This window comes from Micromonospora sp. WMMD1082 (genome assembly GCF_029626175.1).
Lineage (GTDB): Bacteria > Actinomycetota > Actinomycetes > Mycobacteriales > Micromonosporaceae > Micromonospora.
This window is the reverse complement of sequence record NZ_JARUBM010000002.1, coordinates 5709476-6632221: the sequence shown is the minus strand read 5'-3', so window position 1 is coordinate 6632221 and position 922746 is coordinate 5709476. Positions and strand designations below refer to the sequence as shown.

Genomic DNA, 922746 nt, shown 5'->3' with positions numbered 1-922746 from the left:
GCGACGCCGGGCATGTCGGCGCGAACCTGCCGCCCGGGGTGGTTGATCTGCATCCACACTCGCGCGCCACCGCTCTTGGCGGCAGCTGCCCACTGCCGGAAGGGCTCCAACGGGACGTGAGCGTCGAGGACGACGCCCGCCGGGCCGGTGAGCGCCTCGGCGTGCACCATGACGTTGCCGGTGATGATCAGGCCGACCCCGCCGTGACTCCAGCGGCGGTAGAGCCGGAACAGAGCCTTGTCCGGGAGTTGGCCGTACGCGGCCATGTTCTCTTCCATAGCGGCCTTGACCAGGCGATTGGCGAGCATTGACCCGTTGGGGAGGGTGAACGGCGTGAAGACCGGTGAGACGTTTGGGGTGGCTGTGGGTGAGGTGGCGGAGGTGGGGACTGCGGATGACATCGCTGCTCCTGGAACGCAGTATGTTTACGACGCTCACATAAGCGTAGGAGGGAATGTAAGCAGTGTCAACTTCGGCGAAAAGTGGCTACCATCACGGCGACCTGCGGGCGTCGTTGCTGGCTACGGCGATGGGCATGCTCGAAGCCGGCGAGCCGTTCTCGCTGCGCGCCGTGGCGCGCGAGGCGGGCGTCTCGGCGACCGCGCCGTACCGGCACTTCACCGACCGCGACGCCCTGGAGTCCGCGTTGGCCGTGCAGGGTCTGCGCGACCTGAAAGCGGACCTGACCGAGGGCCGCGCGCGCCCGACGTCGCCGGATGACCTTGGCGAGCTGGCGGTCGGGTACGTCGAGTTCGCGCTCCGTCGCCCCGCCCTGTTCCGGCTCATGTTCGGCAACGCCTGCGACGAGGGGGACGAGGAGCGAGTCGCGGCCGCGGCCGAGATCCACGAGCTGCTCGAACTCGCCATGTCGAACGTCTTCCCCGCTGGCGACGCCGAGAAGCTGGCTGCCGCCGGCTGGGCCCTGGCGCACGGGCTGGCCTACCTGTACCTGGACGGCAAGCTGAAGGCGGGGGCGAGCGGCGGGGTCGCCGATCACGTCCGCGCGGCGTTCGCCGCGATCCTGTCGGCCCGCGCAGGCTAGCTACGCAACCGCGCAGGTACGCCCGTCAATCGACGTCGGAGAGTCCCAGACGGTCCCGCAGCGCCGCCTTTCCGTGCGGGGTGAGCCGCACCGCCCGGCCGGTTCCGATCCGGATCACCCAGCCGTTGCCGAGGAGCGTCTCGCAGAGCTTTGCTCCGGCCAGCCCGGCCAGGTGCGGGCGCCGCTCGGTCCAGTCGAGGCAGCCGCGGGCGAGGGGTCGTCTGCCGGGCCGCAGGCTCTCCGGGCTCAGGCCGAGCGTGTCGGTCAGCCAGGTCAGGCCGGCGGTGGTGATGGCGAAGCCGCCGGTCTGGTCCAGCAGTCCGGCACCGGTCATCGCGTCGGTCACGGCGACGCCGAGCCGTCCCGCGAGGTGGTCGTAGCAGGTGCGGCCGCGTCGCAGGGCCGCGCTCGCGGTCGCCGCCCGCAATCCCCGGGGCGGGGCCGGGCGAGGTTCGACCCGGGCCGCCAGGTCCTCGAGAAGCTGCGCGACGGAAGGACCGGCGAGTTGTACGTACCGGTGCCGGCCCTGGCGCCGCTCGACGAGCAGCCCGCCACCGATGAGCCGGTGCAGGTGCTCGGTCGCCGTCGAGGGCGCGACCCGGGCGTGCGCCGCCAACTCGCCCGCCGTCCACGCGCGGCCGTCGAGCAGCGCGAGGCACATCGCCGCCCGCGTCTCGTCGGCCAGCAGGCTTGCGAGCGACGCCAGGTCCGAGGCCGAGGTCACCCACCCAGCCTAGGTCGTCACCTTTCGGCCACCGCCGAACGATCCCGGCCGTACGTTCGCCGCATGCAGCAGATCAACGGCCGCGACGCCGCCCTCGCCGTCCTGAACGACCCGACCTTCGTGGTGCCACCGGTCCCACCCGCGTCCGCGGGCGTCGCCTGGCTACGTGCCACGGTCGGCCGGTTCAGCAGCGGAGAAGCTCACCAGCGCCGCCGCGCACTGTCGAGCGCGATCCTGGACGCGATCCCGCTGGAGTCCCTCTGCGACCAGGGCCCGGTGCACCCGGTGGCGGTACTCGCCCGCGAGATGGGCGTGGGCGAGCCCGTCGTAAACCTGGTGCGTGACGTCGCGCAGGCGTACCAACCGGACACCGGCGACGAGCCCCGGGCGGACGCGGCGGTCGATCGGTTGGTCGCGGTCCTCGGTGGCGCCTTCGACGAGCCGACCGCGGCCCGCATCGGGGTCCTCGTGCAGGCGTACCAGCCCACCATCGCCCTGATCGAACGGACTCGGGGCCGCCCCGTCGACGACGTGTTGCGCGATGATCCGCCGGTCCCGGCGACCAAGCGGCAGGCGCTCGTCGGGACCACCGTCGGCGACGTCACGGTCGACGCCGGCGAGGTGGTACGGGTACGCCTGGCGGGCGATCTGGCGTTCGGGTCCGGACCCCGCCGCTGCCCCGGACGCGAGCACGCCCTCGCCCTCGTCGAAGGAGCCCTCGCGTGAAGGAGTTCGCCGCCCTGCACCGCAGCGGCGACCCACTCGTACTGCCGAACGTGTGGGACGTCGCGTCAGCCCGGCGCCTGGTCGAGGCGGGCTTTCCCGCGCTCGGCACCACCAGCCTCGGCGTCGCGGCCGCCGCTGGCCGGCCAGACGGCGTCGGCGCCACCGACGCCGACACGCTGCGCCTCACCCGCAGCCTGGCCAACCTCCCGATCCACCTCACCGTCGACATCGAGACCGGCTCGGTCGGCACCGCGGTCGCCGTGGCCGAGGCCGGTGCGGTCGGCGTCAACATGGAAGACGCCATGGGCCCGGCCGAGGCGCACGCGGCGTTGATCCGTTCGGTGAAGCGGGAGGTGCCGCACCTGTTCGTCAACGCCCGGACCGACACCCACTGGCAGCGCCCCGGAGACCTGGCCGAAACCCTCCGTCGGGTACGCCTCTACGCGGACGCCGGCGCCGACGGGGTGTTCATACCCGGCCTGGCGGAGCCCGCCGACATCGTCCGCATCGTGGCGGCGGTCGACGTGCCGGTCAACGTCCTGTTCCTGCCCGGCCAGCACACCGTCGCCGCCCTGGCAAACCTGGGAGTACGCCGGATCAGCACCGGATCCCTGCTCTTCCGCACCGCCCTCGCCGCCGCCGTGGACACCGCGGTAGCCGTCCGCGACGGCCTCCCCATACGCCCCGACCTACCGTCCTACGCCGACGTCAATGCCGGGCCGCCGCCAGAGTGACACCAGTGACCGTTCCTCCGCCGACCGTCGCCGTGACCGACCACGCCAACTCGCAGGGCTCCTACTGGCGCCACGTGCACTGTCATGCCGATGAGCGGATGCCTCAGTGCCCGCGCAGGATGCGATGATAACGCGGCGATAACCGGATCAGCGGAGACAGCCCGCAGGGGGTATGCACATGAATCGGTCGTGGCCATTTCAAGGGATCGTGATGCAGGACGCCTACGAGGCGGCCCAGGATCTGCTTGATCGGGTGGTGCGTCCGCAATGCGGTGTCGACGTCGTCATCTGCTCTTGTCAGGAATTCCCGACCGCTTGGGTTTTCGGCTACAACACGCGACGGTTCTTGCAGGGCATGGAGCTTCTGGCGTCTCTCGTCGGTAACGGTCCGGTCGTCGTGCCCAAGTCGGGTGAGCCGCCGTATCTCGGCGCCTCTGGCAACCCCATCGAAGACCAGATCCAGCCCCGACACGGCGGGTTGACTACCGATGTGGGCTGACCGCGCCGGTACGACGCCTCGCCGTTCCCAGGCTGACGTACGGATTTGCCGCTCCCCGTGTAAAATCGCGGGGCCTGTCTCGCTAACGGCACCTCTCTTGTCAACCCGTCGGCAGCAGAGAGGTCTCCGTTAACGAGACAGCCCGGAATATGGCGTGGAGGTTGCTGGCCGGGTCGGGCACGATGCAGGGTGTGATGCTGCTGGTTCCTGCGGATCCACTGCGACCGCGTCGTCCCGACGAGCACTTCAAGGCGGAGGCGGTGGCTGCTCGTGAGGCCGGACTTGACGTGGCGGTGGTGGACCACGATGCGCTGACCAGGCCGGGTCGTGTGGATGAGGCGGTGGCGTTGGTGCCTGCTGGCGGTGAGGCGGTCTACCGGGGCTGGATGCTGCGTAGCGAGCAGTACGCAGCCCTCGCTGAGGCGCTGGCCCGGCGCGGCGTGACACTGCGAACCTCGCCTGAGCAGTACCGGCGGGCCCACGAGATGCCCGGCTGGTACGGCGCCGTGGTGGCGCTCACCCCTACGTCGGTGTGGACCAGGGGCGACCTGCGAGCCGATTTCGATCGGGTGCGCGTCGAGTTGGGCACTGGCCCGGCAGTCCTGCGTGACTACACCAAGTCGATGAAGCACCACTGGTACGAGGCGGCGTTCATTCCCGACCTCGCCGATGGCGAGACGGCGTGGAAGGTGGCAAGCCGCCTGCGGCACCTGCGTGAGGACGACTTCGTCGGTGGGTTCGTCCTACGCCGCTATGAGCGGTTCATCTCCGCCGAGGCGCGTACCTGGTGGGTCAACGGCGTCTGTGTCTTGGTCGGTGCGCATCCGGACACCCCGAACGACGTTCCGCACCTCGACGTGGACCTAGACGCGGTCACACCGGTCATCGCCGCACTCGGCCTGCCGTTCACCACGGTCGACCTCGCCCTCCGCGACGACGGAGTCTGGCGGATCATCGAGATCGGCGACGGCCAAGTCAGCGACCGCCCAACCACCACCGAACCCAGCACACTGATCACCGCACTGCTCACCCGCACCCTCTGACTGCCGTATGTGTGTGTACCCACGGCGAGGAATCCTGATTTGCCGCTTAGCGGTCGTGCCGGAAGGGCGACCCGACGCGTCTCCGCCTGGGCGCACATGTTCCGTTGGCGTTATACCGGCTCACGGGGTGGTCGGTGAACCTGCCGAATCCCGCCACCGTCGATGTAACCAGCGCGTGCGGCGTCGAGGCTGAGTCTCCCGTTTGGTCCACCCCTCACGACAGCACTATCGTGATCATCTTGCCCGTCGTCTTCCCAACCGCACTCATCGCAGATCTCGTACCCGCCGCGCTCGGACAAGGTGAGGTGTCCGCAGCACGGACAGGTGTAGAGAGACTCTCCAGCCGGGGCCAGGACGTTCTTCTGTGCCGTGTAGGCGTCGAACCACGCGACTCGCCGACGAACCAGCTCATCGTCTGACAGAGAGGGATCATCGTTCGGATGACGCTGCACGGGTGAGCTGTCCACCGGCTTAGGGTGCCAGGAGTGATGCCGTCTCGACATATGCATCTGCCGCACACCGTGCGGCAGGTTGTGCCTAGTTCACGATGGGGCGGCAGGTGTCAGTCGCCGATGAACACGAGTTGCTGTTGCTCGGTGGAGCAGTGAATTGCCATCGTCCGCAGTCGCATCAGCCCGCGGTACTCCGGGCCAGGCTTCGCGCGACTGAGCAATCGGTCGACTTCCGTTATGAGGGAACCCATATCAGTAGGGCCGAGATGAGTCTCGCCGTACGGGTCGACCTGGCCTAGCAGCGGAAAGGCCGGGTCGTCACGAGGGATCAACCGGTCGAAGTCACCGGCTGCGTCGAAGGACCCGCCGTCGGGGTCTGGCAATGCTTCCAGCCGCTGGCCGGCCGAATGCAGCTCGACTTGAATGCCCATCCACCGATGATCCACGACGACGGGTGAGACGCGCTCATCTGCCGCGAATCGGGCGTGAAAGATGGTGACCGATTGTCCCGTATGCTCCGGCTATGCTGCTGTGCGGGTCCAGCGCTTTTGCCAACTTGTCGGCGCCCTCGGAGGCGTTTTGTGCCCGATTATGCTGAACAGCACGGATTACCCAGCTCGGTAGTCTCGGTCCGTGCAGATGCGCCTCGGCAAAGGTGATGACTCCACCGGAGTTATCCGGACCGACCCCACGCCAGTGACTCGTCTAACGATCATGACCATGGTTGAGGCTGGCGACTGGGCGGTGGAGCTTCCGCGTCCTCTCATCCTGCACGTTGGCGACGAGGTATGGATCGAGGGCGCGGCGGTCTTTGTCCGGCAGCCAGATGGAGACGTGGTCCGTCACGACGGCGACGGTTTCTGGCTATGCCGGTAGGAACCGCAGCTCGACATACGGGACCCTACCGGCATCGGCTTCTGCCGCTGATCGTGCGAGTTGTCGCCCGGCGGCGCATCGTGAATCGATGAGTGTCAGGCGTCCCACCATCGTGGGGTTCCGGATCCCACCTCGTAGTGCCACCAGTCATTGTTTTGGCCACGTTCCAGCAACATCTTGATAGCGGTGAGATCCGCGTCGGCCGGGATGTTGAACGCCACCAGTGGCAACTGTTCGCTGAAGACCTCGCCGCCGAGGTTGAATGCCGTGAACTCGGCGTGCACGGCTTGCGCCGACCGGCCGAGTGGTCCATCGGGATTCGGGAGGACACGCACGGTGCAGTTGCCGGAGGCTTGAACCTGTTCTACAGACCAGTGCAGCCCGTCGGCGTCCGTCACGAAACGCACGACGTCGTCCTCAGCTACTCCGTCCTGCAGGAACGGCACGTTGCGGACCCGGGCCAGATCCTCGCCGACCCGTGTCGCCCACAACCCTTCCGTGTCGAAGGGCAACCAGCCCTCCCGTGGTACGAACCGGAACCAGACCTTGATGTCCTCAGCTTCCCGCTGAGCATGGACGTCGACCGAACCCGATGCCACGTGAAACCCCACCGTCCTGGGTACCGCCGAGCCCACTCCAGCGTCGCCTACCGTCGTAGGGTACCGCTGCACGCTCCAAGGCTGGATTGTGCGGCGGGGAGTCGAACTGAAGGCGAGCAGTCTGTATGTTGCGGAGATTTGGTCGGCTGGCCGCCACCGATGCGGGGGCTGGCTCGCCGCCGGGCGGCAGTCCTGCGTACCCGAGCAGGGGCCGCGGCCCAAGGCTGCCCCTGTGGGCGGTCGCGATTGTGGTCACCGCAGCGTGCGAGGCCGTCGTCGCCGTGGTGCTCAACCTGTTCACCAGCAACGTCACCCTCATGCTGGGCGTGCTCGGCGTCGTGGCCGTCGTGTGTCTGACCGGCGTCCGGCTGATCTCCAGGCATCTTGACTCTGTGGACAGCGAGCAGCAAGAGGCTCGGCAGGTCGAACACATACGTGCCGCGGCGTCGTCCACTTGCGCGGCGGTGGAGGATGGCACCCATTCCATCCTGAGCCGGATGTCAACGACCCGGGCGTTCGACGACCAGGTGGGCATGCTCCAGCCGTGGCGCCGCGATCGGGCCATTGAGATCCGTGATTCGTGGCCGGTCGTGGAGCAGTTGGTGCATAGCATTGTCACGGCGGATGATCGTGGCGCTGTCCTTCGACAGTGGGGCGAGCAGCCGCCGGCCTGGTTCTCCCTGGCGCCCGTGGAGGTGATCTGCTGGCTGGCGGAACTGGCATCCGATTACGGCCAGAACCCTACGGCGGCGAGGCTGTTCGCTATTGCCGTGCAGCGTGGTGCCTATCCGATCGGATATTGGAAGGCGCGGCAGGCAATGGCTCTGCCTAAGGAGGCCGTCGCTGAGGTCGACGAGCTCCTCGCTGGCGCGGCCGGGGACCATGTGTTTGCTCATGCCTTACTCCTCGTCCACCGTCAGAAGTGGGATCTGGCCATCGACGTTCTGGCAGGGTGGCAGACGTCGTCGAACGCCGACGAGGCGATGCGGCTGCAGCTGCTTGCGCGGCTGCATGCCCGGGCGGACAACCTGAACTTGGGGATCAAGTACGCGCTCGAGGCCGCCGATATCGAGGGCGCGAGCGGGCCAGCGCTCTACGCCGCCGAGCTGCTGCTTTACCGAGCGCAATACGGGGAGACCGTCCACCGGTTGGCCGACACTGAACAGGCGGCCGCGTTAGCAATCACGGCACGCAACGCCCAACGATCGTGGCACGGCGACAGCGTCAAAGCGACCGTCATTGCGGTCAAGGCGCGCCGGCTCGGCGGCAAAGTGAGGCAAGCGCGGGCGCTCATCGAGCCGGCACCCGAGGGTGATGCCTGGCCACACGAGGCCACTGACCTCAGGCTGCGAAGGGAGAAGGCGGAGCTGCTCGCCACAACCGGCCAGCACGACCAGGCCCGCTCGTTGGCCGCGGAGATCGGCAACCCTTTCGTCGTGGCCGAGATCGAGGCCGTGGTGCTGACCAGCACCGCCGAAGACTCGGTCGCCGCCGCAGCGTGGCAGACCGCCCTGGACGCCGCGGAGACCGGCACGGACTTCCTTATTGCGGTCCGAGGGCTGGCCCACACTGGAGGTGATCTGCCGGATCTCACCGAGATGGAACAGCAGCACCCGCGGTTGGTCGACGAGATCAAGGCCATTCACCGCGCCATGGGTGCCGGCGGCGGAACGATCGAAGCCCTGCGCGCCGGCGCCACCGAACACCTGGCGCTCGCGGTGCTGCTCGCGGAGCGATACGGGCACGAGGAGAAGCATCAGCTGGCCGCCGACGTGCTCAACGACAGCGCACACCGGTGGAACGATCCAGGCTCGATGCTCGCGTCAGCAACCCACCTGCGGGCCGCAGGCGAGCCCGAAGCAGCGATTCGGACCGCCGAACGCGCGTTGACAATGGGCGGCCCCGAGTGGGCTGGCCAATTCGACACGCGCGCGTTGATCTTCGAAATCCACGTCGACGACGGGCAGTGGGACCTGGCGATCGAGCAGGCCCGCAACCTGGTCACGCTCGATCCCAACGCTGCAAATGCCCGCTGGGCACTCGTACACGCCTTGGTCCGCCGCAATGATAGAGACGGTGCGTGGAACGCCCTTACCCCTGACGGCGATCCGTTCGCCCCCCGCGACCGGCACGACGCCCGCACCTGGATCGGCCTGGTCGCCCGATTCGATACCAGCACCCAGTTCGTGTCCCGCGCGCTGTCCACGATGGCCCGATGGCCGGACGACGAGCAGCTGATGGGGGTCTTCATCGCTCAGATCTTCTTCGGTCTGCAGCGGCAAGGGCTTTCCACGACCGACGAGGACCTCGCCGCGCTGCACACCGCCATGTTCGACTACGCCGAGCGCTTTCCCGACAGCACCGTGTTTCGTAAGGTGACGATCTCGAACGAGGATCCGCTCGGCTCACTCGCACCGATTATCCGCGCACGCTACGAATCACTAAGCGAAGCGGTCAAGGAGCTCGACCTCGCCAACTTGCCCCTGGGCGTCTTCGCCACCGCCTACGGCTCCTCCTACACCGAGGCATCGCTGAAACGCGACGCCGGCTTCATCAGCGCTCATTCCCCGGCGACAGAGGCACACGGCAGGGCGGTAGCCGAGGCCGCCCTGAACAGCGCCGTGATTATCGACATCACCGCCGCTCACACGCTGGCCCTGCTCGAACCGCAGCTGCGCTCGCAGTTGCTCTCTGGCTTCGGACAGGTCCGCGCCACCGACGACGCCTACCACGACGCGATCCGTGGGCAGGAGTCACTCGGCATGCGCTCGACCACGTCGCCCGGCTGGGATCCCGTCGAGCAGCGCCCGACCGTCACGACAATCGAGGAGTCCGTCGCCGACGCACTTGCCGAGAAGTCCACGCTGGTCTGCTCGATCCTGCGTCAAGCAACACGCCGGCCGTGGCCGCGGCTGACGAGATTCCGCGATGCCGACCAGGGATTCGAGTGGCTGTCATCGCTCGATATGGCGGCTGCTCAAAGCACAGCATTCTGGTGCGACGACCATCGTCTGCGTTCGGTCGCTGCCGATATGGGCGTCCCGGCCTTCGGCACGGTAGACCTCATCCGGCACCTGCAGAGCCGGGGACAGATCCCGCGTGAGCTTCGCACAGCGGCCGAGGCGGTCCTGCTTACCAACTACTTCACCGACCTCGGATTCGACCGGGTCACGTTCGACCTGGCCGCGACGATCGACGGCCAGGTGCCGCGCGGGGTGGCGTTCGCGCTGACCCGGCCTGCGACCTGGACCGACCCTAACGCGGTGATCGAATTCGTGCTCGCCATGCTGGCGCACGCCGCGACCGCCGGACCGGACCAGATCGAGGTCTGGGTGTCCGCGACCGCCATCGGACTGGTTCGCATCACCGAAGACGACCGCGGTGCCAGCGCCAACCTGCAAGCCCTTCTGACTCGGTGCATGACGCAGCCGTGGATGAACGCCGATAGGCTCCCGGCAGTGTTGCGCGGTGTACGAGCGGGAATCGGCGAACGGCCGCCGGCCACTGACCCGTTCGAGGCCGTGGCCACTGGCGTTCACCGCAATCTGGTCGCCAAGCACGGACATGCCTTTGCCATGTCGATGATGCTGGCCCTCGTCGCCTTGTTGCCGGAGTCCGACAAGGCGACGGCTTCGCGGGTGATTCTGACCCATCGCGACTGAAGCAACGACAGTTCAACCACTCACAGGTTGCCGTTAGCCCTGCCGGTATGGAGCTGCGGGCTACCAGCTATGTCGACTGTAGACCGGAGAAGTCCGAACATGCCGTCGACGGCCCGTTCAACTACTGGGACCATCGTCAAGATCAGGTGCACGGATCTGCCGCGAGGCGCGGATTTCATGTTTGGATGAGACGCTAGCGATCGGCCGTCGGCTGAGTTGTGCAGCAGCTGGGAGGCGCGGTCATGAACGGGGTGCTCACCAGTGACGAACGCCGGTTGGTTGGCGCGGCACAGCGCCTCGGCCTCATCCTCAGCAGCGATTGGCCGCATGTAGCCGCTCATCTGGTCGCGCAGGGAGCCGAAGGGGAAGCGGTCTGCGAGCTCGCCGGCCTGCCGAGGGCGGGGTCGCCCTGGCGTGTCGACCAGCTGGTGCCTGAACTGCTGGTCGAACTTGGCATTCGGGAGATGCCCATAGAGCAGTCCAGCAACGTGATCGCGCGTCTGGTGGGTCCGGTTACAGCTGAACGACCCCAGGCCGACGAGTTCGCGGCGATCCGATTCTTGGCGCGGCTCGCCCCGGACCTCGACTATCCCGGCGGCGTAATCGGCGACGCTTACTCAGCCGCCGAATGGCTGGACTGCGCGTGTCACGCCAACTCGCCCGAACGGGACACGGCGATCACCATGGAGCATGCTCTCCGCGGGACCGACCCGTTGGAGATCGATCCCGGACTGCTGCGAGCGGTGACGGCCACCTGGCTGTGAAATCAGTACATCGCCCGCCGACATCCGGATCTGCCGCCGAGCGGGCGTCACAGTACGTGACCGAGGACGGCAGAGCCCAGCGCGATCGTGCCGACGAGCGTGCACTCGATCTTGCTTCGGGCCGAGGCTCGTTCGGGTTTGTCGCGCGAGCCGGAACTCCCTTGCCGCGGCCTCGTCGTGTCGACCGGGAGACCGCTGTCGGGCCCGATCATCACGCCGCTGGGATTGGTCCAGGTGGAGCGGGCCCGACGTGCAGCGCGACCGTACCAGCCTGGGTGGATTGAGCCCTCAGTGTATCTCGGGCGAATTCCTGGCCTGGTCAGTAGGCGATCCAGCCAGTGCGTGCGCGCCAGTTCCGTCCGGAACGGAGGTGGGCCACGTACGCCCTTTGTAGGGACGTGGCTTGTGGCAGGTCCGCGAGTTGGTTCGCGGCTACCGGACCGCTCTGGCCGGGTTGGCCGAAGATGTACTCCAACATGTCGCCGTCGGCATGATTCTGATCGTGGGACGTCAGCGGCTCCAGGTCGAAGCGGTGGAGAAAGCGTACGATGTTCGACTGCTCGGGGAGGTATTCGGTGAGTTGGGGGTCGAGTAGCCACGAGTGGCATGTGAAGTGCGAGACCGGTTCGTCAGGGAAATGACGCACGAAGAATGTGCGGGCCAGGTCAAGTGATTCGTCACAGGACTCAGGTGATAGGGATACACCGGACGGGATGTGCATGTTCAGCAGAAATCTAGTCGCGCCGTCTGGGCATTTGCCGCGGGCACGGTCGTAGTCAAGTCGGCCGAGCCGATACTCGGTCCCCTGGAACGTCAACGGCGGGCACCACTGTTCGAATCTCCCGATCCCGCCGAGCCCGTGAACGGATCGATGTTCAGCCATCATGGGCCCCAGGCTCGACAACGTCTCCCAGGACCGTCGACGGTCGATGCCGCGCTCGGCGTGGTAGCGGAGCGTCTCCGGGAGGACGGCAAGATAGAGCCATACGTAGAGGTGAAGGGCGACCGAGTCAGCATCAGCCGACATCGCCGGGAAGCCACGGTATCCGTTCGACGGATGAAGCCCTGAACCCATACTTGACCTCAAGTCGTGATAGCAGCGCTCCAAGGTCCGCCACAGATCCGGATGCTCCTGCGGATCGGGTCGCGCCGACAGCGTCTCGTCTCGGTCTTCAGACGACGCCCCCAGATGCTCCAACAGCCGCGCCGCTTCGATGTCCGAGGGAAGTTCAAGCACGTATCCAACCTACGCGCCACCCTTGATCGCGTACACGCTCATGCCGCTGTTCGCGCTGGTGAGCCGGGACTGTGGTGTCGGCGCGAGTCATGCGGAGCAACGGTAGTCCGCCGGGGCCACGTGTTCACCCGATGGCGGATGGCGGTCAACTACCTGCTCACACTGGTTTCAGGGCTGGGTCGAGGGCTCGGACTGGTACGCGTCGTGCAGGAGTTGGGTGAAGTTGGCGTCGTTCGCGAGCTGCCTGTCTCCCAGGCGAGAGACAGGAATGGCTGGGGTCCAAGAGTTCATGATGACGGCGGCCATGTCCTTGTTCAGGTCGGCTCTGCGGATCTCGCGAGTCTGCTGACGAACGCCGACGTTCTGGAGTTGGCGGGTGATGATCTGCATGGTTACTCCGGGCAGGATGTCAGCACGGGGCCAGATAACCTGCTCGCCATCCCACCAGGCGAGGTTCCAGATGGTCGCTTCGCTCAACCGGCCCGCACTGTCCTCGAAAGCGGCGTCGTCGAAGCCGCGGGCTTGAGCCTGCCGGAGGTACAAGGTCTTGGTGACCTCGCCGACGTGCTTGATGCCAGACAGGTGCCGCTGATGGTGGACGATGTCCAAGGCGACCGGCCCGGAAGGCGGCTGGGCCGGATCAGTGATCTTGATGAGCGTATCCAGGCTCAGGCCAGGGCTGGTGGGCATGAACTCCGCTGGCCGGGTGGTGACGAAGCAGGTGAGCGACACGTCCGGTCCACCCGCGTCGATGGCCGCGCGCAGGTACTCGCGGACCCGGCTGTTGGATAGGCGCTGACCGAACAGCACCTCGCTCGCCCGGCGTAGGCGCTCCAGGTGGAGATCCAAGCCCCGGACAGCCCGATCGCGGACCTGCATGGCGGTGAAGTGGGCGTAGCCAGCGAACGCCAGCGGTGCGAGGTCCTTGGCGGTGGCGGGCTTACCGTTGAGATGAGTGAGCGAGACGGCCATGCCAGGAACGTAGGAGCTGACACCAGTGTCAAAGGCAAGCGTCCAGGACAGGCAGTTGCTGCGCGTTGGTGAGCTGGCCTCCCGCACGGGGGTGAGCCCGCGGTTGCTGCGCTACTACGACAACCAAGGCCTGCTGGCCACCGAGCGCTCTGCAACCGGGCAGCGACTCTTCGAGGCCTCGGCGGTAGAGCAGGTCCGCTCCATCCGGCTTCTGCTGGGGGCCGGCCTGCCGACTCGTGTGATCGCCGAGCTGCTGGAGTGCATCCACGAACCCGGCCGGCTCGAACCCTGCGCCGTGCCCACCCTCGTTGAGCACCTCCAAGCCTACGACGAACGCATCGCCAGCCTCCTCAGCACCCGCACCGCCCTCCAAGGACTCATCGACTCCTTGAACCCAGAGCAGTAGCAGCTCCGAGCAGGCTCGGGATCCCGCGGCAACGGGCTCCTCAGTAACGACAGAGGGGCGCAAGGACCGTGGTGAGGACGGCAGATCCGTGGACCGGCGCTGTGGGATTCAGGACGGGTCGGGTAGCCAGGGGTCGAGGATGTCGGGGTCGGCGACGGCCTGCCGCACCTGGTCGCGCTCCGCTGATGTCAGGGTGAGTGCCTGGAGCCGGGCGCCCCAGTCGGGCACCCGCTCGGGCTCCTGCAACGCGATCGACAACTCGATCAGCCCGGCGAGCGCCAATGCCTGCTCGACCGGGGATGCCGTCTCGCCGTGGCGGCGCAGGCCGGAGTTGAGCGCCCGGAAGGCCGCCTTGTCGTCGCTCTTGAACTCCCGCAGGATCCGCGCGTTGTCCAGCACCCGGGCCAGCCCGCTCAACTGCGGGGAGCCGCCGTACTCCAGTTCCTCCGGCTCGTCCCGGGCGATGAAGATGATGGTGTTGCCGGACGGGTCGACGACGCTGAACCGCGACGCGCCGGGCCGGTAGCGGGTGATCCGGGGCAACCCCCGGGCGAGCACCTTGCCGTACGCCTGGCGCATCGCCGTGGTGAACGCCGCGTGGTAGGGCGCCACCGCGTCGACCATGACCAGGCAGCCGCCGGTGTTCTCGGCCGCCGGGTCGAGGTCGCGTGGCGCGCGGCCGTAGTGCAGCTCGAACCCGCTCCACCGGAGGGCGAGATAGACGTACGGCTTGCGCTGCTCGTACGTCACCGCGAAGCCGAGCGCCGTCCAGAACGCGATCGTCTGGTCCACGTCCACGCAGTGCAGCAGCGGCACGGTGGTCTCGTTCGGCTGGACACGCTCGACGGTCGGCATGGACGGCACCTCCGGGGCCCGGATCGACATCGCGGCCAGTGTGCCAGCGTCCACATCGCGGTAGCGCCATCCCCGCGCGCCCGACGGGCCGATGGGACCTGATCTGTCAGGCGGGGCGGGTGACCCGGGCGTTACGCAGCGCCCACTCCAGGGCGTGGTCCGCCACGGCCTGCCAACCCGGCGCGCCGCAGGTCCAGTGGTCCCGCCCCGGAAACTCGTGGTAGTCGGTGACGGCGGGGGAGCGGTCGTAGTGCCGGGCGTTGGCGCGGTTCACCGACGGCGGCATGATGTGGTCCTCCGCGCCGGCGATGAACAGCAGTGGGGCCCGGTCGGCCGCGTAGTCGACCCAGGTGTCCTGGTGGCCGGGTTTGAGGTTGGCGAGGAGGCCGTACTCCCAGATCCAGTAGCCGGGTGCGGGGATGTGGTACCGGTCCCAGACCTCCCGCGACTCCGCCTCGGTCAGCGTGTTGGTGAAGGCGTAGTGGAACTCCTCGGGCGTGAAGCCGACGGCCCGGTGCCGGGTGGCGGGGTTCTTCAGCGCGGGGAAGAGCGACCTGGCCTGCGAGATCGGGGTGACCCGTACGCCCTCGGTGGGCGCGGAGTCGATGGCGACCCCGGCGCAGCCCAGGCCCCGGGCGAGCAGCAGTTGGGTGAGGGTGCCGCCGAAGGAGTGGCCGATGATGATCGGCGGCCTGGGCAGCTGCCGGATGACGTCGGTGAGGTGGTCGACGGTCTCGGCGACGGTCAGGTTCGCGATCAGGTCCGGGTTTCTGCGCAGCGCCTCGACCTCGATGTCGAAGCCGGGGTAACCGGGCGCGAGGACGGTCAGCCCGCGCGACCGATAGTGCTGGATCCACTGCTCCCAACTGCGGGGGGTCATCCAGAGGCCGTGCACGAGGACGACGGTGTCGGGCCTGCTGCTGTCTGCCATGGCCGTGATTCCCCTTCCGGTCGATGGTGCCGCCCCTCAGAATCGCCCTGACCACCCGGGCGGCGGGCCGTTTCGCCGGAATCCGACGAGCCCACGACCGACGCCCGGGCTGACGTCGGAGGTACGCCGTCGCGCGAGCACTGTGGTTCACGTTCACACCCGAGCGTGTGCCTGACGGTCGCGGAAGCCGCATTGCCGTCTTGACAGGCGGCGGTCCGAAGTCGACACTTCGAAACAAGCCCGAAACACTGATCGTTGCCGATCAAACGGGCAGAGATGTTAGCGCTCACATCAATCTATCCCGATGCGCCATCGCCGCGAAGGAGACCGCCGATGCCGAGAGTCCTAGCCAGGGTGAGCGCACTGCTCGCCGCCGTCTGCCTGCTGTTGCTGCCCGCCGCGCAGGCACCCCGCGCCGAGGCGGCCGACCTCGACCCGTTCACCGGATACCTGATGACGCACTTCACCGGGGAGTCGGCGAACGGCGAGCAGGTCTATCTGGCCCACAGCCGCGACGGGCTGACCTGGCGCGACCTGAACAACGGAGCGCCCGTCCTGCTCTCCACGCTCGGCACCCGGGGCGTGCGTGACCCCTCCCTCGTCCGCTCGCCGGCCGGTGACCGGTACTGGATCGTCGCCACCGACCTGCGGATCGCCAGCGGCACCTCGTGGAACGACGCGGCGAACCGGGGCAGCACGTCGCTGGTCGTCTGGGAGTCCCGCGACCTGGTGAACTGGTCCGCCCCCTGGCTGATCAATGTCGCCGGAGCGATTCCCGGCGCCGGCAACGCCTGGGCACCCGAGGCGATCTACAACCAGGCCACCGGCGACTACGTCGTCTACTGGGCCACCAACTCCGCGCGCAACGGCGTGACCAAACACCGCATCTGGTACGTGCGCACCAGCGACTTCCGCACCTTCACCGCCCCCCAGCTCTACATCGAGCGCCCCGGCACGCAGGGGATCATCGACACCCAGATCGTCGAGGTGCCGAACAGCGTCGGCGGCTACCGCTACTACCGGGCGTCCGCCGACGGTCACATCACCATCGAGGCCAGCAACTCGATCCTCGGCTCCTGGACGACCCTGGGGAACCTGTCCCACCTGGGCATCTCCAACGGCACCGGTGGCGGCAACGTCGTGGAGGGGCCGATGTGGGCGCAGTTCAACGGCCGCAACGAGTGGGCGCTCTGGCTCGACCAGTACGCCACCGGTCGGGGCTACCTGCCGATCACTTCGACGAATCTGGGCAGCGTCAACAACTTCCGGACCCGCTCCGACTACGCCATGGGCGCCACCCGCAAGCGGCACGGTTCGATCCTGAGCCTGACCGCCGCCGAGGAGAGCGCGGTGCTCGGCCGCTGGGGTGCCACCACCCCGGTGAACCGGATCCAGGCGTACACCCACCAGGACCGGTACGTGCGGCACGCGAACTTCGACGTACGCATCGACGCGAACGTCAGCCCCGCCCAGGACGCGCAGTTCCGGGTGGTGCCCGGCCTGGCCGGCGGATCCGGGAACGTGTCGTTCGAGTCGGTCAACTTCCCGGGGTACTACCTGCGGCACTACGGATTCGACTTCGTGCTGGCCGCCAACGACGGCGGCTCGGTCTTCGCCGCGGACGCCACCTTCCGGCAGGTCGCCGGGCTGGGCAACGCGGCCTGGTCGTCGTTCCAGTCGCACAACTACCCCGACCGGTACATCCGGCACTCCAACTACCTGCTCCGGCTCGACCCGATCAGCGACGCGGCGGGGCGCAACGACGCCACCTTCCGCCTGACCTCCTAGCCCGCCTGACCTCCTAGCCCAGCCTGCCGGGCCTTCGGCCCCGTCGCGGGAACCGGCCGAAGGGTCGGCCGCGGCGGGGCCACCATGCGTACCCGCCGAACGAAGCGCTGCGCGAGGCGGTGGCCGGCGGCGATAGTGAGGGCATGACCAGCGCGTACCGGCGGATCGACGTGGGCGGGATCGACACCTTCTACCGGGAGGCCGGGCCGCCGGATGCCCCGGTGGTCCTGCTGCCGCACGGCTACCCCTGCTCGTCGTTCCAGTTCCGAGGGCTGATGCCCGCCCTGGCCGACCGGTGGCGCACGATCGCCCCCGACTTTCCCGGGTTCGGCTACAGCGCCACCCCGGCGGACTTCGCGTACACCTTCGACGGGCACGCGGAGTTCCTGCGCCGGTTCGTCGACACGCTCGGGCTCGACCGGTACGTGATCTACCTGCACGACTACGGTTCGCAGCACGGACTGCGGCTGGCCATGGCGCGTCCGGAGCGGGTCGCCGGGCTGATCATCCAGAACGGGGACATCTACGAGGATCAGCACGGCCCGAGGTACGCCCCGCTGAAGGAGTTCTGGGACAACCCGACGGCCGACGGGCGGCGGCGGTTGGCCGAGGCGGTGAGCCTGGCGGGCTTCCGCGACGAGTTCGTCGGCGAGTTGCCCCCGCCCGTCGCCGAGCGGGTCAGCCCCGACCTGTGGACCCTGTCCTGGGCGGTGCTCGGCACCCCGGAGCGCCGGGAACACCTGACCAGCCTGCTCGCCGACCAGCGGCACACCCGGCAGTGGTTCGCCCGCCAGCAGGATTACCTGCGTACGCACCAGCCGCCGACCTTGATCGTCTGGGGGCCGCACGACGGCTACATGCCGGCGGGGGCGGCCCGGGCGTACCTGCGGGACCTGCCGCAGGCGCGGCTGCACCTGCTCGACGGCGGCCACTGGCTGCTGGAGACCCATCTGGACGAGGTGGTCCCGCTGGTGCGCGACTTCCTCGACCTCCTCGACCAGGGGCCGCCGAGTTGACCATGCCGGTGCGCCGGACACCGACCGGAGGGTGGGCTCGTACGATTACGCCGAGATCGGTGGACGGTGCAGCGGGAGGGGATCATGGGCAAGGGGATCTACGTGCAGGACCTGCCGGGAATCGGCAAACGGTACGACGTCGACCTGGGCAGCAACACCCAGCGCATCTCGATCGTGGTACGCCGGGAGGGCACCCGCGACCTGTACGTCTTCGCCGCCGGACAGGATGATCCGGTGGCCGTCATCGAGATGTCGGAGGAACAGGCCCGCAAGGTCGGCGCGCTGCTGACCGGCACCTACTTCTCCGACTAGCCGGACCCGCGTCCCACCCGGTCCCTCCCGCCCACCTGAGGAGTCCTCACCGTGCACGCTGACCTCGTGGGCTTCGGCGCCCTCGTGCTGATCGCGGGCCTGCTCGCCCGCGCGGGCCGTCGGATCAACCTGCCCACCGTGCCGTTCTTCATGCTCGCCGGCATCCTGCTCGGGCCGGGCACCCCCGGCCCGGTGCTGATCGCCCACCCCGAGGATCTGAGCCTGCTCGCCTCCCTCGGCCTGGTGCTGCTGCTGTTCCATCTGGGCGTCGAGTTCCCGGTCGAGCAGGTGCTGGGCAGCGGCCGGCGACTGTTCGTCGCGGCCGGCTCGTACATCGTCCTCAACGTGGGTGCCGGGCTGCTCTTCGGGCTGGCGCTGGGCTGGGGCGGCTACGAGGCGTTCGTGATCGCCGGTGCCCTCGGCATCTCCTCCTCGGCCATCGTCACCAAGCTGCTCATCGAGCTACGCCGGCTGGCCAACGCGGAGACGCCGGTCATCCTCGGCATCATCGTGATCGAGGATCTCTTCCTCGCGCTGTACCTGGCGCTGCTCTCTCCGTTGCTGTCCGGCGCCGGGTCCGCCGGGGAACTCGCGCTGCGGATCGGGCTCAGCTTCGCCTACCTGGTCGTGCTGTTCGCCGTCGCCCGGTACGGCGCCCGCCTGGTCAGCAAGGTGATCGACAGCAACGAGGACGAGCTGCTGGCCATCCTCATGGTCGGCCTGGTGGTGCTCGTCGCCGGCGTATCGGCCGAGATCGGCGTCTCCGACGCGATCGGCGCGCTGATGATCGGCCTGGTGGTGGCCCGTACCCCCATCCGGGAGCGGGTCGAACGCCTGGTCCTGCCGCTGCGCGACGTCTTCGCGGCGGTGTTCTTCGTGGCGTTCGGGCTGAGCATCAACGTCAGCGAGATCGGCACGGTGGCGGTGCCGGTGCTGCTGGCGGTCCTGTTGACCCTGGTGACCAACGTGCTGGCCGGGCTGGTCGCCGGCCGGCTCTTCGGGCTCAACCAGCGCGGCGCGGCCAACGTCGGCCTGACCGTGCTGGGTCGTGGCGAGTTCTCGCTGATCCTCGCCACGCTCGCGCTCACCGCCGGCCTCGACGCCCGACTCGGCCCGTTCATCGCCCTGTACGTGCTGGTGCTGGCCGTGGCGTGTCCGCTGCTCGCCGCGAACTCGCGCTACCTCGCCCGGATCCTCCCGGACCGGCTGCTGCACTCGAGCTGGCGGTACGTGCGGGAGGAGACGATCAGCACCGCCTGCACCCACCTGGACCGGATCAACATCACCGAATCCGACGTCGACGTGTGCCCGCAGTGTGTGGAGAGCGGCGACGACTGGGTGCAGCTGCGGATGTGCCTGACGTGCGGCGCGGTGGGCTGTTGCAGCGACTCGGTCAACAACCACGCCGAGGAGCACTACCGGCAGACCGGCCACCCGCTGATCCGCTCGCTGGAGCCGGGCGAGGACTGGCGCTACTGCTACATCGACGGCGCCCTGGTCCGCGAGCCGATGGGCTCCGACCGCTGAGCGGGGTCAGCGCCCGGCCGGCCGGGGCGAGCCGGCCTTGGTGAAGCCGGAGCCGTGTTCGACCAGTGGCGCGACCAGCGCGGCCAGGACGCCACCGAGCAGGGGGAAGACGATGAACACCCAGAGCTGCCGGAGTGCGGAGCCACCCTCGAAGAGGGCCGGCCCGAGGGCTCGTGCGGGGTTCACCGCCGCCCCGGTCAGCGCGACCCCGACCAGGTTCGCCACGCCGAGCGCCAGGCCGATCGCCAGCCCGGCGAAGCCCGACAGATCCGTGCTGCGCTTGCCGACCACCAGCACGACCAGGACGAACAGGAACGTCAGCACGGTTTCCAACAGCATCGCGCCACCGGCGTTGATGTGCGTGCCGTAGCCGTTGGTGCCCAGCACGCCGGTCTGGTCGGTCACCCCACCCCACCGGACGAGCACCCAGAGCAGGAAGGCCGCCACGACGGCTCCGGCGAACTGAGCGATCCAGTACGCCACCGCGCCGATCGGCGAGATCTTGCCGGAGAGCAGGACGCCGAGGGTCACCGCCGGGTTCACGTGGCTGCCGGAGAGTTGGCCGATGGTGTAGACCAACGCGAGCATGACGAACCCGAACGCCAGCGAGACCACCACCACCCGGCCCTCGACCTGGGCCGCGATGGCGCTGCCCACACCGAAGAACACCAGCAGGAACGTGCCGATGAACTCGGCTACGTAGCGTCTGACGTCGACCATGGCGTCAGTCTCGCCCACCCGCGCCGCTCCGCGTTGGCGTTTCGCCTGGTCAGCCCGCTCCGGTGGGGCGCCTGGGGCGGTTGAGGCGCCGGTATACCGGGGCCAGCCGCTGGTGTAGCTCCCGGTAGGTCGCGTAGAGCTCGTCGTACGTCGCCCGGTGCGCCGGCGTCGGGGCGAAGACCCGGTCGGTACGCATCAGCGTGGGGATGTCGGCGAAGGTGAGCTGCCCGGTGCCGACCGCGCCGATCCAGCCCGCCCCCCGGACGTTGACCGCGAGGGGCTGGGCGTCGCGCCGGATCTCGACGCCGAGCACGTCGGCGAAGATCTGGCACCACGAGTCCGACAGCGCCCCGCCCCCGGTGATGGACATCGAGGTGACCGGCGTGCCGAGGAACCGGTCCACCGCCGTGGTGAGCCAGCGGGTGTTGACGGCGACGCCCTCGAAGACCGCCCGCAGCAGATCCGAACGGTTGGTGTCGAGGGAGATGTTGACGAAGGCGGCACGCAGGTTCGGGTCGTCCACCGGGGCACGCTCGCCGTACAGCCAGGGGGTGTAGAGCACGCCGCGCGCGCCCGGCGGCACCGTCGGGATGATCCGGTCGAAGGCGTCGAAGATCGTGCCCTCGTCGCGGCTGAGGTGGCCGGGGCCGAGCAGCGGATCGTCGTACTCGACGATCTTGTCCCGCAGCCAGGTCAGGTTGGCCCCGGCGGTGGCCTGTAGGGCGGTCATCAGGTAGCGGTCGCCGATGGCGCAGGGCACCGACGCGATGCCGGCGGCGATGTCGGTCTTCTTCCGGGGCACGTGGGCCGCGATCCAGGAGGAGGTGCCGACGTACAGGTGCGGTTGGCGGTCGCCGGTGGTGCCGGCGCCGATCGCGGCCGCGGTGGTGTCGATCGCCCCGGCGACCACCCGGACCGTCTCGGGCAGGCCCAGGTGCGCGGCGGCGGCCGGGGTCAGCGTGCCGATCACGTCGGTGCAGGCGACGATCGGCGGCAGCCTGTCGCGGTCGATGCCGCAGTCGGCCACCAGGGCGGGGGAGTAGCGGATGTCCCCGGGCCGCCGGTTGTCGGTCACCCACGAGGTGAGGATCGAGTCGACGGTGGCCACCGTCCGCCCGGTCAGCCTCAGGTTGATCCAGTCGAGCACGTTGAGGAACGACGCGGTCCGCGCGTACACCTGCGGCAGCTCGTCGCGGACCAGCAGCATGTGGGCGGCGGGGTCCTTGCCGGTCGGCGAGGGCATCCCGCCGGTGAGCCGCAGCCAGCGGGCGATCCGGCGGACCGACATTCCCTGGTACGCGGGGAAGCCGCCGAACTGCCGGCGCAGGTGCGGGGCGCCGCGCATGTCGAGCCAGCTGATGCACCCGGTCAGCGGCTGCCCGGCGGCGTCCACCGCGATGGTCCCCTCGCCCTGGGTGGAGGCGCAGACCGTGCCGACGGCCGACATCCGCTCCGGGTGGGCCCGGCCCAGCTCGGCGGCGACCTGCCCGAGCGCCGCCCACCAGGCGAGGGGGTCCTGTTCGGCGCCGCCGCCGGGCAGCACCCGCAGCGGGACCGGTCGCTCGGCCCAGCCGGTGACCGTGCCGTCGGCGGCGACGAGGGCGGCCTTCATCGCCGAGGTGCCGAGGTCGATGGCGAGGATCTGCGGTGGTGTGGCGGCCACCGGCTCAGACCCCCTCGACCAGCGCGAAGACCTGGTCGAACCGGGCGAGGGCGTCGTCGATGACCTCGTCGGTGTCGGCCATCGAGGTGTACATCCGGGAGCCGGCCAGGGTGACGATGCCGTGCGCGGTGTACGCGGCGCCCATCTGCTCCATCAGCCGCTTGCGGGCCTTGTTCTCCCGCAGCAGCTTGACCGGGTTGCGCATGTCCAGCAGCATCACGCCGCTGCACTCCAGGTGCACGATCGAGCCCTGGTGGTACGCGACGTACGGCAGGCCGTAGGAGTCGATCAGCCGTTGCAGGCCACGGGTGAGCCGGTCACCGGCGCGGCCGGCGATCACCGGCGCGTTGGTGCGGGCCATCTCCTCGATGGCGAAGTAGCCGGCCGCGCAGGACAGCGGGTTGGCCGACAGCGTGCCGCCGACCTGGATGTGCGCGCCGCTGCGGCCGTCCAGCCCGGAACCGAAGACCGCCATCACGTCGGCCCGGCCGCCGACGCCGCCGGCCATCGGATACCCGCCCGAGACCGCCTTGCCGAACACGGTCAGGTCGGGGATGACGCCGAAGTAGCCGGCCGCGCCGCCCAGGCCGAGCCGGAAGCCGGTGACCACCTCGTCGAAGATCAGCAGTGCGCCGAACTGGTCGCACAGCTCGCGGACCCGGGCGTTGAAGTCCCGGGGCACCGGCCGGGTGCCGGACTCCGGGCCGACCGGCTCGACGATGACGGCGGCGGTGCCGCCGCGCAGCCGGTTCTCGATCAGCTTGCGGCGGAGCTGCCCGAGATCGTGCGGGAAGGACTCCCGGGTGCGGCTGGTGGCGCCGAACGGGATGCCCTTGGCGTTCATCCGGTACGTCCCGGGCACCCGCAGCCCGTACACCATCGTGTCGGACCAGCCGTGGTAGGCGCCGCCGACCTTGATCACCATCTTCCGGCCGGTGTAGGCGCGGGCGCCACGGACGGCGGCCATCACCGCTTCCGTGCCGGAACCGAGGGAGCGGTACATCTCCACGTGCGGCATGAACCGGTGGATGATCTCGGCGAGCCTGAGTTCGTACTCGTGGAACAGGCCGGTCACCGGCCCCGAGTCGCGGACCACCTCGGCGACCCGCTCGTTGACCGGGCCGTAGTTGCTGCCCAGGATCGTCGGCCCGCCGGCCTGGAGGAAGTCGATGTACGTGTTGCCGTCGCGGTCGACCAGGTACGCCCCCTCGGCCTTCTCGATGGCGAGCGGGAACGGGTAGTTGAAGGCCAGGTTGTGCTGCACGCCGCCGGGGATCCGCCGCCTGGCCCGGTCGGTGATCTCCCTGCTGGCCCGGCACTTGGTGTCGAAGTAGTTCAGCACGTCGAGCAGCGCGTCGTGGCGCAGCCCCCGGACCGGCTGCGCGGTCAGCGCCCTGAGTCGCCGCATCACGTCGTTGACGTCCGGGTACTCGCTGATGGCGTAGCCGAGCCGGGCCGACTCGGCGCCGGGCGCCTCGTCCCCAGCTGCGTCGCCGGGCGCCTCGTCTCCTGCCGCCTTGTCTCCTGCCGCCTCGCCGGGGGAGACCTCGGCGGCGAGCCGGTCGGCGCTGGGTAGCTCTTCGTCGGTTGGTACCCGCAGCGGCTCGACCGCCTCGGTGATCTGCGCGGCGATCCGCTTCTCGTCGGCCCGCAGCTTGCCGAAGGCGATCTCCCGGATCGCGGCCGGAATGGTGTAGACCTTCCCCGCCTCGCTGGTCAGCGCCAACAGGTAGGCGATGGAGACCTTCTCCAGCAGCGCCATGTTGAACACCGCCCGGTCCGGGTCGGTGCCCACGGCGACCACCCCGTGGTTGGCGATGATGAACGCGTTGTCCCCGCCGGCGACCTTCTTCTGCACGTTGCGGGCGAGGAATCCGGTGCCCGACGGGGCGTAGTCGATGATCGCCACCTGCCGGCCCAGGAAGCGCACCTGCTCGTCGGTGAGCGCCGGGATCGGCCTGCGCAGGAAGGCCAGCGCCGAGGCGTACGGCTGGTGGGTGTGCACGATCGCGTTGACGTCCGGACGCTCGCGGTAGATGTTGGCGTGCATCCCGCACTCGATCGACGGCTTCAGGTCGGCGCCCGAGTCGTCGGGCACGTGCCGGCCGTCGAAGTCGACGATGCAGATGTCCTCGACGCGCATCCGGTCGTAGTCGTAGTTGCTCGGTGTCACCGCGTACCGGCGGTGGCCGGGAACCCGGACCGAGACGTTGCCCTCGGTCGCCTTGAGGTAGCCCCGGGCGAGCATGGTCCGGCACATGTCGACAACGTGCTGGCGGGACAGTCGGTGCTGCACGGCGCCTCCTCGGCCCTCGGCCGGCGGCGTCGGGGTGGTGCCGCACGGTGGGTCCATCGTCGCGCGGGCCCTCGCGTCGAAACACCCTCCCGCCGGCAGCGAGAATCTGGGCTCTTCTTATCCCGCCGTGACAAAATCGCCGGGTGAGCGCGCCCGTGTCCACGGCCCCCTGGCGGCGCCTGCCCGCCGATCTGGCCACCGCGATGCGCCCGCAGCTGCCCGCGACCGTGGCCGCCGTCGCGGTCGCGGTCACCGAGGCGACGCCCGCCTTCGCCGCCATCGCCGACGACAAGTTCGCCCGGGACGTGCAGAGCGCCGTCCAGGTCGCCCTTGACCGCTTCCTCGACCTGGTGGGCACCGAGGAGCCCGCGCTGCCGCCCCGCTTCCGGGCGGTCTTCGTCGGGCTGGGCGCCGCCGAGGCGCGCGAGGACCGGGGGCCGGAGGCGCTGCTGGCCGCGCTCCGGACGGCGGCACGGCTGCTGCTGCGTACCGCGTCGCAGTCGTTGGCCCGGCTGCGACCGATCGACACCGAGGAGCTGATCGACCTCTCCGACGCGGTCAGCGCGTACGTCGCCGAGCTGGCCGCCGCGAGCACCGACGGGTACGCCCTGCAACTGCGCGAGCAGGCCGGCGAGGGAGACCGGCGCCGGCAGCTCGCCGAGCTGCTGCTGCGCGGTGACGGCATGCCCAGCGCCGTCGAGGCGGCGGCCGCCCGGATCGGTTGGCCCGACCTCGACGCCGTGGTGCCCGTCCTGCTGCCGCTGGACCAGGCCCGCGACGCGCGGTTCCGGTACGGCGCCGACGGCCTGGTCATCGAACGTGGGCGCGACGCGGTGCTGCTGCTGCGGGCCGGCCCCCGGGCCACCCGTGCCCCGCTGGCCGAGGCGTTGGCCGGGCGGTGGGCGGTGGTCGGCCCGGAGCTGGACTGGCCCCAGGTGCCGGCGGGCGTCCGGCTCGCCGAGCTGACCGCGGGGCTGGCCGGTCCCGACCCGGGTCCGGTCTTCGTCGACGACCACCTGATCGCGCTGACGCTGCGCGGCGAGCAGCGCGCCCTGGCGGTGCTCACCGCCCGCCGCCTGGCACCGCTGGCCGACGTGCGCCCGGCGCAGCGGGACAGCCTGCTGGTGACCCTGCACGCCTGGCTGCGGCACTGGGGTTCGCGGGCGGAGGTCGCCGCCGAGCTGTTCGTCCACCCGCAGACGGTCAGCTACCGGCTCAAGCGCCTACGCGACATCTACGGCGCCGACCTCGACGACCCCACCACCCGCCTGGAACTGCTCGTCGTGCTCGCCACCCACCTCGGCACCCCGCCACCCCCCGCCCGGCGCGGGTAGGGTCCGTTCCGCAACGTCCCTGCGGTGTGGTGGTCAGGAAGCCTCGGCGCGGTAGAAGATGTAGCCGCCGAAGCGGCCCTTCCCGCGACCGTTCTCCGCGACGCCGGTCAGGCCGGCGTCGGCCAGGGCGGCCAGCACCCGCTCGGGCAGGCTGCCGGCCACCCGCGGATGGCGGTGCGCCCGGCCCGATTCCCGCCCGGACGGCGTGCCGTCGACGTCGAGCACGTGCAGTTGGCCGCCGGGGCGCAGCACCCGCCGGACTTCCCGTAGCGCGCGCGTCCGTTCGTCGTCGTCGAGGTGGTGCAGCATGTACGCGGACAGCACCCGGTCGAGGCTGTCGTCGGGCAACGGTAGTTCGCCGGCATAGGCGCGCTCGTACCGGATCGGCAGCCTGCGCCGGGCCGCCTTGCGGCGGGCGCGGCGCAGCGCGGCCGGGTCCGGGTCGATGCCCAGCGCGTCGATGTCCGGGTGGCGACGCCCGAGCGCCTGCAGGAGGTTGCCGGTGCCGCAGCCGATCTCCAGGAGGCGCTGCCCACGCCGGAGGTCCGCGCGGTCCAGCAGCTGTTCGTGAAGGCGCCCGACGCCCGCGAGTCGGGTGAGCGGGTCGTAGAGGGGCAGCAGCCAGTGCTTGCCCATGGCGGGCAGGTAGTCCCGCTCGCGGCCGGTGTTAACCCGTTCGGTCATGTCACGCTCCGGTATCCGATGAAGTTACTCTCAGCCTCATGCGGCGCGACAACGCGGACAAGGGCGGAACTGTGGACCGGATGCGACAAAGTTTGGCTACCGCGCCGCGCTCGGTGGGAACGACCGGGCAGGGCGTACCGGTCATCGGCTTCCGCCACCTGCCCGGAGTCGCCCCGGTCGCGGTGGCCCGCGTCGCCGGGGATGCGCCGGCCGGGCCGGCCGCCGTCGGGGCGCACACGCACGACTTCCTGGTGCTCTTCTACGCGCATCACGCCGACGGAACGGTGCTGATCGACGGTCGCGCGTGGACGGTGACCGACGGGGACCTGTTCGTCATCGCGGCGGGGCAGGTCGTCGCCTTCGTCGATCCGCACGAGGCGATCGTCACCGACGGCTGGACGGTGTGGTTCCCGGCCGACGTGGTGCGACCCGGAACGGCCGGGCCCTACTCGTCGTGGCGGGCACACCCGCTGCTCTTCCCGTTCGCCCGGGGCACCGACCGGGCGCAGCGGCTACGCATCCCAGCGGAGGACCGGCCGGGCTGGGTCGAGCGCTTCACGGCGCTCGACGCCGAACTTCGGGCCCGGCGCGATGGCCACCAGGAAGCCGCCCTCGCCCACCTGACCCTGTTGCTGGTCGCCGCGGCCCGCCTGTCGACCAGCGTCGCCGACCAGCTGCGGTCCGCCGACGAGCCGCCGCTCGCGGCCGTCTTCGACGCCATCGAGCAGCGCTACCAGGAGCCCATCTCGCTGGCCGACGTCGCCGCCGAACTCGCGCTCACCGCCGGTCACCTCACCACCGTGGTACGCCGCAAGACCGGCCGGACCGTACAGCAGTGGATCGCGCAGCGCCGGATGCAGCAGGCCCGCCTGCTGCTCACCGAGACCGACCTGACCGTGGCGGCGGTCAGCCGCCGGGTCGGCTATCCCGACGTCAGCTACTTCATCAAGCGGTTTCGCGCCGACCACGGGGTGACCCCGACGCGATGGCGGATGAGTACGAATGCGGATGCGCCGGGTTCCGGTCCGGTGGCAGATTCCCGGACATGAATGGTGGTCATTCGCCGCGCCTGCGGTTGTTCGGGTTGAGTCTCGCCGTCGCCATCGGGTGGTACGCCACCGTCATCGTCGCGGTCCTCGTCGGCTGGTCCGGAGCGCCGGCCGCGCCGGACCGGGACTGCTCGGCGGTGTTCAGCTGCCTGACGCCGCTGGAGTCGATCGGGCTGCTCCTGATCGTCAGCGCGCCGGTGCTCGTGGGCCTGCTGTGCGTCACGCTGGTGGTCGCCGCCCTGTTCGCGCGCTGGATCTCCTCACCGTTCGTCATCGGCACGCTGTCGGCGCTGGCCAGCGTCGTGCTGGTGGCTGCGGCGGGCCTGCTCTGGCAGGGTGCGTGATGAAGCGCATCGGATTCGGCGTGCTGTTCCTCGCCGGGCTCTACGGCGTACCGTTCCTGCTCATCGTGGGACTGATCCGGCGTACCTCGTCGCCGTACCTGGCGACCCGCGCGGCGGCACAGGAGTTCGGCGCGACCACCGACACCATCCTGACCGCCGGGCTGATCCTCAGCCTGATCGTCCCGCTGGCGGGGATACTGCTCGCCGCGCTCGCCGACGACCGATACTGGAAGCGCCACTTCACCTGGTCACTGGCGGGGATGGCGGTGATCTGGTGCCTCGTCGCGCTCGCCGGCAACGCCGCCACCGGGCCGTTGATCGGCTGGACGCCAGCCGACGAGGAGCCGGCACCCCGCATCACCCAGTGCATTCCGGTCAGCGGCGGCCGGGGCTGCCCCGGCGGCTGACCGCGATGCTCAGGTGACCGGTTGCGGGTGACGCGCCGCCGCGACCCGGTAGCGGAAGACGTGACGGTAGGTCTGCGGGGTCATGCCGCTGACCCGGTTGAAGTGCTGGCGGAGGTTGGCGCCGCTGCCGAAGCCGGTGCGGTGGGCGATCCGCTCCACCGGGTCGTCGGTGGTCTCCAGCAGCTCCTGCGCCAGCCGGACCCGCTGCTCCAGCAGCCACTGCAACGGCGTCGTGCCGAGGGTGTCCCGGAAGCGCCGGGTGAGGGTGCGGGGGCTCAGGTGGGCCTCGCGGGCCAGGTCGTTGACCGACAGCGGCTGGTCGAGGTGCCCACGCGCCCATTCCAGCACCGGGCTCAGGTCGGCGGGGGAGGCACCCCGCACCGGCGGCTGAGGGTACTGGCTGTGGTCGGCGGCCCGCTGCGGGGCGACCACCATCCGCCGGGCCACCTCGTTGGCCACCGCGGCGCCGTGGTCCTGCCCGACCAGGTGCAGGCACAGGTCGATGGCGGCGGCCGTGCCGGCCGAGGTGTAGATGTTGTCCTCGGCGACGTACAGCACCTGTGGATCGAGGTCGACCAGCGGGAACCGGCCGGCGAAGTCCTGCGCGTTCATCCAGTGCGTGGTGGCGCGACGGCCGTCGAGCAGGCCCGCCGCGGCGATCGCGTACGCGCCGGTGCAGATGCCCACGATGCGCTTGCCCCTGGCGTACGCCACCCGCAGCGCCTCGACGAGGGCGGGTGGGGGATCGATCTGGGCCGGGCGGGCGCAGCCCGGCACCAGCACGGTGTCCGCCTCGACGAGGTCGGCCAGGCCGTACGCCGGGTCGAGCCAGGAGCCGACGGTGGTGCGCAGCGGGCCGGGCTCGGCCGCGCACAGGCGCAGCTCGTACCAGGGGTCGACGATGTCCCGCCGGTCGGTGCCGAAGACCTCCTGGGGCACCGCCAGCTCGAAGATGGGCAGGTTGTCGGTCACCGCCACCGCGACGACGTGCGTACGCATGGCAGAAATCTAGCGCAGCGCGGCGCCAATCCGGCTGTCCCGTCCGGCCGTGCCCGGCGAGGGTGATCACATGACTCAGACCCACCCCACGCCGATGACCGGTGGCCGGCTGACCGCCGCCCAGGGGACCGCACTGTACGTCGGCGCCGTGCTGGGCACCGGAGTGATCGCGCTCCCCGCGCTGGCGGCCGAGACCGCCGGCCCCGCGTCGCTGCTCGCCTGGCTGTTGCTCGTGGTGGTCTCCGCGCCGCTGGCGGCGACCTTCGCCGCGCTCGGCTCCCGCTACCCGGACGCGGGCGGCGTGTCGACGTACGCCCGGATGGCCTTCGGGCCGCGGGCGGCGGCCATCGTCGGCTGGTGCTTCTACTTCGCGGTGCCGCCGGGTGCCGCGGCGGCGGCGCTGTTCGGCGCCGCCTACGTCGAGGCGGCGGTCGGCGGCGGAGCGGTCACCGTGGCGGTGACCGCCGTGCTGTTGATGGCCGCGGTCACCGTGACCAACCATGCCGGCGTGCAACTGGCCGGGCGGGTGCAGCTTGCCCTGGCCGGCGTCCTGGTCGCCTTTCTGCTGCTCGCGGTGCTGCTGTCCCTGCCGCACGCCTCGGCGGACAACCTTCGGCCGTTCGCCCCGCACGGCTGGACGGCCGTCGGCCCGGCGGCCGCGTTGTTGATGTGGAGCTTCGTCGGCTGGGAGGCGATCACCCACCTGACCGGGGAGTTCCGCAGGCCGGCGCGGGACCTGCCCCGGGCGACCATCGCCGCGGTCGTGGTGGTGGGTGCCCTGTACCTGGCGGTGGCCTTCGCCACCGTCGCGGTGCTCGGTTCGGCGGCGGCGGGGTCCGACGCGCCGCTGGGCGAGTTGTTCGCCGCCGCGCTCGGTGGCGACGCCCGCTGGCTGGCGGCCGGTGCCGCGCTGCTGCTCACCTTCGGCACGATGAACGCCTACTACGCCGGTGCGGCGAAGCTCGGCGCGGCGCTGGGCCGCGACGGGGCGCTGCCCGGCTGGTTCACCCGGGGCAGCGTGGCCGGCGAGGTGCCCCGCCGCAGCCTCGCGGTCATGGCCACGATGGCCTTCGCGGCCCTGGCCGTGGTGCTCGCCGCCGGTCTGGGCCTCCGGCCGCTGGTCCTGGTCACCACCGCCTCCTTCATCACCGTCTACGTCATCGGGGTCGCGGCGGCGCTGCGCCTGCTACCTCGGCGCGGCCGAGCCTGGTACGCCGCCGCGGCGACCATCGGGGTGGTGCTGTTCCTGCTGGCCATGACCGGGGTCTACCTGCTCTGGCCGGTGGTGGTCACCGGTGCGGCCCTGCTCTACCTGCGGCTGCGCGGCCGAACTCCCGCCTGATCCCGCCGGCCGGTGGGCGTGCCGCGGATCGGCGTCGGCCCTCGGGAGAGCTGTTAGGCTGGTGCCCGCGCGGGAGAACCGCGCTGAGACGAGGAGCGCGACATGCTGTCGGGGGACGACGACATCTCGGGGTGAGCAACCCGCCACCTACCTGGCCGACGCCGGGGTGGCCTGTCGTGTCATAGCCCTGTCTGCCTGACCGGGGCGCCGCTCGCGTCCCGGGCATCCTTCCGAGGTCTCTGCGATGTCTGACATCTGCGTTGTCTGCACCAACCTGTCCTTTTCCTGGCCGGACGACACTCCGGTGTTCCGGGATCTGTCCTTCACCGTGCCGCCGGGGCGTACCGGCCTGGTCGCGCCGAACGGCGCCGGCAAGTCGACCCTGCTGCGCCTGATCGCCGGCGAGCTGACCCCGACCGGCGGCGGCGTGACGGTCGACGGGGTGCTCGGCTACCTGCCGCAGAACCTTCCGCTGACCGGTGAACTGACCGTGGCGGAGGTGCTGGGCGTCGCACCGGCGCTGGCCGCGTTGCGGGCGATCGAGGCCGGCGACGCCAGCGAGGAGAACTTCGCCGCCGTCGGCGACGACTGGGACGTCGAGGAACGTAGCCACGCCGAACTCGACCGGCTGGGCCTGGGCGAGGTGGCCCTGGACCGCCGCCTGCACACCCTCAGCGGCGGGCAGGCGGTCTCCCTCGGCCTGGCCGCGCAGCTGCTCCGGCGCCCCGACGTGCTGCTGCTCGACGAGCCGACCAACAACCTCGACATCGACGCCCGGCACCGGCTGTACGCGGTGCTGGAGAACTGGTCCGGCTGCCTGCTGCTGGTCAGCCACGACCGGATGCTGCTGGACCGGATGGACCGGATCGCCGAACTCGACGGCGGGCAGCTGCGGCTGTTCGGCGGGAACTTCACCGCGTACTCCGAGGCGGCGCAGGCCGCCCGGGACCTGGCCGAACGCCAGGTACGTAGCGCCGAGCTGGAGGTCAAGCGGGAGAAGCGGGAGATGCAGCAGGCCCGGGAACGGGCCGAGCGTCGGGCCGGCAACGCCGCCCGCAACCTCGGCAACGCGGGCCTCGCCAGGATCGTCGCCGGCGGGCTCAAGCGCAGTGCGCAGGAGTCGGCGGGCCGGGCGCAGCAGGCACACGCCAGCCGGGTGAGCGACGCGCAGGGCCGGCTTGACGAGGCCAGCCGGGCGCTGCGGGACGACCAGACGCTGGCGCTGGACCTGCCGGAGACCGACGTTCCCGCCGGCCGGACTTTGGTCGAGGGGCAGCGGATGCAGGTGCGGCACGGCGCCCGGGCACTGTTCGCCGGGGACGGCGTCGAGTTGACCATCCGGGGCCCGGAGCGGATCGCGCTGACCGGCCCCAACGGCGTCGGCAAGTCGACCCTGCTGCGCCTGCTGCTCGGCGAACTGGAACCGGAGGGCGGGCAGGTGCGTCGGGCCGACGGTCGGGTGGCGTACCTGTCACAGCGGCTGGACCTGCTCGACGCGGACCGTACGGTGGCGGAGAACCTCACCGCGTACGCTCCGGACCGCCCTCAGTCGGAGCGGATGAACCTGCTGGCCCGGTTCCTGTTCCGCGGTGCCCGCGCCCACCTGCCGGTCGGTGTCCTCTCCGGTGGTGAGCGCCTGCGCGCCACCCTCGCCTGCGTCCTGTACGCCCAGCCGGCGCCGCACCTGCTGCTGCTCGACGAGCCCACGAACAACCTGGATCTGGTCAGCGTGGGCCAGCTGGAGAACGCGCTGGACGCCTACCGGGGCGCGTTCGTGGTGGTCAGCCACGACGAGCGCTTCCTGCACGACATCGGCGTGCAGCGGTGGCTGCGTCTCGACGACGGCGGCCTCCGCGAGATCGCCGCGCCCGACCCCGAGTGAGCGCAGGAACTGCGGTCCCGCCGCGGGCCTGGTCGAGTGACACCCGGCGGCTCGGTCATGCCCGCCGGGGCGGGTCTGCGGAGGCTAGGTAGCGACGCAGGGTGACCGGAGCGCCGTCCGGGGCGGTCCAGTCGGCGGTGACGGTGGCGGCGTGTCGCCAGCCGTCGCGTTCGTACAGCGCGACGGCGGGCGACCGTTGCCGGTCGACGACCTCCAGCGTCAGGTCCATCCGTCGGTCGGTGGCCCACCGTCGGGCCGCACGGAGCAGACCGATGGCGACCTGGCGGCGACGGAAGGCGGGCGAGACGAACAGCCGGGCCACCTCCGCGCGTTCAGGACCGGCGCGGTCTGGCCCAGCGCGGTCGGGGCCGGTGGAGTCCTGGCCGGTGGAGTCCTGGTCGGCGTGGTCCGGCTGGTCCGGGTCGCCGTTCGTGAGATGGACGGCGAGGTGTCCCACCAGGCCGGCAGCGTCGGCCTCGGCGACCCAGGCGTGACACAGCTCCGGCGGGTGCAGCCATCGGTACGGATCGGCCGGCCAGTTGAGCGGATAGCCGTCATGCCGGTGGACCTCGGCCAGCAGCCCGACACATCCGGGCAGGTCGGTGGGTTCGCGGTCGCGGATGATCAGCGCGTTCACCGGCCCATTGTCGGGCTGCCCCACCGCCGACCGACCGGCGTACGTGTCGAGATCTTGGACAGCTTCCGTTTCGCCCGAACGGGAACTGTCCAAGATCTGCAGGTTTCGGAGTGGGTGTGCGGGTGGCGGGCGAGCTGGGGTGGAATATGGCGCTGGTATCGGCTGTTGGGCAGATCGTCTTGGCAGCATATGATCTGAGGTAAAGAAGATCGATGGAGGGTTGGATGGCTGTGGAGCTGGGGATCGCGCTGGATCTCGTCAGGGTGCAGGCCGATCCCAAGGCCGCTGCCGCCCTGGCGCGCCGTGCCGAGACGGGCGGCTTGGACCTTGTCGTCCTGCGCGACGACGGCACGCGCGACGGACCGCACGGGCTGGATGCGTGGACGACCGCGGCCTGGCTCGCCGGACGGACCAAGCACATCCAGATCGGCGTCGCCGCCACGCCGGTCTCCCACGCCGACCCGCCAGGCCCGACCGACCCGCCGGCCGCGACCGACCGGACGGCCGTGACCAATCCGCCAGGCTTGACCGGCCCGGCGGCCGCGACCGATCCGCCGGGCGCGACGGACCGGGCGGCCGTGACCGACCCGACCGACCCGGCGGGTTCCGTCGATCCGGTCGATCCGCAGGCGGCGTACCCCACCGTGGTCGCCAAGGCGCACCAGAGTCTCGACATCCTGGCCGGCACCAGGCTGATCACGTCGGAGTCGGCCTGGGTGATGGCCTCCGCCGGCACCGCGTCCGCCGGCACCGCGCCCGCCGGCACCGCGCCCGCCGGCACCGCGTCCACCGGCACCGAGTCTGCCGGCACCGCGTCTGCCGGTATCGCGTCCGCCGGAACCGGAAAAGCCGGTGCCATCGGGATGGGGCGCGACGAGCTGTGTGCCCTGGCCGAGGGTGGGCTGCCGGTGGTGGTGCCCGTGCGCACGGAAGCGGACGTGGATCGGCTGACCGCCCTGGCGGGCGAGCTGAAGCGGGGCGGCCCACCCCGACGTACGGCGGCCGTCCGTGCGCGACGGCGGGCCGGCATCGACTACGACGGGGTGCCGGCGTCCCTGACCGATACGGCGATCGAGCCCGGTGACCCGGCGTACCGTGGCAGTGCGTCGACCTACCTTCGCGGCGGCGCACCCGGGCTGGTGCTTCGGCCCCGCACACCGGCCGAGGTGTCGGACGCCGTCGCGTTCGCGCGCCGCCACCGGCATGTTCCGCTCGGCGTGCGCAGCGGTGGGCACGGCATCAGCGGTCGTTCCACCAACGACGGCGGGCTGGTCATCGACGTCGGCGGGCTCAACCGGATCGAGATCCTCGACGAGGACCGGCGTCTGGTGCGGATCGGTCCGGGCGCGACGTGGAAGCAGGTCGCGGCCGCGCTGGACCCGTACGGCTGGGCCCTCGGCTCGGGTGACTACGGTGGGGTCGGGGTGGGCGGGCTGGCCACCGCGGGCGGGATCGGGTATCTGTCGCGTAAGTATGGACTCACCATCGACCATCTGCGCGCCGTCGAGCTGGTGCTCGCCGACGGCACCCGGGTACGGGCGAGCGAGGCCGAGAATCCCGACCTCTTCTGGGCGGTACGCGGCGCCGGCGCGAACTTCGGTGTGGCCACGGCCTTCGAGTTCGAGGTCGACGAGTTGCGCGAGATCGGCTGGGCCCAGCTCGTCATGGTCAGTGCCGACATCGAGGGGACCTTGCGTCGCTTCGGCGAGCTGGCGAGCACGGCGCCCCGGGACACGACGGCCTTCCTCGTCACCGGGCGACCGCGTCAGGGCCAGTCGGCGGTGCAGCTGTACGCCATCGTCGACGCGCAGGATCCCGACGTGATCGTCGACCGGCTCACCCCGTTCACGGCGCTGGGTCTGCTCGCGCAACAGCAGGTCGTGCTCACCCGGTACCGGGACGTCATGGACCAGGCTGTCGACGTCGGTCCCGACGGTCACCAGGGGGCGGGCGAGCCGGTCTCCAGGTCCGCGTTCCTGCCGGTGCTGACGGCCGAGTTCGCGCGCGACGCCGCCCGGCTGCTGCGCAGCGGCCGGGTCTACTTCTTCCAGCTGCGCAGCATGGGCGGCGCGATCGCGGACACGCCGCCGGACGCGACGGCGTTCGCGCATCGTACGCCCGCCTTCCAGGTGACGGCGATGGGCGCGGACCGCGCCGCGCTCGACGCCGCGTGGGACGGCCTCGCGCACCACTTCGACGGCCTCTACCTCAGCTTCGACACGGACCTGCGTCCCGAGCGTTTGGGCGACGCCTTCCCGCCCGACACCCTGGCCCGGCTCCGGAGGCTCAAGGGGCGTTACGACCCCGACAATCTGTTCCGCGACAACTTCAACATCGACCCGCAGCGGGGCGCCCCGGCCGGGCCGCCCGTCACCGGGCCGACGAACGAGGAGGCCACGCCATGACCGACTACGGACACGACCTGCTGTTCGGCACCTTCGTGACCCCCGGTGCGCAGGGCGCGGAACACGCGGTCGACCTCGCGGTCACCGCGGACCGGGTCGGGCTGGACCTGGTCACGTTCCAGGACCATCCCTACCAGCCGGCGTTCCTGGACACCTGGACGCTGCTGTCCTACGTCGCCGCGCGCACCACCCGGGTACGGCTGAGCGGCAACGTCCTCAGCCTCCCGCTGCGCCCGCCGGCCGTGCTCGCCCGCGCCGCGGCCTCGCTCGACATCCTCAGCGGCGGCCGGTTCGAGCTGGGCATCGGCGCCGGAGCGTTCTGGGACGGCATCGCCGCGATGGGCGGCCGCCGGCTCACCGCGGGCCAGGGGGTCGGCGCCCTCCGCGAGGCGATCGCGATCATCCGGGACCTGTGGGACACCGACACCCGCGGCGCGGTACGCCACGACGGTCGCTACTACCACGTCACCGGTGCCAAGCGGGGACCGCGGCCGGCGCACGACATCGGCATCTGGGTCGGCGCGTACAAGCCGAAGATGCTGGCCCTGACCGGTGCGCTCGGCGACGGCTGGCTGCCCACGATCGAGTACCTGCCCCAGGGCGTCGCCTCGCTACCCGAACTCAACGCCCGCATCGACGAGGCCGCCACCGAGGCGGGCCGTCCGCCGGCCGCGGTACGCCGGCTGATGAACGTCATGAACGTCGAGTTCTCCGCCGCCGGCCGGGGCCTGCTGGGCGGTCCACCCGCCCAGTGGGTGGAGCAGCTCGCCGATCTCGCCCTCACCCACGGCGTCACCGCCTTCCTCATCGGCGGCGACGACCACACCATCACCGAACGGTTCGCCGCGGAGGTGGCACCGGCGGTACGCGAGATCGTCGAGCGGGAACGCGGCTGAGCGCGCGCGGCGGGGTCAGAGCTGTTCCCGTACCCACTCGGCGAGCAGTCGGGCGCAGCCGTCCACCGACTCCTTCCAGGTGAGATCCGCCCCGGCCCCGGCCTCGTCGCTGACGTGCTTGACCAGGCGGACCGGTACGCCGAACCGCCGCGCGGTCGACGCCACCGCGTAGCCCTCCATGTCCACCAGCTGGGCGCGTCGGGCCAGCGCGGCGCGTACCTCGTCGTCGGCGATGAACTGGTCGCCGGTGGCCAGCACGGGGCCGTCGCCGAAGGTCAGCGGTGCGCCGACGGTCTGGCCGGTCAGCCTGCGGATGAACTCCGTGTCCAGGTCGTGCTGGAGGACGGCGCCCACCTCGTGGGTGCCGGTCCAGCCGGCGTGCAGCGCTCCGGCGGTGCCGAGGTTGACCACCACCGACGGCAGTGGGGAGCGGGCCAGCGTCGTCGCGAGGGCGGCCGCCGCGTTGACCTTTCCCATCCCGGTGAGCAGCACCGGAAGCTCCGGATCGAGGTACGCGGCCTCCTCCGCGATGGCCAGGACGAGGAGCGGGCGGTCCGGGCTGATCGTGCCGCGAAGATCCATCGGGCGATGGTAGCCGCCGCCGCTGACCGGACGGTGTCGGCGCCGTGGGGCCTACCGTCGTAGCGAACACCACCGACGTACGCTGCTCGGGTGGAGCCAGAAGACCGGATCGCCCTGTTCCTGGATTACGAGAACCTGGCGCTGGGGGTGCGTGATCACCGGGGCGGCGCGATGTTCGACTTCCGGCCCATCGCCGACGCGCTGGCCGAGCGCGGGCGGGTGGTGGTGCGGCGGGCGTACGCCGACTGGTCGTACTTCGACGAGGACCGGCGGATGCTGACCCGGTCGCACGTGGAACTCATCGAGATACCGCAGCGGATGGGCGCCACGCGCAAGAACGCGGCCGACATCAAGATGGCCGTCGACGCGATCGAGTTGGCGTTCGAACGCGACTACATCTCGACGTTCGTGCTCTGCACGGGCGACAGCGACTTCACCCCGTTGGTCCACAAGCTCCGCGAACTCAACAAGCAGGTCATCGGCGTCGGTGTGGAGAAGTCCACCTCGGCGTTGCTGCCACCGGCGTGCGACGAGTTCCTCTACTACGACCGCCTGGAGGGGGTCGACATCCTGCCGACGCGGGGTCGGCGGGCCCGTCCGGCCCGGCTGCCCGAGCCGCAGCCGCAGCCGGCGGAGCAGGTGGAGCAGCTGGAGCCGGAGGCGCCACCGGTCGTGGAACCGGCCCGCGACGTGGACGCGCTCGCCGTCCTCGTGGCCCAGACGGTGGCCGGCCTCCAGGGTGGCTCCGGCGGGGAGGTGACCGCGTCGAGGCTGAAGCGCACCCTGTTGCGCAAGGATCCGACCTTCAGCGAGTCGGACTACGGGTTCCGCACCTTCGGCGAGTTGCTGCGCCACCTCGCCGGGCACCGGGTGGTCGAGCTGGCGGAGGGCCCCGCCAAGGGCGACCCGGAGGTCTCCCTGCCGGAACACGGCGAGCGGGAGACCGACTTCGCGTTGCTGCGTACCGTCGTGCAGGACCTCGCCGGTGAGACCGGCGAGGTGGCCCTGTCCGGGCTGAAGAACCAGCTCCGGCGCGTCCGGCCGGACTTCAGCGAGAAGAAGCTCGGCTACCGCAGCTTCCTCCAGTTCTGCACGGCCGCCGCCACCGGCGGCGCGGTCGGCCTGCGGTGGAGCGCCGAGGCGGACGACTACCTGCTCACCGCGCCGCCGCCCTGACCCCGCCCGCCGGCCGGGTTGGCCCGGCCGGCGGGTCGGTGCGTCACTCCCACCGGAACAGGGCGCCCGCGACCAGGGCACCGACGACGACCGTCGCGCCGAGGCCGACCAGCTGCGGAGCCTGCACCGCCGTGCCGGCCCACGCCGACGACAGGGCGTCGACCGCGGCGCCGAAGGGCAGCCAGCCGCCGACCTCGGCGACCGGTTCGGGCAGGGCGTCCCGTCCGCCGAACATGCCGCCGAGGGCGCCGAGGATGAAGAAGGCGACCAGACCGATGGCGACGGCGGAGTTCGGCGTGGGCGCGACCGCGGCGACGATCATCCCGGCGCCGTACATCGCCGCCATCGCCAGCGCCAGTACGCCGAGTGCGACGCCGACGTCGACGGGCGGGTTCGCGCCGAAGGCCAGGAACGCGACGACCAGGGCGACGGTGATGCCGATGGTCGCCTGGAGGATGCTGACGATCGCCTGGGCGGCGAGGACCATGGCCGGCGACGCGGGGGTCACCCCGAGCCGGCGGAGGATGCCGGACCGCCGGTAGTAGGCCAGGAAGCTCGGCATGTTGATGATGCCGATGATCGCCATGACCATGGTGAACACGAGCGGGAGGACGTACAGGTCCAGCGCCGTACGCCCGTTGGCGACGACGGTCCGGCTCGCCGAGGAGGCGCTGGTCAGCATGATCAGCAGCGGCAGGCAGAGGGGGACCACCAGGCCGGCGGTGTCCCGGACGACCATCTTCGCCTCACACCTGATGAGCGTGAGCAGGGATCGCACCCCGGGCCGGCGTGCCTCGACGACAATACTCATTCGGCGTCCTCCAGGTGCTTTCCGGTCAACGCGACGAACGCGTCGTCGAGGGTGGCGGTCGCCGCGCGGGCGGCGAGACCCGCCGGGGTGTCGAGCGCGACGACGCGTCCGGCGTCGATGACGGCGACGCGGTCGCAGAGCCGCTCGACCTCCTCCATGGCGTGGCTGACGAGCAGGATGGTGACGCCGGAGGATCTGAGCCGCTCGATCGTGCCCCACATCCGCCGCCGTGCCTTCGGGTCCAGGCCGGTGGTCAGCTCGTCGAGGATCACCACCCGTGGCCGCCCGGCGAGGGCGAGGGCGATCGAAAGTCGCTGCTGCTGGCCGCCGGAGAGCTTGTCGAAGATCGTCCGGCGCTGTTCGGTCAGGTCGACCATGTCCAGCAGTTCGTCGGTCGGGCGGGGTGCGGGGTAGAAGCTGCGGTAGAGGTCGACCAGTTCGGTGACGCGCAGCGCGTGGTGCAGGTGGGCGTGCTGCAACTGCACGCCGAGGACCTGCCGGAGCCGGGCGCGGTCGCGGTGCGGGTCGAGGCCGAGCACGCGTACCCGCCCCCGATCGGGTACGCGTAGCCCGGCGATCATCTCGACCGTGGTCGTCTTCCCCGCACCGTTGGTGCCGACGACGCCGACCGCCTCGCCGACCTCGACCCGTAGGCTCACCTCGGCGACCGCCTGGGTCCGGCCGTAGCGCTTGGCAAGGTTCTCGGCGAGGATCGCCGGCTCGGTGCTGCTCATGCCTCGACGGTAGGAGCGGGCCGGGCGGATTCCATGTCCCGAAAGTCATCACGTGCAGGCATTACTTTCGGCACGGGCGCGGCGCCACACCCCCGACCTAGAGTGGAGATCATGCGACGCGTCGGCACAGACGAATGGTCCGGCCTCGCGATGCTCGTGGTGGCGGTCGCCGTCGCCGCACCCGGGCTGTTCGGCGCGGTGGAGACCACGATCCCGCACGGCTGGTGGATCGCGCTCTTCGTCGGCTTCCTGGCCGCCCTGCTCGCCGCGGTCGGCACGCGCGTGTCCGGCCGGCTGCGCTACGGTGCGTTCGCCGCGACCGTCGTCGCCGCCTGGGTGCTGGTGCTGTCCGCGTCGAGCCTGGGACTGCTGCCGGTGCTGCTGGTCCTCACCGCGGCCGTGAGCGTGTACGTGGTGCCGCTGCGGGTGGGCCTGATCGTCGTCGGTCTCAACACCGTGGTGATCATCCTCGGCACCGGATCGGCCGCCAGTGACCCGGTGGAGGTCACCGTGCTCGGGGGCTTCTACCTGCTCATCCAGTTGGCGTCGCTGCTCAGCTCGGTCACGCTGCTGCGCGAGCAGCGGATGCGCCGCGAACTCGCCGAGGCGCATGTCGACCTGCAGGCCGCCAGCGTGCTGCTCTCGGAGTCGGCCCGCACCGCCGAACGGCTGCGCATCTCCCGCGAGCTGCACGACCTGATCGGCCACCAACTGACCGTCCTGACCCTGGAGCTGGAGACCGCCCGTCACCTCGACGGCGATGCCGCCCGTACCCACACCGAGCGCGCCAACCGGGTCGCCCGCGACCTGCTCGGTGACGTCCGCGCCACGGTGGGGCAGCTGCGCGCCGAGACCCCCGACATCGCGCAGGCGCTGCGCGGCGTCGCCCGGGATCTGCCCGGCCTCGACGTGACGATCGACGTCTCGCCCGGCGTACACGTCGACGAGGAGGGCAACGCGGCGTTCGTCCGGGCGACCCAGGAGATCGTCACGAACACCATCCGGCACTCCGACGCGCGCGAGTTGCGGATCTTGGTGACCGCCGACGACCACGGGACCGTTCTCGACGCCCGGGACGATGGCCGTGGGGCGCGCAACGTGGTCCTCGGCAACGGGCTGCGCGGGCTCAGCGAGCGGTTCCACACCCTCGGCGGCGACCTGGCCGTGGACGGCGGCGACGGATTCCGGGTGACCGCGCGAGTGCCGGCGCGATGACCCGCGTGGTGGTGGTCGACGACCAGACCCTCATCCGGCAGGGCATCCGCGGGCTGCTGGAGGTCGCCGGGATCGACGTCGTCGGCGAGGCCGACGACGGTCGCGCCGCCCTCGCGGTCGTCGACCGGACCTCGCCGGACGTGATCCTGCTCGACCTGCGGATGCCCCGGTTCGACGGCATCTGGACGCTGGAGCGCCTGCGCGCGGAGAACGTCGACGTCCCGGTGCTGGTGCTGACCACGTTCGACGACGACGAACTCGTGCTGGCCGCCCTCCGCGCGGGCGCCCGTGGCTACCTGCTGAAGGACGTGACGCTGGCGCAGCTCACCCGGGCGATCGGGACGCTCGCCGACGGCGGCACACTCATCGCGCCGTCGATCACCGACCGCATGCTGCGGGCGATCCGGTCCGGGCCCTCACCGGCCGGCCCGGGAGCGGCACCCGTGCAGGGTCTCACCGACCGCGAACGGGAGGTGTTGCGTCTCGTGGCGCAGGGTTACAGCAACCGCGAGATCGCCGAGGTCCTGTTCCTCGCGGAGGGGACCGTCAAGAACCACGTCTCCACGATCCTCACCAAGCTCGGCGCCCGGGACCGGACGAACGCGGTACTGCGCGCGCTGCACGAGGGCATCCTGGACTAGCTCGTCCGCTGCCCGCCGCCGGGCGAGGACACCGCCGGCGGCGGGCAGCGGGGAGTACGGCTACCAGGTGGTGAGCCCGAGGTCGATCGTCCTGGTCAACGTAGCGTTGTCGTCGTCGCCGTCCAACGACCAGATCATCGCCCCGCCCAGGCCGGCCAGCCGGATGTAGAGCGTCTTCTGGAGCACGACCGCCGGATCGTCGTACGTCCAGAAGGTCGTACCGTCGAAGAGCCAGGCGTGCCCGCCGCGGAGGTCGCGGTGGACGGTGAAGCCGTCGCGGACCAGGGTCTTCAGCTGTTTGTAGTCCTCGTAGCCGGCGGCGTGGGTGGCCGGCGCGGGCCCGGACGCGGGCTGGAACAGGCCGTTCCCGCCGCCGGTGACGCCGGTCCAGCCCTGGCCGTAGTAGGGGATGCCCAGGACCAGCTTGTGCCGGGGCGCCCCACGGGCGATCCAGCCGTCGATCGCCACCTCGACCGAGAAGTCCGGGTTGTCCGGTGCCCCCTTCGGTACCCGCAGGGCCGACTGCTGGTTGGTCACCGTCTCCCAGGTGCCGTGGAAGTCGTACCCCTGCACGGTGGCGAAGTCGAGGTACTGGAAGATCTTGCGTCCCTCGTAGCCGGCGTCCATGGTCGCCGGGTTGGCCGGCAGGAAGGCGGTCAGCGGGTGGTGCTTGCGGGTCTGCCGGCCGTACGCGTCGAGTTGCCGGCGGAACTCGGCGAGCAGCTTGGTGAAGTTCTCCCGGTCCTCCGGGCGGATCACGTTGCCGGGCTCACCGGGCCAGTTCGGCCACTCCCAGTCCAGGTCGATGCCGTCGAAGACGCCGGCGGCGGCACCCGGGCCGCCGCTGCCACCGTCCAGGATCGGCAGGTTGCCCTTCAGGTAGAGGTCGATGCAGGAGGCGACGAACGCGCGGCGGGAGGCGTCGGTGCGGGCGGCGTTCGAGAAGTACGTCGACCAGCTCCACCCACCCAACGAGATCATCACCTGGAGGCCGGGGTGCTTGGCCTTCAGCTTGGCCAGTTGGCCGAAGTTGCCGTTGAGCGGCTCGCCCCAGGCGTCGGCGACACCGTCGACGCTCTCCTCCGCCGGCACGGGACGCTGGTAGTCGGCCCAGGCGTCACCCTCGCCCGGTCCACCGTCCACATAGCACAGCCCGTCCTCGCTCACGTTGCCGAAGGCGTAGTTGACGTGGGTCAGGCGGCTCGCCGCCCCGGACGTGTCGAGCTTCTTGACCGGGAAGGCCCGGCCGTAGATGCCCCACTGGGTGAAGTAGCCGACCCGGTGGTAGCCGGTGCGGCGGTCCGACCTGTCGCCCGCGCTCGCCGCGGTCGGTGGCGCGGCGGTGACCAGCAGGGCGGTCAGGGCGACGAGAGCGGTGAGGCGGCGGTGGCGGAATGGTCGCATCGGCACTCCCACGAGGGATGAGGCGAGATTAGTAAAGACACCTTTCTGATTGATGAAGCTAAGCCGATCACGTTCCGCCGGTCAAGGGCCGACGTCGGCGGGCGCCGGATGGCCGCCGCGCACCGGCCGGCCCGGCGGGAGACCCGCCGGGCCGGCGTCGTGGTGCGGTCGACACGGGGGTACGGATCAGCTCGTCCGCACCGAACCGTTGATCTTGCTGTCCCGGATGGTGGCGCCGATGGCGTCGACCGAACCGTTCACCCTGCTCTCCACGATCGACACCACGGAGGCGTTGACCGCGTGGATCGCGCCGTTGAGGTTCGAGTTGAAGACGATCAGGCCCGCACCCGGGTTGACCTTGATCGCCCCGTTCTGGGTCACCCCGTCCATGCAGGTGACCCCGCTACTGATGGTCATGCTGCCGTTGTGCCGCCCCCGCAGCACCGTGGTGCAGGCCGGGTAGCTGGGCTGCGTCTGCACGTTCAGCTCGGCGAAGGCCACCGCGCGGGCGTTGTTGGTCAGCGGGTCGTCCAGCTTGAGGACGTCGAAGCCCTTCTGGATGTCGTTGGAGTAGATGTATCCGTTGTGGTAGTAGGTCGACCAGGCTCCACCGAGGATGCGGGCGGTGTCCGAGAGCGGACCCCGCTCCCAGAACGCGATCTCGACCGGGTTGGCCGAGTCGGTGAAGTCGATCACCGACACGCCGCCCTGGTACCAGGCCTGGACCATGATGTCGCGGCCCATCGCCGGGATCAGCGACCCGTTGTGCGCCACGCAGTTCTCCAGGCTGGTGTTCTCGCGCGGGATCTTGAAGTAGCTCCGGAAGACCAGCTCGCGGTCGGCACCGGCGCCGACGATGTCGTAGATCGCGTTGGCGCCCTGGTTGGCCCGGTAGCTGCTGGTGCAGATCGCACCGCTGCCGCCACCCAGCTCGTCGGTGAAGAGCACCTTGGTGCCGGCGTTGTTGAACGTGGCCGAGTGCCAGAACGCGAAGTTCGTGTCCCGGACCTGGCTGAGGATCACCGGCTGTTCCCGGTCGGAGATGTCCAACAGGACGCCGTCACCCATGCAGGCGCCGGCGGCCAGGTCCAGCTCCGGGTAGGCGGTGATGTCGTGGCAGCCGCTGGTGTTGGTGTTGCCCCCGTCCGGGAAGAACACCGGGGTGGCCACCACCGAGGCGCTGGTCGGGTCCGCCAGCGGCACCTTGATGATCGAGATCTTGTCGTGCGGCGGCTTGCAGTAGAACGCGCTGGCCGACGGGCTGTACGACTGGACGTAGACGTAGACGCTGCGGTGGTCCTTGCCCGGCACCAGCGTCAGGGTGTGTGAACCGCAGTCGGTGCGGACCGACTTGATGTACTGCGGGTTCGCCTTGTCGCTGATGTCGAAGATCCGGACGCCCTCCCAGGAACTCTCCTGGGCCACCGAGCCGCTGCCGCTGCTGCACGAGTCGTCGCTGCGCGGCGAGTCGACCGCGAGGAACAGCAGGTCGCCGAAGACCGACGGGTCGCCCTGCGCGCCCGGGCAGACGACCTGGCTGACCACCTGCGGCGAGGTGGGGTCGCTGACGTCGAAGACGTTGAAGCCGTTGTAGTTGCCGGCGAAGACGTAGTCGCCCTGGAACGCCAGGTCCGAGTTGTACGCGCTCTCGCTGGCGAACGCGCCGAACTTCGGAATGTTGGCGACCTGCTGGAGGTTGGGGGAGCTGACGATCTCGTCGACGCCCGGGATGGCGTTCGTGGCGGACTCGGCGGCGCTGCTCGCCGGGGCCGCCACCACGCCCGCGAGGACAAGGGCGGCTGTCGTGGCCAGGCTGATGGCCAGCCGTCGACTCCCTCGTGGGGTTGGATCGAACATGTAGGACACCCTTCGTCAAGGATGAGCGGGGGTAAGCGGGACCATAACCTTGTCGTGGCGGGGAGATCGTTGGCATTGTGGTCACGGTTCGGCAACACGAACGGCCGGGTGACGGTGCAGGCCGCCGCGGCGCTACCATCCCCGCCAAGCCTCGGACGACGGCGGGAGTCAGGTTGTGCTAGGCGTACGGATCCGGGCGCTCCTCGGGCGGTCGCGGCGGATCGTGCTGATCGAGTTGGCCGTGCTGGCGGTGTTGGCCGTCGGGGTCGCGGCGGTGCTGTGGTGGCCGGAGGGCGACCCGAAGCCGGCGGCGACGGCGAGCCCGCCGCCGCTCGCCCTGCCCGGCCTGCCGGACAGCACCGCGCCGGTGCTGATGCCCGGGCGTCCGGGTGAGCCGGCGAAGTCCCTGCCGGCGAACGAGATGTCGGCGCTGCCGCGCGCACCGCACAACAACGCCGACATCCGTTTCGTCACGATGATGATCCCGCATCACGAGCAGGCGCTGGTGATGGCCCGGCTGGTGGCGGAGCGCGGCGAGAACCCGAAGCTGAAGATTCTCGCGGATCGGATCCTGGCCGCCCAGGGGCCGGAGATCGGCGTGCTGGAGGCATGGCTGACCGACCGCGGGCTCGACCGTGACTCCGGCGGCGACCACCGGCACCGGATGGCCGGCATGCAGACGGCGGAGGCGTTGAACCGACTCACCGCCGCCCGGGGTGCCGAGTTCGACCGGATGTTCGTCGCCATGATGACCGACCATCACCAGGGCGCGATCGACATGGGCCGGGAGGCGCTGACGCTCGGCACCGACGTCACCGTCAACGAACTGGCCAGCAGCGTCGTGGTGGAGCAGGGCGTCGAGATCAACCGGATGCGCGACGCGCTGGCCAACCCGTAGGCGGTCCCACGCGGCGCGGCGGAACGGGTGCGGCGGAATGTCGGAGGTGGCCAATAGCATCCGGCTGACCGCCGACGAAGGGCCCATCATGATCGAGTCAACGCTGACCACCGAGCGCGCCGACCTGCTGCACGCCCTGGCACAACACCGCTTCTTCCTGCGCAACACCGCGCGGGGCCTGACCGACGAGCAGGCCGGTGCGCGCAGCACCGTGAGCGAGCTGTGCGTCGGCGGGCTGATCAAACACGTCGCCCAGATGGAGCAGGGCTGGGTCGACTTCATCGTCGACGGCCCCGACGGGTCGCTACCCTCCACCGACCCCGACACCTACGAGCGTTACGCGCAGGCGTTCCGGATGCTGCCGGGTGAGACCCTCGCCGGCGTCCTCACGACGTACGACGAGGTCGCCCGGCGCACCGACGAGCTGGTCCGCACCCTGCCGGACCTGGATGCCAGCCACCCCCTGCCGGAGGCGCCCTGGTTCGAGCCGGGTGCCCACTGGTCGGCCCGTCGGGCGCTGCTGCACATCATCGCGGAGACGTCCCAGCACGCCGGCCACGCCGACATCGTCCGGGAGGCCATCGACGGTGCCAAGTCCATGGGGTGACGCCGCCGGCCCGAGGCACCGCCACCCCCGTGACCTCGATGCCCGGGTCCTAGCGGACCCAGGCCGTCGTGGGGTGGTGGTGGGCGCTGCGTACCGTCGGCCAGTCGTACCTGTCGGAGGTCGGGCTCTCGATCGTCGCCAGGCCACCGTTGCCGTTGACGAACGCGGCCAGGCGGCGCTGGAAGGACAGCCACAGCTGGTGGGCCGCGCCGAACACCGTCGTCGACATGGCGCTGTCGAGAGCCGCCGTGGTCCGGTCCGCGCCGCGGGCGTAGAAGACGAACTCGCCCGCGCTGGCGGCGGTGTAGCCGAACTCGCGGTTGCCGCTGACCGGGTGCCCGCCGTCGTCCGGCGTCCACAGCGTGGAGAAGACCCAGTGGTCGGCCGCCACCTCGGCCGCCACGACCGCCCCGTCGTCGACGTTGACGCCGGACGAGAACATGTCGATGGAGAGCACCGCACCCGGGAACGCCGTCGGCAGGAGCGGTGGCAGCCACGCCGCGGTGTCGACGAGCGGCTCGTACGGCTGGAAGACGCACCCGTTCGGCGGGCCGTCCACGAAGTTGTTGAAGTTGCGGCGGACGAACTCCAGCAGCTTCTCCGCGGTCATGGTGCTGCCGCCCTCCGTCGGCATCGCCGAGACCCGCACCGGGTAGAAGTCCAGGTTGACCGGTCCCTTGGCATCCTCGATCGCGTGCACGACCCGGCTGGCGGAGAAGAGGCCGAACCGGGCGTTGAGCGCCGCCTGCATCGGCCCGGCCGGCCGGAAGCTGATCAGCCGCTCCCAGGCCTGCAGCGCCGGCGAAGCCGGCACCGGCGTCGGCGGTGGCACGACCGTCGGCGCGGGCGTGAACAGCGCGTTGAGGCGACCACTGGTGCCGGGCCCGACCACGCCGTCGTGCTGGGTCATCCCCGCCGGCACGGCGAGCCGTTGATCGATCTTGAACTTCCGTACGGCGGCGGCGGTGGCGTCGTCGTAGGCCAACGTGACATCCACCGGATAGCCCAGATCGCGCAACGCACGCTGGATGGCGCCCACGGCGTCCGGGTCGTTGGGGCCGTCCACCGTCAGGTCGCCGTTCTTGTCGAAGCCGTCCGGGGTCATGCGCGCCCCCGCGACGCAACGCTCGAATTGGTCGATCCCGGCAAATCTCGGTGCGATCACGGCACTCATCGTCAGCTCCTCGGGGCAGTTGTCGGTCCACTCACGCGGGACGAGAGGCGCGTCGCCGACAGGTTGATACGACGCGCGGGTATTCAGCGCGTACCGGCGCGACTCTTGCTGCCATAGGCTGCACGTATCGAGTGCTCATACCCCTGTCCGAGGTGGTCGGTGTGGTGACGCGGGTTGACGATGACAACGCCGAGTTGCTGCGGCGTGCCGGCGATGGCGACCAACAGGCGTGGAACACCATCGTCGACCGGCACAACGGTCTGTTGTGGTCGGTCGCCCGCAGCTTCCGGCTCGGCCACGCGGAAGCTGCCGACGCCGTGCAGAACACCTGGCTGCGGCTCGTGGAGCACCTGGATCGGGTGACCGAGCCGGACCGCCTCGCCAGCTGGCTGGGCACCACCGTGCGCCGGGAGTGCCTCCAACTGCTCCGCCGGACCGCGCGCCAGCACACGTCCGCCTTTCCGGAACTCCTCGTCGAGATCGCCGACCCGGGCCCACCGCTGGACGCGGGCCTCCTGCTCGCCGAGCGGGACGCCGCGCTGTGGCGCGCGTTCGAGACGCTCCCCGCGCGGTGCCGGCAGCTGCTCCGCGTGCTGATGGCGAGCCCGCCGCCGGCGTACGCCGAGGTCGCCGCCGCGCTCGACATGCCGATCGGCTCGATCGGCCCGACCCGGCAGCGGTGTCTCGCCCAGCTGCGTGCGACGGTGAGCGCGGCCCCGGCGCTCGCGGACCACGTGCCGACCACCGAGGATCGATCATGACCGACCGTGATGATGCGCTGAGCAACCGGCTACGCGCCCTCGCCGGCCAGGTGGACCCGCCCCCCGCCGCCGTGGACCAGGCCGCCCGCGCCGCGCTGGCCACCCGCCGTCTGGCCGAGGAGTACGCGGCGCTGGTGCGGGACTCGGCGACCGACGTGCCGGAGCTGGTGCGGGGCGACGGTGACGAGCCGCGCCTGCTGTCCTTCGAGTGCCGCACGACCACGGTCGAGGTGCAGGTCCGCTACGTCGGTGACGTGCTGGCCCTCCGTGGGCTGGTGTCCGGCGCGTCCGGCGACGCCGTACTGGAGACACCGTCCGGCCGCCGCGTGGTCCCGCTGGACGGCGGCGGATGGTTCTCGGTGGACGGCCTGCCACCGGGGCTGTACCGATTCCGGCTGGAGTCCGACGGTCCGGTGACCACCGGCTGGGTGACGCTCTGACCGTGGCACCGCCGCGCGCGCCCGCGGCCCGGTCGTTGGCCGAGTCGGCCCTGGAACTGGTCGGCCGCGACCCGAGGGCGGCGCTGGCGCTCGCCGACGCGGCGGCCGCCGCCGCGCGGCGCGAACGCGACCCGGGGGCGGGCTCGACCGCGCACCGGGCGGCCGGGCTGGCCCTGCGCGAGCTGCCCGATCTGGCCGGGGCGGAACGGCGGCTGCGCGCCGCGGTCACCGCCGGCGACCGGGGCGGCGACGAGCAGGCGGCGGCGCTGGCCCGGATGAGTCTCGCACTGGTGCTGCTGGACCGTGGGCGCATCCGGGCCGCGCTCTCCGCCGCCGACCGGGCGGCCGGCGTGCTGCGCGGCCTGCCGGCGGCGCGGCTGAAGAGCCAGCGGGCGCTCATCCTGCAACGCGCGGGCCGGCTGGACGAGGCGCTGGCCGCCTTCGCGGAGGCGCTGCCGGTACTGCGCCGCTCGGGTGACGCGCTGTGGGAAGCCAGGGCGTTGAACAACCGGGGCCTGCTGTACGGCTACCGGGGCGCCCTCGCCGCCGCCGAGGCCGACCTGGAGCGGGCCCGGGGGTTGCATGCCGCCCTCGGGTTGGCGAAGTTCGCCGCCGACGTCGACTGGAACCGCGGCTTCGTGGCGGGCCGCCGGGGCGACGTGCCGGCGGCGCTGGCCCGGTTCGACGCGGCGGAGAAGGCCCTGGTGGGCAGCGGCGCGGTCCACCCGCAACTGTACGTCGACCGGGCCGAGGTGTTGCTCGGCGTCGGCCTGGCGGAACAGGCGCGGGACGTGTTGCGCCGTACCATCACGATCCTGCGCAGCGGCGGCCAGGACGCGGACCTCGCCGAGGGGTTGGTCCTGCTCGCCCGTGCCGCGTTGGACGCCGGCGACCCGGCGGAGGCGGCGACCGTCGCCCGGCAGGCCCGCACCCGCTTCGCCCGGCAGGGCCGGGCCGGCTGGGCACTACAGGCGGGCGTCATCGAACTGCGCGCGGCCGAGCTCGCCGGCGCGCCGGCCGCCGGGCTGTTGCGGACCGCGCTTGCCCGTGCCACCGCCCTGGCCGCCGTGGGCTGGCGCGCGGCCGAGTTGGACGCCCGCCTCACGGCCGCCGCGGCGGCGACCCGGCTCGGCCGCGCGGAACTGGCCGACGACCAGCTCGCCCGCGCGTCCGCCGCGCGCCGCGCCGCCTCCCTCGACGTGCGCACCCGCGCCTGGTACGCGAGCGCGATGCGGCAGGTCGCGGACGGCAACCGGGGCCGGGCACTGGCGGCCCTGCGCGCCGGGCTCACCGCCGTGGAGCGCCGGCAGGCGGCCGTCGGCGCCACCGAGTTCCGGGTGCACGTCGCCGCGCACGGGGTACGCCTGGCCCAGCTGGGGCTGTCGCTGGCGATCGACGGCGGCGATCCACGGGCGGTGCTGCGCTGGGCCGAGCGGGTGCGGGCCAGGTCCCTGCGGCTGCCGCCGGCGCGACCACCGGCGGACGAGGAGCTGGCCGCGGCCCTCGCCGAGCTGCGGCGCCTGTCGGCGGCGCTGCTCGCCGCCCAACTCGACGGGAAGGAGTCGGGTGGCCTGGCGCTGCGGCAGCGGGCCGCCGAGGAGCGGGTGGTCCGGGCCAGCAGGACCGCCCCCGGTGCCTGGCCCGCGCCGGTCGGGCCGGGGCCGGCGCCGGCCACGCTGCGCGCCGAGCTGGGGGACGCGGTCCTCGTCGAGTACGTCCAGCACGACGGCGAACTCCTCGCGGTGACCCTCGGCCCGCGCGGCTGCCGGCTGCATCGCCTCGGGCCGGCGGCACCGGTCGGCAGCGCCGTCCAGGAGGCGCACTTCGGTCTGCGGCGGCTCGCGCTCGGCTTCGGCACCTCCCGGGGCGCCGACCAGGTCCGGCGGGCGACCGCCGCTGCCGCGGGCGCGTTGGACGCCGCGCTGGTGGCGCCGCTCGCCGCCGTCGTGGCGGACCGGCCGGTCGTCATCGTGCCCACCGGGGCGCTGCACGCCGTGCCGTGGGGCCTGTTGCCCGATCTCGCGGCCCGTCCGGTGCGCGTGGCCCCATCGGCCGCGGCGTGGCTGCGGGCGGCGACCAGGCCCGTGCCGCACCCCGCCGGCCCGGTGGTGCTGGCCGCCGGGCCCGGTCTGCCGGCGGCCCACACCGAGGTCGTCGGGGTGGGCCGCACCTACGACCGGGCCCGGGTACTCGTCGGGGATGAGGCGTCGGCCGCGGCCGTGACCTCGGCGCTGGACGGTGCCGGCCTCGCGCATCTCGCGGCGCACGGGCGGCTGCGCACCGACAACCCACTCTTCTCCGCGTTGGACTTCGCCGACGGCCCGCTGACCGTCTACGACCTGGAGCGGCTGGGCCGGGCGCCCCGGCTGGTCGTCCTGCCGGCCTGCCAGTCGGGCACGTCGGCGGTGCGGGCCGGCGACGAGCTGATGGGCCTGGCGACCGCGCTGCTCGCGCTCGGCACCCGGACGGTGGTCGCCGCCGTCGCACCGGTGCACGACGTAGCGACCTCCGACCTGATGGAGTCACTGCACCGGCGGTTGCGGGCCGGCGTACCGCCCGAGTCGGCGGTGGCCGCCGCCCGCGCGGAGGTCGGCCCGACCGGGCCGGCGGCCTGGGCCGCGGCCGCCTCGTTCAGCGTGTTCGGAGCCTGAGCGGGCGATCAGGCGGTCGGCGGGCGGTCGGTGTCGGTGTAGTCGGCGGGCGGGACGTAGATACGGCCCAGCCCGTCCCACCGCGACGCGTCCAGCTCCTCGACGAACGCGAGCGCCACCTGCCGGGGAGTGCGTTCGCCCCGGGCGTCCCGGACCCGCCGGGCGATCTCGGCGGCGACCAGCACGGTGGCGAACGACGTGCCGCTCCAGGCGGCCCAACCCCGCAGGACCCGGTCGCCGTCGTGCGCCGGGTAGGTGCCCCGCACGTACGAGCTGACCAGGTCCCGCGCCGGTGCGCAGACGTCCACCCAGGGACCGCGGTTGGAGAAGTCGGTCTCGGCCGGCCCGCCGCCGGTGGAGTCGTACCCGGCGACGGCGATCACGCCGGGCAGCGCGGCCGGCCAGAAGAGCCGGGTGGCGCCGTCGTTGTTGCCGGCGGCGGCCACCACGACCACGTTCTCGCCCTTGGCGGCGATGGCGTCCGTCAGCGTCGGGGGCGGCAGGTCGTCCTCCGTGTACCCACCGAGGGAGAGGTTGACCACGGGCGCGGTCGTCTCGTGCAGCTCGGCGGCGATCGAGGCGTCGTCCCCCACGCCGCTGGCGTCCAGCACCAGACCCGGATCGACGCGCAGGCCGGGGGCCGCCCGCTGCGCCAGACCGCAGGCGAAGAGCCCGTGGCCGGACTGGCTGGCCAGGATCCGGGTGTCGTTGGCCGACGTGCGCGACGGTGGCCGACCGTCGACGTACGTGGCGCGCCGGTCGTCCCGGTTCGGGAACAGCCGGCCGTCGAGCCCCGGATGCAGGCTCTCCCAACCATCGGGCAGGCCGGTGTCCAGGACCGCGAGGTCCACGCCGGTGCCGTTCCCCGGTGCGGCGCGGAACGCGGCCGGCGGCTCGGCGACCGGGCGCGGCTCGCCACCCGGACCGCCCTGGTAGAGCGGTTCGCCGAAGAAGACGTGGTTCAGCGCGACGGCGACACCACCGCCACCGCCCGCGCAGCTCACCCCGGTGGAGAGGCGGTCCCGCAGCTCGTGGACCAGCGCCAGGTGCTCGGCCGGGCTGACCTGCTCCGGCAGCCGCCACAGGCTGCGTCCCACCTCGGGCAACCGCTCGCCGAGATCCTGCTCCGCGTCCAGTCCGATGCTCCGCCGCCAGTCGCCGGGATCCTTCTCCACCGGGCAGGCGTTGTAGTAGCCGCTGAGCCGATCGGCGAGGCGGTCCCGGGCGGCGACGGTCAGCACCAGATCACGCGGCCGGTAGTAGGCGTGCGCGGTCGCCGCGATCGGCGACAGCCCGCCTCGGGCGGCCAGTTCCCGCTCCCGCAGCTGCCGGAGACTGGCGCGCTCGGCCGCGCGCTCTGCTGCGCTCATCGGACCTCCAACGACTCGGCGTAACCCAACGGCTACCAGAGTTCCGCCGTCCCGCGCTGATACGACACCGGCCGAATGGGCGGACGTATCAGACGCGCAGCGACCGGCATCGCAAAGGGGCACCGTTCGACCGAGAAAACGGCGGAGCAGGATCCCGCCATTGAGGAGGCATCGACCATGCCGAACGAACTGGAGAATCTCATCTTCGCCACGCTCGACCGGATCGTGGGTCGCGTGCTCGGCTCACGACCCACCACGATCGACGGCGAGCAACTCGACGAGACCGTGTACTCGCACCTCAAGCAGGGCATCCTGATCGACCCGGTCACGTACCGGGATCCGTGGGTGCCCGGCGGTACGACCGTCGACCTGACCGCGCCGGGTGCCGTGCCGGAGATGAACCGGAGCCGGTACGCCGCCTGGCGTACCGCCGAGCTGACCAACGACATGCTCATGGTGACCACCGACGGTTCCTACCGACCCTACCGATCCGGCCGTCACCTCGACGCGCAGTACGAGGCGATCCTGACCCAGATGCAGCCGGCGCCGCCGCCACCGGTCAATCCGGAGGTGCGCCAGCGGGTCGACGAGGCGACCCGGCTGCTGCACGTCCTCGACGAGCAGGGCGACATCGTGGACGACACGCCCCTCTACCGGCGCTACCAGGACAAGGCCCAGGCGTACGCCGAGGCGCGGGCCGAGTTCGCCGAGGAGCAGCTCAGGGCGCAGGCCGACCCGGCGCGGCTGGCGATCTGGCCGCAGCTGTCGATCCCGTTGAAGGCCAAGGTGGACCGGGCCTACGACGCGTGGAAGACGTCGGGCGCGGCGAAGGTCGAGGCGGCGCTGGCGACGATCAAGGCGGAGGGCCGGCCGATCACCGAGGCGATGGTGGCCAGCGCCCGCAATGAGTTCGACAAGTGGAGCCTGGTGCTGTCCGGTGTGGAGCTGATCACCCCGTACACCTACGTGGAGCCGGCCGGCTGGTGCGACCCGACCAGGACCGACATCGGCTGGACCAGGTTGAAGATCAGTAGTGCGGAGGCCAACGGGCACGTCGCCTCCGGCAGCAGCAGCTTCGCCCGGTCGTACTCGACCAGCCACTCCTCCTCGACCAGCGTCGGCGGGCAGGTCGGGTACGCGTTCCTGTTCGTCGGCGGCGACTACGGCACCGCGGAGAGCGAGTCCACGTGGGGCTCCACGGCGTCGAAGGACTCCAGCTACGAGTTCCGCAACGACGGCTCCGACTTCTCGCTGGAACTGGAGTGGGCGCTGTGCCGGGTCCAGCGGCGCTGGCTGCGTACCGATCTCTTCGCCATGCAGAACTGGTATCTGCCCGGCCAGAAGAAGCACTGCATCAGCGACGGTACGATCGCCAGCCAGTCCCTCAACGAGCGGCCGATGATGCCGATGATCCCGATGGACTTCCTGGTCATCCGCAACGTCCGGATCCACAGCAAGAAGTGGGGCAGCGACGGCCGGGTCCTGTCGTCGATGTACGACAGCAGCAAGGGCGACTACCGGGCCTCCAGCACCAGCTACGGTGGCGGCGGTGGGGTGAGTCTCGGCTTCATCACGTTCGGCGGGCGGGTCAGCCACGCCCGCTCGGATGCCTCGGCACAGTACGAGGCGGAGCACCGCTCGACGGACAGCAGCGACTGGGGCTGGCGGTTCGAGGACGGCACGCTGGAGATCCGGGGCGCGCAGATCGTCGGGTGGGTGTCCTCGATGACGCCGCCGTGCCCGCCGATGGACGACCCGACCCTCGCGGCCGACCGGTAGCGGGCACCGTCATGGCCGAGAACGGCATCGCCACGCTGCAACGGGCGGTACGCGACTACTTCGAGTCGCTCGTACCCGAGGGGATCGGACCGGCTGCCCTCGCGTTCGAACAGATCGGCCGCCCGCTGGACCCGGCGGACTTCCGGGCCCGGCCGGGCGTGCCCGCCGGGCCGGCCGGCGCTGAGGAGACCGCCCGGCTCACCAACCACACCATGCGCGTGTCGGCGGGCATCGCCACCCGCACCATGCTTCCGCTCACGTCGTTGCAGGATTTCGTGCTCGCCGCGGAACCGGCCGCCGGGCTGGACGCGCCGCGGGTGGCGCTCTTCGAGCGCATCAAGGCGGGCATCGCCCGCGAGTACGCCAGCAGCCGCCAGGTCTCGCTGTACGGACCCGACGAGTACGTGGCCGTCGCCGTCGATCCCCGGCGCTGGTACGACGCCGACGGCGGGTGGACCCGCTACCGCTTCGACACCGGCAGCCCGCCGGCGACCGGTGCGGTGACGGACCCGCCCGCCGGCGGTGCCGAACAGGCGTGGGCGTTCCAACTGGCCGAGCCGGAGCTGGCGGAGGTGCTCGACCAGCCACCCACGGCGACCCGGGAGCTGTGGCAGTCACTCGTGGAGCAGCCGGGCCCGCTCGACGACCCGGCGGAGCTTTCCGCGCTGGCCGTGGACCGGGTCCGCGTCGAACTCGCCGATCTACTGGATCGCTTCCACCAAGGCGGGTTGCGGTACCGGCCGGGGACCGTGCCGGAGATCGGCGATCGGGTCGACGTGCTCGACGCCGTCCGCGTCGCCGACCTGGCGATTCCGGACGTCGCCCAGCGGGCGTTCGCGGTCGAGTCGTACCGGATAGCCAACGACCTGCCCGCACCGGCCGCCCTGGCGGACTTCGTCGAGCTTGTCGAGGTCGCCGAGAGGTACCGCGTGGTGGCGGCGCCGCGGCCGGTGGTCGTGCCGGTCCACACCGGGAGGGTGACGGTCGACTTCGAGTACCAGTTGGTGTCGGTCGCCCGCGACTGGTGGTGTGCGCCGCTGCTGGAACTCGGCTCGTGGCACGTGCCGGGCATCCGACGCGGGCAGTTCTCCGACGGCCGGTCGAGGGAGAACGCCGGCCGGGCACCGACCGTCCCCGTCGCCTTCCTGGCCGTCCGCGACCTGCGACTCACCGGCACGTGGACCGCGCAGGACCGGGACGCCCTCGGTAGGTCGATGGCCCTCGGCCCGTTCAGTCTGCTCGGCCGGTCGGTCAACGCGCAGGCGGAGGAGGTGACGGTGACCGTGCCGGGCTGCCAGCTGGTGGCCTGGATCTGCGAGACGCTGCCGATGCTCCCGCCCGCCGAGGGGTAGGTCGGGGCGGTGGCGTCGTCGCCCGAGCCGGACCGGTACCGGCGGGGGGCGTTCCATCGTCCGGAACGCTCCCCGCCGGCGCCCACCTGGCCGGTGGTGTCGGTCAGCCGGTGAACCTGAAGTAGGCGCGGAACTGGAAGCCGTCGTCGAGGGTCAGGACGAACTCACGGCAGGTGCCGGCCCAGCTCGGGTCGGTCTTCCACACGTAGTTGTACCTGCCCTTGGCGTTGGCCGACAGCTTCGACCTGCCCGGGTTGACGGCCGGGACGGGAACGGGTCGCGGGGTGATCGACCCGTCGGGGTTGACGGTCTCCAGGGTGTCGCAGTCGACCAGCCGGGAGTAGGGCGACCCGCTGGCGAGGATGTCCAGGCCACGGTTGGCGGCCAGGGTGAACGTCATCGGTGCGGCGCTGCCGGCCTTCGCCCTGTTGAGGGCCGGCTGCGCGGAGCGGCCGTCGAAGTCACCCTGGCAGGACGGGTGGGTGTCGAACGCCTCGGTGTTGTCGTCCCGGTTGGTGGTGCCCTGCACGGCGCTGTAGCCGAGGCCGCGGCGGGCGAACGAGGCCCACAGCGTGCAGGCGTTGTCGCCGCCGGTGAGGGCGGCGTCGGCGGCGATGATGGCGTCGCGGCCGACGACGAAGCCCGGGCCGCAGCCCTGCAACTTGAGCCCGTCCATCACCAGTTGCATGGAGAGGTTGTTGCCGCCGCTGTGCCAGGGGCCGTAGACGTTCGGGTTCAGGCCGTGCCGGTCGATCAGGTCCCAGGTCACGTCCCACAGCACGGCGGCCCAGCCGTGCCCGATGCCGTGCGGCGCGGCCAGGGTGGCGCCGTCCAGCCACCCACCGGTCTTGATGCTGTCGTAGGTGAACGGCTGGATCTGCATGTTCCGCGAGTAGGGCCGGGGCCGCAGGCCGGCGCCGCTGCGGTCGTCCTGGTAGAGGATGTACGGCACCAGGCCACGCGAACCGTCGGCCGTGTCGAGCCTCGGGTCGAGCAGCGTGGTGACCGCGAAGTAGTCGCTCCAACCCTCGCCCATCTGCTCGTTGCCGCTGAGGCAATTGATGCCCGGCCCACCGGTGAGCCGGTTGGAGATGCCGTGGCCGTACTCGTGGATGACGATCCCGGCGTCGAGGTCGCCGTCGCGCATGCCGGGGTGGTCGGGGTGCTTGCGTACCGAACCCGTGACGGTGCCATCGGCGATCGCGGCCTTGATGGCGGCCCCGTCGGCCTGGGTCACCGCGACCGCCGCGATGGTGACCGGTGCGGTCGTCATGGCGCCGGTCAGCACCGGCGCGGCACCGGCGGCGTTGTGCGCGACCACCACCGCGTCGGCACCGAGGGACTCGGCGACCTGGGTACGCAGGAGGTAGGTGCAGGCCGTCGTGCCGCCGTCGACCACGGCGATCCAGCCGCCGGCCGGCAGGCTGTCCGGGTACGCGGCCGTGGCGCAGCCGGTGCCGGCGTACACGAACTGGCGTCCCGGCAGGCCGGCGTTGGTGGGCGCCGGGCTGTACCGCGCCCAGCCGGCGTCGAACGAGCCCACCCCGTCCAGCACGACCTGGTTCTGGGCGCCGAACTGGTTGCCGGGCCACAGGTACATCTGCATTCGCGGGGTGCCCACACCGTCCACCGCCGGGGTGGAGAAGTTCGCGTTGTTCGTACCGCCGCCGTCGGCCGCCTCGGCGTGGACGTAGTCACCGCCGACGCCACCCCGGCCGTAGTTGTTGGCCTGGAAGTTCCCCGACGCCTCGTCGAAGCCGTAGCGGTACGAGACGTCGTGGATGATGTTGTTCCAGTAGAACAGGTTCGCGGTGGCGGCGTCCCGGTAGCTCTGCGGGTTCTCGGTCAGGTCGAGCGGGAAGTCGAAGTTCAGCGACGGCCCGCCGTCCGGGCTGCTGCCGAAGTCCGCCGCGTTGTTGTTGTCCTGGTCCTGGTAGGCGTGGACGTTGTTGCCCTGGGTGGTGGTGAACTCGGGGCCCGGCGCGCCGTCGGTGTCGTGCCAGCCGTACGGTGAGGCGAGCCCGTCGGCCGGGTTGGTCACCAGGCGGCGGGGGCCGTCGTTCGGGCTCTCGGTCGGGTAGCCGTAGACCCGGTAGGCCGAGCCGTCCTGGACGGGGTCGGGCGTGCCCAACTTCCCGCCGTGGCCGTGGCCGTGGTTGTGGTTGTGGTTGTGGCGGTGCGCCAGCCCTCGGCCGGACACGTGCCCGAGCGTGGTGGACAGCTCGGCCACGTTCTCCTGGGTGGTCCAGTCGTCGGCGCCCAGCAGGTCACCGGTCTCGGCGTCGACGGTGGCGTTCCACAGGTGCACGTCGGAGGCGTCGTCGATCACCAGTTGCCACGCCAGGCGGAGCCCGTCGCCGGTCGGCTGCCAGCCCAGCTTCGCCGGGATCGGCTCGTCGGAGATGCCGCTGCCGCTCACCACGGTGCGTTGGGCGGGGCCGCCGGCCCGGCTCATCACCCGTGGGCTGGCCGGGTCGGCCAGGTCGAGTGCCTCGGCCGCCGCCTCGACCGCCTGCACGGCGTCGAGGTCCGCCGTGCCGGAGGCGTTGCCCGACAGGCCGGACACCAGCGTGTCACCGACGAAGACGACGCTGCCGTCGCGGGCGATGTTGACCGTCGCGGTGGCGCCGAAGACCTCCAGCTCCCGGTGCCGCTGGGTGAGGTTGACGTGGGTGACCCCGTTGTGGCGGCTGGTGTAGCTGGACAGCACGGCAAGGTCAGCGAGGTCGGCCGTGGTCACGCCGTGCGGGGTGGGATTGGTCCGCAGGTAGCGGATGGCGATCTCTTCCGGCGAGCCCTCGTTGGGCCCGGTGAGGAAGATCGGGTTCTGCGCGGCGCCTGCCTCCGGGGCGGCCGAGGCGGGCTTCGCGACGATCGAGGTCAGGCTGGCGACGAGGACCGTGGACAGCAGCAACGCGCCGCTGCGTCGGGCACGGGACGGTACGGGTCGTAGGGGCACCTCTGCTCCTTCGGGGGTAGGAAAGGACAGCATGGAGCGCCGATCCACCACCGGGGAGATCACGGTAGGCGATCACGACCGGCGAAGTGGATCGCATCGACGCTACGGTGTCGCCTGTGGCCAGTCACCCCTTCGGTCGTTAAATATTTCGATCACTCGATACCTGAGGTGGGCCGGGGTGCGGCGCCGTAGAGTTTGGCCATGCCGGAGATCGTCCAGCTGCTGGCCTCGCCCACGCACCGCTTCGTGGGCCGGCCGGCGGACGGCCCGGCGCCCGCTCCGGCCGGCGAACTGGTGGACGAGGTCGAGGTCCGGGCCGAGCTGGGCATCGTGGGCGACCGGTACTTCGGCAAGGCCGCGCACCGCGAGGCGAGCGTGACCGTCATCGCGGCGGAGTCGCTGCCGCCGGGTGCCGGCCTGGCACAGGTCCGGCGCAACATCCTGACCAGGGGCATCGCCGTGGACGAGCTGGTCGGTTCGGTACTGGTGCTCGACTCGGGCGAGGGGCCGGTGCGGCTGCGGGCGAACCGCGCGGCGCATCCCTGCGCGTGGATGGACATCACCATCGGCCCCGGTGCGTGGCGAGGGCTGCGCGGACGCGGCGGCATCCGCTGTACGCCGGTGACCGGTGGCGTCCTGCGGGTCGGCCCGGTGGACGTACTGGTCGAGGACGGGCCGGCCCGGCAGCGGACCTGACCGCACCCCGGGCCCTGGTGATCGTGATCCTGCGTCGACGACACCGATGCTGCGCGCCCCCGCGCAGGCAGGCTCAGCGCGGGCCCGCCGGGGGCCAGGTGTCGACCTTGTGGAGGTGTTCGGCGAAGCGTTCTCCGATGAGGCGGTGCGCCTCGGTGCTGGGGTGCAGGCCGTCAGGGAGAGGGTAGGTGCCGGCGTCGGCCGGCCCGTAGAGGTCGAGCCCGTTGACGTGGTGGAGGTTCTGATCGTCTGCTCGGCGTTCGGCGACGGAGCGGAGCGCGTCGCGGATGACGTCGAGCGTCAGGCGCCCCTGCGCGGTGTCGCCGCGAGTGCCGGTTGCGGTGAACATCACCTGGTCGGTGCCGAGCGTGGCGGGGTCGAAGCCGCCGGGGCCGGGGGTGTCCTCGTGGATGTCGCAGAAGATCGGCGAGATGAGGATCAACGGGGTACGCGGGTGACCCTCGCGGATGGTGTCGAGGAAGCCGTGCACGGCGGGCACGAAGGCCCGCAGGCGCATCGCGTCGAAGTTGACGACGTTGATGCCGAGTTTCACGCTGATGATGTCCGCGGGGATGTCGCGGATGACGCGGGCCATGAACGGGTCGACGAGCGCGCTGCCGCCCAGCCCGAGGTTGCGCAACTCGACGCCGCCGACGCCGCGTGCCGCGACGGCGGGCCAGATCTGGCTCGGCGCGGTGGCGTTCGAGCCGTGGCTGATGGAGCTTCCGTGGTGTACCCAGACGCGGCCCGGCGCGCCCACGGACTCGACGGCGGCATCGGCGGACAGGGCGACCAGCTCGGTCGACTCGTTGTGCGGAAGCCAGACCTCCACCATCTTGTCGCCCGGCGGGAGGCCGGTGACGCCGGTGGTGTGGTCGGGCCCCGCGTGGACGCTGGACACACCGGTGCGCAGGTCGATCTCGATGCGGTCGCCACCGGTCAACTCGTCACGGACGTGAAGAGCACCGTCGACGACGACATCGATGCGCCCTCGCGGCCGGGCAGTACCGACGTACGCGACATGCGTGGGGTGAGTCACCAGCTCGAACCGTGTTGCGGTGCTGCGAAAGACGATGCGCGCTCCGGAGGGTTGGGCCTCCATCGCCAACAGTTGCGGGTCGGGAAACTGTTCTCGTGCCCACCGCGGCACACGATGCGGGGTGAGCCCACGGGGGGTCGGCTCGAGTTCGGCGACGCCACGGACGAGGTCGGTACCGAGGGGGACCGGGATCATGACTCTTCTCCTCGTTGGGGCCACGTCCGCAGGGCGCGGTCCAGGGCGTCCAGTGCGGCCGACCAGGACTCGTCGGGAGGCTCGGGCCGGTGGGCGAATGCGCCCGTGCGCGTGAGCGCGAGGAACCCATTGAGCGTCGCGGCGACCAGGCGCGCCGCGTGGACCACTCCCGAGCGGGGGATCTGGTAGCCGCGCAGCACGGCGATGGTGAGCGAAGCCACCCGCTCGGCCTCGGGAGAGCGCGCCGTCTCCACCGCGGCCGGGTGCTGCAGCGCGCTCCACATCCCAGGTCGGCGCGACGCGTACGTGCGGTGCGCGTCCGCGAATCCGCGCAGCGCAGCGTCACCCGACAGCCCCGCGATCGCATCTGCGATCGTCGCCGCCAGTTGTCCGAGCGCGAGCTGATGAACACCGTCGAGCAACGCCGCATGGTGCTGTACGTGCTCGTAGAGACTGGCCGGCTTGACGTCGACGTGGCGCGCCACGGAGGACATCGTGACGGCCTCGAACCCGTCCCGATCGGCAAGCTCGGCGGCTGCGTCGATCACGGCGGCGCGACTGAGACGTACTCGGGGCATGGCGTAACCCTACACACCTTAGGCGTAAACCTAAAATGATTAGGCTCACGTCACCTTGCCCACCCGGCGTGACGGCGCGGGCCCGGCCGGTCGCACCGGCCGGGCCCGCCCACGATTCGGCCTACGGGAACGTGGTCAGGTACGCCACCTGGTTGGCGGTGTTGACCGTGTTGCCGGTGTTGTTGATGATCCGGTTGATGGTGCCGACCCCGCCGAGGGAGACCGTCACCATGTTGGTGAACCGGACGTTCGGGTTGTTCGGCACCTCGAAGGAGCGTTCGGCGACCACCGCCGGGTTGACGTTGAAGTAGGCGTAGCTGCCCAGCCCCCACGCCTGGTGGCTGGTCACCGAGTCGGCCACCTTGTACGCGGCGTACCCCCGGGTGGAGCCGTTCATCCAGGCCGCCTGGTTCGGTGGGTCGTACGGCAGCTCGTTCTGGTAGAAGTACGTCCGCCCGCCGTTGCCGTTCCAGATCGTCTGGTACTTCTGGTAGTGCTCGACGAAGAGGCCGTACATGGTCACGTTGTTGCCGTTGACGATCAGCCCGGTGTCGGCGGTGTTGACCGTCCAGCCGACCCCGTCGCCGTGGTCGGCGCGCCACAGCCACATGTGGTCGCCGATCACGTTGTGGCTGTTGACCACCAGGCTGGTGGTGGCCCGGCCGACGCCCGGCCCGCCGATACGGAAGAAGACGTCGTGCAGCGAGGTCGGGTTGGCGGCGTGGCTGGCCGAGGAGCCGGCCGGCCCGACCTCCATGAGTACGGGGGAGTTGGTCGTGCCGGCCTCGAACATGATGCCGGCGACCTTGACGCCGTCCACGTCGGCGACCCGCATCCCCACCGTGCCGTTGTCGGCCTGGATGGTGGCCAGGCCGAGGCCGAGGATCACCGTGTTGGCCCGGTTGACCTGGATCGGTTCGGTGATGCGGTGCACGCCGGGGGCGAACAGCAGGTTCTTGCCCTGGGCGAGCGCGCTGTTGATGGTCGCCGCCGAGGTGCCCTGCCGGACGATGAAGAAGTCGGCCAGCGAGATGGACGAGCCGGCCGGGGTCTTGTTGTACCAGCTGGTGCCGGAGGAGTTGCTGCGCAGCGCCGGCACGAAGACACGGTATTCACCGGTGCCGTCGACGTAGAGGAACGGCTTCTCGCGGACGACCGGAGTGGTCGGGATGACGGTGTGCGACGGGTTGGGGAAGCTCGGCGCCGGTGCGCCGGCCACGCCCTGGAACACCATGTTCCACACCGAGCCGGTCCAGCCGTTGCCGAACTCGCTGTTGCGCGAGTACCACTGCTGCTGCGAGCCGGAGACGACCAGCCCGTCGATGCGGGTGTCGGCCATCAGGCCGCCGCTGGACCAGCCGTCGCCGCCGTTCCAGAGCTGGATCTGGTTCTGCGCGCCGCGCAGGTGCATCCGCCGGTACGGCGCGGCTTGCGACACCGCCCACCGTTCCACCTGCACCCCGGCCGGCAGGGTCACCGACAGGTTCTCCGCGGCCCGCCAGAAGTTCTGGGTGGCGTTGCCGCCGAACCAGAACGCCTCCGCCCGGACGTGCCCGTTGAGGTTCACGTCATCCGGTGACATGCCCAGGCCGGCGACCTGGGTGAAGAATCCGAGGTTGACGTCGGCGGTGTAGTTGCCCGGCTTGAACAGCACGGCGTAGCGCTGCGGGCCGAACTGGTTGGTCTCCTGCTGGTTGAAGATGGTGTTCAGCCGGCTCTGGATGGTGGCGGTGGGGGTGGCCGGGTCGAACACGAAGGTGTTCGGGCCGAAGTTCGGGTTGCGCGGGTCGGTCGGCTCGACCGGGTCACCCGGTCCGCCGCCGCCGGTCTCGCCGTAGACCTGGAACTCCCAGAGCGAGTAGCCGTAGCCGGTGGCCCGCTGGGTGCCGTACATCCGCACGTAGCGGCCGGCGCCGTTGACGGTCAGCGTCTGGGTGCCACCGGTGCCGTTGGTGGTGCTGTAGACGGTGGTCCAGGAGCTGCCGTTGTCGGAGGTCTGGATCTGGAAGGCGCGCGCGTAGGCCGCCTCCCAGACCAGGGTGACCTGGCTGATCGTGGCCCGGCTGCCAAGGTCGACGCGGAGCCACTGCGGGTCGCTGAAGGCGCTCGACCAGCGGGTGCCGGTGTTCCCGTCGACGGCGGCCGAGGCGGGGAAGGCGTCGCCCTCGGTGGAGGAGGCGGTGGCCGGTCGTCCCTGCGAGAGCAGGACCGGCGCGGCCTGGGCCGGCGCCGCACCGATGGCCGGGACCAGGGTGGCCACCAGGGCGGTGACCAGTGCCGCGGCGAGCCCGGCACGCCGGCTCCGGGTGGTCGGTCGGCGGCCTGGAGTGGATGGTACGGGGAAAACGGGTGGTGTCATGACGTCGCCTGTCGGTCGAGGGCTGCTGACGTCGGGCGCGACGGGGTTTCGGGACGGGCGGGCTGCCGCACGGTGACGCCGCCGGGTTGGCATCGTCGTGGGGACCGCTTGCCGCAGAGTGTTGCGGCGACGTTGCGGCCACGTCAAGACATCGATCTATAACTTCGTAATTTATCCCGAAAGTCGTCTTTGCCGGATGATGGGCCGACTCAGCGGCGGACGCCGCCGTTGGCGAGCAGGCGCGCGATGGGCAGGGTGGCCGCGCCGAGCGCGACGGCGTCCACGCCGAGGCGGCACAGCTCGATCGACGCCTGGGCGTACGGCAGCCGCAGGGCCTGGCGACCGGCGGCCTCGCGTACGGCGGGCAGCAGGTCGCCCAGCGCCATCGCCGCCCAGCCGCCCAGCACCACCCGCTCCGGGTTGAACAGGTTGATCAGGTTGGCCACCCCGGCGCCCAGGTAGTCGGCCGTCTCGTCCAGCACCCGCCGTGCGGTCTCCGACCGGTTTGCCGCCGCCACCAGCGTGGCGAGCTGGGACTCCTCGTCGTCACCGGGCACCGCCCGGCCGCGTCGCGCCTCGCGGTAACGGTCGATGATCGCCTCGGCCCCGACGTACGCCTCCAGGCAGCCCCGGGCCCCGCACCGGCAGGGCCGACCCCCGTACACCAGCGTGGTGTGGCCCCACTCGCCGGCGCTGCTGGAGGCGCCCCGGTAGGTGACCCCGTTGGTCACCACGGCCGCCCCGACGCCCGAGCCCACCAGGGCGAACACGGCGTGCCGGGCGCCTCGCCCGGCGCCGAACCACATCTCCGCCTGGCCGAGGGTCTTGGCGCCGTTGTCGAGGTGCAGCGGCAGGTCGGTGCCCTCGGCGATCAGCCGTTCCAGCGGCACCCGGTCCCAGCCGAGGGTCTGCGCGTCCACCACCGCGCGGGTGCCCTGCTCGACCACGCCGGAGACGCCGATGCCGACGCCCAGCACCCCGGCCCGGTCCGCCCCGGCGTCGGCCAGCACCCGGTCGATGCCGGCCAGCACGTGCCCGGCCACCGTCGCCGGCTCGGTGCCGCCGTCCTCGAGGGGATACTCGACGCTGGCCAGCAGGGTCATCGCGAGGTCGAACAGCTCGACGCGTACCCGGGTCTCGCCCACGTCCACGCCGACCACGACGGCGTGGCGCGGCACCACCCGCAGCATCATGCTCGGCCGGCCGCCGTCGGACTCGGCGGCGCCGGCCTCCATCACGAGACCCTCGTCGATGAGGTCGCCGACGACGTTGCTCACCGCGGGCTGGCTCAGCCCGGTGCCGCGCACCAGATCCTGCCGGGTCAGCGGCCCGTCGAGGAAGATCCTGGACAGCAGGGCAGACCGGTTGCGTAACCGGACGCTGCGATTCGTCGCCCGCGCCAGCTCCACGTGTCACCTCATCCCGTCGGCCGCCCCGGCGACTGTACGACCCGTGCTTGACGACCTCCCGCCCAACCATTTTAATGACGACATTAATTAAGCCGTGATGTAACTTCCCCCACCACCACCTTGAGAAGGGGCAGACCGTGTCGAGACGACACCTCGCGATACTCACCGCGGCCGTCCTGGCCGCCGGCTCGCTGACCGCCTGCGGCTCCGGCGAGGAATCCGGCGAGGGCGGCAAGACCCTCACCTACTGGGCCAGCAACCAGGGCGCCAGCCTGGAGGCCGACAAGGAGATCCTCCAGCCCCAGCTGGACACGTTCGAACAGCAGACCGGCATCAAGGTCAACGTCGAGGTCGTACCCTGGTCCGACCTGCTCAACCGGCTGCTCGCCGCCGCCACCACCGGGCAGGGTCCGGACGTGGTCAACATCGGCAACACCTGGTCGGCGTCGTTGCAGGCCACCGGCGCACTGGTCGAGTTCGACGACGCCACGCTTGACAAGATCGGCGGCAAGGACCGCTTCGTCCCCGCCGCGCTCGCCGCCGCCGGAGCGCCCGACAAGCCGCCGGCCGCCGTGCCGCTCTACAGCCTCGCCTACGCGCTCTACTACAACAAGCAGTCCTTCGCCGACGCCGGCATCACCGCCCCGCCGACCACCTGGGAGGAGCTGGCCGAGGTCGGCAAGAAGCTGACCGGTGACGGCAAGTGGGGCTTGGCCGTGGAGGGCGCCAACCCGTCCGAGAACGCCCACCACGCCTTCACCTTCGGCCAGCAGTACGGCGGCGACTGGTTCGACGCCGCCGGCCAGCCCAGCTTCGACACCCCGCAGAACGTCGCCGCCGTCAAGCGCTACATCGACCTGATGGCCGTCGACAAGATCGTCAACCCCAGCAACGCCGAGTACGCGCAGAACCAGTCGGTCTCCGACTTCGCCAACGGCAAGGCCGCCATGCTGCTCTGGCAGGCCGTCGGCGCCAACCTCCAGTCACAGAACATGGCGGCCGACGCGTACGGGGTGGCCCCGGTGCCGTTCCTGGCCAACCCGCCGGCCGGCGGCAAGCAGGTCAACAGCATGGTCGCCGGCATCAACATCGCCGTCTTCAAGCACACCGGCAACCTGGACGGCGCGCTGGAGTTCGTCAAGTTCATGACCGGCGACGCCCAGCAGGTGACGCTGAACAAGACGTACGGCTCGCTGCCGGCGGTCAGCACCGTCGCCGCCGACCCCGCCTTCGCCGCCGACGAGCAGAAGGTGCTCGCGCAGACCCTCTCCACCAGCGCGGCGCCGCTGCCGCAGGTGCCCGAGGAGAGCACCTTCGAGACCCTGGTCGGCACCGCCATCAAGGAACTCTTCGCCGACGCGGCCAGTGGTAGGCCGGTCACCGAGGACAGCGTCCGGGAGAAGTTGACCCGGGCCCAGCAGCAGATGCGCTGACCACGGACCGCTGGCCGTGGGAGGCGCCGCCGACCCTCCCACGGCCAGCCCGCGAAGGGAACCGAATGGCAACCACCACCTCGCCGCCCGCCACCGCGCCCGGCCGCCCGCCGGCCCCGGCCGGCACACCCGCCCGGCGGCGCCGCCGCCGACCCCGCCGGTCGCTGCTGCCGTACCTGCTGCTCGCCCCGGCCATCGCACTGGAACTGGGGATCCACGTCATCCCGATGCTCGTCGGGGCGTGGATGAGCCTGCTGGAACTGACCCAGTTCCACATCCGCGACTGGTCCGGCGCGCCCTTCGTCGGGCTGGACAACTACCGCATCGTGCTGGACGTCAACTCCGCCGCCGGCGCCGAACTGCTGCGCTCGTTCCGGATCACCGTCATCTACACGGTCCTGTCGGTCGGCCTCTCCTGGGTGCTCGGCATCACCGCCGCCGTGCTGCTGCAACGACCGTTCCGGGGCCGGGCCGTGCTGCGCGCGCTCTTCCTCACCCCGTACGCGCTGCCGGTCTACACCGCCGTGATCACCTGGACCTTCCTCTTCCAGCGCGACACCGGCCTGGTCAACCACGTCCTGGTCGACCAGCTGAACCTCCTCGACGACCGGCCGTTCTGGCTGATCGGCGACAACAGCTTCGCCGCGCTGCTGATCGTCTCGATCTGGCGGACCTGGCCCTTCGCCTTCCTCTGCCTGATGGCCGGCCTGCAGAACATCCCCGGCGAGATGTACGAGGCCGCCGCGATGGACGGCGCCGGGTTCTGGCGACGGCTGCGCTCGGTGACCCTGCCGATGCTGCGCCCGGTGAACCTGGTCCTGCTGCTCGTGCTCTTCCTCTGGACCTTCAACGACTTCAACACCCCGTACGTCCTCTTCGGCGGCTCCGCACCGGCCGAGGCGAACCTCATCTCGCTGCACATCTACCGCAGCTCCTTCCAGACCTGGGACTTCGGCACCGGCTCGGCCATGTCCGTGTCGCTGCTGCTGTTCCTGCTGCTGGTCACCGCCGGGTACCTGCTGCTGACCAACCGACGGAGGAACGATGCGTGAGACCGCCGCCGAGCGCTGGGCGCGCCGGATCGTGCTGACCCTGCTCGCCGGGTTCGTCCTCGTCCCGCTCTACGTGATGGTCAGCTCGGCGATCAAACCGTTGCAGGACGTCCAGGCCGCCTTCACCTGGTGGCCCCGACGCCCCACGCTGCAGGCGTTCGTGGACATGTGGTCGACCGTCCCGCTCGGCCGCTACCTGCTCAACAGCCTGCTGGTGGCCAGCGTGGCGGCGATCTTCTCGGTCGCCGTGGCGATCTTCGCCGCGTACGCGGTCAGCCGGTACCGGTTCCGGGGCCGGCAGATCTTCTCGGTCACCGTGCTCTCCACCCAGATGTTTCCCGGCATCCTCTTCCTGCTGCCGCTGTTCCTGATCTACGTCAACCTCGGCAACGCCACCGGCATCGCGCTCTACGGCAGCCGTACCGGCCTGATCATCACGTACCTCACCTTCTCGCTGCCCTTCTCGATCTGGATGCTGGTCGGCTACTTCGACTCCATCCCGCGCGGGCTCGACGAGGCCGCCCAGGTCGACGGCGCCGGCCCGCTGCGCACCCTGTTCCAGGTGGTGCTGCCGGCGGCGGTGCCCGGCGTGGTCGCGGTGACCGTGTACGCCTTCATGACCGCCTGGGGCGAGGTGCTCTTCGCCTCGGTGCTGACCAACGAGCAGAGCCGGACCCTCGCCGTCGGCCTCCAGGGCTACTCCACCCAGTTCAACGTCTACTGGAACCAGGTGATGGCCGCCTCGCTGGTGGTCAGCGTGCCCGTGGTCGCCGGCTTCCTGGCGTTGCAGCGCTACTTCGTCGCCGGCCTCACCGCCGGAGCGGTCAAGTGAGCCCGTCCACCGCGAGAACCGAGGAGAAACCGACCGTGCCGGACCTGTCCACGCTGCCGCCCGACTTCCTCTGGGGGGTCGCCACCTCGGCGTACCAGATCGAGGGTGCCGTGCGCGCCGACGGCCGCAAGCCCTCCATCTGGGACACCTTCTGCACCCAGCCGGGGGCCATCGACAACGGCGACACCGGCGAGGTCGCCTGCGACCACTACCACCGGTGGCCGCAGGACGTGGCGCTGATCCGCGGCCTCGGCGTCGGCGCGTACCGCTTCTCGGTGGCCTGGCCCCGGGTCCGGCCCGACGGCGTCGGCCGGGTCAACCCGGCCGGTCTCGACTTCTACGACCGGCTGGTGGACGCCCTGCTCGCCGCCGGCATCCGGCCCTACGCCACGCTCTACCACTGGGACCTGCCGCAGGCGTTGCAGGACCGGGGCGGCTGGCCGCGGCGGGACACCGCCGAGGCGTTCGCCGACTACGCCGCCGTGGTCGCGGCCCGGCTCGGCGACCGGGTGGCCGACTGGTGCACGGTCAACGAACCGCTCTGCATCGCCTGGATCGGTCACCTCGAAGGACGGATGGCCCCCGGCGAGCGGGACCTGACCCGCGCCATCCCGGCCGCCCACCACGTGCTGCTCGGGCACGGCCTGGCCACGGCCGCGATCCGGGCCAACGCCGCCCGGCCCGCCGCGATCGGCCCGGTGCTCAACCTCAGCCCGATCGACCCGGCCAGCGACCGCCCCGCCGACCTGGCCGCCGCCCGCCGGCTGGACGGGCACGTCAACCGCTGGTGGCTGGACCCGCTGCACGGCCGTGGCTACCCCGCCGACATGATCGCCACCTACGGCATCGAGCCGCCGGTACGCGGCGACGACCTCGCCGTGATCGCCGCACCGACCGAGTTCCTCGGCGTCAACTACTACTTCCGGCAGGTGGCGGCCGACGACCCGGACGGCCCCGTGCCGTACGCCCGGCAGGTCCCGGTGCCCGGCGCCACGCACACCGCGATGGACTGGGAGGTCAACCCGGCCGGGCTGGAACGACTGCTGGTCGAGGTGAGCGAGGAGTACGCCCCCGCCCGGATCCTGGTCACCGAGAGCGGCTCGGCCTGGCCGGACCGGGTCGCCGCCGACGGCACCGTCACCGACGCCGAGCGCACCGACCACCTGGAACGGCACCTGGCCGCCTGCGCCGCAGCGGCCGGCCGGGGCGCCCCGCTGGCCGGCTACTTCGCCTGGTCACTGCTGGACAACTTCGAATGGGCGTACGGCTACGACAAGCGCTTCGGCCTGGTGCACGTCGACTACGACACCCAGCAGCGGACGGTCAAAACGAGCGGCACCCGCTACGCCGAACTGATCCGCGCCCACCAGCAGCGCACCGCGACGGCCACCCCCGTCGCGGTGCGCGGATAAACGGGCCGACGGGGCCCGGGACGCCCCGGGTGCCGCGCCGGGCGGCACCCGGGGCACCACCCCACCTCCGCGGCCTCCCGGGTTCCCGGCCCGTGTTCATGATCCGTGCAGTTTCCCTGATACTGCTGCCTCGATCGGGAGTTGGCGATTTAACGCTTCGTGCGTCTGCGTCGCTTGATGATCGTTTTGTGGCGTGGGGTTGGTTGCTGGTTGCGGCTGCCTCTTGGTCGTCCTGGTCCTGGTCGGGAGGGTTTCGGCGGCTTGGCTGGTGTGGGTAGGTGTGGGTGCAGGCTGCGGAAACCTCGTCGGACCCGGTAGGGAGTCAGGGTGGTGGTGGTCAGGGGTCGTTCCCAGGGCAGGCGTTGGTCGGTGATCAGGGTTCGGGCGAGGCGGAGTTGGGTGTGTGCCGCCGCGACGATCCAGGTCCACAGGTCTGCTTGGCTGGGATGACGCACTGCTGGGGTGGTCCAGGCGAGGTGTTGTTTGATGAACCGGTTGGTGTGTTCGATGGCGAATCGGCGTAGGTAGGCCCGCCAGATCAGGTCAAGATCGATCGGGTCGGGGCCGGCGGTCCACAGCCACAGGGTTTGTGGGGTGCTGGCCTCGACGGTTCGGGGCAGGCTGATCCGTACGACGGTGCCGCGGATGATCGGGGCGGCCAGACCCTTGGTGTTCTTCGCTGCCCACCGGCGTCGGGGGCCGGGTTTGGGGTGCAGCCCGGTCCATGCTTGGACGTGGATCGGGCCGTGGGTGTCATCGACGGTGTGCATCTCGTGGGTGGGGTCCGGCCAGGTCGTGGGGTCAGCGCAGGCGAATCGATCGCCATGCTGTTTGGGTCGGCCGGGACTGCCGGGGGTCTTGGCCGGCGGGTCGGCGTAGAAGACCCGGTCCCGGCGGATGCGTCCGATGATCCGGGCAGGGGCGTGGGGATCGGACGCCACCCGAGCTGTCGCGGTGATCGGGCAGTAACCGGCGTCCAGGCAGAACACCGGCACCACACCCGGCCGCCGGCGGGCCAAGCCCCGCACCACAGCGCTCATCTGGCCACACGCCACCTCGGTGGCGTTGTCCTCAGGGTCCACCCGCACGACATCGACCGGCGCCGTCCAGGAATCCGGCGTCGCGGACACCTGACAAACCCACTGATACGCCCACCCCGGCACCACCCGCCCCCGCCGATCGCCACCCGGATCAGGCACCCGACACATCCCCCGCCGCGGCGAACACCCCGCCTCCGGACGCGGCCACGCCGTCACATCCACCGCGAACACCGGCCACCACCCCGGCAGAGCACCGATCAGCAGATCACGCACCGCCGCGACGTCCACCCGCCCCCTCGACAACGACGCGTACACACTGCCCCACCCCCGACGCAGCGCCGGCTCCAACGTCAGATACGGCAACGACGCCAACGAACCCGGCGTGGTCAACACCGCATCCGTCACCTCGAACAACGTGTCCGCCCACCGCGTCAAACACTGATACCAACCCTGACGGAACTCCACCAACCGGTGACGCTCACCCCCGGTTGCTTCCCCACCCACACCCGCATGACCCACAATGACAGCCACGGCCACCGCCCCACATCGAAGATCTTGGTCGATCCCGATGATCAGGCGGTGGCCGCCCCACGTCACGCCAACACACCGAACGAACCACACGCCACCTCCACCACCCCCAACCCACGAGTTAAATCCTCAGTCGGGAGTTGAGGCAGCAACATCCCTGAAACTGTGCGGATCTTGATCGACGGCGACTATGACGGGGCGGGGGCGGGGGCGGGGGCGGGGTGGAAGGTGAGCGGTAGGTGTAGGTCTTGCGGGGTCACGCCGGTGGCAGGCAGCGACACGCGGGCCGCTTCGATCAGCGAGGGCGGGCCGCAGACGACGAACGCCTGCCCCGGCCGGTGGTGGTAGCGGGCGACCGTGAGCAGGTCACCCCGGGCGGCCGGCTCCACCGCCGGGTCGTGCGAGAAGGCCGGCACGACCGTGAGCCAGCGACGATGGGCACTGGCGAGCTTGTCGAGCGCCACCGCGTCGTAGAAGTCGAACAGGGTCCGTGCCCCCACCACCAGGATCACCCGCCGCCCGCCCGGCGACACCGCCACCTGCTCAACCATCGCCCGCAGCGGCGCCAGGCCGGTCCCGCCGGCCGCCAGCAGCAGATCGGCCCCACCACACGCCGCCACCGACAGGCCGACATCCACCGGCGGCCCCAGCCACCACGTCTCGCCCCGGGTCACCTCGTGGACCAGCAGCGGCGAGACGACACCCGAGGTGACCGCGCGAACGTGGAACTCCACCGTCCCGTCCGGACGAGGAGCATTCGCCGGAGACAACCACCGCCACACCCCCGGCAACCGTGGCGTGCACACCGGCACCGCCTGACCCGGCGAGTACCGCAGCCGTCGCAGCGGCCGGACCGTCACCACCGCCACCCCATCGGCCGCCGCCGCAACCGTCACCACCTCAGCGACCGTCACCTGCGGACCGTCACCGACCGTCCCCGCGGCTCGCTCCACCAACCGAAACGCCCGACGACACCCCCGCTCCCAGCGCTCCGCCGACCGCGGCCCCCGGGCCCCACCCGAGAACCGGTGCACCGTGTCCACCAGCGCCGCGCTGACGGCGGTGGCATGGTACGGCTGGAGCCCGAACCGCCGGTACATCCGCCCCAGCACCGCGAGCGCCGCCCGCCGACCGGCCGGATCGTCCCGGCCCGCGACCACCTGACCGAGCGTCGTGAAGAACATCGGCGCGTACGGGGGCGGCAGGAACCGCACACTCCGATCCTCCATGAACGACCAGAAATGATCGGTGGCCCGCTCATACACCCCGCGAACCGCCACCCACGCCAACCCCGGATCATTCATCGGGCAGACCCGTGAACGCTGGGCCACGCATTACAACTACGGCTGTGGCCGGTTGTGCGGCCAGCGAGGACGCCGGCCGCCCGGCAACGGAAACCATCATGCTCCCCATCTCGGTACGCCTTTGCCTGCGTATTCGGTGGGTCCACCATCTGGCGGGCGAGAGAAGGAAGCCACCCCATTGTTTCGTGACTCTCCGGAGCAGTGAGTCCCGGTCCAACCGGGATCGTCGACTTCACCCGGTAGGCCGCGCGCATTTCTCCCTGCCGCGCGGGGAATGATGGAAGTCCGCAGGACCGTATGGTTACGGGCATGACGGACGTGACGTACACCCGGGCGACCGCAGACACCGCCGCTGGTCTGATGGACGAGCTGTGTGATGTCTACGCCGACGCCTACGGCCACGTGCCGGGCGAGGACAGCGCCGTAAAGACCAGCGCCTTCCGTGACCGTGCCACCGGCGCGCTGGGCGCCCGCAACTACGAGGTGGTGACGGCTCGGGCGGGTGACGAGCTGGTCGGTTTCGTCTTCGGCTACAGCCTGCGGCAGGAGCGGGACTGGTTCGCCGGCCTCGACCCGGCCCCCGAGCCGGGCTTCACCGACGAGCGCGGTGGCCAGCGGACCGTGGTGCTGGCCGAGATCGAGGTGCGTCAGGCGTGGCAGGGCAAGGGGGTCGGGCGGCGGTTGCACGACGAGTTCCTGACCGGCCGTGGCGAGGAACGCGCCACGCTGTCGGCTAACCCAGCGGCGACCACGACCCACGCACTCTACGAGAGGTGGGGCTGGCAGCGGGTCGGCACCGTTCCCGGCCGGCCGGGCGCCTACTACCGCGAGTACGTCAAGTTCGTGCGTCCGCTTCGCTAGCCGGCGGGCTGTGATCGGTAGGCGCGGATTGCCTGGTCAAGTTCCCGCACGCCGCGTGTGCGCCGCCAGGGGTCGAGTCCGCGCCGCAGCTCCTGTACCCGCTGCTCGATGCGGCGGGAGGAGTTCATCGAGGTCAGTTCCACGACCTCGGTGATGGCCCGGCAGGCCAATCCGATGTTCTGTTGGCGGGCGAACGCCTCGGCGCGAAACAGTAGCCGGAATGACCGCTCATGCAGGTTCCCCTGGTCGCTGAGGCTCAGTGCTCTGTCCGTCGCTGCGAGCACCTTGTCTGCCTGATGGAACTTCAGCGCGTTCTGGGCGCTGGTGCTCCAGAAAAACGACTCGTCGTAGAAGTACCACCACGACTGGCGAGGGCCGTTGTCAGTCAACGCTGTTTGCAGGGCGGCATATTCGCGGTCGAGGAAGTCCTGTGACTGGCTGGCCTGCCCGTCGGCCGTCAACGCGCGCACGGCAACATCGGCAGCATAGGCGCGGGCGTAGGGGCTGCCGCTCTGTTCGGCCCACGACGCGGCGGCAACCGCGTGATCGATGCCCACCCGAGGCTTGCCCTGCCAGGTCGCCAGGTGACTCATCGTGCACAGGACGTAGGTCACCAACTCGACCGCCCGCGCCTCGTGTGCGGCGGCCCGCGCATCGTCGTACAGGCGCTGCGCGGCGGCATAGTCGCCCATGTTGAAACACAGCCACCCGGCCAACTGGGTCAGCTCGGCGTACGCCGCCACCGCCCGATCACGTGCAGCGCCAGGCGGAGCCACCCTCGCCTGCTGCTCGGCGATCCGCCGATAGGCCAACGCGCTCGGCAACGTCGAACCCGCCCCGAGCACGTCACCCTGCTTACGCAGGTGGGGCATCATCGCCTCGCAGTGCGCCAGCGTCGCCGGATCGAACCTGCTGACCTCCGGCACCGACGCGGCGCTGGCGCGTTCAGCCCCGCCCGGCAGCTCGATCAACGGCGCCGCTGCGGCAACCGCCAGCGCGGCCGTCAGCTTGCCCAGCATGTCCCGACGGGCCCTGGAGTGCGGTATCCGTTGCATCCACATGACAATGACCTGCGCCAGCTTCCCAAAGTCGATCTCCTCGGGCCGGTGGAACCGGCCGATGGCGTCCACTGTCGGTGGAGCCCCCGCCTCGGTGCCGGTACGCCGGCCGAGCAGATCGTGAAGCAGGGTCTCTGCCTCACCGGGCATGATGATTCCATCCGTGACGTCGGTGGTCGAGCGTGAGGAAACCGCTGCGGGCGTGCGAGCGGCGGCGTCAAGATGACGGAAGCTGGGCAGGTCGGCCACCAGGTCGGCGACGCTGCATTCGTAGATCTCGGCGAGGCGTGCCAGATTCTCCTGCGACGGCGAGTGCCCGCTCTTGCCCGGCCAAGTCTCCCAGTAGGAGAAGTTCTTGAGGGTCTTGGGCTCGTGCGGCCAGCGCCGATTCCATTCCTCGGCTGCCCGTGCCTGGCTCCATCCCCGCACCGTCCGCAATGCCACGCGAGGATTGAGCCGGAATTTCTGCTGGAAGATCTCGGCAGCCTCAACCCAGGTCTTTCCCGCCGATCGCAAGTCGGCAGCAAGACACGCCTGCTGCCGACGTAGGCTCTCCGACCTTCCCTCAGACACGCCACCATCCCCGATCCCGGTCACACCCATCGACGCCCACCACCGACGTTACGCATTCGACCATCACCAGGGAACTTCCCCACGACACAGGGAATCGCGGGTCGACCGGTGTGGCGAGGGCGTGTCCGGCAGCATCGGGGTCGCGCGCAGGGAGCATCCCCGCGTGCGCGGGGAGCAGATGCCTCGAATCCCTACGATCAAGCCGAGCTTCGGATCACCCCCGCGTGCGCGGGGAGCAGGTCAGCAGCATCCGCACCGGAAACCGCAGCACGGGATCACCCCCGCGTGCGCGGGGAGCAGACTCCCACCGCGGCCGTCGACCTGCTCGGCGAGGATCACCCCCGCGTGCGCGGGGAGCAGTAGAGCTGGGGTAGGTCGGCGATCTTGCAGATGGGATCACCCCCGCGTGCGCGGGGAGCAGACCGCCAGCACGCACCCCGCGACCACCCACACCGGATCACCCCCGCGTGCGCGGGGAGCAGGGACTGGTCGAGCCGCGCCGGTTCAAGGGTACGGGATCACCCCCGCGTGCGCGGGGAGCAGCACGCTGGCCACCACCACGTCCGCGTCGACCTCGGGATCACCCCCGCGTGCGCGGGGAGCAGAGACAACGGGATCTCAATCAATGGAAATCACCGGGATCACCCCCGCGTGCGCGGGGAGCAGACTTTCTGACCTGCGGCTCTAGAGATCAAGTGTGCTGTTTTCCTTCACTTTGTATCGCAAGATCGCCAGGCTCCTCTGCCGTTGGACTGGGTTCGGATCTGTCCGAAGCGGTGGAGGCTTCGGGTTCACCGTAGCGGGTGGCAATGGTCGGTGTGTGGCGCATGTAGCTTCTGAGGTCCGGCGCAAGGATCGTGTGTGGAGCGGGCGCCGACAACGATGCGTGTCATCGTAGGGGATCACCGCTGAGTACGCGGAGAAGCAGGCTGGCCACGGCGTTGAGCGCCACGACCTGCGGCTGGACACGATGGAGGTGTTGTGAGGACTGTGCAGATCCGCACCTACAGCGTACGCAAAGGGCGGTTGGACGAGTGGGTGCGGGCGTGGCGGACCCTGGTGGTGCCGTTGCGGCGGGAGTTTGGTTTCGAGATCCACGGTTCGTGGGTGGATCGGGAGCGCGATGCCCACATCTGGGTCATCTCATACGAAGGGGGGCAATCCTTTGCGGAGGCGAACGCTGCCTACTGGGCGTCGCCGCAGCGGGAGCAACTCGGTCTGGATCCGACGGAGTTTCTCGTCGGTGAGGAGGTTCGTACGGTCGAGCAGGTGCTTTAGTCACCCTCGTTGACCGGGAGCAGGTGGGCGCGGCGTTCGTCGGCGGTGAGCGCCCGGAACACCCGGTGCCGCGCGGCGCGGGTCAACGCCGGAAGGTCGAGGTTGACGGGCCAGATGCGGGCGCTGGCGTCGGCCGAGCCGGTGACGACGTGCGCGCCGTCGGCCAGCCAGGCCACGCAGGTGACAGCATCCCGGTGTACGCCGATGACCTGGCCGTCGTCGTCGGCCCGGCTGTCCCAGCGGCGTACGGTGCGATCGTCCGAGCCGGAGGCGAGGTAGCGGCCATCGGGGGAGTAGGCGATGGCGCGTACCCGCCGATCGTGGCCCGTGAGGACCCTGGCCGGCGCGTTCTCATCGGTCAGGGACCAGACGCGGATGGTCCAGTCTGCGGAGCAGCTGGCGACGTGGCGTTCGTCGGGTGCCCACGCGATCCCGTCGACGTAGTTCTGATGGCCGGCGAGCAACCTGCTGGTGGCCGGATTCTCCATGTCCCAGATGCGCAGGGTGCGGTCGTCGGAGCCGGAGGCGAGGTAGCGGCCGCTGGGGGACCAGGCGAGCGCGCCGATCCAGTCGGTGTGGCCGCGCAGGAAGCCGACGACGGCTCGGGAGCGTACGTCGATCAGGTGAATGGTGTTGTCCTTCGCCCCGGCGGCGAGACGAGATCCGTCGGGCGAGTAGGCCAGGGACTCGAACTCGACGCCATGGTCGACCAACACGTCGATGCTGGAGCCGTCGAGCAGGCACAGCGAACCGTCCTGCGCTGCAACGGCCAGCGTACTCCCGTTGCTTGTCAGGGCGGTGACACCGGCGGCTGCGGTGTGGGTGTGGTCCTGGAGGCGTCCGTCGCGGTGCCAGCGGCGGACGGTGCCGTCGGAGGAACCTGCCACGATGCGCCCCTTCCCGTCGACAGCCAGCGCGGTGAGAGGCGCACGGTGCCCGGCCAGGAGGAGCTGTTCGGCACCGCGCGGGCGCAGCGCCCAGATCCGGGCCGTGGCGTCGGCGGAACCGCTCAGCACCCGGGTACCGTCCGGGCTGACCGTCGCGCTCCAGGCCGTATGCTCGTGCCCGCGCAGCTCGGCGACCTCCCGCAACCGGCCGATGTCCCAGATCCGGACGGTGCCGTCGCCGCAGGCAAGGGCGACCTGCTGGCTGTCGGGCGTCCAGGCGATCGACCAGATGGTGTCGCGCTGACCGCCGATGGCGCTGTGCTGAGTACCGGTGGCCGCATCCCAGATCCGCACCGTGTGGTCGGCCGATCCGCTGGCGATCCATCGCCCATCCGGGGAGAAGGCGACGGCTTCGACGAGGTCGAGGTGGCCATGCAGGGTACGCGCCGGGTGCCCGGTGGCCGGATCCCAGACGATGAGGGTCTTGTCGTGGGAGGCGGTGACCAACCGGGTCGAGTCGGGTGACCAGTGAACGCCCCACACGTCGGAGGTGTGACCGTTGAGGGTGCTGTGGACGGTCCAGGTGGCGGTGTCCCACAGGTGGACGAGGCAGTCGCGGCTGGTGGCGGCCAGCCGGGCACCGTCGGGCGAGAACGCCACGCCACGCGCATAGTCACCGCACGCCAGGACGGTGACCAGCGCGCCGTTGGTCGTGTCCCAGATTCGTACGGTGGTGTCTCTTGACGCGGTAGCAGCCCTGGTGGCGTCGGGAGAGAAGGCGATGGCCTCCACCATGTCGGTATGGCCGCGGAGTACGGCGTAGGCCGTGCCGGTGGCCGCATCCCACAACCGAGCCGTGCCGTCGCGGGATGCGGTCGCGATCGATCCCCCATCGGACGACCAGGCCACGCCCCGGACCGCGTCCCTGTGCCCGATCAGCACGGCCTCGACGTGGCTGAACGCCAGCGCAGACATCAACGCCTGCGCGGCGGCGGGGGTGAGGGGACACTCGGTCAACGCGGCCGTGGTCAGCAGGACGGCCAGCTCCGGGTAGCGGTCGACGTTGGTCAGCGCGTAATGGCCGATCGACTCCGACACGCGACGCAGGAAGGCGGTGTCGCGGCGGCGGGATGCGTCGACCAGATCCTGGGCGGCCGGGCTGTCCTGCCCGGCGGAGCGCATCGCCTCCAGCCACTGCCCAGCCAACACCAGCCGGTCCCCGCTGAGCAGATAGTCGGGGCTGCGGCCGGAGCGCTGCCAGTCCGCCGCCCACCGCTCCAACTCCGCACGCCGCTTCAGCTGCTCCGCCCTCGTCTCCACCTCCTGCCGCAGCGGTGCCCACTGCCGGAACAGCGCCTCGTGCGCCACCTGCACGTACGGGCCACCGCCACCGCCACCGTCGTCGTCATCGGCGGCGGCCGAGGTCAGTAGCCGGGCATCGGTGAAGACATCCACAATCTGGCGCTGCTGCGGGGAAAGTTCGGTGAGCGGCACCCGACGCCGGGTGGGTTCTCCACCGTCCATCGACACCAGGCGCAGCAGGGTGGAGAGGATCAGCGCGACGTCGTACCGCGTCCGCAGCTCGGCCAAGACGGTGTCCGCCTGCCGCGATAGCGCGCCGGCGACCCCACCCGACTCCTGGTATCTCTGCCCGGTGACCATGTTGCCGGGGCCAACCGCCAGATACAGCTCCTGCAACAGGTATGCCAGCAGCGGCAGCGCGTCGGGAGTGCCGGTCTCCTCGACGATCTCGTCGACCAACCCCGGCTCGAAACTCATCCCCGCCAGCCGGGCCGGTTCCTCGATGACGCGTACCAACTCGCTCGGACTCATGGTGCCCACGGCGAGCGGCGAGGCCAACAACTGCGCGTGCTCACCCGCGAGCAGATCGGCCAGGAACTCGATGCGCAGCGTCGCGATCACCCAGAGCCGACGGTCCGCGCCGAGGGCCGTGGCAACCTGGTCAAGAAACAGTCTCCGCTCGGCTGAACCCGACAGGGTTACCAGTTCCTCCATCTGATCGACGATCAGCAGCACGCGGCCGTGCCGGTTACCGGCCCTGACCCGCCAGGCGCGTACCACCTTGGCGAGAGCGTGACGATCCGACCACATCTCGCGGAGCGCCGCCTGCCGCTGCCCGCCGATCAGGCTCGCCGCGAGCGCGGCGAGTCGCCCGACGGGCTCGCCGGCCGGGGCCAGTGACGCGAGCACCTGCCACCGGTGCCTGCGCAATCGAGGCACCACGCCAGCGTGCACCAGCGACGACTTGCCACTGCCGGACGCCCCGGTCACACAGACGAAACGGGCCGTCGGGTCCGACGTGAGCACATGCAGGCGGTGGACCAACTCCGCGGCCAGGTCGTCGCGGCCGAAGAACACCGCCGCATCCTGCTCGGTGAACGCCGCCAGGCCCGGGTAGGGCGAGCGGTCACCACCCCAGACCGGTTTGGGGGTACGAGGGTTCTCCCACCACAGGACCAGCGCGTTGCCGCCGATCAGTGCCAGCAGCAGGACGATCAGTGCGGGGCCGGCGATGGCCTCTACCCAGGTGAAGATGCCCGAGTTGGTTGCGGCATCGGTGGCGAGGCTCGTGGTGACTTCGAGCAGTACCGCAGCGACCAGCAGGGACAGTTGCAGGGTCAGTGACGAACGCCGGCCGTGCCGCAATCTTCCTCCCCCGAGTGTCATCTGCAGGCATTCACGGTAGTCGACCGAGTGCTGTCGGTGACAGGCCGGAGATCGGGGGTATTCGAGCCGATACAGCGGTGGGGTGGTGCAGTGTCGGCGGTTGGGATCACTCCGGCGCAGGGACCAGGGGCGACGTCACTTACCCAAACGCATAATCGCACGGATGGAGGGATCACCCCCGCATGCGCGGGGAGCAGCGGGTTGACACCCAGCCGGAATCGGCCGACTCGGGATCACCCCCGCATGCGCGGGGAGCAGCTTTTCGGGCACCCGTCGGACGCCTCACCGGTGGGATCACCCCCGCATGCGCGGGGAGCAGTCGACCGGCACCGCCCCCAACCCCGAGTTGGCCGGATCACCCCCGCATGCGCGGGGAGCAGGGGTCGAGCAGCGGGCATCGGGCGCAGATGGCGGGATCACCCCCGCATGCGCGGGGAGCAGCTCGGCATTGATGTGCCTGAGCCCGCCGACGCCGGATCACCCCCGCATGCGCGGGGAGCAGCGCCGCGACGAGTCGGGACTGGTGCTCGCCGCAGGATCACCCCCGCATGCGCGGGGAGCAGCCGGCCACCGGCGGCGGCAACCCGACGCTGACCGGATCACCCCCGCATGCGCGGGGAGCAGTCCTCGACGACACGGAGCTGATCCGGGACGCGAGGATCACCCCCGCATTGCGCGGGGAGCAGCTGCGCTACCAGGGCCGCCGCCACGGCCACCGGGGATCACCCCCGCATGCGCGGGGAGCAGGGTTTCGCGCACCGGCCCGACCGGTCGCCGACGCGATCACCCCCGCATGCGCGGGGAGCAGGGGCCCCCCGGTGAGAGTTGCCAGAAAGCCCGGGTATCACCCCCGCATGCGCGGGGAGCAGGGGCTCCACATCTGCCGGCAGATCCGCAGCGTCTCATCACCCCCGCATGCGCGGGGAGCAGGGTCCCGCTGACTCCGTGCATCTGCGACAGGTCCCATCACCCCCGCATGCGCGGGGAGCAGGGTGAGCACCGACCCGGAGGCCGGGGCGACGAACGATCACCCCCGCATGCGCGGGGAGCAGGGCTGGTGACGCCGGTGACGTTGGTGTTTGTGCCGATCACCCCCGCATGCGCGGGGAGCAGGGGCTTCGTGACCTGGGGTGCTAGAGATCATCCTCCTGGTTTTCCTTCACTTTGCTTTGCAAGATCACCCTTTGGTCAGGTTGGACTTCGTGCTCTCCGTTGATGTCGGCCGGCCCAGCGTACCGGTCAGGTGATCCGAGCCTGCCGGTCTGGAGTGAGTGAGCTACACGGCTCGGGGCAGAATCGCCCAACCTTCGGCGAGGCCGTATCCGGCGAACCCGAGCCGCGTTCTCGATGCTGCAGACCCTTCATGTCCGAGCGATCGCTGTTGGAAGTGGATCTGACTCAGATGTCGTACCCCTCTGTTCTCATCTCGACCGTGGTTGACCCGCAGAGCCTCAGTGAGAGTGCCCGTCTCGTCTGGGGCAAGACGAACCGCGATCGCGGTTTCTGGCTTCCGGCCTACCGGCACTTTGCCGACAGCGCCGACGTGGCAGGGCTCCTGTGGGATGTGTGGCTATCGTCGGTAGTCCGCCAGCGGATTGCGGAGCCGCTGCCCGACGGAGCCGCCGACGGGCGCAGGCTCGTCCAGTGGCTCGCCGGCATCCACGACATCGGCAAGGCCACCCCGGCGTTCGCCTGGCAGGTTCCGCATCTCCGACAGTCCATGCAGGCCTATGGGTTCCACTTCGACGTCCAGGTGGAAAAGAATCGCCTGTACGCACCGCACGCGGCAGCCGGGCACCTCGCTCTGGTCGACTGGCTGACGGCCCGGCACGGATGGACGCGGACCCAGGCTGGGGCGTACGCGGTCGTGGTTGGTGGCCATCACGGGGTGCCGCCGACCGACGCCGACCTCAAGGATATCCGTGATCGGCCCTACCTGCTCGGAGTAGATGGGCTCTGGCCCGGCGTCCGGGACGAGTTGCTGTCCTGGATGAGCCGGTACGCCGACGTGACCAGCCGGTTGCCAGCCTGGCGGGAGGTGGCGCTGCCGCAGCCGGTTCAAGTGCTGCTGACCGCGGTGGTGATCGTCGCCGACTGGATCGCCAGCAACGAGGATCTTTTCCCGTACGGGTTCCGGCAGGAGGACGCCCCCGACCGGCTCGCTCAAGCATGGGACGAGTTGGACCTGCCCACTCCCTGGCAGGCCGTCGATGTTACTGATCTCGATGTAACGACCATATTCTCCCGGCGCTTCGAGATGCCGTCCGGAGCACGGCCGTACCCGGTGCAGGAGGCGGTGGTGGCGCAGGCCCGGGTCATGCCGCTGCCGGGCCTGCTGATCGTCGAGGCCCCCATGGGCGAGGGCAAGACCGAGGCGGCGCTGGCGGCTGTGGAAATCCTTGCCTGGCGTACCGGAGCGGGTGGATGTTTCGTCGCGTTGCCCACCCGGGCGACCAGCGACGCCATGTTTAATCGGATGCTGACCTGGCTCAGTCGGCTTCCCGATGCTGACCTGAACCGAGGCGCCCGGGATGCAGCTCTCGCCCATGGAAAGGCGATGCTCAACGACGAGCTTTCCCGGCTTTACCGGGGCGTGCTGCCCAGCGCCATCGGCGAGGATGAGGGCGGGCCGGTTATCGCCGCTCACGGCTGGCTCGCTGGGCGCAAGCGCAAGCTGCTGTCCAGCTTCGTCGTGGGAACCATCGACCAGTTGCTCTTCGCGGCGTTGCAGGCGCGGCACGTTGCCCTACGGCACCTCGGGCTGGCCGGCAAGGTGGTCGTCATCGACGAGGCCCATGCCTACGACGTCTACATGAGCCAGTATCTCGATCGGGCCCTGGAATGGTTGGGTGCGCACGGTGTGCCGGTGGTCGTTCTCTCCGCGACCCTGCCCGCTGACCGGCGGGCCGACATGATGCGGGCATACGATCAAGGCCGGTTTGGCGTCCAGCCCCGCCGGGCCGTTGGGCGCCGGCACGGTTCGCCGGTTGGAGGGCGCGACATCCCCGACGATTACCAACTGCTGCGCGAAACGCGTGACTATCCACTGCTCAGTGTCTCGGGCGTGGAACGGACTCCGACCGCGGTTGGATGCGCGGCATCCGGACGAAGACTCGACGTGCGGTTGGAACGTACGGATGACGATCTGACCGCCCTCGCCGAGCGGCTCCGGACCGATCTCGCCGACGGGGGTTGTGTCCTGGTCGTCCGCAACACCGTCGCCCGGGTGCTGGAGACCGCCGATGAGTTGCGGAGGCGATTCGGGCCCGCGACACCGGTCACTGTGGCGCACTCCCGCTACATGGCCGCCGACCGGGCGGTGAAAGATGCCTGGCTGCGGGACACCTTTGGCCCACCCACTCATCTTGCCAAGCTGGGGCGGAACCGGCCGGCGTGTCACGTCGTCGTGGCCAGCCAGGTCGCCGAACAGTCCCTGGATATCGACTTCGACCTGCTGGTGACTGACCTGGCGCCGGTGGACCTGGTCCTGCAACGGCTCGGCCGTCTTCACCGACATCGGCGCCCCGGCCGGCCCGCCCGGTTGTCGCAGCCACGGTGCTTGGTGACCGGGGCGGATTGGACTACAACTCCTCCCGCCCCGATCGCCGGCTCGCTCAAGGTGTATCAGCGTCATGCCCTGCTACGCGCCGCAGCTGTGCTGCTGCCGTACCTCGACGGCGAGCGTGCGCTCCGCCTGCCGGAGGACATCGCTCCCCTGGTGCAGAGTGCATATGGTGTGTACCCAGTGGGCCCGCCGTCGTGGCAAGCAGTCCTGGCGGAGGCCGCGATCCTGGCGGAGAACCATGCCAGCGCTGCGCGCCGTCGTGCCGACACCTTCCGGATCGGGCCTGTCGGGCGGACGGGTGCATCCCTGGTGGGCTGGCTCGACGCCAGCGTCGGCGACACCGAGACGACGAGCGGCGTGGGCGGGCCCACGTCCGCGACGACGGCGCCGAAGCCCTGGAGGTGCTGCTTCTGGTGCGCCGGGGCGAGAAGTTGGTGACCCCGCCGTGGCTCGACCGGGGTGGCGACGTGGAGGTTCCGACTGACTTCGAACCGCCCCGGTCGGTGGCCCGCACGGTGCTACGGTGCGCCCTGCCGCTGCCCAAAGCGATCACCGCCAACGGCGGCATCGACCGGATTATCGCCGAGTTGGAGGCCCGGAACCCTCTTCCCGCCTGGGAGAGGGACCGGCTGCTCGGCGGTGAGCTGGTTCTCGACGTCGACGAGCAAGGCCGGAGCCGGCTTACCGACTTCATGTTGACCTACGACCCCGACAGCGGCCTCCGGGTAGGGAAAGCCGACCGGTCGGTAACCAGCTGACAACTGTCTGATACCAGACATGGGTGCGATCATGTCGGCCGGAGCGAGGCTCTTCATTGCTGCTCTGACCTGCTAAAACCCTGCCTACGCAGGGAGCATTGCGCTTATCCGTAGCGAAAGTGGATCACCCCACCGGATGGCAGGAGGGTCTAAAGTCTACGACGTCTCCACGGCGGGCCTTATCCGAAGCGAAAGGTTCTGCTGCACCGTTACTGCTGGCTATCGCGACGGAGAAATCTCATGTCGGAACCCGATGCCTCTTTCTCACTGGTTGAGGAGCCCTGGATCCCGGTGCTTGATCTCGTCGGTCGCCGTCGCCTGGTCTCCTTGGCCGAGGTGTACGGCGAGGCGGCGCGACTGCGGGCGGTCGTCGGTGATCTGCCGACGCAGACGGCCGCGATCCTGAGGCTCCTGCTTGCGATCCTGCACCGCGCGGTCGATGGTCCCGAGGATGAGCACGCCTGGCAGAACCTGTGGAAGCTGCCCGACCTGCCGACCGGAGACATCGTCGACTATCTCGGTGGACACCGGGACCGGTTCGATCTGCTGCATCCGGTGACGCCGTTCTACCAGGTCGCAGACCTGCACACGAAGAACAACGAAGTGTTCGGCCTAGAACGGCTCATCGCCGATGTGCCGAACAACGCGCCGTACCTGACCACCCGCCTTGGGCCCGGCCTGTTACGGCTGACCCCGGCCGAGGCCGCCGTCTGGCTGGTGCACTGCCAGGCGTACGACCCCTCCGGAATCAAGTCCGGTGCGGTCGGCGATGACCGGGTCAGCGGCGGAAGGGGCTACCCGATCGGACCGAGTTCCTGCGGCTCCCTCGGGTTGGTTTACCTCGAAGGTCGGACACTACGCGAGACCTTGCTGCTCAACCTGGTGAGCCTCGACAGTGTCTACCTGCGACAGGATCCGGAGCACGACTCCCCAGTCTGGGAACGCGACCCGCACGGCCCAGCCGAGGAGAGGGAGCGGGATCGTGGCCCGTACGGCCTGCTGAACCTCTACACCTGGCAGTCTCGCCGGATTCGGCTCTTCGGTGACCAGACCGGGATCACTGGCGTCGTGATCGCCAACGGCGACCGGATCGCATGGCAGAACTTGCACCACCAGGAGCCGATGAGCGGCTGGCGGCGCAGCCCCACCCAGGAGAAGAAGCGAGGATTGTCGCCGGTCTATCTTCCTGCCCAACACGATCCGACCCGGGCATTATGGCGAGGGCTGGCCAGCCTGCTGCCCACCTTGGCCGGCGGACCGGGGGGCGACGCCCGTGAGCGGCGGCCACCAGCGGTCAGCCAGTGGTTGGCGCGGCTACGGGCCGAGGAGCTGATCGACGACCGGGACCGGGTCACGACCCGCGCGGTCGGAGTGCTCTACGGCAATCAGGCGTCGGTGGTGGACGAGGTCTTCCAGGACGCCCTGACCATGCCGGTGCGCGCCTTCGAGCCGGACGGCCCGCTCGCCACCATCATCAAGGACAGCGCCGCTGACGCCGAAGCCACCGTCAAGGCACTGCGCCGGCTCGCCACCGATCTCTGCCGCGCCGGCGGTGGGTACGGTGACCGGGCCGAGGATCCACCGGCGCTGGCGGGTAGCCGCGCCGCTGAGCTTGCCTACGCCGAGCTGGACCTGCTGTTCCGGCGGTGGCTGGGCGCCCTCGGCCCAGATGACGACCCGACCCAGGCACGCATCGACTGGCAGACCCGGGCGAAGCGGTGCATCGTCCGGCTCGGCGAGAACCTGGTGACTCAGGCCGGACCGGTGGCCTGGGCCGGCCGATACGTCGACAAAGAAAAGAAGAAGCATCTCAGTAGTCGGCTGGCGGACCAGCAGTTCCGTACCGCCCTGCGCCGTGTCTTGCCATTGGCTTCCGTGCCCGAGACCTCATCCATCCCACAGGAGGTGCCGGCGTGAGCACCACGGCCCCACTAGACAGCGACACCCCGACCCTTGCCGCCAAGCGTTACGCGCGTCGCCGTGGATCCTTCGGCGGGTACGTCGCGAACCGGGTCAGCCGGTTACAGGGTGGATACCTGAACGAGGAGGCCGGTGCTGTCGCCGCCCTGGCCCGGCTGCGGACCAATGTCGGTCGGGAACCCGGTGCCGACTTCACCACCTTGGAACAGACCCGGGTCCGGGACCAGTACCTCGGCGATTGGGTCACCGACGACCCCACCCGTACCGAACAGGCCATGCACACCGCACTGACGCTCTACGCGGTGCACCAACAGTCCATCCGCGACGTGCGGATGCACCAGGACGGCTACGGCCTGGGTGTCGCCGTCAGCATGCTCATCCCGAGGATGGCCAGCGCCGAAGCGGCGCATCGCCGGTTTGCCGCCCTCGGCACCGCCACCAGCTACGCCGCCGTCATCACCCACCTGCGCAGCCTGATCCGGCTCCTGAGGAACAAGCGGATCCCCCTCGACTACGGCGTGCTGGCCGAAGATCTGGTCAGGCTGCAACAGCCCGGCGGGCCAGCACAGGTACGTGGCCTGTGGGGGCGCGACTTCTACCGCCAGCCGGAGCCCGAGGACCGCCAAGACGACGGCACCACCGATCCGACCGCCGACATCGACCGCGCCGCCGCCGAGGAGGAGTGACCATGACCCGCACCATCTTGGACATCCACATCCTGCACACCCTGCCGCCGAGCAACGTGAACCGGGACGACTCCGGTTCTCCGAAGACTGCCACCTACGGCGGGGTGCGCCGGGCCAGGGTCTCCTCCCAGTCGTGGAAGCGGGCGGTCCGGTTGGCGTTCGCCAACACCCTCGACGACTCTCAGCTCGGCGAGCGCACCAAGCGCGTCGGCGAAGCCGTCGCCGCCCGGATCGCCGACCTCGACCCCGAGCTGAAGGACCGGGCATCTGCCTTGGCGGCTGACGTGCTCAAGACCTCCGGCCTGGTCAAGAGGGAGGCTGCGGCGAAGAAGGCTAAGGACACGGCGCAGAGTTCGGACGTTGAGTCCGGCTATCTGCTTTTCCTCAGCCACCGGCAGCAGGAGAACCTGGCGCGGGCGGCGATCGAAGCCGAGCGGACCGGCGCCAAACTCGACGCCAAGAAGCTCCAGAATCTGGCCAACACTGACCACTCCGTCGACATCGCCATGTTCGGCCGGATGCTCGCCGATGTACCCGATCTAAACGTCGATGCGGCCGTCCAGGTCGCCCACGCCCTGAGCGTGCATGCCGTCGACAACGAGTTCGACTACTACACCGCCGTCGACGACCGCAAGCACGACAACCAGGAGACCGGCGCCGGCATGATCGGCTCAATCGAGTTCAACTCCGCCACTCTCTACCGGTACGCCGCCGTCGACGTCGACCGGCTGCACGACACCCTTGGCGACGCGGTCGCCACCCGAGAGGCGGTGAAGGCATTCCTGCACGCCTTCACCACCAGCATGCCATCCGGCAAGCGGAACACCTTTGCCAACGGCACCCGCCCGGACGCGGTCATGGTGCGGCTGCGCGACACGCAGCCGATCAACCTGGTGGGAGCCTTCGAGGAGCCGGTCCGGGAGGGGCGACTCGGCGACCGGTCCGGCATGGTCGGCGAGGCCGCCAAGAAACTCGCCGAGCACACCTCCGATGTCGAGAAGACGTACGGCGACCCGGCAGTCGCCGCCTGGATTACCCATGTAGGTAGCCGGACTGCGGCGTTGGCTTCCCTCGGCGAGGTGCTGCCTCTGCCCGAGTTGGTCGACGTCGTCGGAACGGCGGTCGCCGATCGTCTCGGTGCGCACCAGTGAGCGTCCTGCTGCTGCGGCTCGCTGGCCCGCTCCAAGCCTGGGGTTCGGCCAGCCGTTTCACCCAGCGGCACACCGAGATTGCTCCCACCAAGAGCGGAGTCATCGGGATGCTCGCCGCCGCTCGAGGACTGCGGCGTACCGATCCGCTCACCGACCTGCTCAGCCTCGACTTCGGGGTACGGATCGACCAGCCCGGCCAGCTCCAGCGTGACTTTCAGGTCGCCCGCACTCTCGACGGCCGGAGCAGTATGCCGCTCACCAACCGCTACTACCTCTCCGACGCGGTGTTCCTCGCTGCGATCGGCGGTGAGCAGAAGCTGCTCGACGGGCTGCACGAGGCGGTACGGCGTCCGCAGTTCCCGCTCTACCTCGGCCGCCGGTCCTGCCCTCCGGTCGCGCCGATCAGCCTCGGCGTCCGCCCCGGCAACGTCGCCGAGATACTCGGCGACTGGCCGTGGCAGGCCGCCAAGCGCCTGCGTGAACGCGGCGGGCTGACCGTACCACTAGAGGTGCTCTGTGATGCCCCGCCGGGAGCGGAGGTCACCGACACTCTCCAGGACGAACCGGTCAGTTTCGACCCTGCACACCGACAGTACGGGTGGCGAGCGGTCATCCGTACCCGGGTGACCGTGCCCAACCCCGACGGCCGTACTCCCGTCACCGCCGTGCCCTCGGGCGGTATCTCGCTGGCCGACCACGAACCCGAGGCGTGGTTGTAAGGATGGAGATGTACCTAACCCGATTTCTCGTGAATACGGCCCGGCGGGGCGCACGCAAGCTGCTTGCCTCGCCCCAGGCGATGCACGCCGCGGTGCTGTCCGGCTTCCCCCGCCCCGAAGACCACACTCGCGATGACGCCCGTACCCTATGGCGCGTCGATCAGCGGGGGGACCGTCAGGTCGTGCTGTACGTTGTCAGCCCCACCCAGCCCGACCTGACCCATCTGGTGGAGCAGGCCGGTTGGCCGAGCAGTGCCGAGACCTGGGAAACCCGCTCTTACCACCGTCTGCTCGACTCCCTCGGCAAGGGGCAGCGGTGGGCCTTCCGGCTAACCGCGAATCCCACCCGAACCGGTCGCCGGACGGAGAACTCCCCGACGACCCAGCGGTATGGGCACGTCACCGCCGCGCAGCACATCGAGTGGCTGACCAAGCGTGCGGAACGCAACGGGTTCACCGTGGTGCGGCAGACCGACGGCGAACTCAACCTTGTCACCTACGACCGTCAGGTCCGCCGCTTCAGCCGTAACCACGGGCAGCGGCCGGTCACCCTGGTCACGGCTACCTACGACGGGGTTCTCGAGATTGACGATCCCATCCTGTTCCGAGGCGTGCTTACCCGGGGCATCGGGCATGCTCGGGCCTACGGCTGTGGACTGATGACCATCGTTCCGGTGCAGGCTCACTCGTGAAGATTCCCGGCGTGCCGCCAGCGGAACTGGCGGAACTGAATCGTGTTCAGGACCGGATCAGCTTCGTCTACCTCGAGCGCTCTGTCATTCACCGCGACAGCAACGCCATCACCGCCACCGACGAGAAGGGAGTCGTACACATCCCGGCGGCCACCCTCGGTGTTCTCATGCTCGGCCCCGGCACCAGCATCACCCAGCAGGCGATGATGCTGATCGCCGACAACGGCGCCACCGTTGTCTGGGTTGGTGAGCACGGCGTCCGGTACTACGCTCATGGGCGTACGCTCGCCCGGTCGAGTCGGCTCCTCGTGGCACAAGCCGCCGCCGTGTCGCACCGTGACCGGCGGCTACAGGTGGCAAGGGCGATGTACCGAATGCGTTTTCCCGGTGAGGACACCAGCGCCCTCACCATGCAGCAGTTGCGGGGCAAGGAGGGCGCGCGGGTACGCCGCTGCTACCGCGAGCACGCCCTGCGCACCGGTGTCACCTGGAACAATCGCGAGTACGACCCAGACGACTACGGCGGCAGCGACCCAGTCAACCAGGCGCTGTCGGCGGCACACGCCTGCCTGTACGGCGTCGTGCATGCGGTCATCGTCGCCATCGGTGCCTCGCCAGGACTCGGCTTCGTGCACACCGGTCACGAGCGATCCTTCGTGTACGACATCGCAGACCTGTACAAGGCCGAGACCACCATTCCGGTGGCGTTCGACATCGCCGCCAGCGACTCGACCGATATCGGGGCCGACACCCGCCGTGCAATCCGGGACCGCGTCCACGATGGTGCACTACTTGACCGGTGCGTGCGTGACATCAGAAGTCTCCTGCTCGCCAGCAGTGCCTCCGGGCCAATCGATCAGGCGTGGCTCGATGAGGAAGCAGGCAGCGACACCGTCCGCCTTTGGGATGAGGATGGTTACGAACTGGCTGGCGGCCGGAACTACGGCGGAGATGTGGACTTTTGATGACTGTCATCATCCTCACCGCCTGTCCGGAGGGCCTGCGTGGACACCTGACGCAATGGTTGCTGGAGATCTCCGCCGGGGTGTACGTGGGGCATGTGAATACCGGGATCCGACAGCGACTTTGGGCCAAGGTCCTCGAGATGGCCGGATCGGGGCGGGCGCTGCTCGTCTACCAGCAGCCAGGCGAGCAGCGACTCTCCTTCGAGGTGCACGACCATCACTGGGAGCCTGTGAACTTCGACGGCATTACCCTGATGCGGCGGCCGAGCGAGCGGAGAACCTACAACCCCGCGACATCCCGAGGTTGGAGCAGAGCCTCGAAGCGACGTCGGTTCGGTCGAAAGCCGACGGAGGGCACCGGCAATTTGGCCACGAGTCCCAATCCAAGTGAAGGAAAGGTTGATAGTTGATTCTTAGAGTCCCAGGTCAACAAGAGTGATCCCCGCGCATGCGTGGGTGATCCCACGTCGGCGACGACGTCGGCCGCTTGTGGGGCGTGATCCCCGTGCACGCGGGGGTGATCCGGACTTCAACGTCAACGCGGCGTCTCAGGTCGCCTGTTCCCTGTGCACGCGGGGGTGATCCCGGCACGACCAGGGCCATCAGGGTGGACAGGGTCTGCTCCCCGTGCACGGGTGATCCGACGAAGCCCGCCCCGCTGGTGCCGCCGGTGGTCTGCTCCCCGCGTTGCACGCCGGGGTGATCCGGACACCCCGTGTACCTCAGCAAGTTGAGGGTTCTGCTTTCCGTGTATGCCTCGTGGCGCACCGAACCGCCCGGCCGGGCTCTGGTCAGCTCCCCTTCACGTGGAACTCGGTGCCGTCGGGGTCGGCCAGCACGATGGTGCCGTCCGCACCGGCGCCGAGCCGGGTGGCGCCGAGGGAGACGAGCCGGTCGACCTCCGCCCGCTGGCTGCCGGCAAGGGTGAGGTCGAAACGCTGCCCGTTCCTCGCCTCCTTCGGGGCCACCGGCGGGCCGCCCCACGCGACCTTCGTGCCGCCGTGCGGTGACTGGATCGCGGTCTCCTCGTTCTGGTCCCAGACCAGCGGCCAGCCCAGCGCCGCGCTCCAGAAGAGGCCGACCTCCCGGGTGCCGTCGCAGGCGACCTCCCCGAAGAAGCCACACCCGGCGAGGTAGGCGTTGCCCGGCTCGATGACGCAGAATGCGTTGCCCTCGGGGTCGGCCAGGACGATGTGCCCCTCCTCGGGGCGCTGCCCGATGTCGAGGTGGTCGCCGCCGAGTTCCCGCGCCCTGGCCACCGTGTGCTGCTGGTCGGCGAGGCTGGTGCTGGTCAGGTGAAGGTGCAGGTGGTTGGGCGCCACCCGCTCCGCGCGGCTCGCGACGAACCGGAGGCCGGGCTGGGTGTCGTCGCCCGGTAGGAGAGCAGCACCTGCCTCCTCGATGATCTGCCGGCCGAGCATGCCGGCCCAGAACCGCGCCAGGCGAGCCGGGTCGTGCGCATCGAAGGTCACCGTCAGCAGCCGAGAGAGCATCACTGCACGGTAGGCACGGGCCGGCGGGGGCTCAAGTCATTAATGACTTCCGGTGCGGGCTCGCGCCAGGTGCCGTGTCCCTGCACCAGCAGGGCGTCGACGGCCAGCAGTTGCCCGTCGACCGCCGCCAGCCGGTCGCGGGCGTCGCGGGGCAGCGACACGGGTGAGCGGGCCGCCAGCGGCAGCAGGTGCAGGGTCACCTCGGCGTCGGCGTGCACCCCGGCGTCGGGCAGGTTGACGATCCATTCGGCGCCGTCCCAGAAACGGTCGGTCACCGGTCGGCCGTCGACCCGGAGCTGACCGACGTCGCCGGCCCAGCGGATCCGCAGCTGGGCGTCGAGCCGTGGGTCGGCGGCCCAGCGGGGCAGCGGTACCCGGTAGACGGCGGCCAGTTCGTCGAAGGTCTGCGGGCTGGGCGCGGACTGCCGCCCGTGGAACGTGCCGTAGGTGACCGGCACCGGGTGCGCGGCGGCCCGCACCAGGTCGGCTGCCACCGGATGGGCCGGGCCGGCGGACCCGGCCGGGTCCGGGTCGGTGGGGATGGCGGTGCCGGGTGGACCGGCCTCCAGCGGGAGGTCCACGAACGCGCGCCGGGCGGGGTCGTAGACCCGCACCTGCGGCCCGTACGCCTCGATCCGGCCGTCCGGACCCCAGAACAGTTCGGTCGGGGAGAGCAGCAACCGGCGTACCGGTCCGTCCTCGCAGACCCAGATGTCGTTGCTGACGGCGGCGGGCAGGAGCAGCAGGTCCAGCGCGCCCCGGGCGGTGCGGAGCCGGATCGGCGACAGGCTCGGGGTGCTGGTGGTGGCGACGCCGTCGACCGCGTAGGTGGTCTCGATGCCGGCCTCGGCGACCAGCACGAGGGTGGGTACCGTGCCCGGCAGCAGGGTGAGCGCCGAGGCGGTGGCCCAGTCCAGGCGTACACCGCCGGCTTCCAGGGCCAGCGGCCAGCGGGCCAGGGTGCCGGAAGGGATGTCGATCGGCCGGGCGGGCAACAGGATCTCCTCGTGGTCGAGGACGACCCGGAACCGGGCGTTGCGGTAGTCGGCGAGCGGTACGTGCGGCTGGTGCCACGCGACGAAGAGGAAGCCGCTGGTGCCGTCGCTGCGCAGCGCCCACCGCAGGGTGTGGCCGTCGTCGACCCCGACCGGGCGGATCTCGGGCAGGCTGGAGGGCATCTCGGCGAGCGAGGCGCCGAAGGCGGCCAGGAAGGCGTGCTGGCGGCGCAGCTCGGCGTGGCTGGCGGCGAGTACGCCGGCCTCGCCGATCGGGGCGTGGAAGTCGTAGCCGAGCCGGGGCAGGTCGTTCGGGTACCCGGTGGCATGGGACTCCTGCGTGCCGTGGTCGCCGTGCGGGTTGGTGCCACCCGCGTACATGTAGTAGCCCTGCCAGGCGGAGCCGTTGCCGATCTTGCAGTGCGCGATGGCGGCGATGTCCAGGGCGTCCGGGCGGGGGCGGCGGTGGTAGGCGGTGGCCATGCCGCCGCCGAGTTCGCAGGTGGCCGGCGGGAAGATCGCCGAGGGCGTACGGGGCTGCGCGGCGGGGGCGTTGTCGGCGCGCGGTTGCAGCCGGCGTACGTCGGATCCGATGCCCGGGTCGTCCCAGATGTGCGAGAAGAAGTAGTGGTCGCGGAAGGTGGGATCCCAGGGCGCGTCGGCGTCCACCCAGAAGCCGTCGCCGTAGCCGCCGTAGAGCGGCAACATCTCCTGCTCGGGCAGGGTGGCGCCGCCCCAGGCGGTGGCGGTCCACAGCGGTGCGGAGATGCCGGCCTCGCGGGCCAACCGCTTGAGGGTGATCAGGTGATCGGGCCGGGTGTAGAGCTCGTTCTCCAACTGGACGCCGAGCACCGTTCCGCCGGGGCCGCAGCGTCCGTCGAGGGCGGCGCCGAGCTGGCCGAACCACTCACGGACCAGGTCCAGATAGGCCGGGTCGTCGGTGCGGTGCCGGACGGGGGCCCGGTGTACCCAGTCGGGGAAGCCGCCGTTGCGGGTCTCGCCGTGGCACCACGGGCCGATCCGCAGGATGATGTCGAGTCCTTCGGCGGTTGCCAGGTCGACGAACGCGGCGACGTCGAGGTTGCCGTCGAATCGCGGCCTGCCCCGGTGCGCGACGTGGTGCAGCCAGAAGACGTAGCTGCTGGCCACCGTGACGCCACCGGCCCGTAGCTGGCGCAGCCGTCGCCGCCAGCGGTCGCGGGGCAGCCGGCTGTAGTGGATCTCACCGGAGACCGGGACGACCGGCGCGCCGTGGCGGACCAGGTAGCGGTTGGTGAGCGAGATGCCCGGCCGCGCGTCCTCGGTGTTGCTCATCCTCGGCCGGCGCAGCGGCTCGGACCAGGGCTGGTGCCGGACGGCGAGCGGCTCGACGGGCACGGCGACTCCTCTGCGACGAACGGTTCGCCGGCTCACGGGGTGGCCGGCGATGCGGTGCCGCCTGGACTGTAACCGGTCACAGGCCGACGGCCCGCACGATACATCGTCTTAACCTGCTTGACGCAAGGGCTTGACAAGCGCCCCCGACGCGCATCACTGTAACCGGTCACAGGCCCAGTGTGGTGACGCACATCATTCCCGGCGGCGACCGGGCCCCGGCGCCACCGTGGTCCGCTAGTTCGAGGAGGATCGATGAGAAGGGCAGTTCTGCCGCTCGCCGGGATGCTGGCCGCGGCGCTACTTCTGACCACCGCGTGCAGTGCTTCCGACGAGTCCGGCGGCGACCCCGGCGGGAAGGTCGAACTCACCTACTGGAGTTGGGCGCCGAACATGGACCAGGTCGTCGCGGCGTGGAACGACACCCACCCCGACATCCAGGTCACCGTCAACAAGCAGGACGGCGGCGATCCGGCCGTCACCAAGCTCCTCACCGCGATCAAGGCCGGCAGCGGCGCCCCCGACGTGATGCAGGCCGAGTATCAGAAGATCCCGACCCTGGTCGCGGCCGACGCGGTCGCCGACATCGCCGCCGAGGTCGGCGACCTCAAGCCGAAGTTCCCCGACTCGGCGTGGAACGCCGTCACCCTCGGCACCGAGGCGGTCTACGGCGTACCGCAGGACTCCGGCCCGATGATGTTCTACTACCGCGCCGACGTCTTCGACTCCCTCGGCCTCGACGCCCCGGCCACCTGGGACGACTACGCGACCGCCGCCCGCACCATCCACGCGGCCGACGACAAGCAGTACCTCGGCACCTTCTCGGCCAACGACCCGGGCTGGTTCGCCGGGCTCGCGCAGCAGGCGGGAGCCTCCTGGTGGGGCGTACGGGACAACGCCTGGACCGTCGCGATCAACGACGCCGCCACCCAGAAGGTCGCCCGCTACTGGGGCGAGTTGGTGCAGGAGGGGGTCGTCGACAACAAGCCGATGTACACCCCGGAGTGGAACGCGGCACTCAACGACGGCACCCAGGTCGGCTGGATCGGCGCGGTCTGGAGCCCCGGCGTGCTCGACGGCAACGCCGCCTCGACCAAGGGCAAGTGGAAGGCCACGCTGCTGCCGCAGTGGGACACCGTCGCGCCGGCCAACGGCAACTGGGGCGGCTCGGCCACCAGCGTCACCAGCCAGAGCAAACACCGGAAACAGGCCGCCCAGTTCGTCGCCTGGCTGAACACCGAGCCCGCCGCGATCACGGCGTTGGCCGCGACGGCGAACGTCTACCCCGCCTCGGTCGACGCCACGGCGACCGCGCTGACCGCGCCGCCGGCCTTCTTCGCCGACCAGGCCGACTTCTACACCGTCGCCGCCGAGGCCGGCAGGGTCGCCAACCCGTTCACCTACGGCCCGAACGTCAACGTCGCCTACAGCGCCTACAACGACGCCTTCGGCAAGGCCGCCCAGTCCCGGCAGGCGGCAGCCTTCACCGAGGCACTGTCCGCGATGCAGCAGACCACCACCGACGACCTGCGCAACGCCGGCTTCACGCTCGCCAACTGACCCCGCCGCCCGGCCACGGCGCGGCAACCCTCCGCGCCGTGGCCGGGCCGACCACCGCACCGACGGAAGGGGACGGCCGTGACGGCGCTTCCCACCACCCGTACGCCCCGCCCGGCGACCCGTGGCGGCCGGCGGGCCGGCGTACCGTATTCGTTCCTCGCGCCGGCCCTGCTCCTGTTCGCCGCGTTCCTCGCGGCACCGATCATCTACACCGCGTACCTGAGCCTGCGCCGCGTCCGGGTCAGCGGACTCGGCCTGGGCGCCGGCTCGCGCACGGAGGTCTGGGCCGGCCTGGAGAACTACACCCGGTCGCTGACCGACCCCGAGTTCCTGCCCAGCGTCTACCGGATCGGGGCGTACGGGCTGATCGTGGTCCCGACCATGCTCGGCCTGGCCCTGCTCATGGCCCTGCTGCTGGACGCCGGCCGGACCCGGGTGGGCACCTTCGCGCGCACCGCGATCTTCCTGCCGTACGCGGTGCCGGCGGTGGTCGCCTCGTTGCTCTGGGGTTTCCTCTACCTTCCCCGGGTCAGCCCGTTCGCCGACGTCCTCCAGGGTGTCGGCGTCACCCCACCCGACGTGCTCGCCGGCTCCGGGGTGCTGTGGGCGGTGGCCAACATCGCGATCTGGGGCGGCACCGGCTTCAACATGATCGTGATCTACACGGCGCTGCGGACCATCCCCCGCGACCTCTACGAGGCGGCCCGGCTCGACGGCGCCTCGGACGTGCAGATCGCCTGGCGGGTCAAGATCCCGATGGTGATGCCGGCGCTGATCATGACGTCCGTCTTCTCGCTCATCGCCACCCTGCAGGTCTTCGCCGAGCCGATGACGCTGCGCCCGCTGAGCAACACCATCTCCACCACCTGGACGCCGCTGATGAAGGTCTACCGCGACGCCTTCACCCGCAACGACGTCCACTCGGCGGCGGCCACGTCGGTGGTCATCGCGCTGGCGACCTTCGCCGTCTCCTTCGGGTTTCTCAAGCTCGTCGGCTCGCGGGCCTTCCACCAGGAGGACCGGGCATGACCGTCTCCACCACCGTTCCGGTGACCCCGGCGACCAGCACACCACCGCCCGCCGCTCGCGGTACGCACCGCCGGATCAGTCCCGCCGCCACCGCCCTGCTGCTGCTCGGCGCGCTGTACTGCCTCTTCCCCGTCGCCTGGGTGCTGATCGCCTCGACCAAGAGCGCCGAGGAACTGTTCTCCACGTTCACCCTCGCGCCGAGCACCCACCTGTGGGACAACATCGCGTCGCTCGGCGCGTACCGGGGTGGCCTCTACTGGCGGTGGATGGCCAACACCGCCCTGTACGCCGGGATCGGCGGCGCGGCGTCCACCCTGGTGTCCGCGATGGCCGGCTTCGCCCTCGCCAAGTACGCGTTCCCCGGCAAGTCGTTCGTGTTCAACGTGATCCTGGCGGGCGTGCTCGTGCCCGGGGTCATCCTGGCCATCCCGCAGTACCTGCTGTTGGCCAAGGTCGGGCTGACCAACACCTACTGGTCGGTGCTGTTGCCGAGCATCATCAGCCCGTACGGGATCTACCTGTGCCGGGTCTTCGCGGCCGCGACCGTGCCGACCGAGGTGATCGAGGCCGCCCGCATCGACGGGGCCAGCGACTGGGGGACCTTCGGCCGGGTGGCCCTGCCGATGATGCGTGCCGGCCTGGTGACCGTCTTCCTGTTCCAGTTCGTCGCGATCTGGAACAACTTCATGCTGCCCTTCATCATGCTCGGCGACGACCGTCTCTACCCGGTCACGGTGGGCCTGAACGGGCTGCTCAACCAGGGCGCGTCCCAGCCCGCCATGTACACGTCGGTGGTCACCGGGGCGCTGCTGTCGATCGTTCCGCTCGTCGCCCTCTTCCTCGGCCTGCAGCGTTACTGGCGGGTCGACCTGGGCGCCGGCGCGGTCAAGGGGTGACGACGAGATGGCGGAGACTATGATCGCATCCGTGCCGGCCTCGCCACCGACGGGACGCAAGCGGCCCACCATCCGCGACGTGGCGCGCGAAGCCGGGGTCTCTTACGCGACCGTCTCCCGCGTCCTCAACGGCCGGGAGTGGGTCAGCCCGGAGGCGGTGCAGGCGGTCCGGGGAGCCATCGCCCGCACCGGCTACACGACGAACCCGCACGCCCGTTCGCTGGCCACCGGCCGGTCCGGCTCGATCGCCTTCCTGCTCACCGAACCGCAGCACCTGCTCTTCGAGGACCCCAACTTCTCGGTGCTGCTGCGCGGGGTGGCGCAGGCGCTCTCCGACCGGGAGCTGACCCTGCTGCTGATGATCGCCTCGACCACGGAGGAGCGGAACCGGACGGTCACGTACCTGTCGGCCGGCCACGTCGACGGCGTACTGCTGGTCTCGCCGCACTCCGGCGACCCGCTGCTGAGCAACCTCGTGCGGGCCGAGATACCGGTCGTGGCGTGCGGCCGGGTGCTCGGCTACGAGCAGGTGATCAGCTCGGTGGCGGCCGACGACCGGTCCGGTGCCCGGTCGGCGGTGGAACACCTCCTCTCGACCGGTTGCCGACGGATCGCCACGATCACCGGCCCGCAGGACACCTCGGGCGGGGTGGACCGGTTGCAGGGCTACACCGACGCGCTGACCGCGTACGGCATCGCGGTCGAGCCGGCCCGGGTCCAGCACGGCGACTGGAGCCGGGAGAGCGGCGCGGCGGCCATGCGGGCGCTGCTGCGACAGGCCCCCGACCTGGACGGGGTCTTCGCCGCCTCCGACGTGATGGCCGCCGCGACCCTGCCGGTGCTCCGCGAGGCCGGCCGCGACGTGCCCGGCGACGTGCGGGTGGTCGGCTTCGACGACTCCGGGCTCGCCGCCACCCTGGACCCCCCGCTGACCACGGTCCGCCAGCCGCTGGACCGGATCAGCGAGGAGATGGTCCGGCTGCTCACCGACGTGATCGCGGGGCGCACCCCGCTCTCCATCACCGTGCCGACGAGCCTGGTCGTCCGCGCCTCCTCGCCCGCACCGACCTGAGTCACCCGCACTGACCTGAGCCACCCGCACCGACCTGAGCCACCCGCGCCGGACCGAGTCGCCGGTCGGCCGGCGCACCCGCCACCACCTCACCTGGTCCCCGATCCGTCCGGCAGTTCCGCCGGACGTTGCCCACACCGGGCATCGCATCCTCCACGTGAAGGAGCGCCATGACACCGTCCCTCCGGGCCCTCGTGGCGGTGGCCGTTCTCGCGGCCCCGCTGGCCCTGACCGCCCCCGCGCAGGCGGCCAACACCCTCACCATGCGCGGCGCCGACGTCTCCTCCCTGCAACGCAGCCTCGACCTCGGCGCGCGGTACTACGACGCGTCCGGCGCGCAGGCCGACCCCTACGACATCCTCGCGGCGAAGGGTGTCAACTACCTGCGGCTGCGCATCTGGAACAACCCGACCAGCGGCTACAACAACAAGGCCAAGGTGCTCCAGCAGGCCAGGGCGATCAAGGCGAAGGGCTTCAAGCTCCTGATCGACTTCCACTACTCGGACACCTGGGCCGACCCGGGTAAGCAGTACACCCCGGCGGCCTGGGCCAACCACTCGCTGAGCCAGTTGCAGACCGACGTCTACAGCTACACCCACGAGGTGTGCACCGCCCTCAAGGCGCAGGGCACCACGCCGGACGCGGTGCAGATCGGCAACGAGATCAACGTGGGCATGTTGTGGCCCACCGGACGGATCGTCAACAACAACTTCGCCCCGCTGGCCAGCCTGCTCAAGCAGGGCTACCACGCCACGAAGGCGTGCAACAGCGGCACCGAGGTGTGGATCCACACGGCGAACGCGGACAGCAACGCGAACGCCCGCTGGTTCTACGACGGGATCAGGGCGCAGGGCGTGACCTGGGACGTCACCGCGCTGTCCTACTACTGCATGTGGCACGGCACGCTGGCGAACCTGTACAACGTGATCGCCGACGTGAAGTCCCGTTACGGCAAGCCGGTGGTGCTGGCCGAGACCGCGTACCAGTTCACCACGGCCGACGCCGACCACGAGCCGAACGCGATCCCCGGGACCGTGCTGTGCGACGGCATCCCGGCCAGCTGGGCCGGGCAGGCACAGCAGTTCGACTGGGTACAGAACACCGCGCGCAACGCGGGCGCGATCGGCGTCTTCTACTGGGAGCCGACCTGGTACGCGATCCGGGGCAACGGCTGGGATCCGGCGGACATCAACGGGACCGGCAACGGCTGGGACAACATGGCCGTCTTCGACTGGACCGGTCGGGTGAACCCGCACCTGTTCTGGACCCCGTAACCCGCCTCCCCACCATCGACGAGGGGGTGGGGTTACCGGGATAGGGGCAGGGCGTGCCGCTGGGCGGTCGATCTCGCGGCGGTGAGGGCGCTGGTGATGGACACCTCGGCGAGGAGGCCGGGGGCGGCGACGCTGTCGCCGATCAGCCACACCCCGTCGCCCCGGTCGATGGTCGGCCGGTCGTGCCAGGTGTGGCCGGGTAGGTCGACCGCGCCGGTGCGGTGGCGGGCCGCTGCCTCGCGGCGCCAGACCAGCCGGTCCCGCCATCCGGGCAGGCCGAGGTCGGCGAGCCGCTCCAACCGGTGCACCGCGTCGGAGAGCGACTCGCCGGCGCGCATCGGCATCTGCGCCTGCACGATGGTGTGTCCGGCCGGTGCCAGGGTGGGGTCGACCGCGGAGTGCCGCTCCAGGAAGCCGCCGGCATCGAGGTCGGAGAGGAGGAACAGGTCGTCGCGCCCGCTTCGCAGGCCGAGGTCGAGCAGGGCGGCGTGCCCACTGTCCCAGCGTAGGGATTCGTCGGCGAGGAGCGTACGGGCGGCGTCGAGGCTGGTGGCGACGATGACCGGGCCGGGCGGCAGGTGGTCCACCCGGGAGCCGACCTCGATCCGTACGCCGAGTGTGCGGGCGTGCTCGGCCATCCGCCCGATCATCGCGCCCCAGCCGCTGGTCAGATACCGGACGGCGGGCCAGCGGGGCGCGGTGGCCCGCAGGATCCGCTCCCAGACGAACGCCGCGGAGAGTTGCCCGGCCTCGCGGTAGGTGAGGATCCCGGCGAGCCCGGCGGCGGTGCTCGCCGCCTCCGCGCCGAACCGGTGTTCCGCCCAGCCGGCGAAGTCCCGGTCGACCGGGGCGGAGAGCCGCCGCCGGACGAGCATCCGCCGCAGCCCGGCCGGCGGCAGACCATGCAGCCGGTCGTGGTGCCGGAAGCGGGCGCGGGCCAGCGCCCGCAGGTCCGGCCTGGTGAAGGGTCGGACCAGTCCGCGTCGGGCCAGCCAGCGGAACGGCTCCCCGTCGGAGTAGAGGACGTGGGGGCCGTCGTTGGCCACGTACGGCGCGGTGGTCGAGCGTGCCCGGCCACCCAGGGTGCGATGGGCCTCGTGCAGGGTCACCGTGCTGCCGTTCTCGGCGCACGCGATGGCGGCGGTGAGCCCGGCCAGCCCGCCACCGATGACCGTGATGTTTCTCGTCATGCCCCTTCGGACGCGCCCGGCCGCCAACGGTGTGACATCGCGGCCAGCTTCTCCGGATTGGCGAACAGGTAGACGGTGTCGATCAGCCCGTCCCGGACGACCAGGGAGAGGATCGTGACCGGGCGGCCGTCGGCCGACACCACCACGGCCGGGGCGCCGTTGACGTCGGTGACCGCGACGCCCAGCGGCAGCGTGGGCGATTCGCCGAGGGAGGCCAGGAAGGCGCGTACCCCCGCCTCGGTGGAGACCGCATTGAGGAACCGGGCCACCTTGTCGACGCCGTGGATCACGCGCAGCGGCGCCTTCGCCCGCCCACCGCCGTCGCTGACCAGCCGCACGTCGGTGGCCAGCAGCTCGGTCAACGCGTGCAGGTCGCCGGTGCCGCAGGCGGCCAGGAACCGTTCGGTCATCTCCCGGCGGCGTGCCCGGTCCACCTCGAAGCGGGGTCGCCGCTGCTCGATGTGGTCGCGGGCGCGGCGGGCGAGTTGCCGGGTGGCCGCCGGTTCGCGGCCGATGATGCCGGCGATGTCGCGCAACGGCAGCCCGAACGCCTCGTGCAGGACGAAGACCGCCCGCTCCAGTGGGGAGAGCGTCTCCAGCACCACCAGCAGCGCGATCTCCACGGAGTCGGCGAGTTCGGCGTGTTCGGCGGCGTCCGGGGCGGTACTGACCGGTTCGGGCAGCCAGGGACCGACGTACGCCTCGCGCCTCGCGCGCACCCGGCGCATCCGATCGATGGCGAGCCGGGTGGTGACCGTGATCAGGTACGCCTGGGGATTCGCCACCGCCTCCTGGTCGACGCCGGACCAGCGCAGCCAGGCGTCCTGCACCACGTCCTCGGCGTCGGTCATGCTGCCGAGCAGGCGGTAGGCCACCCCGACCAGCAGGTCGCGGTGTGCGGTGAATACGTCGGGGGACATGACTCCAGGGACGGATCGGAGGGCGGCCGGTGTGACATCCCGGCCGCCCCATTGTCGCCCGATCACCGCCGGATCATTGTCGGTCAGCGGCCCTGGAGCGCCCTGACGTTGTCGCCGAAGGTCCAGCCCCGGGAGCCGTCCCAGTTCAGCGACCAGGTCATCAGTCCCTTGAGGCCGCCTCCGTAGGTGTTCCACGCCTGCGCCACGGCCGCCGGCGCCAGGTAGCCGCCGCCGGCGCCGACCTGCGCGGGCAGGCCGGGGACCTGCCGGTCGTACGGGACGCGGATGGTGGTGCCCTGGATGACCAGCCCGGCGTTGAGGCAGTTGGTCTGGGCGACGAAGCCCTGCACCGTGCCGGCCGGGTAGGAGTCGCCGGAGCAGCCGTACATGCTGCCGTTGTAGTACTGCATGTTCAGCCACCAGAGCCGGCCGTTGTCGGCGTACCGCTTGATGATCGGCAGGTAGGAGCCCCAGATCGAGCCGTAGACGACGCTGCCGCCCGTCACGTACGCGGTCTCCGGCGCCATGGTGAGGCCGAAGCCGGCCGGCATCTGGGCGAGGACCCCGTCGATGATGCGGATCAGGTTGGCCTGGCTGGTGGAGAGCTGGTTGATGTTGCCGTTGCCGGTGAGCCCGGTCTCGATGTCGATGTCGATGCCGTCGAAGTTGTACCGCTTGAGGATCGGCACGATGGTGGCGACGAAGCGGTCGGCGACGGTCGACGAGCTGAGGTCGATGCCGGCGGTCGCCCCGCCGATGGACATCAGGATGGTCAGCCCGGCTGCCTTGGCGCGGCACATCTCGGCCGGGGTCGGCACCCTGACGGTGGCGTCCATGCCGTCCTCCCAGAGCACCGTGCCGTCGGAGCGGATCACCGGGAACGCCGTGTTGATCACGTTGTAGCCGTGGGCGGGGATACGCGGGTCGGTGATCGGGATCCAGCCCATCCCCGGGTGCACGCCGTTGGCCGCGCCGTCCCAGTTCTCCCAGTACCCCTGGAGGACCTTGCCGGCCGGCCTCGGTTTGAGCGCGCAGGTGTCCGGGCCGGACGGGGGAGTCGTGGTGGGTGGCGGAGTCGTGGGTGGCGCAGTGGTGGGCGGGGGAGTGGTGGGCGGTGCAGTGGTGGGTGGTGGGGTCGGGCTGGGCGACGGGGTCGGTGCGCCGTCGCAGGGGCCGAGGTCGCTCCAGAGCGACGGGGTGGCGGCCGGGTTCCACCCGGCGCCGACGTGCGCCGTGTGGGTGACCAGGGCCCGGTAGGTCCGGCCGGCGTAGGTCACCTGGCTGCCGGCGCTATAGGTGCTGCCCTCGGCCCAGGCCGGGGCGGTGCACGGGGCCGCGAGAGCGGCGACGGGGGCGGCGGCCGGGATGCCGGCCGCGGTGGGGGTGGCGGCGAAACTGGCGGCGGCCGGTACGGCCGCGACGGCGGCGACCAGGGCAGCGGTGACCAGCAGGACGGATGGCACGGGTCGACGTCGCATGGGATGCCTCCTCATCGATGGACGGAGGCTACCGTTAACTTTGTTAAGTGTAAACCGATCACTCCAGGGAAGCCGCGATCTCGACCGCCGCCGCCCTGGTCAGCGAGCCCTCCAGCCGGTAGGTCACGTCGTCCCGCTCCCAGACCAGGGTTGCCGCGGCGAGCCGGGCGCTGGCCTGGCGGACCTGACCGGAACGGTCCACGTACGTCACCGGGTGCGGGCCGCCGATCCAGACCGCCTGCCGCCCGTCGACCTCCGTCCACTGTGCCCCCGGCCCACCGGCCTGCTTGAAGAAGACCGGGTCGAGGCGCCCGTCGAAGGCGTCCAGGCGCAGCGTGCCATCGCGGTAGAGCAGGGTCGCCACCCGGTGGCTCCCGGTGCCGTCCGGGTCGGCGACCAGCACCCGCTCGGGCGGGCCGAGCGCGGCCGGCACCCGGATCGGGAACCGCACCGCGCGCTGCGCCTCGTCCAGCCCGGCCGGTCGCTGGGCGGGCAGCGGTGACGGGGAACCGGTCGGCGGTACCGGAGCCGACGACGTGCTGATCGTGATGCCGGCGAAGCGCAACAGGCCCGCCACCGCGTCGGCGAGCGCGGCCTGCGCCGGGGGCAGCACCGCGATCAGCAGCGCGGCCAGCGCCGCCGCCACCGCGTACCGCCATCGGCGCCGGCGGTGCGGCGGCGCGGTCGTGGCCGGCACGGCTCGTGCACCCGGCGTGGCCGGCGCGGCGAGTCGGGCGCGGACGTGCGCCGCCACCTCCGGCGGCGGGGGTGTCTCCAGCCACCCGGACAGCTCCCGCAGCTCCCGGTCCAGGTCATCCACGGCTGACCTCCTCGACCTGGAGCAGGCCGCGCAGCTTCACCAGGGCCCGGGAGGTACGCGACTTCACCGTGCCCCGGGGCCAGCCCAGCATGGTGACCGTCTCGTCCTCGCTCAGGTCGAGGAAGTACCGGCAGACGATCACCTCGCGGTCCTTCGCCGGGAGCAGCCGCAGCGCCCGGACCAGCGCCGCCCGCCGCTCTCCGGCGAGCACCGCACCGACCGCACCGTCCTCGGTGGCCTCCGCGCCTGCGGAGAGCCGGGCGGCCCGCAGCAGCAGACCGTTGCGCCGCTCCCGCGAGCGGTGCAGGTTGCGCGTCTCGTTCGCCACGATCGCCAGCAGCCACGCGCGGAAGGACGACTCGCCGCGATACCGGGAGAGCCTGCGGTACCCCTTCACGAACGCCTCCTGGATGACATCCTCCGCATCCGAGCCCGCGCCGAGCAGCACCGCCGTCCGGTACGCGGCCGCGGTGTGCCGGGCGACCAGGAACTCGTACGCCTCCAGGTCACCGGCCTGCGCGCGGGTGACGAACTCCTCGTCGTCCAGTGCAACCTCCGATGGGATCACCCGTACTGACACCGCCCGCGCCATCGGGGTTCCACGGTCGTCGAGATGGAACCGGAGCCGGCCCGGCGGTGTCACCGGGTCATGATGCCGAAGACCACGCTTCACCGCCGTACCCTGTTGGCCGCCCTGGCCGGCGCGGGGACCGCCGCCCTGACCGGCTGCGGGCCGCTGCGGAGCCCGGCCGCCGTCCCGGCCGCCTCCGGCCTCCCCCCGGACCCACTGTTGATCGAGGTCGACGGCGGCCTGGGGGTGCTGCGCGGCGCCGATCACCAGGCGATCCCGCAGGGGATCGCCACCGCCGACGGACGCCTGGCGTACGCGAGCGTGCCCGACGGCGGCGACACCGCGCTCTGGCGGATCGACGCCGGTCGGGGCGTCGCCTCCGCGCGGGTCAGGCTGCCGGGCCGCTGGGTGCCGCAGACCGTCTCCGCCGACGGTACGCGGGTGGCGCTGACCACCGAGGAGGTGAGCGTCACCAAGGAACGCCCCGCCGGGCGTGACGTGACCCCCGTGCTGATCGCCGACGCCGGCGGTGTCCGGCAACGCCTGCGGCTGCCCGGCAACGTCGTCCCGGAGGCGTTCACCCACGACCTCGCCGGCCTCTTCGTGCTGGAATGGCTGCCGCCGCAGGCGCCGGACCGGTACCGGGTCCGCGTCGTCGACCTCGCCACCGGCGTTCCCGGCCCCCTCTTCACCCGCGCCAAGGGGCCGATCCCGGCCGGCGCGGAGGAGGAGATGCGCGGCGACGGACGGCAGGCGCTGCTCGCACCGGACCGCACCGTGCTCTACACGCTCTACACCCACCAGCCCGACCACCAGCACACCCGGGACCGGATCAGCGGCCGGCCGGGCAGCGACGTGCACGCCTTCGTGCACACCCTGCACCTCGCACAACGGTGGGCGTACTGCGTGGACCTGCCGCACCCGTTCGGTGCGGGTGCCGCCGACGGGCACGCCATGGCGATCACCCCGGACGGCGGCCGGCTCTACGTCGCCGACGTCACCTCCGGCACCGTCGCCGAGATCTCCACCGAGGAGCTGACCGTACGCCGCACGAGCACGTTCGTCAGCGCCACCGGCCCCGCGTACGCGGTCGCCGGCCCCGGCCAGCTGCATCTCGCCGCCGGTGCCACCATGTGGACCTCGGACCTCGCGGAACTCGACGTCGCCGGCGAACGGCCGGTCGGCGGACCGGTCACCGGGCTCGCCCTCAGCCCCGACGCCGCCCGCCTCTACGTCGGCCGCCAGGCGGCGGTGAGCTGGCACGACGCGGCCACCGGCGGCGAACTCGGCCGGGCCGCCGTGCCCGGCCTGGTGGGGCTGCGTGGCGCGGCCCGGCCGGCGTGAGGTCCGGATTGACCCGACCCGTCGGATCGAGGTGATCGGGCGCATCGTACGTTAGGCGGACCGAGGGCCGAAGTCGGCGGAAGTGGGGTCTCCTGGTACCGGAGTGATCTCTGGTACGAACGTTGGAGCAACCTGGCGGATCGGTCGGCCAGGACGGGCCGTCGAGGCCGCAGTGGGAGCCGACGACGCCCTCGGACACCGGTCCCGCCGTACGAGAGGACAGTCCATTGACTCCTGCCGTGACCACCGCCGACAACCTCGGCCGCGCGCTCGACGCCATCGTCGACCGGGTGCCGGGTGCTCAGTTCGCGGTGGTGCTCTCCCCGGACGGCCTCCTGCTGGGCGCCTCCCGGGGCATCGACGACGAACTCGCCGTCCAGCTGTCCAGCATGGTCTGCGGGCTTCAGGCGCTGGGCCTGGCCGCCGCCCGGGTCTGCGGGAAGGGCGAGCTGCACCAGGTCGTCGTGCAGATGTCGCAGGCGTTCCTGTTCCACGCCACCACCGGTAACGGGGCGATCCTCACCGTCGGCATCGAGGGCGACGCCGAGGTCGGCGACATGGCGTACGAGGTGGCCCTCTTCGCCGCCAGCGCCGACGACCACCTGCCGGTCTACCTGGAACCGGCCGTCCGCGACGGGCGGGTGTGACACCGGCCGGTCGGCGGGCGCCGGGTCACAGGACCGGCAGGACGTCCTCGATGTGGATCGGCAGTCGGGTGAAGCGGGTTCCGGTGGCGTGGTAGACGGCGTTGACGACGGCCGCGGCGACGCCCACCATGGAGATCTCGCCGAGTCCCTTCACACCCACCGGGTTGATCCGTGGATCCGGCTCGTCGACGAAGTCGACGTCGATCTGATGGATGTCGGCATTGACCGCGATCGGGTACCCCTCGTAGCTGGCGTTGAGGAAGCCGCCGTAGCGGGGGTCGACCTCGCTCTGCTCCCGCAGCGCGGCGCCGATTCCCCAGATCACCCCGCCGCGGAGCTGGCTGGCCGCGGTGACCGGGCTGGCGACCCGCCCGCAGTCGGCGACGCTGACCACGCGGGGCACCCGGATCTGGCCGGTCAGGGGCGCGATCCGGACCTCGACGAAGTGGGCGGCGTAGCTGAACGTGACGAAATCGGGGTACGCGGGGCCGGCGAAGGCGAGCGTGCCGTTGCGGATCCGGTCCATCGCGCTGGCGTCCTGGCCGGCGCCCAGGTTGCTGGCCCGCACCTCGACCTCGGGTCTGCCCGAGGCGGCCACCGCGCCGCGCAGGTCCACCGGCCCGGTGTCGGGCACGCCGAGCTGCCTGCGTAGTTCGCGCAGGGCGGCGTGCACGGCCGGCAGCGCGGTCGCGGTGCCCCAGGAACCGGCCGTCAGCACCTGCGGGGTGCGGCGGGAGTCGGCCAGGTCGAGGCGCACCGCGTCCGGCTCGACGCCGAGGTCCCCGGCCACCAGCCGGGCGACCGCCGTGCTGATGCCCTGACCCATCTCGTGGCCGGTCACGGCGACGCTGACGGTTCCGCTGCCGTCCACACAGAGGACGGCCACCGCCGGGCAGGTGCTGCCCGGATAGGCGCCGATGGCGACCCCCCAGCCGACCAGCGAGCCGTCGGCCGCGCGCATCGAGCGCGGCTGCGGCGTACGGTCCGCCCAGCCGAACCGCTTCGCTCCCCGCCGCAGGCACTCGGCGACGTGCCGGGAGGAGAACGGCAACCCGGTCACCGGGTCGCGGTCGGCGTCGTTGGCCAGCCGGAGCGCCACCGGGTCCTGGCCGGTGGCGTAGGCGACCTGGTCGACCGCGGACTCCATCGCGAAGGTGGCGATGTGCTCGAAGGGCGCCCGCATGTAGCCGGGAGTCTGCACGTCGGTGCGGACCAGCCGCTGCAACCCCCGGAAGTTCGTGATCCCGTAGAGCCGGGACGAGACCTCGGTGTAGAGCGCCGGAAACAGGTCCTGCCGCGAGGTCTGCTGGTCGATCTCGTGGATCGCGGCCAGCAGCCGCCCGGAGGAGTCGGCACCCACCCGGACCCGGTGCCGGCTCGCCGGGCGGAAGCTGGCCTGGTGGAAGACCTGCGTCCGGGTCAGCACCAGCTTGACCGGCCGGCCGACCCGGCGGGCGGCGACCGCGAGCGGCCCGATGTGCGGCTGGAGCGAGTTCTTCTGCCCGAACCCGCCGCCGACCGGCGGGGAGATCATCTCCACCGTGGCCGGGTCGATGCCGAGCTGCTGGGCGACACCGTGCTGGATCGCGCCGGAGTTCTGGCTGCCCTCGTGGATGACCAGGGTGTCGCCGCGCCACCGGACGACGCTGCTGATGAGTTCCATCGGCACCTGGTGCTGGGGCGGGCCGTGGATCTCCACGTCGACCTGCACCGGGGCGGCGGCGAAGGCCCGGTCGGCGTCGCCGACGGCGAGGTCTTCGGTCATCGGCAGCGGGATGGCCTGGGCCTGCACGAGCGTCTCCGCGCCGGGACCGTCCAGGGTGACCGCGAACGGCTCCTCGGCGTAGCGGGCGGTGACGAGTTCGGCCGCCTCGGTCGCCGCCACGAGGGTGTCCGCCACGACCAGCGCGATCGGCTGGCCACGATAGGCGATCTGGTCGCCCACCAGCGGTTGGAAGCTCTGGAAGCCGTAGCCGCCGCTCATCACGAAGCCCTGCGAGCCCAGCTCGTCCCGGTCGATCCGGGTGATCACCACCTGGACGCCGGGCACCCGCTGCGCCGCCGTGGTGTCCACGTCGAGGACGCGACCTCGGTTGATGGTGGCGACCGCGAACGCGGCGTACGCCAGGTCGTCGGGCGCGCGGTCGACGCCGTAGCGCAGCGCGCCGGTGACCTTGGCGCGGGCGTCGACGCGATGGTCCGCGCGGGCCGGGTTCATCGCGCCGCCTCGCCGCGCTCGGCGCCGCGACGAGGCACCACCGTGCTGAGCCGGATGGTTCGCTGACGACGTTCGCTCATCGGGCCGCTCGCTCTCCGGCGATGCGTAGCGCCTCGGCGAGGGTACGCTCGGCCAGGTCGATCTTGAAGCCGTTGTGCGTGCCGGCCCGGGCGCCGGCCAGCGCGGCCCGCCCGGCCGCCCGGGCGTTCTCCGGGGTCAGGGGCTGGCCGATCAGGACCTGCTCGGCGGCGGGGACGCGCCAGGGGCGGGTGGCGACGCCACCCAGCGCGATCCGGCACTCCTCGACCCGGCCCTGGTCGGTGACGGTGATGCCGACGGCGGCGGAGGCGAGCGCGAACGCGTACGACTCACGGTCACGGACCTTCAGGTACGTCGATCCGCGACCGGCCGCGGTGACCGGCACCCGGACCCGCAGGATCAGCTCGTCCGGGGCGAGGTGGTGTTCGAGGTGCGGGGTCTGGCCGGGCTCCCGGTACAGGTCGGCGATGGCCACCGTCCGTGCACCCCGGGAACTCACCACGTCGACGGCCGCGTCGAAGGCGATCAACGCCACCGGCCAGTCGCCCGCGAAGGCCGCGGTGCACGCGTCGCTGGTGCCGAGCACGGCGTTGCCGCGGTCGATGCCCCCGATCGCCGCGCAACCGCTGCCCGGCGCCCGCTTGTTGCAGGGGTACGCCACCTCGCGGAAGTACGCACAGCGGGTCCGTTGGAGCAGGTTGCCGCCGGCGGTGCCCATGTTGCGCAGTTGCTGCGACGCCGCGAGCCACAACGACTCCGACAGGGCCGGATAGTCGCCACGCACCACCGGGTCGGCCGCGATGTCGGCCATCCGGGCGCCGCCGCCGAACACCAGGTGGTCGGGGCCGGACGTGTCGATGGCGCCGAGTTCGGCCAGCCGGCTGACGTCCACCACCACCGACGGACGCTCCACACCCAGCTTCATCAGGTCGTAGAGGTTCGTGCCGCCGTTGAGGAACCGGGCACCCGGTCCGGCCTCGGCGATCACGTCGACGGCCTCGGCGACCGAGGCGGGCGCGGTGTAGCTGAAGGAGCGCATCCGATCAGGCCCCCGTCCGGCCGGCGGTCTGCCGGATGGCGGCCACGATGCCCACGTACGCGCCACACCGGCACAGGTTGCCGCTCATGTACTCGCGGATCTCGTCGTCGTCACCGGTGTGGCCCTCGGCGATGCAGGCCAGGCCGGACATGATCTGGCCGGGGGTGCAGTAGCCACACTGGAGGGCGTCGTTGTCGATGAACGCCTGTTGCAGGGGATGCAGGCTGCCGTCGGAGTCCGCCACCCCTTCGATGGTGTTGACCTCGCGGCCGTCGACCTGCATCGCCATGGTCAGGCAGGAGACCACCCGGCGGCCGTCCAGGTGGACGGTGCAGGCCCCGCACTGGCCATGGTCGCAACCCTTCTTGGTGCCGAACATCCGCAGCCGGGTGTGCAGCACGTCGAGCAGCGACTCGCGTTCGTCGACGGTCACGTCGATCTCGCGCCCGTTGACCCGGAACCGCGTCACGAGGCTGCTGCTCCCCGCCGGGGCGACCGGGTCGCGGATGGCGTCGAAAACCGTGTCATGGGGAGCAAACGTATCGGCCCGGGGCCGTCCGGGGAGCCGATCGGCGAGATCGCACGCCGCCGGGTGGCCCGCACCGACGCGGCCGGGAGGCGGACCGACCGGTCCTACCGAGAACTTCCGGAAGCACCTTGACGCATATCCGGTAAGATCATTACGATCTGCGCAATGAGCAGGTTTCGATCTGGGTCGCGCGGTGACCATTCCCCGACCGAGGTCCACCCCGCGTGGCTGCCGCCCCAGGCGTTGCGCGCCGTCGGTTCCCGGCACACCCTCGTGCACGGCGACGGCCTGCTCGTCGACACGGTGTCCGACGAGGTCGAGCGGGCCTGCGCCGCGTACGGCGGCACCGTCCGGCGACGGGCCGGCGAGACCGGTGGCCCGGCGGTGAGCCTCGTGCTCGCCCTGATCCCGGCCCTGCGGGACGCCGGCCCCGATGCCCCGGTCGACCTCGACGCCGCCCGGGCGACCCAGGCTGACCTAGTCGCGGCCGACCAGGGACCGCTCGGTGTCGAGGGCTACGCGCTGGCCCGCCACGGCGAGGTCACGGTGGTGCTCGCCGACGAACCGGCGGGGCTCCTGCACGGGCTGTTCCATGTGGTCCGGCTCGGCGAATCGGCGTTCGGCCCGCCCCACCCCGTGCGGGCGCACCGGCCGGCGATGCGCCGGCGGATGCTCGACCACTGGGACAACATCGACGTGCACCCGGTGATGGGGCAGGTCGAGCGCGGCTACGCCGGTGGGTCGATCTTCTGGCAGGACGGCCGCGCCCGACGCGACCGTACCCGGGTGCGGGCGTACGCGCGGCTGCTGGCCGCCAGCGGCGTCAACGCGGTGTCGGTGAACAACGTCAACGTCCACGCCACCGAGGCGCGGCTGCTGACCGAGCGGCTCGACGAGGTGGCCGAGATCGCCGACGAGCTGCGCCCGTACGGCATCCGGGTGCACCTGTCGGTCACCTTCGCCGCCCCCGTGGTCCTCGACGCCCTGCCCACCGCCGACCCGCTCGACGACGCGGTGCGGGCCTGGTGGGCCGAGACCACCGACCGGGTGTACGCCCGCATCCCCGACTTCGGCGGCTACGTGGTGAAGGCCGACTCGGAGGGTCAACCGGGTCCGTTCAGCTACGGTCGCGACCACGCCGACGGGGCGAACCTGCTCGCCGAGGCGCTGGCACCGCACGGCGGCGTGGTGCACTGGCGGGCCTTCGTCTACAACCACAAACAGGACTGGCGCGATCGCTCGACCGACCGCGCCCGGGCCGCCTACGACCACTTCGCCCCGCTCGACGGCCGCTTCCGTGACGACGTCATCGTCCAGGTCAAGCACGGCCCGATGGACTTCCAGACCCGGGAGCCGGTCTCGCCGGTGATCACGGCGATGCCCCGTACCCGGCTGGCCGTCGAGTTCCAGGTGACCCAGGAGTACACGGGCCAGCAGCACCACGTGTGCTACCTGGCCCCCTGGTGGAGCGAGGTGCTGCGGTTCGGCTGGGGCGACGACGGGCGGGCCGTCGCCGACGTGGCCGCCGACGGTGGCGGGCTGGTCGCGGTCTCCAACGTGGGCGACGACCCGTTCTGGACCGGGCACCCGCTGGCCCAGGCCAACCTGTACGCCTTCGGCCGGCTCGCCTGGGATCCCCGGCTGCGCCCGGCGGACGTGCTCGACGAGTGGATCGAGTTGACCTTCCACCCGCGGTCCGCCGCCGATCCGGAGCTGCTCCGCCGCACGCTGCACGAGATCATGGACGACTCGTGGCGCACCTACGAGCGGTACACCGCCCCGTTGGGCGTGGGCTTCATGGTGCGGCCCGGCAGCCACGACGGCCCCGACGTCGACGGGTACGAGTACACCCCGTGGGGCACCTACCACTTCGCCGACCGGGACGGCGTGGGGGTGGACCGCACCCGGGCCACCGGCACCGGCTTCACCGGCCAGTACCCGCCGCCTTGGTCACAGGCGTACGAGTCGCCGGCCTCCTGCCCCGACGAGTTGCTGCTCTTCTTCCACCACGTGCCGTACGCGCATGTGCTGCACAGCGGTCGCACGGTCATCCAGCACATCTACGACACCCACTTCGACGGGGTTGCGGAGGTGGAGGCGAGCTGTCACCGGTGGAAGTCGCTGGCCGGGCTGGTGGACGCCGCCGTGCACGCCCGGGTCACCGAGCGCCTCGACGAGCAGCTGCGCAGCGCGCGGGAGTGGCGTGACCAGATCAACGCCTACTTCCACCGCAAGTCCGGGGTGCCCGACGCCCACGGCCGCCCCCTGCACTGACCCGGCTGCGGGCCGGAGCCGGCTGGGCCGGTCAGCTGGGTCGTACGGTGGCGTGGGTGCCGGCGGCGTCGATGTCCCACCGCTGGCCGAAGGCGTTGGTGCCGCGCAGGTGGAGGCGGCCGAACTCGGCCGGGATGTCGGGTGCGGTGCGGAGTTCGCCGTCGCGGGCGTCGAGCCCGAGCATGGTCCGCAGGAACAGCAGCGGCGCCGCGCTGGACCAGGCCTGCGGGTTGCAGGCGGTCGGATACGGCACCGGCGTCCGGCCGAACGTCCGGTCGTAACCGGAGATCGCCTCGGGTAGCCGGTTGTCCGTGAACCCGGCCGCCTCCAGCATGGCCACGATGATCCGGTTCGCCTCCGCGCGGAAGCCGTAGCGGGCTAGCCCGTGGGCGATGAGGGAGTTGTCGTGCGGCCAGACGGTGCCCATGTGGTAGCCGATGGGGTTGTAGCCGCGCTCGGATGTGGCGGTCGTCCGGACCCCCCACCCGGAGAACAGGTGCGGGGACATCAGGTGGTCGGCGACCCGTCGGGCGCGCTCGGGCGGCACGATGCCGCTCCACAGCAGCTGACCCATGTTCGAGGTCATCGAGTCGATGCGCTGCTTGTCCCCGTCGAGGCCGATCGCGTAGAAGCCGCCCCGGTCGTCGAGCCAGAAGTCCCGGTTGAACCGCTCGTACAGCTCGGCGGCCTCGGCGCGCAGCCGGCGGGCCAGCTCCGGATCGCCGAGCGGACCGTCGGCCAGCTCCGCCATGCGCAGCTTCGCATCGTAGGTGTAGCCCTGCGTCTCACAGGTGGCGATCGGCAGGTAGGGGATCTCGCCGTCGGCGAACTGGATGCCGTCCCATGAGTCGCGCCAACACTGGTTGCCCAGGCCGTGCAGCGAGCGGGTGGCGTACTCGACGTACCCGTCGCCGTCCCGGTCGCCGTACCGGTCGATCCACCGCAGGGCCGCGTACGCCTGCTCCCGCAGGTGGTGGACCAGCTCGTCGTCGCCGGTCCACCGCCAGTACTCCGACAGCACGATCAGCCAGAGCTGGGTGGAGTCGGCGGCACCGAAGTACGGGTTGTGCGGCCGTTGACCGGTGACGGTCAGTTCCCCGACGCGGTACTCGTGCAGGATCTTCCCGGGTTCCTCGTCCCGGAAGTCGTCCACCGTGGTGCCCTGGTGCGACGCGAGCGCGATGAGTGCGCCATGGGCGAGCTGCGGTGCGAAGCTCAGCGTCTGGTACGCGGTGATCAAGGTGTCCCGGCCGAAGACGGTGAGGAACCAGGGCAGGCCCGCGGCGGGCAGCATCACCCGCTCACCGTTGATGCACTTCTCGATCCGCAGCGCGATCAGATCCCGGATCGACTGCTCGAAGATGGCGCGTAGGCGGTCGGAGTCCGCCCGCAGGACCGGTGCGACGGCACGCCACCGACCTGTCGGGTCGTCCTGGTCGCCGTCGAAGACCTCACCGAAGTCACGGCGGCGGGGCATCAGGTTCGCGATGCCCCGCCCCAGGGGGACGGTCAGCTCGCACGACCAGCGGCGGCCGGGCAGCAGCGTCACGTCCCAGACCAGGCCGTCCCCGTCCACCCGGCTGGCGAAGGGCCACGCGCACACCCTGGTCTCCGCGTGGAAGTGGTCGGTCGAGTAGGTGAAGGTGAGCTGCGATCCGTCGGAGGCGTGCGTACGGGTGATGCGGTGCGACCGGTCGCTGATCTCACTCTTGATCTCGAACAGGTCCGCGAAGTCGGCTCCGGCAACCAGCCGGAGCCGGAGCTGCTTCGGCTCCCGGGCGAAGCTGTGCAACTCGATGCGTTCGTGCAGCCCGTCACCGACGAACCGCTGCCGGCGTATCCCGATGGCGTTCGCCGGGATACCCGGCAGTTCGGGGACCGCCAGGAAGAACGCGGCGGAGTAGTGGTCGACGACCGAGGCGCCCAGCAGCAGCGGACTGGTGTCGTTGACCGTCAGTCGCCAACAGCTGAGATGCCGGGTGTCGTCGTGGACCAGGCCGCCGATCGAGTGCGGCGGCACGTCGCCGAGGGCGTTGGAGAGCATGAAGGTGGACGCCTCCATGATGCTCACCGCGTCCGGACCCAACTCCGGCGGCAGGTCACGCGGGACGCCGGCCACGTCACCCGGCTCGGCCCGCTCGGCGGGCATCGGATCGGCCGGAGTCGGCCGCGGCTTCGCGGTCGTCACGCCACTCCTCCCGAGGCGCAGCAGGGGCGGGAAGTAAACGGAACCACGCCGGACCGCGTCCCGGCGGCGAAACCGGGATCCGACCCCCGGATGGTCGGCCGGGCGCCGGTTCCGCGAGCACCGTCACATCGGGGGTGGTGTTCTGGTTACGGTGAGTGTGCCTGGTGGGCCGTATCCCGGAAGGAGCGAGGTACAGAGGAGCCACGCAATGGTGTCGAGTGACCGGGGTTCCCTGGCCCGGGATCCGCGCCGCTACGAGGTCACCCCGGTGGAGTTGTTCTTCGACCTCGTATATGTCTTCGCGTTCATCCAGTTGTCGCGCCGCCTGCTGGAACACCTGGACTGGACGGGTCTGGCCACCACCGTCGTGCTGTACTTCGCGGTCTTCTGGACCTGGGGCTACACCGTCTGGGCGGTCTCGCTGACCGACACCCGCAAGGCCCCGGTGCGGTGGATGCTGCTGGTGTCGATGCTGTTCGGGCTGTTCATGAACGCCTCCATCGCCGCGGCGTTCGAGGAGGCGGGCTGGTGGTTCGTCGGGGCGTACCTGCCGGCGCTGATCGGCCGGACCATCTGGCTGCTCACCGTGAACCTCCAACCCGCCCTGCACGCCCACTTCCAGCGGGTGCTGGTCTGGCAACTCGCCTCCGCGCCGCTGTGGATCGCGGGCGCCGCCGCCGGGCCGGAGACCCGCCTGCTGCTGTGGGCCTGCGGTGTCGGCATCGACCTTGCCGGCACCCTCACCGCCCACCCCCTGCCGGGTCGATGGCTACACAGTGCGGGCATCGCGTTCGCCGCGCCGCACATGTTCGAACGCTGCCGGCTCTTCTTCCTCATCGCCCTGGGTGAGACCGTCCTCACCACCGGCTGGGCCATCGCCGACGCGCCGGTGCAGCCGATAACCCTGCTGACCGGCACGGTGGCGCTGGCCGGGACGGTGGCCATCTGGTGGGCCTACTTCCGGCGAAGTGAAGCCGCCGCCCGGCGGCAGGCGGAACAGGACGCCGACCCCACCCGCGCCAGCCGGTACGCGACCAACGGCCTGATGCTCATGGTCGCCGGTCTCATCTCCATCGCCGTGGGGGACGAACTCGTCATCGCCCACCCGACCGAACAGACGACCGTCGCCACGAACGCCGCGCTCTACGCCGGACCGGCACTGTTCCTCACCGCCCAGCTCTGGTTCGCCCGGTCGGTGGCCAGGGAACTACCCCCCTCCCGGCTGGTCGGCCTGATCGCCCTCGCCATCGTCGGGACGGCCACCCTGCGCGCACCGTCCTTCGTCGCCGGGATCGGCAGCACCGCCGTCCTGGTCGGCGTCGCCATCGCCGACGGCCGGCGGGCCCGTGCGGAGGAGGCCGACCACGCGGGCACCTGACGCGGCGCGCGGCCGAGCCATCGCGTGACCGGGCTGTCGCGGCCGGGCTGTCGCGTGATTGGGCTGTCGCGCGGCCGGGGGGCACCACCTGCGGCGTATCGTGGCCTACGGGGCCGCGTCCGGGCGGGGGCGTAGGCCGTTGAGGGCGGTGGTGACGACCCGGTCGGTGTACGCGGTGGTGAGTGGTCCACTGCGGTGCAGCCACCGGTGGAGCACGGGGCCCCAGATCATCTCCACGGCCACGTCCAGGTCGAGGTCCCCGGCGAGTTGCCCGGCCCGCTGGGCACTGCGCAGCCGCTTCCGTTTCGCCTCCTTCAGCGGCCCGTCCAGCCGTTCGGCGTAGGCGGCCGCCAGCTCCGGGTCGTACGTGATCTCGGTGGCCAGCGCGCGCATCGGCCGGTCGTACCGTGGATCGTTCAGCTCGGCGACCGTGGCGCGCAGCACGGCGGTCAGGTCGGCGTCCAGATCGCCCGTGTCCGGCAGGACGACAGGTCCGCCGTCGGCGCCCGCACTGAGCATCAGGAAGGCATCGAAGATGATGGCCCCCTTCGACGGCCACCAGCGGTAGATGGTCTGCTTGCCGACGCCGGCGCGCCCGGCGATGCCCTCGATGCTGAGCCTGGCGTAGCCGACCTCCTGCAGCAGGTCGAACGCCGCGGTGAGGATCGCCAGCCGGGAGGCTTCCCTGCGGCGGGCCGCGTTGGGCGTGGCGCGATGCTGCGTCGGCATGCGCCCATCGTATCCCAACGGCGAGACGGTACGTCTCGTCTTGCCTGACGCCTGGTCGTGTCGTATCGTTGCCTCCGGCGAGACGGACCGTCTCGTCTTGTGGCGAGAGGCGGAGACCCACCATGCGCAGCTCATCCAGCACCGCGTCGCGTACCTGGTTCATCACGGGCGCCAGCCGTGGTCTGGGCCGCGCGTTCACCATCGCGGCGCTCGACCGCGGTGACCGGGTGGTCGCCGCCGCCCGGACCATCGCCCGGGCCGACTTCGACGAGCGCTACGGCGACCGGCTGCTCACCCTGACCCTCGACGTGACCGACCGGGCGGCGGTCCTCGCCGCGGTGGCCGCCGCGGTCGAGCGCGTCGGGCGGCTCGACATCGTGGTCAACAACGCCGGCACCATGTCGATGGGCATGATCGAGGAGTTCACCGAAGCCGAGGCACGGGCCCAGTTCGAGGTCAACCTCTTCGGCGCGCTCTGGGTCAGCCAGGCCGTGTTGCCGCACCTGCGGGCCCAACGGGCCGGCCACCTCGTGCAGATCTCCAGCATCGCCGGGCTCGGCGGCTTCCCCAGCACCGGCATGTACAGCGCGAGCAAGTTCGCGCTGGAGGGCATGAGCGAGGCCCTCGCGATGGAGGCGGCCACCTTCGGCGTCACGGTCAGCATCGTGCAGCCCGGCGGCTACTGGACCGACCTGTACACCAGCATGACCTCGACGACGCCGATCACCGCCTACGACCCCCTGCGCGCGGAGTTGGCGCGGCAGTGGGCTGAGGACTCGATCGACAGCGAACCCGCCCTCGCCGCCGAGGCGCTGCTGAAACTGGTCGACAGCGACGACCCGCCGCTGCGGCTCCTGCTCGGCAGCATGGTGTACGACCTGGCGTTCGACATCTCACGCCGGCGGATGGACACCTGGGCGGGCTGGGAACGGGTCAGCCGGGCCGCAGAGCACGCCCAGGCCGGGCCCGGGTAGCCGGCCGGCTCAGGCGCGCTCGCGCACCACCCGGACGCCGTGGCCGTCGAGCCGCAGCGGCGCGCCGTGCGCGACCCGGTCGCCGGTGAGCAGGTCAACGCCGTCCACGCTGGCGGGCACGGTCACCGGCTCGGCACCGTGGTTGAGCAGGAACAGCAAACGGGTGCCGTCACCGGTGACCCGCACCGCGGTCTCCAGCCCCGGCACGTCCGGGTACGCCCCGGTGAGCCCGTGCCGCGCCAGCACCTGCCGGACCACCCAGGACACGCCCGGCTGGTCCAGCGCGGTGCCGACGTACCAGCCGTGGCCGGCGCCGTACGCGTTGCGGGTGACCGCCGGAGTGCCGGCGTAGAAGTCGGCCCGGTAGCTGCCGACCACCTCCGCGCCGTCCGGGATGACCAGCTCGAACACCAACCGCGAGGCGACCTCGACGCGGTCGGCTCCGGTGCCCAGGCAGACCGGGTTGACCACGTCCGCGGCACGGGCGTCCCACTCGTCGACCCGGACGCCCATCAGCGGCGCCAGCGGTCCCGGCACGTCCGCCAGGAAGGCGTTGCCGTCCACGTCCACCCGGCCGGACAGGAACGTGGTGAGCACCGAACCGCCCCGCTCGGCGACCCGCGCCAACCGGTCGGCCAGGTCGTCCTTGACCATGTGCAGCGCCGGGGCGAGGACCACGTCGTAGCCGGCGAGGTCCGCGCTGACCGCGACCACGTCGACGTCCACCCCGGCGTCCCACAGCGCCTGGTAGTAGGCGAGGACGACCTGCTGGTACCGCACCAGGCGGGAGGGGCCGTCGGAGATCTCCAACGCCCACCAGCTGTCCCAGTCGAACAGCAGCGCCACCCGGGCCGGCGTGCGCGCACCGAGCGTCGCGTCGCCGAGCCGGCGCAGCTCCGCCCCCAGCTCGGCGACCTCGCGGAAGACCCGCGTGTCGGCGCGGCCGGCATGACCGATGACCGCGCCGTGGTACTTCTCGGATGCTCCCCGCGACGCCCGCAGTTGGAAGAACAGCACCGCGTCCGCACCGTGCGCGACCGCCTGCCAGCTCCACAGCCGCATCACCCCGGGCGGCTTGAGCGGGTTGACGTCCCGGCAGGCCGTCATGCTCGGCGTCTGCTCCATCAGCCAGAACGGCTGGCCGCCCTTCAGCCCTCGCATCAGGTCGTGGCTCAGCGCCATCCAGGCCGGTGGGCTGCCCTCGGGCGGGTAGTTGTCCCACGAGGCGAAGTCCAGGTGCTCGGCCCAGCGGTGGTAGTCGATCGGCCGGTACATGCCCATGAAGTTGGTCGTCACCGGCAGGTCGCTGGACTCGCGGATCGCCGCCTTCTCGTCGCGGAAGTTGGCCAGCATCGCCTCGGAGGTGAACCGGCGGTAGTCCAGGGTGATGCCCTGGAACGCGGTGTGGTCCGGCCCGCGCCAGTGCTCGGTCAACGCCGAGGGCGCCTCGATCTCGTCCCAGTCGGTGAAGGTGTGCGACCAGAACGTGGTGTACCAGGCCGCGTTGAGCGCCGCCAGGGTGCCGTAGCGGTCGCGCAGCCACCGCCGGAAGCCGGCCGCGCAGCGGTCGCAGTAGCAGGCGCCGCCGTACTCGTTGCCGACGTGCCAGGCCACCACCGCCGGGTTGGCGGCGTACCGGCGGGCCACCCGGCGCGCCAGCTCGGTCGAGAGCCGGCGGAACACCGGGGAACTGGGGCAGGAGTTGTGCCGCTGGCCGAAGCGGTGCCGGCGACCCTCGAAGTCGACGCGGGTCACCTCCGGATGGGCGCGGGCCAGCCACGCCGGGTGCGCACCGGTGCCGGTCGCCAGGCAGATCATCCGGCCCTGCCGGGCGGCGCGGTCCACGACGCGGTCCAGCACGGTGAAGTCGTACACGTCGGCGGCGGGCTGGGTCAGCGCCCAGTCGAAGACGCCGAGGGTGACGGTGTCGATCACGGCCAGCTCGAACAGCCGGTCGTCGTCGTCCCACACCGGCTCGGGCCACTGCTCCGGGTTGTAGTCCCCACCGAACGGCACCTTGGCGGTCACCGGGAGCCGCGCGGGCTCACTCCCCACGGTCACGCGTGAACTCCTCGCGGATGATGGCGATCATCGGCTCACCGCCGCGGACCAGCGCCAGCGCCAGCACCGAGCCGAGCGCGGCAAGGGCCGCCTCCGAGGTGGCGTGGGTCAGCAGCGTCGCCGCGACCAGCAGGAGCGCGACGCCGAGAGCCACCACCGGCGTACGCAGCACGAAGTACGCGGCCAGCCGGACCACGTCGCGCAGCCGGAACGTGAACAGGGAGGTGATCACCAGCGCGTTGACCCCGATCACGGACACCCCGGCACCGACCAGCACCAGCGGTGCCGCCCACCAGCCGGACAGCCCGGCGGCCGACAGGTTGGCCAGGTTGACCGCGATGATGGTCAGCCACAGCAACGTCGGCACCCAGACCAGCAGCGAGCCGGCCAGGTTGGCCCGGTAGCCGCGCCAGAACAGCCGCCACGGGTGCAGCTCGGTGAGGTCGAGGCGCTGCTGGTACAGGGCGTACAGCGCGGCGGACAGCGCCGGGCCGAGCGGCACCGTACAGGCGGCGACCAGCGGCAGGTTGCTGACGTGGCGTTCCAGGGCGAAGAGCGCGACCAGGCTGGGCGCCGCGCAGACCAGCAGCAGCAACTCGACCACGAGCAGCGTGTAGACCAGCGCGGCGATCCGCGACAGCGGTCCGGCCCCGAACTCCCGACGAGCCGCCGTACTCACGACCTGACCTCGCCGAACAGGCGGCTCTCGTCCCACCACGGCGGCGTCTCGTCGACCACCGGGGTCAGCTCGGCCAGGGTCACCTCGTGCCGGGCCAGGTGCAGGTCCACCTCGACGCGGCCCGCCTGCACCGGCAGCGCGGCGTGCCGCCGGGCCGGCTCGGCGGCCTCCCGCAGGACGTCCAGCTGTCGGCTGGTCGGGGAGGGCGGCCGGCCCAGCTCGCACCACGCCCGCCAGGCGTTGCCCGCCTCCTCGCTGACCGAGGAGCGCAGCAGGAAGGCGGTGCGGGCGGTCGCCGGGGCCACCGGCAGCGACAGTCGCACGGTGTGGCCGTCCACCGGGTCGTGTCCGGTGGGGTCGACCGGCGCCCAGGCCAGCACGGCGATCCGGCCGGTGGCGTCGCGGGTGACCAGGTGGTCCGGGCCACGGGCGAGCAGTTGGTCACCCAGCCGGTTCATGAAGGCGTACAGGTGGTAGGTGGGTTTCTTGACCTGGCGGTGGGTGAGCAGGCCGAAGCCGCCGTGGAACAGTGCGGTCGGGATGCCCACCTCCTCGAACATGTCGCTGAACGTCCAGTACGCGAAGGAGTCGACCAGGTCGCCGCCGCCGGCCAGCACCGGAGCGAGGTAGGCGGCGTGGAAGGCGGTGTCGTGGATCGGATTGTCCGGCCGGTAGGAGGAGTTGAACTCGGTGATGTGCACCGGCAGCTCCGCCAACGCGGTGCCGGCGAGCTGCCGGCGAGGGCTGGCGAACTGGTCGAGCAGCCGCTGCGCCGGTGCGAGGGTCTGGTGTACGCCGAAGGGCACGTGCTGGGCCGGGCCGGAGGTGTAGGCGTGCCGGCTGACGAAGTCGATCGGCACCGAGCGGTCGGTGACGAACTCGGCGAACCGGGGCAGCCACCCGTCGTCGGCACCGGGGGAGATCGCCGGGCCACCGACCTGGAGTGCGCCGTCCACCTCCTTGACCGCGTGCGCGGTCACCTCGTACAACCGGTGGTAGGCGTCGGCGTCCGCGTCCTGCCAGAAGTCCTTGAGGTCGGGTTCGTTCCACACCTCGATGGGCCAGCCGCGCACCTCGTCCAGGCCGTACCGGTCGACGAGGTGGCCGACCGTCGCCCGGACCAGGTCGGCCCACTCGGCGTGCGAGCGCGGCGGGGTGACGTTGCCGCGCCACCAGAACACGGTCTGCGCGCCGCTGGCCAGACCGGAGGGCATGAAGCCCAGCTCGACGAAGGGCCGGATGCCCAGTTCGAGGTACGCGTCGACCACCTGGTCGACATAACCGAAGGCGTGCCGTACGTGCCGTCCGCCCTGGTACTCGTACGGCCGGTGCACGCCGACGCCGTCGCTGAGCAGCCCGTGCCCGCGGATGTGCCGGAAACCGATCTCGCGTTGGATCAGGGCCAGCGAGTCCTGGTAGTCGCGCCGCAGCGCCAGCTCGAACCGGCCGGTGCCGACGGCGAAGCGCCACGCGTCGGAGAGTCGTCCGCTGGGTTGCTCCGCAACGGTGATGCGCATCCTCGTCCTCTTGCTCGGTGCGGGTGGAACGAAGGTGGCCGGTCCGGTCGCGCCGACACGACCGGACCGGCCACGTCTCCTAGTTGTTCTTCTCCTTGAAGCGTTCGTAGGCCTTGGTGACCGCGTCCATGTAGGCGTCCATGTTCTTGCTCTTCAGCTCGTTCACGTACGCGTCCCACTGGGCGAAGTCACGCTGCCCGAGGATGAACTGCAGGGTGGCCTGGTAGACGTGGTCGCGCAGCGGGGTAGCCCACAGCGACACCTGCTCGCGTTCCTCGTCGGTCAACGGGTGCGGCGGGGGCACCACCCGTGCCGGACGCGCGTTCATGACCTCCTGGAACTGCTGCTCCTCCTCGGAGAAGAACGCCTGCACCAGCTCGGGGTTGCCGCCGTAGGCGAACACGCCGTTGTAGAAGCCGAAGTCCTTCTGCAGGTGCTTGGGCGCGTCGGGGTTGAGGCCGATGACGTTGACGTCCGGGGCCAGGGTGGCCTTGCCGGCGGCGTCCTTGACGAAGCTCTGGCCCTCGACACCCCACTTGGCGAAGTGCTGGCCCTCGTCGGAGTACCAGAGCCAGTCGACGAACTGCATCATCGCCACGAAGTTCTCGCTGTCGCGGGCCTTCGCCGAGATCATCATGCCGTTCTCGAAACGGTCGGCGGGGTTGATCTCACCGGCCGGGCCGATCGGCAGCGGAATCTTGGTGATGGTTGCCTTCGGGTTCGTCGCCGCCAGGTCCGGCCGGTAGTCGTTCACCAGGGTCTGCGCGTTGCTGCTGATCACGAAGGACCTGCTGTTGGCGAGCTTCTGCCGGGCGAGATCGTCGGTCTGGGTGAAGCTCTCCGGGTCGAGCAGCTTCTCCGTCACCAGCTTGTTGAGGTACTGCAGGATCTGCTTGTACTGCTCGGTGGCGCCGGTGTACTCGAACTTCTGCGCCTCGGCGTTCCAGCTGGTGTGCTGGAAGTTCCAGCCGGCGCCCTGCAGGCCGTACGAGAAGGCCATGATGTTGAGCAGGTTACCGGCCGGGTTGGGCTGGCTGAACCGGTCGGAGAACGGGTAGACGTTCGGGTACTTCGCCTTCATCGCCTTGAGCACCGTGTAGAGCTCGTCCCAGGTCTTCGGGATCTCCAGGTTCAGCTCTTCGAGGATGTCGGTGCGGACCGCCAGCGAGTAGTCGTGCCAGGGCTTCTCGTGCACCCCGGGCAGCAGGTAGAACTTGCCGTCCTCCTGGCGCCGGGTGTCGAGCTCCGGTGCCAGGTTCCACTTCTCGATCTTGTCCTTGAAGTTCGGCATCAGATCGATGTAGTCGCTGACCGGCAGGATCGCCCCCGAGGAGACGTACGGCTCCTCCTGGCTCGGGTAGGTCTTCGGGATGAGGAACGGCGCGTCACCGGCGCCGATCAGCAGGCTGCGCTTCTGCTCGTAGTCGCTCAGCGGCACCGCGACCGGTTCGAGCGTGACGTTGGTCCGCGACGTCAGCTCCGACCAGAACAGCCAGTCGTTCTTCAACGGGTAGTTCGGGTGGTTGCTGTACAGGAGGGAGAAGGACAGCGGCTCGGAGGCCTTGAACTGCGTACCGACGGAGTAGTTGTCCATCGCGCCGACCCGGTTCTCCGACAGGTCCTCGTTGCTGGACGAGTCGTCGCTACAGGCCGTGATACTGCTGAGGGCGAGCAGCGCCGCGGCTGCTGCCGCCGTGTGGCGCCACGATCTGCGGAACATGGCGGATCCTTTCAACTTGGTGGTGGGAGGGTGGGGCATGCTGGTCAGCCCTTCACCGCGCCGAGCATGATGCCCCGCACGAAGTACCGCTGGATGAAGGGATAGACCATGAGGATCGGCAGGGTGGTGAGCACGATCGTCACCGCCTTGAGCGTCGCCTCGGCCTGTACCTCGTTGGCCTCGGCGATCGCGCCGACGTTCTCCGCGCCGGTGGCACCGGCGATCAGGTTGCGCAGGTAGACGGTGACCGGCCAGAGTTCCTGCCGGTCCATGTAGAGGAAGGCGGCGAACCACGAGTTCCAGAAGGCCACGGCGTAGAAGAGCACCATCGTGGCGACGATCGCCTTCGACAGTGGCAGCACGATCCGTAGCAGGATGCCGTACGTGTTCAGCCCGTCGACCGCGGCGGCCTCCTCCAGGTCGACCGGCAGGCTCTCGAAGAACGCCTTCATCACCAGCAGGTTGAACACGTTGATGGCGTTGGGTAGTGCGATGGCCCAGACGCTGTTCTTCAGGCCCAGGCTGGTGACCAGGACGTAGTTGGGAATCAGGCCGCCGGTGAAGAACATCGTGAACACCGCGATGGTGATCAGCGCGCCGCGTCCCCTGAGGTGCTTCTTGGAGAGCACATAGGCGTACGTTGTGGTCAGCACGATCGAGATGACGGTGGCGGTGACCGTGTAGAACACGGTGTTGCGGTAGTTCGTCCAGAACATCGAGTCGGACATCAACAGCTCGTAGGTGCTCAGGGTGAAACCGCGCGGGATGAGGTTCACCTGGCCGCTGAGGATGTACCGCTCGTGGCTCATCGAGCGGGCCACGATGTTGACGAACGGGTAGAGCGTCACGATCACGACGATGGTCAGGATGATGCCGTTGGCCACCTGGAACGCCCGGTAGCCCCGGGTCTGCCGGATGCCCCGCCGCCGGCGTACCGGCGGGCCGCCGGGCGCGGTCTGCGGGGTGGCTGGTCCGTTCGCTTCGATGGTCACCACAGGCTCGTCCCTACCGTGCGGCGGGCGATCAGGTTCGCGGACAGGACCAGGACCAACCCGATCACCGCCTCGAACAGCCCGATCGCCGCGGCGTAACTGAAGTTGCTGGACGCGAAGCCCACCCGGAACAGGTACGTGGAGATGACGTCGGCGGTCGGATAGGTCAGCGGGTTGTAGAGCAGCAGGATCTTCTCGAACCCGACCGCCATGAAGGTGCCGATGTTGAGGATCAGCAGCGTCACCATGGTCGGCCGGATGCCCGGCAGCGTGACGTGCCAGGTCTGCCGCCACCGGTTGGCGCCGTCGATGCGCGAGGCCTCGTAGAGGTTGTCGTCGATGGTGGTGAGCGCGGCCAGGTAGAGGATCGTGCCCCAGCCGACGGTCTGCCAGATCTCCGACGAGACGTAGATGGTGCGGAACCATTCCGGTCGTTGCAGGAACGGAATCGGATCGCCGTCGCCCGCGCGCACGAGCTGGTTGATCGTGCCGTCCATGGACAGCATCTGCATCACGATGGCGGCCACGATCACGATGGACAGGAAGTGCGGCAGGTACGACACCGACTGCACGAGCCGCTTCAGCCTGCGGGCCCGCACCTCGTTGAGCAGCAACGCCAGCACGATCGGCAGCGGGAAGCAGAACAGCAGGGTCAGCCCGCCCAGCACCAGCGTGTTGGTGAAGACGTTCCAGAACGTCGGGTCGGTGAAGAACATCTTGAAGTACCGCAGGCCGACCCAGTACTCGCCGAAGATGTTGCCACCGGGCTGGAACCGGCGGAAGGCGATCAGGTTGCCGAGCATCGGCAGGTACCGGAAGATCAGGAAGAACAGCAGCGGCAGGATCGCCAGCGAGTACAGCTGCCAGTCCCGGCGCAGCGCCCGGCGCCAGGCCTGGCGGGCGGTGGGTGGGGCGGGGGGCTTTCGCGGCGGGCCACCGGGCGACACCGGCGTGGTCATCGTGGTCGGTGCGCTCATCGCGGGCCCCCTGAGACGGCGAGGACGGCGGGCTCGACGCGTACCTGCGAGACCAGTTCCCGCTGATGGCCGACGTCGCGCTCGTCGCCGACCAACCGCAGGGCCAGGCTCGCCACCGGGTCGCCGCTGGAGCGGCCGAGGCGGAGCTGCACGTCGCCGGGCTCGACCACGCGCCGGCCGTGCACACCGGTGAAGGAGGTGACGTCGGCGGGGACCTGGAAGGTGACCCGGGCCGTCTGACCCGGCTCCGCCGGCACCCTGGCGTACCCGATCAGGCGGACCACCGGCCTGGTGGTCTGTGCCACCGGATCGTGCAGGTAGAGCTGGACGACCTCGGTGCCGGCCCGCGAGCCGGTGTTGCGCACCGTGACGCCGACCGTCACCTCGCCGTCGACCGGCCATGCGGCGGTTGCGCCGGAGGCGTCGCCCGAATCGCCGGTCACCTCGGCGTCGCTCCACTCGAAGGTGGTGTAGCTCAACCCGTGGCCGAACGGGAACGCGGGCGTCGGGTCCACCGACGACACCCGCGAGCGGCGGCCCAGGGTGGGGGAGAGGTAGGTGCCGGGCAACCCGCCGATGTCCCGCGGCACACTGACCGGGAGCCGGCCGGAGGGGTTGACCGCGCCGGTGAGCACCTCGGCCAGCGCCTCGCCGCCGAGTTGGCCGGGGAAGAACCCCTGCACGATCGCGCCCGCGCCGTCCGTCACCGGGCCGAGCGCGTACGGCCGGCCGGAGAGCACCACCAGCACCACCGGGGTTCCGGTGGCCAGTACCGCGCGGACCAGTTCGGCCTGTACCCCGGGCAACTGGAGGTCGACCGCGTCGCAACCCTCACCGGAGGTGCCCCGGCCGAACATGCCGGCCCGGTCGCCGACCGCGAGGACGCAGACGTCGGCGTCGGTGGCCGCCTCGACCGCCGCGGCGATGCCGGAGGTGTCGTCCCCGGTGATGTCGGTACCCGGGACGAAGGTGAGCTGCGGGTGCCGTCGCTGCAGCGCCTCGCGCAGGGACGGAATCTCCACGCCGACGCCGTGCTCCGGATACTGCACGCCGATGTGTAGGGGGAAGGAGTAGCACCCGAGCATCGCCATCGGGTCGTCCGCGACCGGGCCGACCAGCGCGACGCGCCGGTCGGCGGCGAGCGGCAGCAGCCCGTCGCGGTTACGGAGCAGGACGACGGACTGGCGGGCCAGGCGCAGGGCGACGGCCTGGTTGGCCTCGTCGTCCAGGCGCAGCTCGTCGACGTTGGCGGGCAGTTCACGCCATTCCTCGTCGAGCAGCCCCAGCTCGATCTTCTGGATCAGCACCCGGCGCAGGGCGCGGTCGACCAGGTCCGCACCGACCGCGCCGGAGCGCACCGCGGCCAGCAGCGGCGCGCCGTAGGCGTCCACTGTGGGCAGTTCCACGTCGGTGCCGGCGCGCAGGGCGAGCCGGGCCGCCGCCGCGGCGTCGGCGGCCACGCCGTGCAGGGACTGCAGGAAGCGGACGGCGAAGTAGTCCGCGACCAGCACCCCGTCGAAGCCCCACCGATCCCGCAGCACCCGGGTCAGCAGTTCCTCGTCGGCGGCCACCGGCACGCCGTCGATCTCGGCGTACGAGTGCATCACCGATCGCGCGCCACCGAGCCGCAGGGCCATCTCGAACGGTGGCAGGATGACGTCGGCCAGTTCCCGGCGCCCCATCGGCACCGGCGCCAGGTTCCGCCCGCCCCGGGAGGCCGAGTAGCCGGCGAAGTGCTTCAGCGTCGCCACCACGCCGGCCCGCTCCAGCCCGCGCACGTACGCCGCGCCGACCGTCCCGACCAGGTAGGGATCCTCGCCGATCGTCTCCTCGGTACGCCCCCAGCGGTAGTCGCGGGTCACGTCCAGGACCGGGGCCAGTCCCTGGTGGACACCGGCGGCCCGCATCGACCGGCCGATCAGCCCGGCCATCTCCTCGACCAGGTCCGGGTCGAAGGCCGCACCCCAGCTCAGCGGCGCCGGGTACACGGTCGCACGCCAGGCGGCGAAGCCGGTGAGGCACTCCTCGTGCACCTGGGCCGGAATCCCGAACCGGCTCGTCGCCACGATCTGCGCCTGGGAGGCGGCCAGGGCGCGGGCGCCGAGGACCGGATCGACCGGCGCGGTCCCGAACGGCCGGGTCAGCTGACCCAGGCCGTGCCGGATGGCATCCCGCCAGGGCGGCGTGTGCTCGACCCGATCGGACTGGTGGGGGGCGACGCCCTCGCCGGAGGCGTCCGCGCCGACCCAGAGGCCGACCAGCTGGGCGATCTTCTCCTCCAGTGACATCAGCGGGATGAGCGCGTCTGCCCGTTCGTCCGGTCGCAGCCTCGGGTCACGCCACGGATCGGTGCCGGGGGACACCAACCGATCGTCGACGGGCAGCTGACTTGTCATGCGAACCCCTCCGGCCACGCTCGGGAGATCGTCCCGGCAGGGCCACGCAGACCGCCGTGAAGGCGGCGATTATCGAAATTTTCGGAAACCAGTTCGTCACCTGTGTCGGGAACTTAAGGGCGTCGACAGAGCGTGTCAAGAGGCTCGGGACATACTGGCCACGCTGCATTTGCGGCATCTGTAGGTGAGCGGTCGCTGCCCGGTGACGGCCCCGCCGTCATTGACTCGCGTCACCGGTGACCGGTCCTCACCGTGCTACAGTCTCCGAAATTTTCGGGACTGTTGCAGAGGATCGGATGGCTGTGAACCGCTCGCCGGCCGTGCTCGGCTCCGCGACCATCGCGACCATCGCGCAGGAGGTCGGTGTCTCCGCGGCGACGGTCTCCAAGGTCCTCAACGGGCGCTCGGACGTCGCCGCCGGGACCAGGGCGCGGGTCGAGGCCAGCCTGGAGCGGCACCGCTACCGCCGCCGTGCCCGCCGGGCGCCCGGCGACGGCCAGATCGAGCTGGTGTTCCACGAGTTCGGCTCCGACTGGGCCCTGGAGATCATCCGCGGTGTCGAGGCGGTCACCACGCTCACCGACACGCACGTGGTGCTCTCGCAGCTGGAAGGCGCGCACCGGCCGCCGCAGTCCTGGGTCGACTCGGTGATCGCCCGACGTCCCCTCGGCGTGCTGCTGGTGATGTGCAACCTGACCGACCAGCAACGGCAACAGTTGCAACGCCAGTCGATACCCGTCGTCGTGCTCGACACCGACAGCGCCAGCGTGGCCTCCGTGCCCACCATCGGCTCGAACAACTGGAACGGTGGACTGCTCGCCACCCGCCACCTGCTGGAGCTCGGGCATCGCCGGATCGCGATGATCTCCGGCCCGCGGGAGGTGCTCTGCGCCCGGGCCCGCACGGCGGGTTTCCGCTGTGCCCACGAGGAACTCGGCGTGCCGGTCGATCCGGCGCTGATCCGCCACGGCAACTTCCACCTCGACGCCGGCTACTCCTACGGCATCGAGTTGCTGAGCCGGCCGGACCGGCCAACGGCGATCTTCGCCGGCTCCGACCTGCAGGCGATGGGGGTGCTGCGTGCCGCCCGTCAGCTCGGCCTCGATGTCCCCGGCGACCTGTCGGTGGTGGGCTACGACAACCTTCCGGTCTCGGCCTGGATCGGCCCGGCCCTGACCACGGTCAACCAGCCGCTGTACGACATGGCCGGCACGGCCACCCAGATGCTGCTCGACCTCGCGCGGGGAAACGCCCTGCCCACCAGCCGGATCGACCTGGTCGCCGAGCTGATCGTCCGCGAGAGCACCGCCCCACCACCCTGACCGACGCCCCTGCGAGGAGCCATGCCCCTGTTCGACCTGTCCCTGGACCAGCTGCGGCAGTACGCGCCAGCCGTGGCCGAGCCCGCCGACTTCGACGCGTTCTGGCGGTCCACGCTGCGCGCGGCGGCGGAGTCACCGGTGCTGCTCGACGTCCGTCCCGAACCCACCGATCTGCGTCTGGTCGACAGCTGGGACGTCACCTTCGCCGGATTCGCCGGTGACCCGGTCCGGGCCTGGTACACCCGCCCGTCCGGAGTGGACGATCCGCTGCCGGTGGTCGTGGAGTACGTCGGCTACGGCCGCGGCCGGGGGCTGCCGCACGAGCGCCTGATCTGGCCGGTCGCGGGCTACGCGCACCTGCTCATGGACGCCCGGGGCCAGTCCGGCCAGTACGGTGCGGGCGACACGCCCGACCCGCACGGCGAGGCGCACGGTGGGCCGTCGCCGGTGACCCGCGGCATCCTGTCCCCGGAGGGCTACTACTACCGCCGCCTCATCACCGACGCGGTGCGGGCGGTCCAGGCGGCTCGCGCCCTGCCGGGAGTCGACCCGCGGCGGGTGGTCGCCGCGGGCAACAGCCAGGGCGGCGGGCTGGCCCTGGCGGTCGCCGGGCTCGTTCCCGACCTGGCCGCGGTGCTCGCCACCGCGCCGTTCCTCTGCCACCTGCAGCGGGCCATCGAGATCACCGATGTCGGGGTGTACGGCGACATCGTCAACTACCTCGCCATCAACCGGGACGCGGAGCCGGCGGTGCGGCGCACCCTCTCCTACGTCGACGGGGTCACCTTCGCCCGGCGGGCCAGTGCCCCGGCGCACTTCGGCGTGGGGCTGCGCGACATGGTCTGCCCGCCGAGCACCGGCTTCGCCGCGTACAACCAGTACGGTGCCGCCAGCGGCCAGCCGGAGCCCGAGCGGGCGATGCACGTCTACCCGTTCAACGGCCACGAGCACGGGGACGCGACCCAGGTACGGCGGCAGCTGCGCTGGCTGGCCGGCGTACTCGGTGGTGCCGACGGCACCGCCGACCGGATGGCGGCGCCGAAACTTTCGGAGACTCCGGCCTGATCGACGTGACCACGTTCTCCGTGGCGTGGCGGGACGACGGGCAGTGGGCGGCGATTCGGACCGGGGCTGAAAGTGTTCCGGAGCGCGTTGAGCTTTCGGACGTGTTTCGATACTGTTTTCGATATACAACAGCCTCGATCTACTCATGGTGGCCGGCTGCACGCACCGGCCGACGCGGCTTCCGGGCGACCGCGTCGGCGACGAAGGGCCACCGTGCTGGGCAGTAGTCGGGGCCGGCTTCTCATCAGCACGGCTTCGTCGAAAGGCTCATGCCATGAACAACGCCTCTGCCCGCGCCAGCGGGCGCCCGGCGACCCGACTGCGACCGCGTAACGCGCTGGTCTCGGCTGCGGTCGGTCTAGCCCTCGTCGCCACCAGCGTGGTGGTGGTGTCCTCCACCGCCAGCGCGGCGACCACCCTGGGCGCATCCGCCGCCGAGCGGGGCCGGTACTTCGGCGCCGCGGTGGCGGCGAACAAGCTCTCCGACTCGACCTACGTCGGCATCCTCAACCGCGAGTTCAACTCGGTCACCCCCGAGAACGAGATGAAGCTCGACGCGACCGAGCCGCAGCAGGGCGTCTTCAACTTCACCAACGCGGACCGGATCGTCAACCACGCCATCGCCCAGGGCCAGACCGTACGCGGCCACACCCTGGCCTGGCACTCCCAGCAACCCGGCTGGATGCAGAACCTCTCCGGCACCGCGCTGCGCAGCGCGATGCTCAACCATGTCACCCAGGTCGCCACCTACTACCGTGGCAAGATCCACTCCTGGGACGTGGTGAACGAGGCGTTCGCCGACGGCAGCAGCGGCGCCCGGCGCGACTCGAACCTCCAGCGCACCGGCAACGACTGGATCGAGGCGGCCTTCCGTGCCGCGCGGGCCGCCGACCCGGGCGCGAAGCTCTGCTACAACGACTACAACACCGACGACTGGAGCCACGCCAAGACGCAGGCCGTCTACGATCTGGTCCGCGACTTCCGCAGCCGGGGCGTGCCGATCGACTGCGTCGGCCTGCAGTCGCACTTCAACCCCAACTCGCCGTACCCCAGCAACTACCGCACCACGCTCTCCAGCTTCGCCGCACTCGGGGTGGACGTGCAGATCACCGAGCTGGACATCGAGGGCTCGGGCACCGCGCAGGCCGAGACCTACCGCCGGGTGGTCACCGACTGTCTCGCCGTCTCCCGCTGCACCGGCATCACGGTCTGGGGCATCCGGGACAGCGACTCCTGGCGCTCCGGCGGCACCCCGCTGCTCTTCGACGCCAGCGGTAACAAGAAGCCCGCGTACAACGCGACGCTCGAGGCCCTCAACGGCGGCACCACCCCGCCGCCGACCACGCCGCCGCCGACCACCCCGCCGCCCACCACTCCGCCGCCGACCACTCCGCCGCCCACCACCCCGCCGCCCGGCGGCGCGGGCTGCACCGCGTCGGTGTCGCTGAACTCCTGGAACGGCGGATTCGTCGCCACCGTACGCGTCACCGCCGGCTCGTCGAGAATCAACGGCTGGGCGGTGAGCATCGGGCTGCCGAGCGGCAGCGCGGTGACCAACAGCTGGAACACCCAGGCCAGCGGCACCAGCGGCAACGTGACGTTCCGCAACGTCAGCTACAACGGCGCGGTCGCCGCCGGCACCAGCACGGAGTTCGGCTTCCAGGGCACCGGCGCCGGACCTTCCGGCACCCCCACCTGCACCGCCAGCTGATCCACCGGCACCTCTCCGATGCCCGGCGCGGGATGCTGTCCCGCGTCGGGCACCGGCGTGCTCACCAGTTGTGCAGCGTGCCGTCCTCCAGCCGGTTCACCGGCAGTGCCGCCGGCCGGTACGGGTGCTGCGCGGCCAGCTCCTCGTCGATGTCGACCCCGAGCCCCGGCTCCTCGGACGGGTGCAGGTAGCCGTCGGCGAAGCGGTACGAGTGGGGAAAGACCGCGTCGGTGGCCTCGGTGTGCGGCATGTACTCCTGCAGGCCGAAGTTGGGGATGCTCACGTCGAGATGCAGGGCCGCGGCCAGGCACACCGGTGACAGGTCGGTGGCGCCGTGCGAACCGCTGCGCACGTGGTAGAGATGGGCCAGGTCGAAGATGCGGCGCAGGTGGGTGATGCCCCCCGCGTGCACGACGGTGGCCCGCACGTAGTCGATGAGCTGCTCGGTGATGAGCTGCTGGCAGTCCCAGATCGTGTTGAACACCTCGCCGACGGCAATCGGCGTCGTGGTGTGCTGGCGGATCAGCCGGAAGCCCTCCTGCAACTCCGCCGGTACCGGGTCCTCCAACCAGGTCAGCGCGTACGGCTCCACGGCCTTGCCCAGGCGGGCCGCCTCGATCGGGGTGAGCCGGTGGTGCACGTCGTGCAGCAGTTTCAGCTCCGGCCCGAACTCGCTGCGGACCCGGGCGAAGACCGACGGCACGTGGGTGAGGTACCGCTCGCTGCTCCAGACGGTCTCGGTGGGGATGGCCGCGTCCGCCGGTTCGTAGTGGTGCCGGTTCCGCCCGACCCCGTAGGTGGCGGCCAGGCCGGGCACTCCGGTCTGCACCCGGATCGCGCGGTAGCCGAGATCGAGGTAGCGGGCCACCTCGGCGAGCAGCGCGTCCACGGTGGGCGCGTTGGCGTGGCCGTACACGGTCACCCCCTCGCGGCTGCGGCCGCCCAGCAACTGGTACACGGGCAGCCCGGCCACCTTGCCCTTGATGTCCCACAGCGCGGTGTCCACCGCCGCGATGGCGCTCATCGTGACCGGGCCGCGCCGCCAGTACGCGCCCCGGTAGAGGTACTGCCAGGTGTCCTCGATCCGGTCCGCCTCCCGCCCGATCAGCAGCGGTACGACGTGGTCGGTCAGGTAGCTGGCGACCGCCAGTTCCCGGCCGTTGAGGGTGGCGTCGCCGATCCCGGTCACCCCGTCGTCGGTCACGATCTTCAACGTGACGAAGTTCCGTCCGGGACAGGTGACGATGACCCGGGCATCGGCGATCTTCATCGCTGCTCCTCGCGTGGCCGGCCAGATCGACGCGAGCCAGTCTGGGATCGCTCTCATGATCTGTCAACCAGGGTCGTCCGGCACGGGCGGGCCCGTGCCGGACGACCGGTGTGGCGCTTCTTTCCGTTGGGCCGGGTCAGCAGCGGCTGATGGTCGAGTTGCTCAGGGTGACGTTGCTGATGGTCAGGTTGGTCGCGCAGGGGTTCTCCACGATCCGGCTGTTGGCCAGCGTGAAGTTGCGCAGCGTGATGTCCCGGTTGCCGGGGAAGTCGGCGCGCGCGGCCAGCCGCACCTCGCCGCCGCCGCTGATCGTGCCGCCGCCCGCCGCGATGTCCACTCCGGAGCAGTTCTCGATGAGGATCGCGTTGTTGCCGGTGTTGGCGATGTCGACCCGGTTGACCGCCACCCCGCCGGATTCCGAGACGCAGAAGATGCCCCGGCCACCACCACGCGCCCGCACGGTGTCCACCCGGATGTTGGTCGGGTAGCCGGCGCCGATCCGCCCGGCCCGGTTGGCGGTCCGGAACGCCGCGTAGCCGGTGCCGGTGCCGGCGTTCTCCGCGTCGACCGTGGTCACCGTGGCGTTGATGGTCTCGTTGAGCAGCAGCCCCGACTCACCGACGTTGCGGGCGGTCACGGTGCCGACGGTCAGCCCGTCCACGCCGTACGTCTCCACGGCGTGCGAACTCGCGCCGGATACGTAGACGTTGTCGATGCGGACGTTGCGGGTCCACTGGCTGGTGTCGCCCCGGTTGTCGATGCGTACGCCCAGCCCGCTGGAGAGCCGCATGTCGATCTGGCCGAGGATCACGTTGGTGACGTTGCGCAGGAAGATGCCGTAGAGCGGGGTGCCGGTGACGGTGAGGTTCTGCACCTCGATCTGGGTGGTGCCCCGGGAGTAGATCGGGGCCTGGTCGCCGGAGCCGGAACCGGTCACGTTGATGGTGCCGCAGACGTCGATCGTCGTGTAGCTGGGCAGCGAGATCCGGGAGCCGGCGCTGATCGAGCCGGAGCCGCGTACCACGACCCGCTGCTTGCTGGTCCGGCCGGCGCTGAGGCTGTTCACCGCCGCCTGCACGGCGGCGCGCATGTCGGCGCCGGTGTAGACCGTGCTACCGCCGTTGCGGGCGGTCCACGTGCCGCCGCTGAGCACCGCCTCGGCCTGGAACGCGCCGCTGCCGCAGCCACTGCCGCCACCGGTGTTGAGGGTGACCAGTTGCCACTGCTGGTTGGCGCCGTCGAGGTCCTGGTACTGGGAGATCATGCCGCCGTCGGCGGTGGACCAGGCCCAGACGTCGAGGGCCTTGTTCGAGTGCCGGTTGAGGAACCTGACGTACCCGCCGGCGGAGTCGGCGAGCCGGAAGTGCTGACGGGTGTTGCCGCTGGCGGCGCTGTTCTGCACGAGTTGGACGCCGTCGTTGGCGTTGGGCAGTTCGAGGACCTTGCCGCTGTGCGCGGAGCGGATCTGGTAGTAGCCGCCGCCGACGTCGACGAAGCGCCACTGTTGCACGGCGGTGTCGTTGCGGGCGTGCTGGTTGACCGGGGCGTTGTCGGCGGTGGACCAGTTCCACACGTCCATCGCCTTACCGCTGTGCCGGTTCACGAAGACGTACGTGGCGCCGGGATCGACCGTCGCGGCCTGGGCGCTCGGCGAGGCCATGGCCACGCCGGCGCCGAGCAGCGCGAGCGTGGCGACGGCGACCAGCCAGCGCCGAGGCGCTCGGGTTGTTGTCCTGAGCAGCATGCGGATTCCTCCGTACGGGTTGGTGGTGGTGGAGGTGGTGGCGCGCAGCGGGCGGGACGGCGCTCAGCTGACCGCGCAGGGGGTGTCGTTGAGGGTGAACGAGGCCGGTGCTGCGGTGTTGCCGCTGTGGTTGGCCTGGAAGCCGATGGTGACCGAGCCGTTGGGGGCGATGGCGGCGTTGTAGGAGACGTTCCGGGCGGTCACGGCTCCGGAGGTCGGCGAGTAGGTGGCGTTCCAGCCGCTGGTGATGTTCTGCCCGCCGGGCAGGGTGAACGCCAGGTTCCAGCCGTTGACGGCCGTGGCACCGGTGTTGGTGATGGTCACCGAGGCGGTCAGCCCGCTGTTCCAGGCGTTGACCACGTACCCGATCCGGCAGCCGGTCCCCGGTGGCAGCGTCGGGGACGGCGGGGGCGTGGTGGGCGTAACCGTCGGCGTCGGTGTGGCCGTCGGCGGCGGGCTGCTCGGCGGCGGGCTGCTGGGTGGCGGGCTGCTGGGTGGCGGGCTGCTCGGTGGTGTGCTGTCGAGGCCGAAGAAGCGCACCGCCTGGGCGGCGTCCACCGGCAGGTTGTGCGGCACCCCCTGCATGCTGACCGCCTCGACCGGCGCGGTGTCGCCGGCGCCGCCGTAGCGGGTGCGGGTGTAGCCGGCCTGCGGGGTGTCGGTGAAGGTGGGGGTCTGGCTCAACCCGTGCACGTTGGTCCACTGCTTGACCTGCTCGCCGAAGTTCGGGTAGCGCAGGATCTCGTCGTTGCTGCCGTGCCAGATCTGCATTCGCGGGCGCGCGCCGGTGTAGCCGGGGTACGCGTTGCGCACCAGGTCACCCCACTGCTGCGGGGTGCGGATCAGCTGTCCGTTGGCGCACTCGCTGTTCCACTCCGAGCCGCCGGTGGTGGCGAAGCAGCCGAACGGCACGCCCGCGAAGGCGGCACCGGCGGCCACCACGTCGGGGTAGAGCCCGAGCAGGACGTTGGTCATCATCGCGCCGGACGAGACGCCGGTGGCGAAGATCCGGGCCGGGTCGACGGGGTAGCGCTGCCGGACGTGGTCGACCATCGACATGATGCCGACCGGGTCGCTGCCGCCGCCCCGGCGCAGCGCCTGCGGGGAGTAGACGTCGAAGCACTGGCTGCTGCGGGTCACCGACGGGTAGATCACGAGGTAGCCGTACCGGTCGGCCAGGGCGGCGAACTGGGTGCCGGAGTGGAACGCCGGCCCGCTGCCGCCGCAGTAGTGGATCGCGACCAGGAGTCCCGGTCGGGGTGCGACCCGGTCCGGCACGTAGAGGTACATGCGCAGGTTGCTCGGGTTGGTGCCGAAGCTGGTCACCTCGGTCAGCGTCGCCGCCGACGCCGGTGCCGGGACCGACAGCGCGGCCAGCGCTGCCAGGGCGATGGCCGCCAGGACGGCACACCATGCTCTGATCGCCTTCTTCATCGGGACTGGCTCCTTCGGACGAACGTGGACAGGGCGGCGTTCCGATCGAGGGCTGCCCGGTGCCCGATCTCGTCCGACTCAGGAACATCGATGATTATCAGTGTTGACGGGTGGGTGTGGCAAGCTGCCGGCGGGCCCGCGCCGGTGGCGGACCCGCCGGCAGCGCCGGTCACTACGGGCGTACGGCGACGACCGTGTACGGCGTGGTCTCCGTCGGTTCGGTGGTGAACCGGGCGTTGGGCAGGTAGAGCCGGCCGAGGGCGGCGGCCACCGTGGTCGGCACGTCGAAGTGCGGATCGGTGATCAGCCCGGTCAACCGCCCCGCGGTACCAGCCCGGTTCAGCTCGACCACCGCGATCTGGTTGAGCCGGTTCTGCACCACGTAGAGGGTGCGCCCGACCAGCAGCAGCCCGTCGCCGTTGGTGAAGGTGTGACCGGGCACCGCAACCCTGGTGGCCGCCCCGGTCACCGGGTCGACCCGGAACAGAGACCCGGTGACGGACTGCACCACGATCAACCCCGTCCGGTCCGGCGTACGGACGATGCCGTTGAGATTGATCTCGGTGCCGACCTGCGCGAAGTCCCCGGTCAACGGGATCGTGGTGAACCCGCCGGCCGGCGGCAGCGCCCCGTTGCGGCCCAGCGGCAGCCGGTAGAGCACCGGCTGGTGGGAGTCGGTGAAGTACGCCGCCCGCTCGGTGAGAATGACGTCGTTGACGAACGTCGGCGCGGTGGCGAACTGATAGCTCGCCAGGACCGCTCCGGTGCGGCTGTCCAGCACCCGGGCATTGCCGCCGGTCCCACCGGCGACGAAGAGCCGGCCCCGGTGGTCGACCTCGATACCCAACGAGGGCGTTCCGGTGGGCGGGCTGAGCTGCCGGCCGCCGCCGTGGATCAGGTCCGCCCGGTAGATCGCCCCGGTGGCGCGCGAGCCGAGGTAGGCGTACCGGCCGGCGGTGGCGATGCCCTCGGGCTGGAAGCCGTCGGGCAGGGCGATGACACTCGGCGTGCCTCCACCGGCCCGGCCGGTGGCGGCCCCTGCCGCGGGCGGGGTGGCGACGGTCGCGGTCAGGGTGACGGCGACGGCGATGGTGAGCACGGTTCTGGTGGTCCGGTTCACGGTGCTCCTTCGGTCGAGAGGGCCCGGTGGTTGCCGGGTCCGACCGCGTGGTCGCGCCGCCGGATCCCGGCGTGCACCGGGGGTCGGTCCCTGCCAATCTACGACGCGGGCCCGCCGCGCGCCCGGTACGTGCGCGGGGCGGCCGGGGACAACGGGATCGGCGGTGGCTTCCTATCCTCGGTCCATGCGGGATCGTCGGCTCGTGCTGCTGTGGGCGGGCTTCGCGCTGGCCTCGTTGGTCTCCGTCGCCCTCGTGCTCCGGCGCGAGGACCGCCTCTCCGACCTGCACATCTACTATGGAGCCTTGGCCGACCTGCGCGCCGGGCGCCCGCTCTACGAGTACGCGGCGGACAATGGCGGGCCGTTCACCTACCCGCCGTTCGCGGCCCTCGTGCTCTGGCCGATCACCGCCGTACCGCTCGGCGTGGCCGAGGCGCTCTGGCTGGCGGCGACCTGCGCGGCCGTGGTCGCCATCGCCGTACCGGTCGGTCGTACGCTGGCCGCCGCGCGGCTACCGGGGCACGTGTCGACGGTGCCGTCCGGCCGGGTCGGGACGCCCATCATGGTCGCGACGGTGGCCGCGGTGCTCATGGTCTCCGCGCCGGTGCAGAGCAACCTGCGGTTCGGTCAGGTGAGCATCTTCATCGTGCTCATGGCGTTGCTCGACGGCATGGGCCCGCCGTCGCGGGTGCGCGGGCTGCTGGTCGGGGTGGCCGCCGCGATCAAGCTCACCCCGCTGCTGTTCGTGGCGTACTTCCTGGTCAGCGGCCGGTACCGCGACGCGGCCCGCGCGAGCGCCGCCTTCGTCGCCTGCGGGGCGCTCGCGCTGGTGCTCCTGCCCGCGGAGAGCCTGACCTACTGGGCGGGCACGGTGGCGCAGACCTCCCGGATCGGCAACCTGGCATCGCTGGGCAACCAGTCCGTACACGGGATGCTGCTGCGGCTCGGCATGGACGAGCGGTCCCTGCCCCTGGTCTGGGCCGCCCTGGTGACCGTCATCTGCGGGCTGGCGCTGCTGCGGGCCCGGGGACTGGTCGGGCAGGGGCGGCCCGGGCACGCCGCGGTGCTGGTCGGCTGCGCCACCGTGGCCGCGTCCCCGGTCTCCTGGACGCACCACCAGGTGTGGACCGTGCTGGCGGCGATGCTGCTGGTCGGTGCCGCCGGCGTGACCCGGCGAGTGGCCGGCGCCGCGCTGCTGGCCAGCATGGTGCTGTCGCTGGGCGTGGTGCTGGCTCCCGTCTCGACCCGACCCGGGGTGCAGTTCCTGTTCGAGAACGCCCGCGTGCTCGGCGCGGGGGCGCTCTGTGTGGCGGGCTTCGGTGCCGTTGCCGTCGCCGCCGGTCGCGCCCACCGTCGGGCCAGCACCCGGCGGGCGTGGCTGCGGGTGGGCGTCGCGTCCCTCGGCGTACTGGCGTTCTTCGCCGTGCAGCCGTTGCCCGCCGGCGCGGACCCCACCTTCAAGGCGTACCGCCGGGCGGACGTGGCCAACCCGCGCTACTTCTTCGTGTGTCGAGGGCAGGCGGAGTGCATCCGCTACGGCACCGAGGACCCGGTCACCTTCGGTTCCCGCAGCGAGCAGACCAAGGTACGGGTCAACGGTGTGGTCTCCGATCAGGTGGCGCGCCTGGACTACCACTCCGCTCCCGGCGGCCCACCCCGGAGCATCCCGCTGCTGGCCGCGTACCCGGGGGTGCGGACGTTCTCGTTCCGCTCGGCCACCGTGGTCCACGGGCGGCTGGTCGCCTACTCGGCCGACGGGCGCGCCCTGGCCACCTACGACGACGAACTGGCCGCCGCCGTCCGCGCCGGGCGGCTCTGACACAAACGCGGGGGCCCGGTCGGGTGGTGTCCACCCGACCGGGGGCGCCGGTGGTCAGGGCCGCAGCAGCACCGGCCCCGCGTCGATCCGGGTCCGGAACAGGGCGTACGGCTTGCGCCGCAGGTCCCGGCCGCCGTTGAACGACGGCTGCCGGTGCACCTGGTTGGCGATGACGTAGAGGTGCCGGTTGGTGGCCACGCTCATGGTGTCCGGCCAGAGCAGGCGGGCGTCGTGCACGACCGTCTCGTACTCGCCGTCGGGGCGGCGGCGCAGCACCGCGTTGTGTTCGTAGTTGGTGAGGTAGAGCCGGCCGGCGTCGTCGGATTCCAGGCCGTCGGCGCCGCCACCCTTGTCTCCCTCGTCGATGACGGTCGCGGCGACCTCCTCGTCGCCCAGCGCCGGATCGGCCAGGGCATCGGTGGCGACGCTGTACCAGCGGCGGGTGGCGAGGGCGCAGTAGTACAGCCGGGCACCGTCGGCGGAGATCGCGATGCCGTCGGCACCGACGCCCACCGGTTGCGGCGGCCCGTCCGGGGGGCGGACCCGGAACGGACGCCCCTCGACCACCGGGTTGAAGTCCGCCAACGGCTCAGCCTTGGTGGACGGGTGGTCGTTGAGCCGCCGCCACGAGGCACCGCTGGCCAGGTCGACCACGATGATCGCGTTCGGGGCGCCGTCGGCCGAGTCGGTGACGTACGCCAGCCCCGCCTCCCCGCGTCGCAGGTCGAACCGCACGTCGTTGAGGTACGTCGTGGGCAGGACCACGTCGGGCGGGAAGGTGATCACCTGGGCGCCGGTGTCGGTCTTCAGGTCGATCCGGACCAGCTTCGGCCCGCCGGGCGAGGTCGGCTGGAACACCGGGCTACCCGTGTCGAGCACCCAGAGCCGGTCGGCGGGATCGACCACGACGCTCTGCACCGACACGAACGCCGACGGGTCGTCGTTGCCGGACGGTGTGTTCCACTCCAGGTCGGGAAAGGGGACCTCGCGCCCGCGGCGCAGCTCCACCACGGTCGCGGGCACCTCGTCGCCCCAGCGGGGGAAGTTGACGAAGATCCGCCCGCGGTGCGAGACGGTGACTCCGGTGGGCATCGGGCCCCGGAACCGGTGCACCACTTCCAGTGTGCCGACCGGTTCGTCGGTGGGTAGTCCAGTTCGCATCCTTCGACCTCCCGTCGTGCACGGTCGTCAGCTGATCTCTCTACATCTATCCTCTCAAAGCGGGCGGCTGGTGGGTGCATCGTCGTCGCTCATCCGACCCGCCAGCAGGGAGAAGCCGATTCGTCACCCAACCGTCACGTGTCCGCGTGGTGCCCGCCACCTGGCGCCGGCAGGGTGGTGGCCCGACCCCATCTGACCTGGGAAGGAGCACGCCATGGCCGTCATCCTGGACGATCACGTGGTCACCCTGACCTGCGACACCTGCGGTGACACCGTCGCCGGGCCGCGGGTGCCCTCCGACACGGAGGTGGTGTGGCCGCTGGTGTCCGAGCACGGCTGGAGCGGCTCGCCGCTGGCCGACGGCCCGCACCGCTGCGCGCACTGCACCCGGCTCGGCCCGGCCGGCGTACCGGGTGGCATCCTCGGCATCGAGCACCTCGGGGACGTGACCGTGGTGACCGTTGCCGGCGACGTCGACCTCGACACCGGCGACACCCTGCGGATGGCGTTGCGGCACGCGGCCGAGATGGGCGGGCACGTCCTGGTGGACCTCGACCGGACGGATCTTCTCGACTCCACCGCCCTCGGGCTGCTCGTGCGCGCCCACCGTGGCGCCGTCGAACGCGGCGCGCTGCTCTGCGTCGCGGCGGCCTCGCCGCTGATCCGCCAGGTCCTTCAGGTCACCCGGCTGGACGAGCTGTTCCCCGTCGCGGTCAGCCGTGCCGACGCCCTCGCCCGCCTCGACGGCCGCCCCGCCGGTGCGGCCCCGCAGGGCTCCCGCGACTGAGACCACGGTGGTCACGCTCGATCCGGATCGAGCGGCCCCAGTGTCGCTGTGAGGCCGCTCGATCCTGGATCGCAACGCCATCGTGCCGCCGCACACGGTAGGCGTGCCAGCCCGCCTGCACGCAGACCACCTGCTTCCCGCCTGCACGCAGACCACCTGCCTGAGGTGCGCCACCACCTCTGCTTGAGGTGCGCCACCACCTCGATCAGGTCCTCCTGCACGGCGCACCATCGAGGCCACCAGGGCCGACGGTGGCGGATCGCAGCAGACCCGGGCGTCCGGCCCGCCCGCAGCGCCGGTGCCGGGCGCTGACGGACGGGCCGGAGTTCAGCGGCGACCGCGCCGGTGACCGACGAGCCGCAGGGCGTTGCAGACGTCCGCCACGCCCTCGACATCCCAGGCCAGGTCGCCGGCCGCGCGGCGGGTCTCGGCGCTGGCGACCAGGCCGGTGAGGATCACGACCCGGTTCTGCACCATCACCGTGATCTGCTGCCGTCGGGTCGTCCAGTCGGCGCTCAGTCGCTGGGCGACCAGGGCCGCGAGACGGACGTCCTCGTCGTGGTCCTGCGGCTCGTCCCAGAGCGCGCGGAACGAATGGTCGTCGGGCATCGGCCAGGGCCACGGCATCACCACAACGGTCTCCTTCGTCGTCGACGCCGGCGACCGACGCGCCGTCCCGATCGACACCACCTTGCGCAACGACCTTGGAGTCGACCGCACAGTTCCATGACAGTTGCATGACAGTCCGCCCACCCCACCCCCTCACCCACCCCTCTCACCCACCCCTCGCTCCGTTGATCATGAAGTTAGCGGGTGTTTTAGAGATCAAACCGCCCGCTAACTTCATGATCAACAGGGTGGGCGGGGTGGGGGTGGGTGGGTTAGAGGGGGGAGGTGGGGGGTGGAGGGGTGTCGGTGGTGCGGGTGGTGGTGGGGAGCCAGAGGACGAAGGTGCTGCCGGCTCCCGGTCGGGAGAAGACCGCCACGTGGCCGCCGTGTGACTCGACGATCTGCCGGACGATGGCCAGCCCCAGCCCGGTCCGCCGGTCGCCGGAGCCGCCCCGGCCGGCCTCGCCGCGCCAGAACCGGTCGAAGACCCGCGCCTGGTCGGCCGGGGCGATGCCGGGCCCCTCGTCGGCGACGGCCAGCCACAGCCAGTCACCCACCCGGCCGGTCGCCACGTTGACCGCGCCACCCAGCGGGGAGAGGCGTACGGCGTTGGACAGCAGGTTGCCGGCGGCCCGGCGCAGCGTGTCGGGGTCGCCGATGAGCACGAGGTCCGGGCCGAGCGCGTACCGCATGCGCAGCCCACGCCCGGCGGCCAGCGGGGCGAAGTCCTCGCCGGCCTCGCGGGCCACGGCGCTGAGGTCCACGTCGGTGTCGGCCATCGAGTCGGCGTCCCGGCGCGCGGTGGCCAGCAGATCCTCGACCAGGCGGGACATCCGGGTGGTGGCCCGGTCGATCGTCGCCACCGCGGCGGTACGCTCCTGTTCGGTGGCCTCCGGGGAGGTCAGCGAGGCGTCCAGGTTGGCCCGGATGATCGCCAACGGGCTGCGCAGCTCGTGCGAGGCGTCGTCGATGAGCTGCCGCTGGGCGTGGAAGGCGTGATCCAGCCGGTCCAGCATGGAGTCGATGGTGTCGCCGAGGTCGCGCAACTCGTCGCGGGGGCCGGTCAGCCGGATCCGGCGGGACAGGTCGGTGGCCTGGATCTCCCGCGCGGTGCGGGCGATCGCGCCCGCCGGTCGCAGCGCCCGGCCGGAGAGCACCCAGCCGATGCCGAGGCTGGCCACGAAGAGTCCGCCGAGGGCGATCAGTGAGTAGTCCCGTACGGTCTGTAGCAGCCGCAGGTTCACCTCGTCCTCGATCTGTTGCACCTCGGCCACCTCGAGCGTGGTGCCGGTCGGCACCGTACGGCCGTCGCTCTTGAGCTTGACCAGGTGCGCCTCGTACCGCTGGGTGATCGGCTTCGGATCGACCGCCCGGTCCACCGCCACGTACGCCACCACCAGGCCGGCGCCGGCCAGCGCGAACAGCAGCGTCGAGTAGAGCACCGTCAGCCGGAACCGGATCGACCGAAAAATGCTCACGTCTGCACCTCCCGTAACCGGTAGCCGCGCCCGACGACCGTCTCGATGGCCGCGTCCCCGTCGTCACCGGTGATCTTGCGGCGCAGCGTGCCCACGGTGACCCGGACGGTCTCGGTGAACGGGTCGGCGTTGGCGTCCCAGACGTGTTCCAGCAGCTCCTCCGCCGGCACCACCCGCCCGGGGCGGGTCATCAGGTATTCCAGCACCCCGAACTCCTTGCGCGTCAGGTGCAGCTGCCGGCTGCCCCGGCGGGCCTCGTGCCGGGCCACGTCCAGGGTCAGCGCACCCACGGTGAGTACCGCGCCGGTGCCGCCGGTGTCCCGGCGCAGCAGCGCCCGTACCCGCGCCAGCAGCTCGGCCAGCGCGAACGGTTTCACGAGGTAGTCGTCCGCGCCCTCGTCGAGGCCGCGGACCCGGTCGCCCAGCGCGCCACGGGCGGTGAGCATCAGCACCCGCAGGTCCTGCCCGCCGGCCACCTGGACCTCGCCCGAGCGGATCGCCCGGCACACCGCGAACCCGTCGACGTCGGGCAGGTTGACGTCGAGCAGCATCAGGTCGTACGCGTTGACCAGCAGCAGCTCGTACGCCTGCGCCGCGTCGACGGCGAGGTCCACGGCGTAACCGGCGCGCACCAGCCCGACCCGCAACGCGCCGGCCAGATCCTCTTCGTCCTCCACCACGAGCAGCCGCATGTACCAGTTATCCCCTCGCGATCAGCCCCTGCGCCACCTGTGCCGCGCGGTCGACGGGAACGGCGAAGCCGATCCCGATGTTTCCGCTGCCCTCCAGCGTGGCGATGGCGGTGTTCACCCCGACCACCTCACCCCGGCCGTTGACCAACGGGCCACCCGAGTTGCCGGGATTGATGGACGCGTCGGTCTGCACCGCCGGCTGCCGGGCACCGCCGCCGAGGCGTACCGGTCGGTCCAGGGCGCTGACGATCCCGGCGGTCACCGTGCCGGAGAGCCCGAGCGGGGAACCGACGGCGAGCACCGGCTCGCCGACCCGGGTCTGCCCGGCCGGCGCCAGCGGCAGCGGGCGCAGCCCGCTACCCGGATCGACACGCAGCACAGCGATGTCCGTACCCGGGTCGCGTCCGACCAACCGTGCGGTGAGCCGCCGGCCGTCCCGCCCGACGACGTGAATCGTGCCGCCCCGGGCCACGACGTGGTCGTTGGTGACCACGTGTCCACGGTCGTCGATCAGGAACCCGGACCCGGAGGCGCCCCGCCCACCGCCCGACACCTGCACCGACACCACCCCGGCCAGCACCCGGTCGGCGGCCGCGACCAGGTCACCGCCCGTACCCGCAGCCGCCCCGGCCGGTCCCGCCTCCGGCGACGCGCCGGAGGCGGCGGCCAGGTGACCGGCGACGCCGCCGGCACCGGCCGAGAGCGCCACCACGGTCAGCCCGGCCAGCAGCATCCGGGGCCAACGTGGCGGATCCCCGGGCCGACCCGGCGCGCCGTCCGGCCCGGCCGGCGCGACATGCGGTACGGCCGCACCGGCGGCCACGGCCGGATGGCCGTCGGGCGACAGGGCGGGTGAGAGGAACTGCGGCCCGCGCGGCTGACCCAGACCCGGAAACGTGCTCGACATGCGATGTCCCTCCTCAGGGGAAGCCGTCAGGGCAGTCGGGAGAACCAGAACATCGAGGCGGCGGCGGCCAGCAGGGCGAGCACCAGGCCGGCGCCGATGAACCGCGCCGACACGTCCTGCCGCTCGGTCCGGTAGCCGACCGACGAGCCGATGTCGGAGTACGCCTCGCGCAGCTCGGCACCGCTGCCGGCCTCGTAGTAGCCGCCGCCCGCCTGCTCGGCCACGGCGCGCAGGGTCTCCCCGTCGACCGGGACACGCTGGCCGCCGCCGATGCGGCCGTCGAGCGTGCCGAAGGAGATGGTGTCGACCGGTACGCCCGCCTCCACCGCGTCGGCGGCGGCCCGCGCGGGATCGCGTCCGGAGGTGTTGGCCCCGTCGGAGAGCACCACCACCCGGGCCGGTGGCGGCTCCTCGACGGCCTGGGCGTCCAGGGTGCGGATCGATTCCAGGGCGGCGTGGATCGCCTCGCCGATCGCCGTACCCTGAAGGCCGGTGACGCCCTCGTCGAGCCGGTCGATGCCGGCGGCGACCGCCGCCCGGTCGCCGCTTGGGGGGACCATCACCGACGCGCTGCCGGCGAACGCGACCAGCCCGACGTTGAACTCCTCCGGCAGGTCGGCCACGAACTCGTGGGCCGCCTCCCGGGCCGCGATCAGCCGGTCCGGCGGCACGTCGTCGGCGAGCATGGACCGGGAGACGTCGACGGCCACGATCACGGTGGCCCGCTCCCGGGGCACCTGAACCTCGTCGGTCGGGCGGGCGAAGCCCACCACCAGCAGCGCCAGCATGGCGATGAACAGCCCGGCCGGCACGTGCCGGCGCCACGCGGGGCGGGCCGGCGCCACCTTGTCCAGCAGGCGCAGGTTGGTGAACCGGACGGCGTACCGGCTGTGCCGCCGCTGCGTCAGCAGGTAGCCGACGATCAGCGCGGCCACCCCGGCCAGCAGCCACAACCGTTCGGGCGACTGCCAGGTCACGCGGCACCTCCGTTCGTGGGTCGGGTCGCCCGGGCCAGCCGGCGCTGGGCGTGCACGTGCCGGACGATGTCGGCGATCCAGTCCCGGTCGGTGCTCAGCGGCAGGTGCGCCGCACCGGCCCGGCGCAGCGCCCGCGCCACGGCCAGCCGCTGCGCGGCGGCCGCCGCCGCATAGCGGTCGCGCAACCGGCGACTGCCGGTGGACACCTCGCGCCGCCGCCCGCTCTCCGGGTCGACCAGGGTGATCAGGCCGACGTCGGGCAGTTCCAGCTCGCGCGGATCGCGGACCTCGACGGCGAGCACCTGGTGCCGCGCGGCCAACCGCCGCAACGGCCGTTCCCAGTCCGGGGGCGCGCCCTCGGCGCCGGCCACGCCCTCGTCGGGCAGGCCGTCGAGGAAGTCCGACACCACCACCGCGAGGCCGCGCCGGCCGGCCGAGCGGCGCAGCCCGTCGATCGCCTCGGCCAGCGGCACCGGATCGGTGGCCGGCCGGCCACGGGGCACCTCCAGCAGCGTGCGCAGCAGGCTGAGCAGGTGGTACCGGCCGGTACGGGCGGGAAACCGGCGCACCCCGGCGTCGCCCAGCACGTGCGCGCCGAGCCGGTTGCCGGAGCCGGCGGCCAGGAAACCCACCGCGGCGACCGCCGCCACCGCCAGCTCCCGCTTCTCCAGCTCGGCGGTGCCGAAGTCCATGCTCGGCGTCGCGTCCACCAGCGTCCAGGTGGTCAGCTCCCGGTCGGCGTCGACGGTACGCACGTGCGGCACGGTCGTGCGGGCCGTCACCGACCAGTCCATCCGCCGTACCTCGTCCTCGCCGGCGCGGTACTCCCGGCTGCCGGCGGGTTCGCTGCCGGGCCCCGGCAGCAGCCCCAGGTGCTGCCCGTGCAGCAGCCCGTCGAGGCGGCGGGTGATGGTCAGCTCCAGCCGGCGCAGCCGGCGCTGCGGTGCCAGCTGCCCGAGGCTGGTCGAGTTCTCGTTCATGCCGCCGTTCCCAGCCCCGGCCCCTGGTCCTCCTGTGAGGGGGCGATCTTCGGTGGCGGCACCGCCTCGACGACCCGCCGCACCAGCTCGCCCGGGTCGACGTCGTCGGCGACCGCGTCGAAGGAGAGCACCAGCCGGTGGGCCAGCACGTCCTCGGCGATCTCCCGCACGTCGGCCGGGAGCACGTAGTCGCGGCCACGCAGCAGGGCCAGCGCCCGAGCCGCGGCGACCAGGCCGAGCGTGGCGCGGGGACTGGCACCGTACGCCAGCTGCGCCGCCACGTCCGGCAGCTCGAACCGGCGCGGATCCCGGGTGGCCAGCACCAGCCGTACGACGTACTCGGCCAGGGCGTGGTGCACGAAGACCTCCCGGGCGCGGGCCTGCAACGCCACCAGCCGGGCCGGGTCGAGCACCGGTCGGGCGGCCGGTGTGCTGCTGCCCATCCGGTAGAGGATGCCCAGTTCCTCGTCGTCGGTGGGATAGTCGACGACGATCTTCATCAGGAACCGGTCCCGCTGGGCCTCGGGCAGCTGGTAGACCCCCTCGGACTCGATCGGGTTCTGGGTCGCCAGCACCAGGAACGGCGTCGGCACCGGGTACGTGCGCCCGCCGAGCGAGACGTGGCCCTCGGCCATCACCTCCAGCAGCGCCGACTGCACCTTGGCCGGGGCCCGGTTGATCTCGTCAGCGAGGACCAGGTTGGCCATCACCGGCCCGAGTTCGACGTCGAAGGTCTCCTTGGAGGCCCGGTAGATCCGGGTGCCGAGGATGTCCGAGGGCACCAGGTCGGGGGTGAACTGGATCCGGGAGAAGCTGCCGCCCACCGCCGTGGCCAGGGTCTCCGCCGCGAGGGTCTTGGCGACGCCGGGCACCCCTTCCAGCAGGCAGTGCCCCCGGGCGAGCAGCGCGGTCAGTAGCCGCTCCACCAGCCGGTCCTGGCCGACGATGACCCGCTTGACCTCGAACAGGGTCCGTTCCAGCAGTCGTGCCGTATCGGCGGTGTGTTCGCCGATGACGTCGAACTCGCGTATGTCGGTCGTCGTCACGCGCTGCTCCTCGGTCGCGTTCCACTTCGGAGCGGGTACCCGGACACGGGGGAGCCCGAGTACCCGCAGGTGACCCATTGGGCCAGAGCGGACCGAAAGACAACCGAACGGCGTACGCCGCGGCCGGGCCCGGCCAGCCGCTCGGACGACGGTGGTGACTGCGGCTCATCTGGCCGCGAAGCACGCCGTCATGCCGAGCACGAGTGCTTGACCTTGGACCTGTTGCTCACTGAGGTTGCCTTTGGCGAGCGGCGTCATCGCAGGTCGACCTGCAGCAACCCGAGAACGCAATGACCCTGCTCATGCGGCCGGTCGTGAAACACGCGGTCCTACCTACGAGCCGGAAACGCAAACGGTACGCGGTGAGGGTCGCCTTGTTGCTCGCGGCGGGTCTGCCGGAGAGATGATCGCGTAGTGGTTGACCAGGAGGGCAAGAGGGGGTCACTCTGCCGGAGTTGGCCGTCGACCCCGGGAACCTCACGCCCGAGAACGACATGGTGGCCAAGCAGACCCTGTTCCGGCTGCTGGACGAGTTCCTCGAATTGCGCGATGAGTACGACGGCCTGCCTCGCATTTACGTGCGTACCAGCAGTGGCGCGCCGCGCGGACCGACAACGGGTCCACGGCCTCCCGGCAACCCGCCCGTCCGGTGGTGCCCGCGGTGCGTAGTCCGGCCTTGTCCGGATCCGTGCCGGTTGTCATTATGGCGGGAGGTCGGGAGAAAGGAACTTCATGGGGCGGCCGACCATCTTGGGCCCGGAGGACCAGGAGGTCATCGTCCGTGCGTTCCGGGAGGAGTCGGGACGAGTCGTCGCGGCGCTGATCCGGCTGACCGGTGACTGGGACCTGGCCGAGGACTGCACCCAGGACGCCTTTGTGGAGGCGCTGCGTACCTGGCCCGAATCCGGGGTGCCGCGCCGTCCTGGCGCCTGGCTCATGACGGTGGCCCGCAACCGGGCCTACGACCGGTTGCGGCGCGCCACCACGGAGAGCAGCAAGCTGCGGGAGCTCGCCGCCCTGGCCGTTGACACCGGCTCGGACGACCCCGACGACGCGGGGGCAGAGATCCAGGACGACCGTCTTCGCCTCATGTTCACCTGCTGCCATCCGGCGCTGCCACTGGAGGCTAGGGTGGCGCTCACCCTGCGTACTTTGGCGGGCCTGACGACCGCGGAGATCGCCCGCGCGTTCCTGCTGCCCGTGCCGACCATGGCCAAGCGCCTGGTCCGTGCGAAGCGGAAGATTGCCAACGCGGCGATACCCTTCCGGGTGCCGCCGCCGAACCTGCTGCCGGAGCGTACGTCTGGGGTGCTGGCGGTGCTCTACCTGTTGTTCAACGAGGGCTACGCGTCGTCCGGCGGCGCGGAGCTGGCCCGTGACGGGCTGTGCATGGACGCGATCCGGCTGACCCGGGCGCTGGTCGGGTTGTTGCCCGGCGAGCCCGAGGCGGCCGGGCTGCTCGCGCTCATGCTCTTGCAGCACTCCCGGCGCCGCGCGCGGGTTGACGCCGACGGTGACCTGATCACCCTGGAGGACCAGGACCGTTCGCTCTGGGACCGGGTGGAGATCGACGAGGCGATCGGCCTACTAGATGGGCTGGGCAGCCAGCGGATCGGCCCATTCCAGGTCCAGGCCGCCATCGCGGCCTGTCACGCCGAGGTGTCCTGCGCCGCGGACACCGACTGGGCGCGGATAGTCGCCCTGTACGGACGCCTCGCAGAGCTGACCCCCTCACCGGTGGTGGAGCTGAACCGGGCGGTCGCGGTAGCCATGGTCGATGGCCCAGAGGCGGCCCTGCGGCTGGTCGATGACCTGGACGCCTCCGGCCAGCTGCGCGACTATCACTTGTTGCCGGCGCTGCGCGCCGACCTACTGCGCCGCCTCGGCCGCCGGGGAGACGCCGCCGCGAGTTACCGGCGTGCGCTCGGGCTCACCGGCAATGGGGCTGAGCGCCGTTACCTGAGCCGTCGGATGGACGAGATGACCGGCGCCGGGACGGGGGCGTGGACGCCGGGCCCCTGAGCGCCGGCATGCCGCCGATGGCCCCGCCGTTCGGCACCGGGGCGGCGCGCGGAGAAACCCAGACCGCAGGGGCACCATCGTTTCCGTGATCGGCAACCGGCTGAGCCTGCTCGGCCTCTACCCCTTCGACCATCCGGACCTGTTCCCGCGCTTCGACGAGGAGGCCCGCTCCGGGTCCGCTCCGGGATGGGCGGATCCAGTTGTCCATTTGCGGGCTCCGCGTTCGTCGTTCTCCTGAATACCCACGATCTCCGAACTGGAGGACCGGTGACAGGTCAGTACACGTGCAGCGTCATCATCCTGAACTGCGACGGCAGGACCCTGCTCAGCTGCGCCCTCGTCGCAGGAGGGACGCGATGACGCCGGAGACCCGCCTGCAGACCCTGGTCCGGCTGACCCGGGACCGGCTGGAGATCGCCCGGCTGGCCGGTCGCGCCGGCGCCCCGATGGTCGTAACCATCGTGCTGGTCAACCTGGTCGTTGGGCTGTTGCCGCCAGCGTTCGTGGTGGCCTCCTCGATCCTGCTCGGCAAGGTGCCGGCCGCGGTCATCGCCGGCCTGGGATCGCCAGAGTGGGACGACCTGGTGACCGCCTTCCTACTGGCCGCGGCGGCGTTCGTCGGACAGCAGATCATCGCGCCGGTGCAGGAATTGCTCGGCAAGCTCGTGGCGCGGCGCATCGACGGCCTGGTCAGCGACGAGCTGATGTCGATCGCGACCAGGACTGCGGGGGTCGGCCCCTTGGAGGACCCGGGCCTGGTGGAGCACCTTCGGGTGGCCGCCCGGGAGCTGGAGAACTGGCTGTTCAGCCCTGGCGAGGCCGTGGCCGGCCTGCTCGCCCTGATCGGGCGCTACACACAGTTGGCCGGGTATGCCGTGGTGGTCGGCGTGGTGCTGTCGTGGCCCGCTGCGGCGGCGCTGGCCGCTGCCGTGGTGCTGCAGCGTTACGGACAGCGCGGTGGCCTGCGGAAGTTCGCCGAGGAGCGGTTCCTGCTCGACCCGCAGGAGCTGAGGAACGACTACCTGCGTGAGGTGGCCACTGCGGCGGGTTCGGCCAAGGAGATGCGCGTCTTCGGGCTGCACAACTTCTTCGTGGATTTCTGGCGCCACAGCTTCCTCGAATGGCTGGTGCTGGTGTGGGAGGCGCGCCGACGGATCTATCTGTGGCAGTTCATCCGGGTCACGGCTGTTGGCCTGGTCATTGCCGGCGCGGTGTTCGCCTTCGCGGGCCGGGCCGCGACGGATGTGACGGCCGGGCTGACCCTGACCGGGTTCGCGATGGTCATGCAGGCGGCACTCGGCGCGCTGCGGCTCGGCGAGTACTGGCCGGAGTCGGACCTGCAGACCGCCCTCGGCATGCACGCCTACCAGAAGGTCAAGCTCTTCCGCGAGGGCGTCGCCGGGTACGCCGGGCAGGCTGTGCGGGACGTCGCGGCGCCGCCCGCCCCGCCGACCGGGGCGATCCACTTCGACCGGGTGAGCTTCCACTATCCGGGCGACGACCGGATGATCTTCGAAGACCTGGACCTCACCATCCCGATTGGCCAGTGTACGGCCCTGGTCGGCGTGAACGGCGCCGGCAAGACCACCCTGGTCAAGCTGCTCGCCCGATTGTACGAGCCGACCTCCGGCACGATCCGGCTGGACGGCGTCGACATCCGCTCATACGAGCTGCACGAGTGGCGGGCCCGGCTCGGGGTCACCTTCCAGGAGTTCGCCCAGTTCGAGGTGTCGGCCGCCGACAACGTCGGCTTCGGCGCGGTGGAGCACCTGGACGACCGGACCGGGATCCGGTCCGCGATCGAGGCGGTGAACCTACACAAGATGCTCGACACGCTGCCGCGTGGCATGGAGACCTTGTTGGCCCGGCACCTCGTGGACGGCGCCGACCTGTCTGGGGGGCAGTGGCAGCGGATCGCGTTGGCTCGGGCGCTGTTCGGCCTGCGCCACGGCGCCTCGATCCTGGTGCTTGACGAGCCCACAGCCAGCCTGGACGTCCGCGCCGAGGCCGGCTTCTTCCGGGAGTTCACCCAGCTCACGGAGGGTGCCACAACGTTGTTGATCTCGCACCGGTTCTCCACCGTGCGGCAGGCCGATCGAATCGTGGTACTCGACGGCGGTCGGGTGGCTGAGCAGGGCAGCCACGACGAGCTGATGGCCCAGGACGGCGAGTACGCACGACTGTTCCGGTTGCAGGCCGACCGGTTCACCGACGAGACGGCGAGGGCGGCATGAGGACGACGTTGAGCGGGTCCTGGCGGCTGCTGGCGATGGCCTGGCGGGCGAACCGCCGCAAGACCATCGCGGCGACGGGCCTGATGGTGGCCGGTACCGTGAGCGGCCCGCTGCTGGCTCTGGTGCTGGGAATGATGACCGACGCGGTCATCTCCGGACAGGCCGGCGCGGCCGTCTGGTACGGCGTCGCGATGGCGGTCCTGGCCATCGTGAGCCTTACCTTTGCGCACTTCTCGTACATCTTCTACCAAGAACTGGCCGAACTGGCCGAGCTCGAAGTGGTGCGGGATCTGATCCTGCTCACCAACGGCTCCGAGGGGATCGAACACCAGGAACGCGCCGAGTACGCCGACGAACTGACGGTGCTGCACCGGGAGAGCCGTGGGCTGATCGGTGCACTGGAGTCGCTGTTCGGGATGCTAGGCCTGACCCTGGCCGTGATATTCACCGCGATCCTGCTGGCCGGCCTGAACCCGATTCTGCTGCTACTGCCGCTCGCGGCGGTGCCGCCGCTGATCTGCGGGCGCTGGGCCGAGTCGCGGATCAACCGGGCCAAGACCGAAACCGCCGAGCCGACCCGGATCGCCCTCAACCTGTTCCGGCTGTCCACCTCGGCCCGGTTCGCCGGCGAGCTGCGGGTCTTCCGGCTCCGCGACGAGCTGCGCCGGCGGCGCCTGCGGGAATGGGAGCGGGCGAGCCGGGGGCTGGTCCGTTCGTACGGGATGGCCTCCGTGGTCCGGACCCTCGGGCAGGTGATGTTCGGCCTGGCCTACGTCGGCGCGGTGTTGCTGGTCGTGCGGGAGGCTATCACCGGCCGCAGCACGATCGGCGACGTGGTCCTCGTCATCGTTCTCGCCACCCAGGTCAACCAGCAGGTCACCGTGGCGGTCACGCTGCTCGCCAACCTGCAGCGGATGGGCAGCTTGCTGCGCCGCCTGGATTCCGTGCGGAACCTGGTCGCGGTCGACCACCCGGTGCCGGTCGACCAGGAGCCGCCGGCTCGGCTGACCACCGGGATCGAGCTCCGGGACGTGGACTTCACCTATCCGGGCACCAGCGAAGCGGTGCTGAGCGGCGTGTCGCTGAGCCTGCCGGCCGGGGCCAGCGTGGCCATCGTCGGCGAGAACGGCGCCGGCAAGACCACCCTGGTCAAGCTGCTCTGCGGCCTGTACCGGCCGACCAGCGGGCAGATTCTGGTCGATGGCACCGACCTGCGCCGGATTCCGGCCGAGTCATGGCGCAGGCATCTGTCGGCGGCCTTCCAGGACTTCGTCCGCTTCGAACTGCTCGCGGGTCAGGTGGTCGGTCTCGGCGACGTGACCCGGATGGGAGACGACGGCGCGGTCACCGACGCGCTGGATCGGGCGCAGGGCAGCGACGTCCTGGAGCGGCTGCAGCACGGACTGCACACCCAGCTTGGCAAGAGCTACACCGAGGGTGCCGAGCTCTCCGGTGGTCAGTGGCAGAAGCTCGCGCTGGGCCGGGCGCTTATGCGCGAGACGCCGTTGTTGCTGGTGCTCGACGAGCCCACGTCGGCCCTGGATCCGCTGGCCGAGCATCGGTTGTTCGAGTCGTACGCCCGGCAGGCCGCGCAGCTGAGGGCCAGTACCGGGGCCATCACCCTGTTCGTCTCGCACCGCTTCTCGACGGTGCGCATGGCGGATCTGATCATCGTATTGCGCGACGGCCGGGTGGTCGAGGCCGGCAGTCACGATGAGCTGATGCGACGCGGCGAGCTTTACGCCGATCTGTTCAGCCTTCAGGCCCAGGCCTACCGGTAGGCGCGGGAAGGCGGGGACGTGTCGAGCATGAGCGCAACCGACCCGTGACGAGTCAGGGCGCTGCCGGAGCGGGGCCCTCAACCGCGCCGCGGTTGAGGGCTGGCTCACCCCTGCCGGAAGGGCCGCAGCTCCAGCACGCCGTGCCGGGCGACCGGGTGCTTGGACGCCACCTCGATCGCCTCGTCGAGGTCGGCACACTCGATAATGTCGAAGCCGGCGATCTGCTCCTTGGTCTCGGTGAACGGGCCGTCCGCTATCAGCACCTCGCTGTCGCGGACCCGTACCGTGGTGGCATCGCTTACCCCCTGCAGCTGACTGCCGGACAGCCAGACGTTGCGTCCGGCCACCTCCGCCCACTCCCCGGGACAATCGGATACCGCCACATCCTCCGGCGGCAGGACCAGCGACTCGTCGACACAGACCAGCATGAGATATTTCATCGGTTCTCCTCCCCGGCATCCATCTCTCACGGTACGACGGCCGGCGAGGTCGCCGATGGACAGCAGCGGCGAGTTTTCGTCGTGAGTTGGTCAAGGGAATGCCCGCTCACGCTGAACTGGGTCCGAGCGCCGACGCGGGCAACAGCAAGGGGAGAGATGAACCCTGCTGGGTGTCGCGCCGATTATTACTGTATGCAGCCGTTTCGCGTACAAATACCCGAGGTGCAGCTGAAGGATCTCAGTCGCCGGTTGGCTGAGGCCCGTTGGCCGGAGAAGCTGCCAGACGTCGGCTGGGAGCGCGGCGTGCCGACGAGCTACCTCAAGAACCTGGTCAATTTCTGGCGCACCGACTTCGACTGGCGTGCCGTCGAGGCCTGCTTGAACGGTTACCCCCAGTACACCGCCGACTTCGACGGTACGACCATCTACTTCATGCACGTGCGTTCGCCTGAGCCGGGCGCGACGCCGATGATCATGACGCACGGCTGGCCCGGCTCGGTCGTGGAATTCCTAGACGTCATCGGACCGCTGACCGATCCCCGGGCCCACGGCGGCGACCCGGCGGACGCCTTCCACCTCGTGATGCCCTCGTTGCCTGGGTTCGGCTTCTCCGGGCCCAACCCGAACGTCGGCTGGAACAACCTGCGCACAGCCCAGGCGTGGGCGGAGCTGATGCGCCGGCTCGGATACGACCGCTACCTGGCTCAGGCCGCCGACTTCGGCACCGGTGTGTCGCTCACTCTCGCCGGCGTTGACGAGGAGCACGTGGCCGGGGTGCACCTCAACACGCTGCCTACCCCGCCCAGCGGCGATCCGGGCGAGCTCGACAACCTCGACGACGAGGACCGGACCCGGCTGGCGCGGTCGGCCCGGTTCGTCCGGGAGCTCGCCGGATCGATGAAGCTCCAGGCGACCCGGCCGCACACGGTGGCGTACGCGCTGACCGACTCGCCGATCGGGCAGCTTGCCTGGATCGTCGAGAAGTACAAGGACTGGACGGACTCGGCGAGCGTTCCGGAGGACGCGGTGAACCGCGACCGCCTCCTAGCCATCGCGAGCATCTACTGGTTCACCGGTACGGCTGGCTCCTCCGCCCAGTTTTACTACGAGATCGCCGAGAACCTGCCGATCAACGTGTCCACGGGCCGGTACCCGGCGATCAAGGCGCCGCTCGGTGTGGCGGTGTTCCCACACGCACCGTTCGTGCCGATCCGGCGCTTCGCCGATCGGGACTTCCCGTCGATCGTGCACTGGAACGAGTTCGACCGGGGCGGCAACTTCGCCGCCCTGGAGGAGCCGGACCTGTTCATCGAGGACGTCCGGGCGTTCCGCCGACTGATCAAGGAATGACATGACCCAGCAGCCGGCCACGATAGAGGACTTCCGGGCGCTCGGCGCGCGGCTGAGCAACTGGGGCCGCTGGGGCCCCGACGACCAGCGCGGCACCACCAACCTGATCACGCCGGAGCGGCTGGTGGCAGCGGCCGGCCTGGTCCGGCGGGGCAAGGTGTTCGACCTTGGCATCCCGCTCGACGAGAACGGGCCGCAGCCGGGTGGAGGACGGATCAATCCCGTCCACCTGATGTCGGAGACCGGTGCCGAGCAGGTGTTCCCGGGCGGGTTCCGGTTCGCCGACGACTACATCTTCATGGCGCTGCAGGGCTCATCGCAGTGGGACGCGCTGTCGCACGTGTACTACGACGACCGGATGTACAACGGCTTCCCGGCTGGCGGTGTGACCGTCAGAGGCACCGCGCACTGCGCAATCGACCAGCAGAGCGCGGGAATTGCCGGCCGTGGCGTGCTGCTGGACATCGCGGCGCTGAAGGGCGTCGACTGGCTGGAAAGCGGCACCGTCATCACTCCCGAGGATCTCGACGAGGCGGCCGCGCGGCAGGGCGGCGTCGAGGTCGGCCCGGGCGACATCCTGTTGTTCCGCACCGGCTGGCGCCGCAAGTTCCTGCGGGACGGCGACCGGAACGCGTTCATGGCCGGTGAGCCCGGCCTCGGCCAGATGTGCTGCGCCTGGCTGCGCGACCGCGACGTCGCCGCGGTCTGCTCGGACAACTGGGCCATCGAGGTGCTTCCGGGCGAGAACCCTGACGCGCTGCTGACCGTCCACATGGTTCTCATCCGGGACATGGGCATGACGCTCGGGGAGATCCTGGACTTCGAGGAACTCGCGGCCGACTGCGAGAACGACGGTGTCTGGGAGTTCTTCTTCGCGGCACCTCCGCTGAAGGTGAGCCGGGCGGTGGCGTCGCCGATCAACCCGCTGGCGATCAAATAGCCGCTCGACCGGGCCGCTCCGTGTGTTTCTCCGCGGAGCGGCTCAATGCTGTCCCCGGTGCCGCCTCGGGTGCGAAAATCCGGGCTCCTCGACCGTCAACCGAGGAGCCCGAATCCCATTCCGCCTACAGATACAGGGTGTCCGGTTCGAGCCCGGGTTTCACTCCTTGATGACCGACATGATGTTGCCGGCCGGGTCACGGAACCAGGCGATCAGCGGCCCGCCCTTCCGGAATACGCCGTCGTCGTCGACGCCGTCGAACTTCTCCATCTCCACGCCGCGCTCGCGCAGCCACGCCACCGCCGCGTCGATGTCATCGACCGGGAAGTTGAGCATCGTGTAGGTGGCTGGCTCGTGGTTCGGCTTGGGGTATACCAGGATTTCCCGGTTGCCGCCGACATGCAGGTGCAGCATGCCGTGCTCCTCGGTCACCGGGATCCCGAGCGTGTCGCGGTAGAACTCCTGCGCGCGGGGGATGTCGTCCACCGAGAACCCGTTGAACGCCACCGAACCCGCGAGCATCCCGGAGCCACCGCGGACGGCGGCGAGGTACTCCGCGTTGAGCTCGATGATCTGCACGTAGTTGCCGTCCGGGTCCAGCAGTGTGCCGAACAGGCCGTCCTTACGCTCCTCCAGCGGCGCGACCCAGGACACGCCCATACCGTCGAGGTGTGCGGCCGCCCTGCGGGCATCCGTGACCTCGAAGTTGAGGATGACGCGCCCGGGTTCTACCGTCGTCGTTGCGACGTCGTCGCGACTGTCCACGAGCACGTCGAACCCGTCGAAGTCGAGAAAGCCGGACGGTTGCTGCAGCGGTTCGAACGCCTCGATGTACCAGGTGCGCAGCCGTTCCGGGTCGGCCGAACCGAGCAGAATGCTGCCGAGTCGTGGCGTTGACACTTAGGACCTCCACGTGTCGATAGATGACCTCTAGTCTTCAACCTATCGAGAAATGGCGGCCGTCTTTTGCATCAACGCGGGCGTGAGTTGTACCGATCCGCCGACTCGGGCGGCCTCCGCCAGGATCTCGGCCGACCAGCGCGGCCAGAGTCCGGCCAGGCGCGACGTCAGGACCACGACATCCACGGCGTGGTCGGGCAACGGGGTGCGGATGCCGATGGCGTGGTACGTGGCACCGAGCTCGGCCACAGCGTCGGCGTCGAAGTCCAGGGTCACCGCGCCGGCCAGTTCCGCCGGCAGGCGGCGGCCCGCGCCAAACACCGCGAGGCGGCCGGGTGGTAGCTGCGGCAGCAGCTCGGCCACCTCCGCCGCCACGTCGACTGACCGGGCCTGATCGATACAGCCGATCAGGAACCGGTAGTTCTCATCCACCTCCAGCAGGTCATCGTCGTTGTTCAGCAGGTTCCAGGCCAGCTCGGTCATCGGCTCCGGGAACCTGCCCATCATCCGGCGCATGTTCACCATGACACCGGCCAGGGCGTCGGCCAGGGGGGCCCGCTCGTGCGGTGCGTGCACCGCCCAGGCGGTGCGGCTGAGCCGGAATTCGAGGCCGGCCTTGAACAATCGGAAGCCCATTTCCAGGTCGTCCAGACCCCAGAGGACTATGCCCTCGTCGAAGCCGTCCACCCGCCAGTAGTCGTCGGCGGATAGGGAGAAGTTGAGCCCCCAGAGCAGGACCCACGGTGCGACCATCCGGCCGAGGTCGAAGTCGGTCTTGGCGAACGCCGTGTGCCGGGCATCGAAGAAGGCCGGCGAGTCGTGGAACCGAGCGACGACGTCCTCCGGCAGCGACTCGGCCACTGCCTCGGCCAGACCGGGGGGAGTTCCCCTTTCAAAGTCGTAGCCCCAGGTGTAGCCCACCACGACCAGCCGTTCGCCTTTGGCGTGGGCCGCGACGTGCTCGGTCAAGAAGTCCGGCCCGACGTATACGCCGCTGTCGAGAAAAACCAGCAGCGGCGCGGCGGCCAGCCGGGCGCCGGCGTTGCGGGCCAGGCACACCCGGTTGCCCTCGTCCGGCTGGAAGTGGTATTTGATCCGCAGCTGCTGCGACGCCTCTTCGACCACCGCGCGGCTACCGTCCGACGAACCGTCGTCAGCGACGACGACCTCGAATTCGTCGGCCGGCATCCGCTGCCGGGCGAGGTTCCGCAGCGTCTCACGCAACAAGTCCCGCCGGTTGTAGGTCGGGATGACCACCGTCACCCGGGGAACCGAGCTTGCTGTCCTAGTAGCGTCCACTCTGCCAGTGTGCCGACGGCCACTTCCGCGTTCATCTCCCAGCGTGCCGGTCGCGACGCATTCATGAGGATGCCCACGCGACGACGGCTGGGTGACGCTTGCAAGGCGTCGCCCGACTCCGGAGAGGGAGAAATCGCGTCATCCCGTTGCTGATGACGCTTCGGACGATCAACCCTTTCACCTCAACGACGTGATTGTGGCTCGGTCTGGACACGACACCCGGACGCCCGAGTCGGCCTGATGACCCGCCCACGGGGCCGCCTGTTCGCCCTGCAAGCCAGCACATATCGGTAAGGGGAAGAGTGCCATGTCTGTCGTCAACGAGATGCCGCGCACGATGCGGACCGCGGCGAAGCTCGCCGAGATCGACCGGCGGGTGCTGGTGCATCCGCACCACCACGGCGGCCGGTCGAAGCGCATCACGATCGTCCGCGGTGACGGTTGCACGGTGTGGGACGCGTCCGGTGTGGAACTGCTGGACGTCATGGGCGCCGGCAACTGGGTCGCGCAGGTCGGGCACGGTCGGCCGGAACTGGCTGACGCGGCGGCCCGTCAGATGCGCAAGCTGGCGTACTACACCGGGTTCGACATCTTCGCCAACGACCAGTCCATCACGCTCGCGCAGCGGCTGGTCGACCTGGCCCCCGACGGGCTGGACCGGGTGTTCTTCACCAACGGCGGCTCTGAGAGCGTGGAGACGGCCTTCAAGTTCGCCCGGCTCTATCACCACCACCGCGGCGAGCCCGAGCGCGTCTGGTTCATCTCGCGGAACTTCGCCTATCACGGCTCCACCTACGCCAGCGGCGCCGCGACCGGGTTCCCCGGCATTCACGCGGGCATCGGGCCGGAGTTCCCGAACGTGGCGCGGATCTCGCCCCCGCATACCTACCGCGCGCCGGACATGTGTCCCGGCCGGGATCTCACCGACTTCCTTATCGAGGAGTTGGCCACCACCATCGAGCGGATCGGCCCCAGCAACGTGGCGGCGATGATCGGCGAGCCGGTCATGGGCGGCGCGGGGGTTCTCATACCGCCCGCGGACTACTGGCCGCGGGTCCGCGAGCTGCTGTCGCGCCACGGGATCCTGCTCATCGCCGACGAGGTCGTCACCGGTTTCGGCCGGACCGGCGCCTGGTACGACTCGGCCGAGCGCGGCATGCAGGCCGACCTGGTGACCGTAGCGAAGGGCCTCACCAGCGGCTACGCCCCGCTGGGGGCGGTGCTCATGAGCGACGCGATCGCCGAGACGATCGCCGGCGGCGACACGTATCTGTTCCACGGTCACACCTACTCCGGCCACGCCGCCGCCTGCGCGGTCGCGCACGCCAACCTCGACCTGCTTGAGCAGGAAGGCCTGGTGGATCGGTCCCGCACGGTCGGCACGTGGCTGCGCGAGGCATTGGCTCCCCTTGCCGACCTGCCCAAGGTCGGCGAGGTGCGGGTAGTCGGCGCCACCGCCGGCGTGGAACTGGTGGCCGACCGGGACACCCGGGAGCCGTTGATGGCCGACTGGGTCACCGCCACCCTGCGCGACGAGCACCGCGTGGCGGCCCGGGAGTACGGCAACACCCTCGTCATGGCCCCGCCGCTGGTCATCTCCCGGCCCGAGGTCGACCGCGCCGCGCAGGCGCTGGCCGACGTGCTGCGCCGCCGACCCGCCAGCCACTCGTGATGGAGTCCTACGACTACGTCATTGTCGGCGCCGGCACCGCCGGCTGCGTGCTCGCGGCGCGGCTGAGCGAGGACCTTGACGTGACGGTGTGCCTGATCGAGGCCGGACCTGTTGACGACTCGGACAACATCCGCATCCCGGCGGCGGGCGGCAAGCTGCTGCGCTCGCAGTACGACTGGGACTACAACAGCAACGAGGAGCCACAGCTGGGCGGGCGCCGGCTCTATCTGCCGCGGGGACGTGTCCTCGGCGGCACCAGCGCGCTGAACGGCATGGTGCACATCCGGGGCAACGCCCGCGACTTCGACGAGTGGGGTCAGCCCGGCTGGACCTACGAGACCATGCTGCCGTACTTCGTCGGCTGCGAGGACAACGAGCGAGGCGCCTCGGCTTACCACGGGACCGGCGGCCCGCTGCCGGTCGCCGAGGGCCGTTCGCGCAACCCGATGGCGGCGGCGTTCGTACGTGCCGCGGTGGAGGCCGGGTTCCCGGCCAACGACGACTTCAACGGCCCGAGCCAGGACGGTTTCGGCTTCTATCAGGTGAACCAGCGCAACGGGCGGCGGTGCAGCGCCGCGGCGGCATACCTGCACCCGTCGGCTGCCCGACCCAACCTGACCGTGCGCACCCGCACCCACGCACACCGCGTCCTCGTCGAGGGCGGGCGGGCTTGCGGGGTACGGGTCCAGCGGTACGACGAGGTGGTCGACATCCGGGCGCAGCGCGAGGTCATCGTGACCGCCGGGGCGTACAACTCTCCGCAGTTGCTCATGCTGTCCGGGATCGGTCCGGCCGAACGCCTCGCGGCGGTGGGCGTGCCGGTCCTCGCCGACCTGCCCGAGGTCGGCCGCAACCTGCAGGACCATCCCGCCACATACCTGGTCTTCACACACGACGAGCCGGTCAGCCTGCTGTCCGCCGGTGAGGAAAGGAACGTTCGCCAGTTCGAGGCTGACGGCAGCGGACCGCTGTCGTCCAACGTGCCGGAAGCCGGTGGCTTCGTGCGCACCCAGAGCGGTCTGGCGGCCCCCGACGTGCAGTACCACGTGCTGCCGGTGATGTTCGTCGAGTGCGCCCTCGGCGAGTCGGCCGAGCACGGCATCTCGTTCGGCCCCTGCGTGTTGCGGCCAGCCAGCCGTGGCGAGGTCAGCCTCGCCTCCGACGACCCGACAGCCAAGCCGCGCATCCGGCACCAGTACTACGAGGAGACTGCGGACCTGCGGACGATGACAGCCGGCCTGCGAATCGCCATGGAGTTGGCCAGGCAGCCATCGCTGGCGCCGTACACCGTGCGCCCGTACGCGTACCCGGCTTCCACCGACGAGGCGGACCTGCATGCATTCGTGCGGGCACACACCCAGTCGGTCTTCCACCCGGCCGGCACCTGCGCGATCGGCCCCGTGCTGGACCCGGATCTGAGGGTGCACGGGGTGGACGGCCTGCGCGTGGTGGACGCATCCGTGCTGCCGCTTGTGCCGAGGGGCAACACCAACGCCCCGACCGTCGCGGTCGCGGAGCGGGCGGCGGACCTGATCCGTGGCCGCACCGAGGCGGCCCACACCCGCAAGGGCTTGATGGAGGTACATCAATGAGTGAGAGGCTCGACAGCCGGGCGGTCGTGCTCGGTGCCGGAATGGCGGGCCCTGTGACGGCCCGGGTGCTGGCCGAGGACAGGAGGTGATGGAGCGGCTCTTCCCCGGTACGCAGGCCGACCTGACCGCCGACGGCGTACTCAGCGGCGACCTGTCTCGGTGCCGCACCCGGGCAACATGCGCGGAGCCTTCTTCGGCAAGTTCCCCGCTGGTCCGCGACGGCGAGAGCGTCCCCGCTTGGAAGCTTCGTCACGGCCTCCGCCAGCTGATCCCGCCAGCCTTGGCACTATTCGTGCGCACGAACAACACCGTCACGGGATCGATGCGCCCAATACTGATACTTCGGAGGCTCCCATGTCGGCAACCGGTAACCCGAAAGTCTCGATAGTGATCCCGACGTACAACCGTCGCGACCGGCTGCACAACACCTTGCACCAGCTCACCCGGCAGGTGCCCGGCACGCCGGAGTTTGAGGTCGTGGTGTCCGACGACGGCTCGTCCGACGACTCGGCGACCGTCGCCAAGTCGTTTTCCGATCGGCTGAACCTGAAATACACCTACCAGGAGGATCTCGGCAACCGGGTCGCGCTCGCGCGCAACAACGGTGCGAGGCTGGCCACCGCACCGATCCTGGTCTTTTTGGACACCGGCGCGATCGCCGGGCCCGACTTCGTGCTACAGCACTATCTGGCCCACAGCAGTGGTTCGCCGCGGCATGCCCTGGCCGGATACGCCTACGGCTACAACCCCGGGGATCCGATGGTGCAGGTGCCCGATCTCCTCAAGCGGTTCACACCCGAGGAGATGGTGGAGGTCTACGGCCGGGTCCACGAGTTCCTCGACAGTCGCGAGCTGGTGCTGGTCAGGTGCGACGACGACCTGACCAGGCGCAGCGTGCCGTGGCTCATCTTCTGGACCATCAACTGCTCCATGCACACCGACGACTTCTGGGCGGTGGGCGGCTTCGACGAGGGGCACCGCGGCTGGGCCGTGGAGGACCTCGATCTCGGATACCGCCTGTACCGCAGCGGCCTGCCGCTGCACTTCAGCCGCGCGGCGTGGGTGATCGAGGAGCACCAGGACCGGGTGTTCGACGAGCAGTTCGAGGAGTTCAAGGTCAACATGCTGCGCTTCCTGACCAACAATCCGGAGCCGGTCAACGAGATCGGCTGGACGCTGGTGGTCCACGAAAACGTGTTCTGGGCGTGGGAGGAGGACAACAACGACCTTATGCGGTACGCCGACGAGGTGCGCGATCTGGACGTCTCGGCAGAGGTCGAGCTGGCGTTGCGGGGCGTCTCCGCGACTGACCGCGTGGTCGTGATCGGCGCCGGTGGCGCGCTGCCCGAGTCGATGCACGCGGCCACCGTGATGGACTTCGACCGGGAGCTGGTCGAGCGCGTGGCAGCCACCGGGCGGCACGTCACCCATCACAGCCTGGGCCTGCGCACGCCGCTGGCCGACCAGTCCGCCGACGTCGTCATCCTCACGTCCCGGCTCGCGAAGTTCTGGCGCCGCTGGGAGGACCGGTTCATGATCGAGGCACGCCGCATCGGACGCGACGTGCGCTGCCTCGTGCCGTAGACCCGCACTCCCCACACGATCGGGGTGACGCGACGGGCGTCACTCCACCCGGGCGTGCCCGGATTCCGTGTCACGCATCGGACGCTGCCCGTGCCGCATGACCCTGCACGGCTTTTCACCGACGACCCCGGACCTCATGCGCCAGTTCGAGATCGAGTTCCCGTCACTGGTCAGAAGCGGCCAGGTGGCGATCACGAGACCATCATCGACGGCCTGGAGAACCTCGTCCCGGCCGCCCAGGCCCAGCTCCAGGGGCCTATCGGGGCAAGGTGCTCCTGCGCTTCTGACGCCATCAAGGAGGCGGTCGACATTCTCAACACCGCCAGCAGCGGGTCGTCGCTCTACGCGGATGTGCCGATTCAGCGCATCGAACGGGACATCCAGGCACTCAACCTGCACGCCCTGATCCACCCCAACGCCAACCTGGAGCGGTACGGCCGGATGCTCTGCGGCCTGCAGCCCAACACCATGTACCGCTGACTCGGCACACCCCGGAAAGCCTGCCCGCCGATCATCGCCGTCCGGTGGGGCGGCTGCCGTGGCCTGCCCGAAAAATCAAGAGGAGGAACCGGATGCAGCCAACGCTCTCCGACGCCACACCCCTCACGGGCACCACATCCAGCGCGGGCCGTCGCTTCGCGGCGCTGGTCCTGCTGTGCTTCGCCAGCTTCATGATGATCCTCGACTCGGAGATCGTGATTCTGGCCCTGCCGTCCATCCAGAACGCCCTCGGGCTGGACCCCTCGGCGGCGCAATGGATCCTCACGGCCAACGCCATCACCTTCGGCGGCCTGCTCCTGCTCGGCGGGCGCGCGGCCGACCTGCTCGGCCGGCGCCGCGTGTTCATGTGGGGCATGGCCCTGTTCCTGATCACCTCGCTGGTCTCCGGCATCGCCTGGAGCGGTGAGGTCATCATCGTGGCCCGCGCGCTGCACGGCGTGTCGTCGGCCATGCTCGTGCCCAGCGCGCTGTCCATCCTGATGAACACCTTCCGGGAGGGTAAGGAACGCAACCGGGCCATCGCCTCGTGGTCGGCGGTCGGCGGTATCGGCGCCACCGCCGGGCTGCTGCTCGGCGGCACGATCACGACCGGGCTCGGCTGGCAGTGGGTCTTCCTGGTCAACGTGCCGGTCGTGGCGCTCGTCATGCTGATCAGCCCGTTCGTGCTCGACGAGAGCTGGGACCGCAACCGCGTGCGCAACTTCGACATCGCCGGCGCCGTCACCATCACCGTCGCCGCGACCGCCCTGGTGTACGCGATCAGCAACGGGCCCGCGCTCGGCTGGGGCAGCGCACCGATCATCGCCCTGTTCGCCACGGTGATCTTGCTCCTCGGGGCGTTCGTCGTGATCGAGGCCCGATCCGCTGCACCCCTTGTGCCGCTTCGCTTCCTGCGGCTGCACACGGTCAGGAGCGGCAACCTGCTCATGGTCGTCGTGGCGATGATCGTGTGGGGCGCGAGCGTGCTCATCTCGCTCTACACCCAGCAGGTGCTCGGCTACTCGGCCATCATGTCGGGCTTCGCCACCTCGGTCATGCCCGTGGCTGCCGTGTTCGGCGCCTACATCGGGCAGGCCTTCATCACCAAGCGCGGATTCCGCGTGGTCGGCGGGATCGGACTGCTCGGGCTCGGCGTGGGCTGCCTGCTGCTGTCCCGGATACCCGTTGAAGGACAGTACTTCCGCGACCTGTTCGTCGCGTTCGGACTGTTCGGTCTCTCCCTGGGCGCCGCGCACACCACCGCCTCGATCGTCGCACTCACGGCGGTCCCCGAGCCGGAGTCGGGCCTCGCCTCCGGGCTGAGCGCCGGGAGCTTCCAGGTCGGCGGCGCCATCGGCGTCGCGCTCGTCATGACCGTGTCGGTGACCGTCTCGGGCGGATCCACCGCGCTGCCCGATCTGACCAGAGGTTTCCAAGCCGCGTTCATCGCCCTGGTGTGCGCCGCGATCGTTGGCTTCGTCATCGCCCTGGCGCTGCCGCGCAAGTCGGTCGCGCAGGCTGACTGACCGTGGGGCCGGCTCAAGGCCGGCCCCACGCAAGATTTTTCGCGCGCTGCGTCCCGTCGCCCGCCCGGCTCCGACCCGTCCGGGAAAGCTGGGATGAGGCGACCGCCCGGATGCGGGCCGGCAAGATCGCGGAGGCATGTGGCTGGCCGCAGGAGGTTCGCCGGTTCAAGCCGCGGCGCGTCTTGCAGGGATGAGATCGTCACTCGTCGGCTGAGGCTTGAGCCGAGGCGTGGCCGGTACCGGGGCGACGTCGCTGTGTGGTACCGGCAAGGATTCGACCAGGCAGGGGGGCGGCCAGAAAAGCACCGCCCAGGTCCGCGGGTGTTCGTGTGGCAGGCGAAGATCAGCGGTTGGAAAGAAGGAGGGGCGGGCGAGGCATTCCCGTCTTACAGCGCTCAGTCCCAGGGATCAGCATTCGGATTCTCACCGAGCACCCGCGCGCACTCCAGGCACAAGTCTCTTCCGAAGACCTGGTTGCCCCGGGGCTCGGTGCCCTATGCCTGGTCGGCGGCTGCAGCGATCGCACGCCAGGTGTGGCCTTCGCCCCGCCATTGCCTGACTTGCCGCGCAATGTCCGTGGTCAGAGTCAGTCCTCACGCCGTCAGCACGTGCCGAACCTACGCGGCGCACCTTGACGTGTCACCTGCGTCCGGATCTCCGCCGATCGGCGTGACGCCTTGTTGGCCAAGAGTGCATTGACGGATCTCATGGCACGAGTGGGCGGACTTGTTGTGCGGTGAACCGTGTGAAGCCCTCGAGGTCGGGTTCGTCAGCGGTGGGTTGCAGGATCACGGCATCGGCTCCGGCGTCTCTGTAGCGGTTGACGACAGCGGCTATGTCGGCGGCGTCACCGACTGCTGTTGTTTCCAGCTTGTCGGACTCGCCCCAGAACTCCAGCTCACGGGCCATGCGTGTGTCGGCGTCGGGACCGGTCGCCGCATGCACGTACACCGTGATGGCCTTGGCCATTGACCTGACGGCGGCCACCTCCTGCGGTCGCGTGCCGGCGGTCAGCAGGATCCCGTCGGCGACCTCGCAGGCGAGAGCGCGCGTCTTGGGCCCGGTCGCACCGGCGTAGATTCGGGTCGTACCCGCCGGCGGGTAGTCCAGCTTGACCTTGTCGAGCCGAACGTAACGACCCGAGGTCGTGACCGTCTCGCCAGCCAGCAGCGCCTTCAACGCCTCGACGTGCTCGCGCAGCAGGGTCAGCGGTGAGCCGACCCGCGCGCCGACCTGGCCCATCCACTCTTGAACGCCGTGGCCGAGGGTGAGCAGCACCCGGTCGGGGAAGAGCCTGTGTAGTGTGGCGGCCTCCATGCCGAGCACCGCGACGTTGCGAAACGGCACCGGCAGCAGGCCGATGCCCACCGCCAGGCGGTCGGTCCAGGCCAGGGCCGCGGCGGCGGTGGCGATGCCGCTTTCGAGAAAGCAGTCCTCCCAGAGCCACAGCTGTTCGAGGCCAGCCTCGTCGGCGGCGCGCGCGACGGACCGGAGGCGTTCGGGCGGGTTCTGCGGGCGGTATACCACACCGAGAGTCGTCATGATGGCCGAGCCTAGACCGCACGGAGCCGCCACGGCGCCCGCTGCCGGTACCAGCGCCGGTGCTGCTTCCTCGCCGAGATCATCCAGTGCCGACCGGCAGCGGCCGACGTGGCGCGAGCCCATCAAGATCTGCGCAACTTCGGTGTTGTTGCTGCCTCAGAGGCGGCCGGAGACAGCAACATCGGTGAAGTTGCGCGGATCTTGCGCCGTGCCGTGCCGGGCCCTGTTAGGGGCGGCGGCGTTGGGCGCGGTAGTGGCGGATCAGGGTGGCGGTGGAGGAGTCGAGGTCTGCCAGGTCGGCCTCGTTGCCGGTGAGTAGGGGGGCTAGCTGGTTGGCCATCACCTTGCCCAGCTCGACGCCCCACTGGTCGAACGGGTTGATGTCCCAGATCGCGCCCTCGGTGAGCACGATGTGCTCGTAGAGGGCGATGAGCTGGCCGAGGGTGGCCGGGGTGAGCCGGTCGGCCACGATCGACGTGGTCGGGTGGTTGCCGGCCATCACCCGGTGCGGCACGAGGTCCGCCGGGGTGCCCTCGGCCGCGACCTGCTCGGCGGTACGGCCGAAGGCCAGTGCCGCGGTCTGGGCGAAGAAGTTCGACATGAACAGGTCGTGCATGTCGCCGATGTCGTGCTGGGGCTCGCTGAACCCGATGAAGTCCGCCGGCACCAGCCGGGTGCCCTGGTGCAGCAGTTGGTAGAAGGCGTGCTGGCCGTTGGTGCCGGGCTCGCCCCAGAAGATCTCCCCGGTGTCGTACGTCACGGGCCGGCCGTCGGTGCGTACCGACTTGCCGTTGCTCTCCATGGTCAACTGCTGGAGGTAGGCCGGGAACCGGTGCAGGTACTGCGAGTACGGCAGCACGGCGTGGGTCTGCGCGCCGAGGAAGTTGGTGTACCAGACGTTGAGCAGCCCGAGCAGCACCGGCGCGTTGCGGGCCAGCGGCGCGGTGCGGAAGTGCTCGTCCACGGCGTGGTAGCCGGCGAGCAGTTCCTCGAAGCGCTCCGGCCCGATGGAGAGCATCACCGACAGGCCGACCGCCGAGGGCAACGAGTACCGGCCGCCGACCCAGTCCCAGAAGCCGAACATGTTGGCCGGGTCGATGCCGAAGTCGGCCACCCGCTGCGCGTTGGTGCTGACCGCGACGAAGTGCCGGGCCACCGCGTCGGCGTCGGCGTCGAGGCCGGTCAGCAGCCAGCGCCGGGCCTGCTCGGCGTTGGCCAGGGTCTCCTGGGTGGAGAAGGTCTTCGACACCACCACGAAGAGGGTGGTGGCCGGGTCCAGGTCGGCCGTGGTGTCGTGGATGTCGGTGGGGTCGATGTTCGACACGAAGCGGCAGCTGATGCCGGCGTCGCGGTACGCCTTCAGCGCCTCGTACGCCATCACCGGTCCGAGGTCTGAGCCGCCGATGCCGATGTTGACCACGGTGGTGATCCGCTCGCCGGTGTGCCCGCGCCACTGCCCGGAGCGCACCCGGTCGGCGAACTCGGCCATCCGTTCCCGCACGGCGTGCACGTCGGCCACCACGTCCTGCCCGTCGACGGTGAGCGCCGCGTCGCGCGGCAGCCGCAGCGCGGTGTGCAGCACGGCCCGGTTCTCGGTGCCGTTGATGGGGGCGCCGGCGAACATCGCGGCGATCCGGTCGGCGAGCCCGACCCGCGCGGCCAGCGCGGTCAGCAGCCGGAGCGTCTCGTCGGTGACCAGGTTCTTGCTGTAGTCGACGTAGAGGTCGGCCGCCTCGACGGTCAACCGCTCACCACGGTCGGGGTCGGTGGCGAAGAGGTCCCGCAGATGCGTCCCGCGGATCTCGTCGGCGTGCTTGCGCAGGGCCTGCCACTCGTCGGTGGTGGTGACGTCCGCAGCCATCGGATCGATCGTCTCCTCGCAGGGTCGGCACGCCGCCGGCCTCGTCCGGCCGGCGGGTGAGACCAGCCTGCCACACGAAGATCGCCATGCCAGCCCGACGCCGCGACTGGTCACGATCCGCACGGGCGCCGGTGCCGTCAGCGAGTGAACCCGTCAACGCAGTGCGAGCGGAGGGCCGGTCTGCGGGGTCCGCTGACGGCACGTCGCGGGGACAGGGCAAGGTGGTGGCATGACGACGCCGGCTCCGAACGCCCCCGCCGCAGCACCCGGACATCCCGCCGCCGCCACCGGCGTACGCCAGACTCTGCTGGTGCTCGGCGCCAGCGGTGACCTGACCGGGCGGCTGTTGCTGCCCGGGCTGGGTCGGCTGGTGGCCAGCGGGGCGCTGCCCGGGTTGCGGCTGATCGGCAGCGGCATGGACGGCTGGGACGACGAGCGGTGGCGTCGCCGGGTGGCCGACTCCTTCGCCACCGTCGGCGCGGACGGACCGGTGGAGTCCGAGGTGGTCCGCGAGACGCGGTACGTGCCCGCCGACGTGACGCGGGAGGACGACCTGCGGCGGCTGTTGCGGGACTGCGCCGGGCCGCTGGTGATCTTCTTCGCGCTGCCGCCGATGGTGACCGCCCGGTCGGCTGCCGCGCTGGCCCGCATCGGCGTGCCGCCCGGCACCCGGCTGATGCTGGAGAAGCCGTTCGGTGTCGACCGGATCTCGGCCCGCTCGCTCAACAACCTGCTGGACACCCTCGTGCCGGAGGACCAGGTCCACCGCATCGACCACTTTCTCGGCAAGTCGACGGTGCTGAACCTGCTCGGCCTGCGCTTCGCCAACCGGATCTTCGAGCCGGTGCTCAACGCCGCGCACGTGGCCTGCGTGGACATCGTCTTCGACGAGACCCTCGGGCTGGAGGGCCGGGCCGGCTACTACGACGGTGCCGGCGCGCTGGTGGACATGGTGCAGAGCCACCTGCTCCAGGTGCTCGCCCTGCTCACCATGGACCCGCCGCCCAGTCTGGACGCGAAGGAGTTGCGGGGTCGCGCGGCGCAGGTGCTGCGGGCCACCCGGCTGTGGCGCGACGATCCGGTCGCGGCGAGCCGGCGGGCCCGGTACACGGCCGGCGAGATCGACGGACGCCGGCTGCCGGACTATGCCGACGAGCCGGGCGTCGACCCGACCCGGGGCACGGAGACGCTCGCCGAACTGGTGCTGACGGTGGACACCTGGCGCTGGGCGGGGGTGCCGTTCCGGCTGCGGTCCGGCAAGGCGACCGCCGGTGTACGCAAGGAGGCGGTCGTCACCTTCAAGCAGCCGGCCCGGGTGCCGGCCGGGCTGACCGGCTACGAACACCCCGACCGGCTGCGGATCGGGTTCGGTCCGGACCGGCTCGGCCTGGAACTCAACATCAACGGCCCGGGTGACCCGTTCGAGCTGGACCAGGTGCACCTGACGGCGGACTTCGGCCCGGGCGACCTGCCGGCGTACGGCGAGGTGCTGCGGGGCGCCTTCGAGGGGGATCCGCTCCTGTCGGTGCGCGGCGACGTCGCCGAGGAGTGCTGGCGTGTCGTCGAGCCGGTGCTGGCCGCCTGGCGGGCCGGGACGGTGCCGCTGCAGGAGTACCGGGCGGGTTCCGCCGGACCCGTCGACACGCTGCTCACCCCGGTGACCGGATGACGGGTTGACCGGGCGGCAGGTGTCAGTCGGTCGGCGGCGTGCCGCGTCGAGCACCTGGCTGCCCCTGCGTTCCCTGTCGAGCTGAGAGCGCGAGTGAATCACCCGCCCGAGGCCCCGCGCTCGGGTCGTTTCGGGTCGTGTTCGGGTCGCGTCCGCTCCTCCGCTCCTCCGCTCGCCCCGAGAGCCGGCGCGCCCGGTGAACGATCGACCAGGCCTCACCGACCGCGCCGGAGCGCACCGCGGCCAGCAGCAGACCGCGACCTGCCGGTCCGGTGCTGACGGCCGATCCGGCGCGCGTGAGGGGTGCTGCCAACGACCCGGGTCCGGCGTTGATAGCACAGACGGTTCAGCTCGACAGGGCGTACAGGAGGGTGCCTTGGCCGGCGGCCGTGCCTCCGTGCGGGGGCGACGGGGGGTGGATGCGTGTGGGGTGGGTGCGCGTGGCGCGGCCCCGGCGGTGCTCCGCCGGGGCCGCGGTGGTGCGGTGGTGCGGTCGGATCAGCTGGTCGGGAAGTTGTCCGGGGTGCGGATGCGGTCGCGCATGAAGACACCGGAGGGGGTGAGCACCGAGGTGCCGGTGTAGGTGCTGCCGTTGCAGGTGTTCGGCCGCAACGCCGCGCTGCCCTCGGCCTTGTCGGAGAACGTCCAGTTGGCGTACCCGATTCGGAGTCGGTCCAGCAGGTCCAGCCACTGGGCGCTGCTGACCAGGTCGGCGGCACCGTCACCGGTGTAGTCCACCGTGCCGAACTCGGTGACGAACAGCGGCAGCCGGGCGGCGGCCCGCTCCACCTCGGCGCGGTAGTTGTCCTTGTGCGACGCGGCGTAGAAGTGGAACGCGTACATGACGTTGCTGGCGTTCACCGGGTTGTTCACGATCTCGGTGTGGTCCGAGCCCTCCGAGACGCCCAGCGAGGACCAGGCCCGCGTGCCCACGATGACGACCGCGTCCGGGTCGTTGGCCCGGATCACCGGGATGACCTGGTCGGCGTAGCTCTTGATGTTCGCCCAGCTGACCCCGTTGGGCTCGTTGGCGATCTCGTAGATCACGTTGTTCTTCCCCGCGTGCCGCGCGGAGACGGCGGCGAAGAAGGTCTTGGCCCGCTCCAGGTTGTACAGCGGGTCACCCGGCGTGAGCGTGTGGAAGTCGATCATCGCGTACATGCCCCGGGCGGTGGCCATCTCGACCAGCTCGTTGACCCGGTTGGTGAAGCGGGTCGGGTTGGTCTCGTAGCCCTGCTCCTGTACGTACATGGCGATCCGGAACACGTCCGAGCGCCAGTCGGTGGCCAGCGCGTCGAGCGAGGCGTTGTTGTAGCAGTGGTCGAACCACTGGATGCCGTGGGTGCTCATGCCGCGCAGCTGGATCGGCCGGCCGTACTGGTTGCAGAGGTTGACTCCGCAGACCCGCAGCTGACCGTTGATGGCCACCGGGGTCGAACCTCCGGGCGGCGGGGTGGTGGGCGGCGGGGTCGTCGGCGGCGGCGTGGTGGGCGGGGGAGTGGTGGGCGGGGGAGTGGTGGGCGGCGGTGTGGTCGGCGGGGGAGTGGTGGGCGGCGTGGTCGCGCCCGTGCAGGCCGTGCCGTTGAGGGTGAACGAGGTGGGCGACGGGTTGGCGCCGGTGAAGGTGCCGTTGAAACCGATGTTGGTGCTGGCACCGGTGGCCAGCGAGCCGTTCCAGCTCAGGCTCCGCGCGGTGACGGCGCTGCCGCTCTGGCTCCACGTGGCGGACCAGCCCTGGTCGAGGCGCTGACCGGCGTCGGGGAAGCTGAAGCCGAGGGTCCAGTTGCTGACCGGGTCGCCGACGTTGGTGACGGTGACGCTCGCGGTGAAACCCCCGGACCAACTGTTCGTCGTGTAGGTCACGGAGCAGCCGGGCGCGGCCATCGCGTTGGTGGTGGGCATGGCCGCCAGTGCGCCGATGGTCAACGCGCCGACGGAGCCGGCGGTGACCAGCAGGCGCCGCAGGCGGCGCGGAGGATGCTTCATGGTGGACCGTCGCAATCTGCTCGTGGTGGTGGGTACGGCACTCCGGGACCGGGGACGGAGTCGCCGGGAGCGCTCCCACGGCAGCTTACGGTGTATCGAAACCATGACGCAATATTTAGGTACGTCGAAGTCTGGGGAATGGATGCGGCCCCGGGGCGACGCCCCGGGGCCGCGTACGGTCGGGTCTGTCTCACGTCTCCCCGGCGGCGCGTTGCCGGTCGGCCTCGGCGTCGTCGGCCCCGACCGGGGTCGGGTCGGTGTCCCGGTGTGCGTCGGTCAGGTCGATGTCGGCGCCAGCGCGGGCGGCGTCGGCCGCCGCGTCGTCCGCGCCGACCAACTCGCCTCCGCCGGTGTCGCCGTCGTCCGCGACAAGCTTGCCTGCCGCGGCGACCGCGAGCGGCGTGTACCTGGGATCGGTCATCTCGTCCTCCTCCTCGGCGGTGTTCCACAGGTACCCACCGCGTGGCGCGGGCACACCGCAACCGCCACCCGGCAACCAGTTGGCGCATCGACGGACGGGGGAGGGGATGACGGCCCGGCTTGCGCCCGTCACTACCCTGGCTCTGATCATCTGCCATCGAACCTCTCGACTTTGACAAGGGCATCAGATGAGTGACAGCCACCCTCCGTACGGCGGGCAGCAGCCGGACCCGAACGCCGCCCCGTGGGGCACACCGCCCGGTTCGCCGGCCGGCCCGCCGGGTTCGCCCGTCGGCCAGCCGCTGCCGCCCGGCTCCCCATTCGGCCAGGCCAGCGCGCCCGGTTACCCGTCGCCGTACGGCGCGCCGCCACCGCCGCCCCCGCCATACGGCGGGCCGCCGGCGAAGTCCTCGAACACGGCCCTCTGGCTCGGCCTGGGCATCGGTGCCGCCGTCATGGCGGTGCTCGTCGCCTGCGGTGGCACCATCGGCTTCTTCGTGCTGGCGGGCGACGACGACCCGGCACCGGTCGCGGGCGGGGCAAGCGTGACGCCCACGAGTAGCGCGCCGGCGATCGCCACACCCGCCGCGCCCGCGGACGAGCAGCCCGACAACAACAACGCGGTGACCGCCCGCAACTCCAGCGACATGTCGGCGGTGTGCGAGGGCAGCCCGATCCTCAACGCCGCGCCGTACACCGGCGCGAAGGGCACCAAGGTCTACACCTTCGCCAACTCCCCGGAGCGCCCGCAGTCCTGGCTGAGCAAGTCGGTCGGCTTCGACAAGCCGTACTACGCCAAGACCGCCGACTGGGCGTCGGTCTCCGTCGTCGGCTGCCTCACCTTCGAGGAGGGCAGCGAGGGCACGCCCCGCAAGTGCCAGTACAAGGACCGCGACGACAAGCAGGTCACCGTCGACTACGTCTCGTCGCGCTACACGCTGACCTTCTACTCCGCCAAGACCGCCGAGAAGATCGGCGAGGGCGGCCGGGTCAACGCCCCGGCGGTGCGGTGCCCCAGCTTCGTCTCCTACAACAAGGAGACCATGAGGGCGTACGCCCAGCCGGACACCGGCGCCATCGAGGTGGCCCTGGACAAGTTCACCTCCTGAGGCAGCGCCCACGCGCGGTGAGGCGGGTCGTCCCGCCGCGCCGCGCGTTTCGGGTACCCGGGCGTAGGGCATCCGACCATCGGACACTTCCGGTGGAGGGAGGCAACCCATGCCCGCAGGATCCAGCCCGAAGCGGGAATGGCAGTACGAGCACATCAAGGCGAGCGCGAAGAAGCGCGGCGTCTCCACCAGCCGGGCCGAGGAGATCGCGGCCCGGACGGTCAACAAGGAGCGGGCCCGCTCCGGCGAGTCGCGTACCGCCAGCCGGTCCTCGCTCGACGATGTCTCGTCCGGTCACCGCGGCGGCAAGCGCCCGCACAGCGGGGCCGGTGGACGCACCAAGGAACAGCTCTACAACGAGGCGAAGAAGCGCGGCGTGAAGGGTCGCTCGTCGATGTCGAAGGCGGAACTGGAGAAGGCACTCTCCCGCTGAGCGCCGCTGAGCGTGGCGGTGTCGGACCCGGCGACTAGCCTGTCGTCATGCCACAGTCGGTGACCCGGGGGAGTGTCGATGGCTGACGCCGAGGACGTCCGTCGCCTGGCCCTGGCGCTGCCGCACACGGTGGAGATCGACAGCGACGGCTTCGACTTCCGGGTCGCCGACAAGGGCTTCGTCTGGTCCTATCCCGAGCGGCAGCCCGGCAAGCCGCGCGTCATCCGTACCGACATCGCGGTGCTGTACGTCGGCGACGAGGCCGAGAAGCAGGCGCTGCTCCTCGGTGAGCCCGAACTCTTCTTCACCACGCCCGGCTACGACGGGTTTCCCCTGGTCATGCTGCGGCTGGCGGCGGTCGCCGTCGACCGCCTCGACGAGCTGATCACCGACGCGTGGCGGATGCGCGCGCCCGACGCCCTCCGCGCCGACCTGGACGGCGGCGCGCGCACCCCCTGACCCGGCGAAGGCCAGCCGACTGCGGTGCGTCCCGGCACGCAGTTCGTCGTCACTCATGACGAGATAGACGAGGGGGCAGTCGGCTGGGCCGGTCACGTCCAGCTGGCACAGGGTGCACGGCTCCTCGGGGCGAAGCGGGCACTTCGCGTCCGGCCTCAACCTCCGACCGCTCATGACACCAGCATGTCCACCCCGAAGCGCCGTCGGGTAGGCCGTTAGACCCGACCGGACCGGGACGGTGGGGCCGGAGTGGCGCCATCGGTGACGCGTGCGGCTCTGCCTCGGCCCGGACGTCAGGCGGACATCTCGGTCGGCCCCGGGGGCGCGGCCTGACGCGCCTGCTCCACCGATCGCAGGACGTCGGCGAAGTCGCGCCGCCACCCAGGGGCGTTCCAGGCGTAGCTGAAGGCCCAGGGAGCGACGCCGCGCAGCTCGACTCCGGGTGGTGGACGGGCCACCATCGGTGCGCCACGCACCATCTCCAGCATATTCAACGAGCAGTCGACCCGGCCGGCCGGAGCCGCCGCTCGTAGCCGAAGAAACCACGCCAGTTGTGCCTGCGCGTCCCGTTCCTGTTCACCCGGGTAACCGAAGATCAGATTGGTGACCACCGTGATGCCGTGCTCGGCCAGAGCGAGGATCAACTCCTGCAGCATCACGGGATCGGCCCGCTTGTCGAAGATCCGCTGACCCTCCGGCCTGATCGTCTCGACACCGATCTCCACCGTCGCGAGCCCTGAGGCTGCAACGAGGGGAGCCATGGAAATCAGCGCCCGGTTGGCCTTCGTCGTGGCGCTCCATCGGATCCCCGCGGCAGGTTCGCGCAGCAGTTCCTGGGCGAACGCCCGCAACATCGGTGCGGTGAACAGCGAATCCTTCAGCGAGAAGCGTCGAACCCCGTGCGCCTCTACCAGCGCGTCGACGGTCGCCCTCGCGGCCGTCGGGGCGAGGGCGGTGATCAGCGGCTCGACCAGGGGATAGGTGCAGAACGTGCACCGGCCGTAGGAACAACCGCGGGTGAATTGGAGCGGCAGGGTCAACCACCGTCGGTCGTAGTGGCGGAGCTGCCGCTCGGAGAAGCTCGGCAGGTACTCGAACGGAGTGTCGGCGGGACGTTCCGGCAGCAGTGGCCGCCGTACCCGCCGCGGGCTGAGCCGCGCCAGCACGGCTACGAACTCGTCCTCGCAGTGGCCGGGGAGCACGACGTCCGCCCCCTTCCCCAGTCGCCCGCCTGACCGCATCTCCTCCCGCAACAGGGTGACGTGGCTGCCGCCCAGCGCCGTCGTCGTCTCCGGCCAGATCTGCTTGGCGACTCGCAGCACCAGGAGGCCGACGAAGACCTGGGAGGGGCCCATCAGGGAGACGCCGACCATCGTCGGGGGACGATCGCACGAGGCGAGCAGATGATGTTCGAGCCATGCGCGCCAGGGTTCCCGGTCGGACAGCGCGGCAGCGACGGCGGCCGTCACAGTGGAGAGCGGGTAGTGCATCCCGGCGACCGGGTCGGCCGTATCGGGCAGATGCAGCGGCGGCTTGTCACGCAGGCCGGTGTGTGCGAAGAGCCACTGTGCGGCGGCCGCCACGCCCCGTCGGTCCTTGCCGTGGTCACCGAGCGTCCGCCCGAGTAGAGGAACGTGGTTGCCGAAGCGCTTCAGCAGGACAATGTTGAGATCCAGTACGTCGATGTGAAAGCCCGCGCGGGCGGCGGCGGTCGCGAGAATCGCCGGCCCCAGCGGCGGATTTGTATCCGATGGTGACGGTGGTGGTACCACGATCAGCGCGTCGCAGAGCCGAACCGGTGCGTCTGTTGGGGAGCACCGAGTATCCCAAGAAGACGACATGGGCATCCGCACGTCTGGTTAGCGATTGATTGCTCTCAGTGTACGGAACTGCTTGGTCGTGGTCTATACGCGGCCCAGGACTTCCCGTAGGTCATGGATCCGGAAGTCCGCAGTGCAGTTGCGGAACGCAAACTCGGGATGTGCGAAGAGGTAGGTGGTCCCGCCGGCAACGTCCGCAAGGAGCATGTCGCTGGCCGAGTCGCCGATGATGACTATCTCCTCGAATGCGGGCTTGCCGGCCAGATACTCGGCCAGTATGTCCTTCTTGGTGGTTTTCACGTCCCGGACGTGCTGGTCCACCGCGAACGCGCGTCCGGGCACGAAGTAATCCGTCAGCTCCAGCAGCTTGAGGAACATGTCGAGGGTGCCGGGGCGAGTGTTCGAGATGACGATCTGCTGGTGGCGGGCGCCTATCTCGGCCAGCACGTCGATGGCGTGCGGCGTCGGTCTCATCCAGCGGTACTGCAGCTCGGGCCGCTCTTCGGAGACCATGAAGCAGGCCTCCTGAAGCTCCATGTGGCGATCGTGGGTGTCCTCGGGGAGTAGGAAAGAGAAGTATTCGTACCACTTGTGTCCGTACAGGCGTCGGCCGTCTGCGTATGCGAATCGTTGCTCGTATCCGAAGGCCGCCAGCACCTCGTTGGAAATGTCGATCACGGCTCGGTCGTTGCCTTCCTCCAGTACGCCGTGCAAATCCCAGACAAAAAGTTTCACGAGCTTCCCTTCCGATTCTCACCTCGCATCGCCATGCCTCATTCCGCAAACGAGGTCGAGTTCGCGTCCGGTACGGGCGGGTTGGAGATCTCCAACAACATCTCGGACAGTTGCTCCTCCATCGGGTGCGTCAGGCCCAGTCCGGACAGCGCATCGATCGCCGAGCGAAGCGTGGACAGGGCGTGGCCATCGATGTTCTCACGCCGAACGTGGTAGATGTCCATGAAGGTATAGAGATCAACGAAGCGACGTTGCGCGGAGACTGTCCGAAACATGGGGTTCGCGAATATCGCTAGCATCCGCTTTGAGGTGCGTTCGTGGGACGCGTAGGGCGGCACGTCCAGGAATGGTGGACGACCGCTTCGCAGGTCACCGTAGTAGTAGAGGACGTATCCGCGACTGCAGGCTCGGAAGACCGCATCATGCTGCAGCAGCGAGAAGAAGCGGAAGAGGGCGGAGTCCGATCGGTGGTGGCACAAGGCCCACAGCAGCGAGTTCAGCAGGAACTCGTTCCGCTCCCGTCGCAGGAGCACGTGGAGGTGCCGGGGTGCCGTCGGACTCGTCCGTGAGATGAGGTAGACCAACAGGTTGCAGACGGTGAGCCGGTCAGCGGTGTCCAGACCCGGCTCGCGGCGTAGCTGACGATACAGCCCGGACAACCGCTCGCCGAGCCGGTCGTCGGCCAACTCCTGAAGTTGGCCGACCAGGTGATGCCGAATCTCCCGGGTGAGATCCCTGCGCAGCAACACCGCCGCCTGATCGGGCGGGAGCTCGGCGAGCAGGCGATCACGGATGTACCGGGCCAGCAGATGTTCGTAGAAGGAGTAGTGCAGGAATTCACCGACCTCCGTGCCATGCAGTGTGCGGCGGTCGATCACCTGATCGAGTGCCCGGATCTCGGCGCCGTGCCCCCGCTCGGAAGCGAGTTCCGCGTGGAGTTCGGCCATCGGGATGGCGTCGGCGGGCAGTTCGCGTGAGTGCACGAACCAGGCTGCCGCCTGCCAGCTGACCAGTGACTGACCACTCCAGGTCGGATGGCTGCCCCGCACGGCGAAGTCGGTGGCGCGGCTGAGCTGGCTAAGGTACTCGCCGTACAGCTTGCTCGCGCTGCTGATCCGGGTCGCCGCGTCATTCCCGATGAAGGTGAGCATCCGGGCGTAGAGCGGGCGCATCACGAGCCGGCCCAACTGTTCCGAGGCGACCACCGTCCGGTAGAGACCGGGATCGGCGATCAAGCCTCTGCGTTGTAGCCGGGACAGGTAGTCGGCGAACTCGACCTCTACCGACCAGCCCGTCAGCCGGAACACCTCGTCGAATCCGACCGTGGTGGTCTCGAAGGCGATCCACTCCTCGTACTCCCTGGTGCGGGAGGTGACGAGTGCGGGGGCGTGGCGGAGCAGCTGCATGAGCGCCGTGGCGAGCGGGCCGCCGCCGGCCAACTCGCTCGCTTCGTCCAAGCCGTCGACCAGCACGACGGTGCCCGGCAGTATCGCGTCGTCCACCATCGACCCGCGGACGTCATCGAGGACGTCCGCGGCATCCAGTGCGCGCAGCGGGATCGGCAGTAGCCCGACATCCTGCAGCGCGAGCGCCACCCCGTAGAGCGAGAGGCTCTTGCCGGAGCCCGGCTCGCCCAGCAGAAGCACCGACTTTCCGCGCCGGAGACGATCCACCAGCGCTGCCACGGCCTGCTCGCCCGTCTCGGGGTCGCGCTCGTGGTACGGAGCCAGTCGGCCGGGCACGAAGAGGTTCATGCGATGCAGCTCCGCCAGGCTCAGATCGAGCGGGTACGCGGTTCTCCGGCGGCCGAGGCGGCCGAGCAGTTCCCCTGACAGGCGTCTCAGCTGGCTGCCTCGCTTCTCGGCTAGGTCGCGCAGAGCAGTCTCGTTGTCGCCGACCGCCGGGCTCTGCGGTGGCTCCACGGCGCCAGGTAGAGGTGGCAGGGCGGGCTCCACCCCGGGCTGCCCGACGGCGTCGTCTCTCGTCGCGGGGGGCCATGCCGTCAGCACGATGGTCAGGCCGACCAGAAGGAGCGCAAGGATGCCGAGGGAGTGCCAGGGATGGGTACGGACGATTTCGAGCCAACCGGGCCAACGCTGCTGGGCTGACGCCTCGTTCGTGATCAACCCGGTCAGCACAGTCGCCGCGGAGAGCACGCCGGTGATCGCGATCGCCACCGCCATCCGCCGTGTTCGCATCATCGGCATCCCCGGCATTCCATGGTGGTTCGACGATCGTGGTGCTTCGGCAACGCCCCCTGCGCGAAAGCGCAAATCACGATGGGTAACGAGGGGCAGACTCAAGGCTAGCGCCTCCCATTGATCAAGCTCATCGATGGGTGCCGCCCGGTGGCCAGGCCCTTCGGTCCTCGGGGTCAGCCGGTTGGGCGCCAGCCGAGTGCCGGGCCGAGCCGGGTCGCCATGTCGGTGAGGATCTGCACGTAGTCGGCCGGCGCGAAGGTGAACGGCAGCGCGAAGGCGACCTCGGTCACCTCGCGGAACGCCGCGTGCGCCGAGAGCCGCTCGGCGATCACCTCGGCCGGGCCGACGAGGTCGGGGGCGAACATCATCCGGGCCGGGCCCTGCGGCGACGCGGTACGCGGGGCGTGCTGGCGGGCGTACGCCTCGTATCGCTCGCGTTGCGCGGGCGTGGCCGTGTCGGTGGGGATGACCACGAGCCCCTGGGAGACCCGGGCCCGGTCACCGTCCCGGTGGTGGGCGCGGAAGGTGCGGATGTGCGACAGCTGGATCTCGGCGAAGTCGGTGCCCTCCTCGGCCTTCACCACGCTGCTGGTGAGCAGGTTCATGCCCTGCTCACCGGCCCAGCGGGCCGAGCCGAGGCTGCCGGCGCCGTACCACATCCGGGTGCCCAGCCCGGGGGAGTGCGGCTGGACCCGGCGGGAGAACACCTCGAAGCCCTCCACCCCGTCGAACTCGCTGGCCGGCTCGCCCCGGACGAGGTCGAGCAGCCGGCGCACCCGGGTGTAGCCGAAGTCCTCCGCGTCGGCGCTGTCCGGGTACAACGCCTCCCGGACCCGGTCGTAGTGCAGCGGTGGCCCGACGCTCACCCCGGGGTTGAGCCGCCCGGCGGAGAGGATGTCGACGGTCGCCAGGTCCTCGGCCAGCCGCAGCGGGTTCTCCCAGCCCAGCGGGATGACCGCGGTGCCGAGGTCGATGTGGCGGGTCCGCTGCGACGCCGCCGCCAGGACGGCGACCGGCGAGGAGATGCCGTACTGGAGGTGCCGGTGGCGTACCCAGGCGCTGTCGAAGCCGAGCTGCTCGCCCAGCTCGATGAGCTGCATGGTCGACTCGTGACCGGCGCCGGGGTCGGCCTCGTCGAACAGCCCGATGGTGAGGAAGCCGAGCTTGCGCAGCGGCGGCGGGGATGCGGACACGGGTGCCTCCGTCGCGGATCAGGTCGCCACCATAACCCATCCAACGGATGGGAATTGCGGGTATGGGTGAGGGCCCGGAGCGACGCTGCTCCGGGCCCTCACGAGCGACGGGATCAGGTCACCGCGTCGGCTGGGCGGCCCACAGCAGTGCCCGACCCAACTGCGGTTGGAGCCCCTTCGGGTGCAGCCGGAACGTCGGGTTGGTCCCGAAGAGCACCACCCCGTTGCCGGCGGGGCCCACGCTGCGCACGACACTGGCCTGGCCGGCGGCGGCGGACCGCCCGGTCGTCCCGGTGCTCACCCACCAGCCGGCGAGCAGCGGATCCGCTGCGTACGCCTGGTCCACGGTGACCCCGGCACCGAGATTGGTGAACCAGACCGGCTGGCTGATGAACGCGTACCGGCTCGCGTCGGCGGTGACCGGGCCGCCCCGGTTGACGACGTCGGCCACCCCGCTGGCCAGTGACGGCCCGGCCGTGGCGGTGACGCTCAGCAGCGAGGTGGCGTTGCCGAAGGCCGCCCCGGCGGTGCCGAGGCCGACCACCCCGCCGCCTCGGGCGAGGTACGCGTCGAGCGCCGCCCGGTTCTCCGCCGTCAGGTTCGCCAGGTTCAGGTTGCTGCCGACCAGCAGCACGTCGACCTCGTCGGTCAGCGTGTCGGCCAGCGTGGCGGCGGTGACGGCCCGGGTCGGGAAACCGAGGGCGGCCAGCGTGTCGCGCTGCTCGACGCCGCCCAGGTAGCCGACTACGGTCTCGCCCAGCGGGGTTCCCGTCCAGCGGGCCGGCGCGCGTTCGAAGGTGACGCCATAGGTCCGGACCGCCGCCTGGAGCGCCGCGCGGCTGCCGGGGGCGGCCGGTACCACCACCGACCCGTCGGCGAGCCGGTGGACCCGCAGACCCTTGCCGATCAGCGAGTTGACCACCAGCAGGTCGGCGGCGTCCTGGAGGTTCAGCCGTACGTCCGGGTTGCCCGGCGGCAGGGTGCCCCGGGCCACGCCGTCGTGCACCCGGGTGAGCGCCACCTTGGGCAGCTTCCTGTCCCACAGGGTGTCGACGGTGGCGCCCCAGGTCAGCCCCTGGCTCCAGGCGGCCGGCCCGGCGTAGAGGTCGTCCACCCGGTCGGTGAGGTCGATGCCCGGTTCGAGCAGCGAGTTGACCAGTCCCCGCTTGGGCTGGTGCAGGTCCACCACGTACGACCCGGCGGGGTAGCTGCGACCCCCGGCCCGGAAGGCGTGCCTGGCCTGCCACACCCGACCGCCGCTGCCGATCAGCAGATCCACCAGCCGCGCGGCGGCCGGCTCGGAACGCTGCCCGGCACCGGTCGGGATGACGTACGCGCGAGGGAAGACGGTGTGGTAGTTGTCCTCCGGACCCCAGCCCGGCACGTAGTCGTCGGGGATGTCCCGCAGCGGCTCACCGGCCCAGCCGCGCCGGTACACCTCGGCCTGGTCGTGCAGCACCTCGGCGCGGTGGTCCTGGATGTACCGCAGCGACGACCTGATCGCCACCTCGTGCACGTCGGTGTTGATGGCGGAGCGACGCACCCGCTCCTCGGGGGTCAGGTTCGCGCCGCGCGGGTTGAGCGGCGCCTCGATGGTGTACGGGATGCTGCTCTGCAACAGCGCGAAGGACGGCACGTAGATCGGCGGGAAGTCGTCCCAGACCCCGGGTGCGTCGTCGCGGAACGGGATCCGGGCCCGCTGCGTCTCGGGGTAGCCGAGCGCCCGCAGGTCCTCCTCGATGGCCAGCGCGTTCGGCAGGGCGTGCTTGATGAACAGGTCGTACTCGTTGTTCACGTTGTGCGGCGGAGTGCTCGGGTGCAGCAGCGTCGGGTTGACGTACCCGTGCAGGTCGAGCGTGATGATCGGCTTGGTGTCGATGATCAGCTCACGGATCAGGTTCGTCTCGGGCTGCGAGACGATGGTCAGGTCCCGGTTGAGGTCGTACCCGTTGCCGTTGGCGCGGGTGCCGGCGATGCGCCCGTCCGGGTTGGACGTCACGTTGAAGATCAGCCGATTCCGCGTGAGCAGCCGCGCCACCTCGGGGTCGGTGCTGGTGGCGAACTCCTCAATGACCCGCAGCGCCGCGTCGGTGCCTTCCCACTCGTTGCCGTGGATGTTGGCGTTGACGAACAGCGGGGTCTTGTACCCGGCCAGCAGCCGGCGGTCGGTGCGGGCTCGGACCGGATCGTCCTCGATGAGGCGCTTCCACTCCTCCTGCTGGCGGGCCTCCGCGCGGGTCTCCGGGGCGGTGACGACGACCGCGTACAGGTCGTGGCCGCCGCTGGACCGGCCGGCCACCCGGGCGGAGACCCGGTTGCTCGCGGCCTGTAGCGCGTTCAGCTTCGGGGCGATCTCGTGGTAGGGGATGACGCCGATCGGGATGGAGGCGTCGGCGGGGTTCTCCGGCCAGACCGGCAACACGTTCTGCCGGGGGTATCCGGCGATCTGGGAGAGGTGGGGCGACGACGGTGGCACGGCCGGCAGCGCCGAGGCGTGTGCCGGCCCGGTCCAGGCCGCCGTACCGAGCAGGGTGAGGGCGAGCCCGGCGGTGGCCAGGCGTACGGACATCTTGTGCACGATGGACAGCACTCCTGTCGGGGAGTAGCGGGATGCCGTGCGCGGGCGCGGCGGTAGGGCCGGAGACCTACGGCGGAGACAGACGCCCGCGGCGGGCGGTGAACGGAACCCGGCGTCAGCGGCAGGGTCGACAGGCGGCGCTGGCGACGCGCAGCAGGTCGATGTGACCTCGCTTGGTCAGATAGGCGCTTCGCACAGAAAGATCCTTCCCCGAACCATGCCGGAGTGTCAATGTTCTGCTGCGGTCGGTGTTCTGCTCCGGCGTCGCATACCCGCGTTGCGGTCCGGGTACGTGATCCACGAGGACGGCGCGGTGCACCGGTCCGCCGATCATCGGCGGCGCCCGCGCCGGGATGAGGGGGCGGAGAATGTCGATGCGCAGGTGGCTCGCTGGTGCGGGCGTGGTGGTACTGGCCGTCTCGACCGGAGCTTGCGGTGAGGCGACCTCTCCCGACGACGTCGCCGGCTCTCCGACCGGCACCAGTACGCCCGTCGCCACCGCGACGACGACCCCGGCGCCCACGCCGACGGAGTCGACGCCGGCCAGCCCGACGCCGACCGCGACCTCACCGGTGCTGTCGGGCACCCGCCAGGTCACCGTCACCCGGGTCGACGGGTTCGAGGCGGGGCTGTCGTTGACCGATGATGGCCGGTTGGCCGAGGTCGACGACGACAGCGGCCGGCAGCTGTTCGTGCCGACCCCGCTGGACGGGCAGGACTTCCTGATCAAGTCGTACCGGGGGGCCGGCGGCGGTCCCGGCACCGGCGAGCCGCGCTGTTGGCAGGTGCGCAACCCGGGCAACAGCCAGCCGTTGGTGGTGCAGGGGGCCGCCTGCAATGAGGACGAGCCACGACAGCGGTTCACCATCGCCCCGGCCGAGGGCGCGGACGAGGCGTTCCTGATCAGCAACAACTCGGCGTACCTGCGGCACTCCCGGGAGAACGGGCTGATCCTGGAGGAGTTGGGTGACGCCGCACCCACGACCAGCTTCCGGTTCAACGACAACGGACCCGCACCCGACCAGAAGTGATCGGAGCTGACCCAGGTGGTCGACCGGGGAGACGTGCCCGGTCGACCACCAGGCGGTGGGCCGACCGCCCGGTCAGCGCGGGAACGCGGCCACCGCGCCGATCACCTGCACCGCGATCCAGGCGCCGATCGCGAGGAGTACCAGGGACGTCAGCGCCGCGAACACCCGGCCGACGAAGCTGCGGGGCCGATCGGCGACATGAGGCGCCGCCCGGCGGTGCTGGATGAAGGCCCGGTGCTGATCGATGGCCCGCTGCGAGGCCGCCGCGGTATCCCGGGCCGCCTGCTGGGCGGCCTGCTGGTGGGCCCGCATCCCAGGGCTGTCCGACATGATTCCCTCCCGTCGCCGGCCGTGCGCCCGTCGCGTACGGCTATCCAGCAGAGGAGCGACCGGCCAGCCAGATACCAGGTCGGGAAACGGATCCCGGACCATCCCCACGTCGGCCTCGGGTCAGCCGGCGGCGTGACCGGCCTGCTGATCGGGCGTACGGCGGTCAAGCTCGGTCCTGAGGGTGGCGAGCATCCCCACCGCGGCGCTGGCGTACTCGCCGATCCACCGGTCGTGGATGTGCTTGATCGGCTGCGGGTCGAGGTGGTTCCACCGCTCGCGGCCCTTGCGCTGGGCGATGACCAGCCCGGCTGCCTCCAGGACCCGAAGGTGCTGCATCACCGTGCACCGGTCCAGCTGGGGGAAGCGCTCGCACAGGTCTCCGGTGGTCCGGGCGTGGTCCTTCAGTAGGTCGAGGATTCGCCGCCGGGTCGGCGACGCCAGCGCCTTGAAGACGCCGTCCTCGTCAACCGGTTCCGGCTCGGGTGGCTGACCGCGGCGAGCTGACATGTTATAGAGATATAACATATCAGCGGACGGGAAAGGAGATCACCATGGACCTGCGGTTCAAGATCGCCGGACGGATCAGTCGCCCGGTGAGCGAGGTGTTCGAGGCGGTGGTCGATCCCGACCAGCTCTCCCGGTACTTCACCACCGGCGGCGCGAAGGGCCGGCTCGTCACGGGTGCCACGGTCAGCTGGGACTTCGCCGACTTCCCCGGGGCGTTCCCGGTCGAGGTGGTCGAGGTCGAACAGGATCGGCGGATCGTGCTGCGGTGGGAGGCGGCCGACGGCGCGCAGTCCACCACCGACGCGCCGGTCGCGGGCGCGTCCTACTTCACCATTGTCACCATGGAGTTCGAGCCGTTGGGTGACGATCGCACCCTGGTCACCATCGCCGAGGAGGGCTGGCGCTCCACTCCCGAGGGGCAACGGGCCTCGTACGGCAACTGCGAGGGCTGGACCAACATGCTCTGCTGCCTGAAGGCGTGGCTGGAACACCGCATCAACCTCCGCGCCGGCTTCTTCGCCTGACGGGCCGGCGCCGGGCTGCGGTGCAACTTTCCTGTTGTTGCTGTCTCGACCCGAGTTGACCCAGCAACAACAGGGAAGTTGCTGGCTGCCACCCCTGGCAGCCAGCCGCCACGGCCAGCCGCTATGGGCCCGCCTCGGGACCGGGGCCGGGGGAAGGGCGTGGTCCCGAGGCGGGCGGCTATAGGGCGTGGGCTCGTGCCCAGGCGGTGAACCGCTCGTAGAGGGCGGTCGGGTTGGCGGCTGCCTCCGATCCGGCGAGTTGGGCGGTCGCCTCCGCCCACAGCGTCGCCAGGTGGATCAGCAGGGCCGCGCGCCGGCCGCCGTACTCGGCCAGTAGGCCCAGCTTCGCCGCACCGCAGGGCCACGCGATCCCACAGGCTCGGCAGCGCCAGGTGGGACGGGACGCCACGTGCTCCCGGCGGCGTGCGTTCACCCGTCGACCCTGACCGGCGTACGTCGGGCGGGGACGCCCCGGCCGGCGGATCTGATCGGTGGCGGTGGCGCCGGGCGCATCCCCTCGGGCATCACGTACAGCTCCCGGCGCGCGATCGCGTCCCCCGTGGCGTCGAGCTGATAGGCCTCGATCCACGTCCAGCCGGTGAACGGATGCCGATCCAGCCGCTCCCGGATCACCCGGACCGTGATCGGCCGGACGAACTGCGGGGAGGCGTCCCGGGTCAACAGATAGACGCCGGGACCGACGGTGGGCGTGCCGTCGTGGCGCCGCGCCGGCGTTGGCGGCGGCGGTCGTGCCGGGGACGACCAGCGGGACGCGGGTACGGCGTTCGCGGGCTTCCTCGTGGGCATGGTGCCTCCTCCATCGACCGGCGGTGGGAGGGGCCGCCCGGCGCGCGAGGTTGTGGGCGGCCCCGACGGCGGTCCCGACGGGCTCCGTCGCCCCGCCGACCTCGCCGTCTCACCAACACCTTGCCGTGGGTCTCTGGACAACCACACAGCGTTACGGGATCTTTTTGTGGGCAGTTGTTTTGTTCTAGTGAGGAGCAGGTATGAACCATGCGTTTGTTGCGGCGCTCGCGGAGGCCGGCCACACCGCCGAGAGCCTCTCGGGCCGACTCGGCGTCCATCCGAAGACGGTTGCCCGCTGGGCAAAGCCGGGGCACATCCCGCAGGGCAGGCATCGTGCCACGGCTGCCGAGCTGCTCGGAAAGGATGTCGACGCCCTCTGGCCCGACGCCGTCCGGCGCCGCGAGCCGGTCTGGTTCCGGCCCTGGGTCGACATCGAACGCGAGGCGGCCACCCTGCGCGCCTTCCAGCTCGCCTGGGTGCCCGGCCTGCTCCAGACCGAGGCGTACGCGCGGGCCACGCTGGCGGGCGGGGTGCTGACGGCCGATGCGGTGGAGGATCTCGTCGCCGCGCGGCTCGCCCGGCAGGCGATCCTGCACCGCGAGCGGGGTCCGCTGCTGGTGGCGGTGCTGGACGAGGGCGTCCTGCGCCGGCGGGTGGGCGACGACCGGGCGCTCATGGCGGGCCAGCTCGCGCACCTGCTCGCCTGTGCCGAGCTGCCGAGCCTGCAACTGCACGTGGTGCCGGCCGACGCGCCCAGCTATCCCGGGCTGGACGGACCCTTCACCATCGCCGACATGCCCGACAACAGCCGGGTGGCGCATGTGGACAGTCCGGCGCAGGCGCAGATCCTGGACCAGGCATCCGACCTTGTTACGCTGGAACGACGGTGGGAACGGATCCGCGGGGAGGCGCTTCCCCGGAGGCGTTCCCTGGATCTCCTCAGGGAAGCGGCGGCATCATGGACCTGACCGGCGCGCGGTGGCGCAAGAGCAGCAAGAGCGGTGGCAACGGCGGCGACTGCGTCGAGGTGGCCGGCAACCTGCCCGGCGTCGTCGGCGTACGCGACTCGAAGGACCCGGCCGGGCCGGCGTTGGTCTTCGCCCCGGCGGCCTGGCGGGCGTTCGTCGCCCGGGTTGTCGAGGACGCCTGAAACCATCCGCGTCGAGGCGCCCACCCGGTCGGGATGGGCGCCTCGTCTGCGCGGTCGCCGGGCGCGGCCCGGCACCGCCGGCCGGCGCTGCCGGGAGCCCGTCGGTGGTGATCAGTAGCCGTAGCGGCTCTTGAGGTGGCGCCACCAGTCGCGGAGCATCCAGGCGTCGAACTCGGTGATGGAACTGGCGCTGCCCGCGCGCATGATGAAGCCGCCGACGCCGCTGGGCGTCCAGTCGTAGAAGTCGTCCAGGCCGAAGGTGTGGCCTATCTCGTGCAGCAGGATGGTCATGTTCTCCGCGTTGAGGTTGTTCATGTAGTACTCGCGGCCCATCCGTTGGCCCCAGTCGCCGCCGGCCCCACCGCCGAACCCGTCGGTGAGCCAGAGCGACTGGTCGTAGTGTCGGGCGGCGCCGCCGGGGCAGTTGGGGTACTGGCCGTTCTGGTTGAAGAAGCGACCGCACTCGGGGGCGCACTGGGGGGCGTTCTCGCGGATGTTGTTGACGTAGATGTCGACGGAGGCGTCCGTCCACTGCAACTGGCTGCGGTTGCGGACGGCCCAGCCGACCACCCTGACCGGCACATCCTGGTAGGGCCAGGCGTTGTGGCCGACCATCACGTCCATCCACTTCTTGTACTGGCGGGCGAGGGTGGCGTGGATCTGGTCGCGTTGGGCGGCGGTGACCGTGGCGGTGGAGTCCCACCGGACGCAGAAGTTGACGTATCCGCGGTTGGCCATGACCTGATCCCAGCCGTAGTTGCGGAAGGCGTACGGGTTGCCGTTGTTGTAGGTCTGTTCGACGTGCTGCCACACCTGGTTGAGCGGGGTGACCAGGTGGGCCGGCGGGTTCCAGCCGCTGGTCGGTGGCGGCGTGGTCGGCGCGGGTGTGGTGGGTGCGGGCGTGGTCGGCGCGGGTGTCGTCGGTGCCGGGGTGCCCGGCGCGCCGGTGCAGGTCACGCCGTTGAGGGCGAAGGAGGTGGGCGCCGGGTTGCTGCCGCTCCAGGAGGCGTTGAAGCCGAAGGAGGTGCCGGCCCCGGTGCCGAGGGAAGCGTTGTAGCTGACGTTGGTGGCGGTGACCCGGCTGTCGCTCTGGCTCACGGTGGCGTTCCACGCCTGACCGATCCGCTGCCCCGCGGCGTACGTCCAGGTCAGCGTCCAGCCGTTGATCGGGTCACCGAGATTGGTGACGGCGACGTCGGCGCCGAATCCACCGGACCACTGGTTGGTGACCCGGTAGTCGACCCGGCAGCCCGGCGCGGCCGCCTGCGCACCGGTCGCCGCGAGCGCTGCACCGCCGGTGGTGGCCAGCGCGGCGATCACCGCCACCGCGATGTGGCGGGCTGTTCTCGACGATCTCATGGGCGGTCCTCCACTGTCGGGGCCCGGTGGCCGGCGGCGTCGACCACGAGGCGCTAATAGATAGGCGCGAATCTAAACTAAGTGGTGACCGTCGGCGGCGGTGGGCTCCGCTGTTTCGCGACCTCCGACGTAACCGGTGCGTACGTCTTGCCGAAACGATTTTCGTAGGCGAGGGTGGCGTACTTGCGCTGCTGTCCACTTGGTCCCCACCCGGCGACCGTCGAGCGCGCGGGCCACCGCCGGGAGACGTTGCCGAAATCCTTTTCGAGGTCCATTGTCGGAGGGGGGCCCGGCACGCTCCGGTGCCCGGCGGGGCTACCGGCCTCCGGGCGACGCGTCCGCGTTCGTCGGGGACCAGCGAGGAGAGCGGTGTGATCGAGAACCACAGGCGGGCGGCGGTGCGGGGGCCGCGATCGGAGGCGTCCGTCCCGCCGTCCGGTGACCGGTCCGGCCGCCCGCTCCAACGACCGGGCCGCACGATCATGAGCGATGTCGCGGACCTGGCGGGGGTCTCCACCCAGACGGTCTCCCGGGTCGTCAACGGGCATCCGCACGTCGCGGCCGACACCCGGCGGCGGGTGGTGGCGGCCATGCGGGCGCTGGACTACCACCGCAACCTGACGGCTCGCGCATTGGCCACCAGGCGGTCCGGCACGCTCGGAGTCGTGGGTTACGCGAGCCCGCTGTACGGGCCGACCGCCATGCTGTACGCGATCGAGGGGGCGGCCCGCGCCGCGGGCTACTTCGTCAGCGTCGCCAGCGTGCGGCATCCCGACCGGCGGTCGGTGCGTGACGCGGTCGACTGGCTGCGCGGCCAGTCGGTGGAGGGGATCATCGCGATAGCGCCGAAGGCGCCCATGGCCGGCGCGCTCGCCGAGGTGTCGACCGAGCTGGCCTGCGTGACCGTGGGCGGGTGCGGTAGCCAGGCGGTTCCGAACGCGCGGATCGACAATGCGGCCGGCGCGGAACTGGCTATCCGACACCTGCTCGACCTGGGGCATCCGACCGTCCACCACGTGTCCGGGCCGGGCGACTGGCCAGAGGCGGGCGAACGGGCCGCCGGCTGGCGGGCGGCGCTACGCGCCGCTGGTGCGCCGGTGCCGCCGTCGGCGCCCGGTGACTGGAGCGCCCGCGCCGGATTCGAGCAGGGCGGGCGGCTGGCGCGCGATCCCTCCGTCACCGCCGTCTTCTGTGCCAGCGACCAGATCGCCCTCGGTGTGCTGCGGGCGCTGCACGAGGCCGGCCGGAGAGTCCCGGACGACGTGAGCGTGGTCGGCTTCGACGGCACGCCCGACGCGGCGCACTTCCTGCCACCGCTCACGTCGGTGCGACAGGACTTCGCCGAACTCGGCCGGCGCAGCCTGCGGCTGCTGCTGTCGCAGCTCGACCGGGCCGGTGGCCCGCAGATCTCCGGGCGCGAACTGCTGGTGCCGGAGCTGGTGATCCGACACAGCACGGCAGCCCCGCCCGGCGACCGCCGCCCGGGACTCGGCTCGCTCGGGCGAGCCGTGGAGAACGCGGCCCAGCCGGGCTCGGCGGCGTACTGCCTCGCCGGGCGGAGATCAGGTGGACCGCGCGGGTCCGGTGGACTCGCGTACCACGAGGCGGCCGGGCTGCCGGATGACACCGGAGCCGGCGTTGCCGTCCAGCGCGGCGAAGAGATGGTTGACCGCGGCGGCACCGAGCTGTTCGAGGTTGAGGTCCACGGTGGTCAGCGGCGGGCGGCAGTCGGCGGCGAAGAGCTCCCAGTTGTCGTAGCCGACGATCGCCACGTCGTCGGGAACTCGCCGGCCGAGGCCACGCAGGGTGTCGGCGACGCCGGCGGCGACCTGGTCGTTGCCGCAGAAGATCGCGTCCACGTCCGGTCGGGCGGCCAGCAGCAGCCGGGCGGCGTGCCGACCCCAGCGTTGCGACCACTCGCCGTAGAGCGGATCTCCGGCCGGACTGAGCCCGGCCTCGGCGAGCACCGTCCGTAGTCCGGCCACCCGGTCCCGTGCCGCGCGGTAGGTGTCCGGCCCGGTGATGTGCCCGATCCGGTGTCGGCCGTGCGACACCAGGTGTTCGGCGGCGAGCCGCGCACCGCCCTCGTCGTCGGCGACGATCGACAGGTCGCGCGGGTCGGTCGACTCGGCGTAGGCGTAGACCACCGGGACCGGGATGTCCCGGGTCAGCGACGGGCGCAGGTCGTTGCTGTCGCCGACCACGATGAACCCGTCGACCTGTCGGGCCAGCAGGGTACGGATGTAGTGCTGGCGGCGGATGGCGTCGCCACGGGCGTCGCAGAGCAGCACGGACATCTGGCCGTTGCCGAGGGCGTTCTCGGCGCCGAGCAGGATCGGTATGGCGAACCGGCCGCCGAGTTCGTCGGTGAGCAGCCCGACCGTGCGGGTACGCCCGGAGATCAGGCCGCGCGCCAGCACGTTGGGCTGGAAGGAGAGTTCGGCGGCGGCCTTCAGGACCCGCTCCCGGGTGGCCGGGGCGACCTCGGCCCGGCTGTTCAACGCCTTGGAGGCGGTGGCCACGGAGACACCGGCGCGGTTCGCCACGTCGCTCAGCGTCACGTACTGGGATCGTCGTCGGCCCACCGAAAGCCTTTCGCAAACATTTTAGGACGGCCGGCAGGTGCCTCGCCGTCCCGGTGCTGCCAGGAAGCGTAGTGCCCAAGCAGGTTGCGGGGAAGGTGACCGCGCTGCCTGAGGGGCCTCAAGTTTTACCTGACCGACATCTTGTCGAAAGGGTTTTCGTACTTCACTCTGACGGCTGGAAGTGATGGGCGCCAATGCCGTGCACCCGTCCCGTACCACCCCGCGCATGCACCGCACCGGCGCCACCCGTCCCGTTTCCTGCCGACAGGAGATCTCCATGCGACGACGCCCCGTTGTCCGCGTCCTGGCCGCCGGGTGTGCCGCGACGCTGGCCGCGAGCCTGGCCCTCGCACCGCCCGCCTCGGCCGCCAACCCGATCATCACCACCATCTACACCGCCGACCCCGCCCCCCTCGTGGTGGGCAACACGATGTACATCTACGCCGGCCGCGACGAGGCACCGGCGGGCACCAACAACTTCGTCATGCGCGAGTGGCACGTGCTCTCCTCCACCGACGCGGCGAACTGGACCCACCACGGCGCCCGGGCGAACATCGGCACGTTCGGCTGGGCCGGCGCGGACGCCTGGGCCAGCGAGGTCGAACACCGCAACGGCCGCTACTACTGGTACACCTCGGTCAACGGCAACGGGCCCGGCTGGATGAACATCGGCGTCGCCGTCGCCGACAGCCCGCTCGGCCCGTTCACCGACGCCAAGGGCGGCCCGCTGATCAGCGACAGCACGCCGAACTCCGCGCCGCTGAACATCGACCCGACCGTCTTCGTCGACGACGACGGTCAGGCGTACCTGTACTGGGGCGGCTACTGGGGGGCGCGGGCGGTCCGGCTGGCCAGCAACATGATCGACACGGTGGGCCCGGTGGTCACCCCGCAGGGGCTGACCCACTTCTGGGAGGCACCGTTCATGTTCAAGCGCAACGGCCTCTACTACATGATCTACGCGGCCAACGACACCCAGGGCTGCGTCACCTCGTCGAGCTACGCCTGCCAGCGCTACGCCACCGCCACCAACCCGATGGGGCCGTGGACCCACCGGGGCGTCGTGCTCGGCCAGGTCTCCTCGACCACCAACCACGCCGGAGTCGCCCAGCTCAACGGCCAGTGGTACATGGTGTACCACAACGCCAACGCCCCGGGCGGCGGTAACTTCCGCCGCTCCGTCGCGGTGGACCGGATGTACTTCAACGCCGACGGCACCATCGTGCCGGTGGTGCAGACCAGCACCGGCCCGCCGCCCAACCCCGGCGGCGGTGGCAGCCAGCCGCCGGCCGGCACCAACCTCGCGCCGAGCGCGACCGCGTACACCTCGTACGTGTCGGCCTGGGAGAGCCTCGCCGCGATCAACAACGGTGGCGTGCCGGCCAGTTCCGCCGACCGCTCCCACCTGGCCTACGGCAACTGGCCGCAGCAGGGCACCCAGTGGATCGAGTACCGCTGGCCCACCACCCGCAGCATCAACCGCACCGCCACCTACTGGTTCGACGACGACCAGGGCATCGACCTGCCCGCCTCCTGCCAGGTGCAGTACTGGAACGGCAGTGCGTACCTGCCGGTGCCGGGCCAGTCGACCTGCGGCGTGGCCGGCAACACCTACAACGTCACCACGTTCAGCCCGGTCAGCACGACCCGGCTGCGGCTGAGCATCACCTCCCGTAGCGGCTACTCCACCGGAGTCCTGGAATGGATGGCGTTGCAGTCATGAGCGGACGACAGCCCCTGCGCGCGAGCCTGGCCGCGCTCGTCACGACGACCCTGGTGGCGGGCAGCCTGGCCGTCACCACCGGCGGGCCGGCCCATGCGGCCCAGACCATCGGCTACCCCACCTTCTCCGGACCGGCCGTCCCGGCGCCGCCGGTCGGCTACTCGACCGGCAACACCATGCAGGCCATCTACGACGCCGAGAGCGCCGGCACCGACTTCTGGCTGGACCGGCTGCTCGCCCGGCCCGGCAACGACCCGGCCGGCACCTGGCTGATGACGCGGGGTCGTGGCCTGTTCATGTACACCCACAACCCGTCGGTGATCGGGTTCGGCGGCAACACCGCCTACTGGGACAACATCAGCAGCCAGAACGCCTACGCCATCACGGCCAGCACCGGCAGCCTCACCGAGCAGGTGGCCCAGCGGTGGCAGGCGCCCAGCCACTGGCGGGGCGTGCACACCGGCGGCGGGCTGCGGATCGACGTCACCAAGTTCATCACCCACCACAACGTCGCGGTGACCAACCTGACCGTGACCAACACCGGCACGGCGAGCAGCACCGTACAGCTGCGGGTCACCTCGCCGTACGCCACCTCGGGCAGCGGCGGCGAGCTGACCGGCACCCGCCAGGTGAAGAACAACCTGACCACCATCCGGCCCCGGCTCTCCGGCGACGGGTTCACCGTCAGCAGCGGTGGACTGAACCGTTCGGTCACTCTCGGCGCCGGCCAGAGCGTGACGACCAAGGTGCAGCTGGGCTTCGTCACCGACGAGATCCCCGAGTCGCTGACCGAGTACACCAGCTACCGCAACGCCACCCCGCCGAACGCGTTCGCCACCCACGTGCGGGAGTACCACCGCTGGTGGGCGGAGAACGTGCCGTACATCGACGTCCCGGACCCGGCGATCAAGAAGAACATCTACTACCGCTGGTGGCTGATGCGCTTCAACCACCTCGACGCCGACATCCCCGGCCAGGACTTCCAGTTCCCCACCTCGATCGAGGGAGTCACCGGGTACAACAACGCGATCGTGCTGACCCAACCCATGCACGTGGACGACCTGAAGTACCTGCGCAACCCGATCTACTCGTACGGGCCGTGGCTGTCGGTCGGGCAGTCGTCGGCCAACGGCCGGTTCATGGACAACCCCGGCGACCCGGAGAACTGGTCCAACAGCTACACCCAGTACCTCTCCGAGGCCGCCTGGCGGGCGTACCAGCTGCACGGCGGTCAGCCGGCGATGCTGCACAACTTCGCCCGGTACGCCGAGATGGACGTCAAGGGTCAGCTCGCCGCCTACGACACCAACAACAACGGGGTGATCGAGTACAACTGGGGCGCGATGACCGGCAACGACGCCGACGCGGTGTCGTTCCACTGGCGCTCCGGCAACCTCGACCGCGCCGAGGGGGCCTACCTCTACAGCAACGCCCTGGCCGCCGCGCAGGCGTACACCGTGCTGGGCAACACGGCCAAGGCCACCGAGATGCAGACCCTGGCCAACCGGGTCCGCGACGGCATCGTCAACGTGCTGTGGAACCCGAGCCGGCGGCTGCTGGAGCACCGGCACGTGGCCACCAACACCCACGTGCCATGGAAGGAGATCAACAACTACTACCCGTACTCCGTCGGGTTGATGCCGAACACCGCGACCTACCGCGAGGCCCTGCGGCTCTTCGACGACCCGGCCGAGTATCCGATCTTCCCCTTCTACACCGCCAACCAGCGGGACAAGGCGGCGGCGGCTGCGGCCGGCAACCCTGGCAGCAACAACTTCTCGACCATCAACTCCACCGTGCAGTTCCGGCTCTACTCGTCGGTGCTGCGCAACTACCCGAACCAGTGGATGACGGCCGAGCACTACCGGAAGCTGCTCTACTGGAACGCCTGGGCCCAGTACGTCAACGGCAACACCCAGTGGCCGGACGCCAACGAGTTCTGGTCCAACTGGAACGGCTCGTCGATCACCTACCGCTCCTGGATCCACCACAACATCCTGGGCAGCAGCAACTGGACGGTGGTCGAGGACGTGGCCGGGCTGCGGCCGCGCAACGACAACACCATCGAGCTGTGGCCGATCGACATCGGCTGGTCGCACTTCGCGGTCAACAACCTGCGCTACCGCAACGCGAACCTCAGCGTCGTCTGGGACGACCCGGCCGACGGGGTGACCCGCTACCCGGGAGTCCCGCAGGGCTACTCCGTCTACCTCAACGGCAACCGGGTGGTCACCGTCGACCGGCTGACCCGGGTGCAGTACAACCCGGCCACCGGCGCGGTCACCCTGCCGGCCGGCGGCACGACCACCTTCAGCGCGGCGTTCTCCGGCCTGCAACTGCCGCAGAACGTCAACCACACCTCGGCGCGGATGGTGGACATGTTCGCCAAGGCGGGCGTCGACCTGACCTCGACCACGCCGAACCTGGCCCAGGGCGCGTCGGCGTCGGCGTCGTACACCGCCTCCGGCACGTCCACCGCGGCGGCCGTGGACGGCTTCCCCACCAACGCGCCGATCTGGGGCAGCTCCGGGTCGCCGAACGCGATCGACTGGTACGAGGTCAACCTCGGCCAGTCCCGGACGGTCGACGACGCGTGGCTGTTCTTCCGCGACGACCGTGCCGGTAACCGGTACCGGGCACCGGCGTCCTACACCGTCCAGTACTGGAACGGCAGCGCCTGGGTCAACGCCGCGAATCAGGTGCGGACCCCGGCGACGCCCCGGGCCAACCACAACCGGGTGCGGTTCACCCCGGTCAGCACCCAGCGGCTCCGGGTGCAGATGCCCCACGCCTCCGGATTCCGCACCGGCCTCACCGAGGTCAAGCTCTACGGTCGGGGCGGCACCCCGCCGCCGTCCGGGAACCTGGCCGGCTCGGCGACACCCTCGGCGTCGTACACCTCGCCGTGGGAGACGGTGGCGGCGCTCAACGACGGGATCGACCCGCCGTCGTCGAACGACACCGTCAATCCGCGGTGGGGGACCTGGCCGAACGCCGGGCAGCAGTGGGCGGAGCTGACCTGGCCGGCGGCGCAGACCCTGCGCGCGGCGGAGGTGTACTTCTTCGACGACAACGGCGGGGTGCGGTTGCCGGCGTCGTGGCGGTTGCAGTACTGGACCGGCACCGGGTACGCCGACGTGCCCGGGGCCAGCGGCTATCCGATCGCGATCAACCAGTACAACCGGGTCACCTTCCCGGCCGTGAGCACGTCCCGCCTGCGGGTGGTGTTGCAGGCGGGCACCGCCTCGGTGGGGCTGCTGGAGGTCAGAGCCAGCGGTTGAGCGGTCGGGGAGACGAGCGGCGGGCGGACCGGTGGTCCGCCCGCCGCGTGCCGTCCCACCCCCGCGTCGCCGTCCCGTCGCCGACTGCCCACCGAAATGCTTTCGCAAACTTTTCAGGCCGGCCGGCAGGTGCCCGGCCAACCCGGATTTCGGGCAAGCGTACTGCGCAGAGCGGGTCAAGCGGAAGTGGGACGTACGCCGAGGGGCGTTCGGATTTTACCCGTCCGACATCTTGCCGAAAGCGTTTTCGTCGGACACGCTAGCGGCGGAACGTGACACCCACCACCTCGGCGGCGGCGGACGACCTGATGCGCGAGCCGCGCCGGATCCGGCGAGAGGCGGAGACGGATGAGGACGTACGCGGCAGCGCGCCGAGGTGGCGCGAACCGTGACCGTCGCGAGTGGATCCGGCCCGATCAGCCGACGCAACCGATAACCCAAGGAGAGAAGTCATGAGGAGAACCCTGGGCAGACGCGCTGCCCTGCGGTCGCTGGCCGGCATCCTCGTCGCGGCGCTGACCGTCGGCGTGGCGGCGTGTGGCAGCGACGATCCGAGCGGCCCGAGCGCGGCGGAGGCCGGACCCGACGGCATCGACGACGGCAGCGAGCTGACCCTGTGGACCCGCGCCCCACTCGAGAAGCAGGCGAAGCTGCTCGTCGACGCCTACAACGCCAGCCACCAGAACACGGTCAAGCTGACCGTCGTGCCCAACGACGACTACGTCGCGAAGGTCGGTGCGGCAGCCGGCGCGAACGGCCTGCCGGACCTCTTCGCCGCGGACATCGTCTACGTGCCGAACTGGGTGAACCAGGGGCTGTTCCAGGACCTCAGCACCAACATCAACGGGCTCGACTTCAAGGACTCCATCAACAAGGGGCACCTCTCGGCCGGCACCGTCGACGGCAAGGAGCACGTCCTGCCCTTCGTGCTCGACCTGTCGATGCTCTTCTGGAACAAGCAGCTCTTCAGCGACGCCGGGCTGGACCCGGAGAAGGCCCCGGCGAACCTCCAGGAGTACGCCGCCGCCGCCAAGGCGGTGCAGGCCCTGAACCGGGACGGCGTCTACGGCACCGCGGCCGGACTGAACTGCGGCGGTTGCCTGGTCTTCACCTGGTTCCCCGCCATCTGGGCCGGCGGCGGGCAGGTGCTCAGCGAGGACGGCACCGAGTCCAAGCTCGCCGACGACACCGCCCAGCAGGTCTACCGCACCTGGCAGGACCTGTGGCGCTCCGGCGCGGTGCTGCCCTCGTCGGCGGGCGAGACCGGTCCGACCTGGACCGCCGGCTTCACCGAGGGCAACGTCGGCCTGATGTTCTATCCGGCGACGCTGCTCTCCTCGACCCCGTTCGACGCCGGTGTCGCCGGCATCCCCGGCCCCACCGGAGGCGCCTCCACCTTCGTCGGTGGCGACGGCATCGGTGTCTCGAAGGACTCCACGAAGGCGGCGCAGGCCTGGAACTTCCTGAGCTGGATGATGTCCGAGCAGGCCCAGGTCGAGGTGCTGGCGAAGAACAAGGACGTGGTGTCGCGCGCCGACCTGGCGAACAACCGGTACGCCGCCGAGGACCCACGGCTGGTCACCATCAACGAGGTGGCCGGCCAGGGTGACACACCCGTCGCACTGAACTTCCAGCAGGCGTTCAACGCGCCGAACAGCCCGTGGCTCACGCTCGTCCGCAACCAGGTGCTGAACGACGGCGGTGACGTGCAGAAGGACAACGGCGAGATCACCGCCGTGCTCCAGCAGTAGCGGGCTCCGGCAGGCGTGTGCCGACCGACGGCACCCTCAGGCCGGCACACGCCAGCGACCGGACACGAGGTGGGCGGGTCGACGACCGTCCGCCGCCGAATCGACGAGAGGCCCGTGCTGATGAGCGTCACCGCACCGTCCCGCCCGCCCAGTGCGGCGCCGCGGGGCCGCGCGCGCCCCCGCGGCCGGCAGGCCCTGCTCGGCTGGCTCTACGCGACACCGACCGCGGTGTTCGTCGTCGCGCTCTTCGCGATCCCACTGCTGTTGGTCGTCAAGATGTCGGTGTCGAGGTGGCCGCTGCTCGCCGGTGACCAGGGGATCAACGCCCCCGACAACTTCGTCAAGGCGATCGACCACCGGTTCTTCACCGACTCCGTCGTGTTCACCGTCAAGTACACCGTGCTCGCGACCGTACTGCTGCTGGTGCTCGGGTTGGGCCTGGCCCTGCTCGTGCAGGAGTCGAGCCGGTGGAACAACCTCATGCGGGCCTCGTTCCTGATCCCCAGCGCCCTCGGCCTGGCCTCGGCGTCCCTGCTGTTCTACGTGCTCTACTCGCCGTACGCGAGCCCGCTGGCACCCGTGATGGACCAGCTGGGCATCACCTTCCTCGGTTCCCCGAACGCGGCGCTCTTCTCGACCACCTTCCTCATCGTGTGGCGCTACGCCGGCTTCTACATGGTGCTCATGCTGGTCGGCCTGCAGGGCATACCGGCGGACGTGTACGAGGCCGCCCGCTCGGACGGCGCCACCCGGTGGCAGACCTTCCGGAAGATCACCCTGCCGCTGCTGCGCCCGACGCTGGCGCTGACGACCGTGCTCTGCGTGACCGGCTCCCTGCTCGCCTTCGAGCAGTTCTACATCCTCACCAAGGGTGGTCCGGACAACAGCACGATCACCGTCGTCCAGCTCATCTACATGGTGGCGTTCCAGGGGCAGAACGACCTCGGCGTGGCGGCCGCCCTCTCCGTGATCGTCCTGCTGGCCCTGATCCTGATCAACGCGCTGCAACTGCGCGCCTTCCGGTCCGAGGAGAGCTGACGCCGATGGTCGTCGTGTCCAGATCCAGTTCGACCGCCGCCGGCGGAACACCTCTGCCCATCCGCACGCCGCCGGCCCGGCCGACCAGGCCCACCGGCGTCACCATCGCCGGCATCGCGCTGCGCACGCCGTACTGGGTGTTCACCGGGGCGGTGGGGCTCATCTTCCTGGCTCCGCTGGTCTGGACGGCGGTCGCCTCGGTCGCCCCGCAGGCCGGCACGAACCAGGTGGACGGCTGGGGGCTCGGCAACTACCAGACACTGGCCAACTACCAGGCCGGCGTCTGGCGCTACCTGGCGAACTCCACGTTCGTCTCGCTGCTCGCGGTCGCCCTGACGCTGCTGATCTCCCTCCTCGGCGGCTACGCGTTCGCGCGGTTCCGTTTCCCGGGAAGGAACATCCTGTTCCTCGTCACGCTCGCCATCCTCATGGTCCCGTACGCGACGTTGCTGATCCCGCTCTACGTGTTGCTCAACCAGGTCGGGCTACAGAACTCCCTGGTCGGTGTCGCCCTCGTGCTCACCATGTTCCAGCTGCCGTTCTCCACCTTCCTGATGCGCATCTCCTTCGAGGCGGTGCCCCGTGAACTCGACGAGGCCGCGTTGGTCGACGGATGCTCGTCGTTCGGCGCCCTCTGGCGCGTGCTGTTGCCGGCGGTGAAGCCCGGTCTGATCACCGTCGGGCTGTTCGCGTTCCTCGCCGCGTGGAACGACTTCATGGCGCCGCTGATTCTCATCAACGACACCGAGCGCATGACCCTTCCGCTCGCGGTGTCCAACCTGCGCGGCCAGGTCCAAGGTGTCGTCGACTACGGGGCGACCGAAGCGGGCGTCGTCGTTCTCGCCCTCCCGTGCATCGTCCTGTTCCTGCTGCTCCAACGACACTACGTGCGCGGCTTCATGTCCGGCGCGCTGAAGGGATGACCATGAGCGGCACCGTACCCATGGCCGCGCCTGTCCTGCCGGTCCGTGGCCGGCTCCGGCCGCTCGGGCTGGACGCAGTGCGTGGCACGGGCGGATTCTGGGCCGAGCGTCAGTCGATCAACGGCACGGCGACCCTCGACCACATCGCACACTGGCTGGAGCGGGAGGGCTGGATCGGCAACTTCGACCTCGCCGCGCGGGGCGGCCTCCCGTACGGGCGCCGGGGACGCGAGTTCTCCGACTCGGAGATCTACAAGTTCCTCGAGGCGATGGCGTGGGAGATCGGCCGGACGGGCGACGCGCGGACCGAGTCGCGGTTCCGGGCGACGGTGCGACGGGTCGCCGCGGCACAGGAGCCCGACGGTTACCTCAACACCATGTTCGGTCGCCCCGGTCAGGCGCCCCGCTGGTCCGACCTCGAATGGGGCCACGAACTCTACTGCGTCGGCCACCTCCTGCAAGCCGCGGTCGCCCGCGCCCGGACGCGTCCCGGCGCGGACGACGGGCTGCTCGCAGTGGCCTGCCGGGCGGCCGACAACGTGTGCGACACGTTCGGCCCGGACGGCATCGACGGCCTCTGCGGGCACCCGGAGATCGAGACCGCGCTGGTGGAACTCGCCCGGACCTGCGGCGAGGACCGCTACCTGGCTCAGGCCGCGCTCTTCGTCGACCGGCGCGGTCACGGCCGGCTCAGCGACGTGGAGTTCGGCCGGGAGTACTTCCAGGACGAGCTTCCGGTCCGGCAGGCGACCGTGCTGCGGGGGCACGCGGTGCGGGCGAACTACCTCGCCGCCGGCGCCGTCGACGTCGCCGTCGAACTGAAGGACGCCAGCCTGCTGGAGGCGGTACGCCACCAGTGGCGCAACGCGGTGACGCGGCGCACCTACGTCACCGGCGGGCAGGGCTCCCGCCACCAGGACGAGGCGTTCGGCGAGGACTGGGTGCTGCCCCCGGACCGGGCCTACTCGGAGACCTGCGCCGGTGTCGGCTCGGTGATGCTCGCGTGGCGGCTGCTGCTCGCCGACGGCGATCCCCGCTACGCCGACCTCATCGAGCGGACGCTGTTCAACGTGGTGTCGACCTCGCCGTCGGCGGACGGGCGGAGCTTCTTCTACACCAACACGCTGCACCGCCGGGAGCTGGGCACCCGCCCCGACGCCGACCGGCCCAGCCTGCGCGCGGCGGCCTCGCTGCGGGCGCCCTGGTTCGAGGTGTCGTGCTGCCCGACCAACGTCGCCCGCACCCTGGCCAGCCTGACCGCGTACGTCGCCACGGTCGACGACGAGGGCCTCCAACTCCACCAGTACCTGCCCGGCACCGTCGAGCACCGCCTCGCCGACGGGCGTCACCTGGGGGTGACCGTCGCGACCGACTACCCGCACGACGGGACCATCCGGGTGCGGATCGACACCGACGACGACCGTCCCTGGTCGCTGTCGCTGCGGGTGCCCGGTTGGGCGGCCCGGGGTGCGACGGTGACCGTCGACGGGGAGACCCGGCCGGTCGGCCCCGGCACCGTCACCGAGCACCGGAGGTGGCGGCGCGGCGACGAGGTCGTGCTGTCCCTGCCGACGGTGCCCCGCTTCACCTACCCGGATCCGCGCATCGACGCCGTCCGTGGCTGCGTGGCGGTGGAACACGGCCCGCTCGTGTTCGCCCTGGAGTCCGTCGACGTGCCGGGCGTCGAGTCCGTCGACGAGCTGCGCGTGGACGTCAGCCAGCCGCCCCGCCTGGTCGACGGCCGGGTCACCGTGTGCTGCCGGCGCGTACGCCCGCGAGACCACGAATGGCCCTACCTGACCGACGCGGTCGAGTCGGCGCCGGTGGTCGGCGAAGCGCTCGACGAGGTGGCGCTCGTGCCGTACCACGCCTGGGCCAACCGTGGCCCCTCGACCATGCGCGTCTGGCTCCCCACGGTCACCGACCAGCCGGCACCGGCCTGAGGGCGGGCCCGATGTTAGCGCTAACTCGCACACCACCACCGGGGTGCATCGCTGGTGACGCCTCACCCGGCCAGCGGCACCGATGACGAGGAGGAAAGAAGATGAGCAGGAGACGCGTGCGGCGGGTGCCCCTCTGGGGCGCCCTGGCCGCGCTGGTCATGGGAGGGATGGTCGGCGTGCCCTCCGCGGCCCACGCCGCCGGTCCCGTCCTGCCCGGTAACGAGGGTGACGTCGGGGTCTACACCAACGGGCAGAACCACGCCATGGAGATCGGCGACCCGGTCTACAGCAACGTCGGCGACGTCGCCGACCAACTCCGGCCCGGCGTGCCGTTCACGGCGGGAAACATGCACCAGTCGATCTTCGACCGGGATCTCGCCGGCGGCGGCACCGACTACTACCTCGACCGCATCCTCGGCGTCCGTGGCACCCTCGGGTCGGCGGTGCTGATGACCCGGGGCCGTTCCCTGTACCTGCGGGGCGCGAGCAACAACAACTTCACCACCATGGGCTTCGCCGGCAGCGCGTACGTCGGCGGCCCGAACAACCTCGGCAACCTCTACACCGTCACGGTGCCCGGGCAGACCGTCACCGAGGTCAACGCGAACCGGTTCAACGCGCCGAGCCACGCCAGGAGCCGGTACACGATCGGGACCACCGGCGTCACCGCCGACCTGACCAAGTTCATCACCTACGACAACGTCGCGGTCACCGCCATCGACTTCGCCAACCCCGGTGGCTCGGCGGCCACCCTCACCGTCCGTGCCGCGTCACCGCTGGCCACCCAGGCCGGTACGGGCGACGCCGCGCTCACCGGCACCCGCACCATCACCAGCGGCGCCAACAACGGACTCGTCGACACGGCGTGGGACACCATCAGGGTCGACCTCACCGGTGCCGGCTTCACCCGCACCGGCAGCAACCTCGACCGGGAGATCACCGTGCCGGCCGGCGGCTCGGTGTCGTTGTCGGTCGTCGCCGCCGTCTCCTCGGCCACGCTGCCCGACACGGTCGAGAGCTACCGGGAGTACGCGCAGCTGTCGCCGGCCGAGGCCGTGCGCACCGGGATCACCGACTTCAACCGTCGCTGGGCACAGGACGTGCCCTACATCAACGTGCCCGATCCCGCCCTGGAGAAGGCCATCGTCTACCGCTGGTGGGGCGAGCGCTACAACTCGCTCGACGCCAACGCGTCGGGGCACGTCTACCAGTACCCGACGACGATCGAGGGGGTGAACCTCTACCAGAACGCCGTCGCGCTGACCCAGCCGATGCACCTGCAGGACACCAAGTGGCTGCGTACGCCCTACCTGCCGTACGGCCAGATCCTGAACATCGGTGAACTCTCCGGCTCCTCGGCCTTCCTGGACAGTCCGGGGCACACGAGCTGGAACAACCACTACTCGCAGTACCTCGGGACCGCGGGGCTTGAGGCGTACCAGGTGCACGGCGGCGGCCGGGAGATCGCCCGGAAGTTCGCCGGCTACTTCGAGGGCGACGGCGTCGGCCAACTTGAGCACTACGACGGCAACAACGACAAGCTGATCGCGTACGACACCAACTACATGCCGGGCAACGACGCCGACGCCATCACGTTCGGCTACCCGAAGTCCAATGCCGGCGCACCCGGCGCCCGGACGATCGAGCGCCCCGAGTCGGCGTACGTGTGGGGAGCGTTCGAGGCCGCCCGGCAGCTCTACCAGATCTCCGGCGCCGACCAGGCCAAGGTCGACGAGATGGCGACCGGCGCGACCCAGATCCGCGACGCGATCCTGGACCGGCTGTGGAGCCCCGACACGCGGATGTTCCTGGCCGGTACGTCGCACGGCGCCACCAGCGCGGCCAGCTCCAACGGCCGGGCCAATCCGCTGCCCGCCTCGGCCCGGAACCTCATCCCGGCAAAGGAGTCCAACCTCTACGACATCTACGCCGAGAACCTCATCCCGTTCGACCAGTGGCAGACCTACGTGGACGGGTTCCGCTTCCTGACCTACGGCGACAACTTCCCGATCTTCCCGTTCTACACCGCCAACCAGTACGACCGGTCGGCCTACGGGATCGGCGGCTCCAACAACTTCTCCAACATCAACTTCACCGTGCAGTACCGGGGTGTCCGCTCGGCGCTGCGCCACTACGACCCGGAGCAGAAGTACATCACCCCGGCCTACGCCAAGCGGCTGCTGGACTGGATGGCCTGGAGCATCTACCCGGGTGGCGATCTGCGGGTCGCGAACCAGGCCGAGTACTACTCGAACTGGAACGCGGCGGCGAGGACCTACAACCGCAACAACCCCAACCACATCATGCTCGGCAACATGAACTACATCTTCGTCGAGGACATGGCGGGCATCCAGCCGCGTGCCGACGAGAAGATCGAGCTGTGGCCGATCAGGTTCGGCTACGACCACTTCATGGTCAACAATCTGCGCTATCACGGGCAGGACGTCACCATCGTCTGGGACCCCGACGGCAGCAGGTACGGTCTCGGTGCCGGCTACAGCCTCTTCCTCAACGGCGAGAGGAAGGTCAGCACCGACAGGCTCGGCAAGCTCACCTACGACCCGAACACGAACCAGGTCCAGGTCGAGGAGGGCCTCAGCGTCACCTTCACCGCGACGACCGGGGCGGACTTCCCGAGCGCGGTGGACACCCCGATCGCCGACGAACGGGTCGTCGGCTATCTCAAGACGGCCGGTATCGACCTCACCGAGGACGCACCGAACCTGGCGGCGGGCGCCGACCTCGGCTCGTCGTACACCCAGCAGGGCGTGCGGCCGACGCCGTGGCGGCAGTTCCACACACCAGGCTGGAGCACCACCTCGATGAACCACACGCCCGGCGCGATCTCGGTGACCGAGCGGCCGGTGTCGCTGGCGGCCGTCACCGACGGGGTCACCGCCAACGAGCCGTACTGGGGTAACTACGGCACGACCGACCGCAACGGCCACATCGAACTCGACCTGGGGTCGGCGAAGTCCTTCGACAACGTGAAGGTGTTCTTCGTCAGCGACCGGCAGGCGGGTGGCTACCGCGAGCCCGCGCGCTGGTGGGTCCAGGTGCCCGACGGCGCCGGCGGCTGGCGGGAGGTACCGGACCAGTTCAAGAATCCGACCGTCCCGTCGGCGAAGTTCAACGAGGCGCTCTTCGCGACGGTGACCTCGGACAAGCTGCGCATCGCGTTCACGAACAATCCGACCTTCTTCACCGCGGTCTCCGAGATCCAGGTCTTCGACTCGGGACGCGACGTACCGGAGGTCGCCAACCAGGCACCCGTCGTCACCGCCGGGCGCGACGGCGCGGGCGACGGCAACCTGTCGACCCGGCTGGTCGGCACGGCGTCCGACGACGGCATCCCCTACGACAGCGAGCTGACCTTCGGCTGGGAGACCGTCTCCGCGCCGGAGGGAGCGGGCGTCATCTTCGCCGACGCGACGGCGCTGGCGACCCGGGTGACGGGGACGGTTGCCGGCGACTACGTGTTCCGGTTCTTCGCCGACGACGGCGAGAAGCGGTCGGTGGCGACCGTGGCGTTGACCCTCACCGCGCGGGAGGTCACGGCGGAGTTCGGCTCCTCGGCGACGATCAGCACCAGCGGCAGCGCGTCGTGGGAGAACCACTCGCGGGTCAACGAGGCCACCACCCCGAACAGTTCGAACCCGGGCGCCGGGAACGGCTGGGGCACCTGGGGCCAGCCGCAGAACGGCACCAGCGTGGCGAACACGGCGTGGATCCAGTACCGGTGGACCGCGCCGGTGCGGCTGTCGTCGACCGACATCTACTGGTACGACGACAACGGCGGCACCCGCCGGCCGACGGCCACCACGTACGCCATCGAGACCTCGGAGAACGGGACCACCTGGACGCCGGTCACGCTGACCGAGGGCTCGACGTACGCCGGTGGGCTGGTCGCCAACGCCTACAACCGCTTCGGGTTCACCCCGGTGACCACCAGCTACCTGCGGATCCGCATCTGGGGCGTGCAGGGCGGCGGCGCCGGCACGGGTGTGTTGCGCTGGCGGGCCAACGGCGAGACCGTCGACTCGGTCCGCTCGCCGGTGCTCATCCGCACCGGTGTCGGCGAGGTGCCGACCCTGCCGGGCACGCTCGACGCGGTCTACGCCAGCGGCGAGCGCGGCACGGTCGCGTTCACCTGGCAGGAGATCACGACCGAGCAGGTGGCCGAGCCCAACGTCGACCCGTTCGTGGTCTACGGCACGAACGACGCGTACGGGCTGATCGCCGAGGCCCGGATCTACGTGCGGCCGGAGATGTCCACCGGCGGCATCTCGATCCAGGGAGCCGAGACGTTCGCGCAGACCGTCGAGGTGGGGGAGCTGCCCTACCTGCCGGACAAGGTGGAGGTCTCCTACAACGACGGCTCCCGGGACAACCAGGCCATCGGTGTCGACTGGGACTTCGACGAAACCGTCGTCGACACCCCCGGTCGCTACACCGTCATCGGTGACCTGATCCTGCCTCCGTACGTCAGCGAGGCCGGTGCCACCCGGACCACGCTGACCCTCACCGTGGGCGACCCGCCGCAGACCCCGACGTGGGACGTCGAGGTGCAGGCCCGCACCCAGTGCACCGGCACCAACGCCTACGTCGCGGTCACCGCACGCAACGCCGAGGACGTGCCGCTCACGATCGAGCTGGTCACGCCGTACGGGTCGCGCACGGTCGGCGACGTGGCCGCCGGGAAGTCCGCCTTCCAGGCGTTCAACACCCGGGCCAGATCGGTGCCGGCCGGTACCGCGACGGTGCGGGTCACCGGCACGGTCGACGGCGCGCCGGTGACCACGGAGATCCCGGCGCCGTTCGGCGCGCTCAACTGCGGCTAGCCCTCGTGGTGGCGGCGCCCGACACCGGCGCCGCCACCACCCCCCGCGTCACCGTGAGGAGACCGACACCGTGAACACCACCGTGGGGCGCGGCGCCGCCGCACCCACCTCCCGGCCGTCGCGCCGGTTGCGCAGGGCGGTCGCCGTGGCGGCGGTCGCCGGGCTCGTCGCCGGTGGCCCGGCCGGGATCGCCAGCCCCGCCCAGGCCGCCGAACCCGAGTCGTACACCTTCACCAACACCGTCAACCCGATCCTCGGCGACGGCAGCTACTACTCCGCCGACCCGGCCCCGGTCGTGGTGCCGGCCGGCGCACCCGGCAACGCCACCGACCGCGACCAGCTCTACCTCTACACCGGCCACGACCAGGCCGGACCGTCCACCAACGACTTCGTCATGAACGAGTGGGGCGCGTTCCGGACCACCGACGTCGAGGCCGGCGAGTGGACCCACTTCCCGTCGCTGCTGCGCCCGGAGGCCGTCTTCGCCTGGGCGACCCCCGGCCGCGCGTACGCCGGCCAGGTGGTCCGGGGCGTCGACGGCCGCTACTACTGGTACGTCCCGATCCACGAGCGGGACAGCCCGGCTCCGGACAGGTTCGCCATCGGGGTGGCCGTGTCGGAGAGCCCGACCGGCCCGTGGACCGACCACGCGGGTGGACCGATCATCTCCCAGCGGGTGCCCACGCCGAACACCATCCACAACATCGACCCGACGATCCTGGTCGACGGCGAGGCACCCCACCAGCGCGTCTACCTCTGGTGGGGCTCCTTCGGCCAGCTCCGGATGCTCGAACTCCAGCAGGACATGAAGACCCCGACCGGCAGCCCGCGCTCCGTCACCGGCCTGACCGGCTTCTTCGAGGGAGCGTGGGCCTTCACCCGCCACGGCACCTACTACCTGGCGTACGCCGGCAACAACGCCGGCCCGACCTCGCCGTGCACCCCGGCGAACTACCACGCCTGCCTCGCCTACGCCACGGCGGCGTCGCCGGAGGGGCCGTGGACCTACCGGGGGACCTTCCTGCGGCCGGTCTCCTCGACCACCAGCCATCCGGGTGTCCTGGAGTTCGACGGCCGGTGGTACCTCGCGTACCACACCGCCGACGCCGTGGGCGGTGGCCACTTCCGCCGGTCGGTGGCGATCGACCCGGTCGAGTGGGACGACACGCTGACCCCGCCACGGATCAAGCTCGTCACGCCGACGCCGGCCCGGGGGCGCGACCTCACCCCCCGGCCGAACATCGCCCAGGAGGCCCGGGTCAGCGTCTCCAACGAGCCGGTGCCCACCCAGTACTGGGTGCGGGCGCTCAACGACGAGATCGTCCGGTCGAACCCGCTGCCACCGGACATGTGGGGGACCTGGACCGGCAACAACCCGCCGCAGCAGTGGGTGCAGTACGCCTGGGACCAGCCGATGCGGATCTCCGGCTCGCAGATCGACTTCTGGAACGACCAGCCGCAGGGCACCGGCGTGGGCGTCGCGGCGCCGGCCCGCTGGCGCATCGAGTACTGGGACCTCGACGCCGGGCGGTGGGCCGAGGTGCCGAACCCGAGCGGCTTCCCGACCGGCACCCAGGGCTTCCAGAACACCACCTTCGACCCGGTGACCACCACGCAGGTCCGGGCGGTGTTCGACGCGTCGACCAACGGCAGCACCTACTCCGCGGTGGCGGTCGAGGAGTGGAAGATCCTCGCCGCGCCGCCCGACTCCGTCACCGCGCCCGCGATGACGGTGGAGGTGGACGAGGTCGACCTGCCCGACACCCTGGCCGTCTCCTTCGGCGCGGAGACGCTGCGGGTGCCGGTCTTCTGGGACCCGGTGACGCCGGCGGACGTCGCGGCGCCGGGGACGTTCACCATCCGGGGCACCGTGCTCGGTCACGCCGCCGGGCGGGTCTCCGCGCCGGTCACCGTGGTCTCCCCGGACGACACCGAGGGCGACGAGACGGCACCGACGGTGACGCTGACGCCCAGTGGCAGTGCCGGCGGCGCGGGCTGGTTCCGGTCCGCGGTCCGGGTCCGGGTCGCCGGTGTCGACGACCGTGGGGGCCGACTGACCATCTCCGCCCGGGTGGACGACGGCCAGCCGGTCGTCGCGGCACCGGTCCGGTCGGTCGACGTCGACGTCACCGGGGACGGCGGGCACACCGTCACGGCGACCGCGACCGACCGCGCCGGCAACGTCTCGGCACCGGAAACGCTCGCGGTACGCATCGACGCCACGGCACCGGTCAGCGTCGCCACCGTGCACGGCGTCACCCGGTCGGTAACGCTGACCGCGAGCGACGCGACCTCCGGGGTCGCCGGGATCGAGTACGCCATCGGCACCGGCGCGTGGACCGCCTACGGCGGTGCCATCGCGGCACCGGACGGGAACCGGCACACCGTGTCGTTCCGCGCGTTCGACGTGGCCGGAAACCTGGAGACCGCCCGGACGGTCGCCATCCCGGCGGACCTGTCCGGGCCACTCACCGGCAACATCGGGCCGATCGCGACCCCGACCGCCTCCTACACCGCGGGGTGGAACAGCCTCACCGCGCTCAACGACAACGCCGACCCACCGAACCCGAGCCAGGCGCAGATCTGGGGCACCTGGTCCGGCACCCGTCCGGCCACCCAGTGGGTCCAGTACGACTGGACCCGCCCGGTCCGCGTCACGGGCACCGAGCTGAAGTTCTGGCGGGACGCCAACCAGGGCAGCGGCGACGGCGTGGCCGAGCCCGACGGATGGGTCCTCCAGCACTGGGACGAGGCCGGTTCGGCCTGGCGCGACGTGACCGGCGCGTCCACCTACGGCACCAGCACCACGGCGTTCAACACCGTCTCCTTCGACCCCGTCACCACCCGACGGGTCCGGGCCACGGTCCGGGCCAACGGCAACGGCACGACCCACTCGGCGGTGGCGATCACCGAGTGGCGGGTCTTCGCCGACGACCAGGGCGTCCCACCCGGGCTGCCGATGACGGTGGCCGCGCAGGCGCGGTGTGTCGCCGGCACGGCGTACGTCGCGGTGCAGGCCCGTAACGACCATGACGCTCCGGTGGACATCGTGCTGGTGACGCCGTACGGCCAGCGGTCGGTGCCGGCCGTGGCGCCGGGGGCGAACGCCTTCCAGCAGTTCACCACCCGGGCGGCCTCGGTGCCGGCCGGTGCGGCGACCGTCCGGGTCACCGGACCGGTCGACGGTCAGAACGTGACGACCGTCCGTTCCGCGGAACACCCCGGCGTCACCTGTGTCGGTGACGCCCGGCAAGCCCAGTAACCAACGACCGACAGTGGAGTGTCGAATGAGTACACGGAATCACAGACGGCTGTTCGCCGCGGGTGCCACCGGTGCCCTGCTGGCCGGGACGGTGGCGGTGTCGTCACCGGCCCTGGCCGACCCTGGGGACCGCGCCGACGTGGAGGTGACGGTCGACATCGAGGAGATCGCCGAGCCAGGGGTGCTGGCGCTGTCGATCGCCGGAGACTCGGTCGCGTTGTCCGAGGACGGTTCGACGCTGCTGGTGCGCCAGTTCACCGGCACCCTGCCGACGGTGACGGTGACCGACACCCGGACAGCGGACGAGGTGCCGGAGGGTGCGGCGTGGGCGGTGCTGGGTAGCGCCACCGACTTCGTCGGGAGTGCCGGCCAGGCGCCGATCGGCGCCGGCCACCTGGGCTGGAAGCCACGCCTGCTGGACGGCGGTGACACCGGGTTGGTGAGTGAGGGCGAGGAGGTGGTGACCGTCCTCGACGAGCCGACGCAGCCGGGCAACAACGTCGGCCTGGTGGACCAGGAACTGCTGGTGTCGACGTTCGACTCGGGAGCGGTGGCCGGTGCCGAGTACGCGGTCAACGCCGACCTGTTCCTGCGTACCCCGGCGGACGTCGCGGCGGGTGCGTACACCTCGACGTTGACCCTGTCCCTGTTCGAGTGAGGCCCGGGTGGGGGCCGTCGCGCGACGGCCCCCACCGCCGCCACCCGCCGTGTCGAAGGGACCTGGTCATGATCCGTACCGCGTCAGGGGCGTTGCCGCGACTGGTCGCCGCGCTGGTCGCGCTGGTCGTCGCCGGGCCGGTCGCGCCCGCCGCCGCGGCGGAGCCCACCAGCCCGACGGTGACCTGGGCGGTGCAGCCGGCCGACGAGCGCGGCCCGGATGGCCGCCGGTGGGTCGAGACCACCCTCGATCCGGGCCAGGTGGTGACCGAACACCTGGCGGTGCGGAACTTCAGCGACTCGGCGGTGGTCTTCTCGTTGCAGGCCGCCGACGGCTACCTGACCGACAAGGGGCGCTTCAACATGCTCGCCGCCGACCAGCAGTCGGTGGACGGCGGCACCTGGATCGACGTGCAGGAGACGGTCACCGTCGGGGCGGGGCAGACGACGGTGGTGCCGTTCACCATCACCGTGCCGCCGGACGCGACGCCGGGAGATCACCCGGCCGGTGTCGCGGCGACGATCACCAGCGGCGCCGGGACGGTGGCGGTGCAGAGTCGGGTCGGGTTCCGGCTGATGCTGCGCGCCAGCGGCACGGTCACCGCGGCGCTGGCGGTCAGCGACCTCGCCGTCAGGTACCAGCGTTCCTGGAACCCCTTCACCGCGGGCACCGTGCACGTCGGCTACACCGCGACGAACGCGGGCAACGTCGCCGTGACCGGCGCCGGCCGGGTGCGGGTCGCCGAGTTGTTCGGCGCGACCGGCCGCGACGTGCGGGGCGGGGTGGCGGAGTTGCTGCCCGGCGGTGGCCGGCAGGTCCAGGCGCGGGTGGATGGGGTCTGGGGGTGGGGACGGCTCACCACGACGGTCGAGGTGACCCCCTCCGTCGTCGCCGGTGACCCGACCGGCGCCGAGATCCGCCCCGGCGCGGCCACCGTGACGGTGTGGACCCTGCCCTGGCCACAACTGGCCCTCGCGGCCGTGATCATCGCGCTGCTGTTCGCCTACCGGGCCATCGCCCGCCGGCGTCGCCGGCACCTCGCACAGCTGCTCGCCGACGCGCGGGACGAGGGCTGGGCGCGCGCCCGCGCCGCGGTGGGCGGCTCCCCGATCGGCAGCACCGAACCGGAAAGGAAGACCTGACGTGGCCGAATCCGACAAGCTTTCCGTCAGCCGCCGTCACGTTCTGCGGGCATCCGCCATCGGCGCCGCCGCGGTGACCGCCGTGGGCGCCCTACCGGCGGCCACCGCCCATGCCGCGGCGCCCACCGGGATCACGCCCGGCCCGGCCTGGCCCGCCGCGATCCCGAACGATCCAGGTCCCGGCGGCACCGCCCCGGTCAGGCCGTTCCCACTGCGTGACGTGACACTGGGCGACGGCCTGCTCCAGGAGAAGCGCGACCGCATGAAGCACTATCTGCGGCAGTTCGACGAGCGGCGCTTCCTCGTCCTCTTCAACGAGCAGGCCGGCCGGCCGAACCCGCCCGGCGTTCCCGTACCCGGAGGGTGGGAGGACGGCGGGCTGCTCAGCGGACACTGGGCCGGTCACTTCATGACGGCCCTGGCGCAGGGCTACGCCGACCACGGAGAGCCGATCTTCAAGAGCAAGCTCGACTGGATGGTCGACGAGCTGGCGGCATGCCAGGCCGCGATCACCGCTCGGATGGGCGACGGCGGTCCGGGCGGTGAGGATCCGCAGGAGCCGCCGATCGGGCGGGTGCCGGCCCGCTTCGGCAGCGGCCTACGCCTCAACGGCGCCAGCCGGGCGCAGTACGTGACCCTGCCCCAGGAGGCGATCAGCCAGCTCACCGACTTCACCATCGCCACCTGGGTGAATCTCGCCGCCGCCCAGAGCTGGAGCCGGCTGTTCGACTTCGGTCAGAACACCACGATCAACATGTTCCTGACCGCGCGGGCCGGCGTCACCGGCAACGTGCCGAGGTTCGCCATCACGGTCGGTGGCAGCGGTGCCGAGCAGCGGATCGACGGCGCGTCGGCGCTGCCGACCAACCAGTGGGTGCACCTGGCCGTCACGCTCGCCCAGAACACCGGCACGCTGTACGTGAACGGCCAGCAGGTCGGCCGGAACCCGAACATGACCCTCAGCCCGGCCGACCTCGGCAACCCCGGAAACCGCTGGATCGGGCGATCCCAGTACGGGGATCCGTACCTGGACGCCACCGTCGACGAGTTCCACATCTTCGACCGGGCGCTGGGCGAGCCGGAGGTGCGGTCGTTGCTGGACTCGCCGGCCGGCAGCACCGGCGGCGGGTCGATCGCCTGGTACCGGTTCGAGGAGCAGGACGGCTCCACGATCAGGGACTCCTCGCCCCACGGTCGCGACGGTGGGATCGTGGCGAGCCAGGGCGGCGGGACCGCCCTCTGGACACCGACCCACCCCGGATACCTGGGCGCGATCCCCGAGGACGCGGTGCTGCGCCTCGGTCCGCCCCGGTGGGCGGTGTACGGCGGCAACACGGCCACCAACACCTGGGCGCCGTGGTACACCCAGCACAAGATCATGCGTGGCCTGCTCGACGCGTACTACCACACCGACAACCAGCGGGCCCTCGACGTGGTCGTCACGATGGCCGACTGGGCGCACCTCGCGCTGACCGTCGGGGACAAGAACCATCCCGCGTACCCGGGGCCGATCACCCGGGACAATCTCAACTACATGTGGGACCTCTACATCGCCGGCGAGACCGGCGGGGCCAACGAGGTGTTTCCCGAGATCTACGCACTCACCGGCGACGCGAAGCACCTCGACACCGCCCGGCTCTTCGACAACCGCGAGTCCCTCTTCGACGCCTGCGTCGACAACCGCGACATCCTCGTCACGACCCCGCAGACCAATCCCGGGCGGCGCCGTCCGGACCGGTTGCACGCCAACTCGCACGTGCCGCAGTTCGTCGGCTACCTGCGCGTCTACGAGCACAGCGGCGACCGCGACTACCTCCAGGCCGCCAGGAACTTCTTCGGCATGGTCGTGCCGCACCGCATGTACGCCAACGGCGGTACGAGCGGCAACTACCCGGGCTCCAACAACAACACCGAGTTGTTCCAGAACCGGGGCAACATCGCCAACTCGATCGCCCAGGGCGGCGCGGAGACCTGCACCACGTACAACCTGATCAAGCTGGCGCGTAACCTGTTCCTCCACGAGCAGGACCCGGCCTACCTGGACTACTACGAGCGCGGCCTGCTCAACCAGATCGCCGGTTCGCGCGCCGACACCACGAACGTCAGCAACCCGCAGGTCACCTACTTCCAGCCGTTGACCCCGGGCACCGTCCGCAGCTACGGCAACACCGGCACCTGCTGCGGCGGCACGGGCATCGAGAACCACACCAAGTACCAGGAGACGATCTACTTCAAGTCGGCCGACGGCGGGACGCTGTGGGTCAACCTGTACGCGTCGTCGACGCTGACCTGGGCCGAGCGGGGCTTCACCGTCACCCAGGAGACCAGTTATCCGCGCGACGACCGCACCACGCTGACCGTCAACGGCAGCGGTCCGCTCGACATCAAGCTGCGGGTGCCCGGCTGGGTCCGCAACGGCTTCCTCGTGACGATCAACGGTGAACCCCAGCAGGTCGACCCGAGGCCCGGCAGCTACCTGACCGTGCGCCGGAGCTGGCAACCGGGCGACACCATCGACATCCGGATGCCGTTCAGCATCCGGATCGAACGGGCGCCGGACCGTCCCGACACGCAGTCGATCTTCTGGGGCCCGGTACTGATGCAGATCCTGGGGAACCCGGGCGGCGGGAACTACCGCGAGCTGTCCCTGTACCGCCACCTGAAGCGTGACGGTGACTACGCCCGCTCGGCGATCACCCACGCGAGCACGACGGCGGCGGGCGACAGGCTCTTCGCCACGCAGGGCTTCAGCCTGCGGCCGTACTACATCGGCGACACGCAGGCCGCCTCGTCGTACTTCCGGCGGATCGAGCCGACGGTCGTCTTCGGATCAATCGACACCGGAGTCCCCAACCGCAAGCGCGACGACGGTCTGCCGCACTACGACGTACCCGTGGCGGGCGTCGAGTCACCCGGCAGCGACGGCCCCACCTTCCTCGACCTGGTCTGGGACGAGGCGCCGTTCGCCGGCCACGGCGAGTTCGTCTCGACCGTCACCCGCATCGCCGACGAGTTCGTCGCGGCGGCGGTCTTCACCCCGGCGGAGCGGGAGTCGGTGGTCTCGCACGCCGGCCGGGCGGACCGGGAACTCGATCCGGCGCCCGCGTGGAACGTCGAGGTCCAGGTCCGCGCGCAGGTCACCGGCACCAACGCCTACGTCTCGGTCAGCGCGCACAACGCCGACGAGGTGCCGCTCACCATCGAGCTGATCACGGCGTACGGCTCACGGACGGTGACCGGTGTCGCCCCGGGCCGGGCCGCCTACCAGGCGTTCAACACCCGGGCCGGGTCGGTGCCGGCGGGCGCCGCGACCGTCAGGATCACCGGAAGCGTCGACGGCGAGCCGGTGACCGCACAGATCGAGGCGCAGTACGACGCGATCAGCGTCGGCTAGCCCGGTGGTGGTGGCGGTGTCCGGCCGGGCACCGCCACCACCACGCGCCCGTCGTGCCGGCGCCACCTTTCGACGGAGTTTTCGGGACGCGGGTCGGGCGGGTCCTTCCTGCCAACGGGTGGTCGCACCCCTCCGTGTAGTCTTCGGCCTAGACGAGCGGCTCGGGGAGGTTCTACCGGTCGGCAACCGCACCGAAACGCCCTCGAAAAGCTTTTATAGATTTACTTCCGCTAGGAGCGGTCACGGCACTCCGGAGGCGGCCTGTCGCGGCGCACCACACCCTGTGCCGGTCGCTGGAGGGAGCAGCCATGACCACCGAGCCCGAGGTCCCCGTCAACCGCACGCCCACACTCACCGACGTCGCCAAGCTCGCCGGGGTGTCGGTCGCGACCGCGTCCAAGGCCATCAACGGGCGCGGCGAGGTGCGGGCGACCACCAGGGTACGCGTACTGGAGGCCGCGGAGCTGCTGTCCTTCGCACCGAACGCGCTCGCGCGCGGGCTGCTCAGTGGCCGGACCGGGACCGTCGGCCTGCTGACGAGCGACCTGGAGGGTCGCTTCTCGATCCCGATCCTGATGGGCGCGGAGGACGCGTTCGGGGCGGGGCAGGTCTCGGTCTTCCTGTGCGACGCGCGCGGCGACGCGATCCGGGAGAAGCACCACGTGCAGGCGCTGCTCTCCCGGCGGGTGGACGGCCTGATCGTGGTGGGTTCCCGCACCGACCCCCGCCCGCCGCTGGCCGGCAACATCCCCGTCCCGGTCGTGTACGTCTACGCCCCCTCGGCGAACCCGGCCGACATCTCGATCACGGTCGACAACGTGGGCGGTGGGCGGCTCGCCATCGAGCACCTGCTGGCGTGCGGCCGGCGCAACATCGCCCACATCACCGGCGAGTCCGGGTTCCAGGCGGCGAGGGACCGTGCCGAGGGCGCGGCGGCGACACTCGCGGCGGCCGGTCTGCGCCTGGTCGGCGACCGGCCGTACTTCGGGTCGTGGGACGAGTCCTGGGGGCGAGCCGCGGCGCGCATGGTCGTCGAGCAGCATCCCGAGGTCGACGCGATCTTCTGCGGCAGCGACCAGATCGCGCGCGGCGTCCTGGAGACGCTACGCGACCTCGGGCGGGACGTGCCGCAGACGATGTCGGTGATCGGCTTCGACAACTGGGAGGCGATCGCCGCGCACTCCCGCCCCCGCCTGACCAGCATCGACATGAACCTCAAACACCTTGGCGCGGTGGCCGGCCAGCGCCTCTTCGCGGCCATCGACGGTGCCGTGCCCAGCTCGGAGGAGTTCCCCAGCCGCGTCGTGATGCGCGAGTCGACCCTGCCCGTCGGCTGAGACGACCTCGGCGCCGTCGAGCGCACCAGGCGTCAGCGATGCCAGGCCGACCAGAGTTCGGCGTACCGGCCGCCGGCGGCGACGAGTTCGTCGGGGCTGCCGAGTTCGACGATCCGACCGTGCGACATCACCGCGACCCGGTCACAGGACTGTGCCTGGGTGAGCCGGTGGGCGACGACGACAGCCGTGCGCCCGCGGATGAGCGCGGCGCTGGCCTGTTCGAGTTGCCGTGCGCCCGCGCTGCCGGCCTCGGCGCTGGCCTCGTCGAGCACGACGATCGGCGGGTCGAGCAGGGCGATCCGGGCCAGCGCCAGCTGCTGCGCCTGGCCGGGGCTGATCGGATGTTCGCCGTCGCCGACCCGGGTGCCCAGCCCGTCGGGCAGCGCGTCGACCCACCCGTGGGCGCCGACCAGCGTCAACGCGGCGCGCAGCTCCGCGTCGGAGGCGTGCGGGGCGGCCAGCCGCAGGTCGTCGGCGAGGGTTCCGGCGAAGACGTGGACCTCCTGGGTGACCACGCCGACGGTGTGCCGCAACTCGTCCGGATGCAGCTCGCCGATCGGTCGGCCACCCAGCCACACGTGGCCCTCGGCGGCCGGGAAGACGCCACCGAGGATGGCCGCGAGGGTCGTCTTGCCGGCCCCGCTCTCGCCCACGATGGCGAGTGACTCGCCCTCGGCGACCTCGATCGAGACGTCGTGCACGACGGCCGGGCCACCGGGGTAGCGGTGGCACACCGACTTGGCGGTGATGCCGGCTGGACGCCCCGAGGAGGCCGGATCGGCGGCCCGCGCCGGCGGCACGTCGAGCCCGGCGATGCCGACGAGCCGGGCGAGTGCCGCGCCGGCCGACTGCATGTCGTTGAACGAGATCAGCAGCATGCCGAGCGGGCCGAAGAGCCGGTGGAAGAGCAGGGCGGCGGCGGTGACGTCGCCGACGGTGCTGTCACCGGCGCGTACCAGCAGGAACCCGGTGAGCAGCACGGCGGTGAGCCCGATCGCCTCCGTGTAGTTCATCAGGTTCGCGAACCAGAGGAATCCCCGGACGGCGCGCAGCCGCGCGACGACGGCGCCGCGCGATGCCTGCTCGACCCGCTGGCCCTGCCGCTCCTCCATGCCGTACGCGTGGACCGTCCGGGCGCCGGTGAAGGTGGTCAACAGGCTCTGGGTCCGCACCGCCGCGGCCTCCCGCTCGGCGGCGTAGAGCCGCTTCGCCCGGGGCACGAACCGACGCAGGCTCACCGCGTACACCGGGAAGACGACCAGGAACGCGGCGGCGATCCGCCAGTCGAGCGTCGCGAAGCCGGCGAACGTGATGACCACCGTGACCAGCGCGGCGAAGACGCCCGCGGCCAGCCGGACCGAGTCGGTGACCCGCTCCACGTCCTCGGTGACCCGGGAGGCGACATCGCCGGACCCGGCGCTCTCCAGCCGGGCCGCGTCCATCCGCAGCGCGCGGTCGAGCACCTCTTCCCGCAGGTCGGCGCAGGCACGCATGCCCCACTCGGTGACCAGCCAGTTGGCCGTGCCGGTCAGCACCGCGGCGACCAGGGCGGCGCCGAGGATCCACGCCGAGGTCAGCAGCAGCGACCGGACGGTGCCGCCGGCAACCACCAGGTCGACCAGCCGGCCGAGCAGGATCGGCACGCCGACCGCGGCGACACTCGCCGCCGTCGCCGCCGCGACCGACGTCCAGGCGAGCAGCGGATAGCGCCGCAGCGCATGCCAGAAGGCCGCGGCGGTCACCCGTCCGGCGGCGACCGGCAGAATCGTGGACGCCGGGCTCATCGCGCCACCTCGCTGCGCTCGGCGCCGCGACGAGGCACCATCGCACTGAGCCGAATGATTCGCTCACTACGCACGCTCATCGCGCCACCTCGCTGCGCTCGGCGCCGCGACGAGGCACCATCGCACTGAGCCGGATTATTCGCTCACTACGTTCGCTCATCGCGCCACCACCTCGGCGTACGAGGAGTGCGCGAGCAGGTCGCGGTGGCGCCCGACGGCCGACACCCGGCCGCCCTGGACGAAGACGACGCGGTCGCACCGGTCGAGCAGTGGTGCGCTCGTGGTGACCAGGATCGTCGCTCGCCCGTCGCCGGTCCGGTGGGCGCGGATCCCCTCGGCGATGGCGTGCTCGGTGACCGCGTCGACCGCTGTCGTCGGGTCGCGGAAGACGGTGACCGGCCGGTCGGCCAGCAGCGCGCGGGCCAGGGCGATCCGCTGCCGCTGACCGCCGGAGAGGTTCAGGCCGTGGTCGGTCAGCTCGCGGTCCAGCCCGGCGTCGCCGTCGGCGAGCAGGTCACCGACGGAGGCCGCCGCGATGCCGGCGCTCAACGTGGCGTCGTCCCGGTCGTCCCCGGTCTGCAGTACTTCACGCAGGGTGGCGCCGAGCAGGTCGACCCCGTGCGGCTCGACGAGCACGGCCCGGCGCAGCGAGTCGACGTCCAGCTCCCGCATCGGCGTGCCGGCCAGCGTCACCTCGCCCCGCTCGGGCGACCGCGCGCCGGAGAGCAGGTCGGTGACGTCATCGGCGGTGACGGTCTCGCCGGTGACCACACCGAGCATCTCGCCGGGCCGCACGGCGAGGCCGACGCCGTCCAGGCCGGGCGTGTGCACCTCGTCGAGGGCCAGCGTGCCCGCCTGCGCCGCCCGTACGCCGGACGGGGCCCGTTCGGGTGCGGCGAGCACCTCGGCCACGCGGGCCGCGCTGGCCCGGGCCGTTGCCAGCCGGAAGACGCAGTCGGCGAGGTTGAGCACCGGATCGGTGATGAACGTGGCCAGCCCGACGATCGTGATGAGCTGCCCGACCGTGATCCGCCCCTGCAGGGCGTACCAGCCCGCCAGGGCGGCCACCACCGTGATCAGCAGGCCGGTGGTGAACGTCGAGGCGCCGACGAACGTGGCACCGGCCTTGACCGTGCCGACGCTGGCGCGCAGCGACGTGCGGCTGGCCGTACGGTAACGGCGGGCGGCCTCGGTCACGCCACCGAAGCCGCGCAGCGGTCGGAGCCCGCGCAGGAGATCCGACGCCGTGGCGGCGGCCCGACCGATGGCCTGCTGCTGCGCCGACGTGTGCCGCCCCACGAGCGGTCCGAGCGCGTTGAGCCCGAGCACCAGGATCGGTACGCCCACCACCAGCCCGAGTCCGAGTGACCAGTCGATGCGCAGCAGCACGATCGTCGACACCGTCAGGCCGAGCAGCGCGCTCACGCCCCGGCTGCCCAGTTCGAGCAACTCGGCGGCGGACTGGGTGTCGGAGGTCGCGATCGAGAGCAGTTCACCGCTCTGGCGTCTGGTCCGGATGCCCCGCCCGCCGACGACGCGCCGGACCACCCGCATCCGCAACGCGTGCGACTCCTCCACCATCGCCTTGGAGAGGAACCAGAAGCCCGACCGCCACCCCATGGTGAGGGCGGTGAACAGCGCGAAGATGCCCAGCACGGACCAGACCATCGCCGAGGTCGACCCCGTCCCCACGGCCTGGTCGATGACCAGGCCGATCGCCACCGGGACGAGTGCCTCGCACACCTGGTGCAGGGACCAGAAGGTGGCACACAGGGCGGTGTCCCGGCGCTGGCGCCAGAACATCCCGCCGATCAGCCGCGCCGTGCTCGGTGCCATCCCCGCCTCACTCCCCCGACAAGTTAGGGCAGGCTAACCCGCGATCACGGCCTGGCGCCATTTCCGGCCGGCCATCACGACGAGCGGACGGCCACCGATTCCCGCACGGCCACCGCTACGACCGGCAGTGCAGACCGTACGGCCGGCCCGGCGGGGAGCGGACCGTCGGGCGAGCAACCTCACACCGGCGGTGGTGAGTGCCCGGGTCCATCCCGGCGGCGGATATCGTGGCTGCGGCGCTGGTTCGCCCGGCCACCCCGGTCGGGCGTCGCAAGAGGGAACCCGGTGGAAGTCCGGGACTGCCCCGCAGCGGTGAGTGGGAACGACCGCCGTCATCGGCACTGGACCCGGGTGGGTCCGGGAAGCGACGGCCAGTAGGAGGACCGGGCGACGCCCGGCGACGCCCGCGAGTCCGAAGACCTGCCCGCGCCGCGCACACGAGGTGTGTGCGCTGCCGTCGGCCTCGCGGGTGGGTCGGGCGGGTGACTCGCCGTACGCCAGTCGTCGGCGGTCCTCGACGTGCGCGCCCTCGATGCCGGTGGCCTGCTTCCCGAGGACGGATGACCAGAGTGCCCGAGACCATCGCGATCGACGGTCGCCCACCGTCGGCGTCGCACCTGACCCTGTCGCAGATCATGGACCAGCACCACACCAACCTCATGGGTACGGTCCACGGCGGCCGGATCCTCAACCTGATCGACTCGGTCGCCGGGGTGGTGGCCGCCCGACACTCGGACGGGCCGGCGGTGACCGCGGCCATCGACGAGACGGCGTTCCTGCGGGCCGTGCGGGTCGGCGACGTGGTGCACGTGGACGCCCGGATCACCTGGGCCGGCCGCAGCTCGATGGAGGTGGCGGTGCGGGTCACCGCCGACCGGTGGGACCGCGCCGTACCGCCCACCGACGTGGCCACCGCGCACCTGGTGATGGTGGCCGTGGACGACGCCGGCCACCCGCGCCCGGTGCCGCCGCTGCTGCCGGAGACCGACGGCGACCGGCGTCGCTACCGGGAGGCCGAGATCCGTCGCGAGCACCGGTTGGCCCTGCGCCACGCCCTGCTCGACGCGCCGGCCGACATCCCCTGACCGCGCCCGCCGATCGCGCCCGCTGACCGCGCTCCGCCGATCGCGCCTGCTGACCGCGCCTGCTGACCGCGCCCCGCCGACCTCGCTCCGCTGGCCTGGCCGTCGGTGCCGCCCACCCGGGGGCGTGGCGGCCGTGGCCGGGCCGGCCGACGGGTCAGACCGGCCGGGGCTGGCGATCGTGCCCATCGAGGCCGGCCCAGGAGCGCAGCAGCCGACCGCCGATGGAGTCGACCGGACCCGAGCCGGGCCCGTCGACGACGCGTTCGACGATCTCGGCGCGGCTGAACCACCGCGCCGCCAGTAGCTCCGTGCCGTCCACGGTGATGCTCTCGTCGACGGCCTGGGCGACGAAGCCGACCATGAGGCCGGCCGGGAAGGGCCAGCCCTGTGAGCCACGGTAGGTCACCGTGCCGATCGCGACCCCGGCCTCCTCGGCGACCTCGCGGCGCACGGCACCCTCCAGGCTCTCCCCGATCTCGACGAACCCGGCCAGCAGGGAGAAGTTGTCCGGGCCGGCGCCGTGATGGCGGGCGAGCAGGCAGCGTGGTCGGGGACCGGGGCCTTCCACCAGCACGATGACGGCGGGCTCGATCCGGGGAAACAGTTGCCGGCCGCACTCCGGGCCCTGGCACACCCGCAGGTGACCGGCGTGCGCGCTGGCGGTCGCCGCGCCGCAGGTGCCGCAGTATCCGGTGTGCCGGTTCCAGTAGAGCATTCCGCGCGCGTACGCCAGGGTGGCGGCGAGCGGGCCGGGCAGCGTGGCGGCCAGGCTGCGCAGGTCGGCGCTGGCGTGCGCGGCACCGAGCCGGAGCGCGTCGGCCTCCTCGGCCGCGCTCAGGTCGGCGGCGAAGGTCGCCGTGGTGCCGTCGAGGCCCAGCAGGGCGGTCTGGCCGGCCGCCGCCGCCAGGGCGCGGCCCGCCGCTCCGGTGCGGGTGACCGGGTGGCCGTCGGCGGTCAGCAGGAGCCGGTCGCGCCACAGTGGCAGCACCTGGCTGTCGTCGCGCCGGAGCTGATCGGCGACCCAGTCCGGATCGGCGCGCAGGACCGCGGCCCGATCGTGCGGTGTCGCCGTGTACGCCAGCGCGTCGAACGTCATGCCTCGATCGTGCCCCCATGCGGTCGGTGCCCGCGGTCAGCGGTGCGCGTCCATCCACGCCGGTCACCCGAGGTACGTAGTTCGCTGAACCAGTCGGCCCGTGGTACCCGGGAGTCGCGTTAAGCGGCGGATGTTCTCCGCCCGTCATGGACCCCCGAACGGGTAATCCGGTCCGGCTACGGCATCCGGTCCAGATCTTGGACAGTTTCCGTTTGCGCTGAACGGAAACTGTCCAAGATCTCGTCGCGTATTCCGGGCAGGGCGGTCGCCGACGGTACGACGGCGACCGTCCCGGCGTACGTCAGGAGAGGTTGTCCCCGTGGGTCAGGGTCTCCCAGGCGACGAAGAGGTTGTTGGTGCCGGCCGGGCGCTGCTGGAGCGTGAGCGTCCGGGTGTTCGTCATCGAGTTGCCCAGGCGGTTGGCCATGGCGTTGTAGCCGACCTCGGTGATCGGGCCGAGCCCCCGGGTGAGGCTGCCGCCGCACAGCCAGGCCGGCGCCGGCTCGCCGAGCTGGTACGTCGAGTGGAAGCCGAGGGCGTGCCGCAGCCGCTCGCCCACCTGCGGGTACAGGTCCCGGCCCTGGATCCGGGAGGTCTCCGCGACGTGCGAGATGGCGGAGATCCCGTACCCGGTGTGGGTGAAGTCGCGGCAGGTCTCCTGCGCGAGGCCGGCGACGAAGGTGGACTGGCCGTGCCAGTAGTTGACGATCTGGGCGCGGGTGCTCAGCCCGCTGCCCGGCACCGTGTGTGGCAGGTCGCCGTCGCTGGGCAGGTAGATGAAGGCGCGGGCCCGGTTGAGGAAGCGGGTCACCGCCGCGTCGTAGGCGGCCCGGTCCTCCAGGAAGACGGCGATGCCGACGGTGGCCTCCATCATGGTGAGTTCCCAGTTGCCGTTGCTGTTGGAGCCGTTACGCACCACCGGCAGGTAGACGGTGCGCAGCATGGTGGCGAACCGGGTGGCGTTGGGCCAGCTGCCGTACGTGTAGCGGATGATCTCGGCGGCGCGGGGCCAGACCGATCCCGCCCACCCGGTCTGCAACGGCGCGTTGCTGCCGGTGTGCGAGGTGATCGTCGCCGACCAGGCGTCCATGATCTGGATCGACTTCTGCGCGTACCGCGAGTCCCCGGTGACGTACCAGGCCAGCGCGTGGGTGTACGCGGCGATCGCATCCTCCCGCTCGTCCGTGCAGCCGTTGTTGGGATTGGAGTACGAGCCGCACTCGACGACCGCGCGGGCGGCCGGGTTCCGGGTCAGGGAGGCGTACCGGCTGTTCATCATCTGGTTGAAGGCCGACGTCCAGGGCTGCGCGCCGGCCTGCACCCGAGAACGGACGAAGTCGAGCTGGCCGCGGCTGACGTGGACGCCGGGGTGGACGAAGCCCGTCGACGGGGGAGGGGTGCCGCCGCTGGGCAGCACCCACGTCTGGTTGGCGCTCCCGGTGCAGGTCCAGATCTGCAACGGGGTGCCGTCGGCGGAACTCTGCCCGGTCGCGTCGAGACACTTGCCCGAGTTCGGGTTGACCAGCTGCCCGCCGCTGGCCGACCAGCGCTGTGCCCCGGTGCCGTTGCAGTCGTAGATCTGCACCCGGGCGCCGTTGGCCGTGCTCGCGGCGGCGACGTCGAGGCACTTGCCGAGCGACCGGATCGTGCCGTCGTCGGCGATTGTCCACTGCTGTGCGGTGGTGCCGTTGCACGCGTACAGCTGCACCTGGGTGCCGTTGGCGGAGTTCGCCCCGGCCACGTCGACGCACTTGCCGCCGAGCCCGGTGATCGCGCCCACGGCCGCCGCGGCGGCCGGCCCGACACCGACGGTCAGGCTCGCCGGTACGCCGAGCAGGGCCGCCACGAGCGTGGCGGTCAGCCGGGTGCGGGCCCGGTGTGGACGATGCCGGTCCAGTCGTCGCGCCATGTCCTGGTCCTCTCTGCCGCGCAGCGGGTCGTGGTCCGCCGCCGCGCGGGCAGGCCGTCACCGGTGGCGCGACCGGCGCGGGCGGACCCAACTGTAAAGTCTGTTAATTATTGCACCCCCATGAACACATATCAATGAACTGCCTCGGTCAGGAGGGTCTCGATGGTGCGGAGGAAGGGGGCGAAGCGCTCCGCGGGGAAGTACCGGGTGTTGGCCGTGACGACCAGCTCGACCGCGCCCGGTGCGTCGAGCACCTGGACCCGGCAGCGCCACGGGAACTGCGCCAGCTCCGGCAGCCAGCGGAACTCGCTGCGGGACACCAGCGCACGCAGGGCCGCCTCGTCCAGGTCGGGCACCTCCGCGTCGGCGTCCCGGGACAGTCGGGCGTCGTTGAGATAGCAGAATCCGGCCAGGAAGCTGCGGTGGTCGTGGCCCAGCTCGGTGACGGTGCGCTCCCACTCGGCCGGGTCGTAGTAGGCGTGCCGGTAGGCGTCCAGGGCGGCACTGCGCGCCCGGGAGAGCAACTCGACGAAGCCGGGGCGGTCGGCCAGGTCGAGCCGGCAGAGTCCGATCTGGTTGAGGGTGCCGACCGCCGTGTCGTGCCCGGGTAGGAAGCGGTTGTTCGCCATCACCACGATCCCGCAGGCATCCTGCGCACCGTCCCCGGCCAGCGCGGCGGCGGTCGCCGCGAGCAGGACGCTGGCGGTGCTGACCCGGTGCCGGGTCGCCACCAGCTGCGCGGCGTGGTGCACCGCCGCGGAGACTAGCGCACCGCGCCGGTGGCGGGCGTCCGCCGCCGGCGCCACCGCCTCGGACAGGCTCGGCGTCAGGCCCGAGAGTTGCCGGACCCAGTACCGCACCGCCCGCCGCGAGCGGGCCAGTTCGGCGTGGCGTTCCCGCTCGGCGAGATCCAGCGTCTGCAGGCCCGCCGGGGTGTCCAGGGACTTGTGTGTCAGCAGCCTCCGCAGGTCGCGCAGGACGATCTGCGCGGCGTGGACGTCCACTGCCGAGTGGCTGAACACCACCACGACCTGCCGTACCCGGTTGTCGACGGTGACCAGCGCGACCCGCAGCGGCCACTCGGCCACGTGGTCGAAGCGGGGCTCGTGCAGCCGCCCGGTCAGCTCCGCCGCGGCGGCCCGGCCGTCGGGGTCGTCCGCCGGTCGCGGTACGGCGTGCACGAGGACCGGCAGCCGCCCGGCCGCCGTCGTCTCCTGGTGCAGCTCGTCGCCGCGACGCCGGAACCGGGTGCGCAGCGACTCGTGGCGGGCGAGCAGCGCGCCGACCGCCCGCACCGCCTCCGGCACGGCCACCGCCACCGCCGCGGGGACGGTCAGGGTGCGGGGGAGGCTCAGGGCGCGGTACGCGGCGGGCGCCTCGAACTCGTCGACGCTGCGCCACATCGCCCGCTGGCCCCAGGTGAGCGGCGCGCTCGCGTCCCGCCCGCCCGCGAACCGCGCGTACGCCACCTCCTCGGTCTCCGCCCCGACGCTGCGGGTGGGCGCGGTGTCGATGGGCACGGTGCCGGTGGGCGTGCCGCCGACGGGTGCGCCGCCGGTCGACGACCAGGGCCACGGTACGTCGGCGAAGGCGGCCCGGACCAGCAGTTCCTCCAGCCCGCGCAGGAGCGGCTCGACGGAGTCCATGGCACGGTGGCGGGTGTCCACGGTGAGCGTGATGCCCACCCCGCCGGGCTCGTCGACCACGTGGGCCAGCAGGTGCCAGGACGCCTGGTGCAACCCCGCCGTCCAGGAGAAGGTGCTGCGGTCCATAGCGGCACGCAGCTCGGCCGGGGTGGCCTCGGGCACCGCGCCGACGCCCCCGACGGGCAGCCGGACGTCGTTGAAGTAGTGGTGCGGCAGGAACGCCGTGTCGTAGTCGACGCCCCGTTCCTCGAACGCCCGGCGCAGCGCGGGCGGATCGTAGTACGCGTGCCGCAGGCCGTCGAGGGAGGCCGCCCAGACGCGGGACAGCAACTCGGTGAAGTCGGGACGGCCGGCCAGGTCCACCACGCAGAAGCCGATCTGACCCAGGTTGGCGACCGCGTTCGCGTACTCGGCGCGGAACCGGTTGTGCGCCATCGGGAACAGGCCGGAGACGTCCTGTCCGCCATCGCGGACGGCCAGTGCCTGGAAGCCGGTCAGCAGGACCGCCGAGACGCTGACCCGGTGTCGGGCGGCGATCATCCGGGCGGCCGTGTCGACGGCGGAGGAGACCAGCACACCCCGGCGCAGCGGCGGGTCGAGGCCCGGCCCGGTCGGTGTCAGGGGTGACCGGGGGAGCCGCGGGAACTCCCGCAGCCAGTGTCCGATCGCCCGCTCCGAGCGACGCCGGTCGACGCCGTGCTGCCGCCGGGCGACGTCCGCCGACTGCGGACCGGGCGGAGTGGACAGGCCGCCGCGCAGCAGGAGCAGCCGTAGATCCCGCAGCACCAGCTCGGCGGCGTGCGCGTCCACGGTGGTGTGGCTGAACACCACCACGACCTGCCGTACCCGGTCGTCGACGGTCACCAGCGCGACCCGCAGCGGCCACTCGGCGGTGTGGTCGAACGCCACGTCGCCGAGCCGGCCCGCGGCCTCCCGGGCGGCCTCGGCGCCGTCGCCGACCCCGGCGCGCAGCAGCAGCGGCAGCACCCCGGCCGCGACGGTCTCCTGGTGCGGTTCGCCGTCGACCACGCGCAGCCGGGTGCGCAGCGCGGAGTGCCGGCCGACCAGGGCACCCACCGCCCGGACCGCGCCGGCCACGTCCACACCGGCCCGCACGGACACCGCGATGGTACGCCGCAGGTTGAGGAACCGGTGGTTGGAGCCGAACCGGGTGATCGACCGCCACAGCACCTGCTGTGCCCAGGTCAGCGGCGCGGTTCCGGCACCCGCGCCGGAGAACTCGGCACGGGTCAGCGTCTCGGCGGTCCACTCTGCAGGAACCACCACGTCGGCGAATCGCATTCCCGACGGTACGACGGGCCGTTCCGGCATCGGATCAATCGATCGAGTCTTACACAGGGGACCATTCAGCCGATCCACCCTGTTGCATGCACCATGCAAACTACTGACTCCCGTCCGTCATCGGAGTGAGGCGCTGCGTGACCAACGTTGACGTACCGGCGCGGAGTGCGACCATCTCGCCGAATGCCACCATCCCGGCCAGACCCCCTCGACTGTCCTTCGGGCAGGAGCGGATCTGGTTCACCGAACAGCTGACCCCCGGCACCGCCGCGTACGTCATCTACGCGACCGTGCGGTTGCGCGGTCCGCTGCAGGTGGACCTGCTGCGCGCCGCCGTCGACGCCACCGCCGCCCGCCACGACAGCCTGCGCACGCGGTTCACCGAGAACGCCGACGGGGAGCCCGTCGGGCAGGTGCTGGCGCGGGTGCGGGTGCCGGTCACCGTCACCGCCGCACCGTCCGAGGCCGACGCCCGTGACCTGGTGGCCGCCTCGGTCCGTACGCCGTTCGACCTCGGTGCCGCGCCCCTGCTGCGGGTGCTCGTCGTCCGCCTCGACAACAGGGCGACTGGCGACGGGCTTACCGGCGACGGGGCCACCGGTGACGGCGGCGGCGAGGAGCACCTGGTGCACGTCGCGATGCACCACATCGTCAGCGACGGCTGGTCGCTTGACCTGCTCCTGCGCGAGATCGCCGCCACCTACGGCGCGCTACGCGACGGCGGCCCACCGCCCGGCGCGCCGCCGATCAGCTACGTCGACTACGCGGCCTGGCAGCGCGACCGGCTCGACGGGCCGGCCACCGGCGACGGGTTCGCCTACTGGACGAAGGCGCTGGCCGGCGTGCCCCCGCTGGAGCTACCCACCGACCGACCCCGCCCCGCCGTGCAGTCGTACGCCGGCGGAACGTGCCGCTTCGCCATCGACGCCGATCTCACCGACGCGCTGCGCCGGCTGAGTCGCGCCCATCGCGCCACCCTCTACATGACCCTGCTCGCCGGCCTGCAGGCGGTGCTGTTCCGCTACAGCGGCCAGCGGGACTTCGCCATCGGTTCCCCGGTGGCCGGCCGGGTCGTGCCCGAGCTGGAGGAGCTCGTCGGCCTCTTCGTGAACACCCTCGCCCTGCGCGCCGACCTCTCCCCGGTCGCGGCGACCCCGGACACGCCGGCCGCCGAGCCCAGCTTCGCCGCCGTGCTGCGGCGCGCCCGCACCACCGTGGTCCGCGCCCTGGCCCACCAGGAGATCCCCTTCGAGCGCCTGGTCGCCGAGCTGAACGTCGCCCGGGACGTCAGCCGCACCCCGGTGTTCCAGGTGCTGTTCACCCTGCAGAACTACGCCCAGGAGGGCGGTCGCTGGCCGGCCGGGCTGCGCGCCGAGGGCGTCGGCACCGACGCCGCCACCGCCCGCTTCGACCTGTCGCTGTATGTCGGCGAGAGCGCCGACGGCCTGCGCGGGATGTTCGTCTACAACACCGACCTCTTCGACGCGGCCACCGTACGTCGGCTGGCGGCGAGCTTCGAGACCCTGCTGCGGGCCGCGGTCGCCGAGCCGGACCTACCCCTGGTCGACCTGGACCTGCTCACCCCCGCCGAACGGGACCGGATGCTGGCCCTCGGCCGGCCAGCGCACGACGATGTCGCCGGGGTCACCGGCCCGGCACGTACCCTGGCCGACCTCATCGGCCCGCACGCCGCCGCCACCCCCGACGCACCTGCCGTGGTCTGCGGGCCGGACACGATCTCCTACCGCGAGTTGGACCGCCGGGCCAACCAGGTCGCCCACTGGCTGCGCGACCGGGGCGTCGGCCCGGACCGGCTGGTCGGGGTGCTGTTGGAGCAGTCGGTCGAGCTGGCCGTGACGCTGCTCGGGGTGCTCCGGGCCGGCGGGGCGTACCTGCCGCTGGATCCCGAGCAGCCCGCCGCCCGGCTCGGCCTGATGCTCGCCGACGCCGGCCCGACCGTGGTGCTGACCAGCGCCGACCTGCGGGACCGGCTGCCCGCCGGGGTGGTGGCGGCCGGCCTGGACGAGGTCGCCGCCGAGATCGCCACCCGGTCGGCCACCGCGCCCCGCAGCGGTGTCACCGGCGAGCACCTCGCGTACGTCATCTACACCTCCGGCTCCACCGGGGCACCCAAGGGCGTGGCCGTGGCGCACCGGCAGGTGCTGCGCTACCTCGACGGGGTCGGTGACCGGTTCGCGGTGGTGCCCGCCGCCCGTTACGGGCTGCTCCAGTCGATGTCGTTCGACTTCAGCGTCACCGTCTTCTACCTGGCGCTGGCCACCGGCGGCACGGTGCACCTGCTGCCGCGCCGGTGCACCGGTGCCGAACTCGCCCACGCGGTGCGCAGCCACCGCATCGACTACCTGAAGATCACCCCGTCGCACCTGGCGGCCCTGGCCACGGACGCCGAGCCGGGCGCGCTGCTGCCCGCCCGGGCGCTGATCCTCGGCGGCGAGGCGTCCGACCTGGACCGGGTGCGCCCGTTCGCGGCCGGCCCGGCGCGTGTGTTCAACCACTACGGCCCCACCGAGGCCACCGTCGGCGTCACCACGTACGAGGTGACCGTCGACGGGCCGGGCAGCGGCCCGGTGCCGGTCGGTCGACCCCTGCCGCACGCCCGGGTGTACGTGCTCGACGACCGAATGCGCCCCGTGCCGATCGGGGTGCCCGGCGAGCTGTACCTCGGCGGCGACCGGCTCGCCCGTAGCTACCTGAACCGCCCCGAGCTGACCGCCGAGCGGTTCGTGCCCGACCCGTACGGCCCGCCCGGCGCGCGCCTCTACCGCACCGGCGACCTGGGCCGCTGGGACGCCGACGGGCAGCTGGTCTTCCTCGGTCGCCGCGACCACCAGGTGAAGATCCGGGGCTACCGGGTCGAGCTGGGCGAGATCGAGGCGGTGCTGCGGGACTGTCCCGGGGTGCGGCAGGCGGTGGTGCTGCTGCGCGACGACCGGCTGGTGGCCTACCTGGAGTGGGCGCCCGACGCGGACGTGCCGGAGCCGGCGGAGCTGCGCCGCCGCCTGGCCGACCGGCTCCCCGAGCACATGGTCCCCGGCCGCTGGGTGCACCTGGACCGGCTGCCGCTGCAGGCACACGGCAAGGTGGACCGGCAGGCCCTGCCCGCGCCCACCGACGAGCCGCCGCCGGGCGAGCGGGTGGCACCGGTCGGACCGGTGGAGACCCTGGTGGCCGCGATCTGGCGGGCCGTGCTCGGGGTCGCCGAGGTCGGCGCCACCGACGACTTCTTCGACCTCGGCGGGCACTCCCTACTCGCCACCCAGGTGGTCGCCCGGCTGCGCCGGGAACTGCCCGCCGTCGTGGGCGGCGCCGCGCCGGCGGTCAGCGTGATGGACCTGTTCCGCCACCGCACCGTACGCGAGCTGGCCGGTCTGGTCGCCGGTGCCGGCACGGGCACCGGTGGCCTGCTGCACGAGCTGACCCCGCCGGTGCCGACCGCCGAGCGGGTGGCCACCCTGGTCTGTGTCCCCTACGGCGGGGGCAGCGCCGTGGTGTACCAGCCGCTGGCCGACGCGCTGCCGGCCGGGTACCGGCTGCTGTCGGTGGCCGTACCGGGGCACGACATCGGCCTCGCGGACGACCCGGCACCCATCGCCGAGGTCGCCGCCGGCGTCGTCGGGGAGATCCTGGAGCGGGTGTCCGGGCCACTGATCCTGTACGGACACTGCGGTCCCGGCGGGGCCCTCGCAGTGGAGGTCGCCCGCCGGCTGGAGGCCGCCGGCCGGGAGCTGGTGGCGGTCTACCTCGGCGCGGTCTTCCCGTTCGGTCGGCCCGCCGGCGGCCTGCTCGGGCCGCTGCTGCGGCTGCGGCTGGCCGAGCGTCTGCGCAGCGACCGGATCTACCGCACCTGGTTGCAGGCGCAGGGCACCGCCGTCGGGTCGCTCGCGGCCGACGAGGTCCGGTTCCTGATCCGCGCGATGCGGCACGACGCCGAGGTCTCCGAGGAGTACTTCACCGAACTGATGCGGCGACGGGTGGACCCGCTGCGCGCGCCGATCGTCTCGGTGGTCGGCGAACGTGACCGCAGCACCGACTTCCACGAGGAGCGCTACCGGGAGTGGCACTTCCTCAGCGGGCGCACCGCTCTCACCGTGATCGACGAGGCCGGGCACTACTTCCTGAAGTACCGGGCGGCCGAGCTGGCCGAGATCGTCACCGGCGTGCACCGACACCTCGACGCACCGTCGCCCCCGGCCGCCAGCCCGCCCGCTGTGCCGAGCCCGCCCGCTGTGCCGAGCCCGCCCGCCGTGTCGAGCCCGACCACTGTGGCGGGACCGGAGCCGGCCTGGCAGCTCGCCGGGATCTCCCGGCAGGACGGCGACGGCCCCTCGACGCCCGAGGTGAGGACGGCGGTGGGCGGCGCACCGCCGCCGAGCCTGCGCCGCTTCGGCCTGGTCGCGGCGGGTCAGATCGCCTCCGGCATGGGCACCGCGCTGACCACCTTCGCGGTTCCCCTGTGGATCTACACCCAGACCGGCTCGCTCGCCCGGTTCGCGCTCTTCGCGGTGCTCGCGGTGCTGCCCGGCCTGCTCGTCGCGCCGCTGGCCGGTGCGCTGGTGGACCGCTTCAGCCGGCGGGGCGTGCTGCTGGCCGCCTGCGCCGCCGCCGGGAGCGCCAACGCGGTGATGGCCGTGCTGGTGCTGGTCGACCGGGCGGAGGTGTGGTACTTCTACCCGTTCACCGGCTGGCTGTCGGTGGCGCTGGCCTTCCAGCGCCTCGCGTTCGTCTCGGCGGTGCCGCAGCTGGTGCCCAAGCGCTTCCTCGGGCACGCCAACGGCCTCGCCCAGACCGCCGTCGGCCTCACCCAGTTCACCGTGCCACTGGTCGCCGTGGCGCTGCTGCAGGCTGTCGGGCTGCGCGGCATCCTGCTCATCGACGTGGCATCGTACCTGTTCGCGCTTGCGGTGCTGGCGGTCGTGAAGTTTCCCCGTACCCTGGCGATGCGACGCCGCGAGAGCATCGGCGCGGAGATCGTCGCCGGGCTGCGGTACTCGCTGCGGCGCCGGGAGTTCCGCGCCATGCTGGCCTTCTTCGCGGCCCTGAACTTCTTCCTGTTCCCCGTGCTGTTCCTGCTCTCCCCGCTGGTCCTGGGCTTCGGCGACCTGAACGAGGTGGCGCAGGTCGCGCTGACCGGCGGGGTCGGCGCGGCGACCGGCGGCCTGGTGATGCTGATCTGGGGCGGCCCGCGCCGGCGCCGGATGCAGGCGGTGCTGCTGGGCACCCTCGGCATCGCGGTGGCCGCCGTGGTGACCGGGCTGCGGCCGAACCTGCTGCTCATCGCCGCCGGTGCGTTCGGCATGTATCTCGCGCTCGGCCTCGTCAACGGCGTGTACCACACGATCATCCAGACCAAGGTGCCGCCCCGCTTCCACGGCCGGGTCTTCGCGCTCAACCAGATGGTCGCGCAGTCCACCCTGCCGCTGGGCTGGGGTCTGGTCGCCCCCGCCGCCGCCCGGGTGTTCGAGCCGATGCTGCTGGCCGACGGTGCGCTGGCCGGCACCGTCGGCGCGGTGATCGGCGTCGGCCCGGGGCGGGGTCACGGACTGCTCTATGTGCTGTTCGGGGTCTGCATCGCGTTGACCGCGCTGGTGTCGCTGGTCACCCCGGTGCTGGCCCGGTTCGACGACGAGGTGCCCGACGCCCCACCGGACGATCTGGTCGGCATCGAGGAACGCCGGGTCAGGGCGACCGGGGGCGCACCGGCGCCGGTCGCCGCCACCGGCGGGCGGGTGGGTGGGCCATGACCACCGCGACCACCGTGCCCCGTACCGTGCCCGACCTGCTCGACTGGCGTACCGCCCTGCATCCGGACCGGGTCGCCGTCGAGGTGCACGGGGTGGCCAGGCTGACCTTCGCCGAATGGTCCGCCCACGCCGGCACCGTCGCCGCCGCGCTGCTGCGCCGGGGGGTGCGTCGCGGCGACCGGGTGGGCCTGCTGTTCGGCGCCCGGGACTGGACCCGCTTCGCCGTGGCGTACTGCGGGGTGCTGCGGGCCGGCGGCGTCGCCGTGCCGCTGTCCGACCGGCTCGCCGCCGGGCAACTGGGGTACGCGCTGACCCACTGCGCGGCCACCGCCCTCGTGCACGGCGACGGCACCCCCACCCCGCCGGTGCCGGCCGGCCTGCCGGTCTGGGCCTGCGGTGACCTGCTCGCCGAGGCGCCCGTCGTCGGCGTCGCCGCGGCCCCCGGGCCCGGTGACCTCGCGCAGATCCTCTACACCTCCGGCACGACGGGCCGGCCCAAGGGCGTGGCCGCCAGCCACGCCAACCTCACCGCCGGCGCACCGACCCACCCGCGCCGGCTGGCCCTGGCCCACTCGGAGCGGTTCCTGCACGCCTTCGCCATCGGCACCAACGCCGGCCAGACCATGCTGCTCAACGCGCTCACCGCCAAGGCCACCGCGCTCACCCTGCCCCACTTCACGCCGGCCCGGTTCGCCCGGCTGATCGAGGCTCCCGGCACCGGAACCGTCTTCGTCGTCCCGTCGATCGCCCACGAGCTGCTCGACTCCGGGGCACTGGACGGCCGGGACACCGCCGGCGTACAGCTGATCGGCTCGACCGCCGCGCCGCTGGCCCCGGCGGTCGCGGCCCGGCTGGCCGCGGCCTTCCCGGCGGCCACGATCGTCAACTACTACACCTCCACCGAGGCGGCACCGGCCCAGACCACCATGGTCTACGACCCGTCCCGCCGGGACGCCGTCGGCCGGCCCGTCGGGGGTCGGCTGATGGTCGCCGACACCGACGGCAACCCGCTGCCCCCCGGGGCGACCGGCGAGGTCTGGCTGCGCGCCCCCCACCCGCGCTCCTACTACCGCGACGACGCCGCCAACCGGGTCACCTTCCGGGCCGGCTGGGTGCGCATGGGCGACGTCGGCCGGGTCGACGCCGACGGCTACCTCTACCTCACCGACCGGCACCAGGACGTGATCAAGACCGGCGCGTTCAAGGTCTCCACCCTGGAGGTCGAGGCGGCGCTGCACGAGCATCCGCTGGTCGCCCAGGCGGCCGTCGTCGGCGTACCGCATCCGGTGCTGGGCTCCGCCGTCGCCGCCGCCGTGGTGCCCCGGGCCGACCCGGACGGCCTCTCGCTGCCGGCGCTGCGCGGCTTCCTCGCCGACCGGCTGGCCGACTACCAGCTGCCCGCCCGGCTCCTGCTGCTGGACGAGTTGCCGCGCAACGAGGGCGGCAAGGTGCTCAAGCGGCGGCTCACCGACCTGTTCGACAACTGACCACCACCAGCACAACCATGGGAGCGCATGTGGGCACCGCCGAGGCGACATACGCACAGCACGCCGTCTGGTTCACCGAGCAGGCCGGGGTCGCCGGCACCGCGTACCACATGGCGTTGGGCATCCGGTTCGGCGCCGGACTCGACCGCCGGGCCCTCGTCGCGGCCTGCGCCGCGCTGACCGAACGGCACCCGATCCTCGCCGCCCGGATCACCGGCGACGACGCCGACATCCCGCGCCTGGCGCCGGCCGACGCCCGCCCACCGGTGACCTTCGGGGAGCTGACCGACGCCCGGATCGCCGAGGAGATCGCCCGCCCGTACGACCTGCGGACCGGTCCGCTGGCCCGGTTCGTCCTGCTGGCCGGGGCCGACGGCAGCCACCTGCTGCTGGTCACGGCCCACCACCTGGCCTTCGACGGCATGTCGAAGGATGTGCTCGCCCGGGATCTCGCCGCCGCGTACGCTGCCGCCCGCGACGGTGGCCCGGCCGAGCCCACGCCCCCCGCCGACGGGTACGCGGGCCTCGCCACCGCCGAACAGCAACGCGTCGCCGTCGACCTGCCCGCCGCCCGCGCGTACTGGGCACGGCACTGGACCGGCCCCACGGACGCGGTCCTGCCCGGCCTGCGGCGGCTGCCCACCGGCGCGGAACCGGGCGCCGCGGTGACCGTCGAGTTCCCCGCCGACCTGGTCGAGGGCATCGGCCGGGTCGCCCGGTCGCTCGGGGTGACCCGCTTCGAGCTGCTCTTCGCCGCGCTGCACGCCCTGCTCGCGCGCTACGGCAACCGGGACGCCCCGGTCGGGGTCACCCTGTCCAGCCGCACCCCGGACGAGGCCGACCGGATCGGGCTGTTCGTCAACGAGCTGCCGGTGGTCGCCGACCCGGCCGAGGGCACCTTCCGCGAGCATGCCCGCGCCGTCCGGGCCCGGCTGCGCGAGGTCTACCGGTACCGCGCCGTGCCGCTGGCCCACGCGGTGCCCGGCCTGCGGCCGGCTCCGGCGCTGACCCCGATCAGCATCGGCTATCGGCGGCGCGGCGACGAGCCGGTCTTCCCCGGCGTCGCCAGCGAGGTCGACTGGACGCTGTTCTGCGGTGCCGCCCGCAACGCCCTGCATGTGCAGATCGTGGACACCCCCGCCGGCAACACCACCGTCAGCCTCCAGCACAGCCCGGCGGCCATCGACACCGACGCCGTCCGCCGGATCGGTGGCCACCTGCGTACCCTGCTCGCCGCCGTCGTCGCCGACCCCGACCGGCCGGTGGCGGAGCTGCCGGTGCTCCCCGCCGACGAGTGGGATCAGGTCACCCGCGGCGGGCACGGCCCCGCCCGCGCCTACCCGCCCGAGTCGACGGTGACCGCCCTGTTCGCCGCCCGGGTCGCCGCGGATCCGGACGCGCCCGCCCTGGTCGACGGCGACCGCACGCTGAGCTACGCCCAGCTCGACGCCGCCGCCGCGCGGCTCGCCGAGGCGTTGCGGCAGCGCGGCGTGGGACCGGGCGCGCTCGTCGCCGTCGCGCTGGACCGGTCCTGGCAGGCGGTGGTGACGCTGCTGGCGGTGCTCCGCTGCCGGGCCGCCTACCTGCCGATCGACCCGGCGCACCCACCGGCCCGCCGGGAGATGGTGCTCGCCGACGCGGCCCCGGCACTCGTGGTGGCCCACACCGCCGACGCGACGACCCGGCCCACGCTCGCCCTCGACCGGATCGACCTCCTCGACGGCCCGCCGCCGGCCCGGCCCGCCGAGGAGCCGGCCGCCGACGACCTGGCGTACGTGCTCTACACCTCCGGTTCGACCGGCCGGCCCAAGGGGGTGGCGGTACGGCACGCCGCGCTGGCCAACATGCTGCTCGGCGTCCGTGACCTGCTGGGCAGCGCACCGGCGCACCGGTGGCTGCACCTGACGTCGCTGTCGTTCGACATCTCCACCGTGGAGGTCTTCCTGCCGCTGGTCACCGGCGGCCGGGTGGTCGTCGCCTCGGGGGTCAGCGCCCTGGACGGCCCGGCCGTGCTGCGGCTGGCCCACGCCGCCGGGGTGACCCACGCGCAGGCCACCCCGTCGGGCTGGCGGGTGCTGCTGGCGGCCGGCCTCGGCACCCCGGGCACCGGCGGGAGCGCGCCGCCGCTGGTCGCGGTGGCCGGCGGCGAGGCCCTGCCGGTCGCCCTCGCCCGGGAACTACGGGCCCGCACCGCCCGCCTGATCAACGGGTACGGGCCGACCGAGGCGACCGTCTACGCGACGATGGCCGACATCCCCGCCGACCCGACCGAGGTCACCATCGGCCGGCCGCTGCCGAACGTGCGGGCGTACCTGCTGGATGCCGCGCGTCGCCCGGTGCCGGTCGGGCTGCCCGGCGAGCTCTACCTGGCCGGCACCGGGCTGGCCGTCGGCTACCGGGGACGTGACGATCTCACCGCGGAGCGCTTCGTGCCGGACCCGTTCGGGCCGGCCGGTGCGCGGCTCTACCGCACCGGTGACCGCTGCCGGTGGCGGCCCGACGGGCGGATCGAGTTCCTCGGCCGCGTCGACGACCAGGTCAAGATCAGAGGGCACCGGATCGAACTGGGGGAGATCGACGCCCGGCTGCTCGACCACCCCGACGTGGCCGCCGCCGCGGCGGTGTTGCGGCACGACGACGGGGAGCCGGAGCTGGTCGCGTACGTGGTGGGTCGGGCGGGCGCCGTGGTGGAGTCGTCCGAGCTGCGCCGGCACCTGGCGCTGAGCCTGCCGTCGGCCGTGCTGCCCACCGGCTACGTGGTGCTCGACCGGCTGCCGCTGAGCCCGAACGGCAAGGTCGACCGGGCCGCGCTGCCCGCACCCGCCCCGCCGGAGGGCGCGGCGGCGGTCCCGGCCAGCGCGCCCGCGGACGCGATCGACGATCCGGTGGTGTCGCAGCTGCGGCTCATCTGGCAGGAGGTGCTGCGGATCCCCGACATCGGCGTGCACGAGGACCTGTTCGACCTGGGCGGGCACTCCCTGCACATCACCCGGATCAGCGGCCGGATCCAGCAACGGCTCGGGGTCGAGGTGCCGCTCGACGCCTTCTTCGACACCCCGACCATCGCCGAGATCGCCGAGATCATCCGGCAGTCCGGAAAGGAGTTCTGAGGATGACCGCCACCGAACGGCGCGAGCGGATCGCGGAACTGGTCAGCGAGGCCACCGGCGGGGACGTCGCAACGGCCGACCTGCTCGCCGGCGGTTCCATGATCGCGCTCGGTGTCGACTCCCTCGGGCTGCTGCGCCTGGTCGACGCGCTGGAACTGGAGTACGGCGTCGAGGTCGAGCTGACCGGCGCGGGTCGGCCGCTCGACACCATCGACGACCTGGTGGCCCTGCTGCCCGACGCACCGGGCCCGGGCGACAGCTAGGCCACCTGGTCCGGTTCGGTGGCGGCGGCCCGCCGCGGGCGGGAGTTCGCGCGCAGGTAGCTCAGCATGGCCAGGGTCTTGGGATGCTCGGGGCCGAGCACCTGGGTCCAGCCGGCGAGCACCTGCTCGAACTCTGCCGTCGCCTCCGCGTGCCGGCCCTGATCGGACAGGACGGTGGCGAGGTTGCCGCGGGTGTTCAGGGCGTCGGGATGGTGCGTGCCGAGCAACCGCGTGCGGGTGGCCAGCAGGTCGCGCAGCTCCGCCTCCGCCTCGCCGAGCCGGCGCTGCTCGCGCAGCGTCGCGGCGATGCTGTTGCGGGTGCTCAGGGTGTGGGGGTGCTCGGCGCCCAGCGTCCGCGTCCGGATGGCGAGCACGGCCCGGAACTCCGCCGCCGCCTCCTCGTGCCGCGCCTGCGCGTCCACCATGATGGCGAGGTTGCTGCGGGCGACCAGGGTGCCGGGATGCTCGGCGCCGAGCGAGCGTGTGTGGACGGCGAGCACCTCGCGCAGTTGCGCCTCGGCCTCACGGTGTTTCCCCCGGCTGCCGAGCAGGATGGCGAGGCTGTTGCGGATGTTCACGGTGTCGGGATGCGCGGCGCCCGACAACCGGGTCCGCGCGGCGAGCAGCTCCCGGAACTCGGCCTCTGCCGCCTCGGCGCGCCCCAGCTTGTCCAACACCACCGCGAGGTTGCCGCGAACGGTCAGGGTCGTGGGATGTTCGGCGCCGAACAGCCGGGTCCGCACCGCCAGCAGCGCACGGAAGACGTCTTCGGCCTCGCCGAGGCGTCCCTGCTCCCGCAGCAGGGCGGCGATGTTGTTGATGGTGGTCAGGGTGTCCTCGTGCTCCTCGCCGAGCAGCCGGGTCTGCGCGGCGAGGACCTCCCGGAACTCGGCCTCCGCCGCGTCGTAGCGGCCCTGCCCGCCCAGCACGACGCCCAGGCTGAGCCGGGTGTGCAGGGTGTCCGGATGCTCGGCACCGAGCAGCCGCGTCCGCGCGGCGAGCACGGCACGGAACTGGGCCTCCGTCTCGCCGCGCTCGGCCCGTAGATCCAGCACCACGGCAAACCGGTTGCGGGTGTGCAGGGTGTCCGGATGCTCCTCGCCGAGCAGCCGCGTCCGCGCGGCGAGCACCTCGCGGAACTCCGACTCGGCCGCGCCGAACTGCCCCTGCTCCGTCAGTATGCTGGCGAGGTAATGCCGGACGGCCAGGGTGTCGGGATCGTCCGGATCCACCTCGGGGTGCGACACGTACCGTCGCAGGAGCGCGACGCTGGCGCGGGCCAACCGGCCGGTCCGCGCCTCCGGCGGAATGGCCCCGTCCAGCTGTCGCAGCTGGCTCGGGGTGAACCGATCGGCGTGCCTGTCGAGGCAGGCGGCGATCGCCTCGTCGACCGGCAGTTCCCCGACGGCGGCGACCCTGATCGCGGCGGCGGTCATCCACGCCGGGTCGCGGTCGAGGACGGCACTGATCGCCGCGGCGGCGTCCGGACTGTGTACCGCGGCTCTGGCCAGGGTGCCCAGGGCGCGCTCGGTGCGGGCGTCGTCCCGGCCGGTGGCGTTGGCCAGTGCCTCGGCGAGCAGCGGGCTGTGGGCGACGGTGCTCACCGCGTAGCGTTCCAGCAACACCGCCGGCAGGCGCGGTGCCAGCCAGTCCGGCACCTGCTGCGGGTAGAGCCCGCGGAGCCAGTCGGCCAGCTGACCCGCCCGGTCGGGGCCGATGAGGCCCACCGGGGTGCGGATCTGGCCGAGCAGCCGCCGGGCGGCCCCCTCGTCCGCGGCGCCGACCAGCGCGGCGAGCAGAAGCGCCTGCTCAAGCACGATGCCGGGCAGGTTGTGGAGGTGCGCCTGCCGGGCGGACTCCTGCCAGCGTTGCCGCTCGGCGGCGAAGATGCCGGCCACCACGGTGGCGGTGTCGACCGTGCCGCCGACGTCGGTCCGCGCGGCGAGCGCGGCGGCGGCGTGCAGCAGCGCGATCGACGGGGGCGGGTCGCTCGGCTTCAGCGTTACGGAGGGAACCGGTGCGGACTCCGCCACGAAGCAGCGCAGGGCGCGCGCGAACGCCTGCTGCTGGCTCCTGGCGTCGCCCACGATCGCCGGCACCGTCACCTGCGGCCGGTACGGCAGTTGCGCCACCACCCGGGCCGGCTGGCGGGCGCGGACGGCCGCCCACCACGGATGGTTCACCCGGCTGATCAGAACCAACCGGACGTCACTGTCGGCCGCCTCCGCCCAGGCGCCCAGGGTGGTGGGCAGGTCGTCGCAGGTGTCGGCGTCGTCGACGACGAGCACCACTCGCTGCCGGAGGGCCGCCGCCGCGGCGACCGCCGCCGCACCCCGGCCCGGCACCGCCCAGGCGCACGGAAGCGCGAGCCGCTCGGCCACCTCGACCAGCAGCCGGCTCTTGCCGGCGCCCGGCGCGCCGTCGACGTAGAGCACGGATGCCCGGGCCGGTGAGTCGGCGAGGGCCCACTGCACCACCCGGCGGGCCGACCGGTCGTGCAGTGGGCTGAACGGCACGACCTGCCGGCCGGGCAGCAGCATCGTCAGCAGGCCGGTGTCGTCGTCCGCCGGCGCCGGGTGGCTGCCCGGTGCCGCGGTGGTGACCGCCCGCCAGGCGTCCTCACGGGCGCGCCGGTCGGTCCGCCGCTGCCACCACACCCCACCGTAGAGACCCGCGGCGCCGGACGCCGCGCCCAGGCCGGCCGCCACGTACCAGGTGACGAAGTTGGCCAGCGCCGCGGTCATCCCGGCGGTCAGCACCAGGCCCGCGCCGGCGATACCGGCAGTACGGTGCCGCAGCCAGTTCGCCCAGCGGCCATCCGCCACGGTCGCCCCTCTCGCACACCGACGTTAGTGGTCACTGTGCGGGTGCCGGGCACCGAGCCGGAACCATTGATCGGACGGCAAAGAGCAACCGGAGCGTCACACGTGCGCGGGTCGGTCGGGCACGGCGTGGACGGCCGCGCGCGCCGGGCACCGGGCCGACGGCCCGGTGCCCGGCGCGGCTCCGGTCAGCTCGCCGTACAGGTCAGCGAGGGTGTGCTGTTGGCGCCCGTGGTCGAGCCCAGGAAGCCGAACGTGGTGCTGGCCCCGGCGGCGAGACTGCCGTTGTGGCCGGCGTTGCGGGCGGTCACCGCCGATCCCTGGCTGGTGACCGTCGCGTTCCACGCCTGGGTGATCGCCTGGCCGGCCGCGAACGTCCAGGTCACGGTCCAGCCGCTGATCGCCGCGCTGCCGGCGGTGACCCGCACCTCACCCTGGAAGCCGCCGGACCACTCGTTGGTCACCGTGTACGTGGCGGTGCAGCCCCCTCCGCCGGGCGGCGGAGTGCTGGGCGGCGGCGTGCTCGGCGGAGGAGTGCTGGGCGGGGGAGTGGTGGACCCGCCCCAGCCGGCGGTCGAGTCGAGCCAGGCCGCCCGGCGCAGCATCCAGTCCCGCATGTACTGCACCTGCCCCTGCCAGGTGGGCGCGGTCGGCGTCATGAAGAAGCCGATCATCGGGGTGGTCAGGTTGGGCCAGCGCTGGAAGTTGCGCTGGGCGCCGTTGGCCAGCGGCGCGGTCAACGCGTTGATCCGGGACTGGAGGGACGCGTCGGAGAGCGGGCCGCGACGCAGCGTCTGCCAGCGCAGCCGGACCTCGTTGACGAAGGCCGGATCCCGCATCAACTGGGTGTACCAGTCGTTGGCCAGCGGCTGGCGGACCTGCTGGTACTGCCAGCCGGAGGTCTGGTCGTTGTTGAAGAAGCCACCCACCCCGAAGGTCAGGTCGTAGTCCCACAGTGGACCGGCAAAGATCTTGGTGTCGCGGTCCTTGTAGAAGTACGCGCTGCGGATGTAGGAGTCCATCTCCCGGCTCAGCTCGTTGATGATGAGCTGGTCGATGAAGGAGCCCACGTCGATGTACGCCCGGTAGCCGCTGACCGGGTCGGCGAAGTTGGGCGCCCGCAGCACGTTGTGGAACTCCTGGATGTGGTTGCGCAACCAGTCGCGCTGTTCGGGTTGTAACGGCGACGGGTCGGCCACCTCCAGGTAGTTCCAGCAGGTCGCCGCGGGGCCGCTGCACGGCAGGGTCGGTTCCTCGGCGGCCATCCACTCGAACTTCCAGATGTAGCCGCCGGTGATCCTCGGCAGCGTCCGGTCGTCGTCGCGCAGCTGCTTGAGGTCGAGGCGGTTCTTGGAGTTCTTGATCGTCTCGACGATCATGTAGACGCCCATGTAGTCGTCGGCACCGACCGGTCCGGCGTCGGTGTTGAGGTAGAACTCCGCGAAGGCGTACCGGGGGGCGGGCAGGCCCATCTGCCGTCCGAGGTCGTAGATGAACGCCTCCCGGATCAGGGCCTTGTCGGTGAACGGGCCGCGCAGCACCCAGTCGGAGTCGGCGGGCATGCCCAGCACCGGGTAGTCGGCGTCGTCGTCCTCGTTGTCCCAGAACTCGATCCGGTACGGCGTCTTGTCGAAGGTCGACGACGACTGCCCGCGCAGCCGGAACCCGGCCCGGGTGGCCACGGCGGGAGCGGCGGCCAGCGAGGTGGTCCCACCACCCGGCTCGAAGATCATGGTGGCGGCGTCGAAGTACTCCCGGTCGGGCCGGCCGGCGCCGTACGAGTCGATCAGGAGCACCGGCAGGTCGTGCGCGGTGGTGGTGTTGCGCGCGACGTACATGGCGGTGCCCGGTGCCCCCGACGCGGTCTGCCCGACGAAGGCCTGCGCCCGCAGCTGGGTGCTCCGGGTCAGGCGCACCGGAGCGTCGGCGTAGAGCGGCGACTGCGCGGTGGGCAGCCGTCCGTCGGTGGTGTAGCGGATCTGGGCGCCGCTGATGGTGGTGCTCAGCGACACCGACACCTCACCGGAGAAGGTGCCGCTGGGCACGGAGAACCGGATGTCGCCGACCAGGTCGTCGGCGGCGTCCGCGGCGGCGACGGCGTCCGCCGCGGTGGTGTCGGCGGCGGTGCGGGCGGTGTCGCTGCTCTCGGTGGCGGAACCGGTGGACGTGCCGGCAACGGGTTCGGCGCCGGCCGGTGCTGGTGACGGGACGAGGAGCCCGGCGACCAGCACGGCGACGGCCGCTATCCCCGCGGCTCGCAGGGGTGCCGCCGCGGTGCCGGCGCTGCGGACGGTCAGACGCACGATGCCTCCTGAACGGGACGGTGGGTGGTGGAGGTCGGTGCCGTGCCCACCGACGGGGTGGTGTGGAAGTGGCGGCGCAGTGTCCGTCGCCACGGGGAGTCCGGTAGGTCCGGACGGAGGGCGGCCAGGCCGGTCGCGTACTTGGAGATTCGGGCGGGCCGCAGACCTCGCTGCCAGAGCATCCGGTCGGCGGGCGAGGCCGCGGAGCTGGTCTTGGTCTCGACGACGGCGAGATCCGGCAGGTGCAGCGAGCGGTTGCCGTCCTGCCAGGCGAGCCCGGTGTCGATGGTGACCCGGCTGGCGGTGGCGGGTAGCAACAGCGTCGCCCGCCGGTAGGTGGTGATCAGTACCGGGTCGAGGATGCTGCCGGCGGGTGGGCAGACCGCCTCCCGGACGAGCGCCTCGTCGACGAAGTCGCGGCCCGGGTGGACGGTGCCACGGTCGCCCGGATCGTAGGGCAACCGGTGCTTGGTGATGCTGCCGCGCGCCCCGCTGATCTTGACTTCGAGCCAGCACTGTGCAGAGTCGAGATAGGTGCGGGTGCGTACCTTGAAGCGGCGCCGACGCCGGTAGGCCGCGCAGTGGTAGCTCGCCAGCCACGGGGTGTCGAAGTAGACCGACTCGTAGCGGAAGGAGCGCTCCCCGTCGATATCCAGCACCCTCGCGTACGGGGTGAGCTGGTCGAGCAGGTGCGGCAGCACGTCGAGCGGGACGACGTACTTGCGGTCGACCCTGGTCTGTAGGGCGGCCCGGTCGATGAGCTCGGTCAGCCCGATGGTCGCCATCCGGGCCAGCGACGCGGTCATCGGCAGCGGCGCGGTGACCGGTAGGGACGCGGTGACCGGTAGGGGCGCGGTGATCGGCAGCGGGCTCATCGGTGGGCTCCCGCGGTGGCCGGCGCGCCGGGTGCGGCGGTGGCGGCCCGGCCCTTCACCGAGTACCGCACGTCGACCAGGGTGGTCTCGTTGACCAGGTCGAGCCGCTGCACGGTGGCCGTGTGCACCCGCGCGCCGAGCAGCTGTTCCAGTTGGGCGACGAGGGTGACCTGATCGGTGACGGCCGAGTCGAGCACCATGATCTGGTGCCGGTAGTGGCGGAGCAGCCGGGGATGGTCGCCCAGGAACATCACCACGAGGATGAGCCCCATCAGGCCGGCGCTGAGCCAGACCGAGGTGGTGCTCAGCGCGCCGAGGATGCCCAGCGCCAGGGCCGAGAAGTAGTACGCGACCTCGTGCTGGTCGAGCTCCGTCGAGCGCAGGCGGATGATGGACAGTACGCCGAACAGGGCCAGCCCGAGCCCGAGCCCGGCGCCGACGTTGCTGGCGCTGAGCGCGCTCGCCACCGCGAGGACACCGACGTTGACGCCGAGATAGGCGACGACGAGATCGCGGCGGCGATGTCTTGGGAAGTAGAGCCCGAAGACGAGGAGCGCCACCGCGCAGATATCGATCGCGAACAGGACGAGCTGCGACATCTCGTGTCTTCCTCCTGGGTCGCTGCCGCGCCGGCCGGGCACCGTCCACGCTGTCCTCGGCGGAACGGGGGCGGGCGGCCGAACGCCACCGGAAATTCCGGTAAACTTGCAGGAACTATTTCGGGAATAGTAGGACGTTGAATCGAGCCACGTCAATGGCTATGTGGCATCCACCTGGGGACTTCTGGTCCATGGCTGCGCCGAAGTGGGGTTCGATAAGGGCAACGTCGCTGGTCAATGGAGGGTTACGGGCACCCCAACCACAGATGAACCGGCGGCAAACCTGAGGCGAACGTCCGTTTGTTGGGACGGGATCACGGTGCGTGTCGTGCCGGGCCCCTCGGGCCGGCGGGCGGCCCGGGTCGCCGCGCGGCGTGGTGGATCCGGCCGCCGAAGGCGCCGGTCGGGGCCGGGCGCCGTCCCGTGTCCGGTGCGACGTCCCGTGTCCGGTGCGACGTCGTCGCGTACGCCGGCGTGGTGGGTTGCCGGATGATGATCGACCGATAACCGCCGAAACCATATTGACATGTTTCGTTGAGCTGATCGAAACTACCGCTACTGGTATCGGCGTCTGTCGATCGCTTGGCAGGTGTCGTCTGCCCGGAAGGGGACCGTCGGTGTTCATGGGATCGGACCGTGCGCAGATCCGTTCGGCGCTCGTGGTACTGGCGGTGACGGCGCTCGCGCTCGCCGCGACGGTGTGGGTGGTGGCGCGAACCACCGTCGCCCGGGCCGCGGCCGGTAGCCTCGCGGTGGTGTCGCCGGTGGAGGACGAGGGCGTCGACTGCCCGGTGCCCAGCCCGGGATCGCCCCCTGCCACCTCCCGGCTCCCCGACCCCTTCCGCAGGCTGGACGGCACGCGCATCTCGACCAAGGCCGACTGGCGCTGCCAACGGGCGCAGACCAAACAGCTCGCGCAGCGGGCCGTCTACGGCGACAAGCCGGCCAGGCCGCAGAGCGTCACGGGGACGGTGTCGAGCACGAACATCACGGTGAACGTCACGCACAACGGGCGCACCGCCAACTTCTCCGCGAGCGTGCAACTGCCCAGCGGCGGCTCCGGACCGTACCCGGCCGTGGTGGTCCTGGGCGGATTCGGCGCGGACACGGCCACCATCCGGTCCGCGGGCGCCGCAGTGATCAACTACGACCCCCTCGCGGTGGGCAGGGAGGGCACTCCCCGCAGCAACAAGCAGGGCGCCTTCTACAGCATCTACGGCGCGTCCAGCAACACCGGCCTGCTGGCCGCCTGGGCGTGGGGGGTGAGCCGGATCATCGACGTGATCGAGCAGTCGGGCGGCACCATCCTCCGGGCGGACGCGACCGGCGTCACCGGGTGCTCCCGCTATGGCAAGGGCGCCTTCGTGACGGGCGCATTCGACCAGCGCATCGCGTTGACCATGCCGATCGAGTCCGGCAGCGCCGGCTCGCCCATCTTCCGCGGGATACCGGGTGAGTCCGGCGCCCAGCCGCTGAGCAGCGCGTACGACGAGCAGCCGTGGCTGGGCGACGGCTTCGGCTCCTACACCGGCAGCCCGGCGAACCTGCCGGTGGACACCCACCAGACGGTGGCCATGGTGGCGCCGCGCGGGCTGTTCATCATGGACAACCCGCACGTCGACTGGTTGGCCGCCCGTTCGTCGAGCGTCGCGGCCCTGGCTGGGGCCGAGGTCTACAAGGCGCTCGGCGCGGGCGACAACATCAGCTACTGGTCCGACGTCCAGGACGGCACGCACTGCGCCTCCCGTTCGGAGTGGCGGACCCCACTGCAGCAGAACATCCAGAAGTTCCTGCTGAAGACGGGTAACACGGCCGGGGTCTTCCGGATCTCCAGCCGGAAGGCGGGCAGCCTGTCGGAGTGGCGGGACTGGCAGACGCCGACCCTCACCGACGGCCCGACCACCCCGCCCACCACGCCTCCGACCACGCCACCCACCACGCCCCCGACGACGCCGCCCACGACGCCCCCGACCACCCCGCCCACCACTCCGCCGGCCGGCGGCGGTTGCTCGGCGTCGGCATCGATCAACCAGTGGACGGGCGGTTTCGTCGCCACGGTGCGGGTCACCGCCGGCTCGTCCCCGGTCAACGGTTGGTCGGTGGCGGTGACGTTGCCCTCGGGTGCCAGCGTCACGAACACCTGGAACGCCACCGCCGGCGGCACCAGCGGCGCGGTCACCTTCACCAACGTCAGCTTCAACGGTGCCGTCGCCGCCGGCCAGTCGACCGAGTTCGGTTTCCAGGGCACGGGCACCGGCACCGGGATCACCCCCACCTGCACCGCCAGGTAGCCTTCGCCCGCCAGGGTCCTCGGGCGGGCCGTCACCCGCCCGAGGCCGCCGCCTCTCGGTGCGCTACCCGGTGGCGTGGCGTACCGAGGCGAACGCGACCGTGAGCAACTCGCGGAAGGGGACCGCGCCCTTCTCCCGGGTCCAGATCTCGCCGGCGGCGTCCAGGCAGGTGATCGCGCTGGCGATGACGGCGGCGGCCCGCAGATCGGCCAGACCGTCGTCGGGATCGGCGCCGAGTCGTCGCTTGACCTCGGGGAGGAGGTCGGCCTGCCACTGGAGGTGCTTCTCGACGCTGCGGGCGCGCAGCGACGGCGTCCCGTACATCATCTCGGAGATCTTGAGTAGCCGCGCCGGGTCGCCGGACCTCCCGTCCGCCCCGTCGACGAGGGCCAGCACGTTCAGCAGCGCCGTCCATAGTGGCTCGTCGTCGGGGCGCTCGGCCAGGGCCTGCCGGGCACGGGGACCCTCGTCGGCCAGGTGACCCAGCACGATGTCCTCCTTCGTGCCGAAGTAGCGAAACAGCGACCGCCGGGAGATGCCCGCGGCGGCCGCGATGTCGTCGTACGTCGTGGCCTCGAACCCCTGCTCCAGGAAGAGGTCCATCGCCACCTTGGTGATCTCCGCGATGGCCGCTTGGCGGGTACGGCTCCACAGACCGTCGCTGCTCATGGGTGTCTCCCTCCCGAGGTGCAGTGTAGGCGAGTCGACCCTCGGTGACCTATTGACACTCAGTGCCATACGGGCCTACGGTGCCATTGTTGGTCTCCTCGTGAAGGGCGCGCCCATGACATCGCTGGACTACCGCAGCCAGACCGTCCTCGTCACCGGTGCCAGCTCCGGGATCGGTGCGGAGTTCGCCCGACAGCTCGCTGCCCGGGGCGCGAACGCCGTGCTCGTCGCCCGCCGCCAGGACCGGCTCGACGCCCTGGCCACCGAGCTGACCCACCGGCACCATGTCAAGGCGACCGCGATCGCCCTGGACCTGACCACGCCGAACATCGGCAGTCTGCTCGACCGGGAGGTCACCCGGCGCGGCATCGAGATCACCAGCGTCGTCAACAACGCCGGCTTCGCCACCCACGGCCTGTTCCATGAGGAGCACCTCGACCGGCTGACCGCCGAGATCGCCCTCGACGTCACCAGCGTTGTCGAGATCAGCCACCGCTTCATCGAGCGGTTACGCCGCCGCGGTGACGGGTTCCTGATCAACGTCGCGAGCATGGCGGCGTACCAGGCCAACCCGACGATGGCCGTCTACGGCGCCACCAAGGCGTTCGTGCTCAACTTCACCGAGGCACTCTGGTACGAGTCGCGCGGCACCGGCCTGCGAGTCCTCGCCCTGTCGCCGGGCGCCACCCAGACCGAGTTCTTCGACGTCGCCGGCAGCGGCGCCGACGGTGGCGCCCGCCGGATGAGCGCTGCGGACGTCGTGAGCACCGCCCTCGCTGCCCTCGATCGCCGTAACCCGCCGCCCAGCGTGATCGCCGGCCGGGTGAACCGCGCCGCCGCCGCCGGCAGCCGGCTCATCAGCCGCCGCCGAGCCACGATGATCATCGGTGCCATGATGCGCGACTCCACGACGGTGGCCTGACCACCGACCGCCCGACACCATCCGCCCGCCGCCGGCACCACAGCCTCGCCGTCCGGCTGGCCGTGGTCACCGCTCGCGTGCCGGCGCCGGGCGGTAGTCGAACCAGTCGAAGGCCGCGCTGCCCTCGGTGACGTACAGTCCGAACACCCGACCGGTGAAGCCGCCCGCTACCTCGGTGGACAGGTAGCGGCCGTCCAGTTCGGCCAGCACGACCGGGCCGTCCCCGGTGACCACCTCGAAGCTGACCGTGTCACATGGGGCGGGGCGGGCGCCGAAGGGCCGTCCGGACGCCGCGACCTGGTCGGCGGCGGTGACCGTCGGCGGGAGCAGGTCGTGGGTCCTGGTGCCGATCGCCAGGGTGACCGGGCCGGCGGGCATCGGCCGCTCGCCGAACACCTGGCGGAACGGCCCGACCCGGCCGACGACCCGTACGGTGTCGCCGGAGACCTCCAGGTCGTAATGGTGTGCCTCGTCGACGCGCAGGGTCAGACCGGCCCGCCCGGAGCCGGCGTCGACGTGGGCGGTGGCCCGGCAGTCGTGGTGCAGCTGCCGGTGGGCGACCATGGTGGCCCCGGCGCGGTCGAGGGTCGTACCGTCGGCGTGCAGGGTGAGCCAGCCGGGCCGCTCGGTCAGCGACCAGCTGGCCTCCGGCCGGCCGCGCAGCGATACCCAACCCGGCGCCAGCGTGGCAGCGTCGAAGTCGTCGCGGTGGCCAGCCGCGTCCGGTGGTGCGGCCTGGGCGGGCGGGCTGCCGGCGGGCGCGGTCACCACCTCCTCGACCGGGTCGACCACCGGCCAGCCGTCCACCCACCGCACCGGCATCAGGAAGGTTTCTCGGCCGAGCACGTGGTGCTGGCCCCGGGCCCGGATGCCGAGCAGCACCATCCACCAGCTGCCGTCCCCGGCCTGGACCAGGTCGGCGTGGCCGGTGGCCTGGACCGGCCGGTTCGTGCCGCGGTGGGTGAGGATCGGGTTGACCGGGCCGGGCTGGTAGGGGCCACGGATGTCGCGGGACCGGGCGACGGAGACGGCGTGGCCGGTGTGCGTACCGCCCTCGGAGAGCAGCAGATACCACCAGTCGTCGATGCGGTACAGGTGCGGGGCCTCCGGGTACTGCCCGCCGGTGCCGGACCACATCGGCACCGGGCCCTCCAGGACCGTGCCCGCCACCGGGTCGATCCGGTAGGACTCCACCCCCGAGACGGTCATCCAGCAGTCGCCGTTGTCATCCCAGGCCAGGGAGGGATCGACGTGCGGCAGGTCGAGGTAGACCGGCTCCGACCACGGCCCGGCCGGGTCGGTGGCGGTGACGATCAGGTGCCGGCCGAGACAGACGTTGGTGGTGACCATCCAGAACCGACCGTCGTGATGGCGGATGGTCGGCGCGAAGATCCCCCGGGAGGCGTGCGTGTCCGCCGGCAGTTCGAGCTGGGAGGGGCGGTCGAGCACGTTGCCGATCTGCCGCCAGTTCACCAGGTCGCGGCTGTGGAAGATCGGTACGCCGGGGAAGTACTCGAAACTCGAACAGACCAGGTAGTAGTCGTCGCCGACGCGGCAGACGCTCGGGTCGGGGTGGAAGCCGGGGACGACGGGGTTGCGGAACGTGGTGGAGGGGCCGGTCATGCGGACCGATGCTATGCGCATCGGTCCGTGCCTGCCTATGCCGTCGGGCCCTCATCGAACAGCATCATTGACCTTACCGTTAACACTCTTTAAGATTTGGCTGCCTCGAGGAAACCATTACCCCGTACGCCCGGCCGGTCACCGGCGGCACCACCGGTGACCGGCCGCGGCGCCGCGGCACCCTCACCTGCCAACGGGAAGGCCCTCGATGTCCTCACCACGTCCGCGCCCCCGCTCGGCCCTGGCCGCCGGTCTGCTCACCCTGGTCACCGCCGCCGCGGCCCTCGCCGTCGCACCGACCACCGCGCAGGCGGTGGTCCTGCCGAACAACTTCAAGAGCGTCGGCTACATGCCGTCCTGGACGGGCAACGTCAACTCGGTCCAGTACAGCAAGCTCACCCACATCAACTACGCCTTCGTGCTGCCCAACAGCAACGGCACCCTGCGCGCGGTGGAGAACCCCAGCAAGCTCTCCTCGCTGGTGTCGCTGGGCCGCGCCAACAACGTCAAGGTCTCTATCGCCATCGGCGGCTGGAACGACGGCGACGATTCCGCCTTCGAGGCGCTCGCCGCCAACGCCGGCACCCGCACCACGTTCGTCAACAGCGTGGTCAGCTTCGTCAACCAGTACGGTCTCGACGGTGTCGACATGGACTGGGAGTACCCGGACCCGGGCGCCTCGGCCAACAACTTCAGCCTCCTCATGCAGCAGCTCAGCAACGCGCTGCGTCCGCAGGGCAAGCTGCTCACCGCCGCCGTCGTCGCCGAGGGCTACTACCGCGACGGCGTACCGACCGCGGTCTTCAACCACGTCGACTTCCTCAACATCATGGCGTACGACGGCGGCAGCCCGCACGCCAACTACGACTGGTCGATCAACGCGGTGAACGGCTGGAAAGCCCGTGGCCTGCCGGCCAGCAAGGCCGTCCTCGGGGTGCCCTTCTACAGCCGGCCCGGCTACTACACCTACTCGCAACTGGTCGGCATGGACCCGGCCAACGCCAACCGCGACTGCACCACCGCCGGCGGCGCCCAGCAGTGCTACAACGGCATCCCGACCGTCAGGCGCAAGACCCAGTGGGCGATGGCCAACGCCGGCGGCATGATGAACTGGGAACTCACCCAGGACACCACCGGCTCCACCTCCCTGGTCAGCGCGATCTACGACACCGTCATGGGCGGCGGCACGCCTCCGCCGAGCGGCCGGACCGGCCCGATCACCGGCATCGCCGGCAAGTGCGTGGACGTCGCCGCCGCCGGCACCGCCAACGGCACCGCCATCCAGCTCTACACCTGCAACGGCACTGCCGCGCAACGCTGGACCGTGGCCACCGACGGTACGCTGCGCGCCCTCGGCAAGTGCATGGACGTGACCAGCGCCGGCACCGCCAACGGCACCACGATCCAGCTCTGGGACTGCAACGGCACCGGCGCCCAGGTCTGGCAGGCCCAGTCCAACGGCACGCTGCGCAACCCGGCGTCGAACAAGTGCCTGGACGCCACCGGCAACAGCTCCGCCGACGGCACCCGGCTGCAGATCTGGGACTGCTTCGGCGGCGCCAACCAGGTCTGGCGCCTGCCGGCCTGACCGCTGCCCGCGAGGTCCACCCACGTGGACGGCCAGCAACTCCGCTGGCCGTCCACGCCCCGCGCCACGCCCGACCTCGATGCCCGATGCTGACGCTCGGCGACGATGGCGGGAGTCGCCGCCTTGATGACGCTGCGTCACGACGCTGAGGCCCGAGGGGTTTGTCCACTCATCGCCTTTGCTCTGCTTCAATCCGCGCACAGGGCGGCTGAGCTGCGATCATTCGATGACGGCGGATCGGGCGTTCGGACCACGGTGACCACTTAGCGTTACTGTCGCGTGGGTTGAAGCAGAGCAAAGGGGCGAGAGAGCAACGGGTGTAGGGGGCGCGGACGTTACCTGTTGTGATGGTGGTCGGCGTCCGGCGTCCGGCGTCCGGCGTCCGGCGTCCGGCGTCCGGCGTTCGCGCGTGTGGGTGGGTGCGGCGGCCCAAGTGCTTCCGGCGCCGACGACCCGCCAGCGACCCGGCATCCGGCGCCAGTGCCTCGGCAACAGCACAGCCTGGCAGCGCCCGGCGGGTGACTACGCGGTCAGCATGCCGCGGGCCTGGGTGAGGCCGCCGACGGTGTCCCGCAGCGCCGCGACGATGGCGGCTTCCAGTTCCGGCCGCAGCCGACTCACCGGTACCGAGACGCTCACCGCGTCGACCGCGGGCGACGCCAGCGGTACGGCCATCGCGAAGCACATGATGCCCTCGGCGTTCTCTTCGCGGTCGACCGCGTGCCCGTCAGCCCGCACGGCGGCCAGCGCCGTGTGCAGGGTGTCGCGGTCGGTGACCGTCCGGGGCGTCAGGCGGGGCAGTGGCCAGGACAGCATGCCGTCGACCTCGTGGTCGGGATGCTCGGCGAGCAGCGCCTTGCCGAGGGCGGTGGCGTGGGCCGGCAGCCGGCGACCGATGGCGCTGTAGAGGCGCAGTCGGTGCACCGACTCCCGCTTGGCCAGGTACACGACCTGGTCGCCGTCGAGACGGCCGAGATGTACGGCCTCCCCGAAGCGGCGCGACAGCTCGTCGAGCACGCCGGTGAGCAGGCCGACACGGTCGTCGCCATCGAGGTAGGCGGCACCGACCCGGAGGGCCCGCAGGCCGAGCCGGAACCGGGTCCCGGCCTCGTCGGTCTGCACCCAGCCGCGGCCGGCCAGCGTACGCAGCAGGCCGTGCAGGCTGCTCTTCGGAATGCCGAGGGCACGGGCCAGGTCGCCCAGCGCCCAGGGGCCGGGCTGGTCGGCGAGCAGTTCGAGCACGTCGAGGGTGCGCCCGGCCGACTTGACGGGCTGGAACTCCTCGGGCGCGGTGGACACGCGGCCACTCTAATGCGGTATCCACGACAGGCCGCCACCCCCGGTGACCTCGACCGCCCCGCCCCTCGCGCCCGCCACCCCGCGCGGGCGCACCGTGCCCACGACTCGTGCCCACCCTCCGCGACCCCGACATGCGGGATGGGGCTCTCTCGCAAGCGGGATGGCCCGAACCGCCGCAAGTCGTGGTCGGCGCCGCCGCCGGGAGGGGCGCGGTGGGTGGAGTCACGGGTTGCGGTATGTCGGGGCTTTGTGCCGGCGTGATGGCCCGACATACCGCAAGTCGCGGCCGGTCCCGTCCGCCGAAGGTGGGCAGTGCCCTGGCGGAGGGCGGTACGCCTCAAGTAGGGTCACGTACGTGACTAGCGTTCACGGAGCTGAACAGTTGACTGTCGGTCGGGTGCTGCCCGTCGTGGTTCTCGACGATGCGCGGCATGCTGACCCCCTCGGCGACGCCCTGGTCAAGGGCGGCCTGACGGCGGTCGAGGTGACCCTGCGTACCGCCGCCGGGCTGGACGCCATCGCGGCGCTCGCCGCCCGTGGCGACCTGACGGTCGGCGCCGGCACGGTGCTCACCGCCGAGCAGGCCGACCGGGCGATCGCGGCCGGCGCCCGGTTCGTGGTGACCCCCGGTTTCGCGCCGGCCGTGGTCCGCGCCTGCCAGGAGGCCGGCGTGCCGGTGGTGCCCGGAGCAGCCACCGCCACCGAGATCCAGATGGCCCTCGACGCTGGCCTCGGCATCGTGAAGTTCTTCCCCGCCCAGCAGCTCGGCGGGGCCGCGATGATCAAGGCACTCGCGGCGCCGTTCCGCGAGGTGCGCTTCATTCCCACCGGTGGCATCACCGCCGCCGTGATCGCCGAGTACCTCGCCGTTCCGGCCGTCCTGGCGGTCGGCGCGAGCTGGATGGTCTCGGCGGACCTTATCGCCGGCGAGCAGTGGGACGAGATCACCTCTCGGACCCGGGCGGCGTTGGCGGCGGCCGGCGGCGCGGCATGAGCGAGCGTCAGCGAGTGAATCATCAGCTCAGTGCGGTGGTGCCTCAGGGCGGCGCGGAGCGAAGCGGAGTGCCGGCATGAGCGAAGAGCGGATCGTGACGCCCCGGCCGAAGGCCGACTGCCGCTTCGACCTGGTCTCGCTCGGCGAGGTCATGCTGCGGCTCGACCCCGGTGAGGGTCGGGTCCGCACGGCGCGCCAGTTCCGGGTCTGGGAGGGCGGTGGGGAGTACAACGTCGCCCGTGGGCTGCGCCGCTGCTTCGGCCTGCGGACCGCGGTCGTCACCGCGTTCGCCCAGAACGAGGTCGGTCGGCTGCTGGAGGACCTGATCCTCCAGGGCGGCGTCGACACCAGCCTCGTCACCTGGCTGCCCTACGACGGGATCGGCCGCACCGTCCGCAACGGGCTGAACTTCACCGAGCGGGGCTTCGGCGTACGCGGGGCCGTCGGCACCTCCGACCGTGGGCACTCCGCCGCCAGCCAGCTCGCGCCGGACGACGTCGACTGGGATCACCTCTTCGGCACGCTCGGCGTGCGGTGGCTGCACACCGGCGGCATCTACGCCGCGCTGTCGGAGACCGCCGCGCGGACCGCCGAGGCCGCCATGACCGCCGCGCGGCGGCACGGCACCATCGTCTCGTACGACCTGAACTACCGGCCCAGCCTCTGGAAGGCCGTCGGTGGCCAGGACCGCGCGCGGGAGGTGAACCGCCGCCTCGCCGGCCTCGTCGACGTGATGATCGGCAACGAGGAGGACTTCACCGCCTGCCTCGGGTTCCCGGTGCCGGACACGGACATCCACAGTGGAGCGTTGGACGCCGGCAACTTCAAGGCGATGATCGAGGCGGTCGTCCAGGCGTACCCCAACTTCAAGGTCGTGGCGACCACCCTGCGCGGCGTGCGCAGCGCGACGGTCAACGACTGGGGTGCCGTAGCGTGGGCCGGCGGCTCCTTCGCCGAGGCCACCCACCGGCCCGGCCTGGAGATCCTCGACCGGGTCGGCGGCGGCGACAGCTTCGCCTCCGGGCTGATCTACGGCCTGTTGGAACGCGACGGTGACCTGGCGCTGGCGGTGGAGTACGGTGCCGCTCACGGTGCGCTGGCGATGACCACCCCGGGCGACACGTCGATGGCCAGCCTGGCCGAGGTGGAGGCGCTGGTGCGGGGCGCCGGCGCCCGCGTGCAACGCTGAGCCGGCAACGCCGGCACGCGCCTGAGCGGGTACGTGCTCAGCGCCGCCGGCCGGCCAGCACGGTGACCCGGACGCTCTCGGGGAATCGCGTCTCGGGATGCAGCGCATCGCGGATCCGGGTGGCGAACTCCGTGCGCTGCTCCGGAGCGGGCAGCGCGTCGCGCGACAGCGCCGAGTAGACGCCGCCGACGAGATCGTCGAGGTCGATCTCGTCGGTGTAGTCGACGGTGCGCTGCTCGACGTCGTAGCCCGCGGCGACGAGGCTGTCCGCGTACCGCCGCTGGCTGGCGGCGTCGGTGCCGCACGGCTGGGACAGCTCGGCGCCACGCCACTGCTCCAGGCAGCCGCGCAGCGCCCGGGACCACGCGGTGTCCTGGAGCCACAGCGGCGTCCCGTTGGTCACCACGGCCACGCCGCCACCGGGGCGCAGGAGTGGACGGAGCCGAGGGAACAGCGTGTCGTGGTCCATCCAGTGCAGTGCCTGCCCGATGGTCACCGCGCCCACGCGCCCGTCACCGAGCAGCGCCGCCAGGGCGGGCACGTCGGTGTCGGCGCCGAGCAGCCAGCCGACGTTGCCGAACAGCTGATCCCGGGCCGCCTGTCGGGCCAGCTCCAGCATGTCGGGCTCCGGGTCGACCCCGACGACCGCCCGTACCCGGGCGGCGATCGGCAGGGTCAGCTGACCCGTCCCACAGCCCAGGTCCACCACAGTGTCCTCCGGCGTCAGCCCGAACGCCTCGACCAGCGCGTCGAACACCGCTGGCGGGTAACCCCGCCGGTAACGCTGGTAGAACCGTGCCACCTCACCGCCGAACCCCAGACCCATCAGGCCAGCGTCCCCGGTCGGGCCGGCCCGGACCACGGATTCTGCTCACAGCATGGCTCGCACATCCGCCCCGGTGCTGGGTCAGCCCGGCGAGCGCGTCGGCTCGCCGGTCCGGCGCAGATCGGCCACGTCGGCCGACGGTGTGAAGCCGGCGGAGGCGTAGGTGGCCACGGCACCGATGTTGGAGCTTTCCGCGCAGACGATCGCACTGGACGATCCCATGTCGCGCAGGGCGGCAGCGGCAGCACGCGTGATCGCGGTGCCGTAACCACGTCGATGGTGACCGCGATGGACGCCCATCGGCTCGATCAGCCCCGGCCGACCGGCGCCGGCCGACCACACGGACGCCACTGCCACGGCCTCGTCCTGCTCGTCGAACGCCATGAGGCTGCGGGCGTCGCCGTAGAGCGGGCCACCAACCATGGTGAGCCAGCGCTGCACCACGCGGTGCCGGTCAGCGTCGACGAAGGCCGAGCCACGGAAGGCGGACCAGTGGACCGTCACCCACCGCTCGGCGCGATCGGGTCCGATCACCTCGATACGTAGGCCACACGCCTGAACCGGCTCGGAGAGATCGCGGCGGAAGGGGGTCCAGAGCTCATCCCGCTCCCATCCCCGCTCCAGCAACAGCCGGGACAGAAGTTCCGCACCTCGGGCTTCGACGATCGCGCCGCCGGGCGGCAGGACACCGCGTTCCGGGTCGGTCAGGTCGATGGCGAGCCGAACGGCCAGTTCCTCGTCGTCGCGCCGGTACGGAGCGATCGCCATGCGCAGCAACTGGGCACCGTCCAACAGCCCGAGCGCGAGAACCTCCCCGTCGCACGCCCACATCCGGATGGCGGCGGCCGTGGCCTCGGCACCATTCATCGAGTGCCAGCCAAGATCGCCCGGATGTAGCTGCAGCGGCCCCCCGTCGTACTGCCACCGCTTCAGCGCGTCGACCGCTGCCGGCAGATCGTCGACGCGCGGGGTGGACAGGGAGATGCTCACGGAGGTCACCCAACCTCAAAGCGTGGCCCGTCGCCAACGGATTTCTGCAGCGGTCAGCGCGACCGCCACGGCCGGTCGTCGTTGCCGGGCGGATCCTGCTCTGCGATGCTCCGCTCATGACCAACCCGTCGCAGCGGTCCGTCGAGGACGCGCGTCACCAGCCGATCCGCGCCCAGTTCGAGATCTTCATCGACCAGCATCGCGCCCTGATCAACGGGTGCCTCGACGGGCTGACCGAGGAGCAGGCGCGCCGGTCGTTGGTGCCGTCGCGGACCACGCTGCTGGGTCTGGTGAAGCACGCGACCTTCGTGGAGAAGGTCTGGTTCGACGAGGGCGTCACCGGCCGGTCGCGCGCCGAGATCGGCCTCCCCGAGACGCCGGACGAGTCGTTCGTCCTCGACGACGCCGACACCGTCGCCGAGGTCCAGCGGGCGCACCGGGACGCCTGCGCGGCGTCTCGCCGCGCGACGGAGAACCTCGACCTGGACGACCTGCTGACCGGCAACCGGCGTGGTCCGCTTCCGCTGCGCTGGGTCTACCTGCACGTGCTCCGGGAACTGGCCCAGCACTGCGGGCACGCGGACATCCTGCGCGAGCAGATCCTCGCCGAATAGCCGACCGGTGACGGCTCGTCGCCGCGCGATGTCGGCCCTGACCGCTATTCTCACGATTCGTGACATCGCAGCTCAACGAGATGCCCGTCGACCTGGCGGAGCTGTTCGCCGGTGCGGGCCCGCGCCCGCTCCCCGTTCCCCTGCCGCCCGGCCGGACGGTACGCGGTGACGAGGGTGCCGCCCAGCGGCCCACGCTGTGGCGCAGCGACGACCCGGCGCCGACCGGGCTGTGGCCGAGGTGGCACGCGGCGCACCAGCACTCGGGGCTGTGGCCGTTGCTCCTGGACGGCCAGGGCGGTGGTCCGTCCCCCTGGTACGACGGCGGCGAGTTCTGGCCGCAGAGCGGATCGTCGCCCGCGGCGCATGATCCCGAGCGGCTGCTCGCCGGCTGGTGGGCTGCGCTGACCGCCCCGTACGACGGCGACGACGAGCGGCTGACCGCTCCGTACGGTCGGGACTGGCCCGGTCTGGCGGCACCCGCCGAGCCCCGGGTGTCCCCGGAGCGGCACGCCGACCACTGGGGCGAGCAGCTCGCGCTGGCCCAACCCGCCATGCGCCTCGGGCTGGTCGCCGCCGGGCGGGGCAGTGACGCGCTGACCGTGCTCGGGTGGCAGGGCGCGGTCAACCACACCAACGACACCGCGAAGCTGTCCGCCGTGCTCCGCAGCTGGGAGGACCGGTTCGGGGTACGCGTGATCGGCGTCGGCTTCGCCGAGCTGTACCTCAGCGTCGCCGCGCCGCCGACGGGCACCGCCGAGGCGTTGCGGGTGGCCGCCGAGCACTTCGCCTTCTGCCCGGACAACGTGTGGCAGGGGCAGCGCCCGTGCACGCTCGCCGGCTACGCCGACCGCCTCGTCGGCGCCCCGACGTGGGCGTTCTGGTGGGACTGACCGGGGCGTCAGTGGACGAGGTCGGCCGGCCGGGGGAGCGCGAGGGCGACCAGGAAGGCCGCGTGGTCGGTGGTGCGGTCCATGCTGATCGACCTGCTGTCCTGGATCGTGATGTCGGCCGTGGCCATGAACTGCTGCACCCCGCCGTCGTGCAGGTGCAGGTGGTCCGCCGGCACGCAGGACCGCACGTCGGGTGTGCCGCCGTGGCGCAGGTTGAGGTCGCCGCTGACCACGGTGGGCTGGTAGCGGTGCCGCGCGTGCAGCTCCGGTATGGCGGTACCGAGCAGGTGCCCGCACTGGGCGAGGGCCAGCGTGGAGCTGGTGTACGCCAGGTGCGTGGTGCACGCGTAGTAGACGGTGGTGGCGTCCACGCAGAGCCAGGCGCGCTGCTCGGGGTCCGCCGGATCCTGCGCCGGGTAGATCCCGGCGTGCACCTCGTGGCCACGGTAGGGCGCCGGCACGTGCGCCAGCACCCCGACGCCGTACTGCTGCCCGTTGATGCAGCGGTAGGGCTCGCCGGTGCGGCCGTTGCGGGCCGGCTGGAAGGCGGCCACCACCGTCCCGCCGTGCACCTGGGTCATCACCTCCTCCAGCACGTCCACGTCGCCGGAGCAGATCTCGTTGAGGGTGACGATGTCGGGTGTCTCGGCGCGGATCACCTCGGCGGCCCGGTCGACCGACCGGCCGGTGTAGCACCCCTTGGCCATGCCGCTGTTGCAGAGGTTCAGCTGGAGCACCCGCACCTGGGTGGTGCCGTTGGCGTCGGCCACCGAACAGCCGACCAGCAGCGCGGCGACCGAGATCAGGCAGGCGAGGGCGACCAGCGGACGCGGAACGGGGGACGGACGAGAAGCCATGCACCTGCCCTGCACTCGCGGTGGGGGTGGAAAGTGTATCCGTACCCACGGCACCGACCACCCGGTCGTGACCGCCCGCGATCATGGACCCCGTCTGTGTCACGGCCGGCCGGCCGGGCCCGGACCGGCGCGGGCGCGGCCGGTCCGGGCGTCGTCAGGGCGCGGTCGTCAGGGCGCCCAGGGGGCCGCGATGTTCCAGGTGCTGTCGGCCGCCCAGAGCGCGGGCGTGCGGTACGCGGCGCCACCGGCGCCGTTGCTCAGCCAGACCTCCGAGTCGTAATGGCGCAGGAAGGAACCCCGGTAGTTGTACGACTCCAGCGACACGCCGCTGCCGGTCAGCCCGGTGCGGGCGCACCAGGTGGCGTCGGCGCGCATCAGTGCCGAGCCGTCGTTGGGGGAGTTGCGGACCCGGGAGTCGGCGTGGCGCAGGAACTGGCCGGGGAAGTTCACCGACTCGAAGGAGTAGCAGGACGGGTCCGCCAGGCCGGCGCGGATCGTATAGGTGGCGTCCTGCCTGAGCAGGACCGGGCTGCTCGCGGTGACCACCTCCGTGTAGGCCAGGCTGTTCTGGTGCCGCAGGTACCGCTGGGTGTGGCCCGGCGTGGTCACTTGCAGCGACCGTCGGGCGTTCAGCGGCAGGGCGACCGGCTGGCCGGGGCTGATCGACCGGGACGCGTTGATCAGCGCCTGGTTCGCCGCCCGGACCCGGGCCTGGTCCATCTTGACCACCCGCCGGTCGTAGGTGAGGAAGCCGTTCAGCTCGCCCTCCAGGTCGGTTATCTCGGTGTAGACGGAGGCGCTGAGACCGGTGCCGATCATCAGGTTCTGGGTGCCCTGGACCAGCCCCACGTACCGGTCGGTCAGCGCGGTCGAGTTGGGCTGCCACTCGTAGGCGAAGAAGCCGCCGCTCGGGCTGTACTCGTGGCCGGGCGCACGCAGTCCCAGGCCGCCGAACTCGCCGAGCACGGCGATCCGGGAGGCCGACGGCGCGGGGGAGGCGGGTCCCAGATAGACGTGCCAGTCGTCGATGTCCCCGTTGCCCGGGTCGCCGAGCGACTGGCAGCAGTTGTAGCCGCTGTGCGTGTTCACCAGCCGGGTCGGGTCCTGGTTCTTGACGTTCTGCCCCACCCGTCGGGTGTCGGCGAGCGCCCGCTCGCCCCACCCCTCGTTGTAGACGGTGTAGGCGATCACGGACGGGCTGCTGCGATGTTCGTCGACGATCTCCCGCGCCTCCAGCTCGAACTGGGCCTGCTGCGCGTCGGTGGGGTCGACGTCCTGCGCGGTCAGCGAGGGGATGTCCTGCCAGACCAGCAGGCCGAGGCGGTCGGCGTGGTAGAACCAGCGCTGCGGTTCGACCTTGATGTGTTTGCGGACCATGTTGAACCCGAGGTCCTTGTGCTTCTGCAGGTCGAAGGCGAGCGCGGCGTCGGTGGGCGCGGTGTAGAGGCCGTCCGGCCAGTAGCCCTGGTCCAGGGTGCCGGCCTGGAAGACGAACTGGCCGTTGAGCAGGGGACGCCGCACCCCGCCGACCATCGCGGTGGTGATCTCCCGCATGCCGAAGTAGTGCGTGGTCCGGTCCACCTGGGCGCCGCCGGCGTTGCGCAGCGTCACCCGCAGGGTGTAGAGGAACGGGTCGTCGGGCGTCCAGCGGCGGGCGTTGGGCACCGGCACGCTGAACTCGGTGAGGCCGCCGGTCGCGGAGCCGACCACGGTGGCGCCGTCGAGCGCCTCGGCGAGCACGCTGTGCCCACCGGCGTCGCCGCGGGTGTGTACGCGTACCCGTAGGTTGTTGCCGGCGAGGTTCGGGTAGGTGTCGACGCGGCTGATCGAGGCGGTCGGGACCGGTTCCAGCCAGACGGTCTGCCAGATGCCGGAGACCGGGGTGTAGAAGATGCCGTTCGGGGTCTTGGTCTGTTTGCCGATCGGCGGGAGGCTGCCGTTCTGCCGGCTGTCGGTGGGGTCCCAGACCTTGACGACGAGTTCGTTGGTGCCGCCGTTGAGGTGGCCGGTGATGTCGAAGCTGAACGCGTCGTAGCCGCCGCTGTGCCCGCCGACCTGGGCGCCGTTGACCCAGACCGTCGCCTGCCAGTCGACCGCACCGAAGTGCAGCAGGGTGCGGCGGCCGGACCAGCCGGCGGGCAGGGTGAAGGTGCGCCGGTAGAACAGGTAGTGACGGTTGTCGTTCGCCGCACGCTGCACGCCGGACAGGGCGCTCTCCACCGGGAACGGCACGTTGATCCGTTCCGGCAGGTCGGTACCGAACTGCGGGGCGTCGTTGGTCGTGGACTGGCGCAGCTGCCACTCGCCGTTGAGGTTGAGCCAGTCGGGCCGGGTCATCTGCGGTCGTGGGTATTCCGGCAGCGGCGTGCCGGTGAGCGCCTGATCGGTCCAGGGGGTGCTCAGCGGCGGCGTTCCGGGCGGCACCGCCTGGGCGGTGGAGACCGGGGCGAGCAGGCCGGCCAGCACGATCAGGGCGGCCAGCGGGGACAGGATGCGGATGCGTACGTGACGTGTCATGCCGTCTCCGATGTGGACGGACGGTCGCGAGCGGGATGGTGTGCCGACGCGACTGCGGTGGTGGACGGCCGGCCGGGTCGGCCGATCCCGGGCAGGCGCTCACGCCGGGACGGTGTCGGCGGGATCCTGTCGGTGGCGCGCGATCTCATCGACATCCATGAGCGCCTCTATAACGTTATAGAGGCCCGTCCGGCGGTCGTCAATAATGGGTCGTCGATGCCGGTGGAGGGGAGAGCGGCCGGTGGGCGTGAGTCTGAAGGACATCGCCGAGCGGGCCGGGGTCTCGCTGGCCACGGTCTCCAACGTGGTCAACGGGTACCGCCCGGTGGGCGAGCGGACCCGGCAGCGGGTGCAGCGGGCCATCGACGAGTTGGGTTACACGCCCAACCTGAGCGCCCGGCACCTGCGGCGCGGCCGGACCGGGCTGATCGCCCTGGCCATCCCGGAGTTGACCAATCCGTACTTCGCGGAGCTGGCCGAGATCGCCATCCGGGAGGCCGGCAGCCTCGGTTACACGCTGGTGATGGAGAACACCGCCGGCGCGTACGACGCCGAGCTGTCGCTGCTCAACGGAGCCCAGCGGCACGTCATCGACGGGCTCGTCTTCAGCCCGGTGCGCATCGGTCGCGACGAGGTGCTGGCCCGGACCAGCGACACCCCGTTGGTGCTGATCGGCGAGGGGGTCCACGACGTCCCGTACGACCACATCGCCATCGACAACGTCGCCGCCAGCCGCCTGGCGGTCCGGCACCTGCTGGCGCTGGGGCGCCGGCGGGTCGCCTTCATCGGTGCCCGCCTCGGCGACGAGAGCCAGGCCGCGCACCTCCGGTTGCGCGGCTACCGGGAGGCGTTGACCGAGGCGGGACTGCCGTACCGGCCGGAACTGGTCGCGGTCACCGCGCGGTTCGGCCGGCGCGACGGCGTACGCGCCATGCGCGACCTGCTGGACCTCGACGAACCACCCGACGCGGTGTTCGGCTACAACGACCTGATCGCGATCGGCGCGGTGCGCGCGGCGCGGGAAGCCGGCCGTGACGTGCCGGGGGAGGTCGCCGTGGTCGGCATCGACGACATCGAGGAGAGCCGGTTCGGCACGCCCACCCTGACCACCATCGCCCCGGACAAGGAGCAGATCGCCCACCTGGCCGTGCGCCGGCTGATCGCCCGCATCGAGGGCGCGCAGGTGGCCGGGCCGCTCACCCCGGCCACGCCGTTCCGGCTCGTCACGCGGGAGAGCACCGGGTTCAGGTCCGCAGCGGGTACGGGATGAAGGTGCTGCGGTTCTCGTCCACGTCCAGCTGCCGGCTGATCGGCGGGGCGGCCCGCTGCGGGCAGGTCATCCGCTCGCAGGTCTTGCAGCCCGGCCCGATCGGCGTCGCGGCCTCGGCCGCGTGCAGGTCCATCCCGGTGGAGTAGACCAGCCGGGAAGCGTGCCGCACCTCGCAGCCCAGCCCGATCGCGTACGCCTTGCCCGGTTGGCCGTAGCCGCCGTGGTGGCGGGTGATGGTGCGGGCGATCCACAGGTAGCGCTGCCCGTCCGGCATCGCGGCCACCTGGGTCACCACCCGACCCGGCGCGCCGAACGCCTCGTACACCGTCCAGAGTGGACAGGTGCCGCCGGTGCGGGAGAACGGGAAGCCGGTGGCCGACTGGCGTTTCGACATGTTGCCGGCCCGGTCGACCCGGACGAACGAGAACGGCACCCCGCGCGCCCGGGGACGCTGGAGCGTGCTGAGCCGGTGGCAGACCGTCTCCCAGCCCATCGCGTAGTGCTGGGTGAGCAGGTCGATATCGTAGCGATGCTGCTCCGCGGCGGCCAGGAAGTGTTCGTACGGCAGGATCAGCGCCGCCGCGAAGTAGTTGGCCAGGCCGACCCGGGTGAGGATCTGGGTCTGCACGTCGTCGAACTCTTCCGATTCCACGATCTCGTCGATGACGTCGGCGAACTCCAGCAGCGCGATCTGCGCGGCCATCCGCATCGCCTCCTGCCCGCCGCGCAGCGACGTGGACAGGTGCAGGGTGCGGGTCTGCGGGCGGTAACGGTGCAGCTCCCCGCCGAGCGCCGCGGCATCCTCGCGCCGGACGCGTACGCCGTGCCGCTGGGCCAGCCGGTCGCGCAGCAGGGTCCGGACCTCGCCGCGGCGCAGTCCCATCCGTGCGGACAGCCGCTCGGCCTCCTCGTCCAGGTCCGGTACGTAGTTCTGCCGCCGGTAGAAGAACTCGGTGACCTGGTCGTGCGGGCTGCGGCCGACCCGCTCGCGGTCGCCGACCAGCTCGGCGAGCTGCTCGTCGGCCTGCTGGTAGCGGCGGTGCAGCTCGATGACCGCCGCGGCGACCTCCGGCAGCCGGGTGGCCAGCTCGGTCAGCTCGGCCAGGCCGGCGCGGCCGGGCAGCGCCTCGCGCAGGCCGGTGACCAGGCGCGGGGTGTCGTGCGCGGCGAACACGGTCGGATCGACGCCGAACAGCTCGGTGATGCGCAGCAGCACCGGGACCGTCAGCGGCCGGCTGTCGTGCTCGATCTGGTTGAGATAGCTCGGGGAGATGCTGAGGTGCCGGGCCAGCTCCGTCTGGCTGAGCCCCCGCTCCTCGCGCATCCGGCGCAGCCGGCCCCCGGCGAAGGTCTTGGCGATCGCTCTCACCTCCCTGGCTCCCCGGTAACGGATCCGGTCACATTAGCACTGCTGCGAATGGGTGCTTTCACAACTTCGCAAAAGCGCCGGTTGACTTTTCAATAATTGGCCTTTTCCGTCTCTCGACCCCGCTCGGCAGCGCGTGTGACCGTGGGCTGCACACCGGTGGACCGGCGTTTACGCAGCGCCACCGGGTGCCGACGAAATCCGAAGGGAATGAGCGACGATGGTTACCGCGGTCGAGCAGTTGCGCCACGAATGGGACACCAACCCCCGCTGGCGGGGAGTGCAACGCAGCTACCGCGCCGAGGACGTGGTGCGGCTGCGCGGCGCGATCCAGGAGGAGCACACCCTGGCCCGCCACGGGGCGAACCGGCTGTGGCGGCTGCTGAACAGCGAGGACTACATCCATGCCCTCGGCGCGCTCACCGGCAACCAGGCGGTGCAGATGGTCCGGGCCGGGCTCAAGGCGATCTACCTCTCCGGCTGGCAGGTGGCCGCGGACGCGAACCTGGCCGGCCACACCTACCCCGACCAGAGCCTCTACCCGGCCAACTCGGTGCCCGCCGTGGTGCGTCGGATCAACAACGCCCTGCTGCGCGCCGCCCAGATCACCACCGCCGAGGGGGACACCTCGGGGATCGACTGGCTGGCACCCATCGTCGCCGACGCCGAGGCCGGCTTCGGCGGGGTGCTCAACGCGTACGAGCTGATGAGCGGGATGATCGCGGCCGGCGCGGCGGGCGTGCACTGGGAGGACCAGCTCGCCTCCGAGAAGAAGTGCGGCCACCTCGGCGGGAAGGTGCTCATCCCCACCGGTCAGCACATCCGCACCCTGGAGGCGGCCCGGCTCGCCGCCGACGTGGCGGGCGTGCCGACGGTGGTCGTGGCCCGCACCGACGCCCAGGCCGCCACGCTGCTCACCACCGACGTCGACGAGCGGGACCAGCCCTTCGTCACCGGCGAGCGCACGGCCGAGGGTTTCTACCGGGTCCGCAACGGCGTCGAGCCGTGCATCGCCCGGGGCCTGGCCTACGCCCCGCACGCCGACCTGCTCTGGATGGAGACCAGCACGCCGGACCTGGAGGTGGCCCGCCGCTTCGCCGAGGCCATCAAGGAGGAGTACCCGGACCAGCTGCTCGCCTACAACTGCTCGCCGTCGTTCAACTGGCGCAAGCACCTGGACGACGCGACCATCGCCAAGTTCCAGCGGGAGCTGGGCCACATGGGCTACAAGTTCCAGTTCATCACGCTGGCCGGCTTCCACGCGCTGAACTACTCGATGTTCGACCTGGCCCGTGGCTACGCCACCGACGGCATGCCCGCCTACGTCTCCCTCCAGGAGCGGGAGTTCGCGGCCGAGGCGGCCGGCTACACCGCGGTCAAGCACCAGCGCGAGGTCGGCACCGGCTACTTCGACCTGATCAGCACCGTGCTCAACCCGGCCGCCGAGACCACCGCCCTGCGCGGCTCCACGGAAGAGGAGCAGTTCGCATGAGACACGAGATCATCGGCCCGATGGCGGAGCGGTTCGACGAGGTGCTCACGCCCGACGCGCTGGAGTTCCTGGTCACGCTGGACAGCGAGTTCGCCGCCCGGCGGGTGGCCCTGCTGGACACCCGCCGGGCCCGCCGGGACCGGTTCGCCACCGGCCAGTTCCCCGACTTCCTGCCGGAGACCGCCGGCGTCCGCGCCGACCCGACCTGGCGGGTGGCGCCGCTCGCCCCCGGCCTGGAGGACCGGCGGGTCGAGATCACCGGACCGCCGGACCGCAAGATGACCGTCAACGCGCTGAACTCCGGCGCCAAGGTGTGGCTCGCCGACTTCGAGGACGCCACCGCGCCGACCTGGCACAACGTCATCGGCGGCCAGCTCAACCTGATGGACGCCCTGGACCGGCGGATCGACTTCACCGACCCGCGCGGCAAGCGGTACGCCCTCGGCGACGACCTCGCCACCATCGTGGTCCGGCCGCGCGGCTGGCACCTGGTGGAGAAGGGGATCGTGGTGGACGGGCGGCCGATCTCGGCCAGCCTGGTCGACTTCGGGCTCTACCTCTTCCACTGCGCCCGGCGGCAACTCGCGGCCGGCGCCGGGCCGTACTTCTACCTACCGAAGCTGGAGGACCACCGCGAGGCGCGGCTGTGGAACGACATCTTCGTCTTCGCCCAGCACTACCTGCGCCTGCCGCAGGGCACCATCCGGGCGACCACCCTGATCGAGACGATCACCGCGGCGTTCGAGATGGAGGAGATCCTCTACGAGCTGCGGGAGCACTCGGCGGGGCTCAACGCCGGCCGCTGGGACTACATCTTCAGCGTGATCAAGAACTTCGGGCAGTGGCCGGACTTCGTCCTGCCGGACCGCGCCGAGGTGACGATGACCGTGCCGTTCATGCGCGCGTACACCGAACTGCTGGTGCGCACCTGCCACCGGCGCGGCGCGCACGCGATCGGCGGGATGGCCGCCTTCGTGCCCAGCCGGGACCCGGAGGTCAACGAGGTCGCGCTGGCCAAGGTGCGGGCGGACAAGCAGCGGGAGGCCGGCGACGGCTTCGACGGCTCGTGGGTCGCCCACCCCGGCCTGGTGCCGACCTGTCGGGAGGTCTTCGACGCGGTGCTGGGGGACCGGCCGCACCAGCTCGACCGGCAGCGCGACGACGTGGCGGTCACCGCCGCCGACCTGCTCTCGGTGGACAAGACCCCGGGGCAGGTCACCGAGGCGGGGGTGCGCGCCAACGTCGCGGTGGCGCTGCGCTACCTCGACGCGTGGCTCGGTGGCGCCGGCGCGGTGGCCCTGTGGAACCTGATGGAGGACGCGGCCACCGCCGAGATCGCCCGCTGCCAGGTCTGGCAGTGGCTGCACCACGGTACACCGCTGGCCGGCGGGGGGTGCGTCACCGAGGAACTGGTCCGGTCGATCCTGGCCGATGAGCTGACCGCGCTGACCGGGGGGCGCGAGGGCGCCGACCGGGAACGGGCCGAGCAGGCCGCGCGGATCGTCGAGGAGACCGCGCTGGGCGAGGAACTGCCGGCGTTCTTCACCACCCGCGCGTACGCCCGGCACCTGGGCCCGGTGCGGGAGCCGTCCCCGGTGGGCGGCTGAGCGGCGGCCACCGCGCCGGGCCGGGGCACGCGTCCCCGGCCCGGCGGTCAGCCGTCGATCCGGGTGATGTTGCGGATCTTGTTGGAGGCGTCCAGGGCGGCCACCTTGTACGCCTCGGCGAGGGTCGGGTAGTTGAACACGGTGTCGACCAGGTAGTCGACCGTGCCGCCGCAGCCCATCACCGTCTGCCCGATGTGGACGATCTCGGTGGCGCCGGTGCCGAAGACGTGCACGCCGAGCAGCCGGCCGTCCTCCGGCGAGACGAGCAGCTTCAACATCCCGTACGAGTCGCCGACGATCTGGCCGCGCGCCAGCTCGCGGTAGCGGGCGATGCCCACCTCGAACGGCGTCGCGCTGTCGGTCAGCTCCTCCTCGGTCTTTCCGACGAAGCTGATCTCGGGGATCGTGTAGATGCCGATCGGCTGGAGCTGGTGCATGGCGCGGGCCGGTTCGCCGCAGGCGTGCTGCGCGGCCAGCCGCCCCTGCTCCATCGAGGTCGACGCCAGCGCCGGAAAGCCGATCACGTCACCGACCGCGTAGATGTTCTCCACCGTGGTGCGGAAGTTCGCGTCGACCTCGATGCGGCCGCGCCGGTCGGCCGCGAGCCCGGCCGCCGGCAGGTCCAGCCCGTCGGTCTGGCCCTGCCGGCCGGCGGAGTACATGACGGTGTCCGCGACGATCTTCTTGCCGCTCTTGAGGATGCACAGCGCGGCGGTCTGGTGCTTCTCCACCGCGGCGACCTCCTCGCCGAAGCGGAACGTCACGGACAGGTCGCGCAGGTGGTACCGGAGCGACTCGACGACCTCCTCGTCGCAGAAGTCGAGCATCTTCTCCCGACGCTCGACCACGGTGACCTTCGTGCCGAGCGCGGCGAACATCGAGGCGTACTCCATCCCGATCACGCCGGCGCCGACCACCACCATGCTGCGGGGCACGGACTGGAGGTTGATGACGCCGTCGGAGTCCACGATCGTCCGGTCGTCGAAGTCGACGCTGTCCGGGCGGGCCGGTCGGGTGCCCGCGGCGATGACGGCCTTGTCGAAGGTGACCCTGGACTCGCGCCCGGAGCCACCGTCGACCCAGACCGAGTGCGCGTCGGCGAAGCGTCCGGTACCGGTGATCACCGCGACCCGGTTGCGGGCCAGCTGGTTACGGATGACGTCGACCTGCCGGTTGATCACGTGCTGGGTCCGGGCGGCCAGGTCGCTGACCGTGATCTCCTCCTTGACCCGGTAACTGCTGCCGTAGAGGTCCCGTTGACTCAGGCCGGTCAGATAGAGCACGGCCTCGCGCAGGGTCTTGGACGGCACCGTGCCGGTGTTGATGCAGACGCCGCCGATCATGTCGCGCCGCTCCACCAGGCCGACCCGCCGGCCCAGCTTCGCGGCGGCGATCGCGGCCTTCTGCCCGCTGGGTCCGGAACCCAGCACCAACAGGTCGTAGTCATACACGATCACTAGCGTCGCAAGATGTCGCGGTCCGCGCCAGAGCTGGCGTCCATGCGGGACAGACCGTTAACCGCACCGGAACAATGGCGCCGGGCGCGGGGCCGGCCGAGCGTGCTCAGCCCGACAGGGCGTGACGACGAGGGACCTGGCCGGCAACGGCGTCGCCGAGCTGGAACTCCGGGTCGATCTGCGCCGCGAGGTCGACGCCGGTGCGGTCGTTGGCCCAGGCCTCGGCGTTGCGCCGGTGGAACTCGTGGGCCCACCGGGTGAACGCCGGCCAGTCCTGGGTGGTGCCGTCGACGGCGTCGGCCAGTCGCCGCAGCACGGCCCGGTTCTCCTCCTCCAGGTCGTGCAGCGGCCCGACCGTGCCGCGCTCGGCCCGCCGCACGTACGCCGACCGGCCGAACCAGGTCAGCAGGTCGGCGCCGACGTGCTCACGGAGGAACTCCACGTCGGTGGCGTCCTCGACCTTGTTGCCGATCACCGACAGGGCCACCCCGTAGTCGCGGGCGTAGCCGGCGTACTGGCGGTAGACGCCGACGCTGCGCACCGTCGGCTCGCAGACCAGGAAGGTGCGGTCGAAGCGGGTGAACAGCCCCGAGGCGAACGAGTCGGCCCCGGCGGTCATGTCCACCACCACGTACTCGCCGGGCCCGTCGAGCATGTGGTTGAGCAGCAGCTCGACCGCGCCCACCTTGGAGTGATAGCAGGCCACGCCGAGGTCGGCGGCGCTGAACTCGCCGGTCGCCGCCATCCGCACCCCGCCGACGGTGCCGACGCAGGCCGCGTAGACCGGGTTCTCCTCCACCACCCGCAGCAGCCGGGAACCCCGCCCCGGTGGGGTGGTCTTCACCATCTCGGCGGCCGAGCCGATGCGCGGGTTGTCGCCGCGCAGGTACTCCTTGATCGCCGGCAGGTGCTCGCCCAGCGGCCGCATCGGGGTGGCGGCGTGCGCCGGGCCGCCGAGGGCGACGGCGAGGTGCTGGTTGATGTCGGCGTCGACGGCCAGCACGGGCCGGCCCTCGGCGGCGAGATGGCGGGCGTAGAGCGCGGCGAGGGTGGTCTTCCCGCTGCCGCCCTTTCCCACGAAGGCGGTCTTCATCGGCGCCCCACCATCCAATTGCTAACGGTAACCGTTTCCATGAGTGGCATGGTAGCCGGTGGCGCCGGCGCCCGACGCCGAACCCGCCCGATCCGCCGCCACCGGCTCGTCCGCCGGGTGCGGTACGGCCGCGGCGAGGTCGAGCACCTCCGTGGCCAGCCGGGCGATGGTGGCCAGGCCGTGCTCCGGCCCGCCGGCCGCCTCCACCATGAACAGCAGATGCCGTACGCCCGGCAGCGCCGCCGCCCGCGCGACCGCGTCCCGGCAGCGGTGGGGTGAGCCCACCGGGTGGATGTCGATCAGCCGGTCCACGTAGCCGGCCGGATCCCGCTGCCCGGCCGGCGCGCCGTCCAGCCGGACGTACTCCCGGGTGCCGGCCAGCAGCGGCGGAAGCCCGGCGCGGACGGCCCGCGCCGCCTCCTCGTCGGTCGCCGCGACGTGCGCGACATGCGCGCTGGCGTGACCGATGCCGGCGAGGTCGTGGCCGTGCGCATCGGCCACCCGCGCGTAGCGGTCGAGCAGCTCCGCCTTCTCGGCCAGGTCGGCGTGCAGGCCGAGCAGCAACGGCAGGCCGTGGCGGGCGGCGAGGTCGACCGTGGCGGGCGTGGTCGCGGCGACCCAGACGGGCAGCCGCCCGCGCGGGCGCGGCACCACCCGGACCGGCCGGAACGGGAAGCGCCCGTTGCCGTGCACCGCCGCCGCCCCGGACAGCCACCGGGTCAGCAGCTCCAGCGCGTCGGGGAACCCCTCGTGGAAGCGGTCCGGCCCGGTGCCGAAGACCTCCAGGTCGACCCAGGGCCCGCCACGGCCGACACCGAGCCGGAACCGGCCGCCGGACAACTCGTGCAGCAGCGCCGCCTCCTCGCCGAGCGCGACCGGATGGCGGTTCGACAGGATGCAGGCGGCGGTGCCGACCTCGATGCCGCGGGTGGCGCCGAGCAGGTGCGCGGCGAAGGCGATCGCGGAGGGGCAGACCCCGTAGGGGATGAAGTGGTGCTCGGCGATCCACACCCCGTCGAACCCGGCGGCCTCCGCCGCCCGGCCGTAGCGGTGGGCGCTCGCCAGTGCCTCGGCATGGGTGTCGCCGGGGCGCTGCCCGGCGAGCAGGAACAGGTGCGTGCGTACGCCCCGACCGGCCCGCCGGGCCCCGGTCGGATCAGCAGTCACGCAGTTCGGGGGACTGGTTGAGCAGCTGGCCCCGGATCGAGATAAACCGGCGGTAGGTGTCGGAGTCGACGGCCGACGGCCGGAACGCGGCGACCCGGTGGCAGTTCTGGAACGCCAGCTTCACGCCGAAGTGGCGCTCCAGGCTGGACCGGATGGCGTCGCTGGCCAGCGCGCGCAGCAGCTGCCCCCGGTCGGCCTCGCTGGGCGGGGGCAGCTCGTTGTCGGCGAACTCGGCGCCGGAGGAGGCCAGCTCCGAGGCGACCCGGCTGACGGTCTGCCAGGCGTACGGCAGCGACTCGCGGACGCAGGCCACGAACGCCTCGTCGTCGACGGACCCGGATTCGGCGGCCCGCAGCAGGTCCGGCGGCACGGTGAGAGACATGCTTCTCCTCAGATAATGATTACGGTTGTCATTGCCGCGACCGGGTGAGCACATCACGTCACCGTCGGCGGTGTCAATGCCGCCACGCCGTCGCGCCGGGGGTCGCCGGGGCGGCGCGCGCTCCACTGTGCGCGGCGGCCCGAACGGGGGCATACGCTGGCACTTTCGGTGTCTCCCCAGCGCTTGACGATCATGATAGGTTAGGCTTACCTAACAGGAGGTCACATGGGGTTTGCGGCGCAGGTGCGGGAATTGACCAGGGCGGACCATCGGGCCGCGCAGAGCGTGACGTACTTCGACGCGCTGCTGGCGGGCCGGCTGGACCGCGCCGGTTACGCCGCCCTCCTCGAGCAGCTGCACGTCGTGTACCAGACCCTGGAGGAGGCCGCCGAGGCGATGCGGGACGACCCGGTCGCCGGGCCCTTCGTCGTCGACGAGCTGCGCCGGCTGCCCCGCATCGCCGCCGACCTGGCGTTCCTGTGCGGCCCGGACTGGGCCGCCCGGATCACGCCCGGCCCCGCCACCCAGCAGTACCAGGCCCGCCTCCGGGAGGTGGCCTTCACCTGGCCGGCGGGCTTCGTCGCCCACCACTACACCCGTTACCTGGGAGACCTCTCGGGCGGTCAGGTGATGGTGCGGGCGCTGCGCCGGACCTTCGGCTTCGACTCCGACGGCGTCGGGTTCTTCCTCTTCCCCGGGCTGGATCCGCGCGCCTTCAAGCAGCACTACCGGGACCTGCTCGACACCGCGCCGTGGGACGAGGTGGAGCGGCAGCGCTTCCTGGACGAGGTCTCCTGGGCGTACCGGCTGAACACCGACATGCTGGACGAGCTGGGTCGGGCCGTGGTCCAGGGAAGTGCGGCGTGACGGACACGACCCCGTTCACGCCGGAGGTGGTCGCGGCGGTGATGCGGCACATGAACACCGACCACGCCGACGACTGCCGGGTGATCTGCCAGGGACTGGGCGGCCAACCGGGCGCCACGGCGGCGGTCATGTCCGGCATGGACGCCGACGGGATGGACTTCGTGGCCACCGTGCAGGGGGCGCCCGTCGCCGTGCGGGTGCCGTTCTCCGCCCGGCTCGTCGAGCGGCGGCAGATCCGTGCCGAGGCGGCCCGGATGTACCGGGAGGCGTGCGCGGCGCTGGGCATCGCCCCGCGCCCCGACGCGAGCTGACTCAGCCCGGCCCGGCGGTGGACCCCGGCAGCGGGCGGTGGCGGATCGACGCCGCGAGCCGGACCGGAATCTCCAGCACCGTGGCGGTCGCGTCGTCGCCGTCGACCAGATGGTCCTCCGTGGTCGGACCGGCGGGACGCAGGTGCTGCCGGCGCAGCCAGGCGAACAGGTCGTGCCCGGCACGGACCACGCCGTACCCCGGGGGCACCACCGCGCGCACGACGGACCGGGCCGGCAGGGTGAGGGGCACCCCCCGACGGCCGGTCGTCGCCACGGAGGCATCGTGAGCCTTGGTGCGGGTCGGCCCGGAGCATCAACTGATGATGGCGGCCGGCTGCTCGCCAACGCCGGCCACAATTGGCAGTAACGACAGCTAGAGACCCCCGACGGGCGTCGTCACGCACCGAACTGGATCGGCGGGGTGTCGTGCGGCAGCGGCTCTGTGTCGCTGGTCAGATACTGGTCGGATGGCGGAGGGACAGGGCATCGGGTCGACGCGGTGGACGATCCATGGTGAGCGGGTGGTGGATGGTAGCCGGCGGGCGCGGTTGAGTGTCGCTGATGTGGAGTTGCCGGATGGGGTGCGTTTCGAGCAGTACGTGATTCGGGCGCCTCGGTCGGCGATGGTCGCGGTGCTTGACGGACGGGAGCGGTTGTTGCTGATGCGGCGGCATCGGTTCGTGTTCGATCGGTGGGTGTGGGAGCTGCCGGGTGGCTACGTCGATGACGGGGAGCAGCCGGCGGTGTGTGCGGTGCGGGAGGTTGAGGAGGAGACCGGGTGGCGTCCGGGTGTGGTGGAGTCGCTGCTGTCGTTTCAACCGTGGGTGGCGACCGCAGACGCGGAGAATCTGCTGTTTCTCGCGCGGGAGGCGGAGCACATCGGTGCCCCGGTGGATGTGAACGAGGCTGAGCGGGTGGCCTGGATCCCGCTGGAGCAGGCGCGGCAACTTGTATCCCAGGGTGAGATCGTGGGTGCCGGTACGGTGATCGCGGTGTTGGAGCTGGTGGCGCGTAAGGCCCGGGGCGAGTTGTAGTCAGCGGCGTTGGCCAAGGGCGGCGTCGATGCGGGTGATGAAGTGTCGGACGGCTGGTCGACGGCGGTGGGCCATGAGGTCCGATTGCAGGTCGCGGACATAGCCGACGGCGCGGGCGGACTTCAGTTGCGTGGCCAGGGTGAGGGCTTGGGCGCCGATGACGCTGGCGCGGTCGGGTTCGCCGTGGCGGGCCTGGATGGTGGCCAGGAGTGCGAGGTTGAAGGTCTTGCCGCGTACGTAGCGTTCGTTCATGTGTAGGGAGCGGGCGGCGAAGCGTTCGGCTTGGCGGTGTTGGCCGAGTGCGTTGAAGCAGTGACCGAACTTGGCTGACAGGTATGCCTCGTCGAAGTAGCCGAGCCACTGCGGGTCGCCGCTGCGGTCGGCCCGGTCGAGGGCCTGTTCCGCCTGGTGCAGTGCGGTGGCGCAGGCGGGTTCGTCGTGGGCGGCGGCGTGGGCGTGGGCTTCCATGACCAGCGCCTCGGCGGTCAGCACGGTGATTCCGGCGCGGTGTGCGGTCTGCCGGGCGGCGCGGGCGAGGTCGATGCCGGTGGCGGTGTGGCCGAGGTAGGTGGCTTGGTGGCTCATCGCGGCGAGGATTTCGGCACCCAGGCCGGCGTCGGCGGCGGTGCGGGCCAGGTCGAGGGCGTGGGTGAGGTAGCGCTGGGCGAGGCCGTGTTCGGCCATGTCGTACGCCTGCCAGCCGGCGAGTTGCGTCAGCTCGGCGACGGCGGCGAGCAGCTTGCGGCCGGTTGCCGGGTCGTAGCGGCCCTCGGTCACCAGGGGCGTGACCTCGTGGTGGAGGTAGCGGGCGAGGTTGTCGCGGGCGTGGCCGCCACCGTACTGGTTGTCGAGTCGCCGGTACGTCGCGGTCATCTCCCGGATGGTGTCGATGTCGGGTTGACCGACCGTTCGGCGGCCGTCCTGTGCGACGGGTTGCGGGCTGGTGGCGGTGAACCACCGCAGGGCGGGCAGAGTGTAGGCGGCGGAGCTGAAGACGGTCTGACGAAGCATGTTTCGACGGTTCACGTCGCCTTCCCATAACTGCACGGCAGCGCGGACATCCTCCCGCCAGGAGCGGTTGGCCGGCACGTCACTCTGCCGGCCATCCCGACGATCGGCCATGTCAGGGCGACATGACCGCTGGCGCGGCGCGAGACCGAGCGTCATCCGTGACTCGTCGGGCATACCGCAGCCGTCGGCAATCCGCTCCAAGACGTCGATTGAAGTCACCTTCCGGCCGGCGACGATCCGACTGACGTAGCCCTGCTCCAGCCCGACGGCAGCCCCGATGCGGGTCTGACTCGCGCCGGTATGCCGGGCGAGCAGCCGGAACAGCGCACCGATATCGCGAGCAACCAGAGCCGCACGTATGTCCTTGTGCGACCAGAGGTCATCGGGGATCCGAAGATGATCGAGCAACACAGCGACTCCCAGCGTCGTCAGATGACTACTGATGGTGCTCAACCTGGAGCCTAGGACCGCTGTCCGGGCCGGTCGAGCCCGCCCATGTCACCGTGACATGACCAGCCGACATGGCCACGACCCTCCGTTCGACGGAATCGTCTCGGACATGCTCTTCGGTCTGCATTTGCTGATGCGGTGGCTGCTACGGCGGCCCGCACCAACGCCGCCGGGCACCGGGCGGCGGTACCAGGAAGTCGAGCAGGCGGCGGCACAGCAACGGCTGCTCGACCACGCGGCATACCTGCGGTCCCACGGCCATCACGAGCGGGCGCAGGACATGTGGGCGGACCAGCGCAGCGGACCTGAGTCGGGGCACCTCCGGTGAGCCGGACCGTGGCCGGCTCGTCCGGCCGGGCGACTCCGAACAGGCGACGCGTCTCGTACGACGGCTACCTGTCGGTCACCGCGTTGACCTTCGCCCGCCGGCATCGGCCGGTCTGGTCCTGGCAGCGCTGGCGGCGCATCTGTCGCTGCGGAGCCGACCTGCCCTGCCGCGCCCGGCACCGGATCCCAATCAACCGTGGCCACTGGCCGCAGGAGGGTCAGCAGTGACCGGCGGCCCGGAGCGAGCGATCCTCGCGGTCCACGTCCGAGGGCTCGATGGCATGTGCGTCGGCTGCCGGGCATGGTGGTCGCGGCCGACGCCGTACCCGTGCTGGCAGGTGGACTGGGCGACCAGCCGGCACGCCCACGCGAGCGTCGCCCGGTTCCTGGGCGGTGTCCGGTGACCAGCCACGGCCCGGTGCTGCCGATCTGGAGTTGCGGTGGCTGCGACCTGCCCTGGCCCTGTCCGACCCGGAGGCGGGAACTGCGGGCGGAGTACGCCGACGCGCCGGTGTCGCTGGCTCTCTACCTCGGCGCCTACCTCGTGCAGGCCGCCGAGGACATGCCCTGGACGTCGGCCGGCGCGCTGCACCGACGCTTCATCGGCTGGACCAGGCAGCCGCCGGAAGTGCAGCAACGATGCCGATCGGACCAGATCGGCACGAGCGCCACCAGCCCGGATGACCTCGGACGACACCCGGTCCGACCAGCCTGCCGACAGTTCACACCGAAGAGGTGATCACCGGGTCAAGAGACGTTCCTCAGGGACGCCTGGCGGATGGGCATGTCGGTCAGCCAGACGTCGGCCAGGTCGCTGAGGGGGACGCCGAGGGCCTGGCTGAGGCCGACGACGGTGCCGAACGCCGGTGCGGGGAGGCGGCCTGCCTCGATCTTGCGCAGCGTCTCGGGGGAGATGCCGGCCGCCAGCGCCACCTCGACGAGGCTGCGGCCGGCCCGCGCGGCCCGCAGGGCGGTGCCGAGGCGTTGGCCCGCGGCGATCTGTTCGGCGGTGAGTGGTTGGCGAACCATGGCAGCAGGATATCCCTCCGGAGCACCCCGACCTGGCGTGGTATAAAAATACCGTACAGGAGGGGGAGGTTGTCGTGATCGAACTCAAGTCCGCCGAGGAGATCGGCCGGATGGCGGTGGCCGGCCAGTTCGTCGGCGAGTTGCTCGCCGAGCTGAGCGGTGTCGCCGCGGTCGGGGTCAACCTGATGGACCTCGAACACCACGCCCGTCGCCGGATTGCCGAGCGCGGCGCCGAGTCCTGCTACTGGGACTACGCCCCCTCGTTCGGCCGGGGCCCGTTCCGCAACGTGCTGTGCCTGTCGGTCAACGATGCGGTGCTGCACGGCCTGCCGCACGACTATGTGTTGCGCGACGGCGACCTGCTCAGCCTCGACATGGCGGTTGGCATCGACGGCTGGGTCGCCGACTCCGCGCTCTCCGTTGTCGTCGGCACCCCCGACCCGGCCGACCTGAGGCTGATCGAGGCCACCGAGGCCGCGCTGGAGGCCGGCATCGCCGCGGCCCAGCCGGGCGGCCGCCTCGGCGACGTCTCCGCCGCGATCGGCGAGGTTGCCCGCTCCTACGGCTACGGCGTCAACGCCGAGTTCGGCGGCCACGGCATCGGCCGCACCATGCACGAGGCCCCGCACGTGCCCAACAACGGCCGCGCCCGCCGTGGCATGAAACTCGTCCCCGGCCTCACCATCGCCATCGAGCCCTGGTTCTGCCGCACCACCGACAAGATCGCGTTCGACAAGGACGGCTGGACGATTCGGTCCGCCGACGGCTCGCGTACCGCCCACTCCGAACACACCGTTGCCGTCACGGCTTCCGGCCCGCAGGTGCTGACCCGCCGCCCCACTCGCGGCGCCACCCCGGCCGACCCCAGTAGGAGACCCGCGGCGGCATCCTGACTCCGGACGGGGAGGGCTCGTCGGTGGGAGGCCGCCGCGTCCCTCTCCCGGATCGTCCCGCTCGTGGCCGCTGCGGGGAGCGACCGTTCGTCCGCGCCCTGCGCTGGGCGAGGAACAACCCACCCAGGACGAGGAGTACGCCGGCGACCTGCACGACCGTGAGGGTCTCCCCGCCGAGGGCGGTACCCAGGAGCACCCCCGTGACCGGGTTGAGCAGCCCGATCACGCCGATCGTGGCGGCGGGCAGGTGTCGCATCCCGGTGAACCAGCACAGGAACGCGACCGCTGTGGCGATCACGGACACGAAGGCGAACGCCAGAATCTCGACCGTCCCCAGCGCCGGTGGTGCGCCCTCGACGATTCCCGCTCCGGCGGTCAGGAGGATGCCCCCGGCGACCATCTGCCATGCCGTCACCGCGAGGAGGGGCTGCCCCTGCCCCCATCGCTTGGTCAGTATCGCCCCGAGCGACGAGCACAGCAGCGCCGTCATCGAGGCGAGCACGCCGACCGGGCGGATCTCACCATCGGGCGCACGGAGCAGCAGCAGTGCTCCGATGATGCCGACGGTCGAGCCGACCGCCGTCCCGGCGGACATCCGTTCGCGGAGGAGCAGCCATCCGAATCCGGCGAGGGTCACCGGCGCGAGCGCCATCACCGACGAGGCGATCGATGTCGGCAGCAGCTGCGCGGCCAGGTAGACCAGGGTGAAGAATGCGCCGAAGTTGAGGACGCCGAGCATCGCGGCGCGCCACCACCAGGATCCGGACGGAAGGCGGCGAGCGGCCAGGAGCAGCAGCAGGCCGGCGGGCAACGCCCGCAGGGCGCCGCCCCACAGCGGCGTGTCCGCCGGCAGGTACTCGCGCGTCACGAAGTAGGTCGCTCCCCAGGTGATGGGGGCGACCGCGGTGACGGCCAGCCACGTCCTTGTATCTTCCATGGAAGATACAATAGTTTCCGTGGAAGGTAATCTGAAGGCATGGAGCACCACGATCGCGTAGACCACATCCAGCAGCAGTGGCGGCGGGAGCGTCCCGCCATCGACGTCTCGCCTCAGGCGGTGATCGGCCGGCTGCACCGGCTGGCCGACCACCTCCGTGAGGAACTCATCGCCGGCTACCGGCAGTACGGGCTCGGCGAGGGGGAGTTCGACGTGCTGGCGACCCTGCGACGCGCGGGTGATCCCTACCAACTCGCCCCCGGCGAACTCGCCGCGCACACGATGGTGACGACCGGCGCGATCTCCAAGCGCCTCGACCGGCTCGAGGCAGCCGGGCTGGTGTGGCGCGGTGCCAGCGACCGCGACGGCCGTGGCCGCATCGTGGGTCTGACGGACGCCGGGCGTACGCTCATCGACACGGCCTTCGAGGCGCACATGCGTAACGAGCACCGCCTGCTGGCCCCGCTCACCCCGGCCCAGCGCACCCAGCTCGCCGACCTTCTCAAGCAGTGGCTGCACGCACTCGGGCGCAGCTGATCGGTGTCGACCGCACCCAGGGTTCAGTGGGCCGCGACGGGCAGCGCCTCCGGTTCCAGCACGGCGAGCTGGCCGGGCCGCACCACGAGGAGCAGTACGACCAGCGCCGCGGCCATGCCGCCGGCGATCACCAGGGCCATCGCCACGGCGCCGGTGCCGAGCACGCCCACCAGCGGGGCGGCCAGTGCCCCGATGCCGAACTGCACCGCGCCGAGCAGGGCGGAGGCCGTGCCGGCGGCCTCCCCGTGCCGGCTCAGGGCCAGGGCGGGAGCGTTCGGCAGCGCCAGGCCGGCCGTGGCGAGCACCACCCAGAGCGCGGCGAGCAGCGCCGGCAGCCCACCGATACCGGTCGCGGCGAAGCTGAGCAGCACCAGGCTGGCGGCAGAACCGACGAGCAGGGCGGTCACCAGGATCCGCTGCGGGGAGTAGCGGCGCAGCAGGCGTACGTTGCCCTGGGTCGCCGCGATCAGGCCGACCGCCCCGGCGCCGAAGGCCAGCCCGAACTGCTGCTCGTCGAGCCCGTACTGCCCCTGCAGGACGAACGAGGAGCCGCCGACGTAGGCGAACAGCGCCGCCATGGCCAGCCCGGCCACCAGCACCAGCCCGACGAAGGCGCGGTCGCGCAGCAGGGAGCCGTAGAGCCGGATCGTGGGCAGCACCCCGCCGCGCTGGCGCCGCAGCGGCGGCAGCGTCTCGGGCAGGCCCAGCATGGCGATCAGCAACAGCAGTACGCCGAAGACGGCCAGCGCCGCGAACACGCCCCGCCACTGCGTCCACCGCAGCAGCTCGCTGCCGAGCGTCGGCGCGAGGATCGGGGCGGCTCCCATCACCAGCAGCAGTCGGGAGAGCAGCCGGGCGAAGGCCGCGCCGCTGAACAGGTCGCGTACCACGGCCATGGCGATCACGGCCGCGGCCGCCGCGCCCAGACCCTGGACGACCCGCAGCGCGCCGAGCACCTCGATGCTCGGGGCGAGCGCGCAGCACACGGAGGCCACGATGTGCAGCGCGGTGCCGGCGATCAGCGGCGCCCGCCGGCCGACGGCGTCCGACAGCGGGCCGATCAGCAACTGCCCCAGGGCGAGCCCGATCAGCGTGCCGGTGAGGGTCAGCTGGACCGCCGCCGAGCTGGTGGCGAAGTCGTCGACGATCGAGGGCAGCGCCGGAAGATACATGTCGATGGTCAGCGGGCCCACCGCGATCAGCGAGCCGAGGACGAGGATGAGCCGTAGCCGCTGGCGAGGGCTCATCAGGTCGCCCGGCATCAGCGCGGCCGGCGTTGCCGTGGCGGTCATCCGCCCACCCCCGGCCGGTCCGGGTGCGCGTGGGGCAGTGGTGCGATGGTCATATCTTGCTCCAAACCCTCAACCGGTGTGCTGATTCCCGGTCCACGTATAGGTAACGCAGCTCACAGCTCCGGTCGGACGCCGGCCGACGATCAGGTCGGCGGGGCTTGTGTCCCTCTTTTCCTATAGGGATACTAGGCAATATGAGGAGTCGGGAATGACAGCGATCTCCGCGGCGCCGGCCAGCGGCACCCGTCCGCCTTCGGACGACCTCCGGTCGCTCAGGGTGGTGCCGGCCCGGCATCCGTGGCGCTGGGTGGCGAGCGCGGTGGCCGCGGTGCTGCTGGCGATGTTGCTGAACGCGCTGGTCACCAACCCGGCCTGGGAATGGCACGTGGTCAGCCAGTACCTCTTCTACGAGACGGTGCTGCGCGCGGTCGGGGTGACCCTGCAACTGACCGCCCTGGGGATCGTGCTCGGCTTCGCGCTCGGCACGGTCCTGGCGCTGATGCGGCTCTCCCAGAGCCCGCTGCTCCAAGCCGTCTCCTGGGGTTACGTCTGGCTCTTCCGCTCCGTACCGCTGATCCTGCAACTGCTGTTCTGGTTCAACCTCGCGCTGCTCTACGACCGCATCTCGTTCGGCATCCCGTTCGGGCCGGCGTTCTTCGACATCGGCACCCAGGACCTGATCGGGCCGCTGACCGCGGCGGCGCTCGGCCTCGCGCTGCACCAGGCGGCGTACTGCGCGGAGATCGTGCGCTCCGGGTTCCTCTCGGTCGACCAGGGGCAGCTGGAGGCGGCGACGGCGCTCGGCATCCCCCGGCGCCGCCAGATCCGGCGCATCCTGCTGCCCCAGGCGATGCGGACCATCATCCCGACCGCCGGCAACGAGATCATCGGCCTGGTCAAGGGCACGTCGGTGGTCTACATCATGGCCATCCCGGAGCTGTTCTACCAGGTCCAGATCATCTACGCGCGCAACGGTCGGGTGATCGCCCTGCTGCTCGTGGCCGCGATCTGGTATCTCGCCCTGACCACCGTGCTCTCGATCATCCAGTACTACGTCGAGCGCTACTACGCGCGTGGCGCGGTGCGGGTCCTGCCCCTCACGCCGTGGCAGCGGGTACGCCGGGTGTTGGGCACCCTTGCGGAGGCTCGCCGGCAGCGACAGGCCGAGCGCGCCCAGCTCGCCGCCGCCCTCGACCAGGAGTCCGGACGATGAGCCGGACGATGGTGGAGGTACGCGGCATCCACAAGAGCTTCGGCCCGCTGGAGGTGCTGCGCGGCGTCGACCTGGAGGTGCGGGCCGGTCAGGTGGTCGTCATCCTCGGGCCCTCGGGCTCCGGCAAGTCGACGCTGCTGCGCAGCATCAACCACCTGGAGAAGGTGAACCGGGGATACGTACGCATCGACGGCGAGTTGGTCGGCTACCGCCACGCCGGCGGCCGGCTGCGCGAGCTGAAGGAGCGGGAGGTGCTCCGGCAGCGTACGCACATCGGCTTCGTGTTCCAGAACTTCAACCTCTTCCCGCACCTGACGGTGCTGGAGAACGTCATGGAGGCGCCGATCTCGGCGCAGGGCCGGCGGCGACGCGACGTGGCGGAGTCGGCGGCCCGACTGCTGGACCGGGTCGGCCTCGCGGAGAAGTCGCAGAGCTACCCGCGCCAGCTCTCCGGCGGCCAGCAGCAGCGGGTCGCCATCGCCCGGGCGCTCGCCCTGGAGCCGAAGGTCGTGCTCTTCGACGAGCCGACCTCGGCCCTGGACCCGGAGCTGGTCGGCGAGGTCCTCGACGTGATGCGGGACCTCGCCCGGGGCGGCACCACCATGATCGTCGTCACCCACGAGATCGGCTTCGCCCGCGAGGCCGCCGACACGGTCGTGTTCATGGACGACGGCCGCATCGTCGAGCAGGGCCCGCCCCGGCAGGTCCTGGACGACCCGCAGCACGAGCGCACCCGCGCCTTCCTCGCCAAGGTCCTCTGAACCATCCGTCGCAACCCTCCGAGTAAAGGAGCACCCCATGCCCCGATGGCGCCACGGCGTCCTGCTGTCCCTGGCCGGCGTACTGGTACTGGCCGCCTGCGGCACCCCGGACGCCGAACGGGCGGTCCCCGTCGACCCGTCCGCGGACGGCGGCGGCCAGGTGATCAACACCAGCCCGGACCAGCCGCGGATCCGGGCCGACAAGGTCGAGGCCATCGCCGCCAAGGTGCCCGAGGCCGTCCGTGCCGACGGCAAGCTCGCGGTCGGCGTCAGCGGCGAGGGCTCGCCACCGCTGGCGTTCCGCGCCGACGACGACCGTACGCTGATCGGCGTCGAACCGGACATCGCCCAGCTCGTCGCCGACGTGCTCGGCCTGGAACTGGACCTGCAACCCACCTCCTGGGAGAACCTCTTCCTGGTCATCCGGTCCGGCCAGAACGAGGTGGGCTTCTCCAACATCACGGTGACCGAGGAACGCAAGGACATCTACGACTTCGCCTCCTACCGGGTCGACTCGCTCGGCTGGGAGGTGAAGAAGGACGGCGAGATCGACAAGATCGAGAAGCCGGCCGACATCGCCGGGCTCACCGTCTCGGTCGGCTCGGGCACCAACCAGGAACAGGTGCTGCTGCGCTGGAACGAGCAGAACAAGGCGGCCGGGCTGGAGGAGGCGAAGATCGTCTACTACCAGCGCCCGACCGAGTACCAGCTGGCGCTGCGCTCCGGGCGGATCGACGCCTACTTCGGGCCGAACCCGGCGCTGGTCTACCACGCCACGGTCAGCGGTGAGACCAAGGTGGTCGGCGTGGTGCCGGGCGGCGGCGAGGTGCCGGCCCAGATCGCCGCGATGACCAAGAAGGACAATAACCTGGTCCCGGCGCTCAGTGAGGCGCTCAACACCGTCATCCAGAGCGGGAAGTACCAGGAGGTGCTGGACCGGTGGGGGTTGGGCGACGAGGCGATCCCGACCTCCGAGGTCAACCCACCCGGGCTGCCGCGAACCTGAGCCGGAGGCACCGTGACACACATCCTGGACAACCCGGTGTGGGCGGCACTCACCGGCCCGCACACCCACCTGGCCGAGGTCAACGGGGAGGCGGCCCGCTACCAGCCGGACGTCGCGCCGTTCACCACCCTGGCCGCCGACCACCACGCGCGGGCCTGGGACGACCTCGCCGCGCTGGTCGGCCCCGGCACGGTGGTGGCGGTGGCCGGGACGAACAGCAACCCGCCGGCCGGCTGGGATGTGGTGGAGCGGATCACGGGCGTGCAGATGGTCGCCACCGCGCTGCGGGTCGCCACCGATCCGGAGGCGGTCCGGCTGCGCCCGTCCGACGTGCCGGAGATGCTCGACCTGGTGGCCCGCACCGAGCCGGGACCGTTCCGGCAGCGCACCATCGAACTCGGCACCTACCTGGGCATCCGGATCGGCGGCAAGCTCGTCGCGATGGCGGGCGAACGCCTGCACCCGCCGGGCTGGACCGAGATCAGCGCGGTCTGCACCGACCCGGCGTACCGGCGGTTGGGTCTCGGGTCGCGGCTGGTGCGCGCGGTGGCCGCCGGCATCCGGGAGCGCGGTGAGACACCGTTCCTGCACGCGGCGGCGGACAACACCCGCGCCATCCGGCTCTACCGTTCGCTCGGGTTCAGCCTGCGCCGCCACACCATGTTCAACGCGTACCGCACGCCCGACCTGGCACCCGTCCTGGCCGACAGCGCCGCGGGTAGCTGATACCACCGTCCCCGCAGCTCGGTGCTGGTGGTGGAGCCGGCGGGGACGGCCGGAAGGGAGGGGGCCGCCGGGCCGGGGCCGGCGACCCCCTCCCGCGCCACCGCTGCCCGCCGCGGACTCCCGGGTCGGCGCGGTCACACCATCCAACCTATCGGCCTAGGATGATCTAGGGGTGGTGGCGCCGGTCACGAGCCGCTGACACCTCACCCGTCCGGCTGCGACGATCACCGGCGTGGAGAACGCCAGCATCCGCGCCGTGTGCGGCGCCGTGGTGCGCGACGCGGCGGGTCGGGTCCTGCTGATGCGCCGCAGCGGGGAGGGCACCTGGGGAGTGCCCGGCGGCGGGGTGGAAGCCGGCGAGAGCTGGGAGCAGGCCACCGTGCGGGAAGTCCGGGAGGAGACCGGCTGGGAGGTCAGCCTGTACGGCCTGCTCGGCGTCTACAGCGATCCCGCCAGCCAGCTGTACCGGCGCCCGGACGGCCGGCTCCTGCACCTGCTCGGCGTGGTGTTCCTCGGTGCACCCGTGCGCCGGGTCGGCGAGCCGGACGGTGAGGCGTCCGAGTTGGGCTGGTTCGCCCTCGATCGGCTGCCGGAGCCGGTCTTCGCCCCGGACGTACCCGTGCTCCGCGACGCCGCCCGCCACGACGGGCGCCCATTCATCGGGTAGGGCCCGCACCGACGTCCCTGGCCGGCCGACCGCCCACGACGGCCCGGCGGCCTCGCCGTCCTTCGGGTCGCGGCGGGCAGATCACCAGGTCACCGCTTGGCCCGCCGAGTCACCGGGACGGTAGGCCGAGGCGCTCCAGTATCTCCCGCAGGCGGTGTCGCCCGCCCATCGACTCCGGCCCGCCGAGCCGGGCGAGCACCCGGTCGCTCCAGGCGCCCGGCAGCCCGTACCGGGTGTGGTACGCGCCGAGTCGTTTGTCGTAGGTGGCGATGTGCGGGTCCGCCGCGTCGGCGTCGTACCGCTCCCGATGCAGGACGGCGTCGAGCGGCAGCCGCGGTTTGACACCGGCCCGCTCGGTGGGGTCCGGTGTGCCGACGGCCAGCCCGAACGTGGCCACCGCGTGGGGCGGCAGCGCCAGCTCGGCGGCGACCTCCTCGGGGCGGTTACGGATCGCGCCGACGAACACGGTGCCCAGGCCGAGCGACTCCGCGGCCAGCACGGCGTTCTGGGCCGCCAGCGCGGTGTCGACGAAGCCGATGATGGTCGTCTCCAGATAGTCGACGGCGGCGAGCGGTGCCCCGGCGCGGTCGGCCAGCCGCCGGGCCCGGCCGAGGTCGGCGATCCAGACCAGGAACAGCGGGGCCTGCGCGATGAAGGTCTGGTTGCCGGCGAGCGCGGCCAGCCGGGCCCTGCGGGCGGGATCGCGTACCGCCACGACGCTCCAGGGCTGGAGGTTGGACGAGGTGGGTGCGGACTGCGCCGCCGCGATCAGCGCGGTCAGCTCGTCGTCGGTGACCGCACGGGGTCCGAACCGGCGCACCGAACGGTGGGCGAGCTGCTGGCGGATGACGTCGGTGGCCACGCCGAGCGTCGCGGCGGGGTCGCCGTAGCGGGCGGCGACGGACGACAGGTCGGGACCGCCGTCGCCATCGGCCGTCTCCGTCGACGCGGGTGCGGGCGCCGCCGGGCGGGGCGTCTGCGTCCGGCGGGGGAGCGGCAGCCCGAGCCGGCCGCGCAGCGTCGGATGGGCGTACTCCGTCTGGAACAGGCCACGTCGCTGCAGGATCGGCACCGTCAGCCGGGCGAAGTTCTCCAGGTCGACGGCGGTGTCGGCCGGCATCACCGTGAAGCCGTCCGCGGTGCCCGCCGCGTACCAGGACTCCAGGTCGTCGGCGACCTGCTCGGCCGACCCGACGAGCAGCCGGTGCCCGGATCCGCCGGCACCGCGCTGGATCAGCTCGCGTGGCGTACGCGGGCCGGCGGCGATCAGCGCGCGGGTGGACGTACTGAAGCCCGTGGAGAAGGCGTCGCCGGGAATGACGTCGGGAAGATCGTCGACGGTGATCGGGTCGTCCGGGCCGAAGCGGCCCTCGGGTAGCCCCAGGTTGCGGGTGAGGGCGGTGGTCAGCCGCGCGATCGGCAGGGTGGCGTAGAGCTGCTGTTCCCGGTGTCGGGCCTCCTCTTCGGTCGCGGCCACGAGCACCACCACGCCGAGGGAGACCTTGACGTCGTCGGGGTGCCGCCCGGCGGCCGTGGCGCGTCGCCGGATGTCGTCGCGGAACGCGATCGCCGTGGGCCGGGTCTGCGCCACGGTGAACACGACGTCGGCGAAGGTGCCGGCGAGGGTGAGCCCGCCCGGCGAGCCACCGGCCTGGACGATGACCGGCCGGCCCTGTGGTCCGGCCGGCACGGGGAGCGGCCCGGCCACCGAGAAGAACTCGCCGACGTGGTCGATCCGGTGGATCCGCGCCGGGTCGGCGTACCGGCCGCTGGTCTTGTCGGCGACGATCGCGTCGGGCTCCCAGCCGTCCCAGAGGCGGGTGACCACGTCGAGGAACTCGTACGCCCGGCGGTAGCGGGTCTGCTTGTCGGGGTGTGCGGTCAGGCCGAAGTTGGCGGCGGCGGCGGGCGTGCCGGTGGTGACGATGTTGACGGCCGCCCGACCCCGGGTGACGTGATCGAGGGCCTGGAAGCGCCGGGCCAGGTTGTACGGCGAGTTGTACGTCGTCGAGCTGGTGATGACGACACCGAGGTTCGTGGTGTGGGCCGCGAGGTGGCCCAGGAGCACGAGCGGGTCGAGACCGGTGCCCGGCGCGTCCTCGATCTCACCGCGCAACGCGGGGCCGTCCCCCAGGAAGATCGCGTCGATCTTCGCGTCCTCGGCGATCCGGGCCAGCCGCCGGAAGTGCGCGATGTCCAGGTAGGCCAGCGGGTCGGCGGGTGGCAGTCGCCAGGCGTGCCGGAAGTGGCCCGGCGTCATCAGCGAGAGGTTGAGGTGGAATCCGGTCATGGTGTCCCTCGGGATGCGGTGAGGTGGGCCGGGGAGTGGTGGGCCGGGCGCCAGCCGAGCCGGGGTGCCAGGTCCTGCGCTGCGGCGGCGAGCAGCCGCAGATGTTCGGCGAGGTCGGGTACCCCCGGGACGAAGCTCACCAGCAGGTCGGTGGCGTGCCGCAGCGCCGGGTCGGTGGCCAGCTGCGCCGCGATCGCCTCGGGCGGCCCGAGCAGCGCGCCGTCGGCGGCCAGGTACTCCTCGACGTCGAGGCCCGCGACGTCGCGCCGGGCGGACAGCCAGCTCTGCCAGCGGCGGACGCCGGGGGTGACCAGCCGGACGGCCTGCGTACGGTCGGGGTGTGGGTAGGCGGCCCGGGAGACCTGCACCCGGGGCGGGTGGTCGGGGTCGCGCCACGCCGCGCGGTAGGCGGCGATCCAGTCGGCCTGGTGCCGCTGCGCCTCCGTACGGTGCTGCCGCGCCAGCCGGTGGCGCGGGAGAGTTGCAGCCCGTCGCCGGCGCGGCCGGCGGCGGCCGCCGCCGCGACTGCCCGTTCCGGATCGCTGGTGGTGGCCTGCCAGAGCCGTCGCCGTAGCCCGTCGGCCGGTGGGTGGAGCACCTCGCCGAGGCTGTTGAGCGGGGCGGCGTCCAGCACCTGGTGCAGCCGGGTCACCGCGACGTCGAAGAGCCGGTGTCGGTCGGCCAGGTCCTTCCCGAACGCCTCCCAGGCGCCCGGGAACGGGCCCGAGCCGACGCCGAGTTCGAGCCGGCCGCCGCTGAGGGCGTCGAGGGTGGCCGCGTCCTCGGCGACCTTGAGGGGATCCTCCAGCGGGAGGACGAGCACACCGGTGCCCAACCCGATGCGGGTGGTGTGCTCGGCGATCGCGGCGAGCACCACCAGCGGGGCGGAGACGTGCTCGCGGCCCTGCCGGAAGTGCCGTTGGATGGCCCACCCGGAGTCGTAGCCCAGTTCCTCCGCGGCCACGAACACCTCGACGGCCTCCCGGTAGGCCCGCGCCGGCGGTGCGTCGCCGTCCAGGTGCAGGAGGAAGCCCAGGCGGAACGGGCGTCCGTCCGCGACGCCGGCGCCGATCGGTGCAGCCAGGTCGGTCATCTCAGAGCTTCAACCCCGTCCCGTGTACGCCGTGCTCGTCGATGAGCGCCAGCTCCTGCTCGGTCAGCGGCGGGAAGTCGAGCGCCTTGACGTTGTGGTCCAGTTGCCAGGTGGAGCTGGCGCCGATCAGGGCGGAGGTCACCTGGGGCTGTCGCAGGACCCACTGCAACGCCAGCTGCGCCAGGGACTGGCCGCGTTGCTCGGCGATCTGGTGGAGTGCGCCGGCCCGCTGCCGGTAGGTGTCGTCGATGACGTCGGGTAGCAGGAAGGTGCTGTTGCGGGCCCGGGCGCCGTCCGGGATGCCGTCGAGGTACTTGTCGGTGAGCAGGCCCTGCGCCAGCGGCGAGTAGACGACCAGACCGAAGCCCTCCTCGGCGGCCAGCTTGAGCAGGCCGTCGAGTTCGGGGCGACGGTCGAAGATGGAGTAGCGCGGCTGGTGGACCAGCAGCGGTACGCCCGCCTGGCGCAGCAGTGCGGCGATCTCCTGCGCGCGCTCGGTGGCGTAGTTGGAGATCCCCACGTAGAGCGCCTTGCCCTGCTGCACCGCGCTGGCCAGGGCGCCCACCGTCTCCTCCAGCGGCGTGGTGAGGTCGGGGCTGTGGCTGTAGAAGATGTCGACGTAGTCGGTGCCCAGGTCACGCAGGCTGTGCTCCAGCGAGGTGAGCAGCGACTTGCGGGAGCCGCCCCGGAGGTAGGGGCTCGGGCCGATCGGGTTACCGGCCTTGGTGGACAGGATCAACTCGTCCCGGTAGGGGGCCAGGTCCCGACGGAGCACCTCCCCGAAGAACTGCTGCGCGGCCCGGTGGGGTGGGCCGTAGCGGTCGGCGTTGTCGAAGTGGGTGATGCCGAGGTCGAAGGCGTGCAGCACGATGTCCCGCTGGGTGTGGAACGGGTAGTCGGTGCCGAACTTCTGCCACAGACCGAAGGAGAAGGCGGGCAGGTCGAGCCCGGAGTCGCCGGCCCGGCGGTACTCAAGCCGCTGGTAGCGGTCCTCGGCGGCGGCGTAGGTCTGCGCGAAGGCGCCATAGCTCATGGGTGTCTTCCTCCGGGGCTCTCAGGTGTCGGTCGGATGGGTGCGGCGCAGCGCGGCGGGCGTCAGGGACGGGGTGTCCCGGCCGGTGTCGCGCTCGATGAAGTGGGTGCCCGGGTCGACGATCTCGTCGATCCGGTCGAGGAGGTGTGTGTCGAGTTCGACGGTGGCCGCCTTGAGGTAGCCCTCCAGGTGGTCGAGGGTGCGGGGGCCGATGATGACGCTGCTGACGGCCGGATGGTGGAGCGCGAACGCGACGGCCAGGTCGACCAGGGTCAGGCCGTGTTCCTCGGCGAGCCGGGCCAGGGCGTCGGCGGCGGCCAGCTTGCGGTGGTTGCGGTCGAGGTTGATGTCGAACCGGCCGGGAATGAGGTCGGCGCGGGCGGAGGCCGGCTGCTCGCCGCCGATACGGTACTTCCCGGAGAGCCAGCCGGCGGCCAGCGGGCCGTAACTGAGGACGCCGACGCCGTACTTCCGGGCGACGGGGAAGACCTCCCGCTCGGCGCTGCGGACGAGCAGGGAATACGGTAGCTGCTCGGTGTGCGGGGCGATGAGCCCGTGCTTCTCGGCCAGCCAGTGTGCCTCGACGAGCTGGTGGGCGGGGAAGACGGAGGTGCCGTAGTAGCGGATCTTGCCCTGGCGGACCAGGCCGTCGAGGGTCTGCAGCGTCTCCAGCAGGTCGGTCCGCGGATCCGGCCGGTGCGCCTGGTAGAGGTCGAGGTGGTCGGTGCCGAGCCGGCGCAGGCTGTCCTCCACCGCCCGGGTGATCCAGCGGCGCGAGTTGCCCGCGTGCTGGGGGTTGTCGCCGAGCTGGCCGTGGAACTTGGTGGCCAGGAAGACGTCGTCGCGGCGTCCCGTGATCGCCTTGGCGATGATCTCCTCGGAGCTGCCCTGGCTGTAGACGTCGGCGGTGTCGACGGCGGTGATGCCGGCGTCGAGGGCGGCCTGGATGATCCGGATGCTCTCGCCCTCCTCCTGCCACCGGCCGAAGTTCATCGTGCCGAGCGTTAGCGGGGTGACCAGGACGCCGGTGCGGCCCAGGACGCGGTCTGCCTTGATGGTCATCAGCTTCCTTCTTCCCTCAGAAGAGACCCGTGGTCGGCGGTTCCTCGCCGACCAGGTGGTACGCCCCGGCCACCGAAGCCTTCCACTGTCGCGGGTTGTGGTTGGCGACCGTACGGGCGTTGCGCCAGTGCCGGTCGAAGCCGAGATCGCGGCTGGTGATCGAGCCACCGGCGACGTCGAAGAGCAGCTCGGCGGCGCGCAGCGCGGACTCGATGGCGAGCACGCCGGTCTGGGCCACGGTGACTGCGGCCTCGGCACCGGCGGCCCGCGCCGACCGGCCGGTCAGTCCCCGCACACTCTCCAGCACGTCGGCGGCGAACAGCACCACCGACCGGGCGGCCTGGGCGCGGGCGGCGATCTCGCCCACGGTGATGCGGACGTACGGGTCGTCGCTGCTGCGGTCCGCCGTGCTGTGCTTGATCGGCCGGGCCTTCTCGCGGACGAACCGGACCGCGTCGTCGAGCGTCGCGGCGGCGATGCCCGCCTCGACCGCGGCCAGGTAGAGCTGGGCGAAGGAGCCGAGCCACGGATTGGCCAGCCGGGTGTTGTCCCGCACCACGACCTCGTCGGGGGAGACCCGCACGTTGATCAGCCGGGTGGTGCCGCTGGCGGTCAGCCGCTGGCCGACGGCGTCGAAGTCGTCGAGCCGCTGCACGCCCTCGCGGTCCACCGGCACGGTGAACCCGAACAGGGTGCCGTGCTCGTCCTTGGCGGAGCCGGAGAACCAGGAGGCGTAGAGCCCGCCCGTCGAGTAGTACTTCTCGCCGTTGACGACGTACCCGTCGCCGTCGCGGCGGATGGTGGTGGTGACGGACCCGTTGGCCCCGCCGGTGCGTTCGTTGGCGGTGCCGGCGAACAGGTCACCGTCGCGTAGCCGCCGCAGGGTCACCGCCCGGTGGGGCAGGTCGGGGCGGGTCGCCACCTGGTGGGCGGTGAGGAAGCTGCCACGCAGCGCCTGGGCCACGTTGGAGTCGGCCCGGGCGATGGCGATGACCAGGTCGGCCGTGTCCCGTACGGTGCCGCCCGCACCGCCGTCGGCGTGGGCGATACCGGTCAGCGTGATGCGCTGCTCGGCCAGCGCCCGCACGTCGTCGAACGCGTAGTCCCGGGCCTGCTCGCGGGCGGCGGCACTGGCCTGCAGGCGGGCCAGGATCGGCCGGATGGCGGCGCGGATGCCGTCGACGGTGTGACCGGCGGCGGGCACGGGGGTCGTGGCGGCGGTGTCGGCTGTGGCGGTGTCGGTCGTGGCGGTGTCGGCCGTGGCGGTGCCGACCAGCCCGGCGGTCATGCCAGCACCGCCGCGACCTCGGGCAGGCCCACCGCGGCCCGCAGCGTGGGCGGTGACGGGCGGTGCTCCGTCAGTTGGGGCACCACCGCCCGCAGCGCGGCGACCACCGTCCCCGTGCCGCCCCTGGCGACCAGCTCGACGCCGTCGAGCTGGTGCTCGGCGGCCCAGGCGCGCAGCTCGTCGCCGAAGGCCGTGGCGCTCGGGTCGTACCCGGCCAGCTCGGCGCGGCCGAGCAGCGCGACGTCCGGTCGGGAGCGGCCGGCGCGGTGCAGGGCGTCGGTCAGCGCGGCGTGGGCGCCGGCGGCCCGCCACCGGTCGACCACGACGATGTCCGCGGACTCCGCGATCGCCGCCACGTCGAGGGTGCCCAGGTCGGCGACGACGACCGGCCGGCCCTGCCGGGAGGAGGGCCCGTCCAGCGGGCCGGCGACCCGGTAGTAGACGCCCTCGTGGTGGATCGGCGCGACCAGTGCCGTGTCGACGACGATGCCGGCCTGCTGGTCGCCGACGAGCGCGGCCCGCGGAAACGACTCCCACAGCCGGGTCAGCACCCGGGCGTACTCCGCCCAGCGGCCGCTGGGGTCCGCCGCGTCCGGGTCCGGTGCGGTCGCCGTACTCACCTCGTCGCCCTGGCCGGGGTGCAGGGCGATGCCGGCGCGACCGGCCGTGGCCCGGTCGAGGGAGAGGACGCGGCGGGCGACGTTGTACGGCGCGTGGCGGGTGGTCGGGATCTCGGCGACATATCCGACGCCGCCGTGGACCCCGGCCAGGTAGGCGGCCACCACGGTCGGGTCGAGGGTGCGCCCGGGCGGCCCGCTGTCGACGAGCCGGATCGCCGCGACACCGACCTGTTCGGCGGCGGCCGCGATGGTGCGCGCCCCGGCCAGGGAGACCACCGCCGGGCCGTCGACCCGGTGCGGGTCCGGTACCCCGACCGCGAGGGCGAGTTGGATGGCTGTACTCATGGATCGATTACCTCCAGGTGCGCGTTGGGTGGCGCGGTGGGGTGGCCGGGCTCACCGGGCGGGGGCGACGGCGCGGGGCGGATGCGCCCCGGTCGACGCCGCGGGCAGGGCGAGCCCGAGGTGCTCGCGCAGGGTCCGTCCGTCGTACTCGGTCCGGAACAGGCCGCGGCGCTGTAGCTCGGGAACCACGTGGTCGGCGAAGTCGTCGAAGCCCGACGGCAGCACGTCGGGCATCACGTTGAAGCCATCGGCGGCGCCGGCCCGGAACCAGGTTTCGATGTCGTCGGCGATCTGCTCCGGCGTGCCGACGACGATGCGGTGCCCGCCACCGCCGGAGAGCTTCTTCAGCAGCTGGCCCAGGGTCGGCCGTTCGTCGTCGATGATCGCCTTGACGATGCGGTAGAAGGTCTGCGAGCCACCGGCGTGGTCCGGGTCGACGAGCAGTTCGGCGGGGATCGGTTCGTCGTCGCGCAGCCCGTCGAGGGAGATCCCGAGCTGGCCGGCGAGCCGGCTGCGGGCGTACGCGTCGGGCAGGATCTCGTCCAGCAGGTCCCGCCGGGCGCGGGCCTCGGCCTCGGTGCTGCCCACCACCGTGGAGATGCCGGGCAGGATCACGACGTCCTCCCGGCGGCGCCCGAACGCGGTGGCGCCGTCGCGGATCTCCGCCCGGAAGGCCCGGGCATGGTCGAGATCCTGGTCGGCGGAGAAGATGACCTCGCCGACCTGGGCGGCCAGCCGGCGCCCGTCGCGGGAGCCGCCGGCCTGGACCACCACCGGGCGACCCTGCGGGGAGGCGAGGTCGGTACGCCCCGCCCAGCTGGCGATCACGTGCGCGGCGAACTCGGCGGCCCGCCGGTAACGCAGTTCGTGGTCGGGTTCGCCGGCGCGGCCGAAGTTGCGGGCGGCCACCGGCCCGGCGGTGGTCACCACGTTCCAGCCGAACCGGCCCCCGCTGACGTAGTCGAGGTCGCCGAGGCGGCGGGCCAGCTCGACGGGGTCGTTGTAGGACGACGACAGCGTCCCGATCAGGCCGATCCGCTCGGTCTGCGCGGCGATGCGGGCCAGCACGGTGCTGGGTTCGAGGTTGTTGCCGGTGCGGTGCGCGATGCTCGGGTCGAGCAGCGGGCTGTCCGCCAGGAAGACGGCGTCGAGTCGGGCCTGCTCGGCCCTCTTCGCGATCGAGGTGTAGTGCTCGATCGTGTAGCTGGCGGTGGCGTCGGTGCCCGGGAAGCGCCACGAGCCACCGAAGACGCCCGCGTTGAGGATGTTGACGTTGAGGTGCAGTCGACGGGACATGGGCTTCTCCTAGCGGGCGTCGGTAGCGGCGAGCCGGGTGCCCGGGATCGCCGCCAGTAGCTGTCGGGTGTAGTCGTGCCCCGGGGTGCGGAACACCTGTGCGACCGGGCCGGTCTCGACCACCGCCCCGTCCTTCATCACCGTGACGTCGTCGGCGATCAGGCGGACGACGCCGAGGTCGTGGGTGACGAAGACGTAGCTGAGCCCCAGCTCGGCCTGCAGGTCGACCAGCAATTGCAGGATCTGTGCCTGCACCGACACGTCGAGCGCGCTCACCGCCTCGTCGAGCACCAGGATCCGGGGATTGAGGGCGATGGCCCGCGCGATGGCCACCCGTTGCCGCTGGCCGCCGGAGAGCTGGCTCGGCAGCCGGTCCAGGTAGCTCTCGTCCAGTGCCACCGCCGTCAGCAGCTCGACCACCCGGGCCGTACGCTGCCGCCGGCCGGGCACCAGCCGGAAGGCGTCCAGGGGCTCGGCGATGATCCGGCTCACCGGGAACCGTGGGTCGAGCGAGGTGAACGGGTTCTGGAAGACGAACTGCAGGTCCCGGCGCAGCTCCCGCAGTTGCGCGCGGCGCAGCCCGGTCAGCTCGCGGTCGCCGATGTGGACCGTGCCGCTGTCGGCGGTGGTGAAGCCGACCAGGATGCTCGCCAGCGTGGACTTCCCGGCACCGGATTCACCGACGATCGCATGCGTGGTGCCTTCGCGCAGCACCAGGTCGGCGGCGTCCAGTGCGCGCAGCTCACGCCGCTGCCCCCGGCCACGCAGCCGGTAGGTCTTGGTGAGCGCGTGCGCCCGCAGCATCGCCGGCGCGGTGGCCGGGACCGACCGTACGCCGGAGGTCGGTGCGAGCCGGCCGGTGTGCCGGGTGGGGGCCGCGTCGAGCAGCCGGCGGGTGTAGTCGTTGGTGGGGTTGGCCAGCACCCGGCGTACGGTGCCGTGCTCGACGATCTCGCCGTGCTGCATGACCAGGATCCGGTCGGAGCGGTCCAGCGCGACGCCGAGGTCGTGGGTGACCAGCAGGATGCCGATGCCGAGGTCGTCGCGCAGCCGCATCAGGTGGTCGAGGATGACCTTCTGGACGGTGATGTCGAGGGCGCTGGTGGGTTCGTCGGCCAGGATGATCTTCGGTTGGCCGGCCAGCGCGATCGCGATGAGGGCGCGCTGCTTCATGCCGCCGCTGAGTTCGTGCGGGTACTGCTGGAACACCCGCTCGGCGTCGGTGAGACCCGCGGTGCGCAGGCTCTCCAGCGCGGCGTCGCGGTGGCGTGCCGCGCCGGCCGTCCGGGGTTCGTTGAACCGGACCGCCTCGATCACCTGCTGTCCGATCTTCTTGACCGGGTTGAGGGAGGTGTTGGGGTCCTGCGGGATGAATCCCACGTAGTTGCCGCGGACCAGGGCCATCCGCCGGTCGTTCCAGCCGGTGACGTCGACGCCGGAGTAGGCGATCGAGCCGGACCGGATCCGCGCCGCGGCGGGCAGCAGCCCGAGGGCGCCCTGGACCAGGGTGGTCTTGCCCGAGCCGGATTCCCCCACGAGGGAGACGAACTCACCCGGTTCCACGTGCAGGCTGACGCCCCGGACGGCGGCGCTCCACCGGCGGCGTCCGGTCCGGTAGTCGATCGTGACATCGGCGATGCGCAGCAGCGGGTCCGGCGTCGCCTCGGGCGCGGTGGCGATGGTGGTCACCGGCGGTGTCCCTTCCGGAAGGAGGTGCTGATGCGGTGGGCGGCGATGACGACGATCGCGAGTGCCGCACCGGGCAGGATCGAGGTCCACGGGTGGACCGCGACGTAGTCGCGGCCCTCGGCGACCAGCAGACCCCACTCCGGCTGCGGCGGTGGGGCGCCGTAGCCGAGGAAGCCGAGCGAGGCCACGGCGAGCACGGCCGTGCCGACCTCCAGCGCGGCCAGCGCGATCACCGAGCTGAGCGAGTTGGGTACGACGTGCCGGAGCAGCACGCCCAACCGGCCGACTCCGAGGCCATACGCCGCCCTGACGTAGTCCTGGGTCGTCACCGTGAGCACCTCGGCCCGCATCACCCGCGCGAACGACGCGATGGAGGAGATCCCGACGGCCAGGGCGATGTTGTGCGTGGTGTATCCGAGGACCGACACCACCACCATCGCGAGCAGCAGGCTGGGGATGGCGAGGAACACGTCGACCACCCGCATGATGGCGGTGTCGACGACGCCCTTGGCGAAGCCGGAGACCAGCCCGACCACCGTGCCGATGCCGAAGGCGATGAGCACGGCCAGCAGGGTCGCGGTGAGGGTGGTCCGCGCGCCGTAGACGCTGCGGGCGAAGAGGTCCCGGCCCAGCCGGTCGGTGCCGAACCAGTGCTCGACGCTCGGTGGCGCGAAGCTCGCGGTGGTGTCGCCCTCGTACGGGCTGTAGGAGGTGAACAGCTGCGGGGCGATGGCCCAGCCGATCACGACCAGCACGATGATCCAGGCGACCAGGAGGGTCGGCTGCTGGGCGAGTTCACCGATGCGCCGGGCGGCTGCCCGGACGGTGGCCGCCCGGTTGCCGGCCACGACCAGGGGCGGCGCACCCACCGGTGCGGTGGCCGGCGGGCGGGGCGGTGCGAGGGTGTCGAGTTCGGTGGTCATCGCAGCCTCCTCACGCCGCCCCGGAGGGGGAGGCGGCGAGCGTGGCCCGCAGTCGCGGATCCAGCAGCGGATAGATCAGGTCGACGATCAGGTTGATCAGCGCGAAGCTGACCGCCACGAGCACGACGATCCCCTGGACCAGCGGTACGTCGAGGGTGTTGATCGCGTTCTGGGTCATCCGGCCGATGCCCCGGCGGGCGAAGACGGTCTCGGTGATGACGGAGCCGGCGATCAGGTTGCCGAAGGTGATGCCGGCGATGGTGAGCGCCGGCAGGCTGGCGTTGCGGAAGACGTCGCCGACGATGACGCGGCGGCGGGTGGCTCCCTTGGCCCAACTCGTCGTGACGTAGCCGGAGTGGAACTCGGTGGCGAAGCTGCGCACGAGCAGCTGCGCGATCGGACCCGACACCGGGATCGCCAGCGTGATCAGGGGCAGGACGAGACTCTTGAGGCCGTCGTCGCCGAAGGCGGGGAACCAGCCCAGGCGGAACGAGAAGACCTGCAGGATCAGGATTCCGGAGAGGAAGACCGGCACCGAGACCGAGGTCGACGGCAGCGCCTCGACCAGGTTGCGGACCCAGACGTGGCGGGTCGCGGTGGCCACGAGCGCGATCGCGAAGGCGATGAGCACGGCGAGGAGCAGGGCGCCGGCGGCGAGCACCAGGGTGCTCGGCAGCACGTCGAGGATCGCGGTGGTGACGGGCCGGCCGGACTGCACCGAGCTGCCGAAGTCACCGACCAGGGCGTGGCCCAGCCGGTCGAGGTACTGCAGGAGCACGGGCTTGTGGAAGCCGTAGTTCTGCGCCATCTGCTCCCGGACCTCGGGCGGCACGCTGTTCAGCTCGGCCGGGTCGAAGAGCAGGTCCACCGGGTTCGCCGGCAGCACGAACAGCAGGACGAAGGTCAGCGTGAACGCGGCCCAGACCACGAACAGCGCCCGGCCGACCTTCAGCGCGACATAGCGGAGCACGGCGTTCCTTCCCCACGGGTGGGCGGACGGGTGGGCGGGGGCGGGCGGTCGCCGGGAACCGTCGGCTCCCGGCGACCACCGACGGTCACTTCCCGTTGCTCTTCCAGGCGTCGACGAAGTGGTTGCGGGACTGGGCGTCGAAGATGATCCCGTGGACGTGGTCCGCGTGCGCGATCACCTGCGACGGGTTGTAGACCGGGCTGACCAGCGCGTACTTGTCCAGGAGGAGGTCCTGGGCCGCCTTGGCGTACTGGTGGCGCCGGGTCGGGTCGAGGGTGAGTTCGAGCTGGCCCAGGGTCTGCGTGACCTCGTCGACGTCGACGCCGGTGGAGTCCTGGGTGACGTGGGCGCCGTTGCCGAGCAGCGGGCCGTACTGCAGGTTGAGCACCGCCGGGTCGTTGCGGGACCGGTTGGCGGCGGTGATGTGCCAGTCGGTCTTCGCCTTGGCCACGGCGGCCGCGTAGTCGGGGATCGGCACGACGGTGAGCTGCAGGTCGATGCCGATCTTCTTGAGGTCCTGCTGGATCGACTCGTAGGCCGGCTTGTTCACCACCAGGTTGCTGATGCCGATCAGCTTGACGACGAGCTTCCTGCCGTCCTTGACGCGGATCCCGTCCGGCCCCGGCACCCAGCCGGCCCCGTCGAGGAGTCGGTTGGCCTCCTCGGGGTCGTGTTTCAGCACCGTGGCGCTGTAGTCGGCGTAGCCGGGCACGGAGGGCGCGAGGACCGAGGTCGCGACCGAGTACGAGTCGGTGAGCACCGTCTGGGTGATGGCTTCCCGGTCCCAGCCCCGCTGGATCGCCTTGCGTACCGCGATGTCGTTGGTCGGGAACAGCTGGGAGTTGAGGTTGAAGAAGATGGCGGTGCCGGAGACCTCCCGGTGGATGATCTTGAATCCCTGGGCGGCGAGCGGCTTCTCGTCGGTGGTGCCCACGTCGAGCGTGGCGTCGATGGTGCCGGAGGCCAGGGATCCGGTCCGGACGCTGGCCTCCGGGATCGTGTTGAACACGACCCGGTCCAGGTACGCCTCGCCCGGGTGCCCGATCGCCGGCGGGGACCAGTCGTAGCCCGTGCGTTTGACCAGGACGGTCTTGACCTGCTCCTCCCACGACTCGTACACGAACGGGCCGGTGCCGATGATCTTCGTCGGGTCCGTGCGTTCCGTCGCGTTCAGCTTCAGCGTGGCCAGTGACAGGAAGCCGGGCTGGGCATTGGCGGTGAACGCGGACGCCTGCAGGAAGCTGGCGAGCGGCTTGGCGAACCGGACGACCGCGGTGTGCTCGTCCGGTGTCCGGGTCTCGACGTAGCCGGGCAGCAGGATCGCGCCGTTGGGGCTGATGCCGAGCCCTTCGTCGCCCCGCACGTACTGGTCGAAGTTGGCCTTGACCGCCTCGGCGTTGAACGGGGTGCCGTCGCTGAAGGTGACGTCCGTACGCAGGCGGAAGGTGAACTCGGTGAGGTCGTCGTTGTACTCCCACGACTCCGCCAACCACGGCGTGATCTCGCCGGTGTCCGGGTCCTGCCAGGTCAGCTTGTCGGTGATGTTGTTGCCGATCAGGGATTCGGCGTAGTTGGTGCCCCAGTGCGGATCCGGGCTGCGCTGGTAGTCGATCAGCGCGAACTCCAGGGTGCCGCCGCGCACGGGTTTGCCGTCGGCGGCGGCCGCCGGGTCCTCGGCGGCGCCGCCGCGGGCGACGGCGAATCCGATCCCGGCGACGAGCAGCCCGACGGCGAGTCCGGCGGCCCAGGGCCACGTCCGGCGGCCCGGTGTGGCGTTCTCGATCGAACGTCGAAGGTCAGACATGTGCTTCTTTCGGGGTCGAGGCAGCCTGCGGAGGCGTTGGCTGCCGGTTGTCAGGCGGCCCCGGCGCGCCGGTCGGCGCCGCGCGGTGCCCGGGGCGGCCGGGGACCGGAGGCGTGCCGGACGGCGGGCAGGGGCGGGTGACGGGATCGGGTGTCGACGGCGACATCTCCCGTGGACGGCGTCCACGAGCCGATCACCGGGATGGGGCTGCGGATCGGGGGTTGGCGGCGCGGTCGGGCGTGTGTTGCGGCGAGGGAACGGTGCGACCGCCGATCAGCGCGGACAGAGCGCGCTGGCGCAGAGCGCGAAGTCGATTTCGCGCCTGGAGTAGAGGAGCAACCCGGCCATGATCCCTATAATACCTATAGGCTGAGTAGGAATTAATCGTGCTTTCGGCCACAGCTTCGGCGCCCCCGGGCGCGGTCGGCGCTCTTCCTGCTCGGCCGCACCTCATCGAACCGACAGGAAGACCTGCCATGAGCCTCGAATTCCTCTGGTACATCCCGAACCAGGTCCAGCCCGGACACCGTGGCGACGACGTCGTCGACCACCACAACTCCCTGGCGACCCTCACCAGCCACGCCCGGGCCCTGGAGCGGCACGGGTGGGCGGGGGCGCTGATCGGCACGGGCTGGGGGCGGCCGGACACCCTCACGGTCGCCACCGCGCTCGCCGCGCAGACCACGACGTTCCAGCCGCTGATCGCGGTCCGCCCCGGCTACTGGCGTCCGGCCCACTTCGCCTCCGCCGCGGCGACCCTGGACCACCTCTCCGGGGGGCGGGTGCTGGTCAACATCGTGTCGGGCAAGGACAACCTGGCGGCGTACGGCGACGACGAGGGCGACCAGGCCCACCGCTACGCCCGCACCCGGGAGTTCATCCGGATCGTGCGCAGGCTGTGGACCGAGGAGAACGTGACGTATCACGGCGAGCACTTCGCCGTCGCCGGTGCCACCGTCGTGCCGCGACCCGTCGTGCGTGGGACGCGGCGGCATCCCCGGCTCTACTTCGGCGGCGCCTCCGCCGCCGCCGAGCAGGTGGCCGCCACCGAGGCGGACGTGCAGCTCTTCTGGGGAGAGCCGCTCGACGGCGTCGCCGAGCGGGTCGAGCGGCTGCGGCGGCTCGGCGAGAAGCTGGGCCGGGAGCACCCGCCGCTGGAGTTCGGGTTGCGCGTCACCACGCTGATCCGGGACACCACCGAGCAGGCCTGGGCCGACGCCGAGGCGAAGGTCGCGGAGATGGCGAAGGGCACGGGCATCATGGCGCGCGACCCGAACCGGCATGCCGCCGTCGGCCAGCAGCGGCTGCTCGACCTCGCCGCCCGAGGGGAGGTGCTCGACGACAACCTCTACACCACCCCCGGCACGTTCGGCGGCGGCGGCGCGGGCACCACCTGGCTGGTCGGCTCCGCCGAGGACGTGGCGAAGTCGTTGCGCAGGTACCAGAGCCTGGGCATCACCCACTTCGTGCTCTCCGACACCCCCTACCTGCCGGAGATCAGGCGTCAGGGGGAGCAACTGCTGCCGCTGCTGCGGTGAAACCACCTCCCGCCCCCACGCGTCATGAGGCTGTACGGATCGACGGACCCGGACCGGCTACTGGTCTCGCGGCCGCGGGCCACAGGTGCGGACAGCCGCAGGTGCTAGGGGAGGCGACGGTGTTGGTGGGTAGATGGCTCGCGGGTGCGGGTCTGGTGGCGCTGGTCGCCACCATGGGGGCCTGCGGGGTGGCGACCGCCTCGGAGGGTGACGGTGCACCGGCCGGGGTCGGTCCGTCCGGCACGGTGCCGGCGGCGTCCGCTCCGGCGTCGGGCAACCCGGCGGCGTCCGCGCCGGCGTCGGGCAGCGCGGTGGAGTCCGCGCCGCCGACGGCGTCGAGCGCGCTGTCGGCGGTGCTCTCCGGTACGCGCCGCGTCACGATCGTCCGGGTCGACGGCTTCGAGTCCGGGCTGTCGCTGCTCGACGGCGGCCGGCTGGCCGAGGTGGATGACGACCAGGGCCGGCAGGTCTTCGTGCCGACCCCGCTGGGCTCGCAGGAGTTCCTGATCAAGTCCTATCGTGGCGGCGGTGCCGGGCGACCACTCTGCTGGCAGGTGCACAACCCGGGTGACGGGCGACCGCTCGTGGTCCACGGGGCCGCCTGCCGGGCCGGCGACCCGCGCCAGCGGTTCGTCATCGTTCCGGTGCCGACCGGCGGTGACCGCGAGTTCCTGATCATGAATAGGTGGGCGTACCTGCGGACCTCTGCCCGATCCGGGCTGATTTTGGAGGAGTTGGGCGATTCGCCGCCAATGAACAGCTTCCGGTTCAATGACACCGGGCCGGCGCCCCGGCAGGGGTGACCGCCGTGCGGTCCCGGCCGGGAAGCCGGCCGGGACCGGTCGAGGGCATGATCACGAGGAAGCGGAACTGGTGGAGACACTGATCGATGCGCGACGCTGAGGAGTTCGACGCCTTCTACTCCGCGTCCGCGCAGCGGGTGCTGGGGCACCTGTACGCGATGATCGGCAGCCGGGCCGAGGCGGAGGACGCGGTGGCGGAGGCGTACGCCCGGGCCTGGGACCGCTGGGCGTCCGTCCGGGACTGCGACAGCCCGGAGGCGTGGGTGCGCAGCGTGGCCTACCGGGTAGCGGTGAGTGCCTGGCGCAAGGCGGTCAACCGGCTCAGCGCCCACCGGCGGCACCTCACCGAGCAGCATGTCGAGGGGGTCACGGTCGACCACGTCGCGGTCGTGGCCGCGTTGCGGCGCATCCCCGACGAGCAGCGCCGGGTCGTGGTGCTGCATCACCTGGTCGGTCTCAGCGTGGCCGAGATCGCGGCGGAGACCGGTGCCAACGCGAACACCGTCAAGACGCGGCTGGCCCGGGGACGCCGGGCCCTCGCCGCGCACCTGGTCGACGAGGAGTACGAGATTACGGGCGGGGGGAGGAACCATGGGGTCTGAGTGGAATCTCGACGATGCCCTGCGGGCGCTGGCCCGGCACGGTGGACAGGGCAGGGTCCGCGCCGCCGACGAGATCCGGCGACGGGGCGACACCCGTCGTCGGCGTCGCCACGTCGCGTCCGTCGCGGCCGGCGCTGTCCTGGTCGGTGTGCTCGGCGGGGGTGCGGCCGTGATCCGTCTCGCCGATGCGCCGCCCACCGTCCCGGCGGGTCCGGTCGGCCCGACGTACAACTCGGCCACCAGCTCACCGAGCGCCGGCCCGACCGGCCCGAGCGCCGGCCCGTCCCGCCCACCCACCGGCGACTCCGGCCCGACCGGCACCGCGCCGGGCGCCGATCCGCTGCTGACCGGTCAGCGCCAGGTCACCGTCGTGCGCGTGTCGGACTGGGCGGCCGGGATATCCCTGCTCGACGACGGTCGGCTGGCCGAGGTCGACGGCGACGAGGGCCGGCAGCTGTTCGTCTTCCTGCCGCAGGGGTCCGACACCTACCTGATCCGCACCGCCGAACCGGGCACCGACGACCTGACCGACACCTGCTGGGAGGTGCGGTCGGCGGGGAGCGAGCCGCTGCGGGTCGTCGCGGCACCCTGCGCGCCGGACGAGCCGAGGCAGCGGTTCCTGGTCGTCCGGGACGGCCAACACGACGGCAACCCCACGTACGCGATCAGTAACCACTCCGCCTACCTCCAGCACTCGGCGACCCGTGGCCTGCTCCTGGAGGAACTCGGTGACGCACCCCTGACCACCCGCTTCCGGCTCGTCGACAACGGCGCCGCGCCAGAGTGACGGGCCAGGGTGACGGGTCAGGGATGCCGGGGTGGTCGGGCCGGGTGCCCGAGCGGGCGTGCCGGGTGGAAATCGGGCCGACGAGGGCGGCAAACGGGCACATAGAATGAGAAGAATATGGCTAATGACTGTTCTGATCTGCCCGTTCGGGGCGTGACTGCGGGCAGCAAACCCACCAGATTGACCGGCATGTGACCGGGGTCACCCCCCGTTCACGGTGTTACAAAAAGACACACGAGCCGACGGGAGGTGGGAAGTGGACGCGACAGAACGCCGGCACCACATCCTCGCCTTGGCGCGCCGTCAGGGTGACGTCGACGTGCGCAAGCTCGCCGTCGACCTGGGCGTCGCGCCGGAGACCGTCCGACGCGACCTGAGCCTGCTGGCCCAGCAGGGCCTGGTACGCCGCACCCACGGCGGCGCCTACCCGGTGGAGACCGCCCGCTTCGAGACGACCCTGGAGACCCGGGCCACCCGGATGGTGGTGGAGAAGCGGCGGATCGCCACCGCCGCCGTGGAACACCTCGGCGACGCGGAGTCGGTTTTCATCGACGAGGGGTACACCCCGCAACTGATCGCCGAGGCGTTGCCCACCCACCGGCCACTGACCGTGGTGACCGCCTCCCTGCACACCGCGGCGGCGCTCGCCGCGTACCCGAGCCTCACCGTGCTGTTGCTCGGTGGCCGGGTCCGCGGACGCACGCTGGCCACCGTCGACCACTGGGCCACCCGGATGCTCGCCGGCTTCGTCATCGACCTGGCCTACGTCGGGGCCAACGGCATCTCCCGCAAGCACGGGCTGACCACCCCCGACCCGGCCGTGGCGGCCGTCAAGGCGCAGGTGATGGCGGTCTCCCGGCGGGTGGTCTTCGCCGGGGTGCACACCAAGTTCGGTGGGCACAGCTTCTGCCGCTTCGCCGACGTCGCGGACGTCGACACCATCGTCACGGACACCGCGCTGCCGGCGTCCGAGGCACACCGCTACTCGCTGCTCGGGCCGGTGGTGCTGCGCGTCTGAGCGCCACCGACCGACCTTTCTTCACCCACCACACCCACCACCATGGAGGTTCGCTGTGCCCAGAACACGATCTCCGCACCGATGGCGCGGCGCGCTCGCCGTCGCGCTCACGGCCGGACTGGCCCTGTCCGCATGTTCCGGGGCCGGCGGCGGCTCGTCCGGCGACGGTACGGCCATCACCGTGCTGATGGTCGGCAACCCGCAGATGGAGGACCTGGCCAAGGTCACCGCCGACAACTTCACCAAGGACACCGGGATCACCGTCCGGTTCACGATCCTGCCCGAGAACGAGCTGCGGGACCGGGTCACCCAGGACGTCGCCACCCAGGGCGGTCAGTACGACGTGGCGACGATCGGCGCCTACGAGGCACCGATCTGGGCGCAGAACGACTGGCTGCACGAACTCAGCTCGTACGCGGACGCCGACACCGCGTACGACAAGGGTGACCTGCTGGAGCCGATGGTCGCCTCGCTCTCCGGCGAGGACGGCAACCTCTACGCCGCGCCGTTCTACGGTGAGTCGTCGTTCCTCATGTACAACAAGGAACTCTTCGACGCCAAGGGCCTGACCATGCCGGAGCGGCCGACCTGGCAGCAGGTCGCCCGGTTCGCCGCCCAGCTCGACGACGACAACGCCGGGATCGCCGGCATCTGCCTGCGCGGCCTGCCCGGCTGGGGCGAGCTGTTCGCGCCGCTGACCACGGTGGTCAACACCTTCGGCGGCACCTGGTTCGAGCAGGACTGGACGCCGAAGGTGAACGCGCCCGAGTTCACCGAGGCGACGAAGTTCTACGTCGACCTGCTCCGCGCCCACGGCCAGCCGGGCGCGCCGCAGTCCGGGTTCACCGAGTGTCTCAACACCTTCGGCCAGGGCAAGGCGGCCATGTGGTACGACGCCACCTCCGCCGCGGGCACGCTGGAGGACCCCAACTCCAGCACCGTCGCCGGCAAGGTCGGCTACGCGTACGCGCCGGTCAACCGGACCGAGTCCGCCGGGTGGCTCTGGGCCTGGGCGCTGGCGATGCCGAAGACCACCAAGAACGCCGACGCGGCCTGGAAGTTCATCTCCTGGGCGACCGGCAAGGAGTACGAGCGGCTGGTCGGCTCCTCGCTGGGCTGGTCCCGGGTGCCGGCCGGCAAGCGCCAGTCGACCTACGAGATCGCCGAGTACCGCGACTCCGCGGCGGCCTTCGCCGACATCACCCTGAAGTCCATCCAGGAGGCGGACCCGGTCAGCCCCGGGGTGCAGCCGCGCCCCGCCCTCGGTGTGCAGTTCGTCGGCATCCCCGAGTTCGCCGACCTCGGCACGAAGGTGTCGCAGGAGGTGTCGGCCGCGATCGCCGGCCAGACCACCGTCGAAGAGGCGCTCGCCGACGGCCAGCGGCTGGCCGAGGAAGCCGCCAGCCGGCACCGGTAGTCGCGCGCCGGGGCCGGCCCTGACCGGTCGGCCCCGGCCCTGCCCCGAGGTGGATCCATGACCACGACCATCACCCCCGGTGCGGGCGCGACACCGCGTCCCACCGTCCGTCCCACCCGTCCCGGCCGGGCGCAGCGGTGGGCCCGCCGTGGCCCGCTGCTACCCGCCCTGATCTTCGCCATCGTGGTGACGCAGCTGCCGTTCCTGTTCACCCTCTACCTGTCTACCCAGAGCTGGAACGCGCTGCGGCCGGGCAGCCGCGAGTTCATCGGGCTGGCCAACTACGCCACCGTGCTCACCGACGGCCGGCTGCGGGCCGCCCTGGTCAACACGGTGGTGCTCACCGCGTCGTCGGTGATCGTCTCCGTGCTGCTCGGCCTCGGCCTGGCCATCCTGCTCGACCGCAAGTTCCCCGGCCGGGGCATCGTCCGCACCCTGCTGATCACCCCGTTCCTGGTGATGCCCATGGCGGCGGCGCTGCTGTGGAAGCACGCCATCTACAACCCGTCGTACGGCCTGATCAACGGCATCTTCGGCGGCAGCACGGACTGGGTCTCCCAGTACCCGATGGCTGCCGTGGTCACCGCGCTGGTCTGGCAGTGGACCCCGTTCATGATGCTGATCATCCTGGCCGGGTTGCAGGGTCAGTCCCTGGAGACCCTGGAGGCGGCCCGGGTGGACGGCGCCGGGCCGTGGCAGACCTTCACCCGGGTCACGCTGCCCTACCTGCGGCCGTACCTGGAGTTGGGCGCCCTGCTCGGCTCCATCTACCTGGTGCAGACCTTCGACGCGGTCTTCACCATCACCCAGGGCGGCCCGGGTCGGGCCACCACCAACCTGCCGTACGAGATCTACCTGACCACCTTCCGCAAGTTCGAGTACGGCGAGGCCGCCGCGGCCGGCGTCGTGGTGGTGATCGGCACCATCATCGTCGCCACCTTCGCGCTGCGGGTGATCTCCAGCCTGTTCCGGATGGAGGACGCACGATGACCGCCGTACGCGAGCGCGCCGCCGGCGCGACCCGCCGCAGCACCGCCAGCCCGGCCCGCCGGACCGCCGGGGTGACCGGGGCCGTCTGGACCGTGCTGGCCTGGCTGGCCGGGCTGATGTTCTTCCTGCCGGTGGCCTGGATGGTGCTCACCGGCTTCAAGCGCGAGGTCGACGCCGCCAGCAACCCGCCGTCATGGTTCTTCACCCCGGTGCTGGACGGCTACCGGCAGGTCTTCGACCGGGACATCACCCCGTACCTGCTCAACTCGGTGATGGCCAGCCTGCTCTCCACCCTGCTGGTGCTCCTGCTGGCCACCCCGGCGGCGTACGCGTTGTCGATCCGCCCGGTCGAGCGCTGGCGCGACGTGCTGTTCTTCTTCATCAGCACGAAGATGCTGCCGATCGTGGCCGCCCTGCTGCCGATCTACCTGCTCGTGCAGGACCTCGGCATGCTGGACAACGTCTGGACCCTGGTCGTGCTCTACACGGCCATGAACCTGCCGCTCGCGGTCTGGATGATGCGCTCGTTCCTGCTGGAGGTGCCGGCCGCGCTGATCGAGGCGGCGGCGATGGACGGTGCCAACCTGCTCGTCACCATCCGGCGGATCCTGTTGCCGATCGTCGCGCCCGGCCTGGCCGCCACCGCGCTGATCTGCTTCATCTTCAGCTGGAACGAGTTCTTCTTCGCGGTCAACCTGACGGCCACCCGGGCCGGCACCTCGCCGATCTTCCTGGTCGGCTTCATCACCTCCGAAGGGCTCTTCCTGGCCCGGCTCTGCGCGGCGGCGACGATCGTGTCGCTGCCGGTCGTGCTGGCCGGCTGGATCGCCCAGAAACAACTCGTCCGAGGACTCTCCATGGGGGCGGTCAAGTGAAGGCAGCAGTCATCGTCACGCCGGGCCAGATCAGCGTCGAGTCGGTGCCGGACCCCACGCCGGGCCCCCGGGACGTGGTCGTCGAGGTCGCCGGGTGCGGGATCTGCGGCACCGACCTGCACATCATGGACGGCGAGTTCGCGCCCGCGTACCCGATCGTGCCGGGCCACGAGTTCGCCGGCACGGTGGTCGCGACCGGCCGGGACGTCACCGAGCTGCGGGTCGGCGACCCGGTCGCCGTCGACCCGTCGCTGCACTGCGGGGACTGCTACCAGTGCCGGCGCGCCCGGGGCAACCTCTGTGAACGGTGGAACGCCATCGGGGTCACCGTCTCCGGCGGGGCCGCCGAGTACGCCGTGGCCCCGGTACGCAACTGCGTCGTGTTGCCCGAGGGCGTCACCCCGGCCGATGCCGCGCTGATCGAGCCCCTGTCCTGTGCGGTACGCGGCTTCGACGTGCTGCCCCGGCGGTTGGCCGACCACTACCTCATCTACGGCGCCGGCACCATGGGCCTGATGATGCTGGAACTGGCGAAGCGCTGCGGCGCGGCGACGGTGAGCATGGTGGACCTGAACCCCGACCGGCTGGCCACCGCCGTCCGGCTGGGCTGTTCGGCGCACGCGGCGAGCGCCGACGAGCTGGACCGGCCGCGCGGCTGGGACGTGGTGATCGACTGCACGGGCGTGCAGGCGGCCATCGCCGACGGCCTGGAACGGGTCGCCCCCGCCGGCACGTTCCTCCAGTTCGGCGTCTCGGAGTACGCCACCCGGGTGCCCGTCGCGCCGTACCGCATCTACAACAAGGAGATCACCGTCACCGGCTCGATGGCCGTCCTGCACAGCTTCGAACGCGCCGCCGAACTCTTCGCCGCCGGTGTGCTCGACCCGCAGGTCTTCATCAGCCACCGCTTCCCCCTCGCCAGCTACGCCGACGCCATGACCCAGTTCCGCGCCGGAGTGGGCCGCAAACTCCTCATCGCCTGACGACCCCGCTCAAGCTCTCGTCGATCATGCAGTTGTGGCGCCAGAAACACGTTGAATGCACCACTTCGTCAGGTGCCACAACTCCATGATCGGCGTGCAGTGGTGGCGACGGCGCGGTCATGCGCGGCTCACCCCGAGCATGGCCGCCAGCGCGACGATCGTGGCGGGGGCGTCGGGATGGCGGAGCGTGTCGGCGAGCACACTCCGGGCGGCGGGTCGGTGGCGTAGCTCGGCGGGTGCGGTCCGGTCGGCCTCCAGCAGCACCCGGGCGGCATTGACCGGGTCGGCGTGCTGGAGGTAGGCGCGGCTCGTGTCGATCAGGTGGGCGGCGCGATGCTCGGGCGGCAGCCACCGCCAACCGTCGCGCCCGATGGCCTGCTCGTGCCGGGCGATCGCCTCGTCCGGCGTACCCAACTCGATCGCGACCGCGACCCGGGCGAGCGCCACTGCGGTCGGTCCGAAGCTGGTGTGATGATGGTCGTTGCCGTCGCCGACCTCGGCGGCCAGGTCGGCGGCCTCGTCGGCGCGGGCGGCGGCGGCCCGCTCGTCGCCGTGTCGCGCCGCCGCGAGCGCGGCCTGCACGAGCAGCGTCCCGCAGAGTGACCACCGTGCCACGTCGAGGTCGGACTGTCCGATCCGGTATGCGGCGGCCAGCGTTGCCCTGCCGGCCGCCTGCGCCCGGCCGGTGGCGCGCAGCACCTGACCGAGCTGCACGGTGGCGGCGGCCACCAGCACCGGATCGCCGGTCGCCACGGTCATCGCCCGGTCGGCGGCGAGCCAGGCCAGCTCGGTCTCGCCCAGCTTGACCAGCAGGGACGCGGTCACCCGGTACGCCTCCACCAGCGACACCCGACCCGCCCCCGGATCGCGGGCGTGCCCGCGCTGCGCGCCCGCCAGCAACTCCGGCAGCAGGTCGATCAGTGCCGGGTACCGGGCGTGCTGGTAGCTGGTCCAGGCATGCGCGACGCTGCGAGTCAGCCAAGCCGCGTCCGGCACGTCACGGCGCGCCGCCGGCTGGTCCAAGGCGATGTCGTACGCGGACAGTGCCGCCCGGATCAGCTCCACGCCCTCGACCCGCGTGGTCACGTCGGCGGGGCGACTCTCCTCGCCGAGCAACAACGCCTGATCGATGCGTAGTGCGGCGGCGATGTCCCGCAGCGTGGAGACCTTGTCCAGCGTCCGCACCCCACGCTCGATCTTGTCGACCCAGCTCTTCGACTTGCCGAGCCGATCGGCGAACACCTGCTGCGACATCCTCCGCCGCGCCCGCCAGTACGCCACCCGCCGCCCGATCGGCACCTCACTCTCCACACCGCCACCGCCGATCAGGTAGCGCCCGAGTCGTCTCCTGGGCCGGTATCCGTTCTGCCTCAGCCGTGGCCAGGATCCGCTGTTTGGCTGCTTCCCGCTCCGACGCTTGGATTTGCTCGGCTCTGCTCGGACTCCCGGTATCGCCCTGGCTGCTCATACCAACCTCCGCTGGTGCCCGTCCTGAACTTCAGCTGTGACGGAGCCGTCACGGAGGATGATTCCATGAAGTAACTGTTCCAGACAACTGCCTGGAGCGAGTGTCTGGATGGGGTTCTGGGTCGTTGGCCGTGGTCGTAGACTGTCCGACGTGGCGAGTCCTACGGCGCGACGGAAGCTAGGCATCGAACTGAAGGGGTTGCGTGAGACAGCCGGCCTGAACATCGACCAAGCGGCAACCGCCGCTGGCATCTCCGACTCGCACCTGAGCCGTATCGAGCGAGGTCGGGTTGGTGTTCGACCGCTGACTCTGAAGGCGCTACTCCAGAGCTACGGTGCCGACGACGAGGTGACGGAGCGACTGGCCAAGATCGCGGCCGATACCACCAAGCGCGGAGATCGAGGCTGGTGGCAGCCGTACGCGACGGCGATCTCCGAGAAGTACGCGAGCCTGATCGCCTTCGAGAGCGAGGCCATCTCGATCAAGGCGTTCGGTCCGATGATTGTGCCAGGTCTGCTTCAAACCGAGGACTACGCTCGCGCCTTGCTGCAACGCGGACCCGTCCGCCTCAAGGTCGACGAGATCGACACTCGCGTGGAGGTGCGTACCTCACGCCAAGCCATTCTGGATCAGCCCAATCCACCGAACCTGTGGTTCATCCTTGACGAGGGAGCCATCCGCCGCTTGGTCGGCGGGGCGGAGGTGATGCGCGGCCAACTGCTTCACTTGGTCGACATCGCTGCTCGGTCCAACGTCGACCTTCAGGTGATCCCATCCTCGGCAGGTGCCCACGCCGGCACGCTCGGGCCGCTCGTAATCCTCGGCTTTGCCGAGGGTGAGGACGTCGTGTACTGCGAAACGTACGCGGGAGACCTCTACCCGGAAGCGGTAGCATCGTACGGCGACGTGTTCAACCGATTGGCGCAGGATGCGTTGTCGGCCGACCAGTCGATCGAGATGTTGCGGACAGCCGCCGAGGGGATGAAGTGAACGGCTTGATGGGGGACTGGAAGAAGTCAACCACGAGCAACGGCAGCGACAGCTGCGTCGAGGCTCGTATGCACGACGGTGGCGTGCAGGTTCGAGACTCCAAGGACCGCAGCGGCCCGATTCTTTCGTTCGACCGCGACAGTTATGCCAACTTCCTCACCTGGTTGACGGGCCGTCAGTAGTACCGCGTCGGGCCATCCGGCAACACTGTCACCGCACCGAGGTACCTGGTGGCCGGACGTGTCGGCGGTTTCGGTTGCGAGCTGTGACACGGGATGTCACCCCGACATACATATGTCAGGGTGACATCACCACTCCGGTGAACAATGTTCTCCGTCTATCCCCGCCCTACCTCACTGCGGGAGCAGTGCCTCCGACGACGGTCGGCGGGACGACGAGGCGCGGGCGATGCCGGCGGCGACGGCGGTGGCGCCCAGGACGGAGACGGCGGCGACCGGGCCGATCCAGGCCGGGCCGAGGCCGACCGCGAGAATCGTCCCGCCGAGCGCGGCGCCGAGGGCTCCGGCGGCGCCGGCGACCGAGATGTTGACGGCGGCGACCAGGCCGGTGGCGCTCGTGTCGACCTGGCCCATCAGCCAGGTCTGGACCAGCGGCACGACCAGGAACGTCGCCGCGCCGAGCAGGGCCAGACCGGCCAGCGCCAGCACCGGCGTGGGCAGCAACACCGGCTGTAGCACCAGGATCAGGGCCACGGCGGCGACCGCGACCGGCAGGCGCCGGGTGATGGCGTTGGGGCGTACCCGGCCGGCGAGCAGGTTGCCGGCGATGGTGCCGAGGCCGTAGCCGACCAGCCCGACGCTGACCCAGCCGGGGCTCAGCCCGGTGACCTCGCGCAGCATGGGGGCGACGTAGGTGAAGGCCGCCACGAAACCGGTCAGCGCCAGCAGCGTCACCGCGAGCCCGGCGTAGACGGCGGGGCGCAGCACGGCGCCGATGCTGTCGCGTACGCCGGACGGTGGTGGGTTGGGGATCCGGGGGCAGAAGACGAGCACGCCGAGCAGCCCGACGGCGGCCGTGCCGGCGACGGCGACGAAGGTGACCGGCCAGCCGTACGCCTCGCCGATCAGGCTGCCCAGCGGCAGGCCGAGGACGGTGGCCAGCGCGAACCCGCCGAAGAGCCGGGCCACCGCGGCGGTCTGCCGCTCCGGCGGCACGGAGGCCACGGCCACCTGGGAGGCCACCGCCATGAACAGGGCCTGGGCCAGCGCGGAGCCGAGCCGGGCCGACAGCAGCATCGCGTACGAGGTGGCCATGGCGCTGGCCACCGCCGATACGGTCGCCAGCGCCATGGTGGCGGCCAGCAGCGACCGGCGCGGCAGCCGGCGGGTCAGTACGGTGGCGACTGGTCCGCCCACGGTGACCACCACCATGTACGCGGTGACCAGTTGTCCGGCGGCGGGGACCGACACGTCCAGGTCGGCGGCGACCTGGGGGAGCAGGCCGACCAGCACGAACTCGGCGGTGGCCACGGCGAAGGAGCAGACGAAGAGTACGTAGATGATCACAATGCGACGCTAAAGCCTGACATTGACGTTAGAGTCAAGCATGCTGATCGGTGAGCTGAGTACGCGTACCGGCGCCTCCGTACGGATGCTGCGCTACTACGAGGAGCAGGGGCTGCTGGTGCCCCGGCGGACCGGGTCGGGTTACCGGGTCTACGCGGAGTCCGACGTGGACCGGGTGGCCCGGATCCGTTGCATGCTGTCGGCCGCGCTGCCCTCCGGGGTGGTCGGGCAGGCGTTGCGGTTCCTGCTCGACGGGCGGGCGGCGATTCCCGACGAGCCCGCCGACCGCGCCCGCCTGGCCGAGACGTTGCAGGGCGAGCTGGACCTGCTCGCCGAGAAGATCGCGTCACTGGAACACAGCCGGGACCTGCTGGCCACCATCGTCGCCGACGTACGGGCCGACGTGGTCGGTCCCGGCCGGCCCGGCGATCCGGGCTGTGAGGTGGTGCGCCGGTCGGTCCGCAAGGCGGGGCCGGCGGTCGGGCACACCCACGCCACCCGCTGACCGCCGCGACGCGGGCGGGCCATAGGTCCCGCTCCGACCGGTCCGTCCGGCCCGCCGCTGCGGGACCTCGGCTGCTGGTACGGCCACCGCCGGCACGCTGCACTGGAGGGGAGGACGGGAAGGAGTGAGGACGATGACGTACCTCATTGTGGTGGGCGTCGACGGCTCGGACGGTGGCCGGCGGGCGCTGCGGTGGGCGGTGGACGAGGCGGCCGGACGTGGCGGCACGGTGCAGGCGGTCACCGCGTGGCGCTGGGACGGCCTGGACGGCGGCTTCATGGTCGCGCCCAATCCATTCGAGGAGGAGGAGCGGTCCAGGACCCTGCTCGCCCGGGCGGTCGCCGAGGCCACCCGGGGCAGCTCCGCGGTGTCGGTGGCGGCGGAGGTCGTCGAGGGTCGGCCGGCCGACGTGCTCTCCGTTGCCGCACGTGGCGCCGACCTGCTGGTGCTCGGTAGCCACGGGCACGGCCGGCTGCGGCACACCGTGCTCGGCTCGGTCAGCGAGGAGTGCGTACGCAAGGCGACCTGCCCGGTGGTGGTGATCCCGGTGCCGGCCCCGGCGCCGACCGGCACCGCCGTGCCGGCGCTGCCCGGCTGACGGTGCTGCCCGGCTGACGGCGGCGGGCGGCTTCCCGGAGCTTCCGGGCGCGGCGGGCGGCTGGCGCCGGCCTTGCCGGCGTCTGCCATGCTCTGGACGGTGACGACCGGCCGCTCCCGCTCCCGCTCCCGCCGGACCAGCCTCCGCCTGCTGCTCACCCTCGGCGTCGTGATCGCCCTGGCCGTGGCGGCCGTGATCGTGTTGCGTCCGCCCGGCCCCCGCCCGTTGTTCCAGCTGCCGGTCGCCTGCGGCGAGACCTGGCAGCTGGGCACCTATCCCGGTCACGGCGAGAACGACGTGGACTTCTTCCCGCTCTCCGGCGACCCGTGGGGGCAGCCGGTGCTCGCCTCCTACGACGGCAGGGTGACCGTCGCCGGCATCAACGGGTCGCTGGGCGCCCGCACCCCGGACAACCCGGACGGCCCTCGGGGACGTGGCGGCGGCTACTGGGTGAAGATCGACCACGGCGGTCGGTGGGAGACCCAGTACCTGCACCTGCTGGAACCGCCGCTGGTGCAGGTCGGGCAGCGGGTCGCCCGGGGCGAGCAGATCGGCCGGATCGGCAGCACCGGCAACTCCGGCGCCCCACACCTGCACTACGAGCAGCGCCGGGGCTGGCAGAAGGTCGAGACCTGGTTCGACGGGCAGCCGTCGGGCATCACCCACGACGACGCCGAGTACACCGTCCGGCTGACCAGCAACAACTGCCGGTAGCGGTGATGCCTACGCTCCGGTGACCGCGCCGCGCCGCAGTGTCACAGAACGGCGGCGATCGTCGGTGCCCGGCCGGTCCGTGGTCTGCCGCTCGGCGGGTTTGCGGCTAGCGTGGGGCGAGGAGGGCTTTCAGCTGCCGGGGAAGAATCCAGGGGGAGGACCATGTCCAGCACCAGATTCAGGTTGGCCGGCGCGACGCTCGCCCTGATGCTCGCGGCCGTGGCTGGTTGCAGCGCGGGCGACGGCGTCGATGTAGATGGCGCCGACGGAGCGAGTGCCGGTGGCGTCCTCACCGCCGCCATCGGCGGCGAGCCCGACCAGCTCGACCCGCACAAGACCTCCGCCTACTACAGCTTCCAGGTGTTGGAGAACGTCTACGACACGCTGGTCGAGCCGGACGCGAACCTGGAGATGAAGCCGTCGCTGGCCACCGGATGGACCACCAGCGACGACCAGCTGACCTGGACGTTCACCCTCCGCGAGGGGGTGACCTTCTCCGACGGCGCACCGCTGACCGCCGAGGACGTCGTCTACTCCTACAACCGGATCATCGACGAGAAGCTGAACACCGCGTACAAGTTCGGCACGGTGAAGTCGGTGACCGCACCCGACCCGACCACCGTCGTGGTCGCCCTCGACGCGCCCACCCCCAACCTGCTCGCCAATCTCGGCGGCTTCAAGGGCGTGGCGATCGTCCAGAAGGCCAATGTGGAATCCGGTGAGGTGACGACCAAGCCGGTCGGCAGCGGCCCGTTCGCCATCGGCAGCTACACCTCCGGCGACAACATCCGGCTGGTCCGCAACGACAACTACTGGGGCGAGAAGCCCAAGCTCGACGGGGTCACGTTCACCTTCGTCAGCGACCCCACCGTGGCGCTGCAGAACCTGCGCGGCGGCGAGGTGCAGTGGACCGACAACCTGCCGCCCCAGCAGGTCCCCGCGCTGCTCGACGGGGACGACCCGACCGTCCAGTCGATACCGTCGACCGACTACTGGTACCTCGCGCTCAACCAGGCCCGCAAGCCGTACGACGACGTCAACGTGCGCCGGGCGATCGCCTTCGCGCTCGACCGCGAGGCGATCACCAAGGCCGCCAAGTTCGGGCTGGCCACCGTCAACCAGGCGGCCATCCCGCAGAACAGCGCCTTCCACTACGAGTACGCGCCGTACTCGCACGACGTGAACCAGGCGCGCCAGCTGCTCGACCAGGCCGGCGTGAGCGGCCTGAGCATGGACCTCATGGTCACCAGCGAGTACCCGGAGACGGTCACCGCCGCCCAGGTCATCGCCTCGCAGTTGGCGGGCGTCGGCATCACCGTCAAGATCCGTACGCTGGACTTCGCGCAGTGGCTCGACGAGCAGGGCGGCGGCAACTTCGACTCGTTCATGCTCGGCTGGCTGGGCAACATCGACCCCGACGAGTTCTACTACGCCCAGCACCACAGCGGCGGCACGTTCAACTTCCACAAGTACCGCAACCCCGCCGTGGACCGGCTGCTCGACCAGGCGCGGACCGAGACCGACCAGGCCGCCCGCAAGCAGCAGTACGACCAGGTGGCCAAGCAGATCGTGGACGACGCCAGCTACATCTACCTCTACAACCCCGACGTGGCGCAGGGCTGGTCCACGCGGGTCACCGGTTACGAGGTACGCACCGACCGGGCGATCCGGTTCCGCGACGTGGCGCTGGCCAAGTGACCCGGCGGGGGACCTCAGGTGGCCCGCTTCGTCATCCGTCGGCTGTTGCAGTCCGCGGTCGTGCTGCTCGGCGTGACCGTCGTGGTGTTCCTGCTGCTCCAGTTGGTGCCGGGTGATCCCGTCCGGGTGGCCCTCGGCACCCGCTTCGACCCGCAGACGTACGAGGCGCTGCGGGCCCGGGCGGGGCTGGACAAACCCCTGGTGGTGCAGTATTTCGACTACCTGCGGCGGGCGCTGACCGGCGACCTCGGCGTGAGCTTCCGCAGTGGCCGCCCGGTCACCTCGATCGTGCTGGAGCGGCTGCCCGCGACGCTGTCGCTGGCGGTCACCGCGGTGGTGTTCGCGATGCTGGTCGCCTTCCCGCTGGGGATCGTCTCGGCCATCCGCAGCGGCTCGCTGATCGACCACGCGGCCCGGGTGTTCAGCCAGTTCGGTGTCTCGGTGCCGGACTTCTGGATGGGCATCATGGGCATCCTGCTCTTCGCCGGGGTGCTCGGCTGGCTGCCACCGTCGGGCTACGTCGCCCTCACCGAGGATCCGGCGGGGTGGGCCTCGCACGTCGCCCTGCCGGCGGCGACGGTCGGTCTGGTGACCGCCTCGATCCTCACCCGGTTCATCCGGTCCTCGATGCTGGAGGTGCTCTCGGAGGACTATGTCCGCACCGCCGAGGCGAAGGGGCTGCGCACCCGCGTGGTGGTGCTGCGGCACGTGCTGCGCAACGCGCTCATTCCCGTGGTCACCGTGGTGGCGGTGCAGTTGGCCAGCCTGCTCGGCGGGGTGATCGTGATCGAGGTGCTGTTCGCCTGGCCCGGCATCGGCCGGCTCACCTTCGACGCGGTCCAGGCCCGCGACTACCCCGTGCTGCAGGGCGCGGTGCTGCTGGTGGCGGCGTTGTTCCTGCTGGTCAACCTTCTGGTCGACATCCTCTACGCCCGCCTCGACCCACGGATCACCGTCAGATGAGCGAGCAGGTCGCCAGGAGCGAGGGGCAGCTGCGCCGAGCCTTGTCGGCGCTGCGGCACGACCCGCTGGCGCTGACCGGCAGCGTGGTGCTCGCGGTGCTGGTCGTGGTCGGCGTGGCCGGGTCGTGGCTGGCCCCGTCGGGCATCAACGAGGTGGACGTCGACCGGATGCTCCAGCCGCCCAGCTGGTCGCATCCGTTCGGCACCGACGAGTTGGGCCGCGACGTGCTCAGCCGGGTCATGGTCGCCGCCCGGGTCTCGCTGCAGGTCGGCCTGGTCAGCGTCGGGATCGCGCTGGCGGTCGGGGTGACCCTCGGACTCTTCGCCGGCTACTACCGGGGCTGGCTCGACAACGTGCTGATGCGCTGCATGGACGTGCTCTTCGCGTTCCCGGTGCTGCTGCTCGCGGTGGCCATCGTGGCGGTGCTCGGGCCAGGGCTGGTCACCGCGATGGTGGCGATCGGGGTGGTCTACACCCCGATCTTCGCCCGGGTCACCCGGGCCGGCGTGCTCTCCGTCCGGGAGCAGGTCTTCGTCCGGGCGGCGGTCTCCATCGGCGCGTCGGACCTGCGCATCATGCGCCGGCACGTGCTGCCCAACATCGCGGCCCCGCTGATCGTGCAGACGTCGTTGTCGCTGGCCTTCGCGATCCTCTCGGAGGCGGCGCTCTCCTTCCTCGGCCTCGGCGTGCAACCGCCGGCACCCGCCTGGGGGCGCATGTTGTACGACGGGCGGGGGTTCGTCACCGAGGCGTGGTGGCTGGGCTTCTTCCCGGGTGCGGCGATCTTCCTCACCGTTCTGGCGTTCAACCTGGTCGGTGACGCGTTGCGGGACGTGCTCGATCCCCGCCAGCTCACCGTCAGCGAGGCCAGAAGGAGCGGCGTATGAGGCCCGTACTGGCGGTCGAGGAGCTGACCGTCACCATCGGCACCCGGCGGGGACCGGCGCGGGTGGTCGCCGGCGTGGACTGGTCGGTGCGGCCGGGGGAGACCCTGGCGCTGGTCGGCGAGTCGGGCAGCGGCAAGAGCATGAGCGTGCTCGCCGCCACCGGCCTCGCACCCCGCTCCGCGCGGGTGGCCGGGCGCGTGCACCTGCTCGGTACGGAACTCACCGGCCTGCCGCAGGAACGCCGCCGGCGGCTGCGCGGGCGGCACGTCGGCTTCGTCTTCCAGGATCCGATGACCTCGCTCAACCCGGTGCTCACCGTCGGCCGGCAGGTCACCGAGGCCGGCGAGGAACACCTCGGTCTGACCCGGCGGGCCGCCCGGACCCGCGCCATCGAGCTGCTGGAACTCGTCGGCATACCGTCCGCCGCCCGGCGGGTGGACGCGTACCCGCACCAGTTCTCCGGCGGCATGCGCCAGCGCGTGGTGATCGCCATGGCGCTGGCCTGTGAGCCGGATCTGCTGATCGCCGACGAACCGACGACCGCCCTCGACGTCACCACCCAGGCCCAGATCGTCGAGCTGGTCGCCGACCTGCAACGGCGGCTGGGCACGGCGGTCGTCTGGATCACGCACGATCTCGGCGTGGTCGCCGGTATCGCGGACACGGTGGCGGTCATGTACGCCGGTCGCATCCTCGAACAGGGGCCGGTGGACGCCGTCTTCGGCGAGCCGTCACACCCGTACACCGAGGCACTGCTGGCCGCCCGCCCGGACCCGGCGGCCGGCGGCGGCGACCTGGTCACCATCCAGGGCGCCCCGCCCAGCCCGCTGGACCTGCCGCCGGGCTGCGCCTTCTGGCCCCGGTGCCCGGTGCGCGGCGATGCCCGGTGCGCGCACGAACTGCCGCCGCTGGTCCCGGTGGCGGCCGGCCACCACGTCCGCACCTTCTACCCGCAGCGCGCCGACGGGGAGGGCGCATGAGTACGCCGGCCGAGGTCGTCGCCGAACTCGACGACCTGACGGTGTGGTTCCCGACGCCGGCCGGGGTGGTCCGTGCGGTGGACGGGGTGTCGTTGCAGGTGCGCCGGGGCGAGACGCTGGGCCTGGTCGGCGAGTCCGGCAGTGGCAAGTCCACCACGGGCCTGGCGCTGCTGCGGCTGGTGGATCCCACCTCCGGCCGCGTCCGGGTGGACGGGCAGGACGTCACCCGGTGGTCCCGGCGGCGGCTGCGGGCGCTGCGCCGCCGCGTCGCCATGGTGTTCCAGGATCCGCAGGCGTCCCTCGATCCGCGGCGCACCGTCGGGGCGAGCATCGCCGAACCGCTGATCGTGCACCGGCTCACCGACGGCGGTGCCGCCCGCCGCCGGCGGGTCGAGGAACTGCTCGACCTGGTCGGGCTGCGCGGTGACCTCGCCGATCGGCACCCGCACGAACTCTCCGGTGGCCAGCGGCAGCGGGTCGGTATCGCCCGTGCCCTGGCCGGTGAGCCGGACCTGATCGTGCTGGACGAGCCGATCGCGTCGCTCGACCTGAGCGTCCAGGCGCAGATCATGAACCTGCTCCGGGGGCTCCAGCGGGATCTCGGGCTGACCTACCTCTTCATCGCCCACGACCTGGCGGCGGTGGAGCACATGAGCGACCGGATGGCCGTGATGTACCTCGGTCGAATTGTGGAGAGCGGCACACCGGCGCAGATCTGGCGCGAGCCGGCCCATCCCTACACCGCCGCGCTGTTGTCGGCGGTGCCGGTGGCCGATCCGCGCATCGAGCGGGAGCGCCGGCGGATCATCCTCAGCGGCGACATCCCCAGCCCGGTGGACCCGCCCGACGGCTGCCGGTTCCGGACCCGATGCCCGCAGGCCCGGCCGGACTGTTCCCGTACCGACCCGGCGCTCGCCGAGGTCGACCCGGACCACGACGCGGCGTGCCTGTTCGCCGGGGAGGCCGTGCGGGCGATGCGAGCGGCCTGAGCGGGCGCCCCTGCGCGGCCACCGGGACCGCGTGCCTTGACGGGCGGTGGCCGCACCCTGTCCACTATCCCTACATGTCTTATCGAGAATATCGGTGATAGGGGTGCGTGTCGTGTACGTCTCGGCGCGATCGGACTACGCCATCCGGGCCATGCTCGCGGTGGCGCAGCATCACCCGGAGGTGGTCAAGGCGGCGGTCCTGGCGGCCAGCCAGGACATCCCGTATTCGTTCCTGCAGGGCATCCTGCTGGACCTGCGGCGCGCCGGCCTGTTGCACAGTCTGCGGGGTGCCGACGGCGGCTACGCGCTGACCCGCGAGCCCGACGGGATCACCGTGGGGGACGTGCTGCGGGCCACCGGCGGTGCGCTCACCACGGTCCGGGGAGCGCCGGCCGAGGTGGCGACATACCACGGCGTGGCCGCCGGGCTGGGCGAGGTGTGGCTGTCGGTACACCGGGCGATCGAGGGGGTGGTCGACCACGCCAGCCTGGCCGACCTGCTCGGGCCCGCCGATCGGTTGGGACGTGACGTGGCCGATCGCCCACCCCGTGTGGCGTGACGGTCGACGAGGGCGCGCCGGTCGTCCGTCTCCCGGAGCCAAGGCTTGAAAACCTGTCGAGTTGGTGGGATATTCGGTGCGCGGTCGACGCGGACGATCAGCACTGCCGCGCCGGCACACAGTCCGAGCGCGACAGCTGATCGCCGTCGCGGTACTGCCGGTCGGGCACTGTGGCCCGGTCTGCGACCGCCCCCCTGGTGACGACGACCGCGGCTCAAAACAGGCAAATTCCCTATCTAATTGGTCGGACTTATATAGTGCGCGTGCGCACTGGAGGAGGACGGGTTCCGAATGAGGCACCGGATCAGAGCGGTGATCGCCCTCGCCATGGTTACCGGCCTGGCACTCACGGGCTGCGGTGGCGGCGATGCGGCGGGCAGTTCCGCCACGCTGAGCATCGTCGGGTTCGCGGTACCCGAAGCGGCGAACAAGGCCATCGCCGCGGAGTGGAACAAGACCGAGGAGGGCAAGGGGGTCCGGTTCCGGACCTCGTACGGCGCCTCCGGCGACCAGAGCCGGGCGGTCGTCTCCGGCCTGAAGGCCGACTACGTCCACTTCTCCGTGACCAGCGACGTGACCCGGCTGGTCGACGCCGGGTTGGTCGAGGAGAGCTGGGACGACGGCCCGAACAAGGGCATCGTCTCCTCCTCGGTGGTGGTGCTCGCGGTGCGCAAGGGCAACCCCAAGAACATCCAGAGCTGGGACGACGTGATCAAGCCGGGCATCGGCATCGTCACGCCGAACCCCGCCTCGTCGGGCGCCGCCCGGTGGAACGCCCTCGCCGCGTGGGGACACATCGCCAGCAACGGCGGGACCGAGGCCCAGGCCGAGGAGTTCCTCACCAAGCTCTTCGCCAACGTGGTGTCGCTGCCCAACAGCGGCCGCGACGCCACCACCACCTTCCTCGGCGGTACCGGCGACGTCTTCCTGGCCTACGAGAACGAGACGATCCTGGCCCGGCAGAACGGCGAGGAACTGGACTGGATCCTGCCCGCCACCACCATCCTGATCCAGAACCCGGGCGCGATCCTGAAGGACGCCGATCCGAAGGCGACGGAGTGGCTGGACTTCGTACTGGGCACCGAGGGTCAGCGGCAGTTCGCGCTCACCGGCTTCCGGCCGATCATCGACGGCGTCGACACCTCGGGCATCGAGGGCGCCAACGACCAGAACGACCCGTTCCCCGCCCCGCAGAAGCTGCTGACGGTCGACGGCGACTTCGAGAGCTGGTCCGCGCTGTCCAAGAAGTTCTTCGACGAGAGTGACGGGATCGTCACAAAGATCATCGCGGCCTCCGGGAAGGCGAAGTGACCTCGGCGACCCTGGTCCCGGACCGGCCGGCGGGCGACCGCCGGCCGGTCCGGGCCGGCCAGCCGCTGACCCGGGCCTCCGGCCTGGGTCTCGGCGTGGCGATGGTGTGGTTCAGCCTGCTGGTGCTGATCCCGCTCGCCGCCGTGGTGGTGACCGCCTCCGAAGCCGGTTGGGGCGGGTTCTGGCGGACGGTCACGAACGAGCAGACCGCCGCCACCATCCGCCTGACCGTGGGCACCGCGCTGCTCGTCACGCTGGTCAACATCGTCATGGGCACGCTGATCGCCTGGGTGCTGGTGCGCGACCGGTTCTTCGGCAAGCGTGCGCTCGAGGTCCTCATCGACGTGCCGTTCGCGCTGCCGACGATCGTCGCCGGCCTGGTGCTGCTGTCGTTGTACGGGCCGGACAGCCCGCTCGGGGTCAACGTCGCCAACACCCGGATCGCGGTGTTCCTCGCCTTCCTCTTCGTCACGCTGCCGTTCATCGTGCGCACCGTGCAGCCGGTGCTGGCCGAACTCGACCCGGAGGCCGAGGAGGCGGCGGTGTCGCTGGGCGCCAGCCGGTACGCCACCTTCCGGCGGATCATCCTGCCCAGCCTCACCCCGGCCATCGCGGCGGGCGCCGCGTTGTCGTTCGCCCGCGCGGTCGGCGAGTACGGCTCGCTCGTGCTGCTCTCGGGCAACCTGCCGATGCGGACCGAGGTGGCCTCGGTGCGCATCCTCAGCAGCATCGAGAACGACAACCCGGACAGCGCGGCGGTGGTCGCGGTGGTGCTGCTGGCCATCTCGTTGGCCGTCATCGTCGTACTCGACATCATTCAGCGGAGGGTGATGCGCCGTGGCTGACCGATCCACCATCACCCGCGCCCCCGTCGGCCGCCGCCCGGGTCGGCTGGCCCTGCGGCTCGTGGTGACGACGTACCTCTTCTTCCTGGTGGCCTGGCCGTTGTACCTGGTCGGGCGGAACGCCTTCGGCAACGGGACCGAGAGCTTCCAGGACATCCTCACCGACCCCGACGTGACCCACGCGCTGCGACTCACCGTGGTCATCGCGGTGACCGCCGTGGTGATCAACACGGTGTTCGGCGTCGGCATCTCGATCCTGCTGGTGCGCTACGACTTCCCCGGCAAGCGGGCGCTCAACGCCCTCCTCGACATGCCGTTGTCGGTCTCCCCGATCGTCGTCGGCCTCGCCCTGATCCTGGTCTACGGCGGCCGGGACGGCTGGTTCGGCCCGACCCTCGAATCGGCCGGCCTGCAGATCATCTTCGCGGTCCCGGGCATGGTCATGGCCACGGTCTTCGTGGCGTTGCCGCTGGTCATCCGGGAGGTCGTGCCGGTCCTGCAGGAGGTCGGCGACGAGCAGGAACAGGCCGCCCGCAGCCTCGGCGCCAACGCGGTGCAGACATTCCGCCGGATCACCCTGCCGGCGATCAAGTGGGGCGTGATCTACGGGGTCGTGCTCAGCCTCGCCCGCTCGCTCGGCGAGTTCGGCGCGGTCAAGGTCGTCTCCGGCAACGTGCTCGGTGACACCCGTACGGCCACCCTCGTGGTCGAGGAGAAATACCTGAACTTCGACAAGGGCGGCGCGTACGCCACCGCCTTCCTCCTCGCCCTCGTCGCGGTGGCCTGCATCATCGTCGTATCCGCCCTCAGGCCGAAGGAAGAACGTTGAGCATCGAGATTTCCAACGTCGGCAAGCGTTTCGGCGACTTCGTCGCGCTGGACGACGTATCGGTGAGCATCCCGTCCGGCCGCCTCACGGCCCTGCTCGGCCCCTCCGGCGGCGGCAAGTCCACGCTGCTGCGGATCATCGCGGGGCTGGAGCGCGCCGACACGGGGACGGTGGAGATCGAGGGGGTGGACGCGACCCGGCTGCCGCCGCAGAAGCGCAACGTCGGTTTCGTGTTCCAGCACTACGCGGCCTTCAAGCACCTGACGGTACGCCGCAACGTGGCCTTCGGGTTGGAGATCCGCAAGCGGTCCAAGGAGGAGATCCGCCGCCGGGTCGACGAGCTGCTCGCGCTGGTGCACCTACAGCAGTTCGGCGACCGGCTGCCCGCGCAGCTCTCCGGCGGGCAGCGGCAGCGGATGGCGCTGGCCCGGGCGCTGGCCGTCGAGCCGACGGTGCTCCTGCTCGACGAGCCGTTCGGCGCCCTCGACGCCAAGGTCCGCAAGGAGCTGCGGGACTGGCTGCGCCGGCTGCACGACGAGGTGCACGTCACCACCGTCTTCGTCACCCACGACCAGGAGGAGGCCCTAGAGGTCGCCGACGAGATCGTGGTGATCAACGATGGCCGGGTGGAGCAGATCGGGTCGCCCGACGACCTGTACGACCGGCCGGCGAACGAGTTCGTCATGCGCTTCCTCGGCCCGGTCACCCAGCTCGGCGACCAGCTGGTCCGCCCGCACGACCTGCAGCTCTCCGCCGGCACCGCGACCGACACCGGGGTGTCCGGCCGGGTCACCCGGGTCACCCGGATCGGCTTCGAGATCCGGGTCGAGGTCACCACGACCGAGGGCCAGACCGTCACCGTGACCCTCACCCGCAACGAGTTCCAGGCCCTCGGGATCGAGGTCGAGGACGCGGTACGCATCCGGGTGACCCCGGGCAGCCCCACCACCACGGCGACGCCGCCGGCACAGCGCGCGGCCGCCGACGACGAGCCCAGCCTCGCCGTCTCGCACTGAGAGTGACCGTCGACGGGTGCCGCACGCCCCTGTCGACGGTCACCCCTTGTCGGCGCCCTCGTTCGCGTCGCGGACGAAGTAGCGCTGGAAGACGACGAAGATGATCGCCACCGGAATGGTGGCCAGCAGCGCCGCGCCGAGCTTCAGCGGATACTGGGTGCCCTTGCCGAGCGACCCGCTGACCAGGTCGGCGAGGCCCCGGGGCAGGGTGAACAGGCCCGGGTCCTGCACGGCGACCAGGCTGTGCGGGAACTCGTTCCAGGAGCCCTGGAACGACAGGATGGTCAGGGTGATCAGCGCCGGCTTCGCCATCGGCAGCACCACCGACCAGAAGGTGCGGAAGATGCTCGCGCCGTCGATGCGGGCCGCCTCCTCCACACTGACCGGGATGGACTCGAAGAACTGCTTCATGATGAACACGCCGGCCGCGTCGGCGAGCAGCGGCACGATCAGCCCGGTGTAGCTGTTGTAGATGCCGAGCTGGTTGAGCACCAGGAACTTCGGGATCAGCAGCACCACGCCCGGCACCGCCATCACGGCGATCACCGCCGCGAAGAGCCCGGAGCGGCCCCGGAAGCGCAGCCGGGCCAGCGCGTACCCGGCGAGCGAGTCGAAGAAGACCCGGCCGGCGGTGACCAGCACCGTCACCAGCAGCGAGTTGCCGAGCCAGATCGGGAAGTTGGTGCCGGTGAAGATCCGGACGAAACCGTCGAGCACCACCGGATCGGGGATCGGCGAGAGCGGGTTGGCCGCCGCGTCGGGCTCGGTCTTGAACGAGTTCCCGATCTGGATGACGAACGGGTAGAGGAAGACCAGCGCGAAGAAGACCAGGACGGCGTACCCCAGAAACCGGGTGGCCAGGGTGCGCGGACCCTGGTCGCCGCGCCGCGTGGGCTGCGTCGGGCGGTCGGTCGACGTGGTCATCGCGCGGACCCTCCCGCTCGGCTCCGGCGCCGCCGCACCCACCGGGGTTGGGAGTCGTCCCGGTCGGCCATCACCCGGCGCTGTACGAGGGTGAGCACGATGATGATCAGAAACAGGACGAACGAGATCGCCGCGCCGGAGCCGTAGTCGAAGTCCCGGAAGGCGGTGCGGTACGACAGGTAGGCCGGGGTGACGGTGCTCTTGGCCGGGTCGCCCTGGCTCATCACGTACACCTGGTCGAAGACCTGCCAGGAGCCGATCAGGCCGAGGGTGAGCACCAGGAACGTGGTCGGCTTGATCAGCGGCAGGGTGACGTGCCGGAACCGCTGCCAGCGGGACGCGCCGTCGAGCGTGCTCGCCTCCTCCAGCGTGACCGGGACGTTCTGTAGGGCGGCGAGGAACATCAGCATGAACGTGCCGGAGGTGGTCCAGACCACCAACGTGATGATGGACATCATCGCGATGCTGGGCCCGGAGAGCCACTCCCACCAGCTGAGTCCGAACGGTCCACCCTGCACCAGTGCGGCGGGCGGGGTGTCCACCCCGACCAGGCCGAGCAGCAGGTGCAGGACGCCCCGGGAGTCGGCGAACCACTGCGGCCCGTTGATGCCGAAGAGCCGCAGCAGGTTGTTGACCGCACCCGAGTTGGCGAACAGGAACAGGAAGACCACGCTGATCGCCACCGAGCTGGTGACCGACGGGAAGTAGAAGGCCGTCCGGAAGAAGCTCTTGCCCTTGAGCAGCCGGTTGTTGACCACCAGGGCCAGCCCGAGGGCGAGCACCGTCTGCGTCGGCACGACGAGTGCGACGTAGTAGACGTTGTTGCGGATGCTGGTCATGAAGTCCCGGCGGGCCAGGCCGTCGGCGGTGAACAGCCGGGTGTAGTTGTCGGTGCCCACGAAGGGCACCTCGCTGGTGAACGGGCTGCCCTGGCCGTTCCAGTCGGTCAGGCTCACCCAGAGCGCCATCAGGATCGGCAGCAGCAGGAACAGCCCGAGGATGACGATCACCGGCGCGACGAACAGCCAGCCGGCGATGTTCTCGTTGCCGCGTACGCCGCGCCCGCGCAGCCCGGGTCGCCGGCCAGACCCGCCGGCGGTCGCCGGGGCCGCCAACATCTCCGTCGCCATCGTCTCCTCCCTCCGGTGGGGTGAAAGGAGGGGCCCCTTCTGTAGGAAGGGGCCCCTGCAATCACTCAGCTGCCGCCGAGCGCGGCCTGCGCGTTCTTGTCGAAGGTGGCGAGGATGTTCTTCGGGTCGCCGTTGGCGAGCCCCTGCAGGCCGGCTTCGAGGTCCTGCAGGACGCTGTCCATCTTGGGGGCGTTCACCGGACCCTGGGCGTACTCGGCGCCGTCGATGAACGGCTTGTCGGCGGGGAACGCCGCGGTGTACTCGTCGCGGACCGACTGCCGCGACGGCATCACGCCGAACGCCTTCGCGAAGGTCATCTGCTGCTCCCCGCTGGTCATCGCCTCGACGAAGGCGATCGCCTGCTCCTTGTGCGCCGACTTCGCCGCGATGCCCCAGCACTGGGTGAAGGAGAGCGTGCCCTTGCCCGCAGGTCCCGCCGGCAGCTCGACGACCCGGTAGTTCACGTCGGGGAAGTCGTTCTGCAGGGCGCCCTTGATCCAGTTGCCCTCGATGGTCAGCACGGCCGAGCCCTTGCCGAACGCCTCACCGGACCAGCCCGCGTCGAGCTGCTTCGGGAACTGGGCCAGACCCTCGGTGACCAGCTCCTTGACGTGGGTCAGCGCGGTCACGTTCTCCGGGGTATCACCGGTGGGCGCACGGCCGTCCGCACTGATCAGCCAGCCACCGTTCTGCACCAGGAACGCGCCGATGCGGTCGCGGGTGTCGCCGAGCACCAGCGGCACCGCCCCCGTTGCCTTGATCTTGCGGGCGGCGGCGGTGAGCTGCTCCCAGGTGGTCGGCACGTCCGCGTCGGTCAGGCCGGCCTTCGTCCAGAGATCGGTGTTGATCTGGAGGGCAAGGGTGGAGAAGTCCTTCGGCGCGCAGTAGAGCTTGCCGTCGTAGGTGAAGGTGGTGCGCAGGCTCTCGTAGAAGTCGCCGGTGTCGCTGATCCGGTCGCCGTACGGTTCGAGGGCGCCGACGCTGGCGTAGTCGGCGAAGCGGGTGGCGTCGACGTAGAAGACGTCCGGCGGGTTGCCGCCGGCCAGGCCCTGGCCCAACTGCTGGGTCAGGTCCTGTGCCGCGATGACGGTGGCCGTGTTGCCGGAGGCGGTGGCCCAGGCCGCCGCAGCGTCCTGCACGGCCTTGGTCTCGGCGTCACCGGAGGAGCCGATCATGATCTGGAGGCTGGCCGGGCCGGTGGACTGGGCGGTGTCGTCGGTGGAGTCGTCGAAGCCGCTGCCGCAGGCGGTCGCGCCGAGCAGCGCGGCGGCGGTGAGGCCGGCTACGGCCACGCGGGTGAGGACGCGGGGTGTCATGGTGTCTTTCTCCTGAGGTGGGGGACGGGGTCAGGTGGTGTGCCGCAGGACCAGCGCGGGTCGGAGCAGCACCTGCCGGGGGCCGTGGCGCGGCCCGTCGAGAAGGTCGGTGAGCAGGTCGACGCAGCGGGCGGCGGCGTCGCCGAGCGGTTGGCTGACGCTGCTCAGGCCCACCGCGGCGGCGACCGGGGTGTCGTCGAAGCCGATCACCGACAGGTCCGGGCCGGCGGCGCGCAGGGCCTGGCGGGCGCCGAGGGCGAGCGAATCGCTGGCGCAGACGAGGGCGGTGGGTGAGGTGGGCCGGGCGAGCAGTTCCCGTGCCGCCCGGGCGCCTTCGGGGATGCCGTCCTCCGTCTCGGCGTCCAGCCCGTCGGGGTCGACACCCGCGTCGGCCAGCGTGCGGCGCCAGCCCGACCGGCGGTCGTCGCCGACGCCGGAGCCGGCGGGCCAGCCGATGAAGCCGACGCGGTGGTGGCCGGCGGCGACGAGGTGGGCGGTCGCCTCCGCGGTGCCGGCAGCCCCGTCGACGTCGACCCAGCTGTGGGCGTGCGGGTGGTCCCACGGCCGGCCGAACGTGACGAACGGAATCTCGCGTTCGGCCAGCCAGGCGGTACGCGGATCGCCGTGGTCGGTGCCGGTGATGACGAACCCGTCGAGGTCGTACGTGCTCAGCAGGTCGCCGTACGCGGCGATCTCGCGGTCAACGTCGCCGGCGGTGTAGAGCATGACCCGGTAGCCGGCGGCCTCCGCGGTCTCGGTGAGCCCGTGCAGGAAGCGGTCGAGCACCGAGCCGTTGATGCCGTCGCGGGTCGGCTCGATACGCACCGCGATCAGCCGGGAGCGGCCGGTACGCATCTGCCGGGCCGCCTGGTTGGCCCGGTAGCCGAGGGTGACGATCGCGTCCTGCACCCGCTGCCGGGTCTCGGGCCGCACGATGTGCGGCGCGTTGATGACGTTGGACACGGTCTGCCGACTGACGTGCGCGTGCCGGGCCACCGTGGCAATGGTCACCTTTTCAGCCACATCATGCCTTTCGAGGGGCTTGAACGATCCAATTTGGATGGGGCAGGATTGGATCGTTCAAGTTGCTGGAGTGTTTCGGACTCTGCACCCCTCGAAACCGTCTGTCAAGAGGCCGTTCCGCCGACGAACCTGGAGCCGTACGTGACCGCACGCCACCTGCAACCCCTGCTGCACCACCTGGCGGGAGTGGTCCTCGCCCCGACCAGTGCGCTCGGGGATACCGCCGGGCAGATCCGGCCGCTCGGCGTCCAGGGCGTCTTCCACGCCGACACCCGCGTCCTGTCCCGCGCCGAACTCCGCGTCGACGAACGCGAACCCGAGACGATCGGCCACGCGCCCGTCGGCGCCCACGCCGCCCGCTTCGTCGCCCTGGCCCGCTGGCTGGGCGACCCCGGCGCCGACCCGACCGTCCGCCTCGACCGGACCCGCCGCCTCGACCGGCACGGCCTCACCGAGGAGATCCGCGTCGTCTCCACCGCCGACGCGCCCGTGCGGGCCACCGTCACCGTCGACCTCGGCTGCGACCTCGCCCCGATCGAGCGGGTCAAGACCGGCTTCGCCAGCCCGCCGATGCCCGCGCGGGCATCGGCCCCCGGCCGGCTCAGCTGGGCCGTCGACGGCACCACGGTCACCGTCACCGCCGAGGGCGCCGAGCTGGACATCGCCGGGGACCGGGTCACCGCCCCCCGCCTGAGCTGGCCGGTCGCCCTCGACGCGCGCGGCAGCGTCACCCTGCGCTGGCGGCTCGACGTCACCGACCCGCGCGCCGTCGTCGCGTACCCGCCGGCGGAGCCGACCTGGTCCCCGCCGGCGTTGCGCGCCGACGACCGGCGGTTGGGCCGGCTGCTCGGCCGCGCCCTCGACGACCTGCACGGGCTGCGCCTGGCCGACCCGCAGGCCCCGGGCGACGTGTTCCTGGCCGCCGGGGTGCCCTGGTTCCTCACCCTCTTCGGCCGCGACAGCCTCTGGGCCGCCCGGATGATGCTGCCGCTCGGCACCGACCTGGCCCTGGGCACCCTGCGCGTGCTCGCCCGACGGCAGGGCCGGCACACCGACCCGGCCACCGGCGAACAGCCCGGCAAGATCCTGCACGAGCTGCGTCGTGCCGAGTTCGACCTGCCCGACGAGGGCCTGCGGCTGCCGCCCGCCTACTACGGCACCGTGGACGCCACCATGCTCTGGATCAACCTGCTGCACGACGCCTGGCGCTGGGGGCTGCCCGCCGCGCGCATCGCACCCCTGCTGCCGCACCTCGACGCCGCGCTCGGCTGGCTGCGCGAGCACGCCGACGCGGACGGCGACGGCCTGATCGAGTACGTCGACACCACCGGACACGGCCTGTCCAACCAGGGCTGGAAGGACTCCGGCGACGCCGTCCGGTTCCGGGACGGTAGCCTGGCCACCGGACCGATCGCCCTCGCCGAGGTGCAGGGCTACGCGCACGAGGCCGCGATCAACGGCGCCGCCCTGCTTGACGCGTTCGGCCGGCCCGGCGCCGACCGGTGGCACGAGTGGGCCGGCCGGCTCGCCGCCCGGTTCCGGGCCGCGTTCTGGGTCGACGGGCCGTACGGTCCGCAGCCGGCCCTCGCCCTGGACCGCGACAAGCGCCCGGTCGACTCGTTGACCAGCAACATCGGTCACCTGCTCGGCACCGGCCTGCTCGACGCCGACGAGCAGGCGCAGGTCGCCCGGCTGCTCGGCACCGACGCCCTGTCCGGCGCGTTCGGGCTGCGCACGATGTCCACCCTGGACGCCGGCTTCAGCCCGCTGTCGTACCACTGCGGCTCGGTCTGGACCCACGACACCGCCATCGTGCTCGCTGGGCTGGCCCGCGCCGGGTTCCACGAGCCCGCGCTGCGCCTGGCCGACGGGCTGCTCGCCGCCGCCGAGGCGTTCGACTACCAGCTGCCGGAGCTGCACGGCGGCGACGACCGGGCGGCGCTCGGCCGTCCCGTGCCGTACCCGGCGGCCTGCCGCCCGCAGGCCTGGTCGGCGGCGTCCGCGGTGTCGCTGCTGCACGCCGCCACCGGCATCTACCCCGATGTGCCCGCCGGCGCGGTACGCGTCGACCCGCTGGCCGGTCCCCGGCTCGGTGCGGTGTCGGTGATCGGACTGCGGGTGGCCGGTGCCGAGGTCGGGGTGAGCGTCGACGGCGCCGGGCGGGCTGCCGTCTCGGAGCTGCCCGCCGGACTGACGGTCACCATGACCGCGATCCCCTCGCAGCGGAGTTCCTCACCGGAGACGGCGTCCCGCCGGTGAGCGCCGGGCCGGTGCGGTAGCGGGCGGCCGGGCGCGCCGCCGCACCACGCCTATCTGGCAGATAGGAATTGTGGCTAGTCTGTTCAGGGAAAACGGTGGCGAGTGGTCGGAGGGGTGGCCCGTGGCGATGACCCGTGTGATCCGTACGGACGAGGAGGCCGTCGAGGCCGCCCGGAAGGTGGCGGCCTCCTTCGCCGAGCAGGCCGCCGTCCGGGACCGGGAGCGGCGCTTACCCGGGCCCGAGCTGGCCGAGCTGTCCGCGTCCGGCCTGCTGGGGATATCGGTGCCCGCCGAGTTCGGTGGCGCCGAGGTCTCCGTCGCCACGCTCGCCGAGGTGTTCCGGGTGCTGGCGACGGCCGACGCGAGCCTGGCCCAGATCCCGCACAGCCACGTCGTCTTCCTTCAGGCGCTGCGGTTGCAGGGCACCGTGGCGCAGCAGCGGCGATACTTCGAGGCGGCGCTGGCCGGGCAGCGGTTCGCCAACGCGCAGTCCGAACGCGGGGGCCGCACGGCGGCCGACGACGCCACCACGCTGCGGCCCCGCGAGGGCGGTGGGTACGTGCTGCACGGCGAGAAGTTCTACAGCACCGGCGCGTTGTTCGCCGATTGGCTGGTGGTCCGCGCCGTGCTCAGCGGTCCGGAGGCGGCGCCCGCGACGCCCGGGGGAGCGGCGCCCAAGGCGCTGGTCTACCTGCCACGGGACACCCCGGGGATCACGGTGCGCGACGACTGGGACGGGATGGGGCAGCGCACCACGGCCAGCGGCACGGTGCTGCTGGACGAGGTGCTGGTCGACGAGGCGCAGGTCGTGCCGTACTCGTCGATCTTCGGCCGGGCGACCACCTACGGCGCACGGGCGCAGGTGCTGCACGCCGCCCTCGACGCCGGGATCGCCCGTGGTGCGCTGGACGCCGCGGTGGCCCAGGTGGCGCGGGCCCGCCCGTGGTTCGAGGCCGGTGTGGATCGTGCCGCCGAGGAACCGCTACTCGTCCAGCAGGCCGGCGAGCTGGAGATCCTGGTGCGCGGCGCGGAGGCCCTGGTCCGGGAGGCGGCGGTGGCGATCGACGCGGCCGAGGCCGACCTGACCGACGACCGGACGGCCCGGGCCTCGGTCGCCACCGCGATCGCCAAGGTGGCCGCCGCCCGGGCCTCGGTGGAGGCGTCCTCGGCGCTGTTCGAGCTGGGCGGCACCCGATCGGCCTCGGATGCGCTGAACCTCTCCCGCTTCTGGCGGGACGCGCGCACCCACACCCTGCACGACCCGGTGCGGTGGAAGGTCCAGCACGTCGGTCGCTGGCTGCTCACCGGTGCCGCGCCGCCCCGGCACGGGCAACTCTGACCCGCCGGCGGTGCCGGACCGTCGCCCGGCACCGCGACCAGCCGTCCCGAGCCGTCACGTCCAGCGGACGAGGATCCGGTGTTCCAGCAGGCCGAGCAGGGTGTCGGCGAGCTTGCCCAGCACGGCCAGCAGCACGATGGCGAGCAGGATGATGTCGGTGCGGCCGGTGTTCTGGCTGTCGATGAGCAGGAAGCCCAGCCCCATCGACGAGGCGATCAGCTCCGCCGCGACGAGGAAGAGCCAGGACTGGGCCATGGCCAGGCGCAGGCCGGCCAGCACCGGTGGCATCGCCGCCGGCAGCAGCACCGTGCCGAGCAACCGGACACCGGTGCGCCCGTACGCGCGCCCCAGCTCGACCAGGTGCGCGTCGACGTGCGTGAGGGCGGCGGCGACGGTGGTGTAGACCGGGAAGAACGCGCCGATCGCGACCAGCGTGATCTTCGGCGTCTCGCCGATGCCGAACCAGAGCAGCAGCAGCGGCACCCAGGCCAGCGACGGGATGGCGCGTACCGCCTGGATGGTCGGCCCGAGCAGCGACCGGACCGCCCGGGAGAGCCCGACCAGGCCGCCGAGCACCAGGCCGGCGGCGGAACCGGCGGTGAAGCCGAGCAGCACCCGCTGCACGCTGATCGCCAGGTGCTGCCACAACTCGCCGCGGGCGAGCAACTCGCGCAGCGCCAGCAGCACGTCGTACGGCGGTGGCAGCTGCGCCCGGGAGTAGCCGCCGGAGGTGGCCAGCAGGTGCCAGCCGGCGACCAGCAGGAGGGGGAGCAGCAGCCCGGCGACGGCGTACCCCAGCCGACCGGTCCAGCGGCGGCCGGTGCCGGCGGCGACCGGCTCCGGCGGCGGTGCCGGCCGGGTCGGCGGCGGCTCGACCGCCACCGGACCACCCGCGCTCACGGCGTCGCCCGGGCCTGGGCGAACCGCGGCTCGAAGATGCTGTCGAGCGCCGTGCGGGCCTCGCCGTCGTTGCGGACGTTGCCGTCGGCGACCAGGATCGGCAGTACCCGTTCGAAGACCTGCCGCTGCGCCGTCCCCGGCACCGGATCGACGTCGAGCTTGGTGCGTTCGGCCAGCACGACCCGGGCGACCTCGGGGGAGACGTCCGACTCGCGGGCCAGCAGCGCCACCGCCTCCTCCGGGTGGTCGACGAGCCACTGGCGGGCCCGCTCGTAGGCGTCGATCACCTCCTGCACCAGCTCGGGGTGGGCGGCGACGAACTCCTCGCGGGCGTTGAGCACGCCGTAGGTGTTGAAGGCGACGTTGCGGTAGAGCAGCCGCGATCCGGCGTCGGCCTGGGTCTGCGCCATGTGCGGGTCGAGACCGGCCCAGGCGTCGACGTCACCCCGTTCGAGCGCCGTCTTGCCGTCGGCGTGCTGGAGGTTGACCACCGTGACGTCGCCCGGTGCCAGCCCGGCCTCGTCGAGCGCCTGGAGCAGGAAGAAGTACGGGTCGGTGCCCTTGGTCGCCGCGATCCGGCGCCCCTTCAGCTGCTGCACCGTGGTGATCGACGAGTCCTTGGCCACCACGATCGCGGCCCATTCCGGCTGGCTGAACACGCCGATCGTATTGATCGGGGAGCCGTTGGCCCGCGCCACGAGCGCGGCGATACCGGCCGTCGAACCGATGTCGATCGCGGCGGCCCGCAGGTTCTCGTTGGCCTTGTTGCTGCCGGCGGACTGCAACCAGCTGACCGAGACGCCGTCGTCGGCGAGGTCCTTCTCCAGCCACTGCTGCTCGCGCAGCACCAGGCTGGCCGGGTTCCAGTACGCGTAGTCGAGGCGCAACCGGGTGGCGCCGGTCTCCGCCGAACCGTCGGCGTTCTCGCCGGCGACGCAGCCGGTGAGCAGCATGACGGCGGCCAGCACGACGACGACTGTCTTTCTCATGGGTTCCTGCTTCCTTCGCTTGGTACGCCGAGACGATCGAGCAGTTCGGTGCGCAGCGCCGCCGACGCCGGATCGTGGCGGTCCCGGGGGCGGGCCCCCGGCACGGCGGTGACCAGCTGGACGGTCGACCCGCGCTGGTGCGGCTGCCCGGGGCCGAGGACGACGATCCGGTCGGCCAGTCGCAGCGCCTCGTCGACGTCGTGGGTGACCAGCAGCACCGTGGTGCCGGCGGCCCGTTGCACCCGGTCGACCAGATCCTGCATGCGCAGCCGGGTGAGTGCGTCGAGGGCGGCGAACGGCTCGTCGAGCAGCAGGACGCCGGGCCGGCGGGCGAGCGCCCGGGCGAGCGCGGTGCGCTGGGCCATTCCACCGGAGACCTGCCGTGGGCGGTGCTCGGCGAACTCGGCCAGCCCGACCACCTCCAGCCAGTCGCGGACGTCGGCCCGCCCGGAGGTGCGCTTCTGGGCCGGTGGCAGTCCGAAGGCGACGTTGCCGGCCAGGGTCCGCCAGGGCAGCAGGCGGGGATCCTGGAACACCATCGCGGTGCGCGACTCCACCCCGCGTACGGGATGGCCGTCGACGCGGATCTCGCCGGCACTGGGTTGGTCGAGCCCACCGACCAGGCGGAGCAGGGTCGACTTGCCGCAACCGGAGGCGCCCAGCAGGGCGACCACCTCGCCCGCCGCCACGTGCAGGGTGATGTCGGTCAGCACGTGATGCGTCCCGCGTCGCCCGGTGAAGGCGCGTGCCACCTGGTGCAAGGTGACGGGGGCGGGGTCGGCGTGCAGGCCCGGCGCGAGCGGCGCGACGCTCATCGACATCCCAGCTCCTTGCCATGGTCCGGCTGATCGGCTCACAATACCTACATAACCCACCGGATGAGTAGGGTATATCTGCCGGTTTCGGCCCGCCCGGCCTGGCCGGCGGTGCGAAAGGGGGGAGCTGTGAGCGCAGTCACACCCGGGGTGACGGGGTGCCGCCGCCGCGTTACGGTCCTCGCATGTATCGGAGCAAGCGTCTCGTCCGGCGCCGCTTCGTCGACTTCCTCCGGGTGTGCACCACCGCCTGTTGAGTCCGACGGCGCCACCGGGCGACCGAATCGACGTCACCATCCCGACCTCACCCGCGGCTGTGCGGGGAGCGTGGCACGGGCACCGTCGCCCACTGTCGCGCCACCGGCCGCCGTTGCGGCGATCCCACCGTTGCCTCGCGCGTCCCGCCCCGAGCGGGCCGGCGACCGTGCCCTACCGGTCACCCCGGCCACGCTGGTCGACCAGCGCGGCTCGGCCTTCGCCCGGCCCGCCGGCCCGCCCGCGCCCCGCCGTCATCGACCACCGTCCACTTTCGACGGAAGGAACCCGACATGACCCGCACCCACCCGCACGGGACATCCGAGTCGGCACCGACCGGCACGCCCGCCAACGCCGGCCAGCAGGACGACACCTTCGTGCAGGAGTGGCGGCAGTGGCACCGCGCTCACGAGCAGGCCCTGGCCGACCCGCACGGATTCCTCGCCGTGACCGGGCTGCACTGGCTCACCGGGCAACCCCAGCGCTTCGCCGGTGTCCCCGGCCAGTGGCAGACCGGGCCCGACGGCGTGGTGGTCGACCTGGCCGGCGGCGAGGAGATCACCATCGACGGCCGAGCGGTGACCGGCCGGTACGGGTTCGGCCCGATCGAGGAGCGCGGCGGGGTCACCGTCGGCATCGACGGTGGCGTGCTGGAGGTCGCCCGCCGGGGCGGGCACGACATCCTGCGCCCACGGCACCCGGACAACCCACTGCGTACCGCCTTCCGTGGCACGCCGGCGTATCCGCCGTCGGTCCGGTGGGTCCTGTCCGGACGGTACGTGCCCTTCGAGAGTCCACGACCGACCACCGTGGGCGCCGCGGTCGAGGGACTCCAGCACGTCTACGACGCGCCGGGCCGGGTCGAGTTCGCCGTCGACGGCGTGCCGTTGAGCCTGACGGCGTTCAACGGTCGCTCTCCGGGCAGCCTGCTGGTGTTGTTCACCGACGCGACCTCCGGCGTGACGACGTACGCCGCGAACCGGTCCCTGGCCGTCGACGCCCCGGACGAGCGCGGCACGGTGACCGTGGACTTCAACCGGGCCACCAACCTGCCCTGTGCCTACACCGACTTCGCGACCTGCCCCCTGCCGCCGGCCGAGAACCGGCTGTCGGTGGCGATCGAGGCCGGCGAGAAGATCCCGTACGAGCGGCTGGCCGCCGGTGATCCCGCCCAGCCCTCGCCAGCTCCGACCACCGGGAGGAAGTCATGACCCTGCCCACCGACGACCTGCCGCTCGTCGACGCCGACGCCGACGCGATCCGGAACCTGCTGCGGCACCAGGCCAGCACCGTCACCGTGGTCACCGCTGCCGGACCGCCGGCGGCCGGCTTCACCGCCACGTCCTTCACGTCGGTGTCCCTGGCGCCGCCGGTGGTCTCGTTCTGCCTGAATCTCGGTTCGTCCAGCTCCATCGCGGTGAGCGGGGCCCGGCACGTCGGCGTGCATCTGCTCGCCCACCATCAGCAGGAGCTGGCCCGCAGACCTCTGCCTCGGCTGCGTGAGTTACCTGGCGCTGCGCCGGTTGGTCGGACGGCCGCTCGCGGCCCGGGTTCCGGCCGGCTCGTCTACTTAGGACGGTAGTCTACCGATCCACCAGGTTATCCACGGTGGCGCCGCGACGACGCGGCGACCATCTCGTGCCCCGTGTCCGGGGTGGTGACCCTGCCGACCAGTTCCTGAGGAGAGTGCCCATGACGACGTCCCCTGCGGTGGTCGAGCTGATCGGCAACCCCCGGTCCGGCTCCCGGACCCGCGCCCTGGCCGACGCGGCCGCCGACGAGCTGTCGACCCGTGCGGGCGGTCGGCTGGTCGGCCGCCAGGTGCTGGAGCTGGCCGACGCGGTCGGGGTGACGTTCGGTCCGGAGCCGGCCGTCGCCGCCGGCCCGGTCGACGACCCGTTCGCGCTGGTCCGCGCCGCCCGCCTGCTGATCGTGGCCACGCCCACCTACAAGGCCACCTACACCGGCCTGCTGAAGCTCTTCCTCGACCGGTTCGGCCACCTCGAACTGGCCGGCGTGGTCGCCGTGCCGGTCGCCGTCGCGGCGTCCGAGGCGCACCGACGGTCCGTCGGTGCCGCACTGACCGACCTGCTGGCCGAGTTGGGCGCGAGCGTCCCGGCCCCGCCGCTGGCCGTGCTCGAAGCACAGGCGGCGGACCCCACCACAGCCGCCGCCGAGTGGGCGTCCCGGCACGGCACCACGGTCGTGGAGACGTTGATCAAGGCGGCGTGACGGTTCCGGGGAGCCTGAGCTGCGACGACTCGGCCATCCGGAGGAACGCCCTCTTCGTTACGAGACCGTGACCGCGGTATTTCCAGCGAGGTGTTGACCGCAGCATTGTGAGCGCTAACACTTGTCCCCCAAGTGCGACCCGCGCAGCCGCTCTGACGGCGCGAGTTCCAGATTGGGGAAGCCAGTGAGCAGAAGAATCCTGGCCGCTCTCGGCAGCGCCGTACTGGCGCTGAGTATGGCGGCCTGCAGTGGTGAGGGTGCCGGCAGCGGCGGCAACGACAGCGACAATCCCGCCGACCTGACCATCGGCGTCTCGATGCCGACCCAGACCTCCGAGCGGTGGATCGCCGACGGCAACTCGGTCAAGGAGAAGCTGGAGGCCAAGGGCTACAAGGTCGACCTCCAGTACGCCGGCGACGACATCCCCACCCAGTCGCAGCAGGTCGACCAGATGATCACCCGGGGTGCGGATGTGCTGATCATCGCGGCCATCGACGGCACGGCGCTGAGCGGGCAGTTGCAGGCCGCGGCCGACGCGAACATCCCGGTCATCGCCTACGACCGGCTCATCCGGGACAGCCCGAACGTCGACTTCTACGTCAGCTTCGACAACTACAAGGTCGGCGTCGCCCAGGCCACCGCGCTGCTGGTCGGCCTCGGCGTGCAGAACAAGGACGGCTCGAAGGGCGACGCGAGCGGCCCGTTCACCATCGAGCTGTTCGCCGGCTCGCTCGACGACAACAACGCCCACTTCTTCTTCGACGGCGCCCTGGACACCCTCAAGCCGTTCCTCGACGACGGCACCCTGACGGTGAAGTCCGGGCAGACCAAGATCGAGCAGGTGGCGATCCTGCGGTGGCAGCAGGAGGCCGCGCAGAAGCGGATGGAGGATCTGCTGACCTCCAGCTACAACGACGGCTCCACGGTCGACGGCGTCCTGTCGCCGTACGACGGCCTGTCCCGCGGCATCATCACCGCGCTGCAGAACGCCGGCTACCGCGGGGCCGACTTCCCCGTGGTGACCGGGCAGGACGCCGAGATCGCCTCGGTCAAGCTGATCAGCGACGGGGTGCAGAGTTCCACCATCTTCAAGGACACCCGCCTGCTGGCCGAGCAGGCCGTGGTCGCCGGTGAGGCGTTCCTGCAGGACCGGTCGCCGGAGGCGAACGACACCGAGACCTACAACAACGGCGTCAAGGTCGTCCCGTCGTACCTGCTGCCGGTGCAGACCGTCTTCGCCGACGACATCAAGCCGACCCTGATCGACTCCGGTTACTTCACCGCCGAGGAGGTCGCCGCCGGCCAGGCCAAGGGCTGACGGCGTGTTCCACGGGCTCGGCGGCGGCGTCGGCCGCCGAGCCCGGCAGTACCCTCCAGACACGACGATCTAGACCGCCAGGACGGTGAGCATGGACGACAACATCCTCGAGATGCGTCGCATCACCAAGACCTTCCCGGGGGTGGCGGCGCTCCAGGACGTCTCGCTCGCCGTACGCCGTGGGGAGATCCACGCCATCTGCGGCGAGAACGGCGCCGGCAAGTCCACCCTGATGAAGGTGCTGTCGGGCGTCTACCCGTCCGGCAGCTATGACGGCGAGATCCTCCTCGACGGCGAGCCGGTGCACTTCAAGGGCATCCGGGACAGCGAGGACAGGGGCATCGTCATCATCCACCAGGAGCTGGCCCTGGTGCCGTACCTGTCGATCGCCGAGAACATCTTCCTCGGCAACGAGCGCCGTGGCCCCGGCGGGCTGATCGACTGGAACCGCACCAACGCCGAGGCGGCGACGCTGCTCGCCGCGGTCGGGCTGCCCGAGAACCCGGTGACGCCCGTGGTGCAGCTCGGCGTCGGCAAGCAGCAGCTGGTGGAGATCGCCAAGGCCATCTCCAAGAAGGTCCGCCTGCTCATCCTCGACGAGCCGACCGCCGCGCTCAACGACGTCGACTCGGCGCACCTGCTCGACCTGATGCGCCGGCTGCGGGACCGGGGCATCACCTGCATCATGATCTCGCACAAGCTGAACGAGATCACCTCGATCGCCGACTCGACCACCGTGCTGCGGGACGGGCGGACGGTGGAACGGCTCGACATGGGCTCGGGCGCGGTGACCCAGGAGCGGATCATCCGTGGCATGGTCGGCCGCGACCTGGACAGCTTCTACCCCGACCGGGTCTCCGCGCCGGGGGAGGAGGTGCTGCGCATCGAGGACTGGTCGGTGCGGCACCCGACCCAGGACCGCCTGGTCGTCGACGGCGCCAGCCTCGACGTACGCGCCGGCGAGGTGGTCGGCATCGCCGGGCTGATGGGCGCCGGGCGCACCGAACTCGCGATGAGCGTCTTCGGCCGCTCGTACGGCCGGGACATCTCCGGCCGGCTGTTCATGCACGGCCGGCAGATCCGGGTCCGCTCGGTCGCGGAGGCGATCCGCAACGGCATCGCGTACGCGACGGAGGACCGCAAGCGCTTCGGGCTCAACCTCATCGAGGACATCCGCCGCAACATCTCGGCGGCCGGGCTGCGCCGGCTGGCCCGGTTCGGCTGGGTGCACGACAACGAGGAGATCAAGGTCGCCGAGACGAGCCGGCGCGACATGAACATCAAGGCGCCGAGCGTGATGTCGGTCGTGGGCAAGCTCTCCGGCGGCAACCAGCAGAAGGTCGTCCTGTCGAAGTGGCTGTTCACCGATCCGGATGTGCTGATCCTGGACGAGCCGACCCGGGGCATCGACGTGGGGGCGAAGTTCGAGATCTACACGATCGTCAACCGGTTGGTCGCCGCGGGAAAGGCGGTCGTCATCATCTCCTCGGAACTGCCCGAGCTGCTCGGCATGTGCGACCGCATCTACACGCTGTCGGCCGGCCGCATCACCGGCGTGCTGCCGGTCGGTGAGGCGACCCAGGAGAAGCTCATGGAACTCATGGCGAAGGACAAGGAAACCGTCGGATGACCAGCACCAAGCCCTCGTCGTCGGCGGACGACCGGCCGGCCGAGAGCGCGCCCGCCGCCGCACTGCACGTCGGCACCAGCGACCCGCGTACGCTGATCATGAACAATCTGCGGCAGAGCGGCATCTTCGTGGCCCTCGTCGTCATCGTCGCGCTCTTCGCGTTCCTGACCGACGGTCTCTCGTTGAGCCCGGGCAACATCACGAACATCGTCCTGCAGTACTCGTACATCCTGGTGCTCGCGATCGGCATGGTCATCGTGATCATCGGCGGGCACATCGACCTGTCGGTCGGCTCGGTGGTCGCGTTGACCGGTGCGGTCTCCGCCGTGGTCGTCATCCGGCAGGGCCAGCCGTGGTGGGTCGGCATACTGGCCGCCATCGCCGTCGGGCTCGCGGTCGGCGCCTGGCACGGCTTCTGGGTGGCGTACGTCGGGATTCCCGCCTTCATCGTGACCCTGGCGGGCATGCTGCTCTTCCGCGGCCTCACCCTGCGGGTGCTCGACAACATCTCGCTGTCGCCCTTCCCGGCCGAGTACAACCGGATCGCGGCGGGCTTCCTCAACGGGCTGATCGGCGGGGACGGCTACGACGCCTTCACCCTGCTGATCGGCGCCATCGGGGTGGCCGGCTACGTGGTGAGCTGCTTCCGCACCCGGGTCGCGCGCATCCGCTACCAGCAGCCCGTCGAGTCGTTCGCGCTCTTCGTCGCGCGGATGGCGCTGGTCGGCGCCGTGGTCATGTACTTCGCCTGGCAACTGGCCCACGCGCGGGGCCTGCCGATCGTGCTGATCATCCTCGCCGCGCTGGTGCTCGTCTACGGCCTGCTCACCCGCCGTACCGTCTTCGGCCGGCAGGTCTACGCGATCGGCGGCAACCTCTCCGCGGCGATGCTGTCGGGCGTCAAGGTCCGCACCGTCAACTTCTGGATCTTCGTCAACATGGGCTTCCTGTCCGCCGTGGCGGGCATCATCTTCTCCTCCCGCTCCAACGGCGCGCAGCCGGCGGCCGGCAACATGTTCGAACTCGACGCGATCGCGGCCGCGTTCATCGGTGGCGCGGCGGTCACCGGTGGCGTGGGTACGGTCGTGGGTGCCATGGTGGGCGGCCTGATCATGGCGGTGATGAGCAACGGGATGCAGCTGATGGGCGTGGACCAGTCGCTGCAATCGGTGGTCAAGGGCCTGGTGCTGCTGGTCGCCGTGGCCTTCGACGTCTACAACAAGCGGCGGGCGGGCGCGAGCCGCTGACGGGATGGTGAGGGCTGTCCGGTGCCGGGGCGGCCCGCGCTTGACGTCGGCGTCACGTCTTGGAAACACTCCCTCGCGTCAGCTCCGTGTCCCGTCGAGGCTGACGCCGGAGGTCGGATTGGTCCAGGAGGAGATCCGCCGGCGTAACGCCGGCGCACTGCTGCGGCACGTACACCTTCGCGGCCCGGCGTCCCGCGCTGAGCTGGCCGAACGGATGGGCCTCAACCGCAGCACCATCATGGCGCTGACCACCGAACTGCACCGGGCGGGGCTGGTCCACGAGGAGCCGCCCACGGACACCGGCCGCGCCGGCCGACCGTCGCTGGTGGTCCGGCCGGCGTCCGACCGGTGGTACGTGCTGGCCTTCGACGTCGCGGTGGACCGGTTGGTCGCCGCCCGGGTCGGGCTCGGCGGGACCATCCTGGACCGGCGGGAGGCGGTGCGCCCGCGCGCCGGACCCGACCTGCGCCGGGTGGTGGCGGTGCTCGCCCGCTTCGGCCGGCAGCTGCACCGCACGGCGCCGCCGGGTGCCACGTGCGTCGGCCTGGGCGCCTCGTACTGCGGCATGATCCGGCCGGGCGACGGGATGGTGCGCTACGGGCCCGATCTGGGCTGGGTGGACCAGGCGTTCGGCGACGAACTCGGCCGCCGCCTCGGCCTCGGCCTGCCGGTGGCGGTGGGCAACGAGGCGCACCTCGGTGCGCAGGCCGAGCAGCAGCGCGGTGCCGGCGTCGGCCTCGACAATCTCATCTACCTGCACGGGGACGTCGGTGTCGGCGGGGGCATCATCGTCGGCGGCCGGCTGCTGGGTGGCGACGGCGGCTACGGCTGCGAGTTGGGGCACATGGTGGTGAACCCGTACGACGGCCGGCCATGCGGCTGCGGCTCGTACGGCTGCCTGGAGGCGGAGGTCGGCGAGCGGGCCCTGCTCGACGCGGCGGGTCGGCCCGCCGAGCTGTTCGGCCGCGCGGCGATCCGGTCCGTGGCGGACGACGCCGATCGTGGTGATCCGGTGGCCCAGGAGGCGCTGCGCCGCGTCGGCGACTGGCTCGGCATCGGTGTGGCGAACCTGATCAACCTCTTCAACCCCGGCATGGTGGTCTTCGGCGGCATGCTCTGCGACATGTATCCCGGCGCGGCGGCACAGGTACGCGGTCGCATCGCCCGCAACGTGCTACCGGTCGCCCGGGAACACGTACGCCTGCGCACCGCGGCCCTCGGCGACGACGCCACCCTCGTCGGCGCCGCCGAACTCGCCTTCACCCCCCTCCTCACCAACCCCCTGACCCCCCACCCCTCTCCCGCGTCCGCCCCCGCCCCGTCGATCTTGCACTTTCCGTCGGGACAAGAGCCGCGAAAGCGGGTATGTCAGCGACCATAAGTGCAAGATCGACGCGGTGGCGGCGGGGCGACGGACGCGGTGACGGCGGGGCTGCGGCGGGCGGGGGTCGTTACGGAGCTGTTGCGGGTGGGTGTCTTGACGGGGCGGGATGTGAGCGTTAACACTGAGGTTCGTCATCGGCCGGAGGTGAAGATGAGCGGTGTGGATCCAGCGGGCGACCGGTACGTCGTCGGCGTCGACTACGGCACCCTGTCCGGACGGGCCCTGGTGGTCCGCGTCCGCGACGGCGCCGAGCTGGGGACGGCGGTGCACGAGTACCGCAACGCGGTCATCAGCTCCGCGCTGCCGGAGGATGGGACGCCGCTGCCGCCGGACTGGGCGTTGCAGGATCCGCAGGACTACCGCGACGTGCTGCGGCACGCCGTACCCGCGGCCGTGGCCGCCGCCGGGGTCGACCCGCAGGATGTCGTCGGCATCGGCATCGACTTCACCGCCTGCACCGTCCTGCCGACGCTCGCCGACGGTACGCCCCTGTGCGAGGTGCCGGAGCTGCGCCAGCGCCCGCACTCCTGGGTGAAGCTCTGGAAGCACCACGCGGCCCAGCCGCACGCCGACCGGATCAACGCGTTGGCCCACGAGCGCGCCGAGCCGTGGATCGGCCGCTACGGCGGCAAGATCTCCGCCGAGTGGCAGTTCGCCAAGGGCCTGCAGATCCTGGAGGAGGACCCGGAGGTCTACCGGCGGGCCGAACGCTTCATCGAGGCCGCCGACTGGATCGTGTGGCAGCTCTGCGGCGTCGAGACCCGCAACGTCTGCACCGCCGGCTACAAGGGCATCCGGCAGGACGGCGCGTACCCGTCGGTGGACTACCTGACCGCCCTCCACCCCGGCTTCGGCGACTTCGTGACCAAGCTGGACGGTCCGCTGCGGCCGCTGGCGGCCAGGGCGGGCGGTCTGACCGCCCGCGCCGCCGCCTGGACCGGGCTGCCGGAGGGAGTCGCGGTCGCGGTCGGCAACGTCGACGCCCACGTCACCGCGGCCGCCGCCCAGGCGATCGAGCCGGGCCGGCTGGTGGCGATCATGGGCACCTCGACCTGCCACGTGGTCAACGGCAGCCACCTCGCCGAGGTGGCCGGCATGTGTGGCGTCGTCGACGGCGGGATCAGCGCCGGGTCCTGGGGTTACGAGGCCGGGCAGAGCGGGGTCGGCGACATCTTCGGCTGGTTCGTCGAGCAGGCCGCGCCGGCCGGCGTCGACTCGCACGAACGGCTCACCGAGCTGGCCGCCGCCCAGCCGGTCGGCGCGCACGGCCTGGTCGCCCTCGACTGGTGGAACGGCAACCGGTCGTTGCTGGTCAACCACGACCTCAGCGGGTTGATCGTCGGGCTGACCCTGGCCACCCGTCCGGCCGACGTCTACCGGGCACTGCTGGAGGCCACGGCGTACGGCACCCGGATGATCATCGAGGCGTTCGTCGAGGCGGGGATCGCCGTCGACGACCTGGTGGTGGCGGGTGGTCTCACCTCGAACGAGCTGCTGATGCAGATCTACGCCGACGTCACCAACCGGCCGCTCGGCATCATCGGCTCCGCGCAGGGGCCGGCGCTCGGCTCCGCCATCCACGCCGCCGTCGCCGCCGGCGCGTACCCCTCGATCCACGAGGCGTCGCGGGTGATGGGCCGGATGCGGGCGGCGGTCTACCGGCCGGACCCGGACCGGGTACGCGCGTACGACGCCCTCTACGCGGAGTACCGGGCGCTGCACGACCACTTCGGTCGCGGCGCCAACGACGTGATGCTGCGTTTGCGGGCGATCCGCAACGCGGCGGTCGAGTCGGCCCCGTCGCAGCGGGACGCCGCACTGGAGGTGGTCGCATGAGTGCCGAACTGACCCGCCTGGTGACCGACCTGCGCGAGAGCGTCGCCCGGCTGCACGGGGAGCTGACCCGGTACGGCCTGGTCGCCTGGACGGCCGGCAACGTCTCCGCGCGGGTACCCGGTCACGACCTCATGGTGATCAAGCCGAGCGGTGTCGACTACGACGACCTCTCGGCCGACAACATGGTGCTCTGCGACCTCGGCGGGGTGCCCGTCGAGGGGGAGCTGTCGCCGTCGAGCGACACCGCGGCGCACGCCTACGTCTACCGCGCCATGCCCGAGGTCGGCGGCGTCGTGCACACCCACAGCACGTACGCCACGGCCTGGGCGGCGCGGGGCGAGTCGATCCCGTGCCACCTGACCGCGCAGGCCGACGAGTTCGGCGGGGAGATCCCGGCGGGCCCGTTCGCGCTGATCGGCGGCGACGACATCGGCAAGGGGATCGTCAGCACCCTCACCGGGCACCGTTCGCCCGCGGTGCTGATGCGCAACCACGGCGTCTTCACCATCGGGCGCGACGCCCGGTCGGCGGTCAAGGCCGCGGTGATGTGTGAGGACGTCGCCCGGACCGCGCACCTGGCGCGCGCGCTCGGGCAACCGGTGCCGATGGCGCAGGCCGACGTCGACGCCCTCTACCACCGCTACCAGAACGTCTACGGCCAACGTCCCTCGTCCCCGGCGAACTCCTAGCCGGTCCCGGGTCGCCGGCGACCCGCCCGCACCACCCCGACGCACAGGATCCACACCACCATCGCAGGCCGCCCGGGCACATCGGCGGGCGGCGTGGACACCCGTACCCACCGAGGAGATCCGATGAGGAACATGCGAAGGTCCCTGGCGCCTCGACGCGCCCTCGCCGCCGTCGCCGCCGTCCTGCTCGCCGGCACCGTCGCGGCCTGTGGCAACAGCGACACCGGCGCGGGAGGCGACGACGGCGCGATCGTCCTGGGCTTCTCCCAGGTCGGCGCGGAGAGCGGCTGGCGGACGGCCAACACCAACTCCATCAAGGAGGCGGCGGCCGAGGCGGGCGTCGAGCTGAAGTTCGACGACGCCCAGCAGAAGCAGGAGAACCAGATCAAGGCGATCCGCAACTACATCCAGCAGAAGGTCGACGTGATCGCCTTCTCGCCGGTGGTGGAGTCCGGCTGGGACACGGTGCTCAAGGAGGCCAAGGACGCCGGCATCCCGGTCATCCTGACCGACCGGGCGGTGGACTCCGCCGACACGTCGCTGTACAAGACCTTCCTCGGCTCGGACTTCGTGAAGGAGGGCCGGCTGTCGGGGGAGTGGCTGGTGGAGAACTCCAAGGCCGCCACCGGTGACGTGAACATCGTCGAGTTGCAGGGCACCACCGGCTCGGCCCCGGCCAACGACCGCAAGAAGGGCTTCGCCGAGGCGATCGCGGCCGACCCCAAGCTGAAGGTGATCGCCTCCCAGACCGGTGACTTCACCCGGGCCGGCGGCAAGCAGGTCATGGAGCAGTTCCTGAAGGCCCATCCGAAGATCGACGTGCTCTTCGCGCACAACGACGACATGGGTCTCGGTGCGCTGGAGGCGATCACCGCGGCGGGCAAGGAGCCCGGCAAGGACATCGTCATCATCACCATCGACGCGGTCAAGGACGGCATGCAGGCCCTGGCCGACGGCAAGTTCAACTTCATCGCGGAGTGCAGCCCGCTGCTCGGGCCCCAGCTGATGGAGCTGGCCAAGAAGGTGCACGCCGGCGAGGAGGTCCCGGCGCGGATCGAGACCGAGGAGACCACCTTTACCCAGGAGCAGGCCAAGGAGGCCCTGCCCAACCGCAAGTACTGATCGACGCCCGGGGTCGCCGCACCGACGGCGGCCCCGCCGCGTCGCCAACCCTAGAAGAGGATCGATGGGATGGCGGAGGGTCGTCCGGTCCTGACGATGACCGGGATCAGCAAGTCCTTTCCCGGGGTGCGCGCACTCCACCACGTCGACTTCCGGCTCCTCCCCGGTGAGGTGCACGCCCTGATGGGCGAGAACGGCGCCGGCAAGTCAACGCTGATCAAGGTGTTGACGGGGGTGTACGGCATCGACGAGGGCGCCGTCACCCTCGATGGCGAGCAGGTGGCCTTCACCGGACCGATGCAGGCGTCCGCCGCCGGGGTCAGCACGGTCTACCAGGAGGTCAATCTCTGCCCGAACCTGTCGGTCGCGGAGAACATCTTCATCGGCCGGGAACCGCGCCGCCTCGGTGCCGTCCGCTGGGGCGAGGTCCGGCGGCGCGCCCGGCAGCTGCTGGCCCGTCTGGATCTCGACATCGACGTCACGGCGCCGGTGGCGAGCTTCTCGCTGGCCGTGCAGCAGATGGTCGCGATCGCCCGGGCGATCGACGTGCGGGCCCGCGTACTGATCCTGGACGAGCCGACCTCCAGCCTGGACGCCGGCGAGGTCGCGCAGCTGTTCCGTATCATGCGCCAGCTGCGCGACGAGGGGATCGCCATCCTCTTCGTGACCCACTTCCTCGACCAGGTCTACGACATCGCCGACCGCATCACCGTCCTGCGCAACGGCACCCTCGTCGGGGAGTACCCGATCGCCGAGCTGCCGCAGCTGGCCCTGGTCGAGAAGATGATCGGCAAGGAACTCGACGTCCTCGAACGGATCGAGGAGCATCCCCGGCGGGAACTGGCCGCCCTGGAGGGCGGGACGCCCTTCGTGCAGGTGTCGGAGCTCGGCCGCAAGGGCGCGGTCGCCCCGTTCAGCCTGACCATCCACGCCGGTGAGGTGGTCGGTCTGGCCGGGCTGCTGGGCTCCGGGCGTACCGAGGTGGCCAGGTTGTTCTTCGGCGCCGACCGGGCCGACCACGGTGCGGTCGCCGTGCGTGGCAGGTCGGCGAGCCTGCGCAACCCGGTACAGGCCATCGACCACGGGATCGGTTTCTGCTCCGAGAATCGCCGCGCGGAGGGCATCGTTCCCGACCTGACGGTCCGCGAGAACATGATCCTCGCGATGCAGGCCGCCCGGGGCTGGCTGCGGCCCATCCCGCGGCGCCGCCAGGACGAGCTGGTCGACCGGTACGTCACGGCGCTGAGCATCCGCCCGGCAAACCCCGACCTGCCGGTACGCAACCTCTCCGGCGGCAACCAGCAGAAGGTGCTGCTGGCCCGCTGGCTGATCACCGAGCCCCGGCTGCTGATCCTCGACGAACCGACCCGTGGCATCGACATCGGCGCGAAGGCCGAGATCCAGAAGCTGGTGGTGCAGCTCTCCGACGGCGGCATGGCGGTGCTGTTCATCTCCGCCGAACTGGAGGAGGTGCTGCGGCTGAGCCACAAGATCGCGGTGATGCGCGACCGGGAGCTGGTCGCGCAGCTCGTCAACGACGACACCGTCGACGCCGATCGCGTCATGCAGACCATCGCCAGTGGATCCCGGTCGGCGGAGGCGGACCAATGAGGCAGCGCGTCGCACCGGTGCTGGGTCACCGGCTGTTCTGGCCGGTCGCCGTTCTCGCGGTGATGCTGGCGGCCAACACGATCTACCGCCCCGGCTTCCTGGCCGTCGAGGTGAACAACGGACACCTGTACGGCACCCCGATCGACATCCTGCGGTTGAGCGCACCGCTGATCCTGGTCGGGCTGGGCATGACCCTGGTCATCTCCACCGGCGGCATCGATCTCTCCGTCGGTTCGGTCTGCGCCATCAGCGGCGCCATCGCCTGCCTCTACATCAGCCGGGCGCCCGACCAGAACAACCTGGCCATGGTGCTGACCGCGCTGGCGATGGCGCTCGGGGTGGCGCTGGTGCTCGGCGCCTGGAACGGCGTCCTGGTCTCCGTGATCGGCATCCAGCCGATCATCGCCACGCTCATCCTGATGGTGGCCGGTCGGGGCCTCGCGCAGCTGATCACCGAGGGTCAGATCATCACCATCAACTCCGGTCCGTACCGGGCGATCGGGCTGGGCCACTTCCTCACCCTGCCGCTGGCGATCTTCATCGCGTTGGCCGCGGCCCTGCTCGTCGCGGCGTTCACCCGCCGTACCGCGCTCGGCATGATCATCGAATCGGTGGGCGGCAACCGGGAGGCCAGCCGGCTGGCCGGGATCCGTTCCGGCCGGGTCGTCTTCCTGGTCTACGTCGCCAGCGCCGCGTGCGCCGCGATCGCCGGGTTCATGATGACCGCCAACGTCTCCAGCGCGGACGGCAACGCCGCCGGCCTGTGGGTGGAACTCGACGCGATCCTCGCGGTGGTCATCGGCGGCACCTCGCTGGCGGGTGGCCGGTTCTACCTCAGCGGCACCATCCTCGGTGCGCTGATCATCCAGACCCTCACCACCACGGTGTACGCCATGAACATCTCGCCGCAGACGGCGTTGCTGTTCAAGGCGGTCGTGGTCATCGCCGTCTGCCTCATCCAGGCGCCGGCCTTCCGCGCCAGACTCGGCCGGCGCCGGCGCGGTGCCCCGCCACCGCAGTCGTCGCCGCGGCGGCAGAAGGAGCAGGTGTCGGCATGACCACCAGCTCGTTGCGCACCGGACCGCGCTGGGCCGGGCTGCCCCGGCGACACGTGCCGGTGCTGGCCACCCTCGCCCTGCTGCTGGTGATGTACGGCATCGGGGTGTCCCAGTACCGGGCGTTCTCCAACGTGCAGGTCGTCTTCAACGTCTTCATCGACAACGGGTTCCTGCTCGTCATCGCCGTCGGAATGACCTTCGTGATCCTCACCGGCGGCATCGACCTGTCGGTGGGCTCGGTGGCGGCGATGACCGCGATGGTCTCGGCGTGGTTGCTCCAGTCGGGCCTGCCCGCGTTGCCGGTGCTGGTCATCGCCCTGCTCATCGGGCCGACGCTCGGGTTCCTGATGGGCTGCGCGATCCACTTCTTCGACATCCAACCCTTCATCGTCACCCTGGCCGGGATGTTCTTCGCCCGCGGCATGTGCACGTTCATCAGCAACGCGTCGATCCCGATCGCCGACGGCTTCTGGACCACCATGTCGCAGTACCGGATCGGGGATCCCCGGGGCAACTTCGTCTCGGTGAGCGTGCTCGTCGCGTTCGCCGTGGTCCTGGTCGCCGCGTACGTGCTGGCGTACACCCGCCTCGGGCGCAACGTGTACGCGATCGGCGGCAACCCGCAGTCGGCGCTGCTGATGGGCCTGCCGGTGGGCCGTACCCGGATCGCCGTCTACACCATCAGCGGCCTGTGCGCGGCGATCGGCGGGATCCTGCTGTCGTTCTACACGCTCTCCGGCGCGCCGCTGATCGCCGTCGGGATGGAGCTGGACGTGATCGCGGCCGTGGTCATCGGCGGCACCGTGCTCACCGGCGGCTCGGGGTACGTCTTCGGCACCGTGCTCGGCGTGCTGGTGCTGGGCGTGATCCAGACCTTGATCACCTTCGACGGCAGTCTCAACTCCTGGTGGACCAAGATCGTGATCGGGGGCCTGCTCTTCGCGTTCATCCTGCTCCAACGCCTCATCGGCATCCGCTACAAGTGACCGCCCCTCTCGCGGAAGGCAACTCCCATGGCAACACACCCTGCACCCGAGGTCTGGTTTCTCACCGGAAGCCAGGCGATGTACGGCGAGGACACGCTCCGGCAGGTGGCCGACCAGTCCCGTCAGATCGCCGCCGTGCTCGACGACTCGCCGCACATCCCCGCCCGGGTGGTCTGGAAGCCCGTCCTGACCACCAGCGCCGACATCCTGCGGGTCTGCCGGGATGCCGCGGCGCAGGGGGCGGTCGGGGTCATCGCCTGGATGCACACCTTCTCGCCGGCGAAGATGTGGATCTCCGGTCTGGACGCGCTGCGGACACCGCTGCTGCACCTGCACACCCAGGCCAACGTCCTGCTGCCATGGGACGAGATCGACATGGACTTCATGAACCTGAACCAGGCCGCGCACGGCGACCGGGAGTTCGGGTACGTCCAGACCCGGCTCGGGGTGGCCCGCAAGACGGTCGCCGGGCACGTCTCCGACCCGCGTGTGGTCGCCCGCGTCGGCGCCTGGACCCGGGCGGCGATCGGGTGGTCGGCGATGCGGTCGTTGCGCCTGGCGCGCTTCGGCGACAACATGCGTGACGTCGCGGTGACCGAGGGGGACAAGGTCGAGGCGGAGTTGCGCTTCGGGGTCTCGGTGAACACCTACGGGGTCAACGACCTGGTGCGGGTGGTCGACGAGGTGGCCGACGCGCAGATCGACGACCTGGTCAAGGAGTACGACGACACCTTCCGCGTCGCCGCCGCGCTGCGGCCCGGTGGCGAGCGGCACGACTCGCTGCGCTACGCCGCCCGGCTGGAGCTGGGCCTGCGTACGTTCCTGGACGCGGGCGGGTTCGGTGCGTTCACCACGAACTTCGAGGACCTCGGCGGGCTGCGCCAGCTGCCCGGCATCGCGGTGCAGCGGCTCATGGCCGACGGCTACGGCTTCGGCGGTGAGGGGGACTGGAAGACCTCGGTGCTGGTCCACACGCTCAAGGCGATGGCGGCCGGTGCCGAGGGCGGTACGTCGTTCATGGAGGACTACACCTACGACCTCACCCCGGGCGAGGAACTGGTGCTCGGCGCCCACATGCTCGAGGTGTGCCCCACGATCGCCGCCGACGTACCGAACGTGGAGATCCACCCGCTGAGCATCGGCGCCCGGGAGGACCCGGTCCGGCTGGTCTTCGACGCCGCACCGGGCCCGGCGGTGGTGCTCGGCCTGGCCGACATGGGCGAGCGGTTCCGGCTGGTGGCGAACGAGGTCGACGTGGTGTCCCCGCCGCAGCCGCTGCGGCGGCTGCCGGTGGCCCGGGCGGTCTGGCGGCCACGCCCGCACCTGGCCGGCTCGGCCGAGGCGTGGATCACCGCGGGCGCGCCGCACCACACGGTGCTGTCCCAGGCGGTGGGGGTGGAGGAGCTGCACGACCTGGCCGAGATGAGCCGTACGGAGCTGGTCGTCATCGACGCCGACACCGACCCCCGCCGGTTCGCCGACGAGCTGCGGTGGAACCAGGCGTACTACCGGCTCGCCCGCGGGTTCTGACCGGCGTCGACCCCCGCCGCCGTGACGGGTGTCGGCGGCCCGGCCGACACCCGTCACACGCGCCTGACCTGCCGTCGACCGGGGTCGGCGCTGACGTAGACTGTGCATGATCTAGCGCTCTCCACCCGGACGGCACGGGCCGGTGTGGGCGCCGCGAGAGGGGATCGTGTTCCAGGCCGCCCCGGCCGGCGTCGACGGGCCGCGGCGACCGACGGCATGCGGGGAGTGTGAGATGGCCGTACGCGATCCTGCGATGACGGACGTGGCCCGCCTCGCTGGTGTCTCCCACCAGACGGTGTCGCGGGTGCTCAACGGTCACCCGAACGTACGCGAGCAGACCCGGCTGCGGGTCCAGGCGGCCATCGCCGAGCTCGGCTACCGGCCGAACCGGGCGGCCCGCGCGCTGGTCACCGGCCGGTCGCAGGTGATCGGCGTGGTCGCCCAGAACACCACCCTCTACGGCCCGGCCTCGCTGCTCGCCGCGCTGGAGCAGACGGCCGCCGAGGCCGGCTTCGCGGTCAGCGTGGGCAGCGTGCGCAGCCTCGACCACCGATCGATCTCCGCGGTGGTCGAGCGGCACCTGGCCCACCGGGTGGCCGGCATCGTGGTGATCGCGCCGGTGGAGTCGGCCGGCGAGGCGCTGGAACGCCTGCCCAAGGACGTGCCGCTGGTCACCGTCGACGGTGACCCGCACCGGCCGATGCCGCTGGTCACGGTGGATCAGGCCGCTGGCGCCCGGGCCGCGACGCAGCACCTGCTCGACGCCGGCCACCGTACGGTCTGGCACGTCTCCGGGCCGTCCGACTGGTTCGACAGCGCGGGCCGCATCGAGGGCTGGCGGGCGGCGCTGCTCGCGGCCGGCGCGGAGGTCCCGCCGCTGGTGCCGGCGGACTGGTCCGCGGCGGCCGGCTACCGGTGCGGGCAGATGCTGGCCCGGATGACCGACGTCACCGCCGTCTTCACCGCCAACGATCACCTGGCTCTCGGCGTGCTGCGGGCACTGCACGAGCACGGCCTCCGGGTGCCGGACGACATCAGTGTGGTCGGCTTCGACGACGTGCCGGAGGCCGCCTACTTCATCCCGCCGCTGACCACCGTGCGGCCGGACTTCGGCGCGGTGGCCCGGGCGAGCCTGGAGATGCTGCTGGCCCAGATCGAGTCGGCCAGCGGTGGCGCGTTGCGCGCGACCATCGCGCCGTCGCTGGTCGCCCGCCGCAGCGTCGGCCCGCCACCCCGCCGCTGAGCGTCCGCGCAGCGGCGGGGCGGGAGCGGCCTAGACGAACCGCCAGCGGTGGTCGCTGGCGCCGCTGTCGTCCCAGATCACGATCTGGGCGCCCTGGCTCGACGAGGCGTCGGTGACGCCGAGGACCCGCCCGCCGTTGCCGTTCTGGATCCGGAAGTACCCGTTCGCGCCGTACCGCAGGCGCCAGCGGTGCATGGCAGAGCCGTTGTCCGCCCACTGCACCACCCGGGCGCCGTTGGCGCTGCTGCCGTTCTCCACCCCGAGCACCTTGCCGCTGTGGGAGTTGCGCAACCGCAGGTAGCCGCCGCTGTCCACGATCGCGGTCCAGAGGTGGTCGGCGGTGCCGGTGTCCCCCCACTGGATCACCGGACCGCCGTCGGCGGTGGACATGTCCCGCACGCCGAGCACGAGGCCGGTCGCCAGGTTCTGGATCCGGCGGGCGCCGTTGGGCACGAACCGCCACTGGTTGTCCGGTGTGCCGTTGTCCGGTTCCTGGACGACCCGGGCACCCCGCGCGGTGGAGCCGTTGAGGGTCGCCAGCAGCTTGCCGCTGTGCCCGTTGCGGATCTTGTGTGAGCCGTCGCCGACGTCGACGACCGTCCACCGGTGATCGGCCGTGCCGGTGTCCGACCATTGCAGGACCTGCGCGTTGTCGGCGGTGGACATGTCCCGGACACCGAGCACCTTGGCGCTGTTGGCGTTGCGCAACCGCACGGCGGTGCCGTCGACGACCAGCTGCCAGTCGTGGTCCGGCGTGCCGTTGTCGTCCCACTGCAACGCCGGGGCGCCATCGGCGGTGGACATGTTCTCGATGCCGAGCACCAGGCCACTGGCGGCGTTGACGAGCCGGAACGTGGCCTGGCCGCTGGCGCTCCAGTAGACGGTGTAGTTGTGCCCGTGCGCGTCGTAGAACGGGATCAGGTTGACCGGGGCGCCGTTGGCGGTGGCCGTGAAGGTGAGGGCGGTGCTGCTGGTCCGGCTGACCGAGGCGGTGGCCAGCGCGGGCAGCGCCGACAGCGTGGTGTTGCCGTAGTTACCGGAGAGCACCGCCGGGCCGTAGGTGAGCGCCACGACGGTCGGGTTGTCGTTGGCCGGCTCGACGACCACCCGCATCGGCAGCCGTACGGTCACCGTGTCGCCGGAGGTCCAGGAGCGGGTGAGAACGGCGTACGTGCCGGGCGCGGTGGCGATGTTCTGCGCGGCGCCGTTGACGCTGACCGTGGCGCCCTGCGCCCAGCCGGGGATGCGGATCCGCATCGTCCACGATCCGCCGACGCTGCCGCTGACGGTCAGGCTCGTGGTGTCGCTGGCGGGGTAGCTGGTGGTCTGTGTGACCGTGATCCCGCGCTGGGACCAGGTGAGCACCGACGGCATGAACAGGTTCACCGTCAGGGTGGTGCCGTTGTGGAAGTAGATCGAGTCCATCAGCGTGGTGTTGGCCTCCAGCCCGGTGCCCTGGCAGCACCAGAAGGAGTTGTAGTCGGTGCTCCAGGTGCCGCCGCCCCACGCCGGACCCACGCCGCGCCGCCCGCCGGGGTGCAACGGCGTGAAGTACGTGATGTGCCCGTGGTTGTCGGCCGGGTTCTGCGCACCGACGAGGTGGTTGAGCAGCGCACGCTCGTAGAAGTCGACGTACGCCGTCCGGTTCGGGTCGAGCTGCCACAACTCCCGGGTCAGCTTCAGCATGTTGTACGTGTTGCACGCCTCGCAGGTGTCGGCGCGCAGGTATCCGGCGATCGCGTTGGCGGCCCGGAAGTGTTCGGCCTGGCTGTTGCCGCCGATCGCGTAGGTGCGGGTGTTGACGGTCATGTTCCACGCGTTGCTGGCGATGTCGCGGTAGCGGGTGGTGCCGGTGGCCTTGAACTCCCGCGCCGCGCCGATCCACTTCGGGATCTGCGTGTTGGCGTGCAGGCCGTTGAGCTGGTCGGAGTTGGCGGCGAGGGGGTTGAACACGGCGGCGTGGTCGAACCGCTGGGCGGTGGTCAACCAGCGGGCGTCACCGGTCTGCTGGTACAGGTCCGCCAGGACGGCGTTCATGCCGCCGAACTCGGTGCCCAGCATGGCCTGCATCTGGCTCGCGGTCAGCCGGCCGGTGCGCCAGTCCACCCAGCCGGCGAGCGCGAGGAGAACGTCGCGGGCCTGGGTGTTGCCGATGTGGCGCCACACGTCGAGCAGGCCGGCCAGCGTCTTGTGGATGCAGTAGTACGGCACGTTGCCGTTGTTCAGGGTGCGTGCCTCCACCGCGGTGAACTCGGACTCGGGGAACCCGGAGAGATAGCCGGTGCTGAAGCCGGCGGTGGCGTTGTTCGCCTGGCACCGGGCCAACTCGGCCACCATGGCGTTGGCCTTGTCCCGGCACGTGGTGTCACCGAGCACCGACCAGGCGTGCGACCAGGCGCTCAGGAAGTGCCCCTGGGAGTGGGTGCGGAACGGGAACGTCGGCGCCTCCCAGCCGCCGGTCGCCGGGGCACCTCCGGTGGCGAGGCGATGGTTGGCGCGGAAGTTGTAGAGCAGCCGGTTGACGTCGACGAAGCGCAGGTAGTTCAGGGTGCGGTTCTGGTTGTCCAGCCAGCGGCTGGCGGTCAGCCGGACCTGACCCAGGTCGAAGGCGAACGCGGAAACGCCGATGTCGGGTCGGGCCGGGGGGAGCGCCGCGCCGGCGGAGCCGCCGACGAGGTGCGGACCGACGGCGGTGGCGACGACCGCCGCGCCGGCGGCCTGGAGTACGTGCCGGCGGTTGAGGGACGGGTGGGGCATCACGGCCTCCGTGGTGTCGCGTGCGGGAGCGCCACCGGGCTGGGTGTCTGGTGGTGGCCAGCGGGGCGGCGGGGACACGTGCGATTACCGTCCGCGCATAGGCGGGCGGTGCAAGGCGATCGATGTTATCGCTAACATAAGCAGTCGGGCGGCGGATGCGCAAGACGTCGTTTCTCCGCACCGCCAGACGCGGAAACGTGCGCCCGAACGGCCCGCGCGTGGCTTGACCCTCGACCCGGTCGAGGCCGGACAGTGGCCGCCGGACGACGGCCGGTGTCGGTCGACGGGCGGAGGGGGCTTCGTGGTGGTGGTGGCGACCGGTGACCGGACGGCGGTGCCGGGTGCGTACTGGGCGTGGCTGGGCGGCACCGCGCTGAGCCTGGTCGGCGTGCAGGCCATGGCGTTCGCGATGGCCTGGGTGGCGGCGGGGCACGGTGGGCGCTTCGCGGCGCTGGTGCTGACCGCCATCACGCTGCCCCGGATCCTGCTGTTGCTGGTCGGCGGGGCGGTGGCCGACCGGTACGGCGCCTGGCCCGTCATGCTGATCGCGGACGCGGCGATGGTCGTGGTCACCGTGACCCTGGCCGTCGCCGTCCGGTCGCCGGTCGATCCTCGGCTGCCGATGCTGCTCACCGCGTTGGCCATCGGGATCGTGGATGCCTTCTACCTGCCGAGTTCGGGCTCGATGCCGCGGCGGCTGGTGCCGCCGGGCGCGCTGGCCCGCGCGATGTCGGCCCGTCACCTCGCCGGGCAGCTGGCCGTGTTCGCCGGCCCGTCGCTGGGTGGTCTGGTCCTGGCGGTGGCCGGGCTCGCCGGGGTGGCCCTGGCCAACGCGGCGACCTTCCTGGTGATGCTGACGATCCTGCTGCTGCTCCGTCGACCCGGAGACCTGCTCCGTCCGCCCGAAGATCGTCGAGCGCCGCAGCCGGTGGGGCCAGCCGTGCTGGACGGGCTGCGCCTCGGCTGGCGGCACCACACGCTGCGGCCGGCGCTGCTGGTGACCGGTGTCGCCGCGGGCTTCCTGTTGCCGGTCTCCTCGTTGCTCGTACCGCTGCTGGCCCGGGAGCGGGCGTGGTCGCCGCAGGCCACCGGCGCGGTCGTCGCGGCGGTGGCACTGGGCACCGCCGCCGTCGCGGTGACCGTGGTGGTGCGCGGTGCGCTGTCCCGGCCGGGCGTGGTGGCCGCGGCGGGTCTGCTGGTGGCCGCGATCGGGGTGGCTCTGCTCGCGGCCGGCGACTCGGCGTGGTCGGTGCCGGTGGCCGGCGGCGTGCCGCTGGCGGCGGCCGGTGCCGGCGTGGTCGTCGGTGCCGGCTCCGGACTCTTCGCCACGCACGTCGGCCCGCTGATCCTGGCCGCCGCGCCGGTCACGCATCTGGCCCGGGTGCAGTCCGTGCTCGTGCTCGTGCAGAGCCTGCCGTTGCTGGCGACGACCAACCTGCTCGGCCTCCTCGCCGAGACCACACACCCCCCGGCCGTCCTCTACGCCTGCGCCGCCGTCCTCGCCACGACCGCCCTGACCACCCTCACCTCCGCCACCCTCCGCCACCCGCCCCCCTGACCAGCCCCGCGATCTTGCGCTTTCTGTCGTGACAAACGCCATATAAGGGGCGATCCGTCGACCGAAAGTGCAAGATCGCCGGAGATGGGGGTGGGTGTGGGATGGATATCTGACTAAAGTCAGGGGTTGTGGAGCGTGGACTTGTTGACGTGGTGCGGCGGTTCAATCGGACGGTGACGCAGCGGGTGGGTGCGCTGGACGACAGCTATCTCGCTCGGGACCGGCCGTTGGCGCAGTCGCGGTTGCTGTGGGAGATCGGGCCGGCGGGTGCGGAGGTCGCGGCCCTGCGGACCCGGCTGGATCTCGACGCCGGCTACCTCAGCCGGCTGCTGCGCACCCTGGAGGGGGACGGGCTCGTCGTGGTGGGGCCCGGCGAGGGCGACGGACGGGTACGCACCGCCCGGCTGACCGAGGCCGGTCGCGCCGAGTGGGATCTGCTGGACCGCAAGTCCGACGAGTTGGCCTGGTCGGTGCTGGCGCCGCTCACCGGCGGCCAGCGGGCCCGGCTCACCACCGCCATGGCCGAGGTCGAGCGCCTGCTCATGGCGTCACTGGTCACCATCGCGCCCGGCCAGCCCGGTGAGCCGCGCGCCCGGGCCTGCCTGCGGGCGTACGCGCGGGAACTCGCCGAGCGGTTCGACGCCGGCTTCGATCCGGCCGGCAGCGCGGTCGACGATCAGGAGCTCGTACCCCCGGCGGGTCTGTTCCTGGTCGCCTCCCTCGCGACCGAGGCGGTGGGCTGCGGCGCGCTGCGGCTGCCACCCGGCGAGCCGGCCGAGATCAAGCGCCTCTGGGTGTCGGCGTCGGTGCGCGGCCTCGGCGTCGGCCGGCGCCTGCTGGACGAGCTGGAGCGGTACGCGGTCGCGGCCGGCGCCGGCAGCGTACGCCTGGACACCAACGGCAGCCTCACCGAGGCGATGCGGCTCTACCGCAGCGCGGGCTACCAGGAGATCCCGCCGTACAACAGCAACCCGTACGCCCACCACTGGTTCGCCAAGTCGCTGAGCTGAGCCGTGAGGTCTTGTCGGCAAGGAATGAATGGTGATTCAATCCTTGCGTGGCCTACCGGAGCACCGAGCGGGTGAAGGCGCGACTGTCCGCCTCCCGGGAGCGGATCGTCGACGCCGCCCTCGGCATCCTGGCCGAGCACGGGTACGCCGGCTGCTCGGTCGCCGCCGTCGCCGAGCGGGCCGGCGTGGCCACCGGCAGCGTCTACCGGCACTTCCCCGCCAAGGCCGACCTCTTCGCCGAGGTGTTCCGCACCGCCAGCCAGCGCGAGGTCGACGCGGTCACCCGGGCCGCCGCGCGGCAGGCCGGCGCCGCCGCCCGGGTCCGCGCGGTCATCGAGACCTTCTCCGGCCGTGCCCTGCAGTCCCCGCGACTGGCGTACGCGCTGCTCGCCGAGCCGGTCGACCCGGCGGTCGAGGCGCAGCGGCTGGCCTTCCGGCGCGCCCACGCCACGCTCATCGCCGGCTACGTCGCCGACGGCGTGGCCAGCGGGGAGCTGCCGCCGCAGGACCCCGAGCTGACCTCCACCGCCGTGGTCGGCGCCCTGGCCGAGGCGATGGTGGGCCCGCTGGCCGCCGGCGTTGCCGGCCCGGACACCATCGGCGGGCTGACCACCTTCATCCACCGCGCGTTGGGAGTTTCGCCGTGACCACCACACACGAGGTGTTCAACCAGGTGCCGCCGTTGGCCGGCCACGACGTCGCGGACGATCCCGCCCTGCTCGACGGGCTGGTCCGCGAGGGCGCCGGCTGGGCCACGTCCGACCTGCACGCACTCGGCCGGCTGGCCGGCACCGAGCAGGCGGCGGAGCACGGCCGGCTGGCGAACGAACACCCGCCGGTGCTGCGTACCCACGACCGCTACGGTCACCGCGTCGACGAGGTCGAGTTCCACCCGTCCTGGCACGAGCTGATGCGGACCGCCGTGGAGCACGGCCTGCACGCCGCGCCCTGGGCCGACGAGCGGGCCGGTGCGCACGTGGCGCGGGCGGCGAAGTTCTACACCTGGCGCCCGGACGCCGGTCACGGCTGCCCGATCTCGATGACGTACGCGGCGGTGCCGGCGCTGCGGCACGCCCCCGAACTGGCCGCGCGCTACGAGCCGCTGCTCACCGCCCGGACGTACGACGTCGGGTTGCGCGTACCGCTGGCCAAGCGGGGGCTGCTGGCCGGCATGTCGATGACGGAGAAGCAGGGTGGCTCCGACGTGCGGGCCAACACCACCGTGGCGCGTCCCGGGCCGGACGGCGGCTACCGGCTCGTCGGGCACAAGTGGTTCACCTCCGCGCCGATGTGCGACGTCTTCCTCACGCTCGCCCAGGCGCCGGGCGGGCTCACCTGCTTCCTCGTCCCGCGCGTGCTTCCCGACGGCAGCCGCAACCCGATGCGGCTGATGCGGCTGAAGGACAAGCTCGGCAACCGGTCCAACGCCTCCAGCGAGGTCGAGTACGACGACGCGGTCGCCTGGCGGGTGGGCGACGAGGGTCGGGGCGTCCGCACCATCATCGACATGGTCAACCTGACCCGTCTCGACTGCGTGATCGGCGCGGCGGCCGGCATGCGCCAGGGGCTCATCACCGCCGTGCACCACGCCGCCCACCGCCGGGCCTTCGGCCGGTACCTGAGCGAGCAGCCGTTGATGCGCAACGTCCTGGCCGACCTGGCGGTGGAGTCCGAGGCGGCGACCGTGCTGATGATGCGGCTGGCCGGGGCGACCGACCGGTCCGCCCGGGGCGACGCGGGGGAGACCGCGTTCAAGCGGATCGCCCTCGCCGTCGGCAAGTACTGGGTCTGCAAGCGCTGGCCGGGGCACGCCGCCGAGGCGCTGGAGTGCCTGGGCGGCAACGGCTACGTCGAGGAGTCCGGCATGCCGCGACTGTTCCGCGAGTCGCCGCTGAACTCCATCTGGGAGGGCTCCGGCAACGTCGCCGCGCTGGACGTGTTGCGCGCGCTGGCCAGCCAGCCCGAGGTGATGGCGGCGTTCCGCGCCGAGCTGGGCGCCGCCGCGGGCGCGGACGCCCGGCTCGACGCCGCGGTACGCCAGGTCCAGGCCGCCCTGGCCGATCCGGCCGACCTGGAGGTACGCGCCCGTCGGCTGGTCGAGCAGTTGGCGCTGGTGCTCCAGGGCGCGCTCCTGGTGCGCCACGGTCACCCCGCCGTCGCCGACGCCTTCTGCGCCTCCCGGCTCGGTGGCGACCGGGGGCACGCGTACGGCACGTTGCCGGCCGGGGTCGACTTCGCCGCGATCATCGATCGGGCCACCCCGAAGGTGGGCTGACCGGTCCGACGCCGCCGGAGGTGACCGGGGCGGCGCCGGACGGGTGGTGTCAGCAGTAGAGGTTCGCTCCGGCGGGCACCCCGAGGATGCCCACGAACTGCTGGTACCGGGTGACCCGACTCTGCACCTGGCCGGGGTTGCCGCCGTTGCACTCGATCGAGCCGTTGATGCTGCGGATGGTCTGACCGAAACCGGCACCGTTGACCATCGCGCTGTGGGCGGTCATCGTGCCGGGGCCGTTCTGCGTCATCCAGTACCAGATCGCCGTCTTCCAGGCCACGGCGGCGTCGTTCTGCACCAACCAGGGGTTGGTCAGCAGCGGCAGCCCGAGGGCGTTGCCCGCCGCGTTGTAGTTGAAGTTCCAGCTCAGCTGGATCGGCCCGCGCCCGTAGTAGGCGGCCTGCCCGGCCGGGCAGCCGTACGACTGGCTGCTGTCGCAGTAGTGCGGGTAGTTCGCCGTGTTCTGCTCCACGATGTGCACCAGGCCGCCGGTCTCGTGGTACACGTTGGCCAGGAAGGCGGCGGCCTCCTGGCGCTGGACGGTGGCGCCGCCGGTCCGGGCGAACGCCGGGTAGGCGCCGAGCGCCGAGACCAGCCCCGAGTACGTGTAGAAGGAGTTGCGGCCCGGGAACATCTGGTGGAACTGGGCCTCGGTGACCACGAAGCCACCGGGGTTGGTGGGCGGCGGGGTGCTGCCGCCGCAGGCGCCGAGATCCTGCCAGACCCCCGAGGTGCCGGGTGGGGCCTCGTTCTGGGTCCACCACTTCGCCTGGTAGTTGCGGCCGTTGTGGGAGACCTGCATGCCTCCGGTGTAGACGGCCGAGGACTGCCACGGCGTGGCGCAGGTGGCGGCGGAGGCGGCGGTCGACGGGATGACCGCCAGCAGCGCGCCGGCGAGCGTCAGTGCCGCGAGCGCGGCCAGGGCGCGCAATCTCGACATGTGATCACTCCTTCCGATGGGGAGCGGACGTCGACGGCCGGATCGCACATCGACAGCCGTGATGGTAACACCTACTGTTCATAAACTTTACTAAACCGTGGGGTGGATGCCCGGGATGAACCGTTGAGTCGACCACGGGTGGTATGGGATTCTTGTTCGTCGATGCGTTGTCGCGCGCGTGAGTGACCGTCGCCCGATGGGCAACCGGGACCGTCACGGTCCCGGGGGACGACGGCAGACGACCGGAGTCGCCTCCGCGTCCGCTTGCCCCCGAGCCCGTCCGACGAGGGTTCGGGGGCAAGCGGATCTCCGCCGTGATCAACGAAGGAAGACCATGAGAACCTCGAACAGGTACGGTGTTCGACCCCTTGTCCCACCGCTGCTGCGGTCCCGACGCCGCGGCGCGGCACTCGCGGCCGGCCTGCTGCTCGCCACGGGTGCGCTGACCGGAGTCAACCCGCCGAGCGTCAGTGCGGCGGCGGCGCCGGTGACCGTGACGGTGAACGCCCGCGCCGGGCTGGCCACCATGCCCGACACCGCACTCGGCGTCAACCACGCCATCTGGGATTCGCGCCTGGGCACCACCGAGACGTCCGACCTGCTCCGCGAAGCCGGCGTCCAGATGCTGCGCTACCCCGGCGGCTCGTACGCCGACATCTACCACTGGGCGGACCACACGGCACCCGGTGGCTACGTCGCCCCGAACACCGACTTCGACACGTTCATGGCCGGGGTGCGGCGGACCGGTGCCCAGCCGATGATCATCGCCAACTACGGCACCGGCACGCCGCAGGAGGCGGCCGACTGGGTGCGGTACGCCAACGTGACGAAGGGCTACGGCGCCCGGTACTGGACGGTCGGCAACGAGAACTACGGCAACGGCCACTACGGGGCGGACTGGGAGGCCGACCACCACCCCGACAAGAGCCCGACCTACTACGCGAACCTGGTGGTCGAGTACGCCGACGCGATGAAGGCGGTCGACCCCACCATCAAGGTCGGCGCGGTACTGACCATGCCGGCGAACTGGCCGGACGGCCTGACCGCTGGCGACGACCCGGGTCCGTGGAACCAGACCGTGCTCTCCATCGCCGGGCCGAAGATCGACTTCGTCGACGTGCACTGGTACCCGGGCGGCAGCGCCGCCGAGTCGCTGCCCCGGACCAGCCACATCACCGACGCGGTCCACCTGCTGCGCCAGCAGATCACCCGGTACGCCGGGCCGAACGCCGCGCGCATCGGCATCAGCCTCACCGAGGTGAACGTCACCTCCTCGGGCATGACCAGCCAGCCGGCCGCGCTCTTCCTGGCCGACGCCTACAGCGGGCTGCTGGCCAGCGGCGTCTTCACCGTCCACTGGTGGAACGTGCGCAACGGCATCGGCACGGTGTCGACCGTCGCGGGCCAGACGGACTACAACGACTTCGGCATGCTCTCCAGCGGCACCTGCACCCCGGACGGCTCGGTCTGCGAGCCACCGGCGGACACGCCCTTCGCGTCGTACTACGGGATGTCCATGATGAGCCTCTTCGCCACCACCGGTGACCAGTTCATCCGCGCCGGCTCGGATCAGCCGCTGGTGGGCGCGCACGCGGTCCGGCGGGCCAACGGCGAGGTCGCGGTGCTGCTGGTGAACAAGGACCCGGACAACGCGTACCCGGTCACCATCGACTACGCCGGGTTCGCCCCGTCGACCGGTGCGCCGACGGTCCACACCCACACCAACGGCGCCACCGCCATCGCCACCAGCCGGACCGGCAGCGCGACCAGCCGGACGCTGCCGCCGTACTCGCTGACCACCCTGGTGGTGCGTCCGGCCGCCACCGCCACCGGCCAGCCCGGCGCGCCGGGCCAGCCCAGCGCCGGCGACATCACCGAGCGGGCCGCGACGATCTCCTGGCCGGCGGCCACCCGGGGCGCCAGCCCGATCGCCAAGTACGAGGTGTATCGGCAGCACGGCGCGGTCAGCGAGCAACTCGGCGAGACGGCGGGCACCACGCTCACCGTCGACAACCTCGAACCGGGCGGCAGGTACACGGTCAACGTGCTGGCCCGCGACACCGCGGGCCGGGTCTCCTGGGCCTCCCCGCCGCTCACCTTCACCACCGGCAGCCCGGCCACCAGCGCCTGCGGCGTCCGTTTCACCAACACGACGGACTGGGGCAACGGCTACGTGGCCAACGTCGACATCGTCAACAACGCCACGGCCCCGGTCGACGGCTGGACGCTGACGTGGACCTGGCCGACCACCTGGCAGCAGGTGAGCAGCGGCTGGAGCGCGAACTGGGAGCAGGTCGGCACCGCCGTGCGGGTCACCAACACCGACGACAACCGCCGGATACCCGCCGGGGGCAGCACGAGTGCCGGCTTCGTCGGGGAGTACGGCGGCCCGAACGTCCCGCCGACCGCCTTCCGGCTCAACGGGACGCTCTGCACCATCCTGTGAGGCCAGCCAGGGCCCGCGTGGGCCGCGGTCAGGGATTGACCGCGGCCGCGCGGGCCGCAGGACGGTCCGGTTGCGGGACGTTGACGCCCCTGACGAGCAGCCAGAGCATCATCGAAACCTCGGCGACCGCGGGCGGGGTGACGGCGTAGGGGCTCAGCGCCGCGCCCAGCTCGGGGGCGGCGAACCGGGCGAACGTGTCGACGAGGTAGCCGAGGCAGCCGACCACGAGCAGGACCCCGATCACCCGCGGGATCATGCCGGACCGGTAGACGAGGTAGCCCATCGGGAGCAGCCACAGGCCGAAGAAGACCTGCGTCATGAGGTATCCGGAGTGGTGCAGGTCGAGCATGAGCAGTACCAGCGCGTCGGATCCCGGCCCGGCAAACGCGCCGGTGTAGGCGGCGTCGCTGACCAGTAGCGCCTGGTACTGGTGCGCCAGGTTGAGGGTCATCATGGCGGCGGCGATCCCCAGGAGGGCCACCATCGCCCGGGCCGCGTTGGCGTGTACGTGTTTGAGCAGCAGGTACAGGGCCATCGCCGTGAACAGACCGGTCGGGACGGCGACCAGGTCGGCCACGACACTGGCGCGGACCAGGCCGGCGTGGGCCGCGACGTTGGCCGCCGTGGTGGCGGCGTCGCCGGGCCGGTACACCGTGACGCGCACGATCTCGGCGAAGGCGCCACAGACGCCCATGATGAGGTAGAGCAGTCCGGCGATACGGGCCAGGCGTCGAGGGGTGGGCATGGGGCTCCTCCTTGGGGATGTGGGCGTGACGGGCCGGGCCCGCGAGACGATCTCCTCGCGCGCCGGTTGCGGTGGTGGGGTGGCTAGTCCGTGGAGTCCGGGTACGCGAAGACGTCGTCGAGCGGCACGTCGAAGACCCGGGCGATCTGGAAGGCCATCTCCAGCGACGGCGAGTATCGACCTTTCTCGATGGCGGCGATGGTCTGCCGGGTCGCGCCGACGCGGTCGGCCAGCTCCGCCTGCGTCATCTCCCCGTGCGCGAACCGCAGCGCCCGGATCGAGTTCGTGACCTTCGTGGGCTTGACCATGGCTAGATTCCTCGGCGGTACGAAACGATCTTCACGATCGACGAGGCGAGCGCGGCCAGCACGAACGCCAGGTACAGCGTGTTGGCGATCCAGAAGTGGGCGACCCCCGCCATGGTCAGGGCGAGCGGGACGATCGCGGCGATGCTCATGACGTAGAACCCGACGTACTCGCCCAGCCGGTGGATCTGCCGGTCGCGCTCGTCCGTCCGGTCGGCCTCCCTCGGCGAGACGACGGCGGCGGCGATGCTGGCGACGATGCCCAGGGCGATCCCGGCGCCGATGGCGGTGAGCATCGGCCGCACGTAGGCGATCTGCGCGACGTCCGCGCCCGGCACCTGCGACAGGACGGTGACGAAGTAGACCGCGGAGACGCCGACGGCGACCACGGCGTAGATCCAGGCGCGCTTCTCCTCAGCGGACATGTCCAGCTCCCATGTATAGAAAACCTAACATCACCAAGGTAAAGCGGCACTGACATGATGTCAAGAATTCTTACCACGCCCCTCCTCGATGGCCGGCGGACCCACCTCCGGCCCGCTCATGATCCGCACAACTTCAGGGATGCTGCTGCCTCGGCAGCGCCGGAGGCAGCAACATCAGGGAAACTGCGCGGATCTTGCCGGGGGCGGAACGCGGGGCATGCTTCGACGATCCGTCGAAGCGTTCGGACCCGGGCGGTCGTGTGGCTACCGTCCGGGCCATGCAGACCTTGGAGATCAAGCAGCTCAACCCGGCGACCCTGCCGGACCCCGGCCCGACGTACACCCACGGCACGGTCGTCTCCGGTGCCCGCCGGATGGTCTTCGTCAGCGGCCAGGTGCCGTGGGCGGAGCACGGCGTCGTACCGGCGGACTTCGACGCACAGTGCCGCCTCACCTGGCGCAACCTGCTCGCGGTGCTGGCCGAGGCGGGCATGGGCATCCACCACCTCGCCAAGGTGACGATCTATCTCGCCGACCGCAGCCACCGGGCGGCCAGCGGGCGGATCCGGCAGGAGGTCCTGGGCGACCACGCCCCCGCGCTCACCATCATCATCGCCGACATCTACGCCGAGGAGTGGCTGCTCGAGATCGAGGCGATCGCGGTCGACTGACTACGCGACGTTCGCGTCCAGTAGCTGCCAGCCCAGCGGCGTCAGCTCGTGCCGGGCCCGGCGGGCCGATCGTACGGTGCTGACCAGCCCGGCGCGGCGCAGCCTCGCCAGGTGCGCCGACGCGGTCGACGGCGCCACGCCCAGCACCCCGGCGACCTCGCCGGTGCCGAGGCCGGGCCGGTCGGCCAACGCCCGCAGCACCGTCGCGCGCGGCACACCGACCGGCCCGGCCAGCCGCCCGTCCGGTCCCGCGAAGCGGGCACCGTCGCGCCAGAACTCGGTCGCGGTACGGGCCGGGTAGAACAACATCGGCTGCTGCCGGTCGTTGAGCTGCCGATGCACCCCGTCGGTGAGGAACATGCTGGGCACGAGGACCAGCCCCCGTCCGCGCAACGGGTAGTCCTCGGCCGGCGGCCCGACGAACTCCAGGTACGGGTACTCCCAGCGGACGAGGCGCGGGCACAGCGTGCTGAGCATGGTCGCCACGCCGTGCCGCGCGGCCAGCCGGGCCCGGTACGACACGTCGGCCGCCAGCTGTGCCTGCAACCTCGGCCAGTCGGGCGCGAGTACGGCTCGGTGCAGCGCCGCGAACGAGCGGGCGAGGGCTCGCCGGCTCCGGTCCGGATGCTGAATCAGGTCGTCGACCACCGGCGGGGCGGTGCGCAGCGCCGTGGCGAACTGGACGGTGTCCGGCCCGACCGGGGCGGCCGGATCGCCGAGCGCGGCGGCAAGTTCGTCCTCGAAGGACTGCGGCTGCGACGCCGGCTGCGGGGTGAGGAAATCCGGCAGGCGGACGGGGTGCGCGCCGCAGAGTGCCAGCGCCGGTATCGCGGCTGCCGGAAGCAGCGGCCGGACGGCGTGCCGCCACCCGGCCAGACCGGCGGGCGGCTGACGCAGGCCCAAACCGCGGGCCGCCTTCAACGTCTCCTGGAAGGGCATGATCGCGAAGCGGATCAGGCCGAGGTCCACACCGGAGAAGACCAGACGCGGCACCCGGTCACGATAGCCGCGCGGACCCTCGGTCGAGAACTCGACGGCCCTGCGTGCCCCACCCACCTGCCATCCTGCCCGGTGGCCGGCCGGCGGTGGTCTCAGGCCGGTGTGGCCGGGACCGTGAAGAAGCGGACGGTGCCGCTCGTGTCCAGGGTGTACGCCCGCCCGCCACCGGGGTGGAAGAGCACGTTGACGAGCTGGTACTGCGACTGGCCGAGCGGTTCGCCGATCGCCTTGCCCTTCGCCACGTCCCAGAGGCGCGCGGTTCCGTCCCAGCCGACGCTAACCAGCAGCGAGCCATCCGGGCTGAAGGCCAGGCCCGAGACGACGCCCTGGTGGCCGGTCAGCGTCAGCTTCTGCTTTCGCGTACCGAGGTTCCACAGCCGGACCGCGCCGTCGCCGCCGCCGGTGGCGAGGGTCTTGCCGTCGGGGCGGAACGCGGCGGAGTAGCCGGGGAACGCGTCGGTGGGTGGCTCCGGCCGCATCTCGGCGGTCTGCTCGCGGGACGACAGCCGCCACGTGCGGACCGCGTAGTTCGCCCCGACGCCGGCAAGAGTGGTGCCCTGCTTGTTGATGACGAGCGGAGACGAGTTGAACAGGCCGCCGAACCGCGCCACTCGCTTGCGGGAAGCCAGGTCCCACAGGTGGATCCGGCCATCCGACGTCTCTTTCGTGGAGACCGCCAGGCTGCGGCCGTCGGAACTGAAGGCCAACTCGGCCGCGTCCGAATCGGCGAGCCGCGCGACGATCTTCCGGCTCGGTACGTCCCAGAGAATGATCTCATCTGCACTGGTGCTCGCCAGGGTGGTGCTGTCCTTGTTGAACGCGAGCGAACCGATCGGGCTCAGGCCGAACTTCGACGGGTTGGTCAGGCACGGCAGCTCCTTGTCGTCGACAAGGTCGTACAGGCAGACGCGGGTCTTGAGGTCGTTGGTGGCGAGCAGTCGGCCGTTCGGGCTTATCGCGAAGCCCGACGCGTTGTTGCTGACCGTCCAGAGCACCCCGCTGGACGGTTCCTGCGCAGGCGTGCTGCTCCCTGTGGTGTTCGGCGTGCTGGGATCTCGGGGTTTGTCCGGCTGAGTGAAGACGTAGGTGAGGGCGATCGCCAGCACGGCGAGAGCCAGCAGGGCCCAGCGCCCGCGCCGCCAGGCCGGAGGTGCGGCCGCGGATCGCACCGTTCGCGCGGGCGGCCCGGGAATCGCCGGGGCCGGCCGGAGAACTGCTCGGGTTGCTCGGAAGGTCTCCCGGGCCGGGGCGGGGACGATCGGAGCCGGCCGCTTCCCGTTGAGCGCGAGAACGAAACCCGGCCCGCCGTCCACGCTGAGCCGGGTCGGACGTGGACGCCCCTGCCTGACCAGCCGATCGCGCAGGCTCGGGAAGATGTCGTCGAGGGTCAGGACGTCGCCTCGCCCCGGCACACCCTCCTCGATCACCTCGACCAGCGCGCGGGTGAAGTGGGTCAGAGCGCCGCGCCCCGACTCGTAGGTCGCCGAGGTGTACGCCTCGCTGGCGGTGAGCGTGTACGCCCCGGCTACCCGGGTGATGTCCTCCCGGATCGCGGCCTCGTCGACCGCCGACTGCCGGTTCACCGTAGCGATGCCGGAGAAGCAGCAGTCCAGCACGAGCACCTTCACCCGGGCCTCGCTGACCGAGAGCATGTCCCGGAGCGTCGACAGCAGGAAGCCGGTCGCGCCCCGCTTCGTACGCTCGTTGCTCGTCTCCACGAGCCCCATCGACAGATCGTCGTTGTACGCCACCTGGCCGTGCCCGATGTAGCAGAAGAGCAGCACGTCGGTGACCGGCTCGATGAGGTCGATCAGCCGCGGTTCGAGTTCGGCTCGGTTGCGGGGATCCCGGATGACGACGACCCGGTCCGCCGGCCAGCCGCACAGCGGCCCGGTGAGCAGGTCGCTCAGCCGACCGATGCTGTTCACCGCCGCCGAGAAGGTGGGCAGACCTCGGGTGTACGACGATGTGCCGACCAGGATCGCGAGTGACCGCCGGTGGTCCGGCCAGTCAGGAGTCACGCAGGAACTCCTCGAGCAGCGGCAGGATCTCGTCGGCGTTGGTCGCGTCCAGGTCGAACTCACGGTCGCCGATCTTGACGTGCAGCTTGACGATCGATCGCCGGGACTCCAGCCAGCTTCGCAGCACCTGCACGACGACCAGACCGGCACCGCCGGCACCGAAGACGACGGTCACCAGGTCGGCGGCGCCCTGCCGGCCTGCCGGCGGGGCGCCGGCGGTGAAGTCGACCGTCAACCCCGAGGTGCCGTGTAGCCAGGTGTAGAGCGAGTCGATCTCGCCGGGCGAGTCGTCGGCGGAGAGAGTGATGCGCTTACCGGATGGCATGGTGGCACTCCCGTTCACTGATTCCGCCACTGCGGCGATGAATGGTAGGCACTGCCGCCGATCTCGACTATCAGATCAAGGACATCGGGCCGGTGATGCTGTCGGCCACCGGGTCGGATTTACTGGCGCGGACCGTCACGCCAGTGGCCACGTCAACGGCGGTGCGCGCGGAGGGCGCGCGTCCGGGAGAGGAGTCGGTGAGCACATGGACTTCGGGCTGTCCGACGAGGAACGGGCCATCCGCGACACGGCCCGCGACTTCGTCACCAGAGAGGTCATGCCGCTGGAGCAGGAGCTGCTGCGCCGGGAACGGGCCCACCGGCTCGGCCTGGAGCGCTCCGAGCTGCGCGAGTTGCAGCTCAAGGCGCGTACCTTCGGCTTCTGGGGACTGGCCACGCCGCAGGAGTACGGCGGCATGGACCTCCCCGCCGTACTCCAGTCGCTGATCTGGACGGAGATCGGCCGCACGTACGTGCCGTTCGTTTCGGCGGCGAGGCGGACAACATCCTCTTCCACGCCACCGAGGAGCAGCGGCGGGAGTTCCTGCTGCCCACGATCGAGGGTGAGCGGATCTCCTGCTTCGCCATCACCGAGCCGGGCGCCGGCTCGGACGCGGCCAACATCCGGCTCCGCGCCCGCCGGGACGGCGACGACTGGATCCTCAACGGTGAGAAGACCTTCATCACCGGCGGCAACGACGCCGACTTCGCCATCGTCATCGCGGTCACCGACCCCGAGCGGGGTGCCCGCGACGGCGGGGCGACCGCGTTCCTGGTGGACCGGGCGATGGGCTGGCGGTCGGAGTTCATCCCCACCATGGGCGAGGGCGGGCCGGCGTCGCTGATCTTCGACGACGTACGCGTGCCGCACCGCAACATCCTCGGTGAGGTCGGTCAGGGCTTCCACCTCGGCATGCAGTGGATCGGCAAGGGCCGTTACGTCATCCCCTCGCACGCCCTCGGCATCGCCGAACGGGCGCTGCGAATGGCGATCGAGTACGCCAACACCCGGGAGACGTTCGGCGCGACGATCGGCACCAACCAGGCCATCCAGTGGATGATCGCCGATTCGGAGACCGAGTTGGAGGCGGCCCGCTGGCTCGTCCTGCGTGCCGCCTGGACGGTCGATGCGGGTCTGGACCCGCGGCACGCCTCCTCGATGGCGAAGCTCTACGGTGCGGGTATGGTCAACCGGGTGGTGGACCGGGTGCTCCAGATCCACGGCGGCATGGGCTACACCCGCGAGCTGCCGATCGAGCGCTGGTACCGGCAGGTGCGCCTCTACCGGATCTTCGAGGGCACCGACGAGATGCAGCGGCTGATCATCTCCCGCGACCTGCTGCGCGGCTACACGAAACTGGGCGGGCACCTGGCATGACGAACCCCGCCCACGACGCGAATGGAGCCGTCGCATGGCCGGCGTGACGCTGCGTCCGATGCGGACCGATGACGCCGACCGGGTGCTGGCGATCTACCAGGCCGGGCTGGACGGCGGGGACGCCAGCTTCGAGACCGTCGCGCCGTCCTGGGCCGACTTCGACGCCGGCCGGCTGCCGGCGCACCGGCTGGTGGCGGTGGCCGGCAGCGGGGCGCTGCTCGGCTGGATCGCGGTGTCGCCGACCTCGTCCCGCGCGGTCTACGCCGGAGTCGTGGAGCACTCCGTCTACGTCGACCCGGAGGCCCGGGGGCGTGGGGTGGCCCGGCTGCTGCTCGACGCCCTGATCGACTCGACCGACGCGGCGGGCATCTGGACGATCCAGTCCGGCGTGTTTCCCGAGAACGTCGCCAGTCTCGCCCTGCACCGACGGGCCGGCTTCCGGGTCGTCGGCACCCGCGAGCGGGTGGGCCGCCAGCACGGCCGCTGGCGCGACGTCGTCCTGCTGGAGCGGCGCAGCCCGGTCGTCGACTGAGCAGTTGTCAGCAGGGGCCCCTCCCGTACCGCAGGTCGAGGAGGGGCCCCTGCTCACCTTCCTACGGGTAACGCTTGAGGTAGACGGGTACGCCGACGCGGTCCATGTCGGCCGCCTCGCCCACGCCGTTGACCACGTGGTCGATGGTGCCGGCGCTGAGGTTCACCGTCATGATGTGGTGCAGCCGGATGCCCGGCCGCACCGGCACCTCGAAGCCGTTCTCGGTGCGGATCGACGGGTTGTTCTGGTTGAACACGTACACCCCGCCGCCGTACAGGGTGTGGTGGCGGACCCGGTCACCGACCTTGTAACCGGCCCAGCCGTTGACCTTGCCGTTCATCCAGTCGGCCTGCGTCGGCGGGTCGTACGGCAGCTCGTTCTGGTAGAGAATCGTGGTGCCGTGCTCGCCGTTCCACACCGTGTTGTACCGCTGGAAGTGCTCGACGAACAGGCCGGTGGCGGTGACGTGGTCGCCGTTGATGATCGCGCCGTAGCGTCCGGTGTTGGTGCGCCAGCGGTCGGTGTCGCCGTTGACGCCCTCGGTGAAGCCCTCGACGCCGTGGTCACCCCGCCACACCCAGGTGTGGTCGATCAGGACGTGGTCGCTGTTGACCTCCAGCGCGGTGTCCGTCTTGCCGATGTGCGGCCCGCCGATCCGGAAGTAGACGTCGGAGAGCGTCGTCGGGTTGTTCGGTGTGCTGTGGTGGCGGCCCTTCTTCTGCCCCACCCGCAGCAGGACCGGCGACTCCTTGAGCCCGGCGTCGATGGTGACCCCGGCGATCACCACGCCGGGTACGCCGGCGACGTCGAGCGGCACCGCGCCGTTCACTGCGGTCAGGGTGGCGTGCCCGAGGCCGAGCACGACCGTGTCGGGCCGGCGGATCTCGATGCTGCGCGCCACGTCGTACACCCCGGGGGTGAGCAGCAGGTGCTTGCCGCGGGCGAGTTCGGCGTTGATGACCCGCACCGGGTCGGACGGCTTCGCGACGAAGAACTTGTCGATCGGGATGGTCCGCCCCGGCGTCAGGCCGTTGGCCCAGGTGATGCCCCGGGTGTCCCGGCGGGCGGCGGGCACCCGGACCTGGTACTTGCTCTTGGCGTCGACGAACAGGTACGGCTTCTCCCGGCTGAGCGGGGTCCGGTCGAGGGTGGTGTACGGCGGGTCGGGGAAGTCGGCGTCGTCGGGTGCGCCGACCACCCCGGCGAAGACCTGGTTCCACACGCCGTTGGACCAGCTCTCGATCTCGCTGTTGCGGGTCAGCCACTGCTGCTGGGAGCCGTTGGTGGTGGCCGGCAGCCGGGAGTCGGCGATGAAGCCGCCGCTGGCGTACTGCGGCCCGTTGGTGCAGTAGTCCATCAGCGACAGCCCGCCGCCGCTGATGTCGAGCCGGCGCATCGAGACCGCCTGGGACACCGCCCAGAAGTTGGCCGAGGCGCGGCAGTCGTCCTGGCCGGCGGCGTTGATCGACAGTGACAGGTTGTTCAGCGTGCGCCAGAAGTTGACCAGCGCGATGCAGTTGGCGGTGCCGCCCTCGGTGAGGCAGCGGTTGTACGCCTCGATCTTGCCGTTGATGACCACGTCGGTGGGGGAGGCACCCAGCCCGGAGATCTCGGTGTAGTAGCCGACCTTGATCTGCAGCGGCTGCTCGGCGGTGCCGTAGCTGCCCGGCCGGAACAGGTAGGCGTGCCGGGTGGTGCCCATCTCGTTGTCGACCTGCGCGGCGTGTGCCGCGTCGAGGGTCGCCTGGATCTGGCTGACCGGCATGCTCGGGTCGAAGATGGTGACGTTGGGCCCGAGGTGGGGCGTGGCCGGTCGGGGCGGGCCCGCGCTGACCGGGGTGTTGGTGGTGACGGCGGCGGTGGTCAGCACGAGGCCGAAGGCCAGTGCCCGACCGAGTCGCCGGCGATGTGGTGGGGTCGGCATACGTTCGTCCTTCCCGTCGGGCGGTCGGAGCTACCGCCCGACGACATGGTGGACCACGGCATGTGAGAGCGCTCTCTTGCCGAGCTGGACTTGTATCACGGTGTGAAGAAACGGGTTGACATGTTTCTACCCCGTAACGCCGCCGCGCGCCATGGTCTCCCCTCGGCGATCATGAAGTTGTTGTCGCGCACATCGGCGTGTCGCGACAACAACTTCATGATCAACCGCAGGGAGTGGGGGAGGGAGGGGGTTAGGGGGTGGGGCGGCGGTGGTGGGCTATTCGGGCCAGGGTGATGTCGATGACGAGGAAGGCGAGCAGGGTGACGCCGAACCAGGGCAGGGCCCAGCCGAGGGCGACCGTCAGCGGTACGCCGAGCAGCAGGGCCCAGAGCGGCAGACCGCGTACGCCACCACGGGCGGGCGGGGCGCCGACAAGGGCGCGCCGCTCGGCGCGGGTGGGTCGGCGCTGCCACCACATCCGGTAGCCCCACACGATCACGCAGAGCAGCCCGACGGCGATCGCGGCGAGCAGGATCTGGTTGACCACGCCGAAGAGCAGTCCCATGTGGGCCTGGATGCCGAGGTTGCTCAGCTTGGCCAGCAGGGGCCAGTCGGCGAAGTCGCTGCGGGCGGTGACCGCCCCGGTGGCCGGGTCGACGGCCACCCGGTCCCGCCCCACGGGCCAGAGGTCGTCGGTCTGCCCGACGCTCCAGGCGGCCCCGGGCTCACCCGGGCTGATCTCGACCGGTCCGGACAGGCCGGCATCCCGGGCGACGGTGAGCACCCGGTCGAAGGTCGCGGGATCGGCCTCGGCCGGTGGCGCGCCACCGTGCTGGTGCTCGCCGCCACCGGCGGCGGGAGCACCGTCCAGGGTGGTCGACAACGTGGGCCGGTTGGCGTCGAGGGCGGCCAACCCGGCGGCGAAGTTCTCCCCGGCGAACCGGGACCAGGTCAGCCCGGTCGCGGAGAGGATCAGCAGGCCGATGGCGAGCCAGACCCCGGTGGTGGCGTGCCAGCCACGGGTACGCCGTACCCCCTTGCCGGCCGACAGGTCCGGCACCAGCAGGTGCTTCGCGCGGCCCCGCCCGTTGCCGCGGCGGCGCCACCACAGGATCACCCCACCGAGCGCCAGGACCCACAGCCAGCTGGCGGCGATCTCGGAGTAGTGCCGCCCGAGGTCGCCCAGGTGCAGGTTGCGGTGCAGGTCGTCGAGCCAGGTGGTGGCGGGGGTGGCGCCGAACCAGGTGGTCAGCTGCCCGCGCACCTCGGCCGTGTACGGGTCGACGTAGACGGTGTGCTGCTTGTCGCCCAGCTCCGGCAGCGCGAACACCACCTGCGTCGTCCGGTCACCCGCGCCCGGCGACACGGCGGTGAGGCTGCCGTCGGGGTGGGCGGCCCGCGCGGCGGTGACCTGCTCGGCCAGTGGTCGCGGCTGGTCACCGACGGCGGCGACGGTGAGCTGGTCGCCGTAGAGGATCTGGTCCAGCTGCGGCGTGATGGTGTACGCCAGGCCGGTCAGCGCCGCGACCACCAGGAACGGGGCGACCAGGATGCCCGCGTAGAAGTGCAGGCGGACCAGCAGCGCCGCCAGCGGCGAGGGGCGTCGTTGCGGGCGGACGGCCGGCTCGGCGCCGGCGGCGGGATCCGGCGTCGGGGCGCCAGAGAGCTCAGTCAGAGACATACGCTTTTCCGATCGGAATAGCAGGTGTACGTGTGTGAAGCTGGCCCGTGCCCTCGGGTCAGTGTTGTCCGACGCCCGGACACCGCACTAGTCGGACACCGCGCCGCCGGGGTTCCCGGCGGGACGCGTCAGCCCGCGCGGATTCACACCTGCGGCAGGCCGACGTAGTTCTCCGCGAGGCTCGTCGCGTACGCCCGGGAGGTCGTCACGTAGCGCAGGGTGGCCGACTGAAGCTTCACCTCGTACGGGTCGTCGGCGTTGAGTCGATGCAGCATCGAGGTCATCCACCAGGAGAACTGCTGGGCCCGCCAGACCCGGCGCAGCGCGGTCGACGAGTAGGCGTCGAGCAGGTCGCCGCTGCCGTCGGCGTACCAGGCCGCGAAGGCGTCACCGAGCAGCGCGACATCGGCGAGGGCCAGGTTCATGCCCTTGGCGCCGGTGGGCGGGACGATGTGCACCGCGTCGCCGGCCAGGTAGAGCCGCTGCCACCGCATCGGCTCGACCACGAAGCTGCGCAGCGGGGTGATCGCCTTCTCCAGGATCGGGCCCTCGTTGAGCGTCCAGCCCGGCACCGTCTCCAGCCGGGTGCGCAACTCGGCCCAGATCCGCTCGTCCGGCCAGTCGGCGATGTCCTCCTCGGCGGGCACCTGGAGGTAGAGCCGCGAGATCTCCGGCGACCGCAGGCTGTACAGGGCGAAGCCCCGCTCGTGGTGGGCGTAGATCAGCTCGTCCACCGCGGGTGGGGCGGCGGCGAGGACGCCCAGCCAGGCGAACGGGTAGACCCGCTCGTACGTGCGCAGCACCCCGTCGGGCACGGCGGCCCGGCTCACCCCGTGGAAGCCGTCACAGCCGACCACGAAATCGCAGTGCAGCTCCTCGTCGCGGCCCTGCTGGCGGAAGTGGACCACCGGCGCGGAGTCCAGACCGGTCAGGTCGACCGCCTCGGCCTCGAACAGGATCGTCCCGCCGGCGGCCAGCCGGGCGGCGATCAGGTCCTTGACCACCTCCTGCTGCCCGTACACGGTGATCGCCCGCCCGGTCAGCTCCGTCATCGGCACCCGGTGTGACTCACCGTCGAAACGCAGCTCGATGCCCTCGTGCCGCATCCCCTCCCGGTCCAGGCGCGCCCCCAGCCCGGTGTCCCGGAGCAGGTCGACCGAGCCCTGTTCGAGCACCCCGGCGCGCACCCGCTGCTCCACGTACTCCCGGCTGCGGCTCTCCAGCACCACCGAGTCGATGCCGTGCCGGTGCAGCAGGTGCGACAGCATGAGACCGGCCAGTCCCGCCCCGACGATGCCGACCTGGGTGCGCATCCTGCCTCCTTCATTGCATGGTGGGGCGACATTGTCACCCGGGACCAGCCTGCCGGTTGGCGCCCGGCAGCGCCGCTGCCGCTTTCCGCCCAGTGGAAGCACGGCTAGAGCTGGCGGGCCTGCCCGGCCCACCAGGCGGCGATGCCCATGGCGACGGCGGCGCCAGCGAGCGCGGCCAGCGGTACCGACCAGCCGCCGGAGGCGTCGCGCAGCCCACCGAGCAGCAGCGGGCCGGCGGCGCCCACCAGGTAGCCGACCGACTGCACGGTCCCGGACAGCTGCCGGGCCGACTGCGCTCCGCCGGCGCGCAGCACGATCAGGGTCAGCGCGAGGCCGATCCCGGCGCCCTGTGCCAGCCCTGCCACCGCCGACCAGAGCAGGTAGAGGGTCGGTGCGGCCAGTAGACCGGCCAGGCCCACCGCCCAGGCCGCCGCGACGAGCACACCGAGCAGGCGCTGGTCGCGCAGCCGGCCGGCCACCGCCGGGGCGGCGACGGCGGTGGCGATGCCGAGCAGGTTGAACAGCCCGAGCGCCCAGCCGGCATCGGCCGCGGAAGCGCCACCGTCGCGCAGGATCGTCGGCAGCCAGGCCAGCAGCGCGTAGTAGGTCAGCGACTGCATGCCCATGAACACGGCGAGCGCCCAGGTGATCGGCGAGCGCAGCACCGACGTCCGGCCGACGGCGATCGGGGGCGGAGGGTGCCGGCGGTGCAGCCGCGGTGCCCACACCGCCGCCGCGACGGCGGCGAGTCCACCGACCAGCAGCAGGGTGCCGCGCCAGCCGAGCCCGGTCTGCGCCAGCGGCGCGGCGAGCGCCGCCGCGAGCGCGGCACCGCCGGTCAACGCCGCCGTGGTCAGCGCGGTCACGCCGCCCTGCCGGTGGGCGAAGTCCTGCTTGACCACCGTCGGCACCAGGACGTTGCCGACGGTGATGGCCGCGCCGATGGCAGCGTCCCGGCGAACATCCACCCGATCCCGGGCACCACCCGCAGCGCACTGCCCGCGACGATGCCGAGCATCCCGGCCAGCAACGCCACCTCCACACCGACCCGCCGGCCGAGCAGCGCGGCGAGCGGCGCGAACAGCCCGAAGCACAGCACCGGCAGGGCGGTGAGCAGGCCCGCGCCGACGTTGCCCAGCCCCAGGTCGGCCTGCACGTCGGGCAGCAGCGGGGAGAGCACCGCGATGGCCGCCCGCAGGTTCAGCGCCAGCAGCACGACGCCGAGCAGCACGCCGGGGCCGGCGGCGGACGGGACGGCGGTGCGACCGGGTGCCTGTTCGGTGCGCATGTTCAGGCGCTCGCCCGCTGCCGCGTCGGCGGGTGCGGCGGCGACCCCCACTGCGCCTCGGCCAGCCGGGCACCCACCCGCTCGGCCGCCGCGCGCAGTGCCGGCACCAGCCGCTGTCCGGCCGCACCGAGGCTGTGCCCGACGACGCCGATCGCGGCCAGGGTCGTACCGTCGGCGTCGCGCACCGGGACGGCGACCGAGTAGGAGCCGAGGGTCATCTCCTCGTGCGTACGCGCCCAGCCGCGCTCGCGGATCGTTGCCAGCTCGCGGGCCAGCCGGCCCGGCTCGGTGATGGTGTACGCGGTGCAGCGGCGCAGCGGCCGGCTCAGGTAACCGGCGACAACCTCCGGTGGGGCGAACGCCAACAGCGCCTTGCCGACCCCGGTGGCGTGCAGCGGCAACCGGCCGCCGGTCCGGGAGATGGTCGGCACCGAGCGGTGACCGGTGACCTTCTCCACGTACAGCGCCTCGGCGCCGTCGCGGACCGCCAGGTGCACGTTCTCCCGGACGGTGGTGTACAGCTCCTGCAGGTCCGGCAGCGCCACCTCACGCAGCCGGGTGTGCAGCGGCGAGAGCAGCCCGGCCTCCCACAGCCGCACCCCGATGGTGTACGTGCCGTCGGCGCCGCGCGCCAGCGCCCGGCCGGCCACCAACTCGGCGACCAGCCGGTGCGTGGTGGCCAGCGGCAGGTCGGCACGCCGGGCGATGTCGCTGAGCGCCAGCGCCGGGTGGGTCACGTCGAACGCACCGAGGATCGCCAGCACCCGCGAGGTCACCGACGCTCCCGGGGACCGCGTTCCGCCCGCCACGACCGCCGCCCCGGCTCAGAACGGGTAGCGGGTGATGTCGCCCTGCACGGTCAACCACTGCGTCTCGGTGAACGCCTCCACGTTGGCCGCCGCCCCACCGAACCGGGATCCGGTGCCGGAGGCGCCGACCCCGCCGAACGGGGCCACCGCCTCGTCGCTGACGGTCTGGTCGTTGATGTGCACGATGCCGCTGGGGATGCGCTCGGCCAGGGCCATCGCCCGCATCACGTCGCGGCTGAGGATGCCGAGCGACAGCCCGTACTCGGTGCCGCCGGCCAGGGCGACGGCCTCGTCCAGGTCGGTGAAGGGGAGCACCGGGGCGACCGGGCCGAAGACCTCCTGCGCGTACGCGGGGGTGTCCGGGGTGACGTCGGCGAGCACGGTCGGGCGGTAGAACAGCCCGTCGTAGGTGCCGCCGGCGGCGAGCCGGGCGCCCGCCTCGACGCTCGCGGTGACCAGGGTGTGGATCTTGTCGCGTTGCCCCTCGTCGATGATCGGTCCGAGTGCCACCTGTTCCTTGGCCGGGTCACCGACGGGTAGGTGGTCGGCCTTGGCGGCCAGCGCCGCCACGTACCGCTCGGCGAGGCTTTCGTGCACCAGGTGCCGGCCGGTGGTCATGCAGATCTGGCCCTGGTGCAGGAAGGAACCCCACGCACCGGCCGAGGCGGCGAGATCGAGGTCGGCGTCGTCGAGCACCACCAGCGCGGAGTTGCCGCCGAGTTCCAGGTGCGCCCGCTTCAGGTGACGCGCGGCGGCCGCGCCGACCCGGCGGCCAGCGGCGGTCGACCCGGTGAAGCTGATCACCCGGACGTGCGGGTCGGTGACCAGCGCCTCGCCGGCCTCGACGCCGCCGGGCAGGACGTGCAGCAGTCCCTCCGGCAGCCCGGCCTCCTCGAAGATCCGCGCGATGGCCAGCCCGCCGCAGACCGCGGTGCGGGCATCCGGCTTGAGCACCACCGCGTTGCCGAGCGCCAGCGCCGGTGCGACCGAACGGATGGCCAGAATCAGCGGGAAGTTGAACGGGGCGATGACACCGACCACCCCGACCGGCAGCCGGCGGGCCAGGCTCAGTCGCGGCTGAGCGCTCGGGATGATCTCGCCGAGCGGGTGCGAGGCGAGCGACGCGGCCTCGTAGCACTCCTGCGCCGCGGTGGCGGTCTCCACATCGGCCTTCGGCGGAATCGACCCGGCCTCGCGGACCAGCCAGTCGCCGACCTCGGCGGCGTGCTGCTCCCACAGCGCACCGGCCCGGCGCAGCACCGCGGCCCGTTCGGGGTAGCTGGTCGCCGCCCAGTCCCGCTGGGCCGCGGCGGCCCGGGCGCAGGCCCGCGCCACGTCACCCGGGTCCGCCACGCCGACCCGTCCGATCTCCTCCCGGGTCGCCGGGGAACGGACGGCGGCCGTGCCACCGGCCGCCTCCACCCAGCCGTCGCTGTAGAGCGTGCCGTGCCAGATTCCGGTGTCGAGCAGGGGCATCGTGGTCCTCCTTGCGGGTGCGGGTGCGGGTGCGGGTGCGGGTGCGGGATGCGCGGGTGGTCAGGGCTCGACGTACGCCCCGGCGTGCACCGGTACGTCGAGCAGCAGCGGTTCGGTGCGGTCGGCCAGGGTGGGGACGACCTCGTCCAGCACGGCGAGCAGGTCGGCGTGATCGGTGATCCGGCGGGCGGGGCAACCCAGCGCGCGCGCCAGGTCGTGGACGCGTACGTCGTCGAAGGCGGGCCAGGGTGCCTTGCCGCCGGCCCGGTCGGCGAGGCGGTCCATGACGGCGTACCGGCCGTTGGAGAGCACCACGAACAGCACGCCGCAGCCGTACCGGGCGGCGCTCCACAGCCCCTGGATGCCGTAGAGCGACGACCCGTCGCCGAGCACCGCGACGACCGGCCGGGACGGGTCGCCGAGGCGCAGGCCGGCGGCGGCGGGCAGGCCGAAGCCGAGCCCGCCCATGGCCGCGCTGACGAAGCCCCGGGGCTGCCGGACCGGCAACAGCCGGTGCAGGTCGGGCCGGCTGGACGGGGTCTCCTCCACCAGCACCACGTCGCGGGGCAGCCGCTCGGCGAGGGCGACGAAGACGTGCTCGGGTCGCATCGGTTCACCGGCGGCCGGCGGCGCGAGGCCCGCCGTACTCTCCGCCCGCACCGCCGGTGCGACGGCCGGGCGGGCGGTGAGCTGCGCGGCCACCGCGGCGCACAGCGTCGCCGGGTCGGCCAGCACGGCCAGCTCGGCGCTGCTGTGGTGCAGCTCGTCGGGGTCGTCGGAGACGACCGCGACGGTCAGGCCGTCGGGCACCAGCGGGCCGGGTTCGTACGGGTACTGCCGAAACGCCCCGGTGCCCACCACCAGGGCCACGTCGTGCCCGCCGAGCACGGCCCGCAGTCGGGACCGGCCGGCCGGCAGGTGCCCGGCGAAACGCGGATGGTCCTGCGGGAAGCCGGCGCGGGCACCAAAGGGCTCCTGCCACACCGGTGCGCCGAGCCGCTCCACCAGCTTGACCAGGGCGTCCCAGGTTTTCCGGTCGTCCGCGCCGGCACCGACCACCACCACCGGGGCGGCGGCGTCGTCGAGCAGCCCGGCCACCTCCCGCGCGGCCGTGCCCGCGCCGGGATCGGCGCGGCGGACGGTGAGCGGGGCGGCCAGACCGAGCGCCGGCTCCATCGGCGCCGACCAGTCGTCCATCGGCACCACCACGATGGCCGGCCCACGGTGCGCGACGGCCTCGTGCCAGGCCCGCCGCACCGCCGCCGGTACGTCCTGCGGCAGCACCGGCTGGTTGGCCCAGACCGGGTACGTCCCGGCGAGTCCGTCGAGCCGCCCGGCGAGGAACGGTTCCAGCGCGAGGTGACGGCGGTCCTGCTGGCCGACGAGCACCACCAGCGGGGCGCGGTTGACCCGGGCGGTGGCCAGCGCGCCGACGGCGTTGCCGAGCCCGGCGGTGGTGTGCAGGTTGACCAGCGCCGGCCGCCCGGTGGCGATGGCGTGGCCGGTGGCCATGCCGACCACCGAGCCCTCGTGCAGGCCGAGGACGAACTCCAGGGCGTCGGGCAGGTCGGTGAGGAACGGCACCTCGGTCGAGCCGGGGTTGGCGAAGATCCGGTGCGCACCGAGCTGCCGCAGCACGTCGAGGGTGGCGTCCCGGACGGTCGTCGTCTGGCGCGACCCGGTCACGGGGCCGCCACCGTTGGCTGCTCGCTGCCGACGCGGGCGTGGCTGTCACCGTTCTGCTTCTTCGCCCGCTGGATCTGCGCGAAGACGTGCCCGCGCAGCTCGGTGAAGCGGGCCGACGAGCGGGTCGAGAGCTGGTCGCGCTCGTCGGGCAGGTCGATGGTGACGTCGTCGAGCACGATCGTCGGTGAGGCGGAGAGCACCAGCACCCGCTGGCCGAGATAGACCGCCTCGTCGATGTCGTGGGTGACGAACAGGGTGGTCACGCCGAGCCGCTGCCACAGCGACCTGACCAGGTCCTCCAGGTCCGCCCGGGTCTGTGCGTCGACCGCCGCGAACGGCTCGTCCATCAGCAGGATGTGCGGTTCGTACGCGATGGCTCGGGCGATCGCGACCCGCTGCTGCATGCCGCCGGAGAGCTGCCATGGATACGCCCCGTGCACGTCGGCCAGGCCGACGGCCTCCAGCGCCCGGTGGATCAGCTCCTCCCGGCGCGCCTTCGGCAGCTTCTTCTGCTTCAGCGGCAGTTCGACGTTGCCCCGCACGGTCATCCAGGGGAACAGGCTGCGGCCGTACTCCTGGAAGACCACCGCCATGCCCGGCGGTGGCCCGTTGACCGCCTCGCCCTCCAGCACCACCTCGCCGGAGGTCGGGGCGAGCAGGCCGGCGATGCACTTGAGCAGGGTGGTCTTGCCGGCGCCGGACGGGCCGACCACGCAGACCAGGTCACCCCTGGCGACGGAGAAGGTGAGGTCGCGGACCGCCTCGACGCTGCGGCCGTGCCCCTCGTACACCTTGCGCACGCCGCGTACGTCGAGCAGCGCCTCGGTGCGGGTGTCGTTCATCAGTTGCTCCCTCGCTGGGCCTGACGCAGGCCGAAGTACCAGTTCAGGACGCGTCGCTCGAAGATTCTCATGGCGGTGGCGAGCAGGAAGCCGAGCAGCCCGAGCAGCAGGATGCCGGTCCACATCTCGGTGACGGCGAAGGTCCGTTGGAACTGGATGATGCTGAATCCGAGCCCGTTGCTGGCGGCGAACATCTCGCTGATGACCATGAGGATGATGCCGATGGAGAGGCCCTGCCGCATGCCGGTGACGATCTGCGGGCTGGCCGAGCGGATGATCAGGTGCCAGAGCCGGGCCGGGCCACGTACGCCGTAGCAGCGCGCGGTCTCCACCTGCACCTCGTCCACGGCCCGTACGCCCTCGACGGTGTTGAGCAGGATCGGCCACACACAACCGGAGACGATGACCAGCACCTTCATGGTGTCACCGATGCCGGCGAAGAGCATCAGCACCGGCACCAGCACCGGTGGCGGGATGGCCCGGAGGAACTCCAGCACCGGCTCGCAGAAGGCCCGCAGCCGGGGCGACGACCCGATCGCCACGCCCAGCGCCACCCCGAGCAGCACGGCCAGGGTGAAGCCACCGAGCAGGCGCAGCACGCTGGGCAGTACGTCGGTGCCGAGGCGGCCGGAGTGCACCCACGTGTCGGCGACGCTGGCGAGGATCTCCGACAGCGGCGGAAGGTAGTAGCTCTCGCTGTCCGCGCTGAGTACCCACCAGACGGCCAGCAGCGCGACCGGCAGCGCGAGGACGGCGAGCGTGCTGCGGACGACCGCCCGTACGACGTCCGTCGGGCTCCTTCCGGTCTGCCCTGCGGCCCGCACCTCGCTCATGCCGACACCTCCCGGCGTACCGACGGGTGCCAGGCCAGCGCCCACCGTTCCAGCCGTCGGGCCAGCAGGTTGACCGCCACGCCGAGCAGCCCGGTGACGATGATCAGCGCGTACATGCGCGCCACGGCGCCGCCGGACTGCGCGGCGGTGATCTCGTTGCCCAGGCCGGGGGCGCCGATGACGAGTTCGGCCGTGATGGCGAGGATCAGGGCGACCGCCGCGGCCAGGCGTACGCCGGTGAGCAGGTAGGGCAGCGCGGTCGGCCAGGTGACGTGGCGGATGCGGGCCAGGCGCCCGAGACCGAAGGTGCGGGCGGTCTCCTGCGCGACCGGGTCGACGTCCTGGACGCCGTAGAGCACCTGGACCAGCACCTGCCAGAAGGCGGCGTAGACCACCAGCAGCAGCACCGAGCGCAGGCTGGTGCCGAAGACCAGCACGGCCAGCGGGATGAGCGCCACCGAGGGGATCGGTCGCAGGAACTCGATGGTCGAGGCGGTCGCCTCGCGCAGGATCGGGACGGTGCCGATGACGAACCCGACGACGACGCCGAGGACCACCGCGATGGCGAGGCCGAGGAACCAGCCCCGGATGGTGTCGCCGAGGGCGGCCCAGAAGGTCGACTCACCGAGCAGGTCGCCCAGGGCAGTCACGACCCGGCTGGCCGTCGGCAGGTAGTCCGGCGAGACGAGGCCGAGGCGCGGCACCGCCTCCAGCAGCGCGACGAAGGTGGCGAACCCGAGCACGCCGAGCAGCGCGGTGCCGCCGGGCAGCCGGTTCCGGCCGGCACCGGCGGCCCGCGCGTCACGGGTCGCCGGTGCCAGGGTGGATGTCACGGGAGCAGCTCCGCGATGTCGACCTGCTGGGAGATCAGACCATCGGCGAGCATCAGGTCGGCCATGGTCTGCACGGACTCGCGGTTGATCTGGCCCGACCAGCCCGGCAGGGTGATCTTCTCGGCGACCGCCGGGTCGATCTGGGCGTAGGTCAGCAGGGCCGCACGCGCCTCGTCCGGGTGCTCCTGCGCGTAGGTCAGGGACTTCTCGATCGCGGCGGTGAACCGCCGGGTGAGGTCACCCTTCTCCTGGATGGTCCGCTCCGTGGTGAAGTACGCGGCGACGGTGAGGTCCGGCGCGGTGTCGACGAAGTTGGAGGCGATCACCCTGGCACCCTGATCCTGCGCGACGGTGAAGAACGGCTCGACGATCCAGGCGGCGTCGACCCGCTTGCCACTCACCGCGGCGGGCATGTCGGGGAAGGGCAGCTCGACGAACTGCACGCCCGACGGGTCGCCGCCGGCCTTGCGGATCGAGGCGCGCACGGTGGTGTCGCCGATGTTCTTGAGGTTGTTCACGGCGACGGTCTTGCCGGCCAGCTCGGCCGGGCCGGTGATCGGGCTGTCGGCGGGTACGACCACGCCACCGAAGTCCCCGCCCTGCTCGCCGGTGGAGGAGTTGCCCTCGGCGATGGCCCTGAGCGGGATGTTCTGCGAGCGGGCCACGATGAGCGAGACGACGTTGCCGAAGGCGAAGTCGAATTCGCCGCTGACCACGCCCGGCACGGCGGCGGCGCCGCCGGTGGTGTTGACCACCTCGACCTCGATGCCCTCCTCGGCGAAGAAGCCCTTCGAGACGCCGAGGTGCAGCGGCGCCACGTCGACGATCGGGATCGCGCCGACCTTGACCTTCGTGGTGCCCTCGGCCCCGCCGGCCTCGTCGTCGGCGCCGCAGGCGGCGACGGAGGTCAGCAGGGCGGCGGCGGTTATGGCGGATACGACTACACGGCGCATACAGGTACTCCCGCGTCCGGCGGTCCGTGGAGGGGGACCGGGGGGTGTGGTGGGTGCTGGTCCGGAGGAGCTTCCCAAGCTGTTCGCTAACCGAACGGCTGTTCTCATATAGAACGTTTGCACGTGGCCTGGCTCACGTCAACGGGTCCCCGCAACATTTCTGCAACGGGACGGACGTCGAGAAGTCCACAGGTCGCGGCGCGTTGACGGATGCCGCCGGATGGCATTACGTTCGAGATAAGTACGCCAGTCCGCATACCGAACAGCGCGGGTGGGCGGTGGATCGCAGGAGGCGGGGAGGCTCATGGCGAAGCTCGTCTCGCTGGCCGATGGCGTCGCGGAACTGGTCCGTGACGGGGACATGGTGGCGCTGGAAGGGTTCACCCACCTGATCCCGTTCGCCGCCGGCCACGAGATCATCCGGCAGGGGCGGCGCGACCTGACCCTGGTACGGATGACACCCGACGTCGTCTACGACCAGCTCATCGGCGCGGGATGCGCGCGCCGGCTGGTCTTCTCCTGGGGCGGCAATCCCGGCGTCGGGTCGCTGCACCGGTTCCGCGACGCCGTGCAGAACTCCTGGCCCGCCCCACTCGAACTGGAGGAACACAGCCACGCCGGGATGGCCAACCGCTACGTCGCCGGTGCCTCCGGCCTGCCCTTCGCCGTGCTGCGCGGCTACACCGGCACCGACCTGCCCCGGCACACCACCAACATCCGCAGCATCGACTGCCCGTTCACCGGGGAGACGCTGACCGCGGTCCCCGCGCTGCGCCCCGACGTCACGGTGGTGCACGCCCAGCGTGCCGACCGCGCCGGCAACGTGCAGATGTGGGGCATCACCGGTGTGCAGAAGGAGGCGGTGCTGGCCGCGCGGCGGTCACTGGTCACCGTCGAGGAGATCGTCGACGAGTTCGAACCCGTACCGGGACAGGTGGTCCTGCCCGGCTGGGCGCTCACCGCAGTGGCACCCGCCCCCGGGGGCGCGCACCCGTCGTACGCCCAGGGCTACAGCGTCCGCGACAACGACTTCTACGTGGCCTGGGACGCGATCAGCCGGGACCGCGACACCTTCCGGGACTGGATCGACCAGCACGTGATGACGGTGGGGGTACAGGCGTGAGCGGACGCTACACGGCCGACGAGATGATGACCGTCGCCGCCGCCCGGCAACTGCGCGACGGCACCGCCTGCTTCGTCGGGATCGGGCTGCCCAGTACCGCGGCGAACCTGGCCCGCGCCACCCACGCCCCCGACCTGGTGCTCATCTACGAGTCGGGCTGTCTCGGCGCCAAGCCGCACCGGCTGCCCCTGTCCATCGGCGACGGCATCCTCGCCGACACCGCCGACGCGGTGGTCTCCGTGCCCGAGGTCTTCAACTACTGGCTGCAACCCGGCCGCATCGACGTCGGCTTCCTCGGCGCCGCGCAGCTCGACCGGTACGGCAACATCAACACCACCGTCATCGGCGGCGACTACGCCGACCCGAAGGTGCGCCTGCCCGGTGCCGGCGGCGCCCCGGAGATCGCCGCGTCCTGCGGCGAGGTCGTCGTCATCGTCCGGCAGAGCCTGCGTACCTTCACCGAACGGGTCGACTTCGTCACCTCGGTCGGCTACGGCGCCGGCCCTGGTGACCGGGCGCGGCTCGGGCTGCGCGGCGGCGGACCCCGCACCGTCATCACCGACCTCGGCGTCCTCGAGGCCGACCCGGCCACCTGCGAGCTGACCCTCACCCGGCTGCACCCCGACGTCACCGTCGAACAGGCCCGCGCGGCCACCGGCTGGTCCCTCGCGGTCGCCGACGAACTGGCCACCGGCGAGCCACCCACCCCCGACGAACTCGCCGTGCTGCGTGCCCTGGAAGCGACCATGAAGGTGGCGGCGGCGTGACCCGCGACGTCTACCTGCTCGACGCCGTCCGCACCCCGATCGGCCGCTACGGCGGCGGCCTGGCCGGCGTACGCCCCGACGACCTCGCCGCCCACGTGGTGCGCGAGATCGTGGCCCGCAACGGCGGGCTCGACCCGGCCCGCATCGACGACGTGCTGCTCGGCGACGCCAACGACGCCGGCGAGGACAACCGGGACGTGGCCCGGATGGCGGTGCTGCTGGCCGGCCTGCCGCCGTCGGTGCCCGGCGCCACCGTCAACCGGCTCTGCGGCTCCGGGCTGGAGGCGGTGATCGGCGCCTCGCGGGCCATCGCCGTCGGCGACGCCTCGATCTGCCTGGCCGGGGGAGTGGAGTCGATGAGCCGCGCCCCCTGGGTGCTCAGCAAGCCCGAGCAGGGCTATCCGCGCGGGCACGAGACGCTGCACTCCACCACGTTGGGCTGGCGCCTGGTCAACCCCCGGATGCCCGAGCAGTGGACGGTGCCACTCGGCGAGGGCGCCGAGATCCTGGCCGAGCGGCACGGGATCAGCCGCGCCGCCCAGGACGAGTTCGCCCTGCGCAGCCACCAACTCGCCGACCGGGCCTGGCACGACGGCGGGTACGCCGACGAGGTCGTCGCGGTGCCGGACACCGACGTCGGGCGGGACGAGAGCATCCGGTCGACCACCACCCTGGCGGCTCTCGGCCGGCTCGCGCCGGTCTTCCGGCCCGACGGCACGGTCACCGCCGGCAACTCCTCCCCGCTGAACGACGGGGCCAGCGTCCTGCTGCTCGCCGACGCCGCCGGTGCGCGGGAGATCGGCCGCGCGCCGCTGGCCCGCGTCGTCTCCCGGGCGGTCACCGCGATTGAACCGCACCTGTTCGGCATCGGCCCGGTGGCCGCCGCCGAGGAGGCGCTACGCCGCGCCGGCCTCGGCTGGGGCGACCTCGACGTGGTCGAACTCAACGAGGCCTTCGCCGCGCAGTCGCTGGCCTGCCTGGCCCAGTGGCCCGACCTCGACCCGGCGATCGTCAACCCGCAGGGCGGCGCGATCGCCCTCGGCCACCCGCTGGGCTCCTCCGGATCGCGGATACTCGGATCGTTGGCGTGGCAGCTGCACCGCCGTGGCGGCGGTCGGGGCCTCGCGGCGATCTGTATCGGGGTCGGTCAGGGCCTGGCCGTCGTACTGGAAGCCTGAGAGGAAGGAGCGGCCCATGACCCAGGACACCGGCCGCAAACTCGTCCTGCCGACCTACCGCCGCGACGACATCGACGCCCACCCGCCACTGCTCAGCCCCGGCTACCTCTCCACCGTGCCCCGCGCCCCGCAGCAGCCGTTGACCTACCTGCCGCAGCGGCTCACCGAGATCACCGGCCCGCTGCTCGGCGAGGAACGCCTCGGCGAGCTGGACCACGACCTGACCCGCCAGCACGACGGCGAACCCCTCGGGCAGCGGATCATCGTGCACGGCCGGGTCCTCGACGGCGACGGCCGCACCGTGCCGCACACCCTCGTCGAGATCTGGCAGGCCAATGCCGCCGGCCGTTACCGGCACGCCGCCGACACCTGGCCGGCGTCGCTGGACCCGAACTTCACCGGCGTCGGACGTGCCCTGACCGATACGCAGGGGCGGTACCGGTTCGTGACCGTGCAGCCCGGCGCCTACCCCTGGCGCAACCACGACAACGCGTGGCGGCCCGCGCACATCCACTTCTCGCTCTTCGGCCGGGCGTTCACCCAGCGGCTGGTGACCCAGATGTACTTCCCGGGCGATCCGCTCTTCTTCCAGGACCCGATCTTCAACTCGGTTCGCGACGAGCGGGCGCGGCAGCGGATGATCGCCCGGTACGACCACGCCGCCACCGAGCCCGAGTGGGCGCTGGCCTACGAGTTCGACATCGTGCTGCGCGGCCGGGAGGCCACCGTGTTCGAGGACGAGGACGACGATGAGTGAGCCGCTGGGCGTGACGCCCGCCCAGACCGTCGGGCCGTACCTGAGCATCGGCCTGCACTGGCCCGACGGCCCGTACGTGGTGCCCGAGGGCACGCCGCAGGCGTTCTGGATCCGTGGCCGGATCCTCGACGGTGCCGGCGCACCGGTGGTCGACGCGATGGTGGAGAGCTGGCAGGCCGATCCCGACGGCCGCTTCGACCACCCCGACGACCCGCGCGGCGCCCGGCCACCCGTGGTCGACGGCTTCCGCGGCTTCGGCCGGGCCGAGACCGACGCCCAGGGCTGGTACGCGCTGCACACCGTGCGGCCGGGAACGCTGCCCACCCCCGACGGCGACACCGAGGCGCCGCACCTGACCCTGTCGGTGTTCGCCCGAGGACTGCTGCACCGCCTCGTCACCCGCGTCTACTTTCCCGGCGAGGCGGCCAACGCCGCCGACCCGGTGCTGCGTACCGTCGATCCCGACCGCCGTGACACGCTGCTGGCCCGGCCGGCGGCGGACGGGTTCCAGTTCGACATCCGCCTGCAGGGAGAGCATGAGACCGTCTTCTTCGCCGTCTGAGGCGCTGCTGCGCGGGCTCTCCGGCACCGCCGACGTCGACGCCGAGACCGGCGACCGCGCCCTGTTGCGGGCGTTGCTGGACGCGGAGGCCGCCCTGGCCCGGGCCGGCGCCGACGCCGGCCTGCTACCCGGGCCGGCCGCCGAGGAGATCGCCCGGCAGTGCCGCGCCGAACGGTACGACCCGGCCGCCCTCGGCGCGGCGGCCGACGCCGCCGGCAACCCCGTCGTCCCGCTCGTGCGGGAACTGACCGCCGCCGTCGCCGAACCGGCCCGGCCCTGGGTGCACCACGGCGCCACCAGCCAGGACGTGCTCGACACCGCCCTGTCGCTGGTGGTGGTGCGGGCCGCCGGACCGCTGCTGCGGCACGCCGCCGACGCCGCCGACGCCGCCGCCCGGCTGGCCCGGACCCACCGGGACACCCTCATGGTGGCCCGCACCCTCGGCCAGCAGGCCGCCCCCACCACCTTCGGTCTCAAGGCGGCCGGCTGGCTGGTCGGGCTGATCGAGGCGCGGACCCGGCTGTCCCGGGCGCGCGCCGGCATGCCCGCGCAGCTCGGCGGGGCGGTCGGCACGCTCGCGGCGTACGGTCCGGCCGGGCCGGTGATGGTCGAGCGGTTCGCCGCCCACCTGGGCCTGGCGGCGAGTCCGCTGCCCTGGCACACCCGCCGCCAGCCCCTGCTCGACCTGACCGCGGCCCTCGGCGGGCTGCTCACCGCCACCGGCAAGGTCGCGCTCGACGTGGGCCTGCTCGCGCAGACCGAGGTCGGTGAGGTGGCCGAGGGGGGCGAGGGGCGCGGTGGATCCTCGGCGATGCCGCACAAGCGCAACCCGGTGGACTCGGTGCTGGTCACCGCCGCGGCCCGGCGTGGCCCGGGGCTGGTCGGCACCCTGTTCGCCGCCGCCGGCCAGGAACACGAGCGGGCCACCGGCGGCTGGCACGCCGAGTGGGAACCCCTGCTCGACCTGGTGCACCTCGCCGGCGGCGCCGCCGCCCGCACCGCCCGGATGCTGACCGGCCTGAACGTACGCCCGCAGCGGATGCGGGCCAACCTGGACGCCACCGGCGGCCTGCTGCTCGCCGAGGCGGTGGCCGCCCGGCTGGCCCCGACACTGGGCCGCGCCGCCGCCCACGACCTGGTCGGCCGGGCCGCTGCCCGCCCCGACTTCCGGGCGGCGCTGCTCGCCGACCCGGACCTGCGGGCGCACCTGTCGGAACGGGACGTCGACGCCGCACTCGACCCGGCCGGCTGGCTCGGCTCCGCCGGCCACCTGGTCGACCGCGCCCTCGACCTGCACCGCGCGGCATCCCGGTGACCGCCGGGCTGCACGCCATCGTGGACGGCCCGACGGAGGCACCGGTGCTGCTGCTCGGCAGCTCCCTGGGCACCACCGGCGCGATGTGGCAGCCGCAGGTGGCGGCGCTGGCCGCGCGGTACCGCGTCGTCCGGTACGACCATCTCGGCCACGGCGGCTCGGCGGTGCCGGCCGGACCGTACACGATCGACCTGCTCGGCCGGACGGTGCTACGGCTGCTGGACGACCTCGGTGCGACCCGGGTGCACTACGCCGGGCTCTCCCTCGGCGGAATGGTCGGCATGTGGTTGGCCGCGCACGCCCCCGAGCGGATCGACCGCCTCGCCCTGCTCTGCACCTCGGCGTCGTTCGGAGCGGGCGACGACTGGCGGGACCGGGCCGCCACCGTCCGCGCCGGGCGGCTGGACACCATCGCCGACGCGATCGTCGCGCGCTGGTTCACCCCCGCCTTCGCCGCTGCCCGTCCGGAGACCGTCGCCATCTACCGGGACATGCTGGTCACCACACCCGTGGCCGGCTACGCCGCCTGCTGCGAGGCCATCGCCGCGATGGATCTGCGTCCGGACCTGACCGCCGTGCGCGCCCCGACGCTGGTGGTCGGCGCCGCCGACGACCCGGCTACCCCACCGGAGGAGGCCGCCGCCATCGCCGAGCGGATCCCGGCCGCCCGCCTGGTGCTGCTCCGCGACGCGGCACACCTGGCCAACGTCGAGCAGCCCGAGGCCGTCACCCGCCTGCTGACGGCCCACTTCGACCCGGAAGGCGCGGTGCGCACATGACCGACCAGCAGCGGTACGAGGCCGGAATGGCGGTACGCCGGCAGGTGCTCGGCGACCCGCACGTCGACCGGGCCGTCGCCGGCACCGACGAGTTCACCGCCGACTTCCAGGACCTGATCACCCGGTACGCCTGGGGTGAGATCTGGACCCGGGAGGGGCTGGACCGGCGCACCCGCAGCTGCATCACCCTCGCCGTGCTGGCCACCCTGCACCACGACGAGGAACTGGCCATGCACGTACGCGCCGCGCTGCGCAACGGTCTGACCCCGCAGGAGGTCGGCGAGGTCCTGCTCCAGGTGGCCGTCTACGCTGGCGTACCAGCGGCGAATCGGGCGTTCAAGGTGGCCCAGGAGACTCTGCGGCAGGAGGCCGAGTGACCGACGTGGCGACGTCCCGATCCGGCGAGTTCGTCCAGTCGCTGGAACGCGGCCTCGCCGTGATCCGGGCCTTCGACGCCGAACACCCGCAGCTCACCCTCAGCGAGGTGGCCCGCGCCACCGGGCTGACCCGGGCCGCCGCCCGCCGCTTCCTGCTCACCCTGGTCGAGCTGGGCTACGTGCATACCGACGGTCGGCTGTTCTCGCTGCGCCCCCGCATCCTCGACCTCGGCTACGCCTATCTGTCCAGCCTGAGCCTGCCCGAGGTGGCGCAGCCGCACATGGAGGCGCTGGTCGCACAGGTACACGAATCATGTTCGGTGTCGGTCCTGGACGGCGACGAGGTGGTCTACGTCGCGCGGGTGCCCACCAAGCGGATCATGACCGTGGGGATCAGCGTGGGCACCCGCTTCCCCGCGTACGCGACGTCGATGGGCCGGGTGCTGCTCGCCGCGCAGCCGGCCGACTGGCTGGACGAATACCTCGCCACGGCGCAGCTGCGGCCGCTGACCCGGCGCACCGTCACCGACCCGGCCAAGCTACGCGCCACCCTGACGAAGATCGCCACCCAGGGGTACGCGCTGGTCGACCAGGAACTGGAGGAGGGGCTGCGGTCGCTGGCCGCACCGATCCACGGCGACAACGGGTCGGTGATCGCCGCGGTCAACGTCTCCGCCCACGCCAGCCGTGGCTCGTTCGAGATGATCCGCAAAGAGCTGCTGCCCCCGCTGCTGGCCACCGCGAAGCGCATCGAGGAGGACCTGGGCGCCGGCCCGGGTCGCTGAGCACGGTCGTCGCCCGTTCCGCCCGCCGTCGCGCCGAATCGGCCCGGTTCGGCCGATCGCCGTACCACCATGTGGGGGGCGACGAACGGGGGCGACATGCGCGAGCTGCTGCTGGTCATCACGCTGGGCATCGTCGTGCTGGTCGGCACCACCATCGGCGGCCGGTACCGGGTCGCACCGCCGGTGCTGCTCATCTGCCTGGGCGCCCTGCTGGCGCTGCTGCCGCCGTTCTCGCAGGTGATGCTCGCGCCCGAGGTGGTGCTGCTGCTGTTCCTGCCGGCGATCCTCTACCGGGAGAGCCTGACCACCAGCCTGCGGGAGATCCGGGCGAACATCGTCGTCATCACGTTGCTCGCGGTCGGCCTGGTCGCCGTCACGATGGTGGCGGTCTCGCTGGTCGTGCAGCGGCTCGGCGTCGACCCGGCGGTGGCCTGGGTGCTCGGCGCGGTGCTCGCCCCGACCGACGCGGCGGCGGTCGCCGGGCTGGCCAAGCGGATGCCCCGGCGCCTGCTGACCACCCTGCACACCGAGAGCCTGATCAACGACGGCACCGCCCTGGTGCTGTTCGCCGTGGCGCTCGGGTTGCTCGGCGGAGGTGCCGCGCCGAGCGCCGTCGAGCTCGTCGGGCGGGTCGGTCTGTCGTTCCTCGGTGGCATCGCGGCCGGTCTGCTGGTCGGCACCGTGGTGATCCTGATCCGCAAGCGCCTCGACGACCCGCTGCGCGAGGGTGCGCTCAGCGTGCTCACCCCCTTCGCCGCGTTCTTCCTCGCCGACACGATCCACGAGAGCGGGGTGCTCGCGGTGGTGGTCTCCGGTCTGATGCTGACCTTCGCCAGCCCTCGGGTGATCCGGGCCCAGTCGCGGCTGCTGGCCCTGTCGTTCTGGGACCTCACCACGTTCCTGATCAATGGTGGGCTCTTCGTGCTGGTGGGCATGCAGATCCCCCGAGCGGTGGAGAGCGTCACCAGCGTCTCGTTGATGCGTGCCGTGATGATCGCGGTCGTCGTCGCCGTCGTGCTGGTGGTGGTCCGGATGCTCTGGCTGCACCTGATCGCCGCGGTCGCGCGCCTGGACCGGCGGGAGTCGAGCCTGGCCCGCCAGGTCAACTGGCGGGTGCGGACGGTCGCCGGCTGGGCCGGGTTCCGGGGCGCGGTCTCCCTGGCGGCGGCGCTCGCCGTGCCGCTGACCGCCCACGGCGAGCCGGTCCCGGAACGCGACTTGATCATCTTCATCGTGGCGACGGTGATCCTGCTGACCATGCTCGTCCAGGGCACCACCCTGCCGCTGGTCATGACCTGGGCCCGGCTCTCCGGTGACCCGGAACGCGCCGACGAGCTGCGGTATGCGCAGGCGAACGCGACCCAGGCCGCGCTCGACGCGCTGCCCGACATCGCCGACCGGGTCGGCGCCGACCCGGACACCGTCCAGCGGCTCCAGGCCGAGTACGAGGGCCACCTGAGCGTCGTGCGGGCGGAGCCGGAGGAGGAATCGGTGGCCGCCCGCGAGGTCGAGCGCCGGCTGCGGCTGGCCGTGCTCGACCACAAGCGGCGCGAGGTCACCCGGATGCGGGACGCCCGGGAGATCGACGACGCCGTGTTGCGCGAGGTGCAGGCCCGGCTCGACGTCGAGGAGATCCGCCTGCTGGGGCCGAGGACCCTCGAATGAGTGGCCCTACTCAGCTCGCGGCACCGACCGGCAGCGCCAGTGCGACCGTGAGATCGAGCAGGCTGCGCGGGTCGGTGAGCCGGTCGCCGTACAGCTGCCGCAGCTGACCCATCCGGTAGCGCACGGTCTGCGGGTGGACGAACAGGTCGGCCGCGACGTCGTCGCGCCGCCCCTGGTGCAGCAGCCAGGAGCGCAACGTCTCGGTGAGCCGCTCGGCGGTGGCCGCCGGTAGCGCGGCGAGGGGTTGCAGGACCCGGGCGCGCAGGTCGGCGAGGGCCTCGACGTCGGCGCTGAGCAGCAGCTCGGCCAGGTGCCGGTCAGTGTCCAGCGGCTCGCCGTCGGTGGGGTGGGCGATGCCCAGGGCGACCACCCGCACCACCCGCCGGTAGGACGAGCAGGCCCGGATCCAGGGGCGGGACGGCCCCAGCACCGCGTGGCGCCCGTGCAGCACCCGGGCTAGCTGCCGTCGCCGGTCGCCGTGCACGTCCGGTATGAGCAGCACCGCGGTCTCCTCACCGGGCTCGCCCGCCGGCAGCTCCTCGTTGCTCTCCAGGGTGTGCTCGTCGAGCAGCGCGAGCGCCCCGCGCAGCTTCGCCTGCGGCAGCAGCGCGACGGTGAGGGTCTGCGGCACCGGCCAGTCCGCCCGCTCGGCGCTGCGTCGCAGGACCTCCTCCGGTTCGCCGGCGAGCAGCTGCTGGGTGAGCCGTTCAAGGTTGCGCCGGCGGGCCCGGCCCACGCTGGCCAGCTCGTCGGCGTGCCCGGCCACGCTGGCCGCGGAGAGCTCGTCGATGTAGGCGAACATCAGCTCGGCGAACTCGGCGACCGTGGCGGCGGGTAGCCCGATCGACACGGCGGTGGCGGCCAGCTCCCGCCAGGAGACCCGGGCACCCACCCGGTACGCCGCCAGCAACGCGTCCACGCTGCGGCCGGACCGGGCCTCGCCGCTGCCCAGGGCGTACGCGGCCTCCAGCGCCGGCACCAGCGGGGTGCTGGGGTCGCTGACCCGGGTGCGCTCGGTGACCTGGGACTGTTCGAGCAGATGCAGGAAGGTGCCCAACGCGATCTGTACGGCGTTCTCTATCTTGTCCCGCATCTGGCCGGTCAGGGTGCCGGAGTAGCTGGGCACTTCGGCCGTGATCGCGGTGACGGTCTGCCCGGCGACCAGCGGCAGCCGGTCGCGTAGTTCACGGGCCACTCGCTGGTCCAGCTCAAGACGGGCCGCCCGATTGGTGGTGCCCGAGGTTTCCGCCACGGTTGTTCTCTCCGCACAAAAGGGGTGGATCGCTTTACCTTCGCAGACCAAGAGTTTATGCCAGCGCGCGGCGACCATCGTCTTATGACCGCCACCGTCCCGCGACCGGGCACGACGAGGTCCCTCCGGCGTCGCCTGTGGCGGCTCGCCGAGACGGTGACCACGCCGGTACTGCCCGGGGACTACCTCGACCTGCTCGCCCCGCTGCGGGCCGGCGCTGACCTGCGCGGCCGGATCGTCGCCGTACGCCCGGAGACCCCGGACGCGGCGACGCTGGTGATCCAACCTGGGCGCAGCTGGCGCGGACACGTTCCGGGCCAGTACATCCGGCTCGGCGTCGACGTCGACGGCGTACGCCAGTGGCGGGCCTACTCGGTCACCTCCGTTCCCGGCCGCCGCACCGGCCCCATCTCGGTGACGGTCAAGGCGATTCCCGACGGGGTGGTCAGCAACCACCTCGTCCGCCGGATCCGGCCGGGCACGATCGTGCAGCTCGACCAGGCGCGCGGCGACTTCGTGCTGCCCGACCCGGCGCCGCCGCGGGTGCTGTTCCTGACCGCCGGCAGCGGCATCACCCCGGTGGCCGGGATGCTGCGTTCCGGCGCCCTGGCCGGCAGCGACGTGGTGCTGGTCCATTCGGCGCCCACCGCCTCCGACGTGGTGTTCGGCGCGGAACTGCGCGCCCTCGCCGCGCGCGGCGCCGTCCGGCTGGTGGAGCGGCACACCGAGGTCGACGGCCTGCTGGACGTGGCCGAGCTCGACGCCCTGGTGCCCGACCACCTCGACCGCCGGACCTGGGCGTGCGGTCCGCTCGGGTTGCTCGACGCCGCGGAGGAGCACTGGTCGACCCGGGGTCACGCCGAGCGGCTGCACACCGAGCGGTTCCGTCCCACGGTGATCACTGCCGGTGACGGCGGGACGGTCACCTTCACCCGTTCGTCGGTGACCGTCGAGGCCGCCGGCGCCACCCCGTTGCTGGACGCCGGCGAGAACGCCGGAGTGCTGATGCCGTCGGGCTGCCGGATGGGCATCTGCTTCGGCTGCGTGCTGCCGCTGCGCCAGGGCGCGGTCCGCGACCTGCGCAACGGCCAGCTCACCACCGCCCTGCCGGGCGACGGCGTACGCGTGCAGACCTGTGTGTCGGCCGCCGCCGGCCCGTGTGAACTCGAGATCTGATCGGAGACCCGCCGACGTGACCGTGATGCAGAAGAAGGCCACCAACCCGATCGCCCACCTGAGTGCCGAGGACATCGAGACCCTCGGCAAGGAACTCGACGCCATCCGGGAGCGGGTGATCACCTCCCGGGGCGAGCGGGACGCCGCGTACATCCGCAAGGTCATCTCGACGCAGCGGAAGCTGGAGATCGGCAGCCGGGTGGTCCTGCTGTTCTCGCTGTTCCCCCCGGCCTGGATCGTCGGCACCGCCGGGCTCTCGGTGGCAAAGATCCTGGAGAACATGGAGATCGGGCACAACGTCCTGCACGGCCAGTGGGACTGGATGCGCGACCCGAAGATCCACTCGACCAGCTGGGAGTGGGACCACGTCGCCCCGGCCGACCAGTGGAAGCAGTCGCACAACGAGCTGCACCACCGCTACACCAACGTCGTCGGTAAGGACAACGACCTCGGCTACGGCATCATGCGGGTCGACGAGGACCAGCCCTGGCATCCGGCCCACCTGGGCCAGCCGTTCTACAACTTCGTCAACGCCTGCTTCTTCGAGTACGGCATCGCCGCGTACGACCTCGACCTGGGGAACAAACTGAAGAACGGGGGGCACAAGGACCCCGAGTTCCGGGCCCGCGTCCGCGCGGTCGGCCGGAAGATCCGCCGCCAGTTCCTCAAGGACTATTTGATCCACCCGCTGCTGTCCGGCCCGTCGTTCTTCCACACCATGGCCGCCACGTTCACCGCGAACCTGATCCGCAACCTGTGGAGCCACTCGGTGATCATGTGCGGGCACTTCCCCGAGGGTGTCGAGACCTTCGAGAAGACCTCGATCGAGGGCGAGACGCGGGGCGAGTGGTACGTGCGGCAGATGCTCGGCTCGGCCAACATCAGCGGCAGCCGGCTGCTGCACATCATGACCGGCAACCTGTCCTACCAGATCGAGCACCACCTCTTCCCCGACCTGCCGAGCAACCGCTACCAGGAGATCGCCCCCGAGGTGCGGGCGCTGTTCGACCGGTACGGGCTGAAGTACACCACTGGCTCGCTGCCCCGGCAGGTCTTCTCCGCCTGGAAGAAGGTCTTCCGGCTCGCCCTGCCGAACCGGCGCGAGCCCGCCGCGCCGACCACCCCGACCGCCTCGCTCGACGACGCCGGCGACCGCCCGGCCCTCGCCGCCGTGGGCGCCTGACCGGCGGGCCACCTGAGCAGCGCGAGCGGCTAGCGTCGGCTGGGGTAGTTGTTGGCCGCCTGGCGCCCCTTGACGAAGGCCAGCACGATCACCGCGGCGAGGGCGATGACCCCGATGATGAGCAACCAGCGGACCGCCTCAAGGAACAGCCCGAGCAGGATCAGCACGCCGGCGACCACGCCGACGATCCAGAGCAGGGCACGCATCTCCACCTCCCGTACGGCCGGCCGGTCGTTCCGGGCGGCCCGCCGACGCAGCTACCCGGTACCGACCGGATCATGCCGTGTGGGCAGGTCGGGCGGGGTTTAGGCGGGGGTCTGCGCGAGGTAGACGGTGTTCGCCGACTCGCCTGCGGTCAGCGGGTTGGCGAAGCGCACCACGTGGCTGCTGCGGGTCGGGAAGACGGCCGCGAGCGCGGCCTCGAAGTCCGGGTCCGGCGGGTCGTCCGACCAGAGCGCGAACACGCCGCCCGGGTGCAGGAGTCGCGCCAGCCGGCGCAGACCGTCGGGGCGGTAGAAGGCGGCGTGGCTCGGATGCAGCGGATGCCGGGGGGAGTGGTCGACGTCCAGCAGCACGGCGTGGAAGCGGCGCCCGGCATCGTCGGGGTCGAGGCCGTCCGCCCCGGCGACCTGGGCGAAGAAGTCGGCCCGCACCAGCCGGGTACGCGGATCGGTGGCCAGCCCGGCGGCGAAGGGCAGCAGGCCGCGCCGGTGCCAGTCGATGACGTCCTCGACCGCCTCCACGACCAGCAGCGAGGCGACCCGGTCGTCCCGCAGGGCGGTGCGGGCGGTGTAACCGAGACCTAGCCCGCCGACGACGACGTCGAGGCGGTCGCCGGCCAGCGGCGCCAACCCCAGCCGGGCCAGCTCGACCTCACCGGCGGTGAACAGGCTCGACATCAGGAACTCGTCGTCGAGCTTGACCTCGTACACCTCCAGGTCGAGCCGGGGATCGCGGCGCCGCCGCAGACTGATCTCGCCCAGTGGCGTCGACCGCCAGGCCAGTTCCTCGAAACGTACGCTCACCGCCCGCATGCTACCGGCGGACCGGATCCGCCCGCCGCGTGACGCACGGTCCTCGGGACATCGACGCACCGCATATCCTGTGCCCCGACCGTTTCGCCGGAGGGGGCCCCATGCCGTCGCGGCAGGACCAGCTGCACTCGTACCAGTTCACCGTCGCGCGGGCGGTCGCGGCTCTGGTGATGCGCGAGACCGATCCGGTGCGGTCACCGTTTCGCCGGCTCGCCGGCGCGGGGATGGCCAGCGTGCTGGTGGCGGTGATCGGGCTGGGCGGCGCCGCGCTGTACGGCCTCTTCGGTGGCGGCGGCGCGACGTGGCGCGACGCCGGCGCGGTCATCGTGGAGAAGGAGTCCGGCGCCCGGTTCGTCTACCGGGAGGAGAGGCTGCACCCGGTGCTCAACTACGCCTCCGCGTTGCTCATCATCGGCGCCGAGCGGCCGAGGACCGTGCTGGTGTCCCGCCGGTCGATCGACGGTGTGCCGCGCGGGCTACCGCTGGGCATCACCGACGCCCCCGACGCGCTGCCCACGGCGGGCCGGCTCGCCAGCGCACCGTGGACGGTCTGCTCGACCGCGCCGGTCGAGGACCGGCCGCAGCCGAGGTCGGTGCTGCTGGTCGGCGCCGGCGACGACGGTGGCCGGCCGCTCGGCCGGGACGCGCTGCTGCTGCGGGCCCCGGACGGCCGGCTGCACCTGGTGTGGCAGCAGCGACGGCACCTGATCCGCGATGCGGACCGGGTGCTGGCGGCGCTGGCCACCACCCGGTCCCGGGCCGTCCCGGTGGCCGCCGCCCTGCTCAACACGGTGCCGGCCGGCACCGACCTGGCCCCGCTGAACCCGCCCGGCCTCGGCACGCGCTCGGCGCGGGTCACCGAGTCCCGGATCGGCGACGTGCTGCTGGTGAGCAACTCCGGCGGCGAACGGCAGTACGCGATGGTGCTGCACGACGGGCTCGCCGGGATCACCGAGTTGCAGGCCGGCCTGCTGCTCGCGCGCACCGGCCAGCGCGAGCCGGAGCGGATCAGCCTCGGGCGCTTCGCCGCCCTTCCCCAGTTGCCGGATCTCGCCCCCACCGGGTCCGGCGCCCCACCGAGCGCGCCGCCCCGGCTGGTCACGGTGGACTCGTCGGCGCTGTGCGCCCGCGTCGGCGACGACGCCGGCCCGGTCGAGCTGCGGCTCGGCGTGGACCTGCCCGACCTGGCCGCTGCCGCACCGCCGAGCACGGCCGGGTCGACCGGCCCGGTGGTGGCCGACCACGTGCTGGTGGAGCCGGGACGCGCCGTACTTGTCGAGTCCGTGGCCGCTCCCGGTGCCACCGGCGGCGCGATCTCCGTGGTGACCGATCTCGGCCGACGGTACGTCCTCGCCGAGGCCGGCGTGCCCGCCATGCTCGGCTACGGCGACGTGACGCCGGTACGCCTACCGGCGGGCGTGGTCAGCCTCGTCCCCGCCGGAGCCACCCTGGACCCGGCGGCGGCCCGACAGGCGGCCGCACCCGACTGAAGCAGGTCGGTTTCCGTGGCGTTCAGCCGCTTGCCCGGCTGTGCGGTTACCGGGCGGCGGTGAGCCACGCCGATCGGTTCACGGGTGGATGGCGGACCCTTGGTCGAGTCCATGCCACCAGGCGCCGTCACAATTGCGGCTTTCGTGCAGCGCCAGGAGCCGGAGCGCGGCATACAGGTCGAGGAAGTCGAAGTGCTGGGTGACCGGACCCGTGGACAAGGCCTGCCGGTACGTTTCGAGCGCTGATTCCACGGCCGGTTCGAGCGTAACGGCGCCCCGGGCCAGGCAGACCGCCTCGGCCGTGGCCAGGTAGCGGGTGAGCGATCCGGGTGCGGTGGGGTCGGGAGCATGACCAGGCAGTTCGATCCGATCCACCACCGCAGACCGTAGATCGGTCAAATCGGCAGCGCACGAGACCGACAGATCGAGCGCCAGCAGGTACGCCAGTTGCTTGTCAGGGGCCAGATCAGGTATCTGCGACAGCGGACTCGTCGACGCGAAGCTGGCCCAGTCTGGAGCGTCCGCGCACGAGCCGGAGTCAGCGGCGTACAACGCGCGTGGCAGCAGCCCGGCGTCGGGCGCCACGGCATCACCCGGCAGCTTCAGCCCAGCGGTGGCGCCGCCACGCAGTCCGATGAAGGCGTAGAGCCAGGCCGGTGTACCGAGGTCGGCGCGATCGCGCGAAGGGTGACCGAACAGGTCCGCCGCCCGCTGCGGGGAAAGGGCACCGGAGAGCACCATGAGGTGCGCCATGATCGCTTTCGAGTACCAGTCCGCGCTGGCCTGGGTCGCCAGCGAGCCGCCGAAGTCCAGCAGTGCCTCGATCCGCCGCACCAGATGGTCCAGTCGAGGGGGTGGCTGGTCACCCAGCATGCCGGCGAGGACGGCCACCGTCCACGGCTCGGTGACCGGACCGTATTCCCGCGCACTGTCGTCCAAGCCACGCAGCAACGACACCGCGACCCGAGTGGACACTGCGGAGATGCCGGTCCGGCCGGTTGCCTCGGCCAGTGTCTTCAGGCGGTTCAGCGCGATGATGTCATCGTAGCTAGAGGTCTGGTCCCGTTCGATACGGTCCGCCAACTGACTCTCCAACACGGAGATGTCGTCCCGCAACGGTCGGAGTTCGCTGGCGCAGTCGGTCACCGCTGGCAGCACAAGGGCGGCGTCGCCCGCCTGATCTATCCTGCCGGCGCGGATGTCCGCGGCCATCTGCGTACACCTGCCGGGCGATTCCGCCCCGCCCGGTGCCCCGATGAGCCGCGCCGCCCGTGTGCGCATGATGCGCCCGGCCAGCCCGGCGTCATCGCGTAGCTGGTCGACGAGTCCACGAAGGTCCGGTCGTGGCAGGTCCTGTACGGCGGGCAACTCGCCGGTGCCCCGCAGGAACTCCTCCACCCGGACATTGAGCGACAACAGATCGTACCGGTAGAGCTGACGGCCGGAGTCGTCGTCGCCGTACGCGACAGGTCCGTCGTTGGTCTGGTACGCCCGCAGGGAAGGACTCCAAGACAACCGGAGTTCCTCGGCGGTCTGCCTCAGCCGAGCCTCGTCCAGCCGCCCCAGCAGGTGCAACGTGTGTGCGGCCTCGACGATCCGCTCGGTATTGCGGCCCCCGGGCGGCAGCAGGATATGAGATCCGTCGTTCTCCTGATAAGCGAGAAGCGACAGCAGGCGGACCGCAAGATCGCTCGGCTTCGAAGGCTGTGTCGAGGGCGGCCGGTGAGTGCAGGCCATGCAGAGCACCAGCAGTACGACCAGACCCAGGAGCGCCGCCCCTCTCGTCGGGAGTGCCGGGTTCTGTCGCGTCAGCATCCTGTTCCTGTTCGTCATGTTCGGTGGCGCCGAACGGAATGGGCATCCGGAGGCTGCCGCGCCCACCCGTTCGGCGCCTTGCGGCACGAGCTGGCTAGGTGCGCCTCGAGCAGCTGATCTTCTCGGAGTCGTAGTGGCAGTAGTGGGACACCCAGATGTTTCGGTCGACACCGCCGTGAATGAACCGCCCGTCGGTGAAGTTCTCCGCGGAGTGCGCCCAGAGTGCCGTGAACGACGCCGAGGACAGGGTCTGCGTCCTCGATGACACATTCTTGCCCGTGTACCAGTCGAGTTGGATGTTCCGCTCTGTGGACCCGCCCGAGCACGACACGCCGCCGGTGCCTACCGTGCAGCCGGTGATGCCCACGCCAGCGAACCTGATCCGCGTCCTGACCCGCATGTCGGATATGCTCGCCGCCGCTCCCCGGGTGCACTCGTAGGTCCGGGCCACACTCTTGCGATTCGTGATTCTCCAGGTCTGGGTGCCGCCCGTGCGCCATTCCCAGTCATAGGTCGCACTGATTTCGGCCGCCATGTTGGACCTCACCACACCGCAAGCGATAGTCGTCTTGACCGTGGCGCCCTTTCCGCTGTTGGCACTCGCGGGTGTCGCCGCCACCACGACCGTTGCGGGCCCGACGACCAGTGCCAGTAGCAGGGCCGCCAAGCGGCGCCATCGCACATGGGATTTAACCATTATCAACCTACCTTTCGGTGCATCTCGGCGACGTGTGCCGTCGCTGGTATTGCACGCAGGACCATCGGTCACCACGTCATGGGGAGGATTAGGTGCCGCCTTACCGGCTGCTGGTTATCAATCGCCAGGGTGCGTTGCCTGGCTGTGAGCCTGTTCGATGTGGTGTGAAGGGGCCAGACAACTGACCGTCAAGTCGCCGCCAACTTGCCGGAGGACGAACCGAGGACGACGGCGGGTGCCCTGCCGGTTCAGCCGTGCCAGGAATGCCAGAGGGCGGCGTAGGCGCCGCCGGCCCGGACGAGGTCGTCGTGGGTGCCGAGTTCGGTGATCCGGCCGTCGTCGAGCACGGCCACCCGGTCGGCGTCGTGCGCGGTGTTCAGGCGGTGCGCGATGGCGATGACGGTCCGCCCGGTGACCACGGCGGCGAGCGCCCGCTCGGTGCGCCGGGCAGTGGTCGGATCGAGCGCGGCGGTCGCCTCGTCGAGGATCAGGGTGTGCGGATCGGCGAGCACGAGCCGGGCCAGCGCGAGTTGCTGGGCATCGGCGGCAGCGAGTTCGCGGGCGCCGTCGCCAAGCTGCGTGTCGAGCCCGTCGGGCAGGTCGGCATGCCAGTCGGCGCGCACGGCGACCAGCGCCGAACGCATCTGTTCGTCGGACGCGTCGGGTGCGGCGAAGGCGAGGTTGTCGCGCAGCGAACCGATGAAGACGTGATGCTCCTGGGTGACGAGGGCGATCTGGCGGCGCCGCTCGGCCGGCGCCAGGTCGGTGACCGGGCGGCCGTCGAGGCTCACCACGCCCTCGCGTGGGGCGTCGATCCCGGCGAGCAGCCGGGCAAGGGTGGACTTTCCCGCGCCCGACGGGCCGACGACGGCGAGGCGTTCGCCAGGACGCACCGCCAGGTCGATGCCGTGCAGCACATCGTGGCCATCGGCGTACGCGAATCGTGCGCCGCGCACCACGAGCCCGCCGGCCCGGGTGGGCGCCGGGCCGCGCGGTCGCGGCGTGCCGGTCGCGGCCGGAGCGACGGTGGTGGAGCCGGACCCGTTCCCCGGTTCGGTCGTCCGGCCGACACCGAGCACCCGGGCGAACGAGGCGAGGCCGCGTTGGGCCTGTTCCATCCAGAGCAGCAGCCGGTCCAGGGGATCGATCGCCCGCTGGAGGTAGAGCGTGGCGGCGACCACCTCGCCGAGCGTCACCATGCCACTGGTCAGGGCGAACCCGCCGACCAGCATCACCGCGGCGATGGGCAGCGCGTAGCTCGCCTCCACCACCGGGAAGAAGACCGACCGCAGGGCCAGGGTCGCCCGGCGGGTGGCCCACACCCGACCGATGCGCCGCGTGCCGTGCGCGACGCGGTCGGCACCGAGGCGGAGCGCCTCGACGGTGCGGGCGCCCTCCGCCGTCGTGGTCAGCGCCTCGGTCAGCTCGGCGGTCGCGGCCCCCTCGGCGAGATACGCCGGCCTGGCGCGACGCAGATACCAGCGGGTGACCGCGACGATCGACGGGAGCCCGGTCAGGGCGACCAGGCCGAGCAGCGGGTGCAGCAGGAAGATCGCGCCGAAGAGGAGCGTCAGTTGTGTCGAGGCGATGACCATGACGGGCACCACGTCCCGGACGGTGCTCCCGACGGTGGTCACGTCGACCGAGCTGCGGGTGGCCAGCTCGCCGGTGCCGGCCCGCTCGACGACGGAGATGGGCAGGTCGAGCGCCCGCGAGACGAACCCCTCGCGCAGCCGGGCGACGGCCCGCTCGCCGAACCGGTGGCCGGTGTACTGGGCGTACCGGGCGAGCAGCCCCTGGGCCAGCACGCAGCCGCCGATCGCGAGCGCCAGGCGGTCCACGGCGGCGGCGCCGGCACCGGCGGCGACCTCGTCCACGATCCTGCCCAACAGCCACGGCGCGGCGAGCCCGGCGACCGCGGCGGCCCCGTGCAGCACCAGCACGATCGCGACCGCGCGGCGGTCCACGGCGATGAGGTCCCGCGCGGCCCGGCGGACGTCCCTGCGGTCCGCGACGGGCAGCCCGCTCACCGCAGCGACCCGTCGACGTCGGCGGACTCGCTGTCCCGGGACACCAAAGCCCGATAGCTCGGAGCCTGTTCGAGCAGGTCGACGTGGGTGCCGACGGCCGCGATCCGGCCCGCGTACAGGTGCGCGACCGTGTCGGCAGGCCCGAGCAGCAGCGGTGAGGTGGTCAGCACGATGGTGGTCCGCCCGGCCCGCGCCGCGCGCAGTCGCTGCGCGATGCGTGCCTCGGTGTGCGCGTCCACGGCCGACGTCGGGTCGACGAGGATCAGTACGTCCGGCTCGGCGAGCAGGGCCCGGGCCAGCCGGACGCGCTGTCGCTGGCCGCCGGAGAGGGTCCGGGCCCGCGCGCTGACCGGCATGGCCAGCCCGTCCGGATGGGCGTCGACCACGTCCTCGGCCGACGCCGTACGCAGGGCCGCTCTCAGATCGGCGTCGCCGAGGCCCGCCCGGGTACGCAGGATCTCGCGCAGGGTACCGGCGAAGAGGTAGGAGTCGTGGTCGGCGACGAGGATGCGCGCCCGGACCTCGTCGAGTGCGATCCCGGCCAGCGGCACGCCGCCCCAGGTCACGTCGCTGGCGACGAACCGCCCGAGCCGGTCGGCCAACGCAATGGCCTCGGCCGGGTCGTCGGCGGCGACGGCGAGCAGCCGCCCGGCGGGTACGGTCAGCCCGGTGGCGGGATCGTGCAGGTCGGCGGGGCGGTCCGGCGCGGGCCGGGCTGTCGTGCCGCCGACCGGCGACGGCGGGGCGGCCTCGTCCGGGGTGAGCGTGAGCAGCGCGACGATCCGGCGGGCCGCGACGCGGCCCCGGATCACCTGGTAGCCGCCTTCGAGCAGGAACCAGACCGGCACGACGAGGACCGCCGCGTACCCGTAGACGGCGACCATCTGCCCGATCGTGATGTCGCCGGCCGCGGCCATGCGCGCCGCCAGCCACACCACGGCGGCCAGGAACAGCCCCGGGATGGCGACCGTCAACGCGTCGATCCAGCTGTTCACCGCGCCCACCCGGTACCCCTCGGTCAGCAGCTGCTGCGAACGGGCCACGTACCGGCGGGCGAACAGTCCCCGCCCACCGACCCCGGCGAGCACGCGCAGCCCGGCCACGATGTCCGCGGCGCGGGTGGTGAGGATGCCCTGCTGGTGGCGGTAGACCGACTCGACCCGTTCGAGGCGGCGCAGCAGCGGGCCGACGACCAGCACCACCGCGGGCACGCCGAGCAGCACGAACAGCGCGAGGAACGGGGAGACCGACCACAGTACGCAGGCGACGAACGCGTACGCGATGACCGCACCGACGCCCGGCCCGGTCATCGTCAGCACCGCCGAGGTGTGCGTGATGTCGGCGCCGCCGACGGTGGCGACCTCCCCGGCGGCGAGCCGGCGGGGCAGGACAGCGCCGATCCGGGAGAGCTGACGCAGCAGGACTTCCGCGGAGCGGGCCGACGCGTCCTCCCGGACGAACGTCATCGTGCGATGGCGCATGATGCCCACGTACGCCAGGACCATTCCCGCCACGACGATCGCGGCCACCCACCACCACAACGCCCGGTGATCGCCGGCGCGTAGCCCATCGTCGATGGCCCGGGCGACGAGGTACGGCCGGACCGACAACCCGAGCATCCAGGCCGTACCGATCAGGCCGCCGCGCAGCACCCGCCACGGCTGGCAGCGGACCAACCACCAGATGTACCAGATCGGCCCCCTCGTATCCGGCGTGCCCGGCGTGGGATGAGGGAGCTGTGGGGGCACCCGCCCAGGCTACCGATCACGCTCGGGGCGCCTCCACGAACAGGAGCGACGGTCAGGGCAGCCGGGCGACGGTCACGAACTCGTTGTAGGTGAACAGCCGGCCGGCGGCGCGGGGGAACGGGAACGAGTACTGGCGCAGCACGGTGAGGCCGAGTGCCCGGCAGTCCTCGGCCGCCTCGGCGAAGCCCACGAACCGGACGTGCGAGGCGTCGCTGTGGTAGCCGCGCTCCTGCGGGGTGATGAAGACGGCCCGCCCGCCGGAGCGGACGAACGGCAGGTACGACCCGACCACCTCGCGGGCCTGCGCGGCGGGCATGTGCTCCAGCAGGTGCGCGGCGAGCAGCGAGTCGAAGGCGCCCGGCCGGGCGTGGGCGGAGCCGAAGAACTCCTCCGTCGGGTACGCCTCGAGACCGAGCGCGCGGGCGTGCGCCACGGAGGTGGGGTTGTGGTCCACCCCGACCGCGCCCTCACCGAGGTTGACCAGGTTGCGGCCGAGCCCGCAGCCGACGTCGAGGGTGCGGCCCAGCCGCAGCCGGCGCAGGTTCCACCGGTACGGCGCCTGCACGTCCAGCAGCCGCTTCCAGCGCGCACCGCTGAGCTGCTGCAACCGCTGGGTGTACGCCGCACCCTCGGTGCCCGTGGGATCCTGCCCTGCCTTCTTCATCCGGGCTCCCTTCGTCTCTCGTCGCACCGCTCGACCGCCCCCTTGCGCAGTGACCGGTGTCACGATCGTCTAGCCTAGCGGGGAGCCCAGCGCTACCAGGATGTGACTGATGGTGAACCAGACTGCTCCGTCGGCCGGGTCGGGCACGGCACCGGGCGGCGGTGCCGCCGCCGGTGCCGCCCCCGCAGCGCACGGTCGGCTCTGGCGGTTGGCCCGGGCGACGCTCGGCGGCAACTGGGAGCACGACCACACGGTGCCGTCGCGCACCCTGTACCCGCACCAGTGGAGTTGGGACTCCGCGTTCATCGCGATCGGTTGGGCCCACGTCCGCCCGGAGCGCGCCTGGTCGGAGCTGACCAGCCTGTTCCGCGCCCAGTGGCGCGACGGCCGGGTGCCGCACATCGTGTTCAACCCGGCGGTACCCGGTGGCGCCTACTTTCCCGGGCCGGGGTTCTGGGCGTCGGAGACGATCGAGGGTACGCCCCCGGTGGCCACCTCCGGCCTGGTGCAGCCGCCCGTGCACGCCCTGGCCGCCTGGTGCGCGTACCGCCGGGCGCCGTCGGAACGGGCCCGTGCCGGGCTGCGCCGGCTCTACCCGCGACTGGTGGCGCAGCAGCGCTACCTCGCCACCCACCGCGACGTCGGCGGCGGCGGGCTGGCCAGCATCGTGCACCCGTGGGAGTCCGGACTGGACAACAGCCCCGCCTGGGACGCTCCGATGTCGGCGGTGCCGGCCGACACGGCGGTACTGCGCGCGTACCGCCGGCGGGACACCGTGCACGCCGCGCCGGCGCACCGGCCCACCGACCTGGACTATGCGCGGTACGTCGCGATCGTCACCGCGTACCGCGCGGGCGGATACCGCGACGAGGCCCTGGCCGACCGGCACCCGTTCGTCGTGGAGTGTCCGCTGTTCAACGCGGCCCGGGGCGCCGCCGAGCGGGCGCTGGCCCGGATCGCCGGCGAGATCGGCGCGGACCCGGCCCCGCACCGGAACCGGGCGGCCCGGATCACCGAGGCGGTGGTGACCCGGCTGTACGACCCGGCCAGTGGCACCTTCCACCCCCGCGACCTGCGGGCCGGCCGGCTGACCCCGGCCCGGACGGTGCTCGGCCTGACCCCGCTGATCCTGCCCGACCTGCCCGCGCGGCAGGTCGAGGCGGCGCTCGTCGAGGCCGGCTCGGCCCGGTTCGGTCTGGCCACCCGGATGGCCCGTCCGCTGCCGAGTCACGACCGCACCGCGACCGACTTCGAGCCGCTGCGCTACTGGCGCGGTCCCAGCTGGATGAACATCAGCTGGCTGGTCCGGCACGGGCTGCTCGCGCACGGGCAGGACCGGTTGGCAGCCGGGCTGCGCGCGTCGATGATCGAGCTGGCCGGCACGGCCGGCTGCCACGAGTACTTCCACCCGGACACCGGCGCCGGCCTGGGCTCGCCGGCGTTCAGCTGGACGGCGGCGCTGCTGCTGGACGTGCTGGCCGACTGACCGCCGAGCCGGGCGGTGGTGTGCGGCGGGCAGGTAGGTTGCTGTCCAGGGGCCGGCCCCGCACCGCCGGGAGCCGGCAGCGTCCGCCGCCGTCGGGTGGGCACTGACCAGGGTGGACGGAGGCGTGATGGGTCGGGACAGCTACGACGAGCAGCTCGACCGGCTCACCGGCGTGCTGGCGACGATGAGCCGGGGTGCCGCCGGGGCCGTCCGTGGCGCGACCACCGCCCTGCTCGACGTCGACCTGGGCGCGGCCGAGGCGGTGGTGGCCGGTGACGCGGTGCTGGACGGCCAGCGGGCCGAGGTGGAGGCGACGATTCCCCAGCTGCTGGTCCGGCACCAGCCGGTCGCCTCGGATCTGCGCCTGGTGCTGTGCGCGCTGCGGATCGCCGGTGACCTGGAACGGATGGGGGATCTCGCGGTGCATGTCGCGAAGGTCGTCCGGATGCGGCATCCGGTGGGGGTGGTCCCGGAGTCGGCGGTGCCGGTGATGACCGGGCTGGCCGACGCCGCGGCCCGGATCGCCGACAAGACCACGATGGTGCTGGCCACCCGCGACCGGTTCGACGCGATGCAGCTCGGGCTGGACGACGACGAGGTCGACGCCGCCCAGGAGCGCCTGCTCTCGCTGCTCGTCTCCGGCTGGCCGTACGGGGTGGAGTCGGCGATCGACCTGGCCCTGGTCGGCCGGTACTACGAGCGGTACGCCGACCACGCGGTCAACGTCGCGCGCCAGGTCGTCTACCTGGTGACCGGAACGATCCGGCTCTGAGCGCGGGCCGCGGGCCGGTCGGGTGCCGGTCCGGGAGCGGTGCCAATCCGGGCATCCGGTGCGGTCGCGGCATCAAGGTCACATCCCGTCGCCGGTTCGGCCACCACCGAGCCGCCAAGTTCATTTTTCGTTCACCTGGGACCGGGAGTCCGGCTACCTGCGCCTCCTAGCTTGACTCGCGTACGGCCCGGACGGGCTGATGCACCCCGATAGAGAGGCTTACCTGGTGAACCGCAACGTGCTTTCGCGGCGCGTCCTTGCTGGCGTCGCGCTTGCCGCGCTCGCGCTTACCGGCTGTGGTAGCAACGACAACAGCTCGGAGCCGGGCGGCAGCGGCGGCGACAGCGCCTACGCTGACCTGTCCGGCGAGTTGAAGGCGTCGGGCGCCAGCTTCCCGGACGCTTACTACCAAGAGGTCATCGAAGCCTTCAAGGCCGAGGCCTCCAACGTGACGGTCACCTACAACGCGACCGGCTCGGGCACCGGCAAGAAGCAGTTCGGTGAGGGCCTGGTCGACTTCGCCGGCACCGACAGCCTGGTGAAGGACACCGACGGCGTGGCCGCCGGTTCCTTCCTCTACGTGCCGACGGTGGCGGCGCCGATCACGGTCGCCTACAACCTGCAGGGCGTCGACAAGCTGCAGCTGAGCGCCGAGACGCTCGCCAAGATCTTCCAGACCGACATCAAAACCTGGGACGACGCGGCCATCAAGGCCGACAACCCGGGCGTCGAGCTGCCCAGCACGGCGATCACCGTCGCGCACCGCTCGGACGGCTCCGGCACCACCAACAACTTCACCAAGTACCTCGACGCCGCCGCCTCGGGCACCTGGAAGCTGGGCAGCGGTGACACGGTGGCCTGGCCGGCCAGCACCCAGGGTGGCGAGAAGAACACCGGTGTCGCCCAGATCGTCAAGCAGACCAACGGCGCCGTGGGCTACGTCGACCTGAGCGACGCCAAGGCGACCCAGCTGACGTTCGCCGCCATCAAGAACAAGGACGGCCAGTTCGTCGAGCCGACGATCGAGGGCACCACCTCCGGCCTGGAGGGCGCCGAGATCGCCGACGACCTGAGCTACAACCCGCTCGACGCCGCCGGTGCCAGCGCCTACCCGATCACCGCACCGACGTTCATCATCGTCAAGACCTCCTACGGCGACGCCGCCAAGGCCGAGCTGGTCAAGGGCTTCCTCACCTACCTGCTCAACGACGGCCAGGACCTGGCCAAGGAGATCGACTTCGCGCCGCTGCCCGCCTCCCTCAAGGAGAAGGCACTGGCCCAGGTCGAGAAGATCCAGGGCTGATCAAATCAAGATCGCTAGGGCGTTCCAGCTGGGGACGGGGTCAGGTCGATCCCGTCCCCAGCGGGGTACCTGAGCTGGAGTGAAGATGACCTTGACGAACAAACCCCCCGCCCCCCGGTCGGCGCTGGCCCAGCATGGCCGCAGCGCCCTCGGCGACCGTGTCTTCTCCTGGTGGACGCTCGGCACCGGCCTGCTGGTGCTCGCCATTCTCGGGTTGATCCTGATCACCACCGTCCGGGAGGCCTGGCCGGCGTTCGACGCGATGGGCCTGCGGTTGATCACCGAGCGGGTCTGGGATCCGAACCCGGCCGCCGGCGACGCGATCTTCGGCGCGCTGTCGTTCGCGTACGGTACGGCGATCTCGTCGCTGATCGCCCTGCTGTTCGCGGTGCCGGTCTCGGTCGGTATCGCGCTGTTCCTCACCGAGTTGGCGCCGCGCCGGCTGCGCGGCCCGGCGGTGACCGTGATCGACCTGCTGGCCGCCGTACCGTCGGTGGTCTTCGGCCTCTGGGGCATCCTGGTCGTCGCGCCCGCCCTGGTCCCGGTCTACCAGTGGATCCACGACGTGTTCGGCGGCATTCCGCTGATCGGGCGCCTCTTCGGCCCGGTGAGCACCGGTCGCAACTTCATGACCGCCGGCCTCATCCTGGCGATCATGGTGACGCCGATCATCACCTCGATCACGCGTGAGGTGTTCAGCACCGTCCCGCGCGCCGACAAGGACGCGGCCCTCGCGCTCGGCGCCACCCGCTGGGAGATGATCCGGGGAGCGGTCTTCCCGCACAGCTTCGGCGGCGTCGTCGGCGCGGTGATGCTCGGCCTCGGCCGGGCGATGGGGGAGACGATCGCGGTGGCCCTGGTCATCGGCGGTGCCACGAACATCACGGCCAACCTGTTCGCGCCCGGCAACTCGATGGCCGCCGTGATCGTGCAGCAGTTCGGCGAGTCCACCGGCACGTTCACCGCCGCGCTGATCGGCCTCGGCGTGGTGCTGTTCGCGATGACGGTGCTGATCAACGTGCTCGCCCAGGTGATCGTTCGTCGGGCCGAGGCCCGCATGAAGGGAAGCGTCGCGTGACCGCCACCGCATCGCCCGCCACCCGCCCGGCCGCCGGCCGGCCCGACCTCTCGCGGGCGGCCCTGTCCGGTCGGCGCCGGTTCAGCAACCACCTCGCCACCGGGGCCATCTGGGTGGCCGTGCTGCTCGCCGTCATTCCGCTGGCCCTGGTGACCTACACGGTCATCGGCAAGGGCGGCGGGGTGATGAGCCTGTCGTTCCTGACCGAGGACATCCCGAACTCGTACCGCCGCGAGGGTGGCGGCATGGCGCCGGCGATCGTCGGGACGCTGGTCATCACCGGAATGGCCGCGCTGATGGCCATCCCGCTCGGCGTGTTCGGCGCGATCTACCTCAACGAGTACGGCAAGCAGCGGCCGCTGGCCCGCGTCATCCGGCTGATGGCCGACGTGATGACCGGCGTGCCGTCGATCGTGATGGGTCTGTTCATCTACATCTCCTGGGTGCTGCTCGTCGGCCAGCTCTCCGGCTTCGCCGGTGCGCTGGCGCTGGCCTGCCTGATGCTGCCGGTGGTGATCCGCAGCAGCGAGGAGATGCTCCGGCTGGTCCCGGACGAGCTGCGGCAGGCGAGCATGGCGCTCGGTGCCCGCAAGTGGAAGACCACGATGACCGTGGTGCTGCCGGCGGCCATCTCCGGCATCACCAGCGGCTCGCTGCTGGCCGTCGCCCGCGCGGCCGGCGAGACCGCACCGATCATCATCGTCACCGGCATCGTCTTCTCGCCCAACTGGAACCTCTTCAGCGGCTCCAACACGGCACTGCCGGCGCAGATCTTCCGCAACGCCAGCCAACCCTTCGAGGCCGCCCAGGCGCGTGCCTGGGGCGCGGCACTGACGCTCATCGTGATCGTGCTCGGCTTCACGATCATCGCCCGTTTCATCTCAAGCCGGTTCGCGATCAAGGAGCGCTGACATGGCCCGTAACGACACCGACCTCACCACCCGACCGTCCGTGGCGGTGCACGCTCCCGGCACCACCGGTGGCGTCGAGCCCACCACCGCACCGGTGATGCAGCTGCGCGACGTCAGCGTCTACTACGGCAGCTACGAGGCGGTCCGCGGCACCACGATGCCGATCCAGCAGAACCAGGTCACCGCGATGATCGGGCCCTCGGGATGCGGCAAGTCGACGGTGCTGCGGGCGCTCAACCGGATGAACGACCCCATCCCGGGTGCCCGGGTCAGCGGCGACGTGCTCTTCCACGGCCAGGACCTGTACGCCAAGGACGTCGACCCGATCCAGGTGCGCCGGCGGATCGGCATGGTCTTCCAGAAGCCGAACCCGTTCCCCAAGTCGATCTACGACAACGTCGCGTACGGCCTGCGGATCAACGGCATCAAGGGTCGGCTCGACGACCACGTCGAGGAGGCGCTGACCCAGGCCGCGCTCTGGGACGAGGTCAAGGACAAGCTCCGCAAGAGCGCCCTGGCGCTCTCCGGCGGCCAGCAGCAGCGACTCTGCATCGCCCGGACGATCGCGGTCAAGCCCGAGGTCATCCTCATGGACGAGCCCTGCTCGGCCCTCGACCCGATCGCCACGGCGAAGATCGAGGACCTGATGTTCGAGCTGACGAACGACTACACGATCGTCATCGTCACGCACAACATGCAGCAGGCCGCCCGGGTCAGCCACTACACCGCGTTCTTCACCGCCGAGGTGGATGAGAAGCAGGTGCGGCACGGCCGGCTCGTGGAGTTCAGCCAGACCGGCAAGCTGTTCACCAACCCCGTCGACAAGCGTACGGAGGACTACATCACCGGTCGCTTCGGCTGAGTGGGTAGGGGAGGTCGATGGGGGAGAGCCGGTACCGATGAACAACCTCGTCGAGGCCACCAGGGGTGACCATCGATCCGACGGGCGTTTCGTGCTGCTCGTGGTGGACGACGACGAGAGCGTCGGCGCCGCGCTGGTCGCCCAGCTGGCCGACCACCGGGTACGCGGACACCACTTCCCGCACGCCGCCGAGGCCCTGCTGGCCGCGGGGGCGCTGCAACCGGACGCGGCCGTGGTCGCCGCCGGCCTGGCCACCATGAGCAGCACCGAGTTGGTGCGGCTGCTCGCTGACCGGGCCGGCATCCCCACCGTGGTCGGAGTGGGCGACGACGACGGTGGAGTCGCCGTGGCCGCGCTCAAGGCCGGCGCCACGGCCTGCGTCCGCCGTCCGTACCGGCCCGAGGAGGTGCTGCCGATCCTGCGGGCGATCCGCCCGGAGACCTCCGGTGCCCTCGACCCGCCGATCGAACTCGGTGGGCTGCGGGTCGACCCGGCGACGTTCGAGGTGAGCCTGCACGGCCGGACGGTGGCCCTGCCGTTGAAGGAGTTCCGGCTCCTCTACTTCTTCATGAGCCACGCCGAGCGGACGGTCACCCGCGAGCAACTGCTCGCCGCCGTCTGGGGTGGGATCTCCGACGACACGTCGAACACCCTCACGGTGCACATCAAGCGGTTGCGCCGACGGCTCGCGCTGGACGGTGACCACGCGCCGATGATCGTGACCGTCCGAGGCCTGGGCTACCGGTTCGTGCCCGCGCCGGCCACGGCAACGCCCTCGACGTCGTGAACGTGCCGGCGCAGCCGCCGTACCCGCCGACGGCGGGTGCTGCGGGGTCGGACCCGGAGGGCATGGTCCTGGTGGCGGTGCCGCTGGCGTACATCCCGCACGTGGCCCGGTTGCTGGCCGACCTCGACGCCCGGCAGCGGGTCGGGCCGGCGCCCCGGCGTCGCGCCGAGCCGGGCCCCCGGCCACCCACGACGGACTGGACGGTCGAGGATCTGCGCCGGCTCAGCCGGGGACGCAGCGCCACCCACCGGACGGTGACGGCGGTGCTCGACGCGCTCGCCGCCGAGCCGGAACGGCTGTTCACGGTGGGGGACCTGGCCCAGGTCACCGGGCGGCCCCGCAAGAAGATCATCGGCGCGTTGGCCGGGCTGACCCGACTGCTGAAGGCGCACTACGACTATGCCGGCCGGGGACTGCCGTTCGCCCGGCTGGCCGGCCGGCCCGAGGCGCCCCGGGAGTTGTGCTACACCATGGATCCGGAGCGGGCGGCGCGGTGGCGCAAGGCCCGACCACCGGCCGGCTCGGCCGAGCAGGACGACGAGCGGGGCGCCGGCGAGCGGGCCGAGCGCGGCCCCGGCGATCACCTGGCCGAGCGGGTGGTCGCCCCACCGGAGCCGTGACCAGCCCGCGCTACCTCTCGGCGGGCGGTTTGACGCCGTCGCGCCGGTGACCGGCGGCGGCGTCCAGCCGTCGCACCTGCTCGATCATCGCGATCACGGCCGCGTGTCCCTCGGGTGACAGGCGGGCGTCGACCAGCCGCAGCGCCACCTGCCTGATGTACGGATCGGCCAGCACGGTGAGGAGATCGTCGGGGGGATCCTGGCAGGCCGGGCGCCCGGTGAAGAACGAGGGCGGGCGGCCGAAGAAGGTGGCGATGGCCTCCACCACCGACCGCCGTGGGTCCGGGGCGCGTCCCTGGCGCAGGTTGCTGAGGTGGGTGTGGGAGATCCGGCACCCGCGCCGGGTCAGTTCGCCGGCCACGTGTCGGACGCTGAAGGGCCGGCCGGCCGGATCCCGGGTGGTGCGGAACAGCCAGTCGAGGCGCTCGGCGAAGGTCTCGCCGGGGCGATCGGGCTCCTCAGGCATGGGGGCTCCTCGCACAGCGGAACACCAGATCTACACGAGGATCTGATCCGGAATCAAGATTGACAAGACTCCTAACTGTCCGCGTACGATGACGTCGCTTTGGCAACACTTGTGGCCGGATCGGATGATCTCTGGCACCGGGCGTTGCCAGAGTGGTCTTTCGTGCACGCGCACGTGGTGTGGAACGGGGGCGCGACGTGTCCTACGGCGTCCGGAAGACCTCCGGGCGTGGCTCGTCCGCCGATCGCCGGCCCTCGGCCCCGGCCCGGTCGGCGACGGGTCCGCCCGGGCACCGCCGGCGTTTGTCGGGCACCGGCCGGGGTAACCGGCGCGGCGCCGACGACAGGAGGGCGCCGTGCGGTTTCCCCTATTCGTCGCCGCGGTGTCGCGCCGCTCCGGGCTGGCCCCCGAGCTCGCCGCCACCGTCGCGCGAGCGGTGCTGCAGACCGTCGTGGAGCGGATGACCGGCGGCGCGACGCGCGACCCGACCGGGTACCTGCCGGCCGAGCTGAGTGACGCCACGGCGCCAGCCGGACCAGCCGACTTCCTGCGCCGGGTCGGCCGGTGGGCCGGGGTGGACGAGGCGACGGCCGCCGCCGGAGCCGCCGCGGTCTTCGCGACGCTGCGCGAGACGGTCACCGTCGGGGAGTTCCAGGAGATGGTGGCCCGGCTCCCCGCCGGCGGCGTCGACCCGATGCTCGGGCCGGGCGGGACGACCCGGTAACCCGGATTCCCGATCCCTGCCGACGGGGCCGCCGGCCGCAGCGGCTAGGCTGCCGCCGTGGCAGGTCTGTTGAGGAGTGTGGCGGCCCGGGTCGGCGCGGTGATCCCGACGCCGCGGTCGGCCGGGCCGACCCCCGCGAAGCCCGCGCGGCCGCGTCAGGTCACCGCGTTGCAGCGCCGCGAGTTGTCGTACGCCCCGGAGCCCGACGGGCAGGCCGACCCGGGCGAGATCGTCTGGACCTGGGTGCCCTACGAGGACGATCCCCGGCAGGGCAAGGACCGGCCGGTGCTGGTGGTGGGCCGGCACAGCCGGACGCTGTTCGGGCTGATGCTCTCCAGCCAGCGCGACCGCCAGGGGGAACGGCACTGGCTGGCCCTCGGGCCGGGGGAGTGGGACCGCGACCAGCGCCCGAGTTGGGTGCGGCTGGACCGGGTACTGACCATGCGCGAGGACAGCATCCGCCGGGAGGGCGCGGTGCTGGACCGGGCCCGGTTCGACCGCGTCGGCCAGGCGCTGCGCGCCGGGTACGGCTGGCACTGAGGGTGGCCGGCGGGGTTCGCCGTCAGCACTCGGCGAGGTGCGCCGTGTCGCGCAGCGCCCGGCCCGGCCGGGACGATTCGAGCCCCTTGGCCTCGTACATCGCCGCGTCGGCGCGGTCGAGTGCCTCGGTGAGCTGCGTCCCCTGCACCGGTGCCAGGCCGACCGAGGCGGTCACCTGGAGGGTGGTCGTGCCCAGCGGGATCGGCGCGGCGAGCATGTCGCACAACCGCCGGGTGGCGTGCTCGATCCATCGTCGGTCGAGGGTCGGGCTGGCCAGCAGCCCGGCGAACTCGTCACCGCCGAGCCGGGCCACCAGATTGTCGCCGGCGAAGGTGGCCAGCCGCTCGGCGACGCTGATCAGCACCTGATCGCCGGCGGCGTGCCCGTACCGGTCGTTGACCTGCTTGAAGTCGTCGAGGTCCAGCACCACCGCGACCAGGGGGCGACCGGAGGAGTCGGTGAGCAGCGTCGCGGCGAGGCGATAGAAGGCCCGCCGGTTGGGTAGCCCGGTCAACGGGTCGTGGCTGGCGGCGTGCCGCTCGGCGGTGAGTTCCGCCTGAAGGCGCCCGATCTCCGCCTCGGCCCGTACGGCCCGGCGTCCCAGTTGCCAGGAGGAGAGCAGCGCTCCCGCGGCGCAGATGCCGGACGCGATGGTCAGCGGATCCGGCACCACCATCTCCCTTCGCCGCGACACGCCCCCGGCATCGACCGGCGAGCGCTGCCAGACACCTCGTTCCCCCTGATGGTGGCCAGGTTCGTGGGACAGAGCGTGAGCAAATGCGCACCACGCACGTGCGTTATCATGCTCGCTGTCCATTGCAGATGCAATAGCAGATGCACGTGCACAATTGAGTCGACACCGTCCCTCTTGCCGCTACCGCTCCTCCCACGGCACGGCGCCCATCGGAGAGAACAGACGCCCCATGCAGCAGCCACCCAACGGTGTTCCCGTCAATCAGTTGCCTCCCCTCGCCTGGCTGAAGAGCCGGCGCAGCAACCCCAGTGGAAACTGCGTCGAGTTGGCGGAGTTGCCCGGCGGGGCGGGCATCGCCATGCGCAACTCCCGGCACCCGGACGGGCCGGCCCTGATCTACACCGTGGACGAGATCGCGGCGTTCGTGCTCGGTGCCCGTGACGGTGACTTCGATCATCTGATCGGCTGACCTGGCATCCCGTCGACGGGATTCTCCGAGCGCGGGATGGAGGTTCACCTCACTGATGGTTCATGGCATGCTTACACGTCGGTTGGGCCGGTCCACCGGTTCGACCACTGACGGCATGCGGAGGACGGCAGGTGACCATGGTTTCCGCCGAGGAAGGCCCGGCGGCGGGCCCGACCGTGCTGCGGATGCTGCTGGGCGGCCAGTTGCGGCGGTTGCGGGAGTCGCGCGGGGTGACCCGGGAGAGCGCCGGCTGGGAGATCAGGTCCTCCGAGTCGAAGATCAGCCGGATGGAACTGGGGCGCGTCGGCTTCAAGGAGCGCGATGTCGCCGACCTGCTCACCCTCTACGGAGTCACCGCCGAGCAGGAACGCGCGGCCCTGCTCAAGCTGGCCCGGGACGCGAACAACCCGGGCTGGTGGCATCGCTACGGCGACATCCTGCCGTCATGGTTCCAGTCGTACCTCGGCCTGGAGGCCGCGGCGGCGCTCATCCGTAGCTACGAGGTCCAGTTCGTCCCGGGCCTGTTGCAGACCCGGGAGTACGCCCGGGCCGTGGTGCTGCTCGGTCACGCCGGGGCCGGCCCGGCGGAGATCGAGCGTCGGGTGGATCTGCGGATGCGCCGCCAGGAGGTGCTGCGCCGGCAGCGCCCGCCGCGACTGTGGGCGGTGGTCGACGAGGCGGTGCTGCGCCGCCCGATCGGCGGGCCCCGGGTGATGCGCGGCCAGCTGGAGGCATTGCTCGAGGCGACCCGTACGCCGAACGTCCGGCTCCAGGTGATCCCGTTCGCCGCCGGTGGGCACGCCGCCGCCGGTGGCGCCTTCACCATCCTGCGCTTCGGTGACCAGGACCTGCCCGACATCGTCTACATCGAGCAGCTGACCAGCGCGATCTACCTGGACAAGCGCGAGGACCTCGACTTCTACGCGGCCGCCATGGAGCGACTCTGCGTCGAGGCCGAGCCGCCGGAGCGTACGCCCCACATCCTTGAGGGAATCATCGCCGAGCTCGCCCCCCGCTGATGGGCCGGCCGGGCTGACCGAGGTTCATTGACACCTGTCGGGTCGTGCGGGTAATCTCTGGATCGATCCAGTCTGAATCGATCCAGAAGGGGGGTGGCCCGTGAAGCCCACCCTGCGGGCCGTCGCCGAGGCCGTCGGTGTCTCGCGCAGCACGGTCTCCAACGCCTATGGGCGCCCCGACCAGCTCTCGCCGCAGCTGCGCCAGCGCATCCTCGACACGGCGCGGCAGATGGGTTACCCCGGCCCCGACCCGACGGCCCGATCGCTGCGGCGGGGCTTCGTCGGCGCGGTCGGCGTGCTGTTCACCTCCCGCCTGTCGTACGCGTTCACCGACCCCTTCGCGGTGCGGTTCCTCACCGGGTTCGCCGAGGCGGCCGAGCGGCACGACACCAGCCTGCTGCTGGTGCCCCTGCCCGACGACCCGGCCCGCGCGCGCAAGGCGGTGGAGAACGCCTCCGTCGACGGGTTCTGCGTCTACTGCGCCGGTGACGAGGAAGGGGGGATCATCGACACGATCCGGGGTCGGGGACTTCCGTTCGTCACCACCTCGTCGCGTCCCCGTGCCGACGACCGGTGGGTCGGCATCGACGAGCGCGGCGCCGCCCGGTCGGCCGCCGAGCACCTGGCCGGCCTCGGTCACCGCCGGGTCGCCCTGCTCGGCGACAACGTTCTGCCGCACGCCGGCACCGGCCAGGTGCGCGTCGCCGATGTGGCCGAGGTGCCGCGTTCCACCAACCGCGACCGTCTCGCCGGCTTCGCCGACGCCTTCGCGGCGGTCGGCGTCGGCTGGTCCGAACTGACGATCCTCTCGGCGGCCACCAACGCCCGCGCGGCCGGTGCCGCCGCCGTCCGGGCGCTGGACGCCCTCCCCGAGCCGCCCACCGCAGTGCTGGCCTGCTCCGACGTCCTCGCCCTGGGCGCGCTGGACGCCCTGCGCGCCCCGGGCGCGACGGATCGGGGCATCTCGGTGACCGGCTTCGACGACATCCCCGAGGCCGCACCCGCCGGCCTGACCACCGTGTGCCAACCCGGCGAGGAGAAGGGGCGCAGCGCCGCGACGCTGCTGTTCGACCCGCCCACCGACGCCACCGCAGGTCAGATCCTGCTGCCCACCACGCTCGTCGTCCGGAGCAGCTCCGGACCGGTCCCGAGGAGTTGACCATGGAACACCTCACCGGCTTCATCGTCGCCGACGACGCGGTCACCCGCCATGTCATGTCGGCCCGACCGGACGCTCCGGTGCGTCCCGACGCACCCCGCCGGGCACGACTCGCCGGGCCGCGCCGGCTCACCGCCCGGGTCCTGCGCCGGCTGGCCGACCAGATCCAGCCGGCCCCGGTGCCCGCCCCGAGCACCTGTCGGTCCTGAGTTCGGACCGGGCCGCACCGCCCACCGGCCCCTGACCCGGCCGGGCGGGTGGTGCGGCGGGTGGCGAGCAGGCAGACTGGAGGCCCATGTCGCCGTTCACCCCCAGCCTGCGCCTGCACGACCGCTACGTGCTGCGCGACCGCATCGGCCTCGGCGGAATGTCCGAGGTGTGGCGCGCCGACGACGAGGTGCTCGGCCGGTCCGTCGCGGTGAAGGTTCTCGCCGGCACGTTCGCCGTCGACCCGGGCCTGCGCGCCACCATCCGGCGGGAGGCCCGCGCCGCGGCCCGCCTGACCCACCCCCACGTGACCCAGGTGTACGACTACGGCGAGGCGGCCCTGGCCGGCGGCACGGTCGTGCCGTATCTGGTGATGGAGCTGGTCGACGGGCAGAATCTCGCCGAGCGCCTGGCCGACGGCCCGCTGCCCTGGCGGCCGGCCCTCCGGATGGCCGCCGAGGTGGCCTCCGCCCTGGCCGCCGCGCACCGCCTCGGCGTGGTGCACCGCGACATCAAGCCCGGCAACGTCATGCTCACTGACACCGGCGCCAAGGTGCTCGACTTCGGCATCGCCGCGCTGGCCGGGCCACAGCCCGCCGGGTCCGGGTCGGCCGGCGGCCCCCTGATGGGTACGCCGGCGTACACCGCGCCGGAGCGGCTGAGCGCCGACGCGCCGCACCCGGCCAGCGACGTGTACGCGCTCGGCGTACTGCTGCACCGCACCCTCACCGGTGACGTCCCGCTGCCCGTGCGCAGTTGGGAGGACGCGGTCGTGGTGAACGCGAGCCGCCCGTCCGTACCGCCGCCGCGGGTGCCGGGTCTGCCGGCCGATCTCGCCGAGCTGGTGCTGGCCTGCGTGGATCCTGATCCGGCGCGGCGTCCCACGGCCGGGCAGTTGGCCGCGCGGTTCCGCGCCGGTGCGGCCGGCCCGGCGGAGTCGCCGACCGCCGCCCTACCGATCGTCGGCGCGGCCGTCTCCGGCCGTGACACGGCGGAGGAGACCGCCATCCGGCCGGCTCCCGATCATCCGCCCACCCTCGTGGAGGGCGCGGACGGGTGGCCCGCGACGGCCACCCTCAGCGGTCCGAGCCCTGGTCCGTCGCCCGCCAGGCCGGCATCCGGTGGTCCGATGCGCGCTGCCGCCCGCCGCCCGGGGCCGGCTTCCGGACGGCCACGGCGAACCCGCCCTCCCGTGGGTGCACTGGTCGCGACCGGTCTGGCCCTGGCCGTGGGCCTGGGGGCGGTGCTCGTCCTCGGTGACCGGGACGCCGGGCAGCCGGCCGCCGCCCCGACCGCCACCTCCTCGGCCGCCCCGCCGCCCTCGACCGCGCCGGCCTCGCCGAGGCCCAGTGCCACGCCGTCGTCCGCCCGGCCGGAGCCGGTGAGCCTGCGGCAGGCGGCGGTCGAGTTCATCGCGTTGCTCGCCGAGGCGCAGCTCACCGGCGAGATCGACCGCAAGGCCGCCGACCGGCTGCGCAAGGAGTTCACCGACCTCGCCGGGAGCCGGCCCAAGGACCACGACAAGCGCATCGAGGACCTGCGGGACCGCCTCGACCACGAGGTGGATCGCGGCCGGATTCCCGACGACGTCGCCGACCGGCTGGACGACCTGCTCGACCGGTTCGAGGCGACGCTGCCCGATGACGACGACGATGACGACTGACGGGCCTCAGGTCAGCGCCACCCGGACGAACTCGCCCGGCGCGACCCCGGCCCGGGCGAGCATCGATCCGTCGGGCGCCCAGACCGCCGACCGCCCGGCCGCCTCGGCATAGCCGCCGCCGGTCGAGCCGGCGAAGCTGGCGACCGCGACGACGACCCGGTGCGTGGTGGCGATCCGGTACGCCCGGGCGTCGGGCACCGCCGCCTCCGCCGCCGAGTCGACGATCGACGCCGCGTACACGTCGATGCCGAGAGCGCAGGTGCGTGCCGCGTGCTCCGCGATGCCGGTGTCCTTGCAGATCGCCAGGCCGAGGCGCCAGCCGTCGACGTCCAGCACCGCCGGCGAGGGGCCCGGAGTGAACCGGCGGGACTCGGCCGCGCCGAGCCACATCTTGCGGTACGCCACCCGGGCCCCGGCGCCGTCCACGGCGAGGGTGGCGATGTGCTCGCCGGCCACCGGCGTGCCGACCAGCGCGATCGTCCCCGCCTCGGCGCACGCCTCGACCAGTGGGCGCAGGCGCGGGTCCGACGGGTCGACCGCCGGGGCGTCGAGCTGGTAACCGGTCAGCGACAACTCCGGGAAGACCACCACCCGGGCCGTGGCAGCGCGGACCAGCGCGGCGTGTGCCGTCACGTTCGCCTCGACGTCGTACGCCACGCACGGCGGCTGGGCGACGGCGATCATCAGGGAGCCGCGCGGCGATTCTCCCGCCACGCTGTGCAGCCTAGGGCTCGCGCGGCTCGAAAGTCGACGGCCGGTGGAGCGTCGACCCGGGGAAGTTCGTACCGTGTGAGGCATGATGCTTGTCCGGTACGCGTCGTCCACGGTCGTCGCCCAGTCCGCACCGCCCGAGGACGGCCTGGTCGGCTTCGTCACCGACCTGGTGGAGCGGCTCGGTGGCCCCGGTGCCGGCCTGGCCGTGGCGCTGGAGAACCTGTTCCCGCCGATCCCGAGCGAGGTCATCCTGCCGCTCGCCGGGTTCGTCGCGGCACAGGGCCGGATGAGCGTGCTCGGTGCGATCTTCTGGACCACCCTCGGCTCGCTGCTCGGCGCCCTCGCGCTGTACCGCATCGGTGCCGCGCTCGGGCGCGAGCGGACGCGGGCGATCGCGGCCAGGTTGCCGCTGGTGAAGCTCAGCGACGTCGACCGCACCGAGGAGTGGTTCCTGCGGCACGGGGTGAAGGCCGTCTTCTTCGGCCGGATGATTCCGATCTTCCGGAGCATGATCTCCATCCCGGCCGGGGTGGAACGCATGCCGCTGCTCACCTTCGTGGTCTACACCACGCTGGGCAGCCTGATCTGGAACACCACCTTCGTGATGGCCGGCTACCTGCTGGGCGACAACTGGCACCTGGTCGAGGGGTACGCCGGCATCCTGCAGAACCTGGTCATCGTGGCCTGCGTGCTCGGCCTGCTCTGGTTCGTCGTCACCCGGCTGCGCCGCTCCCGGCGAGCGGGTGGCCTGCGATCCAACGACAGCGGCGCCGGCCTGGCCGATGCCGCGCCCGCCGGGGTACCCGATCCCGACGGGCGCGGCACCATCTACCGCAGCGCCTGGGCCGACAACGCCCACCGCCCCGACCAACCCCCACCCCCCTGATCTGTGGCGGCTGGGGCACTCGACACGCCGACGACGGACCATCGGTACTGCCACAAACCGAAGCGTCAGGGCCGGGAGGGGGGGGAGCGGGTGGGAGTGGTCGAGTTGCCGGGCGGGGTGCGGGTGCGTGGGCGGCGGATCGGCGATCCCGCGCCACCGGCCGACTTCAGCCTGCTGCTGGCGCCGGGGCCGGTGCCGGCCTGGGCGTACCGGCGGGTCCGGTGGCCGGACTTCTGGATCCCACTAAACCGGGCCGACGCCCTGGACGCCCTGCGGGAGGCGCTGCGGCGCGGGTACGCGGGCCAGCGGGTGGAGGTGGCCTGCCGGGGCGGAACCGGACGCACCGGCACCGCACTGGCGGCGCTGGCGATCCTCGACGGGCTGCCCGCCGAGCGGGCCGTCGACTGGGTCCGGGCCGCCTACCGTCCCGGCGCGGTGGAGACGCCCTGGCAACGCCGCTGGCTGCGCCGCCTGCCCTGACACCCACCCCGCCGTCCCGGCGCGGTGGCGGTGGCGGTGCGGTCAGCGGGCGGGTGTGCGGTCAGCGGGCGACGTATTCGCGGAGGTGGCGGGCGGTGAGCGTGTCACCGTTCGCCACCAGGTCGGCGGGCGTGCCGGTGAACACGATCCGGCCGCCGTCGTGACCCGCGCCCGGGCCGAGGTCGATCAGCCAGTCCGCGTGGGCCATCACCGCCTGGTGGTGTTCGATGACGATGACCGTGTTGCCGGCGTCCACGAGCCGGTCGAGCAGCGCGAGCAACTGGTCCACGTCGGCCAGGTGCAGCCCAGTGGTCGGCTCGTCCAGCACGTAGGTGCTGGCCTTGTCGGCCATGCGGATGGCCAGCTTGAGCCGCTGTCGCTCGCCGCCGGAGAGGGTGGTCAGCGGCTGGCCGAGGGTGAGGTAGCTCAGCCCGACGTCGGCCAGCCGGTCCAGGACGACCCGCGCCGGCCCGCTGGGGAAGAAGTCCCGGGCCTCGGCGACCGACATGCCGAGCACCTCGCTGATGTTGCGGCCCCGCAGCCGGTAGGTGAGCACCTCGTCGGTGAACCGGCGGCCCTCGCACTGCTCGCAGACCGAGGCGACGCCGGCCATCATCGCCAGATCGGTGTAGACCAGCCCGATGCCCTTGCAGGTGGGGCAGGCGCCCTCGGAGTTGGCACTGAACAGGGCCGCCTTCACCCCGTTGGCCTTGGCGAAGGCGGTGCGTACCGGATCGAGCAGGCCGCTGTAGGTGGCCGGGTTGCTGCGCCGGGAGCCACGGATCGGTGACTGGTCGACGACCACCACGCCGTCGCGGCGGTGCAGCGAGCCGTGCACCAGGGAACTCTTGCCGGAGCCGGCCACACCGGTGACCACCGTCAGCACGCCGAGCGGGATGTCCACGTCGACGTCGCGCAGGTTGTGCAGGTCGGCACGGCGGATGGGCAACTGGCCGGTGGGGGTGCGAACGCGCTCGCGCACGCGTACCCGGTGATCCAGGTGCCGGCCGGTGAGGGTGCCGGAGCGACGCAGGCCGGCCACGTCGCCGGTGTAGCAGATCCGGCCACCGGCGCCGCCGGCGCCGGGACCGAGATCGACCACGTGGTCGGCCACGGCGATGGTCTCCGGCTTGTGTTCGACGACGAGCACGGTGTTGCCCTTGTCCCGCAGCCGCAGCAGCAGGTCGTTCATCCGGGCGATGTCGTGCGGGTGCAGGCCGACGGTGGGTTCGTCGAAGACGTACGTGATGTCGGAGAGGCTGGAACCGAGGTGCCGGACCATCTTGACCCGCTGCGCCTCCCCGCCGGAGAGGGTGGCGGACTCGCGGTCGAGGCTGAGATATCCGAGACCGATCTCGACCAGCGAGTCGAGCAGGCTCCGCAGGCTACCGGTCAGCGGGGCGACCGACTCGTCGTCGATGCTCCGGAGAAACTCCGCCAGGTCGCTGATCTGCATGGCGGAGCACTCGGCGATGGTGCGCCCGGCGATGCGGGAGGACAGCGCCGCCGGGTTGAGCCGGGTGCCGCCGCAGTCGGCGCAGGTGGTGAAGGTGACCGCCCGGTCGACGAAGGCCCGGATGTGCGGCTGCATGGACTCGCGGTCCTTGGCCAGGTAGAGCCGGCGGACCTTGACGATCAGACCCTCGTAGGTGATGTTGTTGCTGCCCACCTTGATCTTCGTGGCGGGCTTGTGGAGGAAGTCCGCCCACTGCTGCGCGGTGAAGTCCTGGAGTTTGACGTCCGGGTCGAACAGCCCGGAGCCGACGATGGTCTGCCAGTACCACGTGTCGACGGCGAAGTTCGGCGCGGTGATCGCACCGTCGTTGAGCGACTTCTCCACGTCGACCAGCTCGGTGATGTCGAGGTCGGAGACCCGGCCCAGGCCCTCGCAGGCGGGGCACATGCCCTCCGCCAGGTTGAAGCTGAACGCGCCGGCCCCGCCGACGTACGGGCTGCCCAGCCGGCTGAACACGATGCGCAGCATCGCGTACGCGTCGGTGGCGGTGCCGACGGTGGAGCGGGAGTTGGCGCCCATCCGCTCCTGGTCGACCACGATCGCCGGGGTGAGGTTGCGCAGCGAGTCCACGTCGGGCCGGGAGAGGCTGGGCATGAACGACTGGAGGAAGGCGCTGTACGTCTCGTTGATCAGCCGCTGGGACTCGGCGGCGATGGTGCCGAAGACCAGTGAGGACTTGCCGGAGCCGGAGACCCCGGTGAAGACCGTCAGCCGGCGCTTGGGAATGTCGACCGAGACGGCGGCGAGATTGTTCTCCCGCGCGCCGCGTACCTCGATGACGTCGTGACTGTCGGCGGCGGACCGTGCTGGCTGCTGCATGCGAACCCTTCGCGAGATCGTGGGCGGACTCCCGCCCGGAACTGGCTCCCGATGGCCTGGGCTGGGTTCAATTGTCTCATTCATCAGCATGTTGAGACTTTTGCCGAACTTAAGGCGGGGATGTGGTCGAGATAGCCTGGAAAGTCTCAAACGACATGGAAGTGGTGAGGACGCCGGTGGCGGATCGGGAGCGCGGCGGGCGGCTGCGGGCGGTCGACCTCGCCCGGGCGGGTGGCGTCTCCGTGCAGCAGGTGCGCAACTACGTCGACCTCGGCGTGCTGCCCCCGGTCGCGCGCACCCCGAGCGGCTACCGGATCTTCACCCAGGCGCACGCGCGGGCACTCACGGTGGCGCGGGCGGTGGCGGACGGGCACGGCTGGTCGCGTACCCGCGAGATCATGTCGGCGGTGCACCGGGGTGACCTGCCGGCGGTGCTGGCGTCGCTGGACGCCGGCCATGCCGAGCTGGACCGTGAGCGCGCCGAGATCCGCCGGGTGCTCGGCGCCTTCGAGACGGTGGTGACCGGCCCGCGCCCGCCGGTGGCCGCGCCGCGCCGGGCCGTCCGCGTCGGCGTGGTGGCCAGCCTGGTCGGGGTGCGGACCTCGCAGCTGCGCTCGTGGGAGGCGCGCGGCCTGCTGCGGCCGGTCCGCGAGCCGGGCACCGGCTACCGGGTGTACGACGACGCGGAGCTACGCGCCGCGCAGGTGGTGGCGCTGCTGCGCCGGGGCGCCTACCCCTTCGAGATCATCATGGCGGTGCTCGACGAGATACGCAGCACCGGCAGCCCGCAGCGGGTCCGCGCGGAACTCGCCCGCAGGGAACAGGAGCTGCACCGGCGCAGCCTGCGCCGACTGGCCGCCTCGGCCACGCTGCACGACTACCTGCGCGACCTGGGCGACTCCCGATCTTGCCGCTAGTCTGCGTGGTCATGAGAATCCGGGCACTGGCCGCCGCCGGCGTCGTCCTCACCGTCGCGACGATCCACGCGACACCCGCTGCGGCCACTGTGGGCGCTGCCGCCGCCGGCTTCCGCCAGCCTGCGGTGGCGACGCCGACGGCCGCGCCCCGGCCGGCCGCTGCGGCACCCTCCGGTGCGGTGCCCTGCCCGAAGGCGGTGGCCCCGAAGGTGGTCCGGTCGCCGCGGCCGTCGCCGCCGTCATCCGTGCCGGAGCATCAGGTCGTCGGCGGCGACGCGCTCGCCACGCCGGGGCTGGTCGTACCGCCGGGGGTGCCGGCGCCGCCGAAGGTGACCGCGACCTCGTGGCTGGTGGCCGATCTGGACAGCGGCGAGGTGCTGGGTGGCTGTGGTCCGCACGAGTACGCGACGCCGGCCAGCGTGCAGAAGCTGCTGCTGGCCGCGACCATGCTGCCCCGGCTCGATCCGGCGCAGGTCGTCACGATCACCAGGGATGACCTGAACATCGCACCGGGCAGCTCCGCGGTCGGGCTGCTGCCCGGCGGCCGGTACCGGGTGGAGACGCTCTGGCTGGGGCTGCTGCTGCAGTCCGGCAACGAGGCGGCGAACGCGCTGGCCCGTCTCGGTGGTGGGCAGCAGGGGGCGGCCGGTGGGGTGCGGGCGATGAACGAGCAGGCCCACCGGCTTGGCGCCCGGCAGACCCACGCGGTCACCCCGTCCGGGCTGGACGCTCCGGGGCAGTTCACCAGCGCGTACGACCTGGCGCTGATCGCCCGGGCCTGCTTCGCCGACCCGACCTTCCGCCGGTACGCGCTCACCGAGCGGACCCGGATCCCGGCGCAGAAGGCGTTGCGCGGCAAGGGCTTCGAGATCCAGAACGAGAACCAGCTGATCTACCGTTATCCGGGCGCGTTGGGCGGGAAGACCGGCTTCACGGACTACGCCCGGCACACCTACGTCGGTGCCGCCGAGCGGGACGGCCGGCGGCTGGTCGTCACGCTGCTCGGTGCCGAGCCCCGGCCGTTGCGCGGCTGGGAGCAGGGCGCCGCGCTGCTCGACTGGGGGTTCACGCTGCCCCGACAGGTCAGCGTCGGCCGGCTGGTGGAACCGGGGGAGCTGGACGCCGTGCCCGCGCCGGACGCACCCGAGCCGGTCGGCGTGTCGCCGTCGACCGCCACCGCCTCGGCCGTCCTCGATGACGGTCCGGGGGCGGGCACGGTCGTGGCCCTGGCGGTCGGCGTCGCCGCGATCGCGCTGGCGGTCCTTGCCGCACGGCGTACCCGCGCCACCGGTCGCCGGCCCGGCTGATCTCGGCGTGGCTGGTCGATTCGCCGGACTCGCCGGAATTCACCCGATAGTGTCGCTGACTGTGAGACTTCCTGGCCTGGCAGTCGCGGTGGCCGCCGCGCTCCTGACATCGCCACTGGTGCCCGCCGCCGGTGCCGGCGCGGCGGCACCGGTGCCGTGCCCGCGCCCGGCGCCACCCGCCCCCGGTCCCACACCGTCGGCGACGCCCTCCCCGGACCCCGTGCAGCGGGCCGTCGGCGGGGCCGGGCTGGCGACGACCGGCCTGGTGGTGCCGGCGCCGCCGAAGGTGGCCGCCACCTCGTGGCTGGTGGCCGATCTGGACAGCGGCGAGGTGCTGGGTGGCTGTGGCCCGCACGAGTACGCGACGCCGGCCAGCGTGCAGAAGCTGCTGCTGGCCGCGACCATGCTGCCCCGGCTGGACCCGGCCGACGTCGTCACCATCACCGCCGGTGACCTCGACATCGAGCCGGGCAGCTCGGCGGTGGGACTGGTGGAGGGCGGCCGCTACCGGGTGGAGACCCTCTGGCTGGGACTGCTGCTGCGTTCGGGCAACGAGGTGGCGAACGCCCTGGCCCGCCTCGGCGGCGGCGCGGACGGCATGGCCGGCGGGCTGCGGGCGATGAACGAGCAGGCGCGGCAGCTCGGGGCGTACCAGACCCATGCGGCGACCCCCTCCGGCCTGGACGGCCCGGGGCAGTTCACCAGCGCGTACGACCTGGCGCTGATCGCGCGGGCCTGCTTCGCCGACGCACACTTCCGCGAGTACGCCGCCACCCGGGAGGCGACCATCCCGGCCCAGCCGAGACAACGCGCCAAGGGCTTCACCATCGACAACGACAACCAGCTGCTGTACCACTATCCCGGCGCGCTGGGTGGCAAGACCGGCTACACCGACCTGGCCCGGCACACCTACGTCGGCGCCGCCGAGCGTGGCGGACGCCGCCTCGTGGTCACGCTGCTCGGCGCGGACGTGATCGACCAGCGCGGCTGGCAACAGGGTGCCGCGCTGCTCGACTGGGGGTTCGCGCTGCCCGAGGCGGCCTCGGTCGGGGTGCTGGTGAGCCCCGGCGCGGCCACCGCCTCGCCACCACCCGCCTCCGTCGCGCCGCAGGCGCGGCCCGGTGGCGCGTCCGGCGCCGAGGCCACCGAGCGAGGTACCTTCGCCGCCCAGCTCCGGTCGGCCTCGCTCATCACCCTCGCCGCCGGCCTCATGGTGCTGGCCGTCGCCCTCATCCTCCGCCGCCGCTCCCGCCCACCCGCCCGCCACCCCGACCCGCCCAACTAATCACACCGTCCGCCCTCGTCCGCCATCGTGATCATGAAGTTGTTGTCGCGACACGCCGGGCGGGGGCGACAACAACTTCATGATTAACGCGCGATCGCGCCGTTAATCCGCCTACGCCTGAAGAGCTGGTTGAGCGCGGTCAGCGCTTGTTGGATCGGATGCTACGTCGCAACTCTTTAGCGCTCTGAGAGCCATTCTGCGGCGATAAAGCCTGAGAGCCCCTACCCGATATGGGTAGGGGCTCTTCTTGGCTTCTCAGTGCAGTTGGCGGATCACCCCGGTTGTTATCTCCACCCGGAAGCGGGACTAGCTTACCCTGACCGACTCGATGAATGAACGCCACTGCTCCGGCTCGAACACCAGCGCCGGCCCGGTGGAGTCCTTGCTGTCCCGGACGCGCACGATGCCGGGGATGTTGTCGGCAACCTCAACGCAGTTGCCCTGTGCTCCGCTTCGAATGGACTTGCGCCACACTGTGCCGGTCAACTTATCCATGGTGCCTCTCCTTGACTCGCTGCATCAGCAGCCGGGATTCCTCCACACTCAGCGCTTGCGCGTTGAGCTGATTCCATACCTCGGCGTAAGCTCTAACCTCTTCGATTCGATCGATATAGAGTGCACCGGAAAGACCTTCGTTGTAGACTGTCGTTGGCTCCGCAGATCTAGCCCCGGTGGTCGGGAAGTCGAGAATGACGAAGCCACCTGACACGGCCACCTGGGTAAGTTTGCCGTTCAGCGGTAAAACCCTGAGACAGACGTTGGGCACATCGTTAGCATCTATGAGTTTGTCGATCTGCCCAGCCATTCCGGGCACGCTCTTGTGCAGTAGCGCCTCCTCGATGATGACGTCCAGAGTTGGAGCGGCCGGTCGCCTCCTTGCCAGGAGGCGTTGGCGCTCTATACGTAACTCAACGAGCTTCGAGGCTTCCTCGGCAGAGACGTTCGGCCGGGTGTGCACAGCCTCAGCGGCATACTCAAGAGTCTGAAGAAGCCCGGGGACAAGAGCGTGTTCGTACATCCTGATCCTGCTGGCAGCGGCTTCGAGGCCGACGTACAGCTCAAACCATCTCGGGATGACTTCGCCGTAGGCGTGATACCAACCCTTACTCTTCGACTCCTTGGCAAGACTTGTGACGACCTCGGTCATGTCCTTCGACGCCCCGTAGAGGCGACACATCTGTTCGACGTCAAGCGCCCGCACTGGCGTCTGCCCCGCCTCGATGCGGTACATCTTCGCCCGGGACCACTCAAGATCAGACCCGGCAGCTTCTAGCCCTATACCAGCCTGCTCTCTGAGTTGCCTCAGCAGTCGACCCAGCTCACGCCTCGGCACTGTTGACCCGACATCGCTCATCGCCTCCATCCTCCCTGTCTCATCCTGGCGCGTCATCCTCGCCACCACGAGACGATTCCTGCATCAGTATCCACAAAGAACAGATCCTTGTGAACGTCTCGTGCGGAGTGTTGTACACCCGATCGACCGTGACCCATCGTGGCTGGCGGGAGGCTCATCAGCGTCGGGTGTGGGAGGTCATGAGGTGTCTCGTTGGAAGTGGTATCAACGGCCAGGAGAGCCGGTAGTAGACGTCGTCCAGCCAGCCGCCCGCTACACCCGGCGGGACGGGCAGCCACGCACCCAGCCAGCGTGGAACGGGCCAACTCGGCTACTGCCGAACGCCTCACTGATGACCCGTGGGGTCACGTCCGCGCTGGTGGTGTAAGAGACGGCCATCGCGGGATCCCGGTCTGATGTTATGCGGCGATCGGTGCTGTTTCGGTCTGGTCGGTGTCGTGTTGGCTGGCGTCGATCGTGATCAAGCGGGCCTTGGCCAGTATTTCCAGGCCCATGTAGCGGCGGCCTTCGGTCCACTCGTCGGTCTGTTCGGCCAGGACCGCGCCGACGAGGCGGACGATCGCTGGCCGGTTGGGGAAGATCCCGACGACGTCGGTGCGGCGGCGGATCTCCTTGTTCAGCCGTTCCTGTGGGTTGTTCGACCAGATCTGGCGCCAGATCTCGCGGGGGAAGCCGGTGAAGGCCAGGAGGTCGTCGCGGGCGGCGTCGAGGTGCTCGGCCGCGGTCGGGAACTTCGCTTCGATCGTGGCCACGACCCGAGCGAACTGGGCTCGGACGGCGTCGGTGTCGGGCTGGTCGAAGATCGTGCGCACGAGGGTGGCGATCCACGGCTGCGCCGACTTGGGGACCTTCGTCAGCAGATTGCGCAGGTAGTGGGTCCGGCACCGTTGCCACGCAGCCCCGGGCAGGGCCGCGCCGATCGCGCCCACGAGCCCGCGGTGGGCGTCGGAGATGACCAGACGAACGCCGGACAGACCTCGGGCGGTCAGGCTGCGCAGAAACGCCAGCCAGCCGGCCCCATCCTCGTCGGAGGCCACGTCCAGGCCCAGCACCTCGCGCCCTCCGTCGGCGTTGACCCCGACGGCGATCAGCGCGTGAACGTTGACGGTCCGGCCGTGCTCACGGACCTTCATCGTCAACGCGTCCATCCACACGAACGTGTAGTGGGCGGCGTCCAGAGGGCGGCTACGAAACGCCTGCACCTGCGCGTCCAGATGCTGCGCCATCTCCGAGACCTGCGACTTCGACAGTTGCCGGATCCCGAGCTGCTCGACCAGCTTCTCCACCCGCCGCGTCGACACCCCCAGCAGATACGAGGTCGCCACGACCGACACCAGGGCCTGCTCCGCCCGCCGCCGGTGCGTCAACAGCCAGTCCGGGAAGTACGAACCCTGGCGCAGCTTGGGAATGGCCAAGTCAATCGTCCCGGCTCGGGTGTCCCACTCGCGCTGCCGGTAACCGTTGCGAGAGTTCACCCGCTCCTCGCTGCGCTGCCCGTAACCAGCACCGCAGACCGCGTCCGCTTCAGCGGACATCACCGCCTGCGCGAACGCCCTGATCATCGCCTGCAACACATCCGGCGACGCGCTCTCGATCTGCTCGCGCAGCAGGTCAACACGGTCCACACTCTCTGAAGCGGCCATCGCGTCCTCTCATCCTTCTCTGACTTGGTCGTCTTGAAGGATCGACGCGATGGCCGTCTCTCATCTACGCAACACGCCCATCACGGGCAAGTCGTACACCACTCCCATGGACGCAACCACCCGTGGCGGGTGGTGGCGCTCACGCTTCGCCGTCCGCAGGCTCAACCAGAGGGGTTACCGAGATGTACCCGACCGTGAAGCCTGAGGTTCCGTTCCGTGTCCAGTTGGCCGGCGGGGTGGTCGATGCGCACCACATCGCGCCGTGCTCCCGATGCCAACCCGACGGCAGCTGCCCGAGCCCTCACGGACGCCGTCGAAACGATCAATACCTGGCGCACCTCGGTCGGGCGATCTCCTCTGGCTCACCCAGGAAGCCAGCCCACAATTTTACAAGCCGATCCGCTTCCGCCTCATCAGGGTTCTTGAGTGGACGACCTTTGATGGCTGGATCTGGCTGGAGGGGTATCAGGTTGATGACAAAGGCGTCGCTCTCGCCCGGCGGTCGGTGTTCGTGATGATTAATGGGCTGAAGAAGCTCTGATAACGCCAGGCCGACGAGCGGCGCTTCGCCGACATGCAGCGTCGACATGGGCACCGGACACCTACTTCGACCTGCCGGTCGCCCGCTCCTCGACCGGCTGACCCGACTGAGCCGGCTGACCCGGCCCGACCCGACCGGGCAGGGGCAGCCAGGCGAGCACATCGGCGATCTTGGCGTCCCAGTACGCCCAGTCGTGGTCGCCGGGGGAGAAGTCGACGGTCAATGAGACCCCCTTGGCCCGCGCCGCCTCGACGAAGCGCACGTTGTCGTCGTACAGGAAATCCTCGGCGCCGGACCGGTCGAGCAGGGCGAGCGGGTCGTCGTCGCTGCCGGTGATCCGGCGGTCGCCGAAGGCGGTGTGCCACACCCGCCGGTCGATCGGGCGGCGTGGGTCGTGCGCGCGGGCGACGAGGTCGAGCGCGCCGGAGAGGCTGGCCGCGGCGGCGAACCGGCCCGGGTCGCGCAGCGCCCACTTCACCGCGCCGTAGCCGCCCATGGACAGCCCGGCGACGAAGGTGTCCGCCCGCCGTGGGGAGAGCCGGAAGAACCCGTGGCACAGCGCCGGCAGTTCCTCGCTGAGGAAGGTCCAGTAGCGGTTGCCGTGCTCCTCGTCGGTGTAGAAGCTGCGCCCGACCTGCGGCATCACCACCGCCAGGCCGAGCGGGGCGACGTAGCGCTCGATCGAGGTACGCCGCAGCCAGATCGTGTCGTCGTCGGTGAGCCCGTGCAGCAGGTAGAGCACCGGTGGCTCGCCCGTGGCCGCGTCCGCCCCGGCCAGCCCGATCTGCGACGAGGTCTGTTGCGGCAGGATGACGGTCATCGACGTGCTGAGGCCGAGCGCCTCGGAGAAGAAGTCACAGCGCAACAGGGCCATGAGCGTCGACCGTAACCGGTCGCGGCCGGCCGCGTGGTGCCGACCGGCCGCGTGGTGTCGGCCGCAGCGGCGGGCGGCACCACAGCGCGGGCCACCGACGTGTGGGTCGCGCTCATGGTGCCGGTGACGTGGCTCACGTTAGCGTCGCGGCACGCCGACACCACCGCCGGCGCTCACCGGACCTGGGAGAGCGTCATGATCACACCTGTCCTGCGAATCCTCGCCGCCGCCGTCGCGGTCCTGCTGCTCATCCCCGCGGCGCCCGCGTACGGTGCCGCCACGCCGCACACCAAGGCTCCCGTGTCGGGGGCTTTGTCGACGTACCGCGTCTCGGGCGTCTACGTCGCCGGAGTCTCCTCCGGCGCCTACCTGGCGACCCAGCTCCAGGTGGCCTACTCGCAGCGGATCAGGGGAGCGGCGCTCTTCGCCGCCGGCCCCTACTACTGCGCCCAGAACAACGTCGCCCAGGCGCTGTACGGCTGCGGCGACAACATCTACCCGACGAACCTGAGCGCCCTGCAGGCGTACACCCGCACCTGGGCCGGGTACGGCTGGGTCGACCCGGTCTCCGGGCTGCACGGCGAGCCGGTCTACGTCTTCCACGGTGGATCCGACACCAGCGTGAAGCGGTCGGTCAGCGACGACCTGGTCCGCTACCAGCAGCACTTCGGGGCCAGCGTCCAGTACGACAGCGGCTCCGCCGCCGGGCACGGCTGGGTCACGCCCTACGGGACGGTCGGCTGCTCGGCCACGGCCGCGCCCTACCTCAACGACTGCGGCCTCGACCCGCAGAACGCCTTCCTGCGCAAGCTGTTCGGCTCGGTGCAGGCGCCCAACACCGGCCCGCTCGGCGGCACACTGGTGCGATTCAGCCAACACGGCTTCGCCGTGGGCGGCCTGGCCAACCTGCTGAGCATGGACGCCAACGGGTTCGCCTACGTCCCGGCCTCCTGCGCGTCCGGCGCGACCTGCCGGTTGCTGGTGGCGCTGCACGGCTGCCTGCAGGGCCACAGCCGGGTCGGCACCGCCTTCGTGGACCGGGCCAACCTCAACCAGTACGCCGACACCAACGCGACGATCGTGCTCTATCCCCAGGCGATCACGTCGGCGAGCAACCCGAACGGTTGCTGGGACTGGTGGGGTTACCTCGGCGCCACGAACTATCCCATCAAGGGAGGCGCCCAGGTGGAGACCATCATGAACATGGTCCGCCGGTTGGGCGGCTAGGCCGTGTCGCCGGGGTGGCCGCACAACGGGCCACCCCGGCGGCTGATGTTGATGCCCGGCGGCCCGTAGGCTGTCGCCCATGATTGCCGTACGTCAGCGCACCGACGACGCACGGTGGGCGCCCTCGCCGGCCCCGGTGCCCGCATCGGGGCCGGGCGCACGATGAGTCGTACGCCCGTACCGGCGCCCCGGGGTGCATCGGCCCGCACCGCCCGGGGTGCCGCCCTGTTCGAACTCTGTGCCCGGCTGGCCGCCTCCCGTACGTTCGAACTCGCCATCGTCGTGGTCATCCTCGCCAACGGGGTGGTCCTCGGCCTGGAGACCTATCCCGACCTGGGTCCGGCGACCACCGCGTTGCACGCGCTGGAGTGGGCCTTCCGGGCGGTGTTCGTCGTCGAGATCGTGATCCGGCTGTTGGCGTACGGCCGGCGGCCGCAGGACTTCTTCCGGCACGGGTGGAACGTCTTTGACTTCCTGGTGATTGCGGCGATCTTCGTCCCGGGGCTGCACGGCGACTCGGCGCTGCTGCGGGTCGTCCGGGTGCTGCGGATGGTGCGGCTGGTGCGCTTCTCGCCCGGCCTGCGCACGATCGTCGCGGCGCTGTGGCGCAGCCTGCCCGGCATCGGCGGCTTCTTCGCCCTGGCCGTGGTGACGCTCTACGTCTACGGCATGGCCGGCTGGTTGATCTTCGGCGACGTCTATCCGGAGGAGTACGGCAACATCGGGCGGTCGCTGCTGACGCTGTTCGTGCTGCTCTCCCTGGAAACCCTTCCCGACCTCATCGAGCAGGGCATGGAGCTGTCCCCGTGGACCGTGTTGTACTACGCCAGCTTCGTGGTGATCACCGTGAATCTGCTGCTCAACATCCTGATCGCGGTCTTCGTGAACTCGATGGAGGAGGCCCGTCGGCTGGAGATGACCGAGGGGCTCGCACCCGGTTACGACGAGGACGGCGACGGGGTGCCCGACGAGCTGGACCGGATCGCCGTCAGCCAACGGCTGGACGACCTCCGTACCCTGATCGTCGAACTCGAGCGGGAACTGCGTATCGACCGCGACGACGGGCGGCTGCGCCGCACCGGAAAGGACTGAACGGCCGTTCGGTTGGGCGCGGATGTCCTGGTCGGGCCGTGGGTTTCGGCCGCGAGTCCGGGTGTGAACCTCGCGTGAACTCGAACACCGACAAGGGCGCTCTGTCCCGGGACACACCTTTGATCCGGATCACGGCAGATGCGGACGGCGGTCCTTACCGGATAGGGTTTCCAGACCGACGGATGATCTCTGGGGAGGGTGTGTGCTGGTTCTGGTGGCGGTCCATGCGCTGACAGCCGTGATCGCCCCGGCGCTGGTGCGGACCTGGGGACGGCACGCCCTCTACCTGGTGGCACTGGCGCCCGGCGCGACGCTGGTCTGGGCGCTGGCCCAGACGGGTGGGATACGGTCCGGCGACCCGGTGGTCGAGACGGTGCCCTGGGTACCGCAACTCGGCCTGGAACTCGCGCTGCGGATGGGGACGCTGTCCTGGCTGATGGTCGTCCTGGTCGGCGGCGTCGGCGCGCTCGTGCTCGCCTACAGCGCCCGCTACTTCCGCAACGACGACCCGGGGCTTGGGCGGTTCGCCGCCGTGTTCGTCGCCTTCGCCGGCGCGATGCTCGGCCTGGTCGTCTCCGACGACCTGCTGCTGCTGTACGTGTTCTGGGAACTCACCACCGTCTTCTCCTACCTGCTGATCGGCCACGACCCGGCGAAGCGGGCCAGCCGGCGGGCGGCGATGCAGGCGCTGCTGGTGACGACGCTGGGCGGCCTGGCGATGCTCGCCGGGTTCGTCATGCTCGGCCAGCACGCCGGCACCTACCGCTGGTCGGAGATCGCCGACAACCTGCCCGGCGGCGGCTACCTCGCCGTCGCCGTGGTGCTGATCCTGCTGGGCGCACTGAGCAAGTCGGCGATTTTCCCGTTCAGCTTCTGGTTGCCGGGAGCGATGGCGGCACCGACGCCGGTCAGCGCGTACCTGCACGCCGCGGCCATGGTGAAGGCCGGCGTGTTCCTGGTCGCCCTGATGGGCCCCGCCCTCGCCGGCACCGCACCCTGGCGGCCGGTGCTGCTGGTCACCGGCCTGGTCACCATGTTCTTCGGCGGCTGGGCCGCGCTGCGACAGGTCGATCTCAAGCTGCTGCTCGCGTACGGCACGGTCAGCCAACTCGGCCTGCTGATGGTGATCCTCGGCGCGGGCACCCGGGACACCGCGCTGGCCGGCGTGGCCATGGTGCTGGCGCACGCCCTGTTCAAGGCCACCCTCTTCCTCACCGTCGGCATCGTCGACCACGCCACCGGCACCCGCGACCTGCGCGAACTCAGCGGGTTGGGGCGGCGGGCACCCGCGCTGGCGGTGGTGGCCGGGCTCGCCGCGGCGTCCATGGCCGGGCTGCCGCCGATGGCCGGGTTCGTCGCCAAGGAGGCGGCGGTCGAGTCGCTGCTGCACGGCGGCACCGCCGACCTGGCGGTGCTGGCGGGTGTGATCTTCGGCTCGGTGCTCACCGTCGCGTACACGCTGCGGTTCCTCTGGGGCGCCTTCGCCGACAAGCCGGACACCCCGGCCACGCCGGCCCGGGAGGTGTCCTGGCCGTTCCTCGCGCCGGCGGCGGTGCTGGCCCTCGCGGGCGCCGCGGTCGGCGTCCTCGCCCCGGCGGTGGACCGCCTGCTCGCCCCGTACGCCGATCTCTACCGCACCGCCGAGCCCGGCTACCACCTGGCGTTGTGGCACGGCCTCACGCCGGCGCTCGGCCTGTCGGCGCTCGCCGTGGCCGGCGGCGTCGGGCTGTTCCAGCTGATGCGGCGGGAGCGGGTACGGGCCACCCTGCGGCTGCCGTTCGACGGCGCCACCGTCTACCGGAAGTCCGTCGGCCTGGTCGACCGGCTGGCGGTCGAGCTGACCGGTGCCACGCAGCGTGGTTCGCTGCCGTTCTACCTCGGCGTCATCCTGGTGGTGCTGGTGGTCCTGCCGGGTGGCGCGCTGCTGGCCGGCAGCCCCTGGCCGCAGCGGTTCCACCTGTGGGACACGCCGTTGCAGGGGCTCGCCGCCGCCGTGGTGGTGGTCGCCGCCGTGACGGCCGCCCGCGCCCTGCGCCGGCTCACCGCGATGATCCTGGTCGGCGTCGCCGGCTACGGCATCGCGCTGCTGTTCATCCTGCACGGCGCGCCGGACCTGGCGTTGACCCAGTTCCTGGTGGAGACCGTCACGATCGTCATGTTCGTGCTGGTGCTGCGCCGGCTGCCGGTGAAGTTCTCGGAGCGGCCGATCCGCTCCAGCCGCCGCGGTCGCGTCGCCATCGGCGTCGCCGTGGGCGCGGTCACCGCCGGCATGGCGTACGTCGCGGCGGGTGCCCGGGAGGCCATCCCGATCTCCGTCGGCTTCCCCGACGAGGCCGTGTCGTACGGCGGCGGCAAGAACGTGGTCAACGTGACCCTGGTCGACATCCGGGCCTGGGACACCATGGGCGAGATCGCGGTGCTGGTGGTGGCCGCCACCGGCGTGGCCAGCCTGATCTTCCGCCATGCCCGCGACCTCGGTCGACGGGGCGACATCCCCGGCGGTGGCTCGACCGAATCCGCCCGGCCGCGCTGGCTGACCACCGGCGCCACCGCCCGCGCGCAGTCGGTCATCCTCCAGGTGATCACCCGGCTGCTCTTCCACGCCATCGTGCTGTTCTCCATCTACCTGCTGTTCAGCGGCCACAACGCCCCCGGCGGCGGGTTCGCCGCCGGCCTGGTCGCCGGCCTCGCCCTGGCCGTGCGCTACCTGGCCGGCGGGCGTACGGAACTCAACGGTGCCGCTCCGGTCGACGCCGGCGTGGTGCTCGGTGCCGGACTCTTCGTGGCGGTCGGCACCGGCGTGGCCGCGATGCTGCTCGGCGGGGAGTTCCTCCAGAGCGCCCTGCTCGACTTCCACCTGCCGCTGCTGGGCCACATCCACTTCGTCACGTCGGCCTTCTTCGACGTCGGTGTCTACCTGATCGTCGTCGGCCTGGTGCTGGACATCCTGCGCAGCCTCGGCGCCGAGATGGACCGCCAGCACGAGACCGAGGACGACGAGGTACGGGAAAAGGAGCTGGTGTGACACCGAACCTCACCGACGTCATCGTGGTGGGCGTGCTCGTCGCCGCCGGCGTCACGCTGCTGCTGGAACGCAGCCTCACCCGGGTGCTGATGGGCGTCATCCTGCTCGGCAACGGCGCCAACCTGCTGCTGCTCACCGGCGGCCGGGCCGGTGGCCCGCCGATCGTCGGCAGCACCCCGCAGGAGGAGATGAGCGACCCGCTGCCGCAGGCGATGATCCTCACCGCCATCGTCATCACCCTGGGCATGACCGCGTTCCTGCTCGCCCTGGCGTACCGCAGCTGGCACCTCAACGGGCACGACGAGGTGCAGGACGACGTCGAGGACCGCCGGATCATGGATCTCGCCGAGCGCGACGAGGGCCCGGGTGACGCCGACGCCGGCACCGGTGACGACGATGACGACGATGACGCGGACGCCGACAACGGGCGGTCGCTGGCCGCCACGGCCGACGCGGGGAGGGCCGGATGACGTACCTCGTTCCGCTGCCGGTGGTGATGCCACTGCTCGGCGCGGCGCTGACGCTGCTGCTGCTCGGGCGCCCGCGCGCCCAGCGCTGGGTCAGCCTCACCGTGCTCACCGCCACCGTCGCGGTGGCCGCGATGCTGCTGGTCCGTTCCAGCGTGGACGGTCCGCTGGTGGTGGAGGTCGGCGGCTGGGTGGCGCCGATGGGCATCGTGCTGGTCGCCGACCAGCTCGCCGCGCTGATGCTGGTGGTCTCCGCGTCGGTCACGCTCTGCGTGCTGGTCTACTCCATCGGGCAGGGCATGGCCGACGGCAACGAGGAGACGCCGCTGTCGGTGTACCACCCCACCTACCTGGTGCTGACCGCCGGTGTCTGCAACGCGTTCCTCTCCGGTGACCTGTTCAACCTCTACGTCGGTTTCGAGATCCTGCTGGTCGCCAGCTACGTGCTGCTGACCCTGGGCAGCACCGAGACCCGGATCCGGGCCGGCACCACCTACGTCGTGGTCAGCCTGCTCTCGTCGGTGATCTTCCTGGTCGCCATCGGCCTGGTGTACGCCTCGACCGGCACGCTCAATCTCGCCCAGCTCGTCGAGCGGCTGGACGCCCTGCCCGACGACCTCCGGCTGGTGTTGCAGGGCATGCTGCTGCTGGCCTTCGGCATCAAGGCGGCGGTGTTCCCGCTGTCGGCCTGGCTGCCGGACAGCTACCCCACGGCGCCCGCCCCGGTCACCGCGGTCTTCGCCGGCCTACTGACCAAGGTCGGCGTGTACGCGATCATCCGTACCGAGACGCTGCTCTTCCCGGGCGGCCGGACGGCCACCCTGCTGCTGGTCACGGCGGTGCTGACCATGGTGGTCGGTATCCTCGGCGCGGTCGCCCAGTCCGACATCAAGCGGTTGCTGTCGTTCACCCTGATCAGTCATATCGGGTACATGCTCTTCGGGGTCGGGCTCACCTCGTCGCTCGGCCTGTCCGCGGCGATCTTCTACGTGGTGCACCACATCACCATCCAGACCACCCTGTTCCTCGCCGCCGGTCTGGTCGAACGAAGAGGCGGCAGCACCGCGATGGACCGCCTCGGCGGCCTGGCGAGGCTGTCGCCCCTGCTCGCCGTGCTCTTCTTCGTACCCGCGCTCAACCTCGCCGGCATCCCGCCGTTCTCCGGCTTCCTCGGCAAGCTCGGCCTGGTCCAGGCGGGCATCGACGACGGCGGCGTGCTGGCCTGGATCCTGGTCGCCGGTGGGCTGGTCACCAGCCTGCTCACCCTGTACGCCGTCGCCCGGGTGTGGAACCTCGCCTTCTGGCGGGCGCCGCATCCGGAGATGCCGGACACCGGCGACGCGGACCGGGCGGCCCGCACCGAGGGCGCACTCCAGCCGCAGACGGGCGTCGCCGTCGCGCAGACCGGAGCCGTGCTGCCCGGCCTGATGATCGCGCCGACCGTGGCCCTGGTGGTCTTCGGTCTGGTGCTGACCTTCGTCGCCGGTCCACTCTTCGATCTCAGCACCGACGCCGCGGACGACCTGCTGCGCCGGACACCGTACGTCGAGGCCGTCTTCCCTGGGGGTACGCCGTGAGCCCCGACCAGATGACCCCGTCCTTACCGACCGATCCGCCGAACCCGCCGCTGACCCGGGCCGCCTGGCGCCGCAACCGGATCACCGCGGCGATCGGCCTGGTGACCGTCTGGGTGCTGCTGTGGGGCACCTTCTCCTGGGCCAACGTGGTCAGCGGGCTGGTGGTGGCCGCCATCCTGCTGGCGGTCTTCCCGCTGCCCCCGGTGACGTTCGCGGGCCGGGTCCACCCGCTGCCGATGCTGCGCTTCTGGCTGCGCTTCCTGCTGGACCTGGTGGTCGCCTCCGCCCAGATCGCCTGGCTGGCGTTTCGACCCGGGCACGTGCCGCGCAGCGCCATCATCGCCGTACGGTTGCGGGTGAACACGGACCTCAACCTCACCCTCACCGCCGAGGCGTTGTCCCTGGTGCCGGGCAGCCTGATCCTGGAGGCCGACCGCGAGACGGGGACGCTGTTCATCCACGTCATCGGCGTACGCACCCTGGACGAGGTGGAGCGGTTCCGGCAGGGCGTGCTCGACCTGGAGGCCCGCATCATCGCCGCCATCGGCTCCGCCGACGAACAACGGCGCGTCCGCGAGGGCGCCCACCCATCCCCACCGGCCGACCTGGAAGGGGCACCGACATGACCGCCGTGGCCGTGACCGTCACCGCGCTGCTCGCCGTGGCCGGCGGGCTCACCCTCACCCGCATCATCCGTGGCCCGTCGATCCTCGACCGGGCCGTCGCCACCGACGTGCTGCTGGCCGTCATCGTCGCCGCGATCGCCACCGAGGCCGCCTACAGCCGGGACGCCACCGCGCTGCCGGTGCTGGTGGTCCTCGCGGTGCTCGGGTTCGTCGGGTCGGTCAGCGTCGCCCGCTTCGCCGCACGGAGGAACGGCAAGTGAGCCTCGACGCGATCCTCGACATCGCCGCCGCCGTCTTCCTGATCACGGGGGCGTTGCTCAGCCTCGCCGCCGGGGTGGCCCTGGTGCGCTTCCCCGACCTGCTCACCCGGATGCACGCCGCGGCCAAGCCGCAGGTGCTCGGGCTGCTGCTGGTGCTGATCGGCTGCGGGCTGCGGCTGCGTACCGGAGTGGACATCACCACGCTCGTGCTGGTCGGTGTCTTCCAACTCGCCACCGCCCCGGTGGCCGCGCACATGGTCGGCCGGGCCGCCTACCCGCACGACGACATCCGCACCGACCTGCTGGTCACCGACGAACTCGCCGCCCACCTGGATCGCGTCGCCGGCGACCGGGAGGACACCGTCCCGGCCTGACCGCCGGCTCAGGATGCAATATCCTTTGCGGCCGTCGCAGACCGTCCATAGTCTTCTCATCGCGCCCCCGCCGCCCGCGGTTGCGGTCGTCGATCATGCAGTTGTGGCCCCTTCCATACAGGGATAAAAGCCGCATACCGACGACCACAAGTGCATGATCGGCGGGGTTCATCGCAGACACAGGAGAGACATCATGGGCTTCAGCCTGCTCGCGGGGACGCGGGCACCGGTACGGGTCTGGACCGACCCGTACGCGATCGAGGCGCAGGCTGCGAAGCAGCTACGCAACATCGGCGCGCTGCCGTGGGTGCAGGGTGTCGCGGTCATGCCGGACGTGCACTTCGGCAAGGGCGCCACGGTCGGCTCGGTCATCGCGATGCGGCAGGCCGTCTCGCCGGCGGCGGTCGGCGTCGACATCGGCTGCGGCATGTCCGCGGTGCGTACCTCACTGACCGCCGCCGACCTGCCCGACGACCTGGCCGGGCTGCGGCGGGCCATCGAGGACGCCATCCCGGTCGGCTTCGCCCAGCGTGACGAGCCGGTGAACCCGCGCCGGGTACGGGGCCTGGCGCAGCGGGGCTGGGACGACTTCTGGCGCCGCTTCACCGACCTCGACCGGCGAGTGGCCCAGCTGGAGACGCGGGCCCGGCGGCAGCTGGGCACCCTCGGCGGCGGCAACCACTTCATCGAGGTCTGCCTGGAGCAGGGCGGCGCCGACGCCGGCCGGGTCTGGCTGATGCTGCACTCCGGATCCCGCAACATCGGCAAGGAACTGGCCGAGCGGCACATCGCGGTGGCGCGGCGGCTGCCGCACAACGTCGACCTGCCCGACCGGGACCTGGCCGTGTTCCTCACCGGTACGCCGGAGATGGACGCCTACCGCCGGGACCTGTGGTGGGCGCAGGAGTACGCGCGGCGCAACCGGGAGGTCATGCTCGCCGTGCTGATGAACGTGGTGCGGGACCGGTTCCCGCAGGTCGGCTACGACGAGCCGATCAGCGCTCACCACAACTACGTGTCCGAGGAGCGGTACGACGACGTGGACGTGCTGGTGACCCGCAAGGGCGCGATCCGGGCCGGCACCGGTGACCTGGGCATCATCCCCGGGTCGATGGGCACCGGCTCGTACATCGTGCGCGGCAGGGGCAACGAGTCCGCGTACTGCTCCGCGTCGCACGGTGCCGGGCGGCGGATGTCCCGCGCCCAGGCCAAGCGGACGTACAGCACCGACGACCTGGCGGCGCAGACGTCGGGCGTGGAGTGCCGTAAGGACGCCGGGGTGGTCGACGAGATCCCCGCCGCGTACAAGGACATCACCGAGGTGATGGCGCAGCAGGAAGACCTGGTCGAGGTGGTCGCGCACCTCAAGCAGGTGGTCTGTGTGAAGGGTTGAGACCCGACCGGTGCCCGTTGAAGGGCGGGCGCCGGTCATACGCCGACCGAGCGCGCGGCTTCCGCAGCACATCCTGCCTGTTCAGCCGGTGGGTGGATTCGGCAATCAGGTTACTTTCCGAGTTCTGCTCGTTCTTGGCGTACCTGTTCGAGCACGGCAGTGTCGGATGCGAGGTCCGGATGGTCGACCTGGCGGTCGAGGTCGACGACGAGTTCGAGCTCGCCGATCGCCCTGTCGAGATTCCCCTCAGCACGATGGGTCATCGCGATGTTGTACCGGGTAACCGCTTCGCCGGCGCGGTCGCCGACCTTCCGGCGGGGCTCAGCCGTACGGGTTGAAGGGGATGCCGGCAGGTCGGGAGACGTCGAGCAGGTACTCGAACGAGCCATCCTTGATCTTGATGGTGGCGGCGCCGAAGTCGGCCGCCATCAGCCGGTCGCGCAGCTGGAGGCTGGGCCAGCCGTGCCAGTCCACGACCGGCGGGTAGTGCCAGGTGCCGTAGTGGTTCTCCGGTGGCTCGTCGTTGGTGTTGGCGAGCCGGAAGAAGTGCGTCGAGGCGCCGTCCTTGTGGTAGACGACCTTGGGGTGCGACCCGTCGAACCGTACCTGCGCGCGTGGGTAGGTGCGCTGGCTGCTGTGCTGCGTGGTGGTGACGTACTCGACCTGGTTGGCGGCCTGGTCGACCCAGGAGATGACGTGCTCCCAGTCGTGCCGATGGCCGCCGAGACCACTGCCGTGCACGGCCTGGTCCTTCTCGAAGTAGCTGGCGTAGACGACCGCACACCAGCCGTTGTTGCACTTCGACCGGGCGTACGTCTGCGACATGTCCAGGTCGGACCGGTCGCGGCAGTTGCCGTTGATGGCGCCCGTGGTCCTCAGTCCACCGTTGACGGTGCCGTCCGGGGCGATCGCCGAGACGGCGTAGCAGCCGTCGGTGTCGTAGTCGTAGGCGGGCGAGAACGACGACTCGTACCCGCCGGCGTTGTGCGGCAGATTGGGCAGCGAATCCGCGTAGGCCGGTGTCGCCGGAACGAGGACCGCGAGCGCGGCCAGCCCGGCCAGGAGCCGGGACAGCGTACGGCGACCGCGTGGGGCCGGGGTGCGGGTGGCCCGAGCTGGGGTGGGCGGTGGTGGCCGTCGTTCCATTCCTCGCCTTCCTGGGTGTCGACGCGCCGCGCCGGGAGGGTCCCATCGACGCGGATCATCTGTATCTCACGTCCGAGCCGCCAGGTCAACGGTGAACGCGAGAACAGCTCACACACATCGCCGTATCTCCTCATCGGACAAATGGGTAGTCACTGCCTGTGATGGCACCTGACGACATGTTCGTTTAGGGGTGATCCGTCCTCACAGTTTGTGTTCGGGCTTGTGCTCATGGTCAGACCATCCATAAAGTCCGCTCGCACAACTACACACACGGGGGAGAGAGTCTGTGGCGCGTCGAATGACGGCCACCGTCCGTTCGTGCCTGGCCGCGGGTGTCGCCGTCCTGACGGTGGCCGCGTTGGCGGGCCTACCGGGAGAACCTGCGGCGTTCCTGGCCGCCGGACCGGACGGCGTGACGGGTGGCGTGCAGAGCAGGACCGACGAGGCGATATCGTCGCGGGCCGCCCGCGAGAGCGGCGCGCCGGTTCAGGTCAAGAGTCTGACCTCGGAGACGACCGAGGTCTTCGCGTTGCCCGACGGGCAGTTCCGGGCGGAGATCGCCTCGGGCGTGCAGCGTTTCCGGCGCGACGGCGAGTGGATCCCCGTCGACCTCACGCTGGGCGTGCAGCCGGACGGATCGGTGGCGCCCGCAGCGCACCCGAACGACCTGCGGATCACCGGTGCCAAGGGGCTCGGCGAGCACGAACTCGCCGCGGTGGGCCACGGTGCCGACCGGGTGGCCATGGGCTGGTCGGGGCAGTTGCCCGCGCCGGTGCTCACCGCCAACCGCGCCACCTACCCGGATGCTCGACCCGGCGTCGACCTGGTGGTGGAGGCGACCCGCCTCGGTTTCGAGCAGTTCCTGATCGTCAAGGACCGCGCCGCCCTGGCCCAGGTCGAGAAGATCCACTTTCCGTTCTCCGGTCCCGGCGCGGCGACCGCCGCACAGGGCACCGACGGGTCGATCACCCTGACGAACCGGGCCGGCGCGCAGACGGCCCGCATTCCCGCCCCGCTGATGTGGGACGCGCGCCGGAACATCGCGGGCAGCCCGGCGAACCAGGAACCGGTCCGCACCGACGTCGCCCGCCGGGGCGACCGGGTGGAACTCACACTGACCCCGGACCCGGCCTGGCTGCGCAGCAAGTCCACGGTCTTCCCGGTCACCATCGACCCGACGGTGAACCCGCTGGGGACGACGTTCGACACGTACGTCCGGGAGACCGTGACCACCGATCAGAACCAGCAGCCCGATCTGCAGATCGGACTGCTGGCGACCACTCCGGCCACCCTCACCCGGTCGTTCATCACCTGGGACACCACGGTCCTCGCGGGCAAGCAGATCACCGCCGCGACGGTGTCGTTCTGGAACTTCTGGTCGCACACCTGCACCCCGACGTCCTGGGAGATCTGGTCCACCGGTACGTCGACCTACACGACCACCTTCGCGAACCAGCCGTCGTGGGACTTCCGCGAGGCCACCTCGACCGCCACGCACGGCTCCACCGACTGTGCCGACGCATGGGCGACGATCGACGGCAGGAACTTCTTCCAACGCGCCGCCACGGCGAACAAGACCCGGGCCGGCATGGGCATCCGCGCCACGGACGAGACGGTCCCGGCCGGCTTCAAGCAGTTCCGGTCCCGCGAGGGGGCAAGCTCGACGGAGAACCCGAAGGCCTCGGTGACGTACAACTCGTGGCCGACGGTGACCACCCGGGCGACCGTGCCGGCGACCACCTGCGCGACCGGCTCCGGCCGCCCACAGGTCAACACGCTCACACCGCAGCTCCGGGCCACCGTCTCGGACGGTGACGGCACCGCCATGACGGTCACCTTCGAGTGGTGGGCGATGAACGCCGAGAAGCCGATCGGCACGGCGGTCTTCAGCGGCGTCGCGTCCGGCGCCACCGCGGCGACGACGGTGCCGGCCGGAGCCTTCGTCGACGGCGGGATCTACCGCTGGCGGGTCAAGGCGGCGGACGGGGTCGCCGGCAGCGACGTCTGGTCCTCGTTCTGCGAGATGCAGGTCTACACGACGGCCACTCCGGTGACGGGCTGCGCGGGTGGCACGGAGAGCGACTTCAACGGCGACGGCGTCGCCGACATCGCCATCGCCGACCCGGAGGCAACGGTCAGCGGTGCGATCCGCGCCGGTCGGATCACCGTCGCCTACGGTGGCGGCACGACCGTGCACACCCTGCACGAGGGCGCGGCCAGGGTGCCCGGCGCGCCGGAGGCCGGTGACCGGTTCGGCACCGCCGTCTCCGCCTACGACGCCAACAACGACGGTTGCACCGACCTGGCGGTCGGGGTGCCGAACCAGAGCGTCAGCGGGCAGGCCCAGGCCGGCGCCGTCTACGTGCTGCTCGGCTCGCCGGCCGGCCTGGCGCAGGGCCCCGATTCGCTCGTCTACCACCAGGACGTGACCAACGTGCCGGACTCCGCCGAGGCGTACGACTGGTTCGGCCACGCGGTGGCCGGCAGCCGGACCGCCAGCGGCGAGCCGTACCTGGTCATCGGCGTTCCGGGGGAGGGACTGACCAACGCCGCGCTGACCGGCGTCGTCCACTACCTCCGCGGCACCGTGAACGTGGTGCTGAGCCAGGGCGGCGGTGGTATCACCGGCGCGGCGGAGATCGACGACCGCACCGGCTTCGCGGTCGCGGCGTCCACCCACCACTGGGCCGTCGGCTCGCCGGGTGAGGCGATCGGTACCGAGGCGTTCGCCGGCGCGGTCAACGTCTTCAACCACACGCTGACCAACGGACTGCCCACCCTCGCCGCCACGCTCGATCAGAACGTCGCGAACGTCTCGAACGTGGCGGAGGCCGACGACAACTTCGGCAAGTCGATCGCGATCGCCCCATTCCGGCCGGTCGGCGCGCCGGCCGGACAGGCGGACTCGCTCGTGGTCGTGGGGGTGCCGGGCGAGGACATCACGGTGGCGGCGACCAACACGCCGGCGCCGGACGCCGGCCTGGTCCACCGCTTCCACGTCACGGCGGCGAACACGTTCACCGAACTGCCGGCGATCACGTTCGCCTCCGAGGACGGCGACTACCTGGGCGAGAAGGTCGTCGTGGTGAACACCGCGCCGGCCAGCGAGGGCACCAACTCGACGATGTTCATCGCGATCGGCGTGCCCGGCGAGGACGCCGGGACGACGACCGCCGACTCCGGGCGGGTGCGGATCTTCCCGGCCCTGGCCAACCCGATCGGTACGCCCATCACGCTGGAACGGCGCAGCGGCGCCATGCCCGGTTCGGCGATCGGCCAGGAACTCGTGGGCACCTCGCTGGCGGCCACCGCGCAGCGCCTCCACGTGGGCACCCCGTACGGCACCGACGCCGTGTACGGCTTCCGCTGGACGGACCTGGTGGCCGGCAACACCGCCCCGAGCAGCACCTGGCAGCCCGGACAGGGCGGACTCCCCACCGGACACAGCGCGTTCGGGGCGGCGATCGGCTGATGGCACGCATGGATTCGCACAGTTCAACGGGGGAGGACTCGAAGGTGGCTCGTCGTACGAGAACAAGAGGCCGGCTCTTCCCGCTCGGCCTCACGCTGGGCCTGGCCGGCCTGATGTCCACGCTGGCGTTCACGCAGCCGCCGGTGGTGGCACCGCCGGCGCCGGCGGCCGCGCTGGAGGCGGAGCCGGTCCGGGACACCGAGGCCGAGGCGCTGGTCGCGGCGAAGGCGCTCGGCCAGCCGGTGGAGGTGCTGTCCCACCGCACCGAGTACCGGGACGTCTTCGCGCAGCCGGACGGCACGCTGATCGCCAACGATCACGCGCAGCCGGTCCGGGTCACCCAGGGGGACACCTGGGTGGCCGCCGACGCCACGCTGGCCGTCCGGGCCAACGGCACGTACGGTCCGGTCGCGGCGCTGCTCGACATACAGCTCTCCCAGGGTGGCGGCGTCCCGCTGACGGTGGTGACCCGGGACCAGAAGAGCATGACGCTGACCTGGCCGCACGGGCCGCTACCCACACCTGCGGTCAGCGACAGCCAGGCCGTCTACCCGAACGTCTTCCCGGATGTCGACCTGGTCGCCAACGTGACCGTCGAGGGCTTCTCGCACGTGCTGGTGGTGAAGACGCCGGAGGCGGCCGAGCTTCCAGAACTGCGGAACCTCCGGCTCGGGGTGACCGGGGTGGGGCTGATCATCCAGGAGACCGAGGACGGTGGGGTGGTCGCGCTCGACCCGGCGACCAACAACCCGGTGCTGGAGGCCGACGCCCCGACCATGTGGGACAGCGGCAACCAGGAGGGTGAGGGTGCGGCGTCCGCCGGCCGGACGTCGTCGTCGACCACGTCCACCGACCCCGGCGCCGCCTCGGCCGAAGGCCCCGGAGACAGCTCCCGGGTGGCACCGGTCGACGTGGACTACGCCGCCGGCACCCTGACCCTGACGCCGGACCGGGCCATGCTCACCGACCCGACGGTGTCCTTCCCGCTGTACCTCGACCCGGTGTGGCAGAGCAGCACCAACAGTGGCTGGGCGATGGTCGACAGTGGCTACCCCAACGAGGAGTACTGGAAGTTCGACGGCAAACGACACGAGCGGATCGGCCTCTGCCCCAGCTCGTGCAACAACTCCAAGGTGAAGCGGCTGTTCTACCAGCTCGGCACGCCGTACTCGGGCAAGACGATCCTGAGTGCGGAGTTCCGGGTCACCATGCAGCACGCCTACAACTCGACGGCACGGGCCGCCTCGCTCTACCTCATGCCCACGTCCTCCAAGATCGGCTCGTCGACGAACTGGAGCAACCAGCCGGGTGGCTCCGGGTGGAGCGGCGCCACCCTGCTGGAGACGAGGTCGCCCACCAGCACCCAGGCGACCTGCACGTCGACCAACCAGAACGCCGCCTGGAACGCCAAGAGGGCGGTGGAGATCGCGGCGGCGAACAAGCTGGGTTCGATCATTCTCGGCCTGCGGGCCACCAACGAGGGCGACTCCACGCACAGCAAGCGCTTCTGCGACAACGGCCTGCTGTCGGTCCGGTACAACCGGGCACCGCTGATCCCGAACCTCAGCGACCTCACCATGTCCCCGGGTGGCCAGTGCGTGTACGGCAGCAGCGCGCCGTACGTGGACGTGCCACCCCGCCTGAACGCGGTGCTGCGGGATCCGGACCACTCCTCGGCACACACCGAGCAGATCAAGGCGGAGTTCAAGGTCACCTGGACGCCGCCCGGCGGCTCGTCGCAGACCCGTTCGTACGTCACCGGCCTGAAAGCCAGCGGATCGATCTTCTCGTACACCGTGCCCACCGACATCGCCCAGAACGTCCCCATCTCCTGGGAGGTCCGCGCCAGCGACAACACCAGTTGGGGTCCGTGGAGTTCGTTCGAGCGCAACCCCTGCCAGTTCTTCTACGACAAGACCAGTCCCAGCGCGCCGGACGTGGACTCCGCCGTCTACCTGCCGCAGGACGCGGCCGACAACGGCACGCCCGAGGCGTCCCAGTGCATCGAGAGTGACGAGTGGCTCGGCTCGATCGGGGTGCCGGGCGACTTCACCTTCGACTCCGCCGCCACCGACGTGGTGGAGTACCGCTACGGCTTCAACACCAACCCGGTGCCGACGAACTCGCTGCGCCCGACCACCGACGGCGGACCGGTCACGCTACGCAACTGGCATCCGGACCGGGAGGGCCCACGGACGATCAACGTCCAGGCGATCGACCGGGCCGGGCGGTCCAGCAGCATCGCGTCCTGCACCTTCCGGGTGGGTAAGCGGCCGCCGACCGCCCAGTGGTCCCTCGGCGAGGTCGCGGGGCAGGGCGAGGCGACCGACGGCCTGGGCGACAACGACGCCACCGCCGGCAGCGGTGTCACCTTCGGCGGGGAGGGGCCGGGCGGCAGCTCCGACACGGCCGCCCGGTTCGACGGCAGCGGCAACGCCTACCTGGCCACCGCCCGGCAGGTGCTGACCGACACGTCGGCGAGCTTCGCCGTCACCGGCTGGTTCCAGGTCGACGATCCCAGCCGCCGGCAGACGGCGGTGAGCCAGGACGGCACCGGTGAGCCCGGCTTCGTGCTGGGGGTGGAGAACGGGACGTGGCACTTCCGGATGCCGGTGAACGACGTCACCACGTTGGGCCGGTGGCAGGTGGAGGGTGACGCGGCAAGCACCGGCTGGACGTACGTCACCGCCATCTTCGACGGAGCGAAGCGGGAGATGTCGCTCCAGGTCGGGACCAACCCGCCGCGTATCGCGCAACGCCGGTCGCTGACCAAGTCACGCGGCCCGCTTCAACTCGGCCGCGTGCTGACCAAGAGCGGGCACACCGACAACTGGCGCGGCGCGATGGCGGACGTCTCCGTCTTCGACCGGCTGATCCTCCCCGAGGAGGTCACCGGGCTGAAGAAGACCGCGCCGAGCCGCAGGGCGTACTGGCGGCTCAACACGGAGAGCAACAAGGTCAGCCCCGAGGACCGGGGCGGCGTCGGGATGACCGTGGGGCCGGAGGCGTCGATCCTGGTGCATCCCGCGCTGTCGCTCCTCGGCGGCGGGCACCTGGCCCTGACCGGCAATCCGAACAGCTACGCCAGCACGCCGACCAACGCCGACATGGCGGGCAGCTTCTCGATCAGCGCCCGGGTCAAGCTGACCAGCAACTGTGCGGGGACGCCGATGACCGTCTTCTCCCAGAAGGGCTCACGCGGCAGTGCGGTCGTGGTCCGCTGCAACCGGGACGGCCAGTGGGAACTCGCCACGACCGACACCGACAAGCTGGCTCCGACGTGGACTATCCGGGCAACCAGTGAGGCGCCGAAGCTCATCGGCAAGGGTGATCACCTCACGCTCGTCTACAACGGCTACGTCCGCGAGATGGCGCTCTATGTCAACGGCACGTTCAGCGAGGCGATCGAGCTGACGTCACCGTTCGTGGCCACCGGCGGGGTGCAGCTGGGTCGGGCGTTCATCGACGACACCTATCGGGAGCACCTGTCCGGGGCCGTCGACGACGTCCGCGTCTACGACGGTGTCACCGATCCGGTCCTGATCCAGAAGCTCAACGTCTCCGTCCGCGAGCAACCGACGCTCTGACGCGGCCCGGCGGGCCCGCTCCGGACGGACGGGCCCGCCACCGCCTCATGCCCAGGTCTTCTTTCCTCGTTCCCCCGACCCCTGGAGGGGTGATGTTCTCCCGACTCCTGGTGCGACCCGGTGCGTTCGACCGCCGGGTGATCCGACCGGTGTGCTGGGCGATGGCCGGTGTGATGGGCGTGAGCCTGATCCAGGTCGCGACCACCCCCGCCTCGGCCGAGCCGAAGCGGAACCGCCCGTCGGCGTCCGACTCGTCCGCGCTCCTGCCCGAGCGGGACGCGCTCCCGGCTCGGCCGCGCGCGACCAACCCGGCGGTCGCCGCCGCCACCGCCGAGCCCGCAAAGGTCTCCTGGCCCACCGCGGGCACCGTGGAGATCGCCGTACCGGCACCGGGGCCAGCCGCTCGTGCCACCACCGGCGCTGCCACGTCAGCCGGCACCGCCCAGGTCGGCGGTCTACCGGTCTCGGTCGCCGCCGCGTCCGCCGCCCCGGCGTCCGACACCAGGTCGACCCCCGGAACCGCCGGCGACCAGGGCCAGGCCACCGCGCCCGGCAAGGTGCGGATCGAGGTGCTCGACCGGAAGGCCTCCGAGGGGGTCGGGGTCGACGGCCCGATCCTCCGCATGGCCAGGGCCGACGGCCGGTCCGGCGCCGGACCGGTCCGACTCGGTCTCGGGTACGCGGGGTTCGCCGGCGCGTTCGGCGGTGACTTCGGCGCCCGGCTGCGACTGCTCCGGCTGCCCGAGTGCGCGCTGACCACCCCGGGGAAGCCGGAGTGCGCCGGTGTGCCGGTGCCGACCACCAACGACGGCGAGGCGAAGACGGTCACCGCCGAGGCGAGCACCGGTGCCCTGTTCGCGCTGGCCGCCGACGACGCGTCGTCGCAGGGCGACTACGGCGCGACAAAGCTGGCGCCGTCCTCGAAGTGGTCGGTGGCCCCGTCGACCGGCGGGTTCTCCTGGAGCTACCCGCTGCGGACGCCGCCGGTGCCGGGCGGCAACGCACCGGCGATCGCGCTGGCCTACTCGTCGCAGTCGGTGGACGGCCGGACGGCCACCACCAACAACCAGGGCTCCTGGATCGGTGAGGGCTTCAACTACGAGCCGGGTCACATCGAGCGTCGCTACAAGCCGTGCTCGGACGACGGGCACGACCAGTACGCCGACCAGTGCTGGGCGTTCGACAACGCCACGATCCTGCTCAACGGCAGGTCCACCGAGCTGGTGAAGACCGGCGACAACTCGTTCCGCTTCGCCAGCGACGACGGCTCGAAGGTGCAGCGGCACCTCGGCGCGGTCAACGGCGACAACGACGGCGAGTACTGGGTCGTCACCACCGTCGACGGCACCGAGTACCACTTCGGCCGCAACCGGCTGCCGGGCTGGACCTCGGGCAAGGAGGAGACCGGTTCCACCTGGACGGTGCCGATCTACGGCGACGACTCGGGCGAGCCCTGCTACAAGGCGACCTTCACCGAGGCGTACTGCGACCAGGCGTGGCGGTGGAGCCTCGACTACGTCAAGGACCGCTACGGCAACGTCACCTCCTACTTCTACCACCAGGAGATCAACTACTACGCGCGCGGCAAGCGGACCGACGTCAACGGGGTGCCGTACGTCCGGGGTGGTTGGCTCAAGCGGATCGACTACGGCCAGCGGCACGACGCGGTCTACACCACCAACGCGGCGGCTCGGGTCCGGTTCGACACCAGGGAGCGGTGCCTGCCGACCGGGAACGTCGACTGTGACCCGGAGGATCTGACCACCGGTACCGCGTCCTACTGGCCGGATGTGCCGTTCGACCGCAACTGCGCCAAGGACACCAGGTGCAAGCTCGACCAGATCACCCCGACGTTCTGGACCCGGGCCCGGCTGACCGGCATCACCACCGAGATCCGGAACGCGACCGGCTGGAGCCCGGTGGACGAGTGGAAGCTCGACCACCTGCTCACCGACAACGGTGACGGATCCCGGACGCTGTGGCTGCACAAGATCACCCACAAGGGACTGGTCGGCGGCTCGATCGAGATGCCGGCGGTCGAACTCGGCGGTCTGCAGCTGCCGAACCGGATCGACCGGCCGGACGACTTCATCGCCCCACTGGTCCGGTTCCGACTGGCCACCGTCTGGACCGACGCCGGAGGGCAGATCGACGTCAACTACAGGGTGCCGGACTGCACCGTGTCGACCATCCCGACCGAGGGCAACAGCACCCGGCGCTGCTACCCGGTCAAGTGGAACCCGCTGGGCAGCGGCGACCCGATCACCGACTGGTTCCACAAGTACGTCGTGGACCAGGTCATCGAGACCGACCGGACCGGCGGCTCGCCCGACATGGTCACCAAGTACGACTACCTCGACGGTGCCGCGTGGCGGCATGCCGAGCCGGACGGCATCACCGACACCAAGGACCTGACCTGGAGCGAGTGGCGGGGCTACGGCCGGGTGGTGGTCACCACCGGCGACGGCCAGGTCCAGACCACCAGGACCGAGCACCGCTACCTGCGCGGGATGCACGGCGACAAGGCGCCCGGCGGTGGCACCCGGGACGTGAGGATCACCGACTCCACCAATGCCGAGCACGTCGACCACGACGAGTTCTCGGGCCACGAACTGGAGAGCCGCACCTTCGACGGCGCGGCCGAGGTGAGCAAGAGCATCTCGGTGCCGTGGCGGCACAACACGGCGACCCAGACCATTCCCGGCGGCTCACGGAAGGCGTGGTTCACCAACACCGTCGAGGCGCGCAGCTTCGTGAAGGTCTCCAGCGGAGCGTGGCGGGAGACGAAGAACACCTCGACCTTCGAGACCTCCTTCGGCCGGGTGATCCAGACCGAGCACCACGGCGACGTGGCGGTCCCCGGTGACGAGTCCTGCACCCGCACCCAGTACGCGGACAACGCGACCCGGCACTACTACAACCTCGTCTCCCGGGTGGAGTCGGTGTCGGTGCGCTGCTCGGCGACGCCGAACCGGGCCACCGACGTCCTCTCCGACACCCGCACCTTCTACGACGGGGGTGCCTTCGGTACCGCGTCGGAGTTCGGCAACCCGACCCGGTCCGAGCGGCTGAAGAGCCACAACGGCACGACCGCCACCTACATCCGGGCGGCCGAGGGCACCTTCGACCCGTACGGGCGGCCGAAGACCTCGACCGACGCGCTCGGCAAGACCACCACGACCGACTACACCGAGACGAACGGGCTGACCACGAAGGTCAAGCAGACCAGCCCGCTCGGCCACGCCACCACCACCGAGTACGCCCCGGCCTGGGGCCAGCCGGTCAAGCAGACCGACCCGAACCTGCTGGTCAGCAAGCTGGAGTACGACGCCCTGGGCCGGCTGGCGAAGGTGTGGATGCCGGACCGGACCGGCGCCGACGGGCTGGACCCGAGCGTCCGGTACACCTACCTGGTCCGCACCGACAAGCCGGTCACGATCAAGACCGAGAAGCGGCAGAACGACGGCTCCTACAACGTCGAGTACCAGCTGCACGACGGCCTGCTGCGGCCGAGGCAGGTGCAGACGGAGGGGCCCGACGGCACCCGCCTGGTCGCCGACACCTTCTACACCGGCACCGGCAAGCTCGCCAAGACGTACGCCACCTACAACGTGGCCGGTGCCCCCCGGGACACCATCTACCCGGCGGTCAACGGCGAGGTGAACGGCCAGACCCACTACCTCTACGACGGCGCCGACCGGGTCAAGGTGGAGATCTTCGCGGTGGCCGGCAACGAGAAGTGGCGGACCACCACCACCTACGGCGGCGACCGGACCTCGGTCGACCCGCCGACCGGCGGCACGCCCACGACCACGATCACCAACGCTCTGGGCCAGACCACCCAACTGCTGCAGTACCGGGGCGCGGACCCCTCCGGCGAGGCGGACACCACCAGGTACACGTACACGAAGGCCGGTCAGCTGGCCAGCGTCACCGATCCCGCCGACAACGTCTGGCGGCACGAATACGACCAGCTCGGCCGCAAGGTCAAGTCGATCGACCCGGACGCCGGCACCACGACCGTCGAGTACGACGACCTGGACCGGGTGACCAGCACCGTCAACGGGGTTGGTGCCCGGATCAGCACCACGTACGACGAGATCGGCCGCACGACCGCCGTCTACAAGGGCACCGCGGCCACCGGCGAACTGCTGAGCAGCTGGACGTACGACCTGGAGTTGCTGGGCACGCTCTCCTCGACGAGCCGGTGGGTCGACGGCGCCGAGTACGCCACGTACCCCGCCATCTACGACGAGTTCTACCGGCCGCACGCCACCTACTACTCGGTGCCGGAGCACGCCGGGGCCGAACTCGCCGGCTTCTACACCTTCGGCACCGAGTACAACCGGGACGGCTCGATCCAGTCGGTGAGCATGTCCGACGGCGGTGGGCTGCCGTTCGAGACGGTCGCCTACACCTACGACGGGTTGGAGCGGCTCATCGGGATGACCGGTGACGACCCGTACCTGACCGACATCGACTATGCCGCCACCGGCGAGGTGCTGCAGACCGAGGCGCTGGTGGGCACCCGGAAGGTGTGGTCGACCTACGAATACGAGCAGGGCTCCAAGCGGCTGACCCGGCAGCGTTTGGACCGCGAGGCGGCTCCGGTCGTCGACATCGACGCCCGCTACACCTACGACCCGTCCGGCAACATCCTGCGGATCGCCAACAACCCCTCCGGCACCCGGGACACGCAGTGCTTCACCTACGACTACCTGCGCCGGATGGAGCGGGCGTGGACGTCGGCGAGCACCGCGACCGACCCGTGCGCCGGCGGCCCGTCGGTCACCGGCGTGGGCGGGGTGGCCCCGTACCACCACTCCTACACGTTCGACCTGACCGGTAACCGGAAGAGCGAGCGGCAGTACGACACCACCGGCACCCCGCTGGTCGAACGCGACTACACCTACCCGGCGGCCGGGCAGGCGCAACCGCACACCCTGCGGCAGATGACGGAGAGGACGCCGCAGGGGGACCGGCTGCACACCTACGAGTACGACGCGGCCGGCAACACCACGAAGCGGACGAAGACCGGTGAGGACCAGACCCTGGTCTGGGACGCCGAGGGCAACCTGGCGTCGGTCACCGACGCCGCCGGAAAGAAGACCAGCTTCCTCTACGACGTCGACGGCTCCCGGATGCTGCGCAAGGAGCCGACCGCCACCACCCTCTACCTGCCGGGCATGGAGATCCGGCTCGACCACCAGACCCGCAACACCGACGGCACCCGCTACTACGGGCTACCCGGCGGGGGCAGCCTGGTGCGCAAGCTGAACGGTGTCCGGTACGTGGCCAGCGATCATCACGGCACCGGCCAGGCGACGGTCGACGAGAGCGGTGCCATCACGCACCGGCGGATGACTCCCTACGGCGAGAACCGCGGCACCCCACCCGGGCCGGGCCAGTGGCCGACCGAGAAGGGCTTCGTCAACGGAAACATCGATTCCACGACCGGCCTGGTGAACATCGGCGCACGCGAGTACGACACGGTCACCGGCCGGTTCATCTCGGTCGACCCGATCATCGACGTCGGCGACCCGCAGCAGATGAACGGGTACGCGTACGCCAACAACAACCCGATCTCGTTCTCCGACCCGGACGGGCTGCGGGCGTGCTCGGACGACGCGTGCGGGCCGGGCGCCGACTACGTCGACATGTACGGCACCTACCACAAGGTCAAGGGACACAACGACGGCTGTGGTGGTTGCTCGGGTGCGTACGACCCGGACGAGCCGACGATCAACGTCCACAACAACCCTCGGGCGACGGCGTCCGAGCGGGCCGCGGCCGCCCGCGCGGCGGCGGAGAAGGAGCGGCAGCGCCGCATCGCCGCGGCCAAGGCGAAGATGCTCAACGCCGCCAAGGCCCTGGCGAAGATCCTGATGGACGAGCTGGGCATCACCGACGCCCTGGACTGCTTCCTCAAGGGCGACATGGGCGGCTGCCTGGCCACCGCCGCCAACATCGCCGGGGCCGCCATCGGCGGCGCGCTCGGCAAACTGGCCGTCAGATACGGCGCCCCATGGAAATGGAAAAAGCTCGTCAACCTCACCAGCCGCGTCAAGGGCCTCCTCGGCGATCTGGTCAGCGGTGTCAAGAGCTACCTCAAGTGCAAGCACAGCTTCGCAGCGGGCACCCTCGTGCTGATGGCCGACGGCTCGAAGCGGCCGATCGAGACACTCAAGCCTGGCGACAGGGTGATCGCGACCGACCCGGAGAGCGGCGAGGTCAGCGCTCGGGTTGTCGTCGCCACCCACATCAACGTGGATCTCGCGCTGACCGACCTCGTCGTCGTCGCCAACGGCACGCCTGCCCTCGTCGAGACAACGGCGCACCACCCCTTCTGGAGCCAGGACCGGCTCGCCTGGGTGAACGCGTCCGAGCTTCGCGCCGGGGAGCAGCTCCTCACAGGCGACAACTCGCCGGCAACGGTGACGGATGTCCGGTCATACGCCCGCCAGCAGGTGATGTACGACCTCACGGTCGACACGATCCACACGTACTATGTGGTAGCCGGCGAAACGCCTGTCCTCGTCCACAACTGCGGTGAGGCTTTCCTGGACGACGCTGGTGAGGCGTACGTACGAAAGAACCACACGGCCGGCGGCGCAGGAGCGGATGAAACTAAGGGTTTATTCAACAAGAACGAGGATTTGTACCAACTCGCGGATGACTCCAACAATTTCCCCGCTACGCCGCAGGCCAACGGTCGCTGCGCCAGAGTCTGCGACGCCGGTCGGACCATCGGAACTGACGTCGAAACCGGCTTGCCGACGTCTACCTATACGGTAATCACGGATAAGTACGGTGGCGTGATCACCATGCACCCGGGCGTTCCGCGATAGTCTGGCGCCCAGCCCGAAGATAGATCGCTGCTGCGACCAGGTTGGAGGCATCGGACTAAGTCTGGCGCCTCCAACCTGGTCATACTGAAAGGAGTGGACCGGATGCCCTTGAGTGTCAGGGTATGGACCCTTCCGGACATGAACCTTGCTCGTTGCATTCACCCGGACCTTAACCGGCTAGTGGAGTTTGCTCAGTCATTGAAGCTGCCCATGCTAGGAAACGTCGATCCTTACGACGATACTCGCTTTAATCGTATGCAAATGAGCCTTGTTGTTCCCGAACTGCGGATGCTCGCTGACTCCGCTCCAGAGGGTGCGGCCGATGCTGCCCAAGAATTGCTGGCTCTGACCGAACTGGTGGACGCAAAGCCTCACCGCTATCTCGTCTTCATAGGTGACTAACCTCGGCCGAGACGGCATTGCCGCAACGCTGGATTGATGGTGGGTGGCGGAGTGGTTCTACTACCAAGAGTATTGGTAACATTCTGGTGTGCGCTGGTGGGCGCGGCTGTGCGCCCCGGTTGCTGTCATGGCTGATGTCAGACGCCTGGAGCATATGCGAATTAATCGATTACAGATCTCTCCGACCTGGATCCGAGGTTGCGGCTGCTCGTTGGCGCGGCGCATCGCGGCGTGGCGTCGATCCCCGGAAGCCACGGCGGTGCTTGCTTGGTGAAGGGATCGTCACGGCCCGGTGCGCCGATCGGCTTCCTTGCCGCGCTTGAAGGCTCGTTACGTCCGGCGGGTTCGGGCGGTCGGTTGTGTGGGCGCGTGCGCGCGGGCCGGAACGGCTGTAGCGCGTGCGCGTGGCCCGGCGTCAGCCGGGCCGTTCTTGATCTGGTGAAGCAATTCTTAGCCCAGTGGCTCCGTCGATGGCGGGCTGCTGGGCTATGCCTTCGAGTTGCGGCGTGCCTTCTTCGGTGCCGGTGCCGGTGCCGGTGGCTCGGCGGGCTCGGGCGCTCCGCTGCAGGCGGCTCGTCCGAGGTTGGCCTCGTACGCGGCGAGGTCGTCGGCGAGGTCGGTGTGTGCTTGTTGGAGGGTGGCGAGTTCTTCGGTGGCTTGCCAGGCTGCGGCGGTGTCCTTGCGCGTGAACGCGTCGACGATCTTGCCGCTGATGCGGTCGCGTTCGAGTAGGCAGAGGGCGAGGCGCCGGTTGAGTGCCGGGTTGTCGCTGATGATCGGCGTCTGGGTCGTGGCCGCGACGGGCAGGCCGGCGGCGTCGGTGCCGATGCGTTCGGGGGCCTGGGGGTGGACGAAGGTGCCTTTGCCGACGACGGCGTAGGTGAGGCCGCGGTGTTGCAGCTCGCGTAGGGCGCGTTGGGCGGTCATGGAGGCGACGCCGTAGGTGTCGGCCATTCGCCGGTGCTGGTTGAGCTATGCGATGGCGGCGATGTCGCCGTCGTCGAAGTAGATGGCTTGATGCAGACGTCCGCCGAGGGCGTCGGCGTAGCGGGCGACGACGTCTTGGCCGGAGATCTTGCCCTGTTCGATCTGGGACACGCGGCCCTTCGTGACGCCCATGCGGTCGGCCACCTGCTGCTGCGTCAGACCCCGCGCGCGGCGTACCTCGGCGAGACGGTGTCCGACCACGGTGGCGAGAAGTTCCTGCTTGCCGTCTTCGACGGCCTGTTCGCCGCCGGTGCGCTCGACGTGGGCGGCGCGGATGTCGCGCCAGCGTGCGTAGCTGCTCATGGCTGTCGACCCTCCTCCTCGGCGCGTTCCTTCAGGTAGATCTCGTAGCGTTGCTCGGCCAGGGGTATCGCTTCGGTGTACCACTGCTGCCAGCGTCCGGCCTTGTCTCCGGCGACAAGCAGGATGCTGGAGCGCCATGGGTCGAAAGCGAACAGGATGCGTACGGTGCCGGGGCGCAGCTCTTTGAGGTTGGCGATCGACGAGCCGTGGATCGTGTCGACCAGCGGCCGGCCGAGCCCGGGGCCAGCTTCAGCGAGCAAATCGATGGCTTGCACGACGCGGGCGTGGATGAGTGGATCGAGGCCGTCCATCCACTCCTGTACCTCGTTGACGAGGTAGATCTCCTACTCGTCAGCAGCCACCAGCGGAGTATAGCATCCGCTATACCAGGGCGTTGGCGCGAGCTCGATGCATCGACCTGGGAGGACCGGACGGACCTGGGTCGCCGGTGGCGGTCTCTCCAGGTTGCCGTCATCGTCGCCGTCAACACCGATAGATTTCGATGCGGCGAGTAGGCGCCACCCATGAAAGGCCAGGTGAAACGCCATGAAAACATAGGTCACACTGCGTGACAAGCTGAAAATCTCACACGTACTATGTGATCGCCGGCAACACATTGGTCCTCGTACACAACTGCGATTTCGGTCCGGGCGCGGCCGACATGAAGTACGACAAGCATGTACTGGGCCTCGATGATGCAGGAAATGCCACGCGCAAGGCCGACATGCCGGAGTACGACTATGACGGCGGGTTTGAGCAGTATGTGGACGATGCGAGGGCACTTATGTGCGCCAGCACCTGCCCGGTTGGCGCTAGGGAAACCGTGCGGAACCTGGATGGTGTGACCACAGTTATTCGGATGGACGCAACAGGCAAGATCGGAATGCGTGTCGGCGACAGGATCACGAGCTACTTTAGGCCCGATAATCCGTTGAAGTACTTTGAAGAGCAGGCTAACCGATGAGTCTTCAAGACCCTGATTTCGTGGCGGCGTTCTCCCAGCTCATGCGACGTGGAGGGCGTTGGCGAAACTATGAACCCGTAGAGTTGATCTCGCAGTGGTCGAACCTAGTCTCGCGCTGCGTGGCTGGGTTCCCGGGTGACGTTGAGGACTACTTCAATGACTTGACGGCGCGTAGTGATCTTGAAAATGCGATGCAAGCTCAAGAGCTATCGCGATTCCCTCAGATGGCACAGCTCCGCGAGGTCGTCTTGGAGTCTGATGTTAGGTTTCGGGAGATTATTGCCCCAGACGTGTTCCCGAAATTTCCGTTGAGTCAATGGTGGAATCGTGGAGTAGTTCGTTACGCGGGGCGCCGTTTGGTTGAGGAGTTGCGTGAGGACTATGGCGTCAGGATCGAGCTGATGGTGCGTGGCAGCGATTGAGAGTTCTGCGCGATGGCTGTAGTGCATGGTTGTGCGTCGGCGGGTGCCGTGATGTGCTCCGGCTGCGTCGCGACACCGAGCCGGCTGACACGTGGCGCGGCGTGGCCGTACGTCATCGGGTATGCGGGTTTCCAGGCGGTGCTCGACGGGCGGCTGCGGCGCCGGATGCTGCCGATCAGCGTCACCACGGTGATCGTGGACTTCACGGGCCGGGGCAGCTGGGTGACCGGGCCGCGCAGTGTCCACGGGATACACGAGCTGGCCGAGTGGCGGCACGGCGTGGCGATCGGGCTGACCCCGGCCGGTGCGTCCGCCCTCCTGCGCGTACCCGGCCCGGAGCTGGCCGGTGCGACCGTGGACCCGGCGGCGCTGCTCGGGCGTCGGGCGATCGAGCTGACGGACCGGTTGGGCGCGGCGCCGGACTGGCCAGCGCGGTTCGCGCTGCTCGACGAACTGCTGGCGGCATGGTTGCCCGCCGAACGGGCGCCGGACAACGCGGTGAGCCGAGCCTGGTGGCGGCTGCACCGGCCGGGGCGGACGGTGGGGGAGGTGGCGACGGAGCTGGGCATCAGCCGGCGCGGCCTGGAACAGGGTTTCCGGCGGCACGTCGGCCTGTCGCCCAAGACCGTGGCGCGCGTCGCCCGCTTCCAGTACGCGGTACACCGCCTTGGCCGCCCCGGCACCGTCCTCTCTCGAGCGGTCGACTGCGGGTACGCCGACCAGCCGCACTTCACCCGCGAGGTCCGGGCCATGGCCGGGGTCACGCCCACCCGGCTGTTCGCATTTCTGCAAGACCTGCGCCGGTCGGCCACCTAGCGTTGCCGGTCATGACGTTGCGCGGAAAGACGGCGGTGGTCACCGGAGGTTCCCGGGGCATCGGGCGGGCGATCGTGCGGCGCCTGGCCCGCGACGGAGCCCGGGTGGTGTTCAGCTACCGGGCGAACACGGCGGCTGCCGAGGAACTGGCCGGCGAACTCGACCGGGTGGTCGCGGTACGCGCCGACCAGGCCGACCTGAGCAGCCTCGACACGCTCTTCGGCGCGGTGCCCGACGGGTTGGACATCCTGGTCAACAATGCGGCGATCAACCCGCTGCTGTCGATCGCGGAGCTGACCGGCGAGGCGTTCGACCGCGTGATGACCGTCAACGTCACGTACCCGGCGCTGGCCATCCGGCGGGCCGCCGAGCTGATGCCCGACCACGGCCGGATCATCAACATCTCCACTCTCAACACGGTGGTGCCGGCGCCGGGTGCCGTTCTCTACTGCGCGAGCAAGGCGGCGCTGGAGCAGGTCACTGCGGTCGCCGCGCGGGAGCTGGGCGGGCGGGGGATCACGGTCAACACCGTCTCGCCCGGTGCGACCGACACGGATCTGCTGCGGGCCGGCAACCCGCCCGAGGCGCTGGCGCAGAGCATCCAGTTCACCGCGCTGGGGCGGCTCGGGCAGCCCGAGGACATCGCCGGCGTGGTGGCGTTCCTCGCCGGGCCCGACTCGGGGTGGATCACGGGGCAGAACATCCGGGCCACCGGTGGGCTGTTGCTCTGACGGCGCGGCAGGAGCGGCGTCGAGTCGACCAGCCTCGGTCATCTGGTGGCGGCGAGAGTCACCGGTACGGCGACCAGCTTGGTGCGGGAACCGTCGGCGGCCGACACCTCGTACACCTCGATGGTGCCAATCTGGGTGCGGGCCAGCCGGTACCCGACGGCGACCCGGTAGGCGCCCCGACAGCCGGTGCCGCAGGTGGCGGTGGTGAACGCGGTGGCTAGCTGGCGGCCGGCGGTGTCGAGCACCCGGACGGTGACGGTCGCCTCGAACACGTCGGCGGTGCCGGTGACGGTGACCGGGCTGGTGACCCGGTCGCCGATGACCGGCCCGGTGACCACGATCGGCGGCAGCAGGTCGGCGTAGTCGGCGCGGCCGGCCGGCGCGGTGGTGCCGAAGGCGACCTGCCGGACGGTGGCGAACTGGGTGAGCGTGTAGACCACCTGGGCCTCGCGCAACCGGCCGGTGACCGGATCGGGTGCGGCGGCCAGGCGGACGGTGGCGACCCGGGCGTCGATCCGGCTCACCTCAGCACCATCGGGCAGCAGGGTGACGAGGCCGGCCGCCGTCTCCACCGGGGTCGGCCCGGCGGCCAGTTCGCTCAGGGCGAGCCGGGAGGTGGCCACGGTGGCCGGCCGGGTGCGCCGGGTCGGGGCGAGTCGCCCGTCGCGGACGTACCACAGCTCCAGGGTGAGGGTGGCGGGCCGGCTGGTGCCGGCGGCGCCGGTGGTCGGCGGGGCCGGTGCGGTGGTGCCGGCGGGCGGCGGTGCGCTGGTGGTCGGCGCGCCGCCGCTGGTGGGACCGGCCGTGGTCGGTGCGGCCGCGGTGGGCGCCGGGCCGAGCGATCCGGACCGCGACGGCGCGCATCCGCTGGCCAGGAGCAGCAGGAGGGTCGCCACCGCGACCGGGCGGCGGCTCATCCCGCACCGCCCGGACCAGCATCGGGCGGGTCGCCCAGAACACCGTCACCGGGCAGGTCGAGGCGGAAGCGGGTGCCGACCCCGGGGGTGCTGTGCACGGTCAGCCGGCCGCCCAGCAGCCGGGCATTCTCCCGGGCGATGGCCAGGCCGAGCCCGCTGCCGCCGCCGGAGCGCGCCGGGTCGACCTTGTGGAAGCGGTCGAACAGGCGCGGTAGCTGCTCGGCCGGGATGCCCGGCCCCTGATCGTCGACGTCGAAGACCACCCGGTCGCCGGCCCGGCCGACCCGCGCGCTGATCTCGCCGTCGCCGTGCTGCACCGCGTTGGCGATCAGGTTGCCCAGTACCCGTTCCAGCCGGCGCGGGTCGGTGCGGAACCGCACCGCGGCACCGCCGACCTCGACCCGGGTGTGCCAGCCACGAGCGCGCAGGATCGCGTGCAGCAGGGCCGGCGCGTCCACGTCGGTCACGGCGACGGCCTCCTGCCCGGCGTCCAGCCGGGAGATCTCCATCAGGTCCTCCACCAGCCGGCGTAGCCGGACCACGTCGCCGACCAGCAGCTCGCCGGCCCGCCGGGCGTCGGCGGGCAACTGGTCCAGGTGATCGCGCAGCAGGGAGGCCGCGGCCACCAGGGCGGTCACCGGGGTACGCAGCTCGTGTGCCACGTCGGCGGTGAACCGCCGCTCCCGGTCCTGCGCCCGGTGCAGGGCCGCGATCTTCGCCTCCAACGCCTCGGCCATCTCGTTGAACGAGGCGGCCCAGACGCCGAACTCGTCCCGGCCACCGGCCGGCAGCCGGGTGGCGAGCAGCCCTTCGGTGATCGCCCGCGCGGCCCGGCTGGCCCGGCCCACCGGTTCCAGCGTGCGCCGGGCGAGGGTGTGCCCGACCGTCGCGGCGAGCAGCACCACCAGGACCCAGCCGGCGGCGAGGGCGTTGCGGAGCTGCGTCAGGCCATCGGCGAGGTCGTCCTCGGCGGTGATGACGTACAGCTCGGCGGTGGAGCCGGGTATCCGCCCGCCCACCACCAGCAGGCGGGTCGGCCCGGTGGCGCGTTCGTAGCCGAGCTGTCCGGCCGCGACGGTGGCCCGCAGCCGCTCGCCCACCGGCGGCGCGTATGCCGGATGCGAGGGCCAGGTTTCGTCGGCGACCAGCACCACGTGCCGGCCGCTGCCCTCGAAGCTGGAGAGCAGCTCGGCGCGACGCTGTTCGGTCAGCGGCAGGAACTGCCCGGCCAGCACCAACTGGTAGCGGGCGTCGGCAGCGGCGGCGTGCAGCGAGGCGTCATAGCGGGCCTGCCGCAGCAGCAGGTACGACCCGCCGGCGAGAACCCCGGCGGAGATCCCGGCGACCAGCACGAACGCGACGGTGAGCCGGCGGCGCAGCCGGCCCGGTCGGACGGTCTGCGTGCCCATCGCCGCCGCCCGCTCAGCCGGCGACGAGCTTGTAGCCGGCGCCGCGTACCGTGCGGATCAGCCGGGGGTCGCCCGGGTCCTGTTCGATCTTGGCGCGCAGCCGCTGCACCGCCACGTCGACCAGCCGGCTGTCGCCGAGGTGGCTGTGGTTCCAGACCCGGTCCAGCAGCAGCTCGCGGGTGAAGACCTGCCCCGGGCGACGGGCCAGCTCCAGCAACAGGCGGAACTCGGTGGTGGTCAGCGGCAGTTCGTGGCCGTCGCGGCGGGCCACGAACGCGCCCGGGTCGATCTCCAGCGCGCCGACCCGCAGCGGGCCGGGCTCGGGCGGGGCCACCGCGCGGCGCAGCACCGAGCGCACCCGGGCCACCAGTTCGGGCAGGTCGAAGGGCTTGCGCAGGTAGTCGTCGGCGCCGCATTCCAGACCGACCACCACGTCGATGGTGTCGGTGCGGGCGGTCAACATGAGGATCGGCACCGCGCTGCTGCGCCGGATCTCCCGGCACACCTGTAGACCGTCCAGGCCGGGCAGCATGATGTCCAGCACGATCAGGTCGACCGGCCCGGCCCGCCAGGCGGCGAGGGCCTGCCGGCCGTCGGTGGCGGTGGCCACGCGGAAGCCGGCGCGGCGCAGCCCGAGGGCGGTGACCTCCCGGATGGAGGCGTCGTCCTCGACCACCAGCACGCGGCCGTCCATGATGCACCCAGGGTAGTCCGGCGCGACCGGGCTGTCGCTCGGCGTGACGGTCGGGTGCGGGGAGCCGCCCGGCGCCCCGCACCCACGGTCGGTCACTCCTGCCACTGGTGTGCCACGTCGAGCACGATCCGGCTGTGCGTGCCGGGGCCGGCCAGGACGAACACCCGGAACGGCAGGCGGGCGCGGACGCCGACGGCGAAGGTGCTGTAGCCCTCGAAGCTGCCCCCGAAGACCACGTCGCGCAGGGTCCGGTAGCGCAGCACGTTCGCCACGTGGTCACCGGTGCGGTACGGCACGGTGGCGCGGTGCTCGCCGTCGTACGCCGGGGCGCGCAGCGAGACCCGCAGCAACGCGCCACCGGCGGTGTACGGCGACAGCGCCAACCCCTCACCGTCGGTGTACGTCTCGCCGTAGCCGACGGCGAAGCCGGTGACCGTCCCGTCGAACTCGAACACCACCCGGTCGTAGCAGTCGTGCCGGCCGGTGCGCACGTCGATCAGCGGGGCGGAACTGAGCGCACCGGCCGCCCGGTCCCCGCTGCCCCAGGTGATCCCGCAGTACGCCGCCGCGCTGTTCGCCGCCGCGCTGGATGCGGCCGTGCTCGATACGGCCCTGCTCGGCGCGGCCGTGGTGGGCGCGGCTGCCGTGGTCGCGGCGATCAGGGCGGCGAGTGCCACCCCCAGCGTGGTGATGGTCCTTCTGATCCGCATCGTCGTCTCCTCTCCTTCCCGCCCTTCCCCCGCCGCGTGGTGCCGGGTGGGCGGGCACTGACCTGTTCGGATCCACCGTCGTGGCGGCCCGACACCGTGGTTTCACCGTGGTGTAACCCACGAGCAACAGGGCTGGGCGGTATGACGCTTTCGTGATGACAACCAGCGAACAATGACCATTAACATTCATGAACATCGATAGCGGCGTATCGGCGCGCCGCTGATTCCACAGGGAGTACGTGATGATCCGACGACAACTGCTGCGCGCGGCCACCGCCGCGCTGGCGGCGGTGCTGGCGGCGACCGGGCTGCAGGTGGCCACCGCCACCGGCGCCTCCGCCGCCCGGACCGTCTACTACGACGCCAGCCGGGCCGGCGAGTTCCGGACCAACTTCGACCAGGCCGCCCAGATCTGGAACAGCCGGGTCAGCAATGTGCGGCTGGTGGCGGGCACACCCGCCAGCGTCACCATCCTGGTCGACAACGGCTGGCCCCGGGCGCAGGTCACCGGGCTGGGCTCGGGCCGGATCTGGATGGGCTGGCAGGCGGTCAACGAGGGCTATCACCGCACCCGGATCGCCAGCCACGAGTTCGGCCACATCCTCGGGCTGCCCGACCGGCGCACCGGGCTCTGCTCCGACCTGATGTCGGGCAGCAGCGCGCCGGTCTCGTGTACGAACGCCAACCCCAGCTCGGCCGAGGCGAGCCGGGTCAACCAGCTCTTCGCGGGCAGCGCGAGCGCCTCGGTCACCGCCGAGACGTACACCTGGGTGGACGCCGACGAGTTCGGTACGTACGTGGTCGGCGGCCGGCCGGCCAGCGAGAACTACCCGTGGCTGGTCTACACCTCCGGCTGCACCGGCACCCTGATCAAGGCCAACTGGGTGGTCACGGCGAAGCACTGCCCGACCCCGTCGTCGGTGCGGGTGGGCAGCACCAACCGGAGCAGCGGCGGCACGGTGGTCGGGGTGAGCCGGGCGGTCAACCACCCGAACATCGACGTCAAGCTGTTCCAGCTCTCCGGCTCGGTCAGCTACGCGCCCGCCCCGATCCCGACCTCCTCCGGCGCGGTCGGCACCGCCACCCGGATCATCGGCTGGGGCCAGACCTGCGCGCCCCGCGGCTGTGGTTCCGCGCCCACCGTGGCACACGAGCTGGACACGTCGATCGTGGCCGACAGCCGGTGCAGCGGCATCAACGGTCCGTACGAGATCTGCACCAACAACACCAACGGCAACTCCGGCGCCTGCTACGGCGACTCCGGCGGCCCCCAGGTGCGCCGGATCAACGGTGTCTGGAACCTGATCGGCGCGACCAGCCGTGCGGGTAACAACAACTCCACCTGCGCCACCGGCCCCTCCATCTACGGTGACCTCCCCGCGATCCGCTCCTGGATCAACACCCAGGTCGGCGGCCTCCCCGCCTGACCGCGGCTCCTCGATCATGCAGGTGTGGCGCCTGACGAAAGCCTCGAACAGGGCCTTCCGGGCGCCACAGCTGCATGATCGGCGGGGGGCGGGTGGGGCCGGGCGGCGGGGGTGGGATAGTGGCTGGTCGTGGAGCGGTATGGGGTGTTGATTCTGCCTTCGAGCAACCGGGTCTACTCGGGGGCGGCGGTCGAGCTGACGCGGGCGGAGCTGGAGATCTTCGGGGCCGCGGTACTCGGCGGACGGATCGGTGAGGTGGGCACCGCCACGGTCGGCGGGGCGCGCTACGTCACCTTCACCGCCGAGGGCGGGCTGAGTGAGCGGGACGCGGCGCTGCTGGGCAACCTCTCCAGTGCGTACGCGCTCTTCGAGTTCGTCGGGGACCTGCTCCGTCCGGTGCCGCTGAGCCGGCTGGACCGCTTCGACGACGACCTGATCACCATCCAGAAGTACCCGGGCAAGACCAACGAGCAGTTCACCAAGCTGCTGCTCAACGTGAGCCTGCTCGCCTCGGCCTGGGCCGGTGACCTGCTCACCCGGCGGTTCCGGGTGCTCGATCCACTCTGCGGCCGGGGCACCACCGTCAACCAGGCGATGATGTACGGCTTCGACGCCGCCGGCCTGGACCGGGACAGCAAGGACTTCGAGGCGTACCAGGCGTTCCTCACCACCTGGCTCAAACGCAAACGGATCAAACACCGGGTGCTGGAGTCCGGGCCGGTGCGCCGGGAACGCAAGGTGGTCGGCCGGCGGCTGCGGCTGGAGGTGGCCGCCTCCAAGGAGGCGCAGAAGGCCGGCGACGTGCAGTCGGTGGACGTGGTCAACGCCGACACCACCCGGGTCGGCGAGTTCTTCCGCCCGGAGACGGTCGACGTGGTGGTGGCCGACGCGCCGTACGGCGTGCAGCACGGCAGCCGTACCGCCGAGACCGGCCTGGCCCGCGACCCGCTCGCCCTGCTCACCGCCGCCGCGCCCGGCTGGGCCCGGCTGCTGCGCCCCGGCGGCGCGCTCGGCATCTCCTGGAACACCAACGTGGCCCGCCGCGACGACGCCGCCGAGCGACTCGCCGCCGCCGGCCTCACCGTCCTGAACACCGCCCCCTGGCGCGCCTTCACCCACCGCGTAGACCAGTCCATCGTCCGCGACGTCCTAGTAGCCCACAAACCCCCACCCCACCCCCGCTGACCCGGGTTGATCATGAAGTTGTTGCCGTTCGTGCCGGCGTGTCGCGGCAACAACTTCATGATCGACGGGGAGGGAGCGGGAGGCGGGGGAGGGGTTGTTAGGGGTGGGGGGTGGTGGTGGGGCCGAAGGTGGTGAGGAAGCGGTCGCGGAAGGCGTCCATCGGCCAGACCGGTGCGTCGGCGTCGGGGGTCAGGCCGTCCTGCCAGCCCCAATCGGTGATCCGCTCCAGCACCGCCGGGTCCTTGGCCACGAGGTGGATCGGCACGTCCGGGCTCGGGTTCTCGCCGGTGACCACCGGGGCCGGCTGGTGGTCGCCGACGAAGACCAGCACGGTGTCGTCGTCGCCGTACGTCTCGACGTAGGAGATGAGGGTACGCAGCGTGTAGCTGATCGAATGCCGGTAACCGGTGCGGGCCTGCGCGGTCGGGGTGCCGATGATGCCCTGCTGGAACACCTCACCGTCGTCGATGGCCGCCCAGTCGACCACCGAGGGCACCTTGGTCCAGGGGGAGTGGCTGGAGACCAGGGCCAACTCCGCCATCACCGGGCGGTCCTTCTGCCCGGTCAGTTCCCGCTGGTGGAACTGGTGGATCGCGAACTGGTCGGGCATCGGCGCGAAGGCGAACTTCGGGCCCTGGTAGCCGAGGTCGGGACCGCTGTAGAACTGCTCGTAGCCGTAGAACGCGCCCTCCGGCCAGGCCTGGTTGACCGCCGGCATGACCCCCACCGTACGCCAGTCGGCGCGCCGGAACGCGTCACCGAGGGTGAACCGGTCGGTGGCGAGCAGGTTGCGGTAGCGCTGCTGGTTGTCCACCCACAGGCCGGAGAGCAGGGTGGCGTGCGCCAGCCAGCTCGCGCCGCCGACCGTCGGCGAGGTGAGGAAGCCGCTACGGGACTGGAAGCCTCCCGCCGCGAGCCGGTCGGCGCCCTCGTCGAGCAGGCGCGGGATGGACGCGAACTCGGCGTCGGTGACCGCGTCGCGGCCGTAGCTCTCCACGAACGCGATCAGCACGTTCTTGCCGCGCAACCCGGTCAGCAACTGGTCGCCGGGCAGGTCGCGGAACGGGTCGACGTCCACCTCGGCAGCGAACGCCTCGCGGTCGTAGAGCCGCGCGTGCACCTCAGAGGCGTGCTCGCGGACGAGGGTGGTGGCGTTGGTGTCGGCCACCGGCACGCCGGGCACGATCCGCACCCCGAAGGCGGCGAGCACCGCCCAGACCACCACCAGCGTCGCGACGGCCCGCGTGGTGCCGGTGCGGTGCCGCGCCAGCAGGCCGGACAGCCGTACCGCGGACAGTGCGGTCAGCACCGGCACGGCCAGCAGCAGCAGCGCGACGCCGAGTGCGATGGCGATCGCGCCGGGCCGGCCGATCGACTCGGCCACGAAGCTGAACGCCTCGTCCAGCAGCGACCAGTCCAGCACCAGGTCGAACGGGCGGCCCAGCGACGAGTAGAAGCCCAGGTCGCCGACCTTCACCACGACGACGAGGCCGAGCAGCACGCCGGCGGCCGCCGCCACCACCCGGCGGGGCCGGCCGGGGAGCGCGAGCAGCAGGGCCACCAGCAGCAACGCCTCCAGCGGGATCCGCAGGAAGGCGCCGGGCTCCAGCAGCCATGGCCGGTTGGGCAGGGTGAGCGCGGCCAGCACCAGCGCGGCGGCGAGCACGGTGACCACCCGGGCGGTCACCCGGCGCCGGCGGCTCACGGCCGCACCGCCGCCCTCGGCGTCACCCTGACCGGCGGTGACGGTGATCGTGGTCTGGACGTCGTCCGGCGCGGATGCCGGATCGGAGATCGACAACTGGGGTCTCCCGGTCAGCGCAGCGACAGGACGGGCGCGGTGGACAGGTCGCGGTCGTCGGCCCGCTCGACGCGGCGCAGGCCGATCGGCACCGCCGGCACCACCAGGGCCGGCACGGCCCGGATCGCCCGGTGCCGCCACAGCCAGGTGACGTCCCGCCCGAACGACTCGACCAGCAGGCCGAGCGCGAGCACCAGCACGAGGGTGGTCAGCACCCCGGGCAGCACCTGCGACGCGGCGACCGCGAGCATGATCCCCTGGACCGCGGCGACCACCTTACGCCAGTACCGGGGCGGCAGTTGCGCGTCCACCCAGGGCAGCACCCAACCGGCGACCAGGAAGGCGTACCGCATCACGCCGATGACGAGCACCCACGCACCGACCGACGGGGCGACGTAGAGGCTGAGCATCAGCACCAGGAACGAGTCGACCTCCATGTCGAACCGGGCACCCAGGGCGCTGACCGTCTTCGTGCGGCGGGCCACCTTGCCGTCGACGGCGTCGAGGGCCAGCGCCACCGTCGTCATCGCGATCAGCACCGCCACCGGCGCGGGTCGACCGCCGGTCAGCGCGTCGGCGATCAGCGCGGTCACCGCGCCGACCAGCAGCCCGCGACCCATGGTGACCCAGTCGGCCGGTCCGAGCCGGTCGGCGCCGGCGTGACGCAGGCCACGCACCAGCGCCAGGCAGGTCACGGCGCCGTACGCCAGGCCCGCCAGCCAGCCCGCGACGCCGAGGCCGACCGTCGCGGCGAGTCCCGCCAGCAGGACAATCTGGACGATCAGCCCAATCTGCGGACCGGTTCGAACTGTGGACACCGTGCCTCCGTGTTTATGATCGACGACCCCTGTCAGGGAAGTACGGAAAACATGACGGATCGGTTCGGTCCGGACGCAGGTAAGGGAGAAAAATCGGTGACGCGAGCGGCCCGCGCCTTCTGGCTCCGCGCGCCCGGCGCGGGCGAGATCCGCCCGGTGACGCTGCCCGAGCCGCGCGACGACGAGGTGCTGGTCCGCAGCCGCTACTCCGGGGTCAGCCGGGGCACCGAGACCCTGGTCTTCACCGGTGGCGTGCCCGCCAGCCAGTACGCCACGATGCGCGCCCCGTTCCAGGAGGGCGACTTCCCCGCCCCGGTCAAGTACGGCTACCTCAGCGTCGGCGAGGTCGCGCAGGGGCCGGCGCACCTGCGCGGGCGTACGGTGTTCTGCCTGCACCCGCACCAGAGCGCGTACGTGGTGCCCGCGGCGGCGGTGACCGTCGTGCCGGACGGGGTGCCGGCGACCCGCGCGGTGCTCGCCGGCACGGTGGAGACCGCCGTCAACGCGCTCTGGGACGCCGCGCCCCTGATCGGCGACCGGGTCAGCGTGATCGGGGGCGGCATGGTCGGCTGCGCCGTGGCCGCCCTGCTGGCCCGCTTCCCCGGCGTGCGGGTGGAGTTGGTCGACACCGACCCGGCCCGCGCCGAGGTGGCCGCCGCCCTCGGCGTCGACTTCGCCGCCCCCGAGGCGGCCACCGGCGGGCGTGATCTCGTGGTGCACGCCAGCGCCACCGCCGCCGGCCTGCAACGCGGCCTGGACCTGCTCGTGCCGGAGGGTACCCTGCTCGAACTGAGCTGGTACGGCGATCGGCCGGTGCAGCTCTCCCTCGGCGGCGCGTTCCACTCCGGGCGGCTGACCGTCCGCAGCAGCCAGGTCGGCATGGTCGCCCCCGCCCGGCGCGGCAGCCGCGGCTACGCCGACCGGATGGCGCTCGCCCTCGACCTGCTCGCCGACCCGGCGTTCGACGCACTGATCACCGGGCGGTCACCGTTCGCGGAACTGCCCGACGTGCTCGCTCGACTCAGCGGGGGCGACCTGCCCGCGCTGTGCCATCTCATCACCTACGACGGGGAGTAGTCCGTGTTCAGCGTGACCGTCCGTGACCACATCATGATCGCCCACAGCTTCCGCGGCGAGGTCTTCGGCCCCGCCCAGCGGCTGCACGGCGCGACGTTCGTCGTCGACGCGAGCTTCCGCCGCCCCGACCTCGACGACGACGGCATCGTGGTCGACATCGGGCTGGCCACCGACCAGCTCCAGGCGGTGCTCGGCGAGCTGAACTATCGTAACCTGGACGACGAGCCCGCCTTCGCCGGTACGAACACCACCACCGAGGTGCTGGCCCGCACCATCGCCGACCGGCTCGCCGACCGGGTCCACGCCGGTGACCTCGGCGCCGGCGCTCACGGACTGACCGGTATCGCGGTCACCCTGCACGAGTCGCACGTCGCCTGGGCCAGCTACGAGCGGTCGCTCGCCACCGGCGGGGAACTCGTCTGACGTGCCGATTCCGCACGTCATCGCGCCGGGCGACGTCTCTGACGTGCCGATCCTGCACGTCGTCCTGCCCGGCGACATCGACGACCCGGCGTCACCCAGCGGCGGCAACGCCTACGACCGGCGGATCTGCGCCGGGCTCGCCGCGGCCGGCTGGTCGGTCCGCGAGCACGCCGTGCCCGGCGCCTGGCCCCGACCGTCGCCGGCCGAGCACGCCGCGCTGGCCGGGGTGCTCGCCGGGTTGCCCGACGGCGCGCTCGTGCTGATCGACGGCCTGGTCGCCTCGGTGACGCCGGACGCCCTCACCGCGCACGCCCGGCGGCTGCGCCTGGTCCCCCTGGTCCACCTGCCGCGCGACGACGACGCCGAGGCGCGGGCGCTGGCCGCCGCCACCGCCGTCGTCGCCACCAGCACCTGGACCCGCGACGCGCTGCTGCGGCGGTACGCGCTGCCGGCCGACCGGGTGCACGTCGCCGCGCCGGGGGTGGACCCGGCGCCACCCGTGCCGGGGTCGGCGGCCGGTTCGGCGCTGCTCTGCGTCGCGGCGGTCGCCCGACACAAGGGCCACGACGTGCTGATCGAGGCGCTCGCGGCGGTGCCCGACCGGCCCTGGACGCTGACCTGTGTCGGGTCGCTGCACCGGGAACCGGAGTTCGTCGACCGGCTGCGCGAGCGGATCAGCGCCCGGCGACTCGGCGACCGGATCCGGCTGGCCGGGGCACTGGCCGCTGACCGGCTCGACGCCGCGTACGCCGGCGCGGACCTGCTGGTGCACCCGTCGCGCGGTGAGACGTACGGGATGGTGGTCACCGAGGCACTGGCACGTGGCGTGCCGGTGCTCGCCACGGCGGTCGGTGGGCTGCCCGACACCCTCGGGCACACGGCCGAGGGCGAACGTCCCGGCCTGCTGGTGCCGCCCGACGACCCACCCGCCCTCGCCGCGGCCCTGCGCCGCTGGCTCGACGACGCGTCGCTGCGCGAACGGCTCCGACGGGCCGCCCACCGGCGGCGAGCCACCCTCGACGACTGGACGACCACCGTCGCCCTGATCACCACCGCCCTCAAGGAGGCGTCGGCATGAGCATCGATCTCCCGCCCGACTTCGCGCAGTGGCTCGCGCTGCGGGAACCCGCCGACGTGGCGGCCCGGTCGACGGAGTTGGTCGGCACGCTGCGCGCGGCGCTGGCCGGCGACGGGCCGTTCGTCGTGCACGACCTCGGCGCCGGCACCGGCTCGCTGGGCCGCTGGCTGGCCCCGCTGCTGCCCGGGCCGCAGCACTGGATCCTCTACGACCAGGACCCGGACCTGCTGTCCCGGGCCCGCGCCGGGATGCCCGCCACCGCCGCCGACGGCGCGCCGGTGACCGTCGAGACGCGCCGGGGTGACCTGACCCGGCTGACCGCCGCCGAGCTGGCCGACGCCGCGCTGGTCACCGCCTCGGCCCTGCTCGACATGCTGACCGCCGAGGAGGTCGACCAGCTGGCGGCCGCCTGCGCGAAGGCCGGCTGCCCGACGCTGTTCCTGATCTCGGTGACCGGCACGGTGCGGCTGACCCCGGCCGACCCGCTGGATGACGAGGTCGCCGCGGCCTTCAACGCCCACCAGCGCCGCACCGTCAACGGTCGCCGGCTGCTCGGGCCGGACGCCGCCGACGCCTGCGCCGCCGCGTTCGCCCGGCACGGGGTGGACGTCGAGGCACGGCCCAGCCCATGGCGGCTCGGGCCGCAGCAGGCCGCCCTGGCGGCGGAGTGGTTCACCGGTTGGCTCGACGCGGCCCGCGAGCAGCGCCCCGAGCTGACCGCCCGTACCGGCGAGTACGCGCGACGCCGACTGACCGAGGCTGAGACCGGCCGGCTCGGGGTACTGGTCGACCATGCCGACCTGCTGGCCATGCCCCGTTGAACCGCTGGCCGACCGGCTGCGTGCGTACAGTCAGGGAAGATCGCCATGCCGGGGAGGCACGAGTGGGGGATGAAGCTGGCGGCGCCGTGTCCACGGCGGCCCCGGCGGGTCGGTCGTGGTGGGGGTGGGCGCGGCTGGTCCTGGGGCTGGCCGTGCTCGTCGGGCTGCTCTGCTGGCTCGGCACCGGGCCGTTCCTGGCCGGGCTGCGCCTGATCGACGCGCCCGCGCTGGCCGCCGCGCTCGCCATCGGCGTGCTCACCACGGTCTGCGCCGCCTGGCGGTGGAGCCTCGTCGCCGGTGGCCTCGGCGTCCGCCTCCCGCTGCGGGAGGCGGTCGGGCACTGCTACCGGGCGGTGTTCCTCAACGCGACCCTGCCCGGCGGGATCCTCGGCGACGTGCACCGCGCGGTACGCCACGGCCGTGACGTCGGTGACATCGGCCGGGGCATCCGGGCGGTGGTGTGGGAGCGGATGGCCGGGCAGGTCGTGTTGGTCGCGGTCGCCGTGGTGCTGCTGTTCGCCTTCCCCTCACCGGTGCGCCCGTTCCTGCCGGTGGCGACCGCCGTGGCGGTGGCGGTGCTGGTCGCCGTGGTACTGGCCGCCCGACTGCTGCCGCGCTCCGGTGCCTCCCGGTTCACCCGCGCGGTCGGCACCGCCGTGTCCGACGTGCGCAGCGGGCTGCTCGGTCGGCGTACCTGGGCCGGAGTGCTGCTCGCCTCCGCGCTCGCGGTCGCCGGGCATCTCGCGACGTTCCTGGTGGCGGCCCGCACCGCGGGCTCCACCGCCCCGGTGAGCCTGCTGCTGCCGCTGACCCTGCTGGCCCTGCTCGCGATGGGGGTGCCGGCGAACGTCGCCGGGTTCGGCCCCCGCGAGGGCGTGGCCGCGTGGGCGTTCGGCGCCGCCGGCCTGACCGCCGCCGAGGGGGTGGCCACCGCGACGGTGTACGGCGCCCTGGTGCTCGTCGCGAGCCTGCCCGGAGCCGCCGTGCTGCTGGCCCGACGTGTCCGTGTACCCGCCACCGTCTGACGAGGAGACCCATGTCCGAATCACTGCCTGTCGCCACCATCCGGACGCAGGTCACCGTGCCGCTGCGGTTTCCCGACGGCTACACCACCACGGCCCGGCTGTTCACCTTCGACGGGTTGGTCGACGGCCGGGAGCACCTCGCCTTCGGCCTCGGTGACAGCACCGGCGCGGGGGGCGGGAAGGTGCCGCTGGTCCGTCCGCACAGCGAGTGCCTCACCGGTGACGTGTTCGGCAGCCAGCGCTGCGACTGCGGCCCGCAGCTGCGGGAGGCGGTGCAGCGGATCGCCGACGTCGGTGGGTACCTGCTCTACCTGCGGCAGGAGGGCCGGGGCATCGGGCTGTACGCCAAGCTCGACGCGTACGCGTTGCAGGACGGCGGGCTGGACACCTACGAGGCCAACGTCGCGCTCGGCCACTCCGAGGACGAACGCGACTACACGGTGGCCGCGCAGATGCTCGCCGCGCTCGGCGTCGGGCCGATCTCGGTGTTGAGCAACAACCCGGAGAAGACCGAGCAGCTGGGTCGGCTCGGGGTCACCGTGACCGAGCAGGTGCCCACCGGCGTGTTCCTGTCCCCGGCCAACGCCGACTACCTCGCGGCCAAGGCCAGCCGCGCCGCCCGCGCCGCCGACCTTCCCTTCGTCCGGTGACCGGCCCGCCGACGGCGCCGCGGCCGTACGTGCTGCTCAGCTGCGCCACCTCGATCGACGGCTACATCGACGACGCCACGGACGAGCGGCTGCTGCTCTCCAACGACGCGGATCTCGACCGGGTGGACGCGGTCCGTGCCGGGTGCGACGCGATCCTGGTCGGCGCCGGCACCGTCCGCCGCGACGATCCCCGTCTGCTGGTCCGGTGCGACCGGCGCCGGGCCGACCGCCTGGCCCGGGGCCTGCCGGGATCACCGACCCGGGTGACCGTGACCGGCTGCGGAGACCTGGATCCGGAAGCCCGGTTCTTCACCGTCGGCGACACCGACCGGATCGTCTACAGCGCCAGCGGCGCGCTGGAGAAGACCCGACACCGGGTGGGTCGGCTCGCCACGGTGGTCGACGCCGGTGACCCGGTCGACCTGGAGCGGGTCCTGGCCGACCTCGCCGACCGGGGCGTACGCCGGTTGCTGGTGGAGGGCGGCGCGGTGGTGCACGGCCAGTTCCTCGCCGCCGGCCTGGCCGACGAGCTGCACCTGGTGGTGGCCCCGTTCTTCGTGGGGGATCGGCGGGCGCCCCGCTTCGTCGGCGAGGGCAGCTTCCCGTGGCACGCGGGGCGGCGGGCCCAGGTGGTGGAGGCCCGCCAGATCGGCGACGTGGTGCTGACCCGCTACGCCCTGTCGGAGCGCTGCGACCCGGCCTGAGCGCTCCGGAGGGCGTCGGCCGCTGGCGCTCCGCACACCGGGCACCGGCCTTCCGGCCGCGTCTGGTCGCGGGTGTTCCGTCGGGCGGTGAGGGTCAGGCGGTTGCGGATCTGGGCCAGGGACAGGAACGGCGCGGTCACGTTCACACCAGCCCGAGACCGAGGGCGAGCTGCACGATTGTCGCGGGAGCGTGCGGGTCGCGGGTGGCCTGGGCGACCAGGTCCCGTACCGTCGGCCGGTGCCGGACCTCGGCCGCCGCGATGCTGTCGGCCCGTATCAACACCCGGGCCGCGTTGCCGTGGTCATCGCTGTGCAGGTACGCGCGGGCCGCGTCGACGAGGTGTGCGGCGCGGTGTTCGACAGGTAGCCAGCGCCATCCGTCCCGCCGGATCGCCTTCTCGTGCCGGGCGACCGCCTCTGGTCCGTCGCCCAGCTCGACGGCGGCGGCGACGCGGGCCAGTTCCACGGCGGTCGGCCCGAACGTGGTCCGGTGATGGTCGTGCCCGTCACCGACCCGAACGGCCATCTCGGCGGCCTCGTCCAGCAGGTCAGCGGTGGCGCGGTCGTCGCCTGCCCGGGCCGCGATCAGGGCCGCCTGGATCAGCAGCGACCCGCACAGCGACATCTCCTGTGGTGATCCTGCGTCGGGGTCGGGTGGGGCGATCCGGTAGGCGGCGGCCAGCATCACCGACCTCGCCCGCGCCGATGCCCGGAGGACCTGGCCGAGCTGCACCGCTGCGCAGGCCAGCAACACGCGGTCACCGGTGGCGGCGGACATGGCCCGGTCGGCGGCCAGCCAGGCAAGGTGGCCTTCGTCCAGCTTGACCAGCAACGCTGCCGTCACCCGGTACGCCTCCACCACCAGCGTCCGGCCCGCTTCCGGGTCCTGGGCGTGAGTGCGGTGCACCTCGGTCAACAGCGCTGGCACCAGCTCGATCAGGTGGGGGTACCGGGCGTGCTGGTAGGTCGTCCACGCGTGCGCGATCTCCCGCGCCAGTCTCTCCGGTGGCATCACCTCGCGGCGGCCCGACGGTCGGCCGAGGGCCATCTCGTAAGTCGACATTGCCGCCCTGATCTGGGCGACACCCTCGTGACGCTCGGCTGTATCGGCGGGCTCGATGTCGCGTCCGAGCAGGGTCGCGGTGTCGACGCGGAGCACGGTGGCGATGTCGCGGATGGTCGACAGGCGCTCCAACGACCGCACGCCGCGCTCGACCTTGTCCACCCAACTCTTCGACTTGCCCAGCCGGTCGGCGAACGTCTGCTGGGACAGCCTCCGACGCACCCCGCAGGTAGGCGACCCGTCGACCGATCGGCACGGGGTCACCGGTCACGACGCCACCGCCGATCCGGCACCGCCGATGTTGTCTCCTCGACCGGTATCCGCTCGGCCTCGGCCTGCGCCAGAATCCGCTGCTTCGCGGCCTCCCGCTCCGCCGCTTCCGCCTGCTCGCCTCGGCTGTGCCCTCCATCGTGTTCCACGCCGCCCACGTACGACCCCTCTTCGGACAGGGCACGGCGGTGTTCTCGGGAGAGGTCGCCACCGTCGCGCCGGCTCAAAGGCGCGACCCAGCACATCGGGATGGGTGAACATGCGGACCGCGCTGTAATCGGGACGCTACGGAACGCACATTGGTTAGCTGGAACGCTTACGCACCACTACTGGGAGGTGAGGCTCATCCGCTCGCACAGCCCCCGCAACTCCGGGGATGTCGCGCCCTTGCGCAGCAACGACCGTGCCGTCTCCCGCGCCGACACCGACGAGCGGGCATGCTGCGGACCGACCCGCTCCGCAGCGAGCAGCATCCGCACCGCATCCCGGTCCCGGCCGACCGCCTCAGCGGCCCGGCCCATGTCGAGCCAGAAATACACCTGCCGTACCGCCGGCAGACCCGCCAACTCCACACCCGCCGCCGTCTGCAACGCCGCCTCCGGACGGCCCGTATCCAGCAGGAACGCCATCAACCACAACGCGACGTTCCGTGGCCCCCAGGCGAGATCCCAACTCTCGGTCTCCCCGGTGTGTGCCGCGATCCGCCGGGCCTCGGCCAGATGCTCCTCCGCACCTGCCTGATCGCGCAGCCCGGCGAGGTGATGCGCCCGCGCCAGGTGCAGGAACCCCAACACGTCCAACGCCCCGTGCGCGCCGCTACCCGCTAGATCAGCAGCCGCGACGTCACACAGCGCCCGCGCCGGACCGTACGCCCCCGAATAGGCCGACACCCGCGCCCGGTTCGCCGCCGCGACCCCGACCGCCACCGGGTCATCGAGCAACCCGGCCGCCTCGGCGCAACGCTCCGCCGCCAACCACGCATGCGCCGGGTAGCTGACGTTGAGCAACGACCCCATCGCCACGCCGTACACCGGCACCATCTCCGTCAACGCCGCCCGCCGATCGGTCAGACCGTGCATCGCCGGCACCAGGTCGACAAGCCGCCGCAACGCACCCGCGTAGTCGCACCGCCCGTACAGGCCACGCACGAGCGCCGCCTCTCGGCGTACCTGCTCGACGGTCGCCACCGCATCGGAACGCCCGGCCATCGGCGTGTCCATCATGATCCGCCATACCCGCTCGGCGTCGATGCGCGCGGCGTCAAGCTGCCGGTCAGCCGGCGTGTACGCCTGCCCGGTCAGATCCACCACCGAACACTCAAGCGCCGCCGCCAGATCCACCACCATGTACCGGTCGGTGCGCTGCTGACCACGCTCAATCCGCGACCACGACGTGTGGGAGATACCTGCCCGACTGGCCGCGTACCGCACACTCCAGCCACGCAGCTCCCGACGAGCACGAATACGATCACCAATCGACGGATCAGCAGGTATAGGCCGACGAGGCATCAGCGGCACTCCCAGATCACATGAGAACCCCTGCCGACCATCCCCGGCAGGCTGCCACTTCGGACGGTACACCGATACGCACCGACAGCAGCCGCACGCGCTTGATCATCTGTCCCCTTCTACGACCCATGCGGGCGCGACGGAGGGCCGGCGACGGCGCCGGACGACTTGTGCGATGGTCCTGCACCCCGACCCGGCCACGTAGCGGACACCCGATCATGCCGCGGGTCGGGTCCTCGTCGAGCCCACCTCGAAGCGGTCATCACAGCGGGCTCTAACGAGTCTCGGGCCAGTGCGCCTCGTACACGTCGCGGAGCGCCGCCGCTTCCGCCGCCCCGGTCAGTTCGACCCGCCGGAGCACTTCCCGAGCCCGCCACCAGTTCGACGACACCACCCGCCCAGACCGGACCGCCTCGGCGGCGACCGCGCTGGCCTCATCCGGCGCGTCGGCGGCCAGCAGCGCCATGGCGAGATCCAGACGGGCGGACGCGGAGCGCCGTGGTCGCTGCCCACCGTCGCCGCGCGGATCCCAACTCGGCCAGGGCAGTCCGCGCGATCTGCTCGGCGGCCGGGTCACCCGCCCACGACAGCGTCGTCGCCGTGTACGCCAACGCCTTCGTCGGGTCGTACCGGTAGTGGTGCTCGGCCCGCTCCGGCACCGGCAGATTCGCCGTCAACCGCTGCAGCCGATCCAGTGCATCACGCGTCCGCCGCACGTCGGCCAACCGCGCCCACACCCGCGCCTCCTGAGCGGTCGCCTGGATGTGCGCCGAACTGCCCCGGGGCGCCACCCGTTGAGCTTGCTGTGAGAGGTCCATGGCCTGTCGGTAGTCGCCTCGGGTGAGCCGGTCCCACGCCTGCGTCTCCAGGCACCACGCCTGGATCTCCGGATGCTCGGCATGCTCCGCGAGTGCCATGGCGGTGCTCAGATGCGTGCCGGCCGCCGACTGTTGGAGAAGATCGATGTGCACCGTCGCCCGTAGCACCGTCAACCAGCCACCGGCAACGACGAGCCGCCGCCGCTGCGCCAACGTGCCACGACCGTCGAGCAGGCGCCCGACGTAGGCCAACTGCCGCCGCACCATCGGTAGCAGATCAACCGGCCGGGTGGTCGCGTACGCACTCGCCAGATCATCGACGCGCGCCTCGATCCGGGCGAGCGTCTCGGCGCTCACATCGCTGGCCCGCACCCGGGCCAGCAGCTCACCGGCCTCAGCGTCGTGATCGACGGGCTGCGAGGAGCAGGCGTCAGGAGACCGATGGCGGCCAGCGGTGTCCACGCCATTCGTCCCATGTCGCGAATCCAGCCGGTGGGTCATCAATGGGCTCACTGCCGTCGAGTTCGCCCTGCGTTGGGACCTCGATGCTGGCAGCCCATTCGACGAGTTCCTCGTCGAACATGGGCCACGTCGTGTGTGGCGCCTCGGCCTGGCGCTGATCGAGTCGTCTCCGCTGCTCGGCTGGGGTGAGTTCGAAGTAGCGCAGCTCCACCGTCGCGCCCAGGTCGGCTGCCGCCTGGCGGAGCGCGGAGCGCTCGTCTCGACTCCAGAGGCCGTAGTCGATCACGACGTTGTTGCCCAGTTCGAGGGCGCGCAGCCCGATCTCGATGAGTCGTCCTTCGATCACGTCCCCCGCCGATGGCGGATTCTCGTCCCCGTAGAGAGCCTTCACCCATTCGTCCTTCGTGAGACGAACTGCTTCGTGATCGATCTCGATGCGCCGAGCGGCGGTGGTCTTCCCGGTGCAGGGGAGCCCCACAGTCAGGAACAGTGTTGGCTGCCTCATCATCACTCGCTTCCGACCGAACCGAACGCCTCAGTCTGACAGCCCTCTGCCGGTATGGCGGGGTCACCGGGCGGTCAGCTCGCGAGATGGATCCGGACCCATGCCAGGATGCGTTCGGTGACCCAGTCGTCTATCGGCCTGCTGAGCTGACCTCGGTACCGCCGCAGTCCTGGCGCTCCGGGTCGCGGCGTAGCAGGTGGCTAGGGTCGCCTCATGACCCTGACTGATGCTGAGGTTGCCATCGCGGCAGCTCTCGCAGGAGCCGAGGTGGTCGTTCGGAACTACGGTGCGGACCACGTCCGCTTCGCGAAGTCTGCGACTGACTTCGCCACCAACACGGACCTCGATGCCGAGGCTGCGATCGTAAGGGTCCTGGCGCGTCATCGCCCCGCAGACCCATGCACCGGCGAGGAAACCGGGGGCGCTGACTCCGAGGCAGCGAGACGACGCTGGCTCATTGACCCCCTCTGCGGCACTCTGAACTTCGCCGCCACCACCCCTCTGGTCGCAGTCAACGTCGCGCTACTCCAAGACGGGATAGGCCGTGCCGCTGCCTCCACCGATCCGATCGCCGGCGAGGTCTTCTGGACCGACGGGTCGGCTGCCTGCCTGCGCGCCTACGGCAGGGACCGGCCGCTGGCTCCGTCTGCGGTCTCTGGTCTCATCGAGATCAACTGCGACGGCCCGCTCGACCGTCCGTTCGTCGGTGGACAACTCGTGCATGATCCTCACCTGCGCGGTGCCTACGGGCCCCGCGTCATCTCCTCCACGCTGGGCGTGGCCTGGGTCGCAGCCGGCCGAAGGGCGGCGTACGTCTCCGACGGCACCTTCCGCGAGAACCTCCACTTCGCGGCCGGGATCGCAATCGCCGAGGCGGCAGGCTGCGCAATCAGCGACCTGGCGGGTAACCCGCTGAACGCCGGACGTGGCTTCATAGTCTCGGCCGACGCGGCCACACACCAAGCAGTACTGGCCCTCGTCGAGCCTCACCTCGAAGCGGTCATCAAGGCGGGCTAACGTCGGCGGTCGCGTCTGGTGCGCCGAGTAGTGGTCGGGAGAACGTATGGGTTCGTCGGAGCATGCTGTCATCGTGTGTCTTCCGCTGTCGGGCGACGAGTTCGGTACGCGGGAGGAACGCGAGGCGGTACGCGGTCTTGCGAAACGGTTGACCGCTGCAATCGAATCAGCGGCTGTCGGGGAAATCGACGGCGACGAACTCGGTGCCGGCGAAGCGGTGCTGTACGCGTACGGCCCCGACGCGAGTCGTTTTTCGCCGCGATGGAACCTCACCTGCGGGCCTTTCCCGCGCGGCCGGCGCACGCGGTGCTCCGCTTCGGCGAGGCGAACGATCCTGCAGCGGTCGAGCAGCGCGTCGATCTCTGACACGAAGCGCCACAGCATCCGGATCTCTGTCGCACCTCGCGCGCCATCTCGTGCCCGTCTCGGCCGAGACCGTGGGAGACGCGCATCCGCCCGCGTACTCAGGATGTTGCGGGGTGGGGAGTCCGGTCAGTCGGTTTCGATGGCTAGGGTGAGAAGGTTTCCGCGCACCTTTTCCAGGAGTTCGACCAACGCGGCCCGTTGATCGTTCGCCATTCCGGCTGTTGCGGTCTCGGCGAGGGTGCGCCAGGCCGATTCGATCTCCGAGATGCCGGTCCGACCCTTGTCGGTCAACACGATGCGGGTGGCGCGCCGATCGCCCGGCACGGACCTCCTGACGAACCAGCCGCCGTGCTCGAGACGACTGAGGCTGCGCGTCACGGTCGGCTGCTCCACGCCGAGGCGAGCGGCGACCTCGGAGACCGTCATGCCGTCGGGCTCCTGCCCCAGCATCCACAGCAAGACGTCCTGCCCGGGGTGCAGGGCGAGCCCGGCCAGGACGTCGGCCTGGGCACTCCGGTACAGCTTGGCCACCTTGACCAGGGCCTTGTTGGTGGCCAGGACATCCGCGAGTTCCACCTGGGCAGTGTACGAGTTGACAAGCCATCCATCCCTGATCCATAGTCGGCTAACTTATAGCCGACTATGGGAGTGTGATGGAAACCGGTCTGTCGAACAAGGTCGCCCTCGTCACCGGCGCTTCCGGCGCCATCGGCCGAGCCGCCGCATTGCACCTGGCTGCCGAAGGCGCCTCCGTCGCAGTGTCCTGGCATACCAACCGCGACGGCGCCATGGACGTCGTCGACGCCGTGACGGAGGCAGGCGGCCGAGCCTGCGCCGTCCACCTGGACCAGGGCGACCTCGTCACCGTGCAGGGCGTCATCGACCAGATCACCGAACGTCTCGGGCCGATCTCTGTCCTGATCGCCAACGCCGTGCAGTGGCCCTCTTTCGAGGCCGACGAGATCGACGGCCTCACCACCTCGCTGGCCGTCAACACGGTCGGCCCCGCAGCTCTGATCGACGCGGCCCTACCGGCCATGCGCGCCGCCGGCTGGGGGCGCGTCGTTGTCGTCTCGACCGACATCGTCGAGCAACCCATGGCCGGGCCGCTCGCCTATGCCACCGCGAAGGGAGCGATCGAGACCGCCGCACGAGTGCTCGCCGTCAGGGAGGCCCGCCATGGCATTCTGACGAACATCGTCCGCCCCGGCTTCACCCTCACCGACAAGGTGTTGAATGCTCCGTTCCTGGGCCCGAAAGCGGTCGCGGCCGAATCGGAGAAGACCCCGACCGGCCGCATCTGCACTCCCGAAGACATAGCTACCGCGATCACCTATCTGGCCTCGGCAGCCAATGGCCACATCAACGGGCAGACCCTGTCACTGGCGGGCGGCCGGGAACTCGTGCGCTAAACGCGCACGTCCTGTCATCGGCGAGGCGGCCGGGTGGCGGCGGCCAGGCGTCTTCGTGGATGGTGGACGGGTGAAGCCGGCGTTCGTACTGCTGCACAGCTTGCTGCTGGGTCCGCTGACCTGGGCTCCGGTGGCGGCCAACCTGAGGACACGGGGCACGACGACGGTCGTGCCGTCGTTGGTTCACGTGGCCGATGTCGACGACCCGCCGTTCTGGCCACGGATCGGCGCCGCTGTCAACGACGGCGTCTCCCACCTACCGCCGGGCCAGCCGATCGTGTTGGTTGCCCACAGCAACGCTGGCCCGTTGGTTCCGGTCGTCGTGCCGGCGGTCGGGCGTCCGGTCGCGGGCTGCTTGTTCGTCGACGCCAGCTTGCCCTCGCTGCGCGGTCCGACGCCTGCCGCGTCACCCGAACGGCTGGCCCACCTGCGGTCGATAGCGACGCGGGACCGGTTGCCGCAGTGGACGACATGGTGGGAGGAGAGCATCGTCGCACCGCTGTTTCCCGACCCCCAGACCAGATCGATGGTCGCGGCCGAGCAGCCCCGGCTCCCGTTGAGCTACTACGAGCAGCAGTTCCCTGTGCCCGCGGATTGGGACCGTCGGCCATGCGGATATCTGTTGTTCGGGCCGCCGTACGACCGCCTGGCCCGGGAGGCACGGACGCGAGGTTGGCGCGTCGCGGAGGTGCCCGGCGGACACTTGCATCAACTCGTCGACCCGGAGGCGGTAACCGCTGGCATTGCCACCATCACCGCAGACTGGCGCCCGGCTGCATGAGCTGACGTCGATCTGACCGGTAGATGGAGCCCCACCGCAGCGCACCGGTGACAAAACGTCCCGGCCCGGGTTCATGATCCGCGCAACTTCCCTGATACTGCTGCCTCGGGCGGAGTTGAGGCAGCAGTATCCCTGAAACTGTGCGGATCTTGCGCCCTCTTCGCGCCTGCGTGGCGTCCCGAAGAGACCGGGTGACTTGCACTTATCGTCGCGACATAACGCACTGATCTGCCGTGCCAGGTGTGCCCCGATTCGTCGGGATCAAGGGAGCTGCCGTACGGTGTCGCCTGCCTTGATCGTTGCGCCGACGACCACCCGGGCGTTGAGGCCGCGCAGCCGCAGTTGCTTGCCCTCCTCGGTCCAGACGATCTTGTGGGCGTCGCGTCCGAACCGGGCGGCGAACTTGGCACAGCCGGTGTGCGGCTGGTCGGTCACTTCGATGACCGCCCGGTCGCCGATCGCCAGGCGTGCACCGGCTGGCAGGGCGTCGACGCTCAGGTCGAGATCGAGGTAGAGCTGATCCCCGGCGAGCGCCCAGGCGTTCCGATCAGGGCCCGCGATCAGCTCGACGAAACGGGAGTTGATGACGTTCAGCTGCATGTCGGGGTGCGGTGACCGGTCGGCCGTCCGCGAGCTGGACCGCTGACTCCAGCTGTCGCCGATCAGCCCGGCATCGGGGTCCAGTTCGGCCTCGGAGAGCACCTCCCGGGCGTCGACGGCCGGCCGACGTACGGCCAGTGCCAGGGTGCCGACACCGCGCGGGGAACGCCGCACGAGGTGCAGCCCTTGCATGATCTCATCCATGGAGCGATGACGTACGGTGATGGGGTTTGCCACGGTCCGACTGTGCCCGACGCACGCCAGCGGCGTCCAAACTGTTCTCGAAACGCGAGACCAGAGCGAGGGCCCGCAGCGCGTTGCTCTCCTACCGCGGAGGGTTGGCGGCGCCCGGCAGGGCGGCGCGGTCGAGGAACATCAGCCGGGCCCGCTTGTCCGGCAGGTCGATCAGCGGGCCGTCGACGAAGCCGGCGCGCCGCAGCCGGACGATCGCCCGGTCGTTGCGGGCGTCCGGCTCCATCACCAGCCGCAGTCGGCGGCGGTCGGTGAAGACGAAGGCGATGAACTCGCCCAGCAGGGTTCCGGTGAAGCCCGGCTCGGGCCGCACCGGAGTGCCGATCAGTAGGTGGCCGCCGTGGTCGCCGGGGCGTACCGGGTAGCACTCGCCGACCGGGTCGTGCTCCGGCTCGTACGTCTGGAACAGCGCCACCGGCTCGCCCTCGCGCAGCGTGAGGTACGCGTGGTGGGTGGGCAGCGAGTCCACGTACCGGTAGATCTCCGCGACCCGGTCCCGGTCGGCGTCGCGCATCCCCCAGAACCGCGCCCGTTCCTGGCTGACCCACGAGTGGATCACGTCGGCGTCGGCGTCCGGGTCGACCGGCCGGAACGTGACCACGCCGAACCGGGGCACGTGCCGCTCGTAGTGGTGCCGGTCAGTCATCGTCTTCCTCCGTCAGCCGGTCCCAGTCGCAGGTCACCGGTATCAGGTCACCGCGCAGCCAGAGCGGCAGCTGGTCGTCGCGGTGCGGCCCGGCACCGGTGGCGCCGAACGGCACCACCCACCGGCTGTTCTCCCGCCGGGCCAGGTCCCACACGTAGCGGGCCGCCGGGCCGCGTAGGCACAGGTCGGTGACCCCGGGCACGCTGGAGGTGGACAGCACGCAGTCGTGGTCGCCGGAGAGCGGGGGCCCCGGTGGCGCGTCCGGGTCGGGCAGTGCCCGCCAGGGCGCGAGCCGGTGCCGCTCGCCCCAGCGGCGGGCGTCGCCGGCGGCGGCGACCTCCGTCAGGGCCTCGCGCAGCAGGGCGGTCCGGTCCAGGCCGGGCAGGTCGGCGTGCAGCAGGGGCGTCACGGCGTACCCGACCCGGGGCAGCAGGGCCAGCCACGGCCGGAACACCTCCGGGTAGTCCGCCGGCTCGGCCAGGGGCGCCAGCGTCGGGTGGGCGGCGAGCCGGCGTACCACGGCCGCCCGCAGGTCGGCGAAGGTCGCGGCGTCGGCGCTGTCGGCGGCCATCGTGCGGTCCCAGGCCAGCAGGCGCTCGCGCAGCGCGGCGGCGGGGCCGTCGAGCCCTTCCACCTTGGCGATCAGGTCGAGCAGCGGCCCGGCGGCGGGCAGGTAGGTGTCGGTGTGCACGGACGACAGCTGGTCGGCGCGCCAGTCGGTGGCCCCGTCGAGCAGGTGGCGGATCCGGTCGGCCCGGTGCGGCGCCGCGAACTCCACGCCGAACGGCGCGGCGATGCCGCGTTCGTTGGCCATCACCGCCACCTGGTCGATCGGGACCTTCGGCATCGGGTGCCAGCCCTGCCAGGCGTGGCGTGCCTCCCAGGCGGGCACCACCCGCAGGCCGTTGTCGGGGTGGCGGCGGGGCACCCGGCCGGCGACCCGATGCAGCAATCCACCGGCGGTGTCGGCGGCGAGCACCACGTTGACCGGCTCGACCCAGCCGTCCAGGGCCGCGTCGAGATCATCGACGGTACGCGCCCGCAGCAGCGCCGGCAGCACGGCGAAGCCGAGGTCGGCGGTGACCCGGGGCGGGTACCGCAGGCTGACCGTGACGGCGGGGTCGTCGTCGGGGCCACCGGCGATCAGCGGCCCCCGCTCTGTCTCGATTACCTCGACCTCGACCGGCGCGGCCCCGGCCACCTCGATCGTCTCGACGTGCCGGTGCGCGGGCCGCCACCCGTCCGGGCCGTACGCCTCGACCAGGTCGCCCCGGCGGCGCAGCCGCTCGGCGTAGCCGTCCTGGTAGTCGGCCATCGCGTTGGTGATGGCCCAGGCGACGTCGCCGGCGTGGCCGAAGTGCGCCACGCCCGGCACGCCGGGCACGGCCAGGCCGAGGACGTCGTACTCCGGGCAGGCCAGGCGGATCTGCTGGTAGATGCCGGGTGCCTCGATGAACCGGTGCGGGTCACCGGCGATCAGGGCGGCGCCACCGGCGGTGCGGTCGGCGGTGAGCAGCCAGCCGTTGCTGCCCGAGGTGACCTGGGCGTCCGCGGCGAACAGTCCGGCCGCCTGCGGGCCGAGCCGGCGGGCCACCTGCTCGCGCCAGAGCTTGGTGCCGAATCCGGCGAACAGCACGTGGTGGGTGAGCCAGAGCGCCAGCGGAGTCCACGGCTGCCAGCGGCCGGGGGCCAGGCCGGTGGCGGCGAACTCCGGCGCCCGAGCCGCACCGGCGGCCAGCCCGGCGTTGACGCCGTCGACGTAGCGGCCCACCCAGTCGGCGGTGGCCGGGTCGAGGGCGGCGTGGCAGCGCCGCGCGGTGTCGTCCAGCCGGGCGCGGCGGGCGAAGCTGTCCCACGCCACGGCGTCGGCACCGAGGAAGGCTGCGGAACTGCCCTGCGAGCGGTGCCGCTCCACCTCGATCTGCCAGGCCCGGTCGAGCGCGGTGACCCGGCCCTGGGCGAACGCCAGCGATCCGTGGTCGTCGGCGCGCAGGTGGGGGATCCCGTAGTCGTCGCGGTAGCGGCGGGTGCTCACGGGGTCACCGTACCGGCGCGGGCGCGGGCCGCCGGGACCACCAGCGGGGTGCCGGTCTCCGGGTCGTCGATGACCCGGCAGGGCAGGCCGAAGACCTCCTCGACCAGGTCGGCGGTGACGATCTGCCGGGGTTCGCCGGCGGCGACCACCCGCCCGCCGCGCATCGCGATCAGGTGCGTGGCGTAGCGGGCGGCGTGGTTGAGGTCGTGCAGCACCGCGACGAGGGTGCGGCCCTGCTCCTCGTGCAGCCGGGCGCAGAGGTCGAGAACCTCGACCTGGTGGGCGATGTCGAGGTAGGTGGTCGGCTCGTCCAGCAGCAGTAGGGGAGTCTGCTGGGCCAGCGCCATGGCCAGCCAGACCCGCTGCCGCTGGCCGCCGGACAGCTCGTCGACCAGCCGGTCGGCGAGGTCGTCGACGCCGGTGGCGGTCATCGACTCGGTGACGATCCGCTCGTCGTCGCGCGACCACTGCCGCAGCAGGCCCTGGTGCGGGTAGCGGCCCCGGGCCACCAGCTCGGCCACGCCGATGCCGTCCGGGGCGATCGGTGACTGCGGCAGCAGCCCGAGCGTCCGGGCCACCGCGCGGGCCGGGCGCCGGTGGATGTCCTCACCGTCGAGCAGCACCGACCCGGCGGCCGGCTTCAACAGCCGCGACAGTGCCCGCAACAGGGTGGACTTGCCGCACGCGTTCGGGCCGATGATGACCGTGAAGGAGCGGTCGGGCACCGCGACGGTCAGGTCCTCGGCGACGATCCGCCGGTCGTAGGCGAGCCGCAGCTCGCTGCCACCGAGCCGGGAGGTCGGCATGCTGGTCGCTCCGTTCTCGTCGAAGATTCTCACAGTCGGCCCGCCCGGCGTTCGGTGGCCAGCAGCCAGACCAGGTAGCCGCCGCCGATCACGCCGGTCACCACGCCGACCGGCAGCTGGCCGGGCAGGGCGCGCAGCGCCACCTGGTCGGCGGCGACGGTGATCAGCGCGCCCATGGCCGCCGCGGGCAGCAGGTTGACCCCCGGTGCCCGGGTCAGCCGCCGGGCCAGGTGCGGGGCGGTCAGCGCGACGAACGGCACCGGGCCGACGGCGGCCGCCGACAGGGCGACCAGCAGCACGGCCCCGGCGAGCAGCAGCATCCGCAGCCGCTGCACGTGCACCCCCAGGCCGCTGGCGGCGTCGTCGCCCAGCTCGGTCATCCGCAGCGCCGGGCCGCAGGCGAGCAGCACCGGCACCAGCACCGCGAGGGCGGCCAGCAGCGGCGCGGCGTCGGACCAGCCGCGGCCGTCCAGGCTGCCGGTGAGCCAGAGCATCGCCCGGGAGGCGCTCATCAGCGGTACGCGGGTCATCAGGTAACCGTTGACGCCGGTGAGGATCGCCGACATGCCGATGCCGACCAGGACCAGCCGGTAGCCGTGCACGCCTCGGCGCCAGGCGACCAGGTAGATGAGCAGGCCGGTGACGATGCCGCCGAGGGCCGCGGAGCCGGCGAGGGCGGCGCTGCTGCCGCCGACGGCCACCACGACGAGCGCGCCGGTCGCCGCGCCCTGGGTGAAGCCGAGCATGTCGGGGCTGCCCAGCGGGTTGCGGACCAGCGACTGGAACACCGCGCCGGCCAGGCCGAGCGCGGTGCCGACGGCCAGCCCGGTGACCAGCCGGGGCAGTCGCAGCTCGGTGACGATGAACTCCTCGGCGGGGCTTCCCCCACCGGTCAGCGTGCGCAGCACGTCGGCGGGGGACATCGGGTAGTCGCCGTGGCCGACGGCCAGCACGCCGAGGGCGAGCGCGAGCAGCAGGCAGGCGGTGCCGACGGCGAGGGCGCGTGGATGCAGCCGCAGGGAGAGCCGGCCGGGGGTGCGAATCACGATCATGGGCGGGCCGTCCTCGTCCGCGTCACCAACCAGAGGAAGAGCGGGCCGCCGAGCACCGCGGTGACCAGCCCGACCTGGAGTTCACCGGGGCGACCGATGACCCGGCCGAGCACGTCGGAGCCGAGCAGCAGCACCGGGGCGAGCAGCGCGCAGTACGGCAGCATCCAGCGCAGGTCGGGCCCGGTGAGGGCGCGCACCAGGTGCGGCACGAGCAGCCCGACGAAGACGATCGGCCCGCAGGCGGCCGTGGCGGCGCCACAGAGCAGGGTGATGGCGACGATCACCGCCGTGCGGGCCAGGGCCGGGCGGGCACCCAGGGACTGCGCGGCGTCGTCGCCGAGGGCGAGCGCGTTGAGCGGACGGGCCGAGGCCAGCGCCACCAGCAGCCCGGCCGCGATGAACGGCAGCACCCGCAGCACGGTGGCGGTGTCGGCACTGGCCAGCGACCCGACGGTCCAGAAGCGCAGCCGCTCCAGGCCGGCCGCGTCGAGCAGCATCACCGCGCTGACGTAGGAGTAGAGGGCCGCGTTGAGCGCCGCGCCGGCCAGCGCCAGCCGCGCCGGCGTGGCCGTGCGACCGCCGCCGACGGCGTACACGCCGACGGTGACGGCGGCCGCGCCGAGCAGGGCGAACCACACCTGGCCGGTGCCGCCGCCCACGCCGAACAGCGCGGTGGCGGTGGCGATCGCCGCGGCGGCGCCGGCGTTGATGCCGAGCAGGCCGGGATCGGCGAGCGGGTTGCGGGTCAGCGCCTGCATCGCCGCGCCGGCCACGCCGAGCGCGGTGCCGGCGAGCAGGCCGAGCAGCGTACGCGGCAGGCGCAGCTGCCGTACGACGGCGTACTCGGCGGCGTCGCGGTCGGTCAGGGCCTGCCACACGTCGGGCAGCGGGATCGGCTTGGCGCCGACGGTGATGCTCAGCACGGTGACCGCGAGCAGCGCCAGTGCGGCGACGAGGAGGCCGCTGGCGCGCAGGGCGGCACGGCGGTGCCGGGGTGGTGCGGTGGACCGGGGCGGCGTCTCGTGGGGTGGCGACTCGATGACGGACAGTGTGAACTCCAGTGTGCGAAACGCCGTCGGGACTTGACAGGAGCCGAGTCTAGGCAGGAAGTTAGGTTAGGTTAGCCTAACCCGGCTGTCCATGGTCCCCTCGACCCTGATCGAAAGACGACACGAATGTCTGAGCACCTCTCCACCCGTCGTTTCTCCCGCCGGGGACTACTCGCCGTTGGCGGCGCCGCTGCGGTGGCCGCCGTGCTCGCCGGCTGCGGTCAGGACGACGACACCGCCGCACCCGGCGCCGACAACGCCTCCGGACCCTGGTCTTTCACGGACGACCGGCCCGAGGAGGTCAGCGCGGATGCCCGACCCGGCCGGGTGGTCGCCTTCACCGGCTCCGCCGCAGCGCTGGTCGATTTCGGACTCAGCCGCGAGGTGGTGGGTGTCTTCGGCGAGACCAAGAAGGCGGATGGCAGCGCCGAGTCGCAGGCCGGCGACCTGGACGTGGAAAGCGTGGAGATCCTCGGCAACGTCTGGGGTGAGTTCAGCGTCGAGAAGTACGCCGCGCTGCGCCCGGAACTGCTGGTCACGCACATGTACGACCCGGGCGCCTACTGGTACGTGCCAGACGAGAGCAAGGACAAGATCCTGCCGCTCGCGCCGGTGGTGACCATCACCACCGCCCGGGTGCCGATGACGAAGCCGATCGAGCGCTACGCGCAGCTCGCCGAGTCCCTCGGGGCCGACCTGACGGCGGCGAAGGTCACCGACGCCAAGGCGCGGTTCGAGGCCGCCGCCGAGGCGGTGCGCCAGGCGGTCAAGGCCAACCCGGGCATCAAGGTGATGGCGGCCTCGGGCAGCCCCGACCTGTTCTACGTCTCCAACCCCAAGGTCAGCACGGACCTGATGTACTTCGCCGAGCTCGGCGTCGACATCGTGGTGCCGACCAAGCTCGAGGCCGGCGACTACTTCGAGGCGCTCAGCTGGGAGAACGCCGGCAAGTTCCCGGCCGACCTGATCCTGCTCGACAACCGCAGCACCGCCCTGCAGCCGACCGACCTGGCCGCCAAGCCCACCTGGAAGCAGCTGCCCGCCGTGCAGGCCGGGCAGGTCGCGCCGTGGGACGCGGTGCCCCGCTTCTCCTACGCCGGTGCGGCTCCGCTGCTGGAGGATCTCGCCAAGGCGATCCAGGGCGCGAAGAAGCTGACCTGACGCCGTCGGGCGGCCGGCTGGTCGACCACCACGCCGGCCGCCCCGCCACCGCCCTCCCAGACCCCAACGCCCGCCGCCCAGCTGCCGTGCGGCGGGTTCCGGCTGCCCGATAACCGAACCGCCGAGCGTGGAGGACACATCCATGACCCTGCCGGTGCACACCGCCGAGGCAACGCCGACCGGGCCGCGGCCCGGGCACACACCCGCCCGGGCCCACCTGCTGGGCGACGGCACAGTCGAGGAGTACCGCCGGGCGGTGGCCGCCGGCACGGACCGGGTGGCCCGGCGGGTGGCCGAGGTGAGCGGACCGTTCACCGGCGTACGCCCGGACGAGATCGCCCCCCTGGTGGAGGCGATCGACCTGGACCGGCCGCTGGGTGACACCACCGCCGCGCTGGACGAGCTGGAGGAGGTCTACCTGCGCGACGCGGTCTGGTTCCACCACCCGCGCTACCTGGCCCACCTCAACTGCCCGGTGGTGATCCCGGCGCTGCTCGGCGAGGCGGTCCTGAGCGCGGTGAACTCCTCGATGGACACCTGGGACCAGAGCGCCGGCGGCACGCTCATCGAGCGACGGCTGATCGAGTGGACGGCCGACCGGATCGGTCTCGGCCCGGCCGCCGACGGGGTCTTCACCAGCGGCGGCACCCAGAGCAACCTGCACGCCCTGCTGCTGGCCCGGGAGGAGGCCCTGGCCGCGACGACGCCCACCGACCGGCGGCTCATGCTGCCCCGGCTGCGGATCATCGCCTCGGCGGCCGGGCACTTCAGCGTGCAGAAGGCGGCCAAGCTGCTCGGCCTGGCACCCGACGCCGTCGTGGTGGTGGAGACCGGCCCCGACCGGCGGATGCGCCCCGGCGCCGTCCGGTACGAGATCGCGCGCTGCCGGCGGGCCGGCCTGACCCCGATGGCGGTCGTGGCCACCGCCGGCACCACCGACTTCGGCACCATCGATCCGCTCGACGAGATCGCCGAGGTGTGTGCCACGGCCGGGGTGTGGCTGCACGTGGACGCCGCGTACGGCTGCGGGTTGCTGGTCTCGCCCACCCGCCGGCACCTGCTCGACGGCATCGAACGGGCCGACTCGGTGACCGTCGACTACCACAAGTCCTTCTTCCAGCCGGTCAGCTCCAGCGCGCTGGTGGTCCGCGACCGGCGGACGCTGCGGCACGCCACCTGGCACGCCGACTACCTCAACCCGGCCCGGATGGTCGCCCAGCGCATCCCCAACCAGGTCGACAAGAGCCTGCAGACCACCCGCCGCTTCGACGCGCTCAAGCTCTGGCTCACGCTGCGGGTGATGGGCCCGGACGCGGTCGGCGAACTCTTCGACGAGGTCTGCGACCGGGCGACCGAGGCGTGGGACCTGGTCGCCGCCGACCCCCGGTTCGAGGTGCTCACCCGTTCCCAGCTGAGCACGGTGGTGTTCCGGTGGCGGCCCACCGGGCCGGGCCGGGACCTGGCCGACGCGGCCAACCTGCGGGCCCGGGAGGCGCTGGCCGCCTCCGGCCTCGCGGTGGTCGCCGGGACCAAGGTAGACGGCCGGCAGTACCTCAAGTTCACCGTGCTCAACCCGGCCACCACCGCCGACGACGTCGCCTACGTCCTCGACCTGATCGCCGAGCACGCCGGCCGGTACGTGCACGAACACGCCGGCGCGTTCGCCACCGACCTGACCTGCCCGGTCGGCTGAGCATGCGACCCGCGAACCCGAGCCTGGAGGGCCGGATGGAAAGCTACGACGTCATCGGGATCGGCCTCGGCCCGTACAACCTCGGCCTGGCCTGCCTGACCGCGCCGATCACGGACCTCGACGGGCTGTTCCTGGAGGCCCGCTCCGACGTCTCCTGGCACCCCGGCATGCTGCTGGAGTCGTCCCGGTTGCAGACCCCGTTCCTGGCCGACCTGGTCACCCTCGCCGACCCCACCTCGCCCTTCTCCTTCCTCAACTACCTGAAGGAGACCGGCCGGCTCTACCCCTTCTACATCCGGGAGAGCTTCTTCCCGCTCCGGGTGGAGTACGACGCGTACTGCCGGTGGGCCGCCGCGAAGCTGCCGAACCTGCGCTTCGGCCACGAGGTGCGGGCCGTCGAGTACGACCCGGCCGACCAGCGGTACGTGGTCACCGCCACCGTCGACGGCACCACCGTCAGCCACCGGGCCCGGCACCTGGTGCTCGGCACCGGCACCCCGCCGTACCTTCCCGACGCCTGCGCCGGCCTGACCTCCGACGCGGTGCACAACTCGCGTTACCTGGAACACCGCGACACGCTGAAGGCCAAGCGGAGCATCACCGTCGTCGGCAGCGGGCAGAGCGCCGCCGAGATCTACCACGACCTGCTCGGCGACATCGACGCCCACGGCTACCAGCTGAACTGGGTGACCCGCTCGCCGCGCTTCTTCCCGCTGGAGTACACCAAGCTCACGCTGGAGATGACCTCGCCGGACTACGTGGACTACTTCCACGCCCTGCCCGAGCCCACCCGCTACCGGTTGGAGGCCGAGCAGAAGGGGCTGTTCAAGGGGATCTCCGCCGACCTGGTCAACGACATCTACGACCTGCTCTACACGCGCAGCGTCGACGGCCCGGTCAACACCCGGCTGCTGACCAACACCGAACTGACCGGCGTCGCGTACGACGAGACCACCGGCGTGCACACCCTCGGGCTGCACCACGTCGAGCAGGGGCGTGACGCCACCCTGGACACCGAGGGACTGGTGCTGGCCACCGGCTACCGGTACCAGGTGCCCGCCTTCCTCGACCCGATCCGGGACCGGCTGCGCGTCGACGGGCACGGCCGGCTCGACGTCGCCCGCAACTACAGCGTCGACCACACCGGCCGGGGCGTCTTCCTCCAGAACGGCGGCACCCACACGCACAGCATCACCTCGCCGGACCTCGGCATGGGCCCGTACCGCAACAGCTGGATCATCCGCGAGCTGGCCGGCCGGGAGGTCTACCCGATCGAGAAGTCGATCACCTTCCAACAGTTCGGAGTGCCGGTGTGACCGCACTCGTGCACACCCGCCACGACCGGCGACTCGGCGAGTTCGCGCTGCGTACGCTCGACGTGGCCGCCGACGCCCCGCTGCTGCACCGGTGGGTGACCGACCCGAAGGCGGCGTTCTGGCTGATGCAGGACGCCGACGTCGACGCCGTGGCGGCCGAGTACCGGCGCATCGCCGCGCACCCGCACCACGAGGCGTTCGTCGGGCTGTGGCGCGGCGAGCCGGCGTTCCTCGCCGAACGGTACGACCCGGCACACGTCGAACTGGTCGGCCTGCACGACGCCCGGCCGGGCGACGTCGGCATGCACTTCCTCTGCGCACCCACCGACGCGCCCGTGCACGGCTTCACCCGGGCCGTCATCACCACCGTGATGGCCTGGCTCTTCGCCGACCCCGCCACCGAACGGGTCGTGGTCGAGCCGGACGTACGCAACACCGCCGTGCACGCGCTCAACGCGGCGGTCGGCTTCGAGGTGGTCGGCCCGATCACCAAGCCGGAGAAGACGGCCCTGCTGAGCATCTGCACCCGGGAGCGGTTCCGGGCCGCCACCGTAGCGAAGGAGCACCTCCGTGACCACGCCTGACCAGCCACCCGCTTCGTCGCGACCGGGGGATGCCGCCTCGCCGCACTTCTCGCGCTCGCCCGTCGCCCACCTGCGGCCGGAGACCTGGGCACGGGCCAACCGCCTGCTGGTGCGCAAGGCGCTGGCCGAGTTCACCCACGAGCGGCTGCTCACCCCCGAGCCGGACGGGTCGCCGGCCGACGCCGCCGGCCGGCGGTGGTACGCCGTCACCGGCGACTCCGGCGCGGTGCGGTACCGGTTCGCCGCCCGGGTGCTGACCCTGGAGCACTGGGACATCGATCCGGACAGCATCACCCGGCACCGGGGGGCGGAGACGCTGCCGCTGGACGCGGTCGACCTCTGCCTCGACCTGCGCGGCGCGCTCGGCCTCACCGACCGGGTCCTGCCGGTCTACCTGGAGGAGATCAGCTCCACCCTGGCCGGCATCGCGTACAAGCTGGACCGGGCACTACCCGGCGCGGCGAAACTGGTCGAGGCCGACTTCCAGACCATCGAGACGTCGATGACCGAGGGCCACCCCTGCTTCGTGGCGAACAACGGCCGGCTCGGCTTCGGCGTCGACGAGTACCACCGCTACGCCCCCGAGGCGGCCACGCCGGTGCGGCTGATCTGGCTGGCCGCCCACCGCGACCACGCCACCTTCACCAGCTCCGCCGACCTCGACTACGATGCGCTGCTGCGCGCGGAACTGGGCGCGGCGACCCTCGACGGGTTCGCCTCGACCATGGCCGGGCTCGGCCTGGACCTGGCCGACTACCACCTCATCCCGGTGCACCCCTGGCAGTGGTGGAACAAGCTGTCGGTCACCTTCGCCGGTGAGGTGGCCCGTCGGCGGCTGGTCTGCCTCGGCGAGGGACCCGACGAGTATCTCGCCCAGCAGTCCATCCGTACCTTCTTCAACGTCAGCGCCCCGCAGCGGCACTACGTCAAGACGGCGCTGTCGGTGCTGAACATGGGCTTCATGCGCGGCCTGTCGGCCGCCTACATGGAGGCCACCCCGGCGATCAACGACTGGCTCGCCGACCTGATCGCCGGTGACGCGGTGTTCCGGGCGACCGGGCTGACGATCATCCGGGAGCGGGCCGCCGTCGGCTACCGGCACCGGCAGTACGAGGCGGCCACCGACCGCTACTCGCCGTACCGGAAGATGCTGGCCGCGCTCTGGCGGGAGAGCCCGGTGCCCGGGCTGGCACCCGGCCGGCGGCTGGCCACCATGGCGTCGCTGCTGCACGTCGACGCCGACGGCCGGTCGTTCGCGGCCGAGCTGATCGCCGCCTCCGGGCTGGCGCCGACGGAGTGGCTGCGCCGCTACCTGAACGCCTACCTCACCCCGCTGCTGCACGCCTTCTACGCGTACGACCTGGCCTTCATGCCGCACGGCGAGAACGTCATCCTGGTGCTGCACGAGGGGGCCGTCGAGCGGGTGATCTTCAAGGACATCGCCGAGGAGATCGTGGTGATGAGCGCCGAGGCGGAACTGCCGGCGGCGGTCGAGCGGATCCGGGCCGACATCCCGGAGGACATGAAGCTACTGTCGATCTTCACCGACGTCTTCGACTGCTTCTTCCGCTTCCTCGGCGCGGTGCTGGCCGATCAGGGCGTCGCCGACGAGGAGACGTTCTGGCGTACGGTCGCCGACTGCGCCACCGAGTACGCCGACCGGGTGCCCCAGCTGGCCGACCGGCTGGCCCGCTACGACCTGTTCGCCCCGGAGTTCGCGCTCTCCTGCCTCAACCGGCTGCAACTGCGCGACAACCAGCAGATGGTCGACCTCGCCGACCCGTCCGCCGCGCTGCAACTCGTCGGCGCCCTGACCAATCCCCTCGCCCGCTTCGCGGAAGGAGCAAGCCGACCCTAGGTGCTCAGGTCGTCCAGGTCGCGTGCCAGCAGCTCGGCCAGCAGGGTGTGCCGGCCGGGGTCGTTCGCCGGAGTGATGCCCCGGCTGGGCATCTCCACGGTCATCAGCAGGTGCAGGTGCATCCGGTAGAGCGTCAACCGGCGGCGCGCCCCGTCGTCGAAGATCAGCGGAGCGCCGGTGGCGTCGGCGTACCCGCGCAGGAACGGGTGCGCCGGCTCGTCCTCGGCGCGGCGGAACAGCAGCGGAGAGACCAGGTCCACCAGCGGGTCGCCGTAGAGGAAGCGTTCGCCGTCGACCAGCCCGCACATCCGGGGTGGGCCGTCGTCGCCCGCCGCGGCCAGCACGTTGCCGTCCCAGCAGTCGAAGTGCAGCAGGGCGGGCCGGCCGACCCGGTCGAGCACGTCGGCGTGCCGGGCGACCAGCGCCCGGATCCGCTGCGGCGGCGCGGGCAGGGTCACGGCCCAGTCGGCCGCGTCGGCGAGCAGGTCGTCGATGATCGCCGCGAACGCCGCCCGCCAGGTCGATCCGCCGGTACGGCCGGCGTCGTAGCCGAACCGGTCGCCGGTGATCCGGTGCAGGGCCGCCGTCACCGCGCCCAGGTCGGCCCGGGCCGGGCCGTCGTCACCGTCCAGATCGGGCAGTGCCCGTCCGGGCAGCCGTCCGGTGACCAACCACTCGCCGCGCCGCGGATCGCCGCCGTGGTGCAGCACCGGCGGCACCGGCACCCGGGGCGCCCGCTCGGCGACCAGCCGGAAGTAGCGGGCCTCGGCGGCGAGCAGATCGGTCTCGTACCGCAGCAGCCGCGCGGTGGGCGGCGGGGCGACCTTCAGCACGACATCCCGGTCGTCGTCGAGGCGCGCCCACCACACCGCCGCGAAGCCGCCGCCGGACAGCGGCCCGCAGTCGCGTACCTGTCGATCCGGGCCGAACGAGGCGCGGACGAAGTCGAGCACGTCGTCGGGGGAGAGGATCCGCTGGGTGGGACTGACCGGCGCCACCCGGCCAGGGTATGCGGCGGTGCGTCACCTGTCCGACCCGTGCCGCCGCCCTGGTCCGGGCCGCGCCGGGCGCACGGGTCTCAGCCGTGGGTGTCCGCCGGGGCGTGCAGCGTGAGGTGCCCGGACAGCGCGTCGAGGAAGTCGGGGGCGTCGAAGGCCGCGCCGGCGGAGACGACGCCGGTCGCCCGGGTCCGGCCGGTGAGGATGCGGTCGACGGCCTCCACCGCGAGCGGCGCGCTGATGGCGTAGATGTCCTGGCCGGTGGCGGTCAGGCGGCGTTCCGTGTCGCCGGAGCGGACGAGGGCGTCGACGACGAACGTCTGTGCGGAGCGGCCGCGCTCGTCGATCGCGGTCGGCGGGGTGGGGTCGGGGGAGAGGAGGTCCGCGACCGCGTTGGCGGTCAGGTAGGTGCGGACCTCCGGGACGGCCAGGTGGCTGGGGATGGTGACGACGTCGGCCATGGTGAACTCACCGATGACGCGCTGCGGGCCGAGCGGGGCCGGGAAGGACCATTCCAGGGTCGGCAGCGGGTCGTCGTGGTAGCGCAGCTGCCCGCCGGTGAAGCGGACCCGGCGACCGCCGCGCCGCCGCGCCGAGACCGCCCCCGAGGCGAGCGTGCCGCCGGTCGGGTGCCAGCTACTGAGGGCGTACGCGACGTGCACCTCGTCCGCCGCCGTCCAGTCGCCCATCGCGGTGGTGACCAGCAGGTCGCCGAGGCCGCCGTAGCAGGCCATCGCCGGGACCGCCACGGTGCCGGCGGCGCGAACGGAGTCGGCGAAGTGCGTGAACGTGTCGACGTTGGCCTCGATCTCGGCCGCCACGTCGACGTACGGGATGCCGGCGCGCAGTGCCGCCCCGAGGACCGCGCCGGTGGTGGCGGCGAACGGCCCGGCGGTGTTGATCACTGCGTCCGTGCCGTCCAGTGCCCGGTCGAGCGAGGCCGGATCGTCGACCGACGCCCGCCGCGTCTCGACGTCCGGGTGCTCCCGCGCGAGCGCCCGCAGCCTGTCCCGGTCGCGACCGAGCAGCAGCGGGAGGTGTCCGCGCGCCCGCAGCTCGGCGACCACGAACCGCCCGGTGTGCCCGTACGCACCGTAGACCGCGATGTTCCCGACCGTTGCCATGACCTGCTCCCGGTGGCGTGAGGTGATCCGCTGCCAGAGATCCTGGCCGGGCCGACCGACCGCTGCCAGTGTCCGGAACGACATGACCCGTACAATTCCCGACATGGCCGCCGTCTCGCGCTCCGTCGCCTTCGCCGCCACCGACGGGATGCTGCACTTCGAGCTGGCCCTGGCCTACGAGGTCTTCGGCTCCGCCCCGGACGCCGTCCGGGGCCCCTGGTACGACGTGAGCGTGTGCGGCACGCGGCCCGTGCGGGTCGGCCGGTTCCTGCTGGAGCCGGACGGCGGGCTCGACCGGCTGGCCCGCGCCGGCACGGTGGTCGTCCCCGCCCTGGCGGAGATCGACGAGGACCCGCCGGCCGACCTCGTCGAGGCGGTGCGCGCGGCCCACGAGGCGGGCGCGCGGGTCGTCTCCCTGTGCACCGGAGCGTTCGTGCTCGCCGCCGCGGGCCTGCTGGACGGGCTGCGCGCGACCACGCACTGGGCCCACACCGACCACCTGGCCGCGCGCTACCCCCGGGTGACGGTCGACCCGGATGTGCTCTACGTCGACAACGGTAGGCTGCTCACCTCCGCGGGCAAGGCCGCGGCGATGGACCTGTGCCTGCACCTGGTCCGCCGCGACCACGGCTCGGCGATCGCCAACGTGGTCGCCCGCCGCCTGGTCGTGCCGCCGCACCGGGCCGGCGGCCAGGCCCAGTTCGTCACCACACCGGTGCCCGCCCAGGACGACCACCCCCTGGCCGACCTGCTCCCCTGGGCGATGCGGCGGCTGGACCAACCGCTCACCGTGGCGGACCTGGCCCGCCAGGCGAACCTGAGTTCGCGCCAGCTGACCCGCCACTTCCACGCGATCACCGGCACCACCCCGCTGCAATGGTTGCTGACCCAGCGGATCCGCCGCGCGCAGGAGATGCTCGAAACCACCGACGACAGCGTCGACACCATCGCCGCGGCCGCCGGCATGGGCACCGCGACCACCCTGCGCCGCCACTTCCGCCGTACGGTCGGCGTCCCACCGGACACCTACCGCCAGACGTTCCAGACGTGAGGCCGCGGGGCGTACGCGTTCCGTCCCCGGTGCGGGCGCCGCAGCGCCGTCACGCGAGCGCGGCCGCCTCGCACCGCACGCCGACCCACAGCACGTCCAGTCCGTCAAGCACCTTCTGCCACCGCTGCCGGGACATGGCGCCACCGAGCAGGACGTCACCGAGTCACGGAGCCGCCGAACAGGCGCCCAGCGCCCGGTCTCGGTGGGGGAGACGGGACTGCGTAGATTTCCGTGTTTGACCTGGGTGTGGTCCGTTGGACAGGACGTTGATCCTGTCCGGGAAGGACCACGTCATGGCAGACAAGAAGAACGCTGTTCAGCTTCCGGAGCCGTCGGCGGCGGAGGTGGAGTTCGCTCAGCAGTTGGTGGAGCGGGCCAAGGCCGACGGGGTGTCTCTGGTGGGGCCGGGTGGGCTCCTGGCGGGGATCACTCGTACCGTGCTCGAATCAGCGTTGGATGCGGAGCTGGATGCGCATCTCGACGAGGCCGGTGTCGACGAGGCGACCGGCCGGCGGGCCAACGTGCGTAATGGTCACGGAACCAAGACGATGCAGACCGATGTCGGGCCGGTGCGGATCCAGGTGCCGCGGGATCGGGCCGGATCGTTCACCCCGCAGATCGTGCCCAAGCATGTTCGCCGGTTGGACGGGTTCAACGAGGCGATCCTGTCGCTGTATGCGAAAGGGTTAACGACCGGGGAGATCTCGGCGCATCTGGCGGATGTGTATGAGGCCGATGTGTCCCGGGAGTTGATCAGCCGGGTCACCGACAGTGTCCTGGCCGAGATGGAGGCGTGGCGGCAGCGGCCGCTGGACCGGATCTATCCGGTGGTGTTCATCGACGCCCTGGTGATGAAGATCCGCCAGGGGCAGGTCGCGAACCGGCCCGTCTACGTCGTGGTCGGCATCAGCCTCGACGGGGAACGCGACGTGCTCGGTATGTGGGCCGGCACCGGCGGTGAAGGCGCCAAACAGTGGGCCGGCTACCTCACCGAACTCCGCAACCGGGGTGTCGAGGACGTGTTCATGGTCTGCTCCGACGGCCTCAAAGGCATGACCGACGCTATCGAACAGGTATGGCCCCTCGCGGTGCACCAGCAATGCGTCGTCCACCTGGTGCGGGCCAGCCTGCGTTACACCAACCGGAAGGACTGGCAGAAGATCACCCCCGCACTGCGGGAGATCTACACCGCCCCCACCGTCGCCGCTGCAGAGGCCCGCTTCGAAGCGCTCGCCGCCGAGTTCGGTGACCAGTACCCCGCCGTCATCCGGCTCTGGCGGACCTCCTGGCCACAGTTCGTGCCGTTCCTGAACTACGACCACGAGGTCCGCAAAGTCCTCTACACCACCAACATCATCGAAAGTTTGAACGCCCGGTTCCGGCAGGCCGCCCGCAGGCGCGGGCATTTCCCGACCGAGCAGGCCGCGATGAAGGTCCTCTACCTCGTCGTCCAGCAGAAACGTAGAGGCGGCGGGAGCATCACCGGCAGGGTCTACGGTTGGGCCAAGACCCTCAACGCCCTGATCCTCGCCTACGGCGACCGGATCACCATCTAACAGCATCGATCACACCACAGGCCCAAACACGGAAATCGAGGCTCTGTCTCACATTCGGTGGTGACCGAAGGTAATCGATGTCGTTGAGGTCATGTGTGCAAGATCGATGATCTGACGAAGATGGTGTTCTCGGGGTTGTCCCCGCTGGTGATCGATGACGTCACGGACGAGGGCGAGCGGATTCTGGTGCGGGCTCGGACTCCTGAAGCGACGGTGGCGTGTCCGGGCTGCAAGGTGGTGACGGGCCGGGTGCACGGGTATCACCAGCGGACTCTGGCGGATGTGCCGGTCGATGCCCGGCCGGTGGTGCTGCGGGTACGAGTGCGCCGTCTGGTGTGCCCGACGCAGGGCTGCCGTCGCACGTTCCGGGAGCAGCTTCCGGGAGTTCTGGAGCGTTACCAGCGTCGCACGTCCCGGTTGATTTCGCAGGTGGCTGCGGTCGTGCGTCAGCTGGCCGGCCGGGCCGGTGCTCGCCTGATGTCGGTCCTGGCGATGGTCGTCATGTCCCGGCACACTGCCCTGCGGGCGCTGCTGCGTATTCCGTTGCCGCAGCGGCGGGTGCCCCGCGTGCTCGGGGTCGACGACTTCGCGTTGTGTCGTCGTCGCCGTTACGCCACCGTCCTGATCGACGCGGTCACCCGTGAGCGCATCGATGTGCTGCCCGACCGCAAGGCCCACACGTTGGAGACGTGGCTGTGTGAGCATCCCGGTGTCGAGATAGTGTGCCGGGACTCCTCCGGCGCCTACGCCGAAGCGGTCCGCCGCGCCCTACCCCAGGCGGTGCAGGTCGCCGATCGCTGGCACCTGTGGCACAACCTCGCCGAAGCCGTCCGCAAAGAAGTCACCGCACACAGCACGTGCTGGGCCACCACCGGCCTACCGCCCCAGGACGGCATCCGGGCCGTGACCACCCGGCAGCGGTGGCAGCAGGTCCACGATCTGCTCGACAAGGGCGTCGGCCTACTCGAATGCGCCCGCCGCCTCAACCTCGGCCTCAACACCATCAAACGCTACGCCCGCATCAGCCAACCCGAACGTCTGGTCCGCGCACCCCAGTACCGGCCCACCCTCGTCGACCCCTACCGCGCCCACCTACGCCAACGCCGCCAACAGGACCCCGCCGTCGGCGCCACCCAACTCCTCGCCGAGATCAGGGAACTGGGCTACACCGGCAGCCTCAACCTGCTCTACCGCTACATCACCCAAGGCCGCGTCGAAGCCGACCGCCCAGCCCTGTCACCCCGACGCCTCACCCGCTACCTCCTGACCCCACCCGATCAGCTCACAGACCACCAACGGTCGCTCGTCGACGCCCTCACCGCCGCCTGCCCGGAGATGACCACGCTGACCGGCTTCATCGGCTCGTTCGCCAGCCTCCTCACACCCGCAGCCGGCAACGACCACCGTCTCGACACATGGATCACCGAGGTCACAACAACGGACCTGCCCCACCTACACACCTTCACCCGCGGCCTCGGCCTGGACCGCGACGCCGTCAACGCCGCCCTGACAACCCCCTTCCACAACGGCGGCACCGAAGGCGTCAACACCAAAACCAAATTGATCAAGCGGCAAATGTACGGACGCGCCGGGTTCGACCTTCTACGACACCGAATCCTGCTCGGCTAACCGGCACCCTCCGTCACCACCGAATGTGAGACAGAGCCGAAATCGACACACTCCCTGGGAGACCGGGCGCTGGGCGGGGGGTCGGGGCTCTCAGGCGGTGGTGTCGGCTCGCTCTGGCGAGGGGGCGGCGAATGTCCTGCTGGGTGGGGTGCGGAAGGCGTGGACCAGGCCGGCGAGGGAGAGTAGTAGGAGCAGCGCGGCGCCGAGGTACATGACGGTGGCGGCCTGTCCGGCTTTGGTTCCCATTTCGCTGAAGCCGTACGAGGTGAGCAGCAGGCCGCGTAGCGTCTCGCCCTTGAACACGGTGTCCCGCTGGGCGCTGACTTCGGCGAGTTGGGCTTGCAGGTCGGCCAGTGCCGGGTCGTTGGTCTGCTGGGCGGTGGCGACCTGCTCGCGTAGCTGGCTCTGCGGCTGGCCCAGGTCGGCGTAGGTCTGTCCGCCGGCCATGTTCTTCAGGTGCAGCCCGATGTACTCGTTGGCGTAGCACTCGGCCTGCTTGCCGGTGGTGAGTTCCTTTCCCGCGTTCTCCACCAGGCACTCGACGTTTTTCTCGTCGTCGCTGAGTTGGTCGGCGGGGGTGAAGGTGATGTTCTGGGCGCCGAGTTGGTCGCGTACGTAGGTGTTGGCGAAGTTGGCGTTCGAGGTCAGGACGATCCCGATGACGAGTAGTAGGGCCGCGAGGCCCAGCCCACCGATGCTGAACAGAATGTCGAGCGTCCTGCGCTTCACGCGATTCTCCAAGGGGTTGGCTGCCGAGTTTCGACTGTCATATCGTGGCCCGCCGGACCGGCGTCCAGCAGGGTCGAACTCCCGCACCCGGAAGGACCTTCGACCCGTCCGCCTGCGTACCCCGCCGACCTGCACGCATCCTCCGTCGGGTGTCCGACCCGGAGCTGACCGGTGGGCGACAGGAGGGCCCGGTCGGCGTGACTATCGTCGGCCGCTGCCAGCCAGCCGCAGTCCGACGGGAGTGGATCATGCCAGGAATAGTGGGAACCGACGATGACGGTGGCGGCTTCGGCGTCAAGGGTACGAGTCCCACCGGCGCCGGCGTGGTCGGCGAGGGCCCGCAGTGGGCCGGCGTGGTCGCGTCCAGCGCTACCGGGGCCGGCGTCTCCGCGTTCAGCGACACCGGTCCCGGCGTCCTCAGCGTCAGCAACTCCGGTATCGGCGTCTCCGGGCAGAGCGTCGCCGACGTCGGCGTGTCGGGCCGATCAGACTCGGCGGCCGGCGTCACCGGATCGTCCACGACGGGTTCCGGGGTTATCGGCCACAGTGTCGACGACAACGGCGTTCTGGGCACCTCGGAGGCGGCCAGCGGCGCCGGGGTGTTCGGCCGCAGCTCGGTGGAGCAGGGCGGCAACGGCGTCGCCGGGCTCGCCGAAGGGCTCGGCGGAATCGGTGTGTTCGGCGCAGCGGACCGACGGGGGACCGGCGTCGTCGGGCAGGGTGCGACCGGGATGGTGGCCCGGGGCGACGCCGGTGCCGGCATCGAGGCGAGCAGCGAGCAGGCTCCGGGTGTGGTCGGTCGGTCGCAGCGCGACGGCGTGCCGGCGGTGGTCGGCGAGAGCGCGGGCGGCACCGGGGTGCTGGGCACCGCCCGGGAGTGGACGGAGCCCGCGGTGCACGGCAAGCACACCCGCGGCGGTACCGGCGTACTGGGTACGACCGACGGGCAGCGGATGTCGGTTCCCCCGGTCGCCGGGGTCCGGGGTGTCTGCACCGCGGACGCGCCCGGCGCCCTCGGCACCAGCACCGCCGGCCCCGGTGTCGTCGGCCTGCACGGCGCGGCCTCGGCCACGATCCTCGGCGCGGCGGGTGTGGTGGGTGCATCGAACGATGCCCCTGGGGTCTTCGGCTGGGGCGCACCGGGAGTCCTGGGCCTGGGGCGAGTCGACGAGGTCGCCGTGATGGCGATGGGCGGACTGTCGTCGCTGGGCACCACGACGATGCCCGCGGGCGGGTTCGTCGGGACGGTGACCATCATCGGTGACCTCAAGGTGGCCGGGGGTGCGAAGCAGTTCGTCATCGACCATCCGTTGGATCCGCAGCGTCGCTACCTTCAGCACGCCGCGGTGGAGGCGCCGGCGTTGAAGACCTTCTACGACGGAAGGGTCTCGTTGGACGAGTCCGGACGGGCCCGCGTCGAGTTGCCGGCGTGGTTCGGCAGCCTCAACACCGACCTGTGTTACTCGCTGACCCCCGTCGGCGGCCCGGGGCCGGAGCTGCACATCGCCGAGGAGTACGACGGCGCGGGCTTCACGGTGGCCGGCGGGGCGCCCGGTGCGATCGTCTGCTGGCAGGTCACGGGCGTACGTCAGGACGCCTCGGCGCGATCCCACCCGCTCGTGGTCGAACCGGAGAAGGCACCGGCGGACATCGGCCGGTACGTCGATCCGGCAGCGCACGACGGCACCCCCGACCAGCACGTGGCCTGGGCGTCGGCCCTGCTCGCCCGACGGGAGGCGCTGGCGCGCGATCAGGAGGGTTGACGGCCACCGGCGGTAGCGGGTGCCATGCGCGAAGATCGACGAGCCTCTTCCCGCACGGCGCGACGCTCAGCCGGATGGCTGGCCCGCCGTGGCGAGGGCGTCGACCAGGCGGCGGGTGGAGCCGGCCAGGTTCCACCGCTCGGCCAGCTCGATCAGCCGCGGCGGGTCGGCCGGTGCCACCGGCAGCTCGGTGGGCAGCGGCGGCAGCGGCACGTCCAGGGCGACCCGGACCACCTTCGGCGCCACCGCGAGATAGTCCCGCGCGGCGGCCAGCTTGGTGCGCAGCCCAGGGGCGAAGCCGGAGGCCGGGTCGTCCAGGGCGGCGAGGATGCCGGCGATGTCGCCGTAACGGTCGACGAGCCGGGCGGCGGTCTTCTCGCCGACGCCGGCCACGCCGGGCAACCCGTCGCTGGGGTCGCCGCGCAGGGCGGCGAACTCGGCGTACCGGTCGGCGGCGACGCCGTAGCGGGCGCGCACGGCGTCGTCGTCGCAGTCCTCCAGCTTGGCCACGCCTCGCCCGATGTAGAGCAGCCGCACGCCGCGGGCGTCGTCGATCAGCTGGAACAGGTCGCGGTCGCCGGAGACCACCTCGACCGGGCCGGGTTGGGTGACCGAGAGGGTGCCGAGCACGTCGTCGGCCTCGTAACCGGCCGCGCCGACCACGGTGATGCCCAGCGCGTCGAGCATGTCGAGGATCATCGGCACCTGCGGGGTGAGGGTGTCCGGCACCACCTCGCCGCCCTCGGGCGCCACCCGGTGCGCCTTGTACGACGGCAGCAGCGCGACCCGCCAGTCCGGCCGCCAGTCGTGGTCCATCGCGCACACCATCCGCCCCGGGCGGCGGGTGCGGACCAGGTGGGCGAGCATGTCGAGGAAGCCGCGTACGGCGTTGACCGGCTGGCCGTCGGCGGTCTTCGCGGCGGACTCGGGAATGCCGAAGTAGGCCCGGAAGTAGAGACTGGGCGCGTCGACGAGCATGATCGGGGTCTGCGGTGCCACGCCCGACAGCCTGGCACACCCCACCGACGTTCACGACGCACGGCACGTCGACGGCATGATCACGCGGCACGACCGGAGGAGTTGAGCATGGCCGCATCGACCCGGCTCAGGTTGACCACGGTCAACCTGGACACGCCCGACCCGGCCGCGCTGGCCCGGTTCTACGCGCGCCTGCTCGGCTGGGACATCGCGGTCGAGGAGGCCGACGACGTCATCCTGCGTGCGCCCGAGGGCGGCGTGGGCCTCTCCTTCCAGCGGGAGCGGGCGTACGTCCGGCCGACCTGGCCGGCCGAGGCCGGACGGCAGCAGATGATGACGCACCTGGAGATCGGCGTCGAGGATCTGCCCACGGCGCTGGCGCACGCGCTGGCCTGCGGTGCCACCCTGGCCGCGTACCAACCGCAGGTGGCCGTCCGGGTCTGCCTGGACCCGGACGGCCACCCGTTCTGCCTCTGGTTGATGGAGTGACCCGGTACCGCCGATATCCGTTGGTCGCGGGCGGGGCCGGGGCAGCAGACTGATCGAGTGTCCTTCCTCCCCGGCCTTGAGCTGTCCCGGCGCTTCCACGCCGAGGTGGTCGCCCCGGTGCTGGGCCCGGCGTTCCCCGGGCTGCGCTACGCGGCCGGACGCCTCGACGGCGGGTCGGAGGTGCTCGGCCTGGACACGCCCCGGTCCACCGACCACGACTGGGGATGCCGGCTGCAACTGTTCGTCGACGCGGCCGACGCCCACCGGATACCCGAGCTGCTGGCCGCCGTGGACGCCGCCCTGCCGCGTACCTTCCTCGGCCTGCCGACCCGCTTCGTCGGCACCGAGGACGGCCGGCTCGGGGTGGCCGGGTTGGCTGGCGCGCGGCACGGGGTGACAGCCCGGGAACTGGGCGGATGGCTGCGCGGCCAGCTGGGCTTCGACCCGAGCGGGACGGTGTCGGTGGCGGACTGGCTGTCGGTGCCGACGCAGCGGCTGGCGGAACTCACCGGCGGCGCCGTCTTCCACGACGGGCTCGGCGGGGCGCTCGTCCGGGCCCGGGCGGCACTGCGCTGGTACCCCGACGACGTGTGGCGGCACGTCCTCGCCGCCGCCTGGACCAGGGTGGCGCAGGCCGAGCACCTGCCGGGGCGGTGCGCCGAGGTCGGCGACGAACTGGGCAGCCGGATGGTCGCCGCCGGCCTCGCCCGGGACCTGATGCGCATCGGTCTGCTCACCCGGCGCCGCTGGCCCCCGTACGACAAGTGGCTCGGCACGGTGTTCGGCCGGCTGCCGGACGCGGCGCCGGTGACCGCGGCGCTGGCCGACGCCCTCGGCCCCGGCGACTGGCCGCACCGCCAGGCGGGCCTGGTCGGGGCGCTGGAGGCGATGGCGACCTGGACCGACGGCACCGGCCTCGCCGCGCCGGTGCGGGCCCGGGCGATCCCGTTCCACACCCGCCCGTTCCTGGTGCTGCACGCCGACCGGGTCGCCGCCGCGCTGCGGGCGGAGATCACCGATGCCGCGCTGCGGGAGCGTCCCCTCATCGGTGCCGTCGACCAGTTCGTGCACAGCGTCGACGTGCTCACCCGGCCCGAGCGGGCCCGCCGGGTGGCCGACACACTCCGGTAGGCGACACGGTCCGCGCGCCGCTCCCCAAACGACCGTTAAGCTATCGGGGTGGGATCCGAGGAGCTGTACCCGCCGCAGCGGCTGGCCGCCGCGCAGCGCGCCACCGCCGCCGCCGGGCTGGATGCGCTGCTGCTCAGCCCCGGCTCCGACCTGCGTTACCTGACCGGCTACGACGCGCACGCCGGTGAGCGGCTGACCCTGCTGGTGCTGCCCGCCGAGGGCGAGCCGACGCTGATCGTCCCGACCCTGGAACGGCCGGCGGCCGAGGCGTCCCCGGCGCCGGCCACCGGGGTACGCATCGTCGACCATCCCGACGGCGCGGACCCGTACCCGCTGGTGACCGCCGCGCTCGACGGCCCGGCCGACGCGGTGGGGCTGGCCGACCGGATGTGGGCCGAGCAGGTCCTCGCGCTGCGCGCGGTGCTGCCCGGCGCCCGGCAGCGGCTCGCGTCCGAGGTGCTGCGGGAGCTTCGGATCCACAAGTCGCCGGCGGAGATCGCCGCGCTCGCCGAGGCCGGCGCGGCCATCGACGCCGTGCACGCCCGGATGGGCGAGTGGCTGCGGCCGGGGCGCACCGAGGTGGAGGTGGCCGCCGACATCGCCGCCGCGATCCGCGCGGCCGGGCACGTGACGGTCGACTTCGTCATCGTGGCCGCCGGCCCGAACGGGGCCAGCCCGCATCACGGCACCGCCGACCGGCCGATCGGCGCGGGGGAGCCGGTGGTGGTGGACATCGGTGGCACCATGCCCTCGGGCTACCGCTCGGACTGCACCCGCACCTACGTCGCCGGTGGCCGGCCGCCGGCCGAGTTCGGCGACTACTACCAGGTGCTGCACGCCGCGCAGCGCGCCGCCGTGGCGGCGGTCCGACCCGGGGTGGACGCGGAGGCCGTCGACGCCGCCGCCCGCGCGCCGATCACCGCCGCCGGCTACGGCGACGCCTTCCTGCACCGCACCGGCCACGGCATCGGTCTGGACGGCCACGAGGAGCCGTACGTGGTGGCGGGCAACGACCGCCCACTGGCGGCGGGCATGGCGTTCTCCGTCGAGCCGGGCATCTACCTGGCCGGGCAGCACGGCGCCCGGATCGAGGACATCGTCGTCTGCACGACGGACGGCGTACGGCGGCTCAACACCATCCCCACGGAGCTCATCGCGCTATGACTGTCGACCGGATCCTGCCCACCGACGAGGCTCACGACCTGCTGGAGCTGGCCACCGAACTCGCCGACCGGGAACTCGCGCCGAGGGCGGGCGAGTACGAGCAGCGGGCCGAGTTTCCCCGGGAGGTGTTGCGCACGCTGGGCCGGGCCGGACTGCTCGGCCTGCCGTATCCGGAGGAGTACGGCGGGGCCGCCCAGCCGTACGAGGTCTACCTGCAGGTGTTGGAGATCCTGGCCGGTCGCTGGTTGGCGGTCGCCGAGGCGGTCAGCGTGCACACGCTGTCCTGCTACCCGGTCGCCGCGTTCGGCAGCGACGAGCAGCGCAAGCTGCTGCCCGACCTGCTCGGCGGCGAGCTGCTCGGCGCGTACTGCCTGTCGGAGCCGCAGGGCGGTTCGGACGCCGCCGCGCTCACCACGAAGGCGGTCCGCGACGGGGACTCCTACGTCGTCACCGGCACCAAGGCGTGGATCACCCACGCCTCGGTGGCCGACTTCTACAACATCTTCTGCCGCACCGGCGGCAGCGGCCCGCGCGGCATCTCCTGCCTGCTCGCCGACCGGGCCACGCCGGGCATCCAGCCGCAGGCCGCCGAGCGCACCATGGGCCTGCGCTCCTCGCCGGTGGCGCAGATCGCCTTCGACGACGCCCGGGTGCCCGCCGACCGGCTGGTCGGCGGCGAGGGGGCGGGCTTCACCATCGCCATGTCCGCCCTGGATTCGGGCCGGTTGGGCATCGCCGCCTGCGCGGTCGGGCTGGCCCAGGCGGCGCTCGACTACGCCCTGGACTACGCCCGGCAGCGCCAGCAGTTCGGCCGATCGATCATCGACTTCCAGGGGATCGGGTTCACCGTGGCGGATCTGGCCACCCAGATCTCCGCCGCCCGGGCGTTGACGCTCGCCGCGGCCCGGTTGCGCGATGCCGGGCGGCCCTACGCGATCGAGGCGGCCAAGGCGAAGCTGTTCGCCACCGACGTGGCGATGCGGGTGACCACGGACGCGGTCCAGCTCCTCGGCGGCGCGGGCTACGTCGCCGACCATCCGGTGGAGCGCTACCTGCGTGAGGCGAAGGTGCTGCAGATCGTGGAGGGCACCAACCAGATCCAGCGTCTGGTGATCTCCCGGGCACTGGCGAAGGAGTGACCGTCCGTCCGCCGAGCGCGACGTCCGGCGGGCCTGTCGTCGCGCCGGCGGGCCTTTCCCGGTAGGTTTCACGCCGTGGAGGAGATCGACCGGGCCGTCGTCGCCGCGCTGACCGCGGACGGCCGGCTGTCGTACACGGATCTCGCCGAGAAGGTCGGCCTGTCGGTGTCCGCCGTGCACCAGCGCGTGCGCCGGCTGGAGCAGCGCGGGGTGATCAGGGGCTACACCGCCCGGGTCTCCTTCGAGGCGCTCGACCTGCCGCTGACGGCGTTCGTGGCGATCCGGCCGTTCGACCCGTCGCAGCCCGACGATGCCCCGGAACGCCTGGCGCACCTGCCGGAGATCGACTCGTGCTACTCGGTGGCCGGGGAGGACTTCTACCTGCTGCTGGTGCGGGTGGCCGGTCCGGCGGACCTGGAGCGGGTGCTGCAGGAGATCCGTACCTCGGCCAACGTCACCACCCGCACGACGGTGGTGTTGTCCACCCCGTACGAGAGCCGGCCGCCGAAGATCAGTGGCGCGCCGTCGAATCGCCAGCGGTCTTGGCTGGCGGGGGAGACGGCTGGTTCCACCGGAGGATGACCCGCCGCCCGTGCTCGTAGCCGAGCACGCTGAGGGTGGCGGTGTCCAGGCGGAGCAGCCCGCCGGCCGACGGCGGCAGGCCGATCCACCGGGCGCCCAGCACGCGCAGCGAGTGCGCGTGCCCGACCACGGCGACAGGACCCCGTTCGAGCAGGGGGTGCAGCGTGGCGAGCAGGCGGTCGAGGCGCTCGCCGACCTCACTGGGTGACTCCCCGCCGGGACACCCGTCGGACCAGACGCTCCAGCCGGGGCGTTCCCCGTGGATCTCGGCGGTGGTGCGCCCCTCGTAGCCGCCGTAGTCCCATTCGACGAGATCCTTGTCGGAACCGGTGACGGTCAGCCCGGCGAGTTGGGCGGTGCCGAGCGCCCGCCGGCGCGGGCTGCTCAGCACCGCGACGAACTGCCGGCCGGCGAGCACCGGGCCGAGCGCGCGGGCCTGCCGCTCACCGTCGGGGGTCAGCTCCAGATCGGTGTACGACGTGTGCCGGCGGCTGGCGCTCCAGGTGGTCTCACCGTGCCGGACGAGGACAATCTCACTCATGACGGCGCTCCGCGCTCACTCATGCCCTCAGTCAACCAGGGTGGCGCCCTCGCTGCCGGGCGGCGGCGGGATAGCGCGGCCGATCCGGCGGGTCGGGTAGGGTGGGGGCATGTATTCCGGTACTGCCTCGATGAAGCTGTGGTCCCGCCGCTGACGGCGGCAGGGTTGACCGGCTTTCTCTGATCCAGCTCTGTTCCGCCGTCCTGGCGTTCCCGCCGGGCGGCGTGTCCTGCTGCCCGGCTCCACGACGAGCCGAAGAGCGCAGAAGTGACCAATCGTGAACTGAAATCATCGCAGGACCCGACCGCGGGGCTGCCGGCCGGTGACCGGGCGCACGTGCGAGCCGACGGCGTACGGGTGGTGCTGGGCGGGCGGGTCGTGCTCGCCGACGTCAGCGTGACCGTCTCCGCGCGCGCACGCCTGGCCATCGTCGGCGAGAACGGCCGTGGCAAGACGACGCTGCTGCACGTGCTGACCGGCGTGATCGCGCCCGACCAGGGCACGGTGGAACGCATCGGCACGATCGGTGTCGCCCGGCAGGCGCTGGCGGCGCGTGGCGGCGAGACGGTGGGCACCCTCGTCTCGGCGGCGATCCGGGAGTCGCACCGGGCGGTGCGGGCGCTCGACGAGGCGGCGACGGCGCTGGCCGAGGGGCGGCCCGGCGCCGATGCGGCGTACGCGGCCGCGCTGGACGCGGCCACCCGGCTGGACGCCTGGGACGCGGAGCGCCGCGTCGACGTGGCGTTGGCCGGGCTCGACGCCTGCACCGAACGGGACCGCCCGCTGTCGACGCTGTCGGTCGGTCAGCGCTACCGGGTCCGCCTGGCCTGTCTGTTGGGGGCGCGCCACGACCTGCTGATGCTGGACGAACCGACCAACCATCTCGACGCCGACAGTCTGGCGTTTCTCACCGCGCGGCTGCGTCAGCACCCGGGCGGGGTGGTGGTCGTGACGCACGACCGCGCCCTGCTGCGGGACGTGGCCGGGGAGTTCCTGGACCTCGATCCCAGTGCGGACGGGCGGCCGCGCCTGTTCGCCGGGGGCTACGCCGGCTGGCAGGAGGGGCGCCGGCGCGAGCGTGCGCGCTGGGTGCGCGACTACGAGGCCCAGCAGGCCGAGCACCAGCGGTTGGCCGACGCGGTGCACGAGGCACAGCAGCGACTCAGCACCGGCTGGCGTCCGGAGAAGGGCCATGGCAAGCATCAGCGTCAGTCCCGCGCGCCCGGTGTCGTCCAGGCACTTCGACGCCGGCAGGAGGATCTTGACGCGCACCGGCTGACCGTGCCCGAGCCGCCGCTGCGGCTGCGCTGGCCCGACCTCGACATCCGCCGGGGGGCGCCCGTCCTGCGCTGTCACGACGTCACCGTGACCGGGCGCCTGCACCGACCGGTCACCCTCGATCTCGGCGGCGGGGACCGGCTGCTGGTGACCGGGCCCAACGGGGCGGGCAAGTCGACGTTGCTCGCGGTCCTGGCGCGGCACCTCGCACCGTCGACGGGGGAGGTCCGCCACGTCGGGCGGGCCCGCGTCGCGTACCTCGGGCAGGAGGTTCCCGCCTGGCCGCCGACCGCGCTCGCCGGCGAGTTGTACGACCGGCACGTCGGCGAACTCCAGTCCCGGGGGCAGCTCGGCGACGTCGACCGCCGGCCGTTGACCGCGACCAACCTGCTCGACCGGGCGGCCCTGCGTACCCCGGTGGGGCGGATGTCGCAGGGGCAGCAGCGCCGGCTGAACCTGGCGCTGCGGCTCGCCGAGCGGCCCGATCTGCTGATCCTCGACGAACCCACCAACCACCTGTCGGCGCCCCTGGTCGACGACCTGACCGCCGCCCTGCGGGACACGCCGGCAGCGGTCGTCGTGGCCACCCACGACCGTCAGATGCTTGCCGACCTCGTCGCCTGGCCCACCGTGCGGCTCGCCCCGTTCCCGGTCGACACTCACACCTAGTGTCCTAGGATGCCTTAGCGGATGTGGCTACCGCCACCCGCCAACCCACCGTTTCGAGCACCGACACTGGGGGACACCACCGGGAGCGAAGCGATCCGCTCCGCGAAACCGCCGAGGTAGGCAGGGAGGCGACATGAGCTTCACCGACAAGGCGAAGAACAAGGTCGAGCAACTGAGCGGCGCCGCCAAGGAGCGCATCGGCGACATGGCTGACAACGAGCGCATGCGGGCCGAAGGTTCCTCGGAACAGAGCGACGCCCGCACTCGTCAGGCCGGCGAGAAGGTGAAGGACGCCGGGCGTGACGCCAAGGACGCCTTCACCCGGTGACCGCCAGTGCCGGAGCGGGCCGCGGATCGAATCCGCGGCCCGCTCCGGGTCAGCTGGGGGAGAGGCTCAGTCGTCGCGGTGGGTCTGCCACCACCGCTGTCCGGCCTCGGGCAGGGTGTCGATCGGGTCGTAGTAGGCGTAGCGCCTGCTGAGCGCCGCGAGGTCGGTGGATTCGATGGACGTGCGGTAGTTCTTCGTCCAGTAGGAGATGCCGCGTTCACGGTCGTACTCGGTGACCATGTGCACCCAGCGCTTGCCGACGAACGGCACGTCGCAGACGATCCGTGGGGTCGCGTAGCCCGGTAGGTAGCCCATGACGTCGTGCTGGAGTTGCCGGGCCTGCCAGACGGGGACGCGCCAGTGCTCGGCGTTGGGGATCATGTCGCACATGTAGAAGTAGTAGGGCAGGATGCCGGCTTCGCCCTGGAGCGCGAAGCAGAGGTCGAGCAGGTCGGTGGTGGTGGCGTTGACCCCGCGCATCAGGACGCCCTGGTTGCGTACGTCGCGTACGCCGATGTCGAGGGCGGTCTGGGCGGCTCGGGCGACCAGCGGGGTGAGCGACTGTGCGTGGTTGACGTGGGTGTGGATGGCGAGGTTGACGCCGCGACGGGCGGCGGTGCGGGCGACCCGTTCCAGGCCCTCGACGACGTCGGGCTGCAGCCAGTGCTGGGGCAGCCCCATGAGGGCCTTGGTGGCGAGCCGGATGTCGCGGATGGTCTCGATCTCCAGCAGGCGCATGAGGTACGACTCGAGGTTGCGCCAGGGCACGTTGGCCACGTCGCCGCCGGAGACGACGACGTCGCGGACGCCGGGATGGGCTTTCAGGTAGGTGATGTGGGCGTCGTAGCGGTCGACGGGCTTGAGGGTGAGCTTGAGTTTGTCGACCGCCGGGGTGGAGTTGCCGACCAGGTCCATCCGGGTGCAGTGGCCGCAGTATTGCGGGCAGGTGGAGAGCAGCTCGGCGAGGACCTTGGTGGGGTAACGGTGGGTGAGGCCCTCGGCGACCCACATGTCGTGTTCGTGCAGCGAGTCGCGGCTGGCGTACGGGTGGGACGGCCAGTCGGTGCGCCGGTCGGAGGCGACGGGGATCATGTAGCGCCGGATCGGGTCGGCCAGCAGCGTCTCGGTGGTCGGTGGGGCGTACGGCACCATCGTGTTGATCATCTGTGGCGGTACCAGCATGGACATGGTCGCCAGGGCGCGCTGGTCGGCGTCGAGGTCGGCGTAGAAGGTCTCGTCGACGGTGTCGCCGAGGACGGCGCGCAGCTGTTTGATGTTCTTGACGCAGTTGACGCGCTGCCACTGGGCGTTCTCCCACTGGTCGCGGGTGACGTGCCGCCAGCCGGGGAAGCGGGTCCAGTCGGGCTCGACGAGTGGGGTGCGGCGGTATTCGTAGGGCTGGCCGGTGAGCGTGGTGGTGGGGGCCGGCTGGGGCGCCGGGATGGTCTGTACCGGCGGTCGGGTCTGGGTCACGGCCCCTCCTCCTGGCGTGTATCGGTGATCAGCGGACCGAAGGCTACTGGAAAATATTCGGTAGAGAAATTATTCTGCCGGAAGTTTTCCCGCCATGCGAGTCCAGGACGGGGCTTCAGGCGGTCGGGCAGGGGGAGGTCGGCGTGACGTCACCGGTGGGTCTGCACCGTGTCGTGGCACCCGTGGGCGTGCTGCCGCAGGCCGCTTGGCGGCTGGACGCGCGGCCGGAGATAGCGCCGAACGAGGTGCGGATCCGGGTCGAACGGCTGAACCTGGACGCGGCGAGCTTCCGGCAGCTGTTCGACAAGCACGGCGGGGATGGCGACGCGGTCCGCGCCGAGGTCCTGGACATCATCTCGACCCGGGGGAAGATGCAGAACCCGGTGACCGGGTCGGGCGGCATGCTGATCGGCACGGTCGAGGAGGCCGGGCGGCGGTCGCCGCTGGGGCTCAAGGCCGGCGAGCGGGTGGCCACGCTGGTGTCGTTGACGCTGACCCCGCTGGTGGTGACCGACGGGCTGGCCGGCTGGGACGGGCGCGGCGAGCAGGTGCCGTGCGAGGGGTGGGCGATCCTGTTCGCCCGGTCGATCGCGGCCGTGCTGCCGGCGGATCTGGATCCGCAGCTGTCCCTGGCGGTGCTGGACGTGTGCGGGGCACCGGCGTTGACGTCGCGGGTGGTGCAGCGGTACGTCGCCGAGCGGGCGCGCGACGGGCAGGCCGGGCCGGTGACGGTGGCGGTGGTCGGTGGCGCGGGCAAGAGCGGTTCGTTGTCGTTGGCGGCGGCGCGGCGGGCGGGCGCGGGACGTACGGTCGGGGTGGTGCCGGTGGCGGCGGAGCGCGACGCGCTGGTGTCGGCCGGTCTGGCCGACGTGGTGGCGGTGGCTGACGCCCGTGACCCGGTGGCGTTGTCGACGGCGGTGACGTCGGCGCTGGGGATGCCGGCGGACGTGACGGTGGTCTGCGTGGACGTGCCGGGTTGTGAACACGGGGCGGTGTTGGCGACCGCGGACGGCGGCACGGTGATCTTCTTCTCGATGGCGACGAGCTTCGCGGCGGCGGCGCTGGGCGCGGAGGGCCTGGCGGCGGACGTGACGATGCTGGTCGGCAACGGGTACGTGCCGGGGCACGCGGAGCTGGCGTTGGGTCTGCTGCGCGGCGAGCCGGGGGTGCGTGGCCTGTTCGAGGCGCGGCTGGCGGCAGACTGAGGCTATGACGAACAACCCCTCGACGTTGTACCGCGCCGGCGTGCTGCACTGCCCGGCGGATCCGTCCGCGACGGCGCTGCTGGTCCGGGACGGGCGGATCGCCTGGCTGGGTTCGGAGGCGGACGCCCCGGCGGCCGACCGGGTGGTGGAGTTGGATGGCGCGCTGGTGACGCCGGCGTTCGTGGACGCGCACGTGCATGTCAGCGATACCGGGTTGGTGTTGTCGGGGCTGGACCTGTCCGGGACGCGGTCGGCGGGTGAGCTGCTGGACGCGGTGGCGGCGTACGTGTCGGGTCTGCCGGTGGACGCGGTGGTGTTGGGGCACGGCTGGGACGAGTCGACGTGGTCGGTGCCGCGGCCGCCGGGGGCGGCGGAGTTGGGGCGGGCGGCCGGTGGGCGGCGGGTGTACCTGTCGCAGGCGTCGATCCATTCGGCTCTGGTGTCGTCGGCGTTGCTGGCGGCGTGTCCGGAGGCGGTGGGTGCGGCCGGGTACGACGAGTCGGGGTGGTTGCGGCGCGACGCGCACCATGTGGTGCGGGCGGTGGCGCGGGCGTCGGTGACGCGGACGCAGCGGGTGGCGGCGCAGCGGGTGGCTCTGGGGCACGCGGCGTCGCTGGGGATCGCGGCGGTGCACGAGTGCGGTGGGCCGGAGATCTCCGACGAGGAGGACTTCACGGTCCTGTTGGCGGTTTCCGGTGCGGGGGTGCCGGAGGTGTACGGGTACTGGGGTGAGCTGGGTGGTGCGGCGCGGGCGCGGGAGTTGGGTGCGGTGGGTGCCGGGGGTGATCTGTTCGCGGACGGGGCGTTGGGGTCGCGTACGGCGCACGTGTCGCAGCCGTACGCCGATGGTGATGGGTGTGGGCACGGTTATCTGAGCGCGGCGCAGGTTCGTGATCATCTGCTGGATTGTGCGGCGCACGGCATGCAGGGCGGTTTCCACGCGATCGGCGACGCGGCGATCTCGACGGTGCTGGAGGGTTTCGCGGCCGCGGCGGAGAGGCTCGGCACCGACCGGGTGCGGGCGGCGCGGCACCGGGTGGAGCACGCGGAGATCATGGATCGGCGATTGATCGCCGGTTTCGTGGAGTACGGGGTGGTGGCGTCGATGCAGCCGGCGTTCGACCGGTTGTGGGGCGGTGCGGGCCGGATGTATGAGACGCGGCTGGGGTTGGCGCGGTCGTTGGCGTCGAATCCGATGGGTGCGATGCACGCGGTCGGGGTGGCGTTGGCGTTCGGTTCGGATTCGCCGGTGACGCCGCTGGATCCGTGGGGGTCGGTGCGGGCGGCGGTGGCGCATCACCACCCGGTGCAGCGGATGAGTGTGCGGGCGGCATTCGCGGCGCACACCCGGGGTGGGTGGCGGGCGGTGCATCTGGACAGCGAGGGGGTCCTGGCCCTGGGTGCACCGGCGACGTTCGCGGTGTGGTCGACGCCGGCCGGGGTGGAGCGGGGGTTGCCGGTGTTGCAGGCCGAGGATCCGGAGCTGCGTGGTGCGCAGGATCCGACGCCGTTGCCGGTGTGCCGGGCGACGGTGCTGCGGGGTGCGGTGATCTACGAGGAAGGGGCGTCGTGACGGGCAAGCTGGGTCTGGATCCGGCGGTGGTGGCGCGGGCGCGGGAGTTGGCGCGGCGGGCCGGGCGGCCGGTGGTGGAGTTGGCGCGCAGTCACACGACGGTGTCGGTGGAGCGGGCGGTGCTGCGGTTGGCGGGCGTCTCCGGTGCCGACCCGGATGGCATCCCGTGGGTGAACCGCCTGGTGGACGCGGTGGCGGCCGATGTCGGGTTGGGGCACGGGGTGGCGGTGCCGGTGTTCGACGCGCTCGCGCGGGAGCAGATCACGGATGTGACGTTGCTGGCGCAGAAGGCGGCGGCGGGTTCGGTGCGGTTCGCGGTGCCGTCGGGTCGGGCCGCGACGGCGGCGCGTCGGGCCGCGCGGCGGACGGTCGGCGTGGGGGTGCGGCGGATCGACCGGCGGCGGGCGGAGCGGGAACGTCTGGTGCGGCGGCACGGGGATCCGGCGCAGCGGCCGTGGATCTATCTGATCGTGGCGACGGGGGACATCTACGAGGACATTCCGCAGGCGCAGGCGGCGGCGCGGGCCGGGGCGGACGTGATCGCGGTGATCCGGTCGACGGGGCAGTCGCTGCTGGACTACGTGCCGGAGGGTGCGACCCGGGAGGGGTTCGCCGGCACGTACGCCACGCAGGAGAACTTCCGGTTGATGCGGGCGGCGTTGGACGTGTCGTCGAAGGAGTTGGGCCGCTACGTGCGGTTGACGAACTACGCGTCGGGGTTGTGCATGCCGGAGATGGCGACCCTCGCCGGTCTGGAGCGTCTGGACATGATGCTCAACGATTCGATGTACGGGATCCTGTTCCGGGACATCAACCCGATCCGGACGTTCGTGGACCAGCGGTTCTCCCGGCAGGTGCACGCCCGGGCGGGGATCATCATCAACACCGGTGAGGACAACTACCTCACCACCGCTGATGCGGTGGAGGAGGCGCACACGGTGACGGTGTCGCAGCTGCTCAACGAGTACTTCGCGCACGAGGCGGGGTTGGCGGACTGGCAGTTGGGGTTGGGGCACGCGTTCGAGATCAATCCGGCGGTGTCGGAGTCGTTCCGGCTGGAGTTGGCGCACGCGTTGCTGGCGCGGGAGTTGTTCCCGGATGCGCCGTTGAAGTGGATGCCGCCGACGAAGCACATGACCGGTGACGTGTTCCGGGGCAACCTGCTGGACGGGTTCTTCAACCTGGCGGGTGCCCTGACCGGGCAGGGGATCCTGCTGGTGGGGATGATGACGGAGGCGGTGGTGACGCCGTGGTTGTCGGACCGGGACATCGCCCTGCAGAACGTGCGGTACGTGTTGGGTGCGGCCGGCGGGTTGCACGAGGATTTCGTGCCGGCTCCGGGCGGGTTCATCCGGCGGCGGGCGCATCGGGTGCTCGGTGAGGCGGTGGGGTTGCTGGAGCGCATCGGTGAGCAGTCGTTGTTGACGGCGATCGCCGAGGGCACGTTCGGGATCATGAAGCGGCCGGCGGATCGTGGCAAGGGTCTGGACGGGGTGGCGGCGCACGAGTCCGACTACTACAACCCGGCGACGGAGATCCTGGAGCGGCCGGCATGAGTGGCGGGACGGTCGTGCGGCCGTACGGGGACACCACCGGTGACGGCATGGTGCAGGTGTCGTTCACGTTGCCGGTGCCGCACGACAAGCGGGCCGAGGGTGCGGCGGTCCAGTTGGCGAACCGGATGGGTATGGATCCGGCGTTGCTGGTGCACGCGAAGCAGATGGGTGACGGGTTCACCTTCTTCGTGGTGTACGGGCGGGTGAACCATCTGGTGGATCTGTCGGCGGTGCGGGTGGTGGAGCGGGACTTTCCGCTGCTGAGCGCCAAGGAGGTCAACGCGGTGGTGAAGCGGCGGCTGCGCCGCAAGCTGTCGGTGGTGGGGGCGTGCATCGGCACGGACGCGCACACGGTGGGCATCGACGCGATCCTCAATGTCAAGGGCATCGCCGGTGAGAAGGGCCTGGAGTACTACCGGGAGTTGTCGGTGACGAACCTGGGGGCGCAGGTCAGTGTGCCGGAGTTGGTGGAGGCGGCGCGGGGGGCGCGGGCCGACGCGGTGCTGGTGTCGCAGGTGGTGACGCAGCGTGACGCGCATCTGCACAACACGCGGGAGATGTCGGCGGCGTTCCGGGAGGCGATGCCGGCGGGGCGGCGACCGTTGCTGATCGTGGGTGGGCCGCGGTTCGACGAGTCGCAGGCGACCGAGCTGGGGGTGGATCGGATCTTCGGTCGGGGCACCACTCCGGGTGAGGTGGCGTCCTATCTGGTCCACGCGTTGATCACGGATCGGAGGGCGCAGGTATGACGGATGCGAGGCTGGGGTTGACGGTGACGCATCGGCGGTATGTGCCGTACGCGCACGCGCACTATGCGGGCAACCTGGTCGACGGTGCGTACGCGTTGGGCCTGTTCGGGGATGTGGCCACGGAGGTGTGCATCCGTACCGACGGCGACGAGGGGTTGTTCGCCGGGTATTCCGAGGTGCGGTTCCACGCGCCGATCCGGGCCGGTGACGTGGTGGAGGTGACCGGTCAGGTCAGCCGGGTGGGCACCCGCAGCCGCACGGTGGAGCTGAGTTGTGTGGTGGTGTGCCGGGGGCGCCCGGACCGGGGCGGGTCGGCGGCGGAGGTGCTCGATCCGCCGGTGGTGGCGGTGACCGCGACGGGCACCGTGGTCGTTCCCGCGTCAGCGTGAACGTCGCGGTCTGCGCCGACGTCGGTTCGACGTACACCAAGGTCGCGGTGGTCGACCTCGACGGCGGTGGGTTGCTGTCGGCGGCGGCGACACCGACGACCGTGGGTACGGACGTGTTGCACGGCCTGGACGCCGCGGTGGGTGCGGCCACCGGCCGGCTCGGGGTGGGCGATGTGCCGTGGTACGTGTGCTCGTCGGCCGGTGGTGGGCTGCGGTTGGCGGTGATCGGTTACGAGCCGCTGGTCACCGCGCAGGCGGGTCGGCGGGTGGGCCTGTCGGCGGGGGCGGACGTGGTGCACGTGGCCGCCGGGCGGCTGGGTCGGGCGGAGCTGGCGGCGTTGCGGGCGGCCCGCCCGGACGTGGTGCTGCTGGTGGGCGGCACCGACGGTGGGGATGCGGCGACCCTCGCACACAACGCGGGCCGGTTGGCGCGGGCCCGGTGGCGGGTGCCGGTGGTGCTGGCGGGCAACGTCGATGTCCGTGACGAGCTGCATGCCCTGTTGGTGGGGGCGCGGGTGCCGGTGACGGTGGCCGACAACGTCCTGCCCCGCATCGGGGTGTTGGCGCCGTCGTCGGCGCGTTCGGCGATCCGGCGGGTGTTCCTGCGGCACGTCATCGGTGGTAAGGGGTTGTCGCGGGGTGGCCGGTTCGCCCGGCTGGTGCGGGCGGCGACCCCGGACGCGGTGTTGACCGGGGTGGAGGCCCTGGCCGAGGTGGTCGGCGGTGACCTGGTGGTGGTGGACGTGGGTGGGGCCACCACGGACGTGTACTCGGTGCTCACCCCCGACGAGCGGGCGGGTGGGCCGGGTCGGGAGGTGGCGGGCGCGCTGTGGCGGGCGCGGACCGTGGAGGGGGATCTGGGGGTGCGGTGGAGCGCGCCGGGGGTGGTGCGGGCGGCGGTCGAGGAACGCCTGGTGGCGGCGGGGGAGGCGGACGGTTTGGCGGCCGCCGCGGCGGTCCGGGCCGCGGATCCGGGGTTGCTGCCGGACGACGCCGTGGGGCGGGCGGTGGATGCGCGGATCGCGGCGTTGGCGGCGACGGTGGCGGTGCGCCGGCACGCCCGTGGGGTGGGTACGGGCGAGCGGTCGGGGCGGGACCTGCGCGACGTGCGGCTGCTGGTCGGTTCGGGTGGGGTGCTGCGGTACGCCGGGGGCGGCGACGCGGTGGCGGTGCTGGGCGCGGTGCTCGGTGACCATGCCGGCGGGTGGGCGTTGCCCCGCGCGGCGCGGTCGGTGGTGGACGTCGACTACGTGCTGGCCGCGGCGGGGCTGCTCGCGGCGGAGCACCCGGTGGCGCTGCGGGCGCTGCTGCGTGCCCTCGCCGGCTGATTGGGTGCGCCTGCTGCCCGGTGCGACACGCCGGTGCGGCGCAACGACTCGTCGGGGGTGGGTTGACAAGGTCGGGGGTGGGCCACGTACCGTCTTTGAGTCCTACCACGGGAAGCGGCTGCTGTTCGCTTCGTCCCTTCGTCCGCTGGCCGAGCGACACGGTGCACGTTCAGTCGCGGCGGCCAGGTCCAGCGGGCGGGGGTCGGCGGGGCGGCGCGAACCGGCCGCGGTTACCGGTGTACGGGCAGGGTGGGGTGCACGGCCAGTAGACAACGGCCCGGCGGGGGCAGCCAGTCGCCGTCCGGTCGGTCCGAAGGTCGGCGTGCCACATTCCGCCGCACCGGCCGGGAGGGGCCTGGGAGCATCGGGGCGCGGCGTATGCCGCGCCCCGACTTCATGTGTCCGGTCGGTTCAGGCGCCGGTGGCGGGGCGGGCCCGCACGTGGAGGCGTTCGCCCTGCGGGCCGAAGAGGTTGAGCACCTCGGTGGGTTCCGGGCCGGGGTTGGCCACGAAGTGCGGCACGCGGGTGTCGAACTCGGCGACCTCCCCGGGGGTGAGGGTCAGGTCGTGGTCGCCGAGGCGTAGTCGTAGCCGGCCGGAGAGGACGTACAGCCACTCGTAGCCCTCGTGGGACTGCGGCTGCGGGTCGGTGGGGGTGTGCGGGGGCAGGATCTGCTTGAACGCCTGGAGGCCGCCGGGGCGGCGGGTCAGCGGTAGGAATGTCACGCCGTGGCGGACGATGGGGCGGGGCCGTACCCGGGGGTCGCCGACGGCGGGGGCGCCGACCAGTTCGTCCAGCGGCACCTGGTGGGCGCGGGCCAGCGGCAGCAGCAGTTCCAGGGTGGGGCGGCGCCGGCCCGATTCGAGCCGGGACAGGGTGCTCACCGAGATTCCGGTGGTGTCGGCGAGTTCGCTCAGGGTGGTGCCGCGGCGCTTGCGCAGGGCCCGCAGCCGGGGGCCCACCGCGGCCAGCACCGCCTCCTCCTCGTTTGCCATATCAGCAACATTACTTGTCGTCGGCTGCGGGCGGGTGCAGGGTGTGAGCCGACGAGCGGCGAGGGGGCACGGATGGATGACAGGTACGACGTGGTGGTGGTCGGCGGCGGGGCCGCCGGGCTGGCCGGTGCGCTGGCGCTGGCCCGGGCGCGACGCACGGTGCTGGTGGTGGACGCGGGGGAGCCGCGCAACGCCCCCTCCGGCGGGGTGCACAACTATCTCGGCCGCGAGGGTACGCCGCCGGCGGAGCTGGTGGCCGCCGGCCGCGCCGAGGTCACCGGCCACGGTGGGCAGATCGTGGCCGGGCGGGTGGACGCGGTCGCCCGCGACGGGGCCGGCTTCGTGGTGACGGTCGGCGACGGGCGTACGGTGCGGGCGCGGCGGCTGCTGGTCACCACCGGCCTGGTCGACGAGCTGCCCGAGGTGCCGGGGGTGACCGAGCGGTGGGGCCGGGACGTGCTGCACTGCCCGTACTGCCACGGCTGGGAGGTCCGCGACCGGCGGATCGGGGTGCTGGCCAGTGGGCCGCTCGCCGCCCACCAGGCGCGGCTGTGGCGGCAGTGGAGCCCGCACGTGTGGCTGCTGCTGCACGACAGCCCGGAACCGGAGCCGGAGGAGGCCGAGCGGTTGGCCGCCCGGGGCATCGCGGTGGTGCCGGGTCGGGTCGCCGCGCTGGAGGTGGCCGACGACCGGCTCACCGGGGTGCGGTTGGCCTCCGGTGAGGTGGTCGACCTCGACGCGGTGGTGGTCGCCGCGCGGATGACCGCCCGCTCGGCGTTGCTGGAGTCGCTCGGGTTGACGCCGGTCGACGTGGAGCACGCCGGGCAGGTCGTCGGCCGGCAGATTCCCGCCGACGGCACCGGCGCCACCGCCGTGCCGGGGGTGTGGGTGGCGGGCAACGTCGCCGACGTGTCGGCCCAGGTGATCCGCGCCGCGGCGGCGGGGATGACCGCCGGAGCGATGATCAACATGGATCTGATGGAGGAGGACACCCGCGACGCGGTGGCGGAGCACCGGCGGCAGCGGGAGGCGCTGTCCAGCGCGGCGGCCTGGGAGGAGCGGTACCGATCCCGGCCGGCGGTGTGGAGCGGCCGACCCAACCCGCAGCTGGTCGCCGAGGCCGCCGGGCTGCGGCCCGGCCGGGCGCTGGACGTGGGCTGCGGTGAGGGCGCCGACGCGGTGTGGCTGGCCGCACAGGGCTGGCGGGTCACCGCGGTGGACATCTCCACCGTCGCGTTGGCCCGGGCCGCCGCGCACGCGCGGGACGCCGGCGACGAGGTGGCCGCCCGCATCGAGTGGACGCACGCCGACCTGCGGCAGCAGCCACCCGCCGAGGCCGCCTACGACCTGGTGTCGGCGCAGTTCATGCACCTGCCGCCGCAGCCACGGCGGGAGTTGTTCGCCCGGCTCGCCGACGCGGTGGCCCCGGGCGGCCGGCTGCTGATCGTCGGGCACCACCCGGCTGACCTGCGGACCACCGCCCACCGCATGCACTACCCGGAGATGATGTTCACCGCCGAGCAGGTCGCCGCGGACCTGGACCCGGCGCGCTTCGAGGTGCTGGCGGCGCAGGACCGGCCCCGGGCCTCGGTGGACCCGGAGGGTCGGGACATCGTCATCCGCGACGCGGTCCTGCTGGCCCGCCGCCGGTAGCGGTCCCGCCGGTCCGGCCGGGTAGCCTTCGGCGCGTGATCGCGTCCGACTTGCCCGAGACGACCGCGGACCGCACCGCGGATCGTCCGCCGCCCCGGCGCCCCGACCCGGTGGCGCCGGCGGTGCGCCTGCCGGTGGCCGTGGCGATGGCGGTGGCCGCCGGGCTGGCGCTGCTGGTGGCCTTTCCCCCGTACGGGTGGTGGCCGCTGGCGCCGGTGGGGGTGGCGCTGCTGGCCGCCGCGACCCACCGGCGGCGGCTGCGGGTCGGTGCCGGTCTGGGCTTCCTGACCGGTCTGGCGCTGTTCGCGCCGTTGCTGGCCTGGACGAACCTGCACACCGGCTACCTGCCGTGGGTGCTGCTGTCGTTGTTGCAGGCCGGCTACCTGGCGCTGCTGGGCGCGGCCACGGCGTGGGTGTCGCCGCTGGTCGACCGGGCCCCGGCGGGGTGGCCGGCGGTGACCGGTGTGCTGTGGGTGGGGCAGGAGGCGCTGCGGGACCGGACCCCGTTCGGCGGGTTCCCGTGGGGGCGGCTGGCGTTCGGTCAGGACGGCTCGCCGCTGCTGCGGCTGGCCGCGCTGGGCGGTGCGCCGCTGGTGACGTTCGCGGTGGCGCTCACCGGTGGTCTGCTCGTCGCCGGAGTGTGGTGGGCGTTGCGGGTCCGCCGGGCCGCCGGCGGCGGACGGTGGTGGGCGCCGGCCGCCGGCTGCGCCGCCGCGGTGGTGCTGCTGCTCGCCGGCGGGCTGCTGGTGCCGGTCGCCACCACCGGTGCCGGTGGGACCGTCACGGTGGCCATCGTGCAGGGCAACGTGCCCCGGCTGGGGCTGGACTTCAACGCCCAGCGGCAGGCGGTGCTCGACAACCACGTCGAGGCGACCATCGCGCTGGCCGCCGACGTCGCCGCCGGCACCCGGCCCCGGCCGGACCTGGTGGTGTGGCCGGAGAACTCCAGCGACATCGACCCGCTGCGCAACCAGTCCGCCGGCGCGCGGATCTCCGCCGCCGCCGACGCCGTCGGCGTGCCGATCCTGGTCGGCGCCGTGCTGTTCGGGCCGGAACAGGGACAGGTGCGCAACGCGGGGCTGCTGTGGCGCCCGGGCAGCGGACCGGACCTGGAACAGCTGTACATCAAGCGGCACCCGGTGCCGTTCGCCGAGTACGTGCCGCTGCGCCGCATCGCCCGGATGGTCAGCGACCAAGTCGACCGGGTACGGGCCGACTTCGTGGCCGGCACCACGCCGGGGGTGGTACACAGCGGGCCGGTGGTGCTCGGTGACGTGATCTGCTTCGAGGTGGCCTACGACGGGCTGGTCCGCGACACCGTCGTCGGCGGGGCGCAGCTGCTGGTGGTGCAGACCAACAACGCCACCTTCGACGTGGCCGAGGCGCGCCAGCAGCTGGCCATGGTGCGGCTGCGGGCGGTCGAGCACGGCCGGCCGGCGTTGATGGCCTCCACGGTCGGGGTGTCCGGGTTCGTCACCCCGGACGGGCGGGTAAGCGATGCCACCGGGTTCAACACCCGCGCGGTGGTGGTGCGGGAGCTGCGGCTGACCGAGGGGCGCACGCTGGCCACCCGGGTCGGGGTGCTGCCGGAGGCGGTGCTGGCCGGGCTGGCCGTGGCCGCGCTGGTCGGCGCGGCCGTGCTGCGGCGGCGGGGCGGCCGGACCGGACCGGCGGTCGCCGACCCGGGGTGAGGGGGTAGTGGTGGTGCGCGGGACCGACATGCGTCCGGTGACCAGCGGGGTGCCCGGCGTGGGGCGGGTGCTGGTGGTCATCCCGACCTACAACGAGGCCGACAACGTCACGGCGATCGTGCGGCGGGTCCGCGAGTCCGCGCCGCAGGTGGAGATCCTCGTCGCCGACGACAACAGCCCGGACCGTACCGGCGAGATCGCCGAGGGCATCGCCCGCGCCGACGGGCGGGTGCACGTGCTGCACCGGGAGGGCAAGCAGGGCCTCGGCGCGGCCTATCTGGCGGGGTTCGGGTGGGCGCGGCGGCACGGCTTCGATGCGGTGGTGGAGATGGACGCCGACGGCTCCCACGCCCCGGAGGACCTGCCGGCGCTGCTGACCGCGGCCCGCGACGCGGACGTGGTGATCGGGTCGCGGTGGACCCGGGGCGCGCGGGTGGTCAACTGGCCGCTGCGGCGGCTGCTGCTGTCGCGGTGCGGCAACCTGTACGCGCGGCTGGCGCTGGGCATGCCGGTGGCCGACGCCACCGGCGGCTACCGGGTCTACCGGACCAGCGTGCTGGAGGCGCTGGACCTGGCGTCGGTGTGCTCGCAGGGGTACTCGTTCCAGGTGGAGCTGTCCCGGTTGGCGCACCGCGCCGGCGCGCGGATCGTGGAGGTGCCCATCACGTTCGCCGAGCGGGAACGCGGCGCCAGCAAGATGAGCCCGCTGATCGTGGTCGAGGCGCTGTGGCGGATCACCGGCTGGGCGGTACGCGACCGGCGTACGGCGGTGCGGCGCGGGTGGCACAGCGCCACGGCGGGACAGGCACGGTGGCCCTGAGCGTACGCGTGTCATGCTGGACGCAACGGGACGGCTGCGCCCCGCTGGGCGCGGCCGAGACGATGAGGGCGCCGTGAGGCGGATGGGGTGATATGCGCCGAGCACTGAGGTTCGTACCGTTGATCCTGCTGCTGTCCGTGGCCGCGGAGCTTGCCGTGTTCGTGGTGGTGGGCCGGGCGATCGGATTCGGCGCGGCGACGTTGCTGGTGTTCGCGGCCTCGCTGCTGGGGCTGGTGCTGCTGCGCCGGGAGGGCATCCGGGCGTGGCGGGGGTTCCGGGATGCCGCGCAGTCCGGCCGGCCGCCGGGGCGGCAGGTCACCGAGGGGCTGGTGGGGCTGCTCGGTGCGCTGCTGCTGGCGACCCCGGGGCTGGTCAGCGGCCTGGTGGGGCTGGTGCTGCTGGTGCCGCCGGTGCGGCGGCTGGCCCGTGGCGGGATGCAGCGGGCCGCCGAGCGCCGGGTGTCGTCGATGGCCGCCGGTGACCTGTTCGGGCCGCGCCGGGTGCGGGTGTACCGGGGCGCGCCGCAGCAGCCGGGGCAGGCCCCGCCGCCGTCGACCTTTCCGGCGGCGCCGCCCGATGCCGGGCCGGCGCGGCCGGTGGCCGACGGCGGGGCCATCGAGGGCGAGATCGTGGAGCCGCGCAACGGGTGAGCGCGGCCACCAGACACCGTGCGGCGCCCCCGGGAGTTGATCTCCCGGGGGCGCCGTCGTCGGGTGGTTCAGGCGCGACCGCGGCGGGTGCGGACCTCCTGCAGCCGCTCGGCGAGGATGTCCTCCAGCTCGGCGATCGACCGTCGCTCCAGCAGCATGTCCCAGTGGGTACGCGGCGGCTTGGCCTTCTTCTGCTCGGGCTCGTTGCCGTCGACCAGCCGGGCCACGCTGCCGTCGAACTTGCACTCCCAGGTGGTGGGCACCTCGGCGTCGACGGCGAACGGCACCTCGAACTGGTGACCCTTGGCGCACAGGTACTCGCGGGTCTGCCGCGGCGCGAGCTCCGTGTTGCGATCGGATTCGTAGCTGACCGCGCCCAGCCGGCTACCGCGCAGCATGCGCTCGCCCATGATCGACTTCCCCTCTTCGGTGGTGCGTTCCTATCGGTGCAACGGTCCGTCTCCGCCGGGCCATTCCCGCGCCCGCGCGGCCCGCTCCCGGGTGCGCAGTCAAGGGTAGCCCGCCCTGGCGTACGCCCGACCCAGGTCGCCCCCGGCCGGTCGTCTCGGCGGACCGTCGCCGCCAGCGGGAATGGTAGCCGGCCGGGGGTCGTCGGGCTGGCGGGTCAGGGCGTGCGGGATGGGCGGGTCAGGGCGGTGGCGAGGTCGGCGACCTGGGCGGCCAGCTGCGCCACGCGCTGGCGGGCCTCGTCGCGGTCGGCCTCGGCTGCGTGCAGGCGTACCGTCAGCTCGGCCAGCTGGCCCTCGGCGGCGCTGATCGCGGCCCGGGTGCTGGCCAGGTCGTCGTGCAACGCGGCGGCGCGGGCGGTGGCGGTGGCCTGGTGCTCGCTGGCCTGCCGCGCCGCCGCCCGCGCCCGGTCGCGGTCGGCGTCGGCCTGCGCCCGCGCCTGCTCCGCCCGCTCGGCCTCGCCTCGGGCCGCCTTCGCCTCCGTGCGGGCCTGGTCGGCGTCCACCCTGACCCGCTCGGCGTCACCGCGGGCCGCCTTCGCCTCGGCCCGGGCCCGGTCGGCGTCCGTCCGCGACCGGTCAAGATCGGTGCGCGCCTGGTCGAGATCGGCCTGCAGCTGGTCGGCCCGGGCGATCGTGTCGGCGGCGGCGCGGGCGACGCGTCCGGCCTCGGCGCGGGCGGCGTCGCGCTCGGCGGCCAGGTCACCGCCGCGCCGCCGCTCGGCGGTCAGGTCCTCGTGCAGCGACGCCAGCTGCGCCCGGACGCTGTCCCGGTCGGACTCGGCCTGCGCCCGCAGCGCCTCGGCGGCGGCCGCCGCCCGCCGGGCCTCGTCGCGGGCCAGCTCGGCCCGTTCGGCGTGCGCGACGGCGTCGGTGGCCCGATCGACGGCGTCGGTGGCCTCCGCGCGGGCGGCGTCGCGGTCGGCCGCCACCGCCTGGGCCTGTCGGCGGTCCCGTTCGGCGCGGGCCGCGGCGTCCTCGGCGGTCCGCAGTGCGTCGTCGCGTTCGGTCTGTGCCGCCGCGACCTCACCGGCGGTCTCCGCGCGCAGCTGCGCCAGCTGCCGCTGTACGCCGGTCGGAGACAGCTCGGCGTGCAGTGCCTCGGTGAGGGTCTCCACGATCTGGTCGAGCCGGTCCACGGCCTCCCAGGTGCGGGCCACCTGGCCGGGCAGGCCCGGAGCGTTGCGGTGGCGCATCCGGCTGTTGCGGGAGGCGCGCTGGCAGGCGCCGTCGTTGTCCCGGCAGTACCGGAACGGACGGCCCGCGCCGGCGCGCTGCGGCACGTCGCGTCCGCAGTGGGCGCAGGGGCGGGTGTCGGCGGCGGGGGTGGGCTGGGCGTCCATCGAACGGGCAGTCTAGTGGGCACCGCGTCGGGCGAACGTCACCTCGGTCGTTTCGCCGGCGACCAGCCGCACCTCCGTCTCCCCGTACGGGCCACACACCCGCAGCCGCTGTGCCACCGGCGAGGCCAGCCGGGCGCGGACGGTGCCCGGCCGCCAGGTCAACTCCGCCACGACGACCCGCCCCGGGCAGGTCACCCCGCGCAGGGTGCCCCGGGTCAGGCCGGGCAGCGCGGCCGGCAACAGCCGTAGCCGGCCGGGCCGTCCCTGCACCAGCGACTCGATCAGCACTGCCGGCAGGGCGTGGGCGGCGTCGGCGTTGTAGGTGACCCGTCCCGGGTTGTGCGCGCTCATCAGCGACCGGAAGAACATGTCCCCGCCCACGATCTTGAGCAGGTTCGCCTCCACCAGCGGCCCGTCGTGCAGCCGGGCGGCGGCCAGCGCCCGGTGCAGGCTGCCGTGGGCGGACAGGTTCTCGTCGCCGCGCCGCCGCAGCGCCCGGTGCGCGGCCGTGGCCAGCTCCGGGGTGTCGTCGGGGTTGATCTCGCCCAGCGGCCACACCGGATACAGGTGGCTGATGTGCCGATGGTCCTCGTCGGCGCGGTAGCCGGGCCAGGCCCACTCGGCCAGCGCACCGTCGGCGTCGACCCGGTACGCCGGCAGCCGCGCCGCGAGCTGCGCCCACCGGTCCTCGCCGGTCAGCGCGGCGGCCACGGTGAACGCGTGCCGGGCGGCGGCGATGTCCATGGTGGCGTTCACCGCCACGGGTACCGCCGTGCCTGCCGCGTCCAGCGGCCCGGTCTCCGCCGAGTACGACGGCACGAAGCCCAGCGCGCCGTTCTCGCCGGTGACGGTGAGCACGTCGGCGAGGAACTCGGCCGCCTCCACCAGCCAGCCCGCCACCTCGCCCAGCGGCTTCCCGGTCACCAGATGCTGCTCGTAGAGGGGGAACAGCAGCCAGTGGGCGCCGGGCAGCCATGCCGTGAACGGCCAGCCGGGATGCAGGTGGAACAGGTGGCCGTGCTCGCCGTCGGTGCGGCTGGGCGCAAGCAGGCCGCGGGCGCCGTAGATCGCGCGGGCGTTGTGCCGCCAGTGCGCGACCTGGGCCCGCACCAGCCGGGCGTGGGCGGCGGTAACCTCCGGCAGGGCGCCGATGTTCGCCGCCGCCAGTTGCAGGTTCAGGTTGGCGTCGGTGGTGAAGTCACCCGCCCAGGCGGCGTCCCACGAGCCGAGCCACAACCCGGTCAGCCGTGGCGGCAGCACCCCGCTGGCGCTGAACAACAGATACCGTCCGGCGTGGAACAGCCGCTCCAGCAGGGCCGGCTCCAGCCGGTGCGGGGTGGCGGCCTGCCGGGCCAACAGCTCACCCACCGGCAGCGCACGGTGCGCCGCCGGCACGTCCAGCTCCAGACTGACCCGCCGGTACGCCGGCGCGTGCCGGGTCACGTGCCGGGCGAGCAGGTCGCCGTAGCGGGTGTCGCGGTGGCCGGTCAGCCGGCGCGCCAAGGCTTCGGTGCGCCACCGCGACGCCGGGCGGTGGAGCACCGTCAGCAGCAGGGCGGGGCCGCGCACCAGCACCCGGTCCCCGTCGACCTCGACGTCGCCGCGCAGCAGGGTCAGCCCCTCGACGCCGTACGCCCGGCCGAGGCGGGGGTAGCGGCCCCGTACCCGCAGGAAGACCAGCCCGTCGTGCCGGTACGCCGACACCGCGTAGCGCACCTCCGCGGGCCGGCCGGGCAGCTCACCGGTCGCGCCGACCTCGCATGCCCCCATGTCCAGGTGGGTGACGACCAGCCGGTCGGCCCGGGAGACGAAGCAGCGGCGTGTCCCGCCGGCCCACCGCACGACGATCTCGCCGGTGTCGAAGTCGGTGTGCCGGTGGTAGTCGCGCACCGGGCCGCCGGTCCCGGCGACGGTGAGGGCGAAACCGGGGTGAAACGACTGCGTCCAGCGCAGCACCCCGTCACCGGCGAGCAGCCGGCTGGCCTCGGCCCGCCGGTCGGTGAGGATCAGCCGCCGGATCCGGGGCAGCCGGGCGGCCAGCTGCGGCGGGCGGGCGTCGTGGGTGCCGTTGGGCAGCACGAACCGGTGATGGTTGACCAGGATGCGTTCCGCGTACGGCTCGCCGTGCACCATGATCCCGTACTCGCCGTTGCCGGCGAGGAACGCGTCCTGCCAGCCGTCCGCCGGCGCGGTGTCCCAGATCCGGTGCCCCGGCCCGGTCACTGCGCCGCCGCCTGGTCGTCGCGCGCCGCGACGTGCCCGGCGTCGACCGGTGCGGCGGCGGTGCTGTCGCGAACGATGAGCCGGGGTGGCAGCAGGGTCACCTGCGGCGCCGGTTCGTCGTGCAGCTTACGCATCAGCAGCGACACGGCCTGCCGGCCGATCTCCTCGGCGGGCACCGGTACCGAGGTCAGGCGCGGGTTGGCGTGCTCGGCGACGTGGTCCGGGCAGACGGCCACCACCGACACGTCGTCCGGTACGCGCCGGCCCAGCGCGGCCAGTGCCGCCTGCACCGGCCCGACCGCCGCCTCGTTCTGCACCACCAGCCCGGACAGCTCGGGGTGCTGGGCGAGCAGCGTGGCCACCCGGTGGTGCACGTCGGCGGCGTTCTCCTCGCAGGGCAGGGTCACCGCGTCCACGCCGTGCCGGGCCGCCGCCTCGACCACCCCGGCGCGGGTGCGGTGCGCGAACCCGGTGCCCCGGTCGTAGACGGCACTCGGGGCGCCGAGCAGGGCGACCCGCCGATGCCCGAGCCCCGCCAGATGTTCGACGCAGAGCTGGCCGGCCCGGTGGAAGTCGAGGTCCACACAGGTCAGCCCGGCGGTGTCGGCGGGCAGTCCGATCAGGACGCTGGGTCGGCCCAGTTCCCGCAGCAACGGCACCCGCGCGTCGTGCAACTCCACGTCCATCACCAGGACCCCGTCGACGAGGGCGCCGGCGGCGATCCGGTGCAGCCCCGCCGGACCCTCGTCGGAGGTGAGCAGCAGCACGTCGTGGTCGTGGCGGCGGGCGGAGGTCACCACGGCCGTGGCGAACTGCATCACCACCGGCACCTGGATGCCGGAGCGCAGCGGCAACACCAGCGCGATCACGTTGGCGCGCCGGCTGGCCAGCGCCCGCGCCCCCGCGTTCGGGTGGTAGCCGAGCAGCCGGATGCTGGCCAGCACCCGGTTGCGGGTCAGCTCCGAGATGGCCCGTTTGCCGCTGAGCACGTACGACACGGTGCTCACCGCGACACCGGCGTGCCGGGCCACGTCGGCGATGGTGGGCTGGCCCGACGGTCCCTGTCCCCGCCTGCTCACCGAACCCCACCGGCGGTGTGCAGCCGGGCCGGCAGTCCGACCAGCTCGGCGCGTACGGCCAGGGCGCCGGTCAGCCGCACGTCGGTCGCGGAACGCCCGACCAGCACGGTGTGGGTGGCGTCCTCCACCACCGGGCCGCCCCGGTCGGCGTCCCACCAGCCCAGCTCGGCGGTACGCAGCCGCAGGGTGACCGTGCGCCGCTCGCCGGGGGCCAGGGTGATCCGGGCGAAGTCCCGCAGTTGCCGCAGGGGCTGCTTGACCCGCGAGCGTCGCTGCCGGGTGTAGAGCTGTACCACCTCCTCGCCGGTGCGGTCGCCGGAGTTGGTCACGTCCACACTCACCTCGACCTCCTCGCCGATGCTGGCCGACGCCGCGCTGAGCCGCAGGTCGGTGTAGTCGTAGCGGGCGTAGGAGAGCCCGTGCCCGAACGGGTACAGCGGCTCGCCCCGGTAGTACAGGTAGGTGGCGTCGGCGCCGATCACGTCGTAGTCGAGCAGGTCGGGCAGTTCGGCGGCGTCGGTGTACCAGGTCTGGGTGAGCCGGCCACCGGGCTCGGCGTCGCCGAGCAGCACGTCGGCCAGCGCCGTGCCGTGCTCCTGCCCACCGTGCGCCGACCAGAGCACCGCCGGTAGGTGCTCCTGCGCCCACCCCAGGGCGTACGGGTAACTACTGGTCACCACCAGTACGGTGCGCGGGTTGGCGGCGTGCACGGCGCGGAGCATCGCCTCCTGCCGGGCCGGCAGGGCCAGGTCGACGCGGTCCTCGGTCTCGCGTCCGTTGACCATCGGGTGGTTGCCCAGCGTCACCACCGCCACGTCGGAGTCGGCGGCCAGCGCGGCGGCCTGGGCCGCACCGTCGGCCACGAGGTCGATGCCGAAGGCCGTGCCGGCCTGCCGGTCGTCGCCGGCGACGCGCAGCCGCCCGTCGCCGTCGACGGTGACATACCGGTCGGTGGCCAGGTGGCGCAGCAGCACGGTGCCGTCGGGCAGCGGGTCGAACTGGAAGGTCTCCCGGACCACCCAGCCGCCGGGACCGGGCCGGTCGTTGACCAGGGTGCCGTCATCGTCGGCGCCGACGTGCCGGCCGTTGCCGACCGCGCGCAGCGCCACCGTGTCCCGGCCCCAGTCGAACACGTCGAACCAGGCGGCGTCGGTGCCGACGGTCAGCGGGCCCCCCTCGGCGTCGGCCGGGCAACCGACAAGCTGATCGCCCACCCGCAGCACGATCCGGTCGGCGCCCGGATGGGTGCTGACCTGCGGCAGCCGCCCGGTCAGCCCCTGGTACGCGGTGACCGCGTACGGCAGTGTGCCGCTGTACCAGTCCGCGTACACGGTGTCGGCCAGCGGGCCGAGCACGGCGACCCGCAGCCCCGGTGCCAGCGGGAGCAGCCCACGGTTGCGCAGCAGCACGATCGACTGCCGGGCGGCCTCCCGGGCCAGTTCCCGGTGCGCCGGGCAGTCGACGACCTCCGGTGGGGTCGCGGCGTACGGGTCGGTGTGCGGCGGGTCGAGGTCGCCGAGGCGCCACCGCAGGGTGAGGACGCGGCGGACCGCCCGGTCCACGTCGGACGTCGTGATCAGCCCGCGCCGCAGGGCCTCGGTCAGGCGTTCGCGGGTGGGGGTGCTGTCGGCGTCGTCCTCGGTGAAGCTGTCGATGCCCGCGCGCAGCGCGGCGGCGAACCCGTTCACGTGCTCGGGCAGGTGGCCCTGCACTCCGGCGATGTTGGTCACCGCGCCCGCGTCGCCGACGACCAGCACCTCGCCGGGTGCCCAGCGGCGCAACTCGTCGTTGATCAGCGGGCTCAGGTGGGCCGGCACCCCGTCGACCAGGTTGTAGGAGGCCATCGCGGCGACCGCCGCGCCGGCGGCCAGGGGGGCGCGGAACGCGGGCAGTTCGTACTCGTACAGCACCCGGGGCGGCAGGTCGCTGGAGGTGGTGGCCCGGTCGGTCTCGTTGTTGTAGCCGAGGAAGTGCTTGACCGTCGGGGCGGTACGCAGCCGCTCGGGATGGTCGCCGCGCAGGCCCTCGGCGTACGCGGTGGCCAGCCGTCCGGTCAGCCACGGATCCTCGGACCAGCCTTCCTCGTTGCGCCCCCAGCGCGGGTCGCGCAGCGGGTTGACCACCGGCGCCCAGACGTTGAGGCCGACCCGCTCGGGGTCGGCGTGGTGTTTGGCGCGTACCTCGTCGCCGACGGCGGCACCGACGGCGCGTACCAGGTCGGGGTTCCAGCTGCTGGCCAGGCCGATCGCCTGGGGAAACACGGTCGCCGGGCCGAGCCAGGCCACGCCGTGCAGCGCCTCGGTGCCGGTGCGGAAGCCGGGCAGGTCGAGCCGGGGAACGGGGGCCTGCCACTGGTGCAGCAGACCGATCTTCTCCGGCAGGGTGAGGCGGGCCAGCAGGTCTTCGACACGATCACGGGGGGACGCCGTGGTGGGGTCGGTCATGGTGAGCTGCCTTCCAGTGCCCGGCGCGCCCGGGTGTCGAAGCGCTTCGACGAGGGGCGGCCGAGCGGTGTCGCAGGTCAGGGTGGGGTGACGGTCATCGACCCGGACGCTGGCGAAGCGCTTCGACGAACCGTGGGAAACAAGCCGCCCCGGGTGCCCGAGCGGAGCGGCCTGCTTCGAGGTTGGCACCCGCGGCGCATCCGGTCAAGACTCGGGCGCCCCGGGCCCGCGATCGCCGCCGGCCGGCTGCCCGCGCGGGCGGGTCAGCGCGTCGGCAGCCGGCCGGCCTCCACGGTGGCCAGCGCGGCGGTGGCGCCACCGAGCGCCGCCGCGATGTCCAGGGTGGAGACTTCCAGCCGGCACCCGCCGGCGTCCGGGGCGTGTGCCCGCGCGGCCAGCTCGGACCGGGCCGCCGGCAGCAGCCAGGGCGCCAGGGCGACGAAGTGGTCGCCCAGCACCACCGTCTCCGGGTTGAGCAGGTCGACCAGGACCGCCACGCCCCGGCCCAGGTGCCGGCCGGTCTCGGCCAGCCCACTGAGCACGCCGGGGTCGCCCTGCCGGGCCAGCGCCACGATCCGCGTGAGTTCCGGCCGGTAGTCGACGACCATGCCATCGGCCTCGGCGTCGGGCAGCAGCCGGCACACCACGGCGGTCAGCCCGACCAGGGCGGTCAGGCAGCCGCGGGCGCCGCAGGCGCAGGGCGGGCCGGCCGGGTCCAGCGGCAGGTGCCCGATGCCGCCGGCGAAGCCGCGCCCGCCGCGCAGCAGCCGGCCGGCGGCGATGATGCCCGCGTCGATGGTGAGGCCACCGGTCACGTGCACCAGGTCGGTCCTGCCGGCGTACGCGCCGTGCCGCTGCTCGGCCAGGGCGGCGAGGTTGGCCACGCTGTCGACGCCGACGGCGAAATCCGGCTCCCGTAGGGCGGCGCGCAGCTGCACCGCGACCGGCACGTCCCGCCAGCCCAGGGCGGTGGACAGGGGCACCGCGCCGGACGGATCGACCAGTCCCGGGACGCCGACGGTGAGGCCCAGCACGGTGCGACCCTGCGCGGTGACCCGCCCGATCGCCCGCCGGACCAGTGTGGACAGCGCCCGCAGCGTCTCGCCGGGGGAGACGGTGGCCGCGGTGAAGGCCCGCCGCCAGGTCAGCAGCCGGTTGCCGCCCAGATCGATGGCGACGGCCACCAACTCGTCGGCGCCGATCTGCAGCCCCAGGGCGGCGTACGGCTCTCCGTCGAGCACCAGCATCGTCGCCGGGCGGCCGATCCGGTTCTCGGTCAGCCCGGTCTCGCGGAGCAGCCGCTGCGCGACCAGCTCGGCGACCAGGCTGGAGACGGTGGCCTTGTTCAGCCCGGTCCGCGCGGCAATGTCGGCCCGGGAGCAGGGGGCGTGCAGGCGCACGTGCCGCAGCACCACCGCCCGGTTGGCCAGGCGTACGTCACCGAGGTCGGTCGGCTGCGGCTCGTTGTGGATGCTGATCACGTTCTGCCCGCTCCCTGCGCCGGTGTCGCGGCGCGCGTCCATCATCGCGTACCGCGCTGGTGGTCCCGACCAGGCCGCCCGCCCTGTCTTGTGGGACGGATTACCGTCGATTAGTTTGTTCGGCTAGAACCCCAACTAATCCTAGCGCGAGCCTCCTGCTCCGCACACCATTACCGATAGACGAAGGGAGTGCGCCGTGAAGCCTTCCCTGCCGGGCGCATCCACCGACCGCCGGACCATGCTGCGGCTGCTCGGTCTCGGCGCCGCCGCGACCGTGGGCGGCAGCACCCTGGCCGGGTGCAGCAAGCAGGCCGGTAGCCAGGGCAGTGCCACCGGCGCCGACGCCATCCGGTCGGTCCTGCCCACCTACCAGCGGGTCGAGTTGCGCACGCCGGACATCCCCGGTGCGGGCCCGATCCCCGACGGCTACCTGAGCTACCCGCGCGACCTGGTCGACGCGATCACCGAGGCGCCCGGGCGAGGTGGCCCGCCGATCCGGACGATGAGCCCCTGGTGGGGTCCGGCCCCGCCGCCGTTGGGCCGCAACGCCTACCTGGCGGCCGTCAACGGCAAGCTCGGCGTGGACGTCGAGCCGAGCCTGCAGGACGGCAACCTCTACAGCGACAAGCTCAACGCCATGCTCGGCGCCCGGGACGTGCCGGACCTGCTCTGCGCGCCGAACTGGGAGGTCGACAAGGTCGCCCGGTTCTCCGACGCGGTCAAGGCGCTGTTCACCGACCTGACCGACCACCTCAAGGGCGATGCCGCCGCGAAGTACCCGTACCTGGCCTCGCTGCCCACCGGCTCCTGGGAGTATTCGGTCTGGGGCGGGCGACTCTACGCGGTGCCGTTCCCCACCGACGGTCCGTTCGCGTACGCCCTGTTCCACCGCCGGGACCTGCTCGCCCCCGCCGGTCTGGCCGCGCCGACCAACCCCGACGAGCTGTACGAGTTCGGCAAGAAGGCCACCGATCCGGCCAAGGGGGTGTGGGCCTTCGGCAGCGTCTTCGAGATGGTCCAGCAGTTCTTCGGCTGCCAGCAGACCTGGCGTAAGAAGGCCGACGGCGCTCTGGAGCACAAGTTCGAGAACCCGGCCTTCGCCGCCGCGCTGGAGTTCACCGCCCGGCTCTTCGCCGAGGGTCTGGTCCACCCGGACACCGTGGCCAGCAAGGGTGCCGACGAGAAGCAGCTGTTCAAGGCCGGCAAGATCCTGATGTATCAGGACGGGCTCGGCGCCTGGCAGGGCATGCAGAGCGAGCGGGTCAAGGAGCTGCCCACCTTCGACATGCAGCCGCTGCCGGTCTTCGGTGCCAGCGGCGCCCCACCGGTCATCTGGGGCAGTGAGAAGCCGGTCTTCTTCACCTTCCTGAAGAAGGACCTCGCCCCCGAGCGGGTCGACGAGCTGCTGGGGGTGCTGAACTGGTGTGCCGCGCCCTTCGGCAGCCGGGAGTTCGAGCTGCGCGAGTTCGGTGCGGAGGGTCAGCACTTCACCCGCAGCGCCGACGGCACGCCGATCCCCACCGAGCTGGGCCGCAAGGAACTGGGCGCCCAGTACACCCACATCGGCGGTCGGGTGCCGGTCAAGGTGCGCAGCGGTGACACCCCCACCTATGTGCAGGACTACATCGGCTACTACCGCACGCACATCGACTCGATGGAGAAGGACCTGTTCGCCGGGATCAAGCTGGAACTGCCGGCGAACTGGTCGAAGATCATCCAACCGACCGACGACAAGATCCGCGACATCGTGCGGGGCCGTCGCCCGGTCAGCGACCTCGAACAGGTGCGCAAGGAGTTCCTGGACTCCGGCGGCGAGGAGGGGCGCGCGTTCCACGAGAAGGCGCTCGCCGACAACGGCCGGTGACCATGCGACGGCCGGTAAGCAGGCGACGGCAGCGCGGCGGAGCGCGGGCATGAGCGCTCCCACCGTCACACCGACGCCGGGCCGGTCGGCGCCGGCCGGGCGTCGGCCACCACGCCGCACGAAGCGGGGCGGTCGTACGCTGCGCGCCCGGCTGCGCCGCGACTGGCCGCTGCTGGCGATGGCCGCGCCCGCGGCGGCGCTGCTGCTGGTCTTCCACTACCTGCCGACCCTGGGCAACATCATCGCCTTCCAGGACTACAACCCGTTCGTCGGCGACGATCCCCTCGACGCGTTCCTCAACAGCGAGTGGATCGGCTTCGGCAACTTCGAGGCGCTCTTCCGCGACCCGGCCTTCTGGGACGCGGTCCGCAACACCCTCACCATCACCGCCTTCCAGCTGGTGTTCTTCTTCCCACTGCCGATCGTGCTGGCGATCATGCTGAACAGCATCGTCTCCGGCCGGGTGCGCGGCTTCGTGCAGAGCGTGGTCTACCTGCCGCACTTCTTCAGCTGGGTGCTGGTGGTGACGTTCTTCGTGCAGATGCTCGGCGGGGCCGGGCTGCTGGCCCAGGAGATGCGCCAGGCCGGCCACGAGCCCTGGGACATCATGACCAACCCGGACACGTTCATCGTGCTGGTCACCGCCGAAGCGGTCTGGAAGGACCTCGGCTGGGGCGCGATCGTCTTCCTGGCCGCGCTGTCGGCGATCAATCCGAACCTGTACGAGGCGGCGGCGGCCGACGGTGCCGGCCGGTGGCGCCGGTTGTGGCACATCACCCTGCCCGGCCTGCGGCCGGTGATCGTGCTGCTGCTCATCATGCGGCTCGGCGACGCGCTCTCGGTCGGCTTCGAGCAGTTCATCCTGCAACGTGAGGCGGTCGGTCGGGAGGCCGCCGAGGTGCTCGACACCTTCGTCTACTACCAGGCCATCGCCACCCAGCAGTGGGGACTCGGCGCGGCGGCGGGCCTGTTCAAGGCGGTGGTCGGGTTGGTTCTGATCCTCACCGCGAACAAGATCGCGCACCGGCTCGGCGAGCAGGGGGTGTACTCGAAGTCATGACCGCACAGCTCAGTGCCGGCGGACCGGTACCGGCGGCGCCGGCCACGGCGGCAGCGCCCGCGTCGCCGCCGCGCCCCCGACGACGCTCCGGCCGGGCCGTCTGGGAGGGTCCGCCCTCGGTGCCCGGCACGGTGGCCAAGGCCGTCGCGCTCACCCTGCTGGTGGCGGCGGTGCTGGTGCCACTGTGGGCGGTGCTGGTGACCAGCCTGGCCTCGCGGAGCACCATCGACGACGCGGGCGGCATGGTGATGATCCCGAGGGAGATCGACCCGTCGGCGTACATCACCATCTTCAGCGGTGGCGACGTGGCCCGCGCGGTGTGGATCAGCACGCTGGTCACCGTGCTCGGCACCACGGTCAGCCTGGTGCTCACCGTGCTGGCCGCGTACGGGCTGTCGCGGCCCGGCTCGGTGGCCCACCGCGGCCTGCTCTTCTACTTCCTGCTCACCTTCCTGATCTTCCCCGGCCTGGTGCCGAGCTACCTGGTGGTCACCGGACTGGGGCTCAAGGACAACATCTGGGCGCTGATCCTGCCCAGCGCCATCAGCGTGTTCAACCTGGTGGTGATCCGGGCGTTCTTCATGAACGTGCCGGCCGAGCTGCTCGACAGCGCCCGCATCGACGGCGCTGGCGAGCTGCGGATCCTGACCCGGATCGTGCTGCCGCTGTCGAAGGCGGTGATCGCGGTGGTCGGGCTCTTCTACGCCGTCGGCTACTGGAACGTCTACTTCAACGCGGTGCTCTACATCGACTCCAACGACAAGTTCCCGATCCAGCGGTTGCTGCAGAGCTACATCCTCGCCGGGCAGTCACCGAACGTCTCCGGCACGGCGGTGAGCCTGCCCGGGGTGACCGCGTACCCGCCGACCCTCGCGGTCAAGATGGCGGTGGTGGTGGTGACGGTCATCCCCGCGGTGATCATCTACCCGTTCGTGCAGCGCCACTTCACCAAGGGCGTGATCACCGGGGCGGTGAAGGGTTGACCGCGGCCGCCCAGGCCCGGTCCCGTTCCGTGCGGCGCCCGGCTCCGTCCAGTACCGGGCGCCGCACGGAACGGTCAGCCCTGCGCGGGGAGCAGCCCCGCGAAGGGCACGACGGTCACCACCGCACCGTTGAGCAGTGACCGGACTGGCCGGTCGGCGTTGCCGACCCCCGCGAGGGCCAGCTGCCCCACCAGCAGCGGCCCCCGCGTCCGTATCCGCAACTCGTCACCGTCGCGGACCGCCTCGATGATCGTGTCGCCGGCCACGTCATGTATCACTGTGTGCCCGTCCACGGCCCCCCAACTGACCAGGGTGACGGCCTGGAACGAACCGTCGCCGACGGTGTCCTGCGGCGCGACCAGCGGCAGCAGCGCGCCCCGGCGCACGTACAGCGGCATCCGGTCCAGCGGCACCCGCACCCGCAGGTGCCGGCCGCCCGGGTGCCGCTCGCCGGTGGCCGCGTCGAGCCAGTCGTCACCGACGGGCAGGTAGACGTCACGCTCACCGGACGGGTCGATGACCGGCGCGACCAGCAGGTCGGCCCCGAGGCGGTACTGCAGGTCGGTGGTCCAGGCCGTCGGATCCTGCGGGGTGTCGACCAGCAGGGCGCGCATCATCGGTACGCCGGTACGGGCCGCCTGCACCGCCGCCGACCAGAGGTAGGGCATCAGTCGGTAGCGCAGCCGCAGCGCGGCCACCGCGAGTCGGTGCGCCTCGGCCGGAAAGTCCCACGGCAGCCGGCTGGTGGTGCCGTGCAGCCGGACCAGCGGAGACAGCGCCCCGAACTGCGACCAGCGGACGTAGAGGTCGGGTTCGGGGGTGCCGTGGAAGCCGCCGGTGTCGTGACTCCAGAACGGCACCCCGGACAGGCCGTGGGACAGCCCGCCGCGCAGTGTGCTGGCCAGCGCCGGCCAGGTCGCGTTGACATCGCCGCTCCACTGCGCGCTGTGCCGTTGCCCGCCGAGGTACGACGAGCGGGCCCAGACCGCCCGGTGGCCGGCCACCTCCTCGGTGACGGCGGCGACCACGTCGTTGAAGAGCAGGGCGTAGACGTTGTGCAGCTCGACGCCGGTCATCCCGTTGTGGGCCACCGCGTCGGCCGGTACGCCCTCGGCGAAGTCGGTCTTGAACACCGCCACGCCCTGCTCCAGCAGTGGTCGCAGCAGCCCGGTGAACCACTCGACGGCGGCCGGATTGGTGAGGTCCACGATGGCGGAGACCGGGTAGCTGCCGTGCCACACGTCGGCGACGTACGTCTGCCCGTCGGGGCGACGCAGGAGGTAGCCGGCCGCCTCCGCCTCGGCGTAGCGCGGACTGCCCGTCATCAGGTACGGGTTCATCCACAGGCAGACCCGGAAGCCCTGCCCGGCGAGGGTACGCAGCATCCCGGCCGGGTCGGGGAACGCCTCGGCGTCCCAGCGCAGGTCCGACCAGTTTCCGGCGACCTGCCAGTAGCAGTCCAGGTGCAGTACGTCGCAGGGGATGCCGTCCTCGCGGATGCGCCTGGCCCGCTCCAGCACCTTCTCCTGGTCGTCCGGGTAGAAGCCCGAGGAGACCCAGGTGCCGAACGCCCACCTCGGCGGCAGGTACGGCCGGCCGGTCAACCGGTGCAGGCGGCCCAGCACGTCGGCGGGGGTGGGCCCGGCCAGCACGTAGTAGTCGAGCAGGTCGTCGGGGACCAGGATCTGCACCGCGCTGTGGGTGGACTGGCAGACGTCGAACTGCACCGGCATGCCGCTGTCGACCAGCACCCCGTAGCCCCGGTTGGACAGGTAGAACGGCACGTTCTTGTGCGCCCGGTCGGACTCGCTGCCGAAGGCGTCGAAGTTCCACATCAGGGCGCGCTGACCCCGCTTGTCCAGTGGGGTGAACTTCTCGCCGAAGCCGACGAACCGCTCGTCGCCGGGGGCCACGAAGCTCTCGTGCCAGGCGACGCGGACCCCGTCGGCCGTGGAGTGGCCGAACGGGAGGGTGCGCCGCCGGCCGCTGATGTCGATCGTGCCCGGATCCTGCTCCAGCAGCAGGGAGCCGTCGGCGCGCAGGAACCGGATCCGCCACGGGTCGAGCCGGATCTCGGCGACCACCGCGCCGGCGTCGACCCGCACGCACCGGTCATCGGCGAGCACCGTCACCGGGCGGGTGGCCGGCTGGACCAACGGCATCAGGCGGGCGGAGCGGCTGCGGGCCTGGGAGTCCTCGGCGAGGCGCACCCGGATCACCCCGTCACCGGCCGCGTCGACACGCACCACCGCCGTCACCCCGTCGGCCAGCGCCGCCTTGAAGGTCGCACCGTGCGCGTCGGTGCCGGCGACCTCGGCCCGGCGCACCACGGCCGGCCCGTCCTCGCCGGGGGTGCGCACGGGCAGCTCGGGTGGGTCGGCAACGAAGGTTTCGTACGGCACCAACGGCGGTCGGTACGGCATCAGCGTCTCAACATCCTCGGCGTTGACATGCGTAGGCATGGTCCATAGTTTGGCTACAGTCTAAACTAAGTTGGCGGGTGATGGTGATGTGGACCGATGGCCCGCTCTGCTACGGCGGTGACTACAATCCCGAGCAGTGGCCGGCGAGCGTCTGGGCCGAGGACGTCGCCCTGATGCGCCGGGCCAGGGTCAACCTCGTCACCGTCGGCGTGTTCGCCTGGTCCCGGCTGGAACCGACCCCGGGCCGGTACACCTTCGACTGGCTCGACCGGGTGCTGGACCTGCTGCACGCCGGCGGCGTCCGGGTCGCCCTGGCCACCCCCACGGCCGCGCCGCCACCCTGGTTCTCCCTGGCCCACCCGGGCGCTTTGCCGGTCACCGCCGACGGGGTCCGCCTGCACCACGGCAGCCGGGACACCTACTGCGCCGCCACACCCGCCTACCGGCAGGTCGCGCTGCGCATCGCCGCCGCCCTCGCCGACCGGTACGCCCACCACCCGGCGCTCGCGCTCTGGCACGTGCACAACGAGTACGGCACCACCTGCCACTGCGAGCACACCGCCCGGGCCTTCCGGCAGTGGCTGGCCGCCCGCCACGGCGACCTGGCCACCCTCAACGACGCCTGGGTGACCGCCTTCTGGAGCCAGCACTACTCCGACTGGGCGCAGATCAGCACGCCCCGGGCCACCCAGTACCTGGCCAACCCCGGCCAACTGCTCGACTTCCGCCGCTTCTGGTCCGACACGTTGCTCGCCGCGTACGCCGAGCAACGCGACCTGCTGCGGGCGGCGAACCCGGCAGTGCCCATCACCACCAACTACGTCCTCGGCGACTGGGTGCCGGTCGACCACGCCCGCTGGGCCACCGAGGTCGACCTGGTCGCCGTCGACCACTACCCGTCGGCGGTCGACGGCGGCGCCGAGGAGCAGACCGCACTCGCCGCCGACCTCGCCCGGGGCTGGGCCCGGCGCGCCGCGACCGGCCAGCCCGCCGCCGTAGCGTCCGGCACCGGCGGAATGCCGCCCGGCGCGGCACCGGCGTGGCTGCTGATGGAGACCGCCCCGCACCAGATCCACACCGCCGGACGGATGCACACCAAGGAGCCGGGGCGGCTGCTGCGGCACGCCCTGGCCCACGTCGCCCGGGGCTCCCACGGCGCGATGTTCTTCCAGTGGCGGGCACCCACCGGCGGGGCGGAGCGCTTCCACGGCGCCCTGGTGCCGCACGCCGGCCCGGACAGCCGGGCGTTCCGGGACAGTGTCCAACTCGGCACCGCGTTGTCGCGGCTCGCCGAGGTCAGCGGTGGCGTCGAGTCGTCGGTGGCACTGGTCGTCGACGCGGCCAGCGGCTGGGCGCTGCGCCACCCGGGGCTGCCCTCGACGCTGCTGGACCACCACCAGGAGGTCGCCGCCGCCCACCGGGCACTGTGGCGGGCCGGGTACGCCGGCGACACCGTCAGCCCCGGCGACCCCGTCGACGGATACCGGCTGCTCGTCCTGCCCGCCCTCTACCTGGTCAGCGACGCGACCGCCGGCTGGCTGCGCGCGTACGTCCACGGCGGCGGTCACCTGCTGGCCACGTACCTCAGTGGGGTCGCCGACGAGCACGCCCGGGTGCGGCTCGGCGGCTACCCGGGTGCGTTGCGGGACCTGCTCGGCGTCCGGGTGGAGGAGTTCCACCCGCTCGCCGCCGACGCGCACGCCCGCCTCGACAACGGCGGGACCGGGCGGATCTGGGCCGAGACACTGCGCCTGACCGGGGCCGACACCATCGTCTCGTACGCCGGTGGTGTGCTCGACGCGATGCCCGCCGTCACCCGGCACCGCTACGGTGCCGGCACCGCGTGGTACGTGTCCACCCGCCCCGACGACACCACCTACCGCCGGCTGCTCGACACCGCCGCCCGCACCGCCGGCATCGCCCCCGTCTGCCCCGCCGCACCCGAGGGCGTCGAGGCGGTGCGCCGCCGCAACGGCAACGCGAGCTGGCTGTTCCTGCTCAACCACACCGACCGCGAACAGCGCGTACCGGCACGGGGAACCGAACTGCTCTCCGCGACAACGGTGCGGCAGGCGGTGGTACTACCGCCCAATGGCGTCGCCGTGCTGCGTGAGACCAGGGTTGAATCGGCTGCCGCCGGTGGCTAACCTGCCAAGGGCGCGTCGGGGGACGCGCCGTGACTCGCCGAAGGCTTGAAGCCACCCCCGACACCGGTGCGAGCGACGGATGCCGAAGCTCAGTTCCGCCCGTGCGAGTCCGGGCGAGGAGCGAGGTGCCGCGTGAAGACCCTGCCCGACAACCCCAGCCTCGACCACCTGCGCCAGCAGGCCAAGGATCTCCTGGCCGGCCTGCGCGACATCGATCCCGCCGCGACGCTGACCACCGCCCAGGCGGGCCTGGCCGAGCAGTACGGCTTCCCCACCTGGGCGGCCCTGAAGGCGGAGGTCGACCGGGTGCGCGGCCGGGCCGAAACCGCCGACGCGTCCCTGGCCCACGCGATCGCCGGCCGCTACGACCTGGGCGAGGTCGTCGGCGAGATGCGGTCGGTGGCCCGTCCCGACGACATGGGGCGCCGATGGTCGCTGGTGACCGACCGGGGCCGCTGGTCGGTGCGGACGATGGACACCTGGTGGCCCATTGTCGACGCCGAGACCGACGTCGCGTTGCAGCAGGCCGCGGCGGCTGCCGGCGTGCTGCTGCCCGCGCCGGTCCGCAGCCGCGCGGGCCGCATCATCGAGCCGGTCGGCGGGCATCGCTGGCGCGTCTACGAAGGGCTGCACTCGGGGCCGCCGCTGCTGGCCCCGGCCCGCTCGTCGGTCACCCGCATGGTCGGCGGTGTGCTCGCCACGATCCACGGGCTCGGCCTGCCGGTGGATCGGGTCAGCCCGTGGCACGGTTCCCGGCTGGCCACCGAGAGCTGGTCGCAGCTCGCCGCCGAGGCCGCGGCCCACGGCGCCGGCTGGGCACCGGCGCTCGGCGCCGCCGTGGCCACGCTGACGGACCTCGACACCGTCGGCGTGGGCGCCGAGGTGCCGCAACCGGTGCTCTGCCACAACACCCTGGGCCCGGCGAGCACCCGGCTGGCACCGAACGGCCGCCTCGTCGTCGTCGCCTGGGAGCACGCCGGCGGCCAGCCGCCGAGCTGGGAGTTGGCCAACGCGCTGCTGGACTGGGCCGTCAGCCCCGGTGGGGCGGTCAACGTGGCCGGGGCGCGGGCGCTGGTCGACGGCTACCGCGCGACCGCGGGCACGCTGCCGCCGCTGGAGCTGGCGTCGTTCCGTGGCGCGGTCACCAGCCTCGCCAACTACGTCTTCGAACAGGTGCGCGGTGCCCTCGCCGCGCACGGCGACGAGGACCGGCGGTACGCCGACCGCAGCGTCGCGCACCTGCTGTCGCAGCTACCGACCCGCGCCGTCCTGCACCAGCTGGTGGACGTGGCGGTCACAGCGGCGCGCCGATGACCCGGCCGGAATCTCAGGGGGCGGCCACCGCGGCGCGGGAACGGTCGGCGGCGATCCGGACCGCCAGCGCCGCCAGCACGGTGCCCATCAGCACCCGCTGTACGCGCAGCCACAGCGGTCGCCGACCCAGGAAACCGGCGATGCCGCCGGCGGTCAGCACGATCAACGCGTTCACCGTCAAGGCCACGGTGATCTGGGTCAGCCCCAGCAGTAGGCTCTGCACGGCCACCTGGCCACGGGCGGGGTCGATGAACTGCGGCAGCAGCGAGACGTACAGGATGGCGATCTTCGGGTTGAGCAGGTTGGTGACCAGCCCCATGGTGAACAGTCGCCGGTTCGGGTCCGGCGGCAGCGGCGCCGGGGTGAACGGCGAGTGCCCGCCCGGGCGCACCGCCTGCCACGCCAGCCACAGCAGGTACGCCGCGCCGGCCAGCTTGACCGCCGTGTACAGCGCGGGCACCAGCACGAACACGGTGGCGATGCCGGCCACCGCCGCGCCCAGGTAGACCGCGAAGCCGGCGGCGACCCCGAGCAGCGAGATCAACCCGGCCCGTCGGCCCTGGGTGACCGACCGCGACACGAGGTAGACCATGTTCGGCCCGGGCGTCAGCACCAGCCCCAGGGCGACCAGCGCGATCCCGACGACTCCCGCCGTACTCACCATCGTTGTGACCCCCGTCCCACGTCGTGCCCGAGCCTAGGCCATCGGGGAATGCCGGCCCAGGCGGCGACGCTGCGCCGGGTGGAGACGATGGTCACGTTACGGTTGGTCCGGGAGGTGGCGAGGTGGACAGGCGGTGGGAGGCGTCGGTCGAGGCGCAGATCCGGTCGGCCCAGGAACGCGGCGAGTTCGACAACCTGCCCGGCGCGGGTAAGCCGATCCCCGGCCGGGGGCTGCCCTACGACGAGTCCTGGTGGATCAAGAGCTTCCTGGAACGCGAGCAGGTGCCCACCGATCTGCTGCTGCCCACGCCGCTGCTGCTGCGCCGCCGGATCGAACGGCTGCCCGAGGAGGTCCGCGACCTGCCCACCGAGCAGGCAGTCCGGGCGTGCGTGGCCGACCTCAACGCCGAGGTGATGGCCTGGCTGCGCCATCCGTCCGGCCCGCGGGTCGTGGTGCGCCCGGTCGACACCGACGCCGTCGTACGGCGGTGGCGCGCCGATCGCGCCGCCGCCGTGCCGCCGGCAGCCGCCGACCGGCCGTCGGTGCCGCGCCGTCGGGCCTGGTTTCCGTTGCGCCGCCTGACCCGTCGCGCCGCCGGCCTGCTCGGGTGACCGGTCGGCGCCGTTGTCGGCACCGGGCGGGTCGACTACGCTCGGTCGGGTGACTGCCGGGTCGGCCATGTGCCACGAACGGACGGGGTACCCGGCCCGCCGGTGATCCGGGAGCGGGCCCGCGGCCCGTCGCCGTCCGTCCTCTTTCTGCGCGCCCCTTCGAGGCGCCCACCGCTGCACACCGCGCCGTTGCCGGCGCCATCTCCGCCGGGGCCACCGGCGTCTTCGACGTGGCCGACTCCTGCCGCAGCAGAAAGCTGAGCATGCCGAACGACTTCAACCAGCAGATCATCGACGAGTTCCGGGCCAACAACGGCCAGGTGGGCGGCCCGTTCGAGGGCGCCCGTCTGATCCTGCTCACCACCACCGGGGTACGCACCGGTGCCCGGCACACCACGCCGGTCGCCTACCTGCCCGACGGCGGGGCACGGATCCTGGTGATCGCCTCCGCCGGGGGAGCGGAGCGACATCCACAGTGGTACCGCAACCTGGTCGCCGACCCGCAGGTCACCGTCGAGGACGGCACGTTCACCTACCCGGCGCGCGCCGAGGTGCTCACCGGCGCCGAGCGCGACCGCCTCTTCGCCCGCGCCGCGGAGGCCGATCCCGGGTGGGACGCGTACCAGGCGAAGACGTCCCGGGTGATCCCCGTGGTCGCCCTCTACGAGCAGGCGGGTGGCCCACCGCAGGCGTCGTCGTGGGGTGCGGCGCTGAAGATGATCCACGACGCGTTCCGGCGGGAGCTGACGCTGATCCGCGCCGAGGTCGACCGCGCCGGGACGACCCTCGGCGCCCAGCTGCGGGTGAACTGCCTGACCGTCTGCGCCGGCCTGCACGGCCACCACACCAACGAGGACGCCGGCATGTTCGTCGGCATCGCCGCGCAGCGCCCGGACCTGGCGCCCGTGCTGGACCGGCTACGCGAGGAGCATCGCCGGGTGGCCGAGCTGGTGGGGGAGTTGCAGCAGACGCTGACCGCCGACGGCGTCGACCGCGACCAGGTCCGCGAGCAGGTCACCCGGCTCGTCGCCGAGGTGGAGACGCACCTGGCGTACGAGGAGGAGCAGCTGATCCCGGTGCTCGACGGCGTCGGCTGACGCCCCCGGGTGTGACGAACTGGGCATCGCCGGGGCCGTACCGCCCCGGCGATTGTTCCCTAGGGTCGATGGCATGCCAACCAGTGCTCCCGTCCAGGACTGGCTGCGCCAGCGCGGCGCCGAGACGGTCGACCATCCCGGTGGCACGCTCTACGCGCACCTGTGCCGGGTGCACGACCGGCTGCGGGGCCTGGGGCTCGGCGTCGACGTGCAGCTGGCCGGGCTCACCCACGCCGCGTACGGCACCGACGGTTTCGACGTGGTGCTGCTGGACCGCGCCGACCGGGAGACCCTGCGCGCCCTGATCGGCGAGACCGCCGAGCGGCTCGTCTACCGCTACGGCGCCTGCGACCGCCGCCGGAGCTGGCGGCACCTGGCCGACACCCGGCAGGTCGTGGACCGCTTCACCGGCGAGGTGCAGACCCTGGGCGCGGCCGAGCTGCGGTCGTTCGTGGACCTGTGCATCGTCAACGAGCTGGATGTCGTCGAGCAGTCACCGGCGATCGCCGAGCGGCACGGCCCCTACCTGCGTACGCTCTTCGCCTCCTGGGCGTCGCTGGCCTCCCCACCGGTCAACGCCGAGGCCCGCCGGGTGTTGGCTGCTCGGTGAGGTCACGAATGGCCGACATCGCGTGCCTGATCTTCTCGGCCGGGTACGGCGTGGCCCGGCTGTCACCGAACAGATCCCAGTAGAAGTCGTTCATCGCGACCGCGACGGGCGCGTACCGCCTGATGGTCGCGGCCACCGCCGGCGGTACGTCCACGACGTCGGCGCCGTCAGCACAGCGCCGGATGTAGTCGTTGCGCGCGACCGGCCCGCCGGTGGCCGGAACGGCAACCCCGCACACGTTGGTCACCAGCTGGCGGCGTTGCGGGGTTTCCCGGAGATCGGTCGGGCCGAGCTGATCCCGACACTTCACGCTGACCGGCGCGGACGAGGTGGATCGGAAGTTGGTCGGTCAGCGTCGTGGGGCGGCGAACCGGTTGGGGTTCGCGTTGCAGTTGACCACGGCCGCTCGCCGTGCCGGCGCGCCGGTGATGGAGTACCTGGCGGGGCAGCTGGAGATTCGCCGGCCGAGCGTGGTGCGGGACTACATGATGCGGGAGCGACGGCACCACCACACTACGCAGCCCAGGACTCGACCAGGCGGCCCTCCACGGAGTCCTCGCCCGCGTGCGCGACCCCGGCGCCGCCCTCATCTCGGTCACGACCGGACGAGGCGCACGCCGGTCGCGAGCAGCCAGACGAGCCAGGCGGCGAACCCTAGGAGCCCGCCGAAGATCAGCGCCGAGCCGTCGGCGATCGCGAGGTTGCCGAGCCCCGCGGCGAGCAGCAGGCTCCCGCCCACCAGGCCCAGCAGGCGCTGCCAAGCCGGAGTCAGCCCGCTCGCGTGCGCGGCGAGGGCCGCGCCGATGAAGGTGGTGCCGAGCGTCGGCAGCGCCAGCGCGAACGCCGCCGCGTGAACCTGCCAGACGAGCTCGAACGCGGGCGTCGGCTCGGCGAGCCCGCCGGCGGAGAGCGCGAGCCCGATCTGCAGGACGTTGACAAGCACGAAGATGGCCGACAGCGTCGCGCCAGCGGTCGAGGCGAGGCGCGACCAGTCGGCGCCCGCTCCGCCGCGCCGCTCCACGAGGCCGTGCAGGCCCGTCACGAACACGAGTAGCAGCGGCAGGTTCAGGGCCACCAGACCGGACGCGATCGCGACCGCGTCGCGGTTGGCTGCGTAGTAGGCCAGCACTTCCTCGATCGGAGCGCCGAAGGTCGGCGCGCCCGTTCCCGCCAGCACCGCGTTCTCTATCGCCACCGACACCGCGAACGCGATCGCCGCGGCGCCGACGAGCCGGCCTCGAACGAACCAAGTGCGGGCTAGCGTGGTGGCGGTGTTCTGCGGTGGTCTCATCCTTTACTCCTTCGTTTCAGTCGGATGGCGGGTTGTCGAGCAGGTTCGGGGTGGTCGTTCGGATGGTCGTCGGTGGTCCGGTCGTCAGACGGTGACGACGACCTTCCCTCGGGTGTGGCCGGCCCCGACGTAGCGGAGGGCGTCGGCTGCTTCGTCGAGGGGGTAGGTGCGGTCGATGACCGGCGTGACCTGCCCGGTCGCGAGCAGGTCGGCCAGGGTGAGCAGGTCCTGGCGCTTCTCGATCGACAAGAGAGGCTTCAGCTGCTGACGGGTGAACCCGGACAGCACGCGCGCTTTGACGATTCGACCGAGGGGGCCGAGCCAGCGGCCACCGCGTCCGCTGTTGGGGATGAGGGTGCCGGTGGGCGTCAGCGCTCGGCGGACAGCCGCCAGGGGCTGGGCTTCCACGTTGTCGAGGATGACGTCGTAGCGCTTCTCGGTGCGGGTGACGTCGGTCCTCGTGTAGTCAACGACGTGGTCGGCACCGAGCGACCGGACCAGGTCGACGTTGCGGGTGCTGCACACACCGGTCACCTCGGCGCCAAACGCCTTGGCGATCTGTACGGCGAAGGAGCCCACGCCGCCCGACGCGCCCGTGACCAGCACCGTCTGGCCCGGTCGAACGTTCGCGATCTCGCGCAATGCCTGCAACGCCGCCATGCCCGACGTGGGCACCGCTGCCGCGTCCACGACCGACAGGTTGGCAGGCACGGACACGAGGTTGTCCGCCGGGACGCAGGCGTACTCCGCGAGCGTTCCAGCGGTGCTCCAGCCGAACACCTCCTCGCCGGGGCGGAGAGCGGTGACATCCTTCCCGACCGCTGCCACCACGCCGGCGAGGTCCCTGCCAGGGATGCCGTGGCGCGGCCGGCGGAGCCCGAACGCCAGGCGCACCACGTACGGCTCACCGGTCATGACGAAGTAGTCGCCGGGATGTACTGAGGCCGCGCCCACCTGGACGAGCACATCGCCTCGACCGGGCAGCGGTAGCCCGACCTCGCACGACTCGAGCACTGAGGGCGGGCCGTAGCGGTGTTGGACGGCGGCTCGCATCGTCGCCGCCCCGGCCGGACTCGCCGGTGGCGCCAGGCGGTCTCCGGCATTGGATCGCTGTTCGTTTCCCATAGAAGCTCCTCACGTCCGCGGTGAACTTTCGCTGGCTCGTACACCGTACGTCGTACGCTGTACTATGGGCGTACGATGTACGATTGTCAAGCCGTTCAAGGGAGCGAGGAGACCCGTGCCTGTGAGGAAGCAACGCCAGGTCGCGTCAGACGCGGGGCTGAGCAAGCAGCGGGTGGTGGTCGAGGCGGTCCGGCTCGCCGACCGCGAGGGGGTCGACGGGCTGAGCATGCGCCGGCTGGCTGGCGCGCTCGGCGCGGGCGCGATGTCGCTCTACCACTACGTGGCGAACAAGGAGGAGTTGCTGGACGCCATGATCGACATCGTGTTCGAGGAGATCGAGCTCCCGCCCGAAGAGACCGACTGGCAGTCAGCGATGCGACGGCGGGCGATATCCGCCCGACAGGTTCTCGCACGCCACCCGTGGGCGATCGGCCTGATGGAGTCGCGGACATCGCCCGGGCCCGCGAACCTCCGCCACCGTGAAGCGGTCACCGCCTGCCTGCGGAGGGCTGGCTTCCCGGTCTTGATGGCGACGCACGCCAACTGGTTGCTCGACAGCTATGTCTACGGTTTCGCCCTGCAGGAAGCCAGCCTGCCGTTCGACACCGCCGATGAGCTCGCGGACATGACCGAGGACGTCTTCCTGCCCCAGCTTCCTCCTGACGAGTTCCCCTACCTCAACGAGTCCGCCGCGGCGCTCGTCGCTGCCGGCTATGACCCGGCGGAGGAGTTCATCTTCGGCCTCGACCTGGTCCTTGCTGCCCTCGATCCCCTGAGAGCCTCCGCATAGCAACGCTCACGGACCGTCGCGCGGCCCTCTGCACCGCACTCCGATCCATCACCGCGGAACGAGCTCACCCGCGACGGCGTCGCCGCCGCCTGGGCCAATGGCAGCAGGTCCGGCCGACGCCCTCGCCTTGCCCAACTCGGCGCGACTGACCAGGCACGCGACGCCTTCCGCGCCGGTGCCAGCATCGCCGCTCTGGCCCGCGAACACGGCGTCAGCCGTGGCGCGCAAACGGCCACGCGACGATCCGCCGCACCGGCGACGAGGACACCGCCAGACAGGACCTCCAACCGGCCAGATCTTGGACAGTTCCCGTTCCGCGTGAACGGCAACTGTCCAAGATCTCGCACCCGCATCTCATCCTTGGGCCCGGCGGGTGGGGATCGCCCATCGGAGAAGTTCAGCAACCGATTATCGGATTACCGGTTACAGTAATGCCATTAACTTATACGGGCAAAAGAGACATATGTTCGACACATCATAATGACTGTTATGTGCGCACGGGCGTCCGTCGGTGTGGCCCCGCAACGCGTCAGTCGCCGGTCTGGGTGCGCAGGCTCCGCGCCAGGGTCGGGATCATCACGGCCGCCGGGACGAGGTGCAGCCCGAGCAGGGCGGCGATGGTGGCGGTGGTTGCTCCGCTGAGGAGGGGCGGGACCATCGAGATCGCGGTCAGCGACACTGCCGTCCACACGAACCGCTCGGCGGGGCGAGCGCTCCACTGACGAAGAGCGACGGCAATGACGATGCCCACGACCGAGAAGAAGCCGGTCACCACGGCGAACCCGCCCAACGGGATCGTCTCGCCACCATCTGGGATCGCGAAGTCGACGCCGACTGCTCGGGCAAGCGCCGCGGCGAGGGTGGTGGCCACCGTCGCGGCGAGCGCGGCGATGAAGCCGGTGACGAGGAGCCCGCGCAGTCGGTGGGTGTGGCTGGTCTGGCCCGATGCCGGGTCCGCAACGGTACCGGTGTCATTCATGCTGTTCATGTCGTTCTCCATCGCTCTGGCGTGCGGGGGTTGACTGGCCTGCAGGTGACGACGCCGGACGCGCCGCGAGCACCGCGACACGCGCGGCGCGAGCGTTCACTCCGGGACTACTCCGTGCCGTTCGCCGGCAGGCGCTCGGGCAGACCGAGACGCGGGAACTGGTTGTCGTGGAACGTGATGATCTCGGTGATCGCCCCGCCGGTGACGCGCAGGACGTCGATCGTCAGCGGCAGGTACGCGCCCTCCCGCTTGCGCCAGTGGTAGAAGGCGACGGCGGGCTGGCGGTTCACGGAGGTGGGGACGGCGCGCAGGCCCGTCATGCCCACGAAGCCGCCCTCGACCCAGTCGTTCACCACCGCGTCGCGGCCGACCTGCAGGCCCGGGGTGGGCGGCATCGAGCAGCGTACGTCGTCGCGCAGCAGTGCGGCGAGCACGTCGATGTCCGTGGCCACGCTGGCGTCGGTGTAGCGGCGTACCAGCTCGCGCGTCCCGGCGTCCTCCTCGCCGCCGGTCCAGTCCTGCCGCTCGGCGGGCAGGTGCTCCCGCATGCCGGCGCGGGCCCGCTGCAGCGCGCTGTTCACGGAGTTGACCGAGTTCCCGAGGAGTTCCGCGACGTCCTTCGCCGGCCAGCCGAGCACGTCGCGCAGGATCAGCACGGCCCGCGGGCGCGGCGCGAGATGCTGGACCGCGACCAGGTACGCCAGCTCGATCGTCTCCCGCGCCACGGCGACGGTCTCCGGCTCGTCCGCGTCGCCCGTGGGCAGCTCGTCGAGCAGCAGGTCCGGGTAGGGCTGCAGCCACCGCACCTCGCCGCCGGTCGCCGGCTCGGGGCGGGACTTGGCGAGCAGGTCCAGGCAGGCGTTGGTGGCGATCCGGTACAACCAGGCCCGCAACGTCGACCGTCCCTCGAAGGTCTCCCGCCGCCGCCAGGCGCGCAGGAACGTCTCCTGCACGGTGTCCTCGGCATCCTCGAACGACCCGAGCATCCGGTAGCAGTGCACGTGCAGCTCCCGCCGGTGCCGCTCCGCCAGCCGCGAGAACGCCGGCTCGTCGACCTCGCCCAGATCGCTCACGCCCAGCTCCTTCAGCCGCGTGTCCGCACTCATCACGTCATCCTTCCGCCTCGTCGTATCCCGTCGTAGGTATGACGGGCGCGGGCGCGACAACTCATCACGAGGGTCGGCCGACATGGCTGCTTCAGGAGGTCGCGGTCGCGCGAGTAGCCGGGCGGGCGCGTGGCCCATCCGGCTACTCGCCGTTAGCCCTCGGCCAGCACGGTGAAGGTGAACCCGGCGCTCCTCGGGCGGCGCAGCGGAACGTCGCACTTGATCCGACGCAGCGCCTCGTTCCTGCTGAGGCCGAGCCCGTGCGCGATGAGCCGTTCCGGGCGCACCGGTACCGGATCCTCGAAGACGACCTCCACCCGGACCGGCCACGCCTCGTCCGGCCATGCCGACGGGGTGTCCAGCCGCCAGGCTCCCGTCCAGTTCAGGGTGAAGTGGTTACGCCGGGCGAGCAGCGGATCCAACAGCCTGGCCGCCACCAGATCCGGATCGTTGACGTGGTAGCCGTGGAGTTCGGCCGGATCGAAGGATCTGACCGACGCGCGCTCGTGCACGGTGAGCTTGCTCGTCCGGTCACAGGATACGCAGCGGACCAGCAGCCACACGTCCAGCAGCTTGCCGTTGGCGTTGACGCGGAACCTGCCCTCGCCGGTGGTGGCCGACTCCGCCCGGCAGTACCCGCACAGCATCGATAGCAGCGGCAGCCTGGTCCGGCGGACGACCCAGGGCAGCACGATATGAGGTGGTGAAGACATGGTTGATCGAGACCTGATCTCTCTAGACCTGACCCGAGGCCGATCACGCGGGGCCTCACACGCTGGTTGACCGGGCGCACGCGGGCAGCCCGGCAGAGCCGACGGGGAGCGTCGGCTACCGATGAGCGGAAGAAGGTGTCAGGTCTACAGGGCAGGCGGGGTCACGCGGTGTCGTCCTCTGTCCTCACGGGGGATCGGGCTGCGGGCAACCTACGGGACCACGAGAGGAGGGCTCAAACGGTTTCCGGCGTCAGATGCGATCATGAGACGACGGCGCGCCTGCTCGTCAACGGGAGACACGGCTGAGAGCATCTCTCACGTGCGTACGCCCGACACTCCGGCGCGGTATCGCCCGCCGGCCGCTCCCGCCCTGCCCGGGGCGCCGATGGCCGTCACCGACGCATGGTTGCGCAACCGGCGGTTGAGCGAGCACACCCGCGACGCGTACCGCCGCGATGTCGCGGGTTGGTTGGCCTGGTGCACCGCGTGCCAGCTCGACCCGCTGCGGGCGAGCTTCCTGCACGTCAACGAGTACGCGCGGGCGCTGGAGAGCACTCTGTCCGCGCGGACCGGCCGCCCGCTGACCTCGGCGACGGTGGCCCGGAAGCTGTCCGCGCTGTCCAGCTGGTACGACTTCCTGGTCAAGCTGCGCGCGGTCGACGCCAACCCGGTCGCCGGTGCCGACCGGCCCCGCATCGACCGGGACCACTCGGCCACGGTCGGCCTGACCCCCGCCGAGGTGGACGCGCTGCTGGCCGCCGCCGACGCCGACACGGGGCCGACCGCCGCGCGCAACCGCGCCGCCGTCACCCTCCTGGCCGACCTGGGGCTGCGGGTCGGGGAACTGGTCTCCCTGGACGTCACCGATCTCGGCGCCGAGCGGGGTCACCGCAGCGTGCGGTTCGTCGGCAAGGGCGGCAAGGCCCGCCGCCGGGCCCTCACCCCCGGCACGGCGTACGCGGTGGACGCCTACCTCGCCCAGCGGGCGGCCGCGCAGGGCGTGACGACGCACCAGCTCACCGGGGCGCTGCTGGTCACCGCCAGCGGTGCCCGCCTCGACCGGCACTCGGTGTTCCGGCTGGTGCGGCGGCTCGCCCGCGTCGCCGGGATACCGGCGTGGGCGCACCTGTCGCCGCACTCGCTGCGGCACGCCTTCGCCACCACCGCCCGCGCCGAGGGGGTGCCGCTGGAGGACGTGCAGGACGCGATGGGCCATGCCGACCCGCGCACCACGCGCCGCTACGACCGGGACCGGCACAACCTCGACCGCGACCCCGCGTACACGATCTGGGCCGCCCGCGCCCGCCGCCGCGCCTGAGAACCCCCCGGAAACCGGCGTTGATCATGAAGTTGTTGTCACCGCTATCGGCGTGTCGGGACAACAACTTCATGATCAACGCGGTGTGGCGGTGGGGTGCCGGGTCGGGTCAGGTCGTTGGTACGCAGTACACGTCGCCGGAGTTGGCCTCGTGCGGCAGCGCGAGCAGGTGGGCGGCGATCTCCTCGATGGGGGCCCAGCGCCCGAGGGTCAGCACCTTCTCGTCGCCGAGCGCCACGTCGAACCCGCCGAAGCCGAGTGCGGCGAGCCGGCGCAGGCACCGCAGCGCCACCGCCCGCTCGATCGTGGTGAACTCGAACGACAGCGCGGGCAGCGGGCGGCTCAGGCCGGCGAGCACGGCGTCCTCGAAGCCCTCCACGTCGATCTTGACGAAGGCCGGTGTGCCGTGTTCGGCGATCAGCGTGTCGACGGTGGTGACCGGTACCTCGATCTGGCCGTCCCAGACCTGACCCTCCCAGCCACCGGCGCCGGCGGCCGCCGCCACGAAGTCGGTCGAGGCGGTGGAGACGGTCGGGTTGGCGGAGTTCACCAGGAACCCGATCCGGCCGGGCTGGGCACCACAGGCCGCCTCGACCAGGGTGACCTGGTCGTCGTCGGCGTAGATGGCGCGCAGCGCCCGCAGGCACAGCGGTTGCGGTTCGACGGCGACGACCCGGGCACCGAGCCGGCGGAAGCTGCCGATGTGGTCACCCACGTGCGAGCCGATGTCGAAGACCAGGTCGCCGGGGCGTACGAAGCGGGCGTAGAAGGCGTCCATCGCCGCGTCGCGTTCCGGGTCGCCGTAGTAGACCTCCAGGGAGCGGCGCAGCGAGGCGGTGGCGGGGTCGGCCTTGAGTGCCTCGACCGCGGCGGAGTGCGTGCCCATCGCAGCACCTTAGCTGGCTCTCTCCGATGGCCGTGGCGTTCCTCGCGTACGACGGTCACCCGGCGTGGTCACCGCAGCCTCCAGACGCGAGTAGCTGACCGGGCAATGATCCCGCATCGGAACATCTTGTTAACCTCGGTGCATGACCTCCCCGTCGCCGGGCCGCCCGTCCGACCTGATGTTCCTGCTCAGTTGGGCCAGCCACGTGTTGCGCGTGGAGCACGCCGCCGGCCTGGCCGACCTGGGCATCTCTCCCCGGGCCCACTGTGTGCTGGCGCGGGCCCGGGTCGGCGGCCTCACCCAGCGGCAGGTCGGCGAACTGTGCGGGGTGGACAAGACCACCATGGTGGTGACCCTGGACCAGTTGGAGATCGCCGGGCTGGCCCGGCGGGTGCCCTCGCCGACCGACCGGCGGGCTCGGCTGGTCGAGGTCACCACGGAGGGCCAGCGGGTGCTCGGCCAGGCACAGGAGATCGCCGCCCGCCTGGAGCAGGACGTACTGGCGGCCCTGCCTGACGACGAGCGTGAGGTGTTCCTGCGGGCGATCCGGCGCCTGGTCGACGAGCGCCTGTCCGGGGACGGAGCATGCGGGCCGGCCGGCTCGGTCTGCTGACCGTATCGTCCAGCACGGGATCGTCCCGCACGAAACTATTTGGTATGGTCGGGCGGCTGGTGTCCCCGACCGAGGAGTAGCCGTGAGCGCTACCGCACAACCCGTCAGCAGCACCACCTCCCCACTCCGTCGCCGCGCCCTCGGCGTGCCGGCCGCCGTCGTGGCCTGCGTCGCGATCTGGATCATCGGCGCGCTCGGCGGCGTCAACTACGCCGTACGCAGTCCGGGGCAGCCGGAGGTGGTCGTCAACCTCTTCCCGGTGATCCTCTTCTCCCTCGGCTCGGCGCTGCTCGGCTGGGCGGCGCTCGCCGTTCTGGAGCGATTCGCCGGCCGCCGCGCCACCCTCATCTGGATCGTGCTGGCGGTGGCGGTGGCGCTGCTGTCGTTCCTCCCGCTGTTCCAGGTGGACGCCACGGGCGGCGCCAAGTTCGCCCTGGGCGCGATGCACGTCGCGGTGCCCGCCGCCCTGATCGCCCTCCTCCCCAACCACAACCACTAACAGCCACCCCCGCACCCTCCCCGACACCCCACCGCCGCGTCGATCTTGCACTTGTCGTCGGGACATAACACCCCAGCCTAGACATTCGGGCGACCACAACTGCAAGATCGACGCGGCCAGGGGAGGGGAGGGAGGAGCGGGGGTGGGGGGTTGACGGTGGGGTGGGGGGTGCGCTATTACAGAAGTGGAAGTTGAGTCGAGTGGGCTCAACTAGGAACCTTCGGCCAGGAGAACCGAGGAGGCACGAGATGCTGATGCGTACCGACCCGTTCCGTGAGATCGACCGGCTCGCCGAGCAGTTCTTCGGCACCACCAGCCGCCCGGCCGTCATGCACATGGACGCCTACCGGGACGGCGACTACTTCTACGCGGCCTTCGACCTGCCCGGAGTCGACCCGGAGAGCATCGACTGCACCGTGCAGCGCAACGTGCTCACCGTCCGCGCCGAGCGTCGCCGCCCCGCCGGCGACACCGTCGAACTCGTCGCCGCCGAGCGCCCGATGGGCCTGTTCAGCCGGCAACTGTTCCTCGGCGACACCCTCGACACCGACAAGCTCGAAGCCGGCTACGACAACGGCGTGTTGACGCTGCGGATCCCGGTGGCCGAGCGGGCCAAGCCCCGCCGGGTCACCATCAGCGCGACCGGCAACGGCCGCAAGCAGATCAAGGGCTGAGCAGACCTACCCTCGGCGCGGGCCGGGCGGGACCGACGCGTCCCGCCCGGCCCGCGCCCGCTTTCCGCCCGCCCGGACGGCCGATTCTCTACCGTCGGATGGTGTGGGCGCTGCGCAGCCGTGGAGCAGACCGGCCCGGCGACGCCACCCGGTACGGACCGGGCTCGTCATCGCCGCGGTGGGCACGGCGCTGTGCTGCGTCGGGGTCGCCGGGCTGGGCGCCTGGAACCTGCAACTCGTCACCCAGGCCGCCGGACCGGTCCGGGAGACCGCCGAAGGGTTCCTGCGCGAGGTCACCGCGGGCGACACCGACGGCGCGTACGAGCGGCTCTGCGCCGACGCGCGCACCCGGTGGAGCCAGCTCGGCTTCACCAGTTGGGTACGCACCCCGCCGGTGGTGCGCGACTACGAGATCGTGGACGTGTCGGTGGCCACCCGGGGCGGCCGGCCGCACGGCACAGTCACCGTGCGGTTGACCCGCGACACGGGCAACACCGAGCAGCGTGACCTGTCGGTGGTGCGGGAGGACGCCGGGTGGCGGGTCTGCGGCGACCCGTACTGACCACGCCCCGGCCATCACACCCGTGCTGATCACGCCCGGGTCATCACACCCGGGCCGGCTCGGTGGACTCGACCAGCCGGCCGTCGCGCAGTACCAGCACCCGGTCGGCCAGCTCCACCAGGGTCGGATCGTGCGTGGCGACCAGCGCCGTCATGCCCCGGGCGTGCACCAACGCCCGCAGCAGGTCCATCACCGCGCGGCCGGTCTCCGAATCCAACTGGCCGGTCGGCTCGTCGGCGATCAGCAGCGCCGGATCGTTGGCCAACGCGCGGGCGATCGCCACCCGCTGCTGCTGCCCACCGGACAACTCGTACGGCCGCTGCGCGGCGTGCGCACCCAGACCGACCAGTTCCAGCAACACCGACACCCGCTCCTCGCGCTGCGCCGCCGGCACCTTCGCCAGCCGCATCGGCACCCCGACGTTCTCCGCCGCCGACAGGATCGGGATCAGCCCGAAGGACTGGAACACGAACCCGATGGTGTCCCGGCGCAGCCGCAGCAGTTCCTTCTCACCGGCCCCGGTGACCTCGTGACCGGCCACCCACACCCGCCCCGAGGTGGGGCGGTCCAGGCCACCGACGAGGTTCAGCAGGGTGGTCTTGCCCGCGCCCGAGCGACCCCGTACCGCGACCAGCTTACCGCGACCGGCGCGCAGCGAGACGTCCCGCACCGCGTGCACCACCCGGTCGCCGCTACCGTAGTCGCGGCTCAGCCCCTCGACCCGGATCAGGTCGTCCCGCCCGCTACTCATCGCGCACCTTCCTCTCATCGGAGCGGTCACCGGAGCGGACCTGCACGTGGTCCGGCTCCAGGGTCAACCTCACCCGGTCCCGCAGCGCCAGCGCGTCGACGAAGCCGGCCGGCAGCTGCATCCGCCCGGCCCGGTCCAGCACCGCGTACTCCTCGGTGATCAGCTCCTCGACGCCGTCGGCGCCGACCCGCGCCGTGCGGTGCACCTCGGAGGCGGTGCGGCCGTCGCGGATCGCGACGGTGCGCCGCACCTGGGAGGCGACCTGCGGGTCGTGGGTCACCACCACGACGGTCACCCCCAGCTCCGCGTTGATGGTGCGCAACGCGGCGAACACCTCCCCGGCCGTCGCCTCGTCCAGCTCACCGGTCGGCTCGTCGGCGAAGAGCACCTCCGGGTCGTTGGCCACGGCCACCGCGACGGCGCAGCGCTGCTGCTCGCCGCCGCTCATCTGCCCCGGCCGGCGATCCGCGCAGTAGCCGACGCCGACCATCTCCAACAGCTCCACGGCCCGCCGCCGACCGGCGCGGCCACCCCGACCGGACAGCCGCATCGGCAGCTCCACGTTCTCCCGGGCGGTCAGGTACGGCAGCAGGTTGCGCCCGGTCTGCTGCCACACGAACCCGACGGTGTGCCGCCGGTACCGCAGCCGCTTGCGGGCGGACATGGTCAACAGGTCGTAGCCGGCCACCCGGGCGATCCCCGCGGTCGGCGTGTCCAACCCGGAGAGGATGTTCAGCACGGTGGACTTGCCGGAACCGGACGCGCCGACGATGGCCAGCAGCTCGCCCCGGTCGACGACCAGGTCGAGACCCTGCAACGCGACAACCTCCACGCCCTCGGTGGTGAAGATCCGCACCAGCCCGTCGCAGACGATGTGCCCGCGCAACCGGTCGGCACCGCCGGCGCGGGCGGCGGCCCGTTCCGCCGCCCGCCGTTGCAGCGTCGCCAGATCCGGCACGTCCCGCACCACGCTCACCACGGCACCCCGCTCCGTCGCGTGCCGTCCCGAGGCACCAACGCGCCGACCTCGCTCATGGGTTCTCCTCTCCCAGACGCAGCACCTCACCGAGGCGCATCCGCCGGTTCATCAGGTTCTCCACCGCCAGCCCCGCCACCAGTCCCAGGACCACCAGTCCCAGTACCGAGGCCAGCACCAGCGGATCCAGGTGGTCACGGATCGGCACCCCGGGCGCGAACGCGGACAGCCCGAGGGTGGGCCCCAGGATCCGGGGCAGGGCCACCCCCACCGCCGCGCCGGTCAGGGCCGCCACCAGCACCAGCGGCACCAACTCGTACACCAGCAGCCGCCGGCCGTGCCCGGCGGACAGTCCCAGCGTGCGCAGCCGGGACAGCATCCGGCCCCGCCCGGCGGCGTCGGCGACCACCGCGAAGCCGACGGCGAGCACGGCCAGCGCGGTTCCCCCGGCCGCGCCGGCGGCGAACGCCAGGGTCAGCACGTCGTTGGCGCCGGCGCGGTCCAGCGACTGCCGGTACCCCCGCCAGGTTTCCAGCGTCGCCGGCAGCTGCGGGCGGGTGACCGGCGCGCCGAGCACGTCGGACTGCCGCCGGCGCTGCTCGTCGTCGGCCACCCCCAGCAGCTGCGCCTCGTCGATGTCGTCGCCGGCGACCAGATACCGGTTCGGGATGATCGGCGTGTACGCGTACTCGGGCAGCGCCTGCCACGGCAGCACCACGAACCGCTCGGTGCCCAGCCCCACGCCGGGGAAGGCGTCGGCCACCCCGGCGACGTGGAACCCGTACAGCCGGCCCTGGACGTCGACCACCGCGTCGTCGTCGAGCAGCGCCGCGACCCTCGGCGAGACGATCGCCGGCACCGGCCCGTCATCCCGGGTGACGGCCCGCAGCGCCGCCGGCACGTCGACGTCGACGCCGCTGCGCGCCACGACCTCGGCGAACGCCGGGCCGTCGACCACCAGCACCCGCACCTGGCCGAGCGGCCTGGCCTGCGGCCCGGTCCCGGACTGCAGCCGCCGGTTGGAGTCCACCCGCACCCGGGCCACCGCCTGCACCCCGGGCACCCGGGTCAGCGCGTCGGCGGCGTCGGGGGTGAACGTGTACCCGGTCAGCCAGGCGTCGGCCGGCACGGTCAACGTCGCGGCCCGGTCCCGGGCCGCGCCGACCGTGGTGGTGACCACCCCACCGAAGACGCCCGTGCTGACCGCGACGATCAGCACGGCCAGCGGACCCAACGCCACCGGCGCCCCCCGCCCGGCGCGGGCGACACCGAGGAACAGCAACGCGCCCCGGGCGCCGGCGGCCAGCCGGCCGGCCAGTCGCAGCGGCCAGGGCAGCAGCCGCATCGCCACCAGCGCGGCGGCGACCGCGACCAGCACGGGCACCGAGGCGAGGTACACGTCGACGCCGCCGCCCGGGTCGAGGCCACGGCGACGCAGCAGCACCACACCGAGACCGGCCAGGACCAGCACCCCCGCCTCGACGGTCAGCCGCCGCACCGAGGGGCGCTGCCGGGCCATGTCGGTGCGCCCGGCCACCACCCCGACCCGCCGCTGCGCGAGCATGGCCAGCGTCGGCACCACCGCCGTGGTGAGCACCGCCAGCAGCAGCACCGCCCAGGGTGTCCCGTCGGCGCGGCCCGGCACCCGCATGCCCACCAGCCAGCCGACCAGCACGGCGAGGGGTTGCACAGGTGCGGCCTCGGCCAGGGTGCGCAGACCGATGGTGCGCAGGGCGGCGCCCCGGGCGCGCAGCAACGCGAACTCGTCGCGGCGGCGCAGCACCGCCAGCCGCGCGGCCAGCAGGATCAACCCGAGCAGGCTCGCGGTCAGGCCAGCCTGCACGACGGCGAGCAGGGCCCGCACGGCGTGCAGCTGCCCGGCGAAGCGGGCCAACGCCACGTCCAACGACGTCTGGACGACCGCCCCGGGCGTCCATTCGGTGCGGCGGGTCTCGGCCACCGCCGCGGTGACCGCTCCCAGCGTCGCGGTGTCCAACCGCCGCTCGTCGACGCGGTAGCGCCAGCCGTTCACCGCCACCACGCCGCTGCCGGCGGAGACCGCGTCCACCCCGGCCCAGTCGGTGACCCCCGCCACGATGTACGGGTCGCCGTCCAGCAGCGGGGCGATCGGGTGCAGCGCGTCCTGGAGGTCGTCCCAGACCGGGTCACCGGCATCGCGCGGCGCGAACACCCCGACCAGCCGCCCCAGCGCGTGGCCGCCCTGCCCGGTGAACCGCAGCCGGTGCCCGGGGCGCAGCGACAGCATCTCGGCCACCGCCTCCGACACCGCCACCTCCGCCGGGCCGCCCGCCTCCGTACGCGGCCACCGCCCGGCGGTCAGCTCGGCCGCCTCCTCGACGCCGGTCTGGGCGCGCAGGCCGAACATCTTGCGCGCGCCACCGTCCATCGGCGGTTCGTCGCCGCTGGCCAGCAACTGCTCCTCGTCCAACGAAGCGGCGTACCACCGGCGCTCCACCAGGGCGGGCAGCGGCTGCGGCAGCGCGGCGGCGTACCGGTCCAGGTCGGCCTGCCCGGCGGCGGCCGGCGCGCGCCGCGGCGCGGTGATGGACACGTCGCGGACCAGGTGCGGCAACCGGGCCACGTCGGCGCGCAACCCCCGGTCGGCGTACCCGCTGGTCAGCCGGGGTGCGGCCGTCACCAGCAGCGCCGCCACCAGCCCCAGCACCGCCAGCAGACCCACATGGGCGCCGTACGCCCTGATCCGCCTCACCATCACTGGTGCCGCCTTCCGTTCGCGACTGCGGGGCTCGCAAGCTCACTCCTCGCGCTCACTGGTCTGCTCCCGTGCGGAGTTGGGTGGCGGTCAGCCGCCGCCGCATGCCGACCGACACCGCCGCGCTGAACGCCAGCGCCACCACCAGCAGCCCCACGCCGGTGGCCAGCACCGGCGGCCAGTCGACGCTCAACAGCGGCGGTGGGGTGGGCCGGTCGGCGGACGAGGTCAGGATGACCAGCGGGGCCATTGTCGCCGCCACGCCGACGCCCACGGCGAGCCCGACCAGCACACCCATGCCGGCCAGCAACGACTGCTCGGCCAGCAGCGACCGGGCCACCAGGCGATGACCGGCACCGAGGGTGTGCAGCACGGCCAGTTCGGTGGCCCGGCGTCGGGCCGTCGCGCTGACGTCCACCACCACCCCCACCGCGGCCAGCAGCACCGCGGCGAGGGCGGCGGCGAAGAGCGCACCGCGGGCACCCACGGTGAACGGGTCGCGGGCCAGGTCGGCGGCGACGTCCTCGCGATCCAGCACGTGCAGGTCGCCGAGCGCGGTGGTCGTCTCGGCGACCCGCCGCGCCTCGCCGGGGTGCACGGCCACCCACCACTCCTGCGGCGATCCGACGATGCCGTGGTCGTGGAAGAGCCGGGTGCTCAGCGACGGCAGGTCGACCAGCAGCGCCGCGTCCTCGGCGTCGCCGGGCAGTGCCGCCACGCTGTCGACCACGGTGACGTCGACCTCGGCGCCGCCCAGGAACAGCCGGGTCTGCGCCCCGACGTCCACGTGGAGCATGCCCAGCGCCTGCGGGGTGGCCACCACCGGCACCCGGGTCGGGCCGGCCGGCCGGGACAGCGCCAGGTGCAGCGGCGATCCGCGCACGTACCAGCCCGTCTGTATGTCGCGGCTGTAGCGGGCGGTCACGGTGGCACCGGACGCGGTCGACTCGGTGGCGGCACCGGCGCGGTCGACCAGTTGCCACGGTCCGTCGGCGGCCAGGTCGACCGGCGTGCCGGGGGAGGTGTCCGCGACGGCGCGCAGGTGCGACAGCCGCCAGTCGAAGGTCAGTTGCGGCCCGCCGACGGTGTCGGCGGTGAAGCCGACCAGCCGCCACGGTCCGTCGCTCGGCAGCGCGGCGGAGAACCGCAGCGGTTCGCCGTCGCGGCCGGTGGAGCCCAGGGTCACCCGCCGATAGCCTTCCCGGCCGTCGGTGAGCACGGCGTGGTGGCGGATCGCCGCACCGGTGTCGAGGCCGTCGATGCGGGTGCTCAGCTGCCCGGTCAGCCGCCGGGTGCCCGCCGGCAGGGCCGTCTGCGGCGCCGCCGGCCGCTCGGCGGTCAGCGCGCCGAGCAGGTGGTCGGTGGATCCGCCGGCCAGGTCGGCGCGCAGCCGCACCACCTGGCCGGCGGAGTCGGCGGCGATGGCCAGCATGGTGGCCGGTTCGGCTGCGGGCCCGAGACGCACCGTGTCCCGCCAGGCCGGCACGACCGCCCGCGTACCTGGCAGGTCGGCGAGCTGGTCGGCGCGGTCGTCGGGGGCGGCGCCGGTGGTCTCGGTCAACCGCAGGTCGGCGCCGACCCGGTGGGCGGCCTGGTCGTCCAGGGAACGTTGCGAGGTGCCGGCCAGGGACCAGGCGAGGGTACCGGCCGCCACGGCGAGGGCCAGCAGCAGCACGGGGCCGGCGTGCGGGCGGCGGCCGGCCTGCCAGGTGCCGAGCATGGTGGCGGTCCACGGTGTGCGGTCCACCCAGCGTTCCGTCAACCGGACCAGCGGGGGCAGCAGCCGCAGGGCGAGCATCGCCCCGGCCGCCACGCCCAGGGTGGGTGCGGCGGCCAGCAGCGGATCGACGCCCAGCTCGCCGCCGGTGGAGCGGGACAGGGGGGACGAGTACCGGCTGAGCTGGTACCAGCTGAGCAGGGCCAGGCCGACGAGCAGGACGTCCAGCCCGGCCCGCTGCACCATGCCGCGCCGGCTCGGTCGGGAGCGGCTGGCCAGGTCGGCGACGTAGCTGCCGCCGCGGCGCAGGCTCGGCCCGATCATCGCCAGCGCGCAGCCGGCGGCCGCGGCCCCGGCCACCAGCCAGAGCATCGGGTCGGGTACGGCGGCGGGGTGCGCCGGGGCGGCGGTGAGCCCGGACAGCCGGTCGGCCACGCCCAGCAGCTCGGCGACCAGTGGTGGGGCGAGGACGGCGGCGGGCAGGACGACCAGGGTCGCCTCCCGGGCGGTCAGCCCGGCCAGCTGCCAGCGGGCCGCGCCCCGGGCCCGCAGCAGCGCGGTCTCGCCACGGCGGTGCTCGGTGAGCAGGATCGCGACGAGCAGCAGCGCGTACCCGCCGAGGACCACCACCAGCAGCATCGGGGTGACCAGGGCGGACCGGCCGACGAGGGTGGCCCGTTGCAGGCGGTGTACGAGGTCGACGAGGTCGCTGGTGACCACCGCCGAGTCACCGAGCCCGGCGGCGGCCGGGCTGTCGGCGGCGATCCGGGTGGCGGCGCCGGTCAGCCGGTCCAGGGCGGCGGGGCCGACCCCGGCGAGGTCGGGCTCGATCAGCCAGCCGGCGGAGGAGTTGGCCAGGAAGTGGGTGACGAAGTCGTCCCGGGTCACCGTCAGCGGGCCGTAGGTGGCGGCCTGCGGCAGCGAACCGGTCGTCGTCTCCGGCGCAAGCCGCCAGTACGCGGCGTCGGGGTCGACGGGGGTGAACACCCCCGTCACGGTGACCTCGGTGACCCGCCCGGTGAGCCCGTCGGTGATCGGGATGCGGTCGCCCACGCCCACCCGCAGCGTCGCCGCGGCCACCTCGGCAAGGGCGGTCTGCACCGGACCGGCCCCGGACTCGGGCCACGCGCCGGAGGTCAGCCGGGCGTGCGCGGGCAGGTCGTCGAGGAACATCACCGACGCGTACGTGGCGCCGGTGCGGTCGGCGACGGCGTCGCCGGTGTCGCCGCGCAGTTGCCGACCGGCGGCATAGCCGGCGGTGCTGACCTGGGCGGGCAGGCCGGCCAGGTCGGCGGAGATCCGGTCGCGCAGCGCGGTGTCGCGCTCCCGCAGCGCCTCACCGGTGCGCCCGGCGGAGGCGCGGATCAGGATCGACCGTTCCTGGGCGGTGGCCGCGCCCAACACGTTGCGGGTGCCGGAGTCGACGACGTCCCGGTTGTACGCGGCCAGGCCGGTGAGCGCGACGGTCGCCACCAGCGCCGCCCCGGCCGCGGCCAGCAGCAGTCCCTTCGTGGCCCGGGCGCGCCGCAACGCGAACCTCATTCGTCCTGTACCCCCGCCGGTGCGCGGGCCGGTGCGGCCCGTGGTTGCCTTCGTGTCATGCACCAGGAGGGGCCGGCCCGGGGGAAAGGTTCGCAGCGGTGATCGTTTCGTTATGCGCCGCCGTGCCGAGATGCGCTGCCGTGGCCGGATGCGCCGCCGTGGCGGGCGGTCCTACCGGCGGGTGGCGACGCGGGGGCCGAGGTCGCCGGTGCGGTGGTGCCGCCGGCAGAGCACCTGGTAGCGCAGGTCATCGGTGTCGACGGTGTCGCCGATGACGACCTGTTCGCCCTCGCGGACCACCCGCCCGCCCGCGACGCGGGCGTTGAGCAGGCCCTCTCGGCCGCACCAGCAGAGCACCTCGACCTGGATGCGGGCCACCGAGTCGGCCAGTTCGAACAGCCGCTGGGCGGCCGGAAACAGGCAGGAGCGGAAGTCGGTGGCCAGGCCGAAGGCGTACACGTCGACGTCGTAGCTGTCGACCAGCTCGGCCATCTGTTCCACGTGCTCGACCGAGTAGAAGCTGGCCTCGTCGCAGATCAGGTAGTCCACGCGTACCCCGTCGGCCCACGCGTCGCGGACCAGGGTGCGCAGGTCGAGCGAGTCGGTGACCTCGATCGCCTCGTGGGCCAGCCCGATGCGGGTGGTCACCTGCGGGCCGAGCGAACGGTCGATGCGGGTGGTCACCAGGCCCCGCCGCCCCTGCCGGGAGTGGTTGTAGTTCATCTGCAACGCCATCGTGGACTTGCCGCAGTCCATCGGCCCCCAGTAGAACCGCAGCGCGGCGGCGTGGGCCGGCCGCCCGTCGACGCCGCGGGCGGCGACGCACCCGGCCGGGTTGTCGCCCTCCGCGGGCAGCGGGGGACGGGCCAGGCAGGGCGGTACGGCGTCGTCGGTCGTCACGGACCGGCAGCCTAGTGCGGCGCCGCCGCCCGCGCGCGGATGGTCCGGCCGGTGGTGTCGATCATCGCACCCCCGGCCGTCGTCGCACGTCGCGTCCCGTCGGGTCAGAGCACCCGGGGCGGGGTGTTGCCGGCGGCGATGATCGCCCGCCGCATCGGCACCGCCAGCAGCAGCAGGAACCCGACCACGAAGAAGATCAGCAGGGAGACCAGGCCGACCCGGTAGGAATTGGTGAGCTGGAACACCAGGCCGAACGCGAGGGGGCCGAGCCAGCTGGTGCCCTTGTCGCTGATCTCGTAGAAGCCGTAGTACTCGCCCTCCTTGCCGGCGGGGATCAGCTGGCTGAACAGCGACCGGCTCAACGCCTGGCTGCCGCCGAGCACCAGGCCGATGGCCGCGCCGAGCAGCATGAACGGCAGCGGCGCCTCGGCGGGCAGCCGGAACGCCGCGACGATCACCGCGGTCCACAGCACCAGGCTCAGCAGCACCGTCTTCCACGCACCGATGCGCCCGGCCAGGGCGCCCAGGCCCAGCGCGCCGCCGAAGGCGAGGAACTGCACCAGCAGAATCGTCACGATCAGGGTGGACTGGCCCAGCCGCAGTTCCTCGGTGCCGTACTGGCTGGCCAGCGTGATGACGGTCTGGATGCCGTCGTTGTAGACCAGGAACGCCAGCAGGAAGAACAGCGTCAGCGGGTACGCCTTGATCTCCCGCAGGGTACGGCCGAGCTGCCGGAACCCGTCGGTGAGCACGTTGCCGCGGCCACCGGCGGCGAGCGCGGCGGCGGTGGGGTGCTCGCGCAGCCAACGCAGCGGCACCAGGGTGAACGCCGCCCACCACAGCCCGGCGGAGACGATGGACCAGCGGGCCAGGTCGAGGGTGCGTTCGGCGGTGCCGTTGTCGAACGACTGCACCGCGACGAGGTTCAGCGCCAGCAGCAGGCCGCCGCCGAGGTAGCCCAGCGCCCAGCCACGGCTGGAGATGGCGTCGCGTTCGTCCGGCCCGCCCAGCTGCGGCAGGAACGAGTTGTAGACCACGATCGCCGCCCCGAAGCTGATGTTGGCCACCAGGAACAGGGCGCCACCGAGCAGGTACCGGTCGCCGGTGACGAAGATCATCCCCATGGTCGCGGCGGCGCCGGTGAACGCGGTGCCGGCCAGCAGCCGCTTCTTGTGCAGCGACCGGTCGGCCACCGCGCCGATCACCGGCAGGACGAAGACCGTCAGCAGCACCGACAACGAGATCAGGTACGGGTAGTACGAACCGGCGGCCACCTTGATGCCCAGCGGGTAGACGTACCCGGTGCAGTCGGCGTCGCCGAGCTCGCACCCGGCGGCGATCTTGGCCACGCTGGTCAGGAACGGCCCGAGGAAGACGGTGATGACAGTGGTCTGGAACGCCGAGTTCGCCCAGTCGTAGAAGTACCAGCCGGTGCGCTCGCGGCGGGTGCTCGACGGTGGTGGGGTGCCGTGCGCCGCCGGGGTGACCATCTCGGCCATGTGGGGTCCTCCGCCCAGGTTGTTCAGGCGGCCCAGTGGCCGCGGCTGCGGTAGACGTCGCGCAGCACGCCGACGTGGTCGGTCATGATGCCATCCACACCAAGATCAAGTAACTCGTGCATCTCGGCAGGTTCGTCGATCGTCCAGACGTGCACCTGCAGGCCGAGCCGGTGAGCCATCCGCAGGAAACGGCGGTCCACCACCGGCACCCGGCCGTAGCGCACCGGCACCTGCGCGGCCACCACCGACGACGGCAGCCGCAGCGGCCGGCCGGTCAGCGAGGCCCACCGCAGCCGGGCCACCCCGCGTACGCCGAGGCTGGTGGCGACCCGACCGGAGGTGAGCGCCCGCAGCCGGGCCAGCCGGGCGTCGCTGAACGAGGCCAGCAGCACCCGGTCGGTGGCGCCGGCCCGCGCGACCGTGGCCACCGTCGGCGCGACGCCCCGGTCGGACTTGACGTCGATGTTGAACCGAACCTGCGGCCACGCGTCCAGCACCTCGTCGAGGCGGGGCACCACGGCGGAGCCACCCACGCGCACCGAGGCCAGGTCGGCCCAGCGCAGCGCGCTCACCCGCCCCCGTGACCCGGTGACCCGCTCCAGGGTGTCGTCGTGGAACATCACGGCCACCCCGTCGGCGGTGCCGTGCACGTCGGTCTCGACGTACCGGTAACCCAGGTCGATGGCCCGGGCGAAGGCCGCCGTGGTGTTCTCGTCACCGTCGGCGGCGCCGCCGCGATGGGCGAAGGCCAGCGGCGCGGGAGCGTCGAGGTAGGGGTGCACGGTCGGTGGCACGCAGCGCAGTATGCCCGGCCCCGGTGATCGTCAGGCGACCGGCCGGCAAACGTCATGACCATCGGTCGGCGATCCGGCCGGTTCGCGGCCGTGCGGCAGGTCGCGCCGTCACGCCGGTGGCAGGGCCCGAGATCCGGTAACCCGTGACCGCCGCTGCCGGGTCACCAGCATGGTGGCCAGGCCGGCGAGCAGACCCCAGAACGCGGCGCCGACGCCGAGCACGGCGACGCCCGAGGCGGTGACGACGAACGTCACCACCGCGGGCAGCAGCATGGCCGCATCGGCCACGGCGTTACCCAGTGCCGAGCCGAGGGCGGGCAGCAGGGCCAGGCCGGCGACGGCGATCACCAGCACCGGTGGGGAGAGCAGCACGAGCGCGGTCGCCGCGCCCGCCCCGAGCCCGAGCAGCACCTGGCCGCCGGCCAGGGCCAGGGTGGCGATCCAGCGTCGGCGCGGGTCGGGGTGCGCCTCGGGGCCGGCGGTCAGGGCGGCGGTGATGGCGGCGAGATTGACCTGATGCCCGCCGAACGGGGCACCCGCCGCGCTGACCAGACCGGTGGTGACCAGCGCGGGTCGCAGCGGCGGCTGGTACCCGTAGCTGGACAGGACCGCCGCGCCCGGGACGTTCTGGCCGGCCATGGTGACCAGGAACAGCGGCAGCGCGATGCCGACGACGGCGCCGAGGTCGAAGGCGGGGGCGGTCCAGGCCAGGACGGGTCGCAGCGTGGCGTCGGCGAGACCCGCGTCCGGCCCGGTCACGGCGCTCGCCGCCACGGCCGCGACCAGCGCGCCCGGCACCGCCCAGCCACGCGCATAGCGCAGCAGCACCGCCCAGGTCACGATGACCGGCACGGCCAGCACCGGGATGTCCACCAGGGCCTGGACCGGAGCCGTGCACAGCGGCACCAGGATGCCGGCGAGCATCGCCCCGGCGACCGGTCGCGGGATGGCCGCGATCACTCGCGCCAGCCAGGGCACCAGCCCGGCGACCACGGTCAGCGCCGCGCAGACCAGGAAGGCGCCGACGGCCGACGGGAAGCCGCCGGCCACTGGGCCGGCCCCGACCAGCAGGGCCGCGCCCGGGGTGGACCACGCGACGGCGACGGGCATCCGGTGGCGCAGGGTCAGCACGGCGCCGGCGACCCCGATGCCGAGGCAGGTGACGAGCAGGCCGGAGGCGGCCTGGGCCGGGCTGGCGCCCACGGCCTGCAAGCCGGCGAGCACGAGCGTGAACGAACTCGCGTAGCCCACGACCGCGCTCAGCAGGCCGGCGACGACCGGTCGTACCCCCTCCATCAGCGCCCCCTCCCGTCCGTTCCGTAAACGGAACGGACGCCGGGTGGAACCATACGGACATGACCACGCACGGGACAAGCCCTCAGCAGGGATCGGCGGTGGGCCAGCGGCTGCGCGCGCTGCGGGACGCGCGCGGGCTGACCCTCTCCGAACTGGCCCGCCTGGCCGGCGTGGGGAAGGCGACGCTGTCGGGGCTGGAGAACGGCAGCCGCGACCCCCGGCTGGAGACCCTCTACGCGATCGCCGCCGCGCTCGGCGTGCCGATGAGCGCGCTGACGCTGGATCGCGGCGCCCCGGCCTCGGCCGCGTCACCGGTGCGCGGCGAGGCGGTGGTGTCGACGCTGCTGGAGGTCTTCGAGGAGCCGGCCGCCACCTACGAGCTGTTCGCCCTGCGCATCGTCGTCGGCGTCGACCAGGTCTCGCCCGCCCACCCGGCCGGCGTGACCGAGCACCTCACCGTCTTCCGCGGCCACGCCCGGGTCGGGCCGGTCGACGCGCCGTTGGCGGCGGGCCCGGGGGAGCACGTCCGCTGGGCCGCCGACACCCCCCACCTCTACGCCGCGCTCGGCCCGGACGAGGTCGAGGCGAGCCTGCTGATCCGGACCCCGCGCCGCTGACCACGATCGAGGGCCACCCGGGGCAACGTCAGCCGGCGGCGGGGCGGCGCCGGTGCGGGCGGCTGGTGTCGACCGGCCGACCGGGGTCGACGTGCCGGGGCCGGTCGGGTTCGTCCGGCCGCAGCGGGGCGAGGGTGTCGGTCAGGGCGTCGATGATCCGGTCGGTGGCCCGCCGGGCGGCGCCGGGCACGCCGGGGGTCACGTCGGCGAGATCCACCGGGTCACCGAAGTGCACCCGTACCGTGGGGCGGCGCACCAGCGCGCGGGCCACGCCGCGCAGCAGCCCCTTGGGGGCCTGGTAGGGCAGCACCTCGTGACAGCCCCACTGGGCGACAGGGATGACCGGGGTGCCGCAGGCCAGGGCGAGCCGGGCGGCACCGGTCTTGCCGCGCTCGGGCCACATGCCCGGGTCCAGGCCGATGCGTCCCTCCGGGTAGACCAGGATCGCGGCGCCGCCGCCGACCGCGGCGGCGGCATCGTCCAGGGCCCGATGCACGCCGCTGGTGCCCCGGTCCACGCGGATGTGCCCGGCGCGGCGCATGGCGGCACCGATCACCGGGGCACGGAACAGCCCACCGGTGGCCATGATCCTCGGCGCCACCCGGCGGGCCCGGCAGGCGGCGGCGAGCACGACCGGGTCGAACGGGCTGATGTGGTTGGCGGCCAGGATCAGCGGCCCGCCGCGCAGCCGGGCGGGTATGTCACCGGTGACCTCCAGCCGGGCCAGCAACCCGACGACGGCGCGGGCCAGCAGCAGCGCGATCCGCCAGATCAGCGGCGGCCGCCAGGGGGAGTGGGCTACGTCCATCAGCGGGCCATGATCGCACGCAGGGCGCGGTCGGCGGCGGCCAGGTCGGGCAGTGACCAGGTCGGGCAGTGACCAGGTCGGGCCGTAGGGCAGAGGTGAGCAGGGTCATTGGTCCCGGCCCGGTTCGGGCCACCTGCCCCTACATATCGTCGTACGACAGGTTGTAGTATCTACTACGTTTTGTAGTATGAGCACATGGGGGTTCGCAGGTGGACGCGTTGGACGTCGCCCGCTGGCAGTTCGGTGTCACCACCGTCTACCACTTTCTCTTCGTACCGCTGACCATCGGCCTGTCCGTCCTGGTCGCCATCCTGCAGACGCTCTGGTACCGCACCGGAGACGAGAAGTACCTCAAGCTCACCAAGTTCTACGGCAAGCTCTTCCTGATCAACTTCGCCATGGGCGTGGTCACCGGCATCGTGCAGGAGTTCCAGTTCGGCATGAACTGGAGCGACTACTCCCGCTTCGTCGGCGACATCTTCGGCGCACCCCTGGCCATCGAGGCGCTGGTCGCCTTCTTCCTCGAATCCACCTTCATCGGCCTGTGGATCTTCGGCTGGGACCGGCTGCCCAGACGCATCCACCTGGCCACCATCTGGGCCGCCGCCATCGGCACCAACCTGTCCGCGTACTTCATCCTCGCCGCGAACTCGTTCATGCAGAACCCGGTGGGCTACCGGTTCAACCCGGAGACCGGGCGGGCCGAACTGACCGACTTCGTCGCCGTGCTCACCAACAAGGTCGCCCTGATCACCTTCCCGCACACCATCGCCGGCGCCTTCCTGGTCGCCGGGGCGCTGCTGGTAGCCGTCGCGCTGTGGCACCTCATCCGCAACCCGGACAGCGCCGACACCCCCGCGTACCGCTTCGCCGCCCGCTTCGGCTCCTGGGTCACCCTGATCTCGGCCACCGCCGTGGTGATCACCGGCGACATCCAGGGCAAGATCATGACCCAGGTCCAGCCGATGAAGATGGCCGCCGCCGAGGGCCTCTACTCCACCGAGAGCCCCGCCTCGTTCTCCGTGCTCACCATCGGCAGCCTCGACGGCAGCCGGGAACTGTTCGCCCTCAAGATCCCGTATCTGCTGTCCTACCTGGGCACCGGCGACCCCAACGGCACCGTGCACGGCATCAACGACCTCCAGGCCCTCTACACCGCCCAGTACGGCCCCGGCAGCTACACCCCGATCATCCCGGTCACCTACTGGAGCTTCCGCTTCATGATCGGCTTCGGACTCGCCGCCGCCGCCATCGCCCTGCTCGTGCTCTGGAGCCAGCGCAGGGGCCGCACCCCCACCAGCAGATGGCTGCTGCGCGCCGGCCTGGCCATGCCCATCCTGCCGCTGCTGGCCAACTCCTTCGGCTGGATCTTCACCGAGATGGGCCGCCAACCGTGGATCGTCTTCGGCGAGATGCTCACCCGCGACGGCGTGTCCCGCAGCGTCTCCCTGGCCGAGGTCCTCACCAGCTTCACCGCCTTCACCCTCATCTACGCCGCCCTCGCCGTCGTCGAGGTGAAACTGCTGATCCGCTACGCCAAGGCCGGCGTACCCGACGTCACCCCCGACCCCGAACCCGACGACACCGACGACGCCGAGCGCCCGCTCGCCTTCGCCTACTGACCCGCGGAGCCCCACGTGGAACTGACCACCATCTGGTTTCTCCTCGTCGCCGTGCTGTTCACCGGCTACTTCATCCTCGAGGGCTTCGACTTCGGCGTCGGCATGCTGCTGCCCGTGCTCGGCCGTGACGACCGCGAACGCCGCGTCATGATCAACACCATCGGGCCGGTCTGGGACGGCAACGAGGTCTGGCTGATCACCGCCGGCGGCGCCATGTTCGCCGCCTTCCCCGAGTGGTACGCCACCCTCTTCTCCGGCTTCTACCTGCCCCTACTGCTCATCCTGCTGGCCCTGATCGCCCGCGGCGTCGCCTTCGAATACCGCCACAAGCGACCCGAGGCGTCCTGGAAACGCCGCTGGGACACCGCCATCTTCGTCGGCTCACTGATCCCGGCGATCCTGTGGGGCGTCGCCTTCGCCAACATCCTGCGCGGCGTACCCCTGGACGCCGACCACGAGTACGTCGGCGGCCTGCTCGACCTGCTGCACCCGTACGCCCTGCTCGGCGGCGCGACCACCGCGGCGCTGTTCCTCACCCACGGCGCCGTCTTCATCGCCCTCAAGACCGTCGGCGACATCCGCCACCGGGCCGCCGCCCTCGCCGTCCGCCTCGGCGTCGCCACCGCGCTGCTCGCGGTGGCCTTCCTCACCTGGACCCTGACCATCCGCTCCAGCACGGCCGCCGTCGTGCTCGCCGTCGGCGCCGCCCTCGCCCTGCTCGGTGGTCTCGCCGCCGCCCAGGTACGCCGGGAGGGCTGGGCGTTCACCGGCACCGCCGTGGCGATCGGCCTGGCCGTGGCCACCCTGTTCACCGCGCTGTTCCCGAACGTGCTGCCCTCCACCGCGGACCCGGCCGGCACCCTCACCGCCACCAACGCCGCCTCCACCCCCTACACCCTGACGATCATGACGTGGGTGGCGGTGTTCTTCACCCCCATCGTGCTGGCCTACCAGGGCTGGACCTACTGGGTCTTCCGCAAGCGCATCGGCGTGGCCCACATCCCGCGACACTGACCGCGATCGGGCCGGGGACCACCCGCCCCGGCCCGATCGGGCACCATGACCTCCATGCCCCGCACACACCACTACGCCACCACCGTCACCTGGACCGGCAACCTCGGCACCGGCACCAGCGGCTACCGCGACTACCGCCGCGACCACGACGTCACCACCGACGGCCGCCCACCCATCGCCGGCAGCTCCGACCCCACCTTCCGCGGCGACCCCACCCGCTGGAACCCCGAACAGCTCCTGCTCGCCGCGCTGTCCCAGTGCCACCTGCTCGCCTACCTGCACCTCTGCGCCGTCAACGGCGTCGTCGTCACCGACTACGTCGACCACGCCACCGGCACCATGACCACCGACGCCACCGGCTCCGGCCACTTCACCGAGGTCGTCCTGCGCCCCCGGGTCACCGTCGCCGACCCCGACACCGTCGACACCGCCACCGCCCTGCACGACGACGCCCACCGCGCCTGCTTCATCGCCAACTCCGTCAACTTCCCGGTCCGCCACGAGCCCACCACCAGCAGCTGAGCGCCGACCGCCGCGACCGCTATCGTCGACCCGTGCCCGACGTGCGTGAACTCACCCCCGACGACCTGGCCGACGCCTGGCAGCTCGGTCGGCTCGCCTTCGGCGCCGACCCGCAACCACCCCCGCCACCACGCACCACCGGCCGCACCGCCTACGGCGCCTTCGACCCCGCCGGAAACCTCATCGGCAAAGCCGCCGACCTGCACGACGACCAGTGGTGGACCGGGCGGGCCGTACCCGCCGCCGACGTCGCCGGGGTCGCCGTCGCCCCCGAGGCCCGCGGCACCGGAGTCGCCCGCGCACTGCTACGCACCCTGCTGCGCGGCGCCCACGACCGCGGCGCCGCCATCAGCGCGCTGTTCCCCACCACCCCCGCCCCCTACCGGGCCTGCGGCTGGGAGATCACCGGGCAGCTACGCACCCTCGACCTGCCCACCGCCACCCTGCCCCGGCACCGCACCGACCCGGCGCTGACCGTCCGCGCCGGCACCACCGCCGACCTACCCGCCACCGCCGAACTCCACCGGCGCGTCGCCCACCACCGCAACGGCCTGCTCACCCGCACCCACCCCCGGTTCACCACCGGAGAACTGCCCTACGACGGGCTCACCCTCGTCGAACACGACGGAACCCTGGTCGGCTACGCCGGCTGGAACCGGGGCCGAGGCTACGGCCCCACCGCCGTGCTCACCGTCGAGGACATCCTCGCCACCACCGACGACGCCGCCCGCGCCCTCGCCGGCGTCCTCGCCAGCTGGCACAGCGTCACCCCGACACTGCGGCTGACCCCGCTGCCCGGCGACGCCGTCAGCGCCCGGCTGCCCCTCGAACACGCCCGCGAACACGAACGCCAACCCTGGATGCACCGGCCCGTCGACGTCGCCCGCGCCGTGCAGACCCGCGGCTGGCCCGCACACACCCGCGGCGAGGTCACCTTCACCCTCACCGACGACCTCGCCGACTGGAACACCGGCACCTGGCAGCTCGCCGTCGACGGCGGCCAGGCCCACCTGCGCCGCGTCACCACCGACGCCGACCTGCACCTGACCGTGCGCGGCTTCGCGCTGCTCTACACGGCCACCGCCACCGCCCGCACCCTCGCCGAGACCGGGCTGCTCACCCACACCACAGCGGACCCGAGCGCCCTGGACCTGCTCGCCGCCGGCCCACCCGCCCAGCTCGTCGACTACTTCTGACCCGCACATGCCGGCGGCCCGGCCGGGGCAAACCCCGCACCGGGCCGCCGGGCGGTCAGCCCGCCTCGCGCAGCTCCGCCAACCGGGCCTCGATCTCGGCCAGCTCCGCCCGCAGCTTCTCCGCCTGCCGCTCGGCCTCCGACCGCTCCGCCGCCAGGATCTGCTCCACCGCCTCGTGCACGCCCGGCACGTCCACCAACGCCACCATCCGCAGCGCCTCCGCCGGCTTGAGCACGTACGGCTTGGCCAGCACCTTGCCGCCCTGCTGCGCGGCCACCGTCCACTCGCCCTCCGCGTACGCCAGCGTGACCGTCAACCCCGCCGGTCCCTTCGGCTTCGCCGCCTTCACCGCGCGCCGCGCCGGCGGCCTCGCCTCCACCGGCTCCGTCTTCGCCTGCTCCACCGTCTCCACCTTCGGCTCCTCCCGGCGCGGCTGCGGCACCCGGTCCAACACGAACTCCGGCTCCACCGCCGCCGCCTCGGCCGGCACCGGCTCGGCCTTCGACTCGGCCGGCCGACGCCCCGCGCCCTTCGGCGCGACCGCCACATCGGTGGGGGAGAAGGGCAACTCGTCGCGCCCGAACCGCACCACCACGAACTCGTCGGACACCGCCGGATCGGTCAACGCCACCACCTGACCCAGCTGGCCGGCGATCTGACCGGCCGCGACCGTGAACACCACCCTCGGCTTACGGCCCGCAGCCAACGCCTCCCGGATGCTGCGCACCTCGTCTTCGGACAAACCCTGGCCAGCGGCACCCATCAGCAACCTCTTCCCTCCACCGGTGAACGTCTGCCTTGATACCAGCCCACCCCGACACCGCAAAGATCAACCCCCACCGTCCGGTACCCTCACCGCCAACAACCGGGGGCAGGGGAGCAGCGCATTGGCGAACGTCACCGTCATCACCGGCGGCAGCCGCGGCATCGGTGCCGCCACCGCCCGCCGCCTCGCCCACACCGGCCAGCACGTCGCACTCGGTTACCGCCGCGACCACGCCGCCGCCGACACCGTCGTGGCCGAGCTGCGCGCCACCGGCGTACGCGCCATCGCCGTACCCGCCGACACCCGCGACCCCGCCCAGGTCACCGCCCTCTTCGACGCCGCCGCCGAACTCGGCCCGCTCGGCGGGCTGGTCAACAACGCCGGCATCACCAGCCCGATCGGCCCCTTCACCGACCTCGACGCCGACGACCTGCGCCGCGTCGTCGACGTCAACCTCGTCGGCTACGTCCTCTGCGCCCAACAAGCCGCCCGAAGGATGACCGACGGCGCCGCCATCGTCAACGTCTCCTCCGTCGCCGCCACCCTCGGCAGCCCAGGGGAGTACGTCCACTACGCCGCCGTCAAGGCCGCCACCGACGCCCTCACCATCGGCCTGGCCAAGGAACTCGCCCCCCGAGGCATCCGCGTCAACGCCGTCGCCCCCGGCATCATCCGCACCGACATCCACGCCCTGTCCGGCCAACCCGACCGCCCCGACCGCGCCGCCGGCCGCATCCCCCTGGGCCGGCCCGGCGAACCCGACGAGGTCGCCGCCGCCATCGCCTGGCTGCTCAGCCCCGACGCCTCCTACACCACCGGCGCCGTCATCCGCGTCGGCGGCGGCCTCTGACCAACCCCGACACCCGCCTGCGCCGTTGTGCGCCGACCACCCGCTGTGACACCCTGCCGATCTACCCCGTCGCGGAGGTGCCACCCCGCCATGCTGACCACCGACAACGTGACCCTCGGCTACGGGAATCGGCAACCGGTGCTCACCGGCGTCTCGCTGCACCTCGCCCCCGGCCAGGTAACGGCGGTCACCGGGCCCTCCGGGGCCGGCAAGACCACCCTGCTGCACGCGCTGGCCGGGCTGCTGCGCCCCCGCGCCGGCACGGTACGCGTACAGGGTCGGCCGCTGCGCGACCGCGACGACGCCGTGGCCCGCCAGATCGTGCTCATCCCACAGGACAACGGCCTCGCCCCCATCCTCACCGCCGCCGAGAACATCCAGGTCGTCTGCTCCGCCCGCGGCATCGCACCCTCGGAAGCCCACCGCCGCACCACCGAGATCCTCGACCAGCTCGGCCTCACCGGCCAGGCCAGCCACCTCGTCGAGGAACTCTCCGGCGGCCAGCAACAACGCACCGCGATCGCCCGTGGCCTGGCCCTACGCGGCAGCGTCCTGCTCGCCGACGAGATCACCAGCGAACTCGACGCCGACAACCGGCACCGCGTCCTGGACCTGCTGCACCAGCAGGCCCACCGAGGCGCCACCGTCGTGTTCGCCACCCACGACCCGGACATCGCCGCCGCCTGCGAAGCCGAACTGCACCTCGACCAGGGCAGAGCCGAACTCGTCCGAGGATGACCGCGCATCCCGGAGCTTCCCGATCACCGTCCGGTATCGATAGTCACGTCGGGACACCCGACGACACGAGCGCTCACTACCGTCCGACCCATGCTGGCCCTCATCGCCGGGGCGCTCGCCGCCCGCCGGATGCAGGCCATCGCGGTGCTCCTGCTGGCAACCCTCGCCGGTGCCGCCGCAGCGGCCGCACCCATCTTCGCCACCGCCGCGGGCCAGGCCCTCGCCGACCACGAACTCGCCACCGCCGCACCCGACGAACACCGGCTGCGCCTGACCAGCATCGTCGAATCCGAAGGGCTGCCCACCGACGCCGACCGCGACTTCCTCGCCGGGCAGCTGGCCCCACTCACCCCGGCCGGATTCGACACCGTCCTCGGCGCCCAGCGCACCGGACGCGCCACCGGACCGGACGCCGACGTGCCGTCGATGCTCGTCTTCCGGCAGGGCACCTGCGAACGGGTCGCGGTCACCGGCACCTGCCCCGCACCCACCCCCGCCGGACAACACCCCCAGGCGATGATCAGCACGAACACCGCCGCGCACCTCGGCATCACCGTCGGCGACCCCGTCACCTTCGACCGACTCACCCTGACCGTGGTCGGCGTGTACCGCCCCCTCGACCCGCGCGACGCCTACTGGGCCGGCAACGAATACCTCCGGCCGCCACCCCCCGGTCGCACCGACACCCCGCGGGTCGGCAGCGCGTCCGACGCCATCTTCATCGCCGGAACGTCACCACTCGCCGACGACAAGGAACTCCTCTTCCGGACCACAGCGGACCTGTTCGTCACCGCACACACGCTCCGCACCCGCCCCACCGAAGAGATCAAGTCCGAGATCACCGCCGCCCAGCAGGACGCGACCCGCGCGGGTTACGGAGCGGGCAGCCGGCTACCCGCCCTGCTCGACCGGGTAGCGGACAACCGCCACCACCTGAACCTCGGCGTGACCCTCGGCGGCTGCCTGCTCGTCCTGCTCTGCTGGCTGGTGCTCTTCATGGTGGTCGCCTCGGCCGCCGACGAACGACGCCCCGACCAGGGCCTGCTGATGCTGCGCGGAGTGCGGCGCACCCGGCTCTGGGCGCTCGCCATCGGCGAACACGCCGTACCCGCCCTCGCCGCGATCCCGCTGGCCTGCCTGGCCGGGCTCGCCACCGCCGACCTGCTCGCCACCCACACGCTGCCCGGCACCGCCGACATCACCCTCGACGCCACCGCACTCGGCTACGCCACCGCAGCCGCCGCCGGAGCGCTCGCCGCCGTCCTCGCCGCCCAACTCCGCACCATCTCCGCGCCCGTCACCGACCTGCTCCGACGGGTACCCGCCCGAGGCAACCGCTGGCGCGCCGGCATCGCCGACATCGTCGCGATCTCCGTCGCCGCGGCCGCCGTGGTACAGCTGCGCACCGGCGGACCAGCAACCGGACTGGCGTTGCTGGCCCCGATCGCCGCCGCCCTCGCCGTCGGCCTGCTCGCCGCCCGGGTCGCCATGGGCGTCGGCGCGACGGCCGGCGGCGCACTGCTGCGCCACGGACGCACCGCCACCGGCCTGGCCCTCGTCCAACTGGCCCGACAACCACGCATCCGCCCGCTGGTGGCGCTGCTCACCGTGGTCATCGGCCTGCTCGCCTTCACCGCCGGCATCCGGGACGTGGCGACCACCGCCTACACGAACCGGGCCATCGTGGAGGTCGGTGCCCCCCGCGTCGTCGGTGTCGACGCCATGTCCCGCAAACACCTGCTCGACGCCACCCGCGCCATCGACCCACCGGGACACTTCGCGATGGCGGTCGTGGTCGCCACGCAGGCCGAACCGGGCGGCGGGACGCTGCTCGCGGTGGACTCCGCCCGACTGGCCACCGTGGCCGAACAACACCCGTCGTACGGCACGTCGCTGGCCGACATGCACACCCACCTGCACCCCGCACCACCGGCACCACCACTGCTGCTGCGCGGTCGCACCCTCACCCTCACCGCCACCGCCACGTACGACACGACGGCGTACGGGCCGCTCCAACCCGGCCTGTACGTCACCATCGCCAACGACACCGGAAGCCGACAGGTGAAGGCGGACACACCGATCACCCCGGGCACCGACGACTACCTCGTCCGCGTTCCCGAATGCGAGACGGGGTGCCGGCTGGCCAACATCACGGTCAACAGCCCTCGTGCACCCACCCCGCTGCACCTCAGGATCACCGAGCTGCGCCACGGCGACGGCGACACGATGCTGACCACCGGCGCGGAACTGGCCCGACCCGGCTCCTGGCGCTACACCGGCCTGGAGGAACACCCCACCCCACCGGAACAGGGGAGCGCGGGGCTGAACCTGACCCTGCCGGAGGGCGGCGGATCCGCCAGCGCCGTCGTCGCCGACACCCCCCACCCGCTACCCGCCTGGCCCACCAGGTCAGCCGGCATCCCCTTCGGCCACAACCACTCCCACCAGGGATTCGACGGCACACAGGTCGCCACCCGGGTCGTCGGCCTCGCCGAGCGGCTACCCCGAACCGGCCCGCACGGCACGCTCGTCGACCTCGAATACGCCGACCGGCTCGCCACCGGCGGCCACGCCGGCACCGAGGAGGTCTGGCTGGCCACCACGGCACCCCCCGACGTGCTCGACCAGCTCCGCGCACACGGCCTCGTCATCACCTACGACCGGACCATCACCGCGACCAGCCAGACCTTCGACCGGCAGGGCCCGGCGCTCGCCCTGGACTTCAACCTGTTCGCCGCGGCCGCCGGCGCACTGATCGGCGCCGCCGGCATCATCGCGGCCGCCGCCGTCGGACACCGCGACCGGGTCACCACCCTCGTCGCGCTGCGACGGCAGGGGCTACCCGCCCGCGCGATCCGCGGCGGCTACGGCTGGATCGTCGCGGCCGCCACCGCCGCGGGCAGCCTCGCCGCCGGGCTGATCTGGATCCTCACCCGGGACGGGCAACGCCTGTTCCGCGACGGCCACCCGGTGGTACCCCTGCCCACCCGGCCGGACATCGGCTGGCTGGCCTCGATCACCCTACCGGCCGTCGCCGCGTTCACCGTGACCGCGACGGTCGCGGGCCTGGTCCTGGTCACCGCCGTGAACCGCCGGAGTTCCCGATGAGCGTGGCGGGCGCGGGCGTACCCGTCGCCTGTCTCCGCCTGGTGCACATCTACCCGGCGGCGGCCGGAGACGTGGTCGCCCTCTCCGGGGTGGACCTGAGCATCTCCGCCGGTGAGATGCTGGCCCTCGTCGGCCCCTCCGGCTCCGGCAAGTCCACCCTGGTGTCGGTGCTCGCCGGACTCATGCGCCCCAGCGCGGGACGCGCCCTCGTCGGCGGCCACGACCTGGCGCGGATCTCCCCGAGGCACCTCGCCGCGCTCCGTGGAACCCTGATCGGTACCGTGCTTCAGGGCGCCGAACGCAACCTCCTGCCGTACGCGTCGCTGAACCGCAACATCTGGCTCGCCCAGCGCCCCGCCGCACGCCTCGCCGACCGGCGGCTGGACCCCCCGGAGAAGATCCTGGACCTCGTCGGTCTCACCGGCGCCGGCCGCCACCGAACCGGCGAGCTGACCCCCGGCCAACGACAACGCGCCGCCCTCGCGCTGGGTCTCGCGGCCGGACCGGGACTGCTCCTGGTCGACGAGCCGACCAGCCAACTCGACCGGACCGGCCGCGACGAGGTCCTCACCGCACTGGAAACGATCAACACCGAGCGCGGCACCACCGTCGTCGTGGTGACCCACGACGGCGAGGTCGGCGCCCGACTGGGACGCGCCGTCACCATCCGCGACGGCCGGGTCGGCGCCGAGGGGCGCGACGGCCGCGACTTCGCGGTGGTCGCGGGGGACGGCACCATCCAGCTGCCTCCCGAGGCCGCGGCGGCCTTCCCACCCGGCACCCTGCTCGCGGTCGAACACACCGCCGACTCGATCACCCTGCGCCGCAACACCCCACCAGCGCCCGCCGGGCACCCCGACCGGCCCTGACCCCGACCACACCGGGGAGAGCCGGGCGAGGCATGCCACCCCACCCGGGCGGGTAGGCACCCCCGTGAACAGCGGACGCATCGGTGACCACGGCTACCTCGCCGACGGGCACACCGCCGCCCTGGTCGACCGCGCCGGCTCGGTGAACTGGTGGTGCCCGCACCGCTTCGACGCACCCGCCGTCTTCGCGCGCCTGCTCGACGACGACGCCGGCCACTGGTCGATCCAACCGGAGGGCACCTTCACCACCGAGCGGTCATACCTCCCGGACACCCTCGTGCTGCGTACCGTCTTCACCACCCCGCACGGCAGCATCGCGCTGACCGACGCCCTCGCCCTGGAACCCGGCGCCCGCGGTCACGACATCGGCCTGCGCTCACCGAGAGCGCTGGGTCGCGTCGTCGAAGGGCTCACCGGAGAGGTACCGGTACGCCTGGACTACCGGCCACGATTCGAGTACGGGCGGGTGACCGCCTACCTGACCGACCACGACGGCACCGTCGAGGCGATCGCCGGCGCCTGCCGCCTGAGCCTGCGCGGCGACGTCCCGCTCACCTGCGCGCAGGGCAACGCCACCGCCCACTTCACCGTACGCGCCACCGACACCTACCGGTTCACCCTCGGACACGCCCCGACCTACGACTCCGGCCCACCCTCCCAGCCCGACGCCGACCGGCTCATCGCCGACGCGGTCGCCGGCTGGCGCTCCTGGACCGACCTGCACCGCGACCAGTACCACGGCCTCTTCCCCGACCAGGTGCGACGCAGCGCCATCATCCTGCAGGGGCTGACCTACCAGCCCAGCGGCGCCATCGTCGCCGCGGCCACCACCTCGCTGCCCGAGCAACCGGGCGGCAACCGCAACTACGACTACCGCTACGTCTGGGTACGCGACTTCAGCCTCACCCTCCAGGCCCTGTGGCGCGCCGCCTGCCCCGACGAGGCGACCCGGCAGTTCGCCTGGGTGGCCCACGCGACCGGGCGGATCAGCGACGAACCGGTACCCATCATGTACGGCGTGCAGGGCGAGCGGGACCTCACCGAGCACCACCTCGACCACCTCGCCGGGTACGCCGACAGCCGGCCGGTCGCCATCGGCAACGACGCCTGGAAGCAGCGACAGAACGACGTCCTCGGCGAGGTCCTCGACGCGGCCTGGCTGATGCGCCACTACCTCGACCCGATGACCCCCGACGTGCGACACCTGCTGCACGACCTCGCGGACCAGGCGATGCGGGGCTGGCGCCGCCCGGACGCCGGCATGTGGGAGGCACGGGACGCCCGACGGCACTACCTCTCCTCCAAGGTGCTGTGCTGGACGGCGCTGGACCGGGCCGTCCGCTTCGGCCTCCAGCTGGGCGACGAGGCCGAGGTGGCGCGCTGGGCGGCGGCCCGCGACGAGATCCGCCGGGCCGTACTGACCCGGGGCTGGAACGAACGGCTCGGCACCTTCACCGGGGCCTTCGACTCCGACCACCTGGACGCCTCCGTGCTGATGATGCCGCTGGTCGGCTTCCTGCCGGCCGACGATCCACGGATGCGCGCCACGATGACCGTGATCGAGCGCAAGCTGTCCCACGACGGGCTGGTACGCCGCTGGGAGGGCGACTCGGCCGGTTTCGTCATCTGCTCCTTCTGGCTGGTCACCTGCCTGGCGCTGGCCGGTGAGGTGGACCGGGCCGAACATCTGTTCGGTCAGCTCGCCGGCCGGGTCAACGACCTGGGTCTCTTCGCCGAGCAGGTCGACCCCACCACGGGGGAGCCCCTGGGCAACTTCCCGCAGGCCTTCTCGCACATCGGGCTGATCAACGCCGCCGGCCGGCTCACCGAGGCGGTGCACCGACGCGACGCCGCCGGCCAGCCGCAACATCCCGTGCCGGCCGGCACGGGTCACACGGAGGGAGCTTTCTCGTGACCGGACGCCTCGAAGGAAAGACCGCCCTGATCACCGGCTCGGACTCCGGGATCGGGCAGGCCACCGCGATCGAGTTCGGCCGGGAGGGCGCGGACGTGGTGGTGCACTACCTGCACGACCACGCCGGCGCCGACCGTACGAGGGCGGAGGTGGAACGGGCCGGCCGGCGGGCCGTCGTGGTGCAGGGCGACATCAGCGTCGAACACCAGGTCGAGGCGATGTTCGACGAGGCGTTGGACGCGTTCGGCACGCTCGACATCCTGATGAACAACGCCGGGGTGGACGCCTCCGGCATTCCCGTCGCCGATCTGGACACCGACACCTGGGACCGGGCCATCCGGGTCAACGTCTACGGCGCGTTCTTCTGCTCCCGACGTTTCGTGCGGCACCGCCGCGACCAGGGCGGTAACGGAAAGATCATCAACACCACATCGGTCCACCAGGAGGTCGCCCGCGCCGGCGGTTCGGACTACGACACCAGCAAGGGCGCCCTGCTGGAGTTCGCCAAGAGCCTCGCCCTGGAGGTCGCCCCGATGCACCTGAACGTCAACAACATCGGGCCGGGGATGGTGCTCACCCCGTTCAACCAGCGGGCGATCGACGACCCGGCATATCTCGAGGAGCAGGTCCAGAGCATCCCGTGGAAGCGGGCGGCGCAACCGGTGGAGATCGCCAAGGTGGCCGTCTTCCTCGCCAGCGACGACGCCGACTACGTCACCGGGTCGACGTACTTCATGGACGGTGGCCTGATGCAGAACCAGGGCCAGGGCGCGTAAGAGAGGAGCATCGGTATGCAGACGACCTACGACTCGGCGGACGACCTGGCAGGCGCGCTGCGCCGGGCGGCGTCCGCGCACGGCCGGCACGAGGAGAAACTCGGCCGTCCGGACCCGGACTGGCCAGACTGGTACGCCCGCTACATGGTGGACGAGCGGGCCGGCACCGAAACCCCGGACCCGGGCGCGATTCGATAATTGACATTATGTCAAGTCGAGTGGTGGAGCCCCTGGCCCTGGCAGCGCCGGGCCCCACCCGCGAGGCCGACGGTCAGTCGGCCGGACCGAAGCCGACCTCGGTGGTGTCGACGGTCCCGGCCCGGCGTCCGGGCGCGCTCTGGAAGCTCCAGTAGAGGTTGGTGTGGGCGACGACCTGCTCCGGCGTCGGCGCGCCGTAGGCGGTCAGGTCTTCCGTGGTGTGTGCGTCGCCGACCAGGGTTGCGTCGTAACCGCGCACCAGCGCGCCGTGCAGGGTCGACCGGATGCAGACGTCGGTCTGGGCGCCCGTGACCACCAGCCGGCCCACGCCACGCTCGGCGAGCACCGTCTCCAGGTCGGTGTCCTCGAACGAGTCGCCGTAGCGCTTCTGCACCAGCGGCTCCCCTTCCCCACGCACCAACTCGGGCACGTACTGCCAGGGCTCGCTGCCCTGTGGGAGGCCCTCGTCGGAGTGCTGCACCCACACCACCGGCACACCCTCGGCGCGGGCCCTGCCCAGCAGAATGTTGATGTTGGCGATGACGCGGTCGCGGTTGTGGGTGCCCGCCACCACCCCGTTCTGCATATCGATGACGAGCAGGGCCGTGTTCGGCCGCTCGGGCAGGGTCGTCATGTTCGCCTCCGGTGCCGGTGGATTGGTGACACCACGGTAGGTGGGACCACCGACAGAAACGCTCCCCTCCCCGTCCGCGCAGAACGCGAGAATCATGCATAATATCCCTTATGCATGACAAACAGGACGAATCGGTAGTCGTACTGATCGAAGAGTTCCTGACCGCCCGCGCCACCCGCAAGCCCTCCCCCCACACCCAGGCGGCGTACCGGCGGGACCTGACCGCCGTCGCCGCGCTCGCCGCGGAGCTGTCCACCCCTCCCCTCCCCCTGGCCCAGCTGCCGATCGACACGCTCTCCCCCAGGCTCATGCGGGCCGCGTTCGCCCGGTTCGCCGCCGGCCGGGCGGCCAGCTCCGTCGGTCGGGCCTGGTCCACCTGGAACGGGTTCTTCTCCTTCCTGGTCGCCGAGCAGGTGGTGCCCGGCAATCCGATGCCGGCGGTGGGACGTCCCCGGGCCCCGCTGCCGATGCCCAAGCCGCTCCGGGGTGAGGACACCCCGGAACACCTGCTCACCTCGGCCGCGCGCGCCGAGGGGCGGCAGCGGGATCCGTGGCCGCAACGGGACGTGGCGGTGCTGGCGCTGGCCCTGTGCGCGGGGCTGCGACTGTCGGAGCTGCTGGCGTTGCGGGTCGGGTCGCTCGGTGGTCGGCCCGGTGAGCGGCGGCTGGAGGTGACCGGCAAGGGCGGGCGTCCCCGGGTGCTGCCGGTCGAGCCGGATCTGGACGCGGTGCTGGCGAGCTATCTGGACAGCCGTGCCCGCCGCTTCGGCGCGCGTACGGTGCGACCGGTGTCGCCGCTGCTGGTGGACCGTCGGGGTGAGCCGCTGCGCCGGGGCGGTCTGCAGTATCTGGTGGAGTCCTGCTACCGGCGGGCCGGGATCGGTGACCGGGTGCCGCGCGGGGCGCGGTTGCACGCGTTGCGGCACACGTTCGCCACCCGGTTGGCCGAGGACGGCGCCGGCGCGGCGGAGATCATGCGGCTGTTGGGGCACGCCTCGTTGGCGTCGTCGCAGACGTACATCGAGGTGACGTCGGGGCAGCAGCGGGAGGCGGCGCGGGCGAATCGCACGTACCGGGCGTTGGTCGGGTTGCTGCCCGGTTCGGCGGGCTGAGCGGCGCGGTGGCCGGCCGGCCGGCGGCCGGGACTGCGTCGCGGGGAGCTGATGGCGCGCCTGGTGGCGGTGTGGCAGGGTGGCGGTGACGCGACTGGCGGCATCGGGGATGGGATCGACCATCGGGAAGCTCGTCGTGGGGGTCGTCCGCCTGGGCCTCCACGGGCGAGGTGGAACCGTGTCGACGACGATGACGACCGCGCGGCTGCTGCCGGGTGGGCCGGTGGCGGAGGCGATTCTGGCCGAGGTGGCCGAGGGTGTGGCGGGGCTGCGGGCGGCGGGGGTGACTCCGGCGTTGGCGACGGTGCTGGTGGGTGACGACGAGGCCAGTGTCGGCTACATCCGGATCAAGCAGCGGCAGGCGGCGGAGTTGGGTTTCGCCTCGCCGCATGTGCGGCTGCCGGCGTCGGCGTCGCAGGCCGACGTGCACGCGGTGCTGGCGGACTTCACCGCCGACCCGGGTGTGCACGGGGTGCTGTTGCAGTACCCGATTCCCGGTGGTCTGGACTACGACCGGGCGTTGCAGGTGCTGGATCCGGACGCCGACGTCGACGGGATGCATCCGGTGAACATGGGGCGGCTGGCGCTGGGGTTGCCCGGTCCCCTGCCGTGTACGCCGGCGGCGATCGAGGCGCTGTTGGCGTATCACGGGGTGCCGGTGGCCGGGCGTGAGGTGGTGGTCCTGGGTCGCGGGGCGACGCTGGGGCGGCCGTTGGCGATGCTGCTGGCGCAGAAGCGGCCGACGGTTGACGCGGCGGTCACGGTGGTGCACACGGGGGTGGCGGACTGGCCGCGTTACACGCGTCGGGCGGAGATTCTGGTGGCCGCGGCCGGGGTGCCGGGGATCGTGCGGCCGGAGCATGTGCGGCCGGGTGCGGTGGTGGCGTGCGGTATGCGGGCCGGCGGCTGTTGCCGGATGTGGATCCGTCGTGTGACCGGGTGGCGGGGGCGATCACGCCGCGGGTCGGTGGGGTGGGTCCGGTGACGGTGGCGATGCTGTTCCGCAACGCGGTGCGGGCGGCGCGGTCGGCCGCCCGACCGGACCGAGGCTAGCCGAGGTCGACCAGGAGGGGGCGGTGGTCGGAGATGGTGGAGTACGGGGTGTGCACGGCGGTGACCGGGGGCAGCCGGTCGAAGCCGTGCCGGTCGGCGAGGGCGTGGTCGAGTTGGACGCGTGGCTGTCCGGCCGGGTAGGTGGGTCGGCGGCCGAGCAGGTGCCAGCCGGAGACGGCGCGAGTGGCCCAGGCGGGCAGGTTCAGGTCGCCGAGCAGGATCCGTGGGGCGGGCAGCGCGCGCAGGGCGCGGATGACCTGGCGGAGTTGGTGGACGTTCCAGCCGGCGACGAAGGACAGGTGGGTGGCGGCGACGGTGAGCCGGCCGTGCGGGGTGTCCAGCACGGCGGCGAGCACCACGCGGGGTTCGTCGCGCAGCAGGATGAGCCCGCCGCCGGGGCCGGGCACGTAGACCGGGGAGCGCACCGGTGCGGGGCGTAGTCGGGTCACCCGCCAGCTGCTGACCGGGTGGCGGGTGACCAGGCCGACGCCGTAGCAGGGTTCGCCGTGGCCGTCGTCGTCGTGGGTCAGTGGGCGGAACCGCTCGCCGGGGGTGCCGACCACGGCGGCGGCGAAGCGGTGTTCGGTCGCGCCGAGGGCCTGGGCGGCGATGGCGGTCAGGTCGAGGTTGCCGCTGCGGGACTGGTCGCGGTCGACCTCCTGCAGGGCGAGGACGTCGGCGTCGAGGGCGGCGACGGCGGTGGCCAGTCGGTCCGGGTCGACCAGGCCGTCGGTGAGGGACCGGCCGTGCAACAGGTTGAACGTGGCCAGGCGCACGGTGTCACCTTAACGACGCCGTGGCACAGTTTGCCGATGGTGCGGGTGTTGTTCTGTTCGATGCTGGTGTTCGTGGCGGTCGGCGCGGTGGGGGTGTGGGTGCGGCGTCGGCGCGGCCGGTGAGCTGAGCACGGTCGACGCCGGTGAGGCTGGCCACAGTCGGCGGCGGCGCGTCTGCGCGGGTGGGAAGAATGCGGCTGGTGGAGTTGGATCCGCCGACCGTCGCGACCCTGCTGACCGTCGCCGCCCTGGCCGGCTGGGTGGACGCGGTGGTGGGCGGGGGCGGGTTGCTGCTGTTGCCGGCGCTGCTGGTGGCCGTGCCGGGGATGCCGCCGGCTACCGCGCTGGGCACGAACAAGTTGGCGGCGATCGCGGGTACGTCGACGGCGGCGGTGACGTTCGCCCGCCGCACGAAGATCGATTGGCGGGTGGCGGGGCCGGCGGCGGCGTTGGCGGTGGTCTGCGCCGGGTGGGGTGCGGCGCTGGCCGGTGCGGTGCCGCCGTCGGCGTACCGGCCGGTGGTGCTGGTGGTGCTGCTGGCGGTGGCGCTGTTCGTGGTGCTGCGTCCCCGGTTGGGGGTGCTGGCCGTGCCGCAGCGGCGGACCCGGACGCGGGTGGTGGTGGCGGTGCTGGTGGCCGGGGTGGGTATCGCCACCTACGACGGGTTGATCGGCCCGGGTACGGGCACGTTCCTGGTGGTGGCGTTCACCGCGCTGGTGGGTGCGGACTTCGTGCACGGTTCGGCGATGGCGAAGGTGGTCAACGCGGGCACCAACGCCGGCGCGCTGGCGGTGTTCGCGGTGACGGGGCACGTGTGGTGGCTGCTGGGCGCGGCGATGGCGGTGTGCAACATCCTCGGGGCGACGGTGGGTGCGCGGATGGCGTTGCGCCGCGGTTCGGGGTTCGTGCGGGTGGTGCTGCTGGTGGTGGTGTTGGCGCTGGTGGCGAGGCTGGGCTACGACCAGTGGCTGGCCGGGTGAGGGTCGCGCCGCCGCGCGTGTGATCATCGGCGGATGCCGGTACGCGCGGAACACGACCGGGCCGTCCTGGCGGGCCTGCTGGGTCGGGATCCGGTGCTGCACGCCTACCAGTTGGGCGATCTGGACGACTTCTTCTGGCCGTACACGTCGTGGTATCGGCGCGGGGAGGCGGTGGCGTTGCTGTATCACGGTGCGCTGCCGCCGGCGTTGTTGGCGTTGGCCCGGCCGGCGGGGGTGGCGGAGTTGGCCGCGCTGTTGGGTGAGTTGGCGCCGGTGTTGCCGGCGCGGTTGCAGGCGCACCTGTCCCCCGGCCTGGCCTCGGCGTTGGCGGGTGTGTTCCGGGTGACGACGAGCGGGCCGCATCTGAAGATGGCGTTGACCGACCCGTCGCGGTTGGCGGCGGTGCCGGCGGACGGGGTGGTGTTGGGTCGGGCGGACCTGCCGCGGTTGCACGAGTTGTACGCCGCCGCCTATCCGGGCAACTGGTTCGATCCGCGGATGGTGGACACCGGCCGGTACGTGGGGATCCGCGACGGTGACCGGCTGGTCGCGGTGGCCGGGGTGCATGTCGTCTCCCCCGCCTACCGGGTGGCGGCGTTGGGGAACGTGACGACCCATCCGGCGTGGCGGCGTCGCGGGTTGGCGGCGGCGGTGGTGGCGCGGCTGTGTGGGCTGCTGGCGGCCGACGTCGATCATGTGACGTTGAACGTGCGGGCCGCCAACACCGCCGCGGTTCGGCTGTACGCGCGGCTGGGGTTCACCCGGGCGGCCGACTACGCCGAGTTCACGCTGGTGGCCCGTGGCCAGTGACGGCGCGGGCGGGGCCGGCGGTGGTGTCGGCAGCCCGGGCGGGCGGCAGAATGCACCGGTGGTTCAGGTGACGCTGCGGACCGCCCGGATGGTGCTGGTGCCGTTGGCCGACGATCATCTGGAGCACGAGGTGGAGTTGGACGCCGACCCGGAGGTGATGCGTTATCTCGGGCCGGTCCGGTCGCGCGCGCAGGTGCGTCAGGCGCACCGGCGGCGGTTGGCGGCGGCGCGGCCGGTGCCGGGGCTGGGGTTCTGGGTCGGGTTCGTCGACGGCACGTTCGTCGGGTGGTGGATCCTGGAGCCGCCGTCGCGTCCCGAGCAGGGGCCGGTGTCGGGGCAGGCCGAGCTGGGTTACCGGCTGCTGCGCCGCCACTGGCGGCGGGGGCTGGCCAGTGAGGGTGCCCGGGAACTGATCCGGCACGGCTTCGCCGAGTTGGGGTTGCGGCGGATCTTCGCCGAGACGATGGCGGTCAACGCCGCGTCGCGGGCGACGATGGCGGCGGTCGGGATGCGCTATGTGCGCACGTTTCACCAGTCGTGGCCGGATCCGTTGCCGGGCGCCGAGCAGGGTGAGGTGGAGTACGAGATCACCCGGGAGCAGTGGCGGGCGGGGTCAGCGGCGGTGGGCTGAGTCGAAGCGGCCGGCGCGGATCTCCCGCAGGGCGCGGCGGCGGGTGTCGCCGCGCAGCGTGTCGACGTAGAGGCGCCCGGCGAGGTGGTCGGTCTCGTGTTGCAGGGCGCGGGCGAGGAAGCCGCTGCCGGCGATGGTCAGCGGTTCGCCGTGTTGGTCGACGCCGTGGGCGGTGGCGTGCAGGGCGCGAGGGGTCGGGAAGTAGAGCCCGGGGATGGACAGGCAGCCCTCGTCGTCGTCCTGGAGGTCGTCGGACAGCTCCAGCACCGGGTTGATCATGTGGCCGCGGTGTCCGTCGGCGTCGTAGACGAAGACCTGGGCGGTGACGCCGATCTGCGGGGCGGCGACGCCGGCGCGGCCGGGCGCGCCGAGCAGGGTGTCCATCAGGTCGGTGACCAGGGCGCGCAGTTCGGCGTCGAAGCTGGTGACCGGTTCGCTGGGGGTGCGCAGCACCGGGTCGCCGATGATTCGGATGTCCCGCATCGTCATGTCGGCCAGGCTATCGGTCACCGGTGTGCGGTGCCGGGGCGCCCGGGGTGTCGCTGGCGCGGTCGGTGACGAGGACCTGGATGCCGTCGAGGATGCGGGCCAGGCCGAACGCGAAGGCACCGGTCGGGTCGGTGGCGCCCTGGTACTGCTGGCCGGCCGCGGTGCCGACCCGGGCGGCGAGCGGGAAGCGGCGCGGGTCGAGGGCCCGCTCCAGGTAGGGGGCGTGGGCCTGCCACCACTGTTGTTCGGTCAGGCCGGTGCGGCCGGCGGCCTGGGCGGCCTCCACGGCGGTGCGTACGGCGCCGTGGACGTATCCGGTGACGAGGGTGAGCACGGCGTCCATCTCCAGGTCGGTCAGGCCGATGCCGTCGACGGCGCGGAGTTCGTGCTCGTAGGTGGCGATGACGTGCGGGCCGAGGGCGGGGCGGGTGGTGGCGACCTGCAGCAGCCACGGGTGCCGCTGGTAGAGCCGCCAGCGGGCGTGGGCGACCTGCGTCAGCCGGTCCCGCCAGCCGCCGTCGCCGTCGGGGTGGGTGAGTTCGCCGTGGACGGTGTCGAGCATGAGGTCGAGCAGTTCGCCCTTGCCGGGCACGTGGGTGTAGAGGGACATGGTGCCGGCGCCGAGGGCCTGGGCGACGCGGCGCATGGACAGCGCGGCCAGTCCCTCGGCGTCGGCGATGTCGACGGCGGCGCGCACGATCCGGTCGACGGACAGGTCGGCGCCGCCCTTGCGGCTGCCACGGTCCCGGGTGCGCCACAGCAGGGCGAGGCTGCGTGCCGGGTCGCCGGTGCCGCTGTACTCGGTGCTCACCGGCAGCACTGTAACGCGGGGTCAGCTCAGCGCGGCCCGGACCGGGGCGGTCTTCGCCGCCGCCTCGGCGACCTCGGCGTCGGGGTCGCTGTCCCAGGTGATGCCGCCGCCGGCCCACACGTGCACGGCCTCGCCGTCGGTGGCGGCGGTGCGGATGGTCAGTCCCAGGTCGACGTGCCCGTTGCCGACCCAGCCGAGGCCGCCCATGCTGGCGCCGCGGCCGACGGGTTCCAGGGCGGCGATGCGGTCCAGGGCGGCCAGTTTCGGTGCGCCGGTGACCGATCCGCCGGGGCAGACGGCGCGCAGCAGGTCGGCCAGGCCGAGGCCGTCGGCGATGTCGGCGCGGACGGTCGACTCGGCCTGCCAGAGGTCGCACCAGCGGCGTACGGCGAACAGCTCGTCGACGCGGACGCTGCCGGTGCGGGCGACGCGGGCCAGGTCGTTGCGTTCCAGGTCGACGATCATGATGTGTTCGGCGCGTTCCTTGGCCGAGGTGAGCAGCTCGGCGCGGCCGGCGGCGGTGGCCGGGCGGGTGCCCTTGATCGGTCGGGTGGTCAGGGTGCCGTGCCGCAGCTCGATCAGGGTTTCCGGGCTGGCGCAGCCGATGGCCCAGCCGGGGCCGGTGAGCACGCCGCCGTAGCGGGCCCCGGGCAGCCGGCCGAGGCGGGCCAGGGCCGGCAGCGGGTCGCCGGTGTACGCGGCGGCGGCGTGGCCGACCAGGTTGACCTGGTAGACCTCGCCGGAGCCGATGGCAGCGCGGACGGCGTCGACGGCGTCGGCGTGCTGGCGGGGGCTCCAGCTCTCGGTCCAGGTGCCGCGCCACCAGCCGGCCGGCTGGTGCGGGCGGGCCGGCGCGGCGTCGGTGTGGCCGTAGACGACGACCGCGACCTCGGGCAGGTCGGCCGGGTTGGCGGCGCCGGGGGCGCCGCCGGCCAGCCGGGCGCCGGCGGCGGCGGAGACGTAGAGGGCGGCGCCGCAGACCCCGTCGGGGTCGTGGCGGGGTGCCGGGCGGCCGAGGTCGCGCAGGTGCAGGCCGTGTTCGGCGAGGAAGTCCTCGGTACGCGTGGCCGGGTCGCCGTCGTCGGTGGGGCGCCACTGCCAGCGGGCCCGCTCGACCAGCCGCCCCCGGCACGGCGTGGGAACCGCGGGCGGATCGATCACCATACGTGGGAGCGCTTCCACGACGTCTGGGCGATTCCTGCTCATCCGTTCAGCGGATTTCCCATACTCGACGCGCACATCTGCTCGATGCGGCGTGCTTTCGCTTGGTACTGTGCGTCACTGGTCATGTGAACCATGACACAGTGCCCCCACAGTCCGGAGAACCCGATGTGCCAGCACCAACCCACCTGTCCCTCCGCCGACGCCATCGACCGGGAAGCCGCCAGGGTCATCGCCTGCTTCCGTGAACAGGGCTGGAGCCTGCTCTGCAACGGCGTGATCGTCTTCGAGGACACCGGCGAGCTGCTTCCCGACGGCAGCAGCATCGCACCACACCGCGGCCCCGCCCGACACGCACTCGCCGCCTGACAACGCTCACGAACCGTCACGACTTTTCCCGCGTCGCCCCAGGCTAGTCCCCCGGTCCGGGACACCCACGACCAGGTCGGCGCGGTGCCGGGGCGGCCGCGACCGCCCCGGCCGCCGATCACCCCTCGTACGCCTGCGGCGACGGGCACGAGCAGACCAGGTTCCGGTCGCCGTATCCGCCGTCGACCCGACGCACCGGCGGCCAGTACTTCCCCGCCCGGTCCACCCCGGCCGGCCAGCCACCCACCGACCGCGGGTACGGATGCGGCCAGTCGTCACCGGCCACCATCGCCGCCGTGTGCGGCGCGTTGGCGAGGGGATTGTCCCCGGCCGGCCACTCACCCGAGCCCACCTTGTCGATCTCCGCCCGGATGGCGAGCATCGCGTCGCAGAACCGGTCCAGCTCGGCCAGATCCTCACTCTCGGTGGGCTCCACCATCAACGTCCCCGGCACCGGGAACGACATCGTCGGGGCGTGGAACCCGTAGTCGATCAGGCGTTTCGCCACGTCGTCGACGCTGACCCCGGTCGCCCTGGTCAACGGCCTCAGATCCAGGATGCACTCGTGGGCCACCAGGCCCTTGTTGCCCGCGTACAGCACCGGGAAGTGCCCGCGCAGCCGCGCCGCCACATAGTTCGCCGCCAGCACCGCCACCCCGGTCGCCCGGGCCAGCCCGTCGGCGCCCATCATCCGCAGGTACGCCCACGGGATCGGCAGGATCCCCGCCGACCCGTACCGGGCCGCCGCGATCGCCGGCCGCCCGTCGACCGGCGCGCCGGCCGGGTCACCCGGCAGGAACGGCGCCAGGTGCGCCCGCACCGCCACCGGGCCCACCCCCGGGCCGCCGCCGCCGTGCGGGATGCAGAACGTCTTGTGCAGGTTCAGGTGCGACACGTCCGCGCCGAAACGCCCCGGCTTGGCGAACCCGACCAGCGCGTTGAGGTTCGCCCCGTCGACGTACACCTGCCCGCCAGCGTCGTGCACCTTCGCGCACAGCGACGCGATGCCCGTCTCGTACACCCCGTGCGTCGACGGGTACGTCACCATGATCGCCGCCAGGGTGTCCCGATGCGCGTCGATCTTCGCGTCGAGGTCGACCAGGTCGACGTTGCCGTCGTCGTCGCAGCCCACCACGACCACCCGCATCCCGGCCATCACCGCGCTGGCGGCGTTCGTGCCGTGCGCCGACGACGGGATCAGGCACACGTCGCGGTGCCGCTCACCCCGGCTGCGGTGCCAGGCACGGATCGCCAGCAGCCCGGCCAGCTCCCCCTGCGAACCGGCGTTGGGCTGCACGCTGACCGCGTCGTAGCCGGTCACCTCCGCCAGCCACCGCTCCAGCTGGCCGATCAGCTCCCGGTAGCCGGCGGTCTGCGCGGCCGGCGCGAACGGATGGACGTGGGCGAACTCGGCCCAGCTCACCGGCTCCATCTCGGTGGTGGCGTTGAGCTTCATCGTGCACGAGCCGAGCGGGATCATGCCCCGGTCCAGGGCGTAGTCGAAGTCGGCCAGCCGGCGCAGGTAGCGCAGCATCGCCGTCTCCGACCGGTGCGTACGGAACACCGGGTGGGTGAGGAAGTCGCTGGTGCGGGTCAGCCCGGCCGGCAGCACGGCGGCCACCTCGCCGTCGCCGACCGTGTCGACACCGAACGCCGCCCACACCGCGGCCAGATGCGCCGGCGTGGTGGTCTCGTCGCAGGAGATCCCGACCCGGTCGGCGTCGACCAGCCGCAGGTTCACGCCGCGCCGCGCGGCGGCGTCCACCACCTGCCCGGCCCGACCCGGCACGGTGGCGGTGACCGTGTCGAAGAACGCGACATCGGCGACCTCGACGCCGCCGGCGCGCAGCCCGGCCGCCAGCCGCACCGCCATCTCGTGGGTCCGCGCCGCGATCGCCCGCAGCCCCTCCGGGCCGTGGTAGACGGCGTACATGCCGGCCATCACCGCGAGCAGCACCTGCGCGGTGCAGATGTTGCTGGTCGCCTTCTCCCGGCGGATGTGCTGCTCGCGGGTCTGCAACGCCAACCGGTACGCCGGGTCGCCGCCGCTGTCGCGGGACACCCCGACCAGCCGACCCGGCAGCATCCGCTCCAGACCCGCCCGTACCGCCAGGTAGCCGGCGTGCGGCCCACCGAAGCCCATCGGTACGCCGAAACGCTGCGTGGTGCCGGCGGCGATGTCGGCGCCGATCTCCCCCGGTGCCCGCAGCAACGTCAGGGCCAGCAGGTCCGCCGCCACCGTCACCAGCGCCCCGACCGTGTGCGCGGCCGCCACCAGCGGGGCGTGGTCGCGCACCGCCCCGGACGCCCCCGGGTACTGCAGGTGCAGGCCGAAGAACTCCGCGGGCAGTTCCTCGCGGTCGACGTCGACGATCCGCACGTCGATGTCGAGCGGCTCGGCCCGCCCGGCGATCACCGCGATGGTCTGCGGCAGGGTGTCCGCGTCGACCACGTACACCCGGCTCTTGCTCTTCGACGCCCGCCGCGCCAGGGTCATCGCCTCGGCCGCCGCGGTGCCCTCGTCGAGCATCGACGCGTTCGCGGTCGCCAGCCCGGTCAGATCGGACACCATGGTCTGGAAGTTCAGCAGCGCCTCCAGCCGGCCCTGACTGATCTCCGGCTGGTACGGCGTGTACGCCGTGTACCAGGCTGGGTTTTCCAGCACGTTGCGGCGGATCACCGCCGGGGTGTGGGTGCCGTGGTAGCCCAACCCGATCATCGACACGGCCACCGTGTTGCGGGCGGCCAGGGCCCGCAGCTCGGCCAGGGTGTCGTGCTCGCTGGCCGGCTCCGGCAGGTCCAGCCGGCCGTGCCAGCGGATCACCTCGGGGATCGCCGCGTCCATCAGCTCGTCGATCGAGGCGTACCCGACGGTGTCCAGCATGCGACGTTCGTCGTCGGGGCCGGGGCCGATGTGACGGTCGGCGAACTGCTCTGCGGTCATGGGCACTCCTGCGGGCGGGGTCGACAGGTCGGCCCTCCCCCTCTGTCACACCCACGGGCGCTCCACAGTGCCTGATCCGACGCGGTCCTTCTGCCTGAGAGGTTCCGGGGAGGATTTGCCCCTTCGGCGCCGCCTCGGCTGCCGCCAGGCGGTCTCTCCCACGTCGGTGCTACCGGCGCGATCAACGCTACCAGCGTCCCCGCCGGCCCACCGCGAACCCCCTCGACCGGGCGTCGGGATCGCACCGGTGACGCCGCCACGGGCGGGCGGGTCGCCCCAGGTGGCCGGGCGGGCGGGCGGGTCGCCGCTGGCGGCCGGGCTGGGGCAGCATTGGTCGGGTGGAGGACGTGATCGAGCCACTGGCCGGTGTGCTGGCCGGTGGCCAGGTGGTGGTGCTCAGCGGCGCCGGCCTGTCCACCGAGTCGGGTATTCCCGACTATCGGGGGCCGAGCGGCACGTCGCGGCGGCACACGCCGATGACGTACCAGACGTTCACCGGGGATCCGTGGGCGCGCCGCCGGTACTGGGCCCGCAGCCACCTGGGGTGGCGGTTGGTCGCCCGGGCGGCGCCGAACGACGGGCACCGGGCGGTGGCCCGCCTGCAACACGCCGGCCTGCTGGCCGGGATCATCACCCAGAACGTGGACGGTCTGCACACGGCGGCGGGCAGCCGGGACGTGGTGGAGCTGCACGGCCGGCTCGACGAGGTGCTCTGCCTGGGGTGCGGGGACCGTACGAGCCGGCAGGAGCTGGACGGGCGGCTGCGCCGGGCCAACCCGGCGTTCGTCGCGCGGGCCGGTGCGGTCAACCCGGACGGTGACGTGGATCTCGGTGACGCCGAGGTGGCCGGGTTCCGTACCGTCGACTGCCGGGCCTGCGGCGGGCTGCTCAAGCCCGACGTGGTGTTCTTCGGGGAGACGGTACCGGCCGCACGGGTGCAGCGCTGTTTCACGATGGTGGAGCGGGCGCGGCTGCTGCTGGTGCTGGGCTCCTCGTTGACCGTGATGTCGGGGCGCCGTTTCGTGCTGCGGGCGGCGAAGCGGGGTGTGCCGGTGGTGATCCTCAACCAGGGGCCGACCCGCGGTGACGAGTACGCCCACCTGCGGGTGGACGCGCCACTGGGCCGGCTGCTGCCGGCACTGGCCGACCGGCTGCTCGGCGACGTCGACGGCGCCGCCGGTGACCCACCATTGGCCGGGCCACCGGCCGCGACCGGCCCGGTGCCGGCGGCCCCGACGGCCGCCGGGCGGTGACCACCCGCCCGGCGGCCGCTGTGCGGCCGCCGAGGCGGCCGCACAGCTATCAACCCCTGAGGTGCGCGGTGAAGAAGGCGGTCAGCTTCTCGACCGCCTGCGCGACGTAGGGGTCGCGGTCGTAGAGGTCGACGTGGGTCGCCCCCTCGATGAGCGCCAGCTCCCCGGACTCGCCGATGTCGGCGATGGCCTTCTCGCTGAAGCCGCGGGTCACCGCCTCGGTGCCGGCGATCATGAGCAGCGGCCGTGGGGCGATCTTGGCGACGTCGGCGAAGGCGTCGAACTGGTCGAGCAGGTCGGCGCTGCGCAGGGCGTAGGCCCCGACCGAGTTCGGATGCTGGGCGCGTGGGGTCCGGTAGTAGTCGAAGAACTCCGCGACCGCCGCCGGTGTCGACTCGTCGACCGACTCGGGCAGCACCGGCACCATCCGCACCGGCCTGCCCTGCGCCTCCTCCGTCCGCGCGGCACCGGACGCGGCGACCTGGGCGCGCCACGCCTCGGGGTTGCCGTCGCGGAAGAAGCAGGTGGCGTCCGTGCCGCTGACCCCGGCGACGGCCTTGATCCGGTGATCGGTCTGCGCGGCGTAGGGGGCGTAGGCGCCCGAACCGCACACGCCCATCACACCGATACGCTCACTGTCGACGTCCGCGCGCGTCGACAGGTACGTCACGGCGTTACGGAAGTCGTCGGCCCGCTGCACGGGGTTCTCCAGCCCGCGCGGCAGCCCTTCGCTGTCGCCCTGGTAGGCGGCGTCGAACGTGAGGGCCAGGAACCCCGCCTCGGCCAGGCGGGCCGCGTAGATCGCGGACGTCTGCTCCTTCACTCCGGTGGTCGGGTGACCAACGACGATCGCGGGCAGCCGCCCACCCGAGGCGTTCTCGGGCAGGTAGACGTGACCGGCCAGCGCCATACCGTTGCTGGGAAACCGGACGTTGGTCCGCTGGATTGTCATACGTGATCAGCTCCCTCGCCGCGGCGCGAATCCGGTGGGGCTCTCCCACCGCGCCCGTTGCGGCTCGACACCAACAATCCGGTGCCCGGGGCGCCGCCGGAAGAGAGAGACTTATCCTAGGAGCAACCTCTCCCAGGATACGTACCGGAGCCATCCCTAAGCTGGTGCCATGCCCGCCACCTCTGTCGAACTCCGCGAACTCGGCCAGTTCCTCCAGCGCCGCCGCGGCGAACTCCAGCCACACCAGGTCGGGCTACCCCCCCAGGGACGACGAGCGGCGACGCGTGCCAGGGCTACGCCGCGAAGAGGTCGCCCAACTCGTCGCGATCAGCATCGACTACTACACCCGGATCGAACAGGGCCGCCTCGCCCCGTCCGAACCGGTCCTCGCCGCACTCGTGCGAACGCTGCGGCTCGACGACGAGCAGTCCGACTACCTACGCGCGCTACTCACCCGCGCCGGCACCCCACCGGTCACCCGGGCACACGACCAGAACCGACGTCGTACACGGGCCGTCCGGCCCCAACTCCAACGGCTGCTCGGGCAACTCGACCGCACACCCGCCCTCGTCTTCGGACGCCACCTCGACATCCTCGCCTGGAACGACCTCGCCGCCGCCCTGCTGCTCGACTTCGCGGACATCGCCGAACGCGATCGCAACTACGTCCGGCTGGTCTTCACCGACCCGACCATGCGCGACCTCTACCCACAATGGGAGCAGGTCGCCCGCACCTGCGTGGCCGTACTCCGCATGAGCGCGGCCGGCAACCCCACCGACCCCGCACTGTCCCGCCTGGTCGGTGACCTGTCCATGGCCCGATCGGAGTTTCGCCAGTGGTGGGCCGAACGGCGCGTCGCCCACCAGGACTTCGGCACCAAACTCATCCGTCACCCGCAGGTGGGCGACATGCACCTGGACTGGGACAGCTTCCACCAGGCCGCCAACCCCGACCAGCAACTCGTCATCTGGTCCGCCGAACCCGGCTCGGACTCCGCACACCGGCTCGACACACTCCGCGCCCTGATCAAGGACACCCCGGCCCATCCCGCCTGACCCGCTATCCAGCAGGGGCACCGCGAAGAGCCGAGTCTCAGCCGGCCCGCCGCCGGGCCCGCCGCGCCGCCAACTCGTCCCCCACCGGACCCGCCGCGGCGGCCACCTCCGGCTCCCGCTCCACGGACACCGCCGCGGGCTCCGCCGGAAGATGCGACAACGAACCCTGGATCTCCTTGAACGCACCACCGATCGCGATGCCGAACACCCCCTGGCCACCCTGCAACAGGTCGACCACCTCCTCCGGTGAACGGCACTCATACACCGTCGTCCCGTCGGAGATCAACGTGATGCCCGCCAGATCCTCCACCCCACGCGACCGCAACGCCTCGATCGCCTTGCGGATGTTCTGCAACGACACCCCGGCGTCCAGCAGCCGCTTCACGACCTTCAACACCACCAGGTCGCGGAACGAGTACAACCGCTGCGTGCCCGAACCCGAGGCATCCCGCACACTCGGCACCACCAGCGACGTACGCGCCCAGTAGTCCAGCTGGCGGTAGCTGATCCCCACCGCATGGCAGGCCGTCACACCCCGGTACCCCACCGCACCGTCACCGTCAGTTGCCGACCCGGGCATCCCACCCGGCTCGTCCAGCCCCGTACCCGGATCGGAATCTCGCGGCTCGTACATCCGGACAACCTCCCCGTCAGTGCGGTGACACGTCGTTTCCGGGACGCGCACCCCTCGACACGGCAACCCTATAGCGACCGCCAGGGGTTACCACGGAGAAACCGTCGCGACACGCCGCGCAGCGACAGCGACCGTCATCACCATCACCGACAGTCACCGCTGACGGGGAAGCTGGAGGGGCTCAACGGCCCCGGTGGCGCAGGGCCCCGTCGGGCTCAGCCGGCGAAGTCCTCCGGGCGCACCTGCTCCAGGAACTCCCGGAACTTCTCCACCTCGTCCTCCTGCTCGTCGGGAATCACGATCCCCGCCTCACTGAGGACCTGCTCCGCACAACGAATCGGCGCACCCACCCGCAACGCCAGAGCGATCGAATCACTCGGCCGAGCCGACACCCGCACCCCATCACCGATCAACAGATCGGCGAAGAACACGTTCTCCTTCAGCTCGGTGATCTCCACCGCCTGCAACGGCGCCTGCAACGCCGCCAACACATCCCGCAGAAGATCATGGGTCAACGGACGCGCCGGCTTGACACCCTGCTGCTCGTAAGCGATCGCCGTCGCCTCGACCGCGCCGATCCAGATCGGCAGATAGCGGTCCCCCTCGACCTCCCTGAGCAGGACGATCGGCTGGTTACTGGGCAGCTCCACCCGAACCCCGACCACGCTCAGCTCGCGCACCGCCGCCTCCGTGTCGTTGTCACCTACGCCGCACCGCGCCCTTCTCTGCACGGTACACGGACCGCGACACGGCCGTCTCATGCGCTTGCACGCACCCACGCCCGCGCCAGAAGAGGGGTTACCCCCGCAAGCCTACGCCACGCACCGACAGGCCGATCCGAGCGCGCACCGGCACCGCTCACCGCCCCAGCGTCGAGCGCAACCCCATCCGCACCAGCGCCGCGTGCAGCTGCTGCGACAGCGACACCAACTCCCGCGCCGTCTCCGCCGCCCGCGCCCGCGCCGCCGGATCACTCTGCCGCGCCAACGGCGCCACCAACTGCGCGAACAATCCGACCTCGCGATCCGCCGACGTCCGGAAACCACGCAGATGCCGCGGCTGGAACCCGTACGCCGCCAGACCCGCCACCGCCCGCGCCACGATCAACGCGTCACCGTCATACCAGCCCGGCGGATCCGACACCACCAGCCCGAGCCGCTCCAACTCGCCCAACGTCGACTCGTCGAGCCCGCTGCGCGCCAGCAGTTCCCCACGGTCGAGCCGCACCTGCGCCGACTCGCCCGACGCCGCGCCACGACCCGGCACCTCACCGTCGGAACCCACCGCCACCAATGCCGGACGCGACCGCTCCGGCACCTCACCGGTCGCGTCCCACCGCGCCAACTGCTCCCGGATCACCCGCAACGGCAGATACTGATCCCGCTGCGCGGTCAACACGAACCGCAGCCGCGCCACATCGTCCCAGCCGTACTTCCGGTAACCCGCCGCCGTCCGCTGCGGCTCCACCAGGCCCTCGGCCTCGAGAAACCGCAACTTCGAAATCGTCACGTCCGGAAAATCCGCCCGCAACTGGGCCAGCACCTCGCCGATGCTCATCAACGGCTGGGCGCGACCCGCCCCGGACGGCGTGGAGGCCGCAGGCTCGTTCACCCCCGGCCGGCCTCACCCTCCGGGCGCGGCCCGGCGATGAACACCACCCGGAACTTGCCGATCTGCACCTCGTCGCCGTTGCTCAACGTCGCCGCCTCGACCCGCTCCCGGTTCACGTACGTGCCGTTCAGGCTGCCCACGTCCCGCACCGTGAACGTCCCACCGTCCCGGTGGAACTCCGCGTGCCGCCGCGACACCGTCACGTCGTCGAGGAAGATGTCACTGTCCGGGTGCCGCCCACTGGTCGTCACGTCGTGATCCAACAGGAACCGGGCGCCCGCGTTCGGCCCCCGACGCACCACCAGCAGCGCCATCCCCGGCGGCAACGAACCGGACATCCGGCTCGGCACGACATCGGTGTCAGGGCCCTCCAGCGCTTCCTCGAGCGAACCGAGATTGAGCGTCGACGTGACGTCGAGCGGGGGGAACTCGTCGCCTGGGCGAGTCATGGGGACCACCTCACGGATCTGTTTCGGTCGGCGTCGGATGACGGCGGGTCTGGCCGCCGGGCTCTCATCCACCCGGCGGCTGGCTCTCCGCGCCCCGAAAGGCTGTTCGCGACGCGCAACTAATGGGTTCTCGGTCGACTGGGCGAGCCTAGCCAGCGCCGAAAAACAGGGCAACCGGACGCGCGGCACGGACACCGACCCGCCGGCACAGCAACGCTCAGCTCTCGGTCAGCTCGCGATACGCATCCGCGCTCAACAACCCGTCCGCCGCCGCCGGATCCGCCGCAACGATCTCCACCAACCAACCCGCACCGTACGGATCAGTGTTGATCACCTCGGGCGTGTCGACCAACGCCTCGTTGCGCGCCGACACCGTACCGCCCACCGGGGCGTAGAGCTCCGACACGCTCTTCGTCGACTCGATCTCACCCAGCGACTCACCGGCCGCCACCACCGCACCCGCCTCCGGCAACTGCACATACACGATGTCGCCAAGAGCATCCTGCGCGAAATGAGTGATGCCCACCCGCACGGCCCCGCCGTCCGCGGCGGCCACCCACTCGTGCTCGGCGGTGTAACGCAGATCCTCAGGAATCACCAGCAGCGTCCTCATCCGTCGCGACACCGGCCCAACCGGCGCCGGCCCCGCCGGCCTCAGGCGACCGGACGGGAATGTTCCAGCGTGCGCGGCACGTGCAGCGCCGAAACCTCGGCAACCTCACGTTCCTCGACGATCACGTTACCGCCGTCGCCGGCCACCGACGCGACCACCCCGCCAGGAATGCTGAGCGCCGTACGCATCGTCGCCGGATCACCGATCACCGTGATCGTGAACGGCCCCGTCAACCGCCGCCCGTCCACGATCAACGACCCGTTCTCCCCATTCGTGAAGTACGTCGACGCCACGATCCGCACCGTCGCCCGGTCACCACCGGAGATCTGCATCGCCTCCGCACCGGCACCCCGCAACTCCTGCACCGCGTCCAGCACCCGGCTCGCCGAGATCGGCTTCGCCGCACCCGCCTGGAACCGCACCGCCAGACCCGGACCCCGCGCCGGCAACGTACCGGCCAGGATCCCCAACTCGTCCGCCCGCCGGGTCGCCTCCTCCAGCGCCGCCTGACGCCCCTGCTCGCCCGAACGCAGCTGCCGCTGGCTCTCCTCCAACGCGGCGATGTCCTGCCGCAGCCGGATCTCCCGCGCCTCCAGGTCGTACAGGATCCGGACCAGGTCCTCCTGCCGCGCCGCCGTCAACGACGAATCCGTCGACGTCGTCTTCAACTGCACCGCCAGGGTGAAGCCCAACAGACCCAGCAGCACACCGATCATCACCGCCGCCGAACTCCACCGCCGCCACGGACCGGCCACCGCCGACCCGCCGTCCGACGCCCGACCGGCGGGCTCCGTCGCCGGAGCCTCCTCCGGGTCGGCCGACGGCGCCGCGTCCGGCTCCGGCCGACCCGACGGCGACAACGGACTCAGCTCGTCGGGATCCGGGGCATCCGGGCGCGGATCCGGCTCGCCCGCCGGGCCACCCGGCCGCCCCGGCCCCGCCGGCTGCGGCCACCCCGTGCCCGTCTCCCTGTGCTCGTCACTCACGCCACAAACCTACGCCCGGAACAGGTGCCGACGGATCGCCGCCACGTTGCCGAAGATACGAACTCCCAACACGACCACCACACCGGTGGACAACTGACCGCCCACACCCAACTGGTCGCCCAGATACACGATCAGCGCCGCCACCAGCACGTTCGAGATGAACGACACCACGAACTGCTTGTCGTCGAAGATCCGGTCCAGCTTCGCCCGGACCCCACCGAACACCGCGTCCAGCGCGGCCACCACCGCGATCGGCAGGTACGGCTGCAGAGCCGCCGGCACCGTGGGATCAAGCCACAGCCCGAGCAGCACACCGGCCAAGAGGGCCAGCACCGCGATCATCGACCACCTCCGGAGGGACTGGGGGACGTACCCGGGCCGGACGACTCGTCGTCGTCCGACGGCGACACGCTCGGACTCACCGCGGGCTCCGCGTAGCGTAGCCGCGGCTCCGGCGCCGCGGGCAGCGTGAGGTCGTCGGCGTCCCGAACGGCGAACGACAACCCCGTGCTCTGCGCCACCCTACGCATCGTCAACGCGCTGGTGCTGGCCTCGTACCGCTTGCGCATCGAGTCCGGCCCGATGGCCGAGACCTCGTACGGCCCGGTCACCGGCCGGAAGTCCACCAGGATCGCCTGAGCCGCGTTACGGATCGTCGAGGTGGCCGTCAACCGCTGTCCGTTGATCGCGATCGCCTCCGCACCGGCGGCCCACAGGTCGTTGGCCACCCCCTGCAGATCGTTGTAGAGCACCTGCGGCGGGCCGACGTTGGCACCGCTGAGGGAATCCTGACCGCCCGGCGCGTCCGCCAGACGCACCACCACGCCGTCGCCCCGCACCCGACGCAGGCCGATGCCCGCCTCCAGGTCCCGCATCCGGGCCGCGTGCGAACCACCCAGCGCCGCCTCCCGCTGCCGGTTGACCTCCGCGCGCAGGTCGTCGGCGCGCGTCGACAACGTGTCCGTCTCCGCCTGCCGCTGCTTGATCTGCGCCACCAGGCCGGATCGGGCCTGCGCACGCCCCGGTTCCTCCGCCATGGTCTGCCGGTACGCCACCGAGAACAGGAAACCGAGCAGCACGATCACCACCAGGCCGGTCGGACCCACCGCCCAGCCCGGCCGCGCCGGCCGCCCGGTCTCCGCCCGCCGGGCCGCCGCGTCGGCGTAACCCGGATCCAACGGGTTACGGAACAGCTCCGTGAGGAAGTCCGGGCTGAACCCCCGCGCGTCACGCCGACCCTCGCCGGGAACATCGCTCATGCCGGCCCTCCTTGTCGACCGCGTACCGCCCGGACCAGCTGACGCGCCTGGATCACATAGAGCGCCCCGGCCACCCAGTAGAGCACCAGACCCCACCACGCCAGTGCCCAGCCCACCGCGCCGGCGACCGCCGAGGCCGCCGGCACCACCGCGGCCAGCAACAGGATCGGAAACGCGGCCAGCAACAGGAAGGTGGCGGTCTTGCCGACGTAGTGCACCGGCGGCGGCCCGTAGCCGTACCGTCGCAGCACCCCGAGGGAACCGACCAGCAGCAGCTCCCGGGCCAGCAGCGCGGCGGTGAACTGCCACGGCACGACCTCGCGGACGGTGAACGCGATCAGGGTGGCCAGGATGTAGAGCCGGTCGGCGAGCGGATCGAGCAACTCGCCGAGGCGGCTGACCTGCCCCAGCCGGCGGGCGATCCAGCCGTCCACCCAGTCGCTGGTGCCGCCGACGGCCAGCACCACGATCGCGGCCACGTCGAAACGCTCCACCAGGAACAGATAGAGAAACAGTGGGACGCCCAGCAGGCGGACGAAGCTGATCAGGTTCGGCCAGGTGAGCACCCGGTCGTCCGGCTGCGGGTCACCGGCGCCGTGGGCCTGCGGTTGCTCTGCCCGAGCCGACCGACCCGACACCGAACCTCCTCCGCGGCGCGCTCGGGCACCGCGACCCTGGTCCGCCGTGGAGCGTCGTACGCGCGCTGTCCCGCCGGCTGACGCCGGCACCCCCTGCGATCCCGTCCGGGACCTCCCCTGACCCGCCGCCCACCGTCGATGATCACGGGCCGGGCGAATGCGCTGCCACTATAACGGGCCGGTTCCACGCTTCTGCTGCCCAGCGTGGTCGTGGCGACCCTGCGGATTCTGCGGATGTGACCGGTGTCACGTCGCGTAGAGCGTCCTAGGACGATAGGCCACGAGCGCGTTCAGGCGCTCCGAGCCGAGATGTCCGGCGTCTCGGCGATCACCGCCGCCTGCCCGAACGCCACCAGTGCCCGCAGCAGTTCCTGCTGGCCACGCACCGGCATCCGGTCCAGCACGGCCCGCACCGCCTCGTGTCGCCGCGACCGCACCTCCGCCAGCAGCACTTCCGCCGTCGCGGTCGGGACCAGGCGTACCTCACGGCGATCCCGCGGGTCGGCCACCCGGCGCACCAGACCCATCGCCTCCAGCCGGTCGCAGAGCCGGCTGGCCGAGGAGGGAACCACGTCCAGCAGCTCCGCCAACCCGTTGACGTTCGTCTCCGGGCGGCTGCTCAGCAGCGACAGCACCCGCAACTGCGTCGGCGACACCGAGAGCCGGTGCCGCGAGACCGCCGAGTCGAGCACACCCACCAGCGCCTCGGCGGCCGCGTCGATGTCCGCGGCGAGATCCGGTCGCTCCACCCGATATCCCCTGCGATTCGTCCCGGTGTGCAGCCCCCGACCGACCGGGACGCCCGTCAGTCGTCCTCCCGGCCGGCGGAGCCGCGCCAGTCCAGGCAGACGACGACCGCGTCATCGCGCAGATCGGCGTCCGCGTGGAAGGTCTGCAACTCGCGCATCACCGTACCAACCGCCTCCGTCGGCGGCTGCAGCCGCGTGGCCCGCATCGCCCGGGCCATCGCCCGCTGCCCGTACGTCTCCCGGCCGCTCGGATCGGCCGCCCACACCCCGTCGGAGACGACGAACAGCCGGTCCCCCGGATCGAGGTCGAACTCCTGCAGGTCGTAGCGGGTCTCGGCGAACATGCCCAGCGGCAGCTGCTGCTCCAGCGCCACCCGGGAGACGGTGCCACCCCGCAGCCGCAGCAGGTGGGGGGAACCGGCGTCCACCGCACCCACCCGCCCGGTGGCGCAGTCCAGTTCGAGCAGCACCGTCGCCACGTGCCGCAGACCCCGGTGCTGGTAGTAGACCGTGTCGGAGGCCAGCTCCGCCTGTTCCACCAGCCCGCCGCCGGAACGGCGGGCGTTGCGCATCGCGTTCACCGACACCGCCGTCAGCAGGGCGGCGGCGAGCCCGATGCCGTCACCGTTGAGCACCGTGACGGTGAGCCGGCCCTCGTCCAGGGACCAGTCGAAGTGGTCACCGCCCACCGTGTACGCCGGTTCGAGCTGCCCCGCCAACTGGAACGAGCCGTGGCTGACGCTGCGCCCGGGCAGCAGTTCCCACTGCAACTCCGCGGCCATGCTCAACCGCTCCTGCCGCCGGGCCCGCCGGTAGCGGTCGGTCTCCCGGTCGGCCGCGCGCAACGCCAGGGCCACGTCGCCGGCCATGTCGGTCGCCCGGCGCACCACCGACTCCGGCGGCTCCTCGGCCAGCTCGACCATGAGCACGCCCAGCCGTTCGCCCCACACCGACAGGGGAAGGTAGAGGCGGCAACGGCCGTCCTCGCCCGAGTCCAGGGCCGGCTGCTGGCTGCTGAAGCAGCGCTGGACCGTGTCCTGGACGGCCCGGACGGCCACGCCCGGCTGCCGCGAGTCGAGCACCGGCCACAGCCCGCTGATCCGATAGTCGGCGATGAACACGGCAGTGCCCGACGCACCGAGCAACGACCGGATGGCCTGGTCGGCGGCCTCGACCACACGGTCGGGCGGGGCCTCGCGCAGGGCGCGGGAAACCCCCGTGGGCGCATCCGCCATGACCATCCTCCGAAGATACTTGCTCTGGGGCAAGCATCATACGGAGGCGCCGCCAACCATGGTCACCCGGCCGACCGCACCGCCACCACGCCATGGAAGGCGTCCGGCACGTCCTCCGGTGGGCCCTCCGGCCGCCAGTGGTTGACCGGCACGATTCCGTCCACGGTGGGTGTCCAGCGGCCGAGCAGTGGACCGAACGCGGCCGGCGGGCGCATCCGGAACGCCGGGCCCATCATGGCCAGCGCCTCGGGATGCCCGGCGAGTTCCTCGGTGTCGAAGTCGATCGCCAGGTAGCTGCCCGGCGCCGCCGCCGCGTACAGCTCGTCGAGGGTGCGGGCCAGGGTGTCGTCGTCGAGGAAGGCGGCGAGGCCGAGAAACACCACCCCCACCGGTCGGCGGCCCCAGCCGGGCACGAACCGGTGCAGCAGCGCCGGGTCGACGGTGCCGATGTTCGTGGCGTCGCCGAAGCCGTAGCCGGCCCGGTCGCTGCCGGCCAGCACGCGTTGCCCGAGGCGGATGGTCACCGGATCCACGTCGGTGTAGAGGACCGTCGCGTCCGGTGCGGCCTCGTGCACGTTGCCCATGGTCGGCACCCCGGCCCCGAAGACCAGGAACCCGTCCACACCGGTGGCGGAGATCGCGCGTACGGCCCGGCCGAGGAAGGCGCGCAACGCCCGGAAAACCGGGGCACACGGCCCGTACGCCTGCTCGAACGCACGGGCGGCGGCCACGTCGACCGGGTAGTGGTGCTCCCCGCCGAGCCAGAAATCGATCATCCGTGCGGTGCTCGGCTGGTCGGGCTCCACCATCGACGACACTCCCTCCCCGGGCGGTCGCCGCCAGCGTACCGACAGTCCTCCGCTCGCCGGTATCGCCCCGCCGGGCGATCACCGGCCGCGATACTGGCCCAGACCAGTTCGACGACGGCGCAGAACGGAGAGGCGACGGTGAACTCGGCCAGCGGCGCGGCGGTGGTGGTCGGCGTGGACGGCTCGGGATCGTCGCTCGCCGCGCCCTCGCTCGCCGCGCTCCGGCTCGCCGCCACCGAGGCGGCCGGGCGCCACCGGCCGCTGCGGGTGGTGCACGCCTTCATCTGGCCGCTGCTGCGCTCCCCCGTCAGGCCGGCCACCGAGGGCGCGGCCGGCGGCGGGCTGCGCCGGCAGGCCGAGGGGTTGGTCGCCGCCGCCGTCGACGAGGCCGGGGCGACCGCGCCGGGCCTGCGGGTCACCGGTGAGATCGTCGACGGCGAGGCCACCGCGGTGCTGCTCGCCCAGGCGCCCACCGCGACGATGATCGTGCTCGGCGATCGGGGCCTGGGCGGGGTCGGCGCACTGGTGGTCGGGTCGGTCGCGGTGCAGGTCGCCGCGTCCGCCGACTGCCCGGTGCTGGTCGCTCGCGGCGCGCACCGGGCCGACGGCCCGGTCGTGGTCGGTGTGGACGGCTCCGCGCTGTCCCGCCGTGCCGTGGAGTTCGCGGTGCGGACCGCCGCCCTACGCGGCGCCGGGGTGATCGCCCTGCACGCCTACCGGCATCCGGCCTCCACCGGCCCCGGCGACATGCAGCCACTGGTCTACGACGAGTCGGAACTGCGGGCCGACGAGGACCGGACGGTCGCCGAGTCCATCGCCGGGCTGGCCGAGCGGTACCCGGAGGTGCCGATCACCCGGGAATCGGTACGGGGTCGCGCCGCCCGGGTGCTCACCGAGGCCTCCCGCCGGGCGCAGCTGACCGTGGTCGGGGGTGGCCGGCGCAACGAGCTGACCGGCCTGCTGCTGGGGTCGGTGAGCCAGTCGCTGCTGCACCACAGCGACTGCCCCGTGGCGGTGATACCCGACGCGGTGGGCTGAGCGGCCGGCGGGGTTGGCGGCGGTCCAGGCGGGTAGACGGGCCGCGTACGCCACCGGCGACGACCAGAGGAGACAGCGATGCCAGGACCTCGGCCGGGCAGCAACGCCTACGACAAGCAGCGTGCCCGCATCCGCAACGCGATCGACGGTTCGGGGCGGCACGTGCCGGACAAGAAGGCCGACGAGACCGCGAACCGGATCCTTCAGGAGGATCGGGGTCAGCGGGGCATCGCGCGGGGTGAACGCGTCTACGGCCCCAAGGGCAACCGCGAACCGGGAGACCCGAAGAAGTGAAGGGCACCGCGCTGACCGACGGACTCATCGCCGGGGCGGTGGGCACCACCGCCCTCAACATCGTGACCTACCTGGACATGACCACCCGGGCCCGCCCGGCCAGCCACACCCCGGAGGAGAGCGCCGGAAAGCTGGCCGGCGCGGCTCACGTGAACCTGGGGTCGACGGAACAGGCGAGCAACCGCCGCTCCGGGCTCGGCGCGCTGATGGGCTACGGGCTCGGCGTGGCGGCGGCGGTCGGCTTCGCGGCGCTGGTGCGCGGCCGGCGGCAGCCGGTCCTGCGGGCCGCCGCGCTGCTCGGCGGCGGGGCGATGACCCTGTCCGACGGGTCGCTGACGCTGCTCGGCGTCACCGACCCACGGACCTGGCGGCGCGCCGATTGGCTCGCCGACATCGTGCCGCACCTCGCGTACGGCCTCACGGCCGCAGCCACCTGGAACCGGCTGCGACCGTCGGGGGCAGCGCCGGCGGTAGGGCCCGTCGAAGCCCTGGCCGGCCTGCGGCAGGCCCAGACCTAGCGGTCGCTGTCGTCGTCGGCCACCGGCCGGGCGGCCGGGCCGTACGGCGACAGCTGGCCCCGGGGCACCGTGCGGCCGGTGTCCCCCGGCGAGGTGCCCCTGTTGCGGGGATGGCCGGCCACGCCCGGACCCTTGCTGTCCTGGCTGGTCGCGCCCTGCGCGTCACGCCGGAGTTCCTGCTGCTGCGGGTTCGTCACGGTCGTCTCCCTTCGCCGGTGCGGCGACGCGGCGCCGCGTCCACCCACGGCTTACCCGCCGCCGTCGCCGGCATTCCGCGACGCTGGGCACCGACAGGGCTAGTGCGGCTCGGGGCGGGTACTCCACGACGATGGGCAACCAACGGGCTGTGGCGCGGGCCTTGCTGACCCGCCGCACGTACGCCGAGGAGGCGGGGATATCCCTCGCCGACCGGCCGGCGCCGCTGTACCAGCTGCTGGTGCTGGTCACCCTGCTCAGCACCCGGATCCGGGCGCAGGTGGGGGTGGCGGCGGCCCGGGAACTCTTCGCGGCCGGTTACCGCACCCCGCAGGCGATGGAGGCGGCCAGCTGGCAGGAACGGGTCGACGCGCTCGGGCGCGGCCACTACCGCCGCTACGACGAGCGGACCGCGACGATGCTGGGCACCGGTGCCCGGCTCTGCCTGGACCGCTGGCGCGGCGACCTGCGCCGGCTGCACCGGCAGGCCGGCGGCGAACCGGCGGCGTTGCGCCGGCTGCTCATGGAGTTCCCCGGCATCGGACCCACCGGCGCGGAGATCTTCCTGCGCGAGGTGCAGACGGTCTGGCCGGAGCTGCGCCCGTACGCCGACCGCCGGGCGGTGGCCGGAGCGAAGCGGCTCGGCCTGCCCGCCGCGCCCGACCGGTTGGCCCGGCTGGTCGACGGGGGCGAGTTCGGCCGGCTCGCCTCGGCGCTGGTGCGGGTCGCCCTCGGTGAGGAGTCGGCGGGGCAGATCAGCCGCAGCGCCGCCGCCCGCTGAGCGATCGGGTCACTTCGCCGCGTCGCCACCGGGCTTGGTCAGGTGCCACACCAGCAGGGCGGCGAGCAGCGCCAGCACCACCAGCCCACCGGAGATCCCGCCACCCTCCTCGGGCGAGCGGCCCGTGGTGCCGAAGTAGATCACGGCGAGGCCGGCCAGCACCGCGAGGAACTTCCGGATGCCTCGGTCCTTCACAGCTCGCACCGTACGACCGGCAGCGCTTATCATCGCTTTTACCCCAGATTGTCCCCCGATCGGGCGACCCGTCAGTCGACCTCCAGGTCGTCGAGAGAGATCTTGTGGCTCATCAGCCAGCGGGCCAGCGCCGACATGCCGAACAGCCACAGCGGCGCCGACTCGGTGGTGCCGTTGGTGGCGTAGACGGCGAACCGCAGGTCCGGCGCGCGGTACGCCTCGATCCGCCACCGGTGCTGCCGGTCCCGCCAGATCGCCGAGGGGTCCATGGCGTCACGGTAGGTGCCCGGCCCCGGTCCCGGCCGGCGATGTGCTCAATCCGCGACCACCACCCGGGCGTCGTCGGGCAGCCGCCGGGTCATGCCCTGCCGGTCCAGCAGTTCCAGCAGCGGCACCGCCACCCGGCGGGTGGTGGCCAGGGCCTGCCGGGCGGCGCTGAGCGTGAACGGCTGCGGCAGCCCGGCCAGCACCCGCACCGCCTGCTCGGGCGCACCGGGCAGCAGCAGCACGTTCCCGGTCAGCCGCAGCAGCGCCCCGGCGCGTACCGCCGCGCCGATCTCCCGGGTGCCGAGCCCGACGGCGGCGAGCCGCTCGGCGTCGGGCGCCCGGAACGGATGTGCCGCGTAGTCGTCGCGGACCAGGGCGAGCGCGCGGGCCACCGGCTCGGGCAACGGGGCCGTCCCGGCGGCCACGACCCGGCCGGCGACCAGCCGCAGCGGCGGCCGGACCAGCGCCTCGACCAGCGCCCGATCGGCCAGGTCGAGGCGTTGGCGCAGCACCTCGACCGGCACGCCCGGCTCCAGCGGATGCTCCCGGGTGTGGCGGGCCACCGCGTCGGCGAGGCGGTCGGCCAGCCGCCGCCAGTGCCCCGGATCGGCCAGCCAGTCCCCCGCCACCGGGTCGACCGTCACCGGCACGCCCGCCCGCACCAGGTCACCGGCCCGGACCAGGCCCCGCCGGCCCAGCTCGCCGGCGAGGTCGGGCCGGCCGTCCAACGTGGCCAGCACGGCCGCCCGGTCGGCCGCGGCGCCCCGCCGCCGCAACGGCGGCGGCAGCACGTCCAGCACCCGGACCCCACCGGCGACGTGGCGGCGACCCGGGTCACGCAGCAGCGCCCGGTCCCCCACCAGCAGCGGCAGCGGGCGGCCGAGCCGCAGCCGGGCGGTGTCCGCACCCAGCGGGCGGACCCGTACCGGCACCGCGGCGGAGCCGACGTGCAGGGTCAGCGTCACCGGCAGCTCGGCCACCGGATCACCGACCAGGCGCACGTCGACCAGGTCGGTGGCCCGGAACCGGCCCGGGGTCAGCAGCGCGTCGCCCCGGGCGATCCGGTCGCGGGGCACCCCGCGCAGATTGACCGCCACCCGGGCGACCGGCCCGGTCTCGCCGCACGCCACACCGAGCCGGTGCAGGCCCCGGACCCGCACCGGCTCCCCGGTGCCGGCCAGCGCCAGCTCGTCGCCGACCCGCAGCCGGCCGGCGCCCAGGGTGCCGGTGACCACCGTGCCGCTGCCGCGCACCGTAAAGCTGCGGTCGACCCAGAGCCGGACCGGCCCGTCGGCCACCGGGGCCGGCAGCCGGGCCGCCAGCCGGTCCAGCGCGGCGCGCAGCTCCGGCAGGCCGGCACCGGTGACCGCGCTGACCGCGACCGCCTCCACCGCACCCAGCGAGGTCGCCGCCAGCTCCGCCCGGGCGCGGGCCAGCGCCGGCTGCGGATCGGCCAGGTCCGCGCGGGTCACCACCAGCAGGCCGTACGCGACCCCGAGCGCGTCCAGCGCGGCCAGGTGCTCGGCGGACTGCGGCATCCACCCCTCGTCGGCGGCGACCACCATCGCGGCGGCGGGTACCGGGCCGACACCGGCGAGCATGTTCGGCACGAACCGCTCGTGCCCCGGCACGTCGACGAAGGCGACGGTGCCGCCGGAGGGCAGCGCCGTCCAGGCGAACCCCAGGTCGATGGTCATGCCGCGACGGCGTTCCTCCGCCCACCGGTCGGGTTCCATCCCGGTCAGCGCCCGCACCAGCGTGGACTTGCCGTGGTCGACGTGCCCGGCGGTGGCCACCACCAGCATGCTCAGTCGTCTCCCGGCACGGCCAGCACGGCGGCACGCACCCACCCGTCGGCGCGCTCCGGCACGCAGCGCAGATCCAGCAGCAGCCGGCCCCGGGCCACCCGGCCCAGCACCGGCGGGTCACCGGTGCGCAGCGGCCGGGCGTACCGGCCGGGCAGGCTCAACGCCCACGAGTCCAGCTCCAGGCCGGGGGCACCACCGCCGCCGACCACCGCGACGGAGGGCACCACCTCGGCCTTGTGCCCGTCGGCGGCGAGCGCGTCGCGCAGCCGCTCGGTCCGCTCGCGCAGCGCCGCCACGTCGGCGTGCAGGGCACGGCGGGTGGGTGTGGCCGGGTCGCCGAGGGTGGCGGCCAGCGCGGCCAGGGTCAGCTTGTCCACCCGTACCGCCCGCGCGAGGGGGTGCCGGCGCAGCCGCTCGACCAGACCGGCGGCGCCGAGCAGCAGCCCGGCCTGTGGGCCACCGAGCAGCTTGTCGCCGCTGGCGGTGACCAGGGCCGCCCCGGCGCGCAGGGTGGTGACGGCGTCCGGCTCGTCGGGCAGCAGCGGGTCGGGGGCGAGCAGCCCGGAGCCGATGTCGGCGACCACCGGCACGCCGAGGTCGGCCAGTCGCCGCACCGGCACCGCCGAGGTGAAGCCGGTGACCCGGAAGTTCGACGGGTGCACCTTGAGCACGAAACCGGTGCGGGGGCCGACGGCGGCGGCGTAGTCGGCGAGACTGGTCCGGTTGGTGGTGCCGACCTCCCGCAGCCGCGCGCCGGTGCTGGTGAGCAGGTCCGGCAGGCGGAAGCCGTCACCGATCTCGACCAGTTCTCCCCGGCTGACCACGATCTCCGCGTCGGTGGCGAGCGCGGTGGCGGCGAGGACCAGGGCCGCCGCGCCGTTGTTGACCACGTGCACCGCCTCGGCGGCCGGTACGGCGGCGGCGAGGGCGTCCAGCGCGTCGCGCCCGCGCCGGGCCCGGCGCCCGGTGTCCAGATCCAGCTCGACATCGGTGTGCCCGGCGGCGGCGGCCACCGCGGCCACCGCGGCGTCGGAGAGGGCGGCGCGCCCGAGGTTGGTGTGCAACAGGACCCCGGTGGCGTTGAGCACGGCGCGCGGTGTGGGCGGCGGCAACGCGGCCAGCGCGGCGTCGCGTACCTCGTCGGGGGTGATCTCACCACGCCGGGCCCGCTGCTGGGCCTGCCGCACCGCGCTCCTGACCCGGTCGCGGCCGAGCGTGGCGGCCGCCGCGACCAGCGGCGGCTGCGCCAGCAGCGCGTCGGTGCGCGGCACCCGGCGCCGCGGGTCGGCGCCGTCACCCATCGCGTCATCTCCTAGGGCCGTGTCGAAGTCCCTGGCAGCCTGGCGGAGACGGACGGGAATCGAACCCGCCTGGCCCGGATCCCGGACCACACCGGTGTTGAAGACCGGGAGGGGCACCAGCCGCCTGAACGCCTCCACCGAGCATTGGATCACAGCCGCGCGGCGGCTGTCCGGCCGAGCCTCGATCGCGCCTACCGGCCCGGATCGCCCGCCCGCCGCCGGTCCAGGCGCTCCCGCTGCGGCAGCACCGTGTACTTCGGATCCCGGGCCGAGGCGATGCCGGCGTGGAAGACACCGAACCGGGTGGCCGCCGACGCGGCCAGCAGCGCGGCACCGGCCACCGCTGACACGGCCCGGCTGCGTACGCCGAGCAGCGCGCCGGCCACCCCGGCGACGGTCAACGCCCGGCCGGCCCGCAGCAGGCGCCCGGCCCGGCCGGTCCGGTACGGCTCGCCGAGCAGGCCGAGGCGGGTCTCCACCCGGTGCGCGCCGAACAGCTCCAGGCCGGCGCCGGCCACCGCCAGCCGCCGGGCCGGGCCGGCCTGCGCCGCCGGTAGGGCGAGCAACCCCACCCCCGCGCCGCTGGCCAGGGCGCTGCCCGCGAAGACGAACGGCAGATGTGGGTACGCCTCGTGCCAGGACGGCACGGCCGTGTCGGCCAGCAGCACCGCCGTGTACGTGCCCAGGGCCGGCGCGCTCGCCGCGGCGGCCAGCCCGGCTACCCGGCCCACCGGCGGCAACACCCGGCGGGCCAGCCCCAGCGGGCCCCGCTCGGGCAGCAGTGGCGCCGCCTCGGCGACGGCGGCGAGCCCCGCCGCCGGCCCGTACGCGGTGACGATCCAGGTGCCCACGGACATCGGTGAGGTCGGCTTGGCCACCCGCAACATGTGGTGGAACCGCTCCGGCCGGCCCAGGTCCTTGACCAGCAGGCCGGCGCTGGCGGTGATCGCGGCCAGCGCGGCGAGCCGCCCGACGCGGCGCACCGCCGGCCGTCCGGTGAGCTGCCCTCCCGCGGCGAGCAGCGACGAGCCGGCGGCGATCCCACCGGTGAACAGGTACGCGGCGATCTCCCAGGTCCACACCGGCGGCTTGAGGATCGGCCGGCCGTAGTAGGAGGTGAACTCGGCCCGGGGCACCGCGAGTTCCTCCCCGCCGGACCCGCGCCGCCGCCCCCGGGACGGGGAGCCGAGGGCCTGGTCACGGAAGCGACGGAACGTCTCGCCCACCACCGGTCGGTCCGGATTCACCGTCTACCTCCGAGGAACGCGGCCACCGCCGCGGCGGTCATGGCCAGCGCGGCCACCCCCGCACGCTGCCACATCCTCGGCAGGTCGCGGGTGGTGACCCGCGGGTCCGGCGGCAGACCGTACACCTCGGGCTCGTCGAGCAGCAGGAAGAACGCGCCGTCACCACCGACACCGTCGTGCGGATCGTGACCGTAGAGCCGCGCCTCGGGCATGCCCCGCTCGTGCAGCGTGGCGACCCGCGCGGCGGCCCGTTCCCGCAGCTCGTCGAGGACGCCGTACTGGATGGACTCGGTCGGGCAGGCCTGCGCGCAGGCCGGCGTCAGCCCGGCACCGATCCGGTCGTAGCAGAGCGTGCACTTCCACACCCGGCCGTCACCGACCCGCCGGTCGATCACCCCGTACGGGCAGGCCGACACGCAGTAGCCGCAGCCGTTACAGATGTCCTCCTGCACCACGACGGTGCCGAACTCGGTGCGGAACAACGCCCCGGTCGGGCAGACATCCAGGCACCCCGCCTGGGTGCAGTGCTTGCACACGTCGGACATCATCAGCCAGCGGAAGTCGCTGCGCCCCTGCGCGTCGCCGGTGCGCCCGGGCGGCCCCGCGCCCGGCATCCCGAGGAACTCGACCGGACCGGTGGCGCTCGCGGCCGGCTGCCCGCCGGGGACGGTCATCCGGGCCGCGGCCGGCGGGTCACCCGGCAGCACCCCGGGGTCCGTGCCGGTGGCGGTGACCGGGCTGGCCGACCGGGCCGCCGCGGCCGCGCTGCCCGGCTCGCCGGTCGGGTCGCCGGCGAACGGCGCGCCGGGCGACCGGGACGGGACGGGCTGCTCGACGAAGGCCACGTGCCGCCAGGAGTTCGCGGTCAGCGCACCGGTGTTGTCGTACGACATGCCGAGCAGATCCAGCCCGGAGGTGGGCACCCCGTTCCACTCCTTGCAGGCCACCTCGCACGCCTTGCAGCCGATGCAGACGCTGGTGTCGGTGAAGAAACCCATCCGGGGCGGCGCGTCGACCCAGCCGGCGGCCGTCGCCGGGCCGCCGGCCCCGGGCGGTACGTCGGGCGTCGGTACGCCGGGCGTCGGTGTGCCACCTGGACCGGACCGGTCCTGCGGATCGACCATCACCGGCTCCCCTCTGCGTCGTCGGGCTCGACCGGCACGCCGGGGGTGACCGCCGGCGGGGTGGTGCCGGGCACGATGCCGGCCCGGGTGCGGTAGTCGTCCACCAGGTCCCGCAGGGCCGGGCCGGTGGGCCGGCGGCCGGGACGGACGTCGCAGGTGCCGATCTTGCCCTCCTGGATCAGGACGTTCGGGTCGAGGGTGACGCCGAACAGGTCGTTGGCCGAGTCGCCGGTGACCAACCCCTCGTACCCGAAGTGGTACGGCAACCACAACTGGTGCACCACCCGGCCGTCCACCCGCAGCGGGACGATCCGGTCGGTGACCAGCACCCGCGCCTCGATCACCGCGCGGGCGCTGACCAGGTGCGCCCAGCCGAGGTGGATCACCCCAACCAGCGTGGCCAACTCCGGGGAGACCTCGACGAACATCTCCGGTTGCAGCTCCGCCAGTGGCGCCACCGTACGGCTCATCCCGCCGGCGGTGTGGTGCTCGGTGAGTCGGCTGACCGTGAACACGTACGGGAAGACCTGACTGTGCTGCTCGGGCGGGCTCGGATTGGTGGAGTTGACCGGGTTGGCGTACATCTTGCGGGTCGGGTTGGCCTGCTGGCCGTAGATCGGGTTGCGGATCGGCGACTCGGCCGGCTCGTAGTGGGTGGGCAGCGGACCGTCCAGCACACCGTTGGGCGCGAACAGCCAGCCCTTCCCGTCGGCCTGCATGATGAACGGGTCGTCGCCGGCCAGCGCGGCCGGACCCGTGGCGCCCTCCGGTGGCCGGTACGACGGTGCCTTGGTCAGCTCGAAGTCGGGCACGTCGCGGCCGGTCCACCGGCCCGCCTCCGCGTCCCACCACACGTAGCGCTTGCGTTCGCTCCAGGGCCGGCCCTGCGGGTCGGCGGAGGCCCGGTTGTAGAGGGTGCGGCGGTTCGCCGGCCAGGCCCAGCCCCACTCGGCGGCCACCCAGTCCTGCTCCTGCCCGGGCCGGCGGCGCGCCGCCTGGTTGACCCCGTCGGCGTACACCCCGGTGTAGATCCAGCAGCCGATGGCCGTCGTACCGTCGTCGCGGGCCTGGGTGAACGCGGACAGCGGGCGGCCGGTGGTGGTGTCGTACCCGTTGATCTCGCGCAGCACCGCCTCGGCGGCCGGCTCGGCGTGCGGACCGTGCGTGGGGTAGTCCCAGGTCAGGTCCAGCAGCGCCCGGTCGCGTGGCAGCGGCGAGCCGGCCAGCTTCTCCCGCAGCCGGCGCCCGAGGTGGTAGAAGAACCACAGCTCGGAGCGGGCGTCGCCGGGCGCCTCGACGGCCTTCTCCCGCCACTGCAACAGCCGTTGCGTCTGGGTGAATGTGCCCTCCTTCTCCACGTGGGAGGCGGCGGGCAGGAAGAACACCTCGGTACGGCACTCCTGCGGGGTGATCTCGCCGGTGGCGACCTCCGGGCCGTGCTGCCAGAACGTCGCGCTCTCGATCATGAAGAGGTCGCGCACGACCAGCCAGTCCAGGTTGGCCATGCCCAGCCGCTGGGCCCGGCCGTGCGCGGAGCCGACCGCCGGGTTCTGACCGAGCAGGAAGTACCCCTTGATCTTGCCGTCGATCATGTCGAAGACCTGCTGGTAGGTGCCGTGGTCGCCGGTCAGCCGGGGCAGGTAGCCGTAGCAGAAGTCGTTGTCCGGCGTGGCCGCGTCCCCCCAGTACGCCTTGAGCAGGCTCGCCGCGTAGGCGCGGGCGCCGCCCCAGAAGCCCTTCTGGGCCGGGTGGCGGATGCCGTCCACCCAGGCGTCGAAGGTGGGGTGCTGGGCGTGGTGCGGCATGGCCAGGTAGCCCGGGAGCAGGTTGAACAGGGTGGGGATGTCGGTGGAGCCCTGGATGCTGGCGTGCCCGCGCAGCGCCAGCACACCGCCGCCGGGACGGCCGACGTTGCCCAGCAGCAGCTGGATGATCGCGCCGGTGCGGATGTACTGCACGCCGACGGTGTGCTGGGTCCAGCCCACCGAGTAGATCAGGCAACCGGTCCGCTCCCGGCCCGAGTTCTCCGTCCAGGCGCGGGCCAGCTCCAGGAACTTCTCCCGGGGTACGCCGCAGACCCGCTCCACCATCTCCGGCGTGTAGCGGGCGAAGTGTCGCTTGAGGATCTGGTACACGCAGCGCGGGTGTTGCAGCGTCTCGTCCCGGTGGGTACGGCCGGCCACCGGTGCGCCGTGCGACTCGTGCCGCATCCCGGCGGCGGTCTCCCGGGCCGCGGCCGTGTGGCCGCCGGAGTCCTCCTCGTGGCCGGCGTACTGCCAGCTGTCCCGCAGGTAGGCGCCGGTCACCGGGTCGTAGCCGGAGAAGAGACCGTCGGCGTCCTCGGCGTCGACGAAGTCGTCGCTGACGATCGTCGCCGCGTTGGTGTACGCCAGCACGTACTCCCGGAAATCCAGCTCGTTGGCGAGGATGTGGTTGACCACCCCGCCGAGCAGCGCGATGTCGGTGCCCGCCCGGATCGGCAGGTAGCTGTCGGCCAGCGCGCTGGTCCGGGTGAACCGGGGGTCGACGTGGAACACCCTCGCCCCGCGCTTCTTCGCCTCCATCACCCACTGGAAGCCCACCGGATGGGCCTCGGCCATGTTCGAGCCCTGGATGACGACGACGTCAGCGTTGGCCACGTCCTGCTGGAAGATCGTCGCGCCACCGCGACCGAAGCTGGCCCCCAGACCGGGGACGGTGGCGGAGTGTCAAATCCGGGCCTGGTTCTCGATCTGGAGCGCCCCCATCGCGGTGAACAACTTCTTGATGAGGTAGTTCTCCTCGTTGTCCAGCGTGGCCCCGCCCAGGCTGGAGATGCCCAGGGTGCGGTTCAGCGGGCGACCCTCGGCGTCGACGTCCTCCCACGTCTCGGCCCGGGCGGCGAGCACCCGATCGGCGATCATGTCGAGCGCGGTGTCGAGGTCGAGGTCCTCCCACTGCGTGCCGTACGGCCGGCGGTAGCGCACCGTCGTCTGGCGCAGCGCGCTGGTGACCAGGCTCTTGCTGGCCGACCCCTTGGGGCAGAGCCGGCCCCGGGAGATCGGGCTGTCCGGGTCGCCCTCGATCTGGGTGATCTGGCCGTCGGTGACGAACACCCGCTGCCCGCAGCCGACCGCACAGTACGGGCAGACGGAGCGGGCCACCCGGTCGGCGTCCTCGGTGCGGGCGGTGAGCGCGGCCGAGCGGGCGGACTGCGCCGCGGCGCCCCGGCCCAGCGGGTCGGTGCCGGTGAGCTGCCGGTAGACCGGCCAGCCCAGGAGCACCTCGCGCAGACCCATGCTCAACACCTCCGGTGTCGACCATAGGACAGCCGGGGCGTCTCGGCGACCCACCTCGATGGAACCGGAGACGCCGCCGCCCCCGGCCCGAATCGGGCCGGGGGCGACGGTGGGTGTCGGTGTGCAGGTCGCCTCTCGGCGAGTGGCGCGACGCGGCTCCAGCCGAACGGTATTCCGCGACGGCAATTTAGGTGAGGCCCGGGGACACTGAAACACACCGACACCCGAGTCAACAGGTTACCCGCTTCTGTTCTTCCTACCCCTGCCGTGACCACCACCACACGACGCCGGGGCGGGGACGCCGCTGGCCGGCACCCGAGTGGGTGCCGGCCAGCGGTTTCCTGCTCCCCCTGTGGAGGAATGTCTATCGGGTCAGCTGTTGCGGGTGTCAGCTGTTCCAGTGCTCGGCGACCAGATCGGCGGCCAGCTGCTCCCACTGCGCGTAGTGATCCGGGAACGCCGACACCTGCACCGTCTGCGCGGCCACGGTCAGCGGCATGTCCTGCCAGCCGTCGACCTGCTTCAACCCCTTCAGGAACGCCAGGGTCGAGTACTCCGGGTCGGTGATCTGCTCCACCGTGCCCCAACCACTGGACGGACGCTGCTGGAACAGACCCTGCGAGTCGTGGTCGTTGCGGTCACCCAGGTGACCCAGGTTCTCCAACTTCGACTCCTGCAACGCGGTACCGATCGCGACCACGGCGGCACGCTCGTCCATGTCGGCCTTCTTCGTCGCCGCGATGATCGCCTTCACGTTGTCGACCTGCTCATCGTTGAGGTCGATGCGCGACTGGGCGCCCTGCACACCATGCGGGATCAGCGTGCTCATGTCCGGCTTGTCAGCCTGCACGGCCTGCACACCCGCGACCGGACCCTCGGCGAACGCGGCCACCGGACCAGCAACCAGCCCACCAGCACACGCCACACCAGCAACACCCAGCACCGTCTTACGCAACATCGAGTTCATGACAAGCTCCATTCGGGGGTCGACGCACACCGACCAAGGGGGGACCGGACATGCGCAAGCACCGTCAGGCGCCCAAACGAAAAAGGGGAAAGACTTACCGACGCGCGGGGCCAACAGAGCCACATCGCGGCGTCGGACCATGTACAACGACCGACCGGCCCGGGCCATTCCCCGACCCCGACCCACCCGCCACACCGGGCGTCCTCCTCGGCCGTTCAGGGGTGTACAACCACCCCCACCCCCCAGCCATTCCGCCGCGCCGCCAGCCAGAATCCGACATTAGGCTATATACCGCCCACGTCGGCGGTCGGATCGGCGGGCGGCGGCCGGTCGTACGCCCGATCCCGCCCGGTCCGGGGCTATCCTGACGGCATGCAGGCCGTCGTCCCCACCACGAGCGGCGTGGCGCACCTGGCCCGGCCGGGTCGTCCCGCCGTGGTGGCCCGGACCCTCGCCGAGCTGCGCGGACCCACCCGGGGCGTGGTGGAGTTGCCGGTGCGGCTGATGTGGTGCGCCGACCGCGCGTTCGACCTGGCCGATCCCGACCAGCTGCTCTGGATGTACGAGAACGTGCTGCGGGAGACCACGAACGTCGACGACCTCCGCCGGCTGATCGACGGCCGGGCGCTGCGCCGGGTGTGGCGACTACTCAACCTGCCCCGGGGCGTACGCCTGGCGTGGGAGAGCCGGCACCGGGGCCTGCGGTCGGCGTGAGCGACGCACCGCCCGAGGCACATCCGCACGAGTTCTACCGCGAGGTGGCCCGGGTGGCGTTGACCGTCGCCGGGCCACACCGCTTCGTGCTCGGCGGCGGGGTGGCCTGGGCCGCACACGGGCTGGTCACCCGCCCCACCGAGGACGTCGACCTCTTCGCCGACGTCGAGGGCGCCGCCGCCGCGGCGGCGGCCGACGTCCGGGCCGCGCTGGAGGCCGCCGGGTTCGAGGTGGCGGACGCGGATCCGGACAGCGACCTCGGTGACCTGTTCGACGGTCTGGACCGGGATCTGCGGGACTTCGTCGTCGCCCGGGACGGTCGGCGCATCCGGCTCAGCCTGGCCCGCCTCGACCGGTACCGCAGCCCGGTGGTGATGGACCTCGGGCCGGTGATGGACGTCCGCGACCTGATCGCCAACAAGACCGCCGCGCTGGTCAACCGGCGCGAGGTCCGCGACTACATCGACGTGGCCTCCGCGTTGGAGCAACGGGACGTGGCCGAGCTGCTGGACCTTGCCCGGCAGCTCGACCCCGCCCTCGACGACGCCGACGTGCGGGCCGCCGGGCGCTACCTGGACCGCATCCCGGACCGCCGGTTCACCCGCTACGGCCTGGGCCCCGCCGACATCACCCGGGTACGCCGGCAGTTGTCCGCCTGGCCGCGCTGAACCACTTGGTGAAGCGGCCCCTGGACTACTTGGTGAAGCGGCCGCCGGTCACGCCGAGCACCTCGCCGGTGATGAAGCTCGACTCCTGCGAGGCGAAGAAGACGTACGCCGGGGCCAGCTCGGCGGGCTGCCCCGGCCGGCCGACCGGGGTGTCCCGGCCGAACTGCTTGACCTTCTCCTGCGGCATGGTCGCCGGGATCAGCGGCGTCCAGATCGGGCCCGGCGCGACCGCGTTGACCCGGATGCCCCGGTCGACCAGGTCGGCGGCGAGCGCCTTGGTGAAGTTGGCGATCCCCGCCTTGGTGGTGGCGTAGTCGAGCAGCTGCGGCGACGGGTCGAACGCCTGGATCGAGGAGGTGTTGATGATCGTGGACCCCTCGCCGAGGTGCGGCAGGGCGGCCTTGCACAGCCAGAACATCGCGTACAGGTTGGTCTTGAACACCCGGTCGAACTGCTCGGTGCTGATCCCGGCGATGCCCTTCTCCTGCGCCATCTGGTACGCCGCGTTGTTGACCAGGATGTCGATGCCGCCGAGGTCGGCCACCGCCCGCTCGATCAACGCCTCGCAGTTGCGCTCGTCGGCGATGTCGCCGCGGATCGCGACGCCCTTGCGGCCGGCGGCCTCGATCAGCCGGACCGTCTCCCGGGCGTCCGCGTCCTCCTCCTCGCCGAGGTAGGAGATCAGCACGTCGGCGCCCTCCCGGGCGTACGCGATGGCCACCGCCCGGCCGATGCCGGAGTCGCCGCCGGTGATGACCGCCTTCTTCCCGTCGAGCTTGCCGGTGCCCCGGTACGTCTCCTCGCCGTGGTCCGGCTCCGGCGACATCTCGTCGGTACGACCCGGCGGGGTCTGCTGCTGATTGGGCTGACCCGACTGCTGGCCGTACTGCTCGGTCGGGTCCTGCTGGGTGTGCTGGTTCTCGCTCACGGACGCTCTCCTCGGGCGGTCGTGCGGTGCGGTCCCGCAACGCCCTACCCGGCGGTGGCCGGCGGAAACTCCGGCGACCAGTGAGTCTGCTGTGACCACCGCGACCACCCGGCAGAGTCAACTTCGAGGGTCGCCGGTGCCCCCATCACGGGTGCAGCCGGACTACCGGGCACGCTGGACGTCGGCGAGCCGTTCGCTGAGGAAGGCGCGTTCGACGGCGTTGTCGGTGAGCGCCAGCGCCTCGTGGTACGCGTCGGCCGCCGCTGCCCACTGGCGCAGTTGGCGCAGGAAGTCGGCGCGGGCGGCGCTGAGGTAGCCGTAGGTGGCCAGCGCCGGCTCGGCGAGCAGCGGCGTCAGCGCGTCGAGGCCGGCCTGCGGGCCGTCGCGCAGACCCACCGCCACCGCACGGTTGAGCTGGACCACCGGCGAGGGCCAGAGCCGGAGCAGGACGTCGTACAGCCCGACGATCTCCACCCAGTCGGTGTCCTGCCAGGTCGGTGCCTGGGCGTGCACGGCGGCGATCGCGGCCTCCACGGCGTACCGGGTGGGCGGCTGGCGGCGCAGCGCATCGGTCAGCAGGGCAACACCCTCGCTGATCAGCCGGGTGTCCCAGCGCGTGCGATCCTGCTCGGAGAGCAGTTGTAGCCGCCCGGTGGCGGACAGGCGGCTGTCGGCGCGCGCGTGGATGAGCAGCAGCAGCGCGAGCAGGGCGCTGATCTCGGCGTCGTGCGGCATGAGCAGGTGCAGCATGCGGGTCAGGCCGATGGCACTGTCCACCAGGTGCCGGCGGACAAGATGCGTGCCGATCGGCGCCGTGTGGCCGGTGGTGAAGATCAGATGTACGACCTCAAGAACGGCGCTGACGCGTTCGGCGAGGTGGTCGGGCGACGGCACGCGGTACGGGATACGGGCGGTGGCGATCTTCTTCTTGGCCCGGGTGATCCGCGCGGCCATGGTCGGCTCCGACACCAGGAACGCGCGGGCCACCTCGGCCGTGGACAGGCCGCACACCAGCCGCAGCGTCAGCGCGACCTGGGCGTCGCGGGACAGGGCCGGGTGACAGCAGGTGAAGACGAGCCGCAGGCGGTCGTCATCGAGTCCGTCCTCCGGTCCGGGCACCGACCGGTCGGATACCAGCAGCGGTAGGGCGCGGCGCAGCACCGACTCCCGGCGCAGCACATCCCGCGCCCGGTTGCGGGCAGTGGTCGTGAGCCACGCACCGGGGCGATCGGGGATGCCGCTCTGCGTCCAGGTCCGCAGCGCCTGGGCGTAGGCGTCCTGGGTGCACTCCTCCGCGAGATCGAGGTCTCGGGTCAGGCGTACCGTCGCGGCCAACACCCGGGCCCAGTCGCGGCGGTGCGCCTGCGCGACCGCCGCGACGACCTCGGCGCTCATCCGTGATCGACCACCGGACGGATCTCCACCCCGCTGTGGCCGGCGGAGACCTCGTACAGCCGCGAGGCCAGACCGATCACCTCATCGAGGTCAGCGGCCTCGATCAGGTAGTAGCCGCCCACCGCCTCCTTGGTCTCCAGGAACGGCCCATCGGTGACGGTCAGCCGACCGCCGGCGTCCGTACGCAGGGTGGTCGCGATGTTCGCCGGCTCCAGCTGCTGGCTGTCGAGGATGGCCGGCCCGGCCGCGGCGGAGAAGGCGCGGTGGGCCTCGTCGAGCTGCTGCGACTCCTGCGGGGACATCGCGGCCCACTGCCGCTCGTCGCCGTGGATGAGGATCAGGTACTTCGCCATGTCGCGCATCCCATCGTGTGGGGCCCGGCCGGGCCCGCCTACCTCTCCGACGAGCCGCACTGATCGCCATTCGACAACCGAGGAAACAATCTCCACAGCGTAGAAGACCGCCACCTCTCACCCGACCGGTCTGACCGACCCCAACACACCCTGATGTACGGGCAGTTGCTCGCGGTCGCAGTGTTCAACGTGGTGCGTTCGGGCGGGGCTGGAGAGTCCGGCCCCGCTTGGGGGGTAGTCGCGCTCGCCAGCGGCGGCGGCGCGGTGGCGTCGGCGATCGGTGGGACGGTGGTCGGGCACCCGGTGGCCGGCCTGGTCGTGGCCGGCTGCGTGCTGCTCGCGCCGTGGGTGCTCGCGGGTGTGTTGGTTGCGGCCGCTGCGATGGTGGCCGTCACCGGTGGCCGGACGCGTCGCCGTCGGGCAACGCCAGCGGGACGGGCGACGGGACGGCCGAGCTGATCGACGCCCTGCGGCGGCTGGTCGATAGCGTGCTCGGCCGCTGACGCGGTAGACCCCGGAGGAAATCATGACAGACGGCTGTTTTAGGTGCGCTCATCGCGCCGCGGAGCTCACTGCGCTCTCATTCACGATAACGTTCCTTCCCGTGACTTGATGAACGGTCGCCGCGACCCTGTTGGGAACCAGCCATGACCGCCTCGCCCGAGCCCTCCGACATCATCGCGACCGGCCCCGCAAGCCGGCAGCTGACCCTGTCGGCGGCCACCCGCGACCGACTGCGCCGCGCCATGCCCGAGAGCACCCGCCGCGCCTACACCGGCGACCTGCGCCGCTTCCTCACTTGGTGTGCCGGCCGGCGTCTTCTGACGACATCCCCGCCTGCTGGCGAAGTCGATGAACTCGCCGCCGGGCTACACACTTTGCTGACCAACGGCCCCGACATCCACCTGGTCGTCACCGAGTACGTCAACACCCTCGCCGATGCCGGCCGCGCCCCTGCCAGCATCGAGCGTGCCCTGGCCGCGATCGCCGCCGCACACCGCGCCGCCGGCGCTGGCGCCCTGCCCACCGAAGGACCCCGCGCGGTGCTGCGTGCTTACCGCCGTGATCGAGCCACCAGCGGCACCGGCGTGCGGGTGCGCAAGGCCACTCCGGTCACCATCAGCGCGCTACGCGCCATGGTTTCCGTCCTCGACCGCAGCACTCCCGGCGGAGTTCGGGACACGGCGCTGCTCGTGCTCGGCTTCGCCATGGGCGCCCGGCGCAGCGAGCTGGCCGCCTTGGACATCGCCGACCTGGCCTTCACTCCAGATGGTCTGGAGGTCACCGTCCGCACCGCCAAAACCGACCGTGACTCCATCGGCCGCACCGCGGCCCTTCCCTGGGGCACCCACCCACACACCTGTCCCGTGCGTACCGCGCAGGCATGGCTCTCCACGTTGGCCGAGCACGGGCGCATCAGCGGACCGCTGCTGGTTCGCATCGATCGGCACGGCCGGCTCGGCCGGGTACCCACTGGCCGGGGCAGCGCCGACGGACGGCTCACCGGTCAAGCCGTCGCTCTCATCGTCGCCCGCACTGCATCTGCCGCTGACCTCGACCCGCGCGCCGCGTGGTCTGGCCACAGCCTGCGCCGTGGCTTCGCCACCGAGACGTATCGGGCTGGCGCCGACCCGCTGCGCATCGCTCGCGCCGGCGGCTGGAAAGACGGTTTCACCACCTTGTATGGCTACATCGAAGACATCAACCGCTGGCAAGCCAACCCCCTGACCGGCGTCGGCCTCTGAGGCGCTGCGTCACCGTCCCGCTGGCCGTCAAGTGGTGTGGTCCCGACAAGCACACCGACACCCCGCCCGCTGCCGGTCAACCCCCCGCCCAGAGGTACGCCAGTTGCTGCCGCGGTGGGGGCGGCTACGGCGGGCTGGCGCTGGCGCGAGAAGCCCGCCATCTGGGCCGCGTCGTGACTCACCGGCCACTATGACGACCGACAGCGCGCCTTCTTGCTCCTAATAAGCCGTATGCAACCGGGCAAAACAGGAGATCGCGACAGATATAAATCGTACTGTTGAGGTTGACGATTTACAGTGTCACGGCGACCCTGGCGGGGCCGGCGAGTGTGCACAGAGGTGCACGTTGCGTCAGCACCCAAGTACAAGCGGGTGGAGCCGGCGCTGCCAACACCGACTCCACCGCCCGAGAAGACCTAGCGGATCCTCCAGTTCTTCACCGCTAGATCGGTTACCGCCACGAGGGCCTGCACCACAAGGTGTAGGCCCTCGTGATGTACGAGCAGGATCACGAGCTGCAGCCCCGTCCGTACATAGGGCCACACCCGGATTAGCCAGGGTGGCTTCTGTAGGGCCGGATCACCGGGCGTCGCCGCCTGGTCATCTGGCCCGTTGTGGTGATGCGGAAGCACCTACAGGTTCTCTTCGCCCGACGTCACGGCTTTCGCCGCCCGGAGCAGCAAGCCGCCACTCCGGCCGGGCGCGGCGGGTTGGCGTACTCCTACTCAGGCACTGGAACCAGTGAGTGACTTCCCGCCCCTGATCCGAGCCGGACCAACATGGACGGTGGGCCTGCTCAGGGGGCGTAGAAAGCGTAGCCAGCGACGTGGCGAAGGACCGGTGACACACGCGCGTGAATGGCCGTGGCGGACCAGACCTACTGACTGGCAACATGCCGACGAACAGGGCAAATGCAGTTGACGTCCTTATACAGCGCGATCTCGGCCAGGACCCGGACGAGGCGGACCTCTGCGGGGTCGGCGATGCGCAGTGCGGCACGGACGTGGTCGAGCTGCGCGGGCAGGCCGCGCAGGTGCCACGTCAGCAGACCGATGCGCGGGTCCTGGTGCGCAACGCCGTGCGGCGGCAGCGGGTCGGGGCCGGTCCACTCGGCGAGCAGCGACTCGACGGCCGCGATCAGCGCGACGAACTCCGGGTCGGCCGGCTCGGGCCGGCGGGCCCGGCCGGCGACGGCGGTGGGCTTCCTGGTGGGCATGGGCGGAGGGCTCCTGTCGGGTGATGATCGGGTGGCGGGCCGGGGGCCATTGCGGGTGGTCCCGGCCCGCTCGGAACGAGGTCGAACCCGACGGTCCGAAGCCGGGACATTTTCGTGCCTCGATAAGAACACTTATGGAGGCACTCCCGGCCCGGGGTGATTCGGTGGACTCGCCCGGGGCCGTCGGTCAGGTCAGTGGCGCGGAGCCTCGGCCTGCTCGCGGCGGCCGGTCTCGGTCAGCAGCACCTGGATCCGCTCCGCGGCGTGCGCCTCGGCCCGACCCTGGGCCTCGCGGGCGTCGACGGCTTGGCCACAACTCCCGGGTCGCGGTCGCCGCCGTCCGTTCGGCTTGCCAGACGGGCGTCGGCGTCGGCGCGGTCCAGGGCCTCGCGGGGCCCGTAGACGCCAGCCGCACAACCATTGACCAGCATCTTCAGGTCCGAGCGCCGGACTATCGACATAGACCTGCGGAACGCGGGCTTGCCTGAGTACCCACACCGTTGATACGGTGATCACCATCCATGGATCAGAACTATCGCACCTGAGCAACGTGACCTGGAATCCGGATCCGCATTTGCGAACCGATTGACCCAATCAGATTCGGAACATGACACACATGGGGGAGTTCCATGCATTCAGCACGTCTGGTCAAAGGTCTGATGGCGACGGCCATTGCCTGCGGTGCGGCGCTTGTGAGTTCGCCAGCATCGGCGGATGTCGGCCTCCTCGCACAATGTTCCCGAACCGTGGGGGTCGCGACTTCCGTTCCTGGATCAGCAAACATCCCGTCTAGTGGATCATCTGCCGCCAGCACAAACTGCACGATGGGTCAGGGCTCGGTCAGCTCAGCGGTACGGGCGCTTCAGACCACCCTGAGCTTCTGCTACGGCAAGAACATTGCGGTCGACGGCGATTTCGGACCTGCTACCCGGCAGGCGTTGATTGAGGTTCAGCGTTCTAGCAGAATCGCAGCCGACGGCGTCTACGGCCCCCAGACCCGCGATGCGCTTGGACACAGAATGACAGGGCCGGGATGCGGCATCATCGCGCAGCCGCCGCGCTTGGCTTGATTAAGCAGAGCAAGTCGTGATTTTGGTGCGAGGGACAGGCACTCCTGTCCCTCGCACCAAATGCAATCACCACGGATGGTAGGCGATAAGCCTATATGGCACCTCCCATGCTGTTGGGCCAACAGCCGCACCAGTTAGATCAGCCATCACAAGGGTGCGTGGCCCGACCGTGGGGAAGTGGGCCGTCCGTCGGCTGACCTGTGCGGGCGTGGTCAGTCATCCTGGCTGGCGACGAGTTCGCCATTGACGCACCGAATCTTGATCTCGACCTCCTGGTCGAAGCCGGCAAACTCGACCTCGGCCTCCTCGTCCGGACCGCGGTCGACGTCAGTCACCGCGAAGCCCTGCGCTGGCACCAGGGACACGACGTAGACGTTGTCTCTACCAACGCATTCCGCGATGACGGTCCCGCCGGGGGTAGCAAACAACCGCCGCACTCCTGCTGGGCCCAGTGGTGTTGGCCCGCTGGTCGGGCTCATCATGGGGGTCATCGTCGGTGTCGGTGTCGGTGTCGTCTCCAGCTCGCGTGCCACATCGGCCTGGCTGAGCACTAGGCCCGGCGCGTCGCCGATGCTCGGCCCGATCAGCCGCATCGCGCCCGTGCTGATGAGCGTGGCCGCGACTGCAGCGGCCAGCCACCCCACAACAGCGAGCAGTGTTCGTCGACCCATGACCCCGACTATGCCCGACCCTGGGCTAAGCCCGGCACTGGGAGACGATAAGGGAGGGTTAACCCGGCAGTCGTGGACGCTGGCGACCCACCGTAGCTTCCAGCGAAAACCAACGAAAAGCTGGATCGCGCTGGCAAGTGCCGGATCGATGTACCGGATAACGTGCCCGGGGGTCCGGGCCGTACCGCCGGCCGCAGGGCCAGGCTGACCGTAAGCGGGTTGATGTACCGGATAAGCCCGGCGGGCTGCCGCCGCGTTGGAGGCGGTGGCGGAGGGTGCCACCCTCTACTTGGAGGGTGGGAACCGGGTTGCGTGAGCGGAGGTGTCCTGGCGTTCAGCTCGCTGTGCTGGCCAGGGTGTAGGGGTTGCTGGTGCCCGTCGGTGCGGTGGCGGTCAGGTGTTCACGGATGAGCGTGGCGGGTGAAGTGTCGGCGGAACACTCCAAGGCCATCGCCGGCCGCGCCGAGTAGGTCGGTGGTGGGGTCGATGGGCACGTCGTGCAGCCGCAGCACCCCCCACGACCACCCGCTCAGCCCGGCAGGTGGGATCTGCCCGCGTTCCAGGCCGTGGTAGGCGGCGTCGATGACCGCTGCGGTGATCCGGCTGTCCGGGTCGCGGAAGAACACCACGAAGCCGGTCGCCTCCACGATCCGCGACACCCAACACTTCTCCCCGCTGACCAGCCAGCGCTAGGCGGCATGTGAGGAAGTTGGATGTGGGTCCAAGTCCGCTAAGGTTGGCCGATGCGGCGACTTACCGACGAGACGGTCTTGGCCGTTGGCAGGCTGACGTTAGCCCCGACCGAATTGGAGTACCTTCTCGCGGGCATCGGCGCCAGCCAGGCCGACGGTGATCTTGCCGCGATCTTCACCGCTGCCGGCGAGCCGTTGCGCGCGGCGCGCCGATCCGCTCAGGTCGTTTTGCCGGACCGCCGTGATGAGTTCACCGGGCTGATTGAGGCTGCCGCGACTTACCTGGTGCAGAGCCGGACCGCCGTGCGCGCAATGTGGTTCGAGAACGGACTCGTCAGCCGGGCGACCTTCGACGAGATCTCCAGCCTCATCCTGCGATGCCGCGACCGGTTACAAGCGCTGCTTGACGAATCGGATCGAACGCCTGCCGCTCTACCTCGATCTCGATAACAGCAACAATCAGAGAGAGTGCGCTGCGTTCCGGGCTGGTGCGGGACGTGACCTCGTACTGGCACTTACAGACATTGCTGTACGTGCAGGGATACATCATCGTGAAGGAGTGACCGGTGGGCGCGATGTTGACCCTTGCGGCGATAACGCTTGACTGTGCCGACCCATTGGAGTTGGCGGCGTTCTACCCGGGATGGACCACTGCTCCTCGCCCTGGGCGGCTAGCCAGGCGACCCGCTCGCGTCGCCAGCTCATGATGATGTCAACGTCGCGCGGCCGCGCGGGAACGATGATCATTTCGGCGCTTCCTCGGGCCGGAACTTGGCGATGATCGACGGGTCGCCGTGGGTGCTGACGATCCGGTTGCGGTCGCCAGCAAAGACGGTGACGGACACCCGTGCCGGCCGCTTCTGGGTATAGCCGGTGCGGATGAACAGCGACACCGGAGCCGTTGTTACTTGATGGCGTACGCGGCTATGCACTCTTTGCCGGACGCCGACACCAGGCCGCATCACCGACGCCCATTTGCACAGTCCTCGATGACACTCGTCGCGATGAGTCTTGCTCGCTCTACTGTCGCAGCCTGGCGTGCCGGAGCACTGATGGGGGCCGCTGACCCCAGCGGCCCCCATCGGTTCAGGGGTGGGTTGCGTTGGCTTATCGGTTGAGGGTGGGCAGGTTGGTGGTGAAGGTGGTCCAGGACGTGGGCGAGAAGGTGAGCACGGGGCCGGTGGGGTCCTTGCTGTCGCGGACGCCGACGCGACCGCCGGGCAGCGTGTCGGCGACCTCGACGCAGGCGCCCTGGTTGCCGCTGCGGCTGCTCTTACGCCAGTTGACCGTCGTCGTGTCAGCCACGGGTGAATGCCTCCATCGTTGCGGTGATTAACGTCCTCGACGATGCCTCGTCGAGTGCTCGTGAGGTCACGTCGTCCCAGGCCAGGTTGTAGGCGGCGACCTCGGTTGCCTTGTCGAGGTAGAGCGCACCGGTGAGGCTGTCGACGTAGACCAGCGGTGGCTCAAGGGGTTCCGAAGTGCCGGGCACGTTTGGAAACTCCAGGATGAAGAACGCGGACGTCATGCCACCATGCGCGCCGGCTCCGAACGGGAGGATCCTGATCGTCACGCCGGGCGACCGGCTGACATCGAGCAGATGTTGGAGCTGGGCCGCCATGACCTGCGGTCCGCCGACGGCTCGTCGGATCGCCCCTTCGCCCAACACGACCGAGAGGTGTGGTGGTCGCGGATTGACGAGCAGGCGTTGACGCTCCATTCGGAAGTCGACCTGTCGCTTCACGTCCTGCGCGTCGATGAGGCCCTTCGGCAGGCCCGTCACCGCCGTAGCGTATTCGCGGGTCTGGAGGAGCCCCGGCACCGCCTCAGGGCCGTACTCCCGAATCCGCTCGGCGCTGCTCTCCAGCCTGACGAACAGGCCGAACCAGCTTGGTAAACGGGTATTGGTGTAGTCGTGCCACCAGGCGCTCGCGCCCTTGGTGCGGGTCTCGCCGCCGAGGGCGAGCAGATCGGCGCGGTCTTCGGCGCTGGCCTCGTACAACTCGCACATGGCCTTGATCTCGATGTCGCGGAACTTGACCCGGGGGTCGCCGGCTTCGATGCGGTGGATGGTTGCGGGGCTGCGCTGGAGGAGCGCGGCGGCCCTCTCCTGGCTCATGCCGGTCTCTTTGCGGAGGGCTGCCATCTTGCGGCCGATCCTCCGCCTCAACAGGGCCGATCCGTCCGTGTCAGACACGGAGCCTCCTATCACCACTTTGCCAAACAGCAGCATACAAACGATGGGCCTTCTGATCACGTTCTGCACTTTGGCGCCCTGACCAGGGCTAACGTCCCGTGGACCACTCTGACATGCAATCTCCCTCACGATTTCATCCACTGTGCTGCATTGCATTCTGCCTGACTGCGACCACACGATGACACTCAGCAGATCGCCGCCCCACCTCGGCGGCAGCAATGACCTCATGCAGGGCGACCAGCAACCGTCTACTGAGGACATCTCGACCCGGCTCCGGAGTCCACAAGTTCCACCCGAGCCGGGTGCGGGGACCGCGCCGTTTCCCCCGTTCGGGGCGGTCCCCGCACCCCCTGATCGAGGTGCGCGGTCGGCTGCCGGGGAGGGCCCGGCCGCGCATCTCTCGGAAGAAGGTGATGGCAGTGCGCGTCAAGTGGTTCGTTCCCGCCGACGCCGAGCACCCGTTCAACCCGTTCGGCATCGGCTGCCCGAGCGCGCCCGTTCGCCACGCCCGCATCGGATCGCCGGGCGCCTCAGCCGTTGATCATGACGTTGGCGCCCCGGGTGAACGACAGCTTCGTGACCGACCCGCACCGGCGGGCTGGCGGGGGCGTCGCCGTGGATAGCTCTCCCCCGCCGCCACCCGAGGTCGCGCCCGGCACCCTGCTGCGGCTCGCACCGGGCGACTGGTCGTACGGGCGGGATCTCACTCCCGGAACCCCCGTCGCCGTCACGGTGACGAGCGTTCGTGACCTGCCGAACCGTAGCGAGGAGTGGGTGTGGGTGCTGGGGCATCGGCCGGAGTGCGCGTACCCGCATGTCGATCGGCATCCGCCGTGCATGGAGGTGCGGGTCGCGGTCACCGCCCTGCGCGGCCGGGACCAGGCGTCGTGACCGGCACCGACGAGAGCGATCGTCCGGTCGATCGCTTCGAGTCCGCGCGTAACACCGTGCTCCAGCACCACGACGGTCGGAGCTGCTTCCACTGCGGCGACGGCGGGTGCGGGCAGTACGCCTGGGCGGTGGAGGAGCTGGGCCGGCATCCGGGCGGCCGGCAGCTGCTGCACCGGTTCGGGTTATCCACCGACGAGTCGATCGAGGAAGGCCAGCCGAGGTGAGCAGCACCCCGGGCGGCGACTACGCCCCACACCTGTACGAACATGCCGCGCCGCACCAGCCGGTGCGGGCCGTGGGCAGCGCCGCCGCGCGCACCGGCACCCGCCTTGCCGACGAGTTCTTCTACCTGGCGCACGATGACCAGACCGGCCGGAGTCGGCTGTTCGATTCGGCGACGGCGCACGGGCTGGCCGCCGCGTTGCTGGTCGAGTTGTACGGCGAGGGCCGGGTCACGTTCGAGGGCCGGCACCTGCGGGTGACCCACGCCGACCCGCCGAAGGACTGGCTGCAACATCTGGTGCTGGATCGGCTGGTGGCCGAGTCTCGGCACACCGCGACGCGGACGTGGTTGGCGTTTCTCGGCACGACCGCCTATGAGCAGGTGGCGACGCGGATGTGGCAGCTCGGGCTGCTCCGGCCGGAGCAGTCGGGCCGGTGGTGGCGCCAACGCATCGTCTACGTCCCGACCGATATGAACACCGCCGCCTGGTCGTGGGCGCGGTTGTCCTACCAGGTACGCAACTACCAGCGGCTCAACGCCTTCGACCTGGCCCTTGCCGGTCTGGCAGTGCAGACCCAGCTGGATCCGATCCTGCTCGACGGTGCGCCCCTCGCGGCCCGCGCGCTCCTGCGTCAGCAGGTCGAGCAGGCACCACCGCCGCTACGCGATCTGCTCGCCGACCTCGGCGCGGTGGTCGGCGGTGCCGTCCTGAGCCACCGCACCACCTGAGCCACCGCACCAGCCGAGCACACCGCACCGCCTGAGCTACCGCGCCTGCTGGGTGCGGTCCCACCCCCTACCCACAGAGGGAGAGTCCTTCATGCCTCGTTCCGGTCCCGACACTGTCTCCGCCGTGCTTGCGCGGGGGCGGCTTGGTATTCCGTCGGTGGTGTTCTTCGTGATCGCTGCCGCCGCACCCCTGACGGTGATCGCTGGTGGGGCGACCACCGGGTACGCGGTCACCGGCGTGACCGGCATCCCCGTGTCGTACCTGGTGGTCGCCGCCGTGCTGGCGTTGTTCGCGGTGGGCTATGTGGCGATGTCGCGGCGGATCGTCAACGCGGGCGCGTTCTACACCTACGTCACCCGGGGCCTGGGTCGCCCGGCCGGGGTCGGTGCGGCGATGGTGGCGTTGCTGGCCTACAACGCGATGCAGATCGGCCTGTACGGCGGGGCGGGTGCGGTGACCGCGATGTTCCTCAACGACCGGTACGGGTTCAACCTGCCCTGGTGGGCGTGCGCCCTCACGGTGTGGGCGGTGGTGGCGGTGCTCGGCGTGGCTCGGATCGACCTCAACGGTCGCGTCCTGGCCGTGGTGCTGGTCGCCGAATGCGTGGTCGCGTTGACCTTCGACGCCATCATGGTCACCCACCCGGCCGACGGGACGGTCAGCTTCGACACCCTCGCCCCGTCGCACGTGTTCGCCGCCGGGATCGGGGCCGCGCTGGTCACCGCGATCACCGGGTTCGTCGGCTTCGAAGGCACCGTCGTGTTCTCCGAAGAGACGAAGGACCCCCGGCGCACGATCGCCCGCGCCACCTACATCGCCGTCGGGGTGACCGGTCTGCTGTACGGGTTGTCGGCGTGGGCGATGTCGGTGGCCACCGGCCCGGACCGCATCGTCGAGGCGGCCCGCACCGACGGCACCGACCTGATCTTCAACCTGGTGTCGCCGTACCTGAGCCAGAGTGTCATCACCGTCGCCCGGGTCCTGTTCATCACCAGCCTGTTCGCCGCCCTGCTCTCCTTCCACCACACGGTGGCCCGGTACCTGTTCGCCCTCGGCCGGGAACGGGTCCTACCCGCCGTGTTCGGCCGCACCAGCCGCCGCACCGGCGCCCCCAAGGTCGGCTCCCTCGTCCAGAGCGGCCTCGCCCTGGCGGTGCTGGTCGGTTATGCCCTCGCCGGGGCGGATCCGATCGTGCACCTGTTCTTCTGGATCACCGTCACCGGCGGCCTCGGCGTCCTCATCCTCATGACCGTCACCTCCGCCGCCGTCATCGGCTTCTTCACCCACACCCTCCACACCGAAGGACCCTGGCGAGCATTCATCGCACCCCTGGCCGCCACCATCGCCCTCGGCGGGATCCTCACCGTCACCCTGCGGGAGTTCGCCACCCTGCTCGGCGTGGAGCCGGACTCGCCACTGCGGTGGGCGTTCCCCGCCGCGTACGCCGCCGCCGCACTACTCGGTGTCGCCTGGGCGCTGCTTCTACGCACCACCAACCCCCACGTGTACGCGGCGATCGGCCTTGGCGCCGACAGCGGCACCGGACCGCTGCGCGCCCCCGACCTCGCCCGCCAACCAGCATGACCAGGAGAGAAGCCGTGCACACCAGCGTCACCGTCCGACCCGCAACCCGCACCGACGCCGACCCGCTGATCGCCGTACTCGCCGAGGCGTTCCATCCAGGACCCCTCGCCGAATGGCTCATCCCCCACCCCGACGACCGCCGCACCGTCTACCACCGCTACTTCACCGACGCCTTCCACCACGGCCTGGCCCACGGGCAGGTCTACACCACCGGCGACCAGACCGCCGTCACCATCTGGTACCCCCGCCCCACACCCACCCCCACCGACAATCCTCGGCGGGTGGAGGAGCTGGAGGGCATCGCGGGCGCCTACGCGCCGAAGTTCGTCCTGCTGGAGGAGATGTTCGACGCCTTCCACCCCGACCAGCCACACCACTACCTCGCCTACGCCGCCGTCGACCCCCGCCGACAGAACCGCGGCATCGGCACCGCCCTGCTCACCGACTACCACCGCCGGCTCGACCAACTCGGCATGCCCGCCTACCTGGAAGCCAGCAACCTGCACAACCGAAGGCTCTACCTGCGCCACGACTACACCGCCGGCCCCACCATCGCCCTGCCCACCGCCGGGCCACCCATCTGGCGCATGTGGCGCGGGGCACCTACGGGAAGCGGCCGTACCTTGTTCCCGCCGACCAGGCCACGCCGGCGGTCACTGTGACCACCACCCCCGTGACCACCACACCGATCCGGCCCGCACAAGCCGGCGACCTGGCCGCCATCACCGCCCTACTCACCGACGCGGTCGCCAAAGACCCGATGGCCGCATGGCTGGTACCCGACCCCACCGAGCGGCGGCACGTCTTCCACCGGCTGCTCGCCATGGAAATCGACCACGCCATCGAATGGGGCAACGTCGACATCACCCTCGACATGACCGCCGTCGCCGTCTGGCACCACCACCCCAGACCACCCACCGCACCCCTGTTCGACTACCACCTCTACACCTCCGCCGGCCCCGCCCTCCCCCGCTTCCAACGCCTCCACACCCTCACCCGCCGCTACCGCACCGCCGCCCCACACCACTGGCTCGCCTGGCTGCACGTCACCCCCAACACTCGCCAACAGGGCATCGGACAGGCACTGCTCGAACAGCACCACCAACGCGTCGACCAACACGGCCACCCCATCGACACCATCGCCACCAACACCCCCACCCGCAACTACCTGACCAGACGCGGCTACCGCGCCGGCACACCCCTGCGCACCCGCCCACACCTGTGGCCCCTACACCGCGCCGGCCGACCCATCCCACCCTCGCCTTCCAGGTCGTCGCCGACGCATCGACCACCACACTGATCATCAACCCCGCCACCGGTGAACTACTCGCCGCACAGGAACGCCTCACCGGACCCCGACCCGGCCTCTTCTCCCACACCCTCATCCTCCAACGCGGACACACCGACGCAGATCAAAGCCCATAGCAGAAGGCTGAAGCCCTGACCGACGTTCTCGCTGGTCAGGGCTTCAGCCTTCTGCTACACGCGTCACTACGCGTACAGCATCCTAGGATCCTGGATGGTTGGCGTGCCCCACCTCGGCGCGCCGGCTTCTCGGCCCGGGCAGGCGGGCCGCCAGGGCCAGCGCGGCCCGGACCGGCGCCCGACCCACCAGCTCGTCGAACTCGGCGCGGCCCCGGCAGAACCGGGTGAACATCCGCCACCCGGGAGGCGTGGCCAGCAGCGCGTGGTAGACCTCCGGGCGCCGGGAGAAGACGTCGAGCAGCCGGTGCCCGGCCCGCATGGACGGCACCAACCGGTCGTGCACCGCCCGTTCGTAGCCGGCGAGATCGTCGCCGGCTACCGCCGTGCCGGCGAGCGCGCCGGAGCGCAACGCGTAGCTGATCCCCTCCCGGGTCCAGGGTTCCAGCAGGCCGGCGGCGTCACCGGCGACCAGCACCCGACCCCGCCGCAGCGGCGAGTCGTCGGCCCGGCACCGGGTCAGGTGCCCCGAGTCGTGCGCGGCGGACACGCCGGCCAGGCCCAGCCGGTCGACGAACCGGCGCAGGTACCGCCGGGTCCGCTCCCCCTCGCCCCGGGCGGCGATCACCCCGACCGTGAGGCGGTCGCCCTTGGGAAACACCCAGGCGTACGAGCCGGGCAGCGGGCCCCAGTCGATCAGCATCCGGTGCCGCCAGCGGGCCTGCTGCGGCGGCGGCACCGGCAGCTCCAGTTCCAGCCCCAGATCCACCTGCCGGTAGCGCACCCCGACGTGCCGCGCGCTCACCCCCGAGGACCCGTCGGCGCCGACCACCGTGCGGGCGAGCAGGGTCTCCCCGTCGGCCAGGCGCAGGCGTACCGCCTCGGGGGTCTGCTCCAGCGAACGGACCCCGGCCCGCTCGCGGACCTCGGCCCCGGCGGCCACCGCGGCGGCCCGCAGCCGGTCGTCGAACTCCTCCCGGCGCACCATGCTCACCAGCGGTCCCCCACCATGGCGGCGGGTGAAGCCGCGTCGCCCGTCCAGGGTGAAGGTGACCTGGTCGACCACGTCGTGGGCGGGCACCTCGATCCGCCCGGCCACGGCGGCGAGGGAGGTGCCGATCAGGCCGCCGCCGCAGGTCTTGTAGCGGGGATGGGCGGCCCGTTCGAGCACCAGCGTGCGTACGCCGAGGCCGGCGGCGACGTGGGCGGCGGACAGTCCGGCGGGGCCACCGCCGATCACCACGAGTTCCCAGACGGTCACCGGTGCAGCCTAGGTCACCGCAACGGCCGGGCGCGGCACGCCGCCGCCCGATCGGGGCGCATCTTCGGCCTGGCCTGGGGTAACCGCGCGACGCGGACCGCCAGCAACGGGCGGGCGAGCGTGAGGAGGACACCATGCAGCAGGTGCAGCTGTCGGACGTCGAGGCTCGGGTGTACGACGCGGTGGCGGCCCTGGAGGCGCGCGGGCAGGTACCCTACCCGGACATGATCGCCCAGGAGTGTGGCCTGACCGAGGAGCAGCTACGGACCCCGCTGCACCTGCTCACCGAGAAGAACCTGCTGCACCGGGAGGACTCCCCGATGGCCGGGCTGGACTTCGGCCCGCGCTTCTGCGCACAGCAGTTGGCGTGACCGACGGCGGCGCCGCGGTCGACGAGCGGCGGCGCTGGCAGGCCCTCGGCGTCGGGCTGGTCGCGGCGTTCATGACGCTGCTCGACATCAGCATCGTCAACGTCGCCCTCCCGTCGCTGGACCGTGCCCTGCACGCCAGCCCCAGCGACCTGCAGTGGGTGCTCTCCGGGTACGCGCTGACCTTCGGGCTGGTCCTGGTGCCGGCGGGACGGTTCGGTGACGTCCGGGGCCGGCGCAACACGTTCGTCTTTGGCATCGCCCTGTTCACGCTGACCAGCGCACTGGCCGGGCTGGCCCAGTCCCCCGCCTGGCTGGTCGCCGCCCGACTACTCCAGGGCGCCGCCGCCGGTCTGGTGAACCCGCAGGTGACCGGCCTGATCCAGCAGCTCTTCCGGGGCTCCGAGCGGGCCCGACCGTTCGGGTTGCTCGGTGCCACCATCGGCATCTCCACCGCGATCGGTCCGCTGCTCGGCGGTCTGCTGATCGCCGCGGGCGGCCCCGAGCACGGCTGGCGGTGGGTCTTCTTCGTCAACGTGCCGGTCGGCATCGTCGCGGTGATCCTCGGCCTGCGGCTGCTGCCCGGCCGACCGGCCGAGCAGCCCACCAAACGCCGGCGTGACCCGATCGGCGTGCTGCTGCTCGGCGTCGGCGTGACGCTGGTGCTGCTGCCACTGGTGCAGCGCGAACAGTGGCAGGGCCCGGCGAAGTGGCTGCTGGTCCCCGCCGGCCTGGTCACCCTGGTCGGCTTCTGGCTCTGGGAGCGACGGTACGCGCGGCAGGGGCCGCCGCTGTTCGACGTGCGCCTGTTCAGTCACCAGTCGTACACCCTGGGCTCGGTGATCGCGCTGCTCTACTTCGGCGGCTTCACCGCGATCTTCTTCATCCTCACGCTCTACCTGCAGAACGGTCGCGGGTACAGCGCCCTCGTCGCCGGTCTGACGATCACCCCGTTCGCGCTCGGTTCGGCCGTGGCGTCCGCCGTCGGCGGTCGGATCGTCAACCGGTACGGCCGGCCGCTGGTCGCCATCGGGCTGCTGGGTGTGGTGGCCGGTCTCGGCCTCGCCGCCCTCGCCATCGAGGTGCTGCCGCACGCCCCCGTCCCCTGGGTGATCGCGCTGCCGCTGCTGATCGCCGGCATCGGCAGCGGTCTGGTGATCGCCCCGAACCAGACGCTGACCCTGTCGGAGGTGCCGGTGCCGCAGGCGGGCAGCGGGGCGGGCATGCTGCAGACCGGTCAGCGCATCGGTTCGGCCGCCGGCATCGCGGTCGTCGGCGCGGTCTTCTTCTCGGCGGTGTCGGCTGGTGACGACGCCTGGTCGGTCGCGTTCGAGCGGTCGCTGCTGACCTCCGCCGGGATCGTCACCCTGGCCCTGGTCGCCGCCACCGTCGACATCATCCGCAACCATCGACGGACGCAGAGCGCCACCCGTTCCTGACGCGCGCCGGGAAACGCCGGACGCGCGCCGGGAAACGAGGGCGGAAACCCGGGCGAACACTGGCCGGCCGGGGCAGCGAAGGGGACGCCCGGGCCGGTAGACACAGCAACCATGACGAACACCCTCGACCGTCGTACCCTCCTGCGCGTGGCCGGCGCCTCCGCCGGTACGGCGGCGCTGGCCGGCGCCACCCTCGCCGGCAGCGCCACGGCACAGGCTGCCACCGGGGCGTTCCGGCACGGTGTGGCCTCCGGTGATCCACTCCCCGACGGGATCCTGCTGTGGACCCGGCTCACCCCGACCGAGCAGGCCCAGCCCGGCTCGGGGCTCGGTCCCGAGGTCCAGGTGACCTGGCAGGTGTCCGCCGATCCGGACTTCACGGACGTCGTGTCGCAGGGCGCGCTGGTCACCGGTCCGGCGCGGGACCACACGGTCCGGGTGCCGGTGACCGGGCTCGCGGCGGCCAGCACCTACTGGTACCGCTTCGGCTACGCGGGCGGCTGGTCGCCGACCGGGCGCACGATGACCGCCCCGGACGTTGAGGCGGAGATCGACCGGTTGCGGCTGGGCGTGGTCTCCTGTTCGAACTGGGAGGCAGGTTACTTCGCGGCGTACCGGCACCTCGCCGAGCGCGGCGATCTCAACCTGGTGGTGCACCTGGGCGACTACCTCTACGAGTACGGCACCGGCGAGTTCACCGCGGGCGGGTCGGTGGTGCGGCCGGTGAGCCCGACACACGAGACGCTCAGCCTGGCCGACTACCGTGCCCGGCACGCCCTCTACAAGACCGACCCGGATCTGCAGGCGCTGCACGCCGCGCTGCCGTGGGTGATCACCTGGGACGACCACGAGGTGGCCAACGACCAGTGGTCCGGCGGGGCCGAGAACCACACCCCCGGCGTGGAGGGTGACTTCGCCACCCGGCTCGCGGCGGCGCGGCAGGCGTACCTGGAATGGATGCCGGTGCGCTCCGGCGCCGACGGCGCGATCTACCGGCGGCTGCGCTTCGGCCGGCTCGCCGAACTGTCCATGCTCGACCTGCGCACCTACCGGTCGCAGCAGGCCTCGGGTACCGCGGTGGACGACCGGTCGCGGACCATCACCGGCGCCGACCAGATGGCCTGGCTCAAGGCCGGCCTGTCGACCTCGACCGCCCGGTGGAAACTGGTCGGCAACTCGGTGATGATCGCCCGGTTGGACGTCGGTGCGCTGCCGGCCTGGCTGCTCGGCCCGCTGGGAACGTTGCTGGGCATCCCGCAGAACGGGGCGGTGCTCAACGTCGACCAGTGGGACGGCTACAACGCCGACCGCAACCAGCTGGTCGACCACCTGCGGTCGACCGGCACCCGCGACGTGGTCTTCCTGACCGGCGACATCCACACCTCGTGGGCCAGTGAGGTGACCACCCGGGCCACCGGTGCGGCCAACCCGGCCGCCGCCGAGTTCGTGGTGCCCTCGGTGACCAGCGACAACGTCAACGACTTCCTGGGCCTGCCGGCGGGCAACCCGCTCAGCGCCCTCGGTACCACCCTGATCCGTTCGACCAATCCGCACGTGCGCTGGACCGAGCTGGACGGGCACGGCTACGGGGTGCTGGAGGTGACCCGACAGCGGTGCCGGATGGACTGGTACCACCTGGCCGACCGCACCCGACGCGCGAGCGCGGCCCGCTGGGTGGCCGGTTGGTCGGTCGGCGCCGGCTCATCGACGCTGCGCCGGGAGAGCGCGCCGGCGGCCTGAGGCCCGATACGAACCGAGCCGGCCGGCCCCGGGTGCGGGACCGGCCGGTTCGATGTCGATGTTGATGTCGTTGTCACCAGAGCTGGGCGACGATGTCCGCCGACTGCTCCTCCCACTGCGCGTAGTGGAACGGGTAGGCCGAGACCTGCACCGTCTGCGCCGCGGTGGTCAACGGCAGGTCCTGCCAGCCGCCGACGTTCCGCAGCGCCCGGAAGAAGGCCTCCGAGGAGTACTCGGGGTCGGTGATCTGCTCCACGCTGCCCCAGCCGGTGGACGGACGCTGCTGGAACAGCCCCTGCGAGTCATGGTCGTTCCGCGCGCCCAGGTGGCCGAGGTTGTACAGCTTCGACTCCTGCAGTGCGGTGGCGATGCCGATCACCGCGCCCCGCTCGCCCACACCGGTCTTCTTGGCCACCTCGATGATGGTCTTGGCGTTGTCCCGCTGGGCGTCGTCGAGCGGGACGCGCGACTGGGCGCCCTGCACGCCGTACGGGATCAGTTGGTCGCGGGTCGGCTTGCCGGCGCGCGGCTTGTCGGTGCGACCACCGGTGGTCTGCCCGGATTCGACCGTGCTGTCCGAGGTGTCGCGGCCGGTGGCCCGGTCGATCGCCGCCACGGCGCCCTCGTGCGGGCCCGTGGTGATGGGTGCGGCGATGGCGGTGGGGCCGAAGGCCAGTCCGGCGAGGGCGGTCACGCCCACCACGCTCAGCGCGGTCTTCCGGTTCGGGTTCGTCGCGATGGCCGGGAGCCATCCAGTGAAGTCCGGCTTCACGATGGTTGCCCTTTCGATCGGGTACGAGCCGCTCGGGGTTGAGCCGCTCTCGGGGGTGACTGCGCAGCCCGGTCGAGGTTTGCGAGCCGGCGCTACGGGGGACACAACCCAGCCGAAGTGTCGGGCATTCCGGAAATGCCCCTCGCCCACACGGCTGCGACCCACGTCACCACCAGCACAGGACGGCGGGACTCAAACCCCCCACAGTCCCCCCAAGCGCACCAACACGCGCCCCACCGTCGCGTTGATCATGAAGTTAGCGGGCGTTTAGAGATCAAAACCCCCCGCTAACTTCATGATCAACGCGGGGTTGGTGGTGGGAGGTGTGGGGCCTCGGCGGCGATGGTGGTGCTGGCGCCGTGGCCGGTGTGCACGACGGTCTGCGGCGGCAGGGTGAGCAGCCGGTCCCGGATCGAGTCGACGATGGTGCCGAAGTCGCTGTACGAGCGGCCGGTGGCACCCGGTCCGCCGGCGAACAGCGTGTCGCCGGTGAAGACGACGTCGAGCGCCGGGGCGTACAGGCAGCACGCGCCGGGGCTGTGCCCGGGGGTGTGCAGCACGGTCAGGGTGGTCCCGCCGACCTCGATCGTCTGGCCGTCGCCGAGCTGCCCGCCGGGCGGCTCGTCGGGGTGCACCATGTCCCACAGCACCCGGTCAGCGGGGTGCAGCAGCACCGGGGCGCCGGTGGCCCGGGACAGCTGCGGGGCGACCCGGACGTGGTCGTCGTGGGCGTGGGTGGCGACGATCGCGGTGACCCGCCGGCCGGCGACCACGTCGAGGATGGCGTCGACATCGTGCGGGGCGTCGATGACGACGCATTCGGCGTCGTCGCCGACCACCCAGACGTTGTTGTCGACGTCGAAGGTCTGACCGTCGAGGGAGAAGGTGCCGGAGGTGACGGCGTGGTCGATCCGGGCGGCCATCAGAAGACCACCACCGACCGGAGCACGTCGCCACGGTGCATCCGGGCGAACGCCTCCTCGACCCCGTCCAGCGGGATCTCCTCGGTGACGAAGGCGTCCAGGTCGAGCCGGCCCTGCAGGTAGAGCACGGTGAGCATCGGGAAGTCGCGGCTGGGTAGGCAGTCGCCGTACCAGCTGGACTTGAGCGCGCCGCCGCGGCCGAACACGTCCAGCAGGGGCAGCTCGATGCGCATCTCGGGCGTGGGCACGCCGACCAGCACGACGGTGCCGGCCAGGTCGCGGGCGTAGAAGGCCTGCTTCCAGGTTTCCGGCCGGCCGACGGCGTCGATCACCACGTCGGCGCCGAAGCCGCCGGTGGCGGCCTGGATCTCGGCCACCGGGTCGGCCTCGGAGGCGTTGACGGTGTGGGTGGCGCCGAACCTGCGGGCCCAGTCGAGCTTGCGGGAGTCGGTGTCCACCGCGATGATCGTCGTCGCGCCGGCCAGCGCCGCACCGGCCACCGCCGCGTCGCCGACGCCGCCACAGCCGATCACCGCCACGGAGTCGCCCCGGGTCACCCCACCGGTGTTCATCGCCGCGCCGAGCCCCGCCATCACCCCGCAGCCGAGCAGACCGACGGCGGCCGGCCGGGCGGCCGGGTCCACCTTGGTGCACTGGCCGGCGTGGACGAGGGTCTTCTCGGCGAAGGCGCCGATGCCCAGCGCCGGGGAGAGTTCGGTGCCGTCGGTCAGGGTCATCTTCTGGGCGGCGTTGTGGGTGGCGAAGCAGTACCAGGGACGGCCCCGCCGGCAGGCCCGGCACACGCCGCAGACGGCCCGCCAGTTGAGCACCACGAAGTCGCCCGGCGCGACCGCGTCGACCCCCTCGCCGACCTGCTCGACGATGCCGGCCGCCTCGTGGCCGAGCAGGAACGGGTAGTCGTCGTTGATGCCGCCCTCGCGGTAGTGCAGGTCGGTGTGGCAGACCCCGCAGGACTGCACCCGTACCACCGCCTCACCGGGGCCGGGGTCGGGGACCACGATCTCGGTGACCTCGACGGGCGCCCCCTTGCTGCGGGAGATGACCCCTCGTACCTGCTGGCTCACGCTCTCCTCCTACTCCGCGCCGGCGCGCAGCGCCGCCGCCACCGCACCGCGGCGTCGCTGGCGGCGGCGTCCGTCTTTGGAGGCGAACCTACCGCCGCGACGACGGATCGGCACCGCTGCCGCGCGCCCGGCTTGCGCGGCGGAACCACCGTGGTCGCCGCCGTGGTCGCGGCGAGTGGCGTTGCGCCAGCGCAGTACCTGCACCGCGCCGACGGCCCAGAGGAGGTACTGCACCGCGAACGCCCAGCGGAACGCGGTCAGGTCGGGGGCGGCCCGCCCGGTCGGGGTGGCCAGGTCCAGCACGACGCCGATCGCGAGCACCAGGATGATCGACGCGGTGAAGCCGCCCACGTTGACGATCCCGGTGGCGCTGCCGATCCGGCTGACCGGGTTGAAGGTACGCGCGTAGTCGAAGCCGATCATCGAGCCGGGGCCGTTGAGCGCCAGGACCAGCACCAGCGTGACCAGCAGCCAGCCGGGGGCCCGGCCGGGCCAGGCGAGCACCACCGCCCAGATGGCGGCGGTGGCACCGGTGATGGTGAAGACCAGCACCGAGCGGCGCAGCGGGTACCGGGCGCACAGGTGGGCGATCGCCGGGCCGGTCAGCAGCATCGCCAGGGTCAGCACGGTGAGCAGCGTGGCCGCGGCGGTCGGGGTGAGTCCCTGCCCCTGCACCAGGAACGGGAAGCCCCACAGCAGGGCGAAGACGGTGCCGGAGAACTGGGTGACGAAGTGTGTCCAGAGCCCGAGGCGGGTGCCGGGATGCGCCCACGCGGCGGCCAGCCGCCCGCCGACCGGAGCCGGCGGTGCTGCGCTCCGCTCGCCGCGCGGCGGCACCACGGCAGGCGGCGATGCCACGGCCGGCGGTGATGCCATGGTCGGCCCGGTCGCCGGGCGTGGACCGTCGTGGACCGCGGCGAGCACCATCAGCACCGCCGCCGCGCCGATCCCGGCCGCGGTCAGGAAGGCGACGGTCCAGCCGGCGTGGTGCAGCAGCGCCACCAACGGTACGGCGCCGAGGATCGCACCCAGCTGGCCGAACGTGCCGGTGAGCTGGACCAGCAGCGGGTTGCGGCGACCCGGGAACCAGAAGGTGACGATCCGCAGGACGCTGATGAAGGTCATCGCGTCGCCGAGGCCGATCAGGACCCGGGCCGCCACGGCGAGGCGTACGTCGGTAACGAGGGCGAAGGCGAGCTGACCGGCGACCATCAACGCGCCGCCGGTGACCAGCAGCCGACGCGAGCCGTACCGGTCGAGCAGCATCCCGACCGGCACCTGCATGATGGCGTACACGGCGAGCTGGGCCACGCTGAAGGTGGCCAGGGTCGCCGCGCTGATCTCGAATCGGTGCGTGGCGTCCACCCCGGTCACGCCGAGCGAACTGCGGTGGAACACCGCCGCCACGTACGCGCTGAGCGCCACGCCCCAGACCAGCCCGGCGCGGGCGTGTGGGGTCCGTGGTGCGGCGGATCTGCTCACCGGGGGCCCAGGAACACGCGCGCGGCGGTCTCGATGTGTGCGGCCACCGCGGCGAGCCAGGGCTGCGGGTCGTCGGTGTCCAGGGCGGCCAGCTGCGCGGCGTGCTCGGTCAGCGCCGCCTCGGCCCAGCGTGGTGAGAGCCGGAAGCTGGCCTCCCCCATCCGCAACTGCCGGTCGCGCAGCCGCTGGTACAGCTCGGCGAGGATCTGGTTGCCGGCGGCGTCGACGACGGTGGCGTGAAACGCCCGGTCGGCGGCCATCAGGGCGGTCAGGTCACCGGCGGCGTGCGCGGCCCGCATCCGCGCCAGCCGGGCGGCGAGGTCGACGCGGATCTCGGCGCGCCGGGGCCAGACCCGCTCGGCGGCGTGCACCTCGACGAGGCGGCGGGCCTCGATCACGTCGGCGATCTCGCGGGCGGACACCGGCAGGATCAGCGCTCCCCGCTTCGGGAAGAGCCGGACCAGCCCTTCGGCCTCCAGCCGCAGCAACGCCTCGCGTACCGGGGTGCGGGAGACCCCGGTCGCCTCGGCGATCTCCCCCTCGCTGACCAGCGACCCACCGGGATACAGCTGCTCCAGGATGGAGCGTTTCAGATGTCGGTAGGCGCGTTCGGCCGCCGACGGCCCCGCGGTCCGACCACCCACGAGCGGATACGTCATGTATCTATGATGCCCCTCACCCCATCCCGCCCTCACCCCCACCCCGCCAGTCCTCGTTGATCATGAGGTTAGCGGCAGTTTTAGAGATCAAACTCGCCGCTAACCTCATGATCAACGCGGGTCTGGGTGGGGCGGGGTGGGGTCAGGTGAGGAGGAGGGTTGTTGCGGTGGGGAGGAGGGCGCGTTCGGTGGGGGTCTGGGTGGGGTTGGCGCGGCGGATCGCCACGGCGGCGTCGACCAGGGGCGGGGCGTGGTCGCGGATCGCGGACAGGTAGGCCCGTAGCAGGTCACCGGCCTCGGCGGCCATCGGTTGGGCCGGGTCCACGGCCACCTGGGCGAGGATCAGGGCGGTCATCGCGACGTCCAGCCCGGGCGGGCCGTGCCGGACGTTGCGCCAGTCGACGAGCACCGGGCCGCGCGGGTCGAGGATGACGTTGTCCGGGTGAACGTCCAGGTGCAGGATCCGCTCGCCGGCACCGACAGCGGCAGCAGCACCGGCAGCAGCGGGACCGGCGGCGGCACCGACAGCGGCAGCGGCGGCAGCGGGACCGGCAGGGGCAGGGGCAGCGGCGCCCGTGCCGGGCAGCGGCGCGACGGCGTGCAGCCGGCGGTGCAGGTCGGCGAGGATATCGGCCGCCGGCTCGACGTCGATCGTGCCGGCGACCAGCGCCTGGAGCATCGTGGGACCGGGCACCCGCTGCATGACCAGCTCCGCGCCGGACGCCTCGTGCACCCGGGGCACCGGGAAGCCGGCGCCGTGCAGGTGGGTCATGAACGCGGCCTCCACCGCCACATCCATGCCGTCGCGGTATCGGCGCAGCACCCGATCGGCGTCGAGGGCGTACACGTCGGCGTCCCGACCGGCGGCGATGAGCGTGGGAGCGGTCATGTTGGCGACGGTAACCGCCGCACGCCACGGTGGACGGCCGCGAGGGTGGCACGCCAGGCGTGGTCCACCTGTGACACTCTGAGATATCGACGACGGTCGCCGGAGGTGATGGTCACGTTACGCACGCACCAACTCGTTGCCGTGCCGGACATCCCACCGCTCGACATCGACGTTCCCGCCGGCGCGACGGTGGCCCTGCTCGCCCGGCCGAGGCTGGGCACCGCCGTGGCCCGGGTGCTGGTGGGGCTGGCCGCGCCGGTCGCCGGCCGGATCCTGGTCGGCGGCCGCGACGTCACCGACCTGCCGCCGCCACGACGGCGCATCGGGTACGTGCCGGCCGGCGGCGCCCTGCTGCCCCACCTCACCGTGGCCCGCAACATCTCCTACGGCCAGCGGCGTCGCCGGCAGGTACGCGACGTCGCCGAGGGCTGGGCGGCCGTCCTGGTCGACCGCCTCGAACTCGCCCCGACCCTCGGCCTGCGCCCGCACCTGCTCACCGAGGCGCAGCGGTTCCGGGTCGCCATCGCCCGGGCGATGGCCTGCCTGCCCGAGGTGCTGGTGGTCGACCTGCCGGCCGCGGTCGACGGGGTGCGCCTGCCCGACCTGGTCGGCCGGCTGGCCCCGCCGGACTCCGCCGGTGTGACGGTGCTGATCTGCTCCGCCGCCGACGAGGTGCTGGTCGACGTGCCCGACCGGCTCTCGGCGACCAGCGAACGGCTGCCCGGGCCGGCCCGTCGGGAGGTACGCCCGTGACGGGGATCGGGCTGCGCCGCCGCACCCTGCTGCGCGCCACTGCGACCGCCGCCGCGGCCACGGTGACCGCGGCCGGTGCCGGCGGATGCGCTCGGGGCCGGCGGTCGGTGCAGGTGGCGGTCGTCTGGGCCGGTGGCGAGCTGGCCCGGTTCCGTGAGGTGGTCGTCGGCTATACCCCGACGGTGCAGGTGATCGGCGTGGGCAACGACATCGACGCCTTCCTGACCGCGCGACGCTCCGCCGGCACCAGCCCCGACGTGGCGATCCTGCCCCGCTCGGGTCTGGTCGTCGAGTACGCCCAGCGTGGCTGGCTCAGCGAGGTGACCCCGGCCACCAGCTACACCGCGCCGGCCGGCATGGCGGATCTGCTCAGCGTCGACGGGCGCCGCTACGGCGTGTGGGTCAAGGCGGCGCACAAGTCGCTGTTCTGGTACTTCCCGTCGATGCTGGCCGAGCCGCCGAGAACGTGGGACGCACTGGTCACCCTGACCCGCCGGCTCGGTGCGCGGCACCGGGCGGGCGCGGGCCCGGCACCGCTGGCGATCGGTGCCGCCGACGGCTGGGTGCTCACCGACTGGTTCGAGAACGTGCTGGCCGACGTCGCCGGTGCCGACCTGTACGAGGCGCTGGCCCGGGGCGAGGCCGACTGGCGGGACCGGCCGGTGGGGTACGCGCTGGACCGGCTCGCCGAGTTGTGGAGCGTCGACGGCGCGTTCCCGGACGGCGGGCGACGGGCCCTGCTCACCCAGTTCGAGGAGTCGGTCATCCAGGTGGTGCACCATCGCGACGCGACGATGGTGTTCGAGGCCGACTTCGTCGACGCGGTCGTCGGCCGGTTCCGTCGCGGCACCGAGCCGCTGGCCACGTTCCGGTTTCCCGGCGCCCGGGTGGCCAGCCAGCCGCTGATCGTCGGCGGCGACGCGGCGGTGGCGTTCGCCGGCTCCGAGGGCGGGGTGGAGCTGGTGCGCTGGCTCAGCGACGCGGGCGCCTTCCAGCCCTGGCTGGACGCCGGCGGCTACCTCTCCCCCAACCTTTCCGTGCCGGCGGGCAGCTACCGCGACCCGCTGCGCGGCCGCTTGGCCGACGAGCTGCGCACCGCCGACACCGTGCAGTTCGACCTCTCCGACCGGCTGCCGGGGACCTTCACCGGCACCGACGGGGTCGGGATCTGGCGGATCATGCAGGACTTCTTCATGGACGTGACCGACGGGGTGGCCGCTCGGGAGGCCGTCCGCCGGGCCACCGGGGCGCTCGCCGAGGCGGCGCGGGCGGCGGAGGGCGGGCGGTGAGCCGGGGGCCGCTGCTGGGCGAGCTGGCGGTGCTCGACGACGTCGGGCCGCCCCGGCGGGGCCGGGCCTATCCGGCCGCCGGCGTCGCCTGGGCACTGCTGGCACCGGCGGCGCTGCTGCTCGGCGGGCTGCTGGCCTGGCCGGTGCTGCGAACGGCGCAGGCCAGCGTCACCACCGACGGCCGCTGGGTGGGCGCCGAGCACTACCGGGCCGCCCTCGCCGCCCCCGACACCGGCGCGGTGATCGGCCGTACGCTGCTGTGGGCGCTGCTGGTGCCGACGGTGGTCACGGTGCTGGGCTACCTGCTCGCCGCCGCCTCCCGGCGCTCCCAGGAGGGCTGGCTGGTCCGGCTCATCCTGGTGGTGCCGACCGCGCTGCCGCTGGTGGTCACCGGCGTGACCTTCCGGCTGCTCTACGACCCGGACCCGCGGCGTGGGCTGGTCACCCTGCTGCTGGCCCGGGTCACCGGACGCGCCCCGGAACAGGTGCCGCAGCTGCTCGGGCCGGAGCTGGTCACCGTGGCCGTGATGTCGGCCTTCGTGTGGGCCTGGGTCGGGCTGGCCATGCTGGTGTTCCGGGCCGCCCTCGACGCCGTGCCGACGGGGCTGGTCGACGCGGTACGCGCCTTCGGCGGCAGCCGCCGCGACGTGCTCTGGGACGCGCAGTGGCGACCCCTGCTGCTGCGTACGGTCGCGGTGGTCTTCGCCCTGGTCGCCGTCGGCACCAGCCGCACCTTCGACCTGATCCTGGTGATGACGCCCGGCTCGGTGCGGGACGAGGCGTCGGTGCTCTCGCTGCGGATCTGGCAGACCTCCGGCGCGACGACCACCGGCGAGGGCGCCGCCCTGGGAGTGATCTGGCTGGTCGCGGTCACCGCGGGCATGCTGGTGGTGGCGCTGTTCGTCCGGCAGGCGTGGCCGCCACCCCGGCAGCCGGCCGGCGACACCGCGCCCGCGCCGCCACCCCGGCGGCTGGTCCGGATGCTCGCCGCGGGTGCGGCCATCGCCTGGCTGCTCCCGCTGGGAGTGCTGGCGGCCACCTCGTTGCAGGATCCGGTGCGGGCGGCCACCGGAGGCTGGTGGTCCGGCCGACCGAGTCTCGACTCGTACGCGGCGGTGCTCACCGGTCCGGAGCTGTGGCGCAGCCTCGGCTTCACGCTGGTGCTCGCCACGGTCGTCACCGCCGCGGTGCTGGGCGTCGCGCTGCTCGCCGCCTACCCGCTGGCCTGGCTGACCGGGCCGGCGGCCCAGGCCACCGGGCTGGTGCTGATGGCCGCGGTGGTGGTCCCGGTGCAGGTGATCGCCGGTCCGCTCAACGAGGTCCTCGGCCTGGCGCTCTCCTCCGGCACGGCGCGGGGCGTGGCCCTGGTGCACATCGCGCTGGGTGTGCCGTTCGCCGTGCTGGTGCTGCGCAACGCCTTCGCCGACCTGCCCGCCGAGCAGATCCGTGGCACCCGGGTCGGCGGGCGGCACTGGTGGGGCACGCTGCGCCGGCTGGCCCGGCACCACCGCACCGCGCTGGTGGCGGTGGCCGTGCTGGAGTTCGTGCAGGTGTGGAACGACCTGGTGGTGGGGCTGCTGTTCAGCGGCCCGGACGCCGCCCCGCTCGGGTTGTTCCTCGCCGGACAGAACCGTGGCTTCGTGGCCGGCAGCGGTACGCTCGCCGCCGGTTGCGTGCTCGCCTCGATCCTGCCCGTGCTGGTGTTCGTCCTGGCCCGCCGGCAGGTCGTCGCCGGCCTGGTCGCCGGGGGTGTCCGGTGACCCCGCCGGGACGGTCCGCCCGCCGGCCACGGCTGCTGAGCATCCTGCTCGCCGTCGGCGGGGTGGTCGGCGCCGGGGTCAGCGCCGTGCTCGGCAACGTCACCGGCAACCTGCTCTCCGAGCTCTCCGTCGCCGTCCTCGGCTCGGCGAGCCTGGGTCTGGCGGCCATCGGGGTGGTCGCCACCTTCGTCGTGGAGTGGCGGCGCCGCCAACGGGAGCAGCTGCTGACCGACGACGACGGCGAGACCGCGGCGACCAGCAGCGCACCCACGCTGCCGTGGCCGGCGGGATACACCGGCCGGCGGGGCCAGGCCGAGGCCGTGGTCGCCATGCTCGCCCCGGAGCACGCGGTGGCGGTGGTGGGCCGGCGCGCCGTCGGCACGTCCTGGTGCACCATCCAGGCGGCGAACCTGAGCCGGACGGACTTCCCCGACGGGCAGTTCTACCTCGACCTGCGCCGGGGCGGCCGGGCCCGCTCGCCGAGGCAGGTCCTGACCGCGCTGGCCCGCATCCTCGGCACCGCCGCCCCGCGCTCCGGCCGGCCGGACGACCTCGCCGACGCCGCGGACGAGCTGCGCGGCCAGCTCGACGGCCGCAAGGTGCTGCTGGTGCTGGACAACGTGGACAGTCCGGCCCAGGTCCGGCCGCTGCTGCCGCCGACCGCCCGGGACTGCCGGCTGCTGCTCGCCGGCACCGGCCGGCTCGCCGCGGTGGACGGGGTGGTGGCGTACTGGCTGGCCGAACCGGACGTCGGTGACGCGGTGGAGATGTTCGCGGACGCCGGTGCGGCCACGGCCGTGGCGCGCCCGCACCGCCCGGACCCGCGCACCGACCCGGCCGTGCGCACCATCGTGGAGTTGTGCGGGCGGCAGCCGCGCACGGTGACGGAACTCGGGCGGCGTACGGCGCAGCACGGCTGGCGGCACGCCGACGTGCTACACGCGTTGCGTCGCGCCGCCGACACGCCGCCGCACCAGCGGGTCGGCGTCTCGCCGGTGACCGGGCTGGTCACCGCGCGCGACACCGCGTACCACGCGCTGAGTGGGCAGGCCCGCCGGTTGTGGCGGCTGCTGTCGCTGAGCCCGGTGCCGCTGGACCGGGCGACCATCGCCGCGCTCGCCGGTCGCCGGCCGCACCGGATCGCCGCCCTGCTGGACGAACTCGCCGACGGTGCCTTCGTCGTCGGCGCGCCCGGCGACCGGTACGAGGTCCGGCCGCTGCTCGCCGCGTACGCCCGGATGCACCTGCGGGAGGCCGAACCGGTGCACCGTCGGGTCACCGTCCAGGCCCGGCTGACCCGGCACCTGGCCCGCCGGGCCGAGCAGCACATGGCCGGGCTGGGGATGGCCGGCGTGCTCGACCGGGATCACCGGCTGCCCGACGACGACCCGTACGGCTGGCTCGACCTGCATCAGGAGTTGCTGCTGGCGGTGGTGAAGGTGCCGGCCGGCGCGGTGGAGGCGCTGCCGCGACGGGTGCGGGACTGGTGGTTCCGGCTGGCCGTGGCGCTGTGCGGGTGGCTCGCCCACGTCGAGCGGCGGGACGAGTGGGAGGAGGTGTGCCAGACCGTGCTGGCCAATCCCAGCGCCCAGGACCGGCCCGAGATCGCCGGTTGGGCGCACAACGAGCTGGGGGTGCTGCGGCGGCGCCGGCACGACCCGTACGGCGCGGTGGCCGCGCTCAGTCTCGCGGTGGCCGGGCGGGGGCGGCGCGGCACCGCGCAGGCGCGGATGAATCTCGGCCTGGCCCTGCTCGACCTCGGCCGCACCGACGAGGCGGTGGAGCATCTGGAGCTGTCGCGCCGGCACCGCGCGGGTGCCGACCGGGCCGGTCAGGCGCTCAGCGATCTCGGGCTGGGTGCGGCGAGGCTGGCGCGCGGCGAGTTGGAGGCCGCCCACGACCTGCTGGTACGGGCGGCGAACACGTTCCGCTCGCTCGGTGACTCGCGCGGCTACGCGGCGGCGCTGACCAACCTCGTGCTGGTGCACTCCGCGATGGGCGAGCACCTCGACGCGGCGCAGGCGTGGCGGGCCGCGCTGCGCGAGTACGAGACGGTGGGCGACCCGACCAACCGGGCGGCGGCGCTGCTCAACGCGGGGGCGGCGCTGCTGGGCGTGGCACCGGGGCAGGCCCGCCAGGCGTACGGGCTGCTGGCCGAGAGCCGGCGGCTGCGCGAGGGCGGCCGTCCGGACGCCGGGCTGGGCCGGACGCTGCTGCATCTGGGTGACGCGGCGGCGGCGCTCGGCGACGACGACGAGGCCCGCCGCCACTGGGTGGACGCGGCGGCAATCTGCGAGTTGGCGGGCGACGAGGACGGTCAGCGGGTGGCGGATGCCCGCCTCGGTGGCGAGCGCTCCCCCGAATCCCGCCCGGGAGTGACCTGACCGGGCCCGGCCTACCGCCCGGGGTGACCGACCGGCCCGACCTACCGCCCGCGACGACCTGACCGGGCCCCGACCTACCGCGCGCGACGGACCGAGGCGACGATCGCGGTGCCCTCGTCGATGGCCGGGGCGGAGCGGCGGGGTCCACCCGGCGCGGCCCGTCCGGGCCGGGCCGTCAGGCGGTCTGGCCCGGACCGGCCGCACCGTCAGGCGGTCTGGCCGGGGGCGAGGTACCGGTAGCCGGGCACCGTCTCGCCGAACCAGCCGTTGACGCTGGCCAGGCCGCGCTCGTTGAGCTGGGCGTCGTGGATCGGGAAGACCTCGGGCGCGCCGATCCCGGTGGCGAAGTCGATCGCCTCGGTCAGCTTGAGCCAGGACGCCTGCGCCGGCACCAGCAGGGTCCGCAGCGGCCGACCGGGCGGGTGCAACGAGTCGCCCGGGTGGTAGACCGCGTCGGCGACGAGGTAGCCGAGGTTGGCGCAGTCGGGCTGCCCGTCGTGGATGGTGGCGTGCCGGCCGCCGACCGCGGTGACCTCGATACCGGCGGCGGTGAACCGCTCGCCCGGCCGGACCCGGGTCACCGGCAGCGGCGCCAGGTCCGGCAGGGCGGCGCCCTCCGGCACGAAGACCGGCACCCCGAGGCCGGCCAGCCGGAGCACGTCGATGTGGTCGACGTGCTCGTGGCTGACCAGTACGGCGTCCGCGCCGACCAGGGCGCGCGGCTCGCTCCACGTGCCGGGGTCGATGACGAGGACGCGACCGTCATGTTCGAGCCGGACGCAGGAGTGCGTGTACTTGGTGATCCGCATAGCCCCGCACGGTACGGGGAGCACCACGCCGCCGGTGCCCGGCGACTTGGCGCCGTCAGGTGCGCGCCGGCCGGTGGCGGCCACCCCGGCCGGCGGGTGGCCGCTCCACCGCCTCCTCGACCACCTGGCACAGGTCGGTGAGCGGGTCGAGCGCCTGCGCCGCGCAGGCCACGCGTTGCAGCAGCGCCCGCAGCGTCACGGCCTCCTCGGGAGGCAGCGCCCGGAGCAGGTGCGACTCGACCGTCCGGAGCGCCTCCCGCCGGCGTCGCGCGGCCTCGTGGCCGGCCTCGGTGAGGGTGACCAGGCGGCTGCGCCGGTCGGCCGGGTCGGGTCGCCGGACCACCAGCCCGTCGCGTTCCAGGTCGTCGATCAGGTACGTCAGCACGGTGCGGTCGATGCCCAGTTCCTCGGCGATCGCGCCCTGGTTGCGGGCGGGCTGCCGGTCGGCCGCGGTGAGCACCTGGTAGCCCCGGGGCCCGCCCGGCAGGTCGCCGACGGCGTGGTCGGCGGCGCGGACGTAGGCACGGAAGACGACGCCGAGCATCCACCCGAGATCCTCGTTGATCGGGTCGGGATGGGGGTCGCTGGCCTGCGCACCGGTCATCCCCCCAGGTTATCGCAGATCACATACTTTATTGGGCAATGATGTTCTGTACGCAATAACATCGCGGAGGTGCGGTGACCGCCGCCGCCCAACCGGAAGGAACGCCGAGATGAGCGACTACGGGCACCCGCTGACCTTCGGGTCCTTCCTCACGCCCGGCAACGCCGACCCGGCCCGGCCGGTGCGCCTGGCCCTGCTCTCCGAGCAGGTCGGGCTCGACCTGGTCACCTTCCAGGACCACCCGTACCAGCCGGCCTTCCTGGACACCTGGACGCTGCTCAGCTTCGTCGCCGCCCGGACCGAACGCGTACGCCTCGCCGCGAACGTCACCAACCTGCCGCTGCGCCCACCCGCCGTGCTCGCCCGTGCCGTGGCCAGCCTCGACCTGCTCAGCGACGGCCGGATGGAACTCGGCCTCGGCGCCGGCGCGTTCTGGGACGCCATCGAGGCGATGGGCGGGCGGCGCCTCTCCCCCGGGCAGGGCGTGCAGGCCCTGACGGAGGCGATCGAGATCATCCGGCAGATCTGGGCCGCCGACGCCCGTGGCGGCGTACGGGTCGAGGGCGAGTTCCACCGGGCGGTCGGCGCCAAGCGCGGGCCGGCTCCCGCCCACGACGTGGGCATCTGGCTCGGCGCCTACAAGCCCCGCATGCTCGCGCTGACCGGGCGTCGGGCCGACGGCTGGCTTCCCTCGCTGGCCTACCTGCAACCCGGCGACCTGGCCCGGGGCAATGCGATCATCGACGAGGCCGCCGCCGGGGCCGGCCGGTCCCCGACCGAGGTACGCCGGCTGCTCAACGTCAACGGGCGGTTCGCGGCGACCGGCCGCGGCCCGCTGGACGGCCCGGCCGAGCAGTGGGCCGAGGAACTCGCCGACCTGGCGCTGACCGAGGGGATCAGCACGTTCATCCTCGGCAGTGACGACCCGGACGACCTGCGGCGCTTCGCCGCCGAGGTGGCTCCGGCCACCCGGGAACTGGTCGCCGCCGAACGCTCCACCCGCCCGGCCGGTAAGGATGGGCAGGCCGTCGGGGCCCACGCGAGCGACCCAGACGGCACGGGCGCAGGCGGCACGCGCGGCACGGCCGGCAACACCGAGGGGACCTCGGCCACGGCACGGGCCGGTGCCACCGGAGGAACCTCGGCCGCGACACGGGCCGGTGCCGCGGGGCGGTCGGTGGGGCGTCGGGGCTGGAGCGGGGCGGGGCCGTTCGCGGTGGTGCCGACACCCGACGACGGCGTACGCCGCAGTGACGTGCGGGTGTGGGACGAGTCGGCCCGACCGACGGGGCCGGCACCCGACCCGGCGCGCACCTACACGGCGCACGAGCAGGCCGGCGCGCAGCACCTGATCGACGTGCACGACGGGCTACGGGCCGAACTGGCCCAGATCCACGATCTCGTCGAGCAGGTCGCCGCCGGGCTGATCGACGTGGGCGCCGCCCGCTCGCACATCAACACGATGACGATGCGGCAGAACAAGTGGACGCTGGGCACCTACTGCGAGTCGTACTGCCGGGTGGTGACCACCCACCACACGATCGAGGATCGGTCGCTCTTTCCACACCTGCGGCGGGCCGACCCGCGGCTCAAGCCGGTCATCGACCGGCTCGTGGAGGAGCATCACGCCATCCACGACGTGCTGGAGGGCGTCGACCGCGCGCTGGTCGCCTTCGTCGCCGCCCCGGACGGGATGGCCGAGTTGCGGGCCGCGGTGGACCTGCTCAGCGACACGCTCCTGTCGCATCTGTCCTACGAGGAGCGCGAGCTGGTCGAACCGCTGGCCCGCCTGGGCGCGCACTGATTCTCGGTCACCAGGACGGGTGAACTCAGCCGGGGTACGGGGCGGCGGCGCGCGCCGTGCGTAGCGCCGCCGACCACCAGCGCAGACCGGCCAGCAGGGTGTCCAGCTGCTCCTCGGCCCGCGCGGCGTCCCGCAGGCCGCCCTCGGCGTCGAACCGTTCCCACACGTTGGGGAAGGAGACCGTGTGCCGCAGGGTCACCGCGTGCAGCTCGGCGAGGACCAGTCGCAGCTGCTCGACCGCGCGCAGGCCGCCGGACGTGCCGCCGTAGCAGACGAAGGCGACCGGCTTCGCCCACCACTCCTGGTTGGCGCTGTCGATGGCGGTCTTCAACGGTCCCGGGTAGGCGTGGTTGTACTCGGGGGTGAGCACCAGGTAGGCGTCGGCCTGCCGGATCCGGTCGGCGAAGACGCGGGCGTCGCCGGTGCCGTCCATCGCCGCCGGCAGGTCCAGCCCGGCCAGGTCGAGCAGGTCGATGTCGAGGTCGGCGTGGCACTTGAGCCGGGCGAGCAGCCAGTCCGCGACGCGCGGCGCCGTCCGCTCGGCCCGGACACTGCCGATGATGACTGCCAGTCGGATCGGCACGTCGGTCATGTGGATCACCTCTCTGGATGGGTGGTCGATCGGGCCAGTACGGCGAGGTCGGCCGGGGGCAGGTCGACGCCCAACTCGGCCAGGACCGGGCCCAGCTCGGCGTCGGCGACGGCGCGGGTGACGGTGCTGCCGTCGGCCCGCTCGACCGTGTACTCCCGACCGACGAGCCGCCGCACCTGGTCGTCGTCCTTGCGCACGACGACCGGCTGCCCGACGAACGGCGAGCCGGGGCTGGTCGCGGTGAGATGGTTGGCGCCCGCCACGTCGACCGGGTACGTCGCCTCGGCGGAGAGCGTGTAGAGGGTCTCCCAGCCGGCGGTCCCCCGCTGCTGCAACCGCCAGCCGCCGTCGGCGCCGCGCCAGGTGCGCAGCCGCCACTGCCCCTGCCGGTGCACCCGGTTGTGCAGCAACGGGACCGGTTCGAGCAGTCCGGAGCCGAACCCGGGATCGGCCAGCCAGTCGGCGTCGCCGAGCCGGACCCGCAGCACCAGGTGCGAGCGGGGACGCGGGTGCACGGCCGGGTCGCCGGTGCGGGTGAGCAGCCGGGTGACGGCGAAGCCGAGACGGTCCAGCACCGCCGCGAAGAGCAGGCCGTGCTCGAAGCAGTAGCCGCCGCGCCGCCGCCCGACGAGCTTCGCCTGGATCGCGGCCAGCTCGACGCTCACCCCCCGCCCCAGCGGGATGTCGAGGTTCTCGAACGGGATCGCCGCCACGTGGGCGCGGTGCAGCGCCACCAGGGTCGCCACGCCCACCGCCGGCCTCGCCCGGTGGCCGATCCGGGCCAGGTACGCGGGTAGGTCGAGCGGCTCGCGCTGCCACCCGTCGTCCGGTTCCGCGGCCGGCACCGGCACGGTGGGGCGACTCTCGACGGTCACCGTGACACCTCCGGGGCGAGCCCGCCGCCGTTCGTCGACCCCGCCGGTGAGCTGCGGGTCGGGCGCCCCAGATAGGTCACCGGACCCGGATCGGGCACCGGGATCTCGTGGAAGCCCAACCGGTCGTAGAAGCCGCGGGCGCGCACGTTGGCGGTCGCCATACCGAGGTGCAGTGCCCGCGCCCCGGCGCGCGCCACCGCCGCGAGGAAGACCTCGACCAGGCGACGACCGTGCCCGGCGCCCTGGTACTCCGGCAGCAGGTCGATGTGCAGGTGGGCCGGGTAGCCGGCCAGTTCCGGCAGCAGCATCCGCTCCGGCCGGTGGTGCAGGGCGATCATCTCCTCGTCGGGTGTGGCGGGCGGCCGGACCGGTGCCGGGTAGCGGTGCGCCAGCCGGGGGATCCAGCTGTCCCGGTAGGCGCGGACGAAGGCGGGGGTGTCCGCCGTGCCGAGCACGTACCCGACGACCCGCGCCCCGTCGGCGAGCACGAAGGCCAGCTCCGGTTCGAGGTGCAGGTACGGGCCGGCGAAGAGATCGGGCATCAGGTCGTCGCTGGCGTACATCCCCCGGGCGTCGCCACCCGCGGCGGCCGTGCGTACGCAGATGTCGTACACCTCGTCGTGGTCCTCGCCCCGGTACGGTCGAATCACCGGATGCGGGCGTCTCCCCGTCGTGTCCATGCCCGGACCGTACGGTGTGCAAGCGCTTTCACCGCAAGTGCCGACGTCAGGCGCTCTGCCGCGGCACCAGCGTGGAGGGATGCACCACCTCGGCCTCGGCGGCGGCGGTGCCGTCGAGCAGGCACCGCAGGGCACCGGCCGCGATCCGCTCCACCGGGTGGGTGCCGGTGGTCAGGGCCGGGCGGCCCAGCGCGGCCAGCGGCACGTCGTCGAAGCCGACCACGGCCACGTCGTCGGGGACGCGGCGGCCCGAGTCGGCCAGTTCCCGCAGCGCGCCCAGCGCGGTGACGTCGGTGATCGCCACGATGGCGTCGGTGTCCGGCCAGCTCCGCAACACCCGACGTGCCCCGGCCGCGCCGGTCTCCAGGCTCAACCCGCCGGTCACCGTGCGGACGGGCAGGCCGTGCTCGCGCATGCTCGCCCGGTACGCCGCGACCGGCTGCCGCATGCTCGGCACCCATCCCGGCCCGGTCAGCATCGCGATCCGCCGCCGGCCACCGTCGATCAGGTGCCGCAGGCTGGCGTGCATCGCCGCCCGGGTGTCCACGTCGTGTGCGGCGACCCGGCCGAAGCCGGGCCCCACCACGGCGACGCGGCCACGCAGCGCCACCGGCACCGCGTCGAGCAGCTGGAGACTGTGGTTGACCAGCAGCAACCCGTGTACGCCACGGTCGCGGGCGGCGTCGGCGACGGGCGTGACGTCACCGGGGCGCAGCCACCGCGTCGACACCCCGAGGCCGTGCGCGTCGGCCTCCCGCGCGGCGGCACCGACCAGCCGGGCCACATACTGGTCGGTGAGCATCTGGGCGTGCGTCGCGACGACGCCGATCACCACCCGGTGCCCGCGTCGGCGGGCCAGGGAGACGGCCAGCGGGTTTGGCACGTACGACAGGTCGGCCGCGATCCGCCGCACCCGCTCGCGCACCGGCGCGGAGACCGGGCCGGTGCCGTTGAGCGCCCGCGAGGCGGTGGCCGTCGACACTCCCGCCGCGCGGGCCACGTCGGCGAGGGTGGGCTGGGACGGCCGCGATCGCACCATGTTCCCTCCGGTGTGCCGGGTCCTCGCTCCATCGTGCCCGACGAGGGCCGGCCGCTCGACCGTCAGCGGCGGGCGCCCGCGGGGGTGGTCCGGGCCTCGGTCATCCCCTGGTTGGCCAGCGCGTCGGCCCGCTCGTTCTCCGGGTGCCCGTTGTGCCCCTTCACCCACAGCCAGGTGATCCGGTGCCGGGCGCAGGCCGCCTCCAGCCGCTGCCACAGGTCGGCGTTCTTCACCGGCTGCTTTGCCGCCGTCCGCCAGCCGTTGCGCTTCCAGGATGCCAGCCAACTGGTGATGCCGTTGCGCACGTACGTGCTGTCGGTGTGCAGCTCGACGGTGGCCGGGCGAGTCAGGCTCTCCAGCGCCTCGATGGCGGCGGTCAGCTCCATCCGGTTGTTGGTGGTCGGGCTCGCCTCGCCGCCGCGCAGTTCACGCTCGTGGGAGCCGTAGCGCAGCAGCGCACCCCAGCCGCCCGGCCCGGGGTTGCCGCTGCACGCGCCGTCGGTCCAGATCCGCACCACCGGGCCGGCCGTCTCGTCCACCATCCGGCCAACCTACCGAAGCCTCCCCGCCGGCGGGCACCCGGCCGCGCCGGTGGGGCCCTACAGTCGACCGGGTGAGCAATCTTGTCGCCGACACCCGGCTGTTGATCCGGCCGGCGCAGCCGGGTGACGCCGAAGTGCTGCACCGCTTCATCGTCGAGCTGACCGAGGCCGAGGGTTTCCCCGGTGAGGTGACGGCACAGCCGGCGGACGTGGCGCGCGCCCTGTTCGGCGCCCACCCGGCCGCCGAGGCGGTGGTCGCCACCGTCGCGGGCGAGCCGGTCGGTTTCGCGCTCTACTACCCGACCTACAGCACGGTGGCCGGTCGGCCAGGCATCCATCTGGACGACCTGTACGTGCGGCCGGAGCAGCGCGGCAACGGCGTCGGCCGGGCCCTGCTGGCCCACCTGGCGGCGCTGGCCGTGGCGCGCGGCTGCGCCCGCCTGGAATGGTGGGTGCTGCGCACCAACGACCCGGCCCTGCGCTTCTATCGACGGCTGCACGCCCGCACCCTCGACGAACTCGACGTGCTCCGGTTGGACGGGGAGCGACTGCACGCGCTCGCCGCCGACGCCGGGCACCCGTCCGCGGCCGGCGGTGACGCGGCTCAGTGACCGGGTCGCCGACGCCGGCTCAGTGAACCGGGCCGCCGACGCTCGGGGGGTCGGGGCCGCCGACGGGTGGCGGCACCGTCCACTCCGGACGGTGCCCCGGCGCGAGCCGGTCGCGGAGCCGGCCGGCGGCATCGGCCACGGTGGCGGTGAGCATCGGCCGCAGCCGGGTGGAGCGCATCACCGCCAGGTCCTCGGCCACGCTGGTGTGGCCGTCGAGGAAGCGCAGCACCCGCTGCGCCGGGTTGCCGGCGAAGAGCCGGCCGAAGAACTCCGGGCCACCGACCAGGTCGCGGTCCAGCGCCCGCAGGGCGACCGCGTCCATCCAGCGGTGCCGGCGGGGGTACGCGGGCGCCGGCACCGGCGGCCGTCCGGCGGCTACCGCACGGGCTACCTGCTCGGCCTGGCGGTGCATGGCGGAGAAGGTGAAGCCGGTCGAGGGGCGGGTGGCGCCACCGGCCGTGCCGAGGCGTACCACCCGGGGTGAGGGGCGGGCCACGAACGGGCCGTCGGTCATCGGGATCACCCCGTTCTCGACCTCGGTGACGGTGAGCCGGGCCGGATCGAGACCGAGCAGGTCCCGGTAGCCGGCCAGCGCCGCGTCGTACGCCGCGCCGGTGAGCAGATCGGGTGCGAACTCGGTGTACTCGACCAGGGCATACCGGCTGTCCACCGGCAGCACGTAACCGAAGGAGACGCCCCGGGCCGGCTGCGGGGTGCGGAAGTCCATCAGCACGGCCCGTTCCGGGTCGAAGACCGGCCGGTCGGCCGCCAGCCACCAGCCCCGGAAGTGTTGCAACCAGTTGGTCCGCCCGGGGCGCCGCGGCGGTCGCGGCCGGGAGTCCAGCACCCAGCGGGCCCGCAGCACCGGCCGGCCGCCGACGGTACGCACCAGCACCCGCTCGCCGTCGTCGTCGAGCGTCTCGGCACCGGCGACGATCCGGGTCACGCCGAGACGCCGCTCCGCCTCGGCAGCGCGGTCGTAGATGGGGCCGGAGCGCAGCATCGCGTACCTCAGGGGGGCCAGGTCCAGGGCCTGGTGCGTGCCGGGCGTGATCACCTCGACCCGCGACCAGCTGGCGCTGAGCAGCTCGTCCAGGTCGTTGCCCGGGCGGTCCCAGAAGGCCCACGTCCGGTCCTGGCCACGCCGGTGCACCGGGTCGACGACGGCGATCCGCAGGTCGCGTACGCGGTGGCGGGCCAGCGCGGCCAGCACCAGCGAGGCGGCGCCGCCCGCACCGACCAGGGCGAGATCGACGTCGACCGGCGGGGCGTGCATCCGATCACGCTGCCACACGTCCGGGCGCCACCGGAGGCCGCGCTCGACATCCGGGGTACGACGAATCGTGCAGCCGTGACGGGGTGAGCACACCGGGCATCGACGTGATGCCGCACCCGCCGGACCCGAGCCCGGTCCTTCGGCGACGCCTCCGTCTCCCGGGAGGACACGGGACGGCAACGAGGATTTCTCATTTTCACCGGATCGAGGTCCCATCCCACCTAGTGTTGGGCACACCGGTGCTAGTCACGGAGTTGGCCACCCGAACGACGTCCCAGCAGTCAGCGGACGAAAAGTGAGGGAAGACGCGTATGAAGGCAACAAGAGTTCTCGTACCGGCGGCGGGCAGCCTTGCCCTCGGCGCGCTGCTGCTGCCGGGCACCGCGCTGGCCGACACGACGGTGTCGCCGTCGACCACGCCGGTCGGCGGAACCGTCGTACTCACCGCGACCAACTGCAACCCGGCATCCGGCGACGCGATCTTCCGCGTCACCGGGCCGGACCGCGACCAGAACGTCCGCTCGACCACCGCCGCCGCCGGTGGCGGACTGAGCGCCGAACTGTTCACCGCCGGGTTCACCCTGGGCACGTACACGGTGGCGGCCACCTGCGGCGACGGTACGCCCGACGGCGGCGCCACCTTCACGGTCACCCCGATCGGCGGTGCGCAGGCCGGGGGCCGCGACGGCGACGACGGCGCCGGAACCCTGGCCACCGGTGCCACCCTGCTCGCCACCGCGCTCGGCGGTGCCGTCATCCTGGCCCGCCGTCGCCGGCACGCGACCATCGCCGCGACGCGCTGACCCACGACCACACTCCATCCATCCCGCGGCGGGTGCCCGCACCGTGCAGCACGGTGCGGGCACCGGCGATCGGAGGCTCCCGTGCGGGCGTACCACCTGGGCCGCATCCTGCTCGCGTTCCTCGCGGTGGCCGGCCTCGCGCTGGTCGGCGCGGGGCTGACCCGGCTGCCGGCCGGGCCGCCGCAACCCGACGGCGCCCCGCACCGCGCGGTGACCGCGCCGAGCCTGCCGCCGCTGCCCCGCGCCACCCCCGTCGAGGTCCGGATCCCGGCCATCGGCGTACGCGCACCACTCGTGCCCGTCGCCGCCGACGAGGCCGGGGCGCTGGAGGTGCCACCGCTGGATCGGCCGGCCGTCGCCGGCTGGTACCGCCCCGGGGTCAGCCCCGGCGAGATCGGCAACGCGGTCCTGGTCGGCCACGTGGACTCCCGGAACTCCCCGGCCGTCTTCTTCGACCTCGGACGGCTGCGCCCCGGCGACACCGTCCAGATCAGCCGCGACGACGCCAGCGTGGTCCACTTCGCCGTGGAGGGCGTCGAGGCGTACCCCAAGGACCGCTTCCCCACCGACCTGGTCTACGGCTCCGGCGGCACGGCCAGGCTCCGCCTGATCACCTGCGGCGGCCGGTTCGACCGGAGCAGCGGCGAGTACGTCGACAACGTCATCGTCTTCGCCACCCGGGCCTCATGACCCCGCACGCGTTCGACCGTCGGGCACGTGCGTTTGACCGCCGGGGCGCCGGGAAGACCGTCGCCCACGGCAGACTCCCGAGGAGCGACGATGGCGCAGGCAGCACGGTCCAGGAAGCAGACCGGGGCGGGTAAGGCCCCGCCGCCGGGCAAGGTGGCCGCGAAGAAGGTGGCCACGGCGGCGAAGCGGGCCACCGGGGCGACGGCCGCGAAGACACCGGGCGGGAAGCCGACCCCGACGAGCGCGCGGGTGGCCCGCAAGAAGGCCGTCTCCGCCACGACCACCCCGACCCGCCGGCCCACCGCCAAGGCGACCGCCGCGAAGAAGGCCCCGGCGAAGAAGGCGGCGGCGAAGAAGGCCCCGGCCGCGAAGGCCACGACGAAGGCACCGGGCACGAGGGCGCCGGGCGCGAAGGCGACCACGAAGCGGGCGCCGACCAGGAAGACCGCGGCCACGCAGGCCACGGCCTCCCGGTCCCGCGCGGCCAGCAGGACGCCGACGAAGCGGGCGACCACGATGGAGTCGTTCGGCAGCCGCCGGGGCGCCCGCACCGGATCCCGCTGACCGACCAGGAGCCCGAGGGAACTGCGCCGACGCCCCCGGCCGGCCTGCGGCGGGCTGCGGGCAACGATCGAGGACATCGACACGGCCGCTTAGGTGGGCCGTCCCGGCGGGTGGGGCCAAACCAGGTCGTCCCGAGCCGGGGGCGCCGTCACGGGCGCGGACGGCCCCCGACGACCCGCCGGGCGGATCACCAGCGCCGCCGCGACCACCAGGTACGGCACGGCGGCGACCGCGAACGCCGCCGGATGCCCCGCCAGGGTGGCGACCAGACCGTACCCGGCGTACACCGCGATGATCGTCAGGTCGGTGCCCATCCCGGCCAGCGAGGTGACCGTGGCCCGGGCCGGCCCACCGATCCGGGCCTGTAGGCGCGCGTCGGCCAGCACCGAGGCGAGTTGGAGACCGCAGAAGGCCACCGCCACCAGCAGGAACCCGGCCGGATGGGCCAGCAACGCGCCACCGGCCAGGGCCAGCGCCGAGCCGGCCAGCAGCACCGCGTACCCGGGGATGCGTAGCCGCTGACCGACCGGGGCGAGCAGGCCACCGGCGACCTGCCCGACCGTCACGACCAGGAGCAGCAGCGGCACCGTCGTCAGGGCGACTCCGGTGTCCCGCACCAGCAGCGGGGTGTACTCGTCCAGCGCACCCCAGACAGCGGTGACCACGGCGACGAGCAGCACGGCCCCGCGTACCGCCGGGTTGCCACGGGCCTCGGCGACGCCCGCCCGCAGACCGGTCCACCAGCCGGGTTCGTCCGCCTCGCCGGGAGCGTCCCGGGTGTGGCCGGTGAGGTCCGTCGACCCTGCCCGGTGTTCGGGTAGGCGGGTGGCGACGGCGGCGGCGAGCAGGCAGGCCACCACACTGGCCGCGCCGACCGCCGGATAGCCGCCGAGCGCGAGCGCCGGGCTGGCCAGCACGATCGACACGAGCACCCCGACGGTGCCGGCGGTACGCGCCCGGCCGATGACGCGGGCGTACCGGTCCGCCGCACCGAGGTGGTCGAGTTCGTCGAAGACCAGGGCCTCCGTCGCGCCGGAGGCGAGCGCTCCGCCGGCTCCCCAGAGAACGAAACCGGCGGCGAACGCGGGATAGGACGGTGCGAGCGTCCAGAGGGCGAAGGCGGCGGCGGTGCAGAGCGGCGCGAGGCCGAGCAGCCGCCGTCGGGAGGTCGCGTCGGCCCACGCGCCGGAGGGCACCTCCACCGCGATGCCGGCCAACGACCAGATGACGAACAGCGACGAGATCTGCCCGACCGACAGGCCGGTATCGGCGAACAGCAGCGCGTACACCGGATAGAGCAGGACCAGGTCGGTGAGGAACGCGTACGCGTAGAGCGTGCCGGCCAGGCGGCGGGCACGCGGTGAGGTCGGGGTCATCGAGGCCTTCCGGGGTGGGACGGGTGACGGACGCGGTGTCACGGCGTCCGCAGGCGGCCCACGGCCTCGGCGGGTGCATCAATGTCGCCAGGTCATGACGGTGATGTTAGCTTGCGCGGCGGTGCGCCACGGCCCCGCCGGAACGCGGCGGCGGGACGGAACCGCCTCCGGTTCCGTCCCGCCGCGGGCCGCTCAGCGCTGGTCGTCGGTTCTCGGCAGGACCATCGTCGAGTCGCTGTCGTCGGCGCTGCGCTGCGCCGGCACGTCCGGAGCGCGCGAGGTGACCTGGGTGGTGTCCGGGTCGTCCTGGCGCGGCAGCGGCGTGGTCGGGTCGGCGTCGATGCCGGGTGCGGTGACCACCTGGGTCGCCTCCGGGTCGTCCACCACCGGGGAGCCGGTGGTGGACGTGGTGACGCCGTCCGGCTCGCCGGTCACCGGCCCGGACGACGTGGCCACCGCGGGCCCGGCCGGGGTCGTGGTGTAGACGGTGGGCGTACCGGGGGTCGGGGTGCCGGGGGTCGGGTCGGCGGAGCGCTCGGCGGTGTCGCGGCGGGCGGCGGAGTAGGCGTGGGCGTGCTCGGCGATGGTCCGCGACTCCTGCTCGGCGCGGGATAGCCAGGACTCCCAGCGGCTCTGCATCGGCCGCACCAGACCGCCGCCGACGCCGACCACGAGGATGCCGCCGACGGTGGCCAGCACCGCGATCAGCACCGGCGTGGTCACGGCGGTGGCGACGCCGATCTGGTTGAGCGCGGCGATCACGCCGAGACCGAGGATGAACACGGAGGCGACGGTGGCCAGCAGCCGGCCGTACGACAGGCCGCCGAGCGCACCGGAGATGATGTCCTTGACCGCACTCGCGATGGCGGCGGCGACGACCACGATGACGATCGCGACGAAGGCGCGGGGCAACCAGGCGATGACCCCGGCGATCAGATCGGAGATCGGGTTCGGCCCCCAGATCCCGAACGCCAGGTAGAGGGTGAGCAGCAGGATGCCGTAGTAGGCCAGCCGGGCGACGATGTCGCTGGCGTCGTAGCGGGATCGGGCCAGTGCCCGGCGGATCCCGCCCCGCTCGACCGCGCGGTCGAAGCCGACCCGTTCGAGCAGCCGGTCCACGAGCTTCAGGACCGCCTTCGCGATCAGCCAGCCGACGACCAGGATCGCCACGAAGGCGACGGCCTTGGGCAGAAAGAGAAGTATCGAGCGGAGGGTGTCCCCCGCCGCATCACCGAAGTTGTCTCGCATCGGATGGTCCTCCCAGGGGGCGGGTGCGTCGTCCGGCCCGACCTACCCGGCTGGTCCGCCCCAAAAACACCCCCGGTCGCCGACGCCGAGCACGCGGTGTTGACGATCCGCGCGGAGCGTGACCGAAAGTCGTTGGACCGGCCCGTACGGCTGGGGGATCGTGGCGGCATGCGTCAGGAGGAGATCTGGGACGTCGAGGCCGCCCAGCGTTATGACACGCCGGGCACCGGCATGTTCGCCCGCGAGGTCCTGGGACCGGCCGTGGACCGCCTCGCCGGTCTGGCGGGTGGCGGGCCGGCGCTCGAGTTCGCCATCGGCACGGGCCGGGTAGCGGTACCGCTCGCCGAGCGAGGAGTGCCCGTCACCGGCATCGAGTTGTCCCCTCCGATGATCGCCCAGCTGCGGACGAAGGCCGACGAGGCGTCGATCCCGGTGATCACCGGTGACATGGCGTCAGCCACCGCGCCGGGGAAGTACACGCTCGTCTACCTGGTCTACAACACGATCTCCAACCTGCTCACCCAGGCCGAACAGGTCGCGTGCTTCCACAACGCCGCGCGCCATCTCCTACCCGGTGGCCGCTTCGTGATCGAGCTCTGGGTGCCGGAGCTGCGCAAACTCCCACCCGGACAGCAGGCCATGGTGTTCGCTGCCCGGCCGGGATACATCGGTCTGGACACCTACGACGTCCTTCGCCAGCACGTCGTGTCGCACCACTTCTCGTTCGACGACAGCCGGCAGGCCGGGCTGTTCCGTAGCCCGCACCGCTACATCTGGCCGGCCGAACTCGATCTCATGGCTCAGTTGGCCGGGTTCGAGCTGGAAGCCAGGCACGCGGACTGGGCCGGTGCCGAGTTCACCGCGGAGTCGCGGTCCCACGTGTCCGTCTACCGCATTCCCGCGGACCATCCTGACGTTGCCTGACAGGCCCGGCGTGGCCGCTCTACGGCGCGGCACCCGACGCCAACAGCCGGCGGACGCGGAGCCGTTGGTCACTACGGACGCGCCGATCCCGAGACCTCTGACGTCGACCGTCGGTCCGGGCCCACCGGGTCGGCCCGCTGCGCCTCGATCGCCCGGATGTGCCGGTACGCGAACCACAGCGGGGGGAACGCCCCGACGGCGAAGGACAGGTCCACCATCGTCCAGAACCACGGGATCTCCCGGATCGGCCCGCAGATCAGCGCCAGCGGCACGATCCCGACACAGGCGATGATGCCGAGTTGGACCACCCAGACGTTGCGCACCGGGTCGCGCAGCGGCCCCCAGAACGCCACCGCGAGCACCAGGTGGGCGTACGCGAGCCAGTCGGTGCCGTACCGCATGAACGGGTAGCGGTCACCGGTCTCGACCAGCCCGATGTGGACCCGCTCGATCCAGCCGACCAGCGCCGGGAACTGGTCGGCGAACGGGTCGACCGCCCGCAGCAGCCAGCGCAGCTCGATCTCGAGCGGGAACGCGGTCACCCCGCTCAGCAGCAGGCCCACCACCACGATCCACAACCACCCGCGGGTACGCCGCAGGCGCTTCTCGACGTCCATGCCGGCAGCGTAGCGATGCGTCTCGCGGCAGCCCGGTCCGGCCGGGCGGCGGGCGATCAGCCCGACGGTTTCGCCGCCCGGGGCCACCACCGGTGCGACGGTGGCGGCCCGGAAGACGGGTGAGGAGAACGGTTATCGCTGTGCGACGACGCGGAAGTGCAGGACGTCGGTGAACTGGCGGCCGTACGAGTCCGTGGCGGTGACCACGGCGCGGTGCCGGCCGTCGGCGAGGTCGGCGGGGAGCGCGAACCGCCACAGGTGCATCGACCGGTCCGCCCGACTGCCGCCGTGGACCAGTTGCTGCGCGACGGCAGTCGGGTCGGACCACTCCGGACCGACCAGCTGGTCCTCGCCGCGCATCGGCTGGGTACGGGCGGCCGACCGTGCCCGACCGCCGTCGATGGCGACCCTGACGGTGGAGCCGGTGGCACCGACGAAGAAGTTGGTGGTGAGCCAGGTCGTCCCGGCAAGGTCCACGCGGTCGATCAGGTGCGGGTCGCCGAGTTCCGGCGCAGGACCCTGCGGCTGGGCGTTCCAGGCGGCCCGCGCGACGTACCACTCGCGGTAGGCCGGGCTGTTGATGCCCAGCTGCGTCTGCACCCGGTCGCTCTCGCCGGTCACCGTGAACCGCTCCTTGAACGAGCTGCCCTTGATGTCGAGGGTGAGCACACCGGGCCGGCCGCCGTCACGCTGGAGTGCGGTCGGGTAGCCCCTGTCGGTCACCTCGCCGGAATACCAGTCGCCGGCGATGGCCCCGGCCGTGATGTGCGGGAACGGCAGCCCGTCGACGCCGAAGAGGTCACGCCAGCCCTGGACGGAGTCACCGGTCTTCATGTTCTCGATCGAGTGGCTGTGCCCGGCGACGGCGACGGCCTTGCGGCCCTTGAGCAGATCGTGCACCTCGCGCACCTGGTCGACCTGGTGGATCGGGCTGCCCTCGTCGGCGAAGTTCAGCAGCCCGATGTGGCTGGCGACCACGACCAGCTTGTCGCGGCCGACCGTGGCCAGGTCACGGGCCAGCCACGCGAGCTGGTTCTCGTCGAGCCGGCCGTTGTATCGGGGCTGGTTGACCGGGTCGTTGCAGCTGGGCCGCGTACCGTCCGGGTTGTCGACGTCCGGGGTGCAGGGGTAGCGCACGGTGTTGAGCGCCACGACATGCACGTTGCCGACGTCGTACGAGTAGTACGCGGGGGCGAGCTGCGCGCGGAACGTGTCGAACGAGTGCTCGGCCGAGGTCGCGTCGAAGTCGAGGTCGTGGTTGCCGGGCAGGAAGCGGGCCGGCCCGTTGGTGAGCCGCGTCAGCCTCTTCACGTCCGGGTAGAGCGACAGGTCGTCACCGACGACGTCGCCGATGAACAGGCTACCGCAGCCCTGGTAGTCGTGGCGCTTGGCGAGGTCGCCGATCGCCCCTCTGCGGGCGTACTTTACCTCGGTCTGGTTGTACGTCTGCAGATCGCCCGCGATCACGCAGTGCTGCTCCCGGGACCTGGTCAGATCGCTCTCCACCAGGGGAAAGTTCACCGCGGAGGGCACGGGACCGGTCGGCGCGATGCCGCCGTAGCGCAGCGCCGGCGAGCCCTGAGGCAGGTGGTGGTAGTGGAACTGCGCCACGTTGAACTCGTCCACCGGCACCTGGTAGCCGGACGGCTGGGTGACGAAGACCGTCATGTTGTCGTACACCGGGAGCCGGTAGCGCCCGTGGCGATCGGTGGTGACGACGTCGCGGCCGTTCGAGACCACGACACCGGCGAGGCCGCGCTCGTTCGGGTCGCTGGCACTGTCGCGGTTCCGGTCGACGAAGACCCGGCCGGTCAGGTGGGCGGGGTCGGTCGGGCCGCCGGGGGTGCGGACCACCTCGACGTGGCCTCGGTAGGCGGTCTCGTTCCAGGTCTTCGCCGTCCGGTTCGCCATCGCGCCGGACGTGGGGACGGTCGAGGCGGTCGCACCCGCGACCGCTGCGGCGGTGAGGACGGTCAGGGCGACGCGGAGTTTGCTGCGTACTCGCGTTGAGGACATCAACATGCGCTAATCTCCGTTGAGTCGTCGGGACGACGCCGGTCGGGCTTGACCGACAGAAATCGACCCTTCCTGATTAATCTGAACAAAGCCCCCTATCTGCGGGAAACCTCAGCCGTAGTCGTGGGCCTCAAGAGTTCACGCGATCGCCATCGGGTCGGCGTGCCACTCCGGATCCCCGCGCCGCGCGATGCCCGCCGCCGCCGGCCCGGCCGCGTCGGGCTCGGGTTGTCGGACCCGGGCGCTAGCATCGCCGCGATCGCCAACCGGATGGAGGGACGCCGTGGTCCAGGACACTGTCGCAACGTTCGTCGACCGGGATCTGCGGGGTGCGCGGTTCAGCAGGTCGACGCTGGCCGGCGCGGTGATGCGTGGCGTCGACGTGCGGGGGCTCGATATCGACGCACCGTGGCTGGCCGACGGCGCACTCCTGGTCAACGGCGTCGACGTCGCGCCGCTCGTCGAGGCGGAGCTCAACCGGCGGTTCCCGGGGCGCGAGCTGAAGCAGGCGACGGAGCCCAGCACCCTTGGCGCGGCGTGGGCCGCGACCGAACGGGCCTGGGCGGCCGCGGTCGACCGGGTCATGTCCATGCCCGAGGGCGCCGTCGACGTCTCGGTCGACGGCGAGTGGTCGTTCGCGCAGACGCTGCGCCACCTCGCGTTCGCCACCGACGCCTGGCTGGGCAAGGCGGCCCTGCGTCTGCCACAGCCCTTCCACCCGCTCGGCCAGCCACACAGCGAGTACGAGACCGATGGCTTCGACATGTCGATATTCGTGGCGGAGCAGCCGACCTTCGCCGAGGTGCTCCAAGTGCGTGCCGAGCGGCAGGCCATCGTGCGGGACTTCCTCGCGACCGTCACGCCGCAGCTGCTCGCCGAGCCTCGGCCCACCGCCTGGTCACCCGAGCACGAGGCGTCGGTCCTGGACTGCCTTCACGTGATCTTCGACGAGGAGTGGGAGCATCTCCGCTACGCGCTCCGTGACCTCGACGCGCAGCATCAGGGCTCCTCGTCTACCGGCACACCCGTCCTCAGGTGACCGGCGGCGCCTCCGCCGGCGAGGGGAAAGCGGCGCGCGGTTGCCCGCCCGCCCACCAGAGCCCGATCGCCAGCGCCGCGGTCGCCTCCAGGTAGGCCGCCCGCGCCAGCCCGCCGCACGGCGCGGGCGTACAACCGATCGAGCTGATCAGGGTCTGCGTCGCGGCGGCGGCGCCGGGGTGGTCAGCGCAGTAGGGCACGGCCAGCGGCACCCCCTCGAACGTCGGGGGACGCAGCGTCCAGACGCTGACGTGGCAGAGGTTGAACGCCTTGACCAGGCGGGCATCGGGGGCGGCGCCCGCCAGTTGCCGCACCACCGACCCGGCGGCGCCCGTGTCGAGCATCGGCCCGTCTCCGGTCGGCACCAGGGGGTTGGTGCAGTCGATGACCGTCCGCCCGGCGAGTATCCCGGCCACGTCGGTCACCACCTGCGGCGCCGCAACCGCCGGCACCGCCACGAGGACCGCCTGGCCGTGGCGCGCCGCGGCACCGAGACCGCCGTGCCCGGCGGCGCGAACGCGGTCGGCGGTCCGTCGCGCCCGCTCCCGATCTCGGCCGCCGATCACCACCTCGTGCCCGGCCGCCACCCACGCGCCACCGAGCGCCGCCGCCATCCCGCCCGTTCCCAGTACGCCGATCTTCACCCGTTGCCCTCCGTTCCACGCCCCACGGCAACTCCGCGGTCCGTCGGGCCGGACGGTAGTCGCGGCGATGCAGACCGATTGGTGTGCGACGCCTGGGGCAGGATGGGAGCGTGGATGGTTCCGCCGATCGACGCGACGGCTACACCTCCGACTGCCAGGCCCGGGTGGCGTTCGAGGTGCTCGGCAACCGCTGGGACAGCGTCGTGGTCTTCACCATCGCCGCCGACGGGCCGGCGCGACCGGCGGCGCTGCTCACCCGGATCGGCGGGATCAGCCCGAAGGTGCTCAACGACGCGCTGCGCCGGCTGGAGTACAACGGCCTGGTGGAACGCCGGCCCTATCAGGAAGCGCCGCCTCGGGTGGACTACGCGCTGACCGAGGCGGGTCGCGCCCTGCTGGAACCGATGCGGATGATGGGCACCTGGGCCACCAGGTACGCCGACGCGGTCGTCGATGCGCAGGCACGCTTCACGGCACGCAGGGCCTCCACCGGCGAATGACCTTGCCGTTCACCCGTGTTGTATTGTAGACCAGTTGGTCGGTTGCAGTGTCGACGCGGGGCGGGTGATCCGGTGGCTGAGGGGCGACAGACGCGCAACACCGAGCGCACGCGGCGTGCGGTGCTGGATGCGGCCACCCAGGTGATCCTGGAGAAGGGCGCCGCGGTCACCCTGGCCGAGGTCGCCTCGGTCGCCGGAGTGTCCAAGAGTGGCTTGATCCACCACTTCGACAATCGGGATCAGCTGGTGATCGCCGTGGTCGAAGATGCGCACGAACGGTTCCGGGAGGCGGTTCTCCGCCACCTCGACCTGTCCGAGAACTACCCCGGCAAGATGCTCCGCGCGTACGTTCGCGCACTCTGCGCGGGAAGTGCGGACGCGGTGGCCGCGCGCGACTTCACCGCGGCGCCGATCTGGAGCGGTCTCTACGCGATCCCCGCAGTCGCCGCGGTCCTGAAAGAGCACGGCGCCTGGTGGGGTGAGCAGTTCGCGCTGGACGGGCTCAGCACCGAACGCATCCTGATCGTGCGCCGGGCCGCCGAGGGGATCGCCATCGCCGTCCTGTACGGGGAAGAGGACGAGGCGAGCATCGCACCGGCCCGCCGCCTGCTGCTTGAGCTGGCCACCGACGGCACCTTCCCCACGCCCATCTGACACTCCCGTAGATACGCCTGTGCCAGAAGGGCGCATTCCCACCACGGTGGGGTGTTTACGCCCTCGACGGCGTCGTGCGGTCTCCCGCCCGTATTCCCGACCCTCGGCAGACCATGCATGCTGCACAGCAGTAGTCGACGTGTTGGTTAACCGACCAGATGGTCTGTAGACTCGGTCGCGACCACCACCCCATAGACCTCCGAGTAGGGATTCTCATGAACGACGCCCCTCCCAAGGCCACCGCCCGGAGCTGGATCGGTCTGGCCGTGCTCGCCCTGCCCCTGCTGCTGATCACGATCGACGGCACCGTCCTGATCCTGGGCCTGCCCGCGATCTCCGCCGAGCTGAGCCCCACGGGCACCGAGCAGTTGTGGATGATCGACATCTACTCCCTCGTCCTCGCCGGCCTGCTCGTGGCGATGAGCACCGTGGGCGATCGGTTCGGTCGACGACGGAACCTGCTCATCGGTGCGGTCGTCTTCGCGATGGCCTCCGTCCTCGGCGCGATGGCCACCTCGCCGTGGCTGCTGATCGGTGCTCGCGCACTGCTGGGCGTGGGCGGTGCGATCATGATGCCGTCGACGCTGTCACTGGTCCGCAACATGTTCCTCGACCGGCAGCAGCGGCGTTACGCGATGGCCGTGTGGGCAGCGATGGCCTCGGTCGGCGCGGCGGTCGGGCCGATCGCCGGCGGCTGGGTCATCGAGACGTTCAGCTGGCAGGCCGCGTTCCTGATGAACATCCCGGTCATGCTGCTCCTGCTCGTCCTCGGCCCACTCCTGCTGCCGGAGAGCCGCAACCCGGAGCTGCACAAGATCGACATTCTCAGCGTCGCGCTCTCCTTTGCCGGCATGATCGGCGTGGTCTACGGCATCAAGAACCTCACCGGCGGCAAGGACATCGCTCTCGGCGTCGCCGGCGTCGTCGTCGGTCTGATCGCGGTCGTCCTGTTCGTCCGCAGACAGCTCACGCTGCCCACCCCGCTCATGGAGGTCAGGCTGTTCAAGGTGCGCTACTTCCGGGGAGCCGTCGTCGGGGATCTCCTGTCGATCTTCGCGATGGTCGGCGCGCTGGTGGCACTCATCCAGCACCTTCAGCTCGTACTCGGCCTCAGCCCGCTCCAGGCGTCCGTCTGGCTGCTGCCCCAGGCGTTCCTCGCCGCCATCGCCGCGTTCGTCGCGGCGGCTCTGGTCAAGCGTTTCCTCCCCGCCTACGTCATCGCCGCCGGGCTCCTGATCGCCGCCGTCGGCTTCGGGCTGACCATCTTCCTGTCGCCGACGTCGAGCCCCGCCCTGATCGCCACCTCACTCGCGCTGGTCTCGCTGGGCGCGGGCATCGGGTTGGGTCTAAGCAACGACATCATCATGAGTTCCGTCAGGCCCGAACGCGCCGGGCAGGCCGCCGCCACCTCGGAGACCGCGTACGAGATCGGCACGACGCTGGGCACGGCGGTGCTGGGCGGGGTGCTCGTCGCCTGGTACACGAGGGTCGTCACCGCGGGAACCGGTGCGCTCGACCTGACGGCGAGCCTTGCCGATCGGGTGTCCTCGACGATGGCGGAGGCGCTGCTGGTGGCCACCGAGGTCGGCGGCCCGACCGGAGCCTCCATCCTCGACATCTCCAGGCACGCGTTCACCGAAGCGATCACCGTCACCGGTGCCGCCGGTGCGGGGGTGATGGTCCTCGCCGCGATCTGGGCCCTGGTCACACTTCGGGGCGCGGCCGCGAACAACGATCTCGCCGCAGAGCACGAGCACGAGCTTCGGCACTGACCCGCATCGTCCACCCGCCGCTCACCGACGCGCGGCGGGTGGACGATGCGCGTCACCGCCTGGCTCAGGCCGTGGCGCCGCCGTCGACGGCGATCGACGCGCCGGTGATGTGCCGTCCACCGTCACCCACCAGGTGGCTGACCGTCGCCGCCACGTCGGCCGGCGATGCGTACCGCCCGAGGGCGATCTGGGCCCGCTGCGCGTCCGCGCCGGCGCTGTCCGCCCGGTTCATGTCGGTGTCGGTCGAGCCGGGCAGGATCAGGTTGACCGTGATCCCGCGCCGTCCGAGTTCGCGGGCGAGCGCCCGGGTCAGTCCGTTGACGGCACTCTTGGTCATCGCGTACGCGCTCACCCCGGGAGCCGGGACACGGCTGGCGAAGCTGCTGCCGATGTTGACGATCCGCCCGCCCTCGCCCATGTGGCGGACCGCCGCCTGGGTGGCGAGGAACACCCCGCGCACGTTGACCGCGACGGCCCGGTCGAGGGCGTCCAGGCTGACCGACTCGATCGGCCCGCCCGCGAACACCCCCGCGTTGTTGACCAGCACGTCCAGCCGCCCCAGCTCGGTGACGGTCTGCTCGACCGCACCGACCACCGCCGCCGCGTCGGCACTGTCCGCTCTGATCGACAGGCCGGTACGGCCGTACGCCTCGACGTCGGCCAGGACGGTCTTCGCGCTCTCCTCCGCGGTGCGATAGGTGAACGCGACGTGCATGCCGTCCTCGGCGAGCCGACGCGCGACGGCGGCGCCGATACCCCGGCTCCCGCCCGTGACCAGGGCAACCCTGCCGGCAGATCTGACCGTCATGCCGCAATCCTGACAGTCGACACAGGACACACGTCATCCGGGTCGACCTCCGCCCACGCGGATGGCCGGTGCCGGCCCGGTGGGATCGACGAGTGCAGCTGCGTCGACCTCTGGCGCCGGAGCCGAGCGTGGCAATATCCTCCACACCACACACTTAAGTTGAAGCTGGTTTTCACACGGTCCGTGGAGGAGACGCCATGCATGCCGACCACACCGAACTGGACCGCCGGACGCTGCTGCGCGCCGGGCTCGGCGCCGCCACGGTCGCCGTCGTCGGGACCGAACTCGCCCTGGCCGCCCCCGCCCGGGCCGACCAGGGCGCGGACCTCGACTGGATCATCAGCTGCGACGGGTGGGGCGCCCGGCCACCGACGTCCCCGCTGGCGGTCAGCGAGATCCCGACCAACAAGATCATCGTGCACCACATGGCGTTCCCGAACGTCACCGACCACTCCCGGGAGCAGGCCGTGCGGCTGGCCCGCGAGTGCCAGGACCTGCACATCGACGGCAACGGCTGGTCGGACACCGGCCAGCACTTCACCATCAGCCGGGGCGGGTACGTGCTGGAGGGCCGGCGCGGCAGCCTGGAACGGCTGCGGGCCGGCGACCGGCAGATGATCTCCGCGCACTGCCCCGGCGAGAACGGCCGGGCCATCGGCATCGAGAACGAGGGGACGTACGTCGACGAGACGCCGCCGGAGGCGCTGCTGGACTCGCTGGTGCGGCTCTGCGTGACCATCTGCCGGCGGTACGGGCTGCACGCGCACGACATCTTCGGCCACTGGGACTTCCGTACCACCCAGTGCCCCGGCGCGGCCTTCTACCGGCAGTTCCCGGCGCTGCGCCGCCAGGTCTTCCGCGCCCTCGGTACCAGCCTGCGCGACGTGCCGGTCCGGCGCTGGCCGGACCTGTGGCGCTTCGTCAACGCCCCGCCGGTGCAGGTGGTGCAGTACCTGCTCGCCCACCACGGCTACCCGGTCGAACCGACCGGCGTGTTCGACGCGGCCACCGTCGCGGCAGTGCAGGACTGGCAGGCCCGCAACGGCCTGCCGGTCGACGTCGACGCCACGCTGACCGCCGGGACGTGGGAGACGCTCGCGCCGCGGCTGCGCGGCGACGCCGCCGGCCTGCCGGTCACCGCCGTGCAGTACCTGCTGCACCTCAAGGGGTACGCCGACGTCACGGTGACCGGCAGCTTCGACCGGCCCACCCGCCGGGCGGTGCAGGACCTACAGAACCTGCACGGGTTGCCGCGCAGCGGCGCGGTCGACACCGACACCTGGTGCGCGATCGTCGGTGGTGTGGTGCGGCGGTCGTTCACCCGGCGCTGACCGCCGTACCCGACGTGACCTGCGGCGCCGGCAGCGGACCCCGCCCGGCGGCAGGTTTGATCCGGCGGGGCGGCGGAAAGTGTGGCGGGATGAGATGGGCCCGCCACGCCGTACCCGCCGCCGTCGCCGCGATCGCCGCCCTCGCTGCCCGTGACCTGCTGCAACGCGAACACGCGCTGCGACGTAACTTCCCGCTGCTGGGTCGCGCCCGCTATCTGCTGGAATCGGTCGGGCCGGAACTGCGGCAGTACGTCGTGGCCGGCAACAACGAGGAGCGCCCGTTCACCCGCGACCAGCGCCGCTGGGTGTACGCCTCGGCGAAGCGGCAGAACAACTACTTCGGGTTCGGCACCGACAACGACATCGAGTACACGCCCGGGTACCCGATCATCAAGCACCGCACCTTCGGTCGGGCGGTGCCGCCGTCGGCCCCCACGGTCGGGCACGAGGTGCGGCTGCCGTCGGCGAAGGTGCTCGGGGGCGCCCGGGGACGCGCCCGCGCGTTCCGCCCGGCGTCGGTGGTGACCATCTCGGGAATGAGCTTCGGTTCGCTCTCCGGTCGGGCGGTCGAGGCGTTGAACCGGGGCGCGGCGATCGCCGAGTGCCTGCACAACACCGGCGAGGGCGGCCTGTCGCCGTACCACCGCAACGGTGGGGAGCTGATCCTGCAGATCGGCACCGCGTACTTCGGCTGCCGCGACGACCGGGGCCGGTTCGACCTGGCCCGGCTCAGGGACGTGGTGGCCGGTGCCCCGGTACGGGCCCTGGAGGTCAAGCTCAGCCAGGGCGCCAAGCCCAGCCTCGGTGGCCTGCTGCCGGCGGCCAAGGTGTCGGCGGAGATCGCCGCGACCCGGGGCATCCCGGTGGGGCGGGACTGCGTCAGCCCGTCCCGGCACGCGGAGTTCTCCGACTGCGACAGCCTGCTCGACTGGGTGGAACTGCTGGCGGCCGAGACCGGCCTGCCGGTCGGCATCAAGTCCGCCGTCGGCGACCTCGGGTTCTGGACGGAGCTGACCGACCTGATGCGCGACACCGGCCGGGGCGTCGACTTCGTCACCGTCGACGGCGGCGAGGGTGGCACCGGCGCCGCGCCGCTGATCTTCACCGACTCCGTGTCCCTGCCGTTCCAGCAGGGCTTCGCCCGGATCTACCCGATCTTCGCCGAGCGCGACCTGCACGAGCAGGTGGTCTTCATCGGTTCCGGCAAGCTCGGCCTGCCCGACAACGCGGTGGTCGCCTTCGCGCTCGGCTGCGACATGGTGGCCGCCGGCCGGGAGGCGATGCTGGCGATCGGCTGCATCCAGGCGCAGAAGTGCCACACCGACACCTGCCCCACCGGCGTGGCCACCCAGAACGCCTGGCTGGCGCGGGGCCTGGACCCGACGTCGAAGGCGGTCCGGGCCGCGCACTACGTGAAGACCCTGCGGCGGGACCTGATGAAGGTTGCCGAGGCGTGCGGGGTGGAGCACCCGGGCCTGATCGACACCGACGCCGTCGAGATCCTCGGCGGGCGGACCACCGCCACCCCACTGCGCGAGGTGTACGGGTACCGGCCCGGCTGGGGCCTGCCGTCGGCGGCCGACCGGAAGGCGATCGTGGAGCTGATGTCCACCGAGGCACCCCAGGGCGGCAGCGCTCCCCCGTCACCGACCGCCCAGCGCTGATCGTCCGAAGGCCGACACGCCGGGACCGGAGCGCCCGCACCTTGCTCTACTGTAGACGGCGGCTGGGCCGGCGGGCGGTGGAGGTGTGGCGTGGGTCTGGAGACGGATCAGGACCTGCTCCGCGACCTCGCCTGGCCGATCGTGCGCGCCACCTCCCCCGGCGAGGACGAGGAGTTGTTCCAGCTGCTGGCCGAGGCGCACTTCGCCGACCCCGCCGGATACGCCAACGCAGACCACCGCAGCGGTCCACTCGCCTTCGGCCTGCCCGAACTTGTGGTGCTGCTGACTCCGGTCGCGCTGGCGGCGATGACCGAAGCCGTGCGTTATGTCGTCGGCGTGGGAGTGCGTCGGGGGCATCGGGTCACCGCCGACGCGCTACGCCGCCTCTTCCGGGGTAAGCCAGCCGAACCACAGACCGCACCGCTGGAGCTGACCGTCCAGGAATGGACGGAGGTCCACCGGATCGTCGAGCAGGTCGCCCGGCGCGGTGGATTCGAACCCGAGCGGGCGACGCTCGTCGCCGACGCGGTGGTCGGGCGGGGCATGCTGGGGAAGGAGTCGCGCTGAGCCCCCAGGCTCCGTCGAGCCCAGGCCACGACCGTCCAGCCGTACGTCCGCACGCCACCGCCGTCTGGTTCGCCCTGCTGGTCGGGGCGGTCATCGCCGCCAGCCTACAGCTCTTCCTTCTTCTTCCGTTCCACCTACCGGGGGTGGTGGAACGCTTCGAACGGCGGACCGCCGAGTGCGGGGCGGCGTTCGAGGACGCGGTGGCGCGGCTGGCCGCCGAGGGCACCATCACCGACGCTGACCGCGCCGCGGTGCAGCGGGAGTTCCGCGCCTGCCTGCGGCCGGCCTTCGCCGGCCAGTACGTCGGGGCGGCCGCCGGATTGGGCACGCTGACCGTGGTGACCACCATCGGTTACCTCGCCCATCCGCAGTGGCTCATCCACCGCCGCCGGCTGCGTCGGATCGACTCGACAGCCGCGCCGGCGCTGGTGGGCGAACTGGACCAGCTCTACCGGGAAGCCGGTCTGACCCGCGCCCCACGCTGGTTGCTGGCCCCGCGCCGACGCACCACCGGCGGGCAGGCGTTCGGGCTGCCGGGCCGTCGGTGCGTACAGCTGGACGCCGGTCTGGTGCTGCTGCGGCGCACCGATCCGCCGGCCTTCCGGGCGGTCGTCCGGCACGAGCTGGCGCATCTGCGCAACCGCGACGTGGACCTGACCTATCTGACGATGGCCGTCTGGTGGGCGTTCCTGGCCGTGGCCATCCTCCCCCGGCTGGTGCTGGCGCTGTTTCCCGGCCTGCTCGGAGTCCCCGGCGAGCCGCTCGGGCGGACCACCCTCAGGACGCTCGCCGCACTGCTGGTGATGACCGTCCTGGTGTACGGCGTGCGTAACGCGCTGCTGCGCATCCGGGAACGACACGCCGACGCGTTCGCTGCCGGGCACACCACCTCGGACGGTGCGCTCGCCCGCGTCCTGGGGCGCCTGCCACCACCCCGGCGGTGGTACGGCCGATGGGGCACCCATCCACTACCGGCCGACCGGCTGCGAACGGTCCGCGACCCCACGACGCTGCTGGTGCCCGCGTACGGTGTGCTGGTCGCCGCCGGGTTGCCGGCCGGCGCCCTGACCGCCGACCTGTCCGTGACCGCCGGGCTCCGATTCGGCCTGGATGCGCGGCTCGGAATCGCGTTGCTCGGCCTGTTTGTCGGACCGTGGCTCGGTGGGTTGTTGGCGGTGACGTTGTGGCAGAACGTCGCCGCGCGGGCCGACGAGGCGCGGCGGGTGCCGATGTGGTTCGGCGGGCCGGTCGTGCTCGCCGCCGCCTTTCTGGCGGGCACCCTGCTGTCGTTGCAACAGGTCACCTCCGCCACCGGCCTGCCCGGAATCGGCGGACTCGACTCGTGGCTGGTCGCGGCGGCGGTGCTGGCCGCCGGTGCGGTGCTGTTGGGGGCGTGGGTCGACGCCGCGGCCCGAGCCGCTGACGCCGGCGGCCGACCCAGCCGGTGGACGCCGCCGGCCACCGTGGCCACCGCCGCGCTGGTCGCGGGCACCGCGTTGATGGTCTGGTTGCCGCTCAGCCGGCTCTCGTACGGCTTCGCGTTCAGTCCCGGCACCGGACCCGCCACCGGTCCCGATCCCGGCTGGTACGCGGCGACGGCGGCGATCGTGGGCGGCCAGTTGGGCCCGGCCACCCACTTCGTGTTCCACCCGTTGACGCTGCCGGCGCTGGCGCTCCTGTGGCTGGTGCCGGTGCTGGCCGCCCGGCGACGTGCCGACGTCACGGCACCGCTGCGCCGGGCGATCCTCGTCGGGCTGGGCACCGGGGCCGTCGCGGCCGTGGCAGCCGCGGCGCTGCCCGTGCTGGCCCCGCGGGTGCTACCCGTCGGCGTCCGGAGCGAGCCACCGTCCGGGACAGCCGGGGAGCCGTACGTCACGGTCCTCGGCAACACCGTCATCGCGGTCGGATCGCTGGCCGTGGCGGTCGCGGTGCTCGTGCTGGCGTTCGGGCGTGGCCGGTTGCGCCCCGCCGGGTCGGTGCTGGCCGCCGTGGTCAGCGGGTTGCTCGCCACCGGCGGGTACGTCATGTTGGGCGTGCCGGCCTACTGCCTCGCCGACGTGACGGATCCGGGGTGGTGCCTGCCGGTGCCGTCGGCGGTGGAGATCTCCCGGGTCGCCCACTGGATCATCGTGCAGGGCGTGCTGCTGGCGGCCGTACCGCTGGTGGGGTTCGTGATAGCGGCGGCGGCGCTGCGGCCCGATGTGCGGCCGGCCGAGGAAGCGCGGCCGGCCGGCGGCGAGATCCGCTCAGCTCGACACGTACGCGGACCGACCGTCGCGGTTCTCGCCGCCGTGCTGGTCGCGACCGCCTGGCTGGCCTGGGAGATGCTGCCCCTGGCCGGCGAGTACTGGCGGGTGACCGGCGGCGGGTGACCGGCGGCCACCACCCGCGCCATTCGTACATGTGTGCGATGATGGCCGCGTGTCGGGCGAGGCCACCATCCTGCATGCCGACCTGGACGCGTTCTACGCCTCGGTCGAGCAGCGCGACGATCCGCGGCTGCGCGACCGGCCGGTGCTCGTCGGCGGCGGCGTGGTGCTGGCCGCCAGCTACCAGGCCAAGGCCCGGGGCGTACGCAGCGGCATGGGCGGTGCGCAGGCCCGCCGGCTCTGCCCGGAGGCGGTCGTCGTCCCGCCCAGGATGTCCGCGTACAGTGCGGCCAGCCGTGCGGTGTTCGACATCTTCCGGCAGACCACCCCGCTGGTCGAAGGGCTCTCCATCGACGAGGCGTTCCTCGACGTCGGCGGCCTGCGCCGCCTGGCCGGGCCGCCGGCCGAGGTCGCCGCCGAGCTGCGCCGGGTGGTCCGCGAGCGCGTCGGCCTGCCGATCACCGTGGGGGTGGCCCGGACGAAGTTCCTGGCCAAGGTCGCCAGCGGCGTCGCCAAGCCGGACGGCCTGCTGGTCGTGCCGCCGGCCGGGGAACATGCCTTCCTGCACCCGCTGCCGATCGAACGGCTGTGGGGCGTCGGGCCGGTGACCGCCGCGACGCTGCGGCAGCATCGCATCCATACGGTGGGTGACGTCGCCCGGCTGGGCGAGGCGACCCTGGTGTCGCTGCTCGGCGGTGGCGCCGGCCGTCACCTGCACGCCCTGGCCCACCACCGTGACCCGCGCCCGGTGCAGGTGGGCCGCCGGCGCGGGTCGATGGGCGCCCAGCACGCGCTGGGCCCGGCCGGGCAGCACCCCGCCGAGCTGGAGGCGATCCTCGCCGGGTTGGTCGACCGGGTCACCCGCCGGATGCGGTCAGCCGGCCGCGCCGGGCGGACCATCACCCTGCGGCTGCGCTTCGCCGACTACACCCGGGCCACCCGGGCGCGCACCCTGGCCAAGCCGACCGCGGAGACGGCGACGGTGCTCGGCGCCGCCCGTGCCCTGCTGCGGACAGCGTCGCCCGAGATCGAGCGGCGCGGCATCACCCTGATCGGCGTGGCGGTCGGCAACCTCGGCACCGGGCACGTCCAGCTCACGCTGCCCTGGCACGCCGACCCGGCGGCCGAGTTGGACACGGCGGTCGACGCGATCCGCGAACGGTTCGGCACGACCGCCGTGACCCGCGCGGTGCTGCTCGGCCACGACACCGGCCCGGAGATGCCCCTGCTGCCCGACCCGTGAGCCCACCGACGTACCCGGGCGGCCGACCGAGACCGTACCCCGATCCGATGCGGCGGGCCGTCACCGGCAGGCCCGCGCACCTCCTCCCCCGGCGTCGGCCGCCACGGCCGGCCGGGCCGACTCCGGCTCACCGGCCGAATCCACCGGTGGCGTCGGGCCGCTGGTCGGTTCGAGCCGCACCGAGGGCACCGGCCGCCAGAGAAGGTCGACCGTCACCCCGCCGGGCCGCGCCCGGCGGTGCCGGTCGCGGTAACCGAGCCGATGGTAGAGGCGTACGTCGTCGCCGCTGTGCACCTCGGCGTACGACGGCAGCCCGAGGTTGTCCATCCACCGCTGGCTACCGACGAGAACCGCCTCGGCCTGGGCGGCCCGGTCGGCGTCCGGCGGTGCGGCGAGGAACGCCAGGTGGTTGTGTGCCTCGTCGGGTCGCCGCACGGCAAGGGTGTGATCGAGCCAGCGGAACCGGACCGCGTGGTCGCCGCAGGCGTCGTCGAGTCGCTCGTCGTAGCGCGGTGGGGGCGGGATCGGGCGGTAACGGTGGAACCAGACGGTGGCGGCGGTCCCGTCCTTGAGCAGGAACGCGTCGCCGAACAGCAGGGCGTGCTCGGTCCAGATGCGGGCCACGGCGGCGATCACGGCGGGTCGCCGCCGCTCGTCGGGCACGAGCCACGCCCCGAGGGCGGTCGGCGCGGCGGCAGCGGTGACAAGGTCGACGATCCAGTCGAGGTCGCACCATCGGGCACGGTGGACCGGCAGAGTGACGTGCATGGAAAACTCCTGGTGAGGCGAAGTCAGCGAAGGCGGAGTCGGTCCGGCGCCGCGCGGCGGGCGCGGGCACGGTCCGGTGACGTTCGACCGCGTACGGCCGCCGTCCGGAGGCACGCCGGGCGGCCCGTCCCAGGACGTGGCGCCGTGGCGTGTGACCACCGTCCGGTCAGGCCGGCCGGCTCCGCGGGCGGGGAGATCGGGAGGGGCGGTACCCCGTACGGGCCGGCCGGGTCACCCGGCCCTGGACCGGCGGCGGTGCCCAGCCGGCCGGGGCGGCATCGGCGGTGCCGCCATGGGAGGTCGGGGTCGGCTCGGCGCCGCTCATGCCGGGGGCCGGCGATACGGGTGCCGGGCCTCGGGTGCGCTCGCCCTGCCGGTCCAGCGTGTCCGGTCCGTCGTCGCCGGTGGCGCTCTCGTCGCCTGACCAGGACGCCGATGGGTACGCGGACCGGTGCGAGGCGGCGGCGGACCGCACCGGCTCCACGATGCCCGGCATGGCATCGGCCGGCTCCAGCTCACCTGGCGGGGTGGTGTCGGCCGGCGGCACCGTCAGCGGCGGCCCGGTGAGATCCGGGGCGGGTTGCGGTGCGGGCTGGTCGGGCGCGGGCTGATCCGGCGCGGGCGGGGCCGCCGGTGGCGACGGTTCGGGCAGGGCGACGACGGGATCCAGCAGGTCGAGCAGCGGGTCGAGCGGACCGAGGATCGGCGCCAGATCCTGCAGGAACGGATCCAGACCGGCCACGATCGCATCGACCAGCGGCGACGCGGGACCGAGAAGCTGCTCCAACAGGGCGACGAGCGGATCCACCAACGGTCCCACGGTGGCCGCTGCCGGGGCGACGACCTCGTCGCGCACCACGTCGGTCAGCGGCGCGACCAGGCCCGCCACCGCCTTTGCGACCCGGCCGTCGTCCCGGCTCGCGGCCGACCCGGATCGCCGATCCGGTGCCGGCACAGCGGCGGACGGATCGGGAGCGACCGGGGGCGACGACGCGCCGGGGAGCACCGCGTCCGACGGCGACAGGTCCGACGGTGCCGGCGCCATCCGTGGCGTGCCGGTAGGCGGCGCCGGCTCCTTCGATGGCGTGCCGGCAGGCGGCGGCGCGGGGTCACCCGGCGGCGTGCCCCCCGGCGACCGCCCGGGGGCGGGGGTGTCGGTGGGCGGCGGCGCCCCGGGGCCATCGTGCGGCGCGCCACCGGGACGCCCGCCCGGCTGCTCCGGCGGCCCGCCAACGGCCGGCGGAGCCTGGCCGGGCGGTGCAGCATGGCCGGGCGGTGCAGCATGGCCGGGCGGTGGGGTGGGTGCCGACGTGTCGGACGGCGTGGCGGGCGCGGCCGGGTCGGCCGATGGCGGCCGGGGTGCGTCGCGCGCCGGCCGGTCGGGGGCGAGCACCGGGGTGAGAATGGCCCGGATCAGGTCGCCGGCCAGGCCGCCCGGTCTGTCCGACGTGGCCGCCGGACCGTCCTGAGTGGCTGCCGGCGGTGTCTCGGCGGCGTGGGCGGGAGTCGTCGTCGCCACGTCGTAGGCGCCCCAGGCCCCGCCCGCGATCGCGGTCAGGAAGCCCAGCCGTAGCGCCGCACGGACGAGGCGGCCGCGCCGTCGACTCGTCACCGGCGCCTCCCGTGCCCGACCACCACCCGTTGCGAGCGCAGCCTAACCCACCGCGACACCCTGGTCACAGGACGCTGGGCGTGTCGCCGGAGACGGGCGAGAGAACACTGGTCCAACCAGTTGACGGGTTGATGTGTGCTGCACCACACTGCCGGCATGGCATTCGTCCCCGTCACCCGCGCCTCCGTCTCCGACCTCGTCTTCGGGCAGCTGCGCGACGCGATCGTCAGCGGCGATTACCGCACCGACGACAGCCTGCCCGGCGAGCGGGAGCTGGCCACGGCGTTCCAGGTGAACCGGCACGCCGTACGCGAGGCGCTGCGCCGGTTGCAGCAGCTGGGTCTGGTGCGGGTCAGCCAGGGCGGGGCGACCCGGGTGCTGGACTGGCGGATACACGCGGGACTGGATCTCGCCCTGTCGCTGGTGCGCTCGGGCGACGTCCTCCCGGTCGCCACGCTGGTCCGCGACATGATGGACATGCGTGCCTGCGTCGGCGTGGACGCCGCCCGGCTCTGCGCCCGCCGCGCCGACGACGCGGCACGTCGGCGGATCGTGCAGGCGGTCGAGGAGTTCGCCGGCCTCGCGCCCGACCTGACGGCGATGGGTGAGGCCAACATCGCCCTGTGGCGGCACATCCTGGACGGCTGCGGCAACACCGCGTACCTGCTGGCCTTCAACAGCCTGGTGGCCGGCGCGCTGGCGGTGGCCGAGGTGCCGCCGCAGCGGCGCGCCACCGAGCTGCTCGACGTCACCGGGCACCGGCGGCTGGCCGCGGCCATCGCCGAGGGCCGGGACGCCGAGGCCGCCGAGCAGGCCCGGTCCCTGCTCACCGCGACGCTCACCACCCCCACCAGAAAGGACAGTCGGGCATGATCCCCGCCGTGCTCTACGCCGTCCCGGCGTTCCTGCTGCTCATCACCGTCGAGGCGCTGTCGTACCGGTTCGCGCCCGACGACGCCGAGCGTGGCTACGAGGCCCGCGACACCGCCACCAGCCTGACCATGGGCGCGGGCAGCCAGGTCATCGGCGTGCCGTGGAAGCTGCTGACCATCGGCCTGTACGCCGCCGCGTACACCATCTCCCCGTTCAGCCTCTCCCCCGGCGACTGGTGGGTGTGGGTGCTGCTGTTCTTCGCCGATGACTTTGCCTACTACTGGTTCCACCGGGCGCATCACGAGGTCCGGCTCTTCTGGGCCGGGCACGTGGTGCACCACTCCAGCGTCTTCTTCAACTTCTCGACGGCCCTGCGACAGAGCTGGACGCCGATGACCTCGCTGCCGTTCTGGCTCGGCCTGGCCCTGCTCGGCATCCCGCCGTGGATGATCTTCCTTCAGCAGTCGATCAGCCTGCTGTACCAGTTCTTCCTGCACACCGAGCGGGTCGGTGTGCTGCCCCGGCCGATCGAGTTGATCTTCAACACGCCCTCGCACCACCGGGTGCATCACGGCTCGAACGCCGAGTACCTGGACCGCAACTACGGCGGCATCCTGATCATCTGGGACCGGCTCTTCGGCACCTTCCAGCCGGAGGGCGCCGCGGTCCGGTACGGCCTGACCACGAACATCGGCACCTACAACCCGCTGCGGGTGGCCACGCACGAGTACGCGGCGATCTGGCGGGACCTACGCGCCGCGACGACCTGGCGGAACAGGTTCGGCTACCTGTTGGGCCGTCCCGGCTGGCAGCCGGCCCGATGAGCCGCCCGGCGCGGGGCACCGCGCTGCTGTGGGTGTTCGCTGTGGTGGTGGCCGTCGAACTGGTCGCGGTCGCCACCGCGGCGACGCCGGTGCAGTGGGTGGCCAAGCCACTGCTGGCGCCGCTGCTGCTGGCCTGGCTGTGGCGGGTATCCGCGACGGCCGGCCCGGTGGCGGTCGGGCTGCTCTTCGCCACCGCCGGAGACATCGCCCTGCTGGTCCCCGGCGACACCGCGTTCCTGATCGGGATGGGCTGTTTCCTCGGCACCCAGCTGGCGTTCATCACCGCGTTCGTCGGTCACCGCCGGCCGTCGCTGGTGCCGGTGGCCGGGTACCTCGCGCTGTGGGCGGTGGCGAACGCACTGTTGTGGTCGCAACTGGGCCCGCTGCGGCTGCCCGTGCTCGGGTACAGCCTGGCACTGATCCTGATGGCGGCGGCCGCCACCGCCGTCAACCTCCGGGTCGCCGTCGGCGGCGCGCTGTTCCTGGTCTCCGACCTGATCATCGGCGTCGGCGCGGCCGGAACGACGCTGCCCGCGCACGGCGTGCTCGTGATGTCGACCTACAGCGCCGCCCTGCTGCTGATCACCACAGGTTGGTCGGCGCGGGCCGAGGGCACCCGCCGACCGACCGGGCTCACCTAGGACGCAGGCCGGCGAGCAGTTCGTCGACGACGCCCGCAGCGAACTGCTCGTGCTCGTCGGCCAGCTCGACGATGAGGTGGTGCAGGAAGGCGCGCTGGAAGCAGGCGCCGACGAGCAGGGCGGCGACGCGGTCGGGGTGGGCCTGCGCCCGAATCCGGCCGAGGTCACGTTCGGCACGGAGATAGCCGGCGATCGCGTCGTTGACGCGCTGCGGGCCTGCGCCGCGGGCGCGCAGCGCGTCGCGGTGCGCGGCCAGCAGTTGCGGTTCGGAGAAGATCGACGCGGCGATCGGGAAGGTGGACGCGTAGAAGTCGATCGCGGCGGAGGCCACCTCGCACAGGGTGTCGCGGACGCTGCCGGCGCCCGCTCGGGTGGCCAGCCCGCCCAGCAGCGCGCCGAACTCACCGGGCACGCGCTCGTTGAGCACCGCCACGAACAGCTCCGTCTTGCTGGCGAAGTGTTTGTAGAGGGCCGCCTCGGAGTAGCCGGCGGTCGCGGCGATCTGGCGGGTGGTGGCGTTGGCCAGCCCACGTTCCCGCATGACCCGCGCGGCGGCGTCGAGGATGCGGTCCCGGGTCGTCGCGGCCATTACCAGCACCCTCTCCGTTGACATCAGCTCGGTTCGTACCCGATCCTAATGGTTAGTAAGTGCTCGCTAACTAGAGGGAGGGGCGATGCACCTCGCGATCCTCGGTGCCACCGGGCGCACCGGCCGGCACCTGGTTGATCAGGCCATCGTCGCCGGTCACCGCGTGACAGCCGTGGTGCGCGACCCGAACCGGTTCGACCAGAATCAGTCCGGACTGGCCGTGCGGCCACTGTCCACACTCACCGCCGAGGCGCTCGCGCCCCTGCTGACCGGCACAGACGCGGTGTTGTCCACCATCGGCACCCGCGACAGCCGGAAACCCACCACCGTGACCGCCGACACGGCCACCGCGACCGTTGCGGCGATGCGCGCCAGCGGCACGCGGCGGCTGGTCGTGGTCAGCGCCAGTGGCATGCACCGCGAAGGCGACGATCCGCTGACCCGGCTACTGGTCAAACCGGTACTCGGTCGGATCCTGCGGCACGCGTTCGCCGACATGCTGCGGATGGAGGAGATCGTGGCTCGGAGCGGCCTGGACTGGACGCTGCTCCGCCCGCCCCGGCTCACCGACCGGCCCGCCGCCGGCAGCTATCGCACCGCGCTGGACCGCAACGTGCGCGGTGGATTCCAGCTGACCCGCGCCGACCTGGCCGCCTGCCTGCTGCGCTGCCTGCACGAGCCGGCCTGGAGCCGGCACGCCGTTTCCGTCGCCCACTGACCGGCACGACGAAGGAACACGCTGATGACCGCCACCCGCGAACCCGATCCTCGACCCACCAGCCCACCGACCGCATCCCGGCGACGCTGGCGACGGATCGTCGTGCCGGTACTCACCGTGGTCGTCGCCGCCGTGACGGCCGTCGCAGCGCTGGCGTATCCCGCATTTCTCCGGTCTCCCGCAGGGTCGCCGGGCCAGCTCTGCGCTCAGGGCCGCCCCGGTGACACGGACCAGGTAGTGGTCGCCGCCGGGGCCAGTTTGACCCACGGCTCGCTGAGCGCGGACTGGGTCGGCGCCCTTCGTGGGCGGCTCGGCGCGGCCGGCTACACCTTCGTCAACGCCGGCCGCAACGGCAACACCAGCCAGGACCTGCGGGAGCGCCTCGACGCCGACGTGGTGTCCTGCCGTCCAAACGCGGTGGCGCTGCTGATCGGCACCAACGACGTGTTGGGCGATGTCGGGCCGGATCGGTACCGGGCGAACCTGGAGGCCATCGTCGATCACCTCCGGGCAACGACCACCGCGCGGATCGCCCTGCTCTCCCTTCCACCTCTCGGCGAGGACCTCGACTCTGCCCGCAATCAGGAGCTGGAACGCTACAACGCCACGATCCGGGAGGTCACCATCACGCGTCAGCTGGCGTACCTTCCGCTGCACGAACAGCTCACCGCGCTGCTGCACGGGCGGGAGGACGCTGCCGCCGGCTACGACTTCAGCTTCCCGCTGGCCTTCTACGTCGCCTTCGAGCGATACGTGCTGCGCAACAGTTGGGACGAGATCGCCGACGGCAACGGCCTGCGTGTGTTGACCGACCACGTCCATCTCAGCGATCGCGGCGGCACAGTCGTCGCCGACCTCGTCGCGGGCTGGCTCGGCAGCGCCAGCTAGTGGCCGCGGTACAGGGCGGCGACGTCGTCGGCGAAGTGTTTCTGCACGGCGTCCCGCTTGATCTTTAGGGTGGGGGTCAGCTCCCCGTCGGCCTCGGTGAGGTCGCGGGGCAGGATCCGGAAGGTCTTGACCTGCTCTGCGTGGGAGACGGTCCGGTTGGCCCGGTCGACCGCCTGCTGGATCTCACCCCGCAACTGCGGGCTCTCGCGCAGCGCGGACACGGACGCTCCGGAGTGCCCGTGCTGGTCCCGCCACCGCTGCCACGCCTGCGGGTCCACGGTGACCAGCGCGGCGACGTACGGACGCCCGTCGCCGACCAGCATCACCTGGCTGACCAGCGGATGCGCCCGGATGCGTTCCTCGATCGGCGCGGGCGCGAGGTTCTTGCCGGCGGCCGTGACCATGATCTCCTTCGTCCGGCCGGTGATCCGCAGGAAGCCGTCATCGTCGAGCTGGCCGAGGTCGCCGGTGCGCAGCCACCCGTCCTCGATCAACGCCTCCCGGGTGGCCTCCGGGTTGTTCCAGTAGCCAGGGAACACCACCTCGCCACGGGCGTGGACCTCGCCGTCGTCGGCGATGCGGATCCGCACTCCGGGCAGTGGCCGGCCGACCGTGCCGATCCGCATCGCCGTCGGCAGGTTCGCCGTGAGCGCCGGAGAGGTCTCGGTCAACCCGTACCCCTCCAGCACGGTGATGCCCGCGCCCCGGAAGAAGTGCCCGAGCCGCTCCCCCAGCGGCGCGCCGCCCACGATGGCCATCCGGCACCGCCCGCCGAGCGCCGCGCGCAGCCTGCGGTAACCGACCAGGTCGAACAGCAGGTGAGCCAGGCGCAGCGGCGCTCCCGGTCCGCGCGTGGTGTCCAGGGCCCGGCTGTACCGCAGCGCCACCGTTTCGCCGAGGCTGAACAGCCACCCCCGGTTCGCGTCCTCGGCCGTGTGCCGGGCCTGGTCGTGCATCTTCTCGAACATCCGGGGCACGGCGAGGATGAAGGTGGGCCGGAACCGGCGCAGCTGGTCGAGCACCGCGGAGACGTCGGCACTGTGCACCATCGTGGCGCGCGTGTGCACCATGCCGACCTGGATCAGCCGGGCGAAGGCGTGCGCCAGCGGCAGGAACAGCACCGTCGACGCGCCCGGATGCAGCAGTTGCGGTAGCACGGCGGTGGCGTTGCCGATGTCGGCGGAGATGTTGCGGTGGGTCAGCACGCAGCCCTTCGGCGGGCCGGTGGTGCCGCTGGTGTAGACGATGGTGGCGACGTCAGCACCGGTCACCGCGCGACGGCGGCTGTCCACCTCGGCGGCGTCGACGGCCCGGCCCCGCGCGGCGAGCTCGATGAGCTCGCCGGCGTCGATGCGCCAGGTCTGCCGAAACTGTGGCAGGTCCCGCCGCAGGTCGGCCACGGTGACGGCGTGGTCGGCGGTCTCCACCACGCACCCGATCGCGCCGGAGTCATCGAGGATCCAGCGGATCTGGTCGGCGCTGGAGGTGTCGTAGATCGGCACCGTCACCGCCCCGACCGACCAGAGCGCGTAGTCGACGAGCGTCCACTCGTAACGGGTGCGGCTGAGCAACCCGATCCGGTCGCCGTGGGCGACCCCGGCGGCGAGCAGGCCGCGCGCCACGGCGAGCACGTCGTCGCGGAACTGCCGGCAGGTCACCGGCAGGGCGCCGCCGCGTCCGGAGCGGCGGACCGGCCACGAACGGGGGTCCGGGTCCGGGCGGACGAACTGCACCGCGTCCGGATCCTCGGCCGCGTTGCGCCACACCTGCTCCGCCAGGCTGGCGTCATCGCCGTTGACGATCGGCTCGACCGCTGTCTCCCGCACTCCCGCCCACCTGCCATCGCATCCCCCGGACCCTCTGCTCGATGGTGACCGCCCACCGCCCGAGAAACCCTCAAAACCACCAAACCCACCCACCCCCACCACCCCCGTGCTACCCCACCCCGCTCCTCACGCCGCCGATCTTGCACTTCCGGTCGGCGGATAGCACCTTGTGCGGCTTTTGTCGTGACAACAAGCGCAAGATCGACGAGGAGTGGGGTGGGGTGGGAGGGGGTCAGCGGGGGTTGACGGGTGGGGTGGCGGGGATGGTCAGGCGGGGTAGGGCCAGCTGGGTGATGGTGGCGGTGATCAGCGTTTCGGTGGGGAGTTGGAGGTCCAGGACCAGGCCCGGCTCGTCCGGCCACAACGGCTCCAGGGTGGCGGTCTGCGAGTCGAGCAGGCTCTCCGGCATGTAGTGGCCGGCGCGCAGCGACATCCGGTCCCGGATGACCTCGGTCGGCCCGTGCAGGTGCACGAAGTCCACCCTCGGCGGGCCCTGCCGCAGCAGGTCGCGGTAGGAGCGCTTGAGCGCCGAGCAGGCCAGCACCGTCGACACCCCCTCCCGGTGGCGCGAGGTCATCCAGTCCGCCAGCGCCCGCAGCCACGGCCAGCGGGCGGCGTCGTCCAGCGGCACGCCGGCCCGCATCCGGTCCACGTTCGCCTCCGAGTGGAACTCGTCGGCCTCGGCGAAGGTCAGCCCGGTCAGCCCGGCCACCCCCCGCGCCACGGTCGTCTTGCCCGCACCGGACACACCCATCACCACGACGTGCCGGGTCGGCAGGTCACCAGTCATGAACGGTGCCGTCCTTGAGCCGGTTGAACGGCAGGTACGCCGGCTGGTACGGGAAGCGCGCGGCCGCCTCCTCGTCCAGCTCCACACCGATGCCGGGCTGCTCGCCCGGGTGCAGGTAGCCGTCGGCGAAGGTGAACGACTGCCGGAACACCTCGTTGGTGAGCGCACCGTGGCGCATGTACTCCTGGATGCCGAAGTTGTGGATGGCCAGGTCCAGGTGCAGGGCGGCGGCCATGCCGACCGGCGAGATGTCGGTGGGGCCGTGGATGCCCGACTTGATCTGGTACTGCGCGGCGAAGTCGAGCAGCTTGCGCATCGCGGTGATGCCGCCGGTGTGGGTGACCGCGGAGCGCACGTAGTCGATCAGCTGCTCCCGGATCAGGGTCTGGTAGTCCCAGACGGTGTTGAAGATCTCGCCGATGGCCAGCGGCGTGGTGGTGTGCTGGCGGACCAACCGCAGCGCCTCCTGGTTCTCCGCCGGGGTGCAGTCCTCCAGCCAGAACAGGTCGTACGGTTCGAGGGCCTTGCCGAGCTTCGCGGCCTGGATCGGGGTCATCCGGTGGTGCCCGTCGTGCAGCAGCGGCAGCTCCGGCCCGAACTCGTTGCGGACCGCCTCGAACACACCGGGCAGGTGACGCAGGTAGGCGCGGGTGTCCCAGTCCTCCTCGGCCGGCAGCGGGATGCGCTGGGCCGGCTCGTAGTCGTAGCGCTTGCCGTCGGCGCTGGGCTGGGTGGCGACGCCGTACACCGCGTTGATGCCGGGCACGGAGGTCTGCACCCGGATCGACCGGAAGCCGAGGTCGAGGTGCGCGCGGATCGAGTCGAACAGCTCCGGCAGGTCGCGGCCGGAGGCGTGGCCGTACGCCATGATGCCGGTGCGCGACGCGCCGCCGAGCAGCTGATAGAGCGGCATTCCGGCGGCCTTGGCCTTGATGTCCCAGAGCGCGACGTCGACCGCGGCGATGGCGGCCATGGTGACCGGCCCGCGCCGCCAGTACGCCGAGCGGTACAGGAACTGCCACGCGTCCTCGATACGGTGCGCGTCCCGCCCGAGCAGCAACGGCACCACGTGATCGCGCAGGTACGAGGCGACGGAGAGTTCACGGCCGTTGAGCGTACCGTCACCCAGGCCGGTGATGCCGTCCTCCGTCGTGATCTTCAAGGTGACGAAGTTGCGGTCCGGGCTGGAGACGATGACGTCGGCAGCGACGATCTTCACGAGGGTGCCTTTCTCGCAGGATGTACTCAGCGGAGGGTGGTGCCGGCCACGCTGCCGGCGATCAGGGACAACTCGTCGCGGCGGGGCAGGCCCTCCCAGTCGCCGTCGCCGGCGACCGCGAAGGCGCCCAGGGTCACCGCGCGGCGGAGCCGGTCGACGAGGTCCAGCCCGTCGAGGTGCCCCGAGAGGTAGCCCGCGGTGAAGGCGTCGCCGGCACCGACGGTGTCCACGGCGGTCACCGGCACCGCCGCGACGTGCGTGACACCGTCGCCGGTGTACGCGCGGGCGCCGTCGGCGCCGAGCTTGACCAGCACCGTCCGCACGCCGCGCCGCAGCAGGCCGGCGACCGCGTCGGCTTCGTCGGCACCGGGCCCGGCGACGAGATCCAGCTCGTCGGCGGAGGCGACGACGACCGAGGCGTACCCGGCCAGCGGGGACAGGGTCGCCCGGGCCGTCTCGCGTGACCACAGGCCGGCCCGGTAGTTCACGTCGAGGCAGACGGGGATGCCCGCCCCGGCCGCCGTACGCACGGCCCAGCTGGCGGCCTCCCGGGCGCTGTCGGACAGCGCCGGGGTCACCCCGGTCAGGTGCAGCAGCCGGGGGCCGGCGGCGAGCGGGGCGCGCAGGTCCTCGACGGTCAGCGCCGAGCCCGCCGAGCCGGCCCGGTGGTAGCGCACCCGGGACACGTCGGCGGTCCGCCGCTCCAGGAACATCAGGCCGGGCGGCCGCTCCGGATCCCGGCGGACGGCGGCCGTGTCCACGCCCTCGGCGCGCAACTGGCGCAGCACGAACTCACCCAGCTCGTCGTCGCTGACCCGGCCGACCCAGGCGGCCCGGTGACCGAGCCGGGCCAGGCCGATCGCCACGTTCGACTCCGCACCGGCCAGGTGCATGCTCAGCGTCCCACCACCGGCCAGCGGTCCGGGCGAGCGCAGCGACACCAGCGCCTCGCCGACGGTGAGCAGGTCGATGCCGCCCGGCCCGTCCGTCTGGTCGATTCGCTCGCTCGGGTCAGTGCTCCGCGCGCTCATGATGCCGCCGTGCGACCGATCGCCGCGAGATGGGCGCGGGCCCGCTCGCGCAGCGCGTCGAGATCGCCGCCGGAGGCGGCGTCGCCCACCAGCGGCCCGCCGACGCCGACCGCGATCGCCCCGGCCGCCAGGTAGGCGGGCAGCTCGGCCGGGCCCACCCCGCCGACCGCGACGAACGGGATGTCCGGGAACGGGTCGCGCACCGCCCTGAGGTATGCCGGCCCGCCCACCGAGGCCGGGAACAGCTTGACCGCGCTGGCCCCGAGCCGCATCGCCGTGTACGCCTCGGTGGGCGTGAGGGCGCCGGCGGCCACCGGCAGGCCACGGCGGGCCGCCTCGCCGATCGACTCGACCACGGCCGGGGTGACCACGAACTGGGCGCCGGCCGCGGCCGCGTCGGCCACGTCGGCGCCGGTGAGCACCGTGCCGGCGCCGACCAGGCCGCCCGCCGGGGCGGCCGCCCGCAGCGCCTCGACGGCCCGCAACGCGCCGGGGGTGGTCAGCGCCACCTCGATGATCGACACGCCCTCGGCCAGCAGGGCGGTGCCGGCCGCGATCGCGGCGGCGGTGTCGGTGCCCCGAATGATGGCCAGCAGGCGGGTCGAGGCGAGTTCGGCGGTGAGATCCAGAGTCATGATCACCACTCCGCGTACGAGCCGTCGAGGTGCCGGAAGGTGGGGCTGCGCCAGGCGTGGCCGCGCTTGTCCGCCGCGCGTACCGCCTGCTCGTCGATCTCGATGCCGAGGCCGGGCGCGGTGAGGCGCTGCACGTACCCGTCGACGAAGGTCAACGGCTGCTGGTCGACGCAGTAGTCGAGCACCTCCGCGCCGAGGTTGTAGTGGATGCCGATGCTCTGTTCCTGGATCAGGTAGTTCGGCGTGGCGAAGCCGACCTGGAGACAGGCGGCCAGGGCGATCGGCCCGAGCGGGCAGTGCGGGGCGAGCTGGACGTCGTAGACCTCCGCCAACGCGGCGATCTTGCGTACCTCGGTGATGCCGCCGGCGTGCGCGAGGTCCGGCTGGGCCACCGCGATGCCGGCCTGGAGCACCGGCAGGAACTCCTGGCGACTGTAGAGCCGCTCCCCGGTGGAGACGGGCGTGGTGGTGGAGCGGACGAACTCGCCGATCAGGTGGGAGTTCTCCGGCACCACCGGCTCCTCCAGGAACAGCGGGCGGTACGGCTCCAGCAGCGGCGCCACCCGACGGGCGTTGGCGAGGGTGAACCGGCCGTGGAAGTCGACGGCCACGTCACGGTCGTCGCCGAGCACCTCCCGGGCGGCGGCCACCCGCTGCACCACCGCGTCGAGTTCGGCGACGGAGGCGAGCGGGCTCATCCGCCCGGAGGCGTTCATCTTCACGGCGGTCAGCCCGGCCTCGACCCGGGCGGCGATCTGCTCACGGACCTCGCCGGGTTCGTCACCGCCGACCCAGCCGTAGACCCGGATCCGGTCCCGGACCGGCCCGCCGAGCAGCTGGTGCACGGGCGCGCCGTACCGCTTGCCGGCGATGTCCCACAGCGCCTGGTCGAGGCCGGCGACGGCGCTGGCCAGGATCGGGCCGCCCCGGTAGAAGGAGCCCTTGGTCAGCACCTGCCAGTGGTCCTCGATGCGCAGCGCGTCCCGGCCGATCAACAGCTCACTGAGCTGCGCCACGGCGGTGCGTACGGTCTCGGAGCGGCCCTCGCAGGTCGCCTCGCCCCAGCCGACGATGCCGTCGGTGGTCTCCACCCGGACGAACAGCCAGCGGGGTGCGACGAGGAAGGTCTCGACGCGGGCAATGGTGGTCATGTCGCCTCAGCCCTTCGTCGCGCCGGCGGTGAGCCCGGAGACGATGTACTTCTGCACGAACAGCGCGATCACCATGATCGGCAGGGTGACCACGGTGGTCGCCGCCATCAGGCCGCCCCAGTCGATGCTGGCGTAGCCGACGAAGTCGAAGATCGCCACGGGCAGCGTCTTCGTGCTCCGGCCGGAGAGCACCAGGGCGAACATGAAGTTGTTCCAGGAGAAGATGAAGGACAGGATGCCCGCAGTGGCGATGCCCGGCACGGACAGCGGCAGGGTGATCCGGCGGAACGCGCCGATGTGGGTAAGGCCGTCGACGAGCGCCGCCTCCTCCAACTCCTCCGGCAGGCCGTCGAAGAAGCCCATCATGATGTAGACGATCAGGGGCAGCGACACGAACATGTGGCTGAGGATCAGCACGCTGAAGCCGCCGACCAGGCGCAGGTTCGAGAAGACGTAGTACCAGGGCACCAGCAGCGAGACACCGGGGATGACCCGGGCCATGAGCACCACCAGCGCCGACTTGCGCATGTTGAACCGGCTCATCGAGTACGCCGCCGGCACGCCGAGCAGCAACGACAGCGCCGTCGCCGCGAAGGCCACCCAGAGGCTGTTGACGATGAACTGGACGTAGTTGGCCTGCTGCAGCACCGTGCCGTAGTTGTCCAGCGTCGGCGTGAAGACCAGCGCCTTGCTGGAGTCGTAGATGTCCACGTTGGTCTTGAAGGACGCGGCGATCATCCAGATCAGCGGCGCCACCAGCGAGAGCACCACGACGACCAGCGCGACGGCGCGGAATACCCGGAACCCGGTGCGTGGCTTCATCGCCCGGCCCCCTTCCTGCGGGAGGTGAGCAGCCACATCGAGCCGATGATGATGAGGAAGAACAGGATCAGCACCGTCGAGGAGAGGCCGTACTCGTTGTAGTCGAAGCTCAGGCCGTACGCGTACACGTTGAGGGTCTCCACCTCGTGGAACGAGCCGCCGCCGCGGCCCTTGGTCGCGTACAGGATGTCGAAGGTCTTCAGCGCGTCGATGCCGCGCAGCAGGATCGCGACGATCACGGTGGGCATCAGCAGCGGCAGGGTGACGTGCCGGAAGCGCTGCCAGGCGCTCGCGCCGTCGATCATCGCCGCCTCCTGCGGCTCGTCGGAGAGCGAGGTCAACCCGGCGAGCAGGATCAGCACCACCATCGGCATCCACTGCCAGATGTCGATGAAGATCGTGGTGGGCAGCGCGGTGTGCTGACCGGCGAGCCACGGCTGCGGGCCGATGCCGATCCACCCGAGCGCCTGGTTGGCCAGGCCGATGTTGGGGTCGAAGATGAGCCGCCACATCATGCCGACGGCGACCGGGGTGGCGACCAGCGGCAGGAGGATGGCGACCCGCACCCACCTCTCGCCCCGGAACGGGCGCCACAGCAGCAGGGCGATCGCCATACCCAGGACGACCTCGAAGAACAACGCGACGCCGGTGAACGCCGCGGTACGCGCCACCGCGGGCCAGAACCGGCCGGTGTCGGTGAGGACGTCGACGTAGTTCCGGAAGCCGATGAACTCCGACTCGGCGCGGACGGACCCCGAGGCGTCGGTGAGGCTGAGGTAGACCGTCCAGGCGAGCGGAAAGATGATCAGCGCGGCGACGAAGGCCATGGCCGGGGTCGCGAAGAGCCACTTGCGATGGTCGTTGGCCCAACGCGCCCAACCGGGCGTGTCGGGCATGACGGAGGCGCCGCTGGGCGCCCTGCTGGGGGCGGTGACTGCTGGCATCAGATCTCCGTGATGGGAAGGCCGGGCGGGGGTGGTGGCGCCGTCGGCGCCACCACCCCCGCGCTCGGGCCTAGCGGGCCTCGTCGTCCAGGAACTTCTGGAACCCCTGGTTGGCGGTGTCGGCTGCCGCCGCCGCGTCCCTGCCGGTGATGGCGTCGACGATCGGCTGCCCGACGATCTCCCGGGCCTGCGCCACCCGCTCGACCAGCGGCCGGTCGTGGCCCACGCCGTTGGCGAGGCTCACCGTGATCGCGTCGGCCATGTCCTGCGGGTAGGTCGAGATGCCCTCCGGGTTCTCCCAGACGGAGGTACGCGCACCCGGCACACCGGCCTTCTGCTGCTCCAGCGTCTGCTGCTTGCCGGCGGCCCACTCGATGAACTTCCAGGCGTTGGTCTGGTTCTCCGAGCCCTCGTTGATGGCCAAACCCCACGAGGGGATGTTGTACGGCTTCGAGCCGGCCGGACCGGCCGGGAACGGCGCGAACCCGACGGTCTCGGAGACCTTCGACTTGCTCGGGTCGGTGGCGTTCTTGTAGAGCGAGTTGGCCTCCGGGTAGAAGGCGGCCTGGCCCTGGGTGAAGATCGCCATCGCCTCGGACCAGCTCATGTCGGTGCTGACGTTGGCCGGGCCGTGCTCGCGCAGCAGCCCGCCGTAGTAGGCGTACGCCTGCTTGGCGGCGTCGCTGTTGACGGCGGCCTTGCCTTCGGCGTCGACGAAGTCACCGCCGAAGCTGTAGAGGAAGCTGGAGAACTGGGTGACGGCGGCGGCCTTGCCGGTGCGGGCGACGAAGCCCGCCACGCCCTGGTTGTCCGCCTCGATCTTCGCCGCCTGGGTTTTCAGCTCGTCGAGCGTCTGCGGCGGGGCGGTGAAGCCCGACTTCTCCAGGAGGTCCTTGCGGTAGTAGAGGACCTGCTGCTCGGTGATGATCGGGATGCCGACCACCTTGTCCTCGTACGTGGTGGCGCCCAGCGGCGCGGCCTGGAAGTCGTCCAGGCCGAAGTCGGCGCTCTCCTTGGCGCGGTCGGTCAGGTCCGCGAGGTACTTGTTCTTCGCGAACAGCCGGCCTTCCTGCAGCGGGCGGTACATCATCACGTCGATGTCGCTGGCGCCCGCGTTGAGCTTGACGTTGTACTGGTCCGAGAGCTGGTCCTCACCGAGCTGGGTGACCTCGACCTTGAGGCCGGTCTCCCGCTCGAACTCCGGCAGCGCCTTCCGGATGTTCTCGGTCCAGACGTGGTTGACCAGCGTCACCTGCACGGTATCCGAGGCGCCGCTGTCGGCACCGCCGCCACAGGCGGACAGGGCCATGGCGGCAACTACCGCCAGTGATGTCCCAATTGTCGATCGACGTCCCACGTCCGTCTCTCCTTCTGTCCTGGTCACCGCCCCGGGGGAAGGGCATCGACCTCGGCCTTTTACATCCGCTTAACATCGGGATGCTAGGCCGAAAAAGCAGACTTATACAAGGGGTAGACCTAACTGATATGATCCAAGGCGTGGATCTGACCTCGCCGGGGGCCGCGCCGGCCCAGACCGCCCCTGTCGAGGCCGGGCTGCACGGGCGCGTCCTCGACCACCTCGGCACCGCCATCTGCGGCGGCGACCTGGCCCCCGGGGCGGTGCTCAACATCGACGAGCTGGTCGAGCGTTACGCGGTGTCCCGCTCGGTGGTCCGCGAGGTGCTCCGGGTGCTCGCGTCGATGGGGTTCATCGAGACCCGTCGGCGCGTCGGCGTCATGATCCGCCCGGCCGGCGACTGGAACGTCTTCGACCCGCAGGTGATCCGCTGGCGGCTCGCCTCGGCGGGGCGCATCGCCCAGCTCCGCTCGATCACCGAGTTGCGTACCGCGGTGGAGCCGCACGCCGCCTGGCTCGCCGCGCACCGCGTCGACCACGACGAGGCGAGCGATCTGGTCGGCCTGGCCGCCAAGATGTGGGCCGCCGGCAAGGCCGGCGACGAGGAGCGCTTCCTCGGCCTGGACATCGAGTTCCACCAGCGGGTGCTACGCGCCTCGGGCAACGAGATGTTCATCAAGCTGCAGCAGCTGGTGGCCGAGGTGCTGACCGGCCGGCACCACTACCACCTCATGCCGCACCACCCGCACGAGCAGGCGCTCCAACTGCACGCCGATGTCGCGCAGTCGATCCAGCGACGCGACGGAGAGAGCGCGCGGCGGGCCATGAAGCAGATCATGGAACACGCGTTCGACGAGATGGCCTCGATGTGGGAGCGGGAACGCAGCACCGAGCCCCACCCCGCCTGAGTTCCTCCCGCCGCTCGTCCCAGCTGCGGGCCGTCACACCGACACGATCGGCGTGTCCACGAGGTGTTCGGCGATGAACCAGGTCTGTAGCTCGTTGGTCCGGATGACGTTGGACACCAGCAGGTCGTTGCTGCCGTCGTCGCCGGCCTCGGCCACCCGCGCCGCCGCGTCGTGCGCATCGGTGAGGATCGTCTCGTGCGCCTCCAGCAGGCGCGACAGCATCGCCGGCACCTCCTCGGCACCGTTGGGTGGGCGCGGGATCCGGGTCAGCTCGGCCACGTGGCGCGGATCCCCCACGGCGATCCCGCCCAGGGTCTGGATCCGCTCGGCCACCATGTCGACGAGTTCGAGCTGCTCGTCGGCGTGCTTGTCGAGCAGCAGGTGAAGCTGGTAGAAGGTCGGCCCCCGCATGAGCCAGTGGTGCTTCTTGTACAGCGAGTGCAGGATGCGGGTGTCGGCGAGGATCAGGTTCAACCGCTCGCAGGCGTACATCCGGCTGTTGTAGGACAGGGCGACGGGCAACTGCCGGACGCTGCCGAACGCCTGGATCTCACGGCCGTGCTGGTGCAGCCGGGGCTGGCTGTCCGATTCCTGCTTCTGCTGGGTCATGGTCCCCTCCTCGATGCTCGGATGCTCGGTGGGCGCTCAGGCGGCGGTGCGGCCCGCGTCGCCCGGCCCGGCGACGCGGCCCTGCTCGGCGAGAATGCCGGTCGCCTGACCGACCTCGATCAGGTAGCCGTCCGGATCCCGCAGGTAGCAGCGGATCTCCACACCGTGGTCCTTCGGCGCGGTCAGGAACTCCCCACCGCGGGCGCGCCACCGCTCGTAGACCGCGTGCACGTCGGTGACCCGGATGTTGATCGCACCGCTGAGCGTGTCCGAATCCGCCGGCGCCTGCGCCCGTACGGTCGGCTTGTCGTCGGTGGGACCACCCTCGTCGTTGATCACGATGTAGCTGTTGTGGAAGCGCAGGATCGCCGGCTGACGTTCGCGTACCACCGTCGCGCCCAGCACCCGCCGGTAGAACTCCCGCGAGCGGTCCACGTCGCGCACGATCAGCAGGTGGGTCAGGACCACTCCGCCCTCGGGCTGGAAGTAGTCCGGTGCCCCGTCGCCCATCCCCGGCTCCCCCCGTCGGAAAGCCCACGCGTACCCACCCCCGGCCCCCACACACCCCCACCGGCCGGTTGGGCGTGGTTCGCGGCGGCGCCGGTCGGCGGTGCAGAACGCGCCGAGCGGGGGGGTGACGCGACGCCGTGCCGCGGCGACACTGGCAGGGTGAGCTACCAGGACCCGTACCACCAGCGGCAGGGCCTGCCGGGCACCCCGCAGCTGCCCGCACCGTACGCCGCGGCGCCGCCGGTGCACTGGCCGCCGGCGGTCGTCGTCGCCGCGCCCAAGTCGACCGGCGCCGCGATCGCCCTGGAGCTGATCCTCGGCATCTTCGGCATCTTCGGCGTGGGCAGCATCTACGCCGGCCGCGTCGTCACCGGCATCGTCCTCATGGTCTCGTTCTGGGTGCTGTTCTGGATCAACTTCGCGCTGATCTTCCTCGCCGTCGGCCTGGTGACCATGCCGCTGACCTGGCTCGCCTACCTCGCCGGCGGTGCCGTACTGGCGGCGCGCGCCGTCGACCAGCACAACCTGCGCGCCATCGGCGCCTGAGCCCGCGCAGGCTCCCCCGCGCGATCGGCCCCCGAGCCCGCGCGCCGGACGCTGCCGTCGTCGTCGGCAGCGGCCACGCACGTCGGGGGCGGTGCGTACGATGCGGCGCATGGCATTACTGCATCGGGCCGAGCTGCACCCCACCAAACTCGAACTGCTGGCGACCTGGCTGCCGACCCGCGACTGGTACGAGGGGGATTCCGGCGCCGAGGTGGTGCGCGTGGCCGCGTACCGGTTCGACGACCCGGCCGGCGAGGTCGGGATCGAGACGCTGCTGGTCCGCGCCGGCGACGGGCCGGTGCACCAGGTGCCGCTGACCTACCGTGATGCGCCGCTGGGCAGCACCGACGGCTGGCTGGTGGGCACCGTGGAGCACTCGGTGCTGGGCACACGCTGGGTCTACGACGCGCCCGTCGACCCGGTGTACGCTGCCGCGCTGGCCGGTGCGGTCCTCGCCGGCGCCGGGCAGGCGGAGGAATACTTCGAGGTCGACGGCCGGCGCGAGGTGCGCCTGCCGAGCATGGAGATCGCCAACGATGCCCCCGGTGGCGCCGGGCTGCCCGACGTCGGGGCGGTACGCCGGGTCGTCGACGGCGACCCGACGGTCATCGTCACCGACACCGTCGAGCTGGGCGTGATCCGCCGCCCCGGCATCGTGCCCGCCTCGGGCGCCGCCGCGTTGGGCGGCACGTTGACCGGCACGTGGGGCGGGGTCAGCGCACCCCTGGCGTACGCCTCGGTGCGCTGACCGCCTGGGTGCGCTGACGCCCGACGCGGCCGGGGCCGGCTACGGCCGCGTGGACAACGGTGACGTCCCCAGCGTGCGCACCACCGTCGAAGACACCGCGGCCAGCTCGGGCTGCGCAGGAAGAAACACCGTGGGCACGCCCAGCGACTGGTTCATCGCGGCGAGCCGGTACTCGGTCTGCAGGTCGGTGGTGTTACGCACGCCGCGAACGATCACGCCTGCCCCGTGGCGACGGCAGTAGGTGGCGGTCAGCCCGCGCCAGGCGGCAACGGTGACGGTGGTCCACTCGACCGGCAGCACGGCCCGCACAGCGGCCGCCCGCTCCTGCTCGTCGGTGCCCGGATGCTTGCTGCTGTTGACCGCGACGAGCACGACCACTTCGTCGAAGAGGTCGCGTGCCCGGCTCACCACATCCACATGCCCCGGGGTGAAGGGATCGAAGCTGCCGGGGTAGACCGCTCGCACGCCCCTGTCGGTGCTCACGGCCCGACTGTAGATACCGGCCGTCGGATCCTGCCGTCGGGGGGCCGGCGGCGGGTGAGCGGGTCAGGCCAGGATGACGGGGTTGGTGAGGGCGGCCATCTGGCGGTCGGGGTGGCGTACCTCGACCCGGACGAAGCCGCTGTCCCGCGCGGTGGTGCGCCACTCGACCGAGCCCGCCCCGCCGGCCGGGAGCCGTTCCCGGTGCACGACGCCGTGCTCGGTGTGCAGGCTGACGGCGCCGGAGGGCACCCCGGACACCTGCACGCGTACGGTGACCGGTTCGCCGCCGGAGTCCAGGCGTTCGCCGATGCCCGCGACGCGGTCGGCGGCCGACCCGGTGAGTTCCAGCCCGACGGCGGCCGATCCGGCGATCCAGCTCCGGCCGGCGCGCAGGCCCGCGAGCACCGCGTCGGTGCTCAGCTCCTCGGCGAAGACCACCGTGTGCGGCGTGCCGAGCTGGCCGGCGAGGTGGGCGTCGCTGTTGCCGACCGCCGGCCACCACCGTCCCTCGTGGACGTCGTAGGCGAGGTTGCGGCCCCACTCGGCCAACGCCGCCTCGTTGTCGGCGTTCCAGGGCAGGTCCGAACTCCACTGCCCGTTCCACACCTCGATCGCGTCGAACCAGCGGTACGGATACCCCAGGACCCCGGACGGGTACGGCGCGTACGGGTGTGCGGCCACACAGAGTCCACCCGGCCGGCGTACCTGTGCCAGGTGCCGGTCGATGACGTCGTCCCGGACGCCGTACGCCCAGTCGACCTGGTGCCCGGGATCGAGGCCGAGGGCGAGCCAGTGCCCGGTGCGGGTGGTGACCTCCTGTCCCAGGATCACCAGCAGGTCATCGCCCGCGTACGGGCCCCATGCGCCGTGCCCGGCCGAGGTGTTGTGCTCGGTGGTGGCCACGAAGTCCAGCCCGAGGGCGCGGGCGGCGACGGCGAGCTGCCCCGGGGCCAGGTCCGCGCCGTGGGAGAGCACCGTGTGCACGTGGCAGTCGCCCCGGCACCAGCCGGGGCCCCGGCCCGCCGCCCGCCGGGCCGGGAACCGCTCAGCTGCCACCGCCCGAACTACTGGCACCGGCCCGAATCTAGTCGCGCGAGGGTCGCATGAGGCGCTCGGCGGTGCCGAACGCGAAGCCGCGCGAGCCGATCAGCTCCGTGTCGTCCCGCTCCCAGGTCAACCGGTCGACCACGTCGACGACGCCCGCGAGCTTTGCCGCGTGGTCGGCGACGATGCCGGCGAGACTACGACTCTCGACGGTGCCGGACAGCGTCACGACGCCGTCCACCACACCGACCTCGACGGCGCTCGGGTCGACCCACAGGCCGCGCAGCACGTTCTCGACGATGTCGGCGCGGATCTCCGCATCCGCCCGCGTGTGGATCCGCAGCAGGTCCCGGCGGGACACCACACCGACGAGCCGCCGTTCGGCGTCCACGACCGGCATCCGCTTGATCTGCTCCGCCTCCAGCCGCCGGGCCGCCGCGACGACGGACGCGGTGGGTTCGACCACGATCGCCGGCGCGGTCATCAGGTCGGCGGCGACGGTGGCCCGCGCCTTCGCCGCCAGGCGGCGCAGGCCGCTCACGAGCCGGCGCTCCCGCTCCTCCCCCGCGGCCTCGACCTTGTGCAACAGGTCCGCCTCGGATACGACGCCGAGGACCCGGCCCTCCGCGTCGACCACCGGCGCCGCGCTCACGCCGCTGTTCACCAACGCGTCGACAACCTCGCGGTACGACGTGTCGGCCGCCACCGACACGACGTCGCGCGTCATCACATCTTCGACCGTCCACTGTCTCTTCTTCAGGGTGTTGGTGGTCATCGCCTCCTCCTTACCCCCGTCACTTACCCACTTCCAGCCTGCCACCACCGCATATGTCGCCGGCAGGGGCGTTGGACCTCTCCTACCGGGGTAGGAGGGGACGACCCGACCACCGGCCGCGGACGGCCCGACAACCGGCCGCAACCGTGGCCCGCGGTCGGGCGACGTCCGCGCCTGCCCGCACCAGCATCGGAAGCATGACTACCAACCTTTCCGGGCGGGCGCGTTGGCACCGCCCGCTGATGGTCTTCGTCTCGGCGATGGCGGTGCTCGCCGTCGTCTGCGCGGTCGGCATCGTCGCCGATCAGCGGGTCCTGACCGGTGTGCCGATCTGGCTCAAGCCGTTCAAGTTCTCGGTGTCCTTCGTGCTGTACGGCATCACCCTGGCCTGGATGCTCTCGCTGCTGCGCCGCCGCAGCCGGATCGCGGAGTGGGCGGCCACCGTCGTGGTCGCCATGGGGGTGGTGGAGATGGCCGTCATCGTCGGGCAGGTGCTGCGCGGCACCACCAGTCACTACAACGAGACCAGCGAGCTGAACGCCGTACTGTGGCTGCTGATGGGTACGGCAATCATGGTGCTGTTCGCCGCGCACGTCGTCATCGGCGTCGCGGTGCTGCGCCAGCCGATCGCGGACCGGGCCGCCCGGTACGCGGTGCGCCTGGGGCTCGGCCTGGCGCTGCTCGGCATGCTGGTGGCGATACCGATGACCATGCCCGGCCAGGCGCCCGCCGTCGAGGGCATCGCCGGCGCACACAGCGTCGGCGTACCGGACGGCGGGCCGGGGCTGCCGCTGGTCGGCTGGAGCACCATCGGCGGGGACCTGCGGATCGGGCACTTCGTCGGGCTGCACGGGTTGCAGGCGCTGCCCATCCTGGCGCTCCTGCTGGGTCGGTTCTCCGGGGGCCGGCTGGACGAGCGCACCCGGGCGCGGCTGCTGCTCGTCGCGGGCCTCGCGTACGGCGCGTCGACGATCCTGTTCACCTGGCAGGCCCTGCGCGGGCAGCCGCTGCTGCGGCCGGACGCGCTCACCCTGGCCGTCGCGGCGGCGCTGGTGGCGGCCACCGCAGCCGCCGTCGCGGGGGTGCTGGCGGGCCGCCGGGCCCCAGCGGCCACGACGACGGCACCGGTCACCGTGACCGCGCCGGCCACGGCCACACCGCCGGCACCGGCCATGGCGATGACGGTGGCGACTGCGGGCGACGGACGCGAGGAGGTGCACCAGTGAGCGGTACGTTGTTCACGCTGACGTTCGCGGTGGCCGCGCCCTTCTGGGCGCTGATGATCCTGCTGCCCAACTGGGCGGTGACGGCACGGATCATCCGGTCGCCGCTGATCGTGGCGCCGGTCGTCGCGATCTACGCGATCCTGGTGCTCCCGGCGCTCGGGGAGCTGCTGCCGGTCGTGGCCTCCCCGACCCTCGACGGCGTGCGGGAGCTGCTGAGCGGCGCCGACGGCGCGGCGGCGGCCTGGGCCCACATGATCGCGTTCGACCTGTTCGTCGGCCGGTGGGCGTGGCTGGACAGCCGGGAACGGGAGATCCCGGCACTGGTGATGGCGCCGGTGCTGGTGCTGACGATCCTGCTGGGGCCGCTCGGCCTGGCCGCCTACCTGGCCGTCCGTCCCCGATGGGCGCCGTCGCCGGCCACTCGTGACCCCGACCCGCACCGCCTAGGCTGACCGTCGTGGGCCGGCTGAGGCGACTGTTCGACGCGCGCGAGTCCCTCGCGCGGATGGTGTTGCTCGTCCTGTCCGGCCTGGGATATCTGGCCTTCGGTGCCGTGGGCGCGCCGACGACCGCGCAGGCGATCCTCGCGGCGCTCGCGTTCGCCGTCGGCCTCGGGTTCCACCGCCGGCCGCTGGTCAACCTGGTGGCGCAGGCCGCGCTGCTGGCGGTCGCGATCTGCCTCGTCGACGACTTCCTGGTCAACCAGGTGGGGGCCAGTTGGGCGCTGTTCGAGCTGACCATGCGGGCCCGCCGGAGCCGGACCATCTGGCTCGCCGCCGGGCTGCTGGCCGCGGTCGACCTCACCGACTCGATCGGCGACCCGCTGCCGCTCTTCCTCTCCGGTGTGTTCGGGTTGCTGCTGGAGGTCGGCATTCCGCTGCTGCTCGGGCTGGTCATCCGGACCACCCGGGAACTCGGTCAGCAGGCGCGGCAGCGGGTGGCGGAGGAGCAGCGCCGGCGCGAGTCGGAGAGCCGCGCCGCCCGCGCCGACGAACGCAGCGCCATCGCCCGGGAGCTGCACGACGTGGTCGCGCATCACGTGGCGTCGATGGTGCTGCGGGTCGGCGTGGCCCGGCACGTACTGACCGACCTGGATCCCCGGGTGGGGGCGGTCTTCGACGACGTGCACGGCACCGGCGCCGCGGCGCTGGCCGACCTGCGCCGGCTGGTGGCGGTGTTGCGCGACCCCGACGGCGTACGCGGCGACGCGGCGCTGACCGCCATCGAGCCGGCCGCCCTGCCGGCCGCCCTCGGCGCGGCGATCGACCGGGCCCGCCAGGCCGGTGTCACCGTGGAGGCCGACATCGACCCGGCGGTCGGTTCGCTCGACGCGGTGCGGGGCCTGGCGGTGTTGCGCCTCACCCAGGAGTCGCTGACCAACGTGGCCAAGCACGCGGGGACGTCCGCCGTGGCGCGCCTGTCGGTCGGCGTGGTCGACGGGGCCGTCCGCTGGGAGGTGGTCGACGACGGGCACGGCTGGGTGCCGGTCACGGTGCCGGCCGGTGGCGGCCATGGCCTCACCGGAATGCGCGAACGGGTCGAGGTGCTCGGTGGGCAGTTGACGGCCGGGCCGACCGGCGCGGGTTGGCGGGTCGCCACCGTGCTGCCCGCCCCGACCTCCGGGTCGCCCCCGTCGCCCCGCGGCACACCGTCCCCGCCATCGCCGGACGACGAGGCCGCCGTCGGGCCGCGCGCGGCGGAGCCGGCATGATCCGTGTCCTGCTGGTCGACGACCAGCATCTCATCCGCGCGGGCCTGCGCATGCTCTGCGAGGCACAGCCCGACATCGAGGTCGTCGGCGAGGCCGACAACGGTCGCGACGCGATCTCCCTCGCCGCCCGGCTCGTCCCCGACGTCGTCGTGATGGACCTGCGCATGCCGGGCGTCGACGGGATCTCCGCGACCAGCCGGATCCTCGCCGACCGGCCCGGCATCCGGGTCCTGGTGCTGACCACGTTCGGCGACGACGACCATCTCTATCCGGCGTTGACCGCCGGCGCCTGTGGTTTCCTGCTCAAGGACGCACCGCCGGCCGATCTGCTGGACGGCGTGCGGCGGGCCGCGGCCGGCGACAGCCCGTTCAGCCAGGAGGTGCTGGGTCGCCTGGTGCACCGCGCGGTGCACGCCCGCACCGAGACACCCCCGCCGGTCGACGGGCTGACCGCCCGCGAGCAGCAGGTGCTGAACCTGGTCGCCGAGGGGCTCTCCAACGGCGAGATCGCCGAGCGGCTGCACATCGGCGTCACCACGGTGAAGACCCACATCACCAGCCTGATGACGAAGACGGGCAGCCCCAACCGGGTGCGCCTGGCGCTGTTCGCCCGGGGCGTCTGAGCGGTCGCCACCCGTCGCGCGGTTCACCGCCGTGGATCGCGCCTACATCCAGCCGTCCAGGCCCTTGCACGCTGTAGTGACACCGACCACGATGGGATCATGGCTGATGGATTGATCCTGCAGGTGGTTTCCGACGGGCCGATCACCGACGAGGAACTGGCCGAGCAGGCACGCCATCTCAAGGACCACCTGAACGAGCTTTCCGGCGTCGAGGCGACGGAACTGGCCACCGAGGCCGCGCCGGGCACGCGGGACACGGCCAGCTACCTCTTCGGCCTCCTCGCCCTCGCCGTCTTCACCGTGCCGACGGCCAAGCGGGCGGCGGCGGACATCCGCCACCTGGCCGAGGTGATCAAGCGCTACCAGGAGCGCAACCGGGGCAAGCGGCTGCGGATGACCCTCCCGGACGGCACCGAGATCGACGTGCGGGACGTGTCGGAGAAGACCCTGGCCGAGGTGATCAAGTCGGTGTCGGTGCCCCGGCAGGGCACCGTGGCCGTGCCGGAGAAGGTCGACGGTGACTGACGCGGGGGCGTCCGGGCCCGGTGGACACCCGGGGTGAAGCGCGCGCTCCTGCTCGGTGTGGGCAGCTACGCCAGCGAGGCGTTACCCGCCCTCGACTCCCCCGCCAGCGACCTCAAGGACTGGGCCCGGCTGCTGCGGGATCCGACCCTCGGCGCCTTCGACGACGTGCGGGAGACCCTCGACGCCGACTCGCACGCCGTGCAGCTCGCCCTCTACGACTTCCTGACCGGCGCCGACCCCCACGACTTCCTGCTCGTGTACTACTCCGGCCACGGTCGACTGCACCACGGCCACCGGCTCTACCTCACCGCGACCGACACCGACCCGGACCGCCTGCCGCCGACCTCGGTACCGACGGACGAGCTGCGGCACTGGATCGACGAGTGCCGGGCCGGTGAGCTGGTACTGATCCTCGACTGCTGCCATGCGGGCGCCTTCGGCGACCTCAAGCAGCGCGGGGATCGCAGCCGCATCGTCGTGGTCTCCGCCGGGGCGACCGAGCTGGCGCACGAGGGCGACGGCCACAAGCAGCACGCGCTGCCGTCGGCGTTCTCCGGTCCCTTCCTGGAGGGGCTGCGCACCGGCGGCGCCGACCGCGACGGCAACGGGATCATCAGCGTCCGGGAGGCGTTCGAGTACGCCGCCGTCCGGATGGTCGACCGGGAACGCCGGCAGACACCACAGATGCGGGCCGCCGGCGTCGGTGATCTGATCCTCAGCAACGCGCCGCGCCGGCCCGAGCTGGTCCCGGAGGACCTGCTCGCGCTCACCCGCAGCCCGCTCGCCTCGGCGCGGGTGCTGGCCGTGGACGAGCTGAGCAACTGGGCGTACGGCAACCAGCGCAGCCGTGAGCAGTTGGTGGCCGCCTTCGAGACGCTGGAGAACCTGGAACGGGATCCGGCGGAGCGGGTGGCCGAACGGGCCCGCCAGGCCCTGTCGGGCCGGCTCCGGGTCACCCGCGCCGAGGTGGCGGAGGAACCCGGGCCGGAGCCGCCGGACGAGCCGGGCTGGGCGGCCGGCAGCACGTTCTACGAGGTCAACGTCCGGTTCTTCTACGACTCCGACGGCGACGGTCACGGTGACCTGCGGGGCGTCACCGAGAAGCTGGACTACCTGCGCCGACTCGGGGTCGACTGCCTCCTGCTCAATCCGATCATGGCCGCTCCGTCGCCGGGTGACGGCCGCGCGGCGTCCGACTTCGAGGCGATCGACGAGGGTCTCGGCGCGCCGTCGCACCTGCTGGAGCTGCTCAGCCTCGCCCACCGGCAGGGGCTACGGGTGGTGCTGGACCTGGTGCTGAACCACACCAGCGACCAGCACCCGTGGTTCCAGGCGTCCCGCAGCGACCCGGACGGCCCGTACGGCGACTTCTACGTGTGGAGCGACTCGGACGAGGGATACGCCGAGGCCGACGACCCGCTCGGCAGCCACGGCGCGGGGTGGACCTACGACGGCCGCCGGCGACAGTACTACTGGCACCGCTACGGCCGGCACGAGCCGGACCTGAACTACGACGCGCCCGAGGTGCGGGCCGCGATGCGCGACGTGATGGACTTCTGGCTCCGGCAGGGGGTCGACGGCCTGCGCCTGCTCACCGTCCCCTACCTGTTCGAGCGCATCGGCACGTCGAGCAAGGGGCTCGACGAGACGCACGGCTACCTACGCGAGCTGCGGTCCTGGCTGGACTCGACGTACGCCAACCGGATCCTCATCGCGTGGAGCGAGGACTGGCCGACCGGTGCCGGCTCCTACTTCGGCACCGACGAACACCCCGAGTGCCACCTGGTGATGTACGCCTCGCTCATGCCGAGCCTGCTGCTGGCGATGCGGCGCGAGACGCACCGGCCGGTGTCCCGGGTGCTGGCCCAGATGGGCGACCAGCCGGCCGACCGGCACTGGGCGGTGTTCCTCCGCAACGGCGACGAGATGCCGCTGGGTCTGCTGCACGAGCGGGAACGCGACGACCTGCTGCACGCGTACGCGCCGCTGGCCCGGATGCGGGGCGCGACCGGCATCCGCCGGCGGACGGCGACCCTGCTCAACGACGACCGGGGGCAGCTGGAACTCGCGTTCGCGTTGTTGCTGTCGATGCCGGGCGTCCCGGTGCTGTACTACGGCGACGAGATCGGCATGGGCGAGAACCTCGCACTCCCGGGTCACCTGGCCTTCAACACGCCGATGCAGTGGGCGCCGGACCGCAACGGGGGATTCTCCGTCGCGCAGCCCGAGAACCTGCCGGCGCCGCCGATCCACGCCTCGATCTACGGCTACATGGCGGTCAACGTGGAGAACCAGCTCCGCTCCCGCTCCTCGCTGCTGCACGTGGTCGAGAAGCTCATCGAGACGCGGCACGCCTGGCCGGCCTTCTCCCGCCCCGGCTGCCGGATTGTCCGGTCGACCAACCCGGCCGTGCTCGCGTTCCTGCGCGGTGAACCCGACGACGAGGTGCTCTGCCTGTTCAACTTCTCGCAGTACCCGCAGACGACGACGCTGACCCTGGCCTCGTACGCCGGGCGCCGGCCACGGGAGCTGATGGGCGGTGCCGAGTTCCCGCCGGTGCGCTCCTCCGGCGAGTACGACCTCGGCGTGGCCGGTCACGGCGTCTTCTGGCTCTCGCTCTCCACCGTGCCGGTGCCGTAGCTGACCGCGCGCCGCCGATCACAGCGCAGCGCGCCGCCGTCGCGGGCCCGGCGCCGTCAGACCTGGTGCGGCGCCGCGCGGCGGGCGTCGGGGGGCCAGAGGACCGTGGTCGGGATGCCCCGCTGGCGCGCCCACCGGACGGTCCGGTCGGTCGACGCGGCGTGACAGCCCGGTTCACCGTCCCAGACCGCCACCAGCCGCTGTACGCGCAGCACCAGCTCCCGGTTGGCGGCGGCGTAGGCGGCGGTGCCGGAGGTGCGGTAGCCGGTGTGGATGACGCGGGTCGCCCGGCGCAGCAGCTCGTCGAAGGCGGCCCGGCCCGCGGGGCCGATCGTGTCCCGGTAGTCCCGGGCGGGCAGGATCACCTCGTACGTGCCGCCGCTGTCCAGGACCGCGCGGGCGAAGATCTGGTCGGTGCCGGCCGCCAGGCAGGTGACGCCGTGCACCGGCCGGTCGCTGATCCGGCGCAGCTCGACGCGGAGCGCGTCGGCGACGAGCCGCTCGGTGGCCGGGGTCAGGTTGATGTGGCCGGTGACCCCGAGGCGGACCGGTACGCGATCAGGCGCCATCGGCCGGCCCTCCCCACTGAGCGGGCACCGCGGGACTCAGCCGGATCAGCTCGAACCCGCTGTCGGACAGCACGTCGGGCAGGGCCCGGATCTCCTCGCGGTTCTGCTCCTGGACGGCGGGGGGCAGCTCGTCCCAGGGCCGCAGTGCGGGGTGCCGTCGCCGGGCCTCGTCCCGCAGCTGTCCGTACGTCCAACCGTCGCCGCGCCGCTCCCGGCACCACCGTTCGTGTTCGAGCCGGGCCAGCTGCTCGACCCGGTCGTCGATGGCCCGGCCGGCGGCCGAGGCGTCGCCGGCGCTGCCGTGCCGGGGTGCCACGACGCAACCCAGGTTCAACAGCTTGGCCGCGATGTCCTGGACATGGCTGCGGTTGGCCCGCCGCAGGGACTCGGGCAGCCGGGACCAGGGCACCATTGCGGGGGCGTCGCCGAGGCGCACCCCGGCCCGATGCTGGGCGTGCAGGTACCGGGCGTGGATCTGCTGGGCCAGTCGCTCGGTAAGGTCCTCGGCGATCAGTCGGGCATCGCAGGCGTGGGTCAGCACCGGATAGAGCCGCAGCTTGCCGTGCACCTCGTCGAGCAGGTCGTGGCGGGCGTCGCCGTGGAAGGCGGCGGCGAGCGCGGCCTGCCGGTAGACCGGTACGAAGACCGCGCCCTGCGCCCCCCGCCAGAGCGCGGACGTGTCCAGCGCGAACTGCAGGCCGCTGATCTCGTCCGGTGCGCAGATGTAGATGCGGTCGTAGCCCTCGGCGACGAACTGGTCCAGCCCGAGCAGCCCGTCGATGTCCCGGTCGTACGCGGACAACCGGCAGACGTCGGCCAGGAACGGGTAGCGGGAGACGGCAAGGGTGAGTTCGCGGCGGGCGTCCGGCGCCACGAGGTCCACCTGTAGCGGCCGGGCGCTCCGGCCGCCCTCGGTCCGGTGTGCGCGCCAGTGCCGGGCGCTCTCCACCAGCAGGGCGCGGCGGAAACTGCCCTCGCCGGCGATGAGGACCTTCGTCGGCCGGCTGAGGGCGGACGGCAGCGGGTGGTGCCGGTGCAGTGCGCGGGCGGCGATGTCGTCGACGTGGAAGTAGTCCAGCCGCAGGCGGCTGGAGCCGGCGGCGCCGAGCCGCCGGGCCTGCAACGACAGGCACATCTCGGGATCGTGGACCTGCACGTACACCCGGGGTGGGTGCCGCCGGTCCTGGATCAGCCGGTTGGCGGTGTTGGCGATCGCGTGGTTACGGTCGGCGTCGTCGGTGCAGGCGTAGACGGTGTGCGCCCGCGACAGGCCGGCGCCGCGCAGCACCTCCACACTGGTGGCGTCGCCGACGACGCCGAGATAGCGGCGCCGGCGGTACTCCAGCGGCCCGAACGGCTCGGAGCGCACCACGACCACGCGTTCACCGTCGGCGTAGAGGCGGTCGGCGAGCATGTGGGCGAACTGCGAGTCGCCGCAGACGACCGCGTGGCCGCTGGCGCGGCGGGCGCGCAGCCGGCGGATCTCGGCGGCCAGCAGCAGCCGGCCGGCCTCGGCCACGGCGAGCAGGGTGAACAGCGGTGCGACGAACCGGGCGACCTGCAGCTGCCACGGGTAGGGGCCCGGTTCCTCGAAGAGCTCGGCGCTGAGGAAGAAGAGTTGCAGGTCGTAGTAGAGGATGTCGTAGCGGTCCGCGATGGCATCCGGCCGCACCTCCGACAGGCGTTCCAGGCCGATGTAGCCGAGCACCGAAGCGAACACGCCGATCACCGCGAACACAACCCGCAGCCACCACGCGGCGGGCCGGGCCGCACCGGGGACCGGGTGCGTCATGCGCGTCATGCTATGGGACGAAGTCGATCAAGAGGGCTCTCGACGTGCCCGCCGGTCGGCTACTTCTGCCCAGGTGGGGCCGGTCAGCAGCAGCGGCTGTTCGGACGGCTTTCGAGCCGCTGTGTCTTGTCGCGTTCGAACACCGCCCGGGGGACGGGTCGGGTCTGCGGGTGATGGCGCCGCAGATGACTGACATAGCGCTCGTAGTCGTTCTCGCCGACGACCTCCCTGACGTACCACAGGGCGAACCGGCCGGTGCGGGCCAGGGCCGACCAGGCGGACCTGGCCCGGCCCCGGGCCCGCGGCCAGCTCACTCGCGACCAGCCAGGACCGCTGGCTCCTCCGGCGACTCGGGGCGGTGCTGCGCCCACAGCTGCTGGATCCGCTTCTCCTCGGCCGTGGCGAACAGTCCGGCCGGCGCGAAGACCTTGGACGGTTCGTGCGGATGTTCCGTGTCGCTGGTCCGCCCACTGCGCAGATGGGACACACAGACCCGGATGGCGTCGGCCAGGATGACGAGGATGAGCACGGCGAAGAGGATCGACAGCGCCCCCTGGACGAAGGTGTTGCGCACCACCGCCTCCATCTGGTCGAGGTTCGCGGCCGGCCCGAGCTGGGTCTGACCCGCCGCGATCGCGTCCTTGTACTGGATGTGTTGCGCCCAGTAGCCGATCCTCGGATCGTCGCTGAAGATCTTCTGCCAGCTCGCGGTAAGCGTGACGACGGCATCCCACACCAGCGGGATGCCGGGCACCCACGCGTACCGGACGCGTCCGGTCTTGCACAGGATGGTGACGCACACGGCCAGCGCGACCGCGGCCAGGAGCTGGTTGGAGATGCCGAAGAGCGGGAACAGCGTGTTGATGCCGCCCAGCGGGTCGGTGACGCCCATGAGCAGGATCGATCCCCACGCCGCGACGATGATGGCGCTGGCGACGATCGAGCCGACCTTCCAGGACGTGTCCTTGAACCGCGGAATCACGTTGCCGATGGTGTCCTGCAACATGAACCGCCCGACGCGGGTGCCGGCGTCGACCGTGGTGAGGATGAACAGGGCCTCGAACATGATGGCGAAGTGGTACCAGAACGCCTTGGCACCGGCCCCGCCGAAGATCGTGCTGAGGATCTCGGAGATGCCGATGGCGAGGGTGGGTGCCCCGCCGGTACGCGAGACGAGCGACTCCTCCTCCACGGCGGCCGCCGCGGCGGTCAGGTCCTCGGCGGTGATCGAGACGCCGGCCAGACCGAGGTTGTTCACGAACTCCGCGGCGCCGGCCGCGGTGCCGCCGGTGGCGCCGGCGGACGAGTTCATCGCGAAGTACAGCCCCTGGTCGATCGTGCACGCCGCGACCAGGGCCATGATGGCGACGAACGACTCGGTCAGCATGCCGCCGTAGCCCACGAGGCGGACCTGACGCTCCTTCTCGATCATCTTCGGCGTGGTGCCGGAGGCGATCAGCGCGTGGAAGCCGGAGAGCGCACCGCAGGCGATGATGATGAAGACGAACGGGAACAGTGCGCCGGCGAAGACGGGGCCCTCTCCGTTGAACGCGAAGTCGGTGAATGCCGGCATGGTCGTGTTCGGCGCCGCCACCAGGATGCCGATGGCCAGCAGGCCGATGGTCCCGACCTTCATGAAGGTCGACAGGTAGTCGCGCGGCGCCAGCAGCATCCAGACGGGCAGCACGGATGCGGCGAACCCGTAGCCGATCAGGCACCAGACCAGCGTCACCTTGTCGAGGGTGAAGATCGGGGCCAGGGACGAGGCGGCGATCCAGCCACCGGACACGATGGCCAGGATGAGCAGGCCGCACCCGAGGAGGCTCACCTCGACGATCCGGCCGGGGCGCAGGTAGCGCAGGTAGACGCCCATGAAGAACGCGATGGGGATGGTCATGGCGATGGAGAACACGCCCCACGGCGACTCGGCCAGCGCGTTGACCACGACCAGCGCGAGCACCGCCAGAATCATGATCATGATTGCCAGCACCGCGACGAGCGCCGCGACCCCGCCCACCGGGCCGATGTCCTGCCGGGCCATCTGCCCCAGGGAACGCCCGTTGCGCCGCAACGAGAAGAACAGGATCATCAGGTCCTGCACGGCGCCGGCGACGACCACACCGACGATGATCCAGATGGTCCCCGGGAGGTAGCCCATCTGCGCGGCCAGTACCGGGCCGACCAGCGGCCCCGCCCCGGCGATCGCGGCGAAGTGGTGACCGTAGGTGACCCGCCGGTCGGTGCGGTGGAAGTCGAGCCCGTTCTCCAGCCGCTCGGCCGGGGTGGCCCGGGTGTCGTCGGCCCGGAGCACCCGGGTGACGATGAACCGGGCGTAGAACCGGTACGCGATCGCGTACGAGCACAGGGCCGCGAAGACGAACCAGATGGCGTTGACCGTCTCGCCACGCCCCAGTGCCAGGATCGACCAGGCGACGCCGCCGAGCAGCGCGATGCCGGCCCAGACGGCGATCCGTGGCGGCGTCCACCTCGGCGGGCGGTCGTCCGGGACGCTCACCGGAGGTTGCTGCTCCTGCACAACCATGGGGTACTCCCTGTCCATCGATGCGGCGGTGGTGGTCGCCGAACGGCACGCCGGACCGGGGACGCGGTCGTGATCGGGCGCCGTACGGATTGAGCCTGTTCGCGACGAGAAGAGTGGGTGAGATATTTTTCGTGATCATTCGCCTGCCCGGCGACCGTTGTCAATCCCCTGCGGCCGGACGGGATTCCCACCGGCCCGCCCTTTATCGCAGGTTAGACAGATCTGTCGCCTGGCAAGGTCCGCCGCGATGGCTACTGACGGCTACGATTCGAAGACGGCCCGAAAGCACGGAGGAGCGGTGCCGGCCCGTGCCGTGGGAGTTCCTGGTGTCCAGACCAGAGCTACCGGAGGATCAGAAAGATGGACGCAACCGAAGATCCACCGGCGGTCGGTCCGGTCAACCCGTTCTCCCCGACGGCGGTCGCCAGGGTGTCCGAGGGCGGGGCGCCGTCGACCACGGTCACCACCGCCGCCATTCGCGACGCGCTCGCCCACGTGGACCACTACCTGCGCAGCGGCGACGGCGGCACGGTCGCGGTGGTGGGTGACTACGGCACCGGCAAGACACATCTGGCCGCGGAGCTGCTGGCCCACACCCGTGGGGCCACCGGCGGGACGGTCACCGCGATCTACCTCGACGCGCCCGCCGACACGTTCCTGTCACTGAGTCGCCAGTTCCTCGGTCGGCTGTCCCGCGACACGGTGCGCGCCCTGCTTGACGAATACCGGGCGGAGCCATCACCTGGCGTGGCCGCGCCGGGCGACACCCCGGACGGGCCACCAGACGCCGGGCGGCTCCGCGAACGGTTACGGGCGGAGCTGGCCCAGGTCACCACCGATCCGTCCGTCGGCACGGTGCTGGCCATGCTGCTCGATCCCGCCACCGAGGCGGCGTCGTGGGACTGGCTGATGGGTTACCCGCCCGGGCCGGGCCTGGAGGCGGCCGGCGTCCCCGCCCGGACCGATGTGGAGTCCGACGCGGTGACGATGATGGGGGCTCTGGCCCTGCTGTGCGCGCACCGCCGCGAACGCTTCGTGCTGGTGCTCGACGAACTGGACAAGATCCTCTCGGCGGCCGGCGATCCGGGCGACGACACGATGGCCCGGTTCTCTCGGATGATCGAGATCTTCGCGACGGCCGGCGCCCTCCTGGTGATTGCCGGGCTGCCCGACATGTTGCACCTGCTCAGCCCGGATGTGCGGCAGCGGATCGGGCCGGTCGTGCGAATGTCCGCGCTGAACGCGCAGGACGTGCGGGACTTCATCCGGCGCAGCCAGCTCCACACGTTCGGTCACGCGCGGCTGGCACCGTTCACGGTGGAGACCACCGAGTACCTCACCAACCTGACCGACGGGGTGCCCCGCCGGTTGATCCGGCTGTGCTACCACCTCTACCAGCGGGCGGCGCAGGCCGACACACCGGTCACCCACCTCATGGTCCGTGAGGCGGTACGGGTCCAGTTCGACCTGGCCAGCAGGCAGGATGTCGCCGCCGACGTGCGGCGAGTGCTCACCCAGGACGGCTGGTCGTACCAACGCGACCATCTGGTGGGTTCGCTACGGGACCTGCCGGTCGACTTCTGGGTGCCGCTGGAGGAACACGGCGCCGGCTGTTGCGTGCTGCTGTCCGAATCGGTGCTCAAGTCCGAGGAGGTCGACGCGCTCAACCGGCGGGTGGTGGCGATCCGGGCGGCGGTGCCGGACAGCGAGGTCATCCTGGTCGTCGTCGGGCACCTGCCGGCGGAGTTCGCCGCCGACCTCGCCGAGACGTTCAGTGTGGAGCCGATCGTCTACGACCCGCAGTCCTTTCCCGAGGATCTGTCGGGCAGCATCAGGGCCTCCCTACGCCGGCTTGAACAGGCGCTCGGCGCGGACGCGCTGACCTCGGTCCGCACGCGGGTGGAGCGCATCCAGCGCCAGCAGACCAACGCCCAACGCTCCATCGAACGGCTGTCGTACCAGCTGGACGAGATTCGGGACGACCTTCGCCACGATCTCCGGGGCCCGGGGCGGCGGGACCATCCACCGGCGGCACGGCCGACGGTGGGTGCGGCGTTGCCGGGGCCGGTCGCCCGGCTCTTCGTCGAGGCCATCGAGGCCCTCGACCAGCTCACCGGCTTCGACCGCCACCTGCGCGACGCGTTCGCGCCGCCCGGCACCGAGATCCGACGAGCGGTCGAGGACGCCGCGCCGCTGCGCTCGGGGTTGCGCTCACGGGACGTGCAGCGGGCACTGGGCACGTCGATGGTGCTACGACGGCTGATCGAGGCGTTCCGCGACGGCGTCGAGGGCTGGTACGCGGGCCACCGCCGCGTACCTCGTCCGGGGGACCTGGGCCGGTTGGACCGGCTCTGTGAGACCTACGACGGCATCGCCGAGTACCTGCCGCTGTTCCAACTGGACGTGCTGGGTGACCTGGCCGTGCCCGGTGACGGCGGCCCGATCGAGCCGCCGGAGCGCTCCCGCAGTTGGTCGGAGGCGCGATCGGTGTTCGACGGGCTGAGCGATCGGGTGCGGCGGCTGGTGGTGAACGCCTGACCACCGTCATCCTCACCTCACGTGCTGGTTCGGGTCTCCGACCCCGTCAGCTGCCGTCCCAGCGCTGACATGTCGAGATCTGCCTGAGTGACCCAGTCCTGGTCGAGCGCGACCCCGAAGAGGTACTCCTCCGGGGCGAGCAGGTAGTAGAAGACCGCACCGATCTCCAGGTCGAGCACCATGCGTTCGACCTGACCGGCCACCGTGCGGCGCAGGTCCCGGCTGACCTGTAGGGACAGTAGTGACAGGTCACCGGCCAGGCGTTCGTAACGGGCGCGCCGGCCGGCCACGGTCACGCCGCGGTTGAAGAAGACCTCCAGGTCCGGGTGACGCAGGATGTCGGCCGCGGCCGTCTGCTCGCCCGCCCGGTGGTGGCTGAGATAGTGCAGCCCGGCGGGCCGCAGCGCCGTGGCGAGCAGACCGCTGGCCTCCGGTGGACCGACCACGTGAGCCGCCAAGTCGGCGGTCGGCGCCGACACCGGCGCCCCGCCGGCGGTCAGCCAGCCGCCCGGATTCTGCGAGGGCAGCCGCACCAGCTGACGCAGTGCGCTGGCGAGTTGGGCGGCCGCCCGGTCGATCTCGCTCGACCGGGACGGGTCGGCCACCGCGTCGGTGCTGGTCGACGGAAGCGACCCGAATCCCACCACGTGTTCGCCACCGGTCACGGTGTTGCAGAAGACGAGATCCGCCCGGGTCTGGACGGCCAGCCGGACCAGCCCGCCACACTGGAGCTCCCACACCCGACGGCTGAGGTCGGCCGCCCGGTAGACGAGTTGGGCGCCCACCCGCCGGTACGCCTCGCGGCGCTGCGCGGGCTCGGCGTCGTCAACGGCCGCCGGAGCCGACGCGTGACCCAGGAGGTCCAACGAGAAGTCGAGCACACCGCCGGTGTAGTGCGCGATGTGGAAGATGCCGGTACCGCGGAGCAGCAACTCCCGGCACAGGTTTCGCTTCTTGCGGAATCCGGGCACATCCTGCTCGGCCGACTCCTCCTCCAGCGCGTCGATCAGCTGCGGATCCGTCACCTGGCCACTCCTCAGCTTCTCGGCACGTCGATGTCGGTGTCGGTCAACGCGATGGCGTCGGCCCCGTTGGCACCCTCGCGCAGCGCGCGGATCGCCACGCGGTTGGCCTCGGCGTCGACGGTGCAGGGATGGCGCCGGCCCAGGTAGCGCAGGCAGGTGTGATACGTGTCCTCCTGGATCCGGACGGCATCGGTGAGATCACCCCGGGCCGCCAGGTGGCCGGCCTGGGCCGTGGTGGCGGTCAGCGTCCACGGATGGGTGTCGCCGAGGCGGGCCCGGAGCGTACGCAGGCCGCGTTCGCCGTCGCGGACAGCCTGGTCGTACTCGCCGGCGCCACGCTGGAACAGCCCCAGGTTGACCGAACAGACGGCGGTGAACGGATGCCCGGTCTCCAGTTGCCGCTCGTAGCCCCGCAGGCAGCGGATGGCGTGCTCGACGGCGATCCCGGCGTCCCCCGCCCGGTAGTAGTCCACCGCCATGCTGAGCAGGCTGGCCCGGGTGATCGGATGGTCCTCGCCGAACCGGTCCCGGTAGCCGCGGAACGTCTCGATGCTGCGCTTCTTCGCGGCGATGGCAAGCCCGAGCCGGCGCTCGGTGACCGCGAGGCTCCGGTTGACGCGCAGCTCGTCGAGGTGACTGGCGGACCGCAGCTCGTGCACCCGCTCCAGCGTCTCGCGCAGCGTGACCAGCGACAGCTCGCACTCGCCGGCTTCCCGCTCCAGCGTCCCCACCAGGCACGACGCCCGCCATGTCGCCGGTTCCTCCGGCCCGAACAGCGACATCCACCGGGCGAGCAGCTGGTGGGCCAGCCGCAGTGCCTCGCGGGCGTCGCCCGTCAGCTGGAAGGCGATGGCGAGATTGTTGATCGCCATCAGGGTGTTCGGGTGGTCGTCGCCGAGCACCTCCTGGTAACCGAGGAGGGTGGCCTGGTCCTCCACCCGCGCTTCCTCGAACCGGCCGAGGCCACGCAGGTCACCGCCCCGACCCCGGCCCACGATGAGGGTCCGGAAGTGCCGCAGTCCGTGGCGGCGACGCTGCTCGCTGAGGACCCGCTCGTCGAGGCGGAGCGCCTCCTGGTGCTTACCCAGCACCCGGTGCAGGTTGGCGGTCTGGACGAACAGCCGCATGGTCAGCTGGTCGAAGTCGCCGGTGGCCGTCCACCGGTCGCACACCTGCTGCGCCAACCGCACCGCGGACTGCCAGGCGTCGCTGTCGCCGAAGAAGAACAGGTAGCGGACCTGTTTCACCACCCAGTGCCGCACCGACGCCTCCTCGGCCGTCAACGCGCCGGACGGCACGAGATGCCGCTGCAACTCCTCGAAGACCGGTATGTAGCGGCGGTCGTCGGCCTCCGGGTCCGTCGGCGCGTAGCCGGCCAGTCCCCGCAGGACCTGGCGGTGGCGCTCGCGGCGCTGCGGCTCGGGCATCGCCTCGCGCAGCAGGACCTGGATGGCCCGGTGCATCCGCAGCGCGGCACCACGCCCCCAGTCGATGTCGAAGAGGGCGAACCGCGCGCCGACGGTCAGCACCAGGTCGATCTCCCCGGCGTCGAGCAGCAGCTCCTCCGGATCGATGCCGGCCGCGGTGGCGAGTTGGGTCAGCATCGGCACCGACCGCAGCAGGGGGAAGCCGATGCCCTCCGGCGAGAGGAACGCACCGAGTTCGGCGACCCGGATCGCCAGCGGCCCGAACTCGACGTCCCGCAGGGTGTCCAGCGTGATGTCCAGCACCCGGGCCACGGTCGAGGTGCGGGAGCCGGGGATCCGCTCGGCCGGTTCCTCCTCGCCGGCCGGCCGCCGCAGCCAGTCCAGCAGCTCGGCGACGCACCGGCCGACCGCCTCCAGGTTGGGCACGCCCTCGCGCTCAAGGGCCCGGGTGCGCTCGCGGATCCACGCGGTGGCCAACCGCAGCGCCAGCGGTAGGTGCTCCACCGCGGCCGCGATGGCCCGCGCGTCCTCGGCGCTGATGCCGAGCGTCCACCGCAGCATCGCGGTGCTCTCGTCGCCGGTGAACGCCGCTACCTCCAGCGGTGCCGGCAGGTTGGAGGAGCCGTCGTCGCGCGAGGTGAACAGCACGTGCCCGGCCCCGGTGCGGGGTAGCAGTCCGGCCAGCACCTCCGCGTCGTCGGCGTTGTCGTAGATCAGCAGCCAGCGGGCGATGGCACCGCGCGGAGCCGACAGGGCGGCCACGGCCGCCTCCGCCGCGCCGACGCTGTCGGCCACGTTGATCTCCTGGGCCAGCTCACCGAGAGCCGCCTGGACCGTCTCCCGGTCCTGCGCCGGAATCCACCAGACCACGTCGTAGTCGTAGGCGAAGCGGTGGGCGAACTCGCGGGCGATCTCGCTCTTGCCGACGCCGGCGCCGCCGGTGAGGGTTACCGGGCCACCGCCGTCGGCGAGCTGGTCGCGCAGCCGTTCGAGGTATTCGCCGCGACCGACGAAGGACTCGTTGCGGGGTGGCAGGTTGGTCCGCAGCCGACGCTCGGCCTCGGCCGGGTATCGCGGCGCGGTCCGCAGGTCGCCGGTGGGCTGCGCGGGTGCGATGAGGCCCAGCCGGCTGAGCAGCAGCGGCTGCGCCCGCGCCCCGTCGACCGCTCGCAGGTCGATGACCCGGCTCGGATCCAGCTGTTCGGGGGCGTCCCCGCTGGTCAGTACGCCGAACAGCTCGACATCGGTGTCCTGCGCGGCGGTCAGGCCGGTGCCGAGGGCTTGGACCACACCCCGCGACAGGATGGCCAGCACCGTGGCGTCCGGGCCGTACGCCGGCACCACCCCTGAGCGCACGGCGTGCGGCTGGACCTGGGCGTTCGCCCGACGTAGCTGCCCACCGATCCAGTCGGCGAACGGCCGGTCGACGGGCTCGTACAACACGTGGATCTCGTCCGCGCTCTCGGCCCGGTCCAGCAGCACGCCCCGGCGGTACCGGCGACGGATCCGCTCGGGCACGTCGGCCGCTCGGGCCACCGCGCCACCGCTGATCCAGGAGGCCATCTGCTCGTAGGCCGCGAGGAGAGTGTTTTCGCTGCCCGGCGTATCGGCCAGCACGGCCAGCACATCGTCGTAGGTGTCGTACGCCTGCTCGGGCACCTCCACGATCTCCACCGCGGAGGCACCGGCCAGCCCGGCGATCGACTCGTCGAGCAGGTTCGCGAACGCTTTGCGGGCCGAGTCGCGGGCCGCGCCGTACCACGGTTGGCTGACATCGCGCAGCGTCGGCGCCGCGAGCACCCGGATGCCGCCGGTGGCCTCCCGCAGCAACTGGCCGGCCAGATCCGCCGCCTGCTGCATCGCCTGCCGGCGGGGCGGTATCGAGACCACCGCGACGTCGCTGAGCATCGCGGTGTAGCTGATGCCGGGCAGGGTGAGGTCGACCGGGGTGTCGATCAGGACGTAGTCGTAGCCGCCGTGCCGCAGCAGTTGCCGGGCCCGAACCGGGTCGACCTCCGGCAGGGTGTTGACGTCGAGGCTGATGCCGATCATCGCGAACCCGAAACTCGACCCGGATATCGCGTACTGGTAGAGGACGCCCTGTTCCGGTGCGGTGGGTGCGGCCACCGACGCCCGATGCACGGGCGGGTCCGGGTGCGGGCTGATCAGGGCGGCGAGCTCCGCGCCGAGCACCCCGGCGGCCGGAACGGCGTCCACCCGGAACGAGCGCAGGTAGTCGTAGACCCGGGGTGTCTTGGTGCACCAGTCCACGGCGAGGACCCGTTTGCCGTGGGAGGCGAGGATCCAGGCGATGTTGGCGACCGCGCTGCTGCGCCCCGTGCCGCTGGTGGGCGAGACGAACGAGACGATGGTGCAGCTGCCGACCGTCTCGTCCCGGCCGGGCGGGCCGGCACGGTCGCGGGCGGGTCGCTGCTGCGGGACGTCACCCGGCACGACCGGGGCGTCCTCGCGGTCAGTCGTCGCCATCGATGGCGCTCTGCCAGCCCGCGTACTGGTCGCCGGCAGCGCCGCTGCGGCGCTGCAACCGGTGCAGCGCGGCCAGGAGAACCTCGCTCGGCACGGCGTCGAGCGCGACCATGTCCACGTCGGTCAGATCGATCAGATCGGAGCGCAACGAGTCCTCCCCGGTGTCCATCCCCCGATCACCGCCTGTCTGCATCTCGCACAATGATCGCGCCGCCTCGCAACCCCGGACACAGACCGTTGGCCGGATCCGCTGCGTACGCCCATGATAACTGTATGACGTGGTCGCCGGACGGCTGCCCACCGCCCGGCGCACGCCACCGCCGCGACGGTCCGGTCGCGATCGCGCCGCGAGTCGGCGAGCCGGGACCACACCGAACACGGGGATTAGAGCGCCGAACGTCGATGTATGCTGTGAGTTCGTCGACCACGGCCAACCGGCCGCAGCCAGGGCGGTGAAGCTCCTGATGCCCGGATCCGACGACGGTCGCCGGCCGGCCGGCGGCGCCGCCACCCGCCGCGCTCCGCCTGTCCCCTTCCGCCAGTTCGTGCTCAAGCTGCACAGCCGCTGCGACCTGGCCTGCGACCACTGCTACGTCTACACGATGACCGACCAGCGGTGGCGGGATCTGCCCCGGGCCATGCCGCAGCGGGTGCTCGACGCGACCGCCCGCCGGATCGGTGAACACGTCCGGGCGCACCGGCTCGACCGGGTCTCGGTGATCCTGCACGGCGGCGAGCCGTTGCTGGCGGGACCGGCACGGATCGAGGCAGCGGTGTCGGCCATCCGACATGGCGTGGCACCCGTGCCGGTACGGCTGACCGTGCAGACCAACGCCACCCGGCTGGACGAGACGTACCTCGACCTGCTCGACCGGCTCGACGTGCGGCTCAGCATCAGCCTCGACGGCGACCGGGCCGCGCACGACCGGCACCGGCGCGGGCCCGACGGGCAGGGCAGTCATGCCCGCGTCGAGACCGCCCTGCGTCGACTGACCACGGGGTACCCACACCTGTTCAACGGGCTACTGTGCACGGTCGACCTCCGCAACGACCCGGTCGCCACGTACCTCAGCCTGCTCGCGCACCGGCCGCCGACCATCGACTTCCTCCTGCCGCACGGCACCTGGAGCACTCCCCCACCCGAGCGCCCGGCGGATCCGCGCCGGACTCCGTACGCCCGATGGCTGATCTCGGTCTTCGACCGGTGGTACCACACGCCGGGCCCGCCGGTCCGGATCCGACTCTTCGACGAGATCATCCAGGTGCTCCTCGGCGGCACCTCCCGGCTGGCCGGGGTGGGCCTGAGTCCCGTGGTGGTGGCGGTGGTGCAGACCGACGGTGAGATCGAGATGGACGACACGCTCGCCGCCGCCTACTCCGGCGCGGCCCGTACCGGGCTGCACGTGCAACGGGATCCGTTCGACGCCGCCCTCGACCTGCCCGCGGTGCGGTCCCAGCAGGATCCGGTGCAGGCGCTCTGTGCGACCTGCGGCACCTGCGACCTGCGCCGGGTCTGTGGCGGCGGACTGCGCACCCACCGCTACCGCGCTCGCAACGGCTTCGACAACCCCTCGGTCTACTGCCCCGACCTGTACGCCCTCATCGGCCACATCCGTGACACGGTGCGCCGGGACGTGGCGACGCTGCCCAGGGCCGCGCGTTGATCCCGTCGGTGCACCGGGTGCCGAGGGCGGTCCTCGACGAGCTCGCCGCCGGTCGTGGCGGCGCGGAGGCCGTGGCGCGGCTGCGGGCCGCGCAGCACAGCAAGACCCTCCTGCTGGTACGCGCGCTGCTGGTGCTGCTGCGCGAGACGGCGCACCCCGACCGGACGGCGGTCGAGGCGGCGTACCGCGTACTGGCCGAGGTCCCGCCGCAGGACCGGGTGGCCGCACTCGCCCATCCCCCCGTCGCCGCCTGGGCGTTCGGCACCGTGTCGCTGCTGGACGCGGGAGACGCGTCAGCGGTGTACCCGGGGCTGTTGGCCGCCGTGGCGGCGACCGCGGCCGTGCACGCCGGCGCCGACGCGGACCTCGACGTCCCACTCGCCCCCGGCGCGGCCGGTCGGCTGGAGTTGCCCGGCCTCGGCACGGTGACGCTCCCGGTCACCGCCGTCCGGGCGCGGATCCGGACAGCCGGCGGGCACGCGCGGGTGTTCGCCGCCGGAGAGCAGGTGGACATCGACGCCGGCCGGTCGACCGACCGGCGCTGGCTGCCGCTGTCCCGGCTGGACATCGCGCACGGCGGGCTACCGCTGTCCCTGCTGCTGGACACCCGGACGTGGCGGTACGTACCGGGGTTGGACGGCAACCGTCGGTTCGGCGACGGGTCAACCGACGCGTGGCGGTCCCACCTCGACGGTGCATGGCGGATCCTGGTCGAGCATCACCGACCGGTCGCCGAGGAGATCTCCGCCGTGCTCCGTGCACTGGTACCGATCCCCGCGCCCCGCCGCAGCATCCGCAGCGGCACCTTCCACCACGCCTTCGGCTCGGTGGCCATGTCGCTCCCACCGGATGCCCGGTCCACGGCCGCGGCGCTGGCCCACGAGATCCAGCACGCCAAACTGGCCGCGTTGACCGACCTGTTCGCCGTGCTGGAACCGGGTTCCCCGGAACCGGGCTCGACAGAGCTGTTCTACGCACCGTGGCGGACCGACCCGCGGCCGTTGGACGGCCTGCTGCACGGGGCGTACGCCCATCTAGGGGTGGCGGGTTTCTGGCGGCGGCAGTCGCGGGTGACCGAACCGGGTCCGGCGCGGCACCACGCGGAGGTCCGGTTCGCTCGGTGGAGCAGGGCCGCCGCCCACACCGTTCGGGTGCTGGCCGCGCAGCGGCGGCTGACCCCGATAGGTCGGCACCTGGTGGACGGCATGGCCGGTGTGCTCGCCCGATGGCTGGCGGAGCCGGTCCCCGCGCGGGCGACCGCCGAGGCCCGCCGGCTGCTGGCCGCCCACCGGGCCCGGTGGGACGGGCGCCGGGCGCCGACCGGCTGACCACCCGTCTCGCCGTGCTCGACTACGCTGGGTCCATGGGGGAGGATAGCGAGCAGCCAACGCGTCGTGAGTGTTTCGTGATCGCCCCGATCGGCCCGGAGGGCTCGGACATCCGCAAACGCAGCGACCAGATCCTCAAACACGTGATCCGCCCGGTGGTGGAGGAGCGCGGTTTCATCGCGGTACGTGGCGACGAGATCGAACGCGCCGGTCTGATCACCTCCCAGGTGCTGGACCGCATCATCCGCAACGACCTGGTCATCGCCGACCTGACCGACCAGAACGCCAACGTCTTCTACGAACTGGCGGTCCGGCACGCGCTGCGCAAGCCGTTCGTCCAGTTGATGGCGAAGGAACAGCAGCTGCCGTTCGACGTGCAGGGCATGCGGACCATCCTGGTCGACCACACCGACCTGGACAGCGTGCACGCCGCCAAGGAACAACTCGGCCGGGCCATCGACGCCATCGGCCGGGAGGCGGACATCGTCACCCCGATGTCCGTCGCCCTCACCCTGCAGGAGCTGCGCGGCTCGTCCAGCCCGCACGAGGCCGGCCTGTCGCAGGTCATCGAGACCCTGCCGCAGATGATGGACATCCTCCAGGACCTGCAACGTCACCTCGGCACCGGCGGGTCCGGCGTGGTGTCGACGGAGAACGACGACCATCGGCGGCTGCGGACGATGGTCGAGTCGCTGGCCGCGCGGGGCGGGGTCACCGAGGACGACCTCGCCGGCCTGCTCGGCGGCGGCAGCAGCAAGTTCGAACGGTGGGTCGAACACCTCATCCAACGGGCGCGCGGCGCCAACAGCCATCGGCCCGCCTGAGCGCCGGCCACCCGCTGGCGGGTGGCCAGCGACCGCGACGACCCCGGTGCTCAGCCCGACATGACCCGGGCGTGCAGGTCGGTCACCACCTTCCGGGCCGACTCGAACGCACCGGCCTGCCAGGCGATGTAGTGGCTGAGGTGGTCACCGGCGAAGTACACCCGGCCGTCCGGTTCCAGCAGCCGGCCGTAGTGACCGCCGCTGGTCCTCGACGGCCAGGACACCCAGCCGCCCTCCGAGTAGCGGGTGCGTTCCCAGGCCACCGAGAACGACGTCTCCAGCTCGGTGCGGTACTTCTCGCCATGGATCTTCACGCCCTGCGCGACGGCGCGGGCCTCCCGCTCGGCGTGCGTCAGCGCGGCGTACGACTGGGCGTTGGCGCCGAAGTTGTAGTAGCCGACGACCAGGCCCTTGGTGCCGTGGTAGCCGTAGGACGGGTACCAGATGGTGGCGAGGTCGAGGTTGGTGTTGGTGATGCCGGAGTAGATGTTCTCGTCCTGCTCCCACCACCGCCGGCCATACTGCAACCCGATCTTCCCGGTGGTGTTCGGGACCGGGTAGCCGAGCGCGTCCTTGACCAGCGGGGTGAGATTCGACGGGATCTTCGCCAGCACCTGCGGCGGAATGGTGCAGACGCAGAAGTCGGCGGTGGCGGCACGCGGCCGGCCGCCGGGCCCGCGGTAGACGACGGTGACGCCGGAGCCGGCATTCGCGATGGACTGGACCTCGGCGCCGTAGCTGATGGCCCGCCGGCCCACGGCCTCCTCCAGGGCGTACGCGATGCGGTCCATCCCGCCGACCGGCTGGAACATCAGCATCGCCTGGTCGTAACCGAACTCGAAGGAGATGTATCGGCCGACGCCGCTGGCCAGGACATCCGCGAGGGGGTACGGCGTGAGCCTCGGGGTGCCGGCCTCGAAGCCGGCGCCCGGTTCGACCTCGTAGCCGCGCCGGTTGGTGCCCGCGTACCGCCAACTGGCCGCCGGATCGCCGGCCACCCGGCCGCCGATCGCGCCGAATCCGCGCAGGAACTCCAGCAGCCGTTCCCTGTCCTCACCGGTCAGGTAGCTGTCGAGGGCGCCCTGGTCGGTGGCCTTGGCGAGCAGCTCGGAGACGTAGCCGTAGACGTCCGCCTTCGCCTCGCGGTGCCGGATCGGCGTGCCGGAGAGCGGGCCGGCGTTCTCGTTGACGTAGTAGGCGTCGGCGTTCTGGTTGCCGAAGATCTCGATCGGTACGCCCAGTTCCCGGCAGTAGTCGAGGGTCACCATGTGCTGGGCGATGCGCGCCGGGCCGGCGTTCAGATACTGGCCGGGACTGTACCGGGCACGCTGGGTGTGCCCGTCCAGGTCGGTCTCGGTGGTGCCGCCGCGGACCGTCCAGTTGCGCCCGCCCGGTCGCGTGCGCGCCTCCAGGATGCGCACCTGGTAGCCCGCCTTGCCGAGTTCGTACGCGGTCGCCAGGCCGGCGATCCCGGCGCCGAGGATGAGGACGGACTTCGACGTCCGCCCGCTCAGGGTGAAGTCGGACCGTTCGGGTGCCCGGAACGGCGGTGCCGCCTGTGCGGCGGGCGCCAGACCGAGCGCACCCATCGTGCTGTAGAGGACACCCGCTCCGCCGGACACCCCGACGGCCTGCAGGAACTGACGCCGCGTCGTTGGTCTCGTCACCGCCGCCTCCCTCGCAAGATCGAAAGCTGACGATCTCAGTGCGGCGTTTCATCGACGTAGCCCATTCGTAACACCTGTTTGCCGGCCCGCGTCTGTTTCGATCTCCTGCTCCGCACGGGCTGCGGCATGTCGCGCGATCATCCTTGCGGGATGGCGCGACATGCCGTAACCCGTGAACCGTCCCGCCAGCGGGCGATCGTCTTCTTGTACGGCTCCGGCATGTGCAGGCCCGGCACCTCGTCGTATGCGAACACCCCTAGTTCCTTGTGTTCGGCTGAGTATTCGAGAGCCTCGTCCCCCACGTATCTGGTGCCGTAGCTGACGATGAAGACATGCCGGGCCGGCGTGATGGCGTAGACCCAGGTGTCGATGATGCCGACCTCGCCGATCGTCAGCCCGATCTCCTCGGCGACTTCCCGGCACACGCCCTCTTCGGGCGTCTCACCCACCTCAAGCTTGCCGCCGGGCAGTTCCCACTCGTCCCGTTCGTTCCTGAGCAAGGGCACCCGGCCGTGATAGTCGACGACGAGCTTCACCGAGATCGGCAGCTGATACTCGAAGTACCCCGGGTTCCGTTCGACGAGGTACGGGGGACGGTCGGTCATGCAAATCCTTCCAGCAGGGCACGCACTCAGCACCCGGTCAGCAGCACGGCGGCCACGTCATCGGCCCGCTTGAACCGCCCACCACCGCGCTCGGGCCGGTGCTCCGCCTCCCGAATCAGCTTCTCCAGATGCGGCAGGCCGTGTTCAAGAGCATCGCGAACCAGGTTCGCCCACTCCGGGTAGATCCCGTAGTCGGTGACCAGCCGGGCGAAACCGTCCGTACAGAGCAGGACGCTGTCGGCTGCACTCCAGGCGCCGCCAACGCGGTGTGGACGCAGCACCCGGCGTGGGTGGCCGGAGAAGACGGACTCGCTGTCTCCGGAGGTCATGGTGTGCACCCGTCGCTCATGCATCGCGGCTGTCACCCGCTGCGGATCGGGCTCGCCCGCCGCGACGGCCGCGGCCTCCCGGCGGTCGAAGTAACTGGTGGCCAGGACGACGGGCTCAGGGCCTACCACCACGGCCGTCGCGTCGCCGATTCGACTGATGTCGAAGCGGGGCCCCTGGTCGACGCAGAGAGCGACCGAGCAGGCGGGCGGCACCCGGCTGGCCGGAAAGCCCAGTGCCGCCTGCCGGCTGGCGACATCGTCGGCGACTGCCTCCAGCAACACGGTGGCCGAGTCACGGTATCCATCCGCACCGGCATCGGCTAGCTGCTGGGCGACAGTGTCCACCAACCACTGCACGTCGCTGGCGGCGGGAAGGACGGCTTCCTGATACAAGTCGGTGGCACCATCGATGACCCAGGCGAGGGTGCCCCGGTAGCCGACGCGGTCCTCATTCGACCGCGCGCCGCCCGCCGTGGACACCACCGTTCGCACCCTCACCGCTCGCCGCCCTTCATGACATCCAGGAAGCCGGTACGAAAATGCCTGCCCCGATCAGTGCGCCGCCGAGCACGACCGCAGCGGCCACGCGGCGGATCCGGCTGTTGTTGACAAGAGAGAACGTACCGAATACGACGCCGACTGCGCCGGACGCCACAAGCATCAGACGGACACCCTCGACCCCGGCGCTCTGACTCGCGATGTTGCCGGCCGTGGCGATGAACGCGACGACCGCTGCCAACAGACCGAGAAGTTGGAGCTGCTGCGCCTTGAACTCGGACAACTCGGTGCGGAAGCGTTCGTGTGCCTGTGCCCACCGTGCCCGCTCCTGCATGAGATCAATGCGGACCCGGGTGGCCTGATACTGCGTCAGTCGGCGCAAGAAGTCGCGAGAGGTACGCGGCTCCAGTTCGATCGCCTGGGCGACAGCAGCCCGTGCGGCCTCGAACTCTCCCCGCAGCGCCAGCACTCGACCCTTCGTTTCGAAGTAGTGGGCAACCCCGCCCTGCGACAGGCTGATGGCCCGGTCGACATGGCGTTCGACCTCATCGAGGTCGCGCGTGCGCTCGGGCGCATCCAGGCGTTCCAGGTACTCGACCCAGAACGCGGCGAGTTGGTGCACCACCGCGGGGATCACCGGCATAGCGGCGACCGCGTGTCGGGAGTACTCGACCGCGCTGCGCAGGGAGGCGAGGTCACCTCGGGTACGGGCAACGATTGCCCGGAACGTGTGAAAGTACGGTTCGGCTCCGAACTCACTCTCGTGCTGGCGAACGGTCGCAGCGTACTCAGCGTGGCGTTCCTCCCGCCGCAGCCGAAGCAGGAGTGCGTAGAGCGCCGCGAAGCGCGTGTGGGCTCGGGTGGTCCGATCGTTGAGGATCTCCCGCAGAGCCGGCTCCTGGTCTGGATGTGCCTCCATGACCTCACGAATGGCCAGCGGAAAGCCAGCGTCGGTCGGCCGCGTTTTCGCCAACGCCGCCGCGAGCCGGGCTCGCGCGATGCGTGACGGGGAGGACGATCTGGATCTAGGAATTCGCAAACCGGAACCCCCGGTTCAGCCAGGCATATGGATGGTCGCTCTTGACGTTCGCAAGCAATCGCACCAGGCATCGACTTCCCTTGAACGCCGTCCGCCCGTGCAACACGCGATGGTTGTGGATGAGGTATCCGTCCCCGGCGGCAAGGCTCACGGTGTTCGCGGTCGCCCGGATCAGGTGGCGAAGTGCCGCCACGGCATCCTCCCGCCCGTCGGTTCCGTCCGGATGAGCGACACGGTCGTCGCGGTAACGCATACTCGCGAAACCGGCCCGGATATCCACGACGGCGGAACCTGATCTTCCCTTCGAGGTAATCAGCCTCAGCTCGGCGATCGTCGGGCCAGGAATCTGCTGCTGGAGCAACCGCAGCACGCGTGCGCCGTCGACCAGCAGCGACTCTCCGCCATCGGACGCTGGTGCCAGCATCACGGCGGCCACCAGACTGGGTGGCTCTTGCTGAAGACTTCGATCCGTGTGCGGAGACAGAAGGGCGCGGGAGAAGCCTGATCCGTTCTCAGCGCTATCGAGCAGATCACGGGGTGCGATGAGGGTCAGCCCTTCGCGCGACTGATGTGGATGGTCGATCGGCTCCGTCCAGTCATCGAGTAACTCCTTGACTTGGGGGACGCCGCCCTGCCTGACCAGGACGATCCCGTCGCGAGCAAGTGCGGCTGGAACCAGACCAGCATCTATCTCGGCCGCACCGGCATCCAACAGCCGCATGGTCCGCCCAGCAGTGGTCGCAGCTCAATCATCCAGAGACATCGATTGTAGTGACGGCACGGTCATCGACGAAGGCCGAGGGCTACCACGACCGCCGCCGAGCAGGCGGCTGACTTTCCCTCATCGCATAGATATACTTCGCTACATCCGCAACCGGTGCCGGTGGCCGTCCCCATCGGGCCCGACGTCGCGACCGTCCAGCCCGACCCCGCCGGACCGGACCAGCCCTGGAAGGAAGCAGATGACCCGTGCGTTCCTGCGGGCGGCGACCGTCCTCGCCGCCGCGCTTCTCGCCACCACCGTCATGGTCAGCAGCGCCGCCGCCAGCGCCGCCTCCCAACGCTTCTCCGTCCCCTCCGGAGACAACTGCACCTACGGCTACACCGAGGGTGTCATCGAATGGCGCACCCTCACGCCCGCCAGCGCGGTGCGACTGACCGGAGTCGTCGTCGACCGGCCCAGTGCCGACGAGCCGATCATCTGTCGCGACGACCGTCGCTACACCATTGCCACCTACGTCGCATACGTCGGCGAACGCCCGATCGACGAGGCAGCACAGCGGGTGGACAACGGGGTGGTGAGATTCGACTTCGTTCTCGGCGCCAGCGCCTCCGTGCTGGGCATCGACCGCGTTGTCATCCAGGTCTGCCGGACGTCTCTGGACCGGCCCAGCATCGGGCCGGACTACTGCGGCCGCGAACACACCTTCCGGCCCACCTCGTTCGGCCCCTACGGCTCGTGACAGCACCGTAGGTCGTACAGCTGCGGCATGTCGCGCGATCGCCCCTTGCCGGACCGCGCGACGTGCCGCAACTCGTGAACCGCCCCGCCAGGGCAGCCACACCCGTGGGCCCCTGAATGTGCGGGCGTCACGTCCCGGGGACGGCTCACGGCCGGTAGCATGCGGGCATGAGCTCAGAGGCGGTTGGCAGGTACATGCCCCCGGTCGTGACGCTCGATGACCTCACCGCCATGATGGCTGAGGACGAACACCACCGGTACGAGATCAGCCCTGAGGGAGTCCTCTCGATTATGCCGCCGCCGGGGTACGCCCATGCCATCATTGCGACCCGGCTCATGGTGTGGTTCGCCCAGGCCGGGGTGCCGGCGGACCGAATCGCCCAGGCCGTGGGACTGCGCGTCCCCGGCCGTGATGGCAGCGTCGGCGGGCGCATCCCCGATTTGGTCGTCTGGAGCAAAGTCCAGGCCGACGGAGTATGGCTACCTGTCGCCGACGTGCTCCTCGTCGTCGAGATTATTTCGCCCGGCTCCGAAGGCACTGACACAGTTACCAAGCGCAACGAGTACGCCGCCGCCGGCATCCCGCAATACTGGGTGGTCGACCAGGATTCCGCACAGACCGTCACCATGCACCACCTCGATGGCGACCGATACACCGCCCGGGCGACGATGCCGCTCGCCTGGCTCCTCAACACCGATCCGACAGAGCACGACCTCGGCTGAGCTTCAGCCGAGCATCTCGGGTGCCTTTGCGTCGCTCCCCTTGGCCCGTTCCGCGCGGCGACCCTGACCAGCACTGCCGCCACGCCATCCTGGCCGTCCGGCCCGACCTCGACATCTTCCAGGCAAGCGACAGATCGAAGGCGTCCACGCCAGCACACCTGCAGGCAGCGCGCGGTGGTCGAATCGGCCCACGTCGCCCGCGGGCAGGTGCCGTCGTCCCGACAGTCAGGACAGCGGTGACGAGGAGATCATTGTCCCTTCCGGCGGCACGGACTGAACTCGTCCGACGAAGGATGCCTTCTCCCCGGCCGCGTCCCTCGGTCCGGACGTAGCGGCCCGCACGCTGGTTAGGCACCGAGGTTTACGACGGCCGCCGCTCGGGCCGCTCGTAGACGAGCGCACCGTCACATCGCGAGGTCACCCGCCTTCATGGCTTAACATTCGAGGACCTCGGCAACGGTACGCAGAGCGGTTGAACTCAATGATCAAGTCCGGAGAACTCGTCGGCCGGCAGGCCTGAGCGTGCTGGTTGCCGACACTTCCGAGCAGGATTCCTAGTTGGCCTAACGCCAGGAACGGCTCACCGAGGGGCCTTCCATGATCCGCGAGCGACCAAACCTGGCCTGGGCGACCGGGGTTGACCTACGAGGAACGGAGTGCTCGAATCACTGCGATCCGCCGCCGCGCGGATCATCCAATCCGACGACTCCGGCGGGCGGGAATCTGATGGCTGACTCTCCCTACAGTCTGGCAGGCGCACGCGAAATTCTGTCTGGCCCGGACGACAAATGGGCCAAGACCTTGAGCACGCTCCTCGGCATCGGGGTGCTCGCGGCCGGCCCCGTCGGCCTAGCGACTGGTTCGGGTGTCGTTATAGCAGCCTGGGGATGGGTCGACCAGAAGAATGAAGTTGTCGATCTCCTCCGCAAACTGGTCAAAGTAGGTCTCGGTCGGCTGGGGGGTCGGCGGTCACCAGAGAGACCCACCGTTCTTGCCGCTACTCATACTGCTCTGGTGTATGGAGCCTTCTTTGCCGCAATCCGCGAGACTCTCGGTCCTGTTTATGACCAGATCGACCTGCGCGACGAGGACAAGCAACGACTCACCGATCGAGCTGCCGCCTCCATGGCTCAAAAACAGCTGAGCCACACGCTCGCTACGGCCCAAGTTCCGCTCCCATGGGCGGGGTGTGGGTATTGCGCCAACCGTGACAGCTTCATCTCCTCGCTGTACGAGGAACTTGCCAGCCTGTGCATCAAGTTCTTCCAGAACTTTGCCGTCTGGGATAGGGCCGAGGTTGTGAGCCCGGTGGAACCTCTGATCGATACCCTCGTGAAGCGGGCGGTACGCCGGTACGACGCAGAGTACAAGCTTCTGGCTGCGGAGGTCCGAGAGTTCGAGATCTGGGCATTGCTCGGTGAGCACGCGGCAACTCAGGCAGTGGTGGGCCAGGCTGCGGACTCGCTGGTCAGGTTGGAGCGCCTGATGGTTTCTCTGGCCGGGGTGGTCCAACAACACGCACACCAGGTCAGGCAAGTCAGCGCTGATTTTAATCGAGCAATCTTGAACGAACCGCTGGTCACCGCTGGCATTTCCGATGATCTTCCCGCACTGAAGGTGCCCACCGTAGGAAACGGCTACCTCAGCCCGCCTTTTCGGTGGACGGTGATCGATCACGATGCCCAGCCTGCCGACGAATCGTGGTGGGCGCGGACAGCGCCCGTGGATAACGACCTAGATGCCTTTTTGGCTGCCTACTTCTCCTCGCCCCAGAGCCACGAGCGGCCGCTGGTGGTACTCGGGCACCCCGGTTCGGGAAAAAGCATGTTCACAAAGGTGTGTGCTGCGCGTCTCTCCAGTAGCAACGCGTTCTCCGCGGCGCGGATCCCTTTGCGTCAGGTGCCTGATCCGAACGCCCCGCTCTACCAGCAGGTGGCCGCCGTCCTCGGTAAGGCGACCAACGGCCGAGTTTCCTGGCTCGAACTCAGTGACGCGTCCGCCGACGCCACTCGAGTGCTGCTCATCGATGGCCTCGACGAGTTCATGCAGGCATCGGGCACGTCAGAGTCGAACTATCTACAGAATGTGGTCGAATTCCAGCGCATCGAAGCCGTCACAGCCCAGCCCGTAGCGGTTGTCGTCACATCGCGGACCTTGGTGGCCGATCTCGCCCGCATTCCCGACGGTTGCCTGGTCATCAAGCTGGAGGACTTCCGACCCGAGCAGGTGGCCGCCTGGCTTGAGATATGGGAAGCCGTCAATCCCCAACTACGACACAGCGAGCTGGCCGGGATACCACCGGCCACGTCCGTCCTGTCGTACGGAGATATCGCCCGACAGCCACTCCTTCTGCTGCTCTTGGTTCTTTACGGCGTCCCCAACGGGCTTCCGCCGATGGAGAAAGATTCAACGCCGGCGCAAATTTACGGCGGGATCCTACGTAGATTCATCCGGCGTGAACTAAGCAAGCCGACGGATGTCGCGCCGACCGGGAGCGAGGAGACACAGGTCCACGCCGAACTTTGGCGGCTGGGCATCGCCGCCTTCGGCATGTTCAATCGAGGCAAGCACTACATCGAGGAACAGACACTCCTGGAAGACCTGCACGCCCTGGATCCGGCATCCCGGCAGCGCCAGAACCCGCGTAGAGGGCCCTCGCTGAGCGCCGCGCGCAGGGTACTCGGAAAGTTCTTCTTTATCCATGCCTCTGAAACAGACGAGGGTTCGGATGGACGGAGCTACGAGTTCCTGCATGCAACCTTCAGCGAGTATCTGATTGCCTACCTCACCATGACGGAACTCGACGAGCTCTGGAATTCGCGCGATCGGCCGTCCTCGCAGAACTGGGACGATGACCGCCTCTATGCGCTCCTATCGCATCAGACGCTCAACTCGGGCGGCTCGGCCGTCCTTCCGTTCATCGAACAACTGTATTCAGATCCCGATAGCGCTTCCCGCGCTGGACAGATCCTGCGTCTCCTGCTAAGCGAGGCCGAAAACCGATGGGACAGCGGCCGATACGGCGCATACTGTCCTTCGTCGGGCAACTACGTCGAGCGCTTCGCCATCTATACGGCCAACCTGATGCAGCTCTTGCTGCATGTGACGAATGATCCCGTGGTGCTCGCCTCCATCTTTCCGAAACGGCACGACTGGTGGGTGCGGCTTGTCCGGATCTGGCAAGGACATCTCGGCATCGATTTTCTCGGCACGATGTCCCTCGCCGAGACGGAACTGGCGATTCTTCGTGGTGAACCCGAGGACGATCAGGCGGTAGTACACGCGGAGTGGCTCGCTCTATCTCGCATCGATCGGGTGATCTTCAATGCGGGCCACGGTGTGGTCGGCAACAGCTATGCGATCGGCAGCCCTGATCCTGAGGTCCGTGTCATGGGGCATGCAGCGCGTGCTTACGTGGACCCGCAGGCGTTTTGGCAGAGTCGGCGGAGCGTGGGTGAACTTATCCATGCAGACGCAGAACGAGGGCCAGCTAGCTACAGTCTCGAATTATTGGCGGCTCACATTGCGCACAGTCCCGAACTCTTCTCGGCAGAAGACGCCACGCCGCTGGCGCTGCTTTGCATCGAAAAGGCCTTTCCGCCTCTGCATTCGTGGCCGCTGTCGCTTGTTGTCGCGCAATATCCTCAACTTTTTGACAGGCCAGAGATCGAGGCATATATACGCGAAACACCCACTCTCGGCCCAGTCTTTACCGCGCTGCTCGCTGGGGCGTTGGTCTGGGAAGATGAGTGGTTGGCTGCTGAGAATATTCTCGCCCGCGCGCCACAGATTCTGCGTGAAGCGGCCGTTGCCCTACGGCCGTGGATCGACGGGATGGCTGGTCTTGTCGACAAGCGGCGGCAGGTACTCGTCGTGGCTGGGCAGTTGGTCGTCATGGCAGAAGGCTTGATGCCAGAGGACGGGGACCACGGCGAAGTGTCACAGGCGTTCATCCCTTAGCCGTCGGCAGTCGGCAGTCGGGGATGAGACCGACTCATCCCACTCGGATGACACCGGACGGTCAAATGTTCAAGAGACCTGACGTGGCCGCCCCGTTCACCGATCTGGCGCAAGGTCCGCTCCTCAGCGATATCAACCCCGGCAACCCAGATCACCAGCGGGATCGTCTTCGGCAACCCGCCAAGGACGTCGAGTTCACCGAGCCCGAACTGTACGACTCGCCGTCCTCCAGCGGCGTTGAGGTCGCGCTCGGCTGAACGTCACTGCCCCACCGTGCGGCGTCAGTTGTTGTGCTGCCGCAGGTCTGGGCCTAGCCTCCCATGATGTCGATCGATATCACGGTCGGCAGGCCCAGATCGTCGCTTGCCGGGCACGGGCGACCGGTCGGTCGGTGAACTCGAAGGAGCGACTTCATGGCAGTGCGGCGGCCGTCCGGCCCCACGCCCCGATCCAGGTTCGCACTCGTCGCCGCCGCGGTGGCCACGGTCGTGGCGGGATCCCTGACACAGGTGCCCGTATCGACATCAGCCGCGTCGAAGGCCGACAGCGTCGTGGTCAGCGTCAAACAGCCGCGGCAGACCATCCGCGGCTTCGGCGGCATGACCCACACGGCGTGGATCGGTGACCTGACGCCGTCCCAGCGGGACACGGCCTTCGACAACGGCCCAGACGACCTGGGGTTGTCGATCCTGCGGATCCCCGTGCCGGAGGACCGCGCCGACTGGTCGAACGACCTCGCGACGGCGCAGGCCGCGTCGGCCAAGGGTGCGCTGGTCATCGCGGCGCCGTGGAACCCGCCGGCCGACCTCGTCGAGACGTTCGAGAAGGCGCCGGTGCTGATCGGCAGCGTCTACGAGGCGGAGGACGGTGCGCTCGTCGATGCCGTCACCGCGACCTCGGCTCCGGGCTTCGACGGCACGGGTTACGTCGACTTCACGGCCGCCGCCGGGGCGAGCGTGCAGTGGGACAACGTCGTCATCGGCTCCGCCGGCCTGAAGACGTTCGGGTTCCGCTACGCGCTCGCCAGCGGCACCCGCACGCTCGACCTGTACGTGAACGACGAGCTCGTCGCGGGCGACGTCGAGTTCGAGGCGACCGGCAGCGAGTCGACCTGGGACATGAAGCTCGTCCACGTGCAGATGACGCCGGGGATGAACGTCGTGCGGCTGGAGACCACCGGCGACGGCGGGCCGAGCCTCGACAACCTGACCGCCGCGCCGTACTCGGACGCGACGCAGGCGATGCGGGTCGCGCACGACAAGTACGCCGAGTACGCGCAGCATCTCAACGACTTCGTGGAGTACCTGCGCGCCAACGGCGTCGAGCTGTACGGCATCTCGGTCCAGAACGAGCCGGACTACGCGTTCGAGTGGACCTGGTGGACTCCGGAGGAGATCGTGCGCTTCCTGCGCGACTACGCGGGCGTGATCTCGACACGCGTCATCGCGCCGGAGTCGTTCCAGTACCGCAAGGAGATGTCGGACCCGATCCTCAACGACCCCGGCGCACTCGCCAACCTGGACATCCTCGGTGCGCACCTCTACGGCACGCAGTATGCCGACTTCCGGTACCCCCTCTTCGAGGAGAAGGGCGCCGGCAAGGAGCTGTGGATGACCGAGATCTACACGCCCAACAGCGAGACCGACTCGGCCCAGCGGTGGCCCGAGGCGCTCCAGGTCGCGGAGCACATCCACCACTCGATGGCCGACGCGCAGTTCCAGGCGTACGTCTGGTGGTACATCCGCCGCAACTACGGCCCCATCCTGGAGGACGGCACGATCAGCAAGCGCGGCTACATGTTGGCCCACTACACGAAGTTCGTGCGGCCCGGAGACGTCCGCGTCGAGGCCACCAGGGAGGCGCGGCCCGGCGTACTCACCTCCGCCTACCGGGGCGCTGACGGCACGGTGACCGTCGTCGCGGTCAACACCAACACCACCGCCCTCAAGCAGCGAATCCACCTCGTGGGTACGAGCGTGTCGGGGATCGACTCGTGGGTGACCGACGCGACCCGCAACCTCGCAGAGGTGCCGGACCCGAGGGTGACCGGCAACCACTTCACGGCGTCCCTTCCGGCCCAGAGCGTGACCACGTTCGTGCTGCAGACCCGACTACGGCACGGGAACCCCAGGTAGGCGATCCGTCAGCCCAGGGCCGGCAGGGGACGTGGGCGGTGTCAACGGCGACCTACGCGCGGGGTCAGGCAAACAGCGCGTTGATCTCCGCGTACGTCAGATCCTGTTCCAGCGACGCGTACGTGCCGCCGGCCAGCAGCTCGCGCGTGGCGCGGGCGGCCAGGCCGAGCGCGGCCTCGGCGATCGCCGTACCGACGCTGATCCGCCGCACCCCCACCGCGACGAGCTCGGCGATGCTGGGTGTTCCCGGCCCGGCCATCGCGTTGACCGGCAACGCGATGGCCGCGGTCAGCCTCGCCAACGCGTCGATGTCGACGAGGCCCGGCACGAACAGGCCGTCCGCTCCCGCCTCGGCGTAGCTCTCCGCACGGGCCAGCACCTCGTCGAGGCGAGACGCCACGTCTCCGACCTGGCGCAGATACACGTCGGTCCGCGCGTTGAGGACGAAGTCCGGCATGTCCGCCGCGTTCGCGGCCTCGCGCCCGGCCCGGATCCGTTCGGCCTGCTGCTCGGGCGGCAGGAGCGTGCCATCGGCGGCCCGCGAATCCTCGAGGTTCATGCCGACGACCCCGCTGTCGATCGCGTCCCGGACCGTGCGCGCGACGTCCTCAGGCGCCGGGCCGTAGCCGCCTTCCAGATCCGCGGTAACCGGAACGTCGACGGCGTCCGCGATACGGCGTACCGCTTCGATCATCTCCGCGCGGGCAAGCCCTTCACCGTCCGAGCGCCCCCACGCCCAGGCGACACCACCGCTCGTGGTCGCGACGGCCACGGCTCCCGACCGGACCATCACGGCCGCACTGGCCGCGTCCCAGGCATTCGGCAACACCAACGCCCGCCCGTTGCTCAGCTCGCGGAACCTACGCGCCTTCAGATTGCGCCCCGTGCTGGTCATACCGTCAGTCCTCCCAATGCCCGATCATCGACGTACGGGCGGGCCGACGAGCCCGGCAAACGCCCGGCCTCCGCGTTCCCGCCCGCTCAATACTCGGTCCCTCTCGGGACCGCGTCTGGCTGAAATCGGACCTGACGGCGGCCGGCCTGGATTGGGCGGGGTGGCGGCGGACAGCCGGGTGCGGGCACGCCGTTACCTTCTCGACTGCGATAGCGCGGCAACGTTGACCAGCACCGGACGGAACGCGCCATCCCGCCCGTCCGGCCCGATCTCGATGCCTTCGAGCCACACCCACTCGCCCGCGTACCACTCGCTGATGTCGGGCCTGGCCCGGACGATCCGGAGCCGGAGCGGCCCGGTGGCATGCCGGTAGTCGGGCTCGGCGAGCCGGACCACGTCCCCCGCCGCGACGGGCAGTCGCGGGATGACCGGCAGGCGGGTCACCGTCGGCGTCGCCTCGACGGGGCCGGGCGAGCATCCCGGCGGCCGAGGTCGAGGGCCGGCGGCCAGCGCCGCCCGCCGAGCCCGCAGGATCAGCCGGTTGCGGATCTGCGCGGGCGACAGGTCAAAGGCGCTCATCGCAGGTACGCCCGCAGGCAGCGCATCAGGATCGCGTCGGCCCAGGCCGCCCGGGGGCAGGTGCCGTCCACGCGGCAGTCCGGGCATCTGCGGGTACGCGGATCCTCCGTGGGGCTGCGCCAGTGCAGATCGGCCAGGCGATTCGCGCGTTCGAGCTGGGCGGCAGTGAGGCCCAGACCGTCCGGCGGCGGAGCCTCGACCGGCTCACCGGCCGACGGCAGCTCACCGGCCGGCGTCACGAACCCGCCCCGGTTCCGCCCGCCGGGCAGTTGCGGGTCGTAGCGGGCCGCACGCTGATTCCGGCCCGGCGACGCCGGCCGCTCCTCGGGCCGCTCGTAAACGAGCGCGCCGTCGCACCGCGAGGTGAGCCGCGACTCCGGTACGGCGTGCTCGACCGCCGCCGGCCCGGTCAGATCCAGCGCGACCTCCCCGGGCCGCAAGAACCACTTCCACCGCCTGCCCATTCCGCCACGCCTCCCCACCACCCAGGCACCACCACGCGGGTAGCGCGGCGGCCGACTCGGGGGATGATCCGGCCGCCGCGCTGTGGCCATCTTTTGTCGGTACGCAGTGGAAACGCAACGCCGGAGGACGCGATTTCCCGCTTTCCCGCCAACTTTCTTTACCGCTACCACTCCATGTTGCACAGATAGATGGCGGGAGGTTGCAGGGCGCGGCCAAGACAATGCCAGAAACCGCGCGTGGGAATTGCGCGGTGATGGCTGTTGTCGGGGGTGTCTTGTATGGTCAGAGGCGCAATAGCTCTGGTGCGCACGGCGCTCGGAGAAATCGATTATCAGGCAACCGTTCCACGTTTCACCGATGGCATCCGGATGTAACACCACGCAACACGAGAGGGGTGGCCGATGGCCGACGACATGGGATCGACAGTCCCCCGGCGACAGCTCGGGCGAGCACTGCGCGACCTGCGCACCGAAGCACGCATGACCCTCGACGGCACGGCCGAGGCGATGCAGTGCAGCCGGCAGAAGATGTGGCGCATCGAGACCGGCCTCGGCCCGACCCGCGCCGTCGACGTCAAGGCCCTCTGCGAGCTGTACGCTGTCACTCCCGAGCTGACCGGCGCCCTCACCGCCCTAGCCAGCGAGACCAAGGCCAAAGGCTGGTGGCACTCCTACGGCGACGCCATCCCCGACTGGTTCGAACTCTACGTCGGCCTCGAATCCGCCGCCTCCCGCCTCCGCGAACACGACGACACCCTCATCCCCGGTCTACTCCAGACCCCGGCCTACACCCGTGGCGTCTACCAGAATCGGCCCGATATGCCCGCCGAAGAGCTGGAAGAGGTTCTGGATGTTCGCCGACGGCGACAGGAGATCCTGGTGCGGCGGCTCCCAAAGGCACCGAGGCTTGAGTGGGTGCTGTCAGAGGCGGTGCTGCTGAGATGCGTCGGTGGTTCACCGGTCATGGCTGAGCAGCTCGACCGGCTCCTTAAGCGCACAACGCTGCCAAACGTGTCGATCCGCATCCTGCCGCTGTCAGCAGGCGCTCACTACGGCGCGCTTGCCGGGGCCTTTGTCATGCTTGACTTCCCGCTCGGCAACCGGGTCGTACCTGACCCATCCGTCGTCTACAGCGAGTCGGTGACTGGGGCGCTCTACCTCGACAGGCCCGAAGAGTTCGCGGTCTACGAGAAGGTCTGGGCGAGCCTCGTCAGCCTCTCCCTTGATGAGGAACAATCAAGAAGGATGATCAGCAAGATCAAGGAAGAGGTCCACCATGGCTGACGACCTGCTCGGCGCGCAGTGGCGCAAGAGCACCCGCAGCGGCGACAACAACGGCAACTGTGTGGAGGTCGCCGACAACCTGGCCGGCTTTGTCGCCGTGCGCGACAGCAAGGACCCGGCCGGGCCCGCCCTCACCTTCTCCCCCACCGCCTGGACCACCTTCGTCCGGTCCACCAAGGCTCCCGACTGACCCCTACCTCAGGACGAGGAGTTTGAGCCCGGCTCTCCGTTGGCGATGCTGTCGCCGGTCGTCAGCGGCAGCAGATTCATACTCCGGCGGGCCCAGCTGTGTCGTAGCGTGGGTCGATGACCGACATCGTGGCGATCATCCGGCGGGCATGTCTGGGCCTTCCCGAGGTCAGCGAACGCCTGAGTCACGGCACCCCGACCTGGTTCGTCCGTGGCAAGAAGTCGTTCGCCACCGTCTGGCCCGATGGCCATCACCAGGACGACTTTCCGCACCTGTGGTGCGCCGCGCCGGCCGGAGCCGCCGTCGAACTGGTCGCGGAGAACCCGCAGACCTACTTCCGCCCGCCCTACGTGGGGCATCGCGGCTGGGTCGGCGTACGCCTCGACACCGGGATCGACGAGGCCGAGCTGGTCGAGATCATCGAGGACGGATACCGAGCGGTGGCACCGCCCGCCCTGCTCGCCCGGCTCGACGCGCCCTGATGGTGCGGTCGGTAGTGTCCACCCGAGAAGCAGTTGCAGACCGCTATCGCTGGAGGCGGGCGTGCCGGGCCGATTCGTGTACTGGATGAACGTCTCCGTCGACCTCCGGATCGAGCGCGCCCCGGGTGAGCAGGGCGGCGGCGACTGGCTGCGGATCGGGGAGTCGCTGCATCGGGAGTTCAACGCGCGGGCGCGGGCGATGTCGCTCATGGTCGAAGGCCGCACGATCTACGAGACGATGGAGGCGTTCTGGCCGGCCGCCCGCGACGACGGATCGCTCGCCGACTACCTGCGTGAGTACGGTGAGATCTGGACGTCGACGCCCAAGGTGCTCGTCTCCCGCACCCGCGACAGCGCGGGCCACAACACCCGGGTCATCGGCGGTGACGATGCGATCGGGCAGCTCGCGAACCTGCGCGCACAGACCGACGGCGACATCGGGGTCGGCGGCGCCACCCTAGCCACACACCTCCTGCGGGCAGGGCTGCTCGACGAACTCCTGCTCTTCACCCACCCCGTCATACTCGGCACCGGCCGACCGCTCTTCGACGCCCACAACGTACCGATCGAGCTGGACCTGCTCGAACACCTGGCGTTCGAGCAGGGCGTGACGATGCACCGGTACGCAGTCCGAGGCGCACGCACCGGACCGGCGGCCGACGAACACGCTGAGCGAGGCCAGCCCGCACCACGCTGAGCCTGGTCCACACTGCACCGCCCTCAGAGCTGGGGGCGGTTTCGCCTGCGCGGGCTCCGCTTTCGCTGTCTTAGCCAAAAGTTGGCGCTAAGTCCGGCGAAAGCCATAGACACATAGACATCGCTTTTGTTAGCTTCAGCCCGGATGTTACGTCGAGGTGAACCGACACGGGAGCCAGCGCCTCGGACGTGACCTCCGACGGCCCATCGATCCCACCCCACCTTCCAGTTCCTGCGCCCGCGTCGCCCGGCGGCGGCCACGACGGGCCTCTCTGTGCTGCCCGCATCACCCGGAAGGGAGGAACCGGAACCCACCGTCCCCGACCTGCCCCCGACCAGTCCTCACGAGAAGGAGAGGCAGTTGAAGAGACGACTCACGCTCGCCGTGGCGGGCCTGACGACCATCGCCCTCCTGGCCACGCCCACCCCCACGACGGCCGCGCCCACCCCCACGACGGCCGCGCCCGGCGCCCCGCCGGAGACCGCCTTCCAGAAGGTCACCCTCAACGACCGCCCCGGCGAGCCGATGGACCTCGCCGTACTGCCCGACGGCCGGGTCCTGCACGTGACCCGCGCCGGCGTGGTCTGGCTGCACAACCCCGCCACCGGCCGCAACACGGTCGCCGCCACCCTCGCCGTCTACCAGCACGACGAGGAGGGTCTCCAGAACGTCGCGATCGACCCGAACTTCGGCCGGGCCGGCAACAACTGGGTCTACCTGTACTACTCGCCGCCGATGGACACCCCGGTCGACGATCCGTCCACCCCGAACGTCAACGAGGGTGACGCGCCGGCCTGGGGCAGCGAGGAGGAGCTGGCACCGTTCCGGGGCGCCCTCCGGCTGTCCCGGTTCCGCCTGGTCAGGGACAAGCTGGACCTGCGCACCGAGCAGCGGATCCTCGACGTGCCGGTCGACCGGGGCATCTGCTGCCACGTCGGCGGGGACATCGTCTTCGACGCCAAGGGCAACCTGTACCTGTCCACCGGGGACGACACCAACCCGTTCGACTCCGGCGGCTACGTCCCCATCGACGAGCGGCCCGGCCGCAATCCCGCGTACGACGCCCAGCGCACCTCGGCCAACACCAACGACCTGCGCGGCAAGATCCTGCGCATCAAGGTGGGCGCCAACGGCTCGTACACCATCCCCGTTGGCAACCTGTTCCGGAAGGGCACGCCGGGCACCCGTCCGGAGATCTACCTGATGGGTCTGCGTAACCCGTTCCGGATCGAGCTGGACCGGCGGACCGGCGATCTGTACGTCGCGGACTACTCGCCGGACGCCGGCCAGCCCGATCCGTCGCGTGGCCCGGCGGGGCACGGTAAGTGGTTCGTGGCGCGCAAGGCCGGCAACCACGGCTGGCCCTACTGCGTCACCCCGGAGCTGCCGTACGTGGACTACGACTTCGCCACCGGGGAGTCAGGTGCGACGTTCGACTGCGCGGCGCCGGTCAACGAGTCCCCGCACAACACCGGGCTGCGCACGCTGCCCCCGGTGCAGCAGCCCGACGTCTGGTACAGCTACGGCCTCTCCCCGCAGTTCCCGGAGCTGGGCACCGGCGGCATCGGGCCGATGGCCGGGCCGACGTACCGGTTCGACCGCGCGACCACGCGGGGCCGCGCCCCGGTGGCCTGGCCGGCGTACTACGACGGCAAGCCGCTGTTCTACGAGTGGACCCGGGACTACGTGAGGGCCTTCCAGCTGGACCGGGCCGGCCGGGTCGGCGGGATCGAACCGGTGCTGCCCTCGGTCGTCTTCGACAACCCGATCGACCTCGAATTCGGCGCGAACGGCGCGCTCTACGTGCTCGAGTACGGCGACGGCTTCTTCAGCGAGAACCCGGACGCGCAGCTGGCCCGGATCGACCACATCGGCGGGGACGGCAACCACAGCCCGGTACCGGCGGTCGCGGCGAGCCTGACCGGCGGGCTCGCACCGCTGACCGTCGAGTTCTCCAGCGAGGGCACCACCGACCCGGACGGCGACCGCCTGCGGTACGAGTGGTACCTCGACGACGACGACCGGGTCGACTCGCGGGCGGCGAACCCGACGTTCACGTACCGCACGAACGGCATCTACGACGCGACGCTCAGGGTGACCGACCCGGGGGGACGCTCGGCCTCCGCGTCGGTGCGGGTCGTGGTCGGCAACGCCGAACCGGTGGTCGAGCTGGTCGCGCCGGTCGCGGGGCAACCGTTCTCCTTCGGCGACACCGTGCGGTACGAGGTGCGGGTCACCGACGACCAGCCGGTGGACTGCGCCCGGGTCAGTGTGACCTACGTCCTCGGCCACGACGACCACGGCCACCCGCAGACCACGGCCAGCGGCTGCACCGGCTCGATCCTGACCACCGTGCCCTCCGGTCACGACCCGGAGAACGACAACCTGTCCGCCGTGTTCGTCGCGTCCTACACCGATCCCGGTGGCGACGGCCTGCCCTCGCTGACCGGAACCGACCAGGTCGTGCTGGTCCCCGGCGTGTAGATCCACGAGAGGAGTCATCATGTGTTACGGCTACGACGGGATGGCCGCGCTGCGGCGTTCCGGCATCGACCGGCGGGGCCTGCTGCGCGGCTCGGTGGCCGCGATGGCCGGTGTCGGCCTCGCCACGGCGGGCGTGGGCGCGACGGCGGCCTCGGCCGCCGGCCCCCGGCACACCGGTCGGCGGCGGGTGCCGCCGGGCCTGATCAGCATCCAGCTCTGGACGGTCCGCGACGCGTTGAACGGCGAGCCGGGCTACGACGCCACCCTGCGGCACCTCGCCCGGATCGGCTACCCCAAGGTGGAGTTGGCGCTCGGCTACTTCGGGCGCAACGCCGCCCAGTTGCGTCGCTTCCTGGACAGCATCCGCGTCAAGGCCAGCTCCAGCCACGACGGGATCAGCGACAGCCCCGCCGCCCTGCGGGAGAAGATCCAGAACGCGGTCACCCTGGGTCAGCGGTTCATGGCGGTGCCGTACCTCTACTCCGAGAACGCCGACGACTGGAAGCGGTGGGCGGAGCAGATGAACGTCGAGGCCGCCGCGGCGGCCCGGGCCGGCCTGCGGTACGGCTACCACAACCACGCCCACGAGTTCACCATCGACCTCGGGGGCGGCCGGCGGCCGTGGGACGTGCTGACCGAGGAACTGGATCCGACGCTGGTCCACCTGGAGATCGACATCTACTGGGCGGTCACCGGCGGCATCGAGTCCGGTGACGGCGTACGCGACCCCGAGGGCTTCACCCTGGACGTGATCCGCTCCGCGCCGCAGCGTGTCCTGCAGTATCACGTCAAAGACCGGCATGCCGCCGACGGCGACATGGCCGACCTGGGCACCGGCATGATCGACTTCGCGCGGATCTTCCGGAAGCACTCGGTGCTGGAATACATCGTGGAGAACGACACCCCCGACGTGACGCCCCAGCGCACCGCCGAGATCGGCTACCGCTACCTGCGCAACCTGCGGTTCTGACGTACGCCCGTCAACGGCATGGTGGGGCGGCTGCCGCGAGCCGCCGCCCCACCAGCGCGCGTCACTCGAAGTCGGCGAGCGTGAACTCCCGGGGCTCGACCAGCACCAGCCAGTTACCCGAGTTGTCGCGGATGACGGCCTCCACCCCGTACGGGCGCTCCTCCGGCTCCTGGAGGAACTCGACCCCCTTGGCCCGCAGATCGTCGTGGGTCTTGCGGCAGTCGTCGACGGCCAGGCCGACCCCGAACAGCCCGCCCTCGTCCTGCGCCCGGCGGAGCGTCTCGGCCACCTCCGGCGACAGCGGTGGGCCGGGCAGGGTCAGGTGCAGCTCCAGCTCCGGCTGGCTGGGGTGCTTGACCGTGCACCAGCGGTAACCCTCCCGGAGGGAGATGTCGGTGCCTTCGGCGAACCCGAGGATCTCGGTGTAGAACGCCTTGGCCGCGTCGATGTCCTTGACGTATACGCTGGTCAGCGAGATGTGGGTAATCATGGGGCCAGGTTAGAGAGGGCCCGTGGCGGCCGACTTCTCCTGGCTTGCGACGTCAGTCGCGTCGTTCGGCGAGCCCCCACATGAAGACGAAGCAGCCCGGGATGCGCGGCGCGCCCGTGCTCGCCCAGCGACGCTGGAACTCGCTCGGCGTCTCGCCCACGAGGTCCCGGAACCGGCTGCTGAACGAGCCGAGGCTGGTGAACCCCACCCCGTGACAGACCTCGGTCACCGTCAGGTTCGTGGCCCGCAGCAGGTCCTGGGCCCGTTCGATGCGCCGCCGGGACAGGTACGCAGCCGGGGAGAGGCCGTACGTGATGGTGAAGAGGCGCTGGAAGTGGTACTTGCTGATGCCGGCAACCGCCGCGACGGCGGCGAGATCCAGCGTCTCGGTGTAGTGACGGTCCATGTGGTCGCGGGCTCGCCGCAGGTGCACCAGAAGATCACCGGGAACTCGGCGGGGTGGCGGGCTCGTCACGACGGTTCTCAGCGCAGTCGGCGGGTCGGGAAGCGCGTCGGTGGGTCGGCGATCGCGGCCTGGGCGGCGACCAGCTGGAGTTCCCGGGTGCCGGCCGCCAGGGTCGCCTCCAGCACGGCGAAGATCGGCGGCAGCGGAGTGGTCACGGCCAGACCTCGTGCCCGAGCCGTTGCAGCGGGAACACCGCCGCCGAGTTGCCGACGTGGCCGTAGCCGACCGAGGACTGGATGGACAGGATCTTCACCGTCCCATCATGGCGGTTCGTGGTGCCTCAGCGGCTTGGCATGGTCAGCACGATCCGGCCGGCGGCCCGCCCCTCGGCCTGCCGGGTCCAGGCGTCGGCGACGCCGGCCAGCGGGACGGTCTCGTGGGTCACGGTGAGCCGGCCGGCGACGATGTGGCCGGCGATCTCCCGGATCGCCGCCGCCCGGCGCGCCGCGTCCAGCTCGTTGTTGGTGTAGCCGAGCACCCGCAGCGAGCGGCTGCGCAGCGTCGCGGAGTCCACCGGCGCCTGCTCGCCGGCCGAGCTGCCGAGGTTGACCAGCCGGCCGTGCGGGCCGAGGGTCCGCAGCGCCGCGGCGGCCGGCACGCCGAAGAGCGGGTCGAGCACGATGTCCGCCGGCCCGTCGCAGGCCGCCCGGAGCCGGTCGGCGAGGGTGTCCACGTCGTCGGTGTCGGCGAGGGCGACGACGTCGTCGGCACCCAGGATGCGGGCCCGTTCCTGGGCGGCGGCCGACCGGGCGGCGGCGACGACCCGCCGGGCGCCGTGCAGCCGGGCCAGTTGCACCGCGGCCTGCCCGACGACGCCGCCGGCGCCGAGGACCACCACCTGCTCCCCCGCGCGCAGCTCACCGCGCCAGGTCAGCGCCATCAGGGCCGCCACCGCGGAGAGCCCCAGGGCCGCGACGAGGGTGTCGGCACCGTCGGGCAGGGCGACGACGTCGGCGTACGGCACGACGCAGTGTTCGGCCATGCTGCCGTCACCGGGGCGCATCCCGGCGGTGGTGGGAAACCACACGGCCGTGCCGTCGTCGAGGTGGCCGACGCCCTGCACACCGGGGACGTACGGGGTGCCCGGCGCGCCGAAGTACGACGTACCGCTGGCGCAGAGCACGTCCAGCGGGGTGATCGGTGCGGCGGCGACCCGGACCCGGACCTGCCCGTCGCCGGGCCGCGGCGGTTCGCGGCGGGCGACGGCGGGCGGCCGGCCGCAGGTGGTGATGACGGCGGCGTCCATCAGGTGGCGATGTCCGGGTACGGCAGGGAGAAGTGCGCCAGCCGGCGGGCGTACTCCTCCTGGAAGCCGAGCGGCCCGTGGTCGCGTTCGAACATGGCGATGAACAGCGTCAGGGTGAGGAACGGGTGGGCGCCCAGCTCGAAGAGGGTGACGTAGTCGTGGGTGGCCAGGGCCTCCCGCTCGGTGTCGGTGAACCGCAGCCAGGTGCTGGCCTCGGGGATGTAGCAGTTGAGGATCTGGTTGGCCCGTTCGGCCTCCCACCAGGTGACCGTGCCGCGCGGGTCGTCGCGGTAGCGCTCCACCAGCTCGGGATCGCGGTCGACGGTGTAGAGGAACTTGTTCAGCAGGTACTTGCTCATGCCGCCGGCGCTCCGTTCGGATACCAGGTGAAGTACGCCTCCATGGTGTGGAACAGGTCGAGCGTGTCGACGTAGTCGGCCTTCGCGCCCTCGCCTGCGACGCCCATCATCAGCATGAAGTCCATGAAGCCGTGGGTGGCGTTGCCGGGTGCGTGCAGGCTGTCCAGCGTCACCTCGGACAGGCAGCCCTCCAGGTCGCCGCCGGCGATCCACTCGACCGCCCGGCGGTCGAACTCGGGGTCGGGGCCGTGCTCGCCGAACTGCCGCGGCCCGCCCAGTTCCAGCGACAGGTGCCCGGTGCCGACGACCGCGACCCGCTGGTCGCCGGGCCAGGACTCGACCAGTTCGCGGATGGTCTTGCCGAGCTGCACGAAGCGCTTCGGCTGCGGCAGCGGCGGGGCGAAGATGTTGGTGTAGACCGGCACGATCGGCAGGTCGGCCTCGGGCCGCAGGGTGATGATCGGGCAGGTGATGCTGTGGTCGATGCGCAGCTCGTTGCTGTAGGCGAGGTCGAAGCCGGCGTCGAGCCCCTCGCGCAGCAGGTACGCCGACAGGTCCTCCTGGCCGCGCAGCAGCATCCGGGGCAGGCCGAACTCGCGTTCCTCGTTGTACCAGTTGGCGTCGTAGAACGGCGCCTTGCCGATGAGGAACTGCGGCATGTTGTCCAGCCACAGCTGGTGGAAGTGGTCGGAGCCGACCATCACCAGCACGTCCGGCCGGGCCCGGGTCAGCGTCTCCCGGAACGCGGTGATCTTGCGTACCCACTCGTCGGCGAAGGGTGGCCGGTCCTCGCCCTGAGCGGTGCTGGCCCGGTAGTAGAAGGGGTGGTGGGTCGAGGCGATGACCGCGGCCAGTGTGGCCATGGACGGCTCCTCTCAGGACGGGTCGGGGGTGACGTAGGTGGCGTTGCGGTCGACGGTGGTGTAGACGTCCATGCCGATCGGGGTGCGGCGTTCCTCGGCGAGGTGCCCGAGCAGGCCGGCGGCGCGGGCCAGCAGCGCGAAGCCGCGCAACAGGTCGACCGGCAGGCCCAGGTCGGCCAGCGCGGCGCCGCAGACCCCGGCGCCGTTGAGCGGCAGGGTACGCCCCAGCACCTCCGGGTGGACCCGGCCGATCGCCTCGAACAGCCGCAGGTGCGGCCCGCGCAGCTTCTCCTCCTCGGCGATGCGGATGAGCACCGGCGTACGCGGGTCCTCGGTCTTGTGCACGGGGTGGCCCAGGCCGGGCACCAGGCGACGGGCGGCGCGCGCGGCCGTGACGGCGGCGCGGGCGAGGTCGTCGAAGCCGGCGTCCTCGGTGGGCGGCGGCCCGTCCACGGCGGCGAGGGTGTCGGCGAGGAACCGGCCGCAGTCCTCGGTGACCCCGAGGAAGCGGGAGCCGCCGCCGAGCAGCCCGGCCGCGAGGGCGCCCTGGAGCGACTCCGGCGCGCTGAGGTAGGTCAGCCGCGCGGCGATGGCCGTCGGGGTGAAGCCGTGGTCGGCCAGCGCGACCAGGACCGCCTCGAAGACGCGGACCTCGGACGGGGTGGGACGGCGCTGGGCGACCAGCCAGAACGCCAGCTCACCGAAGCCGACCTGGCCCATCAGGTCGGCGGCGAGGTCCTGGCCGAGCAGGCGGATGCTGCTGGCGTCGGAGGTGCCGATCGACGTCGGGAAGGTGGTCACGGCGTCTCCCGCCTCTCGGTGAGCCACTTGCGGATCTCGACGCCGTGTTCGTCGAGGCCGGGCGGTGGCAGGTCGTAGCGGGCCGGGGTGTCCGAGAAGGTGATCGGGTGCCGGACGCCGGGCACCGCCCGGTCACCGTCGCCGACCTCGACGACCGGGTCGAGGCCGAGTTCCTCGGCCAGCGCCACACCGCCGTCGATGGTGTTGATCGGTGCGCAGGGCACGCCCGCCGCGATCAGGTCGCGGAACCACTCGTCCTTGCCCCGGGTACGCAGCCGCTCCAGCAGCAGTGGTCGCAGGTCCTCCCGGTTGGCGGTGCGGTCCTGGTTGCGCCCGAAGCGGGGGTCGTCCACCAGCTCCGGTACGCCGAGCACCTCGCACAGCTTGGCGAACTGGCCGTCGTTGCCGGCGATGACGACCAGTTCACCGTCGGCGGTGGGCAGCGGCTCGTACGGGAACAGGCTCGGGTGCGCGTTGCCCATCCGGTAGGGCACCGTGCCCCCGGCGACGTACGCGCTGGAGTGGTTGACCAGGCCGGACAGTGCCGAGGAGAGCAGGTTGACCTCGACGTGCTGGCCGCGCCCGCCCGCGCCCCGGTGATGCAGGGCGGCGAGGATGCCGATGGTCGCGTGCATGCCGGTCATCACGTCGAAGACGGAGATGCCGGCCCGGTACGGCGACCCGTCGGCGTCGCCGGTGAGGCTCATCAGGCCGGAGACGGCCTGCACCATCAGGTCGTAGCCGGGCAGGGCGGCCCCGGGGCCGGTGCCGAAGCCGCTGATGGAGGCGTAGACGACCTTGGGGTTCGCCTCGGCGACGGTGTCGTAGTCGAGGCCGAAGCGGCGCAGCCCGCCGGGCTTGAAGTTCTCGATCAGCACGTCGGCCCGGCCGGCGAGGTCGCGGGCCGTGGCCAGGTCGTCGGGGTCGCGCAGGTCCAGAGCGATCGAGCGCTTGTTGCGGTTGATCCCCAGGTAGTAGGTGGAGACACCGTCGCGCACCGGGGGCATCCAGGTGCGGGTGTCGTCGCCGCCGGGACTCTCCACCTTGACCACCTCGGCGCCCATGTCGGCCAGCAGCATGGTGGCGTACGGCCCGGCCAGGATCCGCGAGAAGTCCGCGACCAGCAGGCCCCGCAGGGGACCACCCGCCGGGGTCGGGTCCTGTTCACGTCCGTGCTCCGGTGCCATCGACATCCCACTCCCGACCGCTAGGCGGACACATGTCCGTGACTGCCGAGTATCGAAGCCGAAATGCGGACTGTCAACCGTTGACACCTCCCCGAAACGACGCCCACACTGGCGCCCATCGCAGGTCCGCCCGCATTACGGACGGATGTCCGCAGAGTGGGCCGCACCGACCACCTCTGGGAGTTGACCGCCATGAGCGCACCCGTATCAGGCCCGAATCCCGACCGTCCCCTCCTGTTCCGCAACGGCCTCGTCCTGACCATGGACGACACCCACCGCGTCCTGCCCGGCGCGGACGTCCTGGTCGTCGGCGAGCGCATCGCCGAGATCGGCGTCGGGCTGGCCGCCCCCGACGGCGCGATCGAGATCGACGCGTCCGGCGGCATCCTCATGCCCGGCATGATCGACACCCACCGGCACATGTGGCAGACCGCCATGCGCGGCTACGGTGCCGACTGGACCCTGACCCAGTACTTCGTCTGGTACTACCTGGAGTCCGGCAAGCTGTTCCGCCCCGAGGACATCTACGCCGGCAACCTGCTCGCCGCCATCGAGGCGATCGACGCCGGTGTCACCACCACCGTCGACTGGTCGCACGGGCTACAGAGCACCGACCATGCCGACGCCGCCGTCGACGCACTGCACGAGGTGCCCGGCCGCTTCGTCCTCGCGTACGGCAACATCCAGCAGGGGCCGTGGGAGTGGTCCACCAGCCCGCAGTTCCGCGACTTCGTCACCCGCCGCTTCCACAGCCGCGACGACATGCTCGGCCTGCAGCTGGCCTTCGACGTGACCGGCGACCCGACCTTCCCCGAGCGGGCCGCGTTCGAGGTGGCCCGGGAACTCGACCTCCCGGTCACCACCCACGCCGGGGTGTGGGGGGCCACCAACGACGACGGCATCCGGCTGATGCACGAGAACGGCTTCATGACCCCGTCCAGCGTGTACGTGCACGCCGCCACCCTCACCAACGACTCGTACCACCGCATCGCCGCCACCGGCGGCTCGGTCTCGGTCTCCACGGAGAGCGAGCAGAGCGCGGGCCAGGGCTACCCGCCCACCTGGGCACTGTGCCACCACGACATTCCGGTGTCGCTGTCGATGGACACCAGCGTCTGGTGGAGCGGCGACCTCTTCTCCGCGATGCGGACCACGCTCGGCGCGGACCGCTCCCGCGAGCACCTGGAGGCGCACAACCGCGCCGACACCATCACCCACTGCCGGCTGCGCGCCGAGCAGGTCGTCGACTGGGCCACCCGGGGCGGCAGCCGCGCCCTCGGCCTGGACGATGTCGTGGGCAGCCTGGAGGCGGGCAAGAAGGCCGACCTCGTGCTGATCAAGAACGACGCGTCGCCGGTGATGTTCCCGATCCTCAACCCGTACGGCCACGTCGCGTTCCAGGCCCAGCGCGGCGACGTGCACAGCGTCGTGGTCAACGGCCGGCTGGTCAAGCACGACCACCAGCTCGTCGGGATCGACCTGGCCAAGGCCCGGCGCCACGTCGAGCAGACCATCGACTACCTGATCGCCGAGATGGGCGCGGACGCGTGGGCCAAGGGCATGAACCCCGACATTCCCGAAACGAAGATCCAGGACAATCCCTACACCTACACCGAGTGGGACGCCGGCTCGGCCCAGTGGAAGCATTGACCGGCACGTGACCCTCGGAAGGCAGGCAGCAATGGCACGCGACGCCCGACCCGACTTCATCGAAGCCCTGGCCCGTGGCCTCGACGTCCTGCGCTGCTTCCAGCCCGGTCGACCGGTGATGACGCTCAGCGAGATCGCCGGTGCGACCGGGCTGGCCCGGCCGACCGTCCGCCGGATCCTGCTCACCCTCGACGACCTCGGCTACGTACGCTCCGCCGAACGCGGCTTCACCCTCACCCCCCGGGTGCTCGAACTCGGCATGACGTACATCAACGCGCTGGGCGTGTGGGAGGTCGCCCGCCCGCACATGCAGCAGCTCGTCGCGCAGACCAACGAGTCGACATCCATGGCCCAGCTCGACGGCAGCGACATCGTCTACGTCACCCGGGTCGCCGTACCGAAGATCATCACCCTGGCGGTGACCATCGGCACCCGCTTTCCCGCCCCGGCCACCTCGATGGGCAAGGTGCTGCTCGCCGCGCTGCCCGACGACGACCTCGACCGGGTCCTCGCCCTGCCCGGCCGCTCCGGCATCACCCCCCGCCGGCAACCGGACCGGGCCTCCCTCGACGCGTCGCTGCGCGAGGTGCGGGCCCGGGGCTGGGCCCTCGCCGACGAGGACCTCGCCCCGGGCATCCGGTCCGTGGCCACCGGCGTGCGGGACGGCCAGGGCCGGGTGGTGGCCGCCATCAACGTCACCGTCCACGCCGCCGAGACGTCGGTACGCACCCTCACCGAGGAGCACCTGCCACGCCTGCTCCGGACCGCGTCCGACATCAGCCAGGACTGGGCCCTGCTCGGCAGCGTGCCCAGCGTGTTCCAGGACGCCCGCGCCGCCCCCGTCGAGCCGGTCAAGGCGGGCAGATGACGTCGAGGGTCGCCGCCCAGACGACGCGCACCGCTCGCTCCGTCGGGCGACCGCCCGCCACGTTGCCGCCCTCCTGACGGAACTGCCCGGCGGAAGGGCCACGAGTGTCGGACCACCCGCGCTGCCCGGGTCTGTACCAGGATCTTGGTACGGGCCCCCTTCGTCGTGCCGCGCCGCGTGGCGGTAGCGTCGGGGCAGTGGTGACGATGACGTCTGCGGTGCTCGAGATCGACTACTCCGACCAGGGGTCGGGGCCGCCGGTGCTGCTTGTCCATGGGTGGCCCGACGCGGCGTGTGGGTGGAACGCCATCAGTGACGGACTGACCCGTGAGGGGTATCGCGTCATCATTCCCAGTCTGCGCGGTAGTGGTGACACTCGTTTCCGCGACGATTCGACGGTCCGCGACGGCAGCGCCGTGGCGCTAGCCCACGACGTGCTCGATCTCGCCGACGGGCTCGGGCTGGGTCGGTTCGCTGTCGTGGGTCACGACTGGGGAGCCCGCACCGCGTTCGTCCTGGCCGCCGTGGCGCCAGAGCGGCTCAGCTGCATCACGGCGCTGGCGCTGGGCTACCAGCCCCGTGGCCAGTTCACGATTCCCGCGTCGTTCGCCCAGGCGCGATTGTTCTGGTATCAGTGGCTGATGTACCTCGATGCCGGCGCGGCCGCGATCGCTGCCGATCCGATCGGGTTCGCCCGTGAGCAGTGGGACACCTGGAGCCCTCGCGGCTGGTACACCGAAGAGCAGTTCGCCGCGGCTGCCGAGTCGTTCCGCAACCGCGACTGGGTTGCGATCACCCTCAACGCCTACCGCAGCCGCTTCCTGCCTGAGGAACCACGCGACCACCGGTACGAGGATCTGCGAGCCCGGGTGGCCGACACCGAGCTTCTGCACGTACCGACTCTGATGCTGCATGGAGCTCTCGACACGTGCGACCCGCCCGCGACCTCCGAAGGGCTCGGCCAGTATTTCGACTCCTACCGTCGCGTCCTGATCGACGACGCCGGGCACTTCCCGCACCGTGAACAACCCGAGCAGGTGCTCCGCCACCTGCTCGTGCACCTGCGCGATCACGGCTGACCGGACTCGGCGCGGTTGTCCCGGTGACTCTTCACGCGTCCCGCCTTGCGCGCGGCCTCACACAGCTCCAGGCCGCTGAGCGAACCGCTCGGTCGAGCAACTCGACGAACAGCTCGGTGCCGTGGAGGCCGCCATCCAGCAAAGCCGGTCGATCAGGTGCCCCGCGACGCCTCAGACGTGCCGGGCCGGGGCACCAAGACCACCACCGCAGTTTCGGACGACCGCCGTGCGGCGTAGCCATCCAGGTTCTTGTCGATCTCACGCCAGCGGGCCCACAGTCGCGACCGTTCGTCGCCTGTCGCCGCATGACCACGCACCGGCCGCGGCCCGTCGACCAGGTCAACGGTGGCGTCCGGGTGCGCCTGCAGATTGAGCCACCAGGCCGGCTCGGGCTCCCCCCACCCGTTCATGGCCAGCGAGACCAGATTCGCGCCGTCCTCGAAGTACCCGAGGATCACGCTGCGCTGCTGGCCGGTGCGACGCCCGACAGTGGTCAGGCACAGCATTCCGTACCGGTTGCCGCGCGGACGCGACAATCCGACCCGGCCGCCGGAACGCCGGAACACGCCCCGATGAGCCGACCAGAACAGCCGGATGAACCAACGGGGCGGCAACCACGGCTTCTTGGCAGGGCCCAGGTCCGACTCGGTCACTCCTCCATCATATTGGCCGCTGTCACGCGAACGGCAGCCCCGAGGGCGAGTTGGACGACCACATCGTCGGGTTCTACGAAACGCTCCGCGCCCGGTACCCGGACTTCCCGCCCTACGACCACGACTCTCCGTGGATGTCGGCCCCCTTGGACGTCGGTGTTGATCACGTCAGCATGTGTATGAGCTTCTGCCAACGCAGCGAACCGGCGTTGCAGTTGATCGACGAACTCGCCCAGCGGCACGAACTCACCATCTATGACCCTCAGGAAGAGGAGGTGACGCGTCCTGCAGACACGCGAACACCCCTGGATCCCGCGATGCTGGCATTGATCGATGGGTTGCGACTGTAGCCGTACGGCAAGAGCACAAGACCTTTCAGGCGATCGAGGTCGGCGACGGCGGCGACGGGCGGTGGGCCGCCCACGCCCGGGGCCTGTGGCAGGAGATGGAGGGCCTGCTGACCGAGGAGGGCCGGACTCCGGAGGGCGCGGATCGTGTTCGGGCGCTGTTCCGTGCGCACATGCCGGAACTGGTCCCGGTTCTGGACCGCCTGGCCGGCCAACTCGACCGGCCCGAGGCGGAAGTCTTCCTCACCCACGCGGCACTGCGGCCGTTCTCCCAGGCGTGCACCCAGATCGGCAGGAACGGCACTCTGCTGCGCAACTATGACCTACGTCCCGATCAGTGCGAGGGGACCATCGTCTCCTCCTGCTTCCTGCGCCCCGTGATCGGGATGCAGGACATGCTGTGGGGCTTGCTGGACGGGATGAACGACGCCGGTCTCGCGGTCTCGCTCACCTGGGGCGGGCGTTCCGCCTACGGACGGGGCTTCGCCATTCTCATCCTCGTGCGCTACCTGCTGGAGACGTGCGACACCGTCGATGAGGCGGTCAGTAGGCTGCGATTTCTACCGGTCGCCGTCCCCCAGAACCTCACCCTTGTCGATCCCACCAAGGCGGTGACGGTGTTCGTGGGGCCGGATATGTCACCGACGGTGGCGCCGGATGCCTGCGCCGCCAATCACCAGCACCTGCCGGTCACCGACGAGCAGGAACGGACCATGCGGACGCAGGAGCGGCTGCGCGCCATCCGCGCCGCGGGCGCGGACGTGGCGGCGATGCTGAAGCCGCCGCTATACCAATCCGTCGACGAGCAGGGGTCGAGAACGCTCTACACAGCCCACTACCGGCCCGTCCAGGGCCGTGTGACGTACTACTGGCCCGGTGAGTCCTGGCAGCAGTCCTTCGGCGACTTCACACCCGGATCCCGCACCGTGACCTTGGGCCAGACCAGCTGAGAGGCTTCCGGACCCCACAATTGCTCCGACCTGTGTGCGGCTGGCGCACCTGGCTCTGCACTGGAATCCGTACACCGACAGCAGGCCCGAATACCCGGCAGGCCCGGGATGCCCGGCGAGGGACAGCGGCGGTGTGGGAGCGGCGTTCTTCTCCGTCACGCTGCCACGAAGTTGCTTGATAGCACAGACGGTTCAGCTCGACAGCGTCCATACCGGGCTGCCTGCCCGCGGCGCGCGGATGGTGGTCGCGGCCGTTCGACGGCGGCCGCGACCACCATGGGTGGTCAGCGCTTCGGTGCCTTGAGCTTCTCCTTGTTGTAGTTGTTGCCCCTGCCGTCGGGCTTGTAGTTCTTCTCCACGTTGCCCGCCGCGTCCACCGAGAACCAGTGCACGGTCGTGCCGACCGGGACGGTCAGCGTCTCCCCGCCCTCCCGGATGCCCGCCGAGCCGTAGAGCGTGGAGTCGTAGGTGGGTCGGGTCCGGTCGAGGGTGTAGAAGACCGCCGCCGGTTCGCTGGTGGAGAACGTCACGTCCACCATGCCCGGGGTGGCGCTCGCGGTCACCGACAGCGAGCTGGTCGGCTTCTTCTTGTCCGTGTCGAAGTCGCGGGCCACCCGCAGCAGCTCCACCAGACCGTTGGCGAACTCCATGGTTTCGGCGTGCGCCTCGCTCCAGGTCGGCTGGAACGACGTGCCGACCTCGAAGTTCCAGGCGTAGATGCCGTACCTGTACCAGAGCATGTCACCGGAGTTGCCGGCCGCCGAGTAGAGCACGTCGGCGATCGGGCCGGTCCGGGCCGGGGTGACCGCCAGGTTGCGGTGCCGCTTGATGGCGGTCAGGATCCGCGACGAGGCACCCCAGAACAGCGACTCCTCGGCCAGCGTGGGTCGCGGCGCGGAGATCCGCCCCGGGGTCGCGTACGAGCCGGGCGACCACATGAAGTAGTTGCCCGAGGAGTGCAGGTTCATCGAGAACCGGATGTTCGGCCGGGCGGCCAGCCAGTCGACGTTGCGGCTCTCCGGCTCCGACAGCTCGCTCGGCCCGGCGTACGTGCCGCTGGTGCAGCTGGCCGACGCGCCCGAGTAGCCATCGAACATGCTGTACTCGGTGTAGTTGCGGTTGTTGTCCACCCCCCAGGAGTTGCGACCGAGGAAGTCGCCGGACGTCTCCGAGGTGCAGTGGTTGGTCATGTTCTTGCGCTGCGAGTTGAAGTCGTAGAACGAGTAGTGCCCGCCGTCCGGATTGATCGACGGGGCGATCCAGATGTCGAGGTTGTCCACCAGCTCGCGGGTCTTGCGGTCGTGCGCGTAGTTGCGCAGCAGCCGCTCGGCGGTCTCGATGGTGACCAACGGGGGCACCCACTCCCGCGCGTGTTCCTGCGCGTAGGCGAGCACACCGAGGCGGGAGCCGTCCCGGTGCTTACCGATGCGGATCGCGTACACCGGGTGCGGGTCGCGGGAGACCGCCGCCGGCGCGGAGAGGCCGTCGGAGAGCGCGGTCGGCGCGGCCGGCGCGACCACGCCGGCGCCCGGGCTACCCCGATAGGTGTACGCGGTCAGCAGCGTCCCCGCCTGCGCGTTGAGCGCGGCGACCACCTGCGCGGCGGTGCTGGTGACGGTGCCGCTGCCGTCGGTGGCGAGGTCGACGCGGACCTGGCTGCCGGTGACGGTCACCGCCAGGGGCGCGTCGGCCGCACCGGGATCGGCGAGTTCGACCGAGATGTCGTTGCCGCCCTGGTGACCCCAGGCCAGCGAGTCCACCGCGACCCGGCTGGCGTCGACGGTGCCCAGCACGGCCTGCGCCTGCCGCCGGTAGCCGTTGGTCCGGTGGGGCAGTTCGACGATCTCGGCCAGCCTCGGGTACTGCGCGGCCAGGGCCTTGATCCGGTCGTACAGCTCGGTCGGCGTGAGGTAGCTGGCCACGAAGTCCTTCATGTAGCCCGGTCCCTCGGGGTTCGTCGGGGGGATGGGCAGCCACTGCTCGACCTTGGCCACGGCCACGTCACCGCTCGGGCTGGTGATCCGCACGTACGCCGGGCGGGTGCTCACCTGGGCCGCGCCCCGGTGGTAGAGGTAGACGCCGGCGTCGACGAAGCGGGAGATGGTCTGCGTACCGCCGGAACCGATCTCGGTGCCCGGCCCGCTGTCCCGCTCGACGGTCAACGGGGTGCTCTCCGCCTGCCCCTGTGCCCACTTGGCCTCGACCGACAGCACCTCGGTGTCGCCGGAGGTGTAGTAGTCCGCCCGAATGATCTTGACGTCGGAGATGGTGGACTGGGCCGAGAAGCCCGTCGCGGCGGCGAACTCCTGGTTGTCCGCCACGTGGGCGGCGATGGTCGCCTCCCGCTCGGCCACCCGGTCCTGCGCGTCGGCGGAGGTGTGCAGCACCCGGCCGAAGGTGAAGCCGGCCCGGGTCAGCGTGGCGACCTCGTTGCCGGTCACCACCGCGTGCACGACGATGCCGTCCCCGGTGTGGCTGACGTGATGGTCGAGGTCGACGCCGGTGGCCACCAGGGCGTCGAGTTCGGCGGTGCCGGCCAGCACCACCTCGACCACGCTGGCCTGCTCGTCGGCGAGCCGACCGAGGTCCGCCGGTGCGGCAACGGGCGCGGCGGCCTGCGGCACGACGGCGGCCGCCGGGCCGACCAGCAACAACACGGCCGACACGGCGGCCAGGGCGGTGGATACGGGCAGCCGGCGTCGCCACCGGGAACCCGCGCGAGCTTCGGACATGAGGCGGTCGCCCCTCTTCTCGGCGCGCGGCGCGGACGGAACGGGTGTCGACGCTGCCCGCATCGCCGATTACGCAGCGTCGCGCATCCGGAGGTAAAGGGTGATCAGTTGCCGATATCCTTCGCCCGCAGATAGTGATCTGTCAATCCTCGGCGGTCCCGGACCCGGTGACCGCGCCCACCTCGCCCCACCGTCACCGGTCCGGTGTTTGGCCTGCGTGCAGACTGGAGACCACAAGCGTGAAGCTCGACAACGAGGGGGGACCACGCGTGTCCGAGAACGTCACCGACCGGCACAGCCATACCGCCGACCGCCCTGCGGAGGTCACCGACCCGCTGCTGTGGCGGCTGGCCCTGGACGTCGCCGACGCCCACGCACCGGCCGAGGACGGCGGCTGCGCCCACCTGCTCTGCGCCGGCCAGCCCTGGCCCTGCGATCCGTGGCAGCAGGCTCAGCGGGCGCTCAGCCTCGCGCAGGGCGGCTCGGACGAGCCGCAGCAGCCCGCGAGCCCACAGCAGGGCGACTGGCGGACCCCGGCCGCGCTGCCCCACTGGGCTGCCGAGCAGTCGCACCGCGAGTCGGCCGCCGCCTGACGCCGGGCCGGCCCCGTCCGTCCACGCACCTGTCAATGTAACGTTGACAGGTGCGTGACGCGCTCGACCGGCTCACCGCGATCCCGGCCGCCCGGGCCCGGCTCGACGACAGCGAACTGGACCTCATCGACCGGGCGCGGCAGGCCGGCGCGACCTGGACCCAGGTCGCCGACGCCCTCGGGCTGGGCAGCCGGCAGGCCGCCGAGCAGCGCCGCCAGCGCCTCGCCGCCGCCCGGGGAGCCCGCCGGACGGATGCCGACCGGCACTGGCCGGCGGAGATCGCCGCGCTGCGCGGCCTCCTCGCCGACCTGCGGCGCTGGATCGACGCCGACCGGCGCTGGGACGGCCGGTTTCCCCGGGCCGCGCTGACCCGCCGCACCACGCAGCTCGCCCTGGAGGCCGAGCCGGGCGGCCTGTACGACCTGGCCGCGCGGATCTGCGCCGACCTGGCCCCACCCGCCCCCGGCCTGCCCGCGCCGGTACGCGCGACCGCCCACGACCTCGCCGCCATCCTGTCAACCCATCGTTGACATCCGTTGACGCCTATTGCCTCGATGCGACTCAGGGTCGAGGCTATGAGCCACCTTGACTCAACTCTTGGAGGGCTCGTGCGGCGCAACGCGATCCTGTTCGTGGCGGTATCGCTGCTGTCCGGCCTCGGCGGCAGCGCCATGGCCCTGGTCGCGGGCATCTGGATCCTCGACCTCACCGGCTCCCCCGGCCTGGCCGCGCTCGCCGGCCTCTGCGTGTACGCCCCCACCCTCGCCGGTCCGTGGCTCGGTGCGCTCGTCGACCGGCTGCCCCGGCGCCCGCTCGTCATCGCGGCGAACCTGACCCTCACCGCCACCCTGCCCGCCCTGCTGGCGGTCCGTGGCCCCGGCCAGGTGTGGCTGCTGTTCTGCGTGTCCACGGTCTACGGCATCGCGTACGTCCTCGTCGACGCGGGCGAGAGCGCCCTGCTGCCCGCCGCGCTGTCGCCCGCCGAACTCGGTCACGTCAACGGCTGGCGCTCCAGCGCCCAGGAGGGCGTCAAGCTCGTCGCCCCGCTGGCCGGCGCCGGCCTCTACGCCTGGCAGGGCGGGCACGTCGTCGCCCTGCTCGCCGCCGCCCTGCCGGCCCTGGCCGCGGCCGGCTACGCGGCGCTGCGCCTCACCCGTACGCCGTCGACCGCCGCGCCCCGCCGCCAGGGCGTGCGCGCCGGCCTCACCGTCCTGTTCGGCTCCCCGTCCATCCGGCGGCCGGTGGCGCTGGCCGCCGTCGCCATCGGCATGTCCGGCTTCGTCACCGCCGCCGGGTACGGCATCGTCACCGACACGCTCGGGCTGCCGGCGACGTTCCTCGGCGTCCTGCTCAGCGCCCAGGGCGCCGGCTCGATCGCCGGCGGGCTGATCGTCGGCCGACTGATCGCCCGGTTCGACCCGACCGCCGTGGCGGTGGCCGGCGCGGCACTCTTCGCGGTGAGCTGCCTGGGCCGGTGCCTGCCCTGGTGGCCGGCGGTCGTCGCCGCGTCGGTCGTAACCGGGTTAGGGCTACCGTGGGCACTCGTCGCGGCCGTCACCGCCGTCCAGACGCACAGCCCCGACGAGTTGCTCGGCCGGGTCGCCGCCACCGCCAACACGGTCATGTTCGGGCCGATCGCGGTGGCGACCCCGCTCGGCTCCGCCGCCGTGCTGTTGGGCGGCCGTCCGCCGCTCGTCCTCGCCGCCGCCGTCTGCCTCACCGCCGCCGCCGTGACGTGGCGTGGTCGGCTCACCGATCCGCCGCACCGTTGGGGCAGCAGACGGTCAGGGCGGCGGGCACCGCGCGTACGGTCAACTTCCGGGCCGTCGTGCGAGCGCCCCCGTCCAGCTCATACGTCTTCGGCTCGGCGAAGCGGACCGTGACCTTGCGCCCCCGGGTGATCCGGACGAACGTCGACTCCTCAGACCGGCCGGTGGCCATCTTGCCGAGGGTGCGCGCCCAGTCGATGGCGCCGCTCGCCGTGGAGACCCCGATCTCCAGCGAGCCGCTGTCCGGGCGGGCGTCGTCGAAGGCGGGGATGCCGCCGGTGATGGTGCCGACGTTGCCGAACAGCACGCAGCTCGCCTCGCCGTCGAACCAGGTGTCACCGTCGACGGTGATCCGGGTACGGGTCAGCTCGCCGCGTACGTGCCGCAGGCCGGTCCAGACGTAGGCGAGGCGGCCCAGGCGACCCTTCAGCTCCCGGTCGGCCTCCCGGATGAGGTCGCCGTCGAACCCGGCACCGGCCATCACCGCGAAGTGCTCCCCGTTGAGTTTGCCCAGGTCGAGGCGGCGACGCCGGCCGTGCAGGCCGATCCGGACCGCCTCCGGCAGATCCTCGGGGATGCCCAGGTTGCCGGCGAAGAGGTTGGCGGTGCCGGCGGGCAGGATCGCCATCGGCGTCTTCGATCCGGCCAGCGTGTCGGCGCAGCGCTGCACCATACCGTCGCCACCCCAGACGAAGACCAGTTCGGCGCCCCGGTCGAGCGCCTTGCGGAGCTTCTTCGGCGCCTTGCGGCTCTTCGGCACCTCGTACCAGAGGAGCTTGTCGACGCCCGCGTCGACCAGTGCGGCCCGCAGCTCGTCCAGGCCGCCGCCGAGGGTCTTCTTCCGGTGCGCCACCACCGCGACGGTGCCGACCGGCACGGCGGGCGCCGGCCGCTCCGGGTCCACCAGCACACTCGCACTCATGCCGGCGAGTGGTACCCAGCCACCCGGAACTCCACGCCTGGCGCGCTACTGCGGTGGTGCGGGCGGGGCGAGCCAGGCGAGAGGCTGACCGGTGAGGGCGGCGTCGGCGAGGCGGTGGGCGGAATCGGTCTTGAGCGCGGCGCGGGAGCTGTCGATCCAGCGTTGGACGTTGTCGATGCCCTGGTGGCGGTACTCGACGGCTTGGACGAGGCATTCGAGCTTGTCGGCGTCACGGGCGACGACGGCTTCGAGGGTTTCGCCGGCCTCGTACTCGGCGACGGCGGCCGTGATCACGTCGGCGACGGTGGGTGGACAGGTGGCGACCTGGTCGGCGGTGACGGTGGTGTTGGGTACGGCGGTGAGGTAGCGCTTGGCGATGTGCGGGATGTCGGTGATCCGGGTTTCCTGGGTGTCGTGCAGGACACAGAGCATGGACACCCGGGCAGGGTCGGCACCCTCCATCGCGGCGAGCATCATGCCGATGAGCGCGGTGCGGAACGAATGCTCGGCGATCGACTCGGGCTGCGCGATACCGGCGAACCACCAGCCCGTACGGGCCGCGCGCTTGAGCACACCTGCCTCGAAGATGAAGCTCATCGCCCCAGCGGCCTCGTGGTCCTCGCTCATGTGCCCGCCCCTGTGCCCGTGATGCCGTCCGCCCGCAGGCTGTAGACGATAGACGTTAGCTCCTGCCCGAGCTGCTCGATCCGGGATCGAGTGGCTCCGTAGCGACCTCGATGCCACTCGATCCCCGATCGAGCGTGATCATGAAAGCCCGGTCAGAGGGTGCGGGCGAGGCGGGCGGCGAGGATCCGGGCGAAGCGCGACGGGTCGGTCAGGTCACCGCCCTCGGCGAGCAGCGCCGTGCCGTACAGCAGCTCGGCGGTCTCCGCCAGGGAGGCGTCGGCGTCGCCCTGCTCGTGCGCCTTGCGCAGGCCGGTGACGAGCGGATGGTTCGGGTTGAGTTCCAGGATCCGTTTGACCTTCGGCACCTCCTGCCCCATCGCGCGGTACATCTTCTCCAGCGTCGGGGTGAGGTCGTGCGCGTCGCCGACCACGCAGGCCGGCGAGGTGGTCAGCCGCGACGACAGGCGTACCTCCTTCACGCTGTCGGCGAGCACCCCGCCCATCCAGCCGAGCAGGTCGGCGTACTCGGTGCGCTGCCGCTCGCGCTCGGCCTCGGCCTCGGTACGCTCCTGCTCGGTGTCCAGGTCGACCTGGCCCTTGGCGACCGAGCGCAGCGTCTTGCCGTCGTAGCTGCCCACCCGCTCCACCCAGACCTCGTCGACCGGGTCGGTGAGCAGCAGCACCTCGTAGTTCTTGGCCCGGAACGCCTCCATGTGCGGGGAGTTCTCGATGGTGGCGCGGTTCTCGCCGGTGGCGTAGTAGATGTCGGTCTGGCCCTCGCGCATCCGGGCCACGTAGCCGGCCAGGTCGGTCGGCTCGGCCGGGTCGTGGGTGGAGGCGACGGAGAGGATCTCCAGCAGGGCGTTCTGGTTGTCGGCGTCCTCGAGCAGGCCCTCCTTGACCACCGGCCCGAACTCGGTCCAGAAGGTGCGGTACCGCTCCGGTTGCCCGGTCTTGAGGTCGGTGACGGTGGCGAGGACCTTCTTCACCAGGCGGCGGCGCACGGCACTGATCTGGCGGTCCTGCTGGAGGATCTCCCGGGAGATGTTCAGCGACAGGTCGTGGGCGTCCACCACGCCCTTGACGAAGCGCAGGTAGTTGGGCATGAGCGCGTCGCAGTCGTCCATGATGAACACGCGCTTGACGTAGAGCTGCACGCCCCGGCGTCCCTGGTGGGAGAAGAGATCCAGCGGCGCGTGCGTCGGAATGAACAGCAGCGCCTCGTACTCGAAGGTCCCCTCGCCCCGCATGTGGATGGTCTCCAGCGGGTCCGCCCAGTCGTGGCTGACGTGCTTGTAGAACTCGTGGTACTCGGCCGGCTCGACCTCGCCGCGCGGGCGGGCCCAGAGCGCCTTCATCGAGTTGAGGGTGACCGTCTCGGTGGTGGCCTCGGCCTCGTCGGTGCCGGGCCGCTGCACGGTCATCCGGATCGGGTGGGCGATGAAGTCGGAGTAGCGCTTGACGATCTCGCGGATGGTCCACTCGGCGGTGTAGTCGTGCAGGTTGTCCTCGTCGTCGGCCGGCTTGAGGCGCAGCGTCACCGCCGTGCCCTGCGGCGCGTCGTCGAGCGCGGCGATGGTGTACGTGCCCTCGCCGCTGGACTCCCAGCGGGTGCCGACGCTCTCGCCGGCCCGGCGCGTCACCAGCTCGACCGACTCGGCGACCATGAACGCGGCGTAGAAGCCGACGCCGAACTGGCCGATCAGCTCCTGCGACGCGCCCGCGTCCTTGGCCTCGCGCAGCTGGCGCAGCAGCTCGGCGGTGCCGGACTTGGCGATGGTGCCGATGACGGAGACGACCTCGTCGCGGCTCATGCCGATGCCGTTGTCGCGCACGGTGAGGGTACGGGCGTCCCGATCGACCTCGATGGCGATGTGCAGGTCGCCGGTGTCGACGGCGAGGTCCTTGTCCCGCAGCGCCGCCAGGCGCAGCTTGTCCAGCGCATCGGAGGCGTTCGAGATCAGCTCGCGGAGGAAGACGTCCTTGTTCGAGTAGATCGAGTGGACCATCAGCCGGAGCAGCTGACGCGCCTCGGCCTGGAACTCCAACGTCTCGGTCCGGTCGTTCACACCATGTCCTTTCCCGGTCGTCGCATTTCGCGGTCGTCGCACGACGGTTCGCGGAAAGGATACGAGCCGTCGCGCTGCGCGTGCACGGGGTGGTCCGGCCTCGGCCGCGCCACCCGGTGCCGGGCGCCCGGCACCCAGCTCCCGGCACGACGTCACCCCGGCCCGGGCACGACGCCGGCCCGCCCCCGGTGTGCGGGGCGGGCCGGCGGGTGGGCAGGCGGACGGGTGGCGGGTCAGCGTCGGCGGCCGTACACCCCGGCGACGATCGAGACGCCGACCGCGGCGAAGGCGATCTGGATGAACAGTTCGATCCAGTCGACACCGGCGGTCTCGTCCACGCCGAGCGCCGCGGCGAGCAGCGTGCCGAGGATCGCGGCCACGATACCGATCAGGATGGTCAGCAGGATCGGGATGCGCTGCCGGCCCGGCACGACCAGCCGGCCGAGGGCGCCGATGACCAGACCGATGAGGATAGCGGTGAAGAAGCCGGTGATTTCCACGAGAGCCGTCCCTCCAGACGTCGAACCTGAGCGCCAGTCTGGCGCCCCAGCCGGTATGCCCGTCAAACACCGACACCGGTCGCCGAATGCATTGTCACGCAACCGTCATAGTCACCCGTGCCGTCTGTCATCCAGACCTCACCGCGGGTTGATCAGGACCGCGTAGTCGGCCGCGGTGAGCGGCTCCGACGACAGTGAGCCGTCCGCCCGGGGGACGCTCAGCGGCGCGCCCCCACCCTCCAGGAACAGCACCGCCGTGACGTCGGTGCGCGCGCTGAGCGTGCAGACGATCTGCCCGTACGCCAGCAGCCCGTCGCTGCGGCCGGTGTCCACGGCGGCGAGCGCGACCGTGACCCGGGCCACCCCGTCCACCAGCTCGACCACGGCGCTGTTGAACGCCCCCGGCAGGGCGCTGGTCAGACCGTCGTCGCGCTCGGCGGGCGTCGGCCCGGCCAGCAGATCCCGCAACTGCTCGTCGAGCGCGGGCACCCGGTCGATCCGGCGGATCACCGGCACCAAGCGGTCGTCGCGCGAGAAGTAGAGCATTTCCGTCACCGCGCCGGTCTCCGCCGCCGACGGCGCCGCGGTGGCGGTGTACGGGAATGGGCCGGGCGGCGGCGTGACCGTGCGGGGACGGTCCTCGGCGGGCACCCCGCACGCCCCCACCAGCATGAACAGCGTGGCCACCACCATGGCACCGGCGGCGCGGGCGATACGGGCGGTGCCGGCGGCGCGGGCGGTGCCGGCGGCGCGGGCGGTGCCGGCGGCGCGGGCGGTGCCGGCGGCGCGGGCGGTGCCGGCGGCGGTCACGAGACGCTCCCGGGCAGGGTGACCCGGAACCGGGCGCCGCCCTCGGGGCGGTCGCTGACCGAGGCGTCTCCGCCGTGCGCGGCAGCGTGCTGGGCCACCAGCGCGAGCCCGAGGCCGGTGCCGTCGCCGCCGCCCCGGTAGTTGGCCGCCCGGCCGCGGACGAAACGGTCGAAGATCGCCTCACGGTCCGCCATCGGCACTCCCGGGCCCTCGTCGTCCACCTCGATCACGCCGGTGTCACCGTCGTGAAACAGCCGCACCGCGACCGGGCCGGCGCCGTAGCGCTCGGCGTTGTCGAGCAGGTTCGTCAGCACCTGCGCGACGCGGCGCCGGTCCACCCGCCACGTCCTGGGGGTGCCCGCGTCCAGCTGCACCATCGACTCCGGCAGGGCCCGGTCCCGGCAGGCCCGCCGGGCGAGCCCGGCCAGGTCGACCGTCTCCCGGTGCACCGGCTGGTCGCTGCGGGCCAGATCCAGCAGGTCGTTGACCAGCTGCTGGAAGCGATCGATCTCGTCGGCCACCAGCCGGGCGGCGGTGGCGGTCCGCTCGTCCTGATTCTGTCGACGGCGAGCCAGCACGCTCGCCGCCGCCGCGAGCGTCTGCAGCGGCGAGCGCAGCTCGTGGCTGACGTCGGCGGCGAAGCGCCGGTCCCGGTCGATGCGCTGGGCCAGCTCGTCGACCATCCGGTTGAAGGAGGTGGAGAGGCGGGTCAGGTCCGGGTCGGTGTCCGGGGCCAGCCGGGTGGTGAAGTCACCGGCGGCGATCCGCTCGGCGGCGTCGGCGACCGCGGTCAACGGGCGCAGGCCGTGCCGGGTGGCGTACCAGCCGAGCGCCGCCCCCGATCCGGCCACCATGATGGCGACCGCGGTCAGCGCCAGCGCCAGGATCTGGAAGGTCTGCTCCAGCTCCCGCAGCGAGGCGATCTCGTAGAAGGAGGCCGACTCCGACAGCGGCACGCCGACCAGCATGACGGGACGGTCGTTGACGCGTACCCGCTGCACCGCCGGCTCCCCGGCCGCGACCAGTTCCCGCAGCCGGACCGGGATGGCAGGGGTCACACCGGTGTCGGCGTTGCGGCTGTACCACTCGCCGTTGAGGTGCAGCAGCGGCCGCCGGCCGGTGCCGGTGTCCAGCGCCCGCAACGCCTCCACCACGTCCGGGTTCTCGGTGTTCAGCCCGGCGCGGACCACGGCCGCGTCGTAGTAGGCCGCCCGCAGCACGGTGCGTTCCCGCTCGTCGAGCAGGGTACGGCGGGTCAGCTCGTACGACACCAGGGCCATCGAGGCCGACAGCAGCAGCGCACCCACCGCGAACGCGGCGGTGACCCGGGCACGCAGTCCGAGGCGTCTCATCGCTGGAGTTTGTAACCCAGGCCGCGCAACGTCACCAGGTGCCGGGGGTTGGCCGGATCCGCCTCGATCTTCTGGCGCAGCCGGCCGACGTGCACGTCGACCAGCCGCTCGTCGCCGCTGTCGTACCCCCAGACGCGGCTGAGCAGCTGCTGGCGCGAGAGCACCCGGCCGGCGTGCTCGGCCAGCTCGCACAGCAGCCGGAACTCGGTGCGGGTGACCGCGACCGGCTCGCCGGAGCGGCGTACCTCCCCTGCCTCGGGGCTGACCTCCAGCTCGCCGAAGGCGAGCACCGGCACCGGCTCCAGGGCCTCCGCGGCGGTCACGGTGCGGGCGCGCCGGCGCAGCGCGCGCAGCCGGGCGGTCAGTTCCTTGATCGCCACCGGCTTGACCACGTAGTCGTCGGCGCCGGCCTCCAGGGCGGCGACGATGTCGTGGGTGTCGTCGCGAGCGCTGACCACCACGATCGGCACGTCGTCGTCGCGGCGCAGCTGGCGGATGCCCTCGAAGCCGTCGATGCCGGGCAGCATCAGGTCGACCAGGACGTAGTCGGCCGGCTCCCGGCGCTGCACGCGCAGCCCCTCCTCGGCGGTGGCCGCTCCCCGGGCCTCGTAGCCCTCGTCCTCCAGGGCGAGCAGCAACGCCAACCGGATCCGGTCGTCGTCCTCGATCACCAGTACCGCTGTCATACCGGAATCATCCCCAAGCCCTCGCCGACCAGCCAACCGCGACCGACTTCAGGGTGTTTTGTCACGCAACTGTCATACGTCCGCGCGGTGCCCGCCAACCCCGCTGGGCAGGGTGAGAGCGACCTTGAGACACCAGGAGGGGGGCCTTCGACGTGACCACGCCACGACGCCCCGAGTGCTCGGTGCCACTGGTGGAGGTGTCCATCACCGAGTTCGACCTGGCCTGCCTGCCGGAGACCGGAGCGGTCTTCGACCGGCTGCTGGCCCTGCAGCCCCACCAGGTCGTGATCGACCTGGCCGGCTGCCGGCACATCGACGCCGCGGCCATCGGCCTGCTGCTCGACGTGCACCGCCGGATGGTCCGCACCGGCGGCGTGCTGTCGGTGCGCAACCCGAACCCGCGCATCACCCGCATCCTGCACACCGCCCGGCTGGACCAGATCCTGCCGGTGCACACCGACAGCGGCGCGTCGCCGATCGCGGCCACCGACGCCGGTGCGGCCCCGGCGCCCGCCGCCGGAGCGGATGCGGCGGCCGGGGACACCCCGCCGCCGGTCGCAGTGCCACGCACGGCCGCCCACGGCCGCGCGGCGGTCACCGTACGCACCTGACAGCCCGCAGACCACGCATCGACCACGAGTACGAGGAGCAGCATGACCAGCGCCGGGATCGTCGCGGCCCTCGCCGTCGGCCTCGCCGTCGGTGCGCTCGGCCGGCTCGTCGTCCCCGGTCGCCCGAGCGTGCCGCTATGGCTCACCATGACCATCGGCGCGGTCGCCGCGCTGCTCGGCGCCATCGTCGCCTGGCTCGCCGGCGTCCGGGGGTTCAGCCTGCTGGGCCTGGTCGTGCAGGCCGGTCTCGCCGCGGTCGCGGTGGTGATCGTGGTCGCCACCGCCGGAAAGGAACGCTCCGACTCGCTCTGAGGAGTCCGCACGGCGAGGGGCACCCGCTGCCCGCCGCCCCGAGTCCGTACCCCGGCCGCAGCGGCCGCGGCACCGGAGAGGAAGCAGGATGACCGTCGTACCGGACGAGAACCTGATGACCCTGATCTGCGACGTCTGTGGCGAGACCACCACCGGTACCGCGTGCGTGCTGCCCGACGCCGAGGTGGTCTGGACGCTGGTCTCCGACCACGGCTGGAGCGGGTCGCCGTTCGCCACCGGACCGCACCGCTGCCCGCGGTGCAGCGCCCTGCCGCAGGGCGCCTCCCCCGGTGACGGCGACCGCGACCGCGGGCCGGAGGGTGCCGCCAACGTCGGCGGGGTCGGTGGGGTGACGGTGGTGACCGCCGACGGTGGCCTCGACCCCGACGCCGGCGACGCGTTGCGTGCCGCGCTGCGCGGCGCGCTCGACGTGGGCGGGACGGTGGTGGTGGACCTGGCCCGCGTCCAGGTCATCGACTCGGTCGGGCTGGGGCTGCTCGTGCGCGCCCACCGGGACGTCCGCGAACGCGGTGGCCGGTTGTGCCTGGCGGCACCGTCGAGGTTCATCCGCACGGTGCTGCACACGATGAAGCTGGACGGGGTCTTCCCGATCTTCGACGGTCTCGACGACGCCCTCACCAAGCTGCGCGCGGCCGCGGTCCAGGACGCCCCCGCGGTCGGTGCCGCACTGGTCGACGTGACGCCGGCGGACGCCCCCCGTCCCGCCGCCGCGACGCCGCCGATGCACCGGCCACGGCGCCGCCCGGCCAACCGCATCACCGTCTGAGGTCAGCACGATCGAGGCGGTCGTCCCGTCGAAGATCCTCGGCGCCGGTTGAACCGAACCGCCGCCCCCGCCCGTATGTCAGGGCGAAGGGAGTGGCCCATGAAGCGCCTGACCCCGTTGCTCACCCTCCTGTCCGGAGCGGTGACGGCAGCCGTGCTGTTCACGATGAGTGCGCAGGCATCCCCGCCCGGCACCCCGGCCGCGGCCGGAGGAGGCCCACCGGCCGCCGCACCGGCCCCACCCGCCGACGTCGAGGCCGATGCCGATGCTGACCCCGACGCGGCTGCCGCCGAGGAGGAACCCGCCGACCCCGACGCGTCGTCGGCCGGAACGGAGGTCGCATCGGTCGAGGAGAACTGGATCGGCCAACTGGACAACGGCGCCACCATCGCCATCTCCGTCAAGAACGGCAGGGCCGAGGCGTACGTCTGCGACGGCCGGAGCATGGAGCTGTGGCTGTCCGGCACGGTGCAGGACGGGAAGATCGAACTGACCGGCGAGGATGCGACGTTGACCGGCGTGATCCGGTCCGACAGCGCCAGCGGCGAGATAGTGGTCGGCGTCCGCCGGTGGAAGTTCACCGTCCAGCCCGACGCGACGACGGCCGACGAGGCGATCGTGAAGTCCAGCTCGGGCACCGCTCCGGCGATCTACCGCGTGACCGACGAGACCCGCAAGGCCGGCATCGAGGGCGGCTGGATCATGCTGCCCGACGGCACCCAGATCGGCATCGTCACCCGCGACGGTGAGCCGATCTTCGCGCCGCCGCTGGATCCCGCCTTCTTCAGCACCCTGGTCGACGGAGTGACCATCACCGCCGAGCCGGTCGTACCCGGAGCGCGTTAATGTCCCAGCACCGCCAGGCGGGCGGGCGCACGATGCGCTGGGAGTCGGAGCCGATGATCGAGGTAACGCACGACTTCGGCGGCCCGCCGCCGCGAACACCGAGGCGGCCGGACTCGCTGCTGGTGCCGTTGCTCGTCGGGGCGGCGGTAGCGGTGGCGCTCGGCGTCTACGGTCGCACCCACACCCCGACCGGCATCGCCGTCAACGTGGCCGGTTTCTCCTCGCCGCTGACGGTGAAGGTGTGGCTCGGTACCGCGGCGGCGTTCTTCGCCGTCCTCCAGCTGCTGTCCGCGCTGTCCATGTGGGGCCGGCTCGGCGGGTTCTCCCCGTCCTGGGCCGCCTCGGCGCACCGCTGGTCGGGCCGGATCGCCTTCCTGCTCACCGTCCCGGTCGCCGTGCACTGCCTGTACGCGCTCGGCTTCGCCGACTACGACACCCGTACGCTGCTGCACTCCCTGCTGGGCTGTTTCTTCTTCGGTGCGTTCGCCACCAAGATGCTGACGCTGCCCAAGCGCGGCCTCGCCGGCTGGGTGCTGCCGGTGATCGGCGGAGTCGTCTTCGTCGTCCTGATCGGTGTCTTCCTGACCTCGTCCGTCTGGTACTTCACCACGTTCGGCATCCAGTTCTGACCCTCGGAAAGGCAAGGCACCTCAGATGAACCACGAGCAGGCCGGCTGTTGCCGGTCGCGACGAGCCCTGCTGGCCGGCACCGGTGCGGTAGGCGTGGCCGCGCTGACCGGCTGCGCGACGTACGGCCAGCCGGCGGCGGCACCCGCCCCGCCGGCCGCCCCGACCGCCGGTGCCGGCCCGTCGGGCTCCGCCAGCCCGGGCGACGACGCGGACCCGGGCGCGCCGGCGCTGGCCACCCTGGCCGACATCCCGGTGGGTGGCGGGCAGATCTTCGCCGACGCCGGCGTGGTGGTGACCCAACCGACCGAGGGGACCATCAAGGCGTACTCGGCCACCTGCACCCACCAGGGTTGCACGGTCACCTCGGTCTCCGACGGCACCATCGTCTGCGCCTGCCACAACAGCGTGTTCGACATCGCCGACGGTTCGGTGCGCAGTGGCCCGGCGGGTGCGCCGCTGCCCGCCGCGAACGTCACCGTCGACGGGGACGCCATCCGACTGGCCTGACCCGCAGGGGGCGATGCGACCACGATGACGCGGCCCACCCAGGCCCGGGCCGCGCAGGGGGCCGTCCAGGCTGGCGCCACGCCCGCCGGACGGCCCCTGCCTGTCCGGGCGAAGGATCGCTAGGGGCCCGTGTCGAAGTCCCTGGCCGGCCCGCGGCGGGCGGAGCACCGCTAGACGGCGAGGGCTTCCCGGACGCGGTGTTCCGCCGTGGCGCCACCGTCTCCGGCGGAGGTGACCCGGCCCGACTCCAGCACGTGGTAGCGGTCGGCCACCCGAAGCGCGAACCCGAGGTGCTGCTCGACGAGGAGCACGCTGAATCCGGTCTGCGCGATCAGCGCCACGATCCGGTCCTGGATCTCGGTCACCACCGAGGGCTGGATGCCCTCGGTCGGCTCGTCGAGCATCAGCAGCCGGGGCCGGGTGATCAGCGCCCGGGCGATGGCCAGCTGCTGGCGCTGGCCCCCGGAGAGCAGCCCGGCCCGCCGGCGCAGCAGCGGGCGCAGCGCCGGGAACAGATCCAGCACGTCGGACGTTGCCGCGGCCCCGTCCCGGCGACCGTCAGCGACCAGGCGCAGGTTCTCGGCGGCGGTCAGATGTGGGAAGCACTGCTGCCCCTGGGGCACGTAGGCGATCCCCCGGGCGACCCGGTCGTGCGGGGCGAGCCGGGTGATGTCCTCGCCGTCCAGTTCGACCACTCCCGCGCCGGGCCGCAACAGACCGGCGGCCACCCGCAGCAGGGTGGACTTGCCGGCGCCGTTGTGGCCGAGCACCGTGGCGACCCCGTCGCCGGGCACCTCGACGTCGACGCCGTGCAGCACCTGGCTGCGCCCGTAGCCGGCGTGCACGCCACGCATGGTGAGCATCATGCCTCCGTCGGCGTCGGGGCCGTCCCGGCGTCCACCGGGTGGCCGAGGTAGACCTCCTGCACGCGCGGGTCGGCCTGCACCTGCGCGACGGTGCCCTCGCTGAGCACCCGGCCGGCGTGCAGCACCGTGACGGTACGCGCGAAGCGCCGCAGGAAGTCCATGTCGTGCTCGATCACCACCACCGTGCGGTCCCGGCTGACCCGCTCCAGCAGTTGCCCGGTGGCGTCGCGTTCCTCGTGGCTCATCCCGGCCACCGGCTCGTCGAGCAGGAGCAGCCGGGCGTCCTGGACGAGCAGCATGCCGATCTCCAGCCACTGCTTCTGCCCGTGCGCGAGGGTGCCGGCGAGTTGCTCTGCCCGGCTGGTCAGGCCGATGACGTCGAGGGCCTCGGCCACCTCGTCGGGCACGCCGTGCCGGCGGCGCAGCAGCGTCGCCCAGCTCCGCCGGGCCCCGGCGGCGATGTCCAGGTTCTGCAGCACGGTCAGTTCCTCGAACACCGTCGAGGTCTGGAAGGTACGGCCGACCCCGAGGCGGCTGATCCGGTGCACCGGCCGGCCGAGCAGTTCCCGGTCGCCGAAGCGTACCGACCCGGTGGCCCGCACCAGCCCGGTGACCGCGTCGACCAGGGTGGTCTTGCCGGCGCCGTTGGGGCCGATGAGGAACCGGATGTCGCCGGGCGCCACGTCGAGGGACACCCCGTCGACCGCGGTGAACCCGTCGAAGCTGACCCGCAGGTCACGCACGTAGAGCCCGTGCAGCTGCCCGGTCACGCGGACACCCCCCGCCGGCCCCGCCGCAGTCGGCCGCGCAGTCCGCCGGGCGGCTCTCCGGCGCGGCGGCGGGCCAGGCCGATCAGCGAGGCCAGGCCGCCGGGCAGGAACGCCACCACCACCACGAACAGCAACCCCTGCAGGTACGTCCAACCGCCCGGAAAGCGTTCCGACAGTGCGGTACGCGCCCACGCCACCGCGACCGCGCCGAGGACCGGCCCGAGCAGCGTGGCCCGGCCTCCGACGGCGACACCGATGACGAACTCGATGGACGGGACGATCCCGATCAGCGCCGGCGAGATGATGCCCACCGCCGGGACGAAGAGCGCACCGGCCAGCCCCGCCATGCCGGCGGCGACCACGTACGCGACGAGCTTGACGGTGGCCGGGTCATACCCGAGGAAGCGGACCCGTTCCTCCCCGTCGCGGACGGCCACCAGCAGCTCGCCGTAGCGGCTCTGCATCAGGTGCCGGGTCAGCACCAGCAACGCCAGCAGGGTGCCGGCGATGATGAAGTAGACCATCCGCTGGTTGACCGGGTCGTCCAGGTCGTAGCCGAAGAAGCCCTGGATGTCGGTGAGGCCGTTGGTGCCGCCGGTGGTGCCCTGCTGGCCGATCAGCAGGATCACCATGGCGGCGGCGAGCGCCTGGCTGAGGATGGCGAAGTAGGCGCCCCGGACCCGGCGGCGGAAGACCAGCGAGCCGAGCACGAAGGCGACCGCCATCGGCAGCAGTACCGTGGCGGGTAGGGCGAACCACGGGCTGGCGAACGGCCGCCACCACAGTGGCAGCTCGTCGAGCTGCCCGTACAGCAGCATGAAGTCGGGCATGTTGCCGGGGCCCGCGTCGGCGAGCTTGAGGTGCATGGCCATCGCGTAGCCACCGAGGCCGAAGAACACGCCCTGGCCGAGGGCGAGCATGCCGCCGCGCCCCCAGGCCAGGCCGATGCCGACCGCGACCATGGCCACGCAGAGATACTTGGCCAGCAGCGACAGCCGGAAGTCGGAGAGCACCAGCGGTGCGACGGCGAACAGCAGCGCGGCACCGAAGGCGAAGCCGGCGACGGCGCGGAACCGGTGCCGGGACGGCCCGGCCGCCGGTGTCGACGGTGGCGCGGGATCGGCGGCGGTGACGGGATCTCGGGCGACGGTGGTCATGCCAAACTCCTGGTGCGCAGGGTGAACAGGCCCTGGGGTCGCCACTGGAGGAACGCGACGATGGCGATGAAGACCATCACCTTGGCGACGCTGAGGGTGGTCAGATACTCGCCGGTGGCCTGGAGCACACCCAGGGCGAAGGCGACGATCACGGTCCCCTTGAACTGGCCGATCCCGCCGACCACGACGACCAGGAAGGCGTCGATGATCAGGTTGGTGCCCATGGTGGGTCCGATCGGCCCGAGCAGGGTGAGGGCGACCCCGGCGATGCCGGCCAGCCCGGAGCCGATGAAGAAGGTCATCCGGTCGACCCGGGCGGTGGCGATGCCGGAGACGGCGGCCAGGTCGCGGTTCTGCACCACGGCCCGGATCCGGCGGCCCAGCGGCGTCGCCCGCAGCGCGACGGTCAGCGCGACCACCGCGCCGATCGCCAGGGCGAGGATGAACAGCCGGTTGTTGGCCACGGTGATCCCGCCGGGCAGCGCGATGTTGCTGGTGAGCAGCTCCGGGGCGCGGGTCTGCACGTTGGGGCTGCCGAAGATGTCCCGGGCCAGCTGTTGCAGGATCAGCGACACCCCCCAGGTGACCAGCAGCGTGTCCAGCGGGCGGGCGTAGAGGCGGCGGATCAGCAGGAACTCCAGCAGCACACCCATCGCGCCGGCCACCACGAAGGCGACCGGCAGGGCGACCAGCAGCGACCAGCCGGCCGCCGTGATCACCTGCTGCAGGACGTAGGTGGTGTAGGCGCCGGCCATGATGAACTCGCCGTGCGCCAGGTTGATCACGCCCATCTGGCCGAAGGTGAGGGCCAGGCCGAGCGCGATGAGCAGCAGCACCGCGCCGATGCTGACGCCGGTGAAGAGTTGGCCGATGAGGACTGTCACGGTGCGTACTCCGAACTGCTGGTGGGTCGGCCCGGGCGGGACGCGTCGCCCCGCCCGGGCCCGGGCTTTCCGGTCAGCTCAGGCCGCCGGCCCACGGGTAGCTCTTGAGGTACGGGTCGGGGGTGATCGGCTGCCCCGAGTTCCAGACCTCGGTGATCAGCCCGTCCGCGCCGACCTTGCCGACGCGGGCCGTCTTGGCGATGTGCTGGGTCGCGCCGTCCACCGTGACCAGACCCTCGGGCGCCTCGAAGGTGATGCCGTCGGAGACCTCCCGGACCTTCTCCACGTCGAAGGTGCCGGCCTTCTCCACCATCGCCTTCCACAGGTAGACCGAGACGTACGCGGCCTCCATCGGGTCGCTGGTCGGCTTGTCCGCGCCGTAGCGGGCCTTGTACGCCGCCACGAACTTCTCGTTCGCCGCCCCCGGGGTGGTCTGGTAGTAGTTCCAGGCGGTCAGCTGGCCCTCCAGATACTGGGTGCCGATGCTCTTGACCTCCTCCTCGGCGATCGACACCGACACCACCGGCATGCTGGTGGCGGTCAGCCCGGCGGACTTGTACTCCTTGAAGAAGGCCACGTTGCTGTCACCGTTGAGGGTGTTGAAGACTGCGTCCGCGCCGGAGGACTTCACCTTGTTCGTGATCGTGCCGAACTCGGTGGAGCCCAGCGGGGCGTAGTCCTCCCCCAACACCCGCATCCCGTTGGCCTCGGCGTACGCCTTGATGATTTTGTTGGCGGTGCGCGGGAAGACGTAGTCGGAACCGACGAGGTAGAGCGAGGTGGCGCCCTGCGCCTTGAGGTAGTCGAGCCCCGGAACGATCTGCTGGTTCGTCGTGGCGCCGGTGTAGAAGATGTACGGCGACTGCTCCAGGCCCTCGTACTGCACCGGGTAGAACAGCAACGCCTTGTGCTTCTCGAAGACGGGCTTGACGGCCTTGCGGCTGGCCGAGGTCCAGCAACCGAAGACGGCGGCGACCCGGTCCTCGCGGATCAGTTTCTCGGCCTTCTCGGCGAAGGTCGGCCAGTCCGACGCGCCGTCCTCGCCGACGGGTTGGATCTTCTTGCCGAGCACGCCCCCGGCCGCGTTGATCTCCTCGATCGCCAACGTGATCGAGTCGCGGACGGTCACCTCGCTGATGGCCATGGTGCCGGAGAGGGAGTTGAGCAGGCCCACCTTGACGGTGTCGCCGGAGACATCGGCGGTGACTCCGGCACCGGTGTTCCCATCGGTGGTCTTGCTGCCGCACGCGGCCAGCGCGGCCGCGGCGACCAGGGTCATGGCACCCGCCAGGATGCGGCGGCCCCGGAACAGTGTCATCAATTCTCCCTGCGTCGCGCGTGTGACGTCAGTCAGTTGACGGGAACGAACGTCGGTCCCGTGTCGACAGTGCGGATCTGCGTACCTGCGGTGCGGTCCGTCGGAACATCGCGCGCTACCGGAGCGGCGGGTGGACGCCGACCGGAGGCGATTCGGATATCGGGCAGGGAAAGCTTCGATCCGCTTCATTGCGCGGATGTTTCCCGGTGCTCAATTGACTGTTTCCGCTGGCCGGCACGGACCTGGAAGGCCGGCACGGAAAATGCCGGTGCCCCGCCGGGGAGAATCGGCGGAATGGCACCGGCATACGATTATTGACGATAATGGGCCGCAGTCGACGGCAATTCCCGTCCGCCGTCGGACGGGTGGTGGAATCCGACGCCAGGCCGGATCCTTCACGCAGGAAGTATCTTTGCGGCCCGCCGACGGCCCTGTCAAGGCACGGTCAGGTCACGCCCGGCCGGGCGCGCGCCGGGGTCACAGCTCGGCGAGGACGGTGAAGTCCAGGCCGTCGGCCTCGGCGAGGTAGATGCGCTGACGGACGTGCCGGCGACGCAGCCGCAACTCACCACGCGGCCCGTCGTACGAGACCACGTCGGCGGTGGCCTCCACGGCCCGCACGTCCAGCGTGCCGGCCTTGGCGATCAGCGCGGCGAGCAGCATCACGCCCTCGTAACAGGACTCACCCAGGCTGCCCAGCGGCGGCGCCTCCAGCCCGAAGCGGCGGGCGAAGGTGCCGTGGAAGTCGAGATTCTCCTGCGTCACCAGGCCCGCGAAGAAGCCGGCCGTGCTGAACAGCCGCCGGGTGTTCGCCGCCCCGCTGGCCAGCAGCATGTTCTCGTCCATCAGGGTGCTCAGGCGCAGGCACCGCTGGTCCAGGCCGGAGCGGGCGAAGGCCCGGTTGAACCGCACCGCGTCCGCGCCGACCAGCAGCATCAGCACCGCGTCGGCGTCGGTGCGCTCGATCCGGCGCAGCACCTCGGCATAGTCGTGCGTCTCCAGCGGCAGGAAGTGGTGCCCGACCACCCGGCCGCCACTGCTCAGCGCGTACCGGTAGGCGGCGCGGGTGGTCCGGCGCGGCCACACGTAGTCGTTGCCCACCACGAACCAGCGCCGCACCCCGAGATCGGCCGCGAGCACCCGCATCGCCGGCCACAGCTGCGCGTCCGGTGTCTCGCTGGTCATGAAGACACCCTCGGTACGCTCCCCACCCTCGTACAGCGCGGTGTAGACATACGGCACGCGGTGCGCGATGCGCGGCGCCACCGCCTGCCGGACCGACGAGATGTGCCAGCCGGTGACGCCCTGCACCGCGCCCACCGACACCAGCGCCTCGACCTCGGCGGCCACCTCCGCCGGTGGCGCCCCGCCGTCGACCGGCACCAGTCGCAGCTCCCGGCCGAGGACCCCACCGCGCCGGTTGAGTTCCTCCACCGCCAGCTGGGCGCAGAGTTCGCAGCTCGGGCCGAACATGCCCGCCGGCCCACGCATCGGGTAGACCAACGCGATGCTGACCACGCCCCGGTCGACGGTCAGCCAGGACGCCCCGGCGGAGATCTTCTCCCCCACCTGCGGGCGCCCGGACCCCGGTGCCGGCGCGGACATGAACACATGGTGGCCGCCGTCGTTGGTGATGACCAGCCCTCCCCAGCCAGCGGGACGTATCGGTACCATGACACGGCAACCGCCAGGCGGGAGTGCCATGTCAGACCTTCCCGGTTCCGCAGCCGACCTGCTGCCCCTGCTCACCCGCGCCGAGCGGCTGCTCTCGCGCCGGGTCGGCGGGGTGCTCGCCGCCGAGTCGCTCACCATCGAGGCGTGGCGGGTGCTCTGCCTGCTCGCCGACGGCCTCGGCCACCCGATGAGCGAGGTCGCCGCCGAGGCGTCCCTGCCCCCCGGCACGCTGACCAAGCTGGTCGACCACCTCGTCGACCGCAACCTCGTCTTCCGCCGCGTCGACCCGATCGACCGCCGCCGCATCCGCGCCTACCTCACCGCCCGGGGCCGCCGCGAGCACGAGCGCCTCGCCGCGCGGATCCACGCCGACCTCGCCGAGCTGACCACTCCCGCTGATGCCGACCTGGCCGGGCGACTCAACGACCTGATCGGGCAGCTGGACCCGGACCGCCGCCGCGCAACAGCCCCCGCCTGACGCCCCTGCTTCAGCGGCGCCCTCGGCGGCCAGCGGCCGGGTGGAGGTCGCGGCTTGCGCATGCCGGGCTCTTCCGACGGTGTGATGGCGCAACGTGCCGCAAGCCGAGCACGAGGCGCGACGCTCGTCCCTGCCAAGTGCTCAGGCAAGCGTGCCGTGGCTGGCAGGCCGGTGAGTGTTGGCCGCGCCCTGTCGAGCTGAGAGCGCAGACGGATCGCGCCGGCCAGGTGAGCAGCAGGTGATCGTCGATTGTGGGATGGGCTCGGTGGCTGGCGGCGGGAGCCGTCAGGCGTTCCTAGCGCCATGGGTCGAGGGCGTGCTTGCCACAGGTCCGGCCGGCTTCGAGACGCCGCAGCACCGCCGGTCCCTCGGCCAGCGGATGGACATGGGGGTCACCTGGCGGGTAGACGCCCTGGGCGATGAGTGCCTCGATCTCGGCAAGCAGCCATCGGTAGACGGACGGGGCGGCGGCCGCCAGTGCACCGATGTGCAGGCCCTTGACGTGGACCTGGTGGGTGAAGACCAGGTCCCGGGTGCTGAGGCTCACGTCGCCGGAGGCGGCACCGAACACGACGATGCGTCCGGTGAAGGGCTTGGTGACCGACAGACTGGCCTTGAACGTGGTGCGTCCCACCGATTCCAGGACCAGGTCCACACCACCGGTCAGGCGGCTGATCTCCTCGGCCAGATCGGGCCGGCGGCTGTCCAGCACCTCGTCGGCCCCGAGCGCTGTGACGGTGGCGTGCTTGCCCGGTGACGCCGTGGCGATCACCCGCGCACCATAGTGGCGGGCGAGGCGGACAGCAGCCTGCCCCACGCCTCCCGCCGCGGCATGAACGAGCACCACGTCACCGGCCGTGATCTCACCCAGCGGCTTCAGCGCGGCCAACGCGGTTGCCCAGTTCAGCACCAGGCCGAGAGCTTCGGCGTCGCTCCAGCCGGACGGGACGGTCAGGACACCCGCGGCCGGCATCGTCATGTGCTGCGCAAAGGCGCCCGGTCCGGTGCCGACGACGCGGGCGCCGAGTGGGAGCGGGCTTGCGATGTCCGGCCCGAGGCCCACGATCTCACCGGCGGCTTCGAAGCCGGCCACGTACGGTGCCTCGGGACCTTCTCCGTAGGTGCCGTAGCTCTGCATGACGTCCGCGAAGTTGACCCCGGCGGCACCCACTCGGATCAGGTACTCACCAACCCCCGGTGTGAGACGACGCCGATCGGTCGTGAGGGTCAGATCCTTCGGTCCCCGGCGCGACCGCTGGACCAGCGCCCGTGCTGCCTGCTGCTGCTCGTCGACCTCCATGCACCCGACGGTAGGAGCTTCACACAGACGTCAAGGTCAAGTCCCGGTCATCGGTTCAGCCGGCCGAGCCTCGTGCAGGTAGGCGTCGAGTGCCGCCTGCTGATCGCTGAGACTGGCGATGCGCGCGGCGAGCTGATCGCGGTACCTCCGCACCTCCCGCAGAAACTCCGCGCACACGTCGCGCAGGTCAGCGTCAGGCTCAGCAGCGAGGTGGGGCAGGACATCCTTGATCAACCGCACGGGGAGCCCAGACTCCAGCAGCGAACGGATGACGCGGACCTGGTCGATGGTGGACCGGCAGTAGTCACGGTAGCCGTTGCCGCACCGACCGGGGACGATCAAGCCCTCGTCCTCGTAGTACCGCAGAGACCTGGCACTCACACCGCTGGCCCGGGAGGCTTCGCCGATCCTCATGCCCGCAGACAACGTTCCGGCGCTGCGCAATCTTCCAGTCGCTGCGCGACATGATTCCCCGATACGTCTCCTGCCAGCACCGAACGTGCACACGCGCCATCTGGGCAACGTCCTCCACTCGGGCCGAGCGAACAGCCAGCGAGGAACCCGCCGCTGAATCGATAGCACAGACGGTTCAGCTCGACAGTGCCCTGACGAACCCGTTCAACCTCCCCGAACCACGGCGGGAGTCAGAGGGCGGTGATGGTCTCCGGGGCGCGTTCCCGGCGGGACAGCGCGCGGACCACCGCGAGGGAGCCGTGTCGCCACGCGGCGATGCGGGTGAGCAGGTCGATTGTCAGCTCGGTGGCGGCGGCTGGCATCTCGGGCGTCGGAAGGTCGAGGCTGACCGCCAGGTCGTCGGTGTGCACGACCAGCTCCATCAGGCGGGTGAGCAGAAAATCGTCGACGGTCAGACCCCACTCGCCGAGGTCGACGACCCGTCCCACCGGCTGTGCCGGCACGGTGCGGCGCAGCTCGGTCAGGGCCGCGTCGACCTCGATGACGAGCCGGCCGGCGGTGGTCGCGGCGGCGGCCCGCTCGCTCCGGCTGCGGATGTCGACGTTGTCCTCGCTGTCGGCACCGGTGGTCACCCAGGCGCTGCCGGTGAAGTGTGCCAGCACTCCGATCGCGGTGCGCCCCGGTGGAGCGTCGAGCAGCTCCGCCGTACGGGTGATCTGGTTGGCGAGGTGCCGGGCCACCCCGCCGGTGGAGTAGCCCCGCAGGGCGCTCGGCCTCGCCCAGCGCTCGGCCAGCCGGGGCGTACCCAGCAGCGTGGTGGCGATATCGGCGGCAGCGAGGTAAGCGTCGCGGATCATCATGAGATCTTGGTACGAAACTGCCCCCGCCGGGGCGTCGGCGTACCAAGATCTACCGGATCCAGGTACGCGCGCAGGGTGTGCGCGTCGGGGGCGGTGGCGGTCCAGAGGGTGGCTGGGGCGTTGGCGAGCGGGAGGCGGGCCAGTGTCCCGCGCACCTCCGGTGGCTCGGCGGGGCGGGTCGGGTCGACCACCAGCAGCGAGCCGGTGGCGGGTGCGCCGGCCAGCACCGCCGGACCGGCCCAGCCGGGAGCATCCGGCCCGACCGCGAGGGACTGCCGCAGCAGGGGCCGACCGGCCAGATCGACCCAGGTGTTGATCTCGGCGTTGCCGGGCTGCTCGCCGTGCCGGCCGCAGATCAGCTCGTCACGCCAGTGCAGGGTGCCCCCGTCGGCCACCTCCACCCGGGAATCGGCGACGTGTGCGCAGCCGGCGGCCGCGACCAGTTGCTCGGGCAGCCAGTGCAGCGTCGCCCCGCCGGCGACGGCCGCGCGGACCAGCATCCGGGAGGGCGCGCCGGAACGGCCGGGCAGTGCGATCGAGGCGGCCACGGTGTGCACCCGCACCACCGCGCCGGGCCCCACCTCGACGTCCAGCCGCAGGTCGTCGCCGGCGAGCGGCCCGGCCGCGCCGCCGACGACATACACCGTGACGCCGCCACCGCCGGCACCGCCGGCACCGCCAGCACCGGAATCGCCGGCAGCGCCTCCGCGGGACGGGATCTGGCGTAGCAGCAGCGGGCTCTCGCCGCGCAGCTCGGCCAAGACGGTGCGGCCGTGCCGGTCGGCGCGGGCCACCAGCCGGGCGGTGGCCCGCATCAGACCTGCCCGGCGGGCGCCGCGACAACCGGCGCGGCGGAGTGGGTCGGCACCGCCCGGTGGTGGGCCAGTTCGTGACGGATCCAGGCGGCAACCCGGGTGGCCAGTGGATCCTCGGTGATGGACTGGAACACCGTGGGCAGGTCGCCCCGTCGGGCGCGGGCGTCACGGTCCATGATGGACAGATCGGCACCGACCATCGGCGCCAGGTCGGTCTTGTTGACGACCAGCAGGTCGGCGGCGGTCACCCCCGGCCCACCCTTGCGCGGCACCTTGTCCCCGCCGGCCACGTCGACCACGAAGATCTGCCGGTCGACCAGCCCTCGGCTGAAGGTGGCGGTCAGGTTGTCCCCGCCGCTCTCCACCAGCACCAGGTCCAGCGGGCCCAGTGCCTCGGCCAACTCGTCGACGGCGTCGAGGTTGGCGCCGATGTCGTCGCGGATCGCGGTGTGCGGGCAGCAGCCCGTCTCCACCGCCCGGATCCGGGCCGGATCGAGCACGCCGGCGCGCTTGAGGAAGTCGGCGTCCTCCGTGGTGTAGATGTCGTTGGTCACCACGCCCAGACGCAGCTCATCGGCGAACGCCCGGCACAGCGCCGCGACCAGGGCGGTCTTGCCGGAGCCGACCGGGCCACCGATGCCGACCCGCAGCGCCCGCCCCACGGTGGGCAGCGGGGCGTGCGGGTCGACACCCGGCTCGGGGTGGGTGTGGGGAACGGACTCGTCGTGGTCAATCTCAGGACGCAAAGAGACGCACCTCCCAGGTGGCGTGAGCTTCGGCGTGCATGTCGGCGAGCGGAGCGGCGGCGGCGGGCAGCCGCTCCGGTGGATCCTCGGCGGCCCGGGCCGCCCGCGTCGCGGTGGCGTCGCAGGCGGCGGCGAGCCGCACCAGCAGACCCTGGACCTGGTACGGGTCGAGACCGAGCAGGCGTACGGCGGCGCTGGCCGACCCGGTCACCGTCGCGTGGGCGGCGACCGTGGCGACCTGCCCCGGATCGAGGCCGGCGGCGGCGCCGACCAGCCCCAGCACCAGCGGCTGATGCGGGCCGCCCGGGATGGCGGGCAGGTCGTCGAAGGTGGCCTCCGGCCAGATCCGGCGGCCGGCCCGCAGCAACGCGCGGCCCTGCCGGCGGGAGACCGCCCGCTGGGCCGGCGACGCGGTACGCGCGTCCAGTTCGGCGTCGAGCCGAGCCAGCGCCTTCCGCCGCCGGGCCGCCCCGTCCGCTGGCAACGACGCCCGCAGGCCAACCCCGTGCGGGCCGACCCCGTTCAGGCCAACCCCGTCCGAGCCGACCACGTCCGGGCCGACCCCGACCGGGCCGGCACTCTCCCGCTCGTCCGGCGACGCGACCTCACCGGCACGCGCCGAACCGGCGGCCCGACTGACCGTCGCAGCACCGGCTGCCCCGTGCCCGGCGGCCCGGCACGCCGCTGCGGTGAAGGCCGCCGCGACCAGCCCCGCGGTGGCCAGCCGGCCCCGCAGGTACTCGCCCAGCGTGGCCAGGTCGGTCACCCGTCCGGCGGCGACGGCGGCCTCCAGCCCGGCCGAGTGGGCGTGCGCCCCGGCGGGGAACCGCCCGTCGGCCAGGAGCAGCAGCATGGTCGGGGTGGCCATCAGAACAGGAAGTACCGCTGGGCCATGGGCAGTTCGGTCACCGGATCCGGCTCGACCACCGCGCCGTCGATCCGGACGGTGAAGGTGTCCGGGTCGACCTCGATGCGCGGCAGGGCACCGTTCTCCGGCAGGTCGGCCTTGCCCCGCGACCGTACGTCGGCCACCGGCACCACCCGGCGCCGTACGTCCAGCCGCAGCCCGGCGTCGATGGCGGCGGGAGCGACGAACGCCAGGCTGGTGGCGGCCGCCGCGACGCCGTACGCGCCGAACATCGGCCGGGGCAGCATCGGCTGCGGGGTCGGGATGGAGGCGTTGGCGTCGCCCAGCTGCGCGTACGCGATCATGCCGCCCTTGATCACCAGGTGCGGGCGTACGCCGAAGAAGGCCGGTTCCCACAGCACCAGGTCGGCGAGCTTGCCCGGCTCCACCGACCCGATCTCGTGGTCGAGACCGTTGGCCATGGCGGCGCAGATGGTGTACTTCGCCACGTACCGCCGCGCCCGGTGGTTGTCGGCGGCGCCGTCGCCGGGCAGCGCGCCCACCCGGGCCTTCATCACGTGCGCGCTCTGCCAGGTCCGCAGCACGATCTCCCCGACCCGCCCCATCGCCTGCGAGTCGGAGCCGATGATGGAGATGGCGCCCAGGTCGTGCAGCAGATCCTCGGCGGCCATGGTGGACGGCCGGATCCGGCTCTCCGCGAAGGCGAGGTCCTCCGGCACGGCCGGGTTGAGATGGTGGCAGACCATCAACATGTCCAGGTGCTCGGCGAGGGTGTTGCGGGTGTACGGGCGGGTCGGGTTGGTCGACGACGGCAACACGTTCGGCTCCCCGGCGACGGTGATGATGTCCGGCGCGTGCCCGCCCCCGGCCCCCTCGGTGTGGTACGAGTGGATCGCCCGGCCGCCGATCGCGCGCAGCGTGTCGGCGACGAAGCCGGCCTCGTTGAGGGTGTCGGTGTGGATGGAGACCTGCACGCCGGAGGCGTCGGCCACCCGCAGGCAGGCGTCGATCGCCGCCGGGGTGGTGCCCCAGTCCTCGTGCAGCTTGAACCCGCCGGCCCCGGCCCGCAACTGCTCCCACAGCGCCTCGGTGGCGACCGTGTTGCCCTTGCCGAGCAGCAGCACGTTGACCGGGAACGCGTCCAGCGCCTCGTGCATCCGGGCCAGGTGCCAGGCGTTCGGGGTGACGGTCGTGGCCCGGGTGCCCTCGGCCGGCCCGGTGCCGCCGCCGACCAGGGTGGTGACCCCGCTGGCCAGGGCCTCGGTGACGATCTGCGGGCAGATGAAGTGCACGTGGGTGTCGACCGCGCCGGCGGTGAGGATCCGGCCGTTGCCGGCGATCACCTCGGTCGCCGGGCCGATGACCAGTTCCGGGTGGACACCGTCCATGGTGTCCGGGTTGCCGGCCCGGCCCAGCGCGACGATCCGCCCGTCGCGCAGCCCCACGTCGGCCTTGACCACACCCCAGTGGTCGAGGACGACCGCGCCGGTGATCACGGTGTCCAGCGCGCCCTCGGCCCGGGTGGCCCGGGACTGGCCCATCGACTCGCGGATCACCTTGCCGCCACCGAAGACCGCCTCGTCGCCGCCGGCACAGTGGTCACGCTCGACCTTGATGAGCAGGTTCGTGTCGGCCAGCCTGATCCGGTCGCCGGTGGTCGGCCCGTAGAGGGCGACGTAGCGGTCCCGTTCGACGATGCTCACGCCCGCCCTCCGTCCGCCGTGGTGGCGGCCACCGCCGTCGGCCGGCCGTCCAGTTCCCCGCCGCACTCACCGCGTAGCCCGGGCACGATCCGCGCGCCGCCCAGCGGCACCAGGTCGACCGGGCGGCTGACCCCCGGTTCGAAACGCACCGACGTGCCGGCCGGTACGCCGAGCCGCTGCCCCCAGGCGGCGTCCCGGTCGAAGTCCAGCGCCGGGTTGGCCTCGGCGAAGTGGTAGTGCGAGCCGACCTGTACCGGCCGGTCGCCGGTGTTGACCACCAGCAGCGTGGTCACCGGCCGACCGGCGTTGATCTCCACCGGCCCGGCGGCCGGCAGGATCTCCCCGGGGATCACGGGATCGGGTGGTGCACCGTCACCAGCTTGGTGCCGTCCGGGAACGTCGCCTCCACCTGCACCTCCCTCAGCAGCTCGGGGATGCCGTCCTGCACGTCGTCCCGGGTCAGCACGCCGCGACCGGCGGCCATCAGGTCGACCACGGACGCCCCGTCGCGGGCCCCTTCGAGGAGGAAGGCGGTGATCACCGCGACGGCTTCCGGGTAGTTGAGGCGCAGGCCACGGTCGCGGCGGCGCCGGGCGACGTCGGCCGCCACGTGGACGAGCAGGCGGTCCTGCTCGTGGGGGGTGAGATACAACGGGTGCTCCCGGTGGATGTCCGCGCCCCGTACACCGCTGGCACGGCGCTTCGACGCGCCGACCGCCCGGTCGGGGTTCGCCCGCCGGCTCGACCCGCCACGCGCGACGGGCCCGGGACTCCACCATCCCGGCCCGCGTGGCGGACCACCGGCGGTGTCGGGTCGGATGCGGACCGCACCGCCCACCGCTGAGCAGACGGTAGAGGATCACCCGCCGGGTCGGCAACACCCACCCCGGCGCCCGGCGTGAGGGGCGTCATAACGGGTGGACGCCACCCCGTCACCGGCTGCTAGCCTCGGCGGCAGGTCATGAGCGCCAGCGTCAAGCCCCGGCTCGCTGGCCGGCAACCCTCCTCCGCGTAGGGGTGCCCCGGGTGAGGACCAGGCACCGGAGCGATCTCCGGTGCAAACGTGGCCTGGTTCCCAGGTCATCACGACCGTGAGGAGAACCATGTCGTACCGCAGCCGCCCCGCTCCCGTCGCGGCCTGCCCGGGACTGACCCGGCGCCGGCACGTCGACATGATGCGGGTCTGCAGCGCCGCGTGTAGCTGACCGCGCCGCTCCCGGTCACCGATCCAGTCCGGCTCGGCTGACTTCTGCCTGTCACTGAACCATCCCAGCGGTCCGCCCTGCGGCGGACCGTCGGCGCGGCACGTCCGTGCCCGCCGCCGCTCGATCAGGAGACACCTGTGCGCTTCCTTCCCGCCCTGACCCGGGCCGCCGCCGTCGGCGTCGCCGCCATCCTCGGCGCCGCCACCCTCACCGCCTGCGGCTCGGACGCCGGCGAGTCCGCCGACAACCCGTACAACCTGCTCCAGCCGGGGGTGCTGCGGGCCGGCACGCTCACCGACGCGCCGCCGAACGTGTACCTCAAGGACGGCACGTTCACCGGCTTCGACAACGACCTGCTGGTCGCCGCCGCCGAGAAGCTCGGGCTCAAGGTCGAGTTCGTCGGCACCGACTTCTCGGCCCTGTTGTCCCAGGTCAACACCCGCAAGTTCGACATCGGCAGCTCCTCGATCACCATCACCGAGGCGCGGAAGAAGACCGTCGACTTCGGCAACGGGTACGACTTCGGCTACTTCGGCCTCGACGTGCCGGCCGGCTCGTCGCTGAGCAGCTTCGACGAGCTGCCCGGCAAGCGGGTCGTGGTCGTGCAGGGCACCGTCCAGGACGACTACGCCACCAACAAGGGTCTCGACCCGGTGCGGGTGCCCGACTACAACGGCGCCATCAACCAGCTCAAGGCCGGCACCGCGGACGCCTGGATCGCCCCGGCGGAGATCGGCGAGAAGACCGCCGCCGACAGCGGCGGCAAGATCGAGGTGGCCGCGAAGGAACTCAGCCCGGCCCCGACCGCGTACGCCTTCGCCAAGGGCAACGACGCGCTGCGCGAGGCGCTCAACAAGGCCCTCGACGAGGTGATCGCGGACGGCACCTGGACCCGCCTGCAGGAGCAGTACTACCCGGGCCGGCCGATCCCGGCCGACTTCACCCCGGGCAGTGGCGCGGTGGCTGCGCCCGCGGCGTCGGCCGCCTCCTGAGGTAGGACGACGAGCGAGCAGGGCGGAGGTTGACCGTGGATCCGTTGCGCACCCTGTGGGAGACGTTCTTCGACTGGGAGTCCATGCGCGAGGCGCTACCCGAGATGCTCACCGTCGGGTTGCCGAACACGCTGATCCTCGCGGTCACCGCCGCCCTGCTCGGCTCCGCGCTGGGCATCGTGCTGGCCGTGGCGGGCATCTCGCGTACCCGCTGGTTGCGGTGGCCGGCCCGGGTCTACACCGACGTGTTCCGCGGCCTACCGGCCGCGGCGACGATCCTGCTCATCGGGGTCGGCCTGGCCCCGCTGGGCATGCAGGTGTGGGGGCCCAATCCGTACCCGCTGGGGATCCTGGCGCTGTCGCTGATCGCGTCGGCGTACATCGGGGAGATCTTCCGCTCCGGCATCCAGTCGGTGGAGGCCACCCAGTTGGAGGCGGCCCGCGCGCTGGGCTTCTCCTGGGGTGCGGCGATGCGGATGGTGATCATCCCGCAGGGGATCCGGCGGATCCTGCCGGCCTGGGTGAACCAGCTGATCGCCCTGATCAAGGACTCCAGCCTGGTCTACTTCCTGGGCCTGCTGGCCAGCCAGCGGGAACTGTTCCGGATCGGACAGGACTACGCGGCCAACACCGGCAACCAGTCGGCGCTGCTGCTGGCCGGCCTGTTCTACCTGACGCTGACCGTGCCGCTGACGCACGTCGTCAACTGGATCGACCGGCGGCTGCGGCACGGCCGGCCGGCGACCGGCCCGGCCGGTGACGATCCCGACGACCTGGACCTGGCGCTGCCCGGCGCCGCGGGAGGAAACCAGCGATGAGCGCCTCGGTCAGCCTGAGCCTGCGCGACGTGCACCTGGCCTTCGGACGCCACCAGGTGCTGCGCGGGGTGGACCTGGACGTGGCCCGGGGCGCGACGGCCTGCGTGATCGGCCCGTCCGGGTCGGGCAAGTCCACCCTGCTGCGTACGGTCAACCGGCTCCTCGAACCGGACCGTGGCGACGTGCTGCTGGACGGGCGCAGCGTCCTGCGCGACGATCCCGACGCGCTGCGGCAGCGCATCGGCATGGTCTTCCAGCAGTTCAACCTCTTCCCGCACATGAGCGTGCTACGCAACATCACGCTCGCCCTGCGCCGGATCCGGGGGCTCGGCGAGGACGAGGCGGTATCGGTGGCCCGCGCCCACCTGGACCAGGTGGGGCTGGCCGCGAAGGCCGACGCCCGACCGGCGCACCTGTCCGGCGGGCAGCAGCAGCGGGTCGCCATCGCCCGCGCCCTGGCCATGCAGCCGCAGGTGATGCTCTTCGACGAGGCCACCTCGGCGCTGGACCCGGAACTCGTCAAGGGCGTGCTGGCGCTGATGGCGGACCTCGCCGCGCAGGGCATGACGATGGTGGTGGTGACCCACGAGATGGGCTTCGCCCGGGAGGTGGCCGACACCGTCGCCTTCATGGACGCCGGCGTGGTGCTGGAGGCCGGCGAACCAGCGGCGCTCTTCGAGTCGGCCCAGCACCCCCGCCTGCGCCGTTTCCTCTCCCAGGTCCTCTGACCACCGCCGCGCCCGCGTCCGCCCGGCGACCCGGATCCGCACCTGCCGCCACCCGCCTCCGGCGCCCCCTGTGGACACCGAACCCCCTTGTGCACAACCCGCCAACCCCGTCCCCGGTGTGCTACAGGAACCCGTTGATCGTTTGCGGTTGGGTGACTCGCGCGGCGGCGTGTCGAGTCACCCAACCGCAGACGATCATGGGATCAGGTGGGGGTGTCGCGGTGGCGGAAGGTGGCCAGGCCGGCGGCTAGGAAGAGGGCGGCGACGGCGGTGAGGATCGCCAGGGGTGGGAGCGTCAGGTCGGCGGCGGGGACCGAGGGCACGTGGGTGTAGGGCGAGAGGTTCAGCGCGGCCTGTGGCAGGTCGAGCACCGCGCCCAACTGCCCGAGCAGCAGGAACGCGATCAGCGCCGCCCAGCTCAGCGCGACCGACCAGCGCGGCAGCGCCCCGAACAGGGCGGTCACCAGCCCGGCGACCACCAGCAGGGCCGGTAGCCACAGCAACGCCGCGCCGCCGAGGTCGACGGTCCAGCCGATCGGGTCACCGACGGAGAGGCCGTACCCGAGGCCCGTGGTCACGCCGGCCAGCAGCATCAGCGCCAGCGCACCGAGCACGGCGCCGGCCACCTGCGTACCGAGCCACCGGGTGCGGCTGACCGCCGTGGCGAGCAGCGGTTCGAGTATGCCGTCGGATTCGTCGGCCCGGGTGCGCAGCAGGGCCTGCACGACGTACGCCCCGATGGTCAGCGCGAAGATCCCGAGCATCGCGGCCAGGTACGCGTCGACCAACTCGTCCCCGCCGCCCAGCTGGGCGATCACCTCGGCCGTCGCCTCGTTGTCGGCGATCAGGTCGTTCACCTCGTGGCCGGCGACGCCCATGGAGAGGCCGAGCACGGCCACCGCGACCGCCCAGCCGGCCAGCGCGCCACGGTGCAGGCGCCAGGTCAGCCCCGTCGGGCTGAGCAGCCCGGGCACGGCCCGCGCCGGACCTCGCTTCGCGGCGAGCAGGCCGGCGCCGACGTCGCGCCGTTCGGCCAGCGCGTACGCCACGGCGACCCCGGCGACCAGCAGGGCGACGGGCAGGGCGAGGACCCACCAGCGCTCCCCGCCGAACGCGCGCACCTGGGTGCCCCAGCCCAGCGGCGACACCCAGGTCGGCCAGGCGCTCTCCAACCGGATCCCCTCGGCGGCCCGCTCACCGAACACGTCACCGGCGGCCCGGAGCAGGAACGCGACGCCCACCGTGGCGGCGGCGAGCGCGTTCGCGCCCCGGGAGGTCACCGACAACTGGGCGGTGACGGCGGCCACGCCGGTGAAGGCGACACCGACCCCGCCGATCGCCGCGGCGGCGGCCACCGAGCCGGCGACCGGCAGCCCGGCACCGGTGAAGGCGAGCGCGAGCAGCGCGGCGGCGAGCACGTTGGCACCGACCACGACCACCAGGGCGGCGGTGAGCAGCGCGTACCGGCCGATGGCGGCGGCACCGAGCAGTTCGGCGCGCCCGGTCTCCTCGTTCTGCCGGGTGTGCCGGACCACCGCGAAGGTGCTCAGCAACGCGACGAGCAGGGCCAGGGTGAGGTACGTCTCGGTGACCACCACGGCACCGAGTTCGGTGCTGGCCACCGGGCCGTTGAACGCGCGGGCGACCACGCTGCTGGTGGCGCCCTCGGCGTACCCGAGGCGGGTCTGCTCGTCGGGGTAGAAGTCGGCGACGCTCGCGGCGAGGGCATAGCCGATCAACGGGGTGCCGAGGACCCAGATGCCCAGGCGGACCCGGTCGCGACGCACCGCGAGCCGGGCGAGTCGGGCGGTGCCGGTGAAGCTGCTCATCGGGCCCCTCCGGCGGACGCCTGCCGGTCACCGACGCTGTCACCGTCCGTGCCGCCACCGCTGCCGTTGCCACCGACGGGGCTGTCGCCGGCGGTGGTGTCGCCGTAGTGCCGCAGGAAGAGTTCCTCCAGGGTGGGCGGCGAACTGGTCAGCGCGCGGACCTCGAAGCGGACCAGGTGGCCGAGCAGCGTGTCGAGGTGCTCGGGCTCGACCTCCAGGCGTACCCGACCGTCGACCGGCCGGACCTCGTGCACGCCCGGCAGCTCGGTGAGGCCGGTCAGCGGGCGGGCGGTCTCGACGGTGACCGTGGTGCGGGCCAGGTGCCGCAGCTCGGCCAGGGTGCCGGATTCGACGATGCGGCCCTCCCGGATGATGCTGACCCGGTCGCACAGCGCCTCGACCTCGGCCAGGACGTGGCTGGACAGCAGCACGCTCGCGCCGGCCGAGGTGAGCTGGCGGACCTCCTCCTGGAACACCGCCTCCATCAGCGGATCCAGCCCGGACGTGGGTTCGTCCAGGACGTACAGCTCCACGTCGGAGGCGAAGGCGGCGACGATGGCGACCTTCTGCCGGTTGCCCTTGGAGTAGGTGCGGCACTTCTTCGTCGGGTCCAGGTCGAAGCGGCGCAGCAGCTCGTCGCGGCGGCGCTGGTCCAGGCCGCCGCGCAGCGCGCCGAACAGGTCGATCGCCTCGCCGCCGGAGAGGTTGGGCCAGAGGTTGACGTCGCCCGGCACGTACGCCAGGCGGCGGTGCAGGGCGACCGCGTCGCGCCAGGGATCGCCGTCGAGGATCCGCACCTGCCCGGAGTCGCGGCGCAGCAGACCGAGCAGGATCCGGATCGTGGTGGACTTGCCGGAGCCGTTCGGCCCCAGAAAGCCGTGCACCTCCCCCGGTTCCACCCGCAGGTCGAGCCCGTCGAGCGCGCGTACGCCGCCGAAGGTCTTGACGAGGCTCTCGATGGAGATCACGGACATGGGCGCCTCCCGCCGTTGCGTGCCTGCCAACTCCCACTGTACTGACCGATGGTAAGGGGCCGGCGCAGCGGCCCCCGTCCGGCGGTCAGCGGCGGCTAGGCTGGACGCCATGACCTGGGAGGAGACCGACGGCACCCGCAGCCGGATCCTGCGCGCCGCGCTCGACCTCTTCGCCGAGCAGGGCTACCAGCGCACCTCGCTGCGGCAGATCGCCGAGCGGCTGCGGCTGACCAAGGCCGCGATCCTCTACCACTTCCCCAGCAAGGCGGATCTCCTCACCGACCTCGCCGAGCCGTTGGTCAGCGACCTGGAGAACCTGCTCGACGCGGCCGGCGCCCTGCCACCGCCGCGGGCCCGGTGGGTGCTGATCGAGGGCTGGGTGGACACCATGCTGGCCCATCGCCGCAGGCTGTGGATGTTCTACCACGACCTCGCGCTGGTCGACCGGAGCACCACCTACCAGCGGCTGCTGCAGATCGCGATGCGGGCCAACGAGATCGTCGCCGGTCCGGACGCCGGGGTGCGGGAGCGGGTCCGGGCCGTGCAGGCGATCGCGATGTGCGGCGACCCGGTGCTCTTCTTTCCCGACGTGTCGGAACACGTCCTGCGGGTCGACATGCTCGACGGCGTCCGTCGCCTGCTGGGCGAGCCGCCGCCCCGCGCCGGAGAGACGGCAACCGGCGCGACGACGCTCGCCTCAGCGACGACGACCGACGTCGTGACGGCCGGCGAGGGCGGTGCGGCTGCCGCCACCGGTCCGCCGGCACCCGGACGGGTGGGCCGGCGACGGCCGGGACGACCCCGGTCGATGAGTCCGGAGCAGGTGCGGCACGCCCGCGGGATGCACCAGGCGGGCACCCATTCGGCCGACGAGATCGCCGCCGAGTTCGGCGTCTCGCGGGCCACCCTCTACCGCCACCTCGACTCGACGGACAATAACGAGACGGTTTTAGGATAGTTTCGAGACCGACACTGGCCGGCGCTGACCTGCGCGCGGGTCAGCGCGGGTCAGCGCACCAGGCCGATCCCGGTGTACGTACGGTCGTGTTCCGGGAAGGTCTCGGCGGTGTGCGGCGCGTAGATCCAGGTACGCAGCGAGTTCGCCGCCGTGTCGACCTCGACCAGCCGGACCGGGTTGGTACGGCGGGAGTGGAAGGTCTGCAGGAAGGAGTGGATCCGGTTGCCGTGCACGCCGGTATCCACCCGCGACGCCGCCGCGCCCGTGTGCCCGGAGAAGACGAGGCGGATGTTGGGATAGCGCGTCACCAGGTTGTCGAAGAGGTACTGCGGGCTGGTGGAGCCGTAGCCGGCGTCCTGGCCGATGGTCGCGTCGCTCTCCAGATAATGGTGGGTCACGATGACCACGTTGTGCAGGGGGTGGGCGGCGACGACGGCCTGCGCCCACGCGACGGCCGCCCGGCGCGGCCACAGTTCCAGGGTCAGCACCAACCACCGCACCCCGCCCGCGCTGTAGGTGGCGTACGCGTTGTCCACCTTGCCGGCCTCGAACTGGCCCTGCACCGCCCCGAACCGCCCAGCGGTGAAGTACCGGTTGAACACCGTGGTGTCGCGCAGCAACTGCCCGGCGGGACTACGCAGTTCGCCGTCCGGGCCGGCGGCCTGGGTGTCGTGGTTGCCGACGGCCAGCGTGTACGGCAGGCCGGCCGCCTCCAGTGGGCGCAACGCGGCCCGGGCGCGCGCGTACTGCACGTGGTCGGCGGTGTCGTAGTTGACCACGTCGCCGGAGTGCGTGACGAAGCGCAGGTCGAGCGCGGTGCGCTGGGCGACCAGCCAGTCGACGCGCTGGCGCAGCCGGGTGTCCGTCGCGGTGAGCACCTCCTCCTGCGTGTCCGGCACCACCGCGAAGGTGAACGTGGTGTCGACCGCCGGCGGCGCCTGCATCCGGGCGTACGCCAGGTGCACGTTGCGGTCGCACTCGGCCGTGTACCGGTCGTTGACCAGGTCGATCCGGATGTCGTACCGGCCCTCGGCCAACGGGGCGCCCACGACGTAGCCGCCGTAGTCGACGGCGCTGGTGACGGTGACCTCTCCGGCCGGGGTGCCGCCCACGCTCACCCGGATGGTGGGCCAGCCCTCGCAGTGGTCGCCGATGGCCCCGATCACCAGCCGGCCGGCGCCCTGCACGGTGGTGGTGGCGTGGCTGGCGTTGCGCCACAGCGTGGCATGGGTGCCCGAGGGCGGCTGCGGCGTGCCGGTCGCCGGTTGGATCGACCCGTTGACCACGGTGAACGGCGACGTCCCGTTGGCGTTCGCCGTGCCCGCCAGGACACCGGCCGACAGTACGACCACGACCGCCATGACCACGCGCGTGATCCGCATGATGTCCCTCCCTGTCCACCCTCCGGCAGCTGCCGGCCACCGGGATGCTAAGGCAGGTCGGCCGGACATCCCGGGATCGCGCGCAAGACACGCAGTAACGGCGCTTTCACGAAACGTAGTCAGGTCGGGCCGGTGGCAGCAGGCCCGGGCGGGCGCCGCGGGTCAGCCGACGTCGACCCAGTCGAGCGTGCGCCGCACCGCCTTGCGCCAGCCCGCGTACCCGGTCGCGCGCTCCTCCGGCGACCACGACGGCTGCCAGCGTCGGCTCTCGTTCCAGTTCTCCCGCAGTTCGTCGGTGTTCCGCCAGAAGCCGACGGCCAGCCCGGCGGCGTAGGCCGCGCCGAGGGCGGTCGTCTCGGCCACCACCGGCCGGCTGACCGGCACGCCGAGGATGTCGGCCTGCAACTGCATGCACAGGTCGTTGACGGTGACGCCGCCGTCGACCTTGAGACATTCCAGGCGTACGCCGGAGTCCTGCTCCATGGCCTCGGCCACGTCCCGGCTCTGGTAGCAGATGGCCTCCAGGGTGGCCCGCGCGATGTGGGCGTCGGTGTTGTAGCGAGAGAGGCCGACGATGGCGCCCCGGGCGTCGGAGCGCCAGTACGGGGCGAACAGGCCGGAGAAGGCGGGCACGAAGTAGACCCCGCCGTTGTCGGTGACCTGGCGGGCGAGGTCCTCGCTCTGCGCGGCACTGTTGATGATCTTCAGCTGGTCGCGGAGCCACTGCACGGCCGAACCGGTGACGGCGATGGAGCCCTCCAGGGCGTAGGTCGGCGGCTGGCCGGCGAACTGGTAACAGACGGTGGTGAGCAGGCCGGCCTTCGACCGGACGATCTCCGTACCGGTGTTGAGCAGCATGAAGTTGCCCGTACCGTAGGTGTTCTTGGCCTCGCCCGGCGCGAAGCAGACCTGCCCGACGGTGGCGGCCTGCTGGTCGCCCAGGTCCCCGGTGATCGGGACCGGGCCGGCGAAGGGGCCGTTCGGCAGCGTGGCGCCGTAGGCGTCCGGATCGGACGACGGGACGATCCGCGGCAGCATGGCGCGGGGGATGTCGAAGAAGGACAGCAGTTCGTCGTCCCAGTCCAGGGTCTCCAGATCCATCAGCATCGTACGGCTGGCGTTGGTGGGGTCGGTGACGTGGCGGCCGCCGTCGACGCCGCCGGTGAGGTGCCAGAGCAGCCAGGTATCGGTGTTGCCGAAGATCGCCTCGCCGCGCTCGGCGGCCGCCCGGACCCCGTCGACGTTCTCCAGGATCCACTGGATCTTGCCGCCGGAGAAGTAGGTCGCCGGCGGCACGCCAGCCCGACGCCGGATGACCTCGCCCCGCCCGTCGCGCGCCAACGCCGAGGCGATGCGGTCGGTGCGGGTGTCCTGCCACACGATCGCGTTGTGGTACGGCCGGCCGGTGCGCCGGTTCCACACCACGGCGGTCTCCCGCTGGTTGGTGATGCCCAGGGCCGCCAGGTCGGACGCGGCCAGGCTGTGCGTGTTCAGCGCCGTGCGGACGACGGTCTGGGTCCGTTCCCAGATCTCCACCGGGTTGTGCTCCACCCAGCCGGCCCGCGGCAGGATCTGCTGGTGTTCGAGCTGGTGCCGGCCGACCTCGTTGCCAGCGTGGTCGAAGATCATGAATCGGGTGCTGGTGGTGCCCTGGTCAACGGCGCCGACGAAATCAGCCATGCGGAGTCTCCCTGTCGTGGTCGTCGAGGTCGATCATCTCCGATCCACGCCCCGATGTCCGCGCCGGACATCCGGGTGTCCGTGCCCGGGCGGTAAAGTCAGGCGCGTGGATCTGGGTGCCGCCGCCGCCCGGCTCGGGGTGGTCATCGAGGAGGTCGAGCGGGTGCACCGGCTCGCCGGTGACCGGCCGTCGGCTCCGCTGCCCGCCAGGGCCGACGCGCCCGCGATCCTCGACCGGCTCGCGGTGCGGCCGGACGACGCCGCCGAGATCATGGCGGGCTGGCCCGACCCCGGCTCTCCGCTGTGGACTCCGGAGCTGCGCTGGCTGCTCGACCGCTCGATCGCCCTGGTCCGCGCCGATCTCGGGGGCCACGGCTGGTTGCCGCCCGGTCCGGCGCTGCCGCGTGACCGCGGCCCCGCCTGGCGGCATCTCTACGTGTACGCGTACCTGGCCCTGGTCGACGTCGTCAGGGAGTACCACCGTGACCATGGCATCACCGATGCGGTGTCCTGGGTGACCCTCGCGGATCTGGGCCGCAACCTCGCGATCGACCGGCGGATGCGCCGCGAGGGCTGGCCGGTCATGCAGAGCTGGCTGACGCTGCACGCGCGCGGCGGCGTCTACGAGCTGGGCCGGCTGCACCACCAGCGCGGCGGCACCGCCATCGGCCTGCACATTCCCGATTCGGGACCACTGACCCCGGAGGCGGTCGCGGCGTCGCTCGACGCGGCCCGCGCGTTCTTCCCGCGCCACTTCCCCGACGAGCACTACACGGCGTTCTCCTGCGGCTCGTGGCTGCTCGACCCGCAGCTGCTGGAGTACCTGCCCGAGGACTCCAACATCGTCCGGTTCCAGCGGAGGTTCGAGCTGGAACCCTACGAGGAACCGGAAGGACTGGACGCCGACGTCGAGGTGCTGCGGTTCGTGTTCCGCACCCTCACCACGCCGCTCGACCGGCTACCCCGCCGTACTATCCTCCAGCGCGCGATCGTCGATCACTTGACGGCCGGCCGGCACTGGCGCTGGCGCCACGGCCGCTTCCCGATCTAGCTACGCCGCACCGCCCGACGCCGACCCGACCGTGCTGCTCGACGACCCGGAGGAATGATGGAGATCGACATCGCCGTCGTCGGGGCCGGCTTCGGCGGGCTGGGCGCGGCGATCCAGTTGCAGCGGGCCGGCTTCACCGACCTCCTCGTCTTCGACCGGGGTGACGACGTCGGCGGGACCTGGCGGGACAACACCTACCCCGGCTGCGCCTGCGACGTGCCGTCGCACCTGTACTCGTTCTCGTTCGCGCCCCACCCGCACTGGTCGCACACCTACTCCGGGCAGCCGGAGATCCAGGACTACCTGCGCGACTGCGCGGACCGCTTCGGCGTACGCCCGAAGCTGCGGTTGCGCCACGAACTGCGCCGGGCCGACTGGGACGCCCGGCGCGGACGCTGGCGGTTGGACACCTCCGGCGGCGAGTACACCGCCCGGGTGCTGATCTGCGCCGCCGGCCCACTCAGCGAACCCGCCCTGCCGGGCATCCCCGGCCTCGACACCTTCGCCGGCACCGTCTTCCACTCCGCCCGCTGGCGGCACGACCACGACCTGACCGGTCGGCGGGTGGCGGTGATCGGCACCGGCGCCTCGGCGATCCAGTTCGTGCCCCGCATCCAGCCGGCCGTCGAGCGGCTGACCCTGTTCCAGCGCACCCCCGCCTGGATCATGCCGCGCCGGTCGCGCCGCGTCACCCGGCTGGAGCAGGCCGCGTACCGCCATCTGCCCGGCGCGCAACGCGGCGTCCGGGCCGCGATCTACCTGGTCCGCGACGCGATGGCGGTCGGCTTCCTGCATCCGACGGTGAACCGGGTCGCCGCCCGGGTCTCGCTGCGGATGCTGCGCCGCCAGGTCGCCGAGCCCCGGCTGCGGGCCACGCTCACCCCGCGCTACGCCATGGGCTGCAAGCGGGTGCTCATCTCCAACGACTACTGGCCCGCCCTGACCCGGCAGAACGTCGACGTGGTCAGCGCGGGCATCAGCCGGATCGCCGCCGACGGGCTGGTCACCGACGACGGCACCCACCACCCGGCCGACACGATCATCCTCGGCACCGGCTTCCACGTCACCGATCCGCCGGTCGCCTCCCGCATCCACGGGCGGGGCGGACGCAGCCTCGCCGACGCCTGGGCCGCCGGCATGCAGGCGTACCGGGGCACCACCGTCGCCGGGTTCCCCAACCTGTTCTTCCTGCTCGGCCCGAACACCGGGCTCGGGCACACCTCGGTGGTACTGATGATCGAGGCACAGTTGCGCCTGGTCGTCGACGCGCTGCGGCACCTGCGCGCCACCGGCGCGACCGCCATCGAACCCACCGCCGAGGCGCAGCGGCACTGGACCGAGTGGGTGGACCGGCGGATGCGCGGTACCGTCTGGCAGGCCGGCTGTGCCAGCTGGTATCTCGACGGCAACGGTCGCAACACCACCGTCTGGCCGGGGTACGTCACCGGCTACCGGCGGCGGTTGCGCCGTTTCCGTCCCGCCGACCACCACACGGTCGGCGGCCGCGACCGGAACCTGGAGCGCGCCGATGCGGTATGACCTTCGCGGCCGGACCGTCCTGATCACCGGCGCCGCCCGGGGCATCGGTGCTCAGCTGGCCCGTGCCGCCGCCGCCCGGGGCGCCCGGGTCGCCGTGGTCGGCCTGGAACCCAGGCTGTTGCGGCAGGTCGCCGCCGAGCTGGACGGGCACTGGTACGAGTGCGACGTCACCGACCAGGCGGGGCTGGACGACGCCGTCGCCTCGACCGTGCAGAAGTACGGCGGGGTCGACGTGGTGGTCGCCAACGCCGGCATCGCCAACCTCGGCACCGTCGCCGGCGGCCCGGTCGACGCGCTGGTCCGCACCATCGAGGTGAACCTGACCGGCGTGGTCCGCACGGTCAGCGCGGCGCTGCCGCACCTGCTCGCCGCCCGGGGCCACGTGCTGATCGTCTCGTCGGCCGCGGCCTTCGCCGCCATGCCGGGGATGGCCGCGTACTGCGCCTCGAAGGCGGGTGTCGAACAGTTCGGCAACGTGCTGCGCGTGGAGAACCGGCGGCGCGGGCTCACCGTCGGCACCGCCCACCCGATCTGGATCGACACCGACCTCGTCCGCGACATCCGCGCCGACCTCGCGTCGTTCCAGGCGGCGCAGCGCCGACTACCGTGGCCGCTGAACACCGTGGTCAGCGTCGAGCGGTGCGCCGAGGCGCTGCTGCGCGGCATCGAGCGTCGCCGCCGCAAGGTGTACGTGCCGCGCTCGATCGCCCTCGTCCAGGCGCTGCGGCCGGTGGTGCTCAGCGGGTTCGCCGACGCGCTCGTCGACCGGTTCGGCGGCGCGGAGCTGGCGGAGCAGATGGAGGTGGAGGTACGCCGCCTCGGGCGGTCCTTCGGCCGGACCTCGGTGGAGGAAGGCGGGACGTGACGGTCCACTTCCGGCGGGCGGGCGCGGGCGAACCGCCGGGGTGGCCCGATCGTTGCCCCTTGGCAAAGGTCGCGGATGTCGCCGGACGACGTAATCTGCCTGCATGAACAACCTCGGCCCGCCGGATGCCAGGGATCCCAGTGGCCCGTCGTCCGGTGACGGTGAGGTGATCTCGCTGTTGTCCCAGTCGTTCACCGCCCAGACGGTGACGGCGCTACGGCACCTGCTCGCCGACCGGATCGCCGCCGCGGGGCTCACCGGCGACATCGCCGAGGATCTTGTCCTGGCCGTGCACGAGCTGGTCACCAACGCCGTGCTGCACGGCGGGGGCCGGGGCCGGCTCGACCTGTTCCGGCAGGCCGACCTGCTCGTCTGCGAGGTGACCGATCACGGTCGCCAGCCGGGCGCCGACGGTCACCAGCAGGGCGTCGACGGCCACCAGCAGGGCGCCGGTCTGCCGGTCAGCCTGCCGGCGACGGACACACCGGGCGGGCGGGGCCTCTGGCTCGCCCACCACCTGACCGGGGCGTTGACGCTTACCCGCCGGCCCGACGGCATGACCGCGACCGTGACCGCCGCCCTGCTGACCCAGCCGGCCGGTACACCCGAGCCCGCCGGGGCGCCCGAGCCCGCCGGTCCACCCGAGCCACCAGGGTTCACCGCCGACCGGCCGCCGCACCGATAGGCCGGTGCGGCGGCCGATCCACGTCGTCAGCCGTTCTGCTTCTGCTGGCAGGGCACGCAGAACCGGGCATGCGGCAGGATCTCGAGGCGCTCCGGCGGGATCGCCGTGCCGCACCTCTCGCAGCTGCCGTAGCTGCCGGCGGCGAGGCGCCGCAGCGCCCCGGTGATCTGCTCCAGGCTCTGGCGGGTGGCGGCGATCAGCGCGGCCTTGGTGTGCGCCTCCGCCGGATCCCCGGTGTCGGCCGTCAACTCGGTCAGCCGGGCGGTCTGGGTGTTGAACTCGTGGGTCAGCGTCGCCTCCAGTTCGGTGCGCCACTGCCGGTCGTGCGTGCCGGTGCTCATCCGTTCGCTCATGTCGGTATCCCTTCCGAAAAAGAAAAAGGCCGAAGCTGTTCGCTTCGCCCTTGGCCGTCCCTGTGTGTGGACGGGTTCCGGAGGGCTCCGGCCGGCGGGACGCGGCTGGCCATGACCGGCCTGCGCCAGGACCCGACCCGAGCGGGTCGCCGCGGCACCGGCCTCCCGCGCGCACCGGGCGGCCGGCACCGACGTCGCCGTGGTGACGGCGGCGCGGTCCAACAGCGCGGCGGGATGCATCGCACCACCATAGGCGCACGCGTACCGGAAACCAACGGCAATCGTCGCCGCGGCTTGCCGACCCCGAAAACGCACAGCTCGGGCGGACCAGCACGCAGGAGAATCAAAGCCGCTAAAGTGACATCGGCGGAGGAGTTGGACCCGCGCTCCCGCCGCGCCGGGTCGGGCCGCTCGTCCGGACCGCGCCGGGTCGGGCCACCCGGCGATCAGCTCTCGTCGGCCGGGTGCAGGCCGGTAGGAGGTGGTGCGATGTCGGACGCAGTGCGCGACTTCTTCGACGGTCTCGCCGAGGGCGGCGGGCGGATGCTGCGCCAGGTCTCCGGCACGGTCCGGTTCGACCTGCGCTACCCCGATCGCGTCGACCACTGGCTCGTCGCCATCGACCAGGGTCGGGTGGCGGTGACCCAGGACGGCGCGAACGACGCCGACACCGTGATCTACGCGGACGAGGCGCTCTTCCTCCGGATGGCCCGTGGCGAGGTCAAACCCCTGCCGGCGTGGCTGCGCAACGACTTCACCGCGGACGGCGAGTTCAGCTTCGTGATCATGCTGGAGCGGCTGTTCGCGCCGCCGCCCGGCGCGCGCCACCCCCGGGCCGTGGCCGCCCGGCAGGATCGGGAGCGGCGATGAAGAAACTGGTCCGCATCCTTGACGGCAACATCTTCGCGCTGAGCGAGGACAACGGGGACATGGCCTTCCACCCCACCAATCCGAGTGGATTCTTCGCCTTCGACACCCGTTTCCTGTCCACCTGGCGGCTCCGCCTCGACGGGGAGGAACTGCATCCGCTGGCCGTGCACGAGCCGAACTACTACCAGATCCGGTTCTTCCTGGTGCCCGGCCATCCGACCCACTACGTGGACGCGAAGGTCTCGGTCATTCGTGACCGCTGGATCTCCGACAGCGCCTTCACCGAACGCCTCACCGTGCTCAACCACACCGGCGATCCCGTCGACTACGTCGTGCGCATCGACATCGACAGCGACTTCGCTCCGGTCTACAACGTCGTCTGGCCGCACGGGTCGGCCCTACGCGGCTACCGGGAGGTGTCCGACGGCCGCCTGCGGCTGGGATACCGGCGGGAGAAGTTCCACCGGGTCACCGACATCTCGACCAGCGAGCCGGCCGAGTTCGACGAGCGGGGGTTGACGTTCCAGATCCGGGTCGACCGGCAGAGCAAGTGGAGCACGACCCTGCAGGTGCGGGGCCTGGTGCTGCGCCCGGACGGGCACGATATCCGGGACCGGCTGCGGCATCCGCACGGCAAGGCCGGCGCGCCGTTGCACCACGACCTGAGTCAGTGGCTCGCCGACGCACCCCGGTTGCACTGTGACTGGGGTTCGTTCATGGTGACGTACCAGCGAGGGCTGGTCGACCTGGCCGGCCTGCGGTTCTCCCCGCTGGCGCTGCCGTACGAGACCATGCTCGCGGCCGGGCTGCCCTGGGCGGCCACCATCGTCGGCCGCGACAACCTCCTCACCTGCTTCCAGACGCTGCCGTTCGTCCCCCGGATGGCGGCCACCACGCTGCGCCTGCTCGCCATCGACCAGGGCACCGTGCTCGACGACTTCCGGGACGAGGAACCCGGGAAGATCCTCAACGAGTTCCGGTACGGGGAGATGTCCGCCTTCGAGCACCGCCCCCAGTCGCCGTACTACGGCGGGGCGGACGTGACCCCGCTGTTCATCGTGCTGCTCGACGAGTACGAGCGGTGGACCGGCGACGCCGCGCTGGTGCGGGACCTGGAGGAGGCCGGCCGCGCGGCGCTGCGCTGGATCGACGAGTACGGCGACCTGCGGGGCGACGGCTACCTCTGGTACCAGCCGCGCAACGACGAGAGCGGGGCGCAGAACCACTGCTGGAAGGACTCCCCCGAGGCGATCTGCTACCGCGACGGCCGGCTGCCGGGGCTACCCCGCGCCACCTGCGAACTACAGGGCTACGCGTACGACGCCAAGCGGCGCGGGGCTCGGCTGGCCCGCGAGTTCTGGGGCGACCCGGCGTACGCCGATCGCCTGGAACGGGAGGCGGAGGCGCTCAAGCAGCGGTTCAACCGGGACTTCTGGATCGACGGTGAGGAGTACTACGCGCTGGCGCTCGGCCCCGACGGCGAGCAGGTGGACGCGCTGGCGTCGAACATGGGTCACCTGTTGTGGAGCGGGCTCGTGGACGACTCGCGGGCCGCCACGGTCGCCGGTCACCTGCTCGGGCCGCGCCTCTTCTCCGGCTGGGGGGTCCGGACGCTGGCCACCGGGCAGGCCCGGTACAACCCGCTCGGCTACCACGTGGGCACCGTGTGGCCGTTCGACAACTCACTGATCGCCCTCGGCCTGCGCCGGTACGGCTTCGTCGAGGAGGCGGGGGTCATCGCCGAGGCGGTCATCGAGGCGGCCCAGCACTTCGCCGGGCGGATGCCGGAGTCCTTCGCCGGGTACGACCGGGACCTGACCCGCTATCCGGTGCCCTACCCGGCGGCGAACAGCCCGCAGGCGTCCGCGACGGGCGCCACCTTCCTGCTGTTGCGCACCCTGCTCGGCCTGGAACCGTACGGCGAACACCTGGTGGTGCACCCCGCGATCCCGCCGCGCTTCGGCCGGATCGAGCTGCTCGACATCCCGGGGCGCTGGGGTCGCAAGGACGCGATCGGCAACGCCCGCGCCGCAGCCCGCTGACCGGTGCCGGCGGTCGCCGGACGCCCGGCGGTAGCCGGACCCCGGCGGTGGCCGGCCCCGGGCCGGTGCCGGGTAACGTGCTGCGGCATGACCGGCGTGGCGTACTCGCACTGTTCGTACTGCGGCACGGCCTATCCGCCGCAGACCGGTTGGCCCCGGCTCTGCGCGACCTGCGGCCAGCAGGTCTGGCGCAACCCGCTGCCGGTGGCCGTGGCCGTCCAGCCGGTGCGGACCGCCACCGGTCTCGGCGTGGTCGTCGTCCGGCGGGACATCGAACCCGCCCGCGGGCTGCTCGCGCTGCCGGGCGGTTTCATCGAGTACGGCGAACAGTGGCAGGACGCGCTGGTCCGTGAGCTGCGGGAGGAGACGGGGCTGCACGCCGACCCGGTCGGGGCGCAACTGCTCGCGGTGCAGAGCGCGCCGGCCGGTGGCACCATGATGATCTTCGGCGAGCTGCCGGTACGCCCGTCCGAAGGGCTTCCGCCGTCGGCGCCGACGGCGGAAGCCACCGAGTGGCTGGTGGTGACCGAGCCGACCGAGCTGGCGTTCTCCACCCACACCCGGGTCCTGGCCGACTTCTTCGCCCGCCGGCCACACTGACCGCCGGCCACACTGACCGCCGGCAGTCCTGACCGTCGGGCGTCCCCACGCCCGGGTCAGCCCCGGCCGGCCGGCACGGGTGGCGTGGCGAACGGGATGCCGGCGGGCTGCGGCACGGCCGGTTCGCCGGCCGGGTGCCGCCACAGCCCGCGCTGGCGCAGGACCGGCAGCACCCCCTCGCCGAACCAGTACGCCTCCTCCAGGTGGGGGTGCCCGGAGAGGACGAACTCCTCGATGCCGAGGGCGTGGTACTCGGCGATCCGGTCGGCGACCTCGACGTGGCTGCCGACCAGGGCGGTGCCGGCACCGCCGCGTACCAGCCCGACACCGGCCCACAGGTTGGGCGAGATCTCCAGGCCGTCCCGCGACCCGCCGTGCAGGTCGAGCATGCGGCGCTGCCCCTCGGACTCGCTGCGCCGCAGCCCCTCCTGCGCGGCCGTGATGTCGGCGTCGGCGATGCCGTCGAGCAGCCGTCGGGCCTGTGCCCACGCCTCGTCGCTGGTGTCCCGGCTGATCACGTGCAGCCGGATGCCGAACCGGACATCACGCCCGGCCTCGCCGGCCAGCCCACGGATCCAGTCGAGCTTGCCGGCCACCTGCGCCGGTGGCTCGCCCCAGGTCAGGTAGACGTCGCTGTGCCGGGCGGCGACCGGACCGGCGGCGGCCGACGAGCCACCGAAGTAGACCGGTGGGGCCGGTTCGGGCAGCCGGGCCAGCCGGGCCTGCTCGACCCGCACGTGCTCGCCGGAGTGGTCGACCGTCTCGCCGCGCCACAGCGCCCGGACGACGTGCAGGAACTCGTCGGTGCGGGCGTACCGGGCGTCCTTGTCCAGGAAGTCGCCGTAGGCGCGCTGCTCGTGGGACTCGCCGCCGGTCACCACGTTGACCAGCAGCCGTCCCTCGGACAGGCGCTGGAAGGTGGCGCCCATCTGCGCGGCGAGCGTGGGCGAGAGCAGGCCGGGCCGGAAGGCGACCAGGAACTTCAGCCGCTCGGTGACCTCGGTCAGCATCGCGGTGCTCAACCACGCGTCCTCGCACCAGGCCCCGGTCGGGGTGAGGGCACCGACGAAGCCCAACTGCTCCGCCGTACGGGCGATCTGGCCGAGATAGGCGACGGTGGGTGGCCGGGACCCGCCCGCCCGGCCCACCGACACACCGTGCCCGCCGCCGACGATGTCCCGGCTGTCGCCGTAGGTGGGCAGGAACCAGTGGAACGTCAACGACATGACTCGATCCTTCACGACGAGGAGTGGCTGGTCGGGTCGACCGTCTCCTGAGAGATGGGACGACCACCCGGACAGACTACCGATAAAACCTATCGGGTTAGTAGGCTGTCTCCCGTCGGCGGGCGGTCATCGATGTCCGCGTGCTCCCCCCTTCCCTGTCGAGGTGACCTCATGCGTACTCCTGCCCTGCGGCGCGTCCTCACCGCCGCCCTGACGGCACTCGCCCTGATCGCCGCCGGCGGCCTCGCCGGCTGCGCCGACGAATCGGCCGGCGGGGACGACGGCAACCCCCGACTGCGCATCGGCTACCAGCGCTTCGGCGGGCTGAGCCTGGTCAAGGCGCGCGACGCGGCGCCCGACGCCGAATGGTCGCTGTTCGAGAGCGGACCGGCACTGACCGAGGCGCTCAAGGCGGGCTCCATCGACATCGGACAGACCGGCGAGGCGCCACCGATCTTCGCCGCCGCCGGGAAGATCCCCTTCTCCATCGTGGGCACCTCCGAACCGATCCCGCAGGGCGAGGCCGTGCTGGTCAAGGAGGATTCGGGCCTGCGTACCTTCGCCGACCTGAAGGGACGCACGGTGGCCCTCAACAAGGGATCCAACGTGCACTGGCTGCTGCTCCGGCTGCTGGAGGCGAACAACCTGACGTTGCAGGACATCGACGTCAGGTACCTCAAACCCGCCGAGGGGCGCCCGGCGTTCGACAACGGCCAGGTCGACGCCTGGGTGATCTGGGACCCGTACTTCGCCCTCGCCGAGCAGCCCGGCGTACGGATCCTCGCCGACGCCACCGGCCTGGCCAGCAACCGCGAGTACGTGCTGGCCCACCCGGACGCGCTGGCCAACAAGTCCGAGCAGATCGGGGAGTTCCTGCGGACGTACCGGACGGTCACCGACTGGGGCATCGCCAATCCCGCCGAGCGCGCCGCGATCCTCGCCCCCGAGCTGAAGATCCCCGAGGAGGTCACCAGCCGGGCGCTGGACCGCAGTGCCCGCGCCCTGGCCCCGGTCACCCCCGCCGTCGGCGACGAGTTGCAGGCCATCGCGGACGGCTTCGCCTCCCTCGACCTCATCCCCGAACCGGTCGACATCCGATCGCGGATCGACGACCGCTATGGCGAGGTGTTCCAGTGACCGGAGCGACCGGGGCGACCACCGCACCGCCGGCACCGGCCACTCCCACCACCGCACCGGCCACCCCGCCGGCCGCCGCCCGGCGGTCCGGGCGTGCCCCGGCCTGGCGCCGGCTGACCACACCGGTGCTGCTGGTGACCGGCTGGGAGTTGGCCGCCCGCGGCGGGCTGCTGGCGCCGGAGAAGCTGCCCGCCCCGAGCACCGTGCTGGCCACCGGGTGGCGCCTGGCCAGCGACGGCACCCTCCTGACGCACCTGCTCGACTCGCTCAGTCGGGCCGGCACCGGCCTGCTCATCGGCGGCGGGCTCGCCCTGCTCCTCGGCGCGCTCGCCGGGCTGCTCCGGCTCGGCGACGACCTGGTCGACCCACCGGTACAGATGGCCCGGATGCTGCCGCACCTCGGGCTCGTGCCGCTGCTGATCATCTGGGTCGGCATCGGCGAGTCGCTGAAGGTCAGCCTGGTCGCCCTCGGCGCCTTCTTCCCCATCTACTTCAACACCTACGCCGGCATCCGGGACATCGACGAACGGCTGGTCGAGGCGGCCCGCACCTGCGGCCTGGGACCGGCGGCCCGGCTACGGCACGTGGTGCTGCCCGGCGCGCTGCCCGCCCTCTTCCTCGGTCTGCGGCTGGCCATCGGTGCCGCCTGGCTCAGCCTCGTCGTCGGCGAACAGGTCAACGCCCAGACCGGTATCGGCTTTCTCATGATGGAGGCCCGCGAGTTCAGCCAGACCGACGTGGTGGTCCTCGGACTGCTCGTCTACGCCCTGCTCGGTCTGCTCTCCGACGTCGCCATCCGCACTCTGGAGAGGAGGACCCTGTCATGGCGCCGCGGACTTCGGGCCACCTGACCGACGGCACGCCGGTGCTCACCGCCACCGACGTACGCCGCAGCTTCGGCACCGCCACCGTGCTGGCCGGCGCCTCGCTGACCATCGCACCCGGAGAGGTCGTCGCCCTGCTCGGCGGCAGCGGCTCCGGCAAGAGCACGCTGCTGCGCGTACTGGCCGGCCTGGACGACGAGGCCACCGGCGACACCACCCTGCGGGGAACCTCGGCCGTGGTCTTCCAGGAACACCGCCTGCTGCCCTGGAAACGGGTGGCGGCCAACGTCGCGCTCGGACTCTCCGGCCCGGACGTGCCGGGCCGGGTCGACCGGGCGCTGGCCGAGGTCGGCCTCGCCCAGCGGCACCACGCCTGGCCGGCCGAACTCTCCGGCGGCCAGGCGCAACGGGTGGCGGTCGCCCGGGCGCTGGTCCGCGAGCCGGACGTGCTGCTGCTCGACGAGCCCTTCGGCGCCCTCGACGCGCTCACCCGGCTACGCATGCAGGGCCTGCTGCGCCGGCTCCGCGAAGAACACGGCTTCGCCGCGCTGCTGGTCACCCACGACGTGGAGGAGGCCCTGCTCCTGGCCGACCGCCTGCTCGTCCTGGAGGACGGCGTGATCGCCGAGGAACTCGTCGTCCACCTCGGCCCCACCCGCTCCCCCGACGACCCGGCGTTCGGCGCCCTGCGCCGCCGCCTGCTCGACCGACTCGGTGTGCCCGCCCCCTGACGCCGGAGATCCCCATGACACGTTGGACGCCCGACCCCACCTTCCATCCCTCGCCGCGCGACGCCGCCAACGCCCCGCCGGAGAAGCTCGCGTACGTCGCCGCCTTCGACCGCAGCGCACGGCGGCCCGACGCGATCGCGGTGCTGGACACCGACCCGGAGTCCACCGACTACGGCCAGGTGGTCGGCTGGACCGACCTGCCGCACCGCGGCGACGAGCTGCACCACTTCGGGTGGAACGCGTGCAGCAGCGCACTCTGCCCGACGGCGCCGCACCCGCACGTGGAACGCCGTTACCTGATCGTGCCGGGGCTGCGCTCCTCGCGTATCAACGTCCTCGACACCCGGCCCGACCCCCGGCAGCCCCGGGTGGTCAAGGTGATCGGCCCGGAGGAACTGGCCGATCGGGCCGGCTACTCCCGGCCGCACACCGTGCACTGCGGGCCGGACGGCATCTACCTGTCCGCCCTCGGCGGCGCCGACGGCGCGGAGGGCCCGGGCGGCATCGCGATCCTCGACCACACCACCTTCGAGGTACGCGGGGCCTGGGAGGCCGACCGCGGCCCGCAGTTCCTGGCGTACGACGCGTGGTGGCACCTCACCCAGGACGTCCTGGTCACCAGCGAGTGGGGCACCCCGTCGATGATCGAGGACGGCATCGTGGGCGAGCTGCTGCTCGACCGCCGCTACGGGCACGCGATCCACTTCTGGGATCTGGCCACCCGCCGGCACGTGCAGCGGGTCGATCTCGGCGACCAGTACCAGATGCCGCTGGAGCTGCGACCGGCGCACGACCCGCGGCGCAGTCACGGCTTCGTCGGCGTGGTGATCAGCGTCGAGGATCTCTCCGCGTCGGTCTGGTTGTGGCACCGCGACGGCGACCGGTGGGCGGTCACCAGGGTGATCGACATTTCCGCCGAGCCCGCCGACCCCGACACGCTGCCGGAGCTGCTCAAGCCCTTCGGTGCGGTGCCGCCGCTGGTCACCGACATCGACCTGTCGGTCGACGACCGGTTCCTCTACGTCTCCTGCTGGGGCACGGGTGAGCTGCGCCAGTACGACGTCAGCGACCCCTTCCACCCGGTGCAGACCGGCTCGGTGCGGCTCGGCGGGATCGTGGCCCGCACCGCGCACCCGGCCGCGCCGGACCAGCCGCTCTCGGGCGGCCCGCAGATGGTCGAGGTCAGCCGGGACGGCCGGCGCGTCTACGTCAGCAACTCCCTCTACGGCGCCTGGGACGACCAGTTCTACCCGGACGGGGTCGGCGCCTGGCTGGCCAAACTGGACGTCGACCCGACCGTCGGCGGGCTCCACCCGGACCATCGCTTCTTCCCGCACGGCGAGCAGTTCCGGGGCCTGCGCGTGCACCAGACCCGGTTGCAGGGCGGCGACGCCTCCTCCGACTCGTACTGCTTCCCGTGACCGGCACCGCCTGGGTCACGCTGGCGACGCTCGGCGCGTTCCACGGCCTGAATCCGGCGATGGGCTGGCTGTTCGCGGTGGCCCGGGGGTTGCAGGAGGACAGCCAACGCGCCCTGCTCTGGTCGCTACCACCGATCGCGGCCGGTCACCTGGCCTCGGTCGGCATCGTGGCGGCGCTGGTCAGCGCCACCCGTTCGGTCACCACGAGCACGGTGCTCACGGTGACCGGCGGGCTGCTGCTGGTCGGTTTCGGGCTGTGGCGGCTGCTGTCGGAGCGGCATTTCCGGTGGGCCGGCATGCGTCTGTCGGCGGCGCAGTTGGCCGGCTGGTCGTTCCTGATGTCCTCGGCGCACGGCGCCGGCCTGATGCTGCTGCCGGTGCTGCTGCTCGACCCGCCCACAGCGACGGGCGGGCACGCCGGGCACCTGGTGGCGGCACCGCTCGGCGCGCTGACCGGACTGGCCGCCGCCGGCGTGCACACGCTGGCCATGTTCGGCACCGCGCTGCTGCTGGCACTGGTGGTCCACCGGGTGCTCGGTCTGGGCGTGCTGCGGCGGGCCTGGCCCAACGTCGACCGGCTGTGGGCCGGTGTGCTGGTGGCCGCCGGCCTGGTCACCCTGATCCGCGCCTGACGCCCACGCCCGCCCGGCCCAGCCGCGGTACGGCGGCGGCGCCGGACCCGGCACGGCCCGGGACGGGCAGGTTCCGTCCCGGGCCGTGCCGTCCCTGTCGGCGGTCAGCTGGCGGAGAAGCCGGCGAACAGCAGTGAGGCCAGGCCGAGCGCGAGGGCCAGGTTGAACACGGTGGCGCCACCGAAGACGGCCACCGGCCGCCAACCGGCCTGCCGCAACGCCGCCACCCGGACCTCCAGGCCGATGCTGACGAAGGCCAGGATGAAGAACCAGACCCGCAGGTCGTTGACGATCGCGATGGTCGCCTTGCCGTCGGCGCCGGCCGCGTCGAGGTACCAGGTCGCGATCACCGACGCCGCGACGAAGCCGAGCACGAACTTCGGGAAGCGGCGCCACAACTCACCCAGCCCCGGGCGGGTCGCACCGGCCTGCCGCTCCACGTACAGCGCGAAGTACGCGGTGAGCGCCACCGCGACCACGCCCATCAACGCGTTCTGGGTGACCTTGACGATGGTGGCGATCTGCAGCGCCTCCTCGCCGGCCAGCGCGCCGGCGGCGGAAACGGCGGCCGTGGTGTCGATGTTGCCGCCGATCCAGGCACCGGCCACCGCCTGCTCCAGGCCGAACACCTCGGCCAGCCAGGGCAGCAGGAAGATCGACGGCAGCGCGAAGACGATCACCAGGCTCGCCGTGTACGCAAGCTGCTCGCGACGGGCCCGCACCGCGCCGGCGGCGGCGATCGCGGCGCTGACACCGCAGATCGACACCGCGGAGGCGAGCAGGGCGCGCAGCTTGTCGTCCAGGCCGAGCCGGCCGGCCAGCCACCAGGTGAACAGGAACACCCCGGTGATCAGGAGGAGCGCCTGGGCGATGGCCGGCCCGGCGGCGCTGGCGATGACGGCCAGGTTGATCGAGGCACCGAGCAGCACCAGGCCCGTCTTGATGAAGAACTCGGTGCGGAAGGCGGCGGCGATCCGGTCGCGCAGCCCGGTCAGCGTCACCACGACGTTACCGAGCAGGCCCAGCAGGATGGCGTAGATCGGGTACTCGACCGCCTCCGCGAAGTCCTCGATCGCCGTGCCGGCCGCCCACTCGGGCACGTTCTGTTCGAGGTAGCGGGTCAGCCCCGCGAGGACGAGCACGACCAGCAGGCCCGCGCCCGTCCAGGCCCAGAAGGCGCCCGAACGCGGCGCCACCGCGGCGGGCGGCACTCCGGCAGGGTCTGCCCCCTCCCGCGCCGGATCGGAGTCGGGGGCTGGTGCGGTGGCGACCGGATCTGTCGCCGTACGGTCCGCGGTGTCCGGATTCTCCTCGGTCGCGGTGCGGGTCGCGGTGTCCGGGCTCACCTCGGTCGTGGCGTCCGGGGTCTGCTCCGTCGCGGTGGCGGCCGCCGTGTCCGGAGTCGGTCGGGTGGCGTCCGTGGTCATCAGGGCACCAGCCCGGCGGGAATCGCGCCGACCAGGACCAGGCCGAGCAGCACCAGGCCGAGGATCGTGGCGGCCCAGTCCTCGTTCAGGGCGAACCGTGTCTCCGGGGCGGTGGGAGATGGTCGGGTTTCCGGGTTACTCATGGGGGTTCCTCCGGAGGGGAGAGGGATGGCGAGATCCCGCGACGCCGACAGCGTGCGGGGTGGGAAGTCCGAACACCGGCTGCGGACCGGCGATGTGGTGCGTGGCGTCGGCGGGCCGTCAGGCGCGGCCCGCGCCGGTACAGAGTTCCGAGGCGACCCGCATCAGGTCGACGACCCGGCGGGTGATGAGTCGGAGATCGGTAACCACGGGCCGATTTTCCTACCGGGAAAGTAGGATTTCAAGTGTCCGCCCACGATACGGTCACGCCAGCCGGTCCGCGCAGGCGTGGCCGTCGTCCCGATGGGTAGACGGGCGTGGCAGCCCGGCCGTGGGCCCGACTGGCCCCCGGCCGGCAGACACACCTACCGGGGGGCCGATGACCGATGGACCGGTGACGAGCGACGACGTCGTGGAGCTACGGGTACACGGCGTCTCGGGGGCCGGAGCCGAACAGGTGTTGGACCGCCCGCACAGCCACCAGGTCGCGGGGGACCGCAACGGTGGCTTCTACCGCCCGCGCCCCGGCTATCCGGACACCAACGGCCCGGCCGAGGTGACGTTGGAGGCGTACCGCTGGAGCGACCTGCCCTCGGGCACCACGGTCCGTACGTTGTCGCTGGTGTTCCTGCTGCCCTTCATGCTCTGCAACATCGTGATCTGGATGCTGCCCGCTCCACACCGCAGGTCCGGGGCGGGCATCAAGGCGGCGTGCCGGCTCCTGGCTCTCACCCTGACCATCCTGTACGTGCTCGCGGCGACAGGGGTGGCGCTCGACCTGATCGCCTGGCGCTGCCTGCCGAACCCGTACTGCCTGGAGGGGCGCCCGTGGCTGTCGTGGCTCGGCGGCCGACCCACCGGCGTCACCCTGGCCGTGTTCGCGCTGCTGCCAGCCGCCGCGCTCGTCGTGGTCTGGCGGCTCGGCGCCCGTCCGGCGCGCAGCTTCGACGCCTTCCAGGCCTCCTTGACCGAATCCGGGCCGCACCAGCTCAGCGCCGTCGCCCAGTGGGACAGCGCGCCGGTGGTGCAGCGGTTGCGCTCGCTGCACGTCGCCGCCGGCTTCGCCACCCTCTGCATCGCCCTGCTCGGCGCCCGGATCGGGTCGGGCCCGTCGGTCGTCAGCATCGCGCTGGCCGTGGTCGCCGGAGCGGTGCTGTTCGCCTGCGTCGCTCTGGTCTGCGCGCACCATCTGATCGACACCCCGGTGGCCCATTCCCTGGTGGACCGGCTGGCCGGCGGACTACGCACCCTCGCCTGCGCCCTGACCGCGCTGGTCCTGATCGCGGTGACCGTCGACCCGACGCCGTGGCAGGCCGCGGGCGGCCTGCCGGGCTACGACAAGATGCTCAGCCTGGTCATCATCTCGCAGACGCTCATGCTGTTCGTGATCGGCACCATGGCGTTGCTCGGCCGCCGGCGGCTCCGCAGGGCCGCCCGCAGGTCGGACGGGCTCGACGACGCCAGGCGCCACACCGACGAGGCCCGGCGCGGGTTCGACGCCGGACCGCTGCAGGGGCTCGGCGCTCCGATCATCGCCGCCGCCACCACCGGTTTGGCGGGGGCGATCTCCGCCGACCTCATCTACCGGATCGCCGACCTGCTCAACCGTCGCGCCTCGGCCGACAGCGAGCAGGACATCGGCCCACCCCTGGGCTGCAAGTGGGCCCTCTTCGTGTTCCTCGTGGCCGCGGTGACCACGCTGATCGGAGCCGTCGTCGTCACCCTGACCAGCCACGGCGGACGGATGCGTGCCGCCCGCGACACCGTGGCCCGTGACTACCCCGACGCCCCACCGACCGCCCGGTACCAGCTGCATCAGGTCGAGCGGACCATCGCCCGGGCGCGGTTCACCGAACGCGCGGAGTCGCTCGCCGTGGTCTACGCCGGCGTCGTCGGTGTGGGCATGCCCACCAGCCTGCTCGGTATGATCGGGGTGGCACCGGGAACGGCGGTCGAGCGCGTCACCGGCATACCGGACGCGGCGACGACCTTCGGCATCCAGGTGGGCAGCTTCCTGATCGCGGCGGTGGGAGTCGCCCTGGTCATCGGCGGCATCTTCGCCTACCGCACGGCCGAGTTCCGCCGGTACGTCGGTGTGCTGTGGGACCTGGGCACCTTCTGGCCCCGGGCGGCGCACCCCTTCGCACCGCCCTGCTACGCCGAACGGGCGGTGCCGGAGCTGAGCCGGCGGATCACCTACCTGACCGAGCAGGGGCACGGCGTGCTCCTGTCCGGGCACAGCCACGGCTCGGTGCTGCTCGCCGCCACGGTGCTCCAACTGCCGCCCGAGGTGTGCAGTCGGCTCGCCCTGCTGACGTACGGCTCACCGCTGCGCCGGCTCTACGCGCGGTTGTTCCCGGCCCACGTCAACGAGGATGTGCTGCGCGAGGTGGGCGACCGGGTCAACTGGCGGTGGGTGAACCTGTGGCGCGACACCGACTCGATCGGCGGCTGGATCTTCTCGCCGCACCGGCAGGGCGAGCAACCGCTGATCTCCGGCCCGCCGGGCACGGTCGACCGCCGGCTGCGCGACCCGTGGGACGTGGTGCCCGCACCGGGCGACAGCGTACCGCCGTCGATCATCGGGCACTGGCCGGGCGAGTCCGACGCGCGGCTCGCGGCGGCGGTGGCGGACCTGGCCGGTCGGCTGCGCGCCCGACCGCCGGAGCCCAGCGACACCGCATAGCCCGTCGCCGAGTCCGTATCCCCCGGGCGGTCACGGGCTATCCTTCGCCGGATGGGCACCTCCCGTAACGCCGAGCGGACGCCGATCGCGTCGAACCGAAGAGCCCGCCACGACTACGCGATCCTCAAGACGTACGAGGCGGGCATCGTGCTGGCCGGCACCGAGGTCAAGTCGCTGCGGGAGGGCCGCGCCTCGCTGGTGGACGCCTTCGCCCAGGAACGCGACGGGGAGATCATGCTGTACGGCCTGCACATCGCGGAGTACGGCTACGGCACCTGGACCAACCACGCGCCCCGGCGCACCCGCAAGCTGCTGCTGCGCCGGGTGGAGATCGCCCGCATCCTGGCGCAGACCCGCGAGGGCGGGATCACCCTGGTGCCGCTGTCGATGTACTTCTCCGGCGGCTGGGCAAAGGTCGAGCTGGCCCTGGCCCGGGGCCGCAGATCGTACGACAAGCGACAGGTGCTCGCCCAACGCGACGCGGACCGGGAGATCGCCCGCGAGTTGGGCCGCCGGCTCAAGGGGCGGCCCGGGCGCCGCTGAGCGGCGCTCCCCCGGGAGGCGGGCCACCGGGCCGCCGCGGACGGCCGCACGCCTCGGTCAGCCGGCGAGAAGGTCGGCGTGGGCCGCGCGCAGCCGGGTCAGCGCGGGATCGGCCCCCGGGGGAACCCGCCGATCCAACTCGGCCCACACCTCGGCGAGCGCCGCGGCCACCGCGCGCAGCTCGGCGGCGTGGCGGCGGCTGCTCTGCTGTCGCTGCTCGTCGAGGCGCCGGGACCAACCGGCGGTGACCTCGGCCAGGCGACCGGCGTCGGCGCGCGCCTGGGCCGCGGTGCGAGCGGCCGCCGCCGGCACGATCGCGGCGACCGGCCGGGAATCGCCGTCGCGGGTGACCACGGTGACGGTGTCGGTCAGCTCCGCCATCGCGACGAGTTGGCTGAGTCGGGTGCGCGCCTCGCGCAGGGGCAGCGAGCGCGGCGGGGCGTTTCGCGGAGTGAGGGCGGGGACAGCCATGAATGCATTCTCGGTACCGGGTACGACACTTTCCGCGACCGTCCATCGGGGACCGGTCCCGGCAGCCCCCGCCGAGACGCCTGGCGACAGGACCAGCCACGGCTTGCGGCATGTCGGGCCATCCCGCCGGCGGGATGGCCCGACATGCCGCATCTCGTAACCCCGCCGACCAGGGCGGCCGGCGCAACCCCACGGCCAGCGTCGCCGGGCGCAACCCCCGCCGGACAGCGCCGGCTAGCGCGGGTCAGGGTGGGTCAGCGCGGCGGGTGGTCCCGGCGGGCCGGGAACTGGGCGCCGGGCCGGGCCAGGGTGGACCGGGCCCGCAGGCCCACCGGGTCGGGTGCGGGTAGGACGCCCTCCGCCGGACCGGCCGCTGCCGGCACCGGCGGCTGCCGGGCGTCGAGGTACGCCGCGCCGGCCCGGTCCTCGTCGGTGGGCGCGGCGAGCAGCGCGTAGACCAGACCCACCACGCCGAAGATCACCAGCAGCACGATCGGGATCAGCAGCGTGCCGACGCCGGCCCCGGTCATCTCGCTCCGCTGCTCGTGCAGGTGCACCGACAGGGCGCTCATTCCGGTGAAGTGCATGCCGTTGACCGCCACCCCCATCACCAGCGCCGAGGCGAAGACGGCCAGCCCGCGGCGGACGGTCACCGCGAGCCAGAGCGCGACGCTCGCCGCGACCACGGCGATCACCACCGACAGGCCCACCCGGAGGTTGTCGTAGAGCAGCCGACCGTCCAGCCGCATCGCGGCCATGCCGCTGTAGTGCATCGCCGCCACGCCGGCGCCGGTGAACAGGCCACCGGCGAGGATGCGCACGACCGAGAGGCGGCCGGTGCCCACGATCGCCAGCCCGACGCCCACCGCCGCCACCGCGATCAACGCGCTGACGACGGTGATCGGGACGTCGTACCGGATCCGCGACCCGGTCACGGCGAAGCCCAGCATCGCCATGAAGTGCATGGTCCAGATCGCGGTCCCGCCGAGCGCCCACGCCGCGAGCGTCCCCCACCAGAGCTTCTGACCCGTGCTGGACGCGGTCCGGATCCGGCTGGCGCAGACCAGCCCGAGGATCGAACCGAGTACCGACAGCGCGTAGCTGAGCGCGGGTGTGATCCAGCCGTACTCAAAGTGATTGATGTCCGCCATGATGGCTCCCCCCAGAGCTGCTACCGGCGCGTAGCCCACGCGCCGATGACATGATCGGGGACGGCGTCACCAGGCACAACAGCGCCCCCCGGGTACTGCGGGGCGTGGCGCCGCGATAACCAGGCGATACGGCAGCTCAGCGGTAGAAAGTCACGGAATGTAGCGATCAGGCCGGCGAGTGGTACGCCAGGACACCCCGGTTGACCGCGCCGATCGCCTGCCGCGCGGTGGCCCGCAACTCGGTCGAGGCGCCACCGGAGTCGGCCAGTTGGCCGAGCAGGTCCACCACCTGCCGGGCCCACCGGACGAAGTCGCCGGCCGGCATCTCGCCGTCGAGTTCGTGCCCGCTGGACAGCACCTTGGCCAGCGCCTCGCCGCGGGCCCAGCGGTAGACCGGCCAGGCGAAGCCCAGGTCCGGCTCGCGGGTGACGGCCAGGCCACGCGACGCCTCCTCGGCCTCGATCTCGCTCCACAGCTTCAGGGTGGCGTCGACCGCCTCGGCGACCGCGCCCCGGGGCAGCGAGGCTCGCTCGTCGACGTCGCGGCGGGCCTCGAAGACCACCACGGAGACCGCGGCCGCCAGCTCGGCCGGCGACAGCCCGTCCCAGACCCCCCGGCGCAGGCACTCCGCCACGAGCAGGTCCGCCTCCGTCCAGATCCGCCCGAGCATCCGCCCGGCGTCGGTCACCGCGCCGTCGGCGGTGAGGTAGCCGCGGGCGGTGAGCAGCGCGACGATCCGGTCGAAGGTACGCGCCAACGACCCCGTCCGGCCGGCGACGCGCTGGCGCAGTTCCTCGGTGTCGCGCTCCAGCCGTCGGCGGCGTTCGGCCCACCGGGCGTGCTCCTCCCGCTCCGGGCAGGCGTGGCAGGGGTGCCGGCGCAGCTCGGTGCGGAGCTGGCTGAGCTGGTGGTCCTCCCCCGACTGCCGGCCCCGGGCCCCCCGTCGGGAGTGGCGGTCCAGGCCGGTGCCGCTGACCTGTGCCGCCAGGTCGCGCCGGGCGGCCGGGTTGCGCGGGTTGAAGTGCTTCGGCACCCGGATCCGGGCCAGCACCTCGGCGGGCGTGGTGAAGTCACCCGGGCTGATCCGCCCGGCCCAGCGGTCCTGGGTGAGCACCAGCGGCCGTGGCTCGCTGAAGCCACCGGCCGCCGGGTCGAGCACCACGGCCAGGCCGGCCCGGCGCCCGGACGGCACCCGGATCACGTCGCCGACCCGCAGTCGTTCCAGGGCCGCCACCGCCGCCGCTCGGCGCTGGCTCTGCCCCTGCCGGGCGATGGCCCGCTCCCGGTCGGCGATGGCCACCCGCAACGCGAAGTACTCGTCGAAGTCGCCGTGGTGGCAGTCCGCCTCCGCGCCGTACGCCTCGATGGTCTCGGTGTTGCGCTGCACCTGCCGGGCCAGGCCGACCACCGACCGGTCCGCCTGGAACTGCGCGAACGACGACTCCAGCAGCGCCCGGGCCGGCTCCGCACCGACGCTGCCGACCAGGTTCACCGCCATGTTGTACGAGGGCCGGAAGCTGGACCGCAGCGGGTAGGTGCGGGTGGAGGCCAGACCCGCCACGTGCCGCGGGTCGGTTTCCGGGGACCACACCACCACGGCGTGCCCCTCCACGTCGATGCCCCGGCGCCCGGCCCGCCCGGTGAGCTGGGTGTACTCCCCCGGCGTCAGGTCGACGTGCGCCTCGCCGTTGTACTTGACCAGGCGTTCCAGCACCACGCAGCGGGCCGGCATGTTGATGCCCAGGGCGAGCGTCTCGGTGGCGAAGACCGCCTTGACCAGGCCCCGGACGAACAGCTCCTCCACGACCTCCTTGAACGCCGGCAGCATCCCGGCGTGGTGGGCGGCCAACCCGCGCTCCAGCCCGTCGAGCCACTCCCAGTAGCCCAGCACCGACAGGTCCTCGCCGGGAATCGCCGTCACCCGGGTCTCCACCACCCGGCGGATCTCCGCCCGCTCCTCGGGCGAGGTGAGGCGCAGGCCGGCGGCGAGGCACTGCTGCACGGCCGCGTCGCAGCCGGCCCGGCTGAAGATGAACAGGATCGCCGGCAGCAGGCCCTCACGGTCCAGCCGGTCGACGATGTCCGCCCGCATCGGCCCGCGCCAGCGCGGCCCGCGCCGCCCGGCACCCGGCCCGGCGGAGCGCCCCTCGCCCAGGTCGAGGCGGCGCATCGTGTCCCGGGTGTAGCGCAGCAGCTCCGGGTGCACGTCGTGTTTGCGCGCGGCGTCGGCGTCGTGGAACAGGTCGAACATCCGCTTGCCGACCAGCATGTGCTGCCACAGCGGCACCGGCCGGTGCTCGCTGACCACCACGGTGGTCTCGCCCCGCACGGTGATCAGCCAGTCGGCGAACTCCTCGGCGTTGGAGACCGTCGCCGACAGCGACACCAGGGTCACCGAGGCGGGCAGGTGGATGATGACCTCCTCCCACACCCCGCCACGGAACCGGTCGGCCAGGTAGTGGACCTCGTCCATCACCACGTACGCCAGGCCCTCCAGGGTGGCCGAGCCGGCGTAGAGCATGTTGCGCAGCACCTCGGTGGTCATCACCACCACCGGGGCGTCGCCGTTGATGGCGTTGTCGCCGGTGAGCAGCCCCACCTGCTCGGCACCGTAGCGGTCGACCAGGTCGTGGTACTTCTGGTTCGACAGCGCCTTGATCGGCGTGGTGTAGAAGCACTTGCGACGGGCACCGTCGGCCGGCGCCGGCTGCCCGGGCGTGCCCCGCAGCGCCAGGTGTACGGCGAACTCGCCGACCACGGTCTTGCCGGCCCCGGTCGGCGCGCAGACCAGCACACCGCTGCCCCGCTCCAGCGCCTGACACGCCTCCCGCTGGAAGTCGTCGAGGTCGAACCCCAGGTCAGAGGCGGTGAACTCGTCCAGCGCCGGGAACTGTGAGGCCTGCGCGGCCCGGCGGCGCGCCGCGGCGTACCGCTCGGCGGGGCTCGACATGTCCCCAAGATTAGTGCGTGCCCACGGCGGGCACCTGGCAAGGCCGTCCGGCGGGGCGGTCGGGGTGGGTCGGTAGGGTGCACGACGTGCCGGATCATGCCGAACCGACCAACGCCGTGCCCGACGGGGACGACACCGCCCGCCGGGGTGCCTCCCGTCGGCCGGTGAAGGCGGTGCTGTTCGACTTCCACGGCACGCTGGCCCAGGTGGAGGAGCCCGGCGGGTGGGTGCTGGCCGCGGCGGCGGCCTGCGGCGTACAGCTGGACCGGGTCCGCGCCACCGCTCTGGCCGACCGGCTGCTCACCGCCGGCCGCGCCGGTGGGCCGCTACCGGCCCGGGTGCCGCCCCAGCTGGCGGAGCTGTGGGCCGACCGGGATCTCTACGAGCACGCCCACCGGGCCGCGTACGTCGGGCTCGCGGGGACGGTCGACGCCGGCATCGACGGTTTCGCCGATGCGCTCTACGAGCGGGTGCTGGTGCCGGCGGGCTGGGTGCCGTACCCGGACACCGCACCGACCCTCGGCGCGCTGCGGGAGGCCGGCGTACGCGTCGCCGTGGTCAGCAACATCGGCTTCGATCTCCGGCCGCTCTTCGACGCCTGGGGCCTCGCCGATCTGGTCGACGCCTTCGTGCTGTCGTACGAGGTGGGTCGCTGCAAGCCCGACCCGGCGATCTTCTGGCGAGCCTGCGGCCTGCTCGGCGTCGACCCGGAGGAGACGCTGATGGTCGGCGACACCCCCGCTGACGCCGGAGCCGTCCGGGCCGGCTGTGCCGTCCTGGTCCTCCCCGCCGCCGACCCCGGCCGCCCCAACGGCCTAGGCTCCGTCCTCTCCCTAACCCACCCCCATCTGCGTTGATCATGAGGTTAGCGGGAGATTCTGTCCGATTTGTCGCCGCTAACTTCATGATCAGCGATACAAAGGCGTGGGGTCAGTGGAGGAGGTGGAGGGCTTGGGGGGTGGCGGTGATGGTTACCGGCAGGCGTAGCGAGCGTTCGCCGTCGGCGTAGGTGGTGATCCCGGTGGCGGAGAGGGTGACGGTGCGGGCCCGGTAGGTGTGCACCAGAGGGTGGGCGACGTGGGTGCCGGCGTAGATGCGCGGTTTGACGCGGATCAGGGTGCGCCGGTCGAAGCGGCCACCGACCAGCACGTCGAGCAGGCCGTCGGTCGGGTCCGCGTCCGGGCAGATCCGCATCCCACCGCCGTAGCTGGCCCCGTTGCCGACCGCCACCAGAACCGCGTCCACCTCGATCCGCTCGCCGTCGAGCGTGAGGGTGTACCGGCGCGGGCGCAGCCGGGCCAGTTCCAGGAGGATGGCCAGGTCGTAGCGGCGGGGGCCGCGCGGCCAGCGCATCCGGTTGGCCCGTTCGTTGACGATGGCGTCGAACCCGGCCGCGAGGACCGCACCGTACCAGCGGACGGTGCCGTCGGTCCCGGTCATCCGCGCCAGGTCGACCGGCCGGCGGCGCCCCTCCCGCAGGGCCGCCGCGATGACGTCCATCGCCGCCCGGGGGTCGGCCGGGTAGCCGGTCTCGACGGCGAAGTCGTTGCCGGTGCCGGCCGGGACCGGGCCGAACGGCACCGGGGTGCCGGCGACGGCCTGCACCGCCCGGTGCACCGTGCCGTCGCCGCCCACCGCGACCAGCGCGACGGCGCCGTCGGCGACCGCGGCCCGGCAGGCCGACTCCGCCTCGGTCGCGCTGCCGGCACGCAACAGCCGCACCGGCCGGCCGGCCGCCGAGAGCCGGTCCAGCAGGTCCGGCAGTAGTCCCCGGTGCCGTCCGCGCCCGGCCGTCGGGTTGGCCAGGACGGCGACGGGCCCGTCGGGGATCGGGGGGTGATCGTCTGCGGTCACGGCGAGCACGGTACCCGCCCGCCCGCCCGCCGGCCCGTACCGGACGGCGAGCACGGTACCCGGCCGCCCGCCGGCCCGTACCGGACGGCGGACGGGGTGGCCTCCCGCGGCGCCACCTCGTCCCGCCTGGTGACGCGGCCGTTCCGCTGCGCGATCGCCGCCTCAGGGTGACGGTATGACGGTGACCACGGCCGTCGCCGACAGGCAGCCGAACTCGGACCCGGCAACGTTGGCGGTGATCCGGGCACTCGCGCCGGCACTGCCGGGCGCCGCGGACACGGTGATCCGATTCTCCCGGTTGCCGGGTGGAAAGACGGTCGGCGAGACGCTGATCCCGGTGTCGCCGGTGACCGTCAGGGTCAGCCCGGGCGTGGCGGCGCAGGCCGTCGTCACGAACGCCATGGTCGTCGAGCCGCCCTCGGGCACGTCCAGCCGCGACGGGCAGGCGATCACCATCAGCGCCGGTGGTGGTGGCACCAGCGCGAAGCTGACCGCGGGCGAGTCTGCGGTGGCGACCGGAGCGGTGGTGACGACCCGGGCGAAGGCGGTGTGTCGGGTGGCGCCGGCGAAGGCCGGGTGGCCGGGCGGGACATCGATCTCGTACGGAGCGCTGGTGTCGCTGCCCACGAGCGTGTCGTTGAGGTAGAACTCGACCCGATCGAGGGTGCCGGACCCGGCTCTCGCGTCGGCGGTCAGCCGCACCGTGCACACCGACACGAGGTTGCTGCCGTCCGTCGGGCTGGTCAGCGTGACCTCCGGGGCCGGACCGGGCCCCGGCGGCCCGCCGCACGGCTCACCGTTGACCGTGCAGTCCGGCTCCTGTGGGCTGCCGGACCAGGTGCCGGAGTAGCCGAGGTGCACCGCGCCCCCGGCACCCACGGTGCGGTTCCACGGCAGCGGGGTCGCGGTCAGCGTGCTGCCGTCGACGCTCCAGGTGGCATTCCAGCCCTGCTGAAAGGTGTGGCCCGGCGGGAGGACGAAGACCAGGGTCCAGCCGGTCACCGCCGTGGCGCAGGTGTTGGTGATGGTGATCTCGCGCAGGACTCCGCCCCGGTCCGGGCCGGTATGCCAGGAGCGCTCCGTCGCCGCCACGCTCAGGCAGCCGCCCGGGGCGGCGGTGTCGGCGTGCGCCGGCCCGGCGGTCACGGTCGCGCCGGCGGCCGCCAGGACGAGCGCGGCGACGCCGGTCGCCACCCGCCGCCAGCTTCGGGCCGGCCTGCGGCGGGAGCCGGTACGGTGCGATGACTGGGTCCGCGACAGCGTCACTGGGCCGGTCTCCTTCGATCCTGCGGGCGCCCGCCGGCCCGCGTACACCACCTGCTGTAGCGGCAATCTTACATTCGTATGCGCCGATGCATAAGCGGTTGACGGCGCCCACGGTGAACGCCGCCCTGCCGGGGCGGCGTTCATCGGAAGGGGCCGGGTCAGGTGATGTCGTCGTAGCGGCGTTCGATCGGCCTGGGCCGGGTCACCGGTTCGGGGGCGTCGACCGGGGTGACCGTCTCGACCGGCTGTCCCACCTCGACCGGCTCCCGGTCGGACTCCAGCGGGGAGGCCTCGTCGTCGTCGAGGCCGGCGTAGACCTCCTTGCCGCGTCCCCGGCGCTTGTCGTTGAGGAACGCGACCCCGACCGCGGCGAAGTAGAGCGCACACAGGCACAACGCCAGCGCGGTCATGCCGAACGGGTCCGGCGTGGGGGTGACCATCGCCGAGAAGGCGAAGAAGATGAAGACCGCCACTCGCCACCAGCTGAGCAGCCGCTTCGCGCTGGCTATGCCGACGAAGTTGAGCATCAGCACGATCAACGGGAACTCGAACGCGACCCCGAACAACAACAGCAGGTTGGTGACGAACGATATGTACCGGGTGATGTCCAGCGTCGTGTTGATGTCGTCGCCGGAGATCTGAAGCAGGAACTCCAGGCCCTTCGAGGCGACGAAGTAGGCCAGCACCGCGCCCGCGACGAACAGGGGCGCCGCCAGCGCGGTGAACACGTACGCGTACCGCCGCTCGTTGCGGTGCAGGCCCGGCGCGATGAACGCCCAGAGCTGGTAGAGCCAGACCGGCGCGGCGATGATCAACCCGACCCACAGGCCGATCTTCAGGTTCAGCAGGAACAGGTCCGCCGGACCGAGTTGGACGAAGTTGCACCGTCCGTCGGGAAGTTGGCTGCCGGGCAGCTGACAGTACGGCTGGGAGAGCAACACCCGGACCGGCCCCGCCACCCAGATGCCGACACCGAAGCCGACCAGGATGGCCAGCGACGCCCTGAACAGCCGGTTACGCAGTTCACGGACGTGCTCGACGAGGGTCATCGAGCCGTCGGCGGCCCGCTCGAAGTTGCTCGGCCCGCGTTTGCGGAGTCCGAAGGCCACGGTGATCGGCCCTCGCGATCAGTTCTCGCGGGCGCGCTGCACCGGGTCGACGACCGGCTGCTGCACGGTGCCCTGGTAGGGCTGCTGCGGCGGCGCGGACTGCTGCGGAGGGTACGGCTGGTAGCCGGCCTGCGCGTCGGCCTTGCCGGCGAGGTCGCGGTCGTCGTCGGCCAGGCTCTTCGTCTCGGCCTTGATGATCCGCAGCGAGCGGCCGAGGGAACGGGCCGCGTCGGGGAGCCGCTTCGCGCCGAAGAGCAGGATCAGCACGACCACGAGTACGGCGATGTGCCAGGGCTTGAGGGCATGCATGGAAGGCTCCAGTCGCACGGTGTCGATGAGGGTGGTGCCGCAGCCCATCGTACGTGCGTCGAGGGTTGTTGCCACCCGCCGGGGCGGTGGTGGTTCGCCCCGGCGGGTGAAGTCTCGACCAACCGCGCGTGTCCCGTCAACCAGGCGGAGGGATCATGCCGCTAGTCGCCGCGTCGGGATCTGATCAGGGTGAGCCGCTGCTGGGTCGTCTCCAGCCGACCCTGCAACCCCTCGGCGCGCTGCTGCAGGCTCTCCGCGGCCTCCCGCAGCGACGCGGCCTCGTCGACCCGTCGCCGCAGCGCCAGCGCCGCCCGGCGCAGCCGGGGCAGCCGCGCCAGGACGGGTCGTACGGCCAGCGCGAGCACGACCAACGGCACCAGCACCAGCGCGAGCACGATCCACTTCAGCACGGCCGCCAGCCTACTGCCTGCCGTCGGCCGCCGCCGGGTCCGCGCCGGCCGGCACCGGCTTCGCGTACGCCTCAAGGGCCGCCACCGCCGCGTCGCGGACCTGATCGGCCAGCTCGGCAGGGGCGACGACGGTGACGTTCGGCCCGAGCCCGAGCACGAACCGGCGGGCCCAGCCGAGGTCGGCGACCCGCAGCGAGACGACCCAGCGTTCGCCGTCGGACTCGACCCGCTCGCACGGGTAGTACTCGGTGATCCAGCGCTCGCCCCGACCGATCCGCAGCGTGATCAGCGGCAGGTCGGGCGAGGGCCGGAACACCCCCTCGCTCAGGTCGTGCGGGCGGGCCTGCGGCGGCACGACGGCGGGCTCGGCCAACTCGGCGACCGCGTCGATCCGGTCCGCCCGGAACAGCCGCACCGCCTCGGCACGCCGGCACCACGCCTCCACGTACGTCCGGCCACCGACCATCAGCACCCGCAACGGGTCCACGACCCGCTCGGTCGTCTCGTCGCGGGCCGCCGCGTAGTAGGTGATCCGCAGCGCGCGCCCGCTCTCCACCGCGGCGCGCAGCTGCTCCACCCGCGCGGTGTCGGCGGGCAGCCGCACCTCCACCGGGGCGGCGACCAGGTCACCGGCCGCGTCCTCGATCTTCGCCAGGGCCCGCTCCACGGCCTCGCGGTTGGCCACGCCGGGGGTCTCCGCCAGCATCCGCAGCGCCACCACCAGCGCGAGGGCCTCGTCCGGGGTGAGCCGCAGCGGCCGGTCGATGCCGGCGTCGTAGGTGATGGTCACCCGGTCGCCGTCGAAGGCCATGTCGATCAGGTCGCCCGGGCCGTACCCGGGCAGCCCGCACACCCAGAGCAGCTCCAGGTCCTCGCGCAGCTGTCGCTCGGTCACGCCCAGGTCACCGGCCGCCTCGGCGATCTCGATGCCCGGGCGGGCGAGCAGGTAGGGCACCAGGTTCAGCAGCCGGGCCAGCCGGTCGGCGGAGGTCCGTGCGCCGGCGCGTGCCGCCGGGCGGGCCACCCCACTCATCGCGCCACCTCGCTCATTGGTGCACCGCGCTCATGGGGTCACCGCCAGGGTGTCGTGCCGGGTGACGATCTCCTTGAGCCGCTGGATGACCGCCTCCCGGACCTCGGGTGGGTCGAGCACCCGCACGTCGGGGCCGTAGCCGACGAGATGCCCGGCCAGGGAGTCGGCGTCACCGTAGGGCAGGACCAGCCGGTCGGCCTCCGGCCCGGTGGTGACCTCCACCGCCCAGCGGCGCAGCCCGGCGGCGCGACCGGGGGTGACCAGCACGGCCGCCCGGCCGGCCCGCTCGGTCGGGCCGGACCAGCGGGCCACGTGACTGATCAGGTCTACGCCGACCGGCGGTTGGTAGGCGCCCGGCGCACCGGTGGCCCGCACCGCGCCGACCACCCGCGACAGCCGGAAGCAACGAGTGGCGGCGCGGTCCAGGTCGTGGCCGACGACGTACCACCGGCCACGCCAGCAGACCACGCCCCACGGTTGCAGCCGGCGACGGTCCGGCGCGTCCCGGTCGGGCACCCGGTAGTCGAACCGGACCTCACGCCGGTCGCGGGCGGCGGCGGTCAGCGGGGCGAAGGCCGGGTCGACCGTGACCATCGGCTCCAGCCCGAGGGTGGCCTGCGGGTCCACGTCCACGCCCGCGGCGCGCAGCTTGGCCAGCCCGGACGACGCGGCGGCGGCCAGGCCGGCGTGCTGCCACAGCCGCGCGGCGATGCCGACCGCGGCGGCCTCGTCCGGCTTGAGGGGGATGTCGGGCAGCGCATACTCCCGGCGCGCGATCCGGTAGCCGGGCTCCGCGTCGAAGGCGCTCGCCGTCCCGGTCTCCAGCGGTACGCCCAACTCCCGCAGCTCGGCCTTGTCCCGCTCGAACTTGCGCTGGAAGGCCTCGTGGTCACGGGCATCGTCCGGGTCGTGCTCGTAGCCGGGCACGGTCGCGGCGATCTGCGCGGCGGTCAGGAACCGCCGCGTCGACAGCAGGCAGATCACCAGGTTGACCAGGCGCTCAGTGCGGCTACGCGACACTCCGTAGACGCTAGCAGCCCACCCCTCCCCCCACTCACCCCCACGCCGCCACCCCACCCACCCACACCACCCCTCCCCGTCGATCTTGCACTTATGGTCGCCGATACGCCCCTTCTGATGCCTTCTGTCGCGACCACAAGTGCAAGATCGACGCTGGGGCGGGGGTGGGGGTGGGGGCGGGGGTGGGGGTGGGGGGCGCGTGGGGTGGGGTGGGGTGGGGGGTTAGCGTCGGGGGGTGGTGCGGTGGCGGGTGGGTCGGGTGACGGGGGTGCGGCGGCGGTGGGCCGGCGCGGTGGAGTTGGACGTCGAGCTGGACGGCGGCCGCAGCGGCGCGGGGGACGGCGAGTTCAGCGGCGGCGGGGTGATGCGGGCGCTGGCCTATCCGGCGCTGGTCGGTGATCCCGAGGTCGGCGACCGCGTCCTGCTCAACGCCGGCGCGCTGCTGATGGGGCTCGGCACCGGCGGCTACGCCCTGGTCGTGGCGCTGCCGGACCGGCTGCCGCCGGACCCGCCGCAGGCCCTCGACTCCCGCGACGCGGGTCACCTGGTGAAGGCCCGCTACACCCCGTTGCAGCCGATCCTGCTCGGCGTCGACGAGGAGGCGTCGCCCCACCGGGAGGTGCTGGCCGGCGCCGAGGACCTGACCGGCCTGCCGGTGGTCACCGCCGACCTGCACTCCGCGCTGCCGGCGATCCTCGCCGGTGTCCGCGCCGACGCGCCGCACGCCCGGGTGGCCTACCTGCTCACCGACGGCGGAGCCCTGCCCGCCTGGTTCTCCCGTACCCTCGCCGGGCTGCGCGACGACCTGGTCGGCACGATCAGCGTCGGGCAGGCGTTCGGCGGCGACCTGGAGGCCGCCACCCTGCACAGCGGGCTGCTCGCCGCCCGGCATGTGCTCGGTGCCGACGTGGCGGTGGTCGCACAGGGCCCGGGCAACCTCGGCACCGGCACCCGCTGGGGATTCTCCGGCGTGGCCGTCGGCGAGGCGGTCAACGCCGTCGCCACGCTGGGCGGCCGGCCGGTCGGCTCGCTGCGGATCTCCGCCGCCGACCCGCGCCCGCGACACCGTGGCGTGTCGCACCACAGCCTCACCGCGTACGGCCGGGTGGCCCTGGCCCGCGCGGACCTGGTGGTGCCCGACGGCCTGGACCCGGCGCTGGACGCCGAGGTCGACGCCGCGCTGGCACCGCTGGCCGGGCGGCACACCGTGCTGCGGGTGGACACCACGGGGCTCGACGAGGCGCTACGTCGCAGCCCGGTGCCGCTGTCGACGATGGGCCGCGGGCTGGACGCCGACCACGCCTACTTCCTGGCCGCCGCCGCGGCCGGCCGGCACGCCGCCCGACTCACCGGAGAATGACCGGACCGCCCCCGGCTCAGGCAGGAACGACCGGCACGCCGCCCGGCTCAGGCGAGAATGACCAGAGCGAGCCAGGCGCCGACGATCGCCGCGAGCGCCAGCGCCAGCACCCAGGTGGGGACGCTGTACTCGCCGCGCCGGTTGCGTTCGACCTCGGCGCGGATCTTGTCGCGGCGGCGTTCGAGCCAGCCTTGCCGCTCGGTGCCCTGGCTGGGCGGCTCGGGAGGAATCATGACGCGCCAGCCTACCCGGCCCACCCGTGACGGGCGGGCCGGGTAGTGGTCACATGCTGGCGATCAGCCGCTCCACCCGCTCGTCGTACGCCCGGAACGGGTCCTTGCACAGCACGGTCCGCTGCGCCTGGTCGTTGAGCTTCAGGTGCACCCAGTCGACGGTGAAGTCCCGCCGCTTCTCCTGGGCGTGCCGGATGAACTCACCGCGCAGCCGGGCCCGGGTGGTCTGCGGCGGCGTCTCCTTGGCCTCGAAGATCTCCGGATCGGTGGCCACCCGGTCCACCTCGCCGCGCCGCTCCAGCAGGGCGTAGAGCCCTCGACCCCGGCGCAGGTCGTGGTAGGCCAGATCCATCTGCGCCACCCGGGGGTGCGACAGCGGCAGGTCGTGCTTGCGCTGGTAGCGCTCGATCAGCCGCAGCTTGGTCACCCAGTCGATCTCCCGGGAGACCGGCTCCAGGTCACCGGTCTCCACCGCCCGCAGCACCCGGCCCCACAGCTCGACGACCCGCTTGGCGGTCTGGTCGCCGCCCCGGCGCTCGACGAACTCGATCGCCTTGGCGAGGTACTCCTGCTGGATCTCCAGGGCGCTGATCTCCTTGCCGGAGGCCAGGCGCACCTTCCGCCGGCCGGTGATGTCGTGCGACACCTCCCGGATCGCCCGGATCGGGTTCTCCAGGGTGAGGTCGCGCATCACCACGCCGGCCTCGATCATCCGCAGCACGATGTCGGCCGTACCGACCTTCAGCAGCGTGGTGACCTCGTTCATGTTGGAGTCGCCGACGATGACGTGCAGCCGGCGATAGCGCTCCGCGTCGGCGTGCGGCTCGTCCCGGGTGTTGATGATCGGGCGGCTACGGGTGGTCGCCGAGGAGACGCCCTCCCAGATGTGCTCGGCCCGCTGGGACAGGCAGTAGACGGCGCCGCGTGGCGTCTGCAACACCTTGCCCGCGCCACAGATCAGCTGCCGGGTGACCAGGAACGGGATCAGTACGTCGGCGAGCCGGCCGAACTCGCCGTGCCGGGAGACCAGGTAGTTCTCGTGGCAGCCGTACGAGTTGCCGGCCGAGTCGGTGTTGTTCTTGAACAGGTAGATCTCGCCGGCGATGCCCTCGTCGTGCAGCCGCTTCTCCGCATCGATGAGCAGCCCTTCCAGGATCCGTTCGCCGGCCCGGTCGTGGGCGACCAGGTCGACCACCGAGTCGCACTCCGGGGTGGCGTACTCGGGGTGGGATCCGACGTCCAGGTAGAGCCGCGCGCCGTTGCGCAGGAACACGTTGCTCGACCGGCCCCAGGACACGACCCGGCGGAAGAGATACCGGGCTACCTCGTCAGGGGACAGCCGCCGCTGCCCACGGTAGGTGCAGGTGACGCCGTACTCGGTCTCCAGACCGAAGATTCGCCGCTCCATGATGAGACATTAGCCGTACGGAGGCCCTGTTCGTCACTGTCGCGGCACGCGCCCGTGTCACACACCCCCGGAATGCGGCGCGGCGCGCAGACCCGCCTCGTACTCCCGGCAGGTGCCGTAGACCGGCAGCAGACCCGCCGCCCGGGCCTGGGCCAGGGTCGGCGCGGCGGCGTCGCGGGCGGACAGCTGCGGCGACCCGGCCGGCCAGTCGATGCCCAACTCCTCGTCCAGCGGATGCACCGCGTGCTCCGCCGAGGGGGTGTAGGTGGTCGAGCAGAGATAGGTCAGGGTGGCGTCGTCGGTCAGCGCGCAGAAACCGTGACCGAGCCCCTCGGCCAGGTAGACCGCGCGCCGGTCCAGGTCGTCGAGGCGGACGCCCTCCCACCGGCCGAAGGTGGGTGAGCCGACCCGCAGGTCGACGACCACGTCCAGCACCGCGCCCCGGACACAGGTGACGTACTTCGCCTGCCCCGGCGGCACGTCGGCGAAGTGGATGCCGCGCACGACGTCCCGGGCCGAGACGGAGAGGTTGCCCTGGGCCAGCCGCAGCGGGTGCCCGACCGCCTCGGCCAGCCGGTCGAAGCGGTACCACTCCAGGAAGAGCCCGCGGGGGTCGCCGTGCTGCTGTGGCGTGATCTCCCAGGCGCCCTCGATACTCATCGGCCGCAGCTTCATCGGGCGGCCCCGGGACCGGCGAACTCGCCGATCAGCTCGTCGCGCTCGCCGCTGAGCAGGTCGAGCAGGTAGTCGCCGTAGCCGCTGCGGGTCAACGGTTCGGCCAGGGCGCGCAGCTGCGCGTCGTCGATCAGCCCGGCGCGCCACGCCACCTCCTCGACGCAGCCGATCTTCATGCCCTGCCGCTCCTCGATCACCCGGACGAACTCGGCGGCCTGCATCAGCGAGGTGAACGTGCCGGTGTCCAGCCAGGCGGTGCCCCGGTCCAGCACGGTGACCGACAGCTCGTCGCGGCACCGGTACGCCTCGTTCACCGCGGTGATCTCCAGCTCGCCCCGGGCGCTGGGGGTGAGCCCCCGGGCGATCTCCACCACCCGGTTGTCGTAGAAGTACAGCCCCGGCACCGCGTACCGGGACTTCGGCCGCGCCGGCTTCTCCTCGATCGACAGCACCCGGCCGTCGGGGCCGAAGTGCACCACGCCGTACGCCTGCGGGTCGGCCACCGGATAGGCGAAGATCCGCCCGCCCACCGGGTCGCCCGCGGCGGCGAGCTGCCGACCCAGGCCCACCCCGTGGAAGATGTTGTCGCCGAGGATCAGCGCCACCGCCTCGTCGCCGATGAAGTCCGCGCCGAGCACGAACGCCTGGGCGATGCCCTCCGGTCGGGGCTGGGCGACGTACTCCAGCCGGAGCCCGAACTGGTCGCCGTCACCGAGCAGGCGCTGGAACTGGTGCTGCTCCTCCGGTGTGGTGATCACCAGGATCTCGCGCACCCCGGCCATCACCAGGGTGGAGAGCGGATAGTAGATCATCGGCTTGTCGAAGACCGGCATCAGCTGCTTCGACACCGCCCGGGTGATCGGCCACAGCCGCGATCCGGTGCCACCGGCGAGCAGGATTCCACGCACCCGGGGAGCCTACCGGCAGCCCAACCGGCCGGCACGTCTCGCCTGCGCGGCGCGGATGGCCACCTCGCGTAGACTTCCGGACCCGTGAGGATCCTGGTCACCGGCGGAGCCGGATTCATCGGTTCGGAGTACGTCCGAATGGTGCTCGGCGTGCCCGGCGGCAGCGCGGCGGGCGTGCCGGCGCTGGAACCGGCGCAGGTCACCGTGCTCGACGCCCTCACCTACTCCGGCAACCTGGCCAACCTCGCCCCGGTCGCCGACGACCACCGACTCCGCTTCGTCCACGGTGACATACGTCACCCGGATGTGGTGGACCGGGTCGTTCCGGGGCATGACGTGATCGTGCACTTCGCCGCCGAGTCGCACGTCGACCGCTCCATCGCCGGGGCCGCGCCGTTCGTCACCACCAACGTGCTCGGCACCCAGACCCTGCTCGACGCCGCCCTGCGCCACGGCGTCGCCCGGTTCGTCCACGTCTCCACCGACGAGGTCTACGGCTCCATCCCCGAGGGCTCCTGGACCGAGGACTGGCCGCTGGCCCCCAACTCCCCGTACGCCGCCGCCAAGGCCGGCTCCGACCTGCTCGCCCTGGCCTACCACCGCACCCACGGCCTCGACGTGGTGGTGACCCGCTGCTCCAACAACTACGGGCCGTACCAGTACCCGGAGAAGGTCGTTCCGCTGTTCGTCACCAACCTCCTCGACGGACACACCGTCCCGCTCTACGGCGACGGCGGCAACGTGCGCGACTGGCTCCACGTCCACGACCACTGCCGCGGCGTCGCCCTCGTGCAGCACAAGGGCCGCACCGGTGAGGTCTACCACATCGGCGGCGGCACCGAGCTGACCAACAAGGACCTCACCGCCCGTCTCCTGGACGCCTGCCACGCCGGCTGGGACCGCGTCGTGCCGGTCCCCGACCGCAAGGGCCACGACCGCCGCTACTCGCTGGACATCACCAAGATCAGCAACGAGCTGGGGTACGCCCCGAGCATCACCCTGGACGCCGGGCTGGCCGACACCGTCCGCTGGTACCGGGACAACCGCGCCTGGTGGGAACCGTTGAAGGCGACGGCGGCCGGATGAGGTTCCTGGTGACCGGTGCGGGCGGCATGCTGGGGCGGGACCTGGTGGACGTGCTGGCCGCGCGGCCGGCGCACACCGTGCACGCCGCCACCCGGGCGGAACTCGACATCACCGACGCCGCCGCCGTGCACGCCGCCGTCGGCGGGCACGACGTGGTGGTCAACACCGCCGCGTGGACCGACGTCGACGGCGCCGAACAGCACGAGGCGGCCGCGACCGCGGTCAACGGCGACGCCGTCGCCCACCTCGCCACCGCCTGCGCCACGCACGGCGCCCGCCTGTTCCAGCTCTCCACCGACTACGTCTTCCCCGGCGACGCCACCACCCCCTACCGCGAGGACGCGCCGACCGCACCGGTGAACGCGTACGGTCGCGGCAAGCTCGCCGGGGAACGGGCCGTCACCCGACTGCTGCCCGACGCCGGATACGTGGTGCGCACCGCCTGGCTCTACGGCGCCCACGGCCGCAACTTCGTCACCACCATGCTCGGCCTGGCCGAGCACCGCGAGTTCCTCGACGTCGTCGACGACCAGCGGGGCCAACCCACCTGGTCGTACGCGCTGGCCCGCCAGCTCGTCGCGCTCGCCGAGGCCGCCCACGCCGGACACGCCCCGCCCGGGGTCTACCACGGCACCTGCTCCGGCGAGACCACCTGGTACGGGCTGGCCCGCGCGGTCTTCGCCCGGCACGGGCTCGACCCCGACCGGATCCGGCCCACCACCGGCGCCCGCTTCCGGCGACCCGCGCACCGACCGGCGTACAGTGTGCTGGCGCACGACCGATGGGCCGACGCCGGGCTACCGCCCCTGCCGGACTGGCACGCCACCCTGGTCGACGCGTTCGCGCCCGCCGCTCCACCCTCCCCGTGGAAGGTCGCATGAAGCTCACCCTCGTCACCGGCCTGACCGGTCTGGTCCTGCTGGCCACGATCGTCGAGTTGCTGCGCCGCCGGCAGCTGCGGGAGAAGTACGGCATGCTCTGGCTCGGGCTGCTGTTCGTGGTGATCCCGCTGTCGCTGTTCCCCCGGCTGCTCGACGGCGTCGCGGACGTGCTCGGCGTGGCCTCCGGGGTCAGCCTGGTCCTCTTCCTCGGCATCGTCTTCCTGCTGCTGGTCTGCATCCACCTCAGCTGGGAGGTCAGCGCGCTGGAGGAGGAGACCCGCACCCTGGCCGAGGAGTTCGCCCTGCTGCGCACCGAGGTTGAGGCGGACCGGGCGGAACGGGCGGCGCAGGCGGGCCGGGCGGAGCAGGCGGAGATGGTGGCCCGTGATGGTTAACGGCAAGCGCCTCCTGATCATCATCCCGGCGCTCAACGAGGCCGCCTCCATCGGCGACGTCGTCGGCGAGATCCGCGGCGAGCTGCCCGGCGTGCACGTGCTGGTCGTCGACGACGGCTCCACCGACCACACCGCCGCGGTGGCCGCCGCCGCCGGCGCCCGGGTCGCCCGGCTGCCGTACAACCTCGGCGTCGGCGGCGCGATGCGCCTCGGCTACCGCTACGCCCACGACCATGACTACGACGCCGCGGTGCAGATCGACGCCGACGGGCAGCACGACCCCCGCTACGTGCCGAAGCTGGTCGACCTGCTCGACGACTACGACCTGGTCATCGGGGCGCGCTTCGCCGGCGAGGGCGAGTACACCGCCCGCGGCCCCCGCCGCTGGGCGATGGGCATGCTGTCGATGGTGCTCTCCGGTCTGGCCGGCACCACGCTGACCGACACCACCTCCGGCTTCCGCGCCGCCAACCGAAGCATGATCAACATGTTCGCCCGGTGGTACCCCGCGGAGTACCTCGGCGACACCGTCGAGACGCTGGTGCACGCCGCCCGCCGCGGCTACCGGATCCAGCAGGTCCCCGTCGCGATGCGCCGCCGGATGGCGGGCACCCCCAGCCACTCCCCGGTCAAGGCGATGATCTACCTCGGCCGGGCGCTGGCCGTGCTCACCCTGGCCCTCATCCGCCGGTGATCCCCCGCCTGCTCCGCCTCGTCCCGCCCGGCACCCTCCCCATCGGCGCGGGGCTGGCCCTGGTCGGGCTGGCCTCCTACGTCCACCTCGCCCTGGCCGGGCACAACCTCGACGCCGCCGGCTACTCGTCGCTGTCGGTGCTCTGGTCGGTCGTCTTCACCCTCGGCATCGGCGTGTTCTTCCCCGTCGAACAGGAGGTCGCCCGGCTCGTCGCGGCCCGCCGTACCCGGGGACTGCCCCCCGGGCCGGTGCTGGCCCGGGGCGCCACCGTCGCCGCCGCCGTGCTCGGCCTGCTCTTGCTGGCCGTCCTCGGCGCCGCCGACACCCTCGCCGACCGGCTCTTCGACGGCGACCGCGCCATGGTGGCGACCCTCGGCGGCGCGCTGGCCGCGCTGGCCGTGGCACACACCACCCGGGGCGTGCTCTCCGGGCTGCGCCACTTCCGCTGGTACGGCACCCAACTCGGCCTCGACGGCGGACTGCGCATCGGCCTGGTCGCCGCGCTCGCCGTGGCCGGGGTCGACTCCCCCGTGGCGTACGCGCTAGTGCTGGTCCTCGCGCCCCTGCTCGGCGTCGCGCTGACCGCCGCACCGGTGCTCCGGGCGATCGGCGGCGGCCCGAAGGTCGGCTGGTCAACCCTGCTGCGCGGCCTGGCCCTGCTCACCGTCTCCAGCCTGCTCGCCCAGGTGGTGGTCAACATCGGCGTGATCAACGTACGGCTGCTCGACCCCACCGACGTGGCCACCGCCGGCGCGTTGCTCTCCGCGCTGGTGCTGGTCCGCGTACCGCTGTTCGTCTTCGGCTCGATGCAGGCCGCCCTGCTGCCCGGCCTCTCCACCGCCGCCGCCACCGGCGACGACCCGGCCTTCGCCGCCCTGCTGCGCCGGGCCATGACGGTCGTCACCGCCATGGGTGCCGCCGGTGGCGTCCTCGCCGTGCTGCTCGGCCCCTGGCTCGTGCGGGCCCTCTTCGACGCCCCCGCCGTCCTCGGCCACGGCGACTTCGCCTGGCTCTCGCTGGCCACGCTGGCGTACCTGTGGGCGATGGTGCTCGGCCAGGCGCTGCTGGCCCGCGACCGGCACCACGCCCAGGCCGTGGCCTGGACCGCCGGCATCGCCGCGCTGGCCGCCACGACCCTGGCCCCGCTGCCCGTCGCGCTGCGGGTCGAGCTCGGCTACACCGTGGGCTCCCTGGTGGTCGCCGCCGTCATGGTCGTCCTGCTGCGTCGCCGCCCCCGCACGACCATGCCCGTCCCGCCCGCCGCGACCCCCGTGCCCGCCACCTCCGGAGGCGTTCCATGAACCCACCCCACGTGACCGCGGTGATGCTCGCCTACGGCCCCGAACCCTGGCTCGTCGACGCCGCCCGCGCCGTGCTGGCCAGCACCGGCGTCGACATCGAGCTGGTCCTGGTCGACAACGGCTGCACCGGCGACGGCGTCGACGTGGTCAAGGGCCTGCCCGGCGTACGGGTGATCCGCCCGGAGGAGAACACCGGCTACTCCGGCGGCAACAACCTCGGCGCCGCCGAGGCCACCGGCGACTGGCTCGCCTTCGTCAACTCCGACGCGATCGTGGCTCCCGACGCCCTCGCCAGGGTCGTCGAGGTGGCCGCCGAGCCGGGCGTCGGCGCCGCCATGGCCTCCATCCGGCTCGCCGACGACCCCGACCTGATCAACACCTCCGGCAATCCGCTGCACTTCACCGGCCTGTCCTGGGCCGGCGGCAACGGCGAACCGGCCAGCGCCCACGCCCGGCGCACCGTGGTGCCGTCACTGAGCGGCTGCTGCTTCGTCATCAGCCGGCCCCGCTGGGCCGAGTTGGGCGGGTTCCCCGCCGAGTACTTCGCCTACCACGAGGACACCGAACTCAGCCTGCGGCTGTGGCAACGCGGCCTACGGCTGGAGTACGTGCCGGACGCCGTGGTCCGCCACCACTACGAGTTCTCCCGCAACGACCTCAAGCTCTACCTGGTCGAACGCAACCGCCTGCTGACCCTGCTCACCGCCTACCAGGGCCGGACCCTGGCGCTGCTGGCGCCGATGCTGCTGCTCACCGAGGCCGCCATGTTCGCCGCCGCGCTGGCCGGCGGCTGGGCCCGGCAGAAGACCCGCGGCTGGGCCTGGCTGTGGCGCCACCGCGACTGGGTACGCGCCCGCCGACGACGCCTACAGGCCGAGCGTACGGTCGGCGACGGCGTGATCGCCGACCTGATGACCGCCCGGGTGGCCCCGTCGAACGTGGCCGCGCCCCCCGGCACGGGCGTCTTCAACGCCGTCGCGGCCGCCTGGTGGGCCCTGGCGAAACCCCTGCTCCGCCAGGGCTGACCCGCCTCGCCCCGATCGTCAGGCGTCGGGCTTGTCGCCCGGCTTGTCCTCCAGGTCGGCGGAACCGGCCGAGGTGGTCGGCTTGTGCGCCTCCTCCGTCGGCGTGGTCGGCGTCTGCGCCCGGTCGCCCTCGGCCGCCGACCCGTCGTCCGCGCCGCCGTCGAGCAGCGCGGTCAGCGCCGCACCGGTGATCCGGCGGAAGGTACGCCCCACCCGGCCACGATCCAGGATCGCCACCTCCAGCTGGTGGGCGGCGATCGTGCGGGCGGCACCGCCCTCGCCGCCGACGCTGCCCAGCGCCCGCACCGCCACCTTCACCGCCTCGCCGAGCGACATGTCCGGCCGGTGGTGCGACTTGAGCACCCCGGCGATCGCGTCCGCCTGGCCACCCATCGCCATCCGGCCCGGCTCGTCGGTGACCGACCCGTCGTAGGTGTTGCGGTAGAGCGAGTCCTCCTCCGGGGTGGCACCCACCTCGGCCACACAGATCTCCACCTCGAACGGCTTCGACTGCTCCGTGAAGATCGCGCCGAGGATCTGCGCGTACGAGTTGGCCAGCGCCAGCCCGGTCACGTCACGGCGGTCGTAGCTCAGGCCGTTCAGGTCGGCCATCCGCACGCCGGCCCGGCGCAGGTTCTCGAACTCGTTGTACTTGCCGACCGCGGCGAACCCGATCCGGTCGTAGATCTCGCTGACCTTGTGCAGAGCGCTGGAAAGATTCTCCGCGACGAAGAGCACGCCACCGGCGTAGCTCACGACCACCGCGCTGCGCCCCCGGGCGATGCCCTTGCGGGCCAGCTCGGAACGGTCGCGCATGATCTGTTCGGGTGAGGCGTAGAACTGCATGGCCACGGCGGCGGCTCTCCTTCGGGCGGTACGGGGGGACTGCGGTCAGCTGCGGGCGGGGTGCGGCGGTTCAGCCGCCCGGATTCTCCATCCGGGCGGCGACCACGCTCTCCGCGATCGCCGAGGTCTCCACGTCGGTCAACCGGTGCGTCCCCTCCGCCGTCGCGGTCATCACCACCGGGTAGATCCGCCGGGTCAGGTCGGGCCCGCCGGTCGCGGTGTCGTCGTCGGCGGCGTCGTAGAGCGCCTCCACCGCCAACCGCACCGCGTCGTCGACGGACAGGCCGGCCCGGAACCGCTTCTTCAACGCCGACTTGGCGAACAGCGAGCCCGAGCCGATCGCGTCGTAACCAGTCTCCTCGTACGGGCCGCCGGTGACGTCGAAACTGAAGATCCGCCCGGCCCGCACCGGGTCCTTCGCCGCCAGGTCGAACCCGGCGAAGAGCGGGATCACGGCCAGCCCCTGCATCGCCGCGCCCAGGTTGCCCCGGATCATCGAGGCGAGTCGGTTCGCCTTGCCGTCGAGCGAGAGCATCGCGCCCTCGATCTTCTCGTAGTGCTCCAGCTCCACCTGGAACAGTCGCATCAGCTCGATGCCGATGCCGGCGGTGCCGGCGATGCCCACCAGCGAGTACGCGTCGGCCGGGTGCACCTTCTCGATGTCCCGCTGGGCGATCAGGTTGCCCATGGTGGCCCGCCGGTCACCGGCCATCACGACACCGCCGGCGGCGGCGATGGCCACGATGGTGGTGGCGTGCGGGGCCAGGTCGGCGGCCATGCCCGGGGGCAGCGCCCGGCGGCCGGGCAGCATCTCGGGGGCCACCTTGCTCAGGAATGCCGTGAAGGAGGACGTCCCCGCGTTGGTGAACACATCTGGAAGACGCCCGGATGGATCAAGACCCGCTGCCACGTGGTTCCTCTCAGGTACGTGATGGCCCTGGCCAGCCTCGTGGGACTGTCACGGAACTGGCCAAGACCACCGTTGCAGTTGAAGCAGAGTATCCCGCGCACCCACCCGGTGCGATGATCGTGGTCCACATGTTCCGGATCGGGGTCACCGCAGACCGCGCACACGCCGTTCTGCCCGGCCGACAGCTCGTTCCGTCCACCCTCCGGGCAGGTCGGGCATATGCGTCATTGTCCCCCTTTTTGCACGTATCCCCTCACGAACTCCTCGGCGTTCTCCTCCAGGACGGAGTCGATCTCGTCGAGCAGGTCGTCGACGTCCTCGGTGATCTCGGCGTGCCGCTCGGCGACCTCCGGGTTCGCCTCGACGGCCGCGTCCTCGACTTCTTCGCCCTGCCGGGACTTGCCCGACTGCGACTGACCGCCGCTGTCACGAGTGGCCACTGTTGCCTCCTCCACGATCTCCCTGCGATGAACTTACCTCGCGGGCATGACGAAACGCCCGCCGCGCGCCGGTACCGGGGAACCAGCGCGCGGCGGGCGGACGACGACCCGACGGGTGACTCAGCCGCCGGTCAGGGTCTCCAGCAGATCCTTCGCGCTGGCGCAGCGGTCGAACAGCGCGCCCACGTGCCCCTTGGTGCCGCGCTCCGGCTCCATCATCGGCACCCGCACCAGCGACTCCCGGCCGACGTCGAAGATGACCGAATCCCAGCTGGCGGCCACCACCTCGGAGGCGTACTGCGCCAGGCAGCGACCCCGGAAGTAGGCCCGGGTGTCCTCCGGCGGCTCGGTCATCGCCGTACGGCTCTCCTCGTCGGTGAGCAGCGTCCTCATCGACCCACGGGAGACCAGCCGGTGGTAGAGGCCCTTCTCCGGGCGTACGTCGGAATACTGCAGGTCGACCAGCTGGAGCTTGTGCGAGCCCCAGCCGAGCTTCTCGCGCTCCCGGTAGCCCTCCAGCAGCCGCAGCTTGGCCACCCAGTCCAGCTCGTCGGCGCAGAGCATCACGTCGCGCCCCAGCCGGTCCAGCACGTCCTCCCACCGGTCCAGCACGTCGGCGGTCTGCTCGTCGACGTCGCTGCCGTAGCGGTCGTCCACGAATGCGCGTACCCGCTCCAGGTAGGCCCACTGCACGTCCATGGCGGTCAGCCGGCGCCCGTCGCGCAGCCGCATCCGGTGGGTCAGCGACGGGTCGTGGCTGACCGCGCGCAGCTCGCCGACCGGGTCGGCGATGCCGAGGTCGGGACCGAGCGCCTTCTCCTCGATCATGGTGAGGATCAGCGCGGTGGTGCCCACCTTGAGATAGGTGGAGATCTCCGAGAGGTTGGCGTCGCCGATGATGACGTGCAGCCGGCGGTACTTGTCCGCGTCGGCGTGCGGTTCGTCGCGGGTGTTGATGATCGGCCGCTTGAGCGTAGTCTCCAGGCCGACCTCGACCTCGAAGAAGTCGGCACGCTGGGAGATCTGGAAGCCGCTCTGGCCGCCGTCCTGCCCGATGCCGACCCGCCCGGCGCCGCAGACGATCTGCCGGGTGACGAAGAACGGGGTCAGGTACGCCACGATGTCGGCGAACGGCGTCTGCCGACGCATGAGGTAGTTCTCGTGCGCACCGTAGCTGGCGCCCTTGTTGTCGGTGTTGTTCTTGTAGAGGTGGATCTGTGCCGCGCCCGGGATCGTGGCGGCCCGCCGCGCCGCCTCCGCCATCACCCGCTCCCCCGCCTTGTCCCAGCGGACGACGTCACGCGGGTTCGTCACCTCGGGGGTGGAGTACTCCGGGTGGGCGTGGTCGACGTAGAGCCGCGCGCCGTTGGTGAGAATCACGTTGGCCAGCCCGAGGTCCTCGTCGGCGAGTGCCTCGGCCGGGTCGTATGCCGCACCGGAGTAGGTGAAACCCCGGGCGTCGCGCAGCGGTGACTCCTCCTCGTAGTCCCAACGGGCCCGACCACCCCGGTTCAGTTCCGGGCGGGCGCCGTAGGCGTTCACCACCTGTGAGGAGGTGACCATCGGGTTGGCCCCGGCCTGGCCGGGCACGGAGATGCCGTACTCGACCTCGGTGCCCATGATCCGTCTTACGCTCATCGACCTACCCGCTTCGTTTGCCCGACCGGTCCCCCGTCACGTCGAGCGTAGTCCGCGACCGGCCAACCGGGGGCGTGGCGGTGGCGCGGCGTACCGCGGGTCGCGCCGGTCAGGCTTGCGGTTCGTCGACGAGCATCATCTCCACGGTCACCCGGTCGCGCAGTTCCGGGTCGGCCCGGAGCAGCCGGTCGACCCGCACCCGCGCGCCGTCGGTGGTGACGACGAGCCGGATCTCACCGGGCGTCCGGCGCAGCATCTGCACGGTCCGATCCGGTTCGACGAAGACCATGTGGTAGATGGCGGGCTCGGTCCACGCGGTGGTGCCCTGGAGGGTGGAGACGCAGATGTTCGCCAGGTAGGAGCGGTACGGGATGCGGTCGAGGACGACCGTGGTGACCCCGTCGGGCGGATAGCGCCGGTTGACCTCCTCGCACACGGCGGCCGCCCGGGTGGGCTGGTCGACCTGCTGGTGCACCCAGCGCTGCGCCCAGGTCGGCGGGTCGGCGACGAGCAGGCTGCGGTGCCAGCCGGTGACGCCGGCGAGCAGCACGGTCGCGGCGGCCACGGTGACGGCGGTGAACGCGGCCACGACGGTACGCGCCGGGCGGCGGTCGCGCGGGACCGGCAACAGCCGCACCACGGCGGCGGTGCCGACGATGAGCAGCACGGTGGTGAGGTGCCCGGCCTTGTTGAAGTAGTAGCCGGGTTCACCGCCGAGGCTGACGCTGGCCTGCCCGATGGCGAGGGTGAGTGCGACGCTGGCCAGCAGGACGAAGAGCCAGTGTCGCCAGGCCGGATCGGTGCGGCCGAGCCAGAGCGCGTGCAGCAGCAGCGCCGGCACCACGAGGGCGCCGAGGCCGCCGAGGGCGAGCCAGGTCTCGGTGAGGTCCGGCCCCACGGCGGCGGTGAGCGATTCGGTCTGGTTGGCGCGGAACACGCCGAGCAGGATCGGCACCGGAGTAAGGGCGGCGGTGGCCAGGCCGATGGTCAGCGCGGTGCCGCGTACCCGGAGCACCTCGCGGCGCTGGGCGAGCAGCGCGCCGAGCACGATGACGGCGGCGGCGGGCAGGAACAGGTAGTAGGTGTAGCCGATCGCGACGAGCAGGGCGCCGAGCAGCAGCAGGTGTTCGCGGAGGGCGGCGACCGGCCGGGCGACGAGGGCGGCCAGGGCGACGGTGAGGGCCAGCCCGAGCGTCTCGGTGGGGTATCCGGAGAGCAGCATCCGGGGCATCTGGGTGCCGAGGACGAGCGCGCCGACGACGACGGTGAGCACGCCCCGGCTCAACGGGTGCAGCGGGCCGGGCAGGCGGTGTGCGGCCCAGAGCAGGATGAGCACGAACAGGCCGAAGCCGGCGATGTTCCACCAGAGGTACGGCGACACCGCCTCGACCCCGGCCGGCGCGGCGCCGGGCAGGGTGCGGTGGCCGTCGAGCAGGGCGACCAGCAGGTGCCAGCCCTGCGGGTAGTAGACGAGCAGGGAGAGGAGCTGCTCGCGTACGGCGGCGGGGTCGACGAAGGCGTACCCGCCGTGCCGGCCGAGGACGTCGACGAGGGTGAGATGGCGCAGGTGGTCCTCGCCCCTGCCGAGGATGGTGAGCTGGCCGACGAGGCCGTCGGCGCGTACCACGGGTTGGGCGAGGTAGCCGACGAGCGCGGCGGTGCCGACCACGGGGAACAGGTCGGCCCAGGCCGGACGCGGCAGGGTGGGGCGCCGCCCGGTGGCCAGGGCGGCCAGGACGAGCACGGTGAGGGCGGTGCCGGTCACCGGGACCGGTGCCATCCCCCACGGCCAGACGGCGAAGAGCAGGCCGGCGGCGGCGGTGAGGCCGATGAGCAGGACGGTGGCGAGCAACAGCCGGTCGAGCAGGGTGCGGCCGCCGCGCAGCACGCTCGCGGTGGCCAGCAGGACCAGCGGGGGCAGCACCCAGGGGGCGTCGACGGCGGTCGCGACGAGCGGCAGGAGCCAGGCCACCGCCAGGGCGGCCAGCGCGGCGAGCGGGCGGCGGTGCGGCGGGGTGGGGCTGGGGGTCGAGGTCGGGACGAGCGGCGGGGCCAGCTCGCTCTGCTCGGTGGGCACGCAGATCCTTTGCGTAATGGGAGAGTCGTTCCGAATCCTACCGGCGTCGTCCGTCGCGTGCCGGCCCGCCGGAGCGTACGCGCAGGGCCCGTGACGGGTGCCGTCACGGGCCCTGCGTGCGCGTCGGTTAGAGGTACTGGCCGGTGTTGCTGGCGGTCTCGATGGAGCGGCCGGCCTCGGTGCCCTTGCCACCGGAGACGAGCGTGCGGATGTAGACGATCCGCTCGCCCTTCTTGCCGGAGATGCGGGCCCAGTCGTCCGGGTTGGTGGTGTTGGGCAGGTCCTCGTTCTCCCGGAACTCGTCGACGCAGGCGTCGAGCAGGTGTTGCAGGCGCAACCCCTTGCGGCCGGAGGTGAGGAACTCCTTGATCGCCATCTTCTTGCCGCGGTCGACGATGTTCTGGATCATCGCGCCGGAGTTGAAGTCCTTGAAGTAGAGGACCTCCTTGTCACCGTTGGCGTAGGTGACCTCCAGGAAGCGGTTCTCCTCGGTTTCCGAGTACATCCGCAGGACCACCGCGTCGATCATGGCGGCGACGGTGGCCTGGGCGTCGGAGCCGTGTTCGGCCAGGTCGTCGGCGTGCAGCGGCAGGCCGGGCAGGATGTACTTCGAGAAGATGTCCTTGGCCGCCTCGGCGTCCGGACGCTCAATCTTGATCTTCACGTCGAGCCGCCCCGGGCGCAGGATCGCCGGGTCGATCATGTCTTCCCGGTTGGAGGCGCCGATGACGATGACGTTCTCCAGCCCCTCGACCCCGTCGATCTCGCTGAGCAGCTGCGGCACGATGGTGTTCTCCACGTCGGAGGAGACACCGGAGCCGCGGGTACGGAAGACCGAGTCCATCTCGTCGAAGAAGACGATGACCGGGGTGCCCTCGCCGGCCTTCTCCCGCGCCCGCTGGAAGACCAGCCGGATGTGCCGCTCGGTCTCGCCGACGTACTTGTTGAGCAGCTCGGGGCCCTTGATGTTGAGGAAGAAGCTGGTGTGCTTCTCCTCACCCCGCCGCTCGGCGATCTTCTTCGCCAGCGAGTTGGCGACCGCCTTGGCGATCAGCGTCTTGCCACAGCCGGGCGGCCCGTAGAGCAGGATGCCCTTCGGCGGGCGCAGCTGGTGCTCCCGGAACAGGTCGGCGTGCAGGAACGGCAGTTCCACCGCGTCCCGGATCTGCTCGATCTGGGAGTGCAGGCCGCCGATGTCGGTGTAGTCGACATCCGGCACCTCCTCCAGCACGAGCTCCTCGACCTCGCTCTTGGGAATCCGCTCGTACGCGTACGCCGAGCGCGGTTCGATCATGAGCGAGTCGCCGGCCCGGATCGGACTGCCGATCAGGGTCTCGGCCAGGTGCACGATGCGCTCCTCGTCGGAGTGCGAGACCACCAGCGCCCGGTCGCCGGGTGCGCCGCCGGGGCCCGCGAGGATCTCCTTGAGCATGACCACCTCGCCGACCCGTTCGTAGCCGAACGCATCGACGATGTTGAGCGCATCGTTGAGCAGGACCTCCTGGCCGCGCCGCAGCTCACCCAGATCGATCGAGGGTGAGACGGCCACGCGCAGTTTGCGCCCGCCGGTGAAGACGTCGACGGTGCCGTCGTCGTGCCGGGCCAGGAAGACGCCGTAGCCACTGGGGGGCTGGGCGAGTCGGTCGATCTCCTCCTTGAGCGTCACGATCTGCGCGCGGGCCTCCTTGAGGGTGCCCACGAGCCGTTCGTTGTTCTCGGTCAGCCGCGCCAACTGCGCCTGGGTGGCGGCCAGCCGCTCTTCGAGCTGCCGGACGTGTCGGGGGCTCTCGGTCAACTTGCGCCGCACCAGAGCGAGTTCCTCTTGAAGAAACGCGACCTGCGTGGAGAGATCGTGGGCCTCCTTCTCCCACCGTGCGGCGCGCGAGTCCGCGTCGTCGCTGCGTGCCACGTCCCACCTCCCCGGGGGGCTTGAACGTTCTGAGCTAACACTAGCCGCTATGAGGCCGATTCGGTCCTCCGCAACGCGCCCGTCACCGAAGCTTGATCGCCAGGGTGGGTCGGCGGACGGGTACCGGCATTCGGGTACCGTCGGGGGGTGGGACGGGAGAACATGGGGGGTGCGCCGGTGGCCGAGGTCGCGACCGACCAGCTGCAGGTCTGGGTGGACCAGGATCTCTGCACCGGCGACGGGCTGTGCGTGCAGTACGCGCCGGAGGTCTTCGAGTTCGACATCGACGGGCTGGCGTACGTCAAGGGCACCGACGGCGAGCTGCGCCAGACCCACGGTGCCCGGGTGGACGTGCCGGCGCATCTGCGCCTTGAGGTGATCGACTCGGCGAAGGAGTGCCCGGGCGAGTGCATCCACGTCGTACGCGGCAGCGACGGCGTCGAGGTGGCCGGCCCGGAGGCCGACGACTGATCCCGACCGGCCGGCCCGTCACAGCAACGGGCGGCCGACCACCGAGGCGACCAGCCGGGCGAACTCCTCCAACCGGGCTATCTGCCCGGCACCGCCGTCGTCGAGGGTCTTGCCGAAACGCAGCGCGTCGTGGCGCGGCCCACCGGCGCTCTCCTCGCTCGGCGGCGACTCGTCCAGCGAGGTCAGCAGCAGATATACGTCGATACTGTCGACCCGGATCTCGCCGTTGTCGTGGCGGAACAGCCGGCGCCGGCAGCCGACCTCGGTGACCGAGGAGACCGGCACCACCCGCAGCGAGGAGGTCATCGAGCCCGGCGGCCCCTCCCCCGGCGGCACGTCCTCGCCGTGCCAGAGCACCAGGCGGCTGCCGTCGCAGACCACGACCTCCTGCCACACCCCGTTCACCTCGTTGACGAAGCGTTCCAGGGTGAAGCCGAGCACCGACGCCCCGCGCAGCACACCGCCGAGGGCCTCCAGGGCGACGTCCGGATCCCGCAGGTAGGCCCGCGCCGCCGATTCGAGATCGGTGTAGGGCGACCAGTCGGGAAAGACCGCCGGCAGGTCGCCACCGCCGAAGCCGGGCCGGCTCATGCCGTCACCTCCGGCCACCGCCGACCGGCGCCCAGGATCAGCCCGTTCACTCCCAGCCGCCCCATTCCGCCGTCACGGCCTGTCCATCTCCTGCGTCACCTCGGGTCGTGGCCGGTCGGCCGGTGCCTCGGTCGGCACCGCCGTCGCCTGCCGGGCCGCCTCCGCCTCGCGCAGCGCCTGGCGGCGTTGCGCGTACGCCTCGGTGCCCTTGCTGGGCTTGCGGCGTCGCGGCGGGGCGGTGACTCCGGGGGCGAGCTTACGCGCGGAGACGAGGAACGCGGTGTGCGCGATCATCCGGTGATCGGGTCGAACCGCCAGCCCTTCGGCGTGCCAGTCCCGTACCAGCGACTCCCAGGCCCGGGGCTCGGTCCAGCCGCCGCGCTCCCGCAGCGCCTCGACCAGCTCGGACAGCTGGGGGGTGGTGGCCACGTAGCCGATGAAGACCCCGCCGGGCAGCAGCGCGCCCTCGACCATGTCGAGGTTCTCCCAGGGGGTCAGCATGTCCAGGATGATCCGGTCGAAACCGGTCTCCGGGCACTCGGCGACGTCCCCCACGTGCAGGTGCCAGGCCGGGTGCGGCCCGTTGAAGAAGGACTCGACGTTGCGCCGGGCGATCTGGGCGAAGTCGTCGCGCAGCTCGTAGGAGTGCAGTTCCCCGGTGGTGCCGACCGCGCGCAGCAGCGAGCAGCTCAGCGCGCCGGAACCGGCGCCGGCCTCCAGGACCTTGGCACCGGGGAAGATGTCGCCCATGGCGACGATCTGGGCGGCATCCTTCGGGTAGATCACCTGGGCGCCCCGGGGCATGGAGAGCACGTAGTCCGACAGCAGCGGGCGCAGCGCCAGGAACGCGGTGCCACCGCCGGAGGTGCTGACCACACTGCCGTCGGGCAGGCCGATCAGCGCGTCGTGCGCCAGGATGCCGCGGTGGGTGTGGAACTCCTTGCCCGGTTCCAGGGTGACCGTGTGCATCCGCCCCTTGGGGTCGGTCAGCTGCACCCGGTCACCGGGCCGGAACGGCCCCCGGTGCACGGCGGGCGACGGTGCCCGCTCGGTGGGCACGTCGGTGCCCGGGATGGCCGGGTGGGCGGAGTGGGTGACGGTCACGTGTTCATCTTCCGGTGAGGTTCGAGCAGTTGAGCCAGATCCGCGATGTGCAGGATGCCGACGACATCTTCGCCTGCCGTCACGAGGTACTGCGCGCCCGGGTGGGCCTGCACGGTCTCCAGTACCCGTTCCCCGTCGGTGTCGACCGACACGTTCGGCAGGTCGGCGATCGAGCGGGCCACCGCGTCCACGGCCAGCCAGGGCCGGCGGGCCTCCGGCACGGCGGCCGCGGCCGCCGGGTCGACCACGGCCACCGGCCGGCCCGCGGAGTCGGTGACCAGCAGCGCGACCGGACGCTCCGGCCCGGCGCCCGGGTGGTGGGTCTCCGCGGCGCGGCGCTGCGCCTCGGCCAGCGGGGTGCCGGTGGGCACGGTGTGCACCGGCCGGGCGAGCTGGGCCAGGTCGACCAGCGGAAGCCGCCGGCTGATCCGGGACATCCTGATCGACTGCCCGGCGCCGTGCCAGAGGGTGAGGGTGACCAGCGCCATCAGCGGCAGCGCCAACAGGCTCAGCACGTCGATCGCGTAGAGCGCCGCCACCAGCAGCGCGGTGCCGACGGCGAGGACCCGGCCCGCCTGTCCGGCCACCTCGGTGGCCCGGTGCCGGTCCCGGGTCAGCGCCCAGATCACCGCGCGCAACGCCCGCCCGCCGTCCAGCGGCAGGCCGGGGAGGATGTTGAACAGCGCGACGATGACGTTGCTGGCCGCGAGCAGGAAGGCGAGCTGGTCGGCCACGGTACGGTCGGGCAGGGCCAGCGTCGCGGCGACCGCCGCCACGCCGAGCACCGCGGAGACCGCCGGCCCGGCCAGCGACACCAGCAGGTCCACCCGCGGGGACGGCGCGTCGCGGTCCATCTCGGTGTACCCGCCGAGCAGTTCCAGGGTGATCCCGCGGACACCGATGCCGAAGTGGCGGGCGGTGAGGGCGTGCCCGAGTTCGTGGGCCAGCACCGAGCCGAGCAGCGAGACCACGAACCCGGCGCCGACCAGGTAGCCGCCGAGTGGGGAGAGTTGCAGCCGCTGGCCGGCCAGTTCGCCGTACAGGACGGTGATCAGCACCGCGAGCAGCAGGATCGAGGCGTTCAGGTACAGCGGCACCCCGAAGACCCGGCCCACCTGTACGCCGGAGCGCCGGCCTGCCCGCGGTCGCCTGCGCTGTTCCATCCGGCTGATGCTACGCGGCGGGAGATCACGTACCGGTGCGGCGGCGGGCGACCTGTCACACCCGTGCCCTAACCTTCCGGGGCATGACGGCGGATCCGGTGATCACCCAGCAGGCCCCGACTCCGACGCAGCCACCGGCGACGGTGCGGGCCTCGCTGTCACCGTCGCGGGCGGCGGATTTCAAGACCTGCCCACTGCTCTACCGGTTCCGCAGCATCGACCGGCTGCCCGAGCGGCCCACCGTGGAGCAGGCCCGGGGCACGCTGGTGCACGCGGTGCTGGAGCGGCTGTTCGACCTGCCGCCGGCCGGGCGGACGCCGGACGCCGCCGGTGACCTCGTCGCACCGCAGTGGGATCGCCTGGTCACCGAGCAGCCGGAGTTGGCCGGGATCTTCCCCGACGACGATCCGCCCGCCGTGGCGGAGTTCCTGCGCTCGGCGTCGGCCCTGCTGGGGGGCTACTTCGCGGTGGAGGATCCGCGCCGGTTGGAGCCGGCCGAGCGGGAGAGCCTGATCTCCGCGGTCGTCGACGACGAGTTGCTGATCCGCGGCTACCTCGACCGGCTCGACGTGGCCCCCGACGGTGCGCTGCGGGTGGTGGATTACAAGACCGGCGGCGCCCCCCGCGAGGCGTTCGAGGCCCGGGCCCTGTTCCAGCTGAAGTTCTACGCCCTGGTGCTGTGGCGCACCCGCGGCGTGGTTCCCCGGGTGCTGCGCCTGCTCTACCTCAAGGACGCCGAGGTCTGCGACTACGCCCCCGACGCCGAGGAACTGGTGCGGTTCGAGCGCACGGTGGTGGCGTTGTGGCGGGCGATCGAGCAGGCCACCCGCGCGCGGGACTTCCGGCCCCGGCCGAGCAAGCTCTGCGACTGGTGCAGCCACCAGGCGCACTGCCCCAGCTACGGCGGCACCCCACCACCCTTCCCGGAGCCGGCCGCAGGCCCCGACCCGCTGCGGGCCGCCGGCGCCTCCCCGGTGCCGCCCGGCGCCGACGAGTAGGGGCCCTCCTCCCCGGGGAGGAGGGCCGGCTCAGCACGCACGACGATCTTTCGGCGGTGGGGGCGGCTAGCGTCGGTGGCGTGGGTAGCGAGCTGAGGGAGTGGCTGCGCCGGCGTCCGCTGGCCGGTGACGCGCTGCTGGCCGTCGGGCTGGTCTTGGCGGAGGTCGTGTTCACCCTGCTGACCCCACGGGAGTTCTGGCCCCGACCGCTGCCGACGGCACTGGGCTGGAGCCTGCTGTGCGCGGCACCGACGGTGCTGCGCCGGGTGGCGCCGTGGCCGGCGGTGCTGGCCGTGCTGGCGACCCTGGTGCTGCCCGTCACCATCGACGTGGCGCCGACGACGCAGAGCCTCACCATCGTGGTGCTCACCTACACGATGGCCGCCTACCGCCCGGTGCGCCCGGCGCTGGTGGCGGCGACCCTGCTCTGGGTTCCGGTGGCGGTGGTGAACGCCCTCATGCCGCCCGAGGGCTTCCCGCAGATCAGCGCCGGGTACCTGGTGGCGAACAACCTCCTGGTGGGGATCGTGTCGTTCTCGGTGGGGCGCACGGTAAACGCCCGGCGCTCCTCCACCGAGGCGCTGCGTGAACGCGCCCGGGCCGCCGAGACGAACCAGCGGGCCCTGGCCGAGCAGGCGGTCGCCGACGAGCGGCGGCGCATCGCCCGGGAACTGCACGACGTCGTGGCGCACCATGTCAGCGTGATGGGGGTGCTGGCCACCGGGGTCCGGCGGGTGCTGCGCCGCGACCCGGACGCCGCCGACGAGGCGATCGGCACCATCGAGGAGACCAGCCGGGCGACCCTGCGGGAGCTGCGCCGGCTGCTCGACGTGCTGCGGACCGAGGCCGAGCCGGCGGCGGAGCTGGCGCCGCAGCCCGGGATCGCCGGCATCGAGGCGCTGACCGACCAGGTGCGCGAGGCCGGGTTGCCGGTGACGCTGACCGTGGCGGGCACCCCCGGGCCCCTGGAGGAGGGGGTCGCGCTGACCGTGTACCGGATCGTGCAGGAGGCGCTGACGAACGCGCTCAAGCACGCCGGCACGGCCACCGCGCAGGTGCGGGTGAGCTTCACCGGCGGCGCGGTGGAGGTGGAGGTCACCGACACCGGTCGGGGGCCGTCGCCGGACACGGACCGGGTCGGGCACGGCCTGGTCGGGATGCGGGAGCGGGTCGGGCTCTACGGTGGGGTCCTGCGCATCGGCGCGCGGACCGGCGGCGGCTACCGGGTGTACGCGCGCATCCCGGTCGAACCCCTGCCCGACGGCGGCAAGGTGGCCCGGTGAGCGGGCCTGTGAGGGTGGAGGATCAGATGGCCGATTCGACCGGGCGGGCACGGCCGGTGCGCATCCTGCTCGCCGACGACCAGCCGCTGCTGCGTACCGGCTTCCGGATGGTCCTCGGCGCGGAGACCGACCTGGACATCGTCGCGGAGGCCGGCGACGGGGCGGAGGCGGTGGAGCTGTCCCGCCGGCTGCTGCCGGACGTGGTGCTGATGGACATCCGGATGCCCCGGATGGACGGGGTGAGCGCCACCCGGGCCATCGTGGACGCGCGGCTGCCGGTGCGGGTGCTCATCCTGACCACCTTCGACCTCGACGAGTACGTGGTGGGGGCGCTGCGCGCCGGGGCGAGCGGCTTCCTGGCCAAGGACGTGCCGGCGGAGGATCTGGTCACCGCGATCCACACGGTGGCCGCCGGTGACGCGGTGGTGGCGCCCCGGATCCTGCGACGGTTGCTGGACCGCTTCGCCGACGCGCTGCCGGACCCGTCGGCGACGCCCCCGAAGGCGCTCGGCGCGTTGACCGAGCGGGAACGGGAGGTGCTCGTGCAGGTGGCCCGGGGGTTGTCCAACGCCGAGATCGCCCGGGCGCTGTCGGTGAGCGAGACCACCATCAAGACCCACGTGGGGCACGTGCTGACCAAGCTCGGGTTGCGCGACCGGGTGCAGGCGGTCGTCCTGGCGTACGAGTCGGGTCTGGTCCGACCTGGGGCGTAACGCGGCCGTTGCATCCGTCACCTACCGTGACGACCGGCGGCGGAATCTGGTTGATCCTCACGTGGCGGAGACCGTCACGATGGGATGCGCCGGCCGGTGGACGCCGACCGGTCGCGGGTCGGGGACAAACCCTGACGCCGCGTGGGGGGTACCCGCAGCCGGAAATCCGCCCCGGCTCCGCCCGGAGTCGGAGGGATCCGCCTCGGGCAGCACCGATGATGGACTCGCGCCGGACCAGCGGGGGCGGCGCGATCAGACAGCGACGGAGAGGTACGTGACGTGACCGCTACGACAGGCCAGCCGGCCCCGGCCGCAGCCCGGGCGAGCGACGTGTGGAAGGTGTACGGCAGCGGCGAGGCGCAGGTCATCGCGCTGCGGGGGGTCAGTGCCGAGTTCGAGCGCGGGCGGTTCACCGCGATCATGGGCCCGTCCGGCTCCGGCAAGTCGACGCTGATGCACTGCCTGGCCGGGTTGGACACGGTGACCCGGGGAACGGTGCAGGTCGGCGACACCACGGTCACCGGGCTCGGTGACGCGGGCCTGACGAAGCTGCGCCGGGACAAGGTCGGTTTCATCTTCCAGCAGTTCAACCTGCTGCCGACGTTGACCGCCAAGGAGAACATCCTGCTGCCGCTGTCGATCGCCGGGCGCAAGCCGGACCCGGCCTGGTACGACGTCGTGATCGACACGGTCGGCCTGCGGGACCGGTTGGGCCACCGGCCGGCGCAGCTCTCCGGCGGCCAGCAGCAGCGGGTGGCGTGCGCCCGGGCCCTGGTGGCCCGCCCCGAGGTGATCTTCGCCGACGAGCCGACCGGCAACCTCGACTCGCGCTCCGGCGCCGAGGTGCTCAACTTCCTGCGCAACTCGGTACGCGAGCACGGGCAGACCATCGTCATGGTCACCCACGACCCGACCGCCGCCGCGTACGCCGACCGGGTGGTGTTCCTCGCCGACGGAGAGATCGTCTCGGAGTTGATCGAGCCGACCGCCGAGACGGTGCTGGACACGATGAAGAAGCTGGACGCTCCCGCCGAGGTGTCCGGCTGATGTTCCGGGCGACTCTGAAGAGCCTGTTGGCGCGCAAGGTCCGGCTGGTGCTGTCCGGCCTGGCGGTGGTGCTCGGCGTCATGTTCGTCTCCGGCGCCTTCGTCCTCACCGACACCCTCGGCCGTTCCTTCGACCAGATCTTCGCCGAGGCCTACGAGGATGTCGACGTCAACGTGGCCGGCAAGCCGAAGCTGGCGATGACGGAGATGGAGGGCGAGGCGCTGCAGCCGCCGTTCCCGGCGGCCACGGTGGAGACGGTGCGGTCGGTGCCCGGGGTGGCCGAGGCCACCGGCGTGGTGAGCGCCGACGGTGCCCGGCTGATCGGCAGCAACGGCAAGGCCGTCACCTCGTTCGGGCCGCCGCAGCTGGGCGGCAACTGGATCGGCGTGAGCGACCTGCTGCAGTTGCGCGAGGGCCGGGAACCCCAGGCCGACGACGAGATCGTCATCAACAAGGGTCTGGCGACCGCCGGCAAGGTCGCCCTCGGCGACCGGGTCGGCGTGCTCACCCTGGGCCCGCGCGAGGACTTCACCATCGTCGGCATCTTCGGTTACAGCGGCGACCGGGACTCCATCGGCGGCGCCAACGAGGTCATGTTCACCACCCCGGCGGCGCAGCGGTTGATGCTCGGCGAGCCGGACGTGTTCAACAACATCGTGGTCAGCGCCGCCTCCGGCGTCTCCGACGACGAACTGCGCGACGCGGTGGCCGCGGCGGTCGGCGACGGGTACGAGGTCAAGACCGGTGAGCAGCTCTCCGCCGACGCGGCCGCCGGCCTGAAGGAGGGGCTGGCCTTCTTCAACCGGATCCTGCTCGGCTTCGCCGCGGTGGCGCTGCTGGTCGGCACGTTCCTGATCCTCAACACCTTCTCGATCATCGTGGCGCAACGCACCCGGGAACTGGCGCTGCTGCGGGCCGTGGGCGCCAGCGGCAAGCAGATCATCGGCTCGGTGGTGCTGGAGGCGATCGCGATCGGCCTGATCGCCTCGGTGCTCGGCCTGGCCGCCGGCATCGGGGTCGGTGCCCTGCTGGCGTACCTGTTCAGCACCTTCGCCGGCGGGTTGACCCTGGCCGGTGTGGGAGTGCCCGCGTCGGCGGTGATCGGTGCGTTCGCGGTCGGCCTGATCATCACGGTGGTGGCGGCGCTGCTGCCGGCGCTGCGGGCCGCGCGGATTCCACCGATCGCGGCGATGCAGGACGTGGCCACCCCGGACCGGCCGCTGACCAAGGTGACCGTCGCGGGCGCGGTGGTCACCGGGATCGGTGCCGTCCTGCTCTTCCTCGGCCTGGGCGGTCACGCCGGCGGCAACACCCTGGCCGCGATCCTCGGTGGCGTGCTGTTCGCGTTCATCGGGGTGGCCCTGCTGACGCCGCTGATCAGCCGGCCGGTGGTGGCGGCGCTCGGCGCGGTCTTCTCCGGCTGGGTGCCGGGCAAGCTGGGCCGGCTCAACTCCGGTCGCAACCCGCGCCGCACGGCGATCACCGCGGCCGCACTGATGGTCGGCATCGCCCTGGTCACCGGCATCACGGTGATCCTGGACTCGGCCAAGAGCAGCATCAGCGGTCTGGCCCAGGACAGCATCAAGGCCGAGCTGGTGATCGCCGGGACGCAGACCGGTCCCCGCCCGCCGACCTTCGACCCGGCGGTGCTGGAGGAGGCGAAGGCGATCCCGGGGGTCCGCCTGGTCGACGGCGAGTACGGCGACATGGCGATGATCAACGGGGAGCGCACCTGGGTGGGGGCCAGCAGCGAACCCACCGCGCTGCGGCAGATGTTCGGGGCCGTCCCCGCCGCCGGTGACATCGAGCGGGTGGGGCCGGGCCAGATGCTGATCAGCTCGGACATGGCGCAGACGCGGGGCCTGTCGGTGGGCTCGACGGTGCCGGTGCAACTGGCCCGCGGTGAGGAACGGCCCTACACGGTCACCGGCATCTACGAGAGTTCCCCGCTGTTCGGCCCGGTGGCGCTGTCCGCGGACGCGGCCCGCGACTTCAGCATCCCCCAACCGATCCAGGGTTACCTCCAGCTGGAGCCGGGCACCCGGGTCGCCGACGTGCTGCCTCGGGTGGAGGCGCTACTGGCGGACAGCCCGGAGGTCGCGGTGGCCGACCGGGACGCGTTCATCGAGGAGCAGGCCGGCCAACTCGACGGGCTGCTCACGATGATCCGCATCCTGTTGGCGCTGGCCATCGTGATCGCCGTACTCGGCATCATCAACACCCTGGCCCTGTCGGTGCTGGAGCGGACCCGCGAGCTGGGCCTGCTGCGCGCCATCGGCCTGCGCCGGTCGCAGACCATGGGAATGATCACCGTGGAGGCGGTGGTGATCTCGGTGTTCGGCGCGCTGCTCGGCGTCGTCGTCGGCGCCGGCCTCGGCGCCGCGGTGGTGGAGGCCCTGCGCGACGAGGGGATCACCAAGCTGGTGCTGCCCTGGGGTCAGATGGGGGTCTTCCTCGGCCTGGCCGCGATCATCGGCGTGGTCGCCGCGGTCCTGCCGGCGATCCGGGCCGCCCGGATCAACGTCCTGGGTGCCATCGCCCACGACTGAGGTATGGCGGAAGGGCCCTGTTCCCACCCTGGAACAGGGCCCTTCCGCACGTCCGCTGTCAGGCGCGGGAGCGGACGAGCAGCCCGGTCAGCAGTTCCAGGTCCGCCGCGAGCAGGCTCTCCAACTGGTGTACGCCGTCGCGGGGTACGAGCGGCACCTCGGCCGGCACGGCCAGCACCGCCGCGCCGGCGGCGACCGCGCTGGCCACCCCGGTCGCCGAGTCCTCGATCGCCACGCAGCGGTCGATCGGCACGCCCAGCAGCCGCGCGGCCGTCAGGTACGGCTCCGGGTGCGGCTTGGTCGAGTCGACCTCGTCGCCGCAGACCACCACGTCGAAGCTGTCCCGGCCCAGGGTGTCCAGGGCGATCTCGACGAGCGCCCGACCGCTGGAGGTGACCAGGGCGGTCGGGATCTGTGCCTGCCGGACCGCGCCCAGCAACGCCACCGCACCGGGCCGCCACTGCAGGCCGGTTCGGAACAGCTCCAGGATCCGGGCGTTGATCCACTCCGCACTGACTCGCGGATCGCGGTGCGGCTGCCCCAGGTCGTCGTGCAGGATGCGCATCGAGTCGGCCATGCCGGTGCCGACGATCGCCCGCCGCGCGGCGGCGGAGAGCGTGCCGCCGTAGGTCTGGGCGAGTTCGGTCAACGCGACGTCCCACAGCCGCTCGCTGTCGACCAGGGTGCCGTCCATGTCGAAGAGCACTGCGGCCGGTTGGGCGCTGCTCACCGGATCCTCCTCGGGTTCGGGTACCCGCTGGATCCTGTCAGCCCGCCCCCGCGACGCGCCCGGCACAGTGACCTTTCTCAACCGAGGCCACCGGTCTCACCCGAGGTCACAGGCGGCCAGGGAGCGTTCGTAGCCGCGGAAGAACGCCTCCGACCGCTGCTCCGGGGTGCCGTGGGCGCCCTCGGCGAACCACGGTTGGTCCGGGTCGTCACCGACGGCCAGCAGCCCCTCGTGGAACTCGTCGAGGTCGCCCTCCTCGAGGGCGAGCCGGCCGGCACGCACCGAGTCGCCGAGGTACGCCCCGGCCATGCAGTCGGCCTGCAACTCCTGCTGGATGGTGTAGTCGTAGCGGATCCCGAGCCGGGTCTGGATGCCGTGGGCGTACTCGTGACCCAGCAGGTAGAACACGAACGCGTCGCCGATCTGCCGGAACGCGCCGAACGACCAGTTGATGTCGTACGCGATGTAGTCGCTGACGGTGCAGTAGACGGCGTTGTTGCGGGGCACCTCCTGCCCGCCGCAGGAGACCTCGCCGTCCCGCTGGTAGGGGATGACCCGCCGGATGGGGCGGAACGACTGGCCCGACGCCCGGAACTGATCGGCCCAGTACAGCTCGGCGAGGCGCTGCGCGTCGGCCACGTCCTGCCGGAACTCCTCGACCGTGTCGGTGCCGTCGGCGCGGGTCACCTCGGCGCTCGGCGACGCCGGTTCCCCCTGCCCGCCCGGGTCGGCCGGCTGGCCCACCGGATCCACCATGCAGGCGGCGGCCGCCACCAGCGCCACCGCCAGGCCGGCGAGCCGTCCCCGGCCTCGCCCTCGCCCACCTGTCGCCACCGGTCCCTCCCACCTCGACGATGCGGATACCACTACCCCGACGGTACGGCCGTCACGCCCGCTGCCCTCAGGTACGCCTTACCGCCCCCTCCGGTTCAGTCGACCGGTCGGCACGAGGTGTCCCGGTCGGTGTCCGGGTAGGGCATAGGGTCGGCCCCAGGCACGGCGAGGTGCGTGTCCGGAACGGACCGCCGGCTCCGACGTCCCCGGTGAGCCGGCACCAGGGCGGTGCCGGACGCGAGAGGGAGACACCGTGAAATACATGATCATGCTGTACGGCTCGCAGCGCGACTACGACGCGATGGCCGGGCAGGCCACCGACCGGCCGGCGATGTCCGGCGAGGAGGTGGCCGCGATGCACGCGCACATGGGCAGGGTGCACCAGGAACTGGCCGACTCCGGTGAACTGGTCGACGCCCAGGGACTGACCGCGCCGGTGCACGCCCGGCGGGTCCAGGTGCGGGACGGCCACCCGGTGGTCACCGACGGGCCGTACCCGGAGACGCAGGAGGTGCTCGCCGGGTACACGGTGGTGGAGTGCGCCAGCTTCGACCGGGCCGCCGAGATCGCCGCCGGCTTCGTCGACCCGTCCGCCCCCGGCCAGTACGTCGACATCCGTCCGATCGCCGATGGCATCGACGATCTCGTCTGATGGGTGAACCGGCCGTCGAGGACCTGCTACGCCGGCTGGCGCCGCAGGTCCTCGGCGCGCTCGTGCGCCGCTACGGGCACTTCGACACCGCCGAGGACGCCACCCAGGAGGCGCTGATCGCCGCCGTCACCGGCTGGCCCCGCGACGGCGTACCGGACAACCCGCGCGCCTGGCTGATCACGGTGGCCTCCCGGCGGCTGACCGACCTGCTCCGCGCCGAGCAGGCCCGGCGGCACCGGGAGGACACCGTGGGCCGGCGGATGCTGGCCGAGCGGCGGCTGCCGCCGACGGCCGACCGCGCGGCGGACGCCGACGACACGCTGATCCTGCTGTTCCTCTGCTGCCATCCGGCGCTGCCCCCGGCGTCGCAGATCGCGCTGACCCTGCGGGCGGTGGGCGGGCTGAGCACGGCCGAGGTGGCCCGGGCGTTCCTGGTGCCACAGGAGACGATGACCCGGCGGATCAGCCGGGGCAAGCAGCGGATCCGCGACAGCGGGCTGCCGTTCGCGATGCCCGCGCCCGCCGAGGTGCCGACGCGCCTCGCGGCCGTCCTCCGGGTGCTCTACCTGATCTTCAACGAGGGGTACGCCAGCACGTCCGGGCCGGGCCTGCTCCGCCCCGACCTGTGCGCCGAGGCGATCCGACTGAGCCGGCTGCTGCGCCGGATGCTGCCCGGCGGTGAACCGGAAACGCCGCCCGGCGCGCTCCTGCCCGCCGGCGCAGCGACGCCACCGCCCCGCGCGGCAGCACGACCCGACGCGACAGCACGACCCGACGCGGCAGCGCGGTGCGGCACGGCGGCACAGCCCTTCGCGGCGGCACGGCCCGGCGCCGCGGGCGTTCCCGACGTCGGGGAGGTGACCGGACTGCTGGCGTTGCTGCTGCTCACCGACGCCCGCGCACCGGCCCGCACCGGGCCGCACGGCGAGTTGGTGCCGATGGCCGAGCAGGACCGCTCCCGGTGGCGGGCCGACCAGATCGCCGAGGGCACCGCGCTGGTCGCCGAGGTGCTGCCCCGGGGCCGGCCCGGGCCATACCAGATCCAGGCCGCGATCGCCGCCCTGCACGACGAGGCACCCAGCGCCGGGGAGACCGACTGGCCGCAGATCGCCGCGCTGTACGAGGTGCTGACGCAGCTGGACGGCAATCCCCTGGTCGCGCTGAACCACGCCGTCGCGGTGGCGATGGCCGAGGGAGCCGACGCGGGACTGGCGCTGGTCGACCGGCTGGCCGGCGACGGGCGGCTGGCCCGGGATCCGAGGCTGCCCGCCGTACGCGCGCATCTGCTGGAGCGGCGCGGCGATCCGGCGGCGGCGCGGGCCGAGTACCGCGCGGCGGCCGCCCGCGCGACCAACCTGGCGCAGCAGCGCTACCTGAACGCCCGCGCGGACCGCCTCCGGGGCTGACCGCGCCCGGTGCCGGTCAAGGGCTCGCCGCGAGGAAGACGAAGGCGGCGAAGAGCACCAGGTGCACGCCGCCCTGCAACAGGGTGGCGCGGCCCGGCACGACGGTCAGCACACCGGTGACCACGGTCAGCGCGAGCAGGGTCACCTGGGTGCCGCCGAGGCCGAGCAGCAGCGGGCCGCCCAGCCAGATCGAGGCGATCGCGATCGCCGGAATGGTCAGGCCGATGCTGGCCATCGCCGAGCCGAGGGAGAGGTTCAGGCTGATCTGCACCCGGTCGCGCCGGGCGGCGCGGGCCGCGGCGAGCGTTTCCGGCAGCAGCACCAGCAACGCGATGATCACACCGACGAACGCCGGGGGCAGGTTCACCGCGGCGACGCCCGCCTCGATCGCCGGTGACACCGACTTGGCGTCGCCCACCACGGCCACCAGGGCGACCAGCAGCAGCCCGAGGCTGACCAGGGCCCGCCGGGTCGACGGCGGCGCGGCGTGCGCCTCCTCCGGCAGGGTCTCCCCCTCGCTGCCCACGGGCAGGAAGTAGTCGCGGTGCCGGCCGGTCTGCACCATCACGAACAGGGCGTACAGGGCCAGCGACACCACCGCGGCGAAGGTCAGCTGGGCCGGGCTGAACTCCGGGCCGGCCCGCCCGATGGTGAACGTCGGCACCACCAGGCTCAGCGTCGCGAGCGTGGCCACGGTGGCCAGCGCGCCGCCGGTGCCCTCCGGGTTGAACACGGCCAGCCGGCGGCGCAGCGCGCCGATGAGCAGCGACAGACCGAGGATGCCGTTGCAGGTGATCATAACGGCGGCGAAGACGGTGTCCCGCGCGAGGGACTGTGTCTTCTCCCCGCCGCTGATCATCAGCGTCACGATCAGCGCCACCTCGATGACGGTGACCGCCACCGCGAGCACCAGCGATCCGTACGGCTCGCCGACCTTGTGCGCGACCACCTCGGCGTGGTGGACGGCCGCCAGCACCGCGCCGGCCAGGAACGCGCCGACCACGATCACCATGACCCCGCTGAGCTTCTGGTTCCAGGTCAGCCCCAGCACCAGGAGGGCGGCGATCGGGATGGAGACGGTCCAGGTGGTCATGGTGCGGCGCAACGCGAGCATGATCTACATCTTGCCAGCCTCAATGATCATGAACGGCCAACCGCCCAGGATCCCTACGGGTCATCGTCGCTGGCTGGGTGCTCGCGTACGGCCGGCTTCTGCGGATCTCTCGGCCCGGGCCTGGGCGATGGCCTGGCCGTGCGCCGAGCCGGGAAAGCGGTCGAGCAGGGCCCGCACCTCTTCGGCGCCCAGGTCGGCGCCGAAGAGTTCGGCGCCGGGTTGCAGGCGGATGCCCTCGGCGAGCGGGCCCGCGACGACCGCGTCGAAGCCGAGATCGTCGACGAGGGAGGCGACGGTGGCAAGGTCCGCGGGGTCGTCGCCGACGATCGCGATGGCCTTACGGCCAGGCGGGCCGGCCGGCCGCGCCTCGTCCTCGAGATCGTGGTAGCCCATGTGGTTGAACGCCTTCACGACACGCGAGTCGGGCAGGAACGCCTGGACGATCTCGCTCGACGAGGTGAGCGGGTCGGTCAGGTCGTCCCGGATGCCGTCGACCTCCCACCAGTAGTTCATCGCGTCGACGACGAGCTTGCCGCGCAACGCCTCGGCGGGGATCGTGCGGTACCTGCCCAGCGGGAGGGCGAGGATCACGATGTCGGCGCGGCTCGCGGCGTCGGCGGCGGTCGTGGCGACCGCTCCGGGCGTGAGCACCTCGACGGTGAGGGCGATCGTGGCAGGATCGCCGGAGCCGGCGATGAACACCGGGTGACCGGCGGCGACCGCGAGGCGGGCGAGTACGGTGCCTACCTTGCCGGCGCCGAGGATCCCGAGGGTGGCTCGCGGCCCGTTCCGGGTGATGTCGTTCATGTCGGTGTTCCGCCTTCGGTGCCGGGTGAGCTGGCGAGAATGTCACGGACCATCGGGATGACCCGCGATCCGTAGAGTTCCACGGCGCGCAGCCGGGCGCTGATCGGCTGCGTCCCCGCCGTGTAGATGAGGTCGAACCGGCCGACGCCGAGGCTGCCGACCGCCCGGGCGATCCGGCGGGCGACGGTCTCCGGAGAGCCGACGTAGAGGGACCCGTGCTCGATCTCGGCGTCGAACTCCGCGCGGCGGATCGGTGCCCAGCCGCGCAGCGCGCCGATCCGGTCACGCAGCACCCGGTAGCGCGGCCAGAACACCTCCCTGGCCTCCTCGTCGGTGTCGGCGATGAAGCCCGGCGAGTGCATCCCGACCGGGTGCGCGGTCGTGCCGAGCTGCGCCGCGGCGCGCCGGTACAGCTCGACGTAGGGGGCGAAGCGCTCGGGCGCGCCGCCGATGATGGCGAGCATGAGGGGCAGGCCGTAGCGGGCGGTGCGGACCACCGACTGCGGCGAACCGCCCACCCCGACCCAGGTGGCCAGGCGTCCCGACTCCGTCTTGGGGAAGACGTCGGCCTGCTCCAGCGGGGCACGCATGGTGCCCTTCCAGGTGACCGGCTGTTCGTCGAGCAGCTTCACGAAGAGATCGATTTTCTCCTCGAACAGCACGTCGTAGTCGCGTAGGTCGTAGCCGAACAGCGGGAAGGACTCGGTGAACGACCCCCGGCCGAGGATGACCTCGGCTCGACCGTGCGAGAGCGCGTCCACCGTGGCGAAGCGCTGGAACACCCGGACCGGGTCGTCCGAACTCAGCACGGTCACCCCCGAGGCGAGCCGGATGCGCGAGGTACGCGTGGCGATCCCGGCGAGCACGGTCTCGGGCGTCGACACCGAGTACTCCGGCCGGTGGTGTTCGCCGAGGGCGATGACGTCGACGCCGAGGTCGTCCGCCAGCACCGCCTCGTCGACGACCTGCCGGATGGCGGCGGCGTGGGAGACGAGCGCACCGGAGTCGTCCTCGGGCACGTCGCCGAAGGTGTCGAGGCCGAACAGGAGATCAGACATGGGAGGGCTCCATCGTGAGTAGTTCCTTCAGCCGCGGGGCGACCCCGCGACCGAGTTCCAGTTCAAAGGCTTCGGTCGCCGTGATCCCCTCCTGCTGCGGTCCGGCCAGGCACCTCGCGCCGCCGTTGCCACAGGCGATTGACACGTCAATTATGCTTCAAGTAATTGACGCGTCAATCGGGAGTGCTGCATGACGAGGGACACACCACCGCAGCGGCGGCGGGGACGTCACCTGCCCACCAGGGAAGAACTACGGATCTGGCGCGACTTCGTCGAGACAGCGGAGACGCTCCAGCACGAGCTGTCCACCCGCCTCCAGCGCGACTGCTCGCTGTCGCCCGGCGACTACCGGGTGCTGCTCGCCCTCAGCGAGGCGCCGGAGCAGCGAGTGCGCTCCTCCCAACTCGCCGACGCCATCGACTGGACCCGCAGCCGCCTCTCCCACCACCTCGGCCGGATGGAGCGGCGCGCGCTCATCCGCCGTGCGGAACCCGCCGACGACAGCCGGGGTGCCGAGGTCATACTCACCCCGACCGGCGCCGAGGCGTTCCACGGCGCCACCGTCCCCCACCTGGGCGCCGTCCGTGAACTCTTCGTCGAGGCGCTCACCCCGGAGCAGCTCGCCGCGGTCGGCGAGGTCACCGCCGCGCTCCGCGCACGCCTCGGCTCCTCCCGCACCACGTAACGGCGGAACGAGCCCCGTCGTGCTGACGATCCGGGTTTCGCCCAACGGGGACCGGACGGCGCGGCTGGTTCACGCCCTGCCGCGTCGGTGCGGCCCGGTCAGGGCGCCGGCCAGGGCCACGGCGGCGACGGCGCCGACCAGGCTGGCCAGGCCGAGCCGACCGGAGACGGCGTACGACGACACCGACGTCACCAGCACCCCGGCGGTGAGCCCGAACCCGAACAGCAGGGCCGGCACCGCGTGCCTCGCCGGCAGCGACGCCGCCACCACCAGCAGGACGCACAGGATCAGATCCGGCACCAGGAAGAGGTTGTCCCGGCGCCAGGAGTCGTTCAGGAACAGGAAAAGGAAGGTGCCGGCGCTGAGCGCGACCGCGCCCACCCGCCCCAGCGTGACGACAGTCATCGGAAACCCCTCACGTCCACGCCCGGACCCCCGGGCGACCAATGTCTACAGCGTAGACATGGCAACGCCCGACGTCTACGCAGTAGACATGGCGCCGGGATACGGCATCATGTGCCCATGCCCAGGTCGCGACCCTTGACGCCGCCGCGTATCGCAGAAGCGGCCCTCGCGGTCGGCGATCGGGAGGGCGGTCCGGCGATGACGATGCGCCGCATCGCCGCCGAACTCGGCTGCGATCCGATGGCGCTCTACCGCCACTTCGCCGATCGCGAGGCACTCCTGGACGCCGTCGCCGATCTCGCCCTGGCCGACGTCACCGCCCCGGACCCGCGCGCCGGCTGGGAGGAGCGGCTACGCCACGTCGCGACCGCCATCCGCGAGGCCGCGTTACGCCACCCCGGCGCGGCGGCGCACGTGGCCGCCCGGCCACCGCTGGGCCCGCACGGCAGGCGGCTCGGCGCCGCCATCTTCGCGGCCCTGCTCGACGCCGGGCTGCCCCGGCCGGCAGCGGTCAGGGCCGCGCAGGCCCTGATCGCGTACGTCGCCGCGGCGCTCGCCATGGCGGTACGCGCCGGGCAGCGGGACGCACGCTGGAGTCAGGTGAGCCAGGTGATCAGCGCGCTGCCCGACTCATCCCCGGGTTCACCGCCCGGTTCGCTGTCTGGTTCGCCGCCCGACTCCCTGCCCGACTCCCTGCCCGGCGAGGAGTTGCCCGTCGTCGGCTCCGCCGAACAGTTCGCGTACGGCCTCGGCCTGCTCCTCGCCGGCATCCGCGTGGAGGCGGAAGCCGCCCGCCGGAACGGGCCATAGACCCGCCCGGAGGCGAGGCCGCGTTCACAGGCTCGCCCGAGCGAGCCGAGGCCCGGGTGGCGGTCCGGGTGGCGGTCCGGGTGGCGGTCCGGCACAGCCGGGCACGGTCTTATGAAGCGCGGCCTAACGCCCGGGTCGGCCGCCGCCGGTGAGCGGGGCCGGTGCCGGCAGGCGCGGGTCGCTGCGGTAGGTGTTCGCGGCCCGTGGCAAGGGGCCGCTGGCCGCGCTGACCGCGGCGACCTCGTCAAGCAGCGTGACGTCGGCGGAATCCAGCTGGTCGTAGTGGACGCCGATGAGCCCCACGAGTCCCAGGGCAGCGTCTCGACCCGGTTCAGGGCGGCGAGATCGCGGAGCGCGTTGCCCTGGATCTCCCACATGCCGGTCAGGCCCGCTCCGCTGAAGCCGATGCTGCCCAGATCGCGCGTGCCGGTCCGGCCCTCCTGCCACGCCTGGCCACCGACGACGAACGCGTCCCGGGGCACGTCCAGCGGGTCGACGTCCGCGTCGGTGTAGGTGCCAGCGGGGGCGCTGGCGATCTGGGCGTCGACCAGATACCAGCCACGGTCGTGGTGCCAGACCTCGACCACCCAGTGGTCCTCGAAGAAGCCGTCGGTGAAGTAGCCGGCGAAGCCGGCCCGGGCCCGGGCCGGGATGCCGGCCTCGCGCAGCATCGCGCAGAGCAGGACGGTGAAGTCGCGGCACGTGCCGGCGAAGCGATCCTCGGGCCGGCGCTCGTCCAGCGTGCCGAGATAGGTGAGGATCGCCTCGACGTACCGGGTGTTCGCCTCGTCGCGGCGCTGCTCGGGAAGGGCGAACCCGAACAGCTCGGTGCAGTCGCGGTGTATCAGCACTCCGCCGATCACCTTCGCCATGCCGGCAACATCGGCCGGCAGGCCGCTGAACAGGTGTCGCTTGGATCCCGGGTCGGTCAACGCGCTGTGACGCCGGTAGTACTCAAGCTCATCCATAGTGCCGGAGACTAGCGCGGAGTCCGTACATTTCGCCGCCCCGAGGCCCCGGCTGCCCTGCGGTCGCGCCCGGCCGCATTCAGCCACGTTCAGCCGCGACATGCGGCAAGTGGGGCCCTCCCACCGGCGGGATGCCCCGAGTAGCCGCAAGCCGTGGTCGAATGTAGATCCAGATCAGACGATCGGCCCGCGCAGCACCGGGGAGAATGCATGAGACCGCCAACCGTGTCACCCCCAGCGCTGATGATCGGGCTCGGCATCGGTGCCGTCGGCGGCGCCTTCCTCGGCCAAGCCGCCGTCATGCTCGGCATCGTCGCCGTCGCGCTGGGTGTCGGAGGTCTCCTCCGCAACTTCGCGCCCACCACGCTCGCCGCGGACGTATCGGCCCAGCCGGCCCAGGAAGGGCCCACCCTCTCCGGGCTGGGTACCCGGGTCGAGGGCATTCTCCGCCTGGCCGAGGAGCAGGCCGACGACCATCGGACCGCGGCGAAGCGGGAATCCGAGGGCATCCGGTCGGCGGCCCGCGCGGAGGCCGACCTCATCCTGGAGCGGGCTCGCGCGCAAGCCGCCGGGTTGGCCGGCCCCTCGAAGCCCGGGTCAGACCCGAGTTCAGCCGAGACGTGAGCCCGCCCGCCCGCCTTCAGGCCAGCAGGCGGAAGACCGCGTCGACGCCGAGCATGATCATGGTCAGGAAGGGGAACAGGAAGGCCAACGCCCACTCGATCTGCGGACGGGACGGAGTGGACACCCGCGGGTCGCGGATCGGATCGGATTCGGTCAACGCGGGCCAGGTCAGCACCACCTGCAGGATCAACGCGACCACGCCCACCGCAGCGGGCAGAGGCCACGCGGACTGGGCGACCGGCTCGCGCCAGAGCGCCTGCGGCAGGAGGAAGACGGTCAGCAGGCCGAAGGGCAGCACGAAGGCCAGCGAACGGCGACGGAACACCTGCCGCAGGATCGGCGTCGGACGTGCCAGCAGCAGTATCACGGCGCCAACACACAGGCCGAGCGCCACGAGGTCACCTCCACTGACCACGACCGCAGTAGCCTCGGCCCAGGCGTCGACGGCCCGTGGCACGGCGATCAGCCCCGCCAATCCGAGCAGCAGACCCACCACCGTCCGGGGCCGCAGCGCGGTGCCGTGACCAGAGCCGTTGCCCCGCACCGCGCGCGCGTACGCGACCGGGTCGCCGAAGGCCTCGGCAGCGCTCTGCCCCGAATCGGCACAGTGGGCGTCCACTGTGGCCAGCGCGTCACCGATCCGGTCACCGGGCACGTCGGCGAGCCGCAGTTCGACGACGAAGTCCTCCCGCCAGGCCCGGTCGACGTGCGGTGTGGTCAACGAGATGTCGGACGGCCGGTCGGACGGCGCCGGTGTGGGCGCAGGGGTGGCGTTCATGGTCATCCTTCCTGCGCCCTGACGGGCTCACCGAGGACGTTCGCGGTGCCGTCGGCACTGGTCAGCGTGGTGGTGATCTGGGCGAACCGGGCCCAGCGCCGCACCTGAGCGTGCGCCTCACGCCGACCCGACTCGGTCAGGGCGAAGTACTTGCGGCCCGGCCCACCCTCACCGGGACGCCACTCGACCCCCACCCACCCGGCCTGTTCCAGCCGGTTGAGCAGTGGATAGAGCGTCCCGCCCTTGAGTGGCCCCAGGCCGGCCGACTCCAGCCGCGTCGAGATGGCGTAGCCGTAGGTCGGGCCGTCCAGCAGGACCCGCAGGACGCACACCCCGAGCACCCCCCGCAGCCACTCCGCCGGCCAGGATTCGCTCTCCACAGCTAGACAGTAACGCTAACTAGTAAGCGGAGCAACATAGAAGCCTACCTGCGGCGCAGGCGAAGTCTTCGACGGTCACTCCCTACCTGATGGCCGCTGTCGGCGGGGGCGGGGCGAGTGGGCAGGCCAACAGGGAGCCGGCGGCGAGCAGGTGGAGTATCCGCTGGCCGCACGGCACCTGCGGTGACTACTTGGCGTTGAAGTAGCTGGCCTCGGGGTGGTGGACGACGATGGCGTCGGTGGCCTGCTCGGGCATGAGCTGGAACTCCTCCGACAGCTCCACCCCGATCCGGTCGGCGCCGAGCAGTTCCACGATCTTCGCCCGGTCCTCCAGGTCGGGGCAGGCCGGATAGCCGAACGCGTACCGGCAGCCCCGGTAGTCGGTGCGCAGCAGGCCGGCCAGATCCGCCGGGTCGTCGTCGGCGACGGTACGGCCGTCGGGCAGCCGCAGCTCGGCTCGTACCCGATGGTGCCAGTACTCGGCGAGCGCCTCGGTGAGCTGCACGGAGAGCCCGTGCACCTCCAGGTAGTCGCGGTACTCGTTGCGGGCGAACAGCTTGGCCGCGTACTCGCTGACCGGCTGGCCGACGGTGACCAGCTGCAACGCCACCACATCCAGCTCCTCGCCGCGCGGGCGGAAGAAGTCGGCCAGGCAGAGCCGCCGCTCCTGCCGCTGCCGGGGGAAGGAGAACCGGGCCCGTTCGGCGTTCCCGTTCTCGTCCAGCACCACCAGGTCGTTGCCCTCCGAGTACGCCGGGAAGTAGCCGTACACCACGGCCGCCTCCAGCACCTGGTCGGCGATCAGGCGGTCCAGCCAGTAGCGCAACCGCGGCCGGCCCTCGGTCTCGACCAGTTCCTCGTAGGACGGGCCCTTGCCGCCGCGCGCACCGCGCAGGCCCCACTGCCCCATGAAGGTGGCCCGCTCGTCCAGCAGTGCCGCGTAGTCGGCCAGCGGCACCCCCTTGATCACCCGGGTGCCGAAGAACGGCGCGGACGGCACCGGCACGTCCACCGCCACGTCGGAGCGCACCGAGGCGTCGTGCAGCTCCGGCAGCGACTCGGCGACCACCGCACGCTGCCGCTCCCGGCGGGCCCGCCGGGCCGCCAGGGCCGCCTCCCGCTCGGCGTCGACCACCGGTGCGCCGCCGCGCTTGGCGGTCATCACCCGGTCCATCAGGGACAGCCCCTCGAAGGCGTCGCGGGCGTAGTGCACCTGGCCGGGGAACGTCGACCGCAGGTCGTCCTCGACGTACGCCCGGGTCAGCGCGGCGCCCCCGAGCAGGACCGGCCAGCGTTCCGCGACCCCGCGCGTGGCCATCTCGGCGAGGTTCTCCTTCATGATGACCGTGCTCTTGACCAGCAGGCCGGACATGCCGATGGCGTCGGCGCGGTGCTGCTCGGCGGCGTCGAGGATGGCGGAGATCGGCTGCTTGATGCCGATGTTCACCACCTCGTAGCCGTTGTTGGACAGGATGATGTCGACCAGGTTCTTGCCGATGTCGTGCACGTCACCCTTGACCGTGGCGAGCACGATTCTGCCCTTGCCGCCGTCGTCGGCCTTCTCCATGTGCGGTTCGAGGTACGCCACCGCGGTCTTCATCACCTCGGCCGACTGGAGCACGAACGGCAGCTGCATCTGCCCGGAGCCGAACAGCTCACCGACGACCTTCATGCCGTCCAGCAGGATGTCGTTTATGATCGCCAGCGGTGCCGTGCCGGCGGCCATCGCCGCCTCCAGGTCGGCCTCCAGGCCGTTGCGTTCGCCGTCGACGATCCGCCGCTTGAGCCGCTCGTGGAGCGGCAGCGCGGCCAGCTCCTCGGCCCGGGTGGCCCGCGCCGAGGCGGCGTCGACGCCCTCGAAGACCTCGATGAACCGCTGCACCGGGTCGTAGCCGTCGCGGCGGCGGTCGTAGATCAGGTCGAGCGCGATCTCCCGCGGCTCGTCCGGGATCTTCGACATCGGCAGGATCTTGCTGGCGTGCACGATCGCCGAGGTCAGCCCGGCCTGCACGCACTCGTGCAGGAAGACCGAGTTGAGCACCTGCCGGGCGGCCGGGTTCAGCCCGAAGGAGACGTTCGAGATGCCCAGGGTGAAGTTCACGCCCGGCCAGCGGCGGGCGATCTCCCGGATCGCCTCGATGGTCTCGATGCCGTCGCGGCGGGTCTCCTCCTGCCCGGTGGCGATCGGGAAGGTCAGCGCGTCGATGAGGATGTCGGACCGGCGCATCCCCCACCGGCCGGTGAGGTCGCCGATCAGCCGCTCGGCGACGCGTACCTTCCATTCCGCCGTACGGGCCTGGCCCTCCTCGTCGATGAGCAGCGCGACCACGGCGGCGCCGTGCTCGGCGACCACCGGCATCACCCGGGCGTAGCGGGAGTCCGGCCCGTCGCCGTCCTCGAAGTTCACCGAGTTGACCACGCACCGCCCGCCGAGCATCTCCAACCCGGCCTCGACCACCGCGGGCTCGGTCGAGTCCAACATGATCGGCAGGGTCGAGGCGGTGGCGAACCGGCCGGCCAGCTCGCGCATGTCGGTGCCGCCGTCGCGGCCGACGTAGTCGACGCAGAGATCCAGCAGGTGCGAGCCGTCGCGGGCCTGGCTGCGGGCGATCTCCACGCAGGACTGCCAGTCGGCGGCGAGCATCGCGTCCCGGAACGCCTTCGAACCGTTGGCGTTGGTCCGCTCCCCCACCATCAGCACGCTGGCATCCTGGGCGAACGGCACGTGATGGTAGATCGAGGAGACACCCGGGTCGGTGCGGGGCTCCCGGGCACCCGCCCGCGCGCCGTGCAACCGCTCGGCGAGCAGCGCGATGTGTTCCGGGGTGGTGCCGCAACAGCCACCGATCAGCGCCACGCCGTAGTCGGTGACGAAGCGCTCCAGCGCGTCGGCCAGCTCCACCGGGGTCAGCGGGTAGACCGCGCCGTCGGCGGTGAGCTGCGGCAGGCCCGCGTTGGGCATCACCGACAGCGGCACCCGGGCGTGTTGGGAGAGGTAGCGCAGGTGCTCGCTCATCTCCGCCGGCCCGGTGGCGCAGTTCAGCCCGATGAGGTCGACGCCGAGCGGCTCGATCGCGGTCAACGCGGCACCGATCTCGCTGCCCAGCAGCATGGTGCCGGTCGTCTCGACGGTGACGTGGCAGATCAGCGGGACCTTCCGGCCCAGCTCCGCCATCGCCCGGTGCGCACCGACCACGGCGGCCTTGACCTGGAGCAGATCCTGGCAGGTCTCGATGATCAGCGCGTCCGCACCGCCCTCGATCAGGCCCGCGGCGTTCTCCCGGTACGCGTCGCGCAGCGTGGCGTACGCGGCGTGGCCGAGCGTGGGCAGCTTGGTGCCGGGGCCGATCGAGCCGAGCACGAACCGGGGCCGCTCCGGCGTGCCGTACGCGTCGGCGGCCTCCCGGGCGATCCGGGCACCGGCCTCGGACAGCTCCCGGATCCGGTGCTGGATGTCGTACTCGGCCAGGTTGGCGAGGTTCGCGCCGAAGGTGTTTGTCTCCACGCAGTCCGCGCCGGCCGCCAGGTACGCCTCGTGCACCCCGCGGACGACCTCGGGCCGGGTGACGTTGAGGATCTCGTTGCAGCCCTCAAGGCCGTCGAAGTCGTCCAGGGTCAGGTCGGCGGCCTGGAGCATCGTCCCCATCGCCCCGTCGGCGATGAGGATCCGGTCTGCCAGCGCATCGAGCAACGAAGTCCGCACGGGTCTCAGGCTAGTGCGACCCGCAGCGTCCGCATCCCCGCCCGCCACCGGATCCCGCATTGTGTCATCGGGATCACGTTGGACGCTTTCGTCCGCTATGCCGCTGACCAGGCCCACTGGTCCCGCGACGCCGGCGCTGGTTCCGCGATGCCGGCGCGCCAGTGGGACACATCGGGCGGGGCGTCGGGCCTATCCGGCGCGGCCGACGGGCCGCGTCCCGGCGCGGCACGTAGGCTGGCTGACGTGAAGGACTACAGCGACACCACCATGCACCGCGGGCGGCCGACCGGGGCCGGGCCCCGTGCCGCCGGTGACGAGCAGGAGGTGACGGCGTGACCGAGTTCGACGGGCTGCCGGTGCTGCGGTCTCCGGTGGCCATCGCCGCCTTCGAGGGGTGGAACGACGCGGCCGACGCCTCGACCGCGGCCGTCGAGCACCTGGAACAGGTGTGGGAGGCCCGTCCCATCACCGAGTTGGACCCGGAGGACTTCTACGACTTCCAGGTCAGCCGGCCCACCATCGCCATGTCCGACGGCGCCACCCGGCGGGTGGAGTGGCCCACGACCCGGTTCACCGTCGCCAGTCCCGCCGGCACCGAGCGGGACGTGGTGCTGATTCGCGGCATCGAGCCGAGCATGCGCTGGCGTACCTTCTGTGAGCAGGTGCTCGAGATCTGCCACAGCCTGGAGGTCGAGCGGGTGGTCCTGCTCGGCGCGTTGCTCGCCGACGTGCCGTACACTCGGCCGCTGCCGATCAGCGGCAGCGCCTCCGACGCCGACGCCGCGCGCCGCTACCAGCTCACCCCGACCCGCTACGACGGGCCGACCGGCATCGTCGGTGTGCTGCACGACGCCTGCACCCGCGCCGAGGTCGACGCCGTCTCCTTCTGGGTGCACGTCCCGCACTACGCCAACAACCCGCCCTGCCCGAAGGCGACCCTCGCCCTGCTGCACCGGGTCGAGGAGGTGCTCGACCTGCCGGTGCCCATGGCCGACCTGGCCGAGGAGGCGGCCGAGTGGGAGCAGCGGGTCCGCAGCGCCGCCGAGCAGGACGCCGAGCTGGGCGAGTACGTCCGCGAGCTGGAGGAACGCGTCGGCGACGCCGGGATCACCCCGTTGACCGGGGACGAGATCGCCCAGGAGTTCGAGAAGTACCTCCGCCGCCGGGGCGGGTCCGCCGGCCCGACCGCCGGTTCCTGGTAACACCCTCCCCCACGTCAACCAGAGAGGCCCCGGGCAGCACCGCCCGGGGCCTCGGTGCGTGCGGGCCTCGATGTGTGTCGGGGTGGCGCCGCGCACCCCGCGTACGGCATCCTAGGAACCTAGCTGAGATGAGGAGGTTGGGGATGCAGGTCAACCCGGGCGCGGCGGAGTTCCCGCACCGGCAGATCGCCGCGCAGCTGAGGGCCCAGGTCCGGCGCGGCGACTGGGCGCCGGGCGAGCGGCTGCCGTCCATCCCGGCCATCGCCGAGATGTTCGGCGTGGCGAAGCAGACCGTGCAGCGCGCCGTCGACCAGCTGCGGGTCGAGGGAGTCCTGATCACCAAGCCCGGCTCCGGTACGTACGTACGCGGCACCCGGCGGCGGCTCAACCGGCTCTCCCGGGGGCGCTACGGCGGCTTCCGCGGCTACCACACCGACCTGGCGGCCCGGTACCGGCAGCAGCTCGTCTCCGTCGGCCGCTCCCCCGCGCCGCCCGAGGTGGCCGACGCGTTCGGCGTACCCGACGGCACCGAGCTGCTCTGCCGCCGTCATCTGGTCCGCACCGAGGACTCGCCGGTGGAGGTGGGCGCCTCCTGGTTCCTGCCCGCCGACACCGCCGGCACCTCGCTGGAGCGGGCCGAGGCGTTCGGCCGCCCGCTCTACCAGGAGGCCGAGGAGGCCACCGGGCGACGGTACGCCACCGCCACCGACACCATCACCGCCCGCCAACCCAGCCGCGAGGAGTCGGAGACGCTCCAGATCCGGCCGGACACGCCGGTGCTGCACCTGCTGCACGTGGCGTACGACCCGCACCGCAAACCCATCGAGGTCGCCCAGGCCACCTGGCCCGGCCCGGTCACCACCCTCACCGAGGAGTACCCCATCCCCGCCCCCACCCAGCCCCCCACCCCCGACCCCGGCCTGATCCTCGGCTGACTGGCCGGGGCGGGGAGGTTAGAGGGTGATGCCTAGGAGGGCGTCCAGGGTGGTGGCGAAGAGGGGTGGGGCGGTGGGGTCGTCGGCGGTGCCGGCGAGGGTGCGCTCGGCCCACTCGTCGGCCAGCCGCAGGGCACCGGGCGAGTCCAGGTCGTCGGCGAGGCGCTCGCGTACGCCGGCCAGGAACGCCTCCCCGGACGGCCCGGCGGGCGCGGCGGCGGCCCGGCGCCAGCGGTCCAGCCGCTGCTCCGCGGTGACCAGCAGGTCGTCGGTCCACGACCGGTCGGCGCGGTAGTGCCCGGAGAGCAGCGCCAACCGGACCGCCATCGGGTCCACCTTGTCGGCGCGCAGCCGGGAGACGAAGACCAGGTTGCCACGGGACTTGGACATCTTCTCGCCGTCCAGCCCGATCATGCCGGCGTGCACGTAGTGGCCGGCGAACGGCGCCACGCCGGTCAGCCGCTCCACGTGCGCGGCGGAGCACTCGTGGTGCGGGAAGAGCAGGTCGTTGCCGCCGCCCTGCACGTCGACGGTGGCGCCGAGCAGACCGAGGGCGATCACCGCGCACTCGATGTGCCACCCCGGCCGACCCGGCCCGAGGTCACCACCGGGCCAGGACGGTTCGCCGTCCCGGGCGCCGCGCCACAGCAGCGGATCCAACGGGTCGCGCTTGCCGGCCCGGTCCGGGTCGCCACCGCGCTCGGCGGAGAGCTCCCGCATCCGGGCACGCGGGAGCTGGGACTCGTAGCCGAACCGCGGCGCGGCCGAGATGTCGAAGTAGACGTCGCCCGTCCCGTCCTCCAGGCGGTACGCGGCACCGTCCTTGAGCAGCACCAGCACCTTCTCGACGATGTCCGGGATCGACTCGACGGCGCCGACGTAGTGTGCCGGTGGGATGATCCGCAGCGCCTCCATGTCCTCGCGGAACAGTGCCGTCTCCCGCATCGCCAGGACCTTCCAGTCCTCCCGGTCGCGCGCGGCCCGTTCCAGCAGCGGGTCGTCGATGTCGGTGACGTTCTGCACGTACCGGACCTCGTGGCCCGCGTCGCGCCACATCCGCTGCACCAGGTCGAAGGCGATCATGGTGGCGGCGTGCCCGAGGTGGGTGGCGTCGTACGGGGTGATGCCGCAGACGTACATGGTGGCCGGACCATCCGGATCGGTCGGGTGCACGCCCTGGCGCGCCGAGTCGAACAACCTCAGCGGCGCGCCCCTGCCCGGCAGCCGCGGCACCTCGTGCCCCACCCAAGAGTCCATGACCGTCAGCCTAGCCAGCCGCCGCGCGGCGTCGCCCCGGCCCGAGAGTGATCAACGCGACACGCTCAGATCGGCGGCCACGGGATCGCCGGCCAGTCCGGGGAGGGCTGCGGGAACCGGCCCCGCTCGCACAGCCGGTCGATCCGGGCCGCCAGTTCGGCGATCTCGCCGAGGGTCAGGTGCTCGGCCAGTTCCTCGCCGAGCGGGCCTGTGACCTGGCCGGCCAGGCGGCCGAGCGCGTCGAGCGCGTCCGCCGGCAGCCGCCGTCCGGCCCAACCCCACAGGACCGTCCGCAGCTTCTCCTCCACGTGGAAGCTCACCCCGTGGTCGACACCGTGGATCCGGTCGTCCGGGCCGAGCAGGACGTGGCCGCCCTTGCGGTCCGCGTTGTTGATCACCGCGTCGAGCACCGCGAGCCGGGCCAGCCGCGGGTCGTCGGCGTGCGCCAGGGCGTACGGGGTGCCGTCGTCGTCGCGGGCCGCCGCGACCGGAAACCACCGGGGCGGTACGGCGTCGGCCGGCACGAACTCGACCAGCGGTGCGGCGTCGGCCGGCTCGTCGATCCACAGCTGGCACGAGCCCGGGCCGAACGGGCCGTCGCGCAGCACCGTCGGCGGCACCAGGTCCCAGCCGGTGGCCACGGAGACCAGGTAGGCGGCGACCTCGCGGCCGGCCAGCGTGCCGTCCGGGAAGTCCCACAACGGCCGCTCACCGCGCACCGGCTTGTAGACGCACCGCGCCGAGGCCCCGCCCAGCGTCAGCACGCCACGCAGGGTCGTGTTCGAGGCGTCCACCAGCCGACCCTCGACGGCCAGCTCACCGTCGCGCAACAGACGCAGCGCGGCACCCCCGTCCTTGCGAGGTGCCAGGCCGGACGAGGTCACCGGTGGTAGCCGTTGTTCCGCGGGCAGAGGTGGCCGGCCGGGTCGAGCGGCTGGCCGCAGAGCGGGCAGGGCGGCCGGCCGGCGTTGACCACCCGCCGGGCCCGCTCGATGAACTCACGCGTCGCCTCGGGGGTCAGTCGGACCCGGAGTCGGTCGAGATCCTCGTCGGGCTCGTCGACGTCGTCGGGCTCCTCCTCCGACTCGCCGAGCTCGATCTCGGTCTCCGCCTCGCCGACCGCGATCGCCTCGATCACCACGGTCGCGGTGTCGGCGTCGAAGGCCAGGCCCAGCGTGCCGACCCGGAACTCCTCGTCGACCGGCGTCTCCAGCGGGTCGTTGTCACCGACCGAGGCGGGGGCCTCGGGCAGCTCCACGCCGAACCGGCGCTGCGCCTCGGTGAGCAGCTCCTCCAGCTTCTCGGCGAGCAGGGAGACCTGCACCTTCTCCAGTGCGACGCTGACCAGCCGGCCGCCGCCGCGCGCCTGGAGGAAGAACGTGCGCTCCCCCGGCGGCCCGACGGTCCCGGCGACGAACCGCTCCGGCGGCTCGAAGGCGTGCACCTGGTGGGTCATACCCACGACCCTATCCGGCGGCCCCAGGCACCGTGCACCCCACCGACCCGAATCGCGCCGCTCACCGGGACGCCCCCGCGCCACCGCCGACCGCGGCGTCCGAGTCCGCCGACCGGCTGGCCCGCCGACGCCGTCGGCGCGGCGGCGGCGCCACACCGGCGAGGTCACCGCCGACGTCGTTGAGGCGGACCAGGAACGGGCGCAGGGGGGTGTAGCGGATCACGGTCACCGACGCCGGGTCCACCACGATCCGTTGGAAGAGATCCAGGTGTACGCCGAGCGCGTCCGCCACGATCGCCTTGATCACATCGCCGTGGCTGCACGCCAGCCAGACCGCCTCGGGGCCGTGCTCGGCGCTCAGCCGGGCGTCCCAGCCGCGTACCGCCGCGACCGCCCGGGTGGCCATCTGCGCCATCGCCTCCCCCTGCGGGAAGACCGCCGCGCTGGGATGCTGCTGCACCACCGGCCAGAGCGGCTCCTTGGCCAGCTTCTTCAGCGGCTGCCCCTCCCAGCTGCCGTACCCGCACTCGATCAACCCCTCGTCCGGCACCGGCGCGCTCTGGGGCAGCGCCAGCTCCAGGGTCTGCCGGCAGCGGATCAGCGGGCTGGTCACCACGGCCGCCAGCGGCACCGCCCGCAGCCGCTCACCGACGGCGGTGGCCTGGGCCCGGCCGGTCTCGTCCAGCTCGACCGGCTGCCGCCCGGCGAGGCCGCCGTCGGCGTTGGCGGTGGTGCGGCCGTGCCGCAGGAGCAGAAGTGTCGCCACCCGCACCACCCTAGGCCCTCGGCCCGTCCCGCCCTGCCGACACCTCAGGTGGCGCTGATGGTGCCGGTGAGCAGGAGGGCGAGGACGAGAGTGCCGACCGCGACCCGGTAGAGCACGAAGACGTACAGGGTGTGGTGCGCCACATAGCGCAACAGCCAGGCGATGGCCGCGTAGCCGATGCCGAACGCGATGAGGGTGGCGACGACCATCTGCGCGACGGTGGGTACCGAGGTGCCGGGCGCCGCCGGCGCGAAGACGTCGCCCAGGCTGAACACGCCGGACATCACCACCGCGGGGATGGCCAGCAGGAACGAGTAGCGGGCCGCCGTCTCCCGGGTGAGGTTCAGGAACAGGCCGAAGCTGAGGGTGGCCCCGGAACGGGACACGCCGGGGATGAGCGCCAGCGCCTGGGCGAAGCCCATCACCACGCCGTCGCGCATCCGGAAGTCCCGCAGGGTCCGGGTCTGTCGGCCCCAGAACTCGGCGAACGCGAGCACGAAGGCGAACACGATCAGCGTGGTGGCCACCACCCACAGGTTGCGGGCGGTCTCCCGGATCTGGTCCTTGAACAGGAAGCCGAAGAGGCCGATCGGGATCGAGCCGATGATCACATACCAGCCCATGCGGTAGTCGAGGCTGGTGCGGACCGACCGGTCCCAGATCCCGAGGACCCAGGTGCGGCCGATGCGCCAGATGTCCTTGGCGAAGTAGAGCAGGACGGCCGCCTCGGTGCCCAGCTGGGTGACCGCGGTGAAGGACGCCCCGGCGTCACGTTCGAAGAAGATCGCCGAGGTGATCCGCAGATGCCCCGACGAGCTGACCGGGAGGAACTCGGTCAGGCCCTGGACGATGCCCAGGACGATGGCTTCGACCCAGGTCACTCCCCGACTCCCGAGAGATCCAGCGCCTCGGCGACGGTGCGCAGGGTCTGCACGCCGGTGTCGCGGTCGGCGGCGAAGAGGGTCACCGAGAGGGTGGTGACGCCGGCCTCGGCGTACTCGCGCATCCGATCGGCGATGCGCTCCTTGGGGCCGATCAGCGAGGTCCGGTCGATGAACTCCATCGGCACCGCGGCGGCGGCGTCGCGCTGCCGCTTGGCCAGGTAGAGCTCCTGCACCTCACGGGCGGCGTCGCCGTAGCCCATCCGGGTGGCCAGCTGGTTGTAGAAGTTCTGCTGGCGGCTGCCCATCCCGCCGACGTACAGGGCCGCGTACCAGCGGACCAGCTCCGCGCAGGAGTTCAGGTCGTCGCCCACCACGACGGGCACGGACGGCACCACGTCGAAGCCGGTCAGTTCCCTGCCGGCCCGGGCCCGCCCGGCGCGTACCGCCGAGAGCTGTTCCTGGGCGAACTCGGGGGCGTAGAAGACGGCCAGCCAGCCGTCGGCGATCTCGCCGGCCAGCTCCAGGTTCTTCGGGCCCACCGCGGCCAGGTAGATCGGGATGTGGTCGCGCGGTGGGTGGAAGCCCAGCCGCAGCGCCTTGCCGGGGCCGTCGGGCAGCGGCAGCCGGTAGAACTCGCCGTCGTAGGCGACCTCCTTGCGGGCCACCGCCAGCTTCACGATGTCCACGTACTCCCGGGTGCGCGCCAGGGGCTTGCCGAACCGCACCCCGTGCCAGCCCTCGGAGACCTGCGGGCCGGAGACGCCCAGGCCGAGCCGGAACCGGCCGCCGGAGAGCGCGTCGATGGTGGCCGCGGTCATCGCGGTCATCGCGGGGGTCCGGGCGGGGATCTGCATCACCGCGCTGCCGATGTCGATCCGCTCGGTCTGGCCGGCCATCCAGGCGAGCATGCTCGGCGAGTCGGAACCGTACGCCTCCGCCGCCCACACCACCGAGTAGCCGAGCCGGTCCGCCTCCTGAGCCAGGGCCAGGTGGTCGGCCGGCGTGCTCCACGCTGTCTGGTATCCGAGGCTTAGCCCGAGTCGCACAGAGTCCTCCCCCATCCGCAGTCGCATCAGGTTACGCAATGCCGGCGGCGGGGACGATCACCGGCTCACCCGAGTCGCCGGTCCGGGGCCCGACGGGCAGACTTGACGGGAGCGAGGATATCGGTCCGGCCCTGTTCGAAATAAGGTTCACCCCATGCAGCAGCGACCGCTCGGCCGAAGCGGGCTGGCGGTTTCCCGGCTCGCGCTCGGCACCATGACGTGGGGCCGGGACACCGACGCCGACGACGCGGCCGCGCAACTGAAGAGCTATCTCGACGCCGGCGGCAACCTGATCGACACCGCCGACGTGTACGGCGACGGCGACGCCGAGTCGGTGATCGGCTCGCTGCTGGGCACCCTGGTGCCCCGCGACGACCTGCTGATCGCGACGAAGGCGGGGCTGCGGCCGGGTGACGGCCGGCGCCGGGACGGATCCCGGGGGCACCTGCTGCGGACGCTGGACGCCTCGCTGCGCCGCCTGGGCACCGACCACGTCGACCTGTTCCAGGTGCACGGCTACGACCCGCAGACCCCGCTGGAGGAGACCCTGGCCGCGCTGGATCACGCGGTGGCCAGCGGTCGGGTGCGCTACGTCGGCGTGTCGAACTTCTCCGGTTGGCAGACCGCCCGGGCGGCGGCCTGGCAGGCGGCCTGGCCGGGGCGGTCACCGGTGGTCGCCACGCAGGTGGAGTACTCGTTGCTGGAGCGCGGGGTGGAGCGGGAGGTGCTGCCCGCCAGCGAGGCGCTCGGGTTGGGCGTGCTGCCCTGGTCGCCGCTGGGCCGTGGGGTGCTGACCGGCAAGTACCGGCACGGCAGGCCGGCGGACTCCCGGGCGGTATCGCCGCATTTCGAGCGGTTTGTCGCCACCTATCTGGAGCCGCGCTGCTCCAGCATCGTGGAGGCGGTGGCGACCGCCGCCGGCGGCCTCGGCGTCTCCCCGCTGGAGGTGGCGCTGGCCTGGATCCGGGACCGGCCGGGGGTGACCGCGCCGATCCTCGGCGCGCGCACCTCCGGGCAGCTGCTCGGCGCGCTCCAGGTGGAGCGGATGACCCTGCCCGCGGAGATCACCACGGCGTTGGACGACGTGTCCGCGCTGGAGGTCGGCTACCCCGAGCGGGACGGCTGAGCATCACCCGGTGGAGGGTGGCGCCCGAGGGGTCGAGCTGGGCAGCATAGGCCCCATGGACTACGAATACGCGCCGCTGCGGTTGCCGCCGAACGTCGACCGGTTGACCGCCGCGGCGCAGCTGGCGATCCAGGCGGAGTTCTCCGGATGGGAGCTGGCCCGGGTGCGGCTGTTCCGCGACGGCACGCGCCAGGTGGTGCTGCGCCGCCGCCGGGTCAGCCAGCCGCAGCCGGGCCTGTCGTACTGAACGGCGGCCGGTGGTGGGCGGGGTGCCGGTGCCCCTCGCCCGCGCTGTCGAGCTGAGCCGTCCGCGCTCTCAGCTCGACAGCACGCGCGCGGTCAGTGCGCGTGGTCGTGCTCGTCGTCGAGCTCCAGGAACGGGTGCTCGTCGAGGCGGCCGACCAGCCGGTCGTCGGCCGCCGGCTGGAACGGACCCACCGGGTCGTCGTCCTCGAACGACTCCAGGTCGACCGAGGCACCGACCTCGCTGACCATCACCACACCGTCGAGGGGATCCAGCTCCGGCACGTCGAGCGCGCCGAGCGAGCCGTCGCCGCTCTGCAGCAGCTCGAGCACCGCCTCGCCGACACCCTCCACCGGCGGCACCTCCTCGTCGCCCGGTACGCCCTCGCGGCGGGCCGCCTCGGCGATCCGGATCAGCGCCGAGACGCTGGGCACGCGGTAGTCGCGCCGCTGGCGTACCGAGATCACCTGCGGGTACGGGTCGGTCGACTCGCCCGCCTCGGCACCGGCGAAGCGCTGGTCGGCCTCGTCGGGGTCGATCGAATCGACATCCCACGGGGTGACCTCGCCGAAGGCGTCCATGAGTTGCTCGTCGTAGGCGAACGACGCGTTGTTCAGCGCGACGTACGCCTGCCAGACGTCGTCGTCGTCGATCCGGCCCTGCGCGGCGCGGACGGCGGCCAGGTGGTGGCGGGCCGCTTCGATCACGCGCTCGAGGGCGGCGTCCAGCTCACCGTGCTGGTCGGTCATGTGAGGCGTCCCCTTCACGAAGAATCCAGGATGTCGCGTCCGAGCCGGACGCTGGCTAGCAGGTACGCAGGAACCGGTCGAGAACCCGCACGCCGAACTGTAGTCCGTCCACCGGAACCCGCTCGTCGATGCCGTGGAACAACGCCGAGAAGTTCAGGTCGGCCGGCAGCCGCAGCGGCGCGAACCCGAAGCAACGGATGCCCAACTGGGAGAACGCCTTGGCGTCGGTGCCGCCGGAGAGCATGTACGGCACCGGCCGCGCCCCCGGGTCCTCGGCCCGCAGCGCGGCGGACATCGCCGCGACGAGATCACCGTCGAAGGTGGTCTCCAGCGCCGGTTGCCGCTGCACGTACTCGATGGCGATGTCCGGGCCGACCAGCTCGCGCAGCTGCCGCTCCAACAGCTCCGACTGCCCGGGCAGGCTGCGGCAGTCGATGGTGGCGCTGGCCCGGCCGGGGATGACGTTGTCCTTGTAGCCGGCGGCGAGGCGGGTCGGGTTGGCGGTGTTGCGGATGGTGGCGCCGATGATGTTGGCGATCGGGCCGAGCTTGGCGATGGCGGTCTCCGGGTCCTCCGGATCCAGCTCGATGCCGAGCACCTCGGAGACCTCCTCGAGGAACGCGCGCACGGTGTCGGTGACCACCACCGGGAAGCGGTGCCGGCCGATCCGGGCCACCGCCTCGGCCACCGCCGTGACCGCGTTGTCGTCGTGCAGCATCGAGCCGTGCCCGGGCCGGCCCCGGGCGTGCAGCCGCAGCCAGTCGATGCCCTTCTGCGCGGTCTCGATCAGGTACAGCCGCCGCGACTCGTCCACCGTGTAGGAGAAGCCACCGACCTCGCCGATGCCCTCGGTGCAGCCGTCGAAGAGCTCCCGGTGCCGGGTGGCCAGGAAGTGCGCGCCGTATTCGCTGCCCGCCTCCTCGTCGGCGGTGTACGCGAGCACGATGTCCCGCGGCGGGCGCACCCCCGTACGCTGCCAGTGCCGCACCACCGCCAGGACCATCGCGTCGAAGTCCTTCATGTCGATGGCGCCCCGGCCCCACAGGTAGCCGTCGCGCAGTTCGCCGGAGAACGGGTGCACCGACCACTCGTCGGCGTCGGCGGGCACGACGTCCAGGTGCCCGTGCACCAGCAGCGCGCCCCGTCCGGGGTCGGTGCCCGGGATCCGGGCGATCACGTTGGCCCGGCCGGGCGCGGACTCGTGGATCACCGGTGCGATGCCGACGTCGGCGAGTTTCTCCGCGACGTACTCGGCGGCGCCGCGTTCCCCGGCGCTGGTGGCGTTGTCGCCGGTGTTCGTGGTATCGATGCGCAGCAGATCCCGGCACAGCTCGACGACCTCGTCGGTCGGTGCGGGGAAGGCGGAGTGGGCGTCGCTCGTCATCGTGCCTTCATATCAGCCTAGAGTTTCGGTTCGGGCGGGTGCGGGTACTGCCGCGCCCGATCCGATGCCATGTCGCCGCGCCGTCCGCCAGCCGAGGAGGGCACCATGTCCGTCCATCTGCCGCCGCTGCCGCCCACTCCCGCCGACGGCTACCGGCCCGGCGGGCGCAGCATCGCCGACCTGATCGCCGAGGAGCACCGGCAGCTGCTGGAGCTGACCCGGCGGCTGATCGCGCCCGGGCCGGATCCGGAGCACGGCCGGGACGTCCTGGTCGCCGCGCTGTCGCGGCACCTCTCCGCCGAGGAGCAGTACCTCCTGCCCGCCGTCCGCCACGCCGTCTCCGGCGCCGGCCCGCTGGTCGACGAGGCGGTGGCCGGCGACGTGGCGCTGCTGCGGGCCCTGCAGGGGTTGACCGACGACGGCCTCGCCGAGGTCGCGGCCCGGCTCGAGGCGCACGCCACGGCGGTCGACCCGTTGGTGCAGCGGCTGTGCGACGCCGCCACCGAGGAGGAGCTGATCCGGCTCGGCAACCGGCTGGAGATCGCCGAGGAGGCCGCGCCGACCCGCCCGCACCCGGCGGCCCCGCACACCCCGCCGTGGAACCGGATCGTCGAGCCGGCGGTGGGCGTGGTCGACAAGGTGCGGGACGTCCTCGCCGGCCGGCACACGCAGCTGGGCGAGCTGACCGAGCCGCCACCTCGCTGACCGACCCGCTACATGTTCATGCTCGTTGATCCGTCCGGGCACTACCGCCGGCCGCTCCGTGGCCCTACCGTCACGCTATGAATCTGGAGTTGCGCCACCTGAGGGTGGTCTGCGCCATCGCGGAGACGGGGAGCGTGACCAAGGCGGCCTCGACGCTCGGCCTGGCCCAGCCGGCGCTGACCGCCCAGCTCCAGCGCATCGAACGCACCCTCGGCGGGCCGCTGTTCGAACGGGACCGGCGCGGTGCCCGACCCACCGTCCTCGGCGAGCTGGTGCTCGCCCGGGCGCGGGTGCTGCTGCCGGCGATGAAGGGGCTACAGGACGAGGCGGCCCGGCTGGCCGGCGCGGGCGACGCCCCCCGCCGGTACCGGTTCGGCGGGGTCAACAGCCCGATCCTGGGTCGGCTCGTGCACCGGCTCGCCGCCGAGCAGCCGCAGGCGCAGATCAGCACGCACGCCTCCTGGTCGGTCGACGAGCTGGCCCAGCTGGTCGCCGGCGGGCGGCTGGACTACGCGCTGACCGGGGTCTGCGGCGACTCGACGCCGTCGGCGGACTACGGGCTGAGCTGGCGGGAGGTCGCCGTCGACCCGGTGATGGTGCTGCTGCCGGAGACCCACCCGCTGGCCGCGCGGGACGAGGTGGACCTGACCGACCTGCGGCACGAGCAGTGGGTGGCGGCGCCGGGGGACGGCTGCTTCGGTGACTGCTTCGCCGCCGCCTGCGCGCGCTCCGGCTTCACCCCCCGCAAGGTGTACGAGGCCGACGTGCGCAGCTGCATCGACCTGGTGGACGCCGGCGAAGCGGTCGCCCTGTGCCAGGCCACGTTCCGCCCGGTCGCCGGTCTGGTGACCCGCCGGCTGACCGGCACGCCGCTGCGCTGGCGGCTGATGCTGGGCTGGCATCCGGAATCGGCCGCCGGCCGGACGGCCGACCTGGTGCTGGAGACGGCGCTGGTGGCGTACACCGACGCCCTCGCACCGCACCCGGCGTACCTGGCCTGGCTGCTGCGCAACCCGGCGTTCGGCGTTCGGCGACCGGCACCGGTGGTGGCCGCCCACCGGGTGCGAACGGCCTGAGCGCGGGTAAGCGGCCGGTATGACCGACCTCTATCCCGCCGCCGACGACCGTGAGGTACTCCGTCGGGCGGCCGCCGCGCACACCACCGCCGTCCGGGAAGTCGAGGCGTTCCTGCGCCGGTTGCCGGAGGTGCCCGACCCGGCCATCCTGGCCGAGTACGCCGCCCTGCTCACCCGCGAGGAGCAGACCCGGGCCGACCGGCAGGCCGCCGCGGACGCCGCCGGGCTGGCCATCGCCAGCCTGGAGTCCGAGTAGTCGGGGGTGGACGTGCGGGTACCCCCGGCGCGGTGGGCGGCGCCGGGGGTACCCGCGGACGTCACCGCTCGACGAGCACGTCGTGACCGAGGTCGAGCAGGCGGTGCCGCCACTCGTCGTCGGCGTTGCCCCGGCCGGGCTTCGCCGCCGTCAGCGACCGGATCCGCTCGACCGCGTCCCGCATCACCTCGACGTCCTCGGGCGTCAGGTCGACCTTGCGCTTGCGCAGCACGGCGAGGATCTGCCGACCCGGTTCCGGCAGGTCCAGGTCCGGATTCGGGCCGAACGCCTCCTCGCCGGAGCCACGGGTCAGCAGCCACTGCCGCAGCTGCTCGGACGGCACGTTGACCTCGGCGTGGAAGTCGTCCCACAGCACTTCCACCTCGGGGTCGAGTCGCTGCTCGCGTACCATCAGCCCTCCTCTCCGGGGGGCGTACCGGGTGTCTCCGGATGCCCCTCGTCGGTCTGCCCGACCAGTCCCTCCGCCGGCACCTGGACCCGGGAGGGGTTCGCCGTCGGCGGGGCCACGATCGGGTCGGTGCGGTCGTCGTCGTCCCGGGTCTCCTCCGGTTCGGTCATCTGTACCCCTCAGGTCAGCGGGGATGCGAGGTGGTCGCCCTGGCGTGACCGCGCCCGGCGGCCACGTCGAAGGTGAGCCGACCGTCCCGGGCGTCGACGGTGACCCGTTGGCCGGGCGACACCTCCTGCTCCAGCAGCATCCGGGACAGGTGGTTGTCCACCTCCCGCTGGATGACCCGGCGCAGTGGCCGGGCGCCGAACTCCGGCTGGTAGCCGTGCTCGGCGAGCCAGTCGATGCCGGCGGTGGTGAAGTCCACCTCGATGTCCTGCGCGTGCAGCCGGCGACGGGTCTCCTCCAGCAGCAGCTCCGTTATCTGGCGCAGCTGCTCGGCCTCCAACCGGCGGAAGATGATCACCTCGTCGATGCGGTTGAGGAACTCCGGGCGGAAGTTCTCCTGCAACCGGCGCATCAGCCGCTCCCGCAGCTCGTCGCTCTCCTGCGCGCTACCGGGCTCGCCGGCGCCGAAGCCGACCGCGCGCTGGGCGCCGGTGATCAGCTCGGAACCCAGGTTGCTCGTCATGATCAGGACGGTGTTCTTGAAGTTGACGGTGCGGCCCTGACTGTCGGTCAGCCGCCCGTCGTCGAGCACCTGCAACAGGATGTTGAACACGTCGGGGTGGGCCTTCTCGATCTCGTCGAGCAGCACCACCGCGTACGGCCGGCGGCGGACCGCCTCGGTGAGCTGGCCGGCCTCCTCGTACCCGACGTAGCCCGGCGGCGCGCCGACCAGCCGGCTGACCGTGTGCCGCTCCTGGAACTCGCTCATGTCCACCCGGACCATCCGGTCCGACTCGCCGAACAGCGCCTCGGCCAGGGCCCGGCCCAGCTCGGTCTTGCCGACCCCGGTCGGGCCGAGAAAGAGGAAGCTGCCCATCGGCCGGTTGGGGTCGGCCAGCCCGGTACGGGAGCGGCGGACCGCCTCGGCGACCGCGGTGACCGCGTCGTCCTGCCCGACGACCTTCTCGTGCAGCTGGCCCTCCAACCGCAGCAGCCGGTCCCGTTCCTCCTCGGTGAGCTGGCTGGCCGGGATGCCGGTGGCCCGGGAGACCACCTCGGCGATCTCCTCCGGTCCCACCTCCGGCACGTGGTTGCCCCCGCCGTCGTCGCCCCGGGCCCGCTTCACCTGCCGCTCCAGTTCGGAGACCCGGTCGCGCAGCGCGGAGGCGCGTTCGTACTGCTCGTCGGCGACCGCCTGCTCCTTGTCCCGGCGCACGTCGTCGAGCTGCTGTTCCAGGTCCCGCACGTCGGCGTCCGGGGTGCGGGTACGCAGCCGCACCCGGGCGCCGGCCTGGTCGATCAGGTCGATCGCCTTGTCCGGCAGGAAGCGGTCGGTGACGTACCGGTCGGACAGCTCGGTGGCGGTCACCAACGCCTCGTCGGTGAAGCGCACCTGATGGTGGGCCTCGTAGCGGTCCCGCAGGCCACGCAGGATGGCCACGGTGTCCTCGACGGTGGGCTCGGGCACGAACACCGGCTGGAAGCGCCGGGCCAGCGCGGCGTCCTTCTCGATGCTGCGGCGGTACTCGTCCAGCGTGGTCGCGCCGATCACCCGCAGCTCGCCGCGGGCCAGCGCCGGCTTGAGCATGTTGGACGCGTCCATGCCGCCCTCACTGCCCGCACCGCCCGCGCCGACCAGGGTGTGGATCTCGTCCAGGAATATGATCAGCTCCTCCCGGTGGGACCGGATCTCGTCGATCACCTTCTTCAGCCGTTCCTCGAAGTCGCCCCGGTAGCGGGTGCCGGCGACCAGCCCCGCCAGGTCGAGCTGGACCACCCGCTTGCCGAGCAGCGTCTGCGGCACGTCGCCGTCGCAGATCCGCTCGGCCAGGCCCTCCACGATCGCGGTCTTGCCGACGCCGGCCTCGCCGATCAGCACCGGGTTGTTCTTGGTCCGCCGGGACAGGACCTCCACCGCCTGCTCGATCTCGTCGGCCCGCCCGATCACCGGGTCGATCTGGTCGTTGCGGGCCAGGTCGGTGAGGTCCTGGCCGTACTGGTCGAGGGTGGGCGTGCCCCGGTCCGGCCGGGGACCGGTGGTCGGTCCGCGCTCGGCGTTGGCGGCCTGCAACGACTCCGGCTGGATGCGCCCGGCGGCGAGCATCCGGCCGGCCGGCGACTCGGGGTTCAGCGGCAGCGCCATCAGGATGTGCTCGGGCCCGATGTAGTTCGCGCCCATCGCCCGGGACAATTGGTGTGCGTCGAGCAGCGCCCGCTTGGCCGCCGGGGTCAGCGACAGGTTGGGCGGGACCTCGCCCTGCGGGGCGCCGTCGCCCCGCCCGCCCAGGGCGTTGACCAGGGTGTCCGGATCCGCGCCCGCCCGCCGGACCAGGTCACGCAGCGGCTCGCGCTGCAACGCCGCCCAGAGCAGGTGGTCGGTGTCCAGGTCGTTGCTCTGCTTCTGGGCGGCCCGGCGTGCCGCATCGGCCAGCATCTCGCGTGCGTCGGCGGTCATCAGCCGGGTGATGTCGACCCGGTGCGCCGGGCGCCGTCCGCCCTCGCCCCGGCCGAAGTACCGCGCGAGGAACTCGTCCCACGGGTCGGAGCCGAAGTCTCCGGGTCCAATCATGTCTGTCCTCCGCGGTCGGGCGCGAGACGGTCGGCACGGGCTACCCAGCCCTCGGCCGGACAAACGCCACCGCCGCGCGCCCACCGACCGGGCCGGCGGGCGTGTCGCGGACCGGCGGTCCACCTCACCGGGTGGCAGGCTGTGCGGATGGACGGGACGCCGCTGCTCATCGTGGACGCTGCCAACGTGGTCGGTTCGCGCCCGAACGGCTGGTGGCGCGACCGGGCCGGGGCGACCGCCCGGCTGCGGGACACGCTGGTCCCGCTGGGCGGGCGGGGCCTGCCGCCGGACCTGCCGCCGCCCGTCGAGGTGGTGCTGGTGGTGGAGGGCGCGGCCCGGGGCGTGCCAGAGGTCGACGGGGTACGCGTGGTCGCCGCCGACGGTTCCGGCGACGACGCCATGGTCGAGCTGGTCGCGCACGCCGGGAACCGGCGCCGGGTGGTCGTCACCGCCGACCGCGCGCTGCGCGGCCGGGTCACGGCGCTCGGCGCCGAGGTGCGGGGCCCGCGGTGGCTGACCGACGGTGGCGGTGGGTGACAGATCGCCCACCGGTCCCACGAATCGGACTCGGGACGCCAGTGGTCGACAACCGGTCAGCGGGGCAGGAACACTGACAGGGCTCATGTTCTGTCCCCTACCGGCATAGGCTCTAATGGAGTCCTCCCCGCCCCCAGGAGGTTCCCGCGTGGCGAGCGTCGCCGAGCTCAAGGCAGCCATCGATGTCGCGCTCCAGCAGATCGGTGACGGTCAGAGCGCCGTGCAGGCCGCCGGCGAGAAGCTGGCCGAGGCGCAGCAGACCCTCGCCGGGGCGCTGGAGGGCAGTGGCCACACCACAGTCGAGGCGGCGCAGGCGTCGCTGACCCAGGCCAGCCAGGAGCTGGAGGAGTGCCTCGCCGCGACGCTCGTCGCGGTCGAGCAGGCCCAGCAGTACGTCTCGACGCTGTAGGGGCGGGCGTGTCCATCGTCGAGGAGGTCGGCGCGCAGGTCCGGGCCGCCGCCGAGGAGCTGCCGCTGGGTCTGCTGGGGCAGGCGCTGGAGAAGTTCGGGCTGGCCAGTGAGCGGCTGCGCTGGGTGCGTCAGGAGTCGGCCAATCCGATGGGCGTGCCGGAGCTCTCCGCCGCCACCGAGCACGCCGAGACCGCCGGGTACGCGCTGCGGGTGGCCCAGGAGCAGTTGACCGCGTACCTTGCCGCGATCGGGCTGGCTCCCGACGGCGCGCCACCGGCCCCCGGGCAGCCGGAGCGCCGGCCGGTGCACGACGCGCCGGGGGCGGTCGAGCCGGTGGCCGGCGCGCCGGAGCCGGCGGGCGAGGTGCGGTTACGCCGCTGGTGGTCGGTGCGGGTGGCGGAGCTGACCGGCGGGCGGGAAGGTCCGGCCGGGGAACCCGACGAGCGGATAGCCGACTCGCGGGAGCTGCTGCACCGGGTGGTCCGTGGGGTCCGCGCCGGCGACCGCGACCGGCTGCACCGCGACCTGCGCGGCGCCCACGCCGACGTCGGGCTGGGCCTGGCCGCCGTGGCGCCGCCGCTGCTGCGCAACCTCGCCGGCGAGCTGCTCGGCCATCCGCCGCGCGGCGACGACCTGGCCCGGCTGCACCGGGAACTGGACGGCCGGGTCCGGGACCTGCTGCCCGGCCTGCCCGCACCCGTGCTGGACACCCTGCTCACCCGGGTCTGCCGGATGCCCCCACCCCGGCGCGGCGACGACGAGCAACGGCCGCACGCCGCCGATCCGGCGGTCACCGCCGGGGTGCTCACCGGCGTCCTGCTCGACCGCCTCGGTCGCGACCTGCCCGCCGACAGCGGACGGAAGGGCCCGCTACCAACGCCGGAGGCGGTAGAGGGCGCCCCTTCTAACACCAACGGCGGCAGCCTGCCGGGGCGCGGGATCGATGGCTGACCGGCGTGGCCAGCTGGTCACCCGGGTCCGGGAGCTGCTCGCCGAGGCGCTCGGCGCGTCCCGTGCCCGGTCGGCGGCGGCCCAGGTCGCGCTGGCCGCCGCGCGGGAGCGGTCGGTACGCGTGCGTCGCGCCGCCGCCGGCGTACCCGAGCGGGTGGGCGCCGAACGCGACCACCGCCTTGCCGAGATCGACTCCCGGCACGCGTCGCGGCTGGCGGTCCTGGGGCGGCGGGCGGCCGAGGCCGCGGTCCGCGAGGCGCCCGGTGCGGCCTCGGCGGACTGGCCGGCGTGGCGGACCACCCCGGCCGACCGGGCCGAACCGCCGGGTGCGACGCGGATCGGCACCGTCCGGCTGGCCGGCACCGAGCCGGTACCGGCGCTGGTGGCGCTGCTCGACGGCGGGCACGTGGCCCTCGACGGGGACGCGGAGGGTTGCGCGGCGGTGGTCTCCGCGCTCCTGCTGCGCAGCCTGGGCCGGGCCGCGCCGGGCAACGTGCGGCTGGTCGGCTACGACCCGGACCGCCTGGGTGGCGGGCTCGCCGGGTTCGCCCCGCTGGGCACGGCCGGGCTGCTCACCTTCGTCGGCCCGGGTGGCCTGGGCCGGCTCCTGGACGACCTGGTGGAGCAGATCCGCCGGATCAACGAGACCGTCCTGGCCGGCGAGCACGCCTCGCTGCGCGAGCTGGCCGCCGCCACCGGTCGCCGCCCGGAGCCGTGGCGGGTGGCGGTGCTGCTCGGCGGGGACGAGCTGTCCCGGCACGAGCGCGGTCAACTCGACCGGGTGGTACGCGCCGGAGCGGCCTGCGGCGTACACCTGATCGTGCGCGGTGTGCCGCTGCCCGAGGATCCGACGGTCACCCGGGTGGTGGTGGCCGCCGACGGTGCGCACGTCGGCGGCCTGCCGGTACGCCTCGACCCGCCCCCGCCGGCCACGCTGGTCACCGAGACCTGCCGGGACATCGCCTCCGTGGTCAGTGCGGGCCCGGCGCCGACCCCGTTCACCGACCTGCTGCCCCCGGCCGACCAGATGTGGCGGGAGGACTCGGCGACCGGGCTGACGGCGCCGATCGGCGAGGGACCGCAGGGCCGGCCGGTGCTGCTGACCCTCGGCGACTACCCGCCGCACGCGCTGATCGGCGGGCCGTCCGGCACCGGGAAGACGAACCTGATCTTCGCCTGGATCGGCGCCCTCGCCGCCCGCTACTCCCCTGCCGAACTGGAGTTCTACCTGCTGGACTTCAAGGAGGGGGTGTCCTTCGCCCGGTTCGCCCAGGGCCGGCGCGACCCGAGCTGGCTGCCGCACATGCGGCTGGTCGGCATCAACGTGAACACCGACCGGGAGTTCGGCCTGGCGCTGCTGCGGTTCCTGGCCGAGGAGCTGCGCCGGCGGGCCGACGCGGCCAAGAAGCACGAGGTCACCAAGCTGGCCGAGCTGCGCGCGGTGGATCCGGGCGGGCACTGGCCCCGGATCGTCGCGGTGGTCGACGAGTTCCAGATGCTGCTGGCCGGTCGGGACGCGGTGGCCCGGGAGGCGGCCGACCTGCTGGAGGACCTGGCCCGCCGGGGTCGCTCGCAGGGCATCCACCTGGTGCTGGCCTCGCAGGACGTGCGCGGCATCGAGGCGCTGTGGGGCCGTCCCGCGCTGGTGGCCCAGTTCACCCTCCGCATCGCGCTGCCGAAGGCGCTGCGGATCCTCGCCGAACGCAACGACGCCGCCCAGTCGCTGCCGCGTCACCACGCGGTGGTCAACGCCGAGTCGGGCCTGACCGAGGGGAACCAGGTGGCCCGGATCCCGTCGGCCAGCGACTGGGAGACCTGGAGCGGCCTGCAGCACCGGCTGTGGCGGATGCGCCCGGCCGAGGCGGCGCCCGCACGTCTCTTCGACGGCGAGGCGATCCCACGGCTGACCGAGGCGCCGGACTTCCGGGCGCTGCGGGCGCCGGAGCTGGGCACGCCACGCAGCCCGGTCGCGCTGCTCGGCGAGATCATCGACGTGCAGGCCCGCTCGGCGGTGCTGCGGCTGCCCCGGGCGCCGGGGCGGAACCTGGCCGTGCTGGGTACCCGGGTCGACGAGGCGTGCGCGGTGCTGGACGCGGCGGCCCGGTCGCTGGCCCGGCAGCACCGCCCCGGCGGTGCCCGGTTCTCCATCGCCTGCCTGGATCCGGATGCCGACCCGGCGGCCCGGGCGCTCTACGCGGACCTGGCCGACGACGCCGCCTGGTACGACGAGGAGACCGTGGCCGAGCTGATGGCCGAGACGGCCACCGGCCTGGGCGCACCCGGTGCCACCGGGGCGCCGCACTACCTGCTGCTGTTCGCCGTCGACGCGGCGTCCGGAACGCTCGGCGCGCGGGTCGGGCAGGCGAGCGGGCTGGAGCACCTGCGCCGGATCCTGCACGACGGCCCCGAACGGCGTACGCACGTGCTGGCCTGGTGGCGCGGGGTGGCCCGGATGCGCGCCGACCTCGGTGGCACGGGCGCCCGCACCGACCAGATCGGCGCCTGGGTGGCACTGGACACCCACGGCGGGGAGCTGGGCTCGTCGTTGTACCCCGGCAGCGGCGGGCCGGACTGGTATCCCCGGCCGTGGCGGGGGCTGTTCTTCGACCGGGCGGTGCACCGCACCGGGCAGACCATCATCCCCTATGGACCGTCACGATGAACGAACCGGTGACCAGCGAGACGTACGCGGCCCAGCTGCGGCGGCTCGCCGAGCTGACCGCCCGGGTGCACGAGCAGCGCGAGGAGGCGCGGATCTGGTACGAGCAGCAGTGCGCCGCCGCCGACCGGGCGGTGGCCGAGTCCGCCGACGAGGTCAACCGGGCCGAACGGGAGGTGCTCGCCGCGCGGGAGGCCCAGGAACGGGTGGACGCGGAGGTGGCGATGCTGGTGCAGGAGCTGAACGCCCGGCTGGGCGGCGGCGGGCGGCGGGCCGGTGCACCGCCGGCACCCGCGCCGGACGCCACCGGCGACCCGGTCGCCCTGCTGGAGGCCGTCCGGGACCTGCTGCGCCGCACCGGGCAACCCGGCGAGCTGCCGGGCAACGTCAACCCGCTGCTGGCGTTGTGCGGCGTCGCCGGGGCGGTGCTGGCGTACGCTCTGGGCGCCGGGGCCCGCGCCCTCGGTGAGCGCAACGACGGTGACCTGGCCGTCGGGCTGCCGGTGTTGGCGCTGGTGGTGACGCTGCTCGGCCCGGTGCTGGGCCTGATACCGACGCGCCTGATCGCCGACCGCCGTCACGCCGTGCTCAGCCCTCGCCCCGTCCTCGTCGTGGTGGCCGCCGGCCTCGCCACCACCCTCCTCCTCCTAACCCTCCCCCTCCCCTGACCCCGCCCCCACACCCTCCCCGTTGATCATGAAGTTAGCGGGGCTTTCCGAGATCAAACCGCACGCTAACTTCATGATCAACGGGGTTCGGGCGGGGTGGGGGTGAGGGCGGCCTCGCGGAGGAGGCGGCGGGTGAGGGTGAGGCGGTCGGCGTCGGTGTCGAGGGCGGGGAGGTCGCCGACGCGGGTGACGGCGCCGGTGAGCAGGGACCGGACGGCGGGCGCGCAGGAGGCAGGCAGGGTGATGGTGCGGTCGAACAGGTGCAGGGCGATCCGCTCACCCTGTTCGGCGAGCTGCCAGCGTAGGCCCGGCCGGACGGTGACCCGGCTGTCGACGTCCAGCGCGGTGATCGCGGCGGCCTGCGCCAGGGGCCGGATCGGTGCGGGGCGCGACGCCGGCCAGGCCCGCTGCCGCAGCCGGGCGGCCACCGCCCCCGGGTCGGCCCGCAGCAGCCAGTCCCGCAGCGCCTCGACGGTCTCGGTCAGCTCCGGCTCGACGGCGTCGGGATCGGCCAGGTCGGTGCCCATCGGCAGGCTGGCCCGCAGCCGCTGGTCCTCGGCGGCCAGCGCGAGCAACTCCTCGACCAGCGCGTACCGGGTCAGGGCCCGCACGCCGACGGTCAGGTGCAGCGAGCTGGACTCCTGCGCCTGTGCACTGTGCAGCCACCCCCGGGGCAGGTAGAGCGCGTCGCCCGGGTGCAGCACCACGTCCAGCGCGGCCGGGCCCTGCGCGGTGGCGGCGACCTCGTCGGCCCGCCCACCCCACGGCTGGCGTTCCAGCGGATCGGGCAGCACCGGCGGGTGGATGCGCCAGTGCTTGCGACCGTCGACCTGGAGCACGAAGACGTCGTGGGTGTCGTAGTGGGTGGCGAAGCCCTGGCTGCCCGGCGGGGTCAGGTAGGCGTTGACCTGCAACGGCTGTCCCACGGCCAGGCTCAGCTCACCGGTGAAGTCGATCAACGCCGGCCAGCTGCGGTGCAGTCCCTGCAGGACCAGGGTGGCGCCGTCGGCGTACAGCTGCAGGACCTTCTCGTCGAGGACCTGGTCGCCGATCTCGGCGCCGGCACCGCCGCCGCCGGTGTACCGCGCCGCCGGCAGCACCTCGCCGTCCCGGGCCACCCGGAGAAACGGTGTACGCAGGCCACGCCGGCTGAGCAACTCGTCGGCGTCGGCGGGGCTGAACAGGTCGGTGAAGCCCGCGGAGTTGGGCAGCTCGTCGGCGCGGGACAGCAGCGGGGTGCGTCCCCAGTGGGCGGCGGCGAACTTCGCCGGCTCCACGCTGACGCACCGGGACAGCACCGCCGGGCGGCCGCGGCCGCCCGGCGGGTCGATATGCGTCACGGCGAGCCGCTACCGGGCGGCGCCGTCGGCGCCACCGTCCTGCTGACCCGGGGTAGCGCCGCCGTCGGCCGGACCCTCCGCGCTGCCGTCGGCACCACCGTCGTGCTGACCCGGAGTGGCGCCGCCGTCGGCCGGACCCTCCGCGCTGCCGTCGGCACCACCGTCGTGCTGACCCGGGGTCGCACCCCCGTCGGCCGGGCCCTCCGGCCCGCCGCCGCTGGTGGTCTGCATGTCATCGTCGTTGAGTGGCATCGTGCTCCCTCGGATGGACCCGCCCCCGCCGGCGTTGGTGGGGTGCGTCGTGCCGCGAGGTGGTACCCCGCGCTCGATCATCTCTAACCACACCGCACCCTCACCGTAATCGCCCGAACCGTCCGGCATGACCGAGTTCACCGCACCGGTGCCGGCGCACCTCCAGTGGCAGGATGGACGCCCTGGCGAGCAGACGGAACGCAAGCAGACGGAGGTGCCGATGACCGAGCCGCTGGAGCCGATGACCGCGCCGTTGGAGCCGGTGACCGAGGACTGGCAGCGCGCCCTGGCGATCGTGGCGCACCCGGACGACCTGGAGTTCGGTGCCGCAGCCGCCATCGCCCGCTGGACCGGGCAGGGCAAGCAGGTGATCTACTGCCTGGTCACCAGCGGTGAGGCCGGCATCGACGGCATGCCCCCGGCACAGGCCCGGCCGGTACGCGAACAGGAGCAGCGGGACTCGGCGGCCCTGGTGGGCGTGGACACGGTCGAGTTCCTGGGCCTGCCCGACGGGGTGCTGGAGTACGGCGTACCGCTGCGTCGGGAACTGGCCGCGGTGGTCCGACGGCACCAGCCGGAGATCGTGATCACCAACAACTTCCGGGCGACCTGGGACGGCGCCGACACGCTCAACCAGGCCGACCACATCGCGGTGGGCCGGGCCACCCTGGACGCGGTCCGCGACGCCGGCAACCGGTGGATCTTCCCGGAACAGCTGACCGGCGACGTCGCGCCGTGGGGCGGCGTACGGCAGGTGTGGGCGGCCTCGTCGCCGCGCTCGGCGCACGGGGTGGACACCACCGAGACGTTCGACAAGGGGGTGGCGTCGCTGCTCGCGCACGAGGCGTACCTGACCGGGTTGGGCGACGGCGGCTTCGACGCCGAGGAGTTCCTGGAGGGCGGCGCGCGCCCGGTCGGAACCCGGCTGGGCGTACGCTACGGCACCTCGTTCGAGGTGTTCCACTTCGACCTCTGGTAGGCCCGGGCGGCGCGGCGGTCGCCGGGTCAGCCGCGAGCCGCCCGCGCCGGTTCGCCCGGATCAGGGCATGATCCGGGCGAGATCCTTGGGCATGGTGTCCTTCACGTCGTCCCACTCGCCCTGCGTGATGTGCCGGCGCAGCGTGTCCAGCACCACCTGGACCACCCGCTCCGGGCCGCCCTGCACGTCGTACGGGAAGCCCTGACGGACCTCGTAGAGGAAGTCGTCCCGGTTGAGTTTGACCGGCACGTCCTGCGGCTGCCAGCCGTCGAAGTAGATGCCCCGCACCACGACCGGCAACTGGGCGGAGAACTCCACGCTCTCCTGCACCGGCATCCGGTCCCGCAACAGGTGCAGCACGGTACGCAGCGCCGCGTACGACTGGTTGCGTTGCTCCTTCGGCCACCCGTACGCCTGCTCGATGTCCTTCAGGATCAGGTTGGTCTTGTCCATGGAGGACTCGATCGCGGACTGGAACTGCTCAGCCATCTGTCCACCCCCGTAGGTCGGTCTCCCACCGTCGGTCGTCGTGGCGTCGCGGCGGACCCACCGGCCCGCGCCGCGCCCGGATCGGACTGGCCCACCCGGCGCGCGCTACCCGCCGGCCCTGGTCGGACCTGCCGACGACATGCAGCACCGCGCTCCGCCGGCGCGTCCCCACCCGATCCGTCATCGCCCGTCACCTCCGTGGCGCTACCTTGCCCCCACCCTCGCCCCTCCCCGGGTGACCCACCCTCACCCCACCAGGATGAACCCCACCCCAGCCCACCCCAGCCCGCGCCCGCGGCGCGCGCCGATCATGCAGTTGTGGTCGCCATTTTGTCCAGATATGCGGCTATTACGGCGACCACAACTGCATGATCGCGTGACCGTCAACTCCCAGGCATCCCCGAACCTGTGCCGTCTGCGACCGACAAACGGCCCCCGCACCGGCTGGTACGGGGGCCGCTCGCTGCTACATCGTGGGCCGGCCGGAGCCGGGGCACATGCCCCGGCTACCCATCGCCTGGTGCGATGGGCACGGCTTGCCCGGGTCTACGCTGACACGCGCTCCGCAGACGGAGCACTGGCTGCCTGAAGGCATGAGCGGACTCCTGGGGGAATCTGGTAGTCCGGGTGACGGTCAGTCTCGGGCTCGACGCTGCCGCCCGACGCGGCGGTGCCACGCAGGTAGATCATGGACCCGTCGCGGGCCGTGAGCCGCAGCGCGGCGGCCACCGGCACGTCAGCGCCGGCCTGCCCGCACAGCTCCCAGCGGAGGAGCTGGTCGGGCCGGGCGACGTCGAGCAGCTGGTGCGCGAGCACGAGGATGCGAGCCGCCCGCCACTTCGGGGGGATCGGCTCGGTGGGCAGCGGCACCGGCGTGGCGTCACGCGGTGCCTCGGCGGCCCACAGCATCGCGGCGGTCCCGCTCTGGTGCACGGCCTTGACCCCGGCCGGCGATTGGCCGCCGGGCTGGTTGTCGCGACCGTACCGGGCGACCGACACGATGTCGGGGTGCTCGGCGGCGCGGAGCAGGGTTTCGATCAGGTCCAGGGCCTGGGATACCTGCACGGATGTCCTCCTGATCGGTGGGCGGATCGTAGCTGCTCACGGGCCGGGCCAGTCTACCGGCGCGGTCCGGCGGTGCTCGGCTCCAGCGCATGTCAGCCGTGCCCGCGCGGCGGGCTGGGCGGTGTCCAGGTCTCCGTGTCGCCCACGATCAGCTCGGGCACCTCGCGGACATCGATCAGGCACCAATAGGAGCTGATCGGCATTCCGGTGACCTGGGACAGCCGCCAGCCCGCGATCTCGACACTGGCGCCGTAGGTCAGCGCGGCGTAGTCGACCTGCACATACGCATGCTCACCCTGGTGCAGGATCCGAAGCACGAGCGCGCTCACGGTTGGATCTGGCCGCCGTGGCCACGCCACCGCTGGGCCCGGGTGGCCAGCGGTGGCAGGGGGAAGAGTTCGGTCGGCGCGTCCCGTGACGGCCGGGCGCCGTCGCCGACGGTTGCGGCTACGCGGTGGCGCGCCGAGGGCCGGTCGTGACCGGACAGGTCGGGTCGATCAATCGTTTGCCACCATCGCCAGCGCATGGGCTCCGCCTCTCGAAGGTCGGTCCCGGCGGCCGGGCCTCACCCTGCGCCGACCGCCGGTCTCACCGATCGCGACGGCGAGGCCCGCCTCCTGCCACGGATAGGCCCTGCTCGTCACGGTGACTCCCGACGCCCGCACGCAAGAGGAAGCGCACAGTAGCCGGTGAATCACAAATTGAGAGTGTCTAGCGAATCGCCGATCTTCCAGGGGCACTCGCTACCAGCTACCGACCACTGACCGGTAGCTGGTGCGTGGCGTACCAGCTACGGCGTACAGCCCACCAGCGCGGCCAGCTCCGCCAGCTCCGATGACATCGCCCGGCGGCGGCCTTCAGCGATCTGCCGGACAATGTCCCGGGCGTACCGCTGGTGCCGCAACCATGCCGGCGCCCGATCCTGCAACTCCAACAGCACACCCGTCGCGTCGGCATACTGGTGCTGCTCCGCGTGCGCCCACGCCACGTCGAGGCGGTGTCGCTGCCAGCTCGACCGGACCGGCGTCGGCCCCGGCGGCACCGCCCGGGCCAGGTCAAGGGCGCGGCCCGGGTCGCCGGCCACCGCTGCATTCTCGACCCGCTGCATCTGCACCCTGGCGGCATCGAACCCGCCAACCATCATCAGATGGTCGGCCGCAGGCGCCCGCTCGCCGATCCGGACCGCTGCCGCACCGGCCGCGTCGACCAGTTCGGCCGCCATGTCTGGCTGGTTGTCGCGGGCGTACGCGGCGGCGGCGCCCATTGCCAGCCAGCCCCAGGCAGCCAACTCGGCTGGCGCCGCCCGGGAGAATCGGGGCTCGACCTGGTCGGCGGTGGCCACCGCCAGTTCGGCCGCCTCGGCGAGCCGACCCTGCCGCATCAACAACCAGGTCATGCCCTGGACAACGGTGGCGGCCACGACCTGGTCCCCGGCAGCTTCGGCGGCGGCGAGCGCGTCGGAGAGTGCCGTCTGAGCCAGATCCCCGGCCCGCAGCTGGATAAGCAGGTTGCCGGTGAGGTGGAGGGTACGGGCGAGCAATACGTACGCGGCCGGTCTGGCGGTATCGGCGGCCAGGCCGGACGCCGCCCGGACGTCGAGCAACAGCGGCGGTAGCGCGCTGAGCGCGGTGGCGTAGTCGTTGGCTTGGTACGCCCGATCGGCGGCGTGCAAGCGGGCGCGAAGCACGTCGTGCGCGGGTGGCTCGCCAGGCGGGGCGGCGAGGGTGGTGCCGCCGAGTCCGCGGATCGGGGCGACGGCGCGGCGGATCTCCGCCAGCGACAGCGGACGATGGTCGGGCTCGGCCCGGGCGGCTCCCTCAGCCTGGTCACCCACCAGCGCGCTCGTGGGCAACCCGAGTGCCCGGGCGAGGGCGTGCAGCGTGTCCATGCGGGCGCTCCGCCGCACACCTTGCTCCAGCTTGCGGATGGTTTCGACGCTGACTCCGGCACGCTCGGCGAGTTGCTCCTGCGTCAGGCTGGCGCGCTGGCGGTGCTCAGCGAGGATCTGACCGGTCGGCCGGGTGGGTCGGGTCATGGCAGGACTCCCAGGTAGAGGGCTGGGCGACGGCCGGCCGCTACCCGGCGGGCTGCCGTATCGGACGGTACTCGCCTCGGACGCATCACGTCACCGTCCGCGCCAGCAGGAGTCTGGGCGTGCTGAGAGATCTTGGTGCCGAACAGCCCCTGGAGGGGGCGACTTCGTACCAAGATCTCGCGGGCCGACATGTTGAAGCGACTCGCCGATCAGCGTCTCAGCTGGTCAGTAGCCCTTTCAGCGTGCTGGCGTTGGTCTGGGCGTAGTCGCGGTAGCAGTTGTTCATGAGGACGTGGGTCTGCCGTGTCTCGTCGGCCAGTTCGCGGAGTTTGGGGGCCCAGTCGCGTAGCTCCCGTTCGGAGTAGTGGTAGCCGAACTTCTCGTGGATGTCCTTGCTGGTCCACCGGTCACTGTGGCCGTGGAAACGGACCACCGCGAGATCCGAGGTGGCGGCCAGCACCGGCGGGATCGACGAGCGGTGGCCCTGCGGCATGTCCACGCTGACGTACGCCAGCCGGTGTTCGCGCAGGAAGCAGAGGGTCTCCTCGGCGTTGTCCCCGTCGAACCAGGAGGCGTGCCGGAACTCGAAGACCGGTCGCAGCGGCGCGCAGCGTGCGGTCACCTCCAGCAGGTACTGCTTGTTGTCCCGCCGGATGGTGAACCAGGGCGGGAACTGGAACAGCAGCGCGCCGAGCTTGCCCGCCTCGACCAGCGGGTCGAGGGCGCTGAGGAACCGCGTCCAGACCTCCTCGTACGCCTGCGGCGGCAGGTCGTCCGGGTAGAGGTTGCGCTTGTCGGTCTCCGGCCGCAGGTCCTTGTAGAGGGCACTGACCTTGGTGGGGTGGCCGGTGAGCAGGCTGAACGCCTTGACGTTGAAGGTGAAGCCGGCCGGGGTGCGCTCGGCCCACAGCCGCGCCGTGCGTTCGGCGGGCGGCGAGTAGTAGGTGGCGTCGACCTCGACCAGCGGGAACTGGCGCGCGTAGTACGCCAGCCGCTTCTCGGGCGTGTCGGCCGTCTGCGGGTACCAGCCGGAGTCCAGTAGCGTCCGGTCGGTCCAAGACGCCGTGCCCACCCTGATCTCGCCCATGGGTGAAGTTCACCGCGCTCCGGACCGCCCGGCAACCGCTGCCGCTCAGGCTGCCCGGCGCTCGCGGGTCTGCTTGCAGGTCACACAGGTGGTGGCCGACGGGAAGATCTCCAGCCGCTCGACCGGAATGGGCGCGGTGCAGCCCTCGCAGAAGCCGTAGGTGCCCTCGTCGAGGCGGGTCAGCGCGTGCTCGTACTGGGCGCGACGGTCGAGGATGGTCCGCAGCAACGACTGCGCGGTGTCCCGCTCGGCCGTCTTGGTGCCGCTGTCGGCCTGGTCGTCGCCGGCGGTGTCGCCGACCTCGACCAGCCGCAGCACCTGGCTCTGCTGCACCGCCTGCTCGTACTCCGCGGACAGCTCGTCGTGGCGGGCCTGCAGAGAGAGCCGGATCTGGTCGATCTCCGCCTGGGATCGGCCCGTGCCGACCGTGTCGTGGACGAGCATCGCTGCCTGCCTTTCCTGGGCCTCGTCATCATCGCGGGCGGGGCTGTCCCCACCCGGTCATACCGCCCAAGTGATCACACCCAGGCGCTGTGAGCCCCGCGAATACCCCCCGCGCCCGTGGCTCAAACCGCCCCGTCGGTGGATTCCACCAGCGCCGGGCGGCGGGGGTCGTCGACCCGGACCACCACGTCGGCGAAGCTCGCCGGGGCCACCTCGGCGGCGTACCGGTCGAACGCGGGCAGCGTCCACGCCAGCTCGGGATCGGTGCGCCGGTCCAGCGCGGCCGGTGACATCTCCAGGTGTACGACCACCTCGAACGGCAGCCCGCCGCCGAGCAGGAAGGTGCCGCTGACCAGCACCACCCCGCCGGGTGGCAGTGCGACGTACGCGGCCCGGCTGGCCCGATCGGCTTGAGCGTCCCAGAGCGAGGGCAGCAGTCGCCCCGTCCCGCCCGGTCCGGCCGGATCCAGCACCTCGCGGCGCAGGCCGGCGTCGTCGACCCAGCCCTCGTAGTACGCGTCCGGGTTGTGCCGGCCCCGTTCCAGGCGTACCGAGGCGGGTCGCAGGAAGTCGTCCGCCCGTACGTGCAGCACCGGGCGGCCGAGGGCGCGCAGCGGGTCGATCAGCGCGGCGGCCAGCTGGTCGGGGCCGGCGGCGGGAGCACCGTCCACGGCGACCCGAAGCCGTCCGGCCGGGCCGGTGCCGGCGAGCGGTCCGGCCGGCTCGGTGCCGGCCAGCCGTTCGGCCAGCTCGGCGACCAGGAGCTGCGGTGAGATGGGACGCACGCGCATCCGACCATCGTGCCCGGTCACCGGCGGGCGGTCACCGGGGACCTCGCAGCCGGTCCGGCCCACGGGCGCTCGGCCGGCGCGGTCGCGCGTGGACCGGGGGGCCGGTGCGGTCGAGGATGGAGCCCGGTCAGCCGGCGCGGTCGAGGGTGACCCGGGCGTCGTCGGCCAGCCGGTAGCCGACGCCGTAGACGGTGGTGACCAGGGGGACGTCCACGCCGACCTTGCCCCGCAGCCGGCGGACGTGCACGTCGACCGTGCGGACGCCGGCGTGCTCGTAGCCCCAGACCGCGTTGAGCAGCTGGAGCCGGGTGAAGACCCGCCGGGGATGCGCGACCAGGTGCAGCAGCAGGTCGAACTCCAGCCGGGTCAACGGCAGCGGCTCGCCGTCGCGCAGCACCGACCGGGACGAGGCCAGGATGTGCAGGGTGGGGATGGTCCCGGCGAACTGCCGCGACGGCGTACGCCCCGCCGGCACCGCCTCGGTGCGCCGCTCCGGGACCACCGGGACGGCGGTGATGGTGCCCTCGCCCCGCTCCAGCATCTCCCGGGCCGCGTCCAGCAGGCGCCGCGCCGCCGGGGTCAGCGACTCTTCGCAGGCGAGCGGGATGGACAGGGTGACCGTGAGCACCGCCGTGGCGGTGTTGGTGGGACGGCGTTGACCGCCGGGAGGTCGACCGGGCAGCGCGGGTTGGGACGTATGCCATCCGGCGCGCGACGATGCGGGGCTGACCGACATGGTCCTCCTTGGCTGGTCCGGGTTTTCCCCACGGCCCCGGGACGCCGCCTTATCGATGCTTCCCGGCGCTCGTGCAAGGGTCAAGGGGCGGCCGCGTTGCATGAATGTGACAATTGACCGACACATCGGAGCCGACCACTCGCTCTGCGTACGAGGCCAGATGATTACAGCAGAGTCGGGAAGTTGACCTGATACGGGGGGTCGTCGCGGCGCCTCGCGTTCCCTCGGCCGGGTGACCCGCACCGGGCACGACGTCGGCTGATCACGCTCCCAGGCGCCCGACTGTCACGCGTACGGGACAGCGCGACGCCGCCCGGATCGGGCTGCGCCGCGTCGCGCCGCCACGCGGCTCGGCTCGGCTACGGCTCAGGATTCGATGGTCACCCGAGCGTCGTCGGCGAGGCGGTAGCCGATGCCGTGCACGGTGGTCAGCAGCGGCGCGTCGACGCCCAGCTTGGCCCGTAGCCGGCGGACGTGCACGTCGACGGTGCGGGCCACCGCGTGGTCGTAGCCCCAGACCGAGTTGAGCAGTTGCAGCCGGGTGAAGACCCGTCGGGGCCGCTCGGCCAGGAAGAGCAGCAGGTCGTACTCGATCCTGGTCAGCGGGATCTCCCGGTCCCCCTGGCGCACGGTGCGCGGCCCGGTGAGGATCCGCACGGCGTGCGGATCCTCACCGGGGGCCCGATCCACGACCTCGCCCTGCGACAGCCGCCCCTCGCCCGACTCGGCGATCTCGCTCAGCAGTTCGAGCAGGCGGTTCAGGCGCGGGCTCACCGACCCCGAGGTGAGGTCGACGGTGATGGTCAGGGTCGGCCCGGTGCGCGGCCGCACCAGCCGGGCCCGGTTGGTGCGGCGCGGCGGGTGCTGGCGCGGCCCGATGGTGACGACGGACATGATGGCCTCCTGGGGACTACCGCCACGCCCGGGTGGGGCGTGGCGGTCAGCGGGACGCCCGGCCGGCGATCGCCGGGGGCGCGAGGGTGGACGGGCGGGACGGCGGGGTGGGACCGAGCACGGGCAGGCCGGCGATCCGCCAGGCGGCGAAGCCGCCGACCACGTCGGTGGCCCGGTGCAGCCCGAGATCCTGCAACGCGGCGGCGGCCAGCGACGAGGTGTAACCCTCCTGGCAGAGGACCACCACGGGCAGGTCGTAGCCGACCGCCTCGGGCAGCCGGGCCGGGCAGCGCGGGTCGAGGCGCCACTCCAGCACGTTGCGCTCGATGGCGAGCGCGCCGGGCACGGTGCCGTGCGCGCCCTGCTGCGCGGCGGGGCGGATGTCGACCAGTAGGGCGCCGCCCCGGTACGCCAGGTGCGCCTGCTCCGGATCGAGTCGGTCGAGTCGGGCCCGGGCGGCGGCCAGGATCTCGTCGATTCCCCGGGAGCCCGGGGGCGGCACCGGACAGTGAGCGGGGTCGGTCTGGGACATTATCGGGTTCCTTCCAGGAAGTGCGGCTGCGCGGCGCCCGGACGGCGGGGCGACGGGACGCTCGGAGATCACCATGCCACGCCTGCCTCGGCCACCTCGGCCACCCGCAGCCGGCCCTCCGCGAGGTGATAGCGGGTCATCCGGCGCAGGGCCGGGCGGTAGACGTGGACGCTGACCGCCGGATCGGCGTGCCGGTTGGTCACCACGTGCACATGCCGGGGACCGAACCGCCGACCGGAGCCGGGGGTCAGCAGGTGTGGACGCAACCGGCCGCCGCTGACCGTCTCCTCGGTGAGGGTGCCCGAGGCGACCAGGAAGGCGCCGGAGGAGCCACCGTGGTCGTGCAGGTCGGTGCCCTGCCCGGGCAACCAGCTCAGCGCCCACACCTCGTGCCGGCCGTCCGCGTCGAGCCGCGCGTACCAGCGGCTGCTCGGGTCGAAGCGCAACGGCACCGGCCAGCGGTCGGGATCGGCGGCCCACCGCCGCGCGATGGCGAGCAGGTCCGGCTCGGCAGTGAGCAGGGCAGACATGGGTTCCCTCACGAACGGGTCGACGACTGGTGTCGCGGCCAGTCTAGGCGGTAAACCCTATAGGTTTAGTGGGTAATCCTGAATGTTGGGACGCCGTTCCCTCCAACGAGGTCAACCACCCGTCGCCAGCAGCGGTGCGGCGACGACTAGCCTGTACCGGTGAGCGATGAACTCGACGCCGAGACCCTGGAGTTCGCGCACCGGATGTTCGACCTGGCGCGCGACGGCGCGACCGAGGAACTGACCGGGTACGTCGACGCGGGGCTGCCGGTCGACCTGACCAACGAGAAGGGCGACAGCCTGCTGATCCTGGCGGCGTACCACGCCCATCCGGAGACCGTCGCCGCGCTGCTGGCCCGCGGCGCCGACCACTCGCGCGCCAACGACCGGGGGCAGACGGCGCTGGCCGCGGCCGTGTTCCGCAAGAACACCGAGGCGGTACGCGCGCTGCTCGACGCCGGCGCCGATCCGGACGGCGGCAACCCCTCCGCCGTGGAGACCGCTCAGTTCTTCGACCTGCCCGAGATGCTCGCGTTGCTGCGCCCCGCCTGAGCACCGCCCACCGCACGGCCCCTACCGCACGGCCTCGATGAGGAACCGTCGGGCGTGGGCGACGAACGGGCCCCCGGTGCGGATGCGCTCGTGCAGCCGGGCCAGGGCCGGCCGGTGCGCCGCCACGGTGAAACCGGGCACCGTCCAGACCACCTTGCGCAGGAACCAGACCACCGCGCCGATGTCGTGGAAGGCCGTCCGCAGCGTCGCCTCGCGCAGGTCCACCACGGTCAGACCGGCGGCCCGGGCCGCGGCCACCGCCTGCGCGGGGTGCCGCTGTGCCGGCGGCGGCAACGGGCCCATGATCGCCTCGCTGAGTTCGCGCACGGTACCGGGGCCGATCTGCTGGGACAGGAACGTGCCACCCGTCCGCAGCACCCGGGCCACCTCCGGCCAGTCGGTGCGTACCGGATGCCGGCTGACCACCAGGTCGAACGCGGCGTCGCGGAACGGCAACGGGGCGCCGGCGGCCACCGCCACCACGCGCGCGCCGATCGGCCGCAGGTTGGCCCGCGCCACCGGCACGTTCGGCGGCCACGCCTCGGTCGCGGTCAGCAGGCGGGGCGGGTGCGGCACCTCGGCGAGGACCTCTCCCCCGCCGGTGTCGATGTCCAACGCCACGTCGACGGTCGACATCCGCGCCGCCATCAGGCGGGCGTAGCCCCAGGGCGGACGCTCCTCGGTGGCCCGGCCGGCGAGCCAGTCGAAACCCCAGCCCGTCACGGGTGCGGCGGCGCCCTCGGCGATCAGTTCCTCGAAGCGCGCCCCCGTCGTCACCGGCCCAGCGTGCCCGCCCGGGAACCCATCGGCAACGCCTTTCCCGACGGCAGGCGCCAGGCCCTAACGCCAGGGGCGGGGGGCCTCGACCGCGCGCAGCGCGTCGAAGCTGGCGGCCTCGCCATGGCCCGCCTCGAAGTGGCGCATCAGCCGCGCGCCGAGCCGTACGCCCAGCCCGCCCACGACGAGGGCGAGCAGCTCGACGACCAGCAGCACCGGCGACGCCCCACGGTGCGACGCGTCGGCCCGGATCAGGCAGGAGAGCAGGAACAGCCCGGCCATGCCGGCGTTCACCAGGTTGAAGGTGATCGCGGTGCGGCGGGTCCGGTCCGGGGGCACGTCCCACAGGTCCACCATCCCGGCGAGGGTCGTCAACGCCGCCGCCACCAGGGCGGCCACCGCCGTCCAGTAGCCGACCTCACCCAGGAAGACCGGGCCGCCGGCCACGTCGGCGAGGTCGAAGAGGGCGGCGCAGACGAAGAGCCCGTACGGGAAGGTCACCAGCATCGGTTGGATGGGGTGTCCCTGCACCCGCAGCCGGCTCTGCATCGTGGTCCCCCTGGTCATCGGTTCAGCCCATGAGTCCAGGGTGCTACCCGGGGGCCACCCGGGCGAAACGACACGCGTTAGTTGTCCCGGGGTCGGGAGACCGTGCGGACCAGCCGCTCCGCCACCTCCCGCAGCGGGATCGACAGCGACGCCGCCGCGCCGCGCAGCACGTCGAGGGCGTCCTCGGCCGGGCAGCCGCGCTGGGTCATGACGACACCGACGGCCTGGCCGATCACGCCGTCACCGAGCAACGCGGCGTCCTGCTCCACGGTCAACGCGGCGCGCCTGGCCCGGTCGCGCACCGCCGCCAGCAGCAGGCCGGCGTGCTCGGCCAGCAGCATCGCGGTCAGCTGGTGGCCGGCGGTCAGCGTGTCGGACTCACCGGCGTAGAGGTTGATCGCACCGATCACCTGGTCGTCGATGTCGACGGGCGCCGAGATCACCCCGCGTACGCCCCACTCGCGGGCGCGGGGCGTCCATGCCGGCCAGCGCGCTTCGGCGCCGAGGTCCCCCGCGCCGACCATCTCCCGACGCCGGATCGCGGACAGCGCCGGAGTGTCCAGGGCGTACCGCAGGTCGTCCAGCCCGCTCAACCGGGGGTCGGAGGCGGCCACCCCGGCGGGCTCGCCGGCCCGCAGCGCGGTGAAGCCGCACCAGGTGACCCCGGCCAGCGCGTCCCGGGTGATCCGCACCAGCGCGGACAGCGCCTCGTCGAAGTCGTCGACGGCGATCAGGCCGGCGGTCAGCTCGCGCAGCAGGGCCGCCGTCTCCAGCACGCCGAGGGTGTCCGCCAGCGGCGCCCGTGTCTCCAGGTTCACCGGCCCCCGGCCCCCGTACGCCCGGCCAGCGTCGTCACCTGTCTCCTCCTCGGCTGCGGCCGCGGCCACCCGGCCGCCCCTCCCAGGGTACGGATGTCCACCGGGAGGGGTGCGGCCGAACGGCCACTCAGCGGGAGCCGGCGCCGCTGAGTCGCCGCCCGATCGAGGCGATCAGACGGTCCAGCTCGGAGCCGAACGGGTTGTCGTGCACGAGGTACGTCCAGGTGGCGTTCGGGCGGACCAGCTCCGCCTCGTCCGGCTCCCAGTCCTCGTCGAACTCGGTCTCGGTGAAGGTGGCCAGGGTCCGCGCCTCGATCTCCGGAACCAGGTTGGTGAACGCCGGCACCGCGGAGCGGTGGAACTCGTCGAGCGGGTCGAGGCGCCCCAGCGCTCGCAGGTGCACGCCCTCGCGGACCTCCGACAGCTCGGCCAGGTGCGAGGCCCACAGCCGGTCGAGGTGGTAGAGGGCGATCGACCGGGCCACCCGGGCCAGCAGGTCCTCGTCCATCTCGCCGGCCTTCTCCGGCATCTTGTCCAGCAGCATCAGTGCCGCGACGTCGCTGGTCAGCAGCCGTTCCCGGCGCTCGGCGAGGGCCTTGCGCTGCTGCTCGATCACCACGCTGTACCGCCAGGTGTTGCGGTGGATCTCGTGGTTGACCCCCTCCGCGACCCGCTGGGCGTGCTCGACCGCGTAGTCCACCTGCCCGTCGGTGACCAGGCCGTCGGCGTTCATCCGGGGCGACGGCGGCACGGCGTCGCCGGCGTGCCGGACGACGAGGTCGTCCTCCAGGCTGACGAAGAAGACGGACCCGCCCGGGTCGCCCTGCCGGCCGGCCCGGCCGCGCAACTGGTCGTCGACGCGGCGGCTGTCGTGCCGGCCGCTGCCCATCACGTAGAGGCCGCCCAGCTCGGCGACCCGATCCCGGTCGGCCTGGTCGCTGCCGCCGAGGCGGATGTCCACGCCCCGGCCGGCCATCTGGGTGGAGACGGTCACCGCGCCGTACGCGCCGGCCTCGGCGATGATCGCCGCCTCCTCGTCGTCGTTCTTGGCGTTGAGCACCACGCACGGCACCCCGGCGGCGTTGAGCCCGGCCGCCAGCTGCTCGGACTCCTTGACGTCCAGCGTGCCGACCAGCACCGGCCGCCCCTCGGCGTGGCAGCGCTGGATCTCGTCGATCAGCGCCTCGTCCTTCTCGGCCCGGGTGGCGTAGATGCGGTCCGGCTCGTCCACCCGCACGCACGGGGTGTTCGGCGGGATCACCGCGACCTCCAGGCCGAAGAACTCGCGCAGCTGGTCGCCGACGAGCACCGCGGTCGCGGTCATCCCACACAGCTTCGGGTAGAGCCCGATGTACGCCTGCACGGCGATGGTGCCGAGCACCTCGCCCTCGGCGGTGGCGTCCAGGCCCTCCTTGGCCTCGACCGCCGCCTGGAGCCCGTCGGGCCAGCGGCGGCGCTGGGCGACCCGGCCGCGCATCTCGTCGATCAGCTCGACCGTGCCGTCCCGGACGATGTAGTCCACGTCCCGGTGCAGCAGGGCGTGCGCGTGCAGCGCCACGTTGACCGCCGAGAGCTGCTCGACGTGCTCCTCGTCGTACAGGTCGATGCCGACCTTCGCCTCGACGGCGGCCAGGCCGGCGGAGGTGAACGCCACGCTGCGGCCGTCCTCGGCGACGGTGTAGTGCCGGCCCTTGCGCAGGCCGCGCACCAGCGCGGCGGCGGCGTGCACCGGGTCCTGCTCGCCGGGCACCGAGCCGGCGAGGACCATCGGCACCCGGGCCTCGTCGATCAGGATCGAGTCGGCCTCGTCGACGATGGCGGTGTTCAGCGGGCGCTGCACGCGGTCCTCGACGTCGGTGACGAGCTGGTCGCGCAGGAAGTCGAAGCCGGCCTCGCTGACCGAGACGTAGGTGACGTCACAGGCGTACGCGGCGCGCCGCTCGATCGGTGTGGACGCCTCGTTGACCCAGCCGACGGTGAGCCCGAGCAGCTGGTAGATCGGCTCCATCCACTGGGCGTCGCGGCGGGCCAGGTAGTCGTTGACGGTCAGCACGTGCACCGGCCCGTTGCCGAGCCGGACGTGCCCGTAGGCGGCGATCGCCGCGGTGAGGGTCTTGCCCTCACCGGTGGCCATCTCGGCGATCTTGCCGGAGAGCAGCGACATGGCGCCGAGCAGCTGGACATCGTATGGCCGCTGGTCGATGCCGCGGCGGGCGGCCTCGCGGCCGAGCGCACAGATCTCCTCGTAGCTCGACGCCGCGGCCGCCGCCTCGGTGAGTTCGGCGTCGTCGAACGCCGAGATCTCCTCCTCGCGGGCCTCGATGGCCGGCAGCAGCTTCTCCAGCGGGGCCAGCTCCACCGTGGTCCCCGGGCGCTGGAGGAACCGGCGGAATCTGGTCTTCAACCGTTGCGACACACCCATGAGCCGCAACGGTACGCGACGGGGCCGATCTTGGTCGCCCCGCCTGTCCCCATCCCACCCCGCCGAATCTCCGCGATCTTGCACTTTCCGCCCGGACGAAGTGCCGCAATTGCCGCACAACAGGGACCAAAACCGCAAGATCGACGGGTGCCGATAGAGGTCAGAACTCGTGCCCGGGGCGGGCGCAATCAAACGTTCATCACCCGGGAACGTGCCCGGAGCACGGTGGTGATCAAGCTGAGGGGGACAGATCCGGTTAGCGTGCGGGGTGCTGGGAACTCATTCTCCCGCTCTTCCCGCCGACGAGGGGGTGCCTGTGCGGAACACTGATTCTCTGGTCTCGCCGGTGGTGGAGGCGTGGGCCACCTATCGGACCACGTCGGCGGCCGACTGGCCGACGCGGCGGTTGCTGCGCGCCAAGGGGGACAGCCGGGTCAGCGTGGTGCTGCCGGCCCGCAACGAGGAAGCCACGGTCGGCGCGATCGTGTCGACCATCCGCGAGCACCTGATGGACCGGGTGTCGCTGGTCGACGAGCTGATCGTGGTCGACTCGCGCTCCACCGACCGCACCGCCTCGGTGGCCCGGGCGGCCGGTGCCGAGGTGGTCAGCCAGGACGCGATGACCAGCGGCCTGCCCCGGTTGACCGGCAAGGGCGACGCGCTCTGGGCCGGGCTGGCCGCGGCCGAGGGCGACGTGGTGGCCTTCGTCGACGCCGACCTGCGGGAGTTCCGGCCGCACTTCGTCACCGGGCTGCTCGGTCCGCTGCTGACCGACCCGTCGGTCGACTTCGTCAAGGGCTTCTACCACCGGCCGCTGGTCAGCACCAGCGGTGTCGAGGCCGACGGGGGCGGCCGGGTGACGGAGCTGATGGCCCGCCCGATGCTGAACCTGTTCTGGCCGGAACTGGCCGGTTTCGTGCAGCCGCTCGCCGGTGAGTACGCCGGCCGCCGGGAGGTGCTGGCGCAGGTGCCGTTCGTCTCCGGCTACGGCGTCGAGACCGCCATGCTGATCGACCTGCTCGGCCTCGTCGGGTTGGACGCGCTGGCCCAGGTGGACCTCGGCGAGCGCAAGCACCGGCACCAGGACACCGCCGCGCTGGGCCGGATGTCCGCCCAGATCATGCTCACCGCCTGGTCCCGGTTGCAGCGACGCGGCTGGGCGAACCCGGACATCCTGCCCACCGCCCTGCTGACCCAGTTCCGCCGGGGCGGCTCCGACGCGCTGCCGAACCTGGACCGGGAGATTATGGTCACCGATGTCGCCGTGGAGGAACGGCCACCGCTGGTCGAGCTGCGACACCGGGTACCGCGCCGGCGGGTCGCGGCGGCGTGACCGGCGGGTCACCGGGGGCGTCCGGCGGCCGGGGCACGGGCCGGCCGCCGGCCCGCCGAGGGAGGGGCGCGACGCGATGACTCTCACCGTCCTGATGAACGCCGGTCCGTGGCTGCCCGTACCGCCGCCCGGCTACGGCGGGATCGAGAACGTGGTCGCCACGCTGGTGCCGCAGCTGCGGCGGCTCGGCGTACGGGTGGTGCTCGCCTCGGTGGACAGCAGCACCCTGCCGGTGGACGAGCGGATCTCGGTCTTCGCCGAGGGCCGGTTCGACGCCCTGCAACGGCCGTACAACCAGGTCTGCGGCGTGGCCCAGGCGCACCTGGCCGGGGTGGTGCGCCAGTTGCACGCCCGCGACGACATCGACCTGGTGCACGACCACGTGGAGGCGGTCGGCCTGGCCACGCTCGCCGCGATGGGGCCGGACGCCCCGCCGGTGCTGCACACCCTGCACTGGGACCTGGCCAAGCATCCGGAGCTGTACGGCGACTTCGACGGCGGCGACCGGATCCGGGTCAACGGGGTCTCGGCCGCGCAGCTGGCCCGGGCGCCGCGGGCGTTGCGGGAGCACGCGGTCGGGCACGTGCACCTGGCCACCCCGCTGGCCGAGGAGGCGCTCCGCCGGCCCCGGCCGACCAAGGGCGGGTACGTGCTGGTGCTGGGCCGGATCAATCCGGGCAAGGGGCAGGACGTGGCGGTCCGCCTGGCCCGGCGGGTCGGTTTCCCGCTGGTGCTGGCCGGGCCGGTCGGCCCGTACCACCGGCCGGCCGAGCTCGCCGCGGCCGGTGACGAGGCCC

At 71.9% G+C, this 922746-nt stretch carries 826 protein-coding genes, 1 tRNA gene, 16 pseudogenes, 2 CRISPR repeat arrays and 4 riboswitches (2 of these 849 only partly in view); of the genes and pseudogenes, 427 read left to right on the top strand and 416 right to left on the bottom strand.

Annotated elements, in window-relative coordinates; genetic code table 11:
* Window positions 1-401: the 5' portion of a hypothetical protein gene (locus O7615_RS30500; protein WP_278181243.1), read on the bottom strand. It extends 340 nt beyond the left edge of the window; 401 of the gene's 741 nt are visible here — the first part of the coding sequence; it begins with the start codon at window positions 399-401; its stop codon lies off the left edge, out of view.
* 62 nt (window positions 402-463) lie between these two features.
* Here O7615_RS30500 and O7615_RS30495 point away from each other — a divergent pair, with 62 nt between their 5' ends.
* On the top strand, window positions 464-1042 hold the full coding sequence (locus tag O7615_RS30495) for a WHG domain-containing protein (protein ID WP_278181242.1): 579 nt from the start codon (window positions 464-466) through the stop codon (window positions 1040-1042).
* A 25-nt stretch (window positions 1043-1067) separates the two neighbouring features.
* Here O7615_RS30495 and O7615_RS30490 read toward each other — a convergent pair whose 3' ends face one another.
* On the bottom strand, window positions 1068-1766 hold the full coding sequence (locus O7615_RS30490) for a winged helix-turn-helix domain-containing protein (RefSeq protein ID WP_278181241.1): 699 nt from the start codon (window positions 1764-1766) through the stop codon (window positions 1068-1070).
* 63 nt (window positions 1767-1829) lie between these two features.
* On the opposite strand from O7615_RS30490, the gene O7615_RS30485 reads away from it, so the two are divergent.
* The 4 genes from O7615_RS30485 to O7615_RS30470 all read left to right on the top strand — a co-directional run bounded on the left by O7615_RS30485 (window position 1830) and on the right by O7615_RS30470 (window position 4768).
* Window positions 1830-2492, top strand: coding sequence for a hypothetical protein (locus O7615_RS30485; protein ID WP_278181240.1), 663 nt, complete (start codon window positions 1830-1832; stop codon window positions 2490-2492).
* Window positions 2489-3226: an isocitrate lyase/phosphoenolpyruvate mutase family protein gene (locus tag O7615_RS30480; RefSeq protein ID WP_278181239.1), complete on the top strand. Its 738-nt coding sequence runs from the start codon at window positions 2489-2491 to the stop codon at window positions 3224-3226. The genes O7615_RS30485 and O7615_RS30480 overlap by 4 nt, the downstream gene beginning before the upstream one ends.
* A 211-nt stretch (window positions 3227-3437) precedes the next feature.
* Window positions 3438-3725, top strand: a complete 288-nt coding sequence (locus O7615_RS30475) for a YrhB domain-containing protein (RefSeq protein WP_278181238.1) — start codon at window positions 3438-3440, stop codon at window positions 3723-3725.
* A gap of 194 nt (window positions 3726-3919) precedes the next feature.
* Window positions 3920-4768 carry an ATP-grasp domain-containing protein gene (locus O7615_RS30470; protein ID WP_278181237.1) on the top strand — a complete coding sequence of 283 codons (849 nt, stop codon included), beginning with the start codon at window positions 3920-3922 and terminating at the stop codon, window positions 4766-4768.
* 110 nt (window positions 4769-4878) lie between these two features.
* Here O7615_RS30470 and O7615_RS30465 read toward each other — a convergent pair whose 3' ends face one another.
* Window positions 4879-5271, bottom strand: a complete 393-nt coding sequence (locus O7615_RS30465; protein ID WP_278182290.1) for a CPCC family cysteine-rich protein — start codon at window positions 5269-5271, stop codon at window positions 4879-4881.
* 59 nt (window positions 5272-5330) lie between these two features.
* Window positions 5331-5651, bottom strand: coding sequence for a hypothetical protein (locus tag O7615_RS30460; protein ID WP_278181236.1), 321 nt, complete (start codon window positions 5649-5651; stop codon window positions 5331-5333).
* Window positions 5652-5853: 202 nt separating this feature from the next.
* Here O7615_RS30460 and O7615_RS30455 point away from each other — a divergent pair, with 202 nt between their 5' ends.
* Entirely contained in the window at window positions 5854-6096 is a 243-nt protein-coding gene (locus O7615_RS30455) for a hypothetical protein (RefSeq protein WP_278181235.1), read from the top strand.
* Window positions 6097-6191: 95 nt separating this feature from the next.
* On the opposite strand, the gene O7615_RS30450 is transcribed toward O7615_RS30455, so the two are convergent.
* On the bottom strand, window positions 6192-6695 hold the full coding sequence (locus O7615_RS30450) for a DUF4265 domain-containing protein (protein WP_278181234.1): 504 nt from the start codon (window positions 6693-6695) through the stop codon (window positions 6192-6194).
* A gap of 248 nt (window positions 6696-6943) precedes the next feature.
* Between O7615_RS30450 and O7615_RS30445 the strand changes: the two genes are divergently transcribed.
* Window positions 6944-10357, top strand: coding sequence for a hypothetical protein (locus O7615_RS30445; RefSeq protein WP_278181233.1), 3414 nt, complete (start codon window positions 6944-6946; stop codon window positions 10355-10357).
* A gap of 242 nt (window positions 10358-10599) precedes the next feature.
* Complete coding sequence (locus O7615_RS30440; RefSeq protein ID WP_278181232.1) at window positions 10600-11121, top strand: hypothetical protein; 522 nt, start codon at window positions 10600-10602, stop codon at window positions 11119-11121.
* Between the two features lie 319 nt (window positions 11122-11440).
* On the opposite strand, the gene O7615_RS30435 is transcribed toward O7615_RS30440, so the two are convergent.
* Both O7615_RS30435 and O7615_RS30430 read right to left on the bottom strand, forming a co-directional pair.
* Complete coding sequence (locus tag O7615_RS30435; RefSeq protein ID WP_278181231.1) at window positions 11441-12358, bottom strand: acyltransferase domain-containing protein; 918 nt, start codon at window positions 12356-12358, stop codon at window positions 11441-11443.
* 168 nt (window positions 12359-12526) lie between these two features.
* Complete coding sequence (locus O7615_RS30430; RefSeq protein ID WP_278181230.1) at window positions 12527-13330, bottom strand: aminotransferase class IV family protein; 804 nt, start codon at window positions 13328-13330, stop codon at window positions 12527-12529.
* 25 nt (window positions 13331-13355) lie between these two features.
* Between O7615_RS30430 and O7615_RS30425 the strand changes: the two genes are divergently transcribed.
* A complete protein-coding gene (locus tag O7615_RS30425; protein ID WP_278181229.1) occupies window positions 13356-13736 on the top strand; it encodes a MerR family transcriptional regulator in 381 nt (126 codons plus the stop codon).
* A 108-nt stretch (window positions 13737-13844) separates the two neighbouring features.
* On the opposite strand, the gene O7615_RS30420 is transcribed toward O7615_RS30425, so the two are convergent.
* Both O7615_RS30420 and O7615_RS30415 read right to left on the bottom strand, forming a co-directional pair.
* The gene (locus O7615_RS30420) at window positions 13845-14621 is read right to left on the bottom strand and encodes a glyoxalase (protein ID WP_278181228.1); all 777 of its coding nucleotides are present in this window, start codon (window positions 14619-14621) and stop codon (window positions 13845-13847) included.
* Window positions 14622-14697: 76 nt separating this feature from the next.
* Complete coding sequence (locus O7615_RS30415; protein WP_278181227.1) at window positions 14698-15522, bottom strand: alpha/beta fold hydrolase; 825 nt, start codon at window positions 15520-15522, stop codon at window positions 14698-14700.
* 333 nt (window positions 15523-15855) lie between these two features.
* On the opposite strand from O7615_RS30415, the gene O7615_RS30410 reads away from it, so the two are divergent.
* From O7615_RS30410 to O7615_RS30395, 4 genes are all read left to right on the top strand, one after another.
* Entirely contained in the window at window positions 15856-17310 is a 1455-nt protein-coding gene (locus tag O7615_RS30410) for a glycoside hydrolase family 43 protein (RefSeq protein WP_278181226.1), read from the top strand.
* A gap of 143 nt (window positions 17311-17453) precedes the next feature.
* Window positions 17454-18326 carry an alpha/beta hydrolase gene (locus tag O7615_RS30405; protein WP_278181225.1) on the top strand — a complete coding sequence of 291 codons (873 nt, stop codon included), beginning with the start codon at window positions 17454-17456 and terminating at the stop codon, window positions 18324-18326.
* 84 nt (window positions 18327-18410) lie between these two features.
* The gene (locus tag O7615_RS30400) at window positions 18411-18638 is read left to right on the top strand and encodes a potassium transporter TrkA (protein ID WP_278181224.1); all 228 of its coding nucleotides are present in this window, start codon (window positions 18411-18413) and stop codon (window positions 18636-18638) included.
* Between the two features lie 51 nt (window positions 18639-18689).
* A complete protein-coding gene (locus tag O7615_RS30395) occupies window positions 18690-20165 on the top strand; it encodes a cation:proton antiporter (protein ID WP_278181223.1) in 1476 nt (491 codons plus the stop codon).
* A gap of 6 nt (window positions 20166-20171) precedes the next feature.
* Here the strand turns inward: O7615_RS30395 and O7615_RS30390 are convergent, their stop codons facing one another.
* The 3 genes from O7615_RS30390 to O7615_RS30380 are packed head-to-tail and all read right to left on the bottom strand — an operon-like array spanning window position 20172 to window position 24844.
* A complete protein-coding gene (locus O7615_RS30390; protein WP_278181222.1) occupies window positions 20172-20885 on the bottom strand; it encodes an aquaporin in 714 nt (237 codons plus the stop codon).
* 49 nt (window positions 20886-20934) lie between these two features.
* Window positions 20935-22548: an FGGY-family carbohydrate kinase gene (locus O7615_RS30385; protein WP_278181221.1), complete on the bottom strand. Its 1614-nt coding sequence runs from the start codon at window positions 22546-22548 to the stop codon at window positions 20935-20937.
* A 4-nt stretch (window positions 22549-22552) separates the two neighbouring features.
* Window positions 22553-24844: an aminotransferase class III-fold pyridoxal phosphate-dependent enzyme gene (locus O7615_RS30380; protein ID WP_278181220.1), complete on the bottom strand. Its 2292-nt coding sequence runs from the start codon at window positions 24842-24844 to the stop codon at window positions 22553-22555.
* Between the two features lie 143 nt (window positions 24845-24987).
* Between O7615_RS30380 and O7615_RS30375 the strand changes: the two genes are divergently transcribed.
* Window positions 24988-26178: a helix-turn-helix domain-containing protein gene (locus O7615_RS30375; RefSeq protein WP_278181219.1), complete on the top strand. Its 1191-nt coding sequence runs from the start codon at window positions 24988-24990 to the stop codon at window positions 26176-26178.
* Between the two features lie 33 nt (window positions 26179-26211).
* On the opposite strand, the gene O7615_RS30370 is transcribed toward O7615_RS30375, so the two are convergent.
* On the bottom strand, window positions 26212-26862 hold the full coding sequence (locus O7615_RS30370) for a class I SAM-dependent methyltransferase (RefSeq protein ID WP_278181218.1): 651 nt from the start codon (window positions 26860-26862) through the stop codon (window positions 26212-26214).
* 80 nt (window positions 26863-26942) lie between these two features.
* Between O7615_RS30370 and O7615_RS30365 the strand changes: the two genes are divergently transcribed.
* Genes O7615_RS30365 through O7615_RS30355 form a run of 3 tightly spaced genes read left to right on the top strand, consistent with a single transcriptional unit; the run spans window position 26943 to window position 28662 of the window.
* Window positions 26943-27911, top strand: coding sequence for an AraC family transcriptional regulator (locus O7615_RS30365; protein ID WP_278182289.1), 969 nt, complete (start codon window positions 26943-26945; stop codon window positions 27909-27911).
* A complete protein-coding gene (locus O7615_RS30360) occupies window positions 27908-28255 on the top strand; it encodes a hypothetical protein (RefSeq protein WP_278181217.1) in 348 nt (115 codons plus the stop codon). Before O7615_RS30365 ends, O7615_RS30360 begins: the two co-directional genes overlap by 4 nt.
* Window positions 28255-28662 carry a hypothetical protein gene (locus O7615_RS30355; protein ID WP_278181216.1) on the top strand — a complete coding sequence of 136 codons (408 nt, stop codon included), beginning with the start codon at window positions 28255-28257 and terminating at the stop codon, window positions 28660-28662. The genes O7615_RS30360 and O7615_RS30355 overlap by 1 nt, the downstream gene beginning before the upstream one ends.
* A 9-nt stretch (window positions 28663-28671) precedes the next feature.
* On the opposite strand, the gene O7615_RS30350 is transcribed toward O7615_RS30355, so the two are convergent.
* Window positions 28672-29661 carry a helix-turn-helix domain-containing protein gene (locus tag O7615_RS30350; protein WP_347405111.1) on the bottom strand — a complete coding sequence of 330 codons (990 nt, stop codon included), beginning with the start codon at window positions 29659-29661 and terminating at the stop codon, window positions 28672-28674.
* Between the two features lie 70 nt (window positions 29662-29731).
* Here O7615_RS30350 and O7615_RS30345 point away from each other — a divergent pair, with 70 nt between their 5' ends.
* Window positions 29732-31003: an amino acid permease gene (locus O7615_RS30345; RefSeq protein WP_347405110.1), complete on the top strand. Its 1272-nt coding sequence runs from the start codon at window positions 29732-29734 to the stop codon at window positions 31001-31003.
* Window positions 31004-31247: 244 nt separating this feature from the next.
* Complete coding sequence (abc-f, locus tag O7615_RS30340; protein ID WP_278181215.1) at window positions 31248-32885, top strand: ribosomal protection-like ABC-F family protein; 1638 nt, start codon at window positions 31248-31250, stop codon at window positions 32883-32885.
* A 55-nt stretch (window positions 32886-32940) separates the two neighbouring features.
* On the opposite strand, the gene O7615_RS30335 is transcribed toward abc-f, so the two are convergent.
* Complete coding sequence (locus tag O7615_RS30335; protein ID WP_278181214.1) at window positions 32941-33522, bottom strand: GNAT family N-acetyltransferase; 582 nt, start codon at window positions 33520-33522, stop codon at window positions 32941-32943.
* 224 nt (window positions 33523-33746) lie between these two features.
* Between O7615_RS30335 and O7615_RS30330 the strand changes: the two genes are divergently transcribed.
* Together O7615_RS30330 and O7615_RS30325 are read left to right on the top strand one after the other, a co-directional pair.
* Window positions 33747-35927 (top strand): LLM class flavin-dependent oxidoreductase, encoded by a 2181-nt coding sequence (locus O7615_RS30330; protein WP_278181213.1) that lies wholly within the window; start codon window positions 33747-33749, stop codon window positions 35925-35927.
* Window positions 35924-36823 (top strand): LLM class flavin-dependent oxidoreductase, encoded by a 900-nt coding sequence (locus O7615_RS30325; protein WP_278181212.1) that lies wholly within the window; start codon window positions 35924-35926, stop codon window positions 36821-36823. The genes O7615_RS30330 and O7615_RS30325 overlap by 4 nt, the downstream gene beginning before the upstream one ends.
* A 15-nt stretch (window positions 36824-36838) precedes the next feature.
* On the opposite strand, the gene O7615_RS30320 is transcribed toward O7615_RS30325, so the two are convergent.
* The gene (locus O7615_RS30320) at window positions 36839-37405 is read right to left on the bottom strand and encodes a nucleosidase (protein WP_278181211.1); all 567 of its coding nucleotides are present in this window, start codon (window positions 37403-37405) and stop codon (window positions 36839-36841) included.
* Between the two features lie 90 nt (window positions 37406-37495).
* Between O7615_RS30320 and O7615_RS30315 the strand changes: the two genes are divergently transcribed.
* On the top strand, window positions 37496-38581 hold the full coding sequence (locus O7615_RS30315; protein ID WP_278181210.1) for an NYN domain-containing protein: 1086 nt from the start codon (window positions 37496-37498) through the stop codon (window positions 38579-38581).
* A gap of 43 nt (window positions 38582-38624) precedes the next feature.
* Here O7615_RS30315 and O7615_RS30310 read toward each other — a convergent pair whose 3' ends face one another.
* Together O7615_RS30310 and O7615_RS30305 are read right to left on the bottom strand one after the other, a co-directional pair.
* Window positions 38625-39392, bottom strand: a complete 768-nt coding sequence (locus O7615_RS30310; protein WP_278181209.1) for an ABC transporter permease — start codon at window positions 39390-39392, stop codon at window positions 38625-38627.
* Complete coding sequence (locus O7615_RS30305; protein ID WP_278181208.1) at window positions 39389-40126, bottom strand: ABC transporter ATP-binding protein; 738 nt, start codon at window positions 40124-40126, stop codon at window positions 39389-39391. Before O7615_RS30305 ends, O7615_RS30310 begins: the two co-directional genes overlap by 4 nt.
* Before the next feature lie 111 nt (window positions 40127-40237).
* Here O7615_RS30305 and O7615_RS30300 point away from each other — a divergent pair, with 111 nt between their 5' ends.
* Window positions 40238-41341: a histidine kinase gene (locus O7615_RS30300; RefSeq protein ID WP_278181207.1), complete on the top strand. Its 1104-nt coding sequence runs from the start codon at window positions 40238-40240 to the stop codon at window positions 41339-41341.
* Window positions 41338-41982: a response regulator transcription factor gene (locus tag O7615_RS30295; RefSeq protein ID WP_278181206.1), complete on the top strand. Its 645-nt coding sequence runs from the start codon at window positions 41338-41340 to the stop codon at window positions 41980-41982. Before O7615_RS30300 ends, O7615_RS30295 begins: the two co-directional genes overlap by 4 nt.
* A 60-nt stretch (window positions 41983-42042) precedes the next feature.
* Here the strand turns inward: O7615_RS30295 and O7615_RS30290 are convergent, their stop codons facing one another.
* Both O7615_RS30290 and O7615_RS30285 read right to left on the bottom strand, forming a co-directional pair.
* Entirely contained in the window at window positions 42043-43386 is a 1344-nt protein-coding gene (locus O7615_RS30290; protein WP_278181205.1) for a glycoside hydrolase family 18 protein, read from the bottom strand.
* 468 nt (window positions 43387-43854) lie between these two features.
* Window positions 43855-45243: pseudogene (locus O7615_RS30285) on the bottom strand (hypothetical protein); the annotation flags it as partial.
* Between the two features lie 175 nt (window positions 45244-45418).
* Here O7615_RS30285 and O7615_RS30280 point away from each other — a divergent pair.
* A complete protein-coding gene (locus O7615_RS30280; protein WP_278181204.1) occupies window positions 45419-46141 on the top strand; it encodes a DUF305 domain-containing protein in 723 nt (240 codons plus the stop codon).
* A 46-nt stretch (window positions 46142-46187) separates the two neighbouring features.
* A complete protein-coding gene (locus O7615_RS30275) occupies window positions 46188-46748 on the top strand; it encodes a DinB family protein (RefSeq protein WP_278181203.1) in 561 nt (186 codons plus the stop codon).
* A gap of 49 nt (window positions 46749-46797) precedes the next feature.
* Here O7615_RS30275 and O7615_RS30270 read toward each other — a convergent pair whose 3' ends face one another.
* Window positions 46798-47922, bottom strand: a complete 1125-nt coding sequence (locus O7615_RS30270; protein ID WP_278181202.1) for a peptidoglycan-binding domain-containing protein — start codon at window positions 47920-47922, stop codon at window positions 46798-46800.
* Between the two features lie 161 nt (window positions 47923-48083).
* On the opposite strand from O7615_RS30270, the gene O7615_RS30265 reads away from it, so the two are divergent.
* From O7615_RS30265 to O7615_RS30255, 3 genes are read left to right on the top strand one after another with little or no spacing between them, the layout of a single operon-like run.
* Window positions 48084-48683, top strand: coding sequence for a sigma-70 family RNA polymerase sigma factor (locus O7615_RS30265; RefSeq protein WP_278181201.1), 600 nt, complete (start codon window positions 48084-48086; stop codon window positions 48681-48683).
* A complete protein-coding gene (locus O7615_RS30260) occupies window positions 48680-49123 on the top strand; it encodes a hypothetical protein (RefSeq protein ID WP_278181200.1) in 444 nt (147 codons plus the stop codon). Before O7615_RS30265 ends, O7615_RS30260 begins: the two co-directional genes overlap by 4 nt.
* A 2-nt stretch (window positions 49124-49125) precedes the next feature.
* The gene (locus O7615_RS30255) at window positions 49126-51774 is read left to right on the top strand and encodes a CHAT domain-containing protein (protein WP_278181199.1); all 2649 of its coding nucleotides are present in this window, start codon (window positions 49126-49128) and stop codon (window positions 51772-51774) included.
* An 8-nt stretch (window positions 51775-51782) separates the two neighbouring features.
* Here O7615_RS30255 and O7615_RS30250 read toward each other — a convergent pair whose 3' ends face one another.
* Entirely contained in the window at window positions 51783-53144 is a 1362-nt protein-coding gene (locus O7615_RS30250; protein ID WP_278181198.1) for a S8 family serine peptidase, read from the bottom strand.
* Between the two features lie 177 nt (window positions 53145-53321).
* Here O7615_RS30250 and O7615_RS30245 point away from each other — a divergent pair, with 177 nt between their 5' ends.
* Complete coding sequence (locus tag O7615_RS30245; RefSeq protein ID WP_278181197.1) at window positions 53322-54923, top strand: hypothetical protein; 1602 nt, start codon at window positions 53322-53324, stop codon at window positions 54921-54923.
* 11 nt (window positions 54924-54934) lie between these two features.
* Window positions 54935-56275 carry a hypothetical protein gene (locus O7615_RS30240; RefSeq protein WP_278181196.1) on the top strand — a complete coding sequence of 447 codons (1341 nt, stop codon included), beginning with the start codon at window positions 54935-54937 and terminating at the stop codon, window positions 56273-56275.
* Between the two features lie 103 nt (window positions 56276-56378).
* Here O7615_RS30240 and O7615_RS30235 read toward each other — a convergent pair whose 3' ends face one another.
* Window positions 56379-59234, bottom strand: a complete 2856-nt coding sequence (locus O7615_RS30235; protein ID WP_278181195.1) for a M36 family metallopeptidase — start codon at window positions 59232-59234, stop codon at window positions 56379-56381.
* A gap of 201 nt (window positions 59235-59435) precedes the next feature.
* On the opposite strand from O7615_RS30235, the gene O7615_RS30230 reads away from it, so the two are divergent.
* A complete protein-coding gene (locus O7615_RS30230) occupies window positions 59436-59930 on the top strand; it encodes a molybdenum cofactor biosysynthesis protein (protein ID WP_278181194.1) in 495 nt (164 codons plus the stop codon).
* A 73-nt stretch (window positions 59931-60003) separates the two neighbouring features.
* On the opposite strand, the gene O7615_RS30225 is transcribed toward O7615_RS30230, so the two are convergent.
* The 4 genes from O7615_RS30225 to O7615_RS30210 all read right to left on the bottom strand — a co-directional run bounded on the left by O7615_RS30225 (window position 60004) and on the right by O7615_RS30210 (window position 65510).
* Window positions 60004-61164, bottom strand: coding sequence for a GDSL-type esterase/lipase family protein (locus O7615_RS30225; RefSeq protein WP_278181193.1), 1161 nt, complete (start codon window positions 61162-61164; stop codon window positions 60004-60006).
* On the bottom strand, window positions 61161-61712 hold the full coding sequence (locus tag O7615_RS30220; RefSeq protein WP_278181192.1) for a TetR/AcrR family transcriptional regulator: 552 nt from the start codon (window positions 61710-61712) through the stop codon (window positions 61161-61163). Before O7615_RS30220 ends, O7615_RS30225 begins: the two co-directional genes overlap by 4 nt.
* Before the next feature lie 151 nt (window positions 61713-61863).
* Window positions 61864-64101, bottom strand: coding sequence for a discoidin domain-containing protein (locus O7615_RS30215; RefSeq protein ID WP_278181191.1), 2238 nt, complete (start codon window positions 64099-64101; stop codon window positions 61864-61866).
* Between the two features lie 209 nt (window positions 64102-64310).
* A complete protein-coding gene (locus O7615_RS30210; RefSeq protein WP_278181190.1) occupies window positions 64311-65510 on the bottom strand; it encodes an ROK family transcriptional regulator in 1200 nt (399 codons plus the stop codon).
* 137 nt (window positions 65511-65647) lie between these two features.
* On the opposite strand from O7615_RS30210, the gene O7615_RS30205 reads away from it, so the two are divergent.
* The 4 genes from O7615_RS30205 to O7615_RS30190 all read left to right on the top strand — a co-directional run bounded on the left by O7615_RS30205 (window position 65648) and on the right by O7615_RS30190 (window position 70239).
* The gene (locus tag O7615_RS30205) at window positions 65648-66943 is read left to right on the top strand and encodes a sugar ABC transporter substrate-binding protein (RefSeq protein WP_278181189.1); all 1296 of its coding nucleotides are present in this window, start codon (window positions 65648-65650) and stop codon (window positions 66941-66943) included.
* A gap of 65 nt (window positions 66944-67008) precedes the next feature.
* Window positions 67009-67995, top strand: a complete 987-nt coding sequence (locus O7615_RS30200) for a sugar ABC transporter permease (RefSeq protein WP_278181188.1) — start codon at window positions 67009-67011, stop codon at window positions 67993-67995.
* Entirely contained in the window at window positions 67988-68827 is an 840-nt protein-coding gene (locus tag O7615_RS30195; protein WP_278181187.1) for a carbohydrate ABC transporter permease, read from the top strand. Before O7615_RS30200 ends, O7615_RS30195 begins: the two co-directional genes overlap by 8 nt.
* Entirely contained in the window at window positions 68824-70239 is a 1416-nt protein-coding gene (locus tag O7615_RS30190) for a GH1 family beta-glucosidase (RefSeq protein ID WP_278181186.1), read from the top strand. The genes O7615_RS30195 and O7615_RS30190 overlap by 4 nt, the downstream gene beginning before the upstream one ends.
* A gap of 149 nt (window positions 70240-70388) precedes the next feature.
* Here the strand turns inward: O7615_RS30190 and O7615_RS30185 are convergent, their stop codons facing one another.
* Window positions 70389-71744: an NF041680 family putative transposase gene (locus O7615_RS30185; RefSeq protein ID WP_347405119.1), complete on the bottom strand. Its 1356-nt coding sequence runs from the start codon at window positions 71742-71744 to the stop codon at window positions 70389-70391.
* A gap of 251 nt (window positions 71745-71995) precedes the next feature.
* Entirely contained in the window at window positions 71996-73111 is a 1116-nt protein-coding gene (locus tag O7615_RS30180) for an FAD-binding oxidoreductase (protein WP_278181185.1), read from the bottom strand.
* Window positions 73112-73420: 309 nt separating this feature from the next.
* Between O7615_RS30180 and O7615_RS30175 the strand changes: the two genes are divergently transcribed.
* Window positions 73421-73972 carry a GNAT family N-acetyltransferase gene (locus tag O7615_RS30175; protein ID WP_278181184.1) on the top strand — a complete coding sequence of 184 codons (552 nt, stop codon included), beginning with the start codon at window positions 73421-73423 and terminating at the stop codon, window positions 73970-73972.
* Here the strand turns inward: O7615_RS30175 and O7615_RS30170 are convergent.
* Complete coding sequence (locus tag O7615_RS30170; protein WP_278181183.1) at window positions 73969-75603, bottom strand: hypothetical protein; 1635 nt, start codon at window positions 75601-75603, stop codon at window positions 73969-73971. The two genes, O7615_RS30175 and O7615_RS30170, sit on opposite strands and share 4 nt — an antisense overlap.
* A gap of 150 nt (window positions 75604-75753) precedes the next feature.
* Window positions 75754-76269: direct repeats of the CRISPR family, unit length 28 nt; unit sequence GGATCACCCCCGCGTGCGCGGGGAGCAG.
* A gap of 315 nt (window positions 76270-76584) precedes the next feature.
* Here O7615_RS30170 and O7615_RS30165 point away from each other — a divergent pair.
* Window positions 76585-76881, top strand: a complete 297-nt coding sequence (locus O7615_RS30165; RefSeq protein ID WP_347405109.1) for an NIPSNAP family protein — start codon at window positions 76585-76587, stop codon at window positions 76879-76881.
* Here O7615_RS30165 and O7615_RS30160 read toward each other — a convergent pair.
* Entirely contained in the window at window positions 76878-80435 is a 3558-nt protein-coding gene (locus O7615_RS30160) for a hypothetical protein (protein WP_278181181.1), read from the bottom strand. The genes O7615_RS30165 and O7615_RS30160 overlap by 4 nt on opposite strands.
* 191 nt (window positions 80436-80626) lie before the next feature.
* Window positions 80627-81569: direct repeats of the CRISPR family, unit length 26 nt; unit sequence ATCACCCCCGCATGCGCGGGGAGCAG.
* A 289-nt stretch (window positions 81570-81858) separates the two neighbouring features.
* Between O7615_RS30160 and cas3 the strand changes: the two are divergent.
* The 8 genes and pseudogenes from cas3 (at window position 81859) to cas2e (ending at window position 91322) form a co-directional block, all read left to right on the top strand.
* A pseudogene (cas3, locus tag O7615_RS30155) lies at window positions 81859-84779 on the top strand (CRISPR-associated helicase Cas3').
* 240 nt (window positions 84780-85019) lie between these two features.
* The gene (gene casA, locus O7615_RS30145; RefSeq protein ID WP_278181179.1) at window positions 85020-86696 is read left to right on the top strand and encodes a type I-E CRISPR-associated protein Cse1/CasA; all 1677 of its coding nucleotides are present in this window, start codon (window positions 85020-85022) and stop codon (window positions 86694-86696) included.
* Complete coding sequence (casB, locus tag O7615_RS30140; protein ID WP_278181178.1) at window positions 86693-87385, top strand: type I-E CRISPR-associated protein Cse2/CasB; 693 nt, start codon at window positions 86693-86695, stop codon at window positions 87383-87385. Before casA ends, casB begins: the two co-directional genes overlap by 4 nt.
* A 2-nt stretch (window positions 87386-87387) precedes the next feature.
* Entirely contained in the window at window positions 87388-88536 is a 1149-nt protein-coding gene (gene cas7e, locus O7615_RS30135) for a type I-E CRISPR-associated protein Cas7/Cse4/CasC (RefSeq protein ID WP_278181177.1), read from the top strand.
* Entirely contained in the window at window positions 88533-89255 is a 723-nt protein-coding gene (gene cas5e / locus O7615_RS30130; protein ID WP_278181176.1) for a type I-E CRISPR-associated protein Cas5/CasD, read from the top strand. The genes cas7e and cas5e overlap by 4 nt, the downstream gene beginning before the upstream one ends.
* Before the next feature lie 8 nt (window positions 89256-89263).
* Complete coding sequence (gene cas6e, locus O7615_RS30125; protein WP_347405134.1) at window positions 89264-89947, top strand: type I-E CRISPR-associated protein Cas6/Cse3/CasE; 684 nt, start codon at window positions 89264-89266, stop codon at window positions 89945-89947.
* Window positions 89944-90912 (top strand): type I-E CRISPR-associated endonuclease Cas1e, encoded by a 969-nt coding sequence (cas1e, locus tag O7615_RS30120; protein WP_278181174.1) that lies wholly within the window; start codon window positions 89944-89946, stop codon window positions 90910-90912. Before cas6e ends, cas1e begins: the two co-directional genes overlap by 4 nt.
* The gene (gene cas2e, locus O7615_RS30115; RefSeq protein WP_278181173.1) at window positions 90912-91322 is read left to right on the top strand and encodes a type I-E CRISPR-associated endoribonuclease Cas2e; all 411 of its coding nucleotides are present in this window, start codon (window positions 90912-90914) and stop codon (window positions 91320-91322) included. The genes cas1e and cas2e overlap by 1 nt, the downstream gene beginning before the upstream one ends.
* Window positions 91323-91703: 381 nt before the next feature.
* Here the strand turns inward: cas2e and O7615_RS30110 are convergent, their stop codons facing one another.
* Both O7615_RS30110 and O7615_RS30105 read right to left on the bottom strand, forming a co-directional pair.
* Complete coding sequence (locus O7615_RS30110; protein WP_278181172.1) at window positions 91704-92405, bottom strand: VOC family protein; 702 nt, start codon at window positions 92403-92405, stop codon at window positions 91704-91706.
* Window positions 92405-94777 carry a beta-galactosidase gene (locus tag O7615_RS30105; RefSeq protein WP_278181171.1) on the bottom strand — a complete coding sequence of 791 codons (2373 nt, stop codon included), beginning with the start codon at window positions 94775-94777 and terminating at the stop codon, window positions 92405-92407. Before O7615_RS30105 ends, O7615_RS30110 begins: the two co-directional genes overlap by 1 nt.
* A gap of 252 nt (window positions 94778-95029) precedes the next feature.
* Here O7615_RS30105 and O7615_RS30100 point away from each other — a divergent pair, with 252 nt between their 5' ends.
* From O7615_RS30100 to O7615_RS30080, 5 genes are all read left to right on the top strand, one after another.
* Window positions 95030-96334, top strand: coding sequence for an extracellular solute-binding protein (locus O7615_RS30100; RefSeq protein WP_278181170.1), 1305 nt, complete (start codon window positions 95030-95032; stop codon window positions 96332-96334).
* Between the two features lie 78 nt (window positions 96335-96412).
* On the top strand, window positions 96413-97363 hold the full coding sequence (locus O7615_RS30095; protein WP_278181169.1) for a sugar ABC transporter permease: 951 nt from the start codon (window positions 96413-96415) through the stop codon (window positions 97361-97363).
* On the top strand, window positions 97360-98259 hold the full coding sequence (locus O7615_RS30090) for a carbohydrate ABC transporter permease (protein WP_278181168.1): 900 nt from the start codon (window positions 97360-97362) through the stop codon (window positions 98257-98259). Before O7615_RS30095 ends, O7615_RS30090 begins: the two co-directional genes overlap by 4 nt.
* A gap of 7 nt (window positions 98260-98266) precedes the next feature.
* A complete protein-coding gene (locus O7615_RS30085; RefSeq protein ID WP_278181167.1) occupies window positions 98267-99331 on the top strand; it encodes a LacI family DNA-binding transcriptional regulator in 1065 nt (354 codons plus the stop codon).
* Between the two features lie 170 nt (window positions 99332-99501).
* Window positions 99502-100605: a glycosyl hydrolase 53 family protein gene (locus O7615_RS30080; RefSeq protein ID WP_278181166.1), complete on the top strand. Its 1104-nt coding sequence runs from the start codon at window positions 99502-99504 to the stop codon at window positions 100603-100605.
* A gap of 32 nt (window positions 100606-100637) precedes the next feature.
* Here the strand turns inward: O7615_RS30080 and O7615_RS30075 are convergent, their stop codons facing one another.
* The 5 genes from O7615_RS30075 to O7615_RS30055 form a co-directional block, all read right to left on the bottom strand.
* On the bottom strand, window positions 100638-101795 hold the full coding sequence (locus O7615_RS30075) for an NAD(P)-binding protein (protein ID WP_278181165.1): 1158 nt from the start codon (window positions 101793-101795) through the stop codon (window positions 100638-100640).
* Entirely contained in the window at window positions 101792-102715 is a 924-nt protein-coding gene (gene sigJ, locus O7615_RS30070; RefSeq protein WP_278181164.1) for an RNA polymerase sigma factor SigJ, read from the bottom strand. Before sigJ ends, O7615_RS30075 begins: the two co-directional genes overlap by 4 nt.
* Before the next feature lie 83 nt (window positions 102716-102798).
* Window positions 102799-104193 (bottom strand): glycosyl hydrolase family 18 protein, encoded by a 1395-nt coding sequence (locus tag O7615_RS30065; RefSeq protein ID WP_278181163.1) that lies wholly within the window; start codon window positions 104191-104193, stop codon window positions 102799-102801.
* 58 nt (window positions 104194-104251) lie between these two features.
* The gene (locus O7615_RS30060) at window positions 104252-105013 is read right to left on the bottom strand and encodes a hypothetical protein (protein ID WP_278181162.1); all 762 of its coding nucleotides are present in this window, start codon (window positions 105011-105013) and stop codon (window positions 104252-104254) included.
* Window positions 105006-105578 (bottom strand): RNA polymerase sigma factor, encoded by a 573-nt coding sequence (locus tag O7615_RS30055; protein ID WP_278182287.1) that lies wholly within the window; start codon window positions 105576-105578, stop codon window positions 105006-105008. Before O7615_RS30055 ends, O7615_RS30060 begins: the two co-directional genes overlap by 8 nt.
* 48 nt (window positions 105579-105626) lie before the next feature.
* On the opposite strand from O7615_RS30055, the gene O7615_RS30050 reads away from it, so the two are divergent.
* The gene (locus O7615_RS30050; protein ID WP_278181160.1) at window positions 105627-106928 is read left to right on the top strand and encodes a hypothetical protein; all 1302 of its coding nucleotides are present in this window, start codon (window positions 105627-105629) and stop codon (window positions 106926-106928) included.
* A gap of 239 nt (window positions 106929-107167) precedes the next feature.
* A complete protein-coding gene (locus tag O7615_RS30045) occupies window positions 107168-107575 on the top strand; it encodes a roadblock/LC7 domain-containing protein (protein ID WP_278181159.1) in 408 nt (135 codons plus the stop codon).
* A gap of 25 nt (window positions 107576-107600) precedes the next feature.
* On the opposite strand, the gene O7615_RS30040 is transcribed toward O7615_RS30045, so the two are convergent.
* The 3 genes from O7615_RS30040 to O7615_RS30030 all read right to left on the bottom strand — a co-directional run bounded on the left by O7615_RS30040 (window position 107601) and on the right by O7615_RS30030 (window position 111340).
* Entirely contained in the window at window positions 107601-109793 is a 2193-nt protein-coding gene (locus tag O7615_RS30040) for a xanthine dehydrogenase family protein molybdopterin-binding subunit (protein WP_278181158.1), read from the bottom strand.
* Between the two features lie 76 nt (window positions 109794-109869).
* Window positions 109870-110871 (bottom strand): xanthine dehydrogenase family protein subunit M, encoded by a 1002-nt coding sequence (locus O7615_RS30035; RefSeq protein ID WP_278181157.1) that lies wholly within the window; start codon window positions 110869-110871, stop codon window positions 109870-109872.
* Window positions 110872-110875: 4 nt separating this feature from the next.
* A complete protein-coding gene (locus O7615_RS30030; RefSeq protein WP_278181156.1) occupies window positions 110876-111340 on the bottom strand; it encodes a (2Fe-2S)-binding protein in 465 nt (154 codons plus the stop codon).
* A 225-nt stretch (window positions 111341-111565) separates the two neighbouring features.
* Between O7615_RS30030 and O7615_RS30025 the strand changes: the two genes are divergently transcribed.
* On the top strand, window positions 111566-113674 hold the full coding sequence (locus O7615_RS30025) for an alpha-glucuronidase (RefSeq protein WP_278181155.1): 2109 nt from the start codon (window positions 111566-111568) through the stop codon (window positions 113672-113674).
* Between the two features lie 31 nt (window positions 113675-113705).
* On the opposite strand, the gene O7615_RS30020 is transcribed toward O7615_RS30025, so the two are convergent.
* Window positions 113706-115862, bottom strand: a complete 2157-nt coding sequence (locus O7615_RS30020) for a glycogen debranching N-terminal domain-containing protein (RefSeq protein ID WP_278181154.1) — start codon at window positions 115860-115862, stop codon at window positions 113706-113708.
* A 208-nt stretch (window positions 115863-116070) separates the two neighbouring features.
* Between O7615_RS30020 and O7615_RS30015 the strand changes: the two genes are divergently transcribed.
* Window positions 116071-117240 (top strand): low temperature requirement protein A, encoded by a 1170-nt coding sequence (locus O7615_RS30015; RefSeq protein WP_278181153.1) that lies wholly within the window; start codon window positions 116071-116073, stop codon window positions 117238-117240.
* Between the two features lie 105 nt (window positions 117241-117345).
* Here O7615_RS30015 and O7615_RS30010 read toward each other — a convergent pair whose 3' ends face one another.
* Entirely contained in the window at window positions 117346-117969 is a 624-nt protein-coding gene (locus tag O7615_RS30010; RefSeq protein WP_278181152.1) for a TetR/AcrR family transcriptional regulator, read from the bottom strand.
* Between the two features lie 122 nt (window positions 117970-118091).
* Here O7615_RS30010 and O7615_RS30005 point away from each other — a divergent pair, with 122 nt between their 5' ends.
* Window positions 118092-118943: an SDR family oxidoreductase gene (locus O7615_RS30005; RefSeq protein ID WP_278181151.1), complete on the top strand. Its 852-nt coding sequence runs from the start codon at window positions 118092-118094 to the stop codon at window positions 118941-118943.
* Window positions 118944-118952: 9 nt separating this feature from the next.
* Here O7615_RS30005 and O7615_RS30000 read toward each other — a convergent pair whose 3' ends face one another.
* The 7 genes from O7615_RS30000 to O7615_RS29970 form a co-directional block, all read right to left on the bottom strand.
* Window positions 118953-121004 (bottom strand): beta-galactosidase, encoded by a 2052-nt coding sequence (locus O7615_RS30000; protein WP_278181150.1) that lies wholly within the window; start codon window positions 121002-121004, stop codon window positions 118953-118955.
* Window positions 120988-121683: a YesL family protein gene (locus O7615_RS29995; RefSeq protein ID WP_278181149.1), complete on the bottom strand. Its 696-nt coding sequence runs from the start codon at window positions 121681-121683 to the stop codon at window positions 120988-120990. Before O7615_RS29995 ends, O7615_RS30000 begins: the two co-directional genes overlap by 17 nt.
* Window positions 121680-123200, bottom strand: coding sequence for a xylan 1,4-beta-xylosidase (locus tag O7615_RS29990; protein ID WP_278181147.1), 1521 nt, complete (start codon window positions 123198-123200; stop codon window positions 121680-121682). Before O7615_RS29990 ends, O7615_RS29995 begins: the two co-directional genes overlap by 4 nt.
* Before the next feature lie 79 nt (window positions 123201-123279).
* Entirely contained in the window at window positions 123280-124920 is a 1641-nt protein-coding gene (locus O7615_RS29985; protein WP_278181146.1) for an extracellular solute-binding protein, read from the bottom strand.
* 44 nt (window positions 124921-124964) lie between these two features.
* Window positions 124965-125912 (bottom strand): carbohydrate ABC transporter permease, encoded by a 948-nt coding sequence (locus O7615_RS29980; protein ID WP_278181145.1) that lies wholly within the window; start codon window positions 125910-125912, stop codon window positions 124965-124967.
* Complete coding sequence (locus tag O7615_RS29975; protein WP_278181144.1) at window positions 125909-126889, bottom strand: ABC transporter permease subunit; 981 nt, start codon at window positions 126887-126889, stop codon at window positions 125909-125911. Before O7615_RS29975 ends, O7615_RS29980 begins: the two co-directional genes overlap by 4 nt.
* Entirely contained in the window at window positions 126886-129285 is a 2400-nt protein-coding gene (locus O7615_RS29970) for a glycoside hydrolase family 3 N-terminal domain-containing protein (protein ID WP_278181143.1), read from the bottom strand. Before O7615_RS29970 ends, O7615_RS29975 begins: the two co-directional genes overlap by 4 nt.
* Before the next feature lie 296 nt (window positions 129286-129581).
* On the opposite strand from O7615_RS29970, the gene O7615_RS29965 reads away from it, so the two are divergent.
* The 3 genes from O7615_RS29965 (at window position 129582) to O7615_RS29955 (ending at window position 133383) form a co-directional block, all read left to right on the top strand.
* A complete protein-coding gene (locus O7615_RS29965; RefSeq protein ID WP_278181142.1) occupies window positions 129582-130607 on the top strand; it encodes a substrate-binding domain-containing protein in 1026 nt (341 codons plus the stop codon).
* Between the two features lie 21 nt (window positions 130608-130628).
* On the top strand, window positions 130629-131672 hold the full coding sequence (locus tag O7615_RS29960; RefSeq protein WP_278181141.1) for an acetylxylan esterase: 1044 nt from the start codon (window positions 130629-130631) through the stop codon (window positions 131670-131672).
* A gap of 274 nt (window positions 131673-131946) precedes the next feature.
* Window positions 131947-133383, top strand: a complete 1437-nt coding sequence (locus tag O7615_RS29955; protein ID WP_278181140.1) for an endo-1,4-beta-xylanase — start codon at window positions 131947-131949, stop codon at window positions 133381-133383.
* Window positions 133384-133444: 61 nt separating this feature from the next.
* On the opposite strand, the gene manD (O7615_RS29950) is transcribed toward O7615_RS29955, so the two are convergent.
* The 4 genes from manD (O7615_RS29950) to O7615_RS29935 all read right to left on the bottom strand — a co-directional run bounded on the left by manD (O7615_RS29950) (window position 133445) and on the right by O7615_RS29935 (window position 138951).
* Window positions 133445-134653 (bottom strand): D-mannonate dehydratase ManD, encoded by a 1209-nt coding sequence (gene manD, locus O7615_RS29950; RefSeq protein WP_278181139.1) that lies wholly within the window; start codon window positions 134651-134653, stop codon window positions 133445-133447.
* 136 nt (window positions 134654-134789) lie between these two features.
* Window positions 134790-136397: an RICIN domain-containing protein gene (locus tag O7615_RS29945; protein WP_278181138.1), complete on the bottom strand. Its 1608-nt coding sequence runs from the start codon at window positions 136395-136397 to the stop codon at window positions 134790-134792.
* A gap of 63 nt (window positions 136398-136460) precedes the next feature.
* The gene (locus O7615_RS29940; protein ID WP_278181137.1) at window positions 136461-137831 is read right to left on the bottom strand and encodes a PHB depolymerase family esterase; all 1371 of its coding nucleotides are present in this window, start codon (window positions 137829-137831) and stop codon (window positions 136461-136463) included.
* A gap of 172 nt (window positions 137832-138003) precedes the next feature.
* Window positions 138004-138951 carry a superoxide dismutase gene (locus O7615_RS29935; protein WP_278181136.1) on the bottom strand — a complete coding sequence of 316 codons (948 nt, stop codon included), beginning with the start codon at window positions 138949-138951 and terminating at the stop codon, window positions 138004-138006.
* A gap of 184 nt (window positions 138952-139135) precedes the next feature.
* On the opposite strand from O7615_RS29935, the gene O7615_RS29930 reads away from it, so the two are divergent.
* Complete coding sequence (locus O7615_RS29930) at window positions 139136-140770, top strand: glycosyltransferase 87 family protein (protein ID WP_278181134.1); 1635 nt, start codon at window positions 139136-139138, stop codon at window positions 140768-140770.
* Between the two features lie 54 nt (window positions 140771-140824).
* On the opposite strand, the gene O7615_RS29925 is transcribed toward O7615_RS29930, so the two are convergent.
* Window positions 140825-141931 (bottom strand): L-dopachrome tautomerase-related protein, encoded by a 1107-nt coding sequence (locus O7615_RS29925; RefSeq protein ID WP_278181133.1) that lies wholly within the window; start codon window positions 141929-141931, stop codon window positions 140825-140827.
* 214 nt (window positions 141932-142145) lie between these two features.
* Between O7615_RS29925 and O7615_RS29920 the strand changes: the two genes are divergently transcribed.
* Window positions 142146-142718, top strand: a complete 573-nt coding sequence (locus O7615_RS29920) for an STAS domain-containing protein (RefSeq protein ID WP_278181132.1) — start codon at window positions 142146-142148, stop codon at window positions 142716-142718.
* A gap of 327 nt (window positions 142719-143045) precedes the next feature.
* On the opposite strand, the gene O7615_RS29915 is transcribed toward O7615_RS29920, so the two are convergent.
* The 7 genes from O7615_RS29915 to O7615_RS29885 all read right to left on the bottom strand — a co-directional run bounded on the left by O7615_RS29915 (window position 143046) and on the right by O7615_RS29885 (window position 149392).
* On the bottom strand, window positions 143046-143345 hold the full coding sequence (locus tag O7615_RS29915; RefSeq protein WP_278182286.1) for a BON domain-containing protein: 300 nt from the start codon (window positions 143343-143345) through the stop codon (window positions 143046-143048).
* Between the two features lie 254 nt (window positions 143346-143599).
* On the bottom strand, window positions 143600-144805 hold the full coding sequence (locus O7615_RS29910) for a HAMP domain-containing sensor histidine kinase (protein ID WP_278181131.1): 1206 nt from the start codon (window positions 144803-144805) through the stop codon (window positions 143600-143602).
* Window positions 144802-145497: a response regulator transcription factor gene (locus tag O7615_RS29905; protein WP_278181130.1), complete on the bottom strand. Its 696-nt coding sequence runs from the start codon at window positions 145495-145497 to the stop codon at window positions 144802-144804. Before O7615_RS29905 ends, O7615_RS29910 begins: the two co-directional genes overlap by 4 nt.
* Window positions 145498-145504: 7 nt before the next feature.
* Entirely contained in the window at window positions 145505-146404 is a 900-nt protein-coding gene (locus tag O7615_RS29900) for a trypsin-like peptidase domain-containing protein (protein WP_278181129.1), read from the bottom strand.
* A gap of 26 nt (window positions 146405-146430) precedes the next feature.
* On the bottom strand, window positions 146431-147381 hold the full coding sequence (locus O7615_RS29895) for a VWA domain-containing protein (RefSeq protein ID WP_278181128.1): 951 nt from the start codon (window positions 147379-147381) through the stop codon (window positions 146431-146433).
* Complete coding sequence (locus O7615_RS29890; protein WP_278181127.1) at window positions 147378-148361, bottom strand: DUF58 domain-containing protein; 984 nt, start codon at window positions 148359-148361, stop codon at window positions 147378-147380. Before O7615_RS29890 ends, O7615_RS29895 begins: the two co-directional genes overlap by 4 nt.
* On the bottom strand, window positions 148358-149392 hold the full coding sequence (locus O7615_RS29885; protein WP_278182285.1) for an AAA family ATPase: 1035 nt from the start codon (window positions 149390-149392) through the stop codon (window positions 148358-148360). Before O7615_RS29885 ends, O7615_RS29890 begins: the two co-directional genes overlap by 4 nt.
* Before the next feature lie 747 nt (window positions 149393-150139).
* On the opposite strand from O7615_RS29885, the gene O7615_RS29880 reads away from it, so the two are divergent.
* From O7615_RS29880 to O7615_RS29865, 4 genes are all read left to right on the top strand, one after another.
* Window positions 150140-151429: an RNA polymerase sigma factor gene (locus tag O7615_RS29880; protein ID WP_278181126.1), complete on the top strand. Its 1290-nt coding sequence runs from the start codon at window positions 150140-150142 to the stop codon at window positions 151427-151429.
* An 85-nt stretch (window positions 151430-151514) separates the two neighbouring features.
* The gene (locus O7615_RS29875; protein ID WP_278181125.1) at window positions 151515-151667 is read left to right on the top strand and encodes a hypothetical protein; all 153 of its coding nucleotides are present in this window, start codon (window positions 151515-151517) and stop codon (window positions 151665-151667) included.
* Window positions 151668-151785: 118 nt separating this feature from the next.
* Window positions 151786-153663, top strand: a complete 1878-nt coding sequence (locus O7615_RS29870; protein ID WP_278181124.1) for an ABC transporter ATP-binding protein — start codon at window positions 151786-151788, stop codon at window positions 153661-153663.
* Window positions 153660-155444, top strand: a complete 1785-nt coding sequence (locus tag O7615_RS29865; RefSeq protein WP_278181123.1) for an ABC transporter ATP-binding protein — start codon at window positions 153660-153662, stop codon at window positions 155442-155444. The genes O7615_RS29870 and O7615_RS29865 overlap by 4 nt, the downstream gene beginning before the upstream one ends.
* A gap of 104 nt (window positions 155445-155548) precedes the next feature.
* Here O7615_RS29865 and O7615_RS29860 read toward each other — a convergent pair whose 3' ends face one another.
* A complete protein-coding gene (locus O7615_RS29860) occupies window positions 155549-155884 on the bottom strand; it encodes a YciI family protein (RefSeq protein ID WP_278181122.1) in 336 nt (111 codons plus the stop codon).
* Between the two features lie 192 nt (window positions 155885-156076).
* On the opposite strand from O7615_RS29860, the gene O7615_RS29855 reads away from it, so the two are divergent.
* Both O7615_RS29855 and O7615_RS29850 read left to right on the top strand, forming a co-directional pair.
* Entirely contained in the window at window positions 156077-157234 is a 1158-nt protein-coding gene (locus tag O7615_RS29855) for an epoxide hydrolase family protein (RefSeq protein WP_278182284.1), read from the top strand.
* Between the two features lies 1 nt (window position 157235).
* A complete protein-coding gene (locus tag O7615_RS29850) occupies window positions 157236-158174 on the top strand; it encodes a cyclase family protein (RefSeq protein WP_278181121.1) in 939 nt (312 codons plus the stop codon).
* A gap of 159 nt (window positions 158175-158333) precedes the next feature.
* Here O7615_RS29850 and O7615_RS29845 read toward each other — a convergent pair whose 3' ends face one another.
* Window positions 158334-159074 carry a VOC family protein gene (locus O7615_RS29845; RefSeq protein WP_278181120.1) on the bottom strand — a complete coding sequence of 247 codons (741 nt, stop codon included), beginning with the start codon at window positions 159072-159074 and terminating at the stop codon, window positions 158334-158336.
* Window positions 159075-159116: 42 nt separating this feature from the next.
* Entirely contained in the window at window positions 159117-160337 is a 1221-nt protein-coding gene (locus O7615_RS29840) for a glycosyltransferase family 2 protein (protein WP_278181119.1), read from the bottom strand.
* Window positions 160338-160680: 343 nt separating this feature from the next.
* Between O7615_RS29840 and O7615_RS29835 the strand changes: the two genes are divergently transcribed.
* The 5 genes and pseudogenes from O7615_RS29835 to O7615_RS29815 all read left to right on the top strand — a co-directional run bounded on the left by O7615_RS29835 (window position 160681) and on the right by O7615_RS29815 (window position 167227).
* The gene (locus O7615_RS29835) at window positions 160681-162045 is read left to right on the top strand and encodes an aspartate aminotransferase family protein (RefSeq protein ID WP_278181118.1); all 1365 of its coding nucleotides are present in this window, start codon (window positions 160681-160683) and stop codon (window positions 162043-162045) included.
* Entirely contained in the window at window positions 162045-163637 is a 1593-nt protein-coding gene (locus O7615_RS29830; RefSeq protein WP_278181117.1) for a GMC family oxidoreductase N-terminal domain-containing protein, read from the top strand. The genes O7615_RS29835 and O7615_RS29830 overlap by 1 nt, the downstream gene beginning before the upstream one ends.
* Window positions 163638-163814: 177 nt before the next feature.
* On the top strand, window positions 163815-165221 hold the full coding sequence (locus O7615_RS29825; protein WP_347405108.1) for a glycosyltransferase: 1407 nt from the start codon (window positions 163815-163817) through the stop codon (window positions 165219-165221).
* A gap of 294 nt (window positions 165222-165515) precedes the next feature.
* Window positions 165516-165701: pseudogene (locus tag O7615_RS29820) on the top strand (acyl-CoA dehydrogenase); the annotation flags it as partial.
* A gap of 92 nt (window positions 165702-165793) precedes the next feature.
* Window positions 165794-167227: an MFS transporter gene (locus O7615_RS29815; RefSeq protein ID WP_278181116.1), complete on the top strand. Its 1434-nt coding sequence runs from the start codon at window positions 165794-165796 to the stop codon at window positions 167225-167227.
* A gap of 705 nt (window positions 167228-167932) precedes the next feature.
* Here O7615_RS29815 and O7615_RS29810 read toward each other — a convergent pair.
* Complete coding sequence (locus O7615_RS29810) at window positions 167933-168892, bottom strand: LLM class flavin-dependent oxidoreductase (protein WP_278181115.1); 960 nt, start codon at window positions 168890-168892, stop codon at window positions 167933-167935.
* A gap of 103 nt (window positions 168893-168995) precedes the next feature.
* Window positions 168996-170630 carry a glucose-6-phosphate isomerase gene (gene pgi, locus O7615_RS29805; RefSeq protein ID WP_278181114.1) on the bottom strand — a complete coding sequence of 545 codons (1635 nt, stop codon included), beginning with the start codon at window positions 170628-170630 and terminating at the stop codon, window positions 168996-168998.
* Window positions 170631-170859: 229 nt separating this feature from the next.
* On the opposite strand from pgi, the gene O7615_RS29800 reads away from it, so the two are divergent.
* Window positions 170860-172299: a glucose-6-phosphate dehydrogenase gene (locus O7615_RS29800; RefSeq protein WP_278181112.1), complete on the top strand. Its 1440-nt coding sequence runs from the start codon at window positions 170860-170862 to the stop codon at window positions 172297-172299.
* Window positions 172300-172797: 498 nt separating this feature from the next.
* Here the strand turns inward: O7615_RS29800 and O7615_RS29795 are convergent, their stop codons facing one another.
* Window positions 172798-174285 carry a cellulase family glycosylhydrolase gene (locus tag O7615_RS29795; protein WP_278181111.1) on the bottom strand — a complete coding sequence of 496 codons (1488 nt, stop codon included), beginning with the start codon at window positions 174283-174285 and terminating at the stop codon, window positions 172798-172800.
* Window positions 174286-174475: 190 nt separating this feature from the next.
* A complete protein-coding gene (locus O7615_RS29790; protein ID WP_278181110.1) occupies window positions 174476-174706 on the bottom strand; it encodes a hypothetical protein in 231 nt (76 codons plus the stop codon).
* A gap of 187 nt (window positions 174707-174893) precedes the next feature.
* On the opposite strand from O7615_RS29790, the gene O7615_RS29785 reads away from it, so the two are divergent.
* From O7615_RS29785 to O7615_RS29775, 3 genes are all read left to right on the top strand, one after another.
* Window positions 174894-175814: a hypothetical protein gene (locus O7615_RS29785; RefSeq protein WP_278181109.1), complete on the top strand. Its 921-nt coding sequence runs from the start codon at window positions 174894-174896 to the stop codon at window positions 175812-175814.
* Window positions 175815-175923: 109 nt separating this feature from the next.
* Entirely contained in the window at window positions 175924-176247 is a 324-nt protein-coding gene (locus O7615_RS29780) for a plasmid stabilization protein (RefSeq protein ID WP_278181108.1), read from the top strand.
* Between the two features lie 78 nt (window positions 176248-176325).
* A complete protein-coding gene (locus O7615_RS29775) occupies window positions 176326-176706 on the top strand; it encodes a hypothetical protein (RefSeq protein WP_278181107.1) in 381 nt (126 codons plus the stop codon).
* Window positions 176707-176999: 293 nt separating this feature from the next.
* On the opposite strand, the gene O7615_RS29770 is transcribed toward O7615_RS29775, so the two are convergent.
* The 6 genes from O7615_RS29770 to O7615_RS29745 form a co-directional block, all read right to left on the bottom strand.
* Entirely contained in the window at window positions 177000-178478 is a 1479-nt protein-coding gene (locus tag O7615_RS29770; protein ID WP_278181106.1) for a radical SAM protein, read from the bottom strand.
* Between the two features lie 132 nt (window positions 178479-178610).
* Complete coding sequence (locus tag O7615_RS29765) at window positions 178611-179261, bottom strand: HAD family hydrolase (RefSeq protein ID WP_278181105.1); 651 nt, start codon at window positions 179259-179261, stop codon at window positions 178611-178613.
* 38 nt (window positions 179262-179299) lie between these two features.
* Entirely contained in the window at window positions 179300-181462 is a 2163-nt protein-coding gene (locus O7615_RS29760; protein WP_278181104.1) for a hypothetical protein, read from the bottom strand.
* Window positions 181463-181635: 173 nt separating this feature from the next.
* Entirely contained in the window at window positions 181636-182655 is a 1020-nt protein-coding gene (locus tag O7615_RS29755) for an LLM class flavin-dependent oxidoreductase (RefSeq protein ID WP_278181103.1), read from the bottom strand.
* Window positions 182656-182773: 118 nt separating this feature from the next.
* Window positions 182774-185224: a M14 family zinc carboxypeptidase gene (locus O7615_RS29750; RefSeq protein ID WP_278181102.1), complete on the bottom strand. Its 2451-nt coding sequence runs from the start codon at window positions 185222-185224 to the stop codon at window positions 182774-182776.
* 124 nt (window positions 185225-185348) lie between these two features.
* A complete protein-coding gene (locus tag O7615_RS29745) occupies window positions 185349-185819 on the bottom strand; it encodes a putative leader peptide (RefSeq protein ID WP_278181101.1) in 471 nt (156 codons plus the stop codon).
* Here O7615_RS29745 and O7615_RS29740 point away from each other — a divergent pair.
* Window positions 185806-186264 carry a hypothetical protein gene (locus tag O7615_RS29740; RefSeq protein ID WP_278181100.1) on the top strand — a complete coding sequence of 153 codons (459 nt, stop codon included), beginning with the start codon at window positions 185806-185808 and terminating at the stop codon, window positions 186262-186264. The genes O7615_RS29745 and O7615_RS29740 overlap by 14 nt on opposite strands.
* 72 nt (window positions 186265-186336) lie before the next feature.
* Here O7615_RS29740 and O7615_RS29735 read toward each other — a convergent pair whose 3' ends face one another.
* On the bottom strand, window positions 186337-186594 hold the full coding sequence (locus O7615_RS29735; RefSeq protein WP_278181099.1) for a hypothetical protein: 258 nt from the start codon (window positions 186592-186594) through the stop codon (window positions 186337-186339).
* Window positions 186595-186714: 120 nt separating this feature from the next.
* Window positions 186715-187101 carry a metalloregulator ArsR/SmtB family transcription factor gene (locus O7615_RS29730; protein ID WP_278181098.1) on the bottom strand — a complete coding sequence of 129 codons (387 nt, stop codon included), beginning with the start codon at window positions 187099-187101 and terminating at the stop codon, window positions 186715-186717.
* 44 nt (window positions 187102-187145) lie between these two features.
* Here O7615_RS29730 and O7615_RS29725 point away from each other — a divergent pair, with 44 nt between their 5' ends.
* Window positions 187146-187625 carry an SRPBCC family protein gene (locus O7615_RS29725; RefSeq protein WP_278181097.1) on the top strand — a complete coding sequence of 160 codons (480 nt, stop codon included), beginning with the start codon at window positions 187146-187148 and terminating at the stop codon, window positions 187623-187625.
* A 178-nt stretch (window positions 187626-187803) separates the two neighbouring features.
* Here O7615_RS29725 and O7615_RS29720 read toward each other — a convergent pair whose 3' ends face one another.
* Both O7615_RS29720 and O7615_RS29715 read right to left on the bottom strand, forming a co-directional pair.
* Window positions 187804-188058, bottom strand: coding sequence for a flavin reductase (locus tag O7615_RS29720; RefSeq protein ID WP_278181096.1), 255 nt, complete (start codon window positions 188056-188058; stop codon window positions 187804-187806).
* Entirely contained in the window at window positions 188055-188432 is a 378-nt protein-coding gene (locus O7615_RS29715; RefSeq protein WP_347405107.1) for a hypothetical protein, read from the bottom strand. Before O7615_RS29715 ends, O7615_RS29720 begins: the two co-directional genes overlap by 4 nt.
* Before the next feature lie 200 nt (window positions 188433-188632).
* Here O7615_RS29715 and O7615_RS29710 point away from each other — a divergent pair, with 200 nt between their 5' ends.
* Both O7615_RS29710 and O7615_RS29705 read left to right on the top strand, forming a co-directional pair.
* On the top strand, window positions 188633-189400 hold the full coding sequence (locus O7615_RS29710; protein ID WP_278181095.1) for a DUF5753 domain-containing protein: 768 nt from the start codon (window positions 188633-188635) through the stop codon (window positions 189398-189400).
* Entirely contained in the window at window positions 189391-189582 is a 192-nt protein-coding gene (locus tag O7615_RS29705) for a DUF397 domain-containing protein (RefSeq protein ID WP_278181094.1), read from the top strand. Before O7615_RS29710 ends, O7615_RS29705 begins: the two co-directional genes overlap by 10 nt.
* Before the next feature lie 111 nt (window positions 189583-189693).
* Here O7615_RS29705 and O7615_RS29700 read toward each other — a convergent pair whose 3' ends face one another.
* Window positions 189694-190941 carry a cellulose-binding domain-containing protein gene (locus O7615_RS29700; RefSeq protein WP_278181093.1) on the bottom strand — a complete coding sequence of 416 codons (1248 nt, stop codon included), beginning with the start codon at window positions 190939-190941 and terminating at the stop codon, window positions 189694-189696.
* Between the two features lie 482 nt (window positions 190942-191423).
* On the opposite strand from O7615_RS29700, the pseudogene O7615_RS29695 reads away from it, so the two are divergent.
* Window positions 191424-192338 (top strand): annotated as a pseudogene (locus O7615_RS29695) (LacI family DNA-binding transcriptional regulator); the annotation flags it as partial.
* 165 nt (window positions 192339-192503) lie between these two features.
* Here the strand turns inward: O7615_RS29695 and O7615_RS29690 are convergent.
* Window positions 192504-193526, bottom strand: coding sequence for a LacI family DNA-binding transcriptional regulator (locus O7615_RS29690; protein ID WP_278181092.1), 1023 nt, complete (start codon window positions 193524-193526; stop codon window positions 192504-192506).
* A 277-nt stretch (window positions 193527-193803) separates the two neighbouring features.
* Between O7615_RS29690 and O7615_RS29685 the strand changes: the two genes are divergently transcribed.
* From O7615_RS29685 to O7615_RS29630, 12 genes are all read left to right on the top strand, one after another.
* The gene (locus tag O7615_RS29685) at window positions 193804-195249 is read left to right on the top strand and encodes a family 43 glycosylhydrolase (protein WP_278181091.1); all 1446 of its coding nucleotides are present in this window, start codon (window positions 193804-193806) and stop codon (window positions 195247-195249) included.
* A complete protein-coding gene (locus tag O7615_RS29680) occupies window positions 195246-198530 on the top strand; it encodes a discoidin domain-containing protein (RefSeq protein WP_278181090.1) in 3285 nt (1094 codons plus the stop codon). Before O7615_RS29685 ends, O7615_RS29680 begins: the two co-directional genes overlap by 4 nt.
* A gap of 452 nt (window positions 198531-198982) precedes the next feature.
* Window positions 198983-200281 carry a sugar ABC transporter substrate-binding protein gene (locus O7615_RS29675; RefSeq protein ID WP_278181089.1) on the top strand — a complete coding sequence of 433 codons (1299 nt, stop codon included), beginning with the start codon at window positions 198983-198985 and terminating at the stop codon, window positions 200279-200281.
* A 120-nt stretch (window positions 200282-200401) separates the two neighbouring features.
* Window positions 200402-201319, top strand: a complete 918-nt coding sequence (locus O7615_RS29670; RefSeq protein WP_278182281.1) for a sugar ABC transporter permease — start codon at window positions 200402-200404, stop codon at window positions 201317-201319.
* 5 nt (window positions 201320-201324) lie between these two features.
* A complete protein-coding gene (locus O7615_RS29665) occupies window positions 201325-202242 on the top strand; it encodes a carbohydrate ABC transporter permease (RefSeq protein WP_278181088.1) in 918 nt (305 codons plus the stop codon).
* Between the two features lie 2 nt (window positions 202243-202244).
* Entirely contained in the window at window positions 202245-204185 is a 1941-nt protein-coding gene (locus O7615_RS29660; protein ID WP_278181087.1) for a beta-L-arabinofuranosidase domain-containing protein, read from the top strand.
* A gap of 101 nt (window positions 204186-204286) precedes the next feature.
* Entirely contained in the window at window positions 204287-209026 is a 4740-nt protein-coding gene (locus tag O7615_RS29655) for an Ig-like domain-containing protein (RefSeq protein WP_278181086.1), read from the top strand.
* A 70-nt stretch (window positions 209027-209096) separates the two neighbouring features.
* Window positions 209097-212288: a family 43 glycosylhydrolase gene (locus O7615_RS29650; protein WP_278181085.1), complete on the top strand. Its 3192-nt coding sequence runs from the start codon at window positions 209097-209099 to the stop codon at window positions 212286-212288.
* 25 nt (window positions 212289-212313) lie between these two features.
* A complete protein-coding gene (locus O7615_RS29645) occupies window positions 212314-212946 on the top strand; it encodes a hypothetical protein (protein ID WP_278181084.1) in 633 nt (210 codons plus the stop codon).
* Window positions 212947-213014: 68 nt separating this feature from the next.
* Complete coding sequence (locus O7615_RS29640) at window positions 213015-214088, top strand: hypothetical protein (RefSeq protein WP_278181083.1); 1074 nt, start codon at window positions 213015-213017, stop codon at window positions 214086-214088.
* Between the two features lies 1 nt (window position 214089).
* A complete protein-coding gene (locus tag O7615_RS29635) occupies window positions 214090-217482 on the top strand; it encodes a beta-L-arabinofuranosidase domain-containing protein (RefSeq protein WP_278181082.1) in 3393 nt (1130 codons plus the stop codon).
* Window positions 217483-217790: 308 nt separating this feature from the next.
* Window positions 217791-218819: a LacI family DNA-binding transcriptional regulator gene (locus tag O7615_RS29630; protein WP_278181081.1), complete on the top strand. Its 1029-nt coding sequence runs from the start codon at window positions 217791-217793 to the stop codon at window positions 218817-218819.
* A 32-nt stretch (window positions 218820-218851) separates the two neighbouring features.
* Here O7615_RS29630 and O7615_RS29625 read toward each other — a convergent pair whose 3' ends face one another.
* A complete protein-coding gene (locus tag O7615_RS29625) occupies window positions 218852-220603 on the bottom strand; it encodes an ABC transporter ATP-binding protein (RefSeq protein WP_278181080.1) in 1752 nt (583 codons plus the stop codon).
* Between the two features lie 156 nt (window positions 220604-220759).
* Window positions 220760-222439: an ABC transporter ATP-binding protein gene (locus O7615_RS29620; RefSeq protein ID WP_278181079.1), complete on the bottom strand. Its 1680-nt coding sequence runs from the start codon at window positions 222437-222439 to the stop codon at window positions 220760-220762.
* A 272-nt stretch (window positions 222440-222711) separates the two neighbouring features.
* Window positions 222712-222861: riboswitch (cobalamin riboswitch) on the top strand.
* Window positions 222862-222999: 138 nt separating this feature from the next.
* Between O7615_RS29620 and O7615_RS29615 the strand changes: the two genes are divergently transcribed.
* Window positions 223000-223524 carry an acyl-CoA thioesterase gene (locus O7615_RS29615; protein WP_278181078.1) on the top strand — a complete coding sequence of 175 codons (525 nt, stop codon included), beginning with the start codon at window positions 223000-223002 and terminating at the stop codon, window positions 223522-223524.
* A gap of 154 nt (window positions 223525-223678) precedes the next feature.
* Here the strand turns inward: O7615_RS29615 and nudC are convergent, their stop codons facing one another.
* The 3 genes from nudC to O7615_RS29600 form a co-directional block, all read right to left on the bottom strand.
* Window positions 223679-224620, bottom strand: a complete 942-nt coding sequence (gene nudC / locus O7615_RS29610) for an NAD(+) diphosphatase (RefSeq protein WP_278181077.1) — start codon at window positions 224618-224620, stop codon at window positions 223679-223681.
* A gap of 301 nt (window positions 224621-224921) precedes the next feature.
* Window positions 224922-226529, bottom strand: a complete 1608-nt coding sequence (locus tag O7615_RS29605) for a lectin (RefSeq protein ID WP_278181076.1) — start codon at window positions 226527-226529, stop codon at window positions 224922-224924.
* A 131-nt stretch (window positions 226530-226660) separates the two neighbouring features.
* Window positions 226661-229462 carry a condensation domain-containing protein gene (locus O7615_RS29600; RefSeq protein WP_278181075.1) on the bottom strand — a complete coding sequence of 934 codons (2802 nt, stop codon included), beginning with the start codon at window positions 229460-229462 and terminating at the stop codon, window positions 226661-226663.
* 152 nt (window positions 229463-229614) lie between these two features.
* Between O7615_RS29600 and O7615_RS29595 the strand changes: the two genes are divergently transcribed.
* Genes O7615_RS29595 through O7615_RS29580 form a run of 4 tightly spaced genes read left to right on the top strand, consistent with a single transcriptional unit; the run spans window position 229615 to window position 240099 of the window.
* Window positions 229615-235239, top strand: a complete 5625-nt coding sequence (locus tag O7615_RS29595) for a non-ribosomal peptide synthetase/MFS transporter (RefSeq protein ID WP_278181074.1) — start codon at window positions 229615-229617, stop codon at window positions 235237-235239.
* Complete coding sequence (locus tag O7615_RS29590; RefSeq protein WP_278181073.1) at window positions 235236-236726, top strand: AMP-binding protein; 1491 nt, start codon at window positions 235236-235238, stop codon at window positions 236724-236726. Before O7615_RS29595 ends, O7615_RS29590 begins: the two co-directional genes overlap by 4 nt.
* Window positions 236727-236743: 17 nt before the next feature.
* Window positions 236744-239836 (top strand): amino acid adenylation domain-containing protein, encoded by a 3093-nt coding sequence (locus O7615_RS29585; protein WP_278181072.1) that lies wholly within the window; start codon window positions 236744-236746, stop codon window positions 239834-239836.
* A 2-nt stretch (window positions 239837-239838) separates the two neighbouring features.
* A complete protein-coding gene (locus O7615_RS29580; RefSeq protein WP_278181071.1) occupies window positions 239839-240099 on the top strand; it encodes an acyl carrier protein in 261 nt (86 codons plus the stop codon).
* On the opposite strand, the gene O7615_RS29575 is transcribed toward O7615_RS29580, so the two are convergent.
* From O7615_RS29575 to O7615_RS29560, 4 genes are all read right to left on the bottom strand, one after another.
* Entirely contained in the window at window positions 240096-242924 is a 2829-nt protein-coding gene (locus O7615_RS29575) for a tetratricopeptide repeat protein (protein WP_278181070.1), read from the bottom strand. The genes O7615_RS29580 and O7615_RS29575 overlap by 4 nt on opposite strands.
* 185 nt (window positions 242925-243109) lie before the next feature.
* Window positions 243110-245224 (bottom strand): CotH kinase family protein, encoded by a 2115-nt coding sequence (locus O7615_RS29570; RefSeq protein ID WP_278181069.1) that lies wholly within the window; start codon window positions 245222-245224, stop codon window positions 243110-243112.
* Window positions 245215-246099, bottom strand: a complete 885-nt coding sequence (locus O7615_RS29565; protein WP_278181068.1) for a polyphosphate polymerase domain-containing protein — start codon at window positions 246097-246099, stop codon at window positions 245215-245217. The genes O7615_RS29570 and O7615_RS29565 overlap by 10 nt, the downstream gene beginning before the upstream one ends.
* A complete protein-coding gene (locus O7615_RS29560; protein ID WP_278181067.1) occupies window positions 246096-246698 on the bottom strand; it encodes a DUF4956 domain-containing protein in 603 nt (200 codons plus the stop codon). The genes O7615_RS29565 and O7615_RS29560 overlap by 4 nt, the downstream gene beginning before the upstream one ends.
* A 623-nt stretch (window positions 246699-247321) precedes the next feature.
* Here O7615_RS29560 and O7615_RS29555 point away from each other — a divergent pair.
* The gene (locus O7615_RS29555; RefSeq protein WP_278181066.1) at window positions 247322-248989 is read left to right on the top strand and encodes a cellulose binding domain-containing protein; all 1668 of its coding nucleotides are present in this window, start codon (window positions 247322-247324) and stop codon (window positions 248987-248989) included.
* Between the two features lie 63 nt (window positions 248990-249052).
* Here the strand turns inward: O7615_RS29555 and O7615_RS29550 are convergent, their stop codons facing one another.
* Window positions 249053-249658, bottom strand: a complete 606-nt coding sequence (locus O7615_RS29550) for a TetR/AcrR family transcriptional regulator (RefSeq protein WP_278181065.1) — start codon at window positions 249656-249658, stop codon at window positions 249053-249055.
* Window positions 249659-249773: 115 nt separating this feature from the next.
* On the opposite strand from O7615_RS29550, the gene O7615_RS29545 reads away from it, so the two are divergent.
* Window positions 249774-250580, top strand: a complete 807-nt coding sequence (locus tag O7615_RS29545) for an SDR family oxidoreductase (protein WP_278181064.1) — start codon at window positions 249774-249776, stop codon at window positions 250578-250580.
* Between the two features lie 66 nt (window positions 250581-250646).
* Here the strand turns inward: O7615_RS29545 and O7615_RS29540 are convergent, their stop codons facing one another.
* A complete protein-coding gene (locus tag O7615_RS29540) occupies window positions 250647-252203 on the bottom strand; it encodes a glycoside hydrolase family 43 protein (RefSeq protein ID WP_278181063.1) in 1557 nt (518 codons plus the stop codon).
* 208 nt (window positions 252204-252411) lie between these two features.
* On the opposite strand from O7615_RS29540, the gene O7615_RS29535 reads away from it, so the two are divergent.
* Window positions 252412-253791 (top strand): glycosyl hydrolase family 18 protein, encoded by a 1380-nt coding sequence (locus tag O7615_RS29535; RefSeq protein WP_278181062.1) that lies wholly within the window; start codon window positions 252412-252414, stop codon window positions 253789-253791.
* 522 nt (window positions 253792-254313) lie between these two features.
* On the opposite strand, the gene O7615_RS29530 is transcribed toward O7615_RS29535, so the two are convergent.
* Window positions 254314-255090 (bottom strand): IclR family transcriptional regulator, encoded by a 777-nt coding sequence (locus tag O7615_RS29530; protein WP_278181061.1) that lies wholly within the window; start codon window positions 255088-255090, stop codon window positions 254314-254316.
* A 355-nt stretch (window positions 255091-255445) separates the two neighbouring features.
* Between O7615_RS29530 and eda the strand changes: the two genes are divergently transcribed.
* Together eda and O7615_RS29520 are read left to right on the top strand one after the other, a co-directional pair.
* A complete protein-coding gene (gene eda / locus O7615_RS29525) occupies window positions 255446-256084 on the top strand; it encodes a bifunctional 4-hydroxy-2-oxoglutarate aldolase/2-dehydro-3-deoxy-phosphogluconate aldolase (protein ID WP_278181060.1) in 639 nt (212 codons plus the stop codon).
* Between the two features lie 76 nt (window positions 256085-256160).
* Window positions 256161-257273 (top strand): sugar kinase, encoded by a 1113-nt coding sequence (locus O7615_RS29520; RefSeq protein ID WP_278181059.1) that lies wholly within the window; start codon window positions 256161-256163, stop codon window positions 257271-257273.
* A 37-nt stretch (window positions 257274-257310) separates the two neighbouring features.
* Here the strand turns inward: O7615_RS29520 and O7615_RS29515 are convergent, their stop codons facing one another.
* Both O7615_RS29515 and O7615_RS29510 read right to left on the bottom strand, forming a co-directional pair.
* Complete coding sequence (locus O7615_RS29515) at window positions 257311-258099, bottom strand: class I SAM-dependent methyltransferase (protein WP_278181058.1); 789 nt, start codon at window positions 258097-258099, stop codon at window positions 257311-257313.
* 81 nt (window positions 258100-258180) lie between these two features.
* Entirely contained in the window at window positions 258181-259089 is a 909-nt protein-coding gene (locus O7615_RS29510) for a GNAT family N-acetyltransferase (protein WP_278181057.1), read from the bottom strand.
* Window positions 259090-259205: 116 nt separating this feature from the next.
* On the opposite strand from O7615_RS29510, the gene O7615_RS29505 reads away from it, so the two are divergent.
* Window positions 259206-259703 (top strand): DinB family protein, encoded by a 498-nt coding sequence (locus O7615_RS29505; RefSeq protein ID WP_278181056.1) that lies wholly within the window; start codon window positions 259206-259208, stop codon window positions 259701-259703.
* Between the two features lie 59 nt (window positions 259704-259762).
* Window positions 259763-260593 (top strand): DUF4253 domain-containing protein, encoded by an 831-nt coding sequence (locus O7615_RS29500; RefSeq protein ID WP_278181055.1) that lies wholly within the window; start codon window positions 259763-259765, stop codon window positions 260591-260593.
* A gap of 8 nt (window positions 260594-260601) precedes the next feature.
* Here the strand turns inward: O7615_RS29500 and O7615_RS29495 are convergent, their stop codons facing one another.
* Together O7615_RS29495 and O7615_RS29490 are read right to left on the bottom strand one after the other, a co-directional pair.
* Window positions 260602-261450: an endonuclease/exonuclease/phosphatase family protein gene (locus O7615_RS29495; RefSeq protein WP_278181054.1), complete on the bottom strand. Its 849-nt coding sequence runs from the start codon at window positions 261448-261450 to the stop codon at window positions 260602-260604.
* A 168-nt stretch (window positions 261451-261618) separates the two neighbouring features.
* Window positions 261619-263967, bottom strand: a complete 2349-nt coding sequence (locus O7615_RS29490; RefSeq protein WP_278181053.1) for an AbfB domain-containing protein — start codon at window positions 263965-263967, stop codon at window positions 261619-261621.
* Window positions 263968-264208: 241 nt separating this feature from the next.
* On the opposite strand from O7615_RS29490, the gene O7615_RS29485 reads away from it, so the two are divergent.
* A complete protein-coding gene (locus tag O7615_RS29485; RefSeq protein WP_278181052.1) occupies window positions 264209-265237 on the top strand; it encodes a LacI family DNA-binding transcriptional regulator in 1029 nt (342 codons plus the stop codon).
* Here the strand turns inward: O7615_RS29485 and O7615_RS29480 are convergent.
* A complete protein-coding gene (locus tag O7615_RS29480) occupies window positions 265212-266606 on the bottom strand; it encodes a short-chain fatty acyl-CoA regulator family protein (RefSeq protein WP_278181051.1) in 1395 nt (464 codons plus the stop codon). The genes O7615_RS29485 and O7615_RS29480 overlap by 26 nt on opposite strands.
* Window positions 266607-266823: 217 nt before the next feature.
* Here O7615_RS29480 and aceA point away from each other — a divergent pair, with 217 nt between their 5' ends.
* Window positions 266824-268095 (top strand): isocitrate lyase, encoded by a 1272-nt coding sequence (gene aceA / locus O7615_RS29475; RefSeq protein ID WP_278181050.1) that lies wholly within the window; start codon window positions 266824-266826, stop codon window positions 268093-268095.
* Window positions 268092-269702, top strand: coding sequence for a malate synthase A (gene aceB, locus O7615_RS29470; protein WP_278181049.1), 1611 nt, complete (start codon window positions 268092-268094; stop codon window positions 269700-269702). Before aceA ends, aceB begins: the two co-directional genes overlap by 4 nt.
* Window positions 269703-269749: 47 nt before the next feature.
* Here the strand turns inward: aceB and sthA are convergent, their stop codons facing one another.
* The 4 genes from sthA to O7615_RS29450 form a co-directional block, all read right to left on the bottom strand.
* The gene (gene sthA / locus O7615_RS29465; RefSeq protein ID WP_278181048.1) at window positions 269750-271153 is read right to left on the bottom strand and encodes a Si-specific NAD(P)(+) transhydrogenase; all 1404 of its coding nucleotides are present in this window, start codon (window positions 271151-271153) and stop codon (window positions 269750-269752) included.
* 112 nt (window positions 271154-271265) lie between these two features.
* Window positions 271266-272252: an ATP-binding protein gene (locus O7615_RS29460; RefSeq protein ID WP_278181047.1), complete on the bottom strand. Its 987-nt coding sequence runs from the start codon at window positions 272250-272252 to the stop codon at window positions 271266-271268.
* A gap of 21 nt (window positions 272253-272273) precedes the next feature.
* Window positions 272274-273419 carry an LLM class flavin-dependent oxidoreductase gene (locus O7615_RS29455; RefSeq protein WP_278181046.1) on the bottom strand — a complete coding sequence of 382 codons (1146 nt, stop codon included), beginning with the start codon at window positions 273417-273419 and terminating at the stop codon, window positions 272274-272276.
* Window positions 273409-273801: an SCO5389 family protein gene (locus tag O7615_RS29450; protein WP_278181045.1), complete on the bottom strand. Its 393-nt coding sequence runs from the start codon at window positions 273799-273801 to the stop codon at window positions 273409-273411. Before O7615_RS29450 ends, O7615_RS29455 begins: the two co-directional genes overlap by 11 nt.
* A 225-nt stretch (window positions 273802-274026) precedes the next feature.
* Between O7615_RS29450 and O7615_RS29445 the strand changes: the two genes are divergently transcribed.
* Window positions 274027-274668, top strand: a complete 642-nt coding sequence (locus tag O7615_RS29445) for a biliverdin-producing heme oxygenase (protein ID WP_278181043.1) — start codon at window positions 274027-274029, stop codon at window positions 274666-274668.
* Window positions 274665-274979 (top strand): DUF2470 domain-containing protein, encoded by a 315-nt coding sequence (locus O7615_RS29440; RefSeq protein ID WP_278181042.1) that lies wholly within the window; start codon window positions 274665-274667, stop codon window positions 274977-274979. The genes O7615_RS29445 and O7615_RS29440 overlap by 4 nt, the downstream gene beginning before the upstream one ends.
* 1 nt (window position 274980) lies before the next feature.
* Here the strand turns inward: O7615_RS29440 and O7615_RS29435 are convergent, their stop codons facing one another.
* Window positions 274981-275253 carry a hypothetical protein gene (locus O7615_RS29435; protein ID WP_278181041.1) on the bottom strand — a complete coding sequence of 91 codons (273 nt, stop codon included), beginning with the start codon at window positions 275251-275253 and terminating at the stop codon, window positions 274981-274983.
* 193 nt (window positions 275254-275446) lie between these two features.
* Here O7615_RS29435 and O7615_RS29430 point away from each other — a divergent pair, with 193 nt between their 5' ends.
* Window positions 275447-276013, top strand: coding sequence for an NUDIX hydrolase (locus O7615_RS29430; protein WP_278181040.1), 567 nt, complete (start codon window positions 275447-275449; stop codon window positions 276011-276013).
* Here the strand turns inward: O7615_RS29430 and O7615_RS29425 are convergent, their stop codons facing one another.
* Window positions 276014-277435 carry a helix-turn-helix transcriptional regulator gene (locus O7615_RS29425; RefSeq protein WP_278181039.1) on the bottom strand — a complete coding sequence of 474 codons (1422 nt, stop codon included), beginning with the start codon at window positions 277433-277435 and terminating at the stop codon, window positions 276014-276016.
* A gap of 97 nt (window positions 277436-277532) precedes the next feature.
* Here O7615_RS29425 and O7615_RS29420 point away from each other — a divergent pair, with 97 nt between their 5' ends.
* The 3 genes and pseudogenes from O7615_RS29420 to O7615_RS29405 all read left to right on the top strand — a co-directional run bounded on the left by O7615_RS29420 (window position 277533) and on the right by O7615_RS29405 (window position 278540).
* Window positions 277533-277802: a hypothetical protein gene (locus O7615_RS29420; protein WP_278181038.1), complete on the top strand. Its 270-nt coding sequence runs from the start codon at window positions 277533-277535 to the stop codon at window positions 277800-277802.
* Between the two features lie 55 nt (window positions 277803-277857).
* Window positions 277858-278205 (top strand): annotated as a pseudogene (locus O7615_RS34360) (hypothetical protein); the annotation flags it as partial.
* On the top strand, window positions 278202-278540 hold the full coding sequence (locus O7615_RS29405; protein ID WP_278181035.1) for a hypothetical protein: 339 nt from the start codon (window positions 278202-278204) through the stop codon (window positions 278538-278540). The pseudogene O7615_RS34360 and the gene O7615_RS29405, both read left to right, overlap by 4 nt.
* 8 nt (window positions 278541-278548) lie before the next feature.
* Here the strand turns inward: O7615_RS29405 and O7615_RS29400 are convergent, their stop codons facing one another.
* Window positions 278549-278830: a helix-turn-helix transcriptional regulator gene (locus tag O7615_RS29400; protein WP_278181034.1), complete on the bottom strand. Its 282-nt coding sequence runs from the start codon at window positions 278828-278830 to the stop codon at window positions 278549-278551.
* 74 nt (window positions 278831-278904) lie between these two features.
* Here O7615_RS29400 and map point away from each other — a divergent pair, with 74 nt between their 5' ends.
* The gene (map, locus tag O7615_RS29395; RefSeq protein ID WP_278181032.1) at window positions 278905-279723 is read left to right on the top strand and encodes a type I methionyl aminopeptidase; all 819 of its coding nucleotides are present in this window, start codon (window positions 278905-278907) and stop codon (window positions 279721-279723) included.
* Here map and O7615_RS29390 read toward each other — a convergent pair.
* Window positions 279632-280660 carry an EamA family transporter gene (locus O7615_RS29390; protein WP_278181031.1) on the bottom strand — a complete coding sequence of 343 codons (1029 nt, stop codon included), beginning with the start codon at window positions 280658-280660 and terminating at the stop codon, window positions 279632-279634. The two genes, map and O7615_RS29390, sit on opposite strands and share 92 nt — an antisense overlap.
* A gap of 39 nt (window positions 280661-280699) precedes the next feature.
* Here O7615_RS29390 and O7615_RS29385 point away from each other — a divergent pair, with 39 nt between their 5' ends.
* Window positions 280700-281197, top strand: coding sequence for a MarR family transcriptional regulator (locus tag O7615_RS29385; protein WP_278181030.1), 498 nt, complete (start codon window positions 280700-280702; stop codon window positions 281195-281197).
* A gap of 23 nt (window positions 281198-281220) precedes the next feature.
* On the opposite strand, the gene O7615_RS29380 is transcribed toward O7615_RS29385, so the two are convergent.
* Complete coding sequence (locus tag O7615_RS29380) at window positions 281221-282489, bottom strand: multidrug effflux MFS transporter (protein WP_278181029.1); 1269 nt, start codon at window positions 282487-282489, stop codon at window positions 281221-281223.
* Between the two features lie 208 nt (window positions 282490-282697).
* Here O7615_RS29380 and O7615_RS29375 point away from each other — a divergent pair, with 208 nt between their 5' ends.
* The 5 genes from O7615_RS29375 (at window position 282698) to O7615_RS29355 (ending at window position 286862) form a co-directional block, all read left to right on the top strand.
* Window positions 282698-283702 carry an amino acid ABC transporter permease gene (locus tag O7615_RS29375; protein WP_278181028.1) on the top strand — a complete coding sequence of 335 codons (1005 nt, stop codon included), beginning with the start codon at window positions 282698-282700 and terminating at the stop codon, window positions 283700-283702.
* On the top strand, window positions 283699-284463 hold the full coding sequence (locus tag O7615_RS29370) for an amino acid ABC transporter ATP-binding protein (RefSeq protein ID WP_278181027.1): 765 nt from the start codon (window positions 283699-283701) through the stop codon (window positions 284461-284463). The genes O7615_RS29375 and O7615_RS29370 overlap by 4 nt, the downstream gene beginning before the upstream one ends.
* A gap of 37 nt (window positions 284464-284500) precedes the next feature.
* Entirely contained in the window at window positions 284501-285469 is a 969-nt protein-coding gene (locus O7615_RS29365) for an ABC transporter substrate-binding protein (protein ID WP_278181026.1), read from the top strand.
* A 12-nt stretch (window positions 285470-285481) separates the two neighbouring features.
* Window positions 285482-286195, top strand: coding sequence for a GNAT family N-acetyltransferase (locus O7615_RS29360; RefSeq protein WP_347405106.1), 714 nt, complete (start codon window positions 285482-285484; stop codon window positions 286193-286195).
* Between the two features lie 232 nt (window positions 286196-286427).
* The gene (locus O7615_RS29355; protein ID WP_278181025.1) at window positions 286428-286862 is read left to right on the top strand and encodes an NUDIX domain-containing protein; all 435 of its coding nucleotides are present in this window, start codon (window positions 286428-286430) and stop codon (window positions 286860-286862) included.
* 109 nt (window positions 286863-286971) lie between these two features.
* Here O7615_RS29355 and O7615_RS29350 read toward each other — a convergent pair whose 3' ends face one another.
* From O7615_RS29350 to O7615_RS29295, 12 genes are all read right to left on the bottom strand, one after another.
* Entirely contained in the window at window positions 286972-289152 is a 2181-nt protein-coding gene (locus tag O7615_RS29350) for an NtaA/DmoA family FMN-dependent monooxygenase (RefSeq protein ID WP_278181024.1), read from the bottom strand.
* Window positions 289149-289292 (bottom strand): hypothetical protein, encoded by a 144-nt coding sequence (locus O7615_RS29345; protein ID WP_278181023.1) that lies wholly within the window; start codon window positions 289290-289292, stop codon window positions 289149-289151. The genes O7615_RS29350 and O7615_RS29345 overlap by 4 nt, the downstream gene beginning before the upstream one ends.
* On the bottom strand, window positions 289289-290245 hold the full coding sequence (locus O7615_RS29340) for an LLM class flavin-dependent oxidoreductase (protein WP_278181022.1): 957 nt from the start codon (window positions 290243-290245) through the stop codon (window positions 289289-289291). Before O7615_RS29340 ends, O7615_RS29345 begins: the two co-directional genes overlap by 4 nt.
* A gap of 1 nt (window position 290246) precedes the next feature.
* On the bottom strand, window positions 290247-291278 hold the full coding sequence (locus O7615_RS29335; protein WP_278181021.1) for an aldo/keto reductase: 1032 nt from the start codon (window positions 291276-291278) through the stop codon (window positions 290247-290249).
* Between the two features lie 21 nt (window positions 291279-291299).
* Window positions 291300-292340 carry an aldo/keto reductase gene (locus O7615_RS29330; RefSeq protein ID WP_278181020.1) on the bottom strand — a complete coding sequence of 347 codons (1041 nt, stop codon included), beginning with the start codon at window positions 292338-292340 and terminating at the stop codon, window positions 291300-291302.
* 16 nt (window positions 292341-292356) lie between these two features.
* Window positions 292357-293628, bottom strand: a complete 1272-nt coding sequence (locus tag O7615_RS29325; protein WP_278181019.1) for an acyl-CoA dehydrogenase family protein — start codon at window positions 293626-293628, stop codon at window positions 292357-292359.
* Window positions 293625-294593: an LLM class flavin-dependent oxidoreductase gene (locus O7615_RS29320; RefSeq protein WP_278181018.1), complete on the bottom strand. Its 969-nt coding sequence runs from the start codon at window positions 294591-294593 to the stop codon at window positions 293625-293627. Before O7615_RS29320 ends, O7615_RS29325 begins: the two co-directional genes overlap by 4 nt.
* Before the next feature lie 51 nt (window positions 294594-294644).
* Entirely contained in the window at window positions 294645-295889 is a 1245-nt protein-coding gene (locus tag O7615_RS29315) for an LLM class flavin-dependent oxidoreductase (protein ID WP_278181017.1), read from the bottom strand.
* A gap of 9 nt (window positions 295890-295898) precedes the next feature.
* Window positions 295899-297578, bottom strand: coding sequence for an ABC transporter ATP-binding protein (locus tag O7615_RS29310; RefSeq protein WP_278181016.1), 1680 nt, complete (start codon window positions 297576-297578; stop codon window positions 295899-295901).
* Window positions 297575-298501, bottom strand: a complete 927-nt coding sequence (locus tag O7615_RS29305; RefSeq protein WP_278181015.1) for an ABC transporter permease — start codon at window positions 298499-298501, stop codon at window positions 297575-297577. The genes O7615_RS29310 and O7615_RS29305 overlap by 4 nt, the downstream gene beginning before the upstream one ends.
* A gap of 10 nt (window positions 298502-298511) precedes the next feature.
* A complete protein-coding gene (locus O7615_RS29300; RefSeq protein WP_278181014.1) occupies window positions 298512-299471 on the bottom strand; it encodes an ABC transporter permease in 960 nt (319 codons plus the stop codon).
* Window positions 299472-299556: 85 nt separating this feature from the next.
* Complete coding sequence (locus O7615_RS29295) at window positions 299557-301275, bottom strand: ABC transporter substrate-binding protein (protein WP_278181013.1); 1719 nt, start codon at window positions 301273-301275, stop codon at window positions 299557-299559.
* Between the two features lie 476 nt (window positions 301276-301751).
* On the opposite strand from O7615_RS29295, the gene O7615_RS29290 reads away from it, so the two are divergent.
* The 9 genes from O7615_RS29290 (at window position 301752) to O7615_RS29250 (ending at window position 310288) form a co-directional block, all read left to right on the top strand.
* Window positions 301752-302813, top strand: coding sequence for an LLM class flavin-dependent oxidoreductase (locus O7615_RS29290; protein ID WP_278181012.1), 1062 nt, complete (start codon window positions 301752-301754; stop codon window positions 302811-302813).
* Window positions 302814-302932: 119 nt separating this feature from the next.
* Complete coding sequence (locus tag O7615_RS29285) at window positions 302933-303616, top strand: hypothetical protein (protein ID WP_278181011.1); 684 nt, start codon at window positions 302933-302935, stop codon at window positions 303614-303616.
* An 86-nt stretch (window positions 303617-303702) separates the two neighbouring features.
* Window positions 303703-304218: a sigma-70 family RNA polymerase sigma factor gene (locus O7615_RS29280; protein WP_278181010.1), complete on the top strand. Its 516-nt coding sequence runs from the start codon at window positions 303703-303705 to the stop codon at window positions 304216-304218.
* Window positions 304208-305005 (top strand): hypothetical protein, encoded by a 798-nt coding sequence (locus tag O7615_RS29275; RefSeq protein WP_278181009.1) that lies wholly within the window; start codon window positions 304208-304210, stop codon window positions 305003-305005. The genes O7615_RS29280 and O7615_RS29275 overlap by 11 nt, the downstream gene beginning before the upstream one ends.
* A gap of 256 nt (window positions 305006-305261) precedes the next feature.
* Window positions 305262-306023, top strand: a complete 762-nt coding sequence (locus O7615_RS29270) for a DeoR/GlpR family DNA-binding transcription regulator (protein ID WP_278181008.1) — start codon at window positions 305262-305264, stop codon at window positions 306021-306023.
* A gap of 55 nt (window positions 306024-306078) precedes the next feature.
* The gene (locus O7615_RS29265) at window positions 306079-307440 is read left to right on the top strand and encodes a sugar ABC transporter substrate-binding protein (RefSeq protein ID WP_278181007.1); all 1362 of its coding nucleotides are present in this window, start codon (window positions 306079-306081) and stop codon (window positions 307438-307440) included.
* Window positions 307441-307497: 57 nt separating this feature from the next.
* Window positions 307498-308430: a sugar ABC transporter permease gene (locus O7615_RS29260; protein ID WP_278181006.1), complete on the top strand. Its 933-nt coding sequence runs from the start codon at window positions 307498-307500 to the stop codon at window positions 308428-308430.
* Complete coding sequence (locus O7615_RS29255; RefSeq protein ID WP_278181005.1) at window positions 308427-309305, top strand: carbohydrate ABC transporter permease; 879 nt, start codon at window positions 308427-308429, stop codon at window positions 309303-309305. Before O7615_RS29260 ends, O7615_RS29255 begins: the two co-directional genes overlap by 4 nt.
* Window positions 309302-310288 carry a zinc-dependent alcohol dehydrogenase family protein gene (locus tag O7615_RS29250; protein ID WP_278181004.1) on the top strand — a complete coding sequence of 329 codons (987 nt, stop codon included), beginning with the start codon at window positions 309302-309304 and terminating at the stop codon, window positions 310286-310288. Before O7615_RS29255 ends, O7615_RS29250 begins: the two co-directional genes overlap by 4 nt.
* Before the next feature lie 117 nt (window positions 310289-310405).
* On the opposite strand, the gene O7615_RS29245 is transcribed toward O7615_RS29250, so the two are convergent.
* Window positions 310406-311599, bottom strand: coding sequence for a helix-turn-helix domain-containing protein (locus O7615_RS29245; protein ID WP_278181003.1), 1194 nt, complete (start codon window positions 311597-311599; stop codon window positions 310406-310408).
* 307 nt (window positions 311600-311906) lie between these two features.
* Between O7615_RS29245 and O7615_RS29240 the strand changes: the two genes are divergently transcribed.
* The gene (locus O7615_RS29240) at window positions 311907-312746 is read left to right on the top strand and encodes a helix-turn-helix transcriptional regulator (protein WP_278181002.1); all 840 of its coding nucleotides are present in this window, start codon (window positions 311907-311909) and stop codon (window positions 312744-312746) included.
* Window positions 312747-312754: 8 nt separating this feature from the next.
* The gene (locus O7615_RS29235; RefSeq protein ID WP_278182279.1) at window positions 312755-312928 is read left to right on the top strand and encodes a DUF397 domain-containing protein; all 174 of its coding nucleotides are present in this window, start codon (window positions 312755-312757) and stop codon (window positions 312926-312928) included.
* A 171-nt stretch (window positions 312929-313099) separates the two neighbouring features.
* On the opposite strand, the gene O7615_RS29230 is transcribed toward O7615_RS29235, so the two are convergent.
* Complete coding sequence (locus tag O7615_RS29230) at window positions 313100-314272, bottom strand: MFS transporter (RefSeq protein ID WP_278181001.1); 1173 nt, start codon at window positions 314270-314272, stop codon at window positions 313100-313102.
* Between the two features lie 40 nt (window positions 314273-314312).
* Between O7615_RS29230 and O7615_RS29225 the strand changes: the two genes are divergently transcribed.
* The 14 genes from O7615_RS29225 to O7615_RS29160 all read left to right on the top strand — a co-directional run bounded on the left by O7615_RS29225 (window position 314313) and on the right by O7615_RS29160 (window position 326166).
* Window positions 314313-314777: a MerR family transcriptional regulator gene (locus O7615_RS29225; protein ID WP_278181000.1), complete on the top strand. Its 465-nt coding sequence runs from the start codon at window positions 314313-314315 to the stop codon at window positions 314775-314777.
* 133 nt (window positions 314778-314910) lie between these two features.
* Window positions 314911-315375 (top strand): universal stress protein, encoded by a 465-nt coding sequence (locus O7615_RS29220; protein WP_278180998.1) that lies wholly within the window; start codon window positions 314911-314913, stop codon window positions 315373-315375.
* An 87-nt stretch (window positions 315376-315462) separates the two neighbouring features.
* Window positions 315463-316089 carry a M23 family metallopeptidase gene (locus O7615_RS29215; protein ID WP_278180997.1) on the top strand — a complete coding sequence of 209 codons (627 nt, stop codon included), beginning with the start codon at window positions 315463-315465 and terminating at the stop codon, window positions 316087-316089.
* A gap of 162 nt (window positions 316090-316251) precedes the next feature.
* Complete coding sequence (locus O7615_RS29210) at window positions 316252-317787, top strand: ABC transporter substrate-binding protein (RefSeq protein ID WP_278180996.1); 1536 nt, start codon at window positions 316252-316254, stop codon at window positions 317785-317787.
* 18 nt (window positions 317788-317805) lie between these two features.
* Window positions 317806-318750, top strand: coding sequence for an ABC transporter permease (locus O7615_RS29205; protein ID WP_278180995.1), 945 nt, complete (start codon window positions 317806-317808; stop codon window positions 318748-318750).
* The gene (locus tag O7615_RS29200) at window positions 318747-319637 is read left to right on the top strand and encodes an ABC transporter permease (RefSeq protein WP_278180994.1); all 891 of its coding nucleotides are present in this window, start codon (window positions 318747-318749) and stop codon (window positions 319635-319637) included. The genes O7615_RS29205 and O7615_RS29200 overlap by 4 nt, the downstream gene beginning before the upstream one ends.
* Window positions 319634-320617 carry an ABC transporter ATP-binding protein gene (locus O7615_RS29195; RefSeq protein WP_278180993.1) on the top strand — a complete coding sequence of 328 codons (984 nt, stop codon included), beginning with the start codon at window positions 319634-319636 and terminating at the stop codon, window positions 320615-320617. The genes O7615_RS29200 and O7615_RS29195 overlap by 4 nt, the downstream gene beginning before the upstream one ends.
* The gene (locus O7615_RS29190) at window positions 320614-321606 is read left to right on the top strand and encodes an ABC transporter ATP-binding protein (RefSeq protein WP_278180992.1); all 993 of its coding nucleotides are present in this window, start codon (window positions 320614-320616) and stop codon (window positions 321604-321606) included. Before O7615_RS29195 ends, O7615_RS29190 begins: the two co-directional genes overlap by 4 nt.
* A 112-nt stretch (window positions 321607-321718) precedes the next feature.
* On the top strand, window positions 321719-322165 hold the full coding sequence (locus O7615_RS29185) for an Rrf2 family transcriptional regulator (RefSeq protein ID WP_278182278.1): 447 nt from the start codon (window positions 321719-321721) through the stop codon (window positions 322163-322165).
* Complete coding sequence (locus tag O7615_RS29180; RefSeq protein WP_278180991.1) at window positions 322162-322305, top strand: hypothetical protein; 144 nt, start codon at window positions 322162-322164, stop codon at window positions 322303-322305. The genes O7615_RS29185 and O7615_RS29180 overlap by 4 nt, the downstream gene beginning before the upstream one ends.
* Window positions 322306-322456: 151 nt before the next feature.
* A complete protein-coding gene (locus tag O7615_RS29175; protein WP_278180990.1) occupies window positions 322457-323476 on the top strand; it encodes a sulfate ABC transporter substrate-binding protein in 1020 nt (339 codons plus the stop codon).
* On the top strand, window positions 323473-324321 hold the full coding sequence (gene cysT, locus O7615_RS29170; protein WP_278180989.1) for a sulfate ABC transporter permease subunit CysT: 849 nt from the start codon (window positions 323473-323475) through the stop codon (window positions 324319-324321). Before O7615_RS29175 ends, cysT begins: the two co-directional genes overlap by 4 nt.
* Window positions 324314-325150 carry a sulfate ABC transporter permease subunit gene (locus O7615_RS29165; RefSeq protein WP_278180988.1) on the top strand — a complete coding sequence of 279 codons (837 nt, stop codon included), beginning with the start codon at window positions 324314-324316 and terminating at the stop codon, window positions 325148-325150. The genes cysT and O7615_RS29165 overlap by 8 nt, the downstream gene beginning before the upstream one ends.
* Window positions 325147-326166: a TOBE-like domain-containing protein gene (locus O7615_RS29160; RefSeq protein WP_278180987.1), complete on the top strand. Its 1020-nt coding sequence runs from the start codon at window positions 325147-325149 to the stop codon at window positions 326164-326166. The genes O7615_RS29165 and O7615_RS29160 overlap by 4 nt, the downstream gene beginning before the upstream one ends.
* Window positions 326167-326205: 39 nt before the next feature.
* On the opposite strand, the gene O7615_RS29155 is transcribed toward O7615_RS29160, so the two are convergent.
* From O7615_RS29155 to O7615_RS29140, 4 genes are all read right to left on the bottom strand, one after another.
* On the bottom strand, window positions 326206-327090 hold the full coding sequence (locus O7615_RS29155) for a carbohydrate ABC transporter permease (RefSeq protein WP_278180986.1): 885 nt from the start codon (window positions 327088-327090) through the stop codon (window positions 326206-326208).
* Window positions 327087-328220, bottom strand: coding sequence for a sugar ABC transporter permease (locus O7615_RS29150; protein ID WP_278180985.1), 1134 nt, complete (start codon window positions 328218-328220; stop codon window positions 327087-327089). Before O7615_RS29150 ends, O7615_RS29155 begins: the two co-directional genes overlap by 4 nt.
* Window positions 328221-328285: 65 nt before the next feature.
* On the bottom strand, window positions 328286-329536 hold the full coding sequence (locus tag O7615_RS29145; protein ID WP_278180984.1) for an extracellular solute-binding protein: 1251 nt from the start codon (window positions 329534-329536) through the stop codon (window positions 328286-328288).
* A 30-nt stretch (window positions 329537-329566) separates the two neighbouring features.
* Window positions 329567-330547: a LacI family DNA-binding transcriptional regulator gene (locus O7615_RS29140; RefSeq protein WP_278180983.1), complete on the bottom strand. Its 981-nt coding sequence runs from the start codon at window positions 330545-330547 to the stop codon at window positions 329567-329569.
* A gap of 153 nt (window positions 330548-330700) precedes the next feature.
* Here O7615_RS29140 and O7615_RS29135 point away from each other — a divergent pair, with 153 nt between their 5' ends.
* Together O7615_RS29135 and O7615_RS29130 are read left to right on the top strand one after the other, a co-directional pair.
* Window positions 330701-332818, top strand: a complete 2118-nt coding sequence (locus tag O7615_RS29135) for a glycogen debranching N-terminal domain-containing protein (RefSeq protein WP_278180982.1) — start codon at window positions 330701-330703, stop codon at window positions 332816-332818.
* 127 nt (window positions 332819-332945) lie between these two features.
* The gene (locus tag O7615_RS29130; RefSeq protein ID WP_278180981.1) at window positions 332946-334157 is read left to right on the top strand and encodes an SfnB family sulfur acquisition oxidoreductase; all 1212 of its coding nucleotides are present in this window, start codon (window positions 332946-332948) and stop codon (window positions 334155-334157) included.
* Window positions 334158-334211: 54 nt separating this feature from the next.
* Here the strand turns inward: O7615_RS29130 and O7615_RS29125 are convergent, their stop codons facing one another.
* From O7615_RS29125 to O7615_RS29115, 3 genes are read right to left on the bottom strand one after another with little or no spacing between them, the layout of a single operon-like run.
* Complete coding sequence (locus tag O7615_RS29125; protein WP_278180980.1) at window positions 334212-335039, bottom strand: ABC transporter permease; 828 nt, start codon at window positions 335037-335039, stop codon at window positions 334212-334214.
* A 14-nt stretch (window positions 335040-335053) separates the two neighbouring features.
* Window positions 335054-336046 carry an aliphatic sulfonate ABC transporter substrate-binding protein gene (locus O7615_RS29120; RefSeq protein ID WP_278180979.1) on the bottom strand — a complete coding sequence of 331 codons (993 nt, stop codon included), beginning with the start codon at window positions 336044-336046 and terminating at the stop codon, window positions 335054-335056.
* The gene (locus tag O7615_RS29115; RefSeq protein ID WP_278180978.1) at window positions 336043-336867 is read right to left on the bottom strand and encodes an ABC transporter ATP-binding protein; all 825 of its coding nucleotides are present in this window, start codon (window positions 336865-336867) and stop codon (window positions 336043-336045) included. The genes O7615_RS29120 and O7615_RS29115 overlap by 4 nt, the downstream gene beginning before the upstream one ends.
* Before the next feature lie 542 nt (window positions 336868-337409).
* Here O7615_RS29115 and O7615_RS29110 point away from each other — a divergent pair.
* The 15 genes and pseudogenes from O7615_RS29110 to O7615_RS29040 all read left to right on the top strand — a co-directional run bounded on the left by O7615_RS29110 (window position 337410) and on the right by O7615_RS29040 (window position 355002).
* A complete protein-coding gene (locus tag O7615_RS29110; RefSeq protein WP_278180977.1) occupies window positions 337410-338327 on the top strand; it encodes a DUF1684 domain-containing protein in 918 nt (305 codons plus the stop codon).
* Window positions 338324-338593, top strand: a pseudogene (locus tag O7615_RS29105) (flavin reductase family protein); the annotation flags it as partial. The gene O7615_RS29110 and the pseudogene O7615_RS29105, both read left to right, overlap by 4 nt.
* 215 nt (window positions 338594-338808) lie before the next feature.
* Window positions 338809-339348 (top strand): NAD(P)H-dependent oxidoreductase, encoded by a 540-nt coding sequence (locus O7615_RS29100; RefSeq protein WP_278180975.1) that lies wholly within the window; start codon window positions 338809-338811, stop codon window positions 339346-339348.
* Between the two features lie 184 nt (window positions 339349-339532).
* Complete coding sequence (gene chvE / locus O7615_RS29095; protein WP_278180974.1) at window positions 339533-340666, top strand: multiple monosaccharide ABC transporter substrate-binding protein; 1134 nt, start codon at window positions 339533-339535, stop codon at window positions 340664-340666.
* Between the two features lie 91 nt (window positions 340667-340757).
* Window positions 340758-342296 (top strand): multiple monosaccharide ABC transporter ATP-binding protein, encoded by a 1539-nt coding sequence (mmsA, locus tag O7615_RS29090; protein WP_278180973.1) that lies wholly within the window; start codon window positions 340758-340760, stop codon window positions 342294-342296.
* Complete coding sequence (gene mmsB, locus O7615_RS29085; RefSeq protein WP_278180972.1) at window positions 342293-343543, top strand: multiple monosaccharide ABC transporter permease; 1251 nt, start codon at window positions 342293-342295, stop codon at window positions 343541-343543. Before mmsA ends, mmsB begins: the two co-directional genes overlap by 4 nt.
* Before the next feature lie 118 nt (window positions 343544-343661).
* The gene (locus tag O7615_RS29080) at window positions 343662-344924 is read left to right on the top strand and encodes an ROK family transcriptional regulator (protein WP_278180971.1); all 1263 of its coding nucleotides are present in this window, start codon (window positions 343662-343664) and stop codon (window positions 344922-344924) included.
* Window positions 344925-345077: 153 nt separating this feature from the next.
* The gene (gene araB / locus O7615_RS29075) at window positions 345078-346763 is read left to right on the top strand and encodes a ribulokinase (protein ID WP_278180970.1); all 1686 of its coding nucleotides are present in this window, start codon (window positions 345078-345080) and stop codon (window positions 346761-346763) included.
* Window positions 346760-347452: an L-ribulose-5-phosphate 4-epimerase gene (locus O7615_RS29070; RefSeq protein WP_278180969.1), complete on the top strand. Its 693-nt coding sequence runs from the start codon at window positions 346760-346762 to the stop codon at window positions 347450-347452. Before araB ends, O7615_RS29070 begins: the two co-directional genes overlap by 4 nt.
* 123 nt (window positions 347453-347575) lie before the next feature.
* Entirely contained in the window at window positions 347576-348574 is a 999-nt protein-coding gene (locus O7615_RS29065) for an ABC transporter substrate-binding protein (protein ID WP_278180968.1), read from the top strand.
* Between the two features lie 69 nt (window positions 348575-348643).
* Window positions 348644-350185, top strand: a complete 1542-nt coding sequence (locus O7615_RS29060) for a sugar ABC transporter ATP-binding protein (RefSeq protein WP_278180967.1) — start codon at window positions 348644-348646, stop codon at window positions 350183-350185.
* Complete coding sequence (locus O7615_RS29055) at window positions 350182-351243, top strand: ABC transporter permease (RefSeq protein WP_278180966.1); 1062 nt, start codon at window positions 350182-350184, stop codon at window positions 351241-351243. The genes O7615_RS29060 and O7615_RS29055 overlap by 4 nt, the downstream gene beginning before the upstream one ends.
* Entirely contained in the window at window positions 351240-352229 is a 990-nt protein-coding gene (gene yjfF, locus O7615_RS29050; protein WP_278180965.1) for a galactofuranose ABC transporter, permease protein YjfF, read from the top strand. Before O7615_RS29055 ends, yjfF begins: the two co-directional genes overlap by 4 nt.
* Window positions 352230-352256: 27 nt before the next feature.
* A complete protein-coding gene (gene araA, locus O7615_RS29045) occupies window positions 352257-353759 on the top strand; it encodes an L-arabinose isomerase (RefSeq protein ID WP_278180964.1) in 1503 nt (500 codons plus the stop codon).
* A 253-nt stretch (window positions 353760-354012) separates the two neighbouring features.
* On the top strand, window positions 354013-355002 hold the full coding sequence (locus tag O7615_RS29040) for a LacI family DNA-binding transcriptional regulator (RefSeq protein ID WP_278182277.1): 990 nt from the start codon (window positions 354013-354015) through the stop codon (window positions 355000-355002).
* 30 nt (window positions 355003-355032) lie between these two features.
* Here the strand turns inward: O7615_RS29040 and O7615_RS29035 are convergent, their stop codons facing one another.
* Window positions 355033-357759, bottom strand: coding sequence for a beta-L-arabinofuranosidase domain-containing protein (locus O7615_RS29035; protein ID WP_278180963.1), 2727 nt, complete (start codon window positions 357757-357759; stop codon window positions 355033-355035).
* A 301-nt stretch (window positions 357760-358060) separates the two neighbouring features.
* Between O7615_RS29035 and O7615_RS29030 the strand changes: the two genes are divergently transcribed.
* The 4 genes from O7615_RS29030 (at window position 358061) to O7615_RS29015 (ending at window position 362602) form a co-directional block, all read left to right on the top strand.
* Window positions 358061-359317 (top strand): MFS transporter, encoded by a 1257-nt coding sequence (locus O7615_RS29030; RefSeq protein ID WP_278180962.1) that lies wholly within the window; start codon window positions 358061-358063, stop codon window positions 359315-359317.
* A 173-nt stretch (window positions 359318-359490) separates the two neighbouring features.
* Window positions 359491-360327 (top strand): bifunctional helix-turn-helix transcriptional regulator/GNAT family N-acetyltransferase, encoded by an 837-nt coding sequence (locus tag O7615_RS29025; protein ID WP_278180960.1) that lies wholly within the window; start codon window positions 359491-359493, stop codon window positions 360325-360327.
* A 47-nt stretch (window positions 360328-360374) separates the two neighbouring features.
* Window positions 360375-360974 carry a TetR/AcrR family transcriptional regulator gene (locus O7615_RS29020; RefSeq protein ID WP_278180959.1) on the top strand — a complete coding sequence of 200 codons (600 nt, stop codon included), beginning with the start codon at window positions 360375-360377 and terminating at the stop codon, window positions 360972-360974.
* Complete coding sequence (locus O7615_RS29015) at window positions 360971-362602, top strand: isovaleryl-CoA dehydrogenase (protein ID WP_278180958.1); 1632 nt, start codon at window positions 360971-360973, stop codon at window positions 362600-362602. The genes O7615_RS29020 and O7615_RS29015 overlap by 4 nt, the downstream gene beginning before the upstream one ends.
* A gap of 49 nt (window positions 362603-362651) precedes the next feature.
* On the opposite strand, the gene O7615_RS29010 is transcribed toward O7615_RS29015, so the two are convergent.
* Window positions 362652-363542, bottom strand: coding sequence for a glycoside hydrolase family 19 protein (locus O7615_RS29010; RefSeq protein WP_278180957.1), 891 nt, complete (start codon window positions 363540-363542; stop codon window positions 362652-362654).
* Between the two features lie 334 nt (window positions 363543-363876).
* Between O7615_RS29010 and O7615_RS29005 the strand changes: the two genes are divergently transcribed.
* Entirely contained in the window at window positions 363877-365988 is a 2112-nt protein-coding gene (locus tag O7615_RS29005; RefSeq protein ID WP_278180956.1) for a cellulose binding domain-containing protein, read from the top strand.
* Window positions 365989-366016: 28 nt separating this feature from the next.
* Here O7615_RS29005 and O7615_RS29000 read toward each other — a convergent pair whose 3' ends face one another.
* The 3 genes from O7615_RS29000 to O7615_RS28990 form a co-directional block, all read right to left on the bottom strand.
* Window positions 366017-366733 (bottom strand): DUF4386 domain-containing protein, encoded by a 717-nt coding sequence (locus O7615_RS29000; RefSeq protein WP_278180955.1) that lies wholly within the window; start codon window positions 366731-366733, stop codon window positions 366017-366019.
* Between the two features lie 83 nt (window positions 366734-366816).
* Window positions 366817-366981 (bottom strand): helix-turn-helix transcriptional regulator, encoded by a 165-nt coding sequence (locus tag O7615_RS28995; protein WP_278182276.1) that lies wholly within the window; start codon window positions 366979-366981, stop codon window positions 366817-366819.
* Window positions 366982-367043: 62 nt separating this feature from the next.
* Window positions 367044-367463 (bottom strand): hypothetical protein, encoded by a 420-nt coding sequence (locus O7615_RS28990; RefSeq protein WP_278180954.1) that lies wholly within the window; start codon window positions 367461-367463, stop codon window positions 367044-367046.
* A 278-nt stretch (window positions 367464-367741) separates the two neighbouring features.
* Between O7615_RS28990 and O7615_RS28985 the strand changes: the two genes are divergently transcribed.
* The gene (locus O7615_RS28985) at window positions 367742-368134 is read left to right on the top strand and encodes a RidA family protein (protein ID WP_278180953.1); all 393 of its coding nucleotides are present in this window, start codon (window positions 367742-367744) and stop codon (window positions 368132-368134) included.
* Here the strand turns inward: O7615_RS28985 and O7615_RS28980 are convergent, their stop codons facing one another.
* The 4 genes from O7615_RS28980 to O7615_RS28965 form a co-directional block, all read right to left on the bottom strand.
* Window positions 368135-369127, bottom strand: coding sequence for a DUF5937 family protein (locus O7615_RS28980; protein WP_278180951.1), 993 nt, complete (start codon window positions 369125-369127; stop codon window positions 368135-368137).
* 98 nt (window positions 369128-369225) lie between these two features.
* Entirely contained in the window at window positions 369226-371154 is a 1929-nt protein-coding gene (locus O7615_RS28975; RefSeq protein WP_278180950.1) for a caspase family protein, read from the bottom strand.
* The gene (locus tag O7615_RS28970; RefSeq protein WP_278180949.1) at window positions 371144-371479 is read right to left on the bottom strand and encodes a hypothetical protein; all 336 of its coding nucleotides are present in this window, start codon (window positions 371477-371479) and stop codon (window positions 371144-371146) included. Before O7615_RS28970 ends, O7615_RS28975 begins: the two co-directional genes overlap by 11 nt.
* 70 nt (window positions 371480-371549) lie before the next feature.
* Window positions 371550-371798, bottom strand: coding sequence for a hypothetical protein (locus tag O7615_RS28965; protein WP_278182342.1), 249 nt, complete (start codon window positions 371796-371798; stop codon window positions 371550-371552).
* Here O7615_RS28965 and O7615_RS34355 point away from each other — a divergent pair.
* Window positions 371685-372856: pseudogene (locus tag O7615_RS34355) on the top strand (acyl-CoA dehydrogenase family protein). The gene O7615_RS28965 and the pseudogene O7615_RS34355 overlap by 114 nt on opposite strands.
* A gap of 34 nt (window positions 372857-372890) precedes the next feature.
* Window positions 372891-373388, top strand: coding sequence for a GNAT family N-acetyltransferase (locus tag O7615_RS28945; RefSeq protein ID WP_278180947.1), 498 nt, complete (start codon window positions 372891-372893; stop codon window positions 373386-373388).
* A 61-nt stretch (window positions 373389-373449) separates the two neighbouring features.
* Here O7615_RS28945 and O7615_RS28940 read toward each other — a convergent pair whose 3' ends face one another.
* From O7615_RS28940 to O7615_RS28885, 12 genes are all read right to left on the bottom strand, one after another.
* The gene (locus O7615_RS28940) at window positions 373450-375312 is read right to left on the bottom strand and encodes an adenylyl cyclase (RefSeq protein ID WP_278180946.1); all 1863 of its coding nucleotides are present in this window, start codon (window positions 375310-375312) and stop codon (window positions 373450-373452) included.
* Window positions 375313-375562: 250 nt separating this feature from the next.
* On the bottom strand, window positions 375563-376993 hold the full coding sequence (locus O7615_RS28935) for a PepSY-associated TM helix domain-containing protein (RefSeq protein ID WP_278180945.1): 1431 nt from the start codon (window positions 376991-376993) through the stop codon (window positions 375563-375565).
* A gap of 143 nt (window positions 376994-377136) precedes the next feature.
* On the bottom strand, window positions 377137-378306 hold the full coding sequence (locus O7615_RS28930) for a 4-hydroxybenzoate 3-monooxygenase (RefSeq protein ID WP_278180944.1): 1170 nt from the start codon (window positions 378304-378306) through the stop codon (window positions 377137-377139).
* 104 nt (window positions 378307-378410) lie between these two features.
* On the bottom strand, window positions 378411-379274 hold the full coding sequence (locus O7615_RS28925; RefSeq protein WP_278180943.1) for an MFS transporter: 864 nt from the start codon (window positions 379272-379274) through the stop codon (window positions 378411-378413).
* Window positions 379169-379594, bottom strand: coding sequence for a hypothetical protein (locus tag O7615_RS28920; protein ID WP_278180942.1), 426 nt, complete (start codon window positions 379592-379594; stop codon window positions 379169-379171). The genes O7615_RS28925 and O7615_RS28920 overlap by 106 nt, the downstream gene beginning before the upstream one ends.
* 2 nt (window positions 379595-379596) lie before the next feature.
* Window positions 379597-380370 (bottom strand): IclR family transcriptional regulator, encoded by a 774-nt coding sequence (locus O7615_RS28915; RefSeq protein ID WP_278180941.1) that lies wholly within the window; start codon window positions 380368-380370, stop codon window positions 379597-379599.
* 48 nt (window positions 380371-380418) lie between these two features.
* Entirely contained in the window at window positions 380419-381879 is a 1461-nt protein-coding gene (locus tag O7615_RS28910; protein WP_278180940.1) for a benzaldehyde dehydrogenase, read from the bottom strand.
* A gap of 60 nt (window positions 381880-381939) precedes the next feature.
* On the bottom strand, window positions 381940-383565 hold the full coding sequence (locus O7615_RS28905; RefSeq protein ID WP_278180939.1) for a thiamine pyrophosphate-dependent enzyme: 1626 nt from the start codon (window positions 383563-383565) through the stop codon (window positions 381940-381942).
* Window positions 383562-384407 (bottom strand): ABC transporter ATP-binding protein, encoded by an 846-nt coding sequence (locus O7615_RS28900; protein ID WP_278180938.1) that lies wholly within the window; start codon window positions 384405-384407, stop codon window positions 383562-383564. Before O7615_RS28900 ends, O7615_RS28905 begins: the two co-directional genes overlap by 4 nt.
* On the bottom strand, window positions 384407-385240 hold the full coding sequence (locus tag O7615_RS28895) for an ABC transporter permease (protein ID WP_278180937.1): 834 nt from the start codon (window positions 385238-385240) through the stop codon (window positions 384407-384409). Before O7615_RS28895 ends, O7615_RS28900 begins: the two co-directional genes overlap by 1 nt.
* On the bottom strand, window positions 385237-386073 hold the full coding sequence (locus tag O7615_RS28890; protein ID WP_278180936.1) for an ABC transporter permease: 837 nt from the start codon (window positions 386071-386073) through the stop codon (window positions 385237-385239). Before O7615_RS28890 ends, O7615_RS28895 begins: the two co-directional genes overlap by 4 nt.
* Window positions 386070-387026 carry an ABC transporter substrate-binding protein gene (locus O7615_RS28885; protein ID WP_278180935.1) on the bottom strand — a complete coding sequence of 319 codons (957 nt, stop codon included), beginning with the start codon at window positions 387024-387026 and terminating at the stop codon, window positions 386070-386072. Before O7615_RS28885 ends, O7615_RS28890 begins: the two co-directional genes overlap by 4 nt.
* Before the next feature lie 304 nt (window positions 387027-387330).
* Here O7615_RS28885 and O7615_RS28880 point away from each other — a divergent pair, with 304 nt between their 5' ends.
* The 10 genes from O7615_RS28880 (at window position 387331) to O7615_RS28835 (ending at window position 396334) form a co-directional block, all read left to right on the top strand.
* A complete protein-coding gene (locus tag O7615_RS28880; protein WP_278180933.1) occupies window positions 387331-388149 on the top strand; it encodes a CoA transferase subunit A in 819 nt (272 codons plus the stop codon).
* A gap of 23 nt (window positions 388150-388172) precedes the next feature.
* A complete protein-coding gene (locus O7615_RS28875) occupies window positions 388173-388916 on the top strand; it encodes a CoA-transferase (protein ID WP_347405133.1) in 744 nt (247 codons plus the stop codon).
* Window positions 388913-390094 (top strand): acetyl-CoA C-acyltransferase, encoded by a 1182-nt coding sequence (locus O7615_RS28870; RefSeq protein WP_278180931.1) that lies wholly within the window; start codon window positions 388913-388915, stop codon window positions 390092-390094. Before O7615_RS28875 ends, O7615_RS28870 begins: the two co-directional genes overlap by 4 nt.
* Window positions 390095-390110: 16 nt before the next feature.
* Window positions 390111-390851: a protocatechuate 3,4-dioxygenase subunit beta gene (gene pcaH, locus O7615_RS28865; protein ID WP_278180930.1), complete on the top strand. Its 741-nt coding sequence runs from the start codon at window positions 390111-390113 to the stop codon at window positions 390849-390851.
* On the top strand, window positions 390844-391413 hold the full coding sequence (gene pcaG, locus O7615_RS28860; protein ID WP_278180929.1) for a protocatechuate 3,4-dioxygenase subunit alpha: 570 nt from the start codon (window positions 390844-390846) through the stop codon (window positions 391411-391413). Before pcaH ends, pcaG begins: the two co-directional genes overlap by 8 nt.
* On the top strand, window positions 391388-392728 hold the full coding sequence (pcaB, locus tag O7615_RS28855; RefSeq protein ID WP_278180928.1) for a 3-carboxy-cis,cis-muconate cycloisomerase: 1341 nt from the start codon (window positions 391388-391390) through the stop codon (window positions 392726-392728). Before pcaG ends, pcaB begins: the two co-directional genes overlap by 26 nt.
* On the top strand, window positions 392725-393507 hold the full coding sequence (gene pcaD / locus O7615_RS28850) for a 3-oxoadipate enol-lactonase (protein WP_278180927.1): 783 nt from the start codon (window positions 392725-392727) through the stop codon (window positions 393505-393507). Before pcaB ends, pcaD begins: the two co-directional genes overlap by 4 nt.
* Window positions 393504-393884: a 4-carboxymuconolactone decarboxylase gene (gene pcaC, locus O7615_RS28845; protein ID WP_278180926.1), complete on the top strand. Its 381-nt coding sequence runs from the start codon at window positions 393504-393506 to the stop codon at window positions 393882-393884. Before pcaD ends, pcaC begins: the two co-directional genes overlap by 4 nt.
* The gene (locus O7615_RS28840) at window positions 393881-394669 is read left to right on the top strand and encodes an IclR family transcriptional regulator (protein ID WP_278180925.1); all 789 of its coding nucleotides are present in this window, start codon (window positions 393881-393883) and stop codon (window positions 394667-394669) included. Before pcaC ends, O7615_RS28840 begins: the two co-directional genes overlap by 4 nt.
* 96 nt (window positions 394670-394765) lie before the next feature.
* Window positions 394766-396334, top strand: a complete 1569-nt coding sequence (locus O7615_RS28835; protein ID WP_278180924.1) for a Na+/H+ antiporter — start codon at window positions 394766-394768, stop codon at window positions 396332-396334.
* A gap of 10 nt (window positions 396335-396344) precedes the next feature.
* Here the strand turns inward: O7615_RS28835 and O7615_RS28830 are convergent, their stop codons facing one another.
* On the bottom strand, window positions 396345-397586 hold the full coding sequence (locus tag O7615_RS28830) for a helix-turn-helix domain-containing protein (protein WP_278180923.1): 1242 nt from the start codon (window positions 397584-397586) through the stop codon (window positions 396345-396347).
* Between the two features lie 84 nt (window positions 397587-397670).
* Between O7615_RS28830 and O7615_RS28825 the strand changes: the two genes are divergently transcribed.
* Both O7615_RS28825 and O7615_RS28820 read left to right on the top strand, forming a co-directional pair.
* A complete protein-coding gene (locus O7615_RS28825) occupies window positions 397671-398762 on the top strand; it encodes a ferredoxin reductase (protein WP_278180922.1) in 1092 nt (363 codons plus the stop codon).
* Window positions 398763-398778: 16 nt separating this feature from the next.
* Window positions 398779-399945, top strand: a complete 1167-nt coding sequence (locus tag O7615_RS28820) for an acyl-CoA desaturase (RefSeq protein ID WP_278180921.1) — start codon at window positions 398779-398781, stop codon at window positions 399943-399945.
* Window positions 399946-399974: 29 nt separating this feature from the next.
* Here O7615_RS28820 and O7615_RS28815 read toward each other — a convergent pair whose 3' ends face one another.
* Both O7615_RS28815 and O7615_RS28810 read right to left on the bottom strand, forming a co-directional pair.
* Entirely contained in the window at window positions 399975-400151 is a 177-nt protein-coding gene (locus O7615_RS28815) for a hypothetical protein (protein ID WP_278180920.1), read from the bottom strand.
* Window positions 400152-400250: 99 nt separating this feature from the next.
* A complete protein-coding gene (locus tag O7615_RS28810) occupies window positions 400251-400979 on the bottom strand; it encodes a spermidine synthase (protein ID WP_278180919.1) in 729 nt (242 codons plus the stop codon).
* Window positions 400980-401080: 101 nt separating this feature from the next.
* Here O7615_RS28810 and eccB point away from each other — a divergent pair, with 101 nt between their 5' ends.
* Window positions 401081-402469: a type VII secretion protein EccB gene (gene eccB, locus O7615_RS28805; RefSeq protein WP_278180918.1), complete on the top strand. Its 1389-nt coding sequence runs from the start codon at window positions 401081-401083 to the stop codon at window positions 402467-402469.
* 78 nt (window positions 402470-402547) lie between these two features.
* Here the strand turns inward: eccB and O7615_RS28800 are convergent, their stop codons facing one another.
* The 5 genes from O7615_RS28800 to O7615_RS28780 form a co-directional block, all read right to left on the bottom strand.
* Window positions 402548-404215: a hypothetical protein gene (locus O7615_RS28800; protein ID WP_278180917.1), complete on the bottom strand. Its 1668-nt coding sequence runs from the start codon at window positions 404213-404215 to the stop codon at window positions 402548-402550.
* Between the two features lie 163 nt (window positions 404216-404378).
* Complete coding sequence (locus O7615_RS28795) at window positions 404379-404951, bottom strand: hypothetical protein (protein ID WP_278180916.1); 573 nt, start codon at window positions 404949-404951, stop codon at window positions 404379-404381.
* A gap of 278 nt (window positions 404952-405229) precedes the next feature.
* Window positions 405230-407011 (bottom strand): ABC transporter ATP-binding protein, encoded by a 1782-nt coding sequence (locus O7615_RS28790; RefSeq protein ID WP_278180915.1) that lies wholly within the window; start codon window positions 407009-407011, stop codon window positions 405230-405232.
* Entirely contained in the window at window positions 407008-408663 is a 1656-nt protein-coding gene (locus tag O7615_RS28785; RefSeq protein ID WP_278182275.1) for an ABC transporter ATP-binding protein, read from the bottom strand. The genes O7615_RS28790 and O7615_RS28785 overlap by 4 nt, the downstream gene beginning before the upstream one ends.
* A 148-nt stretch (window positions 408664-408811) precedes the next feature.
* On the bottom strand, window positions 408812-409423 hold the full coding sequence (locus tag O7615_RS28780) for a class I SAM-dependent methyltransferase (protein ID WP_278180914.1): 612 nt from the start codon (window positions 409421-409423) through the stop codon (window positions 408812-408814).
* Window positions 409424-409532: 109 nt separating this feature from the next.
* Here O7615_RS28780 and O7615_RS28775 point away from each other — a divergent pair, with 109 nt between their 5' ends.
* The 8 genes from O7615_RS28775 (at window position 409533) to O7615_RS28740 (ending at window position 417242) form a co-directional block, all read left to right on the top strand.
* The gene (locus O7615_RS28775; protein WP_278180913.1) at window positions 409533-410909 is read left to right on the top strand and encodes a hypothetical protein; all 1377 of its coding nucleotides are present in this window, start codon (window positions 409533-409535) and stop codon (window positions 410907-410909) included.
* A gap of 127 nt (window positions 410910-411036) precedes the next feature.
* Window positions 411037-411681 (top strand): phosphate signaling complex protein PhoU, encoded by a 645-nt coding sequence (phoU, locus tag O7615_RS28770; RefSeq protein WP_278180912.1) that lies wholly within the window; start codon window positions 411037-411039, stop codon window positions 411679-411681.
* Between the two features lie 226 nt (window positions 411682-411907).
* On the top strand, window positions 411908-412984 hold the full coding sequence (gene pstS, locus O7615_RS28765; protein WP_278180911.1) for a phosphate ABC transporter substrate-binding protein PstS: 1077 nt from the start codon (window positions 411908-411910) through the stop codon (window positions 412982-412984).
* Window positions 412985-413069: 85 nt separating this feature from the next.
* Window positions 413070-414062, top strand: coding sequence for a phosphate ABC transporter permease subunit PstC (gene pstC, locus O7615_RS28760; RefSeq protein ID WP_278180910.1), 993 nt, complete (start codon window positions 413070-413072; stop codon window positions 414060-414062).
* Window positions 414059-414973: a phosphate ABC transporter permease PstA gene (pstA, locus tag O7615_RS28755; protein ID WP_278180909.1), complete on the top strand. Its 915-nt coding sequence runs from the start codon at window positions 414059-414061 to the stop codon at window positions 414971-414973. The genes pstC and pstA overlap by 4 nt, the downstream gene beginning before the upstream one ends.
* Before the next feature lies 1 nt (window position 414974).
* A complete protein-coding gene (gene pstB / locus O7615_RS28750; protein ID WP_278180908.1) occupies window positions 414975-415835 on the top strand; it encodes a phosphate ABC transporter ATP-binding protein PstB in 861 nt (286 codons plus the stop codon).
* A gap of 37 nt (window positions 415836-415872) precedes the next feature.
* The gene (locus tag O7615_RS28745) at window positions 415873-416622 is read left to right on the top strand and encodes a response regulator transcription factor (protein WP_278180907.1); all 750 of its coding nucleotides are present in this window, start codon (window positions 415873-415875) and stop codon (window positions 416620-416622) included.
* Entirely contained in the window at window positions 416619-417242 is a 624-nt protein-coding gene (locus tag O7615_RS28740; protein WP_278180906.1) for a hypothetical protein, read from the top strand. The genes O7615_RS28745 and O7615_RS28740 overlap by 4 nt, the downstream gene beginning before the upstream one ends.
* Window positions 417243-417252: 10 nt before the next feature.
* On the opposite strand, the gene O7615_RS28735 is transcribed toward O7615_RS28740, so the two are convergent.
* On the bottom strand, window positions 417253-417708 hold the full coding sequence (locus O7615_RS28735) for a hypothetical protein (protein WP_278180905.1): 456 nt from the start codon (window positions 417706-417708) through the stop codon (window positions 417253-417255).
* A gap of 355 nt (window positions 417709-418063) precedes the next feature.
* Between O7615_RS28735 and O7615_RS28730 the strand changes: the two genes are divergently transcribed.
* Window positions 418064-418432, top strand: a complete 369-nt coding sequence (locus O7615_RS28730; RefSeq protein ID WP_278180904.1) for a DUF2267 domain-containing protein — start codon at window positions 418064-418066, stop codon at window positions 418430-418432.
* Window positions 418433-418489: 57 nt separating this feature from the next.
* Window positions 418490-418972: a type II toxin-antitoxin system PemK/MazF family toxin gene (locus tag O7615_RS28725; protein WP_278180903.1), complete on the top strand. Its 483-nt coding sequence runs from the start codon at window positions 418490-418492 to the stop codon at window positions 418970-418972.
* Between the two features lie 22 nt (window positions 418973-418994).
* On the opposite strand, the gene O7615_RS28720 is transcribed toward O7615_RS28725, so the two are convergent.
* Window positions 418995-419642, bottom strand: coding sequence for a GGDEF domain-containing protein (locus tag O7615_RS28720; protein WP_278180902.1), 648 nt, complete (start codon window positions 419640-419642; stop codon window positions 418995-418997).
* Between the two features lie 253 nt (window positions 419643-419895).
* Here O7615_RS28720 and O7615_RS28715 point away from each other — a divergent pair, with 253 nt between their 5' ends.
* The 5 genes from O7615_RS28715 to O7615_RS28695 all read left to right on the top strand — a co-directional run bounded on the left by O7615_RS28715 (window position 419896) and on the right by O7615_RS28695 (window position 424183).
* Window positions 419896-420135, top strand: a complete 240-nt coding sequence (locus O7615_RS28715; RefSeq protein ID WP_278180901.1) for a DUF397 domain-containing protein — start codon at window positions 419896-419898, stop codon at window positions 420133-420135.
* 131 nt (window positions 420136-420266) lie between these two features.
* The gene (locus O7615_RS28710) at window positions 420267-421154 is read left to right on the top strand and encodes a helix-turn-helix transcriptional regulator (protein ID WP_278180900.1); all 888 of its coding nucleotides are present in this window, start codon (window positions 420267-420269) and stop codon (window positions 421152-421154) included.
* A gap of 100 nt (window positions 421155-421254) precedes the next feature.
* Entirely contained in the window at window positions 421255-422313 is a 1059-nt protein-coding gene (locus O7615_RS28705) for a substrate-binding domain-containing protein (RefSeq protein WP_278180899.1), read from the top strand.
* A gap of 2 nt (window positions 422314-422315) precedes the next feature.
* The gene (locus tag O7615_RS28700) at window positions 422316-422522 is read left to right on the top strand and encodes a hypothetical protein (protein ID WP_278180898.1); all 207 of its coding nucleotides are present in this window, start codon (window positions 422316-422318) and stop codon (window positions 422520-422522) included.
* An 86-nt stretch (window positions 422523-422608) separates the two neighbouring features.
* A complete protein-coding gene (locus tag O7615_RS28695) occupies window positions 422609-424183 on the top strand; it encodes a serine/threonine protein kinase (protein ID WP_278180897.1) in 1575 nt (524 codons plus the stop codon).
* 6 nt (window positions 424184-424189) lie between these two features.
* On the opposite strand, the gene O7615_RS28690 is transcribed toward O7615_RS28695, so the two are convergent.
* Window positions 424190-424867 (bottom strand): carbon-nitrogen hydrolase family protein, encoded by a 678-nt coding sequence (locus O7615_RS28690; protein WP_278182274.1) that lies wholly within the window; start codon window positions 424865-424867, stop codon window positions 424190-424192.
* Between the two features lie 115 nt (window positions 424868-424982).
* On the opposite strand from O7615_RS28690, the gene O7615_RS28685 reads away from it, so the two are divergent.
* Together O7615_RS28685 and O7615_RS28680 are read left to right on the top strand one after the other, a co-directional pair.
* Window positions 424983-425783 (top strand): DedA family protein, encoded by an 801-nt coding sequence (locus O7615_RS28685; RefSeq protein WP_278182273.1) that lies wholly within the window; start codon window positions 424983-424985, stop codon window positions 425781-425783.
* Between the two features lie 90 nt (window positions 425784-425873).
* Window positions 425874-426263, top strand: a complete 390-nt coding sequence (locus tag O7615_RS28680; RefSeq protein ID WP_278180896.1) for a protein-tyrosine phosphatase family protein — start codon at window positions 425874-425876, stop codon at window positions 426261-426263.
* A 61-nt stretch (window positions 426264-426324) separates the two neighbouring features.
* Here O7615_RS28680 and O7615_RS28675 read toward each other — a convergent pair whose 3' ends face one another.
* Complete coding sequence (locus O7615_RS28675) at window positions 426325-428598, bottom strand: excinuclease ABC subunit UvrA (RefSeq protein WP_278180895.1); 2274 nt, start codon at window positions 428596-428598, stop codon at window positions 426325-426327.
* 176 nt (window positions 428599-428774) lie between these two features.
* Here O7615_RS28675 and O7615_RS28670 point away from each other — a divergent pair, with 176 nt between their 5' ends.
* From O7615_RS28670 to O7615_RS28660, 3 genes are all read left to right on the top strand, one after another.
* Window positions 428775-429515, top strand: coding sequence for a MerR family transcriptional regulator (locus tag O7615_RS28670; RefSeq protein ID WP_278180894.1), 741 nt, complete (start codon window positions 428775-428777; stop codon window positions 429513-429515).
* Window positions 429516-429526: 11 nt separating this feature from the next.
* Window positions 429527-430822, top strand: a complete 1296-nt coding sequence (locus O7615_RS28665) for a serine hydrolase (protein ID WP_278180893.1) — start codon at window positions 429527-429529, stop codon at window positions 430820-430822.
* Between the two features lie 61 nt (window positions 430823-430883).
* Entirely contained in the window at window positions 430884-432107 is a 1224-nt protein-coding gene (locus O7615_RS28660; protein WP_278180892.1) for a serine hydrolase, read from the top strand.
* A gap of 306 nt (window positions 432108-432413) precedes the next feature.
* Here the strand turns inward: O7615_RS28660 and O7615_RS28655 are convergent, their stop codons facing one another.
* From O7615_RS28655 to O7615_RS28635, 5 genes are all read right to left on the bottom strand, one after another.
* A complete protein-coding gene (locus O7615_RS28655) occupies window positions 432414-432602 on the bottom strand; it encodes a DUF397 domain-containing protein (protein ID WP_278180891.1) in 189 nt (62 codons plus the stop codon).
* Window positions 432595-433497, bottom strand: a complete 903-nt coding sequence (locus O7615_RS28650) for a helix-turn-helix transcriptional regulator (protein ID WP_278180890.1) — start codon at window positions 433495-433497, stop codon at window positions 432595-432597. Before O7615_RS28650 ends, O7615_RS28655 begins: the two co-directional genes overlap by 8 nt.
* Before the next feature lie 362 nt (window positions 433498-433859).
* Window positions 433860-435104, bottom strand: a complete 1245-nt coding sequence (locus O7615_RS28645; RefSeq protein WP_278176367.1) for an IS256 family transposase — start codon at window positions 435102-435104, stop codon at window positions 433860-433862.
* 322 nt (window positions 435105-435426) lie between these two features.
* The gene (locus tag O7615_RS28640; protein ID WP_278180888.1) at window positions 435427-435693 is read right to left on the bottom strand and encodes a hypothetical protein; all 267 of its coding nucleotides are present in this window, start codon (window positions 435691-435693) and stop codon (window positions 435427-435429) included.
* Window positions 435694-435706: 13 nt separating this feature from the next.
* A complete protein-coding gene (locus O7615_RS28635; protein WP_278180887.1) occupies window positions 435707-436519 on the bottom strand; it encodes an alpha/beta hydrolase family protein in 813 nt (270 codons plus the stop codon).
* Window positions 436520-436714: 195 nt separating this feature from the next.
* Here O7615_RS28635 and O7615_RS28630 point away from each other — a divergent pair, with 195 nt between their 5' ends.
* The 9 genes from O7615_RS28630 (at window position 436715) to O7615_RS28590 (ending at window position 446560) form a co-directional block, all read left to right on the top strand.
* Window positions 436715-437746, top strand: coding sequence for a PHB depolymerase family esterase (locus tag O7615_RS28630; RefSeq protein WP_278180885.1), 1032 nt, complete (start codon window positions 436715-436717; stop codon window positions 437744-437746).
* 114 nt (window positions 437747-437860) lie between these two features.
* On the top strand, window positions 437861-438838 hold the full coding sequence (locus tag O7615_RS28625) for an ion transporter (protein ID WP_278180884.1): 978 nt from the start codon (window positions 437861-437863) through the stop codon (window positions 438836-438838).
* A gap of 202 nt (window positions 438839-439040) precedes the next feature.
* Window positions 439041-441863 carry a Na+/H+ antiporter subunit A gene (locus O7615_RS28620; RefSeq protein WP_278180883.1) on the top strand — a complete coding sequence of 941 codons (2823 nt, stop codon included), beginning with the start codon at window positions 439041-439043 and terminating at the stop codon, window positions 441861-441863.
* Window positions 441860-442333 carry a Na(+)/H(+) antiporter subunit C gene (locus O7615_RS28615; protein WP_278180882.1) on the top strand — a complete coding sequence of 158 codons (474 nt, stop codon included), beginning with the start codon at window positions 441860-441862 and terminating at the stop codon, window positions 442331-442333. Before O7615_RS28620 ends, O7615_RS28615 begins: the two co-directional genes overlap by 4 nt.
* The gene (locus O7615_RS28610; RefSeq protein WP_278180881.1) at window positions 442330-443907 is read left to right on the top strand and encodes a Na+/H+ antiporter subunit D; all 1578 of its coding nucleotides are present in this window, start codon (window positions 442330-442332) and stop codon (window positions 443905-443907) included. The genes O7615_RS28615 and O7615_RS28610 overlap by 4 nt, the downstream gene beginning before the upstream one ends.
* Before the next feature lie 11 nt (window positions 443908-443918).
* Window positions 443919-444533 (top strand): Na+/H+ antiporter subunit E, encoded by a 615-nt coding sequence (locus O7615_RS28605; RefSeq protein ID WP_278180880.1) that lies wholly within the window; start codon window positions 443919-443921, stop codon window positions 444531-444533.
* Window positions 444530-444793: a monovalent cation/H+ antiporter complex subunit F gene (locus tag O7615_RS28600; protein ID WP_278180879.1), complete on the top strand. Its 264-nt coding sequence runs from the start codon at window positions 444530-444532 to the stop codon at window positions 444791-444793. Before O7615_RS28605 ends, O7615_RS28600 begins: the two co-directional genes overlap by 4 nt.
* Window positions 444790-445167 (top strand): monovalent cation/H(+) antiporter subunit G, encoded by a 378-nt coding sequence (mnhG, locus tag O7615_RS28595; protein ID WP_278180878.1) that lies wholly within the window; start codon window positions 444790-444792, stop codon window positions 445165-445167. Before O7615_RS28600 ends, mnhG begins: the two co-directional genes overlap by 4 nt.
* 193 nt (window positions 445168-445360) lie before the next feature.
* The gene (locus O7615_RS28590) at window positions 445361-446560 is read left to right on the top strand and encodes an RtcB family protein (protein ID WP_278180877.1); all 1200 of its coding nucleotides are present in this window, start codon (window positions 445361-445363) and stop codon (window positions 446558-446560) included.
* Between the two features lie 110 nt (window positions 446561-446670).
* On the opposite strand, the gene O7615_RS28585 is transcribed toward O7615_RS28590, so the two are convergent.
* Entirely contained in the window at window positions 446671-446823 is a 153-nt protein-coding gene (locus O7615_RS28585) for a hypothetical protein (protein WP_278180876.1), read from the bottom strand.
* 58 nt (window positions 446824-446881) lie between these two features.
* On the bottom strand, window positions 446882-447706 hold the full coding sequence (locus O7615_RS28580) for an NPP1 family protein (RefSeq protein WP_278180875.1): 825 nt from the start codon (window positions 447704-447706) through the stop codon (window positions 446882-446884).
* A gap of 298 nt (window positions 447707-448004) precedes the next feature.
* Between O7615_RS28580 and O7615_RS28575 the strand changes: the two genes are divergently transcribed.
* The 4 genes from O7615_RS28575 to O7615_RS28560 all read left to right on the top strand — a co-directional run bounded on the left by O7615_RS28575 (window position 448005) and on the right by O7615_RS28560 (window position 462015).
* The gene (locus tag O7615_RS28575; RefSeq protein WP_278182272.1) at window positions 448005-451178 is read left to right on the top strand and encodes a DNRLRE domain-containing protein; all 3174 of its coding nucleotides are present in this window, start codon (window positions 448005-448007) and stop codon (window positions 451176-451178) included.
* A 113-nt stretch (window positions 451179-451291) separates the two neighbouring features.
* Complete coding sequence (locus O7615_RS28570) at window positions 451292-454765, top strand: LamG domain-containing protein (RefSeq protein ID WP_278182271.1); 3474 nt, start codon at window positions 451292-451294, stop codon at window positions 454763-454765.
* Window positions 454766-454857: 92 nt separating this feature from the next.
* Window positions 454858-461613 carry a polymorphic toxin-type HINT domain-containing protein gene (locus tag O7615_RS28565; protein WP_278180874.1) on the top strand — a complete coding sequence of 2252 codons (6756 nt, stop codon included), beginning with the start codon at window positions 454858-454860 and terminating at the stop codon, window positions 461611-461613.
* Between the two features lie 138 nt (window positions 461614-461751).
* Entirely contained in the window at window positions 461752-462015 is a 264-nt protein-coding gene (locus O7615_RS28560; protein WP_278180873.1) for a hypothetical protein, read from the top strand.
* A gap of 486 nt (window positions 462016-462501) precedes the next feature.
* Here the strand turns inward: O7615_RS28560 and O7615_RS28555 are convergent, their stop codons facing one another.
* The 3 genes from O7615_RS28555 to O7615_RS28545 are packed head-to-tail and all read right to left on the bottom strand — an operon-like array spanning window position 462502 to window position 463616.
* The gene (locus O7615_RS28555) at window positions 462502-462969 is read right to left on the bottom strand and encodes a GntR family transcriptional regulator (RefSeq protein WP_278180872.1); all 468 of its coding nucleotides are present in this window, start codon (window positions 462967-462969) and stop codon (window positions 462502-462504) included.
* 18 nt (window positions 462970-462987) lie between these two features.
* The gene (locus O7615_RS28550; protein ID WP_278180871.1) at window positions 462988-463305 is read right to left on the bottom strand and encodes a helix-turn-helix transcriptional regulator; all 318 of its coding nucleotides are present in this window, start codon (window positions 463303-463305) and stop codon (window positions 462988-462990) included.
* Entirely contained in the window at window positions 463302-463616 is a 315-nt protein-coding gene (locus O7615_RS28545) for a type II toxin-antitoxin system RelE/ParE family toxin (RefSeq protein ID WP_278180870.1), read from the bottom strand. Before O7615_RS28545 ends, O7615_RS28550 begins: the two co-directional genes overlap by 4 nt.
* A 287-nt stretch (window positions 463617-463903) precedes the next feature.
* Between O7615_RS28545 and O7615_RS28540 the strand changes: the two genes are divergently transcribed.
* Genes O7615_RS28540 through O7615_RS28525 form a run of 4 tightly spaced genes read left to right on the top strand, consistent with a single transcriptional unit; the run spans window position 463904 to window position 466238 of the window.
* Window positions 463904-464269 carry a hypothetical protein gene (locus tag O7615_RS28540; protein WP_278180869.1) on the top strand — a complete coding sequence of 122 codons (366 nt, stop codon included), beginning with the start codon at window positions 463904-463906 and terminating at the stop codon, window positions 464267-464269.
* Window positions 464266-464691 carry a hypothetical protein gene (locus O7615_RS28535; RefSeq protein WP_278180868.1) on the top strand — a complete coding sequence of 142 codons (426 nt, stop codon included), beginning with the start codon at window positions 464266-464268 and terminating at the stop codon, window positions 464689-464691. Before O7615_RS28540 ends, O7615_RS28535 begins: the two co-directional genes overlap by 4 nt.
* A 12-nt stretch (window positions 464692-464703) precedes the next feature.
* Complete coding sequence (locus O7615_RS28530; protein ID WP_278180867.1) at window positions 464704-465507, top strand: AraC family transcriptional regulator; 804 nt, start codon at window positions 464704-464706, stop codon at window positions 465505-465507.
* Window positions 465508-465518: 11 nt separating this feature from the next.
* Window positions 465519-466238, top strand: a complete 720-nt coding sequence (locus O7615_RS28525) for an SDR family oxidoreductase (RefSeq protein ID WP_278180866.1) — start codon at window positions 465519-465521, stop codon at window positions 466236-466238.
* A gap of 38 nt (window positions 466239-466276) precedes the next feature.
* Here the strand turns inward: O7615_RS28525 and O7615_RS28520 are convergent, their stop codons facing one another.
* The 4 genes from O7615_RS28520 to O7615_RS28505 form a co-directional block, all read right to left on the bottom strand.
* Complete coding sequence (locus O7615_RS28520; RefSeq protein ID WP_278180865.1) at window positions 466277-467155, bottom strand: Gmad2 immunoglobulin-like domain-containing protein; 879 nt, start codon at window positions 467153-467155, stop codon at window positions 466277-466279.
* Window positions 467152-468564, bottom strand: a complete 1413-nt coding sequence (locus O7615_RS28515) for a HAMP domain-containing sensor histidine kinase (RefSeq protein WP_278180864.1) — start codon at window positions 468562-468564, stop codon at window positions 467152-467154. Before O7615_RS28515 ends, O7615_RS28520 begins: the two co-directional genes overlap by 4 nt.
* Before the next feature lie 13 nt (window positions 468565-468577).
* Window positions 468578-469258, bottom strand: a complete 681-nt coding sequence (locus O7615_RS28510) for a response regulator transcription factor (protein ID WP_278180863.1) — start codon at window positions 469256-469258, stop codon at window positions 468578-468580.
* 92 nt (window positions 469259-469350) lie between these two features.
* Window positions 469351-469968 (bottom strand): hypothetical protein, encoded by a 618-nt coding sequence (locus tag O7615_RS28505; RefSeq protein ID WP_278180862.1) that lies wholly within the window; start codon window positions 469966-469968, stop codon window positions 469351-469353.
* A gap of 242 nt (window positions 469969-470210) precedes the next feature.
* Between O7615_RS28505 and O7615_RS28500 the strand changes: the two genes are divergently transcribed.
* Both O7615_RS28500 and O7615_RS28495 read left to right on the top strand, forming a co-directional pair.
* A complete protein-coding gene (locus tag O7615_RS28500; protein ID WP_278180861.1) occupies window positions 470211-471395 on the top strand; it encodes a snapalysin family zinc-dependent metalloprotease in 1185 nt (394 codons plus the stop codon).
* A gap of 144 nt (window positions 471396-471539) precedes the next feature.
* Window positions 471540-472580: an SAM-dependent methyltransferase gene (locus O7615_RS28495; RefSeq protein ID WP_278180860.1), complete on the top strand. Its 1041-nt coding sequence runs from the start codon at window positions 471540-471542 to the stop codon at window positions 472578-472580.
* Between the two features lie 97 nt (window positions 472581-472677).
* Here O7615_RS28495 and O7615_RS28490 read toward each other — a convergent pair.
* Window positions 472678-474243: pseudogene (locus O7615_RS28490) on the bottom strand (sulfatase-like hydrolase/transferase); the annotation flags it as partial.
* Window positions 474244-474506: 263 nt separating this feature from the next.
* Window positions 474507-475199, bottom strand: a pseudogene (locus tag O7615_RS28485) (CDP-alcohol phosphatidyltransferase family protein); the annotation flags it as partial.
* 96 nt (window positions 475200-475295) lie between these two features.
* Here O7615_RS28485 and O7615_RS28480 point away from each other — a divergent pair.
* The 7 genes from O7615_RS28480 to O7615_RS28450 all read left to right on the top strand — a co-directional run bounded on the left by O7615_RS28480 (window position 475296) and on the right by O7615_RS28450 (window position 480977).
* Window positions 475296-476276: a zinc-binding alcohol dehydrogenase gene (locus O7615_RS28480; RefSeq protein WP_278180858.1), complete on the top strand. Its 981-nt coding sequence runs from the start codon at window positions 475296-475298 to the stop codon at window positions 476274-476276.
* Between the two features lie 3 nt (window positions 476277-476279).
* Window positions 476280-476699, top strand: coding sequence for a 6-carboxytetrahydropterin synthase (locus O7615_RS28475; protein WP_278180857.1), 420 nt, complete (start codon window positions 476280-476282; stop codon window positions 476697-476699).
* Between the two features lie 43 nt (window positions 476700-476742).
* Window positions 476743-477777 (top strand): glycosyltransferase family 4 protein, encoded by a 1035-nt coding sequence (locus tag O7615_RS28470; RefSeq protein ID WP_278182270.1) that lies wholly within the window; start codon window positions 476743-476745, stop codon window positions 477775-477777.
* Window positions 477774-478598, top strand: coding sequence for a class I SAM-dependent methyltransferase (locus tag O7615_RS28465; protein ID WP_278180855.1), 825 nt, complete (start codon window positions 477774-477776; stop codon window positions 478596-478598). Before O7615_RS28470 ends, O7615_RS28465 begins: the two co-directional genes overlap by 4 nt.
* 62 nt (window positions 478599-478660) lie before the next feature.
* Window positions 478661-479623, top strand: coding sequence for a lysylphosphatidylglycerol synthase transmembrane domain-containing protein (locus O7615_RS28460; RefSeq protein WP_278180854.1), 963 nt, complete (start codon window positions 478661-478663; stop codon window positions 479621-479623).
* Between the two features lie 11 nt (window positions 479624-479634).
* Entirely contained in the window at window positions 479635-480273 is a 639-nt protein-coding gene (gene ribA, locus O7615_RS28455; RefSeq protein WP_278180853.1) for a GTP cyclohydrolase II, read from the top strand.
* Window positions 480270-480977 carry a dihydrofolate reductase family protein gene (locus tag O7615_RS28450; RefSeq protein ID WP_278180852.1) on the top strand — a complete coding sequence of 236 codons (708 nt, stop codon included), beginning with the start codon at window positions 480270-480272 and terminating at the stop codon, window positions 480975-480977. Before ribA ends, O7615_RS28450 begins: the two co-directional genes overlap by 4 nt.
* Before the next feature lie 142 nt (window positions 480978-481119).
* Here O7615_RS28450 and O7615_RS28445 read toward each other — a convergent pair whose 3' ends face one another.
* From O7615_RS28445 to O7615_RS28425, 5 genes and pseudogenes are all read right to left on the bottom strand, one after another.
* The gene (locus tag O7615_RS28445; protein ID WP_278180851.1) at window positions 481120-482262 is read right to left on the bottom strand and encodes a helix-turn-helix domain-containing protein; all 1143 of its coding nucleotides are present in this window, start codon (window positions 482260-482262) and stop codon (window positions 481120-481122) included.
* A gap of 38 nt (window positions 482263-482300) precedes the next feature.
* Window positions 482301-482459, bottom strand: coding sequence for a hypothetical protein (locus O7615_RS28440; RefSeq protein WP_278180850.1), 159 nt, complete (start codon window positions 482457-482459; stop codon window positions 482301-482303).
* Window positions 482460-482636: 177 nt separating this feature from the next.
* Window positions 482637-483785, bottom strand: a complete 1149-nt coding sequence (locus O7615_RS28435) for a helix-turn-helix transcriptional regulator (RefSeq protein WP_278182269.1) — start codon at window positions 483783-483785, stop codon at window positions 482637-482639.
* Window positions 483786-484092: 307 nt separating this feature from the next.
* Window positions 484093-485098, bottom strand: a pseudogene (locus O7615_RS28430) (transcriptional regulator).
* Window positions 485067-485603: an ATP-binding protein gene (locus tag O7615_RS28425; RefSeq protein WP_278180849.1), complete on the bottom strand. Its 537-nt coding sequence runs from the start codon at window positions 485601-485603 to the stop codon at window positions 485067-485069. Before O7615_RS28425 ends, O7615_RS28430 begins: the two are co-directional and overlap by 32 nt.
* Before the next feature lie 213 nt (window positions 485604-485816).
* Between O7615_RS28425 and O7615_RS28420 the strand changes: the two genes are divergently transcribed.
* Complete coding sequence (locus tag O7615_RS28420) at window positions 485817-486620, top strand: inositol monophosphatase family protein (protein ID WP_278180848.1); 804 nt, start codon at window positions 485817-485819, stop codon at window positions 486618-486620.
* Window positions 486621-487112: 492 nt separating this feature from the next.
* On the opposite strand, the gene O7615_RS28415 is transcribed toward O7615_RS28420, so the two are convergent.
* A complete protein-coding gene (locus tag O7615_RS28415; protein ID WP_278180847.1) occupies window positions 487113-487562 on the bottom strand; it encodes a MarR family transcriptional regulator in 450 nt (149 codons plus the stop codon).
* A 77-nt stretch (window positions 487563-487639) separates the two neighbouring features.
* Between O7615_RS28415 and O7615_RS28410 the strand changes: the two genes are divergently transcribed.
* Complete coding sequence (locus O7615_RS28410; protein WP_278180846.1) at window positions 487640-488398, top strand: SDR family oxidoreductase; 759 nt, start codon at window positions 487640-487642, stop codon at window positions 488396-488398.
* A gap of 70 nt (window positions 488399-488468) precedes the next feature.
* Window positions 488469-489179, top strand: coding sequence for an alpha/beta hydrolase (locus tag O7615_RS28405; protein ID WP_278180845.1), 711 nt, complete (start codon window positions 488469-488471; stop codon window positions 489177-489179).
* 261 nt (window positions 489180-489440) lie between these two features.
* Here the strand turns inward: O7615_RS28405 and O7615_RS28400 are convergent, their stop codons facing one another.
* From O7615_RS28400 to O7615_RS28375, 6 genes are all read right to left on the bottom strand, one after another.
* Window positions 489441-489983 carry an MOSC domain-containing protein gene (locus tag O7615_RS28400; RefSeq protein ID WP_278180844.1) on the bottom strand — a complete coding sequence of 181 codons (543 nt, stop codon included), beginning with the start codon at window positions 489981-489983 and terminating at the stop codon, window positions 489441-489443.
* A gap of 121 nt (window positions 489984-490104) precedes the next feature.
* Window positions 490105-490677, bottom strand: a complete 573-nt coding sequence (locus O7615_RS28395; protein WP_278180843.1) for a GNAT family N-acetyltransferase — start codon at window positions 490675-490677, stop codon at window positions 490105-490107.
* Window positions 490670-492712, bottom strand: coding sequence for a penicillin acylase family protein (locus O7615_RS28390; protein ID WP_278180842.1), 2043 nt, complete (start codon window positions 492710-492712; stop codon window positions 490670-490672). Before O7615_RS28390 ends, O7615_RS28395 begins: the two co-directional genes overlap by 8 nt.
* Window positions 492709-493518 carry an ABC transporter ATP-binding protein gene (locus O7615_RS28385; protein ID WP_278180841.1) on the bottom strand — a complete coding sequence of 270 codons (810 nt, stop codon included), beginning with the start codon at window positions 493516-493518 and terminating at the stop codon, window positions 492709-492711. The genes O7615_RS28390 and O7615_RS28385 overlap by 4 nt, the downstream gene beginning before the upstream one ends.
* Window positions 493519-493547: 29 nt before the next feature.
* Window positions 493548-494570 carry an iron chelate uptake ABC transporter family permease subunit gene (locus O7615_RS28380; RefSeq protein ID WP_278180840.1) on the bottom strand — a complete coding sequence of 341 codons (1023 nt, stop codon included), beginning with the start codon at window positions 494568-494570 and terminating at the stop codon, window positions 493548-493550.
* Window positions 494567-495610, bottom strand: coding sequence for an iron chelate uptake ABC transporter family permease subunit (locus tag O7615_RS28375; protein ID WP_278182268.1), 1044 nt, complete (start codon window positions 495608-495610; stop codon window positions 494567-494569). The genes O7615_RS28380 and O7615_RS28375 overlap by 4 nt, the downstream gene beginning before the upstream one ends.
* Before the next feature lie 135 nt (window positions 495611-495745).
* Here O7615_RS28375 and O7615_RS28370 point away from each other — a divergent pair, with 135 nt between their 5' ends.
* The 5 genes from O7615_RS28370 (at window position 495746) to O7615_RS28350 (ending at window position 502231) form a co-directional block, all read left to right on the top strand.
* On the top strand, window positions 495746-496780 hold the full coding sequence (locus tag O7615_RS28370; RefSeq protein WP_278180839.1) for an ABC transporter substrate-binding protein: 1035 nt from the start codon (window positions 495746-495748) through the stop codon (window positions 496778-496780).
* 142 nt (window positions 496781-496922) lie between these two features.
* Window positions 496923-498473 carry an aspartate aminotransferase family protein gene (locus O7615_RS28365; RefSeq protein ID WP_278180838.1) on the top strand — a complete coding sequence of 517 codons (1551 nt, stop codon included), beginning with the start codon at window positions 496923-496925 and terminating at the stop codon, window positions 498471-498473.
* A 35-nt stretch (window positions 498474-498508) separates the two neighbouring features.
* Complete coding sequence (locus O7615_RS28360; RefSeq protein ID WP_278180837.1) at window positions 498509-499789, top strand: SidA/IucD/PvdA family monooxygenase; 1281 nt, start codon at window positions 498509-498511, stop codon at window positions 499787-499789.
* The gene (locus O7615_RS28355; protein ID WP_278180836.1) at window positions 499786-500373 is read left to right on the top strand and encodes a GNAT family N-acetyltransferase; all 588 of its coding nucleotides are present in this window, start codon (window positions 499786-499788) and stop codon (window positions 500371-500373) included. Before O7615_RS28360 ends, O7615_RS28355 begins: the two co-directional genes overlap by 4 nt.
* 70 nt (window positions 500374-500443) lie before the next feature.
* Window positions 500444-502231 (top strand): IucA/IucC family siderophore biosynthesis protein, encoded by a 1788-nt coding sequence (locus tag O7615_RS28350; RefSeq protein ID WP_278182267.1) that lies wholly within the window; start codon window positions 500444-500446, stop codon window positions 502229-502231.
* Here O7615_RS28350 and O7615_RS28345 read toward each other — a convergent pair.
* Together O7615_RS28345 and O7615_RS28340 are read right to left on the bottom strand one after the other, a co-directional pair.
* Window positions 502228-503229, bottom strand: a complete 1002-nt coding sequence (locus O7615_RS28345; protein ID WP_278180835.1) for a phosphotransferase — start codon at window positions 503227-503229, stop codon at window positions 502228-502230. The two genes, O7615_RS28350 and O7615_RS28345, sit on opposite strands and share 4 nt — an antisense overlap.
* A gap of 80 nt (window positions 503230-503309) precedes the next feature.
* On the bottom strand, window positions 503310-504353 hold the full coding sequence (locus O7615_RS28340; RefSeq protein ID WP_278180834.1) for a saccharopine dehydrogenase NADP-binding domain-containing protein: 1044 nt from the start codon (window positions 504351-504353) through the stop codon (window positions 503310-503312).
* A 103-nt stretch (window positions 504354-504456) separates the two neighbouring features.
* Here O7615_RS28340 and O7615_RS28335 point away from each other — a divergent pair, with 103 nt between their 5' ends.
* The 3 genes from O7615_RS28335 to O7615_RS28325 all read left to right on the top strand — a co-directional run bounded on the left by O7615_RS28335 (window position 504457) and on the right by O7615_RS28325 (window position 508589).
* Complete coding sequence (locus O7615_RS28335; RefSeq protein ID WP_278180833.1) at window positions 504457-505404, top strand: helix-turn-helix domain-containing protein; 948 nt, start codon at window positions 504457-504459, stop codon at window positions 505402-505404.
* 293 nt (window positions 505405-505697) lie between these two features.
* On the top strand, window positions 505698-506960 hold the full coding sequence (locus tag O7615_RS28330) for an IS256 family transposase (RefSeq protein ID WP_278180832.1): 1263 nt from the start codon (window positions 505698-505700) through the stop codon (window positions 506958-506960).
* A gap of 120 nt (window positions 506961-507080) precedes the next feature.
* The gene (locus O7615_RS28325) at window positions 507081-508589 is read left to right on the top strand and encodes an ISL3 family transposase (protein WP_278176342.1); all 1509 of its coding nucleotides are present in this window, start codon (window positions 507081-507083) and stop codon (window positions 508587-508589) included.
* A gap of 90 nt (window positions 508590-508679) precedes the next feature.
* On the opposite strand, the gene O7615_RS28320 is transcribed toward O7615_RS28325, so the two are convergent.
* Window positions 508680-509318: a hypothetical protein gene (locus O7615_RS28320; RefSeq protein WP_278180831.1), complete on the bottom strand. Its 639-nt coding sequence runs from the start codon at window positions 509316-509318 to the stop codon at window positions 508680-508682.
* A 248-nt stretch (window positions 509319-509566) separates the two neighbouring features.
* On the opposite strand from O7615_RS28320, the gene O7615_RS28315 reads away from it, so the two are divergent.
* On the top strand, window positions 509567-511081 hold the full coding sequence (locus O7615_RS28315) for a hypothetical protein (protein ID WP_278180830.1): 1515 nt from the start codon (window positions 509567-509569) through the stop codon (window positions 511079-511081).
* A gap of 66 nt (window positions 511082-511147) precedes the next feature.
* Here O7615_RS28315 and O7615_RS28310 read toward each other — a convergent pair whose 3' ends face one another.
* Window positions 511148-512059, bottom strand: coding sequence for a 5'-3' exonuclease (locus O7615_RS28310; RefSeq protein WP_278182266.1), 912 nt, complete (start codon window positions 512057-512059; stop codon window positions 511148-511150).
* 108 nt (window positions 512060-512167) lie between these two features.
* Here O7615_RS28310 and O7615_RS28305 point away from each other — a divergent pair, with 108 nt between their 5' ends.
* The 5 genes from O7615_RS28305 to O7615_RS28285 all read left to right on the top strand — a co-directional run bounded on the left by O7615_RS28305 (window position 512168) and on the right by O7615_RS28285 (window position 516564).
* The gene (locus O7615_RS28305) at window positions 512168-512548 is read left to right on the top strand and encodes a VOC family protein (RefSeq protein ID WP_278180829.1); all 381 of its coding nucleotides are present in this window, start codon (window positions 512168-512170) and stop codon (window positions 512546-512548) included.
* A 57-nt stretch (window positions 512549-512605) separates the two neighbouring features.
* Complete coding sequence (locus O7615_RS28300; RefSeq protein ID WP_278180828.1) at window positions 512606-513679, top strand: DUF4037 domain-containing protein; 1074 nt, start codon at window positions 512606-512608, stop codon at window positions 513677-513679.
* A gap of 42 nt (window positions 513680-513721) precedes the next feature.
* Window positions 513722-514843 carry a Xaa-Pro peptidase family protein gene (locus O7615_RS28295; RefSeq protein WP_278182265.1) on the top strand — a complete coding sequence of 374 codons (1122 nt, stop codon included), beginning with the start codon at window positions 513722-513724 and terminating at the stop codon, window positions 514841-514843.
* Window positions 514840-515982: an acyl-CoA dehydrogenase family protein gene (locus O7615_RS28290; protein ID WP_278180827.1), complete on the top strand. Its 1143-nt coding sequence runs from the start codon at window positions 514840-514842 to the stop codon at window positions 515980-515982. Before O7615_RS28295 ends, O7615_RS28290 begins: the two co-directional genes overlap by 4 nt.
* A gap of 75 nt (window positions 515983-516057) precedes the next feature.
* The gene (locus O7615_RS28285; protein ID WP_278180826.1) at window positions 516058-516564 is read left to right on the top strand and encodes an Lrp/AsnC family transcriptional regulator; all 507 of its coding nucleotides are present in this window, start codon (window positions 516058-516060) and stop codon (window positions 516562-516564) included.
* On the opposite strand, the gene O7615_RS28280 is transcribed toward O7615_RS28285, so the two are convergent.
* Complete coding sequence (locus O7615_RS28280) at window positions 516494-517105, bottom strand: histidine phosphatase family protein (protein WP_278180825.1); 612 nt, start codon at window positions 517103-517105, stop codon at window positions 516494-516496. The two genes, O7615_RS28285 and O7615_RS28280, sit on opposite strands and share 71 nt — an antisense overlap.
* Before the next feature lie 267 nt (window positions 517106-517372).
* Here O7615_RS28280 and O7615_RS28275 point away from each other — a divergent pair, with 267 nt between their 5' ends.
* Both O7615_RS28275 and O7615_RS28270 read left to right on the top strand, forming a co-directional pair.
* Window positions 517373-519052, top strand: coding sequence for an ABC-F family ATP-binding cassette domain-containing protein (locus O7615_RS28275; RefSeq protein WP_278180824.1), 1680 nt, complete (start codon window positions 517373-517375; stop codon window positions 519050-519052).
* Window positions 519053-519185: 133 nt separating this feature from the next.
* Window positions 519186-519380: a CsbD family protein gene (locus O7615_RS28270; RefSeq protein WP_278180823.1), complete on the top strand. Its 195-nt coding sequence runs from the start codon at window positions 519186-519188 to the stop codon at window positions 519378-519380.
* A 66-nt stretch (window positions 519381-519446) separates the two neighbouring features.
* On the opposite strand, the gene O7615_RS28265 is transcribed toward O7615_RS28270, so the two are convergent.
* A complete protein-coding gene (locus tag O7615_RS28265) occupies window positions 519447-520853 on the bottom strand; it encodes a lysine 2,3-aminomutase (protein ID WP_278180822.1) in 1407 nt (468 codons plus the stop codon).
* A gap of 155 nt (window positions 520854-521008) precedes the next feature.
* Here O7615_RS28265 and O7615_RS28260 point away from each other — a divergent pair, with 155 nt between their 5' ends.
* Genes O7615_RS28260 through O7615_RS28235 form a run of 6 tightly spaced genes read left to right on the top strand, consistent with a single transcriptional unit; the run spans window position 521009 to window position 527653 of the window.
* A complete protein-coding gene (locus O7615_RS28260; protein ID WP_278182264.1) occupies window positions 521009-522058 on the top strand; it encodes a zinc-binding alcohol dehydrogenase in 1050 nt (349 codons plus the stop codon).
* A gap of 4 nt (window positions 522059-522062) precedes the next feature.
* The gene (locus O7615_RS28255; RefSeq protein ID WP_278180821.1) at window positions 522063-523631 is read left to right on the top strand and encodes an amidohydrolase family protein; all 1569 of its coding nucleotides are present in this window, start codon (window positions 522063-522065) and stop codon (window positions 523629-523631) included.
* Complete coding sequence (locus O7615_RS28250) at window positions 523628-525187, top strand: lysine 5,6-aminomutase subunit alpha (protein WP_278180820.1); 1560 nt, start codon at window positions 523628-523630, stop codon at window positions 525185-525187. Before O7615_RS28255 ends, O7615_RS28250 begins: the two co-directional genes overlap by 4 nt.
* Window positions 525184-525936, top strand: a complete 753-nt coding sequence (locus tag O7615_RS28245) for an OAM dimerization domain-containing protein (protein WP_278180819.1) — start codon at window positions 525184-525186, stop codon at window positions 525934-525936. The genes O7615_RS28250 and O7615_RS28245 overlap by 4 nt, the downstream gene beginning before the upstream one ends.
* Window positions 525933-526325: a hotdog domain-containing protein gene (locus O7615_RS28240; protein WP_278180818.1), complete on the top strand. Its 393-nt coding sequence runs from the start codon at window positions 525933-525935 to the stop codon at window positions 526323-526325. Before O7615_RS28245 ends, O7615_RS28240 begins: the two co-directional genes overlap by 4 nt.
* Window positions 526322-527653, top strand: coding sequence for a glutamate mutase L (locus O7615_RS28235; RefSeq protein WP_278180817.1), 1332 nt, complete (start codon window positions 526322-526324; stop codon window positions 527651-527653). Before O7615_RS28240 ends, O7615_RS28235 begins: the two co-directional genes overlap by 4 nt.
* A 411-nt stretch (window positions 527654-528064) precedes the next feature.
* Here the strand turns inward: O7615_RS28235 and O7615_RS28230 are convergent, their stop codons facing one another.
* Window positions 528065-528649, bottom strand: a complete 585-nt coding sequence (locus tag O7615_RS28230; protein WP_278180816.1) for an XRE family transcriptional regulator — start codon at window positions 528647-528649, stop codon at window positions 528065-528067.
* Window positions 528650-528721: 72 nt separating this feature from the next.
* Here O7615_RS28230 and O7615_RS28225 point away from each other — a divergent pair, with 72 nt between their 5' ends.
* The 4 genes from O7615_RS28225 (at window position 528722) to O7615_RS28210 (ending at window position 533463) form a co-directional block, all read left to right on the top strand.
* Window positions 528722-530302: an FAD-dependent oxidoreductase gene (locus O7615_RS28225; RefSeq protein ID WP_278180815.1), complete on the top strand. Its 1581-nt coding sequence runs from the start codon at window positions 528722-528724 to the stop codon at window positions 530300-530302.
* Between the two features lie 110 nt (window positions 530303-530412).
* Window positions 530413-531993 (top strand): apolipoprotein N-acyltransferase, encoded by a 1581-nt coding sequence (gene lnt, locus O7615_RS28220; RefSeq protein ID WP_278182263.1) that lies wholly within the window; start codon window positions 530413-530415, stop codon window positions 531991-531993.
* Between the two features lie 28 nt (window positions 531994-532021).
* The gene (locus O7615_RS28215) at window positions 532022-532813 is read left to right on the top strand and encodes a polyprenol monophosphomannose synthase (protein ID WP_278182262.1); all 792 of its coding nucleotides are present in this window, start codon (window positions 532022-532024) and stop codon (window positions 532811-532813) included.
* Between the two features lie 92 nt (window positions 532814-532905).
* Complete coding sequence (locus O7615_RS28210; RefSeq protein WP_278180814.1) at window positions 532906-533463, top strand: FxsA family protein; 558 nt, start codon at window positions 532906-532908, stop codon at window positions 533461-533463.
* Window positions 533464-533531: 68 nt separating this feature from the next.
* On the opposite strand, the gene O7615_RS28205 is transcribed toward O7615_RS28210, so the two are convergent.
* The 6 genes from O7615_RS28205 to O7615_RS28180 all read right to left on the bottom strand — a co-directional run bounded on the left by O7615_RS28205 (window position 533532) and on the right by O7615_RS28180 (window position 542500).
* Entirely contained in the window at window positions 533532-533873 is a 342-nt protein-coding gene (locus tag O7615_RS28205) for an RNA polymerase-binding protein RbpA (RefSeq protein WP_007460094.1), read from the bottom strand.
* 215 nt (window positions 533874-534088) lie between these two features.
* Complete coding sequence (locus O7615_RS28200) at window positions 534089-535273, bottom strand: hypothetical protein (protein WP_278180812.1); 1185 nt, start codon at window positions 535271-535273, stop codon at window positions 534089-534091.
* Between the two features lie 12 nt (window positions 535274-535285).
* On the bottom strand, window positions 535286-537496 hold the full coding sequence (locus tag O7615_RS28195; RefSeq protein WP_278180811.1) for a glycoside hydrolase N-terminal domain-containing protein: 2211 nt from the start codon (window positions 537494-537496) through the stop codon (window positions 535286-535288).
* Window positions 537493-538575, bottom strand: a complete 1083-nt coding sequence (locus O7615_RS28190; protein ID WP_278180810.1) for a LacI family DNA-binding transcriptional regulator — start codon at window positions 538573-538575, stop codon at window positions 537493-537495. Before O7615_RS28190 ends, O7615_RS28195 begins: the two co-directional genes overlap by 4 nt.
* Window positions 538572-541019 (bottom strand): glycoside hydrolase family 3 C-terminal domain-containing protein, encoded by a 2448-nt coding sequence (locus O7615_RS28185; RefSeq protein WP_278180809.1) that lies wholly within the window; start codon window positions 541017-541019, stop codon window positions 538572-538574. Before O7615_RS28185 ends, O7615_RS28190 begins: the two co-directional genes overlap by 4 nt.
* 263 nt (window positions 541020-541282) lie before the next feature.
* Window positions 541283-542500 (bottom strand): ROK family transcriptional regulator, encoded by a 1218-nt coding sequence (locus O7615_RS28180; RefSeq protein ID WP_278180808.1) that lies wholly within the window; start codon window positions 542498-542500, stop codon window positions 541283-541285.
* A 196-nt stretch (window positions 542501-542696) separates the two neighbouring features.
* Here O7615_RS28180 and O7615_RS28175 point away from each other — a divergent pair, with 196 nt between their 5' ends.
* The 3 genes from O7615_RS28175 to O7615_RS28165 are packed head-to-tail and all read left to right on the top strand — an operon-like array spanning window position 542697 to window position 546407.
* On the top strand, window positions 542697-544364 hold the full coding sequence (locus O7615_RS28175; protein WP_278180807.1) for an extracellular solute-binding protein: 1668 nt from the start codon (window positions 542697-542699) through the stop codon (window positions 544362-544364).
* Between the two features lie 49 nt (window positions 544365-544413).
* Window positions 544414-545424, top strand: a complete 1011-nt coding sequence (locus O7615_RS28170; RefSeq protein WP_278180806.1) for an ABC transporter permease subunit — start codon at window positions 544414-544416, stop codon at window positions 545422-545424.
* Window positions 545421-546407, top strand: a complete 987-nt coding sequence (locus tag O7615_RS28165; RefSeq protein WP_278180805.1) for a carbohydrate ABC transporter permease — start codon at window positions 545421-545423, stop codon at window positions 546405-546407. The genes O7615_RS28170 and O7615_RS28165 overlap by 4 nt, the downstream gene beginning before the upstream one ends.
* A 74-nt stretch (window positions 546408-546481) precedes the next feature.
* On the opposite strand, the gene O7615_RS28160 is transcribed toward O7615_RS28165, so the two are convergent.
* The gene (locus O7615_RS28160) at window positions 546482-548869 is read right to left on the bottom strand and encodes a TIM-barrel domain-containing protein (RefSeq protein WP_278180804.1); all 2388 of its coding nucleotides are present in this window, start codon (window positions 548867-548869) and stop codon (window positions 546482-546484) included.
* 41 nt (window positions 548870-548910) lie between these two features.
* On the opposite strand from O7615_RS28160, the gene O7615_RS28155 reads away from it, so the two are divergent.
* Entirely contained in the window at window positions 548911-550977 is a 2067-nt protein-coding gene (locus O7615_RS28155) for a beta-galactosidase (RefSeq protein ID WP_278180803.1), read from the top strand.
* A gap of 132 nt (window positions 550978-551109) precedes the next feature.
* Window positions 551110-552291 (top strand): phosphotransferase, encoded by a 1182-nt coding sequence (locus O7615_RS28150; RefSeq protein WP_278180802.1) that lies wholly within the window; start codon window positions 551110-551112, stop codon window positions 552289-552291.
* 13 nt (window positions 552292-552304) lie between these two features.
* Here O7615_RS28150 and O7615_RS28145 read toward each other — a convergent pair whose 3' ends face one another.
* The gene (locus tag O7615_RS28145; protein WP_278180801.1) at window positions 552305-552955 is read right to left on the bottom strand and encodes a LysE family translocator; all 651 of its coding nucleotides are present in this window, start codon (window positions 552953-552955) and stop codon (window positions 552305-552307) included.
* 122 nt (window positions 552956-553077) lie between these two features.
* On the opposite strand from O7615_RS28145, the gene O7615_RS28140 reads away from it, so the two are divergent.
* The 3 genes from O7615_RS28140 (at window position 553078) to O7615_RS28130 (ending at window position 555273) form a co-directional block, all read left to right on the top strand.
* A complete protein-coding gene (locus O7615_RS28140) occupies window positions 553078-553566 on the top strand; it encodes a DUF1992 domain-containing protein (RefSeq protein ID WP_278180800.1) in 489 nt (162 codons plus the stop codon).
* Between the two features lie 263 nt (window positions 553567-553829).
* Window positions 553830-554663, top strand: coding sequence for a nitroreductase/quinone reductase family protein (locus O7615_RS28135; protein WP_278180799.1), 834 nt, complete (start codon window positions 553830-553832; stop codon window positions 554661-554663).
* 73 nt (window positions 554664-554736) lie between these two features.
* Complete coding sequence (locus tag O7615_RS28130; RefSeq protein ID WP_278180798.1) at window positions 554737-555273, top strand: DUF6817 domain-containing protein; 537 nt, start codon at window positions 554737-554739, stop codon at window positions 555271-555273.
* On the opposite strand, the gene O7615_RS28125 is transcribed toward O7615_RS28130, so the two are convergent.
* The 3 genes from O7615_RS28125 to O7615_RS28115 all read right to left on the bottom strand — a co-directional run bounded on the left by O7615_RS28125 (window position 555236) and on the right by O7615_RS28115 (window position 557617).
* Window positions 555236-555583, bottom strand: a complete 348-nt coding sequence (locus O7615_RS28125; protein WP_278180797.1) for a hypothetical protein — start codon at window positions 555581-555583, stop codon at window positions 555236-555238. The two genes, O7615_RS28130 and O7615_RS28125, sit on opposite strands and share 38 nt — an antisense overlap.
* Before the next feature lie 285 nt (window positions 555584-555868).
* The gene (locus O7615_RS28120; RefSeq protein ID WP_278180796.1) at window positions 555869-556564 is read right to left on the bottom strand and encodes a hypothetical protein; all 696 of its coding nucleotides are present in this window, start codon (window positions 556562-556564) and stop codon (window positions 555869-555871) included.
* An 84-nt stretch (window positions 556565-556648) separates the two neighbouring features.
* Window positions 556649-557617 (bottom strand): NAD(P)-dependent alcohol dehydrogenase, encoded by a 969-nt coding sequence (locus tag O7615_RS28115; RefSeq protein WP_278182261.1) that lies wholly within the window; start codon window positions 557615-557617, stop codon window positions 556649-556651.
* Window positions 557618-557810: 193 nt separating this feature from the next.
* Between O7615_RS28115 and O7615_RS28110 the strand changes: the two genes are divergently transcribed.
* Window positions 557811-558479 (top strand): TetR/AcrR family transcriptional regulator, encoded by a 669-nt coding sequence (locus tag O7615_RS28110; protein ID WP_278180795.1) that lies wholly within the window; start codon window positions 557811-557813, stop codon window positions 558477-558479.
* A 529-nt stretch (window positions 558480-559008) separates the two neighbouring features.
* Here O7615_RS28110 and O7615_RS28105 read toward each other — a convergent pair.
* From O7615_RS28105 to O7615_RS28095, 3 genes are all read right to left on the bottom strand, one after another.
* Complete coding sequence (locus O7615_RS28105; protein WP_278180794.1) at window positions 559009-559467, bottom strand: DUF6069 family protein; 459 nt, start codon at window positions 559465-559467, stop codon at window positions 559009-559011.
* Window positions 559468-559574: 107 nt separating this feature from the next.
* Window positions 559575-560573: an RNA polymerase subunit sigma-70 gene (locus O7615_RS28100; RefSeq protein ID WP_278180793.1), complete on the bottom strand. Its 999-nt coding sequence runs from the start codon at window positions 560571-560573 to the stop codon at window positions 559575-559577.
* Window positions 560574-560725: 152 nt separating this feature from the next.
* Window positions 560726-561286: a DUF1062 domain-containing protein gene (locus O7615_RS28095; protein WP_278180792.1), complete on the bottom strand. Its 561-nt coding sequence runs from the start codon at window positions 561284-561286 to the stop codon at window positions 560726-560728.
* 319 nt (window positions 561287-561605) lie between these two features.
* On the opposite strand from O7615_RS28095, the gene O7615_RS28090 reads away from it, so the two are divergent.
* Complete coding sequence (locus tag O7615_RS28090) at window positions 561606-562604, top strand: tyrosine-type recombinase/integrase (RefSeq protein WP_278180791.1); 999 nt, start codon at window positions 561606-561608, stop codon at window positions 562602-562604.
* A 109-nt stretch (window positions 562605-562713) separates the two neighbouring features.
* Here O7615_RS28090 and O7615_RS28085 read toward each other — a convergent pair whose 3' ends face one another.
* Complete coding sequence (locus tag O7615_RS28085; protein ID WP_278180790.1) at window positions 562714-563490, bottom strand: FkbM family methyltransferase; 777 nt, start codon at window positions 563488-563490, stop codon at window positions 562714-562716.
* A gap of 142 nt (window positions 563491-563632) precedes the next feature.
* Here O7615_RS28085 and O7615_RS28080 point away from each other — a divergent pair, with 142 nt between their 5' ends.
* From O7615_RS28080 to O7615_RS28065, 4 genes are all read left to right on the top strand, one after another.
* On the top strand, window positions 563633-564103 hold the full coding sequence (locus O7615_RS28080) for a MarR family winged helix-turn-helix transcriptional regulator (protein WP_278180789.1): 471 nt from the start codon (window positions 563633-563635) through the stop codon (window positions 564101-564103).
* An 82-nt stretch (window positions 564104-564185) separates the two neighbouring features.
* Window positions 564186-564602, top strand: coding sequence for a DUF6069 family protein (locus O7615_RS28075; RefSeq protein ID WP_278180788.1), 417 nt, complete (start codon window positions 564186-564188; stop codon window positions 564600-564602).
* A 248-nt stretch (window positions 564603-564850) separates the two neighbouring features.
* Entirely contained in the window at window positions 564851-565276 is a 426-nt protein-coding gene (locus tag O7615_RS28070) for an Hsp20/alpha crystallin family protein (protein WP_278180787.1), read from the top strand.
* A gap of 103 nt (window positions 565277-565379) precedes the next feature.
* Window positions 565380-565838 carry a hypothetical protein gene (locus O7615_RS28065; RefSeq protein WP_278180786.1) on the top strand — a complete coding sequence of 153 codons (459 nt, stop codon included), beginning with the start codon at window positions 565380-565382 and terminating at the stop codon, window positions 565836-565838.
* 43 nt (window positions 565839-565881) lie between these two features.
* Here O7615_RS28065 and O7615_RS28060 read toward each other — a convergent pair whose 3' ends face one another.
* The 8 genes from O7615_RS28060 to O7615_RS28025 form a co-directional block, all read right to left on the bottom strand.
* Window positions 565882-566589, bottom strand: coding sequence for an ABC transporter ATP-binding protein (locus tag O7615_RS28060; protein WP_278180785.1), 708 nt, complete (start codon window positions 566587-566589; stop codon window positions 565882-565884).
* Window positions 566582-567565 (bottom strand): ABC transporter ATP-binding protein, encoded by a 984-nt coding sequence (locus tag O7615_RS28055; RefSeq protein WP_278180784.1) that lies wholly within the window; start codon window positions 567563-567565, stop codon window positions 566582-566584. Before O7615_RS28055 ends, O7615_RS28060 begins: the two co-directional genes overlap by 8 nt.
* A gap of 55 nt (window positions 567566-567620) precedes the next feature.
* A complete protein-coding gene (locus tag O7615_RS28050; RefSeq protein ID WP_278180783.1) occupies window positions 567621-570299 on the bottom strand; it encodes an FtsX-like permease family protein in 2679 nt (892 codons plus the stop codon).
* Between the two features lie 55 nt (window positions 570300-570354).
* Window positions 570355-573558 (bottom strand): ABC transporter permease, encoded by a 3204-nt coding sequence (locus O7615_RS28045; RefSeq protein WP_278180782.1) that lies wholly within the window; start codon window positions 573556-573558, stop codon window positions 570355-570357.
* Between the two features lie 171 nt (window positions 573559-573729).
* On the bottom strand, window positions 573730-574413 hold the full coding sequence (locus O7615_RS28040; protein ID WP_278182260.1) for a thymidine kinase: 684 nt from the start codon (window positions 574411-574413) through the stop codon (window positions 573730-573732).
* Between the two features lie 149 nt (window positions 574414-574562).
* Window positions 574563-575957 carry an MFS transporter gene (locus tag O7615_RS28035; protein WP_278180781.1) on the bottom strand — a complete coding sequence of 465 codons (1395 nt, stop codon included), beginning with the start codon at window positions 575955-575957 and terminating at the stop codon, window positions 574563-574565.
* A gap of 23 nt (window positions 575958-575980) precedes the next feature.
* On the bottom strand, window positions 575981-576751 hold the full coding sequence (locus tag O7615_RS28030) for a glycerophosphodiester phosphodiesterase (RefSeq protein WP_278180780.1): 771 nt from the start codon (window positions 576749-576751) through the stop codon (window positions 575981-575983).
* 108 nt (window positions 576752-576859) lie between these two features.
* Window positions 576860-578047: a benzoate/H(+) symporter BenE family transporter gene (locus O7615_RS28025; RefSeq protein WP_278180779.1), complete on the bottom strand. Its 1188-nt coding sequence runs from the start codon at window positions 578045-578047 to the stop codon at window positions 576860-576862.
* Between the two features lie 59 nt (window positions 578048-578106).
* On the opposite strand from O7615_RS28025, the gene O7615_RS28020 reads away from it, so the two are divergent.
* Window positions 578107-578664, top strand: coding sequence for a helix-turn-helix transcriptional regulator (locus tag O7615_RS28020; protein ID WP_278180778.1), 558 nt, complete (start codon window positions 578107-578109; stop codon window positions 578662-578664).
* 28 nt (window positions 578665-578692) lie between these two features.
* Here O7615_RS28020 and O7615_RS28015 read toward each other — a convergent pair whose 3' ends face one another.
* Window positions 578693-579472, bottom strand: a complete 780-nt coding sequence (locus O7615_RS28015) for a lysophospholipid acyltransferase family protein (protein ID WP_278180777.1) — start codon at window positions 579470-579472, stop codon at window positions 578693-578695.
* Between the two features lie 209 nt (window positions 579473-579681).
* Here O7615_RS28015 and O7615_RS28010 point away from each other — a divergent pair, with 209 nt between their 5' ends.
* From O7615_RS28010 to O7615_RS27995, 4 genes are read left to right on the top strand one after another with little or no spacing between them, the layout of a single operon-like run.
* Complete coding sequence (locus O7615_RS28010) at window positions 579682-581094, top strand: cytochrome ubiquinol oxidase subunit I (protein ID WP_278180776.1); 1413 nt, start codon at window positions 579682-579684, stop codon at window positions 581092-581094.
* A gap of 15 nt (window positions 581095-581109) precedes the next feature.
* A complete protein-coding gene (gene cydB / locus O7615_RS28005) occupies window positions 581110-582108 on the top strand; it encodes a cytochrome d ubiquinol oxidase subunit II (protein WP_278180775.1) in 999 nt (332 codons plus the stop codon).
* 54 nt (window positions 582109-582162) lie between these two features.
* Window positions 582163-582630, top strand: a complete 468-nt coding sequence (locus O7615_RS28000) for an OsmC family protein (protein ID WP_278180774.1) — start codon at window positions 582163-582165, stop codon at window positions 582628-582630.
* A 32-nt stretch (window positions 582631-582662) separates the two neighbouring features.
* The gene (locus tag O7615_RS27995; RefSeq protein ID WP_278180773.1) at window positions 582663-583826 is read left to right on the top strand and encodes a GNAT family N-acetyltransferase; all 1164 of its coding nucleotides are present in this window, start codon (window positions 582663-582665) and stop codon (window positions 583824-583826) included.
* A 55-nt stretch (window positions 583827-583881) separates the two neighbouring features.
* On the opposite strand, the gene O7615_RS27990 is transcribed toward O7615_RS27995, so the two are convergent.
* Window positions 583882-584589, bottom strand: coding sequence for a hypothetical protein (locus tag O7615_RS27990; RefSeq protein WP_278180772.1), 708 nt, complete (start codon window positions 584587-584589; stop codon window positions 583882-583884).
* 124 nt (window positions 584590-584713) lie between these two features.
* On the opposite strand from O7615_RS27990, the gene O7615_RS27985 reads away from it, so the two are divergent.
* The 7 genes from O7615_RS27985 (at window position 584714) to O7615_RS27955 (ending at window position 593046) form a co-directional block, all read left to right on the top strand.
* Window positions 584714-585442, top strand: a complete 729-nt coding sequence (locus tag O7615_RS27985) for an SDR family oxidoreductase (RefSeq protein ID WP_278180771.1) — start codon at window positions 584714-584716, stop codon at window positions 585440-585442.
* A 90-nt stretch (window positions 585443-585532) separates the two neighbouring features.
* The gene (locus tag O7615_RS27980) at window positions 585533-586180 is read left to right on the top strand and encodes an ATP-binding cassette domain-containing protein (RefSeq protein ID WP_278180770.1); all 648 of its coding nucleotides are present in this window, start codon (window positions 585533-585535) and stop codon (window positions 586178-586180) included.
* A 90-nt stretch (window positions 586181-586270) separates the two neighbouring features.
* Complete coding sequence (locus O7615_RS27975; RefSeq protein ID WP_278180769.1) at window positions 586271-589288, top strand: FtsX-like permease family protein; 3018 nt, start codon at window positions 586271-586273, stop codon at window positions 589286-589288.
* Window positions 589285-590157 (top strand): ATP-binding cassette domain-containing protein, encoded by an 873-nt coding sequence (locus tag O7615_RS27970; RefSeq protein WP_278180768.1) that lies wholly within the window; start codon window positions 589285-589287, stop codon window positions 590155-590157. Before O7615_RS27975 ends, O7615_RS27970 begins: the two co-directional genes overlap by 4 nt.
* Before the next feature lie 64 nt (window positions 590158-590221).
* Window positions 590222-592072 carry a glycoside hydrolase family 15 protein gene (locus O7615_RS27965; RefSeq protein WP_278180767.1) on the top strand — a complete coding sequence of 617 codons (1851 nt, stop codon included), beginning with the start codon at window positions 590222-590224 and terminating at the stop codon, window positions 592070-592072.
* Entirely contained in the window at window positions 592069-592848 is a 780-nt protein-coding gene (locus O7615_RS27960) for a glucose 1-dehydrogenase (protein ID WP_278180766.1), read from the top strand. The genes O7615_RS27965 and O7615_RS27960 overlap by 4 nt, the downstream gene beginning before the upstream one ends.
* 15 nt (window positions 592849-592863) lie before the next feature.
* On the top strand, window positions 592864-593046 hold the full coding sequence (locus O7615_RS27955; protein WP_278180765.1) for a hypothetical protein: 183 nt from the start codon (window positions 592864-592866) through the stop codon (window positions 593044-593046).
* Window positions 593047-593119: 73 nt separating this feature from the next.
* Here the strand turns inward: O7615_RS27955 and O7615_RS27950 are convergent, their stop codons facing one another.
* On the bottom strand, window positions 593120-593680 hold the full coding sequence (locus O7615_RS27950; protein WP_278180764.1) for a cysteine hydrolase family protein: 561 nt from the start codon (window positions 593678-593680) through the stop codon (window positions 593120-593122).
* Between the two features lie 110 nt (window positions 593681-593790).
* Here O7615_RS27950 and O7615_RS27945 point away from each other — a divergent pair, with 110 nt between their 5' ends.
* Complete coding sequence (locus tag O7615_RS27945; RefSeq protein ID WP_278180763.1) at window positions 593791-594792, top strand: tyrosine-type recombinase/integrase; 1002 nt, start codon at window positions 593791-593793, stop codon at window positions 594790-594792.
* Between the two features lie 80 nt (window positions 594793-594872).
* Window positions 594873-594956: riboswitch (ZMP/ZTP riboswitch) on the top strand.
* A gap of 26 nt (window positions 594957-594982) precedes the next feature.
* A pseudogene (locus tag O7615_RS27940) lies at window positions 594983-595845 on the top strand (tetrahydrofolate dehydrogenase/cyclohydrolase catalytic domain-containing protein).
* On the opposite strand, the gene O7615_RS27935 reads toward O7615_RS27940, so the two are convergent.
* A complete protein-coding gene (locus tag O7615_RS27935; protein ID WP_278180762.1) occupies window positions 595842-596621 on the bottom strand; it encodes an endonuclease/exonuclease/phosphatase family protein in 780 nt (259 codons plus the stop codon). The pseudogene O7615_RS27940 and the gene O7615_RS27935 overlap by 4 nt on opposite strands.
* 191 nt (window positions 596622-596812) lie before the next feature.
* Here O7615_RS27935 and O7615_RS27930 point away from each other — a divergent pair, with 191 nt between their 5' ends.
* Genes O7615_RS27930 through O7615_RS27920 form a run of 3 tightly spaced genes read left to right on the top strand, consistent with a single transcriptional unit; the run spans window position 596813 to window position 599042 of the window.
* Window positions 596813-597601 (top strand): TSUP family transporter, encoded by a 789-nt coding sequence (locus tag O7615_RS27930; protein ID WP_278182259.1) that lies wholly within the window; start codon window positions 596813-596815, stop codon window positions 597599-597601.
* 33 nt (window positions 597602-597634) lie between these two features.
* Window positions 597635-598411 carry a GNAT family N-acetyltransferase gene (locus O7615_RS27925; RefSeq protein ID WP_278180761.1) on the top strand — a complete coding sequence of 259 codons (777 nt, stop codon included), beginning with the start codon at window positions 597635-597637 and terminating at the stop codon, window positions 598409-598411.
* 58 nt (window positions 598412-598469) lie between these two features.
* On the top strand, window positions 598470-599042 hold the full coding sequence (locus O7615_RS27920) for a GNAT family N-acetyltransferase (RefSeq protein WP_278180760.1): 573 nt from the start codon (window positions 598470-598472) through the stop codon (window positions 599040-599042).
* On the opposite strand, the gene def is transcribed toward O7615_RS27920, so the two are convergent.
* Genes def through O7615_RS27905 form a run of 3 tightly spaced genes read right to left on the bottom strand, consistent with a single transcriptional unit; the run spans window position 599025 to window position 601548 of the window.
* Window positions 599025-599531, bottom strand: coding sequence for a peptide deformylase (gene def / locus O7615_RS27915; RefSeq protein WP_278180759.1), 507 nt, complete (start codon window positions 599529-599531; stop codon window positions 599025-599027). The genes O7615_RS27920 and def overlap by 18 nt on opposite strands.
* Window positions 599532-599541: 10 nt before the next feature.
* Window positions 599542-600342: a TetR/AcrR family transcriptional regulator C-terminal domain-containing protein gene (locus tag O7615_RS27910; protein WP_278180758.1), complete on the bottom strand. Its 801-nt coding sequence runs from the start codon at window positions 600340-600342 to the stop codon at window positions 599542-599544.
* Between the two features lie 21 nt (window positions 600343-600363).
* Complete coding sequence (locus tag O7615_RS27905; RefSeq protein WP_278180757.1) at window positions 600364-601548, bottom strand: chorismate-binding protein; 1185 nt, start codon at window positions 601546-601548, stop codon at window positions 600364-600366.
* Window positions 601549-601671: 123 nt separating this feature from the next.
* On the opposite strand from O7615_RS27905, the gene O7615_RS27900 reads away from it, so the two are divergent.
* Entirely contained in the window at window positions 601672-601872 is a 201-nt protein-coding gene (locus tag O7615_RS27900) for a DUF5999 family protein (RefSeq protein WP_278180756.1), read from the top strand.
* Between the two features lie 118 nt (window positions 601873-601990).
* Here O7615_RS27900 and gcvP read toward each other — a convergent pair whose 3' ends face one another.
* Window positions 601991-604816 (bottom strand): aminomethyl-transferring glycine dehydrogenase, encoded by a 2826-nt coding sequence (gcvP, locus tag O7615_RS27895; RefSeq protein ID WP_278180755.1) that lies wholly within the window; start codon window positions 604814-604816, stop codon window positions 601991-601993.
* Between the two features lie 72 nt (window positions 604817-604888).
* A riboswitch (glycine riboswitch) is annotated at window positions 604889-604987 on the bottom strand.
* Window positions 604988-605145: 158 nt separating this feature from the next.
* Between gcvP and O7615_RS27890 the strand changes: the two genes are divergently transcribed.
* Entirely contained in the window at window positions 605146-606069 is a 924-nt protein-coding gene (locus O7615_RS27890) for an NAD-dependent protein deacetylase (RefSeq protein ID WP_278182258.1), read from the top strand.
* 49 nt (window positions 606070-606118) lie between these two features.
* Here O7615_RS27890 and O7615_RS27885 read toward each other — a convergent pair whose 3' ends face one another.
* A complete protein-coding gene (locus O7615_RS27885; protein WP_278180754.1) occupies window positions 606119-607021 on the bottom strand; it encodes an alpha/beta hydrolase in 903 nt (300 codons plus the stop codon).
* Window positions 607022-607305: 284 nt separating this feature from the next.
* On the opposite strand from O7615_RS27885, the gene O7615_RS27880 reads away from it, so the two are divergent.
* On the top strand, window positions 607306-608076 hold the full coding sequence (locus O7615_RS27880) for a helix-turn-helix transcriptional regulator (RefSeq protein WP_278180753.1): 771 nt from the start codon (window positions 607306-607308) through the stop codon (window positions 608074-608076).
* Between the two features lie 37 nt (window positions 608077-608113).
* On the opposite strand, the gene O7615_RS27875 is transcribed toward O7615_RS27880, so the two are convergent.
* The 12 genes from O7615_RS27875 to O7615_RS27820 form a co-directional block, all read right to left on the bottom strand.
* Window positions 608114-608710 carry a MerR family transcriptional regulator gene (locus tag O7615_RS27875; protein WP_278180752.1) on the bottom strand — a complete coding sequence of 199 codons (597 nt, stop codon included), beginning with the start codon at window positions 608708-608710 and terminating at the stop codon, window positions 608114-608116.
* A gap of 215 nt (window positions 608711-608925) precedes the next feature.
* Window positions 608926-609390: a bifunctional nuclease family protein gene (locus tag O7615_RS27870; protein ID WP_119577251.1), complete on the bottom strand. Its 465-nt coding sequence runs from the start codon at window positions 609388-609390 to the stop codon at window positions 608926-608928.
* Between the two features lie 178 nt (window positions 609391-609568).
* Window positions 609569-610267 (bottom strand): MerR family transcriptional regulator, encoded by a 699-nt coding sequence (locus tag O7615_RS27865; protein ID WP_278182257.1) that lies wholly within the window; start codon window positions 610265-610267, stop codon window positions 609569-609571.
* A gap of 50 nt (window positions 610268-610317) precedes the next feature.
* Window positions 610318-610770, bottom strand: a complete 453-nt coding sequence (locus O7615_RS27860; RefSeq protein WP_093402417.1) for an FHA domain-containing protein — start codon at window positions 610768-610770, stop codon at window positions 610318-610320.
* A 217-nt stretch (window positions 610771-610987) separates the two neighbouring features.
* The gene (gcvH, locus tag O7615_RS27855; RefSeq protein ID WP_278182256.1) at window positions 610988-611368 is read right to left on the bottom strand and encodes a glycine cleavage system protein GcvH; all 381 of its coding nucleotides are present in this window, start codon (window positions 611366-611368) and stop codon (window positions 610988-610990) included.
* Between the two features lie 56 nt (window positions 611369-611424).
* Complete coding sequence (locus O7615_RS27850) at window positions 611425-612369, bottom strand: DUF881 domain-containing protein (RefSeq protein ID WP_278180751.1); 945 nt, start codon at window positions 612367-612369, stop codon at window positions 611425-611427.
* Between the two features lie 9 nt (window positions 612370-612378).
* Entirely contained in the window at window positions 612379-612711 is a 333-nt protein-coding gene (locus O7615_RS27845) for a small basic family protein (protein ID WP_093402419.1), read from the bottom strand.
* Window positions 612708-613628 carry a DUF881 domain-containing protein gene (locus O7615_RS27840; RefSeq protein WP_278180750.1) on the bottom strand — a complete coding sequence of 307 codons (921 nt, stop codon included), beginning with the start codon at window positions 613626-613628 and terminating at the stop codon, window positions 612708-612710. The genes O7615_RS27845 and O7615_RS27840 overlap by 4 nt, the downstream gene beginning before the upstream one ends.
* Complete coding sequence (locus O7615_RS27835) at window positions 613625-614266, bottom strand: CDP-alcohol phosphatidyltransferase family protein (RefSeq protein WP_278180749.1); 642 nt, start codon at window positions 614264-614266, stop codon at window positions 613625-613627. The genes O7615_RS27840 and O7615_RS27835 overlap by 4 nt, the downstream gene beginning before the upstream one ends.
* Before the next feature lie 290 nt (window positions 614267-614556).
* The gene (locus tag O7615_RS27830) at window positions 614557-615015 is read right to left on the bottom strand and encodes a MarR family transcriptional regulator (protein ID WP_278180748.1); all 459 of its coding nucleotides are present in this window, start codon (window positions 615013-615015) and stop codon (window positions 614557-614559) included.
* A gap of 56 nt (window positions 615016-615071) precedes the next feature.
* Window positions 615072-616250 carry a PP2C family protein-serine/threonine phosphatase gene (locus tag O7615_RS27825; protein WP_278180747.1) on the bottom strand — a complete coding sequence of 393 codons (1179 nt, stop codon included), beginning with the start codon at window positions 616248-616250 and terminating at the stop codon, window positions 615072-615074.
* Between the two features lie 62 nt (window positions 616251-616312).
* On the bottom strand, window positions 616313-617059 hold the full coding sequence (locus tag O7615_RS27820; protein ID WP_278180746.1) for an SAM-dependent methyltransferase: 747 nt from the start codon (window positions 617057-617059) through the stop codon (window positions 616313-616315).
* 138 nt (window positions 617060-617197) lie between these two features.
* Here O7615_RS27820 and O7615_RS27815 point away from each other — a divergent pair, with 138 nt between their 5' ends.
* The 3 genes from O7615_RS27815 (at window position 617198) to O7615_RS27805 (ending at window position 618909) form a co-directional block, all read left to right on the top strand.
* Window positions 617198-618097, top strand: coding sequence for a universal stress protein (locus O7615_RS27815; protein WP_278180745.1), 900 nt, complete (start codon window positions 617198-617200; stop codon window positions 618095-618097).
* A gap of 78 nt (window positions 618098-618175) precedes the next feature.
* Window positions 618176-618391 carry a phosphatidylethanolamine-binding protein gene (locus tag O7615_RS27810; protein ID WP_278180744.1) on the top strand — a complete coding sequence of 72 codons (216 nt, stop codon included), beginning with the start codon at window positions 618176-618178 and terminating at the stop codon, window positions 618389-618391.
* Window positions 618388-618909, top strand: coding sequence for a hypothetical protein (locus O7615_RS27805; protein ID WP_278180743.1), 522 nt, complete (start codon window positions 618388-618390; stop codon window positions 618907-618909). The genes O7615_RS27810 and O7615_RS27805 overlap by 4 nt, the downstream gene beginning before the upstream one ends.
* Here O7615_RS27805 and O7615_RS27800 read toward each other — a convergent pair.
* Complete coding sequence (locus O7615_RS27800; RefSeq protein WP_278180742.1) at window positions 618906-619106, bottom strand: hypothetical protein; 201 nt, start codon at window positions 619104-619106, stop codon at window positions 618906-618908. The genes O7615_RS27805 and O7615_RS27800 overlap by 4 nt on opposite strands.
* Window positions 619107-619237: 131 nt before the next feature.
* Between O7615_RS27800 and O7615_RS27795 the strand changes: the two genes are divergently transcribed.
* The gene (locus O7615_RS27795; protein ID WP_278180741.1) at window positions 619238-619885 is read left to right on the top strand and encodes a hypothetical protein; all 648 of its coding nucleotides are present in this window, start codon (window positions 619238-619240) and stop codon (window positions 619883-619885) included.
* 9 nt (window positions 619886-619894) lie between these two features.
* Here the strand turns inward: O7615_RS27795 and O7615_RS27790 are convergent, their stop codons facing one another.
* From O7615_RS27790 to O7615_RS27750, 9 genes are all read right to left on the bottom strand, one after another.
* Window positions 619895-620080 (bottom strand): hypothetical protein, encoded by a 186-nt coding sequence (locus tag O7615_RS27790; RefSeq protein WP_278182341.1) that lies wholly within the window; start codon window positions 620078-620080, stop codon window positions 619895-619897.
* 71 nt (window positions 620081-620151) lie between these two features.
* Window positions 620152-620349 carry a hypothetical protein gene (locus O7615_RS27785; RefSeq protein WP_169597461.1) on the bottom strand — a complete coding sequence of 66 codons (198 nt, stop codon included), beginning with the start codon at window positions 620347-620349 and terminating at the stop codon, window positions 620152-620154.
* Window positions 620350-620394: 45 nt separating this feature from the next.
* A complete protein-coding gene (gene selB, locus O7615_RS27780; RefSeq protein WP_278180740.1) occupies window positions 620395-622152 on the bottom strand; it encodes a selenocysteine-specific translation elongation factor in 1758 nt (585 codons plus the stop codon).
* 2 nt (window positions 622153-622154) lie between these two features.
* Complete coding sequence (gene selA, locus O7615_RS27775) at window positions 622155-623456, bottom strand: L-seryl-tRNA(Sec) selenium transferase (RefSeq protein ID WP_278180739.1); 1302 nt, start codon at window positions 623454-623456, stop codon at window positions 622155-622157.
* A 40-nt stretch (window positions 623457-623496) separates the two neighbouring features.
* Window positions 623497-623592 (bottom strand) — tRNA-Sec (locus O7615_RS27770).
* A gap of 55 nt (window positions 623593-623647) precedes the next feature.
* Window positions 623648-624703, bottom strand: coding sequence for an NrfD/PsrC family molybdoenzyme membrane anchor subunit (gene nrfD, locus O7615_RS27765; RefSeq protein ID WP_278180738.1), 1056 nt, complete (start codon window positions 624701-624703; stop codon window positions 623648-623650).
* Window positions 624700-625827, bottom strand: coding sequence for a 4Fe-4S dicluster domain-containing protein (locus O7615_RS27760; protein ID WP_278180737.1), 1128 nt, complete (start codon window positions 625825-625827; stop codon window positions 624700-624702). Before O7615_RS27760 ends, nrfD begins: the two co-directional genes overlap by 4 nt.
* Entirely contained in the window at window positions 625827-629105 is a 3279-nt protein-coding gene (gene fdh, locus O7615_RS27755; RefSeq protein ID WP_278180736.1) for a formate dehydrogenase, read from the bottom strand. The genes O7615_RS27760 and fdh overlap by 1 nt, the downstream gene beginning before the upstream one ends.
* A 388-nt stretch (window positions 629106-629493) precedes the next feature.
* Window positions 629494-630072 (bottom strand): hypothetical protein, encoded by a 579-nt coding sequence (locus O7615_RS27750; RefSeq protein WP_278180735.1) that lies wholly within the window; start codon window positions 630070-630072, stop codon window positions 629494-629496.
* A 372-nt stretch (window positions 630073-630444) separates the two neighbouring features.
* Between O7615_RS27750 and O7615_RS27745 the strand changes: the two genes are divergently transcribed.
* Both O7615_RS27745 and O7615_RS27740 read left to right on the top strand, forming a co-directional pair.
* On the top strand, window positions 630445-630786 hold the full coding sequence (locus O7615_RS27745; protein ID WP_278180734.1) for a hypothetical protein: 342 nt from the start codon (window positions 630445-630447) through the stop codon (window positions 630784-630786).
* The gene (locus tag O7615_RS27740) at window positions 630783-631454 is read left to right on the top strand and encodes a nucleotidyl transferase AbiEii/AbiGii toxin family protein (protein ID WP_278180733.1); all 672 of its coding nucleotides are present in this window, start codon (window positions 630783-630785) and stop codon (window positions 631452-631454) included. Before O7615_RS27745 ends, O7615_RS27740 begins: the two co-directional genes overlap by 4 nt.
* Before the next feature lie 25 nt (window positions 631455-631479).
* On the opposite strand, the gene O7615_RS27735 is transcribed toward O7615_RS27740, so the two are convergent.
* The 3 genes from O7615_RS27735 to O7615_RS27725 form a co-directional block, all read right to left on the bottom strand.
* Window positions 631480-632382 (bottom strand): SDR family oxidoreductase, encoded by a 903-nt coding sequence (locus O7615_RS27735; RefSeq protein WP_278180732.1) that lies wholly within the window; start codon window positions 632380-632382, stop codon window positions 631480-631482.
* A 162-nt stretch (window positions 632383-632544) separates the two neighbouring features.
* Window positions 632545-633777, bottom strand: coding sequence for a sigma-70 family RNA polymerase sigma factor (locus O7615_RS27730; protein WP_278180731.1), 1233 nt, complete (start codon window positions 633775-633777; stop codon window positions 632545-632547).
* Window positions 633774-634130: a YciI family protein gene (locus O7615_RS27725; protein ID WP_278180730.1), complete on the bottom strand. Its 357-nt coding sequence runs from the start codon at window positions 634128-634130 to the stop codon at window positions 633774-633776. Before O7615_RS27725 ends, O7615_RS27730 begins: the two co-directional genes overlap by 4 nt.
* 153 nt (window positions 634131-634283) lie before the next feature.
* Here O7615_RS27725 and O7615_RS27720 point away from each other — a divergent pair, with 153 nt between their 5' ends.
* Complete coding sequence (locus O7615_RS27720) at window positions 634284-634589, top strand: hypothetical protein (protein ID WP_278180729.1); 306 nt, start codon at window positions 634284-634286, stop codon at window positions 634587-634589.
* A 188-nt stretch (window positions 634590-634777) separates the two neighbouring features.
* Complete coding sequence (locus tag O7615_RS27715; protein WP_278180728.1) at window positions 634778-635875, top strand: site-specific integrase; 1098 nt, start codon at window positions 634778-634780, stop codon at window positions 635873-635875.
* 877 nt (window positions 635876-636752) lie between these two features.
* Here O7615_RS27715 and O7615_RS27710 read toward each other — a convergent pair.
* Window positions 636753-637091 carry a hypothetical protein gene (locus tag O7615_RS27710; protein WP_278180727.1) on the bottom strand — a complete coding sequence of 113 codons (339 nt, stop codon included), beginning with the start codon at window positions 637089-637091 and terminating at the stop codon, window positions 636753-636755.
* 824 nt (window positions 637092-637915) lie between these two features.
* Between O7615_RS27710 and O7615_RS27705 the strand changes: the two genes are divergently transcribed.
* Window positions 637916-638161: a peptidoglycan-binding domain-containing protein gene (locus O7615_RS27705; RefSeq protein ID WP_278180726.1), complete on the top strand. Its 246-nt coding sequence runs from the start codon at window positions 637916-637918 to the stop codon at window positions 638159-638161.
* A 212-nt stretch (window positions 638162-638373) separates the two neighbouring features.
* On the opposite strand, the gene O7615_RS27700 is transcribed toward O7615_RS27705, so the two are convergent.
* Window positions 638374-638832 (bottom strand): septum formation initiator, encoded by a 459-nt coding sequence (locus O7615_RS27700; protein ID WP_278180725.1) that lies wholly within the window; start codon window positions 638830-638832, stop codon window positions 638374-638376.
* Window positions 638833-639233: 401 nt separating this feature from the next.
* The gene (locus O7615_RS27695) at window positions 639234-639515 is read right to left on the bottom strand and encodes a hypothetical protein (protein ID WP_347405132.1); all 282 of its coding nucleotides are present in this window, start codon (window positions 639513-639515) and stop codon (window positions 639234-639236) included.
* Window positions 639516-639575: 60 nt separating this feature from the next.
* Between O7615_RS27695 and O7615_RS27690 the strand changes: the two genes are divergently transcribed.
* Window positions 639576-639974 (top strand): hypothetical protein, encoded by a 399-nt coding sequence (locus O7615_RS27690; protein WP_278180723.1) that lies wholly within the window; start codon window positions 639576-639578, stop codon window positions 639972-639974.
* A 293-nt stretch (window positions 639975-640267) separates the two neighbouring features.
* Here the strand turns inward: O7615_RS27690 and O7615_RS27685 are convergent, their stop codons facing one another.
* The 3 genes from O7615_RS27685 to O7615_RS27675 all read right to left on the bottom strand — a co-directional run bounded on the left by O7615_RS27685 (window position 640268) and on the right by O7615_RS27675 (window position 641721).
* Window positions 640268-640417: a hypothetical protein gene (locus O7615_RS27685; protein WP_278180722.1), complete on the bottom strand. Its 150-nt coding sequence runs from the start codon at window positions 640415-640417 to the stop codon at window positions 640268-640270.
* A 214-nt stretch (window positions 640418-640631) separates the two neighbouring features.
* Window positions 640632-640829: a DUF397 domain-containing protein gene (locus O7615_RS27680; RefSeq protein WP_278180721.1), complete on the bottom strand. Its 198-nt coding sequence runs from the start codon at window positions 640827-640829 to the stop codon at window positions 640632-640634.
* A complete protein-coding gene (locus tag O7615_RS27675) occupies window positions 640822-641721 on the bottom strand; it encodes a helix-turn-helix transcriptional regulator (RefSeq protein ID WP_278180720.1) in 900 nt (299 codons plus the stop codon). Before O7615_RS27675 ends, O7615_RS27680 begins: the two co-directional genes overlap by 8 nt.
* A gap of 543 nt (window positions 641722-642264) precedes the next feature.
* Here O7615_RS27675 and O7615_RS27670 point away from each other — a divergent pair.
* The 6 genes from O7615_RS27670 (at window position 642265) to O7615_RS27645 (ending at window position 646449) form a co-directional block, all read left to right on the top strand.
* Window positions 642265-642612 carry a hypothetical protein gene (locus O7615_RS27670; RefSeq protein ID WP_278180719.1) on the top strand — a complete coding sequence of 116 codons (348 nt, stop codon included), beginning with the start codon at window positions 642265-642267 and terminating at the stop codon, window positions 642610-642612.
* Window positions 642609-642836 carry a hypothetical protein gene (locus tag O7615_RS27665; RefSeq protein WP_278180718.1) on the top strand — a complete coding sequence of 76 codons (228 nt, stop codon included), beginning with the start codon at window positions 642609-642611 and terminating at the stop codon, window positions 642834-642836. Before O7615_RS27670 ends, O7615_RS27665 begins: the two co-directional genes overlap by 4 nt.
* Complete coding sequence (locus O7615_RS27660; RefSeq protein ID WP_278180717.1) at window positions 642833-643564, top strand: GPP34 family phosphoprotein; 732 nt, start codon at window positions 642833-642835, stop codon at window positions 643562-643564. Before O7615_RS27665 ends, O7615_RS27660 begins: the two co-directional genes overlap by 4 nt.
* Before the next feature lie 91 nt (window positions 643565-643655).
* A complete protein-coding gene (locus tag O7615_RS27655) occupies window positions 643656-645149 on the top strand; it encodes an APC family permease (protein WP_278180716.1) in 1494 nt (497 codons plus the stop codon).
* 14 nt (window positions 645150-645163) lie between these two features.
* A complete protein-coding gene (locus O7615_RS27650; RefSeq protein WP_278180714.1) occupies window positions 645164-645811 on the top strand; it encodes a GNAT family N-acetyltransferase in 648 nt (215 codons plus the stop codon).
* Between the two features lie 11 nt (window positions 645812-645822).
* Entirely contained in the window at window positions 645823-646449 is a 627-nt protein-coding gene (locus tag O7615_RS27645; RefSeq protein WP_278180713.1) for a GNAT family N-acetyltransferase, read from the top strand.
* A 207-nt stretch (window positions 646450-646656) separates the two neighbouring features.
* On the opposite strand, the gene O7615_RS27640 is transcribed toward O7615_RS27645, so the two are convergent.
* Window positions 646657-647832: a geranylgeranyl reductase family protein gene (locus tag O7615_RS27640; RefSeq protein ID WP_278180712.1), complete on the bottom strand. Its 1176-nt coding sequence runs from the start codon at window positions 647830-647832 to the stop codon at window positions 646657-646659.
* Between the two features lie 134 nt (window positions 647833-647966).
* Between O7615_RS27640 and O7615_RS27635 the strand changes: the two genes are divergently transcribed.
* The 3 genes from O7615_RS27635 to O7615_RS27625 all read left to right on the top strand — a co-directional run bounded on the left by O7615_RS27635 (window position 647967) and on the right by O7615_RS27625 (window position 651379).
* Window positions 647967-648203, top strand: coding sequence for a hypothetical protein (locus tag O7615_RS27635; protein WP_278180711.1), 237 nt, complete (start codon window positions 647967-647969; stop codon window positions 648201-648203).
* Window positions 648200-649639 carry an MFS transporter gene (locus O7615_RS27630; RefSeq protein WP_278180710.1) on the top strand — a complete coding sequence of 480 codons (1440 nt, stop codon included), beginning with the start codon at window positions 648200-648202 and terminating at the stop codon, window positions 649637-649639. The genes O7615_RS27635 and O7615_RS27630 overlap by 4 nt, the downstream gene beginning before the upstream one ends.
* A gap of 111 nt (window positions 649640-649750) precedes the next feature.
* Window positions 649751-651379 carry an alkaline phosphatase D family protein gene (locus O7615_RS27625; RefSeq protein WP_278180709.1) on the top strand — a complete coding sequence of 543 codons (1629 nt, stop codon included), beginning with the start codon at window positions 649751-649753 and terminating at the stop codon, window positions 651377-651379.
* 73 nt (window positions 651380-651452) lie between these two features.
* Here the strand turns inward: O7615_RS27625 and O7615_RS27620 are convergent, their stop codons facing one another.
* The 6 genes from O7615_RS27620 to O7615_RS27595 all read right to left on the bottom strand — a co-directional run bounded on the left by O7615_RS27620 (window position 651453) and on the right by O7615_RS27595 (window position 657189).
* The gene (locus tag O7615_RS27620; protein ID WP_278180708.1) at window positions 651453-652151 is read right to left on the bottom strand and encodes a hypothetical protein; all 699 of its coding nucleotides are present in this window, start codon (window positions 652149-652151) and stop codon (window positions 651453-651455) included.
* A gap of 299 nt (window positions 652152-652450) precedes the next feature.
* Entirely contained in the window at window positions 652451-653074 is a 624-nt protein-coding gene (locus O7615_RS27615) for an MBL fold metallo-hydrolase (RefSeq protein WP_278180707.1), read from the bottom strand.
* The gene (locus O7615_RS27610) at window positions 653074-654159 is read right to left on the bottom strand and encodes an S-(hydroxymethyl)mycothiol dehydrogenase (protein ID WP_278180706.1); all 1086 of its coding nucleotides are present in this window, start codon (window positions 654157-654159) and stop codon (window positions 653074-653076) included. The genes O7615_RS27615 and O7615_RS27610 overlap by 1 nt, the downstream gene beginning before the upstream one ends.
* A 9-nt stretch (window positions 654160-654168) precedes the next feature.
* Window positions 654169-655641, bottom strand: coding sequence for an MFS transporter (locus O7615_RS27605; protein ID WP_278180705.1), 1473 nt, complete (start codon window positions 655639-655641; stop codon window positions 654169-654171).
* The gene (locus O7615_RS27600) at window positions 655638-656300 is read right to left on the bottom strand and encodes a GntR family transcriptional regulator (protein WP_278180704.1); all 663 of its coding nucleotides are present in this window, start codon (window positions 656298-656300) and stop codon (window positions 655638-655640) included. The genes O7615_RS27605 and O7615_RS27600 overlap by 4 nt, the downstream gene beginning before the upstream one ends.
* 142 nt (window positions 656301-656442) lie before the next feature.
* Window positions 656443-657189 carry an aminoglycoside phosphotransferase family protein gene (locus tag O7615_RS27595; RefSeq protein ID WP_278180703.1) on the bottom strand — a complete coding sequence of 249 codons (747 nt, stop codon included), beginning with the start codon at window positions 657187-657189 and terminating at the stop codon, window positions 656443-656445.
* 108 nt (window positions 657190-657297) lie between these two features.
* On the opposite strand from O7615_RS27595, the gene O7615_RS27590 reads away from it, so the two are divergent.
* From O7615_RS27590 to O7615_RS27575, 4 genes are read left to right on the top strand one after another with little or no spacing between them, the layout of a single operon-like run.
* Window positions 657298-657942 carry an ATP-binding cassette domain-containing protein gene (locus tag O7615_RS27590; RefSeq protein WP_278180702.1) on the top strand — a complete coding sequence of 215 codons (645 nt, stop codon included), beginning with the start codon at window positions 657298-657300 and terminating at the stop codon, window positions 657940-657942.
* Window positions 657939-659231, top strand: a complete 1293-nt coding sequence (locus O7615_RS27585) for an extracellular solute-binding protein (protein ID WP_278180701.1) — start codon at window positions 657939-657941, stop codon at window positions 659229-659231. Before O7615_RS27590 ends, O7615_RS27585 begins: the two co-directional genes overlap by 4 nt.
* Window positions 659228-660991, top strand: coding sequence for an ABC transporter permease subunit (locus O7615_RS27580; protein WP_278180700.1), 1764 nt, complete (start codon window positions 659228-659230; stop codon window positions 660989-660991). Before O7615_RS27585 ends, O7615_RS27580 begins: the two co-directional genes overlap by 4 nt.
* Window positions 660988-663375 carry a tetratricopeptide repeat protein gene (locus tag O7615_RS27575; RefSeq protein WP_278180699.1) on the top strand — a complete coding sequence of 796 codons (2388 nt, stop codon included), beginning with the start codon at window positions 660988-660990 and terminating at the stop codon, window positions 663373-663375. Before O7615_RS27580 ends, O7615_RS27575 begins: the two co-directional genes overlap by 4 nt.
* 206 nt (window positions 663376-663581) lie before the next feature.
* On the opposite strand, the gene O7615_RS27570 is transcribed toward O7615_RS27575, so the two are convergent.
* Both O7615_RS27570 and O7615_RS27565 read right to left on the bottom strand, forming a co-directional pair.
* Window positions 663582-664184 carry an MBL fold metallo-hydrolase gene (locus O7615_RS27570; RefSeq protein ID WP_278180698.1) on the bottom strand — a complete coding sequence of 201 codons (603 nt, stop codon included), beginning with the start codon at window positions 664182-664184 and terminating at the stop codon, window positions 663582-663584.
* Between the two features lie 55 nt (window positions 664185-664239).
* Window positions 664240-664788: a MarR family winged helix-turn-helix transcriptional regulator gene (locus tag O7615_RS27565; RefSeq protein ID WP_278180697.1), complete on the bottom strand. Its 549-nt coding sequence runs from the start codon at window positions 664786-664788 to the stop codon at window positions 664240-664242.
* Between the two features lie 109 nt (window positions 664789-664897).
* Here O7615_RS27565 and O7615_RS27560 point away from each other — a divergent pair, with 109 nt between their 5' ends.
* Window positions 664898-666592 carry an LLM class flavin-dependent oxidoreductase gene (locus O7615_RS27560; protein ID WP_278180696.1) on the top strand — a complete coding sequence of 565 codons (1695 nt, stop codon included), beginning with the start codon at window positions 664898-664900 and terminating at the stop codon, window positions 666590-666592.
* Between the two features lie 25 nt (window positions 666593-666617).
* Here the strand turns inward: O7615_RS27560 and O7615_RS27555 are convergent, their stop codons facing one another.
* The 5 genes from O7615_RS27555 to rnhA all read right to left on the bottom strand — a co-directional run bounded on the left by O7615_RS27555 (window position 666618) and on the right by rnhA (window position 670320).
* Complete coding sequence (locus O7615_RS27555) at window positions 666618-667184, bottom strand: NADPH-dependent FMN reductase (protein ID WP_278180695.1); 567 nt, start codon at window positions 667182-667184, stop codon at window positions 666618-666620.
* A gap of 5 nt (window positions 667185-667189) precedes the next feature.
* Window positions 667190-668059 carry an arylamine N-acetyltransferase gene (locus O7615_RS27550; protein ID WP_278180694.1) on the bottom strand — a complete coding sequence of 290 codons (870 nt, stop codon included), beginning with the start codon at window positions 668057-668059 and terminating at the stop codon, window positions 667190-667192.
* On the bottom strand, window positions 668056-668739 hold the full coding sequence (locus O7615_RS27545; protein ID WP_278180693.1) for a GNAT family N-acetyltransferase: 684 nt from the start codon (window positions 668737-668739) through the stop codon (window positions 668056-668058). The genes O7615_RS27550 and O7615_RS27545 overlap by 4 nt, the downstream gene beginning before the upstream one ends.
* Before the next feature lie 46 nt (window positions 668740-668785).
* Window positions 668786-669778, bottom strand: a complete 993-nt coding sequence (locus O7615_RS27540; RefSeq protein WP_278180692.1) for a LacI family DNA-binding transcriptional regulator — start codon at window positions 669776-669778, stop codon at window positions 668786-668788.
* A gap of 62 nt (window positions 669779-669840) precedes the next feature.
* The gene (rnhA, locus tag O7615_RS27535) at window positions 669841-670320 is read right to left on the bottom strand and encodes a ribonuclease HI (RefSeq protein ID WP_278180691.1); all 480 of its coding nucleotides are present in this window, start codon (window positions 670318-670320) and stop codon (window positions 669841-669843) included.
* A 71-nt stretch (window positions 670321-670391) separates the two neighbouring features.
* Here rnhA and O7615_RS27530 point away from each other — a divergent pair, with 71 nt between their 5' ends.
* Window positions 670392-670931: a GNAT family N-acetyltransferase gene (locus tag O7615_RS27530; RefSeq protein ID WP_278180690.1), complete on the top strand. Its 540-nt coding sequence runs from the start codon at window positions 670392-670394 to the stop codon at window positions 670929-670931.
* Between the two features lie 19 nt (window positions 670932-670950).
* Here the strand turns inward: O7615_RS27530 and O7615_RS27525 are convergent, their stop codons facing one another.
* On the bottom strand, window positions 670951-672207 hold the full coding sequence (locus O7615_RS27525; protein ID WP_278180689.1) for a lycopene cyclase family protein: 1257 nt from the start codon (window positions 672205-672207) through the stop codon (window positions 670951-670953).
* A 311-nt stretch (window positions 672208-672518) separates the two neighbouring features.
* Here O7615_RS27525 and O7615_RS27520 point away from each other — a divergent pair, with 311 nt between their 5' ends.
* Window positions 672519-673010 carry a hypothetical protein gene (locus tag O7615_RS27520; protein WP_278180688.1) on the top strand — a complete coding sequence of 164 codons (492 nt, stop codon included), beginning with the start codon at window positions 672519-672521 and terminating at the stop codon, window positions 673008-673010.
* Between the two features lie 81 nt (window positions 673011-673091).
* Window positions 673092-673700 carry a class F sortase gene (locus O7615_RS27515; RefSeq protein ID WP_278180687.1) on the top strand — a complete coding sequence of 203 codons (609 nt, stop codon included), beginning with the start codon at window positions 673092-673094 and terminating at the stop codon, window positions 673698-673700.
* Here O7615_RS27515 and O7615_RS27510 read toward each other — a convergent pair.
* The 3 genes and pseudogenes from O7615_RS27510 to O7615_RS27500 all read right to left on the bottom strand — a co-directional run.
* Entirely contained in the window at window positions 673586-674341 is a 756-nt protein-coding gene (locus tag O7615_RS27510; protein ID WP_278180686.1) for a hypothetical protein, read from the bottom strand. The genes O7615_RS27515 and O7615_RS27510 overlap by 115 nt on opposite strands.
* 12 nt (window positions 674342-674353) lie before the next feature.
* Window positions 674354-675640: an MFS transporter gene (locus O7615_RS27505; RefSeq protein WP_278180685.1), complete on the bottom strand. Its 1287-nt coding sequence runs from the start codon at window positions 675638-675640 to the stop codon at window positions 674354-674356.
* 573 nt (window positions 675641-676213) lie between these two features.
* Window positions 676214-676888: pseudogene (locus tag O7615_RS27500) on the bottom strand (hypothetical protein); the annotation flags it as partial.
* Between the two features lie 168 nt (window positions 676889-677056).
* Between O7615_RS27500 and O7615_RS27495 the strand changes: the two are divergent.
* Complete coding sequence (locus O7615_RS27495) at window positions 677057-677812, top strand: class I SAM-dependent methyltransferase (protein WP_278180684.1); 756 nt, start codon at window positions 677057-677059, stop codon at window positions 677810-677812.
* A gap of 71 nt (window positions 677813-677883) precedes the next feature.
* Here O7615_RS27495 and O7615_RS27490 read toward each other — a convergent pair whose 3' ends face one another.
* Window positions 677884-678429, bottom strand: coding sequence for a hypothetical protein (locus tag O7615_RS27490; protein ID WP_278180683.1), 546 nt, complete (start codon window positions 678427-678429; stop codon window positions 677884-677886).
* 132 nt (window positions 678430-678561) lie between these two features.
* Window positions 678562-680445, bottom strand: coding sequence for a calcineurin-like phosphoesterase family protein (locus O7615_RS27485; RefSeq protein ID WP_278180682.1), 1884 nt, complete (start codon window positions 680443-680445; stop codon window positions 678562-678564).
* 283 nt (window positions 680446-680728) lie between these two features.
* Between O7615_RS27485 and O7615_RS27480 the strand changes: the two genes are divergently transcribed.
* The gene (locus O7615_RS27480) at window positions 680729-681484 is read left to right on the top strand and encodes a DinB family protein (RefSeq protein WP_278180681.1); all 756 of its coding nucleotides are present in this window, start codon (window positions 680729-680731) and stop codon (window positions 681482-681484) included.
* Here O7615_RS27480 and O7615_RS27475 read toward each other — a convergent pair.
* Window positions 681477-682127, bottom strand: coding sequence for an NAD(P)-binding domain-containing protein (locus tag O7615_RS27475; protein WP_278180680.1), 651 nt, complete (start codon window positions 682125-682127; stop codon window positions 681477-681479). The genes O7615_RS27480 and O7615_RS27475 overlap by 8 nt on opposite strands.
* Before the next feature lie 110 nt (window positions 682128-682237).
* On the opposite strand from O7615_RS27475, the gene O7615_RS27470 reads away from it, so the two are divergent.
* The 3 genes from O7615_RS27470 to O7615_RS27460 all read left to right on the top strand — a co-directional run bounded on the left by O7615_RS27470 (window position 682238) and on the right by O7615_RS27460 (window position 685053).
* Window positions 682238-682627 carry a helix-turn-helix domain-containing protein gene (locus tag O7615_RS27470; protein ID WP_278180679.1) on the top strand — a complete coding sequence of 130 codons (390 nt, stop codon included), beginning with the start codon at window positions 682238-682240 and terminating at the stop codon, window positions 682625-682627.
* Window positions 682628-682699: 72 nt separating this feature from the next.
* Window positions 682700-683281 carry a TetR/AcrR family transcriptional regulator gene (locus O7615_RS27465; RefSeq protein WP_278180678.1) on the top strand — a complete coding sequence of 194 codons (582 nt, stop codon included), beginning with the start codon at window positions 682700-682702 and terminating at the stop codon, window positions 683279-683281.
* 215 nt (window positions 683282-683496) lie between these two features.
* The gene (locus tag O7615_RS27460; protein WP_278180677.1) at window positions 683497-685053 is read left to right on the top strand and encodes an MFS transporter; all 1557 of its coding nucleotides are present in this window, start codon (window positions 683497-683499) and stop codon (window positions 685051-685053) included.
* Between the two features lie 64 nt (window positions 685054-685117).
* On the opposite strand, the gene O7615_RS27455 is transcribed toward O7615_RS27460, so the two are convergent.
* Entirely contained in the window at window positions 685118-685861 is a 744-nt protein-coding gene (locus O7615_RS27455) for an SDR family oxidoreductase (protein ID WP_278180676.1), read from the bottom strand.
* A 197-nt stretch (window positions 685862-686058) separates the two neighbouring features.
* Here O7615_RS27455 and O7615_RS27450 point away from each other — a divergent pair, with 197 nt between their 5' ends.
* From O7615_RS27450 to dinB, 5 genes are all read left to right on the top strand, one after another.
* On the top strand, window positions 686059-687192 hold the full coding sequence (locus O7615_RS27450; protein ID WP_278180675.1) for an N-acetylmuramoyl-L-alanine amidase: 1134 nt from the start codon (window positions 686059-686061) through the stop codon (window positions 687190-687192).
* An 89-nt stretch (window positions 687193-687281) separates the two neighbouring features.
* Complete coding sequence (locus O7615_RS27445) at window positions 687282-688856, top strand: FMN-binding glutamate synthase family protein (protein WP_278180674.1); 1575 nt, start codon at window positions 687282-687284, stop codon at window positions 688854-688856.
* A gap of 90 nt (window positions 688857-688946) precedes the next feature.
* Window positions 688947-689423, top strand: a complete 477-nt coding sequence (locus tag O7615_RS27440; RefSeq protein ID WP_278180673.1) for a hypothetical protein — start codon at window positions 688947-688949, stop codon at window positions 689421-689423.
* 143 nt (window positions 689424-689566) lie between these two features.
* Complete coding sequence (locus O7615_RS27435) at window positions 689567-691795, top strand: M48 family metalloprotease (protein WP_278180672.1); 2229 nt, start codon at window positions 689567-689569, stop codon at window positions 691793-691795.
* A 49-nt stretch (window positions 691796-691844) separates the two neighbouring features.
* Window positions 691845-693035 carry a DNA polymerase IV gene (gene dinB / locus O7615_RS27430; RefSeq protein WP_278180671.1) on the top strand — a complete coding sequence of 397 codons (1191 nt, stop codon included), beginning with the start codon at window positions 691845-691847 and terminating at the stop codon, window positions 693033-693035.
* Window positions 693036-693095: 60 nt separating this feature from the next.
* On the opposite strand, the gene O7615_RS27425 is transcribed toward dinB, so the two are convergent.
* The gene (locus O7615_RS27425; protein ID WP_278180670.1) at window positions 693096-693803 is read right to left on the bottom strand and encodes a hypothetical protein; all 708 of its coding nucleotides are present in this window, start codon (window positions 693801-693803) and stop codon (window positions 693096-693098) included.
* A 166-nt stretch (window positions 693804-693969) separates the two neighbouring features.
* Window positions 693970-695415, bottom strand: a complete 1446-nt coding sequence (locus O7615_RS27420) for a hypothetical protein (protein ID WP_278180669.1) — start codon at window positions 695413-695415, stop codon at window positions 693970-693972.
* A gap of 156 nt (window positions 695416-695571) precedes the next feature.
* Between O7615_RS27420 and O7615_RS27415 the strand changes: the two genes are divergently transcribed.
* The 3 genes from O7615_RS27415 to O7615_RS27405 are packed head-to-tail and all read left to right on the top strand — an operon-like array spanning window position 695572 to window position 697753.
* The gene (locus tag O7615_RS27415; protein WP_278180668.1) at window positions 695572-696288 is read left to right on the top strand and encodes a GntR family transcriptional regulator; all 717 of its coding nucleotides are present in this window, start codon (window positions 695572-695574) and stop codon (window positions 696286-696288) included.
* A complete protein-coding gene (locus O7615_RS27410) occupies window positions 696285-697112 on the top strand; it encodes a sterol desaturase family protein (protein ID WP_278180667.1) in 828 nt (275 codons plus the stop codon). Before O7615_RS27415 ends, O7615_RS27410 begins: the two co-directional genes overlap by 4 nt.
* Window positions 697109-697753, top strand: coding sequence for a lysoplasmalogenase (locus O7615_RS27405; protein WP_278180666.1), 645 nt, complete (start codon window positions 697109-697111; stop codon window positions 697751-697753). The genes O7615_RS27410 and O7615_RS27405 overlap by 4 nt, the downstream gene beginning before the upstream one ends.
* Here O7615_RS27405 and O7615_RS27400 read toward each other — a convergent pair.
* Complete coding sequence (locus O7615_RS27400; RefSeq protein ID WP_278180665.1) at window positions 697746-698342, bottom strand: TetR/AcrR family transcriptional regulator; 597 nt, start codon at window positions 698340-698342, stop codon at window positions 697746-697748. The two genes, O7615_RS27405 and O7615_RS27400, sit on opposite strands and share 8 nt — an antisense overlap.
* 85 nt (window positions 698343-698427) lie before the next feature.
* Between O7615_RS27400 and O7615_RS27395 the strand changes: the two genes are divergently transcribed.
* Both O7615_RS27395 and O7615_RS27390 read left to right on the top strand, forming a co-directional pair.
* On the top strand, window positions 698428-699060 hold the full coding sequence (locus O7615_RS27395; protein ID WP_278180664.1) for an NAD(P)H-binding protein: 633 nt from the start codon (window positions 698428-698430) through the stop codon (window positions 699058-699060).
* 24 nt (window positions 699061-699084) lie between these two features.
* The gene (locus tag O7615_RS27390; RefSeq protein ID WP_278180663.1) at window positions 699085-699948 is read left to right on the top strand and encodes a GDSL-type esterase/lipase family protein; all 864 of its coding nucleotides are present in this window, start codon (window positions 699085-699087) and stop codon (window positions 699946-699948) included.
* Here O7615_RS27390 and O7615_RS27385 read toward each other — a convergent pair.
* The 9 genes from O7615_RS27385 to O7615_RS27345 all read right to left on the bottom strand — a co-directional run bounded on the left by O7615_RS27385 (window position 699945) and on the right by O7615_RS27345 (window position 709675).
* On the bottom strand, window positions 699945-701774 hold the full coding sequence (locus O7615_RS27385; protein WP_278180662.1) for an AMP-dependent synthetase/ligase: 1830 nt from the start codon (window positions 701772-701774) through the stop codon (window positions 699945-699947). The genes O7615_RS27390 and O7615_RS27385 overlap by 4 nt on opposite strands.
* A gap of 232 nt (window positions 701775-702006) precedes the next feature.
* The gene (locus O7615_RS27380) at window positions 702007-702564 is read right to left on the bottom strand and encodes a gluconokinase (RefSeq protein WP_278180661.1); all 558 of its coding nucleotides are present in this window, start codon (window positions 702562-702564) and stop codon (window positions 702007-702009) included.
* A complete protein-coding gene (gene manD / locus O7615_RS27375) occupies window positions 702554-703783 on the bottom strand; it encodes a D-mannonate dehydratase ManD (RefSeq protein WP_278180660.1) in 1230 nt (409 codons plus the stop codon). The genes O7615_RS27380 and manD (O7615_RS27375) overlap by 11 nt, the downstream gene beginning before the upstream one ends.
* A 26-nt stretch (window positions 703784-703809) precedes the next feature.
* Window positions 703810-704814: a sugar kinase gene (locus O7615_RS27370; protein WP_278180659.1), complete on the bottom strand. Its 1005-nt coding sequence runs from the start codon at window positions 704812-704814 to the stop codon at window positions 703810-703812.
* Window positions 704811-705449, bottom strand: a complete 639-nt coding sequence (locus O7615_RS27365) for a bifunctional 4-hydroxy-2-oxoglutarate aldolase/2-dehydro-3-deoxy-phosphogluconate aldolase (RefSeq protein WP_278180658.1) — start codon at window positions 705447-705449, stop codon at window positions 704811-704813. Before O7615_RS27365 ends, O7615_RS27370 begins: the two co-directional genes overlap by 4 nt.
* Window positions 705450-705451: 2 nt before the next feature.
* Window positions 705452-706600, bottom strand: a complete 1149-nt coding sequence (dgoD, locus tag O7615_RS27360) for a galactonate dehydratase (RefSeq protein ID WP_278180657.1) — start codon at window positions 706598-706600, stop codon at window positions 705452-705454.
* A 6-nt stretch (window positions 706601-706606) separates the two neighbouring features.
* Window positions 706607-707422: a carbohydrate ABC transporter permease gene (locus O7615_RS27355; RefSeq protein ID WP_278180656.1), complete on the bottom strand. Its 816-nt coding sequence runs from the start codon at window positions 707420-707422 to the stop codon at window positions 706607-706609.
* Window positions 707419-708366 carry a sugar ABC transporter permease gene (locus O7615_RS27350; protein WP_278180655.1) on the bottom strand — a complete coding sequence of 316 codons (948 nt, stop codon included), beginning with the start codon at window positions 708364-708366 and terminating at the stop codon, window positions 707419-707421. Before O7615_RS27350 ends, O7615_RS27355 begins: the two co-directional genes overlap by 4 nt.
* Before the next feature lie 70 nt (window positions 708367-708436).
* Window positions 708437-709675, bottom strand: coding sequence for a sugar ABC transporter substrate-binding protein (locus tag O7615_RS27345; protein ID WP_278180654.1), 1239 nt, complete (start codon window positions 709673-709675; stop codon window positions 708437-708439).
* Between the two features lie 188 nt (window positions 709676-709863).
* Between O7615_RS27345 and O7615_RS27340 the strand changes: the two genes are divergently transcribed.
* Window positions 709864-710631 (top strand): FCD domain-containing protein, encoded by a 768-nt coding sequence (locus tag O7615_RS27340; protein WP_278180653.1) that lies wholly within the window; start codon window positions 709864-709866, stop codon window positions 710629-710631.
* A 33-nt stretch (window positions 710632-710664) separates the two neighbouring features.
* On the opposite strand, the gene O7615_RS27335 is transcribed toward O7615_RS27340, so the two are convergent.
* A complete protein-coding gene (locus O7615_RS27335) occupies window positions 710665-711240 on the bottom strand; it encodes a DNA starvation/stationary phase protection protein (RefSeq protein WP_278180652.1) in 576 nt (191 codons plus the stop codon).
* A gap of 36 nt (window positions 711241-711276) precedes the next feature.
* Window positions 711277-711750, bottom strand: coding sequence for a VOC family protein (locus tag O7615_RS27330; RefSeq protein ID WP_278180651.1), 474 nt, complete (start codon window positions 711748-711750; stop codon window positions 711277-711279).
* 159 nt (window positions 711751-711909) lie between these two features.
* On the opposite strand from O7615_RS27330, the gene O7615_RS27325 reads away from it, so the two are divergent.
* Together O7615_RS27325 and O7615_RS27320 are read left to right on the top strand one after the other, a co-directional pair.
* Entirely contained in the window at window positions 711910-712296 is a 387-nt protein-coding gene (locus O7615_RS27325) for a hypothetical protein (protein ID WP_278180650.1), read from the top strand.
* 109 nt (window positions 712297-712405) lie between these two features.
* On the top strand, window positions 712406-713044 hold the full coding sequence (locus tag O7615_RS27320) for a hypothetical protein (RefSeq protein ID WP_278180649.1): 639 nt from the start codon (window positions 712406-712408) through the stop codon (window positions 713042-713044).
* 39 nt (window positions 713045-713083) lie between these two features.
* Here O7615_RS27320 and coaD read toward each other — a convergent pair whose 3' ends face one another.
* The 3 genes from coaD to O7615_RS27305 form a co-directional block, all read right to left on the bottom strand.
* Window positions 713084-713527, bottom strand: a complete 444-nt coding sequence (gene coaD, locus O7615_RS27315) for a pantetheine-phosphate adenylyltransferase (protein WP_278180648.1) — start codon at window positions 713525-713527, stop codon at window positions 713084-713086.
* Between the two features lie 63 nt (window positions 713528-713590).
* Entirely contained in the window at window positions 713591-714601 is a 1011-nt protein-coding gene (locus O7615_RS27310) for a CehA/McbA family metallohydrolase (protein ID WP_278180647.1), read from the bottom strand.
* Window positions 714602-714611: 10 nt separating this feature from the next.
* A complete protein-coding gene (locus tag O7615_RS27305; RefSeq protein WP_278180646.1) occupies window positions 714612-715346 on the bottom strand; it encodes a CBS domain-containing protein in 735 nt (244 codons plus the stop codon).
* A gap of 197 nt (window positions 715347-715543) precedes the next feature.
* On the opposite strand from O7615_RS27305, the gene O7615_RS27300 reads away from it, so the two are divergent.
* The 6 genes from O7615_RS27300 (at window position 715544) to O7615_RS27275 (ending at window position 722071) form a co-directional block, all read left to right on the top strand.
* Window positions 715544-716572 (top strand): hypothetical protein, encoded by a 1029-nt coding sequence (locus O7615_RS27300; protein WP_278180645.1) that lies wholly within the window; start codon window positions 715544-715546, stop codon window positions 716570-716572.
* Window positions 716569-717024: an ABA4-like family protein gene (locus O7615_RS27295; RefSeq protein WP_278180644.1), complete on the top strand. Its 456-nt coding sequence runs from the start codon at window positions 716569-716571 to the stop codon at window positions 717022-717024. Before O7615_RS27300 ends, O7615_RS27295 begins: the two co-directional genes overlap by 4 nt.
* A gap of 5 nt (window positions 717025-717029) precedes the next feature.
* Window positions 717030-718283 (top strand): histidine kinase, encoded by a 1254-nt coding sequence (locus O7615_RS27290; protein WP_278180643.1) that lies wholly within the window; start codon window positions 717030-717032, stop codon window positions 718281-718283.
* Window positions 718280-718906, top strand: a complete 627-nt coding sequence (locus O7615_RS27285; RefSeq protein ID WP_278180642.1) for a response regulator transcription factor — start codon at window positions 718280-718282, stop codon at window positions 718904-718906. The genes O7615_RS27290 and O7615_RS27285 overlap by 4 nt, the downstream gene beginning before the upstream one ends.
* A gap of 99 nt (window positions 718907-719005) precedes the next feature.
* The gene (locus O7615_RS27280) at window positions 719006-719431 is read left to right on the top strand and encodes a hypothetical protein (protein ID WP_278180641.1); all 426 of its coding nucleotides are present in this window, start codon (window positions 719006-719008) and stop codon (window positions 719429-719431) included.
* A 33-nt stretch (window positions 719432-719464) separates the two neighbouring features.
* Window positions 719465-722071 carry an alpha-amylase family glycosyl hydrolase gene (locus tag O7615_RS27275; RefSeq protein WP_278180640.1) on the top strand — a complete coding sequence of 869 codons (2607 nt, stop codon included), beginning with the start codon at window positions 719465-719467 and terminating at the stop codon, window positions 722069-722071.
* Window positions 722072-722127: 56 nt separating this feature from the next.
* On the opposite strand, the gene O7615_RS27270 is transcribed toward O7615_RS27275, so the two are convergent.
* The 4 genes from O7615_RS27270 to O7615_RS27255 all read right to left on the bottom strand — a co-directional run bounded on the left by O7615_RS27270 (window position 722128) and on the right by O7615_RS27255 (window position 726974).
* A complete protein-coding gene (locus O7615_RS27270; protein WP_278180639.1) occupies window positions 722128-722640 on the bottom strand; it encodes a hypothetical protein in 513 nt (170 codons plus the stop codon).
* A complete protein-coding gene (locus O7615_RS27265; protein ID WP_278180638.1) occupies window positions 722630-724432 on the bottom strand; it encodes a RyR domain-containing protein in 1803 nt (600 codons plus the stop codon). The genes O7615_RS27270 and O7615_RS27265 overlap by 11 nt, the downstream gene beginning before the upstream one ends.
* 83 nt (window positions 724433-724515) lie before the next feature.
* A complete protein-coding gene (locus O7615_RS27260; protein ID WP_278180637.1) occupies window positions 724516-724746 on the bottom strand; it encodes a YbdD/YjiX family protein in 231 nt (76 codons plus the stop codon).
* A complete protein-coding gene (locus O7615_RS27255) occupies window positions 724743-726974 on the bottom strand; it encodes a carbon starvation CstA family protein (RefSeq protein ID WP_278180636.1) in 2232 nt (743 codons plus the stop codon). The genes O7615_RS27260 and O7615_RS27255 overlap by 4 nt, the downstream gene beginning before the upstream one ends.
* 360 nt (window positions 726975-727334) lie before the next feature.
* Between O7615_RS27255 and O7615_RS27250 the strand changes: the two genes are divergently transcribed.
* The gene (locus tag O7615_RS27250; RefSeq protein WP_278180635.1) at window positions 727335-729512 is read left to right on the top strand and encodes an AAA family ATPase; all 2178 of its coding nucleotides are present in this window, start codon (window positions 727335-727337) and stop codon (window positions 729510-729512) included.
* Window positions 729513-729529: 17 nt separating this feature from the next.
* Here O7615_RS27250 and O7615_RS27245 read toward each other — a convergent pair whose 3' ends face one another.
* From O7615_RS27245 to fxsA, 3 genes are read right to left on the bottom strand one after another with little or no spacing between them, the layout of a single operon-like run.
* Complete coding sequence (locus tag O7615_RS27245) at window positions 729530-730537, bottom strand: hypothetical protein (protein ID WP_278180634.1); 1008 nt, start codon at window positions 730535-730537, stop codon at window positions 729530-729532.
* 11 nt (window positions 730538-730548) lie between these two features.
* Window positions 730549-734451, bottom strand: a complete 3903-nt coding sequence (gene fxsT / locus O7615_RS27240; RefSeq protein ID WP_278180633.1) for an FxSxx-COOH system tetratricopeptide repeat protein — start codon at window positions 734449-734451, stop codon at window positions 730549-730551.
* Window positions 734438-734620 (bottom strand): FxSxx-COOH cyclophane-containing RiPP peptide, encoded by a 183-nt coding sequence (gene fxsA, locus O7615_RS27235; protein WP_278180632.1) that lies wholly within the window; start codon window positions 734618-734620, stop codon window positions 734438-734440. The genes fxsT and fxsA overlap by 14 nt, the downstream gene beginning before the upstream one ends.
* Before the next feature lie 295 nt (window positions 734621-734915).
* On the opposite strand from fxsA, the gene O7615_RS27230 reads away from it, so the two are divergent.
* Genes O7615_RS27230 through O7615_RS27220 form a run of 3 tightly spaced genes read left to right on the top strand, consistent with a single transcriptional unit; the run spans window position 734916 to window position 738267 of the window.
* Window positions 734916-736115 carry an FxsB family cyclophane-forming radical SAM/SPASM peptide maturase gene (locus tag O7615_RS27230; RefSeq protein ID WP_278180631.1) on the top strand — a complete coding sequence of 400 codons (1200 nt, stop codon included), beginning with the start codon at window positions 734916-734918 and terminating at the stop codon, window positions 736113-736115.
* Between the two features lie 17 nt (window positions 736116-736132).
* Window positions 736133-737443, top strand: a complete 1311-nt coding sequence (locus O7615_RS27225) for an HEXXH motif domain-containing protein (RefSeq protein ID WP_278180630.1) — start codon at window positions 736133-736135, stop codon at window positions 737441-737443.
* A gap of 35 nt (window positions 737444-737478) precedes the next feature.
* A complete protein-coding gene (locus tag O7615_RS27220) occupies window positions 737479-738267 on the top strand; it encodes a hypothetical protein (protein ID WP_278180629.1) in 789 nt (262 codons plus the stop codon).
* A gap of 50 nt (window positions 738268-738317) precedes the next feature.
* On the opposite strand, the gene O7615_RS27215 is transcribed toward O7615_RS27220, so the two are convergent.
* From O7615_RS27215 to O7615_RS27195, 5 genes are all read right to left on the bottom strand, one after another.
* Window positions 738318-739934 carry a flavin monoamine oxidase family protein gene (locus tag O7615_RS27215; RefSeq protein WP_278180628.1) on the bottom strand — a complete coding sequence of 539 codons (1617 nt, stop codon included), beginning with the start codon at window positions 739932-739934 and terminating at the stop codon, window positions 738318-738320.
* 137 nt (window positions 739935-740071) lie between these two features.
* Window positions 740072-740539: an NUDIX domain-containing protein gene (locus O7615_RS27210; RefSeq protein WP_278180627.1), complete on the bottom strand. Its 468-nt coding sequence runs from the start codon at window positions 740537-740539 to the stop codon at window positions 740072-740074.
* 26 nt (window positions 740540-740565) lie between these two features.
* Window positions 740566-741351 (bottom strand): protein phosphatase 2C domain-containing protein, encoded by a 786-nt coding sequence (locus tag O7615_RS27205; RefSeq protein WP_278180626.1) that lies wholly within the window; start codon window positions 741349-741351, stop codon window positions 740566-740568.
* 28 nt (window positions 741352-741379) lie between these two features.
* Window positions 741380-742285 carry a hypothetical protein gene (locus tag O7615_RS27200; RefSeq protein WP_278180625.1) on the bottom strand — a complete coding sequence of 302 codons (906 nt, stop codon included), beginning with the start codon at window positions 742283-742285 and terminating at the stop codon, window positions 741380-741382.
* Between the two features lie 106 nt (window positions 742286-742391).
* Window positions 742392-743117 (bottom strand): TauD/TfdA family dioxygenase, encoded by a 726-nt coding sequence (locus O7615_RS27195; RefSeq protein ID WP_278180624.1) that lies wholly within the window; start codon window positions 743115-743117, stop codon window positions 742392-742394.
* Between the two features lie 250 nt (window positions 743118-743367).
* On the opposite strand from O7615_RS27195, the gene O7615_RS27190 reads away from it, so the two are divergent.
* From O7615_RS27190 to O7615_RS27170, 5 genes are all read left to right on the top strand, one after another.
* Window positions 743368-743868 carry a hypothetical protein gene (locus tag O7615_RS27190; protein ID WP_278180623.1) on the top strand — a complete coding sequence of 167 codons (501 nt, stop codon included), beginning with the start codon at window positions 743368-743370 and terminating at the stop codon, window positions 743866-743868.
* 167 nt (window positions 743869-744035) lie between these two features.
* Window positions 744036-744590: a Uma2 family endonuclease gene (locus tag O7615_RS27185; protein WP_278180622.1), complete on the top strand. Its 555-nt coding sequence runs from the start codon at window positions 744036-744038 to the stop codon at window positions 744588-744590.
* Window positions 744591-745187: 597 nt separating this feature from the next.
* A complete protein-coding gene (locus tag O7615_RS27180) occupies window positions 745188-748550 on the top strand; it encodes a hypothetical protein (RefSeq protein ID WP_278180621.1) in 3363 nt (1120 codons plus the stop codon).
* A gap of 83 nt (window positions 748551-748633) precedes the next feature.
* Window positions 748634-748807, top strand: a complete 174-nt coding sequence (locus O7615_RS27175; protein ID WP_278180620.1) for a hypothetical protein — start codon at window positions 748634-748636, stop codon at window positions 748805-748807.
* 156 nt (window positions 748808-748963) lie between these two features.
* Complete coding sequence (locus tag O7615_RS27170; RefSeq protein ID WP_278180619.1) at window positions 748964-750685, top strand: carbohydrate-binding protein; 1722 nt, start codon at window positions 748964-748966, stop codon at window positions 750683-750685.
* Between the two features lie 64 nt (window positions 750686-750749).
* On the opposite strand, the gene O7615_RS27165 is transcribed toward O7615_RS27170, so the two are convergent.
* From O7615_RS27165 to O7615_RS27155, 3 genes are all read right to left on the bottom strand, one after another.
* The gene (locus O7615_RS27165; RefSeq protein ID WP_278180618.1) at window positions 750750-751580 is read right to left on the bottom strand and encodes an isocitrate lyase/phosphoenolpyruvate mutase family protein; all 831 of its coding nucleotides are present in this window, start codon (window positions 751578-751580) and stop codon (window positions 750750-750752) included.
* 192 nt (window positions 751581-751772) lie between these two features.
* Window positions 751773-752159: a hypothetical protein gene (locus O7615_RS27160; protein WP_278180617.1), complete on the bottom strand. Its 387-nt coding sequence runs from the start codon at window positions 752157-752159 to the stop codon at window positions 751773-751775.
* Window positions 752156-752623, bottom strand: a complete 468-nt coding sequence (locus O7615_RS27155) for a hypothetical protein (protein WP_278180616.1) — start codon at window positions 752621-752623, stop codon at window positions 752156-752158. The genes O7615_RS27160 and O7615_RS27155 overlap by 4 nt, the downstream gene beginning before the upstream one ends.
* 402 nt (window positions 752624-753025) lie before the next feature.
* Here O7615_RS27155 and O7615_RS27150 point away from each other — a divergent pair, with 402 nt between their 5' ends.
* From O7615_RS27150 to O7615_RS27125, 6 genes are all read left to right on the top strand, one after another.
* The gene (locus tag O7615_RS27150) at window positions 753026-753907 is read left to right on the top strand and encodes a helix-turn-helix transcriptional regulator (protein WP_278180615.1); all 882 of its coding nucleotides are present in this window, start codon (window positions 753026-753028) and stop codon (window positions 753905-753907) included.
* On the top strand, window positions 753900-754097 hold the full coding sequence (locus O7615_RS27145) for a DUF397 domain-containing protein (protein WP_278180614.1): 198 nt from the start codon (window positions 753900-753902) through the stop codon (window positions 754095-754097). The genes O7615_RS27150 and O7615_RS27145 overlap by 8 nt, the downstream gene beginning before the upstream one ends.
* A gap of 116 nt (window positions 754098-754213) precedes the next feature.
* A complete protein-coding gene (locus O7615_RS27140; protein WP_278180613.1) occupies window positions 754214-754579 on the top strand; it encodes an MmcQ/YjbR family DNA-binding protein in 366 nt (121 codons plus the stop codon).
* A 61-nt stretch (window positions 754580-754640) separates the two neighbouring features.
* Window positions 754641-755276: a dihydrofolate reductase family protein gene (locus O7615_RS27135; RefSeq protein WP_278180612.1), complete on the top strand. Its 636-nt coding sequence runs from the start codon at window positions 754641-754643 to the stop codon at window positions 755274-755276.
* Window positions 755277-755636: 360 nt separating this feature from the next.
* Window positions 755637-757760 (top strand): PQQ-dependent sugar dehydrogenase, encoded by a 2124-nt coding sequence (locus tag O7615_RS27130; RefSeq protein WP_278180611.1) that lies wholly within the window; start codon window positions 755637-755639, stop codon window positions 757758-757760.
* 19 nt (window positions 757761-757779) lie between these two features.
* Complete coding sequence (locus O7615_RS27125; RefSeq protein WP_278180610.1) at window positions 757780-758730, top strand: sugar phosphate isomerase/epimerase; 951 nt, start codon at window positions 757780-757782, stop codon at window positions 758728-758730.
* Between the two features lie 61 nt (window positions 758731-758791).
* Here O7615_RS27125 and O7615_RS27120 read toward each other — a convergent pair whose 3' ends face one another.
* The 9 genes and pseudogenes from O7615_RS27120 to O7615_RS27080 all read right to left on the bottom strand — a co-directional run bounded on the left by O7615_RS27120 (window position 758792) and on the right by O7615_RS27080 (window position 764142).
* Window positions 758792-759220: a VOC family protein gene (locus O7615_RS27120; protein ID WP_278180609.1), complete on the bottom strand. Its 429-nt coding sequence runs from the start codon at window positions 759218-759220 to the stop codon at window positions 758792-758794.
* A gap of 52 nt (window positions 759221-759272) precedes the next feature.
* Window positions 759273-759695, bottom strand: coding sequence for an AraC family transcriptional regulator (locus tag O7615_RS27115; protein ID WP_278180608.1), 423 nt, complete (start codon window positions 759693-759695; stop codon window positions 759273-759275).
* Between the two features lie 8 nt (window positions 759696-759703).
* Window positions 759704-759841: a hypothetical protein gene (locus O7615_RS27110; RefSeq protein ID WP_278180607.1), complete on the bottom strand. Its 138-nt coding sequence runs from the start codon at window positions 759839-759841 to the stop codon at window positions 759704-759706.
* A pseudogene (locus tag O7615_RS27105) lies at window positions 759841-759939 on the bottom strand (pyridoxal kinase); the annotation flags it as partial. The gene O7615_RS27110 and the pseudogene O7615_RS27105, both read right to left, overlap by 1 nt.
* Window positions 759940-759966: 27 nt before the next feature.
* Window positions 759967-760932, bottom strand: coding sequence for a zinc-binding dehydrogenase (locus O7615_RS27100; RefSeq protein WP_278180606.1), 966 nt, complete (start codon window positions 760930-760932; stop codon window positions 759967-759969).
* Entirely contained in the window at window positions 760932-761291 is a 360-nt protein-coding gene (locus tag O7615_RS27095) for a hypothetical protein (protein ID WP_278180605.1), read from the bottom strand. The genes O7615_RS27100 and O7615_RS27095 overlap by 1 nt, the downstream gene beginning before the upstream one ends.
* Window positions 761288-762154, bottom strand: a complete 867-nt coding sequence (locus O7615_RS27090) for an extradiol ring-cleavage dioxygenase (protein ID WP_278180604.1) — start codon at window positions 762152-762154, stop codon at window positions 761288-761290. The genes O7615_RS27095 and O7615_RS27090 overlap by 4 nt, the downstream gene beginning before the upstream one ends.
* 12 nt (window positions 762155-762166) lie before the next feature.
* Window positions 762167-762955: a citryl-CoA lyase gene (locus O7615_RS27085; RefSeq protein WP_278180603.1), complete on the bottom strand. Its 789-nt coding sequence runs from the start codon at window positions 762953-762955 to the stop codon at window positions 762167-762169.
* A complete protein-coding gene (locus O7615_RS27080) occupies window positions 762952-764142 on the bottom strand; it encodes a CaiB/BaiF CoA-transferase family protein (RefSeq protein ID WP_278180602.1) in 1191 nt (396 codons plus the stop codon). The genes O7615_RS27085 and O7615_RS27080 overlap by 4 nt, the downstream gene beginning before the upstream one ends.
* Window positions 764143-764334: 192 nt before the next feature.
* On the opposite strand from O7615_RS27080, the gene O7615_RS27075 reads away from it, so the two are divergent.
* The 3 genes from O7615_RS27075 to O7615_RS27065 all read left to right on the top strand — a co-directional run bounded on the left by O7615_RS27075 (window position 764335) and on the right by O7615_RS27065 (window position 767739).
* Window positions 764335-765792: an amidohydrolase family protein gene (locus O7615_RS27075; protein ID WP_278180601.1), complete on the top strand. Its 1458-nt coding sequence runs from the start codon at window positions 764335-764337 to the stop codon at window positions 765790-765792.
* Between the two features lie 31 nt (window positions 765793-765823).
* Window positions 765824-766660, top strand: a complete 837-nt coding sequence (locus O7615_RS27070) for an IclR family transcriptional regulator C-terminal domain-containing protein (protein WP_278180600.1) — start codon at window positions 765824-765826, stop codon at window positions 766658-766660.
* 206 nt (window positions 766661-766866) lie between these two features.
* Window positions 766867-767739 (top strand): alpha/beta hydrolase, encoded by an 873-nt coding sequence (locus O7615_RS27065; protein ID WP_278182255.1) that lies wholly within the window; start codon window positions 766867-766869, stop codon window positions 767737-767739.
* Window positions 767740-767891: 152 nt separating this feature from the next.
* Here the strand turns inward: O7615_RS27065 and O7615_RS27060 are convergent, their stop codons facing one another.
* Complete coding sequence (locus tag O7615_RS27060) at window positions 767892-768392, bottom strand: nitroreductase/quinone reductase family protein (protein WP_278180599.1); 501 nt, start codon at window positions 768390-768392, stop codon at window positions 767892-767894.
* 50 nt (window positions 768393-768442) lie between these two features.
* Here O7615_RS27060 and O7615_RS27055 point away from each other — a divergent pair, with 50 nt between their 5' ends.
* Both O7615_RS27055 and O7615_RS27050 read left to right on the top strand, forming a co-directional pair.
* A complete protein-coding gene (locus tag O7615_RS27055; RefSeq protein WP_278180598.1) occupies window positions 768443-768742 on the top strand; it encodes a hypothetical protein in 300 nt (99 codons plus the stop codon).
* On the top strand, window positions 768718-769689 hold the full coding sequence (locus O7615_RS27050; RefSeq protein ID WP_278182254.1) for a C45 family peptidase: 972 nt from the start codon (window positions 768718-768720) through the stop codon (window positions 769687-769689). Before O7615_RS27055 ends, O7615_RS27050 begins: the two co-directional genes overlap by 25 nt.
* Window positions 769690-769973: 284 nt before the next feature.
* Here the strand turns inward: O7615_RS27050 and O7615_RS27045 are convergent, their stop codons facing one another.
* The gene (locus tag O7615_RS27045) at window positions 769974-772421 is read right to left on the bottom strand and encodes a M14 family metallopeptidase (RefSeq protein ID WP_278180597.1); all 2448 of its coding nucleotides are present in this window, start codon (window positions 772419-772421) and stop codon (window positions 769974-769976) included.
* Between the two features lie 269 nt (window positions 772422-772690).
* On the opposite strand from O7615_RS27045, the gene O7615_RS27040 reads away from it, so the two are divergent.
* From O7615_RS27040 to O7615_RS27030, 3 genes are all read left to right on the top strand, one after another.
* Window positions 772691-773014 carry a hypothetical protein gene (locus O7615_RS27040; protein WP_278180596.1) on the top strand — a complete coding sequence of 108 codons (324 nt, stop codon included), beginning with the start codon at window positions 772691-772693 and terminating at the stop codon, window positions 773012-773014.
* Between the two features lie 50 nt (window positions 773015-773064).
* Complete coding sequence (locus O7615_RS27035; protein ID WP_278180595.1) at window positions 773065-773544, top strand: hypothetical protein; 480 nt, start codon at window positions 773065-773067, stop codon at window positions 773542-773544.
* Window positions 773545-773622: 78 nt separating this feature from the next.
* Window positions 773623-774897 carry an MFS transporter gene (locus O7615_RS27030; protein WP_278182253.1) on the top strand — a complete coding sequence of 425 codons (1275 nt, stop codon included), beginning with the start codon at window positions 773623-773625 and terminating at the stop codon, window positions 774895-774897.
* On the opposite strand, the pseudogene O7615_RS27025 reads toward O7615_RS27030, so the two are convergent.
* From O7615_RS27025 to O7615_RS26995, 7 genes and pseudogenes are all read right to left on the bottom strand, one after another.
* Window positions 774851-775705, bottom strand: a pseudogene (locus O7615_RS27025) (diacylglycerol kinase family protein); the annotation flags it as partial. The gene O7615_RS27030 and the pseudogene O7615_RS27025 sit on opposite strands and share 47 nt — an antisense overlap.
* A 45-nt stretch (window positions 775706-775750) precedes the next feature.
* A complete protein-coding gene (locus tag O7615_RS27020) occupies window positions 775751-776332 on the bottom strand; it encodes an HD domain-containing protein (RefSeq protein ID WP_278180594.1) in 582 nt (193 codons plus the stop codon).
* A 152-nt stretch (window positions 776333-776484) separates the two neighbouring features.
* Window positions 776485-778401: a molecular chaperone HtpG gene (gene htpG, locus O7615_RS27015; protein ID WP_278180593.1), complete on the bottom strand. Its 1917-nt coding sequence runs from the start codon at window positions 778399-778401 to the stop codon at window positions 776485-776487.
* Window positions 778402-778634: 233 nt separating this feature from the next.
* Window positions 778635-778901, bottom strand: coding sequence for a GlsB/YeaQ/YmgE family stress response membrane protein (locus O7615_RS27010; protein ID WP_278180592.1), 267 nt, complete (start codon window positions 778899-778901; stop codon window positions 778635-778637).
* Between the two features lie 138 nt (window positions 778902-779039).
* Window positions 779040-779594, bottom strand: a complete 555-nt coding sequence (locus O7615_RS27005) for a GerMN domain-containing protein (RefSeq protein WP_278182252.1) — start codon at window positions 779592-779594, stop codon at window positions 779040-779042.
* A gap of 113 nt (window positions 779595-779707) precedes the next feature.
* Window positions 779708-781063: a HAMP domain-containing sensor histidine kinase gene (locus O7615_RS27000; RefSeq protein WP_278180591.1), complete on the bottom strand. Its 1356-nt coding sequence runs from the start codon at window positions 781061-781063 to the stop codon at window positions 779708-779710.
* Complete coding sequence (locus O7615_RS26995; protein ID WP_278180590.1) at window positions 781060-781749, bottom strand: response regulator transcription factor; 690 nt, start codon at window positions 781747-781749, stop codon at window positions 781060-781062. Before O7615_RS26995 ends, O7615_RS27000 begins: the two co-directional genes overlap by 4 nt.
* Before the next feature lie 152 nt (window positions 781750-781901).
* Between O7615_RS26995 and O7615_RS26990 the strand changes: the two genes are divergently transcribed.
* The 6 genes from O7615_RS26990 (at window position 781902) to O7615_RS26965 (ending at window position 785442) form a co-directional block, all read left to right on the top strand.
* Window positions 781902-782360 (top strand): STAS domain-containing protein, encoded by a 459-nt coding sequence (locus tag O7615_RS26990; RefSeq protein WP_278180589.1) that lies wholly within the window; start codon window positions 781902-781904, stop codon window positions 782358-782360.
* A 42-nt stretch (window positions 782361-782402) separates the two neighbouring features.
* Entirely contained in the window at window positions 782403-782672 is a 270-nt protein-coding gene (locus O7615_RS26985; protein WP_278180588.1) for a GlsB/YeaQ/YmgE family stress response membrane protein, read from the top strand.
* Window positions 782673-782760: 88 nt separating this feature from the next.
* A complete protein-coding gene (locus O7615_RS26980; RefSeq protein ID WP_278180587.1) occupies window positions 782761-783459 on the top strand; it encodes an STAS domain-containing protein in 699 nt (232 codons plus the stop codon).
* A 99-nt stretch (window positions 783460-783558) separates the two neighbouring features.
* Window positions 783559-784305 carry a hypothetical protein gene (locus O7615_RS26975; protein ID WP_278180586.1) on the top strand — a complete coding sequence of 249 codons (747 nt, stop codon included), beginning with the start codon at window positions 783559-783561 and terminating at the stop codon, window positions 784303-784305.
* Window positions 784305-784934: a DUF6529 family protein gene (locus O7615_RS26970; protein WP_278180585.1), complete on the top strand. Its 630-nt coding sequence runs from the start codon at window positions 784305-784307 to the stop codon at window positions 784932-784934. The genes O7615_RS26975 and O7615_RS26970 overlap by 1 nt, the downstream gene beginning before the upstream one ends.
* A 25-nt stretch (window positions 784935-784959) precedes the next feature.
* A complete protein-coding gene (locus tag O7615_RS26965; RefSeq protein WP_278180584.1) occupies window positions 784960-785442 on the top strand; it encodes a Rieske (2Fe-2S) protein in 483 nt (160 codons plus the stop codon).
* 170 nt (window positions 785443-785612) lie between these two features.
* Here the strand turns inward: O7615_RS26965 and urtE are convergent, their stop codons facing one another.
* The 6 genes from urtE to O7615_RS26935 form a co-directional block, all read right to left on the bottom strand.
* Window positions 785613-786296 (bottom strand): urea ABC transporter ATP-binding subunit UrtE, encoded by a 684-nt coding sequence (urtE, locus tag O7615_RS26960; RefSeq protein WP_278180583.1) that lies wholly within the window; start codon window positions 786294-786296, stop codon window positions 785613-785615.
* 8 nt (window positions 786297-786304) lie between these two features.
* Entirely contained in the window at window positions 786305-787078 is a 774-nt protein-coding gene (gene urtD / locus O7615_RS26955) for an urea ABC transporter ATP-binding protein UrtD (RefSeq protein WP_278180582.1), read from the bottom strand.
* Window positions 787075-788235 (bottom strand): urea ABC transporter permease subunit UrtC, encoded by a 1161-nt coding sequence (urtC, locus tag O7615_RS26950; protein ID WP_278180581.1) that lies wholly within the window; start codon window positions 788233-788235, stop codon window positions 787075-787077. The genes urtD and urtC overlap by 4 nt, the downstream gene beginning before the upstream one ends.
* On the bottom strand, window positions 788232-789119 hold the full coding sequence (urtB, locus tag O7615_RS26945; RefSeq protein ID WP_278180580.1) for an urea ABC transporter permease subunit UrtB: 888 nt from the start codon (window positions 789117-789119) through the stop codon (window positions 788232-788234). The genes urtC and urtB overlap by 4 nt, the downstream gene beginning before the upstream one ends.
* 73 nt (window positions 789120-789192) lie before the next feature.
* Window positions 789193-790437 (bottom strand): urea ABC transporter substrate-binding protein, encoded by a 1245-nt coding sequence (urtA, locus tag O7615_RS26940; protein ID WP_278180579.1) that lies wholly within the window; start codon window positions 790435-790437, stop codon window positions 789193-789195.
* 477 nt (window positions 790438-790914) lie between these two features.
* On the bottom strand, window positions 790915-792042 hold the full coding sequence (locus O7615_RS26935; RefSeq protein ID WP_278180578.1) for a substrate-binding domain-containing protein: 1128 nt from the start codon (window positions 792040-792042) through the stop codon (window positions 790915-790917).
* 97 nt (window positions 792043-792139) lie between these two features.
* On the opposite strand from O7615_RS26935, the gene O7615_RS26930 reads away from it, so the two are divergent.
* Window positions 792140-792589, top strand: a complete 450-nt coding sequence (locus O7615_RS26930; protein ID WP_278180577.1) for a MarR family transcriptional regulator — start codon at window positions 792140-792142, stop codon at window positions 792587-792589.
* 295 nt (window positions 792590-792884) lie between these two features.
* Here O7615_RS26930 and O7615_RS26925 read toward each other — a convergent pair whose 3' ends face one another.
* From O7615_RS26925 to O7615_RS26885, 9 genes are all read right to left on the bottom strand, one after another.
* Window positions 792885-793889, bottom strand: a complete 1005-nt coding sequence (locus O7615_RS26925; protein ID WP_278180576.1) for a zinc-binding dehydrogenase — start codon at window positions 793887-793889, stop codon at window positions 792885-792887.
* A 36-nt stretch (window positions 793890-793925) separates the two neighbouring features.
* Window positions 793926-794303 (bottom strand): MerR family transcriptional regulator, encoded by a 378-nt coding sequence (locus O7615_RS26920; RefSeq protein WP_278180575.1) that lies wholly within the window; start codon window positions 794301-794303, stop codon window positions 793926-793928.
* Window positions 794304-794533: 230 nt separating this feature from the next.
* A complete protein-coding gene (locus tag O7615_RS26915; RefSeq protein ID WP_278180574.1) occupies window positions 794534-795160 on the bottom strand; it encodes a maleylpyruvate isomerase N-terminal domain-containing protein in 627 nt (208 codons plus the stop codon).
* A complete protein-coding gene (locus O7615_RS26910) occupies window positions 795160-795978 on the bottom strand; it encodes an urease accessory protein UreD (protein WP_278180573.1) in 819 nt (272 codons plus the stop codon). Before O7615_RS26910 ends, O7615_RS26915 begins: the two co-directional genes overlap by 1 nt.
* Window positions 795978-796724 carry an urease accessory protein UreG gene (gene ureG / locus O7615_RS26905; RefSeq protein WP_347405105.1) on the bottom strand — a complete coding sequence of 249 codons (747 nt, stop codon included), beginning with the start codon at window positions 796722-796724 and terminating at the stop codon, window positions 795978-795980. The genes O7615_RS26910 and ureG overlap by 1 nt, the downstream gene beginning before the upstream one ends.
* Window positions 796714-797592, bottom strand: coding sequence for an urease accessory UreF family protein (locus O7615_RS26900; RefSeq protein ID WP_278180572.1), 879 nt, complete (start codon window positions 797590-797592; stop codon window positions 796714-796716). The genes ureG and O7615_RS26900 overlap by 11 nt, the downstream gene beginning before the upstream one ends.
* Window positions 797592-799295, bottom strand: coding sequence for an urease subunit alpha (locus O7615_RS26895; protein WP_278180571.1), 1704 nt, complete (start codon window positions 799293-799295; stop codon window positions 797592-797594). The genes O7615_RS26900 and O7615_RS26895 overlap by 1 nt, the downstream gene beginning before the upstream one ends.
* Entirely contained in the window at window positions 799292-799648 is a 357-nt protein-coding gene (locus tag O7615_RS26890) for an urease subunit beta (protein ID WP_347405104.1), read from the bottom strand. Before O7615_RS26890 ends, O7615_RS26895 begins: the two co-directional genes overlap by 4 nt.
* Entirely contained in the window at window positions 799645-799947 is a 303-nt protein-coding gene (locus O7615_RS26885; protein WP_278180570.1) for an urease subunit gamma, read from the bottom strand. Before O7615_RS26885 ends, O7615_RS26890 begins: the two co-directional genes overlap by 4 nt.
* 305 nt (window positions 799948-800252) lie before the next feature.
* A riboswitch (SAM riboswitch) is annotated at window positions 800253-800365 on the top strand.
* A gap of 272 nt (window positions 800366-800637) precedes the next feature.
* Here O7615_RS26885 and O7615_RS26880 point away from each other — a divergent pair.
* Genes O7615_RS26880 through O7615_RS26870 form a run of 3 tightly spaced genes read left to right on the top strand, consistent with a single transcriptional unit; the run spans window position 800638 to window position 803038 of the window.
* Window positions 800638-801492: an ABC transporter substrate-binding protein gene (locus O7615_RS26880; protein WP_278180569.1), complete on the top strand. Its 855-nt coding sequence runs from the start codon at window positions 800638-800640 to the stop codon at window positions 801490-801492.
* Between the two features lie 35 nt (window positions 801493-801527).
* The gene (locus O7615_RS26875) at window positions 801528-802310 is read left to right on the top strand and encodes an amino acid ABC transporter permease (protein WP_278180568.1); all 783 of its coding nucleotides are present in this window, start codon (window positions 801528-801530) and stop codon (window positions 802308-802310) included.
* Window positions 802307-803038, top strand: a complete 732-nt coding sequence (locus O7615_RS26870) for an amino acid ABC transporter ATP-binding protein (RefSeq protein ID WP_278180567.1) — start codon at window positions 802307-802309, stop codon at window positions 803036-803038. The genes O7615_RS26875 and O7615_RS26870 overlap by 4 nt, the downstream gene beginning before the upstream one ends.
* A gap of 203 nt (window positions 803039-803241) precedes the next feature.
* Here O7615_RS26870 and O7615_RS26865 read toward each other — a convergent pair whose 3' ends face one another.
* A complete protein-coding gene (locus O7615_RS26865) occupies window positions 803242-804867 on the bottom strand; it encodes an anibiotic ABC transporter (RefSeq protein WP_278180566.1) in 1626 nt (541 codons plus the stop codon).
* A complete protein-coding gene (locus tag O7615_RS26860; protein WP_278180565.1) occupies window positions 804864-805841 on the bottom strand; it encodes an ABC transporter ATP-binding protein in 978 nt (325 codons plus the stop codon). The genes O7615_RS26865 and O7615_RS26860 overlap by 4 nt, the downstream gene beginning before the upstream one ends.
* A 109-nt stretch (window positions 805842-805950) precedes the next feature.
* Here O7615_RS26860 and O7615_RS26855 point away from each other — a divergent pair, with 109 nt between their 5' ends.
* Window positions 805951-806799, top strand: coding sequence for a TetR family transcriptional regulator (locus O7615_RS26855; RefSeq protein WP_278180564.1), 849 nt, complete (start codon window positions 805951-805953; stop codon window positions 806797-806799).
* 50 nt (window positions 806800-806849) lie between these two features.
* Here O7615_RS26855 and O7615_RS26850 read toward each other — a convergent pair whose 3' ends face one another.
* A complete protein-coding gene (locus O7615_RS26850) occupies window positions 806850-808181 on the bottom strand; it encodes a metallophosphoesterase (RefSeq protein ID WP_278180563.1) in 1332 nt (443 codons plus the stop codon).
* Window positions 808182-808343: 162 nt separating this feature from the next.
* Window positions 808344-809861, bottom strand: a complete 1518-nt coding sequence (glpK, locus tag O7615_RS26845) for a glycerol kinase GlpK (RefSeq protein ID WP_278180562.1) — start codon at window positions 809859-809861, stop codon at window positions 808344-808346.
* 106 nt (window positions 809862-809967) lie between these two features.
* Between glpK and O7615_RS26840 the strand changes: the two genes are divergently transcribed.
* From O7615_RS26840 to O7615_RS26825, 4 genes are all read left to right on the top strand, one after another.
* Complete coding sequence (locus O7615_RS26840) at window positions 809968-810912, top strand: acyltransferase domain-containing protein (RefSeq protein ID WP_278180561.1); 945 nt, start codon at window positions 809968-809970, stop codon at window positions 810910-810912.
* Window positions 810913-810969: 57 nt separating this feature from the next.
* Window positions 810970-812451 (top strand): NAD(P)/FAD-dependent oxidoreductase, encoded by a 1482-nt coding sequence (locus O7615_RS26835; protein WP_278180560.1) that lies wholly within the window; start codon window positions 810970-810972, stop codon window positions 812449-812451.
* Complete coding sequence (locus O7615_RS26830) at window positions 812441-813316, top strand: SDR family oxidoreductase (RefSeq protein ID WP_278180559.1); 876 nt, start codon at window positions 812441-812443, stop codon at window positions 813314-813316. Before O7615_RS26835 ends, O7615_RS26830 begins: the two co-directional genes overlap by 11 nt.
* Window positions 813317-813419: 103 nt before the next feature.
* The gene (locus tag O7615_RS26825; protein ID WP_278180558.1) at window positions 813420-814001 is read left to right on the top strand and encodes an ATP-binding protein; all 582 of its coding nucleotides are present in this window, start codon (window positions 813420-813422) and stop codon (window positions 813999-814001) included.
* 26 nt (window positions 814002-814027) lie between these two features.
* Here the strand turns inward: O7615_RS26825 and O7615_RS26820 are convergent, their stop codons facing one another.
* Window positions 814028-814354 carry a TraR/DksA family transcriptional regulator gene (locus O7615_RS26820; protein ID WP_278180557.1) on the bottom strand — a complete coding sequence of 109 codons (327 nt, stop codon included), beginning with the start codon at window positions 814352-814354 and terminating at the stop codon, window positions 814028-814030.
* 489 nt (window positions 814355-814843) lie between these two features.
* Between O7615_RS26820 and O7615_RS26815 the strand changes: the two genes are divergently transcribed.
* The 3 genes from O7615_RS26815 to O7615_RS26805 all read left to right on the top strand — a co-directional run bounded on the left by O7615_RS26815 (window position 814844) and on the right by O7615_RS26805 (window position 817866).
* The gene (locus O7615_RS26815; RefSeq protein ID WP_278180556.1) at window positions 814844-815224 is read left to right on the top strand and encodes an SCP2 sterol-binding domain-containing protein; all 381 of its coding nucleotides are present in this window, start codon (window positions 814844-814846) and stop codon (window positions 815222-815224) included.
* Window positions 815221-817266 (top strand): glycogen debranching N-terminal domain-containing protein, encoded by a 2046-nt coding sequence (locus tag O7615_RS26810; RefSeq protein WP_278180555.1) that lies wholly within the window; start codon window positions 815221-815223, stop codon window positions 817264-817266. Before O7615_RS26815 ends, O7615_RS26810 begins: the two co-directional genes overlap by 4 nt.
* 87 nt (window positions 817267-817353) lie before the next feature.
* Entirely contained in the window at window positions 817354-817866 is a 513-nt protein-coding gene (locus O7615_RS26805) for an NUDIX domain-containing protein (RefSeq protein ID WP_278180554.1), read from the top strand.
* A 56-nt stretch (window positions 817867-817922) separates the two neighbouring features.
* On the opposite strand, the gene O7615_RS26800 is transcribed toward O7615_RS26805, so the two are convergent.
* Window positions 817923-819092: an LLM class flavin-dependent oxidoreductase gene (locus tag O7615_RS26800; RefSeq protein ID WP_278180553.1), complete on the bottom strand. Its 1170-nt coding sequence runs from the start codon at window positions 819090-819092 to the stop codon at window positions 817923-817925.
* 171 nt (window positions 819093-819263) lie between these two features.
* On the opposite strand from O7615_RS26800, the gene O7615_RS26795 reads away from it, so the two are divergent.
* Genes O7615_RS26795 through O7615_RS26775 form a run of 5 tightly spaced genes read left to right on the top strand, consistent with a single transcriptional unit; the run spans window position 819264 to window position 823837 of the window.
* Window positions 819264-820229, top strand: a complete 966-nt coding sequence (locus O7615_RS26795; protein ID WP_278180552.1) for an aliphatic sulfonate ABC transporter substrate-binding protein — start codon at window positions 819264-819266, stop codon at window positions 820227-820229.
* The gene (locus O7615_RS26790; RefSeq protein WP_278180551.1) at window positions 820226-821080 is read left to right on the top strand and encodes an ABC transporter permease; all 855 of its coding nucleotides are present in this window, start codon (window positions 820226-820228) and stop codon (window positions 821078-821080) included. The genes O7615_RS26795 and O7615_RS26790 overlap by 4 nt, the downstream gene beginning before the upstream one ends.
* Window positions 821053-821784 (top strand): ABC transporter ATP-binding protein, encoded by a 732-nt coding sequence (locus O7615_RS26785; protein ID WP_278180550.1) that lies wholly within the window; start codon window positions 821053-821055, stop codon window positions 821782-821784. Before O7615_RS26790 ends, O7615_RS26785 begins: the two co-directional genes overlap by 28 nt.
* 14 nt (window positions 821785-821798) lie before the next feature.
* Window positions 821799-823205 carry a selenium-binding family protein gene (locus O7615_RS26780; RefSeq protein ID WP_278180549.1) on the top strand — a complete coding sequence of 469 codons (1407 nt, stop codon included), beginning with the start codon at window positions 821799-821801 and terminating at the stop codon, window positions 823203-823205.
* On the top strand, window positions 823202-823837 hold the full coding sequence (locus tag O7615_RS26775; RefSeq protein ID WP_278180548.1) for a hypothetical protein: 636 nt from the start codon (window positions 823202-823204) through the stop codon (window positions 823835-823837). Before O7615_RS26780 ends, O7615_RS26775 begins: the two co-directional genes overlap by 4 nt.
* Window positions 823838-823941: 104 nt before the next feature.
* On the opposite strand, the gene O7615_RS26770 is transcribed toward O7615_RS26775, so the two are convergent.
* Window positions 823942-825264 (bottom strand): putative sulfate exporter family transporter, encoded by a 1323-nt coding sequence (locus O7615_RS26770; RefSeq protein WP_278180547.1) that lies wholly within the window; start codon window positions 825262-825264, stop codon window positions 823942-823944.
* The gene (locus O7615_RS26765) at window positions 825264-825407 is read right to left on the bottom strand and encodes a hypothetical protein (protein ID WP_278180546.1); all 144 of its coding nucleotides are present in this window, start codon (window positions 825405-825407) and stop codon (window positions 825264-825266) included. The genes O7615_RS26770 and O7615_RS26765 overlap by 1 nt, the downstream gene beginning before the upstream one ends.
* A 377-nt stretch (window positions 825408-825784) precedes the next feature.
* On the opposite strand from O7615_RS26765, the gene O7615_RS26760 reads away from it, so the two are divergent.
* Both O7615_RS26760 and smpB read left to right on the top strand, forming a co-directional pair.
* The gene (locus tag O7615_RS26760; RefSeq protein ID WP_278180545.1) at window positions 825785-828091 is read left to right on the top strand and encodes a hypothetical protein; all 2307 of its coding nucleotides are present in this window, start codon (window positions 825785-825787) and stop codon (window positions 828089-828091) included.
* A 51-nt stretch (window positions 828092-828142) separates the two neighbouring features.
* The gene (smpB, locus tag O7615_RS26755; protein ID WP_278180544.1) at window positions 828143-828634 is read left to right on the top strand and encodes an SsrA-binding protein SmpB; all 492 of its coding nucleotides are present in this window, start codon (window positions 828143-828145) and stop codon (window positions 828632-828634) included.
* A 57-nt stretch (window positions 828635-828691) separates the two neighbouring features.
* Here the strand turns inward: smpB and O7615_RS26750 are convergent, their stop codons facing one another.
* The 3 genes from O7615_RS26750 to O7615_RS26740 form a co-directional block, all read right to left on the bottom strand.
* Window positions 828692-829105 carry a type II toxin-antitoxin system Phd/YefM family antitoxin gene (locus tag O7615_RS26750; protein WP_278180543.1) on the bottom strand — a complete coding sequence of 138 codons (414 nt, stop codon included), beginning with the start codon at window positions 829103-829105 and terminating at the stop codon, window positions 828692-828694.
* Between the two features lie 254 nt (window positions 829106-829359).
* Window positions 829360-830256 (bottom strand): MHYT domain-containing protein, encoded by an 897-nt coding sequence (locus tag O7615_RS26745; protein WP_278180542.1) that lies wholly within the window; start codon window positions 830254-830256, stop codon window positions 829360-829362.
* 166 nt (window positions 830257-830422) lie between these two features.
* A complete protein-coding gene (locus O7615_RS26740; RefSeq protein WP_278180541.1) occupies window positions 830423-833206 on the bottom strand; it encodes a DEAD/DEAH box helicase in 2784 nt (927 codons plus the stop codon).
* Between the two features lie 116 nt (window positions 833207-833322).
* Here O7615_RS26740 and O7615_RS26735 point away from each other — a divergent pair, with 116 nt between their 5' ends.
* A complete protein-coding gene (locus O7615_RS26735; protein ID WP_278182249.1) occupies window positions 833323-834063 on the top strand; it encodes an HAD-IA family hydrolase in 741 nt (246 codons plus the stop codon).
* A gap of 73 nt (window positions 834064-834136) precedes the next feature.
* Here the strand turns inward: O7615_RS26735 and O7615_RS26730 are convergent, their stop codons facing one another.
* The 7 genes from O7615_RS26730 to O7615_RS26700 form a co-directional block, all read right to left on the bottom strand.
* Window positions 834137-835069 carry a diacylglycerol kinase gene (locus O7615_RS26730; RefSeq protein ID WP_278182248.1) on the bottom strand — a complete coding sequence of 311 codons (933 nt, stop codon included), beginning with the start codon at window positions 835067-835069 and terminating at the stop codon, window positions 834137-834139.
* Between the two features lie 153 nt (window positions 835070-835222).
* Entirely contained in the window at window positions 835223-836326 is a 1104-nt protein-coding gene (locus O7615_RS26725) for a cellulose binding domain-containing protein (RefSeq protein WP_278180540.1), read from the bottom strand.
* A 158-nt stretch (window positions 836327-836484) separates the two neighbouring features.
* Entirely contained in the window at window positions 836485-837435 is a 951-nt protein-coding gene (gene tatC / locus O7615_RS26720) for a twin-arginine translocase subunit TatC (protein ID WP_278180539.1), read from the bottom strand.
* A gap of 18 nt (window positions 837436-837453) precedes the next feature.
* A complete protein-coding gene (gene tatA / locus O7615_RS26715; protein ID WP_278180538.1) occupies window positions 837454-837744 on the bottom strand; it encodes a Sec-independent protein translocase subunit TatA in 291 nt (96 codons plus the stop codon).
* 161 nt (window positions 837745-837905) lie between these two features.
* Window positions 837906-838154: a hypothetical protein gene (locus O7615_RS26710; protein WP_278180537.1), complete on the bottom strand. Its 249-nt coding sequence runs from the start codon at window positions 838152-838154 to the stop codon at window positions 837906-837908.
* Window positions 838155-838164: 10 nt separating this feature from the next.
* Window positions 838165-839187 carry a YafY family protein gene (locus O7615_RS26705; RefSeq protein WP_278180536.1) on the bottom strand — a complete coding sequence of 341 codons (1023 nt, stop codon included), beginning with the start codon at window positions 839185-839187 and terminating at the stop codon, window positions 838165-838167.
* Between the two features lie 30 nt (window positions 839188-839217).
* Window positions 839218-840207 (bottom strand): WYL domain-containing protein, encoded by a 990-nt coding sequence (locus O7615_RS26700; protein WP_278180535.1) that lies wholly within the window; start codon window positions 840205-840207, stop codon window positions 839218-839220.
* A 235-nt stretch (window positions 840208-840442) separates the two neighbouring features.
* Here O7615_RS26700 and O7615_RS26695 point away from each other — a divergent pair, with 235 nt between their 5' ends.
* The gene (locus tag O7615_RS26695) at window positions 840443-841567 is read left to right on the top strand and encodes a DUF3866 family protein (RefSeq protein ID WP_278180534.1); all 1125 of its coding nucleotides are present in this window, start codon (window positions 840443-840445) and stop codon (window positions 841565-841567) included.
* A 47-nt stretch (window positions 841568-841614) separates the two neighbouring features.
* On the opposite strand, the gene O7615_RS26690 is transcribed toward O7615_RS26695, so the two are convergent.
* Genes O7615_RS26690 through rfbA form a run of 4 tightly spaced genes read right to left on the bottom strand, consistent with a single transcriptional unit; the run spans window position 841615 to window position 844791 of the window.
* Window positions 841615-841800 (bottom strand): hypothetical protein, encoded by a 186-nt coding sequence (locus tag O7615_RS26690; protein WP_278180533.1) that lies wholly within the window; start codon window positions 841798-841800, stop codon window positions 841615-841617.
* Window positions 841801-841849: 49 nt separating this feature from the next.
* Window positions 841850-843208, bottom strand: coding sequence for a Pup--protein ligase (pafA, locus tag O7615_RS26685; RefSeq protein ID WP_278180532.1), 1359 nt, complete (start codon window positions 843206-843208; stop codon window positions 841850-841852).
* 57 nt (window positions 843209-843265) lie between these two features.
* Window positions 843266-843883 (bottom strand): dTDP-4-dehydrorhamnose 3,5-epimerase, encoded by a 618-nt coding sequence (rfbC, locus tag O7615_RS26680; protein WP_278180531.1) that lies wholly within the window; start codon window positions 843881-843883, stop codon window positions 843266-843268.
* Window positions 843880-844791, bottom strand: a complete 912-nt coding sequence (gene rfbA, locus O7615_RS26675; protein ID WP_278180530.1) for a glucose-1-phosphate thymidylyltransferase RfbA — start codon at window positions 844789-844791, stop codon at window positions 843880-843882. The genes rfbC and rfbA overlap by 4 nt, the downstream gene beginning before the upstream one ends.
* 84 nt (window positions 844792-844875) lie before the next feature.
* Here rfbA and rfbB point away from each other — a divergent pair, with 84 nt between their 5' ends.
* The 6 genes from rfbB to O7615_RS26645 are packed head-to-tail and all read left to right on the top strand — an operon-like array spanning window position 844876 to window position 850173.
* Window positions 844876-845877 (top strand): dTDP-glucose 4,6-dehydratase, encoded by a 1002-nt coding sequence (rfbB, locus tag O7615_RS26670; protein ID WP_278180529.1) that lies wholly within the window; start codon window positions 844876-844878, stop codon window positions 845875-845877.
* Entirely contained in the window at window positions 845874-846758 is an 885-nt protein-coding gene (rfbD, locus tag O7615_RS26665; protein ID WP_278180528.1) for a dTDP-4-dehydrorhamnose reductase, read from the top strand. The genes rfbB and rfbD overlap by 4 nt, the downstream gene beginning before the upstream one ends.
* Window positions 846755-847153 carry a DUF2304 domain-containing protein gene (locus O7615_RS26660; RefSeq protein ID WP_278180527.1) on the top strand — a complete coding sequence of 133 codons (399 nt, stop codon included), beginning with the start codon at window positions 846755-846757 and terminating at the stop codon, window positions 847151-847153. Before rfbD ends, O7615_RS26660 begins: the two co-directional genes overlap by 4 nt.
* Window positions 847146-847847: a glycosyltransferase family 2 protein gene (locus O7615_RS26655; RefSeq protein WP_278180526.1), complete on the top strand. Its 702-nt coding sequence runs from the start codon at window positions 847146-847148 to the stop codon at window positions 847845-847847. The genes O7615_RS26660 and O7615_RS26655 overlap by 8 nt, the downstream gene beginning before the upstream one ends.
* Window positions 847844-849148 carry a polysaccharide biosynthesis protein gene (locus O7615_RS26650; protein ID WP_278180525.1) on the top strand — a complete coding sequence of 435 codons (1305 nt, stop codon included), beginning with the start codon at window positions 847844-847846 and terminating at the stop codon, window positions 849146-849148. Before O7615_RS26655 ends, O7615_RS26650 begins: the two co-directional genes overlap by 4 nt.
* Window positions 849145-850173: a glycosyltransferase family 2 protein gene (locus O7615_RS26645; protein WP_278180524.1), complete on the top strand. Its 1029-nt coding sequence runs from the start codon at window positions 849145-849147 to the stop codon at window positions 850171-850173. The genes O7615_RS26650 and O7615_RS26645 overlap by 4 nt, the downstream gene beginning before the upstream one ends.
* 18 nt (window positions 850174-850191) lie before the next feature.
* Here the strand turns inward: O7615_RS26645 and prcA are convergent, their stop codons facing one another.
* The 7 genes from prcA to arc form a co-directional block, all read right to left on the bottom strand.
* Complete coding sequence (prcA, locus tag O7615_RS26640) at window positions 850192-851025, bottom strand: proteasome subunit alpha (RefSeq protein ID WP_278180523.1); 834 nt, start codon at window positions 851023-851025, stop codon at window positions 850192-850194.
* Between the two features lie 64 nt (window positions 851026-851089).
* Complete coding sequence (prcB, locus tag O7615_RS26635; RefSeq protein ID WP_278180522.1) at window positions 851090-851929, bottom strand: proteasome subunit beta; 840 nt, start codon at window positions 851927-851929, stop codon at window positions 851090-851092.
* Window positions 851848-852093, bottom strand: coding sequence for an endonuclease VII domain-containing protein (locus O7615_RS26630; protein ID WP_278180521.1), 246 nt, complete (start codon window positions 852091-852093; stop codon window positions 851848-851850). The genes prcB and O7615_RS26630 overlap by 82 nt, the downstream gene beginning before the upstream one ends.
* A 60-nt stretch (window positions 852094-852153) precedes the next feature.
* Window positions 852154-852369 carry a ubiquitin-like protein Pup gene (locus O7615_RS26625; protein ID WP_278180520.1) on the bottom strand — a complete coding sequence of 72 codons (216 nt, stop codon included), beginning with the start codon at window positions 852367-852369 and terminating at the stop codon, window positions 852154-852156.
* 120 nt (window positions 852370-852489) lie between these two features.
* Window positions 852490-854007 carry a depupylase/deamidase Dop gene (gene dop / locus O7615_RS26620; RefSeq protein WP_347405103.1) on the bottom strand — a complete coding sequence of 506 codons (1518 nt, stop codon included), beginning with the start codon at window positions 854005-854007 and terminating at the stop codon, window positions 852490-852492.
* Window positions 854008-854116: 109 nt separating this feature from the next.
* Entirely contained in the window at window positions 854117-856084 is a 1968-nt protein-coding gene (locus tag O7615_RS26615) for a hypothetical protein (protein WP_278180519.1), read from the bottom strand.
* 127 nt (window positions 856085-856211) lie between these two features.
* Window positions 856212-857993: a proteasome ATPase gene (arc, locus tag O7615_RS26610; protein ID WP_278180518.1), complete on the bottom strand. Its 1782-nt coding sequence runs from the start codon at window positions 857991-857993 to the stop codon at window positions 856212-856214.
* Between the two features lie 177 nt (window positions 857994-858170).
* On the opposite strand from arc, the gene O7615_RS26605 reads away from it, so the two are divergent.
* Complete coding sequence (locus tag O7615_RS26605; RefSeq protein ID WP_278182246.1) at window positions 858171-858464, top strand: ferredoxin; 294 nt, start codon at window positions 858171-858173, stop codon at window positions 858462-858464.
* Between the two features lie 18 nt (window positions 858465-858482).
* Here O7615_RS26605 and O7615_RS26600 read toward each other — a convergent pair whose 3' ends face one another.
* The 3 genes from O7615_RS26600 to O7615_RS26590 all read right to left on the bottom strand — a co-directional run bounded on the left by O7615_RS26600 (window position 858483) and on the right by O7615_RS26590 (window position 861322).
* Window positions 858483-859055: a hypothetical protein gene (locus O7615_RS26600; protein ID WP_099845578.1), complete on the bottom strand. Its 573-nt coding sequence runs from the start codon at window positions 859053-859055 to the stop codon at window positions 858483-858485.
* Between the two features lie 72 nt (window positions 859056-859127).
* The gene (locus tag O7615_RS26595; RefSeq protein WP_278182245.1) at window positions 859128-860129 is read right to left on the bottom strand and encodes a tRNA (adenine-N1)-methyltransferase; all 1002 of its coding nucleotides are present in this window, start codon (window positions 860127-860129) and stop codon (window positions 859128-859130) included.
* A gap of 26 nt (window positions 860130-860155) precedes the next feature.
* On the bottom strand, window positions 860156-861322 hold the full coding sequence (locus tag O7615_RS26590) for a site-2 protease family protein (RefSeq protein WP_278180517.1): 1167 nt from the start codon (window positions 861320-861322) through the stop codon (window positions 860156-860158).
* Window positions 861323-861405: 83 nt separating this feature from the next.
* Between O7615_RS26590 and O7615_RS26585 the strand changes: the two genes are divergently transcribed.
* The 5 genes from O7615_RS26585 (at window position 861406) to O7615_RS26565 (ending at window position 867912) form a co-directional block, all read left to right on the top strand.
* On the top strand, window positions 861406-862320 hold the full coding sequence (locus tag O7615_RS26585; protein ID WP_278180516.1) for a PD-(D/E)XK nuclease family protein: 915 nt from the start codon (window positions 861406-861408) through the stop codon (window positions 862318-862320).
* Window positions 862321-862400: 80 nt separating this feature from the next.
* Entirely contained in the window at window positions 862401-863603 is a 1203-nt protein-coding gene (locus O7615_RS26580) for a sensor histidine kinase (protein ID WP_278180515.1), read from the top strand.
* A gap of 26 nt (window positions 863604-863629) precedes the next feature.
* Window positions 863630-864316, top strand: coding sequence for a response regulator transcription factor (locus O7615_RS26575; protein ID WP_278180514.1), 687 nt, complete (start codon window positions 863630-863632; stop codon window positions 864314-864316).
* A gap of 279 nt (window positions 864317-864595) precedes the next feature.
* Window positions 864596-865363: an ABC transporter ATP-binding protein gene (locus O7615_RS26570; RefSeq protein ID WP_278180513.1), complete on the top strand. Its 768-nt coding sequence runs from the start codon at window positions 864596-864598 to the stop codon at window positions 865361-865363.
* Window positions 865363-867912 (top strand): ABC transporter permease, encoded by a 2550-nt coding sequence (locus tag O7615_RS26565; RefSeq protein WP_278180512.1) that lies wholly within the window; start codon window positions 865363-865365, stop codon window positions 867910-867912. The genes O7615_RS26570 and O7615_RS26565 overlap by 1 nt, the downstream gene beginning before the upstream one ends.
* A gap of 58 nt (window positions 867913-867970) precedes the next feature.
* Here O7615_RS26565 and O7615_RS26560 read toward each other — a convergent pair whose 3' ends face one another.
* Both O7615_RS26560 and O7615_RS26555 read right to left on the bottom strand, forming a co-directional pair.
* The gene (locus O7615_RS26560) at window positions 867971-868618 is read right to left on the bottom strand and encodes an HAD family phosphatase (RefSeq protein ID WP_278182244.1); all 648 of its coding nucleotides are present in this window, start codon (window positions 868616-868618) and stop codon (window positions 867971-867973) included.
* 120 nt (window positions 868619-868738) lie between these two features.
* A complete protein-coding gene (locus O7615_RS26555) occupies window positions 868739-869476 on the bottom strand; it encodes a neutral zinc metallopeptidase (RefSeq protein WP_278180511.1) in 738 nt (245 codons plus the stop codon).
* A 262-nt stretch (window positions 869477-869738) separates the two neighbouring features.
* On the opposite strand from O7615_RS26555, the gene O7615_RS26550 reads away from it, so the two are divergent.
* Both O7615_RS26550 and O7615_RS26545 read left to right on the top strand, forming a co-directional pair.
* Window positions 869739-870128: a YciI family protein gene (locus tag O7615_RS26550; RefSeq protein WP_278182243.1), complete on the top strand. Its 390-nt coding sequence runs from the start codon at window positions 869739-869741 to the stop codon at window positions 870126-870128.
* The gene (locus O7615_RS26545) at window positions 870128-871534 is read left to right on the top strand and encodes a sigma-70 family RNA polymerase sigma factor (RefSeq protein ID WP_278180510.1); all 1407 of its coding nucleotides are present in this window, start codon (window positions 870128-870130) and stop codon (window positions 871532-871534) included. The genes O7615_RS26550 and O7615_RS26545 overlap by 1 nt, the downstream gene beginning before the upstream one ends.
* Before the next feature lie 16 nt (window positions 871535-871550).
* On the opposite strand, the gene O7615_RS26540 is transcribed toward O7615_RS26545, so the two are convergent.
* Genes O7615_RS26540 through O7615_RS26530 form a run of 3 tightly spaced genes read right to left on the bottom strand, consistent with a single transcriptional unit; the run spans window position 871551 to window position 874513 of the window.
* Window positions 871551-872648, bottom strand: coding sequence for an ionic transporter y4hA (locus tag O7615_RS26540; protein WP_278180509.1), 1098 nt, complete (start codon window positions 872646-872648; stop codon window positions 871551-871553).
* 60 nt (window positions 872649-872708) lie between these two features.
* A complete protein-coding gene (locus tag O7615_RS26535; RefSeq protein ID WP_278180508.1) occupies window positions 872709-873455 on the bottom strand; it encodes an NAD(P)-binding domain-containing protein in 747 nt (248 codons plus the stop codon).
* The gene (locus tag O7615_RS26530) at window positions 873452-874513 is read right to left on the bottom strand and encodes an LLM class flavin-dependent oxidoreductase (RefSeq protein ID WP_278180507.1); all 1062 of its coding nucleotides are present in this window, start codon (window positions 874511-874513) and stop codon (window positions 873452-873454) included. Before O7615_RS26530 ends, O7615_RS26535 begins: the two co-directional genes overlap by 4 nt.
* A gap of 190 nt (window positions 874514-874703) precedes the next feature.
* Here O7615_RS26530 and O7615_RS26525 point away from each other — a divergent pair, with 190 nt between their 5' ends.
* Complete coding sequence (locus tag O7615_RS26525; RefSeq protein ID WP_278180506.1) at window positions 874704-875198, top strand: MarR family winged helix-turn-helix transcriptional regulator; 495 nt, start codon at window positions 874704-874706, stop codon at window positions 875196-875198.
* 69 nt (window positions 875199-875267) lie between these two features.
* Here the strand turns inward: O7615_RS26525 and O7615_RS26520 are convergent, their stop codons facing one another.
* Window positions 875268-875603, bottom strand: coding sequence for a hypothetical protein (locus O7615_RS26520; RefSeq protein ID WP_278180505.1), 336 nt, complete (start codon window positions 875601-875603; stop codon window positions 875268-875270).
* Window positions 875604-875720: 117 nt separating this feature from the next.
* On the opposite strand from O7615_RS26520, the gene O7615_RS26515 reads away from it, so the two are divergent.
* The gene (locus tag O7615_RS26515) at window positions 875721-876413 is read left to right on the top strand and encodes a TetR/AcrR family transcriptional regulator C-terminal domain-containing protein (protein WP_278180504.1); all 693 of its coding nucleotides are present in this window, start codon (window positions 875721-875723) and stop codon (window positions 876411-876413) included.
* A gap of 551 nt (window positions 876414-876964) precedes the next feature.
* Here O7615_RS26515 and O7615_RS26510 read toward each other — a convergent pair.
* A pseudogene (locus O7615_RS26510) lies at window positions 876965-877285 on the bottom strand (transglutaminase-like domain-containing protein); the annotation flags it as partial.
* Window positions 877286-877786: 501 nt separating this feature from the next.
* On the opposite strand from O7615_RS26510, the pseudogene O7615_RS26505 reads away from it, so the two are divergent.
* Window positions 877787-877957: pseudogene (locus O7615_RS26505) on the top strand (cell division protein DivIVA); the annotation flags it as partial.
* 64 nt (window positions 877958-878021) lie between these two features.
* On the opposite strand, the gene O7615_RS26500 reads toward O7615_RS26505, so the two are convergent.
* The 3 genes from O7615_RS26500 to metH all read right to left on the bottom strand — a co-directional run bounded on the left by O7615_RS26500 (window position 878022) and on the right by metH (window position 882866).
* Window positions 878022-878783, bottom strand: a complete 762-nt coding sequence (locus O7615_RS26500; RefSeq protein ID WP_278180503.1) for a hypothetical protein — start codon at window positions 878781-878783, stop codon at window positions 878022-878024.
* Between the two features lie 2 nt (window positions 878784-878785).
* Window positions 878786-879163 (bottom strand): PadR family transcriptional regulator, encoded by a 378-nt coding sequence (locus O7615_RS26495; protein WP_278180502.1) that lies wholly within the window; start codon window positions 879161-879163, stop codon window positions 878786-878788.
* Between the two features lie 187 nt (window positions 879164-879350).
* Entirely contained in the window at window positions 879351-882866 is a 3516-nt protein-coding gene (metH, locus tag O7615_RS26490; protein WP_278180501.1) for a methionine synthase, read from the bottom strand.
* 332 nt (window positions 882867-883198) lie between these two features.
* Here metH and O7615_RS26485 point away from each other — a divergent pair, with 332 nt between their 5' ends.
* Both O7615_RS26485 and O7615_RS26480 read left to right on the top strand, forming a co-directional pair.
* A complete protein-coding gene (locus O7615_RS26485; RefSeq protein WP_278180500.1) occupies window positions 883199-884068 on the top strand; it encodes a PAC2 family protein in 870 nt (289 codons plus the stop codon).
* A gap of 143 nt (window positions 884069-884211) precedes the next feature.
* Window positions 884212-885003, top strand: coding sequence for a GntR family transcriptional regulator (locus O7615_RS26480; RefSeq protein ID WP_278180499.1), 792 nt, complete (start codon window positions 884212-884214; stop codon window positions 885001-885003).
* An 18-nt stretch (window positions 885004-885021) separates the two neighbouring features.
* On the opposite strand, the gene mshC is transcribed toward O7615_RS26480, so the two are convergent.
* From mshC to O7615_RS26450, 6 genes are all read right to left on the bottom strand, one after another.
* Window positions 885022-886260, bottom strand: coding sequence for a cysteine--1-D-myo-inosityl 2-amino-2-deoxy-alpha-D-glucopyranoside ligase (mshC, locus tag O7615_RS26475; RefSeq protein WP_278180498.1), 1239 nt, complete (start codon window positions 886258-886260; stop codon window positions 885022-885024).
* Window positions 886261-886325: 65 nt separating this feature from the next.
* Window positions 886326-887144 (bottom strand): SCO1664 family protein, encoded by an 819-nt coding sequence (locus tag O7615_RS26470; RefSeq protein WP_278180497.1) that lies wholly within the window; start codon window positions 887142-887144, stop codon window positions 886326-886328.
* Window positions 887141-887716, bottom strand: a complete 576-nt coding sequence (locus O7615_RS26465; RefSeq protein WP_278180496.1) for a DUF3090 domain-containing protein — start codon at window positions 887714-887716, stop codon at window positions 887141-887143. The genes O7615_RS26470 and O7615_RS26465 overlap by 4 nt, the downstream gene beginning before the upstream one ends.
* 61 nt (window positions 887717-887777) lie before the next feature.
* A complete protein-coding gene (locus O7615_RS26460) occupies window positions 887778-888491 on the bottom strand; it encodes a histidine phosphatase family protein (RefSeq protein ID WP_278180495.1) in 714 nt (237 codons plus the stop codon).
* Between the two features lie 35 nt (window positions 888492-888526).
* Window positions 888527-889363, bottom strand: a complete 837-nt coding sequence (locus O7615_RS26455; RefSeq protein ID WP_278180494.1) for an undecaprenyl-diphosphate phosphatase — start codon at window positions 889361-889363, stop codon at window positions 888527-888529.
* Window positions 889360-890412 (bottom strand): LLM class F420-dependent oxidoreductase, encoded by a 1053-nt coding sequence (locus O7615_RS26450; protein WP_278180493.1) that lies wholly within the window; start codon window positions 890410-890412, stop codon window positions 889360-889362. The genes O7615_RS26455 and O7615_RS26450 overlap by 4 nt, the downstream gene beginning before the upstream one ends.
* A gap of 154 nt (window positions 890413-890566) precedes the next feature.
* On the opposite strand from O7615_RS26450, the gene O7615_RS26445 reads away from it, so the two are divergent.
* On the top strand, window positions 890567-891538 hold the full coding sequence (locus O7615_RS26445; protein ID WP_278180492.1) for an aldo/keto reductase: 972 nt from the start codon (window positions 890567-890569) through the stop codon (window positions 891536-891538).
* 55 nt (window positions 891539-891593) lie between these two features.
* Window positions 891594-891785 (top strand): DUF5703 family protein, encoded by a 192-nt coding sequence (locus tag O7615_RS26440; RefSeq protein WP_278180491.1) that lies wholly within the window; start codon window positions 891594-891596, stop codon window positions 891783-891785.
* A gap of 92 nt (window positions 891786-891877) precedes the next feature.
* On the opposite strand, the gene O7615_RS26435 is transcribed toward O7615_RS26440, so the two are convergent.
* Both O7615_RS26435 and O7615_RS26430 read right to left on the bottom strand, forming a co-directional pair.
* Window positions 891878-892531: a hypothetical protein gene (locus O7615_RS26435; RefSeq protein ID WP_278180490.1), complete on the bottom strand. Its 654-nt coding sequence runs from the start codon at window positions 892529-892531 to the stop codon at window positions 891878-891880.
* 55 nt (window positions 892532-892586) lie between these two features.
* Window positions 892587-893915 (bottom strand): M20/M25/M40 family metallo-hydrolase, encoded by a 1329-nt coding sequence (locus tag O7615_RS26430; RefSeq protein ID WP_278180489.1) that lies wholly within the window; start codon window positions 893913-893915, stop codon window positions 892587-892589.
* Between the two features lie 105 nt (window positions 893916-894020).
* Between O7615_RS26430 and O7615_RS26425 the strand changes: the two genes are divergently transcribed.
* From O7615_RS26425 to O7615_RS26415, 3 genes are all read left to right on the top strand, one after another.
* Entirely contained in the window at window positions 894021-894620 is a 600-nt protein-coding gene (locus O7615_RS26425; RefSeq protein WP_278180488.1) for a hemerythrin domain-containing protein, read from the top strand.
* 77 nt (window positions 894621-894697) lie between these two features.
* On the top strand, window positions 894698-895696 hold the full coding sequence (locus O7615_RS26420; RefSeq protein WP_278180487.1) for a LysR family transcriptional regulator: 999 nt from the start codon (window positions 894698-894700) through the stop codon (window positions 895694-895696).
* A gap of 19 nt (window positions 895697-895715) precedes the next feature.
* Window positions 895716-895952, top strand: coding sequence for a hypothetical protein (locus tag O7615_RS26415; RefSeq protein ID WP_278180486.1), 237 nt, complete (start codon window positions 895716-895718; stop codon window positions 895950-895952).
* Window positions 895953-896013: 61 nt separating this feature from the next.
* Here the strand turns inward: O7615_RS26415 and O7615_RS26410 are convergent, their stop codons facing one another.
* From O7615_RS26410 to O7615_RS26400, 3 genes are read right to left on the bottom strand one after another with little or no spacing between them, the layout of a single operon-like run.
* Window positions 896014-896364, bottom strand: coding sequence for a DUF3140 domain-containing protein (locus O7615_RS26410; RefSeq protein ID WP_278180485.1), 351 nt, complete (start codon window positions 896362-896364; stop codon window positions 896014-896016).
* Window positions 896364-896531 carry a hypothetical protein gene (locus tag O7615_RS26405; RefSeq protein WP_278180484.1) on the bottom strand — a complete coding sequence of 56 codons (168 nt, stop codon included), beginning with the start codon at window positions 896529-896531 and terminating at the stop codon, window positions 896364-896366. Before O7615_RS26405 ends, O7615_RS26410 begins: the two co-directional genes overlap by 1 nt.
* A gap of 14 nt (window positions 896532-896545) precedes the next feature.
* Window positions 896546-899098 (bottom strand): ATP-dependent Clp protease ATP-binding subunit, encoded by a 2553-nt coding sequence (locus tag O7615_RS26400; RefSeq protein ID WP_278180483.1) that lies wholly within the window; start codon window positions 899096-899098, stop codon window positions 896546-896548.
* A gap of 147 nt (window positions 899099-899245) precedes the next feature.
* On the opposite strand from O7615_RS26400, the gene O7615_RS26395 reads away from it, so the two are divergent.
* From O7615_RS26395 to O7615_RS26375, 5 genes are all read left to right on the top strand, one after another.
* Entirely contained in the window at window positions 899246-899635 is a 390-nt protein-coding gene (locus tag O7615_RS26395; RefSeq protein ID WP_278180482.1) for a hypothetical protein, read from the top strand.
* Between the two features lie 148 nt (window positions 899636-899783).
* Window positions 899784-900044: a hypothetical protein gene (locus O7615_RS26390; RefSeq protein WP_092379879.1), complete on the top strand. Its 261-nt coding sequence runs from the start codon at window positions 899784-899786 to the stop codon at window positions 900042-900044.
* A gap of 8 nt (window positions 900045-900052) precedes the next feature.
* Entirely contained in the window at window positions 900053-900997 is a 945-nt protein-coding gene (locus O7615_RS26385) for a hypothetical protein (protein WP_278180481.1), read from the top strand.
* Entirely contained in the window at window positions 900990-903659 is a 2670-nt protein-coding gene (locus tag O7615_RS26380; protein WP_278180480.1) for an FtsK/SpoIIIE domain-containing protein, read from the top strand. The genes O7615_RS26385 and O7615_RS26380 overlap by 8 nt, the downstream gene beginning before the upstream one ends.
* Complete coding sequence (locus O7615_RS26375) at window positions 903656-904324, top strand: hypothetical protein (RefSeq protein WP_278180479.1); 669 nt, start codon at window positions 903656-903658, stop codon at window positions 904322-904324. Before O7615_RS26380 ends, O7615_RS26375 begins: the two co-directional genes overlap by 4 nt.
* A gap of 77 nt (window positions 904325-904401) precedes the next feature.
* On the opposite strand, the gene O7615_RS26370 is transcribed toward O7615_RS26375, so the two are convergent.
* Together O7615_RS26370 and O7615_RS26365 are read right to left on the bottom strand one after the other, a co-directional pair.
* Complete coding sequence (locus tag O7615_RS26370; RefSeq protein ID WP_278180478.1) at window positions 904402-905664, bottom strand: cupin domain-containing protein; 1263 nt, start codon at window positions 905662-905664, stop codon at window positions 904402-904404.
* 9 nt (window positions 905665-905673) lie between these two features.
* The gene (locus O7615_RS26365; protein WP_278180477.1) at window positions 905674-905916 is read right to left on the bottom strand and encodes a hypothetical protein; all 243 of its coding nucleotides are present in this window, start codon (window positions 905914-905916) and stop codon (window positions 905674-905676) included.
* 127 nt (window positions 905917-906043) lie between these two features.
* On the opposite strand from O7615_RS26365, the gene O7615_RS26360 reads away from it, so the two are divergent.
* Entirely contained in the window at window positions 906044-906895 is an 852-nt protein-coding gene (locus O7615_RS26360; protein WP_278180476.1) for a PIG-L deacetylase family protein, read from the top strand.
* Window positions 906896-906955: 60 nt separating this feature from the next.
* Here O7615_RS26360 and O7615_RS26355 read toward each other — a convergent pair whose 3' ends face one another.
* The 11 genes from O7615_RS26355 to O7615_RS26305 form a co-directional block, all read right to left on the bottom strand.
* Window positions 906956-907384 (bottom strand): DUF2267 domain-containing protein, encoded by a 429-nt coding sequence (locus O7615_RS26355; protein ID WP_278180475.1) that lies wholly within the window; start codon window positions 907382-907384, stop codon window positions 906956-906958.
* Between the two features lie 546 nt (window positions 907385-907930).
* The gene (locus O7615_RS26350) at window positions 907931-908449 is read right to left on the bottom strand and encodes a hypothetical protein (RefSeq protein ID WP_278180474.1); all 519 of its coding nucleotides are present in this window, start codon (window positions 908447-908449) and stop codon (window positions 907931-907933) included.
* A gap of 92 nt (window positions 908450-908541) precedes the next feature.
* On the bottom strand, window positions 908542-908778 hold the full coding sequence (locus O7615_RS26345; RefSeq protein WP_278180473.1) for a hypothetical protein: 237 nt from the start codon (window positions 908776-908778) through the stop codon (window positions 908542-908544).
* 461 nt (window positions 908779-909239) lie between these two features.
* Window positions 909240-910484, bottom strand: coding sequence for a helix-turn-helix transcriptional regulator (locus O7615_RS26340; RefSeq protein WP_278180472.1), 1245 nt, complete (start codon window positions 910482-910484; stop codon window positions 909240-909242).
* 217 nt (window positions 910485-910701) lie between these two features.
* Entirely contained in the window at window positions 910702-911571 is an 870-nt protein-coding gene (locus O7615_RS26335; RefSeq protein WP_278180471.1) for a DUF72 domain-containing protein, read from the bottom strand.
* 45 nt (window positions 911572-911616) lie between these two features.
* Entirely contained in the window at window positions 911617-912015 is a 399-nt protein-coding gene (locus O7615_RS26330; RefSeq protein ID WP_278180470.1) for a TraR/DksA C4-type zinc finger protein, read from the bottom strand.
* 122 nt (window positions 912016-912137) lie between these two features.
* Complete coding sequence (locus tag O7615_RS26325) at window positions 912138-912806, bottom strand: uridine kinase (RefSeq protein ID WP_278180469.1); 669 nt, start codon at window positions 912804-912806, stop codon at window positions 912138-912140.
* A 127-nt stretch (window positions 912807-912933) separates the two neighbouring features.
* Entirely contained in the window at window positions 912934-913542 is a 609-nt protein-coding gene (locus O7615_RS26320) for a winged helix-turn-helix domain-containing protein (RefSeq protein ID WP_278180468.1), read from the bottom strand.
* Between the two features lie 366 nt (window positions 913543-913908).
* A complete protein-coding gene (locus tag O7615_RS26315; RefSeq protein WP_278180467.1) occupies window positions 913909-914436 on the bottom strand; it encodes a winged helix-turn-helix domain-containing protein in 528 nt (175 codons plus the stop codon).
* A 46-nt stretch (window positions 914437-914482) separates the two neighbouring features.
* Window positions 914483-914968 (bottom strand): rhodanese-like domain-containing protein, encoded by a 486-nt coding sequence (locus tag O7615_RS26310; RefSeq protein ID WP_278180466.1) that lies wholly within the window; start codon window positions 914966-914968, stop codon window positions 914483-914485.
* A gap of 68 nt (window positions 914969-915036) precedes the next feature.
* Window positions 915037-915498 carry a cysteine dioxygenase family protein gene (locus tag O7615_RS26305; RefSeq protein WP_278180465.1) on the bottom strand — a complete coding sequence of 154 codons (462 nt, stop codon included), beginning with the start codon at window positions 915496-915498 and terminating at the stop codon, window positions 915037-915039.
* A 159-nt stretch (window positions 915499-915657) separates the two neighbouring features.
* Between O7615_RS26305 and O7615_RS26300 the strand changes: the two genes are divergently transcribed.
* Entirely contained in the window at window positions 915658-916050 is a 393-nt protein-coding gene (locus O7615_RS26300; protein ID WP_278180464.1) for an ankyrin repeat domain-containing protein, read from the top strand.
* Window positions 916051-916071: 21 nt separating this feature from the next.
* Here the strand turns inward: O7615_RS26300 and O7615_RS26295 are convergent, their stop codons facing one another.
* The 4 genes from O7615_RS26295 to secA2 form a co-directional block, all read right to left on the bottom strand.
* Entirely contained in the window at window positions 916072-916827 is a 756-nt protein-coding gene (locus O7615_RS26295; RefSeq protein WP_278180463.1) for a class I SAM-dependent methyltransferase, read from the bottom strand.
* 63 nt (window positions 916828-916890) lie between these two features.
* Entirely contained in the window at window positions 916891-917394 is a 504-nt protein-coding gene (locus O7615_RS26290; RefSeq protein WP_278180462.1) for a DUF2231 domain-containing protein, read from the bottom strand.
* A gap of 59 nt (window positions 917395-917453) precedes the next feature.
* Window positions 917454-918194 carry a GAF and ANTAR domain-containing protein gene (locus tag O7615_RS26285; protein ID WP_278182242.1) on the bottom strand — a complete coding sequence of 247 codons (741 nt, stop codon included), beginning with the start codon at window positions 918192-918194 and terminating at the stop codon, window positions 917454-917456.
* A gap of 127 nt (window positions 918195-918321) precedes the next feature.
* Window positions 918322-920616, bottom strand: a complete 2295-nt coding sequence (gene secA2, locus O7615_RS26280) for an accessory Sec system translocase SecA2 (protein ID WP_278180461.1) — start codon at window positions 920614-920616, stop codon at window positions 918322-918324.
* A 349-nt stretch (window positions 920617-920965) separates the two neighbouring features.
* Between secA2 and O7615_RS26275 the strand changes: the two genes are divergently transcribed.
* Complete coding sequence (locus tag O7615_RS26275; protein WP_278182241.1) at window positions 920966-921949, top strand: glucosyl-3-phosphoglycerate synthase; 984 nt, start codon at window positions 920966-920968, stop codon at window positions 921947-921949.
* A gap of 76 nt (window positions 921950-922025) precedes the next feature.
* A protein-coding gene (locus tag O7615_RS26270; RefSeq protein WP_278180460.1) for a glycosyltransferase crosses the window boundary here: on the top strand, window positions 922026-922746 show its 5' portion. Its footprint extends 437 nt past the window's final position; the window shows 721 of its 1158 coding nt (coding positions 1-721); it begins with the start codon at window positions 922026-922028; the stop codon falls past the right edge of the window.

Coding starts and splice junctions, on each gene's coding strand:
- manD (WP_278181139.1), bottom strand. CDS start 134,653: ATGAAGATCGCCGATGCCCGGGTCATCGTCACCTGTCCCGGACGGAAC.
- O7615_RS27305 (WP_278180646.1), bottom strand. CDS start 715,346: ATGACCACCAACACCCTGAAGAAGAGACAGTGGACGGTCGAAGATGTG.
- O7615_RS27080 (WP_278180602.1), bottom strand. CDS start 764,142: ATGGCACCGGAGCACGGACGTGAACAGGACCCGACCCCGGCGGGTGGT.
- O7615_RS28560 (WP_278180873.1), top strand. CDS start 461,752: ATGAACCTTGCTCGTTGCATTCACCCGGACCTTAACCGGCTAGTGGAG.
- O7615_RS28070 (WP_278180787.1), top strand. CDS start 564,851: ATGCTGATGCGTACCGACCCGTTCCGTGAGATCGACCGGCTCGCCGAG.
- O7615_RS28570 (WP_278182271.1), top strand. CDS start 451,292: ATGTCCACGCTGGCGTTCACGCAGCCGCCGGTGGTGGCACCGCCGGCG.
- O7615_RS27970 (WP_278180768.1), top strand. CDS start 589,285: ATGAGCGTGGCGGGCGCGGGCGTACCCGTCGCCTGTCTCCGCCTGGTG.
- O7615_RS29625 (WP_278181080.1), bottom strand. CDS start 220,603: ATGAGCCCGGCGTCCACGATTCTGCCGGTCGCCGCCGGACGGGTGACC.
- O7615_RS30400 (WP_278181224.1), top strand. CDS start 18,411: ATGGGCAAGGGGATCTACGTGCAGGACCTGCCGGGAATCGGCAAACGG.
- O7615_RS28630 (WP_278180885.1), top strand. CDS start 436,715: ATGATCACACCTGTCCTGCGAATCCTCGCCGCCGCCGTCGCGGTCCTG.
- O7615_RS28255 (WP_278180821.1), top strand. CDS start 522,063: ATGACGAACAACCCCTCGACGTTGTACCGCGCCGGCGTGCTGCACTGC.
- O7615_RS27905 (WP_278180757.1), bottom strand. CDS start 601,548: ATGAGCAGGAATCGCCCAGACGTCGTGGAAGCGCTCCCACGTATGGTG.
- pstC (WP_278180910.1), top strand. CDS start 413,070: ATGACCTTGACGAACAAACCCCCCGCCCCCCGGTCGGCGCTGGCCCAG.
- O7615_RS29225 (WP_278181000.1), top strand. CDS start 314,313: ATGCTGATCGGTGAGCTGAGTACGCGTACCGGCGCCTCCGTACGGATG.
- aceA (WP_278181050.1), top strand. CDS start 266,824: ATGGTTACCGCGGTCGAGCAGTTGCGCCACGAATGGGACACCAACCCC.
- O7615_RS27845 (WP_093402419.1), bottom strand. CDS start 612,711: ATGATCGCGGTGCTGGCCCTCTTGGCCGGTGTGCTGCTCGGGCTGTGG.
- yjfF (WP_278180965.1), top strand. CDS start 351,240: ATGACCACCAGCTCGTTGCGCACCGGACCGCGCTGGGCCGGGCTGCCC.
- O7615_RS30420 (WP_278181228.1), bottom strand. CDS start 14,621: ATGTCGATCCGGGCCCCGGAGGTGCCGTCCATGCCGACCGTCGAGCGT.
- O7615_RS29560 (WP_278181067.1), bottom strand. CDS start 246,698: ATGTCGCAGCTCGTCCTGTTCGCGATCGATATCTGCGCGGTGGCGCTC.
- O7615_RS29865 (WP_278181123.1), top strand. CDS start 153,660: ATGAGGACGACGTTGAGCGGGTCCTGGCGGCTGCTGGCGATGGCCTGG.
- O7615_RS29760 (WP_278181104.1), bottom strand. CDS start 181,462: ATGATGCGAACACGGCGGATGGCGGTGGCGATCGCGATCACCGGCGTG.
- nudC (WP_278181077.1), bottom strand. CDS start 224,620: ATGACGTTCGACGCGCTGGCGTACACGGCGACACCGCACGATCGGGCC.
- O7615_RS30370 (WP_278181218.1), bottom strand. CDS start 26,862: ATGACCGAACGGGTTAACACCGGCCGCGAGCGGGACTACCTGCCCGCC.
- O7615_RS30440 (WP_278181232.1), top strand. CDS start 10,600: ATGAACGGGGTGCTCACCAGTGACGAACGCCGGTTGGTTGGCGCGGCA.
- O7615_RS28535 (WP_278180868.1), top strand. CDS start 464,266: ATGAGTCTTCAAGACCCTGATTTCGTGGCGGCGTTCTCCCAGCTCATG.
- O7615_RS29880 (WP_278181126.1), top strand. CDS start 150,140: ATGGGGCGGCCGACCATCTTGGGCCCGGAGGACCAGGAGGTCATCGTC.
- O7615_RS27405 (WP_278180666.1), top strand. CDS start 697,109: ATGAGCCGCCCGGCGCGGGGCACCGCGCTGCTGTGGGTGTTCGCTGTG.
- O7615_RS29380 (WP_278181029.1), bottom strand. CDS start 282,489: ATGACCGCCACGGCAACGCCGGCCGCGCTGATGCCGGGCGACCTGATG.
- O7615_RS28080 (WP_278180789.1), top strand. CDS start 563,633: ATGACCTCCCCGTCGCCGGGCCGCCCGTCCGACCTGATGTTCCTGCTC.
- O7615_RS27200 (WP_278180625.1), bottom strand. CDS start 742,285: ATGGAGGCACATCCAGACCAGGAGCCGGCTCTGCGGGAGATCCTCAAC.
- O7615_RS27170 (WP_278180619.1), top strand. CDS start 748,964: ATGGCAGTGCGGCGGCCGTCCGGCCCCACGCCCCGATCCAGGTTCGCA.
- pcaC (WP_278180926.1), top strand. CDS start 393,504: ATGACCGACCAGCAGCGGTACGAGGCCGGAATGGCGGTACGCCGGCAG.
- O7615_RS29255 (WP_278181005.1), top strand. CDS start 308,427: ATGACCGCCGTACGCGAGCGCGCCGCCGGCGCGACCCGCCGCAGCACC.
- O7615_RS27100 (WP_278180606.1), bottom strand. CDS start 760,932: ATGGACGCCGCCGTCATCACCACCTGCGGCCGGCCGCCCGCCGTCGCC.
- O7615_RS27400 (WP_278180665.1), bottom strand. CDS start 698,342: ATGGCCGCGACGACCCGGGACCGCATCCTCGACGCCGCCGCGCGGGTC.
- O7615_RS27145 (WP_278180614.1), top strand. CDS start 753,900: ATGGCTGACGACCTGCTCGGCGCGCAGTGGCGCAAGAGCACCCGCAGC.
- O7615_RS27485 (WP_278180682.1), bottom strand. CDS start 680,445: ATGTCCTCAACGCGAGTACGCAGCAAACTCCGCGTCGCCCTGACCGTC.
- O7615_RS29985 (WP_278181146.1), bottom strand. CDS start 124,920: ATGTTCCGCAGATCGTGGCGCCACACGGCGGCAGCAGCCGCGGCGCTG.
- O7615_RS28875 (WP_347405133.1), top strand. CDS start 388,173: ATGATGACCGTCGCCGCCGCCCGGCAACTGCGCGACGGCACCGCCTGC.
- O7615_RS28035 (WP_278180781.1), bottom strand. CDS start 575,957: ATGGCCGAGATGGTCACCCCGGCGGCGCACGGCACCCCACCACCGTCG.
- O7615_RS29335 (WP_278181021.1), bottom strand. CDS start 291,278: ATGAGCTATGGCGCCTTCGCGCAGACCTACGCCGCCGCCGAGGACCGC.
- O7615_RS27320 (WP_278180649.1), top strand. CDS start 712,406: ATGGCATTACTGCATCGGGCCGAGCTGCACCCCACCAAACTCGAACTG.
- O7615_RS29315 (WP_278181017.1), bottom strand. CDS start 295,889: ATGTCCCGTCGACTGCACCTCAACGTCAACATCCTCAACGCGGGCGTC.
- O7615_RS26435 (WP_278180490.1), bottom strand. CDS start 892,531: ATGACCGACCAGCACGGTGAGCTGGACGCCGCCCTCGAGCGCGTGATC.
- eccB (WP_278180918.1), top strand. CDS start 401,081: ATGCCGTCGCGGCAGGACCAGCTGCACTCGTACCAGTTCACCGTCGCG.
- O7615_RS29375 (WP_278181028.1), top strand. CDS start 282,698: ATGACAGCGATCTCCGCGGCGCCGGCCAGCGGCACCCGTCCGCCTTCG.
- O7615_RS29330 (WP_278181020.1), bottom strand. CDS start 292,340: ATGACCATCAAGGCAGACCGCGTCCTGGGCCGCACCGGCGTCCTGGTC.
- O7615_RS30430 (WP_278181230.1), bottom strand. CDS start 13,330: ATGGCCGTCTCGCTCACTCATCTCAACGGTAAGCCCGCCACCGCCAAG.
- O7615_RS26855 (WP_278180564.1), top strand. CDS start 805,951: ATGACCTGGGAGGAGACCGACGGCACCCGCAGCCGGATCCTGCGCGCC.
- O7615_RS29280 (WP_278181010.1), top strand. CDS start 303,703: ATGCGCGACGCTGAGGAGTTCGACGCCTTCTACTCCGCGTCCGCGCAG.
- O7615_RS26305 (WP_278180465.1), bottom strand. CDS start 915,498: ATGTCTGCCCTGCTCACTGCCGAGCCGGACCTGCTCGCCATCGCGCGG.
- O7615_RS29945 (WP_278181138.1), bottom strand. CDS start 136,397: ATGCTGCTCAGGACAACAACCCGAGCGCCTCGGCGCTGGCTGGTCGCC.
- O7615_RS28700 (WP_278180898.1), top strand. CDS start 422,316: ATGGAACACCTCACCGGCTTCATCGTCGCCGACGACGCGGTCACCCGC.
- O7615_RS30025 (WP_278181155.1), top strand. CDS start 111,566: ATGAGCAGGTTTCGATCTGGGTCGCGCGGTGACCATTCCCCGACCGAG.
- O7615_RS29855 (WP_278182284.1), top strand. CDS start 156,077: ATGCAGCCGTTTCGCGTACAAATACCCGAGGTGCAGCTGAAGGATCTC.
- O7615_RS29900 (WP_278181129.1), bottom strand. CDS start 146,404: ATGTCGAGCACGTTTCCGGGTCTGGGTCAGCCGCGCGGGCCGCAGTTC.
- O7615_RS26290 (WP_278180462.1), bottom strand. CDS start 917,394: ATGACCAGGGGGACCACGATGCAGAGCCGGCTGCGGGTGCAGGGACAC.
- O7615_RS28145 (WP_278180801.1), bottom strand. CDS start 552,955: ATGGTGAGTACGGCGGGAGTCGTCGGGATCGCGCTGGTCGCCCTGGGG.
- O7615_RS29420 (WP_278181038.1), top strand. CDS start 277,533: ATGACCAGCCGACATGGCCACGACCCTCCGTTCGACGGAATCGTCTCG.
- O7615_RS27165 (WP_278180618.1), bottom strand. CDS start 751,580: ATGACCAGCACGGGGCGCAATCTGAAGGCGCGTAGGTTCCGCGAGCTG.
- O7615_RS28780 (WP_278180914.1), bottom strand. CDS start 409,423: ATGAAGAAGGCAGGGCAGGATCCCACGGGCACCGAGGGTGCGGCGTAC.
- O7615_RS29145 (WP_278180984.1), bottom strand. CDS start 329,536: ATGACACCCCGCGTCCTCACCCGCGTGGCCGTAGCCGGCCTCACCGCC.
- O7615_RS27490 (WP_278180683.1), bottom strand. CDS start 678,429: ATGGACGTCGAGAAGCGCCTGCGGCGTACCCGCGGGTGGTTGTGGATC.
- O7615_RS27840 (WP_278180750.1), bottom strand. CDS start 613,628: ATGAGCGATGTTCCCGGCGAGGGTCGGCGTGACGCGCGGGGGTTCAGC.
- O7615_RS27415 (WP_278180668.1), top strand. CDS start 695,572: ATGGCATTCGTCCCCGTCACCCGCGCCTCCGTCTCCGACCTCGTCTTC.
- O7615_RS30010 (WP_278181152.1), bottom strand. CDS start 117,969: ATGCCGACGCAGCATCGCGCCACGCCCAACGCGGCCCGCCGCAGGGAA.
- O7615_RS28685 (WP_278182273.1), top strand. CDS start 424,983: ATGCTTGTCCGGTACGCGTCGTCCACGGTCGTCGCCCAGTCCGCACCG.
- O7615_RS26765 (WP_278180546.1), bottom strand. CDS start 825,407: ATGAGTAACCCGGAAACCCGACCATCTCCCACCGCCCCGGAGACACGG.
- O7615_RS27410 (WP_278180667.1), top strand. CDS start 696,285: ATGATCCCCGCCGTGCTCTACGCCGTCCCGGCGTTCCTGCTGCTCATC.
- O7615_RS28650 (WP_278180890.1), bottom strand. CDS start 433,497: ATGACGCGCCAGGATGAGACAGGGAGGATGGAGGCGATGAGCGATGTC.
- O7615_RS28270 (WP_278180823.1), top strand. CDS start 519,186: ATGAGCTTCACCGACAAGGCGAAGAACAAGGTCGAGCAACTGAGCGGC.
- O7615_RS29795 (WP_278181111.1), bottom strand. CDS start 174,285: ATGAAGCATCCTCCGCGCCGCCTGCGGCGCCTGCTGGTCACCGCCGGC.
- O7615_RS27005 (WP_278182252.1), bottom strand. CDS start 779,594: ATGGTGGTGGCCACGCTGTTCATGCTGGTGGGGGCGTGCGGGGTGCCC.
- O7615_RS27045 (WP_278180597.1), bottom strand. CDS start 772,421: ATGTCCGAAGCTCGCGCGGGTTCCCGGTGGCGACGCCGGCTGCCCGTA.
- glpK (WP_278180562.1), bottom strand. CDS start 809,861: ATGGCTGATTTCGTCGGCGCCGTTGACCAGGGCACCACCAGCACCCGA.
- O7615_RS28920 (WP_278180942.1), bottom strand. CDS start 379,594: ATGCGCACCGAACAGGCACCCGGTCGCACCGCCGTCCCGTCCGCCGCC.
- O7615_RS29365 (WP_278181026.1), top strand. CDS start 284,501: ATGCCCCGATGGCGCCACGGCGTCCTGCTGTCCCTGGCCGGCGTACTG.
- O7615_RS28165 (WP_278180805.1), top strand. CDS start 545,421: ATGACCGCACAGCTCAGTGCCGGCGGACCGGTACCGGCGGCGCCGGCC.
- O7615_RS30475 (WP_278181238.1), top strand. CDS start 3,438: ATGCAGGACGCCTACGAGGCGGCCCAGGATCTGCTTGATCGGGTGGTG.
- O7615_RS28400 (WP_278180844.1), bottom strand. CDS start 489,983: ATGGATGAGATCATGCAAGGGCTGCACCTCGTGCGGCGTTCCCCGCGC.
- O7615_RS30485 (WP_278181240.1), top strand. CDS start 1,830: ATGCAGCAGATCAACGGCCGCGACGCCGCCCTCGCCGTCCTGAACGAC.
- O7615_RS28640 (WP_278180888.1), bottom strand. CDS start 435,693: ATGTCGACGCTGCATGTCGGCGAAGCGCCGCTCGTCGGCCTGGCGTTA.
- O7615_RS28550 (WP_278180871.1), bottom strand. CDS start 463,305: ATGAGCAGCTACGCACGCTGGCGCGACATCCGCGCCGCCCACGTCGAG.
- O7615_RS27715 (WP_278180728.1), top strand. CDS start 634,778: ATGACCGCCTCGCCCGAGCCCTCCGACATCATCGCGACCGGCCCCGCA.
- O7615_RS28885 (WP_278180935.1), bottom strand. CDS start 387,026: ATGCGCCGTGTAGTCGTATCCGCCATAACCGCCGCCGCCCTGCTGACC.
- O7615_RS27955 (WP_278180765.1), top strand. CDS start 592,864: ATGCAGACGACCTACGACTCGGCGGACGACCTGGCAGGCGCGCTGCGC.
- O7615_RS28675 (WP_278180895.1), bottom strand. CDS start 428,598: ATGCAGCAGCCAGCACGGTCCGCCGCCGACAGTCACGACGTCATCGAG.
- pcaG (WP_278180929.1), top strand. CDS start 390,844: ATGAGTGAGCCGCTGGGCGTGACGCCCGCCCAGACCGTCGGGCCGTAC.
- O7615_RS28360 (WP_278180837.1), top strand. CDS start 498,509: ATGGAAAGCTACGACGTCATCGGGATCGGCCTCGGCCCGTACAACCTC.
- O7615_RS27380 (WP_278180661.1), bottom strand. CDS start 702,564: ATGACTGGTGACCTGCCGACCCGGCACGTCGTGGTGATGGGTGTGTCC.
- O7615_RS30100 (WP_278181170.1), top strand. CDS start 95,030: ATGAGAAGGGCAGTTCTGCCGCTCGCCGGGATGCTGGCCGCGGCGCTA.
- O7615_RS26925 (WP_278180576.1), bottom strand. CDS start 793,889: ATGGAGGTCGACGAGCAGCAGCAGGCAGCACGGGCGCTGGTCCAGCGG.
- O7615_RS29350 (WP_278181024.1), bottom strand. CDS start 289,152: ATGACCGGATTCCACCTCAACCTCTCGCTGATGACGCCGGGCCACTTC.
- O7615_RS28970 (WP_278180949.1), bottom strand. CDS start 371,479: ATGCCATCCGGTAAGCGCATCACTCTCTCCGCCGACGACTCGCCCGGC.
- O7615_RS27565 (WP_278180697.1), bottom strand. CDS start 664,788: ATGACCGGTGCGCAGGCCAGCGACCCCCATCCCGACCCGATCAACGAG.
- O7615_RS28465 (WP_278180855.1), top strand. CDS start 477,774: ATGAGCATCGATCTCCCGCCCGACTTCGCGCAGTGGCTCGCGCTGCGG.
- O7615_RS30310 (WP_278181209.1), bottom strand. CDS start 39,392: ATGAGTATTGTCGTCGAGGCACGCCGGCCCGGGGTGCGATCCCTGCTC.
- O7615_RS28600 (WP_278180879.1), top strand. CDS start 444,530: ATGACCGCCGTGGCCGTGACCGTCACCGCGCTGCTCGCCGTGGCCGGC.
- O7615_RS29550 (WP_278181065.1), bottom strand. CDS start 249,658: ATGAGCAGCGACGGTCTGTGGAGCCGTACCCGCCAAGCGGCCATCGCG.
- O7615_RS27120 (WP_278180609.1), bottom strand. CDS start 759,220: ATGATTACCCACATCTCGCTGACCAGCGTATACGTCAAGGACATCGAC.
- urtC (WP_278180581.1), bottom strand. CDS start 788,235: ATGACCACCGTCGCCCGAGATCCCGTCACCGCCGCCGATCCCGCGCCA.
- O7615_RS30110 (WP_278181172.1), bottom strand. CDS start 92,405: ATGCTCTCTCGGCTGCTGACGGTGACCTTCGATGCGCACGACCCGGCT.
- O7615_RS26705 (WP_278180536.1), bottom strand. CDS start 839,187: ATGAGTGGGGTGGCCCGCCCGGCGGCACGCGCCGGCGCACGGACCTCC.
- O7615_RS29780 (WP_278181108.1), top strand. CDS start 175,924: ATGCCCGCAGGATCCAGCCCGAAGCGGGAATGGCAGTACGAGCACATC.
- phoU (WP_278180912.1), top strand. CDS start 411,037: ATGGGTCGGGACAGCTACGACGAGCAGCTCGACCGGCTCACCGGCGTG.
- O7615_RS26795 (WP_278180552.1), top strand. CDS start 819,264: ATGCGTACTCCTGCCCTGCGGCGCGTCCTCACCGCCGCCCTGACGGCA.
- O7615_RS29705 (WP_278181094.1), top strand. CDS start 189,391: ATGGACCTGACCGGCGCGCGGTGGCGCAAGAGCAGCAAGAGCGGTGGC.
- O7615_RS26600 (WP_099845578.1), bottom strand. CDS start 859,055: ATGAGCCGGCCCGGCTTCGGCGGTGGCGACCTGCCGGCGGTCTTTCCC.
- O7615_RS26540 (WP_278180509.1), bottom strand. CDS start 872,648: ATGCTCGCGTTGCGCCGCACCATGACCACCTGGACCGTCTCCATCCCG.
- O7615_RS26645 (WP_278180524.1), top strand. CDS start 849,145: ATGAACCCACCCCACGTGACCGCGGTGATGCTCGCCTACGGCCCCGAA.
- O7615_RS29545 (WP_278181064.1), top strand. CDS start 249,774: ATGACATCGCTGGACTACCGCAGCCAGACCGTCCTCGTCACCGGTGCC.
- O7615_RS29660 (WP_278181087.1), top strand. CDS start 202,245: ATGAGCGGCACCGTACCCATGGCCGCGCCTGTCCTGCCGGTCCGTGGC.
- O7615_RS27865 (WP_278182257.1), bottom strand. CDS start 610,267: ATGAGCATCGGCGAGGTGCTGGCCCAGTTGCGGGCGGATTTTCCGGAC.
- O7615_RS27350 (WP_278180655.1), bottom strand. CDS start 708,366: ATGCCAGCAGTCACCGCCCCCAGCAGGGCGCCCAGCGGCGCCTCCGTC.
- O7615_RS27270 (WP_278180639.1), bottom strand. CDS start 722,640: ATGGCGCCTGATCGCGTACCGGTCCGCCTCGGGGTCACCGGCCACATC.
- O7615_RS30355 (WP_278181216.1), top strand. CDS start 28,255: ATGAAGCGCATCGGATTCGGCGTGCTGTTCCTCGCCGGGCTCTACGGC.
- O7615_RS26500 (WP_278180503.1), bottom strand. CDS start 878,783: ATGAACGCCACCCCTGCGCCCACACCGGCGCCGTCCGACCGGCCGTCC.
- O7615_RS29640 (WP_278181083.1), top strand. CDS start 213,015: ATGATCCGTACCGCGTCAGGGGCGTTGCCGCGACTGGTCGCCGCGCTG.
- O7615_RS30240 (WP_278181196.1), top strand. CDS start 54,935: ATGGCCGAGAACGGCATCGCCACGCTGCAACGGGCGGTACGCGACTAC.
- O7615_RS26590 (WP_278180517.1), bottom strand. CDS start 861,322: ATGGAACAGCGCAGGCGACCGCGGGCAGGCCGGCGCTCCGGCGTACAG.
- O7615_RS27690 (WP_278180723.1), top strand. CDS start 639,576: ATGCGGCGACTTACCGACGAGACGGTCTTGGCCGTTGGCAGGCTGACG.
- O7615_RS29915 (WP_278182286.1), bottom strand. CDS start 143,345: ATGCCGTGGCCCTGGCCGATGCCCGACGACCATTCGTTCCGCGCGCTC.
- O7615_RS29890 (WP_278181127.1), bottom strand. CDS start 148,361: ATGAACGAGAACTCGACCAGCCTCGGGCAGCTGGCACCGCAGCGCCGG.
- O7615_RS27810 (WP_278180744.1), top strand. CDS start 618,176: ATGCCAGGACCTCGGCCGGGCAGCAACGCCTACGACAAGCAGCGTGCC.
- O7615_RS28290 (WP_278180827.1), top strand. CDS start 514,840: ATGACTGTCGACCGGATCCTGCCCACCGACGAGGCTCACGACCTGCTG.
- O7615_RS29725 (WP_278181097.1), top strand. CDS start 187,146: ATGGACCTGCGGTTCAAGATCGCCGGACGGATCAGTCGCCCGGTGAGC.
- selA (WP_278180739.1), bottom strand. CDS start 623,456: ATGGGTGACGGCGCCGACCCGCGGCGCCGGGTGCCGCGCACCGACGCG.
- O7615_RS30245 (WP_278181197.1), top strand. CDS start 53,322: ATGCCGAACGAACTGGAGAATCTCATCTTCGCCACGCTCGACCGGATC.
- O7615_RS26975 (WP_278180586.1), top strand. CDS start 783,559: ATGAAGCGCCTGACCCCGTTGCTCACCCTCCTGTCCGGAGCGGTGACG.
- aceB (WP_278181049.1), top strand. CDS start 268,092: ATGAGACACGAGATCATCGGCCCGATGGCGGAGCGGTTCGACGAGGTG.
- O7615_RS28050 (WP_278180783.1), bottom strand. CDS start 570,299: ATGGTGAGGCGGATCAGGGCGTACGGCGCCCATGTGGGTCTGCTGGCG.
- O7615_RS27945 (WP_278180763.1), top strand. CDS start 593,791: ATGCATGACAAACAGGACGAATCGGTAGTCGTACTGATCGAAGAGTTC.
- O7615_RS29850 (WP_278181121.1), top strand. CDS start 157,236: ATGACCCAGCAGCCGGCCACGATAGAGGACTTCCGGGCGCTCGGCGCG.
- O7615_RS29580 (WP_278181071.1), top strand. CDS start 239,839: ATGACCGCCACCGAACGGCGCGAGCGGATCGCGGAACTGGTCAGCGAG.
- O7615_RS27330 (WP_278180651.1), bottom strand. CDS start 711,750: ATGGGCGACGGGGCACCGGACTACTTCCAGCCCGAGGGCGGAGTGGTC.
- mmsA (WP_278180973.1), top strand. CDS start 340,758: ATGGACGACAACATCCTCGAGATGCGTCGCATCACCAAGACCTTCCCG.
- O7615_RS29775 (WP_278181107.1), top strand. CDS start 176,326: ATGGCTGACGCCGAGGACGTCCGTCGCCTGGCCCTGGCGCTGCCGCAC.
- O7615_RS28565 (WP_278180874.1), top strand. CDS start 454,858: ATGTTCTCCCGACTCCTGGTGCGACCCGGTGCGTTCGACCGCCGGGTG.
- O7615_RS30460 (WP_278181236.1), bottom strand. CDS start 5,651: ATGGGCATTCAAGTCGAGCTGCATTCGGCCGGCCAGCGGCTGGAAGCA.
- urtE (WP_278180583.1), bottom strand. CDS start 786,296: ATGCGTGGCGTGCACGCCGGCTACGGGCGCAGCCAGGTGCTGCACGGC.
- O7615_RS30330 (WP_278181213.1), top strand. CDS start 33,747: ATGGCTGTGGAGCTGGGGATCGCGCTGGATCTCGTCAGGGTGCAGGCC.
- O7615_RS30065 (WP_278181163.1), bottom strand. CDS start 104,193: ATGCGACGTCGACCCGTGCCATCCGTCCTGCTGGTCACCGCTGCCCTG.
- O7615_RS26425 (WP_278180488.1), top strand. CDS start 894,021: ATGTCCGTCCATCTGCCGCCGCTGCCGCCCACTCCCGCCGACGGCTAC.
- O7615_RS28120 (WP_278180796.1), bottom strand. CDS start 556,564: ATGAGACCACCGCAGAACACCGCCACCACGCTAGCCCGCACTTGGTTC.
- O7615_RS30270 (WP_278181202.1), bottom strand. CDS start 47,922: ATGAGTGCCGTGATCGCACCGAGATTTGCCGGGATCGACCAATTCGAG.
- O7615_RS27520 (WP_278180688.1), top strand. CDS start 672,519: ATGAAGGCAACAAGAGTTCTCGTACCGGCGGCGGGCAGCCTTGCCCTC.
- O7615_RS27655 (WP_278180716.1), top strand. CDS start 643,656: ATGCCTCGTTCCGGTCCCGACACTGTCTCCGCCGTGCTTGCGCGGGGG.
- O7615_RS27185 (WP_278180622.1), top strand. CDS start 744,036: ATGAGCTCAGAGGCGGTTGGCAGGTACATGCCCCCGGTCGTGACGCTC.
- O7615_RS30200 (WP_278181188.1), top strand. CDS start 67,009: ATGGCAACCACCACCTCGCCGCCCGCCACCGCGCCCGGCCGCCCGCCG.
- O7615_RS27160 (WP_278180617.1), bottom strand. CDS start 752,159: ATGAGCGCCTTTGACCTGTCGCCCGCGCAGATCCGCAACCGGCTGATC.
- O7615_RS28715 (WP_278180901.1), top strand. CDS start 419,896: ATGCAGCAGCCACCCAACGGTGTTCCCGTCAATCAGTTGCCTCCCCTC.
- pgi (WP_278181114.1), bottom strand. CDS start 170,630: ATGGCTGCGGACGTCACCACCACCGACGAGTGGCAGGCCCTGCGCAAG.
- O7615_RS28200 (WP_278180812.1), bottom strand. CDS start 535,273: ATGGACGCCCAGCCCACCCCCGCCGCCGACACCCGCCCCTGCGCCCAC.
- O7615_RS30215 (WP_278181191.1), bottom strand. CDS start 64,101: ATGACACCACCCGTTTTCCCCGTACCATCCACTCCAGGCCGCCGACCG.
- O7615_RS29990 (WP_278181147.1), bottom strand. CDS start 123,200: ATGCGCATCACCGTTGCGGAGCAACCCAGCGGACGACTCTCCGACGCG.
- O7615_RS28505 (WP_278180862.1), bottom strand. CDS start 469,968: ATGCGGATCAGAAGGACCATCACCACGCTGGGGGTGGCACTCGCCGCC.
- O7615_RS27570 (WP_278180698.1), bottom strand. CDS start 664,184: ATGCGGATCACCAAGTACACGCACTCCTGCGTCCGGCTCGAACATGAC.
- O7615_RS27975 (WP_278180769.1), top strand. CDS start 586,271: ATGCTGGCCCTCATCGCCGGGGCGCTCGCCGCCCGCCGGATGCAGGCC.
- O7615_RS29130 (WP_278180981.1), top strand. CDS start 332,946: ATGACCCGTGTGATCCGTACGGACGAGGAGGCCGTCGAGGCCGCCCGG.
- O7615_RS26900 (WP_278180572.1), bottom strand. CDS start 797,592: ATGGCCACCCCGACCATGCTGCTGCTCCTGGCCGACGGGCGGTTCCCC.
- selB (WP_278180740.1), bottom strand. CDS start 622,152: ATGCTGGTGGTGGCCACCGCCGGGCACGTCGACCACGGCAAGTCCACG.
- O7615_RS26410 (WP_278180485.1), bottom strand. CDS start 896,364: ATGGTACGCGAGCAGCGACTCGACCCCGAGGTGGAAGTGCTGTGGGAC.
- O7615_RS28160 (WP_278180804.1), bottom strand. CDS start 548,869: ATGCCTACGCATGTCAACGCCGAGGATGTTGAGACGCTGATGCCGTAC.
- O7615_RS26420 (WP_278180487.1), top strand. CDS start 894,698: ATGAATCTGGAGTTGCGCCACCTGAGGGTGGTCTGCGCCATCGCGGAG.
- O7615_RS29235 (WP_278182279.1), top strand. CDS start 312,755: ATGGGGGACTGGAAGAAGTCAACCACGAGCAACGGCAGCGACAGCTGC.
- O7615_RS30405 (WP_278181225.1), top strand. CDS start 17,454: ATGACCAGCGCGTACCGGCGGATCGACGTGGGCGGGATCGACACCTTC.
- O7615_RS27590 (WP_278180702.1), top strand. CDS start 657,298: ATGGTCACGTTACGCACGCACCAACTCGTTGCCGTGCCGGACATCCCA.
- O7615_RS27875 (WP_278180752.1), bottom strand. CDS start 608,710: ATGTACGAGCCGCGAGATTCCGATCCGGGTACGGGGCTGGACGAGCCG.
- O7615_RS26430 (WP_278180489.1), bottom strand. CDS start 893,915: ATGACGAGCGACGCCCACTCCGCCTTCCCCGCACCGACCGACGAGGTC.
- O7615_RS29585 (WP_278181072.1), top strand. CDS start 236,744: ATGGGAGCGCATGTGGGCACCGCCGAGGCGACATACGCACAGCACGCC.
- O7615_RS26360 (WP_278180476.1), top strand. CDS start 906,044: ATGACCGAGTTCACCGCACCGGTGCCGGCGCACCTCCAGTGGCAGGAT.
- mmsB (WP_278180972.1), top strand. CDS start 342,293: ATGACCAGCACCAAGCCCTCGTCGTCGGCGGACGACCGGCCGGCCGAG.
- O7615_RS27555 (WP_278180695.1), bottom strand. CDS start 667,184: ATGACCGACGTGCCGATCCGACTGGCAGTCATCATCGGCAGTGTCCGG.
- O7615_RS29495 (WP_278181054.1), bottom strand. CDS start 261,450: ATGGCTTCTCGTCCGTCCCCCGTTCCGCGTCCGCTGGTCGCCCTCGCC.
- O7615_RS29535 (WP_278181062.1), top strand. CDS start 252,412: ATGTCCTCACCACGTCCGCGCCCCCGCTCGGCCCTGGCCGCCGGTCTG.
- O7615_RS26445 (WP_278180492.1), top strand. CDS start 890,567: ATGCAGCAGCGACCGCTCGGCCGAAGCGGGCTGGCGGTTTCCCGGCTC.
- O7615_RS29735 (WP_278181099.1), bottom strand. CDS start 186,594: ATGTCGGACAGCCCTGGGATGCGGGCCCACCAGCAGGCCGCCCAGCAG.
- O7615_RS26520 (WP_278180505.1), bottom strand. CDS start 875,603: ATGACTGTCGTCACGCTGGGGCGGGTGGGCGCGGTCGCGCTCAGCGCC.
- O7615_RS27750 (WP_278180735.1), bottom strand. CDS start 630,072: ATGAACTCGATGTTGCGTAAGACGGTGCTGGGTGTTGCTGGTGTGGCG.
- O7615_RS30075 (WP_278181165.1), bottom strand. CDS start 101,795: ATGACGAGAAACATCACGGTCATCGGTGGCGGGCTGGCCGGGCTCACC.
- O7615_RS27020 (WP_278180594.1), bottom strand. CDS start 776,332: ATGAGCGAGGACCACGAGGCCGCTGGGGCGATGAGCTTCATCTTCGAG.
- O7615_RS27370 (WP_278180659.1), bottom strand. CDS start 704,814: ATGAGCGCGCGGAGCACTGACCCGAGCGAGCGAATCGACCAGACGGAC.
- O7615_RS28105 (WP_278180794.1), bottom strand. CDS start 559,467: ATGAACAGCATGAATGACACCGGTACCGTTGCGGACCCGGCATCGGGC.
- O7615_RS29060 (WP_278180967.1), top strand. CDS start 348,644: ATGGCGGAGGGTCGTCCGGTCCTGACGATGACCGGGATCAGCAAGTCC.
- O7615_RS27710 (WP_278180727.1), bottom strand. CDS start 637,091: ATGCCCACCAGGAAGCCCACCGCCGTCGCCGGCCGGGCCCGCCGGCCC.
- O7615_RS28515 (WP_278180864.1), bottom strand. CDS start 468,564: ATGGGCACGCAGACCGTCCGACCGGGCCGGCTGCGCCGCCGGCTCACC.
- O7615_RS26325 (WP_278180469.1), bottom strand. CDS start 912,806: ATGCGCGTGCGTCCCATCTCACCGCAGCTCCTGGTCGCCGAGCTGGCC.
- O7615_RS29730 (WP_278181098.1), bottom strand. CDS start 187,101: ATGTCAGCTCGCCGCGGTCAGCCACCCGAGCCGGAACCGGTTGACGAG.
- O7615_RS27065 (WP_278182255.1), top strand. CDS start 766,867: ATGACGTCTGCGGTGCTCGAGATCGACTACTCCGACCAGGGGTCGGGG.
- O7615_RS27600 (WP_278180704.1), bottom strand. CDS start 656,300: ATGACGTATCCGCTCGTGGGTGGTCGGACCGCGGGGCCGTCGGCGGCC.
- O7615_RS27250 (WP_278180635.1), top strand. CDS start 727,335: ATGGACGCAACCGAAGATCCACCGGCGGTCGGTCCGGTCAACCCGTTC.
- O7615_RS27265 (WP_278180638.1), bottom strand. CDS start 724,432: ATGACGCACCCGGTCCCCGGTGCGGCCCGGCCCGCCGCGTGGTGGCTG.
- O7615_RS29790 (WP_278181110.1), bottom strand. CDS start 174,706: ATGACCGATCCCAGGTACACGCCGCTCGCGGTCGCCGCGGCAGGCAAG.
- O7615_RS27700 (WP_278180725.1), bottom strand. CDS start 638,832: ATGGGTCGACGAACACTGCTCGCTGTTGTGGGGTGGCTGGCCGCTGCA.
- O7615_RS29445 (WP_278181043.1), top strand. CDS start 274,027: ATGGGGTTTGCGGCGCAGGTGCGGGAATTGACCAGGGCGGACCATCGG.
- O7615_RS26965 (WP_278180584.1), top strand. CDS start 784,960: ATGAACCACGAGCAGGCCGGCTGTTGCCGGTCGCGACGAGCCCTGCTG.
- O7615_RS28045 (WP_278180782.1), bottom strand. CDS start 573,558: ATGAGGTTCGCGTTGCGGCGCGCCCGGGCCACGAAGGGACTGCTGCTG.
- rfbD (WP_278180528.1), top strand. CDS start 845,874: ATGAGGTTCCTGGTGACCGGTGCGGGCGGCATGCTGGGGCGGGACCTG.
- O7615_RS28325 (WP_278176342.1), top strand. CDS start 507,081: ATGGTGTTCTCGGGGTTGTCCCCGCTGGTGATCGATGACGTCACGGAC.
- O7615_RS28520 (WP_278180865.1), bottom strand. CDS start 467,155: ATGAGCCGCCGCCCGGTCGCGGTGGCGACCCTCCTGCTGCTCCTGGCC.
- O7615_RS28525 (WP_278180866.1), top strand. CDS start 465,519: ATGACGTTGCGCGGAAAGACGGCGGTGGTCACCGGAGGTTCCCGGGGC.
- O7615_RS26440 (WP_278180491.1), top strand. CDS start 891,594: ATGGACTACGAATACGCGCCGCTGCGGTTGCCGCCGAACGTCGACCGG.
- O7615_RS30195 (WP_278181187.1), top strand. CDS start 67,988: ATGCGTGAGACCGCCGCCGAGCGCTGGGCGCGCCGGATCGTGCTGACC.
- O7615_RS27730 (WP_278180731.1), bottom strand. CDS start 633,777: ATGAGCGCCGAGGTCGTCGCGGCGGTCGCGCAGGCGCACCGCCGCGAC.
- O7615_RS28280 (WP_278180825.1), bottom strand. CDS start 517,105: ATGAGTGAGATTGTCCTCGTCCGGCACGGTGAGACCACCTGGAGCGCC.
- O7615_RS28310 (WP_278182266.1), bottom strand. CDS start 512,059: ATGCTCGTCGACGCGCCCAGTCTCTACTTCCGGGCCTACTTCGGCATT.
- O7615_RS26400 (WP_278180483.1), bottom strand. CDS start 899,098: ATGATTGGACCCGGAGACTTCGGCTCCGACCCGTGGGACGAGTTCCTC.
- O7615_RS26935 (WP_278180578.1), bottom strand. CDS start 792,042: ATGTCCGCGCCGGCACCGGGGTCCGGGCGCCCGCAGGTGGGGGAGAAG.
- O7615_RS27300 (WP_278180645.1), top strand. CDS start 715,544: ATGACTACCAACCTTTCCGGGCGGGCGCGTTGGCACCGCCCGCTGATG.
- O7615_RS28340 (WP_278180834.1), bottom strand. CDS start 504,353: ATGGCAACGGTCGGGAACATCGCGGTCTACGGTGCGTACGGGCACACC.
- O7615_RS28575 (WP_278182272.1), top strand. CDS start 448,005: ATGACGGCCACCGTCCGTTCGTGCCTGGCCGCGGGTGTCGCCGTCCTG.
- O7615_RS29680 (WP_278181090.1), top strand. CDS start 195,246: ATGAGCGGACGACAGCCCCTGCGCGCGAGCCTGGCCGCGCTCGTCACG.
- O7615_RS26565 (WP_278180512.1), top strand. CDS start 865,363: ATGTTCCGGGCGACTCTGAAGAGCCTGTTGGCGCGCAAGGTCCGGCTG.
- O7615_RS28025 (WP_278180779.1), bottom strand. CDS start 578,047: ATGGAGGGGGTACGACCGGTCGTCGCCGGCCTGCTGAGCGCGGTCGTG.
- O7615_RS29460 (WP_278181047.1), bottom strand. CDS start 272,252: ATGAAGACCGCCTTCGTGGGAAAGGGCGGCAGCGGGAAGACCACCCTC.
- O7615_RS29870 (WP_278181124.1), top strand. CDS start 151,786: ATGACGCCGGAGACCCGCCTGCAGACCCTGGTCCGGCTGACCCGGGAC.
- O7615_RS26550 (WP_278182243.1), top strand. CDS start 869,739: ATGATCATGCTGTACGGCTCGCAGCGCGACTACGACGCGATGGCCGGG.
- O7615_RS27900 (WP_278180756.1), top strand. CDS start 601,672: ATGTGCCAGCACCAACCCACCTGTCCCTCCGCCGACGCCATCGACCGG.
- O7615_RS28835 (WP_278180924.1), top strand. CDS start 394,766: ATGCGCGAGCTGCTGCTGGTCATCACGCTGGGCATCGTCGTGCTGGTC.
- O7615_RS26740 (WP_278180541.1), bottom strand. CDS start 833,206: ATGTCGAGCCCCGCCGAGCGGTACGCCGCGGCGCGCCGCCGGGCCGCG.
- araA (WP_278180964.1), top strand. CDS start 352,257: ATGGCAACACACCCTGCACCCGAGGTCTGGTTTCTCACCGGAAGCCAG.
- O7615_RS30390 (WP_278181222.1), bottom strand. CDS start 20,885: ATGGTCGACGTCAGACGCTACGTAGCCGAGTTCATCGGCACGTTCCTG.
- O7615_RS29370 (WP_278181027.1), top strand. CDS start 283,699: ATGAGCCGGACGATGGTGGAGGTACGCGGCATCCACAAGAGCTTCGGC.
- O7615_RS29970 (WP_278181143.1), bottom strand. CDS start 129,285: ATGACAAGTCAGCTGCCCGTCGACGATCGGTTGGTGTCCCCCGGCACC.
- O7615_RS29400 (WP_278181034.1), bottom strand. CDS start 278,830: ATGGTTCGCCAACCACTCACCGCCGAACAGATCGCCGCGGGCCAACGC.
- O7615_RS27070 (WP_278180600.1), top strand. CDS start 765,824: ATGGCACGCGACGCCCGACCCGACTTCATCGAAGCCCTGGCCCGTGGC.
- O7615_RS29825 (WP_347405108.1), top strand. CDS start 163,815: ATGCGCGGAGCCTTCTTCGGCAAGTTCCCCGCTGGTCCGCGACGGCGA.
- mshC (WP_278180498.1), bottom strand. CDS start 886,260: ATGGACTCTTGGGTGGGGCACGAGGTGCCGCGGCTGCCGGGCAGGGGC.
- O7615_RS26690 (WP_278180533.1), bottom strand. CDS start 841,800: ATGATTCCTCCCGAGCCGCCCAGCCAGGGCACCGAGCGGCAAGGCTGG.
- sigJ (WP_278181164.1), bottom strand. CDS start 102,715: ATGTCCCCCGACGTATTCACCGCACACCGCGACCTGCTGGTCGGGGTG.
- O7615_RS27075 (WP_278180601.1), top strand. CDS start 764,335: ATGAGCGCACCCGTATCAGGCCCGAATCCCGACCGTCCCCTCCTGTTC.
- O7615_RS30225 (WP_278181193.1), bottom strand. CDS start 61,164: ATGATCCCGGTCCCCCTCGGTACCGACCTCGTCCGTGGCGTCGCCGAA.
- O7615_RS29975 (WP_278181144.1), bottom strand. CDS start 126,889: ATGAGCGCACCGACCACGATGACCACGCCGGTGTCGCCCGGTGGCCCG.
- O7615_RS29700 (WP_278181093.1), bottom strand. CDS start 190,941: ATGAGATCGTCGAGAACAGCCCGCCACATCGCGGTGGCGGTGATCGCC.
- O7615_RS28775 (WP_278180913.1), top strand. CDS start 409,533: ATGGTGAACCAGACTGCTCCGTCGGCCGGGTCGGGCACGGCACCGGGC.
- O7615_RS27150 (WP_278180615.1), top strand. CDS start 753,026: ATGGCCGACGACATGGGATCGACAGTCCCCCGGCGACAGCTCGGGCGA.
- abc-f (WP_278181215.1), top strand. CDS start 31,248: ATGTCTGACATCTGCGTTGTCTGCACCAACCTGTCCTTTTCCTGGCCG.
- O7615_RS28530 (WP_278180867.1), top strand. CDS start 464,704: ATGGCTGTAGTGCATGGTTGTGCGTCGGCGGGTGCCGTGATGTGCTCC.
- O7615_RS29965 (WP_278181142.1), top strand. CDS start 129,582: ATGGCTGTGAACCGCTCGCCGGCCGTGCTCGGCTCCGCGACCATCGCG.
- O7615_RS26980 (WP_278180587.1), top strand. CDS start 782,761: ATGACCGTCGTACCGGACGAGAACCTGATGACCCTGATCTGCGACGTC.
- O7615_RS27625 (WP_278180709.1), top strand. CDS start 649,751: ATGACGAACACCCTCGACCGTCGTACCCTCCTGCGCGTGGCCGGCGCC.
- O7615_RS28880 (WP_278180933.1), top strand. CDS start 387,331: ATGGCGAAGCTCGTCTCGCTGGCCGATGGCGTCGCGGAACTGGTCCGT.
- O7615_RS27390 (WP_278180663.1), top strand. CDS start 699,085: ATGACCGCCACCCGCGAACCCGATCCTCGACCCACCAGCCCACCGACC.
- O7615_RS27560 (WP_278180696.1), top strand. CDS start 664,898: ATGAGCGACTACGGGCACCCGCTGACCTTCGGGTCCTTCCTCACGCCC.
- O7615_RS30350 (WP_347405111.1), bottom strand. CDS start 29,661: ATGCGTACGCACGTCGTCGCGGTGGCGGTGACCGACAACCTGCCCATC.
- O7615_RS26585 (WP_278180516.1), top strand. CDS start 861,406: ATGACGGCGGATCCGGTGATCACCCAGCAGGCCCCGACTCCGACGCAG.
- O7615_RS29385 (WP_278181030.1), top strand. CDS start 280,700: ATGGAGCACCACGATCGCGTAGACCACATCCAGCAGCAGTGGCGGCGG.
- O7615_RS26825 (WP_278180558.1), top strand. CDS start 813,420: ATGAACAACCTCGGCCCGCCGGATGCCAGGGATCCCAGTGGCCCGTCG.
- O7615_RS29920 (WP_278181132.1), top strand. CDS start 142,146: ATGGCCGTCATCCTGGACGATCACGTGGTCACCCTGACCTGCGACACC.
- O7615_RS27285 (WP_278180642.1), top strand. CDS start 718,280: ATGATCCGTGTCCTGCTGGTCGACGACCAGCATCTCATCCGCGCGGGC.
- O7615_RS28825 (WP_278180922.1), top strand. CDS start 397,671: ATGACCGCCACCGTCCCGCGACCGGGCACGACGAGGTCCCTCCGGCGT.
- O7615_RS29340 (WP_278181022.1), bottom strand. CDS start 290,245: ATGACCGACCTGGCTGCACCGATCGGCGCCGGCGTCGCGGACGGACGC.
- O7615_RS28995 (WP_278182276.1), bottom strand. CDS start 366,981: ATGACGCAGGCGGAGCTGGCCGACCGCGTCGGCGCGACCCGGCAGACC.
- O7615_RS29710 (WP_278181095.1), top strand. CDS start 188,633: ATGAACCATGCGTTTGTTGCGGCGCTCGCGGAGGCCGGCCACACCGCC.
- O7615_RS29320 (WP_278181018.1), bottom strand. CDS start 294,593: ATGAGTACAGCCATCCAACTCGCCCTCGCGGTCGGGGTACCGGACCCG.
- O7615_RS28060 (WP_278180785.1), bottom strand. CDS start 566,589: ATGAGTAGCGGGCGGGACGACCTGATCCGGGTCGAGGGGCTGAGCCGC.
- O7615_RS29955 (WP_278181140.1), top strand. CDS start 131,947: ATGAACAACGCCTCTGCCCGCGCCAGCGGGCGCCCGGCGACCCGACTG.
- O7615_RS30325 (WP_278181212.1), top strand. CDS start 35,924: ATGACCGACTACGGACACGACCTGCTGTTCGGCACCTTCGTGACCCCC.
- O7615_RS26535 (WP_278180508.1), bottom strand. CDS start 873,455: ATGAACGACATCACCCGGAACGGGCCGCGAGCCACCCTCGGGATCCTC.
- urtA (WP_278180579.1), bottom strand. CDS start 790,437: ATGACACTGTTCCGGGGCCGCCGCATCCTGGCGGGTGCCATGACCCTG.
- O7615_RS28555 (WP_278180872.1), bottom strand. CDS start 462,969: ATGGCCGACACCTACGGCGTCGCCTCCATGACCGCCCAACGCGCCCTA.
- O7615_RS30320 (WP_278181211.1), bottom strand. CDS start 37,405: ATGGATCTTCGCGGCACGATCAGCCCGGACCGCCCGCTCCTCGTCCTG.
- O7615_RS28095 (WP_278180792.1), bottom strand. CDS start 561,286: ATGTCTTCACCACCTCATATCGTGCTGCCCTGGGTCGTCCGCCGGACC.
- O7615_RS26985 (WP_278180588.1), top strand. CDS start 782,403: ATGACCAGCGCCGGGATCGTCGCGGCCCTCGCCGTCGGCCTCGCCGTC.
- O7615_RS28810 (WP_278180919.1), bottom strand. CDS start 400,979: ATGCGGGCGGTGAGCGTACGTTTCGAGGAACTGGCCTGGCGGTCGACG.
- O7615_RS29065 (WP_278180968.1), top strand. CDS start 347,576: ATGAGGAACATGCGAAGGTCCCTGGCGCCTCGACGCGCCCTCGCCGCC.
- O7615_RS28395 (WP_278180843.1), bottom strand. CDS start 490,677: ATGACTGACCGGCACCACTACGAGCGGCACGTGCCCCGGTTCGGCGTG.
- O7615_RS26415 (WP_278180486.1), top strand. CDS start 895,716: ATGACCGACCTCTATCCCGCCGCCGACGACCGTGAGGTACTCCGTCGG.
- O7615_RS29785 (WP_278181109.1), top strand. CDS start 174,894: ATGAGTGACAGCCACCCTCCGTACGGCGGGCAGCAGCCGGACCCGAAC.
- O7615_RS30415 (WP_278181227.1), bottom strand. CDS start 15,522: ATGGCAGACAGCAGCAGGCCCGACACCGTCGTCCTCGTGCACGGCCTC.
- O7615_RS27395 (WP_278180664.1), top strand. CDS start 698,428: ATGCACCTCGCGATCCTCGGTGCCACCGGGCGCACCGGCCGGCACCTG.
- O7615_RS29655 (WP_278181086.1), top strand. CDS start 204,287: ATGAGCAGGAGACGCGTGCGGCGGGTGCCCCTCTGGGGCGCCCTGGCC.
- O7615_RS26830 (WP_278180559.1), top strand. CDS start 812,441: ATGCGGTATGACCTTCGCGGCCGGACCGTCCTGATCACCGGCGCCGCC.
- O7615_RS28590 (WP_278180877.1), top strand. CDS start 445,361: ATGGGCTTCAGCCTGCTCGCGGGGACGCGGGCACCGGTACGGGTCTGG.
- O7615_RS28380 (WP_278180840.1), bottom strand. CDS start 494,570: ATGATCGTGATTCGCACCCCCGGCCGGCTCTCCCTGCGGCTGCATCCA.
- O7615_RS28580 (WP_278180875.1), bottom strand. CDS start 447,706: ATGGAACGACGGCCACCACCGCCCACCCCAGCTCGGGCCACCCGCACC.
- O7615_RS28100 (WP_278180793.1), bottom strand. CDS start 560,573: ATGAGTGCGGACACGCGGCTGAAGGAGCTGGGCGTGAGCGATCTGGGC.
- O7615_RS29260 (WP_278181006.1), top strand. CDS start 307,498: ATGACCACGACCATCACCCCCGGTGCGGGCGCGACACCGCGTCCCACC.
- O7615_RS29100 (WP_278180975.1), top strand. CDS start 338,809: ATGACGACGTCCCCTGCGGTGGTCGAGCTGATCGGCAACCCCCGGTCC.
- O7615_RS30470 (WP_278181237.1), top strand. CDS start 3,920: ATGCTGCTGGTTCCTGCGGATCCACTGCGACCGCGTCGTCCCGACGAG.
- O7615_RS27720 (WP_278180729.1), top strand. CDS start 634,284: ATGTACGGGCAGTTGCTCGCGGTCGCAGTGTTCAACGTGGTGCGTTCG.
- O7615_RS29905 (WP_278181130.1), bottom strand. CDS start 145,497: ATGCGGCTGCTCGTGGTGGAGGACGAAGAGGATCTGGCCGGCGCGTTG.
- O7615_RS28000 (WP_278180774.1), top strand. CDS start 582,163: ATGCCCCGCACACACCACTACGCCACCACCGTCACCTGGACCGGCAAC.
- O7615_RS27095 (WP_278180605.1), bottom strand. CDS start 761,291: ATGAGCAAGTACCTGCTGAACAAGTTCCTCTACACCGTCGACCGCGAT.
- O7615_RS29035 (WP_278180963.1), bottom strand. CDS start 357,759: ATGCCCCACCCGTCCCTCAACCGCCGGCACGTACTCCAGGCCGCCGGC.
- O7615_RS29390 (WP_278181031.1), bottom strand. CDS start 280,660: ATGGAAGATACAAGGACGTGGCTGGCCGTCACCGCGGTCGCCCCCATC.
- O7615_RS29070 (WP_278180969.1), top strand. CDS start 346,760: ATGAGTGCCGAACTGACCCGCCTGGTGACCGACCTGCGCGAGAGCGTC.
- fxsA (WP_278180632.1), bottom strand. CDS start 734,620: ATGGACACCGGGGAGGACTCGTTGCGCTCCGATCTGATCGATCTGACC.
- O7615_RS26770 (WP_278180547.1), bottom strand. CDS start 825,264: ATGACCACGGACGCCACCCGACCGACTCCGGACACGGCGGCCGCCACC.
- O7615_RS29450 (WP_278181045.1), bottom strand. CDS start 273,801: ATGTCTCTCACCGTGCCGCCGGACCTGCTGCGGGCCGCCGAATCCGGG.
- O7615_RS28135 (WP_278180799.1), top strand. CDS start 553,830: ATGCCGAACGACTTCAACCAGCAGATCATCGACGAGTTCCGGGCCAAC.
- O7615_RS28815 (WP_278180920.1), bottom strand. CDS start 400,151: ATGCGTGCCCTGCTCTGGATCGTCGGCGTGGTCGCCGGCGTGCTGATC.
- O7615_RS29520 (WP_278181059.1), top strand. CDS start 256,161: ATGAGCGAAGAGCGGATCGTGACGCCCCGGCCGAAGGCCGACTGCCGC.
- O7615_RS26320 (WP_278180468.1), bottom strand. CDS start 913,542: ATGTCGGTCAGCCCCGCATCGTCGCGCGCCGGATGGCATACGTCCCAA.
- O7615_RS29175 (WP_278180990.1), top strand. CDS start 322,457: ATGAGGCACCGGATCAGAGCGGTGATCGCCCTCGCCATGGTTACCGGC.
- O7615_RS26340 (WP_278180472.1), bottom strand. CDS start 910,484: ATGACCCGACCCACCCGGCCGACCGGTCAGATCCTCGCTGAGCACCGC.
- O7615_RS27615 (WP_278180707.1), bottom strand. CDS start 653,074: ATGGCCGCCCGGATCGACCACGCCGTCACCTCCGGCACCTTCTCCCTC.
- O7615_RS26800 (WP_278180553.1), bottom strand. CDS start 819,092: ATGTCGTTGACGTTCCACTGGTTCCTGCCCACCTACGGCGACAGCCGG.
- O7615_RS29290 (WP_278181012.1), top strand. CDS start 301,752: ATGAGCCTCGAATTCCTCTGGTACATCCCGAACCAGGTCCAGCCCGGA.
- O7615_RS30250 (WP_278181198.1), bottom strand. CDS start 53,144: ATGAGCGCAGCAGAGCGCGCGGCCGAGCGCGCCAGTCTCCGGCAGCTG.
- O7615_RS28585 (WP_278180876.1), bottom strand. CDS start 446,823: ATGACCCATCGTGCTGAGGGGAATCTCGACAGGGCGATCGGCGAGCTC.
- O7615_RS27180 (WP_278180621.1), top strand. CDS start 745,188: ATGATCCGCGAGCGACCAAACCTGGCCTGGGCGACCGGGGTTGACCTA.
- O7615_RS27510 (WP_278180686.1), bottom strand. CDS start 674,341: ATGTCCTCGATCGTTGCCCGCAGCCCGCCGCAGGCCGGCCGGGGGCGT.
- O7615_RS30005 (WP_278181151.1), top strand. CDS start 118,092: ATGCGCAGCTCATCCAGCACCGCGTCGCGTACCTGGTTCATCACGGGC.
- O7615_RS26910 (WP_278180573.1), bottom strand. CDS start 795,978: ATGCGGGCCACCGCCCGGCTGGTGGCCCGCGCCGACCGGCACGGCCGC.
- O7615_RS29190 (WP_278180992.1), top strand. CDS start 320,614: ATGAGTACGCCGGCCGAGGTCGTCGCCGAACTCGACGACCTGACGGTG.
- O7615_RS27930 (WP_278182259.1), top strand. CDS start 596,813: ATGCGGCTGGTGGAGTTGGATCCGCCGACCGTCGCGACCCTGCTGACC.
- O7615_RS27355 (WP_278180656.1), bottom strand. CDS start 707,422: ATGAAGCCACGCACCGGGTTCCGGGTATTCCGCGCCGTCGCGCTGGTC.
- O7615_RS27345 (WP_278180654.1), bottom strand. CDS start 709,675: ATGGCCCTGTCCGCCTGTGGCGGCGGTGCCGACAGCGGCGCCTCGGAT.
- O7615_RS26870 (WP_278180567.1), top strand. CDS start 802,307: ATGAGCGCCTCGGTCAGCCTGAGCCTGCGCGACGTGCACCTGGCCTTC.
- O7615_RS28230 (WP_278180816.1), bottom strand. CDS start 528,649: ATGGCAAACGAGGAGGAGGCGGTGCTGGCCGCGGTGGGCCCCCGGCTG.
- O7615_RS29670 (WP_278182281.1), top strand. CDS start 200,402: ATGAGCGTCACCGCACCGTCCCGCCCGCCCAGTGCGGCGCCGCGGGGC.
- O7615_RS29515 (WP_278181058.1), bottom strand. CDS start 258,099: ATGGGTCTGGGGTTCGGCGGTGAGGTGGCACGGTTCTACCAGCGTTAC.
- O7615_RS30040 (WP_278181158.1), bottom strand. CDS start 109,793: ATGAACCCGGCCCGCGCGGACCATCGCGTCGACGCCCGCGCCAAGGTC.
- O7615_RS29200 (WP_278180994.1), top strand. CDS start 318,747: ATGAGCGAGCAGGTCGCCAGGAGCGAGGGGCAGCTGCGCCGAGCCTTG.
- O7615_RS26915 (WP_278180574.1), bottom strand. CDS start 795,160: ATGATCCGCGACGCTTACCTCGCTGCCGCCGATATCGCCACCACGCTG.
- araB (WP_278180970.1), top strand. CDS start 345,078: ATGAGCGGTGTGGATCCAGCGGGCGACCGGTACGTCGTCGGCGTCGAC.
- O7615_RS27950 (WP_278180764.1), bottom strand. CDS start 593,680: ATGACGACCCTGCCCGAGCGGCCGAACACGGCCCTGCTCGTCATCGAT.
- O7615_RS30260 (WP_278181200.1), top strand. CDS start 48,680: ATGACCGACCGTGATGATGCGCTGAGCAACCGGCTACGCGCCCTCGCC.
- O7615_RS28330 (WP_278180832.1), top strand. CDS start 505,698: ATGGCAGACAAGAAGAACGCTGTTCAGCTTCCGGAGCCGTCGGCGGCG.
- O7615_RS29150 (WP_278180985.1), bottom strand. CDS start 328,220: ATGGCGACGGAGATGTTGGCGGCCCCGGCGACCGCCGGCGGGTCTGGC.
- O7615_RS26745 (WP_278180542.1), bottom strand. CDS start 830,256: ATGGCGGACATCAATCACTTTGAGTACGGCTGGATCACACCCGCGCTC.
- O7615_RS27210 (WP_278180627.1), bottom strand. CDS start 740,539: ATGACCGACCGTCCCCCGTACCTCGTCGAACGGAACCCGGGGTACTTC.
- O7615_RS30035 (WP_278181157.1), bottom strand. CDS start 110,871: ATGCGCTCCTTCAGCTACACCGCGCCCGCCTCGGTCGCCGAGGCCGTC.
- O7615_RS28335 (WP_278180833.1), top strand. CDS start 504,457: ATGGCCGCCGTCTCGCGCTCCGTCGCCTTCGCCGCCACCGACGGGATG.
- O7615_RS29110 (WP_278180977.1), top strand. CDS start 337,410: ATGACCCGCACCCACCCGCACGGGACATCCGAGTCGGCACCGACCGGC.
- O7615_RS28985 (WP_278180953.1), top strand. CDS start 367,742: ATGCAGACCTTGGAGATCAAGCAGCTCAACCCGGCGACCCTGCCGGAC.
- O7615_RS26865 (WP_278180566.1), bottom strand. CDS start 804,867: ATGAGCAGCTTCACCGGCACCGCCCGACTCGCCCGGCTCGCGGTGCGT.
- O7615_RS30410 (WP_278181226.1), top strand. CDS start 15,856: ATGCCGAGAGTCCTAGCCAGGGTGAGCGCACTGCTCGCCGCCGTCTGC.
- O7615_RS27725 (WP_278180730.1), bottom strand. CDS start 634,130: ATGGCGAAGTACCTGATCCTCATCCACGGCGACGAGCGGCAGTGGGCC.
- O7615_RS26930 (WP_278180577.1), top strand. CDS start 792,140: ATGTCAGACCTTCCCGGTTCCGCAGCCGACCTGCTGCCCCTGCTCACC.
- rfbC (WP_278180531.1), bottom strand. CDS start 843,883: ATGAAGCTGCGGCCGATGAGTATCGAGGGCGCCTGGGAGATCACGCCA.
- O7615_RS27825 (WP_278180747.1), bottom strand. CDS start 616,250: ATGGCGGATGCGCCCACGGGGGTTTCCCGCGCCCTGCGCGAGGCCCCG.
- O7615_RS29800 (WP_278181112.1), top strand. CDS start 170,860: ATGACGACGCCGGCTCCGAACGCCCCCGCCGCAGCACCCGGACATCCC.
- O7615_RS27445 (WP_278180674.1), top strand. CDS start 687,282: ATGAGATGGGCCCGCCACGCCGTACCCGCCGCCGTCGCCGCGATCGCC.
- O7615_RS26515 (WP_278180504.1), top strand. CDS start 875,721: ATGCCCAGGTCGCGACCCTTGACGCCGCCGCGTATCGCAGAAGCGGCC.
- O7615_RS29005 (WP_278180956.1), top strand. CDS start 363,877: ATGAGAACCTCGAACAGGTACGGTGTTCGACCCCTTGTCCCACCGCTG.
- O7615_RS30290 (WP_278181205.1), bottom strand. CDS start 43,386: ATGCGACCATTCCGCCACCGCCGCCTCACCGCTCTCGTCGCCCTGACC.
- O7615_RS29155 (WP_278180986.1), bottom strand. CDS start 327,090: ATGACCACGTCGACCGACCGCCCGACGCAGCCCACGCGGCGCGGCGAC.
- O7615_RS26655 (WP_278180526.1), top strand. CDS start 847,146: ATGGTTAACGGCAAGCGCCTCCTGATCATCATCCCGGCGCTCAACGAG.
- O7615_RS26660 (WP_278180527.1), top strand. CDS start 846,755: ATGAAGCTCACCCTCGTCACCGGCCTGACCGGTCTGGTCCTGCTGGCC.
- O7615_RS29925 (WP_278181133.1), bottom strand. CDS start 141,931: ATGCGAACTGGACTACCCACCGACGAACCGGTCGGCACACTGGAAGTG.
- O7615_RS29295 (WP_278181013.1), bottom strand. CDS start 301,275: ATGTCTGACCTTCGACGTTCGATCGAGAACGCCACACCGGGCCGCCGG.
- O7615_RS26780 (WP_278180549.1), top strand. CDS start 821,799: ATGACACGTTGGACGCCCGACCCCACCTTCCATCCCTCGCCGCGCGAC.
- O7615_RS28945 (WP_278180947.1), top strand. CDS start 372,891: ATGGCCGGCGTGACGCTGCGTCCGATGCGGACCGATGACGCCGACCGG.
- O7615_RS28940 (WP_278180946.1), bottom strand. CDS start 375,312: ATGCCGACCCCACCACATCGCCGGCGACTCGGTCGGGCACTGGCCTTC.
- O7615_RS29115 (WP_278180978.1), bottom strand. CDS start 336,867: ATGTCGATGAGCGTCGCGCCGCTCGCGCCGGGCCTGCACGCCGACCCC.
- O7615_RS28240 (WP_278180818.1), top strand. CDS start 525,933: ATGACGGATGCGAGGCTGGGGTTGACGGTGACGCATCGGCGGTATGTG.
- O7615_RS29685 (WP_278181091.1), top strand. CDS start 193,804: ATGCGACGACGCCCCGTTGTCCGCGTCCTGGCCGCCGGGTGTGCCGCG.
- cas2e (WP_278181173.1), top strand. CDS start 90,912: ATGACTGTCATCATCCTCACCGCCTGTCCGGAGGGCCTGCGTGGACAC.
- O7615_RS28185 (WP_278180809.1), bottom strand. CDS start 541,019: ATGACCGACCCCACCACGGCGTCCCCCCGTGATCGTGTCGAAGACCTG.
- O7615_RS29860 (WP_278181122.1), bottom strand. CDS start 155,884: ATGAAATATCTCATGCTGGTCTGTGTCGACGAGTCGCTGGTCCTGCCG.
- gcvP (WP_278180755.1), bottom strand. CDS start 604,816: ATGACCGCAGAGCAGTTCGCCGACCGTCACATCGGCCCCGGCCCCGAC.
- O7615_RS28935 (WP_278180945.1), bottom strand. CDS start 376,993: ATGTCTCTGACTGAGCTCTCTGGCGCCCCGACGCCGGATCCCGCCGCC.
- O7615_RS26395 (WP_278180482.1), top strand. CDS start 899,246: ATGGACGGGACGCCGCTGCTCATCGTGGACGCTGCCAACGTGGTCGGT.
- O7615_RS29665 (WP_278181088.1), top strand. CDS start 201,325: ATGGTCGTCGTGTCCAGATCCAGTTCGACCGCCGCCGGCGGAACACCT.
- O7615_RS27365 (WP_278180658.1), bottom strand. CDS start 705,449: ATGACTCTGGATCTCACCGCCGAACTCGCCTCGACCCGCCTGCTGGCC.
- fxsT (WP_278180633.1), bottom strand. CDS start 734,451: ATGGCGACGACTGACCGCGAGGACGCCCCGGTCGTGCCGGGTGACGTC.
- O7615_RS27795 (WP_278180741.1), top strand. CDS start 619,238: ATGGGCAACCAACGGGCTGTGGCGCGGGCCTTGCTGACCCGCCGCACG.
- O7615_RS28245 (WP_278180819.1), top strand. CDS start 525,184: ATGAGTGGCGGGACGGTCGTGCGGCCGTACGGGGACACCACCGGTGAC.
- O7615_RS26835 (WP_278180560.1), top strand. CDS start 810,970: ATGGAGATCGACATCGCCGTCGTCGGGGCCGGCTTCGGCGGGCTGGGC.
- O7615_RS29010 (WP_278180957.1), bottom strand. CDS start 363,542: ATGTCGAGATTGCGCGCCCTGGCCGCGCTCGCGGCACTGACGCTCGCC.
- O7615_RS27000 (WP_278180591.1), bottom strand. CDS start 781,063: ATGAGACGCCTCGGACTGCGTGCCCGGGTCACCGCCGCGTTCGCGGTG.
- O7615_RS29325 (WP_278181019.1), bottom strand. CDS start 293,628: ATGACCGCCGGGCTGGTCGGCACCGCCACGGCCGACACCGCCACGACC.
- O7615_RS29630 (WP_278181081.1), top strand. CDS start 217,791: ATGACCACCGAGCCCGAGGTCCCCGTCAACCGCACGCCCACACTCACC.
- tatA (WP_278180538.1), bottom strand. CDS start 837,744: ATGCATGCCCTCAAGCCCTGGCACATCGCCGTACTCGTGGTCGTGCTG.
- O7615_RS30230 (WP_278181194.1), top strand. CDS start 59,436: ATGCCGGAGATCGTCCAGCTGCTGGCCTCGCCCACGCACCGCTTCGTG.
- O7615_RS26820 (WP_278180557.1), bottom strand. CDS start 814,354: ATGAGCGAACGGATGAGCACCGGCACGCACGACCGGCAGTGGCGCACC.
- O7615_RS30295 (WP_278181206.1), top strand. CDS start 41,338: ATGACCCGCGTGGTGGTGGTCGACGACCAGACCCTCATCCGGCAGGGC.
- def (WP_278180759.1), bottom strand. CDS start 599,531: ATGACGATGCGGGACATCCGAATCATCGGCGACCCGGTGCTGCGCACC.
- O7615_RS27220 (WP_278180629.1), top strand. CDS start 737,479: ATGGGGGAGGATAGCGAGCAGCCAACGCGTCGTGAGTGTTTCGTGATC.
- cas6e (WP_347405134.1), top strand. CDS start 89,264: ATGTACCTAACCCGATTTCTCGTGAATACGGCCCGGCGGGGCGCACGC.
- O7615_RS27255 (WP_278180636.1), bottom strand. CDS start 726,974: ATGGTTGTGCAGGAGCAGCAACCTCCGGTGAGCGTCCCGGACGACCGC.
- O7615_RS27860 (WP_093402417.1), bottom strand. CDS start 610,770: ATGACTCGCCCAGGCGACGAGTTCCCCCCGCTCGACGTCACGTCGACG.
- O7615_RS26530 (WP_278180507.1), bottom strand. CDS start 874,513: ATGTCTGATCTCCTGTTCGGCCTCGACACCTTCGGCGACGTGCCCGAG.
- O7615_RS26805 (WP_278180554.1), top strand. CDS start 817,354: ATGACCGGCGTGGCGTACTCGCACTGTTCGTACTGCGGCACGGCCTAT.
- O7615_RS26375 (WP_278180479.1), top strand. CDS start 903,656: ATGAACGAACCGGTGACCAGCGAGACGTACGCGGCCCAGCTGCGGCGG.
- O7615_RS29715 (WP_347405107.1), bottom strand. CDS start 188,432: ATGCCCACGAGGAAGCCCGCGAACGCCGTACCCGCGTCCCGCTGGTCG.
- O7615_RS27760 (WP_278180737.1), bottom strand. CDS start 625,827: ATGGTCGATCCGCAGGACCGGTCCGGTCCAGGTGGCACACCGACGCCC.
- O7615_RS29430 (WP_278181040.1), top strand. CDS start 275,447: ATGGCGGAGGGACAGGGCATCGGGTCGACGCGGTGGACGATCCATGGT.
- O7615_RS29120 (WP_278180979.1), bottom strand. CDS start 336,046: ATGAGAAAGACAGTCGTCGTCGTGCTGGCCGCCGTCATGCTGCTCACC.
- O7615_RS28115 (WP_278182261.1), bottom strand. CDS start 557,617: ATGCGAGCCGCCGTCCAACACCGCTACGGCCCGCCCTCAGTGCTCGAG.
- O7615_RS26465 (WP_278180496.1), bottom strand. CDS start 887,716: ATGACCCACCAGGTGCACGCCTTCGAGCCGCCGGAGCGGTTCGTCGCC.
- O7615_RS29040 (WP_278182277.1), top strand. CDS start 354,013: ATGACGGACGTGGCCCGCCTCGCTGGTGTCTCCCACCAGACGGTGTCG.
- O7615_RS29305 (WP_278181015.1), bottom strand. CDS start 298,501: ATGACCACCGAACTCGACACCCTCGCACCGCCCCGCCCGCCGGCCACC.
- O7615_RS29750 (WP_278181102.1), bottom strand. CDS start 185,224: ATGTCCGTACGCCTGGCCACCGCCGGGCTCGCCCTCACCCTGCTCGGT.
- O7615_RS29830 (WP_278181117.1), top strand. CDS start 162,045: ATGGAGTCCTACGACTACGTCATTGTCGGCGCCGGCACCGCCGGCTGC.
- O7615_RS27885 (WP_278180754.1), bottom strand. CDS start 607,021: ATGACAATCCAGCGGACCAACGTCCGGTTTCCCAGCAACGGTATGGCG.
- O7615_RS29055 (WP_278180966.1), top strand. CDS start 350,182: ATGAGGCAGCGCGTCGCACCGGTGCTGGGTCACCGGCTGTTCTGGCCG.
- O7615_RS28545 (WP_278180870.1), bottom strand. CDS start 463,616: ATGGACGGCCTCGATCCACTCATCCACGCCCGCGTCGTGCAAGCCATC.
- O7615_RS28305 (WP_278180829.1), top strand. CDS start 512,168: ATGGCCGCATCGACCCGGCTCAGGTTGACCACGGTCAACCTGGACACG.
- O7615_RS28745 (WP_278180907.1), top strand. CDS start 415,873: ATGAACAACCTCGTCGAGGCCACCAGGGGTGACCATCGATCCGACGGG.
- O7615_RS28895 (WP_278180937.1), bottom strand. CDS start 385,240: ATGAGCGAGGTGCGGGCCGCAGGGCAGACCGGAAGGAGCCCGACGGAC.
- O7615_RS28420 (WP_278180848.1), top strand. CDS start 485,817: ATGACCCTGACTGATGCTGAGGTTGCCATCGCGGCAGCTCTCGCAGGA.
- O7615_RS27280 (WP_278180641.1), top strand. CDS start 719,006: ATGGCTGATGGATTGATCCTGCAGGTGGTTTCCGACGGGCCGATCACC.
- O7615_RS26785 (WP_278180550.1), top strand. CDS start 821,053: ATGGCGCCGCGGACTTCGGGCCACCTGACCGACGGCACGCCGGTGCTC.
- O7615_RS27980 (WP_278180770.1), top strand. CDS start 585,533: ATGCTGACCACCGACAACGTGACCCTCGGCTACGGGAATCGGCAACCG.
- O7615_RS28645 (WP_278176367.1), bottom strand. CDS start 435,104: ATGGCCGCTTCAGAGAGTGTGGACCGTGTTGACCTGCTGCGCGAGCAG.
- O7615_RS29645 (WP_278181084.1), top strand. CDS start 212,314: ATGAGTACACGGAATCACAGACGGCTGTTCGCCGCGGGTGCCACCGGT.
- O7615_RS27230 (WP_278180631.1), top strand. CDS start 734,916: ATGCCCGGATCCGACGACGGTCGCCGGCCGGCCGGCGGCGCCGCCACC.
- O7615_RS28500 (WP_278180861.1), top strand. CDS start 470,211: ATGATCCGACGACAACTGCTGCGCGCGGCCACCGCCGCGCTGGCGGCG.
- O7615_RS30085 (WP_278181167.1), top strand. CDS start 98,267: ATGGCGGAGACTATGATCGCATCCGTGCCGGCCTCGCCACCGACGGGA.
- O7615_RS28510 (WP_278180863.1), bottom strand. CDS start 469,258: ATGGACGGCCGCGTGCTGGTGGTCGAGGACGACGCCTCCATCCGGGAG.
- O7615_RS27155 (WP_278180616.1), bottom strand. CDS start 752,623: ATGGGCAGGCGGTGGAAGTGGTTCTTGCGGCCCGGGGAGGTCGCGCTG.
- O7615_RS27190 (WP_278180623.1), top strand. CDS start 743,368: ATGACCCGTGCGTTCCTGCGGGCGGCGACCGTCCTCGCCGCCGCGCTT.
- O7615_RS26365 (WP_278180477.1), bottom strand. CDS start 905,916: ATGCCACTCAACGACGATGACATGCAGACCACCAGCGGCGGCGGGCCG.
- O7615_RS29590 (WP_278181073.1), top strand. CDS start 235,236: ATGACCACCGCGACCACCGTGCCCCGTACCGTGCCCGACCTGCTCGAC.
- O7615_RS26405 (WP_278180484.1), bottom strand. CDS start 896,531: ATGACCGAACCGGAGGAGACCCGGGACGACGACGACCGCACCGACCCG.
- pstB (WP_278180908.1), top strand. CDS start 414,975: ATGGCCCGTAACGACACCGACCTCACCACCCGACCGTCCGTGGCGGTG.
- O7615_RS27635 (WP_278180711.1), top strand. CDS start 647,967: ATGCAGCAGGTGCAGCTGTCGGACGTCGAGGCTCGGGTGTACGACGCG.
- O7615_RS27745 (WP_278180734.1), top strand. CDS start 630,445: ATGCAGGCCGTCGTCCCCACCACGAGCGGCGTGGCGCACCTGGCCCGG.
- O7615_RS28020 (WP_278180778.1), top strand. CDS start 578,107: ATGACCACGCACGGGACAAGCCCTCAGCAGGGATCGGCGGTGGGCCAG.
- O7615_RS30300 (WP_278181207.1), top strand. CDS start 40,238: ATGCGACGCGTCGGCACAGACGAATGGTCCGGCCTCGCGATGCTCGTG.
- O7615_RS30175 (WP_278181184.1), top strand. CDS start 73,421: ATGACGGACGTGACGTACACCCGGGCGACCGCAGACACCGCCGCTGGT.
- O7615_RS29615 (WP_278181078.1), top strand. CDS start 223,000: ATGACCAGAGTGCCCGAGACCATCGCGATCGACGGTCGCCCACCGTCG.
- O7615_RS28690 (WP_278182274.1), bottom strand. CDS start 424,867: ATGATCGCCGTCGCCCAGCCGCCGTGCGTGGCGTACGACGTCGAGGCG.
- O7615_RS26310 (WP_278180466.1), bottom strand. CDS start 914,968: ATGTCCCAGACCGACCCCGCTCACTGTCCGGTGCCGCCCCCGGGCTCC.
- O7615_RS28635 (WP_278180887.1), bottom strand. CDS start 436,519: ATGGCCCTGTTGCGCTGTGACTTCTTCTCCGAGGCGCTCGGCCTCAGC.
- O7615_RS28900 (WP_278180938.1), bottom strand. CDS start 384,407: ATGAACGACACCCGCACCGAGGCGCTGCTCGACGTACGCGGCGTGCGC.
- O7615_RS30365 (WP_278182289.1), top strand. CDS start 26,943: ATGCGACAAAGTTTGGCTACCGCGCCGCGCTCGGTGGGAACGACCGGG.
- O7615_RS29835 (WP_278181118.1), top strand. CDS start 160,681: ATGTCTGTCGTCAACGAGATGCCGCGCACGATGCGGACCGCGGCGAAG.
- O7615_RS27525 (WP_278180689.1), bottom strand. CDS start 672,207: ATGCACGCCCCGCCGGTCGACGTCGATCTCGCCCTGGTCGGTGCGGGC.
- O7615_RS26815 (WP_278180556.1), top strand. CDS start 814,844: ATGTCGGACGCAGTGCGCGACTTCTTCGACGGTCTCGCCGAGGGCGGC.
- O7615_RS29960 (WP_278181141.1), top strand. CDS start 130,629: ATGCCCCTGTTCGACCTGTCCCTGGACCAGCTGCGGCAGTACGCGCCA.
- O7615_RS27125 (WP_278180610.1), top strand. CDS start 757,780: ATGTGTTACGGCTACGACGGGATGGCCGCGCTGCGGCGTTCCGGCATC.
- O7615_RS29675 (WP_278181089.1), top strand. CDS start 198,983: ATGAGGAGAACCCTGGGCAGACGCGCTGCCCTGCGGTCGCTGGCCGGC.
- casA (WP_278181179.1), top strand. CDS start 85,020: ATGTCGGAACCCGATGCCTCTTTCTCACTGGTTGAGGAGCCCTGGATC.
- O7615_RS26355 (WP_278180475.1), bottom strand. CDS start 907,384: ATGGCTGAGCAGTTCCAGTCCGCGATCGAGTCCTCCATGGACAAGACC.
- O7615_RS27460 (WP_278180677.1), top strand. CDS start 683,497: ATGAACGACGCCCCTCCCAAGGCCACCGCCCGGAGCTGGATCGGTCTG.
- pafA (WP_278180532.1), bottom strand. CDS start 843,208: ATGGAGCGGCGAATCTTCGGTCTGGAGACCGAGTACGGCGTCACCTGC.
- O7615_RS27785 (WP_169597461.1), bottom strand. CDS start 620,349: ATGGACCCCTCGGCGATCTGGCGGGACCGGCAGCACCGGTGGCGGATC.
- O7615_RS26315 (WP_278180467.1), bottom strand. CDS start 914,436: ATGTCCGTCGTCACCATCGGGCCGCGCCAGCACCCGCCGCGCCGCACC.
- O7615_RS28085 (WP_278180790.1), bottom strand. CDS start 563,490: ATGGGCACGCACTCCGCCGCGGTCGAGGCACTCAAGGCCGACCCCGCC.
- O7615_RS28695 (WP_278180897.1), top strand. CDS start 422,609: ATGTCGCCGTTCACCCCCAGCCTGCGCCTGCACGACCGCTACGTGCTG.
- O7615_RS26860 (WP_278180565.1), bottom strand. CDS start 805,841: ATGTCCGTGATCTCCATCGAGAGCCTCGTCAAGACCTTCGGCGGCGTA.
- O7615_RS26330 (WP_278180470.1), bottom strand. CDS start 912,015: ATGCTCGTCCACGACACGGTCGGCACGGGCCGATCCCAGGCGGAGATC.
- O7615_RS28315 (WP_278180830.1), top strand. CDS start 509,567: ATGCCAGGAATAGTGGGAACCGACGATGACGGTGGCGGCTTCGGCGTC.
- secA2 (WP_278180461.1), bottom strand. CDS start 920,616: ATGGGTGTGTCGCAACGGTTGAAGACCAGATTCCGCCGGTTCCTCCAG.
- O7615_RS28735 (WP_278180905.1), bottom strand. CDS start 417,708: ATGCCTGAGGAGCCCGATCGCCCCGGCGAGACCTTCGCCGAGCGCCTC.
- O7615_RS30465 (WP_278182290.1), bottom strand. CDS start 5,271: ATGTCGAGACGGCATCACTCCTGGCACCCTAAGCCGGTGGACAGCTCA.
- O7615_RS30050 (WP_278181160.1), top strand. CDS start 105,627: ATGGAACCGGAGCCGGCCCGGCGGTGTCACCGGGTCATGATGCCGAAG.
- dop (WP_347405103.1), bottom strand. CDS start 854,007: ATGAGCGTAAGACGGATCATGGGCACCGAGGTCGAGTACGGCATCTCC.
- O7615_RS30180 (WP_278181185.1), bottom strand. CDS start 73,111: ATGAATGATCCGGGGTTGGCGTGGGTGGCGGTTCGCGGGGTGTATGAG.
- O7615_RS28215 (WP_278182262.1), top strand. CDS start 532,022: ATGCGTCCGGTGACCAGCGGGGTGCCCGGCGTGGGGCGGGTGCTGGTG.
- O7615_RS29215 (WP_278180997.1), top strand. CDS start 315,463: ATGCTCTGGACGGTGACGACCGGCCGCTCCCGCTCCCGCTCCCGCCGG.
- O7615_RS27425 (WP_278180670.1), bottom strand. CDS start 693,803: ATGCACGTCACTCTGCCGGTCCACCGTGCCCGATGGTGCGACCTCGAC.
- O7615_RS30015 (WP_278181153.1), top strand. CDS start 116,071: ATGGTGTCGAGTGACCGGGGTTCCCTGGCCCGGGATCCGCGCCGCTAC.
- O7615_RS30305 (WP_278181208.1), bottom strand. CDS start 40,126: ATGAGCAGCACCGAGCCGGCGATCCTCGCCGAGAACCTTGCCAAGCGC.
- O7615_RS28410 (WP_278180846.1), top strand. CDS start 487,640: ATGGAAACCGGTCTGTCGAACAAGGTCGCCCTCGTCACCGGCGCTTCC.
- O7615_RS29565 (WP_278181068.1), bottom strand. CDS start 246,099: ATGAGCCCGCTGCCGATCACCGCGCCCCTACCGGTCACCGCGTCCCTA.
- O7615_RS29505 (WP_278181056.1), top strand. CDS start 259,206: ATGACCAACCCGTCGCAGCGGTCCGTCGAGGACGCGCGTCACCAGCCG.
- O7615_RS30360 (WP_278181217.1), top strand. CDS start 27,908: ATGAATGGTGGTCATTCGCCGCGCCTGCGGTTGTTCGGGTTGAGTCTC.
- O7615_RS28425 (WP_278180849.1), bottom strand. CDS start 485,603: ATGAGGCAGCCAACACTGTTCCTGACTGTGGGGCTCCCCTGCACCGGG.
- O7615_RS26750 (WP_278180543.1), bottom strand. CDS start 829,105: ATGGCTGTCCCCGCCCTCACTCCGCGAAACGCCCCGCCGCGCTCGCTG.
- O7615_RS28910 (WP_278180940.1), bottom strand. CDS start 381,879: ATGCCCCTGCTCGACACCGGAATCTGGCACGGCACGCTCTACAGCGAC.
- O7615_RS28365 (WP_278180838.1), top strand. CDS start 496,923: ATGACCCTGCCGGTGCACACCGCCGAGGCAACGCCGACCGGGCCGCGG.
- O7615_RS28655 (WP_278180891.1), bottom strand. CDS start 432,602: ATGGATAAGTTGACCGGCACAGTGTGGCGCAAGTCCATTCGAAGCGGA.
- O7615_RS27990 (WP_278180772.1), bottom strand. CDS start 584,589: ATGGGTGCCGCTGGCCAGGGTTTGTCCGAAGACGAGGTGCGCAGCATC.
- O7615_RS28205 (WP_007460094.1), bottom strand. CDS start 533,873: ATGGGCGAGCGCATGCTGCGCGGTAGCCGGCTGGGCGCGGTCAGCTAC.
- O7615_RS27450 (WP_278180675.1), top strand. CDS start 686,059: ATGCATGCCGACCACACCGAACTGGACCGCCGGACGCTGCTGCGCGCC.
- O7615_RS29490 (WP_278181053.1), bottom strand. CDS start 263,967: ATGACACGTCACGTACGCATCCGCATCCTGTCCCCGCTGGCCGCCCTG.
- cas7e (WP_278181177.1), top strand. CDS start 87,388: ATGACCCGCACCATCTTGGACATCCACATCCTGCACACCCTGCCGCCG.
- O7615_RS28170 (WP_278180806.1), top strand. CDS start 544,414: ATGAGCGCTCCCACCGTCACACCGACGCCGGGCCGGTCGGCGCCGGCC.
- O7615_RS29605 (WP_278181076.1), bottom strand. CDS start 226,529: ATGGCGCGACGACTGGACCGGCATCGTCCACACCGGGCCCGCACCCGG.
- O7615_RS28990 (WP_278180954.1), bottom strand. CDS start 367,463: ATGTCCGCTGAGGAGAAGCGCGCCTGGATCTACGCCGTGGTCGCCGTC.
- O7615_RS28210 (WP_278180814.1), top strand. CDS start 532,906: ATGCGCCGAGCACTGAGGTTCGTACCGTTGATCCTGCTGCTGTCCGTG.
- O7615_RS27595 (WP_278180703.1), bottom strand. CDS start 657,189: ATGACCGCTCCCACGCTCATCGCCGCCGGTCGGGACGCCGACGTGTAC.
- O7615_RS29540 (WP_278181063.1), bottom strand. CDS start 252,203: ATGACCGGCCCCTCCACCACGTTCCGCAACCCCGTCGTCCCCGGCTTC.
- O7615_RS27820 (WP_278180746.1), bottom strand. CDS start 617,059: ATGGTGGAGCCCGACCAGCCGAGCACCGCACGGATGATCGATTTCTGG.
- O7615_RS26335 (WP_278180471.1), bottom strand. CDS start 911,571: ATGGGCGAGATCAGGGTGGGCACGGCGTCTTGGACCGACCGGACGCTA.
- O7615_RS29815 (WP_278181116.1), top strand. CDS start 165,794: ATGCAGCCAACGCTCTCCGACGCCACACCCCTCACGGGCACCACATCC.
- O7615_RS28930 (WP_278180944.1), bottom strand. CDS start 378,306: ATGCGCACCCAGGTCGGCATCGTCGGGGCGGGACTGGCCGGTCTCATG.
- O7615_RS27090 (WP_278180604.1), bottom strand. CDS start 762,154: ATGGCCACACTGGCCGCGGTCATCGCCTCGACCCACCACCCCTTCTAC.
- O7615_RS27925 (WP_278180761.1), top strand. CDS start 597,635: ATGCCGGTACGCGCGGAACACGACCGGGCCGTCCTGGCGGGCCTGCTG.
- O7615_RS29940 (WP_278181137.1), bottom strand. CDS start 137,831: ATGAAGAAGGCGATCAGAGCATGGTGTGCCGTCCTGGCGGCCATCGCC.
- O7615_RS27705 (WP_278180726.1), top strand. CDS start 637,916: ATGGGTCAGGGCTCGGTCAGCTCAGCGGTACGGGCGCTTCAGACCACC.
- O7615_RS27455 (WP_278180676.1), bottom strand. CDS start 685,861: ATGACGGTCAGATCTGCCGGCAGGGTTGCCCTGGTCACGGGCGGGAGC.
- O7615_RS26760 (WP_278180545.1), top strand. CDS start 825,785: ATGACCGATGGACCGGTGACGAGCGACGACGTCGTGGAGCTACGGGTA.
- O7615_RS28155 (WP_278180803.1), top strand. CDS start 548,911: ATGGTGATGTGGACCGATGGCCCGCTCTGCTACGGCGGTGACTACAAT.
- O7615_RS28370 (WP_278180839.1), top strand. CDS start 495,746: ATGTCTGAGCACCTCTCCACCCGTCGTTTCTCCCGCCGGGGACTACTC.
- O7615_RS29555 (WP_278181066.1), top strand. CDS start 247,322: ATGGGATCGGACCGTGCGCAGATCCGTTCGGCGCTCGTGGTACTGGCG.
- O7615_RS26810 (WP_278180555.1), top strand. CDS start 815,221: ATGAAGAAACTGGTCCGCATCCTTGACGGCAACATCTTCGCGCTGAGC.
- O7615_RS28385 (WP_278180841.1), bottom strand. CDS start 493,518: ATGCCGACCTCCCGGCTCGGTGGCAGCGAGCTGCGGCTCGCCTACGAC.
- smpB (WP_278180544.1), top strand. CDS start 828,143: ATGGGCACCTCCCGTAACGCCGAGCGGACGCCGATCGCGTCGAACCGA.
- O7615_RS27545 (WP_278180693.1), bottom strand. CDS start 668,739: ATGGACACGACGGGGAGACGCCCGCATCCGGTGATTCGACCGTACCGG.
- O7615_RS29620 (WP_278181079.1), bottom strand. CDS start 222,439: ATGGCACCGAGCACGGCGCGGCTGATCGGCGGGATGTTCTGGCGCCAG.
- O7615_RS27670 (WP_278180719.1), top strand. CDS start 642,265: ATGACGTTGGCGCCCCGGGTGAACGACAGCTTCGTGACCGACCCGCAC.
- O7615_RS26920 (WP_278180575.1), bottom strand. CDS start 794,303: ATGAGGATCGGCGAAGCCTCCCGGGCCAGCGGTGTGAGTGCCAGGTCT.
- O7615_RS27140 (WP_278180613.1), top strand. CDS start 754,214: ATGACCGACATCGTGGCGATCATCCGGCGGGCATGTCTGGGCCTTCCC.
- O7615_RS27505 (WP_278180685.1), bottom strand. CDS start 675,640: ATGACCCCGACCTCACCGCGTGCCCGCCGCCTGGCCGGCACGCTCTAC.
- O7615_RS28225 (WP_278180815.1), top strand. CDS start 528,722: ATGGATGACAGGTACGACGTGGTGGTGGTCGGCGGCGGGGCCGCCGGG.
- O7615_RS26850 (WP_278180563.1), bottom strand. CDS start 808,181: ATGCGGATCACGCGCGTGGTCATGGCGGTCGTGGTCGTACTGTCGGCC.
- pcaH (WP_278180930.1), top strand. CDS start 390,111: ATGACCCAGGACACCGGCCGCAAACTCGTCCTGCCGACCTACCGCCGC.
- rnhA (WP_278180691.1), bottom strand. CDS start 670,320: ATGGTGGACGAGACGGCCGGCCCGGTGGTGCGGATCTGGACCGACGGC.
- O7615_RS28130 (WP_278180798.1), top strand. CDS start 554,737: ATGCCAACCAGTGCTCCCGTCCAGGACTGGCTGCGCCAGCGCGGCGCC.
- O7615_RS28610 (WP_278180881.1), top strand. CDS start 442,330: ATGACGTACCTCGTTCCGCTGCCGGTGGTGATGCCACTGCTCGGCGCG.
- O7615_RS26525 (WP_278180506.1), top strand. CDS start 874,704: ATGACGAGGGACACACCACCGCAGCGGCGGCGGGGACGTCACCTGCCC.
- O7615_RS29930 (WP_278181134.1), top strand. CDS start 139,136: ATGCGGGATCGTCGGCTCGTGCTGCTGTGGGCGGGCTTCGCGCTGGCC.
- O7615_RS26970 (WP_278180585.1), top strand. CDS start 784,305: ATGTCCCAGCACCGCCAGGCGGGCGGGCGCACGATGCGCTGGGAGTCG.
- dgoD (WP_278180657.1), bottom strand. CDS start 706,600: ATGACCACCATTGCCCGCGTCGAGACCTTCCTCGTCGCACCCCGCTGG.
- O7615_RS30090 (WP_278181168.1), top strand. CDS start 97,360: ATGACCGTCTCCACCACCGTTCCGGTGACCCCGGCGACCAGCACACCA.
- O7615_RS28665 (WP_278180893.1), top strand. CDS start 429,527: ATGAGAATCCGGGCACTGGCCGCCGCCGGCGTCGTCCTCACCGTCGCG.
- O7615_RS26380 (WP_278180480.1), top strand. CDS start 900,990: ATGGCTGACCGGCGTGGCCAGCTGGTCACCCGGGTCCGGGAGCTGCTC.
- O7615_RS27335 (WP_278180652.1), bottom strand. CDS start 711,240: ATGACCCAGCAGAAGCAGGAATCGGACAGCCAGCCCCGGCTGCACCAG.
- O7615_RS29195 (WP_278180993.1), top strand. CDS start 319,634: ATGAGGCCCGTACTGGCGGTCGAGGAGCTGACCGTCACCATCGGCACC.
- pcaB (WP_278180928.1), top strand. CDS start 391,388: ATGAGACCGTCTTCTTCGCCGTCTGAGGCGCTGCTGCGCGGGCTCTCC.
- O7615_RS26480 (WP_278180499.1), top strand. CDS start 884,212: ATGCAGGTCAACCCGGGCGCGGCGGAGTTCCCGCACCGGCAGATCGCC.
- O7615_RS29810 (WP_278181115.1), bottom strand. CDS start 168,892: ATGGGCTCGCGCCACGTCGGCCGCTGCCGGTCGGCACTGGATGATCTC.
- O7615_RS26995 (WP_278180590.1), bottom strand. CDS start 781,749: ATGACAGCGGTACTGGTGATCGAGGACGACGACCGGATCCGGTTGGCG.
- O7615_RS29000 (WP_278180955.1), bottom strand. CDS start 366,733: ATGCCCACCCCTCGACGCCTGGCCCGTATCGCCGGACTGCTCTACCTC.
- O7615_RS27495 (WP_278180684.1), top strand. CDS start 677,057: ATGCGTCAGGAGGAGATCTGGGACGTCGAGGCCGCCCAGCGTTATGAC.
- O7615_RS30345 (WP_347405110.1), top strand. CDS start 29,732: ATGACTCAGACCCACCCCACGCCGATGACCGGTGGCCGGCTGACCGCC.
- O7615_RS28605 (WP_278180880.1), top strand. CDS start 443,919: ATGACCCCGTCCTTACCGACCGATCCGCCGAACCCGCCGCTGACCCGG.
- ribA (WP_278180853.1), top strand. CDS start 479,635: ATGTCCGAATCACTGCCTGTCGCCACCATCCGGACGCAGGTCACCGTG.
- O7615_RS29220 (WP_278180998.1), top strand. CDS start 314,911: ATGACGTACCTCATTGTGGTGGGCGTCGACGGCTCGGACGGTGGCCGG.
- O7615_RS30080 (WP_278181166.1), top strand. CDS start 99,502: ATGACACCGTCCCTCCGGGCCCTCGTGGCGGTGGCCGTTCTCGCGGCC.
- O7615_RS26575 (WP_278180514.1), top strand. CDS start 863,630: ATGGCCGATTCGACCGGGCGGGCACGGCCGGTGCGCATCCTGCTCGCC.
- O7615_RS28015 (WP_278180777.1), bottom strand. CDS start 579,472: ATGGACGTAGCCCACTCCCCCTGGCGGCCGCCGCTGATCTGGCGGATC.
- O7615_RS26545 (WP_278180510.1), top strand. CDS start 870,128: ATGGGTGAACCGGCCGTCGAGGACCTGCTACGCCGGCTGGCGCCGCAG.
- O7615_RS29210 (WP_278180996.1), top strand. CDS start 316,252: ATGTCCAGCACCAGATTCAGGTTGGCCGGCGCGACGCTCGCCCTGATG.
- O7615_RS29275 (WP_278181009.1), top strand. CDS start 304,208: ATGGGGTCTGAGTGGAATCTCGACGATGCCCTGCGGGCGCTGGCCCGG.
- O7615_RS27540 (WP_278180692.1), bottom strand. CDS start 669,778: ATGGTGCGATCGCGGCCGTCCCAGCCCACCCTCGCCGACGTGGCCCGC.